The 904499-nt window shown below is 71.2% G+C and carries 872 protein-coding genes, 10 tRNA genes, 1 other RNA gene, 1 pseudogene and 4 riboswitches (2 of these 888 running past the window's edge); of the genes and pseudogenes, 345 read left to right on the top strand and 539 right to left on the bottom strand.

Annotated features, from left to right (window positions below; genetic code table 11):
• Both hisG and HNR13_RS10935 read right to left on the bottom strand, forming a co-directional pair.
• Positions 1-156: the beginning of an ATP phosphoribosyltransferase gene (gene hisG / locus HNR13_RS10940; RefSeq protein WP_179605778.1), read on the bottom strand. Its footprint begins 684 nt before the window's first position; 156 of the gene's 840 nt are visible here — the first part of the coding sequence; its start codon is at positions 154-156; its stop codon lies beyond the left edge, outside the window.
• Positions 157-202: 46 nt separating this feature from the next.
• Complete coding sequence (locus HNR13_RS10935) at positions 203-466, bottom strand: phosphoribosyl-ATP diphosphatase (protein WP_179605777.1); 264 nt, start codon at positions 464-466, stop codon at positions 203-205.
• Between the two features lie 129 nt (positions 467-595).
• On the opposite strand from HNR13_RS10935, the gene HNR13_RS10930 reads away from it, so the two are divergent.
• The gene (locus tag HNR13_RS10930; protein WP_179605776.1) at positions 596-1819 is read left to right on the top strand and encodes an MFS transporter; all 1224 of its coding nucleotides are present in this window, start codon (positions 596-598) and stop codon (positions 1817-1819) included.
• Positions 1820-1824: 5 nt separating this feature from the next.
• On the opposite strand, the gene rpe is transcribed toward HNR13_RS10930, so the two are convergent.
• From rpe to HNR13_RS10775, 31 genes are all read right to left on the bottom strand, one after another.
• On the bottom strand, positions 1825-2484 hold the full coding sequence (gene rpe / locus HNR13_RS10925) for a ribulose-phosphate 3-epimerase (RefSeq protein ID WP_179605775.1): 660 nt from the start codon (positions 2482-2484) through the stop codon (positions 1825-1827).
• Between the two features lie 88 nt (positions 2485-2572).
• Positions 2573-4003 carry an RsmB/NOP family class I SAM-dependent RNA methyltransferase gene (locus HNR13_RS10920; RefSeq protein ID WP_179605774.1) on the bottom strand — a complete coding sequence of 477 codons (1431 nt, stop codon included), beginning with the start codon at positions 4001-4003 and terminating at the stop codon, positions 2573-2575.
• The gene (fmt, locus tag HNR13_RS10915; RefSeq protein ID WP_179605773.1) at positions 4000-4908 is read right to left on the bottom strand and encodes a methionyl-tRNA formyltransferase; all 909 of its coding nucleotides are present in this window, start codon (positions 4906-4908) and stop codon (positions 4000-4002) included. The genes HNR13_RS10920 and fmt overlap by 4 nt, the downstream gene beginning before the upstream one ends.
• Before the next feature lie 68 nt (positions 4909-4976).
• Complete coding sequence (locus tag HNR13_RS10910; protein ID WP_179605772.1) at positions 4977-6983, bottom strand: primosomal protein N' family DNA-binding protein; 2007 nt, start codon at positions 6981-6983, stop codon at positions 4977-4979.
• Between the two features lie 2 nt (positions 6984-6985).
• Entirely contained in the window at positions 6986-8179 is a 1194-nt protein-coding gene (metK, locus tag HNR13_RS10905) for a methionine adenosyltransferase (protein WP_179605771.1), read from the bottom strand.
• 66 nt (positions 8180-8245) lie between these two features.
• Positions 8246-9529 (bottom strand): bifunctional phosphopantothenoylcysteine decarboxylase/phosphopantothenate synthase, encoded by a 1284-nt coding sequence (locus HNR13_RS10900; RefSeq protein ID WP_179609367.1) that lies wholly within the window; start codon positions 9527-9529, stop codon positions 8246-8248.
• Between the two features lie 108 nt (positions 9530-9637).
• A complete protein-coding gene (rpoZ, locus tag HNR13_RS10895) occupies positions 9638-9898 on the bottom strand; it encodes a DNA-directed RNA polymerase subunit omega (RefSeq protein ID WP_179605770.1) in 261 nt (86 codons plus the stop codon).
• Positions 9899-9993: 95 nt separating this feature from the next.
• The gene (gene gmk, locus HNR13_RS10890; RefSeq protein ID WP_179605769.1) at positions 9994-10947 is read right to left on the bottom strand and encodes a guanylate kinase; all 954 of its coding nucleotides are present in this window, start codon (positions 10945-10947) and stop codon (positions 9994-9996) included.
• Positions 10940-11776, bottom strand: coding sequence for an orotidine-5'-phosphate decarboxylase (pyrF, locus tag HNR13_RS10885; protein ID WP_218881573.1), 837 nt, complete (start codon positions 11774-11776; stop codon positions 10940-10942). The genes gmk and pyrF overlap by 8 nt, the downstream gene beginning before the upstream one ends.
• Before the next feature lie 47 nt (positions 11777-11823).
• Positions 11824-15105 carry a carbamoyl-phosphate synthase large subunit gene (gene carB / locus HNR13_RS10880; RefSeq protein WP_179605767.1) on the bottom strand — a complete coding sequence of 1094 codons (3282 nt, stop codon included), beginning with the start codon at positions 15103-15105 and terminating at the stop codon, positions 11824-11826.
• A complete protein-coding gene (gene carA, locus HNR13_RS10875) occupies positions 15105-16274 on the bottom strand; it encodes a glutamine-hydrolyzing carbamoyl-phosphate synthase small subunit (RefSeq protein WP_343063528.1) in 1170 nt (389 codons plus the stop codon). The genes carB and carA overlap by 1 nt, the downstream gene beginning before the upstream one ends.
• A 1-nt stretch (position 16275) precedes the next feature.
• On the bottom strand, positions 16276-16806 hold the full coding sequence (locus HNR13_RS10870; RefSeq protein WP_179605766.1) for a PH-like domain-containing protein: 531 nt from the start codon (positions 16804-16806) through the stop codon (positions 16276-16278).
• Positions 16799-18127, bottom strand: coding sequence for a dihydroorotase (locus HNR13_RS10865; protein WP_179605765.1), 1329 nt, complete (start codon positions 18125-18127; stop codon positions 16799-16801). Before HNR13_RS10865 ends, HNR13_RS10870 begins: the two co-directional genes overlap by 8 nt.
• Positions 18124-19122: an aspartate carbamoyltransferase catalytic subunit gene (locus HNR13_RS10860; protein ID WP_179605764.1), complete on the bottom strand. Its 999-nt coding sequence runs from the start codon at positions 19120-19122 to the stop codon at positions 18124-18126. Before HNR13_RS10860 ends, HNR13_RS10865 begins: the two co-directional genes overlap by 4 nt.
• Positions 19119-19712: a bifunctional pyr operon transcriptional regulator/uracil phosphoribosyltransferase PyrR gene (gene pyrR / locus HNR13_RS10855; protein WP_179605763.1), complete on the bottom strand. Its 594-nt coding sequence runs from the start codon at positions 19710-19712 to the stop codon at positions 19119-19121. Before pyrR ends, HNR13_RS10860 begins: the two co-directional genes overlap by 4 nt.
• Positions 19713-19789: 77 nt before the next feature.
• Positions 19790-20500, bottom strand: coding sequence for a DsbA family protein (locus HNR13_RS10850; protein WP_343063527.1), 711 nt, complete (start codon positions 20498-20500; stop codon positions 19790-19792).
• A 17-nt stretch (positions 20501-20517) separates the two neighbouring features.
• The gene (nusB, locus tag HNR13_RS10845; protein WP_179605761.1) at positions 20518-20940 is read right to left on the bottom strand and encodes a transcription antitermination factor NusB; all 423 of its coding nucleotides are present in this window, start codon (positions 20938-20940) and stop codon (positions 20518-20520) included.
• Entirely contained in the window at positions 20940-21503 is a 564-nt protein-coding gene (gene efp / locus HNR13_RS10840) for an elongation factor P (protein WP_179605760.1), read from the bottom strand. Before efp ends, nusB begins: the two co-directional genes overlap by 1 nt.
• A gap of 99 nt (positions 21504-21602) precedes the next feature.
• Positions 21603-22040 (bottom strand): type II 3-dehydroquinate dehydratase, encoded by a 438-nt coding sequence (locus tag HNR13_RS10835; protein WP_179605759.1) that lies wholly within the window; start codon positions 22038-22040, stop codon positions 21603-21605.
• A gap of 5 nt (positions 22041-22045) precedes the next feature.
• Positions 22046-22435, bottom strand: coding sequence for a hypothetical protein (locus HNR13_RS10830; RefSeq protein ID WP_246312744.1), 390 nt, complete (start codon positions 22433-22435; stop codon positions 22046-22048).
• Positions 22435-23514 (bottom strand): 3-dehydroquinate synthase, encoded by a 1080-nt coding sequence (aroB, locus tag HNR13_RS10825; protein WP_179605758.1) that lies wholly within the window; start codon positions 23512-23514, stop codon positions 22435-22437. Before aroB ends, HNR13_RS10830 begins: the two co-directional genes overlap by 1 nt.
• Complete coding sequence (locus HNR13_RS10820; RefSeq protein ID WP_179605757.1) at positions 23511-24074, bottom strand: shikimate kinase; 564 nt, start codon at positions 24072-24074, stop codon at positions 23511-23513. The genes aroB and HNR13_RS10820 overlap by 4 nt, the downstream gene beginning before the upstream one ends.
• Before the next feature lie 8 nt (positions 24075-24082).
• Positions 24083-25291, bottom strand: a complete 1209-nt coding sequence (gene aroC / locus HNR13_RS10815) for a chorismate synthase (RefSeq protein WP_179605756.1) — start codon at positions 25289-25291, stop codon at positions 24083-24085.
• A 64-nt stretch (positions 25292-25355) separates the two neighbouring features.
• On the bottom strand, positions 25356-26723 hold the full coding sequence (locus HNR13_RS10810) for a shikimate dehydrogenase (protein WP_179605755.1): 1368 nt from the start codon (positions 26721-26723) through the stop codon (positions 25356-25358).
• Positions 26716-28326, bottom strand: a complete 1611-nt coding sequence (mltG, locus tag HNR13_RS10805) for an endolytic transglycosylase MltG (protein WP_246312743.1) — start codon at positions 28324-28326, stop codon at positions 26716-26718. The genes HNR13_RS10810 and mltG overlap by 8 nt, the downstream gene beginning before the upstream one ends.
• A gap of 1 nt (position 28327) precedes the next feature.
• Entirely contained in the window at positions 28328-28795 is a 468-nt protein-coding gene (gene ruvX / locus HNR13_RS10800; protein ID WP_179605754.1) for a Holliday junction resolvase RuvX, read from the bottom strand.
• Between the two features lie 4 nt (positions 28796-28799).
• Positions 28800-31457: an alanine--tRNA ligase gene (alaS, locus tag HNR13_RS10795; RefSeq protein WP_179605753.1), complete on the bottom strand. Its 2658-nt coding sequence runs from the start codon at positions 31455-31457 to the stop codon at positions 28800-28802.
• Positions 31458-31521: 64 nt separating this feature from the next.
• Entirely contained in the window at positions 31522-31713 is a 192-nt protein-coding gene (locus tag HNR13_RS10790; protein ID WP_179605752.1) for a hypothetical protein, read from the bottom strand.
• Between the two features lie 67 nt (positions 31714-31780).
• The gene (locus HNR13_RS10785) at positions 31781-32158 is read right to left on the bottom strand and encodes a DUF948 domain-containing protein (RefSeq protein ID WP_179605751.1); all 378 of its coding nucleotides are present in this window, start codon (positions 32156-32158) and stop codon (positions 31781-31783) included.
• 149 nt (positions 32159-32307) lie between these two features.
• The gene (rpsD, locus tag HNR13_RS10780) at positions 32308-32931 is read right to left on the bottom strand and encodes a 30S ribosomal protein S4 (RefSeq protein ID WP_179605750.1); all 624 of its coding nucleotides are present in this window, start codon (positions 32929-32931) and stop codon (positions 32308-32310) included.
• Positions 32932-33127: 196 nt separating this feature from the next.
• The gene (locus HNR13_RS10775; RefSeq protein WP_179605749.1) at positions 33128-34468 is read right to left on the bottom strand and encodes an AAA family ATPase; all 1341 of its coding nucleotides are present in this window, start codon (positions 34466-34468) and stop codon (positions 33128-33130) included.
• 178 nt (positions 34469-34646) lie between these two features.
• On the opposite strand from HNR13_RS10775, the gene HNR13_RS10770 reads away from it, so the two are divergent.
• From HNR13_RS10770 to HNR13_RS10760, 3 genes are all read left to right on the top strand, one after another.
• Positions 34647-35423, top strand: a complete 777-nt coding sequence (locus HNR13_RS10770; protein WP_179605748.1) for a peptidylprolyl isomerase — start codon at positions 34647-34649, stop codon at positions 35421-35423.
• Positions 35424-35531: 108 nt separating this feature from the next.
• Entirely contained in the window at positions 35532-36710 is a 1179-nt protein-coding gene (locus tag HNR13_RS10765) for a DUF349 domain-containing protein (RefSeq protein WP_382312785.1), read from the top strand.
• Between the two features lie 125 nt (positions 36711-36835).
• Positions 36836-37405 carry a type IV toxin-antitoxin system AbiEi family antitoxin gene (locus tag HNR13_RS10760; RefSeq protein WP_179605746.1) on the top strand — a complete coding sequence of 190 codons (570 nt, stop codon included), beginning with the start codon at positions 36836-36838 and terminating at the stop codon, positions 37403-37405.
• Here the strand turns inward: HNR13_RS10760 and HNR13_RS10755 are convergent.
• From HNR13_RS10755 to pdxS, 11 genes are all read right to left on the bottom strand, one after another.
• Positions 37392-39641: a RelA/SpoT family protein gene (locus HNR13_RS10755; protein ID WP_179605745.1), complete on the bottom strand. Its 2250-nt coding sequence runs from the start codon at positions 39639-39641 to the stop codon at positions 37392-37394. The genes HNR13_RS10760 and HNR13_RS10755 overlap by 14 nt on opposite strands.
• A 72-nt stretch (positions 39642-39713) precedes the next feature.
• Positions 39714-40097 carry a rhodanese-like domain-containing protein gene (locus tag HNR13_RS10750; protein WP_179605744.1) on the bottom strand — a complete coding sequence of 128 codons (384 nt, stop codon included), beginning with the start codon at positions 40095-40097 and terminating at the stop codon, positions 39714-39716.
• 9 nt (positions 40098-40106) lie between these two features.
• On the bottom strand, positions 40107-41120 hold the full coding sequence (secF, locus tag HNR13_RS10745; protein WP_179605743.1) for a protein translocase subunit SecF: 1014 nt from the start codon (positions 41118-41120) through the stop codon (positions 40107-40109).
• Positions 41120-42859 carry a protein translocase subunit SecD gene (gene secD, locus HNR13_RS10740; RefSeq protein WP_179605742.1) on the bottom strand — a complete coding sequence of 580 codons (1740 nt, stop codon included), beginning with the start codon at positions 42857-42859 and terminating at the stop codon, positions 41120-41122. The genes secF and secD overlap by 1 nt, the downstream gene beginning before the upstream one ends.
• Positions 42860-42924: 65 nt before the next feature.
• Complete coding sequence (gene yajC / locus HNR13_RS10735; protein ID WP_179605741.1) at positions 42925-43326, bottom strand: preprotein translocase subunit YajC; 402 nt, start codon at positions 43324-43326, stop codon at positions 42925-42927.
• A 59-nt stretch (positions 43327-43385) separates the two neighbouring features.
• A complete protein-coding gene (gene ruvB / locus HNR13_RS10730) occupies positions 43386-44438 on the bottom strand; it encodes a Holliday junction branch migration DNA helicase RuvB (RefSeq protein ID WP_179605740.1) in 1053 nt (350 codons plus the stop codon).
• The gene (gene ruvA, locus HNR13_RS10725; protein WP_179605739.1) at positions 44435-45073 is read right to left on the bottom strand and encodes a Holliday junction branch migration protein RuvA; all 639 of its coding nucleotides are present in this window, start codon (positions 45071-45073) and stop codon (positions 44435-44437) included. The genes ruvB and ruvA overlap by 4 nt, the downstream gene beginning before the upstream one ends.
• Positions 45070-45663: a crossover junction endodeoxyribonuclease RuvC gene (ruvC, locus tag HNR13_RS10720; RefSeq protein ID WP_179609360.1), complete on the bottom strand. Its 594-nt coding sequence runs from the start codon at positions 45661-45663 to the stop codon at positions 45070-45072. The genes ruvA and ruvC overlap by 4 nt, the downstream gene beginning before the upstream one ends.
• 16 nt (positions 45664-45679) lie before the next feature.
• Positions 45680-46441: a YebC/PmpR family DNA-binding transcriptional regulator gene (locus tag HNR13_RS10715; protein ID WP_179605738.1), complete on the bottom strand. Its 762-nt coding sequence runs from the start codon at positions 46439-46441 to the stop codon at positions 45680-45682.
• Positions 46442-46533: 92 nt separating this feature from the next.
• On the bottom strand, positions 46534-47193 hold the full coding sequence (gene pdxT, locus HNR13_RS10710) for a pyridoxal 5'-phosphate synthase glutaminase subunit PdxT (RefSeq protein ID WP_179605737.1): 660 nt from the start codon (positions 47191-47193) through the stop codon (positions 46534-46536).
• On the bottom strand, positions 47183-48085 hold the full coding sequence (gene pdxS / locus HNR13_RS10705) for a pyridoxal 5'-phosphate synthase lyase subunit PdxS (protein ID WP_179605736.1): 903 nt from the start codon (positions 48083-48085) through the stop codon (positions 47183-47185). The genes pdxT and pdxS overlap by 11 nt, the downstream gene beginning before the upstream one ends.
• A 95-nt stretch (positions 48086-48180) precedes the next feature.
• Between pdxS and HNR13_RS10700 the strand changes: the two genes are divergently transcribed.
• Positions 48181-49509 (top strand): aminotransferase class I/II-fold pyridoxal phosphate-dependent enzyme, encoded by a 1329-nt coding sequence (locus HNR13_RS10700; RefSeq protein WP_179605735.1) that lies wholly within the window; start codon positions 48181-48183, stop codon positions 49507-49509.
• 17 nt (positions 49510-49526) lie between these two features.
• Positions 49527-50378, top strand: coding sequence for a pyridoxal kinase PdxY (gene pdxY, locus HNR13_RS10695; protein WP_179605734.1), 852 nt, complete (start codon positions 49527-49529; stop codon positions 50376-50378).
• 21 nt (positions 50379-50399) lie between these two features.
• Here pdxY and HNR13_RS10690 read toward each other — a convergent pair whose 3' ends face one another.
• Together HNR13_RS10690 and thrS are read right to left on the bottom strand one after the other, a co-directional pair.
• The gene (locus tag HNR13_RS10690; protein WP_218881214.1) at positions 50400-51008 is read right to left on the bottom strand and encodes an HIT family protein; all 609 of its coding nucleotides are present in this window, start codon (positions 51006-51008) and stop codon (positions 50400-50402) included.
• Positions 50996-52993: a threonine--tRNA ligase gene (gene thrS / locus HNR13_RS10685; RefSeq protein WP_218881213.1), complete on the bottom strand. Its 1998-nt coding sequence runs from the start codon at positions 52991-52993 to the stop codon at positions 50996-50998. Before thrS ends, HNR13_RS10690 begins: the two co-directional genes overlap by 13 nt.
• A gap of 218 nt (positions 52994-53211) precedes the next feature.
• Here thrS and HNR13_RS10680 point away from each other — a divergent pair, with 218 nt between their 5' ends.
• Positions 53212-55443, top strand: coding sequence for a GH25 family lysozyme (locus HNR13_RS10680; RefSeq protein WP_246313052.1), 2232 nt, complete (start codon positions 53212-53214; stop codon positions 55441-55443).
• Between the two features lie 66 nt (positions 55444-55509).
• On the opposite strand, the gene HNR13_RS10675 is transcribed toward HNR13_RS10680, so the two are convergent.
• Positions 55510-57588: a S53 family peptidase gene (locus HNR13_RS10675; RefSeq protein WP_179605731.1), complete on the bottom strand. Its 2079-nt coding sequence runs from the start codon at positions 57586-57588 to the stop codon at positions 55510-55512.
• Positions 57589-57798: 210 nt separating this feature from the next.
• Between HNR13_RS10675 and HNR13_RS10670 the strand changes: the two genes are divergently transcribed.
• From HNR13_RS10670 to HNR13_RS10630, 9 genes are all read left to right on the top strand, one after another.
• On the top strand, positions 57799-58497 hold the full coding sequence (locus HNR13_RS10670) for a GNAT family N-acetyltransferase (RefSeq protein ID WP_179605730.1): 699 nt from the start codon (positions 57799-57801) through the stop codon (positions 58495-58497).
• A gap of 94 nt (positions 58498-58591) precedes the next feature.
• Positions 58592-58915: a hypothetical protein gene (locus HNR13_RS10665; protein WP_179605729.1), complete on the top strand. Its 324-nt coding sequence runs from the start codon at positions 58592-58594 to the stop codon at positions 58913-58915.
• Between the two features lie 290 nt (positions 58916-59205).
• Complete coding sequence (locus tag HNR13_RS10660) at positions 59206-59535, top strand: hypothetical protein (protein WP_179605728.1); 330 nt, start codon at positions 59206-59208, stop codon at positions 59533-59535.
• 8 nt (positions 59536-59543) lie between these two features.
• Positions 59544-59846: a hypothetical protein gene (locus HNR13_RS10655; RefSeq protein ID WP_179605727.1), complete on the top strand. Its 303-nt coding sequence runs from the start codon at positions 59544-59546 to the stop codon at positions 59844-59846.
• A gap of 78 nt (positions 59847-59924) precedes the next feature.
• Positions 59925-60452, top strand: a complete 528-nt coding sequence (locus HNR13_RS10650) for a DEAD/DEAH box helicase family protein (RefSeq protein ID WP_179605726.1) — start codon at positions 59925-59927, stop codon at positions 60450-60452.
• Between the two features lie 55 nt (positions 60453-60507).
• Positions 60508-60762 carry a Smr/MutS family protein gene (locus tag HNR13_RS10645; RefSeq protein ID WP_179605725.1) on the top strand — a complete coding sequence of 85 codons (255 nt, stop codon included), beginning with the start codon at positions 60508-60510 and terminating at the stop codon, positions 60760-60762.
• Between the two features lie 91 nt (positions 60763-60853).
• The gene (locus tag HNR13_RS10640) at positions 60854-61357 is read left to right on the top strand and encodes a 2'-5' RNA ligase family protein (RefSeq protein WP_179605724.1); all 504 of its coding nucleotides are present in this window, start codon (positions 60854-60856) and stop codon (positions 61355-61357) included.
• A gap of 9 nt (positions 61358-61366) precedes the next feature.
• Positions 61367-62212 (top strand): alpha/beta hydrolase, encoded by an 846-nt coding sequence (locus tag HNR13_RS10635; RefSeq protein ID WP_343063526.1) that lies wholly within the window; start codon positions 61367-61369, stop codon positions 62210-62212.
• Positions 62209-62751 (top strand): P-loop NTPase family protein, encoded by a 543-nt coding sequence (locus tag HNR13_RS10630; RefSeq protein ID WP_218881212.1) that lies wholly within the window; start codon positions 62209-62211, stop codon positions 62749-62751. The genes HNR13_RS10635 and HNR13_RS10630 overlap by 4 nt, the downstream gene beginning before the upstream one ends.
• Positions 62752-62830: 79 nt before the next feature.
• On the opposite strand, the gene HNR13_RS10625 is transcribed toward HNR13_RS10630, so the two are convergent.
• Positions 62831-63262 carry a cupredoxin domain-containing protein gene (locus tag HNR13_RS10625; RefSeq protein ID WP_179605723.1) on the bottom strand — a complete coding sequence of 144 codons (432 nt, stop codon included), beginning with the start codon at positions 63260-63262 and terminating at the stop codon, positions 62831-62833.
• Positions 63263-63644: 382 nt separating this feature from the next.
• On the opposite strand from HNR13_RS10625, the gene HNR13_RS10620 reads away from it, so the two are divergent.
• Complete coding sequence (locus HNR13_RS10620) at positions 63645-64082, top strand: hypothetical protein (protein WP_179605722.1); 438 nt, start codon at positions 63645-63647, stop codon at positions 64080-64082.
• Between the two features lie 115 nt (positions 64083-64197).
• Here HNR13_RS10620 and HNR13_RS10615 read toward each other — a convergent pair whose 3' ends face one another.
• From HNR13_RS10615 to HNR13_RS10605, 3 genes are all read right to left on the bottom strand, one after another.
• Positions 64198-64752: a hypothetical protein gene (locus tag HNR13_RS10615; RefSeq protein ID WP_179605721.1), complete on the bottom strand. Its 555-nt coding sequence runs from the start codon at positions 64750-64752 to the stop codon at positions 64198-64200.
• Between the two features lie 111 nt (positions 64753-64863).
• On the bottom strand, positions 64864-65451 hold the full coding sequence (locus HNR13_RS10610; protein ID WP_179605720.1) for a hypothetical protein: 588 nt from the start codon (positions 65449-65451) through the stop codon (positions 64864-64866).
• Between the two features lie 123 nt (positions 65452-65574).
• On the bottom strand, positions 65575-66330 hold the full coding sequence (locus HNR13_RS10605) for a hypothetical protein (RefSeq protein ID WP_179605719.1): 756 nt from the start codon (positions 66328-66330) through the stop codon (positions 65575-65577).
• Positions 66331-66831: 501 nt separating this feature from the next.
• Between HNR13_RS10605 and HNR13_RS10600 the strand changes: the two genes are divergently transcribed.
• From HNR13_RS10600 to HNR13_RS10565, 8 genes are all read left to right on the top strand, one after another.
• Positions 66832-68007 (top strand): tyrosine-type recombinase/integrase, encoded by a 1176-nt coding sequence (locus HNR13_RS10600; RefSeq protein ID WP_179605718.1) that lies wholly within the window; start codon positions 66832-66834, stop codon positions 68005-68007.
• 4 nt (positions 68008-68011) lie between these two features.
• On the top strand, positions 68012-68410 hold the full coding sequence (locus HNR13_RS10595; RefSeq protein ID WP_179605717.1) for a hypothetical protein: 399 nt from the start codon (positions 68012-68014) through the stop codon (positions 68408-68410).
• Positions 68411-68652: 242 nt separating this feature from the next.
• Positions 68653-68832, top strand: coding sequence for an excisionase family DNA-binding protein (locus HNR13_RS21590; RefSeq protein WP_218881211.1), 180 nt, complete (start codon positions 68653-68655; stop codon positions 68830-68832).
• Complete coding sequence (locus tag HNR13_RS10585; RefSeq protein WP_179605716.1) at positions 68829-69014, top strand: hypothetical protein; 186 nt, start codon at positions 68829-68831, stop codon at positions 69012-69014. Before HNR13_RS21590 ends, HNR13_RS10585 begins: the two co-directional genes overlap by 4 nt.
• A gap of 555 nt (positions 69015-69569) precedes the next feature.
• Positions 69570-69776 (top strand): hypothetical protein, encoded by a 207-nt coding sequence (locus HNR13_RS10580; RefSeq protein ID WP_179605715.1) that lies wholly within the window; start codon positions 69570-69572, stop codon positions 69774-69776.
• A 17-nt stretch (positions 69777-69793) separates the two neighbouring features.
• The gene (locus tag HNR13_RS10575; RefSeq protein WP_179605714.1) at positions 69794-70189 is read left to right on the top strand and encodes a hypothetical protein; all 396 of its coding nucleotides are present in this window, start codon (positions 69794-69796) and stop codon (positions 70187-70189) included.
• A gap of 73 nt (positions 70190-70262) precedes the next feature.
• Positions 70263-71648, top strand: coding sequence for a phage major capsid protein (locus HNR13_RS10570; protein ID WP_179605713.1), 1386 nt, complete (start codon positions 70263-70265; stop codon positions 71646-71648).
• 322 nt (positions 71649-71970) lie between these two features.
• The gene (locus HNR13_RS10565) at positions 71971-74016 is read left to right on the top strand and encodes a hypothetical protein (protein WP_179605712.1); all 2046 of its coding nucleotides are present in this window, start codon (positions 71971-71973) and stop codon (positions 74014-74016) included.
• A gap of 340 nt (positions 74017-74356) precedes the next feature.
• Here the strand turns inward: HNR13_RS10565 and HNR13_RS10560 are convergent, their stop codons facing one another.
• From HNR13_RS10560 to HNR13_RS10540, 5 genes are all read right to left on the bottom strand, one after another.
• Positions 74357-74575, bottom strand: a complete 219-nt coding sequence (locus HNR13_RS10560) for a helix-turn-helix domain-containing protein (RefSeq protein WP_179605711.1) — start codon at positions 74573-74575, stop codon at positions 74357-74359.
• A complete protein-coding gene (locus tag HNR13_RS10555; protein WP_179605710.1) occupies positions 74572-74961 on the bottom strand; it encodes a hypothetical protein in 390 nt (129 codons plus the stop codon). The genes HNR13_RS10560 and HNR13_RS10555 overlap by 4 nt, the downstream gene beginning before the upstream one ends.
• 105 nt (positions 74962-75066) lie before the next feature.
• Positions 75067-75141 (bottom strand) — tRNA-Val (locus HNR13_RS10550).
• A 23-nt stretch (positions 75142-75164) separates the two neighbouring features.
• Positions 75165-75235, bottom strand: a tRNA-Cys gene (locus HNR13_RS10545).
• 69 nt (positions 75236-75304) lie between these two features.
• Positions 75305-75377, bottom strand: a tRNA-Gly gene (locus HNR13_RS10540).
• A 188-nt stretch (positions 75378-75565) separates the two neighbouring features.
• Here HNR13_RS10540 and HNR13_RS10535 point away from each other — a divergent pair.
• A tRNA-Val gene (locus tag HNR13_RS10535) sits at positions 75566-75638 on the top strand.
• A gap of 57 nt (positions 75639-75695) precedes the next feature.
• Here HNR13_RS10535 and HNR13_RS10530 read toward each other — a convergent pair.
• Complete coding sequence (locus HNR13_RS10530) at positions 75696-76061, bottom strand: hypothetical protein (protein ID WP_179605709.1); 366 nt, start codon at positions 76059-76061, stop codon at positions 75696-75698.
• Positions 76045-76983, bottom strand: coding sequence for a hypothetical protein (locus HNR13_RS10525; protein WP_179605708.1), 939 nt, complete (start codon positions 76981-76983; stop codon positions 76045-76047). The genes HNR13_RS10530 and HNR13_RS10525 overlap by 17 nt, the downstream gene beginning before the upstream one ends.
• 161 nt (positions 76984-77144) lie before the next feature.
• Between HNR13_RS10525 and HNR13_RS10520 the strand changes: the two genes are divergently transcribed.
• The 4 genes from HNR13_RS10520 to HNR13_RS10505 all read left to right on the top strand — a co-directional run bounded on the left by HNR13_RS10520 (position 77145) and on the right by HNR13_RS10505 (position 81004).
• The gene (locus tag HNR13_RS10520) at positions 77145-77831 is read left to right on the top strand and encodes an ABC transporter ATP-binding protein (protein WP_179605707.1); all 687 of its coding nucleotides are present in this window, start codon (positions 77145-77147) and stop codon (positions 77829-77831) included.
• Positions 77828-79120, top strand: coding sequence for an FtsX-like permease family protein (locus HNR13_RS10515; protein WP_179605706.1), 1293 nt, complete (start codon positions 77828-77830; stop codon positions 79118-79120). Before HNR13_RS10520 ends, HNR13_RS10515 begins: the two co-directional genes overlap by 4 nt.
• Before the next feature lie 16 nt (positions 79121-79136).
• Entirely contained in the window at positions 79137-79739 is a 603-nt protein-coding gene (locus HNR13_RS10510) for a TetR/AcrR family transcriptional regulator (protein ID WP_179605705.1), read from the top strand.
• A 95-nt stretch (positions 79740-79834) separates the two neighbouring features.
• Complete coding sequence (locus HNR13_RS10505) at positions 79835-81004, top strand: MalY/PatB family protein (RefSeq protein ID WP_179605704.1); 1170 nt, start codon at positions 79835-79837, stop codon at positions 81002-81004.
• Between the two features lie 152 nt (positions 81005-81156).
• Here the strand turns inward: HNR13_RS10505 and HNR13_RS10500 are convergent, their stop codons facing one another.
• From HNR13_RS10500 to zapE, 5 genes are all read right to left on the bottom strand, one after another.
• Entirely contained in the window at positions 81157-82449 is a 1293-nt protein-coding gene (locus HNR13_RS10500) for an O-acetylhomoserine aminocarboxypropyltransferase/cysteine synthase family protein (RefSeq protein ID WP_179605703.1), read from the bottom strand.
• A 77-nt stretch (positions 82450-82526) separates the two neighbouring features.
• Entirely contained in the window at positions 82527-82913 is a 387-nt protein-coding gene (locus HNR13_RS10495) for a type II toxin-antitoxin system PemK/MazF family toxin (protein ID WP_179603896.1), read from the bottom strand.
• Between the two features lie 70 nt (positions 82914-82983).
• Positions 82984-84276 (bottom strand): ammonium transporter, encoded by a 1293-nt coding sequence (locus HNR13_RS10490; RefSeq protein ID WP_179605702.1) that lies wholly within the window; start codon positions 84274-84276, stop codon positions 82984-82986.
• A gap of 139 nt (positions 84277-84415) precedes the next feature.
• Positions 84416-85690 (bottom strand): ammonium transporter, encoded by a 1275-nt coding sequence (locus HNR13_RS10485; RefSeq protein ID WP_179605701.1) that lies wholly within the window; start codon positions 85688-85690, stop codon positions 84416-84418.
• Between the two features lie 221 nt (positions 85691-85911).
• The gene (gene zapE / locus HNR13_RS10480) at positions 85912-86967 is read right to left on the bottom strand and encodes a cell division protein ZapE (RefSeq protein WP_179605700.1); all 1056 of its coding nucleotides are present in this window, start codon (positions 86965-86967) and stop codon (positions 85912-85914) included.
• A gap of 126 nt (positions 86968-87093) precedes the next feature.
• Between zapE and HNR13_RS10475 the strand changes: the two genes are divergently transcribed.
• Positions 87094-88011: a sulfurtransferase gene (locus tag HNR13_RS10475; RefSeq protein ID WP_179605699.1), complete on the top strand. Its 918-nt coding sequence runs from the start codon at positions 87094-87096 to the stop codon at positions 88009-88011.
• Positions 88012-88045: 34 nt separating this feature from the next.
• Positions 88046-88480, top strand: a complete 435-nt coding sequence (locus HNR13_RS10470) for a SufE family protein (protein WP_179605698.1) — start codon at positions 88046-88048, stop codon at positions 88478-88480.
• Positions 88481-88493: 13 nt separating this feature from the next.
• Here the strand turns inward: HNR13_RS10470 and HNR13_RS10465 are convergent, their stop codons facing one another.
• Entirely contained in the window at positions 88494-89555 is a 1062-nt protein-coding gene (locus HNR13_RS10465; RefSeq protein WP_179605697.1) for an LD-carboxypeptidase, read from the bottom strand.
• Complete coding sequence (locus HNR13_RS10460) at positions 89552-90748, bottom strand: alpha/beta hydrolase family protein (RefSeq protein WP_179605696.1); 1197 nt, start codon at positions 90746-90748, stop codon at positions 89552-89554. The genes HNR13_RS10465 and HNR13_RS10460 overlap by 4 nt, the downstream gene beginning before the upstream one ends.
• 101 nt (positions 90749-90849) lie before the next feature.
• Here HNR13_RS10460 and HNR13_RS10455 point away from each other — a divergent pair, with 101 nt between their 5' ends.
• From HNR13_RS10455 to HNR13_RS10430, 6 genes are all read left to right on the top strand, one after another.
• Positions 90850-91446: a DUF3000 family protein gene (locus tag HNR13_RS10455; protein WP_179605695.1), complete on the top strand. Its 597-nt coding sequence runs from the start codon at positions 90850-90852 to the stop codon at positions 91444-91446.
• Positions 91439-92635 carry an HRDC domain-containing protein gene (locus tag HNR13_RS10450; RefSeq protein WP_179605694.1) on the top strand — a complete coding sequence of 399 codons (1197 nt, stop codon included), beginning with the start codon at positions 91439-91441 and terminating at the stop codon, positions 92633-92635. The genes HNR13_RS10455 and HNR13_RS10450 overlap by 8 nt, the downstream gene beginning before the upstream one ends.
• Positions 92636-92706: 71 nt before the next feature.
• Entirely contained in the window at positions 92707-93915 is a 1209-nt protein-coding gene (locus HNR13_RS10445; protein WP_179605693.1) for an acetyl-CoA C-acyltransferase, read from the top strand.
• Between the two features lie 7 nt (positions 93916-93922).
• Entirely contained in the window at positions 93923-96082 is a 2160-nt protein-coding gene (locus tag HNR13_RS10440) for a 3-hydroxyacyl-CoA dehydrogenase NAD-binding domain-containing protein (RefSeq protein WP_179605692.1), read from the top strand.
• A gap of 158 nt (positions 96083-96240) precedes the next feature.
• A complete protein-coding gene (locus HNR13_RS10435) occupies positions 96241-97692 on the top strand; it encodes a basic amino acid/polyamine antiporter (RefSeq protein WP_382313140.1) in 1452 nt (483 codons plus the stop codon).
• Between the two features lie 58 nt (positions 97693-97750).
• Positions 97751-98995, top strand: coding sequence for an arginine deiminase (locus HNR13_RS10430; RefSeq protein WP_179605691.1), 1245 nt, complete (start codon positions 97751-97753; stop codon positions 98993-98995).
• A gap of 25 nt (positions 98996-99020) precedes the next feature.
• Here the strand turns inward: HNR13_RS10430 and HNR13_RS10425 are convergent, their stop codons facing one another.
• Together HNR13_RS10425 and HNR13_RS10420 are read right to left on the bottom strand one after the other, a co-directional pair.
• Positions 99021-99917, bottom strand: a complete 897-nt coding sequence (locus HNR13_RS10425; RefSeq protein ID WP_179609350.1) for a formylglycine-generating enzyme family protein — start codon at positions 99915-99917, stop codon at positions 99021-99023.
• An 18-nt stretch (positions 99918-99935) separates the two neighbouring features.
• Positions 99936-100613 (bottom strand): TetR family transcriptional regulator, encoded by a 678-nt coding sequence (locus tag HNR13_RS10420; protein ID WP_179605690.1) that lies wholly within the window; start codon positions 100611-100613, stop codon positions 99936-99938.
• Positions 100614-100659: 46 nt separating this feature from the next.
• On the opposite strand from HNR13_RS10420, the gene HNR13_RS10415 reads away from it, so the two are divergent.
• Positions 100660-103674 (top strand): glycoside hydrolase family 2 TIM barrel-domain containing protein, encoded by a 3015-nt coding sequence (locus HNR13_RS10415; RefSeq protein WP_179605689.1) that lies wholly within the window; start codon positions 100660-100662, stop codon positions 103672-103674.
• Between the two features lie 80 nt (positions 103675-103754).
• Here HNR13_RS10415 and HNR13_RS10410 read toward each other — a convergent pair whose 3' ends face one another.
• The gene (locus HNR13_RS10410) at positions 103755-104735 is read right to left on the bottom strand and encodes an aldo/keto reductase (RefSeq protein WP_382313149.1); all 981 of its coding nucleotides are present in this window, start codon (positions 104733-104735) and stop codon (positions 103755-103757) included.
• A 53-nt stretch (positions 104736-104788) separates the two neighbouring features.
• Between HNR13_RS10410 and HNR13_RS10405 the strand changes: the two genes are divergently transcribed.
• Complete coding sequence (locus tag HNR13_RS10405) at positions 104789-105322, top strand: dihydrofolate reductase family protein (protein WP_179605687.1); 534 nt, start codon at positions 104789-104791, stop codon at positions 105320-105322.
• A gap of 25 nt (positions 105323-105347) precedes the next feature.
• Here HNR13_RS10405 and dxs read toward each other — a convergent pair whose 3' ends face one another.
• From dxs to dut, 6 genes are all read right to left on the bottom strand, one after another.
• Positions 105348-107297, bottom strand: a complete 1950-nt coding sequence (dxs, locus tag HNR13_RS10400) for a 1-deoxy-D-xylulose-5-phosphate synthase (RefSeq protein WP_179605686.1) — start codon at positions 107295-107297, stop codon at positions 105348-105350.
• Positions 107298-107376: 79 nt separating this feature from the next.
• The gene (gene acnA / locus HNR13_RS10395; protein ID WP_343063524.1) at positions 107377-110187 is read right to left on the bottom strand and encodes an aconitate hydratase AcnA; all 2811 of its coding nucleotides are present in this window, start codon (positions 110185-110187) and stop codon (positions 107377-107379) included.
• A gap of 140 nt (positions 110188-110327) precedes the next feature.
• A complete protein-coding gene (locus tag HNR13_RS10390; protein WP_179605685.1) occupies positions 110328-112700 on the bottom strand; it encodes an HAD-IC family P-type ATPase in 2373 nt (790 codons plus the stop codon).
• A 42-nt stretch (positions 112701-112742) separates the two neighbouring features.
• Positions 112743-113534 carry a DUF3159 domain-containing protein gene (locus HNR13_RS10385; protein WP_343063523.1) on the bottom strand — a complete coding sequence of 264 codons (792 nt, stop codon included), beginning with the start codon at positions 113532-113534 and terminating at the stop codon, positions 112743-112745.
• A complete protein-coding gene (locus HNR13_RS10380) occupies positions 113531-114169 on the bottom strand; it encodes a DUF3710 domain-containing protein (protein ID WP_179605684.1) in 639 nt (212 codons plus the stop codon). Before HNR13_RS10380 ends, HNR13_RS10385 begins: the two co-directional genes overlap by 4 nt.
• Positions 114166-114624: a dUTP diphosphatase gene (gene dut, locus HNR13_RS10375; protein ID WP_179605683.1), complete on the bottom strand. Its 459-nt coding sequence runs from the start codon at positions 114622-114624 to the stop codon at positions 114166-114168. Before dut ends, HNR13_RS10380 begins: the two co-directional genes overlap by 4 nt.
• A 39-nt stretch (positions 114625-114663) precedes the next feature.
• Here dut and HNR13_RS10370 point away from each other — a divergent pair, with 39 nt between their 5' ends.
• Entirely contained in the window at positions 114664-115110 is a 447-nt protein-coding gene (locus tag HNR13_RS10370; protein WP_179605682.1) for a DUF3093 domain-containing protein, read from the top strand.
• A 69-nt stretch (positions 115111-115179) separates the two neighbouring features.
• Here the strand turns inward: HNR13_RS10370 and HNR13_RS10365 are convergent, their stop codons facing one another.
• Positions 115180-115473, bottom strand: a complete 294-nt coding sequence (locus tag HNR13_RS10365; RefSeq protein ID WP_179605681.1) for a DUF4193 domain-containing protein — start codon at positions 115471-115473, stop codon at positions 115180-115182.
• A 205-nt stretch (positions 115474-115678) separates the two neighbouring features.
• On the opposite strand from HNR13_RS10365, the gene sepH reads away from it, so the two are divergent.
• Positions 115679-116878, top strand: a complete 1200-nt coding sequence (gene sepH / locus HNR13_RS10360; RefSeq protein ID WP_179605680.1) for a septation protein SepH — start codon at positions 115679-115681, stop codon at positions 116876-116878.
• A 22-nt stretch (positions 116879-116900) separates the two neighbouring features.
• On the opposite strand, the gene HNR13_RS10355 is transcribed toward sepH, so the two are convergent.
• Positions 116901-118025 (bottom strand): alkaline phosphatase family protein, encoded by a 1125-nt coding sequence (locus tag HNR13_RS10355; protein ID WP_179609344.1) that lies wholly within the window; start codon positions 118023-118025, stop codon positions 116901-116903.
• Positions 118026-118113: 88 nt separating this feature from the next.
• Here HNR13_RS10355 and HNR13_RS10350 point away from each other — a divergent pair, with 88 nt between their 5' ends.
• A complete protein-coding gene (locus HNR13_RS10350) occupies positions 118114-120588 on the top strand; it encodes a DNA gyrase/topoisomerase IV subunit A (protein ID WP_179605679.1) in 2475 nt (824 codons plus the stop codon).
• Between the two features lie 217 nt (positions 120589-120805).
• Here the strand turns inward: HNR13_RS10350 and HNR13_RS10345 are convergent, their stop codons facing one another.
• The gene (locus tag HNR13_RS10345) at positions 120806-122890 is read right to left on the bottom strand and encodes a DNA gyrase subunit B (RefSeq protein WP_179605678.1); all 2085 of its coding nucleotides are present in this window, start codon (positions 122888-122890) and stop codon (positions 120806-120808) included.
• 227 nt (positions 122891-123117) lie between these two features.
• Here HNR13_RS10345 and HNR13_RS10340 point away from each other — a divergent pair, with 227 nt between their 5' ends.
• The 3 genes from HNR13_RS10340 to alr (HNR13_RS10330) are packed head-to-tail and all read left to right on the top strand — an operon-like array spanning position 123118 to position 125230.
• Positions 123118-123354 carry a DUF7455 domain-containing protein gene (locus HNR13_RS10340; RefSeq protein WP_055915732.1) on the top strand — a complete coding sequence of 79 codons (237 nt, stop codon included), beginning with the start codon at positions 123118-123120 and terminating at the stop codon, positions 123352-123354.
• Between the two features lie 35 nt (positions 123355-123389).
• A complete protein-coding gene (locus HNR13_RS10335; protein ID WP_179605677.1) occupies positions 123390-124157 on the top strand; it encodes an alanine racemase in 768 nt (255 codons plus the stop codon).
• A complete protein-coding gene (gene alr, locus HNR13_RS10330) occupies positions 124154-125230 on the top strand; it encodes an alanine racemase (RefSeq protein WP_179605676.1) in 1077 nt (358 codons plus the stop codon). Before HNR13_RS10335 ends, alr (HNR13_RS10330) begins: the two co-directional genes overlap by 4 nt.
• A gap of 86 nt (positions 125231-125316) precedes the next feature.
• Here the strand turns inward: alr (HNR13_RS10330) and HNR13_RS10325 are convergent, their stop codons facing one another.
• From HNR13_RS10325 to HNR13_RS10305, 5 genes are all read right to left on the bottom strand, one after another.
• A complete protein-coding gene (locus tag HNR13_RS10325) occupies positions 125317-126045 on the bottom strand; it encodes a cobyric acid synthase (RefSeq protein WP_179605675.1) in 729 nt (242 codons plus the stop codon).
• Entirely contained in the window at positions 126042-127316 is a 1275-nt protein-coding gene (locus tag HNR13_RS10320; protein ID WP_179605674.1) for a MurT ligase domain-containing protein, read from the bottom strand. Before HNR13_RS10320 ends, HNR13_RS10325 begins: the two co-directional genes overlap by 4 nt.
• Before the next feature lies 1 nt (position 127317).
• Complete coding sequence (locus HNR13_RS10315) at positions 127318-128652, bottom strand: RNA polymerase sigma factor (RefSeq protein ID WP_179605673.1); 1335 nt, start codon at positions 128650-128652, stop codon at positions 127318-127320.
• 181 nt (positions 128653-128833) lie between these two features.
• On the bottom strand, positions 128834-130174 hold the full coding sequence (locus HNR13_RS10310) for an MFS transporter (RefSeq protein ID WP_179605672.1): 1341 nt from the start codon (positions 130172-130174) through the stop codon (positions 128834-128836).
• 62 nt (positions 130175-130236) lie between these two features.
• A complete protein-coding gene (locus tag HNR13_RS10305; RefSeq protein WP_179605671.1) occupies positions 130237-131181 on the bottom strand; it encodes a proteasome assembly chaperone family protein in 945 nt (314 codons plus the stop codon).
• A 118-nt stretch (positions 131182-131299) separates the two neighbouring features.
• On the opposite strand from HNR13_RS10305, the gene HNR13_RS10300 reads away from it, so the two are divergent.
• From HNR13_RS10300 to sucB, 3 genes are all read left to right on the top strand, one after another.
• The gene (locus HNR13_RS10300; RefSeq protein ID WP_179605670.1) at positions 131300-132781 is read left to right on the top strand and encodes a leucyl aminopeptidase; all 1482 of its coding nucleotides are present in this window, start codon (positions 131300-131302) and stop codon (positions 132779-132781) included.
• 103 nt (positions 132782-132884) lie between these two features.
• A complete protein-coding gene (lpdA, locus tag HNR13_RS10295) occupies positions 132885-134258 on the top strand; it encodes a dihydrolipoyl dehydrogenase (protein WP_179605669.1) in 1374 nt (457 codons plus the stop codon).
• A 65-nt stretch (positions 134259-134323) separates the two neighbouring features.
• Positions 134324-135838 carry a 2-oxoglutarate dehydrogenase, E2 component, dihydrolipoamide succinyltransferase gene (gene sucB, locus HNR13_RS10290; protein WP_179605668.1) on the top strand — a complete coding sequence of 505 codons (1515 nt, stop codon included), beginning with the start codon at positions 134324-134326 and terminating at the stop codon, positions 135836-135838.
• A gap of 1858 nt (positions 135839-137696) precedes the next feature.
• Here sucB and HNR13_RS10285 read toward each other — a convergent pair.
• Entirely contained in the window at positions 137697-138728 is a 1032-nt protein-coding gene (locus tag HNR13_RS10285) for an acyltransferase family protein (RefSeq protein WP_179605667.1), read from the bottom strand.
• 72 nt (positions 138729-138800) lie between these two features.
• Entirely contained in the window at positions 138801-139787 is a 987-nt protein-coding gene (locus tag HNR13_RS10280; protein ID WP_179605666.1) for a hypothetical protein, read from the bottom strand.
• Positions 139788-140879: 1092 nt separating this feature from the next.
• On the opposite strand from HNR13_RS10280, the gene lipB reads away from it, so the two are divergent.
• The 3 genes from lipB to HNR13_RS10265 all read left to right on the top strand — a co-directional run bounded on the left by lipB (position 140880) and on the right by HNR13_RS10265 (position 143476).
• The gene (lipB, locus tag HNR13_RS10275) at positions 140880-141596 is read left to right on the top strand and encodes a lipoyl(octanoyl) transferase LipB (protein ID WP_179605665.1); all 717 of its coding nucleotides are present in this window, start codon (positions 140880-140882) and stop codon (positions 141594-141596) included.
• A gap of 98 nt (positions 141597-141694) precedes the next feature.
• The gene (gene lipA, locus HNR13_RS10270) at positions 141695-142657 is read left to right on the top strand and encodes a lipoyl synthase (protein WP_179609342.1); all 963 of its coding nucleotides are present in this window, start codon (positions 141695-141697) and stop codon (positions 142655-142657) included.
• A 120-nt stretch (positions 142658-142777) separates the two neighbouring features.
• The gene (locus HNR13_RS10265; RefSeq protein ID WP_179605664.1) at positions 142778-143476 is read left to right on the top strand and encodes a DUF4191 domain-containing protein; all 699 of its coding nucleotides are present in this window, start codon (positions 142778-142780) and stop codon (positions 143474-143476) included.
• Positions 143477-143734: 258 nt separating this feature from the next.
• Here the strand turns inward: HNR13_RS10265 and HNR13_RS10260 are convergent, their stop codons facing one another.
• Complete coding sequence (locus HNR13_RS10260) at positions 143735-144160, bottom strand: RDD family protein (RefSeq protein WP_179605663.1); 426 nt, start codon at positions 144158-144160, stop codon at positions 143735-143737.
• Positions 144161-144362: 202 nt separating this feature from the next.
• Here HNR13_RS10260 and glnA (HNR13_RS10255) point away from each other — a divergent pair, with 202 nt between their 5' ends.
• Entirely contained in the window at positions 144363-145787 is a 1425-nt protein-coding gene (glnA, locus tag HNR13_RS10255; protein WP_179605662.1) for a type I glutamate--ammonia ligase, read from the top strand.
• A gap of 66 nt (positions 145788-145853) precedes the next feature.
• On the opposite strand, the gene HNR13_RS10250 is transcribed toward glnA (HNR13_RS10255), so the two are convergent.
• Complete coding sequence (locus HNR13_RS10250) at positions 145854-147194, bottom strand: LCP family protein (protein ID WP_179605661.1); 1341 nt, start codon at positions 147192-147194, stop codon at positions 145854-145856.
• Positions 147195-147498: 304 nt separating this feature from the next.
• Between HNR13_RS10250 and HNR13_RS10245 the strand changes: the two genes are divergently transcribed.
• Positions 147499-147810 (top strand): YciI family protein, encoded by a 312-nt coding sequence (locus tag HNR13_RS10245; protein ID WP_179605660.1) that lies wholly within the window; start codon positions 147499-147501, stop codon positions 147808-147810.
• A gap of 3 nt (positions 147811-147813) precedes the next feature.
• Here the strand turns inward: HNR13_RS10245 and HNR13_RS22030 are convergent, their stop codons facing one another.
• The 3 genes from HNR13_RS22030 to glnA (HNR13_RS10230) all read right to left on the bottom strand — a co-directional run bounded on the left by HNR13_RS22030 (position 147814) and on the right by glnA (HNR13_RS10230) (position 153211).
• Complete coding sequence (locus HNR13_RS22030) at positions 147814-148767, bottom strand: helix-turn-helix domain-containing protein (protein WP_179605659.1); 954 nt, start codon at positions 148765-148767, stop codon at positions 147814-147816.
• Positions 148768-148842: 75 nt separating this feature from the next.
• Positions 148843-151866 (bottom strand): bifunctional [glutamine synthetase] adenylyltransferase/[glutamine synthetase]-adenylyl-L-tyrosine phosphorylase, encoded by a 3024-nt coding sequence (locus tag HNR13_RS10235; RefSeq protein ID WP_179605658.1) that lies wholly within the window; start codon positions 151864-151866, stop codon positions 148843-148845.
• 7 nt (positions 151867-151873) lie between these two features.
• Positions 151874-153211 carry a type I glutamate--ammonia ligase gene (glnA, locus tag HNR13_RS10230; RefSeq protein WP_179605657.1) on the bottom strand — a complete coding sequence of 446 codons (1338 nt, stop codon included), beginning with the start codon at positions 153209-153211 and terminating at the stop codon, positions 151874-151876.
• 103 nt (positions 153212-153314) lie between these two features.
• On the opposite strand from glnA (HNR13_RS10230), the gene panB reads away from it, so the two are divergent.
• Positions 153315-154166: a 3-methyl-2-oxobutanoate hydroxymethyltransferase gene (gene panB / locus HNR13_RS10225; RefSeq protein ID WP_179605656.1), complete on the top strand. Its 852-nt coding sequence runs from the start codon at positions 153315-153317 to the stop codon at positions 154164-154166.
• Here panB and HNR13_RS10220 read toward each other — a convergent pair.
• Complete coding sequence (locus HNR13_RS10220) at positions 154163-154669, bottom strand: DUF6194 family protein (protein ID WP_246312742.1); 507 nt, start codon at positions 154667-154669, stop codon at positions 154163-154165. The two genes, panB and HNR13_RS10220, sit on opposite strands and share 4 nt — an antisense overlap.
• Positions 154670-154679: 10 nt before the next feature.
• Complete coding sequence (locus HNR13_RS10215; RefSeq protein WP_179605655.1) at positions 154680-154892, bottom strand: SPOR domain-containing protein; 213 nt, start codon at positions 154890-154892, stop codon at positions 154680-154682.
• A gap of 12 nt (positions 154893-154904) precedes the next feature.
• On the opposite strand from HNR13_RS10215, the gene map (HNR13_RS10210) reads away from it, so the two are divergent.
• The 4 genes from map (HNR13_RS10210) to HNR13_RS10195 are packed head-to-tail and all read left to right on the top strand — an operon-like array spanning position 154905 to position 159901.
• Complete coding sequence (gene map, locus HNR13_RS10210) at positions 154905-155771, top strand: type I methionyl aminopeptidase (protein WP_179605654.1); 867 nt, start codon at positions 154905-154907, stop codon at positions 155769-155771.
• 49 nt (positions 155772-155820) lie between these two features.
• Positions 155821-156645, top strand: a complete 825-nt coding sequence (ppgK, locus tag HNR13_RS10205) for a polyphosphate--glucose phosphotransferase (protein WP_179605653.1) — start codon at positions 155821-155823, stop codon at positions 156643-156645.
• A gap of 32 nt (positions 156646-156677) precedes the next feature.
• Positions 156678-159194, top strand: coding sequence for a DUF4118 domain-containing protein (locus tag HNR13_RS10200; RefSeq protein ID WP_179605652.1), 2517 nt, complete (start codon positions 156678-156680; stop codon positions 159192-159194).
• A complete protein-coding gene (locus HNR13_RS10195) occupies positions 159191-159901 on the top strand; it encodes a response regulator (protein ID WP_179605651.1) in 711 nt (236 codons plus the stop codon). Before HNR13_RS10200 ends, HNR13_RS10195 begins: the two co-directional genes overlap by 4 nt.
• Positions 159902-159996: 95 nt before the next feature.
• Here the strand turns inward: HNR13_RS10195 and rnpB are convergent.
• The 4 genes from rnpB to HNR13_RS10175 form a co-directional block, all read right to left on the bottom strand.
• Positions 159997-160366: RNase P RNA component class A (gene rnpB / locus HNR13_RS10190), an RNA gene on the bottom strand.
• A gap of 54 nt (positions 160367-160420) precedes the next feature.
• Positions 160421-161155, bottom strand: a complete 735-nt coding sequence (locus HNR13_RS10185) for a CT398-like coiled coil hairpin domain-containing protein (protein WP_179605650.1) — start codon at positions 161153-161155, stop codon at positions 160421-160423.
• Positions 161156-161201: 46 nt separating this feature from the next.
• On the bottom strand, positions 161202-162020 hold the full coding sequence (locus tag HNR13_RS10180) for a Nif3-like dinuclear metal center hexameric protein (RefSeq protein ID WP_179605649.1): 819 nt from the start codon (positions 162018-162020) through the stop codon (positions 161202-161204).
• Between the two features lie 80 nt (positions 162021-162100).
• Positions 162101-164584 carry a purine-cytosine permease family protein gene (locus tag HNR13_RS10175; protein ID WP_246312741.1) on the bottom strand — a complete coding sequence of 828 codons (2484 nt, stop codon included), beginning with the start codon at positions 164582-164584 and terminating at the stop codon, positions 162101-162103.
• Positions 164585-164675: 91 nt separating this feature from the next.
• Here HNR13_RS10175 and HNR13_RS10170 point away from each other — a divergent pair, with 91 nt between their 5' ends.
• Together HNR13_RS10170 and HNR13_RS10165 are read left to right on the top strand one after the other, a co-directional pair.
• A complete protein-coding gene (locus tag HNR13_RS10170) occupies positions 164676-165485 on the top strand; it encodes a thymidylate synthase (RefSeq protein WP_179605648.1) in 810 nt (269 codons plus the stop codon).
• Positions 165482-165997 (top strand): dihydrofolate reductase, encoded by a 516-nt coding sequence (locus tag HNR13_RS10165; RefSeq protein WP_179605647.1) that lies wholly within the window; start codon positions 165482-165484, stop codon positions 165995-165997. The genes HNR13_RS10170 and HNR13_RS10165 overlap by 4 nt, the downstream gene beginning before the upstream one ends.
• Here HNR13_RS10165 and HNR13_RS10160 read toward each other — a convergent pair.
• On the bottom strand, positions 165994-166638 hold the full coding sequence (locus HNR13_RS10160) for a DUF1345 domain-containing protein (protein ID WP_179605646.1): 645 nt from the start codon (positions 166636-166638) through the stop codon (positions 165994-165996). The two genes, HNR13_RS10165 and HNR13_RS10160, sit on opposite strands and share 4 nt — an antisense overlap.
• A gap of 61 nt (positions 166639-166699) precedes the next feature.
• Here HNR13_RS10160 and HNR13_RS10155 point away from each other — a divergent pair, with 61 nt between their 5' ends.
• Together HNR13_RS10155 and HNR13_RS10150 are read left to right on the top strand one after the other, a co-directional pair.
• Positions 166700-167989, top strand: coding sequence for an aspartate aminotransferase type Ic (locus HNR13_RS10155; protein ID WP_343063522.1), 1290 nt, complete (start codon positions 166700-166702; stop codon positions 167987-167989).
• A 1-nt stretch (position 167990) separates the two neighbouring features.
• Entirely contained in the window at positions 167991-168521 is a 531-nt protein-coding gene (locus HNR13_RS10150) for a GNAT family N-acetyltransferase (protein WP_343063521.1), read from the top strand.
• Between the two features lie 213 nt (positions 168522-168734).
• Here HNR13_RS10150 and HNR13_RS10145 read toward each other — a convergent pair whose 3' ends face one another.
• The 5 genes from HNR13_RS10145 to trpD all read right to left on the bottom strand — a co-directional run bounded on the left by HNR13_RS10145 (position 168735) and on the right by trpD (position 173748).
• Positions 168735-170246, bottom strand: a complete 1512-nt coding sequence (locus HNR13_RS10145; protein WP_179605644.1) for a leucyl aminopeptidase — start codon at positions 170244-170246, stop codon at positions 168735-168737.
• A 1-nt stretch (position 170247) separates the two neighbouring features.
• Positions 170248-170970, bottom strand: coding sequence for a dihydroxyacetone kinase phosphoryl donor subunit DhaM (gene dhaM, locus HNR13_RS10140; RefSeq protein ID WP_179605643.1), 723 nt, complete (start codon positions 170968-170970; stop codon positions 170248-170250).
• Positions 170967-171599 carry a dihydroxyacetone kinase subunit DhaL gene (gene dhaL / locus HNR13_RS10135; protein WP_179605642.1) on the bottom strand — a complete coding sequence of 211 codons (633 nt, stop codon included), beginning with the start codon at positions 171597-171599 and terminating at the stop codon, positions 170967-170969. Before dhaL ends, dhaM begins: the two co-directional genes overlap by 4 nt.
• Before the next feature lie 72 nt (positions 171600-171671).
• On the bottom strand, positions 171672-172673 hold the full coding sequence (dhaK, locus tag HNR13_RS10130) for a dihydroxyacetone kinase subunit DhaK (RefSeq protein ID WP_179605641.1): 1002 nt from the start codon (positions 172671-172673) through the stop codon (positions 171672-171674).
• A 25-nt stretch (positions 172674-172698) separates the two neighbouring features.
• A complete protein-coding gene (gene trpD / locus HNR13_RS10125; protein WP_179605640.1) occupies positions 172699-173748 on the bottom strand; it encodes an anthranilate phosphoribosyltransferase in 1050 nt (349 codons plus the stop codon).
• Positions 173749-173880: 132 nt separating this feature from the next.
• Here trpD and ctaE point away from each other — a divergent pair, with 132 nt between their 5' ends.
• The 5 genes from ctaE to HNR13_RS10100 all read left to right on the top strand — a co-directional run bounded on the left by ctaE (position 173881) and on the right by HNR13_RS10100 (position 179042).
• A complete protein-coding gene (gene ctaE / locus HNR13_RS10120; RefSeq protein WP_179605639.1) occupies positions 173881-174525 on the top strand; it encodes an aa3-type cytochrome oxidase subunit III in 645 nt (214 codons plus the stop codon).
• A 24-nt stretch (positions 174526-174549) separates the two neighbouring features.
• Positions 174550-175404: a cytochrome bc1 complex diheme cytochrome c subunit gene (gene qcrC / locus HNR13_RS10115; protein ID WP_179605638.1), complete on the top strand. Its 855-nt coding sequence runs from the start codon at positions 174550-174552 to the stop codon at positions 175402-175404.
• A gap of 44 nt (positions 175405-175448) precedes the next feature.
• Positions 175449-176522 (top strand): cytochrome bc1 complex Rieske iron-sulfur subunit, encoded by a 1074-nt coding sequence (gene qcrA / locus HNR13_RS10110; RefSeq protein ID WP_179605637.1) that lies wholly within the window; start codon positions 175449-175451, stop codon positions 176520-176522.
• The gene (gene qcrB, locus HNR13_RS10105; RefSeq protein WP_179605636.1) at positions 176519-178138 is read left to right on the top strand and encodes a cytochrome bc1 complex cytochrome b subunit; all 1620 of its coding nucleotides are present in this window, start codon (positions 176519-176521) and stop codon (positions 178136-178138) included. Before qcrA ends, qcrB begins: the two co-directional genes overlap by 4 nt.
• Positions 178139-178235: 97 nt before the next feature.
• On the top strand, positions 178236-179042 hold the full coding sequence (locus HNR13_RS10100) for a methyltransferase domain-containing protein (RefSeq protein WP_179605635.1): 807 nt from the start codon (positions 178236-178238) through the stop codon (positions 179040-179042).
• Between the two features lie 236 nt (positions 179043-179278).
• On the opposite strand, the gene HNR13_RS10095 is transcribed toward HNR13_RS10100, so the two are convergent.
• The 5 genes from HNR13_RS10095 to HNR13_RS10075 all read right to left on the bottom strand — a co-directional run bounded on the left by HNR13_RS10095 (position 179279) and on the right by HNR13_RS10075 (position 184396).
• A complete protein-coding gene (locus HNR13_RS10095) occupies positions 179279-179701 on the bottom strand; it encodes a cytochrome c oxidase subunit 4 (RefSeq protein WP_179605634.1) in 423 nt (140 codons plus the stop codon).
• A 4-nt stretch (positions 179702-179705) separates the two neighbouring features.
• Positions 179706-181454: an aa3-type cytochrome oxidase subunit I gene (gene ctaD / locus HNR13_RS10090; protein ID WP_179605633.1), complete on the bottom strand. Its 1749-nt coding sequence runs from the start codon at positions 181452-181454 to the stop codon at positions 179706-179708.
• A gap of 25 nt (positions 181455-181479) precedes the next feature.
• Positions 181480-182367, bottom strand: a complete 888-nt coding sequence (gene ctaC / locus HNR13_RS10085) for an aa3-type cytochrome oxidase subunit II (protein WP_179605632.1) — start codon at positions 182365-182367, stop codon at positions 181480-181482.
• A 144-nt stretch (positions 182368-182511) separates the two neighbouring features.
• Positions 182512-182868, bottom strand: coding sequence for an iron-sulfur cluster insertion protein ErpA (gene erpA / locus HNR13_RS10080; RefSeq protein ID WP_179605631.1), 357 nt, complete (start codon positions 182866-182868; stop codon positions 182512-182514).
• Between the two features lie 76 nt (positions 182869-182944).
• Complete coding sequence (locus HNR13_RS10075; protein WP_179605630.1) at positions 182945-184396, bottom strand: dipeptidase; 1452 nt, start codon at positions 184394-184396, stop codon at positions 182945-182947.
• A gap of 41 nt (positions 184397-184437) precedes the next feature.
• Here HNR13_RS10075 and HNR13_RS10070 point away from each other — a divergent pair, with 41 nt between their 5' ends.
• Together HNR13_RS10070 and HNR13_RS10065 are read left to right on the top strand one after the other, a co-directional pair.
• A complete protein-coding gene (locus HNR13_RS10070; RefSeq protein WP_179605629.1) occupies positions 184438-185031 on the top strand; it encodes a DUF3043 domain-containing protein in 594 nt (197 codons plus the stop codon).
• A gap of 1 nt (position 185032) precedes the next feature.
• On the top strand, positions 185033-185944 hold the full coding sequence (locus HNR13_RS10065; RefSeq protein WP_179605628.1) for an RNase H family protein: 912 nt from the start codon (positions 185033-185035) through the stop codon (positions 185942-185944).
• On the opposite strand, the gene HNR13_RS10060 is transcribed toward HNR13_RS10065, so the two are convergent.
• The 3 genes from HNR13_RS10060 to hisD form a co-directional block, all read right to left on the bottom strand.
• On the bottom strand, positions 185912-186955 hold the full coding sequence (locus tag HNR13_RS10060) for a quinone-dependent dihydroorotate dehydrogenase (RefSeq protein ID WP_179605627.1): 1044 nt from the start codon (positions 186953-186955) through the stop codon (positions 185912-185914). The two genes, HNR13_RS10065 and HNR13_RS10060, sit on opposite strands and share 33 nt — an antisense overlap.
• A 190-nt stretch (positions 186956-187145) precedes the next feature.
• Positions 187146-187619: a transcriptional regulator NrdR gene (gene nrdR / locus HNR13_RS10055; RefSeq protein WP_179605626.1), complete on the bottom strand. Its 474-nt coding sequence runs from the start codon at positions 187617-187619 to the stop codon at positions 187146-187148.
• Between the two features lie 68 nt (positions 187620-187687).
• Positions 187688-188992: a histidinol dehydrogenase gene (hisD, locus tag HNR13_RS10050; protein WP_179605625.1), complete on the bottom strand. Its 1305-nt coding sequence runs from the start codon at positions 188990-188992 to the stop codon at positions 187688-187690.
• A gap of 91 nt (positions 188993-189083) precedes the next feature.
• Between hisD and HNR13_RS10045 the strand changes: the two genes are divergently transcribed.
• Positions 189084-189578 (top strand): flavin reductase family protein, encoded by a 495-nt coding sequence (locus HNR13_RS10045; RefSeq protein WP_179605624.1) that lies wholly within the window; start codon positions 189084-189086, stop codon positions 189576-189578.
• A 71-nt stretch (positions 189579-189649) separates the two neighbouring features.
• Here HNR13_RS10045 and dnaE read toward each other — a convergent pair whose 3' ends face one another.
• The 21 genes from dnaE to HNR13_RS09940 all read right to left on the bottom strand — a co-directional run bounded on the left by dnaE (position 189650) and on the right by HNR13_RS09940 (position 213744).
• Positions 189650-193120, bottom strand: a complete 3471-nt coding sequence (gene dnaE, locus HNR13_RS10040) for a DNA polymerase III subunit alpha (protein WP_218881546.1) — start codon at positions 193118-193120, stop codon at positions 189650-189652.
• A 90-nt stretch (positions 193121-193210) separates the two neighbouring features.
• Positions 193211-194131, bottom strand: a complete 921-nt coding sequence (locus HNR13_RS10035) for an RluA family pseudouridine synthase (RefSeq protein ID WP_179605623.1) — start codon at positions 194129-194131, stop codon at positions 193211-193213.
• The gene (lspA, locus tag HNR13_RS10030) at positions 194131-194721 is read right to left on the bottom strand and encodes a signal peptidase II (protein ID WP_179605622.1); all 591 of its coding nucleotides are present in this window, start codon (positions 194719-194721) and stop codon (positions 194131-194133) included. Before lspA ends, HNR13_RS10035 begins: the two co-directional genes overlap by 1 nt.
• A 31-nt stretch (positions 194722-194752) precedes the next feature.
• On the bottom strand, positions 194753-195544 hold the full coding sequence (locus HNR13_RS10025) for a DivIVA domain-containing protein (RefSeq protein WP_179605621.1): 792 nt from the start codon (positions 195542-195544) through the stop codon (positions 194753-194755).
• A 160-nt stretch (positions 195545-195704) separates the two neighbouring features.
• Positions 195705-196001: a YggT family protein gene (locus HNR13_RS10020; RefSeq protein WP_179605620.1), complete on the bottom strand. Its 297-nt coding sequence runs from the start codon at positions 195999-196001 to the stop codon at positions 195705-195707.
• Between the two features lie 76 nt (positions 196002-196077).
• Positions 196078-196599 (bottom strand): cell division protein SepF, encoded by a 522-nt coding sequence (locus HNR13_RS10015; RefSeq protein ID WP_179605619.1) that lies wholly within the window; start codon positions 196597-196599, stop codon positions 196078-196080.
• A gap of 70 nt (positions 196600-196669) precedes the next feature.
• Positions 196670-197374 carry a YggS family pyridoxal phosphate-dependent enzyme gene (locus HNR13_RS10010; protein ID WP_179605618.1) on the bottom strand — a complete coding sequence of 235 codons (705 nt, stop codon included), beginning with the start codon at positions 197372-197374 and terminating at the stop codon, positions 196670-196672.
• Positions 197340-198518, bottom strand: coding sequence for a cell division protein FtsZ (gene ftsZ / locus HNR13_RS10005; RefSeq protein WP_179605617.1), 1179 nt, complete (start codon positions 198516-198518; stop codon positions 197340-197342). Before ftsZ ends, HNR13_RS10010 begins: the two co-directional genes overlap by 35 nt.
• A gap of 142 nt (positions 198519-198660) precedes the next feature.
• The gene (locus tag HNR13_RS10000; RefSeq protein ID WP_343063520.1) at positions 198661-199683 is read right to left on the bottom strand and encodes an FtsQ-type POTRA domain-containing protein; all 1023 of its coding nucleotides are present in this window, start codon (positions 199681-199683) and stop codon (positions 198661-198663) included.
• Between the two features lie 6 nt (positions 199684-199689).
• A complete protein-coding gene (gene murC, locus HNR13_RS09995; RefSeq protein WP_179605616.1) occupies positions 199690-201102 on the bottom strand; it encodes a UDP-N-acetylmuramate--L-alanine ligase in 1413 nt (470 codons plus the stop codon).
• Between the two features lie 58 nt (positions 201103-201160).
• Positions 201161-202237 (bottom strand): glycosyltransferase, encoded by a 1077-nt coding sequence (locus HNR13_RS09990; RefSeq protein ID WP_179605615.1) that lies wholly within the window; start codon positions 202235-202237, stop codon positions 201161-201163.
• Positions 202234-203490, bottom strand: a complete 1257-nt coding sequence (gene ftsW / locus HNR13_RS09985) for a putative lipid II flippase FtsW (RefSeq protein ID WP_179605614.1) — start codon at positions 203488-203490, stop codon at positions 202234-202236. Before ftsW ends, HNR13_RS09990 begins: the two co-directional genes overlap by 4 nt.
• Positions 203453-204985 carry a UDP-N-acetylmuramoyl-L-alanine--D-glutamate ligase gene (gene murD / locus HNR13_RS09980; RefSeq protein ID WP_343063519.1) on the bottom strand — a complete coding sequence of 511 codons (1533 nt, stop codon included), beginning with the start codon at positions 204983-204985 and terminating at the stop codon, positions 203453-203455. The genes ftsW and murD overlap by 38 nt, the downstream gene beginning before the upstream one ends.
• On the bottom strand, positions 204982-206094 hold the full coding sequence (gene mraY / locus HNR13_RS09975; RefSeq protein WP_179605612.1) for a phospho-N-acetylmuramoyl-pentapeptide-transferase: 1113 nt from the start codon (positions 206092-206094) through the stop codon (positions 204982-204984). Before mraY ends, murD begins: the two co-directional genes overlap by 4 nt.
• On the bottom strand, positions 206091-207542 hold the full coding sequence (locus HNR13_RS09970) for a UDP-N-acetylmuramoyl-tripeptide--D-alanyl-D-alanine ligase (protein ID WP_179609330.1): 1452 nt from the start codon (positions 207540-207542) through the stop codon (positions 206091-206093). Before HNR13_RS09970 ends, mraY begins: the two co-directional genes overlap by 4 nt.
• On the bottom strand, positions 207542-209086 hold the full coding sequence (locus HNR13_RS09965) for a UDP-N-acetylmuramyl-tripeptide synthetase (protein ID WP_179605611.1): 1545 nt from the start codon (positions 209084-209086) through the stop codon (positions 207542-207544). The genes HNR13_RS09970 and HNR13_RS09965 overlap by 1 nt, the downstream gene beginning before the upstream one ends.
• A gap of 70 nt (positions 209087-209156) precedes the next feature.
• Complete coding sequence (locus tag HNR13_RS09960) at positions 209157-210899, bottom strand: penicillin-binding transpeptidase domain-containing protein (protein WP_179605610.1); 1743 nt, start codon at positions 210897-210899, stop codon at positions 209157-209159.
• Between the two features lie 25 nt (positions 210900-210924).
• Entirely contained in the window at positions 210925-211629 is a 705-nt protein-coding gene (ftsL, locus tag HNR13_RS09955; protein WP_343063518.1) for a cell division protein FtsL, read from the bottom strand.
• A complete protein-coding gene (gene rsmH / locus HNR13_RS09950; RefSeq protein ID WP_179605609.1) occupies positions 211626-212576 on the bottom strand; it encodes a 16S rRNA (cytosine(1402)-N(4))-methyltransferase RsmH in 951 nt (316 codons plus the stop codon). Before rsmH ends, ftsL begins: the two co-directional genes overlap by 4 nt.
• Positions 212577-212682: 106 nt before the next feature.
• A complete protein-coding gene (gene mraZ, locus HNR13_RS09945; RefSeq protein ID WP_055916780.1) occupies positions 212683-213114 on the bottom strand; it encodes a division/cell wall cluster transcriptional repressor MraZ in 432 nt (143 codons plus the stop codon).
• A gap of 249 nt (positions 213115-213363) precedes the next feature.
• Positions 213364-213744 (bottom strand): DUF3040 domain-containing protein, encoded by a 381-nt coding sequence (locus HNR13_RS09940; RefSeq protein WP_179605608.1) that lies wholly within the window; start codon positions 213742-213744, stop codon positions 213364-213366.
• A gap of 78 nt (positions 213745-213822) precedes the next feature.
• Here HNR13_RS09940 and HNR13_RS09935 point away from each other — a divergent pair, with 78 nt between their 5' ends.
• Complete coding sequence (locus HNR13_RS09935; RefSeq protein ID WP_179605607.1) at positions 213823-214944, top strand: polyprenyl synthetase family protein; 1122 nt, start codon at positions 213823-213825, stop codon at positions 214942-214944.
• Positions 214945-215024: 80 nt separating this feature from the next.
• Here HNR13_RS09935 and HNR13_RS09930 read toward each other — a convergent pair whose 3' ends face one another.
• On the bottom strand, positions 215025-215366 hold the full coding sequence (locus HNR13_RS09930) for an Rv2175c family DNA-binding protein (RefSeq protein WP_179605606.1): 342 nt from the start codon (positions 215364-215366) through the stop codon (positions 215025-215027).
• Between the two features lie 152 nt (positions 215367-215518).
• On the opposite strand from HNR13_RS09930, the gene HNR13_RS09925 reads away from it, so the two are divergent.
• Positions 215519-216610 (top strand): LysM peptidoglycan-binding domain-containing protein, encoded by a 1092-nt coding sequence (locus HNR13_RS09925; protein ID WP_179605605.1) that lies wholly within the window; start codon positions 215519-215521, stop codon positions 216608-216610.
• 97 nt (positions 216611-216707) lie between these two features.
• Positions 216708-218609: a Stk1 family PASTA domain-containing Ser/Thr kinase gene (gene pknB / locus HNR13_RS09920; protein WP_179605604.1), complete on the top strand. Its 1902-nt coding sequence runs from the start codon at positions 216708-216710 to the stop codon at positions 218607-218609.
• 103 nt (positions 218610-218712) lie between these two features.
• Here the strand turns inward: pknB and HNR13_RS09915 are convergent, their stop codons facing one another.
• The 3 genes from HNR13_RS09915 to HNR13_RS09905 all read right to left on the bottom strand — a co-directional run bounded on the left by HNR13_RS09915 (position 218713) and on the right by HNR13_RS09905 (position 221917).
• Positions 218713-220041, bottom strand: coding sequence for a class II 3-deoxy-7-phosphoheptulonate synthase (locus tag HNR13_RS09915; RefSeq protein ID WP_179609326.1), 1329 nt, complete (start codon positions 220039-220041; stop codon positions 218713-218715).
• Positions 220042-220123: 82 nt separating this feature from the next.
• On the bottom strand, positions 220124-220885 hold the full coding sequence (locus HNR13_RS09910; protein WP_179605603.1) for a lysophospholipid acyltransferase family protein: 762 nt from the start codon (positions 220883-220885) through the stop codon (positions 220124-220126).
• Positions 220886-220969: 84 nt separating this feature from the next.
• A complete protein-coding gene (locus HNR13_RS09905; RefSeq protein WP_179605602.1) occupies positions 220970-221917 on the bottom strand; it encodes an ROK family glucokinase in 948 nt (315 codons plus the stop codon).
• Positions 221918-222079: 162 nt separating this feature from the next.
• Here HNR13_RS09905 and HNR13_RS09900 point away from each other — a divergent pair, with 162 nt between their 5' ends.
• Positions 222080-223909 carry an AMP-binding protein gene (locus tag HNR13_RS09900; protein WP_179605601.1) on the top strand — a complete coding sequence of 610 codons (1830 nt, stop codon included), beginning with the start codon at positions 222080-222082 and terminating at the stop codon, positions 223907-223909.
• Here HNR13_RS09900 and HNR13_RS09895 read toward each other — a convergent pair.
• The 5 genes from HNR13_RS09895 to HNR13_RS09875 all read right to left on the bottom strand — a co-directional run bounded on the left by HNR13_RS09895 (position 223906) and on the right by HNR13_RS09875 (position 231397).
• Positions 223906-224850, bottom strand: coding sequence for an endonuclease domain-containing protein (locus HNR13_RS09895; protein ID WP_179605600.1), 945 nt, complete (start codon positions 224848-224850; stop codon positions 223906-223908). The two genes, HNR13_RS09900 and HNR13_RS09895, sit on opposite strands and share 4 nt — an antisense overlap.
• A 269-nt stretch (positions 224851-225119) precedes the next feature.
• Positions 225120-225968, bottom strand: coding sequence for an NAD-dependent epimerase/dehydratase family protein (locus HNR13_RS09890; protein WP_179605599.1), 849 nt, complete (start codon positions 225966-225968; stop codon positions 225120-225122).
• A gap of 32 nt (positions 225969-226000) precedes the next feature.
• Positions 226001-226492 carry a peptide deformylase gene (gene def, locus HNR13_RS09885; protein WP_179605598.1) on the bottom strand — a complete coding sequence of 164 codons (492 nt, stop codon included), beginning with the start codon at positions 226490-226492 and terminating at the stop codon, positions 226001-226003.
• Positions 226493-226530: 38 nt separating this feature from the next.
• Positions 226531-227853 carry a nucleotide-binding protein gene (locus HNR13_RS09880; protein WP_179605597.1) on the bottom strand — a complete coding sequence of 441 codons (1323 nt, stop codon included), beginning with the start codon at positions 227851-227853 and terminating at the stop codon, positions 226531-226533.
• 139 nt (positions 227854-227992) lie between these two features.
• Positions 227993-231397, bottom strand: a complete 3405-nt coding sequence (locus HNR13_RS09875; RefSeq protein WP_179605596.1) for a pyruvate carboxylase — start codon at positions 231395-231397, stop codon at positions 227993-227995.
• 70 nt (positions 231398-231467) lie between these two features.
• Between HNR13_RS09875 and HNR13_RS09870 the strand changes: the two genes are divergently transcribed.
• Positions 231468-232286, top strand: a complete 819-nt coding sequence (locus HNR13_RS09870; protein ID WP_179605595.1) for an AAA family ATPase — start codon at positions 231468-231470, stop codon at positions 232284-232286.
• A 102-nt stretch (positions 232287-232388) separates the two neighbouring features.
• Here HNR13_RS09870 and HNR13_RS09865 read toward each other — a convergent pair whose 3' ends face one another.
• From HNR13_RS09865 to HNR13_RS09850, 4 genes are all read right to left on the bottom strand, one after another.
• Positions 232389-232940: a MerR family transcriptional regulator gene (locus HNR13_RS09865; RefSeq protein WP_179605594.1), complete on the bottom strand. Its 552-nt coding sequence runs from the start codon at positions 232938-232940 to the stop codon at positions 232389-232391.
• 119 nt (positions 232941-233059) lie between these two features.
• On the bottom strand, positions 233060-233758 hold the full coding sequence (gene ftsR, locus HNR13_RS09860; protein ID WP_179605593.1) for a transcriptional regulator FtsR: 699 nt from the start codon (positions 233756-233758) through the stop codon (positions 233060-233062).
• A 7-nt stretch (positions 233759-233765) separates the two neighbouring features.
• A complete protein-coding gene (locus HNR13_RS09855) occupies positions 233766-234215 on the bottom strand; it encodes an FHA domain-containing protein (protein WP_179609324.1) in 450 nt (149 codons plus the stop codon).
• 55 nt (positions 234216-234270) lie between these two features.
• Positions 234271-234900: a CDP-alcohol phosphatidyltransferase family protein gene (locus tag HNR13_RS09850; protein WP_179605592.1), complete on the bottom strand. Its 630-nt coding sequence runs from the start codon at positions 234898-234900 to the stop codon at positions 234271-234273.
• Between the two features lie 63 nt (positions 234901-234963).
• Between HNR13_RS09850 and HNR13_RS09845 the strand changes: the two genes are divergently transcribed.
• Positions 234964-235791 (top strand): DUF1295 domain-containing protein, encoded by an 828-nt coding sequence (locus tag HNR13_RS09845; protein WP_179605591.1) that lies wholly within the window; start codon positions 234964-234966, stop codon positions 235789-235791.
• On the opposite strand, the gene HNR13_RS09840 is transcribed toward HNR13_RS09845, so the two are convergent.
• Positions 235775-236272, bottom strand: coding sequence for a hypothetical protein (locus HNR13_RS09840; RefSeq protein WP_179605590.1), 498 nt, complete (start codon positions 236270-236272; stop codon positions 235775-235777). The genes HNR13_RS09845 and HNR13_RS09840 overlap by 17 nt on opposite strands.
• A gap of 102 nt (positions 236273-236374) precedes the next feature.
• On the opposite strand from HNR13_RS09840, the gene HNR13_RS09835 reads away from it, so the two are divergent.
• From HNR13_RS09835 to HNR13_RS09825, 3 genes are read left to right on the top strand one after another with little or no spacing between them, the layout of a single operon-like run.
• On the top strand, positions 236375-236872 hold the full coding sequence (locus HNR13_RS09835; protein ID WP_179605589.1) for a hypothetical protein: 498 nt from the start codon (positions 236375-236377) through the stop codon (positions 236870-236872).
• Complete coding sequence (locus HNR13_RS09830) at positions 236869-237231, top strand: RNA-binding S4 domain-containing protein (RefSeq protein ID WP_179605588.1); 363 nt, start codon at positions 236869-236871, stop codon at positions 237229-237231. Before HNR13_RS09835 ends, HNR13_RS09830 begins: the two co-directional genes overlap by 4 nt.
• Positions 237231-238040 carry a DUF72 domain-containing protein gene (locus HNR13_RS09825; RefSeq protein ID WP_179605587.1) on the top strand — a complete coding sequence of 270 codons (810 nt, stop codon included), beginning with the start codon at positions 237231-237233 and terminating at the stop codon, positions 238038-238040. Before HNR13_RS09830 ends, HNR13_RS09825 begins: the two co-directional genes overlap by 1 nt.
• A gap of 10 nt (positions 238041-238050) precedes the next feature.
• Here the strand turns inward: HNR13_RS09825 and HNR13_RS09820 are convergent, their stop codons facing one another.
• Together HNR13_RS09820 and HNR13_RS09815 are read right to left on the bottom strand one after the other, a co-directional pair.
• Positions 238051-238440 carry a VOC family protein gene (locus HNR13_RS09820; protein WP_179605586.1) on the bottom strand — a complete coding sequence of 130 codons (390 nt, stop codon included), beginning with the start codon at positions 238438-238440 and terminating at the stop codon, positions 238051-238053.
• 33 nt (positions 238441-238473) lie between these two features.
• Positions 238474-239421, bottom strand: coding sequence for a J domain-containing protein (locus HNR13_RS09815; protein ID WP_179605585.1), 948 nt, complete (start codon positions 239419-239421; stop codon positions 238474-238476).
• 112 nt (positions 239422-239533) lie between these two features.
• Between HNR13_RS09815 and HNR13_RS09810 the strand changes: the two genes are divergently transcribed.
• Positions 239534-239917 carry a glyoxalase superfamily protein gene (locus tag HNR13_RS09810; RefSeq protein ID WP_179605584.1) on the top strand — a complete coding sequence of 128 codons (384 nt, stop codon included), beginning with the start codon at positions 239534-239536 and terminating at the stop codon, positions 239915-239917.
• On the opposite strand, the gene HNR13_RS09805 is transcribed toward HNR13_RS09810, so the two are convergent.
• The 6 genes from HNR13_RS09805 to HNR13_RS09780 form a co-directional block, all read right to left on the bottom strand.
• Positions 239914-240801 (bottom strand): prenyltransferase, encoded by an 888-nt coding sequence (locus HNR13_RS09805; RefSeq protein ID WP_179605583.1) that lies wholly within the window; start codon positions 240799-240801, stop codon positions 239914-239916. The two genes, HNR13_RS09810 and HNR13_RS09805, sit on opposite strands and share 4 nt — an antisense overlap.
• Positions 240798-241232, bottom strand: a complete 435-nt coding sequence (locus tag HNR13_RS09800) for a lycopene cyclase domain-containing protein (protein ID WP_179605582.1) — start codon at positions 241230-241232, stop codon at positions 240798-240800. Before HNR13_RS09800 ends, HNR13_RS09805 begins: the two co-directional genes overlap by 4 nt.
• Positions 241229-241597: a lycopene cyclase domain-containing protein gene (locus HNR13_RS09795; protein ID WP_179605581.1), complete on the bottom strand. Its 369-nt coding sequence runs from the start codon at positions 241595-241597 to the stop codon at positions 241229-241231. Before HNR13_RS09795 ends, HNR13_RS09800 begins: the two co-directional genes overlap by 4 nt.
• Positions 241594-243249, bottom strand: a complete 1656-nt coding sequence (gene crtI, locus HNR13_RS09790) for a phytoene desaturase family protein (RefSeq protein WP_179605580.1) — start codon at positions 243247-243249, stop codon at positions 241594-241596. Before crtI ends, HNR13_RS09795 begins: the two co-directional genes overlap by 4 nt.
• Entirely contained in the window at positions 243246-244169 is a 924-nt protein-coding gene (locus HNR13_RS21580; protein WP_179605579.1) for a phytoene/squalene synthase family protein, read from the bottom strand. Before HNR13_RS21580 ends, crtI begins: the two co-directional genes overlap by 4 nt.
• A gap of 197 nt (positions 244170-244366) precedes the next feature.
• On the bottom strand, positions 244367-245497 hold the full coding sequence (locus HNR13_RS09780) for a polyprenyl synthetase family protein (protein ID WP_179605578.1): 1131 nt from the start codon (positions 245495-245497) through the stop codon (positions 244367-244369).
• Positions 245498-245570: 73 nt separating this feature from the next.
• Here HNR13_RS09780 and HNR13_RS09775 point away from each other — a divergent pair, with 73 nt between their 5' ends.
• Complete coding sequence (locus tag HNR13_RS09775) at positions 245571-246128, top strand: MarR family winged helix-turn-helix transcriptional regulator (RefSeq protein WP_179605577.1); 558 nt, start codon at positions 245571-245573, stop codon at positions 246126-246128.
• Here HNR13_RS09775 and HNR13_RS09770 read toward each other — a convergent pair.
• Positions 246109-247608 carry a DUF2867 domain-containing protein gene (locus tag HNR13_RS09770; protein ID WP_179605576.1) on the bottom strand — a complete coding sequence of 500 codons (1500 nt, stop codon included), beginning with the start codon at positions 247606-247608 and terminating at the stop codon, positions 246109-246111. The genes HNR13_RS09775 and HNR13_RS09770 overlap by 20 nt on opposite strands.
• A gap of 110 nt (positions 247609-247718) precedes the next feature.
• On the opposite strand from HNR13_RS09770, the gene HNR13_RS09765 reads away from it, so the two are divergent.
• Positions 247719-248060 carry a DUF7882 family protein gene (locus HNR13_RS09765; protein WP_179605575.1) on the top strand — a complete coding sequence of 114 codons (342 nt, stop codon included), beginning with the start codon at positions 247719-247721 and terminating at the stop codon, positions 248058-248060.
• A 116-nt stretch (positions 248061-248176) separates the two neighbouring features.
• Positions 248177-248362 carry a hypothetical protein gene (locus HNR13_RS09760; protein ID WP_179605574.1) on the top strand — a complete coding sequence of 62 codons (186 nt, stop codon included), beginning with the start codon at positions 248177-248179 and terminating at the stop codon, positions 248360-248362.
• Between the two features lie 51 nt (positions 248363-248413).
• On the opposite strand, the gene HNR13_RS09755 is transcribed toward HNR13_RS09760, so the two are convergent.
• Positions 248414-249325 (bottom strand): sigma-70 family RNA polymerase sigma factor, encoded by a 912-nt coding sequence (locus tag HNR13_RS09755; RefSeq protein WP_179605573.1) that lies wholly within the window; start codon positions 249323-249325, stop codon positions 248414-248416.
• Between the two features lie 324 nt (positions 249326-249649).
• Here HNR13_RS09755 and HNR13_RS09750 point away from each other — a divergent pair, with 324 nt between their 5' ends.
• Positions 249650-251071 carry an MFS transporter gene (locus HNR13_RS09750; protein WP_218881527.1) on the top strand — a complete coding sequence of 474 codons (1422 nt, stop codon included), beginning with the start codon at positions 249650-249652 and terminating at the stop codon, positions 251069-251071.
• Positions 251072-251089: 18 nt separating this feature from the next.
• On the opposite strand, the gene HNR13_RS09745 is transcribed toward HNR13_RS09750, so the two are convergent.
• Positions 251090-252055: a DNA topoisomerase IB gene (locus HNR13_RS09745; RefSeq protein WP_179605571.1), complete on the bottom strand. Its 966-nt coding sequence runs from the start codon at positions 252053-252055 to the stop codon at positions 251090-251092.
• The gene (ku, locus tag HNR13_RS09740) at positions 252052-252963 is read right to left on the bottom strand and encodes a non-homologous end joining protein Ku (RefSeq protein WP_179605570.1); all 912 of its coding nucleotides are present in this window, start codon (positions 252961-252963) and stop codon (positions 252052-252054) included. The genes HNR13_RS09745 and ku overlap by 4 nt, the downstream gene beginning before the upstream one ends.
• 148 nt (positions 252964-253111) lie before the next feature.
• On the opposite strand from ku, the gene HNR13_RS09735 reads away from it, so the two are divergent.
• The gene (locus tag HNR13_RS09735) at positions 253112-255577 is read left to right on the top strand and encodes an ATP-dependent DNA ligase (RefSeq protein ID WP_179605569.1); all 2466 of its coding nucleotides are present in this window, start codon (positions 253112-253114) and stop codon (positions 255575-255577) included.
• On the opposite strand, the gene HNR13_RS09730 is transcribed toward HNR13_RS09735, so the two are convergent.
• Positions 255564-257135: a bifunctional phosphatase PAP2/diacylglycerol kinase family protein gene (locus HNR13_RS09730; protein ID WP_179605568.1), complete on the bottom strand. Its 1572-nt coding sequence runs from the start codon at positions 257133-257135 to the stop codon at positions 255564-255566. The two genes, HNR13_RS09735 and HNR13_RS09730, sit on opposite strands and share 14 nt — an antisense overlap.
• A 76-nt stretch (positions 257136-257211) precedes the next feature.
• On the opposite strand from HNR13_RS09730, the gene HNR13_RS09725 reads away from it, so the two are divergent.
• Both HNR13_RS09725 and HNR13_RS09720 read left to right on the top strand, forming a co-directional pair.
• The gene (locus HNR13_RS09725) at positions 257212-257646 is read left to right on the top strand and encodes a hypothetical protein (protein WP_179605567.1); all 435 of its coding nucleotides are present in this window, start codon (positions 257212-257214) and stop codon (positions 257644-257646) included.
• A gap of 104 nt (positions 257647-257750) precedes the next feature.
• Positions 257751-259016: an MFS transporter gene (locus HNR13_RS09720; RefSeq protein WP_179609322.1), complete on the top strand. Its 1266-nt coding sequence runs from the start codon at positions 257751-257753 to the stop codon at positions 259014-259016.
• Positions 259017-259031: 15 nt separating this feature from the next.
• Here HNR13_RS09720 and HNR13_RS09715 read toward each other — a convergent pair whose 3' ends face one another.
• Both HNR13_RS09715 and HNR13_RS09710 read right to left on the bottom strand, forming a co-directional pair.
• The gene (locus tag HNR13_RS09715) at positions 259032-259667 is read right to left on the bottom strand and encodes a putative glycolipid-binding domain-containing protein (RefSeq protein WP_218881207.1); all 636 of its coding nucleotides are present in this window, start codon (positions 259665-259667) and stop codon (positions 259032-259034) included.
• 79 nt (positions 259668-259746) lie between these two features.
• Positions 259747-260916, bottom strand: coding sequence for a citrate synthase (locus HNR13_RS09710; protein WP_179605566.1), 1170 nt, complete (start codon positions 260914-260916; stop codon positions 259747-259749).
• A 51-nt stretch (positions 260917-260967) separates the two neighbouring features.
• Here HNR13_RS09710 and HNR13_RS09705 point away from each other — a divergent pair, with 51 nt between their 5' ends.
• A complete protein-coding gene (locus tag HNR13_RS09705) occupies positions 260968-262209 on the top strand; it encodes a citrate/2-methylcitrate synthase (protein ID WP_179605565.1) in 1242 nt (413 codons plus the stop codon).
• A gap of 19 nt (positions 262210-262228) precedes the next feature.
• On the opposite strand, the gene HNR13_RS09700 is transcribed toward HNR13_RS09705, so the two are convergent.
• The 9 genes from HNR13_RS09700 to HNR13_RS09660 form a co-directional block, all read right to left on the bottom strand.
• Complete coding sequence (locus tag HNR13_RS09700; RefSeq protein WP_179605564.1) at positions 262229-262888, bottom strand: methionine ABC transporter permease; 660 nt, start codon at positions 262886-262888, stop codon at positions 262229-262231.
• Positions 262885-263910, bottom strand: a complete 1026-nt coding sequence (locus HNR13_RS09695; protein ID WP_179605563.1) for an ATP-binding cassette domain-containing protein — start codon at positions 263908-263910, stop codon at positions 262885-262887. Before HNR13_RS09695 ends, HNR13_RS09700 begins: the two co-directional genes overlap by 4 nt.
• A gap of 4 nt (positions 263911-263914) precedes the next feature.
• A complete protein-coding gene (locus tag HNR13_RS09690) occupies positions 263915-264868 on the bottom strand; it encodes a MetQ/NlpA family ABC transporter substrate-binding protein (RefSeq protein WP_179605562.1) in 954 nt (317 codons plus the stop codon).
• Between the two features lie 261 nt (positions 264869-265129).
• The gene (locus tag HNR13_RS09685; RefSeq protein WP_179605561.1) at positions 265130-265555 is read right to left on the bottom strand and encodes a VOC family protein; all 426 of its coding nucleotides are present in this window, start codon (positions 265553-265555) and stop codon (positions 265130-265132) included.
• Between the two features lie 48 nt (positions 265556-265603).
• Positions 265604-266017: a helix-turn-helix domain-containing protein gene (locus HNR13_RS09680; RefSeq protein WP_179605560.1), complete on the bottom strand. Its 414-nt coding sequence runs from the start codon at positions 266015-266017 to the stop codon at positions 265604-265606.
• Positions 266018-266033: 16 nt separating this feature from the next.
• A complete protein-coding gene (locus tag HNR13_RS09675) occupies positions 266034-269543 on the bottom strand; it encodes a TM0106 family RecB-like putative nuclease (protein WP_179605559.1) in 3510 nt (1169 codons plus the stop codon).
• Between the two features lie 66 nt (positions 269544-269609).
• Positions 269610-270173, bottom strand: coding sequence for an HhH-GPD-type base excision DNA repair protein (locus tag HNR13_RS09670; protein ID WP_179605558.1), 564 nt, complete (start codon positions 270171-270173; stop codon positions 269610-269612).
• 20 nt (positions 270174-270193) lie between these two features.
• Positions 270194-270409 carry an SCO4848 family membrane protein gene (locus HNR13_RS09665; protein WP_179605557.1) on the bottom strand — a complete coding sequence of 72 codons (216 nt, stop codon included), beginning with the start codon at positions 270407-270409 and terminating at the stop codon, positions 270194-270196.
• Positions 270406-271317: a LysR substrate-binding domain-containing protein gene (locus HNR13_RS09660; protein WP_179605556.1), complete on the bottom strand. Its 912-nt coding sequence runs from the start codon at positions 271315-271317 to the stop codon at positions 270406-270408. Before HNR13_RS09660 ends, HNR13_RS09665 begins: the two co-directional genes overlap by 4 nt.
• Before the next feature lie 87 nt (positions 271318-271404).
• On the opposite strand from HNR13_RS09660, the gene HNR13_RS09655 reads away from it, so the two are divergent.
• On the top strand, positions 271405-272667 hold the full coding sequence (locus HNR13_RS09655) for an MFS transporter (RefSeq protein ID WP_179605555.1): 1263 nt from the start codon (positions 271405-271407) through the stop codon (positions 272665-272667).
• Between the two features lie 104 nt (positions 272668-272771).
• Here HNR13_RS09655 and HNR13_RS09650 read toward each other — a convergent pair whose 3' ends face one another.
• The 6 genes from HNR13_RS09650 to HNR13_RS09625 all read right to left on the bottom strand — a co-directional run bounded on the left by HNR13_RS09650 (position 272772) and on the right by HNR13_RS09625 (position 277273).
• On the bottom strand, positions 272772-273710 hold the full coding sequence (locus HNR13_RS09650; RefSeq protein WP_179605554.1) for an SseB family protein: 939 nt from the start codon (positions 273708-273710) through the stop codon (positions 272772-272774).
• On the bottom strand, positions 273694-274440 hold the full coding sequence (gene priA, locus HNR13_RS09645) for a bifunctional 1-(5-phosphoribosyl)-5-((5-phosphoribosylamino)methylideneamino)imidazole-4-carboxamide isomerase/phosphoribosylanthranilate isomerase PriA (RefSeq protein WP_179605553.1): 747 nt from the start codon (positions 274438-274440) through the stop codon (positions 273694-273696). Before priA ends, HNR13_RS09650 begins: the two co-directional genes overlap by 17 nt.
• A gap of 56 nt (positions 274441-274496) precedes the next feature.
• A complete protein-coding gene (gene hisH, locus HNR13_RS09640) occupies positions 274497-275129 on the bottom strand; it encodes an imidazole glycerol phosphate synthase subunit HisH (protein ID WP_179605552.1) in 633 nt (210 codons plus the stop codon).
• Positions 275126-275728, bottom strand: a complete 603-nt coding sequence (gene hisB / locus HNR13_RS09635) for an imidazoleglycerol-phosphate dehydratase HisB (protein ID WP_179605551.1) — start codon at positions 275726-275728, stop codon at positions 275126-275128. The genes hisH and hisB overlap by 4 nt, the downstream gene beginning before the upstream one ends.
• A complete protein-coding gene (locus HNR13_RS09630; protein WP_179605550.1) occupies positions 275725-276849 on the bottom strand; it encodes a histidinol-phosphate transaminase in 1125 nt (374 codons plus the stop codon). The genes hisB and HNR13_RS09630 overlap by 4 nt, the downstream gene beginning before the upstream one ends.
• 73 nt (positions 276850-276922) lie before the next feature.
• A complete protein-coding gene (locus HNR13_RS09625; protein ID WP_246312740.1) occupies positions 276923-277273 on the bottom strand; it encodes a LysM peptidoglycan-binding domain-containing protein in 351 nt (116 codons plus the stop codon).
• 263 nt (positions 277274-277536) lie between these two features.
• Here HNR13_RS09625 and lexA point away from each other — a divergent pair, with 263 nt between their 5' ends.
• Positions 277537-278208: a transcriptional repressor LexA gene (gene lexA, locus HNR13_RS09620; protein WP_179605548.1), complete on the top strand. Its 672-nt coding sequence runs from the start codon at positions 277537-277539 to the stop codon at positions 278206-278208.
• A gap of 69 nt (positions 278209-278277) precedes the next feature.
• On the opposite strand, the gene HNR13_RS09615 is transcribed toward lexA, so the two are convergent.
• The 4 genes from HNR13_RS09615 to hflX all read right to left on the bottom strand — a co-directional run bounded on the left by HNR13_RS09615 (position 278278) and on the right by hflX (position 283796).
• Entirely contained in the window at positions 278278-278628 is a 351-nt protein-coding gene (locus HNR13_RS09615; RefSeq protein ID WP_179605547.1) for a metallopeptidase family protein, read from the bottom strand.
• Positions 278629-278716: 88 nt separating this feature from the next.
• Entirely contained in the window at positions 278717-281068 is a 2352-nt protein-coding gene (gene metE, locus HNR13_RS09610; RefSeq protein ID WP_179605546.1) for a 5-methyltetrahydropteroyltriglutamate--homocysteine S-methyltransferase, read from the bottom strand.
• On the bottom strand, positions 281065-282033 hold the full coding sequence (locus tag HNR13_RS09605; RefSeq protein ID WP_179605545.1) for a methylenetetrahydrofolate reductase: 969 nt from the start codon (positions 282031-282033) through the stop codon (positions 281065-281067). Before HNR13_RS09605 ends, metE begins: the two co-directional genes overlap by 4 nt.
• Before the next feature lie 227 nt (positions 282034-282260).
• On the bottom strand, positions 282261-283796 hold the full coding sequence (hflX, locus tag HNR13_RS09600) for a GTPase HflX (RefSeq protein ID WP_179605544.1): 1536 nt from the start codon (positions 283794-283796) through the stop codon (positions 282261-282263).
• A gap of 89 nt (positions 283797-283885) precedes the next feature.
• On the opposite strand from hflX, the gene HNR13_RS09595 reads away from it, so the two are divergent.
• Complete coding sequence (locus HNR13_RS09595; protein WP_179605543.1) at positions 283886-284503, top strand: class I SAM-dependent methyltransferase; 618 nt, start codon at positions 283886-283888, stop codon at positions 284501-284503.
• A gap of 82 nt (positions 284504-284585) precedes the next feature.
• Here the strand turns inward: HNR13_RS09595 and dapF are convergent, their stop codons facing one another.
• From dapF to dapA, 16 genes are all read right to left on the bottom strand, one after another.
• A complete protein-coding gene (gene dapF / locus HNR13_RS09590) occupies positions 284586-285464 on the bottom strand; it encodes a diaminopimelate epimerase (protein WP_179605542.1) in 879 nt (292 codons plus the stop codon).
• 24 nt (positions 285465-285488) lie between these two features.
• A complete protein-coding gene (gene miaA / locus HNR13_RS09585) occupies positions 285489-286511 on the bottom strand; it encodes a tRNA (adenosine(37)-N6)-dimethylallyltransferase MiaA (protein WP_179605541.1) in 1023 nt (340 codons plus the stop codon).
• A gap of 83 nt (positions 286512-286594) precedes the next feature.
• A complete protein-coding gene (miaB, locus tag HNR13_RS09580) occupies positions 286595-288214 on the bottom strand; it encodes a tRNA (N6-isopentenyl adenosine(37)-C2)-methylthiotransferase MiaB (protein WP_179605540.1) in 1620 nt (539 codons plus the stop codon).
• A 64-nt stretch (positions 288215-288278) separates the two neighbouring features.
• Positions 288279-288869 (bottom strand): RecX family transcriptional regulator, encoded by a 591-nt coding sequence (locus HNR13_RS21575; RefSeq protein WP_179605539.1) that lies wholly within the window; start codon positions 288867-288869, stop codon positions 288279-288281.
• 324 nt (positions 288870-289193) lie between these two features.
• On the bottom strand, positions 289194-290273 hold the full coding sequence (recA, locus tag HNR13_RS09570; protein WP_179605538.1) for a recombinase RecA: 1080 nt from the start codon (positions 290271-290273) through the stop codon (positions 289194-289196).
• A 283-nt stretch (positions 290274-290556) separates the two neighbouring features.
• A complete protein-coding gene (locus tag HNR13_RS09565) occupies positions 290557-290781 on the bottom strand; it encodes a DUF3046 domain-containing protein (protein WP_179605537.1) in 225 nt (74 codons plus the stop codon).
• Positions 290782-290845: 64 nt separating this feature from the next.
• Positions 290846-291157, bottom strand: a complete 312-nt coding sequence (locus HNR13_RS09560) for a helix-turn-helix domain-containing protein (protein ID WP_055915450.1) — start codon at positions 291155-291157, stop codon at positions 290846-290848.
• A 184-nt stretch (positions 291158-291341) separates the two neighbouring features.
• Positions 291342-291860, bottom strand: coding sequence for a CinA family protein (locus HNR13_RS09555; RefSeq protein ID WP_343063516.1), 519 nt, complete (start codon positions 291858-291860; stop codon positions 291342-291344).
• Positions 291847-292470 carry a CDP-diacylglycerol--glycerol-3-phosphate 3-phosphatidyltransferase gene (pgsA, locus tag HNR13_RS09550; RefSeq protein ID WP_179605536.1) on the bottom strand — a complete coding sequence of 208 codons (624 nt, stop codon included), beginning with the start codon at positions 292468-292470 and terminating at the stop codon, positions 291847-291849. Before pgsA ends, HNR13_RS09555 begins: the two co-directional genes overlap by 14 nt.
• Positions 292471-292476: 6 nt before the next feature.
• A complete protein-coding gene (locus HNR13_RS09545) occupies positions 292477-295275 on the bottom strand; it encodes an FtsK/SpoIIIE family DNA translocase (protein ID WP_179605535.1) in 2799 nt (932 codons plus the stop codon).
• A gap of 127 nt (positions 295276-295402) precedes the next feature.
• Complete coding sequence (locus HNR13_RS09540) at positions 295403-295894, bottom strand: GNAT family N-acetyltransferase (RefSeq protein ID WP_179605534.1); 492 nt, start codon at positions 295892-295894, stop codon at positions 295403-295405.
• A gap of 50 nt (positions 295895-295944) precedes the next feature.
• Entirely contained in the window at positions 295945-297159 is a 1215-nt protein-coding gene (locus HNR13_RS09535; RefSeq protein ID WP_179605533.1) for an ABC transporter permease, read from the bottom strand.
• Entirely contained in the window at positions 297156-297854 is a 699-nt protein-coding gene (locus HNR13_RS09530) for an ATP-binding cassette domain-containing protein (RefSeq protein WP_179605532.1), read from the bottom strand. Before HNR13_RS09530 ends, HNR13_RS09535 begins: the two co-directional genes overlap by 4 nt.
• Complete coding sequence (locus HNR13_RS09525) at positions 297851-298909, bottom strand: efflux RND transporter periplasmic adaptor subunit (protein WP_218881518.1); 1059 nt, start codon at positions 298907-298909, stop codon at positions 297851-297853. Before HNR13_RS09525 ends, HNR13_RS09530 begins: the two co-directional genes overlap by 4 nt.
• Positions 298910-298995: 86 nt before the next feature.
• Positions 298996-300672, bottom strand: a complete 1677-nt coding sequence (locus HNR13_RS09520) for a ribonuclease J (protein ID WP_179605530.1) — start codon at positions 300670-300672, stop codon at positions 298996-298998.
• A gap of 72 nt (positions 300673-300744) precedes the next feature.
• Positions 300745-301722 (bottom strand): 4-hydroxy-tetrahydrodipicolinate synthase, encoded by a 978-nt coding sequence (gene dapA, locus HNR13_RS09515; protein WP_179605529.1) that lies wholly within the window; start codon positions 301720-301722, stop codon positions 300745-300747.
• A 157-nt stretch (positions 301723-301879) separates the two neighbouring features.
• Here dapA and HNR13_RS09510 point away from each other — a divergent pair, with 157 nt between their 5' ends.
• The 4 genes from HNR13_RS09510 (at position 301880) to HNR13_RS09495 (ending at position 304212) form a co-directional block, all read left to right on the top strand.
• The gene (locus HNR13_RS09510; protein WP_179605528.1) at positions 301880-302302 is read left to right on the top strand and encodes a thioredoxin family protein; all 423 of its coding nucleotides are present in this window, start codon (positions 301880-301882) and stop codon (positions 302300-302302) included.
• Between the two features lie 2 nt (positions 302303-302304).
• Positions 302305-302784: a DUF4395 domain-containing protein gene (locus HNR13_RS09505; RefSeq protein ID WP_179609310.1), complete on the top strand. Its 480-nt coding sequence runs from the start codon at positions 302305-302307 to the stop codon at positions 302782-302784.
• 104 nt (positions 302785-302888) lie between these two features.
• On the top strand, positions 302889-303314 hold the full coding sequence (locus tag HNR13_RS09500) for an OsmC family peroxiredoxin (RefSeq protein WP_179605527.1): 426 nt from the start codon (positions 302889-302891) through the stop codon (positions 303312-303314).
• A 4-nt stretch (positions 303315-303318) separates the two neighbouring features.
• The gene (locus tag HNR13_RS09495) at positions 303319-304212 is read left to right on the top strand and encodes a TIGR01777 family oxidoreductase (protein WP_179605526.1); all 894 of its coding nucleotides are present in this window, start codon (positions 303319-303321) and stop codon (positions 304210-304212) included.
• Here HNR13_RS09495 and HNR13_RS09490 read toward each other — a convergent pair.
• Together HNR13_RS09490 and dapB are read right to left on the bottom strand one after the other, a co-directional pair.
• Positions 304209-304664 (bottom strand): hypothetical protein, encoded by a 456-nt coding sequence (locus HNR13_RS09490; protein ID WP_179603895.1) that lies wholly within the window; start codon positions 304662-304664, stop codon positions 304209-304211. The two genes, HNR13_RS09495 and HNR13_RS09490, sit on opposite strands and share 4 nt — an antisense overlap.
• Before the next feature lie 8 nt (positions 304665-304672).
• Positions 304673-305452, bottom strand: coding sequence for a 4-hydroxy-tetrahydrodipicolinate reductase (gene dapB / locus HNR13_RS09485; RefSeq protein WP_179605525.1), 780 nt, complete (start codon positions 305450-305452; stop codon positions 304673-304675).
• Between the two features lie 59 nt (positions 305453-305511).
• Here dapB and HNR13_RS09480 point away from each other — a divergent pair, with 59 nt between their 5' ends.
• Positions 305512-306003, top strand: coding sequence for a GNAT family N-acetyltransferase (locus HNR13_RS09480; RefSeq protein ID WP_179605524.1), 492 nt, complete (start codon positions 305512-305514; stop codon positions 306001-306003).
• Positions 306004-306077: 74 nt separating this feature from the next.
• On the opposite strand, the gene HNR13_RS09475 is transcribed toward HNR13_RS09480, so the two are convergent.
• On the bottom strand, positions 306078-306680 hold the full coding sequence (locus HNR13_RS09475; protein WP_179605523.1) for a histidine phosphatase family protein: 603 nt from the start codon (positions 306678-306680) through the stop codon (positions 306078-306080).
• Between the two features lie 36 nt (positions 306681-306716).
• Complete coding sequence (locus HNR13_RS09470; RefSeq protein WP_179605522.1) at positions 306717-308066, bottom strand: M16 family metallopeptidase; 1350 nt, start codon at positions 308064-308066, stop codon at positions 306717-306719.
• A 181-nt stretch (positions 308067-308247) separates the two neighbouring features.
• On the opposite strand from HNR13_RS09470, the gene HNR13_RS09465 reads away from it, so the two are divergent.
• A complete protein-coding gene (locus HNR13_RS09465; RefSeq protein ID WP_179605521.1) occupies positions 308248-308832 on the top strand; it encodes a TetR/AcrR family transcriptional regulator in 585 nt (194 codons plus the stop codon).
• 104 nt (positions 308833-308936) lie between these two features.
• Here HNR13_RS09465 and HNR13_RS09460 read toward each other — a convergent pair whose 3' ends face one another.
• From HNR13_RS09460 to HNR13_RS09425, 8 genes are all read right to left on the bottom strand, one after another.
• Positions 308937-310142 (bottom strand): aldo/keto reductase, encoded by a 1206-nt coding sequence (locus tag HNR13_RS09460; protein WP_246312739.1) that lies wholly within the window; start codon positions 310140-310142, stop codon positions 308937-308939.
• 170 nt (positions 310143-310312) lie between these two features.
• Positions 310313-311203 carry an HpcH/HpaI aldolase/citrate lyase family protein gene (locus tag HNR13_RS09455; RefSeq protein ID WP_179605520.1) on the bottom strand — a complete coding sequence of 297 codons (891 nt, stop codon included), beginning with the start codon at positions 311201-311203 and terminating at the stop codon, positions 310313-310315.
• On the bottom strand, positions 311200-311688 hold the full coding sequence (locus HNR13_RS09450; RefSeq protein ID WP_179605519.1) for a MaoC/PaaZ C-terminal domain-containing protein: 489 nt from the start codon (positions 311686-311688) through the stop codon (positions 311200-311202). The genes HNR13_RS09455 and HNR13_RS09450 overlap by 4 nt, the downstream gene beginning before the upstream one ends.
• Entirely contained in the window at positions 311685-312335 is a 651-nt protein-coding gene (locus tag HNR13_RS09445; RefSeq protein WP_179605518.1) for a CoA transferase subunit B, read from the bottom strand. Before HNR13_RS09445 ends, HNR13_RS09450 begins: the two co-directional genes overlap by 4 nt.
• Positions 312332-313117, bottom strand: a complete 786-nt coding sequence (locus HNR13_RS09440; RefSeq protein ID WP_179605517.1) for a 3-oxoacid CoA-transferase subunit A — start codon at positions 313115-313117, stop codon at positions 312332-312334. Before HNR13_RS09440 ends, HNR13_RS09445 begins: the two co-directional genes overlap by 4 nt.
• Positions 313118-313231: 114 nt before the next feature.
• The gene (locus tag HNR13_RS09435) at positions 313232-314437 is read right to left on the bottom strand and encodes an acyl-CoA dehydrogenase family protein (protein WP_179605516.1); all 1206 of its coding nucleotides are present in this window, start codon (positions 314435-314437) and stop codon (positions 313232-313234) included.
• Positions 314434-316626 carry an ATP-binding protein gene (locus HNR13_RS09430; protein ID WP_179605515.1) on the bottom strand — a complete coding sequence of 731 codons (2193 nt, stop codon included), beginning with the start codon at positions 316624-316626 and terminating at the stop codon, positions 314434-314436. The genes HNR13_RS09435 and HNR13_RS09430 overlap by 4 nt, the downstream gene beginning before the upstream one ends.
• 5 nt (positions 316627-316631) lie before the next feature.
• Positions 316632-318233 carry a carboxyl transferase domain-containing protein gene (locus HNR13_RS09425; RefSeq protein ID WP_382313241.1) on the bottom strand — a complete coding sequence of 534 codons (1602 nt, stop codon included), beginning with the start codon at positions 318231-318233 and terminating at the stop codon, positions 316632-316634.
• A gap of 123 nt (positions 318234-318356) precedes the next feature.
• On the opposite strand from HNR13_RS09425, the gene HNR13_RS09420 reads away from it, so the two are divergent.
• Both HNR13_RS09420 and HNR13_RS09415 read left to right on the top strand, forming a co-directional pair.
• Positions 318357-318980 (top strand): SACE_7040 family transcriptional regulator, encoded by a 624-nt coding sequence (locus tag HNR13_RS09420; protein ID WP_179605513.1) that lies wholly within the window; start codon positions 318357-318359, stop codon positions 318978-318980.
• A gap of 136 nt (positions 318981-319116) precedes the next feature.
• Positions 319117-321732 carry a penicillin acylase family protein gene (locus HNR13_RS09415; protein WP_179605512.1) on the top strand — a complete coding sequence of 872 codons (2616 nt, stop codon included), beginning with the start codon at positions 319117-319119 and terminating at the stop codon, positions 321730-321732.
• Between the two features lie 59 nt (positions 321733-321791).
• On the opposite strand, the gene HNR13_RS09410 is transcribed toward HNR13_RS09415, so the two are convergent.
• The 4 genes from HNR13_RS09410 to HNR13_RS09395 form a co-directional block, all read right to left on the bottom strand.
• Positions 321792-323054, bottom strand: coding sequence for a citrate synthase (locus HNR13_RS09410; RefSeq protein ID WP_179609306.1), 1263 nt, complete (start codon positions 323052-323054; stop codon positions 321792-321794).
• Positions 323055-323284: 230 nt separating this feature from the next.
• A complete protein-coding gene (gene dapC / locus HNR13_RS09405) occupies positions 323285-324439 on the bottom strand; it encodes a succinyldiaminopimelate transaminase (protein ID WP_179605511.1) in 1155 nt (384 codons plus the stop codon).
• Positions 324440-324453: 14 nt separating this feature from the next.
• Positions 324454-324774: a ferredoxin gene (fdxA, locus tag HNR13_RS09400; RefSeq protein WP_179605510.1), complete on the bottom strand. Its 321-nt coding sequence runs from the start codon at positions 324772-324774 to the stop codon at positions 324454-324456.
• 40 nt (positions 324775-324814) lie between these two features.
• Positions 324815-325246 (bottom strand): hypothetical protein, encoded by a 432-nt coding sequence (locus HNR13_RS09395; protein ID WP_179605509.1) that lies wholly within the window; start codon positions 325244-325246, stop codon positions 324815-324817.
• Positions 325247-325345: 99 nt separating this feature from the next.
• Here HNR13_RS09395 and efeU point away from each other — a divergent pair, with 99 nt between their 5' ends.
• The 3 genes from efeU to efeB all read left to right on the top strand — a co-directional run bounded on the left by efeU (position 325346) and on the right by efeB (position 328801).
• Positions 325346-326230, top strand: a complete 885-nt coding sequence (gene efeU, locus HNR13_RS09390; protein ID WP_179605508.1) for an iron uptake transporter permease EfeU — start codon at positions 325346-325348, stop codon at positions 326228-326230.
• Positions 326231-326288: 58 nt separating this feature from the next.
• Positions 326289-327470 (top strand): iron uptake system protein EfeO, encoded by a 1182-nt coding sequence (gene efeO, locus HNR13_RS09385; protein ID WP_179605507.1) that lies wholly within the window; start codon positions 326289-326291, stop codon positions 327468-327470.
• A gap of 83 nt (positions 327471-327553) precedes the next feature.
• Positions 327554-328801, top strand: coding sequence for an iron uptake transporter deferrochelatase/peroxidase subunit (gene efeB, locus HNR13_RS09380; protein WP_179609297.1), 1248 nt, complete (start codon positions 327554-327556; stop codon positions 328799-328801).
• Between the two features lie 148 nt (positions 328802-328949).
• On the opposite strand, the gene HNR13_RS09375 is transcribed toward efeB, so the two are convergent.
• From HNR13_RS09375 to HNR13_RS09365, 3 genes are all read right to left on the bottom strand, one after another.
• Positions 328950-329420: a hypothetical protein gene (locus tag HNR13_RS09375; protein ID WP_179605506.1), complete on the bottom strand. Its 471-nt coding sequence runs from the start codon at positions 329418-329420 to the stop codon at positions 328950-328952.
• A 32-nt stretch (positions 329421-329452) separates the two neighbouring features.
• The gene (gene typA / locus HNR13_RS09370) at positions 329453-331369 is read right to left on the bottom strand and encodes a translational GTPase TypA (protein WP_179605505.1); all 1917 of its coding nucleotides are present in this window, start codon (positions 331367-331369) and stop codon (positions 329453-329455) included.
• Between the two features lie 84 nt (positions 331370-331453).
• Positions 331454-333310 (bottom strand): dipeptide ABC transporter ATP-binding protein, encoded by a 1857-nt coding sequence (locus tag HNR13_RS09365; RefSeq protein ID WP_179605504.1) that lies wholly within the window; start codon positions 333308-333310, stop codon positions 331454-331456.
• A 68-nt stretch (positions 333311-333378) separates the two neighbouring features.
• Between HNR13_RS09365 and HNR13_RS09360 the strand changes: the two genes are divergently transcribed.
• A complete protein-coding gene (locus HNR13_RS09360) occupies positions 333379-334005 on the top strand; it encodes a PH domain-containing protein (RefSeq protein ID WP_179605503.1) in 627 nt (208 codons plus the stop codon).
• 32 nt (positions 334006-334037) lie between these two features.
• Here HNR13_RS09360 and HNR13_RS09355 read toward each other — a convergent pair whose 3' ends face one another.
• From HNR13_RS09355 to HNR13_RS09345, 3 genes are all read right to left on the bottom strand, one after another.
• A complete protein-coding gene (locus tag HNR13_RS09355; protein ID WP_179605502.1) occupies positions 334038-335051 on the bottom strand; it encodes an ABC transporter permease in 1014 nt (337 codons plus the stop codon).
• Complete coding sequence (locus HNR13_RS09350; protein ID WP_179605501.1) at positions 335051-336583, bottom strand: ABC transporter permease; 1533 nt, start codon at positions 336581-336583, stop codon at positions 335051-335053. The genes HNR13_RS09355 and HNR13_RS09350 overlap by 1 nt, the downstream gene beginning before the upstream one ends.
• A 186-nt stretch (positions 336584-336769) precedes the next feature.
• The gene (locus HNR13_RS09345) at positions 336770-338563 is read right to left on the bottom strand and encodes an ABC transporter family substrate-binding protein (RefSeq protein WP_179605500.1); all 1794 of its coding nucleotides are present in this window, start codon (positions 338561-338563) and stop codon (positions 336770-336772) included.
• A 280-nt stretch (positions 338564-338843) separates the two neighbouring features.
• On the opposite strand from HNR13_RS09345, the gene HNR13_RS09340 reads away from it, so the two are divergent.
• Positions 338844-339671 carry a CPBP family intramembrane glutamic endopeptidase gene (locus HNR13_RS09340; protein ID WP_179605499.1) on the top strand — a complete coding sequence of 276 codons (828 nt, stop codon included), beginning with the start codon at positions 338844-338846 and terminating at the stop codon, positions 339669-339671.
• A 76-nt stretch (positions 339672-339747) separates the two neighbouring features.
• Here HNR13_RS09340 and gcvP read toward each other — a convergent pair whose 3' ends face one another.
• From gcvP to HNR13_RS09320, 4 genes are all read right to left on the bottom strand, one after another.
• Positions 339748-342675: an aminomethyl-transferring glycine dehydrogenase gene (gene gcvP / locus HNR13_RS09335; RefSeq protein WP_179605498.1), complete on the bottom strand. Its 2928-nt coding sequence runs from the start codon at positions 342673-342675 to the stop codon at positions 339748-339750.
• Positions 342676-342689: 14 nt separating this feature from the next.
• On the bottom strand, positions 342690-343064 hold the full coding sequence (gcvH, locus tag HNR13_RS09330; RefSeq protein ID WP_179605497.1) for a glycine cleavage system protein GcvH: 375 nt from the start codon (positions 343062-343064) through the stop codon (positions 342690-342692).
• 2 nt (positions 343065-343066) lie between these two features.
• Positions 343067-344278, bottom strand: coding sequence for a glycine cleavage system aminomethyltransferase GcvT (gcvT, locus tag HNR13_RS09325; RefSeq protein WP_179605496.1), 1212 nt, complete (start codon positions 344276-344278; stop codon positions 343067-343069).
• A 69-nt stretch (positions 344279-344347) separates the two neighbouring features.
• A riboswitch (glycine riboswitch) is annotated at positions 344348-344450 on the bottom strand.
• Position 344451: 1 nt separating this feature from the next.
• Positions 344452-344546, bottom strand: a riboswitch (glycine riboswitch).
• 128 nt (positions 344547-344674) lie between these two features.
• Positions 344675-346042 (bottom strand): M23 family metallopeptidase, encoded by a 1368-nt coding sequence (locus tag HNR13_RS09320; RefSeq protein WP_179605495.1) that lies wholly within the window; start codon positions 346040-346042, stop codon positions 344675-344677.
• A 160-nt stretch (positions 346043-346202) separates the two neighbouring features.
• On the opposite strand from HNR13_RS09320, the gene HNR13_RS09315 reads away from it, so the two are divergent.
• The 9 genes from HNR13_RS09315 (at position 346203) to HNR13_RS09275 (ending at position 354908) form a co-directional block, all read left to right on the top strand.
• On the top strand, positions 346203-346973 hold the full coding sequence (locus HNR13_RS09315) for an NUDIX hydrolase (RefSeq protein WP_179605494.1): 771 nt from the start codon (positions 346203-346205) through the stop codon (positions 346971-346973).
• Entirely contained in the window at positions 346970-348265 is a 1296-nt protein-coding gene (gene nadA, locus HNR13_RS09310; protein ID WP_179605493.1) for a quinolinate synthase NadA, read from the top strand. Before HNR13_RS09315 ends, nadA begins: the two co-directional genes overlap by 4 nt.
• Before the next feature lies 1 nt (position 348266).
• Complete coding sequence (gene nadB / locus HNR13_RS09305) at positions 348267-349817, top strand: L-aspartate oxidase (RefSeq protein WP_179605492.1); 1551 nt, start codon at positions 348267-348269, stop codon at positions 349815-349817.
• The gene (nadC, locus tag HNR13_RS09300) at positions 349811-350671 is read left to right on the top strand and encodes a carboxylating nicotinate-nucleotide diphosphorylase (protein ID WP_179605491.1); all 861 of its coding nucleotides are present in this window, start codon (positions 349811-349813) and stop codon (positions 350669-350671) included. Before nadB ends, nadC begins: the two co-directional genes overlap by 7 nt.
• A 13-nt stretch (positions 350672-350684) precedes the next feature.
• Positions 350685-351833, top strand: a complete 1149-nt coding sequence (locus HNR13_RS09295) for a cysteine desulfurase family protein (protein ID WP_179605490.1) — start codon at positions 350685-350687, stop codon at positions 351831-351833.
• 200 nt (positions 351834-352033) lie between these two features.
• A complete protein-coding gene (locus HNR13_RS09290) occupies positions 352034-353518 on the top strand; it encodes an MDR family MFS transporter (RefSeq protein WP_179609295.1) in 1485 nt (494 codons plus the stop codon).
• A gap of 99 nt (positions 353519-353617) precedes the next feature.
• Entirely contained in the window at positions 353618-354187 is a 570-nt protein-coding gene (locus HNR13_RS09285) for a peroxidase-related enzyme (protein WP_179605489.1), read from the top strand.
• Entirely contained in the window at positions 354184-354546 is a 363-nt protein-coding gene (locus HNR13_RS09280) for a cupin domain-containing protein (protein WP_179605488.1), read from the top strand. The genes HNR13_RS09285 and HNR13_RS09280 overlap by 4 nt, the downstream gene beginning before the upstream one ends.
• Before the next feature lie 8 nt (positions 354547-354554).
• On the top strand, positions 354555-354908 hold the full coding sequence (locus HNR13_RS09275) for a DUF488 domain-containing protein (protein ID WP_179605487.1): 354 nt from the start codon (positions 354555-354557) through the stop codon (positions 354906-354908).
• Positions 354909-354944: 36 nt separating this feature from the next.
• Here HNR13_RS09275 and aceB read toward each other — a convergent pair whose 3' ends face one another.
• Together aceB and aceA are read right to left on the bottom strand one after the other, a co-directional pair.
• Entirely contained in the window at positions 354945-356609 is a 1665-nt protein-coding gene (gene aceB, locus HNR13_RS09270; RefSeq protein WP_179605486.1) for a malate synthase A, read from the bottom strand.
• 49 nt (positions 356610-356658) lie between these two features.
• Positions 356659-357966, bottom strand: a complete 1308-nt coding sequence (gene aceA / locus HNR13_RS09265) for an isocitrate lyase (protein ID WP_179605485.1) — start codon at positions 357964-357966, stop codon at positions 356659-356661.
• A 134-nt stretch (positions 357967-358100) separates the two neighbouring features.
• On the opposite strand from aceA, the gene HNR13_RS09260 reads away from it, so the two are divergent.
• Both HNR13_RS09260 and HNR13_RS22025 read left to right on the top strand, forming a co-directional pair.
• On the top strand, positions 358101-359573 hold the full coding sequence (locus tag HNR13_RS09260) for a helix-turn-helix transcriptional regulator (protein ID WP_179605484.1): 1473 nt from the start codon (positions 358101-358103) through the stop codon (positions 359571-359573).
• Positions 359574-359700: 127 nt separating this feature from the next.
• Positions 359701-361686, top strand: coding sequence for a cell wall-binding repeat-containing protein (locus tag HNR13_RS22025; protein ID WP_179605483.1), 1986 nt, complete (start codon positions 359701-359703; stop codon positions 361684-361686).
• Positions 361687-361698: 12 nt separating this feature from the next.
• On the opposite strand, the gene HNR13_RS09250 is transcribed toward HNR13_RS22025, so the two are convergent.
• From HNR13_RS09250 to HNR13_RS09225, 6 genes are all read right to left on the bottom strand, one after another.
• Positions 361699-362121, bottom strand: a complete 423-nt coding sequence (locus tag HNR13_RS09250; RefSeq protein ID WP_179605482.1) for a hypothetical protein — start codon at positions 362119-362121, stop codon at positions 361699-361701.
• Between the two features lie 79 nt (positions 362122-362200).
• Entirely contained in the window at positions 362201-364126 is a 1926-nt protein-coding gene (locus HNR13_RS09245; protein ID WP_179605481.1) for a cellulase family glycosylhydrolase, read from the bottom strand.
• Between the two features lie 38 nt (positions 364127-364164).
• Positions 364165-365004 (bottom strand): carbohydrate ABC transporter permease, encoded by an 840-nt coding sequence (locus HNR13_RS09240; RefSeq protein ID WP_179605480.1) that lies wholly within the window; start codon positions 365002-365004, stop codon positions 364165-364167.
• Entirely contained in the window at positions 364997-365968 is a 972-nt protein-coding gene (locus HNR13_RS09235; protein ID WP_179605479.1) for a carbohydrate ABC transporter permease, read from the bottom strand. The genes HNR13_RS09240 and HNR13_RS09235 overlap by 8 nt, the downstream gene beginning before the upstream one ends.
• Before the next feature lie 75 nt (positions 365969-366043).
• Positions 366044-367348, bottom strand: a complete 1305-nt coding sequence (locus HNR13_RS09230) for an ABC transporter substrate-binding protein (RefSeq protein ID WP_179605478.1) — start codon at positions 367346-367348, stop codon at positions 366044-366046.
• A 161-nt stretch (positions 367349-367509) separates the two neighbouring features.
• Positions 367510-368523 carry a substrate-binding domain-containing protein gene (locus HNR13_RS09225; RefSeq protein ID WP_179605477.1) on the bottom strand — a complete coding sequence of 338 codons (1014 nt, stop codon included), beginning with the start codon at positions 368521-368523 and terminating at the stop codon, positions 367510-367512.
• Positions 368524-368779: 256 nt separating this feature from the next.
• Between HNR13_RS09225 and HNR13_RS09220 the strand changes: the two genes are divergently transcribed.
• Positions 368780-370201, top strand: coding sequence for an FAD-dependent oxidoreductase (locus HNR13_RS09220; RefSeq protein WP_179605476.1), 1422 nt, complete (start codon positions 368780-368782; stop codon positions 370199-370201).
• A complete protein-coding gene (locus HNR13_RS09215; protein WP_343063515.1) occupies positions 370198-370530 on the top strand; it encodes a cupin domain-containing protein in 333 nt (110 codons plus the stop codon). The genes HNR13_RS09220 and HNR13_RS09215 overlap by 4 nt, the downstream gene beginning before the upstream one ends.
• A gap of 154 nt (positions 370531-370684) precedes the next feature.
• Here the strand turns inward: HNR13_RS09215 and HNR13_RS09210 are convergent, their stop codons facing one another.
• Entirely contained in the window at positions 370685-372295 is a 1611-nt protein-coding gene (locus tag HNR13_RS09210) for a PucR family transcriptional regulator (protein ID WP_246312738.1), read from the bottom strand.
• Between the two features lie 91 nt (positions 372296-372386).
• On the opposite strand from HNR13_RS09210, the gene HNR13_RS09205 reads away from it, so the two are divergent.
• From HNR13_RS09205 to HNR13_RS09185, 5 genes are all read left to right on the top strand, one after another.
• Complete coding sequence (locus HNR13_RS09205; protein WP_179605475.1) at positions 372387-373871, top strand: CoA-acylating methylmalonate-semialdehyde dehydrogenase; 1485 nt, start codon at positions 372387-372389, stop codon at positions 373869-373871.
• A 22-nt stretch (positions 373872-373893) separates the two neighbouring features.
• On the top strand, positions 373894-375306 hold the full coding sequence (locus HNR13_RS09200) for an aspartate aminotransferase family protein (protein ID WP_179605474.1): 1413 nt from the start codon (positions 373894-373896) through the stop codon (positions 375304-375306).
• A 457-nt stretch (positions 375307-375763) separates the two neighbouring features.
• On the top strand, positions 375764-376849 hold the full coding sequence (locus HNR13_RS09195; protein WP_179605473.1) for an NYN domain-containing protein: 1086 nt from the start codon (positions 375764-375766) through the stop codon (positions 376847-376849).
• The gene (locus HNR13_RS09190) at positions 376846-377283 is read left to right on the top strand and encodes a hypothetical protein (RefSeq protein ID WP_179605472.1); all 438 of its coding nucleotides are present in this window, start codon (positions 376846-376848) and stop codon (positions 377281-377283) included. The genes HNR13_RS09195 and HNR13_RS09190 overlap by 4 nt, the downstream gene beginning before the upstream one ends.
• Before the next feature lie 50 nt (positions 377284-377333).
• Positions 377334-378269 carry a quinone oxidoreductase family protein gene (locus HNR13_RS09185; RefSeq protein ID WP_179605471.1) on the top strand — a complete coding sequence of 312 codons (936 nt, stop codon included), beginning with the start codon at positions 377334-377336 and terminating at the stop codon, positions 378267-378269.
• A gap of 30 nt (positions 378270-378299) precedes the next feature.
• Here the strand turns inward: HNR13_RS09185 and gad are convergent, their stop codons facing one another.
• Positions 378300-379685, bottom strand: coding sequence for a glutamate decarboxylase (gad, locus tag HNR13_RS09180; RefSeq protein WP_179605470.1), 1386 nt, complete (start codon positions 379683-379685; stop codon positions 378300-378302).
• A gap of 198 nt (positions 379686-379883) precedes the next feature.
• On the opposite strand from gad, the gene HNR13_RS09175 reads away from it, so the two are divergent.
• The 5 genes from HNR13_RS09175 to HNR13_RS09155 all read left to right on the top strand — a co-directional run bounded on the left by HNR13_RS09175 (position 379884) and on the right by HNR13_RS09155 (position 382946).
• Positions 379884-380609 carry a sporulation delaying protein family toxin gene (locus tag HNR13_RS09175; RefSeq protein WP_179605469.1) on the top strand — a complete coding sequence of 242 codons (726 nt, stop codon included), beginning with the start codon at positions 379884-379886 and terminating at the stop codon, positions 380607-380609.
• Between the two features lie 78 nt (positions 380610-380687).
• A complete protein-coding gene (locus HNR13_RS09170; protein WP_179605468.1) occupies positions 380688-381191 on the top strand; it encodes an SdpA family antimicrobial peptide system protein in 504 nt (167 codons plus the stop codon).
• A complete protein-coding gene (locus tag HNR13_RS09165) occupies positions 381184-382158 on the top strand; it encodes an HTTM domain-containing protein (RefSeq protein ID WP_179605467.1) in 975 nt (324 codons plus the stop codon). Before HNR13_RS09170 ends, HNR13_RS09165 begins: the two co-directional genes overlap by 8 nt.
• Positions 382148-382489 carry an SdpI family protein gene (locus tag HNR13_RS09160; protein WP_179605466.1) on the top strand — a complete coding sequence of 114 codons (342 nt, stop codon included), beginning with the start codon at positions 382148-382150 and terminating at the stop codon, positions 382487-382489. Before HNR13_RS09165 ends, HNR13_RS09160 begins: the two co-directional genes overlap by 11 nt.
• Before the next feature lie 190 nt (positions 382490-382679).
• A complete protein-coding gene (locus tag HNR13_RS09155; protein ID WP_179605465.1) occupies positions 382680-382946 on the top strand; it encodes a hypothetical protein in 267 nt (88 codons plus the stop codon).
• 37 nt (positions 382947-382983) lie between these two features.
• On the opposite strand, the gene HNR13_RS09150 is transcribed toward HNR13_RS09155, so the two are convergent.
• On the bottom strand, positions 382984-383229 hold the full coding sequence (locus HNR13_RS09150) for a hypothetical protein (RefSeq protein ID WP_179605464.1): 246 nt from the start codon (positions 383227-383229) through the stop codon (positions 382984-382986).
• 41 nt (positions 383230-383270) lie between these two features.
• Between HNR13_RS09150 and HNR13_RS09145 the strand changes: the two genes are divergently transcribed.
• A complete protein-coding gene (locus HNR13_RS09145) occupies positions 383271-384059 on the top strand; it encodes a nucleotidyltransferase domain-containing protein (protein WP_179605463.1) in 789 nt (262 codons plus the stop codon).
• Positions 384060-384105: 46 nt separating this feature from the next.
• On the opposite strand, the gene HNR13_RS09140 is transcribed toward HNR13_RS09145, so the two are convergent.
• Together HNR13_RS09140 and HNR13_RS09135 are read right to left on the bottom strand one after the other, a co-directional pair.
• Positions 384106-384429: a DUF7882 family protein gene (locus tag HNR13_RS09140; protein ID WP_179605462.1), complete on the bottom strand. Its 324-nt coding sequence runs from the start codon at positions 384427-384429 to the stop codon at positions 384106-384108.
• A gap of 1 nt (position 384430) precedes the next feature.
• Entirely contained in the window at positions 384431-384796 is a 366-nt protein-coding gene (locus HNR13_RS09135; protein ID WP_179605461.1) for a DUF7882 family protein, read from the bottom strand.
• A 95-nt stretch (positions 384797-384891) separates the two neighbouring features.
• Between HNR13_RS09135 and HNR13_RS09130 the strand changes: the two genes are divergently transcribed.
• Together HNR13_RS09130 and HNR13_RS09125 are read left to right on the top strand one after the other, a co-directional pair.
• Positions 384892-385137, top strand: a complete 246-nt coding sequence (locus HNR13_RS09130) for a hypothetical protein (protein ID WP_179605460.1) — start codon at positions 384892-384894, stop codon at positions 385135-385137.
• 53 nt (positions 385138-385190) lie between these two features.
• Complete coding sequence (locus HNR13_RS09125; protein ID WP_179605459.1) at positions 385191-386606, top strand: MFS transporter; 1416 nt, start codon at positions 385191-385193, stop codon at positions 386604-386606.
• Between the two features lie 88 nt (positions 386607-386694).
• Here HNR13_RS09125 and HNR13_RS09120 read toward each other — a convergent pair whose 3' ends face one another.
• Positions 386695-386997: a hypothetical protein gene (locus HNR13_RS09120; protein ID WP_179605458.1), complete on the bottom strand. Its 303-nt coding sequence runs from the start codon at positions 386995-386997 to the stop codon at positions 386695-386697.
• Between the two features lie 169 nt (positions 386998-387166).
• Here HNR13_RS09120 and HNR13_RS09115 point away from each other — a divergent pair, with 169 nt between their 5' ends.
• On the top strand, positions 387167-387661 hold the full coding sequence (locus tag HNR13_RS09115; protein WP_343063514.1) for a MarR family winged helix-turn-helix transcriptional regulator: 495 nt from the start codon (positions 387167-387169) through the stop codon (positions 387659-387661).
• A gap of 65 nt (positions 387662-387726) precedes the next feature.
• Here HNR13_RS09115 and HNR13_RS09110 read toward each other — a convergent pair whose 3' ends face one another.
• Positions 387727-388794 carry an NAD(P)H-dependent flavin oxidoreductase gene (locus tag HNR13_RS09110; RefSeq protein ID WP_179605456.1) on the bottom strand — a complete coding sequence of 356 codons (1068 nt, stop codon included), beginning with the start codon at positions 388792-388794 and terminating at the stop codon, positions 387727-387729.
• 149 nt (positions 388795-388943) lie between these two features.
• Between HNR13_RS09110 and HNR13_RS09105 the strand changes: the two genes are divergently transcribed.
• The 5 genes from HNR13_RS09105 (at position 388944) to HNR13_RS09085 (ending at position 392066) form a co-directional block, all read left to right on the top strand.
• Complete coding sequence (locus HNR13_RS09105; RefSeq protein ID WP_179605455.1) at positions 388944-389618, top strand: alpha/beta hydrolase family protein; 675 nt, start codon at positions 388944-388946, stop codon at positions 389616-389618.
• 127 nt (positions 389619-389745) lie between these two features.
• Positions 389746-390075, top strand: a complete 330-nt coding sequence (locus tag HNR13_RS09100) for a PadR family transcriptional regulator (protein ID WP_179605454.1) — start codon at positions 389746-389748, stop codon at positions 390073-390075.
• A gap of 1 nt (position 390076) precedes the next feature.
• Positions 390077-390454 carry a DUF1048 domain-containing protein gene (locus HNR13_RS09095; protein WP_179605453.1) on the top strand — a complete coding sequence of 126 codons (378 nt, stop codon included), beginning with the start codon at positions 390077-390079 and terminating at the stop codon, positions 390452-390454.
• A complete protein-coding gene (locus HNR13_RS09090) occupies positions 390451-391290 on the top strand; it encodes an ABC transporter ATP-binding protein (RefSeq protein ID WP_179605452.1) in 840 nt (279 codons plus the stop codon). Before HNR13_RS09095 ends, HNR13_RS09090 begins: the two co-directional genes overlap by 4 nt.
• On the top strand, positions 391290-392066 hold the full coding sequence (locus HNR13_RS09085; protein ID WP_179605451.1) for an ABC transporter permease: 777 nt from the start codon (positions 391290-391292) through the stop codon (positions 392064-392066). The genes HNR13_RS09090 and HNR13_RS09085 overlap by 1 nt, the downstream gene beginning before the upstream one ends.
• A gap of 93 nt (positions 392067-392159) precedes the next feature.
• On the opposite strand, the gene HNR13_RS09080 is transcribed toward HNR13_RS09085, so the two are convergent.
• On the bottom strand, positions 392160-392726 hold the full coding sequence (locus HNR13_RS09080) for a GNAT family N-acetyltransferase (protein WP_179605450.1): 567 nt from the start codon (positions 392724-392726) through the stop codon (positions 392160-392162).
• Between the two features lie 116 nt (positions 392727-392842).
• On the opposite strand from HNR13_RS09080, the gene HNR13_RS09075 reads away from it, so the two are divergent.
• Complete coding sequence (locus HNR13_RS09075) at positions 392843-393385, top strand: DapH/DapD/GlmU-related protein (RefSeq protein ID WP_179605449.1); 543 nt, start codon at positions 392843-392845, stop codon at positions 393383-393385.
• A gap of 55 nt (positions 393386-393440) precedes the next feature.
• Entirely contained in the window at positions 393441-394043 is a 603-nt protein-coding gene (locus HNR13_RS09070; protein ID WP_179605448.1) for a hypothetical protein, read from the top strand.
• A gap of 145 nt (positions 394044-394188) precedes the next feature.
• On the opposite strand, the gene HNR13_RS09065 is transcribed toward HNR13_RS09070, so the two are convergent.
• Both HNR13_RS09065 and HNR13_RS09060 read right to left on the bottom strand, forming a co-directional pair.
• Positions 394189-395523, bottom strand: coding sequence for a coiled-coil domain-containing protein (locus tag HNR13_RS09065; RefSeq protein WP_179605447.1), 1335 nt, complete (start codon positions 395521-395523; stop codon positions 394189-394191).
• A 230-nt stretch (positions 395524-395753) separates the two neighbouring features.
• Complete coding sequence (locus HNR13_RS09060; protein WP_246312737.1) at positions 395754-396365, bottom strand: LON peptidase substrate-binding domain-containing protein; 612 nt, start codon at positions 396363-396365, stop codon at positions 395754-395756.
• 35 nt (positions 396366-396400) lie between these two features.
• Between HNR13_RS09060 and HNR13_RS09055 the strand changes: the two genes are divergently transcribed.
• Together HNR13_RS09055 and HNR13_RS22020 are read left to right on the top strand one after the other, a co-directional pair.
• Positions 396401-396898, top strand: coding sequence for a DUF427 domain-containing protein (locus HNR13_RS09055; protein WP_179605446.1), 498 nt, complete (start codon positions 396401-396403; stop codon positions 396896-396898).
• Positions 396899-397212: 314 nt separating this feature from the next.
• Positions 397213-397608 carry a L,D-transpeptidase family protein gene (locus HNR13_RS22020; RefSeq protein WP_179605445.1) on the top strand — a complete coding sequence of 132 codons (396 nt, stop codon included), beginning with the start codon at positions 397213-397215 and terminating at the stop codon, positions 397606-397608.
• Between the two features lie 104 nt (positions 397609-397712).
• Here the strand turns inward: HNR13_RS22020 and HNR13_RS09045 are convergent, their stop codons facing one another.
• Genes HNR13_RS09045 through HNR13_RS09035 form a run of 3 tightly spaced genes read right to left on the bottom strand, consistent with a single transcriptional unit; the run spans position 397713 to position 400894 of the window.
• Positions 397713-398996, bottom strand: coding sequence for a hypothetical protein (locus tag HNR13_RS09045; RefSeq protein WP_179605444.1), 1284 nt, complete (start codon positions 398994-398996; stop codon positions 397713-397715).
• Positions 398997-399032: 36 nt separating this feature from the next.
• Positions 399033-400106 carry a redox-regulated ATPase YchF gene (gene ychF, locus HNR13_RS09040; RefSeq protein ID WP_179605443.1) on the bottom strand — a complete coding sequence of 358 codons (1074 nt, stop codon included), beginning with the start codon at positions 400104-400106 and terminating at the stop codon, positions 399033-399035.
• A gap of 44 nt (positions 400107-400150) precedes the next feature.
• Positions 400151-400894 (bottom strand): class I SAM-dependent methyltransferase, encoded by a 744-nt coding sequence (locus HNR13_RS09035; protein WP_179605442.1) that lies wholly within the window; start codon positions 400892-400894, stop codon positions 400151-400153.
• Positions 400895-401049: 155 nt separating this feature from the next.
• On the opposite strand from HNR13_RS09035, the gene HNR13_RS09030 reads away from it, so the two are divergent.
• The 3 genes from HNR13_RS09030 to HNR13_RS09020 all read left to right on the top strand — a co-directional run bounded on the left by HNR13_RS09030 (position 401050) and on the right by HNR13_RS09020 (position 404836).
• Positions 401050-401631 carry an exonuclease domain-containing protein gene (locus tag HNR13_RS09030; protein WP_179605441.1) on the top strand — a complete coding sequence of 194 codons (582 nt, stop codon included), beginning with the start codon at positions 401050-401052 and terminating at the stop codon, positions 401629-401631.
• A gap of 207 nt (positions 401632-401838) precedes the next feature.
• Complete coding sequence (locus HNR13_RS09025; protein ID WP_179605440.1) at positions 401839-403299, top strand: sugar porter family MFS transporter; 1461 nt, start codon at positions 401839-401841, stop codon at positions 403297-403299.
• A gap of 103 nt (positions 403300-403402) precedes the next feature.
• Positions 403403-404836: a DNA recombination protein RmuC gene (locus HNR13_RS09020; protein WP_179605439.1), complete on the top strand. Its 1434-nt coding sequence runs from the start codon at positions 403403-403405 to the stop codon at positions 404834-404836.
• A gap of 86 nt (positions 404837-404922) precedes the next feature.
• On the opposite strand, the gene glpX is transcribed toward HNR13_RS09020, so the two are convergent.
• Complete coding sequence (gene glpX / locus HNR13_RS09015; protein ID WP_179605438.1) at positions 404923-405924, bottom strand: class II fructose-bisphosphatase; 1002 nt, start codon at positions 405922-405924, stop codon at positions 404923-404925.
• Between the two features lie 180 nt (positions 405925-406104).
• Here glpX and fbaA point away from each other — a divergent pair, with 180 nt between their 5' ends.
• Together fbaA and HNR13_RS09005 are read left to right on the top strand one after the other, a co-directional pair.
• A complete protein-coding gene (fbaA, locus tag HNR13_RS09010; protein WP_179605437.1) occupies positions 406105-407133 on the top strand; it encodes a class II fructose-bisphosphate aldolase in 1029 nt (342 codons plus the stop codon).
• A 22-nt stretch (positions 407134-407155) separates the two neighbouring features.
• Complete coding sequence (locus HNR13_RS09005) at positions 407156-407845, top strand: DUF6264 family protein (protein WP_179605436.1); 690 nt, start codon at positions 407156-407158, stop codon at positions 407843-407845.
• Between the two features lie 4 nt (positions 407846-407849).
• On the opposite strand, the gene HNR13_RS09000 is transcribed toward HNR13_RS09005, so the two are convergent.
• Positions 407850-408728 (bottom strand): SDR family oxidoreductase, encoded by an 879-nt coding sequence (locus HNR13_RS09000; RefSeq protein ID WP_179605435.1) that lies wholly within the window; start codon positions 408726-408728, stop codon positions 407850-407852.
• A gap of 94 nt (positions 408729-408822) precedes the next feature.
• Between HNR13_RS09000 and HNR13_RS21560 the strand changes: the two are divergent.
• Positions 408823-409185: pseudogene (locus HNR13_RS21560) on the top strand (winged helix-turn-helix transcriptional regulator); the annotation flags it as partial.
• Positions 409177-410010 carry a PP2C family protein-serine/threonine phosphatase gene (locus HNR13_RS08990; RefSeq protein WP_343063662.1) on the top strand — a complete coding sequence of 278 codons (834 nt, stop codon included), beginning with the start codon at positions 409177-409179 and terminating at the stop codon, positions 410008-410010. The pseudogene HNR13_RS21560 and the gene HNR13_RS08990, both read left to right, overlap by 9 nt.
• A 4-nt stretch (positions 410011-410014) precedes the next feature.
• On the opposite strand, the gene HNR13_RS08985 is transcribed toward HNR13_RS08990, so the two are convergent.
• A complete protein-coding gene (locus HNR13_RS08985) occupies positions 410015-411064 on the bottom strand; it encodes a 4-hydroxy-3-methylbut-2-enyl diphosphate reductase (RefSeq protein WP_179609285.1) in 1050 nt (349 codons plus the stop codon).
• 130 nt (positions 411065-411194) lie between these two features.
• Here HNR13_RS08985 and xseA point away from each other — a divergent pair, with 130 nt between their 5' ends.
• The 5 genes from xseA to HNR13_RS08960 are packed head-to-tail and all read left to right on the top strand — an operon-like array spanning position 411195 to position 415485.
• Entirely contained in the window at positions 411195-412448 is a 1254-nt protein-coding gene (gene xseA, locus HNR13_RS08980; protein WP_179609283.1) for an exodeoxyribonuclease VII large subunit, read from the top strand.
• Between the two features lie 19 nt (positions 412449-412467).
• Entirely contained in the window at positions 412468-412713 is a 246-nt protein-coding gene (locus HNR13_RS08975; RefSeq protein ID WP_179605434.1) for an exodeoxyribonuclease VII small subunit, read from the top strand.
• The gene (locus HNR13_RS08970; RefSeq protein WP_179605433.1) at positions 412710-413378 is read left to right on the top strand and encodes a DUF4245 domain-containing protein; all 669 of its coding nucleotides are present in this window, start codon (positions 412710-412712) and stop codon (positions 413376-413378) included. Before HNR13_RS08975 ends, HNR13_RS08970 begins: the two co-directional genes overlap by 4 nt.
• A complete protein-coding gene (locus HNR13_RS08965) occupies positions 413379-414047 on the top strand; it encodes a carbonic anhydrase (RefSeq protein WP_179605432.1) in 669 nt (222 codons plus the stop codon).
• A 31-nt stretch (positions 414048-414078) separates the two neighbouring features.
• The gene (locus HNR13_RS08960) at positions 414079-415485 is read left to right on the top strand and encodes an aspartate ammonia-lyase (RefSeq protein ID WP_179605431.1); all 1407 of its coding nucleotides are present in this window, start codon (positions 414079-414081) and stop codon (positions 415483-415485) included.
• Between the two features lie 78 nt (positions 415486-415563).
• Here HNR13_RS08960 and HNR13_RS08955 read toward each other — a convergent pair whose 3' ends face one another.
• The 4 genes from HNR13_RS08955 to HNR13_RS08940 all read right to left on the bottom strand — a co-directional run bounded on the left by HNR13_RS08955 (position 415564) and on the right by HNR13_RS08940 (position 419819).
• A complete protein-coding gene (locus HNR13_RS08955; protein WP_179605430.1) occupies positions 415564-416124 on the bottom strand; it encodes a prepilin peptidase in 561 nt (186 codons plus the stop codon).
• Between the two features lie 108 nt (positions 416125-416232).
• Positions 416233-417582 carry an RNA 5'-3' helicase PhoH2 gene (gene phoH2 / locus HNR13_RS08950; RefSeq protein ID WP_343063513.1) on the bottom strand — a complete coding sequence of 450 codons (1350 nt, stop codon included), beginning with the start codon at positions 417580-417582 and terminating at the stop codon, positions 416233-416235.
• Between the two features lie 209 nt (positions 417583-417791).
• Positions 417792-418910 (bottom strand): aminotransferase class V-fold PLP-dependent enzyme, encoded by a 1119-nt coding sequence (locus HNR13_RS08945; protein ID WP_179605429.1) that lies wholly within the window; start codon positions 418908-418910, stop codon positions 417792-417794.
• Between the two features lie 114 nt (positions 418911-419024).
• Positions 419025-419819, bottom strand: a complete 795-nt coding sequence (locus HNR13_RS08940; RefSeq protein WP_179605428.1) for an isoprenyl transferase — start codon at positions 419817-419819, stop codon at positions 419025-419027.
• Positions 419820-419890: 71 nt separating this feature from the next.
• Between HNR13_RS08940 and trhA the strand changes: the two genes are divergently transcribed.
• On the top strand, positions 419891-420694 hold the full coding sequence (trhA, locus tag HNR13_RS08935) for a PAQR family membrane homeostasis protein TrhA (protein WP_179605427.1): 804 nt from the start codon (positions 419891-419893) through the stop codon (positions 420692-420694).
• A gap of 48 nt (positions 420695-420742) precedes the next feature.
• Here the strand turns inward: trhA and HNR13_RS08930 are convergent, their stop codons facing one another.
• Positions 420743-421009 (bottom strand): hypothetical protein, encoded by a 267-nt coding sequence (locus tag HNR13_RS08930; RefSeq protein ID WP_179605426.1) that lies wholly within the window; start codon positions 421007-421009, stop codon positions 420743-420745.
• Positions 421010-421200: 191 nt separating this feature from the next.
• Here HNR13_RS08930 and HNR13_RS08925 point away from each other — a divergent pair, with 191 nt between their 5' ends.
• Positions 421201-421608: a DUF4307 domain-containing protein gene (locus HNR13_RS08925; RefSeq protein WP_343063512.1), complete on the top strand. Its 408-nt coding sequence runs from the start codon at positions 421201-421203 to the stop codon at positions 421606-421608.
• A 122-nt stretch (positions 421609-421730) separates the two neighbouring features.
• Positions 421731-422222 carry a transcription elongation factor GreA gene (gene greA / locus HNR13_RS08920; protein ID WP_179605424.1) on the top strand — a complete coding sequence of 164 codons (492 nt, stop codon included), beginning with the start codon at positions 421731-421733 and terminating at the stop codon, positions 422220-422222.
• 69 nt (positions 422223-422291) lie between these two features.
• Here greA and ilvA read toward each other — a convergent pair whose 3' ends face one another.
• Both ilvA and HNR13_RS08910 read right to left on the bottom strand, forming a co-directional pair.
• Positions 422292-423569, bottom strand: coding sequence for a threonine ammonia-lyase (gene ilvA, locus HNR13_RS08915; protein WP_179605423.1), 1278 nt, complete (start codon positions 423567-423569; stop codon positions 422292-422294).
• A gap of 49 nt (positions 423570-423618) precedes the next feature.
• Positions 423619-424848: an AI-2E family transporter gene (locus HNR13_RS08910; RefSeq protein ID WP_179605422.1), complete on the bottom strand. Its 1230-nt coding sequence runs from the start codon at positions 424846-424848 to the stop codon at positions 423619-423621.
• A gap of 118 nt (positions 424849-424966) precedes the next feature.
• Here HNR13_RS08910 and HNR13_RS08905 point away from each other — a divergent pair, with 118 nt between their 5' ends.
• Positions 424967-426220, top strand: a complete 1254-nt coding sequence (locus HNR13_RS08905) for a peptidoglycan glycosyltransferase FtsW (RefSeq protein WP_179605421.1) — start codon at positions 424967-424969, stop codon at positions 426218-426220.
• Positions 426221-426245: 25 nt separating this feature from the next.
• Here HNR13_RS08905 and HNR13_RS08900 read toward each other — a convergent pair whose 3' ends face one another.
• The 6 genes from HNR13_RS08900 to HNR13_RS08875 form a co-directional block, all read right to left on the bottom strand.
• Positions 426246-426833 carry a hypothetical protein gene (locus HNR13_RS08900; protein ID WP_179605420.1) on the bottom strand — a complete coding sequence of 196 codons (588 nt, stop codon included), beginning with the start codon at positions 426831-426833 and terminating at the stop codon, positions 426246-426248.
• A gap of 89 nt (positions 426834-426922) precedes the next feature.
• Entirely contained in the window at positions 426923-428314 is a 1392-nt protein-coding gene (locus HNR13_RS08895; protein WP_179605419.1) for a hypothetical protein, read from the bottom strand.
• A gap of 68 nt (positions 428315-428382) precedes the next feature.
• Positions 428383-429444 (bottom strand): ABC transporter ATP-binding protein, encoded by a 1062-nt coding sequence (locus HNR13_RS08890; protein WP_179605418.1) that lies wholly within the window; start codon positions 429442-429444, stop codon positions 428383-428385.
• The gene (locus HNR13_RS08885) at positions 429441-430280 is read right to left on the bottom strand and encodes an ABC transporter permease subunit (protein ID WP_179605417.1); all 840 of its coding nucleotides are present in this window, start codon (positions 430278-430280) and stop codon (positions 429441-429443) included. Before HNR13_RS08885 ends, HNR13_RS08890 begins: the two co-directional genes overlap by 4 nt.
• Positions 430268-431251 carry an ABC transporter permease gene (locus HNR13_RS08880; protein ID WP_179605416.1) on the bottom strand — a complete coding sequence of 328 codons (984 nt, stop codon included), beginning with the start codon at positions 431249-431251 and terminating at the stop codon, positions 430268-430270. Before HNR13_RS08880 ends, HNR13_RS08885 begins: the two co-directional genes overlap by 13 nt.
• Positions 431230-432369: an ABC transporter substrate-binding protein gene (locus HNR13_RS08875; RefSeq protein WP_179605415.1), complete on the bottom strand. Its 1140-nt coding sequence runs from the start codon at positions 432367-432369 to the stop codon at positions 431230-431232. The genes HNR13_RS08880 and HNR13_RS08875 overlap by 22 nt, the downstream gene beginning before the upstream one ends.
• A 142-nt stretch (positions 432370-432511) precedes the next feature.
• On the opposite strand from HNR13_RS08875, the gene HNR13_RS08870 reads away from it, so the two are divergent.
• Together HNR13_RS08870 and HNR13_RS08865 are read left to right on the top strand one after the other, a co-directional pair.
• Positions 432512-433744 (top strand): DNA glycosylase AlkZ-like family protein, encoded by a 1233-nt coding sequence (locus HNR13_RS08870; RefSeq protein ID WP_179605414.1) that lies wholly within the window; start codon positions 432512-432514, stop codon positions 433742-433744.
• Positions 433745-433790: 46 nt separating this feature from the next.
• Positions 433791-434219 carry a hypothetical protein gene (locus HNR13_RS08865; protein WP_179605413.1) on the top strand — a complete coding sequence of 143 codons (429 nt, stop codon included), beginning with the start codon at positions 433791-433793 and terminating at the stop codon, positions 434217-434219.
• Between the two features lie 149 nt (positions 434220-434368).
• On the opposite strand, the gene HNR13_RS08860 is transcribed toward HNR13_RS08865, so the two are convergent.
• Positions 434369-435259 (bottom strand): M48 family metalloprotease, encoded by an 891-nt coding sequence (locus HNR13_RS08860; RefSeq protein ID WP_179605412.1) that lies wholly within the window; start codon positions 435257-435259, stop codon positions 434369-434371.
• A 7-nt stretch (positions 435260-435266) separates the two neighbouring features.
• Positions 435267-435833: a LemA family protein gene (locus tag HNR13_RS08855; protein WP_179605411.1), complete on the bottom strand. Its 567-nt coding sequence runs from the start codon at positions 435831-435833 to the stop codon at positions 435267-435269.
• Positions 435834-435985: 152 nt separating this feature from the next.
• On the opposite strand from HNR13_RS08855, the gene HNR13_RS08850 reads away from it, so the two are divergent.
• The 3 genes from HNR13_RS08850 to HNR13_RS08840 are packed head-to-tail and all read left to right on the top strand — an operon-like array spanning position 435986 to position 438176.
• The gene (locus HNR13_RS08850) at positions 435986-436621 is read left to right on the top strand and encodes a TetR/AcrR family transcriptional regulator (RefSeq protein ID WP_343063511.1); all 636 of its coding nucleotides are present in this window, start codon (positions 435986-435988) and stop codon (positions 436619-436621) included.
• A gap of 8 nt (positions 436622-436629) precedes the next feature.
• Entirely contained in the window at positions 436630-437445 is an 816-nt protein-coding gene (locus HNR13_RS08845) for an ABC transporter ATP-binding protein (protein WP_179605410.1), read from the top strand.
• Positions 437442-438176 carry an ABC transporter permease gene (locus HNR13_RS08840; RefSeq protein WP_179605409.1) on the top strand — a complete coding sequence of 245 codons (735 nt, stop codon included), beginning with the start codon at positions 437442-437444 and terminating at the stop codon, positions 438174-438176. The genes HNR13_RS08845 and HNR13_RS08840 overlap by 4 nt, the downstream gene beginning before the upstream one ends.
• A 72-nt stretch (positions 438177-438248) precedes the next feature.
• Here the strand turns inward: HNR13_RS08840 and HNR13_RS08835 are convergent, their stop codons facing one another.
• The 4 genes from HNR13_RS08835 to HNR13_RS08820 are packed head-to-tail and all read right to left on the bottom strand — an operon-like array spanning position 438249 to position 442769.
• Positions 438249-439562 carry a D-arabinono-1,4-lactone oxidase gene (locus tag HNR13_RS08835; RefSeq protein ID WP_179605408.1) on the bottom strand — a complete coding sequence of 438 codons (1314 nt, stop codon included), beginning with the start codon at positions 439560-439562 and terminating at the stop codon, positions 438249-438251.
• Positions 439559-440836 (bottom strand): amino acid deaminase/aldolase, encoded by a 1278-nt coding sequence (locus tag HNR13_RS08830; RefSeq protein ID WP_179605407.1) that lies wholly within the window; start codon positions 440834-440836, stop codon positions 439559-439561. Before HNR13_RS08830 ends, HNR13_RS08835 begins: the two co-directional genes overlap by 4 nt.
• Positions 440836-442092: an MFS transporter gene (locus HNR13_RS08825; protein WP_179605406.1), complete on the bottom strand. Its 1257-nt coding sequence runs from the start codon at positions 442090-442092 to the stop codon at positions 440836-440838. Before HNR13_RS08825 ends, HNR13_RS08830 begins: the two co-directional genes overlap by 1 nt.
• Positions 442089-442769, bottom strand: coding sequence for a TetR/AcrR family transcriptional regulator (locus HNR13_RS08820; RefSeq protein WP_179605405.1), 681 nt, complete (start codon positions 442767-442769; stop codon positions 442089-442091). The genes HNR13_RS08825 and HNR13_RS08820 overlap by 4 nt, the downstream gene beginning before the upstream one ends.
• Positions 442770-442918: 149 nt before the next feature.
• On the opposite strand from HNR13_RS08820, the gene HNR13_RS08815 reads away from it, so the two are divergent.
• Complete coding sequence (locus tag HNR13_RS08815; protein ID WP_179605404.1) at positions 442919-445111, top strand: Ig-like domain-containing protein; 2193 nt, start codon at positions 442919-442921, stop codon at positions 445109-445111.
• 16 nt (positions 445112-445127) lie between these two features.
• On the opposite strand, the gene HNR13_RS08810 is transcribed toward HNR13_RS08815, so the two are convergent.
• Both HNR13_RS08810 and HNR13_RS08805 read right to left on the bottom strand, forming a co-directional pair.
• The gene (locus HNR13_RS08810) at positions 445128-445499 is read right to left on the bottom strand and encodes a YchJ family metal-binding protein (protein ID WP_179605403.1); all 372 of its coding nucleotides are present in this window, start codon (positions 445497-445499) and stop codon (positions 445128-445130) included.
• 222 nt (positions 445500-445721) lie between these two features.
• On the bottom strand, positions 445722-446087 hold the full coding sequence (locus tag HNR13_RS08805; protein WP_179605402.1) for a VOC family protein: 366 nt from the start codon (positions 446085-446087) through the stop codon (positions 445722-445724).
• Between the two features lie 209 nt (positions 446088-446296).
• Here HNR13_RS08805 and HNR13_RS08800 point away from each other — a divergent pair.
• A tRNA-Leu gene (locus HNR13_RS08800) sits at positions 446297-446370 on the top strand.
• 5 nt (positions 446371-446375) lie between these two features.
• On the opposite strand, the gene HNR13_RS08795 is transcribed toward HNR13_RS08800, so the two are convergent.
• Entirely contained in the window at positions 446376-447533 is a 1158-nt protein-coding gene (locus HNR13_RS08795) for a tyrosine-type recombinase/integrase (RefSeq protein ID WP_343063510.1), read from the bottom strand.
• Positions 447517-448059 (bottom strand): helix-turn-helix domain-containing protein, encoded by a 543-nt coding sequence (locus HNR13_RS08790; RefSeq protein WP_179605401.1) that lies wholly within the window; start codon positions 448057-448059, stop codon positions 447517-447519. Before HNR13_RS08790 ends, HNR13_RS08795 begins: the two co-directional genes overlap by 17 nt.
• A 118-nt stretch (positions 448060-448177) precedes the next feature.
• Between HNR13_RS08790 and HNR13_RS08785 the strand changes: the two genes are divergently transcribed.
• The 8 genes from HNR13_RS08785 to HNR13_RS08750 all read left to right on the top strand — a co-directional run bounded on the left by HNR13_RS08785 (position 448178) and on the right by HNR13_RS08750 (position 454518).
• Positions 448178-448414 (top strand): hypothetical protein, encoded by a 237-nt coding sequence (locus HNR13_RS08785; protein WP_179605400.1) that lies wholly within the window; start codon positions 448178-448180, stop codon positions 448412-448414.
• Between the two features lie 71 nt (positions 448415-448485).
• Positions 448486-449061: a hypothetical protein gene (locus HNR13_RS08780; protein WP_179605399.1), complete on the top strand. Its 576-nt coding sequence runs from the start codon at positions 448486-448488 to the stop codon at positions 449059-449061.
• A gap of 1 nt (position 449062) precedes the next feature.
• Positions 449063-449593, top strand: a complete 531-nt coding sequence (locus HNR13_RS08775; protein ID WP_179605398.1) for a hypothetical protein — start codon at positions 449063-449065, stop codon at positions 449591-449593.
• Positions 449590-449796, top strand: a complete 207-nt coding sequence (locus tag HNR13_RS08770; protein ID WP_179605397.1) for a hypothetical protein — start codon at positions 449590-449592, stop codon at positions 449794-449796. Before HNR13_RS08775 ends, HNR13_RS08770 begins: the two co-directional genes overlap by 4 nt.
• 14 nt (positions 449797-449810) lie before the next feature.
• Entirely contained in the window at positions 449811-450212 is a 402-nt protein-coding gene (locus HNR13_RS08765; protein WP_179605396.1) for a hypothetical protein, read from the top strand.
• A 64-nt stretch (positions 450213-450276) separates the two neighbouring features.
• Positions 450277-451662, top strand: a complete 1386-nt coding sequence (locus tag HNR13_RS08760; RefSeq protein ID WP_179605395.1) for a phage major capsid protein — start codon at positions 450277-450279, stop codon at positions 451660-451662.
• Between the two features lie 386 nt (positions 451663-452048).
• Positions 452049-454094 (top strand): hypothetical protein, encoded by a 2046-nt coding sequence (locus HNR13_RS08755; protein ID WP_179605394.1) that lies wholly within the window; start codon positions 452049-452051, stop codon positions 454092-454094.
• A 220-nt stretch (positions 454095-454314) separates the two neighbouring features.
• A complete protein-coding gene (locus HNR13_RS08750; RefSeq protein WP_179605393.1) occupies positions 454315-454518 on the top strand; it encodes a hypothetical protein in 204 nt (67 codons plus the stop codon).
• 412 nt (positions 454519-454930) lie between these two features.
• On the opposite strand, the gene HNR13_RS08745 is transcribed toward HNR13_RS08750, so the two are convergent.
• Entirely contained in the window at positions 454931-456145 is a 1215-nt protein-coding gene (locus tag HNR13_RS08745) for an alpha/beta fold hydrolase (RefSeq protein ID WP_179605392.1), read from the bottom strand.
• A 174-nt stretch (positions 456146-456319) separates the two neighbouring features.
• Between HNR13_RS08745 and HNR13_RS08740 the strand changes: the two genes are divergently transcribed.
• A complete protein-coding gene (locus HNR13_RS08740; protein ID WP_179605391.1) occupies positions 456320-456904 on the top strand; it encodes an IMPACT family protein in 585 nt (194 codons plus the stop codon).
• A 58-nt stretch (positions 456905-456962) separates the two neighbouring features.
• Here the strand turns inward: HNR13_RS08740 and HNR13_RS08735 are convergent, their stop codons facing one another.
• From HNR13_RS08735 to eno, 6 genes are all read right to left on the bottom strand, one after another.
• A complete protein-coding gene (locus tag HNR13_RS08735) occupies positions 456963-458369 on the bottom strand; it encodes an FAD-dependent oxidoreductase (protein WP_179605390.1) in 1407 nt (468 codons plus the stop codon).
• Between the two features lie 39 nt (positions 458370-458408).
• On the bottom strand, positions 458409-459704 hold the full coding sequence (locus tag HNR13_RS08730; protein ID WP_343063509.1) for a S8 family peptidase: 1296 nt from the start codon (positions 459702-459704) through the stop codon (positions 458409-458411).
• The gene (locus HNR13_RS08725) at positions 459683-460195 is read right to left on the bottom strand and encodes a DUF501 domain-containing protein (RefSeq protein ID WP_179605389.1); all 513 of its coding nucleotides are present in this window, start codon (positions 460193-460195) and stop codon (positions 459683-459685) included. Before HNR13_RS08725 ends, HNR13_RS08730 begins: the two co-directional genes overlap by 22 nt.
• Before the next feature lie 26 nt (positions 460196-460221).
• The gene (locus tag HNR13_RS08720) at positions 460222-460749 is read right to left on the bottom strand and encodes an FtsB family cell division protein (RefSeq protein ID WP_179605388.1); all 528 of its coding nucleotides are present in this window, start codon (positions 460747-460749) and stop codon (positions 460222-460224) included.
• A gap of 108 nt (positions 460750-460857) precedes the next feature.
• Positions 460858-461103, bottom strand: coding sequence for a hypothetical protein (locus HNR13_RS08715; protein ID WP_179605387.1), 246 nt, complete (start codon positions 461101-461103; stop codon positions 460858-460860).
• Between the two features lie 87 nt (positions 461104-461190).
• Complete coding sequence (gene eno / locus HNR13_RS08710) at positions 461191-462471, bottom strand: phosphopyruvate hydratase (RefSeq protein WP_179605386.1); 1281 nt, start codon at positions 462469-462471, stop codon at positions 461191-461193.
• 254 nt (positions 462472-462725) lie between these two features.
• On the opposite strand from eno, the gene HNR13_RS08705 reads away from it, so the two are divergent.
• Positions 462726-463589, top strand: coding sequence for a tyrosine-protein phosphatase (locus tag HNR13_RS08705; protein WP_179605385.1), 864 nt, complete (start codon positions 462726-462728; stop codon positions 463587-463589).
• Positions 463590-463605: 16 nt separating this feature from the next.
• Here the strand turns inward: HNR13_RS08705 and hisS are convergent, their stop codons facing one another.
• The 6 genes from hisS to HNR13_RS08675 form a co-directional block, all read right to left on the bottom strand.
• Positions 463606-464898 carry a histidine--tRNA ligase gene (gene hisS, locus HNR13_RS08700; protein ID WP_179605384.1) on the bottom strand — a complete coding sequence of 431 codons (1293 nt, stop codon included), beginning with the start codon at positions 464896-464898 and terminating at the stop codon, positions 463606-463608.
• A 446-nt stretch (positions 464899-465344) separates the two neighbouring features.
• Entirely contained in the window at positions 465345-466142 is a 798-nt protein-coding gene (locus tag HNR13_RS08695) for an ABC transporter ATP-binding protein (protein ID WP_179605383.1), read from the bottom strand.
• 69 nt (positions 466143-466211) lie between these two features.
• Positions 466212-467273 (bottom strand): FecCD family ABC transporter permease, encoded by a 1062-nt coding sequence (locus HNR13_RS08690; protein ID WP_343063508.1) that lies wholly within the window; start codon positions 467271-467273, stop codon positions 466212-466214.
• Positions 467270-468331, bottom strand: a complete 1062-nt coding sequence (locus HNR13_RS08685) for a FecCD family ABC transporter permease (RefSeq protein ID WP_179605382.1) — start codon at positions 468329-468331, stop codon at positions 467270-467272. The genes HNR13_RS08690 and HNR13_RS08685 overlap by 4 nt, the downstream gene beginning before the upstream one ends.
• Before the next feature lie 7 nt (positions 468332-468338).
• The gene (locus tag HNR13_RS08680; RefSeq protein ID WP_179605381.1) at positions 468339-469409 is read right to left on the bottom strand and encodes an iron-siderophore ABC transporter substrate-binding protein; all 1071 of its coding nucleotides are present in this window, start codon (positions 469407-469409) and stop codon (positions 468339-468341) included.
• 73 nt (positions 469410-469482) lie between these two features.
• The gene (locus HNR13_RS08675) at positions 469483-470142 is read right to left on the bottom strand and encodes a nucleoside triphosphate pyrophosphohydrolase (protein WP_179605380.1); all 660 of its coding nucleotides are present in this window, start codon (positions 470140-470142) and stop codon (positions 469483-469485) included.
• A gap of 129 nt (positions 470143-470271) precedes the next feature.
• Here HNR13_RS08675 and HNR13_RS08670 point away from each other — a divergent pair, with 129 nt between their 5' ends.
• On the top strand, positions 470272-471462 hold the full coding sequence (locus HNR13_RS08670) for a Na+/H+ antiporter NhaA (RefSeq protein ID WP_179605379.1): 1191 nt from the start codon (positions 470272-470274) through the stop codon (positions 471460-471462).
• Between the two features lie 180 nt (positions 471463-471642).
• On the opposite strand, the gene HNR13_RS08665 is transcribed toward HNR13_RS08670, so the two are convergent.
• The 5 genes from HNR13_RS08665 to HNR13_RS08645 all read right to left on the bottom strand — a co-directional run bounded on the left by HNR13_RS08665 (position 471643) and on the right by HNR13_RS08645 (position 478560).
• Entirely contained in the window at positions 471643-472788 is a 1146-nt protein-coding gene (locus HNR13_RS08665) for a DUF1648 domain-containing protein (protein ID WP_179605378.1), read from the bottom strand.
• The gene (locus tag HNR13_RS08660; protein WP_179605377.1) at positions 472785-473231 is read right to left on the bottom strand and encodes a GntR family transcriptional regulator; all 447 of its coding nucleotides are present in this window, start codon (positions 473229-473231) and stop codon (positions 472785-472787) included. Before HNR13_RS08660 ends, HNR13_RS08665 begins: the two co-directional genes overlap by 4 nt.
• Before the next feature lie 272 nt (positions 473232-473503).
• Positions 473504-477139, bottom strand: coding sequence for a transcription-repair coupling factor (gene mfd / locus HNR13_RS08655; protein WP_179605376.1), 3636 nt, complete (start codon positions 477137-477139; stop codon positions 473504-473506).
• A 10-nt stretch (positions 477140-477149) separates the two neighbouring features.
• Positions 477150-477824: a 4'-phosphopantetheinyl transferase family protein gene (locus tag HNR13_RS08650; protein ID WP_179605375.1), complete on the bottom strand. Its 675-nt coding sequence runs from the start codon at positions 477822-477824 to the stop codon at positions 477150-477152.
• 31 nt (positions 477825-477855) lie between these two features.
• Positions 477856-478560 carry an alpha/beta fold hydrolase gene (locus HNR13_RS08645; protein WP_179605374.1) on the bottom strand — a complete coding sequence of 235 codons (705 nt, stop codon included), beginning with the start codon at positions 478558-478560 and terminating at the stop codon, positions 477856-477858.
• Between the two features lie 96 nt (positions 478561-478656).
• Between HNR13_RS08645 and HNR13_RS08640 the strand changes: the two genes are divergently transcribed.
• Positions 478657-479223, top strand: coding sequence for a hypothetical protein (locus tag HNR13_RS08640; RefSeq protein ID WP_179605373.1), 567 nt, complete (start codon positions 478657-478659; stop codon positions 479221-479223).
• A 25-nt stretch (positions 479224-479248) separates the two neighbouring features.
• On the opposite strand, the gene pth is transcribed toward HNR13_RS08640, so the two are convergent.
• The 11 genes from pth to HNR13_RS08585 form a co-directional block, all read right to left on the bottom strand.
• Positions 479249-479848 (bottom strand): aminoacyl-tRNA hydrolase, encoded by a 600-nt coding sequence (pth, locus tag HNR13_RS08635; protein WP_179605372.1) that lies wholly within the window; start codon positions 479846-479848, stop codon positions 479249-479251.
• A gap of 9 nt (positions 479849-479857) precedes the next feature.
• Positions 479858-480487 (bottom strand): 50S ribosomal protein L25/general stress protein Ctc, encoded by a 630-nt coding sequence (locus tag HNR13_RS08630; protein WP_179605371.1) that lies wholly within the window; start codon positions 480485-480487, stop codon positions 479858-479860.
• A gap of 168 nt (positions 480488-480655) precedes the next feature.
• Entirely contained in the window at positions 480656-481159 is a 504-nt protein-coding gene (locus HNR13_RS08625) for a gluconokinase (protein WP_343063507.1), read from the bottom strand.
• A 113-nt stretch (positions 481160-481272) separates the two neighbouring features.
• Entirely contained in the window at positions 481273-482523 is a 1251-nt protein-coding gene (gene manD / locus HNR13_RS08620; RefSeq protein WP_179605370.1) for a D-mannonate dehydratase ManD, read from the bottom strand.
• Positions 482520-483830, bottom strand: coding sequence for a mannitol dehydrogenase family protein (locus HNR13_RS08615; RefSeq protein ID WP_179605369.1), 1311 nt, complete (start codon positions 483828-483830; stop codon positions 482520-482522). The genes manD and HNR13_RS08615 overlap by 4 nt, the downstream gene beginning before the upstream one ends.
• Entirely contained in the window at positions 483827-484690 is an 864-nt protein-coding gene (locus tag HNR13_RS08610) for a sugar phosphate isomerase/epimerase family protein (protein WP_179605368.1), read from the bottom strand. Before HNR13_RS08610 ends, HNR13_RS08615 begins: the two co-directional genes overlap by 4 nt.
• Positions 484687-485829: a Gfo/Idh/MocA family protein gene (locus HNR13_RS08605; protein WP_179605367.1), complete on the bottom strand. Its 1143-nt coding sequence runs from the start codon at positions 485827-485829 to the stop codon at positions 484687-484689. Before HNR13_RS08605 ends, HNR13_RS08610 begins: the two co-directional genes overlap by 4 nt.
• A complete protein-coding gene (locus HNR13_RS08600; RefSeq protein WP_179605366.1) occupies positions 485826-486704 on the bottom strand; it encodes a sugar phosphate isomerase/epimerase family protein in 879 nt (292 codons plus the stop codon). Before HNR13_RS08600 ends, HNR13_RS08605 begins: the two co-directional genes overlap by 4 nt.
• A 5-nt stretch (positions 486705-486709) precedes the next feature.
• Entirely contained in the window at positions 486710-487627 is a 918-nt protein-coding gene (locus tag HNR13_RS08595; RefSeq protein ID WP_179605365.1) for a carbohydrate ABC transporter permease, read from the bottom strand.
• Positions 487624-488613 (bottom strand): carbohydrate ABC transporter permease, encoded by a 990-nt coding sequence (locus HNR13_RS08590; RefSeq protein WP_179605364.1) that lies wholly within the window; start codon positions 488611-488613, stop codon positions 487624-487626. The genes HNR13_RS08595 and HNR13_RS08590 overlap by 4 nt, the downstream gene beginning before the upstream one ends.
• Before the next feature lie 13 nt (positions 488614-488626).
• Entirely contained in the window at positions 488627-489994 is a 1368-nt protein-coding gene (locus HNR13_RS08585; RefSeq protein WP_179605363.1) for an ABC transporter substrate-binding protein, read from the bottom strand.
• Between the two features lie 146 nt (positions 489995-490140).
• On the opposite strand from HNR13_RS08585, the gene HNR13_RS08580 reads away from it, so the two are divergent.
• The 4 genes from HNR13_RS08580 (at position 490141) to HNR13_RS08565 (ending at position 494593) form a co-directional block, all read left to right on the top strand.
• Positions 490141-491199 carry a LacI family DNA-binding transcriptional regulator gene (locus HNR13_RS08580; protein WP_179605362.1) on the top strand — a complete coding sequence of 353 codons (1059 nt, stop codon included), beginning with the start codon at positions 490141-490143 and terminating at the stop codon, positions 491197-491199.
• The gene (uxaC, locus tag HNR13_RS08575; protein WP_179605361.1) at positions 491196-492611 is read left to right on the top strand and encodes a glucuronate isomerase; all 1416 of its coding nucleotides are present in this window, start codon (positions 491196-491198) and stop codon (positions 492609-492611) included. Before HNR13_RS08580 ends, uxaC begins: the two co-directional genes overlap by 4 nt.
• A gap of 78 nt (positions 492612-492689) precedes the next feature.
• Positions 492690-494150 carry an NADP-dependent phosphogluconate dehydrogenase gene (gndA, locus tag HNR13_RS08570; protein ID WP_179605360.1) on the top strand — a complete coding sequence of 487 codons (1461 nt, stop codon included), beginning with the start codon at positions 492690-492692 and terminating at the stop codon, positions 494148-494150.
• Between the two features lie 95 nt (positions 494151-494245).
• Positions 494246-494593: a hypothetical protein gene (locus HNR13_RS08565; protein ID WP_179605359.1), complete on the top strand. Its 348-nt coding sequence runs from the start codon at positions 494246-494248 to the stop codon at positions 494591-494593.
• Between the two features lie 27 nt (positions 494594-494620).
• On the opposite strand, the gene HNR13_RS08560 is transcribed toward HNR13_RS08565, so the two are convergent.
• From HNR13_RS08560 to HNR13_RS08550, 3 genes are all read right to left on the bottom strand, one after another.
• Positions 494621-495598 (bottom strand): ribose-phosphate diphosphokinase, encoded by a 978-nt coding sequence (locus HNR13_RS08560; protein ID WP_179605358.1) that lies wholly within the window; start codon positions 495596-495598, stop codon positions 494621-494623.
• Positions 495599-497041, bottom strand: a complete 1443-nt coding sequence (gene glmU / locus HNR13_RS08555; protein ID WP_179605357.1) for a bifunctional UDP-N-acetylglucosamine diphosphorylase/glucosamine-1-phosphate N-acetyltransferase GlmU — start codon at positions 497039-497041, stop codon at positions 495599-495601.
• Between the two features lie 51 nt (positions 497042-497092).
• A tRNA-Gln gene (locus tag HNR13_RS08550) sits at positions 497093-497164 on the bottom strand.
• 81 nt (positions 497165-497245) lie between these two features.
• On the opposite strand from HNR13_RS08550, the gene HNR13_RS08545 reads away from it, so the two are divergent.
• From HNR13_RS08545 to HNR13_RS08535, 3 genes are all read left to right on the top strand, one after another.
• Positions 497246-497776, top strand: a complete 531-nt coding sequence (locus tag HNR13_RS08545; protein ID WP_179605356.1) for a MarR family winged helix-turn-helix transcriptional regulator — start codon at positions 497246-497248, stop codon at positions 497774-497776.
• Between the two features lie 73 nt (positions 497777-497849).
• The gene (locus tag HNR13_RS08540) at positions 497850-500465 is read left to right on the top strand and encodes a glycosyltransferase (RefSeq protein ID WP_179605355.1); all 2616 of its coding nucleotides are present in this window, start codon (positions 497850-497852) and stop codon (positions 500463-500465) included.
• Between the two features lie 73 nt (positions 500466-500538).
• On the top strand, positions 500539-501579 hold the full coding sequence (locus tag HNR13_RS08535) for a DUF2207 family protein (protein ID WP_179605354.1): 1041 nt from the start codon (positions 500539-500541) through the stop codon (positions 501577-501579).
• A gap of 18 nt (positions 501580-501597) precedes the next feature.
• Here HNR13_RS08535 and HNR13_RS08530 read toward each other — a convergent pair whose 3' ends face one another.
• Positions 501598-503223 carry an acyl-CoA dehydrogenase family protein gene (locus HNR13_RS08530; RefSeq protein WP_179605353.1) on the bottom strand — a complete coding sequence of 542 codons (1626 nt, stop codon included), beginning with the start codon at positions 503221-503223 and terminating at the stop codon, positions 501598-501600.
• Positions 503224-503279: 56 nt separating this feature from the next.
• Here HNR13_RS08530 and HNR13_RS08525 point away from each other — a divergent pair, with 56 nt between their 5' ends.
• Positions 503280-503849: a GNAT family N-acetyltransferase gene (locus HNR13_RS08525; protein ID WP_343063506.1), complete on the top strand. Its 570-nt coding sequence runs from the start codon at positions 503280-503282 to the stop codon at positions 503847-503849.
• A 92-nt stretch (positions 503850-503941) separates the two neighbouring features.
• Here the strand turns inward: HNR13_RS08525 and HNR13_RS08520 are convergent, their stop codons facing one another.
• On the bottom strand, positions 503942-505744 hold the full coding sequence (locus HNR13_RS08520; RefSeq protein ID WP_179605352.1) for an ABC-F family ATP-binding cassette domain-containing protein: 1803 nt from the start codon (positions 505742-505744) through the stop codon (positions 503942-503944).
• 152 nt (positions 505745-505896) lie between these two features.
• Here HNR13_RS08520 and HNR13_RS08515 point away from each other — a divergent pair, with 152 nt between their 5' ends.
• A complete protein-coding gene (locus tag HNR13_RS08515; protein WP_179605351.1) occupies positions 505897-508758 on the top strand; it encodes a helix-turn-helix transcriptional regulator in 2862 nt (953 codons plus the stop codon).
• A 314-nt stretch (positions 508759-509072) separates the two neighbouring features.
• Here the strand turns inward: HNR13_RS08515 and HNR13_RS08510 are convergent, their stop codons facing one another.
• The 5 genes from HNR13_RS08510 to rsmI all read right to left on the bottom strand — a co-directional run bounded on the left by HNR13_RS08510 (position 509073) and on the right by rsmI (position 514303).
• A complete protein-coding gene (locus HNR13_RS08510) occupies positions 509073-510017 on the bottom strand; it encodes a 4-(cytidine 5'-diphospho)-2-C-methyl-D-erythritol kinase (protein WP_179605350.1) in 945 nt (314 codons plus the stop codon).
• Between the two features lie 45 nt (positions 510018-510062).
• A complete protein-coding gene (rsmA, locus tag HNR13_RS08505) occupies positions 510063-510908 on the bottom strand; it encodes a 16S rRNA (adenine(1518)-N(6)/adenine(1519)-N(6))-dimethyltransferase RsmA (protein WP_179605349.1) in 846 nt (281 codons plus the stop codon).
• Entirely contained in the window at positions 510905-511834 is a 930-nt protein-coding gene (locus HNR13_RS08500; protein WP_179605348.1) for a TatD family hydrolase, read from the bottom strand. Before HNR13_RS08500 ends, rsmA begins: the two co-directional genes overlap by 4 nt.
• Positions 511831-513420: a methionine--tRNA ligase gene (metG, locus tag HNR13_RS08495; RefSeq protein WP_179605347.1), complete on the bottom strand. Its 1590-nt coding sequence runs from the start codon at positions 513418-513420 to the stop codon at positions 511831-511833. Before metG ends, HNR13_RS08500 begins: the two co-directional genes overlap by 4 nt.
• Before the next feature lie 61 nt (positions 513421-513481).
• Positions 513482-514303 carry a 16S rRNA (cytidine(1402)-2'-O)-methyltransferase gene (gene rsmI / locus HNR13_RS08490; protein WP_179605346.1) on the bottom strand — a complete coding sequence of 274 codons (822 nt, stop codon included), beginning with the start codon at positions 514301-514303 and terminating at the stop codon, positions 513482-513484.
• Positions 514304-514328: 25 nt separating this feature from the next.
• Between rsmI and HNR13_RS08485 the strand changes: the two genes are divergently transcribed.
• The 3 genes from HNR13_RS08485 (at position 514329) to HNR13_RS08475 (ending at position 518849) form a co-directional block, all read left to right on the top strand.
• Complete coding sequence (locus HNR13_RS08485; RefSeq protein WP_343063505.1) at positions 514329-515975, top strand: dolichyl-phosphate-mannose--protein mannosyltransferase; 1647 nt, start codon at positions 514329-514331, stop codon at positions 515973-515975.
• Positions 515976-516042: 67 nt separating this feature from the next.
• Complete coding sequence (locus HNR13_RS08480; RefSeq protein WP_179605344.1) at positions 516043-517632, top strand: S53 family peptidase; 1590 nt, start codon at positions 516043-516045, stop codon at positions 517630-517632.
• A gap of 182 nt (positions 517633-517814) precedes the next feature.
• Positions 517815-518849, top strand: a complete 1035-nt coding sequence (locus tag HNR13_RS08475) for a YeiH family protein (RefSeq protein ID WP_343063504.1) — start codon at positions 517815-517817, stop codon at positions 518847-518849.
• 15 nt (positions 518850-518864) lie between these two features.
• Here HNR13_RS08475 and HNR13_RS08470 read toward each other — a convergent pair whose 3' ends face one another.
• A complete protein-coding gene (locus tag HNR13_RS08470) occupies positions 518865-519179 on the bottom strand; it encodes an SMR family transporter (protein WP_179605342.1) in 315 nt (104 codons plus the stop codon).
• 11 nt (positions 519180-519190) lie between these two features.
• Positions 519191-519255: riboswitch (guanidine-III (ykkC-III) riboswitch) on the bottom strand.
• 202 nt (positions 519256-519457) lie between these two features.
• Here HNR13_RS08470 and HNR13_RS08465 point away from each other — a divergent pair.
• Together HNR13_RS08465 and HNR13_RS08460 are read left to right on the top strand one after the other, a co-directional pair.
• Positions 519458-520756, top strand: coding sequence for an O-acetylhomoserine aminocarboxypropyltransferase/cysteine synthase family protein (locus tag HNR13_RS08465; RefSeq protein ID WP_179605341.1), 1299 nt, complete (start codon positions 519458-519460; stop codon positions 520754-520756).
• A complete protein-coding gene (locus tag HNR13_RS08460; protein ID WP_179605340.1) occupies positions 520753-521376 on the top strand; it encodes a CoA-binding protein in 624 nt (207 codons plus the stop codon). Before HNR13_RS08465 ends, HNR13_RS08460 begins: the two co-directional genes overlap by 4 nt.
• Before the next feature lie 16 nt (positions 521377-521392).
• Here the strand turns inward: HNR13_RS08460 and HNR13_RS08455 are convergent, their stop codons facing one another.
• The 3 genes from HNR13_RS08455 to HNR13_RS08445 all read right to left on the bottom strand — a co-directional run bounded on the left by HNR13_RS08455 (position 521393) and on the right by HNR13_RS08445 (position 522934).
• Positions 521393-521929: a type II toxin-antitoxin system VapC family toxin gene (locus HNR13_RS08455; protein ID WP_179605339.1), complete on the bottom strand. Its 537-nt coding sequence runs from the start codon at positions 521927-521929 to the stop codon at positions 521393-521395.
• Positions 521926-522159 carry a FitA-like ribbon-helix-helix domain-containing protein gene (locus tag HNR13_RS08450; protein ID WP_179605338.1) on the bottom strand — a complete coding sequence of 78 codons (234 nt, stop codon included), beginning with the start codon at positions 522157-522159 and terminating at the stop codon, positions 521926-521928. The genes HNR13_RS08455 and HNR13_RS08450 overlap by 4 nt, the downstream gene beginning before the upstream one ends.
• Before the next feature lie 193 nt (positions 522160-522352).
• Entirely contained in the window at positions 522353-522934 is a 582-nt protein-coding gene (locus HNR13_RS08445; protein ID WP_179605337.1) for a class I SAM-dependent methyltransferase, read from the bottom strand.
• A gap of 57 nt (positions 522935-522991) precedes the next feature.
• On the opposite strand from HNR13_RS08445, the gene HNR13_RS08440 reads away from it, so the two are divergent.
• Entirely contained in the window at positions 522992-526306 is a 3315-nt protein-coding gene (locus HNR13_RS08440; protein WP_179605336.1) for a BTAD domain-containing putative transcriptional regulator, read from the top strand.
• Between the two features lie 78 nt (positions 526307-526384).
• Here HNR13_RS08440 and HNR13_RS08435 read toward each other — a convergent pair whose 3' ends face one another.
• From HNR13_RS08435 to HNR13_RS08420, 4 genes are all read right to left on the bottom strand, one after another.
• Positions 526385-527203 (bottom strand): ABC transporter permease, encoded by an 819-nt coding sequence (locus HNR13_RS08435; protein WP_179605335.1) that lies wholly within the window; start codon positions 527201-527203, stop codon positions 526385-526387.
• A complete protein-coding gene (locus HNR13_RS08430) occupies positions 527200-528216 on the bottom strand; it encodes an ATP-binding cassette domain-containing protein (protein WP_179605334.1) in 1017 nt (338 codons plus the stop codon). The genes HNR13_RS08435 and HNR13_RS08430 overlap by 4 nt, the downstream gene beginning before the upstream one ends.
• 138 nt (positions 528217-528354) lie before the next feature.
• Positions 528355-528864 carry a Clp protease N-terminal domain-containing protein gene (locus HNR13_RS08425; RefSeq protein WP_179605333.1) on the bottom strand — a complete coding sequence of 170 codons (510 nt, stop codon included), beginning with the start codon at positions 528862-528864 and terminating at the stop codon, positions 528355-528357.
• Positions 528857-529099, bottom strand: coding sequence for a helix-turn-helix domain-containing protein (locus tag HNR13_RS08420; RefSeq protein WP_179605332.1), 243 nt, complete (start codon positions 529097-529099; stop codon positions 528857-528859). The genes HNR13_RS08425 and HNR13_RS08420 overlap by 8 nt, the downstream gene beginning before the upstream one ends.
• Before the next feature lie 87 nt (positions 529100-529186).
• Here HNR13_RS08420 and HNR13_RS08415 point away from each other — a divergent pair, with 87 nt between their 5' ends.
• The 4 genes from HNR13_RS08415 (at position 529187) to HNR13_RS08400 (ending at position 532387) form a co-directional block, all read left to right on the top strand.
• A complete protein-coding gene (locus HNR13_RS08415) occupies positions 529187-529357 on the top strand; it encodes a hypothetical protein (protein ID WP_179605331.1) in 171 nt (56 codons plus the stop codon).
• A gap of 76 nt (positions 529358-529433) precedes the next feature.
• On the top strand, positions 529434-530819 hold the full coding sequence (locus HNR13_RS08410; protein ID WP_179605330.1) for an L-serine ammonia-lyase: 1386 nt from the start codon (positions 529434-529436) through the stop codon (positions 530817-530819).
• Between the two features lie 76 nt (positions 530820-530895).
• Positions 530896-531807: a sulfurtransferase gene (locus tag HNR13_RS08405; protein ID WP_179605329.1), complete on the top strand. Its 912-nt coding sequence runs from the start codon at positions 530896-530898 to the stop codon at positions 531805-531807.
• Between the two features lie 91 nt (positions 531808-531898).
• The gene (locus tag HNR13_RS08400) at positions 531899-532387 is read left to right on the top strand and encodes a glutathione peroxidase (RefSeq protein ID WP_179605328.1); all 489 of its coding nucleotides are present in this window, start codon (positions 531899-531901) and stop codon (positions 532385-532387) included.
• Positions 532388-532440: 53 nt separating this feature from the next.
• On the opposite strand, the gene HNR13_RS08395 is transcribed toward HNR13_RS08400, so the two are convergent.
• Complete coding sequence (locus HNR13_RS08395; protein ID WP_179605327.1) at positions 532441-532731, bottom strand: hypothetical protein; 291 nt, start codon at positions 532729-532731, stop codon at positions 532441-532443.
• A 101-nt stretch (positions 532732-532832) separates the two neighbouring features.
• Between HNR13_RS08395 and HNR13_RS08390 the strand changes: the two genes are divergently transcribed.
• Positions 532833-533219, top strand: a complete 387-nt coding sequence (locus HNR13_RS08390) for a TraR/DksA family transcriptional regulator (RefSeq protein ID WP_246312735.1) — start codon at positions 532833-532835, stop codon at positions 533217-533219.
• Between the two features lie 108 nt (positions 533220-533327).
• Here the strand turns inward: HNR13_RS08390 and HNR13_RS08385 are convergent, their stop codons facing one another.
• Positions 533328-536303 (bottom strand): helix-turn-helix transcriptional regulator, encoded by a 2976-nt coding sequence (locus HNR13_RS08385; RefSeq protein ID WP_179605325.1) that lies wholly within the window; start codon positions 536301-536303, stop codon positions 533328-533330.
• A gap of 73 nt (positions 536304-536376) precedes the next feature.
• Entirely contained in the window at positions 536377-536658 is a 282-nt protein-coding gene (locus HNR13_RS08380; RefSeq protein ID WP_179605324.1) for a hypothetical protein, read from the bottom strand.
• Between the two features lie 174 nt (positions 536659-536832).
• Between HNR13_RS08380 and HNR13_RS08375 the strand changes: the two genes are divergently transcribed.
• Positions 536833-537426, top strand: coding sequence for an NADPH-dependent FMN reductase (locus HNR13_RS08375; RefSeq protein WP_179605323.1), 594 nt, complete (start codon positions 536833-536835; stop codon positions 537424-537426).
• A 71-nt stretch (positions 537427-537497) separates the two neighbouring features.
• Positions 537498-537911 (top strand): hypothetical protein, encoded by a 414-nt coding sequence (locus HNR13_RS08370; protein ID WP_179605322.1) that lies wholly within the window; start codon positions 537498-537500, stop codon positions 537909-537911.
• A gap of 5 nt (positions 537912-537916) precedes the next feature.
• Here the strand turns inward: HNR13_RS08370 and HNR13_RS08365 are convergent, their stop codons facing one another.
• Complete coding sequence (locus HNR13_RS08365; protein WP_179605321.1) at positions 537917-538948, bottom strand: aldo/keto reductase; 1032 nt, start codon at positions 538946-538948, stop codon at positions 537917-537919.
• A gap of 60 nt (positions 538949-539008) precedes the next feature.
• Between HNR13_RS08365 and HNR13_RS08360 the strand changes: the two genes are divergently transcribed.
• Positions 539009-539497, top strand: a complete 489-nt coding sequence (locus HNR13_RS08360) for a metallophosphoesterase family protein (protein WP_218881490.1) — start codon at positions 539009-539011, stop codon at positions 539495-539497.
• Positions 539498-539656: 159 nt separating this feature from the next.
• Here the strand turns inward: HNR13_RS08360 and HNR13_RS08355 are convergent, their stop codons facing one another.
• Positions 539657-541165 carry a DUF7059 domain-containing protein gene (locus tag HNR13_RS08355; protein WP_343063503.1) on the bottom strand — a complete coding sequence of 503 codons (1509 nt, stop codon included), beginning with the start codon at positions 541163-541165 and terminating at the stop codon, positions 539657-539659.
• Between the two features lie 32 nt (positions 541166-541197).
• On the opposite strand from HNR13_RS08355, the gene HNR13_RS08350 reads away from it, so the two are divergent.
• From HNR13_RS08350 to HNR13_RS08335, 4 genes are all read left to right on the top strand, one after another.
• Complete coding sequence (locus HNR13_RS08350) at positions 541198-541491, top strand: acylphosphatase (protein ID WP_343063502.1); 294 nt, start codon at positions 541198-541200, stop codon at positions 541489-541491.
• 54 nt (positions 541492-541545) lie between these two features.
• Positions 541546-542436 carry an aminodeoxychorismate lyase gene (locus HNR13_RS08345; RefSeq protein WP_179605317.1) on the top strand — a complete coding sequence of 297 codons (891 nt, stop codon included), beginning with the start codon at positions 541546-541548 and terminating at the stop codon, positions 542434-542436.
• 165 nt (positions 542437-542601) lie between these two features.
• Positions 542602-542934 (top strand): hypothetical protein, encoded by a 333-nt coding sequence (locus HNR13_RS08340; protein ID WP_343063501.1) that lies wholly within the window; start codon positions 542602-542604, stop codon positions 542932-542934.
• 13 nt (positions 542935-542947) lie between these two features.
• On the top strand, positions 542948-543562 hold the full coding sequence (locus HNR13_RS08335) for a dihydrofolate reductase family protein (protein WP_179605315.1): 615 nt from the start codon (positions 542948-542950) through the stop codon (positions 543560-543562).
• A 45-nt stretch (positions 543563-543607) separates the two neighbouring features.
• On the opposite strand, the gene HNR13_RS08330 is transcribed toward HNR13_RS08335, so the two are convergent.
• Positions 543608-545527, bottom strand: coding sequence for a thioredoxin domain-containing protein (locus HNR13_RS08330; RefSeq protein WP_179605314.1), 1920 nt, complete (start codon positions 545525-545527; stop codon positions 543608-543610).
• Positions 545528-545590: 63 nt separating this feature from the next.
• Here HNR13_RS08330 and HNR13_RS08325 point away from each other — a divergent pair, with 63 nt between their 5' ends.
• From HNR13_RS08325 to HNR13_RS08315, 3 genes are all read left to right on the top strand, one after another.
• On the top strand, positions 545591-546424 hold the full coding sequence (locus HNR13_RS08325; protein ID WP_179605313.1) for an aldo/keto reductase: 834 nt from the start codon (positions 545591-545593) through the stop codon (positions 546422-546424).
• A 236-nt stretch (positions 546425-546660) separates the two neighbouring features.
• On the top strand, positions 546661-547536 hold the full coding sequence (locus HNR13_RS08320) for a DUF3800 domain-containing protein (RefSeq protein ID WP_179605312.1): 876 nt from the start codon (positions 546661-546663) through the stop codon (positions 547534-547536).
• Positions 547537-547600: 64 nt separating this feature from the next.
• Complete coding sequence (locus tag HNR13_RS08315; protein WP_179605311.1) at positions 547601-548011, top strand: hypothetical protein; 411 nt, start codon at positions 547601-547603, stop codon at positions 548009-548011.
• A 13-nt stretch (positions 548012-548024) separates the two neighbouring features.
• On the opposite strand, the gene HNR13_RS08310 is transcribed toward HNR13_RS08315, so the two are convergent.
• From HNR13_RS08310 to HNR13_RS21550, 3 genes are all read right to left on the bottom strand, one after another.
• Positions 548025-549593 (bottom strand): long-chain-fatty-acid--CoA ligase, encoded by a 1569-nt coding sequence (locus HNR13_RS08310; RefSeq protein WP_179605310.1) that lies wholly within the window; start codon positions 549591-549593, stop codon positions 548025-548027.
• A 103-nt stretch (positions 549594-549696) separates the two neighbouring features.
• A complete protein-coding gene (locus HNR13_RS21555; RefSeq protein WP_179609267.1) occupies positions 549697-549987 on the bottom strand; it encodes a transcriptional regulator in 291 nt (96 codons plus the stop codon).
• 5 nt (positions 549988-549992) lie between these two features.
• Positions 549993-550607 (bottom strand): hypothetical protein, encoded by a 615-nt coding sequence (locus HNR13_RS21550; protein WP_179605309.1) that lies wholly within the window; start codon positions 550605-550607, stop codon positions 549993-549995.
• 76 nt (positions 550608-550683) lie between these two features.
• Between HNR13_RS21550 and hrpA the strand changes: the two genes are divergently transcribed.
• Complete coding sequence (gene hrpA / locus HNR13_RS08295) at positions 550684-554568, top strand: ATP-dependent RNA helicase HrpA (RefSeq protein WP_179605308.1); 3885 nt, start codon at positions 550684-550686, stop codon at positions 554566-554568.
• 88 nt (positions 554569-554656) lie between these two features.
• Here hrpA and HNR13_RS08290 read toward each other — a convergent pair whose 3' ends face one another.
• From HNR13_RS08290 to HNR13_RS08275, 4 genes are all read right to left on the bottom strand, one after another.
• A complete protein-coding gene (locus HNR13_RS08290) occupies positions 554657-555448 on the bottom strand; it encodes an SDR family oxidoreductase (protein ID WP_179605307.1) in 792 nt (263 codons plus the stop codon).
• A 62-nt stretch (positions 555449-555510) separates the two neighbouring features.
• Positions 555511-556314 carry an amino acid ABC transporter ATP-binding protein gene (locus HNR13_RS08285; protein WP_281369279.1) on the bottom strand — a complete coding sequence of 268 codons (804 nt, stop codon included), beginning with the start codon at positions 556312-556314 and terminating at the stop codon, positions 555511-555513.
• On the bottom strand, positions 556311-557297 hold the full coding sequence (locus tag HNR13_RS08280) for an amino acid ABC transporter permease (protein ID WP_179605306.1): 987 nt from the start codon (positions 557295-557297) through the stop codon (positions 556311-556313). The genes HNR13_RS08285 and HNR13_RS08280 overlap by 4 nt, the downstream gene beginning before the upstream one ends.
• A gap of 2 nt (positions 557298-557299) precedes the next feature.
• Positions 557300-558202, bottom strand: coding sequence for an ABC transporter substrate-binding protein (locus HNR13_RS08275; protein WP_179605305.1), 903 nt, complete (start codon positions 558200-558202; stop codon positions 557300-557302).
• A gap of 218 nt (positions 558203-558420) precedes the next feature.
• Between HNR13_RS08275 and HNR13_RS08270 the strand changes: the two genes are divergently transcribed.
• Positions 558421-558930 (top strand): GNAT family N-acetyltransferase, encoded by a 510-nt coding sequence (locus HNR13_RS08270; protein ID WP_343063500.1) that lies wholly within the window; start codon positions 558421-558423, stop codon positions 558928-558930.
• A gap of 166 nt (positions 558931-559096) precedes the next feature.
• Here the strand turns inward: HNR13_RS08270 and HNR13_RS08265 are convergent, their stop codons facing one another.
• The 6 genes from HNR13_RS08265 to HNR13_RS08240 form a co-directional block, all read right to left on the bottom strand.
• Complete coding sequence (locus HNR13_RS08265; protein ID WP_179605304.1) at positions 559097-560560, bottom strand: aromatic amino acid lyase; 1464 nt, start codon at positions 560558-560560, stop codon at positions 559097-559099.
• A 2-nt stretch (positions 560561-560562) separates the two neighbouring features.
• A complete protein-coding gene (locus HNR13_RS08260; protein ID WP_179605303.1) occupies positions 560563-561864 on the bottom strand; it encodes an NtaA/DmoA family FMN-dependent monooxygenase in 1302 nt (433 codons plus the stop codon).
• A gap of 74 nt (positions 561865-561938) precedes the next feature.
• On the bottom strand, positions 561939-562961 hold the full coding sequence (locus HNR13_RS08255) for a PLP-dependent cysteine synthase family protein (protein WP_179605302.1): 1023 nt from the start codon (positions 562959-562961) through the stop codon (positions 561939-561941).
• Positions 562962-563012: 51 nt separating this feature from the next.
• Complete coding sequence (locus HNR13_RS08250; RefSeq protein WP_382313666.1) at positions 563013-563891, bottom strand: sulfurtransferase; 879 nt, start codon at positions 563889-563891, stop codon at positions 563013-563015.
• 1 nt (position 563892) lies between these two features.
• Positions 563893-564882: a ribonucleotide-diphosphate reductase subunit beta gene (locus HNR13_RS08245; protein ID WP_179605301.1), complete on the bottom strand. Its 990-nt coding sequence runs from the start codon at positions 564880-564882 to the stop codon at positions 563893-563895.
• Positions 564883-565058: 176 nt separating this feature from the next.
• The gene (locus HNR13_RS08240) at positions 565059-567545 is read right to left on the bottom strand and encodes a ribonucleoside-diphosphate reductase subunit alpha (protein ID WP_179605300.1); all 2487 of its coding nucleotides are present in this window, start codon (positions 567543-567545) and stop codon (positions 565059-565061) included.
• A gap of 284 nt (positions 567546-567829) precedes the next feature.
• Here HNR13_RS08240 and HNR13_RS08235 point away from each other — a divergent pair, with 284 nt between their 5' ends.
• Together HNR13_RS08235 and HNR13_RS08230 are read left to right on the top strand one after the other, a co-directional pair.
• Positions 567830-569041, top strand: coding sequence for an MFS transporter (locus HNR13_RS08235; protein WP_179605299.1), 1212 nt, complete (start codon positions 567830-567832; stop codon positions 569039-569041).
• A 247-nt stretch (positions 569042-569288) separates the two neighbouring features.
• On the top strand, positions 569289-570059 hold the full coding sequence (locus HNR13_RS08230; protein WP_343063499.1) for an endonuclease domain-containing protein: 771 nt from the start codon (positions 569289-569291) through the stop codon (positions 570057-570059).
• 41 nt (positions 570060-570100) lie between these two features.
• On the opposite strand, the gene HNR13_RS08225 is transcribed toward HNR13_RS08230, so the two are convergent.
• Both HNR13_RS08225 and HNR13_RS08220 read right to left on the bottom strand, forming a co-directional pair.
• The gene (locus tag HNR13_RS08225) at positions 570101-571081 is read right to left on the bottom strand and encodes an aldo/keto reductase (RefSeq protein WP_179605297.1); all 981 of its coding nucleotides are present in this window, start codon (positions 571079-571081) and stop codon (positions 570101-570103) included.
• A 10-nt stretch (positions 571082-571091) separates the two neighbouring features.
• Entirely contained in the window at positions 571092-572228 is a 1137-nt protein-coding gene (locus HNR13_RS08220) for an ABC transporter permease (RefSeq protein ID WP_179605296.1), read from the bottom strand.
• 105 nt (positions 572229-572333) lie between these two features.
• On the opposite strand from HNR13_RS08220, the gene HNR13_RS08215 reads away from it, so the two are divergent.
• A complete protein-coding gene (locus tag HNR13_RS08215) occupies positions 572334-572924 on the top strand; it encodes a TetR/AcrR family transcriptional regulator (protein WP_179605295.1) in 591 nt (196 codons plus the stop codon).
• Here the strand turns inward: HNR13_RS08215 and HNR13_RS08210 are convergent.
• Complete coding sequence (locus HNR13_RS08210; RefSeq protein ID WP_343063498.1) at positions 572885-573757, bottom strand: alpha/beta hydrolase; 873 nt, start codon at positions 573755-573757, stop codon at positions 572885-572887. The genes HNR13_RS08215 and HNR13_RS08210 overlap by 40 nt on opposite strands.
• The gene (locus tag HNR13_RS08205) at positions 573742-574413 is read right to left on the bottom strand and encodes a TetR/AcrR family transcriptional regulator (RefSeq protein ID WP_343063497.1); all 672 of its coding nucleotides are present in this window, start codon (positions 574411-574413) and stop codon (positions 573742-573744) included. Before HNR13_RS08205 ends, HNR13_RS08210 begins: the two co-directional genes overlap by 16 nt.
• A 59-nt stretch (positions 574414-574472) precedes the next feature.
• On the opposite strand from HNR13_RS08205, the gene HNR13_RS08200 reads away from it, so the two are divergent.
• The 4 genes from HNR13_RS08200 (at position 574473) to HNR13_RS08185 (ending at position 578921) form a co-directional block, all read left to right on the top strand.
• Complete coding sequence (locus tag HNR13_RS08200; RefSeq protein ID WP_179605293.1) at positions 574473-575228, top strand: SDR family NAD(P)-dependent oxidoreductase; 756 nt, start codon at positions 574473-574475, stop codon at positions 575226-575228.
• 89 nt (positions 575229-575317) lie between these two features.
• Positions 575318-576478 (top strand): acyl-CoA dehydrogenase family protein, encoded by a 1161-nt coding sequence (locus HNR13_RS08195; RefSeq protein ID WP_179605292.1) that lies wholly within the window; start codon positions 575318-575320, stop codon positions 576476-576478.
• 8 nt (positions 576479-576486) lie between these two features.
• Positions 576487-577596: an aminopeptidase P family protein gene (locus HNR13_RS08190; RefSeq protein WP_179605291.1), complete on the top strand. Its 1110-nt coding sequence runs from the start codon at positions 576487-576489 to the stop codon at positions 577594-577596.
• Positions 577593-578921, top strand: a complete 1329-nt coding sequence (locus HNR13_RS08185; RefSeq protein WP_343063496.1) for a DUF445 domain-containing protein — start codon at positions 577593-577595, stop codon at positions 578919-578921. Before HNR13_RS08190 ends, HNR13_RS08185 begins: the two co-directional genes overlap by 4 nt.
• Before the next feature lie 21 nt (positions 578922-578942).
• Here HNR13_RS08185 and HNR13_RS08180 read toward each other — a convergent pair whose 3' ends face one another.
• Positions 578943-579323 (bottom strand): DUF3054 family protein, encoded by a 381-nt coding sequence (locus tag HNR13_RS08180; RefSeq protein WP_179605290.1) that lies wholly within the window; start codon positions 579321-579323, stop codon positions 578943-578945.
• A 102-nt stretch (positions 579324-579425) separates the two neighbouring features.
• On the opposite strand from HNR13_RS08180, the gene HNR13_RS08175 reads away from it, so the two are divergent.
• Positions 579426-582302, top strand: a complete 2877-nt coding sequence (locus HNR13_RS08175; RefSeq protein ID WP_343063495.1) for an aminotransferase — start codon at positions 579426-579428, stop codon at positions 582300-582302.
• Positions 582303-582591: 289 nt separating this feature from the next.
• Positions 582592-584631 (top strand): heavy metal translocating P-type ATPase, encoded by a 2040-nt coding sequence (locus tag HNR13_RS08170; RefSeq protein WP_179609255.1) that lies wholly within the window; start codon positions 582592-582594, stop codon positions 584629-584631.
• 37 nt (positions 584632-584668) lie between these two features.
• Here the strand turns inward: HNR13_RS08170 and HNR13_RS08165 are convergent, their stop codons facing one another.
• Entirely contained in the window at positions 584669-585556 is an 888-nt protein-coding gene (locus HNR13_RS08165) for a LysR family transcriptional regulator ArgP (protein ID WP_179605288.1), read from the bottom strand.
• Between the two features lie 68 nt (positions 585557-585624).
• Here HNR13_RS08165 and HNR13_RS08160 point away from each other — a divergent pair, with 68 nt between their 5' ends.
• Positions 585625-586227, top strand: a complete 603-nt coding sequence (locus HNR13_RS08160) for a LysE/ArgO family amino acid transporter (RefSeq protein ID WP_382313675.1) — start codon at positions 585625-585627, stop codon at positions 586225-586227.
• Positions 586228-586296: 69 nt separating this feature from the next.
• On the opposite strand, the gene HNR13_RS08155 is transcribed toward HNR13_RS08160, so the two are convergent.
• The 4 genes from HNR13_RS08155 to galU all read right to left on the bottom strand — a co-directional run bounded on the left by HNR13_RS08155 (position 586297) and on the right by galU (position 589338).
• A tRNA-Ala gene (locus HNR13_RS08155) sits at positions 586297-586372 on the bottom strand.
• A gap of 58 nt (positions 586373-586430) precedes the next feature.
• A complete protein-coding gene (locus HNR13_RS08150; protein ID WP_179605286.1) occupies positions 586431-587528 on the bottom strand; it encodes a hypothetical protein in 1098 nt (365 codons plus the stop codon).
• Positions 587529-587670: 142 nt separating this feature from the next.
• Positions 587671-588333 carry a GNAT family N-acetyltransferase gene (locus tag HNR13_RS08145; protein WP_179605285.1) on the bottom strand — a complete coding sequence of 221 codons (663 nt, stop codon included), beginning with the start codon at positions 588331-588333 and terminating at the stop codon, positions 587671-587673.
• Between the two features lie 42 nt (positions 588334-588375).
• On the bottom strand, positions 588376-589338 hold the full coding sequence (galU, locus tag HNR13_RS08140) for a UTP--glucose-1-phosphate uridylyltransferase GalU (RefSeq protein WP_179605284.1): 963 nt from the start codon (positions 589336-589338) through the stop codon (positions 588376-588378).
• 60 nt (positions 589339-589398) lie between these two features.
• Here galU and HNR13_RS08135 point away from each other — a divergent pair, with 60 nt between their 5' ends.
• From HNR13_RS08135 to mscL, 3 genes are all read left to right on the top strand, one after another.
• Entirely contained in the window at positions 589399-589983 is a 585-nt protein-coding gene (locus tag HNR13_RS08135) for a 5-formyltetrahydrofolate cyclo-ligase (RefSeq protein ID WP_179605283.1), read from the top strand.
• 20 nt (positions 589984-590003) lie between these two features.
• On the top strand, positions 590004-590351 hold the full coding sequence (locus HNR13_RS08130; RefSeq protein WP_179605282.1) for an FmdB family zinc ribbon protein: 348 nt from the start codon (positions 590004-590006) through the stop codon (positions 590349-590351).
• Positions 590352-590412: 61 nt separating this feature from the next.
• On the top strand, positions 590413-590853 hold the full coding sequence (gene mscL / locus HNR13_RS08125; RefSeq protein ID WP_179605281.1) for a large conductance mechanosensitive channel protein MscL: 441 nt from the start codon (positions 590413-590415) through the stop codon (positions 590851-590853).
• 10 nt (positions 590854-590863) lie between these two features.
• Here mscL and HNR13_RS08120 read toward each other — a convergent pair whose 3' ends face one another.
• The 4 genes from HNR13_RS08120 to HNR13_RS08105 all read right to left on the bottom strand — a co-directional run bounded on the left by HNR13_RS08120 (position 590864) and on the right by HNR13_RS08105 (position 596984).
• Complete coding sequence (locus tag HNR13_RS08120; RefSeq protein WP_179605280.1) at positions 590864-591034, bottom strand: hypothetical protein; 171 nt, start codon at positions 591032-591034, stop codon at positions 590864-590866.
• 168 nt (positions 591035-591202) lie between these two features.
• Positions 591203-594967 (bottom strand): ATP-binding protein, encoded by a 3765-nt coding sequence (locus HNR13_RS08115; RefSeq protein WP_179605279.1) that lies wholly within the window; start codon positions 594965-594967, stop codon positions 591203-591205.
• A gap of 104 nt (positions 594968-595071) precedes the next feature.
• Positions 595072-596346, bottom strand: coding sequence for an MFS transporter (locus HNR13_RS08110; protein WP_179605278.1), 1275 nt, complete (start codon positions 596344-596346; stop codon positions 595072-595074).
• Entirely contained in the window at positions 596343-596984 is a 642-nt protein-coding gene (locus HNR13_RS08105) for an ArsR/SmtB family transcription factor (protein WP_179605277.1), read from the bottom strand. Before HNR13_RS08105 ends, HNR13_RS08110 begins: the two co-directional genes overlap by 4 nt.
• 84 nt (positions 596985-597068) lie before the next feature.
• Between HNR13_RS08105 and HNR13_RS08100 the strand changes: the two genes are divergently transcribed.
• The 3 genes from HNR13_RS08100 to HNR13_RS08090 all read left to right on the top strand — a co-directional run bounded on the left by HNR13_RS08100 (position 597069) and on the right by HNR13_RS08090 (position 600648).
• Positions 597069-598514 (top strand): MDR family MFS transporter, encoded by a 1446-nt coding sequence (locus HNR13_RS08100; RefSeq protein ID WP_179605276.1) that lies wholly within the window; start codon positions 597069-597071, stop codon positions 598512-598514.
• A 135-nt stretch (positions 598515-598649) separates the two neighbouring features.
• Positions 598650-599381 (top strand): FadR/GntR family transcriptional regulator, encoded by a 732-nt coding sequence (locus HNR13_RS08095; RefSeq protein ID WP_179605275.1) that lies wholly within the window; start codon positions 598650-598652, stop codon positions 599379-599381.
• A 10-nt stretch (positions 599382-599391) separates the two neighbouring features.
• Positions 599392-600648: an alpha-hydroxy acid oxidase gene (locus tag HNR13_RS08090; RefSeq protein ID WP_179605274.1), complete on the top strand. Its 1257-nt coding sequence runs from the start codon at positions 599392-599394 to the stop codon at positions 600646-600648.
• A gap of 9 nt (positions 600649-600657) precedes the next feature.
• Here HNR13_RS08090 and HNR13_RS08085 read toward each other — a convergent pair whose 3' ends face one another.
• Complete coding sequence (locus tag HNR13_RS08085; protein ID WP_179605273.1) at positions 600658-601281, bottom strand: class I SAM-dependent methyltransferase; 624 nt, start codon at positions 601279-601281, stop codon at positions 600658-600660.
• 197 nt (positions 601282-601478) lie between these two features.
• Between HNR13_RS08085 and HNR13_RS08080 the strand changes: the two genes are divergently transcribed.
• Positions 601479-602306, top strand: coding sequence for a DsbA family protein (locus tag HNR13_RS08080; protein WP_179605272.1), 828 nt, complete (start codon positions 601479-601481; stop codon positions 602304-602306).
• An 82-nt stretch (positions 602307-602388) separates the two neighbouring features.
• On the top strand, positions 602389-602718 hold the full coding sequence (locus HNR13_RS08075) for a hypothetical protein (protein WP_179605271.1): 330 nt from the start codon (positions 602389-602391) through the stop codon (positions 602716-602718).
• Here the strand turns inward: HNR13_RS08075 and HNR13_RS08070 are convergent.
• Entirely contained in the window at positions 602715-603305 is a 591-nt protein-coding gene (locus tag HNR13_RS08070) for a TetR/AcrR family transcriptional regulator (protein WP_179605270.1), read from the bottom strand. The genes HNR13_RS08075 and HNR13_RS08070 overlap by 4 nt on opposite strands.
• A 179-nt stretch (positions 603306-603484) precedes the next feature.
• Between HNR13_RS08070 and HNR13_RS08065 the strand changes: the two genes are divergently transcribed.
• Genes HNR13_RS08065 through HNR13_RS08055 form a run of 3 tightly spaced genes read left to right on the top strand, consistent with a single transcriptional unit; the run spans position 603485 to position 605423 of the window.
• Positions 603485-604081 carry a DUF6230 family protein gene (locus HNR13_RS08065; RefSeq protein WP_179605269.1) on the top strand — a complete coding sequence of 199 codons (597 nt, stop codon included), beginning with the start codon at positions 603485-603487 and terminating at the stop codon, positions 604079-604081.
• Positions 604072-604698: a DUF6114 domain-containing protein gene (locus HNR13_RS21545; RefSeq protein WP_246312734.1), complete on the top strand. Its 627-nt coding sequence runs from the start codon at positions 604072-604074 to the stop codon at positions 604696-604698. Before HNR13_RS08065 ends, HNR13_RS21545 begins: the two co-directional genes overlap by 10 nt.
• Positions 604695-605423, top strand: a complete 729-nt coding sequence (locus HNR13_RS08055) for a hypothetical protein (protein ID WP_343063494.1) — start codon at positions 604695-604697, stop codon at positions 605421-605423. The genes HNR13_RS21545 and HNR13_RS08055 overlap by 4 nt, the downstream gene beginning before the upstream one ends.
• Positions 605424-605513: 90 nt before the next feature.
• Here HNR13_RS08055 and HNR13_RS08050 read toward each other — a convergent pair whose 3' ends face one another.
• Together HNR13_RS08050 and HNR13_RS08045 are read right to left on the bottom strand one after the other, a co-directional pair.
• The gene (locus HNR13_RS08050; protein ID WP_179605268.1) at positions 605514-606113 is read right to left on the bottom strand and encodes a DnaJ family domain-containing protein; all 600 of its coding nucleotides are present in this window, start codon (positions 606111-606113) and stop codon (positions 605514-605516) included.
• Positions 606114-606374: 261 nt separating this feature from the next.
• Positions 606375-606578: a cold-shock protein gene (locus HNR13_RS08045; RefSeq protein ID WP_179605267.1), complete on the bottom strand. Its 204-nt coding sequence runs from the start codon at positions 606576-606578 to the stop codon at positions 606375-606377.
• Between the two features lie 88 nt (positions 606579-606666).
• Here HNR13_RS08045 and HNR13_RS21540 point away from each other — a divergent pair, with 88 nt between their 5' ends.
• Positions 606667-606927: a helix-turn-helix domain-containing protein gene (locus tag HNR13_RS21540; protein ID WP_179605266.1), complete on the top strand. Its 261-nt coding sequence runs from the start codon at positions 606667-606669 to the stop codon at positions 606925-606927.
• A gap of 27 nt (positions 606928-606954) precedes the next feature.
• Here the strand turns inward: HNR13_RS21540 and HNR13_RS08035 are convergent, their stop codons facing one another.
• Positions 606955-607104, bottom strand: coding sequence for a hypothetical protein (locus tag HNR13_RS08035; RefSeq protein ID WP_179605265.1), 150 nt, complete (start codon positions 607102-607104; stop codon positions 606955-606957).
• Positions 607105-607388: 284 nt separating this feature from the next.
• Here HNR13_RS08035 and HNR13_RS08030 point away from each other — a divergent pair, with 284 nt between their 5' ends.
• Positions 607389-607781: a hypothetical protein gene (locus HNR13_RS08030; RefSeq protein WP_179605264.1), complete on the top strand. Its 393-nt coding sequence runs from the start codon at positions 607389-607391 to the stop codon at positions 607779-607781.
• A 10-nt stretch (positions 607782-607791) separates the two neighbouring features.
• Here the strand turns inward: HNR13_RS08030 and HNR13_RS08025 are convergent, their stop codons facing one another.
• The 7 genes from HNR13_RS08025 to HNR13_RS07995 all read right to left on the bottom strand — a co-directional run bounded on the left by HNR13_RS08025 (position 607792) and on the right by HNR13_RS07995 (position 615456).
• Positions 607792-608133 carry a YciI family protein gene (locus HNR13_RS08025; protein ID WP_179605263.1) on the bottom strand — a complete coding sequence of 114 codons (342 nt, stop codon included), beginning with the start codon at positions 608131-608133 and terminating at the stop codon, positions 607792-607794.
• Positions 608134-608225: 92 nt separating this feature from the next.
• Positions 608226-608837: a hypothetical protein gene (locus HNR13_RS08020; RefSeq protein ID WP_343063493.1), complete on the bottom strand. Its 612-nt coding sequence runs from the start codon at positions 608835-608837 to the stop codon at positions 608226-608228.
• 122 nt (positions 608838-608959) lie between these two features.
• Positions 608960-609763, bottom strand: coding sequence for an SDR family oxidoreductase (locus HNR13_RS08015; RefSeq protein WP_179605262.1), 804 nt, complete (start codon positions 609761-609763; stop codon positions 608960-608962).
• Positions 609764-609853: 90 nt separating this feature from the next.
• Positions 609854-611623, bottom strand: coding sequence for a cell wall-binding repeat-containing protein (locus HNR13_RS22015; RefSeq protein ID WP_179605261.1), 1770 nt, complete (start codon positions 611621-611623; stop codon positions 609854-609856).
• A 58-nt stretch (positions 611624-611681) separates the two neighbouring features.
• On the bottom strand, positions 611682-613124 hold the full coding sequence (locus HNR13_RS08005) for an FAD-dependent monooxygenase (protein WP_179609239.1): 1443 nt from the start codon (positions 613122-613124) through the stop codon (positions 611682-611684).
• A gap of 62 nt (positions 613125-613186) precedes the next feature.
• Entirely contained in the window at positions 613187-614302 is a 1116-nt protein-coding gene (locus tag HNR13_RS08000) for a S1C family serine protease (protein WP_179605260.1), read from the bottom strand.
• A 146-nt stretch (positions 614303-614448) separates the two neighbouring features.
• Entirely contained in the window at positions 614449-615456 is a 1008-nt protein-coding gene (locus HNR13_RS07995) for a patatin-like phospholipase family protein (protein WP_179605259.1), read from the bottom strand.
• A 403-nt stretch (positions 615457-615859) separates the two neighbouring features.
• Here HNR13_RS07995 and HNR13_RS07990 point away from each other — a divergent pair, with 403 nt between their 5' ends.
• The 7 genes from HNR13_RS07990 (at position 615860) to HNR13_RS07960 (ending at position 623217) form a co-directional block, all read left to right on the top strand.
• Positions 615860-616909, top strand: coding sequence for a LacI family DNA-binding transcriptional regulator (locus tag HNR13_RS07990; RefSeq protein ID WP_179605258.1), 1050 nt, complete (start codon positions 615860-615862; stop codon positions 616907-616909).
• Positions 616910-617053: 144 nt separating this feature from the next.
• Complete coding sequence (locus tag HNR13_RS07985) at positions 617054-618322, top strand: ABC transporter substrate-binding protein (protein WP_179605257.1); 1269 nt, start codon at positions 617054-617056, stop codon at positions 618320-618322.
• Positions 618322-619311: an ABC transporter permease subunit gene (locus HNR13_RS07980; RefSeq protein ID WP_218881195.1), complete on the top strand. Its 990-nt coding sequence runs from the start codon at positions 618322-618324 to the stop codon at positions 619309-619311. Before HNR13_RS07985 ends, HNR13_RS07980 begins: the two co-directional genes overlap by 1 nt.
• Positions 619301-620158, top strand: coding sequence for a carbohydrate ABC transporter permease (locus tag HNR13_RS07975; protein ID WP_179605256.1), 858 nt, complete (start codon positions 619301-619303; stop codon positions 620156-620158). The genes HNR13_RS07980 and HNR13_RS07975 overlap by 11 nt, the downstream gene beginning before the upstream one ends.
• The gene (locus HNR13_RS07970) at positions 620155-621501 is read left to right on the top strand and encodes a glycoside hydrolase family 1 protein (RefSeq protein WP_179605255.1); all 1347 of its coding nucleotides are present in this window, start codon (positions 620155-620157) and stop codon (positions 621499-621501) included. The genes HNR13_RS07975 and HNR13_RS07970 overlap by 4 nt, the downstream gene beginning before the upstream one ends.
• Positions 621485-622498 carry a glycoside hydrolase family 43 protein gene (locus HNR13_RS07965; protein ID WP_179605254.1) on the top strand — a complete coding sequence of 338 codons (1014 nt, stop codon included), beginning with the start codon at positions 621485-621487 and terminating at the stop codon, positions 622496-622498. Before HNR13_RS07970 ends, HNR13_RS07965 begins: the two co-directional genes overlap by 17 nt.
• The gene (locus tag HNR13_RS07960) at positions 622495-623217 is read left to right on the top strand and encodes an SDR family NAD(P)-dependent oxidoreductase (protein WP_179605253.1); all 723 of its coding nucleotides are present in this window, start codon (positions 622495-622497) and stop codon (positions 623215-623217) included. The genes HNR13_RS07965 and HNR13_RS07960 overlap by 4 nt, the downstream gene beginning before the upstream one ends.
• Positions 623218-623238: 21 nt before the next feature.
• Here HNR13_RS07960 and HNR13_RS07955 read toward each other — a convergent pair whose 3' ends face one another.
• On the bottom strand, positions 623239-623421 hold the full coding sequence (locus HNR13_RS07955) for a hypothetical protein (RefSeq protein ID WP_179605252.1): 183 nt from the start codon (positions 623419-623421) through the stop codon (positions 623239-623241).
• A 160-nt stretch (positions 623422-623581) separates the two neighbouring features.
• Positions 623582-624898 (bottom strand): YibE/F family protein, encoded by a 1317-nt coding sequence (locus HNR13_RS07950; protein ID WP_179605251.1) that lies wholly within the window; start codon positions 624896-624898, stop codon positions 623582-623584.
• 159 nt (positions 624899-625057) lie between these two features.
• Here HNR13_RS07950 and HNR13_RS07945 point away from each other — a divergent pair, with 159 nt between their 5' ends.
• From HNR13_RS07945 to HNR13_RS07930, 4 genes are all read left to right on the top strand, one after another.
• Positions 625058-625924, top strand: coding sequence for an alpha/beta fold hydrolase (locus HNR13_RS07945; protein ID WP_179605250.1), 867 nt, complete (start codon positions 625058-625060; stop codon positions 625922-625924).
• 91 nt (positions 625925-626015) lie between these two features.
• Positions 626016-626516: a histidine phosphatase family protein gene (locus HNR13_RS07940; RefSeq protein WP_179605249.1), complete on the top strand. Its 501-nt coding sequence runs from the start codon at positions 626016-626018 to the stop codon at positions 626514-626516.
• Positions 626517-626604: 88 nt separating this feature from the next.
• Entirely contained in the window at positions 626605-626958 is a 354-nt protein-coding gene (locus HNR13_RS07935) for an SPW repeat protein (RefSeq protein WP_179605248.1), read from the top strand.
• Between the two features lie 70 nt (positions 626959-627028).
• The gene (locus HNR13_RS07930) at positions 627029-627670 is read left to right on the top strand and encodes a TetR family transcriptional regulator (RefSeq protein WP_179605247.1); all 642 of its coding nucleotides are present in this window, start codon (positions 627029-627031) and stop codon (positions 627668-627670) included.
• A 19-nt stretch (positions 627671-627689) separates the two neighbouring features.
• Here the strand turns inward: HNR13_RS07930 and HNR13_RS07925 are convergent, their stop codons facing one another.
• Positions 627690-627917 carry an RNA-binding S4 domain-containing protein gene (locus HNR13_RS07925; RefSeq protein WP_179605246.1) on the bottom strand — a complete coding sequence of 76 codons (228 nt, stop codon included), beginning with the start codon at positions 627915-627917 and terminating at the stop codon, positions 627690-627692.
• A 94-nt stretch (positions 627918-628011) separates the two neighbouring features.
• Here HNR13_RS07925 and HNR13_RS07920 point away from each other — a divergent pair, with 94 nt between their 5' ends.
• Positions 628012-628572, top strand: coding sequence for a dihydrofolate reductase family protein (locus tag HNR13_RS07920; protein WP_179605245.1), 561 nt, complete (start codon positions 628012-628014; stop codon positions 628570-628572).
• A gap of 15 nt (positions 628573-628587) precedes the next feature.
• Here HNR13_RS07920 and HNR13_RS22010 read toward each other — a convergent pair whose 3' ends face one another.
• The 10 genes from HNR13_RS22010 to kdpF form a co-directional block, all read right to left on the bottom strand.
• Complete coding sequence (locus HNR13_RS22010; RefSeq protein WP_179605244.1) at positions 628588-630633, bottom strand: glycosyl hydrolase; 2046 nt, start codon at positions 630631-630633, stop codon at positions 628588-628590.
• Positions 630630-631361 carry an HlyD family efflux transporter periplasmic adaptor subunit gene (locus HNR13_RS22005; protein WP_179605243.1) on the bottom strand — a complete coding sequence of 244 codons (732 nt, stop codon included), beginning with the start codon at positions 631359-631361 and terminating at the stop codon, positions 630630-630632. The genes HNR13_RS22010 and HNR13_RS22005 overlap by 4 nt, the downstream gene beginning before the upstream one ends.
• On the bottom strand, positions 631358-633100 hold the full coding sequence (locus HNR13_RS07905) for a glycosyltransferase family 2 protein (RefSeq protein WP_179605242.1): 1743 nt from the start codon (positions 633098-633100) through the stop codon (positions 631358-631360). The genes HNR13_RS22005 and HNR13_RS07905 overlap by 4 nt, the downstream gene beginning before the upstream one ends.
• 225 nt (positions 633101-633325) lie before the next feature.
• Positions 633326-634522 carry an NAD(P)-binding domain-containing protein gene (locus tag HNR13_RS07900; protein WP_179605241.1) on the bottom strand — a complete coding sequence of 399 codons (1197 nt, stop codon included), beginning with the start codon at positions 634520-634522 and terminating at the stop codon, positions 633326-633328.
• An 86-nt stretch (positions 634523-634608) separates the two neighbouring features.
• A complete protein-coding gene (locus HNR13_RS07895; RefSeq protein WP_179605240.1) occupies positions 634609-635313 on the bottom strand; it encodes a response regulator in 705 nt (234 codons plus the stop codon).
• A 2-nt stretch (positions 635314-635315) separates the two neighbouring features.
• A complete protein-coding gene (locus HNR13_RS07890) occupies positions 635316-637931 on the bottom strand; it encodes a DUF4118 domain-containing protein (RefSeq protein WP_179605239.1) in 2616 nt (871 codons plus the stop codon).
• 12 nt (positions 637932-637943) lie between these two features.
• Positions 637944-638567, bottom strand: a complete 624-nt coding sequence (kdpC, locus tag HNR13_RS07885) for a K(+)-transporting ATPase subunit C (protein WP_179605238.1) — start codon at positions 638565-638567, stop codon at positions 637944-637946.
• Between the two features lie 21 nt (positions 638568-638588).
• Entirely contained in the window at positions 638589-640745 is a 2157-nt protein-coding gene (kdpB, locus tag HNR13_RS07880; protein WP_179605237.1) for a potassium-transporting ATPase subunit KdpB, read from the bottom strand.
• A gap of 2 nt (positions 640746-640747) precedes the next feature.
• On the bottom strand, positions 640748-642421 hold the full coding sequence (kdpA, locus tag HNR13_RS07875) for a potassium-transporting ATPase subunit KdpA (protein ID WP_179605236.1): 1674 nt from the start codon (positions 642419-642421) through the stop codon (positions 640748-640750).
• 2 nt (positions 642422-642423) lie between these two features.
• Complete coding sequence (kdpF, locus tag HNR13_RS07870; RefSeq protein WP_175336857.1) at positions 642424-642513, bottom strand: K(+)-transporting ATPase subunit F; 90 nt, start codon at positions 642511-642513, stop codon at positions 642424-642426.
• A 429-nt stretch (positions 642514-642942) separates the two neighbouring features.
• On the opposite strand from kdpF, the gene HNR13_RS07865 reads away from it, so the two are divergent.
• Both HNR13_RS07865 and HNR13_RS07860 read left to right on the top strand, forming a co-directional pair.
• Complete coding sequence (locus HNR13_RS07865) at positions 642943-643515, top strand: hypothetical protein (protein ID WP_246312733.1); 573 nt, start codon at positions 642943-642945, stop codon at positions 643513-643515.
• 118 nt (positions 643516-643633) lie between these two features.
• Positions 643634-644143, top strand: coding sequence for a DUF6611 family protein (locus tag HNR13_RS07860; RefSeq protein WP_246312992.1), 510 nt, complete (start codon positions 643634-643636; stop codon positions 644141-644143).
• 32 nt (positions 644144-644175) lie between these two features.
• On the opposite strand, the gene HNR13_RS07855 is transcribed toward HNR13_RS07860, so the two are convergent.
• Entirely contained in the window at positions 644176-646113 is a 1938-nt protein-coding gene (locus HNR13_RS07855) for a KUP/HAK/KT family potassium transporter (protein ID WP_179605234.1), read from the bottom strand.
• Positions 646114-646217: 104 nt separating this feature from the next.
• On the opposite strand from HNR13_RS07855, the gene HNR13_RS07850 reads away from it, so the two are divergent.
• From HNR13_RS07850 to HNR13_RS07790, 13 genes are all read left to right on the top strand, one after another.
• Entirely contained in the window at positions 646218-646745 is a 528-nt protein-coding gene (locus tag HNR13_RS07850; RefSeq protein WP_179605233.1) for a PadR family transcriptional regulator, read from the top strand.
• A 2-nt stretch (positions 646746-646747) separates the two neighbouring features.
• Positions 646748-648139, top strand: coding sequence for a DHA2 family efflux MFS transporter permease subunit (locus tag HNR13_RS07845; protein WP_179605232.1), 1392 nt, complete (start codon positions 646748-646750; stop codon positions 648137-648139).
• A gap of 84 nt (positions 648140-648223) precedes the next feature.
• Complete coding sequence (locus HNR13_RS07840) at positions 648224-649093, top strand: MerR family transcriptional regulator (RefSeq protein ID WP_343063492.1); 870 nt, start codon at positions 648224-648226, stop codon at positions 649091-649093.
• A gap of 11 nt (positions 649094-649104) precedes the next feature.
• Complete coding sequence (locus HNR13_RS07835) at positions 649105-649443, top strand: DUF1048 domain-containing protein (RefSeq protein ID WP_179605231.1); 339 nt, start codon at positions 649105-649107, stop codon at positions 649441-649443.
• 66 nt (positions 649444-649509) lie between these two features.
• Entirely contained in the window at positions 649510-651186 is a 1677-nt protein-coding gene (locus tag HNR13_RS07830) for a sensor histidine kinase (protein WP_179605230.1), read from the top strand.
• On the top strand, positions 651183-651794 hold the full coding sequence (locus tag HNR13_RS07825) for a response regulator (protein ID WP_179605229.1): 612 nt from the start codon (positions 651183-651185) through the stop codon (positions 651792-651794). The genes HNR13_RS07830 and HNR13_RS07825 overlap by 4 nt, the downstream gene beginning before the upstream one ends.
• 133 nt (positions 651795-651927) lie before the next feature.
• On the top strand, positions 651928-653424 hold the full coding sequence (locus HNR13_RS07820) for a flavin-containing monooxygenase (protein ID WP_179605228.1): 1497 nt from the start codon (positions 651928-651930) through the stop codon (positions 653422-653424).
• Positions 653425-653643: 219 nt separating this feature from the next.
• Complete coding sequence (locus tag HNR13_RS07815; RefSeq protein ID WP_179605227.1) at positions 653644-654528, top strand: hypothetical protein; 885 nt, start codon at positions 653644-653646, stop codon at positions 654526-654528.
• A 226-nt stretch (positions 654529-654754) separates the two neighbouring features.
• Positions 654755-655738, top strand: a complete 984-nt coding sequence (locus tag HNR13_RS07810) for a hypothetical protein (protein ID WP_179605226.1) — start codon at positions 654755-654757, stop codon at positions 655736-655738.
• A gap of 27 nt (positions 655739-655765) precedes the next feature.
• On the top strand, positions 655766-656065 hold the full coding sequence (locus HNR13_RS07805) for a hypothetical protein (RefSeq protein WP_179605225.1): 300 nt from the start codon (positions 655766-655768) through the stop codon (positions 656063-656065).
• 59 nt (positions 656066-656124) lie between these two features.
• On the top strand, positions 656125-656568 hold the full coding sequence (locus HNR13_RS07800; protein ID WP_218881191.1) for a PaaI family thioesterase: 444 nt from the start codon (positions 656125-656127) through the stop codon (positions 656566-656568).
• A 26-nt stretch (positions 656569-656594) separates the two neighbouring features.
• On the top strand, positions 656595-656774 hold the full coding sequence (locus HNR13_RS22120; protein ID WP_179605224.1) for a DUF2510 domain-containing protein: 180 nt from the start codon (positions 656595-656597) through the stop codon (positions 656772-656774).
• Entirely contained in the window at positions 656756-657055 is a 300-nt protein-coding gene (locus HNR13_RS07790; RefSeq protein WP_179605223.1) for a hypothetical protein, read from the top strand. The genes HNR13_RS22120 and HNR13_RS07790 overlap by 19 nt, the downstream gene beginning before the upstream one ends.
• Positions 657056-657118: 63 nt before the next feature.
• On the opposite strand, the gene HNR13_RS07785 is transcribed toward HNR13_RS07790, so the two are convergent.
• The 5 genes from HNR13_RS07785 to HNR13_RS07765 form a co-directional block, all read right to left on the bottom strand.
• The gene (locus tag HNR13_RS07785) at positions 657119-657439 is read right to left on the bottom strand and encodes a hypothetical protein (RefSeq protein ID WP_179605222.1); all 321 of its coding nucleotides are present in this window, start codon (positions 657437-657439) and stop codon (positions 657119-657121) included.
• Between the two features lie 217 nt (positions 657440-657656).
• Positions 657657-657728: transfer RNA gene (locus HNR13_RS07780), tRNA-Arg, on the bottom strand.
• A gap of 34 nt (positions 657729-657762) precedes the next feature.
• On the bottom strand, positions 657763-658260 hold the full coding sequence (locus tag HNR13_RS07775) for an HNH endonuclease (RefSeq protein WP_179605221.1): 498 nt from the start codon (positions 658258-658260) through the stop codon (positions 657763-657765).
• A 373-nt stretch (positions 658261-658633) separates the two neighbouring features.
• On the bottom strand, positions 658634-659581 hold the full coding sequence (locus tag HNR13_RS07770; protein WP_179605220.1) for a C40 family peptidase: 948 nt from the start codon (positions 659579-659581) through the stop codon (positions 658634-658636).
• Between the two features lie 223 nt (positions 659582-659804).
• On the bottom strand, positions 659805-660494 hold the full coding sequence (locus tag HNR13_RS07765) for an iron-dependent transcriptional repressor DtxR (protein ID WP_179605219.1): 690 nt from the start codon (positions 660492-660494) through the stop codon (positions 659805-659807).
• A 135-nt stretch (positions 660495-660629) separates the two neighbouring features.
• On the opposite strand from HNR13_RS07765, the gene serC reads away from it, so the two are divergent.
• Both serC and HNR13_RS21520 read left to right on the top strand, forming a co-directional pair.
• Positions 660630-661745: a phosphoserine transaminase gene (gene serC, locus HNR13_RS07760; protein WP_179605218.1), complete on the top strand. Its 1116-nt coding sequence runs from the start codon at positions 660630-660632 to the stop codon at positions 661743-661745.
• Between the two features lie 73 nt (positions 661746-661818).
• Positions 661819-662064: a DUF2530 domain-containing protein gene (locus tag HNR13_RS21520; RefSeq protein ID WP_343063491.1), complete on the top strand. Its 246-nt coding sequence runs from the start codon at positions 661819-661821 to the stop codon at positions 662062-662064.
• Here the strand turns inward: HNR13_RS21520 and HNR13_RS07755 are convergent.
• Both HNR13_RS07755 and HNR13_RS07750 read right to left on the bottom strand, forming a co-directional pair.
• A complete protein-coding gene (locus HNR13_RS07755; RefSeq protein WP_246312732.1) occupies positions 662008-663051 on the bottom strand; it encodes a DUF3027 domain-containing protein in 1044 nt (347 codons plus the stop codon). The two genes, HNR13_RS21520 and HNR13_RS07755, sit on opposite strands and share 57 nt — an antisense overlap.
• Positions 663044-663424: a cold-shock protein gene (locus HNR13_RS07750; protein WP_179605217.1), complete on the bottom strand. Its 381-nt coding sequence runs from the start codon at positions 663422-663424 to the stop codon at positions 663044-663046. The genes HNR13_RS07755 and HNR13_RS07750 overlap by 8 nt, the downstream gene beginning before the upstream one ends.
• A 56-nt stretch (positions 663425-663480) precedes the next feature.
• Here HNR13_RS07750 and HNR13_RS07745 point away from each other — a divergent pair, with 56 nt between their 5' ends.
• The 3 genes from HNR13_RS07745 to HNR13_RS07735 are packed head-to-tail and all read left to right on the top strand — an operon-like array spanning position 663481 to position 667306.
• Positions 663481-663771: a hypothetical protein gene (locus tag HNR13_RS07745; protein WP_179605216.1), complete on the top strand. Its 291-nt coding sequence runs from the start codon at positions 663481-663483 to the stop codon at positions 663769-663771.
• Positions 663772-663793: 22 nt separating this feature from the next.
• The gene (locus HNR13_RS07740; protein ID WP_179605215.1) at positions 663794-665656 is read left to right on the top strand and encodes a helicase-associated domain-containing protein; all 1863 of its coding nucleotides are present in this window, start codon (positions 663794-663796) and stop codon (positions 665654-665656) included.
• Positions 665657-665662: 6 nt separating this feature from the next.
• On the top strand, positions 665663-667306 hold the full coding sequence (locus tag HNR13_RS07735; RefSeq protein ID WP_179605214.1) for a DNA repair helicase XPB: 1644 nt from the start codon (positions 665663-665665) through the stop codon (positions 667304-667306).
• A 131-nt stretch (positions 667307-667437) separates the two neighbouring features.
• Here the strand turns inward: HNR13_RS07735 and HNR13_RS07730 are convergent, their stop codons facing one another.
• Genes HNR13_RS07730 through HNR13_RS07720 form a run of 3 tightly spaced genes read right to left on the bottom strand, consistent with a single transcriptional unit; the run spans position 667438 to position 670316 of the window.
• Entirely contained in the window at positions 667438-668193 is a 756-nt protein-coding gene (locus HNR13_RS07730; RefSeq protein ID WP_179605213.1) for a pyrimidine reductase family protein, read from the bottom strand.
• Entirely contained in the window at positions 668186-669082 is an 897-nt protein-coding gene (folP, locus tag HNR13_RS07725) for a dihydropteroate synthase (RefSeq protein ID WP_179609231.1), read from the bottom strand. Before folP ends, HNR13_RS07730 begins: the two co-directional genes overlap by 8 nt.
• Before the next feature lie 13 nt (positions 669083-669095).
• Positions 669096-670316, bottom strand: coding sequence for an NAD(P)/FAD-dependent oxidoreductase (locus tag HNR13_RS07720; protein ID WP_179605212.1), 1221 nt, complete (start codon positions 670314-670316; stop codon positions 669096-669098).
• Positions 670317-670526: 210 nt separating this feature from the next.
• Here HNR13_RS07720 and HNR13_RS07715 point away from each other — a divergent pair, with 210 nt between their 5' ends.
• Both HNR13_RS07715 and HNR13_RS07710 read left to right on the top strand, forming a co-directional pair.
• A complete protein-coding gene (locus HNR13_RS07715) occupies positions 670527-671219 on the top strand; it encodes a response regulator transcription factor (RefSeq protein WP_179605211.1) in 693 nt (230 codons plus the stop codon).
• A gap of 50 nt (positions 671220-671269) precedes the next feature.
• Positions 671270-672982 (top strand): sensor histidine kinase, encoded by a 1713-nt coding sequence (locus tag HNR13_RS07710; protein ID WP_179605210.1) that lies wholly within the window; start codon positions 671270-671272, stop codon positions 672980-672982.
• Positions 672983-673004: 22 nt separating this feature from the next.
• On the opposite strand, the gene HNR13_RS07705 is transcribed toward HNR13_RS07710, so the two are convergent.
• The 5 genes from HNR13_RS07705 to HNR13_RS07685 form a co-directional block, all read right to left on the bottom strand.
• Complete coding sequence (locus tag HNR13_RS07705) at positions 673005-674138, bottom strand: hypothetical protein (protein ID WP_179605209.1); 1134 nt, start codon at positions 674136-674138, stop codon at positions 673005-673007.
• An 88-nt stretch (positions 674139-674226) separates the two neighbouring features.
• Complete coding sequence (gene groL, locus HNR13_RS07700) at positions 674227-675846, bottom strand: chaperonin GroEL (protein WP_179605208.1); 1620 nt, start codon at positions 675844-675846, stop codon at positions 674227-674229.
• 196 nt (positions 675847-676042) lie between these two features.
• The gene (locus tag HNR13_RS07695; RefSeq protein ID WP_055914585.1) at positions 676043-676246 is read right to left on the bottom strand and encodes a cold-shock protein; all 204 of its coding nucleotides are present in this window, start codon (positions 676244-676246) and stop codon (positions 676043-676045) included.
• Positions 676247-676426: 180 nt separating this feature from the next.
• Positions 676427-676981, bottom strand: coding sequence for a LytR C-terminal domain-containing protein (locus tag HNR13_RS07690; RefSeq protein ID WP_179605207.1), 555 nt, complete (start codon positions 676979-676981; stop codon positions 676427-676429).
• Between the two features lie 22 nt (positions 676982-677003).
• Positions 677004-677303: a DUF3263 domain-containing protein gene (locus tag HNR13_RS07685; protein WP_179605206.1), complete on the bottom strand. Its 300-nt coding sequence runs from the start codon at positions 677301-677303 to the stop codon at positions 677004-677006.
• A gap of 170 nt (positions 677304-677473) precedes the next feature.
• Between HNR13_RS07685 and msrB the strand changes: the two genes are divergently transcribed.
• Both msrB and HNR13_RS07675 read left to right on the top strand, forming a co-directional pair.
• The gene (gene msrB / locus HNR13_RS07680) at positions 677474-677905 is read left to right on the top strand and encodes a peptide-methionine (R)-S-oxide reductase MsrB (protein WP_179605205.1); all 432 of its coding nucleotides are present in this window, start codon (positions 677474-677476) and stop codon (positions 677903-677905) included.
• Entirely contained in the window at positions 677905-678456 is a 552-nt protein-coding gene (locus tag HNR13_RS07675) for a nitroreductase family protein (RefSeq protein ID WP_179605204.1), read from the top strand. Before msrB ends, HNR13_RS07675 begins: the two co-directional genes overlap by 1 nt.
• A gap of 45 nt (positions 678457-678501) precedes the next feature.
• Here the strand turns inward: HNR13_RS07675 and HNR13_RS07670 are convergent, their stop codons facing one another.
• The 5 genes from HNR13_RS07670 to pdhA form a co-directional block, all read right to left on the bottom strand.
• Positions 678502-679491, bottom strand: a complete 990-nt coding sequence (locus HNR13_RS07670; protein WP_179605203.1) for a DMT family transporter — start codon at positions 679489-679491, stop codon at positions 678502-678504.
• A gap of 77 nt (positions 679492-679568) precedes the next feature.
• Positions 679569-679745, bottom strand: coding sequence for a hypothetical protein (locus HNR13_RS07665; RefSeq protein ID WP_179605202.1), 177 nt, complete (start codon positions 679743-679745; stop codon positions 679569-679571).
• Positions 679742-681337, bottom strand: a complete 1596-nt coding sequence (locus HNR13_RS07660; protein WP_179605201.1) for a dihydrolipoamide acetyltransferase family protein — start codon at positions 681335-681337, stop codon at positions 679742-679744. The genes HNR13_RS07665 and HNR13_RS07660 overlap by 4 nt, the downstream gene beginning before the upstream one ends.
• Complete coding sequence (locus HNR13_RS07655) at positions 681334-682410, bottom strand: alpha-ketoacid dehydrogenase subunit beta (RefSeq protein WP_179605200.1); 1077 nt, start codon at positions 682408-682410, stop codon at positions 681334-681336. The genes HNR13_RS07660 and HNR13_RS07655 overlap by 4 nt, the downstream gene beginning before the upstream one ends.
• A complete protein-coding gene (pdhA, locus tag HNR13_RS07650) occupies positions 682407-683510 on the bottom strand; it encodes a pyruvate dehydrogenase (acetyl-transferring) E1 component subunit alpha (RefSeq protein WP_179605199.1) in 1104 nt (367 codons plus the stop codon). The genes HNR13_RS07655 and pdhA overlap by 4 nt, the downstream gene beginning before the upstream one ends.
• A 127-nt stretch (positions 683511-683637) precedes the next feature.
• Here pdhA and HNR13_RS07645 point away from each other — a divergent pair, with 127 nt between their 5' ends.
• The 5 genes from HNR13_RS07645 to HNR13_RS07625 all read left to right on the top strand — a co-directional run bounded on the left by HNR13_RS07645 (position 683638) and on the right by HNR13_RS07625 (position 688336).
• A complete protein-coding gene (locus HNR13_RS07645; protein ID WP_179605198.1) occupies positions 683638-684066 on the top strand; it encodes an Lrp/AsnC family transcriptional regulator in 429 nt (142 codons plus the stop codon).
• A gap of 164 nt (positions 684067-684230) precedes the next feature.
• Positions 684231-685424: a low temperature requirement protein A gene (locus HNR13_RS07640; protein WP_179605197.1), complete on the top strand. Its 1194-nt coding sequence runs from the start codon at positions 684231-684233 to the stop codon at positions 685422-685424.
• A 40-nt stretch (positions 685425-685464) separates the two neighbouring features.
• On the top strand, positions 685465-686661 hold the full coding sequence (locus HNR13_RS07635) for a thiolase family protein (RefSeq protein WP_179605196.1): 1197 nt from the start codon (positions 685465-685467) through the stop codon (positions 686659-686661).
• Entirely contained in the window at positions 686661-687404 is a 744-nt protein-coding gene (locus HNR13_RS07630; RefSeq protein ID WP_179605195.1) for an enoyl-CoA hydratase/isomerase family protein, read from the top strand. The genes HNR13_RS07635 and HNR13_RS07630 overlap by 1 nt, the downstream gene beginning before the upstream one ends.
• Positions 687401-688336, top strand: a complete 936-nt coding sequence (locus HNR13_RS07625) for a 3-hydroxyacyl-CoA dehydrogenase family protein (RefSeq protein WP_179605194.1) — start codon at positions 687401-687403, stop codon at positions 688334-688336. The genes HNR13_RS07630 and HNR13_RS07625 overlap by 4 nt, the downstream gene beginning before the upstream one ends.
• Here the strand turns inward: HNR13_RS07625 and HNR13_RS07620 are convergent.
• Positions 688308-688712 carry a hotdog fold thioesterase gene (locus HNR13_RS07620; protein WP_179605193.1) on the bottom strand — a complete coding sequence of 135 codons (405 nt, stop codon included), beginning with the start codon at positions 688710-688712 and terminating at the stop codon, positions 688308-688310. The two genes, HNR13_RS07625 and HNR13_RS07620, sit on opposite strands and share 29 nt — an antisense overlap.
• Before the next feature lie 81 nt (positions 688713-688793).
• On the opposite strand from HNR13_RS07620, the gene paaZ reads away from it, so the two are divergent.
• Positions 688794-690845 (top strand): phenylacetic acid degradation bifunctional protein PaaZ, encoded by a 2052-nt coding sequence (gene paaZ, locus HNR13_RS07615; RefSeq protein WP_179605192.1) that lies wholly within the window; start codon positions 688794-688796, stop codon positions 690843-690845.
• A gap of 6 nt (positions 690846-690851) precedes the next feature.
• Here paaZ and HNR13_RS07610 read toward each other — a convergent pair whose 3' ends face one another.
• Complete coding sequence (locus tag HNR13_RS07610) at positions 690852-691454, bottom strand: TetR-type transcription factor C-terminal domain-containing protein (RefSeq protein ID WP_179605191.1); 603 nt, start codon at positions 691452-691454, stop codon at positions 690852-690854.
• 78 nt (positions 691455-691532) lie between these two features.
• On the opposite strand from HNR13_RS07610, the gene paaA reads away from it, so the two are divergent.
• From paaA to HNR13_RS07575, 7 genes are all read left to right on the top strand, one after another.
• Positions 691533-692519, top strand: a complete 987-nt coding sequence (gene paaA, locus HNR13_RS07605) for a 1,2-phenylacetyl-CoA epoxidase subunit PaaA (RefSeq protein ID WP_179605190.1) — start codon at positions 691533-691535, stop codon at positions 692517-692519.
• The gene (gene paaB, locus HNR13_RS07600) at positions 692516-692836 is read left to right on the top strand and encodes a 1,2-phenylacetyl-CoA epoxidase subunit PaaB (RefSeq protein ID WP_179605189.1); all 321 of its coding nucleotides are present in this window, start codon (positions 692516-692518) and stop codon (positions 692834-692836) included. Before paaA ends, paaB begins: the two co-directional genes overlap by 4 nt.
• Entirely contained in the window at positions 692833-693663 is an 831-nt protein-coding gene (gene paaC / locus HNR13_RS07595; protein WP_179605188.1) for a 1,2-phenylacetyl-CoA epoxidase subunit PaaC, read from the top strand. The genes paaB and paaC overlap by 4 nt, the downstream gene beginning before the upstream one ends.
• Complete coding sequence (paaD, locus tag HNR13_RS07590) at positions 693660-694142, top strand: 1,2-phenylacetyl-CoA epoxidase subunit PaaD (RefSeq protein ID WP_382313735.1); 483 nt, start codon at positions 693660-693662, stop codon at positions 694140-694142. Before paaC ends, paaD begins: the two co-directional genes overlap by 4 nt.
• Before the next feature lie 10 nt (positions 694143-694152).
• The gene (gene paaE / locus HNR13_RS07585; protein WP_179605187.1) at positions 694153-695241 is read left to right on the top strand and encodes a 1,2-phenylacetyl-CoA epoxidase subunit PaaE; all 1089 of its coding nucleotides are present in this window, start codon (positions 694153-694155) and stop codon (positions 695239-695241) included.
• A 26-nt stretch (positions 695242-695267) separates the two neighbouring features.
• Positions 695268-696038, top strand: a complete 771-nt coding sequence (locus HNR13_RS07580) for an enoyl-CoA hydratase-related protein (protein WP_179605186.1) — start codon at positions 695268-695270, stop codon at positions 696036-696038.
• A gap of 151 nt (positions 696039-696189) precedes the next feature.
• Positions 696190-697575, top strand: coding sequence for an LLM class flavin-dependent oxidoreductase (locus tag HNR13_RS07575; RefSeq protein ID WP_179605185.1), 1386 nt, complete (start codon positions 696190-696192; stop codon positions 697573-697575).
• A 195-nt stretch (positions 697576-697770) separates the two neighbouring features.
• On the opposite strand, the gene HNR13_RS07570 is transcribed toward HNR13_RS07575, so the two are convergent.
• Together HNR13_RS07570 and HNR13_RS07565 are read right to left on the bottom strand one after the other, a co-directional pair.
• Entirely contained in the window at positions 697771-699126 is a 1356-nt protein-coding gene (locus HNR13_RS07570) for a maltokinase N-terminal cap-like domain-containing protein (RefSeq protein WP_179605184.1), read from the bottom strand.
• 18 nt (positions 699127-699144) lie between these two features.
• Entirely contained in the window at positions 699145-700611 is a 1467-nt protein-coding gene (locus HNR13_RS07565; protein ID WP_246312731.1) for a M23 family metallopeptidase, read from the bottom strand.
• Between the two features lie 131 nt (positions 700612-700742).
• Between HNR13_RS07565 and lepB the strand changes: the two genes are divergently transcribed.
• The gene (gene lepB, locus HNR13_RS07560) at positions 700743-701474 is read left to right on the top strand and encodes a signal peptidase I (protein ID WP_179605183.1); all 732 of its coding nucleotides are present in this window, start codon (positions 700743-700745) and stop codon (positions 701472-701474) included.
• A 16-nt stretch (positions 701475-701490) separates the two neighbouring features.
• Here lepB and HNR13_RS07555 read toward each other — a convergent pair whose 3' ends face one another.
• Positions 701491-702441 (bottom strand): SIP domain-containing protein, encoded by a 951-nt coding sequence (locus HNR13_RS07555; protein ID WP_179605182.1) that lies wholly within the window; start codon positions 702439-702441, stop codon positions 701491-701493.
• Positions 702442-702551: 110 nt separating this feature from the next.
• Between HNR13_RS07555 and HNR13_RS07550 the strand changes: the two genes are divergently transcribed.
• The 3 genes from HNR13_RS07550 to HNR13_RS07540 all read left to right on the top strand — a co-directional run bounded on the left by HNR13_RS07550 (position 702552) and on the right by HNR13_RS07540 (position 703858).
• Positions 702552-703016: a hypothetical protein gene (locus HNR13_RS07550; RefSeq protein WP_179605181.1), complete on the top strand. Its 465-nt coding sequence runs from the start codon at positions 702552-702554 to the stop codon at positions 703014-703016.
• A 31-nt stretch (positions 703017-703047) separates the two neighbouring features.
• Entirely contained in the window at positions 703048-703377 is a 330-nt protein-coding gene (locus HNR13_RS07545; RefSeq protein WP_179605180.1) for a YciI family protein, read from the top strand.
• A 109-nt stretch (positions 703378-703486) separates the two neighbouring features.
• A complete protein-coding gene (locus tag HNR13_RS07540) occupies positions 703487-703858 on the top strand; it encodes a PLD nuclease N-terminal domain-containing protein (RefSeq protein ID WP_179605179.1) in 372 nt (123 codons plus the stop codon).
• A 27-nt stretch (positions 703859-703885) separates the two neighbouring features.
• Here the strand turns inward: HNR13_RS07540 and HNR13_RS07535 are convergent, their stop codons facing one another.
• The 4 genes from HNR13_RS07535 to HNR13_RS07520 all read right to left on the bottom strand — a co-directional run bounded on the left by HNR13_RS07535 (position 703886) and on the right by HNR13_RS07520 (position 709000).
• Positions 703886-705658 (bottom strand): glycoside hydrolase family 35 protein, encoded by a 1773-nt coding sequence (locus tag HNR13_RS07535; RefSeq protein WP_179605178.1) that lies wholly within the window; start codon positions 705656-705658, stop codon positions 703886-703888.
• 81 nt (positions 705659-705739) lie between these two features.
• A complete protein-coding gene (locus HNR13_RS07530) occupies positions 705740-707089 on the bottom strand; it encodes an ABC transporter substrate-binding protein (protein WP_179605177.1) in 1350 nt (449 codons plus the stop codon).
• Positions 707090-707135: 46 nt separating this feature from the next.
• Positions 707136-708074 carry a carbohydrate ABC transporter permease gene (locus tag HNR13_RS07525; protein WP_179605176.1) on the bottom strand — a complete coding sequence of 313 codons (939 nt, stop codon included), beginning with the start codon at positions 708072-708074 and terminating at the stop codon, positions 707136-707138.
• Positions 708074-709000: a carbohydrate ABC transporter permease gene (locus HNR13_RS07520; protein WP_179605175.1), complete on the bottom strand. Its 927-nt coding sequence runs from the start codon at positions 708998-709000 to the stop codon at positions 708074-708076. The genes HNR13_RS07525 and HNR13_RS07520 overlap by 1 nt, the downstream gene beginning before the upstream one ends.
• Before the next feature lie 184 nt (positions 709001-709184).
• Between HNR13_RS07520 and HNR13_RS07515 the strand changes: the two genes are divergently transcribed.
• Positions 709185-710234 (top strand): LacI family DNA-binding transcriptional regulator, encoded by a 1050-nt coding sequence (locus HNR13_RS07515; RefSeq protein ID WP_179605174.1) that lies wholly within the window; start codon positions 709185-709187, stop codon positions 710232-710234.
• A gap of 48 nt (positions 710235-710282) precedes the next feature.
• Here the strand turns inward: HNR13_RS07515 and HNR13_RS07510 are convergent, their stop codons facing one another.
• Positions 710283-710660, bottom strand: a complete 378-nt coding sequence (locus HNR13_RS07510) for a VOC family protein (protein WP_179605173.1) — start codon at positions 710658-710660, stop codon at positions 710283-710285.
• A gap of 131 nt (positions 710661-710791) precedes the next feature.
• Positions 710792-711145 (bottom strand): YciI family protein, encoded by a 354-nt coding sequence (locus HNR13_RS07505; protein ID WP_179605172.1) that lies wholly within the window; start codon positions 711143-711145, stop codon positions 710792-710794.
• 246 nt (positions 711146-711391) lie between these two features.
• On the opposite strand from HNR13_RS07505, the gene HNR13_RS07500 reads away from it, so the two are divergent.
• The 3 genes from HNR13_RS07500 to HNR13_RS07490 all read left to right on the top strand — a co-directional run bounded on the left by HNR13_RS07500 (position 711392) and on the right by HNR13_RS07490 (position 715989).
• Positions 711392-713044, top strand: a complete 1653-nt coding sequence (locus HNR13_RS07500; RefSeq protein WP_179605171.1) for a thiamine pyrophosphate-binding protein — start codon at positions 711392-711394, stop codon at positions 713042-713044.
• Between the two features lie 138 nt (positions 713045-713182).
• A complete protein-coding gene (locus HNR13_RS07495) occupies positions 713183-715186 on the top strand; it encodes a cellulose binding domain-containing protein (protein ID WP_179605170.1) in 2004 nt (667 codons plus the stop codon).
• 56 nt (positions 715187-715242) lie between these two features.
• Positions 715243-715989, top strand: a complete 747-nt coding sequence (locus HNR13_RS07490) for an IclR family transcriptional regulator (protein ID WP_179605169.1) — start codon at positions 715243-715245, stop codon at positions 715987-715989.
• An 18-nt stretch (positions 715990-716007) separates the two neighbouring features.
• Here the strand turns inward: HNR13_RS07490 and HNR13_RS07485 are convergent, their stop codons facing one another.
• The 3 genes from HNR13_RS07485 to HNR13_RS07475 all read right to left on the bottom strand — a co-directional run bounded on the left by HNR13_RS07485 (position 716008) and on the right by HNR13_RS07475 (position 719149).
• Positions 716008-717909: an FAD-binding monooxygenase gene (locus tag HNR13_RS07485; protein WP_179605168.1), complete on the bottom strand. Its 1902-nt coding sequence runs from the start codon at positions 717907-717909 to the stop codon at positions 716008-716010.
• Positions 717910-718091: 182 nt separating this feature from the next.
• Positions 718092-718167 (bottom strand) — tRNA-Thr (locus tag HNR13_RS07480).
• Positions 718168-718240: 73 nt separating this feature from the next.
• A complete protein-coding gene (locus HNR13_RS07475) occupies positions 718241-719149 on the bottom strand; it encodes a DsbA family protein (protein WP_218881189.1) in 909 nt (302 codons plus the stop codon).
• Positions 719150-719486: 337 nt separating this feature from the next.
• Between HNR13_RS07475 and HNR13_RS07470 the strand changes: the two genes are divergently transcribed.
• The 3 genes from HNR13_RS07470 (at position 719487) to HNR13_RS07460 (ending at position 722476) form a co-directional block, all read left to right on the top strand.
• Entirely contained in the window at positions 719487-720581 is a 1095-nt protein-coding gene (locus tag HNR13_RS07470) for an ABC transporter ATP-binding protein (RefSeq protein WP_179605167.1), read from the top strand.
• Between the two features lie 92 nt (positions 720582-720673).
• Entirely contained in the window at positions 720674-721978 is a 1305-nt protein-coding gene (locus HNR13_RS07465) for a DUF4032 domain-containing protein (RefSeq protein ID WP_179605166.1), read from the top strand.
• Between the two features lie 78 nt (positions 721979-722056).
• Positions 722057-722476, top strand: coding sequence for a DUF4190 domain-containing protein (locus HNR13_RS07460; protein WP_179605165.1), 420 nt, complete (start codon positions 722057-722059; stop codon positions 722474-722476).
• Positions 722477-722505: 29 nt separating this feature from the next.
• On the opposite strand, the gene rlmB is transcribed toward HNR13_RS07460, so the two are convergent.
• The 3 genes from rlmB to HNR13_RS07445 all read right to left on the bottom strand — a co-directional run bounded on the left by rlmB (position 722506) and on the right by HNR13_RS07445 (position 725444).
• Entirely contained in the window at positions 722506-723528 is a 1023-nt protein-coding gene (gene rlmB, locus HNR13_RS07455) for a 23S rRNA (guanosine(2251)-2'-O)-methyltransferase RlmB (protein WP_179605164.1), read from the bottom strand.
• Positions 723525-724958, bottom strand: coding sequence for a cysteine--tRNA ligase (gene cysS / locus HNR13_RS07450; protein ID WP_179605163.1), 1434 nt, complete (start codon positions 724956-724958; stop codon positions 723525-723527). Before cysS ends, rlmB begins: the two co-directional genes overlap by 4 nt.
• A gap of 105 nt (positions 724959-725063) precedes the next feature.
• Entirely contained in the window at positions 725064-725444 is a 381-nt protein-coding gene (locus HNR13_RS07445) for a nuclear transport factor 2 family protein (RefSeq protein WP_179605162.1), read from the bottom strand.
• A 73-nt stretch (positions 725445-725517) separates the two neighbouring features.
• Between HNR13_RS07445 and HNR13_RS07440 the strand changes: the two genes are divergently transcribed.
• Together HNR13_RS07440 and HNR13_RS07435 are read left to right on the top strand one after the other, a co-directional pair.
• Positions 725518-725871 (top strand): ArsR/SmtB family transcription factor, encoded by a 354-nt coding sequence (locus HNR13_RS07440; RefSeq protein WP_179605161.1) that lies wholly within the window; start codon positions 725518-725520, stop codon positions 725869-725871.
• Positions 725864-726304, top strand: a complete 441-nt coding sequence (locus HNR13_RS07435; RefSeq protein WP_179605160.1) for an SRPBCC family protein — start codon at positions 725864-725866, stop codon at positions 726302-726304. Before HNR13_RS07440 ends, HNR13_RS07435 begins: the two co-directional genes overlap by 8 nt.
• Positions 726305-726467: 163 nt before the next feature.
• Here the strand turns inward: HNR13_RS07435 and ispD are convergent, their stop codons facing one another.
• A complete protein-coding gene (gene ispD, locus HNR13_RS07430) occupies positions 726468-727628 on the bottom strand; it encodes a 2-C-methyl-D-erythritol 4-phosphate cytidylyltransferase (RefSeq protein ID WP_179605159.1) in 1161 nt (386 codons plus the stop codon).
• A 120-nt stretch (positions 727629-727748) separates the two neighbouring features.
• The gene (locus tag HNR13_RS07425; RefSeq protein ID WP_021763858.1) at positions 727749-728231 is read right to left on the bottom strand and encodes a CarD family transcriptional regulator; all 483 of its coding nucleotides are present in this window, start codon (positions 728229-728231) and stop codon (positions 727749-727751) included.
• 177 nt (positions 728232-728408) lie between these two features.
• On the opposite strand from HNR13_RS07425, the gene HNR13_RS07420 reads away from it, so the two are divergent.
• Positions 728409-728912: a hypothetical protein gene (locus tag HNR13_RS07420; protein ID WP_179605158.1), complete on the top strand. Its 504-nt coding sequence runs from the start codon at positions 728409-728411 to the stop codon at positions 728910-728912.
• Positions 728913-728991: 79 nt separating this feature from the next.
• On the opposite strand, the gene HNR13_RS07415 is transcribed toward HNR13_RS07420, so the two are convergent.
• The gene (locus HNR13_RS07415) at positions 728992-729675 is read right to left on the bottom strand and encodes a response regulator (protein WP_179605157.1); all 684 of its coding nucleotides are present in this window, start codon (positions 729673-729675) and stop codon (positions 728992-728994) included.
• Entirely contained in the window at positions 729672-730823 is a 1152-nt protein-coding gene (locus HNR13_RS07410; protein WP_179605156.1) for a sensor histidine kinase, read from the bottom strand. Before HNR13_RS07410 ends, HNR13_RS07415 begins: the two co-directional genes overlap by 4 nt.
• A gap of 193 nt (positions 730824-731016) precedes the next feature.
• On the opposite strand from HNR13_RS07410, the gene phoU reads away from it, so the two are divergent.
• Both phoU and HNR13_RS07400 read left to right on the top strand, forming a co-directional pair.
• A complete protein-coding gene (phoU, locus tag HNR13_RS07405; RefSeq protein ID WP_179605155.1) occupies positions 731017-731673 on the top strand; it encodes a phosphate signaling complex protein PhoU in 657 nt (218 codons plus the stop codon).
• A 155-nt stretch (positions 731674-731828) separates the two neighbouring features.
• A complete protein-coding gene (locus tag HNR13_RS07400) occupies positions 731829-733694 on the top strand; it encodes a YhgE/Pip domain-containing protein (protein WP_179605154.1) in 1866 nt (621 codons plus the stop codon).
• A 358-nt stretch (positions 733695-734052) separates the two neighbouring features.
• Here HNR13_RS07400 and HNR13_RS07395 read toward each other — a convergent pair whose 3' ends face one another.
• The 14 genes from HNR13_RS07395 to HNR13_RS07330 form a co-directional block, all read right to left on the bottom strand.
• The gene (locus HNR13_RS07395; RefSeq protein ID WP_179605153.1) at positions 734053-734526 is read right to left on the bottom strand and encodes a DUF5085 family protein; all 474 of its coding nucleotides are present in this window, start codon (positions 734524-734526) and stop codon (positions 734053-734055) included.
• Positions 734526-734942 carry a hypothetical protein gene (locus tag HNR13_RS07390; RefSeq protein WP_246312984.1) on the bottom strand — a complete coding sequence of 139 codons (417 nt, stop codon included), beginning with the start codon at positions 734940-734942 and terminating at the stop codon, positions 734526-734528. The genes HNR13_RS07395 and HNR13_RS07390 overlap by 1 nt, the downstream gene beginning before the upstream one ends.
• A gap of 77 nt (positions 734943-735019) precedes the next feature.
• Entirely contained in the window at positions 735020-735898 is an 879-nt protein-coding gene (locus tag HNR13_RS07385; protein WP_179605151.1) for a hypothetical protein, read from the bottom strand.
• 4 nt (positions 735899-735902) lie between these two features.
• Positions 735903-737144 (bottom strand): hypothetical protein, encoded by a 1242-nt coding sequence (locus tag HNR13_RS07380; protein ID WP_179605150.1) that lies wholly within the window; start codon positions 737142-737144, stop codon positions 735903-735905.
• Positions 737135-737488, bottom strand: a complete 354-nt coding sequence (locus tag HNR13_RS07375; protein ID WP_246312730.1) for a hypothetical protein — start codon at positions 737486-737488, stop codon at positions 737135-737137. The genes HNR13_RS07380 and HNR13_RS07375 overlap by 10 nt, the downstream gene beginning before the upstream one ends.
• Positions 737485-737754 (bottom strand): hypothetical protein, encoded by a 270-nt coding sequence (locus HNR13_RS07370; protein ID WP_179605149.1) that lies wholly within the window; start codon positions 737752-737754, stop codon positions 737485-737487. The genes HNR13_RS07375 and HNR13_RS07370 overlap by 4 nt, the downstream gene beginning before the upstream one ends.
• Entirely contained in the window at positions 737751-738209 is a 459-nt protein-coding gene (locus HNR13_RS07365) for a DUF4176 domain-containing protein (RefSeq protein ID WP_218881461.1), read from the bottom strand. The genes HNR13_RS07370 and HNR13_RS07365 overlap by 4 nt, the downstream gene beginning before the upstream one ends.
• Positions 738210-738211: 2 nt before the next feature.
• Entirely contained in the window at positions 738212-742669 is a 4458-nt protein-coding gene (gene essC / locus HNR13_RS07360) for a type VII secretion protein EssC (protein WP_179605147.1), read from the bottom strand.
• Positions 742666-743703: a type VII secretion protein EssB gene (gene essB, locus HNR13_RS07355; RefSeq protein WP_179605146.1), complete on the bottom strand. Its 1038-nt coding sequence runs from the start codon at positions 743701-743703 to the stop codon at positions 742666-742668. The genes essC and essB overlap by 4 nt, the downstream gene beginning before the upstream one ends.
• 110 nt (positions 743704-743813) lie before the next feature.
• Complete coding sequence (locus HNR13_RS07350; protein ID WP_179605145.1) at positions 743814-744047, bottom strand: EsaB/YukD family protein; 234 nt, start codon at positions 744045-744047, stop codon at positions 743814-743816.
• On the bottom strand, positions 744044-744589 hold the full coding sequence (locus tag HNR13_RS07345; protein ID WP_179605144.1) for a hypothetical protein: 546 nt from the start codon (positions 744587-744589) through the stop codon (positions 744044-744046). Before HNR13_RS07345 ends, HNR13_RS07350 begins: the two co-directional genes overlap by 4 nt.
• Positions 744567-744857 carry a WXG100 family type VII secretion target gene (locus HNR13_RS07340; RefSeq protein ID WP_179605143.1) on the bottom strand — a complete coding sequence of 97 codons (291 nt, stop codon included), beginning with the start codon at positions 744855-744857 and terminating at the stop codon, positions 744567-744569. The genes HNR13_RS07345 and HNR13_RS07340 overlap by 23 nt, the downstream gene beginning before the upstream one ends.
• 124 nt (positions 744858-744981) lie before the next feature.
• Positions 744982-745362: a 2'-5' RNA ligase family protein gene (locus HNR13_RS07335; RefSeq protein WP_246312983.1), complete on the bottom strand. Its 381-nt coding sequence runs from the start codon at positions 745360-745362 to the stop codon at positions 744982-744984.
• A gap of 98 nt (positions 745363-745460) precedes the next feature.
• Positions 745461-746207 carry a phosphoglyceromutase gene (locus tag HNR13_RS07330; RefSeq protein WP_179605142.1) on the bottom strand — a complete coding sequence of 249 codons (747 nt, stop codon included), beginning with the start codon at positions 746205-746207 and terminating at the stop codon, positions 745461-745463.
• Positions 746208-746224: 17 nt separating this feature from the next.
• Here HNR13_RS07330 and HNR13_RS07325 point away from each other — a divergent pair, with 17 nt between their 5' ends.
• Positions 746225-747061: a class I SAM-dependent methyltransferase gene (locus tag HNR13_RS07325; protein ID WP_179605141.1), complete on the top strand. Its 837-nt coding sequence runs from the start codon at positions 746225-746227 to the stop codon at positions 747059-747061.
• Positions 747062-747271: 210 nt separating this feature from the next.
• Here the strand turns inward: HNR13_RS07325 and ygfZ are convergent, their stop codons facing one another.
• The 3 genes from ygfZ to HNR13_RS07310 all read right to left on the bottom strand — a co-directional run bounded on the left by ygfZ (position 747272) and on the right by HNR13_RS07310 (position 749459).
• Entirely contained in the window at positions 747272-748393 is a 1122-nt protein-coding gene (gene ygfZ / locus HNR13_RS07320; protein WP_179605140.1) for a CAF17-like 4Fe-4S cluster assembly/insertion protein YgfZ, read from the bottom strand.
• Position 748394: 1 nt separating this feature from the next.
• Positions 748395-748991 (bottom strand): nitrobindin family protein, encoded by a 597-nt coding sequence (locus HNR13_RS07315; RefSeq protein ID WP_179605139.1) that lies wholly within the window; start codon positions 748989-748991, stop codon positions 748395-748397.
• Between the two features lie 126 nt (positions 748992-749117).
• Positions 749118-749459 carry a hypothetical protein gene (locus HNR13_RS07310; protein WP_179605138.1) on the bottom strand — a complete coding sequence of 114 codons (342 nt, stop codon included), beginning with the start codon at positions 749457-749459 and terminating at the stop codon, positions 749118-749120.
• Between the two features lie 145 nt (positions 749460-749604).
• Here HNR13_RS07310 and HNR13_RS07305 point away from each other — a divergent pair, with 145 nt between their 5' ends.
• The 7 genes from HNR13_RS07305 to pstB all read left to right on the top strand — a co-directional run bounded on the left by HNR13_RS07305 (position 749605) and on the right by pstB (position 757759).
• On the top strand, positions 749605-750297 hold the full coding sequence (locus tag HNR13_RS07305) for a winged helix-turn-helix domain-containing protein (protein WP_179605137.1): 693 nt from the start codon (positions 749605-749607) through the stop codon (positions 750295-750297).
• Positions 750298-750395: 98 nt separating this feature from the next.
• Positions 750396-752609 carry an RNA degradosome polyphosphate kinase gene (locus HNR13_RS07300; RefSeq protein WP_179605136.1) on the top strand — a complete coding sequence of 738 codons (2214 nt, stop codon included), beginning with the start codon at positions 750396-750398 and terminating at the stop codon, positions 752607-752609.
• Entirely contained in the window at positions 752606-753544 is a 939-nt protein-coding gene (locus HNR13_RS07295; protein WP_179605135.1) for an NUDIX domain-containing protein, read from the top strand. Before HNR13_RS07300 ends, HNR13_RS07295 begins: the two co-directional genes overlap by 4 nt.
• 153 nt (positions 753545-753697) lie before the next feature.
• The gene (gene pstS / locus HNR13_RS07290) at positions 753698-754792 is read left to right on the top strand and encodes a phosphate ABC transporter substrate-binding protein PstS (protein ID WP_179605134.1); all 1095 of its coding nucleotides are present in this window, start codon (positions 753698-753700) and stop codon (positions 754790-754792) included.
• 92 nt (positions 754793-754884) lie between these two features.
• Complete coding sequence (gene pstC / locus HNR13_RS07285) at positions 754885-755832, top strand: phosphate ABC transporter permease subunit PstC (RefSeq protein ID WP_179605133.1); 948 nt, start codon at positions 754885-754887, stop codon at positions 755830-755832.
• A complete protein-coding gene (gene pstA, locus HNR13_RS07280) occupies positions 755832-756932 on the top strand; it encodes a phosphate ABC transporter permease PstA (protein ID WP_179605132.1) in 1101 nt (366 codons plus the stop codon). The genes pstC and pstA overlap by 1 nt, the downstream gene beginning before the upstream one ends.
• Before the next feature lie 47 nt (positions 756933-756979).
• On the top strand, positions 756980-757759 hold the full coding sequence (gene pstB / locus HNR13_RS07275) for a phosphate ABC transporter ATP-binding protein PstB (protein WP_179605131.1): 780 nt from the start codon (positions 756980-756982) through the stop codon (positions 757757-757759).
• Between the two features lie 101 nt (positions 757760-757860).
• On the opposite strand, the gene HNR13_RS07270 is transcribed toward pstB, so the two are convergent.
• The 3 genes from HNR13_RS07270 to HNR13_RS07260 form a co-directional block, all read right to left on the bottom strand.
• On the bottom strand, positions 757861-758643 hold the full coding sequence (locus HNR13_RS07270; protein WP_179605130.1) for an anti-sigma factor: 783 nt from the start codon (positions 758641-758643) through the stop codon (positions 757861-757863).
• Positions 758640-759200 carry an ECF RNA polymerase sigma factor SigK gene (sigK, locus tag HNR13_RS07265; protein WP_343063488.1) on the bottom strand — a complete coding sequence of 187 codons (561 nt, stop codon included), beginning with the start codon at positions 759198-759200 and terminating at the stop codon, positions 758640-758642. Before sigK ends, HNR13_RS07270 begins: the two co-directional genes overlap by 4 nt.
• A 261-nt stretch (positions 759201-759461) precedes the next feature.
• The gene (locus HNR13_RS07260; protein ID WP_179605128.1) at positions 759462-760091 is read right to left on the bottom strand and encodes a DNA-directed RNA polymerase subunit beta; all 630 of its coding nucleotides are present in this window, start codon (positions 760089-760091) and stop codon (positions 759462-759464) included.
• 57 nt (positions 760092-760148) lie between these two features.
• Here HNR13_RS07260 and HNR13_RS07255 point away from each other — a divergent pair.
• A tRNA-Lys gene (locus HNR13_RS07255) sits at positions 760149-760221 on the top strand.
• A gap of 1051 nt (positions 760222-761272) precedes the next feature.
• Here HNR13_RS07255 and HNR13_RS07250 read toward each other — a convergent pair.
• The 7 genes from HNR13_RS07250 to HNR13_RS07220 form a co-directional block, all read right to left on the bottom strand.
• Positions 761273-761860: a DUF4166 domain-containing protein gene (locus HNR13_RS07250; protein WP_179605127.1), complete on the bottom strand. Its 588-nt coding sequence runs from the start codon at positions 761858-761860 to the stop codon at positions 761273-761275.
• Positions 761857-762528, bottom strand: coding sequence for a DUF4166 domain-containing protein (locus tag HNR13_RS07245; protein ID WP_179605126.1), 672 nt, complete (start codon positions 762526-762528; stop codon positions 761857-761859). Before HNR13_RS07245 ends, HNR13_RS07250 begins: the two co-directional genes overlap by 4 nt.
• A complete protein-coding gene (locus tag HNR13_RS07240; RefSeq protein WP_179605125.1) occupies positions 762525-763133 on the bottom strand; it encodes an SRPBCC family protein in 609 nt (202 codons plus the stop codon). Before HNR13_RS07240 ends, HNR13_RS07245 begins: the two co-directional genes overlap by 4 nt.
• Before the next feature lie 165 nt (positions 763134-763298).
• Positions 763299-764636: a S1C family serine protease gene (locus HNR13_RS07235; RefSeq protein ID WP_179605124.1), complete on the bottom strand. Its 1338-nt coding sequence runs from the start codon at positions 764634-764636 to the stop codon at positions 763299-763301.
• Positions 764637-764792: 156 nt separating this feature from the next.
• Positions 764793-765323, bottom strand: a complete 531-nt coding sequence (locus HNR13_RS07230) for a hypothetical protein (RefSeq protein WP_179605123.1) — start codon at positions 765321-765323, stop codon at positions 764793-764795.
• Positions 765324-765340: 17 nt separating this feature from the next.
• Positions 765341-766618, bottom strand: coding sequence for a chloride channel protein (locus tag HNR13_RS07225; protein WP_343063487.1), 1278 nt, complete (start codon positions 766616-766618; stop codon positions 765341-765343).
• Between the two features lie 30 nt (positions 766619-766648).
• Positions 766649-767275, bottom strand: a complete 627-nt coding sequence (locus tag HNR13_RS07220) for a DUF4232 domain-containing protein (RefSeq protein ID WP_179605122.1) — start codon at positions 767273-767275, stop codon at positions 766649-766651.
• Between the two features lie 81 nt (positions 767276-767356).
• On the opposite strand from HNR13_RS07220, the gene HNR13_RS07215 reads away from it, so the two are divergent.
• Positions 767357-768454 carry a calcium:cation antiporter gene (locus tag HNR13_RS07215; protein WP_179605121.1) on the top strand — a complete coding sequence of 366 codons (1098 nt, stop codon included), beginning with the start codon at positions 767357-767359 and terminating at the stop codon, positions 768452-768454.
• A 25-nt stretch (positions 768455-768479) separates the two neighbouring features.
• A complete protein-coding gene (locus HNR13_RS07210; protein WP_179605120.1) occupies positions 768480-768872 on the top strand; it encodes a DUF1801 domain-containing protein in 393 nt (130 codons plus the stop codon).
• Here the strand turns inward: HNR13_RS07210 and HNR13_RS07205 are convergent.
• The gene (locus HNR13_RS07205; protein ID WP_179605119.1) at positions 768856-769437 is read right to left on the bottom strand and encodes a TetR/AcrR family transcriptional regulator; all 582 of its coding nucleotides are present in this window, start codon (positions 769435-769437) and stop codon (positions 768856-768858) included. The two genes, HNR13_RS07210 and HNR13_RS07205, sit on opposite strands and share 17 nt — an antisense overlap.
• Before the next feature lie 87 nt (positions 769438-769524).
• On the opposite strand from HNR13_RS07205, the gene HNR13_RS07200 reads away from it, so the two are divergent.
• Complete coding sequence (locus tag HNR13_RS07200) at positions 769525-770229, top strand: SDR family oxidoreductase (RefSeq protein ID WP_179605118.1); 705 nt, start codon at positions 769525-769527, stop codon at positions 770227-770229.
• On the opposite strand, the gene HNR13_RS07195 is transcribed toward HNR13_RS07200, so the two are convergent.
• Positions 770208-771143, bottom strand: coding sequence for an aldose 1-epimerase family protein (locus HNR13_RS07195; RefSeq protein ID WP_179605117.1), 936 nt, complete (start codon positions 771141-771143; stop codon positions 770208-770210). The genes HNR13_RS07200 and HNR13_RS07195 overlap by 22 nt on opposite strands.
• 16 nt (positions 771144-771159) lie before the next feature.
• On the bottom strand, positions 771160-771945 hold the full coding sequence (locus HNR13_RS07190; protein WP_179605116.1) for a DeoR/GlpR family DNA-binding transcription regulator: 786 nt from the start codon (positions 771943-771945) through the stop codon (positions 771160-771162).
• Positions 771946-772027: 82 nt separating this feature from the next.
• Here HNR13_RS07190 and galT point away from each other — a divergent pair, with 82 nt between their 5' ends.
• Genes galT through HNR13_RS07170 form a run of 4 tightly spaced genes read left to right on the top strand, consistent with a single transcriptional unit; the run spans position 772028 to position 775762 of the window.
• Positions 772028-773233, top strand: a complete 1206-nt coding sequence (gene galT, locus HNR13_RS07185) for a galactose-1-phosphate uridylyltransferase (protein ID WP_179605115.1) — start codon at positions 772028-772030, stop codon at positions 773231-773233.
• Positions 773230-774390 (top strand): galactokinase, encoded by a 1161-nt coding sequence (gene galK, locus HNR13_RS07180; RefSeq protein ID WP_179605114.1) that lies wholly within the window; start codon positions 773230-773232, stop codon positions 774388-774390. Before galT ends, galK begins: the two co-directional genes overlap by 4 nt.
• Positions 774391-774434: 44 nt before the next feature.
• Positions 774435-775223, top strand: a complete 789-nt coding sequence (locus tag HNR13_RS07175) for an MBL fold metallo-hydrolase (RefSeq protein ID WP_179605113.1) — start codon at positions 774435-774437, stop codon at positions 775221-775223.
• Between the two features lie 26 nt (positions 775224-775249).
• Complete coding sequence (locus HNR13_RS07170; protein WP_179605112.1) at positions 775250-775762, top strand: gamma carbonic anhydrase family protein; 513 nt, start codon at positions 775250-775252, stop codon at positions 775760-775762.
• Positions 775763-775842: 80 nt separating this feature from the next.
• Here the strand turns inward: HNR13_RS07170 and HNR13_RS07165 are convergent, their stop codons facing one another.
• The 3 genes from HNR13_RS07165 to glyA form a co-directional block, all read right to left on the bottom strand.
• On the bottom strand, positions 775843-776325 hold the full coding sequence (locus tag HNR13_RS07165; protein WP_179605111.1) for a YbaK/EbsC family protein: 483 nt from the start codon (positions 776323-776325) through the stop codon (positions 775843-775845).
• Positions 776322-777203, bottom strand: a complete 882-nt coding sequence (locus HNR13_RS07160) for a bifunctional methylenetetrahydrofolate dehydrogenase/methenyltetrahydrofolate cyclohydrolase (RefSeq protein ID WP_179605110.1) — start codon at positions 777201-777203, stop codon at positions 776322-776324. Before HNR13_RS07160 ends, HNR13_RS07165 begins: the two co-directional genes overlap by 4 nt.
• Positions 777204-777303: 100 nt before the next feature.
• The gene (gene glyA / locus HNR13_RS07155; protein ID WP_343063486.1) at positions 777304-778629 is read right to left on the bottom strand and encodes a serine hydroxymethyltransferase; all 1326 of its coding nucleotides are present in this window, start codon (positions 778627-778629) and stop codon (positions 777304-777306) included.
• 36 nt (positions 778630-778665) lie between these two features.
• A riboswitch (ZMP/ZTP riboswitch) is annotated at positions 778666-778765 on the bottom strand.
• A gap of 152 nt (positions 778766-778917) precedes the next feature.
• Between glyA and HNR13_RS07150 the strand changes: the two genes are divergently transcribed.
• Complete coding sequence (locus HNR13_RS07150) at positions 778918-780429, top strand: family 20 glycosylhydrolase (RefSeq protein WP_179605109.1); 1512 nt, start codon at positions 778918-778920, stop codon at positions 780427-780429.
• An 83-nt stretch (positions 780430-780512) separates the two neighbouring features.
• Here the strand turns inward: HNR13_RS07150 and HNR13_RS07145 are convergent, their stop codons facing one another.
• Together HNR13_RS07145 and HNR13_RS07140 are read right to left on the bottom strand one after the other, a co-directional pair.
• Positions 780513-781160, bottom strand: coding sequence for a hypothetical protein (locus HNR13_RS07145; protein WP_179605108.1), 648 nt, complete (start codon positions 781158-781160; stop codon positions 780513-780515).
• 56 nt (positions 781161-781216) lie between these two features.
• Positions 781217-783043 carry a DUF4012 domain-containing protein gene (locus tag HNR13_RS07140; protein WP_179605107.1) on the bottom strand — a complete coding sequence of 609 codons (1827 nt, stop codon included), beginning with the start codon at positions 783041-783043 and terminating at the stop codon, positions 781217-781219.
• Between the two features lie 194 nt (positions 783044-783237).
• Between HNR13_RS07140 and HNR13_RS07135 the strand changes: the two genes are divergently transcribed.
• The gene (locus HNR13_RS07135; RefSeq protein WP_179605106.1) at positions 783238-785709 is read left to right on the top strand and encodes a helix-turn-helix transcriptional regulator; all 2472 of its coding nucleotides are present in this window, start codon (positions 783238-783240) and stop codon (positions 785707-785709) included.
• Positions 785710-785721: 12 nt separating this feature from the next.
• Here the strand turns inward: HNR13_RS07135 and HNR13_RS07130 are convergent, their stop codons facing one another.
• The 4 genes from HNR13_RS07130 to HNR13_RS07115 all read right to left on the bottom strand — a co-directional run bounded on the left by HNR13_RS07130 (position 785722) and on the right by HNR13_RS07115 (position 790199).
• Positions 785722-786966, bottom strand: coding sequence for a mannosyltransferase family protein (locus tag HNR13_RS07130; RefSeq protein WP_179605105.1), 1245 nt, complete (start codon positions 786964-786966; stop codon positions 785722-785724).
• A gap of 128 nt (positions 786967-787094) precedes the next feature.
• Positions 787095-787997 carry an ABC transporter permease subunit gene (locus tag HNR13_RS07125; protein ID WP_179605104.1) on the bottom strand — a complete coding sequence of 301 codons (903 nt, stop codon included), beginning with the start codon at positions 787995-787997 and terminating at the stop codon, positions 787095-787097.
• Positions 787994-788950: a carbohydrate ABC transporter permease gene (locus HNR13_RS07120; RefSeq protein ID WP_179605103.1), complete on the bottom strand. Its 957-nt coding sequence runs from the start codon at positions 788948-788950 to the stop codon at positions 787994-787996. The genes HNR13_RS07125 and HNR13_RS07120 overlap by 4 nt, the downstream gene beginning before the upstream one ends.
• A gap of 7 nt (positions 788951-788957) precedes the next feature.
• Complete coding sequence (locus tag HNR13_RS07115; RefSeq protein WP_179605102.1) at positions 788958-790199, bottom strand: extracellular solute-binding protein; 1242 nt, start codon at positions 790197-790199, stop codon at positions 788958-788960.
• Between the two features lie 316 nt (positions 790200-790515).
• Here HNR13_RS07115 and HNR13_RS07110 point away from each other — a divergent pair, with 316 nt between their 5' ends.
• From HNR13_RS07110 to nagA (HNR13_RS07085), 6 genes are read left to right on the top strand one after another with little or no spacing between them, the layout of a single operon-like run.
• The gene (locus HNR13_RS07110) at positions 790516-791418 is read left to right on the top strand and encodes an SIS domain-containing protein (protein WP_382312289.1); all 903 of its coding nucleotides are present in this window, start codon (positions 790516-790518) and stop codon (positions 791416-791418) included.
• Entirely contained in the window at positions 791415-792407 is a 993-nt protein-coding gene (locus tag HNR13_RS07105; protein ID WP_425484997.1) for an ROK family protein, read from the top strand. The genes HNR13_RS07110 and HNR13_RS07105 overlap by 4 nt, the downstream gene beginning before the upstream one ends.
• Positions 792404-793315, top strand: coding sequence for a 1-phosphofructokinase family hexose kinase (locus tag HNR13_RS07100; protein ID WP_179605101.1), 912 nt, complete (start codon positions 792404-792406; stop codon positions 793313-793315). Before HNR13_RS07105 ends, HNR13_RS07100 begins: the two co-directional genes overlap by 4 nt.
• A gap of 19 nt (positions 793316-793334) precedes the next feature.
• Entirely contained in the window at positions 793335-794207 is an 873-nt protein-coding gene (locus HNR13_RS07095; RefSeq protein WP_179605100.1) for a class II fructose-bisphosphate aldolase, read from the top strand.
• On the top strand, positions 794204-794989 hold the full coding sequence (locus HNR13_RS07090) for a DeoR/GlpR family DNA-binding transcription regulator (protein ID WP_179605099.1): 786 nt from the start codon (positions 794204-794206) through the stop codon (positions 794987-794989). Before HNR13_RS07095 ends, HNR13_RS07090 begins: the two co-directional genes overlap by 4 nt.
• 24 nt (positions 794990-795013) lie before the next feature.
• Positions 795014-796174, top strand: a complete 1161-nt coding sequence (gene nagA, locus HNR13_RS07085; protein WP_179605098.1) for an N-acetylglucosamine-6-phosphate deacetylase — start codon at positions 795014-795016, stop codon at positions 796172-796174.
• Here the strand turns inward: nagA (HNR13_RS07085) and HNR13_RS07080 are convergent.
• The 4 genes from HNR13_RS07080 to HNR13_RS07065 are packed head-to-tail and all read right to left on the bottom strand — an operon-like array spanning position 796171 to position 800632.
• Positions 796171-797442 carry an MFS transporter gene (locus HNR13_RS07080; protein ID WP_179605097.1) on the bottom strand — a complete coding sequence of 424 codons (1272 nt, stop codon included), beginning with the start codon at positions 797440-797442 and terminating at the stop codon, positions 796171-796173. The genes nagA (HNR13_RS07085) and HNR13_RS07080 overlap by 4 nt on opposite strands.
• Positions 797432-798532, bottom strand: a complete 1101-nt coding sequence (locus HNR13_RS07075) for a JmjC domain-containing protein (protein WP_179605096.1) — start codon at positions 798530-798532, stop codon at positions 797432-797434. Before HNR13_RS07075 ends, HNR13_RS07080 begins: the two co-directional genes overlap by 11 nt.
• Positions 798522-799772, bottom strand: a complete 1251-nt coding sequence (locus HNR13_RS07070) for a hypothetical protein (protein ID WP_179605095.1) — start codon at positions 799770-799772, stop codon at positions 798522-798524. Before HNR13_RS07070 ends, HNR13_RS07075 begins: the two co-directional genes overlap by 11 nt.
• 11 nt (positions 799773-799783) lie before the next feature.
• Positions 799784-800632 (bottom strand): ThiF family adenylyltransferase, encoded by an 849-nt coding sequence (locus tag HNR13_RS07065; protein ID WP_179605094.1) that lies wholly within the window; start codon positions 800630-800632, stop codon positions 799784-799786.
• A 416-nt stretch (positions 800633-801048) separates the two neighbouring features.
• Between HNR13_RS07065 and purU the strand changes: the two genes are divergently transcribed.
• The 3 genes from purU to nagA (HNR13_RS07050) are packed head-to-tail and all read left to right on the top strand — an operon-like array spanning position 801049 to position 803491.
• Positions 801049-801927 (top strand): formyltetrahydrofolate deformylase, encoded by an 879-nt coding sequence (gene purU / locus HNR13_RS07060; protein ID WP_179605093.1) that lies wholly within the window; start codon positions 801049-801051, stop codon positions 801925-801927.
• 53 nt (positions 801928-801980) lie between these two features.
• Positions 801981-802343 (top strand): DUF2568 domain-containing protein, encoded by a 363-nt coding sequence (locus HNR13_RS07055; protein ID WP_179605092.1) that lies wholly within the window; start codon positions 801981-801983, stop codon positions 802341-802343.
• Positions 802340-803491 (top strand): N-acetylglucosamine-6-phosphate deacetylase, encoded by a 1152-nt coding sequence (gene nagA / locus HNR13_RS07050; RefSeq protein WP_179605091.1) that lies wholly within the window; start codon positions 802340-802342, stop codon positions 803489-803491. Before HNR13_RS07055 ends, nagA (HNR13_RS07050) begins: the two co-directional genes overlap by 4 nt.
• Before the next feature lie 195 nt (positions 803492-803686).
• Here nagA (HNR13_RS07050) and HNR13_RS07045 read toward each other — a convergent pair whose 3' ends face one another.
• From HNR13_RS07045 to HNR13_RS07015, 7 genes are all read right to left on the bottom strand, one after another.
• Positions 803687-804472, bottom strand: a complete 786-nt coding sequence (locus HNR13_RS07045; protein ID WP_179605090.1) for a glucosamine-6-phosphate deaminase — start codon at positions 804470-804472, stop codon at positions 803687-803689.
• On the bottom strand, positions 804465-805367 hold the full coding sequence (locus HNR13_RS07040) for an ROK family protein (protein ID WP_179605089.1): 903 nt from the start codon (positions 805365-805367) through the stop codon (positions 804465-804467). The genes HNR13_RS07045 and HNR13_RS07040 overlap by 8 nt, the downstream gene beginning before the upstream one ends.
• The gene (gene nagZ / locus HNR13_RS07035; RefSeq protein WP_179605088.1) at positions 805364-806956 is read right to left on the bottom strand and encodes a beta-N-acetylhexosaminidase; all 1593 of its coding nucleotides are present in this window, start codon (positions 806954-806956) and stop codon (positions 805364-805366) included. The genes HNR13_RS07040 and nagZ overlap by 4 nt, the downstream gene beginning before the upstream one ends.
• Before the next feature lie 5 nt (positions 806957-806961).
• On the bottom strand, positions 806962-807861 hold the full coding sequence (locus HNR13_RS07030; RefSeq protein WP_179605087.1) for a carbohydrate ABC transporter permease: 900 nt from the start codon (positions 807859-807861) through the stop codon (positions 806962-806964).
• Positions 807858-808814, bottom strand: a complete 957-nt coding sequence (locus HNR13_RS07025; protein WP_179605086.1) for an ABC transporter permease subunit — start codon at positions 808812-808814, stop codon at positions 807858-807860. The genes HNR13_RS07030 and HNR13_RS07025 overlap by 4 nt, the downstream gene beginning before the upstream one ends.
• Positions 808815-808935: 121 nt before the next feature.
• Positions 808936-810285, bottom strand: a complete 1350-nt coding sequence (locus HNR13_RS07020) for an extracellular solute-binding protein (RefSeq protein WP_179605085.1) — start codon at positions 810283-810285, stop codon at positions 808936-808938.
• 98 nt (positions 810286-810383) lie between these two features.
• Complete coding sequence (locus HNR13_RS07015) at positions 810384-811565, bottom strand: ROK family transcriptional regulator (RefSeq protein ID WP_179605084.1); 1182 nt, start codon at positions 811563-811565, stop codon at positions 810384-810386.
• 66 nt (positions 811566-811631) lie between these two features.
• On the opposite strand from HNR13_RS07015, the gene HNR13_RS07010 reads away from it, so the two are divergent.
• Complete coding sequence (locus HNR13_RS07010) at positions 811632-812420, top strand: glucose 1-dehydrogenase (RefSeq protein WP_179605083.1); 789 nt, start codon at positions 811632-811634, stop codon at positions 812418-812420.
• A 9-nt stretch (positions 812421-812429) separates the two neighbouring features.
• Here the strand turns inward: HNR13_RS07010 and HNR13_RS07005 are convergent, their stop codons facing one another.
• Positions 812430-813761, bottom strand: coding sequence for a DUF1254 domain-containing protein (locus HNR13_RS07005; RefSeq protein ID WP_218881186.1), 1332 nt, complete (start codon positions 813759-813761; stop codon positions 812430-812432).
• A gap of 177 nt (positions 813762-813938) precedes the next feature.
• The gene (locus tag HNR13_RS07000; protein ID WP_179605082.1) at positions 813939-815153 is read right to left on the bottom strand and encodes an NADP-dependent isocitrate dehydrogenase; all 1215 of its coding nucleotides are present in this window, start codon (positions 815151-815153) and stop codon (positions 813939-813941) included.
• Between the two features lie 147 nt (positions 815154-815300).
• On the opposite strand from HNR13_RS07000, the gene HNR13_RS06995 reads away from it, so the two are divergent.
• The 3 genes from HNR13_RS06995 to HNR13_RS06985 all read left to right on the top strand — a co-directional run bounded on the left by HNR13_RS06995 (position 815301) and on the right by HNR13_RS06985 (position 816608).
• Positions 815301-815753: a GNAT family N-acetyltransferase gene (locus HNR13_RS06995; RefSeq protein WP_179605081.1), complete on the top strand. Its 453-nt coding sequence runs from the start codon at positions 815301-815303 to the stop codon at positions 815751-815753.
• Positions 815737-816090, top strand: a complete 354-nt coding sequence (locus HNR13_RS06990) for an MGMT family protein (protein ID WP_179605080.1) — start codon at positions 815737-815739, stop codon at positions 816088-816090. The genes HNR13_RS06995 and HNR13_RS06990 overlap by 17 nt, the downstream gene beginning before the upstream one ends.
• An 86-nt stretch (positions 816091-816176) precedes the next feature.
• Positions 816177-816608 carry a hypothetical protein gene (locus tag HNR13_RS06985; RefSeq protein ID WP_179605079.1) on the top strand — a complete coding sequence of 144 codons (432 nt, stop codon included), beginning with the start codon at positions 816177-816179 and terminating at the stop codon, positions 816606-816608.
• Positions 816609-816627: 19 nt separating this feature from the next.
• Here HNR13_RS06985 and HNR13_RS06980 read toward each other — a convergent pair whose 3' ends face one another.
• The 3 genes from HNR13_RS06980 to HNR13_RS06970 form a co-directional block, all read right to left on the bottom strand.
• The gene (locus tag HNR13_RS06980) at positions 816628-818418 is read right to left on the bottom strand and encodes a sensor histidine kinase (RefSeq protein ID WP_179605078.1); all 1791 of its coding nucleotides are present in this window, start codon (positions 818416-818418) and stop codon (positions 816628-816630) included.
• A gap of 4 nt (positions 818419-818422) precedes the next feature.
• Positions 818423-819109 (bottom strand): LuxR C-terminal-related transcriptional regulator, encoded by a 687-nt coding sequence (locus HNR13_RS06975; protein WP_343063485.1) that lies wholly within the window; start codon positions 819107-819109, stop codon positions 818423-818425.
• A gap of 73 nt (positions 819110-819182) precedes the next feature.
• Positions 819183-819530, bottom strand: coding sequence for a response regulator (locus HNR13_RS06970; RefSeq protein ID WP_179605077.1), 348 nt, complete (start codon positions 819528-819530; stop codon positions 819183-819185).
• A 166-nt stretch (positions 819531-819696) separates the two neighbouring features.
• Between HNR13_RS06970 and HNR13_RS06965 the strand changes: the two genes are divergently transcribed.
• Both HNR13_RS06965 and HNR13_RS06960 read left to right on the top strand, forming a co-directional pair.
• Positions 819697-820689, top strand: coding sequence for a type III PLP-dependent enzyme domain-containing protein (locus tag HNR13_RS06965; RefSeq protein ID WP_179605076.1), 993 nt, complete (start codon positions 819697-819699; stop codon positions 820687-820689).
• Between the two features lie 165 nt (positions 820690-820854).
• The gene (locus tag HNR13_RS06960; RefSeq protein ID WP_179605075.1) at positions 820855-822537 is read left to right on the top strand and encodes a carboxypeptidase regulatory-like domain-containing protein; all 1683 of its coding nucleotides are present in this window, start codon (positions 820855-820857) and stop codon (positions 822535-822537) included.
• A gap of 70 nt (positions 822538-822607) precedes the next feature.
• Here the strand turns inward: HNR13_RS06960 and HNR13_RS06955 are convergent, their stop codons facing one another.
• From HNR13_RS06955 to sucC, 10 genes are all read right to left on the bottom strand, one after another.
• Complete coding sequence (locus HNR13_RS06955) at positions 822608-824422, bottom strand: ABC transporter transmembrane domain-containing protein (protein ID WP_179605074.1); 1815 nt, start codon at positions 824420-824422, stop codon at positions 822608-822610.
• Positions 824419-826263, bottom strand: a complete 1845-nt coding sequence (locus HNR13_RS06950; RefSeq protein WP_179605073.1) for an ABC transporter ATP-binding protein — start codon at positions 826261-826263, stop codon at positions 824419-824421. The genes HNR13_RS06955 and HNR13_RS06950 overlap by 4 nt, the downstream gene beginning before the upstream one ends.
• A gap of 478 nt (positions 826264-826741) precedes the next feature.
• Positions 826742-827944 (bottom strand): dimethylargininase, encoded by a 1203-nt coding sequence (gene ddaH, locus HNR13_RS21865; protein ID WP_179605072.1) that lies wholly within the window; start codon positions 827942-827944, stop codon positions 826742-826744.
• Between the two features lie 98 nt (positions 827945-828042).
• Positions 828043-829098, bottom strand: coding sequence for a Glu/Leu/Phe/Val dehydrogenase family protein (locus HNR13_RS06940; RefSeq protein WP_179605071.1), 1056 nt, complete (start codon positions 829096-829098; stop codon positions 828043-828045).
• Between the two features lie 111 nt (positions 829099-829209).
• Complete coding sequence (gene purH / locus HNR13_RS06935; protein ID WP_179605070.1) at positions 829210-830790, bottom strand: bifunctional phosphoribosylaminoimidazolecarboxamide formyltransferase/IMP cyclohydrolase; 1581 nt, start codon at positions 830788-830790, stop codon at positions 829210-829212.
• Positions 830787-831380 carry a phosphoribosylglycinamide formyltransferase gene (gene purN / locus HNR13_RS06930; protein ID WP_179605069.1) on the bottom strand — a complete coding sequence of 198 codons (594 nt, stop codon included), beginning with the start codon at positions 831378-831380 and terminating at the stop codon, positions 830787-830789. Before purN ends, purH begins: the two co-directional genes overlap by 4 nt.
• Positions 831381-831427: 47 nt before the next feature.
• Positions 831428-832705 carry a cell division protein PerM gene (locus HNR13_RS06925; RefSeq protein ID WP_179605068.1) on the bottom strand — a complete coding sequence of 426 codons (1278 nt, stop codon included), beginning with the start codon at positions 832703-832705 and terminating at the stop codon, positions 831428-831430.
• A gap of 55 nt (positions 832706-832760) precedes the next feature.
• Positions 832761-834146, bottom strand: a complete 1386-nt coding sequence (locus HNR13_RS06920) for a hypothetical protein (protein ID WP_179605067.1) — start codon at positions 834144-834146, stop codon at positions 832761-832763.
• A 144-nt stretch (positions 834147-834290) separates the two neighbouring features.
• Positions 834291-835178, bottom strand: a complete 888-nt coding sequence (gene sucD / locus HNR13_RS06915; protein ID WP_179605066.1) for a succinate--CoA ligase subunit alpha — start codon at positions 835176-835178, stop codon at positions 834291-834293.
• 18 nt (positions 835179-835196) lie between these two features.
• Positions 835197-836360, bottom strand: coding sequence for an ADP-forming succinate--CoA ligase subunit beta (gene sucC, locus HNR13_RS06910; protein WP_179605065.1), 1164 nt, complete (start codon positions 836358-836360; stop codon positions 835197-835199).
• A gap of 233 nt (positions 836361-836593) precedes the next feature.
• Between sucC and HNR13_RS06905 the strand changes: the two genes are divergently transcribed.
• Together HNR13_RS06905 and HNR13_RS06900 are read left to right on the top strand one after the other, a co-directional pair.
• Entirely contained in the window at positions 836594-838072 is a 1479-nt protein-coding gene (locus HNR13_RS06905; RefSeq protein ID WP_179605064.1) for a hypothetical protein, read from the top strand.
• On the top strand, positions 838069-839175 hold the full coding sequence (locus tag HNR13_RS06900; RefSeq protein ID WP_179605063.1) for an oxygenase MpaB family protein: 1107 nt from the start codon (positions 838069-838071) through the stop codon (positions 839173-839175). The genes HNR13_RS06905 and HNR13_RS06900 overlap by 4 nt, the downstream gene beginning before the upstream one ends.
• Here the strand turns inward: HNR13_RS06900 and HNR13_RS06895 are convergent.
• The 3 genes from HNR13_RS06895 to HNR13_RS06885 form a co-directional block, all read right to left on the bottom strand.
• On the bottom strand, positions 839172-840212 hold the full coding sequence (locus tag HNR13_RS06895; protein ID WP_179605062.1) for an FUSC family protein: 1041 nt from the start codon (positions 840210-840212) through the stop codon (positions 839172-839174). The two genes, HNR13_RS06900 and HNR13_RS06895, sit on opposite strands and share 4 nt — an antisense overlap.
• Positions 840209-842734: an ATP-dependent helicase gene (locus HNR13_RS06890; protein WP_179605061.1), complete on the bottom strand. Its 2526-nt coding sequence runs from the start codon at positions 842732-842734 to the stop codon at positions 840209-840211. Before HNR13_RS06890 ends, HNR13_RS06895 begins: the two co-directional genes overlap by 4 nt.
• Positions 842735-842819: 85 nt before the next feature.
• Entirely contained in the window at positions 842820-843887 is a 1068-nt protein-coding gene (locus HNR13_RS06885; RefSeq protein ID WP_179605060.1) for a glycerophosphodiester phosphodiesterase family protein, read from the bottom strand.
• Positions 843888-843951: 64 nt separating this feature from the next.
• On the opposite strand from HNR13_RS06885, the gene HNR13_RS06880 reads away from it, so the two are divergent.
• On the top strand, positions 843952-844563 hold the full coding sequence (locus tag HNR13_RS06880; protein WP_343063484.1) for a hypothetical protein: 612 nt from the start codon (positions 843952-843954) through the stop codon (positions 844561-844563).
• A 26-nt stretch (positions 844564-844589) separates the two neighbouring features.
• Positions 844590-845387, top strand: coding sequence for a Bax inhibitor-1/YccA family protein (locus HNR13_RS06875; protein ID WP_179605059.1), 798 nt, complete (start codon positions 844590-844592; stop codon positions 845385-845387).
• A gap of 68 nt (positions 845388-845455) precedes the next feature.
• Here HNR13_RS06875 and guaA read toward each other — a convergent pair whose 3' ends face one another.
• The 7 genes from guaA to HNR13_RS06840 all read right to left on the bottom strand — a co-directional run bounded on the left by guaA (position 845456) and on the right by HNR13_RS06840 (position 853454).
• Positions 845456-847069, bottom strand: coding sequence for a glutamine-hydrolyzing GMP synthase (gene guaA, locus HNR13_RS06870; protein WP_343063483.1), 1614 nt, complete (start codon positions 847067-847069; stop codon positions 845456-845458).
• Positions 847070-847079: 10 nt separating this feature from the next.
• Positions 847080-847529, bottom strand: coding sequence for a DUF3817 domain-containing protein (locus HNR13_RS06865; RefSeq protein ID WP_179605058.1), 450 nt, complete (start codon positions 847527-847529; stop codon positions 847080-847082).
• Positions 847530-847533: 4 nt separating this feature from the next.
• Complete coding sequence (locus HNR13_RS06860; RefSeq protein ID WP_179605057.1) at positions 847534-848349, bottom strand: SURF1 family protein; 816 nt, start codon at positions 848347-848349, stop codon at positions 847534-847536.
• A gap of 69 nt (positions 848350-848418) precedes the next feature.
• On the bottom strand, positions 848419-849786 hold the full coding sequence (locus HNR13_RS06855; RefSeq protein WP_179605056.1) for a cation:proton antiporter: 1368 nt from the start codon (positions 849784-849786) through the stop codon (positions 848419-848421).
• A 3-nt stretch (positions 849787-849789) separates the two neighbouring features.
• A complete protein-coding gene (locus tag HNR13_RS06850) occupies positions 849790-850317 on the bottom strand; it encodes a cation:proton antiporter regulatory subunit (protein WP_179605055.1) in 528 nt (175 codons plus the stop codon).
• A gap of 79 nt (positions 850318-850396) precedes the next feature.
• Positions 850397-852301 (bottom strand): glycerol-3-phosphate dehydrogenase/oxidase, encoded by a 1905-nt coding sequence (locus tag HNR13_RS06845; RefSeq protein WP_246312728.1) that lies wholly within the window; start codon positions 852299-852301, stop codon positions 850397-850399.
• 34 nt (positions 852302-852335) lie between these two features.
• Entirely contained in the window at positions 852336-853454 is a 1119-nt protein-coding gene (locus tag HNR13_RS06840) for a GuaB3 family IMP dehydrogenase-related protein (RefSeq protein ID WP_179609202.1), read from the bottom strand.
• A gap of 45 nt (positions 853455-853499) precedes the next feature.
• On the opposite strand from HNR13_RS06840, the gene HNR13_RS06835 reads away from it, so the two are divergent.
• Positions 853500-854642, top strand: a complete 1143-nt coding sequence (locus HNR13_RS06835) for an aminotransferase class I/II-fold pyridoxal phosphate-dependent enzyme (protein ID WP_179605054.1) — start codon at positions 853500-853502, stop codon at positions 854640-854642.
• A gap of 3 nt (positions 854643-854645) precedes the next feature.
• Here the strand turns inward: HNR13_RS06835 and HNR13_RS06830 are convergent, their stop codons facing one another.
• Genes HNR13_RS06830 through HNR13_RS06805 form a run of 7 tightly spaced genes read right to left on the bottom strand, consistent with a single transcriptional unit; the run spans position 854646 to position 859295 of the window.
• Entirely contained in the window at positions 854646-855035 is a 390-nt protein-coding gene (locus HNR13_RS06830) for a tautomerase family protein (protein WP_179605053.1), read from the bottom strand.
• A 14-nt stretch (positions 855036-855049) separates the two neighbouring features.
• Complete coding sequence (locus tag HNR13_RS06825; protein WP_179605052.1) at positions 855050-856138, bottom strand: hypothetical protein; 1089 nt, start codon at positions 856136-856138, stop codon at positions 855050-855052.
• Positions 856135-856779 (bottom strand): ATP-binding cassette domain-containing protein, encoded by a 645-nt coding sequence (locus HNR13_RS21515; protein WP_343063482.1) that lies wholly within the window; start codon positions 856777-856779, stop codon positions 856135-856137. Before HNR13_RS21515 ends, HNR13_RS06825 begins: the two co-directional genes overlap by 4 nt.
• Complete coding sequence (locus HNR13_RS21510) at positions 856770-857819, bottom strand: peptidoglycan-binding domain-containing protein (RefSeq protein WP_343063659.1); 1050 nt, start codon at positions 857817-857819, stop codon at positions 856770-856772. Before HNR13_RS21510 ends, HNR13_RS21515 begins: the two co-directional genes overlap by 10 nt.
• A 20-nt stretch (positions 857820-857839) precedes the next feature.
• On the bottom strand, positions 857840-858415 hold the full coding sequence (locus HNR13_RS06815) for a hypothetical protein (RefSeq protein ID WP_179605050.1): 576 nt from the start codon (positions 858413-858415) through the stop codon (positions 857840-857842).
• A 42-nt stretch (positions 858416-858457) separates the two neighbouring features.
• Complete coding sequence (locus HNR13_RS06810; protein ID WP_179605049.1) at positions 858458-858772, bottom strand: hypothetical protein; 315 nt, start codon at positions 858770-858772, stop codon at positions 858458-858460.
• Positions 858773-858824: 52 nt separating this feature from the next.
• A complete protein-coding gene (locus HNR13_RS06805) occupies positions 858825-859295 on the bottom strand; it encodes a hypothetical protein (protein WP_179605048.1) in 471 nt (156 codons plus the stop codon).
• 15 nt (positions 859296-859310) lie between these two features.
• Between HNR13_RS06805 and HNR13_RS06800 the strand changes: the two genes are divergently transcribed.
• Entirely contained in the window at positions 859311-859520 is a 210-nt protein-coding gene (locus tag HNR13_RS06800) for a hypothetical protein (RefSeq protein WP_179605047.1), read from the top strand.
• A 399-nt stretch (positions 859521-859919) separates the two neighbouring features.
• On the opposite strand, the gene HNR13_RS06795 is transcribed toward HNR13_RS06800, so the two are convergent.
• From HNR13_RS06795 to groES, 7 genes are all read right to left on the bottom strand, one after another.
• Positions 859920-861608: an ABC-F family ATP-binding cassette domain-containing protein gene (locus HNR13_RS06795; protein WP_179605046.1), complete on the bottom strand. Its 1689-nt coding sequence runs from the start codon at positions 861606-861608 to the stop codon at positions 859920-859922.
• Positions 861609-861688: 80 nt separating this feature from the next.
• Positions 861689-862195, bottom strand: coding sequence for an SRPBCC family protein (locus HNR13_RS06790; RefSeq protein ID WP_179605045.1), 507 nt, complete (start codon positions 862193-862195; stop codon positions 861689-861691).
• Positions 862192-862659: a MarR family winged helix-turn-helix transcriptional regulator gene (locus HNR13_RS06785; RefSeq protein WP_179605044.1), complete on the bottom strand. Its 468-nt coding sequence runs from the start codon at positions 862657-862659 to the stop codon at positions 862192-862194. Before HNR13_RS06785 ends, HNR13_RS06790 begins: the two co-directional genes overlap by 4 nt.
• Entirely contained in the window at positions 862656-863528 is an 873-nt protein-coding gene (locus tag HNR13_RS06780) for an MBL fold metallo-hydrolase (RefSeq protein ID WP_179605043.1), read from the bottom strand. The genes HNR13_RS06785 and HNR13_RS06780 overlap by 4 nt, the downstream gene beginning before the upstream one ends.
• Positions 863529-863690: 162 nt before the next feature.
• Positions 863691-865193 (bottom strand): IMP dehydrogenase, encoded by a 1503-nt coding sequence (gene guaB / locus HNR13_RS06775; RefSeq protein WP_179605042.1) that lies wholly within the window; start codon positions 865191-865193, stop codon positions 863691-863693.
• Positions 865194-865322: 129 nt separating this feature from the next.
• Complete coding sequence (gene rarD, locus HNR13_RS06770; RefSeq protein WP_179605041.1) at positions 865323-866258, bottom strand: EamA family transporter RarD; 936 nt, start codon at positions 866256-866258, stop codon at positions 865323-865325.
• A 98-nt stretch (positions 866259-866356) separates the two neighbouring features.
• A complete protein-coding gene (gene groES / locus HNR13_RS06765) occupies positions 866357-866653 on the bottom strand; it encodes a co-chaperone GroES (protein ID WP_022889766.1) in 297 nt (98 codons plus the stop codon).
• 152 nt (positions 866654-866805) lie between these two features.
• Here groES and HNR13_RS06760 point away from each other — a divergent pair, with 152 nt between their 5' ends.
• Positions 866806-867993, top strand: coding sequence for a THUMP-like domain-containing protein (locus HNR13_RS06760; protein ID WP_179605040.1), 1188 nt, complete (start codon positions 866806-866808; stop codon positions 867991-867993).
• Here HNR13_RS06760 and HNR13_RS06755 read toward each other — a convergent pair.
• The 4 genes from HNR13_RS06755 to tsaB all read right to left on the bottom strand — a co-directional run bounded on the left by HNR13_RS06755 (position 867990) and on the right by tsaB (position 871020).
• On the bottom strand, positions 867990-868631 hold the full coding sequence (locus tag HNR13_RS06755; RefSeq protein WP_179605039.1) for a DUF4190 domain-containing protein: 642 nt from the start codon (positions 868629-868631) through the stop codon (positions 867990-867992). The two genes, HNR13_RS06760 and HNR13_RS06755, sit on opposite strands and share 4 nt — an antisense overlap.
• A 177-nt stretch (positions 868632-868808) precedes the next feature.
• Positions 868809-869900, bottom strand: a complete 1092-nt coding sequence (gene tsaD, locus HNR13_RS06750) for a tRNA (adenosine(37)-N6)-threonylcarbamoyltransferase complex transferase subunit TsaD (protein ID WP_179605038.1) — start codon at positions 869898-869900, stop codon at positions 868809-868811.
• A complete protein-coding gene (gene rimI, locus HNR13_RS06745; protein ID WP_343063481.1) occupies positions 869897-870403 on the bottom strand; it encodes a ribosomal protein S18-alanine N-acetyltransferase in 507 nt (168 codons plus the stop codon). Before rimI ends, tsaD begins: the two co-directional genes overlap by 4 nt.
• Positions 870400-871020: a tRNA (adenosine(37)-N6)-threonylcarbamoyltransferase complex dimerization subunit type 1 TsaB gene (gene tsaB / locus HNR13_RS06740; protein WP_179605037.1), complete on the bottom strand. Its 621-nt coding sequence runs from the start codon at positions 871018-871020 to the stop codon at positions 870400-870402. Before tsaB ends, rimI begins: the two co-directional genes overlap by 4 nt.
• A gap of 18 nt (positions 871021-871038) precedes the next feature.
• On the opposite strand from tsaB, the gene HNR13_RS06735 reads away from it, so the two are divergent.
• The 3 genes from HNR13_RS06735 to HNR13_RS22000 all read left to right on the top strand — a co-directional run bounded on the left by HNR13_RS06735 (position 871039) and on the right by HNR13_RS22000 (position 875234).
• A complete protein-coding gene (locus tag HNR13_RS06735; protein WP_179605036.1) occupies positions 871039-872343 on the top strand; it encodes an ROK family transcriptional regulator in 1305 nt (434 codons plus the stop codon).
• 79 nt (positions 872344-872422) lie between these two features.
• Positions 872423-873727, top strand: coding sequence for an MFS transporter (locus tag HNR13_RS06730; RefSeq protein ID WP_246312969.1), 1305 nt, complete (start codon positions 872423-872425; stop codon positions 873725-873727).
• Positions 873728-873740: 13 nt separating this feature from the next.
• Complete coding sequence (locus HNR13_RS22000) at positions 873741-875234, top strand: carboxylesterase family protein (RefSeq protein WP_179605034.1); 1494 nt, start codon at positions 873741-873743, stop codon at positions 875232-875234.
• Between the two features lie 77 nt (positions 875235-875311).
• On the opposite strand, the gene tsaE is transcribed toward HNR13_RS22000, so the two are convergent.
• The 4 genes from tsaE to glmS are packed head-to-tail and all read right to left on the bottom strand — an operon-like array spanning position 875312 to position 879157.
• Entirely contained in the window at positions 875312-875779 is a 468-nt protein-coding gene (gene tsaE / locus HNR13_RS06720; protein ID WP_179609198.1) for a tRNA (adenosine(37)-N6)-threonylcarbamoyltransferase complex ATPase subunit type 1 TsaE, read from the bottom strand.
• Between the two features lie 44 nt (positions 875780-875823).
• Complete coding sequence (gene alr, locus HNR13_RS06715) at positions 875824-876945, bottom strand: alanine racemase (RefSeq protein WP_179605033.1); 1122 nt, start codon at positions 876943-876945, stop codon at positions 875824-875826.
• Entirely contained in the window at positions 876942-877298 is a 357-nt protein-coding gene (locus HNR13_RS06710) for a holo-ACP synthase (protein ID WP_179605032.1), read from the bottom strand. Before HNR13_RS06710 ends, alr (HNR13_RS06715) begins: the two co-directional genes overlap by 4 nt.
• An 8-nt stretch (positions 877299-877306) precedes the next feature.
• Complete coding sequence (gene glmS / locus HNR13_RS06705; protein WP_179605031.1) at positions 877307-879157, bottom strand: glutamine--fructose-6-phosphate transaminase (isomerizing); 1851 nt, start codon at positions 879155-879157, stop codon at positions 877307-877309.
• A 41-nt stretch (positions 879158-879198) separates the two neighbouring features.
• Between glmS and coaA the strand changes: the two genes are divergently transcribed.
• The 3 genes from coaA (at position 879199) to HNR13_RS06690 (ending at position 880959) form a co-directional block, all read left to right on the top strand.
• Entirely contained in the window at positions 879199-880167 is a 969-nt protein-coding gene (coaA, locus tag HNR13_RS06700) for a type I pantothenate kinase (protein ID WP_179605030.1), read from the top strand.
• An 81-nt stretch (positions 880168-880248) separates the two neighbouring features.
• Positions 880249-880557 carry a helix-turn-helix domain-containing protein gene (locus tag HNR13_RS06695; RefSeq protein ID WP_179605029.1) on the top strand — a complete coding sequence of 103 codons (309 nt, stop codon included), beginning with the start codon at positions 880249-880251 and terminating at the stop codon, positions 880555-880557.
• Between the two features lie 78 nt (positions 880558-880635).
• Positions 880636-880959 carry a helix-turn-helix domain-containing protein gene (locus HNR13_RS06690; protein WP_179605028.1) on the top strand — a complete coding sequence of 108 codons (324 nt, stop codon included), beginning with the start codon at positions 880636-880638 and terminating at the stop codon, positions 880957-880959.
• A gap of 98 nt (positions 880960-881057) precedes the next feature.
• Here HNR13_RS06690 and glmM read toward each other — a convergent pair whose 3' ends face one another.
• From glmM to HNR13_RS06655, 7 genes are all read right to left on the bottom strand, one after another.
• Entirely contained in the window at positions 881058-882419 is a 1362-nt protein-coding gene (glmM, locus tag HNR13_RS06685) for a phosphoglucosamine mutase (RefSeq protein WP_179605027.1), read from the bottom strand.
• A 27-nt stretch (positions 882420-882446) separates the two neighbouring features.
• Positions 882447-882944 (bottom strand): 30S ribosomal protein S9, encoded by a 498-nt coding sequence (rpsI, locus tag HNR13_RS06680; RefSeq protein ID WP_179605026.1) that lies wholly within the window; start codon positions 882942-882944, stop codon positions 882447-882449.
• Between the two features lie 49 nt (positions 882945-882993).
• Entirely contained in the window at positions 882994-883440 is a 447-nt protein-coding gene (rplM, locus tag HNR13_RS06675) for a 50S ribosomal protein L13 (protein ID WP_179605025.1), read from the bottom strand.
• A gap of 195 nt (positions 883441-883635) precedes the next feature.
• Positions 883636-884502: a tRNA pseudouridine synthase A gene (locus HNR13_RS06670; protein WP_179605024.1), complete on the bottom strand. Its 867-nt coding sequence runs from the start codon at positions 884500-884502 to the stop codon at positions 883636-883638.
• A 23-nt stretch (positions 884503-884525) separates the two neighbouring features.
• On the bottom strand, positions 884526-885566 hold the full coding sequence (locus HNR13_RS06665) for a GNAT family N-acetyltransferase (RefSeq protein ID WP_179605023.1): 1041 nt from the start codon (positions 885564-885566) through the stop codon (positions 884526-884528).
• 40 nt (positions 885567-885606) lie between these two features.
• Entirely contained in the window at positions 885607-886911 is a 1305-nt protein-coding gene (locus HNR13_RS06660; RefSeq protein WP_179605022.1) for an MFS transporter, read from the bottom strand.
• A 56-nt stretch (positions 886912-886967) separates the two neighbouring features.
• Positions 886968-887609, bottom strand: coding sequence for a TetR/AcrR family transcriptional regulator (locus tag HNR13_RS06655; protein WP_179605021.1), 642 nt, complete (start codon positions 887607-887609; stop codon positions 886968-886970).
• 94 nt (positions 887610-887703) lie between these two features.
• On the opposite strand from HNR13_RS06655, the gene HNR13_RS06650 reads away from it, so the two are divergent.
• Both HNR13_RS06650 and HNR13_RS06645 read left to right on the top strand, forming a co-directional pair.
• Positions 887704-888624 (top strand): shikimate dehydrogenase, encoded by a 921-nt coding sequence (locus tag HNR13_RS06650; RefSeq protein WP_179605020.1) that lies wholly within the window; start codon positions 887704-887706, stop codon positions 888622-888624.
• Entirely contained in the window at positions 888624-890402 is a 1779-nt protein-coding gene (locus tag HNR13_RS06645) for a bifunctional sugar phosphate isomerase/epimerase/4-hydroxyphenylpyruvate dioxygenase family protein (RefSeq protein ID WP_179605019.1), read from the top strand. Before HNR13_RS06650 ends, HNR13_RS06645 begins: the two co-directional genes overlap by 1 nt.
• A 67-nt stretch (positions 890403-890469) precedes the next feature.
• Here HNR13_RS06645 and rplQ read toward each other — a convergent pair whose 3' ends face one another.
• The 6 genes from rplQ to infA form a co-directional block, all read right to left on the bottom strand.
• Positions 890470-891042, bottom strand: coding sequence for a 50S ribosomal protein L17 (gene rplQ / locus HNR13_RS06640; RefSeq protein ID WP_179605018.1), 573 nt, complete (start codon positions 891040-891042; stop codon positions 890470-890472).
• A 49-nt stretch (positions 891043-891091) separates the two neighbouring features.
• Entirely contained in the window at positions 891092-892087 is a 996-nt protein-coding gene (locus tag HNR13_RS06635) for a DNA-directed RNA polymerase subunit alpha (protein WP_179605017.1), read from the bottom strand.
• Between the two features lie 119 nt (positions 892088-892206).
• Positions 892207-892605, bottom strand: a complete 399-nt coding sequence (gene rpsK, locus HNR13_RS06630) for a 30S ribosomal protein S11 (protein ID WP_018191944.1) — start codon at positions 892603-892605, stop codon at positions 892207-892209.
• A gap of 29 nt (positions 892606-892634) precedes the next feature.
• Complete coding sequence (rpsM, locus tag HNR13_RS06625; protein ID WP_179605016.1) at positions 892635-893009, bottom strand: 30S ribosomal protein S13; 375 nt, start codon at positions 893007-893009, stop codon at positions 892635-892637.
• A 150-nt stretch (positions 893010-893159) separates the two neighbouring features.
• Complete coding sequence (gene rpmJ / locus HNR13_RS06620) at positions 893160-893273, bottom strand: 50S ribosomal protein L36 (protein ID WP_011186712.1); 114 nt, start codon at positions 893271-893273, stop codon at positions 893160-893162.
• 77 nt (positions 893274-893350) lie between these two features.
• The gene (gene infA / locus HNR13_RS06615) at positions 893351-893572 is read right to left on the bottom strand and encodes a translation initiation factor IF-1 (RefSeq protein WP_011186713.1); all 222 of its coding nucleotides are present in this window, start codon (positions 893570-893572) and stop codon (positions 893351-893353) included.
• Between the two features lie 267 nt (positions 893573-893839).
• Between infA and HNR13_RS06610 the strand changes: the two genes are divergently transcribed.
• Complete coding sequence (locus HNR13_RS06610; protein WP_179605015.1) at positions 893840-895060, top strand: DNA cytosine methyltransferase; 1221 nt, start codon at positions 893840-893842, stop codon at positions 895058-895060.
• On the opposite strand, the gene HNR13_RS06605 is transcribed toward HNR13_RS06610, so the two are convergent.
• The 15 genes from HNR13_RS06605 to rpsQ all read right to left on the bottom strand — a co-directional run.
• Positions 895023-895943: a hypothetical protein gene (locus tag HNR13_RS06605; RefSeq protein WP_179605014.1), complete on the bottom strand. Its 921-nt coding sequence runs from the start codon at positions 895941-895943 to the stop codon at positions 895023-895025. The genes HNR13_RS06610 and HNR13_RS06605 overlap by 38 nt on opposite strands.
• Entirely contained in the window at positions 895927-896961 is a 1035-nt protein-coding gene (locus HNR13_RS06600) for a ParB/Srx family N-terminal domain-containing protein (RefSeq protein ID WP_179605013.1), read from the bottom strand. The genes HNR13_RS06605 and HNR13_RS06600 overlap by 17 nt, the downstream gene beginning before the upstream one ends.
• Positions 896962-897103: 142 nt before the next feature.
• Positions 897104-897934 carry a type I methionyl aminopeptidase gene (gene map / locus HNR13_RS06595; protein ID WP_179605012.1) on the bottom strand — a complete coding sequence of 277 codons (831 nt, stop codon included), beginning with the start codon at positions 897932-897934 and terminating at the stop codon, positions 897104-897106.
• Between the two features lie 8 nt (positions 897935-897942).
• Entirely contained in the window at positions 897943-898551 is a 609-nt protein-coding gene (locus tag HNR13_RS06590) for an adenylate kinase (protein ID WP_179605011.1), read from the bottom strand.
• Positions 898548-899870 (bottom strand): preprotein translocase subunit SecY, encoded by a 1323-nt coding sequence (gene secY, locus HNR13_RS06585; RefSeq protein WP_179605010.1) that lies wholly within the window; start codon positions 899868-899870, stop codon positions 898548-898550. Before secY ends, HNR13_RS06590 begins: the two co-directional genes overlap by 4 nt.
• A gap of 80 nt (positions 899871-899950) precedes the next feature.
• Positions 899951-900613: a 50S ribosomal protein L15 gene (gene rplO, locus HNR13_RS21270; protein ID WP_218881185.1), complete on the bottom strand. Its 663-nt coding sequence runs from the start codon at positions 900611-900613 to the stop codon at positions 899951-899953.
• Positions 900613-900798: a 50S ribosomal protein L30 gene (gene rpmD / locus HNR13_RS06575; RefSeq protein ID WP_021759561.1), complete on the bottom strand. Its 186-nt coding sequence runs from the start codon at positions 900796-900798 to the stop codon at positions 900613-900615. The genes rplO and rpmD overlap by 1 nt, the downstream gene beginning before the upstream one ends.
• Entirely contained in the window at positions 900798-901517 is a 720-nt protein-coding gene (rpsE, locus tag HNR13_RS06570; RefSeq protein WP_179605009.1) for a 30S ribosomal protein S5, read from the bottom strand. Before rpsE ends, rpmD begins: the two co-directional genes overlap by 1 nt.
• Positions 901514-901885 carry a 50S ribosomal protein L18 gene (rplR, locus tag HNR13_RS06565; protein ID WP_179605008.1) on the bottom strand — a complete coding sequence of 124 codons (372 nt, stop codon included), beginning with the start codon at positions 901883-901885 and terminating at the stop codon, positions 901514-901516. Before rplR ends, rpsE begins: the two co-directional genes overlap by 4 nt.
• Before the next feature lie 2 nt (positions 901886-901887).
• Positions 901888-902424, bottom strand: a complete 537-nt coding sequence (gene rplF, locus HNR13_RS06560; protein WP_179605007.1) for a 50S ribosomal protein L6 — start codon at positions 902422-902424, stop codon at positions 901888-901890.
• Between the two features lie 7 nt (positions 902425-902431).
• Positions 902432-902830 carry a 30S ribosomal protein S8 gene (rpsH, locus tag HNR13_RS06555; RefSeq protein ID WP_179605006.1) on the bottom strand — a complete coding sequence of 133 codons (399 nt, stop codon included), beginning with the start codon at positions 902828-902830 and terminating at the stop codon, positions 902432-902434.
• A gap of 110 nt (positions 902831-902940) precedes the next feature.
• On the bottom strand, positions 902941-903528 hold the full coding sequence (gene rplE, locus HNR13_RS06550; protein ID WP_179605005.1) for a 50S ribosomal protein L5: 588 nt from the start codon (positions 903526-903528) through the stop codon (positions 902941-902943).
• On the bottom strand, positions 903528-903887 hold the full coding sequence (gene rplX, locus HNR13_RS06545) for a 50S ribosomal protein L24 (RefSeq protein WP_158865608.1): 360 nt from the start codon (positions 903885-903887) through the stop codon (positions 903528-903530). The genes rplE and rplX overlap by 1 nt, the downstream gene beginning before the upstream one ends.
• A 3-nt stretch (positions 903888-903890) precedes the next feature.
• On the bottom strand, positions 903891-904259 hold the full coding sequence (rplN, locus tag HNR13_RS06540; RefSeq protein ID WP_018191958.1) for a 50S ribosomal protein L14: 369 nt from the start codon (positions 904257-904259) through the stop codon (positions 903891-903893).
• Positions 904256-904499, bottom strand: partial view of a 30S ribosomal protein S17 gene (gene rpsQ / locus HNR13_RS06535; protein WP_179605004.1) — the 3' portion only. 62 nt of this gene lie beyond the right edge of the window; only the last 244 of its 306 coding nucleotides appear in the window; the start codon falls outside the window, past its right edge; its stop codon occupies positions 904256-904258. The genes rplN and rpsQ overlap by 4 nt, the downstream gene beginning before the upstream one ends.

The raw sequence follows: 904499 nt of genomic DNA, 5'->3' as shown, positions 1-904499 counted from the left end.
GTCGCGCGGCCGGAGGTAGAAGAACTCCACCCCGTTGCGCGGGTCGGCGACGATGAGCTCCTTGGGGTCGCGGCGGCCGTTGTAGCCCGCCTCGTGGAGCATCTGCGCCGCGGTCTCGGAGAGGGAGCCCTTGTTGGGGACGGCGATCTTCAGCATGTGATTCGGCTTTCGTGACGTGACGGACGGAGGCGAGGGGCTTTCGTCACAGATGTCGGTACACGTCGGCCGGGGTCAGGCCTTTCGCGAGCAGCAGCACCTGGAGGTGGTAGAGGAGCTGGGAGATCTCCTCGGCCGTGGCCTCGTCGGACTCGTACTCGGCGGCCATCCAGACCTCGGCTGCCTCCTCCACGATCTTCTTTCCGATGGCGTGCACGCCCGCGTCCAGCTCGCGAACCGTCCCGGAGCCCTCCGGGCGGGTCTCGGCCTTCTCGCTGAGCTCGGCGAAGAGGTCGTCGAAGGTTTTCACCGTTACAGCGTACCGGTCGCGGAGCGCCGGTCGCTCCGCGAGACGAGGCCCGTGGGGATGCCGGCCCCGCCGATGTGCTAATGTCGGCGGGTCTCATCTGACATATCCCATCTCGACGAGGAGATCCGCATGGTATCGACCACCTCCCCGCTCCCCACCGGCCGCGCCGCCCTCTGGCCACTGCTGCTCTGCTGGGCGATCGTGGCGCTCGACGGCTTCGACCTGGTGGTGCTCGGCACCGTCATCCCCACCCTGCTGAGCACCAAGGAGCTCGGCTTCGACCCCTCGGCTGCGACGGCGGTCGCCACCGCGGGACTGGCGGGCGTCGGTATCGGCGCGCTGACCGTCGGCCCGCTCGCCGACCGTTACGGCCGGCGGCTGTGCCTGGTCCTCTGCGTCGCGGTGTTCTCGGCGTTCACCCTCGCGATCGCGGTCGCGCCGAACGTCTTCGTGTTCGGGCTGTTCCGCGTGCTGGCCGGGCTCGCCCTCGGCGCCTGCCTGCCGGTCGTCATCGCCTACGTCACCGATCTGATGCCGTCCCAGCGGGCAGGCAAGGCCACGACGCTGACCATGACCGGCTACCACGCCGGGGCGGTCCTCACCGCGGTGATCGCCATCGCCGTCATCCCGGACTGGCGCCTGCTGTTCGTGATCGGCGGCGTCGCGGGCCTCGTCACGGTCCCGCTCATCCGGCTCGCGCTGCCGGAGGCCCGCCGCGAGCGGAGCGCCGCCCCGCGCCCGACCGTTCGACGGCTGGTCGAGGGGCGCTACCTGGTCATCAGCATCGGCGTCTGGGTGGCGTCGTTCATGGGACTGATGCTGGTCTACGGGCTCAACACCTGGCTGCCGCAGCTCATGCGCGACGCCGGGTACGGCTCCACCGACGCGCTCGGGCTGCTGCTGACCCTGAACGCCGGAGCGGTGGTCGGGCTGGTCCTGGCCGGGATCGTCGCCGACCGCGCGGGGACCAAGCGGGTCGCGATGGCGTGGTTCGTGCTCGCGGCGGCGCTGCTGGCGATCCTCAGCATCCGGCTGGAGGCGGTCACGATGGTGTACGCCACGGTCTTCGTCACCGGCGTGTTCGTCTTCTCGGCCCAGGTGCTCGTCTATGCCTTCATCACGCAGCTGTACCCGCAGGAGGTCCGCGGGACCGCGCTCGGCTTCGCCGCGGGGATCGGCCGGCTCGGCGCCATCCTCGGGCCGGCCGTCACCGGGGCGCTCGTCTCCCTCGACATCGCCTACCCCGGCGGGTTCTACGTGTTCGCGGCGGCGGCGCTGCTGGGGGTGTGCGCGCTGAGCGTCATCCCCGCGCGGGCGCCGGGGGCCGGCGCGGAGCCGGCGCCGGTCGCCTGAGCGCCTCAGTGCGCGTGGGCCGCCACGGCGGACCGGAGGATTGCGATGCGCTCAGCCGGCTCGCCGCGGAAGACGCTCGAGCCGGCCACGAACGTGTCGGCGCCGTTCTCCGCCGCTACGACGATGGTCTCCTCGGTGATGCCGCCGTCCACCTGCAGCCAGACATCGAGGCCGCGCGCCGCCACCGCCTCGCGGAGCGACCGCAGCTTGGGCATGGTCTCCACCATGAACGACTGACCGCCGAAGCCGGGCTCCACGGTCATGACGAGCACCTGGTCGAACTCCGGCAGGAGGTCGAGGTAGCCCTCGGCGGACGTGCCGGGCTTGAGCGCGATGCCCGCGCGCGCGCCGATGGCGCGGAGCCGGCGGGCGAGGGCGACCGGATCGGCGGCGGCCTCGGCGTGGAAGGTCACCGAGTACGCCCCGAGCTCGGCGTAGCCGGGGGCCCAGCGGTCCGGGTCGTCGATCATCAGGTGCACGTCGAGCGGGATCGGGCTGACGTCCTGGATGCGGCCCACCATCTGCGGCCCGAAGGTGAGGTTCGGCACGAAGTGGTTGTCCATCACGTCCACATGCACGAGGTCGGCCGTGGCGATGGCGCCGAGGTCGCGCTCCAGGTTCACGAAGTCCGCCGCCAGGATGCTCGGGTTGATACGCGCTGCCATGCCCCCAGCCTATGTGGCACAACCCGGTGGACGGGTCAGGCCGGCTTCTCCAGCAGCGCGATGAACGAGGCGCCACCCGGTGGACGGGTCAGGCCGGCTTCTCCAGCAGCGCGATGAACATGGCGTCGGTGAGGTGGCGGTGCGGCCAGAGCTGCACGAGCGCGGGGTCTCCGGCGAGGTCGAGCCGCTCCTCGGCGACGGACTGCACGACGTCCGCCGTGCGCACCGGGCGGAGAGAGCTCCGGTGCCGGTCGAGGGCGTCGGCCACCACCGCGCGGGTCTCGGCGACGTGCGGCGAGCAGGTGACGTAGGCCAGCAGGCCCCCGGGCTTCAGGGCCGCCACCGCGGAGTCGAGCAGCCGCGCCTGCAGGGCGGTCAGCTCGGCCACGTCGCGCGGGGTCTTGCGCCAGCGTGCCTCCGGCCTGCGCCGCAGTGCGCCGAGGCCGGTGCAGGGCGCGTCGAGCAGGATGCGGTCGAACGCCTCCGGCTCGTCGGCACCGAGGACCACGCCGTCGCGCTCCCAGACCGGGACGTCGAGCGGCACGGCCGCGAGGGCGCGGCGGACCAGCTCGGCTCGCGCCGGCACCACCTCGTTCGCGACCAGGGTCGCGCCGCCCGCCAGGGCCTCGGCCGCGAGCAGGGCGGCCTTGCCTCCGGGGCCGGCGCACAGGTCGAGCCAGCGCTCCCCCGGCTGCACCGGCCGGGCGCGCGTCAGGGCGAGCGCCGCGAGCTGCGAGCCCTCGTCCTGCACCCGCAGGCGGCCCTCCGCCTCGGTGACGAGCCCCTGCGGGTCGCCGCCGCCCGCCGTGAAGCCCACGGGCGAGAACCGGTCGGCGCGGGCGCCCTCCGGCGGCTCGGCGAGGCCGGGCAGCGCGACGAGGTTGACGCGCGGAGCGGTGTTGTCGGCCTCCAGCAGAGCCTCCAGCTCCTCGCCGCGGCCCTCGGACTCCAGCGCACGGTGGAACGCGCGCACGATCCAGGACGGATGCGAGGTGAGCGCCGCGTAGCGCTCGTCCTCGTTCTTGGCGTCTGCGAGCACCCGGGCGCGCCACTCCTCGGGCGTCGACCGGCCGATCTCGCGGAGCACGCCGTTGACGAAGCCGGTGCCGGAGCGGCTGCCGACCTGGCGGGCGAGCGCGACCGACTCGTTCACCGCCGCGTGCGACGCCACCCGCGTCGACAGGAGCTGGTGCGCGCCGAGCCGGAGCACATCCAGCAGCGGCGGGTCGATCTTGTCGACCGGGCGCCCGGCGGCCCTGGCGATCACGCGGTCGTAGTAGCCCTGCATCCGCAGCGTGCCGTAGGTCAGCTCGGTGGCGAGCGCGGCGTCGGCGGGCGAGAGACCCGCGCGGGCGATGCGGCCGGGCAGCAGGAGGTTGGCGTAGGCGTCCGACTCGCGGACGGCGGAGAGGACGTCGAGGGCGACTTTGCGGGACGGCTGCACGCGGGTGCGGTCCGCGGCGCTGCGGCCGCCGCGGCTGTCGTTGCGGTGGCGGTCGCCGTGCTTGCGGTCGTTCATGCCAGCACCGCCTCCCCGCCGGCGCCGCGCCACCAGTCGGCGGCGTCCATGGCGCGCTTGCCCGCCGGCTGCACGATGAGGAGCTCCAGCGGCGTGGTGCCGGTGCCCACCTCGATGCGGCCCTCGGTCGCGGCGACCACGCCGGCCGGGAGCGACAGCCCGGCGGCCGGGCGGGCGGCGTGGATCTTGAACCGCTCGCCGTCGAGCAGCACCCACGCGCCCGGCTCCGGGGTCACCCCGCGCAGGCGCGCGTAGACCTCCTCCACCGGCTGGGTGAGGTCGAGGTGGGCGTCGTCGATCGTGAGCTTCGGCGCGAGCACCGGCTCGCCGGACTGCGGCACGGCCTCGGCGGTGCCGTCGGCGAGGGCGGCGACGGTGTCCACGAGCAGCAGCGCGCCGTCGTAGGAGAGGCTTTCGAGCAGCTCCCCCGCCGTCGCGTCGGCCGGGATCGGCACCCGCAGTTCGGCGAACACGTCGCCGGCGTCGAGCCCGGGCACGAGCTGGAAGACGGCGGCTCCGGTCTCGGTGTCGCCGGCCATGACGGCGCGCTGCACGGGCGCGGCCCCGCGCCAGCGCGGAAGCAGCGAGAAGTGCAGGTTGACCCAGCCGAGCCGGGGCGTGGAGAGCAGCGGCTCCTTCACCAGGCCCCCGTACGCGACGATCACGCCGAGGTCGGCGTCGAGGGCGGCGACCTGGCGTGCGACGTCGTCGTCCAGCCGGTTGGCTTTGATGACGGGGAGGTCGAGCGCGGCCGCGGCGTCGGCGACCGGTGACGGCGTCAGGACGCGCTTGCGGCCGAGCGGGGCGTCCTCGCGGGTGATGACGGCGGCGATGTCGAACCGCTCGGCGAGGGCGTTCAGGGAGGGGACGGCGACGGCGGGCGTGCCGGCGAAGACGAGTCGCATGTCAAGGTTCTTTCGGTCTGGTCCAGCCCCCGAGTCTACCCGCGCCGCCACCGCGCCCGGCGGTGGGGTCAGAGGATCTCGGGGTCGTCGAAGCGGACGCGCAGCGTCGGCGCCGGACGGTAGCCGGGGCGGCCTCCTGGGGCCCGGCGGCGTTGCGTCGCGTTGCGCACGACCGTCGCCCGGACGGCCGCGGCGACCTCGGCGCCCTTCGCGTACTCGAACCGCAGGACCGCCCTGACCGTCTTCTCGTCGACGTCCACCGGGCCGAGCACGTCGATCAGCAGGTCGGGGTCGACCGCCTTCAGGACGCCGTCGACGGCCTCCGCGGCCCCGGTGACGGACGCCAGCCGCACGGCCGGCGGGAAGCGGAGCTGCCGGCGGTCGGCCAGCTCCTCGCGGGCGAAATCGGCCAGGCGTCCGGTCGCGAAGTCGCGCGCGAGGTCGCCGGAGACGCCGACGAGCACGGTCGGAGCGCCCGCGGCGGCCAGCACCGCGGCGCTCGTCCACCAGCGCAGGCAGTCCTCCGCGACGTGCAGCGTCTCCCTGGCCAGCATCCGCTCGCCGTCGAGCAGCAGCACGGCCTGGTAGCCGCCCTCGGCGATCGGCTCGGCGCCGCGGGTCGCGACCACGAGCGCAGGCGCCGCCCCGACGCGCAGCACCGGGTGGTCGCCGTCGGCGAGGATGACGCGCGTGCCCGGGAAGGCGCGGCCCAGCTCCTCGGCCGTCCGGCCCGAGCCCGCCGTCACCATCCGCAGCGCGGTGTGCTCGCAGCGGGAGCAGTGCCAGTCGGTGGCGAGCGCGCCGCACACGCCGCAGGACGGCGTCGCGCCCGCCCTGCGCTGCCCGAGCGGCCCGGAGCAGCGGGCGCAGCGCGCGGCCTGGCCGCAGTTCGCGCAGGACAGCACGGGCAGGTAGCCGGGCCGGGCGACCTGGACGAGCACGGGGCCCCGCGGGCGGCCGCTCTCGCCGCTCAGCGCCTCCCGGGCGGCACGCCAGGCGGACGACGGGATGCGCGCGGCGCGCGCGGCGGGTTCGTCGGCGCTCTGGTTCGCGGTCAGCACGATCTTGGGCGTGTAGGCACGCTCCGGCCCGAGGTCGCGCAGCCAGCCGAGCTCGACCAGCCGCTGCGCCTCGACGCTGCGGACCAGCCCGCTCAGCACCAGGGCGCCGCCCTCCAGCTCCTGCCGCACCAGGGCCGCGTCGCGGGTGTGCACGTACGGGCTGAGCGGCTCGGCGAACAGCGGGTCGCTGTCCTCCCAGACCGCGACGAGCCCGAGCCGCGCGGCCGGGGCGTAGACCACCGAGCGGTTGCCGATGACGATCCGCGGACCCGACAGTGCGGCGAGGAAGCCCTTGTAGCGCTCCGGGTTGGACTGCGACGCGTCGGCGCGGACCACGGCGGACCCGGGGGCGATGGCGGCCAGCGCCGCCGCGAGCTGCTCCAGGTCGCGGTGGTCGGGCACGGCGACGATGGCGGTGCTGCCCGCGCGCCAGGTCGCGGTCGCGAGGGCGGCCAGAGTGATCGCCCACTCGCCCACCCAGGTGCCGTCGGGCAGCCTGCTCAGCCGCGGGATCGGCCGCAGGGCGAGGCGCTCCCCCGCCGCGACGGCCGCCTCCAGCACGCCGGCGCCGTAGCCGCGCACGGGGAACGGCGCGGGAGCGGCGCCATCCTCGGGCGCGGACGCGGGCGCACCCGCCTCCTTCGCCGCCAGCCACGCCTTCTCGACCCGCACCATGCGCGGCGGCACGGCCAGGCGCAGGATGTCGCTCGCCGTCCCCGCGCTCCGGTCGGCGAGCCGCCGCGCGAGCCGCCACACCGGGTCGGTGAGCACCGGCACCGGCGACACCACGGCCTCCAGCGGGCTCAGCGTGCCGGAGAACGCCTCGTCGGGCTCGGCGAGCTCCACCAGGTACCCGTCGGCCACCCGTCCGGCCGTCCGCAGCGGGACCCGGACGCGCACGCCGGGCACCGCCTGCCCGGCCAGCTCCTCCGGGACGCTGTAGTCGAACAGATGGTCGAGCTGCGGGAGCGGCGAGTCCAGGACCACACGGGCGACCGTCGCGGCCGCCGGCACCGCTACAGCCCCGCGGCGGAGCGCAGGTCGTCGACGCGGTCCAGCCGCTCCCAGGTGAAGTCGGGGAGGTCGCGGCCGAAGTGGCCGTAGGTCGCCGTCTGCGCGTAGATCGGCCGGAGCAGGTCGAGGTCGCGCACGATCGCGGCGGGGCGCAGGTCGAACACCTCGCGGATGGCGCGGATGATCCGCTCGTCGGAGACGGCGCCCGTGCCGAACGACTCCACGTACAGCCCGACCGGGGCGGCCTTGCCGATCGCGTAGGCGATCTGCACCTCCAGCCGGTCGGCGAGGCCCGCCGCCACAGCGTTCTTGGCGACCCAGCGCATCGCGTACGCGGCCGAGCGGTCGACCTTCGACGGGTCCTTGCCGGAGAACGCGCCGCCGCCGTGCCGGCTGGCGCCGCCGTAGGTGTCGACGATGATCTTGCGCCCGGTGAGCCCGGCGTCGCCCTTCGGGCCGCCGATCTCGAACCGGCCGGTCGGGTTGATGAGCGTGCGGATGTGCGCGGTCTCCAGCCCGGCGGCGTGCATGACGGGCGCGATGACCTCCTCGATCACCTCGGCCTGCAGCTGCTCGCTGGAGACGTGCGGCGCGTGCTGGGTCGAGAGCACGACGGTCTCCACGGTCCGCGGCGTGTGCCCCTCGTAGCCGATCGTGACCTGCGTCTTGCCGTCCGGGCGGAGGTAGTCGAGCGTGCCGTCCTTGCGCACGGCCGCCAGGCGCTCGGCCAGGCGGTGCGCCAGCCAGATCGGCAGCGGCATGTACTGCGGCGTCTCAGTGGTCGCGAACCCGAACATGATGCCCTGGTCGCCTGCGCCCTGCCGGTCGAGGTCGTCGGTGCTCTGCTCCGTGCGCGATTCGAAGGCGTTGTCGACGCCCTGCGCGATGTCCGGCGACTGCGCGCCGATGGAGACGGACACGCCGCACTGGGTGCCGTCGAAGCTCACGTCGGAGGAGTCGTAGCCGATCTCGACGATCTTCTCGCGCACCAGCGCGGGGATCTCGACGTACCCCTTCGTCGTCACCTCGCCCGCGACGTGGACCAGCCCGGTGGTGACCAGCGTCTCGACCGCGACGCGGCTGTGCGGGTCGACCGCGAGCAGCGCGTCCAGGATGCTGTCGGAGATCTGGTCGCAGATCTTGTCAGGGTGTCCCTCCGTGACCGACTCCGACGTGAAGAGGCGCAGATCTGCCATGGGTTCTCCTTGATCGTTGATCGCGGTGAGGAGCGGGGCCAAGGGATGCCGTGGCCTGGTCGACGACTAGACGACGACGTCCAAGATACGGTCGGCCACCGACAGCTTGCTCCCCGAGGCCTCCATCACTATATCGCCGCCCCTGCGGAGGACCACGACCTCGTTGCTCTCCGTTGCGAAGCCCTGCTCCCAGCCGACCTGGTTGAGGACGAGGAAGTCGCTGCCCTTGGCGGCGAGCTTGGTGCGACCCAGCTCGATGAGCGTCGACGGGTCCGGCTCGGTCTCGGCGGCGAAGCCGACGACGACCTGCCCCTCGCGCTTGGTCGCGGAGAGCCCGGCGAGGATGTCCGGGTTGGCGACGAGCTCGATGGTCAGGTGCTGGCCCGCCTCGGACTTCTTGATCTTGGCGTCGCGCGTGACGGCGGGGCGGTAGTCGGCGACGGCCGCGGTCATCACGACCACGTCGGCCGAGCGTGCGGCCTCGGTGACGGCCTCCTGCAGCTCCAGCGCGGTCTGCACCTCGATCAGCTCGACGCCCTCCGGCGGCTCGACCTCCAGGTGCGCGGCGATCAGGACCACCTCGGCGCCGCGCGCCTGCGCTGCCGCGGCGACGGCGGTGCCCTGCCGGCCGCTCGACCGGTTGCCGAGGAACCGCACGGGGTCCAGCGGCTCCCTGGTGCCGCCGGCGGTCACGACGATGCGCTTGCCCGCGAGGTCGACTCCCCCTCGCGGCCGGCGGGAGGCCTCGTTCGCCCGGCGGCGCTCGGAGAGCACCACGACGTCCGCGACCGGCTCCGGCACGGCGGACACCGCGAGGCGCGGCGACAGGCCCGCCGCGCGCAGGGCGGCGCGGACGATGACGTCCGGCTCCTCCATGCGGCCGGGGCCGGAGTCGGCGCCGGTGAGCTGGCCGGAGGCCGGGCCGACGACGGTGACGCCGCGGCTGCGCAGGGTGGCGACGTTGGCCACGGTGGCGGGGTTGCGCCACATCTCGGTGTGCATGGCCGGCGCGACCACCAGCGGGGCGGTGGAGGCCAGCACCGTGTTGCCGAGCAGGTCGTCCGCGATGCCCGCGGCCAGCTTGGCGAGGGTGTTCGCCGTCGCCGGGGCGATGACGATGAGGTCGGCCGACTGCCCGATCGCGACGTGCCGCACCTCGGCGACGCCCTCGTAGAGGTCGGTCGCCACCGGGTTGCGGCTGATCGCCTCCAGCGTGGGGCGGCCGACGAACCGCAGCGCGGCCTCCGTCGCCACGACGTGCACCGAGTGCCCTTCGAGCACCAGCGCGCGGATCACGCCGACGGCCTTGTACGCGGCGATGCCGCCGGTCACTCCGACGACGACGGTCAATCGTGGGCTCACGGCGGCATCTCCTCCAGCGAGCGGGACTCGGTCCCGGCTGCGGTCGTTCTCTTGCGCTCGGTCGGCGGCTCTCTGTCTGCCGGTGGGGCCGGGAGGTTACTCCGCGGCCAGCGGCTTGATGACGAGCTTGTCCTCGTTGATCTCGTGGAGCGCGACCGAGAGGGGCTTGTCGTCGACGGACGAGTCGACCAGCGGGCCGACGTTGTCGAACAGGCTGCCCTCGTGCAGGTCGGCGTAGTAGTCGTTGATCTGGCGGGCGCGCTTGGAGGCGAAGATGACCAGCGCGTACTTGGACTCGACGCGGGCCAGAAGGTCGTCGATGGGCGGGTCGATGATGCCCTTGTTGTTGGTTGCCATTGCGGTAACCCTTTCTGTTCGAGCTTCCGGGCTCACGGTGTCGAGACGCGGAGGAACTGCGGTTAGGCGCCGGACGCGACGCGACGAATGTGGTCCTAGGGGCGCGACGGCGCCGCGCGGACCTTCATCAAGTCTACGACCTCCCGAGCGGCCTCGGCGACGGTGTGGTTGACCACACGGTAGTCGAACTCGTCCTGGGCGGCCAGTTCCACCTTCGCCGTCTCGAGCCTGCGCTGCTGCTCGGCGGCCTCCTCGGTGCCGCGCCCGATCAGGCGGCGGACCAGCTCGTCCCAGGTCGGCGGCAGCAGGAAGATCAGCCGGGCCTCCGGCATGGACTCGCGCACCTGGCGGGCGCCCTGCAGGTCGATCTCCAGCAGCACGCTCCTGCCCTGCTCCAGCGCCGCCTCGATCGGCCCGCGCGGGGTGCCGTACCGGTAGGCGTTGTGCACGGTGGCGTGCTCCAGCAGCTCGTCGTTCTCGATCATCCTGTCGAACTCGGCGTCGTCGACGAAGTAGTAGTTGACGCCGTCGACCTCGCCGGGCCGCGGGGCGCGCGTGGTCGCCGAGACGGACAGCAGGACATCCGGGTAGTTCTCGCGGATGTACGTGGAGACCGTGCCCTTGCCGACCGCGGTGGGGCCGGCCAGCACGACCAGCTGGTTGCGGCGGCGGCCCGCGCGGTTCTCCCGCTCGATCAGGAACTCGCGCAGCTTCAGCCGCTGGTGGCGGCCCAGGCCGCCGAGGCGCTTGGCGGGCGAGATCGACAGCTTCTGCAGCGCCTCCTGCATCTTGGTCGTGCCGATGGCGGGCACGCTGAGCAGGAACTCGGTGACCCGCAGCCGGCCCTCCACGCCGTCCGGGGCGGCCGTCGCGTGGTCGAGGACCACCAGCGGCGACACCTCGCGGGAGGCGATCGCGTTCTTGACGGCGGCGCGCGCCCGGCGGGCCGCGACGGCGGCGGCCGACGCGGCGGTGCGGTCCACCTCCGGCGGCGCGGGACGGCGGGAGGCGGCGGTCGGCGCCGAGGTCTCGGCGGTGGGCTCAGCCATGGCTGGCGCGCACCTCCTCCGCGCGACGCGCGACGGCGTCGGCCAGTCCGTCGGGTCCGGCGGTCAACAGGCCACGGGACTCGCTGACGATCACCCCGGGGGCGAACGCCCCGAACAGGCGGTCGACGTCCTCGACCCTGGCGCCCTGGTGCCCGAACCCGGGCGCGAGCACGGGAAGCGCCGGCGCGACGGCGGTCGCGGTGTCGATCCCGTAGTCCCCCAGTGCGACGGTGGCGCCGAGCACCAGTCCGACGGTTCCGAAGGGATGCGGAGCCTGCTCCTGGTTGAACGCGTGCACGTCTTCGATGATCGCACGGGCGACGGTCATCCCGGCACGGGGTCCGCCGGCGACGACCGCCTGCTGGACCGCGGCGGCCTCCGGGTTGGAGGTGGCCGCGAGCACGAACAGGCCCTTGCCCGTCGCCTCGGCGAGGCGCATCGGCTCCGCGATCGAGCCGACGCCCTGGAACGCCGCGATCGTCATGGCGTCGGCCTCCAGCGCGGAGCCCGGCGTCAGCCAGGCCTCGGCGTACGCCGCGACGCTCGTGCCGATGTCGCCGCGCTTGGCGTCGGCGATCACCAGGAGCCCGGCGTCGCGCGCCGCGCCGACCACGTCCTCCAGCGCGGCGTAGCCGGCCGAGCCGTAGCGCTCGAAGAACGCGACCTGCGGCTTGACGATCGCCGCGCGCCCGGCGGCGGCCTCCACGACCCGGAGGCCGAAGGCGCGCACCCCGACGGCCGAGGCCTCCAGGCCCCAGTCCGCCAGCAGGTGCGCGTGCGGGTCGATGCCGACGCACAGCCGCCCGTGCGCCGCGAACGCGGCGGCCAGTCGGTCGCCGAACGACGCGGTGGCCGTGGAGGTCGAGCTCGCCTCCGTCACGCCCGTGCGGCCCTCTGCAGCGCGTACTCCTGCAGCGACGTCACCTCGAAGCCCTCGCGCACGGCGTCGAGCGACGCCACGGCGGCGCTCAGCTCGGCGATCGTGGTGAACAGCGGCTTGTCGCCCGCCACCGCGGCCGCGCGGATCTCGTACCCGTCGGCGCGGGCGGAGCGTCCGCTCGGCGTGTTGATGACGACGTCCACCTCGTTGCGGGTGATGAGGCCGACGACCGAGTCCTCCTCCGCCGCCTCGCTGTACTTGCGCACGATGCGCGCGGCGATGCCGTTGCGGTTGAGCACCTCGGCGGTGCCCTCGGTCGCGATGATGTCGTAGCCGAGCTGCTGGAGGCGCAGCACCGGGAGCACGATCGCGCGCTTGTCGCGGTCGGAGACCGACACGAACACGGTGCCCTCCAGCGGCATGCCGCCGTAGGCCGCCGCCTGGCTCTTCGCGAACGCGGTCGGGAAGTCGCGGTCGATGCCCATCACCTCGCCGGTGGAGCGCATCTCCGGGCCGAGCACCGAGTCGACGATCTTGCCCTCGCGGGTGCGGAACCGCTTGAAGGGCAGTACGGCCTCCTTCACGGCGACCGGCGAGTCCATCGGGATGACCGAGCCGTCCGTCTCCGGGAGCAGGCCCTCCGCGATCAGGCCGCCGATCGTGTCGCCGACCATGATGCGCGACGCCGCCTTGGCCAGCGGGATGCCGAGCGCCTTCGAGACGAACGGGACCGTGCGCGACGCGCGCGGGTTGGCCTCCAGCACGTAGAGGACGCCCGCGCCGATCGCGAACTGCACGTTCAGCAGGCCGCGGACGCCGATCCCCTCGGCGATCTTCAGCGTCGCCTCGCGCACCCGGTCGATCTCGCGGCGGCCGAGCGTGATCGGGGGCAGGGTGCAGCTGGAGTCGCCGGAGTGGATGCCGGCCTCCTCGATGTGCTCCATGACGCCGCCGATGTACAGCCGCTCGCCGTCGTAGAGCGCGTCCACGTCGATCTCGATCGCGTCGTCCAGGAACCGGTCGACCAGAAGCGGGTGCGCCGGTCCGACGATGCCCTGGCCCGCGACGCGCTCGAAGTAGTCCGCGAGCGAGGCGGTGTCGTAGACGATCTCCATGCCGCGGCCGCCGAGCACGAAGCTCGGGCGCACGAGCACCGGGTAGCCGATCTGCTCGGCGGCGTGGGCGGCGGACGGGAAGTCGATCGCCGTGCCGTTGCGCGGGGCGAGCAGCCCGGCGCTTTCGAGGATGCCGGCGAACAGGCCGCGCTCCTCCGCCAGGTCGATCGCCTCCGGCGTGGTGCCGAGGATCGGGACGCCCGCCGCCTCCAGGCCCTTCGCGAGGCCCAGGGCGGTCTGGCCGCCGAGCTGCACGACCACGCCGACCAGCTCGCCGGACTGCGACTCGGCGTGGATGACCTCCAGCACGTCCTCGAGCGTCAGCGGCTCGAAGTACAGGCGGTCGGAGGTGTCGTAGTCGGTCGAGACCGTCTCCGGGTTGCAGTTGATCATGATCGTCTCGAACCCGGCGTCGTGCAGCGCGAACGACGCGTGCACGCAGGAGTAGTCGAACTCCACGCCCTGCCCGATGCGGTTCGGGCCGGAGCCGAGGATGACGACCTTGCGGCTGTCGCTCGGCGCGACCTCCGTCTCCTCGTCGTAGCTGGAGTAGTGGTACGGCGTCAGCGCCGGGAACTCGCCCGCGCAGGTGTCGACCGTCTTGTAGACCGGGCGGACGCCGAGGATGTGCCGCACCTCGCGCACGTCGGCCTCGCCGAAGCCGCGCAGCTCGCCGATCTGGGCGTCGGAGAAGCCGTGGTCCTTCGCGTAGCGCAGCGTGTCGGTGTCGAGCGTCTCGGCGTCGCGGAGCTGCTCGGCGACCTCGTTGATGAGCACGATCTGGTCGATGAACCACGGGTCGATCTTGGTGGCCTCGAAGACCTGCTCCGGCGTCGCGCCGAGGCGCAGGGCCTGCTGCACGTCCACGATCCGACCGTCGGTCGGGGTCGCGATCGATTCCAGCAGCTCCTCCACCGTGCGGGACTCGTGGCCCCAGTGGAAGGACGATCCGCGCTTCTCCAGCGAGCGGAGCGCCTTCTGCAGCGCGCTCGTGAAGCTGCGGCCGATCGCCATCGCCTCGCCCACCGACTTCATGGTGGTGGTCAGCGTCGGGTCGGCGGCCGGGAACTTCTCGAACGCGAACCGCGGCACCTTGACGACGACGTAGTCCAGCGTCGGCTCGAAGCTCGCCGGGGTCACCCGGGTGATGTCGTTGGGGATCTCGTCCAGGCGGTAGCCGATGGCGAGCTTCGCGGCGATCTTCGCGATCGGGAAGCCGGTGGCCTTCGACGCCAGCGCCGACGAGCGGGAGACCCGCGGGTTCATCTCGATGACGATGATCCGGCCGTTCTCGGGGTTGACCGCGAACTGGATGTTGCAGCCGCCGGTGTCGACGCCCACGGCGCGGATGATGTCGATGCCGATATCGCGCAGCTTCTGGTACTCGCGGTCGGTCAGCGTCAGCGCGGGCGCGACGGTGATCGAGTCGCCGGTGTGCACGCCGACCGGGTCGACGTTCTCGATCGAGCAGACCACCACCGTGTTGTCGGAGGTGTCGCGCATCAGCTCGAGCTCGTACTCCTTCCAGCCGAGGATCGACTCCTCCAGCAGCACCTCGCTGGTCGGGCTCTGGTGGATGCCGTCGCCGGCGATGCGGCGCAGGTCCTCCGGCGTGTAAGCGAAGCCGGAGCCGAGGCCGCCCATCGTGAACGACGGGCGGACGACCAGCGGGTAGCCGAGGTCCTCGGCGTACTCCAGCGCCTCCTCGACGGTGTGGGCGATGTGCGAGCGCGCGACCTCGGCGCCGGCCTCGACCACGAGTTCCTTGAAGATCTGGCGGTCCTCGCCCTTCCGGATGGCCTCGAACTTGGCGCCGATCAGCTCGACGCCGTACTTCTCCAGGATGCCGTGCTCGTGGAGCTGCATGGCCGCGTTGAGCGCGGTCTGGCCGCCCAGGGTCGGCAGGATCGCGTCCGGCTTCTCCTTGGCGATGATGGTCTCGATGACCTCCCAGGTGATCGGCTCGACGTAGGTGGCGTCGGCGAAGTCCGGGTCGGTCATGATGGTGGCCGGGTTGGAGTTCACCAGAATGACGCGCACGCCCTCCTGCTTGAGCACGCGGCAGGCCTGGGTGCCGGAGTAGTCGAACTCGCAGGCCTGGCCGATGACGATCGGGCCGGACCCGATGACCAGGACGGAGTGGATGTCGTCGCGCTTGGGCATCAGTCGGTGCCTTCCTGGTTCTGGTCGTTCTGCGAGCCGGACTCACGCTTGTGGATCAGCTCGAGGAACCGGTCGAAGAGGTAGTTGGCGTCGTGCGGGCCGGCGGCGGCCTCCGGGTGGTACTGCACGCTGAACGCGTCGATGTCGAGGCAGTTCAGGCCCTCCACGACGTTGTCGTTGAGGCTGAAGTGGCTGACCTCCACCCGGCCGAAGCCGGCCGGCGAGTCGAAGGTGGCGTCGATCGGCGCCTTGACCGCGAAGCCGTGGTTCTGGGCGGTGATCTCCACCCGGCCGGTGCGCTTGTCGAGCACCGGCTGGTTGATCCCGCGGTGGCCGAACGGCAGCTTGTAGGTGGTGAGGCCGAGCGCGCGGCCGAGGAGCTGGTTGCCGAAGCAGATGCCGAAGTACGGCAGCCCGGCGCGCAGCGTCTCCTGGAGGAGCGCGACATGCTTGTCGGAGGCCTGCGGGTCGCCGGGGCCGTTCGAGAAGAACAGCGCGGACGGGTTCAGGCTGAGCACGTGCTCGGCCGTGACCTGCTGCGGGAGGACGTGCACGTCGAGCCCGCGCGCGGCGAGGTTCTCGAGCGTGGACTTCTTGACGCCGAGGTCCAGGACGGCGACCGAGCCGACGCGCTCACCGACCGCCGGAACCGTGTACGGCTCGACGGTGGAGACCTCGGCCGAGAGGTTGCGGCCCGACATCTTCGCGCCGGAGAGCACGAGCTCCAGCTGCTCGGAGTCGCTCAGCCCGAAGTCCTCGCCGGAGAAGATCCCGGCGCGCATGGCGCCCGCCGAGCGGATGTGCCGCGTGACCGCGCGGGTGTCGATGCCGCTGATGCCGACGACGCCCTGCTCGACGAGGTCGTCGTCGAGGCTGCGCTGGGCGCGGAAGTTGGACACGACCCGGCTGGGCTCACGGACGACGAAGCCGTCCACCCAGATCCGCCGGGACTCCATGTCCTCGTCGTTCGTGCCGGTGTTGCCGATGTGCGGAGCCGTCATGAGGACGATCTGGCCCGCGTAGGACGGGTCGGTCAGGGTCTCCTGGTAGCCGGTCATGCCGGTGGCGAAGACCGCCTCGCCGAGCGTCCGCCCGCGGGCGCCGTAGGCCCGGCCCACGTAGCGCTTCCCGTCTTCGAGGACGAGCACGGCAGGTTCTGCTGCAGCCACGTCACACCTCGCTTTCGTCGTCTGTGCTGCCGGGCGTCGGACCGCCCGGGAGGATGTCTTCCACGGCCGCGGTCAGGAGGCCGCGGCCGGCCGGGTCCACGACCCGGAAGTAGCTGTCGGCGGCAGCGCCGCCGCTGGTGGTCCAGCCGAGCCGGAGCAGGCCGTCCCGCTCCACGACCCGGTCGATGGTGACCGTCGCCGCGCCGACGCCGGTGAGCGCGCCGGCCGGGATGAAGACCGGCCGCTCCCCCGCGACGCGGAGCCGGACGCCGTCGGCGGAGACGTCGACCGTTCCCCTGCCGCGGTACGACAGGCCCGGCAGCGCCAGTCGCTCCAGGGACTCGCCGGCCTTGGTCGTGGCGACGTAGAGCACCTCGGAGGACACCGTCGGCGCCGCGGAGGTCTCCGGCTCCGGGTAGCCGCCGCCGGCGGGGGCGTCGCGGCGGACGCGCCGTCGCCAGCCGACGAGGGCGAGCGCGAGCACGACGATGACGACGAGGAGGATGCCGATGGTCGGCAGGAGCTTATCCACGAGCGACCTCCAGCTCCTCGACCACAGTGCCGTCGAGCACGGTGGCGTAGCCGCGGTGGAACGTCGCCACCACACGGCCCGGCAGCGTCATCGACAGGTAGGGCGAGTTCACACCCTTGCCCGCCAGGTCACGGGTCGAGAACTCCCGCGAGGCGGCCGGGTCGTAGAGGAACAGCTCGGCGGGAGCGCCGGTCTCCAGCGGGAGGCCGTGACCGTCCAGCCGGCCGATGCGCGCGGGCGCGGCCGAGAGCACGCGGGCGATGTCGGTCCAGCCGAGGAGTCCGTTGTCGACCACCGAGGCCTGGACGACCGAGAGCGCGGACTCCAGCCCGACCATGCCGAACGCGGCGGCGTCCCACTCGCAGTCCTTGGACTCCACCGGGTGCGGCGCGTGGTCGGTCGCGACGATGTCGATCGTGCCGTCGGCGAGGCCGGCGCGCAGCGCCTCCACGTCCTCCGCGCGGCGCAGCGGCGGGTTGACCTTGTAGCGGGCGTCGTAGCCGGAGGCCAGCTCCTCGGTGAGCAGCAGGTGGTGCGGCGTCACCTCGGCCGTGACGTCGACGCCGCGCGCCTTCGCCCAGCGGATGACGTCCACCGAGCCGGCGGTCGACACGTGGCAGACGTGCAGGCGGGAGCCGACGTGCTCGGCCAGGAGGACGTCCCGGGCGATGATCGACTCCTCGGCGACGGCCGGCCAGCCGGTGAGGCCCAGCTCGCCGGACAGCGCGCCCTCGTTCATCTGGGCGCCCTCGGTGAGCCGGGGCTCCTGCGCGTGCTGCGCGATCACGCCGCCGAACGCCTTGACGTACTCCAGGGCGCGGCGCATCAGCAGCGGGTCGGAGACGCACTTGCCGTCGTCGGAGAAGACCCGCACCTTCGCGCGGGAGTCGGCCATCGCGCCCAGCTCGGCGAGCCGCTCCCCCGCAAGGCCCACGGTCACGGCGCCGATCGGCTGCACGGTCGCGTAGCCGGCGGCCTCGCCGAGGCGGAGCACCTGTTCCACGACGCCGGCGGTGTCCGCGACCGGGGAGGTGTTCGCCATCGGGAAGACCGCGGTGAAGCCTCCCGCCGCCGCGGCGCGCGTGCCGGTCAGGACCGTCTCGCTCTGCTCGAAGCCGGGCTCGCGCAGGTGGGCGTGCAGGTCGACCAGGCCGGGGAGGGCGATCAGCCCGTCGGCGTCGATCACGGTCGCGCCTGCGCTGCTCGCGTCGCTGCCGGGGGCGGCGATCCGCCCGTCGGCGAGGAGGAGGTCGGTGCGGGCGCCGTCAGCGAGAGTCGCTCCGCGGATCAGGAACCTCTGCGTCGTCGCGCTCTCGGTCATCGCACACCACCATCGCTCGTCATCTGGCCATCGCTCGTCGTCATCGGGGTCGTCCGGTCGCCTCCGGACAGCAGCAGGTACAGTGCGGCCATTCGCACGGACACGCCGTTGGCGACCTGCTCCCGCACCGTCGACCGCGGCGAGTCGGCGGCGGCCGCCGAGATCTCCAGCCCGCGGTTCATCGGTCCCGGATGCATCACAATGCTATCGGCCCCGAGGCGCCCCAGCCGTTCGTCGTCCAGGCCCCAGCGCCGCGCGTACTCGCGCTCGGAGGGGAAGTAGGCCGCGTGCATCCGCTCGCCCTGGATGCGGAGCATCATCACGACGTCCGGCCCGGCGTCGATCGCCGCGTCCAAGTCGTAGCCGATGGCCGCCGGCCAGCTGGACACGTCCACCGGCAGCAGCGTCGGCGGGGCGACCAACGTCACCTGCGCGCCGAGGGTCTGCAGCAGCCACACGTTGGAGCGCGCGACCCGGGAGTGCAGGATGTCGCCGACGATGGTCACCGTGACGCCGTCCAGGTCGTGGCCGCGCGAGCCGCGCCCGTGCAGGCGCCGCCGCATCGTGAAGGCATCGAGCAGCGCCTGAGTGGGGTGCTCGTGCGTCCCGTCGCCGGCGTTGAGCACGCCCGCGTCGATCCAGCCGCTGGTCGCGAGCGTCTGCGGGGCGCCGGAGGCGCTGTGCCGCACGACGACCGCGTCCGCGCCCATCGCCGCCAGCGTCTGGGCGGTGTCCTTCAGGCTCTCGCCCTTGGAGACGCTGGAGCCCTTCGCCGAGAAGTTGATGACGTCCGCCGAGAGCCGCTTCGCCGCCGCCTCGAACGAGATGCGCGTGCGGGTGGAGTCCTCGAAGAACAGGTTGACGACCGTCTTGCCGCGGAGCGTGGGGAGCTTCTTGACCTCGCGGTCCTGCACGTCGGCCATGTCCTCGGCGACGTCGAGCAGGGTGATGGCGTCCTCGCGGGACAGGGTCTTGGTGCTGAGCAGGTGCCTCATGCGCGCACTCCTCCGTCGGTCGCGGCGGGCTCGTCTGTGCTGCCGGCCGGCTCCGCGATGGTCACCGACTCCTCGCCGTCGACCTCGTCCAGCCGCACGAAGATGCGCTCGGACGCCGCCGACGGCAGGTTCTTGCCGACGAAGTCCGCCCGGATCGGCAGCTCCCGGTGGCCGCGGTCGACCAGCACGGCGAGCCGGACGGCGCGGGGCCGCCCCAGGTCGCTGAGGGCGTCGAGCGCGGCGCGGATGGTCCGGCCGGAGAAGAGCACGTCGTCCACCAGGACGACGGTCCGCCCGTCGATCGGGCCCGGCAGCGAGGTGGGCTGCGGCGCCCGGGTGGGATGCCGCGACAGGTCGTCGCGGTACATCGTCACGTCGAGCGACCCGACGATGTCGTCGGGCGACGCGACCGAGTCCGGCTCGATCCGCTGGATGTTCTCGGCGATCCGCCGGGCGAGCACGACGCCGCGCGTCGGGATCCCCAGGATCACCAGATCGTTCGTACCCCGGTTGGACTCCAGGATCTCGTGCGAGATCCGAGTCAACGCCCGAGCGATGTCAGCCTGCTGCAGCACAGTGCGCGCTGTCATGCCGACCTCCTTCCCCGCCTCACAGGACGGCTGTTAAAGGATGCCAATTGGGTCGAGCCTAGCAGGGACTCGCACCCCTACCGCCCCAGGAACCCCGCGAACTCCTTCTCGTCGCTGATCGAGCCGGTGTACTGCTTGCCGTTGACGATCACCGTCGGGGTGCCCTGGATGGTGTCGAGCACCTTCTTGCCGTCGACCGTGATGGGGCCCGACTGCGAGTGCGCGGTGTTCGCCTGCGCCCACGCCTGGTACGGTCCGCTGCGTTCGATACAGCCCGCGATGTCGGTGATGCCGAGGTCGGTCGCGCGCTTGGCGAGCTCCGTGTCGGTCAGTCCGTTGGAGCCCTCGCTCGGCTGGTTCGCGAACAGCGCCTGGTAGTAGTCGAGCACCCGCGACGGGTCGTGCACGGCCACGCAGGCCAGCGCAGCGGCTGCGCGGGTGGAGTAACCGGTGCCGTTGGACTCGCGGTCGAGGAAGGTCAGCGGGTGCAGCCGCAGGGTGATCGAGCCGTCCTTCACCGCGTTCGCCAGAGTCGCGCCGTTCGTCTTCTCGAACGCGCCGCAGACCGGGCACATGGCGTCGAACCAGAGGTCGACCTTCTTGGCGCCGTTGCCCGCGGAGACGTAGCCGCCGTCGAAGTTCGCGGCGCCGTCCGTCCCCGTCGCCGGCTTCGCGGTCGCGACCGGGACGTTCGAGTTGCCGCCGAGCAGCGAGCACGACGCGACACCGACGGTCACCGCGGCCGCGAGCGCGACGGCTGCGAGTGCCCGGCCGAACCGACCCGGCACGCTCCTGCCCCGTGCGCTCATGCGCGCTGCGGGCGGTTCTGCGCGATCTTCGCCAGCAGGCCGTTCACGAAGCCGGCCGAGTCGTCCGTCGACAGCACGGTCGCGGCCTCCACCGCCTCCGAGATGGCCACGCCGTCCGGGACCTCGTCGTTGAACAGCAGCTCCCAGACGCCGATGCGCAGGATGGCGCGGTCGACGGCGGGCATGCGCGACAGAGTCCAGCCCTGCGCGTACGTCTCGATCTGCTCGTCGATCTCGTCCTGGTGGTCGATCACGCCGTCCACGATCTCGCGCGCGTACAGCCAGGAGGCCTCACGCGTCGGCTCGTTCGCCGCGCGCTCCGCCTCGGCGGCCAGCGCCTGCGGCAGCGTGAGACCGCGCAGGTCGGCGCTGAACAGCACATCGAGCGCGCGCTTGCGCGCCTTGGTCCTGGCGCTCACTAGTCGTTGACGCGGCCGAGGTAGTCGCCGGTGCGGGTGTCGACCTTGACCTTGGTGCCGGTCTCCAGGAACAGCGGGACCTGGATCTGGTAGCCGGTCTCCACGGTGGCGGGCTTGGTGCCGCCGGTGGAGCGGTCGCCCTGCAGGCCCGGCTCGGTGTAGGTGATCTCCAGCACGACGGAGGCCGGGAGCTCGACGTAGAGCGGCGAGCCCTCGTGCAGCGCGACGGTCACGTTCTGGTTCTCGAGCATGAAGTTGGCGGCGTCACCGACGACCGGGCCCGGGATGGTGATCTGGTCGTAGTCGCTGGTGTCCATGAAGACGAAGTCGGCGCCGTCCTGGTACAGGTACTGGTAGTCGCGGCGGTCGACGTTGGTGATCTCGATCTTCGCGCCGGCGTTGTAGGTGCGGTCGACGGTCTTGCCGGTCGTGACGTTCTTCAGCTTCGTGCGGACGAACGCTCCACCCTTGCCCGGCTTGACGTGCTGGAACTCGATGACGCTCCAGAGCTGTCCGTCGATGTTGAGGACGATGCCGTTCTTGATGTCAGCGGTCGATGCCATGCCAGAGTTCCATTCGCTTTGCGGAAGATTCGGGTGGATGCGGCGCTCGGCGCCGTCCACGACGGGCTCAGCGTACGGAGCCCCAGAAGATTCTAGACGTCAGCGCGCGTTTCGGCGAATGAACGCCAGAGCCAGCCGGTACGAATCGAACCCGAGACCGGCGATCACGCCGGTCGAGACCGCGGTGATGACGCTGGTGTGCCGGAACTCCTCGCGCGCGTGCGGGTTCGACAGGTGCACCTCGATCACGGTGCCGCCGGCCTTCGTCACGAGGGAGACGGCGTCCCGCAGCGCGTACGAGTAGTGCGTCCACGCGCCGGCGTTGAGGATCACCGGCGCGCCGGAGTCCGCGGCCTCGTGCAGCCAGCCGAGCAGCTCGCCCTCGACGTCGGTCTGGCGGAGGTCGATCTCGAACTCGGGGGCGTCCGCGGCCAGCTGGGCGCGCAGGTCGTCCAGCGTGCCCGCGCCGTACACGTCGGGCTCGCGGGTGCCGAGCCGGCCGAGGTTGGGACCGTTCAGGACGAGGACGGAAGTCATGCCGCTCACCCTACCGGCGCCTCGCCGTCGGCGAGCGGACGGACGCGCACGGCCGACCAGACGTCGTCCACGGCCACGTTGCTGATCGGCCGCCAGCCGAACGCGCCGGCCTCCCGGATGATGGTGTCCCGGTTGACGTCGGCCCGGCCGCCCTTCGGGTACAGGAACCAGACCGCGCGGGCGCCGGTCAGGGCGGGCAGCTCGGCGCCGAAGCGCGCCAGGAGCTCGTCGCGGGTGCGCACGAAGGTCACGGAGACGGCGGCCGCCTCCGGCGCCGCCTCGGTCACGCCGTCGGGCAGTGCCCCCAGCACGGCGCGTTCGTCCGCGCCGGCGCCGACGACGCTGAGAGCGTCGCCCGGCTTCAGGAGCAGCTTTTCCACGACCGGCTTGGCCATCAGGACCCGATCTCCTGATACGCGGCGAAGAGCAGGCTCTGGTCCGGCCCCGCGAGCACGGTCGGGCGGCCGATGTCGTCCAGCACGATGAAGCGCAGCAGACTGCCGCGCGCCTTCTTGTCGCGCTGCATGGTCGCCAGCAGGGTCTGCCAGCGGCCGGCCGGGTAGCTGGTGGGCAGGGTGAGCGATTCCAGGATGCGGCGGTGCCGGTCCACGGCCTCGTCGCTCAGCCGCCCGCTCAGCCGGCCGAGCTCGGCCGCGTAGACCATGCCGACGGACACGGCGGCGCCGTGCCGCCACTGGTAGCGCTCGGCGTGCTCGATGGCGTGGCCGAGGGTGTGGCCGTAGTTGAGGATCTCGCGCAGGCCCTGCTCGGTGAAGTCCTCTCCGACGACCCGGGCCTTGATCCCGATCGACAGCTCGACCAGGCGGCGGAACTCCGGCGACTCCGGGTCGGTGGCGACGTCCACGTCCCGCTCGATGATGTCCAGGATCTCCGGCTCGGCGATGAAGCCGTACTTGACGACCTCGGCGAAGCCGGCGAGCAGCTCGTTGCGGCCGAGGGACGTCAGCGTGTCCAGGTCGCAGACCACGGCGGCCGGGGCGTAGAAGGCGCCGACGAGGTTCTTGCCCTCAGCGGTGTTGATGCCGGTCTTGCCGCCGACCGCGGCGTCCACCATCCCGAGCAGCGTGGTCGGCACCTGCACCAGCCGCACGCCGCGCAGCCAGGTGGCCGCGACGAAGCCGGCCAGGTCGGTGACCGCGCCGCCGCCGAAACCGACGACCGCGTCGGAGCGGGTGAAGTCGGCCTGCCCCATGATCCCCCACAGGAACGAGGCGACCTCGACGCGCTTGGCGGCCTCCGCGTCGGGGACCTCGGCGAGCAGCACCTCGTAGCTGCCGAGCAGCGACTCGCGCAGCTCGGCGGCGGCGGCGCCGAGGGTCGGCGGGTGCACGACGAGCACCTTGTTGACGCCGGACCCGAGGTGCGACGCGAGGTCGAACCGGAGGCCCCTGCCGATGACGACGGGGTACTGGTTCGCCCCGGCGACGAGGATCTCGGTGGGCTGGTCGGTCATGACTCTCCTTGCTCAGTGCTCTGGCCTGCTTCGGTGCTCTGGCCGTCTTCGGTGCTCTGGCCGTCTTCGGTGCGCTGGCCTGCTTCCACCCACCGTGCGATCTCCTCCACAATGGTCTCGATCGGCCGGGTGGACGTGTCGGCGGTGTAGTCGGCGAGCGACTCGTAGAGCGGGGTGCGCGCCGCCACGAGCCGCTTCCACGACTCCAGGTCGGTGACCAGCGGGCGCTTGCGGTTGCTGATCCGGGCCGCGATCGCCTCGGGCCTGACGGTCAGCAGGACGACGCGGGCCGAGGCCAGGTCGGCCTGCGTCGCCGGGTCGAGCACCGCTCCCCCGCCCAGCGAAACGATCCCCGGCCGGGCGACCGCCTCGGCGACGGCTTCGCGCTCCAGCGCCCGGAAGTAGGGCTCGCCGTGCTCGGCGAAGATCTCGGCGATGGCGCCGTGCCCGGCGACAACGACAGCGTCGGTGTCCACGAACGGGAGGCCGAGCCGCTTGGCCAGGCGCTTGCCCAGCCGGGTCTTGCCCGCCGCGGGCGGGCCGATCAGGACGATCGTCACCGTCGCGCTCAGGCGTAGGGCGCGCTGACGCGCTCCGTCGCCAGGTTCTCGGGGATCGCGTCCAGGTAGCCGCGGAGGTTGCGCGCCGTCTCGGTGACCGAGTCGCCGCCGAACTTCTCCAGCACCGCGTTCGCCAGGACGAGCGCGACCATCGCCTCCGCGACGACGCCCGCCGCGGGGACCGCGCAGACGTCGGAGCGCTGGTGGTGCGCAGGGGCGGCCTCGCTCGTGGCGATGTCGACGGTGCGCAGCGCGTGCGGGACGGTGGCGATCGGCTTCATGCCCGCGCGCACGCGCAGCACGCCGCCGGTGCTCATGCCGCCCTCGGTGCCTCCGGCCTTGTCGCTGGTGCGCTGGATCTCGCCGTCCTCGGCCACGAGCTCGTCGTGCGCCTGCGAGCCGCGGCGGGTCGTGGTGAGGAAGCCGTCGCCGACCTCAACACCCTTGATCGCCTGGATGCCCATGAGGGCGGCCGCGAGCTGCGCGTCGAGGCGGCGGTCCCAGTGCACGTGCGAGCCGAGCCCCGGCGGGAGGCCGTAGGCGAGCACCTCGACGACGCCGCCGAGGGTGTCGCCGTCCTTGTGCGCGTCGTCCACCTCCGCGACCATCCGCTCGGAGGTCGCCGGGTCGAAGCAGCGCAGCGGGTCGGCGTCGAGGGCGGCGACGTCGGCGGGCGTGGGCAGCGGGGCGCCCTCCGGCACGCGGACCGGACCGATCGCCAGGGTGTGGCTGACCAGGGTGATGCCGAGCTCCGCGAGGAACGAGCGCGCGACCGCGCCGAGCGCGACGCGGGCGGCGGTCTCGCGGGCGCTCGCGCGCTCCAGGACGGGACGGGCCTCGTCGAAGCCGTACTTCTGCATGCCGACCAGGTCGGCGTGGCCCGGGCGAGGACGCGTCAGCGCGGCGCCGCGGCCGCCGGCGAGCTTCTCCGGGTCCACGGGCTCAGCGCTCATCACGTCGACCCACTTGGGCCACTCGGTGTTGCCGATCCGCAGCGCGATCGGGCTGCCGAGGCTCAGGCCGTGCCGGACCCCGCCGGAGACCTCCAGCGCGTCCTGCTCGAACTTCATCCGCGCGCCGCGGCCGTAGCCCAGCTTGCGGCGGGCGAGATCGGCGCGGACGGCGTCCAGGGTGACGGGGACCCCGGCGGGGAGCCCCTCCAGGACGGCGATGAGTTCGGGGCCGTGGGATTCCCCGGCCGTGAGCCAACGAAGCATGCTTCGATTCTGGCACAGAGGCAGGGGCCCGCCGCCCGTCGTTACGGCCGAGGGCGGGCTGCGGCTACTCCGCCTCGCCTTCCACGGAGCCATCGCCGACCGGCGCGCCCTCCGCGTCGATGCCGACCGCCGCGAGCATGGCCTCCAGGACGCCCTCCTCGTCGGGGAGCGGCTGCAGCACGTCGCCGGAGACGAAGATCCGCACCTGGAGCAGCGCCTGGTGCGCGAGCATGGCCAGCCCGGACACGACGTGCCCGCCGACCGCCTGCCACGACCGTGCGAGCGCGCTCGGCCACGGGTCGTAGGCGACGTCGAGCAGCACGGCCGTGCGGCGGGTCGAGTCGGTGTAGATCGCGGCCGTCGTGGCGCCGCCCGGCAGCGTGCTGATGACGACCTCCGGCACGTCGAGCGACCGGTCGGCCTGCGCGAACGACCGGATCCGGATCATCAGGCCGAGCTGGTGGGCCAGCGGCTCCAGCCAGACGCTCTTCTCCAAATCGCGCACATGCACGTCGACCCGCTCGGCGCCGAGCTCCGCGGCGGCGACCAGCGCGGACGCGGCGGTCGCTCCCCCGCCGAGGATGTGCACGTAGCGCGCGCTCTCCAGCCCGGCGGCGGCCAGCGCGCGAACGATGCCCGCGACGTCGGTGTTGAAGCCGCGGATGTCGTCGCCGTCGAGCAGGACGGTGTTGGCCACGCCGGTCTGCTCGGCGACCCGGTCGGCGTCGGTGAGCAGCGGGATGACGGACTTCTTGAGCGGCATGGTCAGGGACAGCCCGCGCCACTCCTCGCCCAGGCCGTCGATGAACGCGGACAGCCCGGCCTCGCTGACGTCGAGCGCCTCGTAGGACCAGTCGAGCCCGAGCGCATCGTACGCGGCGCGGTGCAGTGCGGGCGACTGGGAGTGGCCGATCGGCGAGCCGAGCACGGCCAGGCGCCGCGCTGCGGACGAGGGCGCGGGGACCTCCGCCGCGGGCTCGTCCTCCTGGTCGTCCTCGACCTCCACGACGACGACGTCGACCTCCTCGATCTCGATGACGCCGTCCTCGTCCACGGTCTCGACGATCTCCTCGACCTCGACGATGTCGACCACGTCCGCGACGGGCTCATCCTCGGCGGGCTCGGGGCGCTCCCGCTCGACGGGCTCCTCCACGACGGACTCCGTCTCGGCGGCCTCGTCCTCGTCGTCCAGCGGCTCCTCGCTGTCCGCGGCCTCCTCGGCCGCCGCGATCGCCGCCTCCTCGGCCTCCGCCTCGCGCTCGGCCTCGACCAGCTGGGCGATCAGCTCCTCCGCCGACGCCTCGGACACCCCGTTCTCCACGGAGGGGTCGACGGCCCTGTCGGCCTTCGACGCGCTGTTCGGGGCCTTCGCCCCCTGGGATCGCGGAGCCCGCGACTTCGCGGCGGGCCGGGGCTTCGGGTCGTCACTCATAGCCGGGGTTGTCCTTCATCCATTGCTGCCATTTGGCGACGGCCGCGTCGTGCTCCGCCTGGGTGGTCGAGAAGATGGTCTCGCCGGTCTTCAGGTTCCAGGTCACGAAGTACATCCACGGGCCGTCCGCCGGGTGCGTCACGGCGTTCAGCGCCAGGTCGCCGGGGTTCGAGATCGGCCCGACCGGGAGGCCGGGGTGGGCGTAGGTGTTGTAGGGGTCGGACGCGTCCGCGCGCTCGGCGTCGGTGGTGGCGACCCGGTCGGTGTGGCCGGTGCCGTAAGCCACCGTGGCGTCGGACTGCAGGTCCCAGCCCTGCGCGAGCCGGTTGAGGAACACCCGGGCGACCTTCGGATAGTCGTCCTTGAGACCGGCCTCGCGCTGCACGATGGACGCGAGGATCACGTCGTTCCAGCGGTCGGCGACGGGCACGCCCGCCTGGTCGAGCGCCTCGAACGACCGGTCCACCATGGTCTTGAGGGCGTCGTGCGCCGAGATCCCGGGCGCGAAGGTGTACGTCGCGGGGAACAGGAAGCCCTCGAGGGTCTTCGCCTGGGCGGGCAGGCCGAAGTCGGCCGGGTTCGCCGCCGCCTGCTGCAGCTGCGCGAGCGGAATCTTCGTCGCGTCGGCGACCGTCTGCAGCGCGTCCTTCTCCGCCGTGCCCTCCGGGATCACCGCGGTGTTCTGCAGGCGGGAGGACGGGTTCTGCAGCGCGGCGAGAGCGGCCTTCGCGCTCATCTGCTTCGCCAGCTTGAAGACGCCCGGCTGCCAGACGATCGCCGGCTGCGTGTGCAGCACCAGTGTGTAGAACGCGTCGTAGCTCTTGGTGACGCCGGCCTTCTGGAGGTTGGTCGCGATCGAGCTGCCGTCGTCGCCGGACTTGATGGTGAACGTCACCGACCCGGTGCCGTTGCCCTTGTAGTCGTTGTCCTGGGGCATCACCTTCGCCACGAGAGCGGCGACCTGCGGCTGAAAGGCCATGAAGCCGCCGGCGGCGAGGCCGCCGAGGACGAGGATGACGACCAGGGTGATGACGAGTCGCTTCAGCCAGCGGCGCTTGCGCCGCGGCGGAGCCTCGTGGGAGAGGTAGTTCTGCTGACGCCACGCCAGCGGGGACTCCCCGCGGCCGCCGTGGGCGCCGTCGTGGCCGTCGTGCCCGTCGCCGGCGAGCGGCGCGAAGATCGCGTGCGCCGGGTCCTCGAAGCGGCCGTGATCGTGGGCGGCGGCGCCGTGCGCGGCCTCGTGCCGCGCGGTGGCTGCGACGGTCTCCCGCTCGGGTGCGGCGGAAGCCGAGTCGGCGTCGACCGCGACGGGACCGGTCACGACGGAGTCGAAGTCCAGCCCGGCGAGGGTCTCCCGGTTGGCCGGGGTCTCGGCCGGAGGCGGCGTCCACGGGCCGGGCGTCTGCGGGGCGCGCGTGTCGGCGGCCGGGACGGGACGGGCGGTCTGCGACTCGGGCGTCTCCTGCGACGCCTGCGCCTCCTGCGCCTCCCGCGCCTCCTGCGCCTCCCTGGCCTGGCGCGCCTCGCGCCTGGTCATCGGCTGCTGCCGGTTCACGGCCGGGAAGACGGGCGGCTCCGGCTTCTCCTGCGGGTTCTGCGACAAACTAGGGTCCAATGCTCGGTTCGACGGGGTGGCCCGGCGGACGGCCTGAAGCGCGCTCCGCGTCGAGGGCGTGCTGCAAAATTATCGTGGCGGCCACCTGATCCACCACCGGACGCGCGCTTTTCGAGTTCTTGCCCGACGCCCGGAGCGCCGAGTGGGCCGACACGGTCGAGAGCCGTTCGTCCACCAGTCGCACCGGGACGTCCACCTGGGCTTCGAGCGCTTCCGCGAAGGCGACGGCATCGGCCGTCGACGCGGTGTGCGCACCCGAGAGCGCCAGAGGCAACCCGACGATAATCTCGAAAACTCCGAGTTCGGTCACAATCTCGGCGATCCGACGGCGATCCGCAGCATCCTCGGAGCGAGCGACCGTCTCCACCGGGGTCGCCAGCATCCCGTGGAGGTCGGATCGGCTCACGCCGATCCGCACCTTCCCGACATCGATGCCGAGCCGCACCCCGGTCCGCACCCGGTCAGCCGATCGCCGAGACCACCGCGGACAGCGCGGCCGGGATCGCCTCGGCGTCCGTGCCGCCGCCCTGCGCCAGGTCGGCCTTGCCGCCGCCGCCGCCGCCCAGCACGCCGGACGCCGTCTTCGCGAGCGCTCCCGCGTTCACGCCGGCGTCGCGCGCGGCCTGGTTGGTCGCCACGATCACGACGGGCTTGCCCGCCGCCCGCGCCGCCAGGGCCACGGCCGCCGCGTCCGAGCCGAGCCGCTCGCGGACGGTCGTCGCCAGCAGGCGCAGGTCGTCGGCCGAGTTGAGCGTGCCGGCGTCCTCGGCCACCACCGTGACCGCGCCGCGACGGGTCGCGGACTCCAGCAGCGCGGGCACCTTGTCGAGCACGGCGCGCGCCTCGAACGCCTGGATGCGCTTCTCGGCGGCCTTGAGGTTGGCCATCAGGTCGGCGATCTTCTCGGGGAGCTGCTCGCGCGGGGTCTTGAGCGCGCCGGAGAGCTGCGACACGATCGTGCGCTCGACGGCCAGGTCCTGGAACGCCTCCAGGCCGACCAGCGACTCCACGCGCCGGTTGGTCGAGCCGACCGAGGACTCGCTCACCAGGTTGATCATGCCGATCTCGGCGCTGGTGGAGACGTGCGTTCCCGCGCACAGCTCGCGCGACCACGGGCCGCCGATGTCGACCACGCGGACGACGTCGCCGTACTTCTCGCCGAACAGCGCCATCGCGCCGAGCGCCTTGGCTTCGGCCAGCGGGAGCTCGCGGGTGGTCACCTGCAGGTTGTCGCGGATCGCGTTGTTGGAGATCTCCTCGATCTCGCTGCGGGTCTCCGGCGACAGCGCCTGGTTCCAGGAGAAGTCGAGCCGCAGGTAGCCGGCCTTGTTGAACGAGCCGGACTGGTGCGCGTTGGGGCCGAGCACCTGGCGCAGCGCCGCGTGGATGATGTGGGTGCCGGAGTGCGCCTGCGTGGCACCGCGCCGATACTGGGCGTCGACGAGGCTGGTCGCGGGCGCGCCGACGCCGACCTCGCCGCTGCGCACCAGCACCTTGTGGCTGATCAGCCCCTTGACCGGCTTCTGCACATCGAGGACGTCGAGCTCGTAGCCCGGGCCGACGATCGTGCCGGCGTCCGCGCTCTGACCGCCGGACTCCGCGTAGAGGGACGTCGCGCCGAGGATGATCTCGGCGACCTGGCCCTCGCGTGCGACGTTCACGGACTGGCCGTCGACGATCAGGCCGAGCACGCTCGACTCCGTCTCGAGGTCGGTGTAGCCGGTGAAGACCGTCTCGCCCTGGGCGCGGAACGCGCTGTAGACCGACAGGTCGGCCAGGGCGGTCTTCTTCGCCTTGGCGTCCGCTTTCGCGCGGGCGCGCTGGTCGGCCATCAACGTGTCGAAGGCGGCGCGGTCGACGCTGAGGCCGGCCTCCTCCGCCATCTCCAGGGTGAGGTCGATCGGGAAGCCGTAGGTGTCGTGCAGCAGGAACGCCGTGTCGCCGGCGAGCTCGTCCTTGCCCGCGCTCTTGGTGCTCGCCACGGCGGTGTCGAGGATGCTCGTGCCCGACGCGAGCGTGCGCAGGAAGGTCTCCTCCTCCGCGTAGGCCAGCTGCGAGGTGCGGGCGAACTCCGCCTCCACCTCGGGGTAGGCGGCCTTCATCGCGTCGCGCGAGGCCGGGAAGAGCTCGGGGAAGGTCGCGGTCTCCACGCCCAGCAGGCGCATCGCGCGCACCGTGCGGCGCAGCAGGCGGCGGAGCACGTAGCCGCGGCCCTCGTTGGACGGCGTCACGCCGTCCGTCATCAGCATCAGCGCGCTGCGGACGTGGTCGGCGACCACGCGCAGGCGGACGTCGTCCTCGTGCGCCTCGTTGCCGTACGGCTTGCCGGCCAGCTCCGCGGCGCGGTCGAGCACCGGGCGCACCTGGTCGATCTCGTACATGTTGTCGACGCCCTGCTTGATGAACGCGACGCGCTCCAGGCCGAGGCCCGTGTCGATGTTCTTCTTGGGCAGGTCGCCCAGGATGTCGAAGTCCTTTTTGCCCGTGCCCTCGCCGCGCAGGTACTGCATGAAGACGAGGTTCCAGATCTCGACGTAGCGGTCGTCGTCCGTCGCCGGGCCGCCGTCGATCCCGTAGGCGGGGCCGCGGTCGAAGAAGATCTCCGAGCAGGGGCCGGCCGGCCCGGGCTGGCCGGTCGACCAGTAGTTCGTGTCCTTGCCGAGGCCCTGGATGCGCTCGGGCGGGAGACCGGCGACGCGGCCCCAGATCTCGCGCGCCTCGTCGTCCTCCTCATAGACGGTGACCCAGAGGTCCTTCGGGTCGAAGCCCAGGCCGCCCTCCTCCTCGGAGGTGGTCAGCAGGTCCCAGGCGAAGGTGATCGCCTGCTCCTTGAAGTAGTCGCCGAAGGAGAAATTGCCGCACATCTGGAAGAACGTGCCGTGCCGCGGGGTCTTGCCGACCTCCTCGATGTCCAGCGTGCGGATGCACTTCTGGACGCTCGTCGCGCGCGGGAACGGCGCGGGCACCACGCCCGTCAGGTACGGGACGAACGGCACCATCCCGGCCACCGTGAACAGCAGCGACGGGTCGTCGCTGACGAGCGAGGCGGACGGGACGACGGTGTGGCCGCGCGTGGCGAAGAAGTCGAGCCAGCGGCGGTGGATTTCAGCAGTCTGCATGGTTTCCGGTCGATCGAGGGTGGAACGAGGAGACGAGGGGCGTGAGAAGAGCGGGAGCGGCGGGTCAGTCGCCGTCGATGGCGGAGCGGAGCTCGGCCTCGCGCTGGCGGTATCCGTCGGAGACGGCCTCGCCGAAGTCGCGCGCCTTCTTGTCGAGCGTGCCGAAGAACTCGCGACCCTTCGGGGTCTCGTTGACCTTGTGGGCGACGACGAAGCCGAGGGCCACGCCGATCAGGAGCCACAGGAAACTCTTCATTGCCGGATCTTCCCTCCCTGGTAGCGCAGTGAGCGCAGCTGCGTGCGTTCAACGCACTCGCGCAAGTCTAGTCCGCCTTACGGCGGGATCGCCGGGAGGCCCCCGGCACGCGGAGGGCGGCCCGGACGGCGGCGCTGAAGCCCGCCAGCTTGATGAGCGGACCGCCGACGGTGGCGGCGAACAGCGCCACGAGAGCGGACACGTTCCCTGTGACGTCGGCGACGTTCCTGGTGATGGTGTCGACCCTGGCGAGCTGCTTGTTGGTCTCCTGCAGAGTGGTCGCCGTCTCCTCCAGGATCGGCGTGATGCCGTCGCTGGTCTCCTTGATGGCGTCGCGCGTCGAGTCGAGCACGCGGCCGAGCTTCAGCAGCGGGACGGCGATGAACCCGACCAGGACGGCGAACACGCCCGCCGCGATCAGTCCCGCGATGTCGCCTCCGGACATGTCGGCCCCCTCCATTCCGTGACGGGCATACGACCCCCAGCGTACGGGAATCCGGCCCGGGATGGACCCGGCGAACGAGAAACGGGCGAACGGGAAACGGGGCCGCGGCCGAAGCCGCGACCCCGTTCCACGGGAGTCTCTCGCTCGCCTTAGCGGGCGGCGTAGTACTCGACGACCAGCTGCACGTCGCAGGTGACGGGCACCTCGGCGCGCTTCGGGCGGCGCACGAGGCGGGCCTGGAGCTTGTCGATCTCGACGTCGAGGTAGGCCGGGACCTTGGGCAGGACGTCGACGTGACCGCCGGCGGCCGCGACCTGGAAGGGCTCGGTGCCCTCGGAGCGGGCCTTGACGTGGATGAGCTGACCCGGCTTCACGCGGAAGGACGGGCGGTCGACGATCTTGCCGTCGACGAGGATGTGGCGGTGCACCACGAACTGACGGGCCTGCGAGATCGTGCGGGCGAAGCCGGCGCGGAGCACCAGGGCGTCGAGGCGCATCTCGAGCAGCTCGACCAGGTTCTCACCGGTCAGGCCCTGCGTGCGGCGGGCCTCCTCGAACGCGATGCGGATCTGCTTCTCGAGGATGCCGTACTGGGCGCGCAGACGCTGCTTCTCGCGCAGACGGACGGCGTAGTCGGAGTCGGCCTTGCGCTTGGTGCGGCCGTGCTCACCCGGAGCGTACGGGCGCTTCTCCATGTAGCGGGCCGCCTTCGGGGTCAGGGCGATGCCCAGGGCGCGCGACTCGCGGGTCTTGCTGCGGGAACGTGAAGACACGATTTCCTTTCGGTTTTCTCTCTACGAATGTTGGTCGCAGTGCACGCAGGGGCGCACTGCGCAGGGTCTTTCACCTGCAAGAGAGAGGGATTGACGCCAGGGACGCCCGGCTACAGGGCCTGTCCCGTCGAGAGCGAGTTCCGGGCAGCCGCACCCTGAACACGCTTCTAGGCCAGACGATTCTAGCAGACTCGGGTCAGCGCCCGCGCACGATGCGGCGCAGCTTCGCCAGGCGTGCGGCGACGTCGCGCTCGTTGCCGTGCTCGGTGGGCGCGTAGTAGGTCGTATCGGCCAGTTCGTCGGGCAGGTACTGCTGCTGCAGCACGCCGAGCGCGTCGTCGTGCGGGTACTTGTAGCCCTTGCCGTGGCCGAGCCGTTTGGCGCCGGGATAGTGCGCGTCGCGGAGGTGCTTGGGCACCCTCCCGATCTTGCCGGCGCGGACGTCGGCGATCGCCGCGTCCAGCGCCATGTAGGCGGCGTTCGACTTGGGCGCTGTGGCGAGATGGACGACGGCCTGCGCGAGCGGGATGCGCCCCTCGGGCATGCCGATGTACTGCACGGCGTCGGCGGCGGCGATCGCCACGACGAGGGCCTGCGGGTCGGCCATGCCGATGTCCTCCGACGCCGAGACGATGATCCGGCGGGCGATGAACCGCGGGTCCTCCCCCGCCTCGATCATGCGCGCGAGGTAGTGCAGCGCGGCGTCGACGTCCGAGCCGCGGACCGACTTGATGAAGGCGCTGATGACGTCGTAGTGCTCGTCGCCGTTGCGGTCGTAGCGCAGCAGGGCGCGGTCGACGGCCTGCGCGACCAGCTCGGCGGTGATGACCGGCTTCTTCTTGGAGGTCGCCGGCGTCGCCGAGGCGGCCGAGACCGAGGCGGCCTCCAGCGCGGTGAGCGCCCTCCGAGCGTCGCCGGACGCCAGCCGGATGAGCGCGGCGCGCGCCTCGTCCTCCAGCGTGTACTGCCCGGCCAGGCCGCGGTCGTCGGCCACCGCGCGGTCGATGACCACGCCGAGGTCGTCGTCGCTGAGCGTCTCGAGCGTCAGCAGCAGCGAGCGTGAGAGCAGAGGTGAGATCACCGAGAACGACGGGTTCTCGGTGGTCGCGGCGACCAGGATGACCCAGCCGTTCTCGACGCCGGGCAGCAGGGCGTCCTGCTGCGCCTTGGTGAAGCGGTGGATCTCGTCCAGGAACAGCACGGTCGAGACGCCGTAGAGGTCGCGCGTCGACAGGGCCTCGTCCATCACCAGGCGGACGTCCTTGACGCCGGCCGTGACCGCGGAGAGCTCCACGAAGCGGCGGCCGGACGAGTGCGCGATCGCCTGCGCGAGAGTGGTCTTGCCGGTGCCGGGCGGGCCCCAGAGGATGACCGACACCGATCCGGACTGGCCCTCCTTGTCGGAGGCGAGCGCGACGAGCGGGGAGCCGGGACGCAGCAGATGGCGCTGCCCGGCCACCTCGTCCAGGGATTTCGGCCGCATGCGCACGGCGAGAGGCGTCGCTCCCGTCCGGAGCCCAGGTTGCACGTCGACCACCCGACAAGAGTAGTCGCCGCCACCGACATCGCGGTCAGCGCCGCCCGGCACGCACGGCGCGTGGGTTTGGGCGCTCATAGGCCCGGCGGATAAGGTTCGTGCAGCATCCATCCCCGTCCGGCGCCCGCCGGCACGATGGCTCCCACCCCCCGCTCGACGGCGCCCCCGGAGGACAGACGTGGCACCCAGCAAGCAGAACGACCGCGAAGCGCGACAGGCTCGCGAGCGCCTCCGGGCCTATCAGGCCCGTCAGACGGTGCATGAGGAGAAGGTCAAGCGCCGCAAGCGGGACAACTGGGTCTCCGGGATCGCCGTGCTGGTCATCGTGCTGCTCGCGATCGGCACGCAGCTCCTCTTCTTCGCGAAGCCCTCCGCCACCAGCGCGTCCGCGTCGCCGTCGCCGTCGCCGTCCTCCTCGGCTGCGGCGGGTGTGCCGTCGAAGAGCATCGCGGAGGGCCGCACCTGGACGGGCGACCTCACCATCAACGGCATCAAGCTCGGGGTCTCGCTGGACGGCAAGGCGGCCCCGCAGGCGGTCTCCTCCACCATCTCGCTGACGCAGAAGAAGTTCTACGACGGGCTCACCTGCCACCGCCTCACCAACGGCGGCTTCTACGTGCTGCAGTGCGGCGATCCGAACGGCGACGGCTCCGGCGGCCCCGGCTACTCCTACGGGCCGATCGAGAACGCCCCGAAGAACGACAAGTACCCGGCGGGGACCATCGCCATGGCCCGCCAGAGCGGCAACGCGAACAGCCAGGGCAGCCAGTTCTTCATCGTCTACAAGGACACCACCATCCCGTCCGACTCGGCCGGCGGCTACACCGTCATCGGGAAGATCACCAGCGGTCTCGACACCCTCATCAGCGACGTGACCGACAAGGGCGTCCAGGGCGGCAGCAGCGACGGCAAGCCCGTCGTCACGACGAAGATCGACAGCTTCACGCTGCAGTGATCGCGGCGTGTGCAATAGGCTGATTCCCAACGTGGCACCGCAAGCAAGGTGAGGCTCTTGGCTACTTCTGAACAGCACCCCTGGGGTCGCGTCGACGAGACCGGCACCGTGTACGTCCGTGAGGGCGATGGCGAGCGCGCCGTCGGCGAGTACCCGGACGGCACTCCGGAGGAGGCGATCGCCTACTTCGAGCGCAAGTACAACGACCTCGCCGGCCAGGTCGGCCTCCTGGAGCAGCGCGCCCGCCGCGGCGCCCCCGCCGCCGACGTCGCCAAGTCCGTCGCCAGCCTCCGCAGCTCGGTGGAGGGCGCCAACGCCGTGGGCGACCTGGCGTCGCTGATCACCCGGCTGGACGCGCTCGGCGGCACCGTCGAGGAGCTCACGGAGCAGCAGAGCGCCGAGGCCAAGGCCGCGCTCGAGCAGGCCGTCGCCGACCGCACCGCGATCGTGGAGCAGGCGGAGGCCCTCGCGGCCCAGGACCCGGCGCGCACGCAGTGGAAGCAGACCACCGCGGAGCTCGACGCCCTGTTCGCGAGCTGGCAGGCGCACCAGCACGACGGTCCCCGGCTCCCCAAGAACGAGGCCAACGAGCTGTGGAAGCGGTTCCGCGCCGCGCGCTCGACCATCGAGCACAACCGCAAGGCGTTCTTCGCCGAGCTGGACAACCAGCACCGCGACGTGCGCGCCCGCAAGAACGCGCTGATCGAGCAGGCCGAGCGCCTCGTGCCGCTGGGCGCGGACGGCGTGCCGGAGTACCGGCGGCTCCTCGACCAGTGGAAGCTGGCCGGCCGCGCGGGCAAGAAGAACGACGACGCATTGTGGGCGCGGTTCAAGGCCGCGGGCGACGCGATCTACTCGGCGAAGGCCGAGGTCGACGCGCGCGACAACGTGGAGTACGAGGAGAACCTCACGCTCAAGCTCGCGCTGCTCGAGGAGGCGGAGCCGCTCCTGAAGGAGAAGGACCGCGAGACCGCGCGCACGAAGCTGCTCTCCATCCAGGAGCGCTGGGACGCGATCGGCCGCGTGCCGCGCGACCAGGTGCGGCCCATCGAGGACCGGCTCCGCAAGGTCGAGGCTGCCGTGCGCCGGCTGGACGAGGAGCACTGGGAGCGCAACGACCCCGAGAAGAAGGCGCGCTCGGAGGGGCTGGCCAGCCAGCTCAACGCGGCGATCGCCAAGCTGGAGCAGGAGCTCGACGAGGCCAAGGCCAGCGGCGACTCCGCCAGGGTCAAGGCGGCCCAGGAGGCGCTCGACGCCCGCAAGGTGTGGCTGGACGCGCTGGGCTGACCCGGAGAGCCGAGGCCACACCGAGCGCTGGGCTGACCTCCTCCACAGCCGTCGCCGATCGGTGGGTAGTCCACTGATCTGACGGCGGCCGGCCACGATGGCCGGGCCCGGCGCAGGCTGGACGCATGACGACGACCTGCCCCGCCCTTCTCGACCATCACGTCCTGCCGCTCGCCGAGCTCTTCGCGCTCGTGCTCGACGGCCAGCTCTACCGCGTCGGCGACTCCTTCGCCCCGACCGACATCCCGGACACTCCGGCGCTGCGGGCGCACGCGTTCGCCGCGCTGCGACCCGGCAGCACCGTGGCCGACCGCGGCACGGCGGCGTGGATCCACGGCACCCGCTCACGCCCTCCGGCGCGACCGCAGGTGTGCGTCGACCGCGCCAGACGCGGGCGGATCCCACCGGACTTCGACGCGCACCAGCACGCGCTGCGCAACGGCGACGTGGTCGAGCTGGACGGGGTGCGCGTCACGGCCCCGCTGCGCACGGCGGCGGACCTGATAGTGACGCTCCCCCGGTTCGGGACGCCCGAGGCGCTGGAGGTCCGGCACCTGCTCCACCTCGGTGGGGCGTCGCCGGACGCGCTCGGCGCTCAGCTGTCGCGGTCCCGCCGGCACGGAGCGGCCAGAGCACTCACCCGGCTGCCCGTGGTCGAGCGGACGGCGCTGCCGGCCCCGGTCAGCCGGCGCTGACCCGGTACACGTCGTAGACGCCGTCGATCCGGCGCACGGCGTTGAGCACGCGGTCGAGGTGGGTGGTGTCGCCCATCTCGAACACGAAACGGCTCAGCGCCAGCCGATTGCTCGACGTCGTCACCGTCGCGGAGAGGATGTTGACATGGTGCTCGGAGAGCACGCGCGTGACGTCGGACAGCAGCCCCGACCGGTCCAGGGCCTCGACCTGGATCTGCACCAGGAAGACGCTCTTGGAGCTCGGCGCCCACTCGACGTCGATCATCCGGTCGGGCTCCTGCAGCAGCGACTGCACGTTGTGGCAGTTGGCCTGGTGCACGGAGACTCCCTGGCCGCGGGTCACGAAGCCGACGATCGGATCGCCGGGCACGGGCGTGCAGCACTTGGCCAGCTTCACCAGGATGTCGGGCGCTCCGCGCACGAGCACGCCCGAGTCGCTGTTGCGCAGCTGCTTCGGCCGGCCCTTGACCGGGATGTCCAGCTCGCCGTCGGACTCGACCTCGCTCTGCAGCGAGGCCACGATCTTCTCGATCACCGACTGCGTCGAGATGTGGCCTTCGCCGACCGACGCGTAGAGCGACGAGACGTCGGGGTGCTTGAGCGAGGACGCGACCTCCACCAGGGCGTCCTGCGTCATCAGCTTCTGCAGCGGCAGGTTCTGCTTGCGCATCGCGCGGGCGATGGCGTCCTTGCCCTGCTCGATCGCCTCGTCGCGGCGCTCCTTGGTGAACCACTGGCGGATCTTGTTGCGGGCGCGCGGGCTCTTGACGAAGTTCAGCCAGTCCTGGCTGGGGCCGGAGTCCGGGTTCTTGGAGGTGAAGATCTCAACGACGTCGCCGGTCGAGAGGGTGCTCTCCAGCGGCACCAGCCGGCCGTTCACCTTCGCGCCCATGGTGCGGTGGCCCACCTCGGTGTGGACGGCGTAGGCGAAGTCGACCGGGGTCGCTCCGGCCGGCAGACCGATCACGCGGCCCTTCGGCGTGAAGACGTAGACCTCCTTCGCACCGATCTCGAACCGCAGCGAGTCCAGGAACTCCGACGGGTCGGCCGTCTCGGCCTGCCAGTCGGAGATGTGCGCCAGCCACGCCAGGTCGGTGTCCACCTTGCCCGGGCCGCCGGTGCTCTTGCCGGTGGTCTGCTCCTTGTACTTCCAGTGCGCCGCGACGCCGAACTCGGCGCGCTGGTGCATCTCCTCGGTGCGGATCTGGATCTCCACCGGGCGGCCCTGCGGACCGATCACGGTCGTGTGCAGCGACTGGTACAGGTTGAACTTCGGGGTGGCGATGTAGTCCTTGAAGCGGCCGGGCATCGGCGTCCAGCGCGCGTGGATGGAGCCGAGGACGGCGTAGCAGTCGCGCACCGTGTTGACGAGCACGCGGATGCCGACCAGGTCGTAGATGTCGTCGAACTCGCGGCCGCGCACCACCATCTTCTGGTAGATCGAGTAGTACTGCTTCGGGCGGCCGACGACCTTGCCGCGGATCTTCGCGGTCTTGAGGTCGTCGTTGATCGCGTCGATGACCTGCTGCACGAGGCGCTCGCGCTCGGGCGTGCGCTGCTTCACCAGGCTCTCGATCTCGGCGTAGAGCTTGGGATAGAGCACCGCGAACGAGAGGTCTTCGAGCTCCCACTTGATGGTCTGGATGCCGAGCCGGTGGGCGAGCGGCGCGTAGATCTCCAGCGTCTCGGTGGCCTTGCGGGTGGCGTTGGCCGCGGGCACGAAGCCCCAGGTGCGCGCGTTGTGCAGGCGGTCGGCGAGCTTGATGATGAGCACGCGGATGTCCTTCGACATCGCCACGATCATCTTCCGGACGGTCTCGGCCTGCGCGCTGTCGCCGTACTTGACCTTGTCGAGCTTGGTGACGCCGTCGACCAGCATGGCGATCTCGTCGCCGAACTGGTCGCGCAGCTCGTCGAGCGTGTAGGAGGTGTCCTCCACCGTGTCGTGCAGCAGGGCGGCGGCGATCGTCTTGGCGCCGATCCCGAGGTCGGCGATGATCTGGGCGACCGCGACCGGGTGCGTGATGTACGGCTCGCCCGAGCGCCGCTTCTGGCCGTCGTGGGCGCGCTCCGCCACCGCGTAGGCGCGCTCGATGAGCGACAGGTCGGCCTTCGGGTGGTGCATGCGCACCGTGCGGATCAGGGTGTCGACCGCGCCGGCGGGCTGCGCCCGGGAGAAGATCCGCGGGACGAGACGGCGCAGCGAGGCGGACTGCGGTGTCGTCGTGTCAACCATCTGCTCGCCTCCTGTCGTCCATTATCGTCGCTGTTCGCGCCTCTCCGTTCACGGGGAGGACGCGACCGGCGGTCAGGCGGACGCTCCCGGGGGTCGGCCGGGGTCGGAGACCGGGCCTGGCGGGCCGTCCGGCGCGGAGACCGCGCCGCCCGCGGCCTGCCAGGCGAGCATCCCGCCTGCGACGTTCGCAGCGGGATAGTCCGCCTGCAGCAAGGCGTCGGTCACCCGGTGGGACCGGCCTCCGACGGCGCAGATCACCAGGATCTGCTGGTCCTCCGGCAGCTCGTGCTGACGCTCACCGAGCTCCCCCATCGGGATGTGGTGGGCGTCCGGGGCATGGCCCGACTCCCACTCGAACGCCTCGCGGACGTCCAGCAGCCAGGCCGCCCCGGCCTCGACGAGCTCACGCGCACGCGCGGCACTCACCTCGTCTTCGGACAGGTAGGGACCGCTCATGCGCCTGGGCTACTCCGCCGGGACCGGTTCGGCCGCGACCTGGGCCTTGGGGCGGATCGAGCGGACCTTCTGGTCGTGCTTCCTGATCGCGGCCTCGCCCTCGCGGAACTGCGAGTACATCGGGGCGGCCAGGAAGATCGTCGAGTACGTGCCCACGATGATGCCGATGAGCAGCGCGAGCGAGATGTCACGCAGCGTCGCGGCGCCGAAGGCGTACGCGCCGATGAACAGGATGGACGCGACGGGCAGCACGGCGACGACGGCGGTGTTGATCGACCGGACGAGCGTCTGGTTCACCGCCAGATTCACCGCCTCGGGGAACGTCCGGCGGCTGAGCTCCAGCTCCTCCCGGGTGTTCTCGCGGATCTTGTCGAACACCACGACAGTGTCGTACAGCGAGTAGCCGAGGATCGTCAGGAAGCCGATCATCGTCGCGGGCGACACCTCGAAGCCGACGAGGGCGTAGATCCCCGCCGTGATGATGAGGTCGTGGAACAGCGAGATGATCGCCGACGCCGACATCTTCCAGGTGCGGAAGTAGAGCGCCATCGCGATGAACGCCAGCAGCAGGAACACCACGAGGCCCTGGATGGACTGCTGCGTCACGTCGGCGCCCCAGGACGGGCCGATGAAGGTCGAGGAGACCTCGGACGACGGGACGCCGTAGGCCGTGGCCAGCGCGTCGGCGACGGCCTTGGTCTGGGTGTCGGAGAGCTGGTCGGTCTGCACCTGGATGGCGTTGTTGCCGACGACGCTGACGTGCGAGACCGCGTTCGGCACGACGCTGGCGACCGCGTTCTGGGCCTTGGTCGTGTCGGTGCTCTGCACCTGGCTGATCTGGAACTGCGATCCGCCGCGGAACTCGATCGAGAAGTTGAACCCGCCCTTGACGATCGGGATCAGGATCGAGAGCACGACCATCACGATCGCGATGGTGTACCAGATCTTCCGCTTGCCGACGAAGTCGAACGAACGGGCGCCCGTGTAGAGGTCGTTGCCGAACTTGGTGAGGCGGCTGGCCATCAGTTGTCCTTCCCGTCGGACGATCGATCGGAGGACGACGAGGTCGAGGCGGAGGCGAGCTCGGCCGCCTTGCGCTCGGCGATCGTCTGGCGGCGCGCGGCCTCGCCGCTGCTGCGGGCGGCCTTGCCTGCACCCACCAGCTCGGGCTTCGGGGCGCGGAAGCGCGCCGCGCCGCGGTACACCGCGCCGAGCGCCTCGGGGTCGAGGCCGGAGAGCGGGTGGCCGCTGCTGAAGAAGCGGGTCTTGGCCAGCAGCTGCAGCGTCGGGTGCGTGAACAGCAGCACCACGATCACGTCGATGATCGTCGTGAGACCGAGCGTGAACGCGAAGCCGCGCACGTTGGCCGCGGCGAGCACGTACAGCACGACGGCCGCGAGGAGGTTGGTCGCCTTGGACGCGTAGATCGTGCGGCGCGCACGGCCCCAGCCGGCCTCCACGGCGGATTCGAGACTGCGCCCGTCGCGCAGCTCGTCTCGTATTCGCTCGAAGTAGACGATGAACGAGTCTGCTGTGAAGCCGATCGCCACGATCAGACCGGCGACGCCGGCGAGCGACAGGCGGTAGTCGTAGTGCCACGACATCAGCGAGATGGTGAGCCAGGTCAGCGTGCCGGCCACGACGAGCGAGAAGATCGTGACGAGGCCGAGCAGGCGGTACTGGAAGAAGGTGTAGATCGCGACCAGGATCAGGCCGATCAGGCCCGCGATCAGACCGCTGATGAGCTGCGAGGTCCCGAGCGTGGCCGAGATGTCGTCCTGGCTCTGCACCTTGAAGCTGAACGGCAGCGCGCCGAACTTCAGCTGGTCGGCGAGGGTCTTGGCGCTCTGCTCGGTGAAGTTGCCGGAGATCTGCGGCTTGCCGTCGGTGATCACCGCGTTGGTGGTCGGCGCCGAGATGACGCGGCCGTCGAGGACGATCGCGAACTGGTTCTGCGCGCCCTGCAGGGCGTTCAGGCGGGTGGTGACCGCCGCGAACTGCTTGGTGCCGGTCGCGTCGAAGACGATGTTGACCGCCCACTGGCCGGTCGTGACGCCCTGCGAGCTCTGCATCAGACCGGCGCTCGCGTCGGAGATGTTCTGACCCTTGACCTCGACCGGGCCGAGCAGGTACTTGACCGTGTTGTTGTCGTCGCAGGTGATCAGCGGCTTGTCCGTCGGGGCGGCGCTGAGGTCCTTGTTCTTGTTCGCGTCGCACGAGAAGGCGTTGAACTCCGCCTGCAGCGCGGGCGTCACCCAGGCCAGGTCGCTGCCGTTCGTCGGCTTGGTCGACGGCGTGGACTGCAGACCGGGCGCCGGGCTCGGCGCCGGGGTCGACTTGCCGTCGGCGCCCACGACCTGGTTGGTCGGGCCGCTGGTCAGCAGGACCGGACGGAAGTCCAGTCGCGCGCTGGCCTTGACGCGGTCGAGCGTCTGCTGGTCCGGCTTGCCCGGCAGCGACACGACGATGTTCCGCGAGCCCTCGGTGGAGATCTGCGCCTCGGAGACACCCGACGCGTCGATGCGCTGCCGGATGATCGAGACAGCCTGGTCGAGCTGCTGCTGCTGCACCGACTGACCGTTCTCGACCTGCGGCGAGAGGATGATCTGGGTGCCGCCCTCGAGGTCGAGGGCCAGCTTGGGCAGCCACGTCGCGTTGCTGAAGAGGACGCCGGCCGTGAGGGTCCCGAGCAGGACCACCACGATGACACCGAGCCACGTCAACGAACGCCAGGCCTTTTTGACCGGAGTCGACTTTGCCACCTAGGAACTCAGCTTTCTACGAGCGATCCGCGCACCCTGTCGGCGCGCGGAGCACAGGGATGCTATCAGTCGTCGCTCTTCGCGCCGGGCTTCTTCGGCGCGTCGTCGATCCGCTCGCCGAACTCCGGAGCAGAGGACTCGGCCGGGATGGCGTGGTCCTGGTTGAGCTCCGGGCCCGCGACCTCGGTGTCGTCGGTCTCGGGGGTCTTCGGCTCCACGACGCGGGCGAGCACCTGGCGGTGCACCTTCACGACGTGGCCGGGGCTGGTCTCGATGATGGCGGTGTTGTCGTCCTCGTCGACGGACAGCAGGGTGCCGTACAGGCCGAAGTTGGTCATGACCTCGGCGCCAGGCACCATCTTCGAACGGGTCTCCGCCTGCTCCTTCTGCCGCTTGCGGCTGTTGCGGAACATGAAGAAGACGAGGGCCGCCAGAATGACGACCATCACAATGGTCAACGGATCCATGAAGTAAAGCCGACCTTCCGGTGAAGTCAAGGGGGTATGGCGCGAATGGCCAGCTTGAATTATAAGTCATCCATCAGGGACGGTTGCTGTGAGTGCCCTTGTTGTCCGCCCCCAGGTCGCGGGGCAGCCAGCCCGAAGTGACGCCAGGCGGCCGCCGTGGCGACCCGGCCGCGCGGGGTGCGGGAGAGCAGGCCGATGCGCACGAGGAAGGGCTCGACCACCGATTCGATGGTCTCCGCCTCCTCGCCGACCGACACCGCGAGGGTGTTGAGGCCGACGGGGCCGCCCTCGAAGCGCTCCAGGATCGCGTGCAGGACGGCCCGGTCGAGACGGTCGAGTCCGAGCGGGTCGACGTCGTAGAGCTCCAGCGCGGCCTGGACGGCGGCCACGTCGGCGCGGCCGCCGTGGACGAGCGCGTAGTCGCGCACCCGGCGCAGCAGCCGGTTGGCGATGCGCGGGGTCCCCCGGCAGCGGCCGGCGATCTCCGCCAGGGCCTCGCGGTCGATCTCGAAGTCGAGCATCGTCGCGGCGCGGGTGAGCACCTGGGTCAGCTCGCCCTCGTCGTAGAACTCGAGGTGAGCGGTGAAGCCGAAGCGGTCGCGCAGCGGGTTCGGCAGCAGCCCGGAGCGGGTGGTCGCGCCGACGAGGGTGAACGGCGCCAGGTCGAGCGGGATGGAGGTGGCGCCCGCGCCCTTGCCGACCATGATGTCGATGCGGAAGTCCTCCATCGCGAGGTAGAGCATCTCCTCCGCCGAGCGCGCCATGCGGTGGATCTCGTCGATGAACAGCACCTCCCCCGGCGTCAGCGACGACAGCAGGGCGGCGAGGTCGCCCGCGTGCTGGATGGCGGGGCCGCTGGAGAGCCGGAGCGGCCGCTCGCTCTCGTGCGCGACGATCATCGCGAGCGTGGTCTTGCCGAGCCCGGGCGGGCCGGCCAGGAGGATGTGGTCGGCGGTGCGCTCCTGCATCTTCGCCGCGGTCAGCAGCAGCTGGAGCTGGCCGCGGACCTTCGCCTGCCCGACGAACTCGGACAGGGTCCGCGGCCGTAGTGCGCCCTCGAAGGCGAGCTCGGACTCCGACTCGAGCTCCGGCGCGGTCAGGTCGTCGCTCATCGGGCCGCCCCGCTCGCTGCGCCGGCGCCGGCCGGGCCGAGGCGCGCGAGCGAGAGCCGCAGCAGGGCCTGGACCGAGTCGCGGGCGCCCTCCTCGGTCTCGGCGACGACGTCGGACACCGCCTCGGCGGCGATCTTCTCGGGCCAGCCGAGGCCGACCAGGGCGACGATCACGCTGTCGGGGACGGTGGAGCGCGCGCCCTTCGCCGCGACGGCGCGCGCGGGTGCGCGGCGGGCGGCGGCGAGCTTGCCGGCGAGCGAGACGACGATGAGCTTGGCGGTCTTGGGACCGATGCCGGAGACCTTGCGGAACGGCGCGTCGTCGTCGGCCGCGACCGCGTCGGCGACCTGGTCCGGGCTGAGCACCGACAGCACGCCGATCGCGGACTTCGGGCCGACGCCGGACACCCCGTTCAGCAGCTCGAAGACCTGGAGCTGCTCGACGTCGGCGAAGCCGAAGAGCTGGAGGGAGTCCTCCCGGACGATGAGCGACGTGAACACGAACGCCTCGTCGCCGACGCGCAGCGAGAGCACGTGGTCGGGGGTGAGCGTCACGGCGAAGCCGACGCCGCCGACCTCGATCACGGCGGTGCCGCCGCTCGCAGAGAGGACGGTGCCGCGGAGGGAGGAGATCACCGGGCCAGCCTACGGGGAACGGCCGACGTCCGGGCGGAGCGCTCGGCGGCGAGCCACGCCGCCTGCGCCGGGGTCTGGGCGGCCTGCGTGCCGGCGTCGGCTCCCCCGTCGGCGGCGGGCGCGCCGCGCCACGCGTGGCAGATCGCGATCGCGAGCGCGTCGGCCGCGTCCGCCGGCTTCGGCGCCTCCGCCAGCCCGAGGATCCGCGCGACCATCGCCTGCACCTGCTTCTTGTCCGCCGAGCCGTAGCCGGTGATCGCGGCCTTGACCTCGCTCGGCGTGTGCAGGGCGACCCGGAGGCCGCGGCGCGCGGCGGCGTGCAGCGCCACCCCGCTCACCTGCGCGACGCCCATGACGGTGCGGAGGTTGTGCTGCGCGAAGACCCGCTCGATCGCCACCACGTCCGGCCGGTGGGCGTCGAGCAACGCGTCGATCCCGCTGCCGACCGCCAGCAGCCGCTGCTCCAGCGGCATGTCGGCGGGCGTGCGGATGACTGTGACCTCCACCAGGGCGGCCTTGCGGTCGGGACGGACGTCGACGACGCCGACGCCGCAGCGCGTCAGACCCGGGTCGATGCCGAGCACCCGGATCGCCATCGGCGTCGCCTTACTCGTCGTCTTCGAGCTGCGCCTGCACCTCGGGCGTGAGGTCGAGGTTCGTGTAGACGTTCTGCACGTCGTCCGAGTCCTCCAGCGCGTCGATGAGGCGGAAGACCTTGCGCGCCAGCTCGGCGTCGGCCTCCACGTTGACCGTCGCGACGAACTCGGCGTCGGCGGAGTCGTAGTCGATGCCGGCCTCCTGCAGCGCGGTGCGCGCGGCGACCAGGTCGGTGGCCTCGGTCAGGACCTCGAAGCTCTCGCCGCGGTCGGTGACCTCCTCCGCGCCCGCGTCGAGGACGGCAGTGAGGACGGTGTCCTCGTCCACGCCGTCGGCGTGCGGGACGACGATGACGCCCTTGCGGTGGAAGTTGTAGGCGACGCTGCCCGGGTCGGCCATGGTGCCGCCGTTGCGCGACATCGCGGTGCGGACCTCGGCGGCGGCGCGGTTCTTGTTGTCGGTGAGGCACTCGATCATGAGGGCGACGCCGCCCGGGCCGTAGCCCTCGTACATGATGGTCGTGTACTCGATGGACTCACCGGTGAGGCCGGCGCCGCGCTTGATCGCGCGATCGATGTTGTCGTTGGGGACCGAGGTCTTCTTGGCCTTCTGGACGGCGTCGACCAGGGTCGGGTTTCCGGACAGGTCGGCGCCGCCGGTCTTCGCCGCGACCTCGATGTTCTTGATGAGCTTGGCGAACGACTTGGCGCGACGGGCGTCGATGACCGCCTTCTTGTGCTTGGTCGTTGCCCACTTGGAATGCCCGGACACTGGTGCTCCCTCGAGTTGCGTTTGAACCTGTCCATAATAATGCCTCGGCCGGCGGCGGCCCGAAGGCAGCGCCGCCGGCCGAGGCACCTGGTTCAGACCGCCGCGTCCACGCTCTCCGCGGTCCGTGCGGCCACGCGTGCCCGCACCTTGTCCAGGAAGTACGCGTGGAACCGCGTGTCCCCGGTGATCTCCGGGTGGAACGACGTCCCGAGCAGGTCGCCCTGCTCGACCGCGACGACGCGGCCGTCCGGCACGCGGGCGAGCACGGTCGCCTGCTCCCCCACGCTCTCCACGATCGGCGCGCGGATGAACACCGCGTGCACCGGCTCGTCGCCGAGCTGCGGGATGTTCAGGTCGGTCTCGAACGAGTCCACTTGCGAGCCGAACGCGTTGCGGCGCACGGCGACGTCCAGGCCGCCGAGACTCTCTTGCCCTGCGATGCCGTCCACGATCGCGTCCGCGAGCATGATCAGCCCGGCGCAGGTGCCGTACACCGGCAGCCCGGCGGCGATGGCGGCCTTCAGCGGCTCCGCGACGCCGAACGCGCGCGACAGCTTGTCCATGACGCTGGACTCGCCGCCCGGGATGACGAGCCCGTCGATGTCCTCCAGCTCCTCCGCCCGGCGCACGGGCACGGCGTCGGCGCCGAGGCCCCGCAGGACCGCGAGGTGCTCGCGGAAGTCTCCCTGCAGGGCCAGGACGCCGACGCGCGGGCCGGTCGCTGCCGGCGTCGGGGTCGCGTTACCAGCCACGCTCGGCGAGGCGGTGCGGAGCGGCGAGGTCGGAGACGTTGATGCCGACCATCGCCTCGCCGAGGCCGCGGGAGACCTCGGCGATGACCTGCGGGTCGTCGTAGAACGTCGTCGCCTTGACGATCGCGGCCGCGCGCTGCTCCGGGTTGCCGGACTTGAAGATGCCGGAGCCGACGAAGACGCCGTCCGCGCCGAGCTGCATCATCATCGCCGCGTCGGCGGGGGTGGCCACGCCGCCCGCGGTGAACAGCACGACGGGGAGCTTGCCGGTCTCGGCGATCTCCGCCACCAGCTCGTACGGGGCCTGGAGGTCCTTGGCCGCGACGTAGAGCTCGTCGCGGGTCATCGACTTCAGCGCGTTGATCTCCGAGGTGATCTTGCGGATGTGCTTGGTGGCCTCCGAGACGTCGCCGGTGCCGGCCTCGCCCTTGGAGCGGATCATCGCAGCGCCCTCGTTGATGCGGCGCAGGGCCTCACCGAGGTTGGTGGCGCCGCAGACGAAGGGGACGGTGAACTGCCACTTGTCGATGTGGTTGACGTAGTCGGCGGGCGAGAGCACCTCGGACTCGTCGATGTAGTCGACGTCGAGCGCCTGCAGCACCTGGGCCTCGACGAAGTGGCCGATGCGGGCCTTCGCCATGACCGGGATGGAGACCTCGGCGATGATCGCCTCGATCAGGTCGGGGTCGCTCATCCGGGCGACGCCGCCCTGCGCGCGGATGTCGGCGGGGACGCGCTCAAGCGCCATGACGGCGACGGCGCCGGCGTCCTCGGCGATGCGGGCCTGCTCGGGAGTGACGACGTCCATGATGACGCCGCCCTTCAGCATCTCGGCGAGGCCGCGCTTGACCCGGCTCGATCCCGTGGCGGTGCCCTGTTCATTGACTGTCATGATCGCCCTCTCGTGCGGTACAAAAACTGTTTTGGCCTATGCCGAACGATAGCATCCTCCCGAGGGCTGGTTAGACTCGACGCCGGGGAGCGGATATGGACGAACAGGTCATCACGGGCACGACGGCGGCGGAGATCGCGGCGAGCGTGCGCGCACTGCACGAGCGCGGGGCGCTGCGGCGCGGCGACGCCCTCCCCCCGGTTCGCGAGCTCGCGGCCCAGCTGCAGGTGAACCGCAACACCGCGGTGGCGGCCTACCGGCTGCTCGCGCAGGCGGGCGTCGTCGTCGCGCGCGGCCGGGCCGGCACGGTCATCGCGGGCGTGGAGGCGGTCGCGCAGGAGGGCTACGCGGCCGACAGCGTGCTCCGCGACGTCGGCACCGGCAACCCGGACCCGGGTCGCATTCCCGACCTCTCCTCCGCGCTCGCCCGGGCCACCGGCCGTCCCGTGCTCTACGGCGAGCCCGTGATCGATCCCGCGCTGGAAGCCAGGGCGCTCGCCTGGGTGCGGGATGACCTGCCCGACCCCGAGCTGCGGATCACGGTCACCAACGGCGCCGTCGACGCCGTCGAGCGGCTGCTGGCGCAGGCCCTGCTGCGTGACGACGCGGTCGCACTCGAGGACCCGTGCTTCCTCGCCAGCATCCACACCGTCCGGCACGGCGGCTACCGGGCGGTGCCGGTGCCGGTGGACGCCGAGGGGATGACGGTCGACGGCCTCCGGGCCGCGCTGGACGCCGGGGTGCGCGCGATCATCTGCACGCCACGGGCGCAGAACCCGACCGGTGCGACGCTCTCCCCCGCCCGTGCGGCCGCCCTGCGCGCGCTGCTGGCCGACCACCCGTACGTGCTCGTCATCGAGGACGACCACTTCTCCATGCTGTCGCAGCGCCCGTACGAGACGCTCATCGGCCCCGGTCACCGCCGCTTCGCGCTGGTCCGCTCGGTGTCGAAGTTCCTCGGCCCCGACATGTGCCTCGCGATCGCCGCGACGGACCCGGAGACCGCCGACCGGCTCGCGTTCCGGCTGAGCCCGGGCACCACCTGGGTCAGCCACATCCTGCAGCGGCTCGTGCTCGCCCAGCTCACGGACGGCACCGTGCTGCGGGAGGTCGCTGACGCCGGACGGCACTACGCGTCGCAGAACGCGGCATTCGCGGCCCGGCTCACCGAGCGCGGCCTCCCCGCCGAGGCCGGGGACGGCCTCAACCTGTGGGTGGCGCTCCCGGTCGAGGCCCGGATCGTCGCCGAGCGCTTGATGCGCCGCGGCTGGCTGGCGCGGACGGGCGACGAGTTCCTGCTGGGCGCGCATCCCGCACCCTCGCACCACCTGCGGCTGACGGTGCACGATCTCACCGCGGAGGAGGCGGCCCGGCTGGTCGACGACCTCGTGGAGGCGGCCGGGCGGTCGGCGCCCCGGTCCTGATCTGAGAGGATCGAAGGATGCGTATCCTTTCGATCCAGTCGGCCGTCGCCTACGGCCACGTGGGCAACTCCGCCGCCGTGTTCCCGCTCCAGCGCATCGGCGTGGAGGTCCTCCCCGTCTACACCGTGAACTTCTCGAACCACACCGGGTACGGCGCGTGGCGCGGGCCGCTGATCGCGCCGGACGACGTGCGCGCGGTGATCACGGGTATCGAGGAGCGCGGCGTGCTCGGCTCGATCGACGCGGTGCTCTCCGGCTATCAGGGCGGCGAGGGCATCGGCGACGTGATCGTGGACGCCGTCGCCCGGGTCAAGGCGGCCAACCCGAACGCCGTGTACGCCTGCGACCCGGTGATGGGCAACGCGAAGTCGGGCTGCTTCGTCGCGCCGGCGATCCCGGAGCTGCTGCGCGACCGTGTGGTGCCGGTGGCGGACATCATCACGCCGAACCAGTTCGAGCTCGGCTACCTGACCGGCACCGAGCCGGGCGACCTGGAGTCCACGCTCGCCTCCGTCGACGCGGCGCGCGCGATGGGCCCGCGCACCGTCCTGGTGACCAGCGTGGAGCGCCCGGACCAGCCGGAGGACACGATCGAGATGCTCGCCGTGGACGACGCGGGCGCCTGGATCGTGCAGACGCCGCGGCTGCCGCTGAAGGCGAACGGCTCCGGCGATGTCACGGCGGCGCTGTTCACCGCCCACTACGTCGCCTCGGGCGATGCGGCGTCGGCGCTGAGCAAGACGGTGTCGAGCGTGTACGACCTGCTCGCGAACACCCTCGCGTCGGGCGACCGCGAGCTCCGGCTCGTGGAGTCGCAGGAGTCCTACGCCCACCCGCGCGAGCAGTTCGCCGTCACGCAGGTGCGCTGACTCGGCACGAACCGCGGCCGCCTAGGCCTTCGGCCAGGCGGTGGCGAGGGCCTCGCGCACCTCGCCGAGGAGCTGCGGCAGCGCCTTCGTCTTCGCGATGATCGGGAAGAAGTTCGCGTCCTGCGCCCAGCGCGGCACGATGTGCTGGTGCAGGTGCGCCGCGATCCCGGCGCCCGCGACGACGCCCTGGTTCATCCCGATGTTGAAGCCGTCGTTGTGCGAGACCTCGCGGATGACGCGCATCGCGGTCTGCGTGATGCTCCCGATCTCGGCGACCTCCTCCGGCGTCGCCTCGTCGTAGTTCGCGATGTGGCGGTACGGGCAGACCAGCAGGTGGCCGCTGTTGTACGGGAACAGGTTGAGCAGCGCGTAGGCGTGCTCGCCGCGCGCCACGATCAGGGCGTCCTCGTCGCTCAGGCTCGGCGCCACGCAGAACGGGCAGTCGTCCTTGCCGGGCTGCTGCCCGTGCTGGATGTAGACCATCCGGTGCGGGGTCCACAGCCGCTGGAACTCGTCCGGCACCCCGGCGAGGTGCGACGGGTCGTCGATGCGGATGCCCTCCGCACGGACGTCCCCGCCGCCCTGCTCGGCGCCGTGGTCCGCGTAGTCGTCCAGGCTCAGGCGGGCCATGCCGTGTCGACCAGCTCGTGGCTCTCGATGCTCGCGACGATCCGCTCGATCGCCTCGTCCACGGTCACGCCGTTGCGCTGCGTGCCGTCGCGGAAACGGAAGGAGACCGTGCCCGCGGTGGCGTCCTCCTCGCCCACGATGAGCTGGAAGGGGACCTTGGCCTTGGTGTGCGTGCGGATCTTCTTCTGCATGCGGTCGTCGGAGTGGTCGACCTCGGCGCGGACGCCGCGGGCCTTGAGCCGAGAGATCACGTCGTCGAGGAACGGCGCGTAGTTGTCGGCGACCGGGATGCCGACCACCTGGACCGGCGACAGCCAGACCGGGAAGGCGCCCGCGTAGTGCTCCAGCAGGATCGCGAAGAACCGCTCGATCGAGCCGAGCAGCGCGCGGTGGATCATCGCCGGCTGCTTGCGCGTGCCGTCGGCCGCGTTGTACTCCAGCTCGAACAGCTCCGGCTGGTTGAAGTCGAGCTGGACCGTCGAGAGCTGCCAGGTGCGGCCGATCGCGTCGCGCGCCTGCACGGAGATCTTCGGGCCGTAGAACGCCGCCCCGCCCGGGTCGTCCACGAGCTCCAGCCCGGACGCGATCGCCACCTCGCGGAGGGTCTCGGTCGCGGTCTCCCAGCTCTCGTCGCTGCCGACGTACTTCTCCGGGTCCTTCGTGGAGAGCTCCAGGTAGAAGTCGGTGAGGCCGTAGCCGCGCAGGGTCTCCAGCACGAAGTCGAGCTGACGCGCGACCTCGTCCTTGATCTGCTCCTCGGTCACGTAGATGTGCGCGTCGTCCTGCGTGAGGCCGCGGACGCGGGTGAGGCCGGAGAGCGTGCCGGACTTCTCGTACCGGTACACGGTGCCGAACTCCGCCAGCCGCAGCGGCAGCTCGCGGTAGCTGCGCCCGCGGGCCCGGAAGATCAGGTTGTGCATCGGGCAGTTCATGGGCTTGAGGTAGTAGTCCTGCCCCTGCCGGGTGATGTTGCCCTCGGCGTCGCGCTCCTCGTCCAGGTGCATGGGCGGGAACATGCCGTCCTTGTACCAGTTGAGGTGCTGGCTGGTCTCGAAGAGGTGCGCCTTGGTGATGTGCGGCGTGTTCACGACCTCGTAGCCGTTCGCGATCAGCCGATCGCGCATGTAGTCCTCGATCTCCTTGCGGATGATCCCGCCCCTGGGGTGGAACACCGCCAGTCCCGAGCCGATCTCGTCCGGGAAGGAGAACAGGTCGAGCTCAGCGCCCAGCTTGCGGTGGTCGCGCTTGGCGGCCTCCTCCATGCGGGTCTGGTACGCGCGCAGCTCGTCCTTGCTGGGCCACGCGGTGCCGTAGATGCGCTGCAGCTGCGGGTTCTTCTCCGAGCCGCGCCAGTAGGCGGCCGCGACGCGGGTCAGCGCCCAGCCGTTGCCGAGCATGCGGGTGCTCGGCACATGCGGGCCGCGGCAGAGGTCCTTCCAGACCGTCTCGCCGGTCTTCGGGTCGACGTTGTCGTAGATGGTCAGCTCGCCGGAGCCGACCTCGACGGACTCGTCGCCGCCGCTGGACTCCGCACCGGAACCCTTGAGGCCGATCAGCTCGAGCTTGTACGGCTCGCCGGCGAGCTCGGCGCGCGCTTCGTCGTCGGTGACCACGCGGCGCATGAAGCGCTGGCCCGCGCGCACGATGCGCGCCATCTCCTTGTCGAGGGCCTTGAGGTCCTCGAGAGTGAAGGGCTCTGCGACGTCGAAGTCGTAGTAGAAGCCGTCGGTGATGGGCGGCCCGATGCCGAGCTTGGCCTCCGGGTTGACCGCCTGCACGGCCTGTGCGAGGACGTGCGCGGTGGAGTGGCGGAGGATGCTCAGGCCATCGGGCGAGTCGATGGTGACCGGCTCGACGGTGTCGGTGGTCGTGACGGTCGTCGCGAGATCCTTCAGCTCACCGTTGACGCGCATCGCGACAACGGAACGGTCGGTGAAGAGCTCGAAGCCGTCGGCCACCTGTCCACTCCTAGAGTCGAATTCCATTGGGATGCGTCAACTCTAGTCGGCCCGGCACGGTCGCACGGACGGACCGGCGTCAGCGCCACGCGGCCCGAACTGGGGTACGACGCGCGGGGCCGCGGCCGCCCGAAACCGCGCAAGGCCGGGCTAAACTGCCCGCGTGCCCCTCCGACCCGGGGCGCCCGGACGACCCGAACGGACGGACTTCACCCTCCCCACCCTTCAGAGCGGATGTGTCCACCATGAAAACCGGCCTCGCGGTTCTCGCAGCAGCCATCCTGACCGCAGTAGCCGTCGTCCCCGCCGTCCCCGCCACCGCGGCCGAAGCGCCCGCTGCGGCGGCCTCGGCGACCCCGAGCCCGACGCCGTCGCCGTCCGGCTCGTCGACCGCGACGCCGGCGCCGAGCCCGTCCGCAACGCCGTCCGCGTCCCCGTCCGCCGGGCCGCAGGCGCCCGCCGGCGACCCGAGCCTGACCGAGATGAACGCGGCACGCAACCACACGATGGGATCGACCATCCCGTCGTCCGACCCGGCCTCCGGCTCCGGCTCGACCTCCACGTTCAAGGCCTCCCTCGCGGTCAGCGGCGTGCTGGGCCAGGACGTCAGCGGCTGGCAGACCGGGGTCAACTGGCCCGCGCAGTACGCCGCGGGCTCGCGCTTCGCCTACATCAAGGCCAGCGAGGGAACCTACTACACGAGCAGCCAGTTCGCCTCGCAGTACAACGGCTCCTACGCCGCCGGATTCATCCGCGGCGCCTACCACTTCGCCACCCCGAACACGACGGACGGCGCGACCCAGGCCCGCTTCTTCTACGCGAACGGCGGCGGCTGGTCGCCCGACGGGCGCACCCTGCCCCCGCTGCTCGACATCGAGTACGCCACCGACGGCTCCGGAACCTGCTGGGGCCTGACGACCGGGCAGATGACGCAGTGGATCTCCGACTTCGTGAACACCCTGCGCAGCCTCACCGGCGTCAACCCCGCCATCTACTCCACGGCGAACTGGTGGAACCAGTGCACCGGCTCCAGCAACACCTTCGGCGCCTACCCCCTGTTCGTCGCCCGCTACGGCACCAGCACCCCCGGCGCGCTCCCGGCCAGCTGGGTCGATTGGACGATGTGGCAGTTCGCGGACGCCGGCACCTTCGCCGGTGACCAGGACATCTTCAACGGCACCCAGACCCAGCTGATCCAGTTCGCGCTCGGCGCGCAGAACCACCCGCCGATCGGCGTGTACGACGGGACGACCCTCACCTCGGGGACCTCGTTCAGCGTCGCCGGCTGGGCCTTCGACCAGACGAACCTCGCCGCGACCGTCCAGGTCCAGATCACCTGGAGCACGCCGGGCGGCGTCTCGACCACGACGGTGGCCGCGAACGGGAGCAGGCCCGACGTGGGAGCAGCGTATCCGGGCGTCGGCAACGCCCACGGGTTCACTGCGTCCATACCGTGGTCCGGCAACGGGCAGTACGGCGCCTGCGTCACCGCCCTGGCCATCCCGGGCGACCAGGCGGGAAACGCGGACCTGGGCTGCAAGACGTCGTTCTTCTCCCCCGCCAGCGCCACCGCGCCGACCGCCGAGCGCCTCGCCGGGTCCGACCGCTTCGGGACGGCCGTGCTCGTCTCGCAGCACGCGTTCCCGAACCCGGGCGTCCCGGTCGCGTACGTGGCCTCCGGGCTGGACTTCCCCGACGCCCTGGCCGCGTCGGCCGCCGCCGCGAAGCAGCACGGCCCCGTGCTGCTGAGCCAGGCGTCCGTGGTCCCCGCGGCGACGATCACCGAGCTGCAGCGCCTCCAGCCGGCGAAGATCGTCCTGGTCGGCGGGCCCAACGCGATCACCGACAGCGCGATGGCGCAGCTGACGGCGCTCGGCGTCCCGGTCGTCCGGATCGGCGGCGTCGACCGGTACGACACCTCGCGCCTGGTCGCCTCCTACGCGTTCCCGTCGGCGAACGGCGCGTATGTCGCGGCCGGAACCGGCTTCGTGGACGCGCTCTCGGCCGCTCCGGTCGCGGCGAAGAGCGGCCGTCCGCTGATCCTCGTCGCGGGCGGCCAGCTCGACGCGGGCACCTCCGCATACCTGACCGGGCACTCCCTGACCAACGTGACAATCGTCGGCGGCACGTTCGTGATCTCCCCCGGCTGGCAGAGCCAGGCGACGGCGGCCGGGCTCACGGTGAACCGGATCGGCGGCGGCGACCGGTTCGGCACGAACGCCCTCCTGGTCGAATCGGCCTTCGGCGCCAACTCCGCCCCGAACGCGTACCTCGCCTCGGGAGCCAACTGGGTGGACGCCCTGGTGGCCGGCGCGGCGGCGGGCAGCACCGCGCACCCGCTCCTGCTCGCCAACACCTGGTGCGTCCCCCGGGTGATCGGCGACGAGTTCGTCCGCCTCGGCACCTCCTCGATGGAGATCGCCGGCGGCGTCAACGCCCTCACCTCGGACGTGGCCTCGCTCGGAGTCTGCTTCTGAGCCCCGCCTGAGACGTCGTGCGCCCCCTCCCGGCCGGGAGGGGGCGCACGTGTTTTGCGGGTGGTGCTACTTGGTGATCGCCGCGAAGAACGAGGCTCCGTTCGGCGTGCCCACTCCGGTGGCGGTGTCGTAGCCCTTGGTGCTGTGGAGCGTCTGGTTCGGCATCTCCTCGGTCCGCAGGCTGTAGCTGAGGCCGCCGGCCGCGCTCTCGCTGTCGACGTAGTTGACCCGGAGGACGCTCGGCAGCGCCGAGCCGAACAGGTCGGCCTGGTCGACGTCGTAGTAGGCAGAGCCTCCCGCCGAGTACGCACCGTAGATGCGCGGGTTCAGGAAGCCGAGCGGGGAGCCGGCGACCTGGTTGGCGACGGCCGCGATGCCCGCCGTCAGCGGGGCGGCGACGGAGGTCCCGCCGATGCGGTACTCGTCGTAGTAGGTGCCGTTGCTGAACGCCTGGGTCTGCCCGACGAGCAGGCCGGTGCTCGGGTCGGCCAGGGCGCTGATGTCGGGCACCAGCCGTCCGGACGCCGGACCGACCGCCGCGGCCTGATACGAGGGCTCCGCGAAGATCGCGCTCACGCCGCCTCCGCCGCCACCGCCGGTGAAACCGCCCGGCAGCGCCAGCTTGAAGGTGCCGTCGACCTCGTAGGGGGCTCCCGACAGGTGGTCCGTCGCGGTCGGCGTCACCGGGTCGAGCCCGGTCTGCCAGCCCACCTCGAACGAGCGCTTCCAGCCGCTCGTGTTCAGAGCGGAGGTCGGGTCGTCGACCGAGGCGTAGCTGAGTCCGGTCGGCGCGGCCGCGGTCGGGACGACCGAGGCGGAGGTGCCGCCGACCGCCGTCACGAACGGGCTGTCCGCGAAGAAGTCGACCGCGGGCGCGCCCAGGTTCGCCACCTCGTCACCGTTGTCACCGCTGGAGACGAACACGCCGATGCCGGTGGCCGCCGCCTGGATGAAGGTGTTGTTGAGGCTGTTGATGAAGCCCTGGTGCACCGCCTCCCCGTTGAAGCCGTAGCTGATCGAGAGGACGCTCGCCAGGTGCTTGTCGACGACGTGGTTGATCGCCGCGTCGAGGTCCTGACCCGCGTTCGACGACGCGACGTAGAGCAGGCCGGCGTCCGGAGCGGTGGTGTGGATCGCTTCGGCGTCGAGGGTCTCCTCGCCGTAGTAGTCACCCGGCGTCTGCTTCGGAGTGTCCGGGTGCTTGTACAGACCCGGTGCGACCAGCTGCGTGATCTGCGGGGCGGGGAGGCCGTGCAGGCTGCTGTACTTCGTCACGTCCTGCACCAGCGTCGGGCTCGCGTTGGCGCCGACGAAGGCGACCGTCTGGCCGGCGCCCGTCGCGGCGACCGAGTCGAGGCCGTAGAGACCGCGCACCTGCGCCGGCGTGTAGCCGCACGGGGCGATCGGCTTGGTGCTGGTGCCGTAGGCGGGGGCGTTCGGCATCGCGACCGTCTTCTCGCCGTACCAGAGGGAGCACGGCTCGCCGGCCCGGAACCCGGCGGCGGGAGCGCCGTGGACCTGATTCGGGCTGCTGCCGTTCGTGCTGCCGTTGCCGTTGGTGTGGGACGGCGCGATGAGGTCGGCGCCCTGGTCGAGGCCCACCACGCTCTCCACGATCCCGTTGAGGGTTGCCGGGATGGTCACCGCGGACTCCGGGGCCCGCAGCGTCGTGCCGTAGGCGTCGTACTCGCCGAGCGTCACCCCGAACGCGCTCTGCGCCTGGGCGACCGTGCCCTCCGCGGAGACGTACCGGTTGTTCGACGGCGTGTCCACGATCGAGAAGCCGGCGGACCGCAGGAACTGCTGCACCGCGACGACGCTCGACTGGGCCGGCGCGAACTGCTTGCGGAATTCCTGCGGCGTCAGGTAGTGCCGGTAGCTCGCCGAGCCGGGCGTGGAGACGGCGAGCGCCGTCGCGGCCGCCTGGGCCTGGTTCTGCCACGGCAGGTACACCCGGAGGTCCACCGTGTCGGTCGCGGGAGCCGCGGAGCGCAGCGCTTTCGCGTTCGCCCACGCCGGCTGGCTGCCCGGCAGGGCGCTCCTGCCGGGCGCCGCGACGGCGGGCGACGCCGCCACCACGGCAAAGAGAAGGGCCGCGCCGGTGGTGACGGCTGCGGCCCTGAGGGTTCTGGTCGTGTTGCGCATGGATGTCCTTTCACCGATGCGATGGATGCGCTGGTGAGCGCAGGGCTATCCAACCCCTGTGAACGGGGGTAGACCAAGCACGGTTCCCTGAGAGATCGTTCAGGGCGGGTGGCGGCCGCTGGGCCTGCGCGACACTGTGAACGCCGTGGCGCTCGCGAGAGGGCGAGGGCCGTCGTTGCGCGCGCCGGCCGACGACCCTACGATCGCTGGGTGCCGACCCCGACCGAGCGAGCAGACGAGTACTGGTCCGCGGTGTTCCGGGTGGAGCCGGCTGCGCTGAGGGTCCCTGGCGTGCACACGACGTACGTGGACGATCCGAACGCGGGCATCTACGTGCTGCGCATCGGCGGCACCGTGCGCGTGCGCGCCCGCGCGGCGCTCCGGGGACGGCTCGACGGCCTCGTCCGCGAGCTGCCCGTCCCGGCTGCCCTCGACGCCGCAGTGTGGCGGTCGGCCCTGCGGGGAACGGATCATCTGATCCTCGGCCCCGCGGCGCACTTCCTGACGGGCGCCCTGATCGGATCGTCCGCGCCGGAGGTCCACCCTGCGCAGGATGACGTGCGCCGGATGGCCGAGCGGATCCCGGCCGACGAGGTCGAGGAGTCCGGTGTGCTGGAGCCGGACGTCGAGCGCTTCGGAGTCTGGTCCGACGACGGCGCTCTGGTGGCCGTCTCCGCGCTCGGCGACTGGGTGGGCGGCCGCACCGACGTCGGCCTGCTCGTCGCTCCCGCCGCCCGGGCCCGCGGCTTCGGCGCGCAGGCGGCCGCGATCGCTCTGCACGCCGCGACCCGCCGCGCGGGACTCGCGCGCTGGCGGTGCCGCGAGGACAACGCGGCGTCGCTGCGGCTGGCGTCCCGTTTCGGGCTGGAGCCGTACGGGAGGAACCTCGGCATCCGCGTCGCGCTCTGACGGCAGTCGCCCTGTCCCCCTCCTTCCTCTCCTCAGCCCTCCGCGACCCGACCCGCTACCATCGTCACCAACCGCGACGAAGGGGGACGTCTGTATGGGTTCGAAGCTGCGACCGGGAGTGGTGCTGTGGTGGGGCATCGGCCTCACGCTCGGCGGGGTGCTGTTGACGATCGCGATACCGCAACTCGGCTACACGGTCGTCGTCCAGCCGGGCTCGGCCAACGGCGTGGACCAGGCGCTCCTCACCCTGATCGACCTGGCGGTCCGCGTCATCGCGCAAGTCGTGTCGCCGCTGGGCGTCGCCCTCATCGGCGCCGCGGTGGTGATGGCCTACGTGGACCGGCCTCGGGCGCTCGCCGCCGGTCTCCCGAATGCGGCCGCGCGCCCGCGTCCGCCGGACGAGGAGCCCGCGCAGTGAACCCGACGGGAGTCGCCGGGTGATCCCTCTATTGGTGCGCGCATCGTGCGCGAGCCCGCCGCCGAGCGGGCAGGAGTGCGACGACACCGTGGCACTGACCGGGACCATGCCGTCGTGGGTGCCGCTGGCGATCCTCGCCGTGCTCGTCGTGATCGGCGTGGTGATCGCGCTCGTCAGGACGCGCGCGCGGCGGTCGTGATCCGATGGCGGGCTCGCTGTGGAGCGCATCGCAGGGGACGCCACTGCGCAAACGGCTAGCATCATCGATAACCGCGGCGAAGGGGTCCGTCATGCGGTGGAGCATCCGACCGAGCGCGCTGCTGGTCCTCCACGGCGCCGTCGTAGTGGTCCTGATCCTGCTAGGCGTTGCGGTCGCGCTGAATGTCGCCGGTCCGACCGTCGGCCGGGACGAGCTCTACCGACTGAGGCCGGCGCTGCCGCTCGCGGTCGCCGGCGCCGCGCTTCCTTTCGTGATAGCGGCGGTCCTGACGCTGATGGCCGCTCCCGGCGCATCACGCCGGGCACGGGCGATCCCGGTCGTCGGCATCGCTGCGAGCATGGTCCTGTGGAGTGTCGCGCTGCTCTTCGTGCACGCGCCGGAGCCGTTGCAGGGAGGGTGACGGACAGCATGGACGACGAGCTGCGCAACGCGCGCCTGCATCGAGAAGTGCTCGCCGCGATGATCTACGCCGCCGAGCACGTCGCCGACGTCCTCCGTGTCTGCGCTGCCGCCGACGGCGACGATCCGTCGCTGCGCGAGGCGATCATGACGGCGTTCGGATTCGACGAGGTCCAAGCGGACGCGGTCCTCGCCATGCAGGTCCGCCGATTCACACCACGGGCGATCGAGCAGAGTCGGGTGCAGCTCGCGGGGCTCGACGAGCTGATCCGTGGCTCTGAGGTGAGCGGCGGGGAGTCCGGCTTCGACTAGGGCGCTTACCCCGCATCCGGCGTGGTCGAGGTCGCAGGTCAGCACCGGCGACCGCCGACCACGCGCAAGGATGGTGGCATGGAGACTCTGAGCCCGACCGACGCGATCTTCATCGGGGGTCGTTCCGGCGTCGGCAAGACCAGTGTCGCCGCGGAGGCGTCGCGCATCCTCGCGCGGCGGGATGTCCGTCACGCGCTCATCGAGGGCGACAACCTGGACCAGGCGTACCCGGAGCCGTGGCGCGACGGCATCGACCTGGCCGAACGGAACCTCGCCGCCGTCTGGCGCAACTACCGGGCGATCGGCTTCTCGCGGCTCATCTTCACGAACACCGTCAGCGTGCTGCAACTGCCCGCGTTGGTCTCCGCGCTCGGTGGCGAGGTCCGCGCCTTCCCCGTTCTGCTCACGAGCACGGATGGCACGGCCGCCGAACGCCTCGCTCGCCGCGAGATCGGATCGGCGCTCGAAGAGCACGTCGAGCGCAGTCGGACAGCCGCCGCACGCCTCGACTCCGCTGCAGACGGCGCCTACCGAGTCGCCACCGACGGCCGCACCGTCGAGGACATCGCCCGGGAAGTGCTGGTCGCCGCCGACTGGGTCCCGTAGGCATCGCGCAGACCTCGAACGTCCGCACACTCCCCCACGGGTGCAGTATGGGCGGATGAAGCTGACGCTCGACCTCCACGACATCTACAACCGCGGCGGCGACATCGATCGCGCCCTGCGCGCGGTCATCGCGGAGGCCGTGGCGAAGAAGGCGCCGCTGGTCGAGATCATCCCTGGCAAGGGGTCAGGCGCCCTGAAGAAGCGCGTGTTGCGCTTCCTCGACCAGCCGGAGATCAAATCCCAGTACCACCGGGTCGAGAAGGACTCGAAGAACTTCGGGCGGGTGTTCGTGCACTTCCGGTGGAAGTAGCCCCACCCGAGCAATCACCGAGCAGCACTCGTGCGCCGTGCCGCGTCGGCTCGCCCGGCGCGCGCGACGGCGGTGGGAGGATGAACCCCTCATGACGATGAACTCCTATGCGGTCGTCGCCCTGTTCGCCCGAACGGAGGCCGGCACCTCCATCGCGCGGTCGGAGTGGCCCGCGCATCTGACGCTGGCGTCGAATTTCGCGGTGGACGCGGCTCCCCAGCTCGTCGTCGAGACCGTCCGTGCTGCGCTCCCCGGGGGCGAACCCCTTGAGGCCCGGCTCGGCGCGGCGGCGATGTTCGGCCCGAACGCGGACATCCCCGTCCAGCTCGTCGACGACGGCCCCTTCCCCGGCCTGCACGAACGGCTGGCGCAGGCTGTGGAGCGCCTCCCCCGGTTCGTCGCCGATGAGCCGCAGTACTGGCACGAGGACTACCGCCCCCACATCACCCTCCGTTTCGCCCCAGACGTTGTCGAAGGCGACGTGTGGCCCGTTCGCTGCTGTGCGACGGCGCTGCTCACCGCGGATCGCGGCACGATCATCGACGTCATCGACTCCGGAACTCCGCACCTGCGACACGATCGCACGGCCCCATAGGGTCGTCCTGTGACCACGATCCCGTTCTCCGCCCTCCCACAGGACCAGACGAGCGTCCGCTACGAGTACGGGCCCGACTCGAACCCCGCTCCCGCGGTGTCGCCCGGCTTCGTGGAGGAACTGCGGATCCCGGACAGCATCCACTACCCCGGGACGTCGCGCCGGATCTGGCTGCACCGCCCGGCGGGGCATCCCGCGTCGGTGGAGAGCGCGGTGATGTTCTTCAACGACGGCTGGTGGTACCTCGACCCCGACGGGGACGTGCGGGGCGGCATCGTGCTCGACAACCTCGCCGCCGCGGGCAGCGTGCCGCCGATGATCGGGGTCTTCGTGGATCCCGGCATGCTGCACGTGGACGGCGCGCCGGTCAAGAACCGCAATGCCGAGTACGACGCCTTCGACGACCGCTACGCGTCCTTCCTGCTGGAGGAGGTGCTCCCGCTCGTCGAGGCCCGGTACGCGATCTCGCCTGACCCGACGATGCGCGGCATCTGCGGGGGCAGCAGCGGCGGGAACGCCGCACTGACCGCGGCCTGGCAGCGGCCCGACGGTTTCGGGAGGGTGATCACGTTCAACGGGAGCTTCGCGCAGATGCCCGGCGGGAACCCGTATCCACGGCTGCTGGCCGGCACGCCGCGACGGGACCTGCGGGTCTTCGTCCACGCCGCGCACCGTGACCTGAACTGGGACCGGGCGGAGTCCAACTGGTTCGCCGAGAACCTCGAGACCGCTGCCGCGCTCGCCCGCGCCGGTTACGACTTCCGGCTCCTCGTCGGCGACGGCGGACACAGCCCGGAGCACGGCGGCGTGCTGCTGCCGGACGCGTTGCGCTGGCTCTGGAGCAGCACAGCATGACCGGCGTCACCATCGGGCTGGCGGACCTCGGCGAGCGCATCTGCGTCCTCGGACCGTCGAACAGCGGCAAGTCGACGCTCGCCGTCGCGATCGGTGCGGCCACGGGATTGCCGGTCGTCCACCTCGACGTCCTGCGGCACGTCCCGGGCTCGCAGTGGGTCGAACGCGACCCGGACGATTTCGGCCGCCTGCACGACGCCGCCATCGACGGCGAGCGCTGGGTGATGGAGGGGAACTACTCGCGCTGGCTGCCGCAGCGACTCGCCCGCGCCACCGGCCTGATCGTGCTCGACGTCTCGACGCCGGTGAGCCTGGCGCGCTACCTCCGCCGCACCCTCGTCGAACGCGAGCGTCACGGCGGACTCGAAGGCGTCACCGACCGCCTCAACCCCGAGATGATCCGGTGGATTCTGGGCGGCGGTCACCGGAGCCGAGCCGGGTACCGCGAGCGGGCGCAGACGGCGGACGTGCCGGCGATCCTGCTTACTACGCGGGGAGCGCTGCGCGCCTTCTACCGCGAGGCGCGGCTTCGACGGTGAGGACGTGCCGTGGCGTTCGCGCGGGATCCGGCTGGCGGCGTGCTGCTCGCACGCGCCCGGACAGCCCGGGTGTCCGTGGTCAGGCGCCGGCGACGTCCCAGCGGATCACCACCGGCTCATACCACCACCGTCCCGGGCACTGACCCCACAGCCCCGTCCGCTCGGAGCGGGTCGGGATCTCGTGCACCGCGTCGTGGAGCACCTCCGCTGCCGTCACCACCACGCGAACGGTCGTCGGCAGGAGGACGGCGTCGTCGAGGAACGGCGCCTGCTGAGGCACGCGATAGCCGCCGTCCGCGCTCGCCGGCAGGTCCGCCGGCGCGCACTCGGTCCCGAAGCACGCCGCGACCCGGGCGTCGCGCGGCAGCGTCTTCTCGAACCGCAGCGTCACCGGTGAGGTGTCCTGGTATCCGATCGCCGGGCAGGCGTCCAGTACGCACCCGGACAGCGCGAGGGCCGCAGCGAGGACCACTCCGCCGGAGGCGGTGGCCCTGGTCCGGCGCCGTCGCATGTGTGAAGGGTAGCGCGCTCGTCGCGCGGGGGCCCGCGAACAGACGACACAGTGGGCTGCCGCGGGCGACTCCCGGCTCGATAGAGTCGCGTCATGGGGGAAAGTCAGAGAGGATCGCGCTGGTTCCGAATCGCCTTCGGGAAACCTCGGATCCGGAACGGGGTCGTCCCGCTCGTTCTGGCAGCGTGCTGGTTCTGCGTCACGATCTCGGACGGCGGCAATCCGTGGAGATACGTCATCGCCGTGGCGTGGGCGGTGCTCGGCGCGCTGATGGTGACGGTCGCGGTTCGGGACCGGCGACACCGCCGAGGCGCCTACGCTCCACCTGTGGTCATCCCGCAGGACTGAGTCTCACGGAACCGCATAGATAGGATCGCCGCGGATGTCGTTGTCGACAGGTGGAACCATGATCGAGCGCGCCCGCGCACTCAGCACCACCATCGCTGCCTTCGCTCTCGCCATTGGCCTCGCGGGCTGCTCCACGCTCCCGGATCACGGGGCGACCGCAACAGGTGGCGTTGCCTGCCTGAACCTGCGCTCGACGGTCACCAACCTGGAAGCACTCCGAGCGTGGTGTCTCGACCACAATGACGCGGCCGGCGCAGCAGCCTGGGCGACGGGCATCGAGAACTCGCTGAAGACGGCTGCAGTAGGTGACACGGCAGCGACGTCCCGCGTCCGTGCCGCGGCCTCCCGACTCGACGAACAGGTTCGGCTGCTGTCCGGCTCCGACAGCCGATCTGCGATCGCACAGCTTCCCGACGTCATCACTGGGATCGTGGACGAGCTGAAGCCGGCTGGCGACGCCGTCTGTGCCTGATGCGTCGACGAGCGAGCAGGCAGCGACCCGCCCTTGCGGCGATGCTGCTCTGCGCACTACCGCTGACCGGATGCACTCAGGCCGGGATGTGCACTCCTCGGATGACTCGGAGGTCTTACCGGGGTGCCGTCTCGTTCATCCGCAGGTGAAGTATCGCGCGGATCCGCCCGTCGTACTCATCGAAATCGACCGGATTGAACAGCCGCGCGATGACGACGAGTACGAAAACGAGAGCGACGAGGATGAAGTACGTGGCCATCACATCCGCGACACCATGCTGGAGCGAGTTGGGCGGCGCTCCTTCGGGCAGCCGAGCTAGGTACATCGGATCGATGGCGCGGGCGGCGAAGACGCCGTGAACGGCGGTGACCCCCCAAACGACTGCGACCAAAACGAAGACCATCAGGATAAGCACGTCGGACGCGCGGCCCCGTGGCACTCGAGTCCTCCCCAGCTTCAGCCCGTATCGGAGCCCGTCGTTGACGCTCAAGAGCTGCAGCATCGACGTCCACATGAAGAAGAACAGCGCATTGATGCCGTCGAAGGTGCCGATCCCGAGTCGGCCGATGATCGGCGGGATGGAAAGCCCTGCGAGCCCGGGAACCACGAGAAGAGCAACCAGTCCACCGATCGCCACCACCGTGATCGCGATGGACAACCAGGCGCTCACGTACGAATTGGGTGGTCCGCCACCTCCGCGCTCCCGCTGGGTCCCCACAGTCGGAGCGTATGGGAGCCGTTGGCGATCGGAACATCCCCCGTCTGGGCGGGTCGTTTAGGGCTACGAGCCCCACAGGGGACGCGCCTGCGAGGCCAGCGCGAGAAGCGGCGCGCTGTCGAGCACCACGTGCGACTCCGGCACCCCGAAGGCCGGCCACTGCGCGACGACCTCGAGCGGCCCTTCCGGCGGCAGAGGCCACAGCCACATTCCATCCTCGAAGGTATAGAAGTCCTCCGATCCGCCGCCGTTGCCGCGGGTGTGCGTAAGTGAGTGCCGTTCGGGAGCGACACCGTAGAGTCCCGACGGCAGATCGAGGATGAGTTTCTGGCCGTCCCCCAGGACGGCCCCATACCGCAACCGTTCCGGATCGAAGCGGCCGAAGTGGTCGTGCATCCGCGACTGCAGCTCCTGCCAGTCCCGCCGACTCGTGTTCCCGCGTCGGATGCGGCGCTCGACTACGAGTTCGACACCGTTGCTGTACACGCGCGCGGTTGTGAGAATCATGGCGACTCTGTCGGTAAGCGCGATGGTCTCGCCGATCGGGAGGGCCGCCGGGAGCTCCTCGTCGGAGGGCTTCCACCACGGCGCAGGGACGTGGTCTGAACCCTCGGGCCCGTCTTCGAGTGGGTCCGCCGGAAAGAAGTTCACGAGGGCAAGACGATCACGGGGCCTCGATGCTTCGCAAGGGTCGATCGGCGCGGCGCCCGATGCGGCCAGTGCCGGCCCAGCGAGCTAGCGCGTACGGGTCAGTGCCTCGGGTCGAGCTGTGGCCTACGACATCACGGTCGAGGAACCCAGCGAAGCGTTCCGGACTGCGTCCCATCGAGGATCGCTCCCGTCGCCTCGAAGGCCGTGCGCCTCGGTGAAGTACTGCCAGCAGACGCCCGCCAGAGCAGGCGCATCCAGTATCGGGGTCACCGCCGCGATCGCCTCGGTCAACGCTCTCCGGGTCCGATCCAGTTGGACGGTGAAATCGCTGAGTCGCGGCTCCCACCCACTCTTCGCAACTGGTTCAGCCGCCCCGAGAGCCATGTACGCGTAGCCCCGGTCGTTCCTCGCGAAGTAGACGGTTTCCGACGAGAGCTCGCCGAAATCGAGCGACCACAGAACGGGGGTCCGTTCCGCGTTCCATTCGGGGATCATCGCCTCCACGAGGTGATGAGTTGCGTGTCTCACCGGCTCGACCAGGCCGTAAAGGAAACCGTCCGGGTCGTCGTCCGCCCAGAAATCCCACCCCGGGTCGTCCACCGAGAGGGAATACGTGCCGCCGTGTTCGTTGCGGAACCTCGACGACGGCTGCTCCAGGAACTCCTTGGAACGGATGACGGAGAGAGCGGCCCGCAAGCCATCTCTCCTGCCGCCGAGCTTGGCCGGCGTGGCCTCTCCGTCCAGAACGGAGATGAGCTCCATCCCCGTACGCACGTTCGAATGAGCGAGCACTCGCGCGGCAGCCACGTAGTTGGTGCTCGCTTCGAACTGCGCCCGCTTCACCGCTTCCAGCATCCGCTCGCGATCCCTGATCTTCACCGTGGCCTCCCGTGATTAACCAGGTCTACGCTCCGGCATGCGCTTACGCCATATCGGGAAGACGACAGGCACCGAACCCATCAGCGCCCCTCAGAGCCGGGTATGAGTGAACCGCGTTTCACACCGCCGCGGTGACGCCCGACCGGCCGGCGGGTCGTGGACCACGACGTACACGGGCGCGTGTTGTCACGCATATCGGTCCGCCGACGGTCCGCCTCCGGTTCACGGTGGGCATGGTCCGGTTAGCGTTCAATCGCTCGAAACCTTGGCGAAAAACGAAGAAACCCCCGGTCTCCCGGGGGTTTCATTTCTGTGGGCGATACTGGGATCGAACCAGTGACAGGGCTACTGGACAACTTCCGCGTGATGACGCCATTCCGGGGCTGATTTCGTTGATTTGGTGCGGATTTTGGCGGCGTCGTGTTAAGGTCACTGTTATCCACAAATGGACACAAGTGGACACGAGATATTGCCCGGTATTGCCCAACCCTAGGGAGTGACATGGCCACGAAGCAGACCAAGCGCAAACGGCGCGAGTCCTTCGGCGCCATCCGGCAACGCTCATCGGGGCGTTATCAAGCCAGCTACGTCGGACTCGACGGAGAGCGATACAACGCGCCGCACACCTTCGACACCCCGACCGACGCGCGAGGATGGCTAGCGATCCAGCATGCCAAGCTTCTGAGCGGGGACTGGTCACCAAGCGACGCCGCGCAGGTCGGCACCGCCAAGAAGGCAAGAGCCGACACGCTCGGCGAGTACGCGGAGCACTGGCTAAGGACACGCGTCAATCGGCACGGCGAGGGCCTGCGCCCTCGGACACGCGTTGAGTACGAACGTCTCTTACGTGGCAGCCTGGCACCGCTCACAGGCGAACGACTCGCGATGGTCACACCGGAGATGGTTCGCGCCTGGTATGCGGCTGAGCTCGAGACGGGACGAAAGACGCAGACCGCGAGGGCATACGGCCTTCTCAAGTCGATCATGGCGACGGCAATCGAGGACCGCAGAATTACCAGCAACCCCTGCATGATCCGCGGTGCACAGAATGCGTCCACGGGCAAGAAGGTCGCTCCCCCGACCGCGGCCGAGCTGCAAAAGATCCTTGATGCGATCACGCCCCGCTACAAAGCTGCTGTCCTCATCGCGGCTTGGGCCGGATGCCGATACGGCGAGCTCACCGAGCTACGCCGAAAAGACGTGCGGATCATCAAGAATGGGCGCGACGTCGAAGCCATCATCATCGACGTAGCTCGCGCCGTCACGCACACAACGGGGATCGGGTACACAGTCGGCAAGACCAAGAGCGAGGCCGGAGTGCGATCGATCGCCTTGCCGCCGCACATTCACGGCGAGATCCTGGCGCATCTGAAAGACAATGTCGGTAGCTTTCCCGACTCTCTGCTGTTCCCGGCCGCTGACGGCTCAAGCCACTTGGCTGAATCGACGTTCGTGAAGCACTGGTATCCGGCTCGTGACGCGGCGAAGCGATCCGACATGCCGTTCCATGCGCTGCGCCACTACGGCGCTACACGATTCGCCCAGACCGGTGCCACGCTGAAGGAGATCCAGGAGCGCCTAGGGCACTCGACTGTCGCGGCCGCCATGCGTTACCAACACACCGCCGGCCGCGACGCTGAACTCGTCCGCCGAATGTCAGAGCTTGCCGCCAACTGACGGCATGAAAATGCCCCCGGAACCGTTCACGGCGGTTCCAGGGGCGCAATCCGCAACCAGCAAAGGAAAACGAACCGTGTCACATTTTACATCGAACATCGTTGAATGCACCCTCGTCGGATGGTGCGAAGGTCACCGCGACGACGAGGCCGAATCCCACGCGACCTTACTTCACGCCGGGCCTGACATCGTCCTCAAGCACGGAATTGAAGACAGCGAGAACCCGGACCCCGGCGCAATCATCCTCTGGCGCACTCTCGACGCGACCGCCGGCCGCGAGCGCTACAACCTCGATGCTTCCTACAACCGCACTGTCCGCATCGAAGACATTGCTGACCTCGCCGCAGACTTCGAAGACGTTGCGAGGCAGTTGCGTACGATTCACTCAGCCCTGAATTGCTGATTCTGGCCGGTGTGAACGAAGCCCCCAGCCGTTACGGCTGTGGGGCTTCGTTCTGTGACACGCCGGACCATGTCCGCATTTATGTGGACACAAATGCCTTAGTCTGAGATCGTCTCAACCGAGACAATCGACGCCGGGCTGCATCGCTTCGCAAGGCCGAAGCAGTCGGATAGCGCTAGGTCGCTACCTCGACATAGATCACAGACACCACCTCGATTCCGACCTCATCCGAGGAGAGAATCGTGGTGCCCTCTGACCTTCCCGCCTGGCTCACCATCCGCGAAGCCGCTGAACTTCTTCGCGTCGATCACAAGACGATCCGTCGCTACATCAGCGCAGGTCGCATCAAGGCCGAGCGCGTCGGCCCCCGCCTGATCCGTGTATCCTCCGCGAGCCTCAACGCGCTCGGGCGCGCACTGTGAGCGCCTACGCCGCAGCGGGCGTGTCCGGCGAAGATCTCGATGTCGTGGTCGGCATCGAACGGCCAGACGGAGCTACTGTGGCCGAGCATCTGACGCCTGCCCAGGCCGTCGCTCTCGCGCAGGACCTCGTCCGGATTGCCAGCGACACACTCGCGCTGCAAGCAATCATCGGAGACCTCTGACGTGGGGGCCACGCTAGCGCTCGAGGCGAGCGCATACTGCAACCTTCACCAGATCGACCCCGTCCCCCGCTGCGTGCTCGTCTACATGGCTTTGCGCTCACTCGACGACGCCTCAGGCGCCGCTGAACGGCCAGCGCGTCGCTCTTACCTCAGCCGGGCTCAGCTCGGCCTTGCGATCGGCCGCTTCATGCCCGACCGTGAGCCGCCGCCGGATGCACCGCTCGAACAACGCCGCCAGTGGGACGCCGACAACAAAGCGATCGTGCGCGCGCTGCGAACGCTCAAGGCCGCTCACGCAATCCGGGAAGTCGCGTCAGCTCGCCCGGGCCGAACTGTCGAATTCGAGATCTGCCTCGGCCGCGGCGCGGACGCTCAGCGTCACCCATCAGGGGACGCTCACCGTCCCCCAAGGGGGACGCTCACCGTCCCCGAGACGGACGCTCACCGTCCCCCCAAGGAGAACGAAGAGAAATCAGGAGAAGTAGGAGGACGAAATAGCGCCGGGCGGGCACCTCACTTTCAGCCTGTGGATAACTCCGATGAGAGGAAGTCAGCATGACGATCCAAGATCTCGGCGCCAGGTGCGACCGCCATGTCGGCGAAGCCTTCCAGCCGCGCTGCTTCGACTGTGACACCGCTAACCGCGAGCTCGAGCAGGAACGCGCCCAGGAGCGCCACCAGCGCGCGATCGAACGCAACGCCGCTCTCGGCATCACCCCGAACCGTCAGACCCCGCGACGACGCCTCACGCGCCGCCGCTGAACCCGAAGGACAACACCATGCTCGGACCCAACCCCGCACTCGCCGAAATCGTCCTCGACCGAATCCTCACTGTCGTCCACACCCACGCTCACGACCTTCAGATTCACGGCGTCATCCGAGGCCTCGCGGTCGAGGACATGAACGCGCTGTCCCCGCACCTGCGTAACGGCCTCATCGAGCAGCACGTCGACATGCTCGACTGGTGGCTTACCGGGTCATGGCGGGTCGACCTCCGCCGCGCTGAGTTCGTGTACGGCACGCCGCCGGCCGCGCCGCCCCTGTCGGTGGAGGATGCTACCGTCGTGGTAGCTGGACAAGAGCGGCAACAGCCTGGAGGGGCACCGCAAGAGACCAGGCTTTCACCCCGAGATTCCGTGGATTCGGTCACCGGGTACGACGAGCAAGTCGGATGACATTCGCGCTCGCCGATTACCTCCCCATCCACGCGCCGGCATCAGATCCGGCCCACATCCCGGAGTGACCATCATGAGCATTGACACCCGCACCCCCATCCAGATCATGGAAGCCCGACAGGGCGAGATCGAGACCGAGATCGACAAGATCACCGAGACTGCGGAGAAGCACAACCGCAGCATCTCCAAGACTCAGCAGGCATACGTCGACTCCCTGGTCGTCGAGCACCGCAGCCTCACCGACAAGCTGCAGGCCGCCCGCGAGGCCGACGAGACCCGACAGCGCCGCGCCGACAACATCCGCGGTCTCGGCATCTTCGACGGACCGGCGACGACGAGCTCGCGCGGCGGCATCTACAACGCCGAGTCCCGGTCGTCGTACTTCAAGGACATGCTCGACGCTCGCCAGGGCGACAGCGCAGCTCGCGAGCGTCTCGACCGCCACCGCAAGGAGGTCACCGAGAGCATCCGCGGATTCAGCGACACCAAAGCCAAGGAGGTCCGCGCGATCTCCACGACCGGTGGCGCCGGCGGCGAGTTCGTCCCGCCGCTGTGGCTGATCGACGATTACATCGAGGCGCTGCGCCCCGCACGCGCCACCGCGGACGCACTGACCAACCTGCCGATGCCTGCCGGCACCGACGTCATCAACGTGCCCAAGGTCGTCACCGGCACCGCGACCGCGATCCAGGCGAACCAGAACACCGGCGTCCAGCAGACCGACATCAGCACCGGCACCGTCTCGGCGCAGGTCATCACGATCGCCGGCGGCCAGACCGTCGCCCAGCAGTTGTTCGACCAGTCCCCGATCGCCGGCCACATGGACCGTGTGATCCTCCAGGACCTCATGGCCGACTACGCCCGCCAGGTCGGATCGCTCGTGCTCAACGGCAGCGGCACAGGTGGGCAGCCGTCCGGCCTCATCACTGCCGCCGGGACCGTGCAGACGTACACCGACGCGAGCCCCGCCTTCATGGGCGCCGGCAAGATCTACGCACAGATCGGCAAGGCCGTGCAGACCGTCCAGACCAGCCGCTTCGCCGCCGCGTCCGCGATCGTCATGCACCCGCGCCGCTGGGCATGGGCGGCCGTCCAGGTCGACGCCTCCAACCGCGCCGTGATCCTCCCCGACGCCAACGGCCCGCTCAACGCCTCTGGTGTCCAGGTCAACGGCAACGCGCAGGGCGTCGTCGGCAAGATGTTCGGCCTGCCCGTGATCGTCGACCCGAACATCCCGACGAACGTCGGCACCGGCACGAACCAGGATGTCATCCTCGTGCTGAAGGCCGACGACTCGTGGCTGTACGAGGGCACCATCCGCGCGGAGGTGTTCCAGCAGACCTACGCGAACCAGCTCAGCCTGTTCGCCCGCGTCTACAACTACATGGCCCTCGCGCACCGCCTCCCGCAGTCGATCGTGACCATCACCGGTACCGGCCTGGTCGCACCGACCTTCTAACCACGGCAGCCCTGGTGTCCGCTAGATGGACACCAGGGCGAGCCCAGTGCGTCAACGTCACCGGCACACCCGGCCGAAGGTGGAAGAGCCCGAACCTTTCTCGAGCAGTGACACCACCTGCGCACACCCCAGCCGCGCCCCGTCCCGTCCTCTCCTCCGGACGGGGCGCGGCAACAACCACCGCCCCAGACCCAGACAGCACACCCCCGGTGGGCCGTCGAAATCTCTGAAAGGTACCGAGCCAGATGACCCGCCAGCCGAACGACTCGAACAGTCTGCTTTCGAAGTCCCGGGACATCTGTCCCGCTAAAGGAGTCCACGCATGAGCACTACACAGCAAATCGCGCTCGGTCTCGGCGCCGCCGGCGCTCTGGTCGACGTCTCGGCGTACTGCACCGGCCCTGAGGGCGTCGCGTACAGCTACGGTCGTCAGTCGGAGTTCCGCGACCCGAACCCGGGCCAGGTGACGTTCATCCTCGACAACTACGACGGTCGCTTCACGCCGGGCAACCTCAGCACCCCCTACGCGTCGCCGCTGACCGAGGGCACTGCGGTGTGCTGGTCGATCGGCGGTCGTCTCGTGAGCGGGATGGTGTCCGCGATCGGTTTCGCTTCGTCGGAGACGGAATGGGGCCGCGTGACGATCACCTGCGGCGACATCTTCTACTTCGCTAACCGCACGCTCGTCGGCGATATCGCTGCCACAATGGCCAGCACGAATGCGTGGCTGTACTGGTCTCTGAACGACGCCGCCAGCAGCGGCCAGGCCGCCGAAACTTCCGGCAACGGCGGCCCGAGCCTCACGACGCAGCCGCCCGGCAACCCGGGCGTGTTCGGGCTGCCAGGCGTCCCCGCTACGACCGACACTCAGATGGCACTCCCGGCGACCGCCGCAGCCGCAGCGGCGATGCAGGCAACCGGCCCGTTCCCCGTCATCAACTACCCGGCCGGCTCCCTCGGGTTCTGGGGTCTCTGGTACACGCCCAACGCTGCATCATTCGTCGAGATCGACTCCGGGCCTTCCGGCAGCTACGCCGGGTTCTGGCGCTTCCAGGGATCGAGCGTCTCGTTCGGCGCGCCAGGATGGACCAGCGGAGGCACAACGGTGGCCTTCGACGGGCTCACCCACTACTTCGCGCTCGGGACCACCTACGCCGGCACGACATTCACCGCGACGCTCTACATCGACGGTGTCGCCGCCGGCACCAGCACGGGCACCGTCGCGGGCACGCTCACCAACGCGCTCGCACAGCCCAAGTACGTGCGCCTCTTCGCGGGAGACGGCACCGGGAGCTATTCACCGTCGTTCTCGCACTTCTCGCACTCCCCGGTCCTGATCCATGAGGAATACGCGGCCTCACCGACGACAACTGCGAACCGGGTTCGCGCGCTCGCGCAGGCGGTGCCCGGCATGACCATCGGCACCCTCGACCCGAACATCTCTACCGCACCCATCGGACCACCCACCGCATCCAACGTCACAGCCTGGTCGCTGATGTGCGACGCGGTCCGCACCGAGCAGGGCCACCTCTACGCCGCCACGACCGGGACCCTGCTGTCCCCGTCAACGACCGTCAACATGCGGGCACGCACCCGTCCGACCGCGGTCACGCTGACCCTCGACGCAGCAGCCGACATCGAAGGCTTGCCCCAGATCGACCGCGACGTCACGAACCTCTACGCCACTATCACCGCCTCTGGACCCAGCAACAGCGCCGCCGCCACCGACCGCGCCGCAGTCGCCCGCGTGGGCGCCGCAGCGACGTCAGAAACAGTCACCCTCGCCAACCCGACCGATCTGCTCGGATACGCCCAAGACCGCCTGCAGCGCGGCGAGAACGTCGCGCTGAAGGTCTCCAAGGTCGATATCAACACGACCACCTCCGCGGTCACGCTCGCGCAGCTACTGGGCCTGAACCTCGGCGACCGGGTGCGCCTGACGAACCTGCCCACGGCCGCGCTCGGATTCACTCAATGGGACGGCTGGTTCCTCGGTGCGACCGAAGTCCACAACACTCTGAGCGGCGACGTCTTCACCCTGTACCTCGCACCCGTGCTGCCCAGCACAGCGGTCTTCGACACGGACGTCTTCTCAGCCGGCACGGACCTCACCCTGTCCAGCGCGCTCACCGCCGGCGCGACCAGCATGGTCGTGGCCACGGCGAGCCCGCTCACGTTCCTCGAGACGGTACAGGTGCCCTACACACTCCAGGTCGATTCCGAGCAGGTCACCGTCACCGCCTGCACAGCGCTCAGCGGCAGCACACAGACAGCCACCATCACCCGCGGCGCCAACGGCACCACGCCAGCGGCACACGCCACAGGAGCGCTCGTAGACGTCGCCCAGCCCGGCATCTACGCCTTCTGATCACACACAGCTAGACGAACACCGGGCGGGCATCCATCGACCTCTCGGGGTGGCCCTGTCGATTCTTCAGGGCCCTTGAGGACAGATGACCCGCCAGTCCACGCGATCTCTCCCCCGCATTTTTTTTCCACACGGAGTGACCATGTTCGGGACCTCCCGGGAATGGTGGTGCGCTAGCGTGCGGGCTGCCGGCGCGGCCGCAGCGGATGGAATTGAAGTCGCACGACAGCCGGACGGGCATCCGCGAGCGAGACGAGTGGGTCGCGTTCTACCTCTGTCAGAACGACCACCTAACGGGTCGCGACGGCGAGGTGTACACCGGGCCTACCCCGCACTGACGCTAGCGAGGACGCCCCTTCTCCGGTGGTTCGGTAGGCAGGGAGTGCAGCCACTCATCCAGCTCGTCGGCGAGGATCACACCCTTGCTGTTCGCGTACCGCGGCGCCAGGTCGCCCTTCGCGATCGCGCGCTGGATAGAGGCCTCCGAGTAACCACAGGCTGCAGCGGCGTCGGGGATCGAGTAGGCAAGCGGCCGCGGGCGCGGTCTGAGATCGCTCATCGGGGGGTTTCATCGATTGTGAGCGCCGGATCATCGAGCGCCACGCCTTGCGACACGGTCGGGAACCAGAGTTCGAACTGTTCACGCGTGCCAAGGAATCGGAGATCTCGATCCCAACTCGGGTGCGATGCCACGTAGGAGAAGAAACCGTAGCCGGACGAGCCGAGCGGCGGGTCTTGCTCGGACGCAAGGTAATAGTCCTGTGTCGTCGAGTCGCGATTCACCGGAACGCGCAAGCGCCAGCTCATGAGGATGACCTGCGAGCCGTCCTCCACTAAGTAGCTCGCATCGAACGTCTCTGGGTACTTACCATCGACCAGATCAAGCTGCTCTTCCCTGACTCGGTCCGGGAAGTGGAGTCGCGCGGTGAATGTGCCGTCGGTCATGCGTTGACTCTAGCGCTGGGGCGAAACAGAGTCTCAAGGGATATTGCCCAGATATTGCCCAAACCATCCGACAACGAGAAAACCCCCGGAATTCCGGGGGTTTCGTGGTGGGCGATACTGGGATCGAACCAGTGACCTCTTCCGTGTCAGGGAAGCGCGCTACCGCTGCGCCAATCGCCCAGAGCCTGAGCTGCTCAGGATCGAGGTGGATACGGGATTCGAACCCGTGTATACGGCTTTGCAGGCCGCTGCCTCGCCTCTCGGCCAATCCACCGAAGCCACAACACGGAAGAACCGTACCGTATTCGAGAGGCCTGGAATCCGAGGAAACCAGGCCGACTCGAGCGGATGACGAGACTCGAACTCGCGACCCTCACCTTGGCAAGGTGATGCGCTACCAACTGCGCTACATCCGCATTTCGCGCCCCGGTCTCCCGCGGCACTTGAATGACTTTAGCCGATCCCCACGCCGATGACAAAACCGGACGCGCCGTCCGGGTGTGTCGCGCGCCGCAACGCCCGGCGTGCGCGGCCGATGTGCAATCCGGGGCCGGCGTCGGCTAGTATCGAGACTCGCAGCCGGACACCCCGGCCGCGTACGCACGGGCGATTGGCGCAGTTGGTAGCGCGCTTCCTTCACACGGAAGAGGTCATCAGTTCGAGTCTGGTATCGCCCACCGCAGACGAAACCCCGGCCACGGCCGGGGTTCTCCGGTTAACCGGCTCCTCCCCCGCTACGGCGTGAACCACGGCCCCTCGCCGTGCGACAGCACGGCGATCAGGTAGCCCCACGCCAGCCCGCTCACGACCGCGACCGGGCTCCGCACTGACCGGCGGCGCACCCACGGGATGAACAGCAGCGGGATCGCCAGCGCGGCGGCGGCGATGCAGCACGCGAGGATCGCCATCCACTGGCCGTCGAGCGTCCGGCCGAAGCCGCCTCCCGTGCAGCCGCTGATGCCGCACCACGACAACGCCGCGACGACCCACGGCACGAAGCAGAACAGGACCACCGCCGGGACCACCCAGAGCAGGTGCAGCCCGGGATGCCGCCGGCCGCGCGAATTCGCCGGCGCCGACGGCTCAGTAGCCGATGACACCGGTGAAGTCCGGCGAGCCGTCGGGACGTGCCGGCAGCGGGGTGCCGTTGACGTAGCGCGGCCACTCCAGCCGGTAGCCGCCGGCCGGCGTCAGCACGTTCGGGTAGGGCGACGGCGCCGGCGCGGCGGAAGCACCGGCCGGCGCGGCAGCGGCCGGCGCGAATGCCGTCGGCGGGGCGTACGCCGTAGCGGGCGGCGCGTAGGCCGCGCCCGCCGGCACGTACGCCGCACCCGCCCCGCCCGAACCACCAGCCGCCCGGCCTCCACCCCGCACCGCCTTCGGCCCGAACAGCGTGTACGTCAGCGGGATCAGGATGGTCCCCAGCGCGTCGAGGATCGCGATCGTGGCCACGAGCCGCCAGTACGTGTCCGAGAACTCCACGTGGTCGAACACCAGCGGCGCCGCCAGCCCGACGGTCAGCGCCCCGACCAGCACGAGCGTGCACACGGTGACCTTCGACATGATCGGCCCGGTGAAGCGGCGCTGGGTGTTCAGCACCAGGTGGATGTGCAGGAGGCCGAGGCGCACGACCGCCACGAGGGCGATCCAGCCGAAGAAGCCCCACGACGAGGTGCCGCTCGAGTCCTCGGTGGCGGACGCGCCGTCCAGCGCCGGCGTCCAGAGCTTCACCAGGCCGTCCAGCAGCAGGAACGCCGACAGCGTCACCGACACCGCCCCGAACCAGGGCGCCCGGCGGGCGGAGACGTCCGCGTCGTACCAGGACACCAGCGAGAAGAACACCAGCAGCGCGATCGTGCCGATCAGCCGCCAGCAGGTCTCGTCCCACCGGCCGATGATCACCGCGTAGACGCCGACGAGCGCGGCGGCGATGAGCGAGCCGATCACGATCCGCGGCAGGAGCTTGCGCACCCAGGCGAAGCGGTTGGCGTCGGGAGGCAGGGCGCCGGTCAGGTCCGTCATGACTCGAACGTTATCCACCGCCCGACACCGCAGAATCCGTGCCAACACGGTATTCGACGGCGCTACGGCACCCTCCTCCCGCGTCCTCCAGCGGTCTCATCGCGCACGCGTTTACAGTAACTGCATGATATGGTGCAGTCACTGCAATAGAAGGGAAGCTGATGGAATCCATCCTGAGCGTGCACGACCTCGCGAAGTCCTACGGCCGTGGCGAGAGCCGGTTCGATGCCCTCAAGGGGGTGACGATGGAGGTGCGCCGCGGAGAGTCTCTGGCGATCGTCGGCAAGAGCGGTTCGGGCAAGTCGACCCTGATGCATCTACTCGCCCTGCTCGACAAGCCCGACGCGGGAGAACTGGCCGTGGACGGCCGTTCGGCCGGAGCGCTCTCGAAGCGCACCGTCGACCTGCTCCGGAACGAGCGCTTCGGCTTCGTGTTCCAGCAGTTCTTCCTCACCCCATCCGCGTCGGTGCTGGAGAATGTGGTCCTCCCGCTGACGATCCGCGGCGTTCCGCGCGCCGAGCGGCGCACGCGCGGCATGGCCGCGCTGGAACAGCTCGGCCTGGCCGACAAGGCGAAGAATCCCGCGACGGCGCTCTCCGGCGGCCAGAAGCAGCGGGTGGTCATCGCCCGGGCGCTGGTCGGAGACCCGGAGGTGATCTTCGCCGACGAACCGACCGGGAACCTGGACAGCGTGACCGGAAAGCACGTGGAGGATCTGTTGTTCTGGCTCAACAAGGAGAAGGGCATCACGCTGGTGGTCGTCACCCACGACGGCGACCTGGCTGCGCGCTGCGACCGGCGGATCACGATCGCCGACGGGCTCCTGGTCGAGGAGGTGGCCGCGTGAAGACCACCGACCTGCTGCGCGCCGGGACGCGCAACGCCTTCCGCAGCAAGACCCGCACCATCCTGACCGTGCTGTCGCTCTTCGTCGGCGCGTTCACGCTCACGCTGACCACCGCGCTCGGCGCGGGTGTCTCGGACTATGTCACCAAACAGGTCTCCAGTCTCGGGTCGCAGGATGTGCTGCTCGTGCAGCGCGCCGCGACCGCCACGGGCTCGGGCCCGCAGAAGTACGACCCGTCCGCCGGCGGCACGAGCGCCGGGAGCGTGGGCGCGCCGAGCCCGCTCGGCGCCAGCGGCGGCACCCTCTCCGAGGCTGATCTGGAGACGATCCGCGGCATCCAGGGCGTCGACAGGGTCGCGCCGGTTCAGCAGGTCGCGGTCGACTGGATCGCGCATGACACCGGCGACAAGTACAAGCTGACGATCAACGCGACCTCCTCGATCACCAAGTCGGACCTCGCCGCCGGCGCCCAGCTCGACCAGGGGTCGAACGAGAAGCAGCTCGTGCTGCCGCAGGACTACGTCGAGCCGCTCGGCTTCGCCTCCGGCGAGGCGGCGGTGGGCACAGACGTGACCCTCGGACTGACCGATGCCAGGGGTCAGTCGCAGACCGTCGCGGCGCACATCGTCGGCGTGGCCCGGACCAGCCTGCTCGCGACCGGGGCCGGGGCGAACAACGCCCTGATCGACGCTCTCTCGACCACCCAGCGTGCGGGTCTGGACAGCCGCGCCGGCTACCAGGTCGCGATCGCCTACGTGGCAGGCGACCCGACCGCGCAGCGCGTCGACGACCTGAAGAGCGCCCTCACCAAGGCGGGGTTCACCGGGCAGACGGTCCAGGACCAGCTCGGCACCATCCAGACGGTCATCAACGGCATCATCGGCGTGCTCAACGCCTTCGCCGTCGTCGCCCTGATCGCCGCCGCCTTCGGCATCGTGAACACCCTGTTCATGAGCGTTCAGGAGCGCACCAGGGAGATCGGCCTGATGAAGGCGATGGGGATGTCCAGCCGGAAGGTGTTCGCGCTCTTCAGCACCGAGGCGATCGTGATCGGCTTCCTCGGCAGCGTGCTCGGCGTGGTCGTCGCGATGCTGCTGGGCACCGGGATCAGCGCCGTCGCGGCCGCCGGACCGCTCGCCTCGCTGCCCGGCCTGACGCTGCTGCTGTTCCAGCCGCAGGCGATCGTGTTCGTGATCCTCGCGATCATGCTCATCGCGTTCCTGGCGGGTGTGCTGCCGGCGCGCCGGGCGGCCCGGCAGAACCCGATCGACTCGCTACGCTACGAGTAGTCACTTCAGGAGGATCATGTCGACCGTTGACGGCGCCTCTCGCCGCACCCGTTCCCAGACCACCGCAGCCATCGAATCCGCCGCCGTGGCCCTGGTCAACGAGCTCGGCTACGACGCTGTCACGGTCGACATGATCTGCGAGCGCGCCGGGGTCTCCCAGCGCACCTTCTTCAACCACTTCAAAACCAAGGACGCCGCTGTGATCGGCAGCGCGGGCCCCGGGGTCGACCAGCAGTTCGCGCGCGAGTTCATCGTCGCGCACGGCCCCCTCCTCCCCGACGCCTTCCGCCTGGTGCAACTGCCCCAGGTCGTGGCGCCGCAGGAGATGGCCGCCCGGCTTCGTGCCGTCGGCAGCCATCCCGAGCTGATGGCCCGCCAGATGCAGCGCTTCACGCTGATCGAGGCCGAGATCACCGACATCCTCCGGCTCCGGCTCCTCAACGAGAACCCGGAGACGGACGAGACGACGCGCCAGGAGCAGGCCAAGCTCCTCGCGTCGATCCTCGCCGGCCTCTTCCGCTACCTCGCGGAAACGACGACACGAACCGGCGCGACGGCTCCGGTCTCGCCCGACCGCGTCGCGGAGCTGCTCCGCGGTCTCGGCGTGCCCCTCATCTGAGGACCCGGAGCGCGAGCGCGCGGATCGAGACCCTTACCTTACGTTCCGTGACGCGCGCGGTCGCGGTCGGCGCCGTCCTGCGGCACCCTTGCTCAATGAGCTTCGCACCGGCCCGTCCCCTGGAGCAGCTCTTCGCGTCCAGGTCCAGCATCAAGTGGCGCCGCTATCCGGCGGACGTCCTCCCGGTGTTCGTCGCCGAGATGGACTTCGACGTCGAGCCCGCCATCCTGGACCGGGTCGCCGACACGCTCCGCAACTCGGACACCGGGTACCTCGACTCCGCCGGACCGCTCGCGCCGGCGTTCGCCGACTTCGCCTGGAGCTCCTGGGCGTGGGGCGTCGACCCGCAGTGGGTGCACCTCGCGACCGACGTGACGGTCGGCGTGGTGGAGACCCTGCGCCTGGTGCTTCCCGAGTCGGGCGGGCGGGTGGTGCTGACCCCTCCGGTGTACCCGCCGTTCTTCGAGATGATCGAGGAGGCCGACGCCGTCGCGATCACCGTGCCGCTGCGCGAGGACGCCGGCTGGACGCTCGACCTGGACGCCCTGGAGACCGCGTTCGCGGCCGGGGTGGACGCGATGCTGCTCTGCAACCCGCAGAACCCGACGGGGCGATGTCACAGCCGGCGCAGCCTGGAGGCGCTCGCCCGCCTCGCGGCTCGCTACGGGGTGTTCGTCGTCAGCGACGAGGTGCACGCCCCGCTCGCCCACCCGGGCGTCCGCTTCACGCCGTTCGCACCCGTCGCCCGGGCCGCAGGCGCCCGCGCCGTGACGGTCACCTCCGCCAGCAAGGCGTGGAATCTCGCCGGCCTCAAGTGCGCGGTCATCGTCGCCGCCGAGCCCGCCACCGCCGACCTGCTCACCCGGCTGCCCGAAGAGCTCGCGGCGCGCACCAGCATCCTCGGCCTGCACGCCAATGTCGCCGCGCTGTCCTGCCTGCGCTGGCGCGACGGGCTCCTGGAACAGCTCGTCGAGAACCTCCGGCTGCTGGAGGCCGAGCTCACCGTCCACGCGCCGGCGGTGCGGGTCGTCCGGCCGGACGCCGGCTACCTGGCCTGGCTCGACTTCCGGGACACCGGGCTCGGCGACGACCCGGCGCGCGTCCTCATCGACACCGGGCGGGTGGCGCTCAACTCCGGGCTCGCGTTCGGCGAGCAGGGCCGCGGCTTCGCCCGCATCAACCTGGCCTGCGACCCGAGCACCGTGGTGGAGGCCGTGCGCCGCATCGCCGCCACCGTCGCGGCCTACGCGCCCGTTCCTGCGTAACGCCCCCGCGCGATTCGCGCCGAATCGCCCGAAACCGCCGCGCATTCCCGACATTCGGCACGAATGTCACTCGTGCAACCGTCGGGACATTCGTCACGAATCGCGCGAATGGCGCGCGCTTTCGCGACATTCGGCACGAATGTCGCCGCGGGCTACGCCTCCAGGGCCTGCCGCAGATCCTCGATGATGTCGCGCGGGCTCTCGATCCCGATCGACAGCCGCACCAGCCCCGGCGTGATCCCCGCGTCCAGGCGCTCCTCCTCGGTGAGCTTGGCGTGGATGGTGCTGCCCAGGTGGATGGCCAGCGTGCGGACGTCGCCGATGTGCGTCATCGGGCTGATGAGCTGCAGCGCGTCGAGGAAGCGGCGCGCCGCCTCCTGCCCGCCCGCCAGGTCGATCGACACGATCGAGCCGGGCCCGAGCGGCAGGTACTTCTGAGCGAGCGTGTGGTGCGGGTCCGTCGGCAGGCCCGGGTAGTACACCCGCGCCACCTCCGGCCGCTCCGCCAGCCACTCGGCGACCGCCTGCGCGTTCGCCACGTGACGGTCCATCCGCACCGACAGCGTCTCGATCCCGTGCAGCAGCAGGAAGGTGCTGAGCGCGGGGACGGTGGGACCGTACTCGAGCACGATCACGGACCGCAGGTAGGCGAGGTACGCACCGGCGCCGAAGCGCTCCACGAACGACGCGACGCCCGGCCGGGGCGGCTCGGTGAGCTGCGGGAACCGGTCGGCGTGCGCCGCCCAGTCGAAGCGGCCGGCGTCGACGACGGCGCCGCCGATGACCGAGGCGTGCCCGGACAGCCACTTGGAGGTGGAGTGCACGACGATGTCGGCGCCGTCCTCGATCGGCCGCCACAGGTACGGCGTCGGCACGGTGTTGTCCACCACCAGCGGGACGCCGGCCGCGTGCGCGATCCCGGCGAGGCGCTCGATGTCGACCACCTGGTTCAGCGGGTTGGGCAGCGTCTCGGTGTAGACCGCCTTCGTGTTCGGCCGGAACCGGGCCGCCCACTCCTCGTCGGTCGCGTCGTCGTCCACGTACTCGAAGGCGATCCCCTGCCGCTTCAGGATGCCGCGGAACATCTCCCGCGTGCCCTCGTACAGCGACCGGGTCGCGAGGATGTGGTCGCCCGCCTCGGCGAGCGCGTTGATCGCCGCGGCGATGGCCGCCTGCCCGCTGGAGACGACGATGCCGTCGACGCCGCCCTCCAGGTCGGCGATGCGGCGGCCGGCGACGGCGTTGGTGGGATTGTCGTTGCGCGAGTAGGCCCGGTAGCGGCTGCGGCCGGCGAACCGGTCCTCGCCGTCGTCGAAGTCGTCGAAGACGTAGCCGGCGGTCTGGTAGATCGGGGTCACGCGGGCGCGGGTCTCGGCGTCGACCACGGCTCCGGCGTGGATCTGCCGGGTCTCGAAGTCGAGCGGGCGCGGACAGTCGTCAGGCATGCGGCAACTGTAGTGACGCGGAGCGCCGCTTGTGCGGCGCGGCTTCACCGTTCGTCATGCGACGGCCTCCCGTGCGGTCAGCGCCACCCGTAGAGCTCGCGCAGGGCGGAGCGGACGGTCGCGTACCGGCGTGCGTCCAGGGCGGCGGCCTCCCGGCGCATACCGGTCCGGTGCACGCGGAACACCCGGTCGAGGCGGACGTAGCTCGGCCGGCCCCGGCCATCCCAGTCCCCCGCGCCGATCGCCAGGTACTCGGGCCGCCCGGGATGCGCCTGGCTGGTCAGCGCGACCGCGATCAGGCTGCCCGCGGGCTCGGCGGCGACCACGAGCACCGGACGGTCCTTGCCGCGTCCGTCGTTCTCCTCGTAGGGCACCCAGGTCCAGACGATCTCGCCGGGGTCGGGCTCGCCGTCGGTCTTCGGGTTGTAGGCGGTCCTCAGCCTCGCCAGGCGGCGCGGATCCACCTGGACCGTTGCACCGGCGCCGGAGCGTCCGGGCTCGACCCCGGCGCGCTGTGCCCCGGCGCGCTGGCGCTCAGCGGTCCGCCCCGCGCGGCCGGACGGCGTCGCCCGGGCGGGCGGCTTCGCCTGCCTCCGCGGAGTCCCCGTCCCCCGCGGCGTTCCGGGCCGGAACAGTCGGGCGATCGCGTCCAGGAGTCGGCTCATTCGACGCACGATAGCCGATGCGGGTGAGGCCGAGCGTGAAGCGGAGGACGAGTGCCAGTGCCAGCCCCACCAGGAAGGAGCCGACCAGCACCGAGAAGCCCGCGATCGCCTGGGCCGTGAACAGGTCGAAGTTGCCGCTGTCGACCATGCCGCCGCCCGCCGCGAACAGACCGAGGTACAGCAGTCCGACCAGGCTGGCCACTGTGACGATGACGATGAGCGCCATCGACGGCCCGAACCGCGCCCGCGCGGCCAGGTCGACCATCGTGGCGCACGCCAGGGCGGCGATCGTGCCGAGGAGCAGCGACCAGCCGATCGTGAGCACCCCGGCCGCCGCTGTGATGGCGACGAGCCCGGAGAAGGCGCCGCAGAGCGCGGACACCGTCGTCGGGCGTCGCAGCAGGACCCGGTCGACGATCATCCAGGCGAGGCAGCCGCCTCCCGAGGCGACGAAGGCGTTGATCGCGATCAGCCCGGTGTACGAGTCGACCGCGCCCTCCGATCCGACCACGAGCCCCAGCCAGCCGACCCAGACGAGCGTGCCGCCGATCGCGATGGCGCCGAAGCTGCGCTGCTCCGGCGGCCGGTGCTCGGTGCGCCCGCACGCCAGGATGACGCCGGCCGCTGCCGCTCCCGCTGCCACGCCGATCGGCAGCGCGCCGCCGAAGTCGATGACGCCGAGCACGCCGGTCGCCCAGCCGTCGTCGAGGGCGAAGACGGCGTAGCCGGCCGGGTAGAGCACCAGCACGGACCACAGCACGGTGAGGACCAGCCACGCGCGCAGGGTGACCCTCGACGCGACCGCGACGCCGACGATCGCGACCGACACGCAGCAGACCGCCAGCAGCGAGCCCGCCCGCGCCAGGTCGTAGACGCGCGGGCCGTGCGCCCCGGTCGCGCCGAAGCCCGTTGCGAGGTCGAGCGATGGCATCCCGACCAGGTGGCCGATCAGGGGTCTGCCCGCGAGCATCCCGTACCCGCCCAGCACGCCCAGCAGGACCGTGACCGCGGTGCCGGTGAGCGCGAACAGCAGCGCCCGCGAGGCGGCGGCGCGGCCGCCGAGGCCTCCGACGAAGAAGGCGAGCCCGACCGGGACGAGGAGGGTCAGCGCGCCGCAGAAGAACAGGAGGAGGGCGTCGACCTGCTCGCTCGTCGCGGCCATCCCGCTCCCTCCCGCCTCAATGCAAGCATTACCCTAGCGGTCGGCCGCCACGCCCAGGGCCTCCGCCGGCTACGACGCGGAAACGGGGCGCCGCCCGCAGGCGGCACCCCGTTCACGGATGCTCGATGGTGCGTCGGGCTCACACCGTCTCGAGCGCGTAGCCCTCCTCGCCGTGCACCACGGTGTCGACGCCGGCCAGCTCGTCCTCGTTCTTGATCCGGAAGCCCATCGTCTTCTGGATGACCCAGCCGATCGCGTAGGCCAGGACGAAGGAGTAGATCAGGACACTGAAGGCGCCGAGCGCCTGGGCTCCGAGCTGCACCCAGCTCCCGCCGTACCAGAGGCTGGAGAACGGCTTGGTGGCGTCGCCGCCGATGTGGGTGAAGCCGAAGATGCCGATCCAGAGCGTTCCGACGAGGCCGCCGATGAGGTGGATGCCGACCACGTCGAGCGAGTCGTCGAAGCCGAGCTTGAACTTCAGGTCGATCGCGACGGCGCAGATGGCACCGGCGACCAGGCCGAGCAGGATCGCGAAGCCCGGGGTCAGGATGTTACAGGCCGGGGTGATCGCGACCAGACCGGCGACCGCGCCCGACGCCGCACCGATGGAGGTGGGCTTGCCGTCCTTGATCTTCTCGACGATCAGCCAGCCGATGGTCGCGGCGGCCGGGGCGGCGAGGGTGTTGATCCAGGCGATCGCGGCGACGCCGTCGACAGCGGCCTCCGAGCCGGCGTTGAAGCCGAACCAGCCGAACCACAGCAGCGCGGCGCCGAGCAGCGTCAGCGGCACGTTGTGCGGCTTGCTCATGCCCTTCTGGAAGCCGACGCGCTTGCCGAGCACCAGGGCGAGGGCGAGGCCCGCCGCACCGGCGTTGATGTGCACCGCAGTACCACCGGCGAAGTCGTTCACGTGCAGGATCGTGGAGATCCAGCCGTCCTGGAGGTTGAACACCCAGTACGCGACCGGGAAGTAGACGACCGTCACCCAGATGCCGGCGAAGACCATCCAGGCGCCGAACTTGGCGCGGTCGGCGATGGCACCGGAGATCAGCGCGACCGTGATGATGGCGAAGGTCGCCTGGAAGCCGGCGAACGCGAGCCCGCCGAGGTCCGGAGTCATCCCGTCCTTGCCCATCAGGCTGGAGAGGAACAGGTCGGGGGTGCCGAGCACGTGCGGGATGAGCGGCTTGCCGAACGCGAGCCCGTAGCCGTAGACGACCCAGAGCACGCCCACGATGGCCATCGCGCCGAAGCTCATCATCATCATGGAGACGACGCTCTTCGCGCGGACCATGCCGCCGTAGAAGAAGGCGACGCCGGGCGTCATCAGCAGGACGAGCGCTGCGGCGACGAGCAGCCACAGGGCGTTCACCGTCCCTGTCGTTGCGTAGTCCGCTGCTGTGTGCAAAACCATGCGAGTCTCCACCTCTCTTTGCGACGCCCGTGGGGATGGGGTTCGGACTCATCGGAGCCGGGTCGGGCGCTTCGGGGTGGAGCCAGTCTGATAGCGAGAGGTTTCGGCTGCGGGATGCTCGTGTTTCGCGGGTGTTACGCATCCCCGCACTGTGTAAACAGTCTGTTTCGGGCCCGTGCGAATCCCCGGGGCAGGTGCGGGCGGTCGCCGGGAGCCGCGCTCTACTCGTCGTGCGGCGGCAGTTCACCCGCGGTGAGGGCGATCATGCGCGACATCGAGCGCAGGTACTTCTTGCGGTAGCCGCCGCCCAGCATCTCGTCGTCGAAGACCTCGCTGAGCGGGGTGCCGGTCTGCACGATCGGGATCTCCGCGTCGTACACGCGGTCGATGAACGCGACCAGCCGGAGGGCCGCCATCTGGTCGTGGAGCACGTGCACGTCGGCCAGGCCGATGACGTCGACGCCGTCGAGCATCTTGATGTAGCGGGACGGGTGCACCGTCGCGAGGTGGGAGATGAGGCCGTCGAACGTGTCGCTGGTCGCCGTCTCGCCGCGGGCGGTGAGCGCCGACAGCACCCGGTCGTACTCCCCCGCGTCGACGCTGACCGCGTGGCCGGAGGTGTCGCGGCGGCGGTAGTCGAGCCCGTCGATCCGCAGCGTCTGGAAGTTGGCGGAGAGGGACTGGATCTCGCGCAGGAAGTCGCTCGCGGCGAAGCGGCCCTCGCCGAGCGCGTTCGGCGGCGTGTTGCTCGTGGCTGCGATGCGGGTGCCGGAGGCGACCAGCTCGCCCAGCATCCGGGTCATCATCATCGTGTCGCCCGGGTCGTCCAGCTCGAACTCGTCGATGCAGATCAGGGTCGAGCCGCGGAGGAGGTCGACCGCGCCCGCGTAGCCGAGCGCGCCCACCAGCGCGGTGTACTCGATGAAGGTGCCGAAGTACTTGGGGCCGGGCGCCTCGTGCCAGAGCGCGGCGAGGAGGTGGGTCTTGCCGACTCCGAAGCCGCCGTCGAGGTAGACGCCCGGCTTCATGGCCTCCACCTTGCGGCGGCTGCGGCTGAACAGGCCGGCAGGCCGCTGCGGCTCCCACGACTTGGCGAACAGCTTGAGCGTGGCGACGGCCTCCGACTGGGACGGGTAGTCGTGGTCGGGCCGGTAGGACTCGAAGGTGGCGTGCTCGAACTGCGACGGCGGCACCAGGCTCGCCGCGATCTCGGCGCCGGTGATCGCCGGCGAGCGGTCCGCGAGGCGGGGCAGGGCTCCGGTCGTCTCGATCGTCATGTCTGGATGCGCACCTTAGTGTGAAGAAGTGTTGACGGGACGTTCGTCACCCGCCGCTGGCCGCGTAGCCTGGACTCCTGGCCCGCGATTTCGCAGGCTCCCAGCCTAACCCGGAGGATCAGCAGCATGGCCATCGCCACCGACCCGTCGACCGACTTCGCCGGCTACGCGCACCCCGAACGGCTGGTGAGCACGGGCTGGCTGGCCGAGCACCTCGGCGAACCCGGCCTCGTCGTGGTCGAGTCGGACGAGGATGTGCTGCTCTACGACACCGGCCACATCCCCGGCGCCGTCAAGATCGACTGGCACACCGACCTCAACGACCCGGTGATCCGCGACTACGTCAGCCCGGATCGCTTCGCCGAGCTCCTGGGCTCCAAGGGCATCGCCCGCGACACCACCGTCGTGATCTACGGCGACAAGAACAACTGGTGGGCCGCGTACGCGCTCTGGGTGTTCACCCTGTTCGGCCACGAGGACGTCCGCCTGCTCGACGGCGGCCGCGACAAGTGGCTCGCGGAGGGCCGCGAGCTCACCCGCGAGGTGCCGACGCCCGCGCCGGTGGAGTACCCGGTGGTGGAGCGCGACGACCACACCATCCGCGCCTTCAAGGAGGACGTGCTCGCCCACCTCGGGCTCGTCCGTTCGGGGGAAGGGGCCCTCATCGACGTCCGCTCCCCCGAGGAGTACAGCGGCGAGCGCACCGAGATCCCCGGCTACCCCACCGAGGGCGCACTGCGCGCCGGCCACATCCCGTCGGCCGCCTCCGTGCCGTGGGCGCGCGCCGCCGCGCCGGACGCGACCTTCAAGCGCCGCGCCGACCTGGAGGCCATCTACCTCGGCGACGCGGGCCTGAAGCCCGGCGACGACGTGGTGGCGTACTGCCGCATCGGCGAGCGCTCCAGCCACACCTGGTTCGTGCTGACGCACCTGCTCGGCTTCGAGAACGTCCGCAACTACGACGGCTCCTGGACGGAGTGGGGCTCGGCCGTGCGCGTGCCGATCGTGACGGGCACGGAGCCGGGCGAGGTTCCCGCGCTCTGACCCTGCCGCACCCGCACGAAGGTAGCCTTTAAGCATGACCGCCCTCACCGGCACGCTCGCCGAGATCCGCGACGACTTCCAGGCGCTGGAGCAGAACGACCGCCTGCAGCTGCTGCTGGAGTTCTCGGACGAGCTCCCCGACCTCCCGGAGCGCTACCGCGACCACCCGGACCTGCTGGAGCGCGTCGAGGAGTGCCAGGCGCCGGTGTTCATCTTCGTGGAGGTCGACGACAACGACATCGTGCACCTCTACGCGACGGCCCCCAAGGAGGCGCCGACCACCCGCGGCTTCGCGTCGATCCTGGTCCAGGGCCTCGCCGGTCTCACGGCCGACGAGGTGCTGGCGGTGCCGGACGACTTCCCGAACACGCTCGGCCTGACCCAGGCGGTGTCGCCGCTGCGCATCCGCGGGATGTCCGCGCTGCTCGGGCGCACGAAGCGGCAGGTGCGGGCGAAGGTGGCGGCGTAGGCGCGGCTGGCGCTCAGCCGCGCCGGTAGTCGGCGAACACCCGGCGGCTCTCGCCGTCGAGGGTGACCTCGCCGCCGTACGGCACGATCCACTGCGGCGTCGTGTGGCCGAACGGCACCGCGACGCAGACGACGGCCTCGGGGTTGTACTCGGCGACGGTCTCGATCACGGCGTCGCGCTGGGCGGCTCGGAGTCGGGCCCGCTCGGCCGCGTCCGGCCGGTGCTCGAACGTGCTCACCGGCGGTCGCGCCGCGAGCACGCCGGCCAGGGGCGCGAGCAGCCCGCGCTCGCCCAGCGCGCGCAGGGTGTAGCGCACCCAGTGCGCGGGAGGGGTGAGCTCGCTCGTCTCGACCAGCAGCACCGCGCCCTCCAGGGCCGACGGCGGGAACGGGAAGCGGTCGGCCAGCAGGATCCAGTCCACGACCTCGAGGCACCCACCCCAGGTGCGGCCGGTCACCCTCCGCGCCGGGCCGGCCCACGCGAACCCCTCCGTCGGCTCGCGGTCGCCGGTCTCGGTGAGCGCCCGCGGGTCGCCCCAGTCCGTCCCGAAGTCCTCCGACTCCCCCGGGTCGGTCAACTCGATCCGCTCGCCGCCGAGCAGAGCGGCCCGCAGCGACCGCAGGTGGCTGTCGTGGACGCGCGGCCCGGGTCCCAGGTTCACCTGCGTGCTGCCGCCGTAGAACCCGGCGACGCCCGCCGACCACAGCCAGTTCAGGAGGTTGGTGTTGTCGCTGTAACCGAGGAACGGCTTGGGGTCCGAAAGCACCGCCTCCAGGTCCAGGTGCGGGATGACCCGGATCTGGTCGTCGCCGCCGATCGTCGCCAGGACCGCCCGGATCCCGGGATCGGCGAAGGCCGCGTTCAGGTCGCGGGCGCGCTCCTCCGGCGTCGCGCCGAGCTGGCGGGTGGTCGGGTACTCCACGGGGACGAGCCCGGTCAGCTCCTCGAGTCTCCGCAGCGCCTGCTCGTGCACGGCGGGCCAGCGCGCCGGCGCCGCGAACGACGGCGACAGCACCGCCACCCGGTCGCCCGGCCGGGCCGCGGGCGGCACGACCGGCCGCCACGCCCCGCTCACGCGTGCCCGTCCAGCCACTCCCGCACCGAGGCGGTCCACTTCGCCTCGTCGTAGTTCCAGAGCTTGGTGTGCAGCGCCACCGTGAACGGCACGAACGTGACGATGTCGCTGCGCGCCGCGGCGAGCGCGCGGGAGGCGGTGTCCGGCACGAAGCCGTCGTCCTCGCTGTGCAGGATGAGCATCGGCAGGCTGAGGTCGGCCGCGCGGGCGACGAAGTCCATGCTGCGGAGGTCGATCGGGGCGCCCTGGCCGGTGATCGGGCCGCTCCAGTTGGAGGCGATCAGGCGCATCGCGCCCTGGGCGATCGCGTCAGGGAGGCGCAGCATGTTCGCCTGGAACTCGAGCGTGTCGATCCAGTCCACGACCGGCGACTCCAGGACGACGCCCGTGACCTGGTCGAGGTTCGGTGAGCGGGTGATCGTCTGCAGCACGACGGCGCCGCCCATCGACCAGCCCATCAGCACGATCGAGCGGGCGCCGTTCTCCACGGCGTAGCGGATGGCGGCGTCGATGTCGCGCCACTCGGTCCCGCCGAGGCCGTAGCGGCGGTCGGCGCTCTCCGGGGCGTCGCCGTCGTTGCGGTAGGACGCGAGGAGGCACGAGTAGCCGGCGGCGTGGAAGGTCGGCACCGCGCGCAGCCCCTCCTGGCGGGTGGCGCCCCAGCCGTGCACCTGGATCACCCAGCGGCCCGCGGCCGCGTCGTCCGCGGCCGCCGGGAACACCCATGCCGGCGCCTGCCCCAGGTCGGTCTGGATCTCGACGCTCTCCACCGGCAGGTCGAGCTCCTCCGGCTCCAGGTAGTAGTAGCCGCTGATCCGCGCCCGGCCGAGGCCCAGGTCGCCGAAGTGGACCCGCTCCAGCTCGCGCACGACGCTGCCGTCGGCGGTCTCCAGGAGGCCGCCGATCTTCGCGTACCCGGACTCGGAGCCGAACCAGAGCCCGAAGCGTCCCGGCATGGCCGCGTCCGGGGTCCGCTTGAGGGTGATCGTGCCGAGCGCCTCGTCCACCCTGAGGACGGTTTCGCGGTGCGGCCTGCGGCGCACCGGCGTGATGACCGTCCGCGCCACCCGCGCCATCGCGTAGCCGGCGCCGGCCGCCGTGACGAGGATCAGTCCCCCCGCGACGGCCGCCGTGATGCCGACCGCCTTCCCGAATGCCCCGTGCCCGCCCGATCCGCTGCTGGTGGTCGCCATGCCCGACAGCGTAGCCGCGCCCGCGGGCCGCCGCCTTCAGGAGTCCGCCGGGCGGCGTGCCTTACTGTCGCCGGACCGCCAACCCTTCTAGTGTTCGTAACGTGTCGACACCCACTTCGACCCCGCACCTGCCGGGGGAATACGCGACGGCGCTGGAGTCCATCCGCGCCGCGAAGGCGCGCCCCGAGCTCGTGATCACCGAGATCCCCGCTCCCGCGCAGCTCGCGCCGTTCTCGATCGCGCTCGCGGCGGACGTGCGGCCGGCTCGGCATGGCGACGACTCGGACCTCGGCACCGGGCGTTTCATCCTGCTCTACGACCCCGACGAGCCGGAGGCCTGGGGCGGCCCCTTCCGCATCGTCTGCTTCGCACAGGCGCCGCTGGAGACCGACATCGGGCTCGACCCGTTCCTCGCCGACGTCGCGTGGTCCTGGCTGGTCGACGCGCTCGACGCGCGGCACGCCAAGTACACCGCAGCGAGCGGCACCGCGACCAAGATCATCTCCACCGGCTTCGGCGAGCTCGCCGCGCAGGGCGACGGCGCCCAGATCGAGCTGCGCGCGTCCTGGAGCCCGCTGGAGACCGACATCGCCGCCCACGTGGAGGGCTGGGGCGAGCTGCTGTGCATGCTCGCCGGGCTGCCGCCGACGGGCGAAGGAGTGAGCCTGCTGAGCGCGAGACGGACACCGCGTGGCTGAGCACACCGTCATCGACACGCCCGACGGCTACCACCGGGCCCTGGATCGGATCGTCGCCGGCGAAGGACCGATCGCGGTCGACGCCGAGCGCGCCAGCGGTTTCCGCTACTCGCAGCGCGCGTACCTCATCCAGATGTTCCGGCGCGGCTCCGGCACCTTCCTGTTCGACCCGCCCGCGATCGGCCGGTTCGACGAGCTCAACGAGGCGATCGCCGGCGATGAGTGGGTGCTGCACGCCGCGACCCAGGACCTGACCTGCCTGCGCGAGGTCGGCCTGGACCCGGTCAGCATCTTCGACACCGAGCTCGCCGCGCGCCTGCTCGGGATGCCTCGCGTGGGCCTCGGCACCGTGGTGGAGGAGCTGCTCGGCATCCACCTCGCCAAGGAGCACAGCGCGGCCGACTGGTCGACGCGTCCGCTGCCCGAGCCGTGGCTGGACTACGCCGCCCTCGACGTCGAGCTGCTGCCCGACCTGCGCGACGCGATCGAAGGGCTGCTGGTGGAGGCGGGCAAGACCGACATCGCCCGGCAGGAGTTCGCGGACGAGCTCACCCGCGAGCTCGCGGTGCAGCGCAGCGAGCCCTGGCGGCGGCTCTCCGGCATCCACTCGATCCGCGGCCTGCGCAACCTGGCCGTCGCGCGCGAGTTGTGGCTGAGCCGCGACGCGCTCGCCCAGCAGCTGGACGTGGCGCCGGGACGGCTCGTTCCGGACGCCTCCCTGACCGCCGCCGCGAAGGCGATGCCCGACTCCAAGCGCGCCCTCGCCGCCATGCGGGAGTTCACCGGCCGCGCCAGCCGCACCGAGCTCGACCGCTGGTGGAGCGCCATCGAGGCCGGCCGCACCACCGAGGACCTGCCGGTGCTCCGCGGGCCGGGCGACAGCCTCCCGCCGCCGCGCGCCTGGTCCGACCGCAACCCGGAGGCCGATGCCCGGCTCAAGGCCGCGCGCGCCGCGCTGACGACCGTGGCCGAGGAGCTCTCGCTCCCGCTGGAGAACCTGCTCACCCCGGACACCCTGCGCCGCGTCGCGTGGACGCCGCCGGCCGAGATCACCGCTGCGACGGTCGCCGACGCGCTCGCCAAGCACGGCGCGCGACGCTGGCAGATTGAGGCAACCTCACAGGCGATCGCCCAGGCGTTTGTGGAAAGCAGCCAAACGCCCGGCGACGCGTCCGAAGCCGCTTCGTAGAAAGAATCAAACGATTCCTGTCCCGCGTCCGGGCCTCTTTAGGATCGTCAGCGACCTGATTGGGAGGCACTGTGGCCGATAGAACGGAAGTCGTGTTCGTCGACGGAGTCCGTACTCCGTTTGGACGTGCGGGCGAAAAAGGGCAGTACTGGAACACCCGCGCGGACGACCTGGTCGTCAAGGCCATGATCGGCCTGCTCGAGCGGAATCCGAACGTGCCCAAGGAGCGCATCGACGATGTCGCCATCGCGGCGACGACGCAGCAGGGCGACCAGGGCCTGACCCTGGGCCGCACGGCGGCGCTCCTGGCCGGGCTGCCGAAGTCGGTGCCCGGTTTCGCGATCGACCGGATGTGCGCCGGCGCGATGACCAGCGTCACCACGCTCGGCTCCGGGATCGCGTTCGGCAGCTACGACCTGGTGATCGCCGGCGGCGTCGAGCACATGGGACGGCACCCGATGGGCTTCGGCGCCGACCCGAACCCGCGGTTCCTGTCCGAGCGCATGGTCGCCGAGGACGCCCTCAACATGGGCATGACCGCCGAGCGCATCCACGACCGGTTCCCCGCGCTCACCAAGGAGCGCTCCGACCGGTTCGCCCTGGGCAGCCAGCAGAAGACCGCCGCCGCGTACGCCGCGGGCAAGCTGCAGCCGGACCTGGTGCCCGTCGCCATCCGCTCCGAGCAGGGCTGGGGCCTCGCCACGCAGGACGAGGGCATGCGGCCCGAGACCACAATGGAGGGCCTCGCCACGCTGAAGACCCCGTTCCGCCCGCACGGCCGGGTGACCGCGGGCAACGCGTCGCCGCTCACCGACGGCGCCACCGCGAGCCTGCTGGCGTCCGCCGACGCGGTGAAGGAGTTCGGCCTGAAGCCGAAGATGCGCATGGTCAGCTTCGCGTTCGCCGGAGTGGAGCCGGAGATCATGGGCATCGGCCCGGTCCCGTCCACCGAGAAGGCGCTCCGCAAGGCGGGCCTGACCATCGACGACATCGGCCTGTTCGAGCTGAACGAGGCGTTCGCCATCCAGGTGCTCTCCTTCCTCGACCACTTCGGCATCGACGACGCCGACCCCCGGGTCAACAAGTGGGGCGGCGCCATCGCGATCGGGCACCCGCTCGCCGCGAGCGGCGTGCGCCTGATGATCCAGCTCGCCCGCCAGTTCGAGGAGCACCCGGAGGTCCGCTACGGGCTCACCGCGATGTGCGTCGGCCTCGGCCAGGGCGGCACCGTGATCTGGGAGAACCCGAACTACGACAAGCGCGCCGCGCGGAAGGGCTGAGCCAGACGTGACCGACTACAGCACCATCGACTTCTCCCCGCTCGTCGAGCTGACCTCCGACGAGGTCGTCACCCACTCCCTCGTGAAGGACGTGCCGCTCCCCAGCGGCAAGACCCTCGCGCTGGTCACCCTCGACAACGGCCGCGACCACACCCGCCCGAACACGATGGGCCCTGCCACGCTCCTGGAGCTCGGCCGGACCTTCGACGCCCTGACCGAGCGCGCCGCGCGCGGCGAGATCGACGCGGTCGCCGTCACCGGCAAGCCGTTCATCCTCGCCGCCGGCGCCGACCTCAGCCGGGTCAGCGACATCCCGAGCGTGGAGGTCGCCAAGCTGCTCCCGCAGCTCGGCCACTACGTCCTCGGCAAGCAGGCGACCTTCGGCGTCCCGTCGTTCGTGTTCACGAACGGCCTCGCGCTCGGCGGCGGCGTGGAGATCGGCCTGAACGCCGACTACCGCACCATCGACCGCAACGCGGCGGCGTTCGCACTGCCGGAGGTCTTCCTCGGCCTCATTCCCGGCTGGGGCGGCGCGACCATCCTGCCGAACCTGATCGGCATCGAGAACGCGCTCAAGGTCGTGGTCGAGAACCCGCTCAAGCAGAATCGGATGCTGAAGCCCCGGGAGGTCTTCGAGCTCGGGATCGCCGACGCGATCTTCGACTCGGCGAACTTCCTCGAGGACTCGCTGAAGTGGGCCGACAAGGTGCTCACCGGCGCGATCGAGGTCAAGCGCCCGAACGTGCCGGGCAAGGTCGAGCGCATGGTCAAGTGGGACGCTGCGATCGGCATCGCCCGCAAGATGCTGGAGAGCCGCATCGGCACGGTCCCGAAGTCGCCGTACAAGGCACTGGAGCTGCTCAAGGCCGCCAAGTCGAACGACCGCGCCGCCGGCTTCGAGCTCGAGGACGACGCGCTCGCGGAGCTGATCTCGGGCGACCAGTTCCAGGCCAGCATCTACGCGTTCAACCTCGTGCAGAAGCGCGCCAAGCGCCCGGCCGGCGCACCGGACAAGTCGCTGGCCAAGAAGGTCACCAAGATCGGCGTCATCGGCGCCGGGTACATGGCCAGCCAGTTCGCCCTCCTCTTCGTGCGCCGCCTGCGGGTCCCGGTGGTCATCACCGACCTGGACCAGGCGCACGTCGACAAGGGCGTGGCGTACATCCACGACGAGATCGGGAAGCTCCAGGAGAAGGACCGCATCTCCCCGGACGAGGCCAACCGCCTGCGCGCCCTCGTCACCGGGACCACCGACAAGGCCGACTTCGCCGACTGCGACTGGGTCATCGAGGCCGTCTTCGAGGAGCTGACCGTCAAGCAGGACGTCTTCGCGGAGGTCGAGCAGTACCTCTCCGACGAGGCCGTGCTGGCGACCAACACCTCCTCGCTGTCGGTGGAGCAGATCGGCGCGAAGCTGAAGCACCCCGAGCGCCTGGTCGGCTTCCACTTCTTCACCCCGGTCGCGGTCATGCCGCTGATCGAGGTCGTGAAGACGCCGCACACCGACGACGCCACGCTGTCCACGGCGATGGTCACGGCCGCCGCGCTCAAGAAGAACGCGGTCATCACCGCCGACACCCCCGGGTTCGTGGTCAACCGGGTGCTGGCGAAGGTCCTCGGCGAGGCCATGCACGCGGTCGACGACGGCACGCCGTTCGAGACCGTGGACAAGGCCTTCGCCCCGCTGGGCCTGCCGATGGCGCCCTCCGCGCTGCTCGACCTGGTCGGCCTGAAGGTCGGAGCGCACGTGCTCGACACGCACCACGCGGCCTTCCCCGACCGGTTCTACCGCAGCGAGAACCTGCACCGCCTGGCGGAGTACAGCACGCTGCTGGAGAAGGACTCGAAGGGCAAGGTGAAGGGCCTCGACAAGGGCGCGGCCAAGATCCTGGCCGGCGGCAAGAGCCCGTGGACCGAGCAGGAGATCCTGCGCCGGCTCGAGGACGGGCTGGCCGACGAGATCCACCGCATGCTCGTGGACGACCACGTGGTCGAGGCGCCGGAGGACATCGACCTCTGCATGATCCTCGGCGCGGGCTTCCCGTTCCAGATGGGCGGCATCACGCCGTACCTCGACCGGGTCGGCGCCTCCGAGCGGGTCTTCGGCGACACCTTCCAGCACCCGCCCGTCCGCGGCGTCCGCACCCCAGCGGAGGCCGTCGCCTAACCGCCGAGTACGCAGAAACTCCGGCGAAAACCGCCGAGTACGCAGATTTTTCGCGTACTCGGCGGTTTCGTTTTTTCACCCACGACGGGTCTTGACCGACCGAAGAGCGGCTCGTTAGCGTTCATATATCTCACTGGTGTGCGAGGTTGGGGGGCTCCGTGACGGATCAGAAGGCAGCGCCGCAGACCGGAGTGTCCGCTCCGGTGAAGCTCTCGATGCTCACGATGACCGGCATGGTCGTGGGCAGCATGGTCGGCGCGGGAGTGTTCTCGCTCCCCCGCCGGTTCGCCCAGGAGACCGGCGTCGCCGGCGCGCTCATCGCGTGGACGATCGCGGGCGTCGGCATGCTCATGCTCGCGTTCGTCTTCCAGCTGCTCGCCAACCGCAAGCCCAAGCTCGACGCCGGTGTCTACGCGTACGCCAAGGCCGGGTTCGGCGAGTACCTCGGCTTCTTCTCCGCGTTCGGGTACTGGGCCAGCGCCTCGGTCGGGCTCGTCTTCTACTGGGTCTTCATCATGTCGACGATCGGCGCGGTCGTGCCAGGATTCGGCGACGGCGACACCATCCTCGCCATCGCGATCTCCTCGGCGGCGCTCTGGGGCTTCTTCTTCCTCATCCGGCGCGGCATCAAGGAGGCCGCCGCCATCAACCGCATCGTCACGGTCGCCAAGATCGTGCCGATCATCGTGTTCATCCTGCTGGCGCTCTTCGTGCTCAAGCCCGACGTGTTCGCCGCCAACTGGGGCGGCGCCGACTACGCCGGCTCGCTGTTCAACCAGGTCCGCAACACCATGCTGGTGACCGTCTTCGTGTTCCTGGGCGTGGAGGGCGCGAGCACCTACTCCCGGCACGCCAAGCGCCGCGCGGACGTCGGACGCGCCACCATCCTCGGCTTCGTGAGCGTCTTCGCGGTGTTCGCCTCGGTCACGATCGTGTCCTACGGCGTGCTGCCGATGGGCGAGATCGCCAAGCTCCGACAGCCGTCGATGGCCGGCGTGCTGGAGGCCGCGGTCGGGCCGTGGGGCGCCTGGTTCGTGAGCATCGGGCTGATCGTGTCGGTCCTCGGCGCGTACCTCGCCTGGTCGCTCATGGCGGCGGAGGTGCTGTTCGTGGCCGCCAAGGACCACGACATGCCGCGCTTCCTCGCCCGCGCGAACAGCCAGGACGTGCCGACCGCCGCGCTGCTGCTGACGGCCCTGTTCGTCCAGGCGGTCCTGGTCATCATCTACTTCGCCAACGACGCCCTGAACCTCGCGCTCGACCTGACCAGTGCGCTCACCCTCATCCCCTTCTTCCTCGCGGCGCTGTACGCGCTGAAACTCGTGACCACGCGCGAGACCTACGTGGAGGAGCCGCGCGGCTGGGGCCGCGACCTGGTCGTGACGATCCTGGCCGTCGTCTACACGGCGTTCCTGCTGTTCGCCGCCGGCCTCACCTTCGTGCTGCTGTCCTTCATCATCTACGCGCCGGCGACCATCCTGTTCGTGATGGTCCGGCGCGAGCAGGGCAGGAAGGTCTTCAGCGGCCGGGAGCTCATCATCTTCGCCGTCTCCGTGCTCGGCGCGATCCTCGGCATCGTGGCGCTCTCGGTCGGCTGGATCAGCCTGTGACATCGCCCGAACGCTTCCCGTCGAACACCAATCACGCACGATACGTAAGGGGAACACTGTGACCGACACCACATTCGGCGTCCACTCGGAGGTCGGGCAGCTTCGGCGCGTGCTCGTGGCCTCGCCCGGGCTCGCCCACCACCGGCTCACGCCGACCAACGCCGACGACCTCCTGTTCGACGACGTGATGTGGGTCGAGAACGCCAAGCGCGACCACGCCGCCTTCGTCGCGGACCTCCGCTCCCACGGGGTCGAGGTGCTCGAGCTGCACGAGGTGCTCGCCGAGACCGTGGCGCAGCCCGAGGCGCGGGCGTGGCTGCTCGACCGCAAGGTGATCCCGAACGAGGTCGGGCTCGGCCTGATGGAGGGCACCCGCGCGTTCCTGGAGTCGCTGCCCGCCGAGCGGCTGGCCGAGTTCCTCATCGGCGGGCTCTCCACGGCCGACCTGCCCGAGGACTACCGCACCGGCTACATCGCGCTGGCCCGCGAGTCGACCGGGGTCCGCGAGTACCTGATGCCGCCGCTGCCGAACACGCTGTACACGCGCGACACCACGTCGTGGATCTACGGCGGCGTCACCCTGAATCCGCTCTACTGGCCGGCCCGCCACGACGAGACGCTGCTCATGAAGGCGATCTATCTGTTCCACCCGGCGTTCGCGGGCGCCCGCGTCTGGTGGGGCGACCCGGAGCGCGACTGGGGCCAGGCCACGCTGGAGGGCGGCGACGTCATGCCGGTCGGCAACGGCGCGGTCCTGATCGGCATGAGCGAGCGCAGCTCCCGGCAGGCGATCACGCAGACCGCCGCCGCACTGTTCGAGGCCGGCGCCGCCGAGCAGGTCATCGTCGCGGGCATGCCCAAGCTGCGCTCCGCCATGCACCTGGACACCGTGTTCACCTTCGCCGACCGCGACCTCGTCACCCTGTACCCGGAGATCATGGACCGGGTGCACACCTTCACCCTCCGCCCGGGGAGCGCCGCGGACCCCGTCCACGTGACCGACGAGGAGGGCCGTGCGTTCGTGGACGTCGTGGCCGGCGCACTCGGCCTCCCCCGCCTCCGGGTGATCGAGACCGCAGGCGACAACTACGAGACCGAGCGCCAGCAGTGGGACAGCGGCAACAACGCGGTCGCGCTGCGGCCCGGCGTCGTCTACGCCTACGACCGCAACACCGCCACCAACGACGCGCTCCGCAAGGCCGGCGTCGAGGTCATCCCGATCGTCGGCGCCGAGCTCGGCCGCGGCCGCGGCGGCGGCCACTGCATGACCTGCCCGCTGCTGCGCGACGCGGTCGAGTTCTGACGCCGTCCCGCTGCGCCGCCGGCGTTCACACGTCGGCGGCGCAGCGGAACCCGATGTGGGTGGTCGCCGTGTCGTCCGCCTGCGGTGAGCGAGCGGCCGGGCGGAACCGCAGGCAGTAGTCGGGCGAGCACAGGTAGGAGCCGCCCTTGAGCACCCGGCGCGGGATCCGCGAGCCGGGCTCGGCGCTCGCGGACGCGAGCAGGTTGACGCGCGCGCCGGCGTCCACCGCCGACTGGCCCGGCACGGTGTGACGCGGCGCGTAGTAGTCGCTGGTCCACTCCCAGGTGTTGCCGATCAGGTCGTAGAGGCCGTAGCCGTTCGCGGGGTACGAGCCGACCGGGGCCGTGGTCGCGCCGAACCGTCCGCGGTTGTCGTAGGGGAAGCGGCCGATCCACGAGTTCGCGCGCGCCTCGCCGTCCGGGTAGGGCTCGTCGCCCCAGGCGAACCGCGCCCCGTCGACGCCGCCGCGCGCCGCGAACTCGTGCTCGGCCTCGGTCGGGAGGCGTCTGCCTGCCCACGCCGCGTAGGCGGAGGCGTCCTCGAACGCGACCTGCACGACGGGGTGGTCCATCCGGTGCTCGATGCCGGACTCCCGGCCCTCCGGGTGCCGCCACTGGGCGCCCGGCTCCCAGCGCCACCACTGCCGCCAGTCGCGCAGATCCACCGGTCCGTCGCTGGGTGTGAAGACCATCGCACCGGGCACGAGGTCCTCCGGGGCGACCCCGGGATAGTCGGCGGGTTCCATCGGCCGCTCGGCCACGGTCACGTAGTCCGTCGCGTCGACGAACCGGGCGAAGTCCGCGTTGGTGACCGCGTACCGGTCGAGCAGGAAGCCGGCCACGGTGCGCTCGTGGACGGGCTGCTCGTCCGGGTAGAACTCGTCGCTCCCCATCCGGAAAGTCCCGCCGTCGATGCGCACCATGTCGTCCACACGGCAACGCTAGCGCGGGGCGGGCTGCTCCGGCAGGATCACCAGGTCGAGGTAGCCGCGCAGCGCCGCGGCCGCGTCGACCCGCTCCGGCGCGTAGAGCCACTGCAGCTGGATGCCCTCCCACAGCGCCACCACGGTCGCCGCGGCGAGCGCCGGGTCCACCCCGTCGCGGAGCCGGCCGTCCGCGGCGAGCGCCGCGAACTCCCGCTCGTACGACTCCTGCATCCGGGCGTACCGGCTGAGGAAGTACTCGTGCCCAGGGTGGTCGGGAGCGGTGGCCTCGGCGGCGAGGATGCTGTAGAGCGCGATGAGTCCGGGGATGCCTTCGTTGCGCCGCGCCTGGGCGATGACCGTGTCCGGGAATGGGAGGTCGGCGCCCGCCTCGTCGCCGCTCGCCATGTCTCCGCTCGCCTCGTCTCCGGCCGCCTCGTCTCCGGGCGGCTGGACCCGTCCACCCCACTCGTCGCGGCGCGCGAGCACGGCGAGGAGCAGGTCCTCCTTGCCGCCGAAGTGGTGCTGGAGGGTGCTCAGCCCGATGCCGGCCGCCGCGGCGATCTCGCGCAGCGAGCTGCCGTGGTAGCCGCGGGTCGCGAACACGCGGTAGGCCTCGTCCACGATCTGCTGTCGCCGCTCCGTGGACTTGGCGTACGGCCCGCGGCGCCGCGCCGGCTGCTCGGGTCCGCCCACGTGCGCCTCCAAATTAGGTCAGCCGAACGATTTTCGACTACGGTCGATGCTAGCGCGTCCACGCTGTCGTGACCATTCAAGGAGCATCGTGCCGTCTCCCGCACTTCTCGCCGACACCGCCCCCTTCTCCGGCGCCCTCCGCGCGCCGCGATCGTGGCTGCACTCCGACGCCCCGTCGCTCTCCCTGAACGGCGACTGGCGGTTCCGGCTCTCCCCCACCGCCGACCTCCCGGAGGACGTTGCGCGGCCCGACCTGGACGACGACGGCTGGGACACGCTCCCGGTCCCGGCGCACTGGGTGCTGCACGGCGACGGCCGCTACGGGCGCCCGAGCTACACCAACGTGCAGTACCCGTTCCCGATCGAGCCGCCGTTCGTTCCGGACGAGAACCCGACCGGCGACTACCGGCGGCGGTTCGACCTCCCCGCGGGGTGGCCCGAGGACGCCCGGGTCGTGCTGCGCTTCGACGGCGTGGAGTCGCTCTACCGGGTGTGGCTGAACGGCGCGGAGGTGGGCTCGGCGAGCGGCAGCCGGCTCGCCCACGAGTTCGACGTTACCGATCTGGTGCGCGCGGAGGGCAACGTCCTCGCCGTGCGCGTCCACCAGTGGTCGGCCGCCAGCTACCTGGAGGATCAGGACCAGTGGTGGCTGCCCGGCATCTTCCGCGACGTGACGCTGTCGGCGCGTCCGGCCGACGGCCTGGAGGACGTCTGGCTGCGCACCGCGTTCACCGAGAGCGCCGGCACCGGCAGCGGCGCCGGCACCGTCCTCCCGGAGCTCACCGCCGATGCGAGCGCGTTCCCGGTCGCCCTGCGGATCCCCGAGCTGGGCGTGGAGGCCGTGTGGGAGTCCCCCGCCGACGTCGCCCCGGTGGCGGTCGGCCCGGTCGAGCCGTGGACCGCCGAGACCCCGCGCCTCTACGACGCCACCGTCGCCGCCCGGGGCGAGACGGTCTCCCTGCGGGTGGGTTTCCGCACCGTGGAGATCCGCGGCGACCGGTTCCTCGTCAACGGGCGCCGGGTGGTGTTCCACGGCATGAACCGGCACGAGACCCATCCAGAGCGCGGCCGGGTCTTCGATGAGGAGCACGCCCGCGCCGACCTGATCCGGATGAAGCGGTTCAACGTCAACGCCATCCGCACCAGCCACTACCCGCCGCATCCCCGGCTCCTCGACCTGGCCGACGAGCTGGGCTTCTGGGTGATCCTGGAGTGCGACCTGGAGACGCACGGCTTCGCGACGGCCGGCTGGCAGGGCAACCCGAGCGACGACCCGCGCTGGCGCGACGCCTACCTCGACCGCATCCGCCGGACCGTGGAACGGGACAAGAACCATCCGGCGATCGTGATGTGGTCGCTCGGCAACGAGTCCGGCACGGGCGCGAACCTGGCGGCCATGTCCGCGTGGGTCCACGACCGCGACCCTGAGCGGCCGGTGCACTACGAGGGCGACTACACGGGCGAGTACACCGACGTGTACTCCCGCATGTACTCCTCCGTGCCGGAGACCGAGCAGATCGGGACGGACGGCTCGGTCGCTCCGCTGCTCGGCTGCACGCCGGCGCAGGGCGCCCGGCAGCGGACCAAGCCGTTCCTCCTCTGCGAGTACGCGCACGCGATGGGCAACGGGCCCGGCGCGCTCGACCAGTACGAAGCGCTGGTGGACGCGCACCCGCGACTCCACGGCGGGTTCGTCTGGGAGTGGCGCGACCACGGCATCCTCACCCGCACTGCGGACGGCACGCCGTACTACGCGTACGGCGGCGACTTCGGCGAGGTCGTCCACGACGGCAACTTCGTGATGGACGGCATGGTGCTGTCGAACGACGTGCCGACGCCGGGGCTGCACGAGTTCGCGGCGGTGGCCCAGCCGGTCGCGCTGACCTTCGACGGCGACGAGCTCGTCGTGACGAACCGTCGGCACAGCGCGAGCACGGCCGACCTGACACTGCGCTGGAGCGTCGAGCACGACGGCCGGGAGGCTGCCTCCGGGTCGCTCGACCTCCCGGTGGTGGAGGCCGGGGACTCCGTGCGCCTGGCGCTGCCCGCCATCCCGGTCGCGGACGACGCCGAGACCTGGCTCACCGTGACGGCCGAGCTCACCGCAGATGCCGCGTGGGCGCCGGCCGGGCACGTCGTCGCGCGGGCGCAGCTCGACCGCTCGGCTCCTCGCCCGGTCACGCCCGCGGGTCGCGCCCGGGACTGGCAGGACGCGGACGGCACGCTGACGCTCGGCCCGGCCGTGTTCGAGCGCGGACGGCTCGTCTCGCTCGCCGGCCGCGCCGTCGCCGGTCCGCGGCTGGAGCTCTTCCGGGCGCCGACCGACAACGACGAGGGCGCCGCCTACGGCGACCTGGCGTACAGCGACGCCAGCGTCCTCGGCGTCTCGAGCGCGAGCCTCTGGCGGGAGCAGGGCCTCGACCGGCTGACGCACAGGGTGGTCTCCGTCCACGAGGCGGAGAACGGCGTGCGAACCGTCACCCGTGTGTCCGCGGCGAACTCCGCGCATTCGGTCACGGTCGAGACGGTGTGGACGCTGACCGACGGCGTGCTGGACCTCCGGGTGGAGATCGAACCGTCCGCCGGCTGGCCCAGCGTGTGGCCGCGGATCGGCGTGCGCTTCGACCTTCCCGACCGCGACGGCGTCATCGACGCCGCGGAGTGGTTCGGGACCGGCCCGCTGGAGTCCTACCCGGACAGCACGCGCGCCGCGTACGTCGGCCGCTTCCGCGCCACCGTCGCCGAGCTGAACGTCGAGTACGCCCGGCCGCAGGAGACCGGCCATCGCTCGGCGGTGCGGGAGGTCGACCTCGGTGCGTTCGGCTTCACGGCGCTCCCGGACGGCCGGGGCCGCCTCCCCGGCTTCTCGCTGTCGCGGCACACGCCGCAGCAGGTCGCCGCGGCGGGCCACCCGCACGAGCTGCCGGAGTCGGACACCACCTACCTGTTCGTGGACGCCGTCCAGCACGGCCTCGGCTCGCGCGCCTGCGGCCCCGACGTCTGGCCCGAGTTCGCCCTCCGCCCGAAGGCCCGCACCCTCCGCCTCCGCTTCCGCGCCTGACCAGCCATCGCTTCCTCACCTCCCGCGACACGCCGGTCCGGGGCGGGAGAAAGTGAGGAAGCGTTGGCTGCGGGCGGCGGCTACTTGTTGAGGGGGCTCATGTCGGCGTAGCGGTCGCCGACGGGAGCGGCGACGGCATCGAGCCGCGCGAGCTGCTCAGGGGTGAGGTCGAGGTCGGCGGCTGCGACGTTCTGCTCCAGGTTCTCGACGCGGCGCGTCCCGGGGATGGGCGCGAGGTCGTCGCCGCGGGAGAGCAGCCACGCGAGCGCGACCTGACCCGGCTTCGCGCCGGCCTCGCGCGCGACCTCGTCGACCTGCTCCACGATCCGGATGTTGGCCTCCAGGTTGTCGCCCTCGAACCGCGGGTTGAAGCGGCGGAAGTCGTCGTCGGCGAGCTGGTCGAGCGAGCGGATCGAGCCGGTGAGGAAGCCGCGGCCGAGCGGCGAGTACGGCACGAACCCGATGCCGAGCTCCCGCACGGTCGGCAGCACCTCCGCCTCGGGATCGCGCGTCCAGAGCGAGTACTCGGTCTGCACCGCAGTCACCGGGTGCACGGCGTTGGCGCGCACGATCGTCTCGGGAGCGGCCTCCGACAGGCCGTAGTGGCGGATCTTGCCCTCCTCGATGAGCTCCTTCAGGGCCCCGACGGTGTCCTCGATCGGCGTGCCCGGGTCCATCCTGTGCTGGTAGTAGAGATCGATCCGGTCGGTCTGCAGCCGCTTGAGCGAACCCTCGACCGAGAGCCGGACGTTCTCCGGCGAGCCGTCGAGGCCGCGCTCGTCCTTCGAGCGGTGCCGGATGGTGCCGAACTTGGTCGCGATGACCACCTGGTCGCGGCGCCCTCCGGCGAAGGCGCGGGCCAGCAGCTCCTCGTTCGTGTAGGGGCCGTAGATCTCGGCGGTGTCGAAGAAGGTGACCCCGAGGTCCATCGCCCGGTGGATCGTCCGGATCGAGCCGGCGTCGTCGGCGCCGGCTCCGGTGTAGAACGCGCTCATGCCCATGCAGCCGAGCCCGAGTCGCGAGACCTCGAGCTTCTGGGTACCCAGTGTGATCGTCATCAGTGCCATGTCCCTCACGATATCCCCGTGTCCCCGGCGGCTGGTACCGTCGCGGCATGGCCCTCACCAAGTACTACGTCGCCTCCTCCATCGACGGCTTCATCGCCGACGTCCACGACCGCATCGAGTGGCTCATGCAGTTCGGCTTCGAGGAGTTCGACGAGCACTACCAGCAGTTCATCTCCGGCATCGGCGCGCTCGTGATGGGCGCGACGACCTACGAGTTCGTACTCGGCGAGCAGGGGCCGTGGCCGTACCAGGACCTCCCCACCTGGGTCGTCACGCACCGCACGCTGCCCGTGCCGGAAGGCGCCGATGTGACGTTCTTCTCCGGTGACATCGTGCAGCTCGACGCCGAGCTGCGGGAGGCCGCCGACGACCGCGACGTGTGGATGGTCGGCGGCGGCGCCCTGGCCGCCCAGTTCGCCGACCGTGGGCTGATCGACGAGCTGCACATCACCTACGTGCCGGTGCTCGTCGGCTCGGGCAAGCCGCTGCTGCCGGTCGCGGAGGCGAGCCGGCCGCTCGTGCTCTCGGGCACCAAGACCTTCCCGTCCGGCGCCGTCGAGCACATCTACCGCTTCGCCTGAGCGGGGCGCAGCGAACCGGCCGGGGTCAGGCGCGGCGCTTCTTGGCCTCCACGCCCTCGGCCGGCTCCTCGGACGGCAGCGGGCGCGCGATCGGGATGCGGCTGCCGAGCACCTGTGCGACCAGGTCGCGCGCGATCTTCTGCGGCGTGAGGCCCGCGTCGTCCAGGATCTGGCTGCGGGTCGCGTGGTCGATGAACGCGTCGGGCAGCCCGAGCTCGTCCACCGCGGTGTCGATGCCGGCTTCGCGGAGGTCCTGGCGCACGCGGGTGCCGATCCCGCCGACCCGGATGCCGTCCTCGATCGTCACGACGATCCGGTGGGCGGCGGCGAGGCTCAGGATGCTGCGCGGCACCGGGACCACCCAGCGCGGGTCCACGACGGTCGCGCCGATGCCCTGCGCCGCCAGCCGGTCGGCCACCTTGAGGCCGAGGTCGGCCATCGGTCCGACCGTGACGAGCAGGACGTCCTTGCTGTCGGACTCGCGCAGCACGTCCACGCCGTCCTCCAGGCGGCGCACCGCCGGGATGTCCGCCTGCACGTCGCCCTTCGGGAACCGCAGCACGGTGGGCGCGTCGTCCACCGCCACGGCCTCCGCCAGCTCCTCGCGGAAGCGCGCGCCGTCGCGCGGCGCCGCGAGCCGGATGTTCGGGACCACCTGCAGGATCGCGAGATCCCAGATGCCGTGGTGGCTGGGGCCGTCCGGACCGGTCACCCCGGCGCGGTCGAGCACGAAGGTAACGCCCGCCTTGTGCAGCGCGACGTCCATCAGCACCTGGTCGAACGCCCGGTTGATGAAGGTCGCGTAGATCGCGACGACCGGGTGAAGGCCACCGTAGGCCAGCCCCGCCGCACTCGTCGCCGCGTGCTGCTCGGCGATGCCGACGTCGTGCACGCGGTCGGGGAACCGCTCGGCGAACTTGTGGAGCCCGGTCGGCCGCAGCATGGCCGCGGTGATGCCGACGAGCTTCGGGTTCTTCTCCGCGAGCTTCACGATCTCGTCGGAGAACACGGAGGTCCAGCTCTGCCCGGTCGAGCTCTCGAGGGCCTCGCCCGTCTCCGGGTCGATCTGGCCGACCGCGTGGAACTGGTCGGCGGCGTCGCGCAGCGCGGGCTCGTAGCCGCGGCCCTTCTGGGTGATCGCGTGCACGATGACCGGGGCGCCGTAGTTCCTCGCCTGGCGCAGCGCCTCCTCCATCGCCCCGATGTCGTGGCCGTGCACCGGCCCGATGTACTTGATGTCGAGGTTCGAGTACAGCGACTCGTTGTTGGAGAAGCGGCTGAGGAAGCCGTGCAGACCGCCGCGGATGCCGCGGTACAGCGACTGGCCGGGCGTGCCGAGCTTGTCGAACGCCTTGCGGCTGCTCAGGTACAGGTTGCGGTAGGTGCGCCGCGTCCGCACGGTGTTGAGGAACCGGGCCATTCCGCCGATGGTCGGCGCGTAGGAGCGGCCGTTGTCGTTGACGACGATGATCAGCCGGCGGTTGTTGTCGTCGGAGATGTTGTTGAGGGCCTCCCACGTCATCCCGCCGGTGAGGGCGCCGTCGCCCACCACGGCGATCACGTGCCGGTCGTCCTGACCGGTCATCTCGAAGGCGCGCGAGATGCCGTCCGCCCAGCTCAGCGACGACGACGCGTGCGAGCTCTCGACGATGTCGTGCTCGGACTCGGAGCGCTGCGGGTAGCCGGCGAGGCCGCCGCGCTGGCGCAGCCGGGAGAAGTCCTGGCGGCCGGTGAGCAGCTTGTGCACGTACGACTGGTGCCCGGTGTCGAAGACGATCGCGTCCCGCGGCGAGTCGAACACGCGGTGGATGGCGATCGTCGTCTCCACCACGCCGAGGTTCGGGCCCAGGTGGCCGCCGGTCTTGGCGACGTTGGCGACCAGGAACGCCCGCACTTCGGCGGCGAGCTGGTCGAGCTCCCGTTCCGTGAGCCGGTCGAGATCACGCGGCCCGTGGATGGTTTCGAGGATGCTCATGGATTTCAGTGTAGAACCGTGTGAATCGGAGGAGGCTCGGAACCGTACGATCCCGAGCCTCCCCTTGACAACGGTCTGGTTACACCAGGCTCCGCAGGACGTACTGCAGGATGCCGCCGTTGCGGTAGTAGTCGGCCTCACCGGGGGTGTCGATCCGGACCACCGCGTCGAACTCGACGACCTGCTTGCCCGCCGGCGAGTGCTCGGTGGGCTCGGCGACGACGTGCACGGTCTTGGGCGTGCGGCCCTCGTTGAGCTCTTCGAGCCCGGTGATCGAGAACGACTCGGTGCCGTCCAGGCCCAGAGAGTCGGCGCTCTCGCCGGCCGGGAACTGGAGCGGGACGACGCCCATCCCGATCAGGTTCGAGCGGTGGATGCGCTCGAAGCTCTCGGTGATGACCGCGCGGACGCCGAGGAGGCTGGTGCCCTTCGCCGCCCAGTCGCGCGACGAGCCGGAGCCGTACTCCTTGCCGCCGAGCACGACGAGCGGGGTGCCCTGCGCCTGGTAGTTCTGCGAGGCGTCGTAGATGAACGACTGCGGGCCGTCGGCCTGCGTGAAGTCGCGGGTGTAGCCGCCCTCCACGCCGTCCAGCAGCTGGTTGCGCAGGCGGATGTTCGCGAACGTGCCGCGGATCATCACCTCGTGGTTGCCGCGGCGCGAGCCGTAGGAGTTGAAGTCCTTGCGGTCGATGCCGTGCTCGTTCAGGTACTTGCCGGCCGGGCTGTCCGCCTTGATGGAGCCGGCGGGCGAGATGTGGTCGGTGGTGACCGAGTCGCCGAGCTTGGCGAGCACGCGGGCGCCGGTGATGTCGCTGACCGGGGTGGTCTCCAGGGTCATGCCCTCGAAGTACGGGGGCTTGCGCACGTAGGTGGACTTCTCGTCCCACTCGAAGACCGAGCCGGTCGGGGTGGCGAGCGACTTCCAGCGCTCGTCGCCCTCGAAGACCGAGGCGTACTGGTGGACGAACATGCCCTCGTTGATGGAGGAGTCGATCGTCTGCTGCACCTCGGCGGCGTCCGGCCAGATGTCCTTGAGGAACACGTCGTTGCCGTCGGCGTCGGTGCCCAGCGGGTCGACCTCGAAGTCGAAGTTCATCGACCCGGCGAGCGCGTAGGCGATGACCAGCGGCGGGCTGGCCAGGTAGTTCATCTTGACGTCGGGGTTGATCCGGCCCTCGAAGTTGCGGTTGCCCGAGAGGACGGCGGTGACGGCGAGGTCGCTGTCGTTGACCGCCTGCGAGATCTCGTCGAGCAGCGGGCCGGAGTTGCCGATGCAGGTGGTGCAGCCGTAGCCGACCGTGTAGAAGCCGAGGGCCTCCAGGTCCTTGGTGAGGCCGGCCTTCTCGTAGTAGTCGGTGACGACCTTGGAGCCCGGAGCCAGCGTGGTCTTCACCCACGGCTTGGCCTTGAGGCCCTTCGCGGCGGCGTTGCGGGCCAGCAGGCCGGCCGCCAGCATGACCGACGGGTTCGACGTGTTCGTGCACGAGGTGATCGCCGCGATGGCGACCGCGCCGTGGTCGATCACGAAGTCCGTGCCGTCCTGCAGCTTCACCGGGGTGGGGCTGGAGGCCGTCTTCGGCGCGTGGCTGTGGTGCGTGTGCACGTGGTGGCTGTGGCCGTCCTCCGGGGACAGCTCGCCCGGGTCGGAGGCCGGGAAGGACTCCGAGATGGTCAGGTCGACCAGGTCGTGCGAGATGTCCGCGTAGTCCACCAGGTCCTTCTCGAACTGGCCCTTCGCGTGGCTCAGCTCGATGCGGTCCTGCGGGCGCTTCGGGCCGGCGATCGAAGGGACGACCGTCGAGAGGTCGAGCTCGAGGTACTCGGAGAAGACCGGCTCGTTGGCCGGGTCGTGCCACAGGCTCTGCGCCTTCGAGTACTCCTCGACCAGGGCGACCTGCTCCTCGCTGCGGCCGGTGAGGCGCAGGTAGTCGAGGGTCACGTCGTCGATCGGGAACATCGCGGCGGTCGAGCCGAACTCGGGGCTCATGTTGCCGATGGTGGCGCGGTTCGCGAGCGGGACCTCCGCGACGCCGGCGCCGTAGAACTCGACGAACTTGCCGACCACGCCGTGCTTGCGCAGCATCTGCGTGATGGTGAGCACGACGTCGGTCGCGGTCACGCCGGTCGGGATGGCGCCGGTGAGCTTGAAGCCGACGACCTTGGGGATGAGCATGGAGACCGGCTGGCCCAGCATGGCCGCCTCGGCCTCGATGCCGCCGACGCCCCAGCCGAGCACGCCGAGGCCGTTGACCATGGTGGTGTGCGAGTCGGTGCCGACGCAGGTGTCCGGGTAGGCCAGCAGCTCGCCGCCGACCTCACGCGTCATGGTGACGCGGGCCAGGTACTCGATGTTCACCTGGTGGACGATGCCGGTCCCCGGCGGGACGACCTTGAAGTCGTCGAACGCGGTCTGGCCCCAGCGCAGGAACTGGTAGCGCTCGCCGTTGCGCTCGTACTCGATGTCGGTGTTGCGCTCCAGCGCGTCCTCGGTGCCGAACAGGTCGGCGATGACGGAGTGGTCGATGACCATCTCGGCCGGGGCGAGCGGGTTGATCTTGTCCGGGTCGCCGCCGAGCGAGGACACGGCCTCGCGCATGGTGGCGAGGTCGACGATGCAGGGCACGCCGGTGAAGTCCTGCATGATGACGCGGGCCGGCGTGAACTGGATCTCGGTGTCGGGCTCCGCCTCGGGGTCCCAGCCGCCGAGGGCTTTGATGTGGTCGGCGGTGATGTTGGCGCCGTCCTCGGTGCGCAGCAGGTTCTCCAGCAGCACTTTGAGGCTGAACGGGAGCTTCTTGTAGCCGTCGACCGTGTCGATCTTGAAGATCGTGTAGTCCTTCGACCCCACCGTCAGGGTGCTCTTCGCACCGAAAGTGTTTACAGCTGACACTGTGCCTTCTCCTTCGTCGGCAGGCGAGATCCCGCGCGCCGTGTCCATCTTCGTCATGCGTCGACGTCCCGTTCCAGCAAGGTAACCCTAAGTCATCGGCTCGGGAAAGTATCTTGACGTCGAGATAAAATCTAGCACGTTCAGACCCGGTCGAACACCAGGCCGCGCCGCCGGGCGAAGCGGTAGAACAGCTCGATCCCGGCCGCGCCGACGGCGCCGACCGCGATCCCCCAGAGCAGCGCCGTGTCGAGCGAGAGGTGCATCTCGAAGAAGCTCGCGGTGGCCGGGATGACGCACACCAGCACGAAGGCCGCGGCCACCCCGCCGAGCAGGAACCAGCGCCAGGTCGTCAGCGGCCGGGTGAGCACGCAGAGGATCCAGAGCGACACGCAGAACAGCGCCACCGTGGTCACGCTGCGCGCCTCGTGCAGCGGGATGGCGCGGTGCAGCGGGGCGTACGCGACGACGGCGGTGAGGCCCGCGATGATCCCGGTCGGGATCGAGTACCGCAGGATGCGCGGCAGCACGCCCGGCGTGTAGATCCGCTTGTTCGGTGCGAGCGCGAGGAAGAACGACGGGATGCCGATCGCCAGCGTCGAGACCAGGGTGAGCTGGCGCGGCAGGAACGGGAACGGCCACAGCACCACCGCGCTGAACAGCGCGAGCAGGATGCCGTACACGGTCTTCGCCAGGAAGATGTTCGAGACCCGCTCGACGTTGGCGATCACGCGCCGGCCGGAGGCGAGCACATCCGGCAGCCGGTCGAAGCGGTTGTCGAGGAGCACCAGCCGGGAGACCGCCTTGGTCGCCGCCGTCGCCGTCCCCATGGCGATGCCGAGGTTGGCGTCCTTGATCGCCATGGCGTCGTTGACGCCGTCGCCGGTCATCGCCACCGTGCGGCCCTGCTGCTGCAGGAGGCCGACGGCCGTCCGCTTCTGCTCCGGGCTCACCCGGCCGAAGATGCTGGAGCGCTCCAGCGCCGCGGCGAGGTCGTCGTCGGTCTGCAGGGCGGAGGCGTCCACGGCCTCGCCCTCCATGTTCAGCGCCCGGGCGATCGCCTCGACGGTGACCGGGTTGTCTCCGGACATCACAACGACGCGCACCGCCTGCTCGCCGAAGTAGCCGAGCGTCTCGGGTGCCTCCGGCCGCAGCGTCTCGCCCAAGACGACCAGCAGCGCCGGCTCCACCCGCAGGTCGCCGAGCGGGACGTGCGCTCCGTGCGGGAGCGGGTCGATCGCCCGGGCGAGCGCCAGCGTCCTGCGCCCGGTCGACGCGATGGCCGTCGCGCGCCGCAGCGCCTCCTCGTGGGCGGCCAGCACGCGCTCGGGGGCGCCGAGCACCCACGCGCTCTCCTCGCCGTCGACGCGCATGACCAGTCCGCTGTACTTGGTGGCCGAGCTGAACGGGATCCGCCGCTCGACCCGGAACCGGTCGCTGCGGAACCCGGTCGAGAGGATGCCGGAGGTCGCGTTCCCGGTCTCGTCGGCGCCGAACGCGGCGAGCGCGATCTCGCCGAGCTCCGCCGGCACCTCCCCGATCGGTTCGGTGCCCTCCAGGACCAGCTCTCCGCTGGTCAGCGTGCCGGTCTTGTCGAGGCAGAGCACGTCGACGCGGGCGAGGACCTCCACGGCCGCGAGCTCCTGCACGAGCACCTTGCGCGCGGCGAGCTGGATGGCGGCGACGCCGAACGCCAGGCTGGTCAGCAGCACCAGGCCCTCGGGGATCATGCCGACCACGGCCGCCACGGCGTCGAGCAGCGCGCGCCGCCAGCGCTCGTCGGTGAAGAGCTGGTCGAAGCCGCCGTAGGTGAGCACCCGCCCGATGATCGTCACGAGGATGACCGGGCCGAGGATCCAGGACAGGTAGACCAGGATGCGGTTGGTCGCGTCCCGCAGCTCGGAGTGGACGAGCGAGTGCCGGCGGATCTCGCTGGTCAGCTTGCTCGCATAGGAGTCGGCGCCGACCGCGGTGACGACCGCGTAGCCGGTGCCGCTGGCGACGTGCGAGCCGGAGAGCAGCTGCGCTCCCTCGTCCTTGAAGACCGGCTCGGACTCCCCGGTCAGCAGCGACTCGTCGAGCGAGAGGCCCGTGCTCTCGGCGACGACCGCGTCGGCGGGGATCTGGTCGCCGGGGCGCAGCACGAGCAGGTCGTCGAGCACGACGTCCTCCAGGGCGATCGCGACGACCGCGCCGTCGCGCCGGACCCGGCTCTCGGGCGCCGCGAGCAGGGCCGCCCGGTCGAGCACCCGCTTGGCGCGGACCTCCTGCACGATGCCGATCAGCGCGTTGACCACCACGACGCCGTAGAAGAAGCCGTCGCGCAGGTCGCCGAGCAGCACCACGGCGATGAAGCAGCCGGTCAGGATGCCGTTGAACAGCGTGAAGATGTTCTCGCGCAGGATGTCGGAGATCGAGCGCGAGCCCGGCTGGCGCTGGAGGTTCACCCGTCCTTCGGCGCGGCGCTCCGCCACCTCCGCGGCGCTCAGCCCCTCCCTGGTGCGCGCGTCGAGCATCCCTCCCCCTCCTGGCCGGTCCAGTGCTGGACGATCGTGCGCCTAGCCGGCGCGAGTGCCTTGCGGCTTCTGCGGGAACTGACCTTTCACCACGAACCACGTCACCAGCAGCAGCGGCGCGTAGAGCGGGACGCCCATCAGGAGCTTGGTGAGGGCGAGTGCGCTGGTGGCGGCGTCGGAGTGCGCGAGATAAAGAGGAACCTGCACGAGCAGCCGGGCGGCGAAGAGCAGGAACCAGAGGAACGTCAGCGCCTGCATCACCCGGAACTTCGACTTCACCGAGCGCCAGGCGAGCCCGTCGCCCATCAGATAGCCGGCGGCCAGGCCGATCAGCGGCCAGCGCACCAGGATCGAGACGAGCAACGCGGCGGCGTAGGCCGCGTTGGTCCAGATGCCGAGGATGAAGTTGTCCTCGCCGCGGCCGGTGATGAGCGCGAAGATCGCGGAGATCCCGACACCGATGAGTCCGGCGAGCGCCTGCGTGATCGGGGTCTTGCCGATGATCCGCACCACGGTGAACACGACGGCGACCCCGACCGAGACACCGATCGAGAGCGGGACGTTCTGCGTGAACGTGAAGAGGACGAGGAAGACCAGTCCGGGGAGGATGGTCTCCAGCAGGCCGCGGACGCCGCCGAGAGCGGAGAGCAGCGCGGCGCCCGTCGGCGTCTCGCCGTCGACCAGCTGACCCATCCCGGACTTGCGCGCAGCCTTCGCTAGGCTCTCGCCGAGCGTGGACGCGACCGGGTCGCGCTCCTCGTCGCCGGGCTGCGCGGCGGAGTCCGCCCGCTCGGGCTCGCGGTGCTCTTCGGTCACGTCACGGCCACCGCTCACAGCGAGTTGTATCCGCTGTCGCCGCTGCTCGGAGCGGACGGCATGCGCAGCGGGATGAGGTCCCGGGGCGGCATCGGGGTGTTGCCGCGCACGACGACGATGCTGCGGAAGAGGTCCTCGACCAGAGCCGCCGCCTCCGGCTTCACGGCCGCGTCGCCGGCGATCACGCCGCGCAGGAACCAGCGCGGGCCGTCGACGCCGACGAAGCGCGCGACGCGCGTCTCGCCGGGCGCGCCCTGCGGTGCGGCGACGGGGATCTCGGCGACGAGCTCGGGGCCGAACACGCCGTCGCGCTCGCTCACGCGGCCGCCCTGGCGCTGGACCTGCTCGGCGATCTGGCCGCGGATCTCGTGCCAGAGGCCCGTGGAGCGCGGCGCGGCGAAGGGCTGCACCTGGAGCGTTGAGTTGGCGTAGTCGAGCCCGACCGCGACGACGCGCTGGGACTCCTCCTCGACCTCCAGGCGGAGGTGGAGGCCCTCGCGCGGCAGGATCTTGACCCCTCCGAGGTCGACGTAGGGACGGACCGGGTTCGCCTCGCTGTCGTCGAGGGGACCTTCGGTCTCCCGATCCTCCGGCGCGGACTTCTCCACATCCTGAGGCTCGGCCTCGCCGGGGGTGTCGATGCTGTCGGTCAAGCGTATTCTCCTGCCTGGGTGACGGTGTAGCCGGACGAGCCGAAGCCCGCGCTGCCGCGGTGGCTGTCCGGGAGGGTGTCGACGGGGACGAACCGGGCCTGCGCGACCGGCATGACGATCAGCTGCGCGATCCTGTCGCCGACGGCGATATCGTACGACATCGACCTGTCCGTGTTCAGGACGGTCACCTTGATCTCGCCGCGATAGCCCGCGTCCACGGTGCCGGGGGCGTTGACGATGGTGATGCCGTGGCGCATGGCCAGGCCGCTGCGCGGGACGACGAAGCCGAGGTAGCCCTCCGGCAAAGCGATCGAGACGCCGGTCGGCACGGTGTGCCGCTCCCCCGGCGCCAGGGTGACCGCCTCGGCCGCGCACAGGTCGGCGCCCGCGTCTCCGGGGTGGGCGTACACGGGGATGCGCTCGGCGATGATCGGGACGTCCACTGTTTCGGTCACGTGTCGAGGGTAGTGCACGAAGGATGATCGAATAGGCGTATGGACCTCTACCGAGAAAGGCTCTGGGCGACCCCCTGGCTCTTCGTCTCCACCATCCTCGTCGTGCCCGCCGTGATGCTCGTCTTCGCGCCGATCAACTTCGCCGTCGGCGTCGTGCTCGCCATCGTCTTCTACGCCGCGATCGTGATCGCGCTGCTCGCCTCCGCCCCGGTGATCCGGGTGACGGCGGCGGAGCTGATCGCCGGGAACGCGAAGATCCCGCTGGAGTTCATCGGGGAGCCGCGGGCCTTCACCGGCGAGGAGGCGACGATGGAGCGCGGCCAGCGGCTGGACGCACGCGCCTGGCTGCTGATCCGCGGCTGGATCAAGCCGGTCGTGAAGGTCCCCGTCCTCGACGTCGACGACCCGGCGCCCTACTGGCTGCTCTCAACAAGAAACCCGGACCAGCTGGTCCGGGTTCTCGATGAGGCCCGACGTCCCCTGTAGTCCCTTTTCATCGGGGCCTCTGTAGTCCCTCTCGGGGCTACGGGGCGTCGTGGCGGTGCGGTGCGTCGCTCAGGCGGCGCACTCCATGCAGATCGGTCCGAGCTTGGTCTCGTGGTCGATCTGCGAGCGGTGCTTCACCAGGAAGCAGCTCACACAGGTGAACTCGTCGGCCTGGGGAGGCAGCACCACGACGTCGAGGTCGAGGTCCGACAGGTCGGCGCCAGGGAGCTCGTAGCCGCCCGGGTTGTCGGCGTCTTCGACGTCGACGACACCAGACATCTTGTCCGGAACTCGCTCCTTGAGGGCCTCGATCGACTCGGAGTCGTCCTCGGTCTTCCGCGGTGCGTCGTAATCCGTTGCCATGCCCATCCACTTCTCGTCGTAACGGCCGATTCTCGCAATCGGCGGCCATAGTTTGCATCAATCGCCTGCGAATAGCAAAACCACGCAGGAGCCTCTCAGCGTTTGCTCGGTGTTCAACTTCCGGCACGCCCGCGGTATTCCCCGGAAGTCCCCCGTTCTCGTGGCATTCTGGGCCGGAACGAACGCGAGCTCGGAAGGCATCACAATGCAGGATTTGAAGGTCATCGGGGTCGAGAACGGTGCGATCGTCGCCGTCGGCGACGACGGTGAACGCTTCCGCATCGCCGTCGACGACACGCTGCAGTCGAAGATCCGGCAGGTGCGGCAGCAGGTCTCCGCCGAAGCCCCCAAACTGTCGCCGCGCGAGATCCAGGCGCACATCCGCTCCGGCATGTCAGCCGACGACGTCGCCGCCGTCACGGGCGCGCCCCTGGACTACGTCCAGCGCTTCGAGGGCCCGATCGTCGCCGAGCGCGAGCACGTCGTCGCGAGCGCCCTCAGCGTCCCGGTCCGCACCGCGGCCGAGGTCGACCCGCTGGGCGAACCGGACACGTTCGGCTCCGTCATCCGCGACCGCCTCGCCTCGCTCGGCGTCTCCGGCGAGCGCTGGGCGAGCTGGAAGGACGTCGAGACCGGCTGGATCGTCAAGCTCGAGTTCACCGCGGACGAGATCGACCACGACGCCCGCTGGAGCTACGACCTGCGCAAGCACGCGCTCGCCCCGCTCAACTCCGAGGCGACCACCCTCTCGCAGGCCGGCGAGTTGCGCGGCGGCGCCCTCATCCCGCGCCTGCGCGCCGTCCTGCCGCACGAGGGCGAGCCGGACAGCTCGCGCTTCGACAGCGGCGCCTTCACCTTCCCCGCCCCTGGCGTGGACCTGCTCGGCCCGGAGGTCACCCAGCCGCTCGAGCCGCTGGAGCCGCACGCTCCGGGCCGCGCCAGCAACTCCATCGCGGTCTCCGCGATCAAGCGCGCCGACGAGACCCCGCGCGACCTGCACCAGACGGCGGACCTCCTGGAGGCCCTGCGCCGCCGCCGCGGCGAGCGCGAGGCGGCCGGCTACGACGAGCCGGCCCCGCGCAACGACCGCGCCGACCGCAGCGGCCGCCACGAGCAGGTCGAGCAGCCGACGCTCCTCGACCCGATCACGCCGTTCCGGGTGGTCGAGGAGACCATCACGGTCATCGAGGAGTTCGGGCCCCCGCCGGCCGGGCCGTCCGCCGGCCGCCCGGAGGAGAGCGCCCAAACGCCCACGACTGCTCCGACGCCGCCACCCGCTCCGTCCCAGCTGTCCTCCACCTCGGAGCAGACGCCCGTCTCCGGAGGCCGCCGCAAGGGCCGCGCCGCGATGCCGAGCTGGGACGAGATCGTGTTCGGCGCCCGTACGGACGACGACCTGGCCTGAAGGCGGTCGCCCCCAGGCGTGGCTACGCGGCCGCCCCGAACCGCAGCAGTGGCACCCGGGTCTCCTCCACCGTGAGCGAGCCGTGCTGCCCGATCATGCTGCGCCCAGTGCGCTGCGGGTCGCGGGAGTCGTAGTAGGCGATGCGCCTGCGCGCCGCGACCAGCACGTCGCCGATCCGCGGCGCGACCTCCGGGGCCACAACCGGTCCGAACCAGCCGGCCGCGATCGCCTCGGCGCGGGTGGCGACCCAGGAGCGGGCGCCCTCCACCTCGCGCCAGCGCGCCGCGACGTCGGCCGGGCTCGCGTCCGCCTCGGTATAGAGGTGCAGCAGCCGCGGCTCGCCCGCGACCTCCGCGACGCCCTCCAGCAGCTCGGGGGCGGTGTCGTAGAGCACATGCCCGCTCTCGGGGATGTCGATGATGCCGTGGTCGGCGGTGACCAGCACGCCCTGGCCCGGGCCGAGGGTCGCCGCCAGCTGTGCCACCAGGGCGTCCAGCGTCTCCAGCTCGGCCGTCCAGCGCGGTGACTCCCAGCCGCGCGCGTGGGCGGCCTGGTCGAGCTCGGCGACATAGAGATAGGTGAGCGCGGGGCCCGGGGTGCGCAGGACCTCGCGCGCGGCGTCGAAGCGGTCGGCCATCGTGCGGCCGCCGATGAACTCCGCGCCGCGCAGCACGGCGTGCGTGAAGCCGGAGTCCGCGTAGGCGGGGACGCCGAGCGCGTAGGAGGCGACGCCGTCGGACGCGGCCCGCTCGAACACCGTCTCGGCGCGCTGCCAGGTGGCCGGGTCCATCCGGTCGTCCCAGCCGTTGAGCTGGTTGGTCAGCCGGCCCGCGTCGTCGCGGACGCGGTAGCCGACGAGGCCGTGCTCACCCGGCGTGGTGCCGGTGGTCAGCGTCGCGAGGGCGGCGGCCGTCGTGGTCGGGAAGCCGGCGTCGATCGTCGTCGTCTTCGCGAGCCGGGAGGCCAGGGTCCTGGCGTGGCCCTCGCGAGCGCGCAGCGCTGCGGCGCCGAGCCCGTCGACCACGACGACGACCGCGTGCTCCAGCGGGGGCAGCCCGAGGTCGTTCGCCTGCCCGCGGAGCGCCCCCAGGGAACTCGGCATTACCGTGGCGAGGCTCGCTCGGGTGGTGAACGCGGCCGGTAGCATGGGGGGCATCCGGCCCAGTCTGTCACAGCTGGACGGACGGGAGCCGTCGAACCCCGCGCCTCCTGCCGCCCCATCCACGAATGCACGAATGACACCAGCAGACGATCAGGCCGCCACCACCGAACGCATCGAAGACGTCGACGTCACGACCGAGATGCAGGGCTCGTTCCTGGAGTACGCGTACTCCGTCATCTACTCGCGGGCGCTCCCCGACGCCCGGGACGGCCTGAAGCCCGTGCAGCGGCGCATCCTCTACATGATGACCGAGATGGGCCTGCGCCCCGACCGCGGCCATGTCAAGTCGGCGCGCGTCACCGGCGAGGTGATGGGCAAGCTGCACCCGCACGGCGACAGCGCCATCTACGACGCGCTCGTGCGGATGGCCCAGGACTTCACCCTGCGCGTCCCGCTGGTCGACGGCCACGGCAACTTCGGCTCGCTGGACGACGGCCCCGCCGCCGCCCGCTACACGGAGGCCCGCCTCGCCGCCGCTGCGCTCGCGCTCACCGAGGACCTCGACGAGGACGTCGTCGACTTCGTCCCCAACTACGACAACCAGCTCCTGCAGCCGGACGTGCTGCCCGCCGCGTTCCCCAACCTCCTGGTCAACGGCGCCAGCGGCATCGCGGTCGGCATGGCCACCAACATGGCCCCGCACAACCTGGTGGAGGTCGTCGGCGCCGCCCGCCACCTCCTGGCGAACCCGGACGCCACGCTCGACGAGCTGATGGACTACGTGCCCGGCCCCGACCTGCCGAGCGGGGGCACCATTGCGGGCCTCGCCGGCGTGCGCGACGCGTACGCGACGGGCCGCGGCAGCTTCCGGATGCGAGCCAAGGTCGGCGTCGAGTCGATCACCGCCCGCAAGAGCGGCCTGGTCGTCACCGAGCTCCCCTACGGCGTCGGCCCGGAGCGCGTGATCGAGAAGATCAAGGACGGCGTCAACGCGAAGAAGCTGAACGGCATCTCCGACGTCACCGACCTCTCCGACCGGCAGCACGGCCTCCGCCTCGTGATCGGCATCAAGACCGGGTTCAGCCCGGAGGCCGTCCTCGAGCAGCTCTACCGGCACACGCCGCTGGAGGAGGGCTTCGCGATCAACAACGTCGCCCTGGTCGCGGGCGGCCCGCAGACCCTCGGCCTGCAGGAGTTGCTGCGCGTCTACCTCGACCACCGGATCAGCGTGGTCACCCGGCGCTCCGAGTTCCGGCTCGCGCGCCGCAAGGAGCGCCTGCACCTCGTCGAGGGCCTCCTCATCGCGATCCTCGACATCGACGAGGTCATCCAGGTCATCCGCACCTCGGACGACACCGACCAGGCGCGCACGCGGCTCCAGCAGGTGTTCGACCTCAGCACGCTGCAGGCCGACTACATCCTGGAGCTGCGACTGCGCCGGCTCACCCGGTTCTCCCGGATCGAGCTGGAGACCGAGCGCGACCAGCTGGCGGCCGAGATCGCCGAGCTCGAGGAGATCCTCGGCAGCAAGACACGCATCGAGGGACTCGTCTCCGACGAGCTGGAGCAGGTCGCCGTGAAGTTCGGCACCCCGCGCCGCACGCTGCTCACCGAGGCGAAGCCGTCCATCGCGGGCGCGGGTTCGCGCAGCAAGGCGATGACGGTGCAGCTGGAGGTCGCCGACGTCCCCTGCCGCGTCTACCTGTCGACCACCGGCCGGATCCTGCGCGTGGACGCGGGCGCCGGGGAGGGCGAGGGCCTCGACCGCATCCAGCCGCCGGCCCGCCGCAGCAAGCACGACGCGATCCTGTCCCGGCTCGACACCACGAGCCGCAGCGAGATCGGCGCGGTCACCGACCGCGGCCGGCTGATCCGGTTCTCCCCCGTCGACCTCCCGGCCGCCCCGCTCAACTCGGTGCAGCTCGGCGCGGGCGTGAAAGTGGCCGACTACCTGGCGCTGGCCGACCGCAAGGAGCGCGTGCTCGCCCTGGTCTCCCTCGACGCCCCGCAGGCGATCGCGCTCGGCACCCGCCAAGGCGTGGTCAAGCGGGTGACGCCGGGCGACTGGGCCAACAAGCCGGAGTTCGAGGTCATCACCCTGAAGGCGGGCGACTCCGTCGTCGGCGCCGTGCAGTGCGCGGACGACGCCGAGCTCGTGTTCGTCGCCAGCGACTCCCAGCTGCTCCGGTTCTCCGCCGGCTCGGTGCGCCCGCAGGGCCGCGCGGCCGGCGGCATGGCCGGCATCAACCTGGCCGCCGACGCCCGGGTGGTGTTCTTCGGCGCGGTGGAGGCCGGCGAGCGCGACGAGGCCGTGGTCGTCACGATCGCGGTCAGCGACCAGACCCTCCCCGGCGCGGACCCCGGCAGCGGCAAGGTGAGCGACTTCGCGGAGTTCCCGGCCAAGGGCCGCGCGACCGGCGGCGTCCGCTCGCAGCGCTTCCTCAAGGGCGAGACCGAGCTGGCGCTCGCCTGGGTCGGCGCCGCGCCCGCCCTGGCGGTCGGCGCCGACGGCGCCGCGCGCGTCCTCCCCGAGGGCGGCGCCCGCCGCGACGGCTCCGGCACCCCCCTCGACATGGTGGTCAGCAGCATCGGCCGCCGCCTCGCCTGACGGCAACGGAGGACATCCGCTCGCGCCCGCGGCGTGTCGGCAGCTAACGGAGGACATCCGCCCGTCCTGGCCCCGGATCTCCTCCGGTACCGACGCGCGCAGGCCTGAAGTTGACGCGCGGGGCCGTAGCTAACGGAGGAGATCCCGGCCACCGCGGCCGGGATCTCCTCCATTGACTGCTTCCGGCCGGCGTGTCGCCCCGGATCTCCTCCGTTGCCTACGCGTCGATGCGCGCGCGGGACAGGTCGTCCGCGCCCGCGATGATGAACTCCTTGCGTGGCGCGACGTCGTTCCCCATCAGCAGCTCGAACACGCGGTTGGCCGCCTCGGCGTCGGACACGCGCACCCGGCGCAGGGTGCGGTGGGCGCGGTCCATCGTCGTGGTGGCGAGCTGGTCGGCGTCCATCTCGCCGAGGCCCTTGTACCGCTGGATGGGCTCCTGGTACTTGCGGCCGCGCTTCTTGAGGTCGGCCAGCACCGCCTGGAGCTCCGCCTCCGAGTAGGTGTAGATCGTCTCGTTCGGTTTCGAACCGGGGTTGATCGCCACCACCCGGTGCAGCGGGGGCACGGCGGCGAAGACCCGGCCCTCTTCGATCATCGGCCGCATGTAGCGGAAGAAGAGGGTGAGCAGCAGCGTCCGGATGTGGGCGCCGTCGACGTCGGCGTCCGACATGATGATGACCTTGCCGTACCGCGCAGAGCCGAGCTCGAACGAGCGTCCGGAGCCCGCACCGATCACCTGGATGATGGCCGCGCACTCCGCGTTGGAGAGCATGTCGGAGACCGACGCCTTCTGCACGTTGAGGATCTTTCCGCGGATCGGCAGCAGCGCCTGGTACTCGCTGTCCCGCGCGCGCCGCGCGGTGCCGAGCGCCGAGTCGCCCTCCACGATGAACAGCTCGCTGTTGGCCACGTCGCTCGACCGGCAGTCCACCAGCTTCGCCGGCAGCGAGGAGGTCTCCAGCGCGTTCTTGCGGCGCTGCGTCTCCTTGTGGGCGCGGGCCGAGATCCGCGACTTCATCTCCGCGACGACCTTGTCGAGCACGAGCGCCGACTGCGCCTTGTCGTCGCGCTTGGTCGAGGCGAAGCGCTCGGCGAGGGTCTTCTGGATGACGTTGGCCACGATCGTGCGCACCGCCGGCGTGCCGAGGACCTCCTTGGTCTGACCCTCGAACTGCGGCTCGGGGAGGCGCACGGTCAGCACGGCCGTGAGCCCGGCCATGACGTCGTCCTTCTCCAGCTTGTCCGTGCCCGCCTTCAGCCGGCGCGCGTTCAGCTCGACCTGCTGGCGCAGGAACTTCAGCAGTCCCTGGTCGAAGCCGGTCTGGTGGCTGCCGCCCTTCGGGGTCGCGATGATGTTCACGAACGAGCGCATCACGGTGTCGTAGCCGGTCCCCCAGCGCAGCGCGATGTCCACCTGGCACTCGCGCTTGAGCTCGGTCGGCACCATCGCGCCGCCGTCGGAGAGCACCGGCACGGTCTCGGTGAAGTGGCCCTCGCCGGTGAGCCGCCAGGTCTCCGTGATCGGGCTGTCCGGCGCCAGGAAGTCAACGAACTCCGAGATGCCGCCGTCGTAGCTGAAGGTGGTGCGCTCGCCCTCCGGGGAGCGCTGGTCGTCGATCGTGATGGCCAGACCGGGAACGAGGAACGCCGTCTGCCGGGCGCGGCCGATGAGGTCGTCCACCGAGAACTCGGCACCCGCCGTGAACACCTGCCGGTCGGCCCAGTACCGGATGCGCGTGCCGGTGACACCCTTGGCGACCTTGCCCGCGACCCGCAGCTCGCTGCCGCTGACGAACGGCGAGAATTTCGCGTCGGGGCTCGGCGCGGCCTTCCCGTCGTCGAACACGCCGGGCTCGCCGCGGTGGAAGGACATCGCCCAGGTCTTGCCGTCGCGGTCGACCTCGACGTCGAGCCGCTCCGAGAGCGCGTTGACGACCGACGCGCCGACGCCGTGCAGGCCGCCGGAGGCGGCATAGGAGCCGGTGCCGAACTTGCCGCCGGCGTGCAGTTTGGTGAACACGACCTCCACGCCGGTCAGCCCGGTCTTGGGCTCGACGTCGACCGGGATGCCGCGCGCCTTGTCGCGGACCTCCACGCTGTCGTCCGGGTGCAGGATGACCTCGATCGCGGTGCCGTGCCCGGCGAGCGCCTCGTCGACGGAGTTGTCGATGATCTCCCACAGGCAGTGCATGAGTCCGCGCGAGTCGGTGGAGCCGATGTACATGCCTGGGCGCTTGCGAACGGCCTCCAGGCCTTCGAGCACCGAGAGGTGCCTCGCCGAATAGTCCGAGCTCGCCACGAGCGCTCCTTGTGTTCCGTGCAGTGTTCTTCGGTCGCGGCGCACGCGGGTCCGCGGGCCGTGCATCCTCCAGGTTACGTGCTGCCCGCGACCTTCCCCGCCTCGACACCCACGGGCCCCATTGCTTCGCGTTGAGCGAAATAGCAGCCGATACGCGCCTCGTCACAGGGATTACGTGGTTCTATAGACGTACCGAGTTCACCGGTTGCGACGGAAAGGAGCATCACATGTCTACTATCACCTCGGAGAACGGTGCGGTTGACGAGCTCGAGTCGGGGCCGCAACTCACGGCCGCGGACCGCTGCGACAGCTGTGGCGCTCAGGCGTACATCCGCGTCGTCGTCAACAACGGCGAACTCCTCTTCTGCGCCCACCACGGCAAGAAGCACCAGGAGAAGCTCTCGCAGATCGCGCACAGCTGGCACGACGAGACCGCTCGTCTCTTCGAAGAGCAGCGCGCCTAGGTCACCGCGACCCACGCGAACGGGCTGAACGAACGATGGCAGGAGCCACCGGCGTCCGCAGGCGCGCATTCGTCGACCTCGATGTCATCCGTTCGAACGCCACCACCGCGGCCACCGCGCCGCTCCCCGACTGCACCGCCGATCTCCGCGCGGACGCGTACGGGCACGGGCTCATCCCCGTCGCCCGGGCGCTGACCGACGCGGGGGTCGGCGGTCTTCTCGTCTCCCGGGTGGAGGACGCCGCGGCCATCGCCGACGAGGGCATCCCCTTGCCCGTCACCGTCGGATTCCCGGCCGGACGCCACGCGAGCGGTCCCGCCAACCTGCTCGGCCCCGAACTGCTCGGGCTCACCGACGCTCCCGGCGTCGCCCCGGCGCTCCGCCTCACCGGCGAGATCATCGCGGTGAAGCGCGTCGGCGCCGACCGCGGCGTCTCCTACGGCTACACCTACCGCACCGCCCGCCCCAGCACGCTCGTGCTGGTCGCGCTCGGCTACGCCGACGGCATCCTGCGCGTCGCCTCCAACAAGGCGCCCGTGCTGGTCGGCGAGACCACCGGCCGCATCACCGGCCGCATCGCGATGGACCAGTTCGTCGTCGACATCGGCGACGCCGAGGCGCAGCCGGGCGACCCGGTGGTGCTGTTCGGCGACCCGGCGCGCGGCGAGCCGACCGCACTCGACTGGGAGGCCGCGCTGGGCGTCGCCGCTCCGGTCATCACCAGCCGGCTGGGCCGCCGCATCGAGCGGCACTACGGGCACTGGACGAGGAAGGCGGCCCCTGTGATGAGGAGGACGCCGTGACCATCGTCGACGCGATCGCGGAGCCGCTCCCCCGGGCCGTCATCGACCTGGCCGCCCTCCGCCGGAACGTGGCGCACCTGACCGCGCTGATCTCCCCGGCCGAGACGATGCTCGCCGTGAAGGCCGACGCCTACGGGCACGGCCTGCTGCCCATCGCCGAGGCGGGGCTGGAGGCGGGTGCGACCTCCCTGGCGGTGCTGGAGGTCCCTGCCGGGCTCGTCCTGCGCCGCGCCGGCATCACCGTCCCGCTGCTGGCCTGGCTGCACGGCGAGGACACCGACTGGCGTGCGGCGATCGAGGCCGACATCGAGCTCGGGATCTCGGCGGTCTGGCAGCTGGAGGCGATCGCGGCCGCGGCCGCCGACCGGCCCGCCGTGGTGCACCTGAAGGTCGACACCGGTCTCAGCCGCAACGGCGCCACCCGGGAGCAGTGGCCGCACCTCATCGACGCCGCTCTGGAGCTCCAGCGGCAGGGCGTTGTGAGGATCCGCGCGGCCTGGTCGCACCTGGCCGACGCCTCCATCGCCGACGACGAGGCCGCCCTCGCGGAGTTCCGCAGCGCAGTCGCCGAGGCCGAGGAGCGCGGCGCGCGGTTCGAGATCCTGCACCTCGCGGCGAGCTCGGCCGGCATCCGGATGCCCGAGGCCCGCTTCGACCTGGTGCGCTTCGGGATCGCGGCTTACGGCTTCTCGCCGTTCGACGACTGCACCGGCGCCGAGCTGGGCCTGGAGCCGGTGATGCGGCTGGAGGCGCCGGTCGTGGAGATCCACGTCGGCGGCACCACGCGCGCGCGGCTCGGGATCGGCTTCGGCGATGGCGTCCCGGTGCTCGGCATCGCCAAGACCTCGGTGCTCCTCGGCGGCCGGCGCTGCCCGGTGGTCACGGTGGACGTCGACACGATGACGGTCGACGCCGGCTCGGCGCGTGTCGCGGTGGGAGACACCGCGATCCTCTTCGGCAGCGGCCACGACGGGACGGTCACGGCCGAGAAGTACGCCGACTGGGCCGAGACGATCGCCGACGAGATGGTCACCGGCGTCGCGCTCCGCGTCCCCCGCATTTACGAGAACTGACGCCCCACCCCATCCGTTCCGGAGTTATGCACGGGCCGAGGCGGCGTGTCGCGTACACGACTCCGGAACGGATCGCGTGGGCAGCCTCAGACGGCGACGCCGAGGCGGGCGCCGATCGCCCGGCGCGCGTTGGCGGCGTAGCGGTCGACGCGCTCGGTCTGCGTGACCGGGGGCAGCTCGCCGCGCAGCGCGGTCTGCAGCATCCGGTCGGCCAGGACCGGGTTCATCGGGAGGACCGGCCCGTGCAGATGGGTGCCGATCGCGTTCCCGATCACCACGCCCTCCGTCTTGTCTCCGTTGCCGAAACCGCTGACGACGTCGCCGAGCGGGGCGGCTCCGGAAGCGTCGGCGCCGAACGTCGTCGTCGCGGAGTGGTTCTCGAACCCGGCGAGGATCCCTCCGTCGCGCATGCGGACGACGACCTCGGCCACGTGGCGGCGCGATCCCAGCACCGCGCGCGTCGGGAACACCCGGGCGCCGGCGATAGTCTCGCCGTCCGGCGTCTCGATCTCCTCGCCGAGGAGCTGCCAGCCGCCCGCGATGGCGAGGATCGGCACTCCGGCGTCGCGCCACTGCCGCAGCCGCGGCGCGATCCGGGCCACGTCCTCGGCGACGGCGCGCTGCGAGGACAGCGGGCCGGATCCGATGTGCACGATGTCGGCGCTGGGCGGCAGCTCCGCGCCCGGCGCGTGCGAGACAACGTCGACGTCCACCCCTCGCCAGCGCGCGCGCTCCGCCAGGGCGAGCACATTGCCGGCGTCGCCGTTGATCCCGAGCTCGCGCGGGTAGAGGTGCAGGATGCGCAGGACGGTCACTTCTCGCCGCCTTCCAGGTCGAGGAAGCCCAGCTGCTTGCGGATGGCCATCATCTGCTCGTAGTTCACGATCATCGTCTTGGTGCCGCGCGAGGGCTTCGGCAGGGCGAGGAACGCCTGCAGCGCCGGCCGGAGCTCGGGCATCACCTGGTCGACCTCGATGCCTGCATACGCGAACCGGGTCGCGAACTGCCAGGCCTTGGTGCCGGAGACGATGTCCACGTGCTCCAGCTTGGAGAGGTCGATGTCGTAGACCCAGGACGGGTCGGGGGTGCCCTCGTCGACCGCGACGAACACCTGCTCCGGGCTGTGCGCCAGGTAGTCGAGGTTGAGCTGCAGGCTCGGCGGGTTCTTCATCATGATGATCTCGATGTCCTCGTCGCCGACCTTCAGCGTCTCGCCGCGGCCGTAGACCGTGCGCAGCGAGCTCATCGCCGCGACCACGGCGCCCGCGGTGAAGTCGTCGCCGAGCAGCCGCCGGGCCATCGCCGTCGCCCCCGCGGCGTCCACCGCGTAGTGCAGGCCGCGCGCCGGCAGGCCGATCCGGATGGACTCGCCGCCCATCGTCAGCTGCGCGCTCTGGGTCTCCAGCTTGCTGACGAACACGGCGGGCACCGGGAGGGCGCCGGCGGCGACGCCGGAGAAGTCAGCGACATTGGCGAGGCCGTTCGGCGACGACTCGATGATGGCGGGCGCCACCGCGAAGGTCGTCACGTCGCGTCCGGCCGCCGAGAGCTCGGCGCCGACCCGGGCGAGGCTGTCGTCGTCGGCATTCACCACGACGAACTCGCTGGACCGCTCCGCGATGGTGCGGAGCATCCCGATCACGCGGGTGGGCTCGAAGAAGCGGTTCAACTGGTCGATCTGGACGTTGAGCAGCAGCGAGGCGCGCGGCTTCAGCACCGTCGCGAGGTCGACGCCGTAGGCCTCGTCCACCTCGATCACCCCCACGTCCCCGCGGACGTAGCCGTCGAGCGGGACGTCCGCCAGCAGCGCGGAGGCGATCCCCTGCGGCAGGTTGCCGCCGGACGGGTTGGTGAAGACGTTCAGCCCGTGCTCGCGCAGGATCGCGGTGAGCATGTTGGTGGTCGTCGACTTGCCGTTCGATCCGGAGACGAAAACCACGCCGAGCGGGAGACGGCTGACCGCGCGCTCGAGGAACTTCGGCGCGATCGCGAGCGCGACCCGCCCCGGCACCGCGGAGCCGCCTCCCCGCAGGCGCAGCAGCCGGCGGGCGAGGCGGCCGGCGATGACCGCCAGTCGATAGCGCACCTTACTCGAGGTAGTCGCGCAGCGACTGCGAGCGGGACGGGTGGCGCAGCTTCGCCATCGTCTTCGACTCGATCTGCCGGATGCGCTCCCGCGTCACGCCGAAGGTGTCGCCGATCTGGTCGAGCGTCTTCGGCATGCCGTCGCCCAGGCCGAAGCGCATGCGGATCACGCCCGCCTCGCGCTCGGAGAGGGAGTCGAGGAGGCTCTCCAGCTGCTTCTGCAGCATGGTGAAGCCGACCGCGTCGGCCGGCACGACCGCCTCGGTGTCCTCGATCAGGTCGCCGAACTCGCTGTCGCCGTCCTCACCCAGCGGGGTGTGGAGCGAGATGGGCTCGCGACCGTACTTCTGCACCTCGATGACCTTCTCGGGGGTCATGTCGAGCTCCTTGGAGAGCTCTTCCGGGGTGGGCTCGCGGCCGAGGTCCTGCAGCATCTGCCGCTGGACGCGGGCCAGCTTGTTGATGACCTCCACCATGTGCACCGGGATGCGGATGGTGCGGGCCTGGTCGGCCATCGCGCGGGTGATCGCCTGACGGATCCACCAGGTGGCGTAGGTCGAGAACTTGAAGCCCTTGGTGTAGTCGAACTTCTCCACGGCGCGGATCAGACCGAGGTTGCCCTCCTGGATCAGGTCCAGGAACTGCATGCCGCGGCCGGTGTAGCGCTTGGCGAGGCTCACCACGAGGCGGAGGTTGGCGCCGAGCAGGTGGCTCTTCGCGCGCTGGCCGTCGCGGGCGACCCAGCGCAGCTCGCGCTCGAGCTCCTTGGGCATGTTCGGGGTGTTCGCGAGCTTGTCCTCCGCGAACAGGCCGGCCTCGATGCGCATCGCGAGCTCGACCTCCTCCGCGGCGTTCAGCAGCGGGACCTTGCCGATCTGCTTCAGGTAGTCCTTGACCGGGTCGGCGGTCGCGCCGGTGATCGTCGTGGAGTAGACGGGGATGTCGTCGTCCTCGTCCACGGCGCGCAGCACGAGCGCGTCGGTGGGCAGCGGCGCCTCGGCTGCGGCCTGGACGGCCGCGGCCTCGCCCTTCGGACCGGACTCCTCGGCGTCGTCCGCCTCCGCGTCGTCGCCCTCGGACTCCTCGGCGTCGTCGCCCTCGGCGGCGTCGTCCGCCACGTCTGCGGTGTCGTCCTCGTCGATCTCGACCTCGGCGTCCTCGTCGAGCTCCTCGTCGTCGTCGCCCTTGGCCTTGGTGGCGGCCTTCTTGGGCGCGGCCTTCTTCGCCGGAGCCTTGGCCGTCGTCTTCTTCGCCGCCGGCGTGCTGGCCGCAGCGGTCTCCTCGGTCTCCTCGACCGCCTCGGCCTCGCGGGCCTTGGTTGCTGCACGGGTTGCCATGTGCCTACCTTCCATACAAGCGAGGGCTATCAAACCGGGTGGGAGGGCAGTGGTGCGTCCCCCGTAACGCCTGCCTGAGGTCGCGTGCGGACATTACTAAGACCCATGTCAAGTCTTGGGCTGTCGCGCCGGGCACCATCGAGTGCTCCGACCCCAGGACATGAACGGGTCCAGGTATCAATTATTGCACGTTCTCGCCAGGCTCCCGACCATCTCGCCTTCGCCAAGCGTCAACCAGTGCAACCCACAACGGGGCCACTTCTATTCCCTCCTCCTCCGCGAGGAGGCGGCGGGTGCGCCGGCGGGCGCGGACGAGGAACACGACGCCGAGCCCGATGATCACGTACTGCACGGCGAACGCCCAGCGGAAGGAGTCCAGGGCGTACAGGCCGGCGACCGTGTGGGCGGTGTTCTGGGCGTCGAGGGCGACGCCGATGAGGAACATCATCACGAAGCTCGCGAGGAAGCCGCCGACGTTCACGATCCCGTTGGCGGAGCCGAGGCTGTGCAGCGGGTTGGAGGTGCGGGCGAAGTCGAACCCGATCAGCGAGCCGGGGCCGCCGATCCCGATCGCGACCAGCACGAGGATCAGCAGCCAGAGCGGCGGCGTCCCCGGCCAGAGCAGCAGGAGCGCCCAGACGATCCCCATCATCGCGACGATCGCCAGCACGAGGTTGCTGCGCCGGAGCGGGAAGCGCGCGGTCAGCAGCCCGAGGATCGGGCCGGCGATCAGGCCGGCGACGACCGACACGATGAGGAGGCCGCTCGCCTCGGCCGGGTCGATGCCGAGGGCGAAGACCATGAACGGCAGGCCCCACATCAGGCTGAACACGGTCCCGGACGACTGCGTCGTGAAGTGCGACCAGAACCCGAGCTGCGTGCCCGGTCGCGCGAGACTGATCCGCAGCTGACGCATCGACTCCCGCCAGGTCGCCGGACGCGGTCCCTCGCTCGACCCGAGCGGCCGGTCGCGGATGGCGGCGACGATCCCGACGAGGGCGACGACGGAGACCGAGGCCGCGCTCAGGAACGCGGTGGTCCAGCCGGACTGGTGCAGGAGCAGCGCGAACGGGATGGCGGACAGCACCTGCCCGAGCTGGCCGATGTTGCCGATCCACTGCGACAGCTGCGGCACGATCCGGCCGCTGAACCACGAGTTCACCAGCCGCATGAGGGAGTTGAAGACCGTCGCGTCCCCCGCTCCCACCAGGATGCGGCCGACGATCGCGAGCGCGATGGTCGGGGCGAAGGCGACGGTCACCTGCCCGACGACCATCAGGGCGGTGCCGGCGATCATCAGGGCCCGCGAGCCGACCCGGTCGATCAGCACGCCGACCGGGACCTGCATCGCCGCGTAGACGATGAGCTGGACGACCGCCATGGAGGAGAGGACGGCGGCGGAGACGTGGAACCGCTCGGTCGCGGCGACACCGGCGACGCCGATGCTCGTGCGCTGCATGACGGCGACCAGGTAGGCGAAGACCCCGATCCCGAAGATGACCCAGGACCGACGCGAATTCACCACACGATCCTACGCCCGCCGCACAGGCCGTCCCGTCATGCGGGCGGCGACGGCGGCTCGGCTCAGCGGTCGGTGCGCGGGTTCTCGTCGTCGCCGCGGCGGTCGTCGCCGTGCCGGCGGAAGGCGAGGAAGTTCTCGAGCTCCGCGGCGATCTCGTCGGCGCTCGGCAGCTCGCCGTCCCGGTCGGTCAGCGGCGAGCGGAGCTGCGTGTCCTCCATGTACGTGTCGTGCCGTTCCTCGAGCGTGCCGACGAGCTTGGCCAGCTCGGCGTTGCCCGCGACCTGCTCGTCGATGTTCGCGACGAACTCCCGGTCCTCCTCGCGTAGCCGGTCGGTCGGGAAGATCAGCCCGGTCGCGGCGCTGATGCTCTCCAGCCCGGAGATCGCCGCGGCGGGGTACTCGGTGTCGGCCAGGTAGTGCGGGATGAGCAGGACGAACCCGGCGATCGGGTACGACAGCTGCTGCAGCCGGTACTCCAGCAGGTGCAGGGCGTTGCCGGGCACCTGGGTTTGCGGCTTCCAGATCGACATCGCCTCGATCAGGTCGGAGCGGTTGCCGCTGACCGTCACGCCGATCGGCCGCGTGTGCGGGACCGGCATCGGGATGGAGTGCACCCAGGTGACGCTCTTGACCGCGAAGCGCTCGATGAGCCCCAGCACTGCCTCGGTGAAGGCCTCCCAGCGGAAGTCGGGCTCGAACCCGGAGAGGAAGAGGAACGGCTGGCGCAGCTCGTCGTAGACCAGGTGCAGCTTCAGCGTCGAGGGCTGGTAGTCGGCCAGGTGGTCCTGGTCGAAGTAGATGATCGGCCGGCGGGCGCGGTAGTCGAGAAGGATGTCCGCGTCGAACGTCGCGACGACCTCGCTGTCGAGCGTGCCGAGCAGGTAGGTGCCCAGCTGGCTGACGCCCGCTCCGGCGTCGGCGAACCCGGTGAGCCCCGCGATCAACGGGAGGCCCTCCGGCACCACCAGTGCCGGGTTGAGCTCGTACAGGTCCGCGGGGTCTCGCATAGTTCAACTCTAGGCCGCCCACCCGACCCGGTCGCGGCGCACAGGCCCGCTCGCAGCACGCCCACAGCGAACAGGCGGCCTCCGCTGCCGCACGGCCTCCAGCGGTTAGGGTCGAGACATGACGCCTCCCGCCCTCAGCCTCTCGCCCGCTCCCTCCTCTTCTGCCGACGTCCTCGTGCTCGCCGCGCGCTCCGGCGCCGACGGCGTCTCCGTGCTCTCCGCCTCGGCGCGCGCGGGGCTGGGCGACGAGCTGGCAGCGGTCGGCTTCTCCGGGGGCAAGGACGAGCTCGTGCGCCTCCCCGGCGCCGCAGGCGGTCCCGGCCTCGCCGTCGTCGGCCTGCCGGAGCCGGTGGACGAGGACGCGCTGCGCTACGCGGCGGGCACCGCGATCCGCCAGCTCGCCGGCGTCGGCCACGTCGCCATCGACCTCCCCGCCGCGGACGACGCGCAGCTCGGCGCGGTGCTCGAGGGAGCGGCGCTCGGCGCGTACGCTTTCACGGAGTACCGGTCCGCGAGCCGGGCCGGCGTCAAGGCGCCGGTCGGGACCATCGAGGTCGTGGGCGAGTCGGCCTCCGGCGACGCGCTCGTCGCCCGCGCGCTCGCGGTGTCCGGCGCGGCGGCCCTGGTCAAGGACCTCGTCAACACTCCCCCGATCGACCTCTACCCGGCGTCGTTCGTCTCCCGGGTCGAGGAGGCCGTGGAGGGCCTCCCCGTCACCGTCGAGGTCTGGGACGAGCACCGCCTCGCCGCGGAGGGCTTCGGGGGCATCCTCGGCGTCGGCCAGGGCTCGGTGCGCCCGCCGCGCCTGGTGAAGGTCGACTACGCGCCGGCGGACGCGGCGAAGCACCTCGCGCTCGTCGGCAAGGGCATCACCTTCGACTCCGGCGGCCTGTCGCTCAAGCCCGCCTCCGGCATGGTGGGGATGAAGTACGACATGACCGGCGCGGCCACGGTGCTCGCCGTCGCCCTGGCCGCCGCCCGGCTCGCGCTGCCCGTCCGCGTCACCGCGTGGCTGTGCCTCGCCGAGAACATGCCCTCCGGCTCCGCCATCCGCCCGAATGACGTGCTGCGCATGCGCGGCGGCCGCACCGTCGAGGTGCTCAACACCGACGCGGAGGGCCGGCTCGTGCTCGCCGACGGCCTGGTCGTCGCCGGCGAGGAGCACCCGGACGCGATCGTCGACGTCGCCACCCTGACCGGCGCCGCGATGGTCGCCCTCGGCACCCGGTACGCCGCGGTGATGGGCTCCGACGACCTGGTCGGCGACGTCCTCGCCGCTGCGAAGGCCTCCGGCGAGCTGCTCTGGCCGATGCCGCTCGCGAGCGAGCTGCGCGCGACCATCAACTCCGACGTCGCCGACATCGCCAACGCCAACCCCGGCGTCACCGCGGGCGGGATGCTGCTGGCGGGCGTCTTCCTCCAGGAGTTCATCGGGCGCACCGGCGACGAGGACGACGCGCCGCGGATCCCCTGGGCGCACCTGGACATCGCGGGCCCGGCCAAGGGCCCGTCCGCGCCGTATGGCTTCACCGGCAAAGGCCCGTCCGCCGTCAGCGTACGTGCGCTCATCCGTTTGGCCGAGGACTTTTCCCAGAGGTAGTAGGGTCGTATGGGCAGGAAAATCCTGCCCATGCAACGCCTGCCCCACGTCATCCCCCGGGGCAGGATCGTGTCACGAATCCTGATGCGCGAGGAGTAGCTGGGTGTCTGAGCAGAACTTTGACATTGTGGTGCTCGGCGGTGGGAGCGGAGGCTACGCAGCGGCGCTGCGTGCGGCCGAGCTCGGTTTCACCGTCGGCATGATCGAGAAGGACAAGGTCGGCGGCACCTGCCTGCACCGCGGCTGCATCCCGACCAAGGCGCTGCTGCACGCGGCCGAGGTCGCGGACTACTCGCGGGAGTCGGCCAAGTACGGCATCGTCACCGAGCTCCAGGGCGTCGACATCAACGGTGTCACCGAGTACCGCCAGAGCATCGTCGCCAAGAAGTACAAGGGACTGCAGGGCCTCGTGAAGGCCCGCGGCATCACCGTCATCGAGGGCGAGGGCAAGCTGACCTCCCCGACGACCGTCCAGGTCGGCGACGACACCATCACCGGCAAGAACGTCATCCTCGCCACCGGCTCCTACTCGCGCAGCCTCCCCGGCCTCGAGATCGGCGGCCGCGTGATCACCAGCGAGCAGGCCCTCGAACTCGACTTCGTCCCCAAGAAGGTCGCGGTCCTCGGCGGCGGCGTCATCGGCGTCGAGTTCGCCAGCGTCTGGAAGTCCTTCGGCGCCGATGTCACCATCATCGAGGCCCTCCCCCACCTCGTCCCCAACGAGGACGAGACCCTCAGCAAGGGCCTGGAGCGCGCCTTCCGCCGCCGCGGCATCGACTACCGCCTCGGCGTCCGGTTCTCCGGCGTCACCCAGAACGAGAACGGCGTCGTCGTCTCGCTGGAGGACGGCAGCACCGTCGAGGCCGAGCTCCTCCTCGTCGCCGTCGGCCGCGGCCCGCTCACCGCGGGCATGGGCTACGACGAGGTCGGCATCACGCTCGACCGCGGCTTCGTCATCACCGACGAGCGCCTCCACACCAACATCCCCGGCGTCTACGCCGTCGGCGACATCGTCCCCGGCCTGCAGCTCGCGCACCGCGGCTTCCAGCAGGGCATCTTCGTCGCGGAGGAGATCGCGGGCCTCAACCCCATCGTCGTCCCCGACGTCAACATCCCCAAGGTCACCTACTGCGACCCCGAGGTCGCCTCCATCGGCCTCACCGAGGCCAAGGCGGCCGAGCAGTACGGCGCGGACGCGATCACGAGCTACGACTACAGCCTGGCCGGCAACGGCAAGAGCGAGATCATCGGCACGAGCGGCACCGTCAAGGTCGTCCGCGTCAACGACGGCCCCGTCGTCGGCGTCCACATGATCGGCGCCCGCGTGGGCGAGCTGATCGGCGAGGCGCAGCTGGCCGTGAACTGGGAGGCGTACCCGGAGGACATCGCCCCGTTCATCCACGCGCACCCGACGCAGAACGAGTCGCTGGGCGAGGCCTTCCTGTACCTCGCAGGCAAGCCGCTGCACACCCTCTAACGCCGCCGCCGCGCGAGCGGCTGCAATAAGCTACACAACGATCAGGTTTTGAAGGAGAGAAGCTCATGAGCGAATCCGTCAGCCTCCCGGCACTCGGCGAGAGTGTCACGGAAGGCACGGTCACCCGCTGGCTGAAGAACGTTGGCGACCGTGTCGAGGTCGACGAGCCCTTGCTCGAAGTCTCGACCGACAAGGTCGACACCGAGATCCCCTCGCCCGTCGCGGGCGTCATCGAGGCGATCCTGGTGCAGGAGGACGAGACGGTCGAGGTGGGCACTGCGCTCGTGACGATCGGCGACGGCTCCGGTGCGGGCGAGGCTCCGGCCGCCGCGCCGGAGGCCGCTGCTCCGGCGGCGGAGGCCGCTCCGGCTGAGGCTCCGGCTCCGGCTCCGGCTGCGGCTCCGGCTCCGGCTGAGGCTGCTCCGGCTACGCCCGTGCAGGAGGCCCCGGCGGCTGCTCCGGCCGCTCCGGTTCAGGAGGCTCCGGTTCAGGAGGCTCCGGCCGCTGCTCCCGCGCCCGCTGCGGCCCCGGCCGCGCCCGCTCAGGAGGCTCCGGCTCCTGCGCCGGCTCCGGCTGCTGCTCCGGCACCCGCTGCTGCGCCGGCTCCGGCCGCTGCTCCGGCTCCCGCTGCCGCTCCGGCACCGGCCGCTGAGGCTCCCGCCACGTCGGGTGCGCACGCCGGCACCTCCGGGTACGTGACCCCGATCGTCCGCAAGCTCGCCAACGAGCACGGCGTCGACCTCGCGACCGTGACCGGCACCGGCGTCGGCGGACGCATCCGCAAGGAGGACATCCTCTCCGCCGCCGCTCCGGCCGCTGCGGAAGCCGCTCCTGCCGCCGCCGCTCCCGTGGTCGAGGTCTCCCCGCTGCGCGGCACCACGCAGCAGATGTCCCGTCTGCGCAAGGTCGTCGCCGAGCGCGCCGTCGTCTCGATGCAGTCGACCGCGCAGCTCACCACGGTGGTCGAGGTCGACGTCACGAAGGTCGCCGCGCTGCGCGACCGGGTGAAGGGCGACTTCCTCGCCAAGACCGGCACCAAGCTCTCCTTCCTGCCGTTCTTCGCCCTGGCGGCCGCCGAGGCGCTGAAGGCCTACCCGGTCATCAACGCGACGGTGGACGGCGACAGCATCGTCTACCCGGACCACGAGAACATCTCGATCGCGGTCGACACCGAGCGCGGCCTGCTCACCCCGGTGATCCGCAACGCGTCGGACCTCGACATCGCCGGCCTGGCCCGTGAGATCGCGGACCTCGCCGAGCGCACCCGCGACAACCGCCTGAAGCCGGACGAGCTCGCCGGCGGAACGTTCACGCTGACCAACACCGGTTCGCGCGGCGCGCTGTTCGACACCCCGGTCGTCTTCCTCCCGCAGGTCGCGATCCTGGGCACGGGCATCGTCACCAAGAAGCCGGTCGTCATCACGGCCGACGGCTCGGACTCCATCGCGATCCGCTCCACGGTCTACCTCGCCCTGTCGTACGACCACCGGATCGTCGACGGCGCCGACGCGGCCCGCTTCCTCGTCGCGGTCAAGAACCGCCTCGAGGGCGGCGCATTCGAGGGCAGCCTCGGCATCTGAACCGACCCCACGCGAACGGCCCGGCTCCCCTCGGAGAGCCGGGCCGTTCCGCGTTTCCGGGCCGGAGCGACCGTGGTCGGAACGCCTCGGGTCGAGGCGCCTGGGGTCGAGACGCTCTCGGGCGGAGCACCCGAAGTCGGCGCACTGGAGTTCGGACCACCCGAGGTCGGAGCATCCGACGCTGATGTGCCCAATGGCCTGGTGCCCATGGCCGAAGTCCTCGGGGTCGGAGTGTCCACGGTTGTTCCGCCGGGGTCGGAACAACCGACGCTGACGCACCCCATGCCGTTGTGCCCCGGTCGGAGTGCTCGGGGTCGACGGGCTCGAGGTCGGAACGTCCCAGGTTGCTTCACATCCACGGTCGAAGCGCCCGTGGTCGAATGACCTCAAGGTAGAGGATTCGTGGTCGGAGCGCCCGCGGCCGGAGCGACCGGCGTCGGAACAGCTCGGGACTGCGCGAGGCCGGAGCGACCACAGTGGCAGCGCCGGAGGTCCAGGAGTCCAGAGTGCGAACATCCGCGGTTGACGCGCCCGAGGCCCAGCCACCCCGAGTCGGAAGATCCCGTGTCGGAGCGCCTGCGCCCAGAGCGCCTGCCCTCCCCCCCATCTCGGTCAGCGCGCGCGGAGCCGCAGCGCGCACGGCCTAAGGGCCCGTGGTCCTCGCCACGACAGCGCCAGCATCCGCGGTCGGGGCGCCCGGCGTCCGACCAGCTCGGGTCTGCGCGCCTGAAGCCACAGCGTCCACAGTCGGAGCACCGGAGGTCCTAGGGTCCGGAGTACGAACATCCGCGGTTGACGCGCCTGAGGTCGATTCACCTCGGTTCAGAGGATCCGGAGCCGGAGCGTGCGCGGCCGGAGGGCCTGAGGTCTGCGCATCTCGGTCAGCGCGCCCGGAGCCGCAGAGCCCGCAGTCCTAGCGCCCGCGGTCCTAGCGCCCGCGGTCCTAGCGCCCGCGGTCCTAGCGCCCGCGGTCCTAGCAACCAGAGCGCCAACATCTGCGGACCAAGCGCCCAGAGTCAGACCGCCCCGGGTAGGCGCACCCGAAGTACGAACGTCCACGGTCGGAACTCCCGAGGTCCGACCACCTCGGCTCAGCAGCCCCGAGCAGGAACGTCCACAGTCGGAACTCCCGAGGTCCGACCACCTCGGCTCAGCAGCCCCGAGCAGGAACGTCCACAGTCGGAACTCCCGAGGTCCGACCACCTCGGCTCAGCAGCCCCGAGCAGGAACGTCCACAGTCGGAACTCCCGAGGTCCGACCACCTCGGCTCAGCAGCCCCGAGCAGGAACGTCCACAGTCGGAACTCCCGAGGTCCGACCACCTCGGCTCAGCAGCCCCGAGCAGGAACGTCCACAGTCGGAACTCCCGAGGTCCGACCACCTCGGCTCAGCAGCCCCGAGCAGGAACGTCCACAGTCGGAACTCCCGAGGTCCGACCACCTCGACTCAACAGCCCCCGAGCAGGAACGTCCACAGTCGGAACTCCCGAGGTCCGACCACCTCGGCTCAGCAGCCCCCGCAGTAGCAACGTCCACAGTCGGAACTCCCGAGGTCCGACCACCTCGACTCAACAACCCCGAAGCAGGAACATCCACACTCGGAACGCCAGAGGTCCGAACACCTCGGGTCAGCGGGCCGCAAGGCGCCGCATCCACAGTCGGAACTCCCGAGGTCCGACCACCTCGGCTCAGCGGGCCGCGAGGCACCGCATCCACCGTCGGAACGCCCGAGGTCCGACACCTCGGGTCAGCGGGCCAGAAGCGGGCGAGTCCCGGGTGCGAGCGTCCGAGGCACGGGCGCACGCGGCCCGGGCGCCGAGCGCCCAGCGCCGACCCGGGCTGACGGTTCCGAGCGCCCGGTCAGCGCATCGCGTCGGCTGAGACCTTCGACGCGCGGGAGCGCAGGCGGAGGCGCGACATCGGGACGCCGATCAGGATGCGCGAGAGGGGGGTGAGGTTTACGAGCAGCGCCAGGACCCACGGGATGATGAGGGCCGCGAGGAACATCTTGGGCGAGCCGAGGGGTGCGTTCGGGCGGAGGGCCTGGATGACCACCGCGTGGGTGAGGATCACCATGAACGAAGTCAGCGCAAGTCGCGTGATGATGGCGCCCGTGACACGGCCGAGCAGCGGGACCGCCTCCTCCGCGACGAGGATCAGCCCGAAGCAGATCCCGATCGACACCAGCACCGTCACGATCGGCAGGCCGAAGTCGGACTGCTTCAGGTCGACCGGGGGGACGACGTTCGTGGCGACCAGGGCGAAGCCGACGACCAGCAGGCCGAGTCCGACCAGGCCAGGACGCGGCACCCGAGAGCGCACCCGCTTCAGCTGACGGCCCGCTAGGACAAAGATGAGGCACGGCACCGCGACACCCGCCGAGAGCGGGACCTGCTGGAACGGGACGTGGAAGACCCACAGAGCGACGAGCGCCACCAACGGGACCGCCCACTGCACGATCTCGGGGAGGCGCTCCAGCAGCCGCAGGTAGATGGCGGCGAAGAACAGGGCGGTCACGAACCAGAACGCGGCGAACTGGCCGGTGAGCAGCGCGCCGCCGCGCAGCGCGATCTCCAGCGGGACCGTGTTCCTGCCGTGCAGGATCAGGTCGTTGACCAATGGCGAGAGGATGATCAGCAGCCAGGCGGCGTACGGAACCAGCAGCGTCAGCGTGCGCTTGCGCACCTCGGTGAGGATCGAGCGGTTCGCCGTCCACAGGTAGCCGGTGAGGACGAAGAACACGGGGACGTGCCAGATGAAGAGGCTGCTGCGCAGGAAGTTCAGCCCGAACACGTGGCCGTAGACGATCGCGACCACGCCGAGGACGCGGACGGCGTCGATCGCGGCGGACCTCGGCCTGGCGATCGCGTTCGCCACCGTCGTGTTCGTCACCGTCTGCTCGGACCCTTCTCCTCGATGCGGCCGGGGGCTCGCGTCCGCGAGCCCCGATCGGCCGGCGTCAGTCTAACCCGGAGGCGCCGGTGCTCCCGGCAGAACCACCAGCAGCAGCACGGTGGCGAGCACGGGCGCAGCCCCGACCGCCACCACGAGTGGTCGGGCCGCGATCCAGGAGCGGGCAGCGGCCCCGGCGCGGCCGACCGGGCGATCACCGAGCAGGTCCAGCACCTGCTCCAGCGCGCTGAAGAAGTCGCGCGCGGCCGCACGCGCAGGTGGGGTACGCGACACGGCGCGCTGGGCCGGAGCCCGGCCGACCGCGCGCGGTGGCGAAGCTCGTCCGGCCGACGGGGATGTCCGCTCGCGACCGATCGGGCGCGCGGCGGGGCGGCGACCGGGCGATCCCGAGCGGGAGTCCCGGGATGCGGAGCGCCCCGTCGACTCGCGTCTGCGCGATGGTGCGGTGGAGTTGCGTGGGACGAAGCGACCGTCCGCAGCCCGTGCGTCCGAGCGGAGGCGGTGATCTCGGCCGACCGAACGCGCCGTCGTATCCATCCCCACCGATCGCGCGGCCTGGTGGTGGCCCCATCGCGTCGCCAGGCTGCGCGTGCGAGGCAGTGCGGGCCGGGCTGGCATCGCGGCGATCGAATCGGCGTCCGGGGCGCGGACCGCGGTCGGATCGGCGGCGCGCAGCAGTCCTGCGGCGACGTCCTCCCAGCTGCGATGGCTCCGGTTCGTGGCCGCCTCGAGCACTGCAGCACCGGGCTCCGCTGCCACGGCGGAGCAGATGGTGCGGGCGAGCGCGGCGAACGCGGCGACGTCGTCGGCCATCGTCTGCTGGCCGAGTTCACGCAGGCGGCCTACCGCCGTCAGGACGGGGCAGCCGTCGTCGCGGAAGCCGACGTCGCGGGGTGCGAGCGGTATGCCGGCGAGGCCCTCGGCGTGGAGCGCCGAGAGTCCGCGTGCCGTGGCGATGAGCACGGTCACGGCCTCCCCCGCCGTGAGGGCGCCCCTGGCGAGCAGGTCGTCGAGAGTGCCGCGCGTGGGGTGTTCCACGAGCCGGATCGTGACCGCGCCGCGCGCCGCGCGGCGGTCGGCGGGCGTCGTCAAGGGCCGGGGCAGGTGCGGAGACAGCGTCGGCGGTGCGAGGTCTCCACGCTGTGCGCCCGCAGACCCGAGCCCTTCAATCCCCGGCTCGCCGGTCCCCCAACCAGCGGTCCGCGGCTCAGCAGTCCCCACGGCGGCAGCCCGAACGCCGCCAGCCCGAACGCCGCCAGCCCGAGGGTCACCGGCCCGAAAGTCGCCAGCTCCCATGCGTGTGGCCCGAACGCCACCAGCCCGCACGCGCACCGGAAAGTCACCACCCCGAACGCCCGGCGGAAAGTCACCAGCCCGAACGTCATCGGTCCGAGAGTCGCCAGTCCGGAAGTCGTCGGCCCGAACGCCGCCAGCTCGAACGCCGCCAGTCCGAAAGGCACCGGCTCCCAAGCCAGCAGCCGGACCGCCACCGGTGCACACGTCACCAGGCCCTGATCCACGCGTGTTCGCATCGCCGGCCGGCAAGCTGCCGGTCCTCGATCCGCCGGCCGACAGACCCCCAGCCGACAGACCCCCAGCCCGATAACCTCCAGCCCCCGGACCTCCAGCCCGAGAACCTCCAGGCCGAGAACCTCCAGCCCCCGAACCTCCAGCCCCCGAACCCGCACCCCGCGGGCCCGACCTCACCGAGTCACGCGACAACCGCCGACCTGCCGAGCCCTCAGCGGCCCACTCCCGGTCTTCCTGCATCCCGCCCTCCGACGACTCGCGCGAAACCGCCCCCTCCCATGGCCCCCGCCGCACCGTCAGCACCGCCTGCCCGCGAAGGTCCCCTCCCGACACCACGAGCGACGCCTCGTCCGTGTCCCCGGTTCCGCGGCGGCCAAGCACCGTCCATCCCTCGGCCGCGGCGATCCTCTCGGCGTGCGCGATCACGTCCACTGGCCTCCGTCTCCTCTGCATGCCCCCAGTCCATCGCGGCGAATCGAGAGTCGGACAGCCGGGCGCGAATCCGTGGACGACTCCGAGGCGCAGCCCACCTGTGGAGGATCTCAGCCGCAGTCGAGCGCGAACGCGACTTTTTGTACTGAGTCCATTTAGGATGCCTCTATGACGATCTTCGATGTCTCCGGACTCGGCTCGCAGCACGTCCCCTACGACGACGGACTCGTCCGTCAGCGCGCGACGCACGCCGACGTCGTCGCGGGACGCACGCCCGACACCGTCCTCCTCCTCGAACACGCCCCGGTCTTCACCGCGGGCAAGCGCACCTCCCCGGACGAGCGCCCCACCGACGGCACGCCCGTGATCGACGTCGATCGCGGGGGCAAGATCACGTGGCACGGCCCGGGGCAGCTCGTCGGCTACCCGATCCTGCGCCTGGCCGAGCCGATCGACGTCGTCGGGTACGTGCGCTGGCTCGAAGGGATCCTCATCGAGGTGCTCGTCGGGCTCGGCGTCCCCGGCGAGCGCGTGGAGGGGCGCTCCGGCGTCTGGCTGCCGGGGCACGGCGTCACGGCGGACGGACGGCCGGCGGACGAGAAGATCGCCGCCATCGGGATCCGCGTCGCCGAAGGCGTCACCATGCACGGCTTCGCCCTCAACTGCTCCAACAGCCTCGACCCCTACGACAAGATCGTCGCCTGCGGCATCCGCGACGCCGGGGTGACCACGATCTCCCGCGTCCTCGGCCGCACGGTCACACCCCAGGACGTCGCTCCCCTCATCCAGGCCGCACTCGACCGCGGGCTGGCCGACGCGTCCTCCAGCCCGGTCGCCGCCGCGCACACGACGCCCGCCACGACCGCGACGGAGGTCGCCGCATGACCAGCGAACCGCAGACCGCCGCACCCCAGACCGCCGCACCCCAGACCACCGCGCCTCAGGACGCCGCACCCCGCGCGACCGAGCCGCAGGGCCGCCGCATGCTCCGCTTGGAGGTCCGCAACGCGCAGACCCCGATCGAGCGCAAGCCGGCGTGGATCAAGACCAAGGCCAAGATGGGCCCGGAGTACCGCCAGCTGCAGAACCTCGTGAAGTCCGAAGAGCTGCACACGGTCTGCCAGGAGGCCGGCTGCCCGAACATCTACGAGTGCTGGGAGGACCGCGAGGCGACGTTCCTCATCGGCGGCTCGCAGTGCACCCGGCGCTGCGACTTCTGCCAGATCGACACCGGCAAGCCCGCCGAGTTCGACCGGGACGAGCCGCGGCGCGTGGGCGAGTCCGTGGCGAAGATGGGGCTGCGCTACTCGACCGTCACCGGGGTGGCCCGCGACGACCTCGAGGACGAAGGCTCCTGGCTGTATGCGGAGACCATCCGCGAGATCCACCGGCAGAGCCCCGGCACCGGGGTGGAGATCCTGGTCCCCGACTTCTCCGGCAACCCCGAGTACCTCGGCGAGGTGTTCTCGGCACGGCCCGAGGTCTTCGCGCACAACGTCGAGACAGTGCCGCGCATCTTCAAGCGCATCCGGCCGGCCTTCCGCTACGAGCGCTCGCTCGACGTCATCACCCAGGGCCGCCACGCCGGACTGATCACCAAGTCCAACCTCATCCTCGGGATGGGCGAGGAGCGCGCCGAAATCAGCCAGGCCCTGCACGACCTCCACGACGCAGGCACCGACATCATCACGATCACGCAGTACCTCCGGCCCAGCCCGCGCCACCTCCCGGTCGCACGGTGGGTGCACCCGGACGAGTTCGTCGAGTTCAAGCAGGAGGCCGAGGAGATCGGGTTCCTCGGCGTCCTCTCGGGCCCGCTCGTGCGCTCGTCATACCGCGCGGGACGGCTCTGGGCGCAGTCGATGGCGGCCAAGGGACGCGAGGTCCCCGCCGAGCTCCAGCACCTCGCCGACGCGTCCGCCGGGTTCGCCCAGGCCGTCTCCTGAGACCGCTCTCCACGCCGATCCGGGAGGCCGCGCGACCGTCTGAGCGCGGCCTCCCGATCGGCGCTACGCCCGCCGTGAACAGGTCATCCAGGGGCCGGGCGAGCCGGTATCCTTGTCTCTATGGCACGTAAGGACAAGTCCACCAAGGAGCCCGGTCGGCTGAAGCAGATGTGGCAGGTCTTCCAGATGACCCGCCGCTACGACGACCGCGCGCTCCTCTACATCGTGGGTGGAATCGTGCTGCCGATCCTGGCGGGCATCGCGATGGCGGTGTTCCTGTCCGGCGGCAACGTCTTCACGATGGTCCTCTGGATCGTCGCGGGCGTCCTGGCCGGCGTGCTGGTCGGCCTCATCATCCTCGGCCGCCGCGCCGAACGTGCCGCGTACTCGCAGATCGAGGGGCAGCCCGGGGCCGTCGGCGCCGTGCTGCGCAGCTCGCTCAAGCGCAGCTGGCGCGGCTCGGAGATGCCGGTCGCCGTCAACGGCAAGACGCAGGACGCGGTCTACCGTGCCACCGGCCGCGGCGGCGTCGTGCTCATCAGCGAGGGCCCGAAGACCCGCACCCAGCGGATGATCGACGAGGAGCGCCGCAAGATCAACCGCGTGCTCCCGAACGTGCCGGTCACCACGATCTCGGTCGGCCCCGACGCCGACTCGGTCCCGCTGCACAAGGTGCCGCGCACGCTGTCCAAGATCAAGCCGACGCTCACCAAGGCCGAGGTCATCGCCATCAGCAACCGCCTGCAGTCGCTGGAGAACTCGATGCCGATCCCCAAGGGCATCGACCCGATGAAGGTGCGCGCCCAGCGCGCTCGCTGAATCCCTCGTCAGTCGTCAGCGGAACGCTCGCGCGCGGGCGCGGTAGAGGACCGGATCGCGGACGACGATCGGCGCCGGGAAGGCGTTGACGGTCCACGCCACGACAGACGTCGGCAGCAGCCCGGCGAGCGCCCGCTTCGCTGCGAGCGCACAGCATCGCAGGGGCCGAGAACGCCGGTCAGCGGCCAGCGGCCAGCGCATCCCGCTCGCCTGAACACACACGCCAGGAGCGCAGCGGCACGCGCCTCGCCGCCCGGGCTACGCGCGGATCAGCACCGTCCCCGCGACCTTGTCGTGGAAGCCGCGCTGGTCGGAGTCCCACACCAGCGCCGGGATCACGATACACAGCAGCACCGTGCGCACGACCGGCCGCCAGACGCCGACCCAGCCGCCAGCGAGCGCGACGACCCGCATGCCGAAGAGCCGGTGGCCGATGCTGCCGCCGATCGTGGGGATGAAGACGACCTGCATCAGGGCGAAGATGCCGATGTTCGCCCACGAGTCGTAGTGGAAGAACGCCAGCGAGATCAGCGACGCGAGCGCCCAGTCGACGACGATCGCACCGAGCCGGCGGCCCAGCCTGCCGACCGACCGCGGGCCCGCCTCCGGGAGGCCGAGCCGCTCCCCCGGGTAACGGCTGGGGGCGAGGTCGCCGAAGCGGGAGGGCGGGGTGTTCTGCGGCACCCCACGAGTTTACCGGCCCCGGCTGACCGCTCCCCTGACCTGTTGCTCCCCGCCCGCCACGCCCCAGCCCTGTCGCGGACAGGCAACGCACCGCGTAACATGCCGGAAACATTTGCGTCACCGGAGGGAAACGGCCTCCCCCTAGCGTGTAGCTTGGGCTGCACGCGCAGTCCGTCACCGCAAGCCATTGGGAGTCCTCCGTATGTTCCGTGATTCTTCCGAGGTGCTCAAGTACATCAAGGACACCGACGTCAAGTTCCTTGATATCCGCTTCACCGATCTGCCCGGTGTGCAGCAGCACTTCAACATCCCCGCAGCGACCGTGGACGAGGAGTTCTTCTCCGTCGGCCAGCTGTTCGACGGTTCCTCGATCCGCGGTTTCGCGTCGATCCACGAGTCGGACATGCAGCTGATCCCTGACGTGTCGACCGCCTACATCGACCCGTTCCGCGCCGAGCGCACGCTGATCATGGTCTTCGACATCTACAACCCCCGCAACGGCGAGATCTACGCGAAGGACCCGCGTCAGGTCGCCAAGAAGGCGGAGAAGTACCTCGCCTCCACCGGCATCGCGGACACCGCGTTCTTCGCTCCGGAGGCCGAGTTCTACATCTTCGACGACGTCCGCTACGAGGTGAAGCAGAACTCCAGCTTCTACGCGGTGGACTCCGAGGAGGGCGCCTGGAACTCCGGCCGCGTCGAAGAGGGCGGCAACCTCGGCAACAAGACCCCCTACAAGGGCGGCTACTTCCCGGTGAGCCCCGTCGACAAGCAGGCCGACCTGCGCGACGACATCTCGCTGAAGCTGATCGACGCCGGCCTCATCCTGGAGCGCGCGCACCACGAGGTGGGCACCGGCGGCCAGGCCGAGATCAACTACCGCTTCGACACCATGGTCCACGCGGCGGACGACATCCTGAAGTTCAAGTACATCGTGAAGAACACGGCCGAGCAGTGGGGCAAGACCGCCACGTTCATGCCGAAGCCGCTCTTCGGCGACAACGGCTCGGGCATGCACACCCACCAGTCGCTGTGGAACGACGGCAAGCCGCTGTTCTACGACGAGGCCGGCTACGGCGGCCTGTCCGACATCGCCCGCTGGTACATCGGCGGCCTGCTGAAGCACGCCCCGGCGGTGCTGGCCTTCACGAACCCGACGGTGAACTCCTTCCACCGCCTGGTCCCCGGCTTCGAGGCCCCGGTCAACCTGGTCTACTCGGCCGGAAACCGCTCGGCGTCCATCCGCATCCCGATCACGGGCACCAACCCGAAGGCCAAGCGCATCGAGTTCCGCGCGCCGGACGCCTCGGGCAACCCGTACCTCGCGTTCGCCGCCCAGCTGATGGCGGGCCTCGACGGCATCAAGAACCGCATCGAGCCGCACGAGCCGGTCGACAAGGACCTCTACGAGCTGCCGCCCGAGGAGGCCCGCAACATCCCGCAGGTCCCCGGCTCCCTCGGCGAGGCCCTCGACGCCCTCGAGGCCGACCACGACTTCCTCACCGCAGGCGGCGTGTTCACCCCGGAGCTCATCGAGACCTGGATCGAGTACAAGCGCGAGAAGGAGATCAAGCCCCTCGCGCAGCGCCCGCACCCGTTCGAGTACGAGCTGTACTACGGGGTGTAAGCACCTCAAGCAGCGCTGGAAGGGCCGCATCCCGTCGGGGTGCGGCCCTTTCCGCGTTTGCTGCCCTCACTTCACGCAGGGCACTCCCCCGGACGGCAGCGGGGCCGTCGGGTCCGTGTAGGTGCCGTTCGGGCCGGGCGGCTTCGTCGCGCTGGGGGTCGGTGCGGGGGCGGCAGCAGACGCCGACGGCACCGGCACGCCCGAGGCCGTCGCACCCGGAGCCGCTGTCGGCGTGGCCGTCGCCGCGGGCGGGTTCAGGAGCTGCTGCACGATCGCGTGGATCTGGTCGGGGTCGACGAGGTTGACATCCTTGCCGTCCCGCACGCCGTAGCCGGTGATCGGCAGAGTGGTGAAGGTGATGTTGCCGCCGGCCAGGTGCTGGGCCTCCGACGCGAAGCTGAGCAGGTCGAAGCCGGAGTCGAGGGCGATGTTCTGCTTGGCCGCCGAGATCAGCGACTCCAGGGTCGCCGGGTTCGCGAACGTGTCGGCCTTCTTCAGCTTGGTCGCCAGGGACACGATGAACGCCTGCTGGCGGCGCTCGCGGTCCAGGTCGGTGAAGTTCAGGGCCGTGTTGTTCTCGTCGCGGCGCTGGCGGACGAAGCTGACCGCCTGGGAGGCCGACAGCTGCTGCACCCCGGCCTTGAAGTCGGCGCCGGAGTACGGGTCCTGGGTGTCCTCCGCGATGCACACGGTCACCGGTTGGACGGCCTGGGCGACCTGGTAGAACGCGGCCATCGTGACCTCGATGAAGTGGTCGATGCGCACGCCGCCGAGGAAGTCGGACACCGTCTGCAGCTCGGTCTGGCGGGCGAAGGTGCGGGCCTGCTGGTACGCGTCATCGTGGGCGACCCCGGCCTTGGTCAGCTCGGTGAGCTTCTGGTCGAGGGCGAGGCCGTAGGCCTCCTTGATCTTGGACTGGGAGACGCCGTCCGGGCTCCCGGAGAGCGGCGCGTAGTCGTCGCGCGGGATCGAGATGCCGACCGCCTTCTTGCCCCCGGCCGGGATGTGGATGAGCATCAGCACGTTGGCGTTGTAGCCGCCGTCGCCCTGGCCTCCGGCGTGCAGGGCGTTGTAGACGTCGGCCGGCAGCGGGTTCCCGTTCTCGTCCAGCCGGCTGTCCAGGCCCATCACGAGGATGTTGGTCTCCGCGACGTCCTTCTTCTTGGGGCCGCCGGGGAGCGTGATCGCGGAGCGGTGGAGGCCGTTCGACAGGTCGACGTACGAGTAGGCGGCGAACGCGCCCACGGCGACGAGCACGACCGCGAGCGCCCCGGCGACGGAGAGCAGGATCCGCTTCGTCACGGAGGGGCGGACGCGCTGGGCGTGCGCGACATTGCGGCGAACCGGCTCGGCGGCGCCGCTGTCGCCGGCCGGGAAGGCCGGGTCGGCATGGCGGGGCGGGGTCATGTTCGGGTCTCCTCGGGCGTTCGGGGTGGTGGCCCGCGGCGCTGGAGCGTCGGTTCCGCGGCGGTACGGGTTCCGCTGCGGTTCAGGGTCCGCGGCGGTTCGGGACCGCGGGCTTCGGGGTCCACCGACGACCGGGTGCGCTACCGGGCCTCCCGATCGTCCCACCGAAAACCGCCCCGGTCGGCAGATGCCCGATGAACTCCCAGAAAACGTCCCGCGACCGCCGTTCCCGCGCCGCACGCGCGCGACTAGATTCGGTCACGCCTGGGCCACCGGGGCCCGCGCGAAACGGAAAGGTCCCACCATGGCCCGTTATCTCCTCCTCTACCGCGCCGACCCCGAGGCGATGGCCTCGATGCCGGAGCCCACTCCCGAACAGGCCGAGCAGATGAACGCCGCCTGGACCGCCTGGGGCGAGCAGGTCGGCGCTGGCCTGCTCGACTTCGGCGCCCCCACGGCCGCCGTCTCGGACGGAGCCGACCGCAGCATCGGCGGCTACACACTCATCGAGGCGGACGGTCCCGACGCCGTCGAGACGCTGCTCACCGGTCACCCGCACCGCGCGATGGGCGGCACGATCGATGTCTACGAGCTGACGGCCATCCCGGGTATGTGACCGTCAGCCCGCGCTCGGGCCCGCGTACTCCCTGCGGTACGCGAGCTCGAACGCGGCAGGCGACCCGAATCCCCAGCGCTCCACGATCGCCTGCGCGTCCACGGCCGGCGCGGCATCCGCGGAGGCGGTCAGTTCGTGCCGCGCGGCGTCGAGCCGGACGCGCCTCAGGTAGCGTGCGGGCGTGACGCCCTCGTCGTTCCTGGAGCGGAACGCGAGGAGCAGTTCGCGGGTGGAGGCCCCGGCGGCCAGGGCGGCGTCCTCGACCGTGATCGGCAGGGACGCGTGGTCCCGGAGGAACCGGGCGCCCGCGCGGTACACGGACGTGCGCCGCGCCGCGGAGGCTCGCAACGAGCTCCGGTCGCCGACCAGCCGGAACGACTCCAGCGCGGTCACCGCCAGGAGCCGGTAGGCGCTCGCGCGGATCAGGTCGTTGCCGAGCAGGCCGCGCGCCTCCTCGCGGCGCACCAGTTCCAGCGCTGCGAGCCAGCGCGCCCCCGCCCGGTCGCCCGCGGGGTAGGGCCCGTCGAAGCGGACCTCCAGCTCGTCGTGCCCGTAGAGCAGGCGGGCCGTGCGCTGCAGCGCCTCGGGCGGCAGCCCGACGCCGATGATGTCGGAGTCGGCGACCTTGGCCAGGTACGGCCTGCCCGGCTGGAACAGCGCGGGACGGTCGGTCGGCGACCCCTCGTCGCCGTCGAGTTCCCAGCGGAAACCGGGGGTCGCCGCGACGACCAGCACGGTGTCGGGATCGATCGCGCACTCGTACCGCCCGAAGGTGCTGACCTCGGTGAGGAAGAACCGGTCGTCGCCGACCACGCGCTCGTCATAGCGGGTGAGACTACGGGTGACGTCGACGTGCCCGTAGCGCGTGTTGAGCCAGTCCTCGGATTCGTCGACATCGTCGGAGCCGAAGGTCTGCTCGAAGTAACCCGCCACCCGTCTCCGTTCGTCGTGGGCCACGCCGCGCCCCGTTCCTCATGAGCGCGGTGCTGTGGCGAGCGTACTCCTCCGGCGCGGTGTGGAGGGTCCCGCGACTCACCCCGTCGGCGCCGGACGCTGCGGGAGGCCGTAGAACGAGCGCTCGAAGACCGCGCGTGCCCGCCTGGTCACTCCCAGGTAGTCCTCCTCCAGGCGGCTCGCCGAGCCGGGCGGGTACTCCAGCAGCCGGGCGACGCCCTCCAGCGCGACGCGGTCGGCGGGGAGCACGTCGGCCGTCTTGTTCGTCCAGAGGGTCATCGCCGAGCGGGCGCGGGAGGCGAACAGCCAGGCCTCGCGCAGCCGGGCCGCGTCGTCCTCCGCGATCAGGTCGTTGTCGACCGCGACGGCCAGCGCCTCCAGGGTCGACGTGGTCCGCAGCGCCGGGATCGCCGCGGCGTGCTGGAGCTGGACGAGCTGGACGAACCATTCGACGTCGCTCAGCGAGCCTCGGCCGAGCTTGAGGTGGCGGGCCGGGTCGGCGCCCTGCGGCAGCCGCTCGTTCTCCACGCGGGCCTTGATCCGCTTCACCTCGCGGACCTCCTGCTCGCCGATCGCCGCCGGGTAGCGGACCTCGTCGGCGACGGCCTCGAAGTCCGCGAGCAGCGCGGCGTCGCCGGCCACGCCGCGGGCGCGCAGCAGGGCCTGAGCCTCCCAGGTGAGCGACCAGCGCTTGTAGTAGGCGCGGTAGGCCTCCAGCGAGCGCACCGGCGGGCCGTTCTTGCCCTCCGGGCGCAGGCCGATGTCCAGGTCGAGCGGGAGGCGGTTGTCCTCGGTCAGCCGGTTGAGGTCGGCGACGATCGCCAGGGCGGCCTTGTGCGCGGCGTCCTGGTCGGCGGCGAGCGGCCGGAAGACGTACATCACGTCGAGGTCGGAGCCGAAGCCGAGCTCGCGGCCGCCGAACCGGCCCATCCCGATGATCGCGAACTCCAGGTCGGCCGCGTCACCGCGTTCGGCGCGGATCGCGGACAGCACGCCCTCGAGCACGTTCTCGTTGACGGCGGTCAGCCCGCGGGCGAGCTCCTCGATCGTGGCGAAGCCGAGGATCGCCGAGAACGCCAGCCGCAGCACCTCGCGGCGGCGGACGGCGCGCAGCGACGCGGCCGCGGTCGCCGCGGACTGGTGCCGGCCGAGGATGGCGGCGGTCTCCTCGCGCAGCACCTCGGCGCTGCGCGGGCGCAGGTCGTCCTCCGACTCCAGCCAGGCCACCGACTCCGGGATGCGGCCGAGCAGCTCGCCCGCGTACCGCGACCCGGACAGCACCCGGGTGAGCCGCTCGGCCGCGCCGGTGGAGTCGCGCAGCATCTTCAGGTACCAGTGCGTGGTGCCGAGGTCTTCGCTGAGCCGGCGGAAGGTCAGGAGGCCGTAGTCGGGGTCCGCTCCGGCGGCGAACCACTGCAGCAGCACGGGCAGCAGGTGGCGCTGGATGATCGCACGGCGGGACACCCCGGCGGTGAGCGCGGCGATGTGGGCGAGCGCCCCCCGCGGGTCGCGGAAGCCGATCGCCGCGAGCCGGGCCTCGGCCTGCTCGCTGGTCAGCCCGGCTCCCCCGGTGAGACCGGTGTCGTCCGTGGGCATGGCCGCGACCGCGCTGAGCAGCGGACGGTAGAACAGCCGCTCGTGCAGCCCGCGCACGCGGTGCTTGATCTCGTTCCAGCGCACCAGCAGCTGCTCGGCGCTCGGTGCCAGCCCGGTCGCGCGGGCCAGGATCCGGACGTCGCTCTCGTCGCGCGGCATGAGGTGCGTGCGGCTGAGGTGCCGGAGCTGGAGGCGGTGCTCCATGAGGCGCAGCGTCCGGTAGTCCTGCGAGAAGGCCGCGGCCTCGTCCCGGCCGATGTAGCCCTGCGCGGCGAGCGCGGCCAGGGCGGACAGCGTGTCGCGCTGCCGCACCAGTTCGTCGGTCTGGCCGTGGACGAGCTGCAGCAGCTGCACGGTGAACTCGACGTCGCGCAGGCCGCCGGGCCCGAGCTTCAGCTGGTAGTGGGTCTCGTCGTCGGGGATGTTGTCGGTGACGCGCTCCCGCATCCGCTGCACCGACTCCACGAAGTTCTCGCGGGAGGCGCTGCTCCACACCTTCGGGGCGAGCGCGGCGACGTAACGCTCCCCCAGCTCCCGGTCGCCGGCGAGCGGCCGCGCCTTGAGCAGGGCCTGGAACTCCCAGCCCTTCGCCCAGCGGTCGTAGTAGGCGATGTGGGACTCCAGCGTGCGCACCAGCGCGCCGTCCTTGCCCTCCGGGCGCAGGTTCGGGTCGACCTCCCACAGGCCCGGCTCGATCGCCGGCTCGTGGATCCCGCGCTGGGTCAGCATGGCCAGCCGAGTCGCGATGTCGACGGCACGGCCGGAGCTGAGCCCGGCCTCCTCGTCGCCCTCGGTGACATAGATGACGTCGACGTCGCTGACGTAGTTGAGCTCGCGCGCGCCCGCCTTGCCCATGCCGATCACGGCGAACCGGGTGGCGCGCACCTCCGCCTCGGAGAACCGGCCGGGGCCGGTCCCGATGGTCTCGCGCCGGGCGACCGCGAGCGAGGCCTCCAGCGCGGCGGCGGCCAGGTCGGAGAGGGCCGCGGCGACGGCATCCAGCCCGGCGACCGGGTCCTCCTGCTCCAGGTCGAAGCTCGCGATCTGCACGAGCCGCCGCCGGTAGCGGACGCGGAGGGCGGTACGGGCGGCGTCGCCCTCCAGGGCGGCGACCCCGTCCAGGGCGCCGACGGAATCCAGCAGGTCGGCGCGCAGCTCCTCCGCCGTCGGCAGCGCGGTGATCGGGTAGTCGAGCGCGCTCAGTTCGGCGGGCTGGCGGAGGAAGAACTCGGCGGCGCCCTCCGACGCCCCGATGACGCGAAACACCCGGCGCGCGTCGTTCCGCGACGGCACGTAGCGGGCGGTCTGCACCGGGGCGTGCCGCAGCAGCCGCAGGGCCAGCGCGAGCGCGGTGTCCGGATCGGCGGCGGCCGAGAGCGCCGGCAGGAGGTCGTCGACCCCGAAGCCGGTCAGCTCGACCAGCTCGTCGAGCTCGCCGCGGACGGAGCTCAGCCCCACGAAACCGGCGCGAGCCAGCGTCGTGAGGGAGAGCTGCTCGCGGGTCACGTGCGGATCAGAGGATCTCGAGGTTCGATCGCAGCTCGAACGGCGTGACCTGCGCCCGGTACTCCGCCCACTCGCGCCGCTTGTTCAGCAGCACGTAGTTGAAGACCGACTCGCCGAGCGTCTCGGCCACCAGCTCGGAGTCCTCCATGAGCGAGATGGCGTGGTCGAGGCTGGCCGGGAGCTGGCTGTAGCCGAGCGCACGCCGCTCGGCGTCGGAGAGCGCCCAGACGTTGTCCTCGGCCTCCGGCGGCAGTTCGTACTGCCCCTCGATGCCCTTGAGGCCGGCGGCCAGCATCAGCGAGAACGCCAGGTAGGGGTTCGCGGCGGAGTCGATGGCGCGGTACTCGACGCGCGAGCTCTGGCCCTTGTTCGGCTTGTAGAGCGGGACGCGGACGAGCGCGGAGCGGTTGTTGTGCCCCCAGCAGACGAAGCTCGGCGCCTCGTCGCCGCCCCAGAGCCGCTTGTAGGAGTTGACGAACTGGTTCGTGACGGCCGTGATCTCCGGCGCGTGCTTGAGCAGGCCGGCGATGAACTGCCGCCCGGTCTTCGAGAGCTGGTACTGCGCGCCCGCCTCGAAGAACGCGTTCGTGTCGCCCTCGAACAGCGACATGTGGGTGTGCATGCCGGAGCCCGGGTGGCCGGAGAGCGGCTTCGGCATGAAGGTCGCGTAGACGCCCTGCTCGATCGCCACCTCCTTGATGACCGTGCGGAACGTCATGATGTTGTCCGCGGTGGTCAGCGCGTCGGCGTAGCGGAGGTCGATCTCGTTCTGGCCGGGGCCGGCCTCGTGGTGGCTGAACTCCACCGAGATGCCGAGGTCTTCCAGCATTCGCACCGAGCGGCGGCGGAAGTCGTGCGCCGTGCCGCCAGGGACGTTGTCGAAGTAGCCGGCCGAGTCCACGGGCTCCGGGCCCTCGTCGCCGAAGGTGGAGGACTTGAGCAGGTAGAACTCGATCTCCGGGTGCGTGTAGAAGGTGAAGCCGCGGTCGGCTGCCTTCTCCAGCGTGCGCTTGAGCACGTTGCGCGGGTCGGAGACCGACGGCTGGCCGTCGGGCGTGGTGATGTCGCAGAACATGCGGGCGGTCGGGTCGACCTCCCCGCGCCACGGCAGGATCTGGAACGTCGTGGGGTCCGGATGCGCCAGCAGGTCGGACTCGAACGCACGGGTCAGGCCCTCGATGGCGGAGCCGTCGAAGCCGAGGCCCTCGGTGAACGCGCCCTCGACCTCGGCCGGGGCGATCGCCACGGATTTGAGCGTGCCGACCACGTCGGTGAACCACAGCCTCACGAACTTGACGCCGCGCTCCTCGATGGTGCGAAGAACGAAGTCGCGCTGCTTGTCCATCCTGCCCCTTTCGTCGGCCCCTCCAGACTAGTGGTTCCGCGGCGGGAAACCGGCCGGATGCCCGCCGGGGCCGCGTCACCAGCGCGTCACTAGACTGGGGCGCATGAGCGAGCAGTCCCCTGTGCCCTCCGTCCACCCCGCAACGCCGGCGATGGAGTCGCTGAAGCGGGTGCGGACCCGCCACTTCCAGTCGGCGAAGGAGGCGGGAGAGCCGTTCACCGGGCTGACCAGCTACGACATGCTGACCGCCCAGATCTTCGACGAGGCGGGCATCGACTTCCTGCTGGTCGGCGACTCGGCGGGCAACAACGTGCTCGGCTACGACACGACGCTTCCCGTCACCGTCGACGACCTGATCCCGCTGACCCGCGCGGTCGCGAAGGCGGTCAAGCGCGCGTTCGTGGTCGCCGACATGCCGTTCGGCTCGTACGAGACGGGCCCGCAGGAGGCGCTGCACACGGCGGTGCGCTTCATGAAGGAGACCGGGGCGCACGCGGTCAAGCTGGAGGGCGGCCGCCGCAGCGCCAAGCAGATCCGCCGCATCGTCGGCGCCGGCATCCCGGTGATGGCGCACATCGGCTTCACCCCGCAGAGCGAGCACGGCCTCGGCGGTCACATCGTGCAGGGCCGCGGCGAGAGCGCGGAGCAGATCCTCGCCGACGCGCACGCGGTCCAGGAGGCCGGGGCGTTCGCGGTCGTGATGGAGATGGTGCCGGCGGACGTCGCCCAGCGGGTCACCCAGGAGCTGCGCATCCCGACCATCGGCGTCGGCGCCGGCCCGCACGTGGACGGGCAGCTGCTGGTCTGGACGGACTGGGCCGGGTTCACGACCGGCCGCATCCCGCGCTTCGTGAAGCAGTACGCGGACCTGAAGGGCGCCCTCTCCGAGGCCGCGCGCACCTACAAGGCGGAAGTCCAGTCCGGCGTCTTCCCCGCGCCCGAGCACAGCTTCTAGGCGTTCTCCCCGGTCGTCGCCTGGCCGGTGGTCGCCTGGCCGGTGGTCGCCTGGCCGGTGGTCGCCTGGCGGCGCTCGACGCGGCGGCGGTCCTCGGTGTGCGCGTCGCGCAGCGCCGCGAGTGCGCGCTCGAGAGTGGCCGCGCCGGGATTCACGACGCACACCCAGCCGTAGTCGCCGTAGAGCGGGTGCGGAAGGAAGACGTCCTCGGCGTCGTAGCCGGCCGTCGCTCCGGCGACCAGCTCGGCCGCCGTCTTCGGGCCTACGTGGATGTTGAGCCGCCAGCGGCCGGGATCGCCGAGCCGCGACTCGACGTCGTCCGGGTAGTCCTTCGTCACGATCGTCGCGTACGGCTGCCTTTTGGTCGGCACCACGCCGTCCGGCGCGTAGTAGAAGTAGTGGTCGCCCCACGAGATCTCGGGGTACGCGCTACCGGGCTCCGGCGCGAGTTCAAGCACCCCGTCGAAGCCTCTGACCTCGGCGAGGATCCGTTCCATCGTCATGCGGGCGACGTCACCGGCCCTCTTCGGCGTCCTCCTCGGCCCACTTCGCGCTGTTCTCGCGGAGCTTCTCGAGCGCGTGCTCGGCCTCCACGCGGGTGTCGAAGGGGCCGACGCGGTCCGGGGCGGGCGAGAGGAAACCCTGCTCGACCTGGCCGGTCTTCATGTTGTACCAGTACTTGTGCTCGGCATCCTGCTTGATCCCGTAGTCGTTCTCGCCGGTCATAAGCTTGATCCTATGCCCAAGGATTCCGCCGGTCACCTGGTCCCCGGCCGCGTCACCGCGCTGCGCCACGTCCCGTCCCGGATCCCCCGGCCGGAGTACGTCGGCAAGCCGGGCCCGGCGCCCTCGGACCGCGGCGACGTGTACACCCCCGCCGAGATCGAGTTGATCCGCGAGTCCGGCCGGATCGCCGCGCGGGCCATCGAACGGGTCGGCGAGGCGGTGCGCCCGGGCATCACCACCGAGGAGCTGGACGCGATCGGCCACGAGTTCCTGATCGAGCACGACGCCTACCCGTCGACGCTCGGCTACCGCGGCTACCCGAAGTCGATCTGCAGCTCGGTCAACGAGGTGGTCTGCCACGGCATCCCGGACGACACCATGCTCGAGGACGGCGACATCGTCAACATCGACATCACCGCCTACACGAACGGCTTCCACGGCGACAGCAACCAGACCTTCATCGTCGGGACCGCGTCGCAGGAGGTCACCCTGCTGGTGGAGCGGACCAGGGAGGCGCTGAACCGCGGCATCAAGGCGGTCGCCCCCGGGCGCGAGGTCAACGTGATCGGCCGCGCCATCGAGTCGTACGCCAAGCGCTTCGGCTACGGCGTGGTGCGCGACTTCACCGGCCACGGGGTCGGCGCCGCGTTCCACTCCGGGCTGATCATCCCGCACTACGACGCCGCCCCCGCCTTCGACGACGTGATGGAGGTCGGGATGGTCTTCACCATCGAGCCGATGCTCACGCTCGGCACGAGCGAGTGGGACATGTGGGCGGACGACTGGACCGTGGTCACCCGTGACCGCAGCATCACCGCCCAGTTCGAGCACACGCTGGTCGTCACCGAGCGCGGCGCGGAGATCCTGACGCTGCCCTGACCGCCGGGCCTCCTGCCGACGCAGCGGACCGCGCGGTAGATTCGTGGGCATGAGCGCGCAGAACCACGCAATCGGCATCGACGTCGGCGGAACCGGGATCAAGGGGGCGCTGGTCGATCTCGACAGCGGTGAGCTGATCAGCGATCGCATCAAGCTCCCGACGCCGGAGGGCGGCAAGCCGGACGACATCGTCCAGACCGCAACGGAGATCGTCGAGAAGCTCGCGGCCGAGGAGCCGGACGCGCCTGTGGGCGTGTGCTTCCCCGCGATCGTCAGTCACGGCGTCACGCTCTCGGCCGCCAACGTCTCCAAGAAGTGGATCGGGCTGCACGCCGAGGAGCTGTTCGAGAAGGCGCTGGGCCGCTCCATCCACTTCGTCAACGACGCGGACGCCGCCGGCTACGCGGAGACGCGCTTCGGCGCGGCGAAGGGCAAGGACGGCCTGATCATCATGACCACGCTCGGCACCGGCATCGGCTCGGCGCTCATCTACGACGGCGTGCTCATCCCGAACGCGGAGCTGGGCCACCTGGAGATCGAGGGCCACGACGCCGAGTCGCGGGCCGCCTACTCGGCGAAGGAGCGCGAGGACCTCTCCTGGGAGAAGTGGGCCAAGCGGCTGCAGAAGTACTACTCGACGCTCGAGTTCCTGTTCACCCCGGACCTCTTCATCGTCGGCGGCGGCGTCTCCAAGAACTATGAAGAGTTCCTGCCGCTGCTGGAGCTCAACACCGAGATCGTCCCGGCGGTGCACCGCAACAACGCGGGCATCCTGGGCGCCGCGGCGCTCGCAGTGCGCAGCGAGCGCCGCGACGCGGGAGCGCGCGGACGGTCGGCGGAGGTCGGGGTCTCCCCAGACGAGCCCGGCCGCTGACCGGCCGGCATCACGAGAGGGATCGAGAGCGAATGGCGCGTGGCCACCTCCGGGTCATGCTCGGCGCGGCCCCCGGCGTCGGCAAGACCTACGCGATGCTCGAGGAGGGCAAGCGGCTCAAGGCGCTCGGCAAGGACGTCGTGGTCGCTGTCGTGGAGACCCACGGCCGCGCCGCCACCGCCGCCATGCTGGAGGGCCTGGAGGTCGTGCCGCGCCGCGCCGTCGAGCACCGCGGGGTGGAGCTCACCGAACTGGACCTCGACGCCGTGCTGGCCCGCGCGCCGCAGCTCGCGCTCGTGGACGAGCTCGCCCACACCAACGCGCCCGGCTTGGAGAACGCCAAGCGCTGGGAGGACGTGGAGGTGATGCTCGACGCCGGCATCGACGTGATGTCGACGGTCAACATCCAGCACATCGAGTCGCTGAACGACGTCGTGGAGCAGATCACCGGCGTGCAGCAGCGCGAGACCATCCCGGACGCCGTGCTGCGCCGCGCCGACCAGATCGAGGTGGTCGACCTCGCCCCGCAGGCGCTGCGCGACCGGCTGGCCGAGGGCGTCGTGTACCCGGCGGCGCGCGTGGACGCCGCGCTCTCCAACTACTTCCGGCTCGGCAACCTGACCGCGCTGCGCGAGCTCGCCCTGCTCTGGCTGGCCGACGAGGTGGACAGCGCGCTGCAGCGGTACCGGGCCGAGCACGGCATCGCCGGCAAGTGGGAGGCCCGCGAGCGCGTGGTCGTCGCCCTCACCGGCGGCCCGGAGGGCGAGACGCTGCTGCGCCGCGGCGCCCGCATCGCCGCCCGGTCTGCCGGCGGCGAGCTGCTGGCAGTGCACGTGACGAGCCAGGACGGCCTGCGCGAGGCGACGCCGGGCGCCCTCGCCGCCCAGCGCGCGCTGGTCGAGCAGCTGGGCGGCAGCTATCACCAGGTGGTCGGCAGCGACATCCCGCGGGCGCTCGTCGAGTTCGCCCGCGGCGAGAACGCCACCCAGTTGGTGATCGGCGTCTCCCGGCGCAGCCGGCTCGCCGCCCTGCTGACCGGTCCCGGGATCGGCTCGACGGTGGTCAGGGAGTCCGGCGACATCGACGTGCACATCGTCACGCACTCGCGCGCCGGCGGCCGGTTCTCGCTGCCCCGGCCGCGCGGCGGCCTCACCACTCGGCGAAAGGTCTACGGCTTCGCCCTCGCCCTGGTCGGCGGCCCGCTGCTGACGCTGCTGCTGGTGACCATGCGCTCGGACGAGTCGATGACCGCCGACGTGCTCAGCTACCAGCTCCTGGTGGTGATCGTCGCGCTCGTCGGCGGCATCTGGCCCGCGCTGTTCGCCGCTCTGCTCTCCGGCCTCACGCTGGACTACTTCTTCGTCGCCCCGCTCTACACGATCACTATCGCCGAGCCGCTGCACCTGGTCGCGCTGGTGCTCTACCTCATCATCGCCGCACTGGTCAGCCTGGTGGTCGACCAGGCCGCGCGGCGCACGCGTGCCGCCCAGCGCGCGGCGGCGGAGGCGGAGCTGCTGGCCACGGTCGCCGGCGGCGTCATCCGCGGCGAGGACGCCCTCCAGGCGCTGGTGACCCGCACCCGCGAGGCGTTCGGACTCACCGGTGTGCGGCTGCTCGACGGCGACGAGGTGGTCTCCACGGACGGCGAGCCCGCCGACTCGGCGCACACGCAGCGGATCGCGGTCGGCGACCGCGGCACGCTGGAGCTGTCCGGTCGCGACCTGGAGGCCGCCGACCGGCGCCTGCTGGCGGCCATCGTCGCCCAGCTCGACGCGGCGCTGGAGCACCGCGAGCTCGCCGCCACCGCGAGCGAGCTGGGCCCGCTCGCCGAGGCGGACCGGGTGCGCAGCGCCCTCCTGGCGGCGGTCGGCCACGATCTGCGCCGCCCGCTCGCGGCGGCGACGGCCGCTGTCACCACGCTCCGCCAGCGCGACCTCGCCCTGAGCGAGGCCGACAGGGAGGCGCTGCTCGAGACCGCGGAGGACAGCCTGGCCGGCCTGGCGACCCTGGTGACCAACCTGCTCGACGTCAGCCGCGTCCAGGCCGGCGTCCTCGGGGTGTCGCTCGCGCCGACCGAGCTGGACGACATCATCCCGGCCGCCCTCGAAGAGCTCGGGCTCGGGCCCGCGAAGGTGGAGCTCGACCTGCCGGAGGGCCTTCCGCCGGTCCTCGCCGACGGCGTGCTGCTCCAGCGCGTGCTGGTGAACCTGCTCGGCAACGCCCTGCGGTTCTCGCCCGACGGGCGGCCGCCCGTCATCGCGGCCAGCGAGTTCGGCGGCACGGTGCAGCTGCGGGTCGTCGACCACGGGCCCGGCATCCCCGGCGAGCGCCGCGAGGCCGTCTTCCTCCCGTTCCAGCGGCTGGGCGACACCGACAACGACACCGGGATCGGCCTGGGGCTGGCGCTCTCGAAGGGCTTCGCCGAGGGGATGGGCGGGACCCTGGAGGCCGAGGACACCCCCGGCGGCGGACTCACCATGGTGGTGTCGCTGCCCGCCGCGACCACAGCGACAGCCGCCACCGGCGCGGCCACGGAGGAGACGCCATGAGGATTCTGATCGCCGACGACGACCAGCAGATCCTGCGCGCGCTGCGCATCCTCCTGACGGCGCGCGGCTACGAGGTGCTCACGGCCCGCACCGGCGCCGAGGCGCTGTCGGAGGCGGTCGAGCACCATCCCGATCTGGTCATGCTCGACCTCGGGATGCCCGAGCTGAACGGCATCGAGGTCATCGAGGGGCTGCGCGGCTGGTCGACGGTGCCCATCCTGGTCGTCTCCGGCCGCAGCGGCTCCTCCGACAAGGTGGACGCGCTGGACGCCGGAGCGGACGACTACGTCACCAAGCCGTTCGCCGCCGACGAGCTGCTGGCGCGCATCCGGGCGCTGACCCGCCGCCAGTCCGGGCCGGCCGACGAGCCGACCGTGCAGTTCGGCGACATCACCGTGGACCTCGCGGCGCACCAGGTGCTGAAGCGCACGCCCGACGGGGAGTCGCCGGTGCGGCTGACGCCGACCGAGTGGGAGATCCTGGAGCTGCTGGTGCGCAACCCGCGCCGGCTGGTCACGCGCCAGGCGCTGCTCACCCAGGTGTGGGGTCCGCAGTACACCAACGACACCGGCTACCTGCGCCTGTACCTGGCGCAGCTCCGCAAGAAGCTCGAGCCGGTCCCGTCCGCGCCGCGCTACCTGCTGACCGAGCCCGGCATGGGCTACCGCTTCACCCCCGACCCCGACCCCGAGCCCGTCACCGACTAACCGTCGAGTACGCGAAAAGTCAGCCGAAAAACGGTCGAGTACGCGGATTATCTGCGTACTCGGCAGGTGGCGGGGCGGGCGGGATCGGCCCGGAGGGAACGGGTCGGCCGATACGCCGGGTTCTGTCACGGCGCTCGCGCGCCGCGGACGGCCATCTCTCTCGGGACGACGTTGCCGCCGCCCTCTAGCGGTCTACCCGGGGACGAGACGAGCAGCCTCATGGTCCCCTGTCTGACCTTGCTCCGGGCGAGGTTTACCCAGCCGGCCGGGTCACCCCGGCCGCTGGTGGTCTCTTACACCACCGTTTCACCCTTACCGCGCACTCACGTGCGAGGCGGTCTGCTTTCTGTTGCACTTTCTCGCGGGTTGCCCCGGGTGGGTGTTACCCACCACCCTGCTCTGCGGAGCCCGGACGTTCCTCGGCGGCCCGCTCGCGCGGACCGACGCGACCGTCTGGCCGACCCGTTCCGGCCCCCACACTAGCGCAGCGCGGTGGGAGGCGGCTGCCCGGCGGCGCTGCTAGAGCCCGGACTCCTCGTTGCGGATCAGGATGGCCCCGCTGTCCGGGCACAGCACGACGTCGTCGTCGGCCGCGCGGCGGATCTCGGCGAGGTCGGACTCGGTCAGCTTGACGTTCGAGCCCATCGACACCCCACGCAGCAGCAGCGCGGCGCCGACGCCGTAGCGGGAGCGCTGCCGCTCGTAGAGAGCGACGAGGTCGGCGGGGAGGGCCGCGGCGATGACTGCGCGGTCGCGGGCGAGGGCGTCGCGCTGGGCTCCGACGGCGCCCGCCTCGCCGTCGCGGGCCTCCTCCAGTGCCTGCACGCGAGCGTCCAGTTCGGCACGCTCGGCGTCGATCGCGGCGAGCGCCGCCTCGAGGCCCTCGACCCGCTCCATCACGGTGAGCTCGATCTCCTCCAGGTCGCCCTGGCGCTTGGCGAGCGCAGCGAGCTCGGCCTCCAGCGCCTGCACGTCCTTCATCGAGGAGGTGTGCTGGACGCGCTCGGTGTCGCGGCGCTTGCGCGCCTCCACCAGCTCCACGTCGGACTCGACGCGCTTCAGCTCGGCGCGGGCGTCCTCCACCTCGCCGGTCGCGGCGATCCAGCGGGCCCGCAGCGCGTCCACCTCGGGCTGGAGGGCGGCCAGCTCCGCGGCCTGCGGCAGGTTCCGGACGGTGTGGTCGAGCTGGCTGAGCCGGGTGTCCGCGGCCTGCAGCCGGAGGAGCTCGTTCTGGTCGGAGGGGCTGGCTTTCACTGTGCTCTGCTCTCTGCTGGTGCTGTCTCTGTCGTCGTGCGGTGGATCATTGCAGGATCGCGAAATCCCAGGGGTCGGTGCGCAGCTCGCTCACGACGACCTCGACGCCGGGCAGCTCGCGGCGCAGGCGCTCGGCCGCGGTGTCGAGCCAGAGCCATTCGCTCGCCCAGTGCGAGACGTCGAGTAGGGCGGGGCCGCCGCCGAGCACGGCCTGCTCGCGGGCCTCCGACGCCGGGTGGTGGCGCAGGTCGGCGGTGATGTAGACGTCGGCGCCGCGGACGGCGTCGCTGCCGAGCAGGGAGTCGCCCGCTCCGCCGCAGACGGCCACCCGCGAGACGGGCTGGTGGTAGTCGCCGGCTGCCCGGACTCCCCCGGCGGTCGGCGGCAGCAGGTCCGCGACGACGCGGGCGAGCGCGCCGAGCGTGGTCGGCTCCGGGAGCGTTCCGACCCGGCCGATGCCCGTCACGCCGTCGGCCGCCGGCGCGATCGGCGCGGTGTCCGTCAGGCCGAGCGCCGTCGCCAGGACCGCGCTGGTGCCGTCGGCGACCACGTCGGCGTTGGTGTGCGCGGCGATGAGCGCGCAGTCGTTGCGGATCAGCCTCACCAGCAGAGAGCCTTTGTAGCGGTCCTCCGCGATGGAGGTCACGCCGCGCAGCAGCAGCGGGTGGTGCGCGATCAGCAGGTCGGCATGCAGGCCGACGGCCTCCTCGACCGTGGCGGCCACGGCGTCGACGGAGAGCAGGATGCGCTCGACCGTCGCGTCCGGATCGCCGGAGACGAGCCCCGGCGCGTCCCACCCCTCAGCCCCGGCGATCGGCCAGAGCGATTCGACGACCTCGCAGACGGAACGGAGAGTGTGCGGCACGGAGTAGAGCCTACCCGGAGGCGACCGGCCCGGGGCGGCTGGGACGAGCGGCTGGGACGGGGCGGCCGGACGGGTCGCCGTCAGCCTTCCCCGCGCTCCTGCCTCCGGACGGCGGGGACTCCGGAGACCATCGGCGTGAGCAGCCCGATGCCCAGGGCGACCACGACGCCGATGTTGCTCGCGCCGATGCCCTGCGGGTCGGCGCCGAGCAGCCGGAACAGGTAGCCCTCCCAGGCCAGCCAGGGCAGCGGCGAGCTGACGAAGCCGAGCCCGACCGCGCTCGCCACGACCAGCATCGTCAGGTTGGTCCAGCGCCAGTCCGGGTACACGCCGCCCCTGGTCAGCAGCGACGCGTGGTGGAACCGGCGCGTGCGCAGCATCATCTCGCCGGTGAACAGTCCCGCCCAAGCGGCCACCGGCACGGCCAGGGCGGTGGGGACGCCGCGGATGACCACGTCCAGGTCGCGCACCGTGAGCGCCAGCACCACACCGGCCACGGCGATCGCCGCCCCGACGATCAGCGTGCTCCAGCGCCGGCCGAGGCGGACGCCGAGCGCGTCGAGGGTGAAGCCGCCCGAGTAGATGGTGAGCACGAGCGCGGAGATCAGGCTGAGCCCGACCGCCAGCAGCAGCGGGACCGGGAACCACACCGGCAGGCCGAGCATCACGAACCCGCCCACCGGATCCCTGGCCAGCTCCGCGGCGAGGCGCGGGTCGGAGGCGGCGAGCAGGCCGCCGTAGGACACCAGCACGAACGGCGGCACGCCCGCGCCGAACGTCGCCCACAGCATCCCCGTCGCGCCGGACGACCGGCGGCGCTGGTATCGGGCGACCTCCGCGCTGCTCATGGCCCAAGCGAGGCCGACGTAGCTGAACACGAGCACCGCGCCGGTGACGACATGCGTCCAGAGCGCGTCGGGGACGGCGAGCGCCCGCGACAGGTCGACGTACCGCCAGGTCGCCGCGATCGTGGTCGCGATGAGCACGGCGGAGGCGATCGTCAGCACCAGCTGCACTCGGGAGACGAGCCCGTAGCCGAAGAACGCCACGACGCCGGCCGCGGCGATCGTCACGACCAGGGCGATCCCGGTCGGGACAGCCGCGCCGTGCGACCAGCCCTCCGACACCGCGAGCGAGCCGGCGGCCGACCCGGCCAGCCAGAGCAGGACAGCACCCCAGAACAGCTTGGTGACCAGGGCGAGCACCGTGGGGAGGGCATTGCCGCGCAGTCCGAACGTGGCGCGCGAGACGACCATCGTCGGCTGCCCGCTCCACTTGCCGGCGAGGGTCCCGAGCCCGAGCGGGAGGAAGGACAGTGCCACTCCGAACAGCGTCGCCACCAGGAGCTGGCGGAGGCTGAGGCCGAGCAGGAACATCGTCGCGCCGACCCCGACGCTGATGAGCGAGGAGGTGCCGGCGAACCACAGCCAGAACAGCCGCGACGCGTGCCCGGCCCGCTGTTCGAGCGGGGTCGGCTCGAGGTCGACGGTCTCCGGGACGAACGGGGGCGGCGCGACGGGGGCGGCGCCGTACAGGATGGTGGCGTCCTCGGGGAGGCGCCGCGAGGCGACCGGGGAGGGGGCGCTGTGCGCGTCGTCCGCGTCGTCGGCGATGTCCCGGTCGATGTGGTCGGGGGTCGCCGACACCGGGCCGAGGTCGTGCGTGACGACGGGAGGTGGCCCGGCGGTCGCGTCGGCGGACGGCGCGGTGATCGGCGCGCTGAGCGCCACGGGCAGGGCGGAGGAGAGCAGCGGGACGGGCTGGGAGTCGGTCGGGGCGTACTCCTCCGGCACGAGGCCGAGCGGCTCGACGCGCGGCGGGGTCGCGGTGGCCGGGGGCCCGGCGGCCGGCTGCTCCGGCGCGGGAGGCGGGGCGTCGAACGCGAGCGTCGGGAACTTCGGCGGCGGCGGTGCGGCCGGCTGGGGCGCGGCCGCCTGGGGCTCGGGTGGCGGTGCGGCCGGTTGGCGCGGCTGGGGTGCAGCCGGCGGCGCGGCCGCCGCTCCGACCCAGGCGCTGTAGGTCGGCTGCGGCCCGTCGTCCCGTCGCCGCACCGGGAGGTCGTCGAAGCTGATGAGCTGGGTCCGCGGACCCACCCAGTCGCCCTCCTCTTCCTCCTCCTCTTCCTCGGCCTCGGCCTCCTGGACGTCGTCGGCCTGCTCGGGCGGCTCCCCCGCGACCGGCGTCACCTCCACGACGGGCGGCTCCCCCGCGACCGGCGTCACCTCCTTGACGGGCGGCTCCCCCGCGACCGGCGGCTCCTCCACGACCGGGACCGCGGACGTCGCCCGGGCGCGCAGCACGTTCTGCAGGTGCTGGATCGCGCCGAACGTGTCGTGGATCCGCAGATCCGCGTCGACGATCGCGGTGACCTCGGCGTCGCTCATCGCGGCGTCTGCGGCGGCTGCGGCGTCCGAGGCGTCCGAGTCGTCCGCCACGATCGGGATGGCCGCGGTCGCCCGGTCCACCTCCTTCTGGAGGGCGTCGGCGAGCTCGTCGTCGCTGTGGCGGATCGTCCCGCCCGGTTCGGCGACGCCGTCCCCGTCCACGCCATCGGCCCGCTCCATGTTCGAAGCCTACGACCCGAACGTCCGGCGGGTCAGGGGGCAACCGCGGGTCACCGAGCACGCGGGCGCCGGGAGAAGTACCATCGTCTCGATGACCACGCCGATCCCGACTCCGTACGAAGACCTGCTGCGCGACGTCCTCGCCAACGGCAGCCACAAGTCCGACCGCACGGGCACCGGGACACGCAGCGTGTTCGGCCGCCAGCTGCGGTTCGACCTCTCCGAGGGCTTTCCGCTGATCACCACCAAGCGGGTGCACTTCAAGTCCATCGCCTACGAGCTGCTCTGGTTCCTCCGCGGCGAGAGCAACGTCGGCTGGCTCCGCGACAACGGCGTGACCATCTGGGACGAGTGGGCCGACGAGCGCGGCGAGCTCGGCCCGGTCTACGGCGTGCAGTGGCGGTCGTGGCCGGCGCCCGACGGCAGCCACATCGACCAGATCCAGCAGGTCATCGACACGCTCCGCCGCGACCCGGACTCCCGCCGGATCATCGTCTCCGCCTGGAACGTGGCCGACATCCCGGACATGGCGCTCGCGCCGTGCCACGCGTTCTTCCAGTTCTACGTCGCCGACGGCCGGCTCTCCTGCCAGCTCTACCAGCGCAGCGCGGACATGTTCCTCGGCGTCCCGTTCAACATCGCCAGCTACGCGCTGCTCACGATGATGGTCGCCCAGCAGGTCGGCCTGGAGCCCGGCGACTTCGTCTGGACCGGCGGCGACTGCCACATCTACGACAACCACGTCGAGCAGGTGACCGAGCAGCTCACCCGGGACCCGTACCTGTCGCCGACGCTGCGGTTCGCCCGCAAGCCGGAGAGCATCTTCGACTACCGGTACGAGGACTTCGTCGTGGAGGACTACCAGCACCACCCCGCGATCCGCGCGGCCGTGGCGGTATGACGCTCGCCCTGATCTGGGCGCAGGCCCACGACCGCGTGATCGGCGCGGGCGGGGTGATGCCCTGGCACCTCCCGGAGGACCTGAAGCACTTCCGCGAGCTGACCGACGGCGATCCCGTGATCATGGGCCGCCGCACCTGGGAGTCGCTGCCGGAGCGGTTCCGTCCACTCCCGGGGCGCGCGAACGTCGTCGTGACGCGCGACGCGCGCTACGAGGCGCCCGGCGCGGAGGTCGTCCACTCGCTCGACGATGCGGTGCGAACCGCCGGAGACGGCACCGTGTGGATCATGGGCGGCGCCGAGCTCTACACGCAGTCCCTGCCCGTCGCGGACCGCGTCGAGGTGACCGAGATCGACCTCGCCGTGGCGGGCGACACCGTCGCGCCCGCACTCGGCCCGGAGTGGCACGGCGAGCCCGGCCCCTGGCTCGAGGCCGCGAACGGGATGCGCTACCGGTTCGTCCGCTACGAGCGCGAGAACGGCACCGGGCGCCGGGGAGACAGCGGGCGCTAGGTCAGCCCGGCCACCAGGTTCACCGTCGCGGCCACGATCACCGTGCCGAACACGTACGACAGCAGCGTGTGGCGCACGATCGTCCGGCGCAGGTACGTGCTCGTGATATCCGTGTCCGACACCTGGAAGGTCATTCCGAGGGTGAACGAGAGGTAGGCGAAGTCGCTGTACTGCGGCGGCTCCTTCTGGTTGAAGTCGACGCCGCCGTCCCTGCGGTAGTAGATCCGCGCGTAGCGCAGCGTGTAGAGCGTGTGGACGAGGACCCACGACAGCGCGATGCTCACGATCGCGAGCAGTGCGACGGCGAGCTGCGCGCCGCCCTTCAGGCTGCGCGCCTCGACCAGGACCCAGACGACCGCGAACAGGCTCACCAGCGCCGTGATGGTCAGCACCAGGTCCACCGTCCGGCGCCCCGGGTCCTCCAGCGTGGCGTGGCTGCGGGTCTGCTCCGCGTTCATGCGCCAGACCGTGGACCAGATCCACACGACGTACACCAGGCAGGCCGCCGCCCAGCCGGTGAGGATGGCGTGGTGCAGCACCTCGAAGAAGGCCGCGACCACCGCCACGACGATTCCGACACCCAGGGCCACGTACAGCTTGACGCGGGTGTGGCCGCGTCCGCGCTTCAGTTCGTCCGTCACACAACGGATGTTCGCACGTCACGCCGGGACGTCAATGCCAGCGCGCCGGTACGATCGGTTTGTGACCACCGCCCCAGCACCCCTCGCCGACCTCGACACCGAGGCGCTCCGCGCCGCGCACGCGGAGTTCGCCCGCGCCTACGACGAGCTGAAGGCCTCCGGCCTCGCTCTCGACATCACGCGCGGCAAGCCGTCCGCCGAGCAGCTCGACCTGTCGAACGACCTTCTTCACCTGCCGGACGGCGCCTACCGCGACGCAGCGGGAACGGACCTGCGCAACTACGGCGGTCCCAACGGGCTCCCCGAGCTGCGCGCGATCTTCGCCGACGCGCTGCGGGTGCCTGTCGCCCAGCTCCTCGCGCTCGGCAACTCCAGCCTCACGGTCATGCACGACACGGTCGCGCAGGCGCTCCTGCACGGCGTCCCGGGCGGCGAGCTGCCCTGGGGCCACCAGTCGATCAGCTTCCTCTGCCCGGTGCCGGGCTACGACCGGCACTTCACGATCTGCGAGCGCTTCGGCATCCGGATGATCGCGGTGCCCATGAACGACGACGGCCCCGACATCGCCACCATCGAGACGCTGCTGGCCACCGACGACAGCATCAAGGGCATGTGGTGCGTGCCGGTGTACTCCAACCCGTCCGGCGCCGTCTACAGCGAGGAGGTCGCCCGCGCCCTGGTTTCGCTGCCCGCGGCGGCCGACTTCCGGCTGTTCTGGGACAACGCCTACGTCGTCCACCACCTGAGCGACGAGCGCCCGGAGCCGATCGACATCCTGGCGCTCGCCGCCGAGGCCGGCAACCCGGACCGCCCGCTGATCTTCGCGTCCACCTCCAAGGTGACGTTCCCGGGCGCCGGCGTCGCCTTCATCGGCGCGTCGGAGGCCAACATCGCCTGGTTCCAGCGCAACTCGGCCGCGCAGAGCATCGGCCCGGACAAGCTCAACCAGCTCCGCCACGTGCAGCTGCTCCGCGACCAGGACGGGCTCGCGGCGCACATGGAGAAGCACCGCGCCATCCTGGAGCCGAAGTTCGCCGCGGTGGACGAGGCGTTCCGCGCTCGGCTGGAGCCGTGGGGCGCCGGGGCGTGGAACGCGCCGCACGGCGGCTACTTCGTCAGCCTGGACGTGCTCGACGGCTGCGCCAAGCGCGCCGTGCAGCTGGCCAAGGAGGCCGGGATCGCGGTGACCCCGGCCGGCGCGACCTTCCCGTACGGCGAGGACCCGCGCGACGCGAACATCCGCATCGCGCCCACGTTCCCGCCGCTCGCGGAGCTCCGCACGGCCCTGGACGGGCTGTGCACCGCCATCCTGCTGGCCGAGACCGAGGCGTTGCTGGCCGAGCGGAACTGACGTGACGCCCGCCGACGCCCCGGGCCCGGGCGACCGCCCCTGGGTGGTCCGTCCGAGCGTCGAGGCGGACTGGGAGGCGTACCGGGCGATCCGGCTGGAGATGCTCGCGGACACGCCCATCGCGTTCCTCGAGACGCTGGCCGCGGCGCAGGCGCACCCGGACGAGCACTGGCGTCGGCGCGCGGCGAACACCTCCGCCAGCAGCCGGCTGTTCGGCGCGATCGCCCCGGACGGCCGCTGGCTGGGGACGATGGGCGGCTTCCACGCGTCCGACTCCCCCGATCCGCACTTGGTCGGCGTGTACGTCACCCCGTCCCTGCGCGGGCGCCGGCACGGGGTGACGGATGCCCTGCTGGATGCGGTGGTCGACTGGGCGCGCCCCCGCTCCGGCCGGCTGTTGCTGGAGGTCCACGAGCACAACGCGGCGGCGATCCGGTACTACGAGCGCCGCGGCTTCGCGTTCACCGGGCGCACGCTCCCCTACCCGCTCGACCGCAGCACCCTCGAGCTGGAGATGGCCGCCGCTCTCTGACGCGTCGGCAACGGAGGAGATCCGGGGGCGCCCGCGGCGTGTCGGCAGTCAGCGGAGGACATCCGGGCCGGCCCGGACCGGATCTCCTCCGTTAGCCGCGCGCGGGCCGGTCGCTAACGGAGGAGATCCCGGGCTGATCGGGCGGGGACTCCTCCGTCAGCTGCGATCCGGGAGGTCGGGCGGCCGGATCTCCTCCGGTAGCGACGCCCGGGGTCAGCGGAAGTGCAGGGCCAGCTCGGCGAGGAGGCGGGCGCCGAAGCCGGTCGCGCCCTTCGAGCGCCAGGCGTCGTCGCTGTCGGACTGCATTGTGCCCGCGATGTCGAGGTGCGCCCACGGCGTCTCCCCGACGAACTCGCGGAGGAACAGCGCCGCGGTCGTCGCACCGGCGTAGGGTCCGCCCACGTTCGCGAGGTCCGCGATGTCGGAGTCGAGCAGCTTGCGATAGGAGGTCTCCAGCGGCAGCTGCCAGACCTTCTCGTCGGTGCTGCGGGAGGCCGCCACCACCGCGTCCGCCAGCCCCTGGTCGTTCGCGAACAGCGCCGCGCGCGCCGGCCCGAGCGCCATCAGCGCTCCGCCGGTCAGAGTCGCGATGTCCACGACGGCGTCGGGACGCTCCTCCGTCGCGAGGACGAGGCCGTCCATCAGCACCAGGCGGCCCTCGGCGTCGGTGTTCTTGACCTCCACGGTCGTGCCGCCGCGCGCCGTCAGCACGTCGCCGAGCTTGTAGGCCGAGCCGGACGGCATGTTGTCCGTGCACATCAGGAAGGCCGTGACGGTGGTCGTGCAGCCCAGGTCCTGGAGGCTCGACAGCGCTCCGAAGATCGCGGCGGCGCCGCCCATGTCCATCTTCATGAGCAGGTGCATCGGGTCGGACGGCTTCAGGCTGATGCCGCCGGAGTCATACATGATGCCCTTGCCCACGAGTGCGAGGTGCCCCGTCGACTCCCCGGCCGGGACGTAGCGGAGTCGGATCATCCGTGGCTCCTCCGCGCTGCCGGCGTTGACGCCGAGCAGGCCGCCGCAGCCGAGCTCGACGAGCCGCTCGCGGTCGAAGACCTCCACCTCCAGGCCGAAGTCGCCGGCGAGCTCCTCGGCGAGGTCGGCGAAGTCGGTGGCGGTCAGGTGGCCGGGCGGCGTGTTGGCGAGGTCGCGCGCGAGGGCCGCGCCGCGCGCCGTCACGGCGCCGGTGGTAAGGCCGTCGGCCACGGCGGAGGACGGCGCCTCGTCCACCAGCACCTCGACGCGGGTGAGCTCCGTCACGGCGGGAGCCGACTTGAGCTCGGCGTACCGGTAGCGGCCGAGCAGCGCGCCCTCGGCCACGACCTGGCCGACCCGCGCGGGCGGAACCGCCCCGGTCTGCGCCAGGCGCAGCCCGAGGGCGGCCGACGAGGAGGCGGCGCGGGCGAAGGTCGCGGCGAGGTCCCGGAGGACGTCGGCCGTGAGGTCGCCGGACGCTCCGGACCCGACGGCGTAGAGCAGCGGCGCCGCCTCGGTCGGGATGAGCAGGGTCTGCCCGGCCTTGCCGCCGAAGCCGGCGCGGGCGAGCGCGTCCCGGTCGAGACCGAGGTCGGCGTCGACGGGCCCGTCCGTGCCGACCGCGATGCCGATCGCGTCGAGCCCCGGGGCGAACGCCGTCACGGCCTCGAAGCCGACCACGCGCTCCGGACGGTAGGAGGGCACCGGAGTGAACGACGACGGGATGAGCCGCCGGACCGCTGCAGTCATGTCAGACCTCTCCGAATCCGCTCTCGACCAGCTCGACGAGCGCGTCCACGGCCGCCGCGCCGTCGCTGTCCGGCGAGGCGATGGACGCGGTCGCGCCGGCGGTGAGCCCCAGGGACATCACGCCGAGCAGGCTCTTGGCGTCCTTGCCGTTCACCGTCACCTTCACCGGGAAGGTGTTGGCCAGCTTCACGAACTCCGCGGCCGGCCGGGCGTGGAGGCCTTGCGGATTGCGCACGAGCACCTCACGCGTGTAGCCCGCGCCGCCCGTCGACGGCGGGGACGCGGCCGGCTCGGCCGGCGCCGGAGCAGCGCTCGCGGGCGCCTCCTCGCCAACCCACGCCGAGCGGGCGCCCTCGACCGCGGCGGCGACCCCCGCGAGGTCGGCGCCGGTCTCCGCGGCCACGGCCGCGGCGACGCCGCCCTCCACGAACGGGCCGTCGACCACGCGCACACGCGCGCGCTCGTCCTCCGGCAGCAGATCGAGCACGGTCTCCGCGGTCAGCAGCGCCGAGCCGAGGTCGCTGACGACCACGACGCCGGAGCCCTGATCGGCCTCCCCGACCGCGGTCATCACCTTCCCGAAGCTGGTGCCGATGCCGTCGTCGTCCGTCCCGCCGGCTGCCAGCAGCGTCACCGACGGCGCCATCTGCCCCGCGAGGGCGACGGCGCCGGCGGCGAGCTGCGAGCTGTGCGAGACGAAGACGATCCCGACCCGGCCGGTCATCCGGCCGCCCCGGCGGCGGCCCGCAGGATGAGCGCGGTCGACTGCGCGCCCGGGTCCCGATGGCCCGCCGACCGCTGGCCCAGGTAGCTGGCGCGGCCCTTGCGGGCGACGAGCGGGATGGTCGCGTCCGAGCCCTGCTCGGCCGCGTCGGCCGCGGCGGCAAGGATGGCGGCGGGGTCGGACCCCGCGGCGAGCGCGGCCGAGGCCGCGTCCACCGCGGGGGTCCAGGCGTCGACCATCGTCTTGTCGCCCGGCTCCGCCTTGCCGCGGGACACGATCCCGTCGCGCGCCGCTCGGAGCAGCGCGACCAGGGTCTCCCCGTCGATCGCGTCCGCGTCGCCGACCGGCTCGGCCGCCTTGAGGAAGGCCGTGCCGTACAGCGGGCCGGACGCGCCGCCGACCGTGGAGATGAGGGTCATCGCGACCGAGCGCAGCGCCGCGGACGGCGTCGCGTCGGCGGGCAGCTTCGCGAGCGCGTCGACGGACGCGCGCAGGCCGCGGTCCATGTTCTCGCCGTGATCGCCGTCGCCGATCTCCCGATCGAGCGTGTTCAGCTCCGCCTTGTGCTCGCCCACGGTCGTCGCCGCGGCCGAGATCCAGGAGGTGACCCAGTTCGTGTCCAGCGCCATCAGCGCATCCTTCCTCGTATCGTGTCCGTCATCCGGTGTGTGGAGCGTACGCCCCGGCGCGCGCCGGGCAGCTCACACACCCCAGCGGAGGGCGGCGGTGTGCACCGGCGCGTCCCACAGCGCGGTCAGCTCGTCGTCCAGCTTCAGCACCGAGATGGAGGCGCCCTGCATCTCCAGCGAGGTGACGTAGTTGCCGACGAGGGAGCGGCCGAGGACGATGCCGCGCTCGTCCAGGATCTCCGCCGCGCGACGGAACAGGATGTAGAGCTCGGAGAGCGGGGTCCCGCCCATGCCGTTGACGAACAGCAGCACGGTGTCGCCCGACGCGAACGGCAGATCGGAGAGGATCGCGTCCATCATCCGGTCCACCAGCCGGTCGGCCGGCTCGATCTTGATCCGCTCGCGGCCCGGCTCGCCGTGGATGCCGACGCCGAACTCGATCTCGTCCTCCGGCAGCACGAAGCCCGGCTCTCCCGCGTGCGGCACGGTGCCGTCGGTGAGGGCGAGGCCGATCGAGCGCACGTTGGCGTTGACTTTCTCGGCGACGGCGGTGACGGCGTCGAGGTCGTCGCCGCGGTCGGCGGCGGCTCCGGCGATCTTCTCCACCAGCACGGTGCCGGCGACGCCGCGGCGGCCCGCGGTGTAGAGGGAGTCCTGGACGGCGACGTCGTCGTTGGTGACGACGGCCCTGACCGTGATCCCCTCGGCGCCCACCAGGTCGGCGGCCGTCTCGAAGTTCAGCACGTCACCCGTGTAGTTCTTCACGATGTGGAGCACGCCGGCCCCGCCGTCCGCGGCCTTGGTGGCCTCGACGATCGGCATCGGCGTCGGCGAGGTGAAGACCTCTCCGGGGACGGCAGCGTCCAGCATGCCCTTCCCCACGAAACCGGCGTGCAGCGGCTCGTGACCGCTGCCTCCGCCGCTGACCAGGCCGACCTTGCCGCGCACCGGGCCGTCGGCCCGGGAGACGAAGCGGGGGTCCTGCGACACCGTCACGATGTCCGCGTGAGCCCGTCCGAACCCCGCGAGGGACTCGGCCACGACGTCGGGTACGTCGTTGATGAGCTTCTTCATCGAAAACCCTTCCTTCCACTTGCTGTCAGTGCGTCGCCTCGACCCATTCCTCGAGCTTCGCGGCCGCAGCCCCGGAGTCGATCGCCTGGGCGGCGACCGCCATGTGCGAACGGAACCGATCCAGGATGGACACCTGGACCCTCGACGGGTCGGACGCGAGCTCGTAGGACACGAGCCCGGCCGCCGCGTTGAGCAGGACGATGTCGCGCACGGGGCCCTCCTGGCCCGCGAGCACGGCACGCACGACAGCCGCGTTGTACGCGGCGTCCTTCCCGAGCAGGTCCTCGATCCTGGCGCGCGGGATGCCCAGATCGCGCGGATCGATGTCGTGCTCGGTGACGAGGCCCCTGGAGACCTCCCAGACGTGGCTGTGACCGGTGGTCGACAGCTCGTCGAGGCCGTCGTCGCCGCGGAAGACCAGCGCGGTCGCGCCGCGGGTCTGGAACACGCCGACGATCAGCGGGATGCGGTCGAGCGTCGCGACGCCCACCGCCGACGCCTCGGGACGCGCCGGGTTGCACAGCGGCCCGAGGAAGTTGAACACGGTCGGCACGCCGAGCTGGGAGCGCACCGGGCCGGCGTTGGCGAAGCCGGGGTGGAAGGCGCTCGCGAAGGCGAAGGTGATCCCGGTGCTCTTCAGCACCTCGGCCACGCGCTCCGGAGGCAGGGTCAGGTCGATCCCGAGCGCCGCGAGCACGTCGGAGGAGCCCGACGAGGAGCTGGCCGCCCGGTTGCCGTGCTTGATCACCGGGACGCCGGTGGCGGCCGCGACGATGGAGGCGGTGGTCGACACGTTCACAGTGCCGAACCTGTCGCCTCCCGTGCCGACGATGTCCAGCGCCATCGGGTCGACCGGCAGCGGGACGGCGTGGTCGAGGATGGCGTCGCGGAAGCCCACGATCTCGTCGACCGTCTCGCCTTTGGCCCGCAGCGCGATGAGGAACGCGGCGAGCTGGGCCTCGGTGGCCTCGCCCGTCATGACCTGGTCCATGGCCCACGCCGCGTCCGCCACACTGAGGTCCTCGCGGGCCAGGAGGGCGGTGAGCACGGACGACCAGGACTGCATTTCCGTCATACAGCGATCCTATGGGGAGGCGACACGCCACGGGGAGCCGCCCGTTTGTACCAGGTGTTGGCTGGCTCTTCTCCGAATCGAGGCGGATTCGTGCCTTTCAGGTGAGAAAACCACGGCTTCTTTTCAGCCATAATGGGAATTGTGACGAGCACCTCCATTTCTCCTGCAACGAGTGCGCCGGCGATCAACCGGCCCAATGTCGTGGCCGTCGGCACGATCGTCTGGCTCGGCTCCGAGGTGATGTTCTTCGCGGGTCTGTTCGCGATCTACTTCACTCTCAAGTCGACGTCCCCCGATCTGTGGGCCGCCGAGACGCAGCACTTGAACATCCCGTACGCGGCAGTGAACACCACGATCCTGGTGCTGAGCTCCTTCACCTGCCAGTTCGGCGTCTTCGCCGCCGAGCGTCTCCAGCCGCGCCGCACGGGACGCCCCTTCCAGTTCTGGAAGTGGGGAATGGTGGAGTGGTTCGCCCTCTCCTACATCATGGGCGCCATCTTCGTCTCCGGCCAGGTGCTCGAGTACGCCACGCTCGTCTCCGAGGGCATCTCGCTCGACGCCAACGCCTACGGCTCCGCCTTCTATCTGACGACCGGCTTCCACGCCCTCCACGTCACCGGCGGCCTCATCGCCTTCCTGCTCGTCATCGGCCGCGCCTTCGCGGTCAAGACCTTCGGCCACAAAGAGGCCACGAGCGCCATCGTCGTGTCGTACTACTGGCACTTCGTCGACGTCGTGTGGATCGGACTGTTCGCGGTCATCTACATCATCCGATAGATCAACAGGAGCTGACCCCACCTCATGCGTCCCCGCGTTCCCGGCACCCGGAAGTCCAGCGCTGCAGCGCCTTCGCGTAACACGAAGGCCGCGCGCAAGACCGGCCGCCGCCACCCGCTCGCCACTGTCGCCCTCCTCGCCATCGGCCTCGGCCTGACCGGCGGAGCGTACGCCGCCTTCACGACCACGACGGCCTCGGCCGACACCCCGCAGGCGCAGACCGCGACCTCGTCGTCGGTCGCCCAGGGCGAGAAGCTCTTCCAGGCCAACTGCGCCACCTGCCACGGCATGGACGCGCAGGGCACGGTCAACGCCCCGTCGCTCATCGGCGTCGGCGCCGCCGCGGTCGACTTCCAGGTCGGCACCGGCCGCATGCCCATGCAGATGCAGGGCCCGCAGGCCCAGGAGAAGCCGGTCCAGTTCTCGAACGAAGAGGTCGCGGCCCTGGCCGACTACGTCGCCTCCCTCGCTCCCGGCCCGTCGATCCCCGAGCAGAAGTACCTCGACGGCAAGGGCAACGCCGCCAACGGCGCCGAGCTCTTCCGGATCAACTGCGCGATGTGCCACAACGTCGCCGGCGCCGGTGGAGCCCTCACGGAGGGCAAGTACGCCCCGCCGCTCACCGGTGTGAGCGCCAAGCACATCTACGAGGCCATGATCACCGGCCCGCAGAACATGCCGGTGTTCAACGACCTGAACATCTCGCCCCAGGGCAAGGCCGACATCATCACCTACCTCAAGTACATCCAGAACAACCCGTCCCCCGGCGGCTTCGAGCTCGGCTCGCTCGGCCCGGTGGCCGAGGGACTCTTCCTCTGGATCTTCGGTCTGGGCGCCATCGTCGCGCTGACCGTGTGGATCACGGCGAAGTCCAACTGACCGTTCTGTCGTACTTGTAGAAGCACAGCGTAAGAAGGAGAACAATGGCACAGGACGAGAACGGCGGTCACGAGCTGACGCCAGCCAGTTCGTCGGCCGTCGACGTGCACCGGACCGGCGACCCCGGGACGGCGGTGATCATCCGCGACGCCGTGGAGAACCCCGGCTTCCCGCCGCACCGGCCCCGGGTGACCGACCTCGACCCCCGGAAGGAGCGCCGCGCCGAGCGCACGGTCTACACGCTCTTCTACCTGTCGATCGCGGGCTCCGTCTGGGCGGTCGCCGCCTACATGGCTTTCCCGATCAACGACAGCGACCCGGGCTCGGTCCGCCTGAACAACCTGTTCATCGGCCTCGGCATCGCCCTGGCCCTCCTCGCGATCGGCATCGGCGCCGTGCACTGGGGCAAGGCCCTCATGCACGAGAAGGAGGGCGTCGACCTCCGTCACTCGGTGCGCGGCTCGGAGCAGACCACCGCGCGCGCCGCGGAGATCTTCCGCCAGGCCGACGAGGAGTCGGGCTTCAACCGCCGCGTCCTGATCCGCAACAGCCTCATCGGCGCGCTGATCGCCTTCCCGCTGCCCGGCGTCATCCTGTTCCGCGGTCTCGCACCCCAGGGCGTGGACCCGGCCGAGCTGCTGTCCCAGACCATGTGGGCCAAGGGCGTCCGCCTCACCCGCGACCCCTCCGGCACCCCGATCAAGGCGTCCGACGTCACGCTCGGCAGCGCCTTCCACGTCATCCCCGAGGGCCTCAACGACGCCCCCGACATGCTGGAGCAGAAGGCCAAGGCGGCCGTCCTGCTCATGCGCCTCAAGCCCGAGGACCTGCACGTGTCCAAGGGCCGCGAGAACTGGAACTACGACGGCATCGTCGCCTACTCCAAGATCTGCACGCACGTCGGGTGCCCCGTCGCCCTCTACGAGCAGCAGACCCACCACCTGCTGTGCCCGTGCCACCAGTCGCAGTTCGACATCACGCACGAGGCGCAGGTCATCTTCGGACCGGCGAAGCGGCCACTGCCGCAGCTGCCGATCACCGTTGACGCCGACGGTTACCTGGTCGCCCGCAGCGACTTCCACGAGCCCGTCGGCCCGAGTTTCTGGGAGCGTCATTGAGCACCTCGACCGCCGCGGCCCCCGCGGCACCCACCACGGCCAAGAGCGGCGGCTTCACCGCTGCCGCCGCCAACTACATCGAGGACCGCACCAGCATCTCGGGCGCGGTCAAGGAGTTCGGTCGCAAGATCTTCCCCGACCACTGGTCGTTCCTGCTCGGTGAGGTCGCCCTCTACAGCTTCATCGTCATCCTGCTGACCGGGACGTTCCTGACGTTCTTCTTCCAGGCGTCGATGGCGGAGGTCGTCTACAACGGCTCGTACGTCCCGCTCAAGGGCATCCACATGTCCGCGGCGATGGAGTCCACCCTCAACATCTCGTTCGAGGTGCGCGGCGGCCTGCTGGTGCGCCAGATCCACCACTGGTCGGCGCTGCTGTTCGTGGCCGCGATCGGCCTGCACATGCTCCGCATCTTCTTCACGGGCGCCTTCCGCAAGCCGCGCGAGCTCAACTGGGTGATCGGCTTCACGCTGTTCATCCTGGCGATGGCCGAGGGCTTCACGGGCTACTCCCTCCCGGACGACCTGCTCTCGGGCAACGGCCTCCGGATCATCGACGGCCTCATCAAGGGCCTGCCGGTGGTCGGCACCTGGATCTCGTTCCTGCTCTTCGGCGGCGAGTTCCCGGGCACGGCGATCGTCGGACGCCTCTACACGCTGCACATCCTGCTGCTGCCCGCGCTGGTGGTCGCGTTCATCGCGCTGCACCTCGTGTTCGTGGTCGTGCACAAGCACACCCAGTACGCGGCCCCCGGCCGCACGCAGGGCAACGTCGTCGGCTACCCGGTCCTCCCGGTGTACGCGGCGAAGGCCGGCGGCTTCTTCTTCATCGTGTTCGGTGTCGTCGCGCTCATGGCGTCGCTCTTCACCATCAACCCGATCTGGAACTACGGCCCGTACGACCCCTCCCCCGTGTCCGCCGGCACCCAGCCGGACTGGTACATCGGCTTCGCGGACGGCGCGCTGCGCCTCGTCCCGCCGGGCTGGGAGTTCGTCTGGCTCAACCGCACCTGGTCGTTCAACATCATCGTCCCGGTCGCCATCCTCGGTCTCTTCATCGTGACCGTGATGATCTACCCCTTCATCGAGGCGTGGATCACCGGCGACAAGCGCGAGCACCACATCCTGGACCGTCCGCGCAACGCGGCCACCCGCACGGCCATCGGCGCCGCCGGCGTGACCTTCTACGCGGTGTTCTGGGCTGCGGCGTCGTCGGACATCATCGCGACGCACTTCAAGCTCACGATGGAGGGCGTCATCCACACCCTCCAGGCGCTGCTGTTCGTCGGCCCGGTGGTCGCGTACTTCCTCACCAAGCGCATCTGCCTGGCGCTGCAGAAGAAGGACCGCTCGATCGCGCTGCACGGTTACGAGACCGGCCGCATCGTGAAGCTCCCCGGCGGCGAGTTCATCGAGGTGCACGAGCAGCTGAGCGACTACGAGCGCTGGCGCCTGGTGAGCTACGAGGCCTACGAGCCGCTGATGATCCGCCCGAACAAGCGCGGCAAGATCACCGCCGGCACCCGGATGCGCGCGAGCCTGTCCCGCTGGTTCTTCGAGGACCGCCTGGTCCCGCCGACCCGCGGCGAGCTCGAGTCGGACCACGGCCACCACTGATCCCTCGCTGATCTCCCGTGAGAGCGCCGGTGCAGCTTCTGCACCGGCGCTTTCGCGTATCCGCGTCCGCTCGCTCCCGATCGTCCTGGAGGCCCCTGTGACCGACCTGACCCGCCTGGCGTCCTGGCTGCGCTGCCCCGTCTGCGAGCTCGACCTGGAGCCGGTCGACCGCCTCACGCTGGGCTGCGCGAACGGGCACCGTCACGACGTCAACAAGCGCGGCTACGTGTCCCTCCTCGGCGGCGGGAGCAAGTTCGCCGGCGACACGGCCGAGATGCTGGACGCGCGCGACATGGTGCTGGAGGGCGGGGCCTACGCGCCGATCGCCACAGCCCTGGCGGCCGCCGTCGCGCCGGCCGCGCACGTCCTCGACGCGGGCGCCGGCACCGGCTACTACCTGCGCGCCGTCCTGGCCGCCTCCTCGGGAGCAGCCGGCCTCGCCATGGACCTCTCCCCCACCGCGGTGGCCCGCGCCGTGCGCTCGTCGCCGGATGTCGACGGTCTGGTGGCAGACACCTGGCGACCGCTCCCCGTGCGCTCGCACCGGGCGGACGCGGTGCTGGACGTGTTCGCGCCCCGCAACCTGCCCGAGTTCCACCGCGTCCTCCGCCCGGGCGGCACGCTCGCCGTGGTGGTCCCGCGCGCCGAGCACCTGGCGTCGCTCCGGGAGGCCGGCACCATGCTCGACATCCCCACCGACAAAGCGGAGGACGTCATCGCCTCCGCAGACGCGCTGTACGCCCCGCTGGCGCGCGAACACGTCGCCTACGACCTCGCGCTCGATGACACACTTCGGCTCGCTCTGGCGGGCATGGGACCGTCGGCCCGCCACGCCGCGGCGTCCCCCGCCGAGGCGACTGAGACGACGGTCTCCGTCGACGTCCTCACCTTCACGCCGCGCTGAGACGACCCCGCGACCCTCGTGCGTGCATCCGCCTGGCAGAACACGCCGTCACGACGGCCGCCTGCGCGGCATGTCCTGCCATCTCGTTGGCGAGAGGGGTCGCAACTCGCCGCTATCGTGGCGACATAGCGGCGTGTTGCGACCCCTGTGGGCCGCGCGTCCGCCGCGGGACGCGTGCGGGATGCAGCGAGGGCCGCCTCCCAGCGGGAGACGGCCCTCAGACTGTGCGTGAGCGCTCAGCGGGCGAAGTAGCCGCGGTAGTACTCGTAGACCCAGCCGACGATGCAGACGAGGCTGAACGCCGCGCCGATGAAGCAGATCCAGAAGCCGACCGCGAGGCCCAGGATGACCAGCGCGGCGCCGGTCGCGAGGGCGACGGGCCACCAGCTCCACGGGGAGAAGTGGCCGAGCTCGGGGTCGCCGTCGTCGATGTTCGCGTCGAGGCGGTCCTCCGGCAGCTCACCGCCCTGGGCGGAGTGCGAGCGGCCGACGTAGAACGCGATGAAGGCGGCCAGGATGGCGCTCAGCGTCAGCGCCACGGTGCCGACCCACTCGACCTTCATGTGCATCGGGTCGAGCAGGCTCCACAGCGTGTAGACGATCGCCGAGAGGATGAAGAAGACCGAGAGGATCCAGAAGAGGATGGAATTGGCTCTCATGGGTTCACTTGACCTTGTCGTTCGAGAGATCGAGCACGGGAGCGTCCGGGGCGTCCTTGCCGCCGCCGATACCGATCGGGATGCCGGCCTCGGGGTGGTTGAGGTCGAACGCCGGCGACTCGGAGCGGATGCGCGGGATCGAGGTGAAGTTGTGCCGCGGCGGCGGGCAGGAGGTCGCCCACTCGAGCGAGCGGCCGTAGCCCCACGGGTCGTTGACCGTCACCTTGGGGGCGTTACGCGCCGTCAGGTAGACGTTCACGAAGAACGGGATCATCGAGACGGCCAGGATGCCGGCGCCGATCGAGGAGACCTGGTTCATCCAGGTGAAGCCGTCCGACGGCAGGTACGTCGCGTACCGGCGGGGCATGCCGACGACGCCCAGCCAGTGCTGGATGAGGAACGTCGTGTGGAAGCCGATGAACAGCAGCCAGAAGTGCCACTTGCCGAGACGGTCGTTGAGCATCTTGCCCGTCCACTTCGGCCACCAGAAGTAGAAGCCGGCGAACATCGCGAAGACGACGGTGCCGAACACCACGTAGTGGAAGTGCGCGACGACGAAGTAGGTGTCGGACACGTGGAAGTCGAGCGGCGGGGACGCCAGGATGACGCCGGTGAGACCACCGAAGGTGAAGGTGATCAGGAAGCCGATCGACCACAGCATCGGGGACTCGAAGGTCAGCGAGCCGCGCCACATCGTGCCGATCCAGTTGAAGATCTTCACGCCCGTCGGGACCGCGATGAGCATCGTCATCAGCGAGAACCACGGCAGCAGGACCGAGCCGGTCACGTACATGTGGTGCGCCCACACGGTGACGGACAGGGCCGCGATCGCGATCGTCGCGTAGATGAGGGTCTTGTACCCGAAGATCGGCTTGCGGCTGAACACCGGGAAGATCTCCGACACGATGCCGAAGAACGGCAGCGCGATGATGTACACCTCGGGGTGGCCGAAGAACCAGAACAAGTGCTGCCAGAGCAGCGCCCCGCCGTTCGCGGCGTCGTAGATGTGCGCGTCGAACACGCGGTCGGCGGCGAGGGCGAAGAGCGCGGCGGCCAGCACCGGGAAGGCCATCAGCACGAGGATCGACGTCACCAGGGTGTTCCAGGTGAAGATCGGCATGCGGAACATGGTCATGCCCGGGGCGCGCATCGTGATGATGGTCGTGATGAAGTTGACCGCGCCGAGGATGGTGCCGAAGCCGGACAGGCCGAGGCCCAGCACCCAGAGGTTGCCGCCGATCCCTGGTGAGAAGGTCGTGCTCGACAGCGGCGCGTACGCGAACCAGCCGAACGAGGCCGCGCCCTGCGGGGTGAGGAACCCGGCGACCGCGATCAGCGATCCGAACGAGTAGAACCAGTAGGCCAGAGCGTTCAGACGCGGGAACGCCACGTCGGGCGCGCCGATCTGCAGCGGCATGAGCACGTTGGCGAAGCCCGCGAAGAGCGGCGTCGCGAACATCAGCAGCATGATCGTGCCGTGCATCGTGAAGAGCTGGTTGTACTGCTCCTTGGTCTGCACCACCGCGAGCCCCGGCTCGAAGAGCTGGGCGCGGATGATGAGCGCCATCACGCCGCCGATGAGGAAGTAGATGAAGGACGAGATCAGGTACATGTACCCGATCGTCTTGTGGTCCGTCGACGTGATGTAGTTCACGAGGATGTTGCCCTTGCGCTCCACCCCGTTCGCGGTGAGGAGGGTGGGCTTCGGAGCGGGCGCGGTGGTCGCCCCGGGCGCCGGTGCTGTCGTCGTCATGCGTGTGTCCTACTCGTTGCCGGAATCACTTGTTGCCCGTGGGGGCGCCCGTGCCGGGCAGGTTGTTGTTGCGGTCGTACTCCGACCCGAGCTGGCCCTCGAAGCCCTTGTCGCGGAGCGACTGGATGTGGGCGTCGTACTCGCTCTGCGACACGATCTTCACATTGAAGAGCATCGCCGAGTGGTACTCGCCGCAGAGCTCGGCGCACTTGCCGACGAAGGTGCCCGTGCGGCCGGTGGTCGAGAAGTACATGTAGTTGGTCTTGCCCGGGATGACGTCCTTCTTGTACAGGAAGGCCGGCACCCAGAAGGAGTGGATCACGTCGCGCGAGTCGAGCTGGACGGTGATCTTCTTGTTCTCCGGCAGGTAGAGCGTGGGGATCTCGCTCTCCTGGACCGAACCGGGGGTGGCGTTCGTGTCGCTCGGCTGGGCCTGGATGCCCGGGTCGTACACGTTGTCGGTGACGTAGTTGAAGTCCCACGCCCACTGCTTGGCGTACACCTGGATCTTGAGGTCGGGGTGCGCGTACGGCTGCTCGATGGCGTTCTGGTCGCGCGCCGTGAAGGCGAAGAAGCCGAGGACCAGGATGAGCGGCACGATCGTGTAGAAGATCTCGATCGGCATGTTGTAGCGCAGCTGCACCGGCAGGCCGGTCTGTCCCTTGCGGCGGCGGTACACGACGACCGCCCAGAGGATGAGCCCCCAGACGACGATGCCGACGATGAGCAGAACGATCCAGCTGGTCACCCAGAGGCCGCTGATGCGGTCGGTGTGGTTGGTGACGGGCTGCTCGCCCTCGACGAAGCCCGGCAGGAAGCCGTGGAGCTGGGCCTGCGTGCAGCCCGCGAGGACGATAGCGAGTGTCGCTGCGATCGGGATTGCAACCCATCGGAAACGGCGATTGTGACGCACCGGTGACCTTTCGAGAGACTCGGGGACAGTTCACATGCAACTGTATGTGGCGTTCTCTACCCTACTCCGCCGGACACCCTGATTCGAACACAAAGGGCCGCCCACAAGGGGCGGCCCAGAGTTGATTTCTGTGTTATAGAACGCTCAGTGGAACGAGTCTCCGCAGGCGCAGGAGCCCGTCGCGTTGGGGTTGTCGATCGTGAATCCCTGCTTCTGGATGGTGTCCTCGAAGTCGATGGTGGCGCCGTCCAGGTAGGGGACGCTCATCTTGTCGACGATGACCTCCACCCCGTCGAAGTCGACGGTCGCGTCCCCGTCGAGCATGCGCTCGTCGAAGTACAGCTGGTAGATCAGCCCCGAGCAGCCGCCGGGCTGGACGGCGACGCGCAGACGCAGGTCGTCGCGGCCCTCCTGCTCGAGCAGGCTCTTGACCTTGCCCGCCGCATTGTCGGTCAGGCCGACGCCGTGGGCCTTGGTCGCGGTCAGCGCTGTGTCGGTCATGGGACTCCTCACACGTGGTTCAGGATTCGGATTACGAAAGCTGGGTCGATTGTACGTCCCATTCCCGCGAGATCGCTCAGTTCCGCGCATCCAGCCGGGCGAGCAGCAGCGCCTCGGCGAGAATCGCCCGCTTGAACACCCCGAGATGGAGCGACTCGTTCGGGCTGTGGGCGCGCGTGTCCGGGTCCTCGACGCCGGTGACCAGGATCTGCGCCTCCGGGAACTCGCGCACGAGATCGGCGATGAACGGGATGGACCCACCGACGCCGGTCTCCACCGCTTCCCTGCCCCAGGCGTCGGTCATCGCGCGCTTGGCCTCGGTCGCCGCCCAGCCCGCCGTGTCGACCAGGAACGCGTCCCCGGTGTCGACGTCGCTGATCTCGATGTGCGCGCCGAAGGGGGCGTGCGCGCGCAGGTGCCGCTCCAGGGCCGCGTACGCCTCGGACGCCGGCTGACCGGGCGCCACCCGGGCGCTCAGCCGCACGGCGACGCTCGGGAGGAGGGTGTTGGAGGCGTCGACGACGCTCGGGGCATCGATGCCGGTGATCGTGACGGTCGGCTGCGACCACATCCGGGACAGGATCGGACCGGTCCCGATCGGGGTCACACCGGGGAGCAGGGCGGCCTCCTCGCGGAACTGCTCCTCGCTCAGCGCCGGCGGCTCCGCGGCGTCGTCGTGCGACCGCATCCCCTCGACCGCGACGGACCCGTTCTCGTCGTGCAGCGTCGCCAGCAGGGCGACCAGAGCGAGCATCGCGTCGGGCGCCGCCCCGCCGTACATGCCGGAGTGCGAGGCGTGCTCGAGCGTCGACACCGTGAGCTTGAAGGTCACGTTGCCGCGCAGCGACACGGTGAGGGCGGGCGTGTCGATGTCGACGTTGTCGGAGTCGGCGACCACGATCACGTCGGCGGCGAGCGCCGTCTTGTTCTGCTCCAGGAAGTTCGCGAACGAGCGCGAGCCGAACTCCTCCTCGCCCTCGATGAAGACGGCGAGGCCGAGGTCGAAGTCGGGGCCGAGGGCCTCCACGAGCGCCCGGACGCTCGCGACGTGGGCCATCACGCCGGCCTTGTCGTCCGCGGCGCCGCGGCCGTAGAGCCGGTCGCCGCGCACCGTCGGCTCGAACGGCGGGGTGTCCCAATTCTCGGCGTCGCCCTGCGGCTGCACGTCGTGGTGGGCGTAGAGCAGGACGGTCGGCCGGCCGTTCTTCGCCGCGCGCGTGGCGAGCACCGCCGGCTGCCCCAGAGTCTCCCCCGCGCCGGTCGACGGGCCGGAGATCGGCGCCTGCTTGATCTCGACGCTCTCGAACGCGCCGGTGCCGCGCAGCAGCTCCGCCACCGCCTCCGCGCTCGCGCGGACGTTCGCCGGGTCGTAGGCGGTCCACGAGACCGAGGGGATGCGAACGAGGCGCGAGAGCTCGGCGATCGCCGACGGGATGCCGGTCTCGACGGAGGCGCGGATGCGCTCCTCCACCTCCGGGCTGTCCCCGGCTGCGGATCGGCCGGAAGGAGTCTGCTGGGTGTCTGTCATGCGGGTAATCTTAAACGGACCCCGGAACGAAGGCTCGAGCTTTGGCGAAACGACAGAACCCGGCGGCCGAGGCGCAGACGCCCGCCGCCGAGACCCCCGAACAGACCGCTGCACGGCTGCAGGGCAAGGGCGCCCCGACGCCCACCCGCCGCGAGCAGGAGGCGGCGCGCAAGCGACCGCTGGTGCCCACCGACCGCAAGGAGGCGGCCAAGGCGGCGCGCGCGCACCAGGCCGAGGCGCGCGAGAAGGCCCGCGTCGGCATGGCGGCGGGCGACGAGCGCTACCTGACCGCGCGCGACCGCGGCCCGCAGCGCCGGTACGTGCGCGACTACGTCGACGCCCGGTTCAGCATCGGCGAGTTCCTGATCCCGGTCATGCTGCTCGTGATCGTGCTCAGCTTCCTGCCGTGGGCCTTCATGCAGGTCTGGGGCCTGGTGGCCCTGTGGGCGTTCTTCCTCATCGCCGTGATCGACTGCATCGTCCTCGGCCTCGTCGTGACCAGGAAGGTCGGCGACAAGTTCGGCAAGACCAAGGTGGAGCGCGGGCTCAAGTGGTACGCCGCCATGCGCGCGCTGCAGCTGCGCGTCATGCGCCTGCCGAAGCCGCAGGTCAAGCGCGGCCAGTACCCCGCCTGACGTGACGATCGTCGCAGCGGCGGACGGCTCCGCCCTCGGTAATCCCGGCCCTGCGGGCTGGTCCTGGTACGTCGACGACGATCGCTGGTCGGCGGGCGGCTGGCCGCACGGCACCAACAACATGGGCGAGCTCATGGCGGTCATCGACCTCCTGGAGTCGACCGCCCACGTGGACGACGACCTGCGCATCCTGTGCGACAGCCAGTACGTGATCAACTCGGTGACCAAGTGGATGCCGGGCTGGAAGCGCAAGGGCTGGCGCAAGTCGGACGGCTCCCCTGTGCTCAACCGGGAGCTGCTGGAGCGCCTCGACCGGGCGCTGCACGGCCGCTCCTACACCTTCGAGTGGGTCAAGGGGCACGCCGGCCACGATCTGAACGAGGCGGCCGATCAGCGCGCCCGCGCCGCCGCCACCGCGTACCGCGACGGCGACCCGATCCCGATCGGCCCCGGCTGGCCGGGGGCTGCGGTGCACGAGCCGGCGCCCGCCGTGGCCGAGCCCGCCGCGCCCTCGGCCCCGGCGGCCGAGACGGTCGAGCTCGACCTCTTCGACGACCTGCTCACGGCGTCGGAGTCCGACGAGGACGTCGTGAAGCGACTGGAGCGCGAGCTCGTCGAGCCCGCCGTCCGCGCGGACTCCGCCCGGGTGGCCGCGCTGCTGCACCCCGACTTCGAGGAGATCGGCCGCTCCGGCCGGCTGTGGGGCCGCGACGCGATCCTGGAGGCGCTGGCCGAGGAGGACGCCCCCGCGGCCGAGCTCGCGGTGCTCGGCACCGAGCGGATCGGCGCGGACGCCATCCTGCTCACGGCGCGCACGGTGGACGACCGCGGCGCCAGCCTGCGCAGCTCGCTGTGGCTGCGCGTCGGCGGCCGCTGGCGCCTACGCTTCCACCAGGGCACGCCGGAGGCGTAGCAGCCCGCGGTTGATCTGCCGGGCCCAGAGCGGGCCGCGGTAGAGGAATGCGGTGTAGCCCTGCACCAGCGTGGCGCCCGCGTCGAGGCGCTGCTGCACGTCCTCCGCGGTCTCCACGCCGCCGACCGAGATCACGCAGAGCTCGGCGGGCACGTGCGCGCGGATGAGGCGCAGCACCTCCAGCGAACGGGCGGCGAGCGGTGCGCCCGAGAGCCCGCCGGCGCCGGCGGCGTCGACCACGGCGGGGTCCGTCACCAGGCCGTCGCGGGAGATCGTGGTGTTCGTCGCGATGATCCCGGCGAGGCCCAGCTCGACGGCCAGGCCCGCGATCTTCTCGACCTGCTCGTCGGTGAGGTCGGGCGCGATCTTGACCAGCAGCGGGGTCGCGCCGGCGACCGCCTTCACGGCGGACAGCAGCGGCGCGAGCAGCTCCAGCTCCTGAAGGCCGCGCAGGCCCGGCGTGTTCGGCGAGCTGACGTTGACGACCAGGTAGTCGGCGACCGGCGCGAGCGCGCGGGCGCTGGTCAGGTAGTCCTGGGTGGCGTCCTCGACGGCGACCACCCGGCTCTTGCCAATGTTCACGCCCAGCACCGGACGGTGCGCCGCCCTGCGTACGCGGAGCAGGCGGTTGGCGGCGTCCCCCGCGCCGTGGTTGTTGAAGCCCATCCGGTTGATGACGGCGCGGTCCGGGATGAGCCGGAACAGCCGCGGCCGGTCGTTGCCGGGCTGCGGGAGGGCGGTGATCGTGCCCACCTCGACGTGCCCGAATCCCAGGTCGCCGAGGCCGAGGACCGCTTCGCCGTCCTTGTCGAAGCCGGCGGCGACGCCGAACGGCGACGCGAACCGCAGGCCGAGCGCCTCGACCGCCAGCGACGGGTCCGGGGCGGTGAACCGGCGGACGAGGCCGCCGAGCCCGAGGGCGGGAAGGGCCCGGATCACCAGGAAGGCGAGATGGTGCGCGCGCTCCGGGTCGAGTTTCGACAGGACGAGGGAGAAGAGTGTGCGATACATGCCGCTACGAGAATAGCGCGCGCGGTGGAGCTCAGGGCGGCGCGGAGCGACGCCGCGACCCCAGCGCCGCGCGGTGGAGCTCAAGGGCGGCGCGGAGCGACGGCGCGACCCCAGCGCCGAGGGAGCCTGCGACCGAGGACCGAGCCTGCGACCGAGGACCGGGCCTGCGACCGAGGTTGTAGAAACAGCGTCAGGCCTGGACGTCCGCCGGCTCGCCGTAGTGCTCGACGCGGAGCTGCTGGATCGCCGCCTCGAAGTCCTCCAGCGAGTCGAACGCCTGGTAGACGCTCGCGAAGCGCAGGTAGGCGACCTCGTCGAGCTCGCGGAGCTCGGGGAGGATCGCGAGGCCGATGTCGTTGGCCTCGATCTGGGAGGCGCCGGTGGAGCGGATGGTCTCCTCCACCTTCTGCGCCAGCACCGCGAGGTCGGAGTCGGTCACCGGGCGGCCCTGGCAGGCCTTGCGGACGCCGAGCACGATCTTCTCGCGGCTGAACGGCTCGACCACCCCGCTGCGCTTGATCACGCTGAGGCTCGCGGTCTCCGTGGTGGAGAAGCGCCGGCCGCACTCCGGGCACTGCCTGCGGCGCCGGATCGAGAGCCCGTCGTCGCTCGTGCGGGAGTCGATGACGCGGGAGTCGGGGTGGCGGCAGAAGGGGCAGTACATGAGGGGAATTCTAGCGGGGATTCACGGGAGGACGCCCGGAACGAGGGAGCCCGGGCGACCCGCGCCGCTCACTGAAACCGGATGGTGACCGCCTCGCCGTGCGCGGGCAGGTCCTCCGCCGACGACAGCGCGACGATGCGGTCGGCCACCGTCCGCAGGGCGTCCCGGTCGTAGCGGATCACCTGCTGCGGGCGCAGGAACGAGTACGCGCCGAGGCCGGGCGAGAACCGGGCCTGGCCGCCGGTCGGGAGCACGTGGTTCGAGCCGGCGAGGTAGTCGCCGAGGCTGACCGGGGCGCTCGGGCCGACGAAGATGGCGCCGGCGTTCTGGATGAGCGCGAGCAGGGCGTCCGGGTCGGCGGTCTGCAGTTCGAGGTGCTCCGGGCCGTAGGCGTTGCTGAACGCGGCCGCCGCGGCGAGGTCATCCACGAGCACGATCGCGGACTGCTGGCCCCCGAGCGCCGTGCGGACCCGCTCGGCGTGCTTGGTCGCGCCGACGAGCCTCTCCAGCTCGGCGGCGACGCGATCGGCGAAGGCCGGGCTGTCGGTGACCAGCAGGGAGGCGGCGGCCTCGTCGTGCTCGGCCTGGCTGACCAGGTCGGCGGCGACGAAGCGCGCGTCCGCGGTCTCGTCGGCGATCACCAGGATCTCGGTGGTGCCGGCCTCCGAGTCGATGCCGGCCTGGCCGCGCACGACGCGCTTGGCGGCGGCGACGTAGATGTTGCCCGGGCCGGTGATGACCTGGACCGGATCGAGGCCGATGTCCTCCACGCCCCAGGCGAGCGCGCCGATCGCGCCGGCGCCGCCCATCGCGTAGACCTCGTCGATGCCGAGCAGTCCGGCGGCGCCGAGGATGACCGGGTGCACAGCGCCGCCGAACGCGCGCTGCGGGGGGCTCGCCAGAGCCACGGAGGCGACGCCCGCGACCTGCGCGGGCACCGCGTTCATCACGACGCTCGACGGGTAGACGGCCTTGCCGCCCGGGACGTACAGCCCGGCGCGCTCCACCGGCTGCCAGCGCTGCACGATGGTGGCGCCCGGTCCGATCCGGGTCTCGGCGGGCGGAGGCACCTGCGCGGCGGTCGCCTCGCGGACGCGGACGATCGCCTCCTCCAGGGCGGCGCGCACATCGGCCGGCAGCGCCGTGACCGCGGCGGCGATCTCGGACGCCGGGACCCGCACCGAGGCGGGGGCGCCGCCGTCGAACGTCTCGGCCTGCTCGGCGAGCGCGGCCGCTCCCCTGGCCCGCACGTCGTCGATGAGCTCGGTCGCGACGCGCACGGCGACTTGGATGTCCACCACGGGACGAGGGACGAGGCGCTCGAAAGCGGCCCGGGTAGGCTGGACTCCGCGGAGATCGATGGTCTGCATCATGACCGGTCAAGCCTATCCGCACCACCCGCTCCGCCGAATCCCGAACCCTTTCGCGGAATTCCTCACCCCGAACGGCGCTTGATAACTCCGTATGACTGACGCGACCCCCGACCTCTCCGCCTTCCGGCAGGCGTTCCGCCGGCACGCCGCCGGTGTGGCGATCATCACGGCGCAGACCGCCGACGGCACGCCGGTCGGGTTCACCGCGACCTCGCTCGCGTCGCTCTCCGCCGTCCCGCCGCTGGCGACCTTCAACATGGCGCTGTCGGCGTCGAGCTGGCCGGCGATCGCGGAGACCGACCGGGTGATCATCCACATGCTCGGCGTGCGGAACAAGGGCGTCGCGGAGATCCTCTCGGCGGACAACACCCGCCGCTTCCTCGGCGACCACTGGCGCCGCGGGCCGCACGGCCTCCCGGTCATCAACGACGTCACCGCGTGGATGGTCGGCCGCATCGTCGACCGTTTCCCCGTGCACAACAGCGCCGTGGTCGTCGTGCAGATCGAGGAGGGCGAGCTCGGCGCCCCCGACGAGCCGCTGCTCTACCACGAGCGCCGCTACCACCGCCCCAGCGAACTGGACTGACCCCCCTCACATTCGTGCCGAATGTCGCGTTTGGCAGCGCCAAATTCGACATTCGGCACGAATGTGCGCGCCTACACGAGGCAGTTGGGGCCGAGGAGGCCTTTGAGCTCGCCGTAGAGGTCCGGCGACACCTTCACCGGCTTCGGGACCTCGAACACGCGCGCGACCTGGCCCTTGACCAGGCGGAGGCGCACCTCGCTGTCACCGGGGTGCCGGGAGAGCACCTCCGCGAGCGAGGCGACCGTGTCGGTCGTCGCGCGCTGGTCCGCCATTGTGATCATGAGGGTGCCCACGTCGTCGGCCTGGCCGAGGTCCGGGATCATCAGGCTGAACGCGTGCAGGTTCATCCCGTCGTCGCGCATGCTGACCCGCCCGCGGACGACGACGATCGAGTCGCCCTGCATCATCGGCGAGAACTCCTGGTACGCCTTGCCCATGAACATGACGGTCATCTCGCCGCCGAAGTCCTCGACCTGGATCATGCCGTACTGATTGCCGGAGGCCTTAGCCACGCGGTGCTGCACGCTCGTGACGAGCCCCGCGATGACGACCGTGTCCCCGTCCTGCACGCTGTCGGAGGCCAGGAGCTCGGCGATCGACGTGCTCGCCAGCTTGGCCAGCGGCAGCTCCAGCCCGGCCAGCGGATGGTCGGACACGTAGAGCCCCAGCATCTCGCGCTCGAAGGCGAGCTTGTCGCGCTTGACCCACTCCGGGCGGTCCGGGATGTGGTGCTGCGACTGGTTCGGCTCGTCGTCGCCCCAGAGGCTGTCGAAGTCGAAGCCGACGTCGCCGTTGGCCTCGCTGCGCTTGATCTTGACCGCGGACTCCACCGCGTCCTCGTGCACCTCCACGAGCGCGCGCCGGGTGTGGCCGAGCGAGTCGAACGCACCCGCCTTGATCAGCGACTCGACCGTGCGCTTGTTCGCCGCGTGGATCGGGACCTTGCCGAGGAAGTCGTGGAACGACTCGAACCGGCCCTTGGTCTCGCGGGCCTCCCGCACGCCCTCGACCACGTTCGCGCCGACGTTCCGCACCGCGCCCATGCCGAAGCGGATGTCCTCGCCGACCGCGGCGAAGTAGAGGTTGGACTCGTTGACGTCCGGCGGCAGGACCTTGATGCCCATCCGGCGGCACTCGTTGAGGTAGAGCGCCATCTTGTCCTTGGAGTCGCCGACGCTGGTCAGCAGCGCGGCCATGTACTCGGCCGGGTAGTGCGCCTTGAGGTAGGCCGTCCAGTAGGAGATGACACCGTACGCGGCGGAGTGCGCTTTGTTGAAGGCGTAGTCGGAGAACGGCAGCAGGATTTCCCACAGCTTGCCGACCGCCTCCATCGAGTAGCCGCGGTCCACCATGCCCTGCGAGAAGCCCTCGAACTGCTTGTCCAGCTCGGACTTCTTCTTCTTGCCCATCGCGCGGCGCAGGATGTCTGCTTGGCCGAGCGAGAACCCGGCGACCTTCTGCGCGATGGCCATGACCTGCTCCTGATAGATGATCAGGCCGTAGCTGGTCGAGAGGATGTCCTCCAGCGGCTCCGCCAGCTCCGGGTGGATCGGCGTGATGTCCTGCAGGTTGTTCTTGCGCAGCGCGTAGTTGGTGTGCGAGTTCGCGCCCATCGGGCCCGGCCGATACAGCGCGATGAGTGCCGAGATGTCCTCGAAGTTGTCCGGCTTCATCAGGCGCAGCAGTGAGCGCATCGGGCCACCGTCGAGCTGGAAGACGCCGAGAGTGTCACCGCGGGAGAGCAGCTCGTACGCACCGCGGTCGTCGAGCTCCAGGTCCTCCAGGACCAGGTTCTCGCCGCGGTTGTCGCGGATGTTGTCGAGCGCGTCGTTGATGATCGTCAGGTTGCGCAGGCCCAGGAAGTCCATCTTGATCAAGCCGAGCGACTCGCAGGCCGGATAGTCGAACTGCGTGACGATCTGGCCGTCCTGCTCGCGCTTCATGATCGGGATGACGTCGATCAGCGGGTCGGACGACATGATGACGCCCGCCGCGTGCACACCCCACTGACGCTTCAGGTTCTCGAGGCCGAGCGCGGTGTCGAAGACCGTCTTGGCCTCCGGGTCGCTCTCGACGACCGCGCGGATGTCGACGGCCTCCTTGTAGCGCGGGTGCTCCTTGTCGAAGATGCCCGTCAGCGGGATGTCCTTGCCCATCACGGGCGGCGGCATCGCCTTGGTGAGCTTCTCCCCCATCGAGAACGGGAAGCCGAGCACGCGGCCGGAGTCCTTGAGCGCCTGCTTGGCCTTGATGGTGCCGTAGGTGACGATCTGCGCGACGCGCTCCGAGCCGTACTTCTCGGTCACATACTTGATGACCTCGCCGCGGCGGCGGTCGTCGAAGTCGACGTCGAAGTCGGGCATGGAGACGCGGTCGGGGTTGAGGAAGCGCTCGAAGATCAGGCCGTGCCGCAGCGGGTCGAGGTCGGTGATCCGCATGGCGTAGGCGGCCATCGAGCCGGCGCCGGAGCCGCGGCCGGGGCCGACCCGGATGCCGTTGCGCTTCGACCAGTTGATGAAGTCGGCGACGACGAGGAAGTAGCCGGGGAAGCCCATCTGCGAGATGACGCCGATCTCGTAGTCGGCCTGCTTGCGGACCTCCTCGGTGATGCCGCCCGGGTAGCGCTCGTGGAGGCCCTTCTCGACCTCCTTGACGAACCAGCTCTGCTCGGTCTCGCCCTCCGGCACCGGGAAGCGCGGCATGTAGTTGGCCGCGGTGTCGAACTTCACGTCGACGCGCTCGGCGATCGCGAGGGTGTTGTCGCAGGCGTCCGGGTGGTCGCGGAAGAGCTGCCGCATCTCCTCAGGGGTCTTGAGGTAGAACTCGTCGGCGTCGAACTTGAACCGGTTGGGGTCGTCCAGCGTCGAGCCGGACTGCACGCAGAGCAGCGCCGCGTGGCTCTTGGCGTCGGCCGCGTGCGTGTAGTGCAGGTCGTTGGTCGCCACGAGCGGGAGGCCGAGCTCCTTGGCGAGCCGGATCAGGTCGCTCATGATGCGGCGCTCGATGCCGAGGCCGTGGTCCATGATCTCGGCGAAGAAGTTCTCGGCGCCGAAGATGTCGCGGAACTCGGCGGCCGCCTTCTTGGCCTCCTCGTACTGGCCGAGCCGCAGCCGGGTCTGCACCTCCCCGGACGGGCAGCCGGTGGTCGCGATGATGCCCTTCGAGTAGCGCTGGAGCAGCTCGCGGTCCATGCGCGGCTTGAAGTAGTAGCCCTCCATCGAGGCGTACGACGACAGCCGGAACAGGTTGTGCATGCCCTCGGTGGTCGCCGCGAGCATGGTCATGTGCGTGTAGGCGCCGGAGCCCGACACGTCGTCGCCGCCGCCGTCGCCCCAGCGCACGCGGGTCTTGTCGGTGCGGTGGGTGCGCGGGGTCAGGTAGGCCTCGGTGCCGATGATCGGCTTGATGCCGGCGTCCGTCGCCGTGCGCCAGAAGTCGAAGGCGCCGAACATGTTGCCGTGGTCGGTGATGGCCACCGCGGGCATGCCCTGCTCGACGGCCGCCTCGATGAGCGGCTTGACGCGTGCGGCCCCGTCGAGCATCGAGTACTCGCTGTGGACGTGGAGGTGGACGAAGGAGTCGGTCGGCACTATTGCTCCGGGTCGAGGTGAGGGCTTAAGACTACGTCGGACCTACGACGCCCGGAGCACGTCGAGAGCGTGTTGCAGATCCTCCGGGTAGGTCGTGGTGAAGGTCACCCACTCCCCCGTCGCCGGGTGCTCGAAGGCGAGCTGCACGGCGTGCAGCCACTGCCGCGTGAGGCCCAGCCGGGCCGACAGTGCGGGGTCCGCGCCGTACATCGCGTCGCCGACGCAGGGGTGCCGCTGGGCCGCCATGTGCACGCGGATCTGGTGGGTGCGCCCGGTCTCCAGGTGGATCTCCAGCAGGCTGGCCGCCGGGAACGCCTCGATGGTCTCGTAGTGGGTCACGGACGGCTTGCCGCCGGCGACGACCGCGAACTTCCAATCGCTGCGGGGGTGCCGGCCGATCGGCGCGTCGATGGTCCCGGTGAGCGGGTCGGGATGGCCCTGCACGACCGCGTGGTAGATCTTCTCCACCGTCCGGTCGTGGAAGGCGCGCTTGAGCACCGTGTAGGCGTGCTCGGACTTCGCCACGACCATCAGGCCGCTGGTCCCGGCGTCGAGACGGTGGACGATGCCCGCGCGCTCGGCGGCGCCGGAGGTCGAGATGCGGAACCCCGCCGCGGCCAGCGCGCCGAGGACGGTGGGGCCCTCCCAGCCGACCGACGGATGCGCGGCGACGCCGACCGGCTTGTCGATCACGACGATGTCGTCGTCGTCGTGCACGATGGTCAGCTCGGGCACCGCGATGGGCACGATGCGGGCCTCCTCGCGCGGCTGCCAGGAGACCTCGAGCCAGGAGCCGGCGGTCAGCCGGTCGGACTTGTCCGCCTCACGGCCGTCGATCGCGACGCCGCCGGCCTCGGCGATCTCGGCGGCGAAGCTCCGCGAGAAGCCTAGGAGCTTCGCGAGGCCCGCGTCGACGCGGGTGCCGTCGAGCCCGTCCGGGATGGGGAGGCTGCGGGACTCCATCAGGACTGCGGGTTCTTGTGCTCGTGCGCCTCGTCGACCGGGGCGGCGTCGTCCGCGATCGCGACCTCGTCCTCGGTCTCGGCGTCGTCCTCGGTCTCGGCTGCCTCCTCGGTCTCGGCTGCGGGCTGCCGCCCGTCGAGACCGATGCCGCGCAGCGTGATGATGAGGAACAGCACCATGCTCGAGACGATGGCGACGTCCGCGAGGTTGAAGATGGCGGGCAGCAGCGGGATCTGCAGGAAGTCCACGACGTGCCCGACGCCGAAGCCCGGCTCGCGGAAGAGCCGGTCGGTCAGGTTGCCGAGCAGTCCGCCGAGGAGGAGGCCGAAGAGCACGGCCCACGCCATCGAGCGGATGCGCGGGGCGTACCAGATGACGAAGCCGAGCACGCCGACGCCGACGATCGAGAAGATCCAGGTCGACCCGCTGCCGATGGAGAAGGCCGCGCCCGGGTTCTTGACGAAGTGGAACTGGAGGAGCTGTCCGAGGACCTCGACCTGCTGGCCCTCGTAGAGGTTCGAGACGACCAGGACCTTGGCGATCTGGTCCACGAGGTACACGCAGAGCGCGACCACGGCCAGGATCGCCAAGGCCCTGATGCTGACCTTGGCCCTCGAGGGGCTAGCCTCCAAAGCCCGGGAAGACCGGCGGCTGGGCGCCCTGGTCCTGGTTGCCCTCGGCGGAGCCGGCGGGGACCGGAGTCGGAGCGTTGCCGCCGAACGAGGTGGACTGGCTGTCGAGGTCGCGGAGCTGGCCCTCGATGTAGCCCTTCAGGCCCTGGCGGTAGTCGCGCTCGAAGCCGCGGAGCTCGTCGATGCGGCGCTCGAGGCCGGCGCGCTCCTGGTCGAGGGCGCTGATCTGGGCGCGCTGCTTGGACTCCGCCTCGGCGACGATGCGGGCGGCGGTGGCGTGCCCCTCCGCGATGAGCGCGTCGCGCTTCTCGACGCCCTCGCGGACGTGCTCCTCGTGCAGGCGGCGCGCCAGCTGGAGGAGGTTGTTGGTCGCGTTGGGGTCGTTCGCGTCGGTCGCACCGGCGGCGAAGCCTGCTGCGGCGCCTGCGGCGGCGGGGGCCGCTGCGGCCTGCTGCTTGGCCTGCGCGGCCTCCTGCTGCGCGGCGGCGAGGCGCTGCTTGAGGTCCTCGTTCTCCTGCTGGAGGCGCTTGAGCTCCGCGTTGTCGGCGGCGGCGGCCGGAGCGGCGGCGGCCGGGGCGGACCCGCCGCTGCGCTGCAGCTCCGCGATGCGCGAGTCAGCGGCCACGAGGCGCTGCTTGAGCTCGTCGCTCTCCTGGGTCAGTCGTCGGAGCTCGACGACGACCTCGTCGAGGAAGTCGTCGACCTCGTCCTGGTCGTAGCCCTCACGGAACTTCGTCGGTTGGAACCGCTTGTTGACTACATCTTCCGGAGTCAGCGCCATGGCAAGCCACCTTAGATCTTGAAAAGACGAACATTGAGTGCGTTCAGCCAACGCTAGCAAAGTGCACGGCGGGCGCGCACTCCGCCGCACTCCTGGTGCGTCGGCCTCGACCACATTACAACGGGACCGCAGCCGGTTCCCGCACGACGCTCGGCGGTCGTCAGGTGAAACTCAGGGTCACGTACAGCCCGATGATGACCACGAGCATGGTGAGACTCCAGCCAAAGTCGATCGCGACCGGCCCCATGGAGAGCGGCGGGATGATGCGGCGGAAGAAGCGGATCGGCGGGTCGGTGACGACGTAGGTGGACTCCGCGAGGACGAGCCCGAAGCCGCGCGGGCGCCACTGCCGCGCGAAGGTGCGCACCAGGTCGAGCACGAAGCGGGCCCAGAGCACGAAGAAGTAGATCAGGAGGACGTAGTAGAGCACGTTCGCGATGATCGAGACGACAAGCACCTCACCAGTATGAACGACCCGGCATGCGCGAAAGCGCACCGCCCGGCCGGGCGGTGCGCTTTCGGAGGAAACTGGGTCAGGCCTGCGCGAAGAAGGAGGCGTGGACGTCGGCGTCCTGGCCGCCGTGCTCGCCGGAGACCACGACGTGCGACGGCGAGAGCAGGAACACCTTCGGGGTCACCCGCTCGATCTTGCCGTAGAGGCCCTGCGAGAGGCCGCTGGCGAAGTCGATGAGGCGGCGGGCGTCGCCCTCGCTCATCTGCGACAGGTTGATGATCACCGGGATGCCCTCGCGGAAGGACTCGGCGATCGCCTGCGCGTCGCGGTACTGACGGGGGTGGACTGTGAGGATCTCGTTCATTTCCTGTACCGAAACATTCCGTGCGGTGGACGATTTGCGCAGCGGGGTCACCGGTGCGCGGCCGGCCACGGGAGCGACCGGTGCAGGGTGCGGGACGGGCTGGACCGGCGACGGTGCGGGAGCCTCGCGGCGCGGCTGGTGCTGCACCGGCTGGTGCTGCTCCTGGGGTTCGTCGAACTCCAGCTCCTCGTCGGCGAGGCCGAGGTAGACCATCGTCTTCTTCAGCGGGTTGGCCATGCGCTTCCTCCGTGTAGACCGGTGCGCCGACGCCTCGCACGCACTGAATGAACCTTCTTCCCTTTCGAGATTAACGAAGGCTCGGCCGATTCCCGGTAATGGCGGTGCCGATCCGAAGGTGTGTCGCACCGGCGGCGACGGCCTCGCGGTAGTCCTGCGACATGCCCGCCGAGATCGCGGCCGCGTCGGGCGCGAGCCTGCGCACGCGCTCGCTCGCGAGCCGCACGCGCTCGAACGCCCTGGCCGGCTCCTCGTCCAGCGGGGCGACCGCCATGACCCCGAGGAGGCGCAGTCCGCCGGCGGCGAGCACATGCTCGACCAGTGGCTCCAAGTCCCCGTCGGCGACGCCGCCGCGCCCCGGGTCGTCGGTCAGGTTCAGCTGCACGAACACGTCGAGGTCCGGGACGTCGTCCATCCTCAGCGCGTCCACCAGCGAGGGCCGGTCGACCGAGTGGATGACGCTCGCGTAGCGCCGCACCTGGCGCGCCTTCTTGCCCTGCAGCTGGCCGACGAAGTGCCAGCGCAGGTCGAGGTCGGCGAGCTCGGCCGCCTTCTCCTGCGCCTCCTGGTGGCGGTTCTCCCCCACATCGCGCACGCCGAGCGCCGCGAGGTCGCGGACGAGCGACGCCGGGTGGAACTTGGTCACCACGATCGTCGTCAGCTCCTCCGGCGAGCGGCCGGCGGCCCGGGCGGCGTCGGCGACGCCCTCCCGGACCGCGGCGAGCCGCTCGGCGAGCGGGCTACTTGAGGAAGTCGGGGATGTCGAGGTCGTCATTCTCGTCGTCGAACGCCGGGTCCTTCTGAGCGGTCTCGGTCACGGGCGCCTCGCCGGTGGCGTGCCACTCGGTGGCCGGCGCCGCGGTCTCGGTGTGCTCCACCGTCGCGGACGAGGCGATCGCCGGCTCCTCGGAGCCCGCCTCGACGAACGTGGAGCGGCGCGAGTCTGCCGCCGACGCCTGCACCGACTTCGGCTCGCCGCCGTCGAAGCCGGCGGCGATGACCGTGACGCGCACCTCGTCGCCGAGGGTGTCGTCGATGACCGCTCCGAAGATGATGTTGGCCTCGGGGTGGACGGCCTCCTGCACCAGGCGGGCGGCGTCGTTGATCTCGAAGATGCCGAGGTTGGAGCCGCCCTGGATGGAGAGCAGCACGCCGTGGGCGCCGTCGATGGAGGCCTCCAGCAGCGGGGAGGCGACCGCCAGTTCCGCGGCCTTGATGGCGCGGTCGGCGCCTCGCGAGGAGCCGATGCCCATGAGCGCGGAGCCCGCGCCCTGCATGACGGACTTCACGTCGGCGAAGTCGAGGTTGATCAGGCCGGGGGTGGTGATGAGGTCGGTGATGCCCTGCACACCGGCGAGGAGCACCTGGTCGGCGGTGGAGAACGCCTCCAGCATGCTGATGCCGCGGTCGCTGATCTCCAGCAGCCGGTCGTTGGGGACGACGATGAGGGTGTCGACCTCTTCCTTGAGCCGCTGCACGCCGGACTCGGCCTGCTGCTGGCGGCGCTTGCCCTCGAAGGAGAACGGCTTGGTGACGACACCGATGGTCAGCGCGCCGATGGACTTCGCGATGCGCGCGACGACCGGGGCGCCGCCGGTGCCGGTCCCGCCGCCCTCGCCCGCGGTGACGAAGACCATGTCGGCGCCCGCGAGCGCCTCCTCGATCTCCTCCGCGTGGTCCTCCGCCGCACGGCGGCCGACCTCGGGGTCGGCGCCGGCGCCGAGGCCGCGGGTGATCTCACGGCCGACGTCGAGCTTCACGTCGGCGTCGCTCATCAGCAGCGCCTGGGCGTCCGTGTTGATGGCGATGAACTCGACGCCGCGCAGGCCGAGCTCGATCATGCGGTTGACGGCGTTCACGCCGCCGCCGCCGATGCCGACGACCTTGATCACGGCGAGGTAGTTCTGGTTTGCTGTCACTTCCGGCCTCCACGGGAACCTTCAACCTCAAGTCGAGGTTTAAAGATATGCTGAGTATGCAATTCTCGATTCGACGGTAGAGGCGCAAAGGCCCCCTCCGCCGCAGTTCGCAGGCGTGTCGGCAAATGCGCCGTCCACGCGGTCATCCCGTCGTCACGCTGTGCGGCGACGAGACGTCGAAACGGCTCGCCTTGGGCGCGCCCTTGAGCAGCGCCGCGAGGTCCGCGGACTTGAGCGCGGAGTCCTCCGCGCTCCCCCAGACGACGGTCGCGCCGCCCTCACGCAGGGTGAACGAGACGTCGTCCTTGGTCTTCGCCGAGATGGTGTCCACCCGGCTCAGGACGTCGGCGGGCAGCGCCGACAGCACCGCGGCCGCCGCGGCGAAGCCGGAGTCCGCGTTCGCGTCGGCGGCCGCGCCGGTCGCCGCGATGATCGGGTAGCCGGCCGGCCGCGTCGCGCTGGACGAGATCGGCACCTTCGCCGCGTCCACCAGCACGAACGCGGAGCCCTGCTGGACGGCGCCGATGGGCTGACGCTCGACGATCCGCACGATCAGCGTGTCCGGCGGGTGGCTCTCCAGCGTGTAGCTGCGGATGAGCGGGAACGCGGCGAGGTCGCTGGAGATCGCGGCCTGGTCGAGCAGGGCGAGCGGCTTGCCGGCCTGGTCGCCGAGCTTGGCCGCGATCGCGGCGGCGTCGAGCCGCGACGCCCCGACGACCTGGATGTGCTTCAGGGCCAGCAGCGGCGAGAGCCCGACCAGGACGACGCCGAGCACCAGGGCGGCCGCGACGCCCGCGGCCCCCAGCCAGGCCATCCTTCGCCGGCGGGAGCGCTTGGTGAACCGGCGCACCTCGCCGCGCTCGACCCGCCTGCGCTCGGCCCGGGCGGCGCGCAGGGCCTTGGAGATCTCGCGGTTGCTCGGGACGCGCTCGGCGGCCGGCACGGGGTCGGTCGCGCGGGACGGCCGGGACGTCCCGGCGCGGGTCGGGTCGTCCGAGCGGACGATCGGGACGGGCTCGGTGAGCGTGCCGACGGGCGAGGCCGACTCGGCCCGGGCGGAGGCGCCGCCGCTCGTCTCCTGGCGCGCGGGCGCGGCCTCGGGCACGGACGGCGCCGCCTGCGCCTGCCGCGCGGCCGACCGGTCGAAACCCTGGGGACGCTTCACCGCCGGCTACTCCCGAACGTGACGGAGCGAGTCGAGGAGCTGCGGGACGATCCGGTAGACGTCGCCGCAGCCGAGCGTGATCACGAAGTCGCCCTCGCGCGCGATGCGCGCGGTGTGGTCGGCGGCCTCCTGCCAGTCCGCGATGAAGGCGACGTGCTCCGGGTGCTCGAACCGCTCGGCGACGAGCGCGCCGGTGACGCCGGGCTCGGGGTCCTCGCGGGCGCCGTAGACGTCGAGCACGACGGTCTCGTCCGCGTAGGTCTCCAGGGTCTCGGCGAACTCCTTCGCGAACAGCCGGGTGCGGCTGTAGAGGTGCGGCTGGTGGACGGCGATGATGCGGCCGTCGCCGACGACCGTGCGGGCGGCCGACAGCGCGGCGGCGACTTCGGTCGGGTGGTGGGCGTAGTCGTCGTAGACGCTCACGCCGCCGACGTTGCCGTGCAGCTCGAAGCGGCGCTCGGTGCCGCCGAACTCCGCGATCGCCGCCAGGGAGGCCGCCGGCTCGAAGCCGAGCCCGGTCAGGACCGCGAAGGCGCCCGCGGCGTTGATCGCGTTGTGCCGCCCCGGCACGCGCAGGCGGGCGGAGTACTCCGCGCCGGCGTAGGTCAGGGAGAAGGCGACCGGCCCGTCGGTGACGATCGAGTGGACGCGTACGTCGGCGTCCTGCGCCTCGCCGAAGGAGATCACGCGCTTCTCCGGGGCCACCTCGGCCAGGCGGCGGTGGACGTGCTGAGCGCCCGCGTCGTCCGAGGAGACGACCACGAACTCGTCCGCCTCGCGGGCGAAGGTCAGGAAGGCGTCCTCGAACGCCTCCAGCGAGCCGTAGTGGTCGAGGTGGTCGGGGTCGACGTTCGTGATGAGCGCCACCGCGGTGTCGTAGAGCAGGAACGAGCCGTCCGACTCGTCCGCCTCCACCACGAACAGCTCCCCGCTGCCGGCTTGCGAGCTCTTGCCGAGGGAGGCGATGACGCCGCCGTTGACGAAGCTCGGGTCCTCGCCGAGGCCGAGCAGGCCGGTGATGATCATGCCGGTGGAGGTGGTCTTGCCGTGCGCTCCGGCGACGGCGACCAGACGCTTCTTGTTGATCAGCCAGGCGAGCGCCTGCGAGCGGTGCAGCACCGGGATGCCGTTCGCCAGCGCGAGCTGGTACTCCGGGTTGTCCTGCCAGAGCGCTCCGGTCACCACGAGGGTGTCGGCGTCGCCGACGTTCGCGGCGTCGTGGCCGATGGCGATGGTGGCGCCGAGGGCGCGCAGCGCGTCGATGTTGGCCGAGTGGCGCACGTCGGAGCCGGTGACGGTGTGGCCGGACTCCAGGAAGAGCCGCGCGATGCCGCTCATGCCCGAGCCGCCGATGCCGACGAAGTGGAGACTGCCCAGCTCGTCGGGGATGGTGGCGTTGAGGTCGGGTTTGATCGTCACAGGTGCTGCTTTCGTTCCGCGAGTCGAGTTGATCAGGTTACAGGCTACGCGGCGAACCTCAGGATTCCTTCAGGGCACTCCGGATCAGGGCGACCATCCGGTCGGAGCCGTCGCGCACTCCGGTGATCGCGGCCTTGCGCGCCATCTCGTCCACTGCCGCACGGTCCGCCAGCAGCGGGAGCAGGCGGCCGTCGACCCACGCGGGCAGGAACTCGGCGTCGTCCACCAGGATGCCGCCGCCCGCCTGCACCACGCCCGCCGCGTTGAAGCGCTGCTCGCCGTTGCCGATCGGGAACGGCACGTACACCGCGGGGATGCCGAGGGCGGCGAACTCGCAGACGGTCGCGGCGCCGGCACGTGCGACGGCGAAGTCGGTCAGCGCGAAGGCGAGGTCCATCCGGTCGCAGTAGTCCAGCAGCCGGTAGTGCTCGATGCCCGGGTCGGTGAGCTCGCCGCGGCCGCCCTGGATGTGCAGCACCTGCCAGCCGGCCGCGGTCAGTTCTGCCGCGCGCTCGGCGATGGTCCCGTTGAGCCGCCGGGCGCCGAGCGAGCCTCCGGTGACCAGGAGGGTCGGGCGGTCGGCGGAGAGGCCGAACTCGGCCAGGGCCGCCGGGCGGGAGGCCTCCCTGTCGAGCTCCTCGATCTCGCGGCGCAACGGCATCCCGACGAAGCGAGCGTGCCGCAAAGGGGTGCCCTCGAACGCGACGCCCACCCACCGGGTGGAGCGCGCGCCGAGCCGGTTGGCGAGGCCGGGCCGGGCGTTCGCCTCGTGCAGCGCGTACGGCACGTGCGCCTTCCGGGCGGCGGAGTAGGCGGGCGCGGCCGCGTAGCCGCCGAAGCCGACCACGACGTCGATGCCGCGGTCGCGGATCAGGTCGGTCACCGTGCGCACGGCGCGCCGGTACTCGCCGGGGAAGCGGAGCGCCGCACCGTTCGGCCGGCGCGGGAACGGCAGCTTGGGGATGGTCGCGAGCTCGTAGCCGCGGTCGGGGACGAGGCGCGCCTCCAGCCCCTCCTTGGTACCCAGCACCAGGACCTCCGCGGACGGGTCGTCGCGGCGCAGCCGGTCGGCGACGGCGAGCAGCGGGTTGACGTGGCCGGCGGTCCCGCCGCCGGCCAGAAGGTAGCGGCTCACAGGGCGCTGCCCGTGACGCGGCGCGCGCCCCCTCCGCTGCGGGAGTTCCGGGCGTTCTGGCGGGCGAAGGACAGCACGATGCCGATTGCGATCATGGAACTGATCATCGCAGTACCTCCCGCAGAGATCAGTGGGAGCGGCACGCCGAGCACCGGGATGACGCCGAGCACGACCGCGATGTTCACGAACGCCTGGAAGATGAGCCACACCATGATCGCCGCGGTCGTGACACGCGGGAAGGTGTCGGTCGACGCGTGGATGATCCGCAGGAAGACGATCGCGAGCATCACGAACAGCAGGAGCACGACGACGGCGCCGATCAGGCCGAGCTCCTCGCCGATGATCGCGAAGATGAAGTCCGTGTCGGCGGCGGGCAGCCACGACCACTTCGAGTGCGAGTTGCCGAGGCCGACGCCGAACACGCCGCCGGACGCCAGCGCGTAGAAGCCGTTGTTGATCTGCCAGTTCACGTCCGGGTTCGCGGCGCTCGTGCCGCCGAAGAGCGCGGCGATGCGGCCCATCCGGCTGGCGCTCGACATCGCCACCACGACGGCCACGATGGCGACGCCCACGAGCCCGACGAACAGGTAGCGCAGCCGCACCCCGGCGAAGTAGAGGCCGCCGAGGACGAACGCCGACATGACGACGGTCGTGCCGAGGTCGCCGCCGAGCACGACGACGCCGATCGCCGTGCCCGCGATCGGGAGGACGGGGAGGGCGACGTGCCGCCAGTCGTCGAGCAGGTCCTGCTTGCGGGACAGGACGACGCCGAGCCAGATGACGAGCGCGATCTTGATCGCCTCGGACGGCTGCCCCACGAATCCGCCGATCCGGATCCAGTTGCGGTTGCCGCCGATCTCCACGCCGAGCGGCGTCACCAGCACGAGGAACTGCACGAAGCACGCGGCTCCGAGGATGAACCAGATCGAGCGCTTCCAGAACGTCGGCGGGATGCGCGAGACGATGAACATCAGCGGGAGGCCGATCAGGGCGTACATGCCCTGCGACCAGAACCGCGAGAAGAAGTTGTCGGTGTCGTTGTGCGACTCCACCGCAGACGACGAGAGCACCATGACCAGGCCGAACACCACCATGAAGAGGGTGATGCCGAGCAGCAGGAAGTAGTCCGAGGACTCGCTGTTCATCGCCCGGCCGAGCGAGATGCGCGCGGTGAGGCCGGAACGGGACCCGGCAGGCGGCTCTGCGTCCTGCGGCTCAGGCCCCCGGCGGACGCGAGGCGGGCTCGTCGTCATCCGCCCCACCTCCAAAGAACTCGTTGACGGCCGCCTGGAAGAGACGCCCGCGCTCTGCGTAGTCGGTGAACTGGTCCATCGACGCCGCCGCCGGAGCCAGCAGGACTGTGTCCCCCTCGCGGGCGAGACCGCCGGCCAGCCGCACCGCCGTCGGCATGACCCCCTCAGTCTCGTCGGCCACCACCTCCAGCACCGGAAGCCCGGGGGCGTGTCGCTCGAATGCGGCCAGGAGGGGGGCCCTGTCGACCCCGATCACCACGGCGCCGCGCAGCCGGCCGGCGTGGGCCGCGACCAGCTGCTCGACGTCGACGCCCTTCAGCAGGCCGCCGACCACCCAGACCACGGACGGGTAGGCGCGCAGCGACGCGTCGGCGGCGTGCGGGTTGGTGGCCTTGGAGTCGTCGACCCAGCTGACGCCGGCCTCCACCCGCACCAGCTCGATGCGGTGCGCGTCGAGCCGGAAGGCGGTGAGCACGTCGCGGATGACCTGCGGCTCGACTCCGTAGGACCGGGCGAGGGCGCTGGCGGCCAGGATGTTGGCGACGACGTGCGGGGCGGCGAGGCCGGCCTCCGCGAGCTCGTCCAGGGTGGTCAGCTCGATGGCGCTGTTGCGGCGGTCCTCCAGGAACGCGCGGTCGCAGAGGATGCCGTCCACGATCCCGAAGTCGCTCGGGCCCGGCACGTCGAGGCCGAAGCCGATGGCGCGCGCACCCTCGATCACCTCGGCCTCCTCGACCATGCGGAGCGTGTTGCCGTCGGCGCGGTTGTAGACGCAGGCCACCTGCGTGTTGTCGTAGACCTTCGCCTTGGCGGCGATGTAGGCCTCCAGGGAGCCGTGCCAGTCGAGGTGGTCGTCGGCGATGTTGAGGCAGGCCGCGGAGTACGGCGACAGCTCGCCGCCGCGGTTCCGGTTCACCCAGTGCAGCTGGTAGCTCGACAGCTCCACCACGAGCACGTCGAAGCCCTGCGGGTCGCGGATGGCGTCGAGCACCGGCACCCCGATGTTGCCGCACGGCGCGACGCGGGAGCCGCCGGCGAGCAGCATGGTCGCGGTGAGCTGGACGGTCGTGGTCTTGCCGTTCGTGCCGGTGACGCAGATCCAGTCGGCCGGGTCGCCGACCTTGTCGCGCAGCCGCCAGGCCAGCTCGATGTCGCCCCAGACCGGGATGTCGCCCTGCTCGGCCCAGAGCAGCAGCGGGTGGTCCCAGTGGAAGCCGGGCGAGACGACCACGAGCTCCGGGTCGAACTCGACCAGCCGCGCGGGCGGTGCGCTGAGGTCGGACTCCTCCAGCAGCTCGGCGCCGATCACCTCGAGCAGCATGGCGCGCTCGGCGTCGGCGCGGGACGCGACGACCAGCACCTCGGCCCCCAGCTCGGCCAGCGTGTCCGCGGCCGAGAAGCCGGTGACACCGAGGCCGAGGACGGCGACACGCAGCCCCGACCAGTCGTGGTGCCAGCTGGTCAGCGCCTCCAGGCGTTCGCGGGCTCCGGTCACGTCGCGAGCCATTCGAGGTAGAACGATCCGACGCCGGCCGCGACGAGCAGGCCGCCGATGATCCAGAACCGGACGACGACCGTCACCTCCGCCCAGCCTTTCAGCTCGAAGTGATGGTGGATCGGACTCATCAGGAAGATGCGCCTGCCGTGGGTGATCTTGAAGTACGCCCGTTGGACGATCACCGAGCCCGCCTCGATCACGAACAGACCGCCGATGAGGACCAGGAGCAGCTCGGTGCGGCTGAGGATCGCGAGCGCGGCCACCGCGCCGCCGAGGGCGAGCGAGCCGGTGTCGCCGAGGAAGATCTGCGCCGGCGACGTGTTCCACCAGAGGAACCCGACCACGGCCCCCACGATCGCCGTCGCCACGATCGCCAGGTCGAACGGATCGCGCACGTCGTAGCACTTGGCGATGTTCTCGGGATTGAGGGTGGGGTTCGCGCAGGACTGGATCGACTGCCAGAACCCGATGATGATGTACGCGCCGATGGCGAGGATGCTCGCGCCGGACGCGAGGCCGTCCAGCCCGTCGGTGACGTTCACGCCGTTGGAGGTGGCGGCGACGATGAAGTTGATCCAGATCAGGTAGAGACCGTACCCGACGAGCACGCCGATCACGCCGAACTTGGTGATCGAGCCGAAGTCGATCGGCAGGTCACGGATGAACGACACGCTCATCGTCGCCGGCGTGTAGCCGCGCGCGTCCGGGAACCGGACCGCGAGGAAGGCCCACACGGTGGCCACGACGACCTGCCCGGCGACCTTGGCCCAGCCGGTGAGGCCCAGGCTGCGCTCCCGGCGGGTCTTGAGGAAGTCGTCGACGAAGCCGACGATCCCGAGCCCGACCATGAGGAACAGCACCAGCAGGGCCGAGACGCTCGTCTCGTCCCCGGTCAGCAGCAGGGCGGTGAAGTAGCCGAACAGCGTGCCGAGGATGACGACGATGCCGCCCATCGTGGCGGTGCCGCGCTTGGCGTGGTGGCTCTGCGGCCCGTCGTCGCGGATGAACTGGCCCCACTGGAGGCGGTGGAAGAGCCGGATGAAGAGCGGCGTCAGGAACAGCGTGAACGCCATCGACAACGCGCCGGAGGTCAGAAGGGCTCTCACGAGAAGAATTCTCCCAGTCGGTCGCCGAGGAAGCGCAGCCCCGCCGAGTTGGAGGACTTGACGAGCACCGTGTCGCCGGAGCGGAGCGCCCCGGTGAGATGGTCGAACGCCGCGTCCTGGGTCTCGAAGTACAGGGACTCCCCGTCCCACGAGCCCTCGTTGATGGCGGTGATGTGCATCCGGCGCGCGGACGGCCCGACGATGACGAGCTGGTCGATGCCGAGCCGGACGGCCAGCAGGCCGATCCGGTCGTGCTCCTCGCCGGAGAACTCGCCCAGCTCGCTCATCTCGCCGAGGACGGCGATCGTGCGCTCCCCCGGCTCGGCGATCTGCGCCAGCGTCTTGATCGCGGCGGCCATGGAGTCCGGGCTCGCGTTGTAGGCGTCGTTGATGACGGTGACGCCGCGGGCGCCTCCCATCACCTCCATCCGCCAGCGCTCGGCGCGCTGCACCGTCTGAAGTCCGCGGACGATCGTGTCGATGTCCACGCCGAGGGTGTGCGCGGCGGCCGCGGCGGCCAGCGCGTTCATCACGTGGTGCTCGCCGAGCACGCGGAACTGCACGGGACGCGACTCCCCCGCGCCCTCGCCGCCGTCGGCCGGCGGGAGGTGCAGCACGAACGACGTGCCGCGCGCGGTCGAGCGCACGTCGGTGGCCCGCACGGCCGCGCGGTCGTCCAGGCCGAACCACAGCACGCGGGCCAGGGTCTTGTCGGCCATCGAGGCCACGCGCGGGTCGTCCAGGTTGAGGACGGCGACGTCGGACTCCAGCAGGTCGCTGACCATCTCGGTCTTGGCCGCGAGGGTCTTCTCGATGCCGCCGAACTCGCCGGCGTGCGCGAGGCCCACCTTGAGGACGATGCCGATGTCGGGCCGGGCCATCCGGACCAGGCGCGCGATCTCGCCGATGCCGCTCGCGCCCATCTCGGCGACGAGGTACTGGGTCTCCTCGGTGACCTCCAGCATCGTGACCGGCGCGCCGACCTCGTTGTTGAAGGACGCGCGCGGCGCGATGGTCGGGCCGACCTGCTCCAGGATCTCGCGCAGCAGGTTCTTGGTGGTGGTCTTGCCGTTGGAGCCGGTGACGCCGACGATCTTCAGGGCGCCGAGCGCGCGGACGCGGGCGATGACCTCGGTCGCGAGGTCCCCGAGCGCCACGACGGTGTCGGGGACGAGGAGCTGCGGGACCGGCACGTCGAGTGCGTGGTCCACGACCAGGAGGGCGGCTCCGGACTCGGCGGCCTGCGGCGCGAACAGGTGCCCGTCGGTGACCTCGCCCGGCTTGGCGAAGAAGATCGTGCCGGGCACGACCTCGCGGGAGTCGGTGGTGGAGAGGCCGGAGACGACGGTCTCCGGGGTGGCCGAGGTCCCGTCGGGCAGGAGAGCGCCGTCGAGGAGCAGCGTGCCGCGGGTGGCGGCGGCGATCTCGGCGAGGGTGAGCGCGATCATCAGAGCCACCCGGCCTCTCGCAGCGCCAGACGCGCGTCGTCGCGGGCCGAGTACGGGAGGCGCTGGCCGGCGACCTCCTGGTAGTCCTCGTGGCCAGGGCCGGCGTACAGCACCACGTCGCCCTCGCCGGCGAGCGAGAGCGCGGTGCGGAACGCGGCGCGCGGGTCGGCGACCTCGTAGAGCTCGGCGTCCGGCACGGCCGCGCGGGCGCCGTCGAGCAGCGCCGCGCGGATCAGGGCGGGGTCCTCCGAGCGCGGGTGGAAGTCGGTGATGACCACCGCGTCCGCGCCGCGGGCCGCGATCGCGCCCATGTCGGCGCGCTTGGTGGTGTCGCGGTCGCCGTCGGCGCCGAAGACCATCACGATCCGGCCGTCGGTGACGCGGCGCAGCGCGCCCAGCAGCGACGAGAAGGCGTCGGGCGTGTGGCCGTAGTCGATGAAGACCACCGGGCCGCGGTCGCCCGAGAGCCGCTCGGTGCGGCCGGGCACGTAGGCGTCGATCCCGCCGTCGCGCTCCAGCGCGGCCCCGATCGCGTCGAGGTCGTAGCCGGAGTCCACCAGCATGACGATCGCCAGCGCGGCGTTGGCGGCGTTGTAGGCGCCGAGCAGCGGCACCCGGGTCTCCAGGCGGCGGCCGTCCGGGCCGGCGAGCTCGAACACCGTCTCGGCGAGGGTCTCCTCCAGCACCGTGAGGGTCCAGTCGGCGTCGACGCCCGGCACGCTGGCGAGCGTGGAGACCGGGATGCGGGACTGCTCGACCAGCGCGCGGCCCCACTCCGAGTCGACGGTGACGACGCCGCGGCGGGCGCGGTCGGGCTGGAACAGCTCCAGCTTGGCGGCGAAGTAGTCGTCCATCGCGGCGTAGTCGTCGAGGTGGTCGTGGCTCAGGTTGGTGAAGCCGACGACGTCGAACTCGATCCCGTCCACGCGGTGCCGGCTGAGGGCCTGGGCGGAGACCTCGAGGGCGACGGCGCGCACACCCTCCTCGCGCATCCGCGCCAGGAGCGCGTGCAGCTCGCTCGCCTCCGGCGTGGTCAGCTTGCTCGTGATCGCGTGTTCGCCGATGCGGCGCTCCGCGGTCGAGGACAGGCCGGCGACGACGCCGAGCTGACCGAGGATCGCGTAGAGCAGGTAGACGACGCTGGTCTTGCCGTTGGTGCCGGTGACGCCGAACAGCGTCGCCGCGTTCTCGTCGGTGCGGTAGACCCACCTCGCCACCGCGCCGAGCGCGGCGCGCGGGTCCGGCGTGACGATGACGGGGACGCCCGCATCGGCGGCGAGCTCCGCGCCCGCTGCGTCGGTCAGGACGGCGACGGCCCCGGCCTCGACGGCGGCGGCGGCGTAGCTCGCGCCGTGGACGTTCTTGCCCGGAACGCCGACGTACAGGTCGCCGGGCTCGACGGCCGAGCTCGCGAGAGCCGCGCCGGTGACCTCGACGGCGTCGAGATCCCCTCGCACATCCAGCCCGAACTCCGCGACCAGCTGGGCGAGCGGGCGGGCGACGGGATGCTCGGGGCGCAGGGAGGAGGGCGCCGGTCCTGTCACGGGGCTCACTTTCAGTAGACGGTGTTCGAAGCGGGACGGCGGTTCGGGCGACTGCTGTCTCGGTCGGGGTTCAGTAGTAGGGCGGGAAGTCGGCGGGGGCCGTCGTGGAGGGCTTGACCCGGTAGGTCTTCAGCACCTGGCTCATGATCGTGTGGAACAGCGGAGCGGCGGCAGCCGACGAAGTAATGGTAGTCGGGAACCCGAGGTTGACCGAAACGACGTACTGCGGATCGTCCACCGGGGCGACCCCCATCACCGACACGTAGTACGACGGCAGGTAGCCGCCCTTGCCGTCCGGCTGCTGGGCCGTTCCGGTCTTCGCGGCGACGTTGTAGCCGGGGATGTTCAGCTGCTTGGAGAGCTCGCCCTTGGTCGTCACCGACTCCAGCATCCCGAGCGTCGTGCTGGCCGCGGCGGCCGAGACGACCGGGATCGGCGTGGGCTTCGGGACGTCGGTGATCGTGCCGTCCGCCTGCTTGCAGCCGGCGACCATCGTGAGCGGGATGCGGGTGCCGCCGTTGGCGAGCGCCTGGTACGCGCTCACCATCTGCAGCTGGGTGGCCGACACGCCCTGGCCGAACATCGTCGCGTACTTGGTCTGGTCGTCCCAGTCCTTCACCGGGTGCAGCTCGCCGGAGTCCTCGTTGGGGTAGGGCAGCCCGGTCGAGGCGCCGATCCCGAACTTCTTGAGGTAGTCGTAGCGGGTCTGGTCGGTGAGGGCGCGGCCCAGCTGCGACATGCCGGTGTTCGACGAGTTCATCAGCACGCCGGTGAGGGTGAGCCGCTCCGGCGCGTGGTAGCCCGAGTCGTGCAGGTCGGCGCCGTTGCCGGACTTCCACTCGTAGGGCGCAAGGACCTGGCTGGTGGGCGTCGCCTTGCCCTGGTCGATGAGCATCGACGCGGTGAGCGCCTTGAACGTCGAGCCCGGCTCGCGCGGGTCCGTCAGCGACTGGAGGCGCCAGAACGACGGGTCGGTCGCGTCGATGTTGTTCGGATCGAGCGCGGGCCACTGGGCGATCGCCTTGATCTTGCCGGTCTTCGCCTCCGCGACCGTGACGAAGCCGAACTTCGACCCGGTCGCCGCGACCTGCTGGGCCAGCGTCTGCTCGGCGAACCACTGCAGGTCGCTGTCGACCGTCAGCTGGAGGGTCCCGCCGTCCTTGGCCTTCTTCTGGACGACCGTGCTGCCGGGGATGGCCACCCCGTCGGCGCCGCGCTGGTAGGTCTCCAGGCCGTTCACGCCGGCCAGGCAGCCGTTCTCGCTCTCCTCCAGGCCGCCGTTGCCGGCCTGCGAGACGTAGCCGATCAGGTTGCCCGCGACGGCTCCGTCGGGGTAGCTGCGCGCCTGGGTCTTGCTGAAGGTCAGCCAGGGGTACGGCAGCTTGTCGAGCTTGTTGAAGGCGGTGACGTCCATGCCCGACTTGATGAGCACGTACTTCGACTTGGCGTTCGCCTTCAGGGCGTCGTCGAAGAGCTTCACCACGGCGTCGCCGCCCTGGCCGGTGATCGCGCCGATCTTCGCGGCGGCCTCCACCATCTTGTCGCGGCCGCCGGCGATCGCGTCGGAGGGCGAAGCCTGCGCGGTGTAGGTGTAGATCGTCGTCGCCAGGATCTTGCCGCTCGCGTCGACGATGTCGCCGCGGTTGCCGTAGAGGGTGTTCGAGTCCTCCTTGGCGTTCACCGACGCCTTCTGCAGCGCGTCGGCGCGGACCACCTGGATGTCGACCAGCTTGCCGCCGAGGATGGCGACGAACGCCGCGACGGCGACGACGGTCAGGGCCGTCCGCCGCCGAAGCATCTTCCTGTTGATCACGCCCCGCGTCCGTCCCGTCGCGTCGTCAGTGCGTCACCGGTGTCGGCAACGCTCCCTGCAACGGTACGGACGGCGTGGCGGGAGCGGTGGACGACGCACCCGCGCCTGCGGAACTCCCAGCTTGGCCGGCTGCCCCCGCAGCGGGGGCGGCCGCTCCCGCCGCGGGCCCGGCGACCAGCGGCACGCCGTTGAGCTGCGCGTTCGGCACCAGGTTGCCCTGGCCTCCGGTGACCGTGCCTGCCGCCGGGGTCGCGGCGATGGGCGCGCCGAGCACCGCCCCGTCGGAGAGGCGCAGGTAGGCGGGGTTGCTGTTGCTGACCATGCCGAGCGCGTTGGCGTTGGCGGCGAGGTTCTGCGGGGAGGTGAGCCGGTTGAGGTCCTCCGATGCCGCCTGGTAGCTGCGCTGCAGCTGCGTCTGCTGGGCCTGCAGCGAGCTCAGCTGGTAGGCGCCCTGCGAGACGCCGATGCTGAGCAGCAGCTGCGCCACCACGATCACGAGCAGCGCGGACACCGCGGTGACCGCGTAGAGGGTGCGCGGGCGCGCCCGGCGCTGGCTCCTGGTCGGCACCACCTCGAGGTGGGCGCGGCGCTCGCGCGCCGGCCGCTCCGGACGGTCCAGCGGCGGGGCGGGCGCGTCGAGCACGGGCGCGGTCGCCGCCGTCGAGGCCGGAACGTGCCAGGTCATCGTCGGACGCCTGCGGACCCCCGTACTCATCGTGTTGCTGCTCACGAGTCCCTCCTCACTCGTTCGGCCGCGCGCAGGCGGACCGGGGTCGCCCTCGGGTTGGCCGCCTTCTCCTCGTCGTCGGCGAGCTCGGCGCCCCGGATCAGGAGCTTCAGCTCCGGCCGGTGCTCCGGGAGCTCGACGGGAAGCCCCGCGGGTGCGCTGGAGCGCGACCGCGTCTGCAGCTCGCGCTTGACGATGCGGTCCTCCAGCGACTGGTAAGACTCCACGACGATCCGGCCGCCGACCGCCAGCGCGTCGATCGCGGCCGGGATGGCGCGCTCCAGCACCGCCAGCTCCTGGTTCACCTCGATGCGCAGCGCCTGGAAGACGCGCTTGGCAGGATGGCCCTGCCGCGAGATCGCGGCCGGCGTGGCCTTCTGCAGGATGTCGACCAGCTGGCCGGAACGGACGATCGGCGCGTTCTGCCGCTCCTCCACGATGCGGCGCGCGTAGCGGGCGGCGAGCTTCTCCTCGCCGTAGTCGCGGAAGATCCGGCGCAGGTCGGCCTCGGAGTAGGAGGCCAGGACGACCTCGGCCGTGAGGTCGCTGGTGCCGTCCATCCGCATGTCGAGCGGCGCGTCCTTGGAGTACGAGAAGCCGCGCTCGACGCGGTCGAGCTGCAGCGAGGAGACCCCGAGGTCGAACAGCACGCCGTCGATCGTGTCGATGCCGAGGCCGTCGAGGGCGTCGCGGATGCCGTCGTAGACCGTGTGCACCAGGTGGACGCGGTCGCCGAAGCGCGCCAGCCGGGCGCCGGCGATGGCCAGCGCCTCCGGGTCGCGGTCGAGGCCGACCAGGGTGACCCCGGGGAAGCGCTCCAGCACGCCGGCCGAGTGGCCGCCCATGCCGAGGGTCGCGTCCACGAAGACGGCGCCCGGCTCCTGCAGGGCAGGGCCGAGCAGCTCGATGCAGCGCTCGAGGAGGACGGGGGTGTGGATGTCGTCCGTCATGTCCGCATCCGGGTGGACCGGCTCCTGATTCCGGATCCCCATCCATTCCGACCTGCCACCGGGGAAGTGGTGTCAGGGCGTATGGCTGGGAGTCCGGCGCCAGGCGCTAGAACAGTCCCGGGATCACCTCCTCCTCCGTGTTCGCGAATGCTGCCTCCTGCTCGGCGAGGTAGGTCTCCCATGCCTCGGCGTCCCAGATCTCGGCACGGCTGCCCGCGCCGATCACCACCAGGTCCCTGTCGAGCCCCGCGTACGACCGCAGCGGGGTCGGGATGGTGACCCGGTTCTGCTTGTCCGGCACCTCCGCGCTCGCCCCCGAGAGGAACACGCGCAGGTAGTCGCGGGCCTGCTTGCTGGTCACCGGCGCCTGCCGGATCTTCTCGTGCAGCGATTCGAACTCGCGCTGCGAGAAGACGTAGACGCAGTGCTCCTGACCGCGGGTCAGGACGAGTCCGGACGCGAGCTCATCCCGGAATTTGGCCGGCAGGATGATGCGCCCCTTCTCGTCCAGCTTGGGGGCATAGGTGCCGAGGAACATCGACTCCACCCCCCACTCTCCCGGCCACGGTTGCGGTGTACCTCCACTTTACTCCACTCCCATCCACAAAATCAGTACCATCGGCCGTTTTGCCCCGTTTAGGGGTGTTTTGGGCGCGGAAATACGCGGAAAAACGCGGTGGAGGGAAATGGAGGGTGAAGAGGCCTCCGGGGAGCGTGCGGGCACGAAAAAAGGGCCGATCCGAAGATCGGCCCGAGCGGGGGGGGTGCGGGGAGTGGGGTGGAGGGGCTACTGCTGCCCGTCCTGGCGCTTGTCCCAGCGGTCGTTCATGCGGTCCATGAAGCCGGGCTGGCCGCGGGTCGGCTTGCCGGACGAGCCGGCCGCCGCTGCGTCGGGATCGATCGCCACGCGCTTGCCCGGCGCGATGGCCAGGAGCACGCCGCCGAACATCACCACGAATCCGAGGATCCCGACGATGGGGAGCTGGACGAAGACGCCGGTCACGAGGACCGCAACGCCGATGACGGCGACGAGGATTCCGAGGACGATCGACCGGTAGGCGGGGCGGGCCCGCTTGCCTCCGACCTTCGCAACGAAGTCCGCGTCGTTCTGGTAGAGACTGCGTTCCATCTCTTCGAGGAGGCGCTGCTCATGTTCTGAAAGCGGCATCCGGATCCCCCTCTTTCTAGCGGGTTCTAGGCGTTGTGTGGCCGATTGTAGCCGCACCACTCTGACTAGGCTATACGTGTGTCCGAAAGCATCCGATTCGTCGACCTCATCCAGTCCAGAATCGATGGATTCTTCGATGCGCGTGCATCCATTCTCGTCTCCATCGCCGACGAACTCGCCCCGATCGCGGCTTTTTCGAGGGATTTTCTCAGCGGCGGCAAGCGCTTCAGGGCGCTGTTCTGCTTCTGGGGGTGGCAGGCCGTCCGGACGGCCGGTGACGAGCCGGGTGCGGACGCCGCGGTGACCGCGGGCGGCCCGCTCGACGCGGTCGTCTCCGTCGCCTCCGCGCTGGAGCTCTTCCACGCCGCGGCGCTCGTGCACGACGACCTCATCGACAATTCCGACACCCGCCGGGGAGCGCCCTCCGCGCACCGCCGCTTCGAGCGTTTGCACGACCAGGAGGGCTGGCAGGGCTCGGGGGCGACGTTCGGCACGGGAGCCGCAACGCTGCTCGGCGACTACCTGCTCATCCTCAGCGACGAGCTCTTCGACGAGGGCCTCACCCAGACGGTGAGCGCGTCGGCCCGGCGCTCGGCGCGGGCCGAGTTCAACCGGATGCGGCTCGACGTCACGGCCGGCCAGTACCTCGACATCTTCGAGGAGATCGGCTGGGCGGGGCGGCCGGACGCCGACCAGCTCGCCCGCGCCGAGCGCGTCATCGTCTACAAGTCGGCCAAGTACTCGATCGAGTCGCCGCTGCTCATCGGCGCGAGCCTCGCCGGGGCCACCGTCGGCCAGCTCGACGCGCTCCGCCGCTTCGGCCTCCCCCTCGGCATCGCGTACCAGCTGCGGGACGACCTGCTCGGCGTCTTCGGAGACGCGGAGGTCACCGGCAAGCCGAGCGGCGACGACCTGCGCGAAGGCAAGCGGACGGTCCTCATCGCGCTCACCCGGCAGGCGGTGCCCGCCGGGGCGCGCGCGACGCTCGACGAGCTGCTCGGCGACCCGGACCTGACGCCGCAGCAGATCCAGACCCTGCAGATGACGATCCGCGACTCGGGCGCCGTCGAGAAGGTGGAGCGGATGATCGCCGACAACGTCGCGATCGCCATCGAGGCGCTCGACGAGGCCCCGATCGGCCCGGCGGCGCGCGCACAGCTGCGCGAGCTCGCCGTGACGGTCACCCGCCGGGCCTCCTAGCCGGCGAGGGGCCCGCGGGGCTCAGAACCGAGCGGCTCAGGACCGGGCGGCTCCGGACCGGGCGGCTCAGGGCCGCTCGCTCAGGCCAGGGCCTGGGCGACCCGCCGGACCTCCGCCTTGCGTCCGGCGCGCAGCGCCTCGATGGGTGCGGCGCCGAGGCTGTCCTCCTCGGTGAGCAGCCAGTCGACGGCCTCCTCGTCGCCGAAGCCGTTGTCGGCGAGCACGACGAGAGTGCCGTGCAGCTCGCCCAGCGGCTCCCCGTCGCGCAGGAACACGGCGGGGACCTTGAGGACGCCGTCGATGCGCTTCGCCGCGAGATGACGATCCTCGATGAGTCTGCGGACACGGCTGACGCCGAGCCCGAGCTGCTCCACGAGGTCGGGGATGGTGAGCCACTCGGTGGCCAGGACCTGCTCGTTCACACACACAAGCGTGCCACGTCCTGGCGGCGTTCACCTCGTCGAGTGAATGTTACGGTTGTGTTAACTGTTGTCACAGCAGTCACACTGGTTGACTCCTTACTCACTCTGTGTCAGCGTGGACCGTGCATTTGCCACTCATGAGGGGGTCGACCATGTCGCTGAGCGAGAGCACGAACCGGCGCATGCTGGGCACGGTGCCGATCGCGATCGCCGGATCGATCGCCGTGACGCTCAACCTCCTCACCCCCGCGCAGGCCGCCACCGGCGCCGTGCGGGAGCAGGCGCCGGAGAAGAGCGACGCGACCGGACCGCGGAACACGATCAGCGGCGCCGCGGGCACGACAGGCTCCGCGGCCTCCCCCGGCCAGATCGAGATCGCCGCCGCGCCCGCGAGCTACCGCGTGCAGACCGGCGACACCGTCTCGGGGATCGCCGCGCGCTTCGGGCTGTCGACCGCCGCCGTGCTGGCGCTCAACGGGCTCAGCTGGAAGAGCCTGATCTTCCCGGGCCAGGTCCTGGCGCTCAGCGGGGCGCCGAAGCCCGCGGCTGCGCCCGCGCCCGTCGCGCAGGCGCCGGCCCCCGTGCCGGCCGCGACGGGCTACACCGTCGTGACCGGCGACACCGTCAGCGGCATCGCCGCCCGGTTCGGCGTGCGCACCTCGGCGGTGCTGAGCGCCAACGGCCTCAGCGGCGCCAGCATCATCTACCCGGGCCAGAAGCTCGCCATCCCCGGCATGGCGACCGCATCGCTGGACACGCCCCGCCCGGCCACCGCCGCGGTCGTCACCGCGCCGTCGCCCGCGCCGGCGCCGGTCATCCAGCCGGGCCAGGTCGTCCCGCTCAGCGACGAGATGCGGGCGAACGCCCAGCTCATCATCCGGATCGGCCGCCAGGAGGGCGTCCCCGCCCAGGGCATCGTCGTGGCCCTCGCCGCCGCCGCGCAGGAGTCCGGGCTGCGGAACGTCCGCTACGGCGACCGCGACTCCCTCGGCCTGTTCCAGCAGCGGCCGAGCACGGGCTGGGGCAGCCCCGACCAGGTGCTCGACCCGACCAGGGCGACCCTCGCCTTCTACGGCGGCCCGGCGAACCCCAACCGCGGCCGCACCCGCGGGCTCCTCGACATCCCCGGCTGGACCTCCCTGAGCGTGACCCAGGCCGCTCAGGCGGTGCAGATCTCGGCCTTCCCCGACGCGTACGCCAAGTGGGAGACCTCCGCCCGCGCGTGGCTGGCGCAACTCGGGTGACGCCACCGGCCGGCGGAAGGTCACAGCCGGGTCACAGCCCCGGCGCACACCGGTGTTTTGCAGGATTCGCGACCGCGCTGTTCCCTAGACTCGATCCGTGACCACGAGCCAGACAGACCCGATGATCGGACGTCTCATCGACGGCCGCTATCAGGTGCGCTCGCGGATCGCCCGGGGCGGCATGGCCACGGTGTACCTGGCCACCGATCTGCGCCTGGAACGGCGCGTCGCGATCAAGGTCATGCACGGCCACCTCGCCGACGACAACACGTTCAAGAGCCGCTTCGTGCAGGAGGCCCGCTCGGCCGCCCGGCTCGCCCATCCGAACGTGGTCAACGTGTTCGACCAGGGCCAGGACTCGGACATGGCCTACCTGGTCATGGAGTACCTGCCCGGCATCACGCTGCGCGACCTGCTCAAGGACTACGGCAAGCTCACGCCCGAGCAGACCATCGACATCATGGAGGCCGTGCTCAGCGGGCTCGCGGCCGCGCACAAGGCCGGCATCGTGCACCGCGACCTCAAGCCGGAGAACGTGCTCCTGGCCGACGACGGCCGGATCAAGATCGGCGACTTCGGCCTGGCGCGCGCGGCCAGCGCGAACACGGCGACCGGCCAGGCGCTGCTCGGCACGATCGCCTACCTCTCCCCCGAGCTCGTCACCCGCGGCGTCGCCGACGCGCGCAGCGACATCTACGCGCTCGGCATCATGATGTACGAGATGCTCACCGGCACGCAGCCGTTCCACGGCGAGCAGCCGATGCAGATCGCCTACCAGCACGCCAACGACCCTGTGCCCGCGCCGTCCAGCGTCAACCCGGCCGTGCCGCCGGAGCTCGACGAGCTGGTGCTGTGGGCGACCGAGAAGGACCCGGACCGCCGGCCCTCCGACGCGCGCGAGATGCTCGACCGTCTCCTGGAGGCGGAGAAGTCCATCCGCGGCGACGCCGTGGTGCAGCCCACGATGGTGCTGCCTCCCGCGTTCGACATCGCCGACGGCGACACCCAGATCATCAACCCCGCCATCCGGCAGCAGGTCGCCTCCAGCACGCCCACGGCGACGGACACCCTGACCGAGGCCGCCCGCCGCCGGCGCGGCAAGGGCTGGTGGCTGTTCGCCCTCGTCCTGGTGCTCGCCGCCGTGGCGGGCGGGACGGGCTGGTACTTCGGCTCGGGTCCCGGCTCGTTCGTGACGGTGCCGAACGTCGTCTCGCAGGCGCCGGCCACGGCCGCGGCCGAGCTGACGAACCTCGGCTTCAAGACGGCGCAGGCGCAGGAGTACAGCGTGACGATCCCCGCTGGGCAGGTGTCCAGCACCGACCCGAAGGCGGGCGCCTCGGCGAACCGCGGCAGCACGGTGACGATCCGCGTGTCCAAGGGCCCGCAGCCGGTCACGATCCCCGCCCTCGCCGGGCAGAACGTCGACGCGGCGAAGGCCGCGATCACGGCGACGGGAGCGAAGGTCGGCGACGTCGCGCAGCAGTTCGACGCCAAGGTCCCGGCGAACACGGTCATCTCGGCGGCGCGCGCCTCCGACGGCTCCGACATCTCCGGAGGCGGCGGCTACTTCCAGGCGGCCGCCGTGAACCTCGTCGTCTCCGTCGGCCCGATCCCGGACGTCTCCGGCAAGACGGTCTCGGCGGCGACGGCGGCGCTGGAGAAGGTCGGCCTGCACACCACCGCCGGTCCGCAGAGCTACAGCGACACCATCGACAAGGACGACGTCATCTCGGCGCAGCCGCAGAGCCAGCCCGTTCGCCCCGGCGACACGGTGGCCCTGGAGACCTCCCGCGGGCCTCAGCCGGTGCCGGTGCCCGACGTGGTGGGCCAGACCTGGGACAAGGCGAAGGCCGCACTCCAAGCCGCGGGGTTCCAGCTCAAGTACAGCTCGGCGGCGGACCTCCTCCCCGGCGCGTTCGTGGTCTCGAAGGTCTCGCCGGACGCCGGCACGCAGGCGCCCAAGGGCTCGACGGTCACCGTCAACTTCGCCGGCTTCTGAACCGCGCTCCCCTCCGCCCGCCAAACAGCCGAGTACGCGAATAGTCTGCGTACTCGGCTGTTTGCGGCTGAATTCTTGCGTACTCGGCTGTTGCGGGTAGGGGTCAGCCCTGGCTGAGCTCCTCGGCGACCAGGAAGGCCAGCTCCAGCGACTGCATGTGGTTCAGGCGCGGGTCGCACAGCGACTCGTAGCGGGTGGCCAGGGTCTCCTCGTCGATGTGCTCGGACCCGCCCAGGCACTCGGTGACGTCGTCGCCGGTGAGCTCGACGTGGATGCCGCCCGGGTGCGTCCCCGCGGCGCGGTGCGCCTCGAAGAAGCCCTTGACCTCGTCCACGACGTCGTCGAAGCGGCGCGTCTTGTAGCCGTTCGGCGTGGTGAGCCCGTTGCCGTGCATCGGGTCGGTGACCCACAGCGGGTTGGCGTCGGAGTTCTTCACGGCCTCCAGGAGCGGCGGCAGGGCGTCGCGGATCTTGCCCGCGCCCATGCGCGTGATGAAGGTCAGCCGGCCGGGCTCCCGCTCGGGGTCGAGGGCGTCGATCAGGCGGCGCATGTCGTCGGCCGTCGTGGTCGGGCCGAGCTTGACGCCGATCGGGTTGCGGACGCGCGACAGGAAGTCGACGTGCGCGCCGTCGAGGTCGCGGGTGCGCTCGCCGATCCAGACGAAGTGCGCGGACGTGTTGTACGGCGTGCCGGTGCGCGAGTCGATGCGGGTCATCGGACGCTCGTAGTCCATCAGGAGCGCCTCGTGGCTGCTGTAGAACTCGACGCGCGTCAGCTCGTCGAAGTCCGCGCCCGCGGCCTCCATGAACTTGATCGCGCGGTCGATCTCGCGCGCCAGGCCCTCGTAGCGCTGATTGGCCGGGTTCGCGGCGAAGCCCTTGTTCCAGCTGTGCACCTCGCGCAGGTCGGCGAAGCCACCCTGCGTGAAGGCGCGGATGAGGTTCAGCGTGGAGGCGGCCGTGTGGTAGCCCTGGATCAGCCGGCGCGGATCGGCGGCGCGCGACTCCGGCGTGAAGTCGTAGCCGTTGACGATGTCGCCGCGGTAGGCCGGCAGCGTGACGCCGCCGCGGGTCTCGGTGTCGCTGGAGCGCGGCTTGGCGAACTGCCCGGCCATCCGGCCCATCTTGATGACGGGGACGGAGGCGCCGTAGGTCAGCACGACGGCCATCTGCAGCACGGTCTTGACGCGGTTGCGGATCTGGTCCGCGGTCGCCCCGGCGAAGGTCTCGGCGCAGTCGCCGCCCTGCAGCAGGAACGCCTTGCCCTGCGCAGCGCGAGCGAGTCGCGAGCGGAGCTGGTCCACCTCGCCGGCGAACACCAGCGGGGGCAGGGTCGCGATCTCGGCGGACGCCGCTGCGGCGGCCTCCGGGTCCGGCCACTGCGGCTGCTGCTTGATCGGGAGCGTGCGCCAATAGTCGAGACCCTCGATCACGGAGTCGTCAGGTTTCACGACGGGATCTGTGGTCTGCAGCACTGTTCTGTTCCGCTCGGTCGGGTGAATGGGATAACCGAGCCTATCGCGCCGGACGGGCCTCCGGCGCCGCGGGAGCGGATTGTGACGGGACCGCGACCGGCGGCGTGGACGCGGGGTCTGCCAGCGCGGCGCGCTTCTCCTTGACCGTGCTCGCGTACACGTCCACGTACTCCTGCGAGCCCAGCGCGTGCAGCGCGTACATGATCTCGTCGGTCACCGAGCGGAGGATGAAGCGGTCGCCCTCCATGCCCTCGAACCGGGAGAAGTCGAGCGGCTCTCCGATGATGATGCCGATCCGGCCGACCCGCGGGATGCGGCGGCCGATGGGCATGATCTCGGCGGTGTCGACCATCGCGACGGGGACGACAGGGACGCCGGCCTCCAGGATCATCCGCGCGACGCCGGTGCGGCCGCGGTACAGCTTGCCGTCGGGGCTGCGGGTGCCCTCCGGGTAGATGCCGAGGATCTCGCCGCGCGCCAGCACGGCGAGGCCGGTGTTCAGCGACGCCTCGGAGGCCTTGCCGCCCGATCGGTCGATCGGGAGCTGGCCGGTGGCGTTCATGAACGCACGCGTCGCCCAGCCCTTCAGGCCGCGCCGGGTGAAGTAGTCGCTCTTGGCGAGGAAGGAGACGTGCCGGTCGACGACGATCGGCAGGAAGATCGAGTCGATGAACGACAGGTGGTTGCTGGCGAGGATGACGGCGCCGCTCGCGGGGACGTTGTCGAGCCCCACGACCCAGGGTCGGAAGATGCCGCGGAGCAGCGGCCCCGCGATCAGGTTCTTCATCAGCCAGTAGAACATCGTTCGAAATCCTACTGCCCCGCCCCGCTCACCGGGAGGACCGGCTCACGCGCGGACACGCGCAGCAACCGCTGCCGGAGCGGCTCAGAGCGCCGCGTGCAGGCGGGCGAGGTCGGCCGCGCCCACGACCCCGGCGTCGTTGACCAGCTCCGCGATCTTGAACTCCGGCTCCGGGTGGTAGCCGCGGGCCGGGAGGTTCTCGAGGTAGGCCTGCCGGATCGGCTCCAGCAGCAGCTCGCCGGCCTGGGCGACGCCGCCGCCGAAGACGAAGAGCTGCGGGTCGAGGATCGCGCCGAGGCTCGCACAGGCCTGGCCGAGCCAGTCGCCGAGCTGACGCAGCGCGGCCAGCGCGCCGGGGTCGCCCGCCATGATGAGGCCGGAGATGTCGGAGCCGCTCAGCTCGCCCTTCCTGCTGCGGATGTCGGCGAGGGACTGCCCGATGCCGCCGGCGTCCGCCAGCTCGTTCGCCATCCGCTGCAGCGCCCGGCCGGAGCCGTACTGCTCGATGCAGCCGTGCGCGCCGCAGCCGCACGGCAGGCCGCCCGGCACCACGCGCATGTGGCCGATCTCGGCGCCCGCGCCGAAGCCGCCGCGGAACAGCCGGTCGTTGCTGACGATCGCGCCGCCCACGCCGGTGCCGATGGTGAGGATGACCATGTCGCTGACCAGGCGGCCCGCTCCGTAGCGGAACTCCGCCCAGCCCGCCGCGTTGGCGTCGTTCTCGATGATGACGGGGACGTCGATCCGCTTCTCGAGCTTCTCCCGGAACGGCTCGTGCCGCCAGTTGATGTTGGGCGCGTAGTAGACGGTCGACTGCGCGGCGTCGATGAACCCGGCCGCAGCGACCCCGGCGCCCGCGATCTGCTCCGGCCCGTCCGACAGCCGCTCGATCATCGCGACGACGGCGTTCTCGATCTCCTCCGGACGGCTGGCGTCGGTCGGCACGCGGTCCTCGCGGACGATCGCGCCGAGCTCGTCGACGACCGCTCCGGCGATCTTGGTCCCGCCGATGTCGATTCCGATGGCATGCACAGGCGAGCCCCTTCCGGATGGGCGTGGGTCGGGCGATGGTGGGATGAGCGGACCGGGCCGTCTCGGAAGACTCCCTGCCGCACCATCTAGAGTGTAATCAACCACTGCGAGCCGGAGCGATTCGGCCCGATCACCCGCCCGCCCGGTATCGAGGGAGCTACCGTGAACCAGTTCGAAACCCCCGCAGTCGTCCCCGCCGACCCGGAGGCCAACGCGACCGACCTGCTCGTGCAGCGGGTCGCCGCCACCCCGGACGCCGCGCTGTTCAGCCTCCCGGACGGCGACGGCTGGAAGGACGTGACCGCGGCCGAGTTCTACCGCCAGGTGATCGCGCTCGCCAAGGGCCTGGTCGCCGCCGGCATCCAGCCGGGCGACATGATCGGCCTGATGTGCAAGACCCGCTACGAGTGGTCGCTGATCGACTTCGCCACCTGGTTCGCCGGTGCCGTGCTCGTCCCGATCTACGAGACGTCGTCGCCGGCGCAGGTCCAGTGGAACATGTCCGACTCCGGCGCGAAGGCCGTCATCCTGGAGACCGCGGAGATGTTCTCGCGGTTCGACGAGGTGCACGCCGACCTCCCGCTGATCCAGAACGTCTGGCAGCTGCACCTGGGCGACCTCGACAAGCTGGCCGCCGGCGGCGTCGGCGTCCCGGACGAGGAGATCGAGCGCCGCAGGAACCTGGCGCGCGGCGAGGACATCGGCACGCTCATCTACACCTCCGGCTCCACCGGACGCCCGAAGGGCTGCGTGCTGACGCACTCCAACTTCGTGGAGCTGTCGCGCAACTCCGCCGAGGCGCTGAAGGAGGTCGTGATGCAGCCGGGCGGCGCCTCCACGCTGCTCTTCATCACGACGGCGCACGTGTTCGCGCGGTTCATCGCCGTGCTCTGCGTCACCGCGGGTGTGAAGGTGGGCCACCAGGCCGACACCAAGCAGCTGCTTCCCGCGCTGGCGAGCTTCAAGCCGACGTTCCTGCTGGCCGTGCCGCGCGTGTTCGAGAAGGTCTACAACTCGGCCGAGCAGAAGGCGGAGGCCGGCGGCCGCGGCAAGATCTTCCGCGCCGCCGCCGAGGTCGCCGTGGAGCACTCGAAGGCCGTCGAAGCCGGTTCGGTGCCGTTCGGCCTCAAGCTCAAGTTCGCGCTCTACGACCGGCTGGTGTTCTCCAAGCTGCGCGCTGCGATGGGCGGCCGCGTGAAGTACGCCGTCTCCGGCTCCGCGCCGCTCGGCGCGCACCTGGGCCACTTCTTCCACAGCCTCGGCATCAAGATCCTGGAGGGCTACGGCCTCACCGAGACCACGGCGCCGGCGACCGTCAACCGTCCCGACATGTTCAAGATCGGCACCGTCGGTCCCGCCCTCCCCGGCGTCGACCTGCGGCTGGCCGCCGACGGCGAGATCCAGGTCAGGGGCGTGAACGTCTTCAAGGAGTACTGGAAGAACCCGGAGGCGACGGCCGCGGCCTTCGACGACGGCTGGTTCCGCACCGGCGACCTCGGCACGTTCGACGACGACGGCTACCTGACCATCACCGGCCGCAAGAAGGAGATCATCGTCACCGCCGGCGGCAAGAACGTCTCCCCCGCCGTGCTGGAGGACCCGATCCGCGCCAACCCGCTGGTCGGCCAGGTGATCGTCGTCGGCGACCAGAAGCCGTTCATCGCCGCGCTCGTGACGCTGGACACCGAGATGCTGCCGACCTGGCTGGCGAACAACGGCGAGGACAAGGACATGACCCTCGCCGAGGCCTCCGTGAACCCGGCGGTGAACGCGGAGATCCAGCGCGCGATCGACGCGGCGAACCAGGGCGTCTCCCGTGCGGAGAGCATCCGCAAGTTCGTCATCCTCGCCACGGAGCTGACCGAGGCCAGCGGCCACCTCACGCCGAAGCTCAGCATCAAGCGCAACGTGATCCTCGCCGACTTCGCCGACGTGATCGACGGCGTCTACAGCGGCAACCCGAGCACGCAGGGGATCTCGCTGGCGCACTAGGCGCTCCACGATTCGTGCCGAATGTCGCCTTTGGCGCCGCCAAACGCGACATTCGGCACGAATCTGTTGAGGCGCTCGGCGAACGCATCGCGGTCGCCGAACAGATCGTGCGAGGTCACTCTGACGACACGCCAGCCTTCGGCCTCGAGGAGGTCGCGGCGCTCGATGTCCGTGTGCCACTGCCTGCGTTCCACGCGGTGACCATCGCCCTCGTACTCGAACGCGAGCCGTCGCTCCGGGATGGAGAGGTCCGGATGCAGCACGACGCCTCGGCGACCTACCGGCACCGGATGGTTGACCTCCAACCAGCCATAGCCGCGAGCCTCCAGGAACAAGCGCAGCAGCGTCTCGGGACGCGAATCCGCTCCGGGGCGGATACGAGGGAGCGCCCAGGCACGAGCCCGAGCCCCCTTCGTGCGCCGAAGCTCGTCTGCGGCGACGACGAGTTCGTCGATGTCGGCGAGAGCGGGGCGCTTGCGCGCGCCGACCAGATGGTCTCCCACCGCGACGAGGTCCTCGCGGCTGAGGACTCCGGAGAGCTGGCACCAGACGTGAGCCGCCGTACTGACCGGCAACCCCTCCACCACCTGCCCCGCCAGGCTCCCCAGGCTGTGACCCGCCACTCCTCGGGCGCGCGGCGGAGATCGCGGGAACTCCACCGATACGTGAAGTGGACCCTGGTCTTGCGTCACCGGCAGGGGGACGCCGAGGAGGGCAGCCCCGGTCTGATGGCTGAAGTATGCGCCATCGGCCAGCAGCGGGAGGTACGCCTGGCACCGCTCCCGAAGCGAGCCAGGCGCCACGGAAAGATGAATACCGTGGAACGGGCTGTAGAGGTCACGGGCGCGCAGCCGTGACGCGCTGACTCCGGCGCGACGCGCCTCCGAGGGTGTGAAGGCGACACCGGCCAGCGCGGCCGGGAGGGGTTGTGGAGTTCGCATGCCCCGATTGTGGCGGCCGAATGCGCCCGCGTGGCTCGCGGGCGGCGAATCGGTGGACAAGCCGAGTTGTCCACACCGAGGCACACCTGCACGATTCGCAACGAATCGCGCCTCCCGCGCCCACCCGCATTCGTCACGAATCGCGCGAATGAGCGCGACAAACGCGACATTCGTGACGAATGTCACGAGCGGCAGCGCCGAGCGACATTCGTCACGAATCGCGCGAATGAACGCGACAAACGCGACATTCGTGACGAATCGCGCCGGCGCTACACCTCGTCGCGCCAGGAGTGCTGGGGGTCGTACCCCAGCACCCGGCGGGCCTTGTCGATCGACAGCAGGGTCTCGTTGTTGTCGAGGTCGTCGCGCTTCAGCGGGACGCCGGGGAAGACCTCGGCGACGAGCTCGGAGTTGGGACGGCTCATCACCGTGTCGGCCGCCGCGATGATGAAGCGGTCGAAGCCCGTGGCGTCCCACTCGAGGGCCTTCTGGATGGCCTGGGCGCCGTCGCGGGCGTCGATGTAGCCCCAGAGGTTCCACTTCCGGCCCCTGGCGTCCGCGTCGTAGGACGGGAACGCGGCGTAGTCGGCCGGCTCCATCACGTTCGAGAAGCGCAGCGCCACGATCTTCAGCGACGGGTCCCAGCGCGTCAGCTCGATCGCCATCTGCTCCTCGAGGTGCTTGACCAGCGAGTAGGTCGACTCCGGGCGGGCCGGGTAGTCCTCGTCCACCGGGATGTAGGGCGGCGGCACGTCGAACGGGAGGCCGAGCACGGTCTCGCTGGACGCGTAGACGATGTTCTTGATGCCGGCGCGGCGCGCGGCCTGGAAGACGTTGTACGTGACGCGGATGTTGTTGTGGAAGGTGGCGACGTCGCTCAGGATCGCCGGAGCGGGAATGGCTGCCAGGTGCACGATGGCGTCGAAGCCGCCGTGCGCGTCGTCGACGCCGAGGATCGCGTCGATCGTCTGGCCGTAGTCGGTCAGGTCGACACGCACGAAGCCGCGGCCGCGCTCCCCCGTCGCGTCCAGGTTGACGACGGTGTGACCCGCCGCGCGTAGTTCGCGGACGACTGTGCGTCCGAGCTTGCCCGATCCTCCGGTGACTGCGATGTCCATGCCACCGAGTCTACGGACTCAGCGGGGACGGCTCAGAACCAGTCGCTCTCCCGCACCTGGCGCATCGCCTCGCGGCGGGTGTCCTTGTCGAGGCGGTCGAGGTAGAGCTTCCCGTCCAGGTGATCGGTCTCGTGCTGGAGCGCCTGGGCCATCACGCCGGTGCCGGAGAGCTCGATCTCGTTGCCGTCGAGGTCGATGCCGCGCACCCGCGCGAACGGGTAGCGGGCGGTCTTGAACCACAGGCCGGGCACCGAGAGGCAGCCCTCGTCCACCAGCTCGGGCTCGCCGGAGACCTCCACGAGCTCCGGGTTGATGATGTAGCCGACCTCGCCGTCCACGTTGTAGCTGAACGCCCGGAGGCCGACGCCGATCTGCGGGGCGGCGACGCCGGCGCGCCCCGGCGGGATCACGCTGTCGATCAGGTCCTCGACGAGGCCGCGGACGCCCTCGTCGATCTCGAGCACGGGCTCGGACGGGGTCTTCAGGACGGGGTCGCCGAACAGGCGGATCTGACGTTCGGTCACAGGGGTCTCCTAGAGCGCAGGGTGGGACGGGAGCGGGGTCAGGCGCGCTCGGCGGGCAGGCCCTCCACCACGAGCGCGGCGAGCGCCCGGGCGGACAGCTTGGTGAGGGGCTTGAGGTCCTTCCAGTTGACCACGCTGCCGGCTGCGAGCTGCGGGTCGTACGGGATGCGGACGATCTCACGCACGCGCGAACGGAAGTGCGACTCGATCTCCTCCAGCTTCACCAGGTTCGTCGCGTGCGTGGCGGTGTTGAGGGCGACGACCGCGTTGCGGACCAAGTCCGTGTAGCCGTTCGCCTCCAGCCAGGTGAGCGTCTCGGACGCCAGCCGCGCCTCGTCGACGCTGCCGCCGGAGACGATCACGATCTCGTCGGCGCGCTGCAGGGTGGCCCGCATCACCGAGTGGACGATGCCGGTGCCGCAGTCGGTGAGCACGATCGAGTAGAACCGGGCGGCGAGGTCGGCGACGACGTTGTAGTCGTTCTCGTCGAACGCCTCCGACAGCAGCGGGTCGGTGTCGGACGCGAGGATGTCGAGGCGCGTCTCGTCGCGCGAGACGAGCGCGGAGAAGTCGGTGAAGCCGCCGATGCTCGCCGCCTTGTGCACGACGTCGCGGACCGTGGCGCGGGTCTGCTTGGGGACGCGCTCGGACAGCGTGCCGCGGTCCGGGTTGGCGTCCACAGCGATGATCCGGTCCTCGCGGGCGTCGGCCAGCGCCATCCCGAGCAGCGTCGTGATGGTGGTCTTCCCGACGCCGCCCTTGCGGGTCAGCACCGGGACGAAGCGGGTGCCGCCCTCGAACTGCTTCTGGATGCGGTGGTCGAGCTCCTTGCGCGCGCGCACCTTGGCGGAGTCGCCGAGGTTGACCGTGCGGAACGTGACGTTGTAGACGAAGCGCTGCCACGGACCCTCCGGGCCCGGACGCGTCTTGCGGTTGACCTCCAGCAACCGGTCGGCCGTCAGCATCGCGGCGGGCTCGGGCTGCGGCGAGTGCTCGCCGCGCAGCCGGTCGCGGCGGGACTGGGCGAACGCGTCGGAATGGCCGTCCTGCCCAGGCAATGGAACGACGCCGTCGCCGGCGTCCTGCTGGGTGGCGGTCGGGCCGGTGGCGAGCCGCGAGGCGACGATCGCGACGGAGGTGGTGGTCGGCTCGGTCGGGGACGCGACGAAGCCGGGGTCGACGGGGATGTCGTCGATCGCGACGGCGGCCTCATCCTCCGGCACCTCCTGCGGAGGCGCGGGAGGCAGGTCGACGGCGATGCTCAGCTTCGTGTCGATCTCGAGCGGGGACGGCCGGAACGTCGGCTCATCGTCCCGCGGCGCGAGGTCGCCGCGCTCGGGCTCCTCCGGCTTGTCTGCCACGCTTGCACTCCTCCTGCCGCCCGACGGCGGCGACTGCGACAGTTTATCGGGCGGCCCGCCCGCGACGACAGCGAGCGACCTTCTCCGTACGCGCCGCAGCGCTCCCCGCGACTGCGGGGAGCGCTGCGGACGGGGCCGGTCAGGCGGGGGTGATGACGACCAGGAGGTCGCCCGCGTCCACCTGCTGGGTCTTCGGGATGGCGAGCCGCTCGATCGTGCCGGCGACGGGGGCCGTGATGGCGGCCTCCATCTTCATCGCCTCGATCGACGCGACGGCCTGCCCTGCGGCGACCACGTCGCCCGGGACCACGTGCAGGGTCACGACGCCGGAGAACGGCGCGGCCACCTGGCCGGGCTTGGCTGTGTCGGCCTTCTCGGCGGCCTTGGTCTCCACGACGATGCTGCGGTCGCGCACGAACACCGGCCGGAGCTGGCCGTTGAGCGTGGTCATGACCGTGCGCATGCCCTTCTCGTCGGCCTCGCCGATCGCCTCCAGGCCGATGTAGAGCCGCACGCCCTTGCTGAACTCGATGACGTGCTCCTCGACCGGGGAGAGCCCGTAGAGGTAGTCGATCGAGTCGACGACCGAGAGGTCGCCGAACAGCTCGCGCATCTGCTCGTAGATGCGGGTGGGAGCGGGGAACAGCAGGCGGTTGAGGGTCGCGCGGCGCTCGGCGCTGGAGCCCTCCAGGGCCTCCGCGTCGGCGGACGGCAGGTCCTCGACGCCGACCTTGACGGTCTTGCCCGCGAGCACCTTGGTGCGGAACGGCTCCGGCCAGCCGCCGGGCAGCTCGCCGAGCTCCCCGGCCATGAAGCCGACGACCGAGTCCGGGATGTCGTAGTTCTGCGGGTTCTCGGCGAAGTCGTCGGGGTCCGCGTGCACGGCGGCGAGGTGGAGGGCGAGGTCGCCGACCACCTTGGACGACGGCGTGACCTTGGGGATGCGGCCCAGGATCCGGTTGGCGGCGGCGTACATGTCCTCGACCAGCTCGAAGTCCTCGGCCAGGCCCAGAGCCTTGGCCTGCTGACGCAGGTTAGAGAGCTGGCCGCCGGGGATCTCGTGCTTGTAGACGCGGCCCGTGGGGCCGGGCAGGCCCGACTCGAACGGGCGGTAGACCTGGCGCACGGCCTCCCAGTACGGCTCGAGGTCCTCGACCGCGGTCAGCGAGATGCCGGTGTCGCGCTCGGTGTGGGCGAGGGCCGCGACCAGGGCGGAGGCGCTCGGCTGGCTGGTGGTGCCCGCCATCGGCGCGCTCGCCACGTCGACCGCGTCGGCGCCGGCACGCGAGGCCGCGAGCAGCGTCGCGAGCTGGCCGCCCGGGGTGTCGTGGGTGTGCACGTGCACCGGTAGGTCGAACCGCTCGCGGAAGGCGCTCACCAGCTTCTCGGCGGCGGCCGGGCGCAGCAGGCCGGCCATGTCCTTGATCGCGAGGATGTGCGCGCCGGACTCCACGATCTGCTCCGCGAGGCGCAGATAGTAGTCGAGCGTGTAGAGCTCCTCGGCCGGGTCGAGCAGGTCGGCGGTGTAGCAGACGGCGACCTCCGCGATGGCGGAGCCGGTAGCGAGCACCGACTCGATCGCCGGGCGCATCTGCGACACGTCGTTGAGCGCGTCGAAGATGCGGAAGATGTCGACGCCGGTCGCGGCGGCCTCCCGGACGAACGCGTCGGTCACCTGCGTCGGGTACGGCGTGTAGCCGACGGTGTTGCGGCCGCGCAGCAGCATCTGGATGTTGATGTTCGGCAGCGCCTCGCGCAGCGACGCGAGCCGCTCCCAGGGGTCCTCACCGAGGAAGCGCAGCGCGACGTCGTAGGTCGCGCCGCCCCAGGCCTCCACCGAGAGCAGCTCGGGGGTGAGCCGGGCGACGTACGGGGCGACGGCCAGCAGGTCCTTGGTGCGCACGCGCGTCGCGAGCAGCGACTGGTGGGCGTCGCGGAACGTGGTCTCGGTGACCGCGAGGGCGGTCTGCGCGCGCAGCGCCTCGGCGAAGCCCTTCGGGCCCAGCTCCAGCAGCTTCTGGCGGGAGCCGGCCGGCGCGGGGACGCCCAGGTCGATACACGGGAGCTTCTCCACCGGGTCGGCGACCTCGGGACGCGGGCCGTTCGGCTGGTTGACGGTGACGTCGGCCAGCCAGTTGAGCACCTTGGTGCCGCGGTCCTTGGACTCGCGGCCCTTGAACAGCTGGGGGCGCTCCTCGATGAAGGAGGTGGAGACGTTGCCCGCGATGAAGTCGGGGTCCTCCATGACCGCCTGCAGGAACGGGATGTTCGTGGCGACGCCGCGCACGCGGAACTCGGCCAGCGCCCGCCGGGCGCGCAGCACGGCGGCCGGGAAGTCGCGGCCGCGGGTGATGAGCTTGGCCAGCATGGAGTCGAAGTGTGGGCTGATCTGCGCGCCCGGGTTGATCGTGCCGCCGTCCAGGCGGATGCCGGCGCCGCCCGGCGAGCGGTAGGTGGTGATCTTGCCGGTGTCCGGGCGGAAGCCGGCGGTCGGGTCCTCGGTGGTGATGCGGCACTGCAGGGCGGCGCCGCGCATCTGCACGGTGTCCTGGCTGAGCCCGAGGTCGGCGAGGGTCTCCCCCGCGGCGATCCGGATCTGCGACTGCACCAGGTCGACGTCGGTGATCTCCTCGGTGACCGTGTGCTCCACCTGGATGCGCGGGTTCATCTCGATGAAGACGTGCTGGCCGGCGCGGTCCCCCGCCGTGTCGAGCAGGAACTCGACGGTTCCGGCGTTCTCGTAGCCGATCGACTTCGCGAAGGCCACCGCGTCGCGGTAGAGCGACTGGCGGATCTCGTCGGAGAGGTTGGGCGCCGGCGCGATCTCGACCACTTTCTGGTGGCGGCGCTGCACCGAGCAGTCGCGCTCGAACAGGTGGATGGTGTTCCCCTGGCCGTCGGCGAGGATCTGGACCTCGATGTGGCGGGGGCGCAGCACGGCCTGCTCCAGGAACATGGTCGGGTCGCCGAACGCGCTGTCCGCCTCGCGCATGGCCTCCTCCAGCGACGCGCGCAGGTCCTCCTTGCGGGCGACCCGGCGCATGCCGCGGCCGCCGCCGCCGGCGACCGCCTTGGCGAAGATCGGGAACCCGATCTCGTCGGCGCCAGCGAGCAGCTCCTCGATGTCGCGCGACGGCGGGGTGGACTTGAGGACCGGGACGCCCGCGGCGATCGCGTGCTCCTTCGCCGTGACCTTGTTGCCTGCCATCTCGAGCACCTCGGCGCGCGGGCCGATGAAGGCGATGCCCGCCGCGCGGGCGGCCTCGGCGAGCTCCGGGTTCTCGGAGAGGAAGCCGTAGCCCGGGTAGATCGCGTCGGCGCCGGACTCCTTGGCGACCCTGATGATCTCCTGCACATCCAGGTAGGCGCGGACCGGGTGGCCCGGCTCCCCGATCTGGTAGGCCTCGTCCGCCTTCAGCCGGTGCATCGAGTTGCGGTCTTCGTAGGGGAAGACGGCGACCGTCGCGGCGCCCAGTTCGTAGGCGGCGCGGAAGGCCCTGATGGCGATTTCACCGCGGTTGGCAACGAGGATCTTACGGAACATGGGGACCTTTCGAGCAGGGGTCGGCACCACACAGCAAACGGTTAGGTACTCCAAGACTAGTGAAGGTAACGTGGCTGTCGTGCACGTACTCAGCGTTAGTTCCCTCAAGGGCGGTGTCGGAAAGACCACGGTGACGCTTGGTCTGGCCTCGGCGGCGTTCGCCAAAGGGCTCCGTACGCTGGTCGTCGACCTCGACCCGCAGTCCGACGTCTCGACCGGCATGGACATCCAGGTCGCCGGTCACCTCAACGTCGCCGACGTGCTCGCCTCCCCCAAGGAGAAGATCGTCCGCGCGGCGATCGCGCCGTCCGGCTGGACCAGGGGACGTCCGGGCAAGGTCGATGTCATGATCGGCAGCCCGTCCGCGATCAACTTCGACGGTCCGCACCCCAGCATCCGCGACATCTGGAAGCTCGAGGAGGCGCTGGCCAACGTCGAGCACGACTACGAGCTGGTGCTCATCGACTGCGCCCCGTCGCTCAACGCGCTCACCCGAACGGCCTGGGCGGCCAGCGACCGCGTAGCGGTCGTGACCGAGCCCGGCCTCTTCTCGGTGGCCGCCGCCGACCGCGCGCTGCGCGCGATCGAGGAGATCCGCCGCGGCCTGTCCCCGCGCCTCCAGCCGCTCGGCATCATCGTCAACCGTGCCCGCGTCCAGTCGCTGGAGCACCAGTTCCGCATCAAGGAGCTGCGCGACATGTTCGGCCCGCTGGTGCTGTCTCCTCAGCTCCCCGAGCGCACCTCCCTGCAGCAGGCTCAGGGCGCGGCGAAGCCGTTGCACGTCTGGCCGGGCGAGAGCGCCCAGGAGATGGCGCACAACTTCGACCTGCTCCTGGAGCGGGTGCTGCGCACCGCCAAGATCGGCGAGTACGCGGCCGCCGGCAACTAACGAGACTCCTCCGCACCCCGCGAGTACGCGAAAAATCAGCGAAAAACCGCCGAGTACGCAGACTATTCGCGTACTCGGCGGGTGGTTGCGGGTGGTACGGGGTCAGGAGGCCTTGGACTTGGCCGCGCGGCGGGCCGCGAGCTCGTCGAGGTCGTCGCCGGCGGTGTCGAGCTCGACCAGCGAGGACTCGACCTCGCGGAGGACCTTGCCGACGGCGATGCCGAAGACGCCCTGGCCGCGGCTGACCAGGTCGATGACCTCGTCGTTCGAGGTGCACAGGTAGACGCTCGCGCCGTCGCTCATCAGCGTGGTCTGCGCCAGGTCGTTGACGCCCGCCTCGCGGAGCTGGTTGACGGCGGTGCGGATCTGCTGGAGCGAGATCCCGGTGTCGAGCAGGCGCTTGACCAGCTTGAGGACGAGGATGTCGCGGAAGCCGTAGAGGCGCTGCGAGCCGGAGCCGGCCGCGCCGCGGACCGTGGGCTCCACGAGGCCGGTGCGCGCCCAGTAGTCGAGCTGGCGGTAGGAGATGCCGGCCGCGCGGGCCGCGACGGCGCCGCGGTAGCCGTTGGCGTCGTCCATCTCGGGGAGGCCGTCGGTGAACAGCAGCCCCAGGTCGTACCGGGCGGCGTCGCTGTCACGACTCAGTTCGCTCATGATGACTGCCCCTCGGTTGACGGATGCTGCGCTTCGTGATGAGGCGCTTCATCAACGGTACCCATCCCCCGGTCGCCGGGCAACGACATCCGGCAAACGCCCTCGGCGTGTCGAGCCGGTCAGGGCTGGATGCGCGCCAGCGCCGCCCGGATGATGCTGCCGCGGACCACGTCGAGCTGTCCGGCGATCTCGCGGGCGAGCTCGGCGGTCTGCGGCCCGGCCGTCACGTCCTTGCGGCGCGCGAGGGGCACCAGGGCGGTCTCGATCAGCCCGATCTCGCGCTCCGCTGCCGCGCGGAAACCCCGCAGGTGGCGCGGCCCGATGCCGGTGCGCGCCAGCTCGGCCAGCGCTCGGAGCACCGTCAGCGACTCCTCGCCGTAGACCTCGGCCGGCACGATCAGCGACGCGCTGATGGCCTCCTGCAGGAGCTCGGGCGTCGCGCCCGCCTCGCGGAGCAGCTCGTCGCGCTTGAACCGGCGGCCGGCCGGGAGCATCGACGTCGATCCCTCCCGCGCACCGCCCGGGAGCGGCGGGTTCTCGCCCGCGTCGAGAGCGGCGAGGTACTTCTTGATGACCTTGAGCGGGAGGTAGTTGTCCCGCTGCATCGCCAGCACGGTGTGCAGTCGTTCGACATCGGCGGGCGAGAACTTGCGGTAGCCCGACGCCGTGCGGGACGGCGTGACGAGCCCGCGCTCCTCGAGGAAGCGCAGCTTGGACGACGACAGGTCCGGGAACTCGGGGGTCAGGCGCGCCAGCACCTGGCCGATCGAGAGCAGTGCGGGCGGGGCGGTGTGCGCCCTCGCTGCTTGCCGGGCCACCGGTTCGTTAGTTCTTCGCCGCGGCGGCGAGATCTTGACGCGAGGCGTAGAAGGTGAGCCGGAACTTGCCGATCTGGACCTCGGACGAGTCGCTGAGCAGGGCGCTCTCGATGCGGACGCCGTCGTAGTACGTGCCGTTGAGGGAGCCCAGGTCGCGGACCTCGAAGGCCGTGCCGCGGCGGGTGAACTCCGCGTGCCGGCGCGAGACGGTCACGTCGTCGAGGAAGATGTCCGCGTTCGGGTGGCGGCCGGCGCTCGTGACGTCGGCGTCCAGCAGGAACCGCGCGCCGGTGTTGGGGCCGCGGCGCACGATGAGCAGGGCGGAACCGGACGGCAGCGCCGCGATCGCCTCCTGCTCCTCGGGACTGATCTCCCCGTCCATGGGGAACATCTTGGAGATGAACTCCTCGCCGAAGCGCGCGGTCGTGTCCTCGTTCCCCGTCGCGGCATCGCGCAGGGGGTTCGCGGCGTCGCGGCCGTCGTCGTCAGCAGCAGAAGCAGGGTAGTTCTCGTCAGGCACCGTCAACCTCCTCGTGATCAAGCCTATCGGAATGTGGCCCGCTGTCATCGGCCGGAAGGCGGATGACGCGCGCGGTCTCCCGAATGTAGACGATGCCGGCCCACCAGTAGAGGAACGCGCCCCAGAGCGCGAACGCCCAGCCGAGCGGCAGCGAGTAGGGCGCGACCGGGGCGTACGCCTCGCCCAGCATGAGCAGCGGGAGCGCCCAGAACAGGCAGAAGGTGGCGACCTTGCCGAGGTGGTGGACGGGCAGCGGGCCGAAGCCGTGGTTGGCGAGGATCACGCCGAGGACGGCGAGCATGACGTCGCGGGCGAGGATCACCGCGACCAGCCACCACGGGATGACCTCCCGCCAGGCGAGGCCGACGAGGGCGGCGAAGATGTAGAGCCGGTCGGCCGCCGGGTCGAGCAGCTGGCCGAGCCGGGAGACCTGGTTCAGCCGCCGGGCCAGCCAGCCGTCGAGGAAGTCGGTGACGCTGGAGAAGATGAGGACCAGCAGCGCGAGCGCGTCCTCCCCCGTGACCACGAACGCCAGGAACACCGGCACCAGAGCCAGCCGGAAGAAGCTGAGGACGTTCGGGATCGTCCACACGCGCGAGCTCACCGCGCCGACACCATCCACGATTCCACTCTACTGACCGCGATCATCCCGTCGAGTGGGGCGCACGACCCTAGGATGTGGGGCGTGGAGCCCTTCTTCGTGTGTCTCTGGATCCTCGCGGGCGTCTGCGCCGCGACCTGGGTGCTGTCGCTGGTCACCGGGGAGCACTCGTGGGTCGACCGGATCTGGTCGATCGTGCCCGTCGTCTACGTGTGGGTGTTCGCGGCGGCCGCCGGCCTGCAGGACGCCCGGCTGGACCTGATGGCCGGGCTCGTGACGCTGTGGGGCGCGCGGCTCACCTTCAACTTCGCGCGCAAGGGCGGCTACGCGCCGGGCGGGGAGGACTACCGCTGGGAGGTGCTGCGCGGCCGGATGAGCCGGGGCGCGTTCGCGGTCTTCAACCTCTTCTTCATCGTGATCTACCAGAACGTGCTGCTGCTGCTGATCGCCCTCCCGGCGTGGACGGCGTACCAGCACCCGACGCCGCTGAACGGGCTCGACGTGCTCTGCGCCGTGCTGTTCCTGCTCTTCCTGACCGGCGAGACCGTCGCGGATCAGCAGCAGTGGGACTTCCACCGCTGGAAGAACGCGGAGGTCGCCGCGGGGCGCGAGCCGAGCCCGCGCTTCCTGCAGACCGGGCTGTTCCGGTTCTCCCGGCACCCGAATTTCTTCTGCGAGCAGGCGCAGTGGTGGGTGGTGTTCCTGTTCGGCTGCGTGGCCGCCGGGTCGCTGCTGCAGTGGACCGTGCTCGGGCCGCTGCTGCTGACCGGGCTGTTCATCGGCTCCACGGTCTTCACCGAGAGCATCTCGCGCTCGCGCTACCCGGAGTACGCCGAGTACCAGCGCCGCACGTCGCCGATCGTGCCGTGGTTCCCGCGGCGCGGCGGGGAGGCGGTCACGGCGCGGTCGTGACGGCGCGCGCCGGGCGCGGGAAGGCCTCCCGCATGTGGTCGGAGTCGAGGTAGTCGGCCACGCCGATCAGGATGAGGCTGAACACGATCTGCTCGGTGACCATCCAGAACGGGTAGAGGCCGGGGATCGCCGCGATCACGAGGGTGACCACCGGGAAGATCTTCGAGAACAGCCGCAGGCGCGAGTAGGCCCAGTAATAGCCCTTCTGCGCGCGCCATGCGAAGTAGAACAGCGTGACGGTCATGCCGAGCACGACGACGGAGCGCATCCAGACCGCGAACGGCACGGCCGCGCCGTCGAGCGTGAGCACCAGGGCGATGACGACGGCGGTGGTCCCGATGACGAGCTCGGCCACGAGCAGCCAGGCGATGACGACGAACGCGCGGCGCGTCCGCGGGTGGTCGCGCCCCTCCTCCGGGACGGTGTAACCGGCGTGGCGTCCGCCCGCGATCCGGTCGAGCCGTCGGAGCAGTGAATCCATGTATCCACGGTAACCCGGCGCGCTGGGAGGCGCTTCCATCTTTCGATGGAACCTCCGGTCCGTCATCCCGCGACGGTCGGTGCGAGCGCGTACCGTGGAGGCATGTCGTGCATCCGGTTCAACACCCCCGCCCAGCGTCAGGCCATGCGCGAGCACAGCCCGGCGATGCTCACCGCGGAGGAGGCCGCCGCGCTGCACCCGGCGCCGGAGTTCACGGAGAGCAAGCTGCGCAGGCTCCGCCTGCTGGCGGCGGACCCGAACCCGAAGATCCGCGAGGCGGTGGCCTCCAGCTACAACACGCCGGAGGACCTCTTCCTGGCGCTCGCGAGCGACCCGGACGAGGGCGTCCGCGGCTGCGTGGCCAAGAACGAAGCGACGCCCTGCGACATCCTGCGGACGCTCGCGAGCGACCGCTCGGAGACGGTGCGCGGCTGGGTGGCCGTCAACTACTACGTCCCCGCCGACGTCATGGAGAAGCTCGCGAAGGACCGCAGCCGCACGGTGCGCAGCCTCGTGAAGTGGAAGGCCCAGCTGGCCGAGGAGCAGGGCGCAGAGGGTGTCGGCGCGCCGGTGACCGCGGCGGTCGCCCACCGGCCATGACCGGGGTCCGCGTCGACGCCTGGGCGTGGGCGGTGCGGCTGTACAAGACCCGCTCCGCGGCGTCGGACGCGTGCAAGGCCGGCCATCTGAAGGTCAACGGCGACCGGGCGAAGCCGTCGCAGCAGGTGAAGGTCGGCGACGAGGTGCGCGCCTACGTCGGCGGCTCGGAGAAGATCTACATCGCCCGCAAGCTGATCGTGAAGCGCGTCGGAGCGGCGGTCGCGGCGGAGTGCTTCGAGGACCGCACGCCTCCCCCACCGCCGAAGGCCGAGACGCCGTCCGACGTCACGCGCGAGCGCGGCTCCGGCCGCCCGACCAAGCGCGACCGGCGTCTCCTCGAGCAGCTCAGGGGCCGCTGATGGCGGTGGCGCGGGTCGGGATCTCCGGGTGGACGTACGCGCCGTGGCGCGGAGTGTTCTACCCGAAGGGCCTGCCGCACCGCGCCGAGCTCGCGTACGCGTCGGAGCGCCTGAACTCGATCGAGCTGAACGGCAGCTTCTACGCGCTGCAGAAGCCCTCCAGCTACCGCACCTGGGCGGCGAGCACGCCGGACGACTTCGTGTTCTCGGTCAAGGGCGGCCGGTACATCACCCACATCCTCCGCCTGAAGAACGCGCGGGCGGCCGTCGCCAACCTGTTCGCGTCGGGCGTGCTGACGCTCGGCCCGAAGCTCGGCCCGCTGCTGTGGCAGCTCCCACCGACGCTGCAGTTCGACCCGGAGGCGCTGGACGCGTTCCTGGGGATGTTGCCGGTGACGACGGCACAGGCGCGCTCCCTGGCCGCGGAGACCACCCTGGAGTCCGACCGGACCGACTACTCCGGCAGCGACGACCGCCCGCTCCGGCACGCGGTGGAGGCCCGGCACGCGAGCTTCACCGACCCCGCCTTCGCCCGCATCTGCCGCGCGCACGGGGTGGCGGTGGTGCTCGCCGACACCGCAGGGCGCTATCCGGTGCTGCGCGAGACGACGGCGGACTTCGTCTACGTGCGGCTGCACGGCGACGAGGAGCTGTACGCGAGCGGGTACACGGACGAGGCGCTGGACCGGTGGGCCGGAGAGCTGCGGGAGCGGCTGGCGGAGGGGCTGGATGTGTACGCGTACTTCGACAACGACCTGAAGGTGCGGGCGCCGTACGACGCGATGGGGTTGCTGGCGCGGTTGCGCTGAGCCGGCCGGATCAGCCCGCCAGCACCGACATCACGTTGCCCGCCGGGTCGCGGAACCAGGCGATGTCCGGCCCGCGGTTCGCGGCGCGCCCGCGGGCGATGCCCTTCTCGTCGGTGTGCAGGTCGTCGTCGTCGTAGATCTTCGTGACGACGCCCTTGGCGTTCAGCTCGTCGACGGCGGCGTCGATGTCGTCCACGGCGAGGTTCAGGATGGTGAAGCTCGCCGGGGTGTGGTCCGGCTTCGGGTACACGAACACGTGGCCGCCGCCGGGCAGGGCGATGTCGAGGTTGCCCATCGGCCCCTCCGTCACGTCCAGCCCGAGGGCGTCGCGGTAGAAGTCCCGGGCGGCGTCGATGTCGTTCACGCTGAAGCCGCTGAAGATGTCGATTGCGTTGACCATGAAGGCCACTCTGCTCCCGGACGCGGGCGGCGTCTAGACGAACCGCACCGCCTCCTGCAGCCGCGGCCGCAGCTCGAAGGCGCGGTCGACGCTCGCGCGGCCTGCGGCGTCGGCGCCGTCGCGGAGGATCTTCGGCAGCAGCGAGCGGCGGACCACGGTCGCGCCGGACAGCCGGCCGCGCTGGACGACATCCAGCGGCACCGCAAGGGCGTCGTCCGGGACGACCACGATCAGGCCGGTGAAGCGGACGCCCGCCTGGCGGCCGAAGCTCTTCGCCGCGTTGTACAGCTCGTGGAACGGCTCCTCGTCGCGGCCGATGGCGGGACCGACCAGCTCGCCCTTCGCCAGCTTGACCTCGCTCCCCCAGTCGGCGGAGCGGATCGCGAACAGGCCGGCCGGGCCGAGGACGATGTGGTCGAGCTTGGCGTCGGTCGCCGGGTGCACGGCCACGTCGTTCCAGATCGTGAAGCCGATGCCGAGGCCGGAGACCGCGCGGGCCGTCGCCTCCTCGGCGAGCGCCTCCGCCAGGAGCATCCGGATCTCGCGCGGCGCCGAGCGCACCAGCGCGGGGTCGTAGGGGTCGGCGTGGTCGGTGCCGCGGCCCATCCACTCGCGCATCAGCTTCAGGAAGCGCTCGCGCGCGCGGCCGCCCGGGTGCCCGTAGCTGCGGGCGCGCACCGTCGCCCCGCGCGCGGTCGACCGGGTGGGGTGCACGGTCGCGCTGAAGCCGCCGTGGCCGGACTCGCCGGAGACGGCGTCCATGACGAGGCTCTCGCCGCGGTCGTAGCGAGCGCGGTCCTCCGGGTCGCCGACCTGCTCCCAGGCGTTCTGCACGGCCTGGAACGCGGCGGCGGTGCCTCCGGTGTCGGGGTGCGTGAGGCGGGCGAGCCGGCGGTAGGCGCGGCGCAACTCCTCCTGGCTGACGGTCGCGCTGACGCCGAGGACCTCGTAGGCGCTCGGCGCGGCGGGACTGTCACTCATGGTTCACGAGAGTAGCGGGCGGATCCGTGGATTCGCTCGATTTCGATTGCGGACGGAATCTGACCGCATGCCGAATTAGCCTGGGATCACACCAACCGGAAGGGCAGGAATCATGACCATCAGCGACTGGCGCATCGAGCTCATCATCGTCCCCGTCAGCGACGTGGACCGGGCCAAGGCGTTCTACGTGGACGCTCTCGGCTGGCACGCGGACTTCGACCAGCGGGTCTCCGACACGCTCCGGTTCGTGCAGGTGACGCCTCCCGGCTCGGCCTGCTCGATCGCGTTCGGCGAGGGGCTGACCGACATGGCGCCGGGCACGATGAAGGGCCTGCAGATCGTCATCCCCGACGCGGACGCCGCGCTCGAGCACCTGCGCAGCAACGGCATCGAGGCGCAGGGCGTCGACGAGCAGGCCTGGGGCCGGTTCGTCTTCTTCACCGATCCCGACGGCAACGGCTGGAGCCTCCAGCAGCTGGTGCCGCAGAACCGCTAGCGGGGCGACCCCAGCGCGTAGCCGATCAGCAGCAGGGTCACCACGAACCCGCACGCGTAGTTGATCCAGAGGAAGCGCCGCCAGCCCCGGTTGGCGGCGCTCGCGCGTTCGTCCGGGACCGACCAGTACGGCGCGGCGGTGAGGATGTACGGGAGGGCGAGCACGGCCGCGAGCGGGCCGGGCCACGCCGTCCCCAGCATCGCGACGCCGGCCGCGGCCCAGGCGACGACGGCGAGCCGCGTCGTCCGCGCCGCGCCGAGCACGGTGGCGACCGACGCGATGCCGGCCTCCCGGTCGGGCTCGACGTCCTGCACAGCGCCGAAGGCGTGACTGCCGACGCCCCAGAGGAAGAAGGCGAGCAGGAGCAGCCACAGCGCCGGCGTGAACACCGCGCCGGCGAGGACGAGCCCATAGAGCGCTGGGCTCACGAAGTGGAAGCTGGAGGTCGCGGAGTCGAGGAACGGGACCTCCTTGAACCGTAGTCCCTTCACCGAGTACGCCAGCACGGCGAAGACGCTCGCGGCCAGCACCAGCCAGGACAGCGGCGAGCCGACCGCGACGAGGAACACCAGGAACGGCGCGTTCGTCGCCGCGGCCGCGATCAGGGTGCGGCGGTGCATCCCCCGGTCGAGCAGCGCGCCCTCCGCGCCGCCCTTGCGCGGGTTGCGCAGATCGGACTCGTAGTCGAAGACATCGTTCACCCCGTACATCGCCAGGTTGTACGGGATCAGGAAGTACAGCGTCCCGACCACGAGCACGGCGTCGACGCGGCCCGTGGCGACCAGGGAGGCGGCGGCGAAGGGGAACGCGGTGTTGATCCAGCTCAGCGGGCGGGAGGCGAGGACGAGCTGGCGGAGGGCGGACGGGGCGACGGCGGTGGTCATCGGCTGCTCCGATCGCGGCTGGTGCGATCGCTGCGGCGCGTGCCGGCCTGCACGGAGCCAGCCTGCTCGGAGCCGGCCTGCTCGGAGTCGGCCTGCACAGAGTCGGGCGGCGACCCCTCCGCCGTCCGCTGCAGCAGCAACCAGAGACCGGGCAGCAGGAGGAGCCCGGCGACCGGATAGGCGAGGTCCTCCACCGGGACGAGGCCGAGGTGGAGGCCGGAGATCGCGCCGGAGGCGTACGTCATCAGCCCCGCCGCGATCATCAGGTTGTCGAAGACGCCGGTGAGCACCACCAGCACGACGCCGGCGACCAGCGCCGGGACGAGCCACCGCTCGGCCACGCGGGCACGGTCGGGCGTCCGCGCGAGGCCGGCCGCCAGCACGGCCGCGGCGAGCGCGAGGAAGGCGACGCTGAGCAGCGGGTAGGTCATCGGCGCTCCGTTCCGCGCCGCCGGCCGGCGGCGGCCCGGGTGCGCCGGTCGAGCAGCGCCCGCGTCCCGGACAGCAGGATCAGCGTCAGGTAGCAGAGGAACGCCAGGAACACGGGCTCCTCCAGCGGCAGCTGCGGCGCGAGCTCGATCCCGGTCATGAACGGGGAGCGCCCGCGCGCGAAAACGCCGAGCGCGATGCCGAGCACGTCCCAGGCGAGGAAGAAGACCACGCCGGCCGCGAGGACGAGGCTGGCGCGCCGGGCCGTCTCCCGGCCGCCGCGCCAGAACACCAGGGCGAAGCGCCGGTCGAGCAGCACCAGGGCGCCGAGCGCGACCAGCAGGCAGGCGAGGTAGGCGAGGGTCACGGCACCCGCTCCCCCGCGGGCGCCCGGCGCAGCGGCTCCGCCAGCGGGGCGGCGGTGGTGTCCCCGCGCAGGCGCTTGAGCACGAGCTCCGCGCTGATGAGGCACATCGGCAGGCCGATGCCGGGGATGGTCGACGACCCCGCGTAGAGGAGGCCGTCGACCCGGCGGGACGCGTTCCCCGGCCGCAGGAACGCGCTCTGCCGGAGGGTGTGCGCGAGCCCGAGCGCGCCGCCCCGCCAGGCGTTGAAGCCCTGGGCGAAGTCGTCGGGGCCGACGGTGCGGCGCACGACGATCCGGTCGGCGAGCCCGGGGATGGCCGCCCAGGCGCCGATCTGCTCCACCGCCGCGTCGACCGTGCGCTCCACGAGGCGGTCGCCCGTCCGGTCGACGCCGCCGCGGCCGATCGAGACGTCGGCCGCGACCGGGATCAGCACGAACAGGTTCTCGGCTCCGGGCGGCGCGACACCCGGGTCGGTCTCGCTCGGCTTGCACACGTACAGCGACACGGGGTCCGGGATGCCGGCGGGCGCGCCGAATCCGCGGCGGGAGCCGTCCAGGTGGGCGAAGCCGGCCTCCCAGTCGGTCGTGAAGAACAGGTTGTGGTGGCTGAGCTCCGGCAGGGCGCCGCGCACGCCGAGCATGGCGAGCACGGCGCCCGGCCCGGGATCGCGGCGCTCCCACACGCGCTCGGGGTGGGTCCGCAGCGAGGGTGGGAGCAGCTGCGTCTCGGTGTGGTGCAGGTCGGCGGCCGAGACGACGACATCCGCCTCGGCGACCCGCGTGCGCCCGCCCGCGTCGACGTACTCGACGCCCGTCGCCCTGGCTCGACGGCCGCGGGCCCGCGATCCGCCCCGCTCGGTACGGATCGCCGTCACGCGCGCCCCGGTCACGAGCTCGGCCCCCGCGGACTCGGCGAGCGCCGCGATCCGCCGGATCAGCTCGGTGAAGCCGCCGAGCGGGTAGCGCACCCCGTCGTCCAGGTCGAGGTGGCTCATCAGGTGGTACATGCTCGGCGCGCGTCCCGGGGAGGTGCCGAGGAACACCGCGGGGTAGCCGAGCAGCTGGCGCAGCCGGGTGTCGTGCACGAACCCGGCGGCGTACCGGTCCAGCGGCTCGAGCAGCAGCCGCGCCAGCCGGCCGGCGCGGCGGAGGACGGCGGGGTCGAGCAGCGGGCCGGAGCCGGCGAAGGTGGCGTAGAGGAAGCGGTCGACGGCGAGCCGGTAGGTCTCGGCCGCCCCGGCCAGGTAGCGGTCGAGTGCGGCTCCGGCGCCCGGCTCGACGCTCTCGAACAGCGCGCGGTTGGCGCGCCCGTCGGCCCGGATGTCGAGCGCGGGCCCGCCCTGCTCCGCGAACAGCCGGTAGCCGGGGTCGAGCGTCACCAGGTCGAGCTGCTCCGCCGTGCTCGTGCCGAGCAGCCGGAAGAAGTGGTCGAACACGTCCGGCATGAGGTACCAGGACGGTCCGGTGTCGAACCGGAAGCCGTCCGACTCCCACAGCCCGGCCCGGCCGCCGACGACGTCGTGCTGCTCCAGCAGCGTCACGCGGCGGCCCTCGTGGGCGAGCAGCGCGGCGGTCGCGAGCCCCGCGATCCCTCCCCCGATGATGACGACGCGGTCGCCGACACGGTCCGCGGCGCTCGGACGTGCAGTCACCGCAGCGTCCCGGTCGAGGCCCGGAGCAGGATCGCGAGCTTCACGGGGTTGGGCACCCGCACCCGGCGGACGAGCAGCTCCGGCGCCGGGGTCGCCCGGATGCGATCGCTGAGCTCCGCGAACAGGCCGTGGGCGGCGGCGATCGCGCGGCGGCAGTTGTCCGGGAGCTCCGGGATCGCGTCAGCGGCGGCGCCGAGGTCGCAGTCGATGTCCACGACCAGGGCGAGCTTCTGCCGCTCGGTCAGGTGCGCCGGGTCGATGCCGGGGAAGTAGCTGCGGCCGAGCTCCGCGTAGTCGACGGCGAGGTCGCGCAGGAAGTTGATCTTCTGGAACGCCGCCCCGAGCCGCCGGGCTCCGGCCTCCAGCCGCCGCCGGGTCGCGTCCGGCACGGGCGAGTCCGCCAGGAACACCGCCAGGCACATCAGCCCGACGACCTCCGCCGAGCCGTACACGTAGGCGCTCAGCTCGTCCGCCGAGAAGTCGACGGGGTCCAGGTCCCGGCGCATGGAGGCGAAGAACGGGCGGGTCAGCTCGGCGCCGAAGCCGGCCGACCGCGCCGTGCGGGCGAAGGCGTGGACGACGACGTTGGCGCTGTAGCCGGTGCGGAGCGCCTGCTCGGTGTCGTCCTCCAGCGCGCCGAGCACCTGCCGGATCTGATCGGCGGACAGGCCGGCCTCCGCCGCCGCGCCGTCGACGATCTCGTCGGCGACGCGGACGAAGGCGTAGACGTCCTCGACCCCCGGCCGGACGGACGGCGACAGCAGCCGGGTCGCCATCCCGAACGACGTCGAGTACTCGTGGATGATCGTGGCGGCGCTGCGGTGGGCGGCCCGGCCGTACAGGGCGAGGTCGGTGTCGGAGGCGGGAGCGGGGGGCTCCTCAGGGGAGGTCTCCGACCCCGACGTCTCGATACGGGTCATCTCACGCTCCTTCGCGGGCCGGCCGGGGAGGGCGGCACCCACGCGCCGACGTCTCGATACGGGTCATCTCACGCTCCTTCGCGGGCCGGCCGGGGAGGGCGGCACCCACGCGCCGACGTCTCGATACGGGTCATCTCACGCTCCTTCGCGGGCCGGCCGGGGAGGGCGGCACCCACGCGCCGACGTCTCGATACGGGTCATGCCGCCCTCCCGACGCAGCCGAGGGCGACGCGCGTGAGGGTGTCCGCGAGGGCGGACGGCAGCAGCGGGGAGTCCAGAGCGTCGATCGCCGCGTCCACGTGGTCGGCGAGCAGCCGCTCGGCGAAGTCGCGCGCGCCGCAGCCCTCCAGCGCCGCCGCCAGGCGGGCGGTGTCGGCTGCGCTCAGGTCGGTGCGGCCGAACAGCGGCTCGATGTCCGCCCAGTGCGACGTCCCGCGCGCGAAGGCGATGAGGGTGGTCTCCTTGCCCTGCTGCAGGTCGCCGACCGCGCTCTTGCCGGTCACGCTCTCGTCGCCGTACACCCCGAGCAGGTCGTCGCCGAGCTGGAAGGCGACGCCGACCAGCCGGCCGTACCGCGCGAGCAGCTCCACGACCGCGTCGTCGGCACCCGCGAGCAGGGCCCCCGCGGCGAGCGGCCCCGACACCGAGTACTCCGCGGTCTTGTCCGCGGTCATCGAGAGGACGTCGGGAAGCGCGCTCGCGGACATCCCGGTGGCCAGCCCCACGTCCGCCAGCTCGCCCGCGGCCGTCACGAAGACCGCCCGGTCGATCAGGTCCAGGAGCCGGGAGCGCGTGGCCTCCGGGACGGTCAGGCGCGCGACGCGCTGGGCGGCGGCGTGCAGCAGCAGGTCGCCGGCGAGGATGGCGGCCGACTCGCCCCAGAGCCGGGCGCGGGAGAACCCGGCCCCCCGGAAGAGGGCGTCTGCGCTGAACTCGCCGGCGACGTTCGGCCGCCCCCGTCGCACGGTGTCGCCGTCGATGACGTCGTCGTGCAGCAGGAAGGCGCTGTGCAGGAGCTCGAAGGCGAGGGCGGTCTGCACCGCGGCCCGGCGGGTGGCGGCGTCGGCCGTGCGGTGGCCGCCGCTCAGCCCATGGAACGCCGACAGCACCAGTCGCGGCCGCAGTCGCTTGCCGCCGCGCGCGGACTCGCCGACCGCGAGCCAGAGCCGGACGTACTCCTCGCCGTACGGCTCGGCGTCGCGCTCCCGCGCCGCCAGGAAGTCCTCCAGCTCGCGCTCGACGGAGCGGAGATCCGCCTCGACGAAGTCGGGACCTGGAGCGTCCGCAGCGGTGCGCGGCTCGGTGAGGTCCGGGCGCAGCTGGGTCATGTCGACGTCCTTTACCTAGCCTGGTTAGCAAATAACTTAGCACGCTTCTTACAGGTGGCAATAGGATGTCCGCATGAGTTCGAAGGAGGATGCCCGGCGCATCTCGGGGTCGCTGATCGACCCGCGCGTGATCGACCCGCGGCAGGAGCTCGTCCGCCACGACGACCTGAGCGACGAGGAGCTGGCCCAGGTCATCGGCGTGCTCGACGCGGTGCGCGGCTGGCGCGAGGCGGAGCAGCGCCTCAGCTTCGAGTCCCGCACCGCCATGCAGCTCAACGAGACCGACATGAAGGCGCTGCGCTACATCATCGCCTCCACCAACGCCAACGTCGCCGTGACGGCCGGGGCGCTCGCCGAGCACCTCCACATCTCGACCGCCTCCGTCACCAAGCTGCTCGACCGGCTGGAGCGGGCCGGGCACATCGTGCGCAAGCCGCACCCGACCGACCGCCGCGCGGTCACCGTCGAGATCACCCCGGAGACGCACCGCCAGGTGCGCCGCACGATGGGGCTTCAGCACGCCAGGCGGTTCGAGGTCGCCCGGGCGCTCAGCCCGGCCGAGCGCGAGATCGTGACCCGGTTCCTCACCGACCTCAGCGCCACGACGCTCATCACGGCTCCCCCGGAGTGACCCCTCCGTCGCCGGCCGGCGCGGCCCGCTCGGCCTCCACGACGATCCGCTCGGCCATGCCGGAGAAGATCACGCCGTGGAACGGCAGGATCGCCAGCCAGTAGAGCCGTCCGGCGAGGCCCTGCGGGAAGAACACCGCGCGCTGGCGGTAACGCGCGCCCGCGCCGTCCGGCTCGACGCCGAGCTCCAGCCACGCCCGGCCCGGCACGCGCATTTCGGCGCGCAGCCGCAGCGACGACCCGCGCTCGATGCGCTCGACCCGCCACCAGTCGAGGGCGTCGCCGGTCTGCAGCCGGTCGGCGTGACGCCGCCCGCGGCGCAGGCCCACGCCGCCCGCCAGCTTGTCCAGCCAGCCGCGCAGGGCCCACGCGAGCGGGAAGGAGTACCAGCCGCGGTCGCCGCCGATCCCCTCGATCACCCGCCAGACCTCGTCCGGCGTCGCGGTGCTGGTGCGCTCGCGCACGTCCGTGTAGACGGTGTGCCCCGACCACTCCGGGTCGCTGGGCAGCGGGTCGCTGGGCGCCCCGGACACGGAGGCGTCCTGCCAGCTCGTCTCGACCGTGCCCGCGTTCAGGCGCGTCAGCGCGAGCCGCACCGACGCCCGGTAGCCGGTCAGGCCGCCCTCCGGCGGCGGGATCACGGCGTCGATGTCGTGGTCGCGCATCACGCAGTCGTACTGCAGCGACTCGATGATCGGCACGGCCAGCGCGCGCGGGATCGGCGTGACCAGGTTCACCCACTGCGAGGCCAGCCAGGGCGTGAACACCGGCAGCGACGCGATCGGCCGCTGGCGCAGCCCGGCCTCGAGCGCATAGCCGTTCATCATCTGCCCGTAGCGGAGGATGTCCGGGCCGCCGATGTCGAACGCGCGGGAGACCTCGGGCGGCAGCTCGGCGGCCGCCAGGAGGTAGTGCAGCACGTCGCGCACGGCGATCGGCTGGATGCGGTTGCGCACCCAGCGCGGCGCCGGCATGTACGGCAGGACGTCGGTGAGCTGTCGGATCATCTCGAACGACGCCGACCCCGACCCGATCACCACCCCGGCCTGCAGCACGACAGTGGGGACGCCGGAGCCGAGGAGGATGCGCCCGACCGCCACGCGCGAGCGCAGGTGCCGCGAGAGCGGGCCGTCCGGGTGCAGCGCGCCGAGGTAGACGATCCGCTGCACACCGGCCGCCGCGGACGCCTCGGCGACCGAGCGCGCGGCGTCCGCCTCCTCCTCATCGAAGTCGCCGGTGGCGCGCATGGAGTGCACGAGGTAGTACACGATGTCGACAGCGCGCACGGCCGCCGCGACGGCCGCCCGGTCGTGCAGGTCGCCCTGCACGACCTCCACCTGATCCGCCCACGGCACGTCGGTGAGCTTGGCCGGCGAACGCACCAGCACCCGCACCCGGTAGCCGCGCTCCAGGAGGCGCGGCACCAGCCGTCCGCCGATGTACCCGGTCGCGCCGGTGACGAGCACACGTCGAGCTTCCACCGCCCGAACATACCCCGGCGCGGGCGGATCGCGCCCGGGCACTTCTCCCGCAGACACTTTTCCCGCGCCGGAATGCCAGCATTCGCGTCCGGTCCGGTACGGTTTCACGCATGGGCAAGCTCGTATACGGGGGAACGACCGAGATCGGATTCGAAGACCGGGTCCTCGCGCACCTGCAGATCGTCGTCGGACTCAAGCTCCGGCGCAAGGAGGGCTTCTTCTTCTCCTGGCGCGATGAGCAGGCGGTCGGAGACGGCCGGAGCGCGATCTGGATCGATCCCGCCATCCCGCTCCTCTTCCGCTACAGCGGAGGACGGCAGCCTTCGATCAACAAGCAGTGGCTGGAACAGCTCACGCTCTCGTCGAACAGCGCCCAGGGCCTCCAGCTCACCGAGGAGATCGGCGCGCTCGGCGCCGACGAGGTCAACGCGGACACTCCGCCCGGGCGCTGAGCCGCACGTTCCGGCGGCAGGGCCGCCAACTCGCTGAGAGAAGCTCAGCCATGCTTGATCGGGCTTCGGCACACACCTAGTGTTGTGGCAGGAGCATGGCAAGAAGTGGAGGCGCCATGGCACCGGAATCAGAAGAACCCGTCGTCGCCGCCGCCCCTCCGGCGGAAGCGCCTGTGGCGGAGACCGTCACGGCTCCCGCCGACGCGGCGGCCGGCGCCGACGAGGCCGCCCCGGGGGACCACCCCGGCGACATCCCGTTCGACCAAGCGGTCGCGGAACACGAGAACCCCGCGCTCGGCTGAGTTCGCCTCAGCCGGAGCCCGGGGCTCCCCTGTGCCTATCCGGCTCCGCGCTCAGCGCAGGTACTCGAGCAGTTCGGGGCAGCGCAGGCGCTTGAGGCTGCGCGTCTCCAGCTGGCGCACTCGCTCCCGGGTGATGCCGTAGACGGCGCCGACCTCGTCGAGGGTCATCGGCTTCTGGCCGTCGAGCCCGAAGCGCATCCGGACGACCTTCGCGTCCCGCGGCGGCAGCTCGCGGAGGCGCTCCTCCAGGTCGCGGTGGCGGAACTCGACCTCGACCGACTCCGACGGGCCGGGGGCGTCGCCGTCCTCGATCAGGTCACCGAGCTCGGCGCCCTCGTTCTCGCCGACCGGCACGGCCAGCGACACGGTCTCCGAGTCGCTCATGCGCAGCTTGTGCACCTCGGCCGGCGTCAGGTTGGCGGCCTCCGCCAGCTCCTCCAGCGTCGGCGTGCGGCCCAGCTCCCCGCCCAGGTCGCGGCGGATGCGGTCCAGCTTGTCGATCTTCTCGACGGTGTGCACCGGGATCCGGATCAGCCGGGCGGTGTCGGCGATGCCGCGGAGGATCGACTGGCGGATCCACCAGGTCGCGTAGGTGGAGAACTTGTTGCCGGTGCGGTAGTCGAACTTCTCGACCGCGCGCACCAGGCCCAGGTTGCCCTCCTGGATCAGGTCCATGACCGCGAGCCCGCGGCCGGCGTAGCGCTTCGCGATGCTCACGACGAGGCGCAGGTTCGCCTCGATGAAGCGCTCGAAGGCGCGCTTGCCGTCGTCGGCCAGGTACTGCAGCTCGCGCTTCTCGCGCGGGGTGAGGCCGGGGCGCGTCGCGAGCCGCTCGCCCGCGAGCACGCCGATCTCGATCCGCTTGGCCAGGGCGACTTCCTCGTCCGCCGTCAGCAGGCGGGTCCTCCCGATCGAATTGAGGTAGTCGCGAACTGGATCATTGGTCACTTCGAGCGTCGTCATCGTGTCATCCCATTCCGTCGTGCGCAGGTGTTTTCTGCCTCGATTCGGAAGTCAACGGTGTCAGATTGCTCACTACCCCAACAAGGGGTTGACAGCCGTGATACGACTCGCTAGGCGTGTCGCTTGCTTTCTCGCAAATACTCGGTTGTCAAGGGCCTGTCGGGAGATGCGGAGGCTCGTACTGTCCTGAAGATGAGCGAGCACACATCGGATTCCCAGCTGCCCCCAGGACAGGGAGCCACAGGGCAGCGAACCACAGGACAGCGAGCCACCGGGCAGCGCGGCACCGGGCTCCGCACCATCCGCACCACCATCCCCGCGCGGCTGGACCGCCTGCCCTGGTCCCACTTCCACTGGCTCGTCGTCGTCGGCCTCGGGACGGTCTGGATCCTCGACGGCCTCGAGGTCACCATCGTCGGCGCGATCGCCAGCCGCCTCACCGAGCCGTCGTCCGGCCTCGGGCTCACGACCGCGCAGGTCGGGCTCGCGGCCGCGATCTACGTCGCGGGCGCCTGCACCGGCTCCCTGGTGTTCGGCTACCTGACCGACCGGTTCGGCCGGAAGAAGCTCTTCATCGTCACGCTCGGGCTGTATCTGCTCGCGACCGTGCTCACGGCCTTCTCGGTCGCGCCGTGGATGTTCTTCGTGTTCCGGTTCTTCACCGGCGCGGGCATCGGCGGCGAGTACGCGGCGATCAACTCCGCGATCGACGAGCTCATCCCCGCGCGCCGTCGCGGGGTCGTGGACCTCGCCATCAACGGCTCGTACTGGCTCGGCACCGCGTTCGGCGCTGTGCTGACGGTGTTCCTGCTCAACACGGCCATCTTCCCGGCGAACGTCGGCTGGCGCATCGCCTTCGGCCTGGGCGCGGTGCTCGGCCTGGTCATCCTGCTGGTCCGCAGGAACGTGCCGGAGTCGCCGCGGTGGATGTTCATCCACGGCCGCGACCGAGCGGCCGAGGAGGAGGTCGCCGAGATCGAGCGGGGCATCGAGGAGGAGGCCGGCTCGCAGCTGGAGTCCGTCCCCGACGACAAGGCCATCGAGATCCATCAGCGTCGCTCGACGGGGTTCGGCGAGATCATCCGGGTCGGCGTCCGGGTGTACCCGAAACGGTCGATCCTGGGGCTCTCGCTCTTCGTCGGGCAGGCGTTCCTCTACAACGCCGTGTTCTTCACCTACGCGCTCGTGCTGACCAACCTGCTCAAAGTGCCCGCGGATGTGGCGCCGTGGTCGCTGATCCCGATCGCGATCGGCAACTTCCTCGGGCCGCTGCTGCTCGGGCGGCTGTTCGACTCGATCGGGCGGCGGTTCATGATCACGCTGTCGTACGTCGGCTCCGGCGTGCTGCTGATCGGGACCGCGCTGCTGTTCTCCGCCGGAGCGCTCGACGCCGTCTGGCTGACGGCCTGCTGGATGGTGGTCTTCTTCTTCGCGTCGGCGGGCGCCAGCGCGGCCTACCTGACGGTGAGCGAGATCTTCCCGATGGAGACCAGGGCGATGGCGATCGCGTTCTTCTATGCGGTCGGCACCGCGGCGGGCGGCATCGTCGGCCCGATCCTGTTCGGCCAGCTGATCGGCGGCGGCGTGCAGGCGGTGGCGTTCGGCTACTACCTGGGCGCCGGGCTGATGATCGCGGCCGGGCTGGTCGAGCTCTTCCTCGGCGTGGACGCGGAGCGGAAGTCGCTGGAGGACGTGGCGGCGCCGCTGTCGGCCCAGACGCCGGCGCAGTCGGGGGCCAAGCGGTAGGCCGTCACGCCGGACGCGTCAGCTCAGGAGTTCCAGGAGTGCGGGCTCCGGCGCGCGCCCGCGGCGGACGTCGATGACCTCCCCGGCGCGGTAGCGGTCGAACACCCGCGGATCGATGTAGCTGTTGCGCGCGATCGTCGGGGTGTTGCCGAGGGCGTCCGCGGCTTCGGCGACCGCGGCCGTCACCCGCTTCGCGCGCTGGGCCTCCTTGTCGGCGACCCCGAGCCCGGCGAGCGCCTCCGCCGCGACGATCGTGCCGTGCAGGGTCCGGAAGTCCTTCGCCGTGAACTCGCCGCCGGTCTGCCGCTGGATGTACTCGTTCAGCGACGCCGGGCGGATCGTGTGCCAGGTGCCGTCCTTCCACGACAGCAGCCGGGACCGCTGGCCTCGCACGGCCACGATCTCCGCGAGCAGGGCGGCCAGGTCGGCGTCCTCGATCGTGCTGGCCCACTTCTGCGCCGACTTCGCCGGGAAGGTCAGGGTGACCTCGTCGCCGTCGATCGCGACATGGCGGCAGAGCAGCGTGGTGAGGCCGCGGCTGCCGTTGGCGTGCAGGTACTCCTCGCTGCCGATCCGGAGGCTGCCGAGGTCGATGATGCGGAACGCCGCCGCCAGGATGCGGTCGCGCCCGAAGCCCTCCTGCCGCAGGTCCATCGTGACCTTGCGGCGAGCGCCGGGCAGCGTCTCGGCGAGCTGGGCGGCGCGCTCGAACTTGATCCGGTCCTGCCGCAGCCGCCAGGACTCGTGGTAGAGGTACTGCCGCCGGCCGGCGGCGTCCGTCCCGACCGCCTGGATGTGGCCGCGGGCGTCCGGCGAGATCCAGACGTCCTTCCACGCGGGCGGGATGACGAGCGAGCGGATGCGCTCCAGCTCGCGCTCGTCCACGATGCGGTTGCCCGCCTCGTCCTCGTACACGGGACCCTTCGCGGAGCTGCGGCGGGCATAGCCCGGCCCGGAGGGGTCGCTGCGGCGCAGGCGCGTCACGCGGGCTTCTTGGCCTTCGCCGCGGGCTTCGCTGGAGTCTTCGTCGCGGTCTTCTTGGCCGGAGCCTTCTTCTCCTTCGCCGCCGGCTTCTTCTCTGCGGCGTCCTTCGCGGCGCCTCCCCTGCTCCGCTCGACGCTGCGCTGCAGCGCCTCCATCAGGTCGATGACCTCGCCGCCGCCCTTCTTGGCCTCCTCCTGCTCCTCGCCGAAGGTGGCGGCGGTGTCGATGCTCTCGCCCTGCTCCAGCTTGGCGTCGATCAGCTTGCGCAGCTCGTCCTGGTACTCGTCGCTGAACTTCTCCGGCTCGAAGTCCCCCGCGAAGCTCTCCATCAGGGCGGAGGACAGCGAGAGCTCCCGCTCGGTGATCCGCGGCGTCGTCTCCAGGGAGGGGAACTCGGCGGCGCGGATCTCGTCGTGCCACAGCATCGTCTGCAGCACCAGGACGTTGCCGCGCACGCGGAGCGCGCCCAGCCGGGTCTTCTGCCGCAGCGCGAAGTTGACGATCGCGGTGCGGTCCTCGTCCTCCAGGGTCTTCCGCAGCAGCGCGTAGGCCTTCAGCGACTTGGAGTCCGGCTCCAGGTAGTAGCTGCGGTCGAACATGATCGGGTCGAGCTGGTCGTTCGGTACGAACTCCACGACGTCGATCTCGCGGCTGCGCTCGGCGGGCAGCGACTCCAGGTCCTCCGGCGTCAGGATCACCGTCCGCTCGCCGTCGTCGTACGCCTTGGCGATGTGCTCGTACGGGATCGTCTTGCCGTCGATCTCGCAGACGCGCTTGTACCGGATGCGCCCGCCGTCGGCGTCGTGCACCTGGTGCAGCGCCACGTCGTGGTCCTCGGTCGCGCTGTAGACCTTCACCGGCACATTGACCAGCCCGAAGGTGATGGCTCCCGTCCATATGGCCCTCATGGGTCCATCGTGTCCGCGCCGCCCCGCAATTTCAACACACACCATCCGCCGAGTACGCGAATTATCTGCGGATTCGGCGGTTTCCGCCTGATTTTCTGCGTACTCGCGGGTCTACTCGGCGGGGTTGGGGGCGGCGTACGGTGTGGTCATGGTTGCGGAGGACACCGAGACGGTCTCGATCGACGGCCACCGGCTCAAGCTGACGAACCTCGACAAGGTCATGTACCCGGAGACCGGCACCACCAAGGCCGACGTCATCGGCTACTACAACGCGATCGCCGACGTGATGATCCCGCACACCCGCGACCGCATCGCCACACGCAAGCGCTGGGTGCACGGCGTCGGCACGCCCGAGCACCCCGGCGAGGTGTTCTTCCAGAAGAACCTCGACCCGGCCTCGACTCCGGGCTGGGTGAAGACGCGCACCGTCCGGCACAAGACCAGCGAGAACACCTATCCCCTGGTGAACGACCGGGCGACGCTCGTCTGGCTCGCGCAGATCGCCTCGCTGGAACTGCACGTGCCGCAGTGGCGCGTCGGGCGCGGCGACGCGCGGCACAACCCGGACCGGATGGTGCTCGACCTCGACCCGGGCGAGGGCGCGACGCTGCAGGACTGCGCCGAGGTCGCCCGGCTGGCCCGCGCCATCCTCGCCGATATGGGCCTCGACCCGCTGCCGGTCACGAGCGGGTCGAAGGGCATCCACCTGTACGCGCCGCTCGACGGCTCGCAGACCAGCGACCAGGTCTCGGCGGTGGCGCACGAGCTGGCGCGGGCGCTGGAGGCCGACCACCCCGACCTCGTCGTCAGCGACATGAAGAAGGCGCTCCGCACCGGCAAGGTGCTGGTCGACTGGAGCCAGAACAACGGGGCCAAGACGACGATCGCGCCGTACTCGCTGCGCGGACGGTTCCGGCCGACCGTCGCGGCGCCGCGGACCTGGCGGGAGCTGGCGTCGAAAGATCTGCGGCAGCTGGAGTACCCGGAGGTGCTGGAGCGGGTGAAGCGCCGGGGCGACCCGTTGGCGGACCTGTCGGCGGGGCGGGCGGAGGCCGACGGCATCAGCGCGGCGGAGACCGACCGGCTCACCACCTACCGCTCCAAGCGCGACGCCGACAAGACGCCCGAGCCGGTGCCGTCGGTCAGCCCGGACGCCGTCGACGGACGCTCGTTCGTCATCCAGGAGCACCACGCCCGTCGGCTGCACTGGGACTTCCGGCTGCAGCACGACGGCGTGCTGGTGAGCTGGGCGCTGCCGAAGGGACCGCCGACCGACCCGAAGCAGAACCACCTCGCCGTGCACGTGGAGGACCACCCGCTGGAGTACGGCACGTTCGCCGGCGACATCCCGCACGGCGAGTACGGCGCAGGGCACGTCGACATCTGGGACCACGGCGAGTACGAGCTGGAGAAGTGGCGGGACGACGAGGTGATCGCCACCCTGCACGGGCAGCCCGACGGCGGCCTCGGCGGCGAGCCGCGGAAGTTCGCCCTCATCGCCACGAAGCAGGGCGGCGACGAGAAGAACTGGCTGATCCACCTGATGAAGGACGCGGGAGCGGCGACGACGACACCGAAGAAGAAGGCCACGGCGAAGCCCGAGAGTGCGGCGAAGCCCGAGCACACGGCGGAGTCGAAGCCCATCACCGACGCCCCCATCTCCCCCATGCTCGCCACCCTCGGCTCGCGCGCGGACATCCACGACGAGTCCGAGTGGGCGTTCGAGATGAAGTGGGACGGCATCCGCGCCATCGCCGTCGTCCGGGACGGCGCCATGCGCCTCACCACCCGCAACGGCAACGACGTCACCGGCACCTATCCCGACCTCGCCGGGCTGGTGGAGCTCGCGGACGGCCACGACCTGGTCCTCGACGGCGAGATCGTCACGCTGACCCCGCAGGGCCGCCCCGACTTCGGCCTGCTGCAGACCCGGATGGGACTGACCCGTCCCGCGGAGGTGCGCGCGGCGGCCGAGCGCGCGCCCGCCCACTACTTCGTCTTCGACCTGCTGGAGCTCGACGGGACGGACCTCCGGAAGAAGACCTACGACGAGCGCCGCGCCGCCCTGCAGGACACGCTGCGTCCGCCGAAGGACGACCCGGTGCAGGTTCCGCCGGCCTTCGCCGGGGACGTCGACCACGCCATCTCCTCGTCCCGCGAGCTGGGCCTGGAGGGCGTGATGGCCAAGCAGCGCGACGGCACGTACGCGACCGGCCGGCGCTCCCGCACCTGGATCAAGATCAAGCACCACCTGACGCAGGAGGTCGTCATCGGCGGCTGGACCCCCGGCAACGGCCGCCGGGCGAACGGCATCGGCGCGCTGCTGCTGGGCATCCCGGACGGCGACGGGCTCCGCTACGTCGGCAAGGTGGGCACCGGCTTCACCGACGCGATGCTGGACGACCTGGCGAAGAAGCTGGCCGCGCACCCGCGCACGACTCCCCCGCTGACGGGTGTCCCGTCGCTCGACGCGCGCGGCGCGCACTGGGTGCGGCCGGAGTACGTCGGGGAGGTCGAGTTCGCCGAGTGGACCGGCACCGACCGGCTGCGCCAGCCGTCCTGGCGCGGGCTCCGGCCGGACAAGCGCGTGGATCAGGTGGTCAAGGAGAGCTGACCGGCGCGTACACGGCGAGCGCCGCGGGCAGGATGCGCAGCTCCAACCCGTCGCCGGGCGTCGTGGTGGAGGCCTCGCCGTCGTGGGCGTAGCCCGGGTCCACGTCGCGTCGGCGGAGGGAGATCCGCTCCGCGGTGAAGCCGTCGATCACCGGCGGCCCCTGCAGGAAGGGGAGCCGCGCCACCAGCGCGTCGGTGCGGCCGCCGAACGCGAGCGCGATCGCGCCGCGGGTCTTCGGCTTCCGGCCGGCGGCGAGGATGCGGATGTCGAGCAGGCCGTCGTCGAGCCGCCGGCGTTCGATCGGGGCGACGGTGACCGGGTAGTAGCGGTCCACCCCGACGAAGACCGACCAGACCGACCGGGAACGGCCGTCGACCTCCAGCTCGATCGGCGTGCTCTTCCGCACCACCCGGATCGCCGCGATCACGGCCGCGAGCGGTTTGCCCCAGCGGCCCTGGTGCCGCTCCCGCTCGGCCACGAAGGCCGGGTAGACGCCGACGGAGGATGTGTTGAGGACGGTGCGTGTCACGCTCTCGCCGTCGCCGCCGGCCGGGAGCCGCAACTCGGCGACGTCCACGCGCCGTCCCGTGCCCGCCGCGAACGCGTCGAGCGCGACCTCCAGGATGTCGGCCCCGATCGCCTTGGCGAAGTGGTTGAACGTGCCGCCGGGGAGCACGAGCAGGGGCAGGCCGGCGAGCCGCGCCTCGTGGGCCATCGCGGCCACCGTGCCGTCACCTCCGGAGACGCCGAGCACCCGCGGCGGCTCGGCCGAGCCGAGTCGCTCCTGCACCAGCGCGGCGATGTCGTCGCCCTCCTGGAGCTCGTGGACGCGGGCCTCGGGGAACCGCTCCGCGAGCAGCCGGCGCGGGTCCGGCCGGTCGAGGCCGGCGCCCGAGCCCGGGTTGACGACGATGAACGCGCCGGCGCCGCGCGGGAGCACGGGCAGCTCGGCGGTCTGCGCCGTGGGGGCTCCGGGGCGCACGACCGGGCGCAGACTCCGGAGCGCCGGACCGACGGCCTTCACCAGCACCGCGGCGCCGGCCCCGATCGCGGCTCCTCCGACGACGTCGGAGAACCAGTGCGCCCCGGTGTGCAGCCGGGAGTAGCCGACGCCGGCGGCGAGCGGCGCCAGGGCGGCGCCCGCGGCCGGCGCGTCGAGCGCGACACCGGTCGCGAAGGCGACGGCGCTCGCGGTGTGGCCGGACGGGAACGACGGGGACGTCGGCGAGCGGTCCAGCCGCCGCGCGACCGGGATGGAGGCCGGCGCGGGCCGTTCGCCGCCGACGAGCCGCTTGCCCACCACGTTGGCGACCAGGCTGGCGACCCCGAGCGAGACCAGGCCGCGGGCCGCCGCGCGCGGCTTGCCGAGCGCGACGAGCACCCCGGCGGCGGCGAACCAGAGCTTGCCGTGGTCGGCGGCGCCGCTGAGCAGGCGCCAGAACCGGTCGGCGGCCGGTCCGGTCGTGCGGCGATCGATGCTGCGGGCCACCGCCTCGTCCGTGCGGACGACGCGGGCGGGCAGGCTGAGCCGGGGCCCCCGGCGGCGGTCAGCGGACATGGCCTCCAACGTACCCGCTCAGCGCCGGGCCGGAAGCGTGTGCGACCGCCCGCGGGCGGGCGGTAGGATCGTCGTCGTGACCACGCACATCATCGCTGAGCCCCGCACCGAGATCGAGAACGACGACGAGCGCAGCGGTCTCGTCCGCAGCCTGAGCGGCACGCTGCCGCCGATGCTCGGCAACCTGCTCGCCACCCTCGTCGTGCTGGTCACCCTCGTCCTCGGCATCATCAGCCTGGTCGCGACCTGGACCGGCAACGCCGGGTCGTTCCTCCCGCTCTTCCAGATGACAGTCGCCGGCACCATCGTGTCGCTCAACGCTCTCTACGCGCGGCGCACCTTCAGCTACGTCATCACCCTGATCGGCGCGGTGCTCTGGCTCTGGGTGTCGGTCACGCCGTTCCTGCCGTTCTGGCAGGTCGTGCTGCAGGCCGTGACGGTGACCATCATGGCCTTCGGCGTCGTCTTCTCGCTCGCGGCGGTGTCGCTCAGCAAGAAGCCCCGCTTCTGAGCGCCGGGCAGGCCCCCGGCACCAAGGAGCCCGACGATACGAGCGAGCCGGGCGCCGCTGAGCCGCGTCTCGCCCATGCCAGGCACTTCGTCGACCTCAGCCCGCTGAGGGAGTCGCCGGCGTTCGCCCGGCTCTGGTTCGGCGGCGCGGTGTCCGGCATCGGCGGTCAGATGACCGTCGTGGCCGTCGGCCTCCACATCTACGACCTCACGCACTCGACGCTGGCGGTGTCGCTGGTGGCCCTGTTCGCGCTGGTCCCGATGATCGTGTTCGGGCTGTACGGCGGCGTCCTCGCCGACGCGTTCGACCGGCGCACGGTCGCGCTGGTGACGGCGGTCGTCGCGTGGGCCTCCACCGCCGGGATCGCCGTCTTCGCCTGGATGCACGTGCAGGTGGTGTGGCCGCTCTACGTGCTCACGACGATCAACGCGGTCGCCACGGTCATGATCGGCGCCACCCGGCAGGCGATCACGCCGCGGCTCCTCCCCGCCCGGCTGCTGCCGGCGGCGAGCGCGCTCGGCGGGATCAGCATGGGCGTCATGGTCACCGTCGGGCCGGCGCTGGCCGGCCTCCTGGTCGCGAGCGTCGGCATCCCGTGGACGTACACGGTCGACGTCATCCTGTTCACCGCCGCGTTCCTCGGGATCTTCACGCTGCCGTCGATCGTGCCGGAGGGCGAGCGGCAGAGCGCGGGCCTGTCGTCGGTGCTGGAGGGGCTGCGCTTCCTGAAGACCGCCCCGAACCTGTCGATGACGTTCGTCCTCGACATCATCGCCATGACCTTCGGCCAGCCGCGGGCCCTGTTCCCCGCCGTCGGCGCGCTGCTGATCGGCGGCGGCCCGGTGACGGTCGGCATCCTGACGGCGGCCGGAGCGGTCGGTGTGCTGGTGTCGAGCGTCTTCTCCGGCCGGCTCGGCGGCGTCCGCAGGCAGGGCCGCGCGGTGGAGCGGGCGATCGTCGTGTACGGCGCCGCCATCCTCGGCTTCGGCATCGTGCTGGCGATCGTCGCGTTCAGCGGCACAGCGGGCGGCGGAGCATCGTTCGCCGACGCGAACCTGCCCGCGCTGGTCGCGGCGACGGTGCTGCTTGCGGCGTCGGGCGCGGCCGACAACGTGAGCTCGATCTTCCGCATGACGATCCTGCAGGCGTCGGCGCCGGATGTGATGCGCGGGAGGCTCCAGGGCGTGTTCACGGTGGTCGTCACCGGAGGTCCCCGGCTCGGCGACCTGTACATCGGCGTGCTCGCGCTCACCGGAGCGCTCTGGTTCCCTCCGCTGCTCGGCGGCCTCCTGATCGTGGTGCTGGTGTCCACGATCGTGCGCGTCCGCCGCGGCTTCCGCGACTACGACGCCCTCGCCCCCACCCCCTGATCCGCGGCTCCGAGGTCAGCGGGTGCGGATGCGGCGGGCGAGCCGCGGGTAGTCGATGACGAGGCCGTCCTCGTCCACGCCGAGGTCCGCCGTGAAGCCGCTGCCGACGCTGCGGAAACGCACCACCGAGCGGCCCGCCCCCGGGTCGAACGGCTCGGCCGCGCTGTACGCCTGCCTGCTCGCGACCACGGCGAGCGACGGGAGGTCGACCCAGGCCATGGTGAGCTCGGTCTCCTCGAGACCCTGCAGGGCACCCAGCCGGAGGATCGGCATCGTGTTCGTCACCGGGCAGAGCGCCAGGTCGCAGTCGAGCGCGCCGTCGAGGCTGCCCGGATCCGCGATCCCGGGAGCCGCCATCGGCTCGTCGTGGTAGCGGTCGTCGCCGTGCGTGTACGACTCGGCGGCCCAGCGGCCGTGGGCGTCGCGGGTGAGGACCAGCCAGCGGGTGAAACCGCGCCCATCGACCGCGATCGACAGCCGCGAGGTCACCCAGTCCGGGCCGGTCTCCAGCGCCCAGCTCGTGACGTAGTCCGTCGTGCGCGACGTGCCCAACGCGTCCAGCCGGTCGGGCGCGAAGGTGACGACCGCCGCCTCCAGCCGCTCCGGGTCCTCGTCGCCGACCCACTCCACGTGCCGCACCGCTCCGCGCATCGCGTCCGCCTCCGTCGCTGTCCCGCGGTCCCCGGCGGGGCCGCCCGAGCAGCACGATACGCCCCGGAGCGGCCCGCGGTCAGGCGGCGATCGGCCGCCCCGGGAGCGGCTCGGGCGCCGGCGGCCCGACATAGCGGGACGACGGCCGCAGGATCTTGCCGTCCGCCGCCTGCTCCAGGATGTGCGCCGTCCAGCCGACGACGCGCGCGGCCGCGAACGTCGGGGTGAACAGCTCGCGCGGGATGCCGCACAGCTCCATGACGATGCCGGCGTAGAACTCGACGTTCGTGTGCAGCTCGCGGCCCGGCTTCAGCTCGGCCAGGAGCTGCTGGACGCGCTCCTCCACCCGGACCGCGAAGTCCACCCGTTCGCCGCCGAAGCCCTCTGCGACCTCCTTCAACAGCGCAGATCGCGGGTCCTCGGTGCGGTAGACCGCGTGCCCGAAGCCCATCACCCGGCCGCCGGAGCGGACGGTCTCGGTGATCCACGCGTCGATCCTCTCGGGCGTCCCGATCGCGTCGAGGGTGTCCAGCGCCCTGCTCGGCGCGCCGCCGTGGAGCGGGCCGGACAGGGCGCCGAGCGCGCCGTCCACCGCCGCACCGACGTCCGCTCCGGTGGACGCGATGACCCGGGCGGTGAAGGTGGAGGCGTTGAAGCCGTGGTCGATCGCGGCCGTCAGGTAGGCGCTGAGCGCGTGCTCGTGCGCGGCGTCGGGCGTGCGCCCGGTGATCAGGCGCAGGTAGTCGGCGACGTGGCCGAGGTCGTCGCGTGGCTCGAGCGGCGTGCGCCCCTCGGCGTAGGCGTGGAGGGAGGCCAGCAGCACTGGGGTGACCGCGGCGATCCGGATCGCGTCGCGGAGTCTGGCCTCCTCGTCCTCGTCGTAGACCGGCCGCATGCCGTCGGCCGCGGCGACGGCGGCGAGAGCCATCCGCAGCCCGGCCAGAGCGTCGCCGCCCGCGGTCAGGCGGGCGATGGCCGGCAGCAGCTCCGCAACCGGCTCCGGGAGCCGGCGGGCCTCCGCGATGCGCGTGCGGAAGGCGGCCAGCTCGCCGGCGGCCGGCAGCTCGCCGAACAGCAGCAGGTACCAGGCCTCCTCGAAGCTGCGCTCGCGCGCCAGATCGATCGCCGAGTACTGGCGGTAGTGGTAGAACCCCTCGTGCCCGCGCACGTCGCCGAGCGCGGTGGTGGCGGCGACCACGTTGGTCAGCCCGCGCGGGACGTCGATGAGGGTGTCGTTCATGCGGTCCATGCCAGTAGTGTGAACGTGGATTATGCGTACGTCAACGTTGATCGGATCAATATGAGCGACCTTCCGCGCCTCACCGCCGAGCAGACCGCCGAGCGCCTCGGCGTCAAGCTCGAGACGCTGTACGCGTACGTCGCGCGCGGTCTGCTGGACCGCGAGCGCACCGCAGGCGGCTCCACGTTCGACCCCTTGGAGGTGGAGGCCTTCGCCTCCGCGCGCCGCCGCAGGGCCTCCCCCGCGCCGGTGCGCTCCGAGGGACGGCCGCTGATGGTGATCGAGACCGACTTCGCACTCATCGATGACGGCCAGCTGTACTACCGCGGCCGCCCGGCCGCGGAGCTGGCCGGGGAGCCGTTCGAGGTCGTGGCGCGCTGGGCGCTCACCGGCCGCTGGGAGCCGTCGGCGCGCTTCGCCGCGGGTCCGGGCCTGGAGGACGCCCGCCGGGTCGCGGAGGCGCTGCCGGCCGGCGCGGGCGACCGTGACCGGCAGCTGGTCGCGGTGACCGCGCTGGCGGCGGCCGATCCGCTGCGCACCTCGCTGGACCCGGAGGCCGTGGCCGGCGCGGCCGAACGGCTCATCGCGGGGATGGTCGCGGTGCTGCCGGAGCGGTCGCCGGCCACCGCAGCGGGCGACGGCGCCGAGGTCCGCTCGGACACCACCGCCGCCCTCGCCGCCGAGCTCTGGGCGCGCCTGTCGCCGCAGCCCGCCACCGCCGAAGCCCTCCGGACGCTGAACGCCGCCCTCGTGCTGCTGCTCGACCACGACCTCGCGGTGTCCACGCTCGCCGCCCGGGCCGCGGCGTCCGCGCGCGCGACGCCCTACGCGGTGGTCGTCGCCGGGCTGGGCGCGCTGGACTCCCCCCTGCACGGCAACGCCAGCCGAGCCGCGCACCGGATGCTCGCCCGGATCGCCGCGGGCGAGGAGCCCGCCCGGGTCGTCTCCGACGCCGTCGTAGACGGGCGCGGGCCGGTCCCCGGCTTCGGGCAGCCGCTCTACCCGGCGGGCGACCCGCGCGGGCGCGTCCTGCTCGGGATGCTCGCCGACATCCCCGGCGCCGCGCCCGTGGTGGCGGCCGTCGACGCCCTCGCCGCGCTGCTGCGGGAGCGCACCGGCGCCGCGCCGAACGTGGACCTGGCCCTCGCCGCGCTCTCCCTCGCCGGCGGCATGGCCGACGACGCGGGCGAGGTGGTCTTCGCCACCGCGCGCACCGCCGGCTGGGTGGTGCACGCCCTCGCCGAGTACCGCGAGCCTCCGCTCCGCCTCCGCCCGGTCGGCCGCTACAGCCCGAGGGCGTAGCGGCCGGCCACGGGTCGCGTCAGCGGCGCAGCGCCTTGCGGGCCAGGGTGTTGCCGAGGAACTGGGCGAGCTGGACCAGGACCACGATGGTGAGCACCGCCACCCAGGTCACCACCCAGTTGTAGCGCTGGTAGCCGTACGAGATCGCGAAGTCGCCGAGGCCTCCGCCGCCGAGGCTGCCCGCCACGGCCGACAGGTCCACGATCCCCACGAAAATGAACGTGTAGCCGAGGATCAGCGGGCCGAGCGCCTCCGGGATGAGCAGGGTGGAGATGATCCGCCACGGGCTCGACCCCATCGCGCGCGCCGCCTCGATCACGCCGGGGTCGATGGTGACGAGGTTCTGCTCCACGATGCGGGAGATCGCGAATGTCGCCGCGATCGTCATCGGGAAGATCGCCGCCGGCGTGCCCAGGAACGTCCCGAGCACCGCCTGCGTCAGCGGCGCGACCGCCGTCATGAAGATGATGAACGGGATCGGCCGGACGAAGTTGACCAGTACGTTCAGCACCGCGGACAGCACCCGGTTCTCCAGCAGCCCGCCGGGGCGGGTCGTGTACAGCAGCACGCCGAGCGCCAGCCCGAGCACGCCGCCGAGGACGAGCGTCGCGACGACCATCCAGAGGGTCTGCCCGATGGAGGTCAGGTACACCGGCCAGAGCGTCGACCAGTCGGTCATGCGGCCACCTCCTCGACCTCGGTGACCGTCCGGAGCTCGGCGATCAGCGCGTCGACGGCCTCCGGCTCGCCGAGCAGCTCGAGCGTGAGGCTGCCGAACGACCGGCCCTGCAGGGCCGAGATGCCGCCGTAGACGATCTCGAACCGCACCCCGTGCCGGCCGACGGCGTCGGACAGCACCGCGCCGAGCCGGCCGTCGTCGTGGATGCGCGCCGACACGATGCGGCCGGAGTGCTTGCCGCGCAGGCGTTCGAGGTCGGCCTCCCCCGGCTGGTTGCGCAGGACGGTCCCGACGAAGCGCTGCGAGGTCGGGGTCTGCGGCTCCGAGAACACGTCGAAGACGGTCCCGAGCTCGATGATCCGGCCGGCGTCGAGCACGGCGACGCGGTCGGCGATGGAGCGCACGACCTCCATCTCGTGCGTGATGACCACGATCGTGACGCCCAGCTCCGCGTTGACGCGCTTGAGCAGCGCGAGCACATCGGCGGTCGTCTCCGGGTCCAAGGCGCTGGTCGCCTCGTCGGCGAGCAGGATGGCCGGGTTGGTCGCGAGCGCCCGGGCGATCCCGACGCGCTGCTTCTGACCGCCGGAGAGCTGGTCGGGGTACGCCCACGCCTTCTCGGTCAGGCCGACGAAGGCGAGCAGCTCGGTGACCCGCGCCGTGCGCTTGTCCTTCGGCCAGCCCGCCACCTTCAGCGGGTAGGCGATGTTCGCGAACACGGTCCGGGAGCGGAACAGGTTGAACTGCTGGAAGATCATCCCGATCCCGGCGCGCACGCTGCGCAGCTCGCGCTCGCGCAGCGTGGTGAGGTCGCGGCCGTCGACGATCACGGACCCGGAGGTGGCGTGCTCCAGCGCGTTGATCAGCCGCAGCAGCGTGCTCTTGCCCGCGCCGGAGTAGCCGATGATCCCGAAGATCTCCCCGCGCTCGATGGTCAGGTCGATGTCCGCCACGGCGGCGACCGCGGCGTCACCGGAGCGGAAGCTCTTGGTGACGCCGCGGAACTCGATGAGGGAGCTCACGTGCCTACTTCGCCGCCTCGATGGTCTTCTCCAGCCGGTTCAGGATCGCGATGAGGTCGGCCTGCGGCTTCTGCACGATCACGGCGGTGTTCTTGGAGTCGGCCAGCACCGCGTCCTGCACGGCCTTGGTGTGGTAGAGCTCGGCGACCTTGAGGTAGGTCGCGTTGTCCTTGTCCTTGGCGCGGGCGACGAAGGCGTTGATGTAGGGCTCGGCCGTGGAGCTCTTCGGGTCGTCCTGGAAGAGCGCGGACTTCGGGTCGAGGCCGGCCGTCAGGGCGAAGTTGTTGTTGACGACGGCGGCTGCGGCCGAGTCGAGCGCCGGCGCGGTCTGCGCGGCGTCCACCGGGATGACGCGCACCTTCGACTCGGACGCGACGATGTCTGCGGGGGTCGCGAGGGTGTTGCCGCCGTCCTTCAGCTTCAGCAGGCCGGCCTTCTGCAGCACGAGCAGTGCGCGGGCCTGGTTGGTCGGGTCGTTCGGGATCGCGATCTGCGCGCCCTGCGGGATGGCGTCGACCGAGGTGTACTTCTTCGAGTAGAGCGGGAGCGGGACCACCAGGGTGGACGCGATCGGCACGAGGTCCTGCTTCGACTGCACGTTGTAGTTCGCCAGGAACTGCAGGTGCTGGAACAGGTTCAGGTCGAGCTGGCCGTCGGCGAGCGCCGGGTTGGCCTGCGTGTAGTCGCGGAAGCCGACGACCTGGATGTCGATGCCCTGCTTCGCGGCCTCCTTCTCGAGGATGGGCCAATAGGGAGCCGCCTGCTCGGTCGTCCCGATCTTCACGGTGACGGTCTTGCCCGCGGCGCCGGCCGAGCCGCTGCTGTTGGCGTTCACGGCCGCGAACACGCCGCCGGCGACGGCGACGACCGCGACGACGGCGATGCCGACGATCCAGGGGGTCTTCGAGCGCTTCGGCTTCTCGGGGAGCGCGGGGACGGGCGGGGTGGCGTCGGACATGGCTGTGCCTCTCTTGTGAAGGGGTGGGATGTGCCGGCGGACGGTTGGCGGCACATCGAGCCTTCCAAGAGACGCGCATCCGGGCAAAACAGGTTCCGGAATGTGACGGCGCGACGCGGCGCAGGCTCAGGATCCGAGGTGCGAACACTCTGGCTCGAGCCGCTCCGAGCGGCCAGGATCGGGAGTGCGCCGCTCGCGATCGGGGGACGCGCGTGCGCCGGATGCCGTGGGGGCTCTCCGGCGCACGCGCGCGTCGCGGGGCTACGCGTTCTGCGGCTGCGCGGTCGACTGCAGGATGCGGACCATGTTGCCCGACGGGTCGCGGAAGGCGCAGTCGCGGGGGCCCCAGGGCTGGTCCTTCGGCTCCTGGAGGACCTCGGCGCCGGTCGCTCGCACGCGCTCGAACACGCCGTCGAGGTCGTCCTCGGTGCGGAAGACGACGTTGGTGAGCACGCCCTTGGCGACGAGCTCCTGGATGGCGTCGCCGTCGGACTGGGAGCGGCCCGCGTACGGGTCGGACAGCACGATCTCGGTGCCCTCCCGGCCTGCGACACCGAGGGTGATCCAGTGGTGGCCGCCCGACTCGACGTCGTTGAGGACGTCCAGGCCCAGCGCGTCACGGTAGAAGGCGAGGGACTCCTCGGGGTTCGTGACGGTGATGTGCGAGTACTGCAGCGAAATGGTCATGACGCCACTCTAGGAACGCGCCAGCGGTCCGCGCTTCTCCATTTCTGCTCAGCCCGGGAGCGGCTTGGACCGCACCGGCCGGGTGCGCTGCTTCGCGATGCAGTTCGGCATCGCCAGCACAGCGCGGTGCTCGCGGGCCCGGTAGCTGGTGGGCGACTCCCCGACCACCTCCGCGAACTTGGAGCTGAACGAGCCGAGCGACGTACAGCCGACGGCCATGCAGGCCTCGGTGACGCTCATCCCCTCCCGCAGCAGTGCCATCGCGCGCTCGATCCGCCGGGTCATCAGGTAGCTGTACGGCGTCTCGCCGTAGACGGCGCGGAACCGGCGCGCGAAGTGCGACGGCGACATGAAGGCCGACGCCGCCATCGTCGGGACGTCGAGCGGCTCGGCGTACTCGCGGTCGATCTTGTCGCGCGCTCGTCGCAGGATGACGAGCTCCTGCAGTTCCTCCGGGGACACGCCTCTACCGTAGCTCTCAGACCCGCGCCTCACCAGCGGCCTCACCCGCGGTGTCGAGCAGGGTGGCGGGCGAGCCGGGCTCGACCAGCCGGATGAAGGCGCTCAGCTCGCCGACCCCGGCGGGCGTGGTCGGCAGGAACTCGGTCAGCTCCGGCGAGTGCACCAGGAACGCCGCCCACTTCGCCCGGGAGATCGCCACGTTGAGCCGGTTCTTCATCAGCAGGAACGACATCCCGCGCGGAACGTCCGCCGCCGACGACGCGGCGAGACTGACGATCGCGACCGCCGCCTCCTGGCCCTGGAACTTGTCGACGGTGCCGACGCGCACCTGCGCGAAGCCGGCGGCGTCGAGCAGCTCGCGCACCTCCGCCAGCTGGGCGTTGTACGGGGTGACGACGATGACGTCCTCCTGACCCAGCGGCGCGTCCTCGATACCGGCCCGGGGGTCGCTCCACGAGCGCCCGATCAGTTCGTCCACCAGGCGGACGACGACCGCGGCCTCCTCCGGCGAGGCGGTCGCGTTGCCCACGTGCGACACCGGCACCGGGTGCAGGCCGGGCTCGACCCCGTCCAGTTCGCGCTCGCGCGCATCCGGATGCGCGTGCAGGCGCCCCTCGTAGGAGAGCACTGAGACCGCGTGCGCGAGAGCCGGGTGCATCCGGCGGCTCTCGGCGAGGAAGTAGCCGAGCTCCGCGGGGAGCACGTCGTGGCCGTCGCTCACCCAGCCGAGGGCGGAGCCGTCGACCGGCTCCGGATGGCTGCCCTGGCTCACCTGCGGGAGCTGCTGCGGGTCGCCGAGCAGGAGCAGGTTGCGGGACGCCACACCGACCGCGATCGTCGAGGCGAGCGAGAACTGGCCGGCCTCGTCGATCACGAGCAGGTCGAGGCTGTCGCGCGGGATGCGCGCGGCGTTGGCGAAGTCCCAGGCCGTGCCGCCGACGACGTAGCCGCTCGCCTCGCGCTCCGCCGCGAACTCCAGGTGGCCGTTGCGGCGCAGCGCCGTGAACCGCGGCGCCTCGCTCGCGCCGCTCGGCACCTTGCCGACCAGGGCGGGGTCGAGCCCGGTGTCCACGACGCGGTCGAGCAGGCTCTCGACCACCGCGTGCGACTGGGCGACCACGCCGACGCGCCAGCCGTGGTCCGCGACCAGCCGCGCGATCACGTGCGCGCCGAGGTAGGACTTGCCGGTGCCGGGAGGGCCCTGCACGGCGAGGTAGGAGCGGTCCAGGTCGAGCAGGCTCGCGGTGACGGCCGCGATGCGCCCGCTCCCGTCCGCCGGCCCCTCCGGCGCGAGAGCTCCCGAGCGGGTGCGCGGCGGCGTGCGGCGGAGCAGGTCCACGGTGGCGCCGGTCGGCCAGCCGCCGTTCCGGCGGGCCGCCAGCAGGGTCGTCCCCCACTCCCGGACCGCCTCCGCGAGGGGACGCGTGTTCGGCGGGGGCGCCGGGGTGAGCGCCATCGGCAGCTGGTGGTACGCCTCGACGTCCTCCGGCAGCGTCTCCCGCACCAGGACGGACCCATCGTCTCGCACGTCGATGACCGCGACCGTGCGCACGGTCCGGGCGCCGGGCTGCGCGCGCAGCAGCCGGAACGGACCGGGGTACTCGTAGAGCAGGTATGGCCCGGAGCTCTCGCTGACCCGCACCGCGCTGCCCGCGCCCCACTGGCCGGAGAGCAGCAGCTCGCGCCGCTCGACGCGCTGCCCCTCGTCGAGGTACCAGTCGCGCACGACGCGCGCCGTCTCCACGACCAGCACGTCCCGGGTGTCCGCCCACTCCTCGACCGGCTGGATGAGCCGGGAGAAGTGGCTCTGCCAGAAGCTCTTCTGGTCGCGGCGGTGGAAGTCGATCGCCGCCGCGGCGAGCGCCATCGCCTCGCGGTCGGGCGTGCGGTGCGGGTCGAGCGGGTCGCCGGCGAACCCGAGCAGGCCCGCGCGCAGCGGCGACTCCTCCGGAGCCGGCTCCGGCTCCTCCAGCGGCGCGGCGCCGATCGGGACGCCGTTCTCCGCGGCCCGGGCGAGCAGCCAGTCGCGCAGGCGCAGCGTCGACACGCAGTCGTAACGGTTGTAGTCGCCGAGCGCGTCCAGCAGCGGCTGGGCCTCCTCGACGCGGCCGAGCGCGATCAGGTCGCGGGCGTTCGCGTACTCGGTGATGGAGTCGGCCCCGTTCGTGACCTCGCTCTGGCGCAGCTCCGAGCCCATGTAGAGCGGCTCCAGCTTCTTGATCGAGTACGACCGCGACCCCACCCGCACGGATTTGCGCACCAGCGGGTACAGGTCGACCATCACGTTGTCGCGCAGCAGGCCGTCGACCTCCTCCTCGCCGACGCCGTGCCGGGCGGAGATCGACAGCAGGTGGGTCTGCTCGTACGCCGCGTAATGGTAGATGTGCATGCCGGGGAACGCGGCGCGGCGCTCGCGGACGAAGGCCAGGAAGCGCTCCAGCGCCACCCGCTCCTCGGCGAAGTCGTGCGCCCAGAACGCGGTGAACCGGGCGTCCTGGTCGACCAGGCCGAACAGGTAGTCGAGGTTCCAGCGCTCCCCCGCCCCCTCGGTGTAGAGCGGGTCGCCCTCGAAGTCGAAGAAGATGTCACCGGGGTCGGGCTCCGGCAGCACCGCGAGCACGGGCGCGTTGAACACCCGCACCGGCGGCGGCGCGCCCTCGACGGCCTGCAGCTGCAGCGCCGCCTGCTCGCGCAGCCCCGACAGCGTCCCGTCCGGGATGCCCTCGACCGGGCCCGTGGACGCGGCGAGCGCGTCGATCGTCGTGATGCCGGCCGCCGCCAGCCGCTCGCGCTGGGTGACCCGCATTCCCGCGACGAGGAGGACGTCGCGGGCGGCCGTGACCTCGGCGTCGCAGGTGCCGCAGCGCCCGCAGACCGTGAACCGCGGGTCGCCCCACGCCACCGGACCCGGGTCGGCCACGTGCTCGGCGATGATGTCGAGCAGCCGGGCCCTGCGCTTGCGGTAGACCGGCTCGATGTCGGAGAGCCGGTGCTCGCTGATCGAGCCGTCGCCGAGGAGCAGCTCGACCGTCCCGTCGACGTCGACCCCGGTGCGCCGCAGCTGCTCGGCGTAGGCCGCGAGCTGCAGCAGGGCGGTGACACGCGCGCTGCGGGCGAGCTTGGAGTCCTGCACGCGGTAGCGGCCGTCGGGCAGCCGGACGATGAAGTCCGCGAACCCGACGAACGAGCCGTCGAAGAAGGTGGCCTGGAAGACCACCTCGCTCCCCCGGGCGAAGGCGTCGGCGGTGCGGCGGACGGCCTCCGCGAGACTCTCGGCGGTCAGCGTCTCCGGCCGTTCGATCTCGGCGACGCCGTCGCCGAAGCGCTCGCGGTACCGCTCCAGGATGTGGTGCTCCTGCTCGTCGCCGAGCCGGGACGACCGCACGTACATCGGGTCCTCGACCTCGTCGGTCTTCTCCAGCCGGCCGAGCTTGACGTCGAGCGTCCGCAGGAAGGCGAACTCGCACTTGGACGCCTCGGTCAGGTCGCTGGCGCTGGTGACGATCACTCCGTCGAGTAGGAACACACCGCTACGCTATCGGCGCCCGCCGACATCCCGGGCGGAGCCGGCCCGAGCGGAGCCGGCCGCTGCTCAGCCTTTTGCGGCCGCCTTCATCGCCCGCTTGTGCTCCCGCACCTTCGTGAGCGAGTCCGCGTCGACGATGTCGGCGACCGAGCGGTAGCCGTCCGCGCCGTAGTCGCCGGCGGCCTCCTGCCAGCCGGGCGCCTGCAGGCCCTTCTGCTTGCCGAGCAGCGCGAGGAAGATCTTCGCCTTCTGCTCCCCGAAGCCGGGCAGCGCCTTGAGCCGGCGCAGCACCTCGGCGCCGGTCGGGTCGCCCTGCGTCCAGATGGCGGCGGTGTCGCCGCCCCAGTCGTCCACGATCGCGGCGGCGAGCGACTGCAGCCGGCCGGCCATCGAGCCGGGGAACCGGTGCACCGACGGGGTCTGCTTCATCACCGCGACCAGCTCGTCCGGGTCGAGCGACGCGATCCCGGCGGGGTCGAGGGCGCCGAGGCGGTCGCGCAGCTTGGCGGGTCCGGTGAACGCGGTCTCCATCGCGATCTGCTGGTCGAGCAGCATCCCGACGAGCAGGGCGAACGGGGACTGGTCGAGGAGGGCGTCGGCTTCGGCGTCGCCGGTGATCGAGATGGGCATGCCTCATGCTCCCATCCGGCTCAGCCGACGAGCAACAGCACCCCGGCGACCGCGGACAGGAGCGCGAGCAGGAGGGCGATGCCGAGCAGCGTCGCGTGGACGCGGAGGAAGGCCGTCGCACGGCCGGCCTCGTCCCTGGCGCGCCGATCGGAGCGGACCCGGGCGAAGAAGCGCGGCCAGGCGATCACGTTGAAGACGGCGTTGACGAACAGGACGAGGGCGGCGAAGACGGTCATGGTCCCTCCAGCCTAGGCGGACGCGCCGCCGGAATCGGCCGGCCGAAGCGCTCGGCGATCAGCTCCAGCAGCGCGCGGGCGGCCGCACCGGGACGGGGATGCGCGATCACGCTCAACCGCCAGTCGACGCCCGGCGACAACGGGCGGACGACCACGCCCTCGGTGGCGTTGACCGTCAGCTCGGGGAGCGCGCCGACGCCGAGCCCCGCGGCCACGAAGCGCGGGATCTCGCCGAGGTCGGACACCTCCGTCGCGATCTCGCGGGCGAGTCCGGCCGCGGCGAGCGCGCGGTCGAGCGTGACGCGGTTGCCGAAGCCCTCCCGCGCGTCCACCCAGCGCTCCGCCGCGAGCTCGGCGAGCGGGACGGTCGGCCGGCGCGCGAGCGGATGCCCCGCGGGCAGGACGGCGACGAACGGCACCTCGACGAGCGGCAGCGCGATCGCTCCCGCCACCGGATCCGGGAGGCCGTAGAACGCGACGTCGAGCCGGCCCTGCCTGACGTCGTCCGCGAGCCCGGTCGAGCCGCTCGGCGACGGCCCCAGCCGCAGGTCGACACCCGGATGGCGCCGGCGGAACTCGCCCATGATCCCCGGCAGGTCGATGGAGGTCAGGTTGGTGAAGATCCCGACCCGGACGACCCCGCGCAGCGCGCCGTCGCCCGCGGCGAGGTCCCGCAGCCGTTCGATCGACTGCAGGCCGGTGCGCGCCTCGGCGAGCGCCGCCTCCCCCGTGCTCGTGAGGGTGACCCCGTGCGCGTCCCGCTCAAACAGCCGCGCGCCGAGTTCGCGCTCCAGCGCGGCGACCCCGGCCGAGACGGTCGACTGGGCGGCGAAGACGCGGGCGGCGGCGCGGGTGAAGTTCAGCTCTTCGGCGACGGCCACGAAGTACTCCAGCTGGCGGGTGTCCACGCGACTATCCTTGCAATCGATAGATTCGATCGCAATGATCGAGTGCTTTCGTTGGACACGATCGCCGGACGGGAGCATCCTTGCAGCATGTCCACGAACACGCCTGTCTCCCAGCCGATCCCGTCGGTGACCATCCCGTCGGCGACGACCCCCGACCGCCGGCCGTGGCGGCTCCGCCACGGCGCCGGGTTCTGGATCGTGGCCGCCGCCTTCCTCGGCGTCATGGCGTTCTCCACCATCCCGACGCCGCTCTACGCGCTGTACCAGCAGCGCGACGGCTTCCCGACCTGGGTCGTGACGGTGATCTTCGCCGCGTACGCGGTCGGTGTGATCGCGAGCCTGTTCCTGATCGGCCACCTCAGCGACTGGGCCGGCCGGCGCAGGATGGTGCTGGTCGCCATCGTGCTGGAGATCGTGGCGGCGGCGCTCTTCCTGGTCTGGAACGACGTGAGCGGCCTCATCGTCGCCCGGCTCATCTCCGGTGTCGGGGTCGGCGCGCTGACCGCGAGCGCGACGGCGCACCTCGGCGAGCTGCGGTCCGTCTCCCGCCCGGCCGAAGGCCCGCGGCTGGCGAGCACGGTCTCCACGGTCGTCAACACCGGCGGCCTGGCGCTCGGACCGCTGATCGGCGGGGTGTTCGCGCAGTTCCTGCCCGCGCCGTTGCTGCTGCCCTACGCGGTGTTCCTGGTGATCCTCGCCCTCGCGGCGCTGGCCGTCGCGCTCGTGCCCGAGACGGTGGAGCGCGCGGAGGAGCGCCCGGCGTACCGGCCGCAGCGCATCTCGCTGCCGGCGGCCTCCGGGGGCGCGTTCTCAGCCGCAGCGGTGGCGGCGTTCGCCGGCTTCGCCGTCTTCGGGCTGTTCACCTCGCTCGCGCCGAGCGTGCTGGCGGGCACGTTCCACGTCGCGTCCCACCTGCTCGCCGGCGTGGTCCCGTTCTCGGTGTTCGCCGCGTCGGCGCTGTCGCAGATCGCGTTCGCCCCGCTGCGGTCCCGTACGGCGCTGATCGTCGCCATCGTCCTCGTCGCGGTCGGCCTCGCGGGATTGGCGGTCGGAGTGCTCGGCGACTCTCTGCCGGTCTTCCTCATCGCGGGCGTGCTGGCCGGCGCAGGGGTGGGGCTGCTGTTCCGGGCGTCCATCCTGGTGGCCGGTTCGCTGGCGGCGCCGGAGCGCCGCGGGGAGGTGCTGTCGGCGATCTTCCTCGTCGCCTACGTCGGGCTGGCGCTGCCGGTGCTCCTGGTCGGCGTCGCGCTCATCCTGTGGCCGCTGGTGCCGGTTCTCGTCGGGTTCGTCGCGATCATCGGCGTCCTCTCCGTCGTCGCCGCCCTCCGCATGCTCCCCACCGCCGCCTGACCCGCCGCCCGCAACCGCCGAGTACGCGAATAATCGAGCGAAAACCGCCGAGTACGCAGACTATCCGCGTACTCGGCGGTTTCGTACGGAGGCCTGGGGGCGGCTCAGGAGGCGGCGGTGAGCTGCACGCGGAGGGAGTCCACGCGGGTGGCGATCGCGTCGTCCGCGGCCCAGCGCTGGGCGAGCCGGGAGAGGACGGCGTTCAGCTCCTCCGCCGTCAGGCCCGCGGCGAGCGTGAGGCGCACCACCAGCTCGTCGGCGGCGAGCCGGTAGTCGGGGTCGCCGGCCAGCAGCTCGACGTCGTGCACGCCGAGCTCGGAGCCGATCGAGGCGCGGAACGCGGCCACGACGACGGGGTCGCGGTGGCTCGGCAGCCACGGCTGCCCCTGCGCGAGCGCCCAGACGGCGGGGCGGCGGAGCACGAACTCGGTCTCGGAGGTCGGGTCGAGCACCAGCAGCTCGGTGTCCTCCGACGCGGCGGCGAGCGCGGCGCGCGGCCCGGCGGCCGGCACCGGGCGGGCGGCCGGGTTCCAGGCCCGCATCGCCGTCACCGACGAGAAGACGGGGAGGACCCGGCGGCCGTCGGGTGCGGCGACGGTGACGATGGAGAGCTCCTGCGTCTTGTCGACGGCGAGCCCGGCGTCGCTCGTGCCCTCCTCGCCCAGCTCGGCCACGAGCGGGATGAGCAGGCGCGCCGCGCGCACGGCGTCGACCACGGCCTCGGCGCCGACCTCGCCGGCCCGGAAGGCCGCGAGCGCGCCGAGCAGCTCGGGCGGCGCGGAGCCGTCGTCGTCGCCGAACGGGTTGTCGTCGAACTCCCGGCCCGCCCAGGGCTGGCCTGCGGAGTCGCCGGAGGTGGCGGTGAAGCCGGCGAGGGTCGCCGCGAACCCGGCCAGCCGGTCGGCGCCGGTGGCGGTGGGGCCGGGCGCAGCGGAGCCGGGCGCAGCAGAGCCGGGCGCAGCAGAGCCGGGCGCAGCGGAGCCGGGCGCAGCCTGGCGGCCGTCGCCCGCGGTCTCGTCCCCCGGCTCAGTCGCCGGCGACATCCAGCGCCTCGGGCAGCGTGAACGCGCCGGAATAGAGCGCCTTGCCGACGATCGCGCCCTCCAGGCCCAGCGGCACGAGCTCGCGCAGCGCGGCGATGTCGTCGAGGCTGGAGATGCCGCCGGAGGCGACGACCGGGCGCTCGGTCCGCTCCATAACCTGGCGCAGCAGGTCGAGGTTCGGGCCCTTGAGGGTGCCGTCCTTGGTGACGTCGGTGACGACGTAGCGGGCGCAGCCGGCCTCCTCGAGGCGCTCCAGCACCTGCCAGAGATCTCCGCCGTCGCGGGTCCAGCCGCGCGCCGCGAGCGTGGTCCCGCGGACGTCCAGGCCGACCGCGATGGCCTCGCCGTAGCGCCCGATGACGTTCGCCGCCCACTCCGGGTTCTCCAGCGCCGCGGTGCCCAGGTTCACCCTGGTCGCGCCGATCGCCAGCGCGTGCTCCAGCGACGCGTCGTCGCGGATGCCGCCGGAGAGCTCGATGTTGACGCCCTTGGTCTGACGGATGACCTTCTTGAGGAGGTCGCGGTTGTCACCCCGGCCGAACGCGGCGTCCAGGTCGACCAGGTGGATCCACTCGGCCCCGGCGTCCACCCATTCGGCGGCCGCGTCGACCGGGTCGCCGTAGCTGGTCTCGCTGCCGGCCTCGCCCTGCGTCAGCCGCACCGCCTTGCCGTCGGCGACGTCGACGGCGGGCAGCAGGACCAGCTTGGGCGTGTTCGTGAATTCACTCATATCGGTGGGTTTCCTCTGTCGGGGTCGTTCGGGCCGCGCGGCGGCCGGGGAGGGCGCTAGAGCGAACCGATCCAGTTGCGCAGCAGCTTCAGTCCGGCCTCGCCGGACTTCTCCGGGTGGAACTGGGTGGCGCTGAGCGGTCCGTTCTCCACCGCGGCGACGAACCGGGAGCCGTGCTCGGCCCAGGTCACGCGCGGCTGCGGGAACGGCCCGGTCGCCTCCAGGGTCCAGTCCTGCGCGGCGTAGGAGTGGACGAAGTAGAAGCGCTCGTCGCGGACGCCGTCGAACAGCACGGAGTCCTCAGGCGCCTCGACCGTGTTCCAGCCCATGTGCGGGACCACGTCGGCGCGGAGCAGGTCCACCTGGCCCGGCCATTCGCCGAGTCCTTCGGTCTCGAGGCCGTGCTCGACGCCGCGCTCGAAGAGCACCTGCATGCCGACGCAGATGCCGAGCACCGGCCGCCCGCCCGCGAGCCGGCGGTCGATGACCTCGTCGCCGTGCGAGCGGCGCAGCGCCTCGATCACTGCGGCGAACGCGCCGACGCCGGGGACCAGCAGGCCGTCGGCCTCCTGCGCGCGGCGGCGGTTGCCGGTGAGCTCGACGTTCGCGCCTGCGGCCTCCAGCGCCTTGACCGCGGAGTGGACGTTGCCGGTGCCGTAGTCGAAGACGACGACGTCGGGTGCGGTCACAGGGCGCCCTTCGTCGAGGGGATGCCGGACACGAGCGGGTCGAGGGCCTTGGCCTGGCGGAACGCGCGCGCGAACGCCTTGAACTCGGCCTCCGCGATGTGGTGCGGGTCGCGCCCGCCGACGACGGTGACGTGCACGGTCAGCCCGGCGTTGAACGCGATCGCCTCGAACACGTGCCGCACCATCGATCCGGTGAAGTGCCCGCCGATGAGGTGGAACTCGAACCCGGCCGGCTCGCCGGCGTGCACCAGGTACGGACGGCCGGAGATGTCGACGACCGCCTGGACCAGCGCCTCGTCGAGGGGCACGAGGGCGTCGCCGTAGCGGGAGATGCCGGACTTGTCGCCGAGCGCCTCCTTGATGGCCTGGCCGAGGACGATCGCGACGTCCTCCACCGTGTGGTGCACGTCGATATCGGTGTCGCCGCTCGCCCGCACCCGGAGGTCGGTGAGCGAGTGCTTGGCGAACGCGGTCAGCAGGTGGTCGTAGAACGGCACCGACGTCTGGATGTCGGACATCCCGGTGCCGTCGAGGTCGAGGCTGAGCTCGATGCTGGACTCGCTGGTCGCGCGCTGGAGCTGGGCGGTCCGATTCGTCATGACTGCGAGCTTACCGACTGCGCGCCGGCCGGCACGGCCCCGGACGGGCGGCCGAGCGCGCGGAGCGCCTCCAGGAACGCGGTCGTCTCCGTCTCGGTGCCGGCGGTCACCCGGAGGTGGTGCGGGATGCCGACGTCGCGGATGAGGACGCCGCGCTCCAGCAGCGCCTCGAACACCGCGTGCGGGTCGTCCACGCCGCCGAAGAGCACGAAGTTGCTGCCGCTGCAGTGCGGGAGGTAGCCGAGCTCGGCGAGCTCGACCACGAGCCGGTCGCGCTGCGCGCGGATCTCGCCGACCATGGCGAGCATCTCGTCGGAGTGCGCGAGCGCCCCGAGCGCGGCGGCCTGGGTGATCGCGGAGAGGTGGTAGGGCAGCCGGACCAGCCGGAGGGCGTCCACCACCGCAGGGTCGGCTGCGAGGTAGCCGACGCGCGCGCCCGCGAACGCGAACGCCTTGCTCATCGTGCGGGAGACGAGCAGCCGCTCGCGTCCGGGCAGCAGCGTGAGCGCCGAGGGCTCGCCCTCGGGCATGAACTCGGCGTACGCCTCGTCCACGATCACGATGCCGCGGGCCGCGGCGTAGACGGCCTCGACGGTGTCGAGCGAGAGCGGCGTCCCGGTCGGGTTGTTGGGCGAGCAGAGGATGACGATGTCGGGGTCGTGCTCGCGCACGGCGGCCGCCGCGGTCTCCGGCGACAGCTCGAACTCGGCGTCGCGCCCCGCCGCGATCCAGCCCGTGCCGGTCCCGGAGGCGAGGAGCGGGTACATGGAGTAGGTGGGGGCGAACCCGAGGAGGCTGCGTCCCGGCCCGCCGAACGCCTGCAGGATGTGCTGCAGGACTTCATTGGACCCGTTGGCCGCCCAGACCTGCTCGGCGGTGAGGCCGTGCCCGAGGTAGCGGGCGAACGCCTCTCGCAGCTCGGTGAACTCCCGGTCCGGGTACCGGTTAACGCCGGTGACCGCGACCGCGACCCGCGCGACGATGTCGGCGGCGACGTCTTCCGGAACGGGATGCGTGTTCTCGTTGACGTTCAACGCGACGGGCACGACCTTCTGCGGCGCCCCGTACGGGGTGCGACCGCGCAGGTCGTCACGGATCGGAAGATCGGAGAGGGAGGTCACCCTTCAATGGTAGTCAGCGCCGCTGAGCGCTTCCGCCGTGTGACGCTGCGCTGCTCCTTGTCGTACTGCGCTGCTACTTCTCGTACTGCGACGGGATCGCCAACTGCTGCCCCGGGGTCACGACCGCCGAGTCCAGCCCGTTCAGGTTCACCAGGTCGGCGATCACATCGCGCGGGTCGGCGTTGGGCGCGATGCGCGAGGCGACCGACCAGAGCGAGTCTCCGGACTGCACGGTCACGTAGTGGAAGGTCACGTTCGCCTGATCCCCCGACGCGGCAGCTCCCCCGCCGTTGAGCGCGAACACGAACGCCCCTATCACGATCGGCAGAGCGGCCAGCATCGTGAGCACGAACCGACCACGACGCGTGAGCCGCAGCCGAACACGCCCACCCGCCTGCGCACCACTCACGTCGACGTGGTTCATCCCAACGCTGTGAATCACTGCTGTGCTCATCGTGACCTCCAAAGGCTCCGGTCGAAGCTCTGTTCCGAATATATCTTCGAATGTTCGAGACCGCAATCCTCGGCCCGGCGAAAAAACCCGCACGGATTTCGAGACACACTCGAACACATGTTTGTCGGGCAGCCGTACTGTGGATACAGTTTCGATTGTCTGGACGTAAGACAACCAGGCACCACCGACATTCGGTCCCACCGGATGGCGGGGACGGTCACGAAGGGACGAGCGTGTCGAACGAGAACCAGGCTCCGCGCACGCGGCGCCGCAAGAACCTCAGCGAGAAGCAGCTCGCCATCCTCGACGTGATCCAGCGGTCGGTGAGCCAGCGCGGGTATCCGCCGAGCATGCGCGAGATCGGCGACGCCGTCGGCCTCTCCAGCCTCTCGTCCGTCACCCACCAGCTGAACCAGCTCGAGCTGAGCGGGTACCTGCGGCGCGACCCGAACCGGCCGCGCGCGCTGGAGATCCTGATCGACCTGCCGTCCGCGGCCACGCCCGACTTCGAGAACCAGACCCCGGTCGGCGACGCCGCGATGGTCCCGCTCGTCGGCCGCATCGCCGCCGGCGTCCCGATCACCGCGGAGCAGCAGGTGGAGGAGGTCTTCCCGCTCCCCCGCCAGCTCGTCGGCAACGGCGAGCTCTTCATGCTCAAAGTGGTCGGCGAGTCGATGATCGACGCCGCCATCTGCGACGGCGACTGGGTGGTCGTCCGCGCGCAGAACACGGCGGAGAACGGCGACATCGTCGCGGCCATGCTCGACGAGGAGGCCACCGTCAAGGTGTTCCGCCAGCGCGACGGCCACACCTGGCTGCTGCCGCGCAACTCCAACTTCGAGCCGATCCTCGGCGACTACTCGACCATCCTCGGCAAGGTCGTCGCCGTCCTCCGCGCCGTCTGACCCGAGACGTGACTAGTTGCGGGAATCGCCACGGCGATTTCCGCGATTAGTCACGTCTCGGCTGCGGGGTCAGGCCCAGCCGAGTTCTTGGAGGCGGGCGTCGGTGAGGCCGAAGTAGTGGCCGATCTCGTGCACGAGGGTCACGCGCACCCGCTCGCGGAGCTGCTCGACCGTCTCGCACGACGCCTCGAGGTTGTTGCGGAACAGCGTGATCCGGTCCGGCAGCTCCCCGAAGCCGTACACGCCGCGCCGCGTCAGCGGGTGCCCGGTGTACAGCCCGTAGAGCCGCGGCCGCGCCCCCGGCGGCTGATCCTGGATGATGAACGCCACGTTCTCCAGCGGCCGCACCATGTCGTCCGGCAGGCCGTCGAAGACGTCGTCCACGAGCCGCTCGAACTCGTCGTCCGCGATGCGCACCATGCGCTCATCATCCCCGAACGGCGGAGGCCGCGCTCCCCCGTCCGCGGAGAGCGGAACAGGGGTAGCGCGGCCTCCGGCGCAGGACGGGTCAGGCGTTGACGCCCACGCGCTCCCGCACGTCGCGCGTCGCGGCGATGATGTTGCGCAGCGACGCCACCGTCTCGTCGTACCCGCGGGTCTTGAGCCCGCAGTCCGGGTTCACCCAGAGCTGGCGGCCCGGGATGGCGCTGAGCGCCGTCTCCAGCAGCTCGGTCACCTCGGCGACCGACGGCACGCGCGGCGAGTGGATGTCGTAGACGCCCGGGCCGATGCCGTGCTCGAAGCCGGAGCGCTGGATGTCGTGGACGACCTCCATGCGGCTGCGGGCGGCCTCGATGCTGGTCACGTCGGCGTCGAGGTTGCGGATCGCGTCGATGACCACGCCGAACTCCGAGTAGCAGAGGTGCGTGTGGATCTGCGTCGCGTCCGCCACCCCGGAGGTCGCCAGGCGGAACGAGCCCACCGACCACTCCAGGTAGTCGGCCTGGTCGGCGCGCTTCAGCGGCAGCAGCTCGCGCAGCGCCGGCTCGTCCACCTGCACGACGCGGATGCCCGCGGCCTCCAGGTCGGCGATCTCGTCGCGGAGCGCCAGGGCGACCTGGCGGGCGGTCTCGCCGAGCGGCTGGTCGTCGCGCACGAACGACCAGGCCAGGATGGTGACCGGTCCGGTCAGCATGCCCTTGACCGGCTTCTCGGTCAGAGTCTGGGTGTAGGTCGACCAGTCGACCGTGATCGGCTTCGGCCGCGAGACGTCACCCCACAGGATCGACGGCCGGGTGCAGCGCGACCCGTAGGACTGGACCCAGCCGTTCTGGGTGACCGCGAAGCCGTCCAGGTTCTCGGCGAAGTACTGCACCATGTCGTTGCGCTCGGGCTCGCCGTGGACGATGACGTCCAGGCCGATCTCCTCCTGGAGGTCGACGACGCGCTTGATCTCGGCCTGCATCCGGCCCAGGTACTCGGCCTCGTCGATGACCCCCTTGGCGAGCTGGGCGCGCGAGCGGCGGATGTCGGCGGTCTGCGGGAACGACCCGATCGTGGTCGTCGGGAGGAACGGCAGGTGCAGTGCCTCGTCCTGCGCGGCCTGCCGCGCGCCGTACTCGCCGCGGCGGAAGTCCGCTCGGGTCAGCGCGGCCTCCCGGGAGCGCACGGCCTCCACGCGGACACCCGGAGCGGAGGCCCGGTCGGCGAGCGCCGCGGTCGCCGCGGTGAGCTCGTCCTGGATGGCTTCGTGGCCGTCCACGATGCCGCGCGCGAGCACCGCGACCTGGCCGACCTTCTGGTCGGCGAACGCGAGCCAGGTCTTCAGCCGGGCGTCGAGGTCCGGCTCGTCGTCCACATCGTGCGGGACGTGCTGCAGCGAGGTGGAGGTCGACACCGCGACGTCGGGGCTCAGCGACAGCAGCTCGGTCAGCTTCCCGAAGGCGGCCTCCAGGTCGCCGCGCCAGATGTTGTGGCCGTCGATCACACCGCCGACCAGGGTCTTGCCGGCCAGCGCGGAGCGGGTGGCGGCGTCGAGCCCGGCCGGGACGGCGCCCTTCACCAGGTCGAGGGAGATCGCCTCCACCGGCGACACGGCGAGCACCGGGAGGGCGTCGTCCAGGCTGCCGTACGGGGCCGCCACGAAGATCGCGGGGCGCTCGGCCGCGCCGCCCAGTTCGGCGTACGCCGCGCGCGCGGCCTCGAGCACCTCGGTACGCGGCTCCTCGATGCTCTCCGAGACCAGCGCCGGCTCGTCCAGCTGCACCCACGGCGCGCCCGCCGCGGCGAGGCGGGCCAGCAGCTCGCGATAGACCGGCAGCAGGTCGCCGAGCCGGGACAGCGGGCGGAAGCCCTCCGGCGCCTCGTCGCTCGGCTTGCTCAGCAGGAGGAAGGTGACCGGGCCGACGATCGCCGGACGGGTGACGAAGCCGGCGGCGCGGGCCTCCTCGAACTCGCGCACGATGCGGTCGGACGCGAGCCGGAAGTCCGTCTCCGGCCCGATCTCGGGAACGAGGTAGTGGTAGTTGGAGTCGAACCACTTGGTCATCTCCAGCGGGGCCTTCTCGCCCTCGCCGCGCGCGATGGTGAAGTAGCCCGCGAGGTCGACCGAGCCGTCCGTGGCGGCCAGTCCGGCGAACCGGGACGGGATCGCGCCGACGGTCACGGCGGCGTCGAGGACCTGGTCGTAGAAGCTGAAGCTCTCCGGGATGGCGGCGTCGTCGCGGCCGAGCCCAAGCGCGGCGAGGCGCTCCCGGGTGCTCGCGCGAAGCTCGGCGGCCGTGGCCTCCAGCTCGTCGGCGGTCGTCGAGCCGGCCCAGAACGCCTCGACGGCCTTCTTGAGCTCACGGCGGCGGCCGATGCGCGGGTAGCCGATGATGGTGCCCACCGGGAAGGCGGAGCGGGTGGTGGTGTCGGTCATGCGGGATCGCCTGCTTTCTGCGGGGTGGCGGAGGTGGTCGATGCGGGGTGCAGCAGCCCTGCCCTCTCGAGGACCGAGAGGACGGCCGCGTGCTGGTTGAACGCGTAGAGGTGGATGCCGGGGGCGCCGCCGGCGAGCAGCCGTTCGGCGAGCCGCGCGGTCCAGTCGATGCCGATCTGGCGCCGGCCCTCCTCGTCGGGCTCGACCTCGAGCTGGATGGCGAGGTCGCTCGGCAGGTCGTCGCCGCTCAGCTCGAGCATGCGCTTGAGGCGGGCGGGCGAGGTCACCGGCATGATGCCGGGGAGGATGGGGAACAGCACGCCCGCGTCCTTCGCCTTCTGCGCGAACGACAGGTAGTCCTCCGCATGGAAGAACAGCTGGCTGATGCCGAGGTTGGCGCCGGCCGCCTGCTTGGCGAGCAGCGCGTCGATGTCCTGCGAGGCGGAGTGCGACGACGGGTGGCCGTGCGGGAACGCCGCGACGGCGATCTGGACGTGCTCGCGGCGCGAGAGCACGGCCTCCGCGTGCAGTCCGGGCACCGGGAGCGCGTCGTACGGCACGCGCTCGGCCTGGACCCGGTGGATGAGCTGCACGAGCTCCGCGGAGCTCTTGAGGTCGCCGAGCCCGTCCTCCCCGGGCGCCAGGCCCGCGGGCGGGTCGCCGCGGATCGCGAGGAAGCGGCGGATGCCCGCGTCCAGGAACTCCCGGATCAGCCGGTTCGCCTCGGCGTGGGTGGAGCCGACGCAGGTGAGGTGCGCCATCGGGCTGACGTCGGTGTGCTCGAGGATGTAGCGCAGCACCTCCAGCGACGACTCGCGCGACGACCCGTTCGCTCCGTAGGTCACCGAGATGAAGTCGGGTCCTGCGGCGGCGAGACGGTCGATCGTCGTCGGCAGTGCGGCGGCGGCGCGTTCGTTGCGCGGCGGATACAGTTCGAAAGAGAACCGCGCGTCGGTACAGTCCATGGTTCCTCGGTGTCGATCAGCGTCACGGGCGCCCTCGCTCGCAGGCGGCGGTGACCGTCGAAAGGAGGGGGCGGGCGGGTGCCGGGCTCGGCTGTCGCACCACGTCAGCGGTCGCCCGCTTCGGTTGTGCAGTCACAGTAACAACGCCGGAGGCCGGGCGGAACCCACCGCGTCATCTTGTGACACAGTGGCCTCCACCCGGCCTCCGGACGGTCGATCTCCTGCCGCTACACCGCGAACGGCTCGAACACGGACTGGTACTCCGGCATGATCCTCGCGCGCACCCGCGTGCCGTCCTCGACGTAGTCGGTGGAGAGCACCCGGCCGCGCTCGTGGAGCGCGGAGATCAGGTCGCCGCGGTCGTACGGGACGACGAGCTCGACCTCGACCGACGGGTCGGGCAGCAGGCGGGCGATCGCGGCGAGCACCTCGTCGACGCCCTCCCCGGTGCGCGCGGACGCGAAGATCGCGCCGGGCTCCAGGCCGCGCAGGACCAGCCGGTCGTCGGCGGGGATGAGGTCGGCCTTGTTGAACACCACGATCTCCGGGATGTCCCGCGCGCCCACCTCCCCGATCACGTCGCGGACGGTCGCCAGCTGCGACGCCGGGTCGGGGTGCGAGCCGTCGACCACGTGCAGGATGACGTCGGAGTCGGCGACCTCCTCCAGCGTCGAGCGGAACGCCTCCACCAGCTGGTGCGGCAGGTTGCGCACGAAGCCGACCGTGTCGGCGAGCGTGTAGAGCCGGCCGTCGGCGGTCACCGAGCGGCGCACGGTCGCGTCCAGCGTGGCGAACAGAGCGTTCTCGACGAGCACGCCCGCCTTGGTCACCCGGTTCAGGAGGCTGGACTTGCCCGCGTTGGTGTATCCGGCGATGGCGACGGACGGGACCGAGTTGCGGTTGCGGTTCGCCCGCTTCGCCTCCCGCGCCGGCTTGAACCCGGCGATCTGCTTGCGCAGCTTCGCCATCCGCGAGTGGATGCGGCGTCGGTCGAGCTCGATCTTCGTCTCACCGGGTCCGCGCGAGCCCATGCCTGCGCCCGCGCCGCCCACCTGGCCACCGGCCTGGCGGGACATCGACTCGCCCCAGCCGCGCAGGCGCGGGAGGAGGTACTCGAGCTGCGCGAGCTCGACCTGCGCCTTGCCCTCGCGGCTCTTGGCGTGCTGGCTGAAGATGTCGAGGATGACGGCCGTGCGGTCGATCACCTTCACCTTCACCACGTCCTCCAGCGCGCGCCGCTGGCTGGGCGCCAGCTCGGTGTCGGCGATCACGGTGTCCGCGCCGAGCGCGCGCACGATCCCGGCCAGCTCCTCCGCCTTGCCGCGGCCGAGGTAGGTGCTGGGGTCGGGATGCGGCCGTCGCTGCAGCAGTCCGTCGAGCACCGCGGCGCCCGCGGTCTCGGCGAGGGCGGCGAGCTCGCGCAGCGAGTTCTCCGCGTCCTGCAGCGAGCCCTGCGAGTAGACGCCGATGAGCACGACGTTCTCCAGCCGCAGCTGCCGGTACTCGACCTCGGTGACGTCCTCGAGCTCGGTCGAGAGCCCGGAGACGCGGCGGAGCGCCGCACGCTCCTCGCGGTCGAACTGCTCGCCGTCGTGGCCGCCGCCGTCGGTGTCGCTCGACTGGAGCGCCTGCGCCCCGGAGCCGAACAGCGTCACCGTCGCGCGGTTCTGCTGGGTGGCGAGCACGCGCGCGACGACGTCGTCCGCACTGCGATCGATGGTGCGCTCGTCGGTCTGTTCTTCGAAATCTGTTCGTTCGGTCATTCACTGTCCCCTGATCCAGGTGGGGTACACCCTAGTCTGTCTGTTCTGCCGTGTTTGTCTGATGGTCCGCGTCCTGTACGGTCCTCTATATGGCCAGCGGAGATCACTACTTCTCACCCGCGCCCGAGAGCGACTTGAACCTGCGGCCGTTCACCGCACGCCTGGCGGGCCAGACGTACGAACTGGTGACGGCGAACGGGATCTTCAGCCCCGAGCGCATCGATATGGGTACGCGAGTGCTCCTCGACCATGTCCCCTCCGCGCCGCCCGGAGGTCAGCTCCTCGACCTCGGCTGCGGCTGGGGGCCTCTGGCTCTCACACTTGCTCTCGAATCCCCTCATGCGACCGTCTGGGCGGTCGACGTCAACACCCGAGCGCTGGACGTGGTGCGCCGGAATGCGCAGAAGCTCGGTCTGACAAATGTTAACCCCGTGACGCCGGATGATGTTCCCGAGTCCGTGGAATTCACCACGATCTGGTCCAATCCGCCCATCCGGGTCGGCAAGAACGAGCTGCACGACATCCTGCAGCGCTGGCTGCCGCGGCTGGAGCCGGGCTCGGACGCGTGGCTGGTCGTGCAGCGGAACCTCGGCAGCGACTCCCTGCAGCGCTGGATCCAGGCCACCATGCCCGAGCTGACCACCACCCGCGCGGCCATCTCCAAGGGCTACCGCGTGCTGCGCGCCCGCAAGCCCGCCGCCTCCTGACCCCGCACCGAACAGCCGAGTACGCGAAAAGTCCGGTGTTCCGCCCCGGATCGCCCGATTTCCCGCGTACTCGGGAGGTGGCTCAGGCGAGTTCGAGGGTGCCGGTGTAGACCAGCTCGGCCGGGCCGGAGAGCGCGACGTGCTCGCCGTCCTCGGTCGGGAACATGCGCACGCCGACGGTGCCGCCCGGCACCTCGACGCGCCACTGGTCGGGCGCGCCTTCGCCTGCCCAGTGCCGTACCGCGAGCGCCGCAGCGGCCGCGCCGGTCCCGCAGGACAGCGTCTCGCCGCTCCCCCGCTCGTGCACGCGCATCCGGATGCGGCCGACGCCGTCGCGAACCAGCGGCTCCTGCGGGACGACGAACTCGACGTTCGCGCCGTCCTCGGGCTCCGGCTCGATGTGCGGGATGTAGGTGAGGTCGGCGGCCTCCAGCTCGGACTCGTCGGCGACCGCGACGACCACGTGCGGGTTGCCCATGTCGATGCCGAGACCGGGACGGGCCACCGGGAGCTCCTTGGCGCGCACCAACGGCTCGCCGCCGTCGAGGCTCCAGCGGCCGAGGTCGACCTGGAAGCCGGTGAGGTTGCGCTGGACGTCCCGCACACCGGAGCGGGTGCCGATCGGGAGGGTGTCGCCGTCCGCGAGCTCGGCGAGCCCGGACTCCAGCAGGTAGCGCACGTACACGCGGATGCCGTTGCCGCACATCTCGGCGACGGAGCCGTCGGCGTTGTAGTAGTCCATGAACCACTCGGCGCCGTCGTCCTCCGCCAGGGCCTCCGCGCCCTCGGGGAGGTGCGTGGAGCGGACCGCGCGGATCACGCCGTCCGCGCCGATCCCGAAGTGCCGGTCGCAGATCGCCGCGATCTGGGGAGCGGTCAGCGGCAGCCGCCCGTCCGGGTCGGAGTAGAGCACGAAGTCGTTGCCGGTCCCCTGACCCTTGGTGAAATGGAGCGTCGCCATCGTCCCAGCCTATCGGCCGCCGGCTCAGCGAGTGCCGAGTGCGGCCAGGGCAGTGGCGGGCAGGTCCGGGTCGTCGTAGTCGAGCCAGTGGATGCCGGCGTAGCGCTTGAACCAGCTCACCTGCCGGCGGGCGTACCGCCGCGTGAGCTGCTGTGTGGCCGCGATCGCCTCGGCGCGGGTCAGCTCGCCCTTCACCTCCGCGAGGGCCTGCGCGTAGCCGATCGCGCGGCGCGCGGTCACGCCGTCCTCCAGGCCGAGCGGGATCAGGCGCCGCACCTCGTCGGTGAGCCCGTCGGCCCACATCCGCTCGACGCGCGCGTCGAGGCGGAGGACGAGCTCGTCACGGGGCGCCGCCAGGCCGAGGACGGTGGTGGGGCGCCAGTATTGCGGCTCGTCGGGGAGGGCGCCGCTCACCGGCTCCCCGGTCAGCTCGGCGACTTCGAGCGCGCGGACGATCCGGCGGCCGTTCGAGGGCCCGATCCGCCGGGCGGCCTCCGGGTCGAGCTCCGCCAGGCGCCGGAACAGCATCCCGGGCCCCTGCGCCGCCAGCTCGGCCTCCAGCCGCGCCCGCAGCTCCGGGTCGGTGCCCGGGAACCGGAAGTCGAAGATCACGCTGGACACGTACAGCCCGGACCCGCCGACGAGGATGGGCGTCGCCCCGCGCGCACGGATCTCGTCGACGACCCGCCGCGCCTCCGGCTGGTAGCGGGCGACGGTGGCCTCCTCGGTGACGTCGAGGACGTCGAAGAGGTGGTGCGGCACGCCGCGCCACTCGGCGGGAGGAAGCTTCGCGGTGCCGATGTCCATCCCCCGGTAGAACTGCATCGCGTCCGCGTTGACGACCTCGGCGGCCCGGCCCTGCTCGCGCAGTGCCTCCGCCAGGGCGAGGGAGAGCTCGGTCTTACCGGTGCCGGTGGCGCCGACGATAGCGATGACGGCGGGCGCGGTGGGGTCCGTGGGAGCCGGGTCTGTCGACTCGGCGACAGACGCGGTCGTCGGGTGCCCGGCGGACGCCTCAGACCCTTCGGCGACGGTCGCGGTCGTCATCGGGGCAGCGGCATCGGACGCGGCGGCGGACGCGCCCGGCGTCACGTGGTCGTCCTGCGGCGCGGCGGTGTCCCGTGGAGCGCTCAGCGCTGGCCGTCCGACGGGTCGTAGATCGGCATGGTGCCCACGCCCGGGGAGGTCAGCGGATCGCGCGGGCGCAGCGTGGGCAGTCCGAGCGACACGCGGCCGGCAGCCTGGGCGCCGTCGCCGTGCGACGGGACCGCGCACGACTCCGCCTCCGCGCGGTCCCACGCGTCGCCCGCCCGGGTGCGGCGGATGGCGAGGGGTGCGCCGTCGGCGCTGTCCGCGATGAGGTAGTGCGGCGCCGCCTGCGTGATCCGCACGGTGACGACGTCGCCGGGGCGCGGGACGTCCGAGCCGGCGGGCAGCTCGAAGTGGACGAGCCGGCTGTCGCGGGCGCGGCCGCTGAGCCGGTGGGTGTCGGCGTCCTTGCGGCCTTCGCCGTTGGCCACCAGCAGCTCGACCTCGCGGCCGACGAGGCGCTCGTTCTCCTCGAGGGAGATGCGCTCCTGGAGCGCGATCAGGCGGTCGTAGCGGTCCTGCACGACCTCCTTGGGCACCTGGTCGGCCATGTCGGCCGCCGGGGTCCCCGGCCGGATCGAGTACTGGAACGTGAACGCGGAGGCGAAGCGCGCCTGCTCGACCACGCGCATCGTGTCGAGGAAGTCCTCCTCGGTCTCACCCGGGAAGCCGACGATGATGTCGGTGCTGATCGCCGCGTCCGGCAGCTTGGCCCGGACGCGGTCGAGGATGCCGAGGAACTTCTCCGAGCGGTAGGACCGGCGCATCGACTTGAGGATGCGGTCGGAGCCGGACTGGAGCGGCATGTGCAGCTGCGGCATGACGTTCGGGGTCTCCGCCATCGCGTCGATGACGTCGTCGGTGAACGCGGCCGGGTGCGGGCTGGTGAAGCGGATGCGCTCCAGGCCGTCGATCTGGCCGGCCGCGCGCAGCAGCTTGCTGAACGCCTGGCGGTCGCCGAACTCGACGCCGTACGAGTTGACGTTCTGACCGAGCAGCGTGACCTCGATCGCGCCGTCCTCGACCAGCGTGCCGATCTCGGCGAGGATGTCGCCCGGGCGACGGTCCTTCTCCTTGCCGCGCAGCGACGGCACGATGCAGAAGGTGCAGGTGTTGTTGCAGCCGACCGAGATGGACACCCAGCCCGAGTACGAGGAGTCGCGCTTGGTGGGCAGCGTCGACGGGAAGGTCTCGAGGGATTCCAGGATCTCGATCTCGGCGGCGTCGTTGTGCCGCGCGCGCTCGAGCAGGCCCGGGAGCGAGCCCATGTTGTGGGTGCCGAAGACGACGTCGACCCAGGGGGCCTTCTCGAGGATGACGTTCTTGTCCTTCTGGGCGAGGCAGCCGCCGACGGCGATCTGCATCCCGGCGTGGCGCCGCTTGACCCCCGCCAGGTGGCCGAGGTTGCCGTAGAGCTTGTTGTCGGCGTTCTCGCGCACCGCACAGGTGTTGATGACCACGATGTCCGCCTCCGCGCCGTCGGCGGGGACGTAGCCGGCGGCCTCCAGCGAACCGCTCAGCCGCTCGGAGTCGTGCACGTTCATCTGGCAGCCGAACGTGCGCACCTCGTAGGTGCGCGGGCGCCCGTCCTCGGCGATCGCGGCCGGGGACGGTTCGAAGACGCGGGAATGCTCTGCGCTGCTCGACTCGATGGTGCTCATGATGCGTATGATTCTACGTTCGACCCGGACCGGAATCGAACGAGCGCCCGACCCCCGTTCGCGCTTACTGGAACCGCACGCCGCCGCGACGACCGCGGGTCGCGAACGCCGCGTCCATCGCCTGCCGTACCACCGAGGAGTCGTAGCCCTTGCGCGCGAGGAAGCCGTGCAGCCGCCGGCGCGCCGTCTCGTCGTCGTAGGACGACAGCTGCCCGATGCGTTTGACGGCGAGCTCGGTGGCCCGCTCCAGCTCGTCTTCGTCCGCGATGTCGGCCAGCGCCTCCTCGATCAGCTCGGGGGCGATGTGCCGCCGCTTGAGGTCGAGCTCGATCGCCGATCGGCCGAGCCCCTTCCGGCTGTGCTGCGTGAACGCGAGGGTCGCCGCCAGCGAGGCGTCGTCGATCACGCCCATCGCCTCCAACCGGTCCAGCTCGGGAGCGAAGACCTCCGGCGCGATCTCGCGCTTGGTGAGCAGCTGCTCCAGCTCCCACCGCGACATGCCCCGGCGGGCGAGCTGACGGATGGTGACGCCCGACGCCTTGCGGGCGAGCCGTTCACTCTCCTCGTCCTCGGCGCCGGATTCATCGGCGGTGTTCGGTGCATCGGCCGTGTTCGGCGCGTAGGCGGTGTGAGACGCGTCGGCGGTATCGGACACGTCGCGAGCACCGGAACGCCGCGCAGGCTCAGCCGCCCAGGTGTTGTTCCACCGCTCCGACGAACCACCGTCAGCGGGAGCCGCGACCTCCTGAGCCCCCGGAAGCTCAGCCACCGGCCGAACCACCCCCTGCTCTACCAGCCCACGCTCGACTGCCCGATCCCGCCTCGCGCCCGCACGACGCAACGGCGTCACCGGAGCCACATGCTCACTCCCGGAGTCCGAAGCCTCAGAGGGAAACCTCACCACCATGAAATCCCCTCCTCAGTCTTCTCCCGCGCCTGCCGTCTCGCACCATCACCCGACTCACGTCGAGTCGTGGGATCACGCCCCCTTACGGGCCTGCAGCTTCTTCTCCAGCGAGTCGACGTTGTCCGCCTCCGCCGGCGCTGCCGCGGCGTTCGGGTCCGCGATCACACCGAGCTTGATGAGGATCTTGTTCTCGATCTCGGCCGCGATGTCGGCGTTGGCGATGAGGAAGTTGCGCGAGTTCTCCTTGCCCTGGCCGAGCTGGTCGCCCTCGTAGGTGTACCAGGCGCCGGACTTCTTGACGATGCCGTGCTCCACGCCGAAGTCGAGGAGGCTGCCCTCGCGCGAGATGCCCACGCCGTACAGGATGTCGAACTCCGCCTGCTTGAAGGGCGGCGCCATCTTGTTCTTGACGACCTTGACCCGGGTGCGGTTGCCGACCGCGTCGGTGCCGTCCTTCAGGGTCTCGATGCGGCGGATGTCGAGGCGGACCGACGCGTAGAACTTGAGCGCCTTTCCACCGGCGGTCGTCTCCGGGCTGCCGAAGAACACGCCGACCTTCTCGCGCAGCTGGTTGATGAAGATCATCGTGGTGTTGGTGGAGCTCAACGCACCGGTCAGCTTGCGGAGCGCCTGCGACATGAGGCGGGCCTGGAGGCCGACGTGCGCGTCGCCCATCTCGCCCTCGATCTCGGCGCGCGGCACGAGCGCGGCGACCGAGTCGATCACGATGAGGTCGATAGAGCCGGAGCGGACCAGCATGTCGGCGATCTCGAGCGCCTGCTCACCGGTGTCGGGCTGCGACACGAGGAGCGCGTCGATGTCGACGCCGAGCTTGCGGGCGTACTCCGGGTCGAGCGCGTGCTCCGCGTCGATGAACGCCGCGATGCCGCCGGCCCGCTGGGCGTTGGCGATGGCGTGCAGGGTCAACGTGGTCTTACCGGAGGACTCCGGACCGTAGATCTCCACGATGCGGCCGCGGGGCAGACCCCCGATGCCGAGGGCGACATCCAGTGCGATCGACCCGGTGGGGACGACCTCGACGGGGGCGCGCTCGTCGCTGCCCAGTCGCATGACCGAGCCCTTGCCGAACTGACGGTCGATCTGGGCGAGCGCGGTCTCGAGCGCCTTCTCGCGGTCTGCGGGTGATGGCATTGCGGTTCTCCTTCGTGGGCTTCGCTACGAGTTCGACTGTATGGTCGACCGCCGACACTCGACGTGTCGGCCGGTGGATCCGTGGACAACTCGTTTTCGATTGCCGTCTGTGAAGGAGTCTAATCAGTTCCGAACATATCTTCGAGCGTTCCGACCCGGCGTGTCGCCCGCACATTCGTCACGAATGTCGCGAACGGGTCGTGACGCGATTCGGCACGAATGTGGCGTTTGCGGCGTGCTTTCGCGACATTCGGCACGGATGTCGCCCGGGCGCGAGGGCGCGTCAGCGCTTCGGCGCCGGCTTGCCCGCGCCGTACCAGTGCGACTGCGGCACGCCGGTCTCGCGGCAGAGCGCGAGCCACACCTCGCGCGCCGGGATGCCGGCGTTCAGCGCCTCCTGCGCGGTGCGGCCGCCGAGTTCGCCGAGCACGAGGTCGGTCAGCAGCGCCTGCCCGTAGCCGGAGCCGAACTCGTCGACGACGGCGCGCTGGAACTCGCTCAACTTCATGGGTTCACCTTAAACGAGCGACGCCCCGCATCGTGCGGGGCGCCCTCGGGAATGTCGTGGTTGTTCAGCGGGCGACGAGGTTCGCGTCCAGAGCGGAGACGAAGTCGTCGGGGATGGTGTCGGGGATGACCGGCTCGAGTCCTTCGAGGACCGCGATGCGGTCGCCCACCTCGCGCATGATGACGGAGACCGGGGTCTCCAGCGCGTCGGCCACCGAGGCGAGGATCTCGCTCGAGGCCTCCTTCTGGCCGCGCTCGACCTCGCTCAGGTAGCCGAGGGCGACACTCGCCTTGCTCGCGACCTGACGCAGGGTGCGGCCCTTCTGCAGGCGGAAGTCCCTGAGCACGTCGCCGATTTCCTGACGTACAAGAATCATTTCGGAGCCTCCTTCTTCTACCCTGCCGACGAATCGAATGGATGCCAACTGTACCGCATCCATGTCAGTCACGATATCCGCGACGACTGGGCTTTTGTTGTGAATGCAACGACCTGTAACGAGACCGAAACAGTAGATATTCCCTGGGATCGCGGCGGGTGCCGGGATGGCCCGCGAAGGGGTGTCAGGACCCCGCCAGGCCGAGCTCCACGGCGAGCTCGTGGACCGCTCGCGCGACCGTCTGCGTCCGGATGGACTGCCGGTCCCCGCCGAGTCGCAGCTCGACGGAGCGGACCCCCGCGGCCGACGCGACGCCGAGGTACACGGTGCCGACGGCGCGGCCGCCCTGCGGGTCGGGACCGGCCACGCCCGTCGTGGAGAGACCGAGGTCGGCGGGGCGGCCGCCGACGGCGAGGCGCTCCCGCACTCCGGAGGCGAGCGCGCACGCGACCTCCGGGTGCACCGGACCCTCCCGCTCCAGCAGTTCCGCGTCCACTCCGAGCAGCGTGTGCTTGAGCTCCGTCGCGTACACGACGGCCGCGCCGAGCACGACGGCGGACGCGCCGGGGACGCGCGTGAGCTCTGCGGTGAGGCCGCCTCCGGTCAGCGACTCGGCCACGGCGATCGTGAGGCCGCGCTCCACCAGCGTGCGCACCACGCGGAAGGTGAGGTCGGCGGCGGCGACGTCGTCAGGTCCCGGCACGCTTGGCCTTCCGGCCCCGGTACGCCTGCCAGAGATAGTCGAAGCCGGTGACGACGGTGAGGATCACGGCCGCGGTCATCAGGATGCCGTTCACCCAGAAGATCCAGTCCCCGAAGATCGTCCAGAGCGGGAACAGCGCGAAGGAGATGGCGACCGACTGCACGATGGTCTTGATCTTGCCGCCGCGGGAGGCGGCGATGACGCCCTGGCGGATGACGACGAACCGGTAGACGGTGATGCCGATCTCCCGGACGAGGATGACGATGGTGACCCACCAGGGCAGCTCGCCGAGGATCGAGAGGGACACCAGCGCTCCCCCGGTCAGCACCTTGTCAGCGATCGGGTCGAGCAGCTTGCCGAGGTCGGTGACCAGGTTGTTGCGGCGCGCGATCGCGCCGTCGACGCCGTCGGTCGCGATGGCGAGCACGAAGAGCACGGCGGCGGTCCAGCGCAGCGGTCCGTCGTGGCCGGCGTCGGCGAGCAGCATCCAGATGAACACCGGCGCGAGCAGGATCCGCACCACCGTGATGAGGTTGGGCACGTTCCAGTTGCTCGTGCGGTTCGTCCTGCCGTCCGCCGCCGCAGGCGGGGGCGCGTCGGGCACCGACATCGCTGTCTACTCCCTGCCGGTCAGCTGCCAGGCGTCCTCGTCCGAGTCGCCGTCCACCTCAGGATAGCCCTCGGTCATCGCCGCGACGGGGTCTGCTCCGTAACGGTCGCCGTGTTCGTCGTCGTGCGCCGCCGGCTGAGCGGCCGGAGCGGGAGTGCCCGCGGGGCGCGAGGGCGGCTCCTCTCCGCGCAGGCGCGCCAGCACCTGCGGCAACTGCTCCGCGGTCACGAGCACGTCGCGCGCCTTGGAGCCCTCGGACGGTCCGACGATCTCCCGGGACTCCAGCAGGTCCATGAGCCGGCCCGCCTTGGCGAAGCCGACCCGCAGCTTGCGCTGGAGCATCGAGGTGGAGCCGAACTGCGACGAGACGACGAGCTCGGCCGCCGCGAGCAGCAGCTCGAGGTCGTCGCCGATGTCGGAGTCGATCTGCTTCTTCTCGGCGCCCGCCGTGACGTCCTGCCGGTACTCCGGCCTGGCCTGGCGGGTGACGTGATCGACGACCTTCTGGATCTCGTCCTCGTTCACCCACGCGCCCTGCACGCGCAGCGCCTTGGACGCGCCCATCGGCAGGAAGAGCCCGTCGCCCTGGCCGATCAGCTTGTCGGCCCCGGGCTGGTCGAGGATGACGCGCGAGTCGGTGACGCTGGTCACGGCGAACGCGAGCCGGGACGGCACGTTCGCCTTGATGAGACCGGTGACGACGTCGACCGACGGGCGCTGCGTCGCCAGCACCAGGTGGATGCCGGACGCGCGCGCGAGCTGGGTGATGCGGACGATCGAGTCCTCGACGTCGCGCGGGGCGACCATCATCAGGTCGGCGAGCTCGTCCACGACCACGAGCAGGTACGGGTAGGGCTTGAGCTTGCGCTCGCTGCCCTCCGGCAGCACGATCTCGTTGTTGACGACCGCCTTGTTGAAGTCGTCGATGTGCCGGAAGCCGAAGCTCGCCAGGTCGTCGTACCGCATGTCCATCTCTTTGACGACCCACTGCAGGGCCTCCGCGGCCTTCTTGGGGCTCGTGATGATGGGCGTGATGAGGTGCGGGACGCCGCCGTAGATCGTGAGCTCGACGCGCTTCGGGTCGATGAGCACCATGCGCACCTCGGACGGCTTCGCGCGCATCAGGAGGCTGGTGATCATCGAGTTGACGAAGCTGGACTTTCCGGAGCCGGTGGAGCCGGCCACCAGGAGGTGCGGCATCTTGGCGAGATTCGCGACGACGAACCCGCCGCCGACGTCCTTGCCGACGCCGATCGTCATCGGGTGCGTGCTCTTGGCCGCGGCCGGCGAGCGCAGGATGTCGCCGAGCGAGACGATCTCGCGGTCGCTGTTCGGGATCTCGACGCCGATCGCGCTCTTGCCCGGGATCGGCGAGAGGATGCGCACCTCGTTGCTCGCGACCGCGTAGGAGAGGTTCTTGCTGAGCGCGGTGACCCGCTCGACCTTGACGCCGGGGCCGAGCTCGATCTCGTACTGGGTGACTGTCGGGCCGCGCGAGTAGCCGGTGACCTTGGCGTCGACCCCGAACTGGGTCAGCACCTCGGTGATCGCGGCGACGATCTCCTCGTTCGCGCTGGAGCGGATCTTCGCGGGCGTCCCCGCGGCCAGCATCGAGGCCGACGGCAGGTGGTACGGCGCGGTCGGCTGCGGGCTGTCGTCCGGCGCCGCGGTCTCGTCGAAGTCGTCCGCGCCCGCCTGGAAGCCCGGCAGGACCGCAGGCGCGGTCGGCGCGATGGGCGCGGCGGCCGCGGTCGGCGGGAGCTCGCCGGTGAAGCGCTGCAGCACGGTCTCCGCGTTGGCGAGCTCGCCGAGCACCTCGGTGTTGTAGTGCTCGCTCGCCGGGTCGGGCTCGAGCGCCGAGGCGAACTCGCCCTTGCCGCGCGCGGGAGTGCCGAACACCTCGGTGAGGTCGGCCGGCGCCTCGTAGTCCGGGTCCTCCTCGCGCTGCGACTTGTTGCGACGCCACCACGGCAGGGCGGTCTCGCCCTCCGGCTCGTCCAGGCCGTCGAGCTCGACCTGCTCGGTGCGCTGGTTCTTGCGCTCGTCCCTGGCCTCCTGGCGCTCCTCCTCCGTCGGCAGCTGGGCGCCGAACAGGTAGGCGTACAGCTCGCGCATGCGCGCGGGCAGCTTGTTCGGGGGCGTCTTGGTGATGATGAAGAGGCTGAGGATCAGCAGCAGGATGATGACGGCCGCCGCCCCGTACGGCGTGATGAGCCAGGACAGCGGTGCGGCGATGAGCCAGCCGAGCATTCCACCGGCCTGCGCGAGCGCCGCGACGCCGTCGGTGGGCGACGGGTGATGGCTGAACAGATGGCAGAGGCCCGAGACGGTCAGCAGCAGGATAGTGAGGCCGATCCCGATCCGCGTGTTGTCGTGCACGGAACTGGGATGCCGGAAGAGCCACGCGGCGAAGATCACCATGATCACGGGCAGCGGGAAGGCGACGCGGCCGACGAGCAGGCCGAAGGTCCAGGAGTCGAGCGTCCGGGCGACCTGGTCGTTGATCAGGAACCACTCCACGACGACACCGGCGATCGCCAGGAGGACGATGAAGAACGGGAACCCGTCCCTCCGCTCCTCCTTGCTCAGCTTCTCCGGCCCGAGCGCGCGGAACGCGCCGCCGGTCAGGTGGGCGAGCCCCATCCAGGCGCGGACGAGCGGGCTGGGCGCGCCGTCGGCGGCCGGGTAGGCGACGGTCTTCTGGGTCGCGGTCTTGGACGCGGTCTTGGCGGCCGGTTTGCGCGCCGTCGAGCCGCCGCGACCGGACCCCCGGGCGGACGATGTCGACTTGGTGCTCGTAGCCATAGGTTCCACGCTACTTCGGACCCCCGGCAGGGGGGCGGATCACGCGCTGGAATCGGGGAAAATCGGCGGCGTGGCGCGGCTGTGAGGGACGCCGGCCGTGAGGGACCACGCTGCGGGGGAACGCGCCTCAGCGGACGGCGCGCACCATCGTGTCGGCGGTCGCTCGCGACTCCACCGTGATGTAGCCCTCGCTCACGTAGAGCCGCTGGGCGAAGTTGGCCCGCTCGACGCTCAGGCTGAGCCGGTTCGCACCGGAGCCGGCGGCCAGCCTCCCGAGCTCCTGCAGGAGCGCGCGGCCGACGCCCTGCGCCCGCCACTGCGTGTTGACCCCGAGCGTCAGCTCCGGCACGCCGACCGCGACGAACCCGCTCCCCGGCTCGTCGGCGGGGAACAGCCGCGCCCAGCAGGCGCCCACTGGGGCGCCGTGGGTGTCCTCGGCGACGCAGCCGAAGTCGCCCGGCCGCTTCCAGCCGGCGACGTAGCGCAGCACCTTCGGGTCCTCCAGCACGGCGACGCGCGGGCGTGCGCGCAAAGCGTTCCAGTTCGCGGCCTCGACGAGCATGTCGGCGAGGATGCGCGCATCCTCCGCCGCCGCCTGCCGGATCCGGAACCCTGCCATGGCTGAACGCTACTCGCCGCCGTGTTTCGTGCGGGTTACAGACCGCTCGGTCAGTACCGGATGGCGTCGATGACCTTCACCCGGACGGCGACGAGCGCGGGCAGCAGCCCCGCCAGCGCGCCGACCGCGGTCGCGGCGACCAGCCCGAGCACGGCGGCTTCCACCGGGAACGGCGGCATGTCCGCGATCATCCCCCGGCCGAGCAGCTCCTCCACCCACGGGCTCTTGACGATCAGCACGGACAGGCCGACACCGGCCGCGCCCGCCACCACCGTCGCGACCACGCTCTCCATCATGACCGCGAAGAACACCCGGGCGCTGGTCGCGCCGAAGCTGCGCCGCACGCCGATCTCGCGGATGCGATGCCGCACCGTCACCATGGCGATGTTGACCAGCCCGAGCGCGCCGAGGAGCAGGATGAGCACCGCCACACCGCCGACGACGAGCTTGAAATACAGCAGCGGGTCGCTGTCCTGGTGAGCGAGGTAGTCGTTGCGGCTGACGCTGACGGCGCCCTGCCCGAGCGCTTGGTCGAACTCGGCCGTGATCGCGTCGACCAGCGGCTTGGCGCGCTCCGGCGGCACCCAGGCCTCCAGCGACGGCGGCCCGTAGTCCGCGTTCCGGCCCCCGGTCAGCCGGTCGAGGGCGGAGTTCAGGATGATCGCGGTCGCGTCGTCCGGCGCGTCCGGCGTCTTCATCACGCCGACCACGACCGCCGTGACCTTCGTCTCGCCCTTCCGGACCGTGGCGGTGGGGTGCGCGGCGAGCGACGGCGAGCCGAGCCTGCGCCAGAACGCCTCGTTGACGATGACCGGAGGGGCGAGCAGCTGTTCGTCGGCCGCCAGGAACCAGCGGCCCTGGGCGACCACCGTGCGGTGCATCCTGGCGTAGGACGGGTCGACGGTCTGCACCGGCACCGTCGTCACGCCGTCCCGGAACTGGACGGGGAGGGCCGACGAGCCGACCTTCGAGGAGTACCGGATGTCGTGGCGCTTCAGGATCGCGGCCCACGCCGCGTCCAGGCGCGTCTCGCTCGCGGAGCCCTCCCCCGACGGGAAGACCGCGATCAGCGCCGGCCGGCCGCCCCAGCGCTCGCTGTTCTCGCGCATCCCCTGCTCGGCGATGTTCGCGAGCCCGACGACCGAGCTGAGCGCGCACACCGCGACGCCGACGCCGATCAGCGAGAGCAGTACGCGGGTGCGGTGGATGCGCAGCTCCTGCCAGGCCTCCACGATCGCACCCCACAGCGCGGCGAGCGCGTTCACGCGGCGACCCCCGCCGCGGCGTGCAGGCGCCCGGCGTCGAGGCGGTAGCGCACCTCGGAGCGCGCGGCCACGGCCGGGTCGTGGGTGATGACGACCAGGGCGGCGTCGTTCTCGGCGGCCACCTCTTCGAGCAGGTCGATCACGCTCGCGCCGGTCTCGACGTCGAGCGCCCCGGTCGGCTCGTCGGCGAGGATGAGCCGCGGGCCGCGCACGAGCGCCCGCGCGATGGCGACGCGCTGCTGCTCGCCGCCGGAAAGCACCTCCGGCAGCGAGTCGAGCCGGTGGCCGAGGCCGACCCGCTCGAGCATCTCGGTCGCCAGCGCCCTGCGCCGCCAGAATCGCCGGCCGGTCGCGTAGAGCAGCGGGGTCATGACGTTCTCCAGGGCGGTGCGGCCGGAGAGCAGGTTGAACTGCTGGAAGACGAACCCGACGTCGGCGCCGCGACGCAGGTCGCGGGCGCGGCCGCCGATCCGCTCGACGGGCACGCCCTCGAACTCGAAGGCGCCGCTGCTCGGGGAATCCAGGAGGCCGAGGATGTTGAGCAGTGTCGACTTGCCCGACCCGGAGCGGCCGACGACGGACACCCGCTCGCCCGGCTCGACGACCAGGTCGACGCCGTCCAGGATGGTGAGCGGCGCGGCGTCGGGGATCCGGACGGTCTTGGTCACCCCGCTCAGCCGCAGCAGCGCGGTCACGGCCCGGTGACCGCGCCGGGGTCCGTGCAGACCACCCCGTTGCCGCTCGGCATGCAGCCGCCGGCCGGCGTCGTGGCGCCCGGCACGAACTGCAGCACGCTGTCGCCCTCCTTCAGGCCTGACTTGACCTCGACGGAGGTGCCGTCGGTGAGGCCGAGCGCGACCTCGACCTCCGCCGGATCGCCGCCCTTCGCGTCGGGGACGTAGACGATGCCCTTCTCGCTCGAGCCCTTCACCGCCGTGGTCGGCACGGTCAGCACGTTCTCGGCGCGACCGGCGGAGATCGTCACGTCGGCGCGCAGCCCGGCGAAGACCCGCACCGCGGCAGGGACCGCGCAGCGCACGGTCGTGGTCGCGTCGCCTCCTCCGCCGCCGCCGGCGCCCGTGCCCGGCTGCGTGTTCGGCGCCGTGTCGGCCGCGGTCGCCGGCGGCGTCGTGATGGTCAGCCCGGTGCAGGTGAACGGGGCGGGGCCGCCCTTGACCGTGACCGTCCCCTCGGTCGGCCGGTCGACCAGGCGGTACTGCTGCTCGGCGGGCAGCTTGGCCGTGACCGAGAACGTCGGAGGCGCGACGGAGCCGACCTTGTCGCCGATCGAGACGCTCTGGCCCGCGAGAACCGGCAGCTCGCTCAGCACGCCGGCGATGGGCGCGTCGACCTCCACGTAGCTGACGGCGGGCTTCCGCTCGGTAAGGACCTGCGAACCGTCCGGCAGCGTCTCCAGGACAGGGTCGCGCGGCGTCTCGACCCGGATGTCGAAGAGCACCGCACCGGCCTCGACCGGCTGGCCGACCGTCGCCCGCACCTTGTTGACCGTCCCCGCGGCGGTCGCCCGCGCGGGGACGGCGTCGTCGGCGACGATCGAACCGGTCACGGTCACGTCGTTCACGATCGTGCCGGTCGCCACCGTGGCGACCGGGTCCGTCAGCTCGCCGGTCGGCGTCGCCGGGTCCGCCGCCGTCGCCTCCCCGCTCGGGAAGAACGCCAGCTTCACCAGCGCGACGGCGATCGCCGCGACCAGGACGATACGGATGGCCGGGAACACCCAGCGTCGCATGACCCCCACATGCAGCCTTTCACTCGCGTGCGCCGGCCCCCGGCGTCACGTGAGTCCGATCTTATAGGTTCTCTCAGAAACCCCGTTCACGCCTCGATGACGAGCGGCACGATCATCGGACGGCGGCGGTAGCTGGTGTTGACCCAGCGGCCCACGGTACGGCGCACGACCTGCGACAGCGCGTGCGAGTCGCGGACGCCGTTGTGCGCCGCATCGGCGAGCGCGGCGGCGATCTTCGGCTTGACGTCGTCGAACACCGCGTCGTCCTCCGCGAAGCCGCGGGCGTGGATCTCCGGGCCGGTGACGATGCGGCCGCTGGCGGCCTCCACCACGACGATGATCGAGATGAAGCCCTCCTCGCCGAGGATCCGCCGGTCCTTGAGGTCGGCGTCCGTGATCTCGCCGACGCTCGAGCCGTCCACGTACACGAAGCCGAGGTCGAGCTGGCCGACCACGCGGGCGACCCCGTCGCGCAGGTCCACCACGGTGCCGTCCTCGGCGATGATCGTGTTCGCCTCGGGGACGCCGGTGTCCATCGCGAGCCGGGCGTTGGCCACCAGGTGGCGGTACTCGCCGTGCACGGGCATCACGTTGCGCGGCTTGAGGATGTTGTAGCAGTAGAGCAGCTCGCCCGCGGCCGCGTGGCCGGAGACGTGCACCTTGGCGTTGCCCTTGTGCACGACGTTCGCGCCGAGCTTGGTCAGCCCGTCGATCACGCGGTAGACGGCGTTCTCGTTGCCGGGGATGAGGCTGGAGGCCAGGATGACCGTGTCGCCGTGGCCGACCTCGATCTGGTGGTCGAGGTTCGCCATGCGCGCGAGCACCGCCATCGGCTCGCCCTGGGAGCCGGTCGACATGTAGACGATCTCGTCGTCGGGCAGGTCGGCGGCCTTCTTGTAGTCGATGAGCACGCCCTCGGGCACCTTGAGGTAGCCGAGCTCGGCGGCGATGGTCATATTGCGCACCATCGAGCGGCCGAGCAGCGCGACCCGGCGGCCGTTCGCGGCGGCGGCGTCGAGCACCTGCTGGACGCGGTGGACGTGGCTGGAGAAGCTGGCGACGATCACCCGGCGCGGGGCGCGGGCGATCACGGTGTCGAGCACCGGGCCGATCGAGCGCTCCAGCGGCGTGAAGCCGGGGACGTCGGCGTTGGTGGAGTCGGCCATGAACAGGTCGACGCCCCTCTCGCCCAGCCGCGCGAAGGCGCGCAGGTCGGTGAGCCGGTCGTCGAGCGGGAGCTGGTCCATCTTGAAGTCGCCGGTGTGCAGCACCGTGCCGGCGGGCGTGGTGATGGCCACGGCGAGCGCGTCGGGGATGGAGTGGTTGACCGCGACGAACTCCAGGTCGAACGGGCCGAGCTGCTCGGTGCGCCCCTCCGCGACCGTGAGCGTGTACGGCTGGATGCGGTGCTCCTTGAGCTTCGCCTCCACGAGCGCGAGCGTGAGGCCCGAGCCGATGAGCGGGATGTCGGCGCGCAGCTTGAGCAGGTAGGGCACCGCGCCGATGTGGTCCTCGTGTCCGTGGGTGAGCACCACGCCGAGCACGTCGTCGAGCCGGTCGCGGACCGGGGCGAAGTCGGGCAGGATCAGGTCGACGCCCGGCTGGTCCTGCTCGGGGAACAGGACGCCGCAGTCGACGATGAGGAGCTTGCCTTCGTATTCGAAGACGGTCATGTTGCGGCCGATCTCGCCGAGACCGCCGGTGGGGATGATCCGGAGCGTTCCGGGTTCGAGAGCCGGAGGCTCGGAGACGAGGTTGGGCATCTGCCCTCCAATGTTCAGGTGTGTACGTGCGTCCGGGCGGTGGCCCGGGGTGGAACCGGCCGCTGAGCGGCCCTAGCGTGTGGCCCCGGCGACCTTGGGCAGCGCGCCGCCTGCTGCGGCGTTGCGGTCGGGGCGGAAGTTGGAGAAGTCGGCGCCGGGGATGTCGCGGACGAGGTCGAGCTCGTCCTCGATCTGGGCTGCCTCCCACTCCTCCGGGCCGACCAGCGGGAGCCGGACGCGCGGGCTGGAGATGCGCCCCAGGCCGTGCAGGATGTACTTGGCCGCGACGGTGCCGGGAACGTGGGTCATCACGGCGCGCACCAGGGGCTCGAGCTTCTTGTGGGCGGCGGTGGCCGTGGCCAGGTCGCCCGCATTGACCGCGTCGACGATCTGCCGGTAGGGCGTGGCCGCGATGTTGGCCGTGACGCCGATCAGGCCGGTGGCGCCGATCGAGAGGTGCGGGAGCACGTTGGCGTCGTCGCCGGAGAAGTACAGGAGGTCGGTCTGGTTGAGCACCCGGCTGACCTCGCTGAAGTCGCCCTTGGCATCCTTGATCGCCAGCACGTTGGGGTGCTTGGCGATGCGCAGGATCGTCTCGTATTTGATCGGGATGCCGGTGCGTCCCGGGATGTCGTAGAGGATGACCGGCAGGTCCGTCGAGTCCGCGATCATGCGGAAGTGGGTGAGCACGCCGGCCTGCGTCGGCTTGTTGTAGTACGGCGTGACGATCATCACGCCGTCGGCGCCCGCCTTCTCGCTCTGCTTGTAGAGCTGGATGGCGTGGGCGGTCTCGTTGGAGCCGCCGCCGGTGATGATCTTGGCCCGGCCGCCCGCGACGTCCTTGCCGACCTCGACGAGGCGCAGCTTCTCGGCGTCGGTGAGGGTCGAGGTCTCCCCCGTGGTGCCCGTGACGACGATGCCGTCGGCGCCCGCGACGATGACGTCGTCGATGTGCTTCTCCACGCCGGCCCAGTCGACCTCGCCGTCGGCGGTGAAGGGCGTGACCAGGGCGACGAGCACCTGGCCGAAGGGGTTCGCGGGAGCAGCCATGAACTCAAGGCTATCGGGTCCGGCCCGGCGGCCGCCTCCCCGGCGGCCGATCTGTGGAGAGTCCGCGTCCGCGCCGACCCGTGGAGGAGCGGGCCCGCGTCATCTTCGGTCACATTGCCTTCGCACGGCGGCACGCGCGCGTATCGTCGCGCTCACCATGTCAGCCCCGCTCGCCCTTCTCGTCGTCCTCGGCCTGGTCGCCCTCGCGACCGCGGCCGGGCTGGTGTGGCGCGCGCGCACCGGCCGCGTCCGCGCGGCACGCGCCGACCTCGTGACGGCGTCCGACGTCGGCGCTGCCGGTCTCGGCTCGCGCGCGACGCTCGTGCAGTTCTCCACCGCCTTCTGCGCGCAGTGCCCGGGCACGGCGCGCGTCCTCGCCGGCGTCGCCCGCGAGCGGGACGGCGTCGAGCACCTGGACGTTGACCTGACCGTCCGGCCCGAGCTCGCCCGGCGGTTCGGCGTCCTGCAAACCCCCACCACCCTGCTGCTCGACGCCCGCGGCGCCGTCCGCGGCCGGATCGCCGGGGCCGCACGGCCCGATGACGTGCGCAGCGCCCTCGACCGCATCCTGACGGAGTGACCATGCCAGAGAACCCGAACCGCCCCGCATCCGGTATCGACCCGCGCTCGCCACGTTTCGGCGCCGGGATCACCGCGGTCCTGCTGCTGATCGACATCTTCCTGGCGCTCGTCGGGGCGACCGCGGCCGCCGCGGTGCTGCTCCTGCTGATCGCCCTGCTCTTCGCCTGGGGCGCGTTCGCGGGGGTGCGCAGGCACCCGTACGGCGTGCTCTACCGCGTCGCCGTGCGCCCCCGGCTGGCGCCGCCGACCGAGCTCGAGGACCCCGCGCCGCCGACGTTCGCCCAGGGCGTCGGCCTCGTGGTCACCGGCGCCGGCCTGCTGCTCTTCGTCCTCGGCGTGCCGCTCGCCCTGCCGATCGCCGCGGCGCTCGCGTTCGTCGCCGCGTTCCTCAACTCCGCCTTCGGCTACTGCCTCGGCTGCCAGATCTACCTGCTGCTGGTGCGGGCCGGCGTGATCCGCACCCGCGCCGGCACGGCCTGACGGGCGAAACCGGGAATCCCCCGAGCGGCGGTCGACCCGCCGGAGGCCGACAGTAGTCTGGTCGGACCCGCGCCGGTCCGTCGGCGCGAACGACAGGAGGCCCCATGGCAGTCACCAGCGAATCCACCACGGTCTGGACCGGCGATCTGAAGTCCGGCTCCGGCTCGGTGTCCCTCGACTCGTCGGGAGCCGCGACCCTCGCGGTGAACTGGAGGGCCCGCTCCGAGGGCGGCGCGGAGACCTCCACGCCGGAGGAGCTGCTGGGCGCCGCCCACTCCGCCTGCTTCTCGATGGCGTTCTCGAACGTCCTCGCCGCCTTCGGCACGCCGCCGGAGAGCATCCGCACGACCGCCGCGGTGACGTTCGACCCCGCGGAGGGCATCACCGGCAGCCACCTCCTGGTCGAGGCCACGGTGCCAGGGCTCGGCGAGGAGGACTTCCAGCGGCTCGCCGACGAGGCCAAGCGCACCTGCCCGGTCTCGCGTGCGCTCGTCGGCATCCCGATCACGATCGAAGCCTCGCTGGCCTGACACGATGCGGGTGCTCGTCGCCGGCGCGTCCGGCATGATCGGAACCGAGCTCGTCCGCGCACTGAAGGCGGAGGGCCACGACGCCCTCCGTCTGGTGCGGCGGGAGCCCGGCGCGGCCGACGAACGCGCCTGGGCCCCCGCGGCCCGGAGCATCGACCTGCGCCTGCTCGACGACGCGGACGCCGTCGTCAACCTCTCGGGCGCCTCGCTCAACCGGCTGCCGTGGACGGCAGCGCACAAGCGCCGCATCCTCGACTCGCGCCTGGCCGCGACCGGCACGCTCGCGGACGGCATGCGCCAGGCCGCGGACCCGCCGGGCGTCTTCGTCAGCGGCGCAGCGGTCGGCTACTACGGCGACCGCCCGGGCGAGACCCTCACCGAGGACTCCGCCAAGGGCACCGGGTTCCTCTCCGACGTCGTGGAGGCGTGGGAGAACGCCGCGCACCTCGCCCCGGCCGGCACCCGCGTCGCGACCGTCCGGACGGGCGTCGTCGTCGGCCACGGCGGTGCGATGGCGCCGCTGCTGCCGCTCGCGAAGGCCGGGCTGCTCGGCCCGATCGCGGGCGGGCGGCAGCACTGGCCGTGGGTGAGCCTCCACGACGAGGTCGCCGCGATCGTCCACCTCCTGACCTCGGGCCTCAGCGGCCCCGTCGACGTCGTCGGCCCGGAGCCGGCGACCGCCGGCGAGGTGCTGCGCGCGCTCGCGAAGGCCGTGCACCGGCCGTACGGCCTCCCGCTGCCGCGGGCGGCCGTGAACCTCGCGCTGGGCGAGGCCGGGCGCGAGCTGCTGCTGGCGGATCAGCGCGTGCTGCCGCAGCGGCTGCTGGACGACGGCTTCGTGTTCCGCGACACCACGGTGCGGGACGCGATGGCGCGGCTGGTGCAGCGCACGGACTAGCGGGCGGCCCGCTCCTCCGCCCGGTACAGCCCGATCGCCTGCCGCAGCGCGGCGCGCGCCCGGCGGCGGTCGCCGCTCGCGTCGTAGGCGAGCCCGAGCCGGAACCACGCGCGCCAGCTCTCCGGCGCCGCCTCCACTTCGGCCTTGTACTGCGGGAACTCCGCGTCGGCCGCGTCGCGCAGCGGACGGCCGCTTGCCCGGTGCGGGAGGTCGTCCACCGGCAGCGTGCCCTCCGCCGCCATCAGCTTGACCAGCTTCTCGGTGCGGGCGCCGAACAGCAGCTCGCGCCCGATCGCCCACGCCGCGACGAAGGGCAGCAGGATCAGCGCAACGCCCATCGCGATCCCGACCGGCTGGCCGGACGCGATCAGCAGCACGGCGCGCTGGACGACGAGCACGAGGTAGACGAGGAGGATCAGCGCCATCACGATGGCGGCGAGACGGTTGCGCATCGGCGGTCCTACACTTCGCGGACGGTGGGACGCGGCGGTTCCCCATCCGGCTCGGCGATGCCCAGGTCGACCAGCTTGTCGAGGCCGACGACGACGCCGGTGGTGGTCGCGGCCGCCCGGAGCGCGAGCAGGATGCCGGCCTCGTAGGCCTCCGAGCCGATGGTGTCGTGGCGGATGGTGAGGGTCTCCCCCGCGCCGCCGAAGATCACCTGCTGCTGGGCCGCGACGCCGCGCATCCGGAGGCTGTGGATCGGCACGCTCGCGACCTGCTGGCCGCGCGCCCGCTGGTCGGTGTGCGGGGCGTCGACCGGGCCGCGCTGCAGCCGGGCGGCGCCGATGAGCTCGGCGGTCCGCACGGCCGTGCCGGACGGCGAGTCGACCTTGCCGACGCCGTGGGTCTCGATGATCTCGATCGAGTCGAAGAACCGCGCCGCGACGGTCGCGAACGCCGTGCCGAGCGCGCTGCCCAGCGAGAAGTTCGGGATGACGACCGCTCCGCCGCCCTCCTGCCCGGCGACGCGGCGCTCCAGGTCGAGGATGCGGTCGGCCGACCAGCCGGAGGTGCCGACCAGCACCTTGAGTCCGTGGTCGACGCCGAAGGCGACGATCTCCGGGCTGACCTGCGGGAGCGTCATGTCCACCAGCACGTCGGCGCCGAGCATGGCGTCGAGCGGAGTGCGGGAGTCGAGGGCGGCCACCAGCTCCAGGTCGTCGGCCGCCTCGATCAGGCGCACCGCCACGGATCCGAGCTTGCCGGTCGCCCCGGCCACGGCCACGCGAATAGTCACCCGTCCACCCTACCCGCCGCATGCGGGCCCCGGCCGCGTCCACGGTCTAGCCTGGGACGATGGTGTCCTTTGCCGATGTCTCCGTCACCGACGCGACCGCCCACCGGATGCTGGCGGACTACTTCGCCGAGCGCGCGAAGACCTTCCCCGCCGCCCAGGGGGCGTACCGCACGACCTTCCCCGACCCCGGCCAGTTCGTGCCGCCGGCCGGTGTGTTCCTGCTGGCGTACGACGACGGCGAGGCCGGCTGCGGCGGCATCCGCGAGCTGGCCGTGCCGCTGTCGGAGACCGAGGACGGCGAGCAGATCGTCCGCTACGAGATCAAGCACCTCTGGGTGGCGCCCGCGCACCGCGGCCAGGGCCTCGGCCGCGCCATCCTCGCCGAGCTGGAGCACCGCGCGCGCGGCTTCGGCGCCACCGAGGTGGTGCTGGACACGAACGCCAGCCTGGAGGCCGCAGGCGGCCTGTACCGTTCCCACGGCTACGAGAGCATCCAGCCCTACAACGACAACCCGAACGCCACCGACTGGTTCCGCAAGCGCCTCACCTGAGCGGCCATCGCTTCCTCACTTCCTCCCGCCTCCACCCGGCGTGTCGCGGGAGGAAGTGAGGAACGGATGGCTGCCTAGACGGGTTGGAGCTCGGGGAGGCCGGTGCGCAGCTCGACCGGGAGGTGGCCGAGGTCGTTGTGGACGACCAGCACCGGCGGCTTGGCCGAGCGGACGCGGATGATGGTGAGGCCGCAGTTGGCCTGGTTGAGGCCGAGCCAGCGCCAGGCCGGAGCGTCGAAGACGTGGCGGACGAACCAGCCGATGACGAAGTTGTGGGTCACGAGCAGGTCGTGGCGGTCGCCCATCGCGGGCGTCAGGAACTCGTGCACCGCGTCCTCCATCTGGGCGCGGCCGGCGTCGATCTCGGCCTCGGTGACGGAGCCGAAGAACGACTCGAATGCCTTCGGCATGTCGGGCGTCGGCCCGGACGGGATGCAGTCGAACAGCAGGCTGGACGGCTCCGGCACCACGGCGGGCATCCGCTCGGCGATGATCGAGGCCGTCTCCTCGGCGCGGATGAGCGGCGAGTGGTACATGCCGGTGAGGGGCAGTCCGCTGAGCCGGTCCGCGATGAGCTGGGCCTGGCGCTTGCCGCGCGGGGAGAGCGGGCCGTCCGGCAGGCCGTGCTCGGCGTCCTGCTGCTCGCCGTGACGCACGAGGTAGAGGTAGTGGGGCACCGGTAGACCTTTCGATGTAACGGAATGGAGAGGTGGTCAGGCCACGAGGCCGGAGAAGACGTCGTCGTCGACGCCACCCACCGCGGAGATGGAGACCGGGCGGTCGGCCAGGTCCCGTGCGAGCTGCTGCACGTCACCGGCGGTGACAAGGTGCAGACGCCGGAGGCTCTCGTCGAGGTCGGAGAACTCCCCCAGGCTGATCTCGGCGCGGCCGAGCCGCGACATCCGGGTGTCGGAGTCCTCCAGCGCGAGTGCGGCGCCGCCGGAGAGCTGCCCGACGGCGCGCCGGAGCTCGTCGGCCGTCACGCCGCCGTCGGCGAGGCGGTGCAGCTCGGAGAGCATCAGCTCGGCCACCTGCCTGGCCTTCGCCGGGGCGCAGGCGGAGAACAGCCCGAAGACGCCGGCGTCGGAGTAGGAGCCGGAGAACGAGTAGACGGCGTAGGCGAGGCCGCGCTTCTCGCGGACCTCCTGGAACAGCCGGCTCGACATCCCGCCGCCGAGGATGGAGTTGAGGACGCTCATGGTGGTGCGGCGCTCGTCGGTGGCGACGATCCCCGGGCAGCCGATGAGCAGGTTGGCCTGCTCGATCGGGCGCGTCGCGGTCACCACCGACGCTCCGCGCTCGATCGCGACGGGCGCGGACGGACGGCGGTCCACTGGGGCGGCCTGCTCGTCCGGATCCCAGCCGGCGGCGTCGAGCGCGCGCTGCACCCCGGCGACGAGCACGTCGTGGTCGACCGCGCCCGCGGCCGTGACGACGAGGTCGCGCGGGCGGTAGTTGGCCCGGTAGTGGCTCCAGACGGCGTCACGGGTCGCTGCGCGGATCGTCTCCGGCTTCCCGCCGATCGGGCGGCCGAGCGGGTGGTCGCCCAGCACCGCGGTGAAGAGCCGCTCGTTGGCCGCGTCGGCCGGATCGTCCTCCGCCATCGACAGCTCTTCGAGGATGACGCCGCGCTCGTTCTCGAACTCGGTCGGGTCGAGCACGGACGAGGTGAGCATGTCGCCGATGACCTCCACGGCCATCGGGAGGTCGCGGTCCTGCACCTTGGCGTAGTAGCAGGTGTACTCCTTGGCCGTCATGGCGTTGTGCTCGCCGCCGACCGAGTCGAAGGAGACCGCGATGTCGAGCGCGGTGCGCGTGCGCGTGCCCTTGAACAGGAGGTGCTCGAGGAAGTGCGTGGAGCCGAGGCTGCCCGCCACCTCGGCCGTCTCGTCGCGCGAGCCGACGGCGACCCAGTAGCCGAGCGTGGCGCTCCGTGCGCCGGGGACCTGCTCGCTGAGGATGCGGACGCCGTTCGGCAGGATCGTGCGGCGAACCAGCGCCTCACCGGAGGCCGCGAACGCGAGGTCGGCCAGACCGAGCGGGAGGTCGACTGCGCTGTTCATCCCCTCAACCCTACGCCAGCCCCCGTTCGAATACGGAGACTGGGAAAATGAGGACAAACAGACTGGTCTGTCGACCTATATACTGTGATCACCACCCCGACCGGTCGTCCCCCCTTGGACCGGTCGGGTGGGTCTCAGAGATGAGCGGAGGCCCTGCCTCCCGGAGAGAGGAGACGACCAGATGGTCGTTAGTGCCCGCGCGACCATCCGGCCGCCCGCACCGTCGAAGATCAAGATCCTCGCGACCGCTGACGAACTCTTCTACCAGGAAGGCATCCACACCGTCGGCGTCGACCGCATCATCGCGGGCGCCCGGGTGACGAAGGCGACGTTCTACAAGCACTTCCGCTCCAAGGACCTGCTCATCATCGCCTACGTCGAGGGCCGCGACCGCCAGGTGCGCGACTGGTTCCTCGAGAAGGAGGCGCAGCTCTCCGACCCGACCGCGATCGCCCGCGCGCTCGTGGACTCCATCAACGAAGAGGCCGTGCGCCCCGGCTTCCGCGGCGACCCGTTCATCAACGCCGCCGCGCAGTTCGCCGACGAGAACCACCCCGTGCGCGTCGCCGTGACCGCCCACCGGGACTGGTACGCGAAGCACATCGAGGAGCTGTTCCGCCAGATCGGCCACCCGCGGCCGGGCGACGCGGCGGACGACCTCATCCTCGCGCGCGACGGCGCCCTGGCCGGCGGCTACGTGGGCGACCCGATCGCGGCGGGCGCCGCGCTGCATCGCGCGCTCGACCGCATCCTCGCCGAGGCCTGAGCCGTACGCAACGGAGGACATCGGGCGCGACACGCGGCCCGATGTCAGTGAACGGAGGACATCCGGCTCTGGATGAGGCGGGAGTCCTCCGTCAGCGACGGCTGCTACTCGGAGACGCGGTCGAGCTCGAGCATCTGGGCGCGGGTGAGGCGGATGCCCGCCGCGGCCATCAGGCCGTCGACCTGCTCGGGGCGGCTGGCGCTCGCGACCGGCGCGACGATGGTGCGCTTGGCCAGCAGCCACGCGATCGCGACGCTCGCCGGGGACACAGCGTGCTCGGCGGCGATGCGGTCCAGCACCGCCAGGACGCGCATGCCCTTGCGGTTGACGTACGCCGAGGCGCGGACGCTGCGGGCGTCGGCGCTCAGGTCGGACTTGGAGCGGTACTTGCCGGTGAGGAAGCCGTTGGCCAGCGCGTAGTACGGCATGACCGCGAGCCCCTGGGCGGCCGCGACGATGCGCAGCGCGCTCTCGAACTCGGCGCGGTGCATGAGGTTGTACTGGGTCTGGATCGCGACGAACTTGGGCAGGCCGGCCGAGGCCAGCACGCGCGCCTCGATCAGGCGGTCCGCGCTGAAGTTGGACGCGCCGAGGTAGCGGACCTTGCCCGTCTCGATGAGCCACTCCGCGGTCGCCAGGCTGTCCTCCAGCGGCACCTCGGGGTCGTCGTCGTGGAAGTAGAGCAGGTCGATGTGGTCGGTCTGCAGGCGCTCCAGGGAGGCCTCCACCGCGCGCACGATGCTGACCGAGCCGAGGCCCGGGTTCTCGTGGTGACGGCCGACCTTGGTGGCGACCACGACGTCGTCGCGGTTGCCGCGCTCGTGCATCCACTTGCCGATGAGGACCTCGCTGCGGCCGCCGACGTAGCTGTCGGCGGTGTCGATGAAGTCGCCGCCCAGCGCCGCGAAGCGGTCGAGGATGGCGAGCGAGGTGTCGCCGTCGGCTGTCCAGCCGAAGACGCTCGCGCCGAGCGAGAGCGGGTACACCGCGAGGTCGCTCTCGCCGATGCGGCGGGGCGCGATGATCGACAGCGGGCCGGTGCGCTCCAGGCGCGGGTCGATGTCGAGCGGGCCGCCGGTGTCGGTGGAGGGCTCGGTGAAGGTCGCCCCGGGGACGGCCGCAGCGGAGAAGGTCTCAGCGGAGAAGGTCTCAGCGGAGGCCGGCGCGGGAGGCCGAGGCGAGGTCGTGGCCGGCCGAGCCGCCGACGCGGGCGCCGGATCCGACGTGCCGTCGGCGTCGGCCGCGACCGCTGCGGCGGGGTGCCGGAGGCCGACGCTCTCCAGCAGGCGCAGGGGAAGGAGCTGTGGCATCTCGTCCCCCTTCCAGTCGTTCGAGCGGGTGTTCACGCTGACGATCGACTCGGGGCTCGAATCGATTCGAGGGTGCTCTGCTCTGGAACGTTAAGGGCAGAGTACGGCATGCCGCCGACACGGCACGACCAAACCGGTGAACGGCGGAAAAATCGTTCATCACAGTTTCATCACGACGTGCTAGTCGCCCTCCGGAGCACCGAGCGGGCGTGTGAAAGGACCGGTCCGTCGACCATCTTGCCGTTGTGGCGGAACACTCCCCCGCCCGCCGCGCGGGCCGCCTCCAGCAGCTCGACGGCCTCGGCCACCTGGGCCTCGTCCGGCCGGTACGCGGCGCGCACCGTCTCCACCTGGGACGGGTGGATGCACGCGGTCGCGGCGAACCCGACGGCGACGGCGTCCTCGGCCTCCGCCGCGAGCCCGTCGAGGTCCGCGATGTCCAGGTGGACCGTGTCGATGGCGGGTTTCCCCGCTGCTCCGGCGGCCAGCAGCACCGCCGAGCGGGCGTGCGCGGCGACGTCGCGGTAGCGGCCGTCCGGGTGCCGGCTCGACGTGCCGCCGAGCGACGCGACCAGGTCCTCCGCGCCCCACATCAGCGCGACGACCTCCGGGGCCGCCGCCAGCTCGGGGGCGGCGAGCACTCCGGCGGCGGTCTCGCACAGCGCGATCACCCGCAGCCCGCCGAGGGCGGCGAGGTCGGCCGGGCGCTCCGCCTTGGGCAGCATCACCGCGGTGTACGGCGTCAGCGCCAGGGCGGACAGATCTGCGGCGTGGTCGTCGGTGCCCGCCTGGTTCACCCGGACGATCACCCGCGTCGGGTCGAGATCGGAGGCGGCGAGGGCCTCCCTCGCCTCCGGCCGCCGCGCCGGGTCGACGGCGTCCTCCAGGTCGAGGATGACGGCGTCCGAGCGCTCCAGCGCCTTGGCGTAGCGGTCCGGGCGGTCGGCCGGGCAGAACAGCAGCGCCGGGCCCCACGGGAATGCGCCGACGCCGGGGAATGCGCCGACGCCGGGGAATGCGCCGACGCCGCGGAATGCGCCGACGCCGCGGAAGGCGGTCATTCGTCGCTCGTCCCGAGGTGCGCGTCGCGGCACCACACCATCACCTGGCGGATCGCGGTGGCGACCACCACGCCGTCCTGGTTGCGGCCGGTGTGCTCCAGCGTCACGATCCCCTGGCCGGGGCGGGAGGCCGACAGCCGCTTGGCCGTCACCGTCGTCTCCGAGTAGAGCGTGTCGCCGTGGTAGAGCGGATGCGGGAAGGAGACCTCCGAGAAGCCGAGGTTCGCCACGATGGTGCCCTGCGTGAGCTGGGCGACCGACGCGCCGACGATCGTCGCGAGCGTCCACATCGAGTTCATCAGCCGCTCGCCGAACGGCTGCCGGGCCGACCAGGCCGCGTCCAGGTGCAGCGCCTGCGTGTTCATGGTCAGCGTGGTGAAGAGGACGTTGTCGGCCTCCGTCACCGTGCGCCCCGGGCGGTGCAGGTAGCGGGTCTCTAGCTCGAACTCCTCGTAGTAGAGGCCGCGCTGCTCGATCTCCTTCACGACGCAGCCCCCTCCAGCTGCACCGCCAGCGGCGCGCCCGTCGCGGCCACGACCTCCTCGACCGTCACGCCCGGCGCGGTCTCGCGCAGCACGAGCCCGTCCGGAGTCACGTCGATCACGGCCAGGTCGGTGATGATGCGGTCGACGCAGCCGGTGCCGGTGAGCGGGAGGGTGCACTCGGCGAGGATCTTGGGCCGGCCCTCCTTGTCGACGTGCTCCATCATCACGATCAGCCGCTTGGCGCCGAAGACGAGGTCCATCGCGCCGCCCATGCCCTTGACCATCTTGCCGGGGATCATCCAGTTGGCGAGGTCACCGGTCGCCGAGACCTCCATCGCGCCGAGGACCGCGACATCCACGTGGCCGCCGCGGACCATCCCGAACGACAGCGACGAGTCGAAGTAGGCGGCGCCGCGCTTGACGGTGACGGTCTCCTTGCCCGCGTTGATCAGGTCGGCGTCGACGTCGGCGTCGGCCGGGTAGGGGCCGACGCCGAGCACACCGTTCTCGGAGTGCAGGATGACCTCGACACCCTCCGGGATGTAGTTCGGGATCAGCGTCGGCATGCCGATGCCGAGGTTGACGTACTGGCCGTTCTCCAGTTCCTGTGCCACTCGGGCGGCGAGCTCGGTGCGGGTGAGGCTCATCGGACGCTCCCTTCCTGGGCAGGGGCCGCGGCGGCCGCGGCGACGGTGCGCCGCTCGATGCGCTTCTCCACGTCCGGCGCGTGCACCACGCGCTGGACGAAGATCCCGGGCAGGTGCACCTCCCCCGGCGCGAGCTCGCCCGGCTCGACCAGCTCCTCCACCTCGGCGATGGTGATGCGTCCGGCCATCGCGGCGAGCGGGTTGAAGTTCATCGCCGCGGCGTGGAAGACCAGGTTGCCGTGCCGGTCGCCCTTCGCCGCGTGGACGAGCGCGAAGTCCGGGCGCAGCGAGCGCTCCAGCACGTAGGACGCGCCGTCGAACTCGCGCACCTCCTTCGGCTCGCTGGCGACCGCGATCGACCCGTCGTCGTTGTAGCGGCGCGGCAGGCCGCCGAGCGCGATCTGGGTGCCGACACCGGCCGGGGTGTAGAACGCCGGGATGCCGGCGCCGCCCGCCCGGAGCTTCTCGGCGAGCGTGCCCTGCGGGGTCAGCTCCACCTCCAGCTCGCCGGAGAGGAACTGCCGCGCGAACTCCTTGTTCTCGCCGACGTAGGAGCTGATCATCTTGCGGATGCGGCGCTGGGCGAGGAGGAGCCCGAGCCCCCAGTCGTCCACGCCGCAGTTGTTGCTGACCACCTCCAGGTCGGTCGTTCCGGCCTCCAGCAGCGCCTGGATGAGCGCGCTCGGAATGCCGCACAGGCCGAAGCCGCCCACGGCCAGGCTCGCGCCGCTCGGGATGTCGGCCACCGCCTCCGCAGCGCTCGCCACCGTCTTATCGATCACGCTGAATCCCCTTCTTCCCTCACCGTCGAGCTGTGTCCCGCCATTGAGTACGGGAAAACTACCGCCGAAACCGCCGAGTCGCCAGATAATCCGCGTACTCGGCGGTTGCGGGGGTCAAGCCTCGAAACCCAGGGCACGCGAGATGATCATCAGCTGCACCTCGGTGGTTCCCTCGCCGACCTCGAGGATCTTGGAGTCGCGGTAGTGCCGGGCGACCGGGTTCTCGTTGAGGAAGCCGTAGCCGCCGAAGATCTGGGTCGCGTCGCGGGCGTTGTCCATCGCGGCCTCGCTGCCGACGAGCTTGGCGATGGAGGCCTCCATCTTGAAGGGCTTGCCCGCCATCAGCTTGAACGCGGCGTCGTAGTACGCCAGCCGCGCCGCGTGCACCCGGGCCTGCATCCGCGCGATCTTGAAGGCGATGTACTGGTTGGAGCCGATCGGCCGGCCGAAGACGTTGCGCGACTTCGCGTAGCGCACCGCCTCCTCCAGGCAGCCCTGCGCGGCGCCCGTGCAGAGCGCGGCGAAGGCGACCCGGCCCTCGTCGAGGGTCTGCAGGAAGTTCGCGTAGCCGCGGCCGCGCTCGCCGAGGAGGTTCGCCTCCGGCACGTGCACGTCGGTCAGCGTCAGCGGGTGGGTGTCGGAGGTGTGCCAGCCGACCTTGTCGTAGACCGGCTCGGCGACGAAGCCGGGCGTTCCGGTCGGGACGATGATCGCCGACAGCTCCTTCTTGACCGAGCCGTCCGCGCGCCGCTCCTCGCCGGTCACCGCCGTGATCGTGACGAGCCTGGTGATCTCCGAGCCGGAGTTGGTGATGAACTGCTTGCTGCCGTTGAGGATCCACTCGCCGTCCCGCAGGATCGCCGTGGTCTTCGTGCCGGAGGCGTCGGAGCCGGCGTCGGCCTCGGTCAGGCCGAACCCGGCGAGCGCCTCGCCGCGCGCCAGCATCGGCAGCCACTCCTGCTTCTGCTCCTCGGTGCCGTTGCGGAAGATCGGCATCGCGCCGAGCCCGATGCCGGCCTCCAGTGTCACGCCGATGGACTGGTCGACCCGGCCGAGCTGCTCGACCGCGAGGCAGAGCGAGAGGTAGTCCTTGCCCTGGCCGCCGTACTCGACCGGGAACGGGAGGCCGAACAGGCCCATCCGGCCCATCTCGGCGATGATGTCGTACGGGAGGCTGCGCTTGGTGTCGTACTCGTAGGCGGCGGGCGCGACGACGGTGTCGGCGAAGTCGCGGACCTCGTCGCGGAGGCGGCGCTGCTCGTCGGTGAGCTCGAAGCCGGCGACGTCGAGGTCGGCCGCGCTGGACAGCTGCATGGTCATCGGAGATTCCTGTCTGTTGTGGTGACGGTCCCTGCCGCGGCGTGCTCGCCGCGGGATGTGGCGGCCGATTCTGTCGGCTCGGGGATGTCCGCCGGGGTGGGCGGGACGTTCGGGGTGGTTTCGGCGTCGGCCTGAGCGACGGCCTGGGCGGCGGGCTCGGTGGCCTCGGGCGCGTCCACGACGGCCACGAGCTGGTCGAGCTTCACGAGGTCGCCGGGCACGACCTTCACCGTCACGGTGCCGGCGATCGGGGCGACCAGGCGGTGCTCCATCTTCATGGCCTCCACGACGGCCACCGTGTCGCCCGCCGCGACCTCCGCGCCGGACGCGACCGGCACGGCGACGACGGTGCCCGGCATCGGCGAGCGGACCTCGGGGTGCGCGGCCGCCTCGCCGCGCTCGCGTGCGGCGAGCGCGGCGGCCAGCCGCTCGGCCGGCGTGCGCAGCCGGAGGGCGCTGGAGCGGCCGTCGTGCGCGAGCCAGATCGTGCCCTCCTCGCGGGCCGCGTCGAAGCGGGTGACCACGCCGTCGAGGTCGAGCACGACAGTGTCGGGCTCGCCGGCGGCGCCGGGCTGCACGGTGATCCGGGCGGGGTGCTCGTGCGCCTCGCCGTCCGGTCCCGGCACGATCACGCGCTCGCCGTGCACCTGCACGGTCCTGCCGTCCACGTCGTAGCGCACGGGACGCGCCGCGCCGAGCCGCCAGCCGGTGGGCGCACCCCACAGCGCTCCGACGCCCCCCGGGGCGGACGACTCCCTCTCCCGGTGCGCCAGCAGCGCCGCGGCGACGAGCTCGGCGGTGGAGGCCGGGACCGGCTCCAGCGCGGAGAACCGCCGGTCGATCAGCGTGGTGTCCATGTCGCCCGCACGCACCTCGTCGTCGGCGAGGAGATCGCGGAGCCAGGCGATGTTGTTCACGACCCCGAGCACCGCGGTGCCGGCGAGGGCGCGGTCGAGCCGGGCCAGGGCGCCCGCACGGTCCGGCCCCCAGGCGATCACCTTGGCGAGCATCGGGTCGTAGTCGGTCACGACGCGCGTCCCGGCGGCAAGGCCGCTGTCCACGCGGACGCCCTCGCCGCCCGGCTCGCGCAGCGCGAGGACCGCGCCGTCGCCGGGGAGGAAGTCGCGCTCCGGGTTCTCGGCGTACACGCGCGCCTCGACCGCGTGGCCGGAGAGCCGGATGTCGTCCTGCGCGAAGCCCAGCGGCTCCCCCGCCGCGACCCGCAGCTGCCACTCCACCAGGTCCACGCCCGTCACCAGCTCGGTGACCGGGTGCTCGACCTGGAGGCGCGTGTTCATCTCCATGAAGAAGAACTCGTCCGGGCGCTCGGCCGAGACCAGGAACTCGACGGTCCCCGCCCCGACATAGCCGACGCTCGCCGCGACCCGGCAGGCCGCCTCGCCGATCCGTGCGCGCGTCGCGGCGTCGAGCAGCGGCGACGGGGCCTCCTCGACCACCTTCTGGTGACGGCGCTGCAGGGAGCACTCGCGCTCGCCGAGGTGGACCACAGCGCCGTGCCGGTCGGCGACGATCTGGACCTCGATGTGCCGCGGCGACTCCACCAGCCGCTCGAGGAAGAGCGTGTCGTCGCCGAAGGCCGCGGCCGCGACGCGCCGGGCCGCGCGCAGCGCCTCGGGGAGGTCGGCGGCGACGTGCACCGCCTGCATCCCCTTGCCGCCGCCGCCCGCCGAGGGCTTGACCAGCACGGGATAGCCGATCCGCTCGGCGGCCGCGACGAGCTCGTCGTCGCCGAGGCCGGGCTCCGCGATGCCGGGGATGGTCGGGACGCCGGAGCGGCCGACCTCCTGCTTGGCCGAGATCTTGTCGCCCATCACTTCCAGCGCGTGCACGCCCGGGCCGACGAACACGATGCCCGCGGCCGCGCAGGCCTCGGCGAGCGCCGCGTTCTCGGAGAGGAAGCCGTAGCCGGGATGGACGGCCGCCGCGCCCGTGCGGCGCGCGGCGTCGACGATCGCCTCGACGGAGAGGTAACTGTCCCGGGCGGGCGCCGGCCCGATCCGGACCGCCGTGTCGGCGAGCCGGACGTGCAGGGCGTCGCGGTCGGCGTCGCTGTAGACGGCGACCGAGCGGATGCCGAGCCGGCGCAGGGTGCGGATCACGCGGCACGCGATCTCGCCGCGGTTCGCCACCAGGACGGACTCGAACGGGACGGAGGAGCGGTCGGTCATCGTCATCACATCCGGAAGAGGCCGAAGGCCGTGTCGGGCAGCGGCGCGCGGGAGCAGACGTCGAGCGCCAGCCCCAGCACCGTGCGGGTGTCGGCGGGGTCGATCACGCCGTCGTCCCAGAGCCGGGCGGTCGAGTAATACGGGTTGCCCTGGTCCTCGTACTGCGCGGCGATCGGCGCTCGGAAGGCGGCCTCGTCCTCCGCGCTCCACTCCTCGCCGCGCGCGTCCAGCTGGTCGCGCTTGACGGTGGCGAGCACGCTGGCCGCCTGCTGGCCGCCCATCACCGAGATTCGGGAGGCCGGCCACATCCAGAGGAACCGCGGCGAGTAGGCCCGGCCGCACATCGAGTAGTTGCCCGCGCCGAAGGAGCCGCCGATCACGACCGTGAGCTTCGGCACCCGGGTGGTGGCGACCGCGGTGACCATCTTGGCGCCGTTCTTGGCGATGCCGCCGGCCTCGTAGTCGCGGCCGACCATGAAGCCGGAGATGTTCTGCAGGAACACCAGCGGGATGCCGCGCTGGTCGCAGAGCTCGATGAAGTGCGCGCCCTTGAGCGCCGACTCGCTGAACAGCACGCCGTTGTTGGCGACGATCCCGATCGGGTGGCCGTGGAGGTGCGCGAAGCCGGTCACCAGCGTGGTGCCGTACTCCGGCTTGAACTCGCTGAACTCCCCGGCGTCCACCAGTCGGATGATGACCTCGTGCACGTCGTACGGCGCCTGCACGTCGACCGGGACGACGCCGTAGAGCTCCTCCTGGTCGGCGATCGCGGCGCGGGTGGCCAGCACCTCCCAAGCCGGAGCGGCGGGCCGCGGGAGGGTCGCGACGATCTCCCGGACGATCCCGAGCGCGTGCTCGTCGTCCTCCGCCAGGTGGTCGACCACGCCGGAGGTGCGGGCGTGGAGGTCGCCGCCGCCGAGCTCCTCGGCGGTGACGATCTCGCCGATCGCGGCCTTCACCAGCGGCGGTCCGCCGAGGAAGATGGTGCCCTGGTTGCGGACGATGACCGTCTCGTCGCTCATGGCCGGGACGTAGGCGCCCCCGGCTGTGCAGGAGCCGAGCACCGCGGCGATCTGCGGGATCTTGGCGGCGGAGAGCCGGGACTGGTTGTAGAAGATGCGGCCGAAGTGGTCGCGGTCGGGGAACACCTCGTCCTGCATCGGCAGGAAGGCGCCGCCGGAGTCGACCAGGTAGACGCAGGGGAGGCGGTTCTCCAGTGCGATCTCCTGCGCCCGGAGGTGCTTCTTGACGGTCATCGGGTAGTAGGTGCCGCCCTTCACCGTCGCGTCGTTGCAGACGATCATCACGTGGCGGCCCTCGACCAGGCCGATGCCGGCGATCAGCCCGGCCGCCGGGCTCTCGTCGCCGTACATCCCGGTCGCGGCCAGCGGGGCGATCTCCAGGAACGGGCTGCCCTCGTCCAGCAGTGCGTCGATGCGGTCGCGCGGCAGCAGCTTGCCGCGGGCGACGTGGCGCTCGCGGGCGCGCTCCGGACCGCCGGCCGCGGCGACCGCGAGGCGTTCGCGGAGGTCGGCCACCAGGGCGCGCTGGGCGGCGTCGTTCCCCGCCGGCTCGGTCGTGCCGGCGCTCGCGTTCCGGTCGGGCATCGTGCTCAGGGCAGGCATCGTGCTCCCGTGTCCTCGTCGACATGAGTTAGTGGTCACTAACTCGAATTTAGGTTAGTGTTCATTAACCCGATTGTCCAGCCCGCTCCCTGGAGTGCACGAGAAATGACCGAGACCGCACCGGCCGACCCGCTCGCCCGCCCGACGCAGCGCAGTCAGGCCAAGGCCGACCGGCGCGCCGCACTGCTCGCGGCCGCGGCGGGCCTGTTCGCCGAGCGCGGCTTCAATGGCGTCTCGATCGAAGACCTGGGCGCCGCCGCCGGCGTCAGCGGTCCCGCGGTGTACCGGCACTTCGCGTCCAAGCAGGCCGTGCTGGCCGCGCTCCTGGTCGGCGTCAGCGAGAACCTCCTCGACGGCGGCAATGCGGTGGAGGAGGAGGCGGCCGACCCCGCGGGCGCCCTGCGCGGCCTGATCGCCTTCCACGTCGACTTCGCGCTCGCCGAGGCCGACACCATCCGGGTCCAGGACCGGGACCTCGACGCCCTCGCCCCGGACGAGCGCCGGGCCGTCCGCACCCTGCAGCGCCGCTACATCGAGCTGTGGATGCGCGTGCTCGGCGAGCTGCACCCGTCGCTCGCCGCGGACGAGCTCCGCGTGCGCGTGCAGGCCACCTTCGGCCTCATCAACTCCACGCCGCACTCCGCCCGCGGCGGCGCCGCGCACAGCACGGACGCCAGCGTGCGCCCGGTGCTCGAGCGGATGGCCTGGGCGGCGCTGACCTCGCGCTGACCTCCCGGCCGGCCTCGCCCAGGCCTCCAGCCGGCCCGTGCGCCGCCCCGCGCCGCCTCTCGGCGACGACACCTCGGTGGGTTAGAGTCCGTAGACGCGCGGGTGACGCCGCGACGGACTCGAGGTGAGGAGCGAGGTGGGCGACGACACTCCCCGGCTGAGGCTGCACCACCGCGTGCTGCGCACCCTCGGAGTCGCCCTCGCCGTGCTGCTCGTGCTCGTCCTCCTCGCCGGCGGCGTCGCGGTGTGGACCGTCACGCGGTCGTTCCCGCAGACCTCCGGCACACTGACGCTGAGCGGGCTGAGCGCTCCGGTGACCGTCGCGCGCGATACCGCGGGCGTCCCGCAGATCACCGCGCGCACCGCCGACGACCTGTTCCGCGCCCAGGGCTACGTGCACGCCCAGGACCGGTTCTGGGAGATGGACTTCCGCCGGCACGTCACCTCCGGCCGGCTCTCCGAGCTCTTCGGCGCGAGCCAGCTGCCGACCGACACCTTCATCCGCACGCTCGGCTGGCGCGACGTCGCCGAGCAGGAGGTGAAGCTGCTCGACAAGACGTCGCTGCGCTACTACCAGGACTACGCGGACGGCGTGAACGCCTACCTGGCCGCGCACTCCGGGGCCCAGCTGTCGCTGGAGTACGCGATCCTCGGCATCCAGAACCCCGGCTACCACCCGGAGAAGTGGACCCCGGCCGACTCGATCGCGTGGCTCAAGGCGATGGCCTGGGACCTCCGCTCCAACCTGGAGGACGAGATCGACCGCGCCCTGCTGGCCACCAAGCTCACCCCGCAGCAGGTCGCCGACCTGCACCCCGGCTACGACTACAGCGCGCACCCCACGATCACCGCGCTGGGCGGCGGCTCCCCCACCACGGTGACCCCGGACGCCGCCCCGGCCGGCGCGACGCCGTCGGCCTCCGCGCCCGGAGACGCCGACGCCACGGCCGCGCTCGCCGCCGTGCCCACCCCGCAGTACCGGGACCGGCTGGAGCAGGTGGCCACGAGCCTCGACGCCCTGCCGACCCTGATGGGCCCGGCAGGAGACGACATCGGCTCGAACTCGTGGGTGGTCTCCGGGGCCCACACCGCGACCGGCAAGCCGCTGCTCGCCAACGACCCGCACCTCGGAGTGGTGATGCCCTCGGTCTGGTACCAGGTCGGTCTGCACTGCGCGGTCGTCGACGCGGCGTGCCCGTTCGACGTCGCCGGGTTCAGCTTCTCCGGCCTCCCCGGCGTCATCATCGGCCACAACGCCCGCATCGCCTGGGGGTTCACCAACCTCGGGCCGGACGTGGCCGACCTCTACGTCGAGAAGGTCAGCGGGAGCAGCTACGAGTACGACGGAAAGCAGGAGCCGCTGACGATCCGGCACGAGACCATCCGGGTCGCGGGCGGCCCGGACGTGCGGATCACCGTCCGGTCGACCCGGCACGGGCCGATCATCACCGACCTCAGCGACGGCTACGACGTGATCGCGAAGGACCAGGCCGGCAAGCTCGGCGTCCCCGCACAGGAGTTCCAGCTCTCGCTGCAGTGGACGGCGCTCACTCCCGGGCCCACCGCGAACGCGATCTTCGCCTTCGACGCCGCCCACGACTGGGCGAGCTTCCACGCGGCCGCGGCCTCCTTCCAGGTGCCGTCGCAGAACCTGCTCTACGCGGACGTGGACGGCAACATCGGCTACCAGGCGCCCGGGCTGATCCCGGTCCGCGCGAAGGGCGACGGGACGGTCCCGGTACCGGGCTGGACCAGCGAGTACGGCTGGGTGGGGACGATCCCCTACGAGCAGCTGCCGAGCGTCCTCAACCCGCCGAGCGGCTACATCGTCACGGCCAACAACGCCGCGGTCGGACCGCAGTTCCCCGCGATGATCACGCAGGACTGGGACGCCGGGTACCGCGCGAACCAGATCCAGCTCCGGCTGACGAAGCTGCTCGACGCGGGACACACGGTCACGGCGAAGGACATGTCCGCCATCCAGGCGGACACCTACGATGCGAGCGCGGCCACGCTCGCTCCCCTCGTCGTCGCCATCGGCTCGAAGGCGGACCCGACCTCCGGCGTCGCCAAGGGCGCGGCGCTGCTGCGGCACTGGGACTACCACGACGACGGCGACAGCGCCGCCGCGGCCTACTTCGCGGTGTTCTGGAAGACCCTGCTGGCGGACGCGTTCGGCCGCAAGCTCCCCGCGTCGGCGCCGCCGATCGGCGGCGACCGCTGGTTCCAGGTCGTGCAGTCGCTGGTGAAGCAGCCCGACTCGGCCTGGTGGGCGGACAGCCGCCTCGGCACGGGCGACCGCGACGACATGATCGCCTACGCGGCGAACCAGGCCTGGAAGGAGGCCGAGAGCACCCTCGGCGGCGACCCGAAAGGCTGGCGCTGGGACCGCCTGCACACCCTGGAGCTCAGGAACGCGTCCTTCGGCTCGTCCGGCGTCGCCCCGATCGAGTGGCTCTTCAACCGCGGGCCGTACCCGCTCAGCGGAGGTTCGAGCGTGGTGGACGCGACCGGCTGGGACGCGTCGGCCGGCTATCAGGTCGACCGCGCGCCGTCGATGCGGATGGTCGTCGACCTCGGCGACGTCGACCGCAGCACCTGGATCAACCTCACGGGAGCCTCCGGGCACGCCTTCGACGCGCACTACGCCGATCAGGCCGCGCTCTGGGCGGTCGGCGAGACCCGGCCGTGGCCGTTCTCAGCGAAGGCGGTCCGCGCGGCGGCGGATCAGACCCTCACCCTCACGCCCTGACCGCCGCCGCGGCGGCTGGAGGCGAGGCGGTCGGAGCCGAGGCCCTCGGCTCAGGGCGCTCAGCGGCCGGTCGGCCAGTTGCGCTCGACGTCCCCGACGTAGAGCTGCTGCGGACGGCCGATCTTGGTGCTCGGGTCCTGGGTCATCTCGCGCCAGTGCGCGATCCAGCCGGGGAGGCGGCCGATCGCGAACAGCACGGTGAACATCCGGGTCGGGAAGCCCATCGCCTTGTAGATCACCCCGGTGTAGAAGTCGACGTTCGGGTAGAGGCGGCGGTCGACGAAGTACTGGTCGGCGAGCGCGACCTCCTCGAGCTCCTTCGCGATGTCGAGCAGCGGGTCGTGCACGCCGAGGGCGGCGAGCACCTCGTCGGCGGACTGCTTGACGAGCTTGGCGCGCGGGTCGAAGTTCTTGTAGACGCGGTGCCCGAAGCCCATCAGCTTGACGCCGGACTCCTTGTTCTTGACCCGCTCGACGAACTTCTGGACGCTCTCGCCCGAGTCGCGGATGTTCGCGAGCATCTGCAGGACGGCCTCGTTCGCGCCGCCGTGCAGCGGTCCGTAGAGCGCGTTGATGCCGGCCGACACGGAGGCGAACAGGTTCGCCTGGGTCGAGCCGACGAGGCGGACCGTCGAGGTGGACGCGTTCTGCTCGTGGTCCTCGTGGAGGATGAGGAGGCGCTCCAGCGCGCGGGACAGCACCGGGTTCACCTCGTACGGCTCGGCGAGGGTGCCGAAGTTGAGCCGCAGGAAGTTGTCCACGAAGCTCAGCGAGTTGTCCGGGTAGAGGAACGCCTGGCCGATGCTCTTCTTGTGCGCGTAGGCCGCGATCACGGGGAGCTTGGCGAGGAGGCGGACGGTCGAGAGCTCCACCTGCTCCGGGTCGCTGACACTGAGCGAGTCCTGGTAGAAGGTCGAGAGGGCCGACACGGCGCTGGAGAGCACCGACATCGGGTGCGCGTCGTGCGGGAGGGCGCTGAAGAAGCTGCGCAGGTCCTCGTGCAGGAGCGTGTGGCGGCGGATGCGGTCGTCGAAGTCGGCCAGCTCGGCCGGGGTCGGCAGCTCGCCGTGGATGAGCAGCCAGGCGACTTCGAGGAAGGTCGAGTTCTCGGCCACCTGCTCGATCGGGTAGCCGCGGTAGCGCAGGATGCCCGCGTCGCCGTCGATGTAGGTGATGGCCGAGCGCGTGGCGGCCGTGTTGACGAAGCCGTAGTCCAGGCTGGTCAGCCCGGTCTGGCGGGTCAGGCTGGAGAGGTCGATGCTCGACGCGCCCTGCGTGCTCGGCAGGATCGGGAACTCCGCGACGCCACCCGGGTAGCGCAGCTCGGCGACGGCCGCCTCCTGGGCGGGTCCGCGCTGCTCCGCCTGCGGCTGAGCGGCGCCGGTCCGCTCGGTGCCGGCCTGCTCGGTGCCGAGTCCGCTCACAACGCCTCCTGGGTGGGATTGGGATGCTTCGCGTGCCGATCGTGTCGGCGACGCAGTGAAGCCGTGCTGGTACAGCCTAGCCAACCCGCGCGGCTACTGTCGCATCGAGCAAAGGCTGCGGGGCTCCTTTAGAGGGTGTCTCCAAACGCAGCGAGGGTGTCTCCAAAGGACCGCAGCCGGGATGCCGCGGCGGCGATCCGCTCGTCGGTGGCGGTCAGCGACAGGCGCACGTGCTCCGGGTAGTGGTCGCCGTAGAAGACGCCGGGTCCGGCCAGGATGCCGAGGTCGGCGAGCCGGCCGATGCTCTCCCAGGCGTCGCGTCCCTCGGTCGCCCACAGGTAGAGGCCCGCCTCGCTGCGGTCGATGCGGAAGCCTGCGGCCTCCAGCGCGGGCTTCAGCAGCGCGCGCCGGGCCCGGTAGCGCTCCCGCTGGTCGGCCACGTGCGCGTCGTCGCCGAGCGCGACGACCATCGCGGCCTGCAGCGGCGACGGCAGCATCAGCCCGGCGTGCTTGCGCACCGTGGTGAGACGTGCGATCAGCCCGCGGTCGCCCGCGATGAACGCGGCCCGGTAGCCGGCGAGGTTCGACTGCTTGCTCAGCGAGTACACGGCGAGCACGCCGCTGCGGTCGTCGCCGACCACGCGCGGGTCCAGCACGCTGGGGGTGGGGGCGGCGTCCCACGGCGCGTCCCAGCCGAGCTCGGCGTAGCACTCGTCGCCCGCCACGACCGCGCCCAGCTCCCTGGCCCGGGCGACGGCGGCCCGCAGGTCCTCCACGGACAGCACCCGGCCGTCGGGATTGCCCGGGCTGTTCAGCCAGACCAGGCGGGTGTTCTCCGGCCACTGCGCGGGGTCGTCGCTCGCGACCGCCTCGGCGCCCGCGAACGCCGCGCCGATCGCGTAGGTCGGGTACGCCGCGCGCGGGTGCACGACGGCGTCGCCCTCGCCCAGCCCGAGGAAGAACGGCAGGAAGGCGACGAGCTCCTTGGAGCCGATCGTCGGAAGCACCTCCTCCGGGGCGAGCCCCGTGACGCCGCGCCGGCGGGCGAACCAGGCGGCGATCGCCTCGCGCAGGGCGGGCGTGCCGACGGTCTGCGGGTACGCGTGCGCGTCGGTCGCCTCGGCGAGCGCGTCGCGGATCAGCGCAGGGGTCGGGTCGACGGGCGAGCCGATCGAGAGGTCGACGATCCCGGAGCCGTCGCCGAACGGCACGGCAGCGCGGGCGCGCGCCGCGTACGGCGCCATGAGATCCCAGGGGTAGTCGGGCAGCTCTCCGAGCGCCATGTCAGCGCGCCACGTCAGTGGGCCTGCGGAGGCAGGGCGGCGATGATCGGGTGGTCCTTGGCGATCACGCCCACCTTGGCCGCGCCGCCGGGCGAGCCGACGTCGTCGAAGAACTCGACGTTGGCCTTGTAGTAGTCGGCCCACTCCTCGGGGAGGTCGTCCTCGTAGTAGATCGCCTCGACCGGGCAGACCGGCTCGCAGGCGCCGCAGTCGACGCATTCGTCGGGGTGTATGTACAGCGATCGCTCGCCCTCGTAGATGCAGTCGACGGGGCATTCGTCGATGCAGGCGCGGTCTTTCACATCGACGCACGGGAGGGCGATGACATAGGTCACTGTGGTTCCGGTTCCCTTCGAAACGGCGGCGGGTACTCCCCTAGCTTAGGCCGTCCGGGCGGTGCCCGCCGTGCTCCGCCACAGCCGGGGCCGTGCGGCGGTCCCGGGCCGGCAGGCCGCCGCGGACGTCCGGCCAGGCGACGACGATCGCGGCGATCAGGATCGGGCCGACGAGCCAGACCACGCCCATCGGGTTGTTCGGGATCAGCACCGAGCCGCCGGGGCTCTGCTGGGTGAACAGCAGGATGACGGCGATGGTCCCGAGCGCGGCGCAGAGCGCGGGCCAGCGGGAGTCGCCGAGCAGGCGCAATCCGACCAGGAGAGCCGTGAAGCAGAGCAGCGAGGCGACCAGCCCGAGCGGGATGTCGACGCCGCCCCAGTCGACCGTGATCTGGTGCGCGATCGTCCCGATCCCGCCGATCACCGCTCCCGCGACGACCAGCAGGATGGCGTTGACGATCCGGCTCAGCATGCTCGAATCCTAGCTGGACACATCGGCCGGAGGTGTTCTAGAGTCGAGCAGGTAAGGTTAGCCTTACCAACATCCCACCCCTCCAGCCGAAGGTCCTCTGTGCTCGCGAACTACCTGATCGGCCTCCGCGAAGGCCTCGAAATGGCGCTCATCGTCACCATCCTCGTCGCCTACGTGGTCAAGGTCGGACGGCGGGACGTCCTCTCGAAGCTCTGGGTGGGCGTCGGCATCGCGCTGATCGTGCCGCTCGGGATCGGGGCGCTGCTCACCTGGGGCCCCTACGGCCTCAGCTTCGAGGCGCAGGAGATCGTCGGCGGCACACTCTCGCTCATCGCGGTCGGCTTCGTCACCTGGATGATCTTCTGGATGGGCAGGACCGCCCGCAGCATGAAGTCCACCCTCCAGAACCGGCTCGACTCCGTGCTCGTCGGCGCCGGCTGGGGCGTCGTGATCCTCGCCATGCTGAGCGTGGGCCGCGAGGGCATCGAGACCGCGCTCTTCGTCTGGGCCACCGTCGCCAGCATCGGCGGCGGCTGGGAGCCGGTCATCGGCGCCGTCCTGGGCCTGGTCACGGCGGCGGTCCTCGGCTTCCTGCTCTACCGCGGCATGCTTAAGATCAACCTCGGGTCGTTCTTCACCTGGACCGGCGCGTTCCTCATCCTGGTCGCGGGTGGCGTGCTCGCCTACGGCATCGGCGACCTGCAGGACGCCGGTGTCCTGCCGGGCTCCGGCGTGCACGCCTACGACATCAGCGGGTTCATCCCGGCGTCGAGCTGGTACGGCACCGCCCTCGCAGGGATCCTCAACTTCAACCCGTCGCCCACCTGGCTGCAGGTCGTGGGCTGGATCGGCTACATCGCGGTCGTGACGTTCTTCTACGTCCGCCAGCACCGCGCCGCGCACGCCCGCCCGGCGGCCGGTCCCGCGCCGAAGCCGTCCGAGGCGGCGCCGTCCACCGCGTCGCACACCGCCGTCCACTCCTGACCTCCGGCCCACTCCGGCCCTCCTCCGCATGCACCAGAGCAGAAAGCGCAGCACCCCCATGCCCCGACCCCGTCACCTCGGTCCGATCGCCGGCTCCCTGGCCGGCGCCGCCGCCGTCGCCCTCGCCCTCACCGGCTGCGTCCCCAACAAGGCGGTCGCCGAGGCGGAGGCCGTCCAGGTGACGCTCACCGACACCTCCTGCACCGTGAAGACCGCGACCGCGCCCGCCGGGCCGATCACCTTCCAGATCACCAACACCGGCAGCGACGTCAACGAGTTCGAGGTGCTCGCCCCGGACAAGCTCCGCATCGCCGGCGAGAAGGAGAACATTGGCCCGGGCACGACCGTCAACTACGTGGTCCAGCTGGCCGAGGGCAGCTACTACACCGCCTGCAAGAAGGGCATGGTCGGCAGCCCGACCTCGCTCGCGCCGTTCACCGTGACCAAAGGCGCGGCCGACGAGAAGTCGCCGAGCGAGAGCAAGCAGGTCGCTCAGGCCGTCGCCAACTACGTCAGCTACGTCAAGGACCAGGCGGGCCAGCTGCTCACGGCGACGCAGACCTTCGCCGCGGCCTACAAGGCCGGGGACGACGCGGCGGCGCGCGCGCAGTACCCCGCGACGCGCACCTACTACGAGCGCATCGAGCCGACGGCCGAGCAGTTCGGCGACATCGACCCGGCCCTCGACCTCCGCGAGGCCGACCTCGAGCAGGGCCAGAACTGGACCGGCTGGCATCGCATCGAGAAGGACCTGTGGGCTCCGGCCGGCTTCACGCCCTCCGACCCCGCCGGCCGCGCGGTGCTCGCCGACCAGCTGGTCGCCGACACCCAGAAGCTGTACGACCTCGTGCACGCGAAGGACTTCACCCTGACCCTCGACCAGATCTCCAACGGCGCCGCGGGGCTCATGGAGGAGGTCTCGCGCACCAAGATCTCCGGCGAGGAGGAGGTCTTCTCGCACACCGACCTGTGGGACTTCCAGGCCAACGTGGAGGGCGCCGACGTCGCCTACGGCAACGTGCGCGCCGTGCTGCTCGAGAAGGGCGCGACCGGGAAGGCCACCGCGAAGAAGCTCGACAGCGAGTTCGCGACCATCGACAAGCTCCTGGCGCAGTACCGCTCCGGCGACGGCTTCGTGAGCTACACCGAGCTCTCCACGGCGCAGGTCAAGGAGCTCTCCGACTCGGTCAACGCCCTGAGCGAGCCGCTCAGCCAGCTCACCTCGATCCTGGTCAAGTAGGACCCGTGACGGAGCAGAACGCCGCGGCGGAGGCCGCCGCAGAGCAGCAGTCGACGCCGGAGAAGGGCGCCGGGCGGTCCGGACTGTCCCGCCGAGGCATGCTCGGCCTCGCCGGAGCCGCCGTGGGCGCCGGCGTGGTCGGCTTCGGCGCGGGAGCGGCCGTCGGCCACGCCGTGGCGTCCTCCGCCACCGGCGCGACCTACCCGTTCTACGGCGCGAACCAGGCCGGCATCGTCACCCCGGTGCAGGACCGCCTGCACTTCGCGGCCTTCGACGTCGCGCAGAGCCTCGACCGCGCGGGCCTGATCGAGCTGCTGCAGGACTGGACGGTCGCCGCCGCCCGGATGACGCAGGGCAGGCCGGCCGGGAAGTACGGGCCGGCCTCGGGCCCCGTCGACGCTCCGCCGGACGACACCGGCGAGGCGCTCGACCTTCCGCCGGGCGGTCTCACCCTGACCTTCGGCTTCGGTCCCACCCTCTTCACCGCCGCCGATGGCACCGACCGGTTCGGGCTCGCCGGCAAGCGGCCCGCAGCGCTGGTCGACCTGCCGCGCTTCCCGGGCGACGCGCTCCTCGACACGCTGACCGGCGGCGACCTGTGCGTGCAGGCCTGCAGCGAGGACCCACAGGTGGCCGTGCACGCGATCCGCAACCTGTCGCGCATCGCGTTCGGGCGGGCGGCCATCCGGTGGTCGCAGCTCGGCTTCGGCCGCACCTCGTCCACCTCCCGCAGCCAGACCACGGCGCGCAACCTCTTCGGCTTCAAGGACGGCACCGCGAACATCAAGGCGGAGGACCCGAAGGTGGTCGACGCCCAGGTCTGGGCGGACGCCGCCGACGGGGCCGCGTGGATGCACGGCGGCTCGTACCTGGTCGCGCGCAAGATCCGCATGGTCATCGAGACCTGGGACCGGCAGCAGCTCGGCGAGCAGGAGCGCATCATCGGCCGCGACAAGGGCGAGGGCGCTCCGCTCTCCGGCGGCACCGAGTTCAGCGACCCGAACTTCCTGGCACTGTCGCCGACCGGCGGCACCAAGATCGACCCGGACGCGCACGTCCGGCTCGCGCACCCCACGATGAACGACGGGGCCCAGCTGCTCCGCCGCGGCTACAACTTCGTGGACGGCAACGACGAGCTCGGCCGGCTCAACGCCGGGCTGTTCTTCATCGCGTTCCAGCGCGACCCGCGCAAGCAGTTCATCCCGATCCAGAACCGGCTCGCCAGGAACGACGCAATGAACGAGTACGTCAAGCACGTCGGCTCCGCGGTGTTCGCGGTCCCGCCGGGCGCGCGCGAGGGATCGTACGTGGGCGCGGGGCTCTTCGCGTAGCGCCCGCACATTCGTCACGAATCGTGGGAAACGCGGCGCGATTCGCGACATTCGTCACGAAGGACCCCCGCAAGGCCCCTCCCACATTCGTCACGAATCGTGGGAAACACGGCGCGATTCGCGACATTCGTCACGAATGTGGCGGCAGCTAGGGCGTCGCGGTCGGCGACGGCGACTCCACGCCGGCGCGCGACACCGAGTAGTTGGCGACCCAGCCGTTGCTGCCGGCGTCGGTGACGACGACGAGGACGCCGTACTGGTCGTTCGCGAACGTGCCGGTCCCGCCGCCGTCCGGTCCCTGCGCGCCGAACTGGCCGCTGAAGCCGGCGTCGGTGAGCTGTTTGGCGATGTCCTGGTACGCCGCGGCGTCCTTCACCTTCACGGTCACGTTCCAGACCGTGCCGCGGCCGCTGCCCACGCTCGCGCCGAACACGACGGCGCCCTTGTAGAGCGGGACCGACGACGGGAAGCCGGACGGGACCTTGTTGCCGCCGAGGTCGACGTTGCCGCCGGTGACGTCCTTCACGACGGTCTGGAAGCTGCAGCCCGCGAGCGCCGGCACGGCCCCCAGCAGGAGGAGGGCCGCGACCGGCAGCGCGACCAGGCGCGAACGTCTCATGAGTCGATTATGCGCGCGGCCGAGTCGATCGGTCAGGCGTCCTGGCGCTTGAGCCGCGCCGCGGCACGGCCGCGGGCGGTCGCGTCGAGCTCGACCTTGCGGATGCGCACGGCCTCCGGGGTGACCTCCACGCACTCGTCCTCGCGGGCGAACTCCAGGCACTCCTCCAGCGTGAGCTGGCGCGAGGGCGTCATCGACTCGAACGTGTCGGCCGTGGAGGAGCGCATGTTGGTGAGCTTCTTCTCCTTGGTGATGTTCACGTCCATGTCGTCGGCGCGCGAGTTCTCGCCGATGACCATGCCCTCGTAGACCTCCTCGGTGGGGTTCACGAAGAAGGTCATGCGCTCCTGCAGCTGGATGATCGCGTACGGCGTGACCACGCCGGAGCGGTCGGCCACGATGGAGCCGTTGCTGCGGGTCACGATGCTGCCGGCCCACTCGTCGTAGCCGTGCGAGATCGCGTTGGCGATGCCGGTGCCGCGGGTGGTGGTCAGGAACTCGGTGCGGAAGCCGATGAGGCCGCGCGACGGGACGATGAACTCCATGCGGACCCAGCCGGTGCCGTGGTTGTGCATGTTCTCCATGCGGCCCTTGCGGGCGGCGAGGAGCTGCGTGATCGCGCCGAGGTGCTCCTCGGGGATGTCGATGGTGAGGTGCTCGTACGGCTCCTGGGTGCGGCCGTCGACCTTGCGGGTGACCACCTGCGGCTTCCCGACGGTCAGCTCGTAGCCCTCGCGGCGCATCTGCTCGACCAGGATGGCCAGCGCCAGCTCGCCGCGGCCCTGCACCTCCCACGCGTCCGGGCGGCCGATGTCGAGGACGCGCAGCGACACGTTGCCGATGAGCTCGCGGTCGAGGCGGTCCTTCACCATGCGGGCGGTCAGCTTGTGGCCCTTCACCTTGCCGACCAGCGGCGAGGTGTTGGTGCCGATCGTCATCGAGATCGCGGGGTCGTCGACGTGGATGGCCGGCAGCGGGCGCACGTCCTCCGGGTCGGCGAGGGTGTCGCCGATCATGATGTCGGCGAAGCCGGCGACGGCGACGATGTCGCCGGGGCCGGCGGACTCGGCCGGGTAGCGGTCCAGTGCCTTCGTCATCAGGAGCTCGGTGACGCGGACGTTGTGGACGTCGCCGTCGTGGCGCACCCAGGCGACCGTCTGGCCCTTCTTGAGCGTGCCGTTGAAGATGCGCAGCAGCGCGAGGCGGCCGAGGAACGGCGAGGCGTCCAGGTTGGTGACGTGCGCCTGCAGCGGGGCCTCGGGGTCGTACGTCGGGGCCGGGATGTGCTCCAGGATGGCCTCGAACAGCGGCTCCAGGTCGTCGTTGTCCGGCAGCTCGCCGTTGGCGGGACGGTTGCGGCTCGCCGCGCCGGCGCGGCCGGACGCGTAGACGACCGGCACGTCGAGCACGGCGTCGAGGTCGAGGTCGGGCACGTCGTCGGCGAGGTCGGACGCGAGGCCGAGCAGCAGGTCCTGGCTCTCCTCCACGACCTCCCCGATGCGGGCGTCGCCGCGGTCGGTCTTGTTGACAGCCAGGATGACCGGGAGCTTCGCCTCCAGCGCCTTGCGCAGCACGAAGCGGGTCTGCGGCAGCGGGCCCTCCGACGCGTCCACGAGCAGGACGACGCCGTCGACCATCGACAGGCCGCGCTCGACCTCGCCGCCGAAGTCGGCGTGGCCGGGGGTGTCGATCACGTTGATCGTGATCGGGCCGTTCGGGGCGTGCGTGCCGTTGTAGGAGATCGCCGTGTTCTTGGCGAGGATCGTGATGCCCTTCTCACGCTCCAGCTCGTTGGAGTCCATGGCACGCTCCTCGACGTGCTCGTGGTCGCCGAACGAGTTGGTCTGCCGCAGCATGGCGTCGACCAGCGTGGTCTTGCCGTGGTCGACGTGGGCCACGATCGCGACGTTGCGCAGATCGTCGCGGTGGGCGACGGCGTTCTCGGACATGCGTGAAGGCTCGACTCTCGTCAGAAAGAAAAAGGGGAACGGTCCATTCTAGCGTGGATCCGTTCCCCTCCTTCCGTCGCGGGACTACAGCCCCTGCGCCACCGGCGGCTCCGGCTCCTGCGGGAGCCCCTCGTTGACCGGCACGACCTCGTCCGAGCCCGCGGCCAGCAGCTCCAGCCGCAGGGCGCGGCGGGCGCGCTGCTGCTCCGGGTCGGGCAGCGGCACCGCGGCGAGGAGGCGCTGCGTGTAGGCCTCCTTCGGGTAGCGGAGGATCTCGTCGCGGGTGCCGACCTCGACCAGGGCGCCGTGGTGCATCACGGCGATGCGGTCGGCGAGCACGTCGATGACGGCCAGGTCGTGGGTGATGAACAGGCACGCGAAGTTCATCTCGCGCTGCAGCTGCTGCATGAGCTCCAGCACGCGCGCCTGCACCGACACGTCGAGCGCGGAGGTCGGCTCGTCGGCGATCAGGACCTGCGGCTTCAGCGACAGCGCGCGGGCGATGCCGACGCGCTGCTTCTGGCCGCCGGAGAGCTCGTGCGGGAAGCGGCTGCGGTAGGCGCGCGGCAGTTCGACGCTGTCGAGGAGGCGGTCGACCTCCTTCGCCAGGCCGGCGCCCTTGAGGCCCTTCGCCAGGCGCAGCGGCTCGCCGATCGAGTCGGCGATCTGCAGGCGCGGGTTCAGCGACGACGACGGGTCCTGGAAGACGATGCCGACGTTGCGGTGCAGCTTGCGGATCTCGTCGCGGCCCGCCTTGCTGATGTCCTGCCCGGCGACCACGAGCTTGCCGGAGTGGATCGGCAGCAGGCCGATCGCGGCGCGGCCGAGCGTGGTCTTGCCCGAGCCGGACTCGCCCACCAGGCCGACGACCTCGCCCTCGTGGATGGCCAGGTCGATGTCGGTCGCGGCGCGGAACGCGGGGACGCGGCCGTGCTTCGGGTACTCGATGGCGACCTTCTCGAAGTCGACGACGACCTTCCGCTTGTCCATCTCCGCCTTCTCGGCAGCCGCGGCGGCGATGCGCTCGTTGACGCGGATGCGCTCGGCGTACTCCTCGTCCGGGTTCTCGGTGCCGGCGGCGAGAGCGGCGGTCGTGTCGATCTCCTCGTCCTCGCGCTGGCCCAGGTGCGGGACGGCGTCGAGCAGAGCGATCGTGTACGGGTGCTGCGGGGCGTCGAAGACCTCCTTGACCGTGCCGGTCTCGACGATGTCGCCCTTGCGCATCACGACGATGTTGTCGGCCAGGTCGGCGACGACGCCCATGTCGTGCGTGATCAGCAGGATCGCGCTGTCGAGGCGGTCGCGCAGGCTGCGGATGAGCTCCAGGATCTCGGCCTGAACCGTCACGTCGAGCGCCGTGGTCGGCTCGTCGGCGATGAGCAGCTTCGGGTCGCAGGAGATCGACTGGGCGATCATCGCGCGCTGGCGCTGGCCGCCGGAGAGCTGGTGCGGGTAGGAGTTGAACGCCTTCACGGGGTCCGGCAGCTCGACCATGTCGAGCAGCTCCAGGGCGCGCTCCTTGGCCTCGTGCGGCGACATCCCGAAGTGGATGCGCAGCGTCTCCACGATCTGGAAGCCGACCGTGTAGACCGGGTTCAGCGCCGTCATCGGCTCCTGGAAGATCACGGCGACCTGGCGTCCGCGCACCCGGCGCATCTGCTGCGGGGTCAGGCCGGTGAGCTCGCGCCCCTCCAGCTTGATCGAGCCCGTGATGCGGGAGTTCTGCGGCAGGAGGTCGAGGATCGCCATCGAGCTCGCGCTCTTGCCGGAGCCGGACTCGCCGACGATGGCGAGCACCTCGCCCGCCTTGATCGAGTAGTTCAGCTTCTTGGCCGCGGGCACCCAGACGTTGTCCACGCCGAAGTCGACGGACAGGTCGGTGACCTCGAGCACGGGGGCGCCGACGACGACCCCGGCCCCACCGGTGGTGTTCTCGGTCATGATTCGTGGTTCCTTTCGGGGGCGCGCTCGAGCGGGGCGGAGACGGTGCGGGATGAGAGCATGGACCCATGCCCTACGTCTCCCCCGCCGAGCGCGAGGTTTTCGTGTCCCGGTTCAACCGGGTCCTTGCCGTTGTGATCTGGGCGGCCGCTGCCGCCCTCATCATCGGCCTGCTGGTGAGCGTGCACGATGCGCGCCTGCTCTACGTCGTGCCGTGCGCGCTGTTCGCGTTCATCGGCTGGGCGGTGCTCTGGCGTCCGCTCCTCACGGTCGGCGACGACGGCATCGAGGTGATCAATGTCACCCGCACCATCGACATCCCGTGGCAGGCGCTCATCCATGTCGACACCAAGTACGCGCTGACCCTCTACACCCCTGGACGCAAGTTCCCGGTGTGGTCCGCGCCCGCTCCCGGCACGGCGCGCACGCTGCGCGCCACCCGCCAGGAGACCAGGGGCCGGGTGGGCAAGCCGAACGTCGCGGACAGCGTGCGCCGCCCGGGCGACCTGCTCAACACCGAGTCCGGCGCCGCGGCCGAGGTGGTCCGCAGGCGCTGGGCCCAGCTGCAGCAGAGCGGCGCGATCGACAGCGGCCGCGCGGACGAGACGCCCGTGACGGTGCGCTGGCACATCGTGTCGCTGGCCGCGCTGACCGTTCTCGCGGTCGGCACGGTCGCCGCCCTGCTGGCGGCCTGAGGAGGCCGCCGGCAGCGCAGCGCGGGCGGATGTCACAGCACGTCCTCCGCGAGGGCAGCGCCCGTGCGGGGTCCGTTGAAGCCGTCCTCGCCGGGCTCCGGCTCCTCCTCGCGCATCTTGCGGAGGTTGAACCGGCGGTGCCGCGGGTCGAACGCGTCGCGCAGACCGTCGCCGACGAAGTTGACCAGCAGGGCGAGCGTCACGATGAACGCGCCCGGCCACCAGAACAGCCACGGACGGGTCTGGAACGCCGACTCGTTCGAGCTGATCAGGAGGCCCAGCGAGACGTCCGGCGGCCGGATGCCGAAGCCGAGGAACGACAGCGCGGTCTCGAGCAGGATGGCCGAGGCCATGATCAGCGTCGAGGACACGATGACGACGCCGATGGCGTTCGGCAGGATGTGCTTGAAGATGATCCGCATGTCCGACGCGCCGGCCACGCGGGCCGCCTCCACGAACTCGCGTTCGCGCAGTGACAGGAACTCGCCTCGTACCAGACGGGCGATGCCCATCCAGGAGAAGAAGCCCAGCATCAGGGCGAGGAAGAACGCGCCGAGACCGCCGAACATGTGACCGACGACCGAGCCGATCACCAGCGCGGGGATCACGATGAAGACGTCGGTGATGCGCATCAGGATCGCGTCGACGATGCCGCGGAAGTAGCCGGCGATGGCGCCGACGACGACACCGACGACGCTGGCGATCAGGCCGAGCACGACCATCACGAGCACCGAGTTCTGGATGCCGCGCATGGTGAGCGCGAAGTAGTCCTTGCCGATGCGGTCCTGGCCGAACGGGTGCTCGGCGCTCGGGGCGCCCTGGTTGATCTGGTCGTTCAGCGACTTGTAGTCGTACTTCCACCAGCCGTGGATCGGGCCGATGCCGATCGCGGAGATGGAGAACAGCACGATCAGGATGAACAGGATCGCGCTGGCGACGGCGACCTTGTTGGACAGGAAGCGCTTCCAGATCAGCTTCCCCTGGCTGACGGGCGGGGAGCTCGGCTCCTGCAGCTCGTCGGCGATCATGGGCTCAGTGGTGGTCATCAGCGGACCCTCACTCTCGGGTCGAGTGCGGCGTAGGCCAGGTCCGCCAGGAAGTTGAACAGGATGGCCATGACCGCGATGATCACGAAGTACGCCATGACCGGGTTCAGGTCGCCGCGGAACAGGCCCGCGTAGAACAGCGAACCCATGCCGGGGATGGCGAAGACCTTCTCCGTGATGATGGCGCCACCGAGTAGGGCGCCCACGTCGAACGCCACCAGCGTCGTGATCGGGATGAGCATGTTGCGGAAGGCGTGCCGCACGACGACGGTGCGCTCCGGGAGGCCCTTGGCCCGCGCCGTGCGGATGAAGTCCTGGTTGAGGACCTCGAGCATGCCGGCCCGCGAGTAGCGGGTGTACGACGCGAACGAGATCAGCAGCAGCGCGATGGTCGGCAGGAACAGGTGCGTGAACGTGTCGAGGCCGGTCACCCACATGTCGCCCGTCAGGCCGGGGGTGGACGAGCCGACGGTCGCGATCGGGCGGCCGTTGGTGTCCTGGAAGTACGCCGGCCAGGCCTGCATGAAGCGGTCGACGATGATCAGGAAGCCGGAGACGACCGTGACGATGACGGCGACGCGCATGTTCTGGCCGCGGTCGTAGCCGCCGACGAGCCAGCCGATGAGCAGGCTGACACCGATCGCGACGATCGCGAGGATGACGATCGTGGCCGGCGTCGAGATGTCGAACAGCCACTGCAGCCCGAAGTAGCAGACCAGCGACACGGCGCCCGCGATGCTCGCGGAGATCAGCGCGCGGCGGCTCTGCAGGCCGGCGGTGAGCGCCGTGGCCCCGATGACGGTGGCCGCGATCAGGATGATCATCACGACGGGGCCGAGACCCGGGTGCAGGAACCAGTTGGTCGCGCTCATCAGCAGCAGCACGCCCGCGGTCGCGACGCCGGAGACGGCGAACGTGATCGCCCTCCTGCGCATGTCTCCGCCGATGAGGGACTGCCAGATGAGTCCGGCCACCAACCCGATCAGCGCCGCGATCCACCAGGGGATCGTCGGGTTCGCCAGGAAGTTGTTGAAGCCGATGGCCACGAACTCCTTGAGGAGCACGGCCACGAGGAACGCCGGGAGGGAGTACAGGAAGAAGCTGAGGAACGTGACGACGTTGTCGAGTCCGCTGTACTGCCGCAGGGCGGTCACGATGCCGATGGTGACACCGAGGAGGATCGCGAGGATGAGGGCGACCGTGACCAGCTGAACGGTCGAGGTGAGCGCCTGCGGGAGGATGTCCACCACCTTCGCGTTCGAGATGGTCGATCCCAGGTCGCACGAGTTCGCGAACGGGATGAGGCACTTCGCCGCGCCGCCGAGCCAGAGCAGCCACCGCAGGGGCGGGGCCACGTCGAGCTGCAGCAGCTGGATGCGCGCGTTGATGAGCGCGGTCTTGTTGGGGGAATTGCTGCTTCGCAGGTCCTGGAGCGGGTCGGCGCTGTACGCGACCAGCATGTACATCAGGAACGAAGCGGCGATGATGATGAGCACTGAGACAAGAAGGCGTCTCAGGATGAAACTCGCCATAGGTTCAAAACCTTCACTGACAGGGCGCGCCGTTACGGGTGGCGGCGAGGTGCTCGCCTGGCGCGATTTCGAGGGGACGGCCGGATCACGACCGCCGACTACATGATAACGGGGCGCCGACTCGAAGCCGACGCCCCGTCGCAGCGGAGTGCCCGGGGGTCACCCGGGCACTCTCACTGTCGAGCGTTACTTCGCGGTCGAGGACTTGACGGTCCACTCCCAGAAGTTCCAGAACGGGCCGTTCTGGTTGCCCATGTACTTCACGCCGTCGACGCGGGCGTTGGCACCGAAGACACCCGGCAGCTGGAACAGCGGCAGACCGTAGCCCTGCGAGAAGGCGGTCTTGTCGATGTTCATCTCGAGCGAGGTGAGCTTGCTGGTGTCGAGCGTCGTCTGGGTGGCCAGAGCGTCGTCGTTCGCCGCCGAGAAGCGGTTGTAGTTGCCGCCACCGGTGGTGGTGAACAGCTGCGGGATCTGCGAGGTGCCGGCGCCCGGGCTGATCCAGCCGAAGAGCGACGCGTCGTAGTTACCGCCCGGGAGGAGCTTGCTCCAGTCCGGCGAGCCGGCGTCGACGACCTTGAAGCCGGCCTTGGACGCGGACGCCTGGATGGCCTGGAACTCGTCGACACGGTTCGGGTTGTTCGTGTTGTACAGGATGCGGACGGTCGGGGTCGCACCGGCGAGCAGCGACTTGGCGCCCGCGATGTCCACCTTGTCGTACGCGCTGGAGCCGTTGTTCTTGACCGTGTCGCCGTACATCGGCTGCTGGTTCGGCAGCCAGATCTGCGAGTTCAGGACCTTGGCCTTCGGGTTCACCGGGGTGACGATCGAGTCGAGGATCTGCTGACGCGGGATCGTCTTCAGGAACGCCTCACGGACCTTCGGGTCCGCGAAGACCTGCGAACCGAAGTTCAGGTCGAGGTGGTCGTACGACGCCTGGTCGCCGGTCAGGACCTTCGCGCTGGTCTTCTTGAGAGCTGCCAGCGTGTCGGCCGAGGCCTGCGGGTTGATGATGTCGACCTCACCGTTCTGGAGAGCGGTGACCTGGGCGTTCGCGTCCGGGATGATGCGGAACACGATCTTGTCCACGGACGGCTTGAGGCCGCCGGCGTAGTACTTGTTCTGCGTCATGGTGAGCGACTGGCCCGGGGTCCACGACGACACGACGAACGGGCCGGAGGAGACCAGCAGGTCGGGGTCGGTCGGGAACGCGGTGACGTCGTAACCGGTGTTGACGAACTTGGCCGCCTTCTCCAGCGTCGCGTTCGGGGCGACCGGGGCGTCCGGGTTGCCCTTCGGCAGCGTCTTCAGCAGGTTGGTCAGGTCGGCGGCCGAGGACAGGCCCGCCTTCTTGGCCACGATGTGCGCCGGCTGCGCGATCGGGTTGACGAGCTCCCAGTCCACGTACGGCGTGGCGTACTTCAGGGTGATCGACGTGTTGTTGTCGCCCACGGTCGGGAAGTCGGTCGAGTCGACACCCGCGGTCGAGCCCGCGATCTGGAAGTACTGGGTGCCGCTGGTCACGTTGCCCTGGTTGTCGAACTTCGCGGAGTCGTAGTGACCGGAGGCGATCGCCCAGGCGAGGATCATGTCGTCAGCGGTGACGGGCTGGCCGTCGGACCACTTGTCGTTCTTGTTCAGGGTGTACTTGACCGTCAGCGGGTTGTCCGAGAGCTTCTCGAACTTGCCGAACGTGTTGTCGTGGACGATCTTGTAGTTGTTGTCGATGTACTGGAAGCCAGTACCGTACGACCCGTCCAGGTAGCCGACCTGGCCGTTGGTGTCCAGGTTGCCCTGCGGGGTCTGCGAGTTGAACGAGGTGAAGTCGTTCACGACAGCGACCGTCACGGTGCCGCCCTTGGCCGCGGACGAGGTCCCCGTGCTGCCGGTCGTGGTGCAGGCAGACAGCGCGAGCGCTGCAACGCCGGCGACGGCGACGGCGCTGACCGCGTACCTGACCTTTCTTCCCTTGATGTGCAATGTTCCTCCTGTGCGAAGTGTGCGGTAGCACGGGCGTGCGAGAGCCCCGTACCCCGCGGGATAAGAATGACCCTAGGTACCGTGGAGGGTGAATGCAAAATGGGGCTGGAAAACGTTACACAGTGGTAACTCAGTCGGTGAATTGTTGCGTGGACGCCGCGAAATCGGTGGTCTTGGAGCGTGAAACGCAAGAAACCGCGCGGTTCCGCCGGTCGGTGCGTGCAAATCCCGGCTGTGTGTGCACAGCCCGGACCCCGGGCCGGCCTGGCAGGATGCACATATGAGCACAGAAGCCGTCCGGACGGGTCGAACCACGCCCGTTCCACCCACCTGGACCGGCGAGACCCCGGTCGCGCGCGAGGAGCGTCCCCGGCTGTGGTGGGAGGTCGCGATCGTCCTCGGCCTGTCCCTCGGGCAGTCCGCCGTCTACTCCATCGTCACGATCATCGACCGCTCCACGCAGAGCACTCCCCTGGCGAAGCAGACCGCGCAGGTGAACCCATCGCAGTCCAGCCGGGAGGTCTTCGACTTCCTCTACCAGTTCCTCGGCAACGCGTTCCCGCTGTTCGCGGTGGCGCTGGTGATCTTCCTGCTCTGGCAGCCGGGCCGGACGGGGTTCCGCCGGATCGGGTTCGACCTCAGCCGGCCGGGGCGCGACCTCGGCGGCGGCCTGCTGCTCTTCCTCGTGATCGGCGTGCCCGGCATCCTGTTCTACGCCCTCGGGCGGGTGCTCGGGCTGACCGTGCAGGTGCAGGCGTCCCCGCTCGACACGCACTGGTGGACGGTGCCGATCCTGATCTTCGCCGCGCTGCGGGCCGGCCTCCAGGAGGAGGTGATCGTGGTCGGCTATCTGTTCACCCGGCTGCGGCAGCTGGGCTGGGGGAAGTGGACGATCATCGTCGCCGCCGCGCTCCTCCGCGGCAGCTACCACCTCTACCAGGGCTTCGGGCCGTTCGTCGGCAACGCGATCATGGGCGTCGTCTTCGGCTGGTGCTACACCCGCTGGGGCCGGGTCATGCCGCTGGTCGTGGCGCACGTCGTCATCGACATCGTCTCCTTCGTCGGCTATCCCCTCGCCGTCGCCCTCTGGCCCCACATCTTCGGCTAGACGCAAACCGCCGAGTACGCAGATTGTCTGCGTACTCGGCGGTTCTCAGCGGATTATTCGCGTACTCGACTGGTGATCAGGCGAAGGCCTCCGGGGGCGGGCAGGCGCAGAACAGGTTGCGGTCGCCGTAGGCCTGGTCGATGCGGCGCACCGGGGGCCAGTACTTGTTCCGGACGAGCGTCGGCACCGGGTAGACGGCCTGCTCGCGGGTGTACGCGTGATCCCAGGTGGAGGTCGCGACCGATTCTGCCGTGTGCGGCGCGTTCCGCAGCGGGTTGTCGTCGGCCGGCCAGTCCCCCGCCGCGACCGCGTCGGCCTCGGCCTTGATCGCGATCATCGCGGTGACGAACCGGTCGAGCTCGGCGAGGTCCTCGCTCTCGGTGGGCTCCACCATGAGCGTGCCGGCGACCGGGAACGACATCGTCGGGGCGTGGAAGCCGTAGTCGATGAGGCGCTTGGCCACGTCGTCCACGGTCACGCCGGTCGCCTCGGTGAGCGGGCGGACGTCGAGGATGCACTCGTGCGCGACGAGCCCGTTGTCCCCCGCGTACAGCACCGGGAAGTGCTCGCGCAGCTTCGCGGCCACGTAGTTCGCGGCGAGCACCGCGGCGCCGGTGGCGTCCGCGAGGCCCTGCGCGCCCATCATCCGGACGTAGGCCCAGGAGATGGGGAGGATGCTCGGGCTGCCATACGGGGCGGCGGAGACCGGGCCTCCGCCGTGCTTGATGCGGCCGACCGGTCCGTCACTGTGCCCGCTCCCATTGGCAACCAGCACGTGCGTCGCGTCCTGCGCGAGCGGGTGCCCGGGGAGGAAGGGCGCGAGGTGCGCCTTCGCCGCCACCGGGCCGACGCCGGGGCCGCCGCCGCCGTGCGGGATGCAGAAGGTCTTGTGCAGGTTGAGGTGGCTGACGTCTCCGCCGAAGTCGCCGAACCGGGCGTAGCCGAGCAGCGCATTCAGGTTGGCGCCGTCGACGTAGACCTGTCCCCCGGCCTCGTGCACCGCGGAGGTGATGGCGACGACCTCGTGCTCGTAGACGCCGTGCGTCGACGGGTAGGTGATCATCAGCGCGGCGAGGGTGTCGGCGTTCGCGGCGATCTTCGCGCGCAGGTCGTCGAGGTCGACGTTGCCGAGCTCGTCGGTGGCGACCACGACGACGCTCATGCCCGCGAGAACGGCGGAGGCGGCGTTGGTGCCGTGCGCCGACTGCGGGATGAGGCAGACGGTGCGCTGGAGGTCGCCGCGCGAGCGGTGGTAGCCGCGGATGGCCAGCAGGCCGGCGAGTTCGCCCTGGCTGCCCGCGTTCGGCTGCAGCGACACGGTGTCGTAGCCGGTGACGTCGGCGAGCCAGCCCTCCAGCTGGTCGATGAGCTCGAGCGAGCCGGCCACGTCCGCCGCAGGGGCGAACGGGTGCAGCGCCGCGAATTCGGGCCAGGTCACGGCCTCCATCTCGGTGGCCGCGTTGAGCTTCATCGTGCACGACCCCAGCGGGATCATGCCGCGGTCGAGCGCGTAGTCGCGGTCCTGCAGCTGGCGGAGGTAGCGCATCATCGCCGTCTCCGAGTGGTGCGTGGAGAACACGGGGTGCGTGAGGAAGTCCGACGTGCGGGCGAGCGACGCCTCGAACGACGGCTCGGAGCCGAAGACGAGCTCAGGCTCGCCGTCGACCGTGCCGCCGAGAACCTCGATCAGGTCGCCGAGCGGGAAGACGCCGTCGCGCAGGTCGGCGGCGGTCTCCTCGTCCAGGCTGAGCGAGACCAGACCGGCGTCGACGGCGTGCAGGAGGAGGCCGCGCTCGTGGGCGCGCGCGACGACCGTCGCGGCGTCGTCCACCTCGGCCAGGAGGGTGTCGAAGTACGAGCGGGAGCGCAGCTCCACGCCTGCCGCGCGCAGCGCGTCCGCGACGGCGACGGTGGAGAGGTGCACATGCCTGCCGATCGCGCGCAGGCCGGACGGGCCGTGGTAGACCGCGTACATCGCGGCCATGACGGCCAGCAGCACCTGAGCGGTGCAGATGTTGGAGGTCGCCTTCTCGCGGCGGATGTGCTGCTCGCGGGTCTGCAGCGTGAGCCGGTAGGCGGGCTTGCCGATCGCGTCCTGCGAGACGCCGACCAGGCGGCCGGGGAGCTGGCGCTCCAGGCCCTTGCGGACGGCCATGTAGCCGGCGTGCGGGCCGCCGAAGCCCATCGGGACGCCGAAGCGCTGGCTGGTACCGACGGCGACGTCGGCGCCGAGCTCGCCCGGCGAGGTGAGCTGCGTGAGCGCGAGGAGGTCGGCGGCGGCCACGACGACCGCGCCGGCGGCCTTCGCCGTCGCGATGACCGCGGACGGGTCCCAGACCCGGCCCGAGGCGCCCGGGTACTGCACGAACAGGCCGAAGGCCTCCTGCAGCTCGGCGGCGTCGGCGGGGGTCGAGGCCAGGTCGAGCACCACGAGCTCGATGCCGACGGCCTCGGCGCGGTTGCGCAGCAGGGCCAGGGTCTGCGGGAACGTGTCGGCGTCCACCACGAACGTCGAGCCGGCGGCGGCCTTGGAGGCGCGACGCGCCAGCAGCATGCCCTCCACGACGGCCGTGCCCTCGTCCAGCATCGACGCGTTGGCGGTGTCCAGGCCGGTCAGGTCGGAGACCATGGTCTGGAAGTTGATGAGCGCCTCCAGGCGGCCCTGGGAGATCTCCGGCTGATACGGCGTATACGCCGTGTACCAGCCCGGATTCTCCAGGACGTTGCGCTTGATCACCGCCGGGGTGATCGTTCCGTAGTAGCCGAGGCCGATCAGGCTGCGGTTCACGGTGTTGCGCGCGGCGAGCGCACGCAGCTCGCGCAGCGCCGCCCGCTCGCTGATGGGCGCGGGCAGCGCGGAGACGCGGCCGGGGGCGGTGCGGATGGTGTCCGGCACGGCGGCGGAGACGAGGGCCTCCACGGAGTCGTACCCGAGGGCGGACAGCATGGATCGCTGCGCGTCCCCGTCGGTGCCGATGTGACGCGTCTGGAACTGGTCGCTCATGTCTCGCTGTTGCCTTACTCGCCCGTGAGGGCCTTGTACTCGTCGTAGGAGAGGAGGCCGTCCGGCAGCGCGCTGAAGGTCACCTTGATGAGCCAGCCCTCGCCGAACGGGTCGCTGTTGACCAGCTCCGGCGCGTCCACGACGGCCTGGTTGGCCTCGGCCACGGTGCCGTCCACGGGCGCGAAGAGCTCACCGACCGACTTCGTCGACTCGATCTCGCCCACCACCCGGCCGGCCGCGACGTCGCTGCCCTCCGCGGGCAGCTCGACGAACACGACGTCGCCCAGCTTCTCCGCCGCGTAGCTCGTGATGCCGACGGTCGCGGTGTCGCCGTCGACGAGGAGCCACTCGTGCTCGGCGGTGTACTTGAGGTCCTGCTCTGCGGCCATGGTCAGTGCTTCTTTCTGCTGTAGAAGGGGAGGGCGGTGACGGTGAACGGAAGGCTGCTGCCGCGCACGTCGACGTGCAGCTCGGTGCCGGGGCGGGCGAACTTCGGCGCGACGTAGGCCATGGCGATCGGCACGCCGATGGTCGGCGAGAGGGCGCCGGAGGTCACGACCCCGACCTCCTCCTCCGCGCCGTCGGCGGCCGGGGCGAGAACCGGGTAGCCCGCCCGGGCGGCGCGCTTGCCCTGGCCCATCAGGCCGACGAGCACACGCGCCTCGGGGTCCGGGCCCTCCTCGCTGGCGGCACGGCCGACGAAGTCGGTGTCCTTGGCGAGGTTGACGACGCGGCCGAGGCCGGCCTGGGCGGGCATCGTGTCGAGCCCGAGCTCGTGGCCGTAGAGCGGCATGCCGGCCTCCAGGCGCAGCGTGTCCCGGCTGGCGAGGCCCGCGGGGACGAGGCCCTGCTCCCGGCCGGCCTCCAGGAGGGCGTCCCAGAGGGCGCGCGCGTTGTCCGGTGCGATGTAGAGCTCGAAGCCGTCCTCGCCGGTATAGCCGGTACGGGCGACGAGCACCGGGTGGGTCTCGAACTCGGCCGGGATGCTCCAGTAGTACTTGAGGTCGGTGACCCGCTGGGCGAAGTCGTCGCCCTCGAGGTGGAAGCCAGGAGTCGCGAGCAGGATGCTGAGCGCGGCCGGCCCCTGGACAGCGATGAGCGCGATGTCGTCGCTCTCGTCGTAGACCTCCACGTCGAACGGGGCGGTGCGGTCGCGGAGCTCCTCGGCCACGGCTTCCCGGTTGGAGGCGTTCGCGACCACCATGTAGCGGTCGTCGCCGGTGCGGTACACGACCAGGTCGTCGAGGATGCCGCCGGCGCGGGACAGCAGCATGCTGTACTTCGCCTGGTCGAGCGCCAGGGACGAGAGCTTGCCGGCGAGCGCGTAGTCGAGCGCCTGCCCGGCCTCCGGGCCGATCAGGACGATCTCGCCCATGTGCGAGAGGTCGAACAGTCCGGCGGCGGTGCGGACCGCGTGATGCTCGGCGAGGTCGCTGGAGTAGCGCACCGGCATCTGCCAGCCGGCGAAGTCGGTGAAGGACGCGCCCGCGGCGGTGTGGGCGTCGTGCAGCGGGGAGGTGCGCTCCGGCGCGGCGGTCGCAGCGTCGTTGGTCGCTGTTCCGCCGGTCGCTGCGTCGTCGGTGTGGCTGTCGTGCGAGCTCATGAGTTCTCCGTTCGCCGGCCGTCGCCGGAGGGATGAACGGTAGCGCGCTGCGCGCTCCGTGTGAAGAACTCCCCCTCTGTCATCCGGCCTGAGAGTTTCACCCGGGCCGCTGCTGCGGTCGAGGCTTTCACCGTGGGCGAGGGCCAGCGTGCAGCCCTGCTTTTCAGAGTGGCCAGTCCGATGCGGTACGCGTACCTGAGAGATTGTCGGGGAGGATTGCTCCTTCGGTGCCGCCCGCTCGCGCGCGCGACTCTCCCGCATCGGCCTGAATGGCCCGGTATTCAGTTGACTTCGGCCAGCATAACGGGTCCGCACGCTGGCCGCGCGCGTGCGTGCCCGGGGCCGACTCGACCCCGGGCACGCGTGGAGCTCCCGGCCGCGATTGGAGCTCTCCGGCTAGGGCAGCGCGATCGCCGTCGCTCCGGCGGTGATCGTCGTCCAGGTGCCGCCGATCCCGTACTTGACCGCCGCGCCGCCCGCGGTCGAGAGGTACATCATGGTCGGGCCGCGACGGGGGTCGGAGTTGATCGACAGCTGCTGTGCCCCACTGACGACGCCCACCCAGGGCGCGTTCAGCGCGCCGGACTTGACGATCGCGTCGCCGTTGGACTGGATGACGCCCACGGTCGGTCCCGTCGACGGGTCGCTCGCCACGGCGATCGACGTCACACCGGACGTCAGCGTCAGCCACGGAGCGGAGATGCCGGTCTTCGCCCACACGACGCCGGTGGTGGAGAGCGCGACGATGGTCGGGCCGTTGACGGAGTCGCTGGCGACGGCCACGCGCACGGCCGGGCTCACCACAGGCACCCACCCGCCGAACAGACCGCTCTTCACGACCACCGAGTCGCCCATCACCGCGGCGACCGTCAGCCCGTGCACCGGATCGCTGGCGATCGAGACGTCGCTGACGCCCGACGTCAGGGTGACCCAGGGCGCGTTCAGCCCGGTCTTGGCGATCAACGTCCCGTCCTTCTGCAGGACGGCGAGCGACACCCCGGTGGTCTCATCCGCCGTCAGCGCGATCGCACGCGAGCCGGAGGTCTGGGTGGTCCAGGTGCCACCGAGGCCGTGCTTGCTCAGGACCGTTCCGTCCTTGGTCAGCACGACGACGACCGGGCCCGCGGCGGTCGACGCGACGGCGATGTCCTCGACACCGCCGGTCAGCGTGGTCCACGAGCCGTACAGGTCGTCCTTGGCGATCGCCGTCCCGCCGTCGGCGAGCACGGCGGCGTAGGTGAGCGCGCTGCTGTCGAGCGTGCCGCCCGAGCCCGTGCCGACGTACTTCTCGAAGTCGACGTTCACGCCGTTGATGCGGAGGACGATGTGCAGGTGCGGTCCGGTCGAGCTGCCGGTGTTGCCCGAGAGCGCGATGGTCTCGCCCTGCTGAACGCGCTGACCGACGCTCACGCGCAGCACGCTGTTGTGGAGGTATTCCGTCACGACGCCGCCGCCGTGGTCGATGCGCACGGCGTTGCCGCCGTCGCCCCACCACTGCGACATCGTGACCGTGCCGGCCCGGACGGCCTGGACGGACGTGCCGACCGGAACCGCGTAGTCGGTGCCGGGGTTGGCGGACCCGCGCCGTACATGGTCCGCGAAGTTGTCGGAGACGGTGCGCGATGCCGTCGGATAGATGTAGTCGGGAGCGGCCTGCGCCGGGACGGCGATGAGGCCGGAGAGGACGAAGGCGAACGCTGTCGCCGCGATGACCGCGAAGCGCCGGAGCGCTCGCGACGGGCGATGGGATGGTGCTGGTTTCATGATGGAACTGACGTTACTCATTGATATGTGAATTCTCAATTTCTCTAATACGTCAGATGCCCTGCCCCCTTGGGCCCACATTTTGCGTTCAGGTCACCATGACACTAAGATGGTCCGCAACTTAGGGTCACAGTGACCTTTAGTCGGACGGGAGGCCGCGATGGCCGAGCACGAACGCGCGAGTGCGATGCTCGCCGTCTCGACGGTCATCTTCGCGCTGCGCTCCGACGAGCTGACCGGCGGCCGGGCCCAGGTCTGGCTGCCGCTGGTCCGCCGCATCCGGGCGCCGTTCGAGGGATGCTGGGCGCTCCCGGGCGGCCCGCTCCGAGTGGATGAGGACCTCGCCTACGCCGCCGCCCGCACCCTCGCCGACACCACCGGGCTCGCCCCGCGCTACCTGGAGCAGCTCTACACGTTCGGCGACGCGGTGCGCTCCCCCGGCGATGAGCGCGTGGTGTCCATCGTCTACTGGGCGCTGGTGGGCAGCGCCGAGGCCGAGGCCGCGACCGCCGGCGAGAACGTCGGCTGGTTCTCCGCCGACGACCTGCCCGAACTCGCCTTCGACCACAAGCTGATCGTCGAGTACGCGCTCTGGCGGCTGCGCACGAAGATGGAGTACTCCCGGATCGCGCACGCCTTCCTCGGCGAGCGCTTCACCCTCGCACAGTTGCGCGAAGTGCACGAGGCCGTCCTCGGCCGGCCGCTCGACCCGGCCAACTTCCGGCGGACCATCGAGTCCTCCGGCGCCGTCGTCGCCACCGGCGACTACCTGACCGGCACCCGGCACCGGCCGCCGCGGCTCTACCGCTACAACGACTCGATCGACCTCGCCGACGCGGGGCCGCTCCCCCGGCAGCAGCCGCCTTTCGGCCTGCGCCAGAACCGCTCCACAGCAGAGCACCGTCCCACCCCGGAAAGCGAGCAGTCATGACCATCGCATCGGTCGACACCACCATCCAGCTCATCTCGAGCGGCAGCATCGACGGCGCCACCTGCGCCCCGGAGCTCGTCGACGGGCCCTGGCTGTTCGACTCCGCCCCGCCCTCGTACGGTCCCGGTGCGTCTCAGGACGACCCGATCCCCGCGTTCGCGCCGAAGCAGGGCGAGCTGCCCGAGGAGTACCGCACCGCCTCGAAGGAGGAGCTGGCCGAGCGCATCCGCGCAGCCAAGGCCACCCTCGGCGACCGCGTCGCGGTGATGGGCCACTTCTACCAGCGCGACGAGGTCGTGCAGTTCGCGGACTTCGTCGGCGACTCGTTCCAGCTCGCCAACTTCGCCAAGGCGCGCCCGGAGGCGGAGACCATCGTGTTCTGCGGCGTGCACTTCATGGCCGAGACCGCGGACATCGTGTCGCGGCCGGAGCAGAACGTCATCCTCCCGAACCTCGCCGCCGGCTGCTCGATGGCCGACATGGCCGACCTCGACTCCGTGCAGGAGTGCTGGGAGGCGCTGGAGGAGCTGTACGGCACCGAGCCGGACGCGGACGGCCGTGTCCCGGTCATCCCGGTCACCTACATGAACTCGTCGGCCGCGCTCAAGGCGTTCTGCGGCGAGCACGGCGGCATCGTCTGCACGTCGTCCAACGCGGCGACCGTGCTCCAGTGGGCGTTCGAGCGCGGACAGCGCGTGCTGTTCTTCCCGGACCAGCACCTCGGCCGCAACACCGCCAAGGCGATGGGCGTCCCGGTGGAGCGGATGCCGCTGTGGAACCCGCGCAAGCCGCTCGGCGGCAACGACGAGGCGTCGCTCGGCGAGGCGCAGGTCATCCTGTGGCACGGCTTCTGCTCGGTGCACAAGCGCTTCACGGTCGGCCAGATCGAGCACGCCCGCGCCGAGTTCCCCGGCGTCCGCGTGATCGTGCACCCGGAGTGCCCGATGGAGGTCGTGGACGCCGCGGACGAGTACGGCTCGACCGACTACATCGTCAAGGCGATCCAGGCGGCGCCGGCGGGCTCCACCTTCGCGATCGGCACCGAGATCAACCTGGTGCAGCGGCTGGCGGCGGAGTACCCGCAGCACACCATCTTCTGCCTCGACTCGGTGGTCTGCCCGTGCTCGACCATGTACCGCATCCACCCCGGCTACCTCGCCTGGGTGCTGGAGGGCCTGGTGCGCGGCGAGGTCGTGAACCAGGTCCGCGTGGCCGACGAGGTCGCCGTCCCGGCCCGGGTGGCGCTGGAGCGCATGCTCGCCGCCCGGCCGGACACGACGATGGCGGCCTGACATGGCCCGCGTCGTCGTCGTCGGGAGCGGGATCGCCGGGCTCGTCGCCGCGCTGCGGGCGGCCGAGCGCCACGACGTCACGGTCGTCACCAAGGGCGGCATCGCCGACGGGAGCACCCGGTACGCGCAGGGCGGGATCGCCGCGGCGGTGTTCTCCGACGACAGCGTCGCCGCCCACGTGGCCGACACACTGCGCGCCGGTGCGGGGCTGAACGTGCCGGAGGCCGTGGCGGCGCTCTGCGTCGACGGCCCGGCCCGGGTGCGCGAGCTGATCGCGCTCGGGGTGGCCTTCGACCGCGACGGGAACGGTCTCGCCCGAGGTCTGGAGGCCGCCCACTCCAGCGCCCGCGTGCTGCACGCGGGCGGCGACGCGACCGGGGCGGAGATCCAGCGGGCGCTCGACGCGGCCGTGGCCGCCGCGGGCATCCGGGTGGTGAGCGGGGCGTTCCTCCGCGACGTGCTCGTGACGGACGGCGCGGCCTCCGGGGTTGCGCTGCGGCTGGCCGACGGCACGGAGACCGAGCTCGACGCCGACGCCGTCGTGCTCGCCACCGGCGGCTGGGGGCAGCTCTACGCCCACACCACCAACCCGGCCGTCGCCACCGGCGACGGTGTGGCCGCCGCCTACCGGGCCGGGGCGCTGCTGGCCGACCTGGAGTTCACGCAGTTCCATCCGACCGCGCTGCGGCTCCCCGCCGCGGACGGCGGCTCGCGGACCTTCCTCGTGTCGGAGGCCGTGCGCGGTGAGGGGGCGGTGCTCCGCAACGCCCGCGGCGAGCGGTTCATGCTGGACGTCCACCCCGACGCCGAGCTCGCTCCGCGCGATGTGGTCGCCCGCGGGATCGCGGTGGAGATGGCGGCGCAGGACGGCCTCCCGGTCGTGCTCGACGCCACGGCGCTCGGCGCGGACTTCCTCGCGCGCCGCTTCCCCACCATCGACGCCGCCTGCCGCGCCGCCGGGATCGACTGGTCCCGCGAGCCGGTGCCGGTCACGCCCGCCGCGCACTACGCGATGGGCGGAGTGGTCACGGACATCCAGGGCCGCACGAGCGTCCCCGGGCTGTTCGCGGTCGGGGAGGTCGCCTGCACCGGCGCGCAGGGCGCCAACCGGCTGGCCTCCAACTCGCTGCTGGAGGGGCTGGTGTTCGCCCACCGCGCGGCCGAGGCGATCGGCGAGCCGTGGGCCGAGGCGCCCTCCTGGGCCGCAGCGCCCGGCCTCGCCGCGACGGCCGCGACCGAGCTCCCGGAGGGTGACGAGCCCTTCGACCGCGCCCGGCTGCAGTCGATCCTCTGGACCGGCGCCGGCCTGCACCGCGACCGTGCCGGCCTCGAACGCGCAGCGCGCGAGCTCGCCGCCTTCCGGATGCCGGAGCCCAGCGAGGACGCCGACCTGCTGCAGCTCGGCCGCCTCGTCGTCGCCTCCGCGCTCTCGCGCGAGGAGTCGCGCGGCGCCCACTTCCGCTCCGACTTCCCGCTGCCGGCGGCGGGCGCGCCCCGCCACACCGTGCTGGCTCCGCTGTCCGTTCCTACCGAGGTGACCGTTCCATGCTGACCCGCCAGACCATCCACGACGTCGTCCGGGCCGCCCTCGCCGAGGACGCGCCCTGGGGAGACCTGACCAGCGAGCTGCTCATTCCCGAAACGGCATATGCCACCGCGCGGCTCTCCGCGCGCGAGCCGGGGACGTTCTCCGGAGGCGCCGTGTTCGCCGCCGCGATGACGCTGACCGACCCGGCGATCGACGTGGAGCTGGCCGTCGCGGACGGCGACACGTTCGAGGCGGGCGACACCCTCGCGACGGTGAGCGGCCCCGCCCGCTCGGTGCTGCAGGGCGAGCGGGTGGCGCTGAACTTCGTGCAGCGGATGTCCGGCATCACCACCCTCACGGCGTCCTTCGTCGCGGAGGTCGCGCACACGTCCGCCCGCATCGTGGACACCCGCAAGACCACGCCCGGCCTCCGCGCGTTCGAGCGTCACGCCGTGCGCAGCGGCGGCGGCCACAACCACCGCTACTCGCTCTCCGACGCGGTGATGGCCAAGGACAACCACCTCGCGATCCTCACCGCGCAGTCCGGGGTGTCGGTGACCGACGCGCTCCGCCGGGTGCGTGCGGAGCTGTCGCACACGACGCACCTGGAGGTGGAGGTGGACCGCATCGACCAGATCGAGCCGGTGCTGGCCGCCGGGGTGGACACCATCATGCTCGACAACTTCACGCTGGACGAGCTGCGCGAGGGTGTCGCGATCGTCGGCGGCCGCGCGATCGTGGAGGCCAGCGGCAACGTCAGCCTGGCCACGGTCCGCGACATCGCGGAGACGGGCGTCGACGTGATCTCCTCCGGCGCGCTCACGCACAGCGTCCGCTCGCTCGACCTCGGCCTAGACGTGGTGCTGGAGAACGCATGACCGGACGGCGCTCATGACCGGCCTCTACCTCGACGCCGCCGCGACCTCCGCGGTCCGCCGCGAGGTCCTGGAGGCCATGTGGCCGTACCTGACGGGCGACTTCGGCAACCCGTCCAGCCACCACGCCGTCGGGGAGTCCGCCGCGCGCGCCCTGGCCGCCGCACGGGCGACGGTCGCGGAGTGGCTCGGCTGCCGGGCCTCCGAGATCGTCTTCACCTCGGGCGGGACGGAGGCCGACAACCTCGCGATCAAGGGGATCGCGCTGGGCGCGCCGCGCGGCCGGCACATCGTCACCACACCGATCGAGCACGAGGCCGTGCTGGCCTCCGTGGACTACCTGGTCCGCGTGCACGGCTTCGAGGCGACGTACGTGCCGGTCGGGCGCGACGGGCTGGTCTCCCCCGACGACGTCGCGGCGGCGCTGCGGCCGGACACGACCCTCGCGAGCGTGATGCTCGCCAACAACGAGGTGGGCACCGTCCAGCCGATCGCGGAGCTCGCGGCCCTCGCCCACGCCCAGGGCGTGCCGTTCCACACCGACGCGGTGCAGGCGGCGGGCTGGCTGCCGCTCGACGTCCGCGAGCTCGGCGTCGACGCGCTCAGCGTGTCCGGGCACAAGATCGGCGCTCCCAAGGGGATCGGCGCGCTGTTCGTCCGCGGCCGGCTCCCGCTGGAGCCGGTGCTGCACGGTGGAGGCCAGGAGCGCGGCCGCCGGTCCGGCACCGAGAACGTCGCGGGCGCCGTAGCGCTGGCGACGGCGGCACGACTGGCCATGCGCGACCGGGAGGCCAACGCCGCCCGGTCGACCGCGGCGCGCGACGCGTTCACCGCGGCGGTGCTGGCGCAGACGCCCGGGGCGGAGCTGACCGGCCACGCGGCCGCGCGCCTGCCAGGCACGGCCTCCTTCGTCTTCCCCGGGACCAACGGCGAGACCGTGCTGCTGGAGCTGGAGCGCCGCGGGATCGTGTCCTCCAGCGGCTCGGCCTGCGCGGCCGGCAGCGAGGACGCCTCGCACGTCCTGCTCGCGCTCGGCTACGACGAGGACGTCGCCCGCACCGCGGTCCGGTTCTCCTGGGGCCCCGACGTCAGCGAGGACGCCCTCGTCGCCGTCGCGCCCGCCGTCGCCGAGGCGGTCGGCGAGGTGCGCGGTCTCGCCTCCTGACATTCGTCACGAATGTCCACTTCGGCGACGCCAAACGCGACATTCGTCACGAATGTCGAAAATCTGCGCGCCGTTTATTCCGGGTTACGCGGAGAGTGAACGGGCGGATGTTTCACCGGCTGGAAACCCACGGTGTCGGGGGTGGTGGATAGTGTGGACCGGTGACTGAGAAGACCTCACCTGGGCCTCGCGCCGACGCCATCGAGACCGGAGCGCCCCGTCAGTCCGAGGGGGAGACCAGCGCGGCCCGGCCGCGCATCGAGCCGCGCGATCAGCGCGTCATCTGGCTGCTGCTGGCGGCCACCTTCGTCGTGATCCTCAACGAGACGATCATGAGCGTCGCCATCCCGAAGCTGATGGACGACCTCCACATCGACGCGCTCGCCGCGCAGTGGCTCTCCACCGCCTTCATGCTGACGATGGCGGTCGTCATCCCGATCACCGGCTTCCTGCTGCAGCGGTTCACCACCCGCCAGGTCTTCATCACCGCGATGTCGCTGTTCTCGCTCGGCACCCTGGTCGCGGCGATCGCCCCGGGCTTCAGCATCCTCGTGGTCGCCCGGGTGATCCAGGCCTGCGGCACCGCGATCATGCTGCCGCTGCTGATGACCACGCTGATGACCCTGGTGCCGCCGGCGCTGCGCGGCCGCACGATGGGCAATGTCTCGATCGTCATCTCGGTCGCCCCGGCGATCGGCCCGACGATCTCGGGCGTCATCCTCAACTTCCTGGCCTGGCGCTGGATCTTCCTGATCGTCCTGCCGATCGCGGTCGTGATGCTGCTGATCGGCGTCAAGTTCGTCGAGAACGTCACCGAGACCCGCAAGAGCCGGGTGGACGTGCTCTCGGTCATCCTCTCCGCGTTCGGTTTCGGCGGCCTCGTCTACGGTCTGACGCTGAGCGGCGAGACCGGCCCGGCGGCGGCCGGCAACGGACCGATGCTGTGGGGCTCGCTCGCCGTCGGCGTGGTGGCCCTGGCGGCGTTCATCACCCGTCAGCTGCTCCTGCAGCGCAAGGACCGCGCGCTGCTCGACCTCCGCACCTTCCGCAGCCCGATCTTCACGGCCGCGATCGTGCTGATGGCGATCACCACGGCGTCGCTGTTCGGCGTCATCATCGTCCTCCCGCTCTATTTGCAGCACGTGCTGCACCTCGACGTGCTCGGCACCGGGCTGCTCCTGCTGCCCGGCGGCCTGGTGATGGGTCTGGCGGCGCCGTTCGTCGGCCGCCTCTACGACCGCGTCGGCCCGCGCCCGCTGGTGATCCCGGGCGCGATCCTGGTGAGCCTGGTGATGTGGTCGCTCACGATGGTGACCGAGACGACGCCGGTCTACCTGGTGCTCATCGCCCACATCACGATGAGCCTCGGCCTGGCGCTCATGTTCACGCCTCTCTTCACCGCGGGGCTCGGCGCGGTTCCCCCGCACCTGTACTCGCACGGCAGCGCCATCCTCGGCACCATCCAGCAGGTCGGCGGGGCTGCGGGAACGGCCCTCCTGGTGGCGGTGCTGTCGGCGCAGACGGCGGCCCTCGCGGCGGGCGGCGCGTCGCTCGACGCGGCGACCGCCGGCGGCATCCGCGCGGCGTTCTTCGCGGCGGCGATCATCTCGGTCTTCGGGGTCGTCGGGTCGTTCTTCGTCGGCAAGCCGGCGGACGCGCCGTCGGAGGCGGCCTTCGCGCACTGAGGCCTCCCCCGGCCGCGCGTCCCACCTCTGGCACCCGGGGTCTGGCGGTGGCACCATGAGTCCCGCGACCTGCACTCTGGCGACCGGCGAGGAGGAGACATGGCCATCATCGAGACGGTCGACCCCGGCGAGGCGACCGGCGACGTCGCGGAGATCTATGCGAAGGACGAACGCGATCTCGGCTACGTCGCCGACTACACGCGCGTGATGGCGGTCAATCCCGAGGCGTACCGCGCCTGGGAACAGCTCGTCCGGGCGATCGTCGCCCAGCTCGGCGTGCGGCGCTTCGAGCTCGTCACCCTCGCCGCCGCGGAGGGGACGCACTCGCAGCACTGCCGCCTCGCCCACGGGCGGAAGACCCTCGCCGTCATGGACGCCGAGGAGGTGGAGGCCGTCGCCGGGGACTTCCACGACGCCGGGCTCAGCGAGGCGGAGGTCGCGATGATGGAGTACGCGAAGCGCGTCAGCGAGGACTCCGCGGCCATGACCGAGGCGGACTCCCTGCGCCTGCGCGAGCTCGGCTTCACCGACCGCGAGATCGTCGACATCACGCTGGCCGCCGCGGCGCGCAACTACTTCAGCCGCGCCATCCAGGCGCTGGCCGTCTCGGTGGAGGTCCCACCCGGGATCAGCGACAGCCTGCGCGGCGCGCTGCTGGCGCCGCTGTGAGCGCCGAGGAGGCCGGGTCGGCCGAGGAACTCCCGCCTGTCGAGCGGGAGATCGTCCAGGATGTGACGCTCGCCAACCCGCGCCCGGTGGGACGCATCCAGACCCGCCGCATCACGATGCAGCCGGGGGTCGTCGGCGGCCTGCACCTGCACAACGGCCCGGTCGTCGGATCGATCGAGCGCGGCTCCGCCATCTACCAGGTGGAGGGCGGACCTGAGCGGATCCTCGAGGTCGGCGACGCCTTCTTCGAGGAGGAGGGCGCCCGGATCGCCCGCTTCGACGCCGGGCCGGAAGGCGTCGTCTTCCTCGCCCACTTCCCCGTCGGCACCGACGAGGAGCCGACGCTCACGATGCTCTAGGAGATCGCATGGTGTACCGCGTCAAGCGCGTCTACGACCCGCCCGCCGTCGAGGACGGCCTCCGCGTGCTGGTCGACCGGCTCTGGCCGCGCGGCCTCACCAAGGAGAAGGCGAAGGTGGACCTCTGGCTCAAGGACGTCGCGCCCTCCACCGAGCTGCGGCGCTGGTTCCACCACGAGGCGCTGCTGTTCGACGAGTTCACGGCCCGGTACGACGCGGAGCTCGACGCGAACCCGGCGGTGGCGCAGCTCCGCGAGCTCGGCGACACGCATCCCGTCGTCACCCTGCTGGTCGGCGCGCGCGACCCGGAACTGAATCAGGGGGTGGTGCTCGAGAGGTATCTCGAGCACCACCCCCGGTGACGGCAACCACAGCCGTCGGCGCCGGCCGCGCCCGGTTCAGACGGCCGGCGCCAGCTCCCGGAGCTCCTCGCGGTCCTCCCGCTCCGCCTCGTCCACCAGGAACCAGGTGTAGGCGGGGATGGTCAGGAAGGTCGGGAACTCCTCCGCCAGCGACACCTCGGCCAGCAGCTCGGCGGCGTCGTCGAAGCGGTCCGCCGCTCCCGCGGCGCGTGCGGCGGAGCTGAGCCGCATGCATTCCTCGGCCAGGATCCCGGCGACGAGCGCGCGGTCCACCGGCGTGCCCTCGGCGGTGACGACCCGGTTCTCGATCCACTGGCGCAGCAGCGAGCGGGAGATCTCCGCGGTCGCGGCGTCCTCCATCAGCCCGTCGATCGCGACGGCGCCGGTGCCGCGCAGCCACGCCTCGATGTAGCGGAGGGCGACCGAGACGTTCGAGCGCACGCCCGCGTCGGTGACCGTGCCGCCGGCCGACGTGATGTCGAGCAGGTCGGCGGCCGTGACGTGCACGTCGTCGCGCAGCCGGCCGACCTGGTTCGGCCGGTCGCCGAGCACCGCATCGAACTCCGCGAGCGCGGTGGGGATGAGGTCGGGGTGGGCGACCCAGGTCCCGTCGAAGCCGTCGCCGGCCTCCCGGCGCTTGTCGTCCGCGACCTGCGCGAGGGCGCGCTCGGTCGCCTCGGCATCGCGGCGGTTCGGGATGAAGGCGCTCATCCCGCCGATCGCGTGCGCGCCGCGCTTGTGGCACGTCGCGACCAGCAGCTCGGTGTACGCCCGCATGAACGGGACGGTCATCGTGATGCCGCTGCGGTCGCCGAACGCGAAGCGCTTGCCGCGGCCGAGGAACGTCTTGATGATCGAGAAGATGTAGTCCCAGCGGCCGGCGTTCAGGCCGGCGCAGTGGTCGCGCAGCTCGTAGAGGATCTCCTCCATCTCGAACGCGGCCGGGATGGTCTCGATGAGGACCGTCGCCCGCACCGTGCCGACCGGCATGCCGATCCGCTGCTGGGCGAAGACGAAGATGTCGTTCCACAGCCGCGCCTCCAGGTGCGACTCCAGCTTGGGCAGGTAGAAGTACGGCCCGCGGCCCGACGCGACCAGCTCTTCGGCGTTGTGCCAGAAGTACAGGCCGAAGTCGGTGAGGGAGGCGCTGGCCGGGGCGGTGCGTCCGGCCCGGTCGGTGAAGGCGAGGTGCTTCTCCACCAGGTGCCAGCCGCGCGGGCGCATCACGATCGTGGGCGTGTGCTCGTGCGGGGTGGTGACCCGGTAGTCCTTGCCCTCGGGGCTGGTGAAGGCGAGCTGCCCGCGGACCGCGTCGTAGAGAGTGCGCTGGCCGCCGACGACGTTCGCCCAGGTCGGGCTGGTGGCGTCCTCCTGGTCGGCCAGCCAGACCCGGGCTCCCGAGTTGAGGGCGTTGATCGCCATCTTCGGGTCGGTCGGGCCGGTGATCTCCACGCGGCGATCCTCGAGGCCCGGGCCGGCGCCGGCGACGCGCCAGTGCGGGTCCTCGCGGATCGTCTCAGTGGCGGAGAGGAAGCGCGGGTCGCGGCCGTTGCCGGCCTCCGAGCGCCGGCGCTGGCGCTCCAGCAGGAGCTCCTGGCGGCGCGCGGCGAAGGCCTGGTGCAGGTGGTCGACGAAGGCGAGCGCCTCCGGGGTCAGGATGTCTTCGGTCCCGTCGACGCGGGGACCGGTGATCTCGATCATGGTCGTTGTCCTTTCGTTCGTGTCCGCGGGTGTGTTCGGTCCGGGCGGATCAGAACTGGTGCTGTTCGGTGGAGCCGACGAGGGCGAGGGTGGCGCTGTCGGGGTTGAGCGCGGTCGCGATGCGGTCGAAGTAGCCGGTGCCGACCTCCCGCTGATGGCGGGTGGCGGTGTAGCCGGAGCTCTCGGAGGCGAATTCGGCCTCCTGGAGGTCCACGTACGCGCTCATCTGCCGGTCGGCGTAGTCCTTGGCGAGCGTGAACATGGAGTAGTTGAGGGCGTGGAAGCCCGCGAGGGTGATGAACTGGAACGCGTAGCCCATCGCCGCCAGCTCGCGCTGGAACCGGGCGATCGTGGCGTCGTCCAGGTGCTTGCGCCAGTTGAACGACGGCGAGCAGTTGTAGGCCAGCTTCTTGCCGGGGAACTGCGCGTGCACCGCCTCGGCGAACCGGCGCGCGAGCTCCAGGTCGGGCTCGGCCGACTCCACCCAGAGCAGGTCCGCGTACGGCGCGTAGGCGAGGCCGCGGGCGATGACCGGGTCGATGCCGTTGCGCACCTCGTAGAAGCCCTCCGCGGTGCGGGTGCCGGTGAGGAACGGCCGGTCGCGCTCGTCGTGGTCGCTGGTCAGCAGCGTCGCGGCGAGCGAGTCGGTGCGGGCGATCACGATCGTCGGGACACCGGCGACGTCGGCGGCGAGCCGTGCGGCGTTGAGGGTGCGGATGTGCTGCCCGGTCGGGATGAGCACCTTGCCGCCCATGTGGCCGCACTTCTTCTCGCTGGCCAGCTGGTCCTCCCAGTGCACGCCCGCGGCGCCGGCCTGGATCATGCCGTGCATGAGCTCGTACGCGTTGAGCGGGCCGCCGAAGCCGGCCTCCGCGTCGGCGACGATCGGCGCCATCCAGTCGGACACCGGGCCGTCGGTGCCCTCCACCTGGCCGGCACGCAGCAGCGCGTTGTTGATCCGGCGGACGACCGCGGGAACCGAGTTCGCCGGGTAAAGGCTCTGGTCGGGGTAGGTCTGGCCGGACAGGTTGGCGTCGGCCGCGACCTGCCAGCCGGAGAGGTAGATGGCCTCCAGGCCGGCGCGGACCTGCTGGACGGCCTGGTTGCCGGTGAGGGCGCCGAGCGCGGCGACCCACTTCGCGTCCGGACCGTCGCCCTCGCGCTGGATGAGCTCCCAGAGCCGCTGGGCGCCGCGGCGGGCGAGCGTCTGCTCCTCGCGCACCGGGCCGCGGAGCGCAACCACGTCCTCGGCCGTGTAGTCGCGGCGGATGCCGGACCAGCGCGGGTCGGCGTCCCACTCGAGGCGGAGCTCGGCGGCGGTCTGCGTGGTGTCGCCGGGACGGGCTGCGGTGTTCATGTCGTGACCTCCATCGGTCGGATCGGATGACACGATCGTGGCCCCGCCGCAACAGGTCTGGAGAAGATCCGTCGACAGAAATTCACGGGTTCTTCTGTTTGCTAGAACTTCGCCGGAGTGTCACCATGGCCTGCATGACCGACACCGCTGTCCGGATCGACGACGAGCCGATGGGAGCCGACGCGCTCACCCTCGGCCGTCGTGTGCGCGCGTTCCGCCTGGAGAGGGCGATGACCCTGGAGGCCCTCGCCGCCGCGATCGACCGGGCGCCCTCCCAGGTCTCCGCGATCGAGAACGGCAACCGGGAGCCCCGCCTCGCGCAGCTGCGCGCCATCGCCGCCGCCCTCGGCGTGACGGTGGACGACCTCCTCGCCCCCGACGCCCCCGACGAGCGCGCCGCCCTGGAGATCGCGGTCGAGCGTGCGCAGCGCGGACCCGTGTTCGGCGCCCTCGGCATCGAGCCGGTGCGCGTGTCCAAGGCGGTCCCGGACGCGACGCTGAAGGCGATCCTGGCCCTGCACCAGGAGGTCGCGCGCCTGCACAAGGAGCGTGCCGCGACCCCCGAGGAGGCCCGCCGCGCCAACGCGGAGCTGCGCGCCACCATGCGCGCCAGGGACAACTACTTCGCCGACCTGGAGGCCATCGCCGCCGACCTGCTGTCGGTCGTCGGCCACTCCGGCGGGCCTGTCTCGCACCAGACCGTGGCAGACATGGCCGACCACCTCGGCTTCTCGCTGCACTACGTCGGCGACCTCCCGCACTCCACCCGGTCGGTGACCGACAAGCGCAACGGCCGCATCTACCTGCCGACCGAGCAGTCGGCCTCGCGCGACTCCCGCTCCCCCATCCTGCAGGCCTTCGCCTCCCAGCTCCTCGGCCACGACGAGCCCGGAAATTACGCCGACTTTCTGCGCCAGCGCGTGGAGACCAACTACCTGACCGCGGCGCTGCTGCTGCCGGAGAAGGATGCGGTCGCGTTCCTCACCGAAGCCAAGAACTTCCGCCGCATCTCGATGGAGGACCTGCGCGACGCCTTCGCGGTCTCCTACGAGACCGCCTGCCATCGCTTCACCAACCTGGCGACCGCGCGGCTCGGCATCCCGGTGCACTTCATGAAGGTGCACGAGTCCGGCACCATCATCAAGGCCTACGAGAACGACTCGGTGGCGTTCCCCTCCGACGCCCTCGGCGCGATCGAGGGCACCCCGGTCTGCCGGAGCTGGACGGCCCGCACGGTCTTCGACGTGGCCGACCGGTTCAGCCCGTACTACCAGTACACCGACACCCCGCGCGGGACGTTCTGGTGCACCTCCCGCATCGAGAAGGCCAAGGAGGGCGACTACTCGGTGAGCGTCGGCGTGCCGTTCGCGCACGTGAAATGGTTCCGCGGCCGCGAGACCACCCACCGCGCGGTGTCGCGCTGCCCGGACGAGTCGTGCTGCCGCCGCCCGTCCGGGGCGCTGGCCGAGCGCTGGGAGGGCATGGCGTGGCCGGCGGCGCGCACGCCCACGTCGCTGCTGGCGGCGCTGCCGACCGGGACGTTCCCCGGGGTGGACTCGACGGAGGTGTACGACTTCCTGGAGCGGCACGCGCCGGCGGACGGGTGACGCACGCTCCGCGGCTGAAAGAATTCACAGCTCCGCATCTTTTCCGCCCTGCAGGCCTTTGACAAACGCCCCCATTCACTAGCATCTCCCTGTGCGTGACCGTGCTCACCCACGCCAGGAGGACAGGGTGAAGACCCCCCATCGCATCGCGCTCATCGCCGCACTGCTGACGGCCGCAGGGGGCGTGGCCGCCGCATCGCCCGCCGCCGCCGACTCCGCTCTCGTCATCCACGGCACGATCAGCCTCGGCGACGCCTCCCATCCCGCCGCCGCAGGCGAGGCACGCGTGAGCCTGGTGGGCACCTACCTCGACACGAGCGTCCAGCCGGTCGGCAGCCCGGTCCTCACCGATGCCTCCGGCGGGTATTCGTTGACGACGACGACCCCGTACACGGGCGAGAACCTCGAACTGCGCGTCGAGTACCTCGGCGCGGGAGGCTACCAGTCCGTGTACGGAAACCGGGCGCACTACGTCGGCCTCCCCGGCGAAGGCGAAGACCTGTCGCGGCTCCCCGGGCCCGACATCGCGTTCGATCAGACACTCCCTCTCCCGACGACGATCACGGGCAGGATCCTGACCACGGCCAACGCGGCCCCACCGGTCGGATCGGTGACGGCGAGCCGTTCCGACGCGCACCAGTGGTTTTCCGCGCACCCGGACCAGGCGCCGCCCGTGAAGACGCTCGCCGATGGCACCTATACGATCACTGGCCTGCTCCCCGGCGTGTACAGCCTGGTGTTCGACGTCTCGGCGAGTTCGAGCTCTGGATACCGGGTGACCGACACCCGGCCGTTCACGGTCGACACGTCCGGCGGTTCGGTGGCCGCACCGGACCAGGTGGCCTACGGACAGGCCTACATCGGCGCGGGCTTCCAGTGCCCGCGCTGCTCCAACGCCTCGGGATCGATCATCGGCGACTCCCAGCTGCTCCAGGTCGAGCCCGACGGCTCGGAGACCGTCGTGCAGCGCCGGGCGGACTACATCGGCTCGTATGGCACCTACGGCTTCCAGACGTTCCCGGGCACCTACCGGGTCATGGAGTACATCGGCGGCCAGCCGGAAGCGGGAGCGTTCTGGTCGGACCCGATCACCGTCGGAGAGTACGACTCCGTCACACCGACGACCACGCTCACCCTGCCCGCCACCACGCGCCTGGCCGGCGCCGATCGGTACGGAACGTCGGCCATGATCTCCGCGAACACCCTGTCTGCGTCCTCGCGCTACGATCCCGGCGTCGGCACGGTCTTCGTCACGAGCGGCCAGAACTTCCCCGACGCCCTCTCAGCAGTCCCGGTGGCCGGCTCGCTCGGCGCGCCGCTCCTCCTCGTCCCGCAAGGGTTCGTGCCGGCCGCGATCGGCAATGAGCTCACGCGACTCCATCCTGGTCGCATCGTGATCGTCGGCGGCACGGCGTCCGTCTCGGACAGCGTCGCGACGACCCTGTCGAGCTACGTTTCGTCGGCCGCCGATGTCGTCAGGGTCTACGGCGGCGACCGCTTCGCCACCTCGCGCGCGGTCACGGAGTTCGGCTTCCCGACCGGATCGAAGACCATCCTGCTCGCGTCCGGCTGGGCGTTCCCGGACGCGCTCTCTGCCGGTGCAGCCGCGACCTCCAAGCACGCGGGCGTGCTCCTGGTGGACGGGCGCGGTTCCAGCCCGGACGCGGCCACGGTGGCCGAGCTGAAGCGAACGGGCGTCACCAACGTGGAGATCGTCGGGGGGCCCGCCGCGATCTCCTCCGGATTCGAGGCCGGCCTGTCGGCCATCCCGGGCCTGACCGTCACGCGCGTCTACGGCGCGGACCGGTTTGCGACCTCGGTCGCCATCACGGCCGACGCATTCCCCGGTCTCAACAGCGCCCAGGCGGATGTCGTCGGTGTCTTCCACGAGCACGACACAGCCGTGATCGCGTCCGGGCTCAATTTCCCCGACGCCCTGGCGGGCGCCGCGCTCGCGGGACGGATGGGAGCGCCGCTGCTGATCGCGACCCAGGCCTGCGTTCCCCCGGACGCACTGTCGGCGGTCGAGTACCTCGGCGTGAAGACCGCGGTCCTCATCGGTGGAACGGCATCGCTCTCGTCGGGACTCGACACCCTCACCACCTGTCGCTGAGCAGGCTTCCCCTCAGATGTCCTTGATCAGCCACGAGTCGACCTGCGCCGACACCGCGGTGCCACTCACCGTGCAGATAACCGCAATGGAGGCCGCGCCCGCGATCGGCTGAGCCGGCCGGACATCGACGACGACGAACGTCGCGCCGGAGCCGTCGGTCTGCAGCGTGGTCGCCGGGGAGAACGGGATGATCGCGGCTCCCGGGTTCTGGGCGACGTAGTTGGACTGCGCGACCGCGGCGCACGCGTTCCAGGCGCTGCGGGCGTCGAGCGGTTGCGGGGTCGGCGACTCGGTCGCGCTCGGGGTCGGGCTCGCCGACGCGATCGCCGTCGCGTCCGCGGGCGCGGGTCCCGGCGAGCAGCCGCTCAACGCACCCGACAGGAACAGTGTCGCTGCGACGGCCGTGGCCGTCGTCAGAATCCCCCGATTCGACATGCCCGGAGCGTAGCAAGCCCTGCGGGGGCGCGTATACGCCCCCGAACGGCCGGGCGCGAGACCGCCACGCACGCCGCCCTCAGTCGAGCACGAGCTCCCGCACCGCGACACCGTACGGGTCGAGCGCCAGCTCGTCCGTCGTCTCGCCGCCCAGCGTCCGCAGCTCCCCCGCCACGACCGGCCGCACCGTGACCGGCGTCCCGTGCTGCGAGACGAACACCGCGAACCGGCGGCCGTCGTCGTGGACGAGCGTGTCGACGAAGACCCGCGGGTCGTCGAGGCGCACGTCCCGCTCGACGTCGGCCACCGCGGCGAGCGCGTCGTACAGCCGCCAGGTCTCCTCCGGATTGCTGCGGGCCCGGGCGGAGGCGAAGTACTCCAGCGGGTAGGTCGAGAGCACCGCACGGCCGGCGCCGTGCTCCTTGACCACGATCGCCGGGCGGCCGTGCGCGTCCACCGCGACGACCGTGCCGGAGGTCGCCCGCACCGGCAGGTACGTCCGGCCGTTCTCGTTGCCCGCCGCCGGGACAGTCAGCACCGTCCCCGCCGCCAGCGACCCGAAGTCCTGCGTGAACCGGATCGCCGCCTCCTCGTCGGTCACCGGCTCGGCGAGGCCGTAGGAGCTCGCCGGGCGGACGCCGAACAGCGCCTCCGTGTTCGTCCACCACGGACCGCGCTGCACGCCGCTGTCGCCGTGCGAGTACGACGCGTAGACGGTCGCGCCGTCCCGCGCCAGCTCCTCCAGCTGCAGCCAGGAGGTCGCGCAGAGCTGCTTGACCGACGGCAGCAGGTAGAGGCCGTAGCCGGCGGGGATGCCGCCGTCCTCCCGCTCCCGCACCACCGCGACCGGGATGTGCGCCTCGTGCGCTGCGAGGTAGGCCTGCTCGCCGGTCGCCACGATGTGGGCGCGCTCGGTCTCGTTCGTGAACGGGTAGTCCGCCTCCAGGTGCGACGGCACGACGATGGCGGCGTCCACCGGGGTGCGCCGCGCGTGCGGGAGGTCGATCGCAGCGAGGTCCGCGGCGAACCGCGCCAGCTCGCGCAGCGGCGGCTTGGGCGCGCCGTGCCGGTCGGTGATGCCGAAGTGCATCTCGAACGGGTGGTGCGAGTACGGCCGCTGGCCGGCGAGGTCGTCGTAGTCGGTGTTGTTCCAGGCGATCCAGCCCGTCGCGCCGGCGAGCAGGGTCGTGTAGAGCAGCTGGCGGTAGTACGACGCCGCGCCCTCGTCGGAGACGAAGTCGCTGGTCAGGCCGAACTCCTCCATGATGACCGGGAGGCCGACACCGGACAGCTCAGCGATGTACGCCGCCTTGAGGTGCTGGCGGGTCTGGTCGGTCTCCATCCGGTAGACGTGCGGCCCGACGAAGTCGGTGAACCGGGCGAGGTCGCGCACCGAGAAGCCGTTGTCGTGACCGGTCGTCTCGATGCCCCACGCGCCGTCGCCGACCGCGACCGGCTGGGTCCCGCCGCCCGCGCGGACCGCGTCAACCAGCAGCGACGCCCACGCGTCCACGATCGGGCGCGGCGCCTCCCCGCCGTAGATCGGCACCTCGTTGGTCAGCAGCCAGCCGGCCACCGCGGGATGCGCGGCGAACCGGGCGGTGAGCTCCCGCACGTACCAGGCCTGCCGACCGACGAACCAGACGTCGCGGTAGAGGTCGCGACCCTCCCGCCACGCCGGGTCCCAGTTCTCACCCGACATGTGGCCGACCAGGAAGGTCGGTACGGTCGTCATCCCGGTCTCGGTGTGCGCGTCCAGGAAGTCGGCGAAGTTGACCAGGCACTGCTCGTCGAGCGTGTCCGGGGTCGGGTGGAAGTCGGGCCAGTAGAAGAACGACCTGGTCATGTTGAGGCCGTGGTCGGCCAGCACGCGCAGCTCCTGGCGGAGGACCGCGGGGTCGTAGCGCTTCCACATGAGCGGGCCGCCGGTGCGCGACCAGAAGTTCGCTCCGAGCCAGACCACAGGCGATCCGTCGACGGCGAGGTGGGGGGACGGGCGGTCCATGATTCCTTTCGAGGGCTGGGTGTTGCCGGTGCTGCGCGTCACTTCACGGCGCCGGCGGTGAGCCCGGCCACGAAGTTCCGCTGCAGCAGGAGGAACGCGACCACGATCGGGATGGAGACCACGAGGGACGCCGCCATGATCTGGTTCCAGTACACGTTCGTCTGCGTCGAGTAGAGCTGCAGACCGACGGCCAGGGTGCGGTTCTCATCCGTCGTCATCACGGAAGCGAACAGCACCTCGCCCCAGCTGGTCATGAACGAGTAGATCGCGACCGCGATGAGGCCGGGCTTGGCCGCGGGCAGCACCACGTGCCAGAGCGCGCCCATCGGCCCGGAGCCGTCGACCATCGCGGCCTCGTCGAGCTCGCGCGGGATGCCGTCGAAGTAGCCGGCGAGCATCCAGATCGCGAACGGCAGCGCGAAGGTCAGGTAGGTGATCACCAGCCCCCAGCGGGTGCCGACCAGCTGGATGCCGACCGCCTGGTTGATGTTCACGAAGATGAGGAAGAGCGGCAGCAGGAAGAGCACGCCGGGGAACATCTGCGTGGACAGCACGGTCGTGGTGAAGACGCTGCGGCCCTTGAACCGGTAGCGCGACACCGCATAGGCGGCGAACACGGCGATGATCAGGCTGAGCACGGTCGCGGCCGTGGACACGATGACGCTGTTGACGAAGTACGACAGCAGCGGGACGGTCGACCACATGTCGATGAACGGCTGGAAGGTGATGTTCGTCGGCCACCAGGTGAAGGCGCCCTGCACGTCGGACAGCGGCTTCATCGACGACGTGATCATCACGTAGAGCGGCACCGCGGTGAACACTGTCAGGACGACGACGACGACCCAGCGGAAGACTTTGGACGAGACGGTCTCACGCATTGCGGTTCCTCCGGTTGAGCACGATCAGGTAGATGCCGGACACGATGAGCAGGAAGATCAGCAGCAGCACGCTCATCGCCGCTCCCGAGCCGAAGTTCCAGGTCAGGAACGACGCGTTGTAGATGTGGAACGAGATCAGGTCGCCCGCGGCGGGTTGGGCGTTGCCGAACAGGACGTACGGCGTGTTGAAGTCGTTGAACGTCCACAGGAACATCACCAGCAGCAGCACGGCGTTGACCGGCCGCAGCATCGGCAGCGTGATCGAGCGCCACTGCCGGAACGGCTTGGCGCCGTCCACCGCCGAGGCCTCGTAGACCTCGTCGGGGATCGACTGGAGGCCGGCCATCAGCATCAGGAAGGCGAACGGCCAGAGCCGCCAGATCGCGACGATGACGATCGACCAGAACGCGTTGTCGCCGATCAGCCAGAACGGCTTCTGGCCCGGAAGGCCGAGGTTGTCGAACAGGAAGTGGTTGACCGCCCCGGTGTCCTTCTGGAGCATGAACTTCCACGTGATGATGCCGGCGTAGAGCGGCAGCGCGTACGGCACCAGGAACAGCGTGCGGAAGAACCCGCGCCCGCGGAACCGACCCTGCAGGGCGACGGCCGCCGCCATCCCGAGCACCCAGGAGAGCCCGACGACGAGGATCGTGAAGCCGCAGGTGATGAGGAACGAGGTCAGCAGGCCGGCGCCGATGGACGTGTTGAAGTCCAGCGCGACCTGGTAGTTCTTGAGGCCGACGAACGGCGCCTCGCTCCAGTTTGCGATGACGAACTTGGTGAGCTGCAGGAAGCTGATCCAGATGCCGGTGAGCATCGGGATGACGTGGATGAGCAGCTCGAAGATGATGGCGGGCGCCAGCAGCACCAGCGGCAGCCACCAGCCCTTGGGCCGCTTGCGGCGGGTCTTCGCCGGGGCCGGCGCCTCGGCGGGGCTGGTCCGGACGGATGTCGTCGTCGACATGGAACTCCTTCGGTGGGTGCGGCGGCCGGGCGGGAGTCGCCTCCCGCCCGGCCATCGCTGTGGGGCTAGGGAGGCCTAGCCGCCGATCGACTGCTTCACCTGGTCCTGGGCGGTGCTGAGCGCCGACTTGATGTCGGAGTCGGAGACCGTGCCCCCGGTGGCGATCTTGGCGAACATGTCGTTCATGGCCTTGCCGACGGTGTTCTCGAACTGGTCCTCGGCCGGCACCAGCGGCAGCGGCTTGGACATCTCGTTGTAGATCTTCTGGAAGGTGGCGGCCTCGTCGGCGTTGTCGGTGAAGTTCGGCTTGGCGCCGTTCAGCACCGGCAGCGTCGAGTACGGCTTGCCGAGCGTGGACTGGGTCGACTCGCTCGTCATGTACTTGACGAACTCGAGGGCGGCGTCCTTGTTCTTGGTGTTCTTGAAGATCGACAGGTTGATGCCGGCGACGTGGCTGGCGACCGGCTTGCCGCCCTCGGGCGACGGGAACGGCACGACGCCGTACTGGTCGGCCTTCATCCCGTTGGCGTTGATCGAGGAGTCGGCGTTGTTCTGGCTGAGGATCATCGCGACCTTGCCGGTGGCGAAGTCGTTGACCGCCTGGACGCCGTTGTCGTACTGGGCGTTGGAGGTGTTGACGACCTTGTCGGCCTGCATCAGGTCGAGGTACCGCTTGATGCCGTCGATGTTCGCCTGGCTGGTGAACGTCGGGTTGCCCTTGCTGTCGAACCAGGAGCCGCCGTTCTGCGCGGAGTTGATGAACGCGAAGTGGGCGTTCTCGGTGTAGCTGCCGGCCGCGAGCGAGAAGCCGTACTGGGTGCCGTTCGTCAGCTTCTTGGCGTCGGTGACCAGCTCCTCCCAGGTGGTGGGCGCCTGGACGCCGGCGTCGGAGAACATCTTCTTGTTGTAGTAGAGGCCGTACGCGAGGCCGTAGAGCGGGACGCTGGTGACCGTCTTGCCGGCGGCGCCGCCGGTCTCCAGCGCGGTCTTCACGAACTTGTCGCTGCCGCCGATGGCCTTCATCTCGCTGTCGCCGAACGGCAGGAACGCCCCGGTCGCCTGCAGGGAGGCGGCCCAGGTGTTGCCGATGTTGAGCACGTCGGGGCCCTGCCCGGACGTGACGGCGGTCTGGATGCGCGTCTGCAGGTCGTTCCAGCCGATGACCTCGAGCTTGACCTTCACCCCGGTCTTCTTGGTGAAGTCGTCCAGCACCGGCGTCAGGACCTGCTTGTCGTTGTCGAGGCTGGTGCCCTGATTGCTCGCCCAGTAGGTGATGGTCGACCCGCTGGCCGACGACGTCGAACCGGTGCTGCTGCAGCCCGCCGCCACGAGCGAGATCGTGGCCGCCAGCGCTGCCGCGGCGATGACGCGTTTCCTCATTGTGACTCCTTCGTCTCGTGATGGGCGCCCCCGCTCCCGTCCCCTGGGAGCGCGCCCGACGCCACCGCGACTATAACTGAACCGGTTCAGTATTTCCAGCGTTGACACCTCGGGTATCGAGGGTATACAGCGCGGTCTCCCCGGCAGCGGGGGAGGCCGGCTCAGGCGGCGGCGCGGACGCTGGTCGACCGGACCACCAGCTCCGACGCGCGCGCGGTGCGCACGGGCGTCTCCACACCGGCGAGCTCGTCCAGCAGCATCCGGGTCGCGCGCCTGCCCTGCTCCTCCGGGAAACGGGCCAGCGCGGTCAGCGGCCGCGAGCCGAGCCGGCAGATCAGAGAGTCGTCCCAGCTGACCAGGGCGATGTCGTCGCGCCCGGCACGGGACAGTCCCGCCTGGGCGCCGAGGGCGAGCAGGTCGTTGGAGGTCACCATCGCCGTCAGCAGCGGGTCGGCCGCGTGCGCGGTCGCGATGCGCTCCCCGGCCTCCATCGAGTAGTCGGAGGGCTCCGACGCCGCCTGCATGCCGAGCCCGGCGGCGAACCGCGCGATCGCGGCCGCCCGGTCGCGCTCGTGCTCGAACTCGGCGGGCCCCTGCAGGTGCAGGATGCGGCGGTGGCCGAGCGCGTGCAGGTGCTCGACCAGGATGCGCGCGTCGCCGGACGCGTCGTAGAGCAGTACCCGTCCCGGCGCCAGCGCCTCGTCGTTCCCGTGCAGCACGAACGCCAGCCCGAGCTCGTCGAGCAGCGCGGGCCGCGGGTCGCCCACGGTGAGGTCGAAGAGCATCACCCCGTCCACCCGGCGCTCCGCGCTCCAGCGCCGGTAGGCGGCGAGGTCCTGGCCGTTCGCGCTGCCGATCATCCGCAGCAGCAGCGCCTGCCCGCTCTCGGCGAGCTCGGCCTCCACCCCGGCGAGCAGGCTCATGTAGTACGGCTCGGTGCCGAGCAGGGCCGGGTCGCGCCGCAGCACGATGCCGATGGCGTCGGACCGCGCCCGGGAGAGCGCACGGGCGCTGGAGCTGGGATGCCAGCCGAGCTCCTCGGCGAGGCCGAGGACACGGCGGCGGGTCTCCTCGCTCACCCCGGGCTGCCCGTTGAGCGCGTACGACACCGACGCCTTGGACAGGCCGAGTCGGTCGGCGAGGCCGCCGATCGTGACCCGCGTGGCTGACCCCACGACGCTCCTCTCCCGGCCGGCGGCACCGTGCGGCCGGTCGGGGCAAGAGTACCGCGGACTGAAGCGGTTCAGCGCTCGTGTCGCATGCGATGGTCCGTGGATCCGCGCCGGACGGTCTGCCCGGACTCGGCGCGCATTCGCGACGAACCTCCGCGGCGCCGTCCGGCAGAATGACGCGGAAGGACCTCGCCGGGGACGGCACCCGACGACCGCACCCGACGACCGCACCGACGACCGCGCACCAGGAAGGGCACCCGTGACGGCCACCGTGTTCGAACGAGAGGCACCAGAGGCGTCCGTGGTGAGCCACGCGCTCGCCGGCGCCCGGCAGTCCGTGTTCTGGATCGAGGACGCGCCGGGCGACGCCTACCCGCGGTTCCGCGGCGACGTCGAGTGCGACCTCGCCGTCGTGGGCGGCGGCTACACCGGGCTGTGGACGGCCCTGCTCGCCAAGCGCGAGAACCCGGCGGCGCGCGTCGTGCTGCTGGAGGGGCGCCGGATCGGCTGGGCGGCCTCCGGGCGCAACGGCGGCTTCTGCGAGGCGAGCCTGACGCACGGCGACGAGAACGGCCGGACCCGGTTCGGCCACGAGTTCGACGAGCTGCAGCGGCTCGGGATGGCGAACCTCGACGAGATCGAGGCGACCGTCGCCGAGCTGGGGCTCGACGCGGAGTTCGAGCGCAACGGCGCGATCGACCTCGCCACCGAGCCGCACCAGATCGAGTGGCTGCGGGAGGCGGCGGACGGCGAGGGCGCGGACGGCGAGGACGTGCGCTTCCTCGACCGGGAGGCCGTGCAGGCCCAGGTGCACTCCCCCACCTACCTCGGCGGCCTGCTCCGGACGCGCGACTCCGCACTGGTCCACCCGGCCAAGCTCGTCCGGGCGCTGGCCCGCGCCTGCGAGGCGGCCGGGGTCGAGCTCTTCGAGCACTCGCCGGTCGAGGGGATCGGCGACGGGACGACGCTGTACACGCCGGAGGGCGTCGTCCGGTCGAAGCGCACCGCGCTGGCCACCAACGTCTTCCCCAGCCTGCTCAAGCGCAACCGGCTGACGACCGTGCCGGTGTACGACTACGTGCTGATGACGGAGCCGCTGAGCGCCGAGCAGCTCGCGTCGATCGGCTGGTCGGGACGGCAGGGCCTCGGCGACTCCGCGAACCAGTTCCACTACTACCGGCTGACCCGCGACAACCGGATCCTGTTCGGCGGGTACGACGCCGTGTACCACTACGGCGGGCGGGTCCGCGAGCGCTACGAGGACCGGCCGGAGACCTTCCGGAAGTTGGCCGCGCACTTCTTCACGACCTTCCCGCAGCTGGAGGGCCTCACCTTCACGCACCGCTGGGCGGGCGCGATCGACACCTGCAGCCGGTTCTGCGCGTTCTTCGGCACCGCCCGCGGCGGTCGCGTGGCGTACGCCACCGGCTACACCGGGCTCGGCGTCGCGGCGACGCACTTCGGCGCCCAGGTGATGCTGGACCTGCTGGCCGGGCGGGAGACCGAGCGGACGAGCCTCGAGATGGTGCGCAGCCGGCCGCTGCCGTTCCCGCCGGAGCCCGCGGCCTCGATCGGCATCAACCTGACGCGCTGGTCCCTCGACCGCGCCGACCACAGCGAGGGGCGGCGCAACCTGTTCCTGCGCACGCTCGACGCCGTCGGGCTGGGGTTCGACTCGTGAGCGGCCCGCTGGACTCGACCGGCAGCGTCCCCGCGCTCGGGCTCCCCCTGGAACCGTCCCCGGACGACGCGCTGACCGCGCTGGCGGAGCTCGGCCGCTTCGCGGGGCTGGAGGTCGGCGTCTGGGAGATGGCGCCGGGGACCACGACCGACGTGGAGGCCGACGAGGTGTTCGTGGTCATCGCCGGGCGTGGACGCGTCGACTTCCCCGACACCGGCCGCCGGCTGGAGCTCGGCGTCGGCGACCTCGTCCGGCTGACCGCGGGCGACCGTACGGTCTGGACCGTCACCGAGACGCTCCGCAAGGTCTACCTGGCCCCGCCCGCCTGACGCGGATCGCGCGTATTCGTGCCGAATGTCGCGAATACGGCCGCGAAAGCCGACATTCGTGACGAATCGCGATTTCGCGATTCGGGCCGAATGTCGCGAATGCGGCGGCGAAAGGCGACATTCGTGGCGAATGTCGGGAGGCCGCGGCGCCGCGTCAGCTCCGGATGCGCCGCGCGAGCACGGCGGCGTGCAGCGCGCCGATGGTCTCGCCGTCGTCGAGGTCGAGGCCGAGCAGGTCCTCGATGAGCGCGATCCGCTGGTAGAACACCGACCGGGAGAGGTGGCTCGCGGCCGCGGCCCGGGTCCGGTTGCCCGGGTGGCTGAGGTAGGCGCGGAGCACCTCGATCAGGTCGCCGTCGTTGGCGAGGTCGTGCTCGATGAGCGGCCGGAGCATCCGCTCGGCGTACTCCTGCAGCCGCGGGTCGTCGCCGAACGCCGTGACCAGCCGCAGCAGCGGACGGCTCTCGGCGCGCTGCACGACCGCGTGCCTGCCGCGGCCGCCGCCGCCGCGGCCGGTCAGCTCCACGGCCTCCTCGACCGACGACAGCAGCCCGGGGATGCCGTGCGCGTCCGAGCCGACACCGACCACCGCGGCGTCGCCTCCCGCCAGCGCGTCGGCGACGGCGTCCGCCCCCGGCCGGCCCGACCGGGAGGACACGGCGACCACCAGCAGCCCGGGCGACGCCGGATGGGCGGCCGCGATGGCGTCGGACCCGGCCGCCCGCGCCGCCTCCAGCGCCCGCGCCGCGGACCCCGACTCGACCCGTCCCGACCGGGTGCGCACGGCGACGCCGGCGAGCACCCGGCCGGCGACCGGGAACCCGGACGCCTCGAACCGCGCCGCCATCCCGCCGTCGCCGGCGAAGCGCCGCCCCAGCAGCGCGCCGATCAACGCGACGTGGCTGCGCCGCGTCCACTCCTCCTCGTCGCGGTCGGCGAGACGGCTGAGCGCGAGGGCGACGGCCGCCTGCTCCAGCACGCTGGAGCGGCCGGCGGGATGCGGCTCCCCGGGGAGGGCGACCAGGTGGCCCCAGCGCATGCCGCGGGCCTCCACGGGCGTCAGCGTCCAGCCCGCCTCGCCCGCGCCCCGGTGCGCCGCCCGCGAGCGCTGCTCCCAGCGCTCGAGTTCGGCCTCGCCGTCGCCGACGTTCTCGGCGACCAGGACCTGGTGGCCGGTGTCCTCCAGCACCACCGGGCAGCGCAGCACGCGCGCCGCCTGCGCGACGATGAAGTCGGCGGGGCTGCCGCGCAGGCTGAGCCCCGTGAACAGCTCGCGGATCTCGTCCCGCGCCCGCAGCGCCACCGTCTGGTCGTCGATGATGCGCGCGTGCACGGCCTCCGTGATCGCGACGAACCGCGCCTCCCGGTGCAGGACCACGAACGGCAGTCCCGCGAGGCGGAACTCCTCGAGGAGCGGCGCGGGCGCCTCGGGGGTCCGCTCGCCCAGCTCCAGCACGAGCCCCGCGACCCCGGCGTCGGCGAGCTCGCGGCCGAGCGACCGCAGCGCGTGCTCGTCGTGCGACCAGCCGAGCCCGGTCGCCAGCAGCAGCTCGCCGCCGGACACCAGTCGCGCCACGTCGGCCGTCTCGGCCACGTGCACCCAGCGGACGAGCGCGTCGAGGCCGTCCTCCCCGGCCAGGACCTCCGGCAGCGCGTCGGCCACCGGGTCCATCCTCAGCACCTCGCGGACCGTCGGCAGGAGCATCCGCTCCGGTCCCGGACGAACTGTGTCGTCTTGCCCGAACGCCCGACGATCTGGCATCATCGATCGCTCCTCCGCTCTGTGATCATGGGGATTGCAAGCCTACTTCCCCCGCCGGGCATTCCGTCCGGCGCAGCATCCCCAGGAGGATCCCGTGGCCCTCATCCGCCACTTCGTGAACGGCGAGGAGTCCGGCGACCCGGCCCGCCTCGGCCCCGTCTTCGACCCCGCAACCGGCGTCCGGCAGCACGACGTCGTGCTCGCCAGCGCCGCAGAGACCGAGGCCGCGATCGCCGCGGCGAAGGCCGCCCTCCCGGGCTGGCGCGCCACCAGCCTGACCAAGCGCGCCGACGTGATGTTCCGGCTCCGCCACCTCCTCACCGAGCGCCGCTCCGAGCTCGCCGCGATCGTGACGAGCGAGCACGGCAAGGTGCTCTCCGACGCCGCCGGCGAGATCGCGCGCGGCCTCGAGAACGTCGAGTTCGCGTCCGGCCTCATCGACAAGCTCAAGGGCGAGTACAGCGAGCAGGTCTCCACCGGCATCGACGTGCACAGCGTCAAGCAGCCGGTCGGCGTCGTCGCGTGCATCACCCCGTTCAACTTCCCGGTCATGGTGCCGCTGTGGATGGTCGCGAGCGCGATCGCCTGCGGCAACACCGTCGTCCTCAAGCCCAGCGAGAAGGACCCGTCCGCGTCGGTCTTCCTGGCGAAGCTGTTCGCCGAGGCCGGGCTGCCGGCCGGCGTGCTGAACGTCGTGCACGGCGACAAGGAGGCCGTCGACACCCTGCTCGACTCCCCCGACGTCGCGGCCGTCTCCTTCGTCGGCTCCACGCCGATCGCCCGCTCGATCTACCAGCGCGCCGCCGCCAACGGCAAGCGCGTCCAGGCCCTCGGCGGGGCCAAGAACCACATGGTCGTCCTGGAGGACGCCGACATCGAGGCCGCGGCCGACGCCGCCGTCTCCGCCGCCTACGGCTCGGCGGGCGAGCGCTGCATGGCGGTCAGCGTGCTGGTCGCGGTCGGCGAGGCGGGCGACCGGCTCGTCCCGGCCATCCAGCGCCGGCTCGGCTCGCTCGCGATCGGCCCCGGCACCGACCCGGCCAGCGAGATGGGCCCGCTCATCACCCGCGAGCACCGCGACAAGGTCGCCTCCTACGTGGCGAAGGCCGCCGAACAGGGCGCCACGGTCGTCGTGGACGGCACCGCGCAGCAGTTCGACAACGACGGCTTCTTCGTCGGCGTCAGCCTGGTCGACCACGTGAAGCCGGGCACCGCGGTCTACGACGACGAGATCTTCGGACCGGTCCTCTCGGTCGTCCGCGTCGACACCTTCGACGAGGCGGTCGCCCTCATCAACGCCAACCCGTACGGCAACGGTGTCGCCCTCTTCACCCGGGACGGCGGCGCCGCCCGGCAGTTCGAGTTCGACGTGGAGGTCGGCATGGTCGGCATCAACGTGCCCATCCCGGTGCCGATCGGCGCCTACTCGTTCGGCGGCTGGAAGAACTCGCTGTTCGGCGACTCGCACATCTACGGTCCCGAGTCGTTCCACTTCTACACGCGCAGCAAGGTCGTGACGACGCGCTGGCCCGACCCGGTGCACTCGAAGATCGAGCTCGCGTTCCCCGGCAACTCCTGAGCCTCCCGAGAGAAGTCACGACATGACCGACACCATCGACACCACCGTCCGCACCGGCTTCACCGACCGTCGCGGCGTCTCGCACTCCTTCGGGGACGCCGACGCCGAGACGCAGGTCCGCAGCGACGACCGCAGCCACGTCTTCCACTCCTGGAGCGCCCAGGCGCAGATCGACCCGCTGCCGATCGCCGCGGGCGAGGGCTCGACGTTCTGGGATTACCGGGGCAACGCGTACCTCGACTTCAGCTCGCAGCTGGTCAACCTCAACCTGGGCCACCAGCACCCCGACCTCGTCGCCGCCATCCAGCAGCAGGCCGGCCGCCTCGCGACCATCCAGCCCTCGATGGCGAACGACGTGCGCGGCGAGCTCGCCCGACGGATCGCCCGGGTCGCGCCCGGCACGCTGAACCGGGTGTTCTTCACCAACGGCGGCGCGGACGCGAACGAGTACGCCGTGCGGATGGCCCGCCGGGTGACCGGACGGCGCAAGGTGCTGTCCATGTACCGCTCGTACCACGGCGGCACGGCGACGGCGATCTCGCTGACCGGCGACCCGCGGCGCTGGGCGAACGAGCCGAGCGACCCGTCCGTCGCGCACTTCTTCGGCCCGTACCTGTACCGCTCCGCGTTCCACTCCACCACCCCGGAGGAGGAGACGCAGCGCGCGCTGGAGCACCTGGAGAGCGTCATCGTCCTGGAGGGCGCCGCCACGGTCGCCGCGATCATCATCGAGACGATCGTGGGCACCAACGGCGTCCTGGTGCCGCCGCCCGGCTATCTCGCCGGCGTGCGTGCGCTGTGCGACAAGTACGGGATCGTCTACATCGCCGACGAGGTGATGGTCGGCTTCGGCCGGGTCGGCGAGTGGTTCGCGGTGGACGCGTTCGGGGTCGTGCCCGACCTCATCACCTTCGCGAAGGGCGTCAACTCCGGCTACGTTCCGCTCGGCGGCGTCGTCATCTCGGACGCGATCGCCTCGTTCTTCGACGACGTGTCGTTCCAGGGCGGCCTGACGTACTCGGGCCACCCGCTGGCCTGCGCCGCCGGCGTCGCCACGTTCGACGTGTTCGAGCGCGATGGCATCCTGGAGCGTGTGCGCGACCTCGGCGAGCGCGTCGTGGAGCCCGAGATCACCGCCTGGCTCGACCGGCACCCCTCGCTCGGCGAGGTCCGCGGCCGCGGCTTGTTCTGGGCGCTGGAGCTGGTGCGCGACCGCGAGACGCGCGAGCCGCTGGTGCCGTTCAACGCCGCAGGCGCCGATGCGGCCCCGATGGGCGAGGTCGCCGCGGCCTGCAAGGCGGCCGGCGTCTGGCCGTTCACGCACTTCAACCGCGTCCACATCGCCCCGCCGCTGGTGATCGAGGAGGACGAGCTCCGCCGCGGCCTCGCCGCGATCGACGCCGCCCTCACGGTCGCGGACCGCCACACCCGCTGACGCCGCGCGGCGAGCGGAGGAGACGCCGCCCCGCCGCCCCTCGGCAGTGAACGGAGGAGATCGGGCCGCCCCGCGGCCCGATCTCCTCCGCTGCCTACCCCCCGCGACCGACACCTACCCACGGCCCGCCCTAGCCGTCCGCACCCGCGCCCCCCGCAGCTAACGGAGGAGACTCCGCCCGCCACGCCGCCCATCGGCAGCGAACGGAGGGGATCGGGCCACGCCCCGGCCCGATCTCCTCCGCTGCCTACCCCTGCCGCGCCACCGACCCGGCTCGACCCCCGGCCCCCACCCGGCCCGGCACCTCCCACCTCCCTGCAGCTAACGGAGGACTTCCGGCCTCCCCGGACTCCGATCTCCTCCATTCCCTGCCGTCGCCCGGCGTGTCGCGGCCCATCTCCTCCGTTGCCGACATGGCGTCTGGGGCGGGAGGCGGCGCGCGGGATATCGTGACAGCATGAGCGAACCCGGGGACGGCCGCGTCGCGGTCTATATCGACTTCGACAACATCGTCATCTCCCGCTACGACCAGGTGCACGGCCGCGGGTCGTTCATGCGCGACCGGCAGAAGTCGGGCACGCAGCCGAAGCCCGCCTTCGTCGCGAAGCTCGCGGAGGCGCGCGTCGACCTGGGGGCGGTCATCGACTTCGCGTCCTCGTTCGGCACGCTCGTGCTCACCCGCGCGTACGCCGACTGGTCCGCCGCGGTGAACGCCGAGTATCGCGGCCAGCTCGTCGGCCGCGCGGTCGACCTGGTGCAGCTCTTCCCGGCCGCGGCCTACGCGAAGAACGGCGCCGACATCCGCCTCGCGGTCGACGCGGTGGAGGACCTGTTCCGGCTCCCCGAGCTCACCCACGTCGTCATCGTGGCGGGCGACTCCGACTACATCCCGCTGGCCCAGCGGATCAAGCGCCTCGGCCGGTACGTGATCGGCATCGGCGTCGCCGGGTCGACGGCGCGCTCGCTGGCGGCCGCGTGCGATGAGTTCGTCAGCTACGACGACCTCCCCGGCATCGCCCGTGACGAGGCGGCGGAGGCGGAGGCGGCGGTCGTGGCGGCGCCTACCGAGCAGGAGGCGGACGCGACTCCGGCCGCTCCCCCGAGCGCCTCCCGCGGCCGTTCCGCCTCTCGATCGAAGGCGGCTGCCGCCGAGGCGGAGGCCGGACAGACCGCCGAGCCGGCCACCCGCCCCGCGCGCAAGCGCAAGGCGGCGACCCCCGAGCCGGAGGCCGAGGAGGAGACCGCCGAGGACCCCCAGGTCGTCGCCACGCGCCTCCTCGCCCGGGCGATGCAACTCGGCCACGAGAAGGACGACACCGAGTGGCTGCACAGCTCGTCGGTGAAGGGCCAGATGAAACGCATGGACCCGTCCTTCAGCGAGAAGGCCCTCGGCTACCGGTCCTTCAGCGACTTCATCAAGTCCCGCAGTGACCTGGTGGAGCTCGACGACAGCTCCACCGCGCAGGTCCTCCGGCTCGCCCCCACCCGCTCGCGCCGCGTCCGGCACAGCGGCAAGGCCTCCGACGCGGTGTCGGCCTCATGAGCGCGCCCGGTGTCGAGCGCGGGAACGCGGAGCGTCCCGGCGTCGTGACCGCCGTCGCCATCCTGTGCTGGCTGGTCGGCACGGTCGAGCTGATCCTCAGCGTGCTGCTGATCGTGCTCGCGGCGATCCGGGGCATCCTCCCCGCGAGCGAGACCGGCGACATCCTGGTCTCCACGATCGGCTACCTCATCGTCGCGGTCGCGTACATCGCGGTCGGGTTCGGCGTCTTCCGCGGCGTCGACCTCGCCCGGGTGATCGTGCTGCTGGCGAGCGTGGTCCACCTCGGCGTCGGCCTCTACACGGCGCTCACGACGCAGCCGGTCGCCGGCATCCTGTCGATGGGTCTCGCCGTCGCCATCGCGCTGCCGCTCTGGGTGGGCCGCGGCGCGGCGTGGTTCGGCGGCGACCGCCCGACGACGCCGCCGTCGTCCTGAGCGCGCGTCATTCTGAGCGCGCGCCCAGGCTCCCCGCGTTGACTGTCGGCATGGCACGAGTGTGGTTGGCAGAGCAGTGGGGATCCCCGGACACGTGGACGTTCGCCGAGCGGGAGGTGCCGCATCCCGGACCCGGTGAGGTGACGATCCGGGTGCGCGCCGCGGGCGTCAACCCGGCGGACTACAAGCACGTCTCCCGCCCGCGCCCGGGCCTCGAGCTCCCCGTGGCGATCGGCTACGAGGCGGCCGGCGAGCTGGTGGAGCTCGGTCCGGGCACCGAGATCGCGTCGGGAGGCGGCGCGCCGGGCGACCCGGTCGTCGCGTTCCGCATCCAGGGCGGCTACGCCACGGAGATCACCGTCCCGGCCGCCGACGTCTTCGCCAAGCCCGCCGCGCTCACCGACGAGGAGGCCGCTAACCTGCTCCTCGCCGGGGCGACGGCCGCGCAGATGCTCGACGTGACCCGCGTCGGCGCCGGAGACACCATCCTCGTCCACGGCGCGTCCGGCGCGGTGGGCGTGAGCGTCCTGCAGCAGGCGGCGGAGCTCGGTGCGCACGTCATCGGAACCGCGAGCGAGGCCAGCTTCGCCCGGGTGCGGCGCTTCGGCGGCATCCCCGTCGCCTACGGCCCCGGGCTCGCCGACCGGGTGCGGGACGCCGCGAAGGGCCCGATCGCCGCCGCCCTCGACACCGTCGGCACGGACGAGGCGATCGACGTCTCCCTCGAGCTGGTCGCCGACCGCGACCGCATCGTCACGATCGTCGACACCGGCCGTGCCGGGGCGGAGGGTATCCACCTCATCTTCGGCGCCCAGCCGGAGAGCGCCGCCTTCCGCGACGCCGTGCGGCCGCGGCTGCTGGCGCTCGCGGCGGAGGGCCGCCTCCAGGTGCCGATCGCGCGCACGTACCCGCTCGCCGAGGCGCCGGAGGCGCTGCGCTTCCTCGCGGAGGGGCACCCGGGAGGGAAGATCGCGCTGCTGCCGTGACGCGCACTGTCGTCGTGAGGCCCGGCCGGCTCAGTGGTGGAACGCCACCCGCTCCGGCCCCGGCATCGGCGCCTTCAGCTGGTCCAGCTCCTGCACGCTCGTCCGTATCGCGTCGACCAGCCCGCCCGCCAGATCGCGGCTGAGCCCGTTGCGGACCACGGCCCGCTGCACGGTCACGTCGGTGAGCGCCTCCGGCATCGGGTAGGCGGGCACCAGCCAGCCGCGCGTCCGCAGCCGCATCGACAGGTCGTACAGCGTCCAGGGCTCGTCGTGGTCGGCCTTCAGCTGCCACGCCGCGACCGGGATGTCGGAGCCGTCCGTCCAGATGTCGAACCGGTCCAGGGCGCGCACCTCGTCGGCGAGGTAGCGGGCGACGTCCCGGGAGGCGGACTGCACGCGCGTGTAGCCGTCGAACCCCAGGCGCAGGAACTGGTAGTACTGCAGCAGCACCTGCGCGCCCGGCCGGGAGAAGTTGATCCCGAACGTGGGCATCGAGCCCCCGAGGTAGCTGACCTTGAAGATCAGCTCCTCGGGCAGCAGGTCGGCCTCCCGCCAGACCACCCAGCCGATCCCGGGATACACGAGCCCGTACTTGTGCCCGGAGGTGTTGATGGACGCCACCCGCTCCAGCCGGAAGTCCCAGACGATGTCGGGCTGGATGAACGGCGCCACCATCGCGCCGGACGCGCCATCGACGTGGATGGGGATGTCCAGCCCGGTCTTCTTCTGGATCGCGTCGAGCGCGTCGCTGATCGCCTGCACCGGCTCGTACATCCCGGTGTAGGTGACGCCCATGATCGCGACGACGCCGATCGTGTTCTCGTCCACGTACCCGTCGAGCCCGTCCCCGTCGAGCGTCTTGTGGTCGAGCGAGATCGGCACGAACCGCGGCTCGACCTCGAAGTAGTTGCAGAACTTCTCCCAGCAGACCTGCACGGCGGCGCTCATCACGAGGTTGGGCTTCTCGGTCGACAGCCCGGCCGCGCGCCGCCGCTGCTGCCAGCGCCGCTTCAGCGCGAGCCCGCCGAGCATGCACGCCTCGGACGAGCCGATGGTGGAGGTGCCGATCGACTTCGCCGGGTCCGGCGCGTTCCACAGCCCGGCGAGCATCCGCCAGCACCGCGTCTCGATGGCGGCGGTCTGCGGGTACTCGTCCTTGTCGACGATGTTCTTGTCGACGGCCTCCGAGTAGAGCCGCCCGGCCTGATCCTCCATCCAGGTGCCGACGAAGGTGGCCAGGTTCAGCCGGGCGTTCCCGTCCAACATGGCCTCGTCGTGCACCACCTGGAACGCCGTGTCCGGCAGCGACTCCCCCTCCGGGAGGGTGAACCGCGGGAACTCGGTCGCCTCCCCGGCGCGCGAGAACACGGGGTTCAGACCGACGGGCTCCTCGGGGGACTCGTAACCGTGCCGCATGGAGCCGAGCCTATGCCAGGGAGGCTGGATGTCGCAGGGCCGCTATATGCGGGTTCATTCACGCGGTTACGGACGCGGTGACTGCCGTGGTGCTCACCCGTCGAAATCAGGCTCGGTCTTCCCCGAAGATCGCTTACATGCTAGTTTTTAGCCAAACATTTTAGATGTCTATTTCTGGCGATCAATGATGAGGTTCTCATGCACCACAAGATTCTCCGACCTGCGATTTCGCTAGCCGCTGCGGCGTTGCTTGTCGTCTCCGCAGCCACGCCGGCCCAGAGCATCGAGCGACAGTCGAGCCCGTCGGACTCGAACGGAGTTTCAGCGCGTGCCGATGTCGAGCAGGAGCCGAGATTCGGTTTGGAGGAGATGATTCAGGGCATCGTCTTCGCCAAGGGCCCCGTCGCAGAGGCTCTCGATCGAGTCGTCGACTATCCGTCGAATCTCACGACGGAAGATCTCGTGGTCGTCCAGGAGGTGGAGGCTCGACTCACGGCATCGATGATCGCGGCAGACGGCGACAAACTCATGGCCGCCTTCCCGAGCATCACCTCAGGTGACCCGTATCAGGTGCAATCTGCTCTCGGGATCTTCGGGACTTCATTCGCGGAAGCCCTCGATCGCGAATACCCCGGAGCCAGCGGCACGCCCATCCGCTCCGCCCGCTGCGGCATCGTGGCGGTCTGCGCTGCGGTGTCGGTCGCTGCCATCGCCCTCGGAGCGGCCATCGCAGTCGTCGCTTTCAACGTCGCTGGGGCTGTCAACATGGTCTACAACCAGAACGGCCTGTGGGACACGAACGGGGTCTTCAACGGGAAGAAGGCACCGCACGCAACGAACCCCACCGAGTTGGTCCAGAGCTATCCGACTCTCTCCGAGAGCGAAGAGGTCCGCCGAATCACCGTCGCGCTTCGCGCTTCGTGAGCGTCAGAGGTGCGCAAGACGCGACGTTCCGCGATGACATTCACGGCGACGACGTCTCTCGTCGCAGTGATCGCAGGAATGTCCATCCTCGGCAACAAGTTTCCGTCGAACGTGTTCACCCCGGCGGGACCGGACGGCGCGACGAGAACGATGTCCATGGTCTTTCTTCAAGGGTGGGGATTCTTCACGCGCGATGCCCGGGAGGATCGCGTCAGCGTTGCGATCATGCAACACGGAGCCTCGACGTGGGAGATTCTCGACCAGGACTCCATCGTCCAGCCGAAATACATGTTCGGCCTCTCGCGGCTTTCCAGAGCCGAGTCCGTCGATATCAACGTTTTGTATTCAGCAATCGACGAGGACGCTGAATGGGTCGAGTGCCCGGCACCCCAGGACTTGACCGGATGCATCGAGCCGCTGGTACCCATCACCCGCGTCGCCCTTTCGCCTGCCCGGCCTGAACCACTGTGCGCCAGCAGTGTCGCGCTTGTGCGTCAGACTCCGATCCCGTACGGGTACCGAGAGCTCACACGCACCAAGCAGACTCGGGTTCTTGCTCTCACGGTGGACTGCGATGTTTGACAGACGGATCGATGCACTCGGCACGTGGGCGCTCGTACGGCTCGGACGGGATCCATTCGGACTCCAGGTGTTCGTCGCCCGAGCGGTACTAGCTCTTGGCACCTTTCTGACACTCGTGTGCAATCCAGCCGCAATCCTTCTGCACTCCGGCGACCCCTCGGCGACTCAGGCCGTCAGCTGCGTCGATGTCGGTTCAGCTGGAGCGTTCTGCATCGCTGGGGGAGGCGATCTCGACACCGTTCGTTTGGTTCTCGCGATCTTCTGCCTTCCGACGATTCTCGGAATCGTCCCCGCGGTGAGTGGGTGGCTTCACGCCTACGCGGCGTTCAGCCTCTCGAGCAACGCAATCGGCATCGAGGGCGGGGATCAGCTCACCGTGACCCTGGCCATTCTTCTGTCCGTCGCCAGCCTCACCGATCGACGGTTGACGGCCTTCACCGAGAATCGACGACCCGGAACCCACGTCCGATTCGTCCTCTCCAACATGCTGCTCTGGGTGTGCACGATTCAGGTCGCCTACGTCTATGTCGAGGCCGCCCTCGTCAAACTCGGTCATCCGATCTGGGCCGAAGGTACCGCCTTGTGGTACTGGGCACAGAACTCGGGCTTCGGTGTGAGCAAAGACGGCGAGAGCTTGCTCCTTGATCTCCTTGCTGCTCCCGTGATCAGCGCGGCCGCTACCTGGGGGACGATGATTCTGGAATTGGTGATCGCCGCCTTCTTGGTATTCGGCTGGCGCCGTAGGCGGCTTCGGCTCGCTGCGCTTGTTCTGGGCCTCGGCTTCCATCTGGTGATAGCCGCAGTGATGGGACTCGTCACATTCTTCATCGCCATGACCGGTGCCCTCGTCATCAGCTGCTGGCGGCCCCGGGATGGCTATCCCCTCCGGTTGTTCCGACGCTTGCGTCGCACCGCGTTGAGTACACCTGGACGAAAGCCGACCTATGAAGGCACCCGTGTTGCCTGAACTCGCCCTCACGCTGCTCGTGTCAGCCATCCCAGCCGTGACCTACCTGCTCACGCTTCTCGCGATCAAGGTCGGACCCAATCCACTGGTCGGGTTCAGGATCTCGAGCGCCATGAGAGACGAGCATGTGTGGAGTGCGGTGCACCGCTCTCTGCTTCCGTTGCTGATCAAGCAGTTGTTGCTCTCTCTTGCCGCGGTTCCCGTGGTCCTCGGTCTCTATGTCTTCCCCGCGAGCTTTCCTTTCCTCCTGGTGTCGTTGATCGCGGTCATGCTCTGGGCTGTAGCGGTCGCCATTCGACACGCGTTGCGGGCCATCGATGCGAACAGGTGATGCTCCCCTGTGGCCTCGGAAGCTAGCCGCAGCGATAGCCGTCCTCCTCCCACCGGCAGCCGTCCTCTGCTCCTGGCTCGTCTGGAAAGGGGAGCTCCCGATCGCGGTCGGTACCCACTGGTCCGGGCCCGGTCCAGCCGACCGCTCCACTCCCACGCAGGAGTTCTTCGCCGGGGCGTTCGCTGTCGCGATGGGCGCCGCCGCGATCGGCGTCGTCGCGGTGCTCTATCCCACGATCCACGCTCTCGCGCGGCGCCTCATCCTCTTGGCGACAGGCAGCGTGTCCGCCATCGCCTCGGCACAATGGCTGGTGTCGACCGGGCTGACGATCCGCGCTGGGGACCCCCACCAGGCCGTCCTCGGTGCGTGGATCCTCGTCCCGTTCGCCGCCTTCGCCTACGGCGTGGTCCCGCTCCTGCTGGCCCCGCCGCCCCGCCCGGCGCGCACCTCCGCCTGACGCGCACGGCCGGCCGCGAGCGTTCAATACCGGCCGGTCACTCGACCTGCAGCTGCGTGCGCGCCGGCGACGGGCAGATCAGGAACGCGTGACCGTGGTCGCGCTGGATCCCGTGCTCGTCGATGCGGCGGCTGCACAGCGGGCACGTCGCGGCTTCCGTCCTCGGCGCCTCCTGGCCGTACGGGCCGAGCGGAGGCGGACCGAGGACGGGGAGCAGCTTGGCGTCCAGCCATTCAGCCGCCCGCTCGGCGCGAGCGCCGAGCCGGCCCTCCACCTTGTCCATGCTTCGATGGTAGGCCGGTATCGGGCGGATAGCATCGGTGGATGCGCGCCATCCCGGATAGCCTCGATCCCGCCGTCGTCGCCGACATCGACCGCCGGTTGGAGGACGTCGCGGCCGTGCACGGCGTGACCGTCACGCTTGCGATCGAGAGCGGCAGCCGGGCCTGGGGTTTCCCGTCGCCGGACAGCGACTACGACGCCCGGTTCCTGTTCCTGCGCCCGGTGGAGGACTACCTGCGGCTGACCCCGCTCCGGGATGTCGTCGAGACCCCGCTGGACGCCGTGTTCGACGTCAACGGCTGGGATGTCCGCAAGGCGCTCGGGCTGCTCGTGCGCGGCAACGCGACCGTCGTCGAGTGGCTGCGCTCCCCGATCGTGTATGGCGGCGACCCCGCGTTCCGGGACGGGATGCTGGAGCTGGCCGGCCGCATCCTGGACCGGGAGCGGGTGATCGACCACTACCTGCACATCGGTCTGCGGCACGCGGCGGATCCGGGCGGCAAGCTGAAGCGCTTCTTCTACGCGCTGCGCCCGGCCGCGACGCTGCGCTGGTTGCGTGTCCACCCCGACCGGGCCGTGGCGCCGATGGACCTCCCGACGCTTCTGGCGGAGAGCGAGCCGGAGGCGGACGTCGCGGTCGCCGCCGCGGAGCTCATCGCAGTGAAGGCCGTCACCCGCGAGCTCGGCGGGGGCGAGCCGCCCGCCGTGCTCCGGCGCTTCGTCCAGGATGAGCTCGCCGCAGCCGCTGAGCGGGGCGCGGCCGGGCGGTCGGACCTCGCCGCGGCGGCGGCGGAGGCGGACGCCTACTTCCGCGCGCTCGTCCTGCCCTGACGAACCGTCGCCGCCGCCCGGCGTCCCCGGCGCGGGCGCGGCCCGCTCACTCCTCGGACGCCGGCCGGTCCTCCACCGAGCTCTCCGGCATGACCACCATGCCGCCGGTCCGCTGACTGGTCTGCAGCAGCGCCTCCATCCAGCGCTCGTTGAGCGTCGGCGGGCGCGAGCCGTTGAAGACGAACGCCAGCGGGATCTCGCGGCTGATCCAGAGGCTCATCCGGCCTCCGCCCTGCTCGACCGGGATCTCCCAGTTGAGCAGGAAGCTCTCGTGGCGGCGCAGCTTGGTGACCAGGGCGATCTTGACGTGGGAGAGGGTCCGGTCGTCGAACTCGTACTCCCGGCCCGCGCCGTAGATCAGTTTGCCCATCTCAGTCGGCCTGCTTCTTCGCGCGGGAGTCGCGGTAACTCCCCTCGGGGACCTCCTGGCGGATCTCCGCGCGGAGCTCGTCCTCCAGCATCAGGCCGGCGTTGCCGTTCGCCTTCTCGGTGAGGATGGTGAGCCATTCCCGGTTGAGCTCGGGGAGCCGGTTGTGGGTGAAGACGAACTGGAGGCTGATCGACGGGTCGAGCCAGATCGAGCGCAGCGTCGGCTCCGTGCCGCCCGTGCGGTCGGACCAGATCAGCAGGAATCCCTCCCGCCGTCTCAGCTTCGTGGCGATCACCGCCTGCAGGTGGGCGAGCACCCGGTCGTCGAAGGTGAAACCGTCGGCTCCGTCGTAGATCAGCGTTCCCATTGGTGTCCTCTCCGGCGCGTCCGCTCCGACTGTTACTTTCGCCGTCCGCCCGCGCGCCGTCAAGGTGTCGCCCCGGCGCGGCGTACGGTCTGGTCATGGACGCTCTCACGCGAACCATCAAAGCGGCACTTCTGTACGAGGACGGCCGCACCCTGGACAGTGTCGTGGTCGTGCCATTGATCGGAGGCTGTCCTCCGGGTGAGATCCGCGTCGCCACACTGTTCGCCGGCGCCCTCGCCTACGACGTGTACGAGCTGGACGACGACGAGGAGTTCTCGTCCATGCCCGCCTACCCGTACCGTTCGACGATCCCGCTGACCACGGCTGACCTGGACGACTGACGCGGCGCGGCGGGCGGCCGGGCGCCGCCTGCGCGACGCGTAGGGTGGGTCGGGTGACCGACGCCTCCTCCGCCCCCGCCCGCACGGGCTGGGCGGTGGCCGCGCTCAGCCTCGGCACGCTGCTCAACCCGCTCAACTCGTCGATGATCGCGGTCGCGTTGGTGCCGCTGCAGCGCGACTTCCAGGTGAGCGTCACCACGGTCACCTGGGTGATCACCTCGTTCTATCTGGCCTCCGCGGCCGGGCAGCCGTTGATGGGCCGGTTCGCCGACCGGTTCGGCCCGCGCCGGCTGTTCCTGTTCGGGATGCTCGTGGTCGTGCTGGCCTGTGCGCTCACCCCGTTCTCCGGGTCGTTCGCGGCGGTGTGCGCGGGCCGCGTCGCGCTGGCGATCGGGACGGCGACCGCGTTCCCGTCCGCGATCGCGATGCTGCGGACGATCGCCGCGCACAGCTCGGCCGGGACGCCGCGGCTGCTCGGCCGCATCCAGATCGCGAACACGTCGGGTGCCGCGGTCGGCCCGGTCCTGGGCGGCGCGCTGGTCACCTTCCTCGGCTGGCAGGCGATCTTCTGGGTCAACGTGCCGCTGGCCGTGCTCGCGTTCGTCGGCGTGCGGTTCTTCGCGCCCCGGGACGCGGCCCGCGAGCGCGTGCCGCTGCGGCGGGTCGTCGCGGAGTCGGACGTGCCGGGCATCCTGCTGTTCATCGCGACGCTGACCGCGCTGCTGATCTTCCTGCTCGACCTGCGCCCGGAGCCGCTGTGGTGGCTGCTGCCGGTGGTGCCGATCGCGGGGGCGCTGTTCGTCTGGCGCGAGCTGCGCACCTCCCACCCGTTCCTGGACCTGCGGCTGCTCGGCGCCAACCACCGGCTGCTGATGGTCTACCTCTGCTTCGCGGTGTTCAACACGGTCTACTACTCGGCGTTCTTCGGCCTCCCCCAGTACCTGCAGGAGCACAGCGGCTACTCGGCCGGTGTGACCGGGCTGCTGATGTTCCCGCTGGCGGCGGTGACGATCGCGGTCACGCCGCTGGCGGCCCGCGCGATCGAGGGCGTCGGGCTGCGGCCGACGCTGCTCGCCGGCGCCTCGGCCCTGATCGTCGGCGCGGTGCTGCTCGGCGTCGCGGCGGCCACCACGGCGCCGTGGGTGGTGCTGCTGATCACCGCGGCCCTCGGCGTCCCCTACTGCGTCGTCAGCATCGGGATGAACCAGGCGCTGTACTCCGCCGCCCGGCCGCAGGACGCGGGCGTGGCCGCGGGGATCTTCCAGACCTCCCGCTACGTCGGCGCGATCGTGGCGACGACTGTCCTCGGGCTCCTGTTCAGCACCGGGACGACCCCGGCGAGCTGGCTCGCCGCCGTCGGCGTCGCGAGCGCGCTCGCCGTCGTCCACCTGTGCCTGCTGGTGTTCGTGCGGCGGCGGACGCAGCCGGGCGGGGCGCCCGGGAGCGCCGCGGAGGCCGCGCCGAGTTAGGGTCCGCGCGGGATGGGACTGCTTCGGGGCGCGCGGATGGGCTCGGGGCGTCCCGTGGACGGGCCCGGGGCGCCCCGGGTGGAGGGGGTCAGCCCACCGCGGGAGGTTCGGCCTCGCGGGGCGCGTTCTCCCCCGGCGCGGCGGGCGTGGCGGCGGCTGCGGCCTCATGCTCCGCTTTCGGGTAGTTCCCGCTCCGCTGGTGGGTGCTGCGCACGACGGGCGGCCTGCCCTCGCGCTCGGTGCCCACGTAGGCCCCGGCGATCTCGGTGTCCGGACCGAGATGGCCCTCTCCTTCGGTGTACTGACCGTGGACGACGCGCTCCTCGGCCGCCTCGGGCTCGGCCTGGGTGTACCGGCCCTCGACCGCGTCGCGCTCGTGTGCTCCGACCATGATGATCGCCTCCTTGATTGCGACAGCGCAATTATCCCGCGATCGCGCCCGGTGCGGTAGTGGTCGGGCGGCACTCCGAGCACCCTGGCACCTCCCGTTCAGCCGCGCCACGCCCGGCGCCGGCGGCGCGCTGATGCACGAGTGCAGGGATGCACGGTACAACTGGAGAGTGGACCAGGACGAACAGCACGCCGACGACGTCGACGCAGCCCTCCAGGCGGCGGACGTGATGATGCGCGTCGCCGCGCGCTCGGTGTCCGAGGTGGAGGACATCGTCACCTCTCCACAGCTCCGCGTCCTGGTGATGATCGCCACCCGCGGCCCCCAGACGCTCGGCGGCGTGGCCGCCGAGCTCGGCGTGCACGCCTCCAACGCCACCCGCACCTGCGAGAAGCTCGTCCGCCTCGGCCTGGTCGAGCGCACCGAGGATCCCGACGACCGCCGCTTCGTCCGCGTCGGGCTGACGGCGGAGGGCAGCTCGCTCGTCCAGCGCGTCATCGGTCACCGGCGCTCGGCGCTCGCCGACGTCCTCGCCGTGATGGAGCCGGCCGAGCGCGACGCGGCCGTGGCGTCGTTCCGGGCGTTCGCGAGCGCGGCGGGCGACCTCCCGAGCGCGGACGGACGTTTCACCCTCCTGCTCCCGGGCGCGGCCGCCGGTCTGTAGCGCCGCCGCCGGAACCGCACGCCGCCCGGATCCGCGCGCACACCACCCGGTCCGCACCTGCGGGGTCAGCCGACGGCGTCCGGCACCCCCGCCGCGAGCTCCGCGAACACCTCGGACGCGTCGTCGAGCCGGGACAGGCCGGCGCTCTGCCCCATCCACAGCGACAGCAGCTCGGGCTGGTCGCCCGCGGCGGACGCGGCGCGGCGGAAGACGCCGGTGAGGATGTTCTGCAGCGGGAAGGTCGCCGCGGAGCCGCTGCTCTCGATCGCCCGGACGGCGAGGTTCGGGAGGCCGCGCGCCAGCCGGCCGCTCATGGCCCGGGTCAGCACCGTGTCCGCGGCGAGCGCCGAGCGGATGCGCTCGCGGTGGATGGCGGGCGCCGCCGACTGGGCGGTCGCCAGGAACACCGTCCCCGCCTGCACCCCGGACGCGCCCAGGGCGAACGCAGCGGCGACCTGCCGCCGGTCGGCGATGCCGCCGGCGGCGATGACCGGCACGCGGACGGCGTCCACGACCTGCGGGATCAGCGCCAGGCCGCCGACCAGGCTGCGCTCGGCCTCCAGCAGGAACGACGGCCGGTGCCCGGCGGCCTCGGCGCCCGAGGCGACGATCGCGTCGACGCCGCCGGCCTCCAGCACGCGCGCCTCCGCGACCGTCGTGGCCGCGCCGATGACGGCGATCCCGCGGGAGTGCGCGCGCTCGATCACGTCGGGCGCGGGGACGCCGAACACGAAGCTCAGCGCGGCCGGCCGGGCGTCGAGTGCGGCCTCCAGCTGCTCCTCGAAGTCGGGGAGCGGCGCGACCGGCCACTCCGGCGGGAGCACCCCCGCCTGGGCGAAGAGGTCGGCCATCCCGGCCACGGCCCGGTCGAACTCCGCTTGGTCGAAGACGTCCTGCTCGTGCTCGCCGGCCTCCCGGTGCGGCAGCCAGAGGTTGAGCGCGATCGGGCGGGAGGTGGCCTCTCTCAGCTCCGCCGCGACGGCCCGGACGCGGGCGCCGTCGAAGCCGTACAGCCCGTACGAACCGAGGCCGCCCGCCTCGCTCACGGCCGCGGTCAGCGCGACGGACGACAGCCCGCCGAACGGGCCGAGGACGATCGGCGTGTCGATCCCCAGCATGGTGCTCAGACTCATCCGCAGGACTCCGCTCCTGAAACGACGACGACGACGACGCGCGGATACAGTTGCGTATCCGCAACTGTAGGCGTAGGACGATTATATCCGCGCATCCAGCCGCCGGCCCGAGGATGCGCACGCAGCTTCGCACCCGCTAGCGTCGAGGCGTGGATGTGGACGTTCCGACCGCCGCCGGGCCCGGCCGCCTTGTCGTCGCGCCCGCGGAACGTCCCCGCGCGCTCCTCTGGCTCGGCCACGGCGCCGGCGGCGGCATCGGCGCCGCCGACCTCACCGCACTGGCGTCCGAGCTGCCCGCGCTCGGCGTGACGGTCGCGCGCTTCGAGCAGCCGTGGCGGGTCGCCGGCAAGAAGGTGGCCTCCCGGCCGCCCGCGCTCGACGCCGCCTGGCTGGAGGCCGCACCGGTCGTCGCCGAGTTCGCCGCCGGCGTCCCGGTGATCGTCGGCGGCCGCAGCGCCGGAGCCCGCGTCGCGTGCCGGACGGCCGATGCGACCGGGGCCGCCGCGGTCGTGTGCCTGGCGTTCCCGCTGCATCCCCCCGGCCGCCCCGAGGCCTCCCGGCTGGAGGAGCTGCTGACGCCCACGGTGCCCGTACTCGTGTTGCAGGGCGACCGCGACACCTTCGGCGGCGCGGATCTGCTGCGCGCCGAAGTGGACGCCGCGGACGGCGACCACGCGAACGTGCGGATCGTGACCGTCGCGGGCGCCGACCACGGGATGAAGACCCTGAAGGCCTCCCCGCTGACCGCGCGCGACGTGCGCGAGCTGGTGGTGGCGACGACGCGCGCGTTCGTGGACGACGTACTCGCCACGTCCGCGCGCTGAACCTCCGCGCCATTCCCCGCTTCCGCCGACCCCATCGGAAAAAGCCACTATTCAGTGTTGCTATCTACCGGTACTCGGCGTTACTATCTAGTGGTAGTCAACAGCACTGAGTAGTGGAAGGGGTGTCATGGGCAAGCAGACCACAGAGATGCTCAAGGGCACGCTCGAGGGCATCGTCCTCGCCATCCTGTCCGGCCGGGCCGCATACGGGTACGAGATCACCTCGTGGCTGCGCGACCAGGGCTTCGAGGACATCGCCGAGGGCACCGTCTACGCCCTGCTCGTCCGGGTGGAGCAGCGGGGCCTAGTGGATGTCGAGAAGGTCCCGTCGGAGAAGGGGCCGCCCCGCAAGGTGTACTCGCTCAACGCAGCGGGACGCGAATATCTGGACGAGTTCTGGAGGACCTGGAGCTTCCTCGCAGAACGACTGGAACAGCTCCGAGACGGAGGAAAGTGAAATGGCACCGAAGTGGATCGAGCTGGTCACCGGATCGCTCGAGCAGAAGAAGCAGTACCGGCAGATCAAGAACCGGCTGGACGCCCTCCCCGAGCCGTACAACGGCGTCGCGAAGGCGCTCAACCGCTACCTCATGTACAACGGCGGGATCGTCGACGGCGACACCATCCTCACGATGATGACCGACTTCGTCGAGCTGTGGGAGCGCGCTGCCGCCGACGGCGCCGCGGTCCGCGACATCGTCGGGGACGACCCGGTCGAGTTCGCCGACGCGTTCGCCGCGGCGTACGTCGGCACCCGCTGGATCGACAAGGAGCGCGCCCGCCTCAGCGAGGCCGTCGACGCGGCCGAACGAGCGCAGGAGAAGAAGAACTCATGAGCACCACCACCACGACCGGCCCCGCCATCCAGGTGCGCGGCCTCGAGAAGTCCTACAAGGACGTGCACGTCCTCCGCGGCGTCGACTTCGACGTCCAGCCCGGCAGCATCTTCGCCCTCCTCGGCTCCAACGGGGCGGGCAAGACCACGGCGGTGAAGATCCTCTCCACCCTGCTGCAGAGCGACAAGGGCACCGCCACCGTGAACGGGTTCGACGTGGCCCGCAAGCCGGACGAGGTCCGCAACTCGATCAGCCTCACCGGGCAGTTCGCGGCGGTGGACGAGATCCTCAGCGGCCGGGAGAACCTCATCCTGGTCGCCCGGCTCCGCCACCTCAAGAACCCGGCCGGGATCGCGGACGAGCTGCTCGCCCGCTTCTCGCTCACCGACGCGGGAGGCCGCAAGGTCGGCACGTACTCGGGAGGCATGCGCCGCCGGCTCGACATCGCGATGAGCCTCATCGGCCAGCCGCCGGTGGTGTTCCTCGACGAGCCGACCACCGGCCTCGACCCGCAGGCCCGCCTGGAGGTGTGGGACACCGTCAAGCGCCTCGCCGGCCGCGGCACCACGGTGCTGCTCACCACGCAGTACCTGGACGAGGCGGAGCAGCTCGCCGACCGCATCGCGATCCTCCACGAGGGCCGCATCATCGCCAACGGCACACTCGCCGAGCTCAAGCAGCTCCTCCCGCCGGCGCAGGTCGAGTACGTGGAGAAGCAGCCCAGCCTCGAGGACGTGTTCCTCGCCATCGTCGGCCCGTCGGCCTCGGCCGCCGCGCCGGCCTCACCCTCCACCGAATCCGCGGCCGCCGAGACGCAGCCGTCGAAGGAGTCCTGATGTCCACCGCGAACTTCGTCGCAGACACCACCGTCCTGACCGGACGGTCCATGAAGCACATCACGCGCAGCCTGGACACGATCATCACGGTCACGATCACACCGATCGCCCTCATGTTGCTGTTCGTGTTCGTCCTCGGCGGCGCCATCAACACCGGCCCCGACTCGGGCTCGTACGTGAACTACCTGCTCCCCGGGATCATGCTGATCACGATCGCGTCGGGCATCGGGTACACCTCCTACCGGCTGTTCATGGACCTCCAGGGCGGCATCTTCGAGCGCTTCCAGTCCATGCCGATCGCCCGGTCGAGCGTGCTCTGGGCGCACGTGCTCACGTCGCTCGTGTCCAACATGATCTCGGTCGGGCTCGTGGTGCTGGTGTCCCTGCTGATCGGCTTCCGCACCGGCGCGAGCGTGCTCGCCTGGCTCGGAGTCGCCGGGATCCTGGTGCTGTTCACCCTGGCGCTGACCTGGGTGGCGGTGATCGCCGGACTGTCGGCGAAGACCGTGGACGGCGCGGGAGCGTTCGCCTACCCGCTGATCTTCCTGCCGTTCATCAGCTCGGCGTTCGTCCCGACCAACACCATGCCGGCCCCGGTCGCCTGGTTCGCCGAGCACCAGCCGGTGACGCCGATCGTGGACACCATCCGGGCCCTGTTCGCCGAGCAGCCGGTCACCGGCGACATCTGGATCGCCCTCGCCTGGTGCGTCGGCATCCTGGTGGTCGCCTACGGTTTCGCCACCGCGATCTACCGGAGGCGGATCAGCCGGGGGTGAGTCCTCCGCCCTCCCCCTCGGTGGCACGACGGCCGCCGGCCCGGAATGGGTCGGCGGCCGTCGTGCTGATCGCGGGTCGTCGTGAGCGGAGACTCAGTCCAGCTCGCGCCGCATCACCCACCGCACCGCCCCGCCGGAGTGCGCGTCCGTCTCCTGTACCCGCGCGAACCCGTGCTTCTCGAACAGCTCGACCGTCCCGACGTAGCCGCTGATCACGTCCACCCGCTCGCCCCGCGTCTCGACCGGGTACCCCTCCACGAGCGCCGCCCCCGACGTCCTCGCGTGCTCCACCGCCCCGTCGAGAAGGTCGTGCATCAGCCCGCGCTTGCGGAACCCGCCGCGCACCACGAAGCAGACGATCGACCAGGGGTCGCGCTCCTCGTCGAGGTGCGGGATGGTGCGGGAGTTCATCAGCCGCCGGTACGTGGACTTGGGCGCGACCGAGCACCAGCCCGCGACCTCGCCGTCGGCGTAGACCAGGACGCCGGGGCCGGGCTCGGCGGAGCACTCGCGGTGCATGTAGTCGACGCGTTCCGGCATCGACAGGCGCGCGTCCCGGTAGGACATGCACACGCAACCGCCCGCGCCGGCCTTCCGCGGCACCATGAACGTGGCGAAATCGTCCCAGCGCCCGGTCGCGGGGAGCACCTCGATGGCCATGCGGGGATGCTACCCGAGAGGTCCGACAGCGCCGGTCGGTCCGGCGGAGCGGGCTGGCCCGACCGCGCTGGCGTGTCCGGCCCCATGCCAGAGCGGCGCGGAGGGAGGATCGTGGGATGCCGAGCGACCTCCTGATGCGCATCCACTCCCCCGAGTTCCAGGCCATGTCGGAGCGAGTGCTCCGAGCGACCGAGCTGACCTCCCGCCTGAACGTGCTGCCGTTCGACGACGAGGCCGGCAAGGCGGCGCTGTTCGAGGAGATCCTGGGCCGCCCGCTGCCGGAGCGCGTGACCATCTACCCGCCGTTCTTCACCGACCACGGCCTCAACCTGGAGCTGTCGGAGCGGGTGTTCATCAACCAGAACTGCACGTTCCTGGACTATGCCGGCATCCGCCTCGCCCCGCGCGTGATGGTCGCGCCGCGTGTCACCTTCATCACCGTCGGCCACCCTGTCGACGTCGAGGACCGCCGCGTCTGGCTGACCGGAGGCCCGATCGACGTCGCGGAGAACGTCTGGATCGGCGCAGGCGCCACCATCCTCCCCGGCGTCAGCATCGGCCGCGACGCCGTGATCGCGGCCGGGGCGATCGTGGCGGAGGAGGTGCCGGCGGGGACGCTGGTGGCGGGACCGAAGGCGACGGTGCTGCGGGAGTTCTGAGCCGGCGTTTCTCGCCTATCCCCACGAGCCCGGCGGCGGCGTAGGGTGCGGCACCATGAACAGCATCCCCTCCTCATCGGGCGCGACCCGGCGCCCCGACCGCGCCGAGCTCGCCGATTTCGCCGAGCGCCTCCGCGGCCAGCTCGGCGGCCTGCCCGGCCTCGGCCAGTACCCCGGCACGATCACGTCCCTCGACGCCGGCCACGCCGCCCACACGCTCGGCACCGGCCTCGACCTCACCCTCCCCTCCGCGGTCGCGACCGGCGACGTCCTCTTCGCACCCGACCTGAACCCGACGTTCTACTACTCGTGGGACGTCCACCCGGCCCAGCAGCCGGACTGGTTCCGTGTCTCGGTGCGGTTCACGCCCGCCGACTTCGGGATCACGGAGCCGCGCTCCTACGACCTCGCCTGGGCGGTGGCGCCGTTCTTCCTCGACCTCGGCGCGGTGCTGACGGTGGAAGCGTCGGCGAACGCGGGGGCCGCGGCGCAGACCTGGACACTGGACACGCCGCAGGCGCGCACCCTCCACGTCGGCGTCGGGCCGATCGGGGCGGACGAGACCGTGCACGTGGATCTGGTGCGGGGCAGCTCGAACGGGAGCTGGATCTGGTTGCACACCGTGATCGGGGATGCGCCGCTGACGACGGAGCCGTAGCTCGGGCGACGGCGCTGGAAGGAGACTCGGTCGCGCATCTCCTTCCGAACGGCGTCAGGAAGGATGCCGGCAGCGCGTCGGCACGAGTTCTCCTGCGCTGGAGCGCGGCTGTCGGCCACGCGCGAGCGTCGGCCGAGCATCCCGGTCACATCGGGTCGTTGACGTGCAGGTGGTTGCAGGTGTCGTAGAAGTCCTGGAAGTGGCGCAGGCCCGGTTCGTCGCCGGCGTTCAGCCGGCACTGCCGCTGCCCGAGACCCGAGCCGTAGGGCATGAAGTTGTCGAGCGTGCGGATGAGGGCGAGTGCGTTGCTGTCGGCGCCGTTGGTGCCCTGGCCGCCGAGGCTGTAGAAGTCGACGGCGTGGCCGCCGCCGTTCATGTAGTGCTGGGAGTAGATCCCGGCTCCCTCGATCTGGCCGGTGCAGCGCCGGTTGATGTCGCTGACGCCGACGCTCGAGAACATGTGCTCGGCGATCACCATCGCCTGGAGCACCGAAGTGTCGATGCCGCAGTTCGGCACGGAGCGCCCCTCGGCGATCCAGCGGATCTCGAAGATGTGGTCGGGATAGGAGCCCACGAGCTGTCCGGAGTCGACGTACCCCATCAGTTCCTGCGCGAGGGCCTGGGCGTCGGACGAGATCGGACCTGCATCGCCGGACCTGGCCCGAGCGCGTGCTGCCGCGGCGGCGGCGGCCGCGGCTGCTGCCCGGGCGGCGACCCCGGCCTGGTACTGCTGCTCGGTGATCTGCGTCGCGCTCGTGAGGGAGGCGAGCTGCGCCTGGAGCTCGCCCTCGTGGGCGGTCTCCGCCTGGAGCGCCGCGATCATCTGCTTCTGGGCCGCGGCGGCCTTCTCCGCTTCCGCCTGCGCCTTCGCCGCGAGCACGGTGAGCTCGTTCTTGGCGGAGGCGGCCTGCTCGCTCGCGGCCTTCGCGAGGTTGTCGTCTTGCGCCGCCTTGGAGTAGATGCCGTTGACGGTGGCCGTCAGCCTGCCCATGCTGCTGAGGCGGGAGAGCAGCGCGTCCGTGTTCCCTGCGCTGCTGGTGAGGAGCGTGCCCAGGAGGTCCGGGCCGCCGGAGCGGGCCAGCTTCTCGCCGACCACGGCGGCCTCCCGACGCGACGCCTCCGCCGTGGCCTTCAGAGCGGTCGATCGGGCGGCGAGGCGGTCGGCCTTGTCCTTGCCGACGGCGAGCGCGGCTTGCGCGACCTCGTTCTCCTTCTCGCGCTGGATGGCGAGATCCTCGGCCGCCTTGACCTGCGTCTTGAGGGTCTGGACCAGGTTCGTGATCGCCGTGACCTCGGCCTGCTTGGCCGCTTCGTTGGACCGGGCGGCCTGCACGTCGGCCCACGACGGATAGTTGTCCGCGTACGCCTTCGGGGCGGCCAGCCCGCCCCAGGCGACGACGCTCGCGACGACGACGCAGATGGCGACCAGCCTCCAGTTGCGAACGACGGAGGGCGACAGTGCCGAGCGGCCTGGAGACATTCGGTATCCGAATCGTGGTCGAAGCGTGTGCGGAGGGGGCGGCCCCGTTCACCGACGCTAACCCGCGAGAGGACCGCGCCACGCCGCAACACGCCGCTGCCACTGGTGCGAGCTGTCGTCGCCGCTGAAGCGGGACCCGGGGAGGTGGTGCTGTCGCATCGACGCGTCCACCCCATCGGAACGTGCGCGGTGGCGGTGCGGTCTCCGGCGCGGACGGAAGGACCCGGTGGTCAGACGCCTCCCTCGGCGGCCCAGAGCTCCTCGGCCTCGAGCGTCAGATCGATCAGCTGACGCAGGAGACCCCCCATCGACGTGGACCTCAACAGGGTGTACCGGTCGTACTCGCCCAGCGGGGCGATCGCCGCCAGTTGCCACACAGCTGCGACGGGATCCTCCGACAGCTCGACGCCGGCATCCGACTGCGGCTCCGCGACGCGGGCGATCACGCGGCGGACGACCTCTTCGGCCTCCGCCCGCAGCGGTGCGAGGGCCTCGGACCACTCCAGATCCGGCAGCGTCGACAGCTCGGCACGGGGATACGGGTCCTCGTCGGCCCAGCGCTCGACCGTGAACCGCCGGGTCCCCACGCCGACGATGAGCAGGTCGTCGGCGCCCGCGGCGGCGCTCACCAGACGCGCCATCGTCCCGACCGACGCGCGCTGGTCGCCACCCCCGGCTTCGGATCCGCGCTCGATGAGGACGACGCCGAACTCGAACCCGGGTTCGACCTCGTCGAGCAGCCGCCCGACCAGCGTGAGGTACCGCGGCTCGAACACCCGCAGCGGGACGGCCACGTGCGGGAACAGCACTGATCCGAGCGGGAACATCGGGGAGGCGGCCATACTCCAGTGAAGCACCGCGGACGTAGAGTGAACAGGTGCCCCGACCGCGCCCCGAGATCCCAGGACCGGGGCAGGAGTCCGTGTGGGACTACCCGAGGCCGCCGCGCATCGAGCCCGTCGCCGCGCCTGTCACGATCCGTCTGGGCGGGCAGCTCATCGTCGAGACCCGCGACGTCGTCCGGGTGCTCGAGACCAGCCATCCGCCGGTCTACTACCTGCCCATTGCGGACTTCGCGCCCGGCGCGCTGGTCGACGCCGACGGTTCGTCGTTCTGCGAGTTCAAGGGCACCGCGCGTTATCTCGACGTGCGCGGCGGAGGCCAGGTGCGGCCCGCCAGCGCGTGGAACTACCCGCATCCGTCGCCCGGCTTCGAGGCGCTCCGCGACCGCGTCGCCGTCTACGCGCAGCAGATGGACGAGTGCACGGTCGACGGCGAGGTCGTCACCCCGCAGCCCGGCGGGTTCTACGGCGGCTGGATCACGAGCGCCGTCGTCGGGCCGTTCAAGGGGGTGCCGGGGTCGCTGTGGTGGTGAATGCCGGGAACGCCCCGGTCACTTGACGTCGAACACCGACGGGTCGACTCTTGATGGTACGGATGAGCTCTCGCGAGGACCATCACATGACATTCATGATCAACCTGCGACGATGTGCAGCGGTCGCCGGAGCGACCTCACTCCTGGCGGCCCTGGTCGGGTGCAGTGTCGCAGCGACCGCCCCGAGACCGACACCGAAACACACATCGGCTCCGGTGCCTGCCGTCCCCCTCCCGGTCGCGGTGTCCATCGCCCTCCCGGCGCAGCCGCCGGCCCCTGCTGTCTCTCCGGCCTGCGCGGGAAACCAGCCCGGAGTGAAGCACATCATCGTCAGCATCGGCCAGCAGCACCTGTATGCGTGCGACGGTCAAGCCCTGTACACCGACGGGCCCGTCACCACCGGCGCATCAGCGATCGCGAACGTGGACGACTCGACTCCGATCGGCACCTTCCACATCCTGGACAAGACCCAGAACACGGTGCTCTCCGGTGGCGACGTGAACGGCCAGTGGAATGACCCGGTCCAGTATTGGATGCCCTTCACCGCCGGCGGCTGCGGCTTCCACGATGCGTCGTGGCAGACGTTCCCGCTGGGCAGCCCGCTCTACACGACCCAGGGTTCGCATTGCTGTGTCCACGTCGGCCTTGATGTGGTCTCGACGATGTTCTATTGGGCGCAGGTGGACACGCTCGTCACGGTCGAGAACTAAGGGCGCAAGGTCCGGACGTCGCCGCCGGCGAGCGTCCCCGGCGGTGGGCGCTGTTCGTTCCTCCAGGTAGGCACACCTGCGTGGGCCCGCACCGGCTGACTGCGTCAGCCCTGGGACGTCGACTCTGCTTCGTAGCCGACGAACGACTCGTCCAGCCGTCGCCGGAGCTCGGTCGCCAGTTCCGGCGGCCCCGTGCCCACCTCACGTGCCAGGAGGGACAGCGCCACCCCGAGTGGGAGGGACACTCGGCCGCGCTCCTCGGGGGGAAGGATCAGCTCGGCACGCGACGGATCCCAGCGGTCCGGCGGCAGCGCCGGCCGGACGAACGAGACGCCATCGACGTACACCCGCTCCTCGTTTCGGCGCTTGCGTCGCCGAAGCTCGTGCGAATCCACGTTCAAGAAGGTCACAGCGAACACCTCGGGGCTCGCGGCCTTGTTCAGCCAGCGGCCGAAGCCGAGGAAGTACGACGACGCGATGTCTCCCGGCTCGATCGACGCCTCCTCCTGCAACTCGCGGTTCGCGCCGGCGATCGAGAGTTCCGCGACGTCCATCGACGCGGCGCCTCCCAGATCCTTCGGTTCGAGACTGCCCGAACCGCTCGGGGCGAGGAGACCCTGCTCGCCGACGTTCCGCACGCTCTGCTCCGTGATGACGAACATGCCGTCGGAGGTGACGGCGATCGTGCTCACCCCGACGCCGTTGAACAGCCAGCTGACATCGAAGTCGCGAAGCCGCGTCAGGCGGTCGACGAACAGCCGCCGTCCGGCGAGAACCGTGTCCGACCCGTCGCGCCGCGTGTCGACTGCGGCGAAGTAGTCCGAGGCGAGCCGGTCGAAGAAGGTGCCGCGGACCAGCGTCACCGTGCTTGCCTCGGCGGGCAGCTCGGTCACAGCGCTCGCCCAGCCGAGCCCGGGGCCGTTGAAGATCGAGCTGTCCTTGGCGATCCTCTCCCGGCGGTAGCGGCCCCCGAGCGACTTCAGGTCGCGGGGAAGCTGATACGGCTCCGGCTGCACCACCGCCTTCAGGCGCCCCTCGGCGATGCGGAGGCTCATGCCGGTGTCGTGCACGAAGGTCTGCCCGTGGACGCGGATGACGTTCCACCGCTCATCACCGGCCAGCTTCGCGGTCACGTCGGCGAAGTCGTCCAGCGGCCGCTTCACGAAGGTGGTCCGCCGCTGCTCCAGCCGGTAGCGCCGGACATCGATCACGAGGAGGACCAGCGAGATCGCGGCGAGCAGCCAGTTGATCCATGCCGGGATCGCGACGAAGACGCCCACGACGCCGACGGCAGCGAGGACGGTGCTCAGCAGGATCCAGCGAGCGGACGCGCTCTTCTCGAGGAGGTGCGCGACGAAGGTCGACAGGCGTCGCTTCAGCGAAATCATCGAGGGGACCTCCGGCCCGGGCGCGGTGCGAGTCAGCTAGACGTTGAACCGGAACTCCACAACATCCCCATCCTGCATCACATACTCCTTCCCCTCCATGCGCGCCTTCCCGCGCGCCCGCGCCTCGGCGACGCTGCCCGCGTCGACGAGGTCGTCGAAGGAGATGACTTCGGCCTTGATGAAGCCTTTCTCGAAGTCGGTGTGGATGACGCCGGCCGCCTGGGGGGCTTTCCAGCCCTTGTGGATCGTCCAGGCGCGGGACTCCTTCGGGCCCGCCGTCAGGTAGGTCTGCAGGCCGAGGGTGTCGAAGCCGATGCGGGCGAGTTGGTCGAGGCCGCTCTCGGTCTGGCCGGTGGAGGCCAGGAGCTCGGCGGCGTCGGCGGCGTCCAGGTCGATCAGCTCGGACTCCAGCTTGGCGTCGAGGAAGACCGCCTGGGCGGGGGCGACCAGCGCGGCCAACTCCGCGCGGCGGGCGTCGTCGGTCAGCACGTCCTCGTCCACGTTGAACACGTAGATGAACGGCTTCGCGGTCAGCAGGCCCAGCTCGCGGATCGGCTCCAGGTCGATGGTGGAGGCCGACAGTGGCTTGCCGGAGTTCAGGAACGCGATCGCCTCGCGGGCCGTCTCCAGCACCACCGGCTCCAGCTTGCGGCCCTTGACCTCCTTCTCGTAGCGCTGCTCCGCCTTCTCGAGGGTCTGCAGGTCCGCGAGGATGAGCTCGGTGTTGATGGTCTCCATGTCGCCGGCGGCGTCCACCTTGCCTGCGACGTGCACCACGTCGGGGTCGGAGAAGCCGCGCACCACCTGGGCGATGGCGTCGGCCTCGCGGATGTTGGCCAGGAACTTGTTGCCCAGGCCCTCGCCCTCGCTCGCGCCCTTCACGATGCCGGCGATGTCGAGGAACGACACCGGCGCGGGCAGGATGCGCTCGCTGCCGAACAGCTCGGCCAGCTTCTCCAGGCGCGGGTCGGGGAGGTTGACGACGCCGACGTTCGGCTCGATGGTCGCGAACGGGTAGTTCGCCGCGAGGGCGTCGTTCTTGGTCAGCGCGTTGAAAAGGGTCGACTTGCCGACGTTGGGGAGTCCGACGATACCGATAGTGAGAGCCACGGTCGTCCATTCTACGGGCGGCGACGGCGACCGGCCGCCCGGCGTCAGCCCAGCGTCGCCCGGTAGCAGCGCGTGACGTACGGCAGCTCGATCCGCTCCGTCCCCGCCAGCTCGGGATGCTCGGCGTGCAGGCGGCGCAGCGAGGCGATGACGGCGGCTTGGCCGTCCGGGTCCTTGGTGATGAAGTAGCTGCGCGAGCGCGCCAAGTCCAGGAGCCCGTCGAGCGTGAGCGACTGCACCCAGCGCACGTCGTGACGCTCCAGCTCACCGAACGGCGCGCCCACCGCCGGCTCCTCTTCCTCGCCGAAGTGCGCTTCCCCTGCGCCCATCAGCTCGCCGAGCTCGCGGACCCACTCGACGCTCTCGTCCCGGTCGTTCCAGACCAGCCCGATCCGGCCGCCCGGCCGGAGCACGCGCGCGACCTCGGGGACGGCGCGCTCGCGGTCCACCCAGTGCCAGGCCTGCGCGGCGACGACGAGCCCCGCGCTCGCGTCAGGGACCGGGATGCTCTCGCCGGCCCCGATCCGGGCGTCGGCCTCCGGGACGCGCGAGGCCAGCACACCGAGCATCTGCGGGGACGGGTCAACGGCGATCACCTCGAAACCGCTCCCGACCACGGCCTGCGTCAGCTTCCCCGTGCCGGCGCCGAGGTCGACGACCGGGCCGGTCACGTCCTCCGTGAGCCAGGCGACCGCGTCCGCCGGGTAGTCCGGCCGCGCCGCGTCGTACAGGTCCGCCGCGCGGTCGAACGCACGCGCGTGCGCCTCCCGCTCCCGTCTCTCCCGCATACCCGCGACCCTACCCCCCCACGAGTACGCCCGAATTCAGCCGCGAAACCGCCGAGTACGCAGATAATTCGCGTACTCGGCTGTTTGCGGCTGAATTCGGGCGTACTCGGCGGTGCGTAGCGGGTGACGTCGGTGGGGCGTGCGAGCATTCGGGCGTGCCACTGGACTTCACCGCCATCGACTTCGAGACCGCGAACTCCTCTGCGGCGTCCGCCTGTTCGGTCGGGCTGGTGAAGGTGCGGGACGGCCGCGTGGTCGACCGGGCGAGCTGGTTCATCCGGCCGCCGCTCGGGCACGACCTGTTCCAGGAATGGAACGTGCGCATCCACGGCATCCGCCCGGAGGACGTGGCCGGCGCGGCGACCTGGGTCGACCAGCTCGCCGACCTCGTGGAGTTCGCGGAGGACGACCACCTCGTCGCCCACAACGCCGGCTTCGACATGGGCGTCATCCGCGCCGCGTGCGCCGCCACCTACGTCTCCTGCCCGGAGTACCGCTACCTGTGCAGCCTGCAGGTCGCCCGCCGCACCTACCACCTGGAGTCGTACCGGCTCCCCGTCGCCGCGATGGCGGCCGGCTTCGAGGACTTCCACCACCACGACGCCCTCGCCGACGCCGAGGCGTGCGCCGCCATCGTCGTGCACGCCGCGCGCCGCCACGAGGCCGCGACGATCGAGGACCTCTCCGCCCTCACCGGCGCCCGCATCGGGCGCATCGGCATGCCCGCAGCGGCGTAGCCCCGCCCCACGGCGCCGCGCACAACGGCACCGCGCCTCCGCGCATCCGTCCGACCGGACACGCTGCGCACCCGCGCGCCGGGGCGGCCTGTCCGCCCGTGGACGCACTCTCCGATCAGGCATGAACACCTCAGGAATATAAGCATTGCAACTTCGCTCGTCACGTTCTAATGTCCAGACATAGCAACAAGACGCGAAGGAGCGATCATGACCGCATCCCCTCATCCGGAGACGTCCGCCGGCGCGGCGGAGCCCCGACCCGCCCCGGCGTCCCCGGCCGGTGCGCCGCCCGGTCCCGACGACCCCCGCAGCCGCCGGTTCCTCCGCCGGGTGGCCGTCCTCGCCACGTTCGGCGGCCTCCTGTTCGGCTACGACACCGGCGTCATCAGCGGCGCCCTTCCGTTCATGCAGTTCGACCAGCGGCCGCTCACCCCGCTGGAGGAGGGCACCGTGGTGTCCTCGCTCCTCATCGGCGCGGCGCTCGGCTCGTTCCTCGGCGGCCGGATCGCCGACCGGCGCGGTCGCCGCGGCCTCATTGGCGCACTGGCCGTGGTGTTCTTCGTCGCGGCGATCGGGTGCGCGTTCGCGCCGACGATCGCCGTCATGATCGCCGCCCGCTTCGTCCTCGGCCTCGCGGTCGGCGGCGCCTCCGTGACCGTCCCGATGTACCTGGCGGAGCTCTCCCCCGCCGCCCGCCGCGGCCGGATCGTGACCCAGAACGAGCTCATGATCGTGTCCGGCCAGCTGGCGGCCTTCGCCGTGAACGCCGTGCTCGCCGCCTTGGTGCCCGAGCACGCCGCCGTCTGGCGGTGGATGCTCGTCGTCGCCTCGCTGCCCGCTGTGGTGCTGTTCTTCGGCATGCTCGTCGTCCCGGAGAGCCCGCGCTGGCTCATCCTGCACGGCCGCTTCGCGGAGGGGGTCGCCGTGCTGCGCCGCATCCGCGCCGAGGACCAGGCCGAGCGCGAGGCGGAGGAGATCCGCCGGCACGACGAGCGCGCCGTGCGCACCCCGCTGCTGCGCGAGCTCGCGGTCCCGTGGATCCGCCGGGTCTTCGTCATCGGGCTCGGGATCGCGATGGTGCAGCAGCTCACCGGCGTGAACTCGATCATGTACTACGGCGTTCAGATCCTGCAGAAGTCCGGCTTCGACCAGCAGGGCGCGCTCATCGGACAGATCGCCAACGGCGTCATCTCGGTGCTCGCCACCTTCGTCGGCATCGCGCTGCTCGGCCGGATGGGCCAGCGGCCGCTGCTGATCACCGGACTGATCGGGACGACGACCTCGCTGCTCCTGGTCGGCGGCGCCTCCGCCCTGCTCGCGGGCTCCCCCGCGCTGCCGTTCGTGGTGCTCACGCTGACGGTGACCTTCCTCGCCTTCCAGCAGGGCGCGGTCTCGCCGGTGACCTGGCTGATGCTGGCCGAGATCTTCCCGGCCCGGATCCGCGGCGCCGCGTTCGGGCTCGCCGCGCTCATCCTGTGGCTGACGAACTTCCTGGTCGGGTTCCTGTTCCCCCAGCTGGTCGACGGGCTCGGGATCTCGCCCACGTTCTTCCTGTTCGCTGTGGTCGGCGTCGGCGCCGTGGTCTTCGTGGCGCGCTGCCTGCCGGAGACCCGTGGGCGAAGCCTGGAGACGCTGGAGGCGGAGCTGCGCGAGCGGTACAGCCGCTGACACGCCGCGGCGACGTCGGCGGAGCGGGCGGGGCGGGAACTATTTCCCGCCCCGCCCGTCGCCGTTCGCGGCCGTTGTCGGCGGCCCCTGCGACACTGAGCGCATGGACACTCCCGCTCTCCTCCTCGGCCTCCTGCTCGGTCTCGTCGTCGGCGCCGCGGGAGCGGGATTCGCCGTCGCGCGGCTGCTGAAGGGCCGCGAGGCGGCCGCCCCGGCGGAGGACCCCGCGGTCGTCGCCGCCCGCCACGAGAACGAGCTGCTCGAGGTGCGCGCGGCCGAGGCGGCCGTCCAGGCCGGGCTCCGCGCCGAGCTCGCCGCCGCCGACACCCGCGTGGACTCCCTGCAGGAGCAGCTGCGCGGCGTCCAGGAGCAGTTGCGCGAGACCGAGCAGCGCCACCGCGCCGAGGCCCTCGCGCAGAGCGAGCGCGAGCGCGCCGAGAGCAAGGTCCTGCAGGCGCTGGCCCCGGTGCGCGAGAGCCTGAGCGACATGCAGCGCAAGGTGATCGAGATGGAGACCCAGCGCCACCAGCAGCACGGCCAGCTCGCCCAGCAGCTCCGGTCCGCCGCCGAGTCGGAGGAGCGGCTGCGGAGCACCGCCGAGTCGCTGGCGTCGGCCCTGCGGTCCAACAGCACGCGCGGCGTCTGGGGCGAGACGCAGCTGCGCAGCGTCGTCGAGGCCGCCGGCCTGATCGAGCGGGTCGACTTCGACGTGCAGTCGAGCATCCACTCCGAGTCCGGCGCCGGGCGACCCGACATGATCATCCGGCTCCCCGGCGGCAAGAGCATCGCGCTCGACGCCAAGGTGCCGTTCAACGCCTACCTGGAGGCCAGCCAGATCCCCGCGACCGCGACCGGCCCGGAGGGCGCGCAGCGCGAGGCGCTGCTCAAGCAGCACGTGAAGGCGGTGCGCGACCACATCACGACGCTCGGCAGCAAGGCGTACTGGACCGGGCTGGAGTCCTCCCCCGAGCTGGTCATCGCGTTCATCCCGAGCGAGTCGCTGGTGTCGTCGGCGATGGAGGCCGATCCGTCGATCATGGAGTTCGCCTTCGGCAAGCGCGTGGCGCTCGCCTCCCCGGTGACGCTGTGGTCGGTGCTCAAGACCGTCGCGTTCAGCTGGCAGCAGGACGTGCTGACGCAGGAGGCCAAGCAGCTCTTCGACCTCAGCCGCACCCTCTACAGCCGGCTCGGCACCACCGCGGGCCACATAGAGAAGCTCGGCCGCTCCATCGAGCGCACCGTCAAGGACTACAACGGCTTCGTCGGCTCCTTCGAGCGCCAGGTCTTCCCGGCCGCGCGCAAGCTGGGCGCCCTCGACGAGTCCAAGGTCATCGGCGTGCTGGAGGGCATCGAAGAGGCGCCGCGCGAGCTCACGGCGTTCGAGCTGGTGGAGGAGCTGGACGCGCAGGCCGGCGCCCGCCTGCGGGTGGAGGCGCCGGACGCCGGTGAGGCGCGCGACATGCACGGCATCGACAAGCTCGCGATCGAGGAGCAGGCCCGCGCCGCCGAGCGCGACGAGGACTCCGGCGCCGCCTGACGCGGAGCCCGCCCCTCACGATTCGTCACGAATGTCGCGAATGCGGCGCGCTAACGCGACATTCGGCACGAATCGCGTGACGCGGCCTACAGCTCGTCGGCCGACAGCCATTTCTCGGCGAGGTGGTCGGCGACCACGCGGCGGATGGTGCCGGACTTGGAGCGCAGCACGATCGACTCGGTGCGGATGATCGGGCCCTTGCGACGGACGCCCTCCACGAGGCCGCCGTCGGTGACGCCGGTCGCGACGAAGAACGTGTTGTCGCCCTTCACCAGGTCGTCGGCGCCGTAGATGCGGTCCATGTCCAGGCCCGCGGCGATCCCGCCTGCGCGCTCGGCGTCGTCCTTCGGCGCCAGCTTGCCCTGCATGAAGCCGCCGATCGCCTTGATCGCGCACGCGGTCGTGATCCCCTCCGGGCTGCCGCCGATGCCGACGCACAGGTCGATCCGCGACTCGTAGCGGGCCGCGTTGATGCCGCCGGCGACGTCGCCGTCGAGCATGAGGCGCGTTCCGGCGCCCGCCGCGCGGATCTCCTCGATCAGGCCCTCGTGGCGCGGCCGGTCGAGCACGGCCACGCGGATCTCGCCGACCGGCTTGCCCTTGGCCTTCGCCAGCTCGCGGATGTTGTCGCCGATCGGCTGCGACAGGTCCACGACGCCGCGGCCCTCCGGCCCGGTGACGATCTTGTCCATGTAGAACACGCTGGAGGCGTCCAGCATCGTGCCGCGGTCGGACACCGCGATCACCGACAGCGCGTTCTGGCGGCCGGCCGCGGTGAGCGACGTGCCGTCGATCGGGTCCACTGCGATGTCGCAGGCGGGTCCCCGGCCGTTGCCGACGTGCTCGCCGTTGAACAGCATCGGGGCGTTGTCCTTCTCACCCTCGCCGATCACGATCAGCCCGTCGAAGTTGACCGTGCCGAGGAACTTGCGCATCGCGTCCACGGCCGCGCCGTCCGCCGCGTTCTTGTCGCCCCGGCCGATCCAGGGCGTCGCCCGGATGGCGGCGGCCTCGGTCGCCCGGACGAGCTCCATGGCCAGGTTCCGGTCGGGGTGGAGGAAGAGGGACGCGGTGTCGGTGCTGGTCATGATGGGTCCTCCCGGACGAATCGATCGAGCCGCCGGACGACGGCGAAGCCAGTGTATCGAGGGGAGGTCGCCGCGCGCCCGCGCGTCGGTGAACGTTCGGCGCCGCCGCAGGCGGCAGGGCCCGACGCCCGCCTCGGTATGATGAGTCCCGTTCGACACCCCGATTCCCAAGGAGCCGCAATGCCCATCGCCACGCCGGACCAGTACGCAGAGATGCTCGACAAGGCGAAGGCGGGCGGCTTCGCGTATCCCGCGTTCAACGTGTCGTCGTCGCAGACGATCAACGCGGTCCTCCAGGGTCTCACCGAGGCGGGCAGCGACGGCATCATCCAGGTGACCACCGGCGGAGCCGACTACTTCGCCGGCCAGACGGTCAAGGCCCGCGCCACCGGCGCCCTGGCGTTCGCGCGGTTCGCCACCGAGGTCGCGAAGAACTACCCCATCACCGTCGCGCTGCACACCGACCACTGCCCCAAGAACGCGCTCGACGACTTCGTGCTGCCGCTCATCGCCGCCTCCGAGGAGGAGGTGCGCGCCGGCCGCAGCCCGATCTTCCAGTCACACATGTGGGACGGCTCGGCCATCCCGCTCGACGAGAACCTCGCGATCGCGCAGGACATGCTCAAGCGCACCAAGGCCATCAACGCCATCCTCGAGGTCGAGATCGGCGTCGTCGGCGGCGAAGAGGACGGCGTCCGCCACGAGGGCTCCAACGAGGCGCTGTACACGACCCTCGCCGACGCCGAGAAGGCGGTCGACGCGCTGGGTCTCGGCGAGAACGGCCGCTACATGGCCGCGCTCACCTTCGGCAACGTGCACGGCGTCTACAAGCCGGGCAACGTCAAGCTGCGCCCGGAGCTCCTCAAGGAGATCCAGGACGGCCTCGCCGCCAAGTACGGCCACGGCCCGAAGCCGCTCGACCTGGTCTTCCACGGCGGCTCCGGCTCGACCGACGAGGAGATCGCGGAGGCGGTCCGCAACGGCGTCGTGAAGATGAACATCGACACCGACACCCAGTACGCGTTCACCCGCTCGATCGCCGGCTACATGTTCCAGAACTACGACGGCGTGCTCAAGGTCGACGGCGAGGTGGGCAACAAGAAGCTCTACGACCCGCGCGCGTGGGGCAAGATCGCCGAGACGGCGATGGCCGCCCGCGTCGTGGAGGCCACGCAGCAGCTCGGCAGCGCCGGTCACTCCGGCAAGTAGGCCGCGCACGTAGGCTGGGGGGATGAGCGAGCACGACCCGGAGAAGGCGCCGGACGAACGACCGCGCCCGAGATACGGCGAGCTCGCCCCTCCCGGCTGGGTGTGGAAGCCCCCGCAGGACGCGGACCGGCTCGACACCACGCACCACAGCCCGGCGGCGTCGGAGGTCGAGCACCCTCCGCCTCCCCCGCCGCAGCCGGTCTACCCGGGACGCGACGGCCAGCGATCGTCCGCGCCCGGCCCGCAGTTGCGCGCCGACGCGCCGCGCTGGAACATCACCGCCACGATCGCGATGCTCGTCATCGGCTTCTTCGGGATGTCGTACTCGATCGGCACGCTCCAGTCGCTGCCCACGGTGATGCAGCTCATGCACACCTCGCAGAACCTGGGCAAGTACGTCCAGGACCCGTCGGTCGCCCCGCTGATCACCGCGGGCACGATCGCGATGGCCGGCATCTGGGCGATCGCACTCGGGCTCTCGGTGTGGCTGCTCGTGCAGAAGCGGCTCGCGTTCTACGTCCCGCTGATCGCGGGCGTCGTCGCGTTCGCGACGCTGTTCGTGATCCTCGGGCTGATCTTCTCGACCGACCCGGTCCTGCTCGACTACTACAGCGGGATCTCCCCCGCGACGCCCGTGCCGACCACCCCGGCGCCGAGCTCACCCCTCCCCGGGAGCCCGGCGCCGACACCGGGTGCGTCGACCTCCGCCTGAGCGGTCAGGCCGCGGGCGACTCCGCGGCGGCGCGCGCCTCGGCGAGCCCGGCGGCGAGCGGCGTCGTCGGGCGGCCGATGAGCTCGGCGAGCGTCCCGGGCGCGTCGGCGAGGGCTCCGTCGCGGATGTTGCCGTCGAGGGCGACCACGAATCCGGCCGTGCCCTCGTCGAGCCCGGCCTCGCGCAGGGCGGAGCCGTGCTCCTCCGGGGTCACCGAACGGTAGACGACCGGAGTCCCGAGCAGCTCGCCGACGGCGGCCGCGAGGTCGTCGAACGTCCACGCGACATCACCGGCGAGCTCGTAGACCGCGCCGTCGTGGCCGTCGGTCGTGAGCACGACCGCCGCGGCCTCCGCGTAGTCCTTGCGGGAGGCGCTGGCGACCCGTCCGTCCGCCGCACTGCCGACGAGCTCACCGGTGGCGGCGGCGGCGTCGACCTGCCCGACGTAGTTCTCGGTGTACCAGTTGTTGCGCAGCACGGTCACCGGGAGGCCGGAGTTCGCGAGCAGCCGCTCGGTCTCGGCGTGCTCCGGGGCGAGGATCAGGTCGGTGTCGTCGGCGTGCGGCGCGCTCGTGTAGACGAGGCGGCCGACGCCGGCACGCACGGCCGCGTCGATGGCGTTGCGGTGCTGCGGGATGCGCTGCCCGACCTCCGAGCCGGAGACCAGCAGGAGGGCGTCGGCTCCCGCAAACGCCGTGTCCAGAGTCTCGGGCTTCTCGAAGTCGATCACGGCGGTCTGCACGCCGCGCTCGGCCAGCGGTGCGAGCCGCTCGGCGCTGCGCCCGAGGGCGCGGATGTCGGACGCGGGCACTCCGCGATCGAGGAGGGCGTCCACGGTGAGACGTCCGAGGTGTCCGGTGGCTCCGGTGACGACGATGGTCATGGGGGTGTTCCTTTCGGTCGGTCGTCGTTCCCAACCCCTCTCCCCTCACGAAACTTCCCTGCCGGAGGTACCCACTTTTCGGTAAGTTACTGACGTGGACACCAGATTCGAGTCGTTCGAGGCCCTCGGCTTCACTGACGGCGTGCTCCCCTCCGAGTGCCCGTCGCGCATCGTGCTCAACCACGTCACCAGCACCTGGGGCGTGCTGGTGCTGGTCGCGCTCGCCCGCAGCGACCTGCGCTGGGGCGAACTCCGCCGCACCGTGCAGGGCATCAGCGAGAAGATGCTCGCGCAGACGCTCCGCACCCTGGAGAAGGACGGCTTCGTCCTGCGCACCGCGCAGCCCACCGTGCCGCCGCGCGTCGACTACAGCCTCACCACCCGCGGCCGCCAGGTCACCGAGCACCTGCTCCCCCTGATGGGCTGGATCGCCGACAACGCCGACGACATCCTCTCGGGCGCCCCGCCCGCGCCGGCCGCCCCGCTCGGCTTCGACACCGGTCACGGCTCGGTCAGCGGCGACTACCGCGAGGGCAACGAGGACTCCCTCTACGCGTCCGCCTGGTCGGCATTCGTCGCGGACGGCGTGGGCGGCCACGCCGCCGGCGAGATCGCCTCCGCGACGGTCGCGATCCGCCTCGCGTCGATGCTGGACGCGACGGAGGGCCGCGTCCCCGGCGAGGAGCGGCTGCGGGAGCTGGTCGCGATCGCGAACTCCGACCTCGCCCTCCGCGTCCGGATGGACCCGGCGCTGTCCGGCATGGCGACCACACTGGTGGGCGTCTTCTCCGACGGCGAGCGCATCGCCGTGGCGCACACCGGCGACTCCCGCGCCTACCGGTTGCGGGACGGCGTCCTCGCGCAGATCACCGAGGACGACTCGCTCGTGCGCGAGCTGCTCGCCACCGGCGCGATCGGCGAGGGCGACGTCGCCTCGCATCCCCTGCGGTCGGTGGTCACCCACGTGCTCGGCGGCGACGCGGAGGACGCGGCGGCCCTGCATGTGGCGTCAGAGCCGGCGCGCCGCGGCGACCGCTGGCTGCTGACCAGCGACGGCCTGACGGACTACGTGCCGATCCTCGACGTGACCGAGACCCTGGCCGCAGCGGCGACGCCACAGGAGGCCGCGGACGCGCTGGTCGCGCTGGCGCTGCTGCACCAGGCGCGCGACAACATCTCGGTGGTCGTCGCCGACGTGGTGGAGCTCGCAGAGGCGCCGGTCTACCGCCCGACGTTCGGCGGCTCGGCGGCGTCCGACCCGGCGTCGGCGCGAACGCTCTAGAGCCTCAGCTCCCCGACCGGCCGCCGAGCGCGCGGGCGTCCTGCTTGCCGCTGATGTCCTTGCGCAGCTCCTTCGGCAGCGAGAACATCAGGTCTTCCTCCGCCGTCTTGACCTCCTGCACCTCGCCGTAGCCGGCGCCGGAGAGCTCGGCGAGCACCTCCTGCACCAGCACCTCGGGCACGGAGGCGCCGCTGGTCACGCCGACAGTCGCGACGCCGGCCAGCCACTCCTGCCGGATCTCGCTGGCGTAGTCCACGCGGTAGGCGGCCTTGGCGCCGTACTCCAGCGCGACCTCCACCAGGCGCACCGAGTTGGAGGAGTTGGCCGAGCCGACCACGATCACCAGGTCGGCGTCCTCCGCCACCTTCTTGATCGCGACCTGGCGGTTCTGCGTCGCGTAGCAGATGTCGTCGCTCGGCGGGTCCTGGAGGTTCGGGAAGCGCTCGCGGAGCCGGCGGACCGTCTCCATCGTCTCGTCCACGGACAGCGTGGTCTGCGACAGCCAGACCACCTTGTCGGGGTCCTTGACCTCGATGCGGTCCACGTCGTCCGGGCCGTTCACCAGCGTCACGTGCTCGGGAGCCTCGCCGGCGGTGCCCTCGACCTCCTCGTGGCCCTCGTGGCCAATCAGCAGGATCTCGAAGTCGTCGCGGGCGAAGCGGACGGCCTCGCGGTGCACCTTGGTGACCAGCGGGCAGGTGGCGTCGATGGCGAGCAGGCCGCGGTCCGCCGCCGCGTTCACGACCGCGGGCGAGACGCCGTGGGCCGAGAACACGACGTGCGCGCCCGTCGGCACCTCGTCGACCTCGTCAACGAAGATCGCGCCCTGCTGCTCCAGCTCGGACACCACGTGCACGTTGTGCACGATCTGCTTGCGCACGTAGACCGGAGCGCCGTAGTGCTCCAGCGCCTTCTCGACCGCAACGACTGCGCGGTCGACGCCGGCGCAGTAGCCGCGCGGGGCCGCCAGCAGCACGCGCTTGTGTCCCTGGACCGGGATATCCTGAAGCCGCCCGCGCTCGCCGGCCTCCCGTCTGACGGGGATCCGGGGCATGGGGAGGCTGATGGTCGCATCGCTCACCCCTCGATCGTACGCGGTGGGCGCTGATCAACGGATGGGAGGCCGGGTGGCACAGGTCGCTGGCGGTACGTCGAGCAGTCCAGCGGCGACGGGCACGCCGACCATGAACCCGGGACCGCCGACCCTCGACGCCCCGTGGCCGGTCGCGCTGCTCGCCGACCGCATCCGCGGCTGGATCGACCGGCTCGGCACCGCCTGGGTCGAGGGCGAGATCACGCAGTGGGGCGTGTCCGGCGGCAACGTCTACGGCAAGCTGAAGGACCTCCGCGAGGACGCCACGATCAGCTTCAGCATCTGGTCGTCGGTGAAGGCGCGCATCCCCGCCGACCTCAAACAGGGCGACCGGGTGATCGCCGCGGTGAAGCCCAACTACTGGGTCAAGGGCGGCAGCCTCACCATGCAGGTGAGCGACATGCGGCACGTCGGCCTCGGCGACCTCCTGGAGCGGCTGGAGCGGCTGCGCGCCCAGCTCGCGGCCGAGGGCCTGTTCGCGGCCGAGCGCAAGAAGCGGCTGCCGTTCCTCCCGCACACCATCGGACTCGTCACCGGCAAGGACTCCGACGCGGAGAAGGACGTGCTGCGCAACGCGCAGCTGCGCTGGCCGCAGGTGCGGTTCCGCGTCGTCCACGCGGCGGTGCAAGGCGACCGGACGGTCCCGGAGGTCGTCTCGGCCATCCGCACCCTCGACGCCGACCCCGAGGTGGAGGTCATCATCGTGGCGCGCGGCGGCGGCGACTTCCAGAACCTGCTCGGCTTCAGCGACGAGCGCGTCGTGCGCGCCGCCGCGGAGGCCGCGACCCCCATCGTGAGCGCCATCGGCCACGAGGCCGACCGCCCGCTGCTGGACGACGTCGCGGACCTGCGCGCCTCCACGCCGACCGACGCCGCCAAGCGCGTCGTCCCGGACGTCGCGGAGGAGCTGGCGCGCGTGCAGCAGGCCCGCACCCGGATCGGCACCCGGCTGACGCACATGATCACGCACGAGATCGACCGGATCGGGCACCTCCGCACCCGCCCGGTGCTGGCGTCCTCGACCTGGATCGTCGACTCCCGGGCACAGGAGCTCATGCGCTACGTGGCCCGCGGCGTGGAGCTGGTGGAGCGCAGGGCCGACCGCGAGAGCACGCGCGTCGCCGAGCTGCGCGGCCAGCTGCGCGCGCTCTCGCCGCAGGCGACGCTCGACCGGGGCTACGCGATCGTGCAGAACGAGGCGGGGCATGTGGTGACGTCGCCGGCGGAGGCGCCCGCGGGATCGGCCGTGCGGGTGACCGTGGCGGGAGGCGCGTTCGCCGCCACGGCGGGCGATCCGCTCCCCTCGCCCGCCGACCCCGATCCGGCGCCCTCCCGGGACGAATAAGACCAGCGAGGCAAATAGAATGGACACCATGCCCACCCCGGAGATCAGTGCGCTCAGCTACGAGGAGGCGCGGGACGAGCTCGTCCGCGTCGTCACCGAGCTCGAGCAGGGCTCCACCACGCTGGAGGAGTCCATCGCGCTGTGGGAGCGCGGCGAGGCGCTCGCCCGCTACTGCGAGGAGTGGCTGATCGGCGCGAAGGCGCGGCTCGACGCCGCCCGCGCCGGAGCGACGGCAGGCGCACGGAGCGTGTCAGAAACCGAATGAGCGCCAAGATCAAGCCTCCTGCTGTCGTCGCCGAGCTCGGCCGCCCGGAGACGCCGGAGGAGACCGCCGCGCGCAAGGCGCAGAACTCCGCCAACCACCGCAACCGGCAGACGGTGAACAACCTCGTGTACTCGCTGATCGCGACGGTCGCGCTGGTGGCGGTCATCGTGCTGATCGTGCCGCGCGGAAACCCGACCTCCACGGCGCCCGCGGTCGACTACGCCGCCGTCGCCCAGCAGGCGCAGGGCAGCGAGCCGGACCGGCTCCTGGTGCCGCGGCTGCCCTCCGGCTGGAAGTCGAACAGCGCCGAGCTGCGCACCAAGACCGCCGACGGCGTCGACGCCTGGTACATCGGGCTGCTCACGCCCAAGGGCCAGTACATCGGCGTGACGCAGGGCTTCAACGCCAACGACAGCTGGGTCTCCGACCAGGTGAACCGCACCAGGATCGCCGGCACCCGCGAGATCGACGGCGTGAAGTGGGACGTTTACGACAACCGCGCCTCCTCCGACGCCGGCAACGTGAAGTACGCCCTCGTGACAAGCGCCGGGAAGAGCACCGTGGTCGTCTTCGGCACCGCCGAGGACGCCGAGTTCACCACCGTCGCCTCGTCCCTCGCCGACCAGCTCCACTCCCTCGGCTCACCCACCCCAGGAGGAAAGTAGATGCCCACGACCCGTCCCGGCCGCGTCTGGAGAGAACTGCTGGCAGGCAACGAGCGCTTCGTCACCGGAACGCCCCAGCACCCCCGTCAGGACGTCGAGCGCCGGGAGTCCGTCGCGCAGGGCCAGCACCCGGTCGCCGCGATCTTCGGCTGCGCGGACTCGCGGCTCGCGGCCGAGATCATCTTCGACCTCGGCCTCGGCGACGCCTTCGTGGTCCGCAACGCCGGGCAGGTCGCCTCCGACTCCGCGATCGCCTCGCTGGAGTACGCCGTCGCCGTGCTGAACGTGCCGCTCATCCTGGTGCTCGGCCACGACGCCTGCGGCGCGGTCGCGTCCGCCATCGACTCCCAGGCCGACGGAGCCGACCCGCTGCCGCCGCACATCGCGCAGCTGATCGCGCCGATCGTGCCCGCGGTGCACCAGGTCGCCGGCACCGCGCCCGGTCAGGCCGTCGTGCCCGCCGAGGTCGACGCCGCCGAGGTCGGCCGCCTGCACCTGCGCGACACCGTCGCGGAGATTCTCGCGCGATCGGAGATCATCAGCGACGCCGTCGCCGCCAATCTCCTCGCCATCGTCGGAGCGAACTACGTGCTCCAGGAAGGTCGGGTCGTCCCCGACGCCGTCGTCGGTCTGGCCGAACCGGCCGCCGACCCAACACCCGGACGCTGACGCGGCCGGGCCCAGAAAGGAAGAACACACCGTGGTGGACACGCAGGCGGGCACCGAGTACCGCATCGAGCACGACACGATGGGCGAGGTGCGGGTCCCCGCAGCCGCCCTCTACGGCGCGCAGACGCAGCGCGCCGTCGAGAACTTCCCGATCTCGGGATCGGTTCTCGAGCCGGCTCAGATCGCCGCGCTCGCCCGCATCAAGAAGTCGGCGGCGCTCGCGAACGCGCGCCTCGGCGTGCTGGACGCGGACGTCGCCGAGGCGATCGCCGCCGCCGCGGACGAGGTCGTCAGCGGCGCGCACAACGGGGACTTCCCGATCGACGTCTACCAGACCGGCTCCGGCACCTCCTCGAACATGAACATGAACGAGGTGCTCGCGACGCTCGCCTCGCGCCGCCTCGGCCGTCCGGTGCACCCGAACGACCACGTCAACGCCTCGCAGTCGTCCAACGACGTCTTCCCGACCTCGGTGCACATCGCCGTCACCGGCGCGCTCATCGACGACCTCATCCCGGCGCTCGACCACCTCGCGGTCGCGCTCGAGGAGAAGGCCGAGCTCTGGGCGACCGCGGTCAAGTCGGGCCGCACGCACCTCATGGACGCCACCCCGGTCACGCTCGGCCAGGAGTTCGGCGGCTACGCCGCGCAGATCCGCTACGGCATCGAGCGCGTCCAGGCCGCGCTGACCCGCGTCGCGGAGGTCCCGCTCGGCGGCACCGCCGTCGGCACCGGCATCAACACCCCGCTCGGCTTCCCGCAGCTCGTGATCGAGCTGCTGACCGCCGAGACCGAGCTGCCGATCACCGAGGCGCGCAACCACTTCGAGGCTCAGGCCAACCGCGACGGCCTGGTGGAGGCCTCCGGCGCGCTCCGCACGATCGCCGTCAGCCTGACCAAGATCTGCAACGACCTGCGCTGGATGGGCTCCGGCCCCAACACCGGCCTCGGCGAGCTGCACATCCCCGACCTGCAGCCGGGCTCCTCGATCATGCCGGGCAAGGTCAACCCGGTGATCCCGGAGGCCGTCCTGATGGTCGCCGCCCGGGTCATCGGCAACGACGCCACCATCGCGTGGAGCGGCGCCTCCGGCCTGTTCGAGCTGAACGTCGCCATCCCGGTCATGGGCACCGCGCTGCTGGAGTCGATCCGCCTGCTCACCCAGGCCAGCCGGGTGCTCGCGGACAAGACCATCGCGGGCCTGGAGGCCAACCTCGACCGCGCCCGCGCGTTCGCGGAGTCGAGCCCGTCGATCGTGACCCCGCTCAACCGCGTGATCGGCTACGAGGCCGCCGCCAAGGTCGCCAAGCACGCCGTCGCCCAGGGCATGACCGTGCGGGAGGCCGTGATCGACCTCGGCTTCGTGGAGCGCGGCGAGATCACCGAGGAGCAGCTGGACTCGGCGCTCGACGTGCTGAGCATGACCCACCCGGGCTGAGCCGTCCCGCTCCCCGACGTTCGATCGAGGCGCCCCTCCCGCACCGCCGGGAGGGGCGCCTCGCCGTCTCCGAGGCGGTCACCCCAGCAGCACGAACCCCCAGAAGGTCCCCAGGAGGACCGGGCCGAACGGCAGCTCCGCGCGCAACGGCCGCCCCGGCGCGCGACTGCGGAACGCCGCCGACGCCAGCACAGCGCCGCCCACGAACGTCACGATCACCCAGCTCCCGACGACGACCACGATGTCGCTCAGCGGCGGCCCCCGGTCCGCCACCACCGCGGCCAGCGCCGCAGCGAGCACCGCCGCCAGCTTGACGTCGCCCATCCCGAGCCCGCCGCCCGAGGCGAGCACAGCGAACCCGACCAGCGCTCCCAGTCCGCACAGCACGGCGGCCGCCGCGCCCGTCCACCCGGAGTCGCCGCGCAGCGAGCCCCACACGGCCCCCAGCACCGCGAACCACGCCCCCGGCAGCACGAGCGCGTCCGGCAGTCGCAGCTCGCGCAGGTCGTGCTCCACCAGCGCCGCCGTCACCGCGGCGACGTACAACGCTCCGATCGCGGCCGGCCCGGCGCCGCGTGCCCCCAGCAGCGCGACGGCCAGACCGGCCGCGACGACGATCCGGATCGTTGTTCCCCCCATGCCCTCACGCTAGGCGCGAGGTTCTGGCGGAATCAGAATTCCACAGAGAATACGAGAATCCCGAAATTCTCCCCAGCGGGCCCGGTTCTTTCGCCTGCGGGCTCACCCTCAGGCGAGCTCGTTGCCCTCCAGCATCTCCGTCACGAGCGCGGCGATCGCCGACCGCTCCGAGCGCGTCAGCGTGACGTGCGCGAACAGCGGGTGCCCCTTGAGCGTCTCGATCACCGAGGCCACGCCGTCATGCCGGCCCACGCGGAGGTTGTCGCGCTGCGCCACATCGTGGGTCAGCACCACCCGCGAGTTCTGCCCGACACGGCTGAGCACCGTGAGCAGCACGTTCCGCTCCAGCGACTGGGCCTCGTCCACGATCACGAACGCGTCGTGCAGCGAGCGGCCGCGGATGTGCGTGAGCGGCAGCACCTCGAGGATGCCGCGGTCCTGCACCTCGTCCAGCACGTTCTGCGACACCAGCGCGCCGAGGGTGTCGAACACCGCCTGGCCCCAGGGGTTCATCTTCTCGCCCTGGTCGCCCGGCAGGTAGCCCAGCTCCTGGCCGCCGACCGCGTAGAGCGGGCGGAACACCATGATCTTCTTGTGCTGCTGGCGCTCCAGCACGGCCTCCAGACCCGCGCAGAGCGCGAGCGCCGACTTGCCGGTGCCGGCGCGGCCGCCGAGCGACAGGATGCCGATCTCCGGGTCGAGCAGGAGGTCGATCGCCAGCCGCTGCTCCGCCGAGCGGCCGTGCAGCCCGAACACGTCGCGGTCGCCGCGCACCAGCTTCACCTCGCCGTCGGCGACGACGCGTCCGAGCGCCGAGCCGCGGTCGGAGTGCATGATCAGGCCCGTGTTGACGGGGAGGCCGTCGACGAGCGGCGTGCGCATCCACTCCTCCTCGTAGAGCGAGCTCATCTGGTCGCTGCCGAGGGAGATCTCCGCGAGGCCCGTCCAGCCGCTGTCGACCACCTGCTCGTGCCGGTACTCCTCCGCCGCGAGGCCGATCGACGACGCCTTGACGCGCATCGGGAGGTCCTTGGAGACGACCGTGACCGCCAGCCCGTCGTTCGCGAGGTTCATCGCCACGGCGAGGATGCGGGAGTCGTTGTCGCCGAGCTGCATGCCGCTCGGCAGCACCGACATGTTGGAGTGGTTCAGCTCCACGCGGAGCGAGCCGCCGTCCCCGACCGGGATCGGGAAGTCGAGCCGTTCGTGCTGGACGCGCAGGTCGTCCAGATTGCGCAGCGCCTGCCGCGCGAAGTACCCGATCTCGGGATCGTTGCGCTTCCCCTCCAGCTCGCTCACGACGACGACAGGGATGACGACAGCGTGTTCGGCGAACCGGAAGATCGCCTTGGGGTCGGACAGCAGCACCGAGGTGTCGAGCACATACGTGCGCTCGCTCTGCCGGATGGTGCTGGATGCCGACTCGAACTGCCGGGTTCCTGATTCAGCCACGACCACTCCCACCCCGCCGCTCCGCTTCCGCAGGAGCCGGCGGATCATTGGCGAGCCGGCCAGTTGGTCTCGAAACGAACTTATGTGGCCGTCTCGATCGGGCGCCGTGCCCGATGAGTCGAACGTACGCCGGACGGCCGACACCCGGGGCACGGAGGGCCGCGTGTCGTGTTTCGTTCAGGTGAACTTCACCCCCAGTTATGGGAGGCGCGGGATCAGGCCGCCGAGGCGTACGAGGTGAAGGCGGCGCGCAGCATGTCCAGCGTCTCCTCCGTCGTCCCGGCGTGCACGCTCAGGCGCACGCTGGTCGTGCGCACCCGGGCGGACACCCCGTGGTTGAAGAGGGAGGCCGCGAGCACGGTGAGCTGCTCAGGCAGCGGCTCCAGCACGACGATCCCGGCGCGCTCGGCGGCGTTGCGGGAGGAGGTGACGGGCACCGCGAACTCGTCGGCGAGGTCGATGACGCGCTCGGCGACGTCCGAGATCGCCGTGGCGATCTCCGGGACGCCGACCGCGGCGATCTCCTCCAGCGCGGCGGCGAAGCGCGCCTCGCCCACCGGGTCCGCGTTCGACACGGTGAAGGCGGACGCCCCCTTCGCCGGGTCGAGCACCTCGTCCCAGCTCTCGCCCGCGCCGGTGCCGACCCAGCCGCTGAAGACCGGAGTCAGGTGCTCGATCGCGCGCTCGCTGAGCGCGATGAAGCCCGTGCCCCAGCCCGCCCTCGTCCACTTCTGGCCGCCGGAGACGACGACGTCCGCCACCTCGTACGGCGCGTCGGTCACGCCGAAGCCCTGGATGGCGTCCACGATCAGGAGCCGGTCGCCGATCACCTGGCGGATGCCGTCGATGTCGGCGAGGTACCCGGTCCGCGAGTCGACCAGGCTTACCATCACCGCGGTCGTGGAGTCGGTGAGCTGCTCCTTGAGCTGCGCCGGGGTGACCCGGCCGTGGTCGGTCTCCAGCCACACCGGCGTCACGACGCGCATGGCCTGCGCGGCGCGGACGGCGGCGTAGGTGACGCTCGGGAACTCGGCGCGCGAGAGCAGCACGTCGCCGCCGGTGAGCCCGAACGCGGCGTGCATGAGGCCGGTGGAAGCGTTCGGCTGGAAGGCGATCTGCTCGGCCGGGAAGCCGGTCAGCGCGGAGATCGCGTCGCGCACGCGGCCGTTCTCGGCGTGCATCCGGTCGACGGTCCCGAAGCGCGCCTTGGCGAGCGCCTCGTACTGTCCGAGCGCCTCCGCGCGCACCGTCGCCGACAGCGGCCCGACGCGCCCGTAGTCCAGGTACCCCGGCTCCTCGCCGAACCCCGCGGCGAACTCCTCGATCGTCGTCATCGTGACCTCCGGGGACCATCCTGCCGTCGCAGCGGCCGAGTACGCGAATTCTCTGCGTACTCGGGCGTTTTCAGCGGATTTCGCGCGTACTCGGCGGCTCGGCAGCCGCGAAGGTCAGGAGCCGTAGCGGCGCTGGCGGCGGGAGTAGTCGCGCATCGCGCGCAGGAAGTCGACCTCGCGCAGGTCCGGGCCGAGAGCCTCCACGAAGTAGAACTCGCTGTGCGCGCTCTGCCACAGCATGAAGTCGCTCAGCCGCTGCTCCCCCGAGGTGCGGATGACGAGGTCCGGGTCGGGCTGGCCGCCGGTGTAGAGGTGGGCGCCGATCAGGTCGGGGGTGAGGAGGTCGGCGAGCGTCTCCAGGCTGCCGCCCTCCGCCGAGTGCGCCGCGACGATGCTGCGCATCGCGTCGGTGATCTCCTTGCGGCCGCCGTAGCCGACCGCGAGGTTGATGTGCATGCCCTTCTTGTCGGCCGTGCGCTTCTCGGCATCCGCCAGGGAGCCGACCAGCCGCTCCGGGAGGCCGGCGGTCGAGCCGACGTGCTTGACCCGCCAGTCCCGGTAGCGGGAGAGGTCGTCCGCCAGCTCGGCGATGATCTCGATCAGGTCGGAGAGCTCGGAGCTCGGCCGGTTGGTCAGGTTGTCCGACGACAGCAGGTAGAGCGTCACCACCTCGATGCCGAGGTCGTCGCACCACTCCAGGAACTCGCGCATCTTGGCCGCGCCCGCCCGGTGGCCGTGCGCGACCGTCGTCATGCCGGCCTGCCTGGCCCACCGCCGGTTGCCGTCGATGATCATCGCGACGTGGCGCGGCAGCGACCCGGGGCCGACGCCGGCGAGGTCGCGCCGCAGCCGCTTCTGGTAGAGGCCGTAGAGCAGCCCGTTGGCCGTGTCCGAACTCCGTCTGCTCACGCAGCTACGTTAGCGCGCCCGAACGGCCGGGTTCCCAGCATCCGGCCACCCGTCTCCCCTACTCTTGCTCCATGACGCCGCGAAACGCCCCCGAGCCCGAGGACGTCGCCGAGCTGCTCGCCGAGCCGATCGCCGATCTCCCGCCCTCCGACGCCGCGGTCAAGACGGACGACTCGCGCGGCCCGCTGCTGCCGAACATCCCGCTGCTGGACGCGTCGCCCGCCCATCCGGCCGAGCTCAAGCCGACCTGGCGCGGCTGGATCCACGCCGGCACGTTCCCGGTGACGATCGCCGCCGGCATCGTGCTCATCTGCCTGGCGCACGGCGCGCCCGCCAAGTGGGCGTCCGCGGTCTTCATGCTCACCTCGATGCTGCTCTTCGGCAACTCCGCGCTCTACCACCGCTTCAACTGGCGGCCGCGCACCAAGGTCGTGCTCAAGCGCATCGACCACGCCAACATCTTCCTGCTGATCGCCGGCACCTACACGCCGCTCGCCGTGCTCGCCCTCCCGCCGCAGAAGGGCATCCTGCTGCTCTGCATCGTGTGGGGCGGCGCGCTGCTCGGCATCGGTTTCCGGGTGTTCTGGATCACGGCGCCGCGGTGGCTGTACGTGCCGATCTACCTGCTGCTCGGCTGGGCGGCGATGATGTACATCGTCGACCTGGTGAACGCCAACGTGGCCATGATGGTCCTGGTCTGCGTCGGCGGCGTGCTCTACACGATCGGCGCGGTCATCTACGGCATCAAGAAGCCGAACCCGGTCCCCGGGGTGTTCGGCTTCCACGAGATCTTCCACACCCTGACGGTGCTGGCGTTCCTCTGCCACTGGACGGCCACGCTGCTGATCGCGCTGCACCCCGCGTACAACGGCTGACGCCGGGGACCATAACGGCTGACACCCTAAGCGTGCGGCCGCGGGGCGTCAGTCCTTGGCGTCGCCGTCCGCGCCGTCCTGCGCCGCGTCGCGCTGCTCGGCGTCCAGCTTCTGCGCGATCTCCTCGCGGTAGCGGAGCCGGCGGATGCGGCGGGTCATGTCCAGGATCAGCAGCACCGCCGCGATCGCGATCAGGAAGGTGACCGTGAAGCCCACGACGCCGGGCGTGACGGCGTCGTCGCTCGGGCCGGAGGTCGGCGAGGGCGTCGGGGTGGCGGCGAGCCAGATCCCCGCCTGCAGCAGCAGCCCGCCCATCACACGGCCGCCACGGACACGGCGGACAGGTCGTTCTGACGCATGGGGATCATCGCTTTCGGATCGGCTGGTGCGGGAGGCGCGAAGCGCGATTCACAGCTTCGTCTCCTAGTCTTGTCTCAGCCTACCGTCGCCCCGACGGCGGGCCTGAACGTAGGCCCGGAGAGGCGGACGGCGAGTAGATGGCACGCGTGACCGAGGCGACCTCCGAGACCCTCGAATCCCGCTACGGCCGCACCCCGAAGCGCCGCCGCCGCGACCGCTGGCTGCTGATCGGCGGCGCGCTCGGCGTCGTCGCGGTGGTGACCGCGTGGGTGTTCTGGGCCGGCTGGGACAACAACCAGGCCGACCTGGAGACCACGGACACCGCGTACGTGATCCCGGATGCACACCATGTGCGGATCACCTTCACCATCAACGCCCAGCCGGGAACCGGCGTCACCTGCGCCATCCAGGCGCTCAACCAGGACTACGCCATCGTGGGCTGGCGGATCGTGAGCTACCCCGGCTCGGATTCCCGGGTCTCGACGCACACCGAGACGATCCGGACCATCAGCCAGAGCAACACGGGTTTGATTAACACCTGCTGGCTGACCTAACATTCTCTGGATACGCCCCGGCCGAGGCCGGGGCGTCTACTTTACCCACCGGCACTGTTCCGATCGGCTCCGGCCGGTCATCAGCCGACGCGGCGTACGCCGCAGACGCGAAGGAGTTCATCATGTCCCAGGAGTCTCAGGTCACGTTTCTGACCCAGGACGCGTACGATCGGCTCTCGGCCGAACTCGAGGAGCTCAGCGTCAACGGCCGCAACGAGATCGCCAAGCGCATCGAGGCGGCCCGCGAAGAGGGCGACCTCAAGGAGAACGGCGGCTACCACGCCGCGAAGGACGAGCAGGGCAAGATCGAGGCCCGCATCGTGCAGCTGACCAACCTGCTGCGCAGCGCCACCGTCGGCGAGGCGCCCCAGAGCCACGGCGTCGTGGAGCCCGGCACCGTCATCACCGCGACCATCGCGGGCGACGAGAGCGTCTTCCTGATCGGCAACCGCGAGATCGCCGCCGGCACCGAACTCCCCGTCTACAGCGAGCAGAGCCCGCTCGGCTCCGCCATCCTCGGCCTCAAGGTCGGCGACAAGACGGAGTACACCGCCCCGAACGGCCGCCAGATCGCCGTCGAGATCACCAAGGTGGACACCTACACGGGCCAGTAACCGCCGAGTACGCGAAAATTCAGCCTGGAACCGCCGAGTACGCAGACTTTCTGCGGACTCGGCGGTTTCTCATTCCTCTTCGAGGACCGGGTCGTAGCCGGCCGAGCGCAGCACCTGGATGACCTGCTGCCGGTGCTCCGTGCCGCGCGTCTCCACCGAGACGACGAGCTCCACCTGGCTGAGCTGCAGGCCGTTGCCGTGCCGCGTGTGCAGCACCTCCACCACGTTGGCGTTGACGCCGGCGAGGATCTCGGCGATGCGGGCGAGCTGCCCGGGCCGGTCCGGGAGCATGATCGAGAGCCGCAGGTAGCGGTCGGAGGCCGCGAGGCCGTGCGCGATGACGCGCTGCATGAGCAGCGGGTCGATGTTGCCGCCGGAGAGGATCGCCACGACGGGTCCGGGCTCCGCGCCATTCTCGGGCGCGGGGATGAGCCCGGCGAGGATCGCCGCGACGCCGACCGCGCCGGCGGGCTCGACGACCAGCTTCGCGCGCTCCAGGAGCACCAGCAGGGCGCGGGCGATGTCGTCCTCGGTGACCGTCACCACGGCGTCCACCGCGTCGCGGATGATCTCGAAGTTGAGGGCGCCCGGCTTGCTGACGGCGATGCCGTCGGCGATGGTCGCGACCAGGCCGATCTCGGTGGGCTCGCCGGCCGCGAGCGACGCCGGGTAGGCGGCGGCGTTGGCCGCCTGCACGCCGATCACGCGGATGGTGCGCCCCTCCTGCGCGGCGCGCTGCTTGACCGCGCTCGCGACGCCGGAGATGAGCCCGCCGCCGCCGATCGGCACGACGATGGTCTCGACCCCCGGCACCTCGTCCAGGATCTCGAGCCCGAGGGTGCCCTGCCCGGCGATGACGTCCCGGTGGTCGAACGGCGGGATGAGCACGGCGCCGGTCTCCGCCGCGAAGTCGGCCGCGGCGCGCAGCGTCTCGTCCACGATGCTGCCGCTCAGCACCACGTCGGCGCCGTAGGCGCGCGTGGCCTGGAACTTGGGGATGGCGACGCCGACCGGCATGAAGATGGTGGCGTGGATGCCGAGCTCGCGCGCGGCGAACGCGACGCCCTGCGCGTGGTTCCCCGCCGAGGCGGCGACGACGCCGCGCGCCCGCTCCTCGGCCGTCAGCTTGGACAGCCGGTGATAGGCGCCGCGGATCTTGTAGGAGCCGGTGCGCTGGAGGTTCTCGCACTTGAGGATGACCGGCGCGCCGAGCACGTCGGTGAGGTAGCGGGAGGTCTCCAGCGGTGTGGGCTGCGCGACCCGGGCCACGATCGCGCGCGCGGCCTCGATCTCGTCGAGGCCGGGGCCTGCGAACGGGGTGCGCGTCGGATCGGTCGCGGTATCCACTCGCACAGCCTACTCGTGGTCATATACCGCTGAATGTATGCGACGGGTGCTACCGGGGGCGCCCCGGCCGGGGCCGCGGGACCGTCTCCCAGATCGCGCCCTCCGGGGCCGCGGTGGCCTCCGGCGGCCGCGACCGCCACGCGCCGGACGACACGTAGTGCACCATCACGTTGAGCACGGCGACGAACGGCACGGCGAACAGGGCGCCGGGGATGCCGGCCAGCAGCGAGCCTGCGGCGACCGCCAGCACGACGGCGAGCGGGTGCACCTTGACCGCGGTGCCCATGATCAGCGGCTGCAGCACGTGCCCCTCGATCTGCTGCACGAGCAGGACGACGCCGAGCATGATGAGCGCGAACACCCAGCCCTTGAAGACGAGCGCCACGAAGACGGCGAGCGCGCCGGTGATGACCGCGCCGACGATCGGGATGAACGACCCGAGGAAGACCAGGACCGCGATCGGGATGACCAGCGGCAGGCCGAGGAAGAAGGCGCCCAGCCCGATGCCGAGCGCGTCGATGGAGGCGACGAGCACCTGCACCTTGGCGAAGTTGCGGAGGGTCAGCCAGCCGGCCTGGCCCGCGCCGTCGACGGCCGCCCGGGCGTTCTTCGGGAAGATCCGGACGATCCAGCCCCAGATGCTGCGGCCGTCGATGAGGATGAACAGCACGCTGAACACGGTAAGCAGCGCCCCGGTGAGCACGTGGCCCAGCGTGGAGCCGATCGAGAGGGCGCCGGAGATGTAGACCTGGCTGTCCTGCTGCAGCGATGACCACAGCGACTGGAACGCGCCGTCGATCTGGTCCTTCGTGAGCCCGAGCGGCCCGGTCGTCAGCCAGCGCCGGAGCTCGTCGAAGGCGGCGACGGACTGCGTCTGGAGCTCGTGGCTCTCCCTGGTGACCTGCCAGATGGCGAGGTAGAACAGGCCGCCGACGACCACGACGAGGGTGAGCAGCGTCGTGACGATCGCCAGCCAGCGCGGCCAGCGGCGCCGCACGAGGAGGTCCTTGAACGGGACCAGCAGGGCGGCGAGCAGCACGGCGATCAGCACGGGGACGACGATGAGCCGGAGCTGGACGATCAGGAAGATCGCGACGGCGATGACGGCGCCGATCACGAGCAGCCGCCACGACCACGCCCCCGCGAGGCGCACGCCGCGGGGCAGCGACGCGTCGACCGGCTCCACCGGAGCGGGAAGGTCCCGCCTGCGGGACAGGAAGCGCGCCCGGGCAGGCGGGACGGACGGGTTCTGAGGTGCGGGAGCGTCGCTCTCTGCCATGCCCGCCAGTCTAGGTGCGCGATCGCGCCGATCCTGTGGAATCGCTCAGGAAACGTCCGCGGCCCGGGTGGCCCGGCGGGCGGCGGGGTCGCGGGGCCCTAGCCTGGGGCGGATCACCATGACTGCACCATCGCTCGACTCCCCCGCGCCCGCAGGCCCCGCCGCCGACACCTCCGCCGACGCGTCCTCCGGGCGCCCGGGACGCCGCATCCTCGTCCGTCTCCCGGCCGCCTTCCGGCCGCCGTCACGGCACGGCGCCATGCTGGTCGCGGTCGTCGTCTTCCTCGTCGTCTTCGGCCTCCTGATGGTGCTCTCGTCGTCGTCCATCGAGTCGCACTCGGACGGCAACGGGTTCTTCGGGCGGTTCTGGTCGCAGTGGATCTTCTGCGGCGTGGGCCTCGCCGCGCTGCTGCTGGTGCCGCTGCTGTCGCGCCGCGTCATCCAGCGGGCGGCGGTGGTCCTGCTCCTGGCGGCGTGCGTGCTGCAGCTGCTGGCGATCACGACGCCGCTCGGCGTGCAGATCGGCGACAACACCAACTGGATCCGGCTCGGCCCGATCACCGGCCAGCCGTCGGAGGGCATCAAGCTCGGCCTGGCCGTCTGGCTCGGGACCGCGCTCGGCGCGCGCGGCGTGGACCCCTCGAACGGCCGCACCCTCGCCATGCGGACGCTTCCCGTCGTCGTCCCGGCGCTGCTCTTAGTGCAGCTCGGCGGCGACCTCGGCACGACCGTCGTCATGGCCGCCTTCACGCTCGGCGCCTGCTACTTCGCGGGGGCGCGCCTGCGCTACCTGGGCCTCGCGCTCGGCGTCGTCGCGGTCGCGGCGCTGCTGCTCGCGCTGTCGAGCGAGACGCGCCGCGGCCGCGTCTTCGCGTTCTTCGGCGGCACGAGCTCCGTCAACCCGGACGTGGACTGGCAGGTGAAGAACGCGCACTACGCGCTCGCCTCCGGCCGGCTCTTCGGCGTCGGGCTCGGGAACTCGCACGCCAAGTGGTCGTGGCTCCCCTCGGCGGACACCGACTTCATCTTCGCGGTGATCGGCGAGGAGCTCGGGCTGATCGGCGCCGCGCTGGTGCTCGGGCTGTTCGCGCTGCTCGGCCTGATCCTGATCGCCATCGTGCGCGCGGCCGCCGACCCGGTCGTCCGGATCACCACCGGGACCGTGCTGGTCTGGCTGGTGTTCCAGGCCTTCGTGAACATCGCCGTCGTACTCGGCCTGCTGCCGGTGCTGGGCGTTCCGCTCCCGTTCATCTCCGCGGGCGGGACGGCGATGGTGGCGTCCCTCGCGGCCACCGGCGTCGTGCTGTCGTTCACCCGGCAGGAACGACCGGAGCGCGCCGTCCGCGGGCCGCGCGCTCCGGTCGGCGCCTAGCTGTACCTGGACGCAGACGACCCGCTCAGGGCTCGAACACGAGCGGCGGGTACTCGATGGAGGTCGAGAACCACTGCCACCCCGGACCGGCCGACGTCTGCTGGATCGAGGCGTAGGTCACCTGGTTGGGCGGGACGTTCTGCAGGCCGACCGAGACCGAGACGTTGCCGTTCACAGTCCGGGCGCCGGCGCCGGAGACCGTCCCCGCGCCCGCGTAGCCGCCCACCGTGAGCGACACCGGGCCGCTCGTGGCGATGAGGAACTCGACGACGTAGCTCGCGACCGTGGTCGCGCCGTACGCGCCCGGATCGAAGTGGACGGAGACGCCGGGGCCGCCGGACGGGACCGGACGGAAGCTGAACGACGCGTAGGGCGTCCCGGTGGTGTCGGTCTGCAGGATGTCCGACGCGATCAGGGTCAGGTTGGTGCGGCCCTTGCCGACCGTGTGCGTCGGGCTGATGGTGTCGATGGGGAAGAAGAAGGGCGGCCAGTGCAGGATGTCGCCCGGTCGGATCCGAGTGAGCAGTTCGCTCGGCGAGAGGGTCTTCACGAATGTTGAGGGGTCGATGGCGTCCGAGTACTCGGCGTCCGCCCCCGGGACGATGCCAGACATGAGGATTACTCTACTGACGCCGTCCCGGGTGCGCGACCGTGCCCGCACGGATTCGGAGGGCTGCTACGCCCGTGCCCTCCCGCGCTCGGTCAGCGGCTCATCGGCCGACGCCGGAGGATCACGACGATGGCCGCGCCCGCGACAGCGAGGAACACCGCCGAGCCGGCGAGCGCACCGACCCAGGCGCTGTCCGAGCCGGTCGCGGCGAGCCCACCGGCCGTCTCCGTCCCGGCCGGCTGCGGGTCCCCGGCCGGCTGCGGGTCCCCGGCCGATCCGCTCGGCTCGGGGGCGAGAGTGACGATGTCGTCCGCCTCCTCCTCGGGTTCGAGCTCCTCGTCCGCCATCGGCACGACGTGCACGACGATCGAGCGCTGGACGGCCTGCAGCCCCTGCTGATCCTGTGCGGTGAGAACCAGGATGTAGTCGCCGAGTGCGGTGGGAGTCCAGTCGAACGAGGCGGTCGCCGGGTTGCCGGGCACGGGGTCGAACACCGCGCCCGCCGGCAGCTGGAGGATGCCGGGGGTCACGATGTCGCCGGGATCCGGGTCGGACGCCTGGATGCTGAACGAGACGGGGAACCCGAGAGAGACTGTGATCTCCGCGCCGTCCGCGGGTGTGGGGGCCTCGAAGACCGGCGCCGCGTTGCTCACCTCGCCGGAGAGCCGGATGAAGAAGTCGATGGGCAGGGAGGCCACGAGCGCCCCGTCCACATACTCTTCGATGACGACCTGCGTCGAGTAGAACGAGAACCCGGTGGCATTCACGCGCGCTCTCGCGGTGTCCCACGTGTAGACCCCGGTGACGGGGTCGATCTCCGCCGCCGTGGACGCGTAGGGAGGACCCGGCTGCGAGACGATGCCCGACTCCGCCGTCGTCGCCAGCCGATAACGGAGCTCCGATCCGGCTGTCCCGCCGATGGCGGGGATGCGGAACGCGCAGACCGCCTCGATCGGGCAGTCGACGATCGGCGAGATCGCGCTGCTCGGACTGGCCTGCGCCTTCGCGAGATCGACCGTCGTCGTGAGGATGCTGTCACCGCCGGAGTTGTTGATGTGCGTGGGCGACAAAAGCCGGCAGCAGTCGGAGAACGTCACGGTGAACGGGCCTTCGGACGCGAACGAGTGCGTCAGCACGGCTTCCGCCGTCAGCACATTGTTGACCGGGTCCACCGTGCCCACGGTGAATGGGACACGTGCCTCACGTGCTCCGTCGCCGTAGTCGAGGGCTCCGGCGGAGATCGTCGACCCGGGGGCCGGATAGTTGAAGTAGCTCGCGCTCGTCGAGAGGCCCAGATGGAACATCACCGTGTTCCCCGTCGTGACGCGCCACTCGATCTGGTCGGCTCGGTAGTGCGAGGCCTGGGCGGTGTCGCTCGACGCCGCGATCCCGCCTGCGGCGAGGACGACGCCCGTGAGCGCGCCCACGGCGGAGAGGACGAGAGCGCGCAGGCCCCGACCTCCGGTTTTGGTGCTGACTGTCATGCGCTGATTTCTATGGACTCAGCCAGAAATCTCCAATTTCTGTTCTGAGGTTGCAGTGCGCATGGCCGTCAGGGAGCAGGGGCGACGGTGACCGGGGTACCGGACAGTGCGACGTGCACGCGCTCTCCGGGGGCCGTCACGACGCGTGCGGCGTGCTGGACCGCCAGCTCCGATCCGTCCTCCAGCCGCACGCGCGTGCGCCGCAGCGCGCCGAGGAAGCTGGTGGTGAGCACCTCCGCCGGCATCCCCTCCGCAGCGAGCAGCACGTCCTCCGGCCGCAGGTAGGCCGTCACCCGGCCGTCCGTGGCCGGTGCGGCGAGTGCGACGGTCTGGCCGAGCACCTGGAGCACGCCGCCCGCGACCGTCCCCGGCACGCGGTTGGTCAGCCCGACGAACTCCGCGACGAACGCGGTCGCCGGGCGGTGGTAGAGCTCCTCCGGCGTCCCGACCTGCTCGATCGCGCCCGCCCGCATCACCGCGACCCGGTCGGCGACGGCGAGCGCCTCCTCCTGGTCGTGCGTCACGAAGAACGTGGTGATGCCGAGCTCGGTCTGGATGCGGCGGATCTCCTCGCGGAGCTGCACGCGCACCTTGGCGTCGAGCGCCGAGAGCGGTTCGTCCAGCAGGAGGACGCGGGGCTCGGTGACCAGGGCGCGCGCCAGCGCCACGCGCTGCTGCTGACCGCCGGAGAGCTGGTGGGCGTAGCGGTCGGCGTGGTGGTCGAGCCCCACCAGTTCGAGCGCCTCGGCGGCGCGGCGACGCCGCTGCTCTGCCGGGACCTTGCGCATCCGCAGCCCGAACTCCACGTTCTGGCCCGACGTGAGGTGCGGGAACAGCGAGTAGGACTGGAACACCATCCCCAGGTCGCGCCGGTTGGTCGGCTCGTCGGTGACGTCGCGGCCGTCGATCAGGATGCGGCCGGAGTCCACCCGCTCCAGTCCGGCGAGCGAGCGCAGCGCCGTGGTCTTGCCGCAGCCGGACGGGCCGAGCAGGGCGATGAACTCCCCCGGGCTCGCCGCCAGCGAGAACCCGGCGAGGCCGGCGCCGCCGCCGTAGTCGCGCACGACGCCCTCCAGCTCGACGGTGGAGCCGACCCGGGAGGCGGCGGCGGGAGATTCGAGGACGGTCATGGAGTGCCTTTCACAGGACGCCGCACACGGCGGCGGGCGCCGACGACGCGGTCGACGACGACGAGGAGGACGAACGCGAACACCAGCGCCAGCAGGGCGAAGATGACCGCGACGAACGGATCGGACTGCGACACCAGCAGCAGCGAGGTCTGCAGGTTCACCCGGCTGAGCAGGGAGGCGATCGTGAACTCGCCCAGCACCACCGCGATGGAGAGCGCGGCGGCGGCGAGGATCCCGCGCCGCAGGTTCGGCGTCAGCACGCGCCAGAACACGGTGCCCCAGCCCGCGCCGAGCGACCGGGCGGCCTCGCTCAGCGTCACCAGGTCGACGGCGGCGACGTTGCTCTGGATGGCGCGGTAGGCGTACGGGAGCACGGTGATCCCGTAGGCGAACGCGAGCGTCCACGAGCCGGAGCCGAAGATCGAGGTCACGACGGCGTACGTCGGCGCCAGCCCGACCACCATCACGATCGCCGGGATCATGATCGGCAGCAGGCAGACGGCCTCCAGCAGGCGGCGCAGCCGGGCGAACCGCAGCTCCACCAGCACCATGGTCGGCAGCAGCACCAGCAGCACGATGGCCACCGTCACCGCGGCGAGCACGAGCGAGTTGCCGAGGCCCTGGTAGACGCGGTCGTAGCGGGTCGTCCCGCCGCCGAAGACGGCCGCCCAGCGGTCGAAGCTGTAGACGCCGGGTTTCGCGGTCCGCAGCGTGAACTCGAGCATCGAGAGCAGCGGGATGACGAAGAACGCGCCGAGGACCACCCAGATCACCGTGCGGACGACGGGGCCGGGCCCGAGCCGCAGCGGCTGCGCGCGCCGGCTCACCGCTGCCACCGCGCGGTCCGGCGCACGAGCGCCGAGTAGGCGAGCATGACGACGATCATGACCACGAGCATCCCGAGCGCCATCGAGCCGGCCAGGTTCGCCCGGCCGAGCACCGTCTCGGAGATGAGGGCCTGCCGGATCTGCAGCGAGACGATGTTGTTCGCCTGCCCGACCAGCGCGGCCGCGGTCGCGTACGACGAGAACGCGTTGGCGAACAGCAGTAGCAGGCTGCCGAGGAACGACGGCAGCAGGATGGGGCCGCCGACCCGCGTCCAGTACGTCCAGCGCGTGCCGCCGAGCGTGGCGGTCGCCTCCAGCCACTGCGGGCGCAGGCCCTCCAGCGCAGGCAGGAAGGTGATGACCATGAGCGGGATCTGGAAGTAGAGGTAGGGCAGGATCAGCCCGGGCACCGTGTAGAGCCAGACGCCGTTCGCGTAGATGTTCACGTGGAAGGTGTTGCGCAGCAGCACGGTCACCAGGCCCTGTGCGCCGATGGTCGCGATGAAGGCGAAGGCGAGCATGACGCCGCCGAACTGGGCGAGGACGCTGCTGGCGGAGTCCACGAGCGAACGGCCTGCGCCGCCCGACCGCCAGCCGACCATGGCGAAGCAGAGCGCGGCCCCGGCGATGGCGCCGACGATGGCGGTGACCGCCGAGAGCCAGAACGCGCCGAAGAAGGCGCCGGCGATGGCGGGCTCGGCGAGCCCGGTGAGGTTGGACCAGGTGAACCGGCCCTCGCCGTCCACGAAGCCGCTGCCCACCGCGATGAGCGTGGGGACGGCCAGGAAGACGACGACGTAGAGGGCGAACGGGGTGAGGCCGAGGGCGGCGGCGAAGCCGCGGCGCCGGCGCCGGCGACGGGAGGGCCGCCCGGCCGCCGACGACGGCTGCCGCCGGGAGTCGCTCGAGGCGATCCCGGCGGCAGCGTCGGCCGCTGGAGCGGCGACGGTATCGGTCATCAGCCGACCGCGTTGGCCCACTTGGAGTTGAGGAGCGTTCCCGCGTCCGTGGCCTGCTTGTCCGTCATGACGGCCACCTTCTCGAGCTTGCCCGGGAACTCCTTGGTGTCGAGCGTGCCGGCCTTCTCCATCGCGTCGACGCGCGCCGGGTAGGCGCCGCCCTTCAGCCACGCGTTCTGGGCGGCGTCGCTGTAGAGGTACTCCTCCCAGAGGCGGGCGGCCGCGGGGTGCGGGGCGTCCTTGTTGATGGCCTGGTTGTAGTAGCCGACGTACGCGGTGCCCGGGAGGACGACGTACTTCCAGTTCACGCCGCCCGACTTGATGGTGTCGGAGGTGGCGTAGCCCTTCTGGTTGAACGACCAGTCCAGCAGGACCGGGGTCTCGCCGGAGGCGATGGTGTTCGGCTTGCCGTCGGCGGCGTTCCAGTTGCCGGCCGCCTTCAGCTTAGTGAACCAGTCGATGCCCGGGGTCAGGTCGTCCAGCGTACCGCCGTTCTGCAGGTCGGCGTAGGCGACCGCGCCGGCGGCCGCAGCGGCCTGGGTCGGGTTGCCGTTGAGCGCGACGGCGCCCTTGAACTCGGGCTTCAGCAGGTCGGAGAACGCCTTCGGCGCGGTCTTGATCTTGTTCGCGTCGTAGCCGACGGACATGACGCCGTAGTAGCCGACCTTCCAGAGGCCATCCTTCTCCTTCTGCGCGGCCGGGATGTCGTTGAAGCCAGTCGGCTTGTACGGGGCGAAGTACTGCGTGTTCGCCAGCGCCACCGACGAGCCGATGTCGAAGGTGTCGGGAGCGGTGTCCTGGCCCTTCAGCTTCTTGGCCGCGTCGATCTCCTCCTGGCTGGACGCGCTGTCCTGGCTCGGGTTGATCGTGATGCCGTACTTCTTGGTGAAGCCGTCGAAGATCTCCTGGTAGTTCGCCCAGTCGCCGGGCGTCGCGATGATGTTGAGGCTGCCCTCCTTCTTCGCCGCGGCGACGAGAGCATCCATGCCGCCGGCGGAGGCGACATCGGTCGCGGTAGCGGCAGAGGTGCTCGCGGGGGTGCTGCCGGCGTCGGCGCCGCCGGAGCAGGCGGCGAGCGAGAGGGCCACGACGGTGGCCGCGGCGGCGAGTCCGGCGATGCGGGCGCGCGTGTTGATCACGGATTTCCTCCAGTGCGGGTTGTCGTCCGGGCGGTGCGACCCGGCTCGTCGCCACGCTAGGGAGGCCGGGATACGCGTGGCCCAGCGGGAGGTGACCATCCGGTGAACGAGCGGTGTCGGACCTTGCCGCTAAGGTCGATCCGTGGTCGAACAGCTCTCCCCCGCCCTCGCGCGCCGCATCGCGCTCGCCGCCCAGGGCTTCGGGCGCCCGCGCCCGGCGGTCGTCGGCACGCGGCAGCTGAACGCGCTCGTCGACCGGATCAACCTGCTCCAGATCGACTCGGTCAACGTGTTCGAGCGCAGCCACTACCTCCCCGCCTTCGCGCGCCTGGGAGCCTACGACCGTGCGCTGCTCGACCGGCTGACGTTCGACGCGCGCGGTCCGCACACCGAGTACTGGGCGCACGAGGCCGCGTTCATCCGCAAAGAGGACTGGTCGCTGTTCGGCTGGCGGATGCGCCGGTACCGGGAGCGCTACGCCACCGGCAACGCCTGGTTCGCCGCCCACGAGACCACACTGTCCTGGCTGCGCAGCGAACTCGCCGCCAAGGGCCCGCTGGCCGCGAGCGAGATCGAGCACGACGCCAACCGGCGCTCCGGGCCCTGGTGGGGCTGGTCGGAGGTGAAGCGCGCGCTGGAGCGGATGTTCCTGTTCGGGGAGGTCGCCATCGCGGGCCGCACGCGCTTCCAGCGCCGCTACGGGCTGGTGGAGGACGTCCTGCCCGCCAGCGTGCTCGACCGTACGGTGGACGACGCGGACGCCATCCGGGAGCTGATGCGCCGCTCGGTGGCCGCCCACGGCATCGGGACGCTCCGGGACTTCGCCGACTACTACCGGCTGAAGGGCCCCGCGGTGGCTGTGGCGATGGAGGAGCTGGCCGAGGCGGGCGAGGTCGTCCCGGTCGAGGTGAAGGGCTGGACCGGCGCCGGCGACCGGCCGGTGAAGGCGTGGCTGCACCGCGACGCGCGCAGGCCGCGCAGCATCGAGGCCGCCGCGCTGCTGTCGCCGTTCGACCCCGTCGTCTGGTTCCGCGACCGGGCGCTGCGGATGTTCGGCTTCCACTACCGCATCGAGATCTACACACCCGCCCCGCAGCGGGTCTACGGCTACTACTCGCTGCCGATCCTGCTGGACGACGAGCTCGTCGGGCGGATCGACCTCAAGAGCGACCGCCAGAACGGGGTGCTGCGCGTGCAGTCCGCCTGGACCGAGGACGGCGACGGCGGCCGGGTCGCCGAACGCCTGGTCCCGCTGCTCGGCGAGACGTCGGCCTGGCAGGGTCTCGGCGGCGTGGAGGTCGCGGAGGGCGCGCGCGGCGACCTCGCGCCGATGCTCGCCGCCGAACTCGCCGTGGCGGCGCCCACGGCCGGCTGAGTTCGTCTCTCGCGGCGACGCCGGGTGCGGGGGTAAGGTGCGGGGCATGAGTTCACCGCTGGAGTACCTGGACGCCGACGGGGCCGACGAGGCCGACTACGAACAGCCCATGCGCGAGCTCTTCGCCTACCGCGACGGCGAACGCTGGCTCGACGGCATCGTCACGGGGGTGAAACGCGGAGCCGACGGCCGCGCGCACGTGCAGTTCGACAACCGGATCTGGGTGACCACCGACGATGTCCGCGAGTCCAGCCACTACATCGCGGTCCTGCTGAACCCCGACTCCTCGGTCTACGCCGAGGTCATCACCGGCTACCGCGACGGCGCCCCCGCCGACCTGATCCGCGACATCGACGTGGTCGACGGCGCCAACAACGCCGGCACTGAGTGGCGCCCGCTCGACGAGCCCGCCGTCGGCACCCGCGTCCGCTACCGCTACACCGGCACCGCCGAACTGGAGGCCGCCGAGGCGTAGCCCGCCCGCGCACATTCGTGACGAATGTCGCGAATGCCGGCGCCAGAGCGCACATTCGGCACGAATCGCCGAAACCGCATTCGTGACGAATGTCGCGAATGCCGCCGCCAGAGCGCACATTCGGCACGAATCGCCGAGGACCCTCTCGGCTAGAAGGTGGAGCCCATCTTCTCGAGGCGGTCGACGCGCTCCGGGATGGGCGGGTGCGTCGAGAACAGCCGGCTCATCAGGCTGGGCTTGAGCGGCTCGGCGATCCACAGGTGCGCCATGCTGCTGTTCTGGCGGCGCATCGGCCGGCCGTAGTCCTGCAGCTTCAGGAGCGCGCTCGCCAGCGCGTCGGGGTGCCGGGTGGTCATCGCACCCGTCGCGTCGGCGAGGTACTCGCGCTGCCGGGAGACGGCGAGCTGGACGAGCGTCGCCACCAGCGGCGCGATGATCGCGGCGACCAGGCCGAAGACCAGGACGATCGGGTTGCCGCCTCCGCCGTTGTTGTTGTTGCGGTTGTTGCCGCCGAAGAACGCCATGCGCAGGAAGATGTCCGCGATGAGGCCGATCGCGACGGTGAGGCCGAAGACGATCATCGACAGCCGGATGTCGTAGTTGCGCACGTGCCCGAGCTCGTGCGCCATCACGCCCTCCAGCTCGGCGTCGGTCATGATGTCGAGCAGGCCGGTGGTCGCCGCGACCGACGCGTGCTGCGGGTCACGGCCGGTGGCGAAGGCGTTCGGCGCCGGGTCGTCGATGATGTAGACCGCCGGCATGGGTGTGCCGGTCGTGATCGACAGGTTCTCGACGACGTTCCAGAGCCGCGGGTTGTCCGCCTTCGTGATCGGCACCGCGCCCGACATGCTGAGCGCCTGGCTGGAGGCCATGAAGTACTGGAACACGGCGTAGACGATCGCGCCGATCCCGACCCAGGCCAGGATCGCCCAGCTGTGGTAGATGACCGAGAACAGCCAGCCGAGCGCACCGATGAGGATCAGGAACAGCAGGATGATGAAGACGGTGTTGCGCTTGTTCCTGGCGATAGCCCTGTACATCGACGCCCTAGAACTGGACGCGCGGCGGCTCGGCGATCGCCGCCAGGTTGTCGACCTCGAAGAACTCGCGCTCGGAGAAGCCGAGGCGGCGCGCGAACAGGTTGTTCGGGAACACCTTGATCTTGGTGTTGAACTCGCGCACCCCGCCGTTGTAGAACCGGCGCGAGGCCTGGATCTTGTCCTCGGTGTCGACCAGGTCGGCCTGCAGGCGCAGGAAGTTCTGGCTCGCCTGCAGCTGCGGGTAGGCCTCCGCCACGGCGAAGATGCTCTTCAGCGCGGTCTGCATGTGCCCCTCGGCCACGGACGCCTCACCCGGCGTCTGCGCCGACAGCGTCTCGGCACGCGCCTTGGTCACGGACTCGAAGACCCCGCGCTCGTGCGCGGCGTAGCCCTTGACCGTCTCGATCAGGTTGGGGATGAGGTCGGCACGGCGCTTCAGCTGGACCGTGATGTCGCTCCACGCCTCGTCCACCCGCACCTTGAGGGTGACCAGGGAGTTGTACGTGGCCCAGAAGTAGATTCCGATGATCGCGACGAGCACGACGACGATGATGACCGGAATGAGCCATTCCATTGCGGGAACTCCTAAGCGTGTATGCGCCGATCGACTGCGCTGAACAGCATCCTAACGGGCACGGATGCGCCTCCCACGGCCTTCCCATCACACTCGAAGCAACCGCAATGCGGATGGACAGCGCACCCGGTCCGGGGTGCACAATGGCAGGCGTGAGTGAGCTAGCCGAGCGCCGCAGGCGGGGCAGGCCGCGCAAGGAGCGCGGGGCCGCGTCCGCGCGCTCGGCGATCGTGCGGGCGGCCGCGGAGGAGTTCACCGAGCGGGGCTACGAGGCCGCCTCGCTGCGCGCCGTCGCCCGCCGCGCAGGCGTGGACTCGGCGCTCGTGCACCACTACTTCGAGGACAAGGCCGACCTGTTCGCCGCCACGCTGGAGGCACCGATCCGCCCGGACCGGGTCCTGGACGTCCTGCTCGCCGCCCCGCGCGAGCAGGTCGGGGAGACGCTGGTGCGCTACCTGCTCACCCAGCTGGAGGACGAGCGCGCCGCCGGGCGGATCGTGCTCATCCTGCGCACGGCGCTCAGCAGCGGTCCCGGAACGCGGATGCTGCGCGAGTTCCTGACCCGCGAGGTGTTCGCGCGGCTGGCGGCGCTGACCCACGCCGACGACGCCGACCTGCGCGCCGATCTGGCCGCCTCGCAGATCGCCGGGCTGATGATGACCCGCTACGTGCTCAAGCTGGAGCCGATCGCGAGCGCAGCTCCGGACGAGCTCGCAAGACGGGTCGGGCCGGTGATCCAGTGGCATCTGTTCGGGGATATTGACGGCGGGCGCGGTCCGGGCGAATAATTCATCACATGATGAATTCATCGCGGCCGGCCCCGGGCGACCTGGTCGAGGACGCCGCCGTCGTGATCGACGGCCTCCGCGTCAAGCGCGGCCGGACGACCGTGCTCGACGGGCTCGACCTGCACATCCCGCGCGGCCAGGTCGTGGGGCTGCTCGGCCCGAGCGGCTGCGGCAAGACGACGCTGATGCGCTCCATCGTCGGCGTGCAGCGCGTGGCGGGCGGCCGGGTCGAGGTGCTCGGCCAGCCCGCCGGGTCCGTCGCCCTGCGGCACCGGGTCGGCTACGTGACCCAGGCCGCGAGCGTGTACGACGACCTGACGGTGCGGCAGAACCTCGCGTACTTCCGCGCCGTGCTCGGCGCGGGCAAGGCGGATGTCGACCGTGCCATCGAAGCGACCGACCTCGGCCCCAACGCGGGGCAGCTCGTGTCCACGCTCTCCGGAGGCCAGCGCAGCCGGGTCTCGCTCGCTGCGGCGCTGCTCGGCTCCCCCGACCTGCTCGTGCTCGACGAGCCGACGGTCGGCCTGGACCCGTTGCTGCGCGTCGAGCTGTGGGGGCTGTTCCACCGGCTGGCCGACGGCGGGACGAGCCTCCTGATCTCCAGCCATGTCATGGACGAGGCGACCCGCTGCGACCGGCTGCTGCTGATGCGCGAGGGTGCGATCCTCGCGGACACCACGCCGGAGGAGCTGCTGGCAGAGACGGGCGCCGCCGACGCCGAGGGGGCGTTCCTGACGCTGCTGCGGCGGCACCATCCGCGCCATGCGCTGGCCGAAGGCGTGGAGGACGCCGACGGGACCGAGAACGGGGAGGACGCCCGATGAACCCCACCCGCACCCTCGCCACCACCGCCCGCGTGCTCACGCAGATCCGGCACGACCCGCGCACCGTCGTCCTGCTCATCGCCGTGCCGGCACTGCTGATCGGCCTGGTGGCCTGGATCTTCACGAACACGCCGGTCTTCGCCACCATCGGGCCGGCGATCCTGGCGCTGTTCCCGTTCATCGTGATGTTCCTGGTGACCAGCATCACCACCCTCCGGGAGCGCCGCACGGGGACGCTCGAGCGGCTGCTCTCGATGCCGCTCGGCCGCGGCGACTTCATCCTCGGCTACACCCTGGCGTTCGGGCTGCTCGCCGTGATCCAGGCGCTGGTCGCGGTCGGCTACGCGGTGTGGGTGTGCGGCCTGGAGATCAAGGGCGACGTCTGGCTGATGGTGGCCGTCGCCGTCACCGACGCAGTGCTGGGCAGCACGCTCGGCCTGTTCGCCAGCGCGTTCGCGCGCACCGAGTTCCAGGTCGTGCAGTTCATGCCGCTGATCGTGTTCCCGCAGATCCTGCTCGGCGGGATCTTCATCCCGCGCGACCAGCTGCCGGACGGCCTCCGGCAGATCAGCGACTGGCTCCCGCTCTCGCACGCCGTGGACGCGCTCAACGCGGTCTCGACGAACTCGCACGACGCGGCCTACATCGGCGGCCAGCTCCTCATCATCGGCGCCTTCGCCGTCGCCGCCGTCGTCGTCGGCGCCCTCACCCTCCAGCGCCGCACCCCCTAGCAACCGCCGAGTACGCGAATATTCAGCCGGAAACCGCCGAGTACGCAGACGATTCGCGTACTCGGCAGGTGCCTAGGGGCCGAGGACTCTGCGAAGGTAGGCGTTCTCGAAGCGGCGGTCGGGGTCGAGGCGGTCGCGTATCGCGAGGAAAGCGTCGAAGCGGGGGTACGCCTCGCGCAGCGACGCGGCATCGCGGTAGTGGATCTTGCCCCAGTGCGGGCGGCCGTCGTGGGACCGCATGATCTCCTCGACCGCCGTGAAGTACGCCGTCGGGTCCTCCCGGTAGTAGCGGTGGACGGCGATGTAGCCGGTCTCCCGGCCGTGCGCGGTCGACAGCCAGTTCTCGTCGGCCGCGGCCGAGCGCACCTCGATCGGGAAGGAGATCCGCCAGCCCTTCCGCTCGATCAGCGCCTTCACCTCGGCGAGCGCGCCCGGCACCGCCTCCCGCGGGATCGCGTACTCCATCTCGCGGAACCGCACGCTGCGGTTGGTCACGAACACGCGCGGCGAGTGGTCGGTGAAGTCCCGGTTGCCGGTGAGCCTCTGCGCGAGTCGGCTGAACGGCGGGATGATGCCCGGCAGCACGGTCCCGACCGCGCAGACGCCGCGGTAGACGCCGTTGGCGAGCAGCTCGTCGTCCACCCAGCGGCCGGCCGCGGACAGCGGGGCGCGCGGCTCGGTGAGCGGCAGCCGCGTGTTCGTCTTGGTGAGCCCGGTCTCGGTGTGCGGGAACCAGTAGAACTCGAAGTGGTCCTCGCGCGCCGAGCGCTCCAGGTAGCTGTCGAGCACCTGCTGAAGCGGTTCGGGACGCTCGACCGCCTGCAGCAGGTAGGCGGGGACGCACTGGATCGTGATGTCCACGAGGACCCCGAGCGCGCCGAGCCCGAGACGCACGGCCGGCAGCAGTTCGGCGTTCTCGTCCTCGCTGACGGCCAGGAGCTCGCCCGACCCGGTGACGAGCGTGACCGCGACGATCTGGGTCGCCAGGCCGCCGAACGAGCCGCCCGTGCCGTGCGTCCCGGTGGAGGTCGCACCGGCGATGGTCTGCCGGTCGATGTCGCCCATGTTCTCCAGCGCGAGCCCGTAGGGACGCAGCAGCCGCGGGAGCTGGTGGAGCCGCGTGCCCGCGGCGAGGCGCACCCGGCCGCGTTCGAGGTCCACGTCGAGGACGCCGCTGACGTCCTCGAGGTCTAGCAGCACGCCCGGCGCCGCGGCGATGCCGGTGAAGCTGTGCCCGGCGCCGACCGCCTTCACGCGCATCCCCTGCCTCGCGGCGGCCGCGACGGCACGCTGCACGGCCTCGGCGTCGCGCGGCCGCTCGACGCGCTGCGGGCGGATGGACTCGCTCCGGCCCCAGTTCCTCCAGACGCCGCCGTTCGCCGTCACAGGAACACCTTCCCCTCGCCCCGGTAGCTCGGCACGGCGCCGACGACCGCCGCGCGGCCGTCCACCGTGTCGACCAGGTGGAAGTCGTTCACGTGCTCGCTGAGCTCGCCGGACTTGGTGTGCCGCAGCCAGACGCGGTCGCCGACGCGGAGGATGCCGGCGGCGGCGCCGGTGACGGGCGTCTGCACCTCCCCCGCCATCTCGCGGTCGACCATCGCCAGCCCGGTCGGCCACTCGATCTTCGGCAGGCGGTCGGGCCCGGGCGGGCCGGACGCGATCCAGCCGCCGCCGAGCAGCGTGGCCGTGCGCGCGTCGGGCCGGCGCACCACCGAGAGCGCGAACGACGCCGCGGGCGCGGGCCGGAAGCCGCGGTAGGTGTCGAACAGGTGGCCGCCGAACAGCCCGCTGCCCGCGGCGATCTCGGTGACCGACGGGTCGGAGGCCGTGAACTCCAGCGAGCCGGTGCCGCCGCCGTTCACGAACTCCAGGTCGGCGATCCCGCGCACGGCCGCGACCGCTTCGCCGCGGCGCGCGATCAGCTCCTCGCGCGAGTTCTTCTGCATCCAGCGCAGGGTCGCGCCCCACGCCGGGCGCCCGGGCGGGTTGTCGCCCTGCCCGGCGATCTGCGCCTCGTAGCCCATCATCCCGACGAGCGCGAAGCCGGGACGCCGCACGATCGCCGCCGCGACCGCGCGCACGGTCTCGACGGTGTGCAGCGGCGAGCGGTAGACGCCGATGTGGCCGAGGACCGGGGCCTCCCAGGACGAGTCGAGCTCCAGGCACAGCCGGATGGTCTCCCGCTGCGCCGGCGGCACGACCGCGTCGATGAGGTCGAGGTGCGCCACCGAGTCGACCATGAGCGTCACGCGGGAGGCGAGCTCCGGCGAGGCCGCGAGCCGGGCGATAGCGGCGCGGTCGGCGGTCGGGTAGCCCACGACGACGTCCTCGATCGGCGCGTGCTCGCCGTCCCCCTCGGCCAGCCAGAGCGCCTCCGGAAGCGTGTAGGCGAGCACTCCGGCGTACCCCGGGAGGGCGAGGACGGCATCCAGCACGGAGCGCACGCGCACCGACTTGGAGGCGACCCGGATGGGCTTGCCGGCCGCCCGGCGCAGCATGTCGTGCGCGTTGTGCCGCAGCGCGGGCAGGTGCAGCACGCCGAACGCGGGGTCGAGCCGGGCGGTCGCCGCGCTGAGCGCGGGCCAGAAGACGTCGGGCGTCGTCCAGGTGCGCTCGGCCGCGCCGGGCTTGGCGGTCAGGTCGATCGGGTTCGTCATCACCGCACCGCCTTCACGCGGGCGACCGCGAGCGCGCCGGCGAAGGCGAACACCCCGGACAGCACGAACAGCCCGACGAACCCGCCGAGCGCCGCGACGATCGCCGCGCCGAACAGCGGCGCCATCGCCTGCGGCACCGCCGTGGCGATGTTCATGATGCCGAGGTCCTTGCCGCGGTTCTCCGGGTCCGGCAGCACCTGGGTCGCGAGCGCCTGGTCCACCGAGAGGAAGCAGCCGTAGCCGAGGCCGAGCAGGCCCGCCGCGACCATCGCGACGGACAGCTCCGGCACGAAGGCCAGCAGCAGCGCCGCGACGCCCTGGAGCGCCGAGGAGACGAACACGAACGCCTTGCGCCTCCCCAGCCGGTCGGACAGCCGCCCGAGCGCGAGCGACGCGATGATGACGAACACCATGTAGATGAGGATCAGCACCAGCAGGTCGTCGTCGGCGTGCGTGTCGTGCAGCCCGAACTCCAGGAAGTACAGCAGCAGGGACGTGCCGAACGCGTTGCCGAAGTTGACCAGCACCCGGCTCAGCAGCGTCCAGCCGAAGTCGGGATGCTCGCGCGGGCTGATCCAGAGCCCCTCGATGATGCCGCGGAACGTCATCCGCTCGCGCAGGTGCGGCGGCAGCACGGCGTCCGGCAGGAACAGGAACGGCAGCACCAGGACGAGCAGCAGCACGGCCATCGCGGTGTAGCCGACGAGCGCACCGACGAAGACGTAGGTGACCAGTGAGACACCGAGGATGATCCCGATCGCCTGCGGCGCGCTGATCCAGCCGGAGACGTAGCCGCGCTGGTCCACCGGCACCTGGTCGGAGATCGTCGCGGTGAGCGCCGCCGTCAAGACGCAGAACCCGGTGAGGGCGAGCGACCAGAACACGCCGATCCCGACCATCGAGGTCTGCACGCCCAGGAGCACGAGCGAGACGGCGAACAAGGCGGCTCCCCCGGCGATCCACGGCCGGCGACGGCCGAACCGGCTGGTCGTGCGGTCGGAGAGCGCGCCGGTGAGCGGGTAGGCGATGATCGCGCAGACCCCGGAGATTCCGGAGATGATCCCGAAGGCGACGACATTGTCGACCCAGTAGGTGGTGTGCAGCTGCGCCTGCACCTGGTCGGGCAGCAGCTTCTGGATGGGCGCCAGCTGCGCCATCCAGACGCCCAGCCAGGCGACGGCGAAGGCCGCGATCCAGCGGCCGGGGACGCGCCGGGTCGGTTCGGCGAAGACGGCCGGCGTCGAAGTGTGGGTCATCGGGCACCTGCGTTCGGGTCGAGGGCGAAGGGGACGGAGGGGACAGGGGCGGAGGGGACGGCCGGTACGGGCTGGGGGACGTCGGCGATCGCGGCGAGCGCGTCCGCCGCGAAGTCGATGGCACGGTCGGCCGCGGCGTCGTCCCGGGTCACCAGCCAGGCGATCGTGAGGCCGTCGGTGAGCGTGACCAGGAGGCGCGCCACCTCCGCGACCGGGAGCCGCCAGCTGCTGCCGGTGAGCTCCGCGGCGTCGCGGGCCGCACGCTCCGCGAGTTCGTAGTAGCGGTCGTACTGCCGGCGGGCGAGAGGCGCGAAGCCCGGCTCGCGGAGGGCCCACTGGGTGAGCTCGAACATCGCCTTCTCGCGGTCGGGGTCGGCCCGGACGCCGTCGAGGTAGTGCTGGAGGCCGGAGCGGATCGCGGCGCGCAGCTCCAGTGGGGCCGTCGCCGGGTCGAGGGCCGGCTCGAGATCGGTCTGCTCCCCCGCCACGACCGTGTTCACCAGTTCGGCCATCAACTCGTCGCGCGATGCGAAGACGTAGTGGAAGCTGGCCAGCGGCATCCCCGCCTCGGCCACGATCCGCCGGGTCGTCGCGGCGGCCACGCCGTCCCGCGCGATCACCCGCAGCGCCGCCTGCACGAGCGATGCGCGCCGTGCTGCCGGGGCGATACGCGTCATCGGAGCTCCTCAGAGGTGCCGTCGCGCGTCGTCGCGCGAAGTGGGACAGTTGACCCACTTGTCAGTATGCCGCAAATCCGGCTGGGCGGTTTGACATCGAGCGTGTCCTCCCCCTGAAATGGGGTGGAATGCGGGTATTTACGTCTGACGTGTCTCCACCAGTCCGGCCGCGGGGGTCGACCGGACTGCTCGTCGCCGTGCTGACGGGATTCGCCCTCGCCGCACTCGCCTTCGCCGCAGGCTCCTTCGCCGGGCTCGCACCCCCGGCGTCCGCCGCCGGCACCGGCTCCGCTTCCACAGTGTCCCGCAGCACTCCCGCCCGCACAGCGCCCGCCGACAACTCAGCGCCCGCCGACAACACAGCGCCGGCCGACACGCCCTCCCCGACCCCGACGCCGGGGCCGGTGCGGCTCGACGCGCTGCCGAGCGGACTGGTCACCAGCTTCCCGCTGACGGTCTCCGGCACGGCCGATCCCGGCGACGTCATCGATGTCTCCGGCGGCTCGTCCCCCGGCTCCGACACCTCCTGCTCCGTCACCGCCGCCTCCGACGGGACCTTCCGCTGCGCGCTGCAGCGCCTGCCGGACGGCCCGGGCGTCGCCGTGCGCGCCGTCTCGCGTTCCAGCGGCCTCGCCGACAGCGGCCGCGTGGACGTGCTGTCGCCTCCGGTCATCGCGTCCGCCCAGGGCGGCGCCACCGGCGGCGGGATCCACGGCACCGCGTACCCGGGCGCCTCGGTGACGGTCACGGCCGAGACCGGCGCCTCCTGCACGTTCCCCGCCGACAGCTCGGGCAGCTGGGGCTGCGTGATCGCCGGCCTCCGCGACGGCCGCCACTCCATCACGGCGACCCAGGTGGCCCCGTTCTCCTCCACACGGTCCGCACCGAGCCGCCCGGTCACCATCGTGGTCGACACCGTCGCCCCGCCCGCGCCCACCATCACGTCGCCCGCGCCCGGCTCGACGGTGGCCAACGGCCAGACCATCACCTTCGGCGGCGCGGGCGAGCAGGGCGCCACCGTCACCGTCTACGCCAGCACGTCGCGCGGCACGACGGTGGCGTGCACCGCCACCGTGACCGGCGGCGCCTGGTCGTGCGGCGCCGCCGCGCTCCCCGCCGGGGACTACATCGCGTCCGCACTCCAGCGGGACGCCGCGGGGAACGTGAGCGCCGGCAGCAACCCGGTCGCCGTCAGCGTGGAGGCCGCGACCCCTTCGACGACACCGTCGAAGGGCCGTCCCAGCGCGGCGCCCGCGCCGGCCCCGGCCGTTCCCCCACCGCCCAGCGCAGCGCCCTCGCCGTCGGCGGGCCCCACGCATCCCAGCACCAAGGGCTGGACCGACACGCCGTTCACGACCGCGTCGGCGCCGGTGGTGACGGCCGCGTCCGTCCCCGGCTGGCTGCGCTCCGTCGGCCTCGCGATCGCGGCGCTCCTGCTCCTCGTGCTCCCGGCCCGGCTGCTCGTCGCGACCCTGGCCCGGCCGCGCGGACCGCGTGCGGTGCGCTCCTCGATCTTCGGCCGCAACCGGGCGGCCTCCGAGCTCGGCGAGGCCGACGCGCTGCTCGGCGACCGGATCGGCCCGGGCGCCGCGGCGCACCGCGAACCCGGCGCCGCCGCCCAGCCGGTGTGGCTCGCGCCTGTCGTCGGGGTCGCCGCCGCGCTCCTGGTCACCCTGTCCACGTCGGTGCAGGACGTCGCGACGTACGTCCGCCTGCTGCTCGCCCTCGCCCTCGCGGTCGCGGCCGTCAACGCGCTCTGGGTGCTCGCCGCGCGCGGTATGACGCGCCACCTCGGGCTGCCGCCGGCCCGCCCGGTCGTCCGCCCGGTTCTGCTGATCGTCGTCGCGGTCAGCGCGATCGGCTCCCGGTTCCTCGGGCTGGAGCCGGCCCTGCTGTTCGGGCTGGTGCTCGGCGCTGTGCTGCCGGAGGGGATGGGACGCGTCGAGCGCGGCCGGACCGCCGCCGTCCAGCTCTCCGCGACCGCCGCCCTCGGCGTGCTGGCGTGGCTCGCGGTCGGCCTCCTCCCCACGCCGTCCGGCGCGCCGTCCGCGTTCCTCATCGAGCTGGTCAACTCCGTGGCCCTGGTGGCCATCGGGTCGACGGCCGTCGCGCTCCTCCCGTTCGGCGGCCTCGCCGGACGCGCGGTGCTGCAGTGGTCGCGCCCGCTGTGGCTGGCGATGGGGCTCGTGGTCTACACCGTGCTGTTCGCGCTCCTGCTGCCCGTCGCCTCCCTGGTCCGGAGCGGGACGGGCGTCGTCGCGGTGGTGATCGCCGCACTCGCCTTCGCCGTGCTCAGCCTGTCGGTGTGGCTGTGGGAGCGGTACGTGGAGCCGGCGCGCTGACCGCGTCGCGCTGCGTTCAGACCGCGGCGACGTAGAACCAGTCGCCGCCCTCCCGCACGAACCGGGACACCTCGTGCAGCGAGCCGCGCTCCGCGCCCTTGTAGTAGGCGGTGAACGCCACGATCCCGTCCCGGTCGAACGGGCCGCCGCGTTCGGTCGACTCGACGTCGAGCCGGTACCAGTGCAGGCCGTCGTCCAGGTCGATTGCTTCCGGGCGGGTGGAGGCGTGCCAGCTCCGCAGCAGGTAGCCGGCGTCGCCGAGCGCGAACGCGCTGAACCGCGACCGCATCAGCCGCTCCGCGGTCGGGGCCGGGGCGCCGGCGTGCAGGGGGCCGCAGCAGTTCGCGTAGGTCTCGCCGCTCCCGCAGGGGCATCGCGTGTCGGTCACCCGGCGAGTGTAGTCGACAGCCGGACGGGCGCGCCGCGGGACCGCGGACAAGAGACTGCGGAAAAAGGGGGACCCGGCCGGAGCCTTGCGTCGGGGGATCTCGGGCTCCAGCCGGGTCGGAGGACACCTCACCAGAAAGGGTGTCGGCACACAGTCTGCACGGCCAGGGTGGGTGGACCCTTCGGGGGCTCTGAACGTCCTCTCAGTGCGGCGTCCTCCCGGTCACGAGGCGGCCGCCTCCCCCGCGGCGACGACGCAGAACCGGTTCCCGTCCGGGTCCGCGAGCACCACGTAGTCGGCGCCCTCCTCGTAGTCCCAGTCGACATCGAGCGCGCCGAGCCCGCGCAGCCGGTCCGCTTCGGCCTCCTGATCGTCGGCGTAGAGGTCCAGGTGGTGGCGCGGCGACGGGTTCGCCTCGCTCCCGACCAGCTTGAGCGCCAGTTGCGGCCCCGTCCCGGCGACGGGCGCGAGGATCGCCCAGTCGACATCCGGCTCCCGCAACGGCCGGTAGCGCAACGCCTCCGACCAGAACTCGACGGCGCGCGGCAGGTCGCGCACGCCCCAGACGATCGAACCGATCCGGATCATGTCCCCCACCCTCCGCCGCCGGGACCGGGAGGACAAGAGGGTGCGCGGCGCCGCGCAGCGTATATGGTGGGACCCATGGAAGGCGTGCTCATCGGATTCATCTGGACGGTCATCATCGTCGGCGGCGCGCTCGCCTTAGCGGCCATCGTCCAGATGGTGAAGTCGCCCTACCGCAACCGCTGACCTCCGGCCGGGCCGCCGGACCGATCGCCCCCATAGCCCAATCGGCAGAGGCAGGCGACTTAAAATCGCCCGAGTGTGGGTTCGAGTCCCACTGGGGGCACTTGGCTACTTCCGCGCTATGACTGGGATCGCGGAGGTTTCGGAGGTCCCAGAATCACCGATCGCCCACAAATCGCCCACACTTGAAACACGCACGGCCTCATCCAAAGCGGCCGAAACGGCGTCCAGGTCATCGTCGAAGAGGTGGCCGTAGACGTCGAGCGTCATCGCCGCGGAGGCGTGACCGAGCATCCGCTGCACCGCCTTCACGTTCGCACCGGCCGCGATCGCGAGCGACGCCGCCGTGTGCCGCAGGTCGTGAATCGTGAGCTCAGCGGGCACGCCCGAGCGTCGCTTGGCGTAGACGAACCATCCATCGCGCCATGAGGGCGTCGTGATGTGGTTGTGGCCGTCGCCGAACACGAGCTGCTCCCGAGTCTTGCCCTCGCACTGCCGCGCGAGCGACTCGGCGAGGAACCGCGGGAAAGGCACCGACCGCACGCGGTGCGATTTCGGCGAACCGACGATCACCTCGGTGCCGACCTTCACCGCGTTCTCGTCCACCTGCAGGCGCCCGCGGAGCATGTCGAGATGCTTCACGCGCAGTCCGGACGCCTCACCCCAGCGAATGCCCGTGTAAGCCAAGACGCGCACGAGCGTCGCGTACTGGCCGGCCTCGCGTGCGAGCGCGTCGACCTGCTCGTGCGTCAGGTAGACGTGCGCCTTCTTCCGCTTGCGCGGCAGGTCGACGTCACGCGCCACGTTCCGCGTCACCCGACGATCCTTCACAGCGACGTCGAGGATGCCGGCGAGTATCCCGTACGCGCGCAGCGTGACTGTCGCTGAGCGCCTCGCAGCGAGCTCAGCGACCCACGCCTGCACTTCGGAGTGCTCGACCGCTTGAAGGGCCACCGAGCCCCAGCGCGGCTCGACGTGCAGCCTCCAGGTGATCTCGAGGGCATAGAACGCGGACGGCTTCAGGGCGCTCTCCTTGCCAGCCAGCCACGCCCCAGCACGCTCCCCGATCGTCACCTTCGACAGCGACGTATCGATGTAATCACCGCGCGCCATGCTGACAACTTTGTCAGCCAGGAAAAGCTTCGCGGCCTCCTTGGTCGTGAAGCCACCCTTCTCGCGCGACTTGTGCTCCGGCGTCCGCCATCGGGCGCGGTACCGCTGTTTCCCGCCGACCTGATATGGCTCAACGCTAGCCACGGTCGTCACCCGTCCGCAGTAGCCCAGCCTCGCGTGCTCGCCCGATGATTCGTGTCGCCGTACTTTGGCTCACTCCGAGGTAGTCAGCGACGAACTTCAACGGCCCCATGTTCGCAATGCGCGCGACCGTGTACAGCCGCGCGGCGCGCTCGGTGAGATGCTCGGCCGGAATCGACCCCTGACTGAGATCCTGAAGCGCGACCGGCTGCTGAAGTGCCACAGGAGCGCCGAACCAGCTTTCATCAGGTGGGTCGATGTAAGCCATGTGCTGCGCCGCCCATCGCACCGCATCCTGTACACGCAAGTTGCGCAGATTGACGCCTGTGACCTCAGCGCCGTCAGCAGCGCGCTCGACACTCACGCTGTGAGCAACGAACCGTCCGAGTGATTCGTCGTACATCACCTCGATTCGAACGCGGCCAACATCTGCCTCGATGAACTCGATGGTTGATCGGCGCACGATGTAGACGCCTCGGGAAATGGGCACGAAGTCGCCCTTCGCCGGCCACGAGATCGTGAACTGTGTCTCTTCCACGTTGCCAGTATGGCAGAGTGAACCACCTTTGACACGGGCCATTCTTGACGAACATGGCTCAAACCGGTTATTGTTGAGCCAGCCTCGTCAGGGCTGGACCAACGATAAGGAGGACGCTATGGCGGTCACCCACCCAGACATCACAGAGTCGCAACGAATGCGCTTCTATTCGCCCAAGCAGGTCTGCGACGAACGCTGGCCCGGCATGACGGTCGAGGTTCTCGCGCAGTTGCGATACGCGGGCACCGGCCCGCGATACGTGCGCTTGAGCCCGAAGAAGATCGTCTACTCAGAGGCTGCACTGGCCGAGTATGAGCGCGCTCAGGAGCGCACGAGCACAGCGGCCGGGTCGTGAGGTCGGCAGGCGCAAAAGAAAATGCCCGCTGCGGGAACAGCGGGCGGGAGTCAGATCTAGGAGAACTAACCATGCAAAATTCTACACTCATTGACCTTCGAGCGGAACTGCTGAAGCAGGCGTTCAACGATACCGAGCCGGAGGACTACCCCGAGCAGACGTACCGGCGTCTTCAGTCCACGGACCCCGACCTGTCGGTGTATGCCTGGAGCGACCGCGGCGGCGAATCCGGCACCTGGGAAGTGTACGCCGATCTTGGGGACGTCGAGGACGCTGCGGCGGCTCGCAAGGCCGCACAGTCGTTGGCGCTCGTTGCCAATCAGGTGCGGATTCTGAACGCTCACGGTCGCGTCTTCGAGGTCGACGCCGACAACTCGCGTACCAACCCGGTCGCCGGCGGTCAGGTGTACCTGTACCGGCAGGAAGGGAAGGTTAGAGCCCACGCAGCCGAGACCATGCCGCACCTGGACCACCTCACCCCGGGCGCCGGGTGGGGCAGCGGAGACACCCGATACGACTGCAACCTTATCGGCAGGTTCGACGTCCTCGACGCGGAGCTGAGCGGCACGAGCCTGCGGCTGCTCGTCGCAGACGTTCACCAGCCGGACAACACCCCGATCGTCACCGATGAGGGCGAGGACGGCTGACGTGGGGGCGCATCTGGTCGGAAAGGCGTTCGCGTTCGCCGCCGCGAATGATCTCAAGCCGAACGAGTTCCGGCTGTTGATCTTCATGGCGCTCACTGCGCTCGATTCCGACCAGCCGCCCCGCTACTTCGCGTCACGCGAGGAATCCGCCTACGGCCTCGGCCGCATGGTGGAGGACAAGACCACTCTCGACCCTCGTGCGATAGGTGCTCGCGACGCGGCCTTCTGGGCAGTCAAAACGGCTGTGCAAGGGCTCGTGAAGTCCGGTGCGATTGAGCGCAAGCAACGGGGTCGGAACGGGCGGCGAGCTGAGTTCGTCCTCACGTTCAGGGGTGGGCAATCCCACCACCAGAAAGGTGGGGAATCCCACCCGGGATGGGGTGGGGATTCTCACCTTGAAGGGGTTGGCAATTCCACCCCCCAAGGAACCACTGAGGAACCACAGGAAGAACTACAGCGACGAACACCTCGATTTACGGAGGCATCTCACTTGCAGCCTGTGGATAACTCCGACGAGAGGCAGTCAGCATGACGATCCAAGATCTCGGCGCACGGTGCGACCGCCACGTTGGCGAAGCCTTCCAGCCTCGCTGCTCCGACTGTGACAACGCCAACCGCGAGCTCGAGCAGGAACGAGCCCAGGAACGCCACCAGCGCGCGATCGAACGCAACGCCGCCCTCGGCATCACCCCGAACCGCCCCACCCCGCGACGTCGCTTCACGCGCCGCCGCTGACCCGAAGGAACCCCATGCTCGGACACAACCCAGTCCTCGCGGAAATCGTCCTCGACCGCATCCTCACCATCGTTCAGACCAATGCTCGCGAGCTCCAGATTCACGGCGTCATCCGTGGCCTCGCAGTCGAGGACATGAATGCCCTGTCCCCGCACCTACGCAACGACCTCATCCAGCAGCACGTCGACATGCTCGACTGGTGGCTCACCGGGTCATGGCGGGACGAGCTGCACCGCGCCGAATTCGTGTACGGCACGCCGCCGGCCGCGCCGCCCCTGTCGGTGGACGGTGCTACCGTCGTCGTAGCTGGACAAGAGTGGCAAGAGCCTGGAGGGGCACCGCAACAGACCAGGCTTTCACCCCGAGATTCCGTGGATTCGGTCACCGGGTACGACGAGCAGCCGGACGGCATGTAGCTCGCCGATTACCTCTCATCCACGCGCCGGTGTCTGACCGGCTGAATCCCCAGGGAGTGAACCCATGGAACTCGACACCCGTTCCCGCCTCGACATCCTCAACGAGGCCCGCGACAAAGCCCTCGGTGAGATCGACACGATCGTCACCAGGGCCGAAACCTTCAAGCGTTCGATCTCCACCGGCGAGAACGCCAAGATCGAAGAGCACAAGAGCGACATCCGAAGCATCGATGCGAAGATCCGCGACCTGGAGGTCGAGGACGCCACCCGCGAACGCCTCGGTCGTGAGTTCCGCAGGCTCGGACTGGCCGGCACGCCGGGACGCACCTCGACGGTCGGCGGAACGTACAACCCGGAGTCGCGGCACTCGTACTTCCGCGACATGCTCGAGGCCAGCCGGGGCGACTCCGGCGCCCGTGAGCGCCTCGACCGCCACCGCAGCGAGTTCAGCGACGGCATCCGCGACCTCAGCGATTCCAAGGCGAACGAGATCCGCGCGATCTCCACGTCCAACGGAACCGGCGGCGAATTCGTGCCGCCGCTGTGGCTGGTCGACAACTACATCGAAGCGCTGCGCCCAGCACGCGCCACCGCGGACGCTCTGACCAACCTCGATCTGCCCGCCGGCACCGACGTCATCAACGTGCCCAAGGTCGTCACCGGAACCGCGGCCGCGATCCAGGCCACACAGAACACCGGCATCCAGCAGACCGACATCACGACCGGGACCGTTGCCGCGTCGGTCATCACGATCGCAGGTGGCCAGACCGTCGCCCAGCAGCTCTTCGACCAGTCCCCGATCGCCGGACACATGGACAAGGTGATCCTCCAGGACCTCATGGCCGACTACGCCCGCCAGGTCGGATCTCTCGTCCTCAACGGCACCGGCACCGGCGGACAGCCCACCGGCCTCATCACAGCCGCCGGCACCGTGCAGACCTACACCGACGCGAGCCCCGCGTTCATGGGCGCCGGGAAGATCTACGCTCAGATCGGCAAGGCCGTGCAGACGGTCCAGACCAGCCGGTTCGCCGCCGCGTCCGCGATCATCATGCACCCGCGGCGCTGGGCGTGGGCAGCCGTCCAGGTCGACGCGTCGAACCGCGCCGTGATCCTGCCCGACGCCAACGGCCCGCTCAACGCGTCCGGTATCCAGGTCAACGGCAACGCGCAGGGCGTCGTCGGCAAGATGTTCGGCCTGCCCGTGATCGTCGACCCGAACATCCCGATCAACGTTGGCACCGGCACGAACCAGGATGTCATCCTCGTGCTGAAGGCCGACGACTCGTGGCTGTACGAGGGCACCATCCGCGCGGAGGTGTTCCAGCAGACCTACGCGAACCAGCTCAGCCTGTTCGCCCGCGTCTACAACTACATGGCGCTGGCACACCGCCTCCCGCAGTCGATCGTGACCATCACCGGCACCGGCCTGGTCGCACCGACCTTCTAACCCACGGCCGCAGGGTGTCGGCCAGATCGACACCCTGCGGGCCAGTGCGTCAACGGCACCGGCTGGTACCCGACCGAAGGCGGAAGAGCTCGTCCCTTTCAGCGAGCAGAGACACCGCCTGCGCACACCAAGCCGCGCCCCGTCCCGTCCTCTCCTCCGGACGGGGCGCGGCAACAACGACCGCCCCACACCCCGACAGCACACCCCCGGTGGGCCGTCGAAATCTCTGAAAGGTTCCGAGCCAGATGACCCGCCAGCCGACGAAATCGCACAGTCCGGTTTTGAAGTCACGGGACATTTGTCACGCTAACCCCCTCACTTCCGCGAGTTTCCGGGGCTTTTGACCGGTCACGCATTGTCCCGCTTGTCACGCTAGGAGTCCACGAATGAGTACCACGCAGCAGATCGCTCTCGGAGTCGGCGCCGCCGGCGCTCTGGTCGACGTCTCGGCGTACTGCACCGGCCCTGAGGGCGTCGCGTACAGCTACGGTCGTCAGTCGGAGTTCCGCGACCCGAACCCGGGCCAGGTGACGTTCATCCTCGACAACTACGACGGTCGCTTCACGCCGGGCAACCTCAGCACCCCCTACGCGTCGCCGCTGACCGAGGGCACTGCGGTGTGCTGGTCGATCGGCGGTCGTCTCGTGAGCGGGATGGTGTCCGCGATCGGTTTCGCGTCGTCGGAGACGGAATGGGGCCGCGTGACGATCACCTGCGGCGACATCTTCTACTTCGCTAACCGCACGCTCGTCGGCGATATCGCTGCCACAATGGCCAGCACGAATGCGTGGCTGTACTGGTCTCTGAACGACGCCGCCAGCAGCGGCCAGGCCGCCGAAACGTCCGGCAACGGCGGCCCGAGCCTCACGACGCAGCCGCCCGGCAACCCGGGCGTGTTCGGGCTGCCAGGCGTCCCCGCTACGACCGACACTCAGATGGCACTCCCGGCGACCGCCGCAGCCGCAGCGGCGATGCAGGCAACCGGCCCGTTCCCCGTCATCAACTACCCGGCCGGCTCCCTCGGGTTCTGGGGTCTCTGGTACACGCCCAACGCTGCATCATTCGTCGAGATCGACTCCGGGCCTTCCGGCAGCTACGCCGGGTTCTGGCGCTTCCAGGGATCGAGCGTCTCGTTCGGCGCGCCAGGATGGACCAGCGGAGGCACAACGGTGGCCTTCGACGGGCTCACCCACTACTTCGCGCTCGGGACCACCTACGCCGGCACGACATTCACCGCGACGCTCTACATCGACGGTGTCGCCGCCGGCACCAGCACGGGCACCGTCGCGGGCACGCTCACCAACGCGCTCGCACAGCCCAAGTACGTGCGCCTCTTCGCGGGAGACGGCACCGGGAGCTACTCACCGTCGTTCTCGCACTTCTCGCACTCCCCGGTCCTGATCCATGAGGAATACGCGGCCTCACCGACGACAACTGCGAACCGGGTTCGCGCGCTCGCGCAGACGGTGCCCGGCATGACCATCGGCACCCTCGACCCGAACATCTCTACCGCACCCATCGGACCACCCACCGCATCCAACGTCACAGCCTGGTCGCTGATGTGCGACGCGGTCCGCACCGAGCAGGGCCACCTCTACGCCGCCACGACCGGGACCCTGCTCGCGCCGACCACGACCGTCAACATGCGGGCACGCACCCGACCGACCGCGGTCACGCTGACCCTCGACGCAGCAGCCGACATCGAAGGCTTGCCCCAGATCGACCGCGACGTCACGAACCTCTACGCCACTATCACCGCCTCTGGACCCAGCAACAGCGCCGCCGCCACCGACCGCGCCGCAGTCGCCCGCGTGGGCGCCGCAGCGACGTCAGAAACAGTCACCCTCGCCAACCCGACCGATCTGCTCGGATACGCCCAAGACCGCCTGCAGCGCGGCGAGAACGTCGCGCTGAAGGTCTCCAAGGTCGATATCAACACGACCACCTCCGCGGTCACGCTCGCGCAGCTACTGGGCCTGAACCTCGGCGACCGGGTGCGCCTGACGAACCTGCCCACGGCCGCGCTCGGATTCACTCAATGGGACGGCTGGTTCCTCGGTGCGACCGAAGTCCACAACACTCTGAGCGGCGACGTCTTCACCCTGTACCTCGCACCCGTGCTGCCCAGCACAGCGGTCTTCGACACGGACGTCTTCTCAGCCGGCACGGACCTCACCCTGTCCAGCGCGCTCACCGCCGGCGCGACCAGCATGGTCGTGGCCACGGCGAGCCCGCTCACGTTCCTCGAGACGGTACAGGTGCCCTACACACTCCAGGTCGATTCCGAGCAGGTCACCGTCACCGCCTGCACAGCGCTCAGCGGCAGCACACAGACAGCCACCATCACCCGCGGCGCCAACGGCACCACGCCAGCGGCACACGCCACAGGAGCGCTCGTAGACGTCGCCCAGCCCGGCATCTACGCCTTCTGACCTGACACAGCGACACGAACCCCGGGCGGCATCCAACGACTGCCCGGGGTGGCCCTGTCGATTCTTCAGGGCCTTTGAGGACCGATGACCCGCCAGTCCACGCGATCTCTCCCCGGCATTTTTTTTCCACACGGAGCACCATCTTCGGGACCTCCTGCAGATGGTGTGCGCTAGCGTGCGAAGCATGGCAACCAGATATGCAGTCGTTTACAGTCTCTTGGTGGGACCGCTCGCAAGCCTGACGTCTAACGCCGAAGTCACGTACATCACAGTTGACAATCGCGAGCGTGCGGAGCAGATCTCCGCGGCGCTCAACTCCCCCGAGGGCCGGCAGAAGCTGCACGCGGAGATCGCGGTGAAGCCGGAGTACGCAGGGGCCGAAATGATCGACACCACAGCTCGAGTGGTCGAACTCTCCGACTAGTCATTCGACGGACGCCCCACCTGGCGGTTCGGTAGGCAGTGAGTGCAGCCACTCATCGAGCTCGTCGGCGAGGATGACGCCCTTTCGGTTCGCGTAACGCTTCGAGAGCTCACCTCTTGCGATTGCCCGCTGGAGCACTGAGATCGAATAGCCGGACGCTCTCGCCGCATCCTCGATCGAGTACGCAAGCGGCCTCGGCGCGGGCCTCAAATCGCTCATGGAAGCATCCTGACATCGCTAGCGCCCACAAATCGCCCACAAATCCCCCACAACTGGATAATCCAAACGCATCGTAACCGCCTGAAAATCCGCGTGATTATGCGGAATTCGCGTCAGATTCAGTCGTTTCAAGGGGCTTCATTCGGGTTCGAGTCCCACTGGGGGCACTGGCCTTTCCGTCGATGGATGGACATCAACGCGTACCGGACGCGTTGCCGGTCTGGGCGACCCGATCGACCCACGGACCGATGTCCGACGCGACCGTGTCCAGGACGCCCAGGTGCGTCGCCCCCGGGACGATCTCCGTCGTCACGTAGGGAGCGTGCCCGGCGTAGGCGACCACGCGTGCCGCGGCGAACACCTCGTCGTCCGCTCCCACCCAGACGCCGACCGGCCGGCGGATGGCGGCGAGCGTCCCGGCCGCGTCGGCGGGGTTCTGCCCGATCGCCATGTCGGCGGTGTAGCGGTCGACGAGGTGCGCGTCGGTGATCTGGGCCGCGGTGTAGGCGAAGCCGACGGCCGGGGCGTGCGCATCCAGGAGGCCGTCCGTGACGGTCGCGGCGACGAGCGGGCGCTGGCACACCGTCGCGAAGTTCGACGCGTCCGTGGCGAGTTCGGTTCCGGAGTGCAGACCGAAGTCGGGCGCGACGAAGACGTAGCCGGCGACCTCGCGCGCGATCCGCGGGACCGAGTTCAGCACGACGCCGGCGCCGGCCGAATGGCCGCCCACGAATACGGGGAGGCCGGGCAGCGCGCGTCGGACGCCGTCGACGGCGGTCTGCTCGTCCCGCTGCAGCTGGGCCACGCTCGGGGTATCGCCGCGCGGGCCGCCGGATGCGCCGTGACCGCGGAGGTCCACCAGGTACGTCGCAATCCCGTACTCCCGGTCCAGTTCGCGCGCGAGCGGGAGATAGCCTGCGGCGCTGTTCGCGCCCGAGCCGTGGGAGAACACCAGGCTCGCGACGGGGTGCGCCGGGACGAAGGCGTAGTAGGCGAGGCGGGTGCCGTCGGTCGCCCGGAACACGCCCGACGGCGCCGGCGCACTGCCGGTCGCCTGTGTGTCGTCGGTGGTCAGTCCGCTCCGGGACGCCGCCGGGAAGGAGCACGGTGCAAGGGCGGTTGCGACGCCCGCACCGAGCCCGACCGTGAGCACCCCGAGGGAGACGACGACCGCGACCATCGCCGCCCGGGCCGTGCGGCCGAGGAGGACCGCGCCGAGGATCGCGGCGGCGCCGACGACCATCAGCGCGACAGCGAGAAGGTGCGGGCCGGTCCCCTGCGGAGCGTCGGGCCCGAAGCCGATGACGCCGCGCAGGAGCAGCAGCACGCCGCAGAGCGCGAGGACCACCCCGCCGGCGGCGCGGAGGACGGGGTGCGATGAACGAGGGGAGCGAGGATTCGGGGTCACCCCTCCTGTCTACGCAGGCCGGGCACGAAGCGGCTCCTCCCGCGGGTGGAGCGCGGGTGGACCTCCGGTGGGCGGGACTCGACCCCCTGCCCGACGCGGCTGTGCGCCGCCCGGCTGCTCCCCGCCATATCCTGGTCCACGACCTCCATCCGTCAGCCACTCCCGAGCCACCCCATGACCCACACCCTCGCCTCCCCCGCCACCGCCGAGCTGGAGGTCCGGCGCAGTCGCTTCCTCGCGCTCGTCACCCCGGTCGAAGACCGGGAGGCGGCGCTGGCCGAGGTGGCGCGGCTGCGCGCGGAGCATCCGGCGGCCGCGCACGTCTGCTGGGCGCTGCTCGCGGGCGGCCACTCCGGAATGTCGGACGACGGGGAGCCGTCCGGGACGGCCGGGCGCCCGATCCTGGAGGTGCTGCGGCACCACGACCTGGACGGGGTGCTCGGGGCGGTGGTCCGCTACTTCGGCGGCGTGAAGCTCGGCGCGGGCGGGCTGGTGCGCGCGTACACCGACGCGGTGGCTCTGGCGGTGGCCGGGGCGGAGAAGGTGGAGCGCATCCCGGAGACCGTCCTGCGCGTGGAGGCCGACTACGCCGACGCGGAGCGGGTCCGCCGCTGGGCGGAGGCGGAGGGCTACGCCGAGCCGGAGGCCGAATACGGGGAGGCCGTGCTGCTGCTCCTCCGGGTGCCCGCCATGGCAAGAGACGCGACGGCGATCGCGCTCGCCGACCTCAGCAACGGCCGGGTGCGGATCGCCGACTGACAGAAACGCGGAAGGCCCGGCCCCCTCTCGGGGACCGGGCCTTCTCGCACGGCGACGGCTACTTGGCCGTGACCTCCGCGGGCTCCTTCGCGGCCTTCGCACGGACGGGCTTCTTGGGCTCCTCCGCCGGGGCGGCCTCGACGGCCGGCTTCGGGCGGGCGGCGAACTCCTCGAACGCGGCGCGCGGGGCCTGGACGGCCTCCAGCGACACGATGTCGCGGCCGAGCCAGAAGTTGTTCCACCAGCCCCACAGCACGCGCCACTTGCGCTCCCAGCTCGGCATCGCCAGGCCGTGGTAGCCGCGGTGGGCGAACCAGCCGAGGACGCCCTTGACGGCGATCTTGCCGGACTGCAGCACGCCGATGCCGAGGCCGAGGCCGGCGACGGCGCCGAGGCTCTTGTGGTAGTACTGGCGCGGCAGCTCGCCGCGCAGGTCGGCGATGATGTTCTTCGCGAGCAGCTTGCCCTGGCGAACGGCGTGCTGGGCGTTCGGCACGCAGTAGCCGCCGACGCCGGCGCCGGTCAGGTCGGGGACGGCCGAGACGTCGCCGGCGCCCCAGGCGCCCTCGACGATCTCCTCGTCGGTGCCGACGCGCAGGTCGGCGCGGACGCGCAGGCGGCCGCGCTCCTCGATCGGGAGGTCGGTGTGGCGGACCACGGTCGGGTTCGCCATGACGCCGGCGGTCCAGACGATGAGGTCGGACTCGAAGCTCTCACCGGTGGAGAGCTCGATGCGGCCGTCGACGGCGCTGCTGAGCTGGGTCTCCAGGTGGATCTCGGCGCCGCGCTCCGCGAGGTTCTTGATGACCCAGTGGCTGGTCGGGAGCGACACCTCCGGCATGATCCGGCCCATCGCCTCGATCAGGTGGAAGTGCGTGTCCTCGAACGACAGCTCCGGGTACTTCTTGAGCAGGGCGCTGGCGAACGAGCGCAGCTCGGCGAAGATCTCGATGCCGGCGAAGCCGCCGCCGACGACCGTGACGGTCAGCAGGCGGTCGCGCTCCGGGCCGGCCGGGAGGGTCGACGCCTTGTCGAAGTTGGTGAGCATCCGGTCGCGGATGTAGACGGCCTCTTCGATCGTCTTGAGGCCGACGGCCTGGTCCGCGATGCCCGGGATCGGGAACGTGCGCGACACGGCGCCCGCGGTGACCACCACGATGTCGTACTCGAACTCGTACGGCTCGCCCGCCGCCGGCGCGATCGTCGCGGTCTTGCTGGCGTGGTCGATGTAGGTGACCTTGCCGCTGACGATGTTCGTGGTCTTGAGGTGGCGGCGGTGGGAGACCACCGCGTGACGCGGCTCGATGGAGCCCACGGCCACCTCGGGGAGGAACGGCTGGTACGTCATGTACGGCAGCGGGTCGACCATGGTGACCTCGGCTTCGCCCGAGCGGAGCTGCTTCTCGAGCTTCCACGCGGTGTAGAAACCGGCGTAGCCTCCGCCGACGATCAGGATTTTGGGCACAGTAATGCGTCTCCTCAACACGAAAGTATGGGTGTTAATCTACCCCCTGCCGTCCGCTCGTCTGAAATGCAGCCACGCACCGACCCCGCCGAGGGCGAGGAGTGTGACGAAACCGGCGATCAGAGCGAAGGGAAGCCAGAGGGTCGTGAGGACGCTCCATCGCGGCCAGAAGAACGACTCCCATTCTACAGGGCGTTCGGGGCTGAGCTTCGCCGGGGCCGGGGCCGCCTGCGCGCCGGGGGTTTGCGGGACCGCGGTCGCCGGGGCCTGGGCGCGGCGGTGGATGTGGATCCACTCGGTCAGGTCGCCCATCGGGTTGGCGCTGACGTGCGGGACGGTGGCCGTCACAGCGGCCGCCGCGTCCAGCAGCCCGTAGCCGTAGACCGGGCTCGGCACCGCTCCCCCGCCGGCCGGCCGCGCGGTGCGGATGATGCGGTTGATGACGTCCGGCGCCTTCAGCTCGGGATGCGCCGCGCGCACCAGGGCGACCGCCCCAGCGACGAGCGGCGCCGCGCCGCTGGTGCCCGCCCACTGCACGTAGCCTCCGCCCGGGTTCGCCCCGACCAGCTGCTCGCTCGGCGCGGAGACGCCGATCGTGATGCCCTGCGACGACGCGTCGAAGGAGGCCTGGCCGGCACGGTCCACTCCGGCGACGGTGAGCACGCCGGGGATGGTCGCCGGCGCGCCGACCTCGGTCGTCCCGCTCCCGCGGTTGCCCGCCGCGGCCACCACCACCACGTCGTGCGAGAACGCGTACTGGAAGGCGTCGTCCCAGCTCGTCGGCCAGTCCAGGGTGTTCCGGGTGAGCGAGATGTTGATGACGGACGCTCCGGCGTCCACGGCCCAGCGCACGGCCTGCGCGATCTGGTCGTCGCTGTTCACGGCGCCCGTCGACTTCCCGAGCGCGACGGAGGCGGTGAGGACGCTCGCCTGCGGCGCGGCGCCGAGCACGCCGGAGTCGGGGCCCGTGCCGCGCCCGGCGAGCAGGGAGGCCACCCAGGTGCCGTGGTCCGCCGCATCGCCGTCGCCGAGCGGCTTCTGCCCGTTCGCCGCGCCGACGCCGGACACGTCCGTGCCGCCGGTGACGGCGCCGGCGAGGTCGGGGACGGTCCCGTCGACGCCGGTGTCGATGATCGCGACCTTCACGCCCGCGCCCTTGGTCGTCTGCCACGCCTGCGCGAAGCCGTACTCGGTCAGCCAGTACTCCAGGTCGCGCACCTGATCGGCGTGCGCGGCGGTGGCGGGCGCGATGCCGACGACCAGCGCCGCGGCGAGCGCCGTCGCGCCGGCCGCGAGGGTGCGGCGGAGCCGGGTCAGCCGGCCTGGATGCGGCACTCGCACACCTCGGGCGACCACCCGCCGCGCGCCAGGGCCAGGTCGCCGATCGGGTTGACGCCGGGGCCGGCCGCGAGCGCGTGGGCGGCGAGGGCGTGCAGGCACTTGACGCGGGTCGGCATCCCGCCGGCGGAGACGCCGTCGAGCTCGGCGACGACCGCGATGGACTCGCGGTCGGCGAGGTACTGCTCGTGGGCGGCGCGGTACTGCTCGCGCACGTCCTCGTCGGTGGCGAGGAGCTCGTTGTACTCGTTCATGACCTGCGTAGCCTCCAGGTGCGACATGGCGGCCGTCGCGGCGGGGTGGCTGAGGTAGTAGAAGGTCGGGAACGGCGTGCCGTCGTCGAGCCGCGGCGCGGTGGAGACGACGGTCGGGCGGCCGCACACGCAGCGCGCGGCGATCCCGACGACGTTGCGCGCCGGGCGGCCGAGCTGCTCGCTCACCGCGGCGATGTCCGCGTCGGTCACGGGGTCGAACGGGGGTCTGGTCATGTCGTGCCTTGGTTCTGCGATGGTGGTCACTTGCCGGCGGGAGCGCCGGGGGTGGGAGTCGGGGACGGCGCGGGCGTTCCGCCCAGCTGCGCCGGGGTGGCGTCGGTGAGGCCGGCGCCCATGAGCGAGCCGAACAGGGAGTCCACCCAGTCGGTCTTGGTCTTCTGCAGTTTCGAGCTGACCGGCGTCGTGTCGGCCTTCGCCGCGGGGGCGCGGTCGTCGATGACGAGGTAGCTGACCTCGCCCGGCATCACGTAATAGAGCCGGTCGCGCGCCTGGGCGCGGATGTAGCTGGGGTCGTTCCAGCGGGCGCGCTGCTCCTTGAGGGCGTCCACCTGCGCGGAGAGCTCCTGGACCGCCTTCTGCTGGTCGGCGATCTGCTGGCGCTGCGCGAGGAAGGCCTGCAGCGACGGCGCGAGGATGACGACGGCGAGCACGACGGCCCCCATCATGACGAGGGAGAAGGCCGAGAAGTGCAGCCCGCGCAGCCAGCGGCCGGTCCCGGTCGGCTCCTCGAAGGAGGGGGCGACGCGCTGCGTGCGCGGCTTCGGCATGGCCCCTCCTGCGGATCTCGGCGGACGTGGAGGACCGGGCGTCCCCGCTCCCAATCGTAGGCGATCGCTCCTGAGCGGCGGCCGCGCGGGCGGGGTGTCGCGGCGCGCTCAGCCGGCTGTCAGCGTGACGACCAGCCGCACCGCGCCCACGGCGAGGAGCGCCAGCCCGCCGAGCGTGAACACCAGCCCGATCGCGCGGGCGTCCCGCGGCCGGAACGTCTCACGCGCGTCCCGGTCGGCGAACAGCGCAGCCGCCCGCTCCGGCCGGCGCAGCAGGTAGCCGCCGAACACGGCGAACAGCGCCGCCAGCAGCAGAAACGCCCCCAGCGGCACCAGCTCCCCGGAAACCCCCACCCCCACATCCTCCCAGCTACGCCGAAGGGTGAGTAGTCGCGGAAATCCGGGGCGGATAACCGCGACTACTCACCCTTCGGCGGCGGCTCAGGCCTGGAAGCGCGGGAAGGCGGTGCGGCCGGCGTAGACGGCGGCGTCGCCCAGTTCCTCCTCGATGCGGAGCAGCTGGTTGTACTTGGCGACGCGCTCGGAGCGGGCCGGGGCGCCGGTCTTGATCTGGCCCGCGTCGGTGGCGACGGCGAGGTCGGCGATCGTGGTGTCCTCGGTCTCGCCGGAGCGGTGCGAGAGCACGGCGGTCATGCCGCTGCGCTGAGCGAGCGACACCGCGTCGAGCGTCTCGGTGAGGGTGCCGATCTGGTTGACCTTCACCAGGATGCTGTTCGCGGCCTTGGCCTTGATGCCCTGCGCGAGGCGCTTCGGGTTGGTGACGAACAGGTCGTCGCCGACGAGCTGCAGCTTCGAGCCGAGCTCGGCGTTCAGGTGGGCCCAGCCCTCCCAGTCGTCCTCGGCCAGCGGGTCCTCGATCGAGACCAGCGGGTAGTTGGCGGCGAGCTCGGCGTAGTAGGCGCTCATCTCGGCCGCGCTGCGGTCCTGGCCCTCGAAACGGTAGACGCCGTTCTCGAAGAACTCGGTGGAGGCCACGTCGAGGCCGAGCGCGATCTGCGAGCCGACCGTGTAGCCGGCCTTCTCGATCGCCTCCGAGATGAGGTCGAGGGCCGCACGGTTGTGCTCCAGCTCGGGGGCGAAGCCGCCCTCGTCGCCGAGGCCGGTGTTGAGGCCCTTCGACTTCAGCAGCGCCTTGAGCGAGTGGTAGGTCTCCACGCCCCAGCGCAGGCCCTCGGAGAAGGTCTCGGCGCCGATCGGCAGGATCATGAACTCCTGGATGTCGACACCGGTGTCGGCGTGCGCGCCGCCGTTGATGATGTTCATCATCGGGACCGGGAGGACGTGCGCGTTCGGGCCCCCGACGTAGCGGAACAGCGGCAGGTCCGCGGAGTCGGCCGCGGCCTTGGCGACCGCGAGGCTGACGCCAAGGATCGCGTTGGCGCCCAGGCGCTTCTTGTTGTCGGTGCCGTCGAGCTCGATCATGGCCTCGTCGACCAGTCGCTGGTCGCTCGCCTCGAAGCCCTCGATCGCCGGGCCGATCTCGTCGAGGACCGCGTCGACGGCCTTCTCGACGCCCTTGCCCAGGTAGCGGTCCTTGTCGCCGTCGCGAAGCTCGTACGCCTCGAAGGCGCCGGTGGAGGCGCCGGACGGGACGGCGGCACGGCTGACCGTGCCGTCCTCGAGGAGCACCTCGACCTCGACGGTCGGGTTGCCGCGGGAGTCGAGAATCTCGCGAGCGCCTACAGCTTCGATCTGAGCCACAACAGTCTCCTTGGTGGTTTTCGTGGGTGTGCTGTCAGTCTAGTGACGCCGTGTTCACGCCCGGAACGGTGTGGCTCGATGCTTGCGGTGAATGGCGCGACTGCGCGCCGGGCCGCCCGCGGGACACGATGCTCCGGCGTCCCCGTCCGTTCACTTCGCGGTCACCGGACCGCCGTCTCCCGGCCGCCTCCCGGCCGTCCGGCGTCCGTAGCTTCCGAGGCATCATGATACACGCTTCATTTCACACTCGTCATTTGTTCGCCGCCGCCCTGGTCGCCGCCGCCCTCGCCGGCGTCGTCGCGACCACCGGCTGCACCGCCACCGGGACCGCCGACCCCACGCCGGTCGCGCACGTCCAGCCCGCGACCACGCCCCGCCTGGAGGGCGCCGACAACTTCCGCGACGTCGGCGGTCTCGGGGAGGGCTACCGGACGACGGACGGCGGGCACGTCGCGCGCGGCGTCGTCTACCGCTCCAACGCGCTCACGCTGACCGACGCCGATCTCGCCGCGCTCGCGAAGCTCGACGTCACGGACGTCATCGACCTGCGCACGACCCCGGAGATCGAGGCCAAGCCGGACACCGAGATCCCCGGTGCGACCTGGGTGCACGACGACGTCCTCGGCAGCGTCGCCTCGCTGGCGACCCCGACCTTCGAGACCGCCGCCGAGGCCGAGGCCCTGATGGACGGCGCCTACGAGTCGATGGTCACCTCGGCAGACGCGCGGAAGGCGATCGGCGCCGCGCTCACCACCATCGCCGAGGCGAAGGGCGCGGTGATCGTGCACTGCACCGCGGGCAAGGACCGCACCGGCTGGACCAGCGCCCTGCTGCTGCACATCGCCGGGGCGGACCAGCAGACCATCGACCAGAACTACCTGCTGACCAACCAGTACTCGCGCGCGAGCATCTCCGCCGCACTGAAGGGGATGACCGAGACGAGCGGGGAGGCCACTGCCGCCGCGTACGCTCCCCTGCTGGGCGTGCAGCAGTCGTTCCTCGACGCCTCCTACACCGCCGTCGGCGAGCACTACGGCTCGGTCGACGCCTACCTGACGGAGGGTCTCGGGTTGTCGAAGGACACCATCGAGAAGCTCCGGACCAAGCTCACCGCCTGAGGGCCCGGCCGGCGGCTCACGCCAGCGGCTTGAACTCCAGCGCGGCGGCGTCCGCGGTCTCCGGACCGACGAACGCGAACGACCGGTACCCGGCCGCCGCCGCGCGGTCCAGCACGGCCTTGAGGTTCTTGGCGCGCCGGTCGAGGCGCACCCGGCGGCCGGTGGCGATCAGCTCGGACTTGATCGCCATCAGCCGGTCGAGCGGGACGCTCGGATCGTGGACCAGCACCACGGTGTCCGTCGCGGCGTCCTCCGGCACCTCGATCAGGTCGACCACGCGCTCGAAGCCGATCGAGAAGCCGCACGCCGGGACGTCGGTGCCGAGGAAGCGCCCGATCATGCCGTCGTAGCGGCCGCCGCCGCCGACCGAGCTGCCGGAGCCGGGGTGGGCGATCTCGAAGATCGTGCCGGTGTAGTAGCCCATGCCGCGCACCAGCGTGGGGTCGAAGCGCAGCGCCACGCCCTCCGGGAGGGTGTCGAGCGCGTGCGCGAGCGACTCCAGGTCGGCGATGGCGTCGGTGTCCATCCCCTCGGGGAGGATGCCGGAGATCGCCTCCACGGTGAGCTCGACGCCGCCCTCGGCGAGGTGCGGCTCCAGCCCGGCGAGGATGCCGCCGAGCACGGCCGCGGAGTCCGCGCCGCCCTCGCTCAGCTCGGCCACGACACCCTCCGCGCCGATCTTGTCGAGCTTGTCGATCGAGATCAGCACCTGCGGCCAGCGCGACTCCGCGAAGCCGCAGTACTCGAGCAGGCCGTTCAGGATGCGGCGGTCGTTGATCCGGATGGTGCAGCCGGCCAGGCCGAGCGCCTCCAGCGCCGCCGCGGTCGCGGTGATGAGCTCGACCTCCGCCAGCTGGGAGCCTTCGCCGATGATGTCGATGTCGCATTGCACGAACTGGCGGTAGCGGCCCTTCTGCGGACGCTCGGCCCGCCAGACCGGCGCGATCTGGATGCTGCGGAACACCGGAGGCAGCTCGGCGCGGTGCGTCGCGTAGAAGCGGGCCAGCGGGACGGTGAGGTCGAAGCGCAGGCCCAGGTCGCAGAGCGCGAGGGTGTCCCCCGACTCGATCGCGGCACGCAGGTCGTCGCCGCCGAGGCCGCGCTTGAGCACGCTGAAGGCGAGCTTCTCGTTGTCGCCGCCGAGCCCGGAGTGCAGGCGCGCGACGTCCTCGGCGACCGGGGTCTCGATCTCGTCGAAGCCGTGCGCGGCGAAGCTCCGCCGGATCACCCCGAGCGCGTGCTCCCGGCGGGCCTTCTCGGCGGGGAGGAAGTCGCGCATGCCGCGGGGCGGTGTGATCGGGGAAGCCATGCGACGATTCTTCCAGATGGAGGCCCTCCGATGCCGCCCGCCGAAGGAACCGCATCGCTGCCGGAGAGAACACCACTTCAATGCCGCCCGGGGGGATCGCGGACAGGCCCGACCCAGTCGTAGACTGCTGGCGTTGCCACCCTGATGTCGTGCCGACCCCGCGCGATGCGGTGGTGTCCCAGTGAGGACCTGGCATGAGCCGCGACCGTCCGACCACCTCGGCCGCGTTGCCAGACACACGACAACGCGTCCGCCTCGGACCGGGATGAATGCGCCGCCGGTCGGCGCCCGTCAGACCCGATCGGCGGCCAGGGCCCCCGGCGGGCGCGCTGCCGGCCCCGCGCTCCGGCGCGGCGCCGCCTCCCGCAGGAGATTCCGTGCGCCGCGCCGGCCGCCCTCCTTCCGAACACCGTCCGGCAGGAGATCCAGACGCGTCTTCCTTCGGCTCAGAGCGCGTGGTGGCGCCCCAGCGGCACCACGAGCGGGGTCCCCGCGACCGGGTCGGGCGCGATGACGGACTCCACACCGAAGACGTCGCGGACGAGGTCCGCGGTCACGACCTCCGCCGGATCGCCGGCGGCGACGACCGCGCCCGCCCGCATCGCGATCAGGTGGTCGGCGTAGCGCGCGGCCAGGTTGAGGTCGTGCAGGACCATGACCACCGTCGTGCCGCGCGCCGCGTTCAGGTCGAGCAGCACGTCGAGCACGTCGAGCTGGTGGCTGAGGTCGAGGAAGGTCGTCGGCTCGTCCAGGAGCAGAATGCCGGTCTGCTGCGCGAGCGCCATCGCGATCCACACCCGCTGGCGCTGGCCGCCGGAGAGCTCGTCGATCGGGCGGTCGGCCAGCCCGGCGACGCCCGTGGCGGTCATCGCCTCCTCGACCGCCGCGTCGTCCTCGGCCGTCCAGCGCCGGAACCAGCCCTGGTGCGGGTAGCGGCCGCGCGAGACGAGGTCGGCGACGGTGATCCCGTCGGGCGCGGTGGGCGTCTGCGGCAGCAGGCCGAGCCGCGTCGCGACCTCCCTGGTGGGCAGCGACCGGATGTCCGCGCCGTCGAGCAGCACACTCCCGGAGACCGGGGCGAGCAGGCGGGACAGCCCGCGCAGGAGCGTCGACTTGCCGCAGGCGTTGGGTCCGACGATCGCGGTCACGCGGCCGGGCGGGATGTCCAGGTCGAGGCCGTCGACCACGATTCTGCCCTCGTAGGCGAGGGTCAGGTCGCGGGCGGTCAGTGTCTGTTCGGTCATGCGGGTCTGTTCGGTCATGCGGGTCTGTTCGGTCATGCGGGTCTGTTCGGTCATGCGGGTGTCCATCTCTCAGCCTCCCCGGCCGACGCGGTTGGTCCTGGTGAGCTGCCAGAGCAGATAGGGCGCCCCGACGATCCCGGTGACGACGCCGACCGGGAAGACCACGCCGGGGACGGCGAACTGGGCGACGACGTCGGAGAGCACGAGCACGAGCGCGCCGACGAGCGCGGCGGGCACGAGCGCGAGCGTCCCGCGGCCGACGAGGCGGCGGGCGACCGGCGCCGCCAGCAGCGCGACGAACGCGATCGGCCCCGCGACCGAGACAGCGACCGCGGCGAGCGCCACTCCCACGCCCACGCTGAGGATGCGGGTCCGCTCGGGCCGCACGCCGATGCCTGCGGCCACGTCGTCGCCGAGGCCGAGGGCCGCGAGCGGCCGGCCGACCAGCAGCGCGGCCGGCACCAGCACGACAGCGGAGACGGCGAGCACCGCGAGCGAGGTGCCGTCGACGCTGTTGAGGCTGCCGGTGATCCAGACCAGGGCCTGCTGCACGTCGCGCAGGTCGGCCCGGGTGAGCACATAGGAGACGATCCCGGCGCAGATCGCGGCGAAGCCGATCCCGACGAGGACGAACCGGTAGCCGCTCACGCCGTTCCGCCAGGCGAGCAGGTAGATCAGCACCGCCGCCACCAGCGTGCCCACGAGGACGACGCCGGACAGGGCGAGGCCGCCGATCCCGAACCAGACCAGGGCGAGGGCGCCGGTGGCGCTCGCGCTGGTCGTGATGCCGATGATGTCGGGGCTCGCGAGCGGGTTGCGGGCGACCGACTGGAAGAGGGCGCCGGACAGGCCGAGGCACCCGCCGACCAGCACGGCTGCGAGCAGCCGCGGCAGCCGCAGGTCGAGGATGACGAAGGAGGTCAGCCGGTCGGCCCGCCCCACCAGGGCGGCGAGCACGTCCGAGGGGGCGACGCCGGCGTCGCCGAGGGTCAACGAGACGGCAGAGACCAGCGCGACGAGCACGGCGAGCACGAGCGACACCCCGATCGCCCGGGCGTTCCGGCGGCGCCGGTCCAGGGCGACGGTCGACACGGCCCGGGACGCCCCGGCCGCGACGGTCTGCGCGCTCACAGTCCCACCGGCTTCCTGCGCCGCACGAGCGCGATGAACAGCGGCGCCCCGACGAACGCCATGACGATCCCGACCTGCAGCTCCCCCGGCGGCGCGACGACGCGGCCGATCACGTCGCAGGCGATGAGCAGCGCCGGAGCGATCACCGCGGAGAACGCCAGGATGCGGCGGTAATCCGCGCCGACCACCCAGCGGGCGGCGTGCGGCACGACCAGCCCGACGAACGCGATGGGGCCGACGGCGGCGGTCGCCGAGCCGCAGAGCAGCACGACGGCGACGGCGGACAGCGCCCGCGCGAGCCCGACCCGCTGGCCGAGCCCGCGTGCGACGTCGTCGCCCAGGGCGAGGCCGTTGAGCAGCCTCCCGAGCGCCAGGGCGAGGATCGCACCGGCGACGAGCGTGGGAAGCACCTGCCAGAGCACGTCGAAGCCCCGCCCGGCGAGCGAGCCGACCTGCCAGAACCGCATCCGGTCGAGCGAGACCCGGCTGGTCAGCATCACCGCCGTGATGAGCGAGCCGAGCGCGGCGGAGACGGCAGCCCCGGCGAGGGCCAGCTTGACCGGCGTCGCGCCCTCCCGGCCGACCGCCGATACGGCGTAGACCAGGCCGGCGGCGAGCGCGGCGCCCGCGAAGGCGAACCAGACGTAGCCGGACACGGTCGTGACGCCGAGGAACGCGATCGCGACGACGACGGCGAGCGACGCGCCGAAGTTCACCCCGAGGAGGCCGGGATCGGCGAGCGGGTTCCGGGAGAGCCCCTGCATGACCGTGCCGGCCAGCCCCAGCGCCAGCCCCGCCGCGAGGCCGAGCAGGGTGCGCGGGAGGCGGCTGCCGACGACCACCAGGGCGTCCGGGTCGCTCGCCGAGTAGTGCGTCAGCGCGTGCAGGACGTCGGCGGGCGCGATCGTCCGGGCCCCGACCATCAGGCTGAGCACGCACGCCGTCAGGAGGACGACGACCGCGAGCAGGAAGCCCAGGAGCGTGCGCCGGCGCCGCCGGGCGTGCGCGGGGACCTCCCCGGCACGCCCGGCGGGCGCGGTGACGACACCGGTGGGCATCGGAGCGCTACTTGACCTTCTCGGCCGCGGCGGCGAGCTGCGGCACGTAGCGGTCGAGCATCCACGGGATGCTCAGCACGCTGGGAGCGCTGGTCGCGGCGACGAACGACTCGCCGACGATCGGCGCGAACCGGCCCTCCGTGATGGCCGGCATCGCGGCGACCAGCGGGTCGGCCGTGAACGCGTCCACCGAGGACTGCTTGTCGAAGTACATGACCAGCAGGTCGGTGTCGATCTTCGAGAGGTTCTCGTAGCTGAGCTGGTAGAAGAAGCTGCCGTCGCCCTTCGAGGCGTCGAGGGAGGCGATGCTCGGCGAGTTCTTCATCCCCAGGTCGTTCAGGAGCTGCACGCGCGGGTCCTCCGCGCGGTAGACGTTGAGGACGCTGGGCTGGTTGGCGGCGGCGTAGAAGAAGGTCTTGTCCTTCAGGACCGGGTGCTTGTCGGCCAGCGCGGCGACGGAGGACTCGGTCTTCTTCACGAGCGCGTCGGCCTGGGCGGTCATCCCGAGAGCCTTCCCGATGATCGCGGTCTGGTCGCGCCAGCTGGTCGCCCACGGCTTCTCCGGGTACGCCACGACGGGTGCGATCTTGCTGAGGGTGGCGAACTCGGTCTTCGTGAGGCCGGAGTACGGGGCCAGGATGACGTCCGGCTTCGCCTTCACGAACTGCTCGAACGGCACCTCGCCCGAGTCGGCGTCGAGGAGCTGCGGCGTGCTGCCCTTGAGTTCCGTGATCTTCTCGGCGTCCCACGGGAGGACGCCGTGCGCGTCGCCGCCGTAGGTGAACTTCGGCATCGCGACCGGGACGATCCCGAGCGCGAGCGCGATGTCCTGCGCGCCCCAGCCCCAGGTGGCGACGCGCTTCGGCTGGGAGTCGATTCTCGCCTTCCCGAGCGCGCTGTCGATCGTCACCGGGAAGCCGCCGCCCGAGCCCGACGACGGGGTCTCCTCGGCCTGCCCGCTGGCGGAACAGCCGGTGAGGGCGAGGGCGGCCGCCGAAGCGACGGCGGCGAACGACAGGACCAGGCGTGAGCGGGCGGAGCGCGGCCGGCGGGCGCCGGGGCGTGCGGAAACAGGCATGACTCTCCTCGCGAAGGTGCCGAAGGCACGAAGGTGGGAAGCGTGCCGACGTGGCACGTTAGGTAAGCCTAACCTAAACCGACGCTTCCTGCTCGCGGATCTCCCCCTGCAGCTCCCGCAGCGTCGAGCGCAGCGCGCGCTCGGCGTCCAGGCCCTGCGCCTTCGCCGACGCGACGATCGCCAGCAGCAGCGGACCGAGCTCGTCCTCGCTCTCCACCTGCACGCCGCCCGACTCGCTCAGGTCGATCAAGCCGACCTTCTCGGCCCGGCCAAGCAGCTTGTCCGCCAGGGCGAGCGAGGGCATGGCCTGCGGGATGCCGTCCAGCACGCTGGTGCGGCCCGGCTTCTCCGCCTTCTTGAGGTCGTCCCAGAACCCGACGACGTCGTCCGCGGTCTCGGCCGTGCGGTCGCCGCCGAAGACGTGCGGGTGCCGGCCGACCATCTTGCGGGTCATGTGCTCGGCGACGTCCTGGATGTCGAAGTCCTCGCCCGGGGTGTGCGCGGCGATGTCCGCGTGGAACAGCACCTGGTAGAGCACGTCGCCGAGCTCCTCCAGCATCTCGTCGCGGTTGCCCGTCTCGATCGCCTCGATCAGCTCGTAGGTCTCCTCGATGAGGTACTGCACCAGCGACTCGTGCGTCTGGGCGGCGTCCCACGGACAGCCGCCGGGAGCACGGAGCTGCGCCATCACGGCGACGAGCTCGTCGAGTCTGGTGGGCGCCGCGTCGGTCATGGGATGCTCCTCCCGTCAGGGACAGGTTCATCCTCTCACCGCGATCGGTAGACTCGATCCCGGTGTGCCGGGAAGTCTGGTCGGCGAAGTCGTTTCCCGTACCGCGCGTCGGCGCGAGATTGGCCACCGATGAGCATCATCCGCTCCGAGCGCACCGCCGCCGGGCTCCTCCTGGGCGCCGCGGCGCTCGGCCTCCTGCTCGCCAACACGGCGGTCGGGCCCGCCCTGCTCGACCTCCAGCACGCCCACTTCGGCGGCGAGCTCGTGGACCTGAGCGTCGGGCACTGGATCAGCGACGGGCTCCTCGCGATCTTCTTCTTCATCGTGGCCGTCGAGCTCAAGCACGAGCTCGTCGCCGGGGAGCTGAACTCGTTCGCCAAGGCCATCCACCCGGCGATCGCGGCGGCGTGCGGGGTGGCGGTGCCCGCGCTGATCTACCTCGCGATCACCGCGGGTTCCGGCCTGGCCGACGGCTGGCCGATTCCGACCGCGACCGACATCGCCTTCGCGCTCGGCGTCCTCGCCGTGTTCGGGCGCGGGCTGCCGAACCGGCTGCGGGTGTTCCTGCTGGCGCTCGCCGTGCTGGACGACCTGGTCGCGATCCTCATCATCGCGATCTTCTTCACCACGAACCCGAACCTGCTCGAGCTGGGCGCCGCCGCGGTGGTGGTCGTGGCGTTCGGCCTGCTCAGCCGCCTGCTGCACGGGAGGCTGCGCTGGCCCATCGGGGTGCTCATGGCGCTGCTCGCCGTGCTGACCTGGTGGCTCGTCTACGACTCCGGCGTGCACGCGACGATCGCGGGAGTCGCGCTCGGGCTGGTGATGTCACGTGCGCCGGGCCGCCGCACCGCGCACGCCTTGGAGCCGTGGTCGAACGGGCTGATTCTGCCGCTGTTCGCGTTCTCGGCCGCGCTGGTGGTCATCCCGTCGGTCTCCCCCGCCGAGCTGTCGCCGGCGTTCTGGGGCATCCTCGTCGCGCTGCCGGTCGGCAAGGTCGTCGGGATCGGGTTGGGCGGCTGGCTGGGTTCGTTCACCCGGCCGAAGCCTGAGCGCTCGCGCATCTCCCTGCTCAGTCTCCTGACGATCGGGGCGCTCGGCGGCATCGGCTTCACCGTGTCGCTGCTGATGAACGAGCTGGCCTTCGCCGGCTCGGCGACCGTGCGGGCGGAGGGCACCCTGGCGGTGCTGCTCGGCTCGGCGGTGTCCATCGTGGTCGCGGGCGCGCTGGTGACGACGCTCGCGCGCCGCAACCGCCGGCAGCACCCGCACCCGACTCGCGCCGAATCGCGCGAAAGCGCGCCCGAAGCGCGCGATTCGTGACGAATCGCCGCGGCGCCGCACCGCGGCGCCCCCAGCGACATTCGTGACGAACGTCGCGATAACGCGCGCCATTCGTGCGATTCGGCACGAATCGCGATGGACACAGTCAGCGACATTCGTGACGAATCGCGAGAATACGGGCGCGAATCGCGACATTCGGAACGAATGTGCGGCGCGGTGTCAGCGCAGCAGCGCCGGGAGCGCGATCGCGGCCACCAGGAGCAGGAGCGTGCCGATCCCGATGGCCATGCCTCCGGGGTGGCCGAGGTTGATCGTCAGCCCCACCCCGAACCGCTTCGGGACGAACAGGGCCGGGTCGGCGGGGTTGACGTAGATCAGGCCGCCCTTCCAGTGCCGGTCGTCGTCGCGCGGGTCGACGGCGTCGCGGCCCGCGCCAGGTGCGGTCGCCGCACCTCCCCCGACCGGCACGGCCGCCCGGGCGGCGCGGGTCCCGCTGACCAGGCGCACCGCGTAGACGCCGATCACCACGAAGATCACCACGAGCAGAGCCACCGTCACGATGCCGATCCCCGCGCTCGCGCTGCTGGAACCGTCGTGCAGCCAGCCGATCACGGACAGCACGGCGAACGCGGCCGACACGACCAGCGCCATCCAGCCGAGCAGCGACTGGGTCAGCTCGGCCTGCAGCGCGGCGATCCGCTCGGCGACCTCCGGCGCGTCTGCCCCGCCGCGCCGCCACGGGACGGAGCGGACCACGAACGCGATGCCCACCATCAGCGCGAGCACCCCGAACGCGATCAGGAGCGGGCCGAACACCGAGAGCACCGTCTTCTCGGCGAAGCGGTTCGGCTGGCCGCTCGCGTCCCAGTGCACCGCGATGGAGGCCGGGAGCCGGTCGTACAGCGCGATTCCGACCGCCGCGGCCGCCAGCAGCAGCACGAGGGCGGCCGCGTACCAGCCGTACGCGGGCCGCGGGCGGGCGCCGGAGTCCGGCGTGACGCTGCCCGAGATCCGCACCGGCACGTCGTCCAGCCAGCCGCCTGCCCTCTTGGCCGCCTGGATGCTGCGGCGCGTCAGCACGTAGCCGGCGATGGAGCCGGCCAGGAGGACCAGCGTCGCGACCAGCGCTGGCGCGGCGGGACCGACCGGGATGACGAGGACCGCGGCGACCAGGGCCACGACGTAGCAGGCCACGACGACGACGCGGAAGCGCCGGACCGCGGCGACCACGACCGGGTCGGCCGCGCGGCTGCGCGGCACCAGGACGCCGAGCGGCAGGGTGGTGCGGCTCATCGCCGGCAGCATCAGGAGGATCGCGGCGATCAGCGTCGTCACCGCGAAGGTGCTCACCAGGACGGCGGTCATGGGGTGTTTCCTTTCGGGTCGCCGGCGAGAGGCCGGCCCTCTGCACGGTTCTGCTCGCGGACGCGGGCGAACGAGGACGCGATGGCGGCTGTCCGGGCCTCCAGCTCGGCGGGCGGGACGCCGTGCGCGATGCCCTCGGCGACCAGCGCGCTCAGCCGCTCGGACCAGTCGGCGAGGAAGCGCTCCTCCGGCGGTCCGCTCTCGGGATCGCGCGCGACCACGGAGCCGGAGCGGCGGCTGGTCCGCACGATGCCCTCCTGGCGGAGCGCGTCGTACGCCTTGACCACGGTGGCGGCGTTGATCCCGAACCGCACGGCGAGCTGCCGCACCGACACGAGCGCGTCGCCCTCCCGCAGCTCGCCGCGGGCGATCGCGTCGATCACCCGATCGTGCAGCTGCTGGTAGAGCGGCGTCTCCGCCGTCGGGTCGAGTTCGATGCGCACCGCGCGGCCTCCCATCTGTATCGGTACTTATAGTACAACCGATACAGCCGCCGCGCGCCCGCGGGATCCGCAATTCCGGAGATTCGACCCGCCCGCGCCGTGGACTCCGTAGGAACGGACATCCGTGCGGCGTGTCAGGAGGAGGCTCCGGAATTGTCGGCAACTCCGGAATCCCGCCCCGAAAGGGGCCGGAAACGACCGTAACTCCGGAGATCGCGGCCCGGAGGGGCTCGATCTCCGGAGTTACGGGAGCGGTGGAGCGACGTGCGAGATCAGGCCGCGGGCTCGGAGGCCGGCTCCGGCGTCGGGAACAGGGCCCCGAGCAGGGTCGCCACCCAGTCGATCAGGTCCGCGTCGTCGAGCGCCTCGCCGTTCACCCGCGGCAGCGGCACCGTAGCGACCTTGGGCGCGGCGTGGTACTTCGACCCCGGGTACATGCGCTGCAGGCGCACCTGCAGGGAGTCCGGGAGCTGCGCGGGCGCCAGCCGGAGGTTCGAGCCCATCGCCACGACCTCCCCCAGCCCGGCCTTCTGGGCCGCACGGCGCAGCCGCGACACCGCGATCAGGTTCACCACCGGCTGCGGCGGCTCGCCGTACCGGTCGGTCAGCTCCTCCAGCACCAGGTCGATCTGGCCGTCCTTCGCGGCGGGCGCGCTCGCGGTGGAGAGCTTCTGGTAGGCCTCCAGCCGCAGCCGCTCGCTGTCGACGTACTCCTCGGGGATGTGCGCGTCGACCGGCAGCTCCAGGCGCAGCTCGGTCTGGCCCTCGGCCACCTCCCCGCGGAAGGTCGACACCGCCTCGCCGATCATCCGCAGGTAGAGGTCGAAGCCGACGCCGGCGATGTGGCCGGACTGCTCGCCGCCGAGGAGGTTGCCCGCGCCGCGGATCTCCAGGTCCTTGAGTGCGACCTGCATGCCGCTGCCGAGGTCGTTGTTCGCCGCGATCGTGGAGAGCCGGTCGTGCGCCGTCTCGCTGAGCGGCTTGTCCTCGTCCCAGAGGAAGTACGCGTACGCGCGCTCGCGGCCACGGCCGACCCGCCCGCGGAGCTGGTGGAGCTGGCTGAGCCCGTACTTGTCCGCGCGATCGATGATGATCGTGTTGGCGTTGGAGATGTCCAGGCCGGTCTCGATGATCGTCGTGGACACCAGCACGTCGAACTTCCGCTCCCAGAAGTCGACCACGACCTGCTCCAGGGCGTGCTCGTTCATCCGGCCGTGGGCGACGGCGATGCGGGCCTCCGGCACCAGCTCCGCCAGCTTGGCCGCGGTCGCCGAGATGGAGCCGACCCGGTTGTGGACGAAGAACACCTGGCCCTCGCGCAGCAGCTCGCGCCGGATCGCCGCGGCGACCTGCCGCTCCGAGTACGGCCCGACGAAGGTGAGGATCGGGTGCCGGTCCTCCGGCGGCGTGGCGAGGGTCGACATCTCGCGGATGCCGGTGACCGCCATCTCCAGCGTGCGCGGGATCGGCGTGGCGCTCATCGCCAGGATGTCGACGTTGGTCTTGAGCTTCTTCAGCTGGTCCTTGTGCTCGACGCCGAAGCGCTGCTCCTCGTCGATGATCACCAGGCCCAGATCCTTGAAGGTGACGCCGTCGGCGAGGATGCGGTGCGTGCCGATCACGACGTCCACGGTGCCGTCGGCGAGGCCGCGCAACGTCTCGCGGGCCTCCTTGTCGGTCTGGAACCGGCTGAGCTGGCGCAGGTGGATCGGGAACCCGGCGAACCGTTCCTGGAACGTCTCGGCGTGCTGCTTGACCAGCAGGGTCGTCGGCACGAGCATGGCGACCTGCTTGCCGTCCTGGATCGCCTTGAACGCGGCACGGACCGCGATCTCGGTCTTGCCGAAGCCGACGTCGCCCGAGATGAGCCGGTCCATCGGGATGGGCCGCTCCATGTCGGCCTTCACCTCGTCGATGGTCTGCAGCTGGTCGTGCGTCTCCGCGAACGGGAACGCCTCCTCCAGTTCGCGCTGCCAGGGGGTGTCCGGCCCGAAGGCGTGGCCCTTGCTCGCCATCCGCGCCGAGTAGAGCTTGACCAGCTCGACCGCGATGTCGCGCACCGCCCGGCGCGCCCGGCCCTTGGCGGCCGACCAGTCGCTGCCGCCCATCTTGGACAGCTGCGGCGCCTCGCCGCCGACGTAGCGGGTGAGCAGGTCGAGCTGGTCGGTCGGGACGAACAGCTTGTCGCCGGGGTAGCCGCGCTTGGAGGGCGCGTACTCCAGCACCAGGTACTCGCGCTTGGACTTCACCGCGTTGCGGCCTCCGCTGGAGACCTCGCGCTGGGTCAGCTCCACGAACTTGCCGATGCCGTGCGTCTCGTGCACGACGTAGTCGCCGGGCTTGAGCGCCAGCGGGTCGACGACGTTCTTGCGCCGGGTGGCGAGCTTCTTGACCTGCCGCGACTCGTAGCCGACCGAGCGGCCGTAGAACTCGCTCTCGCCGATCAGCGCGAGCTTCTCCTCGGGGAACTCGAAGCCGTGCTCGACGTTCGCCCGCAGCAGGTAGGCGACGCCGGGCTCGGGGTCCTCCGGGAAGGAGTCCACTGGCCGCGCGGGCAGCTCGGCCTCGGAGAGCACCTGTGCGGCGCGCTCGACCAGGCCGACGCCCTCGGCGACGATGGCGACCCGCCAGCCCTCGCGGAGCCGCTGGGCCACGTGCTCGACGGCGCCGGTGACGTTGCCCGCGAAGCTGGGCACGGCCTCCGCGTTGACGCGCACCTGGAGGTACTCCTCGACCTCGCGCTCCAGCACCGGTTCGTCTGCGGGGTCGGACTGGAAGCCGGAGAACGTCCACCACGGATGCTCGGGGGCGGACTGCCCCGGCCGGCTGAACTTCACCGAGTCCTTGAGCTTCTGGAGGGTGAGGAAGTCGCCGGCCGCGAGGTCGATCGGGGCCGCGGCTCCGACGGTCGCGGCGCTCCACGCCGCAGAGAGGAACTCGCGGTTCGTCTCGGCGAGGCTCACCGCGCGGGAGGCGACGCGCTCCGGCGAGAGCACGGCGACGGCGGCGCCGTCCGGGAGATAGTGCGTGAGGGGAACCAGCCGGTCCACGAGCGCGGGCGCCAGCGACTCCATGCCCTCCACCGGGATGCCCTCGCCGATCTTGGCGAGCATCGCGGACAGGCTCGGGAACTCGTGCTCCATCTCGCGGGCGCGCTGCCGCACCGGCTCGCTGAGCAGCAGCTCGCGGCTCGGCGGGAGGATCACGGCGGGGATCGGCTCGGGCAGGGAACGCTGGTCGGCGACCGAGAACGCGCGGATCTGCTCGACCTCGTCGCCGAAGAAGTCGACGCGGTACGGGTGCTCCGCGGTCGGCGGGAACACGTCGAGGATGCCGCCGCGCACCGCGAACTCGCCGCGCCGGGTGACCATGTCGACCCGCGCATAGGCGAGGTCGACCAGCTGGAGCGCGAGTCCGCCGAGGTCGAAGCCGCGGCCTCCGGCGGTCAGCTCGATCGTGGCGTAGTCGGTCAGGTTGTCGGCCAGCGGCTGCAGCGCCGCGCGCACCGAGGCGACGAGTACGAACGGGTGCGAGGCCTCCCCGGCCTCCCGCGCGGCCGCCCAGTCGGCGAGCCGGCGCAGGGCGAGGAGCCGCTTGCCGACGATCTCGGGGCTCGGGCTCAGGCGCTCGTGCGGCAGCGTCTCCCACGCCGGGAACTCGACGATCTCGGCGTCGGGGAGCACGCACGGGAGCGCGGCGCGCACCGACTCGGACTCGCGGCCGGTCGCCGTGATGACGAGCACCGCCTCGGAGGAGCCGGCCGCGGCGCGCTTGCCGACGAGGCCGGCCAGGAGCGGCACCCGGAGGCCGTCGGTGAGCGAGAAATCGGCGTCACGACCCGCATAGGCCAGAGCGTCGGCGAACGTGGAGGCGCGCTGAAGCGCCGCGATCAAGCCCTGCAGTATCACTCGCCAAAGTCTACGCGGGGGTTCCGACAACCCGGTCGGGCGCCGGGACGAGCTCTCCGCCGTCGCCGAGGGTCGCCCAGCGCGCGGGCTCGGCGGTCGCGGCGGACGCGACGGCGCCGGACAGGAGCCGGCGACTCAGCAGGAGGTCGCCGTGCGACGGACGCAGCGCGTCGGGAGCCGCGAGCACGTCCAGCCCGGCGAAGCCGTCCAGCCGGGCGACGCCCGCCTTCACACACGCCTCCTTCGCGGTCCACGCCAGCCGGAAGGCTCGCGCGGAGTCCGAAGCGGCGCCCACGAGCGTCCGTTCCGTGGGCGTCAGCGCGTCGGCGAGATTCACCTCGCCGTCCGCCTCGACGTCGACGCCGAGCCGGGAGCCGGACGCTCCGGCGGCCACCCAGCCGTGGGCGTGCGACCAGCTCACCTGGAGCCCCGCCACCGGCAGCGGGAGGCCGTGCTCGCCGCCGCAGACCTCGCACCGTTGCCGCAGTTCCGCCGGGGCGACCTCCCCGCCCGTCACCGCGCTCAGTACGTGCGCGGCGAGCAGGCGCGCGGCCGTGACGTCGTCGCGGTCCGCCGCCGACCGCAGCCTTCGCAGGCGCGTCTCCGCAGCGGCGCCGAGCGGCGCGCGCGGCAGGACGGCGAGGACGCGCCGCGTCGGCGCGACGACGACCGTGCTCAGCTCCATCCGCTCAGGCTAGCCGCGTCAGGCCGACGCGTCAGATCCAGCCCTCGAGGGCATCCATGAAGCCGTCGTGGTCGTCGCGGTTGATGACGTGACCGCTGCCCTTGACCACGCGCACGTCGAAGCCCGTCTCCCGGAGCCGTTCCGCGATGTGCGGTTTCACCAGGTACGAGTTGTCGGCCAGCATCACCATCGACGGCACTGCCATGTGCTCCGGAGCGCGCATGACGCTCGGCGCGAGCACGGCGGGGATCGCCGCGCGGTCGAACGACTTGAACGTCTCGACCTCGATGGCGACGTCGGCGGGGTCCCAGCGCGGGTTCCGCTTGGCGATGCGGGCGGCGGACTGGCGCGCCAGCGTCTTGAGGAAGGCCGGCGCGAGCATGAGCTGGAACCAGTTGGCGGCCGGGCAGGAGAAGGCGGGGTCGACGTAGACGGCGCGCTCGGGGTGCAGCCGGTCGACCGCCAGGCTGACCGTGAGGCCGCCCAGCGAGTGGCCCATCACGAGCTCGGGCGCGTACGGCACGGTGTCCACGATGTCCTCGGCCATCAGCTCCGCGGTGTACTCGGAGGTGCGCGGGCTGTGACCGTGCCCGCGGAGATCGACGGCGACGACGTGGTAGCCGCGGTCCGCGAGGACCGGTCCGACGCGCCGCCAGTTGCGCGAATCCGACATGACGCCGTGGACGAGGACCGCGTAGCGGTCTCCTGCGCCCCACTCGCGCGTGTACAACTTCATGATAAGGACGGTACGGTGTCGGCCTGGGGCGACGCCCCACACCAGCTACACTCTGGCTGAGCGTCCGGCGTGAGTCGCCGGGGAGGAGCCAGCAGAATGAGCACGATCCCGCCCGTCGGACCCGAGTCCACGCCGGTCTTCCCGGCCCAGCAGCCCGTCGCGCAGCCGCCGCAGCAGCCCGTCGCGCAGCCGCTACAGCCGCAGCCGCCCTACGCCGCACAGCCGTCCTATGCTCCGCAGCCGTCGTACGCCCCGCCGGCGTACTACGCCGCGCCGCCGGCGCCGCCCCGCCCGCGCACCCTCGGCGCCGTCTCGATGGCGATCGCCCTGGCGGTGTTCGTGCTGTCGCTGGTCGCGTCGGCCTACATCGGCGCGAGCTCCGGCCCCTACTCGGAGCGGACGGCGACCTCGTTCACCTTCAACTCGGCGAACCTCACCCCGGCGCAGGCCGCGGCGTTCGCGCCGATCGGAATCCTGCTCGTCGTCCAGGTGCTGCTGGGCACGGTGCTCGGCATCCTCGCCCTGGTGCTCGGGATCGTCGCCGTCGCGACCAAGCGCGGCCGCCCGTTCGGCATCGTCGGGATCATCGCCGCAGCGGCGGCGCCGATCCTGTCGTTCGCGCTCTACACCGGGATGATCATCGCGACCCTCCCGCCCGCCTGATCGGCGCGGGGTGCCGCGCGGCGGCTCAGCGCTCGGTGTGGAAGCGGTTCTGCGCGGCGGTCAGGCCGTCCGACGCGATCTGCTCCACGGCGTCGGCGGCGTCGGAGACCAGGATCGGGAGGTTCTTGCGCTCCTCGGCGCTGAACCCGGCGAGCACGTGGTCCGCCGCGGCGCGGGAGCCGGGCGGCCGGCCGACGCCGACGCGCACCCGGGTGAAGTCGCCGGTACCGGTGGCGGCGATGACGTCGCGGACGCCGTTGTGGCCGCCGTGGCCGCCGCCGAACTTGAGCTTGAGGGTGTCGAACGGGATGTCCAGCTCGTCCTGCACCACGATCAGGTGCGACGGGTCGAGCGAGTAGAACCGGAGCAGCTGCGACACCGGGCCGCCGGACACGTTCATGAACGTGTTCGGCTTGGCCAGGATGAACCGCGGCCCGCCGGGGGCGAGACGCCCCTCGGCGACCGTGGCGTTCGTCTTGTGGGTCTTGAAGGTGAGCCGGCCGCGCGAGGCGAGCTCGTCGAGCACCATCTGACCCACGTTGTGACGCGTGGCCGCGTAGCCGGGCCCGGGGTTGCCGAGCCCGACCACGAGCCAGGGGCCCTCTGAAGAGAGAGGACTGGCCATCGGAGGGTGTTACTCCGCGGACTCTTCGGCGGCAGCCGTCTCGGCGGCCTCCTCGGCGGCGGCGGCCTCGGCCTCTTCCTCCTCCTCGGCGCGCGCGGCGGCGGGGACGACGACGTTGAGGATCAGCAGGTCCTCGTCCTCGGCGAGCACGGCGCCCGTCGGGAGGGCGAAGTCCTTGGCGTGGTACTGGGTGCCCTCCTCGGCGTCGGTCACGTCGATGACGATGCGCTCCGGGATGTGGGTGGCCTCGACCTCGAGCTTGATGGTCGGGATGTCCAGCACCGCGATGGTGCCGGAGAACGGCTCGCCCTCGACGTGCACGGGGACCTCGACGGTGACCTTCTCGCCACGGCGGACGATGAGAAGGTCGAGGTGCTCGATGATCTGCAGCACCGGGTCCTTCTGGACGTCCTTCACCAGGGTGAGCTGGCTCTTCCCGTCGATGTCGAGGTCGAGCACCGCGTTGGCCTTGCGGAGCAGGAGGCCGACCTGGTGGGCCGGGACGGTGATGTGCACGGGCTCGGTGCCGTGGCCGTAGATGACGGCGGGGATCTTGCCCGCGGCGCGGATCTTGCGGGCGGCGCCCTTGCCGAAGCTGTCGCGGACCTCCGCGACGACCTTGTTGGACTCGTCAGCCATGATGTCTCCTTGCCGGCGGTGCCGGCTGTCAGGCGAGCCGGAGGGCTCGCAGTATGGGGGGTGTCGACTCGAGCGCATCGAGGTGCGCGAGGAAAGACTGCGTAGCCTGCTCCACCGCGTCGATAACGGATGCCTGACGCATCCCTCGCCGAAGTTCAGTGACCCATACTACCGGACGGCGGAGCGCACGTCCGCCACGATCGCCGTCACGAGGTCGGCGGGCGGCTCCGCGACGTCGAGCCGGACGCCCTCCTCGTCCGGCTGCAGGGGCTCCAGCGTCGCCAGCTGCGAGTCCAGCAGGGACGCGGGCATGAAGTGGCCGGGGCGGATCATCCGCTGGGCGAGGAGGTCGCGGCCGCCGTCGAGCTCGGCGAAGAACGTGCCGGGGGCCTCCGACCGGATCAGGTCGCGGTACGCGCGCTTGAGCGCCGAGCAGGCGACCACCATCCCGGCGGGGCCGGCGTCCGCGAGCGTGCGTCCGACGGCGCGGAGCCAGGGCTCGCGGTCCTCGTCGGTGAGCGGGATGCCCTGTCTCATCTTCTCGACGTTCGCGGCCGGATGGAGGTCGTCGCCGTCCACGAACCCCGCCCCGAGCGCCTCGGCGACGAGCTGTCCCACCGTCGACTTCCCCGACCCGGACACGCCCATCACCACGACCCTGACACCACTCACGCGCGCTTCTCCCGTCCCGTCCTCCCATTGTCCCGCAGCCATCCGTTCCTCACTTTCTCCCGCAACACGCCGTGCGGAGGCGGGAGAAAGTGTGGAAGCGATGGCGTGGGGCGTCACCAGTCGTGCATGGAGCCGTCGAGGAGGCGGTTCACGGGGAGGTAGGCGGCCTCGTAGGGGAAGGACTGCGCGACGAGGTCGTCGTAGTCGACGCCGAGGCCGGGCTGCTCGCCGGGCTTCAGCATGCCCTGCTCGAACGTGTACGTCGTCCGGAACACCTCGTGGGTCGCCGGGCTGTGCTTCATGTACTCCTGGATGCCGAAGTTCGGGATCGCGATGCCGAGGTGGATGGCCGCGGCGAGTCCGACCGGCGACACGTCCGTGGGGCCGTGCACGCCGGACTTGATCTGGTACACGGCGGCGTAGTCGAAGATCCGTCGCAGGCCTGTGATGCCGCCGGCATGGGTGACTGGGCTGCGGACGTAGTCGATCAGCTGCTCCTCGAACAGCTCCCGGTAGTCCCAGATCGTGTTGAACACCTCGCCGATCGCCAGCGGGGTCGTCGTGTGCTCCCGAACCCGCCGCAGCACCGCCTGGTTCTCGGCCGGCGTGACGTCCTCCAGCCAGAACAGGTCGTACGGCTCCAGCGACTTGCCGAGCTTCGCCGCCTGGATGGGCGTGAGCCGGTGGTGCGCGTCGTGCAGCAGCGGCAGCTCGGGGCCGAACTCGTTGCGGACCGCCTCGAACACCGTCGGCGCGTGCCGGAGGTAGGCGCGGGTGTCCCAGCTCTCCTCCACCGGGACCGCGCTGCGGCGGGCGGGCTCGTAGTCGTAGCGGGCGTCCGAGCCGGAGCCGGCCCCCGCGGCGGCGTTCTTGCTGGAGGCGACGCCGTAGACCGACGGCAGGCCGGGGATGCCGGTCTGCACGCGGACGGCGCGGTAGCCCTCCTCCAGATGCTCGTTGATCGAATCGAACAGCTCCGGCAGCTCGGCGCCGGACGCGTGGCCGTAGACCAGAAGGCCGTCGCGGCTGCGGCCGCCGAGCAGCTGGTACAGCGGGAGGCCGGCGACCTTCGCCTTGATGTCCCACAGCGCGGTGTCGACCGCGGCGATGGAGGCCATCGTCACCGGGCCGCGCCGCCAGTAGGCGCCGCGGTACAGGTACTGCCAGGTGTCCTCGATCCGGTGGGCGTCCCGGCCGATCAGCAGCGGCACCACGTGCTCGCTCAGGTAGGCGGCGACCGCGAGCTCGCGCCCGTTCAGCGTCGCGTCGCCGAGGCCGGTGACGCCGTCCTCCGTCGTGATCCGCAACGTCACGAAGTTGCGGCCGGGGCTCGCGACCAGGACGTCGGCTGCGGTGATTCTCATGCGTGTGCTCCTTGAGGGGTGGCCGGCTCGCTCGCGGCGATGCGCTCGGCGAGCGGTTCGATCAGGTCGGTGAGGTCGGGGGCGAGCGCGGCCAGGACGGCGGCGGCGCGGTCGCGAGGGGTGCGGGCGTCGCGCAGGGCGGCGACGAGGGCGTCCGCGCCGGCGTCACGGACGTCGGGTCCGGCGAGGTGCCGGCTCCAGGCGGCGAGGACGCCGAGCTGCGCGGCGCCGGGCTCGCGTCCGGAGGCCAGCCGGGCGCGCAGCGGGTCCACGATGCGCGGGCCGAGCTTCTGCGAGCCGTCCGACGCGATCTGCGCGAGGCGGTGCTCGATGCGCGCGTTGCCGAAGCGGGAGCGAAGCGCGGCAAGCGCGTCGTCCACCGTCGCGTCGTCGAACGGCAGCTCGGTGCGCTGCTCGTCCCAGAGGCGCTCCAGCTCGGCCGCCAGCGCGGGGTCGGCGACGGCCTCCGCAACCGTCCGGAGGCCCGCGGCGAGGCCGTGGTAGGCGAGCAGGGAGTGCCCGGCGTTGAGGAGCCAGAGCTTGCGACGCTCGTAGGGGGCGATGTCGTCCACGAACCGCGCGCCGCCGGCCTCCCAGGCCGGGCGGCCCGCCGGGAAATCCCCGGACAGCACCCACTCGGCGAACGGCTCGGTGACGACCGGGGCGGCGTCCTCCTGTCCGGTGAGGCGGAGGGCGGCCTCCCGGTCGGCGTCGGTGGTCGCCGGGGTGATGCGGTCGACCATCGAGGAGACGAAGGAGACCTCGGCGCGGATCCAGGCGTCCAGCTCCGAGCCGGGTTCGACCAGGGCGAGCACGGCGTCGCGGATCACGGCGCCGTTGTCCGGCAGGTTGTCGCAGCTGACGACGGCGATGCCGCCCGCGCCGGCCTCGAAGCGGGCACGCAGGCCGTCGAGCACGCGCGCCGGCGCCGTCGAGCCCGGTCGGTAGCCGGCCTCGGTGACGGTGAGGGTCAGCACGCCGACTCGGGGGTCGGCGAGGACGCGCCGCCAGGCGTCCGCGTCGCCGCCGTCGTGGACGCTGCTGAGGGCCTCCACGACCGACGCGCTGTCGCCGTCGGGGCCGCGCTCGATGAGGGTGTAGACGGCGTCCTGCGCGGCCAGCACGCGCGCGGCGTCGGGGCTGCGGCCGGTGAAGGCCGCGATCCCCCAGCCGTCGCCGTCGGAAGCCTCGTTCGCGCGCTGCGTGTACCAGGCCTGGTGCGCGCGATGGAACGCCCCCAGCCCCAGGTGCGCCACCCGCACGGGGTGGCGCACCTGACGGGCCGAGGCGATGGAGGGCTGGGTCATGCGGGCACCGCGGCGCGGGTGCGCGCCTCCACCTCGCGGAGGTAGGCCAGGTTCTCGCGGGTGCGCTGCTCGAGCGGAACCGCGGTGGAGAAGTCCTCGCAGGTCACCCACCCGTCATAGCCGAACTCGTGCAGTGCGCGGAAGTAGGCGTCCACGTCACCCGCGCCGGAGCGCAGCGGCGCCCAGTCGTGCCGCCAGCGGACCGTGCCGTCGGCCTCCGGCTCGCCCGGCAGCCAGGCGACGTTCTTGACGTGCACGTGCGCGAGGTACGGGCCGAGCAGCTGGAGGGCGGAGAGCGTGCGCTCCTGGCCCTCGATCAGCAGGTTGCCGAGGTCGTGGATGACGCCGACCGCCTCCGGGTCGAGCCCGTCGAGCAGCCGGAGCGCCGCTGAGGCGGAGGGCGTGATCGTCTCGTGGTGCAGCTCGACCAGCGCCTTGACGCCGAGGGACGCCGCGACCGCGGCCGCCCGCTCCATGTCGGCGCGCGCGCCCGCGAACAGCTCGCGGTAGTCGCCGAGGTCGGAGCGCGGCATGGTGACGCGCACCTGGCGGGCGCCGAGCTCGGCGGTCGCGGCGAGCATCCGGTCGACGTTCGCGTGGTCGCCGCAGCCGGCGTAGCCGCCGATCCCGGAGAACTCCAGCCCGGCCTCCCGGGTCAGCCGGGCGATCTCGGGCAGCGACTCCTCCAGCCCGGTCAGCGGCCAGGTCGCGCGGTTGCCGGCCCAGAAGCCCGGCTCGGCGGCCGGCTGCTGGTCGACGACGCGCCACTCGATGCCGTCCCAGCCCTGGGCCGCGATGGTGCGGGCGGCCTCCGCTGGCGTCCAGTCCGGCGTGGAGGCGGTGAACACGGAGAACTTCATGCGCGCACCCCCGTCGTGACCTCGACGTCGTCGAGCGAGCCGTCGAGCACGTCGTCCAGCAGCACCGGCCGGCCGAGCGTGGCCGACAGGTAGACGGCGCGCACGACCGCGAGCGACAGGAAGGCGTCCGCGACCGTCACGCCGGGGGCGCGGTGCTCGCGGATGGCGTCGACGATGTCCTCGTACTGGCGGAAGTGACCGACCACGAACTGGTCGGGTCCGCGGTCGCCGCCGCGCAGCTCGCTCGCCGGCACCAGGTCGGCGGCGCGGTTGCCGTCGGAGTCGACGGTGCCGAAGTACTCGAGCTGGTCGTCGTCGATGATCGCGGAGCCGCGGTCGCCGTGGACCTGCAGTCGGACCGACAGTCCGGGGTAGGCGGCGGTCGTCGCGTGGAGCACAGCGAGGGCGCCCGACTCGAAGCGGATCGTCGCGACCGCGATGTCCTCGACCTCCACGCGCTCGTGCGCGAGGAGGGCGGTGCGGGCGTCGATCTCGACGGGACGGCCGAGGAACCAGACCAGCAGGTCGACGGTGTGGACGCCCTGGTTCATCACCGCTCCCCCGCCGTCGAGCTCCCAGGTGCCGCGCCACTGTCCGGAGTCGTAGTACTCCTGGCTGCGCCACCAGGCGACCGAGGCGAGTCCGCTGGTCAGGCGGCCGAAGGCGCCGGAGTGCGCGGCGTCGGCGACGACCACGGAGGCAGGGTCGAAGCGGTGCTGGCTGATCACCGAGACAACGAGCCCGTTCTGCTCCGCGCGGCGGGACAGCTCCAGGATCTCCCTGGCGCGCGGCAGCGACACGTCGAGCGGCTTCTCGATCACGACGTGCGTGCCCGCGGCGAGCGCCTCCTCGGCCAGCACGACGTGCAGGCCGCTCGGCGTGCAGATGACGACGACGTCCAGGTCGGTCCCGGCGAGCGCCGCGGTCAGCGACGCGAACTCCGGGAGGCGGTCGGCCCCGTACTCGGAGACCAGCTGGTCGGCGAGCGCCGTCGCGGCGGCCGGAACCGCGTCGACCAGTGCCGCGAGGCGGAGGCCGGGGTGGCGCAGGATGGCGCGGGCGTGGTTGAGGCCGATGATGCCGCAGCCGACGATGGCCACATTCAAGGGGGCCACGTTCAGGGGTGTTTCTGTGCTCATGCGAGGGTGACTCCGATCTGGTCGGTGAGGCGGCGGAGGGCGCGGCCGGCGACGCCGAAGGCCGCGGGTCCCGAGAAGCCGCCGAGGGCGTTGACGTCGGTGAGGTGGGGTTCGAGGGAGGCGAAGCCGGTGTAGCCGTCGTCCCGGAGTGCGGTGAGGGTCTCCAGCACCTGGCCGTCGCCCTCCCCGGCAGGCGTGACCTCGGAGGTCGCGGACAGCGCGTCCTTCACCTGCAGGTACTCCAGGTGCGGGCGCAGCAGCGCGTAGCCGTCGTCGAAGGGGTGCGCCACGCCGACCTGCACGAAGTTCGCGCTGTCCCAGGCGAGCTTCAGCGCCGGGGAGCCGACCGACTCCACGATGTCGAGGCAGCGCTCGGGGGTGTCGCCGTAGATGTCCTTCTCGTTCTCGTGCAGCAGCACCACCCCGGCGGCCTCGGCCGCGTCGGCGAGGGCGCGCATGCGGGTCAGCACGTCGTCGCGGATGTCCTCCACCGGCACGCCCTCGGCGCGGTAGAAGGAGAACAGCCGGATGTACCCGGAGTCCAGGCGCTTCGCCGCGGCGATCGCCCGGCCCAGCCGCTCGACTTCGTGCTCGACGGGCAGGGCCACGTCGACCTTGCCGATCGGCGAGGCGATCGCGGAGACGCGCATCCCGCGCTCCGCGAGGATCCCCGCGAGCCGGTCGAGCTGCTCGTCGTCGAGGTCGACGATGTTGACGCCCCACGCGCTGCGCACCTCGATGTGGTTCGCGCCGAGGGCCTGCAGGACCGCGATCTGGACGGCGGGGTCGGGATCGATCTCGTCGCCGAAGCCGGACAGTGCCCAGGTGGGTCGGATTGTGTCAGTCACTCTCTCACACTTCACTCGTGTCGTCATCTTCTTCACTTGACCCCGCCCGCGGTCAGCCCGCCGACGAGGTAGCGCTGGAACACCAGGTAGAGGGCCACGACCGGGACGGCGCAGATCAGCGACGCCGCCATCATCTGCCCGTAGAGGGGCAGGGCTCCACCCTCCTGCGCCACCGTGAACACCTGGAGAGCGACGGCCGCCGTGCGGGTGTCCGGGTTGGTCATCACCGAGGCGAACAGCACGTCGTTCCAGCCGAGCAGGAAGGCGAAGATGCCCGCCACCACCACGCCCGGCCAGCTGAGCGGCAGCACGATCCTGGTCAGGATGCGCCACGACGACGCCCCGTCGATCCGGGCGGCCTCCTCCAGCTCGCGCGGCAGCCCGCGCAGGTAGGTCACCATGACCCAGGTCGAGAACGGCAGCGCGAACGTCAGGTAGGTGACGAACAGCGACCACCTGGTGCCGATGATCGGGATGCCGAGCGCGCTCGACGCCGACGAGAACAGCACGAACACCGGCAGCAGCATGAGCGTCCCCGGGATCGACTGCAGACCGAGCAGGCCGCGCAGGAAGGTCAGCCGGCCGCGGAACGCGAACCGCACCAGCACATACGCGGTCGCCACCGAGAGGAAGGCGCAGACGATCGCGACGCCGCCGGCGACGATGACGCTGTTCATCAGGCCGTTGCCGAGCGCGACCGTCGACCACACCTTGATGTAGTTGTCGAAGTGCAGCGAGCTCGGGAAGAACTCGCCGCTCGCGACGCCGATGTCGGAGTTCACCGACGACAGCAGCACGTAGAGGATGGGCAGCAGCGCCACGCAGAGCAGGATCGTGATGATGACGGCCTGCAGCGGACGCGGCAGCAGCCGGTAGACGTCTCCCGTGCCGCGGCGGCGCGCGGAGCGGCCGGTGGGGGCGACGGTGATGGGAGGGGCTGAAGTGGTCATGCCGTCTTCTCCTTGCGGTCGTCGCCGGTGTCGAGCCGTACCGCGCGCAGGTAGACGAACAGCGGGATCGCGATCAGGATCAGCGAGAACACCGCCATCGCCGCGCTCAGCCCGAAGCGGAAGCTCTGGAAGCTGGTCACGTAGGTCAGCACCGGCAGCACGTTGACCGCCTGCGGCGCCGGGACTCCGAAGAGCACGAACGGCAGCGTGAAGCCGTTGATGTTGTGGAGCAGCGAGATGATCAGTGCCAGCGCGATCGGTCCGCGCAGGGCGGGCAGGATGACGTAGCGCAGCTTCGCCCACCAGCCCGCGCCGTCGATGGCGGCGGCCTCATGGACCTCGTTCTCGATCGACTGCAGGCCGGCGAGCACCAGCAGGTAGAAGAACGGCCACGACGACCAGATCTGGACCATCACGAGGGTCCAGTAGCTGAGCGGCCCGTTGAGCCACAGCCCGGTGTGGATGCCGAGGTTGCCGAGGACCGTGTCCACGATCCCGTGCGGCTGCAGCATGGTGTGCCAGAACGTGCCGACGACGAAGCCGGGCAGCACGTACGGCACCAGGAACAGCGAGCGCACCAGCGCCCGGCCCCGGAAGGCGTTCTGCGTCGCCAGGGCCGCTGCCACGCCGATCGGCAGGGTCACGACGGCCGCGATGACGGCGAACGAGACGCTGATCCAGATCGACTGGAGCAGGGACGACGAGGTCAGCGCCTCGATGTAGTTCCCGAGCCCGATGAACGGCGCCGACACCCAGTCGCGCAGCGTGTACATGTCGAGGTCGAGCGTCGAGATGACGAGCGCGAACACGAACGGGACGACGATGACCAGCAGCATGAGGATGCCGCCGGGAAGGAGCAGCCAGAGCGGCCGGTTGCGCTGCTGCACAGTCCGGCGGCCCCGGCGGGGCGCCCCGCCCGCCCGCGGAGGGGTCGCCTCCGCGGACGAGCGGGCGGTCGCGACCGGAGTCGCGGTTTCGGTGGACATGACGATCAGCCCGTTACTTCTTGGCCTTGTCCAGCGAGCTCTGCGCCGTGGACTGCGCGGTCTTGAGGAGCTGCGACAGCTCCGAGCTGCTGACCGAGCCGTTCGACAGGTTGGGGATCGACTGGACGACGACGTTGGTCAGCGCGAGCTGGGTGTCGCCCCAGGCGCCGGAGAACGGCGTGGCCACCGACTTGCCGATGGCGTCGACGATCGGGGCGATGATCGGCTTCGACTTCTGCAGGTCGGCCGCGGCCTGCGCGTTCGACGGCAGGTCGCCCAGGAGCGAGAACTCCTTGGTCTGCATGTCGGCGCGGGTGACCATGTTGATGTAGGCGAAGGCCAGGTCCTGGTTCTTCGAGTACTTGGCGACGACGATGTTGTCACCGGAGACGATGCTCGCCGCAGGCTTACCGCTGGACGGATTGGACGTCTTGCCCGGCGCCACGGTCGGCATCAGAGCGTAAGCGTACTTGCCGGCCACGGCGGACTTGTCCAGCGCCTCGATCGAGCTGGCCGACACCATCGGGAGGTACGCGGCCTTGCCCGCCGCGAACGCGGCGACGGCCTGCGGGTTCTTCCAGCCGACGGCCGCCGGGTCGACCGCCTTCTGCTGGGTGAGCCAGCCGAAGTAGGTCTGGTAGGCCTTCTCGGTGGTGGGGTCGTCGAGCCGCGCCTTGCCGGACTTCAGGTCGAGGATCGGGTTGCCCGCCTGCGTCGACATCGCCCAGATGAACTTCCACGGGTCGTAGTTGTCGGCGTAGCCGACCGCGACGCCGTAGGTGTCGCCGGTCGTGAGCTTCTTGGCCTGGCTGGCGAAGTCGTCCCAGGTGGTGGCGGGCTTGTCGATGCCCGCGGCCTTCAGCAGGTCCTTGTTGTACGCCATCACGAACGGGCGCTGCGCGAGCGGAACGCCGATCTGGTTCTTGGCGTCCGGGCCGGACATGCCGAGTGCGGCCGGGACGAAGCGGTCGCGGCCGCCGATCTTCGCCCAGTCGGCGTCGGTCAGGTTGACGAACGCGCCGGTCGCGTAGGCGGTCGGGGTGAAGGTCGTGCCGAGTGCGTAGACGTCGGGGCCCTGCCCGGAGACGACCGAGGTCTGGATCTTGGTGAGCTCGTCGTTGGAGCTCGCGAAGGTGTCGAAGGCGAGGTCCGCGCCGGTCTCCTTCTTGAACTGCGCCTGAAGCTCCGCGAACCACTCCTTCTGCTGCTGCGGGTAGAGCCCGCTCGCTCCGACGTAGACGGACAGGGTGCGCCCCTTGCCGTCGACCGCGGTGGACGTGGAACTGGGGTTCGAGCCGCTGCCGGAGGACGAGCATCCGGTCAGTGCGAGGCCGAGGGCGGCCAGGCCGGCGATCGCGCCGAGCGCGAAACGTGATCTCATTCGTGACTCTCCTTTGAGGACGGGATCCGGTGGATCATGCCCCCCGGACGAGGTGCGCACCGAGGGACTGCCGCCGAGCCTAGGCAGAACGGCAACAGGACTGCAACCGATTGCCAAAAATTGCCATCGTGTGCTGTGATGGGCGCATGAGCCCTCAGCTTCGCGGGTATCCCGACGGTGTGGACCGCCCGGCCACCCTCGCCGACGTGGCCGCCGCCAGCGGCGTCGCCACCTCGACCGCCTCCCGCGCCCTCGCCAATCCGGGCCGGGTCAACGCGATCACCCGCGAGCGCATCGAGCGTGCGGCGCGCGAGCTCAACTACATCCCCAACTCCCAGGCCAGGGCGCTCACCAGCGGCCGGACCCGGTGCATCGCCGTGCTGGTCTCCGACATCACGAACCCGTTCTACTTCGGCATCATCCGCGGCACCCAGCTGCAGCTGAAGGCGGCGGGCTACACGCAGCTCCTGGTCGACACCGAGGAGTCGGACGAACTGGAGGACGGCATGCTGCACAAGCTGCGGCCATCCTTCGACGGGGCGATCCTCGCGGCCTCCCGCCTCACCGACCGGCACCTGACCGCGCTCGCGGAGGAGGTGCCGCTGGTGGCGATCAACCGGCAGACGCGCGGGGTCGCCAACGTCTTCATCGACACCCCCACCGGTGTCGAGCAGGCGGTCGGCCACCTGGCCTCACTCGGCCACCGCACCATCGTCTACGCGTCGGGGCCGGAGACCTCCTGGTCGAACGAGCGGCGCTGGCGCGCCCTGGTCCGCTCCGCGGAGCACTACCAGGTGGAGGCGCAGCGGGTCGGCCCGTTCGCGCCGCGGCAGTACGCCGGAGCGGCCGCCGCGGACGCGGTGCTCCACGCGGGGGCCACCGCCTGCATCGCCTTCAACGACCTCCTGGCGATCGGGATGCTGGCCCGCTTCCGCGAGCGCGGCGTCGACGTCCCCGGCGACGTCTCCCTCGTCGGCTGCGACGACATCTTCGGCGCCGACTTCTGCAACCCGCCGCTCACCACGCTCACCGCGCCGATCGAGCAGGCCGGCCGCACGGCGGTGTCGATGCTGCTCGCGCGCCTCGACGAGAACGCGACGCCGGTCGGCAGGCAGGCGGCGACGCTCCCCACCCACCTGACGGTCCGGGCCTCCACGGGGCCCGCGCCCGCCTCGCAGACCACCTCGACGAAAGGACGCGGATGACCGCGCTCGCCCCGCACCCGGACCGCCTGTTCCCCGCCGACCCCGCCGAGCGCGACCTGGCCAGACGGCTGCACGCGGCTGTGGCCGACGCGCCCATCTATTCGCCGCACGGCCACGTCCCGGCGTCGATGCTCGCCGACGACGAGCCGTTCCCCGACCCGGCGGCGCTCCTGATCACGCCGGACCACTACGTGACGCGGATGCTGCACGCGGTGGGCGTGCCGCTCGGCGACCTCGGCCTCGCACGCGACGGCGTGCCCTCCCCCGCCACCGGCCGCTCGATCTGGCGCCGGCTCTGCGAGAACTGGGACGCCTTCCTCGGCACCCCGGTGCGGTTCTGGTTCGAGTCCGAGTTCAGCGAGGTGTTCGGGCTGACCGAGCAGCCCTCCGCGCAGAACGCCGACGCGCTCTACGACCAGCTCACCGCCACCCTCGCGTCGCCGGAGTTCCGGCCCCGCGCGCTGTTCGACCGGTTCCGCATCGCGGTCCTCGCGACCACCGACGACCCCGCCGACGACCTGGAGGCGCACGCCAGGCTCGCCGCCGACCCCTCCTTCACCGGCCGGGTCGTGCCGACCTTCCGCGCCGACCGCTACATGCACCCCGACGAGGCGGGCTGGGCGGCCCGGCTGGACCGGCTCGCCGCCCGCGCCGACATCGACACCGCGAGCTACGCGGGCCTCCTGGCGGCCCTGCGCGCGCGCCGCGCCGCGTTCGCCGCCGCGGGCGGGACGGCGACCGACACGGGCGTGATCGACGCGGGCAGTGAGCCGCTGGAGGCGGCGGAGGCCTCCCGCATCCACCGCGCGGCGCTCGACGGCTCGGTCACCGCGGCGGAGGCCGTCGCCTACCGCCGCAATCTGCTCTACCGACTGGCCGAGATGTCCGCCGAGGACGGCCTCGTCATGCAGCTGCACCCCGGGGTGCACCGCAACCACCACCGGCCGACCTTCGACGCCTACGGCCCCGACACCGGGCACGACCTGCCGGCGGTCGGCTCGTTCACCGTGCCGCTCACGCCGATCCTGCGCGACTTCGGCACGAACCCGACCTTCCGGCTCGTGCTGTTCACGGTGGACGAGACCACGTTCTCGCGGGAGATCGCGCCACTGGCCGGGTTCTACCCGTCGGTGTACGCCGGCGCGCCCTGGTGGTTCCTCGACACCCCGGCGGCGATCCTCCGCTACCGGCGCGCGATCACCGACAGCGCGGGCTTCACCAAGACCAGCGGCTTCATCGACGACACCCGGGCGTTCTGCTCGATCCCGGCCCGGCACGACATGTCGCGCCGGGTGGACGCCTCGTTCCTGGCCTCCCTCGTCGTCACGCACCAGCTCGCCGAGGAGGACGCGTTCACCATCGCGCGCCGGCTGGTGGACGAGATCCCGCGGGCGACGTTCCGGCTGGGCTGAGCAGGACGTCACACAACGATCCACAGCGCGGCCGGACGGCTACGCTGGACGCAAACCGTCTCAACGAAGGAGTCCTCCGTGCCCGAGAACCACGCAACGGCCAACATCGGAGTCGTCGGTCTGGCTGTGATGGGGTCGAACCTGGCCCGCAACCTCGCGTCGCGCGAGGGCAACACCGTCGCCGTCTTCAACCGGACCTACGCACGCACCGAGGAGCTGGTGAACGCGCACCCGGAGGCCGGGTTCGTCTCCTCCGAGCAGATCGACGACTTCGTCGCCTCGCTCTCCAAGCCGCGCACCGCGATCATCATGGTGCAGGCCGGCCGCGGCACGGACGCCGTGATCGACCAGCTGGTGGAGCGGTTCGAGCCGGGCGACATCATCGTCGACGGCGGCAACGCGAACTTCCACGACACCATCGAGCGCGAGAAGCGCATCGCGCCGACCGGAATCCACTTCGTCGGCGCCGGCATCTCCGGCGGCGAGGAGGGCGCCCTGCACGGCCCCTCGATCATGCCGGGCGGCTCGGAGGAGTCGTACAAGACCCTGGGCCCGATCCTGGCCTCCATCGCCGCGGTCGCCGAGGGCGAGCCCTGCGTGACCCACGTCGGCACCGACGGCGCCGGCCACTTCGTGAAGATGATCCACAACGGCATCGAGTACGCCGACATGCAGCTCATCGCCGAGGCCTACGACCTGCTCCGCACGGTCGGCGGCCTGGAGCCCGCGGAGATCGCGGACGTGTTCGCCGAGTGGAACAACGGCTACCTGGAGTCGTACCTGATCGAGATCACCGCGGAGGTTCTGCGCCAGGTGGACGCGGAGACCGGCAAGCCGTTCGTGGACATCGTCCTCGACCAGGCCGGCTCGAAGGGCACCGGCGTCTGGACCGTGCAGAACGCGCTCGACCTGGGCATCCCGGTCGGCGGCATCGCGGAAGCCGTCTTCGCCCGCGCCGTGTCGTCCAAGCCGGCGCAGCGCGCGGCCGTGCAGGCGACGATCCAGTCCCGTCCGGAGGTGCAGAAGGCCGAGGACGTGAAGGCGTTCGCCGACGACGTGTCCAAGGCGCTCTACGCCTCCAAGGTCGTCGCCTACGCGCAGGGCTTCGACGCGATCGTCGCGGGCGCCGAGAAGTACGGCTGGGACATCCACAAGGACAAGATCGCCAAGATCTGGCGCGGCGGCTGCATCATCCGCGCCCAGTTCCTCAACCGCATCGCCGACGCCTACGACGAGAACCCGGACATCACCACCCTGCTGGAGGCGCCGTACTTCGCCGACGCCGTGCGCGAGGGCGAGGCCGCCTGGCGCCGCATCGTCGCCACCGCTGCGCTCTCCGGCGTCCCGGTTCCCGGCTTCGGCTCGGCGCTGTCGTACTACGACTCGCTCGCCTCGAAGCGCCTCCCCGCCGCGCTCGTGCAGGGCCAGCGCGACTTCTTCGGCGCGCACACCTACAAGCGCGTCGACAAGGAAGGCACCTTCCACACGCTGTGGTCGGGCGATCGCACCGAGATCGAGACCGAGGGCTCGTCGCACTAGCCGGCTCCGGCCCCCGCTCAGGAAGTGCTCCGAATCATCACGATTCGGAGCACTTTTCTGTACTCCGGGGCTGCGCGCGAGGCAGACTCGTAGGCGTGACGTTCGAGGACCACCCGGAGCTGACGGAGTACGACCCGTCGGACCGTCCGCTGCGCGGCCGGAAGCGCACCATCGCGACCCGCGTCTTCGTCGTCGTCGCGCTCACGGCGCTGCTGCTGCCCGGGATCATGCTGACGATCAGCATCCAGACCGACACCGCGTCGTACACGTGCTCGGTGTACGCCCGGCACTACCAGCCGGACTCGGTGGGCTCGTCGGCGCGCTTCGAGCTGTTCGCGCCCGCCGGCCCGGGCTGGCAGTGCTACGCGCTCAACACCGAGGGCGACACGACCTTCGTGGCGCCGCTGGGGCTCATCCCGTCGGCGCCGCACGCCCTCCCGTAGCGGAGGGCGGAACGGTCGGGCGCAGGCTCAGGCGGCGCCGTCGAACATCGAGGTCACCGAGCCGTCGGTGAAGACCTCGCGGATCGCGTTCGCCAGCAGCGGCGCGATCGGCAGGACGGTGAGGCCCTCCCAGCGCTTGTGCATCGGCAGCGGCAGCGTGTCTGTGACGACGACCGAGTCGATCGCCTCCGACTGCAGCAGCTCGACCGCCGGGTCGCTGAACACGGCGTGCGTCGCGGCCACCACGACGCCGATCGCGCCGTTCGCCTTGAGCGCCTCCGCCGCCTTCACGATGGTGCGGCCGGTGTCGATGAGGTCGTCGACCAGGAGGCAGACGCGGCCCTTCACATCGCCGACGATCTCGTGCACCGAGACCTGGTTGGGCACCAGCGGGTCGCGGCGCTTGTGGATGATCGCCAGCGGCACGCCGAGCTTGTCGCTCCAGATGTCGGCGACGCGCACGCGGCCCATGTCGGGCGAGACGACGGTCAGGGTCGACGGGTCGAGCTCGCGCTGCATGTGCTCCAGCAGCACCGGCATGGCGAAGAGGTGGTCGACCGGGCCGTCGAAGAAGCCCTGGATCTGGGCGGCGTGGAGGTCGACCGACATGATCCGGTCGGCGCCGGCGGCCTTGAACAGGTCGGCGATCAGGCGGGCCGAGATCGGCTCGCGGCCGCGGCCCTTCTTGTCCTGGCGGGCGTACGGGTAGAACGGGGCCACAACCGTGATGCGCTTGGCAGAGGCGCGCTTGAGTGCGTCCACCATGATGAGCTGCTCCATGAGCCATTCGTTGATGGGAGAGGTGTGCGACTGGATCACGAACGCGTCCGACCCGCGCACGCTCTCGTCGAACCGGGCGTAGATCTCGCCGTTCGCGAAGGTGCGGGCGTCGGTGGGCACCAGCTCACTGCCGAGGTGCTCGGCGATCTGCTCGGCGAGCTCGGGATGCGCACGCCCCGAGATCAGAACGAGTCGTTTCTGGCCGGTGGCAGTGATCCCTGACACTTACTCTCCGCTCTCTTGCGCCGCCCCGCTCTGTTCAGCGGCGCGCGCGGCTTCGGTGCCCGGCCGCTTCTCGGCGACCCAGCCTTCGATGTTCCGCTGCGGCGCGACGGTGATGGCGAGCGCCCCAGCTGGAACGTCCTTCCGGACGACCGTTCCCGCTCCGGTGTACGCTCCGTCACCCATCCTAACGGGCGCGACGAGCACCGTGTTCGTGCTGATCCGCACGTGCGAGCCGATGATCGTGCGGTGCTTGTTCACGCCGTCGTAGTTCGCGGTGATGACCCCCGCCCCGAGGTTGCCCTTCTCGCCCACCTCGGCGTCGCCGACGTAGTTGAAGTGGGCGAGCTTGGTGCCGGCGCCGATGACCGCGTTCTTGGTCTCGGTGAAAGTGCCGATCTTGCCGTTCTCGCCGAGGACGGTCCCCGGGCGCAGGTAGGCGAAGGGGCCGACCGTCGCGCCGTCGCCGATGACGGCGAGGGTGGCGTCGGTGCGCGTGACCGTCGCGCCGGCGCCGACCTCGGTGTCCAGCAGCGTGGTGTCCGGGCCGATCGTCGCGCCGGTGCGGACCGCGGTCGCCCCGCGCAGCTGGGTGCCGGGGAGGATCGTCACGTCGGGCTCGAGCGTCACCTTCACGTCGATCCAGGTGGTCGCCGGGTCCTGCACGGTGACGCCGGCGAGCTGCCAGGTGCGCACGACGAGCGCGTTGAGCCGGGCGGCGGCCTCGCTGAGCTGGGCGCGGTCGTTGATGCCCTCGACCAGCCAGGACTCCGAGACCGGGAGGGCGTCGACGTCGAAGCCGGCCTCCCGCAGCAGGCCGATGACATCGGTGATGTACTTCTCGCCCTGCGCGTTGTCGGTGGTGACGTTGGCGAGCATGTCGCGCAGCGCCGCGGCGCCGAACGCGTAGATGCCCGCGTTGATCTCGCCGATGGCGCGCTCGTCCTCCGTGGCGTCCTTGTGCTCCACGATGCGGTCGAGGTGGCCCTCCGGGGTCCGGACGATCCGCCCGTAGCCGGTGGCGTCGGCCGGGAACGACGACAGGATGGTGGCGGCGGCCCCGCCCGCGCGGTGCGCGGCGACGAGCTCGCGCAGCGTCGCGGCGTCCAGCAGCGGCACGTCGCCGTTGACCACGAGCACGTCGCCCGCGAAGCCCTCGGGGAGCGCCGCGACGGCCTGCTCGACGGCGCGGCCGGTGCCGGGGACCTCGTCCTGGTCGACGATGACCGCCTCGGGGAGGTCCTCGGAGATCACCGCGGCCAGCCGGTCGCGCTCGTGCCGCACGACCGCGACGACGCGGGCGGCGTCCAGCTCGCGCGCGGTCGCCAGCACGTGGCCGACGATCGGGATGCCGCCCAGCGGGTGCAGCAGCTTGGGCGTCGCGGACTTCATCCGCGTGCCCTGCCCTGCGGCGAGAACGACGATGGCGAGATTCTGATCGGTCATGATGCTCCCGGATGCGAGAAGGTCGGGCGAGGTGACGAGGTGCAGAGGCCGCTCCGCCTCCAGGACTCGAACCTAGACCTCACAGCTCCAAAGGCTGTCGTGCTGCCATTACACCAAGGCGGACCGCGCAACGCGCACACACAGTCTGCCAGACCCGGCCCGTGCTGCCGCCGAGCCGGCGGCGTGGCCGAATAGCATGGAGGGATGGCGGAGGCACAGGACCCTGGCGCGCGGGCGGGCGCGCGCGACGAGGTCGACCGCATCGTCGGCGCCTGGCTCCGCGAGCGTCCCGACCTCGACTTCTCGCCGCTGCAGGTGCTCTCCCGGGTCGACCGGCTGTCCCGCCACCTCGACCGCGCCCGCCGCGGCGCGTTCGACCGCTCGGACCTCGACTCGTGGGAGTTCGACGTCCTCTCCGCCCTGCGCCGGGCCGGCTCGCCGTTCCAGCTGAGCCCCAAGTCGCTGCTGCAGCAGACGCTGGTGTCGTCCGGCACGATGACCAACCGGATCGACCGCCTCGTCGCGCGCGGCCTGGTGGAACGCCGGACCGACCCGAACGACGGCCGCGGCATCCTCGTGCAGATGACGGCCCAGGGCCTCGCCCGCGTCGACGCGGCGATCACGCGCCTGGTGGACGCGGAGGCCGACCTCCTGGAAGCGCTGTCGCCGGTCGAGCAGGAGCGCCTGGCCGGGCTGCTGCGCAAGCTCAGCCTCGGCTTCGACGCCGGGGCGTGACCCGCCTCGCTCCCCGCGGAGGCTTCGCGTCCTCTCAGGTGACTGTTATCCCGCTCTCATAAACTCGACGCCGATGAGACTTTCCCTGAAGCGCCTCCCCTCGCGAGTGAAGCGCGCAGCCCGCTTCGAGATCCACGCGCACTGGCGCCGGCAGCCCATCGTCCTCGGCTCCGTGCTGTACGAGTCGTTCTCCGGCAACGGCATGCTCGACAACCCGGAGGCCGTGTTCCGGGAGCTGCTCGCCGCGCCCGACCTCAGGCATCTCACCCACATCTGGGCGCTGTCCGACCTGCACACGTACCGCGCGGCGGTCGAGGAGTTCGCCGACGACCCTCGCGTCAGCTTCGTCCGCTACGGGTCCGCGGCCTACTACCGGGCCCTGGCGACCAGCCAGTACCTGGTCAACAACGCCACCTTCCCGTACGACTTCTCCAAGCGGCAGGGCCAGGTCTACCTCAACACCTGGCACGGCACCCCGCTGAAGCGGATGGGCTACGACATCGACGGCGGCGCGCTCGCGACCGCGAACATCGTGCGCAACTTCGTCCAGGCCGACTACCTGCTGTCGGCGAACGAGTTCATGACCGACCAGATGTACCGCACCGCGTACAAGCTCGACGGGCTGTACCGCGGCACCATCGTCGAGGAGGGCTACCCACGGCTCGACCGCCAGTTCCTCGACGACGCCGGGCGCGACGAGGTGCGCAGGCGCCTGGCCGCGTCCGGGATCCCGCTCGGCGACCGCAAGATCGTGCTCTACGCGCCGACCTGGAAGGGACAGGTCTTCGGACGTCCGGAGGACGACCTCGACGCCCTCCTCGCCCACATCGCCCAGGTGGAGGAGCGCATCGACACGAGCAGGTACGCCGTGCTCGTCAAGACCCACCAGAGCGTCCACGCGCTCGCCGCCGGCCGGCCGGAGCTGGCCAGGATGCTCGTGCCCAACGAGATCCCGACCAACCTCGTGCTCGGGGCGACCGACATCCTGGTGACCGACTACTCGAGCATCTTCTTCGACTTCCTCCGCACCGGCCGGCCCATCCTGTTCTTCACGCCCGACCTCGCCGACTACGCCGGCACCCGCGGGCTCTACTTCGAGCCGACCGAGTGGCCGGGTCCCGTGCTGATGTCCGCCCGCGAGCTGGGCGACGCCCTGGCCGCTGTCGCTGCGGACGGCGACCGCGTCCCCGCCGAGGCGCGCGAGCGCTACCTCGCCCTGCAGCGCCGGTTCACCGCGTACGAGGACGGCTCGGCCGCCTCGCGCATCGTCGACATCGTGTTCCGCGGGGCCAGGGACGGCTACCGGCTGCGCACCGGGCTGGACGACGACGGCCGCGAGAAGATCCTGCTGTACGTCGGCGGCATGCGCCCGAACGGCATCACGACGTCCGCGCTCAACCTGCTCAACAACCTCGACCACGAGCGCTTCGACGTCTCGGCGTTCTTCGCGCAGTCCACCGTGCCCGCGATCATCGGCAAGCAGCAGCAGATCCACCCCGCGGTCCGCCAGTTCCCGCGGGTCGGGGGCATGAACGGCGCCAAGCTCCGGCATCTCGCCCGCCACCTCGACTTCCGCCGCGGCCGCACCGCTCAGCACGCCGAGACCGAGGCGCAGAACCGGCTCTGGGACGACGAGTGGTACCGCTGCTTCGGCGACAGCCGCTTCGACTACGTGGTCGACTTCTCCGGCTACGGGCCGTTCTGGGCGATCCTGCTGCTGCACTCGCCCGACGCCCAGCGCGCGATCTGGCTGCACAACGACCTCGCCTCGGACGCCCACCGCGAGGTCAACGGCGAGAAGAAGATGCTGCACTCGCTCACGCAGCTCTTCACCCTGTACGCGCAGTACGACCACCTGGTGTCCGTCTCCCCCACACTCTCCGACGTGAACCGCGCGTCGCTGGCGGAGTTCGCCCCGCCGCAGAAGTTCCTCTCCGCGCTCAACACCGTCGACGCCGAGCACATCCTCGAGAACGCGCAGGGCGACCTCCGCGAGCTGACGTTCGACGAGGAGACCGGCAGCGTCCCGGACTGGGCCGAGGCGCTCCTCGCCCCCGCCGGGGACGTCACGACGTTCGTCAACGTGGGCCGGCTGTCGCCGGAGAAGAACCAGGAGCGGCTGATCCGCGCGTTCGCGCAGGTGCACGCGGAGAACCCGAAGACCCGCCTGGTCCTGGTCGGCTCCGGGCCGCTCGAGGATCACCTGGCGGCCGTGGTGACGGAGCTGGGCCTGCAGGGCTCGGTGTACCTCACCGGGATGCAGCGCAACCCGCACGCGATCATGGCGAAGGCCGACTGCTTCGTGCTGTCGAGCGACTACGAGGGCCAGCCGATGGTCATCCTCGAGGCCCTCGTGCTGGGGCTCCCGATCGTGACCGTGGAGTTCGCGTCGGCGAAGAACGCGCTGCCGGCCGGAAGCGGCCTGGTCGTCCCGCAGTCGGTCGACGGGGTCGCCGACGGGATGCGCGCCTACCTGCGCGGCGACGTCCCCGACAGCGTGTTCGACTGGGCGGCCTACAACCGCAAGGCGGTCGGCGAGTTCTACCGTGCGATCGGGGCGGAGCCCGTCGTGCCGGCCGCTCCGGAGGTGCGAGCGGTCGCGCCGTCCGCGGTGCCGCTGGACGCGCCGGCGCCGGTGCCCGTCGCATCCCCCGGGGAGGCGGCGACCGAGAGCGCAGCTGCGGAATAGCCCCGGCTCACTCCCGACCTCACCCCAGAACCGGGGCGGGTGCACACTGCCCTCCTGCTCCTATGCTGACGGGATGGTCCTCGGCGCACTGCTGCTCGTCGCGGCGGCGACGCTGCTGTTCACCGCGACCCTGATCGCACGGCGCACCTCACGGTTGCCGGGCTCGCTCGTCGTCGAGTACCTGCCGCTCCGGGGCGCCCGGGTGGTCGACGACGCGGTGCTCGCCGTGCGGGAGAAGCGGGCGGCTGCGGCCGCGCTCCTCGACCTGACCGTCCGCGGGCGCGTCAGGCTGATCACCGAGCCGGCGCCCAAGCGGACTCGACCCACGATCGCGATCGAAATCCCGCAGCCGGAGGCGCTCGGCCGCGAGGACCTCGCGCTGCTCGACGCGCTGTTCGCCTCCAGCCGTGGAAAGCGGCGCCGGCTCTCGAAGGACAGGGATCAGACCGCGTTCCGGGTGCGCGACCTCGTCCGGGTGAGCGTGTCCCGCCTGCACCGCGCCGGGCTGCTGGCCTCGGACGGTATCGCCGGTCCGCTGCTGCTGCGGGCCGGGATGGTCGTCCTCCTGATCGCGGTGGCCGTCGCCCTTATCGCATACCTCGCGGGCGGTCTCCTCCTCGGCGTCCTGGCGACCGCCGCGGTCGCGGTCCTGGTCGCCGAGATCGCCGTGGCCGCGCGGATCACCCCGCGGCGGTTCACCCCGGCGGCAACGGCACAGCGGATGCACCTGGACGGCCTCCGCCAGTACATGAGGCTGGCGGAGGCCGACAGGCTCCGCACGCTCCAGTCGCCGCGCGGCGCCGAAGGACTGCCCGCCGGTCCGGACGGCGACGCGGTGCGCTTGAAGCTGCACGAGCGGCTGCTCCCGTACGCCGTGATCTTCGGCATGGAACGGGAGTGGACGAAGGTGATCGCCGTCGACTACGGCGCGCTGGACGCGGACACCCTCACCGGGCTGGGGGGCGTCGCGCAGTCCGCCGCCGACATTCTCCATGCGGCCGGTGCCTTCGGTGACATCCTGGGCGTCGTCGACGCCATCGGCAGCGTCGTCGATTCCGCCGGATCGGCCTTCGACCTCCTCGGAGCACTGGACCTGTTCAACTGGTCGCCGTGAGGCCGCGGCGCCGACCGCTCAGGCGCGCGCCACGATCGCGGTCGCGTCCACCCCCGCCGGCAGCTCCCCGTGGAGCGAGCCGCGGTCCGGTCCCAGGCGGCCTGCGACGAACGCGTCCGCGACGGCGGCCGGGGCGTGCCGGATCAGCAGCGACGCCTGCAGCGCCAGCGCGAGCCCCGCGACCAGGCCGCGCGCCGTCGACTCGTCGGCCGAGGCGATCGCGCGGCGCAGCCGGTCGTGGTGCGTGTCGAACGCCGCGTGGGTCCCCCGGGCAGCCGCGAGCTCCGCGTCGAACGCCTCCACGCTCGCGGGCTCCCGGCCGAGGGCACGCAGCACGTCGAGCGCGATGACGTTGCCCGAGCCCTCCCAGATCGCCATCACCGGCTGCTCCCGGTAGCGCCGGGCCAGCGGGAAGGCCTCGGTGTAGCCGTTGCCGCCCAGGCACTCCATCGCCTCGTACGCGTGGCCCGGGCCGCGCTTGCAGACCCAGTACTTGCTCACCGCGGTAGCCAGCCGCCGGAACGCGACCTCGGCGTCCGTGGCGTCGTCGTCGTGCGCGCGCGCCAGCCGGAGCGCGACCGCGGTGGCGGCCTCCGACTCCAGCGCCAGATCGGCGACCACCGCGGTCATCGCGGGCTGCTCGACCAGCCTGCGGCCGAACGCGGCGCGGTGCCGGACGTGCCAGGCCGCCTCCGCGACGGCCTGCCGCATCCCGGCCGCGCTGCCGAGCACGCAGTCCAGCCGGGTGCGGTTCACCATCTCCAGGATGGTGCGCACGCCGCGACCCTCCTCGCCCAGGAGGTAGCCGACGGTGTCGGCCAGCTCGATCTCGCTGGAGGCGTTGGAGCGGTTGCCGAGCTTGTCCTTCAGCCGCTGGATGAGGAAGACATTGCGCGTGCCGTCCTCCAGCACCCGCGGCACGACGAAGCAGCTCAGGCCGCCCGCGGTCTGCGCGAGCACCAGGAACGCGTCGGACATCGGCGCGGAGCAGAACCACTTGTGGCCGGTCAGCAGCCAGCCGCCGTCGCCGTCGGCGAGCGCCCTGGTCGTGTTGGCGCGCACATCCGAGCCGCCCTGCTTCTCGGTCATCGCCATCCCGAACAGCGCCGACGGCTTGCCCGCGGTCAGCCGGCCGTCGTACTCCCGCGACAGCAGCCGCGGCACCCACTCGGCGGCGAGCTCCGGGGAGGCGGCGAGCGCGGGGACGGCCGCGTGCGACATCGACACGGGGCAGGCGTGGCCGGGCTCCACCTGCGCGAACAGCATGAAGGTCGCGGCGCGCGCGACGTTCGCGCCCGGCCGCGGCTCGGCCCAGGCCGCGGTGTGCGCGCCCGCGGCGACGGCCTCGCGGATGATCCGGTGGTAGCTCTCGTCGTAGTCGACCTCGTCGACGCGGGCGCCCCAGCGGTCGAAGGTCCGCAGCTGCGGCTCCCGCACGTTCGCCCGCTCGGCGTCGGCCTGGAAGTCCGCCGACCCGACCAGCCGGCCGACCGCCGCGAGGTCGGAGACCGCCCACTCGCCGTCGTAACGCTGCACGGCCTCCCGCAGCGGGAGGTTCGCGGCGAACTCGTCCAGCCCGACGCGCGGCGGCGCCTGGTTCAGCACGGGAGCGGCGGCCTGAGTCACAACGGTGTGCGTCGGCATGCGGCGAGTCTAATCCGGGCGCGGTGCGGCGGGCCGCTCCCGATTACGCTGAATCGGTGCGCATCCCGACCACCCTCACCACCGACCGCCTCGTCCTGCGGCCCTGGCACGACGACGACGCGGACTTCGCATTCGACCTCTACTCGCGGTGGGAGGTCGCACGGTACCTCGGCCGCACTCCGGCCGTGATGACGGAGCCGGCGGAGGCCGAGCGGCGGATCGCGCGGCTGCGGGCGTTGGAGGACGACCTGCGGGTCTTCCGCGTGGTCGAGCTCGCCGACGGGACGCCGGTCGGCACGGTGATGCTGCAGCCGATCCCGGCTTCTGGGCCCGAGCCGCTGCGCCCGTCCGGCGACACCGAGATCGGCTGGCACTTCCACCCGGACCACTGGGGCCACGTCTACGCGGCGGAGGCGGCGCGCGCCCTCCTGACGGCGGCGCTCGCCGACCTGCCGCGGGTGGTCGCGGTCACCTACCCGGAGAACGCGGCATCGCAGCGCGTCTGCGAGCGGATCGGGATGCGCCGGCTCGGGCCCTCCGACGCGTACTACAACGTGCGGATGGAGCTGTTCGAGGCGCTGGCAGCGGAGGAGATCCGCCCCGACACGCCGCCGGAAGGCAGCTAGCGGAGGACTTTCGCCCGCTCCTGCCCCGGATCTCCTCCGTTGGCCGCGGTGGTGCGGCGTGTGGGGGTGGATGTCCTCCGATGCCGACGCCGTCAGCCCTCCAGTTGCTCGCTGAGCTCCAGCCAGCGGGTCTCCTGGTCGGCGATCTCGCCCTCCAGGGTGCGCAGCTCCTCGGTGAGGCGGCCGATGCCGACGTAGTCGTTCTGGTCGTGGCGGGCGATCGCCTCGTGCTGGGCGGCGACCTGGCCGGTCAGCTTCGCCAGGCGGCGGTCGATCGCGGAGAGCTCCTTCTCGGCCGCGCGGAGGGCGGCGCCGGAGAGCGCGGGGGCAGCGAACACAGCGGGGGCAGCCGCGGACGCGGTCGGGGCGGCCGGCGCGGTCGGCGCCGCACTCCGCTCCCGCCGCAGCCGCAGGTACTCGTCCACCCCGCCCGGCAGGTGCCGGAACGCGCCGTCCAGCACCGCGTACTGCTGATCCGTCACCCGCTCCACCAGGTACCGGTCGTGCGAGACCACGAGCAGGGTGCCGGGCCAGCCGTCGAGGAGGTCCTCCATCGCGGCGAGCATGTCGGTGTCCAGGTCGTTGGTCGGCTCGTCGAGGATGAGCACGTTCGGCTCGTCCAGCAGGATCAGCAGCAGCTGGAGGCGGCGCTTCTGGCCGCCGGAGAGGTCCTTCACCGGCGTGGACAGCTGCGCGTTCGTGAAGCCGAGCCGTTCCAGCATCTGGCCGGGCGAGACCTCCTTGCCGCCCGCCAGATAGGTCGTGCGCTTGTCGGCGACGACCGCGCTGACCCGCTGGTCGCGGACGGCGTCCAGCTCGTCCAGCTGCTGGGTGAGCGTGGCGATCTTCACGGTCTTGCCGCGCTTCACGCGCCCGGCGGAGGGCTCGACGGTCCCCGCGACGAGGCCGAGCAGCGTGGACTTGCCCGCGCCGTTGACGCCGAGGATGCCGGTGCGCTCGCCCGGCGCGATCCGCCACTCCACGTCGCGCAGGACGGTCTTGGGCGGGAACTCGACCGTGACGTCGATGAGGTCGACTACATCCTTGCCGAGGCGGGCGGTGGCGAGCTTCGTGAGCTCGACGGTGTCGCGCGGCGCCGGCTCGTCGGCGATCAGCGTCGCGGCCGCGTCCATCCGGAACTTCGGCTTGGAGGTGCGCGCGGGCGCCCCGCGGCGCAGCCAGGCGAGCTCCTTGCGCATCAGGTTCTGCCGCTTGGTCTCGGCGACCGCCGCCATCCGGTCGCGCTCGACGCGCTGCAGGATGTACGCCGCGTAGCCGCCCTCGAACGGCTCCACGATGCCGTCGTGGACCTCCCAGGTCGCGGTCGACACCTCGTCCAGGAACCAGCGGTCGTGCGTCACGACCACCAGCGCGCCGGAGCCGGACGGCCAGCGCCGTTTCAGGTGGGCGGCGAGCCAGGCGACGCCCTCGATGTCGAGGTGGTTGGTCGGCTCGTCCAGGAACAGGATGTCGTGGTCGTGCACCAGCAGGGCGGCGAGCGCGACCCGGCGGCGCTGGCCTCCCGAGAGCTCGCCGATCGTCGCGTCCCACGGCACGTCGGAGACGAGCCCGGCCAGCACGTCCCGCACCTTCGGGTCGCCCGCCCAGGTGTGCTCGTCGCGGTCGCCGACGATGGCGCGGCCGACCGTGAGCGCGTCCGGCAGCTCGTCGCGCTGGTCGAGCATCCCGACCGTCACGTCACGGCGGCGGGTGACCCGGCCCGAGTCCGGTTCGAGACGTCCGGCGAGCAAGGAGAGGAGGGTGGACTTGCCGTCGCCGTTGCGGCCGACCACGCCGATGCGGTCGCCCTCGGAGACGCCTAGCGTCACCGAGTCGAAGACGACCCGCGTCGGGTGTTCGAGGTGCAGCGACTCGGCGCCGAGGAGATGAGCCATACGGTGTTCCAGCCTACCGTCGCGGGCGAGAGGCGGCCGCCCGCTCTGCCGCCCCGCTCCCCCTCCTTGGGGGAAACCGGCCGGAGGGCCCGATGTGGGATGATCGTCGGACCGGACCGCGCGTTCCCGACCCGCGCGGTCGATGGGGGCGGATGGTGACCGACGAGCTGGCGATGCTGCGCCCCCTCTTCGGACGCGACCGGGCTCGCGAGACCATCCTGCTCGTCGCGCACCGGGCGATCGACCGGGGCGGCGCCGTGCTCGTCACCGGCGAGGCCGGGCTCGGCAAGACCTCGCTGCTGGCCGACATCGCACAGCGGCTGGAGGGCTGGACCGTCCTCCGGGTGAGCGCCGACTCCTTCGAGTCCGACCTGGCCTACGCCACCGTCGAGACGCTGGTGCGCGGGCTGGCCGCCCTGCGGGCCGCCGACGGGTCCGCGGTCGGCGCGATCCGCCCTCCCGCGCCGGAGGACGACGCCCTCACCGTGGGGCGGCTGCTGCTCGACGCGATCGACGGGCTGACCGGCCCGGTCTGCCTGATCGTCGACGACGCGCAGTGGGTCGACGAGCCGTCCGCGCGGGCCTTGCGGTTCGTCGTGCGGAGGCTGTCCGACCGGGGCTTCCTGTTCACCGCCGCGTCCCGCCCGCAGCCGAACAGCGTCAGCGCCCTCTTCGACGACCTCGCCGCCACCTCCGTGAACCACGCGCGCATCGACCTGTCCCCGCTCACGGTCTCCGACACCCAGGAGCTCGCGGAGCACCTCCTCGGCCACGCGATCTCCCGGCGCACCGCCAGCCGGCTCACCGAGGCCACCCAGGGCTCCCCGCTGCTGCTGAGCGTCCTGCTCGGCCGGCTGCGCGACACGTTCGAGCAGGCCCTGCATCCCGCCGGCTGGGACCTGCCGGACACCGCGATCATGCCCCTCGCGTCCGCGATCTCCGCCGCGCTGGAGGGCGCCGACCCGTCGGTGCGCACCGCCGCCGAGTTCGTCGCCGTGCTGCGCGACCCGCTGCCGGCCCCGGTCGTCGGCACGATCGCCGCGCGGCTCGGCGCGAAGGTCGACCTCCCCGGCGCGGTCACCCGCGGCCTGGTCCTCGGCCGGCCGCGCGACGGCGTGCTGTGGGTGGAGCCGGCGCACGCGCTGCTGGCCGACGCCCTCTCCGCCGAGCTCACGGTCGAGCGCCGGGTCGCCATCCACCGGGTCGCCGCGGAGGTCCTGGACGGGCACCGCGCCCTCCGCCACCGGGTGGAGGCCGCCGACACCGCCGACCCGCGGCTGGTGGACGAGCTGCTCGGCGCCGCCCTCGCCGCCGCGGACCAGGGCCACGCCGAGCAGGCGATGAGCTACGCCCGCTCCGCCATGCACCTCGCCACGGACGGCGAGCTGGAGCGCGCGCTGATCGAGCTCGGCCTCCTCGCCATGCGCTTCCGGCTGCACGAGCAGATCCTCGACCTGCGGCCGGCGATCGAGGCCCTGCCGGCGTCGCCGACCCGCGACGCGGTCCTGCTGGAGCTGCGCACCCTGTCGCGCGACGTCCCCGGCGCCCTGGAGCTCGCCCTCCGGCTGGAGGCCACCCCGGCGGTCACCCCGGATGAGCGCGCCATCCGCACCCACGTCGCGGAGGCCCTGCCGAAGGTGCTGATGGCGATGGGCGACTTCGGCGGCGTCCTCGACCACCTGGAGACCGGGCGCGTCCACATCGCGGAGTGCCCGCTGCCCGAGGAGGTCGCCGACCCCGCGCTGCGCTGGCTCGCCGAGCCGGACGAGCACCTGGTCCGCCTGCTCGGCTGGGCCCTCAACTCCGCGGCGCACGCCCGGCGACCCGATCTGTTCGCTCCGCTGACGGCCGAGCTGGACGAGCTGCTCGCCCACCACGAGTCGCCGGCCGCCGTGGACGCGCTGGTCGCCCGCTCGCGGGTGTTCATCCTCGGCGGCGACGTCGAGCGCGCCCGCGCCGACCTGGCCAGGGCGAACGAGCTCGTGCGCGTCTTCCCGTCGAGCTGGACGGCCGGGTTCGCCCGCACGATCTACGCGCACATCCTGTTCCTTGTCGGCGAGTGGGACGAGTCGGTCACCCTCGCCGACACCGCGGTGGCGCTGGCGCTCGACGAGACCGACCTGTCCTGCTGGCCGATCGCGCTGTGGACGTCGTCGCTGGTCCGCGCCGGGCGCGGCGGGGCCGAGTCGGTGGCGGAGCGGCTGCGCTCCGCGGCGAAGGCCGACCCGCGGATCACCGGCTCCTACGACGGCGACCTGCCGTTCCTCGCCCGCGCCGAGCTCGCGCGCGCCCTCGGCCGGCCGGAGGAGCAGTTGCAGGCCGCCGCCGACGCCGAGGCCGCCGCCACCCGGGCCTCCACGCTCGGCTGGCTGACCTACCGCGTCGACGCGCTCGCGGCGCTCGGCCGCGCGGCCGACGCCCGCGCGGCGTACGAGCGCTGCGCGGCGCCAGGGCTCTGGCGCCCGTACTACGGCTCGCTGCGCTGGCTCGAGGGCAGGGTGCTGGAGGCCGAGGGCGAGCACGCCGCCGCCGTCGACGCGTACCGGTCGGCCGCGCAGGAGTCCCGGTTCCCGTTCCCCGAGGCCGTCGCCGCGCTCGACGCGGGCCGCCTCCTCACGAGCGGCCCGACGGCGGCAGGCGGCGCCGAGGAGGCCGAGGCGCTCCTCGAGGGCGCCGCGGCGACGTTCCGCCGGCTCGGCGCCAGCACCTACCTGGCCCGCGCAGCGCAGCTCCTCGACGCGATCCGCTCCAGCGAGGCCGGCGCGGCGGACGGCGAGCGGGTGGAGGACCCGCTGGCCTCCCTCACGACGCGCGAGCGTCAGGTGGCCCACGCGCTCGCCGCCGGGATGACCAACAAGGAGATCGCCGAACGGCTGTACGTGTCGGTGACGACCGTCAACTTCCACGTCCGCAACATCCTCGCCAAGCTCGGGATGCGCTCCCGGCGCGAGCTGCGCACCCTCGCGATCCCCCGCCGCCGGCCCGCCAGAGGCGACCGACCCGTCAAGAGTTGACGGTTTTGCGTCCCCCACTTTGAGGACACCCTGCACCGTCGCTAACGTTGAGATCACCCGGGATGCCCGACCCGCACCCGCACGGAAACGACTCAGAACCGACGAATCGTCTCAACCCGACGTGCGATGCGGATCGGGCATCCTCGGGCTCGGACGCCCGCGTTCCCGCGCGCGCCCGACCGCCTCACCAGCTGCCGAGTGCGCCCGCACCGCCGGGATGTGGCCCGACACGGCCCGGCACCCGGGGTACTCGGCAGGTGGCGGTCCAGCGCCGGGCCGGCGGCTCGCGCCGCGCGGAGTGGCTGCCGGCCGGCTCAGTCGCCGATGACGCGCGCGCCGTGCACGGGGCCCGTGGCCCGCACAGCGCGGATCCGGGACGCGCTCAGCGCGATCTGCAGGTCGAGCGCGTTGTCGAGGTCCGCGGTCAGGAACGCCACGGTCGGCCCGGAGCCCGACACGATCCCCGCGAGGGCGCCGTTCAGCTCACCGAGCTCCAGCACCTCCGCGATGCTCGGGGCGAGGTGGATCGCCGGCGCCTGGAGGTCGTTGGTGAGCGCCTCCGCCAGCATCGCCGGGTCGCCCGCGCGCAGCGCCTGCAGGATCGCCGCGTCGACGCTCGGGCTGCGCTCGGCGGGCGCGATCTCGCCGATGTGGCGCTGCCGGTGCCTGTCCAGCTCGCTGTAGACGGCCGGGGTGCTGAGCTCCCCCTCAGGGAGGGCGAGCACCCACTGGAACTGACCGGTGGCCAGGGCCGGGCTGAGCCGGTCGCCGCGGCCGGTGCCGATCGCGGTGCCGCCGATCAGCGCGAACGGGACGTCGGCGCCCAGCCGCGCGGCCAGGGCCAGCAGCTCCTCGCGGCCGAGTTCGGTGCCCCACAGGGCGTCGCAGGCGACCAGCGTGGCGGCCGCGTCGGCCGAGCCGCCGCCCATGCCGCCCGCGATCGGGACGTGCTTGTCGATCTCCAGCCGGACGCCGCCGGTGTACCCGGTCTTCTTGGCCAGCAGCCTGGCGGCCTTGATCGCCAGGTTGGTGCCGTCGGTCGGGAGGCCGCTGGTGTCGACGCTGCCCGAGAAGCTGACCGTGAAGTCGTCGGCCCGAGAGGCGCGGACGTCCTCGTACAGGGACACGGCCTGATACGCGGTCGCGACGTCGTGGTAGCCGTCGTCGCGGACGGCGCCCACACGCATGAACACGTTGATCTTGCCCGGTGCGCGCACATGCACCGCATCCGCGTCCCACCCCGTACCAGCCTCGACCATGCCTCAAACCTACACACCGCGGGACCGGCGGAGGACCACCGGCGATCAGGCGACGGCGGCGAGTCTCACGAAGTCGTCGAGCTGCAGCTGCTCGCCCCGGAGCGACGGGCTGATCCCGGCGGCCTCCAGCGCCGTGGCGGCCGACGAGGGGTCGCCGAAGACGACCGAGAGCGCCTGGCGGAGGGTCTTCCTGCGCTGCTGGAACGCGGCGTCGACCAGCGTGAACGTGCGCCGGCGGAGGGCCTCGTCGCCGCGCGGCTCCGCGCGACGGTCGAAGGCGACCAGCACCGAGTCCACGTTGGGCACCGGCCAGAAGATCTGCCTGCTGACGTTGCCGGCCGTGCGCCAGTCGCCGTACCAGGCGGCCTTCACGCTCGGCGCGCCGTACACCTTGGAGCCGGGCCCGGCGGCGATGCGGTGGCCGACCTCCGCCTGCACCATCACGACACCGGAGCGGAGCGTGGGGAAGGTCTCCAGGAAGTGCAGCAGCACCGGCACCGAGACGTTGTACGGGAGGTTGGCGACCAGCCGCACCGGCTGCTCCGGCAGCTCGGTCACGGCGAGGGCGTCCTGGTGGACGACCGTCAGCCGTCCGGCGGCGGAGGGGGCGAGCTGCTCGACCGTGATGGGCAGCTGCGCGGCGAGCCGTCGGTCGATCTCGACCGCGACCACGCGGGCGTCCGCCTCCAGCAGACCGAGGGTGAGCGAGCCGAGGCCCGGCCCCACTTCCACCACGATGTCACCCGGCTCGACCTCGGCGACCCGGACGATGCGGCGCACGGTGTTCGCGTCGATCACGAAGTTCTGGCCGAGCTTCTTGGTCGGGGTGACGTCGAGCAGCTCTGCCAGGTCGCGGATCTCGGCGGGCCCGAGCAGCCGGAGCTCGCTCACGCGATCGTCCCGATCGGTCCGGACGGCGGCGGCCCGACGGGCTCGCTGTCCCAGCGGCCGTAGACGAGCTCGGTGTTGGAGTTGATCTGTGCGGCGAGCGTGGAGGCGTCGGTCTCCAGGTACTCGGCCATCGCCCGCAGCGTGTGCGGGATGAGGTACGGCGCGTTCGGCCGGCCCCGGAACGGCGCGGGCGTGAGGAACGGCGCGTCCGTCTCGACCATGATCAGGTGGCGCGGCGCGGCCTGGAGCGCGGCCCGCAGGTTCGGCGCGTTCTTGAAGGTGACGTTGCCGGCGAACGACATGTACCAGCCGTTGTCCGCGCAGATCTCCGCCAGCTCGACGTCGCCGGAGAAGCAGTGGAACACCGTCCGCTCCGGGGCGCCGACGCGCTTCAGGGTCGACACGACCGCGGCGTGCGCGTCCCGGTCGTGGATCTGCAGCGCGATGCCGTTCTGCTTGGCGATCTCGATATGCGCCTCGAACGAGGCGAACTGCGCGTCGCGGCGCGGGCCGGCCTCGGTGCGGAAGAAGTCCAGCCCGGTCTCCCCCACGGCCCGCACCCGCGGGCGCCCGGCCAGCTCGGCGATGACCGCGAGGGCGTCGTCGAGCTCGCCGCGCTCGGCGTAGTCCGGCGCGTCGTTGGGGTGGAGGGCGACGGCGGCCAGCATGCGCGGCTCGATCGCGGCCGTCTCCGCCGACCAGCGGGAGGTCTCCACGTCGTTGCCGACCTGGACGACCCCGCGCACGCCCACGCTGGAGGCGCGGTCGAGCTGCTCGCGGTAGTCCAGCGGCTCGTGGCCGTCGGCGATCTCCAGGTGCGTGTGGTTGTCGTAGACCGGGACGACGAGCGCCTCCGGCAGCGGCGGGTACGCGAGGTCGCGACCGTCGGTGACGTGCCGCTGCCGGATGAACGCCGGGTCGGTCATGCCCCCTGCACCACGTCCGCCTCGATGCGCGGGAAGAGCGCCTCGAGCCCGTTCACCTCGGTGCCGGCGGGCAGCCGCCCCCAGTCGCCGGCCTGCCGCAGCGGCTGCGCGTCGAGCGGCCCGAGCTCTGCGGTCGCGCCGAGGGCCGTCCACAGCTTCGCCGTCGCCTTCGGGATGACCGGCGAGAGCAGCACCGCGAGGGCGCGCAGGCCGTCCGCCGCCGTGTAGAGCACGGTCTGCAGGCGCTCGCGCTTGGCGTCGTCCTTCGCGAGCGTCCACGGCTCCTGGATCGTGATGTAGCCGTTGAGCTCGTCCACGATCGTCCACACCGCGGCGAGCGCGTCGTGGATGGCGAGCGTGCTCATCGCGGCGTCCGCGTCCGCTGCGGCCTTCGCGACGACCTGCTGGACATGGAGGTCGGCCTCCTCGTACGCGGCGGCCGGCGGCACGACGCCCTGGAAGTAGCGGGTGACCATCGCGATCACGCGCGACGCCAGGTTGCCGAAGCCGTTCGCCAGCTCCGCCTGGTAGCGGGCGGCCAGGTCCTCCCAGCTGAACGAGCCGTCCTGGCCGAAGTTGATCGCGCGCAGGAAGTAGTAGCGGAACGCGTCGGAGCCGAAGGTGTCGGTGATCTGCGTCGGCGCGATGCCGGTCAGCTTGGACTTGGACATCTTCTCACCGCCGACCAGCAGCCAGCCGTGGCCGAACACGCGGTGCGGCACCTCGAGGCCGGCGGCCATCAGCATGGCGGGCCAGATGACGGCGTGGAAGCGCAGGATGTCCTTGCCGACCAGGTGCGTCGCCGGCCAGCGCCGCTCGAAGGTCTCCTCGTCCTGGCCGTAGCCGACCGCGGTCACGTAGTTGAGCAGCGCGTCGAACCACACGTAGACGACGTGCGACTCGTCCCACGGCACCTTGATGCCCCAGTCGAAGCTGGACCGGGAGATGGACAGGTCGCTGAGCCCCTGCCGCACGAAGGAGACGACCTCGTTGCGGGCCGACTCCGGCTGCACGAACTCCGGCCGCTCCTCGTAGAGCGCGAGCAGCCGGTCGGCGAAGTCGCTCATCCGGAAGAAGTAGTTCTTCTCCTGCAGCAGCTCCAGCGGCTTGGAGTGGATGGCGCAGACCTTCTGCCCCTCGTACTCCCCCGTGCCGTCGACGATCTCGCTCTGCGGCTTGAACTCCTCGCAGCCGACGCAGTACAGCGCCTCGTACTCGCCTGCGTAGATGAAGCCGTCGTCGTAGAGCTTCTGCAGGAACTTCTGGACGTTCGTCTCGTGCCGCTCGTCGGTGGTGCGGATGAAGTCGTCGTTGGCGATGTCGATGGTCTTCAGCAGCGGCAGCCACTCGTTCGTCACCAGCCGGTCGGCCCACTCCTTCGGGGTGGTGCCGTTGGCGGTCGCGGTGCGCAGGATCTTCTGGCCGTGCTCGTCGGTGCCGGTGAGCAGCCAGGTGTCGTCCCCGGCCTGACGGTGCCAGCGCGCGAGCACGTCCGCGGCGACCTCCGTGTAGGCGTGCCCGATGTGCGGGACGTCGTTGACGTAGAAGATCGGCGTGGTGATGTAGAACGCGGAGCCGTCGGACATGGTGACTATCCTACGGGCGCGGGAGGGGGTGGACGGCGATGTTACCGGGGTGCGACGGGAGCTAACCCCGCCGCGCGTCCAGCGCCGCCTGGTACAGCTCCCGCCGCGACAGCCCGGTCGCCTCCGCGACCTCGGCTGCGGCGTCCTTCAGCCGGGTCCCGTCGGCGACGAGCGCGAGGACCTGCTCGAGCGCCGTGGCCGGGTCGGCCTCCCGCGCCGGCGCCCCGGCGACCACCACCACGATCTCGCCGCGCACGCCGTCCGCCGCCCACTCGGCCAGCTCCCGCAGCGTTCCGCGGCGGGTCTCCTCGTGCAGCTTCGTGAGCTCGCGGCAGACCACCGCGCGGCGGTCGGCGCCGAACACCGACGCCAGGTCGGCGAGCGAGGCGGCGAGGCGGTTGGGCGACTCGAAGAACACCATCGTGCGCTGCTCGGCCGCGAGCGCGCGCAGTGCCGAGGTGCGCTCGCCGTGCTTGCGCGGCAGGAAGCCCTCGAACGTGAACCGGTCGGTCGGCAGGCCCGACACGGCGAGCGCCGACAGCACAGCGCTCGGGCCGGGCACCACCGTGACTCCGACACCCGCGGCCGCGGCGGCCTCCACCAGCGGGAAGCCCGGGTCGGAGACCGTCGGCATCCCCGCGTCGGACAGCACCACGACGTCCTGGTCGCGGGCGAGCTCGACCAGCTCGCTCGCGCGGTCGCGCTCGTTGTGCTCGTGCAGGGCGATCAGCCGGGGCCGGTTCTCGACACCGAGGCCCGCGAGGAGCCGCTGCGTGACGCGGGTGTCCTCGGCGGCGACCACGGTCGCCGAGCCCAGGAGCTCGACCAGACGGGCGGACGCGTCGCCCAGATTGCCGATCGGCGTCGCGGCGAGGATGATCATGGGTCCAGTCTGTCAGGATGTCCTGGTGACCTCACCCTCACCCCTCGCGGGCGACACCGCCGCGGCCCCCGCGGGCCCGCACCCGGCGGCGCACGTCGCTCCGGCGCGGACCGGCAGCCGCCTCGACGACTGGTGGGCGCGCGTGCTGCGCACCCCGCTGCGGCTGAAGCTCTGGTACTGGGGGGCGCCGATCGGGGTCACGCTGCTCGCCGCCGTCCTGCGGCTGTGGGACCTCGGCTCCCCGCACGTGCTCGTGTTCGACGAGACCTTCTACGTGAAGGACGCGTGGAGCCTGTTCCACCTCGGCTACGAGGGCAGCTGGCCCGACAAGGCCGACCAGTCGTTCAACGCGGGCCACACCGACATCTTCGAGTCCTCGCCGTCCTTCGTCGCGCACCCTCCGCTCGGCAAGTGGATCATCGCCCTCGGGATGGCGGCGACCGGCGCAGGCAACTCGTTCGGCTGGCGGCTGTCGACCGCCATCGTCGGCATCCTCGCCGTGCTGGTCGTCTTCCTGATCGCCCGCGCGCTGTTCTCCTCGACCATCGTCGCGACGATCGCCGGGTTCCTGTTCGCCATCGACGGGCACGCGATCGTGATGAGCCGGGTGGCGCTCCTGGACAACATCGTGATGTTCTTCGCGCTGCTCGCGTTCGGCTGCGTCCTGCTCGACCGGCGCTGGCACGCGAGGCGGCTGGCGGCGAAGCTCCTCGCCGCGCGTTCGGCCGGGCGGGACCCCTCCTGGGGCCCGGTGCTCTGGTGGCGGCCGTGGCTGATCTCCGCCGGGATCCTCACCGGGCTCTGCGCCGGGGTGAAGTGGAGCGGGTTCTACTTCCTCGCGTTCTTCGCCGTCTACACGGTGCTGGTGGACCTCGTCGCCCGGCGCCGCGAGGGTGTCGCCTTCTACGTCAGCGGCGCGGTGCTCAAGCAGGCGCCCGCGACCTTCCTGCTCATGGTGCCGATCGCGCTGGTCTCCTACATCGCAACGTGGACCGGGTGGCTGGTGACCAGCGGCGGCTACTACCGCAACTGGGCGCAGTCGGTGCACGCGCAGTGGACGGGCGGGCTGTCCTGGGTGCCACTCTGGTTCCAGAACCTCTGGCACTACCAGACGGAGATGTACAACTACAGCATCAACTTGCACGTGCCGCACCCGTACCAGGCCAACCCGCTGACCTGGCTGTTCATGATCCGGCCGACGAGCATGTACTACACCGGCACCACGGACGGCCAGGGCGGCTGCACGTCGCCGGGCGGCTGCTCCGCGGCGATCACGTCGCTCGGCAACCCGATCATCTGGTGGGCCGCCGCTGCCGCGGTGTTCTACCTGATCTACCGGGTGGCGCGCTACCGGGAGTGGCAGGTCGGCCTGATCCTGACCGGGCTGGCCGCGGGGTACCTGCCCTGGCTGCTCTACATCAACCGGACGATCTTCGAGTTCTACGCGATCGCCTTCGAGCCGTACCTGATCCTCGCCCTCGCGGCCGTCGTCGCGCTCGTGCTCGGCAAGCGGACGGACCCCGAGCCACGGCGCAGACGCGGCATCGCGTGGACCACCGTGTTCCTCGCGCTCGCGACCGTGGTCAGCGCGTTCTTCTGGCCGATCTGGACGGCGCAGCAGGTGCCGTTCTGGTTCTGGCAGATCCACATGTGGCTGCCGAGCTGGGTCTGACACCGGCCGTTCACCTCCGGCGATCTCGGGCCTTCCGCTGTCGGCCCCGGGTGGTAGACCGTTGGGTATGGATGCCGAAGAGCCGCTGAACCTCGTCCCCCTTCCCGGAAGCGACCGTCCCGAACGCGCCGGTTTCCAGGCGCACGGAGCCCTCCCTCCGGACACGCCCGTCCAGGCGACGCTGATCCTGCGCCGCAGGGCGCCGCTCCCCGACGACGCCCTGACCGGGCAGCTGACCCCGCAGGAGCTGGGCGAGCGGTACGGCGCGTCGCCGGAGGACGTCCAGCTGGTGACCTCCACCCTCAAGAGCCTCGGCGTGACCATCGACGAGGAGAACGCGGCCGAGCGCCGCGTGCGGGTGTCCGGACCGGTGTCGGTCCTGGCCCGCGTCTTCGGCACCGACCTCGCCGAGGCCCGGCCGGCCGACGCCGGGGCGGACGCCCCGAGCTTCCGGCAGCGCACCGGCGGACTGAGCATCCCGGCGGAGCTCGACGGCGTCGTGACCGCGGTGCTCGGCCTCGACGACCGCCCGCAAGCGCGCGCCCACTTCCGGCTGACGCCGGCCGCCGCTGCGGCCACCAGCTACACCCCGCCCCAGCTCGGGAAGGTCTACGACTTCCCCGCGGGCACGGACGGCAGCGGCCAGACCATCGCCATCATCGAGCTGGGCGGCGGCTACGTGCAGGCCGATCTCGACACCTACTTCGCCGGCCTGGGCATCCCGACCCCGTCGGTCACCGCGGTCGGTGTGGACGGCGCGGCGAACGTCCCCGGCCAGGACCCGAACGGCGCCGACGGCGAGGTCATGCTCGACATCGAGGTCGCCGGAGCCCTGGCGCCCGGCGCCTCCTTGCTCGTCTACTTCGCCCCCAACACCGACGCCGGCTTCCTCGACGCGGTCAGCACCGCCGCGCACGCGACGCCCACCCCGGCGGCGATCAGCATCAGCTGGGGCCAGTCGGAGGACCAGTGGACCGCGCAGGCGCGCAACGCCTTCGACCAGGCCCTGCAGGACGCGGCCGCCCTCGGTGTCACGACGACCGTGGCGGCCGGCGACGACGGCAGCACCGACCGCGCGAGCGACGGCAAGGCGCACGTCGACTTCCCGGCCTCCTCCCCGCACGCGCTCGCCTGCGGCGGCACCCGTCTGGAGGCGAACACGTCGACCGGCGTGGTGCAGTCGGAGACCGTCTGGAACAACGGCGCAGGCAACGGCGCGACCGGCGGCGGCGTCAGCGATGTCTTCGCGCTGCCGACCTGGCAGCAGAACGTCGGAGTGCCCTCCGGCCCGGGCGGCACCGACGCGGGAGGCGCCGCCAACGGCCCCGGCGGCCGCGGCGTCCCCGACGTGTCGGCCGTCGCCGACCCGCAGACCGGCTACCAGGTGCGCGTCGACGGCAAGGACCTGGTGATCGGCGGCACCAGCGCGGTCGCACCGTTGTGGGCCGCGTTGATCGCGCGGCTGGCCCAGTCGGCCGGGTCCCGCTTCGGCCTGGTGCAGCCGAAACTCTACGACTCCATCCGCGCCGGCCAGGTCGCCGCCGGCTTCCGCGACATCACCTCGGGCAACAACGGGGTGTACGCGGCGGGCGCCGGGTGGGACGCCTGCACGGGACTCGGAGTGCCGGACGGGACGAAGCTGCAGTCGGTCCTCTGACCGCGGCGGTCGCGCTCCCACCCGCTCGCCGCGCAGAGGGGTCGCAACACGCCGCTATGGGTCCGCGATAGCGGCGTGTCGCGACCCCTCTCCGGCCCGCCGGGCGGGCCCGGGCGGCCACGGGCGACGGCGCGGGCCGGCCCGTGTCCGGAGCGGGTGCGCGGTGCCGCGAGAATGGGACGGTGACCTCGCCCGCCACTGAGCCCACCCCTTCGCCCGCCCGCTCCGCGCTCGCCTGGCTGCCCGGCGTCGCCGCCGCGGCCCTCGCCGCGGCCGCGGCCTGGGGCATCCACTGGCTGGCGCCGGCGGTCCCGCTGCTCACGGCGGCGGTCGTGCTCGGGATCGTCGTCGGGCAGCTCCCGGCCGCGCGCGGCGCGCTCGCCGGCGTGCTCGCTCCGGGCCTCGCCGTGAGCGCGAAGCGGCTGATGCGGATCGGCGTCGTGCTGCTCGGGCTCAAGCTCAGCCTGGGCGACATCGCCGGGCTCGGCTGGGTCGCCATCCTCACCACCGTCGGGATCGTGGTGTTCAGCTTCGCGGGGACCTTCCTGATCGGCCGGCTGTTCCGGCTGCCCGGCCACCAGCCGCTCCTCATCGCGACCGGCTTCTCGATCTGCGGCGCGTCCGCGATCGGCGCGATGAGCGGCGTCGTCAAGCCGAAGGACGAGGAGGCCGCCACCCCGGTGGCGCTGGTCACGCTGTGCGGGACGCTCGCGATCTTCGTGCTGCCGGTCTTCTGGCACCCGCTGGGCCTGACGGCCGTTCAGTTCGGCCACTGGGTCGGCGGCGGCGTCCACGACGTCGGACAGGTGGTCGCGACCGCGCAGATCGCCGGGCCCGCAGCGCTCGCCGTGGCGATCGTCGTCAAGCTCACCCGCGTGCTGATGCTCGCGCCGACCGTGGCGATCGCCGCGATCGTCGAGCGCCGCCGGCAGGTGGAGGGCGACCCGAGCGTCAAGCGGCCGCCGATCGTCCCGCTGTTCGTCGCCGGGTTCATCGCGGCAGTGCTCGTGCGCTCGTTCGTGCCGCTGCCGGCCGCCTTCACCGACGGCGCGGACACGCTGCAGACGATCCTGCTCGCGATGGCGCTGTTCGGGCTCGGGACCGCGGTGCGGCTGCGCACCCTCCTCGGGACGGGGTGGCGCGCGCTCGCGACCGGGCTGCTGTCCTGGGCGCTGATCGCCGGGCTCGCCCTCGGTGCGGTGTGGCTGTCGGCCTGAGCCGGCGGCCGCGCGTCAGTGCACCAGCTTGAGCCCGATCACGCAGCCGACCAGGCCGAGGATCAGCAGCAGCTTGACGATCGAGAAGCCGTCGCCGCCGAACACCATCGCGTAGAGGACGGTGAGCGCGGCCCCGATGCCCACCCAGACGGCGTAGGCGGTCCCGGTGGAGATCTCGCGCATCGCGTAGGCGAGGCCGGCCATGGAGGCGAGGACGGCGACGACGAACACGACGCTCGGCCACAGCTTGGTGAACCCGGCGGACTTCCCGAGGGCCGTCGCCCAGACGGCTTCGAGCACGCCGGACAGGATGAGGACGATCCACGACACGATGACGACTCCTTGGCCAGTCTTGTCGCGTGCCGGGTACTGAACCGTCGTCCGGGATCGCTGTCGGGCGACCGCCCACCAGCCTAGCCGCGCCGGCTGGGCAGGGGCCGTGCAGAGCGGGTGGCGGCCTCGTCGGGGAGCGTGCGGGAGGGCGCCACGGGGCGGCCGACGCGCGCCGGCGGTCGCCGAGTTCAGGGCCGGCCTCCGGACGCCGCGGACGCATGACCGCGTGTTACGGCCGCCCCGGGGGCTCCGGCGGCCTCGGGTAGCGTGGCCGCATGGCTGATCGCGAATACGGTTTCCGCACGCGTGCGATCCACGCGGGCAACATCCCCGACCCCGTGACCGGTGCGCGCGCACTGCCGATCTACCAGACCACCGCGTTCGTGTTCGACGACACCGCGGACGCGGCCGCGCGGTTCGCACTGCAGAAGTACGGCAACATCTACTCGCGGCTCGCCAACCCGACCGTCGCCTCGTTCGAGGAGCGCATCGCGAGCCTGGAGGGCGGCCTCGGCGCCGTTGCGACGGCGAGCGGACTGAGCGCGCAGTACATCACCTTCGCCTCCCTGGCCGGAGCGGGCGACCACATCGTCGCGTCGGCCAACCTCTACGGCGGTTCGATCACGCAGCTCGACGTGACCCTGCGCCGGTTCGGCGTGGACACCACGTTCGTGCAGAGCGCGGACCCGGCGGACTACGCGGCGGCGATCACCGACCGCACCAAGCTCCTATTCGCGGAGACCATCGCCAACCCGTCCGGCGAGATCGCCGACATCGAGGGACTGGCCGAGGTCGCGCACGCCGCCGGCATCCCGCTCATCATCGACTCGACGATCGCCACCCCCTACCTGAACCGCCCGATCGAGTGGGGCGCCGACATCGTCGTCCACTCGGCCACCAAGTTCCTCGGCGGCCACGGCACCACCCTGGGCGGTGTCGTGGTGGAGAGCGGACGCTTCGACTGGCACAGCGAGAAGTTCCCCCTGTTCGGCCAGCCCGTCCCGTCGTACGGCGGCCTGCAGTGGTCGGGAAACTTCGGCGAGTACGCCTTCCTCACCCGCCTCCGCGCGGAGCAGCTCCGGGACATCGGACCGTCGCTGGCCCCGCACTCGGCGTTCCTGCTGGCGCAGGGCGTCGAGACGCTGCCGTACCGCATCCAGGCCCACGTCGACAATGCCCGCGCCGTCGCCGAGTGGCTGGACGAGGACCCGCGGATCGAGAAGGTCTTCTGGGCCGGGCTGCCCGAGCACCCGCACCACGACCGGGCGCAGAAGTACCTCCCGAAGGGCCCGGGCAGCGTCTTCTCGTTCGTGGTCAAGGGCGGACGCGAGGTGGGCCAGCGCCTGATCGAGTCGCTCAACCTCGCCAGCCACCTGGCGAACATCGGCGACGCGAAGACACTCGTCATCCACCCGGCCTCCACCACCCACGCCCAGCTCACGGAGCAGCAGCTCCTCGACGCCGGCGTGCTCCCCGGCGTCGTGCGCATCAGCGTCGGCATCGAAGACGTCGACGACATCATCTACGATCTGGATCAGGCGCTCAGCGCAGCGGTGAAGGAGGCGGCAGCATGACGACCACGACCGACGCGACGGCCACCAGCACGACCGGCACCGACACCACCGGCACCGGCGCGACCACCGAGGTCCAGCTCGTCAACGGCCTCAGCTGCTCGCTCCCGTCCGACTCCCCGCTGGCGAAGCTGCTGAAGTCGCAGCGCACCTGGACCGGCCCCGACGCCAAGGAACGTCTGCGCATCCTCCGCGGCGCGAAGTCCGTGGCGATCGTCGGCGCCTCGGCGAATCCCGCCCGGTCGAGCTACTTCGTCGGGACGTACCTGCTGCAGTCGAGCGACTTCCGGGTCTACTTCGTCAACCCGAACGCCGACACCATCCTGGGTCAGAAGGCCTACCCCGACCTCGCCTCCCTCCCCGAGGTGCCGGACATCGTCGACGTGTTCCGCCGCGCAAGCGACATCCCCTCCGTGATCGACGAGGCCGTCGCCGTGGGCGCGCCGACCGTGTGGGTGCAGCTCGGCATCTGGAACCAGGAGGCCGCCGAGTACGGCGAGTCCCTCGGCCTCACCGTGGTGATGGACCGCTGCATCAAGATCGAGCACGCCCGCTTCCACGGCGGCCTGCACCTGCTCGGCTTCGACACCGGCCAGATCACGGCGCGCAAGACCATCCGCTGACGCGCCGCCCCCCGAACTACCCCTCCACCAGCTCCGCTCGCCGGCCGATCACGGCGGGCAGCGCGTCCATCGCCCTCGCCAGCCGGCGATCGCCCGTCACGAGCGGTGCCGTCAGCAGTTCGGAGAGGGCGACGAACGTCGCGTCGAACGCGGTCAGGGTGCCGCGCAGGTCCCACACGCGCTGCTCGACGGTCTCGAACGGCCAGGGCTCGATCGGCAGCTCCAGGAGCTCGGCGTAGGCCATCGACGCCTCGGCCTCGCTCAGCGCACCACTCAGGCGCAGCTTGCGCAGGACGTTGGCGGCCTCGGCGAACATCACCTCGGGCGCGGCCAGGTCGCGACCGCGCAAGCGCTCGGCCACGGCCCGGCCGCTCCCTCCCGGGTCGGTCAGGAGGTCGATCACCGAACTGGTGTCGACCACGACCGTCTCCGGCAGCCCGAAGCCGTGCTCGAGGGGATCGCCCGGTGACGCCGAAGATCGCGCAGCGGGCTGCTCGGCGTGGGCGGACGGCCGCCGCACCGCCGCCGCTGCCGCCGCCCCTGCCGCCGTCATTCGCGGCTCCGGGCGATCATGTCCGCCACGGCCTCGCGGTCGAGGGGCGGGAAGTGCTCCGCACGGCGACGGATGCTGTCGATGACGTCGTCGACAGTGCGCTTGCCGGCGATACGGGTGAGTTCATGCACGAGGTACTCCTGAAGTGATCGCCCCGAGCGCGCCGCACGCGCCGCGAGCTCGTCGCGGACCTCGTCCGGAACGGAGCGGATGGTGATGGAAATGGGCATGCATGCAGTTTAGCAGCGTTGGATGCATTGTGCAGGTGTCGCTTTCTGTGAGGATCGGACTGATGAATCCATCCTCGGCGGGGGGCGAACCGGGAGAGCCGGTACGGCCGAGATCCGTGGAGAAGTGGTCGGAGTCAGCGGCTGGGGAGGAAATCCACCCGCACCCGGACCGGCACGAGCCGGCTCCGCCCCCTCACGCCCGCGCGACGATGTGGAACACGTGCCAGTGCTTGGGCCCCTCGAACGACATCCCCCGCCGGTCGTCCTCGACGAGCCGCAGCACGTCGAGCCCGGTGAGCATGGCCTCCACACCGGCCCGGTCGTGGAAGTTCATCCCGGGACGCCCGAACCACTCGTCATGCGGCCCGAACAACTCGCCCGCGAACAGGCCGCCTGGCTCGATCGCGTCCCGGATGTCGGCCCACAGGTACGGGAAACGGGTCGGGTCGCAGAACGGGAGGGCGAAGCCCGCGTACACGAGGTCGGCCCTGGGGAGGTCGCCGAGCGCCTCGAACGCGGCGCACCGCGTCGAGACCCGCGCGGTCGCCTCCGCGCTGAGCCCGTCGCGCACGCGCTCATCCACCGCCGGGTCGGAGTCGACGGCGAGCACCGTCCAGCCGCGCTCCGCGAGCTCCCGCGTCTCGACGCCGTCGCCGCAGCCGAGGTCGATCGCCGTCCCCGCCGGCCTGTCCCACGCCGCGAGCGCCGACTCGAACGTCGGCCGGACGCCGCGCCCGCCCTGCTTCTCGTAGAACTGCGACCAGTCGAACGCCATGGCCAGAGCCTACGCGCGGCGCGGCACGCAGTGCCCCGGCCTGGCTAAAATCGGCGAGTGGAATCCGCGCCAGCCCGTCCCCGCGTCGCCGTGCTCGGCCCGGTGCTCATCGAGGACCGCGCGGGCGCGCTCGCCGAGCCGTCCGGGACGCGCGGGAAGAGTCTCATCGTGGCGCTGGCGCTCGCCCGCGGCGGCCTCTCGGTCCCGGCGCTGGTCGAGGACCTCTGGGACGACGCTCCCCCGCGCCAGGAGCGCGCGGCCCTGCAGACCCTGGTGTCGCGGGTCCGCACGAACAGCGCCGACGGCATCCTCGAGTCGACGCCGAGCGGCTATGCGCTGGCGGTCGGAGCGCACGGCACCGATCTGGACCTCGCCCGTCTCCGGCTCGACCGGGCCCGCGCGGCACGGTCCGCCGGCGACCACCGCGGCGCCGTGGACGAGGCGAACGCCGGCCTGGCGCTCTGGCGCGGCGAGCCCGGGCTCGAACTGGCCGGCTCGCGCCTCGGCGAGGAGCTGGCGCGGACCGCCGACGGCCTCCGCAACGAACTGCTGCTGGTCCGCGCCCGCTCGGCGCGGGAGAGCGGCGACACGGCGACCGCGCTCGCGGACCTCCAGGAGCTACTGCGCGTTCGCCCGCTGGACGAGGCCCTGCACGCCGAGCGGATCCGCGCGCTCGCCGACGCCGGCCGCCGCAGCGACGCGCTGCTGGCCTTCGCCGAGCTGAAGGAGGCGCTGCTCGACCGCCTCGGCACGCGTCCCGGCGCGGAGCTGGTCGCCCTGAACGCCCGGCTGCTCGCCGAGGAGGACGAGCACGAACCCGCCGCGCCGCGCCGCATCCGGATCGGGCTCCGCACGGCGCCGAACGCGCTGGTGGGGCGCGAGTACGACCTGGAGGCGATCGAGGACCTGGTCGCGACCTCCCGCTTGACGACCATCCTCGGCGCGGGCGGCCTCGGCAAGACCCGGCTGGCGCACGAGGTCGGGCACCGCGCCATCCACACCCCCACCGTCGTCCTGGTCGAGCTCGCCAGCGTCCGCACCGGGGCGGATGTCGAGCTCGCCTTCGCGTCGACCCTCGGGATCCGGGAGGCCAGGGCCGTGCGCCCCACCGAGCCCGGCGCCCAGCTCGACCTCCGCTCGCGCATCCTCGGGATGCTCTCCGAGCGGGAGACCCTGCTCATCGTCGACAACTGCGAGCACATCGCGGACGCCGCGGCCGCCTACATCGAGGACATCCTGTCCGCCATCCCGACCGTCCGGGTGCTGGCGACGAGCCGGGCCCCGCTCGCGATCGGCGCGGAGCGGGTCTACGCGCTCGGCCCGCTGCCGTCGGAGAAGGACGGCCCGGCGGTCGAACTGTTCGCCGAGCGCGCACGCGCCGCGCGACCGGGCGTCGTGCTGCCGCCGGATGCCGTCGCGCGGTTGTGCGCCCGGCTGGACGGCCTCCCGCTGGCCATCGAGCTGGCGGCGGCGCGCACGCGCTCGCTGTCGGTCGAGGAGATCGAGCGCCGCCTCGGCAACCGGTTCGCGCTGCTGACCGGCGGCGAGCGCACCGCCCCGGAGCGTCACCGCACGCTCTTCGCCGTCATCGACTGGAGCTGGAACCTGCTCGCCGCCTCGGAGCAGGCGCTGATGCGCAGGCTCTCCCGGTTCCCGGACGGGTTCAGCGCGGACGCGGCGGAGGCGGTCGCGGGAGCAGGCTCCGGCTCCCTGCTCGACGATCCGGTGCTCGACGATCTCGACGCGCTGGTCACCCAGTCGCTCGTCACCGTCTCCGAGGACCCGGACACGGGCATCCTGCGCTACCGGATGCTGGAGACCGTGCGCGAGTTCGGCGACCTGGAGCTCGTCGCGGCCGGGGAGGCCGACGACGTGCAGGCCGGGATGGACGCCTGGGCGGTGTCGTTCGCGCGGGACGCGCTTGCGCACATGCACGGGCCCGACCAGGTGCCCACGTTCGCGCGGGTGACCGCCGAGCAGGACAACCTGGTCGCGGTGCTGCGCTCGGCGCTGGACGGCGACCGGCCCGCGACGACGGCCGGGGTGTTCGCGGTGCTGGCCTACTACTGGTCGCTGCGCAGCACCCACACCGAGGTCCTGGGTTTCGGGACGGCCGTGCTCGATGCGCTCGCCGGCTGGGAGCCGGAGGGCGATGACCGGGAGACCGCGGCGACCTGCTACGCCCTGATCGGCGGCACCTTCCTGTTCGCCGGGCTGCGCACCGCCGTCCGCGCCATCTCACGGCTGCGCAGGCTCCGGCGCGGGGCACCCTTCGCCGACCCGCGGCTCGGCGCGATCGCCGGGCTGGTGCTCGCCGCCGGCCACGTGGAGCCCGGGATGCGGCTGCTGGCCGAGTTCAGCCGCTCCACGGACCCCGAACTGGCCGCGATGGGCTGCCTCCTCACCGCGCAGTTGCAGGAGAACGCGGGCGAGCTCGACGACGCCCTCGCGACCGCGACGCGCGCGCACGAGAAGGCGATCGAGGCGCAGGACACCTGGTCGCGCGCCTCCGCCGCGCAGACCCTCGCCCAGCTGCACAGCCAGCTGGCGCACCCGCACGAGGCCCTCGCCTGGGCGGAGAGCGCGCACGAGGGCCTCGCCACGCTGCGGGCGGCGGGCGACCTCCGCCAGCTGGACTGGCTGATCGCCGTCAACGCCATCTCCGCCGGGGACGTGGACCGCGGCCGCCGGCTGCTGGAGAACTACCTGCACGAGGAGGTCGACCGCACCGGCTTCGACTATGTCGACTACTACGGGATCGGCTTCGCCGGGATGGCCGAGATCGCGCTCGCGGAGGGCGATTACGCGCGCGGGGTGCGACTCTACGACGATGCGATCGGCGTCTACACCGACGACACGGCGGTCGAACGCGACGCCACCGCCAACCCGTGGCTGACGATCCTGGGCGCCGCGCTGATCGCAGCGCGGCTGCGCGCGCACGAGGCGGAGACCGGCGGTACGGAGGGCGCCGGGCCCGCCGGCGCCGACCCGCTGAGCCGGGCGGAGACCGCCGAGGCCGCGCGCCGGCTGCGGGTTCGCCTCCTGGTGAGCGCGAGGCTCAGCCCGCCCTACCTGGACAAGCCGGTGATCGGCACCGGCCTGCTCGGGTTCGCGATCTGGATGCTGGACGCCGAGGTCGGCGCGGCCCGCGGAGACGAGTGGGTGGACGCCGGACTGGAGCTGTTCGCGCTGGCGGGACGGTCGAACTCCCGCCAGGACATCGTCAGCCTGCACCGCCCGCCCCTGGCGGAGCGGGTGCGCCGCGTCTGGGGCGACGAGCGGCTGGCGGCGGCGGAGGCGGCCGCCGCGACCCTCGGACGCGACGCCGCCGCGGTGCGCGGGCTCGAAGTGCTGGGGGATGTGCGGGTCTGAGGCCGGGCGGCCCGGCCGCGAAAAGCGGCCGCCGCATCCCTCCGCAGGATGCGACGGCCGCTGACCGAGGGCGGGAGGTCAGGCCTTCCGCATGTAGGCGCGCACGGTGAGCGGGGCGAAGACCGCGACGATCACCGCGGCGCCCAATAGCGCCCACCAGCCGTCGACGCCGAACGTGCCACTGTTCGCGAGGTCTCTGACCGCCGTGACCAGGTGCGAGACCGGGTTGATGTTGACGAACCACTGCAGCCACTCCGGCAGCGTCTTCACGGGCACGAACGCGTTCGAGAAGAACGTCAGCGGGAACAGCACCAGGAACGAGATGCCCTGTACCGAACCCGCCGTGCGGGCGATCACGCCGAAGAAGGCGAAGATCCAGCTGATCGCCCATGCGCAGACGATGACGAGCAGGCCCGCGAGGATCACGAAGCCGAGCCCCGCGGCGGGCCGGTAGCCCATGAAGAAGCCGGTGACGAAGGTGATCGTGGTCGCGATGGCGTAGCGCAGCGTGTCCGCGAGCAAGGCCCCGGACAGCGGGGCGATGCGCGCGATCGGCATGGACTTGAAGCGATCGAAGACGCCCTTGTCCATGTCCTCCCGGAGCTGGACACCGGTCACGACCGAGGTGGTGATGACGGTCTGGGCGAGGATCCCGGGAATCAGGTAGGGCAGGTAGCCCGAGACGCTTCCCGTGATCGCTCCGCCGAACAGCAGCGCGAACATGATCGTGAAGATGATCGGCTGCAGCGTCACATCGAACAGCTGCTCGGGCGTCCGCTTGATCTTCAGCAGCCCGCGGTGGGCCATCGTGATCGTGTTGGCCAGGGTCTGGCTCAGGCTGACGTGGTTCTTGAGGTTCCGCTCGGCGGGCGGGGTGATGGTGGCGATGGCGCTCATGCCCGGACTCCTTCTGCTGCGGCCGCGGCGGTCTCGGCGGACTCGTCGTCCGTGGCGTTCTCGTCCTCGACCCCGTGGCCGGTCAGGGTGAGGAAGACCTCGTCGAGGGTCGGCTTCTGCACCGACATCTCCTGGAGGTGGATGCCGGCCTCGCGGAACGTGACGAAGAGGTCGGTGACGGCGTCGGCATCGCGCATCGGCGCGGTGAGCCGGGAGCCTTCGGGCGAGACGACGGCCTCCACGCCCAGCACGGTGGCGATGGCGCGGCGGGCGTCCTCGATGTCGGCCGGGTCGGCCAGGCGCAGCTGGAGGGACGACTCCCCCACCGACGCCTTGAGCTCGTCGGCGGTGCCCTCGGCGACGACGCGGCCGTGGTCGATGACCGCGATGCGGTCGGCGAGCTGGTCGGCCTCGTCCAGGTACTGCGTGGTGAGGAGCACCGTGGAGCCGGTGGAGACCAGCCGGCGGATAGTGTCCCACATCTGGGCGCGGGTCCGCGGGTCGAGCCCGGTGGTCGGCTCGTCGAGGAAGATCAGCGGCGGCTGCGCGATCAGGCTGGCCGCCAGGTCGAGCCGCCGGCGCATGCCGCCGGAGAACTTCTTCAGCGGGCGCTTGGCGGCGTCGGTCAGCCCGAACTCCTCGAGGAGCTCGGCGGTCTTGGCCTTCGCCTCCCGGCCGCTGAGGCCGAGCAGGCGCGCGAAGATCATCAGGTTCTCGTTGGCGGAGAGCGTCTCGTCGACGGAGGCGAACTGAGCGGTCACGCCGAGGAGCTGGCGGACGATCTGCTGCTCCCTGCGGATGTCGTGGCCGAAGACGAAGGCGTCGCCGCCGTCCGGCCGGAGCAGGGTGGCGAGCATGGAGATGGTGGTGGTCTTCCCGGCTCCGTTGGGGCCGAGGACGCCGTAGACGGTGCCGGCGCGGACGTTCAGGTCGACGCCGTCGACCGCCCGGTTGTCGCCGAAGACCTTGACGAGCCCGTGGGCCTCGACGGCCCACTCGGTGCTGCGAGTCATGGTGGTCCTTCCTGGTGAGGTGGATGAGTCGATGCTCGCCGAGGGCGCTTGCACGGCGCTTACAGCGCGCTTACAGGGCCGCGGCGGCGCTGTAAGCGGCGGCGGCGGGATGGACGACGGCGGGCGAGCGGGAGCGCCTCAGCCCGCGTTGCGGAGCGCCGCGACGACCGCGGGCCGGTCCACGCCCGCGAGGGTCAGCGCCCGCGGGACGGTGCCGAGCTCCAGCCCGAAGATCGCGGTGACGAGGTCGGCCTCGCCCGAGCGCTGGCGGCGGTGCGCCGACGCGACACGGTGCGCCCGGGTGAGCGCCTCCTTCGCCGACGCGCCCCAGCGCGGACGGGCGACCCGGGGCGAGGCGGCCAGGCGCTCCTCCGGCGGAGGCGTGACGCCGGCCACCCGGAGGCTGGCCTCGCGCTCGGCGAGCAGCGCGGCCTCCAGCCCGTCCGGGTCGAGGCCTGCCGACGCGAGCACCTGGCGGACGGTGCCGCTGCCGTCGCGGGACAGCGCGAGCAGCAGGTGCTCGGCCTCCACGAGTGTCGCGTTGCGGCGCTGCGCCTCGGTGACCGAGGCGATCACGACCGAGCGGAGCGCTTTGGAGAGCGGCTGGCCCGGGGCGTTGTTGGCGGTTCCGGGAGGGATGTCAGACATTGCGTCTCCTCAGGGCTACGCCCGCGGCCGCGACGCGGCGCAGGTGCTTCTTGTGCACGGCCTGGCGGGTGACGCCGAGCGCGTCGGCGATCTGGGTCCAGCTCCAGCCCTCGCGGAGGGCGTGCTCGACCTCCGCGTCTTCGAGCCGGTCGGCGAGCTCGCGCAGGGCGACGACGGCGGCGAGGCCGTCGGCGACCCCGCCGAGCGGGTCCGGAGCCGGGGTGGGAGCGTTCATGGGAGCAACTTTAGTTGCTTAACCCGATTTGTCAACTTAAGTTGCTACTTCTCCCTCCTCCGCTGCCCGGGGCGTAGTGTGACCGCCATGGACATCGGCGTCGGAACGACCGTGTGGCTCGGGGACCGCCCGGGCGTGGTGGTGGAGGGACCGGACGAGGGCGGTCAGTTCCTCATCGAGTACACGCCGAGGGAGGGCGGACTGGAGACCACCTGGTGCCCGCCGGGCGACGCGAGGGTGCGCGTCCGCGAAGGGTGAGGATCACGCAGGATCTCTGCGCCGATGCGCGCCTCTGCGCGGGAATCCCGCGCGGGCGCCGTCGTAGACTGGAGAAGTGACAGCGTACGTCTCCGCCTTCGACCTGTTCTCGATCGGCATCGGCCCGTCGAGCTCGCATACCGTCGGACCCCTCCGGGCGGCCAAGGCGTTCGCCGACCGTCTCGTCGCCGACGGGCTCGTGGAGCGCGTCGACCAGGTCACCTGCACCCTCTACGGCTCCCTGGGCTCCACCGGGATCGGACACGGGACGCCGGACGCGGTGGTCGCGGGACTGCGCGGCAACGAGCCGGAGAACTGCCGCCCCGACGACGTGCGCGGCGCCTGGTCCGCGATCGGCGAGGGCGCGACGCTCCGGCTTGCGGGCGTGCGCGACATCCCGCTGTCCAAGGACGACATCGACTTCGAGCCGCGGACCCGGCTCCCCGGGCACCCCAACGCCCTCACTCTGCGCGCCTGGGGCCGCGCCGCGGACGGCACGCGCGAGCCGTTCCCCCTGCTGGAGGAGACCTACTACTCGATCGGCGGCGGCTTCATCCGGCGCGACGGCGAGGAGGCCGACCTCGCCGCCCGCGCCGCGCACCCGCTGCCCTACGACTCGGCCGAGGAGCTGCTCGCCATCTGCGCGCGGCTCGACATCCCGATCTGCGAGGTGGCGCGCCGCAACGAGGCCGCCCTGCATGGAGCGGAGGCCACGGACGCGCGCCTCGACCTGATCTGGGAGGCCATGGCGGAGTGCGTCGCGCGCGGCCTCGCCGGCGACGGCACCCTCCCGGGCGGTCTCGGCGTCAAGCGCCGCGCCGCGGCCATGCGGGAGCACCTGGAGAGCGTGCAGGACGACCCGGGACGCGCCACATCGCTGGAATGGCTGCACGCCTTCGCGCTGGCCGTGAACGAGGAGAACGCCTCCGGAGGCCGCGTCGTCACGGCGCCGACCAACGGCGCGGCGGGGATCGTGCCGGCGGTGGCGCACTACTACCTGCGCTTCGTGCCGGGCGCGTCGCTCGACGGCATCCGCAAGTACCTGCTGACCGCCACCGCGATCGGCTCCCTGTTCAAGGCGAACGCGTCGATCTCCGGCGCGGAGGGCGGCTGCCAGGCGGAGGTCGGCTCGGCGTGCGCGATGGCCGCCGGCGCGCTCTGCGCCGTCCTCGGCGGGACGCCCACCCAGGTCGAGAACGCCGCGGAGATCGCGATGGAGCACCACCTCGGGCTCACCTGCGACCCGGTCGGCGGGCTGGTCCAGATCCCCTGCATCGAGCGGAACGCGATCGCGTCCTCGACCGCGGTCTCGGCCGCGCGGCTCGCCCTGCACGGCGACGGGTCGCACCTGGTGTCGCTGGACACCGTGATCGAGACGATGCGCCAGACCGGTCTGGACATGTCCACCAAGTACAAGGAGACCAGCGAGGGCGGACTCGCTGTCAACGTCATCGAGTGCTGATGTGTGAACAGCGCGGATTACGCACCGTTGCGCGCGCCCTGGAGCGACGTCGGAGGCCCCGGTTAGCGTGGTGCGCATGACTCTCACGACCGCGCGCACCGGCGAGCCGACCGCCTCCGATCCCGACGCCGTCCGCGGCTCCGCGCTGGGCGCCGCGCTCGCCGGGCCGCTGGTGTCGACGCAGTGGCTCTGCGATCATCTCGGCTCCGACGGCCTCGTCGTGATCGACGCCTCGGTCGTCCCGGTCACCGACGGCGGCCGCACGAGCTACGCGAGCGGGCGCGAGCGCTACGCGGAGGGCCACCTCCCCGGAGCGGTGTTCGCCGACCTGCTCGACCCGTTCAGCGATCCGGCGGCACCGTTCCCCTTCACCCGGCCCGGCGCCGCGGCGTTCGCGGCGGCCTCGGCCGTGCTGGGCGTCGACGCCGACACCACCGTGGTCGTCTACGACGGCGCGGTCGGGCAGTGGGCCTCGCGGCTGTGGTGGCTGTTCCGCTCGTTCGGGCACGACCGGGTCGCGGTGCTGGACGGCGGCCTGACGAAGTGGCGCGAGGAGGGCCGCCCGCTGGAGTCGGGGACGGTCGTCCCCGCGCCCGCGCAGCCGTTCGCGGCCCGCGAGCTCCCGGGGTTCTGGAGCGACCGCGACGACGTCGCGGCCCTGCTCGCGGGCGACCGGCCGGGGACGCTGGTGTGCGGCGCGCCGCCGAAGGACTTCGCCGCGCGGCACATCCCCGGCAGCGTGAGCGCGCCGGCGGTGCGGCTGGTGGACCGCGCCACCAACGCGCTCCTGCCGCCCGCGGAGCTGCACGGTTTGTTCGCCGACGTGCTCGCCTCCCCCGACCCGATCGTCGCCTACTGCGGCGGCGGGATCGCCGCGGCGGCCGACGCGCTCGCGCTGGCGCTGCTCGGCCGGGACGACGTGACCGTGTACGACGGGTCGCTCAACGAGTGGGCGTCCGACCCGGCGGCGCCGCTCGCGAGCGCCTGAGGGATCGGCGCCTGACGACCTGGGCCGGGGCGTTCCTGGGTCTTCGCCGCATCCGTGCATACAGGTCCGTATCGGGACGTAGGCTCGACGCATGACCCTGATGGATATCCCGTTCCACACCATCGATGGAGCTCCGACCAGCCTCGCCGCCTATTCGGGCAAGGTCATCCTCGTCGTCAACGTCGCGTCCCGCTGCGGGCTCGCGCCGCAGTACGAGAAGCTCGAGAAGCTGCAGGAGACCTACGGCGACCGCGGGTTCACCGTGATCGGCTTCCCGAGCAACCAGTTCCTCCAGGAGCTCAGCTCGACCGACGCGATCAAGGAGTACTGCTCCACGACCTGGGGCGTCACGTTCCCGATGATGGAGAAGGTGCGGCTGAACGGCCGCAACGCCCACCCGCTCTACACCGAGCTGACCACGCACCCGGACGGGGACGGCAAGGCCGGCAAGGTGAAGTGGAACTTCGAGAAGTTCGTCATCACGCCGGAGGGCGCGGTGCACCGCTTCCGCCCGCAGATGGAACCGGACGACCCGCGGATCGTCGGGCTGATCGAGGCGTCCCTGCCGGCGGCGGTCTGAGCAGGCGTCCCGGCCCGGGGACCGTGCCGATCGACCGTCGTGCCGATCTGCCGTCAGGCCCGACGGAACCAGCGGCCGCCGACGCGCTCGGTGAGCCGCCAGTTCCCGGTGTCCGCGAGCAGGGCGACGGCCTCCACGGCATGCTCGGCCACGCGGAGCGCCTCGTGCGCGCCGTCCGCGGTGAATCGCACGGTCAGCCGCGCCTCGCGGCTCACCACGTCGACGCTGGTGGCCTCGACGGTCGTCCACTCGGCGACCGCTGCGGCAGCGGCCGGCTCGACCGCGGTCGGGCTCACGTCGGGCCGCAGCCGCCCGACCGGGATGATCACACGAAACGAAGGCACGCGCCGAGCCTACGTCTCGAACACGAACCGAGGCGTACGCTGACACGGCGGGATCGGAAGGGGGTGCGCGGATGCACACCGAATCACCGGAGACACGAGAGTTGTACATCATCCAGGACGTCGGGTTGACCACCGACGACCTGGAGCGGTTCGACAGGATGCTCGCGGAGCGGCGCCAGGGAGACGTCGCCCAGTCGCAGCGGCACGCGGAGGCGCTGGGGGCGCTGCTGTCGTCGCGGTCGGAGTCGACCGCCGACGACGAGCACGACCCGGAGGGGCCGACGCTGAGCTCGGAGTGGAGCAGGCTGCACGCCCTCCGCTCGGAGACCGCCGCGGACATCGCCGCGGTGGACGCGGCACGCGAGCGCATCCGGCTGGGACGCTACGGCACCTGCGCGACCTGCGGACGCGCGATCGGCGTGCAGCGCCTGGAGGCGCGGCCGACGACCGAGCTCTGCATCGTCTGCGCGGTCGCCGCCGAACGCTGAGCGGCGCCCCGCCCTCACGCCATCGCGTCCACACGCCATCGCGTCCTCAGTTCCTCCCGCCGTGCCCCGGCGTGTCGCGGGAGGAACCGAGGAAGCGATGGCTGCTGGTCAGCGGGAGGTGCGGGAGGCGCGGTAGACGGCCTCGGTGCGGCTGGCTGCGCCCACCTTGCGGAGGATGCTGGAGACGTGCACACTCGCGGTCTTGGCCGAGATGAAGAGCACCTCGCCGATCTGCTTGTTGCTGAGCCCCTGCTCGATGAGGGCGAGGACCTGCTCCTCGCGCTCGGTGAGCGGTGCGCCCGGGCCGAGCGCGGCCGGGCCGCCCACCGCCCGGTTGCCGCGCGACGAGATCAGCGCTCCCGCCGCGTCGGCGAGGAGGCCGAAGCCGGTGCGCTCCGCCTCGTCGCGGGCGGAGACGGCGAGTCGCTCCGCCGCCGGACGGTCCCCCGCCGCCCGGGCCACCCGCGCGGCGCGCACCAGCGCGTAGGGATGCAGGTGCGCGGGAGCGAGCGGTGAGGCGGCCGCCTCGACCGCGGCGTCCCAGGCCACGCGCGCGCCGTCGAACCGGTCGGCGGCCGGCACGTCGGCGTCGGCCGGCAGTTCTGTGGCGGCGGCGAGGGCGGTCGCGAGCTCCGCGCGGATCAGCGGGCCCCACGCCACCGCGGTCGGCCAGCCTTCGATGGCGGCGAGCGCCGCGTCCAGGCCGGAGGTCTCCGCGGCGACGTCGATCGGGTCGTCCCGGTCGGCGCGCTCCTGCGGCGAGTGGAACGCCACGTCGGCGAGGGCGCGTGCGGCCGCGGCGAGCACGGGGAGGTCGTAGGCCGGTAGCGGCCGGTGGGTCGCCGCACGGACGGGCGCGGTGTGCTCCCAGGCGTCGAAGGCGTCGCCGCGCGCGATCGCGACCTCGGCGGCGAGCCGCGCGACGCCCAGCTCGGACTGCACCTCCAGCTCCCCCAGCGTCCGCAGCCCGCCGTGCCAGCGGCGCAGCAGTGTCTCGGTGGTCTCCAGGTCCCCGCGCCACAGCGTGATCCACAGCTTCATGCGCTGCAGGTGCGCGCGGAAGCTCGGCGGCGGGTCGAGCGCGAGGGCGGGGTCGAGCAGCGCCTCGGCACGGTCGAGCTCACCGAGCGCCAGCAGCGGCTCGACGGTGTTCGAGGAGAGGATCACGCCCGACGAGCGCTCGACGCCCCTGGCCCGCGCCTCGCGGACGCCGCCCTCGGCGATCAGCACGGCCTCGGCGTAGCGCCCGAGATTGTTCATGGCGTCGGACGCGTTGACCGCGTAGCGCAGCTCCGCGCCGACGTCGTGCTCCGCGAGGCGGCGCGCCTCGTCGAGCTCCGCCAGCCCGCGCTCGACCGAGCCCACGGAGACGAGTGAACTGCCGAGGATGTTGTACGCGATCGAGCGGAGAGCGTCGGAGCTCTCTCCCGCCTCCGCGATCGCCTGCGTCGCCATCGTCACCGCCTCGTCGAACCGGGCGGCCAGCATGTACCGCGCGGCGAGCTCGGCGAGCAGCTGCGGCCGGAGCCCGTCGCCCGCCGGCAGCGTGTGCGGCGGGACGACGTCGAGCGCGCTCTGCAGCAGCTCCAGCACGCCGGCGCGGTTGAGGTTCTGGAGGTACTGCGCCTTGTCGCGCAGCAGTCGCGCCTGCCGGGCGGGCGGCAGCTCGCCCGCGGTCTCCAGCGCCACATTGACCAGGGCGAGCGCGCGCTCGTTGTCGCCCGCGTTGCGCAGCGCCGACGCGGTGCGCGCCAGCAGCTCGGTGCGGCCGCCGGTCTTCAGCCAGCGCGCGCTCAGCTCCTCGGCGTCGGGCACACTGTCCCAGAGCTCCAGGGCACGGTCGCCCATCGCGGCGGCAGTTGCGTACGCGTACGACATCCGCGCCTCGCTCATCGCCTCCAGCGAGGACAGGAAGGCCCGGCGCAGGTCGTGGGCGGCCAGCCAGTGCGTGGAGAGCTGTGTGGCCGAGCGCTGCGGGCTCGCCTCCAGAGCCTCCGCGAAGCGCATGTGGAAGCGCGTGCGCTCCCCGGGCAGGAGGTCGGCGTGGATGGCCTCGCGCACGAGCGCGTGCCGGAAGGTGTACTCGGTCGAGTCGGCGACCAGCACGTTGGCGACCACGGCCTCCCGCGCCGCGGCGTCGAGCTCGTCGGGCGTTCCCTCGTAGACCGCGCTGAGCAGCTCGTGGTCGACGCAGACCCCGCCCGCGGAGACCAGGCGCAGCAGCCGCTGGCCGGAATCGCTGAGCTTCTCGAACCGGGCGAGCAGCAGTTCCCGGAGCGTCTCCGGCAGGTCCTCCCCGGTCGCGAGGCCGTCGATACCGATGAGCTCCTCGACGAAGAACGGGACGCCCTCGCTCATCTCGTACACGCGGTCGACCGTCGCGGCGTCGGGTTCGCAGCCGAGCAACCGGGTGATGAGCGCCTCCACCTGGCCGCGGCCGAGGCGGGCGAGCTCCCAGCGCGTGACGCGGCGGGTGCGCTCCAGCTCGGCGAGGTAGGCCCGCAGCGGGTGGCCGCGCGTGATCTCGTCGGTGCGATAGCTCAGCACCACCAGGAGCCGGCCGCGCTCGGCCATCCGCACGATGAAGCGCAGCAGTTCGAGCGTCGCCGTGTCGGCCCAGTGCAGGTCCTCCACCGCGAGTACGAGCGGCTGCTCCGCGGAGAGCGTCTCGAACAGCACCGTGACGAGCTCGTAGAGCCGTTCGGCACCCGTGCGCGCCGGGACCGCGGAGTCGTCGGCGAGCTCGGGCAGGAGCACCGAGAGCACGCCGGCGCCGTGGCCGGCCGCGTCGAGCACGGCGTCCAGCCCGCGCAGCTCGATGAGGCGCCGCAGGATGGCGGCGAACGGCGCGTACGGCGCTCCGTCGTTGCCGAGGTCGACGCACCGGCCGAGCAGCACTGTGGCGGTCCCCTCGGCCTCGGCCAGGAACTCGGCGAGCAGGCGCGACTTGCCGATGCCCGCCTCGCCGCCGATGACCACGGCGCGCAGCCCACCGTCGCGGCGGACGGTCTCCAGCTCGTCGCGCAGCGCCTCCAGATCGGACTCGCGCCCGATCATCGTGGGGCTGGACGCCGGTGATCGCATGGCCTCATCGTGCCATGCACCACCGACATCCGAACCCCCTGTCCGCCCTGCTTCGCCCAGGGCAGAACCGCGGTCACCGCCCGGCGTGGGCGAGCTCCCGCTCCGTCTCGCGCGCGGTCTGCGGAACGCCGTCGCGCCCGTCGACGGGCGCTGCCTCCACCGGCGCGGCGACCGGCTCCGGCGCGGGCGTGGACCCGTCCGCCCGCGCGGTCCGCGCCTGGCGCTGCACGCGGCGCTCGGCCCGGCGCTCCGCATGCTCCTCGCGGAGCCGGCGCACCAGCTCCCGGTCGCGCTCGGCCCGCTGGACATCCCCCGCGTACACCCGCGACGCCACGAACTCCTCGGACAGCATCATGATCCCCACACCCTTCGTCGCACTGCTTTCTTCGATGTCCTCAGACTCGTCTCTAAGGACCCCCTCCCACATCGGGAAGATGCCCTATTCCGGCCTGGGTAGGACTCAGATGGCGGCGCGGACGGCTCAGCCGCGGGACTCGACAGCGCCCCGACACCGGAGCAAGCTGGCGGCATGGCAACGGTCAACGAGCTCCAACCGCCTTACCGCGTCGGCTACATCGTCGGCAGCATCTCCACAGGGTCCATCAACCGCCGGCTCTCGAAGGCGCTCCTGAAACTGGCGCCGGAGGAGTTGGTCTTCACCGAGATCGGGATCGCGGACCTCCCCCTCTACAGCCGCGACTACGATGGCGACTTCCCGGAGGTCGCCCGCGACTTCAAGGCGACCATCGCCGCCCAGCAGGCGCTGTTGTTCGTCACGCCGGAGTACAACCGGTCCGTCCCCGGCGCGCTGAAGAACGCGATCGACTGGGCGAGCCGGCCGTACGGGGAGAACGTGATCGCCCGCAAGGCCACCGCCGTCATCGGAGCCTCCCCCGGGCCGATCGGCACGGCCGTCGCGCAGCAGCAGCTCCGCAGCATGCTGAGCTTCCTGCAAGCGCCGCAGATGAACGCGCCGGAGGCCTACATCCACCTCACGCCCGGGCTGATCGAGGACGACGGCACCGTCACGAACGAGTCGACGGAGGCCTTCCTGCGCGGCTTCATGGTGTCGTTCTTCGAGTACATCGAGCGGGTGCTCACGGTCGTCCCCGCCCCGCGGTGACGGGCGTGCTCCTCTCGGACGCCACGGCGCCGCGGAGCCTGTCGCTCCGTCCACTCACGCGAGACGGCGACATGCTCACCGCGGAGGCCGTCGCGGTGGACGGCGACCGGCGATGGCGGCTGGCCGGGCCGCTGCTGAGCCTCGACGAGGCCGCGGAACTCGGCGCGTGGCTGGCCGGGCTCCCGGGCGACCTCACGCTGGGGGCGGACGAGTGGACGACCCTGGCCTCAGCGTCGTCCGCGCTCTCCTTCGCCGGGCGCCGCGTGCCGGGCGGGGTGGTGGAGTTGCGGGTCTCGGTGCTCGGGATGACGCCGGTGGACGGGACGGCGCCGGACGGTGCGGAGCCGGAGACCGGGGGCGCCCAGTCTTCCGCCGCCTCGCTGCCCCGCTCCACGGACGTCGTCCTCGGCCTCAGCCTCCCGGCTGCGGCGGTGGAGCGGGCGGCCGTGGCTCTCGTGTCCGAGACGGCCGCCCTCCGCTCCTGAGCGGGTCAGCGGCCGCCTTCGCGCTTGCGGTGCCGCTGCGCGACCGCCTGCGGCCCGTACGGGTAGACCTCCGCGCGCGGTGTGCTCGCCTCGTCCAAGCGGCTCCGCTGCTCGTCGGTCAGCTGAAGGTCGGCCGCCGCCAGGTTGTCGTCCAACTGCTCGATCGTCCGCGCGCCGAGGATCACGCTGGACACGGCGGGCCGGTCGACCAGCCAGGCCAGCGCCACCTGCGACATGCTGGCGCCGGTCTCCTCCGCGACCGCCTGAACCGCGTCGATGACGTCCCAGGTGTGCGGGTCGGCGTTGCGGGCGTCGAAGGCCTCCATCCCGCGCTTCGGGTTCTCGCCGAGGCGGGTGGCTCCGGTCGGCGCCTCGTCGCGGCGGTACTTGCCGCTCAGCCAGCCGCCGGCCAGCGGCGACCAGGGCAGCAGGCCGATCCCGGAGTCCAGCGCCGCCGGCACGATCTCGTGCTCGATGCCGCGGACCAGCAGGCTGTACTGCGGCTGCAGCGTCACCGGTGCCACGAAGCCGTAGGCGTCCGCCACGGCGACCGCCTTGGTGAGCTGCCAGCCGAGGTAGTTCGAGAAGCCGTAGTAGCCGATCTTGCCCGCGGACACGGCGTCGTCGAGGAAGCGCAGCGTCTCCTCCAGCGGCGTGATGTAGTCCCAGGCGTGCATCTGGTAGAGGTCGATGTGGTCCACGCCGAGCCGACGCAGCGAGTCATCCAGCGCCTTGCGCAGGTGCGTGCGCGAGAGGCCGAGGTCGTTGGAGCCCTCCCCCATCGGGAAGCGCGCCTTGGTCGCGACGACCAGCCGGTCGCGGGCGCCGTGGTTGCGGGCCAGCCAGCGCCCGATGATCGACTCCGACGTCCCCGCGCTGTACACGTCGGCGGTGTCGATCAGGGTGCCGCCGGCGTCGACGTACCGGTCGAGGATGGCGTGCGAGGTCGGCTCGTCGGCCTCCGCGCCGAAGGTCATCGTGCCGAGAGCGAAGGCGGACACGATGGTGCCGCTGTTTCCGAGGGTCCTGAGGTCCATACCTCCGACGCTAGCCTCGCCCGGCGGAATCGCCTACCGTTTGCCAACGTGAAGCTGCTGATGCTGTCCGACACCCACATCCCGCTGCGGGCGAAGGCGCTGCCCCCGCAGGTGCTGGCCGAGGTGGAGGCCGCCGACGTCGTCCTGCACGCGGGCGACTGGGTCGACGAGGCGACGCTCGACCTGTTGGAGGAGCGCTCCCGGCGGCTGATCGGGGTGTGGGGGAACAACGACGCACCGGGCCTGCGGCGTCGGCTGCCGGAGGTCGCGCGGTTCGAGCTGGGCGGCTTGCGGTTCGCGATGATCCACGAGACGGGCGCCGCGACAGGACGCGAGCAGCGCTGCGACCGGGACTTCCCCGACACGGACGTGCTCGTGTTCGGGCACTCGCACATCCCGTGGGACACGGTGTCGCCGGGCGGGCTGCGCCTCCTGAACCCCGGCTCTCCCACGGACCGGCGCCGCCAGCCGGCGTGCACCTACCTGACCGCCGCCGTCGCGGACGGCCGCCTCACCGACGTCCGCCTCGTCCCCCTCCCCCCGCGCTAGCACCTGTCTCCTGCGCCAGCACCTGTCTCCCGCGCGCCAGCACCAGTCGAGTACGCGAATTATCTGCGTACTCGACGGTTTTCGCCTGACTTTTCGCGTACGCGGCTGGTGCTGGCGGGGCGGCGAGCGGTGGCGCGAGGGGGCGTGAGGGGGCGCGGATCAGGGGAGGCGGAGGAGGCCGTCGGTGACGAGTGCGCGGACGGTGGGGAGGAGGTCGGCGCGGAGGGCGTCCTCGTCCACCTCCAGGAGCTGCGCGAGCGCGCCGACGATCGCGCTGATGCTGAGCTCGCCGTCGCTCGCTCCGACCAGCGCCGCCAGCCCGGTGTCGGCCGCCACCGCGCGCCCGAAGCCGCCGCCCTGGCGCAGCAGGATCGCGCTCGGCGACTCCGCGCCGGGCCAGAGGTGCCGCTCCTCGGTCACGTCGCCCGCGACGGTGAGCCGCAGCGCGCCGAACGCATCGTCGTCCAGCGCGGCCTGTACGTCGTGCGCCGCGAGGCAGTCACCGAGGTGGACGCCGAGCCCGGCCTGGTTCGCACCGAGCGCGCCGTGCAGCCGCTCGAAGCGGCGCAGCGTCGGCACACCCTCCGCTCGTCGCAGCAGCACGTAGCCGAACCCGACCTCGCGCACGCCGCGCGCCTCGAAGTCGTCCAGCCAGGCGCCGAGCAGCGCGTCGAACTGCGGCGTCCCCGGCCGGGTGCCGCCGTCGCGGATCCAGGTTTCGGCGTACTGGGCGGCGTCCTCGGTGTCCCGCTCGATCACCCAAGCGTCGAGGGGCTCCGTGGAGTCGTCCACCCAGCCGCGGACGCGCTCCAGCGCATCGGCCGTCCCGTGGTACTCCCAGTTGCCGAGCAGCTGCGCGACACCGCCCGGGTTCAGGTGGGCGCCCGCGCCCGCGATGAACGACGCGACCAGCCCGTCGCCGACCATCCCGCCGTCGCGGTACTCGTAGGCCGGAACGCCCTCGGTGCGCGGCGTGATGACGAACGGCGGGTTGGAGACGATGTGGTCGAAGGTCTCCCCGGCGACCGGCCCGAACATGCTCCCGAGCCGGAACTCGACGCCCTCCACCCCGTTCAGCTCGGCGTTCAGCGCGGCGAGGCGCAGCGCCCGCTCGGAGATGTCGGTCGCGACGACCCGCTCGGCGTGCCGGGAGGCGTGCAGCGCCTGGATGCCGCAGCCGGTCCCGAGGTCGAGCGCCGAGCCGACCGGCCGCTGGAGCATGAGGCCGCTCAAGGTCATGGAGGCGCCGCCGACGCCCAGCACGTGGTCCTCCGGCAGCGGGCCGCCCAGCGCCAGCTCGCCGAGGTCGGAGACGATCCACCACTCGGCGGGGCCGAGCCCGTCGACGAAAGCGTAGGGGCGGAGGTCGACAGCCGGTGCGACGGCGCCCGCGTCCACGCGGATCAGCCCGAGCTCCCGCGCGCCGTCGAGCCCGAGGGCGGGGAGGGCGGCGATCGCCGCATCGCGCTCCACCGGCCGGCCGAGCACGAACAGCGCGGCGAGCGTCGCCAGCGGGCCGGCGCCGCTCCGGGCGAGCGCCCGCTCGGCCGGGACGCGCTGCCCGCGGTGCAGCGCGTTCGCCGCCTCCTCACCCCACAGCGCGGTCAGCCCGTCGACGGTGAACCCGGCGGCGGAGAGGTCGGAGCGGAGTGCGGCGGTGGAGGTCACGGGACAATTCAATCAGGAGCACAATGGGCGCCGTGAGCCAGGAACAGACGACGATCCGCCGACGCGCGGTCGTGACCGGGATGGTGCAGGGCGTCGGCTACCGCTGGAGCGCCCGCGAGGAGGCGCGCCGCCTCGGCGTGGCCGGCTGGGCGCGCAACCGTTCGGACGGCAGCGTGGAGGTCGAGGTGGAGGGCGACCCGGCCAGCGTGGACCGGATGATCGACTGGCTGCGTGCCGGTCCTCCCGGCAGCGCGGTGGACGACGTGCGGGTCTCCGACGCGACCCCTGACGGCGACGACGCCTTCCGCATCCGCCAGACCGACTAGCGGCCCGCCCCGCCGGCACTGCCGCCTCCGGCGCTCCCAGGGCACAATGGGCACATGACCCGCGCGACGCTGCTGACCATCACCGTGCCCACCGGAGAGCCCGCCGACGGCGACCCGGGCTTCGCCCTCGCCGACTTCGACGCCGCGCAGGTGCGCATCACCGACCTCGGCATCACGCGCGGCGACGGCGTGTTCGAGACCATCGCCGTGATCGACGGCCACCCGCAGGCGCTCGGCCCGCACCTCATGCGGCTCGCGCACTCCGCCGAGCTCCTCGACCTCCCCGTCCCCGCGGAGCACGTCTGGCACGAGGCCGTCCTCGCCGGCATCGCCGACTACCGGTCGCGCAACGGCGACGGCGGCGAGCTGTTCGCCAAGCTGATCTACACCCGCGGGGTGGAGGGCGCCGGGTATCCCAGCGGCTGGATCTTCGTGGACGAGGGCGAGGACTTCACGCAGCAGCGCCTCGGGATCTCCGTGGTCGCCCTCGATCGCGGCCTGCGGCACGACGTGGCCGAGACCTCGCCGTGGCTGCTGGCGGGTGCGAAGAGCCTCTCCTACGCCGTCAACCGCGCGGCCCAGCGGGAGGCCGCCCGGCGCGGCGCCGACGACGTGATCTTCATCAGCTCCGACGGCTACGCGCTGGAGGGGCCCACCTCCAACGTCATCGTGCTCGCCGACGGCGTCGTCCGCACGCCGCAGACGGACCAGGGCATCCTCGCCGGCACGACGCAGGCCGCCGTCTTCGCGTTCTTCGAGGCGCGCGGCTACGCAACGGAGTACCGCCACATCACCGCCGAGGAGCTGGAGGCCGCCGACGCGCTTTGGCTGGTCTCCAGCGTCCGGCAGGCCGCTCCGATCACGCACCTCGACGGCCGCGAGTACCCGGTGGACGCCGCGCTGACGGCCGAGCTGAACGAGTACCTGCTCTCGCGCACGCACTGAGCACGGCCCGATCTCCCCCGCCACGCACTGTTCACCCGGGCGTGGACTCCTCGTTACACCCCGATTCGCGGTGCACGCCTTCGCCCCCTAGGCTGTACGCACCGTACCGGCGACGACGCCGGGACCGCCGCTATGGGGAACAGAGGCGCAGTGAAGGAGGGCGACGTGGACCAGGTCCCGAGGAGCATCGAAGTGCTGCGCCAGCAGGCGCGCGACGAGCTCTCCGCCATCATCGAGCACCGCTGCCGCGCGGGCGAGGACCCCTGGCACTTCATCCCGGACCTGCCCAGCGTCGACGAGCAGGTGGTCATCTCGCTGCGCGCCGGCGCGATCGAGGAGTTCGACCTCGCCGAGGAGCAGTCCAGGGCGCACCACCCCGCCGCGGGCCGCGACACCTACACGCGCTTCGAGTTCGGCGTGCTGCGCCGGATCGCCCTGGAGCACCCCGAACTGAGCGAGGCCGTCTGGGGGATGCTCGACAAGGTCGAGCGCGCGTAGTAAACCAGGCGGCATGGGGATCGTCACCGCCGATATCGCCGTCTCGCTCGACGGGTTCGCCGCCGGGCCCAATCAGTCCCTGGAGCACCCGCTGGGCGAGCACGGGGTCGAACGGCTGCACACCTGGATGTTCGAGTACGCCGACGCGCACGCGGAGGAGATCGCCGCGATCACGGCCGCCGGCGCCTACGTGATGGGCCGCAACATGTTCGGCCCGGTGCGCGGCGACTGGCCGGCCGAGGGCGACCGGTTCGGCGACTGGCGCGGCTGGTGGGGAGACGACCCGCCGTACCACGCGCCGGTCTTCGTGCTCACCCACTACGAGAGGGAGCCGCTCACGATGGCGGGCGGCACGCGCTTCGAGTTCGTGACCGACGGCATCCACGCGGCCACCGACCGGGCCCGCGCCGCCGCCGGGGACGCGGATGTCGCGATCGCGGGCGGAGCGGAGACGCTGAACCAGGCGCTCTGGGCGGGCATCGTGGACGAGCTGCGGCTGCACGTGGCGCCGCTCACCCTCGGGGCCGGCGAGCGCGTGTTCGACCGCGTGCCGTCGCTCCGGCTGGAGCTGCTGCGGTCGCGGGTCACGCCGGAGGTCGCGCACCTGACCTACCGGGTGCTCCGCTGAGCGCAGGTGCTGCGCTGACCTCAAGTGCCGCGCCGGCGACGCCGGTCAGAGCCCCGCGGGCGATGTGACGGGGCGCCGGCAGACGAAGTCGCGGCAGAGGTAGGCGGTCGGCAGGCCGTCGCGGGTTCCGCGGGCGGCGAAGAGCTCGAAGCCCGCCGCGGCCAGGGCCTCGCCCTGCGGCGCGTCCACGAGGGCGACCAGGTCGGCGGGATGCCGTCGGGCGGCAGAGATCAGGCCTTCGGGGTCGTCAGCGCCTACGCCCGCGGCAGGATCGCGCACCACCACGAGCTGCTGGGCTTCGCCCTCCAGCCGCGACATCAGCGCCAGCGCGGCGCCGAACGCGCTGGGGACGCTCACCGCCGGCCCGGCGATGAGCCGCATCGCCTCGCGGGCGGCGCGCTCGTAGCGTCGGCTCGCCGTCATCAGGAACAGGGTGTGTGCGGCGGAGGCCGTCGCGGTGAGCCCGGACGGGTACGCTCCCTCGGACGGGTCGACCTGCACCGCCAGGCCGGCCGCCGCGAGCAACGGGTCGCCGCCGCCCGGCACGCCGAACGGGCAGTCGTCCCCGCCCGCTCCGGTGCCGTGTCCGGTTCCGGTGTCGTGTCCGGTTCCGGTGTCGTGCCCGGTTCCGGCGGCCTCCAGGCACAGGTCGACGAGGTCCCTGGCCTCGGTCGCGACCGCCGCGTCACCGGTGGCCAGCGCCAGCTCCAGCAGGCCGCCCGCCAGCCCGCCGTAATCCTCGAGCGTGGCGGCGGCGTCCGACACCCGCCCGTCGACCGAGGCGCGCCCGAGCGTGCCGTCGGCGCGGCGATGCGCGGCGAGGACGGAGCGGGCCGCCTCGCCCGCCGCGGCGATCCAGGCCGGCCGGTCGAGGATGCGTCCCGCGCGGGCGAGCGCGCCGATCGCGAAGCCGTTCCAGCCGGTCAGCACCTTCTCATCGATGGCCGGCGGCCGCAGCCGGGCGCGCTCCTCGGCGGGAGCCCGGTAGTAGCCGCCCTCGACGCGGGCGCCGTCGATCTCGCTCTCCGAGTCCTGCGCGGAGGCGAACCCGCCGCCCGGCCGGCGGAGCACGCCGAGCAGGAAGGCGGCGACGCCGTCGGCGGTGCGCTCCGCCCACTCCTCGCCGGTCTGCGCCCAGGCGGTGGCGTACGCGCCGAGGAGCTGCGCGTTGTCGTACAGCATGCGCTCGTAGTGCGGGTCGCTCCAGTCGCGCCGGGTCGCGTAGCGGAAGAAGCCGCCGTCGACCGGATCGCGCAGCGGGGAGTCGGCCATCCGCCGCAGCGTCCGGTGGGCGAGCTCCCGGCCCGCCGGACGCTCGAGCAGGAAGCCGAGGACAGGGGCGACCGGGAACTTGGGCGCGTCGCCGAACCCGCCGAACTCCGGGTCCTCGGTCTCGGCCAGCACTCCGGCCGCGGCGTCGAGACTGCGGCCGTCCGGCAGCTCGGAGACGGTCGTGGCACGTGCGGCGGCCGCGGCGAGCGCCTCCCCCACCTTGCCGGCGTCGGTCTCCACCTCGTCGCGCCGCTGCGTCCAGGCGTCGGCGACGGCGTCGAGGATCTGCGTGAACGACGGGCGGCCTCCCATCGCCACGGGAGGGAAGTAGGTGCCGGCGTAGAACGCGCGGCCCGCCGACGTGGCGAAGACGGTCAGCGGCCAGCCGAGCCCGTCGGTGAACGCGCTCGCGGCGGACAGGTAGGCGGAGTCGACCTCCGGGTGCTCCTCGCGGTCGACCTTGATCGCGACGAACCGCTCGTTCATGAGGGCGGCGACGGCGGGGTCGCTGAAGCTCTCCCTGGCCATCACATGGCACCAGTGGCAGGTCGCGTAGCCGATGGAGACGATCACCGGCACGTCGCGGCGCCGCGCCTCGGCGAAGGCCTCCGGTCCCCACGGGTACCAGTCGACCGGGTTCTCGGCGTGCGCGCGCAGGTACGGGCTGATCGCGCCAGCCAGCCGGTTCGTCATGCGCTCACCCTACGACCAGCGGGCGCCGCGCGGGCTCGCGCGGGGCTTGCTATCGTGGACGATATGGTTGCACACGCAAATACTCCGCTCCTCACCCTGAACAACGGCACCACCATCCCGCAGCTCGGCTTCGGCGTCTTCAAGGTCGACCCGGCCGAGACGACGCGCATCGTCACCGACGCGCTCGAGGTCGGCTACCGCCACATCGACACCGCCGCCATCTACGGCAACGAGGAGGGCGTGGGCGCCGCGATCGCCTCCTCCGGCATCCCGCGCGACGAGCTGTTCGTCACGACGAAGCTCTGGAACGACCGCCAGACCGACGCCGAGGCCGCGTTCGACGAGTCGCTCGCCAAGCTCGGCCTCGACTACGTGGACCTCTACCTCATCCACTGGCCGACGCCGCAGAAGGACACCTACGTCGAGGCGTGGCGCTCGCTGGAGAAGATCTACGCGACCGGCCGCGCCAAGGCGATCGGCGTGTCCAACTTCCTGGTCCCGCACCTGGAGAAGCTGCTTGCCAACACGGAGATCGTGCCCGCCGTCAACCAGATCGAGCTGCACCCGGCGCACCAGCAGCCGGAGGTGACCGCGTTCGCCCGCGAGCACGGCATCCACATCGAGGCCTGGGGCCCGCTCGGGCAGGGCAAGTACCCACTGTTCGAGGCCCCGGAGGTCACCGCCCCGGCGGCAGCGCACGGCAAGACCCCGGCGCAGGTCGTCATCCGCTGGCACCTGCAGACTGGCAACATCGTCTTCCCCAAGTCCAACCGCCGCGAGCGGATGGCCGAGAACTTCGACGTCTTCGACTTCGAGCTGACGGACTCCGAGGTCGCCGCCATCACGGCCATGGAGCGCGAGGGCCGCGTGAGCGCGCACCCGGACGAGGTCAACTGACCCGAGCGCCGCGGCGGCGGGGCTCAGGGATCGGGCGCGGAGGCGAAGTCCTCCGCGCCCGTTCGTTATTTCAGCAGGATATCTCGCCGGGCCTCTTGCCCTGCTCGGACTGATATGTCTATTCTTGTTGTCGGTAGCAGTTCCACAGCGGACCACGCGCCACCTACAGAAGGCCGCCTCGGGCGGCCTTCTGCGTATCCGGGGTCTGAGATATCTAGCGACTGAGGGGGGTCCGCTTGCTCATCGCGTATCTGGACGAATTCGGCCATGTCGGTCCCTACGTCTCACCGCAACACAAGAAGTTCTTTCACAATCCGATATTCGGTTACGCCGGTATCGTCGTGCCCTCTACGTCGGTGCGGGCCTTCGGGGCGAAGTTCGAACGCTCGAAGGAACGGGAGTTTCGAGCGGAGATCCACGAATCCGGAAAGCACCCTAGGCGGTGGGAGAAGAAGGGCTCCGAGATATTCACGACCGGAAGCCATGTCCGATATCCGCAACGAGTCGACCTCATCGACGACCTCGCGGACTACCTCGTCCGTCGGGGCGGCAGGATCTTCTTCTCCGGCGAGGTGAAGCCGGTCGGCAGCCCTGCGGAATCCGGTCAGACCGCCGCCGTAACGACCAGAAAGGCGCTGACGGAAGCCGTTCGCCGCCTCTGCGAGTACGCCGACGCACGCGACGAGGACCTGCTTGTGCTGCTCGATGAAGGTGGCCCCCTGCCGCGCGAGGAAGCGATCACCGCTATGGCGCAGTTCATCTACTCGTCATCCGCACCGCACATGAAACGCGTCCTCGAGGTCCCGATGCAGCTGGAGAGCCACCGCTACGGCGCTGTACAGTTCGCTGACTGGATCTGCGCGGCGCTCACCCGGGCCGTGCATTTCCATTTCACGCCATCCGCGGAGTTCTCCTGGGCCCCGAATGTCATCGCCCAGTTGGTAGTGAACCGGTCGACGTCCCAGTCGCAGATCTGGGTGCCGACCACCCGCGACCGCGTGAAGGATGTCGGGCTGGCTCATGCTCGCAAATGGGCGAATCGACCCTCGACAAGCGAACGAGTCGTGCGATCCCCTCGCCTCACTCACCGGGTCAGGGACGCCGTCGGGTGATCGGGGGCCCGATCCTCCCGCTGAACCGACTCCGCGCCCGCCGCATCGCCGCTAGGCTCGCACCGTGAGAATCACGACGATCACGGGGAAGGTGATCTACATCGTCGGCGCCTTCGGACTGATCCTGGCGCTCAACTTCTTCGTCATCGACCGGGTCGTCAACGCGTCGCTGGACGTGCTGGTCGTCGCCATCCTCAACATCGCGTACGTCATCGTCGGCACCCGCACGTTCCGCGGCGCGGGCGAGAACCGCGAGGACCCGCGGCCCTGGTGGCGGGCGACCGGCCGCCCGGCCGCCGGCTTCTGGCTCGGCGGGATCCTCGCGATCCTGGCGTTCATCTCCTGCGTCGGCGCGCTCGCCAGCAAGCCGGAGAACTCGTTCGTGCCCGCGGTCGCGTGCATCAGCTACGCGCTGCTGGCCGCGTACTACCTCAACTCCTCGTACCGGCTCCGCACCCTCGACACGGCGCCCTGACCCGGGCGGCTGCTCACCCCACCGGTGTCTGCGCCTCGTAGCGGGCGACCAGCTCGCGCTTGAGGACCTTGCCGCTGGGGCCGAGCGGGAGCACCTCCAGGATCTCCACCCGGCGCGGGAACTTGTAGGCCGCCACGCGCTCCTGCGCGAAGGCGACCAGCTCCTCCCCTGTCGCCTCGGAGCCCGGCATCAGCGTGACCGCCGCCATGATCTCCTGGCCGTGCGTCTCGTGCGCGACGCCGAAGACGGCCACCAGCGCGACGGCCGGATGCGTCGAGAGCGCCTCCTCCACCTCGCGCGGGTACACGTTGTAGCCGTTGCGGACGATCATGTCCTTCTTGCGGTCCACGATCGTGATGTAGTCGTCGTCGCTCTTGGTGCCGAGGTCGCCGGTGCGGAACCAGCCGTCCACGACCGCCTCCGCGTTCGCCTCGGGGAGGTTGAGGTAGCCCTTCATCAGGTTGTGGCCGCGGATGACGATCTCGCCGAGCTCGCCGCGCGGCAGTAAATGGATGGCGTGGTCCACCTCCGGGTCGGCGATCTCCACGTCGACGCCCCAGATCGGCTGGCCGACGGTGCCGACTCTGGTCGGCTTGCCGCGGTGGTTGAAGGAGGCGACCGGCGAGGTCTCGGTCAGGCCGTAGCCCTCGTGGATGTCGATGCCGTAGACCTCCTTCATCCGTTCGATCACCGCCACCGGGATCGCGGCGCCGCCGCTCAGTCCGTACCTCAGCGGCGGCCGCTCCGGATTCGTCTTGGCCGCCTCCAGCAGCGCGATGTACATGGTCGGCACGCCGGTCATGATGGTGCAGGCGTGCGCGTTGAGCAGTTGGAGCGCGGTCGCCCCGTCGAACTTCGGCACCAGCACGATGGCCGCGCCGGCGCGGAACCCCATGTTCATCACGCAGGTCTGGCCGAAGGTGTGGAAGAGCGGGAGGCAGCCGAGCACGCGGTCGGTCGGCAGGAAGTCGAAGGTGCCGGAGAGCAGGACGTTCACCTGCTCGACCAGAGCGAAGTGGCAGCCCTCCGCGCCCTTCGGCTTGCCGGTCGTGCCGCTCGTGTAGAGGATGGTCGCGGTGTCCACCGGGTCGCGCGGCACGTAGCTGTCGATCGGCTCGGCGCCGGCCGCGGCATCCTCCAGGCGCGGGAACGGGAGCTGCTCCACCATGTCGTCGGGCACCAGCACCGAGAGCGTGTCGATGCCGGCCAGCGCCGCGCCTTTCGCGCCCTCGCCGAGCAACGGCGCGGCGCAGATCAGCAGCTTCGACCCGGAGTCGCGCAGGACGTACTCGATCTCCGTCGCCTTGAGCAGGGCGTGGATGGGGACCACGACAGCGCCGAGGGCGAGCACCGCGTAGTAGGCCCGTGGGAAGTCGGGCACGTTCGGGATCATCAGGGCAACCCGGTCCCCCGGCCCGACCCCGAGGTCGCGCAGCGCGCCCGCATAGCGGCGGGTCTGATCCCAGAGGTCGCGGTAGGCGATCTCCTGGCCGTTGAAGATCAACGCCACGTTGTCGGGCATCCGGTGCGCGGTCTCGGCCAGGATGCTGGCGACGGACATGGTGGCGTAGCCGTGAGGCATGGCGGGGCTCCTTCGTCGACGGTGACGTGACCCGGTCGGGTTGAGGGAAACCTACGTCACGCCGCGGGCTGCCACAATGCCCCGTTTGCGCGGGTGGCCTCCGTCACGCCCCCAGGATCGACCGCAGCGCCGCCGTGTAGTCCTCGAACGCCCGGCGCCCCGTCGTGGTGAGGGCGAGATAGGTGACGGGGACACGCCCGCGGTGCGACTTCTCGACCTCGACGTACCCGGCGTCCTCCAGCTTGCGCAGGTGCGTGGCGAGGTTGCCCGCGGTGAGGTCGAGCAGCTCCTGGAGGCGCGGGAACGACATGCTGCCGCCCTCCGCGACGGTCGCCAGGGTCGCGGTGATCTTGAGGCGGGCGGCGGCGTGGATGACCGGGTCGAGCTCGTCCACGCCGGTCACCGCCGCGGGCTCAGCGTGCGGAGCGTGACGAGGGCGCCTGCTCCGAAGACCACGCCGCCCGCGACGGCCATGAGCAGGAGGTTCGGGCCGAGCCCCAGGAACGGCGCGACGGCGCCGACCACCAGGAGCGCGAGGCCGAGGACGAGCTGCAGGCGGTCGTGCCAGACCGCGGCTCCCGCGAGATAGAGCGTCCCGCACATGAGTGCGTAGGCGCTCGGAAAGTAGATGCCGGCGAGGTCGCCCGGCATCCCCTCGGCGATCAGGCCGATGCCCAGCAGCGCGAACGCGACGGAGCACACCGACCAGGAGAGTCCGTAGACGGTGCCGGCGAACTGCGAGTCGCCGCGCACGCCGCGGCCGATCCGGGAGCCGATCACGGCCGAGGCGACGATCGATCCGACGATGAGCACGGCGAACACGATGCCGGCGGCGACCGGATCGAACACGCCGAGTTGCGCGAAGTACAGGGCGAGGAAGCCGACCAGCCAGGCGACCGCCCACACGGTGTACAGCCAGACGACGGGGATGCGGAGTCCACGGTCGACGCGGCGCTGCTGACCATCGATGAGGTCGAGCATCTCCCTGGCGTCTCCGGACAGGTTCTCATTCATGAGTTACTTTGTAACACAAAGTAGTCTGCGTGCACAAGAGCTTTGAGACGACCAGAACGGATAGACTGGAGGGCTCATGTCCGCACCGGTCACCCTCCCCCGCATCGTCTTCCCGCCCGAGCTGCCCGTCAGCCAGAAGCGGGACGACCTCGCGCGCGCCATCCGCGACAACCAGGTCGTGATCGTCGCCGGCGAGACCGGCTCGGGCAAGACGACGCAGCTGCCGAAGATCTGCCTCGAGCTCGGCCGGGAGAGCATCGGCCACACGCAGCCGCGGCGACTCGCAGCGCGCACGATCGCCGAGCGGATCGCGGAGGAGCTGGGCCAGAGCGTCGGCGAGCTGGTCGGCTACCAGGTGCGCTTCACCGACCGGGTGTCGGCCGCAACGCGCATCAAGCTGATGACCGACGGCATCCTGCTCAACGAGATCCACCGCGACCGGCTGCTGCGCGCCTACGACACGATCATCATCGACGAGGCGCACGAGCGCAGCCTCAACATCGACTTCCTGCTCGGCTACCTGCGCGAACTGCTGCCGAAGCGCCCCGACCTCAAGGTGATCATCACCTCCGCCACCATCGACCCGGAGAGCTTCGCCGCGCACTTCGCCGCGGCGGACGGCACGCCGGCGCCGATCGTGGAGGTCTCCGGCCGCACCTACCCGGTCGAGCTGCGCTACCGGCCGCTCGTCGCCGAGGCGCTGGAGGACGACGAGGACGACCCGGATCCGGTGCCTGCCGCCGACCGGGACTATCTGCAGGGCATCAACGACGCGCTCGACGAACTTTCCCGCGAGGCGCCCGGCGACGTTCTCGTCTTCCTCTCCGGCGAGAACGAAATCCGCGACGCCGCCGACGCGATCCGCGGGCGCAACCTGCCGGGCACCGAGGTGCTGCCGCTGTACGGCCGGTTGTCCTCCGCCGAGCAGCACCGGGTCTTCCAGCCGTCCACGATGCCCGGCGTCCGGCGGCGGGTCGTGCTCGCCACCAACGTCGCCGAGACCAGCCTCACCGTGCCGGGCATCAAGTACGTCGTGGACGCCGGAACCGCCCGCATCAGCCGCTACTCGACCCGCGCCAAGGTGCAGCGGCTCCCGATCGAGGCGATCTCGCAGGCGAGCGCCAACCAGCGCTCCGGCCGGTCGGGCCGCACCAGCGACGGCATCGCGATCCGGCTGTACTCGCAGGAGGACTTCGAGAAGCGGCCGGAGTTCACCGAGCCGGAGATCCTGCGCACCAACCTCGCTGCCGTCATCCTGCAGATGATCTCGCTCGGGCTGGGCGACATCGCCGCGTTCCCGTTCCTGACCCCGCCGGACTCGCGCGGCATCAAGGACGGGCTGGACCTGCTGGCGGAGCTGGGGGCGACGAAGGCGTCCACGCGCTCCGGCGGCATCGAGTTGACCCGGATCGGCCGCCAGCTCGCCCGGCTGCCCATCGACCCGCGGTTCGCCCGCATGGTCGTGGAGTCCAAGCGGCACAACACCTCGCGGGAGGTCATGGCGATCGTCGCCGGCCTCACCATCCAGGACGTGCGCGAGCGGCCGGTGGAGAAGCGCGGCAGCGCCGACGAGAAGCACGCCCGGTTCGTCGACCCGACCAGCGACTTCCTCACCCTGCTCAACCTCTGGAACTACCTGGAGGAGCAGCAGCGCGAGCTGTCCTCCAGCGCGTTCCGGAGGCTGTGCAAGGCCGAGTACCTCAACTTCCTGCGCGTGCGCGAGTGGCAGGACGTGTACCGGCAGCTGCGTCAGCTCGCCCGGCCGCTGGAGCTGACCATCGGCGAACCCTCGGTGAACCCGGACGGCATCCACCGGTCGCTGCTGGCCGGGCTGCTGTCGCACATCGGGCTCAAGGATGCGCGCGAGTCCGGCAACAAAGGATCGGCGCGCGGCCAACGGATGTCCGAGTACCTCGGCGCGCGGCAGACCCGGTTCGTGATCTTCCCCGGTTCGGCGCTCGCCAAGAAGCAGCCGAACGCGATCATGTCCGCGGAGCTTGTGGAGACCTCCCGGCTGTTCGCACGGATGAACGCGGCCATCGACCCGGCGTGGGCCGAGCCGATCGCCGGCGACCTCTGCAAGCGGCAGTACAGCGAGCCGCACTGGGAGAAGAACCAGGGCGCGGTCGTGGCTTACGAGCGGGTCACGCTGTTCGGCGTCCCGATCATCCCCCGCCGCCGCGTGCAGTTCGCCCGGATCGACCCCCAGCTGTCGCGGGAGCTGTTCATCCGGCACGCGCTCGTGGACGGCGAGTGGGACTCCCGGCAGGCGTTCGACCGGGCCAACCGGAAGCTCCTCGCCGAGCTGCGCGAGCTGGAGGAGCGCACCCGCCGGCGCGACATCCTCAACGACGACGAGGCCGTCTTCGAGTTCTACGACGCGCGCATCCCCGCCGACGTGGTCTCCACCCGGTCGTTCGAGGGCTGGTGGAAGAAGGCCAGGAACGAGACGCCCGACCTGCTGACCATGACCCCGGAGGCGCTGCTCGAGGACGACGCGGCCGGGATCGACGAGGAGGCCTTCCCGCCGGTCTGGCGGCAGGGCGACCAGCGGCTCACCCTCCGCTACCGCTTCGAGCCGGGCGCGGAGGACGACGGCGTCACCGTGCAGGTGCCGCTGCCGCTGCTGGCCGGGCTCGTGCCGGACGGCTTCGACTGGCAGGTGCCGGGCCTGCGCCAGGACCTCGTGACGGCCATGATCAAGTCGCTGCCGAAGGCCATCCGCCGTCAGGTCGTGCCCGCCGCCGACTGGGCGAAACGGCTGCTCGGCGAGCTCTCCTCCGCGGCCGGGATGGACGCGCACGACGGCCGCCGCCCCGCGGCCTCCCTCGCCGACACGCTCGCCGCGACCATCTCGCGGCAGACCGGCTCGCGGGTGACGGGCGCGGACTTCGATCTGGAGCGGCTGCCCGCCCACCTGCGCCCGACCTTCCAGGTGATCGGCGAGCGCGGCCGCCCGCTCGCGAGAGGCAAGGACCTGATGGCGCTGCAGGAGCGGCTGCGTTCGCGCGCCCGCGACTCCGTCGCGCGCGTCGCGGAGGCGCGCCAGCCGGACGCGATCGAGCGTTCGGGCCTCACCAGCTGGGATCTGGACGAGCTGCCCCGCCACCTCGACACCACGCAGAAGGGTCCGGGCGGCACGGTCAACACCATCCGCGCCTACCCCGCACTGGTCGACGACGGTGCGAGCGTCAGCATCCGGTTGATGTCGACGCCGGCCGAGCAGGCGCGGGCGCTGCCGGGCGGCGTCCGGAGGCTGCTGCTGGCGAGCATCCCGTCGCCGGTCGCGTACGTGCAGCAGCACCTGACGGCGAACGAGAAGCTGACGCTCGCCGCGAGCCCCTACCCGAACACCAAGGCGCTCTTCGACGACTGCCTGCTCGCGGTGATCGACTCGGTGCTGTACCGGATGAAGCCGGACGGCCAGCTCTTCATGCGGGCCGAGTTCGAGGCGGTCCGGGACCGGGTGTCCGGCGTCGTGATGGACTCGATGTTCGAGACGGTCGCGCTCGTCACCCGCATCCTCACCGCGGCGCGGGCGGCCGAGAAGGCGATCGGCGGGACGACGTCACTGACGTACCTGTCGGCGCTCAACGACGCGAAGACGCAGCTCGGCGGCCTTGTCTGGGCCGACAAGAGCGCTGGGCCCGGCTTCGTGTCGGCGACCGGGCTGGAGCAGCTGAAGCACCTCCCCCGCTACCTGAACGGGATCACCCAGCGCATGCAGGCGCTCCCGACCAACCCCGGCCGCGACCGCGCCTGGCAGACCCAGGTCGAGACCGCGACCGCGCTCTACACGGAGGCCGGCGGCCGCATCCCGCCCGCCCCGCACTCCCCCGAGAACCTCGTGCACGCCCGCTGGATGCTGGAGGAGTTCCGCGTCTCCCTCTTCGCCCAGTCCCTCGGCACCGCCGAGACCGTCTCCCTCCAACGCATCCGCAAAGTCCTCGGGTCTCCCTGACACCGCCCGCAACCGTCGAGTACGCAGAAAATCAGGTTGTGACCGGTCACATTCCTGATTTTCAGCGTACTCGGCGGTCTGGCAGTGGTCAGACGGGGAGGTGGAAGCCGCCGTTGGAGTGGAGGAGCTGGCCGTTGATCCAGCCGCCGGACGGGGAGAGCAGGAACGCGACGAGGTCGGCGGTGTCCTGCGGTCTCCCCAGGCGGCCGAGGGCCGTCTCGGCGGCCAGCGCCTCCGCCAGGTCGGGCGTCATCCAGCCGGTGTCGATCGGGCCGGGGTTGATCAGGTTCGCGGTGATGCCGAGGTGCGCCAGCTCCACCGCGGCCGCGATGACGATGCGGTCGAGCGCGCCCTTGCTGGCACCGTACGGGAGGTTGTGCGCCGTGTGGTCGCTGGTCAGCGCGACGATCCGGCCGGTGGCCGCGTCGGGCTCGGACGGCTGGACGAACTGCTCGGCGAACGCCTTGATCAGCAGCCAGGTGCCGCGGGTGTTCACGGCGAAGTGCGCGTCGAACGCGTCGACGGTCGTGTCCAGGATGCCGCTGTCGACGCTGTGCGCGTGGCTCGCGACCAGCGCCCGGACCGGACCGAGACCGGCGCGGACGCGATCGAGGGCGCGGGCCGGCGCCTCGGGGTGGGACAGGTCGACCGCCACCGGGAGTGCGCGGCCGCCGAAGGCGCGCAGCTCGTCGGCGAACGCATCGTGGCCGCGCTCACTGGCGCCCCACGGCATCGCGGCGTCGTAGTCGTCCCAGAAGGCGAACGCGACATCCCAGCCGATCGAGGCCAGGTTCCGCGCGATCGCCGCCCCGATCGAGTTCGGACGCGAGGCGCCGGTGACGAAGACCACCGGACGGGAAGAGCGGGCGTCGTTGTCCATCCGACGATTCTGTCAGACAGCGACGACGCCCGCTCCGCGAGCTCCCGGAACCGGTCCCGGGGCTACAGCACCTTCGACAGGAAGGCCTGGGTGCGCTGGTGCTGCGGGTTGGCGAGCACCTCGCGCGGGTCGCCGGACTCCACCACGACGCCGCCGTCCATGAAGACCAGCTCGTCCGCGACCTCGCGGGCGAAGCCCATCTCGTGGGTGACGACGACCATCGTCATGCCGGAGGCCGCCAGGCCCTTCATCACGTCGAGCACCTCGCCGACCAGCTCGGGGTCGAGCGCCGAGGTGGGCTCGTCGAAGAGCATCAGCTTCGGGTCCATCGCGAGCGCGCGGGCGATCGCCACGCGCTGCTGCTGGCCACCGGAGAGCTGCGACGGGTAGTGGTCGCCCTTGTCGGCGAGGCCGACCCGGACCAGCAGCTCGTTCGCCCGCTCCACAGCGCGCGCCTTCGGCAGGCCCTTGACCCGGATCGGCGCCTCGATGATGTTCTCGAGGGCCGTCATGTGCGGGAACAGGTTGAAGCGCTGGAACACCATGCCGATCTCGCGCCGCTGCCGGGAGGCCTCCTTGGGCTTCAGCTCGTAGAGCTTGTCGCCGTGCTGGCGGTAGCCGACCACCTGGCCGTCGACCGACAGCCGGCCGGCGTCCACGCGCTCCAGGTGGTTGATGCAGCGCAGGAAGGTGGACTTGCCCGATCCCGACGGGCCGATGATGCAGAGCACCTCGCCCGGGCGGACGGACAGCGAGATGGACTTGAGCACCTCGTTGGAGCCGAAGCTCTTGGAGACGCCCTCGGCCAGGACCATCGGCGTCACGCCGGCCCGTGCGGCCGACTCGCGTGCGGTGGTGTCGGTCATCCCTTGCCTCCCAGATCGTTGCCGTCGGGCGCGCCCGCGGCGGGCAGGGCGCCGGTGGCGAGCGCCGGCTCCTTGTTGTCCGGCCTGCGCATGTTGACGCCGCGCGAGAACCGCTTCTCCAGGAAGTACTGGCCCACCATCAGGATCGAGGTGAACAGCAGGTACCAGAGCGACGCGACGATCAGCAGCGGGATCGGCGTGTACGTGACCGCGGAGATGTCGCGCGCGACCCCGTAGAGGTCGGTGGTGAGCGGGATCGCCGCGACCAGCGAGGTGGTCTTCAGCATCGAGATGACCTCGTTGCCGGTCGGCGGGATGATCACGCGCATGGCCTGCGGGATGACGATACGGGTCATCGTCTGCCACCACGACATGCCGAGGGCTGTCGCGGCCTCCTCCTGGCCGCTGTCGACCGAGAGCAGACCGGCGCGCACGATCTCGGCCATGTACGCGGCCTCGTTGAGCGCCAGGCCGACGATCGCGATGATGAACGCGTTCTGCATGAAGCCGAGGTCGACGCTCACGCCGAGGTTCGTCCACGGCACGCCGAGGAAGACGTGCGGGTAGATCAGCGAGAACAGGCCCCAGAACACGAGCTGCACGTAGACGGGCGTTCCGCGGAAGATCCAGAGGTACAGCCAGGCGACGGACTTGACGACGGGATTCGGCGAGAGCCGCATCACCGCCAGCACGAGGCCCAGGATGACGCCGATGACCATGGAGTAGATCGTCAGCTGGAGGGTCACGAGCGCAGCCGCACTGATGCGCTTGTCGAAGACGTACTTGCCCACGTACTGCCAGCCGTAGGCGGAGCGCTGCGAGGCGTCGATGACGAACCAGACGAACAGCAGGACGAGCACGACCGCGAACACGATCCGCCACGGGTGGCGGAGCTTGATCGCCTTGATCGGCTCGGACGGCGGGGCGCCGGCCGGCGACGGGGCTGCCCCCGTCGCCGGACCGGCCGGATTGCCCTGGGACATGGTCAGCCCTTCGCGGCTGCGTTGAGGTCGGCCTTGGTGACGCCGCCGTCGGCGACGCCCCACTTGTCGAGGATCTTCTTGTAGGTGCCGTCGTCGATCAGCGCCTGGATGGTCTTCTGCAGCACCGGGGTCAGGTCGGAGTTCTTGGCGACCGGGATGCCGTAGGGCGCGATGTCGAAGGTCTTGCCCGCGGCCTGGAGCTTGCCGCTGGACTTGGACACTGCGTAGAGGGTGACGGGCGAGTCGGCGCTGAGGGCGTCGGCCTTGCCGAGGATGACCGCGTTGGTGGCGTCGTCCTGGTTGTCGTAGCGGAGCGCCTGGATGGCCGGCTTGCCCTTGTCGGTGCAGGCCTTCGACTTGGCGGGGACCTCGTCGGTGTCCTCGTAAGTGGTCGACTGGACGGCGACCTTCAGACCGCAGGCGTTGTCGGGGTCGACGTTCTTGCCCTTGGCGGACGCCCACAGGATGCCGGCGTTGTAGTAGTTGACGAAGTCGACCTGCTTCTCGCGCTCGACCGTGTCTGTGAACGAGGACATCCCGAAGTCGTCCTTGCCGCCGGTGATGCTCGGGATGATGTTGTCGAACTTGGCGATCGCGTAGTTGATCTTGACGCCGAGCTTGGCGCCGATCGCGTTGGTGAAGTCGACCTCCCAGCCGACCGGGTTGCCGTTGTCGTCCTTGTACTCGTTGGGCGGGTACGTGTCGTCCATGCCGACGGTCAGAACGCCCGCCGACTTGATCTTCGACGGGAGGCTGTTCGCGAGAGTGTCGTCCTTCTTCACGTCGAACGCGGCGCTCGACGCTGAGCCGCTCGACGAGGGGGTGGAGTTGTCGACACAACCGGACAGCGCGAGCGCGGCCACGGCGGCGAGGGCGGCCACAGGGGCCACGGAACGGATGCGCATGATGGTAGTTGTCCTTCTTCCTGGTGCAGGGTTGCAGGAGGGGTAAGGGGAGGATACCCCAGGCCCGAGGCCTTATACGCATACTAAATCGCGCGCGAAACGCTACTTTTCCTGCAAGTTTCCGAGAGATTTCGTGTTTCTTTGCGCGGATTCCGTTGTCTGCGACCTCCCGTGACGTCGAATGCGCGCGCCGCGCCGTGCCGCGCTAGGGTCGGGTCGTGATCCAACCGCAATCCGGTCTCGCCGCGACGGCCCGGGTGCTCGTCACCCGCCCGGACGATCCGCGCGCCGCGCCGCTGGTCGAGGAGCTGTCGCGCGAGTACGACGAGCGCTACGGCCTCAACGACGGCATCCCGTCGTCGGCGGAGCTGTCGCGGTATCCGGCCGAGCGGTTCACGGCGGAGGAGGGCGGCACCTTCCTGCTCCTCATCGACGAGGACGGCACCCCGGTGGCGGGCGGCGCGTTCATGCGGGAGGACGACTCCACGGTCGAGGTCAAGCGGGTCTGGACGCACTCCGGCTACCGCCGCCAGGGCCTCGCCCGTCGGGTGATGGGCGAGCTCGAGGCGGAGGCGGCGCGCCGCGGCGTGCGCACGATCGTGCTCACCACGGGAGCGCGGCAGCCGGAGGCGGTAGCGCTGTACCTCTCGCTCGGTTACTCGCCGCTGTTCGACCTCGACGACGACTGGGAGCGGGTCTCCTACCTCGGCTTCCGCAAGGACCTGTAGGGAGCCACCCCTCGCCCGCGGTAGCGCGATTCGTGACGAATGTGGGGAATCGCGGGGCCATTCGCGACATTCGGCACGAATGTAAGGAATCGCGCGGCGCGCGATTCGTGACGAATGTGGGGAATGGCGACCGTATTCGCGACATTCGTCACGAATGTCGGCGGCGTCAGCCGAGGAGGAGGTGGGTGGTCTCCGCGACGAGGGCGGCGGCGGGAGCCGCGTCAGCGGCGAGCGCGGCGGCGAGCGCCTCGGCGAGGGATCGCGTGCCCGCGCCGGTCGGCGCTGTGTCGAGCACGCCGAGCAGGTCGGCGGCGTGCAGCGCCTCGATCGCCAGCACATCAGCGGTGAGCGCGAGCGACCGCTGCAGGAGCCGGAGCGCCAGCGGCGCGTAGGTCGCGTGGTCCTCGACGCCGGAGAGCGTCGAGCTGCCGAGCGTCGCCGGCGCGGCGAGCTGGCGCACCTCGGCGACGGCGTCGGCCGCGGCGTAGAGCAGGAGGCCGGGGACGCGCGTGCGGCCCTCGCGGCGGGCCGGCGCGAGCGCGAGCGAGAGGGCGGCGCTGCGCCGCTCGGAGGCCTCCGCGACGTGCGCGAGGGCGAGACGCAGGTTCTCGAGGGCGAGTGCCAGCGGGAGGGCCTGGAAGTTGCCGCCGGAGACGAGGCGGCCGCTGGGGATGTCGACCACCGGGTTCTCCGAGCGCGCGGCGAGCTCCACCTCCAGTTCGGTGCGGAGCCGGGCGACGGCCTCCCGCAGCGCCCCGTGGAGCTGCGGCGCCGTGCGGAAGGCGAGCGGATCCTGGACGCTCACGGTGCGGTCCGGCGACTCCAGGGCGCTCCCGGCCAGGGCCGCGCGGATGGCGCGCGCGGACGCGCGCTGCCCGTCGCCGCCGCGCGCCTCCGCCACCGCCTCCGTGTAGGGGCTGAGGTTGCCCGCGGGTCCGTGGGCGCCGACGGCCTCCAGCGACAGCGCGACGACCAGGTCGGCCGCCTCCGCGAGCTGCCGAGCGCTGACGGCCGCGAGCGAACCGACGCCCACGCTCAGCGCGTTGGCGCTCAGGGCGGCGAGCGCCTCGTGCGGTGCGAGCTCGATCGGCGCGAGGCCCGCGGCCTCCAGCGCCTCCGCGGCCGGCACCGGGCCGCCGTCGCGCAGGACCGTCCCGGCGCCCGTGACGACCGCGGCGACCTCGGCCAGCGCGGTCAGGTCGGCCGCTCCCACGGAGCCGCGCGACGGGATGCGCGGCGTCACGCCCGCGTTCAGCAGCGCCGCGTACGCGTCGGCCAGTTCGGGCCGCACGCCCGCTCCCCCGCGCGTGAAGCCGGCGAGGCGGGCGGCGACCACGGCGCGCGCCTCACGTTCGGTGAGCGGTTCGCCGATGCCGCCGCGGTGGTTCGCGATGGTGCGGCGCTGGAAGGCGGCCAGCTCGTCGTCCGCCACCGCGTCGTCGCGCCCGGCGCCGAGGCGGCGGTTGAGCCCGTAGACCGGTTCCCCCGACGCGATCGCGCGGTCGACGACCGCCCGGGAGGCCGCGACCGTCGCCCGGGCGTCCGCGTCGAGCTCGACCGGGGCGCCGTCGGCGATCGCGACGATGTCGGAGACGGTGGGCGGCTGCACTCCGAGCCGGACGGTGCCCATCCTCAGAAGTCGGCCAGGTTCTGCCGCAGGCCGCCGTCGCCGAGCTCGGTGCGCAGCAGCCCGCGCCGGCGCAGCGCGGGGACGAGCGGGTCGAGGGTGCGGTGCACGTTGGCGGGGTGCACCTGGCCGGTGAACAGGAAGCCGTCGCCGCCGACGGCCTCCCCCAGCTCGCCCAGGTGGTCGGCCACCTCGTCGGCGGTGCCGATGATGGCCAGGCCGTCCTTCTTCGCGCGGGTCTGCAGGATCTCGCGCAGCGTGGAGCCCGCGGGCGCGGAGGAGACGAAGTTGTCGAGCGTCCCGCGGTTGCTGTTGGTGGTGATCTCCGGCAGCGGGGCGTCGAGGTCGAAGGTCTTGAAGTCGACCCCGGTCAGGTAGCTGATCGACTGGAGCTGCTCGTCGATCGCGGCCTGGGTCAGCTCCGCACGCGCCGCGCGCACGCTCGCTGTCTCCTCCGCGTTCGCGGTCAGGATCGGCTGCACGACGAACAGCACCTTCACGGCGTCCGCCGGGCGGCCGTGCTGCACCGCGACCTCGCGGATGCTGTCGCGGTACTCGCGCATCCGCTCGGGGGTGGAGGCCAGCGCCAGCACCACGTCGGAGTTCTTCCCGGCGAAGTCGCGGCCGCGACCGGAGGCGCCCGCCTGCACCATGACCGGATCCTCGGCCGCCGGCGCGGTGTTGAGCGGCCCGCGGACGCGGAAGAACCGGCCCTCGTGGTCGATGGTGTGCACCTTGCGGTAGTCGGCGAAGACGCCGCCCGCGACGTCCTCCACGATCGCGTCGGGCTCCCAGCTGCGCCAGAGCTTGCGGACGACCTCCACCCACTCGTCGGCGCGGTCGTAGCGGAGGTCGTGCTCCACCTGCTTGTCGAGGCCGTAGTTCTGCGCGGCGAGGTCGGAGCCGCTGGTCACCACGTTGAAGCCGAGCCGGCCTCCCGCGAAGTGCTGCAGCGTGCTGAGCAGGCGCGCGGCGGTGAAGGGCTCGTAGAAGCTCGCGCTGAGCGTCGGCACGACGCCGAGCCGGCTGGTCGCGCCGAGCAGGTAGGGCACGAGCGGCAGCGGGTCGTGCTTCGGGACGAAGCGGGCCGCGGCGAGGTTCACCTCGGCCGAGCCGCCGTAGGTGTCCGGCACGGCGACGCCGTCCTCGATGATGAAGAGGTCGAAGCCGGCGCCCTCGAAGGCCCGCGCGGCGTCCTGGTAGATCGGCGGCTGCTTCCAGTCGTAGCCGACGCCGTAGGTCGGGTCGCCCCAGCCTTGGACGCCGAACCCGGCGCCGAGGAACCAGCCGAAGTGGAGGAGTGCCATGCGTTCCCTGCTGTCAGTGGCCGGACGGGCGGCCGTGGTGTGGTACGGTGTCGTGTCGTCGCCGGGGCGCCGCGTCAGTCGACGCCGACGCCGGCCGCGGTCAGCCAGTCGGCGTCGTAGGCCTTGGTCAGGTAGTTCGTTCCGCCGTCCGGGGCGATCGCGACGATGACCGACCCGGGCCGCGCCTCCCGCGCCACGCGCAGTGCCGTCGCGACGGCCAGCGCCGACGACGGTCCGAGCAGCAGCGCCTCCTCGGCGGCGAGCCGGCGGAGGGTGCGGTAGACCACACCATCCTCGACCGTGTGCACCTCGTCCACCACCTCCGGGTCGAAGGTCTGCGGCCAGAACTCGCGCGGCCACGCCGTGCCGACGCCGTCGACCAGGATGCGTCCGGCCGCTCCGCCGTCGTAGGTCGATCCGGCCGGGTTGGCGCCGTGCACCTCGACGGCGCCGCCACTGACCTCCTTAAGGTATCTTCCGGTGCCGCTCACGGTTCCGCCGGTGCCGATCGCGGCGACGAAGTGCGTCACCCGGCCGGCGGTCTGCCGCCAGATCTCGGGGCCGGTGCCGCGGTAGTGCGCCTCGGGGTTCGCGGTGTTCGCGAACTGGGCGGGACGCCAGGAACCGGGCGTCTCCGCAGCGATCCGGTCGGCGATGGCACGCGGGTTCGCGGGGTCGTCGGGGCCGGCCTCCCAGTCGGCCTCGACGAGGCGCGCTCCGTAGGCGGCGAGGACCTTGCGCTTCTCCTCGGAGATGTCGGCGGCGTGGACGATGACCACCGGGTGGCCGGTGAGCCGGCCGATCAGGGCGAGGCCGATCCCGGTGTTGCCGCTGGTGGCCTCCACGATGGTGCCACCCGGGGCGAGCGCGCCGGCCGCCTCCGCGGTGCGGATCATGTTGAGGGCGATGCGGTCCTTCGATGAGCCGCCGGGGTTGCGCCCCTCCAGTTTCACCAGGACCCGGACGTCGAGTCCGGACGGGAGGGCGTGCAGCTCGACGATGGGGGTGTTGCCGATCAGCGCCGCCGCCGAGTCGCACACCTCGCCCAGCGGGAGATTCCCGTGGGCGGAGGCGGGGATGAGATCGAGCGCGGTCATGCAGGAACGATAGACGCGTGCGCCAGGATGCGCACGGGCTGTGTCGACGTGTTACAGCGCACCGACGGCGACCGGTCGCTCGGGATCGTTCGACCACGCGGAGAACGAGCCGGGGTAGAGCGCCGGCACCGGCAGTCCGGCGGCCTCCATCGCGAGCGCGAGGTGGGCGGCGGTCACACCCGAGCCGCAGTACACGCCCGCCGGAGTGCCCGCGGTGACGCCGAGCTCGGCGAAGCGTTCGGCGAGCCGGTCCGGGCTGAGCATCCGGCCGTCGGGCCCGATCGTGTCGGCGGTCGGCGCGCTCACGGCGCCGGGGATGTGGCCGGCGCGCGGATCGACCGGCTCGACCTCGCCGCGGAACCGCTCGGCCGCGCGGGCGTCGAGCAGGACGCCGTTCGCCGCGATGGCCGCCGCGGCGTCCGCGTCGAGCGTCGGAAGAGAGCCGTAGGCGAGCTCGACCGTCCCGGGAACAGGGACGGAGCTCGTCGTGTCGAGACCGCCGCCGAACGCGACCCACGCGGCCAGGCCGCCGTCGAGCACGCGCACGTCCTCGAAGCCGGCGTATCGCAGCAGCCACCAGAGCCGGGCCGCGGAGGTGCCGGAGACGTCGTCGTAGACGACCACGCTGTCCCCGTCGTTCAGGCCCCAGCGACGCGCGGACGCCTGGAAGGCGTCGATGTCGGGCAGCGGATGCCGGCCGTCCGTCGGCGCGCCGTGCCCGGCCAGCTCGGTGTCGAGGTCGACGTATACCGCGCCCGGAATGTGGCCCTTCGCGAACTCCTCGGCCCCGGGAGGACCGCCGAGCTTCCAGCGCACGTCGAGCACCCGCAACGTCGACCGCCGCCGGCCGGCGCCGCTCCACAGGGACTCGGTCCCGGAAGCGGCGTCCAGCGCGGCGGCCGTGATCAGCGGAGAGTTCCGCATCGTCATGTCAGTGACCGCTCGACGCCTTCGCGTTCGACTCGTACGAGGTGTTGGTCGACTCGAAGAAGTTGACCAGCTCGAGCGTGTCGTTGGCGGTCGCCATCCACTTGGCCGGGTTGGAGACCTTGTACTCGGCCTCGAAGCCGAGCTCCTCCAGCCGGCGGTCGGCCAGGTACTTGACGTACTGGTTGATGTAGTTGGCGTTCAGGCCCAGGATGCCGCCCGGCAGGAGATCGCGGTTGTACTGCTCCTCCATCTCCACGGCGTCCAGGATCATCTGGCGGATCTCGTTCGCGAACTCCGGCGTCTGCAGGTCGGGGTTCTCCTCGAGCACCGTCAGGATGAGGTTGATGCCGAACTTGAGGTGCAGCGACTCGTCGCGCACCACCCAGTCGATCAGCGAGCCGAAGTTGCGCAGCAGGTTCCGCTGGCGGAACGACAGCGCCACCATGAAGCCCGAGTAGAACCAGATGCCCTCGAGGATCACGTTGTAGGCCACGAGGTTGCGGATGAAGTCCTGCTTGCCCTCGGTCGTCGTGATGTCGAGCGCCTGCTCGGTCATCCGCTTGATGAAGCGGACCTCGAACTCCTCCTTGCGCGCCATCGACGGGATGTCGACGTGCGAGTTGTAGGCCTGCTCGCGGTCGATCGGGAACGTCTCCAGGACGTACTCGAACGACATGCAGTGGTTGGCCTCCTCCCACATCTGCTTGGCGAGGTAGAGGTGCGCCTCGGCCGCGTTGATGTAGGGGTAGACGCCGAAGGCCAGCGCCTTGTTCACCAGGAGCTCGTTCGGGTTGAAGTAGCTCATCAGGAAGGTGACCGCGTGACGCTCCTCGTCGGTCATCCGCTTGAAGTCGGCGATGTCCTCGCCGAGCTGGATCTCGTTGGGGAACCAGGTGTTCGCGACGGCCTGGTCGTAGAGGTCCATCGCCCACTGGTACTTCACCGGCTTGAGGAGGAGGCCCTCCTCGATTCCCGTTCCCAGGATGCCCATGTGTCTTCTTCTTTCTTCGTTCGGCGACCGCCGAGTACGCGAATTGTCTGCGTACTCGGCGGTTTCCGGTCGATTATGTGCGTACTCGGCGGTTACGGGCTACTGGCAGGACTCGCACTGCAGGTCGTCCATCGGGTCGACGGGCACGTAGTACTCCTCGATCTTGGTGCTGTTCATTACTTGTCACCCCCAGCGGCGTTGGAGGTGAGGCCGCCGAAGCCGAAGCCGCGACGGGCGGGGGCGGCGGCCGGAGCGGTCTCGGTGACGGCGGGAGCCGCGGCCGGAGCGCCGGCGCCCACCGTGGCGAAGCCGGTGCGGCCGCCGGAGATCTCCTCGGCCTTGTTGACCTTGACGGTCGACTGCTCGGCCTGGTGACGCGGCTTCATGTGCAGGTAGTAGGTCGTCTTGACGCCCTTCTCCCACGCGGCGTAGTAGATGTCCATCATGTCGCCGAGGTCGCGCGTCTCGAGGTACATGTTGCGGCTGATCGCCTGGTCGATCCACTTCTGGGCGCGGGCCGCCACCTCGATGAAGGCGTACGGCGAGAGCTGGAAGCTGGTCTTGAACGTGGCCTTGACCTCGTCCGGGATCGCCGCGATGCCCTGGATGTCGCCCTGCGAGCGCAGGATCGACTCGCGGACGTCCTGCCAGATGCCGCGCTCCTGCAGCGTCTCGACCAGGTTGCGGTTGACCTCGAGGAACTTGCCCGAGGAGGTCGACCGGCTGAAGATCTGCGAGAACTGCGGGTCGAAGCCGGGGGTGGTCCCGGCGACGAGGCCGATGGAGGCCGTGGGAGCGATGGCCATCAGGGTGGCGTTGCGCATGCCGCCCTTGACCTTCTCGCGCAGGCGGTCCCAGTCGAGGCGGATGGTGCGGTCGACCGTGATCGGGACGCCGCGGTCGGCCTCCGTCAGGGCGATCGAGTCGTAGGGCACCAGGCCCTTCGACCAGCGCGAGCCCTCGAAGTTCGGGTACGCGCCGCGCTCGCGGGCCAGGTCGGCGCTCTCGTCGATCGCCGCGTAGGAGACGTGCTCCATGATCTCGTCGATCAGGGCGTACGCCTCTTCGCTCTCGTAGCTGAAGCCGAGGCGCTCGACGATGTCGGTGAAGCCCATCACGCCGAGGCCGATCGCGCGGTTCTGCTGGTTGGAGAAGTCGGCCTCGTCGACGCTGGACACCGTGATGTCGATCAGGTTGTCGAGCTGACGGACGGCCTGGCGGGCGCTCGCCTCGATGCGCTCCCAGTCCATCTTGCCGTCGATCAGGTGACGCGACAGGTTGATGGAGGCCAGGTTGCAGACCGACACGTTGTCCCGGTCCTGCGGCAGCGTGATCTCGGTGCAGAGGTTGGAGAGGTGGATCGTGCCCGTGTTGTTGTTGAGGGCGCGGTTGTTGATCGTGTCCTTCCAGGTCAGCCACGGGTGGCTGGTGGTCTGGAGGCTCATCAGGATGTCCTTGAACTGCGCGCGGGCGCTGATCTTCTTGAACATCCGCAGCTCTCCGGCCTCGGCCAGCGCGACGTACTCCGCGTAGCGCTGCGAAAACTCCTTGCCGTACAGCTCGTTGAGGTCGGCGACCTCCAGCGGGTCGAAGAGGTACCAGTCCTCGTCGTTCTGGACGCGCTTCATGAACTCGTCGCTGATCCACACCGCGGTGTTGGCGGTGCGGGTGCGGCGGTACGGGTCGCCGGAGTTCTGGCGGAGGTCGAGGAACTCCGGGAAGTCGAGGTGCCAGTTCTCCATGTAGAAGCAGAGCGCGCCGAACTTCTTGCCGCCGCGGCTGACCGCGCGCAGCACCGAGTCGATCGTGTGCATGAACGGGATCGGGCCGGTCGAGGTGGTGTTGTTGGAGCGGATCGGCGAGCCCTGGGCGCGCAGCTTGGTGACCGAGAGGCCGATGCCGCCGGTGCCCTTGGTGAGCCACATGACGTCGCGGACCGACTTGGCGATGTGCTCGATGTCGTCCTGCATCTCCATGACGAAGCAGTTGGAGAGCTGCGGGTAGGCGGTGCCGGCATTGACGAGCGTGGAGCCGGCCGCCAGGTACTCCAGGCGCGACATCTTGTCGTAGAACGCGAGGGCGTGCGCGGTCGGGTCGGCCTCGTTGAGGGAGAGGCCCATGGCGATGCGCATCCAGAAGTACTGCGGCACCTCGAGGGAGTCGCCGTTGCGGGCCTTGATGCCGTAGCGGTTGTTGAGGGTGACGACGCCGATGTACTTGAGCAGCTCGTCGCGCGACGGGTCGAGATGCGCGGCCAGGCTGTCGAGGTCGAACAGGGTGGTAAAGCGCGAGTCGAGCAGCGTCTCGGCGACGCCGCGCTCGACGTAGGCACGGAAGTGCGAGGTGTGCAGCTCGGTGAGCTCGTCGAGGGTCTCGTAGTCGCCGAGGACGCGCTTGTAGATCGTCTTGAGGAGGAGGCGTGCGGCGACGGTGTCGAACGCCGGGTCGTCCTTGACGTTCTGCAGGGCGACCTGGATGACCGCCTCGTCGAGCTGCTGCGTCGTGATCCCGTCGAACAGGGTCAACTCCAGCTCGCTCGCGATCTGGGTGACCCAAGTGATGTTCTCGTCCAGACCGGCCGCGGCGTGCTCGATGGCCAGGTTGATCTTGTTGGCGTCGTACGGCTCGCGCTCGCCGTTCCGCTTCACAACAGTGATAGCCACTATCTCTCCCTCTATTACCTCAACAGTGCCGCTCCGGTGAGCGGCGAAGTTCCCCGCGACAGGGCGGGCGGAACGCCCCGAAAGCTCCGTCCGGGAGCCCCGGGAGCTGGTCGGGCCCCCTGTCGCGTGAACCACTATATAGCCGGGTCCCGACATTTCCATGCCCCCATATCTAGTGGGCGTGTCATCCACAGGTGTGAAGAAGTTATGCACATTTCCACACCCCCTCGAACGGGTTTCACGGCCCTTACGCCGCGGTCGCCGACCGATAGAGTGGGAAGACTGTGAGCAGCTACTCGAGCCTTCTGAAGACGCCCGGCGTCGCGCGCATCATCGCCGCGCAACTGACCGCGCGGTTCCCGTTCGGGATGCTCTCGCTGGCGTTCCTGCTGCACATCGAGCGCATCCACCACTCCTACGGCGCGGCCGGCCTCGTGCTCGGCGCGATGAGCATCGGCCAGGCGATCGCCGGCCCGATGACGAGCCGCCTGATGGGCGTGCTCGGCATGCGCACGGTGCTGTGGACGACGCTGGCGCTGTGCTCCGCCGCCGTGGCCGCGATCGGCGTGTTCGTCATGCCGATCCCCCTCACCATGGCGGTCGCGTTCTTCGCGGGCCTCAGCATGCCGCCCATCCAGCCGGCCGTGCGGACGATCTACCCCAAGATGGTGAACTCGCGCCAGCTCACCCCGCTGTTCTCCCTCGACGCCTCCGCGCAGGAGATCATCTGGATCGCCGGACCCGTCGCGATCACCTTCGTCTCCACCCAGATCGGCACGGTCGAGGGCATCCTGATGTCGGTGGCGATCATGCTGCTCGGCGGCGCCTGGTTCATCTCCTCCCCCGAGGTGGGTCGGGTGCGCATCCCGCGCAGCAAGCGGCGCTTCGGGATGGTGCTGGCGCGGCCCCCCGTGCTGCTGGCGACCGTGGTCGGCTTCCTGCTGATCGGCTCGTGCGCAGCGGTGGAGGCCGGGGTCGTGGCGAACTTCGGCGAGGGCTCGCCGTTCGCCGGCATCGTCCTGGCGATCTGGTCGCTCGGCTCCCTGGTCGGCGGTCTCGCGTTCGGGCACATCCCGATCGGGCCGTGGGCGACGGCGCGGCGCATGCTGATCGTGTTCGTCGGCGTCGTCATCTCCACGTTCATGCTGTGGTCGTGGTGGGGGCTGTCGCTGACGCTGATCGTCGCGGGGCTCGGCATCGCGCCGGCACTGGCGGTGCTGTTCGCGATCGTGTCGGCCAGCGTCAAGTTCTCCGACACGGCGGAGGCCTACGGCTGGGTCGGCACCGGGCAGCTCATCGGCGCGGCGCTGGGCTCCGCGCTCGCGGGCTTCCTGATCGATGCGCACGGGCCGGTCGGCGCGTTCTGGGCGGCGGGCGCGTTCGCGTTCGTCGGCTTCCTGGTGCCCGCACTGGCCTGGCGGGTGCACCCCGACCTGCGCGGGCGCGACGCCTCCCCCATCCCCGACACCGAGCCCGTCCCCGTCCAGCCCTCCTAGCCGCCGAAACGTGACTGATCGCGGAAATCGTCCACAGCTTTTCCGCGTTTAGTCACGTCTCGGTCGCCGGCTGTGGAGAACGGGAGCGGGATTCGGCTCGGTCCGGCAGGGTGGCGGGATGGGGAGACGGGCAGCGGAGTTAGGGCGGGATTTCCGTTCAGGCGCGTTCCGGACACGGGATGCCCTCGAGAGCGGGGTGTCGGCGGGACGGCTCCGGGCGAGCGACCTACACACCCCGATCAGGGGCGTGCGGGTCGCCGGCGGGGACGCGGGACTGGAGACGCGCTGCGGCGCCTTCCTGCTGCACCGGCACGAGCGGGTGGCGTTCAGCCACACGACAGCGGCGGAGCTGTGGGGAGCGCCCCTCCCGGCGGCAGCCCGCGCCGACGACCGGCTCCACGTGAGCGTCCCCGCCGGCGGTCGCGCCGTGCAGGCGACATCCGTCGTCGGCCACACGCTCTCCGCCTGGAGGACGATCTCTTTTCGCGGCCTGCCGCTGACCACTCCCGAACAGACGTGGCTGGACCTGGCCGCCGTCCTCGGCCGCGACGCCCTCGTCGCCGTCGGCGACTGGCTGCTGAGCTATCGGCACCCGCTGACGACGGTCGAAGCGCTGGCGGAGATCGTGGGGACCGCGTCCGGGAGGCGCGGTATCGCGACCGCGCGGGCCGCGATACCGCTCGTCCGAACGCGGTCGGAGTCGCCCGCCGAGACGCGACTGCGGTTGATCCTCCTCGATGCGGGACTCGCGGAGCCGTGGCTGAACTACGTGATCCACCGTCGCGATGGGAGCTTCCTCGCGCGCGTCGATATGGCGTATCCGTCAGAGCGCGTGGTCCTCGAATACGAGGGTGACGGCCACCGTGTCGACAGAGAGGTCTGGTTCCGCGACATCCACCGGCGCGAGCACCTCGAGGACCTCGGCTGGCGCGTCGTCCGCGTCACCGCCGCCGACCTTCGCACCCCGCTCCCTCTCGTCACCCGCCTCTCCCACCTCCTGGCCACGAGACGTGAGTAATCGCGGAAATCCGACGACGGATTTCCGCGATTACTCACGTTTCACCAGCGGGGGTGGGTGGTGGCGCGGAAGGTGCGGTCGTACAGGCCGCGGACGGCGTCGGCGAAGCCGGCCGGGAGCGCGACGACGGCTGCTGCCGCGTTCGCGCGCGCCTGCTCCGGCGAGCGGGCGCCGGGGATGACGGTGCTCACGCCGCCCTGCGCCACGATCCACGCAAGGGCCGCCTGCGCGGGCGTCGCACCCTCGGGCGCGAGCGCCGCGAACTCGCGGGCCGCGCGGACGCCCTCCGCGTCGTCGACGCCGGAGAAGGTCTCCCCCACGTCGAACGCCTCGCCGTGCCGGTTGTAGCTGCGGTGGTCGTCCGCGGCGAACTCCGTCGTCTCCGAGTAGCGGCCGCTCAGCAGCCCGGAGGCGAGCGGCACCCGAGCGATGATGCCGACCCCGGCCTCCCGCGCCGCCGGCAGCACCTCGTCGAGCGGCTTCAGCCGGAACGCGTTGAGGATGATCTGGACGCTCGCCGTCCCCGGCCGCGCGATGGCCTCCAGAGCCTCTGCGCAGGTCTCGACGCTGACGCCGTAGTTCGCGATCGCACCCTCCTCCACCAGGGTGTCGAGCGCGTCGTAGACCGCGGCGTTCGAGAACACCGGGGTGGGAGGGCAGTGCAGCTGGACGAGGTCGAGGGTGTCCATGCCGAGGTTGCGGCGGGAGCGGTCCGTCCACTCGCGGAATTTCCCGAGCGTGAAGTTCGCCGGGTCCTGCGCCTCCCGGCGGCCCATCTTGGTGGCGACGGTCAACGGGAGATCCGGGTGGGCGGCACGGTAGCGGCCGATGAGCTGCTCGCTGCGGCCGTCGCCATAGACGTCGGCGGTGTCGAAGAAGGTGACCCCGGCCTCGGTCGCCGCGTCGAGGACGGCGAGCGCGTCGGCCTCGGTGACGTCGCCCCAGTCGGCGCCGAGCTGCCACGTGCCGAGACCGATGACCGACACGTCGCGTCCGGTCCGTCCGAGAGTGCGATTCTGCATACCGCCCAGCCTAGGCCGCCGCTTCGGTGACCTCCTGGTCGCGGAAGTGCCCGGCGAGCATCCCGATCACGCCGACCACGGCCCAGCCGAGCAGCACCAGCCACGGGAACAGCGCGTCGGCCGACGGGAAGTACGACAGGTCGCGCAGCAGGGTTACGGAGGCGCCCGGCACGAACCACTGCCCGACCGCGCCCCACGGCCCGACCAGGAACTGCAGCGGCTGGGCGGCGGCCGACAGCGGATTGCCGACCAGCACCGTGAGCACGGCGCCGATCGCGATGCCGACCCGCCCGAACAGCGCGTTCATCCCGACCACGAAGGCCGCGATCGCGAACATCGCCAGCCCCACGGCGAGCGCGTTCACCCAGTAGTCGCCCTGCAGGATTCCGAACCAGCCCTGCAGGATGCCGGTGACCGCCAGACCGCCCGCCACCCCGTAGAGCGCCACCGCGCCGAGGCGGCGCCAACTCCCGGCGACCAGCAGGGAGATGAGCACGCCGCCGAGCATCCCGCCCAGCACGAGCGGGAAGGACGACGCGGCCAGGCCGAGCCCGCGGGAGTCGGTGGAGGCGAGCGGGACGACGTCGGTCACCTTCACGGTGATGGTGGGCGCCTTCGTCCCGGCGGGCGCGTGGCCGGCGGCGATGGCCTGCTGCACGGCCGCCTGCGCCTGCGCGTTGGCCGCGGTCTGGAGGTTGCCCGCCACCTGGTTCAGGATCTGCGTCACCGCCGCGCCGTTGGCGGAGGCGGTCAGCACCTCCGGGCTGTCGCCGAGGACGATCGCGCCGTAGACGTCGCGCTTCTGGATCGCGTCGACGGCCGCCTGCCGGTCGCTCAGGGTCGTGACCGCGAACGCGCCGCTCGCCGCCTTGTCGAGCTGCTTCTCCACCGCGCTCACCTGCGCGGACGGGCCGGCGATCCCGATGGGGAGGTCCTTGACCGTCGAGGTCACGGTCGGCCAGAGGAAGGCGAGCAGGATGACGACGACGATGGCCGCCGCTCCGACGGCGAGCGCGAGCGCTCGCGCCCAGGGCGTGTGGACGACGGGACCCGCTGCTTGCTCGGGAGACGAAGCGACGTGCTCGCCGTGCGCAGCGCGCCCTTCCCCGCCGGGACGATCGACGCCCCGATCGGTGCTGGTGCTCATGACGACCTCCACTCAATAAAAACGAATGCTCGTTCTTTATAATCGACAGCCGGGACGCTATTGTCAAGAACGAACGTTCTTTTTTCCGCCACGAGGAGGAGACCGATGCCCAAGGTCACCGAGGAGTACCGCACGGCGCGACGCCACGAGATCGCCCAGGCCGCCCTCCGCTGCTTCGCGCGCAACGGCTTCGCAGCCACCTCGATGGCCGACATCATCGCCGAGTCCGGACTCTCCGCCGGCGCGATCTACGGGCACTTCACCAGCAAGGACGAGCTGATGGAGCTGACCGCGTCGGAGATCCTCGACGCCCGGTTCCTGGAGGTCGAGGAGGCACGAGCCCGGCAGCCCCTCCCCACGCCCGGCGAGATCGTCCGCATGCTCGTCACCGGCCTGACGACGCACCTCGTGGACCTCCAGCTCCTGGTGCAGGTCTGGGGGCAGGTGCCGATCAATCCGCGGCTGAAGCAGATGTCCTCCGAGATCGGCGGGCGCATCCGCGCCATGTTCGCGGGCTACCTGACCGACTGGCACGCCCAGACGCTGCCCGTCGAGGAGGCGCGCGCCCTGGCCGCGCGGCAGGCGCCGGTGTACATGGGGCTCGTGCAGGGTTACGTCACGCAGACGGTGCTGTTCGACGGCTTCGACGGGGAGACTTACCTCGCGGTCGTCGCCTCGATGTCCCTGGCCGACTGACCCGCATCGCAGGCCGCCGCGACGACGCGCGCGAGCCGCTTGCGGATGAGGTGGTCGTTGGCCTCGACCCGGTGCATCGTGACGTGCCGCATGGCCTCGATCACGGCGAGGCTGCCCGGCGCGATGAAGGCGTCCATCGTGCCGTAGACGACCTCCACCGGACAGCTCTTGCCATCAACATCGTGGACCCGGGCCAGGTCGCCGATCACGGTCTGCCGCTCGATGCAGTTCTCCAGCGACAGCACGAACGGGCGCCAGCTCTTCTCGGTGATCTCGAAGACGTTCTTGATGGGCAGCAGCTTGCCGAGGATGTTCGCGTTGCGGAGGGTGAACTCCTTGTTGTTGCGGAGGAACTCGTACGCGCGCAGGTAGGCACTGACCCGGGTGCGCACCCGGCGGTCGCCGATCTCGGCGGGAGTGCCGTAGACCGGCGGCCCGACCAGGACGAGCCGGCTCAGGGCGCCAGGGCGCTCGGCGGCGTACCGCGCGACGATGAGGCTGCCGAGCGAGTGGCCGACGAGGACGAACGGCTCGCGCAGCTTCAGCGAGCGCAGCGTGCGGTCGAGTGCGGCCACGTGCTCCTCGATCGTGTACTGGGCGTCCTCCGGGGCGGGCGACCGGCCGAAGCCGAGGATGTCGATGGAGATGGCGCGGTGCCGCGGCTCCAGCAGCGGCACGAGGTTCTGGAACGTCACCGACGACGACGCGATGCCGTGCACGAGCACGACGACCGGGCCCTCCCCCACATCGGAGGCGATGTGCAGCAGCGGGACGCGCCGCAGCCCGAGCGCACGGCGCACCCGGTCGAGGAAGCCGCTCATCGGTCCGGCCACCAGGGCGGCGTGAGCCGTTCGAGCAGGCCGAGCAGCGCGTCCACATCCCGCGGCCGAGGCCGGGTGAGCCAGACCTCGATCGCGCCGATGATGCCGTCGGCGAGGTAGCGCTCGATCGTGCGCCGCTCCAGCTCGTCGGCCGCGGGGACGCTGACGCTGTGCTGGTCGAGCAGCAGCTCGATGGAGCCCTGGAAGTGCTCGCTGAGCATCGCGTGCAGGCCCGCCTCCGCCCCCTCCGGGCCGAGGCCGCGGCGGTAGACCGCGTCGTGCTCGTCCACGTGCTGAAGGACTGCGCGGGTGACACCGCTGATCGCGGCGGCGGCGTCGTCCGGCGCGACGTCCACGAGGTAGGCGGCGCGCAGGTCGTCGAGTTGGGCGCGGAGCACGCGCTGCAGCAGGGCCGCAGGCGACGCGGCGTACTCGTACACGGTCGACCGGTGCACACCTGCGGTGGCCGCCAGCCGGGAGACCGTCACATCGGCGATCGACTGCTCGGCCGCGAGGGAGAGCACCGCGGCGCTCAGCCGGGCCAGCGTCTTCGTCTGCCGGGCGTCGAGGCGCGCCCTTTCGGGCGCCCCCGCATTCGCCGACGTGTTCGCCGAGCTGTTCGCTGCGGGCGCACCGGCCTGCGGGCCGTTCGGCCTCCCTGTGTTCACCTTCCGATCGTACAATGGACTTATCCGACAGGTGTCGGATATCTGGAAGGAGAACATTCATGGCTCAGTACGATGTCGCCGGCCGCTCTGCGATCGTCACCGGCGGTGGCTCGGGCATCGGGCGCGCGGTGGCGCTGACCCTCGCGGCCAGCGGGGCCGCCGTCCTGGTCACCGACCTCAACGAGGAGCACGCCAAGGCCGTCGTCGCCGAGATCGAGGCGGCGGGCGGAACCGCGGCGGCCCTCGCCGGAGACGTGACCGACCCCGCGTTCGCCACGGCGAGCGTCGAGGCCGCCAACGCCCTCGCGCCCCTCAAGATCGCGGTCAACAACGCCGGCATCGGCGGCGAGGCCGCTCCGGTCGCCGACTACTCGCTGGAGAGCTGGCGCAAGGTCATCGAGGTCAACCTCAACGCGGTGCTGTACTCGATGCAGCCGCAGCTGACCGCGATGGCGGAGAACGGCGGCGGCGCGATCGTCAACATGGCGTCCATCCTCGGCAGCGTCGGCTTCGCGAACTCGTCGGCCTACGTCACCGCCAAGCACGGCCTGCTCGGACTCACCCAGAACGCGGCCCTCGAGTACGCCGACAAGAAAGTCCGCGTCGTCGCGGTCGGCCCCGGCTTCATCAAGACGCCCCTGGTCGAGGCCAACATGACGCCCGAGGCCCTGAAGTTCCTGGAGGGCAAGCACGCCCTCGGCCGGCTGGGCGAGCCGGAGGAGGTCGCGGCCCTCGTCGCCTTCCTCGCCTCCGACGCCGCGTCGTTCATCACCGGCAGCTACCACCTCGTGGACGGCGGCTACACCGCGTCCTGATCCGCTCGAGGGGCACGCAGACGACCGGAGAACCGCGTTTTGCGGGCGTTTGCGTGCCCCTCGGCGCCGCGAGACCTAGGCTGGGGAAGGTGAGTGCGGACAGCGAGCTGTTGAGCGACGAGCGACTGGAGCGGTTCCGCTCCCGAGCCGCCGAATACGACGCGGAGAACCGGTTCTTCACCGAGGACTTCGCCGAGCTGGCGGACGCCGGCTACCTGAAGGCCATGGTCCCGACCGAGTTCGGCGGACTGGGGCTGACGCTGGAGCAGACCGCGCGCCTGCAGGTGCGGCTCGCCGGCGCGGCTCCCGCCACCGCGCTCGCGGTCAACATGCACCTGGTCTGGACCGGCGTCGCCAAGACCCTGCGCGACCGCGGCGACGACTCCCTCGAGTTCCTGCTGCGGGAAGCGGGGGCGGGCGAGGTCTTCGCGTTCGGGCTGAGCGAGGCCGGCAACGACCTGGTGCTGTTCGGCTCCACCACCGAGGCCCGGCCGGAGCCGGACGGCTCGTACCGCTACTTCGGCACCAAGATCTTCACCTCGCTCTCCCCCGCGTGGACCCGACTCGGGACGATGGGCCTCGACACGACCAGCGCCGACGCCCCCAAGATCGTCTACGGCTTCGTGGAGCGCACGGGCGGCGGCTTCGAGATCCGCGAGGACTGGGACACCATCGGGATGCGCGCGACGCAGAGCAGCACCACCGTCCTCGACGGCGCCCTGGCGCGGGCGGACCGCGTCGTGCGCCGGCTCGACCCCGGCCCCAACCCGGACCCGCTCGTCTTCGCGATCTTCGCCAACTTCGAGCTGCTGCTCGCCGCCGTCTACACCGGCATCGGCGCCCGCGCGCTCGAGCTCGCCGTCGCCTCCGCGCACCGCAGGAAGAGCCTCAAGAACGACGGCCGCAGCTACGCGAACGACCCGGACATCCGCTGGCGCGTCGCCTCGGCCGCGATCGACCAGGACGCGCTCCTCCCCCAGCTGGACGCGATCACCCGCGATGTCGACACCCTCGCCGACCACGGCGCGCAGTGGTTCCCGAAGCTCGTGGGGATGAAGGTCCGCGCCACCGAGACCGCGCGCCGGGTCGTCGACCAGGCCATCCGGGTCTCCGGCGGCTCGACCTTCTTCACCGGGAACGAGCTCGGGCGGCTCTACCGCGACGTCCTCGCCGGCATCTTCCACCCGTCCGACGCCGAGTCCGCGCACAGCACGGTCGCGAACGCCTGGCTCGGCCCGATCGAGGAGTGACAGGCGCCATGGAGCAGCTCACCGCGCAGCACTTCGCCGACCGGCTGGCCCGTGGCGCCGCACAGGCGCGGGAGGCCGGGCTGGACGCCCTGCTGGTCGCGCCCGGCCCGGACCTGGCCTACTTCGCCGACTACCTGCCGCCGTCGACCGAGCGGCTGACCATGCTGGTCATCCCGGGCGAGGGCGAGCCGACGATGGTGGTGCCCGTCCTGGAGCACGACAGCGCCGCCGCGACCCGGGCCGCCGGGGCCATCCGCCTGATCACCTGGGCCGACGGGGAGGACGAGCACGCCCCGCTCGTGGACCAGCTCTGGTCGGGAGGCCGCTACGCCGTCTCCGATTCCGCCTGGGCGCTGCACCTGCTGGCGCTGCAGCACGAGCTCCCGGACGTGCGCTTCGCGGCGTTCTCCGCGGCGCTGCCCATGCTGCGCGCGGTCAAGGCGCCCGACGAGCTCGACCGGCTCGCCGCCGCGGGGGCCGCCGCCGACGCGACGTTCGAGGACATCCTGAACGTCGCCTTCGCCGGCCGCCGGGAGGACGAGGTGGCCGCGGACCTGGACCGGCTGCTGCGCGAGCACGGCCACTCCCGGGTCGACTTCACGATCGTCGGCTCCGGGCCCAACGGCGCCAACCCGCACCACGAGGCCGGCGACCGGGTCATCCAGCAGGGCGACATGGTCGTCCTCGACTTCGGCGGGCTGATGGACGGCTACGGCTCCGACACCACCCGCACCGTCCACGTCGGCGAGCCGACCGACGAGGAGCACGAGGTCTTCGAGGTGGTCAAGCGCGCCCAGCAGGCCGCGTTCGACGCCGTCGCGGTGGGGGTGCCGCTCCAGGAGATCGACCGGACCGCCCGCGCGGTGATCCGGGACGCCGGCTACGGCGAGTACTTCGTGCACCGCGTCGGCCACGGCATCGGCACCACGACGCACGAGCCGGCCTACCTGGTCGAGGGCGAGACGCAGCCGATCGTGGCGGGGATGTGCTTCTCCATCGAGCCGGGGATCTACCTCCCCGGCCGCTTCGGGGTCCGCATCGAGGACATCGTGGTCGCCGGCGACGACGGACCGTACCGGCTGAACAACACCAGCCACGAGCTCCACCTCGTCCGGTGACCGCGCCGACGGCCCGCGCGGGCGACCCCGAGACCGCCGAGAGCCGGCGCCTCGCCGCCGAGCGCGCCCAGGTCGAGCGCCGCGACGCCGAGCGCCGCCGCGCGCTGCGGAGCATGAAGGTGCTGGCGACCAGCCTGCTCGCAGTCGCGGCCGTGATCTTCGCCGTCTCGTTCGCGCTGCAGGGCCGCTACCCGTGGCTCGGCTTCGTGCGCGCGGCCGCGGAGGGCGCGATGGTCGGCGCGCTCGCGGACTGGTTCGCCGTGACGGCGCTCTTCAAGCATCCCCTCGGCCTGCGCATCCCGCACACCGCGATCATCCCGACCCGCAAGGACGAGATCGGCGAGACCCTCGGCGAGTTCGTGGAGACCGAGTTCCTGTCCGACGACGTGGTCGCGACCCGGCTGGCGGCCTACGACGTGTCCGGCGCGGCCGCACGCTGGCTGACCGAGCCGGGCAACGCCCGCCGGGTGGTGGACGAAGGCTCCGGCGCCATCGTCGGACTCTTCGGCCTGCTGGACGACGACCGCATGCGAGAGGCCGTCGAGGCGGTCGTGCGCACCCACGTGATCGACCCGGAGTGGGCGCCGCCGATCGGGCGCCTGGGCGAGCGGATCCTCAGCTCGGGCGGCCACCACGCCGCCGTCGACCTGCTGCTCGACCGGTTCGACGACTGGCTGGTCATCCACCCCGACGCGCTGGCCAACCTGGTCTCCGGGCGGCTCCCGTCGTGGCTGCCGTCCTTCGTGGACCGGCTGGTGGACGAGCGCGTGTACCAGGAGCTGCGCCGCTTCATCTCCGACGTCCGCCACGACCCGGCGCACCGTGCCCGCCGGGCGTTCGACGGCTACCTCGCCGAGCTGAGCGACCGCCTGCAGCACGACCCGGAGACGATCGCCGGGCTGGAGGCCGCGAAGGCGCGCGCGTTCGACGACCCGCGCATCCGCGAGCTGGCCGCGCAGGCCTGGTCGGCGGCGCGCGCAGCCGCTGTGGATGCTCTCAGCGACCCGGACAGCGAGCTGCGCGTGCGCGCCGCGGCGGCGCTCGCCGACACGGCCGACAGGGTCGCGGCGGACCCGGCGCTGCGCGCGTCGCTGAACGCGCGCCTGTCCGAGGCGGCCGGTCACCTGGTGTCGACGTACCGGCACGACATCGCGAGCGTCATTACCGAGACGGTGCGCGGCTGGGACCCGGCCGAGACGACCGACAAGATCGAGACCCAGGTGGGGCGCGACCTCCAGTTCATCCGGATCAACGGGACGGTGGTCGGAGCCCTCGCCGGCCTCGCGATCTACACGATCGCGACGCTGATCTCCGCGGCGTTCTGAGACCGCGGCGCGAGCGGCCGGCTAGACGCGCCGCAGCGCCCGCCTGCGGGCGAACGGGATCGCGGCGATCCGCCAGCCGACCAGGAACACCCCGAGGACGACGAACGCGACGGCGATGAAGGCGGGCTCGACGCCCTGGCCGGCCGAGGTGCGGATGAGCATCCCGAGCGCGACCGTCATCAGCCAGACCGGGACACCCGGCCAGATCAGCGCGAGCGGGCGGCGCCACGCCCAGGTGACCAGCCAGCCGGCGACCAGGCCGATGAAGAACGGCCAGTAGGTGGTGAGCACCCCGCCGACCGTCGCCGCCTCGCCGTGGCTACGGCGTCCGATGAGCACGAACGCGAGGATCAGCACGGCGTCGACCACGAACGCCACGACCGCTGTCCTCCAGGATTTCACGCGTCGATGCTACGTTGCCGCGCCCGTACGTTCGCTGGGTGCGCCGTGTGCGAGAGCTTCAATAGACTGGCGGCGTCCAGCCCCCGCAGCCGAGGAGCATCCGTGCCCAATTCCGACTTCCTGGTCCAGCCGTCCCTGCCCCGCCCGGAGGTCGGCGCCGACGACGCGGCGGCCGTCGCCGAGAGCGCGTTCGGGCTGACCGGGCGGATCACCGAGCTCGGCAGCAACCAGGACCGCAACTTCCTCGTCGACACCGGGGAGGGGCGCTACGTGCTCAAGATCGCCAACCCGGTGTTCTCCGCCGAGGAGCTGCACGCCCAGAACGCCGCCCTCGCCGTGCTGGCGGACGCCGACGCGCGCATCCCCGCCGTTCTGCCCGCGCGCGACGGGGCGGAGGTCGTCGCCGTGGAGGTGCGCGGCCGCACCCTCAACGCGCGCGTGCTCGGCTTCCTCGACGGCGAGCCGCTGACCGATGTGGCGCGGCTGAGCCCCGAACAGCTGCGCACCCTGGGCCGGCTGTCCGGGAGCATCGCCGCCGGGCTCGCCGGGCTGCGGCACCCGGGGCTCGCCCGCACGACCCAGTGGGACGCCCGGATCGGCGGCGACGTGGTGGCCCTGCTCGCCGGGCACGTCCCCCAGCCGGCGAAGCGGCGGGCCGTCGTGGAGTCGGCGGAGGCCGCGCTGGCCGCTCTCGAGCCGTTGCGGCGCCGGCTGCGGGTGCAGGCCATCCACGGCGACGTGACCGACGACAACATCGTGCTCGGCGCGGACGGCCCCGGCGTGATCGACTTCGGCGACGTCGCCGAGGGCTGGCTGGTCGCCGAGCTCGCGGCGACGGTGACGAGCGCCCTGCACCACCAGCCGGAGGACCCGCTGGCGGTCCTCGACCTGATCGAGGCGTTCCACGCGGAGTCGCCGCTCGACGACGCCGACCTCGCGGCGCTCTGGCCGCTCGTCGTGCTGCGCGGCGCGGTGCTCGTGGTGAGCGGCGAGCAGCAGGTCGCCCTGGACGGTGACAACGCGTACGCCGACGAGAACCGCGCGCACGAGTGGGTCGCCTTCGACGTGGCGCGGCGCCTCCCTTTCGCCGAGGTGGAGGCCGCGATCCGCGCCCGCCTCGCCGCGACCGGTGCGCAGGAGGGCGCCGCGGCCCTCGGGCGCCTGATCGCGCTGGACAGCACCGACGCACACCTCGCCGACCTCTCCGTCGCCGGCCACGACCTCGACGAGGGACGCTGGCAGCGCCCGGGCTCCGAGGACGCGGTGCTGGAGCGGATCTGCCGGGAGCACGGCCACGCGCTCACCCGCTACGCCGAGGCCCGCCTGACCCGCGCCCGGCTGGACCGCTCGCAGCCGTCCGCGACGATCGCGCTCGGCGTGACGCTCGACGTCCCCGCCGGAACGGTCGTGCACGCCCCGTTCGGCGGCGAGCTGCGGCTCGTCGGCGGCGCGTGGCTGCTGCACGGCGACGGCCTCGACCTCTGGCTGGACGGCCTGTCCCGGCCGCTCACCACCGCCGCCGTCGGGCGCGGGGACGCGATCGGCAGCGCCGTGCGGCTGACCGTGCAGCTGAGCCGCGTGCCCGGCTGGCGGCCGCCCGCCTTCGTCACCCCCGCGCTGCCGCTGTCGGTGTGGAGCGGGGTCTCCCCGGACCCGGCCGCCCTGTTCGGCGTCGAGCCGGCCGCTCCGGCGCCGGACCCCGCTGACGTGCTGGCGCGCCGCGACTCCTCGTTCGCGCGTGTGCAGGAGCACTACTTCGCCGAGCCTCCGCTGATCGAGCGCGGCTGGCGGCACCACCTGTTCGACACCCGGGCGCAGAGCTACCTCGACATGGTCAACAACGTGACCCAGATCGGCCACGCGCACCCGCGGCTCGTGCGCGCGGTCAGCGACCAGTGGGCGCTGCTCAACACGAACTCGCGCTTCCACTACGAGGAGCTCTCCCGGTTCACCGAGCGCCTCGCCGAGGTCGCGCCGGAGGGTCTCGACACGGTCTTCCTCGTCAACAGCGGCAGCGAGGCGGTCGACCTCGCGCTCCGGCTGGCGCAGGTGCACACCGGCCGGCGCACCGTCCTCGCGGTCACGGAGGCCTACCACGGCTGGACCGTCGGCGCCGACGCCGTCTCGTCGTCCCTCGGCGACAACCCGCGCGCCCTGGAGACCCGGCCGGACTGGGTGGAGCTGATCGCGTCGCCGAACGTGTTCCACGGCCGGCACCGCGGCGCCGGCTCCGGCCCCGCGTACCTGGCCGAGCTCGACGAGCAGCTCGCCGCGCTCGACGCGGCCGGGAAGGAGGTCGCGGGGTTCATCGCGGAGCCGGTCTTCGGCAACGCGGGCGGCCTGATGCTGCCGGACGGCTACCTGGCGGGCGTCTACGAGCGGATCCGGGCGCGCGGCGGTGTCTGCATCGCCGACGAGGTGCAGGTCGGCTACGGCCGGCTCGGGCACTACTTCTGGGGCTCCGCGCAGCAGGGCGTCGTCCCCGACGTGATCACGGTCGCGAAGGCGATGGGCAACGGGCACCCGCTCGGCGCGGTCATCACCCGCCGGGAGATCGCGGAGTCGTTCGCGGCGGAAGGCTCGTTCTTCTCGTCGGCGGGCGGCAGCCCGGTCAGCTCGGTCGTGGGGCTGACGGTCCTGAACGTGATGCGCGACGAACGGCTGCAGGAGAACGCGGCCGAGGTCGGCGACCACCTCGCGGGGCGGCTGCGCGCGCTCGGCGAGCGGCATCCCCTCGTCGGCGCCGTGCACGGCATGGGGCTGTACCTCGGGCTCGAACTGGTGCGCGACCGGGAGACGCTGGAGCCGGCGACGGCCGAGGCGAAGCTGGTCTGCGAGCGGATGCTGCAGGAGGGCGCGATCGTCCAGCCCACCGGCGACGGCAAGAACGTGCTGAAGATCAAGCCGCCGCTGTGCATCACCCGCGAGAGCGCCGACCGGTTCGTGGACGCGCTGGATCTGGTGCTGGCGACGATCTAGCCGCGAGGGGGACGCGCCCCGGCCCATGCGGGGCCCGTGGCGGGGTTCCGCTTGCCTCCGCTCGCCTTGACTGGTACCCCTGGTGGGTATACAGTCGTAATGGATCTGATACCCCTCCTGGGTATCGCGGCGAGAAGCGGAGGACAGCGTGAGCGGGCATTCGGAGCACAGCGAGGCGGAGGCCGTCGAGCACGAGGCCGAGCACGAGCACGCCACGCACGAGCACGGCGACCACGACCACGGCGATCACGACCACAGCGCCCACGACCACTCCGCTCACGACCACGCCATGCACGACCACGCCACCCACGACCATTCCGCACACGCGCAGTCCGGTCACGACCACGCGGGTCACGACCACTCCGGTCACGACCACTCCGGCCACGTCGCCGCGTTCCGCCGCCTGTTCTGGATCATGCTGGTCGTCGCCGTCCCGGTGGTGCTGTGCTCGCCGGCGTTCGCGATGATCCTCGGCTACGAACTCCCCAAGACCGCGTGGCTGCCGTGGGTCTCCCCCGTGCTCGGCACCGTCATGTTCGTCTGGGGCGGCCGGCCGTTCCTGTCCGGCGGCGTCTCCGAGATCCGCTCCCGGCAGCCCGGCATGATGCTGCTCATCGCGCTCGCGATCACCGTCGCCTTCGTCGCGTCGTGGGGCGCCACCCTCGGACTCCTCGACCACCGGCTCGACTTCTGGTGGGAGCTCGCCCTCCTCATCGTCATCATGCTGCTGGGCCACTGGATCGAGATGCGCTCGCTCGCCCAGACCACCTCCGCCCTCGACTCGCTCGCCGCGCTGCTGCCCGACGAGGCGGAGAAGCTGGAGGGCGACACCACGGTCGTCGTCTCCCCCGCCGACCTCGCGCTGGGCGACGTCGTGCTGGTCCGCCCGGGCGGGCGGGTCCCCGCCGACGGGCGCGTGGCGTCCGGCGCGGCGCAGGTGGACGAGTCGATGATCACCGGCGAGTCCCGCCCGGTCGCCCGCGGGGAGGGCGACCCCGTCATCGCCGGCACGGTCGCGACCGATTCGGCCCTCCGTGTCCAGGTGACGGCCGTCGGTGAGGACACCGCGCTGGCCGGGATCCGGCGGCTCGTCGCGGACGCCCAGAACTCCTCGTCACGCGCCCAGCGCATCGCCGACCGCGCCGCGGGCTGGCTGTTCTGGTTCGCGCTCGGCTCCGCGGTCATCACCGCCGTGGTCTGGACGGCCGTCGGACTGCCCGACGACGCGGTCGTCCGCGCCATCACCGTGCTCGTGATCGCCTGCCCGCACGCCCTCGGCCTCGCGATCCCGCTCGTCGTCTCGATCGCCACCGAGCGGGCGGCCCGCGGCGGCGTCCTGGTGAAGGACCGACTGGCGCTGGAGACGATGCGCACCGTCGACACGGTGCTGTTCGACAAGACCGGCACGCTGACCAAGGGCGAGCCCGCCGTCACCGGCATCGACACCGACGGCGATGACGACCGGGTGCTCGCCCTCGCCGCCGCGGCGGAGGCGGACTCCGAGCATCCCCTCGCCCGCGCGATCGTCGACCGCGCCGCGGCGCTCGGCCTCGCCGTGCCCGTTGCGAGCGATTTCACGGCCTCCCCGGCGGTCGGAGTCTCCGCGACCGTCGACGGACATCGCGTGGAGGTCGGCGGCCCCGCGCTGCTGGAGCTCCGCGGCGCGGACGAGCGCCCGGTCGCCGCCGCGTGGCGCGCGGAGGGCGCGATCATCCTGCACGTGCTGGTCGACGGGCGGACCGCGGGCGCGCTCCGCCTGGCCGACGAGATCCGCCAGGAGTCCCGCCAGGCCGTTCAGGCACTGCGGGCCCAGGACCTCCAGGTCGTGATGATCACCGGCGACGCGGAGGCCGTGGCGGCGTCCGTCGCCGCCGAGCTCGGCATCGAGCGCTGGTTCGCGGGCGTCCGGCCCGAGGACAAGGAGACCACGGTCGCGCGGCTGCAGGCCGAGGGCCGCCGGGTCGCGATGGTCGGCGACGGCGTCAACGACGCCCCCGCGCTGGCGCGCGCCGACGTGGGCATCGCGATCGGGGCGGGGACGGACGTCGCGATCGCGTCGGCCGGTGTCATCCTCGCCAGCGACGATCCGCGGTCGGTGCTGTCGGTGATCCGGCTGTCGCGCGCGAGCTACCGCAAGATGCAGCAGAACCTGTGGTGGGCGGCCGGGTACAACCTGCTGTCGGTGCCCCTCGCGGCCGGTGTGCTCGCGCCGATCGGGTTCGTGCTGCCGATGTCGGTCGGCGCCATCCTGATGTCGCTCTCGACCATCGTCGTCGCGCTCAACGCCCAGCTGCTGCGCCGCCTCGACCTGCGGCCCGAGGCGCTCTAGCCTCTCCGGCTCACGCGGGCCGGGCGACCGGGGCGGCTCAGGCGGGGCGCAGCGCCGCCGCGGCCGCTCGGGCGATCGCCGCGGCGACGGCGTCGAGCGCGGCCGACCGGAGCGACCACTGCTGCCAGTACAGCGGCACGTCGACCGCGCCGTCCCTGTCCAGCACGACGAGGCGGCCGTCCGCGACCAGCGGGTCGGCCTGGAGGTCCGGCACCATCCCCCAGCCGAGGCCGAGCGCCGCGGCGCCGGCGAACTCGGTCGACGCGGGGACGAACTGCCGCGGCGGGTGGGCGCCCGGCGCGAACCGGGCGAGGTAGCGGTCCTGCAGGGCGTCCTTGCGGTCGTAGACCAGCACCGGCGCCACCGCCGCCCGCTCCCGAGTCCAGCCGTCCGGGCACCACCGGGCGACGAAGGCGGGACTGGCGACCGGCCGGTACCGCATGACGCCGAGCGCGCTCACGGTGCAGCCCTGCACCGGTTCGGCGTCGGAGCCGATCGCCGCCATCGCCGTGCCGTCCCGGAGCCGCCCGATCGTGTGCTCCTGGTCGTCCAGCGTGATGTCGAAGACCGACCCGGGCAGCGTCGCGAGCGCGGGCAGCACCCAGGTCGCGAGCGAGTCGGCGTTCACGACCAGCGGGATCGCGGTGGGCGCCGCCGTGCCGCCCTCGTCGCCCTCCAGCTCGGCCGCTGCCTCGGCCTCGAGCAGCGCCACCTGGCGGGCGAGCCGCAGCAGCACTGCGCCGGCCTCCGTCGCCTGGACGGGCTTGCTGCGGCGCACCACGATCCGGCCGCTCTGCTCCTCCAGCGACTTGATCCGCTGGCTCACCGCGGACGGCGTGATGTGCAGGGCCGCGGCGGCGCGGTCGAAGGTGCCGTGGTCGATCACGGCGGCGAGCGTCCTCAGTTGGTCGGTGGAAGCGTCCATCAACAGCGATGCTAATGGTTCGTAAGAAAATTGAGCTGTACTGAAGGCTGCTTCTTGCCTATCGTCGAGTGGTGCTCTCCGTGTACCTCACCGGCCTCGGTTCCGCCGCCGCCCTCATCGTCGCCATCGGCGCCCAGAACGCGTTCGTCCTCCGGCAGGGCCTGCGCCGCGAGCACGTGCTGGCAGTCGTCGCGATCTGCGTCGCCAGCGACGCCGCGCTGATCGCAGCCGGGGTCGCCGGGATCGGGACCCTGGTGAAGGCTGCTCCGCTCGCGCTCGTGATCGTGCGCTGGGCGGGCTTCGCCTTCCTGGTCGGCTACGCGGTGTTCGCCGCCGTCCGCGCGGTGCGCCCGAGCACGCTGACCGCCGCCACCAGCGGCGGCGGGACTCTCGCCGCGGCGATCGCCACGTGCCTGGCGATCACCTGGCTCAACCCGCACGTGTACCTCGACACCGTCCTGCTCCTCGGCTCGCTCTCCGCGACGCACGGCGATCCGGGCCGCTGGGTGTTCGGCGCGGGCGCGGCGACGGCGAGCCTGCTCTGGTTCGTGACGCTCGGCTTCGGCGCCCGGGTGGCCGCGCCGGTGTTCGCGCGGCCGGCGGCCTGGCGCGTGCTGGACGCCGGGATCGCCGTGCTGATGCTGGTGCTCGCGATCATGCTGGTGGTCTGACCTCGCGCCGCCTGAGCGAAAGGCAGCCTCAACGAAAGAAGGACCGCCATCTGGCGGTCCTTCTTCTGGTGGTGGAGCTAAGGAGATTCGAACTCCTGACCTCTTCGATGCGAACGAAGCGCGCTACCAACTGCGCCATAGCCCCGGGGAACTGCTTAGAAACAATAGCACTCCCGTCGTGCCGATCCGAAATCGAGCGGCGCTCAACTCGCGGCGCGGCGGCGGCGCAGGACGGCGTCCAGGTCGAGGGCGCCGTCGTCCACCGAGCCGACGATCCCCATGCTCGAGTACACGCTCGGGACGGCCTCCACGATCGGCGCGGGAGCCGGACGCGGCGCGGCGGCCACGGCGACCGGCGCCGCCTCCTGAACGGCCGCGACCGGGCGCAGCCGGACCGGTGCGGGCGCGGCCGGCGCCGCCTCGGCGACAGCGGTCGCCTTGCGCTCGAAGTCCGCACGCGCGGCGGCGCGGCGGAGCTCGGCGGCGGCGTCCACCGACGCCATCGCGGCCGCGGCCACGGTTCCGGGCGACAGGTGCAGGGGCTTCGGGAGCGGCTGCGGCGTCCAGCTCTGGCGCAGGGCCTCCTGGACGGGGAGATCGTGCTTGGCGTCGTCGTACAGCGCGGGCGACGCGGGCGCGGCCGGGATGAACGGCACGGGCGCCGGCGCGGCCTTGGCCGACCGGGACAGGCGGCTCAGCATCCCGAGGGCGGCCACGGTGACGATCACGGACGCGGCGGGCAGCAGCCAGGCGCCGGTCGCGAGCAGGAGTGCGGCGCCCGAGGCGACACCCACCAGACCGGCGACCAGCACGAGCGTGCAGACGGCACGGGAACGGCGCAGCCGACGGCGACGCTGCGGCGAGAGCACCGGGCGTGCGTGCAGGGCGGCGAGGGCGCGTGCCCGCTGGGCCGCTGCCGCGCGGGAGGCGCGCTCCAGGGCGATGGCGTCCGCCGCGGCGCGTTCGGCCTCCTCCGCGGCCTGGCGGCGCTCCTCGGCGATGGCCAGCTCGCGGCGCGCGTGGGCCGCGGCCTCCGCGCGCGCGGTCGCCAGGCGGCGTTCCTCCGCCCTGCGCAGGATCCGCTGCTGCTCCGCCACCGTCTTCGCGGTCGCCTCCATGCGGACCTCGTCCGGAAGCTCGCTCGTCTCGGCGAGGATGCGGAGCGTCTGCTGCAGCCGCACCGCGTTGCGCTCCGTCGCCAGGTACTCGCGGCGACGCAGCCACACCGGGACGAGGTAGGCCAGCCAGAGGGCGGCCGCGATGGCGACGACCACCCCACCGCCCATCACATCCCCGTTCATGCCTCTACGGTAGGGGTCGCCCGGGCGCGCTCCCGGTCAGCGCCCGGGTGTGTCTTCGATGGAGAGGACTCTCAGCGGGCGCGCAACCGGCGTGCAGCGGCCGCTGACGGAGGCGCAGCGCTCCCGCGGCGGTGCGGCGGGGTCAGCGGCGCCGGGCCACCGGGAGCGGGACGGAGGCGGCAGCGCGGTCCTCCGCGGTCACGGCGGCGGCCTCCGTCGGCGCGTTCCCGTCCAGCCAGCGGCGCAGCACGCCCTGCTGGAGCTCCTCCGAGACCAGCCCGAAGCAGTAGTGGTCGCGCCAGTCGCCGTTGATGTGGATGTACCGCCGGCGCAGCCCCTCGTAGCGGAAGCCGAGCTTCTCGACGACCCGCAGGCTGGGCGCGTTCTCCGGGCGGATGCAGATCTCCATGCGGTGCAGGCCCAGCTGGTAGAAGCAGTAGTCGGTCGCCAGCGCGACCGCGGTCGGCGTGATGTTGCGGCCGGCGAACTCCTCGGCGATCCAGTAGCCGATGGTGGCGCTGGAGAGCGAGCCGTAGGTGACGGACGAGACGTTGAGCTGTCCGGCCAGGCGGCCGTCGTACTCCACGATGAACGGCAGGCCGTGGCCGGCGCGCGCGTTCGCCAGAAGGGAGCGGATGCTCGCGCGGGTGTCGAACGCGCCCGGCGCGTAGGGGCTGGTGGCCTCCCACTGGCGCAGCCAGGTGCGGTTGTCGAGCAGCGAGCGCTCCAGGTTGCGCGCGTCCCGCAGGCGGATCGGACGCAGTCCGATGCGTCCCTCGCTCAGCGTGGGGATGACGAACGCCACGGCGTCCTCCTTCTGCGACGACCTCGCGCCGCAGATACGACGTTAGCGGTTGACGTCCTCCGGCGCGTCAGCCGCGTCGGTCGGCATCTCGTCCAGGATCTCGCGCGGCTCGTCGTGGAGGCCGTCGGCGAAGTCCTTCAGCCACGGCCGCAGCTCCGGCCCGAGGTCCTCCCGGTCGACCGCGAGCTGGACGATCGCCTTGATGTAGTCGAGTCGGTCGCCGGTGTCGTAGCGCCGGCCGCGGAAGACGACCCCGTAGACGCCGCCGGTCCAGTCCGGCGCCTGCGCCATCGACTGCAGGGCATCGGTGAGCTGGATCTCGCCGCCGCGGCCCGGCTCCGTGCGCTCGAGCACGTCGAACACCTCCGGGCGCAGGACGTAGCGGCCGATGATCGCGTAGTTCGAGGGCGCCTTGTCGGCGTCCGGCTTCTCGACCAGCCCGGTGATGCGCACCACGTCGTCGTCGCCGGTCTCCTCGATCGCCGCGGCGCCGTAGAGGTGGATGGACTCGCGCGGCACGTCCATCAGCGCGACGACGGTGGCGTTGTAGCGGTGCTGGACGTCGAGCATGTGCTGCAGGAGGTCGTCGCGGGAGTCGATGATGTCGTCGCCGAGCAGCACGGCGAACGGCTCGCGCCCGACGTGCATCTTGGCGCGGAGGACGGCGTGGCCGAGACCCTTGGGGTCACCCTGGCGCACGTAGTGGAGGTCGGCCAGCGAGGTGGAGTAGTTGACCTTCTGCAGCCGGTCGGTGTCGCCCTTCTTCTCGAGGGTGTCCTCCAGCTCGGCGTTGCGGTCGAAGTGGTTCTCCAGCGCGTTCTTGTTGCGGCCGGTGACCATGAGGACATCGTGCAGCCCCGCCGCCACGGCCTCCTCGACCACGTACTGGATCGCCGGCTTGTCGACCACCGGCAGCATCTCCTTCGGCATCGCCTTGGTGGCCGGCAGGAACCGGGTGCCGAGTCCGGCCGCGGGGATGACTGCTTTCGTGACGTGATTAGCCATAGCGCCCACAGTATCCGCATTCGCACCGTCCCTCTCAAGGGGATCTTCTAGGATTGCGCTATGGACACGGACACCGCAGCCCATCGCAAGCGCGCCCTGCGCGCCGAGCTGCGGGAGCGGCGGCAGAACCTCACGAGCACCGAGCGGCAGGCCGCGACGGCCGGAATCACCCGGAATCTGGTCGACCTCGCGACGGACCTGTCGGCGCGTTCCATCGCCTGCTACCTCTCCACCACCATCGAGCCGGACACCCGCCCGTTCGTGAACTGGGCGCTGACGCAGGGCGTGCGCGTCCTGCTCCCGGTGTCCCGCGAGGACGGCCTCCTGGACTGGACCACCGGCGACGGCGAGACCGAGACCGAGGGGCTGTTCGGGATGCCGGAGGCCGTCGGCGAGCTGCTCGGGCCGATCGCCATCAACGACGTCGACCTCATCCTCGTACCGGCCGCCGCCGTGGACGCGAGCGGCATGCGGATGGGCTGGGGCCGCGGCTATTTCGACAAGACGCTGGGCAGCATGGAAAAATGTCCCCCGGTGTACGCCGTCGTCTTCGACGGCGAGCTCGTGGACGAGGTCCCGCGCGAGCGGCACGATCAGCCGGTCGACGGCGCGGTCACCCCGACCCGCATCGTCCAGTTCTCCTGACACACACGACACGGAAGACCATGCCCACCTACTCCTACTCGTGCCGCGACTGCGGCCACGCCTTCGACATCCACCAGGCGTTCACCGACGACGCGCTCACGGTCTGCCCGAACTGCGGCGGGACGCTGCGCAAGGTCTTCGGCGCCGTCGGCGTGACCTTCAACGGGTCCGGGTTCTACCGGACCGACTCGCGCGGTGGTACCAAGACGAGTGGTGGGTCGGCGGGGTCGTCCGGGTCGTCGTCGTCCTCGACCTCCGGGTCGTCGTCGTCGGCCTCCGGGTCGTCGTCGTCTGGTTCGGCCTCGTCCGGGTCGTCGTCGTCCGGCTCGTCGTCGTCCGGCTCCAGCACCTCGGGCTCCGCGGCCTGATCCCCCGCCCGCCCGGGCGCACCGCACCACCAGTTCCATCCACCTGGCGAAAGGACCGGTCATGCTCAAAGGCTTCAGGGAGTTCATCCTCCGCGGGAACGTGATCGACCTGGCGGTCGCGGTCGTCATCGGCGCCGCGTTCACCGCCGTGGTGACGTCGATCGTGACGAACCTCTTCAACCCGCTGATCAGCGCGTTCTTCAAGGCGAGCTCGCTCGACAAGGCGATGATCGTGCACCTCAACGGCGCAGAGATCAAGTTCGGCGCTGTCCTCGGCGCGATCATCAACTTCCTGATCGTGGCCGTCGTGGTCTACTTCGTCTTCGTGTTCCCGATCAACAAGCTCAAGGAGCGGATGGACCGCCTCCGCAAGAAGGGCGTCGTGGAGCCGGACGCCCCGGTCACCGAGCTGGACCTCCTCAGCGAGATCCGCGACCTCCTGCAGGCCCAGCAGGCACCGCCGTCGGCGAGCGCCGGCCGGCACGCCGACCCGCTGCCGTAGCGGCGGCCGCTCAGTAGTGCGGCGGGACGTCCCGCCGCAGCTGCTCGTCGTTCGGCGACCAGGAGCCCTCCTCGCGGTCCCGCTCCGGAACCCGCGGCGTCGGGTCGGCGCCCGGCGCGCCGGCACGCTGCACACGGCGGGACCGGCGCGCGGGGCGCTCGGCGTCGGGCTTCTGGGTCACCCCTCCAGCGTAACCGTCAGACCCCGCGCCCACATTCGTGCCGAATGTCGCGTTCGCCCGCGCCATTCGCGCGATTCGTCACGAAAGTGCGTGCTCCACATTCGTCACGAATGTCGGCTTTCGCGGCGCCATTCGCGACATTCGTCACGAATGGGAGGAGGAGGAGGGTCAGAGCGACGGCAGGGTGATCGGCGCCGTCTCCGTGGTCGCCTCGTCGTCGGCGCCGATGAGGCGGGCGATGCGGGAGGCCACGGCGTCCGGGTCGGCGAACAGCTCGAAGCTGTGGACGCGGAGGTAGTGCCAGCCCAGGCGGCGCAGCACGTCCGGGCGCAGCCGGAGGGACTCGCGGAGGCTGCCCCGGTTCACGTCCTCGTCCGTCTCCACCACCACGGCGCGGCCCGCGTTCGACGCTACCAGTGTGAGCTTGCCGCGGTAGCCGACCTGGACGTCCAGCCCGCGGCGGGCGAGGCGCTTGGCGAGGTCCACGACCATCGGGTCCGCGTCCGGGCTCAGGTACTCGGGGACCGCGGCCTGCAGCTGGTCGGCCTCCCCCAGCACCTGGGCGAGCGCCGCGATGCCGTGGCGCATCCGGGAGTCGTCGATGTCGTCCGGACGGAAGCAGGAGACGATGTCCATGCCGCGGCGGGCGCGGGTCATCCCGACCGCCAGCAGCCGGTCGCCGCCCGGCTCCGCGAGGGCGCCGAAGTTGGAGAGCAGGCGGCCGTGCGGCGTGCGGCCGTAGCCGATCGAGAAGACGACGCGGTCGCGGCTCTGGCCGACGGACTGCTCGAGCGTCACCACCGAGAACGGCTCCGGGCCGTCCCCGAGGATGAACTCGGCGAGCTCCGTGCGCTTGGCGAACGCCGCCAGCACCGCCTGGTTGACGCGCACCGCGTGGCGCTCGCTCGCGGTGATGACCATGAGCGACTCGCGCGGACGGTCGGTCGCGTGCCGCAGCACGAGCTCGACGACCTTCGCCACCTCGGCGTCCGTGCTCTCCACGGCGCCGGTGTCGGAGTCCGGCATGCCCTGGCCGCCCGTGACATAGTGCAAGGCGAGGCTGCCGTGCCCGAGGTAGGTGCCCGCCCACGGCAGCGAGTCGATGTTGCCGCCGTAGAAGCGGCGGTTGACCAGCTCGGCGAGGTCCTCGCCGCCCGCGCGGTAGCTGCGGGCCAGCGTGTAGACCGGCAGCAGCTCGGAGAGCCGGCCGAGGGCGGAGTCCGCGTGCAGCGCGTCGACGTCGACGTCCTCGACCGTGCCGCCGTACTCGTGCACGCCGGTGTCGAAGCGGGACGGGGTCTGGGTCACCGGGTCGCCGAACGCGACCACCTGGCGGGCGCGGCGCAGCACGGGCACGTTCTCGGCGAGGCTGGAGGCGCCGGCGTCGACGAGCACGACGGCGTCGAAGGCGACCTCCGCGTCGATCGCGGGCACCTCGTAGGGCGAGACCAGCCAGACCGGCGCGAGCGGGCGCGCCAGGTGCGGGGCGGCGGCGTTGAGCGACGCGGCGGTCGGCGTGGTCGTGGTGAGCAGCTTCTTGAGCGCCTTGGCCTCGTCCGGCCAGTCCACGATGCCGATCTTCCAGGTCTCCGCGAGCATCCACGCCAGCTGCTTGCCGGTGGCGGAGGCGTGCGCCTCGTCCACGAGGCGGAAGTCGGCCTCCAGGCGGTCGAGCACGCTGGTGTTGCCGCTCAGCAGAGCGCGGTCGGAGGCCAGCAGGGCCTCCAGCACCGACTGCCACCAGGCGAGCTCGAGCTCGGCGCTGACCTGCGACTCGGGGACGTGCCGGACCGACAGGTCGGACAGCAGCGGGTCGAGCCCGCGCTCGCGCAGCTGCCCGAGCAGCGCGGTGCGCTCCTGCAGGTTGGCCAGCACCTCCGACTCGGCGGCGAGGCCGGCGATCTGGCGGACCAGCTCGTCGATCGGCAGCACCGAGAGCGACTGCGGGGTGCCGGTGCGGCGCAGCGGGATGTCGAGCCGGGCGAGGTCTTCCGCGACGCGCTGGTAGGCGACCTGCACGTCGGCGATGCCGACCGGCACCTCCGGCACGACGCCGGCGACGGCGAAGCGGTTCCAGAGGATGCGCTGCTGCTGGATGCGGCGCAGGCTCTCGTTGAGGTCGGTGACGTGCACGCCGGGCCGCACGTACTCCAGCGCGAGCTTGCGCAGCCGGCGGCGGTTCGCCCCCGACATGGCGGGCGACTCGCGGCGCGAGGAGGTGGCGGCGATCAGCTCGGCGATCGAGCGGTCGAAGACGGCGGGCGTGAACCGGTCGAGCGTCTCCCGCACGTCGAGCAGCAGCCGCAGGTAGACGCCGAGCTCGGCGATCGACTCGAACGGCCGCATCCTGGTCTGCCCGATCAGGGCCTTGGCGCGGTCGATGAGCCGGGGCAGCTCCGCGCGGCTGAGCTTCTTGGCGAGGTCGTGGGCGGACTTGCCCTCCTCGGTGGTGCCGAACGAGGCGCCGTACCAGGGCGAGTCGTTGGGGCCGTAGCGGAACTCGCCGAGCCGGGCAGCGCGGATGAGCGCGTCGGCCGCGGCGTCGCGGCCGGTGGCGAGCGCTGCGATGGAGGCGCGGCTCAGGCGCGCGGTGGTGGACGGCGGCGACGGGAGCAGGGCGAGCCGGGAGAGCTCGCGCAGCGCGTCGAGCACGGAGACGTGCAGCACCGGGTCGCGGCGGGCGAGGGCCGCCCGGTAGTCGAGGAGCACCTTGCGCAGTCGGACCAGCGCGTCGTCCACGTCGGTGACGCGCGGCTGCTCCGCCTTCTCGTTGCGGCCGATGGACTGGATGAGGTCGCGGCGCAGGCTGCGCGGCGTGACGGCGAGGCCGGGCAGGCCGACCTTGGCGAACCGCTGCGCGATGTCCTCGAGGCTCGACCGCCGCGGGCCGACGACGAGGACGCGCTTGTGCTGGGCGACGAGGGCGCCGACCGCGTTGACGATCGTCTGGGTGCCTCCCGTGCCGGGCAGGGTCTTGACCACCAGGGAGTTGCCCGCGGCGATCTGAGCGACGACGTTCTCCTGCTCTTCGTCGGCGTCGAGCAGCAGGGAGTCGGTGGCGGGCGGCCGCTCGTCCTGGCGGACGGGCTGGGCCGGGCTGAAGGCGCTCTCGATCGTGGTGCGGGCGGTCGGGTTGCCGGCGAGCGCGTCGAGGAGCGTGGTGTCCAAGTCCTCGGCCTCGGCGCGCAGCGCGGGGGCGACGTCCACGAACGACGACACCACCAGCCGCGGCTGGACGTTGAACCAGGGCAGGTGCGAGGTCAGGCCGCGCAGGCGGTCGATGACCGGCTGCGGCTTGAACGCGCCGTTGTCGAGCGCGAGCGCGACGAAGGCGTTCGCGTCGAGGGTGATCTGGAACTGCTCGGAGAGCGCGCGCGCCAGCTCCGGGTTGAGGAACGGCTGCCCCTTGAGCTTGAGCTCGAAGTCGCGCCCGTAGCGGCGGATCGCCAGCGGACGCAGCAGGATCGGCGCCAGGAACTCGTCCGCGCCGTAACGCCACTGGGCGAGGCCGATGGCGAGGTGGACGGACTCGATGCCGCGGACCGAGCGCAGCTCGATCCCCTTCGCGGTGATCGCGTTGGCCGCCGCCCGCGCCGTGCGCAGGGCGAGCTCGTCGCGGATCAGGCTGGAGAGCAGCGTGCTCTGCCCGGTGATGAACTGCGGGAGGCCGCCGGGATGCGTCGTGCTCAGCTCGATCCGGGTGCGCGGGCTGTCCTCGAAGTGCAGCAGCGGGGACACGCCGCCGATCGCCGCGATCTCCTCGCGCCAGCGCGCCCAGACCGGATCGGCGATGTTGCCGGCCACGAGGCCGGCCTCGCCGAGGCTGAGCGAGTGCGGCGAGGTGGTGTTGGCGGCCGGACGCAGCGCGTCGCCCTCGGGCACGTCGGACGTCATGTCGTCGTCGTCCTCGCTCTTCCTATCCAGTCGCCACACACCGACACCCTACGTGCCGAACCGCCAAACGTCTGGCAATCGGCCGGGTTTCGCGCCAAGTCGCCGCGTCAGGGCACGTCGCCGCGTCAGGCCGAGTCGCCGCGTCAGGAGGGCGTGCTGCCGGATGCGGCAGGCTCGGGGACGGCGTCCCGGCCCGCGCGGGCACCGCCGCCGAGGAACACCAGCGCCAGGACGCCGCAGAGCAGGTAGAGCGACGCCTGGGCGTCCAGCACGTGCACCGTCCCGGCCGACGACGCGATGAGCCCGGCCAGCAGGAGGCCGACGCCCTGCGCCGCGCCCGACAGCGTCCGCACCGCCGCGAACACCCGGCCGAGCGCCGCCCGCGGCGTGATCGTCTGCACGAGCGTGATCTCCCCGGTCTCGGTCGCGACCGAGGGAAGGCCCATCGCGATGAACAGTCCCGCATAGACCCAGACGGCCGTGGTGACCGGCGCGAGGTTCCAGGTCAGCAGCGAGAGCGCCCCGAAGATCAGATAGCCGACGCCGATCAGGGGCCGTGGCGCGATCCGGCGCACCAGCACTCCGGTCAGCAGGCCGCCGAGCACGCCGCCGATCGCCTGGACCCCGCGCAGGATGCCGACCTCGGTGTCGCCCGCGTGCAGGTTCTCCGTCACGTAGACGATGAAGAGGACGAGGAACACGCCCTGCGCGACACTTCCGATGACGGCGATGACGGTGATGGTCAGCAGGTCGCGGTTGCGGAGGATCGTCGCGATGCCCTCCACCCACTCGCGCAGCAGCCGACGCTCGACGGCGGGCGCGGACTCCTCCCCCGGCTCGGGGACCCGCGGCGCCAGCGGACGCGTGAAGGCGACGAGGAGCGCGGTGAGCGCGAACGACACCGCGTCCACAATCACGACGCCGGGCAGCCCGGACAGCGCGAACGCGAGGCCGCCGAGCGGCGAGCCGACCAGGCGGGCGAGGTTGTCGCTGATCGCGAGCAGCGCGTTGCCGCGGCCCAGCTCGTCCGGCCGCAGCAGGCGCGGCACCATCGACTGCCTGGCCGGGTTCATCACGGCGCCGAGGCAGGCTTGCACGGCCGCGACCGCGTAGACGATGCCCATCCGGTCGGGGCCGGCCGCGAGCAGCGGCAGCAGGGCGATGCCCTGGAGCAGCGCGGTGACGATCATCGTGCGGCGCGGATCCCAGCGGTCCACCAGGACGCCGAGGAAGGTGCCTGCGAGCAGCATCGGGATGAGCTCGGCGAGGAACACGGTCGAGGCGCCGAGCGCGGAGCCGGTCGCGGCGAAGGCGAACAGCGGGAGGGCGATCATCAGCAGCCAGTCGCCGGTGTCGGACACCAGGCCGGCCGACCAGATCAGCGCGTAGTCGCGGCGAAGCAGCGGGGAGCGGCTCATGATCCGGCGGCCTCTCCGTCGGGGGCGAGCGGCTGATCGGGGTGCCGGAAGGCGTTGAGGCCCAGCATGACCACCGCGCTGTCGTCGGGCGCGTCCGGCCGGGTGAGCGCGATGTAGGGACGGATCAGCGCGTCCAGCCGCTCTCCCAGCTCGCGGAGCTCCGCCGGGGAGATCCGCAGGGCGTAGCCGGAGAGGATGCTCGCCTCCCGCCACTCGGGCGGCACGCTGTCGCGCTGCGCGATCGAGCGGTGCAGTCGGGCGGCATCCTCGTCGATCTGGTGGTCGGCGAAGAAGCGCTCGACGGAGTCGGCGCCGAACTGCATGGCCGGGTCCTCGGTGCGGCCGAGGGTGAGCCCGGTGGCGGTCGACTGCCAGGGACGCTCGCGGCCGTCCTCCGCCTCCACCCGCTCCACGAGCCCGAACTTCGCCAGAGCGCGCAGGTGGTAGCTGCAGTTGGAGGGCGTCGAGCCGACCGCCTCGGCGCACTCGCTCGCGGTGCGCGCGCCGAACGCCATCAGGTGGTCGAGCAGCGCGAGCCGGAGCGGGTGCGCGAGCGCCCGCAGCGCCCGCGGGTCGGTGACCGTCCGCCGGTCCTCGCGACGGCCCTGCGCGGGCCGCTCGTCCGATGTGAAAGACATGTTTCAGATTGTGCGCGTTCCCTTCTTTCACGTCAAGTCGGCGCGGCGGGGAATGATCGGGGTGAGGCGCTGTTGTTGACAGGGATGAACGAAATCTCCCGGGCGAGCGTCGGCTTCCGCTCCGAGCGCGGACCGATCCTGATCGCACTGATGCTGACGACCGGACTGGTCGCGATCGACGCCACCATCCTCGCCACCGCCGTCCCCTCGATCGTGCGCGACCTGGGCGGCTTCGCCTCGTTCCCGTGGCTGTTCTCCATCTACCTGCTGGCGCAGGCGGTCTCGGTCCCGGTCTATGCGAAGCTCTCCGACACGGTCGGGCGCAAGCCGATCGTCCTGGCGGGCATCGGCCTGTTCTTCCTCGGCTCGGTGCTCTGCGGCTTCGCGTGGAGCATGCCGGCGCTCATCGCGTTCCGCGCGCTGCAGGGTCTCGGCGCCGGTGCGATCCAGCCGATGTCGATGACCATCGCCGGCGACATCTACACCGTCGCCGAGCGCGCCAAGACGCAGGGCTACCTGGCGAGCGTGTGGGCGATCTCCTCGGTGGTCGGACCGACGCTCGGCGGGCTGTTCTCGCAGTTCCTGTCGTGGCGGTGGATCTTCTTCGTCAACGTGCCGCTGTGCATCCTGGCCGCCTGGATGCTGATCCGCAGCTTCCACGAGACCATCGAGCCGAAGAAGCACCGCATCGACTACGCGGGCTCCGCGCTGCTCACCGCCGGGATGTCGCTGCTGATCCTGGCGGTGCTGGAGGGCGGCCAGGCCTGGGCGTGGGACTCGGTGTGGAGCATCGGCGCCTTCGCGCTCGGCGCGCTCCTGCTGGTCGCGTTCGCGCTCGTGGAGCGCCGCGCAGCCGAGCCGGTCATGCCGCTCTGGGTGCTGTCCCGGCGGCTGCTGCTCACGACCACGCTCATCTCCCTCGGCATCGGCGCCATCCTGATCGGCCTCACGTCGTATGTGCCGACGTACCTGGAGTCCACGGTCGGCGCGCCCCCGCTGGTCGCCGGCCTCGCGGTCGCGGCGCTGACGCTCGGCTGGCCGATCGCCGCCAGCATCTCCGGACGCTTCTACCTGCGGATCGGCTTCCGCAGCACCGCCCTGCTCGGCACCAGCATCGCGATCGTCGGGACCATCATCCTGGCAGCGACGAGCGTGCACCCGAGCGTGCTGTTCGTGGCGGTGAGCTGCTTCGTCGTCGGGCTCGGGATGGGCCTCGTCGCGACGCCGACGCTGATCGCCGCGCAGTCGAGCGTCGCCTGGAGCGAGCGCGGGGTCGTCACCGGCACCAACATGTTCGCGCGGTCGATCGGCAGCGCGGTCGGCGTCGCCGTCTTCGGCGCGATCGCGAACGCGATCATCCTCTCCAGCACCGGCGGCGCGCACTCCCCCGCCGCCGTGCAGGGCGCCTCCACCGCGGTGTTCACGGCCGTGGCCGTGGTCGCGGCGCTGACCATCGTGGCCGGCCTCGCGATGCCGCGCTTGCGCGTGGAGGACGTCGAGTTCGGCCGGGCGCCCGCCGCCGCCGACTGACCCGCCGCACCGCGCTCCGCAGAGGGGTCGCGACACGTCGTCGTCCCCGTGACGTCACGGCGTGTTGCGGCCCCTCTTCCGCGTGCTGGTAGTGTGTGGTCTGACCATATGGTCCGACCACATAAGGAGTGCGCGATGCCGACGGAGCCGAAGGCGTGGGAGAGCGTGCTCGCCCGCATCGAGGAGCACCTCGTCGACGGCCGGCTGCGTCCCGGCGACCACCTGCCGCCCGAGCGCGCGCTGGCCGCCGAGTTCGGCGTAGCGCGCTCCAGCGTGCGCGAGGCCGTGCGCGTGCTGGAGGCCATGGGGCTGATCCGCACCCAGACCGGCTCGGGGCCGAGCTCCGGGGCCATCATCGTCGCGCGGCCGCTCGGCGGCATGCAGGCGCTGATGCGTCTTCAGGTCGCCGCGAGCGGCTTCCCGGTCGCGGACGTGGTCAGCACGCGTCTGCTGCTGGAGTCGTCCGTCGCGGGCGAACTCGCCGAGCGCGGGTCGGCCGACCTCGCCGACGCCCGCCAGCTCCTCGACGCGATGGACGACACCGCGCTCACCGCGCCGGAGTTCTTGGCGCTCGACGCGCAGTTCCACCTCGCGCTGGCCGAGGCGGCCGGCAACACGGTCGTCGCGACCACGATGGCCGGCCTCCGCAGCTCGATCGAGGGCTACGTCCTCGCGGGCGCCGGGCGCATCCCGGACTGGGCGGCCATGGCCGCGCGCCTCCGCGCCGAGCACCGCGGCGTGATCGCCGCGATCGATGCCGGCGACCCCGCGGCGGCGCGCACCCGCATCCACGACCACATCAGCGGCTACTACCGCGACGCGACCCCCTCCCGCACCCTGTCCCCGTCCACCTCCGACGCACGTTAGGCACACGAACATGGTCACCCGCCAACTCCCCAAGCCCGCCGAGCTGTTCGAGCTCCTGTCGTTCAAGAAGCCGGAGCTCGACGCGAAGAAGCGCCGGCTGAGCGCCGCCCTGACGATCGAGGACCTGCGCGCGATCGCGAAGCGCCGCACGCCGAAGGCGGCCTTCGACTACACGGAGGGCGCCGCCGAGGGCGAGCTGTCGCTGGCCCGCGCGCGGCAGGCGTTCCAGGACATCGAGTTCCACCCGTCGATCCTGCGCGACGTGTCCACCGTCGACACCTCGTGCGAGATCTGGGGCGGCCCGTCGGCGCTGCCGTTCGGGATCGCGCCGACCGGGTTCACCCGCCTGATGCAGACCGAGGGCGAGGTCGCCGGAGCGGGAGCGGCGGGCGCCGCGGGCATCCCGTTCACGCTGTCGACGCTCGGCACGACCTCCATCGAGGGTGTGAAGGCCGCCAACCCGACCGGGCGCAACTGGTTCCAGCTCTACGTGATGCGCGACAGGGAGATCTCCTACGAGCTGGTCCGCCGGGCCGCCGCCAACGGCTTCGACACCCTGTTCTTCACCGTCGACACCCCGGTCGCCGGCGCGCGGCTGCGCGACAAGCGCAACGGCTTCTCGATCCCGCCGCAGCTCACGCTCGGCACCATCGTCAACGCCATCCCGCGGCCGTGGTGGTGGTACGACTTCCTCACCACGCCCAAGCTGGAGTTCGCGTCGCTGTCCTCCACCGGCGGCACCGTCGGCGAGCTGCTCGACTCCGCGATGGACCCCTCGATCAGCTTCGCCGACCTCGACATCATCCGGAGCATGTGGCCGGGGAAGATCGTCGTCAAGGGCGTGCAGAACGTCGAGGACTCGATCAAGCTGGTCGAGCTCGGCGTGGACGGGATCGTGCTCTCCAACCACGGCGGCCGTCAGCTCGACCGCGCGCCGATCCCGTTCCACCTGCTGCCGAAGGTCGTGGAGGCGGTCGGCGACCGCACCGAGGTCGCCATCGACACCGGCATCATGAACGGCGCCGACATCGTCGCGGCCTACGCGCTCGGTGCGAAGTTCACGCTGATCGGACGGGCCTACCTGTACGGCCTGATGGCGGGCGGCCGCGCCGGCGTCGACCGCACCATCCAGATCCTCAGCGACCAGGTCGTCCGCACCATGAAGCTGCTGGAGGTGCCGACCCTCGCCGACCTCACCCCGGCGCACGTCACGCAGCTGCAGCGCCTCGTCCCCGTCGCCTCGGCGGGCGCGGCCGCCCGCGTCTGACGCGGGCGGTCAGCCCGGCGCGCGGGCGAGGAGGACGAACTCGTTGTAGGTGAACAGCTTCCCGGCCGCCCGCGGCAGCGGGAAGCTGTAGTGCCGCACCGGCGACAGTCCGGTCGCCCGGGCGAGCCGGTCGAGCGCCTCGAAGTCGGTGAACGTGACGTGCGTGGCGTCGCTGGCGTAGCCGCGCTCCTGCGGCGTGATGAAGCAGACCATGCCTCCCGGCTTGACGTACGGGAGGTATTCGCGCACGAGCTGCACCCCGTACTCGCGGGAGACGTGCTCGATGACATGTGCGAACAGCAGCGAGTCGAAGGCGCCGGGGACGGCGTAGCCGCTGGACGGGAACTCGGCGCTCGTGAACGCCGTCAGGCCCCTCCCCCGCGCGACCGCGATGGAGTCGGCGTTGTGGTCGACCCCGACGCTGTCGTTGGCGAGGTGCGCGAGGTTGCGGCCGAGCCCGGCGCCGACGTCGAGGACGCGGCCGAGCTTGAGGTGCCGGATGTTCCAGCGGTACGGCGCCTGCACGTTGAGCACCCGCCGCCACCGCGACTGGTCGAGCCGCGCGAGCCTCGCCGCGTACTCCGCGCCTGCGGTCTCCGAACCGGTGCTCCGCGCTCCGTCGTCAGCCGTCATCGTGCGCTCTCGCTGGTCTCCACCCCTCCCACGCTAGCCGGGTGTTCGGCACATCCAAAGCTTTTGCCCATACGCTTGGTGCTGGAGACTTGTCCACTTTCTCGAATGGAATGACCTGAATGGCTGCTACGGGCAGAGGCGCGACGACCCCGACGAAGAACGATCGCCGAGCCGAGGCGCGCGAGACCGCTCGCCGCATGCGTGAGGAGGCCGCCAAGAAGGCCAAGCGGCGCAAGGTCGTCGTCCAGAGCTCCGTCATCGTCGGCATCATCGCCGTCGGCGTCGCCATCGCGCTCATCATCTTCACCAACCTCGGCGGGTCCACCAGCGTCGCCAACCCGAAGAACATGCTCAGCGGCGGCATCCTGCTCACCAAGGCCGACCAGGCGGTCACCACCCCGGCGATCGCGCCGGGCGCCAAGCCCACCCCGACGAAGCAGACGCTGGACGGCAAGACCGCGCACATCCAGATCTGGCTCGACTACCAGTGCCCGTTCTGCGACCAGTTCGAGACCACGAACTCCGCCCAGATGAAGCAGTGGATGGCGGACGGCACGGCGACGCTGGAGATCCATCCGATCGCCATCCTCGACTCCAGCACCAACAACCAGTACTCGACCCGCGCAGCGGCGGCGATGTCGTGCGTGGCGAACTACGAGCCCGACAAGTTCTTCGACCTCAACAGCGTCCTCTTCGCCAACCAGCCGGACGAGCAGACCGGCTCGGGCCTGACCAACGCCAAGATGGTGGAGCTGTTCAAGAGCGCAGGGGTCAGCTCGTCGGACATCACGAAGTGCGTGAACGACCAGACCTTCTCGAAGTTCGTCACCGACCGCACCAACGAGGCGGTCGCGAACTCCCAGCTCAAGAACCCGGCGAACGGCAGCTTCGGCACGCCGACCGTGTTCGTCAACGGCGAGCGCTACCAGGGCGGCTTCACCGACGCCTCGCAGTTCGCGGCGTTCGTGGCAGCGGCGGTCAAGGACGCGGGCTCGAGCGGCAGCTACAGCTTCCCGAAGCCCTAGTCGTTCCGGTCTCCCTCTCCTGCGGCGGCCGCGCGCGGGTGTACGTTCGGCGCGAACAGCCGCCGCAGGAGAGGAGACGCGCATGGACGACCGCATTCCCGAGGACGGCGCCGACGACCCGGCGATCGGCGACTCGGACGCCGGGGACACGGCGGGCTGGATCGACCCGGGCGACGGTGAGGTCGACTACGCCCTGGACGACCCGATCGCCGAGGCCGACTTCGCCGACGAGCTGGTGACCACCGACGGGGTCGCCGGCGACACCGTGTGGGACGGACCCGGTGACGGGAACTATGGGCCGACCGGCGGGCAGCCGCGCGAGGCCGAGCCGGACTACGACGAGCACGACCCCGAAGGCGACCCCGACGACGGCGTCCTCACCCAGGACGACATCGAGGAGGAGGGCATCTAGCGGGGGACGGCCGCCACGACGCCCTCCGCGCTGCTCTCCAGGAAGGCGACGATGCTCGCCGACGGCAGGTCGGTGCCGATCGCGCTCGCGACCAGCACGTCCTCCGCGAAGGCGATCCACGAGCGCAGGCCGATCCGCAGCAGCGGGGAGTCCTCCGCTCCCAGCTCGAGGAACACGGCGAGGATCCGCTCGGCCTGCTCCGCACGCGCCTGCTCGATCACCACCCGCACCTCCTGATCGCCGCTCGCGACCCCGCGGACCAGCGAGTAGAACGTGCCGCTGTGGTCGCGCACGAAGGCGACGATCCGGGTGAGCGTGTCGTGCAGCCGCTCGCGCGGCGGCAGCTCCGGGACGGGCTCCGTCGCGTGCAGCATGCTGTCGCGCGCGGTGCGGACGACTTCGCGGTGCAGGCCCTGCTTCGACCCGAAGTAGTGGAAGAGGAGGCCGCGCGACACCCCCGCCCGCGCCGAGAGCTCCTCGATCGTGAGGGTGTCGAGGGGCTGGTCGGCGAGGTGCGCCACCCCGAGCGCGACGAGCTGCGCCCGGCGCTCGTCCGGGGTGAGCCGGGTGCGCCGATCGGTGTCCATGGATCGAGCCTAGGCGCTGTGCGACGGCGCGGCAGCCATGGCGCGATGACCGGAACGGCCCTTCCCCCTCAATTCGGCCGTCCCCCATTCGGCCGACTATTGACAACCGGTCAATAGCGTCTACTCTCGTCGTGGGAACGACCGCACCGCCGCTGTCAAGCCCCCGAACAGGAGGATCGATGAAGTTCCGCAAGCTCGCCGGCTCCCACGCCGGCCGCATCGTGCTCGCCGCCGTGCCCGTCGCCGTGGTGTCCACGCTGCTGATGACCGGGGTCGCGCAGGGGGCCGTCCCCGTCTCGTTCGCCGTCTCCGGCAGCCAGTTCCAGATCAGCGCCTCGAAGCTCGACGGCACCGGCTTCTCGCAGTACGCCGGCGTCGCGCCCGACACCACGGGCAAGCAGCACCAGGTCGCGATCGCCAACATCAAATCGGCGACGCTCGCCGACCTGTGCCAGTCGGTCGTCAGCGACACCCCGCTCGGCAAGGTGGGCGTGCTGATCACCGCGGGCGGCGGCGGCAACCCCGCCAGCGCCTCCGACCTGCAGATCGGGATGACGGACCTCGCCGGCGACGCCGAGTTCCACAACATCCGCATCGGCGTCGACGCCTCGACGGTGAACACCACCGCCAAGGGCAGCGCGGGCGACTTCGCCCAGGACTCCGACACGGTGACCATCTCGCACCTGCAGCAGACCGCGTGGAGCACGCAGGCCTCGGTCTTCACGCTCACCGGCATGCACGTGCAGCTCACGGACGGGTCGAAGGGATGCTTCTGAACCGCCCGGGGACGACGCACGCGATGGCCGCGACCGAGCCGGGGACGCCCGAGGAGCCGACGCCGGCGGACGAGCACGCCGACCCGGACGTGTCCGCGCTGCTGACGCCGGAGGATGACGCCTCGGCGGCCGCCGGTCCCACCGCGGAGTCGGCTGATGACACGGCGGAGCCCGCAGCGTCCGACGACCGCACGGCCTGGCAGCGCTTCCGCGCCTGGCGCCGCAGCCGCCCGTTCGTCGGCGGCCTCCTGACAGCGCTCGGCGGGATCGAGATGTTCTTCTCCGGACAGCTCGACATCGGCCGCATCCACATCCAGCTCGGCATCGAGGGCCTGCAGGCGACGATCATCCCGATCCTGCTCCTGCTTCTCGGCATCCTGGCCGTCGCCATGCCGGCGCACCGGGTCTTCTACGGCGTGATCGCGCTCGCGATCGCGGTCTACTCGCTCGTCGGCGTCAATCTCGGCGGCTTCTTCATCGGCATGCTGCTGAGCACCATCGGCGGCATCCTGACGGTGGCGTGGATGCCTCCGGAGCAGCGCGGCGAGCGCCGTCGCCGCGGCCGCCGCCGCGAGGGCGTCGCTGCGGACGACGCCCCGGCGGAGGAGACCGCGTGACGGGCCGCGCACGGATCCCCGGCGGCGTGCTCGCGGCCGGCCTGGCCTTGGCGGGGGCGCTCACCGGGCTGGGCGCCGCCCCGCTGCCCGCCGATTCGGCGCGCACGACGGCCCCGGCCTCGCTCTGCATCCCGATCTTCACCTCGTGCGACTCGTCGTCGTCCACCCCGAGCCCGTCGCCGTCGTCCGGCTCGCCCTCCCCCGGGCTGCCGCTGCCCGGCCTGCCGGCCACGCCGGGGACACCGGGCACACCCGCGACCGGCAGCCCGACACCGACCCCGGTTCCGACGCCGGCCTCGCCCGACGGCTCCGCGCCGGTGTTCACGCAGCCGCCCGCGCAGCTCGGCAGCAACTCGCTGTCCTTCTCCGGTCTCAAGGGCGTCAACCTCGTGACCGTGCCTCTGGCGGACGGCAGCCGCATCCCTGTGCTGAAGATCTCGGCGGACTCCATCACCATCCAGGGCTTCAGCCTCAACGTGCGCAAGCAGACCGGGCCGGTCCTGCTGACCACGGCGGACACGATGACGTTGAGCGGGAACGTGCAGGTGTACCTCGACTCCGCGACCGCGACGCTTCCGGACGGGACGCCGCTCACCCTCGGCGCATCCACGCCGCCGCCGAACAGCACCCTGCCCGGCCAGCTCCTGCGCGTGACGCTCGGCCTGGTCGGAGCGACCGCCGACTCGATCGTCTACACGAACACCAAGCAGCACCTGTCGGAGTGAGCACTCCGCTTCGCAAAGGGGTCGCAACACGCCGTTATGCGGTGCGGATGGCGGCGTGTTGCGACCCCCGTCCGGCCGGGCGGGCGGCGGTCAGCGCCCCTTGCGCAGCCGGCGCCGTTCGCGCCGGCTGAGCGCGGCCAGCGCCTCCGCCTCCGCGCGCCGGTTCGCCTCGGCCTCGCGGAGGCGGGCGTCGCGGCGCTCGGTCCAGCGCGCGACCTCCTCGTCGGCGTCGCGGGTCGGCGTGACGACGGGCGGACCGCCCTGCAGCTGCCGCCGAGCGTTCACCACCCGGCGGTTGAAGTCGTCCACATGATCGCGGACCGCTCGCTCGGAGGCGAGCCGGTCGAGCGTCGCGTCGAACTCGGCGTGCTCCGTCCGCAACGTGAGCGCGGGCGGCCCGAGGCCGGTGAGCTGCTCGCGCTCGATCTTGCGCCGGATCCACCAGTCCGGGTCGTGCGTGCCGGTGAGGCCGGGCAGCGGTTTGCCCGCTCCGGGGAGGTTGTCGAAGTCGCCGCGGCGGATCGCCTGCTGGATCGCGTTCTCGATGACGTGCGACCGCTGGTCCATCGTCGGTTGCCCGGCGTTCGCCTCCTCGACCTCCTCGCCCCGCGCCTGCGCGTCGCGGCGCAGGCGGTAGCGGGCGGCATCCACCCGCGCGTCGGGCTCCGGGCGCTGGCGGTCGTCGGCCATGCCGCCAGCCTACGCCGCGGCGTGGCCGCTGGATTCCCCGCCCCACCCGGTTGACAACCCTGCCACCGCGAATAATGTGTGCACTAAGCAACCGGATGGCAGGCCGGACCGCATGGGGGCGGACGGCAGTACTGCATTCCCGGTGGGCGATGGTCCGGCCCGTGGCAGGTCGGACCATCGCCCGGCTTTCTCCCCTTCCGGCTGTGGCCCGTTCAGGCTGTGGCCGTCAGGGAGAGGCCGTCCGGATCGTTCGGACCGGTCTCAGAGAGGCCGGATGTTGGAGGCCTGCATCCCCTTCGGCCCCTGGGTGAGGTCGTACTCGACCTTCTGGTTCTCCTCCAGCGTGCGGTAGCCCTGCGAGGAGATCTCGCTGAAGTGGGCGAAAACGTCGGCGCTGCCGTCATCCGGGGCGATGAACCCGTACCCCTTCTCCGCGTTGAACCATTTGACGGTGCCTGTAGCCATCGTGTCTTCCTTCGTTGTCTTCTCCGCCCGCTCGATCGAGCGCACGGCACTCACAGGCTACTCTCTGCCGCCTTGTTAGCATTCATCGGTGCAGTCCGAGAGCAACGCCATCGCCGGCCGGATCGGCGACAACATCCGTGAGCGTCGGGAGCGGAAGCTCTTCCCGCTCGACGAGCTGGCCCGCCGCGCGGACCTGGCGGAGCACACGCTGTGGCGGTTCGAGCGCGGGACGATGATGCCGACGGTGCTCAATCTCGTGCACCTGGCCGACGCGCTGGAGTGCCGGCCGGGCGACCTGCTCGACGGCGTGTCCGCGGCACTCGGCGAGGAGCCGACGTCCGGGGCCTGAGCCCGGCGCCTCAGTCGTAGCCGAGCCTCAGTCGTAGCCGAGGATGACGACCTCGGCGTCGCTGCGGAATCCGCCGCCGCCGAGACCGAGGGCGCCGCCGAGCCCGAGGGGCGCCCCGGGCGCTGACTCTGCGGGATGGACCAATGTCCGGTCTTCCTCGACGACGATGGCGGTCATGTCAAGGATGGTAGGCGCGCGACACCGGCGTCAGAATCGACACCGTGTCCAATGTGCGGCTGCCGATCGACACCGTGTCCACTTCCGCGGCCGCTCTCCACCAGCACCCTGGAAGCCGCGGGGCCCCACGGAGTACAGGAAGTGTTCCTTCAGAATTTCCCGACTTTCCCGAATGCCCCCTTCCTGGGGGTGGACGTGTCGTGCCAGAATCACTGAATCCGCTGCCGCCCGGCGGCGCACCAAGGCCCGAACACGCTGACAACGACGCCACGAAGGAGAGCCTTATGACCGACATCATCGCACCCGCGGCCGTCCGCGCCGCCCTCGATCATGCCGTCGCCGCCGCGGGGGAACGCCACAGATACGCGTTCCCGGAGGACGGCCTCGTCCGGTTCACCTGGGACGCCGACGGAACCGGACGCGGCGACCTCATCGGCGAAGCGCTCCGCGAGCTCGCGCCGGCGGTCTACGAGCACCTGGCGACCGTCGAGACGGCCGACCCGGGGCAGCCCGTCGAGTCGGTCCTCGACCTGGCCGAGCACGGCCTCAGCGTCCCGTTCGCCACCGTCGCCGCGCTCGACGAGGCGCGGGCGATCGAGGACGCCGGCGGGACCTGGGGCGAAGCGCTCGCCTGCTTCGACGAGACCTACTTCAACTCGCCGGCGCTCGCCGGCTGAGGCCCGCCCGCTAGGCGAGCGGGTCGTACTGGAACTCGCGGACCTCCTGCGCGCACCGGCACGCGGTCGCGATCTTGGCCGCCCACTCCAGCGCGGCGTCCCGGGTCGGGAGGTCGAGGATGGTGAACCCGCCGTCCATCAGCCGGGTCTCCGGGTACGTCCCCGCCGACACCGTCCCGTCGCCGGACACCAGCACCGTACCGACGCCCTCGTCGATCCCGCCGCCGAAGACGTACACGCCGGCGTCCTGCGCCTCCCGGATCACGGAGTGCGCGGCGTCGGACACGGCGGGCAGCTCCTCCTCCGTCACGTGCATGGCGGAACCGGGGAACGAGATCATGAACTTCGTCATCGGACGACTCCCTCGCAGTTGGTCGGGCTTCCCGGTCGCGACTCTACTCGCGCCGCGGCGGCCGTGTCTGCCCGGGTGAGGTCCAGCCGTCGTCAGGCGCGCGATTCCTGCGAGACGCGCCGCAGGGTGGTGAAGCAGCCCAGCACGGCGAACAGCAGCGCGAGTCCCACGGTCGGCAGGTAGGCCTGCCACAGGTCGCCGTTCGTGAAGAGGTTGTCGGCGAACAGGCTCCAGACCCGCGAGTCGGTGAGCGCGTCGCCGAGCGGGATCTTCAGTGTGGAGATGAGGTCGCTGTAGATCCCGGCGAGCAGGGACAGCACCAGGGTCACGGCGACGATGGCGATGATCCCCCAGAACGCGCCGCGGGTGACGCGGGCCTTCGACCCGAACCGGTAGAGCCGGACCGCGCCGATCGCGACGCCCCAGGAGACGATCGAGGCGATGAAGCCGATGTTCCAGAGCACCGTCCAGGCGATGACGCCGGCGGGGATGATGAGGAGCGCGAGCGCCAGGCCGCGACCGACCCGCTCGGCCTGCGTGAACGGCTGAGGCGCGGGGACGGACTCGCCAGCGGGCGCCGCCGCGGCCGTGGGAGCCTGTCCGTCCGGCGCAGGCGCGAACTCCCCGTACTCCGGCGAAGGAGCGGGTAGGGGCGGCAGGCCGTCCGGTGCGGGCTGGATGCGGTCGTCGGTCGCGTCGGTCACGCGTGCTCCCCCTTCGAGCGTCACCCTGACGCACGGGGGACAGCCTGGCAGAGGACCGCCCGCGGAATCGATCGGGGCCGCTCCCCCAGTTCGGGGCGGGGCCGTCGTCGGCGCGGCCGTCCTCACATCGTGGGACGCATCCCGCCGTCGATCACCACGTCGGAGCCGGTGAGGTTGCCCAGCACCGGGCTGGCGAGCATCGCCACCAGCGCGCCGACCTCCTCCGGAGTGGTGAACCGCCCGGTGACCATCGCCTGCTCCGCGCCGTGCCGCACCTCCTCCGGGGTGCCGCCGCCGGCGGCGGAGACCGTCTCGGCGACGCCGCCCGCGCCCAGCCACAGCGCGGTCGCGACGGGGCCGGGGCTGATCGAGTTCACCCGGATGCCCCGCGGGCCCAGCTCCTTGGACAGCGACTTGGTGAAGCTCAGCAGCGCGGCCTTCGCCGCGCTGTAGTCCATCACGAGCGGATCGGCGAGGATCGCGTTCTCGCTCACGACGTTGACGACCGCCCCGCCGTCCGGGATGAGGTCCAGCAGCGCGCGGGTGACGCGCACGGCCGCGAGCGCGTTGAGCTCGTACGTGCGCAGCCAGTCGTCGTCGGTGATGGAGGCGAACCCGCCCGGCCGCGGCGGTGCGGAGCCGACGTTGTTGACCAGGACGCCGATCGTGCCTCCGGAGAGGGCGGCGAGCTCGTCGCGCAGCTGCGCGATCGCGTCGGGAGACGAGAGGTCGGCGGGGCGGAAGCGGAAGCTCCCGGAGCCCGCGGCGCCGGCCGCGTCCTCCAGCGCGCGCGACTCGTCGGTGGGGGTGCGCGCCACGCCGACGACGGTCGCGCCCTCCGCGAGCAGCGCCCGGGCGGCCGCGAGCCCGATCCCGCGGCTGGCTCCGGTGACGACGGCGAGGGTGTCGGAGAGTCGAAGGTCCACGCCGCGAACCTAGTGCCTGGAGTGCGGGTGCGGCCAGACCCGTCAGCGCTGACCCGTCAGCGCTGACCCGTCAGCTCTGACCCGTCCGGCTCAGCAGCTGTAGTCGAGCACGTCACCGGCCTGCACGGCGTAGCCGCCGACGATCACTGCGCGGGTGGCCCCGCTTCCGACGAGCCCGGTGAACGAGGCGACGGGCGTGCAGCTGCCCCTGGTCAGCAGGAGCGGCCCGGGCTGCGCCCCGGCGAGCACGGCCGTCGAGAGGGCGTCCGGGAACGCGGCGCCGTTGGCGAAGTAGGCCGTGCGCGACGGGAGCGCGGCGGCGAGCGCCGCTGCCGTGCCGAACCGGTCGCCTCCCGCCGCCCGGGTCACGGCGATGCCCGCGGAGGCGAGGTCGCTCTGGATCCCCGGCGACACACTGACCGGGCCGCCGGCGATGGTCACGTGCGTCGTCCCCCAGCCGCTGAGGGCGGCGCGGGTCGCCGGGTCGAGGGCGCCGAGCCGGCCGTCCGTGAGCAGCACCGGGCGGCCGGTGGACGCGGCCGCCGCGGCGGCCGCGAGCGCGTCGGGGAACGCCGCGCCCGTGACCAGGAAGAGGTCGGGGACGCTCGCGCCGAAGGCGTCGGCGACGACCGCGCGGGAGACGGCGAACCGGTCGGAGCCGGCGATCCGGTCGACGGTGGTCGCGAACGGCAGCGCCTTCAGGTCGGCGACGACCTGGTCGGACAGCGCGTTCGTGCCGCCGACGACGACGATGCGCGCCGGGTGGAGCCGGACGAGCTCGGCCGCCACCCGGGTGTCCAGCGCCCCCGGCATCGTCAGCAGCAGCGTGCCGTGCAGCTTCGCGGCGGCAGCGCCGGCGGACAGCGCGTCGGGGAACTCGATCCCGGACGCGATGTAGGCCACGGGCACGCCGGCCGTCCCGTCCGGGTACGCCTTCTGCGACGCCGCGACGGAGGTGGCGAACCGGTCGGAGGCGGACACCCGGTCCTGCGTGGTGAGGGGCGGGGCGACCTGGAGGTAGTCGGTCGCCTGCTCGATCACGACGCCGGGGAGGACGGTGGTGACCATCCCCCGCACGTAGCTGCCGATGAGGTCGAGCGTCGTGGTGAACGACGTTCCGGTCGCGCCGGGGACCTGCGACCACCAGTTGTGCGGGATCGGCACGCCCGAGACGTTCTGGCTCCACCACGAGTAGCGGTCGGAGCCGCCGCTCGGGGTCGAGAGGCCGAGGGTCAACGCGGACCCGGCGGTGGCCGCCCCGGTCAGTGCGGGCCGGAACGCGGGTCGCTGCGAGGGGATGTTCACCGTGGTGCAGGAGAGCCCGAGCGCGCTCTCGGGGTAGGCGGCGAAGCTGTAGAACCGGAGGCACACGTTCAGCGCGCCGGTCCTCGGCGCGAGCGTGTGCACTTCGAAGCCCTGGTTCGGCCCGACCGGGTAGTTGCGGGCGACATCGGGCCGCGGGTAGTCGAACGAGCCGTACTCGGCCCACGCGACGGTGGTGCGGCTCCCTCCCGCTCCCGGCGTGTAGAGCTCGACGCCGGCGGGATCGGCCGCGTCCCCGTTCGACCCCGGCCCGTTGAGGTCCCCGGCCCAGCCGACGATGTGCAGCAGCGGCCGGTCGTCCTGCCCGTCGTACTCCACCGAGATCGAGTCGATGGAACCGATCGCCGCCAGCGTGTGCAGGTTGTACGCGGCCGCGGGCGCGACCGCCCCGAGCGCGACCACCGCGGCGACGACCGCAGCGACGCCGACGACGGACGTGAGACGTGAACGCAAGCGCATGGCCAGGCTTCCCCCCGCGACGCCGACCGCCGGCTCCCCCTCGCCCGCCCGGTTGCGCGCGTCCTGTCGCTCCGGCACAGCTTAGGGGGTCGGGGGCGGGGTCCGCGAGCGATGGCGCGCCGCGGCGAGGGGAAGACTACGCCGCGTCCCCGAACCACCGCCGAAGCGACCCCGCCAGCCCCGCCTGTCCGTCCCCGATCCAGGCCACGTACCCGTCCGGCCGCAGCAGCACCGCGGGCTCCTCGATCGGGAGGGACGCGTCCGCGACGACGCCCACCCGGTCCGCCCAGCCCGCGACCGTCAGCGCGCCCGTGCGGTCGAGCAGGAGGCCGCGGCCGTCGCGGAGGCGCTCGAAGAGGCGCTGCTCCCGGCCGGAGGCGTCCCGGAGCGGCAGGTCGCGGAGCCGCCTGCCGAGCAGGGCGGGTCCGTCGCCGAGGTCGTAGCGGATGCCGAGGCCGCTGACCTGCTCGGCCAGGTAGTGGCCGACGCCGTCGATCTCCATCAGGTCGGTCAGCAGCCGGCGCACGGCCTGCGGTCCCGGCTCGGGGTCGATCAGCACGCTCTGGGCGCGGGTCAGGGTGAGCACCTGCTCGGCGACGGGTCTGCGCTCGGTCTCGTAGCTGTCCAGGAGGCCCTCGGGCGCCCGGCCGTCCAGCTGCGCGGCCAGCTTCCAGCCCAGGTTGAACGCGTCCTGGAGGCCCAGGTTCAGGCCCTGGCCGCCGAGCGGCGGGTGGACGTGCGCCGCGTCGCCGGCGAGGAGCACCCGGCCCACCCGGTACCGGTCGGCGAGGCGGGTGGCGTCGGTGAACCGGGACAGCGCGCGCGGCGAGCGCGCGCCGAAGTCCGTCCCGGCGTAGGCGCGCAGCTGGGCGCGGAACTCGTCCAGCGTCGGCGGGACCGTGCGATCCTCCGCCACCGTCGCCGCCGGCACGACCGCGCGGAACAGCCCGTCGGCGGCCGGCCCGATGCCGAAGCCCCTGTGGGTGCGGCGCACCTCCTCCGACAGCGCGGCCACCTCCTCGGCGGGCATCGTCACCTCGACCTCCCCGAGCAGCCACTCCGTGCGCGCCGCCTCGCCGGGGAACCCCACACCGAGCAGCCGGCGCACCAGGCTCCTGCCGCCGTCGCAGCCCACCAGCCACCGGGAGCGGAGCACGGCGCCGTCCGCGCGCACAATCGTCACCACGTCGTCCTCCTGTTCCACGCCGGTCAGCTCGGCCCCGCGCAGCACCTGCGCGCCCTGCTCGACGGCGTGCTCCTCCAGCAGCCGGTCGGTGCTGGTCTGCGGGATGCCGAGGAGGTACGCGTGGTCGCTGTCCAGCTCCACCGGGCGGGGCGGAACGATCCCGGCGAACCGCCCGACGCCGTCGGGATACCGCCGGCCCAGTGCGAGGAAGCGGTCCAGCAGGCCGCGCTGGTCCAGGATCTCCACGCTGCGCGGGTGCAGGCCCAGGGATCGCACGAGCGGGCTGCGCTCCCGCTCGCGCTCCAGGACGACCACGTCGACCCCGCGCAGCCGCAGCTCGGCGGCGAGCATCATCCCGGTCGGGCCGCCGCCCGCGATGACGACGTCATGGATCTCCGCTCCGTTCGGCACCCGTCCTTCCTAGCCCACCGCTCGCCGGAGGTCCAGGGCGGCGCTCAGCTCGGCGGGTTCTCGAGCGTCACCGAGGTCGTCTTCGTCTCGCCGCCGCGCACATAGGTGACGTCGACCTTCTGGCCCGCCTTGGTGGTCATGACCGTCTGGACCAGGGTGTCGGCGTTGGTCGCCGGCTTGCCGTCGATCTCGGTGATGACATCGCCCTGCTGGAGGCCTGCGGTCGCGGACGGGCCGCCGGCGACGACCGAGACGACGTAGAGGCCGTCGCTCACCTTCAGCTTCTCGGCGGCCGCGGGCGGGATGGGCGCGACCGAGATCCCGAAGTACGGGTAGGTGACATGGCCGGTCGCGATGATCTGGTCGACGATGCTGTGCGCGAAGTCGGACGGGATCGCGAACCCGATGCCGACACTGCCGCCGCCCGACTGGCCCGCGGAGTTGGGGACCGTCGCGATCGCCGAGTTGATGCCGATCAGGTCGCCGGAGCAGTCCACCAGCGCGCCTCCCGAGTTGCCCGGGTTGATCGAGGCGTCGGTCTGGATGGAGTTGGCCAGGATCGCGGTCTGCCCGTTGTCGCCGGGCACCGGGACGGTACGGCCGAGGGCGCTGACGATGCCGGAGGTCACCGTGCCGGACAGGCCGAGCGGGGCGCCGAGCGCGACCACCGGCTGCCCCACGACCACCTTCGCCGAGTTCCCCCACGGCACGGTCGGCAGCGAGGACGACGCGGTGACCTTCAGCACCGCGAGGTCCGAGCGCGGGTCCCGGCCGACGAGCGTCGCCGGCGCGTCCGCGCCGCCGGAGGTGAGCACCGAGATTTTGCCGCCGTCCACCGCGCCGGAGATCACGTGGTTGTTGGTCACGATGTACCCGTCGGAGCTGATGATCTCGCCGGTGCCGGTCCCGCCGCCCGCCGAGCCGATCGCGGAGACCGTGACGACGGCGGGGAGGACCTCGTTGGAGACGGTGATCGCGTCGCAGGCGCTGACCTCCTGGCCGGCCGTCCCCGTCGTCGCGGAGGTCGCGGTCGTGGTCGCCGAGGACCGGCCGATCCCCCAGCCCAGGAAGACACCGGCGGCCAGGGCGACCACCACCGCCACCACCGCCCAGACCCAGCCCAGCCGACGCGGACGCCGCGCCGGAACGTTCGAACTCATCACGCCCACCCCCAGGAGACAGGGCCGACGCCCCGTGCTGGCAGCCGGTCTACACCCAGGCGCGGCGGGGCGGCAACAGGTCCGTCGGCCGCCTGCCCGCGACCGGCCGGCTCCTCACGGCGAGCGCGTGGGGAGCCGGCCGTCCGTCACACCGTCCCCGCGCCCCAGAACTCATCGAGCCGCTTGGCGGCGGCCCTGCCCTGGTCGTAGCCGGCCCGCGCCGAGGCGGGGCGCCGCGAGAGGTCCATCATCTGCTCGCCGAACGCGTCGAGGGAGGCCTCGTCGGGCAGGATCGTCTCGACGGCGCTGCCTCCCGCGCGCAGCTCCTCGACCTGCGCATCGAGCTGCATGCCCCACTCCTCCGGGTGCCGGTTGCGGCCGCCGAAGGGCGACAGCACCAGGACGCGCCGGTAGCCGGCCGCGAGGTCGGCGTTCTCGTTCCGCCGGTAGCCGCCGTCGATGTACCACCCGTCGCCGATGGCGTAGGCGAAGCCGCTGGAGCAGCTGGCCGCGACCGCGTCCGCGAGCGAGACGCCGCTGTCGCGATCGAACGCCACGCCTTCGCCGCTGCTCGCGTCCACGGCGGTGAGCAGGATGCGCTGCTCGGGCCAGTCCTGACCGGGCAGGCGGGAGGCGACGGTGGCGCGCCACTGGGCCTGGCGGCCGGGGTCGGCGCCGTCGGCGAGCTCCCTGGCCCAGGCACCCATCCGGCGGCGCATGTCCGCGGCGTCGGAGGACGAGGCGATGATGCGGCCGGTGACCTCCAGCTGGCTGGAGACGGAGCCGGCCACGCCGCGAGCCACATCGGGGCCGGCGCCGGGCCTGGTAGAGCCGGGCGCTCCGGCTCCGGGCGCTCCGGCTCCGGGCGCTCCGGCTTGGGGCGCTCCGGGCCGCTGCGGCGGCGGGGCGTCGACGATCGCGGCGTACAGCTCGGCCGGCGGCGCGCTCGTGAGCTGCGCCGCGGCCGTCGATCCGGCCGAGGTGCCGACGACGAGGTCGGCGCGGGTCACGTCGAGACCGCCGGCGAGGAGGCCGGCGACCACGCCGATCTCCCAGGCGTTGCCGGAGGACCCGCCGCCGTGCAGGACGAGGGCCCGCTCGCGCCCGGGGGCGTCCGAGGGCGGGAAAGGATGCGGAGAAGAGTGTGCGTTCATGGGAGTCGCCTTTCGCGAACGTGCGGTTCGGGGCTCCCGGCGACGGCTACGGGCGTCGCGCGATCGTGCGCTGCAGGGGAGCACCCACTACGGATACTGCGGTCATGGGTCTCACCTCCTGCGTTCGGATCACGATCGGGAGAACGTTAGCACGACGGCCCGAACCGTCGCGGAAAAAAGTTCTTGCGCTTTCGGGCGGCCTCTGTCTATTGTGTGCTTTATCGATTGAGCACTCACCCGGTTCAGCGACCTGCACGATGCTTTATCGATTGAGCGATCACAGACACACAGTTCCGTCATGCTTCATCGATTGAACGAGTGCTTTATCGTTTGAACAACTGCTTCATCGTTTGAGCATCCGCTCCCACGGACAACGAGCTTCACGAACGACAGGAGGGCACCGATGCCGAAGACGCGAGACGCACGCTCGACGGTCACGCTGAAGGACGTCGCCGAGCGGGTCGGCATCACCTCCTCCGCCGCCTCGATGGCGCTCGCGGACCACGCCAGGATCAGCTCCAAGACCAAGGCGGCCGTGCGGCAGGCCGCGCAGGAGCTCGGCTACGTCCCCAGCTCCGCCGGCCGGGCGCTGCGCAACCAGCGCGCGGGCGCGGTCGCGCTGATCGTGCCGAACACCTCGCAGCACGTCTTCGGCCACAGCTACTTCATGCACGTGCTCACCGGCGTCTCCGACGCCGCGAACGCGCACGACAGCCAGGTCATCGTCTCGACCAACTCCGACGCGGAGAACGGCGTCGCCGCCTACGAGCGGGTGGTGCGCTCCCGCAGCGCGGACGGCGCGATCGTCACCAGTTCCGCGGTCGACGACTTCCACGTCGAGGAACTGGTCGCCTCCGGCCTCCCGGTCGTGCTGATCGGCAACTTCCCCTACCTCCCCGGCTCGGTGAGCATCGGCATCGACGACGTCGCCGCGACCCGCACGCTGACCGAGCACCTCATCGACGTGCACGGCCGGCGCCGGCTCGTGCACGTGACCGGCCCGCTCGACCACCAGACCGGCCTCGACCGGCGCGAGGGCTTCCTCGAGACCGTGCGAGCGCGCGGGATCGAGGCCGACTCCCAGATCGTCCACGGCGAGTTCAACGAGGAGTCGGGCCGCGCCGCGGTCGCCGCCGTGCTGGCCGAGGGCCGGGAGGTCGACGGCATCGTCTTCGCCAACGACGACATGGCCTTCGGCGGCCTCCAGGAGCTCAAGCGCGCCGGTCGCCGCGTCCCGGAGGACATCTCGATCGTCGGCTTCGACGACTTCGGGCTCGCCCGCGTGACCACCCCCGGCATCACCACCATCGCCGTGCCCGCCGAGGAGATGGCCCGCCGCGCCACCGAGCGCCTCTTCGACCTCGTCGACGGCCGGTTCGAGGGACCGGCGCACGAACAGCTCGGCGTGACGTTCGTCGCCCGGCGCTCGTGCGGCTGTCCCGACGCCGCCTGACCGGCGCAGCCGCCCCGGCCCGGTACCCGCTCCCCGCCGCCTACCCGCAGCACCCCCATCACCGCAGCACCTCCCGCATCACCGAAGCACATCCCCCGCCCCCCCTCCCCACCCCTCATCTGCATTGCTCAAAGGAGAACATCGATGAAAATCCGCAGATCCCTCGTCGTCGCCGCCGGTGTGGCCGCGTCGATGCTGGCGCTCACGGCCTGCTCCGGCACCTCCGGCTCGGACGCCGGCGGCAAGGTCACCCTCACCGTCTGGACCGGGTTCACCGGCGGCGACCGTCCCGGCTACGACACGATCGTCAAGGACTTCAACGCCTCGCACCCGGACATCCACGTCAACATGGTCGTCCAGCCGTGGGACACGATCGCCCAGAAACTGCCGTCGGCGTGGCTGACCGGCCAGGGCCCCGACATCGCGACGCCGTCCAGCGACCCGAACGCGGTCGCCCAGTTCGTGAAGACCAACTCGGTCCTCGCGATCACGAACACCGGCTCCGGCGACACGAAGATCAACACCGACCAGCTCGCGCCGGGCACGGTCAAGGAGTTCACCTACGACGGCAAGCTCTACGCGGTCCCGGCCAACTTCGCGACGCTCAGCCTGTACTACAACAAGAAGGCCTTCGCGGCGGCCGGCATCGCCAACCCGCCCGCCACGGTCGCGGAGCTTCAGGACGACGCCAAGAAGCTGACGCTGAACGGCGGCCAGACCCAGTACGGGATCTCCCTCGCCGACAACCAGACCATCCAGATGTGGCCGATCCTGCAGTGGCTGGAGGGCGGCGACATCGTCGACGCGAAGGGCTGCAGCGTGCTGCAGACCAGCGCGGGCCAGAAGAGCCTGTCGACCTGGAGCGACCTGGTCGTCCAGGACAAGATCTCGCCCGTCGGACAGACCGGGGCCATCGCGGACTCCCTGTTCGCAGCAGGCAAGGCCGCGATGGAGATCAACGGCCCGTGGGCTGCCCCCGGCTACAAGGCGGCCGGCATCGACCTCGGCATCGCGAAGGTCCCGGTCGGCGTCGACGGCTCCAGCGTGACGCTCGGCTCCACCGCCCCGCTCGCGGTCTCGGCCAAGACGAAGTACCCGCAGCAGGCGCAGGAGTTCCTCGCCTACTGGACCAGCAAGACCGCCCAGGAGAAGTTCTCGCTGCAGACCGGCTTCCCGCCGCTGCGCACCGACCTCGCCGACGACGCGAAACTGAAGGCCGACCCGACCGTGTCGATCTTCACCTCGCAGGTGCCCGACTCGCGGCTGTACCTGCCGCACGTCACCAACGCCACCCAGGTCGACGCCAACGCGTACGTGCCGCTGATCGGCCAGATCACCCGCGGGACGTCCGTCGCCTCCGCCACCGCCGACGCCGCCAAGACGATCGACAACCTGACCGGGTGCAGCAAGTAGTGAGCACCCACACCACCGAGCCCGCCCTGTCCCGCCCCGTGCGGGACGGGGCGGGACCCGTCCCCCGTGAGGCCGAGCCCGCCGGGCGCCGGCACGCAGGCGCGGACACCGGTCCGCGCCGCCGCAGGCGCCGGTTCCAGCCGGCCTGGCTGTTCATGGCGCCGAGCCTGGTCATCCTGGGCGTGTTCGTCCTGTTCCCGATCCTGCAGACACTCTACTACAGCTTCTTCGACTGGACCATCGGGGCGTCGACCCAGACCTTCCTCGGCTTCGGCAACTACATCAAGCTCTTCCAGGACCCGCAGTTCTGGAACGCGCTCGGCGTCACCCTGGTCTTCACGGTGTTCGCCGTGGTCTTCCAGATCACGCTCGGCTTCGGCTCCGCGCTGCTGCTGCTCAAGGACAACCTGATCACCCGGATCGTCCGCTCGGTCTACTTCTTCCCCACGATCGTCTCGTTCGTCACCATCGGCCTGGTCTGGAAGTTCCTGCTCGACCCGAGCATCGGCCTCGTCGGCGGCCTCACCCAGCTCCTCGGCCTCCAGCCGGTCGCCTGGCTGCAGTCGGCCTCCCTCGCGCTGCCGAGCGTCATCTTCGTGGCGGTCTGGCGCAGCGTCGGCTTCGCCATGATCCTCTTCGTCGCCGCGCTCAAGGCGGTGCCCGCCGAGCGCTACGAGGCCGGCCGCCTCGACGGCGCGAACAACCGGCAGCTCACGCTGCACATCACCATCCCGAGCGTGCGGCCGACCCTGCTGTTCGCCACGATGATCCTCACCATCCAGTCGCTGCAGGTGTTCGACCTCGTCTACGTGATGACCGACGGCGGCCCGGTGTTCCGCACCGACAGCCTGGTGAACCTCATCTACCGGGACGGGTTCGTGAACTACCAGACCGGCTATGCGTCGGCGATCTCCTGGGTCCTCTTCGCGATCATCATGCTGCTCTCGCTCCTCCAGCTCAGATTGTTCAGGTACAACGATGTCGACTGAAACCGGTGTCCGCGCCCGGCGGTCCAGCGGCCTGTCCGCCCTCGCCGCGTCGTCCAAGTGGATTGTGCTTGTGATCGGCCTGCTCTTCGCGATCGTCCCGTTCATCTGGATGGTGTCCGGCTCGTTCCGCAGCGAGAGCGACCTCTTCGGCAATCCGGCCTCGCTCTTCCCGACCTCGATCACCCTGCACGGCTACCTCGGCGTCTGGGAGCAGCTCCCCTTCCTGCGCCTCCTCGGCAACACGTTCCTGTTCGCGGGCGTGACCACCGCGGCCACGCTGCTGTTCGACTCGCTGTGCGCCTACGCGCTGGCCCGGCTGAAGTTCCGCGGCCGCAACCTCGCCTTCATCCTGGTCATCGCCACGCTGATGGTGCCGTTCCAGGTCACGCTCATCCCGGTCTTCATCGAGCTGTTCCACTTCGGCTGGCTGAACACCTACCAGGGGCTGATCGTGCCGCGCGCCACCAGTGCGTTCGGGATCTTCCTCTTCCGGCAGTTCTTCATCAGCATCCCCACCGAGCTCGACGAGGCAGCCAGGATCGACGGGGCCGGCCACTTCCGGATCTACTGGCAGATCATCCTGCCGCTGGCCAAGCCCGCCATCGCGACCGTCGCGATCCTCAACTTCATGAACCTGTGGAACGACCTGCTCTGGCCGCTCGTCGTCACCAGCGACCCGAACATGCTCACGCTGCCCGCCGGGCTCACGCTGTTCGGCGGCCAGCACGTGACCGACCACGCGGTCCTGCTCGCGGGAGCGACGATCTCCCTCATCCCGATCGCCGTCGCGTTCTTCTTCGCGCAGAAGTACTTCGTGGCCGGCGTCGCCACGACGGGGCTCAAGTGACGGCCGCGGGGCTGGGCCCCGGCGAGTTCGCCTGGGCGGCCGGGATCGAGGACACCTGCGTCTACCCGCCGGAGCACTTCGCGATGGCCGACCTGGACGAGTACGACCTCACCGAGCACACGGAGCACTGGCGGGACGACCTCCGGGCGGTCCGCGACCTCGGCGCGACCGTCGTGCGGTACGGCGTGAACTGGCCGCTCGTCCACACCGCGCCGGGAGTCTTCGACTGGACGATGCTCGACGAGCGCCTCCACTACGCCGCCACGGAGCTCGGCCTCACCGTGATCGCCGACCTCGTGCACTACGGCACGCCCACCTGGCTGCGCGCGTCCTTCGCGGACGAGCGCTACCCGCGGACGGTGGCGGAGTTCGCCGGCGCGTTCGCCGCCCGGTACCGCGGGATCGTGGACCACGTCACCCCCCTGAACGAGCCGCTCACCACGGCGTCGTTCTGCGGCCTCCGCGGCGTCTGGCCGCCGTCGCTGACCGGCTGGGACGGCTGGACGGCCGTCACCCTCGGCGTCGTGGAGGGGATGGCGGAGACGATCCGCGCCGTCCGCGCGGCCAACCCGGACGCGACCATCGTGCACGTGGAGGCGTCCTCGCTGTACCGGTCGGACGACCCGGGGCTCGCCGCGCACGCGGCGCTGCTGGAGGCGGTCGGCATGCTGCCGACCGACCTCCTGCTCGGCCGCGTCGACCCCTCCCACCCGCTCCACGCCTGGCTGCTGGGGCACGGCGCGGCCCCCGACCGGCTGGAGCGGCTGACCGCCGCGCCGCCGGCCGTGGACCTGCTGGGCGTCAACTACTACCCGGACCTCTCCCCGCGCACCCTGGTGCAGCGCAGCGACGAGGTGGCGCAGGTGGCGACCAACCGCTGGAGCGACGGCCTCGCCGACAGCCTCCGCGCGTTCTCCGCCCGGTACGGTCTCCCGATGCTGATCACCGAGACCAGCATCGAGGGCGACGACGGGCTCCGGTCCGCGTGGCTGGACGACTCGGTGCGGTCGATCGCGGGCCTGCGCGCGGAGGGCCTGGACATCCGCGGCTACACCTGGTGGCCGGTCTTCGACTTCGTGGACTGGTCGTACGCCTCCGGCGGCCGCAACGTCGAGGAGTTCGTGGTGGACGACGACGTCGTCGCCGCGCGCCAGCGCTCCGGCGACGGCGCCCGCTCGAAGACGCCGTTCCTGCGGCGGATGGGCGTCATCCGGCTGGACGAGCAGGACGACGGCCGGCTGGCCCGGGTGCCCACCGCCGCGGCGGAGCTGTACGCGCGGCTGGCCGCGGAGTCCGGCGCCGAGAAGGCCGGGGCGGAGGTCGCCGATGAGCTCGCGCTCTGAGTCGGTGTGCTCGGGGCCGGTCCGCTCGGAGCAGGTCCATCCGGAGCCCGCCTACGACGGCTACTTCGCCGACCCGTTCCTCACCCGCTTCGACGGCGGGTTCATCGCCTACGGGTCCGGCGACGACCGCGCGCTCGACGGCACGGAGACGCGCGCGTTCGAGGCGCTCCGCTCCCCCGACCTCGTCAACTGGACGAGCGCGGGCGGCGTGCTGGAGCGGCTGGACCCCTCGCTCGGCGACGCCTACTGGGCGCCGGAGGTCGTGGCGAGCGACGGCGCCTACTGGATGTTCTTCTCCGTCGGCCACGGCATCGCCGGGCACCACCTGCGGGTGGCCCGCGCGGACTCCCCGCTCGGGCCATTCGTCGACCAGGGTGTGAACCTCACCCCGGGCGAGTCGTTCGCGATCGACGCGCACCCGTTCCGGGACGCCGACGGCAGCTGGTACCTGTTCTTCGCACGCGACGTCCTCACCGGCACGCGACCGGGCACGCACCTCGCGGTGCTGCGCCTCGACGGCATGACCCGCGCCGGCTCTGACCCGGTCGCCGTGCTGGCGCCGGACGCCGACTGGCAGCTCTACGCACGCGCCCGCCGGATGTACGGGCGCACCCTCGACTGGCACACCCTCGAAGGGCCGGCCGTCGTCCGGCGGGACGACCAGTACCACCTGTTCTTCTCCGGCGGCTCCTGGGAGGGCGACGGCTACGGCGTCTCGGTGGCGACCGCGCCGCATCCGCTCGGTCCCTGGACGCACGAGCCGCGAGCGGCCGCCGACGTCCTCAGCACCGGACTCACCGGCCTGCTCGGGCCCGGCCACAACTCCGTGCTGCGTCTGGACGACGGCGCCGACCTGATCGCGTTCCACGCCTGGGACGCCGGCGGCGGCAAACGTCAGCTGTTCATCGCGCCGCTTGACTGGTCCGGCGGCCTGCCCAGGGTGGTACTGGCCGGGCCTGGCTCCGCCGCCGGGCCCGGCGGAGCATGGAGGGCGTGAACACCACCACTGCACTCGTGACCGGAGCCACCAGCGGAATCGGGAAGGAGATCGCCCGCCGGCTCGCAGCCCAGGGCTGGAACGTCCTCATCGGTGCCCGCGACCGCGCGCGCGGCGAGCAGACCGCAGCCGAAGTCGGCGGCGCCGTCCTCCCGCTCGACGTGACGGACGCCGAGAGCGTGGCCGCCGCGGCGGCGGCCGTCCCGACGCTGGACGTCCTGGTCAACAACGCGGGCATCTCGCTGGACATCGCGGACGTCGTCACCGACGTGGACGTCGACGTGTTCCGGCGCACCTACGAGACCAATGTGTTCGGCGTGGTCGCGGTGACCAACGCGTTGGTCCCCGCGCTGCGCCGCTCCGCGCACCCCCGGATCGTCAACATCTCCAGCGGCACGGGCTCGCTCACCTGGAGCACCGGGCCGAACCCGCAGTTCGACCACGTCGCGGCTTCGTCCGGACGCGGCGCCGCGTACCGTTCGTCGAAAGCCGCTCTGGACGGCCTGACCATCTTCTACGCGCACGCCCTCGCGGCGGACGGCGTCAAGGTCAACGCGCTGGCGCCAGGCCTGCGGGCCACCAACCTGAACCCGCGCGCCGCGGCCGCCGGCGGCGACCCCGCCGAGGCGGCGGAGGCCGCCGTGCGCCTCGCCACGCTGCCCGACGACGGGCCGAGCGGACTGCTGTTCTCCTGGGACGGGACGATCGCGCCCTGGTGAGCGCGGCCGCGCGCCGCGCTCTCAGCGGGCGTCGTACTGGGACCGCCCGAACAGCTCGACCCACTCCGCATAGGTGTGGTCGTGACCGATCGGGCACCAGCAGCGCACGCTGATCGTCTTGCTCTCGCCCTCGCCCGAACCCGGGATCGTCTCCACGTGCGGAACCGGCGACGGTCTCCCGATGGGGAGAATCGCTGCACTCATCGTCATTCCTGTCTCTACCGGCTCCCCCACCGTCGCTAGCAGAGTAGGTCGCCGACCTGTGATCGGAGGCCCGGATCAGCGAACTCGAAGCCGCGCTGGCCGCCCCAGTTCTCGGGTAGACGGCGGCGCGCATCCTCGTGCGGGCGTCGCCGCGCGGGCGTCAGTAGGGCCGCGACGGCTCCTCGACCGCGGCCGCGCGCGGGACGAAGGAGTACCAGCGCAGCTTGAGCGCGTCCAGCAGCCGGTTCTCCTCCGCCCCGACCACCTCGGCGGGAACCAGCGCCGCCGCGATCGCGGTGGTGACCGGGACCGCGAGCACCAGGCCGATCCCGCTGCACAGCGTGCGCACCACCTCGGCGGCGAGGTCCTCCTGCGAGAGCAGGCTGAGCGTGGAGCGGTCGTAGAGGTAGAGGACGATGAGCACCACCATCGCCGCCCCCGCGTAGGCGAAGGCGATGGTGTAGATCGTGGAGGCGATGTGGTCGCGGCCGATCCGCATCGCGCGGGCGAAGAGCTGGCGGCGGGTGAGCGCGGGGGACGCGGCCCGCAGCTCCCAGACGGAGGACGCCTGGGTCACCGTCACGTCGTTGAGGACGCCCAGCCCTGCGATCACGATCGCGCAGGTCAGCACGCCGCGGAAGTCGATCTGGGTGGTGCCCGCCAGCATCCCGCCGACGTCGCCGGTCACTCCGGTGAGGTGCGTCGTGGTGACGGCGAGCTGCGCGATCCCGGCCGTGAGCACGATCCCGAACAGGGTGCCCAACAGGGCGACGCTCGTCCGGACCGACGGCCCGTGGGCGAGGTAGAGGACGACGAACATGATCGCGGACCCGCCGACGACGGCGACCGGGAGGCCCGGCTGCCCGCTCACGAGCGCCGGGAGGACGAACGCCACCAGCATGAACCCGCTGAACGCCAGCGACACGAGCGCCATCAATCCGCGCAGCAGGCCCACGGCGACCACGACGATCGCGAACACGATCGCCCACGCCCACAGCGCCTGGTCCCGGATCACCCCGTTGACGGTGAGTCCCTGCGTCCCGCCGGGCGTGGACTGCGGCGGCAGCACGAGCTCGAGCCGGTCGCCGACGTGCAGCCCGGCGCTCGCGTAGGGCCAGAGCACCGGGATCGTGACCGTGCGCCCCTGGTTCTTCCCGTCGAGCAGCTGCACCCCGGCGAGCTGGCACGCGCGGGTGTCGCCCGGCGCCGTCGTCGCGGCGCCGGACGAGAAGTATCCGGGGCAGCCGTTCTGGAGCGCGACGATCTTCCCGGTCGGGAAGGTGGTCCCCTTCGGCGCGAACTCGATCTTCGACGACGCGGTCGCGACCTTCGCGTGGTCGGGCCAGAGCAGCGCCAGCCCGGCGGCCGTCGCCAGCGCCGCGGCGATCAGGACGCCGGCGACCACAGCGCGGAGCGTCCGGCCCGCCTTCGGGGTGCGGTCGCCGCGGCCGTGCGAATGGGAGTGGGCGTGGGCCATCGGGTCTCCGATCGGCGAATTTGGACACGGGGTGGCCACGCCACTGTAGTGCGCGCGGCTGGGAGCGCCCGCCGGGACTCCCGGAGCCCTGTTCCTCCGGCGGCCCGAGCGCGTAGCATCCGTTGCGGGGAATCGTTCGCCGACGGAGACGAGGCAGACATGGAAACGCGCACCATCAGCACGCCCGGCGCCGAGGTCGTCTACGACGTCCAGGAGGCGCAGACCGGGGCGGGCGATCATCCACCGCTCGTCATGATCGGCCAGCCGATGGACGCGAGCGGCTTCCGCGCCCTCGCGTCGTACCTGCCGGACCGGGTCGTCGTCACCTACGACCCACGTGGCCTCGGGCGCAGCACGCGCAGCGACGGCGAGGTCACCAACACGCCGACCATCCAGGCCGAGGACGTGCACGCGATCATCGAGGCGCTCGGCGCCGGACCGGTCGACCTGTTCGCGAGCAGCGGCGGAGCGGTGACCGCACTGGCGCTGGTGGCCGCGCACCCGGACGACGTGCGGACGCTGGTCGCCCACGAGCCGCCGCTGCCGGGAGTCCTCCCCGACGCGGCGGCCGCCGAGCGCGGGCTGGCGGCGGTGCACGCCGCATACGACGAGCGCGGCTTCGGGGCGGGCATGGCCGCGTTCATCATGATGACCTCGTGGCGGGGCGAGTTCACCGACGACTACTTCGCGCTGCCCGCTCCGGATCCCGCGATGTTCGGGATGCCGGCGGCCGACGACGGCTCCCGCGACGACCCGCTGCTCTCGGAGCGCTCGGTCGCGATCACGGAGTACCGCCCCGACATCGACGCCCTGACCGCGGCGCCCACCCGCGTCGTCATCGCGGTCGGCGAGGAGTCGGAGGGCCTCTTCACCGGCCGCACGTCGGCCGCGGTCGCGGGGCTGCTCGGGACGGAGCCGGTCGTCTTCCCGAGCCACCACGGCGGCTTCGCGGCGGAGGACTCCGGCTATCCCGGAAAGCCCCGGGAGTTCGCCGCGCGCCTCCGCGAGGTGCTCGACGCGTCGTGAGGAGCGACTTCGCCGGGGCCACGGCACGGTATGAGGTGGGCCCCACCACGACCCGCTGCCGCGCCGCCCGCCGGTGCGGCACACTGGCCTCGTGACCACGACCGACCGCACCCTCGTCCTGCTCCGCCACGCCAAGTCGGATTGGTCCGGGTCCCTGCCGGACGTCGAGCGGCCGCTCGCCGAGCGCGGACAGGCGCAGGCTCCCCTCGCCGGCCGGTGGCTCGCGACCGACGTTGGCCCGCTCGACCTCGCCATCGTCTCCCCCGCGCAGCGCGCCCGCGAGACGTGGGGGCTCGTGTCCGCCGAGCTCGCGCCCGCGCCCCCCGTCCGGTTCGAGGACCGCGTCTACGCGGCGTCCGCCGGCCGGCTCCTCGACATCGTGCGCGAGGTTCCCGACGACGTCCGCACCCTGCTGCTGGTCGGCCACAACCCCGGCATGGAGGAGCTGGCGTCCCTCCTCGCCGGCGAGGACGTCATCATGCGCACTGCCGGCATCGCCGTCCTCGGGGTCGCAGGACCGTGGTCCGAGCTCGACGCGGCGTCGGCGGAGCTCCGCGCCGCCGGCCGCGCGGAGGGCCGCCACCTGAGCTGATCGGCGCATTGACCGGCCGGTCAATCAATTCTAAAATCGAACATGACCCCCAGATCGGGAGCCGACTGACGAAAGGATGTTGGTGTCGATGAAGAAGTGGACTCGCTGGCAGGACTGGGTGGCCGTCGCCGCCGGTCTCTACGTGGCATTGTCGACGATCTGGACCGCCCACACGGGCGCGTCCCTGCCGATCATGCTCGTCCTCGGTGTGCTGCTGGTCGCGGCGGGAGTCTGGAGCCTGGCGATGCCGGGCCTGGTCTCGATGGAGTGGATCCACGTCGCCCTCGGCGCCCTGCTCATCATCTCGCCGTGGGTGGGCAACTACGCCTCCAACGCCGGGGCCGCCTGGACCTCGTGGATCGCGGGCGTCGTCGCCCTCGCCGCCGGCCTCCTGGCCGTGCAGCCGGCGATGAAGATGCACCATCCGCAGGCCACGCACTAGCACGAACCCACGCGAGGGGCCGGGACCGGCCCCTCGCACCCTGTCGACACACTGCGGGAAGGACGGCGACGTGGCGGACCAGCCACCGGAGGCGCGCACCCGGATCCTCGACGCGGCCGAGACCCTGTTCGCCGAGCGCGGCTTCGACGCGACCCCCACCTCGGCCATCGCCGCGGCGGCGGCGGTCCCCAAGGGGCTGCTGTTCTACTACTTCCCGTCGAAGAAGGACATCCTCGGCGCGCTGGTCGGCGAACGACTGGGCCCGGGCACGATCGATCCGGAGCCGCTGATCGAGCCGGGCAACCCCGTGCGATCGCTGCTGAACCTGAGCCAGAAGCTGTTCCGGGTGCAGGCGGACTCCGACGTGCTCCGCGTCATCGTCTGGCGCGAGCAGCACTCCCACCCGGAGGTCAGGGCCAACCTGGCCGCCCACCGCCGCGCCCTGCATGCGACGATCGAGAAGGTCCTCGCCGGCAGCCTGCGCATCCCGATCGGGAACAGGCGGCTCCGGGCGGCGGCGCTGGCGTGGGGCGCGATCGTGACGACGCCCCCGCTCCGGGACGAGGCGGCCGGCGCAGGGATCGGCGCCGAGGTCGACGGGGACGCGTCGGGAGCCGCGGAGGTCGCGCGCGAGGATCTTGCCGCGCTCGCGGAACTGCTGTGCGCGGGGTTGCAGCACGGGACGGAGGGGCCGGGCGCGGGACGGTCCTAGCGCTGAGTTCCCGAACGTCTCACGGGCAGACGCGGACGCTGCGCCCCTCGAACGTGACGACGTCGCCGAGCTGCAGCTGCCGTCCGCGGCGCCGGTCGACCTCGCCGTTCACGGTCACGTAGCCGTCGATGATGGCCTCTTTCACGTTCCCGCCGGAGTCGAGGAGCCCGGCGAACTTGAGGAACTGCCCGAGGCGGATGCCGTCCCCGCCGATCGGGACGTCTTCGATCGGAGCCGGTTCGGTCATTCCGAAATGCTAACCCACCCGCTGCACCGCCGCCGGTGTACCGTCCAAGCGAGGCGCCACGGACCGGGGAGCCGGCACAGCGAGGGAGACTGGGATGAGACCGCTCCGATACTCCATCAACGTCACGCTCGACGGCTGCTGCCACCACGAGGCGGCCCTCCCGCCCGACGAGGAGTCGATGCGTTTCTGGACCGCCGAGCTGGCGCGGGCCGACGCCCTGATCTTCGGCCGGGTCACCTACCGGATGATGGAGGCGGCCTGGCGCCGGCCGCCGTCGGGCGCGTGGCCCGAGTGGATGGACGACTGGCAGCGCCCGTTCGCCGAGACCATCGACGCCGCGAAGAAGCACGTCGTCTCGACCACGCTCGACGAGGTCGACTGGAACGCCGAGCTGCTCCGCGGCGACCTGCGCCAGGCGGTCGAACGGCTCAAGCAGGAACCGGGCGACGGGCTCTTCGTCGGCGGGGTGACCCTCCCCCTCGCGCTGGCGGACCTGGGACTCATCGACGAGTACGTGTTCGTCGTGCAGCCGGTGCTCGCCGGGCACGGGCCGACGCTGCTGTCGGGCCTGCGCGAGCGCATCCGGCTGGAGGTCGTGGAGCGGGAGGCGTTCCGGTCCGGGGTGGAGGTGGTGCGGCTGCGGCCGTCCGCATAAGGGGACCGCCCCGGCTCAGTGCCGGGCCGCGAGCCACGCGAGCAGGTAGGTGCGGGAGTCGGCGTCGTCGATCGCGCTGTCCGGCAGACTCCCGGCCGCTGCGCGGGCCGCCGCCAGGCCTGCTGGGCCTTGCAGCGCCCGGTACATCAGCAGGTAGTCCCCGAACGGCACGCCGTACCCCGAGGGAGCCGCCTCGGCCAGATTCTGCCCGATCCGCGAGCCGCTCGCCTTCAGGTAGCCCGAGACGGGTCCCATCGGGATGAGCTGGATGCCGAGGATCGCGTTGGGATCGGCGCTGAACCAGGTGGCGTAGTCGCGCTTGCCTCCCCAGTTCAGGGAGACGATCGAATGCGCGTAGCCCGCGAAGGCGGAGGTGTCGGCGTCCGTCCAGAGGGCGCGCGCGGCGGCGACTTCGGCGGACAGCATCCAGCCGGCCTCACGAGCCAACGCCGGCTGGGAGCTAGCGGTCGCCCACAGGGCGAGGCCGTTCCAGGCGTTCACCGCCTCGGAGCTCGACTCCTGGTTGTTTCCGTCGGCGAACGGCGAGTAGCCCGAGGCCCAGGAGTGGCCGGTGTACGGGTCGAACGTGCGGCGCTCGGGGAAGTAGCTGCTCCGGCCGCTCGTGGCGAGATCGGCGGCCAGCAGGTTCATCACCGGGGCGAGGCGCCGGACCGCCGACGGGTCGTCGGTCGCCAGCGCTCCGGCGGCGTAGAGGAAGTAGCCGTAGTGGAAGTGGTGGTCGTTGAACTGGTCGGACCCGAACGACGCGGTCAGTCCGACGACGCCGCGCATGGCCGGGTCGTAGACGAAGCAGCGCGCTGGGGCGGAGGCGCAGCGGGCAGGCTGCGCCCACTCGGCCAGGGCGGTCGCCAGCCGGGTCCGCAGGCCGTCGGCGATGCGGTCCTCCCCCAGCTGCCGGGCGATCGTGAGCAGATTCGCCAGGCGGAACAGCGCTTTGCCGCCGAAGTAGGTGTCCGACGGCAGCGGGCCGACGGTGGCGGAGTCCGTCCGCAGCTGATCGACGATCGCGGCCTTCGTCTCCGTGTCGAGCGTGCCGAGATCGAGTGCGCCCGCGGGCGTGACGGCGGGGACGCTCCATTCCAGCGTGTCGCCGGAGCACACCGTCATCGTGCCGTAGATCGTGGAGTACGTGCCGAGGGAGCAGTCCGCCCCGCTCCGGGGCGCCCGCTGCGCCGGGAGTGCGCCGAAGACGGTGGAGCCCCCGGCGGCGCGGTAGGAGAGGCGGGTCGTCGCTGTGCCGCCTCCGTCCGAGTAGCCGGTGCCGACGCCGAGGAGCGGCCCGGAGATCGCGCCGGCCACGCGCGCGGCGCTCGCTCCGCGAGGCACCGGGAACCAGACCGCCGCCTGGCCCGGGTGAAGGGCGATGCTGCGGCCGGAGCGGTCGAGCGCGCCGGAGGGCGCGACGAGCGCGTAGTCCGTTCCCCCCACCGTGGCCACAGCAGGGCCGGCCGCCCCGCTGAAGCCGGCCGACGTCGTGAGCGTCGTGTCCGCGTCCGCGGTGAAGCTCACCAGTGGGGAGCCTTCGGCGATCGTCACGTGCCCGATCGCCGCCCCATCCCGCGAGTGCAGCGACACGGTCGCCGACACGTCGTCGTAGGCGGTGACCTCCGCGGACGCGCTCGACGCGTCCACCGTGACCGCGGGATCGTAGCCGCCGGCGATCGTCTTCGCCGTCGCGGTCACCGAGGGAAGCCCGAAGGCGAAGCCGCCGGCCGTGAGTCCGAAGGAGAGCGGCAGCGGGAACACCGGCTGCGGGCCCGCGCCGAACACCAGCCCGGAGAACCAGCGGTTCGTCGGCGGGAGAAGCCCGTGGGCCAGTCGCATGGGAGGCGGTGCGGCCACGCTGCGCTGCGGCAGCGTCGTGACCAGCGGTGCGATCTCGGCGTCCGGGAAGATGCGCGGGTCCGTCGTCCCCGCGGATGCAGCCGATGTGTCCCCGCCGCGAGCTCCTGCCGGCTGGCAGGCGGTGAGGGCGCCGGCCGCGAGCAGGCCCACCACCGTCAGGGCCGCCACCAGGAGCGGAGCGCGGCTGCGCCTCACAGGCCGATCTTCCGGAGGAAGGCCGCGAAGGCGTCGCTCGGTCCGGAGAGCGGCCCGTCCTCGCGCAGGTGCAGGGTCGCGGTGACCGGCGTGCCCGGGGTGATCAGCCCGTCGTCCGCACCCTCGACCAGCCCGCCGCTGGAGACGAGGATGGTCGACTGCGCCCGGCCCGACACCGTCTGCACTTCGATCCTCTGGACCCGGCCCGTGAGCACGCGCTGGTTCGGGAGCAGGAGGTCGACAGGCGCGCCGTCGGCGACGCGGGAGTAGTCGCCCGCGGTGAGGGTGAAATCGGCCCGCACGAACAGGGAGCCGCGCCGGTCGATGTGGGCAAGCACGGTTCCGGCCTGTGCGTACGCGCCCTCCTGGATGTCGATCGACGAGATCGTGCCGGAGACCGCCGCCACCACGGTGGCCGTCCCGTCGGCCGCGACCGGGTAGGGAGCCGTCCGCGGGTTCAGCAGCCCGGAGGCGATGTCCTGCTGGAGGCGCAGGCTCTGGACGGCGAACAGCCGCTGGCCGGCCGCGACGCGCACGCCGGACTTCACGAACTGCTGCGTGACCAGCCCGCCGTAGTCCGTGCCGACGGGGAACGACTCGGCGTCGATCGTCGCGGACGTGCTGGTCGCCTGGGTCTGGCGCTGGTTGAAGATGAGCGTGAACGCGGCAACGAGCACGAGCACGATGAGCAGCCCCAGGGCCAGGCGCAGCCGGTTCCCCCAGGTCACGAGGCCACCTCGGCGCGCACCGGAACGACCACGTCCGGGCGTGCGACCACGGTGATCGGGGTGCGCACCGGGGCGGCCGCGGCCGGTACCCGCGCGACACCGGGATGCCGCAGCCGCTTCGCCTCTCTCATCGCCGTGGCCACGAAGGCTCCCAGGATCACCGTGTTCGTCACGTTCCAGGCCGTGGCCAGGGTGAGGACGCCGTTGCTCTCGTCGCGCCAGATCGCGACCACCGAGGTCAGCGCGAGGAAGACGCAGAAGAGCACCTGCGGAATGATGAAGTTGAACGGCGAGTTCGCCCGCCGCGCGCCCGTCACGTGCCACGCCTGATCCCTCCCCGCGATCACGTTGAGCAGCGCGCGGACGTAGATCGGGAAGGACACCGTCGCGAGGGTCAGGGTCTGCCAGCGGAACGAGCCCTGGGTGTACCAGGCGAGCAGGATCTGCATCGCGTAGAAACCCGCGTAGTAGAAGATCCAGGTGAAGACCGTGATGCTGAGGTTCATCGGGCGCAGATCGAAGTAGATCTCGAGCGGGGGCACGAGCAGCAGCAGCAGCGGGCAGATGCCCGAGAGATAGAAGGACCCCGTCACCAGGTACTGCAGTCGCTGGTCCATGGTCAGCCGTCGCCGCGGGCTCAGCGGATTGTGCGTCAGCAGGATCTCGAACCCGCCGGTCGCCCAGCGGAGCTGCTGCTTGCTGTACGCCTCCACGGTCTCCGGGGCGTCACCGACGGCGAGCACGTCCGGGATGTAGATCGACTGCCAGCCGTTCTCGTGCAGCAGCACCGAGGTCCACACGTCCTCCGACTTCGAGTCGGTGTAGAGGCCCCCGATCTCGTCGATCGCCGAGCGCCGGAAGACGACGTTGGTCCCGACGCAGAACGCCGCGTTGAAGCGGTTGCGCCCGGGCTGCACGAATCGGTAGAACACGGACTGCATGTAGGCCGCGCCGATCGCGATCGTGGTGGTCAGGTTGCCGTACGTCTGCGGGGTCTGCACGAACGCCACCTTCTCGTTGACGAAGAACGGCAGCGTCTCGTAGAGGAAGTCCGGATCCGGCACGAAGTCGGCGTCGAAGATGGCGAAGAACTCGCCTTTCGCGATGGACAGGGCGTGGTTGACGTTGCCCGCCTTGGCGCCGTTGCTGCTCAGTCGCCGCACGTAGCGGGCGCCGACATCGGCGGCCAGGGCCTTGATCTCGTCGGACCGGCCGTCGTCGAGCACCCAGGTCCGGTGCTCGCCGCGGATCGCCACGGCCGCGGCGACGGTCTTCCTGACCGTCGCCGGGTCCTCGCCGTAGACCGTCACGAAGACGTCGACGACGACCCGGCGGCCGGACAGGCGCAGCGGCCACCGCTCGGGATGGTCGAGCGGGTGCACGCCGCGCTCGGCCACGCCCTCCGTCGAGTGCGCGGACGGCATCAGGAACAGGGTGGCCTGGGCCCGGTGGAACGCGAAGTCCCGCGGGTCGCGGCTGCCCGCCAGGATGGTCCACATCGAGAACAGCGCCTGGACGACCAGGACGCTCTCGGCGGTGATCACCATCAGATACGGCAGCAGGTCCCCGCGATTGGCAGGATTCACCAGGAATCCGGCGTACGCCAGGATGCCCAGCGTGGAGATGAGCACGAGCAGCACCATGACCGGCGACTGCGCGGTCCCGGTGTCGCGGGCGGAGGCGGCCGTTTCGGTCGCCGGGCGGCTTCCGGCGCGCGGAGGCGCCACGGTTCGGGACATCGGTTCTCCAGCGTTCGGTTCGGGTCATGCTGAGGAGGGGCGACGACGGCGATGACGTGGGAGGCGGGCACTGCCGGCGTGGCGGCGGACCGCTGCTCCGTGGCGGCGGTCAGGGCGTCGGCCCGATGACCCCGCATGGGCGGATCGATGTGCGATCCATCATGCCCCCGAACGGGGGTCCGAATATTGTGAGCATGTTTCGGGTTGGTAAAACGTGGCTGAGTGTCACGCGCGGGCCTCCGCGACCTCCCGCGCCACGATCGCGGCATCCGCTCCCACTCCGAACAGCAACGCCGACCGTCGAGCCCGCATGAAGTGGACCCCGCAGAAATACAGGCCGGGGACCATGAGGCTCGCACCGTCCAGGGTCACAGGGAAGCCCAGCTCATCGCAGACCTCGCCGTCGATCCAGCTGTAGTCGGGCCGGAATCCGGCTGCCAGCACGACCGCGCCGACGTCCCGCAGGCTCACCTCGTCCACCGGTTCGGACCGGAAGGGAGGCGGAACGGGCAGGTCAGGGACGCCGAAACCCTTGGCGGGTAGCTGTGCGCGCATGATCGCACGCATGCCCGCCCACCATTCGTCGGCGAAGGCCACCGAGTCCGGCACGTCGTCGGCGAAACCGATCCGTGCGCCGTCGCAGCCGACGACATGGCCGGCGAGCCGGACCCCGAGCGCCTGAAGCGTCCGGAAGCCCAGGTCGTGCCCTCCCCCGGCCCCGGTGAGTTGCGGATTGGCCAGGAACCTGGCCGCGGGCGACGGCAGGCTCGCCACCGTCGCATCGAAGAACGTCGTCCGATCGAGCCACGTGATGATGTCCGTGCCGTCGAGACGTCGCGGCGCCCAGGGCGCCCGTCCGCACGCGAGCACCACCTCCCGGCCCGAGCGGGCCAGCTCCTCGGCGATCTGGCAACCGGTCTGGCCGCTGCCGACGATCACGACCTTCCCCGCCGGGAGCTGATCCGGGTTCCGGTACTCGCTCGACGACACGATCAGGGGATCGGGAACGGCGTCGAGGACGGCGGGGCGATGCTGCCGGGCGAACGAGCCGGTGCACACCACAACCGCATCCGCCGCCCGCTCTCCATCGACGGTCTCGACGTGCAGACCGCTGCCGTCGACACGCAGCCGAGTGACCTCGACGCCCTCCATGATCGGCGACCGCACGGAGCGTGCGTAATCCTCGAGGTAGCCCACGATCTCGTCGCGCGGTACGTGCCCTTCCGGCTCCGACCCGGAATACGGGCTCCCCGGCAGCGCCAGCGTCCAATTCGGTGTGACGAGGGTGAAGCTGTCCCACCGGTCCCGCCACGCTTGACCGGGCTTCGCCCGCTCGAGCACGACATGCTCGACGCCCAGCGCCTCCAGTTCATGGCTGACGGAAAGACCGGCCTGCCCCGCACCGATCACGATGGCGGACATGCCCAGATGATAGGTCCGCGACGCGGGGAGGTGCGACCATCAGGGTCCGGGTAACTCCAGCGAACCGCTCGATCGCGGACCGTTCCCTAGGCACCGTCCTGATCGGGATCCGGCTGGAACCGGTAGCCCATGCCGGGCTCGGTGAGGATGAACCGCGGGCGGCCCGGATCCGGTTCGAGCTTCTTCCGGAGCTGCGCGATGTACAGGCGAAGGTACCCGGAGTCGCTGATGTACTGCGGACCGCGGATCTCGGTCAGGATCGTGCGCTGGGTCACCAGTTTGCGCGGGTTGCGCACCAGCAGCTCGAGGACCTGCCACTCCGTGGGGGTCAGCCGCACCGGCCGTTCCCGGTCGCCCTGCTGGACGAGGACGATCTTGTTGCCGAGATCGACCGACACGTTCCCGAACCGCACCAGCGGGGTCTCGACCGCGCCGGCGACCCGGCGGGTGAGCGCCCGGATCCGGGCCAGCAGCTCGTCGGCGGAGAACGGCTTCGCGACGTAGTCGTCGGCGCCGGCGTCCAGCGCGCCCACCTTGTCCGCGGAGTCGGAACGGCCGGAGACGACGAGGATGGGCACGGTGTTCCAGCCCCGGATCGCTTTGATCACCTCGATCCCGCTGAGCTGGGGCATGCCGAGGTCGAGGATCAGCAGGTCGGGATGCTCGTTGACGACGAGACTCAGCGCCTCCTTGCCGTTGCGGGCGAGAGCGACCTCGTACCCGTGCGCTCCCAGCATGATCCGGAGCGCTCCGAGCATCTGCGGGTCGTCGTCCGCTACGACGATCTTCATCGTCACGCGCCCTTCACGGGTTCGGAGGCGGGACCGCCGTCGGCCCGACCGTCGTCGTCGGCATCGTCATCGGCAGGACCGTCGTCGGCAAGACCCGCGTCGGCCCGGCTCTGCGCGCGGCGCGCCACGCTCTCCTGGTCGACCGGAAGCGCGAGCACCATGGTGAGGCCGCCCGCCGGCGTGTCGTCCGCGACGAGCGTTCCGCCCATCCCTTCGACGAATCCCTTGGTCAGGGCGAGTCCGAGCCCGATGCCGGCGTTGTTGTCCGTATCCCCCATCCGCTGGAACGGGTGGAAGATCTCCTCCTTCCGGTCGTCCGGCACGCCGGGACCGTGGTCGGCGACGCGGACCTCGACCTGTCCGCCGAAGGTGCTCGCGCTGAGCCGGGGCGGTTGCCCGACCGGGGAATAGCGCAGCGCGTTGCTGAGCAGGTTGACGATGGCACGGCGGAGCAGCACGGGATCGGCGGTGACCGGCGGCAGGTCCTCCGGCACGTCGATCGTGACCTCGCCCGGCCGGATCGACAGTTCGTCGAGGACCGGCGGCAGCAGATCCTCCAGGTCGACGGGCTGCAGGGAGACCGCCAGAACCCCGGCCTGCACACGGCTGACGTCGAGGAGGTTGGTCAGGAGGTCGGCGAGGTTGCGCAGGCTGACCTCCGCCGTGTCCAGGAGCTCGACCTTGTCCCGGCTGGAGAGCCGGCTGCCGGCGGTCCGCAGGCTCGTGACCGCGGCCGTGGCCGCCGCCAGCGGACGGCGCAGGTCGTGGCCGACCGCTGCGAGCAGTGCGGTGCGGACGCGGTCGGTGGCCTCCAGCGGCCCGATCTCCTGCGCCGCGTTGCTGAGGTCGGCGTGCTCGAGTGCGGCGTCGAGCTGCGTCACGATGACCGAGAGCAGGCGCCGGTCGCCGGCCTGGAGGTCGTCGCCGAACAGCTCCAGGCTGCCGCGCTCCCCCACCGGCACCCGGGTCGGAACGGCGTCGGCCGGGATGTCGCCGTCGACGGTCATGACGGCCCCGTCGTCGGCGATGAAGCGCACGGCCTTCAGCCCGAAGGCCTCGCGGGTGCGCGAGACCAGGGACTGCACGGCGTCTCCGCCGCGGATGACGCTGCCCGCGATGGTGACGAGCAGCTCGGACTCGGCCGAGGCACGGGCGGCGCTGCGGGTGCGGCGTGCCGACTGATCGACCACGACGCTCACCAGCGCGGCGATGACGATGTAGAGGGCGAGGGCGAGCAGGTGGGTCGGCAGGCCGATCGTCAGTGTGTTGTAGGGGCTGACGAAGACGAAGTCGAGCGTGAGGCCGGACAGCACCGCGGCGAACAGCGCCGGCCAGATGCCACCGACCAGGGCGACGACGACGACCAGCAGCTGGTAGCTCAGCGTCTCCGCGGTGAGGGAGTCGGGACTGCGGATCGGCAGCAGCGCCAGGGTCAGCAGGGGGCCGGCGATCAATGCGAGCGCGAATCCGTAGACCCGCCGCCGGATGCTGAGAGCACCGGTGCGCCGGAACTTGGGCAGATTGCGCCCACCCGCGGCGGCGGCGTGCGAGACGATATGCACGTCGATGTCGCCGGACTCGCGGATCACCGTGGCGCCCACCCCGGAACCGGTGAGGAACGCGGTGAGCCGGTTGCGCCGGGAGACGCCGATCACCAGCTGCGTGGCGTTGCTGGCCTTCGCGAAGGCGACGAGCGCCTCCGGAGTGTCGGTGCCGACGACCTGGTGATACGTGCCGCCGAGCTCTTCGACCAGTTTCCGCTGGGCCGCCAGGGCCGCCGGGTCGGTCTCCCGCAGGCCGTCCTGGCTCGCGACATGCACGGCCAGCAGCTCGCCGCTCCCCGATCGCGCCGCCACCCGGGCGCCGCGGCGGAGCAGGGTCTCACCCTCGGGGCCGCCGGTGAGGGCGACGACGACGCGCTCCCGCGCCTCCCACTTCTCCTGGATGCCGTGCTCGGCGCGGTACCGCTGGAGCGCCTGGTCGACCTCGTCGGCCAGCCAGACCAGCGTCAGCTCGCGCAGCGCGGTGAGGTTGCCGAGACGGAAGTAGTTGGAGAGCGCTGCGTCGATGCGGGCCGCCGGGTACACCTGGCCCTCGGCGAGCCGGTCGCGCAACGACTGCGGGGTGAGGTCCACCACCTCGATCTGGTCGGCGCTGCGGACGATGGAGTCCGGGATCGTCTCGCGCTGCGGGACGCCGGTGATCTGCTCCACCACATCGTTCAGCGATTCGATGTGCTGGACGTTGACCGTCGAGATCACGTCGATCCCCGCGGCGAGGATCTGCTCGACGTCCTGCCACCGTTTCGCGTTCGCGGAGCCGGGGGCGTTGGTGTGCGCGAGCTCGTCGACCAGGGCGAGCGCCGGCTTGCGGGCGATGACGGCGTCGAGGTCCATCTCGGTCAGGGTGATGCCGCGATGCTCCACCGTGCGGCGCGGGATCAGTTCGAGCCCGTTCAGCAGCGCGGCCGTCGCCTCGCGCTCGTGGGTCTCCACGACGGCGACGACGACATCCTTGCCCAGGTCGTGCAGGCGATGCCCTTCCTCGAGCATCATGTAGGTCTTGCCGACCCCGGGTGCTGCGCCGAGCAGCACCCGGAGCCGGCCTCGAACCGCCATCCGTCCGTTCTCCTACTTGTTGCCGCTGGGGTCCATCGCCGCCAGAGCGATGTTCAGCTGCAGGACGTTGACGGTGGGCTCGCCGAGGTAGCCGAGGTCGCGCTGCTGAACGTGGTCGTTCACCAGCTTGCGGACCGAGTCGGCGCTGATCCCGCGCGCCTTCGCCACCGCGTCCACCTGCAGCAGGGCGTAGGCGGGCGAGATGTGCGGGTCCAGGCCCGACCCGGAGGCCGTGACCGCGTCGGCCGGGATCTGGCTCGCGCTCACGCCATCGGTCTTCTCGATGGTCTGCTTGCGCTGCTGCACCGCCTTCAGCAGGTCGGGGTTGTTCGGGCCGTAGTTGCTGCCGCTGGACGCGCCGGCGTCGTAGCCGTTGCCGGCCGCGGACGGACGGGACTGGAACCACTGCGGAAGGGGGTTGCCCTTCTTGTCCGTGAAGGACTGCCCGATCAGGGCCGACCCGACGACCGTGCCGCCGGAGCTGACGGTCGATCCGTTGGATTGGGCCGGGAAGGCGAGCTGGCCGATCCCGGTGATGAGCAGGGGGTAGGCGATCCCCACCACCACGGTGATGATGAGCAGCGCCCGCAGGCCGACCCAGTACTGTCGCCCGGTTCCACGTGCCGAAGCATTCATGATGAGTTCCGTTCTGGTTTCTTAGAATCCGGGGATCAGGCTGATCACGAGATCGATGAGCTTGATGCCGATGAAGGGGGCGATGATGCCGCCGAGGCCGTAGATCAACAGGTTGCTCTGCAGCAGCCGCGACGCGGAGGTGGCGCGGTAGCGCACGCCGCGCAGCGCGAGCGGGATCAGGATGACGATGATGATCGCGTTGAAGATCACCGCCGACAGGATCGCCGAGGACGGCGAGTGCAGCTGCATGATGTTGATCGCCTGCAGGCCGGGGAACACCCCGACGAACATCGCGGGGATGATCGCGAAGTACTTCGCCACGTCGTTCGCGATCGAGAACGTGGTGAGCGCGCCGCGGGTGATCAGGAGCTGCTTGCCGATCCGGACGATGTCGATCAGCTTGGTCGGGTCGGAGTCGAGGTCGACCATGTTGCCGGCCTCCTTCGCCGCCGACGTTCCGGTGTTCATCGCCACCCCGACGTCGGCCTGCGCGAGCGCGGGCGCGTCGTTGGTGCCGTCGCCGGTCATCGCGACCAGGTTGCCGCCCTGCTGCTCCTTGCGGATCAGCGCGAGCTTGTCCTCCGGCGTCGCCTCGGCCAGGAAGTCGTCGACGCCCGCCTCGGCCGCGATCGCCCGGGCGGTGACCGGGTTGTCGCCGGTGATCATCACCGTGCGGATCCCCATCCTGCGCATGTCGGCGAAGCGCTCGGTCAGGCCCGTCTTGACGATGTCCTTCAGGTAGATGACACCGAGGATGGTGGCCTCACCGGACGCGGACTTGGTCGCGACGGCGAGCGGCGTGCCGCCGGCCTCGGAGATGTGCAGCACCTTCTCGTCCAGGTCGCTGAGGATCGAGGACGGAACCGGGCCCGACTCCTGCGCCCACGCCACCACCATCGACGCAGCGCCCTTGCGGACCTGCGAGCCGTCGGCGAAGTCGACGCCGCTCATCCGGGTCTGCGCCGTGAACGGCACGACCTCGCCGTTCAGGTCTCCCTCGTGCGTGAAGCCGAGCTCCGAGGCGAGGGTCACCACGGAGGAGCCCTCGGGAGTCGGGTCGCTCAGGGACGCCAGCGCGGCGGCCTTCACCAGGTCGGCCTGCTGCACGCCCGCCACCGCGGTGAACTCCGCCGCCTGCCGGTTGCCGTAGGTGATGGTGCCGGTCTTGTCGAGCAGCAGAGTCGTCACGTCGCCGGCCGCCTCGACCGCGCGCCCTGACATCGCCAGGACGTTGTGCTGAACCAGCCGGTCCATACCGGCGATGCCGATCGCCGAGAGCAGGGCGCCGATCGTGGTCGGGATGAGACACACGAGCAGGGCGACGAGGACGGTGACGCTCGGCGCGGCGTTCGCGAACCCGGCGGTGGGGCCGAGCACGAGCACGACGACGACGAAGATGATCGTCAGCGCGGCCAGGAGGATGTTCAGGGCGATCTCGTTCGGCGTCTTCTGCCGGGCCGCGCCCTCGACCAGCTTGATCATCCGGTCGACGAAGGTCTCGCCCGGCTTGCTGGTGATGCGCACCACGATCCGGTCGGAGAGCACCCGGGTGCCTCCGGTGACGGCGCTGCGGTCGCCTCCGGACTCCCGGACGACCGGCGCGGACTCACCCGTGATGGCCGACTCGTCGACCGAGGCGATGCCCCAGATGATGTCCCCGTCGCCGGGGATCAGCTCACCGGCCGTGACGATGACGACATCGCCGAGCGTGAGATCGGCCGAGGCGACCTGCGTGACCGCGGAAGCGGTCGCGGCGGCGTCGTTCTTCTCGTCGTAACCGGTGACCAGGTTCGCCACGGTGGTCGTGCGGGTCTTGCGCAGGCTGGCCGCCTGCGCCTTGCCGCGGCCCTCGGCGACCGACTCCGCCAGTGTGGCGAACAGGACGGTCAGCCACAGCCAGACCGCGATCGCCCAGGTGAAGGCGTTCGTGGTGACGCTGCCTCCGGACGTCTGCTTGCCGAGGAACGGCTCCGCGATCGCCAGGATGGTGGTCAGTGCCGCACCGATCTCCACGATGAACATGACCGGGTTGTGCCACATGTCGCGGGGGTCGAGCTTGCGGAACGCGCCGGGGAGGCCGGCGATCAGCTGCCGGGCGCTGAACGCGCCCTGAGGCGCCCGGCCAGGGTGGTCGTGGTGCTGCTCGTGTGGTTCAGCAGTGTTCGTGATTGTCGACATGATCAGTGCAGCCCTTCCGCCAGGGGACCCAGCGCGAGAACGGGGAAGTAGGTGAGTGCGGCGACGATGATGACGACGCCGACGACGAAGGTGACGAACAGCGGCCGGTGCGTGGGCAGCGTGCCCGAGGTCGCCGGGACCTTGTCCTGCGCCGCCAGGGAGCCGGCGAGTGCCACCACGAACACGATGGGGAGGAACCGGCCCAGGAACATCGTGGCTCCGAGCGCGGCGTTCAGCCACGGCGTGTTCGCGCTGAGGCCCGCGAACGCGGAACCGTTGTTGTTGGCCGCCGAGGTGAACGCGTACAGCACCTCCGAGAAGCCGTGCTGGCCCGGATTGAAGATCGAGACCTTCTCGATGTTGTCCTTGATCGCGGGGATCGCGAAGCTGAGGCCCGTGCCCAGCAGCACCAGGGTCGGCGTCATCAGGATGTAGAGGCTGGCGAGCTTGATCTCCCGCGAGCCGATCTTCTTCCCGAGGTACTCCGGGGTGCGCCCGACCATCAGTCCGGCGAGGAAGACGGAGATGATCGCGACCATGAGGATGCCGTAGAGGCCGGCGCCGATACCACCGGGAGCGACCTCGCCCGTCATCATGTTCAGCATCGTCATCATCCCGCCGAGCGGCGTGAAGCTGTCGTGCATGGAGTTCACCGCGCCGGTCGAGGTCAGCGTGCTGGTCGTGGCGAACAGCGTCGAACCGAGGATGCCGAAGCGCTGCTCCTTGCCTTCGAGCGCGCCGCCGGCCGCCTGTGTCGCGGTTCCGGCGCCCTGCAGCTCGAAGAGGGTCAAGGCGACCAGCGAGATGACGAAGATCGTCGCCATCGCGCCCAGGATCGCGTAACCCTGGCGGTTGTCGCCGACCATCTTGCCGAAGGTGCGAGGCAGCGAGAACGGGATCAGCAGCATCAGGAAGATCTCGACGAGGTTCGTCCACGCCGTGGGGTTCTCGAACGGGTGGGCGGAGTTCACGTTGAAGAACCCGCCGCCGTTGTTGCCCAGGAGCTTGATCGCCTCCTGCGAGGCGACCGGACCGCCGGGGATCGTCGCCGTGCCTCCGGTGAGGGTGTGCACGGTGGGGAATCCGTTGAAGTTCTGGATCACACCGCCCACGATCAGGACGACGGCGAAGACGATCGAGAGCGGCAGCAGGATGCGCAGCGTCGCCCGGGTGATGTCCACCCAGAAGTTGCCGATCGTTCCGGAACGGTGGGCGGCGAACCCGCGCACCAGGGTGATCGCGATGGCGAGGCCGACGGCCGCGGACAGGAAGTTCTGCACCACCAGGCCCGCCATCTGGACCGTGTAGCCCACGGTCGTCTCGGGCGTGTACGACTGCCAGTTCGTGTTCGTCACGAAGGAGATGGCCGTGTTGAACGACAGCCCCTCCGGGACGGGCGCCAAGCCCAGGGAGTAGGGCAGCACCGCCTGGGTGCGCTGGAGGACGTAGAGCAGCAGCACCCCGAGCACGGAGAACGCCACGACGCTGCGCAGATAGACCGGCCAGCTCTGGTCCACGCGCGAGTCGACCCCGATGAGCCGGTAGAAGCCGCGCTCGACCTTCAGGTCCTTCCTCGTCGTGAATGTCGCCGCCATGTAATCGCCGAGAGGGCGATACGCGATGCCGAGCATGAGGATGAGGGTGGCGAACAGCGCCACGAAAAGCCAGGCAGTCATGTCTAGAACTTCTCCGGCTTCAGCAGGGCGTACACCAGGTACGCGAGGGAAGCGACGGCCAGTGCCGCCGCGAGCAGGTTGAAGAAGATCACAGCTTCTCCACCCCTCGGCCGACCAGGGCGACGATCGCGCCCAGCGCGATGATCCCCACGAAGCAAATCAGGTCCAACACGGGAATGTCTCCATCCGGGTTTCCGCGTCCCGGCCAGTCGGCGGGTCGCGGGGATCCGGCGCTCTGCCGGAATCAATGACCTATACAATTGGACGCGAGACCCTCGGAACGGCGTCTTAACGCGATCCATACGGCTGTCGCGGAAGTCCTAACGGTTTCCCCCCGGAATGACCCCCTCCGGCCGGGCGGCGAGTCGATCCGCCCGGGTGAACGGACGGCGCAAGGCGGACATTCGCGAACCGTTAGTTTCGCCCGGCTGCCCGTCGGGGTTCCGTTAGGAGCGCACCGGCGCCCACCGCGGCGGCGTAGAACCGTCGCTTGTGAAGATCCATCACTCAGCAGGTGTCGCATGACCCTGACGCACATCATCCCTTCGCTGCGGGCCTCCGTGCCCAACCCCCTCGGCCAGGACCTCTGGCCCGAGTTCACCACCACTTCCCTCTCGGACGTCACGGTCGCCGGGGTCTCCCTGACTCGCCTGGCCGAATGGTGCGGCACGCCCTGCGTCCACACCGCCGCCGCGGTGATCCCCGGCACCGGCGGAATGCCGTCGGCCACCGAGGTCGCCTCCGTCATCGTCACCCGGGTGACCCAGGTCGCCACGGCGGCCGACGGAGCGATCGACGTGTGGATCGACGCCCGCCTGACGGACGCGCCTGTCGCCATCGAGGAGCTGCGGATGATCGGCCGGGTCTCGACCGCCTCCGACTCCCGGGCGCGCATCCACTCGGCAGGAGAGGCCGCGGCGCCCGTGCGCGTCGACGAGCTGGTCTCCGATCTGCGCGTCGGAGACCTCCTCGTCCTGCCGTGTCGCGGCGCGGCCCTCCTGCGCGAGGTCGACCCGCACCGCCGGCACCTCCACGACGAAGCGACGGACCCGTCGACACCGGACCCGTGGACGCCGGCCGGGTGCGGACGATGAGCGGGCGGAAGCACCGCAGCGCCAGGACGGCGTTAGCGTTCCGGGTTCTGACGTATGGACATCGCAAGGATCGTGAGGGGCGGCCATGACCGCGGCGCATCCTGGACGGGTGAACGAAATGGTGCGACTCCTGTTCGAGGGAGGTGCCCCCTGGGGCACCCTCGACGTGTCCCCCGCGGGCCGGGGAATCTGGCAGCGGGTCCGGCTGACGGTGTACCCGCCCGGCATCACCGCCGGCCAGCGGCGACTGCTGCACCTGAGCCGTACCTGGCCGGTCGGCGGCGGAATCCTCTGCCTCGCCGCGCTGGTGTTCCTCAGCGACGAGGGCCCGTGGCTGAGCCTGACGATCGCGCTGGCCGCCTACGCCGCCGGCTTCCTCGTCACCGCGCGGCTCACCCGCGAGCTGCGTGAGCGCTGCCGCATCGTGACGGCGGCCTCCGAGTACGTCGGCGGCGAGGTCCGCGAGTTCGGCAACGTGCACGTCCTCCGCGCGGCCGCGTCCCGTCTCCGGGAGCTGGAAGCACGACGCCGGGCAGGCCTCGTCGACCCGGTGGCCTACGAAGCGGAATGGACCGAGGTCTACAACCTGCTGCCGGACCACGCCGCGCGCGCCCTCGAACACCACTGACGCTTTCGGTCCCCGCGCCCGTCCCTCGCGTCTCAGAGCTCGATCTGCGAGCCCATCACGATGACACGGTCGCGGGGCAGCCCGAAGTAGTTGCTGGCATCGCTGGTGATGTGGGCGGCGGCGAGGAACAGCCGCTTGCGCCAGTGCGCCATCCCCCGCTCCGGGCCTTCGCGCAGTTCGATCTTGGAGAGGAAGTAGCTCGCGCCGTCGACATCGAGGGCTCCCTCGGGGGGTTCCGGCTCCAGCAGTCGCAGCGCCCGCGGAACATCGGGCGTCTCCGTGTAGCCGAATCGGGTGGTGACGTGGACGATCCCGTCCGCGGGATCGCCCAGGTCGACGACCTGGACGCGGGCGGAGTCGTCGACCCGCGGAACCGTGTCGACGGTGACCGTGAGGATGATGATCCGATCGTGCCGGACATGGTTGTGCTCCACGTTCGCCCGCAGTGCCAGCGGGGTGGTCTCGCTCCCGGGGTTGAGGAACACCGCCGTCCCCGGCACCCGGTAGACGAGGTCGGGATCGGAGCGCAGCCCTCGCACGAACTCGGTCAGCGACCCTTCCGCACGGGTCCGGCGGTCGGTGATCAGCTCCCGCCCGCGCTGCCACGTCGTCATGACGGTGAAGGCCGCCAACCCGATCGCCAGCGGCAGCCAGGCTCCGTGGGTGAACTTCGTGAGGTTGACCGCGACGAACAGCAGGTCGACCGTCACCAGCACTGTCGCGCCGCCCCAGAGCACCCAGCCCGGCGTCGACCAGCGCTGCCGGGCGAGGTAGAAGAACAGGATCGTGGTGATCGTGATCGTCCCGGTGACCGCCATCCCGTACGCGAACGCCAGCGATGCAGAGCTGCGGAACGCGAACACCAGGGTGATCACCGACACCATCAGGAGCCAGTTCATCCACGGCACGTAGATCTGCCCGTGCGTCGAGGACGACGTGTGCGCCACCCGCAGTCTCGGCAGATACCCCAGACCGGAGGCTTGAGCAGCGACCGAGAACGCCCCGGAGATGACCGCTTGCGAGGCGATCACCGTCGCCGCGGTCGCGAGGATCACCAGCGGAAATTGCGCCCACGCCGGCGCGAGGAGGAAGAACGGCGCCGACAGGTTCGCGCGATTCTGCAGGAGCAGCGCCCCCTGCCCCAGGTAGCTCAGCGCGCACGCCGGGAAGACGAGGAACAGCCAGGCGACGGAGATCGGCCGGCGCCCGAAGTGGCCCATGTCCGCGTACAGCGCCTCGGCGCCGGTCACTGCGAGGACGACGGCCGCCAGAGCGAAGAACGCGATCTGGAAGTGCCCGACGAGGAACCCGATCGCGTAGGTGGGCAGAAGCGCGAGCAGGATGCCGGGGTCGCCCATGATGCCGGAGATCCCGCACACCGCGACGACGACGAACCAGACCACCATGACCGGGCCGAACAGGCGCCCGACCGCGGCGCTGCCGAACCGCTGAACGAGGAACAGGATGAACAGGATCACGGCGGTGAGCGGGACCACCCATTCCGCCAGTCCCGGGTTGATCACCTTCAGGCCCTCGACGGCCGACAGCACCGAGATCGCCGGCGTGATCATGCTGTCCCCCAGGAACAGGGCGGCGCCGAGCACGGCCAACCCGGAGAGGAAGGCGACCGTGCGCGCGCGGCCGCGGGGCGCCCAGCGGCGCAGCAGGGTGAGCAACGCCATGATCCCGCCCTCGCCGTGGTTATCCATCCGCATCGCCAGGAGCACATAGGTGACGGTCACGATCAGCACGATCGACCACACGATCAGCGATACGACGCCGTAGAGGTTGTCGACGGTCAAGGCCACCGGGTGCGGGTCCCCGGGGTTGAAGACCGTCTGCAACGTGTAGATCGGGCTGGTGCCGATGTCTCCGAACACGACCCCGAGGGCGCCGACGATCAACGCGAGCCGCGCTGGGCTCGCCGTCGCGCGTGCTGGGCTCACCGTCGAGCGTGCTGGGCTGATCACGAGACGTAGCGTAGGACGCGACACTCGGGCGTGGGCGAGGTCCTAACGAGATCCTTACGCCGGCACCTTGACCGTCCAGTGTGACATAGGTCACACTGGACTACATGTCGTCGATAGACATCCTCATCCTCCGGCACTTGAGGCGGCAGCCGGCCCACGGCTACGAGCTCCGCAAGCGAGTGGAGGAGACGACGGGCGTCGTGCTCCACAACAACTCGCTCTACCCCGCGCTCAAACGCTTCGAGGACTCCGGGGCCGTCGAGAAGGTCTCCGAAGAGCAGCAGGGGCGCCCCGCTCGGCACATCTACTCGATCACGCCCGTCGGTCGCGAACTGCTCCACGACCTGCTGGCCGAGCTGCCGCCGGAGGCCGCCGCGGACGAGACCGAGTTCCTCACGCGACTCGGGCAGTTCTCGCTGCTCGAACCGGAGGAACGGCTCGCGATCCTCGACGCCCGGGATGCGGCGCTCCAAGCGCGGATCCAGCACCTGACCGTCCTGCTCGACCGCGCCCAGCACGACCTGTGGAACCGGGAAGTCACGGAGGAACTGATCCGGCGTTACCAGGCCGAACGGCAGTGGCTCGGCGCGCTGCGGGAGCCCGCCACCGGGGCTCCCCTCCTCGAGGACTGACCATGACCGCGCCGCAGACCTCCCGGACCCGGCTCGGGGTCTGGGTCCAGTTCGCGCTTCTCGCCGGCCCGCTGCTCTCGATGCTCGACTCCAGCATCGTCAACGTCGCGGTCGCTCCGATCGCCGCCGAGCTGAAGGCGCCGCTCGCCACCGTGCAGTGGACCGTCAGCGGTTACCTCCTCGCCCTGGGGATCGGGCTCGCTGCGACCTCGTACTTCGCCCGTCGCTTCGGCACCCTTCCCGTCTATCTCGTCAGCGTCGTCGCTTTCACCGCCGCCTCGCTGCTCTGCGGACTCGCCCCCACGGCCGAGTTGCTCATCGTGGCGCGCGTCGTCCAGGGCCTCGCGGGAGCGCCCATGGTCCCGCTGGCGATGAGCATGATGCTCGGGAGTGGCGGCGGCGCCCGGTCGATGTCCCCCGCCGCCGGAATCCTGCTGTTCCTGGGTCCGGCGCTCGGGCCCAGCCTCGGCGGCATCCTCATCGCGGTGTGGGATTGGCGCGCGATCTTCCTGATCAACCTCCCGATCGGTGCGATCGCGGCCCTGTGCGTTCGACGCATCCCCCGGTCGCTCGCGGCCGCGCGGCAGCCGGGAGCGCGATTCGACGCGGTCGGCTGGCTGCTGCTCGCCGGAGGACTCGGCGTCCTGCTCTTCGGCGCGGGAAACAGCGAGACGGGAGGCTGGAGTACACCGCAGACCTGGGTGCCCATCGCCGCGGGCGGCGTCCTCCTCGCCTGCTATGCGGCCTGGGCCTGGCGTTCCACCCATCCGGTCGTCGACCTCAGCGTGATCGCGGGAGCACCCAAGGTCCTGTCCCTGATCCTGTGCGCGGTCGCGTCGGTGGTCACCTACGCGGCGATCTTCCTCCTTCCCGTCTTCATGCAGAGCGCTCAGGGCTACACGGCCCTGGCCGCGGGCGCGGCGCTGCTCCCGCAAGGCGTGCTCACCGGTCTCAGTCTGGCGTTCGGGCCGAGACTGCTCTCCCGCTGGACCGTGCGGATGACCGTCTCGCTCGGGTTCACCCTGCTGACGGCGGCGAGCGCCGCCCTCCTCGCCATCGGTCTGACCACTCCGCTCTGGGTGACAGCGCTCGTCCTGGCCGTCCGCTCCGCATCGATCGGGCTCGTGATCTCCCCGCTGCTCTCGGTCATCCTCCGCGGCCTCGACGATTCGCGCCTCGCGGACGCGAACACGCTCTTCAGCATCTGGCAGCGCATCGCGGGATCGATCGGCATCGCCGTGATCGTGACCGAGTTCACCCGGAGCGCGCTGCCATCCGGGCCGGTCGCCGGTCTGCACCAGGCCGCCACCGCCCTGATCGCCCTGTCCGGCGCTGCGCTCGTGGCGGCGTTGTTCCTGCCGCGACAGCGCTCCGAGTCGCTGACGGCGGCCTGAGTCCTCCCCGACGGAATCGACGTTCAGGAACGGTGTTGACCCTGACCCTGGGTCAACGCCGCACACTGGTGGATGAGGAAGGCGGTGGACGTAAATGGGACGGTGTGCAGCGGGACGGTGCGCAGCGGGCAGCCCGGGTGCGCGGCCGTGATCACCATCGGCCAGCTGGCGTCCTACGCCGGGGTGACGGTGAAGGCGGTGCGTCACTATCACCGCATCGGCCTGCTGCCGGAGCCCCCGCGCGACCGCTCGGGGTATCGGACGTACGACGCCGCCGCGGTGGTGGCCCTCATCCGGATCCACACGCTCGCGGAGGCCGGTGTCCCGCTCGCACGCGTTCAGCAGCTCCTCGACGCGGACCCGGACGAGTTCGCCGCCGAGGTCCGGCGCATCGACGCGCAGTTGCGCGCCGAGGTCAGGAGGCTGCAGCGGAACCGCACGCGCATCGCAGCGCTCGCATCCGGCGACAGCCTGGCCCTCCCGCCCAGCGTCGTCGACTACCTCGACCGGCTGCGAGGGATGGGCGTGGACGAGCGCATCCTGCAGCTGGAGCGCGACGCCTGGATCATGGTCGCCGCGCAGGTCCCCGACGAGATCGACGCGGTGATCGCCCGGAAGCAGGCCGAGCTGGACGATCCGGACATGGTCCGGCTGTACCTCCTCCTCTCGCAAGCCGCCGACTGGACGGCGGATGAGCCGCGCATCGTCGAGCTCGCCGATGCCCTCGAGACGCTGATGAACCGATCGATCGCATCGGGCGCGTCGGAGAATCCGGACGAGGTGGACGACACCCTGATCGACCTCGTCGACGCGACGACGCTCGCCTCCTCACCGGTCGCCGTGAGGCTTCTCGCGATCCTCAACGAGCGCGGCTGGCGGGGCTGGACCCGCGTCCAGCGCATCCACGACCCCGTAGACCCCGTAGACCCCGTAGACCCCGTAGACGAATCCTGACGGAGACGACGATGCCCTCCACGAACCCGCACGCCGCGAAGCACGGCCGGCTCCCCGAGCCCTACGACACGACCATGCGCGCGGTGCTGCGCTACGTGACGAAGACCGGTCCGAGCGACGACGCACGCCGCCTCCGGATGGTCGACGACCTCGCCGACCTGTTCGCGCAGGCCGCGGCCGACCGGACGCCGATCCACCGATTGCTCGGCGACCCGGTCGAGTTCGCCGACGACTTCAAAGCGAACTACGGAGCCGAGTCGAGGATCGTCAGAGAGCAGCGACGCCTTGTCAGCGCGGTCGCCGCGGTCGCTTCCGAGGAGCGGGAGGCTGCGGGGACGCCTCCTGGATGACGAGCCAGTCGGCGATTCTGGTGTTCCTACTTTTCGCCGGGTCCCGGTGCGCGGCAGAATCGGCGCATGCCCGGTGAGCGAATGCCCCGTCTCCGGTGGCTCCCCGCCGTCGGCGTCGCCGCCTACCTCGCGGGGACTCTTCTGCAGGTCGCCGCGCCGTCGGCTTCGCCCTGGGACGCGACACTGATCGGGGCGGGTATCGCGGTGCTGTTGGCAAGCTACCCGGACGGGAGAGTCCGGTATGTCTGGGCTGCCGCGGCGGCGATCCTCATGATCGGGTTGTGCGCCGCACTTCCCGTCGCACCGGGTCTGCTGATCTCACCGTGGTGGAATCCGGTGATCCTGGTGCTCTCGGCGATTCTCGTCGTGGGGGCGCTGACGCGGTACGCGCGGTCGCTCGATACGGAGGATCGTGAGCGGGTGCGATGGGCTGCGCTCGGCGCACTTGTGACGTTCGGCGGCATGGGGACGCTCCTCGTGATGTCTGCGAGGATGCACCCGCCCGGCATCGGAAGCCTGGGGCCGGCGGGGGCCGCGGCGGCCGCAGTGTTCGTCTTCGCCTTCGCGGCATGTCTCATCGTCGGACTGGTCGCGCCGCGCCTCCTGCCGGTCGACTCCATACTGTGGTGGCTGATCGCGCTGGGGCTCGCGGCTGCTGCGCTGGGCGGAGTCGCTGCGGTCATCGATCCCTACGGCTCGGGCTGGAGCACGGCGGCGGTCGCGGTGCTCGCCCTGCCGGTCGTGGCGAGCTCGGCGTGGCTTGCAACCGGCATCGTGTACAGGGGGCGCCGCTCGCCGCGCGCGTCCGGCGAGCGCTTCCAGCGCCGGCTCGAGGCCACGGGGCGTGCGGAGGCGGCCCCCGCAGTCCTCGTCGCATCGATCGCCGAGTCGTTACGAGCCGCCGGAGTCGCATTCGATGTCGGCGGAGTCGTGTCTGCCGAAACGGGCCGCCTGCGAGGAGACGAGGAGCAGGTTCCCATCGCGTTCAACGGCTCGGTCCTCGGGGAGCTTCGGATCGCACCACGCCCGGGTGAGACTGCCCTCACGCGCCGCGACCGCGCCGTCGTCACCGAGCTCGCACGCCGTGCCGCGCCGGCGCTCCACGACGCGGCCACCGTCACAGAGCTGCAGCACACCCGTGACCGTCTCATCCGAGCACGGGAGGAGGAACGGCGGGAACTGCGGCGGGAATTGCATGACGACCTTTCTCCCGCTCTCGCCGGCGTCGCCCTCGCGGCCGACGGGCTCGTTCGAAGCCTCCCGCAGGGCGCGGACCGGCAGGCGGCTTCCGCGCTCCTCGCTGACGCGAAAGACGCCGCTGCCCGTGCCAGGGAGCTGGCCTACGGATTGCGGCCCGCGGTTCTCGACGACCGGGGTCTGCTCGCCGCCATTCGCGACCGGGTCGGCGCCGACTCCCGCGTCGAGATCCACGCCGCATCCCTTCCCGACTCCCTTCCCGCCGCTGTCGAGCTCGCCGCTCTGCGGATCGTTCAGGAGGCGGTGACCAACGCGCGTCGCCATGCTGACGCGAGCCGGATCGCAGTACACATCGGCGGGAAGGACGGAGCAATGCGAATCCGAGTAGAGGACGATGGGGTCGGCATGCCTGCTCTGCCCTCGCCGGGGATGGGGCTGCGATCCATCAAGGACCGAGCCGAGGAGCTCGGCGGGAGCGCGCGCATCGCCGTCGGCTCCCGCGGGGGCACCCTGGTCGAAGCATCGCTCCCGCTGGGGGCGCCGTGACCAGTGTGCTGCTCGTCGACGACCATCCGGTGTTCCGCCGCGGACTCGCCGCGCTGTTGCGCTCGGCCGAGTACGAGATCGTCGGCGAAGCGGCCAGCGGCACAGAGGCGGTCGAGGCCGCGCTCAGCCATCGACCCGACCTCGTCGTCATGGACCTCGGGCTGCCCGGGCTGCACGGCGCGCGCGCGACCGCCCGCATCGTCGCCGAGCTCCCCGACACGCGCGTCGTGGTGGTCACAGCCTTCGACGACGACGGAGCTGTTCGCGAAGCCCTCGCCGCCGGCGCGTCGGGGTTCGTGCTCAAAGACGCCCCCGGTGATGAGATCCTCGCGGCGCTCGCTGCCGCTCAGAGCGGCGCCCGGCTGCTCGGCTCGCGCGTCCCGCTGCCAGGAGAGACCAGCGAGTCGCGCGCCGATCTCGGTCTCACCCGCCGGGAGCAGGAGGTCGCGCGGCTTGTCGAACGCGGACTCGGCAACGCAGCGATCGCCGGCCGGCTCGGCATCAGCGAGAAGACCGCCGCGAACTACGTCTCCACGATCCTTGCCAAGCTGCACGCCAGAACCCGGCACGACGCGGCCGAGGTGCTCCGAGAGCACCCCGCAGAGTAGCTCCCTCGCTCCGCAAAGCACGGACCCGTGCCGAAGTCCCGGTTCTCCGGGACATTCTTCCCTGGTATCCCGGGAATCGCACGCGGGAGGATGCTGCACATGAGCTGTTCGCTCCGTCGAGGGGACTGAGGCGATGACGGGTTCGACACGTGAGCCGCCCGACCACGTCGATGTGCTGATCATCGGCGCCGGTCTGTCCGGGATCGGCGCGGCCCACTACCTGCAGGAGCGGACGCCGGGCAAGACCTACGCGATCTTCGAGGCGCGCGCGACACTCGGCGGCACGTGGGACCTGTTCCGGTACCCGGGGGTGCGTTCCGACTCCGATCTCAGCACCTTCAGCTACGAGTTCCGTCCGTGGCGCCACAGCGCTTCGATCGCCCCCGCGCGTCTGATCCTGGACTACCTCAGGGAGACGGCCGCCGAGGAGGGGATCGAGCAGCACATCCACTATTCGCACTGCGTCACAGACCTCGCGTGGTCCACCGCGGAGGGGCGCTGGACCGCGATCGTCGAACACGGCCCCGGCAGACAGACGACCAGCGTGCACGCCTCGTGGGTGTTCTGCGCGGGCGGGTATTACCGCTACGACGAGGGCTATTCACCGCCCTTCCCCGGTGCGGACGAATTCCGTGGACGGATCGTCCACCCGCAGGACTGGCCGGAGGACCTCGACTACACGGACAAGAACGTGGTCGTGATCGGCAGCGGTGCCACCGCCATGACCATCGTGCCGGCGATCGCCGGTGCGACGCGGCACGTGACCTTGCTGCAGCGCACTCCGACATACGTCCTGCGCCTGCCGTCGGTCGACGACTACGCGGTGCGGATGCGGGCACGACACGGAGATCGGCGCGGGCACGAACTGGCACGCCGTCGCAGCATCCGCCGCCAGCGGATCATCTGGACGATGTCGCGGCGGTATCCCGGTGCGATGCGGCGGTTCATCCGCTGGGTGAACCGGAGATCGCTGCCGGCCGGCTACCCGGTCGACGTCCACTTCAACCCGCCCTACAACCCGTGGGACCAGCGACTGTGCCTCGCACCCGACGGCGATCTGTTCCACGCGCTGCGCGACGGCACTGCATCCATCGCGACCGACCGGATCCGCACGTTCACGAAGACGGGAGTGCTCGTCGAGTCCGGTCGCGAGATCCCCGCCGACATCGTCATCACCGCGACCGGACTCAACATTCAGCTGTTCGGCGGGATCCGCCTGACCGTGGACGGTGAGCCCGTGGTCCCGCGGGACCACGTCGTGTACCGGGGCATGATGCTCGATGACGTGCCGAACTTCGCGTTCGCGATCGGCTACACGAACGCAACGTGGACGCTGAAGATCGGGCTGCTCTGCGAGTACTTCACCCGGCTGCTGGACCACATGGACGAGAACGGGTGGGCCGTCTGCCGGCCGGAATTGCCCGCCGGCGGCGTGACGAGGCGGCCCCTGCTCGACTTCGGCGCGGGCTACGTGCAACGCTCGCTCGACTCGCTTCCCCGACAAGGCGACAGGGACCCCTGGATCACCTCGGTGAACTACTACGACGACGTGAAACGGTTCCGAAAGGCACCCGTGCAGGACGGCTCCCTGCGCTTCGAACGCACACCCACAACCCCTGCACTCAGCTGAGGAGACGCGGTCATGGATCCATCACAACTGCCATCGGAACCGAGCCCGGACGCGCCGGATCCGACGAGCGGCGACGCGCGTCGGCCCGATCTTCCCGAGGGGCCGGAGCCGCCTCAGACGGTTGCCGCTCTTGCGCCACCCTCTCCGGGCGCGGAGCCGTCCGCCTCGGGGGCGACGGACCACCGGACGATCTGGTCGCTGACGAAGTCCGGTCGTTTCGTGTGGGTGATGCAATGGTGGGCGCCGGTCATCCTCGCCTTCTGGGTGCTCCTCGGTCGCGGATTCGTCGGGGCCGGAATCGGTTTGATGGGTGTCTTGGGATTCTTCCCGATCGGGTTCCCCATCCTCATCGCCCTCTACACCCCTGCGCTCTTCACGCTCGGCGACGACGACGTTCGAATCGCGCGGACGACGAGGTTCGGTTACAGCGTCGGTGCCTGTTGCCTGTGGGGCATCATCCTGGTCGCCGGTCTGTTCGTCCCCGACGGCGATAGCGGACCGATACCGAGTGCCGTGATGACGTGGACGGGCGGACGGATAACGATCGACCAGTCGGTCATGATCATGACGGTGGGAATCCGGGTCGCCGTCGCCGCGGACTTCGTCGTCATCTGCCTGGCCCTCGCCGGCTGCGGGCGCCCCCAGCTCCTCAAACCCGACGACGCGTCGCAATCGAGGATTCGGCGAGGAGCAGTTCTGACGGGGTTCTGGATCTGGTGGGCGGCCATCGGTATCGAACTCGCTTCCCTCGTGAGCACCCTCGCGTCTGACACACAGGGCTCGTCGGCCCCGATCTTCCTCGCGGTCGACTTCGAAGAGGGTTGGATCGTGCTCGAGGGCATCGTCGTCCTGGTCGCCCCGTTCTTCGTGCTGCGGCTGCTCTGGCGCTCCAGGGTCGCGCGCATCGTGCTCGCAGTGCTCGCGGTCGGCGTGATCATCGGCGTCAACGTGCTGACGACATCCTTTGGGGCGCCATCGTTCGTCGACTACTTCGTCGCGATCCTGCTCGCCGTCGGCACGGTGCCCCTGTTCGTGCCCTCGTCCAACCGGTACTTCTCCAGGCCCGCGAGTTCCGACCAGAACGACTCGACCGCGACAGGATAGCTCCCCTCTCGCGATGAGGTCGAACCTGCTGCCCTGAGGAAGCGCGGCGCCGGTGTGATTCCGGACGGTCTTTTCACTGAGGTGGAGGCGTCAAGCCCAACGATGCACCCCTCCTTTCGGGAGATTCTTCTCTGGTATCCCGGGAAACATGCGCGGGAGCATGTCGCACACGAACCCATCGATCATGGCCGGGAATTGCGAACCGACCCATCTGGGAGGAGCCAAGATGTCCAACAGTCGAACAGTCTCGATGGCGGTCCTCGCCGCGTCGGCGGCGCTGCTGCTGACTGGATGCGCGGGGATCGTGCCCACGTCGCTGTCTGAACCCACCCGGTCGCCGCACCCCGGTCCGAGCATCACCCCTGTGCCCGTGCCGTCGCCCACTGCTGTCGCGGCGCCGGCGAGTGAGGATGATGCGTACACTGGCGCGCGGTTGACCGTGATCCGCTTTGACGCGGTCGCCGACGACGCGTCGGCGGGTAAGGCGAGCGACGCCCTGATCGGGCTCGTCGCAACCGACACTGCGGCACGCGATCTGCATCGGCAGAACAGTCACGCGAAGCGCACCGGAACCGGACACTCCGTGTTCACGTTCGTCGACTGGACCGTCGACACCCTGGACACGGCGGGAGCCTCCCCCGTGGCCTGGGGCAAGGTCACGCTCACCGGTTGCGTCGACGCGACCGACACGGGAACCGTCACGGAGAAGCTGTTCGACATCCACTACTCCCCCTCCTCACAGAGGTGGCTCGTGTCTTCCGCCACAACGCTGCCGGGGGACGACTGCGTGGCCTCGGACGTCACCAGCGAGGTCGATGGCGTCGCCCGCACCGCTAAGTCGTTCAGCGACGCAGAGTCCGGCATCGGAAACGGCGCGAACGCCCAGACCCGGGCCGCGGGGATCGCGAAAGGTCACGCCGCCGATTTCCTCCAGCATGAGTTCCCGGCCGGGCTCGCCGCTGCCGGCTCGAGCGAGTTCCAGGTCCGATTCATCGCCCACTACCCGCCCGACGGGACGACCCCGAACGTGGACGACGCGATGGACGTCTTCGGATGCCTCGGCACGCCGTCAACGATCTACGTCGGCAGTGACGGGAAGATGTGGCCGCCCGGTGACTTCGCCTACCTCGACATCTCACACGTCACCACAGACGACCAGCTGTACGTCACGGGCCTGAACTACACCGACGACGACCCATGCCAGTACTGATCAGAAGCCTCCGGGGAGGGCAAGGCCATGGCTAAGACAGCAGGCTCGGGGCTTCCTAGTCCCTCCGTCGTGGCGATGTGGGGCGCGAGCATCACGTGGGTCGTTTTGATCGCGACCTTCGTGTGGTCGTCGGTGGACGGTGGTTGGGCGGGACTCTCCGTCGTCGTGTTTGGCTGGTTAGTCGCGATGATCGTCGGCATCGCGTCCGCTGTGATCAGTGTCGCCGCTCTTGCGACAGGCGAGCCCCCAAGGTGGATGGCCATTACGGCGCTCATCATCAGCGTGATGCCTGCGCTGCTCTGCGGGTTGCTGCTGGGCGGGCGATGAGCGATGAAGCTTCCTAGTGCGCATGTCCGGGACAGCAGAGGCTTCCACCCGAACCCCCGATGGGATGGAATGACCCCATGTCTGATGAGAAGGACCAGTGGCGTGAAGCGATCAGGACCGCCCGGGCCGCGTTCGCCGGCCAACAGTTCACCGCGCTGGTCGGCGCCGAACTGGTCCGGTTCGCGCCCGGCGTCGCAGAGCTGCGGATCCCGTTCCGTGAGGACCTGCAACAGCAGCACGGGTTCCTCCATGGTGGGGTGATCGCCTACGCGATCGACAACGCAGTCAGTTTCGCCGCCGGCACCCGGCTCGGCGCGAACATCCTCACCTCCGGCATCACCGTCTCCTACCTCCGACCGGCGACCGGCGACCTGACCGCGGTCGCAACCGTCGTCGACACGACCAGACGGCAGGCGGTCGTCCGCTGCGAAGTGTTCTGCGAAACGGACGCAGGGCGTGTGCTCGTCGCAAGCGGTCAAGGCACGGTCGTCGTCACCGGGTAGCGAGCAGCGATCACCCAAAGAGCAACATGACGAACGCAGGGTGGTACCCGGACCCGAACGGAACCGCGCAACAGCGATGGTGGGACGGGCAGCGGAGGCGGTCCCCGTCGATGCGCCGCCGGAATCGTCGAAGCCGCACGAGATCCCGCGGACTCTGCCTCGCGCGGGCTCGGCATGGGATGAATGAATGTCACGGAACGATGTAGTGCCGCGTTCCCGCCTCCCCGCGCTGGCGATGGTGGTCGCGTTGATCGCGTTGACCGTGGCCGTCTCGACGATCGTCTTGTCGCGCGACGACGAGGCGGCGCTGTCTGACATGCTCATCGGTGCGATACCGACGACGATCATCGCGATTGCATCCATTGCGATCAGTACCGCCGCTCTCACGAGAGACGTGCGCCCGAGGTGGGTGGCCGTGACGGCGTTCCTCATCAGCTGGGTGCTTGCGTTGTTCTTCGGGCCCCCTCTGTTGATCGCGCTCCTGTAGATCGGGTCCCTTCCACCCGCGCCCAGACGCATTTCGTCACCGCCGCGGGTCTGACCCCCACGATCAGATCGTCATCAGCAGAGACAAGCCCACCAGGGCGTAGATTCCGATGGGCAACGCGAGCAGGCCGCTGATAACGAGCGCCGTCACGGCCATCCATCGTGGGGGGTCGTGTCTCGTGAGAGCGACAATCGCGATCCAGGTCGACGCGACCGCCAGGATCGCCGTTGGTATCGAGCCCAGGATGGCGTAGCCCAGCGCTGCCTCCTCGAACCCGGTCGACGACCACACGATGGTCGCGATGGCAGCGGCCACCGTGATGAACGTGCCCCGCATCGCGAGGACGGGGAGGCGGGGAGGCCGGGGCCGCGCTGATTCAGACATGGCCCGACATCGCGCAACGTCGTACGGCGAGGGGCGTGCATGCCCTCAGCTCACGCCATTTCCTGATGCGGATCGATGGGATCATGTGCACGATCCTCCCGCGCACGCTTCCCGGGATACCAGGGAAGATTGTCCCGGATAAAGGGGATCGCTCCACTCGTCAACCGCACCCCGGGTGGCTCCTGGTCCGGGACTCGCAGCAGAAACTTCCTCACGGTGCCCCTGGAGGGACTCGAACCCCCAACCTTCTCCTTAGGACGGAGCAGCTCTTCCATTGAGCTACAGAGGCCAGCCCTTCCAGCCTACCCGAGGGCTCGGGGCCCTCAGGCCGCCACCCCCAGGTAGTCCTGCCAGTCCGCCTGGCCGCCTTCCACGCCGCGGACCACCCAGGAGCTGTCGTGCGGGGCCCGTGGGGTGAGCCTCAGCGTCCAGCCCATCTCCGCCGGCGTCCTGTCGCCCTTCACGTTGTTGCAGCGCAGGCAGCAGGCGACCAGGTTCTCCCAGCTGTCCGCGCCGCCGCGGGAGCGCGGGAGGACGTGGTCGATCGTCGTCGCCGTCTTGCCGCAGTAGCCGCAGTGGTGGCCGTCGCGCCGCAGCACCCCGCGGCGGGACACCGGCACGGCCCGGCCGTGCGGGATGCGCACGTAGCGGGTGAGCAGTATCACCGACGGGCGGTCGAAGCGGCCCGAGATGCTCCAGACCGGGTGCGCCGTGTCGCTCGCCAGGACCGTCGCTTTCTGATTCATCACCAGGACGATCGCGCGTTTGAAGGAGACGACCGCGAGAGGCTCGTAGCCGGCGTTGAGGACCAGGGTCTTCATCTGCGTCCTTTCGGGTGCACGGGGCGGACAGAGCCCGGGCGAACACGAGCCGGGCAAACAAAAAGGGCACTGTCCGAACGGACAGCGCCCACGAAGACGGCGGCATGGTGGCGGCACACCACATGGTGGCGGTGGCAGGCCTCGACATGGTGGCGGCAGGCGAGGAAGTCGCGGCGCGGGAGGAGGCCGCGCTCGGCCCCGTCGGTCACCCGCGGTGACCGCACTCGGGCCGACTCGGCCATCGGAGACTCCGATCTGCACGGCTGCCTGGCAGTGCGCCAGGGCATCAGAGTAACGCAGAAATGGCGCGCCACCTATTCGTGGCGCGCCATCACCGGTGCGTGACCCGCAGTGTTCACCGCGGGTTCGGTTGTCAGATACCGAGCCGGACCACGTAGTAGTCGCTGGTCCAGATCGGGCGGATCGAGATGGAGCGGCCGGAGTCGGGTGCGTCCATGATGTTGCCGTTGCCCGCGTAGAAGCCGATGTGGCCCGGCATCACGATCAGGTCGCCCGGCTGGGCGTCGTTGATCGAGATCTTGGTGCCGCGCGCGGCCTCCCCCGACACCGAGTGCGGGAGCGAGATGCCGAACTGCGCGTACACGTACATCACGTAGCCGGAGCAGTCGAAGCCGGCGGGCGAGGCGCCGCCGTAGACGTACGGGGTGCCGATGTACTGCTTCGCCACCGAGAACACCTGGGCGAGGCTGAAGCTCGGGTACGGCGGATTGGCCAGGAAGTCGGACACCGACGGGCCGGAGTAGCTGGCGTAGTTCGCCAGGGACACGGCAGCGCGCTGGCGGGCGGCCTCGGCGGCCGCGGTCGCAGCGGCGGCGGCCTTCTGCGAGTCGAGCTGCGCCTGGCTGGTCGCGGTGGCGGCGTCGCGGCTGACGGTGGAGGCGGTGACGCCCTCGCCGACGGCGACGGACTGGGCCTGCGCCTTCTTCATGCTGTCCGCAGCGCTCGGGCCGAACGCCGACGACTCGGCGTCGCCCGGGTTGAACGCGAAGGCGGGCAGGGACATCGTCGCGATGATGCCCGTGGCGACGGTCATGACGCCGACGTTGAGGATCCAGCCGCCCTTGCGCTTGGCGGGCTTGCCGTCCTTGGCCGCGGGCGCGGACTTCTGGACGGCGGCAGCGGCGCCGGGACGCGCGGCCGCGGGAGCCTTCGCCGTGTGGGCGGTCCGCGTGGCGCGGAGCGACCGTCGGGAGACGAGCTGCGACCCGGAGGCGGACGTCGTCGACGACGTCGAAGCGAGGGTATCCGGGTCCTGAGGGGTCCGGTCCTGGGCAGGATCGGACGTACCAGAGTGTGCCAAAGTGCAACCTCCTGCGCTCCGGCAGCACTAGGGAGCTGCCCCCGTCCGATGCGATCGGCATTCGGCTTCACCGACCAGGAGACGGGTCTCAGGGGGGTTGGAGCGTCCCGGTCGGGGTCCTGGTGGGCCGGCTTCTGGCCCGTTCGGACTCGTTAGAGACTACGGGACGACCAGCCGTTTGTCACTTTGTTTTGTGCCCTTTTTAACGAATCGGTAACGGAGATCAGGCGTCCACGAAGATGTGCGCCGCGAGCTCGTTCGGGAGTTCGAGGCCCGATTCGAAGCCGTCGATCTGCACGGTGACGTAGGAACCCGCCGCAGCGAAAGTGCCGGTCGAGCCGGGAAACACCCCGGCCTGCTTGAGCTGGAGCAGCAGCTCCGGGTCGACCTGCGCCGGCTCGCCCAGCCGGCGGATCCTGGCAGTCACCTCAGAATCGCGGCCCCGCACGACGTCGACGAGGTTGACCAGGTTCTCGGTGGAGGCCGCGTCGGGCGCGCCCAGCTCGCCGAGCCCGGGGATGGGGTTGCCGTAGGGCGACTCGGTGGGGTGGCCGAGCATGGTGATGAGCTTGCGCTCCACCTGCTCGCTCATGACGTGCTCCCAGCGGCACGCCTCCTCGTGCACGTACTCCCACTCCAGCTCGATGACGTCGCTGAGCAGGCGCTCGGCAAGGCGGTGCTTGCGCATCACGTGCACGGCCTTCCTGCGCCCGTCGTCGGTGAGCTCCAGGTGGCGGTCGCCGGAGACGACGACGAGGCCGTCGCGCTCCATGCGCCCCACGGTCTGGGAGACGGTCGGGCCCGAGTGGCCGAGACGCTCGGAGATGCGCGCACGCAGCGGGACGATGTTGTCCTCCTCCAGCTCCAGGATGGTGCGAAGGTACATCTCTGTCGTGTCGATCAGGTCGGTCATGAACCCCTCCCGTGCGGGCGCGCGAATCTGCGCGTACGAGCCTACTTGCTGCAGGTGACAACGGGGTGACGGCACCCCGCCCGCCGCCGACCCCGGCGGGCCGACGCAGAGTCCAACAGCCAATACACTTCAGTTATGCCGGACGTGACCATTCCCACCGACCTCCTGCCCGCAGACGGACGATTCGGCTGCGGGCCGTCCAAGGTGCGCCCCGAGCAGGTGGCCTACCTGGCCGGCCCCGGCGCCGAGCTGCTCGGCACGTCCCACCGGCAGGCGCCGGTGAAGAACCTGGTCGGCCGGGTCCGTTCGGGCCTCGGCGAGCTGTTCCGACTCCCGGACGGCTACGAGGTGGTCATCGGCAACGGCGGCTCCACCGCCTTCTGGGACGCCGCCGCGTTCTCGCTCATCGAGGAGCGCAGCCAGAACCTGGTCTTCGGCGAGTTCGGCGGCAAGTTCGCCAAGGCGGCGAAGACGCCGTGGCTGCAGGCCCCGCACGTCATCGAGGCGCCCGCGGGCTCGCGCGCGGAGGCCGAGGTCGTGGCCGGCGTCGATGTCTACGCCTGGCCGCACAACGAGACCTCCACCGGCGTGATGGCGCCCGTGAAGCGCGTGCACGGCGATGACGGCGCGCTGACCGTCATCGACGCGACGAGCGCGGCGGGCGGCGCCGACTTCGACGTCACCGAGACCGACGTCTACTACTTCGCGCCGCAGAAGAACTTCGCGTCGGACGGCGGCCTCTGGCTCGCGCTGTTCTCCCCGGCCGCGATCGAGCGGGTCGAGCGGATCGCCGCGAGCGACCGCTATATCCCCGAGTTCCTCAGCATCAAGAACGCGATCGACAACTCGCGCCTCGACCAGACGCTCAACACCCCCGCGGTCGCGACGCTCGTGCTGCTCGAGAACCAGCTCGAGTGGATGAACGCCAGCGGCGGCCTCGCCTGGGCCGACGCCCGCACCAAGGAGTCTTCGGACGCCCTCTACGCGTGGGCGGAGGGCGTCGACTACGCCACGCCGTTCGTCGCCGACCCGGCGCACCGCTCGCAGGTGGTCGTCACGATCGACTTCGACGACCGGATCGACGCGGCGGCGGTCGCCAAGACACTCCGCGCCAATGGGATCGTCGACACCGAGCCCTACCGCAAGCTCGGCCGCAACCAGCTGCGCATCGCGACGTTCACGGCCATCGAGCCGGCGGACGTCCGGGCGCTCATCGGCTGCGTCGAGTACGTGGTCGAGCGCCTGGGCTGATCGGCAGACTGGGCTGATCGGCCGACCGGGCTGAGCCGGCCGTCGGACCGGAAGAGAAGGGACGGAGCGGATCGTGCGACTGTGGCTGCGCGACGACGAGCGCCGACCCGACCCGGTGCCGGTCCCGACGGACGACCGGCGCGCGGTGCTAGTCGGCATCGGCCTCTGGGTGCTCGCCCTGATCCCGACACTGATCCTCGCCGGCCCGATCACCGCCGCGGGCGGCGGCTGGTGGATCTGGACGGTGGTCGTCGGGATCGCGCTAGGCCTGCTCGGCTTCGCCTACCTCAGCATCACCCGCGCCCGCCGGCGCCGCTGACGCGCTGACGTCGTCGGCGTCCTCGGCCTCGGCGTCCTCGTCGTCAGCGTCCTCGTCGTCAGCGTCCTCGTCGTCAGAGTCCTCGCCGTCCGCGTCCTCGTCGTCCGACTCGTCGTCGGCCAGCGCCGCCGCCTCCTCGGAGGCGAGGTCGAGCTCGGTGTCGACGTCGGTCTCCTCGTCGAACGCGACGTCGACCGAGTCGATGTCCACGCCGTCGAGGTCGTCGTCGCCGTGGAGGTCGTGGATGTCGCGGTCGTCGTCCTCGGGCTCCCCCGAGTCGTCGTCCTCCTCGTCGTCCTCGTCCTCGTCCGACTCGTCGTACTCGGCGTCCTCGTCGAACTCCTCGTCGTCGTCGCGGGCCTCGTCGTCGCCCGCCCCCTCGACGCCGGTCGCGCCGGCCTCGGCGGCGAGCGCCTCCTGGGCGGCCTGGTACTCGGCTAGACGCTCCGACCACGGCACCCAGTCCGGAGCGAGCAGGGAGTCCTCGCCGGGCATCAGCTCGGCCTCGAGCACGGTCGGCTGCGCGTCGTCGTCGGCGCGGCCGACGGTGACGGTCCAGTGCCAGCCGGGATAGCCGGGGAGCGCCGCCGCGAACAGCAGCGAGACGACGCCGTCCGCCTCCACGACGTGCCCGAGGGGCTCGCCAATCGTGCGCTCCGGCGTGATCTCGGCGAGCGCCGCCCGCGCGAGCGGGACCGACGCGATCAGCTCCGAGACGTCGCCGACGACCGCGGGCGCGTCCGCGGCGGGCTCGTCGGCCGCCGATTCCTCGGACGCCGACTCGTCAGCAGCCGAATCTTCGGTGACCGACTCCTCAGCAGCCGACTCTTCGGCACCCGACTCCTCAGCAGCGGATTCCGGAGCCACCGACTCGTCAGCAGCCGCAGCCTCGACGACCGACTCGTCAGCCGCCTTCTCGTCGACCGCCGACGCCTCGGCGGCCACGTCCGCGTCCGTCCTGTCCTCGGTGCGGGGGTCCTCAGGCATCCAGGTCGTCCGCAACCCGGCGCAGCACCGCCGCGATCTTGGCGCCGTGCGCCTTGTCCGGGTACTTGCCGCGGCGCAGGTTGGCGCCGATGCCGTCGAGCAGCTTCACGAGGTCTTCGACGATGATGGCCATGTCGTCGGCCGACTTGCGCTTCATCTTCACCAGGCTCGGAGGGGCCTCCAGCACGCGGACGGAGAGCGCCTGGGCGCCGCGCTTGCCGTCGGCGATGCCGAACTCGAGCCGCGACCCGGCCTTCACCACGGCACCGGCGGGCAGCGCAGAGGCGTGCAGGAAGACCTCCTGGCCGTCATCGGTGCTGATGAAGCCGAAGCCTTTCTCCTCGTCGTAGAACTTGACCTTGCCGGTAGGCATGGGAACCTCACTTCACATGGGGGATCGAATGACCAACCTCAATTATCCTTGATTTCGTGACATCGCAGACCCCGCCGCCCGCATCGCGCCTCCAGCGCGTCCTCTCCTACATCGTGGCGGCGCTCGTCGTGGTCTCGTTGGTGTGCATCGCGGCCATCCTGATCGGGTCCGCCGTGGGCGGGATGCCGCAGCAGGGCTCCGGCCAGGGGCTCTGGCCCGCGGTGTTCCTGCTGCCGCTCATCGCGCTCCCGATCGCGTTCGTGCTGCTGATCACGCTCATCATCATCACCGGCCGGCAGCGCAGCCGGGCCGCGAAGGCCGCGCCCGGGTCCGAGGGCCGGCGCTGACCTCCGCCGCCGGACCAGCGCGATGACGACCACGCTCGCACTGGCGGCGCGGCTCCGCGCCCTGCCCGACGACGCGCTGGTCGCCGTCCTCCGGGCGCGTCCGGTGCGGCGTGCCGGCGTCTCCGACTTCTTCGACCTCGCCGAGGCGCTCCTCGACCCGGAGGCCGTGCAGCGGGCGCTGGCGCCGCTGGACCGTCTCCGGCTCGCCGTCCTGACGGTGGCCGGCCGGGCGGGCGACGCCCGGAGCGCCGAGTGGATCGCCGCCCGGCTGAGCGAGCACGCGGCCACGGAGGGAGCGACCACCGACGCCGTCCGCGCCGCCGTCGACGAGCTCGCGGGGCTCGCCCTCCTGCAGCCGGCGGACGACGGCGCCGCGCCGTACGACGCGGTCACCGGCCGGCTCGACACCTGGCCGGCCCTCGGCCTCCCCGGGCCCGCCGCTCTGCTGGACACCGCGCCTCCCGCCGCCCCCGCGCCGCTCACGGCGGACGAGCTTGCCGCCGCCGACCGGCTCGCCGCCGAACGCGCCTTCGAGGCCGTCGCCGCCGTCTCCGAGCTGCTGGCGGAGCTGCGAAGGGAGGGCGCCCGCGAGCTGCAGAAGGGCGGGCTCGCCCTGCCCGCCGCCAAACGGCTGGCCGAGGCGCTGGCCGTGGACGCCGCCGTCGTCCCCGTCGCGCTGTCGGTGGCCGCGCGCGCCGGCCTGGCGGCGATCGCCGACGGGGTCTGGCTGCCGACGGACGACGCGGACTCCTGGCAGCACGCCACGACCGCCGCGCGCTGGCACGACCTCGCCGCCGCCTGGCTCGACGGCCTCCCCGCCGATCTCGCGCCCCTCCTCGCGGACCGCAGCCGCGCGCCGTGGGGCGACGCGCTCCGCGCGCACCTCGCCTGGCTCCACCCCGCGTCCGTCGCCGAGACCGCGGAACGCGCCGGCGCCCACCTCGCGGAGGCGGAGTGGCTCGGCGTCACCGCCGGCCGGGGGCCGGGGAGCGCCGGCGCCGCCCTGCTCGAGTCCGGGCCGGACGCGGCCACCGCCGCGATGGTGGCGCACTTCCCGGCCGAGGTCTCGCAGGTCTACCTCCAGCACGACCTGACCGTCATCTCGCCCGGCCCGCTCGCGCCGGAGGTGGAGGCGCGGCTGCGCACGATGGCGGACCTGGAGAGCAGGGCGCTCGCCTCGACCTTCCGGTTCTCCGCGGCGTCCGTCGACCGGGCGGTGACCGCGGGCGAGACCGCGGCGAGCATCCACGACTTCCTCGCCTCCGTCTCGCTCACCGGGGTGCCCCAGCCGCTCGACTACCTCATCGCCGACGCCGTGGAGCGGCACGGCCGGGTGCGGGTGCGCGACGCCGAGCCGGGCGCGGAGGGCAAGGCCGTGGTGCGCTCCGACGACGCCACGCTGCTGGGCACTATCGCGGTGGACCAGTCGCTGTCGGCCCTGCGCCTGCTCCGGGCGGACGACACCACGCTGGTCAGCCGGTTCCCGCGCGATGTGGTGTTCTGGGCGCTCAGCGACGCCCGCTACCCGGTGGTCGCCGAGGATGCGTCCGGCGTGCTCGTCACGCCGCAGCGGGCGCGGGTCGCCCCGCGCGGACCGAGCGCTCCGTCCCGGGATCCCGCCGCCGAGCTGGTCGCCCGGCTGCGGCAGGCCGACGCCGCAGAGGAGGACACCGGCGAGCAGTGGCTCGCACGCCAGCTCGATCAGGCCGTGCGCGCGCGGCAGACCGTGGTGGTGCAGGTCGCCATGCCGGACGGTCGGCTGGTCGACTACCTCCTGGAGCCGACCGGGATCGGCGGCGGCCGGCTGCGCGGTCGCGACCGCGCGGCGGACATCGAGCGGACCCTGCCGCTCTCCAGCGTCAAGGGTCTGCGCAGCGTAGACTGAGCGGTCATGTCCGATGGCCCCCTGATCGTCCAGAGCGACCGCACCGTCCTCCTCGAAGTCGCGCATCCCGCGGCCGAGGACGCCCGTCACGACCTCGCGGTCTTCGCCGAGCTGGAGCGCGCGCCTGAGCACATCCACACCTACCGGATCACCCGGCTGGGCCTCTGGAACGCCCGCGCGGCCGGTCACACGGCGGAGGACATGCTCGGGACCCTCGAGAAGTACTCCAAGTTCCCGATCCCGCAGACGGTGACGGTGGACGTCTCGGAGACCGTCGCCCGCTACGGCCGCCTGGTCATCGAGCGCGACGAGGAGGGCACGCTGCTGCTGCGCTCGTCCGACCGGCCGGTGCTGCTGGAGGTCGCGACCGCCAAGCGCATCGCCCCGCTGCTGCTGGAGCGCAGGGACGAGACGACGTTCACGGTGGAGGCCTGGGCGCGCGGGCAGCTCAAGCAGGAGCTGGTCAAGCTCGGCTGGCCCGCCGAGGACCTCGCGGGCTACACCCCGGGCACACCGCACCCGATCGAGCTGGACGAGAGCGGCTGGGCGCTGCGCGACTACCAGCGCAAGGCGGTCAGCAACTTCTTCGACGGCGGGTCCGGCGTCGTGGTGCTCCCCTGCGGCGCGGGGAAGACGCTGGTCGGCGCCGGCGCGATGGCGACGGCCAAGACCACGACGCTCATCCTGGTGACCAACACCGTGTCGGCGCGGCAGTGGCGGGACGAGCTGCTGAAGCGCACCTCGCTCACCGCGGAGGAGATCGGCGAGTACTCCGGTCAGGTCAAGGAGGTCAAGCCGGTCACGATCGCGACCTACCAGATCCTCACCGCCAAGCGGAAGGGCGAGTACGCGCACCTGGCGCTGCTCGATGCGCTGGACTGGGGACTGGTCGTCTACGACGAGGTGCACCTGCTGCCCGCGCCGGTGTTCAAGCTGACGGCGGAGCTGCAGGCGCGGCGCCGCCTCGGCCTGACCGCCACGCTCGTGCGCGAGGACGGCCGGGAGGGCGACGTGTTCAGCCTGATCGGCCCGAAGCGCTTCGACGCGCCGTGGAAGGAGATCGAGTCGCAGGGCTTCATCTCCCCCGCCGCCTGCTTCGAGGTCCGCATCGACCTGCCCGCGTCCGACCGGCTGAGCTACGCCGCCGCCGCGGACGACGAGCGCTACCGGCTCGCCGCCACCGCGCCCGCGAAGCTCGACGTGGTCCGGCAGCTCGTCGACCGGCACGCCGGCGAGCGCATCCTGGTGATCGGTCAGTACCTCGACCAGATCGACGAGCTCGCGGAGGCCCTCGGCGCGCCGCAGCTCACCGGCGCGACGCCGGTGGACGAGCGGGAGCGGCTGTACCAGGAGTTCCGGGACGGCACGACGCCGGTGCTGGTGGTGAGCAAGGTCGCGAACTTCTCCGTCGACCTGCCGGAGGCCACCGTCGCCATCCAGGTCTCCGGCTCGTACGGCTCGAGGCAGGAGGAGGCGCAGCGCCTCGGCCGCCTGCTCCGGCCGAAGCAGTCCGGGCTGTCCGCGAACTTCTACACGCTGGTCTCCCGCGACACGGTCGACCAGGACTTCGCGCAGAACCGGCAGCGCTTCCTCGCCGAGCAGGGCTACTCGTACACGATCCTCGACGCGCACGCGCTCGCCGCGGCGTAACCCGCGGCCGACATTCGTGCTGAATGTCGTGAAAGCGGCCGGCTTTCACAACATTCGGCACGAATCCCGGACCCTCCACGCGGCGCGCGATTCGCGACATTGGGCACGAATCGCGTGGGAGCGAGCCGCCGTTACGCGCGCCGCACGTACCTCAGCAGCAGCGTGTCGCCCGACTGCAGCACGTGCGCGAGCCGCATCCCCACCGGGAGGATCGGCGCCGCACCGGCCGAGATCCGCATCGCGACTCCGGCCTCCAGCGTGGGGCTCACGGTCAGGCACAGCTCGTCCACGGCGCCCGCGGCGATGAGGTCGCCGAACAGGTGCGGGCCGCCCTCGCAGTGGATCCGGGTGAGGCCGCGCTCGACCAGGCCGGCGACGAGCCTGCCCGGCTCGACGCGCTCCGCGCCGCAGACCACGACGTCCGCGACCTCGGCGAGCGCCTCCCGGGTGTCCCGCCGGGAGAGCTCGGTGGTGACGATGATCGGCCGCTGGGGCGCGTCCCGGAAGATCGGGCTCGCCGGGTCGAGGTCGAGGCTCGCGGAGACGATCGCGAAGGCCGGGTGCGCGGTCAGGCCGGCGTCGCGGCGCGCCCGCTGGGAGGCCTCATCCACGCGCATCGCGCCATAGCCCTCCGCTCGCACGGTGCCCGCGCCGACCACCACCACGTCGCAGAGCCGGCGCAGGATGTCGAACACCCGGTGATCGGCGTCGTCGGAGAGCCCACCGGACAGTCCTTGCCGCGTGGCGGCGCCGTCGATGCTGGAGACGAAGTTCACGCGCAGCCACGGGTCGCCTGCGCCCTCCGCGTACAGCTCGGCGATCCGCTCGTCGCCGAGACCCTCCTCCGCCGGGAGCGGCGAGACCCGGTCGATGGCGACCTCAGTCATTCACGTCCCCCATGTTGTGCTTCAGGTAGGCAGGCTCGCGCAGCCCCAGGATGGCCTCCGTCATCCGCGCGGCGGCCACGGAGCCCGCCACGTCGTGCATCCGGATGATGCGCGCGCCGTTGACGATCGCGACCACCGCGGCGGCGATCGAGCCGTCCCGGCGCTCGGAGCGCGGCGCGTCCAGCGTCTCGCCGATGAAGTCCTTGTTCGAGACCGCCGCGAGGGTGGGGTAGCCGAGGTCGGCGATCTCCGAGAGCCGGCGGGTGAGCTCCAGCGACTGGAGCGTGTTCTTGTTGAGGTCGTGACCCGGATCGAGGATGATGCGCTCTTCCGGGACCCCGGCGGCGGCCGCCCGGTCGACCCGCTCGAGGAGGAGGTCCGCGACCTCGCGGGCGATGTCGTCGTAGGCCGGCCGCGCGTAGAACGTCCGCGGCGCGGCCAGGCTGTGGGTGAGCACGAGCGTGGCGTCGCTGTCCGCGACGACCCGGGCGAGGTCGGGGTCGCTGAGCCCGGTGGTGTCATTGATCACCGTCGCACCGGCCGCAATCGCGCGGGAGGCCACCGACGCGTGGAAGGTGTCCACCGAGATCACCACGTCCGATCCGGCGCGCAGTTCCGCGACGACGGGCACCACCCGGCCGGCCTCCTCATCGGGCGGGATCGGCGCGCCCGGCGCGAACGGGGCTCCGCCGATGTCCACCCAGTCCGCCCCGGCCGCGACCGCGTCGAAGGACGCGGCGACCGCGGCGTCGAGCGCGAAGGTGCGGCCCTGGTCGAAGAAGGAGTCCGGGGTGCGGTTCACCACGGCCATGACGGCGACGCGGCGGGAGAAGTCGAAGGTGCGCGCGCCGATGGTGCGTACGGGGACGCGGAGCGGGGGCAGGTACATCGCGACGCCGGTCTCAGAGCTCTGCAAGGTCCACGCTCTCGTCGGTGAGCCTTTCCGGATCGACCGGGCCTCCGGACCGGATCAGGCGCTGGATCTGCTCCTGCACGTCCCACACGTTCACGTTCATCCCCGCCACGACCCGGTCGTCGCGCAGCCAGAAGGCGATGAACTCGCGAGCGGAGACGTCGCCGCGGAAGACGACGCGCGCTCCTGCCGCCAGGGGTGCGTAGCCGGAGTACTCCATGCCCAGATCGTATTGGTCGGAGTAGAAGTACGGGATGTCGTCGTAGCTCGCGGCCTCCCCGACGATCGAGCGGGCGGCGACCGTGCCGCCCGCGATCGCGTTGGCCCAGTGCTCGTTGCGGAGCCGCTGCCCGATCGCCGGCAGGAGCGGGTTCGCCAGGTCGCCGACGGCGTAGACGTCCTCGACGACGGTGCGCATGCCCTCGTCGGTGGGCACGCCGTTCTCCAGCGCGAGGCCGGACTGCTCGGCGACAGAGGTGTTCGGGGCGGCGCCGACGCCGGCGACGACGACGTCGGCGGCCAGGTGCTCCCCGGTGGCGAGGACGACGGCCTGCTGGTCGCCGCCCTCCACGGCGACCACGTGGGCCGCGTTGCGGAAGACCACCCCGTTGTCGCGGTGCAGCGACTCGAACACGGCGCCGAGCTCCGGGCCGATCGCCGGCGCGAGCGGGACGTGCGAGCGGCCGACCACGGTCACCTCGTTGCCGTAGCCGCGCGCGGCCGCGGCGACCTCCATGCCGATCCAGCCGGAGCCGACGACCACGACACGCCGGGAGCCGACCTCCAGCGCCGAGCGCAGCCACTGGGAGTCCTCGATGGTTCTCAGAGAGAAGACGGCGCCGTGCCCGCTGCCGGGGACGCCCAGCGGACGGGCGTGGGCGCCCGTCGCGAGGACCAGGCTGTCGTAGGTGATCCGCGCGCCGCCCGAGACGAACAGCTCGTGCGCGGCGGGGTCGAACGAGCCGGCCTCCGTGCCGGGCAGAAGTTCCACGTCATTGTCCGTGTACCAGTCCGCCGGCTGCACGTACGCGTCGTCCAGGTCGGACTCGCCCTTGAGGTACTCCTTGGACAGCGGGGGGCGGATGTACGGGTGGTGCTCCTCCGCGCCCAGCAGCAGGATGCGCCCGCCGAACCCGCGCGCCCGCAGCTCGACGGCGGTCGTCGCGCCGGCCAGCCCGGCTCCGGCGATGACCACGGTGGGATTCGACATAGTGCTCCGATCGCTGGTTCCCTCAGCATCCACGTTTCACACGGCCCGCGCCACCCCCTCGCACTGCCCGCGCCACGGGTACCCACTCACGGCGCACTGCCCGCGCCACAGGTACCCACTCACCGCGCACGGCCCGCACCACATGTACCCACTCACCGCGCACCGTCCGCTCACAGGCAGAATTCAGCGGACGCGCAGATACTGTTTCGCATGAACGCAGGACCCCGCATTCTCATCGTCGACGACGAGCCGAACATCCGCGATCTCCTCACCACCAGCCTCCGCTTCGCCGGCTTCGCCGTGCGCGCGGTCGGCAACGGCGCCCAGGCGATCTCCGCGGTCCTCGAAGAGGAGCCAGACCTCATCATCCTCGACGTCATGCTGCCGGACATGAACGGCTTCGGCGTCACCAAGCGACTCCGCGGCGCGGGCTACACCGCGCCCATCCTGTTCCTCACCGCCAAGGACGACACCGAGGACAAGATCACCGGCCTCACGGTCGGCGGCGACGACTACGTCACCAAGCCGTTCAGCCTCGACGAGATCGTCGCCCGCATCAAAGCCATCCTGCGCCGCACGATGCAGGCCGACGAGGACGCCGTCATCCGCGCGGGCGAGCTGACGATGGACCAGGACACCCACGAGGTCTACGTCGGCGACACCCCGATCGAGCTCAGCCCGACCGAGTTCAAGCTGCTGCGCTACCTGATGCTCAACCCCAACCGGGTGCTGTCCAAGGCGCAGATCCTCGACCACGTCTGGGAGTACGACTTCAACGGCGACGCGGGCATCGTGGAGTCCTACATCTCCTACCTGCGCCGCAAGGTGGACGCGCACTCCAGCGAGCCGCTGATCCAGACGAAGCGCGGGTTCGGCTACATGCTCAAGGCCGCGAAGGCGTGACGGCCGCTCACATCCTCGGCTCAGCACCGTCTGCATAGACTGGCGGCCTCATGCACTCACGCCTGCTCGACCGCTGGAACGCGATCTCCCTCCGGACCAAGATCACCGGGGTGACCGTGCTCATGCTGACGCTCGGGCTGCTGGTGACCGGCATCGGGACGATGTCGATGCTGAAGCCGGTGCTGCTGGACCAGCTGGACGCGCAGCTGTCGGCGGCGTCGGGCGCGACGTACGTCAACACCTACCTGTACGGCTCGTCGGACAAGGACAAGATCGCCACCGACTCCAGCCCGTCCGACTACTTCGCGGCGCTGTACGATGCGAGCGGCAATCTGGTCAAGACGAACTGGAGCAACATCCCGTTCGCCCACCGGCCGGCCATTCCGGAGAACCTCAGCCTCACCGAGGCCAAGGCGATGCCGCCGGGTGGATTCACCATCCTGAGCAACGACGGCCGCACCGCCTACCGCGCCCTCATCACGACGCAGACGTTCGCCAACACCGGTGAGCTCGCGACCGCGATCGTCGCGACGACGACGAGTCAGATCGACACCGTGATGGCCAGCTTCCTGGCGATCTTCCTCGGCTTCGGCGTCATCGTCATCGTCGTCGGCGCCGGGCTCACCCGGATGCTGGTGACGACCACGTTCTCGCCGCTGCGCGAGGTCGAGCAGACCGCCGCCGCCATCGCCGACGGCGACTTCAGCCAACGCCTCGGCGGCGCGACCCCGAACACCGAGGTCGGCCGGCTCAACCGCTCGCTCAACACCATGCTGAACCGGATCGACCGCGCCTTCAACGACCGCGCGCGCACGATCGAGCAGATGCGGCGGTTCGTCGGCGACGCCTCCCACGAGCTGCGCACACCGCTGGTCTCGGTGCGCGGCTACGCCGAGCTGTACCGGATGGGCGCCCTCCAGACGCCGGAGGACGTCGCCCAGGCGATGGACCGCATCGAGAAGGAGGCCATCCGGATGGGCCTCCTCGTGGAGGACCTGCTGGAGCTGGCGCGCCTGGACGAGACCAAGCCGCTCGACCTGCACCCCGTCGACCTGGTCCGCATCGCGCAGGACGCGGCGATGGACGCCATGGCCGGCGCCCCCGGCCGCACGGTGACCGTGCTCACTCCCGCGCCGGTCCCCGCACCGGTGGCGGTGGGGCCGACAGAGCCCGGCCTCGACACCGTGCCGATGATGCTCCCCGACGCCGACTCGCGGCCCGCCAGCGCGACGGGACCGATCGCCTTCGCCGGCTCCGCGCTGGCCCGGCTGCGCCGCAGCGGCCGCGGGCGCCGAGGCAGCACCGGCCCGATCCCGGTGGCGACGGCGGAGAAGGTCGTGCTGACCGCCCCGCCGGCCGAGCCCGCGATCGTGATGGCGGAGGAGAACAAGCTCCGCCAGGTCGTGACCAACCTGATGGGGAACGCACTGCGCTACACCCCGGAGGACAGCCCGATCGAGATCGCCGTCCAGGTGGACCACCGCAGCGACCGCGCACTGCTCGAGGTGCGCGACCACGGCGAGGGCATCCCCCCGCAGATCCGCGACAAGATCTTCCAGCGCTTCTGGCGCGCCGACACGTCCCGCGCCCGCGAGACCGGCGGCAGCGGCCTGGGCCTCGCGATCGTGTCCTCGATCGTGGCGGCCCACCACGGCACGGTGGAGGTCGTGGAGACCGCGGGCGGGGGCGCGACCTTCCGGGTGTCGCTGCCGCTGGCCGATCCGGCCCGCGTGGCGGCCGAGGCGGCGCGCACCGGCGCCTGACCGGCCCGCGCCCGATCGCGGCTCAGAGCTTGCCGGCCACCCATTGCACGACGGAGGCGGGCGCGTCTGCGGAGCCCGAGGGCGCGGCGAACTGGATCCACGCGTCGCCGACGAGCACGTCGACCACGACCTCCGCCGGTGTCGAGCCCGAGGCGTCCGTGTAGCGGACCAGGGTCGCGACCTGCGAGCCGCCGTGGTCGATCGTGCCGCCGCTGGCCTCCGGGTCGTGGTCCACGACAGCCGCGTGGTAGGCCGCGTAGGCGTCCGCCGCGTCGCGCAGCACGGACAGCGTGCCGAGGTAGCCCGAGGAGCCGTCCCCGGCCGCCCGGTAGGCGCACACCGTCGCGGCCTGGCCGTCGAGGAGCGCCGACGGCATCCCGAACGCGCCGGCGGGCGGCAGCACGGTCACCGACGTCGGCCCGAACGCCCCGGCGACCGCGCGCAGCCAGTCGGCTCCCCCGCACGGCAGGGGCGCGGGCGGGGCCTGCTTCGGCAGGCGCGCGTCCGCGGCGGCCAGCGCGGGCAGGAAGGACTGCACCAGGTCGTGGAAGGCCTTCTCGTCGATGACGCTGTCACCGCTCGACCCGGAGACCGCGGCCCAGGAGCCGCCCACCAGCACGTTCGTGTGGCAACTGCTCCCCCGGCCGGTCGTCGCGCGTGCGCAGTCGCCGCCGCGGGACTCGCCGCCGTCGTAGTGGGCGCCCATCGCCGCCGAGTCCGGGTACTGCTGGGTCAGCCGCTGCCACGTCGCCGCAGCGCGCGGGAGCAGCAGGAGGGCGAGCGTGCGGGAGGGAGCGGGCGAGGGCGTCGCGGTCGCGGAGCCTCCGCCACCCGGGTCGGCGCCCCACCGGCACCACGCGCCGCCGGAGGCCTGCACCGCGTACGGCCCGAGCCCGGCCGGCGTCATCAGCGCGTCGGCCGGGGTCTTCGCGAGCGGGGCGTCGCCGCCGAGCAGCGTCGCCACGGCGTGCGGCGTCACCAGCGCCGCGCAGTCGACAGGCGACGCGACCGGGGCGGCCGCTGACGGAGTGGGCGTGCCGGTCGGCCGGTCCGGTCCGGCGAGACCGAGCGCCTGGCAGCCGGTCAGCCCGGCCAGGGCGACCACGAGCAGCAGCACCGCGGCAATCCGCCGTCCCCGCCGCCTGTCCACCGTCATGGTCCCTCTCGATCGAGACGACGATAACAGCGAAGAGGGCGCCTCCCGCGAACGGGAGACGCCCTCTGCTACTGCGTGTCGGACGGACTCAGAAGTCCATGCCCGCGCCCGGGTCGCCGACCGGCGCCGGGTTCTTCTCGGGCTTGTCGGCGACGACGGCCTCGGTGGTGAGGAACAGGCCCGCGATCGACGCGGCGTTCTGCAGCGCCGAGCGGGTGACCTTCACCGGGTCGTTGATGCCGGAGGCCAGCATGTCGACGTACTCGCCGGTCGCGGCGTTGAGGCCGTGGCCGACCGGGAGCTCGCGCACCTTGGCGACGACGACGCCGGCCTCGAGGCCCGCGTTGACGGCGATCTGCTTGAGCGGAGCCTCGATGGCGACCTTGACGATGTTCGCGCCGGTCGCCTCGTCGCCGGAGAGCGACAGCTTCTCGAACGCGGTCTTGCCGGCCTGGATGAGGGCCACGCCACCACCGGCGACGATGCCCTCCTCGACGGCGGCCTTCGCGTTGCGGACGGCGTCCTCGATGCGGTGCTTGCGCTCCTTGAGCTCGACCTCGGTGGCCGCACCCGCCTTGATGACGGCGACGCCGCCGGCGAGCTTCGCGAGACGCTCCTGGAGCTTCTCACGGTCGTAGTCCGAGTCGGTGTTCTCGATCTCGCCGCGGATCTGGGCCACGCGGCCGGCGATGGCCTCGGGGTCGCCCGCGCCCTCGACGATGGTGGTCTCGTCCTTGGTGATGACGACCTTGCGGGCCTGGCCGAGCAGGTCGAGGGTGACGTTCTCGAGCTTGAGGCCGACCTCCTCGGAGATGACCTGGCCGCCGGTGAGGATCGCGATGTCCTGCAGCATGGCCTTGCGGCGGTCGCCGAAGCCCGGGGCCTTGACGGCGACGGACTTGAAGATGCCGCGGATCTTGTTGACGATCAGGGTGGCCAGGGCCTCCCCGTCGACGTCCTCGGCGATGATGAGGAGCTGCTTGTTGGCCTGGATCACCTTGTCGACGATCGGGAGCAGGTCCTTGATCGAGGAGATCTTCTGGTTGGCGATGAGGATGTACGGGTCCTCGAACACCGCCTCCTGGCGGTCCTGGTCGGTGACGAAGTACTGCGACAGGAAGCCCTTGTCGAAGCGCATGCCCTCGGTCAGCTCGAGCTCGGTGCCGAAGGTGTTCGACTCCTCGACGGTGACGACGCCCTCCTTGCCGACCTTGTCGATCGCCTCGGCGATGATCTCGCCGATGGTGGTGTCGCCGGCGGAGATGGACGCGGTGGCCGCGATCTCGGCCTTGGTCTCGACCTCCTTGGCGCTGGCGACGAGCTCGTCGGTCACCGCCGCGACGGCCTTCTCGATGCCGCGCTTGAGGGTGATCGGGTCGGCGCCGGCGGCCACGTTGCGGAGGCCCTCCTTGACGAGCGCCTGAGCCAGGACGGTCGCGGTGGTGGTGCCGTCGCCCGCGACGTCGTCGGTCTTCTTCGCGACCTCCTTGACGAGCTCCGCGCCGATCTTCTCGTACGGGTCGTCGAGCTCGATCTCCTTCGCGATGGAGACGCCGTCGTTCGTGATGGTGGGAGCGCCCCACTTCTTCTCGAGGACGACGTTGCGACCGCGCGGGCCCAGCGTCACCTTGACGGTGTCGGCCAGGATGTTCAGGCCGCGCTCGAGGCCGCGGCGGGCGTCCTCGTCGAAAGCAATGATCTTTGCCATGTGTTTCTCGTCCCTCCCGGACGTCTGCGAAAGATTCCGTTGATTAGCACTCGATCAGATGGAGTGCTAAAGCGATTCTGGCACTCGTGCCGGTCGAGTGCAAGGCGACCATACCGTCCGCCGTCCGCGCACAGAGAAAAGGAGCGCCGCCCCGAAGGGCGGCGCTCCTCTTATTGGTCTTGCCGATCGCTGCGTACTACAGCGGACGCACCGACTCGGCCTGCGGGCCCTTGTTGCCCGAGCCGACCTCGAACTGCACCTGCTGGCCCTCTTCGAGAACCTTGTAGCCGTTCATGTCAATTGCGGAGTAGTGAACGAAAACGTCCTGTCCCCCACCTTCGACGGTGATGAATCCGTAGCCCTTTTCAGCGTTGAACCACTTCACGGTCCCGTTCGCCATGCATTACTCCCATTGCTGTGTCGCTCGCGCAGTCCAGCGCCGCGCGTTGACTCCCGATCCTAATGCTTGCAATGCCTGGTTACGCCAGTCTTTTCGCCATTCCGTTACGAAATCGGGCCAAAGTTAAACACGCGTGAAACAAAGGGATGACGCGGTGTCGGCGCCCCGGAGGACGACCGCTCAGCCTTTGTAGTCGCTGCCGACGACCACCGTCAGATCGGCGCCGCTCGCCGCGAAGTCCTGCGTGAGGGCGACGGTCGCGCCGGGAAGCGACTTCGCCGCCCCGAGCGCCGCCGCCTGGTTCTTCGGGTCGGAGTAGTAGACGATCGTCTGCGTGAGGTCCTGCTTGTCGGCGTTCGCGACGGCGCCGACCTTCCAGCCGGCCTGGGTCAGAACGGCGCCGACCTTCGTGCCGAGCCCCGAGGTGGTCGTGCCGTTCAGCACGTTCACCGTCAGCGACGGGTCGACGGTCGGGACGATCGTCGGCGTCGGCGTCGGCGTCGCGGTGGGGGTCGGCGTGCCGCTCGCCGAGTTCGGCGCGCCGTGGAAGGAGATGGAGCCGCTCACCAGCGACAGCCCGAAGATGCCGGCGCCGACGAGCACCACGACGGCGAGCGCGGCCCAGCCGACGGCGATCCAGCCGCGGCCCTTCGGCCGGGGCGCCCGGTGCGCGCCGACGCGCTGCAGACCGTCGGGGATGTCGTCGAACCGGTCTCTCGGGTACTTCTCTGCCATCTACTGGTGTTTCCTCGCGGTGTCAGTCGCCGGACGGGAGTGTCCGGGATCGCCGTGCTGCCAGCCGGGTCTCGCGCAGCCGGAGCAGGCGCTTGACGAGCATGGGGTCGTGCTTGAGCGCCTCCGGCCGGTCGATCAGGGCTCCGAGGAGCTGATAGTACCGTGCGGCGGACAGCCCGAACTCCTCGCGGATGGCCTGTTCCTTGGCGCCGGCATGCCGCCACCATTGACGCTCGAACGCGAGGATGGCGGCCTCACGGTCGGTCAGGCCGGTCGCGTCGGGCGCGGGGATCCGGTGGTCCGCAGCCTCCGCCACGTGCACCGCCTCCCCTCACCGTCTTCGAGTCAGCCCTTCCCCGCGCTCGCGCCTCATCCTAGGGGCGCGGTCCTGTGCGTTCCCCGTTTGCGCCCGGCACGTCGCCGGCCGCGACAGGGAACAGCCGCACAGGCGCCGCCGTTTAGGCTGGGGACGGACGACGAAAGGAACGCACGATGAGCGCATCGCACGACGGGGCCGCGCAAGGCACGTACGGGGTCGAGAAGACCGACGAGGAGTGGCGCCGCGAGCTCAGCCCGGAGCAGTACGCCGTGCTGCGCGAGGCCGGCACCGAGCGGCCGTGGACCGGCGAGCTGCTCGACGAGGGCCGCGCGGGCCTCTACACCTGCGCCGCCTGCGGTGCCGAGCTGTTCAAGTCGGGCACCAAGTTCGACAGCGGCTGCGGCTGGCCGAGCTTCTACGAGTCGATCCGTCCGGAGGCCGTGCAGCTGCTCGAGGACGACAGCCTCGGCATGGTGCGCACCGAGGTGCGCTGCGCGAACTGCGGCTCCCACCTGGGCCACGTGTTCCCCGACGGCTTCGGCACGCCGACCGGCGACCGCTACTGCATGAACTCGATCTCCCTGAACTTCTCCCCGGAGGCCTGATGCCGGAGCTCGTGGAGCGGGTCGCGGCCCGGCGCTCGTACTCCCGGGTGACCCCGGCGGCGCCGACCCACGAGGAGCTTCTGCCGCTGGTCGCGGCCGCGGGCCGCGTGGCCGACCACTCCGCGCTGCACCCGTGGCGCGTCATCGAGCTGCGCGGCGACGCGCGGCTTCGGCTCGGCCGCGCGTTCGTGAAGGACGCGAAGGCGTCGGGCGAGGAGGCGGAGAAGCTGGCGGCCAAGCCGCTGCGCTCGTCACTGCTGCTCGCGATCGTCGCGGTGCGCACGAAGAGCGAGAAGGTGCCGGGCTGGGAGCAGGACGCGGTCGCCGCGGGCGTCGCCCACCTGCTCAGCCTGCTCCTGAACGACGCGGGCTGGGGCGTGATGTGGCGCACCGGTCACCACACCCGGTCCAAGGCCGTCCACCGGATGCACGGGCTCGCGAAGAACGAGCGCCTGCTCGGCTGGCTCTACGTCGGCGGCATCCCGGAGGACAGCAGGGAGGGGCACCGCACCTCCATCGACCCGGAGCGCTTCCTGAGCACCCTCGACTGACCCGCCCCGCGGAAGGCCCGGCAACAGCGGGGTCGCAACACGCCGTTATCCGTCGCGCGAGACGGCGTGTTGCGACCCCTCGTCGCCGTGCGTGGGTGGGCGGCGACGCCAGCGGATGCTGGCGACGGCGACCGCGACGAGCGCGAGCAGCGTCCCGGCGATCGTCGAGAACGCGACGGGAGCGGGCGAGCTCGGCGCCAGCAGGTCGAGCAGGAGCGCCGTCACCAGCTGGCCCGCGACCGTCGCGAGGCCGAGCAGCAGCACGCCGGTGATGCGGACGATCAGTGCGGCGGCGGCGATGAAGACGCAGCCGATCGCTCCGCCCAGGTACAGCCACGGCTCGGTCGGGAGCGGCTTCGGCAGGCCGCGCAGGCTCCAGTCGACGGCCATCACGACCAGGAGCACGCTCGTCCCGACGACGAAGTTGATGAAGGTCGCGGTCAGCGCGCTCTCGGCGACCACCCGGACCTGCCCGTTGACCGCCTGCTGCCAGCCGAGCCCGAGGCCCGCGATCAGCGGCAGGAGCATCAGCCAGACCGGGACGGGGCCGCCCAGCTGGGCGGACACGGCCCAGGTCACGGCGCCGAGGGCGATGACCGCGCCGGCGAGCCGCGCGGGTGTGAGCGGGCGGCGGCCGCCCGGGCCGAGGCCGATCCGGTCGAGCACCAGGCCGCTGACGGTCTGGCCGGCAACCACCGCGACCGTGAACAGCGCGACACCGAGCACCGCGGCCGCGACGCCCTGCGACAGCACGAGGAACGCCCCGGCGCTGCCACCCGCGACGTACCACCAGGGCAGCTCGCGGGAGCGCAGCGCCGCCGCGACCCGGCGGAACCCGCGCCGGCCCGCCCGCGCGATCGCCATCGCGACCAGGAGGATGAGCAGTCCGGAGCCGAACGAGATGACGGCGGCGGTGACGCCGTCGTCCAGCCGCTGCCCCAGCTCGCCGTTGATACGGGACTGGAGGGCGACGCCCCCGCCGCACAGGATGGCGCAGACGAGCGCCAGCCAGAGCGGGAAGGAGCGGGAAGTCACTCCTCCGAGCTTATGGGGTGATCCGGGCATGCGGGGCGACCCGCGCCTGCGGGCGACGCGCCTGCCGCGGACCGGGATCAGGGCGCGGGAGCCTCGCCGTCGGTGGGCGACGGATGCGGCAGCCAGGGGATGTTCTCCTCCGGCGCGACGTCCTTCTCGAACTCGAGGTCGTAGTCGTCGCCCTGCTCGACGCTGTCGGGCCGGTCGGCGTCGTCGGGCTGCGCTGTGTTGTCGGGCTTGTTGCGGTCGCTCATTCCTTCACCGTACCCGGCGCCTCGGCCGCGAGGAAGGCGATCGGCGACTCGATCGCATCGGCGATCTCGCGGAGGAAGCGCGCCGCCACGCCGCCGTCGGTGACGCGGTGGTCGAACACCAGGCTCAGCTGCACGATCCGGCGCGGCACGATCGCGCCGTCGACCACCCACGGGCGCTCGATGACCCGGCCGATGCCGATGATGGCGACCTCGGGGTGGTTGATGATCGCCGCGCTGCCGTCGACGCCGAGGGAGCCGTAGTTGTTCACGGTGAACGTGGAGCCGGTGAGGTCCGCGGGCGGCAGCGCGCCGTCGCGGGCGGCGCGGGCCAGGCGGCCGAGCTCGGCGTCGAGCTCGAGGATGCTCGCGCGGTCGGCGCGGCGGATCACCGGCACCAGGAGGCCGCGCGGGGTGTCGGCGGCGAAGCCGAGGTTCACCCCGGTGAACACCTCGATCCCGTCGCCGTCCGGGGTGACCCGGCCGGCGAGCTCGGGGTGCCGCGCCAGCGCGCTGAGCGCGAAGCGCGACACGAACGCGAGCATCGACGGCGGCTTGCCCGACCGCGCGAGGGTCTGCCTGGCCTCCCAGAGCTCGGTGGCGTCGACGTCCACCCAGACGGTCGCCTCCGGGATCTCGGAGCGGCTGCGGGTCATGGTCTCCGCCACGGTCCGGCGCAGGCGGGAGAACGGCGTGACGGAGGCGATCTCGAGGCCCGTGCGGGGGTCGGTCCCGGGCTGCGCCGCGGCCGGAGCCGGAGGGGTCACGGGCGCCGTCGGCGCAGGAGGCGTGGCAGGCGCGGCGGTGGTGGGCGCAGTGGCGGTGGTCGCGGTGGCCTTGGCCGCGGCGAGGGCGGCCTCGACGTCGCGGCGGGTGACGACGCCGCCCGCGCCGCTCGGGGTGAGCGAGGCGAGGTCGATGCCGTGCGTGTGCGCGAGCGCGCGGACCACCGGCGACACGACCGGGACGATGCGGCTCGGGGCACCGGCGGTCACGCCCGTTCCGCGCTGGGCGGCGCGGCCGCGACGGCGGGCGGTGGCGTGGTCGGTGGTGCCGTAGCCGACGAGGACCGCGCCGGAGCCTGCGGCGACGGGTTCGGGCTCCCGCACCGGCTCGGCGGCGACCTCGGACGCGGCGGCCTCGGACGCGACGGCCTCGGACGCGACGGCCTCGGACGCGACGGCCTCGGGCACTCCGACCTGGGGCACGCCGACCTCGGCCGCAGCGACTTGGGGCCCGCCGACCTCGGCGGCGGCGCTCTCGGGCACGCCAATCCGGGGTGCCGCGGCCTCGGGCGTGGCGACCTCGGGCGCAGTGACCTCGGGCGCAGTGACCTCGGGCGCAGCGGCCTCCGCCTCGGCCTCCTCCCGCACCTCCAGCAGCGGCGAGCCGACCATGATCGTCTCGCCCTCCGCGCCGTGGCAGACGGCGACGACGCCGGCGTAGGGCGACGGCACCTCCACGACCGACTTGGCGGTCTCCACCTCGGCGATCGGCTGGTCCACCGTCACCGTGTCGCCGACCGCGATCAGCCAGCGGACCAGCTCGGCGTCGGCGAGTCCTTCGCCCAGGTCGGGCAGCGCGAAGACCTTCATGCGTCCTCCCACTGCAGGCTGTCGACGGCGTCGAGCACGCGGTCGACCCCGGGCAGGTAGTAGCGCTCCAGCTTCGGCGGTGCGAACGGGGTGTCGAACCCGGTCACCCGGCGCACCGGCGCCTCCAGGTAGTGGAAGCAGCGCTCGGAGACGCGGGCGGCGATCTCGGAGGCGACGCTGGCGAAGCCGGGCGCCTCCGCGACGACGACCGCGCGACCGGTCGCGCGCACGGCGGCGCACACCGTCTCGTCGTCGAACGGGGTCAGCGAGCGCACGTCCACGACGGCCAGGCTGCGTCCTTCCTCGGCCGCGGCCTCGGCGGCGGCGAGCGCCACGGGCACCGTCGGCCCGTAGGCGATCAGGGTCGCATCCGTGCCCTCCCGGGCGATTCGGGCGCGGCCGAGCTCGGGCAGTGGCGCTGAGGTGTCGACCTCGCCGGTCGACCAGTACAGCTTCTTCGGCTCCAGGAACACCACCGGGTCCGGGGACGCGATCGCGGCCCGCAGCAGGCCGTAGGCGTCCTGCGGCGTCGCCGGCGACACCACGGTCAGCCCGGGGGTGTGCACGTAGTACGCCTCGGAGGAGTCGGAGTGGTGCTCGACGCCGCCGATCCCGCCCGCGAACGGGATGCGGATGACCATCGGCAGCCGGACCTTGCCGCGGGTGCGGTTGCCCATCTTGGCGACGTGGTCGACGATCTGCTCGAACGCCGGATAGGCGAACGCGTCGAACTGCATCTCGACCACCGGGCGCATCCCGTTCATCGCCATCCCGACCGCGGTGCCGACGATGCCGGACTCGGCCAGCGGTGTGTCGAAGCAGCGGTTCTCGCCGAAGCGCTTGGTCAGGCCGTCGGTGATGCGGAAGACGCCGCCGAGGGTGCCGACGTCCTCGCCGAAGACGAGCACGGACGGGTCGGCTTCGAGGGAGTCCGCCAGCGCGTGGTTCAGAGCCTGCGCCATGGTCATGGTGGCGACCGAGGGCTCGGCCGGCTTCCCGGCCTCGGGCTGCCGGTCCTCGGGCTGCCGGTCCTCGGGCTGGCGATCGGCGGGGGCGTCGTGCATGAGCGTCATCGGGCGACCTCCTCGGCGGTGCGGGACTCCGCCGCGAGCTCGGCGGCGAGCAGGTCGGCCTGCTCGCGGAGCTGCGGAGTCTGCTCGGCGTAGACGTAGGCGAACAGGTCGAGCGGCTGCGGTTCGGCGTCGGTCATGATCCTGGCCCGCAGGTCGCCGGCGACGCTCTCGGCGTGGGCGCGGAACTCGGCGTCGTCGGCGTCGGTCAGCGCGCCCTCGGCCGTCAGCCAGGTGCGCAGCCGCAGCAGCGGGTCGCGGGCGATCCACGGCTCCACCTCGGCGGCGGTGCGGTAGCGGGTGGCGTCGTCGGCGTTGGTGTGCGACTTCATCCGGTAGGTGATCGCCTCGACCAGCGTCGGGCCGCCGCCCTCGCGCGCCTCGGTGACGGCCTCCCCCAGCACCGCGAGCAGTGCGGCGAGGTCGTTGCCGTCGACCAGGCGGCCGCGCATCCCATAGCCGACGCCCTTGTGGGCCAGGCTCGGCGCCGCGGTCTGCCTGCTCAGCGGCACGGAGATCGCGTAGCCGTTGTTCTGCACGAGGAACACGACGGGGAGGTGGAAGACGGCGGCGAAGTTGAGCGCCTCGTGGAAGTCGCCCTCGCTGGTGGCCCCGTCGCCGCACATCGCGACGACGACGGTGTCCTCGCCGCGCAGCCGGGCCGCGTGGGCGAAGCCGACCGCGTGCAGCAGCTGGGTCGCCAGCGGGGTGGCTTGAGGCGCGACGCGGTACTCGTTGGGGTCGTACCCGGAGTGCCAGTCGCCGCGCAGCAGCAGGAACGCCTCGAACGGGTCGACGCCGCGGGAGACGACGGCGACCGAGTCCCGGTAGGTGGGGAACAGCCAGTCCTGCTCGCCGAGGACCATCGCCGCGGCGACCTCGCAGGCCTCCTGGCCGTGCGAGGACGGGTACACGGCGAGCCGGCCCTGCCGCACCAGCGCGTCGGCCTGGTCGTTGAGCCGCCTGCCCAGCACGAGGCGGCCGTAGCCCTCGCGCAGGAGCTCGGCGGACGGGAACGCGTAGTGCTCGTGCGGGTGGCCCGAGCCCTGCTCGTCGATGAGCCGCAGCGGGGTGTCGCCCGGCATCAGATCGTCGGCGTGCATCTGTTCTCCTTCGAAAGACGTCGCTGATCATCAGAATGACTTCGCTGGACCCGGTTTGCCAGGTGTCCACGAGTTTCGAGACGAATGGATGCGCAATCGCCCCATCGATGTCAAACTGTCTCCCACCATGGACGACATCGACACCCGCATCGTGGACGCGCTGCGCGCTGACGGCCGCGCCTCCATCACGGCCGTCGCCGAGGCGGCGCACGTCTCCCGCGCCAACGCCTACGCGCGGGTCTCCCGCCTGGTCGAGGAGGGTGTGATCACCGGCTTCACCGCCAAGGTCGACCCGCGCCGCTCCGGCCGTGCGTCGTCGGCCTATGTGACGATGCGTGTCGAGCAGGCGGCCTGGCACGACCTCCGCGAGCGGCTGCGCGCCATCCCCGAGGTGGAGCACTTCGCGCTCGTCGGCGGCGACTTCGACGTGATCCTGCTGGTGCGCGCCCGCGACAACGAGGACCTGCGCCGGGTGGTCCTGGAGGAGCTGACCAGCATCCCGTCCGTGCGGGACACGAAGACCTCGCTGGTGTTCGAAGACCACGACCTGCGGTAGCGCCGCGCGCATTCGTGCCGAATGTCGCGAATAGCGCCGCCATTCACTACATTCGTCACGAATGTGGATTGCCGTGGCAACGCACATTCGTGACGAATGTCGTGAATGGCGGCGCGAAACTCCACATTCGTGCCGAATGTGGCGGGCGGCGCTACGCTCGCGCTATGGTGGCGTCGCTTCCCCGGCTGCCGGTCGCGGGCGACCGGGATCCGTCGCGGGCGCACTGGATGGAGCTGTTCTTCGACCTGGTGTTCGTCGCGCTGGTCGGGCAGCTGGCGCACGGGCTCCACACCGAGCCGTCGTTCGGGACGCTCGCGGTGTTCGTCGCGCTGTTCGCGTCGGTGTGGTGGTCGTGGGTCAACCTGACCTTCGTCGTGGACGTGTCGCCGCAGCTCAGCGCGCGGCGGCTGTCGATCGTCATGCTCGTCGCGATGTTCGCCGTCGGCGCGCTCGCGGTCGCTGCGCCGGAGGCGGTCGGCGACCGGGCGTGGCTGTTCGCGGCGGGCAACGCGCTGCTGCGGGTGCTGCTGCTGGTGGTGTGGATTCGCTTCTCGTGGTCGAACGGGACGGCCTCACGCATCCGCATCCTCGCCTACAACGGGTTGACGGCCGTGATCTGGCTGGTGTCGATCGCCCTCCCCTCGCCTGCGGACTATGCGCTGTGGGCGGTCGCGATCGTGCTGGAGGTCGTGCTCCTGACCGCGACCTCCGGCAGCTGGGCGGCGATCGCGCTCGACCGGCTGAACGTGGAGCATCTGGCCGAACGGTTCGGGCTGCTCGTCATCATCGTGCTGGGCGAGTCGGTGCTGAGCATCGTGGACGCGGTGTCGAGCGCCTGGACGGTCGCCGCCGGCCTCGTCGGCGTGCTCGGGCTGCTGCTGACCTCCGGGCTGGCGTGGTCGTTCTTCCTCTACGGGGTGGACGCGATGACCAGCGGGCTCGAGCGGCTGCTGGCGGCGGGCGACGTGCGCACCATCCGCGACACCGTCGCCTTCCTCCCGTTCCTGCTGCTGGCCGGGGTCACCGCGCTGTCCGGGGCGCTCGCCGAGGGGATCGCGCACCCGGGCGAGCCGCTGCCGCCGGCGCTGGCGGTGTCGCTCGGCGGCGGGATCGCCCTGTTCTATCTGACGAACGCGGTCATCGCCCGCCGCTACGGAGACCCGTGGCGGGTCGTACTGCGCTGGGCGACGCCGGCGGTCGGGCTGTCCGCCGCGCTCGCGGTAGCGGCGCTCTGGCTGCCGGCCGCGGCGGCGATCGGCATCGCCGTGGTGATTCTCGGGGTGGTCGTGGCGTCGGCGGAGCTCGCCTCGCGGGCGCGCCGGTTGCCCGCCGGTCACGGTTCTGCGACTATTTACTAGCTGAACGTTCGTTCGGTAATTCGCACACGAAGGAGCTGCGATGCCCGAGGCCTACCTCGTCGGCGGAGTCCGAACCGCGGTCGGACGCTACGGCGGAGCACTGGCGGGCGTCCGGCCCGACGACCTCGCCGCCCTGGTCGTCGGAGAGGCGGTGCGCCGGGCAGGGGTGGACGGATCGGCGCTCGACGACGTCATGCTCGGCGCCGCCAACCAGGCAGGCGAGGACAACCGGAACGTCGCGCGCATGGCCGCGCTGCTGGCGGGCCTCCCCGACAGCGTTCCGGGCGTCACCGTCAACCGGCTGTGCGCGTCCGGCCTCAGCGCCGTGACCCTCGCCGGCCAGGCGATCCGCGCGGGCGACGCCGACCTCATCGTCGCGGGCGGCGTGGAGTCGATGACGCGGGCGCCCTGGGTGCAGGCCAAGCCGGAGCGGCCGTGGGCCAAGCCCGGGCCGCAGTTCGACACCTCCATCGGCTGGCGGTTCACGAATCCCCGGTTCCTGGAGCGCGACAAGGCCACCTACTCGATGCCCGAGACGGCGGAGGAGGTCGCCCGCCTCGACGGGATCGGCCGCGCGGACGCCGACGCGTTCGCGCTGGAGAGCCACCGGCGGGCGGCCGCCGCGACGGACGCCGGGCGCTTCGCCGACGAGATCCTGCCGGTCGCCACGAAGAGCGGGGAGTTCACGGCCGACGAGAGCATCCGCCGCGACACCGACGCCGCGGCGCTCGCCGCGCTGCGCCCCGTCGTCGCCGGCGGCAGCGTGGTCACGGCGGGCAACTCCTCGCCGCTGAACGACGGCGCGTCCGCCCTCGTGGTCGCGAGCGGCGACGCCGTGCAGCGCTACGGGCTGCGCCCGCGTGCCAGGATCGTCGCCTCGGCGAGCGCCGGCGTCGCGCCGGAGGTGATGGGCCTCGGCCCGGTCCCCGCGACGCACCGCGCGCTGCAGCGGGCGGGCCTGGAGCTCGCGGACATCGGCAGCATCGAGCTCAACGAGGCGTTCGCGGCGCAGGCGATCGCCTGTCTGCGGCGCCTGGGGCTTGACGACGACAGCGGCCGGGCACGCGTGAACGCCGACGGCGGCGCGATCGCCCTCGGCCACGCGCTCGGCTCCAGCGGGGCGCGCATCCTGGTGACGCTGCTCGGCCGGATGGAGCGCCAGGGTTCCCGGTACGGGCTGGCGACGATGTGCGTCGGCGTCGGCCAGGGCGCCGCGCTGATCGTGGAGGCGGTGTGATGGCCGAGTGGACGACCCTCCTGGTCGCCGAGAGCGCCGACCGCGTGGTCGTGACGCTGAACCGTCCCGAGCGCCGCAACGCGATCGACCAGCGGATGGTGGACGAGCTGCACGCGCTGTGCGAGGACCTGGAGCGCGACCCGCGCATCCTCATCCTCACCGGGTCGGAGGGCGTGTTCGCGTCCGGCGCCGACATCGCCGAGCTGCGCGAGCGCACCGCGGCGGACGCGCGCCGCGGCATCAACGCCACCATCTTCCTCCGCATCGCCGAGCTCCCGATGCCGGTGATCGCGGCTCTGGACGGCTACGCGCTGGGCGGCGGCGCCGAGCTCGCCTACGCCGCGGACTTCCGGCTGGGGACCCCGCGGCTGCGGATCGGGAACCCTGAGACGTCGCTCGGGATCATCGCGGCGGCCGGCGCGCTCTGGCGGCTGCCGCAGCTGGTCGGCGAGCCGCTCGCGGCCGAGATCACGATGGCCGGACGCGTTCTGACCGGCGAGGAGGCGCTGGCCGCGGGGCTCGTGAGCGACCTGTTCGAACCGGGCGAGCTGCTCGCCGGCGCGCACGCCCTCGCCGACCGGATCGCGAAGAACGACCCGCTGGCGACCCAGTACACCAAGCGCGTCCTCCGGGCGCCGCTGGGCGACCACCCGCGCGCGGAGCGGGAGGCGCAGGCCGTGCTGTTCGAGTCCCCGGAGAAGCACCGGAGGATGACCGAGTTCCTGGAGCGGAGGAAGCGATGAGCGAGCAGCAGCCGGGCTTCCCGGAGCACGGTGTCCCCGAGCACGTCGGCGTCCCGGAGCGCGTCGGTGTCATCGGGGGCGGCCGGATGGGCGCAGGCATCGCCCACGCCTTCCTGATGGCGGGGTCCCGCGTCTCCGTCGTCGAGCGCGACGCCGCCGCGGCCGATGCCGCCCGCGAGCGCGTGGAGGCCGCGATCGACGGCAGCGTCCGACGCGGAGCCACCGTCCCGGCCCCGGACCGGCTGATCGCCACCACCTCCTGGGACGCCCTGCGCGGCTCGGCCCTCGTCGTGGAGGCCGTCCCCGAGCTCCCCGAGCTCAAGCACGACGCCCTCCGGCGCGCCGAGGAGCTCCTGGAGCCCGACGCCGTGCTGGCGAGCAACACCTCCTCGCTGTCCATCGACGGTCTCGCCGAGGTGCTGGCGCGGCCGGGCGGGTTCCTCGGCATGCACTTCTTCAATCCGGTGCCGGCCTCCGCGCTGGTGGAGGTCGTGGCCGGGCAGGCGACGGCGCCGAGCGCCGTGGACCTCGCCACCGGCTGGGTCGAGGCCCTCGGCAAGACGCCGATCGTGGTGCGCGACTCCCCGGGCTTCGCCTCGTCGCGGCTCGGCGTGCTTTTGGGACTGGAGGCCGTGCGGATGGTCGAGGAGGGCGTCGCCTCCCCGGAGGCCATCGACACCGCGATGACGCTGGGCTACAAGCATCCGGTCGGGCCGCTGCGGCTCACCGACATCGTCGGGCTGGACGTGCGGCTCGACATCGCCGAGTACCTCGCGAGCGAGCTCGGGCCGCGGTTCGAGCCTCCCGCGCTGCTGCGCCGCATGGTCGCGGACGGCCTGCTCGGCCGCAAGTCCGGCCGCGGGTTCTACGTGTGGGACGGCGACGCCGCGGGCGGCGCACCGCTCACGCGCGCTCCGGAGCCGCCACGATGAGGTTCGTGATGCGCGCGGTGCAGAGCCGGTTGCCGTCCTCGTCGGTGAGGACCACCTCGTGCGAGGTGACCGTCCTGCCCAGCCGGATGGCGGTCGCGACGCCGGTCACCAGGCCGCTGCGGGCCGACCGGTGGTGCGTCGCGTTGATGTCGAGCCCGACCGCGCTGCGGCCGGGGCCGGCGTGGATGACCGCCGCCCAGGAGCCGAGCGCCTCCGCGAACGCCACCGAGGCGCCGCCGTGCAGCAGCCCGAACGACTGGCGGTTGCCCGCCACCGGCATCGTCGCGACGACACGCTCCGCGGATTGCTCCAGGATGCGCACGCCCATCTTCTCGTCGAGCTCGCCGAGCTCGATCGTCCAGTCTCCATCGGCCACGGCACCAGCCTATGTCCGATCCCCGCATGTCTGATCCGCCGGAGCGCCGTCGCTCCAGACCCTCCCGGGAGGTACCGAATCATGAGTCTGCCCAGCTACCTGCGCGATCAGTGGTGGAGCCCCGCGTCCGACGAGGGCGCCGCCGAGGTGCGCGACGCGTCGACCGGCGAGCTCGTCGCCCGCGTCAGCGCGGACGGCGCCGACCTGGCCGGAGCGCTCGAGTACGCGCGCACGGTCGGGCAGGCCTCCCTCGGCGAGCTGACCTTCCACCAGCGCGCCGTGCTCCTCAAGCGGATGGCGCAGGTGCTCACCGAGCGCAAGCAGGAGCTCTACGACCTCTCCGCCCGCGCCGGCGCGACCCGCACGGACGCCTGGATCGACGTGGACGGCGGCATCGGCGCGCTGTTCACATACTCCTCGAAGGGGCGCCGCGAGCTCCCGAACGCGCAGGTCGTCGTGGACGGCCCCGCGGAGTCGCTGGCGAAGGACGGCTCGTTCCTCGGCCAGCACATCTTCACCCGGCTGCCCGGCGTCGCCGTGCAGATCAACGCGTTCAACTTCCCGGTCTGGGGGCTGCTGGAGAAGTTCGCGCCGTCGTTCCTCGCCGGGATGCCGACCCTCGCCAAGCCCGCGACGCCGACCGCGTACGTGGCCGAGGCGATGGTGCGCATCCTGGTCGAGTCCGGCCTGCTCCCCGCGGGGTCGCTCCAGCTCGTGAGCGGGAGCGTGACCGGGCTGTTCGATCACCTGCGGCTGGGCGACCTGGTGGCCTTCACGGGGTCGGCCTCCACCGCCGAGCGGCTGCGCGCACATGACTCCGTGCAGACCGGCGGGGTGCGGTTCACGAGCGAGACGGACTCCATCAACGCGTCGGTGCTCGGCCCGGACGCGCTGCCGGGGACGCCCGAGTTCGACGCGTACGTCAAGCAGCTCGTGGTGGAGCTGACCGCCAAGGCGGGCCAGAAGTGCACGGCGATCCGCCGCGCGATCGTCCCGGCCGCGGCCGTCGACGACCTGCTCGCGGCGGTGCGGTCGCGCATCGAGGAGCGCGTCGTGGTCGGCGACCCGCGCGCGGAGGGCGTCACGATGGGCCCGCTCGCCTCGCGCGAGCAGCGTGCGGAGGTGCTGCGCCAGGTGGCGCGACTGGTGGCCGCAGGCGGCGAGCTCGCGATCGGCGGCCTCGACCAGCCGAGCGTCACGCGCGGCGACGGCACCCTCGGGGTCGAGCCGGAGGGCGCCTTCGTCGCCCCGATCGTGCTGCGGTTCGCCGACGCCCGGACGCCGGAGGCGCACACCGTGGAGGCCTTCGGCCCGGTCGCGGCCGTGCTGCCGTACGGCTCGGCGGCCGAGGCGGCCCAGCTCGTGGCGCTCGGCGGCGGCTCGCTGGTGACCAGCGCGGCCACGCACGACCCGGCGTTCGCGCGCGAGCTGGTGCTGGCGACGGCCGCCTACAACGGCCGCATCCTGCTGCTCGACCGCGACGACGCCCGCACCTCGACGGGCCACGGCTCGCCGATGCCGCACCTCGTCCACGGCGGCCCCGGCCGCGCGGGCGGCGGCGAGGAGCTGGGCGGCATCCGCGCGGTGCTGAACCACATGCAGCGCACGGCCATCCAGGGCTCCCCCGACCTCCTCACCGCGATCACCGGCGTGTGGCACGAGGGCGCGGCGGCCGAGACCGACGGCCCGCACCCGTTCCGCAAGTCGCTGGCGACGCTGCGGATCGGCGACCAGGTACAGTCGGAGCCGCGCCGGGTCACGCTGGACGACATCGAGACCTTCGCGACCTTCACCGGCGACACCTTCTACGCGCACATGGACGAGGAGGCCGCGGCAGCGAACCCGTTCTTCCCGGGTCGGGTCGCACACGGCTACCTGCTCGTGTCCTGGGCTGCCGGCCTGTTCGTCGACCCGGCGCCGGGCCCCGTGCTCGCCAACTCGGGGCTGGAGAACCTGCGTTTCGTGACGCCGGTCTCCCCCGGCGACAGCATCCGGGTGGCGCTGACGGCCAAGCAGATCACGCCGCGCGAGACGGAGGACTACGGCGAGGTGCGCTGGGACGCGCGCATCCTCAACCAGAAGGACGAGCTGGTCGCCTCGTACGACGTGCTGACGCTGGTCGCGAAGGAGTAGGCCCGGTCAAGCGGGGGTGCGCAGGGCGAGGGCGAGGATGGTGTCGGCGAGCTCGTCCGGGGGGACGGGGCCGGCGGGGTCGTACCACTCGGTGAGGGAGTTGATCATGCCGAACAGCAGGCGGGCGACGACCCCGGGGTCGGCGTCCACGCGCAGCGAGCCCTCGTCGCGCGCCTCCGCGACCAGCGCCGCGACCGCGTGGTCGAAGGCGCGCCGGCGCTGCAATGCCGCCCGCTCCACCTCGGTGTTGCCGCGCACGCGCAGCAGCAGCGTGACGTACGGGAGGCGGTCGGTCAGCACGAGGACGGCCCCGCGGAGCACCTGCGCGAGCCGCTCGGCGGCGGTTCCGGTGGTCTCCTCGGCCGAGCGGAGCGCGCCCTCCAGGCCGTCGAGGGCCTCGTCGAGCGCCAGCGCGAGCAGTTCGTCCTTGGACGCGACGTGGTGGTAGATCGCCGACTTGGACAGCCCGAGCCGCTCGGCGAGCATCCCGATGGAGGTCGCGTCGTAGCCGTGCTCGTTGAAGGCGGCCACGGCGACCTCGAGGATGCCGCGCTGGTCGTAGCCGGGCCGGCCCCGGCGCAGGGGCTCGGCCGTCCGGGTGTCGGTCACCTGGCAAGTGTGGCACGAACCCACCGGCCTCGCATATACTGAACGAACGATCAGTAAGTAATGATGGGAGCTGGTTCGATGGCGAACACGACGGAGACCACCGTCCCCACGGATGACGACGCCGCCGGCGAGGCGCTCTTCGAGGAGCTCATCGCCGCCGACTCCCGCATCGAGCCGCGCGACTGGATGCCCGACGCATACCGGCGCACTCTCATCCGGCAGATGTCGCAGCACGCGCACTCCGAGATCATCGGCATGCAACCGGAGGCCAATTGGATCAGCCGCGCGCCGAGCCTCAAGCGCAAGGCGATCCTGATGGCCAAGGTGCAGGACGAGGCCGGCCACGGGCTCTACCTCTACTCCGCGACGCAGACGCTCGGCATCACGCGCGACGAGATGACGGAGCAGCTCATCACCGGCGCCGCCAAGTACTCCTCGATCTTCAACTACCCGACCCTGAGCTGGGCGGACATCGGCGCGATCGGCTGGCTGGTGGACGGCGCGGCGATCTGCAATCAGGTGCCGCTCTGCCGGTGCTCGTACGCACCCTACGGCCGCGCGATGGTGCGGATCTGCAAGGAGGAGTCCTTCCACCAGCGCCAGGGGTTCGAGATCCTGCTGACGCTGATGCGCGGCACTCCGGAGCAGCAGAGGATGGCGCAGGACGCGGTGAACCGCTGGTACTGGCCGTCGCTGATGATGTTCGGGCCGCCCGACGCCGACTCCCCCAACTCCGCGCGCTCGATGGCGTGGAAGATCAAGCGGTTCTCCAACGACGAGCTGCGGCAGCGGTTCGTCGGCATGCTCGTCCCGCAGGCGGAGGCGCTCGGCGTGACGTTCCCCGACCCCGACCTGAAGTGGAACGACGAGCGCCAGGCCTACGACCTCGGCGAGATCGACTGGAGCGAGCTGCAGCGCGTCATCGCCGGCGACGGCCCGTGCAACGCCCAGCGGCTGCAGCGCCGCCGCGAGGCGCACGAGGACGGGGCCTGGGTGCGCGAGGCGGCAGCGGCGTATGCGGAGAAGAGGGCGCAGAAGGCTCGCGCTCAGGAGGTCGCAGCATGACCGGCGACAAGCCCAGCACCGACAAGCACGGGGCCCACGAGGTCTGGCCCCTGTGGGAGGTCTTCGTGCGCGCGTCCCGCGGCCTCAGCCACGTGCACGTCGGCTCGCTGCACGCGCCCGACGAGGAGCTCGCGGTGCGTAACGCCCGCGACCTCTACACCCGGCGCGGCGAGGGCGTCTCGATCTGGGTGGTCCGCTCCGACGCGATCACCACGAGCGATCCCAGCGCCAAGGACGCCTTCTTCACCTCGCCGGAGGGCAAGAACTACCGGCACGCCACCTATTACACGGAGAGCGAAGGGGTGAAGCACCTGTGAGCGCCGAGCACGAGCACGACGAGCACGGCCACGTCGAGCTCAGCACCGTGACGCTGTCGGCCGAGTTCGTCGCCGACGCGGCCACGGCCTCCCCCGACGTCGCCGAATACGCGCTCTGGCTCGGCGACGACTCGCTCGTCCTCGCCCAGCGACTCGGCTGGTGGATCTCCCGCGCCCCCGAGCTCGAGGAGGACGTCGCCCTCGCGAACATCGCCCTCGACCTGCTCGGCCACGCGCGCTCGCTGCTGCGCTACGCCGGCAGCGCCACCGGGCGGTCGGAAGACGACCTGGCGTACTGGCGCGACGAGCAGGACTTCCGCTCCGCGCACCTCTTCGAGCAGCCGAACGGCGACTTCGCCCACACCATCGTGCGGCAGTTCGCGGCGGCCCACTACCTCTTCGAGCTCTACGAGCGGCTGCGCGCCTCCGAGGACCCGGTGCTCGCCGCGATCGCGGGCAAGGCCGTCAAGGAGGTCGCCTACCACTGCGATCACGCCGACCAGTGGGTGCTGCGGCTCGCGCTCGGCACCGACGAGTCCCGCCGCCGCACGCTCACCGCGTTCGACGACCTCTGGCCGTACGTGGCGGAGCTGTTCCGCGACGAGCCCCTGATGGACCGGCTGGAGGGCGTGGCCCCGCGCCCGTCGACGCTGCGCGAGGCGTTCGACGCCGCCGTCGCGCCGATCCTGGCGGAGGCCGAGCTGGAGCTCCCGACCACGTTCACCGCTTCCGGCGGCGGACGCCAGGGCCGGCACTCCGAGTACCTCGCGCCGCTGCTCGCGGAGATGCAGGTCCTCACCCGCTCGCACCCGGGAGCGTCCTGGTGACCGGGCACGCGGCCGAGGCCGGCCGGGCCTGGGCGGCCGCCGCCGCGGTGCTCGATCCCGAGGTCCCGGTGCTGAACATCGACGACCTCGGCGTGCTGCGCGCGGTGACCGTGACCGACACCGGGGTGGAGGTCGTGCTCACGCCGACCTACTCCGGCTGCCCGGCGATGGACGCCATCCGCGAGGACGTCGTGCGCGCCCTCGCCGCCGAGGGCTTCGGGGACGTGCGGGTCAGCCTGGCGCTCGCCCCGGCCTGGACGACCGACTGGATCAGCGAGCACGGCCGCGCCGCGCTCCGCGACTACGGCATCGCGCCGCCGTCCGGCGCCGGTCCGGTGCGGCTCACTCTCGCGATCAAGTGCCCGCACTGCGGCTCGCTGAAGACCAGGGAGGTCTCCCACTTCGGCTCCACCGCGTGCAAGGCGCTCTACGTCTGCGACGAGTGCGGCGAGCCGTTCGACCACTTCAAGGCTCTGTGAGGTCCCGCTGATGGCGCGTGCGCGATTCCACACGCTCGCGGTCGCCGAGGTGCGCCCGCTGACCGCGGCGAGCGTCGAGGTGACGTTCGCCGTCCCCGACGACCTGCACGGCGAGTACGACTACCTGCCCGGGCAGCATGTCGCCCTCCGCGCAACGGTCGGCGGCAAGGAGCTGCGGCGCAGCTACTCGATCTGCCGGCCGCCGACACCGGGCCGGATCAGCGTCGCGATCAAGCGCGACCTGGGCGGCGCGTTCTCCACCTGGGCGACCAGCGAGCTGCACGCGGGTGACCGGATCGATGTGATGAGCCCGCAGGGGACGTTCACGATCGACCTCACTGCCCTGGACGGCGTCCACGTCGCCGGGATCGCCGCCGGCTCGGGGATCACGCCGCTGATGGCGCTGGCCTCCAGCGTGCTGTCGGCGTCCGACACCAGCACGTTCACGCTCGTCTACACGAACCGCACGGCGATCGACGTGATGTTCCTGGAGGAGCTGGCCGACCTCAAGGACCGCTACCCGTCGCGCCTCGCCCTGCACCACGTGCTCTCGCGCGAGCAGCGCTCCGCTCCCCTGCTCTCGGGCCGGATCGACGAGGAGCGGCTGCGGACGATCCTCGACGCGCTGCTGCCGCCGGACACCGTCGACCAGTGGTTCCTCTGCGGGCCGTTCGAGCTGGTGCAGCTCTGCCGCGACGTTCTGGAGACGTACGACGTGCCGCGACAGAGCATCCACTTCGAGCTGTTCACCACCGGCGAGCCGGGCGAGGTCCGCGGCGACGTCGGGCACCCGGTCGTCGTGCACGAGGGCGAGAGGACGGCGGAGATCGAGTTCACCCTCGACGGCCAGACCTCCACGGTGACGACGCCGGTGGACGCCAACGAGTCCGTGCTCAACGCCGCGCTGCGCGTGCGGCCGGACGTGCCGTTCGCCTGCACCGGCGGCGTCTGCGGCACGTGCCGGGCGCGGCTGCTGTCCGGCGACGTGCGGATGACCGAGAACTACGCGCTGGAGCCGGAGGAGCTGGAGGCCGGCTACGTGCTCACCTGCCAGTCGCACCCGCTCACCGAGAAGGTCGCGGTGGACTATGACGTCTGAGGAGGCGCAGTGATCGAGGAGGCGCAGTGATCGAGCTCGGCATCCAGGACGACGTCGCGCACGTCACGCTGAACGCGCCCGAGCGGCTGAACGCGCTCGGTCCCGACGACCTCCGCGCGCTCGACGCCGCCTACGCCGAGGCCGAGGCCGCCGGGGTGCGGGCGCTCGTGCTGCGCGGCGAGGGCCGGTCGTTCTGCGCCGGACGCGACATCGCCGGCGTCGACCCGGCGACCGACGACGTGGCCGGCTACCTCGACGGACTGGTGACGCCGCTGCTGCGCCGGATGAGCGCGTTCCCTGCGCCGACCTTCGCGGCGGCCCGCGGCGCGGCCCTCGGCGTCGGGCTCGGCCTCCTGGTCGCCACCGATGTCGTGTACGTCGCCGAGGACGCCAAGATCGGCTCGCCGTTCGCCGCCCTGGGCGCCGCGCTCGACTCCGGAGGCCACTGGCTATTGGTCTCGCGGCTCGGCCCGCACCGCGCGCTCGACCTCATCTACTCCGGAAAGCTGATCTCCGGCGCGGAGGCGGTCGCCGGCGGCCTGTTCAGCCGGGCGCTGCCCGCCGACGAGGTGGACGCCGCAGCGGACGAGGCCGCCGCTGCCGCCGCCCGCGGTGCGACGCAGGCCTTCCTCGCGAGCAAGCGCATCGTCGCGGGCCTCCGCGACGGCTCGCTCGACCTGTGGTCGTCCGTCGCCGCCGAGACGCAGGCGCAAACGACCCTGCGCGACACGCAGGACTACCACGAGGGCTTCGCCGCCTTCCAGCAGAAGCGCCGCCCAGTCTTCCGCGGCCGCTGACCCCCAACGCGAGTACGCGGATAATCGACGTACTCGACGGTTTTCCCATGATTATTCGCGTACTCGACGGTTCGGTGCGGGGCGGGAGGGCGCGTTACGGAATGTGGCGGGCGGGGTGCGAGGCGGGCCCGGCGCGGGCAGTGTGGACGGCATGACCCGGCAGATCCGCTTCAACGCCTTCGACATGAACTGCGTCGCCCACCAGTCCTCCGGGATGTGGCGCCACCCCGACGACCAGGCCTGGCGGTACAAGGACCTCACCTACTGGACCGAGCTCGCGAAGCTGCTCGAGCGCGGCACCTTCGACGGGATCTTCATCGCCGACGTGCTCGGCACCTACGACGTGTACGGCGGCAATAATGAGGCCGCCATCCGGCACGGCGCCCAGGTGCCGGTCAACGACCCGCTCCTCCTGGTTTCCGCGATGGCGCTGGTGACCGAGAACCTCGGCTTCGGCGTCACCGCCGGCACCGCCTACGAGCACCCGTACCCGTTCGCGCGCCGCATGTCGACGCTCGACCACCTGACCAACGGCCGGGTCGGCTGGAACGTCGTCACCGGCTACCTCCCCTCGGCCGCGCGCAACATGGGTCACGACGACCAGCTCCAGCACGACGACCGCTACGACCACGCGGACGAGTACCTGGAGGTGCTCTACAAGCTGTGGGAGGGCTCCTGGGAGGACGACGCCGTCATCCGCGACCGCGAGTCCGGCGTCTTCACCGACCCGGCGAAGGTCCACGAGATCGGCCACCAGGGCAAGCACTTCACCGTCCCCGGCATCCACCTCTCCGAGCCCAGCCCGCAGCGCACACCCGTGATCTACCAGGCCGGCGCGTCCAAGCGCGGCATCTCCTTCGCAGCGGAGAACGCCGAGGCGATCTTCGTCGCGGCCTCCACCAAGGAGGGCCTCAAGGAGACCGTCGGCAAGCTCCGCGACGCGCTGGAGGCCGCGGGCCGCGACCGCTACGCTGCCCGCATTTACACCCTGCTCACGATCGTCACCGACGAGACCGACGATAAGGCGCAGGCCAAGTTCGAGGACTTCCTGCAGTACACGAACGACGAGGGCGCCCTGGTCTTCATGTCGGGCTGGATGGGCGTCGACCTGTCGCAGTACGACCTGGACGAGCCGATCGGCAACGTCAAGAGCAACGCCATCCAGTCGGCGGTCGCCAACTTCCAGCGCCCGAACGCCGACGGCGGCGAGTGGACGGTGCGCGACATCGGCCGCAACGGCGTCATCGGCGGCCTCGGCCCGTTCATCGTGGGCGGCGCGGTGAGCATCGCCGACCAGCTCCAGGAGTGGGTCGAGGAGACCGACGTGGACGGCTTCAATCTGGCCTACGCGATCACGCCGGGCACGTTCGAGGACATCGTGGAGTTCGTTATCCCGGAGCTGCGCAAGCGCGGCGCCTATCCGGAGGAGTACGCGGAGGGCACGCTCCGCAACAAGCTGCACGGCGCGGGCGACCGACTGCCGGACGACCACCGCGGCGCGCGCTACCGATACAACGCGACGGCCGCCCAGGCCTGACCCGGCGCGGCGGCCGAGGGTAGACCCCGCGGTCTGTCTGCCCGTGGACGCGTCCGCGCCGCACAATGCGCGCAGGGCGGTCACGGGCTTCGAAGGTGTCCGCCTACGCGGCGCCCGGCGTGCGGGTAACACGCCGGACGCCGCGGTTGTGCCGCCGTGCTCTTCGGCGTGCGGCGAGCGCGAACGGCACCCGTCTCAGTGCGCGATCCCCGCCGCGTCCCTCAGCAGCCGCTCCACGGCCGCGCGCGGGATCGGGATCCAGCTCGGCCGGTGCCGGGCCTCGTAGGTGATCTCGTAGACCGCCTTGTCCAGCTCGAACGCCGCCAGCAGTCCCGCGTACTCGTCGAGGACGTCGCCCGCGACGCTCGCGTAGCCCTCGAGGTACGCCCTCCTGGCGTCCGCGGCCCACGCCACGGCGTCGACGGGCGGCTCGCGCCGGGCGAGCGACCCGGCGACGTAGTCGAACGAGCGCAGCATCCCCGCGACGTCCCGCATCGTCGCGTCGGGCAGCGCCCGCTCCGCGAGCGGCCGCAGCGGCTCGCCCTCGAAGTCGATGAACTGCCAGCCGCGCTCCGGCGAGTGCAGCACCTGGCCGAGGTGGAGGTCGCCGTGGATGCGCTGCAGCACCGGGAGCGGCCCGCCGGCCGCCGCCTCGTAGACGGACGCGATCGGGCCGCGCAGGGTCTCGACCTCCGGCACCTCCGTCGTCGTGATGGTGAGCCGCTGGAACATGCCGTCGAGGGCGGCGCGGACGTCCTCGGGCTCGGCCCGCTTGGTCGGCAGCACGCCCGCGAGCAGGCGGTGCAGCTCCGCGGTGCCGGCGCCGAGGGCGATGGCGCGCTCGGTGAAGTCCTCGCCCGCCTCCGCGGCGCTGACCGCGAGCTCCCAGCCGTCCTCCGCGCCGGGCACGAAGTCCTGCATCAGCGCCAGCTCACCGTTCGCCTGCGTCCCGTCCGGCGCCGGCCACGCCCCGGTCAGCCAGCCGAGCAGTGCGGGCGTGCGCTCGGAACCGCCCGCGGTCAGCGCCGCGAGCGTGGAGATGTCCGGGTTCTCGCCGTCCTGGACGACCCGGAAGACCTTCACCAGCGCGAGCCGGTCGCCCAGTTCGGCGACGATCGAGGTGTTGGACTGCTCGGCGGAGAGGCGCCGCGACGAGAGCACGGGGATGCGCTCGCCCAGGGTGTGCCCGCCCGCGCGGGCGTGCTCGCCGTCGGCCGCCCCCGCACCCGTCATCAGCGCGGCGAGCGCGGCGACGTACGCCTCCTCGACCGGTCCGTCGTAGAGGTACCGCCCCCCGGCCTCGCCCACGAACCCGGCCGGGTCGCCGTCCCGCCGCGCCCGCGCGACGAGCGGGACCTGATAGACGCGGGGCGTCCGGGGCGCGTCGTCGCAGAAGAAGTGGGTCACGATCCGTGAGCCGTCGTCCGTGCTCTCCGGCGCGGGCTCCAGTTCGAAGGACCCCAGCAGGCGCAGCCTCGGTTCGAACGCCTTCGTCGAGTACCAGCGCTGGCGGCGCATCCACGAGCCCACCAGCTCCGTCAGTTCCGTCATGCCTGAACCGTACGCCTCTCAGAGGGTTCCGACGATGACTCCGCGTGCGGCGAGGAACGGGTAGGGATCTATTTGCACGCCGTTCACCCGTACTTCGAGGTGGAGGTGGCAGCCGGTGGAGAGGCCGGTCGTGCCGACCTGCGCGATGGGCTGCCCGACCGCGACGTGCTCGCCCACCGTCACGCCGATCCCGCCGTCGCGGATGTGGCCGTAGGCGGTCTCGACGCCGCCGCCGTGGTCGATCAGGATGAAGTTCCCGTAACCGCCGTTCGGACCGGCGGCCAGGATGGTGCCCGCCGCCGCCGCGACGATCGTCGTGCCGCAGGCGGCGCCGATGTCGTCGCCCGGGTGGAAGAGCGGCGCCCCGGCCGGACGCGACGGCCGTGGGCCGAACGGGTCGGTCAGCGGGCCGTGCACGGGGAGCGTCCAGGCGTTCGCGATGGCGGCGGGGTCGACCGTGAGCGCCTTCCAGCCGGTCCCGGCGGTGAGCAGCGTCGGCAGCTGCGCGAGGGCGGCGGAGTCCGTGTCGACCTGCGCCTGGGCGTCCGCGACCGCCTGCTCGCTGGCGCCGACGTCGATGCCGGCGAGGGCGACGGCGGCGTCCTTCGCCTGCGCGTCGAGGGTCTTGGCGGTCTTGGCGTCGGAGGCGGCGTCGCGCAGTGCGGCCGCGCTGTCGTCGGAGAGGGTGCGCAGCCGGTCGACGGCGCTGAGCTTGGTGAGGAGGTCGCCGTTCGTGCCGAGCACTGCCGCGAGCGGGTCGGCGCCGAGCCCCTTCCAGCCGGCGGCGCGGATGAGGGCGGTGGCGAACGCGGCGGACGCGGCCGCCTTCTTCTTCGCGGCCTTCGCCTGGGCGGCGAGGGCGTCCGCCGTGGACTGCGCCTGGACCTGCTCGCGCTGCACGCCGAGGTTGGCGTCGGTCGCCGCGGCCAGGGCCTGCTGGGCGGAGGCCAGCGCACTGGCGAGCTGCGCCGCCTGCTGGGCCTGCGCGAAGTTCGACTGCACTGTGCCGCCGAGATCGGGGACGAGCAGCGGAATCTCGTCGGTCGGGGCCGGCGACGGTGCGGGGGCGGGCGCGGGCGCCGGCTTGTGCGACGTCTTCGGGGTCGGCGTCGGGGTGGGAGTCGGCGTCGGCGTGGGCGTGGGAGTCGGCGTCGGGGTGGGGGTCGGAGTCGGCATCGGCGTCGGGCCGGGTGTCGGCGCGGGTGAATCCGTGGTCCCGCCCGTGGGGCCGGGCGTCGGCGTCGAAGTGGAGCAGACCGCGCCGGGGCAGTCCTCCGCGGAGGCCGGGAGCGGAGCGAGCACGACGCCCGCGGCCAGCACGATCGCGGCCGCGTGGGCCAGCGCCCTCAGCGGCGAGAACCCTCCCCCGGCGGCCGGCGGCCCACCGGGAAGGCGGGGCCGCTCGCGGCGGATGCGGCTTCGATCGCCGCGGCGCGGATGTTCGCGTCGTGCCTGCAGTCCGTAGCGCGCCAACGCATCCCGCATGATCACGCGAGCCCCCGGCGGGCGCCGGGACGGCCCGTCCTCCGATCCTGTCACCGCGTGGCCCTGCCGGACAATCCCTCGTGCGAGGGTCGGATGCGTCTCCCAGCAATCGCACGCTAGCGTGAAGCATTGTGACCGAGAGCACCGAGACCTTGCGACCCCGTCGCACCGCCCGCAAGTCCGGCTGGAAGGTGCTGCTGCGCGACGTCGTGGTGATCTTCGTCATCGCGGTGCTGGTCTCGTTCCTGATCAAGACGTTCGTCGCCCGGTCCTTCTACATCCCCTCCGGGTCGATGGAGAACACGCTGCAGATCAACGACCGGATCATCGTCAACGAGCTGCAGCCGTCGGTCTTCCCGCTCCAGCGCGGCGACGTCGTCGTGTTCAAGGACCCGGGCGGCTGGCTGCCCGCGGCGGCGCCGCAGACCGGCAACCCGATCCAGCAGGGCGTCGGAGCCGTGCTCGACTTCGTGGGCCTCGGCGCCTCGGACAGCGACCAGCACCTGGTCAAGCGCCTGATCGGCCTGCCCGGCGACCACGTCACCTGCTGCAACGCGCTCGGCCAGATGAGCGTCAACGGCGTGCCGCTGAAGGAGCCGTACGTGCTGCTGCCGGCCGGGCAGCAGGCCGTGTCCGCCAAGCCGTTCGACGTCACCGTCCCCGCCGGCAAGGTCTGGGTGATGGGCGACAACCGCTACAACTCCGCCGACTCCCGCTACCACATGGACGACCCGACCAAGGGCTTCGTGCCGATGAGCGACGTCGTCGGCCGCGCGTTCGTGGTGAGCTGGCCGGTGAGCCACTGGAGCTGGCTGAGCAACTATCCCGAGACGTTCGCCGGCACCGAGACCAAGAACAAGTAGCGCGCGCCTCGTCCGGCTAGACCTGCTCGGCGCGCCCCAGCCGCCAGTAGCCCATGAAGGCCACCCGCCCGCGGTCGATCCCGTGCCCTCGCACGAGGAGCCTGCGGAGCGTCTTGACGACGCCCGACTCGCCCGCGATCCAGGCGTAGAACCCGCCGGCGGCCGCCCCGTGACCGTCCGGCCGCTCCGGGCTGTCCCAGAGGATGCCCGCGTCCACGTCGACATCCTCCAGGCGCTGCGTGCGTCCCGCCGCGGCCGCCGCGACCACGTCCGGGTGCTCGTTCAGCCAACCGGTCACGGCCGGGAGGAGCGCGCAGCCGTGCTCACCGCCGTCGCGCGCCACCCAGGTCACCTCGATGTGCGGGCCGGTCCGGAGCGGGAGCGCGTCCTCCGCCGTCGGGACCTCGATGAAGGCGTGCGCGCGCCGCGACGGCGGCAGTCCCTCCAGGATCGACGCGATCGCCGGGGCCGCTGTCTCATCGCCGGCCAGCAGCAGCTCGGTCGCCGCCCCTGGCCGCCAGTCGATGCCGACGCCGGTGTGCGGGCTGAGCCCGTCCGGGCCGATCACGACCAGCTCGTCGCCCGCCGCGACGCCCGCGAGCCAGCGCGCGGCCGGGCCGCCGTCGCCGTTGCCGTCGCCGTGCACGACGAAGTCCACGTCGAGCCGCCGCTCCCCCTGGTCGACGTCGCGCACGGTGTAGGTGCGGAAGGGGTTCCGCCGGTGCTCCGGCAGCGTCCGCCACTCGCCGTACCAGTCGCCGGCGCCGAGCGGGCTGAAGGAGCCGTCGGGCAACGGGAAAACCAGTTTGATCCGCTGGTCCAGCCGCTCCGCGCCGAAGGTCGCGAAGTCGTCGCAGCCGAGGCTCACCCGCGCGAAGCCCGGGCTCAGGCGCCGGATCGCCAGCACGCGCGCGCGGTACGGTCGGTATGCCGGACGGTCCGTGAGGGGTGGGGCGAGCACGGGCACGGCGGTTCCCTTCAGGCCGGGCGGAGGGGCGGGAGACGAGTAAGGTAAGGCTACACTAACCAGTCGCCGGGACGCTGGACGCCCCCTCGCCCGCGCAGTATCGTCAGCGCGTGACGACCACGCGCGACCACCCGCTGCTCGGCAGGGACGCGCGCCTGGTCGTCCTGATCACCGGCGTGCTCGCGGGCGCCGTGGTCGGCTTCCTGCACATCCTCGACTACGAGCTCGGCAGCGACACGAAGCGCGAGCTGCTCAGCCCGCAGCTCTTCCTCTACGGGCCGGCCGCCGCGGGGGTGGGCTTCGCGAGCGCGGCGGCGCACTACGCCTGGTTCGCGCGCGCCCGTCCCGGCGCCATCCACTGGTGGCGGCACGTCGGCGCAACGGCGACCGCGTTCGCGGTGGCGTACTCCGGCTACACGCTGCTGTGGCTGACCACGCCCGCGACGTATCTCGGCTGGTTCAGCGAGCCGCTCGGCGCCGTCGTGGTGGCCGTGACCGTGGAGTACGTCGTGCACCGGCTGATCCGGGAGCGCAGGAATGTCGAGCGGCGGCCGCTCCGTTCGACGTCCCAGTGAACCGACCACCGATTCCGAGAGGATCCACGCGATGAAGTACATGATGTTCGTGATCACCGACTCCGAGCCCGACACCGAGACCGACGAGTCCGACGTCGACCTCTGGGTGGACCCGCTCGACGCCAGCGGCAAGCGCATCATCGGGGAGGTGCTGCAGCCGCAGACCGAGTCGCGCGTCGTCCGCGTCCGCGACGGCAAGCGCTACGTGACCGACGGCCCCTTCACCGAGACGAAGGAGGTCATCTGCGGCTTCGACATCCTGGAGGTCGAGGACCTCGACGAGGCCATCGAGATCGCGTCGAAGCACCCGATGGCGCGCAACGGGCAGCTGGAGCTGCGGCCGTTCATGGTCTGGGAGTGAGTTCGGCGGCGGCCCTGCGGCGCCTTTGCGACTGCTTCGCGCTCGCTTCGAGTCCGCACTGAGCGGGGAGATCCGGCGGAGGCGCCGGGTCTCCCCCTAGACTCGCGGCATGGCCGTCGTTCCCCTGCTGATCCTCGTCTTCTTCGTCGTCGCGCTGGTCGACATCATCCTGCGCGACAGCAGCCAGGTGAAGCACCTGCCGAAGATCACGTGGATCTTCATCGTGATCCTGCTGCCGCTGATCGGCGGCGTCCTGTGGTTCGCCCTCGGGCGCGAGTACCCGAGCGCGGCCTACCGGCGCCCGCGCGGGACGTTCGTCACGCGCGAGCAGCACGCGCCGGCCGCGCCGGCCGCGCGCCCGCTGTCCACGGAGGAACAGCTGGCCGCGCTCGAGCGCGAGATCGCGGACGACCGCATCCGGCGGCTGGAGGACGAGGTGCGCCGCCGCCGCGACGGCGAGCTCGACCCCGACCCCCGGTGACCCGCACCTCCACCGCGTGACAGGAACTCAGAAGTCCGTGTGGCCCAGGCGCGGCTCGGACACGAACGCGGCGGTGGCGTCCGCCGCGGACTCCAACTCCAGGATCACGAGCTCGTTGCGCCCGGCCCGGGTGACCGGCGCCGGCACGTGCAGCGTCTCCTGGGGGCCGCGGGTCCAGTAGCGGCCGAGGTTGAAGCCGTTGACCCAGGCGAAGCCCTTGCCCCAGCCGGTGGTGTCGAGGAACAGCGTCCCCTGCTCGGCCAGCTCGAAGGCCGCGCGCGCGAACACGGGCCCGGCCAGTCGCTCCGGCTCGCGCTCCACGGCGGCGCCCGCGGCGTCGAGCTCGGCCCGCACGGCGCTCAGCGACGGCAGGCGCAGCGGGAGGACGCTCCAGCGCCGCAGCCCCTCGCCGTTCAGGCGCACCGGGCCGATCAGGCCCTTGGGCTCGCCGATCCGGGGACCGTAGTCGACGCGGCCCTGGTCCTCCACGAGCACCGTCAGCGTTCCGCGGCTCGGTGACAGGGTGATCGCGCTGTCGTGGTGGTCGCGCGCGAGCACGCCGACGCGCGTGGAGCCGACGAAGACGTAGGCGCGGTCGCGCACCTCGCCGAACTCCAGCACAGCGGGCTCCGCGGTGTCGATCTCGGTGCGGTAGAGCCCGAGGCCCGAGTAGTGGCCGAGCGCGTCGAAAGTGGGGAGGTCGTCGGTGTGCTGCCAGTCGCCCAGCCTCGACGCCACCGCGAACAGCGGCACGGCGTCCAGGAACGGCACGCTGAACGCGGGCGCGGCGGCCGCGACGACCGGCTCCTCCGCCGGCACCGGAGCGTGCTTGGCGATCACGTCGCGGAACACCCAGTACTTCTCGGTGGGCTCGCCCGCCTCGTCGAGCGGAGCGTCGTAGTCGTAGCTGGTGACGATCGGCTGGTAGACGCCCTTGTCGTTGGCGCCGTTGGTGAAGCCGAAGTTGGTGCCGCCGTGGAACATGTAGATGTTGACCGACGCGCCGAGTGAGAGCAGCTCGTCCAGGTCGGCGGCGGACTGCTCGACGGAGGTCGTGTGGTGGTGCGCGCCCCAGTGGTCGAACCAGCCGTCCCAGAACTCCGAGCACATCAGCGGCCCGGTCGGCTGGTGCTCGCGCAGGGTGGCGAGCCGTTCGCGCGAGCGGGAGCCGAAGGAGGCCGTCTTGAGCAGGCCGGGCAGCGAGCCGTTCTCGAGCATCGCCGGCTCGGGCTGGTCGACGGTCGTCAGCGGCACGGTGATGCCCGCGCCCTCGAAGACCGCCACGAGGTGACGCAGGTAGTCCTTGTCGTCGCCGTACGCGCCGTACTCGTTCTCGACCTGCACGAGCAGCACCGGGCCGCCCTCGGTCACCTGCAGCGGGCGGACGATCGCGAGCACCCGCTCCAGGAACGCCGTGACCGCCGAGAGGAATGCGGGCTCCGCGCGCCGGATGCCGACCGACGGGTCGGTGAACAGCCACGCCGGCAATCCACCGTTGTCCCATTCCGCGCAGATGTACGGCCCCGGCCGCACGATCGCGTGCATCCCCTCCTCCTGCACCGTGCGCAGGAAGCGGGCCAGGTCGAGCGCGCCCTCCGCGGTCCACTCGCCGGGCTGCGGCTCGTGGGCGTTCCACGGGACGTAGGTCTCGACGGTGTTCAGGCCCATCAGGCGGGCCTTGCGGATGCGGTCGGCCCAGTCGTCCGGGTGGACGCGGAAGTAGTGGATCGCCCCCGACAGGATGCGGTGGGGCCGGCCGTCGAGGAGGAAGTCGTCCTCGGCGATCTCGAAGGTGCTCATGTGCTCTCTCCTCCCCCGGGCGCCCGCCTGCCTGCGGCGGACGCCCGAGGGCCGGTGACGGTGTCTCGTGCGGTGGAGGGGTTACTTGCCGGTGACCGTGAAGCCCTGCTGGTTGCCGTAGCTCACCAGCGCCTTCTGCCAGGCCTGCAGGCCGGGGTTCAGGCTGGAGTTCGAGGTGTACGACTGGCCGACGGTGTCGCCGTAGATGCTGTTCGCGTAGACCTGGAAGGGCAGGTACTGCCAGCCGGTGGAGACGTTCTTCGCGCCGTCGACGAGGACCTCGTTGATCTTCTGGCCGCCGAAGTACTCCGGAGCCTGGGCGAGGAAGTCGGACGAGTTCAGGTCCTTGGTCGTGGACGGGAAGCCGCCGGACTGCAGGAAGACCTTGATCGACGCCGGGTCGTTGTTCAGCCACTTGAGGAAGCCGGCGGCGAGCGCCTGGTTCTTGGACTGCTTGAGCACGACCTGCGCGCCGCCGCCGTTCTCGGCGTTGGTCGGGGTGCCGTCGTAGGTCGGGATGGGCGCGACGCGCCACTGGCCGGAGCCGTCCTTCACCGAGGACTCCAGCACGCCGGGCATCCAGGCGCCGGTGACGAGGGTTGCGATCGAGCCGTTGCCGAGCGCCTTGAACCAGTCGTCGCTCCAGCCGGGGACGGTGGAGAGCAGCTTGCCCTGCACCAGCTTGTCCCAGGTGCCGGTCCACTTCTTGGAGCCGTCGTCCTGCAGGTTGATCGACACCGTGGTGCCGTTCACCTGGAACGGCCGGCCGCCGGCCTGCCAGATCATCGAGGTGGTGAAGCCGGAGTCGCCGGAGTCGCTGGTGATGTACGCGTTCGGGTCGGCCGCGTGCAGCTTCTGCGCGTCGGCGACGTACTCGTCCCAGGACTTCGGCACGGTCAGGCCGTACTTGTCGAAGACGGTCTTGTTGTAGAACATCGCCATGGGGCCGCTGTCCTGCGGGAGGCCGACGAGCTTGCCGCCGACGTTGACCGAGCCCCAGGGGCCGGGCGTGTAGTCGCTCTTGAGCGAGTCGAAGCCGTACTGCTTCAGGTCGACGAGGGAGTCGGAGAGCGCGAACTGCGGGATGGCGTAGTACTCGACCTGCGCCACGTCGGGCGCGCCCGAGCCGGCCTTGATGGCGTTCTGGAGCTTGGTGTACTCGGTGGTGTTGGTGCCGGCGTTAACGAGCTTGACCTTCACCTTGGGGTAGGCCTTCTCGAACGCGGCGACCTGGGCCTGGGCGGACGGGGTCCACGACCAGTAGGTGATGGTGCCGCCCTGCTTGAGGGCCGCGTCGACGTCGGAGGCGCTGCCGCCGCCGCTGGAGCCGGAGCCGGACGAGCACGCGGCGAGCGAGGCGCCGATGACGGCGGTCGCGACGACGGCGGTCGCGACGCGTCGCAGGTTCCGGGAACGCAGGATGCGCTTCATGGTGGTTCCTTTCACTTCCTTGTGGAATGGGAGGGAGGTGCTGTGTTCACTGCTTGACGCTTCCGGCGGCCAGACCCGACTGCCAGTAGCGCTGGAGCACCAGGAACGCGGCCACGATCGGGATGATCGTGACGAGCGATCCGGTGATCACGAGGTTGAAGATCGGCTGGGCGCCGACCCCGGTCGCCTGCGCGCTCCACTGGCTGAGGCCGACCGTGAGGGGGTACCAGGTCGGATCGCTCAGCATGATGAGCGGCAGGAAGTAGTTGTTCCAGGTGGCGACGATCGCGAACAGCGCGACGGTCACGACTCCGGGGGCGAGGAGGCGGAGCGAGATGGTGAAGAAGGTGCGGAACTCGCCGGCGCCGTCCATCCGGGCGGCCTCCAGCAGCTCGGTCGGGATCGCCTCGCTGGCGTAGGTCCAGATCAGGTAGAAGCCGAACGGGCTGATCAGCGACGGCAGGATGACCGCCCAGGGCGTGTTCGTGAGCCCCACCTGGCTGAACATCAGGAAGGTCGGGACCGCCAACGCCGTTCCGGGAACCGCGATCGCGCCGAGCACGATGGCGAACACCGCCCGCTTGCCGGGGAAGTCGTACTTCGCCATCCCGTAGCCGGCGACCGTCGCGAGCAGCGTTGCCCCGCCCGCGCCGACCACGACGTAGAGGAGGGTGTTGCCCAGCCACTGCAGAAAGATCCCGTCGCGGTAGCTGAACAGCTGCGCGATGTTCTGGAAGAGGTTGAAGTCCTTGCCGAACCAGAGCCCGAACGACGAATACAGGTCCGGCTGGCTCTTGGTCGCGTTGACGATGAGCCAGATCAGCGGGACGAACGAGTAGATCGTGAAGACGATCATCACGATGGTCAGCACGGTCGACTTGCGGCTGCGGCGGCCGGAGGTCGGCGCGGCCGCGCGGGCGGCGCGGTTGGAGCGGGCGGCGGCGCGGGACGGCGCCTTGCGCGGACGGTCGGTGAGCGCGGTCATCAGCGGACCTCCTTGCGCGAGCCCCGGAGCTGGACGACGTAGGCGATCACCGCGGTGATGACGCCCATCACGATCGCGACCGTGGCCGCGTAGTTGAACTGCTGGCCGGCGAACGACAGGTTGTAGGCGTACATGTTGGGTGTGAAGTAGCTGCTGATCGCGTTGGGCGCGAGCTGCTTGAGCAGGTTCGGCTCGTTGAAGAGCTGGAAGCTGCCGATGATCGAGAAGATCGTCGCGATCACGATCGCGCCGCGCACGGCGGGGAGCTTGATGCTGAACACCGTGCGGAACGCCCCCGCGCCGTCGATCTCGGCGGCCTCGTAGAGCTCGCCGGGGATGACCCGCAGCGCCGCATAGAAGATCAGCATGTTGTAGCCCAGGAACTCCCAGGTCACGATGTTGCCGATCGAGCCGAGGATCCACTGGCCGGCGAGCGGGGCGAGCTGCGTGCCGAGCAGGTGGTTGACGCTCGCGGTGAGACCGAACTGGTCGCCGTAGATGAAGCCCCAGATCAGCGCGGCCACCACGCCGGGGACGGCGTAGGGCAGGAACAGCGCGATGCGGAAGAAACCGGCGCCGTGCAGCCGGGCGGAGTCGAGCGCGAGGGCCGCGACGAGCGAGAGGGCGAGCATGATCGGCACCTGCACGACCAGGAAGAGCGCGACCCGGCCGAAGGACTCCCAGAACTTCCCGTCCTGCAGGAGTGCGATGTAGTTGTCCAGCCCGACGAAGGCGTTGCCGCCGATGAGCTGCTGGCGGAACAGGCTGAGGTAGAGCGCGTAGACGACCGGCGCGACGATCATCAGGGCGAACACGACCAGGAACGGGGCCACGAAGGCCCAGCCGCGCCAATCGCGTCGCGGACGGGGCTGGCGCCGGGGCGGTGATGCCGGCGGGGCCGTCGGCGTGAGGGACGTCGTTGTCATGGCCTTCCTCGGTGATTCGGTGCTCGCTGCGGCCCGCGGGAGTGCGCTGCGGCGTCGCGGCGGATGTTTACGTCAACATCTGGTTGCATACCCTAGCATGTTGACGTCAACATGATGCAAGTGCGTTGTTCCCCGCGGACCGTCGCGGCAGGAATCACCCGAGCCTTCACCAGAATGGGGAACCATGACCGAGTCGATCGCCGACCCGGCGCCCGCGCGCCGCGCCGGCCGCACCCGCGGCCCCTCCCTCGGCGACGTCGCCGCGCACGCCGGGGTGTCCACCCAGACCGTCTCGCGCGTCGCCAACGGCCTCACCAACGTGGAGGCCGCCACCCGCGACCGCGTGCTGGCCTCCATGCAGGCGCTCGGCTACCGGCCCAACCGCGCCGCCCGCGCGCTGCGCTCCGGGCTGTTCCGCAACATCGGCGTGGTGATGTTCACGCTCTCGTCGTATGGCAACATGCGCACGCTGGACGCGATCGCCGTCTCGGCCGCGACCGCCGGCTACTCGATCACCGTCGTGCCGGTCGAGCACCCCACCCAGCAGGACGTCAGCGTCGCCTTCACCCGGCTGCTGGAGCAGGCGGTGGACGGCATCATCATCGTCATCGAGGCCCACATCGTGGACCGCGCCGACGTCGAGCTGCCGTCCGGGCTCTCCGTCGTGGTCATCGACTCCACCGAGCGCCCGGACTACCCGCAGGTGGACACCGACCAGGCCGAGGGCGCGCGCCAGGCCACCGAGCACCTGCTCTCGCTCGGGCACGAGACGGTGTGGCACATCTCCGGACCCGCCGAGTCGTACTCGGCCGCGCGCCGCGAACAGGCCTGGCGGGACACCCTGGAGGCCGCGGGCGCCCCGGTGCCGGAGGTCTTCCGCGGGGACTGGTCCACGACCGCCGGCTACGGCTACGGGCGGGAGATCGCCGTGCGCCCCGAGATCACCGCGGTGTTCGCCGCGAACGACCAGATGGCGCTCGGCGTGCTCCGCGCGCTGCACGAGGCCGGCCGGCGAGTGCCGGACGATGTCAGCGTGGTCGGATTCGACGACATGGCCGAGTCCGACTCGTTCTGGCCGCCGCTGACCACCATCCACCAGGAGTTCGAGGCCACCGGCCGCCGCGCCGTCGAACTCCTCATCGCCGAGATCGAGGGACGGCCCGAGCCGGTGCGCTCGTCCGTCCTCCCGACCCGCCTCGTCGTCCGCGCCAGCAGCGGCCCGGCGCCTGCCTGATGGATCACTTCCCCCACGCGGCCGGCTCGGGCGCGGTGCGGGTCTGAGCTACCCCCGCTCCACCACCTCGAACCGGTTCCCGTCCTGGTCCCGCGCCTGGAACATCGCCGGGACGCCCGGCCAGCGCAGCAGCTCCCCCACCGCCACGCCGCGCCGGGTCAGCTCCGCGTGCGTGCCGGCCGCGTCGAGGCTCTCGAACCGGATGCCCGTCTCGACCCCCGCCGGTGCGTCGTCGCCGGCGACCACCAGGGACACGGACACCGCCGATCCCGGCGGCGCCACCATGATCCAGCGGCCGCCCGTCGGCAGCGGCGCGTCCACGAGCAGCTCGAACCCGAGCACGTCCCGGTAGAAGGCCAGGGCGACGTCCTGGTCCCGCACCGGAATGCCGATGGTGTTCACCCCGATGATCCCTGCATCCGTCATGAGCGCATCCTCCTCTGTCCACCCCGCCTCTGTCACCCGCGGCCAACGGAGGAGATCCGCCCTCCGCACCCGCGGATCCCCTCCGCTCACTGCGTTTCCCGGGCGCGTCGGCCCGGAAGTCCTCCGTTGCCCTAGCGCCTCACCAACGCCCGGACCTCGATCCCCCCATGCCCCTGCCGAGCCTCCGCGAGCGACGCCGCCAACGCGACCGCCTCCTCCTGGCTCTCGGCCTCGATCAGGTAGAACCCGCCGACGACCTCCTTGGACTCCGAGAACGGCCCGTCGGTGGGCCGTGGCTCACCGTCCGGGCCGGTGCGCAGCGTCGTCGCGGTGGACGACGCCTGCAGTTCCCCCGCGGCACGCACCCCCTCTCCCGCCTTCTCCTGGAGGGCGCGGTGGGCGGCGTCGAGCGCCGCGCGCGCCTCCTCGTCCAGGGCGTCCCAGCGGTTCTCGTCGCCGTAGATGAGGATCAGGTAGCCGGTCATGTCTCTCCCTCTCGTCGCGCTTTTCGTCGCGCTTTTCGTCGCGCTGTTCGTCGCACTGTGCGGGAACACCTGGACGTCGAACGGGTGGGGCCGTTTTCGACAGGCGCCCGGCTATACTGCTGAGGTCCGGCCGTCCAACGGCCCGGTGCTCGAAAAAAGGGCACGAAGCCGCGCTCGGCGACGCAGCAGCGCGCGAGACACATACGGATCATCGCACCTCCGTTCCCCGTCTCGAAAGGCACCGCCATGCCCTCCGTCTCCGCGCACGTCGCCACCACCCTCGCCCGCCACGTCGACCAGGTCTTCGGGGTGATGGGCAACGGCAACGCCCACTTCCTCGACGCCCTGGAGCGGGAGGGACGCGTCCCCTACACCGCCATGCGCCACGAGGCCGGGGCCGTCGTCGCCGCCGACGCCTACCACCGCGCGTCCGGCCGGCTCGCCGCCGCCACCGCCACCTACGGCGCCGGGTTCACGAACACGCTGACCGCCCTGGCGGAGGCCAGGCAGGCGCACATCCCGCTGGTCCTGGTCGTCGGAGACGAGCCCACCTCCGGCCCGCGGCCGTGGGGCGTCGACCAGATCGCACTGGCCAGCGCAGTCGGCGCGCGCACCTACACGGTCGGCCGCACCGACGCCGCCGCGACCACGGCCATCGCGGTCGAGCACGCGCTCACCTACCGGGTGCCGACCGTCCTCGCCATCCCCTACGATGTCGCCACCCGGGAGGCCGGGCCTGTGCCGGAGGCGCCCGCGCTCGCGCTGCCCGCCCCGCTTGCGCCGGCCGGGCCGTTCGCACGCGGCGCGATCGCCGACGCCGCCGCCGCGCTCGCGGGCGCCGAGCGCCCGTTCCTGCTGGCGGGCCGCGGCGCCTGGATCGCCGGGGCCGGCCCCGCGCTCGGGGCCCTCGCCGACGCGACCGGCGCGCTCACCGCGGGCACCGCGCTCGGCCGCGGAGTGTTCCCCGACGGCCGCTACGACCTCGGCGTCACCGGCGGCTTCGGAGCCGAGGGCGCGATGGACGCCGTCCGCTCGGCCGACGTCGCCGTGGTCTTCGGCGCCTCGCTCAACCAGTTCACGATGCGGTTCGGCGAGCTCTTCGCCCCCGGCACGCGCGTCATCCAGGTGGATGTCGCGCCCGCCGCGACGCACCCGAACGTCGGCGCGTACCTGCGCGGCGACGCCCGCCTGGTCACCGAGGCCCTGGTCGAGGAGCTCCGCGCGCTCGGGGCCGCGCCCTCCGGCTGGCGGGAGTCCGTCGACCTGGCCGCCCTCCGCTCCCGGACCCACGGCGACGGCCTGGCCGCCGACGGCCGTCTCGACCCGCGCACCGCGGCCGCCCGCATCGCGGAGCTGCTGCCGGAGGACCGCGTCGTCGTCTCCGACGGCGGCCACTTCATCGGCTGGGCGAACATGTACTGGCCGGTCGCCTCCCCGGACCGGATGATCATGGTCGGCACCGCCTACCAGTCGATCGGTCTCGGCTTCCCGAGCGTCGCCGGCGCCACGCTCGCGCACCCGGAGTCCACGGTCGTGCTCACGACCGGCGATGGAGGCGGCCTGATGGCGTTGGCCGACCTGGAGTCCGCTGTGCGGGTCGCCGGCGGCCGCGGCGTGTGCGTGGTGTGGAACGACGCCGCCTACGGCGCCGAGGTCAACCTCTACGGCCTGAAGGGTCTCGCCCCGGGCCCGATGCGCATCCCGGAGGTCGACTTCGCGGGCCTCGGCGCCGCGGTCGGCGCGGAGGGCGTCGTGGTGAGGACTCCGGACGACCTGGACGCGCTGGCCCGCTGGGCCGCGCGCCCGGCGGCCGAGCGCCCGTTCCTGCTGCTCGACCTGCGGATCTCCGGCGACGTCGTCGCGCCGTACCAGGAGGAGATCATCCGGGTGAATTCCTGACGGGTCGGTAGCCCGGCCCGGCCGGCGCGACGACTCCCCACGACACTCCCCCGCGGATCGCTGACCGATCCGGCGCGGTGGCCGATAGTGACTCACGTACCTCCCTTCGCTGTTCCGTCGTAAGTCGTCAGGAGTGCCATGCCCGAGTCAGCGTCCCGTCCCGCACGCCACCGGGCGACCGGTCACCGAGTCCGGGCGGCGCTGCGCCGGCTGCTCGGTCCGTTCCGTCCCGGCCGCCGCACCGCGCACCGGCGGCAGGCCGTCGTCGCCGCACTCGCCGTCGCCGGCCTCCTCGGGACGGGCGCGATCGCGACCTCCGGTGCGCTGGCCGCCGCGACGCCGCGGGTGGACGTCACCTGGACCACCGCGAACTCCTGGACCACCGGCTTCCAGTCGGCGGTCACGGTCGCGAACGGGACCGGCACGACCCTGAAGCCGTGGCAGGTGCGGTTCGACTTCCCGCACGCGCTCGTGAGCATCTGGTCGGCCGTCGCCGTCGCCTCCCCCGCGGGGACCCTTACCGTCGGCGCGCCGTCGTGGGCGACCGCCCTCGCCCCGGGCGCGTCCGCCGCGTTCGGACTGACCGCCACCCGCGCGGGCAACGCCGCGATCGTGCCCGCCTCGTGCACGATCGTCGGGCTCCCGGCCGGAGTGAGTGTGCCGTGCGCGGTGAACGGAGGCCCGACCGGTGGCGGAGCCACGACGCCGACTCCGACTCCGGCCCCCACGGCCACGGCGACCCCGAGCCCGGCACCCACTCCGACGCCGGCTCCGACGCCCACCCCCACCGCCGCGCCCGGCGCCGGCCTCGCCGTCACCTGGACGGTCACCTCCGAGTGGACCGCCGGCTTCCAGTCCTCGGTCGCGGTTGCCAACGCGTCCGCCACGACGCTGTCGCCGTGGCAAGTCGCGTTCACGACCGCCGACGGCGTCGTCAGCCTCTGGGACGGCACAGCCGCGACCTCGGGCGATGGCTTCACCGTGACGGCGCCGTCGTACGCCACCACGCTCGCGCCCGGAGGGACCGCGACCTTCGGACTCACCTCCAGCAAAGCCGCGGGCGCGCCGCTCGTGCCGACCGGCTGCCGCGTCGTCGGCGCGAACCTGCCGTGCTCGATCAACGGCGGCGCGGCCCCGGCGCCCGGCCCGACGCCCACGCCCACGCCCACCCCGACGCCGACCCCCACACCGACCCCGACGCCCACCCCGACCCCGGCGCCCGGCGCCTCCGGTCTCCTCATCGCGCCGTACGTCGACCTCGGCCTCTGGCCCACCGCCGACCTCACCTCGTTCGCTTCGTCGGCGGGTGTGCGCGCGGTCACCGCGGCGTTCGTCGTCGCCGACCGCAGCAGCGCCTGCTCGCCCACCTGGGCCGGGTACACCGCGTACACGATCGGCGGCAGCCAGGACTTCCGGGCGGACGTGACCGCGTTCCAGGCCACGGGCGGCCGCGTCGTGGCGTCGTTCGGCGGCGCCGCGAACGACGAGCTCGCCCGGGTCTGCACCGATCCCGCCAAGCTCCTCGCCGCCTACGGCACGGTGGTGTCGCGCTTCGCGCTCGATCGGGTCGACTTCGACATCGAGGGCGCCGACGTCTCCGACTCCGCCTCGAATGTCCGCCGCGCGGCCGCGGTCGCCGCCCTGCAGCGCCAGCGCGCCGGCACGGGCCACCCACTCCAGGTGACGCTCACCCTCCCCGTGATGCCGTACGGCCTGCTCGCCAGCGGCCTCCGCACGATCGCCGAGTTCACCGCGGCGGGCGTTCAGCTGTCCGCGGTGAACCTGATGACCATGGACTACGGCACCGGCGTCACCGACATGGGGAAGGCCGCGATCGACGCGGCAACCTCCGCCGCCGCGCAGCTGAAGGGCGTCGCCGCCTACGCGTCCTGGACCGACGCCCAGCGGCTCGGCCTCGTCGCGGTGACACCGATGCCCGGGCTGAACGACACGGGCGAACTGTTCACCCTGACTGACGCCGCCACGGTCGGACGGTACGCGAAGGCCAACGGCCTCGCCGGCCTGAGCTGGTGGGAGCTGACCCGCGACCAGCCGTGCGCGTCGGGGATCCCGGCCTACATGTGCTCCGGGACGAGTCAGCCGCGCTGGGCCTACTCCCGGGCGTTCGCCGCGGCGGGCTGACCGCGGGTCGCTGAGCGCCGGCGGCCTCCCCGCGCGGGATGCGAAAGAATGGGCGCATGGCGAGCACACCTGACGACGCGGGCGCACCGGAGGCCACCGGCGCCCCCGGCACGCCCGCCCCGCACTCGCAGACCCTCTCGCGCGGCATCCGCGTGCTGGAGGCGCTGGCCGACGCGGACCGCCCGCTCACCATCGCCGAGCTCGCCGCCGCGCTCGGCGTGCACCGGTCGATCGTGTACCGCATCCTCCGCACCCTGGAGGATCACGGCCTCGTCGTGCGCAACCCCGCGGGCGCCGCGCTGCTCGGGCCGCGCATGGCGACGCTCGCCCGGTCGGTGTCGCGCGACCTCCAGTCCGCCGCCGTGCCGGAGCTGGGCGCGGTGGCCAACGAGCTCGGGATGACGGCGTTCCTCGCCGTCCTCGACCGCGGCGAGGTCGTCACTCTGGTCAGCATCGAGCCCTCGCACGCGCACGCCGCCGTCGCCCAGCGGCCGGGAACGCGGCATCCGGTCACCACGGGAGCCCCGGGCATCGCCCTCCAGTCGGTGCTCACCGAGCCGCAGTGGGCCGAGCTGCCGGACGGCCATCCGCGCGACGAGGCGGTGGAGGCGCGGGGACGCGGCTACGCGACCAGCCACGACGAGGTCATCCCCGGCCTGGCGTCCGTCGCCGTCCCGCTCGTGGTGCACGGGCAGCCGCTCGCCGCCCTCGCCGTCGTGTACGTGGCGAACGGCCGCGATGTCGCCGCGATCGGCGCGCGGCTGGCCCGCGCCGCCGAAACGGTCGCCGGCGAGCTCCGCTGAGCCCGCCGGCGACCCCGGTCAGACGGCCGCCGCCGGGGCGGAGTCCCGCACCGCCAGGATCGGCGCGAAGAAGGCGCCCAGCTCCTCGTACCCGGCGAGCGGCAGGACGTTCGCGACGTACTGGTCCGGCCGCACCACGACGATCGCGCCGTCCCGGTCGATGCCGCGCGCGCCGAAGACGTCGTCGCCCGGCGCCGCCGCGTACACCTTCTCGTAGTCGATGAGGTCGAACGGCCCGGTCCGCGGCAGGAACGCCTCCGGCACCCGGCCGAGGTCGACGCCGGTGTGGTCCTGCTGGTAGACGACCTTCACGTCGAACCAGGCGTCGATGTCGCCGTCGCGCGGCGTCGCGGCGAGCGGGGAGGCCGCCGAGGTCGTGAGCCAGTCCGCGAACTCCGGGACCAGGGTCCCGTCGCCCGCGGGCGCCGCGTCGGCGAACACGTAGATCCGCCAGCGCCCGTCGGCCGTGGCGTGGTGCCCGAGGTGGACCGGGTTGGTGTCGCAGACGCGCTCCACGATCGGCGACTTGAAGCGCTTGCCGATCGGGAACCCGGTCGCGAGCCCCTGGTGCGCCGGCTCCGCGACGATCAGGGACGGCGCGTACTCGGTGAGGAACCCGGCGGGGAACTCCGCCGTGCGCACGTAGAAGTCCTCCAGCTCGGACGGGTCCTTCAGATCCTCCGGCCTGGTGGCCATCAGCGTCGACCACTCCTTGTCGAAGTCGATCAGGTTCTTGGCGACGACGTGCCGCTCCGCGGAGTAGGTCGCCAGCAGCGACTCGGGGCTGCGGCCCTGCAGCACGTGGCCGAGCTTCCAGCCCAGGTTGAAGCCGTCCTGGATGGAGACGTTCATCCCCTGGCCGGCCTTCGCGCTGTGCGTGTGGCAGGCGTCGCCCGCGATGAAGACCCGCGGCGTGCGCGAGCCGAGCACGTCGACCGGGATGTCGTCGAAGCGGTCGGTCAGCCGGTGGCCGACCTCGTAGACGCTGTGCCAGGCGACGTTGCGCACGTCGAGCGTGTACGGGTGCAGGATCTCGTTCGCCTTCGCGATGATCTGCTCGATGCTCGTCTGCCGCACCGCGCCGTGGTCGTCGTCGGGGACGGAGCCGAGGTCCACGTACATCCGGAACAGGTAGCCGCCCTCGCGTGGGATGAGCAGGATGTTGCCGTACTCCGACTGGATCGAGCACTTGGTGCGGATGTCCGGGAAGTCGGTGACCGCGAGCACGTCCATCACGCCCCAGGCGTGGTTGGCCTGGTCTCCCGCGAGCGTGCAGCCGATCGACTCGCGCACCGTGCTGCGCGCGCCGTCGGCGCCGACGACGTACTTGGCGCGCACGACCCGCTCCTCGCCCGCGTTCTCACCCACCGTGCGCGCGAGCGTGACGACGACCGGGTACTCCCCCGCGTCCTCGACGCGGAGGCCGCGGAACTCCCAGCCGTAATCTGGCCGCATCCGGGTCGGACCGTTGGTCATGAACTCTCTGAAGTAGTCGAGCACCCGCGCCTGGTTCACGATCAGGTGCGGGAACTCGCTGATCCCGGTGGGGTCGTCCGCCGCCCGCGCCGCCCGGACGATCCGGGTCGGGTCGGCCGGGTCCGGCTTCCAGAACGCCATCTCGGTGATCCGGTACGCCTCAGCGGTGATCCGCTCCGCGAAGCCGAACGCCTGGAAGGTCTCGACGCTGCGGGCCTGGATGCCGTCGGCCTGGCCGATCTCGAGCCGGCCGCCGCGCCGCTCCACGAGCCGCGTGCTGACGCCGGGGAACTGCGCGAGCTGCGCGGCGGCGACCATTCCCGCGGGCCCGGAGCCGACGACGAGCACGTCCATGACCTCCGGCAGCTCGGGAGACCAGGCCGGCCCGGCCGCGGGCAGCACATGGGGTTCGCCGGACACGTAGCCGTGGTGGTGGAACTGCATTGGGGAGGCTCCTCACATCGTCGTGATCACGTGTTCTATATCCGAACACCTGATTCGGATACCGCACAATCAGGATAGAGGGTGCGACGATGCCCGGCAAGCACGCGGGAGCATGACGGCACGGGCGAGCACGCGCACGCACGATGGCACGCGGCGATGGACACGGAGCCGGAGAGGACGGATGGAGCCGACTGCGAGGTTCGAACTCGCGACCGCTCGCTTACAAGGCGAGTGCTCTACCAGCTGAGCTAAGTCGGCGGAAACTGACGGACGCCCGTCGCGAACCATCCTAGGGGATGCGCGACGGGCGCCCTTCGGCGCCGGAAGCCGGTCAGCTCCCCGCGCTCGGCGACGGCGTGGGCGTCGAGGTCGACGAGTACTCGTCGCCCTGCGCCTGCAGGATGAACGCCTTGAAGTCGTCCGCGTTGGTCAGCGAGCCGGTGTACGGCTTGCCGTTGACCAGCACGAGCAGCGCGTTCGTCATCTTCTTGACGGAGGAGTTCGGGATGGGGCCACTGAGCGCGCGATCGCTGGCCGCGCCGACCCAGGTCTTGAACCGCCCGTCGTCGATGCACGAGTCGATGTCCGACGGGGAGGCGCCGGACGCTTCCGCGCGCTTCTTCAGCTCGTCGTCGGTCAGCCCGGGGCCGCCCTCGGCCGGCTGGTTCGCGAACAGCGCCTCGTTGAACGCCCAGAACGACTTCGGAGCGTAGTTGGCGACGCACGCCGCCGCGTTCGCGGCGCGCAGCGAGTAGCGGGTCCCGGCGGAGTGGCTGGTGTAGATCGCGACCGGGTGCATCTCGACCGTCACGGCGCCGTCCTTCACGAGCGGCTGCAGCTGCTTCAGGTTGGTGCGCTGGAACTCGCCGCACAGCTTGCACAGGTAGTCCGCGTAGATGCGGATGTCGACGGCGCTGCCGTTCGGGTCGGGGGTGCTGGCGACCGGCTTCGCGTCGGCCGCGAGCGCCGGGGTCGCCTTGACCGTCAGGCCGGAGCCGACGACCACGCCGTCGCTCGCCATATTCTTCGGGCCGGGGACGGTCGGGCGGATCGCACCCATGATGACGACGGCGACGATGGCCGCGATCGCGACGACGCCGATCAGGATGCCGCCGGTCAGCAGGGTCTTGTTCCTGCGGTCCTTGCGCTGCTGGCTGGTGCGGAGCTGGCGGGCCTTCTCCCGCGCGGCCGCGCGGACATCGCCGCTGCGGCTCTCGTCCGGGTCGTTGATGGAACTCATGTTCGTGGAAAATCGGCTCTCAGGGTAGGCGACGCGGCACGCGGGGGGACGTGCTGCCGGGTGTGCGTGAGCAGACGCGACCAGACGACCATATTGCGGCAGTCTGGGAATAGACCAGACATACCCCGCTGACGTCCCGAGCACCACCTGCACGTTGCCCCCCGAGTGCGGGACGGCGGCCGGCGCCGGCGCCCGCTCAGGCGGTGGTAAGAGGTGCGCTCCGGATGCCTTACTATGGGGGTCGTGGCATCGACGCCCTTGGACGTCGACGCCACGTCTATTCCATTCACAACGGATCGTCCGGCACGTACCTGCCGGTGAAGGAGACAAAAGAAAAATGGCGACTGTCACCTATGACAAGGCGACCCGGCTCTATCCGGGTTCCAACCGCCCCGCGGTCGACGCTCTCGACCTCGACATTGCGGACGGCGAGTTCCTCGTCCTCGTCGGCCCCTCCGGCTGCGGCAAGTCCACGTCCCTCCGGATGCTCGCCGGCCTCGAAGAGGTCAACGACGGCAACATCTTCATCGGCGAGCGCAACGTCACCGACGTCCCGCCGAAGGACCGCGACATCGCGATGGTGTTCCAGAACTACGCGCTGTACCCGCACATGACCGTCGCCGAGAACATGGGCTTCGCGCTCAAGATCGCCGGTGTCGGCAAGGACGAGCGCGCCTCCCGCGTGCTCGAGGCCGCCAAGCTGCTCGACCTGGAGCCCTACCTCGGCCGCAAGCCGAAGGCGCTCTCCGGTGGTCAGCGTCAGCGCGTCGCGATGGGCCGTGCGATCGTCCGCTCCCCCCAGGTGTTCCTCATGGACGAGCCGCTGTCGAACCTCGACGCCAAGCTCCGCGTCCAGACCCGCACCCAGATCGCGTCCCTCACCCGCCGCCTCGGCGTCACCACGGTCTACGTCACCCACGACCAGACCGAGGCGCTCACCATGGGCGACCGCATCGCGGTCCTCAAGGACGGCGTGCTCCAGCAGGTCGGCACCCCGCGCGACCTGTACGCCCAGCCGAAGAACGTCTTCGTCGCCGGCTTCATCGGCTCGCCTGCCATGAACCTGTTCACCGCGGACGTCACCGACGGCGGCATCAAGTTCGGCACCTCGGTCGTCCCGGTCGAGCGCGACGTGCTCGCCAACGCCGGCAACGCCGTCACCATCGGTGTCCGCCCGGAGGACGTCGTCGTCTCCACCGCCGAGAGCGGCGGCCTGAAGGTCGCGGTCGACCTCGTCGAGGAGCTCGGCGCCGACGGCTACCTGTACGGCCACTCGGAGGTCGACGGCAAGCGCACCGACATCGTCGGCCGCGTCGACGGCCGCGTTCACCCGAACGCGGGCGACACCGTGTACATCACCCCGAAGCCGGGCCACGTCCACCTCTTCCACGCGGAGACGGGCGAGCGTCTCGGCGGCGCCGTCGTCGACTGAGGTCGACGGAGCGAATCCTCACTCTGCCGCAGTCCGTGCCCGGACTGCGGCAGAGTGCTTTCCGCCCCCACCTGTCCCTGGAAGGCGCCAACATGGCCGGCTCTGTCAACATCACCGCGGCGACCGTCGATCCCGCACTGCTCGATCTGCCCTGGAACATCCCGCTCGAGCAGTGGTCGAACGAGCACATCGCCCTGCTGCCGAAGGGCATCAGCCGGCACCTGGTCCGGTTCGCGAACATGTCCGGCTACGTCATCGCCATCAAGGAGACGACGGCGGAGATGGCGCAGCGCGAGTACGAGATGCTGCGCACGCTGCAGCGCCTCGACGTCCCGTGCGTCGATCCCGTCGCGGTCATCAAGAACCGCACCGACGACGACGGGGGCGCCCTGAACGCGGCGCTGGTCACCCGGCACCTCAAGTTCTCGCTCCCCTACCGCGCGCTGTTCTCGCAGACGCTGCGCCCCGACACCGCCACCCGCCTGGTGGACGCCCTGGCCGTGCTGCTGGTCCGGCTGCACATCGTCGGCTTCTTCTGGGGCGACGTGTCGCTCTCGAACACGCTGTTCCGGCGCGACGCCGGCGCCTTCGCCGCCTACCTGGTGGACGCGGAGACCGGCCAGCTCTACGACGGCGGCCTGTCGAACGGCCAGCGCGAGAACGACCTGGAGATCGCCCGCGTCAACATCGCGGGCGAGCTGATGGATCTCGAGGCCGGCGGCCGCGTCGACGAGGAGCTCGACCCGATCAAGGTGTCGAACGGGATCGTCGCCGCCTACCGCTCGCTCTGGAAGGAGCTGACCGGCAGCGAGTCGTTCTCGTCGTCGGAGCGCTGGCGGATCAGCCAGCGGGTCGAGCGCCTGAACGAGCTCGGCTTCGACATCGAGGAGCTGGCGATCAAGACCTCGGACGAGGGCACCACCGTCCGCATCCAGCCGAAGGTCGTGGACGCCGGCCACCACTCCCGCCGTCTGCTGCGCCTGACCGGCCTCGACACCGGCGAGAACCAGGCGCGCCGCCTCCTCAACGACCTGGACTCGTATTCGGCGACGCTCGGCAAGCGCGGGCTGGACGAGGAGGCGATGGCCCACGAGTGGCTGATGCGCGTCTTCGAGCCGGTGGTCCGCGCCATCCCGGCCGACCTGAAGGGCAAGCTGGAGCCGGCGGAGGTCTTCCACCAACTCCTGGAGCACCGCTGGTTCATGTCGCAGGCGGAGGGCCGCGACGTCCCGCTGGCGGAGGCGCTGACGTCGTACATCAACGACATCCTGCGGCACCGCCGCGACGAGGCCACGGTCGTCGGCCCGCCGACGGAGACGATGAGCATCCCGGTGATCCGCAGCGCCGCCGGACTCGACGAGGACGACGACGAGGACGACTGGCGCTCGAAGGTGTGACCCACCGCCCCCGGTCTGGTGACGGCGGCGCCGGGCAGCGGCCCGCTACGCTCTGACTGTGACAGAGCGAGGAGCCCGATGTCCCACGACGACCAGCCGGGAGGCCGGCAGCCCGACGGCGGGCCGCAGTACGGCCAGCAGCAGTACGGCCGGGCCCCGTACGTGCAACCGCAGTACGGCCAGGCCCCGTACGGGCAGGCGCAGTACGGCCAGGCCCAGCCGCCGTACCCGTACGCCTCTCCGCCGGCGCCGCGCACGAACGTCCTGGCGATCGTCTCGCTGGTCTCGGCGTTCGCCGTGAGCATCGTCGCGGTCATCACCGGGCACATCGCGCTGTCGCAGATCAAGCGCACCGGGGAGGCGGGCCGCGGGATGGCGCTGGCCGGCCTCATCATCGGCTACGTGGGGATCGCCTTCGTCGCGCTGTTCTTCATCGTCTGGCTCGTGCTGTTCTTCTCGGTCATGAGCATGCCGGGCTACGCCGGCACCCCGACGTAGCCCGCGACCGGAGTCGGCGCGACCGGGCCTCACCGCGTGGCGGCCTTGGCCTCCGCGCGCAGCTTCGAGATCTCGTAGAGCGTCACGCTCGCCGCGATGCCCGCGTTGAGCGACTCCGTCGACGCCGAGATCGGGATCGAGACGACCGCGTCGCAGGTCTCGGTCACGAGGCGGGACAGGCCCTTGCCCTCGCTGCCGACGACGATCACGACCGGGCGGTCGGCGAACGACAGCCCGGGCAGCGAGGTGTCGCCGCCGCCGTCGAGGCCCAGCACGAACACGCCCGCCTTCTTGAACTCCTTGAGCGTCGCCGTCAGGTTGGAGGCCATCGCGACGGGAGTGCGTGCCGCGGCGCCCGCGGACGTCTTCCAGGCCGACGCCGTCATCCCGACCGAGCGGCGCTGCGGGACGATCACGCCCTGGCCGCCGAACGCGGCGGTCGAGCGGATGATCGCGCCCAGGTTGCGCGGGTCGGTGATCCCGTCCAGGGCGACGAAGAGCGGCGTCTGGCCCTTGCGGAGCGTCAGGTCGAGCAGCTCGCCCGGGTGGGCGTACTCGTACGGCGGCACCTTGAGCGCGACGCCCTGGTGCACGGCGTCGCGGCCGGCCAGGCGGTCGAGCTCCGGTCGCATGACCTCCAGCACCGGGATGGCGCGGCCGGTGGCGATCGAGAGGATCTCCTTCATCCGGTCGTCCATCTCGACGCGCGCTGCGATGTAGAGCGTGGAGGCCGGGATCGCCGCGCGCAGGGCCTCCAGCACGGAGTTGCGGCCGGTGACGATCTCGCTCTCGTCGCCGGTCTTCGCCCGGCGGGCGGCGCCGGACGCGCCCCGCGGAGCGCCGTCGCGGCCGCCGCGCAGCTCGGCCTTGGCCGCGGCGCGCTCGCGCAGCTGCTTGTTCTTGTACGCGACGTGGTACTCGCGGTCCTCCGCCTTCGGGGTCGGGCCGCGGCCCTCGAGCGCCTTGCGGCCGTGGCCGCCGGTGCCGACCTGGGCGCCCTTCTTGCTCTTCCTCACGGCCCCGGCGCGGGGCTTGCCACCCGAGTTCTTCATGCTTCGATACTCCAATGCGACCCCGTCGGGGTGTCTTCGATACTGATTCCCGCGGCGGTGAGCTCGTCGCGGATGCGGTCCGCCGCCGCGAAGTCGCGCGACTGCCGCGCCTCCTGCCGGTCGTCGAGCAGCCGGCCGATCAGCGTGCCGAGCGCGTGCTCGGCCGCGCTCGACCCGGCCGAGCGCCAGTGCGGCGAGAGCGGGTTGATGCCGAGGACCTCGGTCATCGCGAGAACGTGGCCGCGTGCGGTCGCGGCCGCCTCCAAGTCTTCCGCATCCAGCGCCGCGTTTCCTGAACGCACGGTGTCGTGCAGCACGGCGAGCGCCTGCGGCACCGCGAGGTCGTCGTCCATCGCCTCGGCGAAGGCGCCTGGGACGATCTCGACGCCGCTGCCGGCGAAGCGCGTGCCCGCGAGCCGTCGGTCCACGCGCTCGAAGAAGCCCGCGATCCGGTCGAGGGCGGCCTCCGCCTCGCTGAGCGACCCGTCGTGGTAGTCGATGGTCGACCGGTAGTGCGCGGAGCCGAGGTAGTACCGCACCACCAGCGGGCGCGCGGCGCCGAGCAGGTCGGCGGCGTAGACGGAGTTGCCGAGCGACTTGCTCATCTTCTGCCCGTTGACGTGCACCAGGCCGTTGTGCACCCAGTAGGACGCGAAGGCGTCGCCCGCCGCGGTGGACTGGGCGAGCTCGTTCTCGTGGTGCGGGAAGCGCAGGTCGAGGCCGCCGCCGTGGATGTCGAACTGCGGCCCGAGGTAGCGCCGCGACATGGCGGAGCACTCGATGTGCCAGCCCGGCCGGCCCTCGCCCCACGGCGACGGGAACGCCGCCGAGTCCGGCTCGTCGCTCTTGCGGCCCTTCCAGAGCGCGAAGTCGCGCGGATCGCGCTTGGCGCGCGGGTCGGCGTCGGCCGCGGCCTCCATGTTGTCGATGCTCTGCCGGGTCAGCTCGCCGTAGGCGGCCCAGCTCTTCACATCGAAGTAGACGTCGCCCGAGCCGTCCTCGGCCACATAGGCGTGGCCGCGCTCGATGAGGCGCGCGATCAGCTCCTGCATCTGCGGGATGCTCGCCGTCGCCCGCGGCTCGTAGGTGGGCGGCTGCACGCCGAGCGCGGTGTAGCCGGCCGTGAACTCCAGCTCGAACCGGTAGGCCAGCGCCCACCACTCCTCGGAGCCGCCCTGGGACTGCGCGGCCAGGGCGTTGACGAGGATCTTGTCGTCGATGTCCGTGACGTTGCGCACCAGCGTGACGTCGAGCCCGCGGTAGGCGAGCCAGCGGCGCAGCTGGTCGTAGACCAGCGCGGAGCGCAGGTGCCCGATGTGCGGCGACGACTGCACGGTCGGCCCGCAGACGTACATACCCACCGCACCCGGGCGCAGGGGGACGAAGTCGCGCAGGGCGCCGGCCTTCGTGTCGAAGAGTCGCAGAGTCACGGCACCAGCCTACGGGTCGCGGCATCCGCCACGTAGACACCCCGCAAGATGTCGACAGGTCGGGGCCGGCGCGCGGCTGTGGAGGACATCCGGCTGCGGAGGACCTCAGGTCGCGGCGCGGGCGGCGAGCGCCTCGTTCACGGGCGCGAAGGCGAGCCGGTCGAAGATCAGCTCGATCTCCGTGATCCTCCCGTCGCGCACGGACACGAGCTCGACGCACGGCACCGCGCCCGCCGGGGTGTCCGTCACGAAGTCGTAGACGACGCATGCGCGGTCCCCGTCCGCGAAGACCTCGCGGACGTCGTTGCGCACCAGCGCGGGCAGCAGCCGTTCGAGCGCCGCGATCCACTCTTCCTTCCCGATCGTCCCTCCCGCGAAGCGCGCAGCGAGCCGCTCCGAGAGCAGGCGGTCGACCGTCTCCAGATCGTGGCCGCCGACCGCTTCGATGTACGCGCGGCCGATCGCCGCGCTGTCCGTCTCCGTCATGGTGTATCCCTTCCACAAACGAGCATAAGTACAAACCATCATTTGTGATAGCCTGAGGCCGAAAAGGAGGCGCATGACCCAGGCCGCACTCGACCAGTCCCTCGACGCCGCGCTGACCGCCCTGGCGGATACGAACCGGCGCGCCATCCTCGCCGCGCTCCGCGACGGCCCCGTCCCGGTCGGCCGGCTCGCCTCCGAGCTCGGCCTCTCGCAGCAGACGACCTCGCACCACCTCGGGGTGCTCCGTCGCGCCGGCCTGGTCTCCGGGAGCCGCGTGGGCACCCGGCACCTCTTCGTGGTGGACGACGACGGCCTCGCCGCCGTGCGTTCCTACCTGGACGACTTCTGGCCGGGCAGGCTCGCCGCGCTGAAGGCCGCGGTGGAGAGCGCGGGGGCAGCGGACAGCGGGGAGCCCGCCGATGGCTGAGCACGTCTCGTCGGTGGACATCACCGCGCCGCCGGAGACCGTGTTCGCCTACCTGGTCACGCCCGCCGGCCTGACGGCGTGGATGGGCCAGTACGCCGTCCTCGATCCGCGCCCGGGAGGCGAGTTCACCGCGGACATCGCGGGCAGCCCGATCCGCGGCGAGTTCCTGGAGGTGGACGAGCCGCATCGCGTGGTCATCAGCTGGGGCGTGGCCGGTAGCTCCGACCTGCCGCCCGGAGCGTCCACCGTCACGTTCACCCTCACGCCGCTCGGGAGCGGGACGCGCGTGCAGGTGCGTCACACCGGCCTCCCCGAGCCGCGCGTGGCCGGTCACCGGGCCGGCTGGGCGCACTTCCTCCCCCGGCTGGCGGTCGCGGCGAGCGGCGGCGACCCCGACGCGGACGACTGGAGGCCGCTGACGCCAATCCCCTGAGCCGCCGGTCGTCCGAGCCACCGGACAGTGCGAGACGCCAGAACCGCGAGCGGCCGGCGCGGTCAGTGCGGAAGAGCAGCGCGGTCGACGGGAGGCCGCTGATGCCGGCGCCTGACCCGCCCGATCCGCTGAGCCGCCGGACGATGGAAGGGCCGGCGCGCGCTCAGCGCGGGAAGAGCAGCGCGGTCGCGAGAACCGCGATCCCCTCTCCGCGCCCGGTGAAGCCGAGGCCATCCGTGGTCGTCGCCGCCAGCGACACCGGAGCGCCGAGGATCCCGGACAGCAGCCGCTCCGCCTCGACCCGGCGCGGCGCGAACTTCGGCCGCTGGCCGATGAGCTGCACGGAGACGTTGCCGATCCGGAAGCCCGCCTCCTCCACCAGGCGCCGCGTCTCGGCGAGGAACACCTCGCCGTGCGCGCCCGCGAACCGCGGGTCGCCCGTCCCGAACACCCCGCCGATGTCGCCGAGCCCCGCAGCCCCGAGCAGCGCGTCGACGATGGCGTGGCTGGCGGCGTCGCCGTCGCTGTGCCCGGACAGCCCCGCCTCGTCCGGCCAGTGCAGTCCGGCCAGCCAGAGCTCGGCGGAAGGATCGAACGCGTGCGTGTCGGTGCCCAGCCCGATCCGGGGCGCGCCGGACGGGGCGACGAGGTCGTGCGCCCGTCGCAGGTCCGAGGGCGTGGTGATCTTGAAGGCGTCCGCCTCGCCGGCGAGCACCGTCACCCGGTACCCCGCCGCGGCCACGAGCCCGGCATCGTCGGTCTCGTCCGTCGTCGCGGCCGCGTACGCGGCGAGCAACTGGTCGCGGGGGAAGCCCTGCGGGGTCTGCACCGCCGCGAGCGTCGACCGGTCGACCGTCTCGTGCACGGAGCCGTCGGCGTGGACGCGCTTGATGGTGTCGCTGACCGGCAAGCCGGGGATCACCCCGTGCCCGGTCTCCACCACCGCGGCGACCACGGCGTCGAAGAGCGCGGAGGGCGCGAGCGCGCGGGCGGCGTCGTGCACGAGCACGACCTCCACCTCGTCGCCGAGGACCGTGAGACCCGCGGCGACGGACTGCTGCCGGGTGGCGCCGCCGGCGATTACGTCCGCCGGCCGGCCGAACACCCGGTGCGCCAGCTCCGCGGCTTCGGCCACGCGGTCGGCGGGGACGACCAGGATCGGCTCCACCGGCGACCGCATGCCGCGCACGGCATGCAGCGACCGCTCCAGGAGGGTCGCGCCGTCGAGCTCCACGAACGCCTTCGGGACCTCGGCCCCCAGCCGGGCGCCCGATCCCGCGGCGACGACGACGACCGCGACGCGCGGCCCAGGGTTGCTGCTCACCCGACGAGCGTACCAACGGTCCCGACGGCGAGCGCGGCCACCAGGTCCTGGATTGCTCCCCGGAACGCCGAAAGGCCCGCGACCGAAGTCGCGGGCCTTTCGAAGCGGGTGAATCGCGGGTTAGGAAGCGAGCACCTCGTCGAGCAGGCTGGACGCCTTCTCGTCGTCGGTCTTCTCGGCGAGCGCGAGTTCGGAGATCAGGATCTGCCGCGCCTTGGCCAGCATGCGCTTCTCACCGGCGGAGAGGCCGCGGTCCTGGTCGCGGCGCCACAGGTCGCGGACGACCTCGGACACCTTGATGACGTCGCCCGACGCCAGCTTCTCCAGGTTCGCCTTGTAGCGGCGGGACCAGTTGGTGGGCTCCTCGGTGAACGGGGCGCGCAGCACCTCGAACACGCGGTCGAGGCCCTCCTTGCCGATGACATCGCGCACACCCACGAGATCCACGTTCTCAGCGGGGACCTCGATGGTCAGATCGCCCTGAGTCACGTTGAGCTTGAGGTACAGCTTCTCTTCACCCTTGATGATTCGTTTCTTGACCTCGGTGATCGTTGCAGCACCGTGATGGGGGTAAACGACGGTTTCGCCGACCTCGAAAAGCATAGATATGTTGTCCCTTCAGCAACGAATAGGATACCACACGAGGCACATGCTAAGGTTCGCCCCCGCACCTCCCGGCGGGCCAGGAAGCCCTGTCGGCATACGGTAAACTCGTGCTCAAACCGCTACGTCACAGGGCATCAGCGCGCCGTCGAGCGGAACGATCGGGAGGGTCATCCAGTGAAAGCTCGCGTCGCGGCGTCCATCGTCCTCGCCCTGGCGGTCGCAGCCGGCACAGCCGGGTGCGGATTCATCGCACCGCAGGCCACCACGAAGCACTACGACGCGAGCGACGGCGTGAGCGGCAATGTCGGCCAGATCGACGTCCGCAACGCCTTCATCGTCACCGACGGCGTCGGCGGCAAGGTCGGCAACCTGGTCGTCAGCCTGGTGAACACCGACAGCAAGAGCCACCGTGTCGCGATCACGTCCGCCTCCTCCGGCGGAGCCGCCTACGTCACCGTCGAGCCCGGCGAGGTCAAGAAGATCGGCGCCCAGCCCGACAAGGCCTCCTCGAGCAACGTCTTCCTCACCCCGTTCGACGCGCTGCCGGGCAGCCTCTACCCGGTGTACTTCCAGTACGGCGACGCCACCGGCGTCAAGCTGGACGTCCCCGTCCTCGACGGCGGCCTCCCGGACTACAAGAGCCTCGTGCCGCCGACCATCCTGCCCGCGCAGAACTGAGCGGGCCTGCGTCCCAGACGTCGGAAGCCGCCCTCGCGAGAAGCGAGGGCGGCTTCGTCGTTCGCGGCGCGCGCCGCGGTCAGGCGTTGAAGCGGTAGCCCAGGCCGCGCACGGTGACCAGCATCTGCGGGTCGGACGGGCTCTCCTCGATCCGGGAGCGGATGCGCTTGATGTGCACGTCGAGCGTCTTGGTGTCGCCGAAGTAGTCGCTCCCCCAGACCCGGTCGATGAGCTGACCGCGGGTGAGCACGCGGCCGGCGTTGCGCAGCAGCAGCTCCAGGAGCTCGAATTCCTTCAGCGGCATGGAGATCTCGCCGCCGTTGACCGCGACCGTGTGCCGGTCGACGTCCATGCGGACGGTGCCGGCCTCGAGGATGCCGTCGTCCTCCAGCTCGGCCTCGTCCACGCGGCGGCGCAGCACGGCGCGGATGCGGGCCAGCAGCTCGCGGGACGAGTACGGCTTGGTGACATAGTCGTCGGCGCCGAGCTCCAGGCCCACCACGATGTCGACCTCGGAGTCCTTGGCGGTGAGCATGATGATCGGGACGTTGGAACGGGTGCGGATCTCGCGGCACACCTCGGTGCCGGGGATGCCGGGCAGCATGAGGTCGAGCAGGACGAGGTCGGCGCCGGCGCGGTCGAACTCGGCGAGCGCGGTCGGGCCGTCCTCGGCGACCGTCACCTCGTAGCCCTCGCGCTTGAGCAGGTACGCGAGCGGCTCGCTGAGCGCGGCCTCGTCCTCGACGAGCAGGATGGCTGTCACAGATTCTCTCCAATCGGGGGACGGACGGTGGCGGCCTCGGGCAGCCGGATGGTGAAGGTGGAGCCGCGGCCGGGCTGCGACCAGACCCGGACCTCGCCGCCGTGGTTCTGCACGGCGTGCTTGACGATCGAGAGGCCGAGCCCGGTGCCCCCGGTGTTGCGGGAGCGGGCCTGGTCCACCCGGAAGAAGCGCTCGAAGACGCGGTCGAGGTCCTCCTCCGGGATGCCCTCGCCCTGGTCGGTGACGGCGATCTCGACGACGCCGTCGACGGTACGCACGCCGATCCCGATGCGGGAGTCCTCCGGGGAGTACTGGATCGCGTTCGAGATGAGGTTGTGCACGGCCGTGACGAGCAGCGCCTCGTTGCCGATCACGGTGGCGTCCTTCTCGCCGCGCATCGCGATCTCGATCTGGCGCGCCTCGGCCGCGACCTTGTTCTGGTCGATGGCGGCGCGGACGACCTTCTTGGCCGACAGCTGCTCGGCGTCGCCGAGGGCGTCGGCGGCCTGGAGGCGGCTCAGCTCGATGATGTCCTGGGTGATCCGCGCGAGGCGGGCGGCCTCCTCGCTGAGGCGCAGCGCGAACCGTCGGACCTGGTCCGGGTCGTCGGAGGCGTCGTCCAGCGCCTCCGCCAGCAGCCCGACGGCGCCGATCGGGGTCTTCAGCTCGTGGCTGATGTTCGCCACGAAGTCGCGCCGAACCGACTCCAGCCGGAACGACTCGGTGCGGTCCTCCGCCAGCAGCAGGATGTAGCGGGAGCCCAGCCGCGCCACCCGCACGCTGAGGTGGATGTTGGCGTCGCCGAACGGTCCGCGGGCGAGCTCGCACTCCTCCGTGACCGGCTCGCCGGTGCGGCGGACGCGGTCGACGAGCTCCACGAGATGCGGGTGCACGAGGGCGCCGTTCCAGACCAGGCCGATCGCGTGCGCGCCGGGCGAGGCCTTGATGACGTTGTTCGACGGGTCGAGCACGACGCCGGCCGACTCCATCGCGTCGAGCACCTGGTCGACGCCGTCCGGGACGGCCGGATTGGACACGGCCGCCGCGTGGTCTCCGCGCCGTGCGGCGATGTGCAGGATCCAGACGAACCCCGCACCCACGACCAGCCCCAGCCCGAGGGAGAGCAGCACCAACCAGGCGGAGTCCATACCGCAAGCGTAGGTGATCCGCGCGGGCGCGCCGTGACCGATGCGGCTCTCCGCCGCGTGTTTTCGCGGGTACGTTAGACAGTGTTCAGGCGTACGGCACCCGCCGTTAACCTCCCGAGGCGACCATGCTGAGCGGGGTCGTCTGACCCCTGTATCCCGCGTGCGCGCGCACGCTCAGGAAGGACCTCATCCCATGCGCGAAGTTTTCCAGCAGGAGCTGGCCGACGTCCAGGACCGGCTGGTCGAGATCGCCGAGCTGGTCGTCCGCTCGATCCGCAGCGCCACGGAGGCGTTCAACGAGTCCGACGTCTCCCTCGCCGAAGAGGTGATCGCCAACGACCACCGCATCGACGAGCTGACGGTCCTCCTGGACGAGCTGTCGATCCAGATCCTCGCCCGCCAGCAGCCGGTCGCCCGCGACCTGCGCATCGTCGTCAGCGCCCTGCGGATCAGCGCGTCTCTGGAGCGGATGGGCGACATGGCCGAGCACATCGCCCAGCTCGCCCGCTACCGCTTCCCGGACAAGGTCGTGCCGAAGAGCCTCCGCGGGACCTTCGCCGAGATGGGCCGCCTCGACGTGCAGATCGCCGAGAAGCTCGCCGAGCTGCTGCGCACCCAGGACCTGCGCATCGCGGACGAGATCCGCAACGACGACGACGACGTCGACGAGCTGCACGCCAGCGTCTTCGACAAGGTGCTCGGCGAGACCTGGAAGGGCCAGGCCGTCGACACCGTCGACGCCACGCTGGCCAGCCGCTACCACGAGCGCTTCGCCGACCACGCGGTCTCCATCGCCAAGAAGGTCCAGTACCTCGCCACCGGCGACTGGGCCCCCGAACTGGCCGGCTGACCCGCTCCCCCTCCCTCGACCCCAACCGCCGAGTACGCGAATTGTCCGCGTACTCGGCGGTTTTTCTTCGCCCCCCTGGCTTGGATATCCAGGCTCAGATTTCAGACGCATTATGATGGGACGAGCATTCGGCGATGTCGTGAGGAGAGGTGCACATGGGGGGTCCGTCGAGGGGGAAGCGCAGATCGAAGGTCGTACGGTTCGCGTCCGTACCCGTACTGCTGGCAGCGCTGGTCGCCGGATTCCTCATCCTGAACGACGACGCCGCGCACCGCGTCGGCGACTTCCGGCCGACCGTGGGCCTGGTGAACGAGGACCTCGCCGCCGAGTTCAACAGCGAGGAGTACGCCTTCGGCGCCTCCTTCGTGGACCGGATCTCGAAGGACTCCGAGTACAACTGGACGGTGGTCTCCCGGCCGGTGGCGGAGAAGGCGTACAAGGACGGCTCCGTCGACGCCGTCCTCTACATCCCGCGCTCGTTCACGCACGACATCCTGACGCTCCAGGAGACCAGCCCGACCAAGGCGACGGTCGAGTTCCGCCTGCGCCACCAGCCGGACGTCAGCGCGGACCGGCTCCTGGAGAGCAGGATCCGCGACGTCCTGCACGACTTCAACCGGAGCGTCGTCACCATGTACTACGCCTCGCTCGCCGACAACATCGCACAGGCCGACGGGCAGATGAGCGCAACGCTCGGCATCCAGAAGGCCCTCATCGCTGCGCTCGCCTCGGAAGTGCAGGAGCCGTTCTCCGCCACGATGCCGACCTTCGACAGCCTCATCTCGAGCGCCAGCGGCCTCAAAGACGTGAACGCGGCCACCGTCGAAGCTCAGAGCTCCTACGCGAAATCGGTCGCGGATCTGCTCGCCGGCAACCGCGAAGCGCTCGCCGGCCAGCTTCCCGGGATCGAGGAGTACACCTCCCGGCAGCGGGAGATCGCACAGCTCAACGCCGACAACAGCAACAGGAGCATCGCCGCCCAGTCCGAGGCCGACCGCGAGTTCTACGGGACGCAGTTCGAACAGTTCAGAACCACCCTGCTCTGCGCGCTGAGCGGCCTCGACGCGATGGACGCAGCAGAGCCGTGTGCGGACTCGGAGGGCGTCATCCCGCCGCATCTGCTGCTTCGGCTCGCCGAGCTCCGGCAAGCGATCGAACAGCACTCCGAGGATGACGCGCTCACGATGCAGGGTGTCTTCGACGACCTCGACCAGAGAATCACCGCCCTGCGAGCCGTCGAAGTGCTACTGAAAGCTCCAGCCGTGCCTCCGGCAACTCCGGTCGACCCCGGGATCCTCGGCACCTTGCACCACGAAATCCAGGCGCTCGAGACGATCAGGGACTCGCTCGACCCGGCTCGCGTGCCGTCTCCTCTGTTCGAGCCCGAGCTGTCGAACTTGGACACCTGGTCCGCCGACACGCTCGACGTCGTGAGAAATGCCGCCCTGATACCGAGCACGGCCACCAGCCTCGAGGTCCAGGACTGGAGCGCATACGACCCCGACAGCGGTGGAATCTACGTCGACAACAGCGACCGACTCCGCAACGAGATCACCGCGTTCATCTCCCGCTCGGCGGAAACCAGCAGCCGGCTCACCATCGACTCCACGACGACACCCGACAACTCCAGCCTGTTCGACGCGCTCCTCCAGAACTCGACCACGACATCGACCGGCGCCGGCACGGTGCTCAGCGGAGTGAACAAGCTGCTGTCCTCAGGCAACGCGGGCCTCGCCGACAACCAGGCGTACTACGCCAACTTCGCGACCGTCCTCGCGAACACCAGGACACCCGGCGTGGATACGGGCGGCATCTACGCGTTCTTCTCCGCTCCCATCGACGCGAAGAATGTGACACCGGAGCGGGCGACCGTGGCGTCGGTCGCGTCGGACGCCACGGGCATCCTGGACCCGAAGGGGCTGATCGTGTTCGCAGGCGGATTGCTCGTGGGAGGGTTCGCGATGGCGGTCGCCGGCGCGATTCGCAAGAGGAAGGTCCGTGCCCCAGCGCGCCGCGCATAAGGGAGGACAAACGTTGAGTAGGAAGTTCGGGGTGAGCTTCGCACGAACGGTGCTTTCGAGCGTGTCACCGGGAGCGAGGTCGGTGGGTTTCGATACCCCGATTGGTGTGGCCGATCGTCAGGCCGTTTCCACTACTTCTGGGTTGAATGGACGATCAGAGAGTGTCGTAGTCGTCGAGCATTTTGTCGTGCAGGGCTAGCCGACAGAACCGCTCGGCATAGTCGAGCGAGGCCGACACAGATTCTTCGTCGTTTGTTCAATGAACATCACTCGCCGAGAAGCGTCTTGCTCACTCGATGCTCACAAAGCTCCAGACCCAAGCCGAATACGCCCTTCTGCGGATCGATGCTCGCCCCTCTCAGTCCACCGCTTCGCTCGGGTCGACGTAGCCGACATACACCGACGCGTACTTCGAGCCGTCTTCGGGGAGGACATGGAAGAAGGGTGCGTTGATCTCCAGGCCATTGCCGTCCAACGCTGCGAGGAGCTGTGCGTAGACCTGCTCGGTCCGGTGCTCGAAGTCGCCGGCGACGATGCCTTTCGCCAGCGGGCCGACCTCGAAATACGAATGGAACCGCGTGCCCTCTTCAGCCGCAAAGGTGCTCTCTCGGATCGGGAGGAAGAACTCGATGTCGGTGATCTCATCCAGCGGCACGTTGTTCAGGCTGTACACGTAGGGCCCCTTCGGGGTGCCACCCTGCCGGACGACGTCCGAGACGAACGATCCGAGCTGTTCGCCGAGCGCGCTGTAGTGGAACGTCGCACGGCGACTGACCACGTTCTGATACGCCAGCTTCTCGTCGAAAGTGACGCCTTGGAGAAGAGCATCCATCAGCGAGCCACCGCGTCGACATACAGGTCGAGCATGACCTCGCCGTAGAACTTGAGGACCACATGGTAGATGGTCTTGATCTCCAGCCCAGCCGCGGCCACCGCCCGCTCGATCTCCTCATACGGCACCGGCTCGTCCAGATCGTAATGCCGGTAGAAGAAGTCGGTCTCCACTTCGAGGTGCTCGCTGAAACGGAAACTGTCAGCGCGGTCCTCGACGATGTTGATCCGGTTGCCGAGAGTGGTCATGATCGTGAAGTCCCGGCCGCCGGGAACGCTGGAGAAGACAAGCGGACCACTGGTGTAGTAGCCGTTGTGCATCAAGACCTGCTTGAAGTAATCGCCGACAGGGTCGACGACCTCGAAGAGGTCGTCGCCCGGGCGAAGCTCTGCCGTGTGACTCACGACGTTGTGCATGCTCAACGTCCGCTGCTTAAACCGCATGAAGTGTCCTTCCCATCGTGCACTCCGAACTTCCGTCGCGCGCTGGTTCGTCACCGTGAATCCGACATCCCTAGCTTGGTCAGGACCAGCATCACCACGCAGAACGCGAAGACAATGCCCACCCACAGCGCGACCTTCTTCACAATCGCGCGCACCTCACCCTTCGAACGGACACGCCTGCCAGGCCGATGCTCCCAATACCGCCTATCCCGCGACTTCAAATACGCAAGGTAGGTGAACTCCACCGGCAAACTCGGCGTCACCGTCGCGAAAAGCAGAAAAGCCGCCACGCCAAACATGTTCCACAGGTACTGGCCTTGCGTGAGCACATTCGGGACGATCATCACCGCCCCGAAAATGGTCCACAAGCTCTTCGAGTTATACACACTCGACGCAGCCACGAGGTTCCCCCACGTCCGCGCCTCCGAGTGACCTTCGCGCAAACGCTTCCGCAATAGCAAGACATGCACCACAGTCGCACCACAGACGTACAACAACCCAATCACGGCAACGACGGGAAAGACTGCGAGATCAAACATCGTGTAGCCTCCCCGGGTCACATTGGTGATCATCCCCAGCCCCATAAGGCACAGCGTGTAGACCAGAAGGGTCGCAAAGACTGCCAGGAGGCTGGAGAAGAACACCTGAAACCGAAAAGTCAACGGCCTGACCAACGAGACCAGGAACACAACAGCGCTGAACCCCAGAACAGCCAGATGCGCGAAGTAAAGGAACAGGAACGACCGGGAGCCGACATAGAAAGCCATTGAGGCCACAATGGTGAACGTCAGCAGGCTCATGAGGGCCGCGTTGATGAATGCCAACCCAGACAAACCACCCAGCGACGCCCTGCTCTCTGCAAGAGTAATGAAGTACGTCTGGTTTGCTGCATCGCGCTCACGCTCAGACTTGCTCAATTGGTTGCTCATCGCGTCACCAGAACTTCGCCGCAATGCTGTCCCACGCACTCTTCAGACCCTCTTTAGCCCACTCCACCGCCGACTTGTCCCCAGCAAACTTCCACTCGTTCAGGACCGCGTTGGCAACGATCCCGATGCCGGCTCCGACGACCGTCCCCAAGGGCGGCAAGATGAACGACCCGACTGCTGCGCCGATCCCTGCCGCCGCAGCGCCGCTGCCGACATCGACAACAGTGTCAACAGCGAAGTCGCGCCAATCCTCGCGCGTCGCATCCCCATCACCGAAGTACTTGTTGACGTTGGCACCGACGGAGATCGCCGTCCCCGCCAACCCCAGGCCCTTACTGACCTTGGTCAGGTTCGACGCGCCCTTCCACCCCTTGAAGTCATCCACAACATCGGCGGCAAAGCCGCTTGCGCCGGCTTTGACCCACTTCTGATAGTGATCGATCCGGGTTCCGGTGGCCTTATTGAAGTCCACTCCCCCGGCGTAGAGGCGCCCGTTCGCGGGCTTGTAGAGAACGGTCCCACCCGATCTCAACCGGCCACCGGCGCCGCGTGTGATCTTGTTGCCGGCGAGCTGATCCAGGATCGCCCGCCTCGTCAAACCAGCACCGAGACCAGTCCCCGCAGACCCGAGGACGAGCGAGCCGCGCAACTGCTCCAGAAGGGAAACCGTGTCGCCGGTCGCCGCCGCAAGATTGATCAGCCTGTCCACGAACAGCCCAAACGTCCGCGCGGCGAAGTCATGCAACGCCTGCAGTCTGCCCTCCACGTCCCGCACCGTGGCGTCGAGCTGCCCCAGCACCAACTCCAACTGCGCGTTCCCCGCCTCCAATGCCGGAGCCAACCCGGGCATCGTCGACGACGCAGCAGCAGCCGTCCGGTTCGCCTCGATCTGACGCTCTGTCGCGACCCGCTGCGCCCTGGTCGCCGTCAGCTGCGTGTTCAGCTCGTCCTCTTTCAGAACCCCGAACGCGGCCACAAACGAGTCCGCCTGCGAGTACCGCTCCAGGTCCTTCCGGATGGCATCGATCTCGCTCCGCGCATCCACGACGCTCGGCCGAATGATCTGCGCGAAGAGAGTGTCGACCGCCGAGTAGCCGTTACCCGAAAGCTGCCCGCCCGCCAACGCTTCCCCCAACTGTGCGCAGGCGCTGTCCGTGGCATCCAGCACAGCCGTCGCGGTGGTCAGCTTCGCCGAAAGCGCACCGGCCAACGCGGCCGATTCCCCCGCGTCGTAGATCAGCCCCACGACACGTCTGCCTTCTCTCGCCGTAACCGTTCCAGCTCGGCCTCCGACGCCGAGCGGAGCGACCGCTCGGTCTCATCCAGAAGTTCTGCGTGATCACCTGCCAGCCGGCTCACGTAGGCGTCGAGCTCTCTGCTCGCGGCCAGCCCCTTCTGCACGAAGTAGTTCTTCGCATCCAGGCGGACACCGGCTTCTTCAAACCGCTCGGAATGCACGCGCATCACGTGGGCATACGACGCCCACTGCTCGCTGAGCACGCGAATCGTCGCAAGGTCTTCCGCGGTCCGACTCTCGCGATCCCTGATCTGCCGGTCGAGCGCCAGAAGCTGCTCCTCGCGGTCGCTCATCGAGTTCCGCCTACGCTCGCGGCATCGCGCTTGTCACGTGCCTCGATCTCCGACGCAAGAGCCGTAACGCCGTCGGCCTGCCGCTTCACGCCGGAAATGAACGCCGAGATGCTGTCCAGCACTCCGTTGGCAACGCTCGCGCCTTCCTTCATGCTCGCGACAGTGCTCGACCCCAGCGTCACCTGCTGACCATCGCTCTCAACCTCGATGTTCGCGAAGCCCGCCACGGCGGCCTGCGCCGCGGCGGTATTCGAAGCGACCTTCATCGTTCATCCCTTCTGTGGTCCTGTTCGGTCAATCGACGAAGTTCCGCGAACGGATCGACGCCGGGCTCCACTGCGTCCGAATCCTCTGCGTCAGGCGCCGAGGCTTCGGGAAGCTCCGTGAGCGGGCCGGTGAACTGCTGCGCACGGCTGATCTGTCGGGGGCCGTTCTCCATCTGGTCGAGAAGGTCCGCCAGGAACGCCTCGTCAGCGCTGTCGCTGTACCCCTCGAAGACGATCTCCTCGACGTCTCCGGCCAAGATGGGGAAGGTCTCCTGATCGGGCGATTCGCCGTACGGGTGCGGAGCGACCAGATATCGGGGCTCCACTTCGGGTCGCTCCATCTCCGGGCGGAACGCCCCGCGCGCGAGGACGACGAACAGCCCGGAGGCCCGATCGTTCTCGAGCCGGACGATGGAGCCCAGCCCCAGAAGCCGCCCCTGCAACTCCAGAGTCATCGTCACCCCTCGCTCTCGTTCGGGGTCGGCACGACGATGTGGTCCAGTTCTCCATCGATGACGGAGTGCAGCACGTTCTTGCCGTGCGTCTCCCTCTTCGTGCCGAGCGGAAGACCCTCGATGAAGCGCTGCCCGTTCAGGTCACCGCCGAAAAGGATCTGATGGATGTTCTCCTTCAGCGGGCCGGCCAATGCGAAAATGCTGTTCACCTTCGACAGGTGATCCAGAACGATGATCTGGACGAGCTCACTGCCCAGACCGAGGACCTCGGAGATCTGATCCATCGGCAACGTGAGCTTGTCGAACACGTCGGTCATGCCATTGATGACCACGCACCGCGGCACCTGCGTGCCGTGCTCCACCAACTCGGCGAGCGCGAGCTTCACCGTGTCAGCGTGAGCCTTCAGGGCCTTCTTGCCCACGTACAGCGCGGGTTCGGCTGCAAGATGTTCTCGCAGGGCGTCATGCGCGTCGATCACCACCAAGCGCTCGGCTTCGACAGCCTCGACGAGCTGTCCGATCATGAAGGGGTACAGCAGAGCCGCTTGCTTTCCCGACTCCGGGAAGATCGCCATGGACTTGCCCGTGAAGAGGTCCAGCGTCTCGGGCTCGGAAGTGAGCTTGTTCAAGCCGAGAAGCAGCCTGTTCGATGCGGCGTCGCGCGTTGCGAGACGGGTGAACACCTCCGTGGTCAACTCCCGCGGCACCATCGGGATCTGCGCCGGCCGCGCGCCAGCCCACGCGTCGTTCAGAGCCGTCACCTGCGCTTCGAGCGCCGTAAGGGTCTCGGAGCCGTTCTCCCCCTCCGCAGGCAGGTAGAACTGGATCGCGGTCGGCGCATCAGTGAGGAGCTGGCCACGGCCCGGAAGGTCGGTCTGCTGCAGCCGTTCCCTGCCGAGGAGCTGGGCCAGCTCGCTCTCGTCGTTCACGTAGAGGCAGAGTTTCGTCGAGACGTTGCTGAGCATGTTCATGCGCACGCCGCCCACCCGGCTCGCACTCATCACGAGATACACACCGAGCGCTGCGCCCTCGCGAAGCACCTGCAACAGGACGTTGTCGATGGTGTCTTTCCTGGAATCGTTCGTGGTGAGGTTGTCGTAGCCGTCGAGCACGTTGAGCGTGACCGGGAGCGCCCGCGACGTCTTCGCCTCGTACTGCTCAAGATTCGCGACGCCCGCATCCTTGAACAGCTGCTTACGGGAGGCCATCGCGTCCGAGACCGCGCTGAGCATCTTGCTGAGCTTCTCGCCCTCCTCCGGAGTGACGATGTCCGCGACGTTGGGCAGGTCCCGCAACGGAAGAAGCCCGTTGTTGCCGAAGTCGAACAGATACACGTGCAGTTGTTCGGGAGTCCGGGCCTTCGCGAGATTCACCACGATCGTCTGCAGCACCGTCGACTTGCCGTACCCGGGGCTGCCGAAGACCACAGTGTGCCCGGCCCGCGCAAGATCGAATTCATAGCTCTCCTGCGCCTGCCGGCTCGGGATGTCGAGCAGGCCGAGCGGGATGCCGGACCGGCTCTGCCCGGCAGGCTCCGGCGATGCGATCCTCCCCGCCAGGCCCGGCAGCCACGGCTTGTCCGGCCGCGTCAGCGCCTCGTCCCTGTCGAAGACATCGACGATGCCGTCGATGACCGCCTCGAGCTCCGACGGCAGTTCGCTGGTGTCCTTGCCCTGCTCGACCTCCTCGTCCGGGTCGTAGAACAGCTCGTACTGGCCGAGGTCGTTGATCCGGTAGATCCGCTCGTCCACCTTCTCGATGACCTGCGCGTCCGGGTCGTACGGCACACCGGCGTAGCCGCTCTGGAAGAGCTCGTACACCTCGTTCTGGCCGACCTTCAGGTAGCCGCGGCCGGGGTTGGTGATGTGCGCGGCGTCGGTCGTCTTCAGGAGCTCGTTCGAGTCCTGCTCGCCCGCCATCTTCAGCGCGATCTTCGAGGTCGAGTTCGCCTCGATCTGGTCGTTGACCACGCCACTCGGTTTCTGCGTCGCGAGGATCAGATGTACTCCGAGGCTCCGGCCGATCCGCGCGACCGAGGTCAGCTCGTCCAGGAACTCCGGCACGTTGGCCTTCAGCTCGGCGAACTCGTCCGACACCAGCACCAGGTGCGGCAGCGGTTTCGTCGGGTACTTCACCTCCGGCTTCGGGTCATGGCGCTGCTTGTACAGCGTCATGTACGCGTTGATGCTGTTGACGCCGTAGGTCGCGAACTCGCGCTGCCGCTTGTCGAGCTCCGCCTTGATGCTCGCAAGGGCTCGGGCCGTGCCCGCGCCGTCGAGGTTGGTGATGGCGCCCATGAAGTGCGGCAGCCGGTCGAGCGTGTTGGCGATGCCGCCGCCCTTCCAGTCGATGATGAGCATGCCCACGTCCTCCGGGGAGAAGTTGATCGCGAGACCGATGAGGTAGGTCGTCAAGAACTCCGACTTGCCTGAACCTGTCGTGCCGCCGACCAGCGCGTGCGGGCCGTGCGCACGCTCGTGCAGGTCCCAATACACGTGATCGGACCTGGCGCGCCAGCCGATCAGCGACGCGATGGACTTGTTCGGCTCCGCGCTCGCCCACCGATCGGCGATCCGCAGGTCGTCGACGGTCTTCACCTCGTACTGCTCCAGCAGGCTCAGCGCCTCCGGGACCGCGTTCTTCTCGACCTCCAGATGGTTCAGGTTCGAGAGCTTCCGGAGGGAGTGCTCGAGGTCCTCAGGCAGCGCATACGGTGTGAACGGTGTCGCCACATACACGTCACCGTCCGTGACGAGCTCGCCCTTCACCCGGTTCGGGGCCTGGATGAGTGCGGTCACCGTCTCGGGCAGCAGTTTCGCGTCCTCGCTGCACCAGATCACGGTCACCCCCAGGTCGCTCATGTCCTCGGCGAGCAGCTCGTTGATGCCGTGGCCGGCCAGGTGGCGATCGTCGGAGATCGTGAACACGTAGTGCGGAGCGAACTGCGGCTTCTGCGTGCCCGCGTCCTTCAGCGCCTGCTTGCGCTTCTGGAGGAGCTGGTAGAAGCCGTTCAGCACGACGTCGCGCAGCCGGTCGTTGTAGACCAACCCCCGCAGGTTCAGCTCCTGCAGCGTGAAGTGCGGCAGCAGGCGCCACCGGCTCCACGTCCGCGTGAACGCCTCGCGGGAGAGCAGGCTGACGAAATTGACGTCACGGTACGAGTGGAAGAACGCGACCTGGAACAGCAGCGACTGCACTGCGTCGGTCACGACGTCGGGCGGACCGACGAGCCCGAGGGTCTGGCCCGCCAGGCCGACCGGAGTCGGGGCGTCGCGCTGGGTCCGGAATCCCGCGGCGAGCTCCGCCACCTGCAACGCCGCGACGCTCGAATCCTTCTCGCTCACGGAGGAGGACACCTTCAGCGCGGATGGCCGGTCGGACGACCCGAGCGAGGCCTGCAGGAAGTCCCGGTTGAAGCGCTGGCGCTCGTAGATCCTCGGGTCGTAGCGCTCGACCATCGCCGCGAGCTCGTGCGGGCTGGGCTGCTGGTACCGCAGCACGGCGCGCTCGCCGTCATGCGCCCGGGAGACCTCGGCCACGGTTCTCACGAGGTATCGGGAGTAGTCCTCCTCGGCTGCGAGCGCGGCGGCCTTGACCTCCCTCCGCTCGGTGACGTACTGCGACACCGTGAACGACGCCGTCAGCAGTGTCGCGAGCCCCATCCCGAGCATCATGGCCGGGTTGCTCCCGATGATCAGCGTCGTCACGCTGGAGGCCGCGATCATGAAGAACGGCGGCAGCACCATCCGGGCGACCCGGTTCTTCGGCTTGGCGGCCGGCTTGTCGGGACCCTGCAGCGTGAACTCGGCGTCCTCGACCTCCAGGTTCAGCTTCGGAGATCGTCGATAGTCGGGAAAATCGGCCGGGAACTCCTGCGCCGGCGGCTGCACCAGCAGTTTCGTGTGATCGAACACCACGTCGGAGCCGAACGCGGTGATCTTGAACTGCGTCGGCCGTCGCTCCAGGATGAATCCCGCGGTCAACACGACGGTGCCGACGTCGAGATCGCAGACCTGCCGCCCGTCGATCGCGACACCGTCGACGTACACGAGTCGTCCCTGTGCTTCGACGATCAGCGCGTCGCCCTGCACGATCAGCAGCGGCGCCTCCGCGACCCGGATGCCGGCATAAGGCACATCACCGATCACGAGGGCCGCGGTCGTGTCCGTGACGAAGCACTCGGTGCGGGCGAGCGCGACCGGTATCACCACGCACTCGAGCGCTCCGACGGTTCCCGGTCCGGCGCCCATCGACTCCCCGTCGACATACAGGGCCTCGTTGACCACGCTGAACTTGTGGCCGTCATGCTCGACGAACGGGTGCTCTTCGGTGAGGGACAGCCGCACGGCCCGCTCCCCATCGACAACGTAGACGAGGAAGAGGAGCTGATCCGGATCGAGCCGGGAGTCGAGTGCGGCACTCGCGACCTCCGCGAGTTGCTCCGTCTCGAACACGCTCATTGCGCCGCCGCCGCGTCGCTCGTGCCCTCCAGCTTGGCCGTCAACTCGTCGATGGCTTTCGCGTATTTGTCCAGGAGCTCCTGCTTCTTGCCGCCGGCCATCTGCGCGTCCAGCTTCGTCGCCTGGTACAGGTCGGTGTAGGCCAGCAAGGTGAGCTGCTCGTCCCCGAGGTTCTGCGCGTAGTCGAGGGCCTGCTCGAACTCGCCCCGGCCGATGGCGATCCAGAAGTTCAGGGTCACCTCGTCGGACTTCTGAGAGATGTTGTTCAGGATCGCCTGCTTCTGCGTGGCGGTGAGATCGTCGAGGTTGATGCTCGACACCGCGAGCACATACTTCGCGGATGCCGGCAGCGAGGTCGCCGCGAAGCCTTCCAGTTCCGTCAACGCGCCGCCGTAGTCGTTCGCGAGGAAGCGCGCCTGGGAGGCGACGACCGCGTCCTGCAGGCGGTTGTGGCCGGCGGTCTGCCAGGCGAACACGCCGGCCACCGCCGCGGCGGCGAGGCCGAGCGCGCCTGCGACCCGGTACCCTGCGTAGCGGCGCTTCGGGACGCTGACCTCGCGCGCCTCGACGTCCGCCTGCTCGGCCTTGAGTTCCGCACCGATCAACGCGAACAGTTCGTCGGTCGTGGCCGCCTGCCGCACCGCCGTCGAGAAGGTGTCGTTGAGAGCCGACGCGCCATCCAGGAGGTGCTCGAAGGCGAGCTTGGGGCGGAAGATCTGCAGCACCATCGCCTGCAGCGAGGCGAGGAAGTGCGCTTCGTCGAACGCCATCGGCGCGAGCATGCCCTGGAGTCCGCAGTGCACCACCCGGAGCAGGGCGCCGTCGAGGTACACGTTGTCGGGGTGGATCACGGGCACGTGGAAGCTGTCCCGGTAGCCGACGCACGCCACGAGCTTCTGGGCCAGCGACAACCGGTCGAGCCGGGTCCTGGCCCGGCCGACGGCGTCCCGGAAGCTGGTCTCACCGTCGGCGAGAGCGTAGCTCAGCACGAGTCCGCTGTCGGTCTCGGTCGCGTCGACGTATCGGGAGATCACCTCCAGACACGAGCTGCGGTAGCCGTTCTTCTCCACGCGCGCGCGAAGGCCTCCGGAATCCGCCTCGAGCTCCAGGACGGTTCCGTCTCTCTCAATACGCATTTGTTCGCTTACGTCACAATCTGAAGGCGATCGCCATTGCCGATGCCGAACGAGGAAATGTAGTCGTACCCGCTCACCGCGAGCGCTTTGTCGTCGAGCGCGAACGAGAAGTCGTCGGGGAGCGCAGTGCCTTTCGCCGCGAATGCTTCGAGGATCAACTGCCGCAGCCGGCCGAACCGGACCGCGCGCGGCACGAGAAGGTCGATCTGCCGGTGTCCCTGGACAAGGGTGATCTCGATCACGTCCCGACCCGCCTTCTTCTCGCCCAGATCCTTCCCGTGACCACCCCGGCCAGGAGCACGACCGGCACCACGACGACGGCCAGCACGCCGACGAGCACGGAGGACTCTTCGTGCTCCTCGCTCGACGAAGCGATCACGTCGGAGGAGTAGCTCTCGAACAGAGCCGCTCGCACCGATCGGTACGGGTCATCGGCGGATGGAGCCGTGGCGAAATCCAAAGCCTCCACCGCGCTGAGCCGTTCGGCCGACTTCTTCTGCCGCTCCTCGGCCTGCGCCGAGATGCGGTCGGAGAACAGGCTGCTGCGGATCGCGAACTCTCCGGATGAACCGGCCCCGACCGAGTCGTTGACCAGAACGGTGGTGTTGAGGCTCAGCCTCCCCGCGTCGTCAGGGTCGTCCGCTGCGGCCATGACCGCCGGTGCGATCGTCAGCCCGACGATGAGCGCACCGGCGGTCGCACCCCCGCGGAGAACGCCGCGCCGGGATTGCGCTGCCTGGTGCTCGTCGCGCGGGTGCCGGCTAGAAGCCGAAGCTCTGCGCATCCTGCGCGTCACGCTCGGCGATGGTGTCGGCGTACTTGTTCAGCTGCTCGTTGATGTTGACCAGCAGTTCCTCGAACTTCTTCACGCTCTCATGGAGCTGGTTGTACTGCTCGAGATAGGCCTGGAAAGCCTGACCCTTCCACTGCTCGGCAATGGTCGAGTTCATCTGGTTGACCTTCTGGATCGCCTGCTCGATCTCTTCCTTGGAGCGCGTGTAGACCTGAGCCTGCTGCTTCAGTTCTTCCGGAGTGACGCTGATCTGGCCCATGAGAAACCCCCTGTTTCGACACAAAACGTGTTACCGCGTAGAGCGGAATATTTCTCCCTCGACGTTATAAGCTCACGGCGATTGTGTCAAATCTCACACCTGATATCTGCACGCGAACAGGCGGTCAGGCGAGGGGGATGCGCACGGCGACCCTGCGGCGGGAGCCGGGGGTGCGCTCCACGATGGCGAGCTCGGCGAGGGATGCGTGGTCTCCGGGGGCGAGGGCGCCGAAGCGCTGGTCGCTCGCGTGCGGGCGGTAACCGGCCCGGATGTGGCGCTGGTCGGCGACGACAGCGCCTGCGGCCTCCAGGGCGTCGACGCAGGCGGCGTGCAGCGCGAGCAGCGCCGGGTTCGGCCGGATCAGCGTCACCGGCACCGCGCGCCGGTGGCCGAACGACGCGCGGCATCCCGCGACGACCGGGATGCGCGGCCCGCGCGGCAGCAGCGCAGCGACCGCGTCGGCGTCGAGCTCGGACTGGAACGGCGGCACGATCGTGATGTGCAGCGGCCACTCCCCGGCGCCGAACTCCGCCGGAACGACGACGTCGCCGCCGCGTTCCGGCAGGAACGCGACGGCGACGAAGGAATGGACGGTCGTGACCGCTACTTCTTGCCTTGGGCGGCGACGGCAGCGGCACCGGCGGCCGCGGCCTCCGGGTCGAGGTACACGGCGGGCTCGATCGGGGCGAAGGTCTCGTCCAGCTTGTAGACCAGCGGGATGCCGGTCGGGATGTTGAGCTCGGCGATCTCCTCGTCGGAGATGCCGTCGAGGTGCTTGACGAGCGCGCGCAGCGAGTTGCCGTGCGCGGTGACCAGGACGGTCTTGCCCTCGGCGAGGCTGACGGTGATGTCGGACTCCCAGTACGGGAGCATGCGCGCGATGACGTCCTTCAGGCACTCGGTGCGCGGCAGATCGTCGCCGAGGTCGGCGTAGCGCGGGTCGTTCGCCTGCGACCACTCGCTGTCGTCGGCGAGCGGCGGAGGCGGGACGTCGAACGAGCGGCGCCAGAGCTGGAACTGCTCGGGCCCGTACTTCTCCAGGGTCTCCGCCTTGTCGAGGCCCTGCAGTGCGCCGTAGTGGCGCTCGTTGAGGCGCCAGGAGCGCTCGACCGGGATCCACAGCCGGTCCGCGACGTCCAGCGCGATGTTCGCGGTCTGGATGGCGCGGGTGAGCACCGACGTGTAGAGGATGTCGGGCGCGAGACCGGACTCGGCCAGCAGCTCGCCCGCGCGGGTGGCCTCGGCGACGCCCTGCTCGCTGAGCCGGACGTCGACCCAGCCGGTGAACAGGTTCTGCTGGTTCCACACACTGTTGCCGTGGCGGAGGAGGATCAAAGTGTAGGGGGCCATGCGATTAATCTTGTCACATGCCCTCCACGTCCTCCCGCGCCCCCGGCGTGGTCGGCTCGGTGACGCGCGGCACCACGAACACGAACCGGCTGCGCCGGGTGGACCGCTGGATCGCCGCCCTCCCGGAACTGCGCCGTACCGGCGATCCGCTGGTCGTCGACCTCGGCTACGGCGCCAGCGGCGTGACGGCCTTCGAGCTCCAGCACCGGCTGGCCCGCGTGCGGCCGGACGTCGAGGTGCTCGGGCTGGAGATCGACCCCGGCCGGGTCCGGACGGCGCGCGCCCAGCTGGACGACGTCCGCGCGGGGAGCACGCACTTCGACCCGCGGGCACGGGTCGGCTTCGCGGTCGGCGGCTTCGAGGTGCCGCTGCCGGAGGGCAGGCACGCGGCGGTGATCCGCGCCTTCAACGTCCTGCGCCAGTACGACGAGGCGGAGGTCGCGCCTGCCTGGGAGCGGATGCTCGGCCGCCTGCAGCTCGGCGGCGCGCTGGTCGAGGGCACCTGCGACGAGATCGGCCGGATCGCCAGCTGGGTCACGCTCGACCGGACGGGTCCGCAGACCTTCTCGATCTCGCTGCGGCTGCGCGGACTGGACGCGCCGAGCGTGGTGGCCGAGCGGCTGCCCAAGGCGCTCATCCACCGCAATATCCCCGGCGAGCGCGTGCACGCCTACCTCGCGGAGCTCGACCGGCTGTGGCGCGTCCACTCGCCGCTCGCCGCCTACGGGCCGAAGCAGCGCTGGATCGCGGTGGCGCAGGGGATGCGCGACGCCGGCTGGCCGGTGGTCGGCGGCCGGGCGCGCTGGCGCCTCGGGGAGCTCACCGTGAACTGGGACGCTGTCGCGCCGGTGTAGGCAGCGGAGGAGATCCGCCGCGCGCCACCCTCCCATGTCGGCTACTGGAGGAGATCGCGGCCGCTGAGCGCCCGATGTCCTCCGTTGGCTGCAGACGGGCGCCGGCCGCCGATGTCGCGAACGGAGGAGATCAGGGCTGCGGGGCGGCCGATGTCCTCCGTTGGCTGCGATTCGGGGCGGCGAGCCGGCGGATCTCCTCCGCTGGCCGCGTCAGCCCTGCGGGCGCGGAGTGCGGGTGACGGCGCCGAGGCGCGGGAGGTGCGGCACGTGCGCCTCGGCTCCGGCCTCGGGCGGCACCACGACCTCCTGGGCGGCCGCGACCGGCGTGCCGTCGGCGTCCACCGTCAGGGTGGCCGTCGCGTCGGTGCCGCGTTTCACGATCGCCAGCGCGATCGGGCCGAGCTCGTAGTGCAGGGCGGAGGAGGTGACGGTGCCGACCACGCGTCCGTCGAGTGTGACCTCCGCGCCGCGCGCGGGGTGAGCGCCCTCGGAGCCGTCGAGGTGCAGCATCACCAGGCGACGCGGCGGGTGGCCGAGGTTGTGCACCTTGGCGACCGTCTCCTGCCCGCGGTAGCAGCCCTTGGTGAGGTGGACGGCCGTGCGCAGCCAGTCGAGCTCGTGCGGGATGGTGCGCTCGTCCACCTCGGTGGCGAAGCGCGGGCGCCAGGCCGCGATCCGGAGGGCGTCGGCGGCGAGCGTTCCCGCGGCGGTCAGCTCGCCCGACTCCACCCGCGCGACGATCGACGGGAGGGCGTCGCGCGGGACGACCCGCTCGCTCCAGCTCCAGTCCGCGCCCGGGTGCTCGCCGCGCGCGTACTGGTGGCCGCCGGGCGCCACGGCGTGCCACGGGTCGTGCCAGACGAGCGGGACGCCGTTCGGCGCGGCGATCGGCAGCGGCGGCTCGCCGAGTGTGCCGATCGTCGCCAGGGCGTCGGTGTGGTCGGCGAGCTCCACGCGGAGCATGAAGCGCATCGAGTCGAGCCAGGCCAGCAGGCCGGCGGCCTCCGGCCGGTCGACCAGGAGCCAGAGCGTCGAGCCGTCCTCGATCAGGCGCACGGCGTGCTCGACCCGGCCGGTGACGTCGAGCAGGAGGGTCTCGGACGACTCCCCCGGCTGCAGCCCGAGCAGCGACTGGCTGGTCAGCGAGTTGAGCCAGCTGAGCCGGTCGGGCCCGGTGATGGAGAGCACCGCGCGGTCGGACAGGTCGACGATCGCGCCGCCCTCCACCAGGGCGCGCTGCTCCGCGAGCGGGTTGCCGTAGTGGGCGGGGACGCCCACGTCCGCGACGTCGACGGCGCCCGGCAGGGCGAGGAACGGGGAGGGAGCGGTCATCTCAATCGACCTTGGCGAGGCGGGCGGAGGCGTGCGTGCGCAGCTCCTGGCCGAGCGCCGCGATGTCCCACGCCCAGAGCAGGTGGCCCTCCACCAGCCCGTAGAGCCGGGTGGCCGCGCTGTACTCCTTGGCGCCGGCGGTGCGGACGACGGCGTCCGTCGCCAGGTCGATGCGGGGCCCGTTGACCTGACCGATGTAGAGCTCGCTGACGCCGTCCGGGTGGATGATCGCCACGTCGATGTCGAAGCCGCCGCTGGAGGCACGCAGGGTCTCCACCGCCTGCGGGGTGCCGAACGGCCGCGTACCCTGGCCGGGCAGCATCGCCGGGCCCGGGTCGCCCTCGACCAGGGTGCGGCTGAGGCGCCAGTAGCCGGTCTCCGCGGTGAGCGGGGTGCGGTCGTCGTCGAGGACCCACGAGGCCGCGGAGTAGTTGAGGTAGGCCTCGCCGTCGTGGCTGAAGCTGACGCGCTGGCCGAACTCCAGCTGGGTGTGCTCCTCGCCGACGGCGTAGTCGACCACGCCGCTCCCCTCCCACACCCCGATCAGCCAGGACAGCGGGACGAGTTCGGCCGGAAGGTCGGTGGGGAGCTCGATCATGCCTAGCGCTGGCCGCGGAAGAGGTTGTAGACCACCACGCCGGAGACGCCGAGGATCGCGAGGGTGGCCAGACCCAGCAGGCCGATGAAGAAGAGTTCGAGAGCGACGAGCATACGGCCAGTCTAATCAGTGCCCGAGGGTGACGAGGCCGAGGATGCCCCCGATGACGCCGAGGATGACGAAACTCCCGGTCAGGGTCGTGGCGAGCCGGTTGACGAAGCCGTCCTTGCGCTGGGTCGCGAGCTGGGCGCCGAACGACGCGATGACGCAGACGCCGAGCGCGAGCGAGATCCACGACGCGTACTGCGCCGGGTGGGAGAGGAACGCGATCAGCACGCCGAGGACGAGCGCGAGCGCCCACACCCCGCCGACGGTGACGGCAACCGTGGACCGCGGCATCGGCTCCGGCGGCGGTCCGGCCGCTGCGGCCGGGCCGAGAGGTCCCGGATCGGACGGCGTCTCGCTCATCCCCCTATTCTGCCCCGCCCGCGGCCCGGCCGCCTCTCGCGTGTCGCGCTCTCCTGTGCCGCGCGGGGTCCGCGGTCGCCGCGATCCGTGGCCGTAAGCGTTTCCGGTAGCATTGCGGCACGAAGACGGGCGAGGAGGATACTGGGTGGCGCAGCTGTTGATCCTCACGTCCGCCCCCGACACGGACGTGCTCCCGGCTCTCGGCCTCCTCAGCCACCGCGTCCGGCAGATCCCCGCCGAACCGGCGTCCCTGGTCAACGCGCCCGCCTGCGACCTGATCTTCGTCGACGCCCGGCGCGACCTGGCCAGCGCCAAGTCGCTGTGCAAGATCCTCACCACGACCGGCATCACCGTCCCGCTGCTGCTGGTGCTCACCGAGGGCGGCCTGACCGCCGTGAGCGCGGACTGGGGCGCCAACGACGTGGTGCTCGACAGCGCCGGCCCGGCGGAGGTCGACGCCCGCATCCGGCTCGCCATCGGCCGGCAGACGCAGGAGCACTCGCAGACCAAGATCCAGGCCTCCGGCATCACCATCGACGAGGCGAGCTACTCGGCGAAGGCGCATGGGCGCACGCTCGATCTGACTTTCAAGGAGTTCGAGCTGCTGCGGTTCTTCGCCACCCACCCGTCGCGGGTGTTCACGCGCGAGCAGCTGCTCAGCGAGGTGTGGGGCTACGACTACTTCGGCGGCACCCGCACCGTGGACGTCCACGTGCGGCGGCTGCGCGCCAAGCTCGGCGACCTGGAGTCGCTGATCGGCACGGTCCGCAACGTCGGCTACCGCTTCAACGTGTACGAGGACGAGAACGACCGCCTCCCTTCGTCCGCGCGTCCCTGAGCGTCCCTTCTCCCCCACAGGCGACCGGGGGCGGCCGTTTCTCCACAGTTAACCGAGACCCGTGCCGCTCGCCGGTCGGGCGGTGCCATGATGGGGGCATGGACGGCGAGCACACTGCACTGGAGAACGGCCTACTCGACAACGGGCTGAGCGGAAGCCTGGGCAGCGACTTCGACGACGACTTCGCCCCCTTCATCTACGAGCCCGACCCGACGCTGCCGGAGAACCGCTACCTCGACCGCGAGCTGAGCTGGCTGGCGTTCAACCAGCGGGTGCTGGAGCTCGCCGAGGATCCGCTGCTCCCCGTCCTGGAGCGCGCCAACTTCCTCGCGATCTTCGCCAGCAACCTCGACGAGTTCTTCATGGTCCGGGTCGCCGGCCTCAAGCGGCGCATCGCGACCGGCCTCGCCGTCCCGACGAACGTCGGCCGCGCACCGCAGGACGTACTGGCCGACATCTCCCTCAAGGCGCACGAGCTGCAGGTGCGGCACGCCAAGGCCTACCGCGAGCTGGTGCTGCCCGCGCTGGAGGCCGCCGGCATCACGGTCTCGTCGTGGGACGAGCTGGACGAGGCCGACAAGGTCCAGATGCGCGAGGTGTTCTCGCAGCAGATCTTCCCGGTGCTCATGCCGCTGGCGGTCGACCCGGCGCACCCGTTCCCCTACATCTCCGGGCTCTCGCTCAACCTCTCCGTGCGCGTGCGCAACTCGCGCACCGGCAAGGAGCAGTTCGCGCGCCTCAAGGTGCCGCAGATGCTGCCGCGCTTCGTGCGCATCGACCAGCGCGAGGGGCTCGGCCAGGTGCGCTTCCTGCGCCTGGAGGACCTGATCGCCAACCACCTGGGCGACCTCTTCCCGGGCATGGAGATCCTCGACCACCACGTCTTCCGCGTCACCCGCAACGAGGACGTCGAGATCGACGAGGACGAGACGGAGAACCTCATCCAGGCGCTGGAGCGCGAGCTGCTGCGCCGCCGGTTCGGCCCGCCCATCCGGCTCGAGGTCACCGACGACATGGACGACGTCACGCTCGGCCTCCTGGTGCGCGAGCTCGACGTCACCGAGCAGGAGGTCTACCGACTGCCCGCGCCGCTCGACCTCGGCGGTCTGTTCGACCTTTCGCGCATCGACCGGCCCGACCTGCACTACCCCAACCACGTGCCGACGACGGCGCCGCAGCTCATGCCCAGCGAGCCGAACGCGAAGCCGGACATCTTCGCGGCCGTGGCGCGGCAGGACATCCTGCTGCACCACCCGTACGAGTCGTTCGCCACCAGCGTCCAGGCCTTCGTCGAGCAGGCGGCGGCCGACCCGCACGTGCTCGCCATCAAGCAGACGCTGTACCGCACCTCGGGCGACAGCCCCATCGTCGAGGCGCTGATCGACGCCGCGGAGGCCGGCAAGCAGGTGCTGGCGCTGGTGGAGATCAAGGCCCGGTTCGACGAGCAGAACAACATCTCCTGGGCCCGCAAGCTCGAGAAGGCCGGCGTGCACGTCGTGTACGGCCTGGTCGGCCTCAAGACGCACTGCAAGCTCGCGCTCGTCATCCGCGAGGAGAAGGGCGTCCTCAAGCACTACAGCCACATCGGGACGGGCAACTACAACCCGAAGACCTCGCGCATCTACGAGGACCTCGGCCTGCTCACCGCCGACGACCAGGTGGGCAAGGACCTCACCCGCCTGTTCAACGAACTGTCCGGGTACGCGATCGAGAAAAAGTTCAAGCGTCTCCTCGTCGCCCCGCTGCACCTGCGCAAGGGGCTGCTCAAGCGCATCGACACCGAGGCGGCGAACGCCGCGGCGGGCCGGCCCTCCGGCATCCGCATCAAGCTCAACTCCATCGTGGACGAGGCGATCATCGACGCGCTCTACCGCGCCAGCCAGGCCGGCGTTCCCGTGGAGCTGTGGGTGCGCGGCATCTGCGGGCTGGTCCCCGGGCGCGAGGGGCTTTCCGAGAACATCCGGGTCCGCTCGGTGCTGGGCCGCTACCTGGAGCACTCGCGCGTGTTCTCCTTCGTCAACGACAGCGACCCGCAGGTGTACATCGGCAGCGCCGACATGATGCACCGCAACCTCGACCGCCGGGTGGAGGCGCTGGTGCGGCTGACCGCCCCCGAGCACCTGGCCGAGCTCGACCGGCTGTTCGACCTCGCCTTCGACGAACGCACCGCCGCGTGGGTGCTCGCGGAGGACGGCGTCTGGACCCGGCACCACCTCGACGAGAACGGCGCACCGCTGACCGACCTCCAGACCAAGCTGCAGCAGCAGGCCACGCAGCGTCCGCGTTCGGCGCGCACGGGAACCAGGCGGTGAGTCTCGCCGTCTACGCCGCGGGCGCCCTCTGCTGGCGCGTCGTGGACGACAAGATCGTCGTGCTCGTCGTGCACCGCACGAAGTACGGCGACGTCACCATTCCCAAGGGCAAGGTCGATCCGGGCGAGACCCTCCCGCAGACGGCCGTGCGCGAGATCCTCGAGGAGACCGGACTCGCGGTGACGCTCGGTGTCCCGCTCGGCACGTCGGCGTACCCGCTCAGCTCGGGCCGCGAGAAGATCGTGCACTACTGGGCCGCCGAGGTGGTCGACCACGCGATCGAGCGCTCGACGTTCGTGCCGAACACCGAGATCGCCGCCATCGAGTGGGTCACGCTGAAGAAGGCGCGCGGCTACCTCACCTACGAGCGCGACGTCGAAATCGTCGAGGCGTTCGAGGCGCTGGTGCGACAGGGCATCACCTCCACGTTCGCGCTCATCGCACTGCGCCACGGCAAGGCGGAGCCGCGCAGCGCCTGGTCCGGCCCGGATGCGTCCCGCCCGCTCACCGAGCGGGGCGTCAGGCAGGCGGCGGGCGACGTGCCGACCCTGCTGGCCTGGGGCCCGAGGCGGATCATCACCAGCGACGCGGTGCGCTGCGTCGCCACCGTCGCCCCGCTCGCCGCGGCGACCGGCGTCAAGCCGCACCGCGAGCCCGGCATCAGCCAGGACGCCTTCGAGGACGGCGACGGCGACGTCCGCGCCGTCGTCGGCAAGCGCGTGCGGTCCCGCAAGACCGCAGTGCTGTGCAGCCACGGCCCCGTCCTCCCGGAGATCCTGCGCGAGATCGCACTCGCGACGGGCACGATGCCCGGCGCGTACCTCGCCGACGCGGCCGACCTCGACACCGGCGGATTCTCGGTCGTGCACCTCTCGGCCAGCAACCCGTCCTCGGGCATCGTCTCCATCGAGACGTATGCACCGGCGGCGGACTGACCGCGGGACCGCTGGCCTCCTACCCCAGCTAGCCAACCCTTGTTTACCTTCTGTTTACCACTGCGGGGGACTCTGGTCAGACACCGGGCATAGCGTCTCACGCGGGTCGCACCGACCCCGTCCTGTTGTTACTGATCCCCGGAAGGGACAACTGTGAAACTGAAGCGTCTTGGCGTTCCCGTGGCACTTCTCGCCGCCGCCGCCATCTCCCTCACCGCTTGTGCGTCGAACGAGGGCAGCACCCCGGCGACCACCACGGCCAAGCCGTCGAACCTGTCCGGCACGCTGAACGGCATCGGCTCGTCCGCTCAGGGCGCCGCGCAGACCGTCTGGGCCGCCGGCTTCCAGCAGGCCAACCCGAAGGTCACCGTCAACTACGACCCGCAGGGCTCCGGCGCCGGCCGCAAGAGCTTCATCTCGGGCGCTGCCGACTTCGCCGGCTCCGACGCCGCCCTCAAGACGGAGGAGCTCGCCGGCACGTTCGCGGGCTGCGCCGCGGGCGCCAAGGGCATCGACCTGCCGGTCTACATCTCCCCGATCGCCATCGCGTACAACGTCGACGGCGTGAAGGACCTCAAGCTCGACGCCGACACGATCGCCGGCATCTTCTCGGGCAAGATCACCACCTGGGACGACCCCAAGATCAAGGACCAGAACTCGGGCGCCACGCTCCCGTCGGCCCCGATCACGGTCGTGCACCGCTCCGACGACTCGGGCACCACGCAGAACTTCACCGACTACCTGTCGGCGAACGCCCCGACCGTCTGGACGGCTCCCGCCTCGCAGACCTTCCCGTTCCAGGTCGGTGACGCCGCCAAGGGCACCTCGGGTGTCGCGGACGCCACCAAGAACGCGAAGAACTCGATCACCTACATCGACGAGTCGGGCTCGGCCGGTCTCTCGATCGCCCAGCTGAAGGTCGGCGACACCTACACCAAGATCAGCGCCGACGGCGCCGCCAAGGTCGTGGCCGCCTCCCCGATCGCCTCGGGCCGCGACACCAACGACCTGGCCATCCAGATCAACCGCAAGGACACCTCCAAGGGTGCCTGGCCGCTGGTCCTGGTCTCGTACGTGATCGCCTGCCAGCAGTACAAGGACGCCGCCAAGGCGGACCTGGTCAAGGGCTACGTCGACTACATCATCACCGGCGACGCCCAGAAGGCCGCTGCCCAGCAGGCCGGCTCGGCCCCGCTGTCGAGCGACCTGTCCTCCAAGGTCAGCAAGGCTGTCGCCAGCATCAAGTAACACCCCGGCCGCTCGGCCTGGACCGCACCCCGGTCCAGGCCGAGCGGCGCACCACACTCACCCTCCGGGGACCCGATGAGAGAAAGCAACGAATGACCGCCGGAACCGCAGGAGCCATCAGGCCGAAGGCGAAAACCCGCCTCGGCGACCGCGTCTTCTCCACCTCCACCGTCGTGGCCGGGTCGCTGATCCTCGCCACGCTCGCCGCGGTGGCGCTCTTCCTCATCATCCAGAGCATCCCCGCTCTGGGCGCCGGAGCCGGCCAGCTCCCCAACAACGCCACCAACTTCTGGTCGTGGGTCTGGCCGCTGGTCTTCGGCACCATCTGGGCAGCGGTCATCGCGCTCATCATCGCGACCCCGCTGTCGATCGGGATCGCGCTCTTCATCTCGCACTACGCGCCCCGCCGCGTCGCGCAGACCCTCGGCTACATCATCGACCTGCTCGCCGCGGTCCCGTCCGTCGTCTTCGGCCTCTGGGGCATCGCGACGCTCTCCTCGTTCGTCCAGCCGTTCTACGCCTGGCTCGGCCAGTACGTCGGCTGGTTCCCGCTCTTCGCTCCGCCGGTCTCCGGCACCGGCCGCACCATCCTCACGGCCGCCATCGTGCTGGCCGTGATGGTCATCCCGATCATGACGGCCATCTGCCGCGAGATCTTCCTGCAGACCCCGCGCCTCCACGAGGAGGCCGCGCTCGCGCTCGGCGCCACCAAGTGGGAGATGGTCCGCATGGCGGTCCTCCCCTTCGCCCGCAGCGGCATCGTCTCCGCGATCATGCTGGGCCTGGGCCGCGCGCTCGGCGAGACCCTGGCTATCGCGATGGTGCTCTCGCCCGCGCTGATCGTGAAGTTCGCCGTCCTGCAGGCGCAGAGCCCGAACACCATCGCTGCCAACATCGCGCTGCAGTTTCCCGAGGCCACCGGCATCGGCGTCAACGCGCTCATCGCCTCCGGTCTGGTGCTGTTCATCGTGACCCTGCTGATCAACATGCTCGCCCGTTATATCGTCAGCCGCCGTGCGGCCTTCTCTGGAGCGAACTGATGGCCGCCACCACCACGACCGCGACCGCGGCGCCCCGCCCGCTGACCAACTCCTACACCGCGGGCAAGCTGCCGCGCTGGACCCCCTGGGTGATGCTCGTCGGCTCCTGGGCCGTCCTCATCGCCGTCTTCGCGATGCTGGCGGCCAGCGGCGCCACCAAGGGCTTCAACATCGTCGGCGCCATCTTCTTCGGCACCGTGCTCTTCGACGTCGCGATCTACGCGACGTCGCTGCTGGTCGAGGGCAACCGCAAGGCCAAGGACCGGCTGGTCACCTCGCTCGTCGTGACCGCGTTCATCATCGCGCTGCTGCCGCTCATCTCGCTCGGCTGGACGGTCGTCGCCCAGGGCCTGGCCCGGTTCGACATCACGTTCTTCTCCGAGTCGATGCGCAACGTCATCGGCGAGGGCGGCGGCGCGCTGCACGCCATCGTCGGCACGCTGATCATCACGGCGCTGACGGCGATCATCTCCGTTCCGATCGGCCTGCTCACCTCGATCTATCTCGTGGAGTACGGCCGTGGGCCGCTCGCGCGGGCCATCACCTTCCTCGTGGATGTGATGACCGGCATCCCGTCGATCGTCGCCGGTCTGTTCGCCTACGCCCTGTTCGCGCTGATCTTCGGCCCGGCCATCCGCAACGGCTTCATGGCCGCCATCGCGCTGTCCGTGCTGATGATCCCGGTGGTCGTCCGCTCCAGCGAGGAGATCCTGCGGATCGTGCCCAACGAGCTCCGGGAGGCGTCCCTCGCCCTCGGCGTCCCCAAGTGGCTGACCGTGGTCAAGGTCGTCCTGCCGACGTCGCTCGCGGGACTCGTGACCGGTGTCATGCTCGCGATCGCCCGTGTGATCGGCGAGACCGCGCCGCTGCTGATCGTCGCCGGCTTCACGACGAGCATGAACTACAACCCGTTCCAGGACCGGATGATGGCGCTGCCGGTGTTCGTGTACACGCAGTACACCCAGGCGGCCGGCCTGCACGCCCAGGCGTCCATCGACCGCGCCTGGACCGGCGCGCTCACGCTGATCATCATCGTGATGCTCCTGAACCTCATCGGTCGGATCGTCGCCAAGGTCTTCGCCCCCAAGTACGGCCGCTGACCGCGGACTCCACAGCTTCAACCCGAAGAACGCAGACAAGGAAAAACGTGTCCAAGCGCATCGAAGTCAACGACCTCAACGTCTACTACAGCAAGTTCCTCGCCGTGGAGGGCGTGTCGCTCACCATCGAGCCGCGGACCGTGACCGCGTTCATCGGCCCGTCCGGCTGCGGCAAGTCGACCTTCCTCCGCACGCTGAACCGCATGCACGAGGTCATCCCGGGCGCGTACGTCGACGGCGAGGTCCTGATCGACGGCAACAACCTGTACGGCGCGGGCGTCGACCCGGTGCTCGTGCGCCGCCAGGTGGGCATGGTGTTCCAGCGCCCGAACCCGTTCCCGACCATGAGCATCCGCGACAACGTGCTCGCCGGCGTCAAGCTCAACAACCGCCGGATGTCCAAGAGCGAGTCCGACGACCTCGTCGAGAAATCGCTGCAGGGCGCGAACCTCTGGAACGAGGTCAAGGACCGCCTCAACCTCCCGGGCTCCGGTCTGTCGGGCGGTCAGCAGCAGCGTCTGTGCATCGCGCGCGCCATCGCGGTCTCCCCCGACGTGCTCCTGATGGACGAGCCCTGCTCGGCCCTCGACCCGATCTCCACCCTCGCGATCGAGGACCTCATCGAGGAGCTCAAGAACGAGTACACGATCGTGATCGTCACCCACAACATGCAGCAGGCCTCGCGTGTCTCCGACCGCACCGCGTTCTTCAACATCGCGGGCACGGGCAAGCCGGGCAAGCTCATCGAGTACGCCGACACCAACATGATCTTCTCGAACCCCACCCAGCAGGCCACCGAGGACTACGTCTCCGGTCGCTTCGGTTGATCCGCAGCCACGCATGACCGAGGCCCACGGGATGTCCCGTGGGCCTCGTCGCGTCTGGGCCTCGTCGCGTCTGGGCCGTTCAATCGCGGCCGGGCGCCCGCTCAGGAGGTGATCGCGACGATCGGCTTCGTGGTCGGCTGCTTCGACCCGCCGGCCGGCTCGACCGTCAGGCCGACGGTGTCGCCGGGGGCCATCGTGCCGCTGAGGACCCGCCAGGTCGCGATGTGTCCGCTGGAGTCCATGGTCCCGGCGGGGGTCGCCGCGCCGTCGCGGATGTACCAGAGCTCGTAGGTCTTGCCCCCGGCGAGCTTCGGCAGGTCGGTGGCGACGAGCGCGGACCGGCCGAGCTGGGCCGACCAGACGAGCGTCGCCGTCCCCCCGCCGTTGATGGCGGCGCTGCTGCGCTGGGTGTCCGGAGCGGCGTTCAGCGCCGCCAGAGCGGCGGACTGCTGCTGCTGGTAGGAGTCGCTGCCGGAGAGCGCGACGCCCACGAAGGTGCCGGCGACGAAGAGGACGACCGCAGCGGCGGCGGATGCCAGGATGGCGCCGGGGCGCTGGAACCAGCGGCGCTCGGCACGGCGCTCGGCCGGGGTCTGAGCGGAAGCGACAGCGGTCGCCGGCGCCTCGGGGATGCTGGTGGGGCTCGGCTCCGGGTGCGGCACAGGCGCCACCGCAGGCGCCGCCTCGGCCTCCGGGGCCAGCTGCGGCGTTTGGGCGATCCGGGCGAACAGGGCGGCCTTCATCGCCGACGGCGGCTCGACCGGGTCCGCCGCGAGGGCGAGCTGGGCGGCCACCTCCTCGAAGTCGTCGGCCTCCCTCGCGTCGTCCGCACCGAGGCGGGCGCCGAGGCGCGCGGGGTCCACGCTGTCGCGGTCGTCGGTCATCGTGTCACCCCCAGTTCGTCGCGCAGCCGTATCATCGCATCCCGCAACCGGGTTTTGGCTGTGCCGAGGGGGATGCCGAGCTCGGCCGCGACCTCGCTCTGGCTGAGGCCGCCGTAGTAGGCGAGCGCGACGGCTTGGCGCTGCGCCTCACTCAGCTTCGCCATGGCCACCTCCACTCGCTCGTGCTCCACCCGGACCTCCACCGTCTCCGCCACGACGTCGAACGCCGTGGGCAGGTCACGGATGCCGACCGCGGTGTCCCGGTCGTGCGAGGCCTGGGACGCGCGGATGCGGTCGATCGCCCTCCGGTGGGCCATCGTCAGGATCCAGGTGAGCGCTCTGCCTTTATTCGGATCGAATCGCGGAGCGGATTGCCACGCCTCCAGGAACACCTCCTGGGCGACCTCCTCGGACTGCGCCGCGTCGATGAGCAGTCGCCGGATGAGGCCGAGCACCCGGGGCGCCGTGCGGTCGTAGAAGTCGGAGAACGCGCGCTGGTCGCCCTGCGCCGTACGCAGCAGGAGGCCGTCGAGTTCGGCCGCCGGGGCGTCGTCCACCGTTTGTTCTCCGCTCGTCGCCCGCCGATGTCGTCCTCGACAGTAGATCACGCCTGCGGGCGGGCGGGCCCGCAACAGGCGGAAAGGCATGAAAGAGCCGGACCGCAGAACGCCTCTCGGCGCGAGGCCGCTCGAAGCGGCAAGTATTGGAGCCCGGGGTTACTGCGGTCCGGCTTCGTCAAGCATACAGGAGGCCGCGGCGGCGTTCACGGCGTGGCGTTCGCAGGGAGAGAACGGCGGACGGGAATAGGCCGCGGCGGCTCAGTCGAGCGAGTCGGTGCGCCAGAGCCGCGCGCAGGTCGTCAACTCCTCGGCGGTGCGGGTGAACCGCAGGGCGCGCGTTGTCAACTCGCTCGCCCGCTCGGGGTCGAGCGCATCCCGGTCGTCGGCGACGGACAGGCAGCCGGCCGCCGTCACCCGGCAGAACGCGGCCGCACGATCCAGCGCCACCGCGAAGTCCCCCTCGAACACCCCGCGCAGGATGCGATCGGCGAGCTCGGTCACCTCCCCCGGCCCGGCCGGCGTCGGCGCACCGGCCACGACCGGGTCGATCGAGGCGATGACCTCGGTGCCGCGCTGGTACAGGAGGGCGGTTCCCTCGGCGTCCTGCCGGATCAGCAGCCGCAGCAGGTAGATCCGCCACAGCGCCCCCGGAAGGCTCTTGGGGTTGGACCGCGCCCACAGCTCGGCGATGGCATCGATGCCGTGCTCGTCGGTGTACGCGACCAGCCGGTCCACGATCTCCGGATCGGGATCCTCCCGCACCCGCGCGAGCAGCGCCTGCGCGGTCTCATGCGCGACCTTGCTGATCTGCGCGGGATCGTCCCCACCGAGAAAGGCCTCGAACATCCCCCCGGGAAACAGCGTGGGCTTGTGATAGCGATCCGGCATCCCCCCATTCTCCCCCGGCACGGGGAGCTGCGGAATCCACGCTAGATTAGTGGGCGAGGGCCTCTAGCTCAGTCGGTAGAGCATCGGACTTTTAATCCGCGGGTCGTGGGTTCGAGCCCCACGGGGCCCACCCAGGGAATCACAGGGATCCAAGCCCATCGGCGGCGGATTGTGGAGCCTGTGATCCATCAGGACATCTCTGACGAAACTGCATCAATAGAGCTCTGACGTTTCGGCGGCTTCTGGTCCTGACAGTTGCCCTCAATGTTTAAGGGATGAGCCGTGATGACCCTGTTGATCCTCGTGTCCGTCTCGCGATCGTTCAGTGGCCGCCGGATGCTCCGTCGCCTTCGTGCGAACGGCAGCTCTTAAGAGACGGCGTTCGGGGTCCGAGAACCTACCTAGCGTTTGGGACGATACGACGCCATCCCCGCACTAGTGGACGATCGTTTCCAATCGATATGTGCCGTTAGGGTGGGGCTCAGAGCAAGGGAGGGACTCAGTTTGTTTCGACGATGGCCACGTCGTACGCGTATGCGATTCCAATTCGGCGCCGGACTGTTCTTCTGCTTCGTATCTGTGATCTCTTTGCTCACCGGCGGTGCAGCGGAAGTCTTTGTTCCCGTTCTGATCGCAGTAGGGATGTTCTGCGGAGCCTTTGTGCAGCGCGCCAAACTGCGACGCGAGGAAGCACCGTCAACGCGCCCCTAAGCCTGACGCGACAAGTTCCCTAGATGTCGAACCCTCCGTTTGCCGCCCAAGAAGAAACAGAGATCCCGCTATCGGCTCCTTTTGGTGGGCAGGGCGACGGCGAGACCAACGGCGGAATTGCCGGAATCGAAAGCCACTTCCTTGTCAGACCCGGGACGATTCACCTAGTCGTGGTTTGAACGCCTTGCGCGAACGGTTCTCGCTTGGGCGGCCGCCGACCCCGAGAACCGGATGCTCAACTGGCGGGGAGGTCACCGATGCTGCGGCTTCGTGGCGCGCCTCTAAGCGCCTTCTGCGGCGCTCGAGGGCCTGCGCCGCGCTTACCCACGACATGTCGAACAGTATGCACGGTCGACGATGACCACGTCATCCTGCAGGCGGGCTACCACCTACCTGCGCTCCCCCAGGAACGCACGCCGCCTCATCGACGCCTTCGAGTCTCCGAAGCACCTTCCGGAAGGCTTGCCGCCTCACTCCGCCTCCCCGACTTCGTACTCGAACTCCCCCGCATACCGGAACCACTCCCCGAGCAGCGGCGTGCGCAGCCGGACGTCGATGTGCCGCCTCCCCTCGACCACAGTGTCCAGCACCGTCACCCCCGCCAGCCGCGGCACCCGCACCCCCACCCGCCCCACCCGGACCCACTGCGGCCCCGACCGCATGCGCAGCCCGGTGTCGCCGACCGTGAGCAGCATGCGGACCTCCAAGCCGTTCCGGCGGCCCAGGAAGTCGTGGAGGTGGCCGTCGACCACGCGGAGGGTGTCCTCGAGCACGCGGTCGCCGGCCGGGAAGCGGAAGGTCCGGACGGTGTGGAGTCCGCCGTCGGCGGTCGGAGTGTTCACGATGCGGAACGGGACGTCCGTGCCCTGGTCGGGGAACAGGACACCCCGGCGCGCCAGCAGCCTCAACAGCGGCCGCAGCATGCGCCTCGCGCATCCCGCCGACGCGAACACGCCCTCGCCGATCCCGGCACCGACCGCGGAGACGTGGGTGCGCAGCGGCTCCGGCAGGTCCGCGAGGCCGGGGCCGAGCGCCTGCTCGAAGACGGAGCCGGTCACACGCGGCTCTCGTGCCGCACCGGCTTGAGGCGTGCGGGTGCGTCGGTGGCCTCCGGGAAGTCGCAGCGGAACTCGCCCGCGTACCCGAACAGGAAGCCGAACACCGCGTTGCGCACCTCCAGCTCGATCCGGTAGACCTCCGCCTCCTCGTCGTACCACTCGTGGAGGCGGGCCCGCCCGCTGAACAGCATGGGGAAGCGGAACCCGATCAGCCGGCCCTCGTAGAACCGCTGGGCCCCCGACTCCAGGTGCAGCGAGCCGTCGTCGCCGACGCGCAGGTCCAGGTCCACGGCGAGGTGCTGGTGCGTTCCGAGATAGTCGAGCACGCGTCCGTCGCTGAGGATCATGGTCGCGTCGAAGCGGCTCGGGCGGCGGCGGACGCGGTACTCGCGCACGAAGGTCACCGTCTCCCGGCCGAGCGGGTCGCGGTACGGGTAGTTCTCGATCGTGAACGGCACGTTCTCGCCGACGTCCGGGATCAGGATGTTGCGCAGCCTGCCGACGTAGAGGAACGGCACGACCCACCACGGCCCGCGCCGGATCCGCGACATGACGCCGGTGCCGACGCACGCGTAGCCGGCGTCCAGGCCGACGCCGAAGCGCTTCCGCATCATCGGCGACAGGCGCGCGAAGTCGTCGCCGAGAGCCTCCTCGAAGATCGACGTCACGGCGCCTCCAGGGTCGCGAGGGTCGACGGCGGCACGTCCGCGCCGCGCGAGTACCGCGGGCTGCGGCGGCACCGGGAGGCCCGCGGCCGGTCCGCGCGCCAGAACTGCAGGACTGACCACAGCGGCCACGCCTCGGGCGGCGTGCCGGTCTCCGCCCAGATCCGCAGCCGGTCGAAGCTCCACGCGGTCATCCAGCCGATGAGCGGCCGCATCACCAGCGCGTCGAGCACGCGACCCCAGCCGGGCGCGTAGTCGTAACCGGTGATGAAGGTCGTCCCGGCCTCGGTCGGCACGTAACGCCAGTAGCCGCGGCCCTCCCCGAGCGGCGACAGCCGATCCCGGGTCGTGAACCGCAGAGCGGAGGTGCGCGTGCCGTCCGGCCGGCTCCGCTCGCCGAGCGAGGTGCCGGTGCCGACGATGGTGTGGAACGGCAGTCGCCGCTCGTACCGGAACCGGTACCCGCCGCTCGGGAGTTCCGCGACCGGGACGATGGAGCTGAACCGGAGGTCCCACCGGGGATGCAGCGCGGGATCCTGGGTCAGCGACCACACCACGTCGACGGCGGCACGGATCTCCACCTCGACGTACACGCGCTCCCCCCGCATGACCCCATCATCTCGGAGACCGCCGGGTGACGCAGGCCCCCGATCAGAGGGCAGGTGATTGCCACGCGTCCGGAGCGGACCGGCCGGGAGACCCGAAGCCGCAGCGACCCCGCAACGACGGAGCGGCGCCGCCCTCGGGCGACGCCGCTCCGGCCTCCCGTTCCGTTACGCGACCGGCCCCTGCGCCAGCGTGACCTGCGCCGTGTGCGACGACCCGGACGCGTCGGTCCAGGTGACGGCGACGCTGTCGCCCGGGTGGTGGGCCGCCAGCGCCGCCGTCAGGTCCTGCGACGAGCCGATCGCGGTCCCGTCGATCGCGGTGATCGTGTCGCCCGACGTCAGGCCCGCCGACGCGGCAGGCCCGCCGTCGACGACGCCGGCCAGCGTGGCGCCGGAGGCCGCGGCGGCACCCGAGGACGAGCCGTACCCCGACGCCGCGCTGTCCGCCGGAGCCACCTCCACGCCCAGGAACGCCGGGTAGCCGATCGTCACCGTCGAGGAGGCCTGGCCCGACGTGATCTCGCTCGCGATGGTGAGCGCGTTCCGGATCGGGATGGCGTAGCCGGCGGTCGCTCCGCCCTGCTGGGCGGCAGTGTCGATGCCCACGACCCGGTCGGCCGAGTCGAACAGGGGGCCGCCGGAGTCGCCGGCCTGGATGTCGGCGTCGGTCTGGATGAGGCCGTTCAGCCTCTCCGACACCGCGGTCTGCTCGGCCTGCGTGGTGATGGTCTGGTCGAGTGCCGTGACCGTGCCGGGCGACGCCGACGGTGTGCCGCCGGTCCCCCCGGCATTGCCGACGCCCGTGACGGTGTCGCCGACGGCCACGCTGCCGGACGTGTTCAGGTTCGCGGTGCTGAGGCCGGACGCGTTGCTCAGCTTCAGGACGGCGATGTCGTCGGTGGCGTCGGTGCCGACCACCGTCGCGGTGTACTGCGCACCGGTCGACACCACGGTGACGCTGATGCTGGTCGCGTCCTCCACCACATGGTTGTTGGTGAGGATCTCGCCGTCGGAGGTGAGGACGAGACCGGTTCCCGCGCTCTCCGCCTGGGCATAGGTGAGCTGGGACGTGATGTCGACGACGCCGACCTCCTCGGCCGCGGTCGCGCTCGCCAGGCCGGAGGAGCCTGCCGAGGAGCCCGAGCCGCCCAGCGACCCCGAACCGGACGATCCGGAGCCGCCCGAGGCCGAACCGCCGGAGCCGTATCCGTATCCATATCCGTAGCCGCCGGATCCGTAGCCGCCCGACCCGTACCCGTTCCGGCTCAGCGTGTTGTGGACGCTGCTGGACACCGCCGAGCCGGAGCCCGACGCCGAGCTCACGCTGTACGTCAGCGCCCCGAGCCCGAACGCCGCGCCGACGGCGACGGTGGCCGCGACGGCGGTCGAGACGACGACCGCGGGCCGGTGCCGGCTGCGCCCTGCACCGTGCGGCGCGGGAGCGACGGACGGCGCCGTGCTCGTGGCTGTTGATTCTGCGGGAACTCCGTCGACGGCGTCCATGGCTGTGGTCCTCTCGATCCAAGGTTGCTGCGCACAGCACACCGCAGCGGCATGGGAGGCCATCATGGGCTGGTTTTGACGACGCCGTGAGGAGACTTGAGTTCGCTATGAATCGCGTCACGGGAAGGTCACGGGCGTGCCTGCCCCGCCCACCGACTACGGCGTCGGCGCGGACGGCAGGCCTGCAGCCAGCAGGAAATCCGGGGTCGGCTCCACGTCGAGCCGGAACGTGCTCCCGTTCGACGCGATGCGGCACCCGGTCAGCCCGAGCATCACCGCGAGGTGGGAGGCGCCGCTCCAGAAGGTGAACTCCACCGCCTCGCCGTCGTCCATCGGGCAGTTGACCGCGCCGGTGTCGTGGCGGCCTGTCGAGTCGAGGAAGGACGCGACGCGCGCGGCCCGTGCGGGATCGTCGACGACCACCCCGGTCTGCAGCGCTCGGGAGGGCAGCGCGCCGTAGTGGCACACCCGGAACCCGGCCGGCGTGAACGGCACGATCCGCTGATCGGCGCCCGGCACGCCGGAGTCGGACAGCGTCCCGGACGGCGAGGACGGGCACGGTCCGGGCGAGTAGGTCCCGGTCGGCGCGGCGCCCGGGAGCGGCTGCGGCGTACACCCGGCGAGCGCGACGACACACGCGCCCGTCACCGCGAGCGCGGCGAGGATCCTCCGCGGAGAGCTGCGCACACGACGAAGGCTACCCCTCAGGCCACGCCGGTGACCCGCCCGCGCTCCAGCACGTAGCCGACGGCCACCGCTCCGGCGATGCAGAGCATCAGCGGAGCGAGCATGTCCGGTCCCTGGTTGGTGAACTCCATGACCAGGAGGAGGGCGGTCAGCGGCGCGCGCATGGTCACGGCGAGGAACGCGGCGGCGCCGAGCAGCGCGAACGCCGCGATCGGCTCGCCCGGCCAGGCGAGCTCCCAGATCCCGCCGAGGGTCAGGCCGAGGCCGGCGCCGATCGCGAACGACGGCGTGAGCGTGCCGCCCGCCGCGCCGGCGCCGATCGTCCCGACGGTCGCGGCGGTCTTGACGACGGTCGTCAGCAGGATGACGACGACCGGCAGCGTCGCCGTCAGCGCGAGCTGCCCCAGCGAGCGGCCGTTCCCGAGGATCGCCGGCAGCCACAGCGCCACCACGCCCACGGCGGTGAAGACGACCGGCATCACGATGAGGATGCCCCACGACTTCGGGCGGTGGTTCTGGGCCAGGCGGGTGAGCCGCACGAAGCCGACGGCGGCGAAGCCGATGATCGGCCCGGCGAGGACCGCCCACACCACGAGCTGCGGCTGCAGCGGGAGCTTCTCCACGACGTAGAGCGGGTTGGCCGGCACGACGACGCGTGCGACGAGGGCGGCGATCGCGGAGGTCGCGAGCGCGGGCAGCACCGTCGCGAAGCTGATCTCCGCCAGCAGGATCTCGATCGCGAACACCGCGCCGCCGAACGGGACGTTGTAGACCGCGGCGAGGCCGGCGCCGGCTCCGCAGGCGACCAGGATGCGGCGCTCCCGGGCGCTCACCCCCGCACGGTCGGACAGCCAGGACGCCCACCACGCCGCGACCTCGCGCGGCGCGACCTCCCGGCCGATCGAGGCGCCGAGGCCCACGATGATCACCTGGAGGGCGGCGTTGAGCAGGGTGACGACGCCGGGCATCCGGCGGCCGCCCACCGCCGACTCCACCGAGACGATCGTCCGCGCCGGGCTGCGGCGTCCCCAGCGCCGGAGGAAGTACCACCCGACGCCGCCGATGACGCCGGCGAGGGCCAGGGCGATGACGCGGCTCGCGGGCGGCGCGTCGAGGAGTCCCTCCAGGAAGGTCCCCTCCGAGTACCCGAAGGCGAGGTGCTGGATGGTGTGCAGCCCCAGGTAGACCAGGCCGCCGCCCACGCCTGCGCCGACCCCGACGAGCGCCGTGACGACGACCAGCCTGGCCAGCCAGGCAGGCGTGGCGCGCGCGGGGACGCGGCGGGCGGAGGGCACGAGGCCAGGCTATCGTCAGCGAGCCGCCGCTCAGGGCGCGGCGAGCCCTCCGACCGTGAGGAGGTTCACCGTGGTGGACGTGCACGCCGTGTAGTTCGTGTTGCCGATGAACAGCGACTCGGTCGACCCCGGCGGGTAGACCCGGAAGCCGTCGGCCTTCTGCGGCTTGCAGTCGGAGTCGGAGTAGTTGCCCGCCTGGGTGATCTTCAGCGGCGCCTGCGCGGTGCCGCCGGGCTGCAGGACGACCGTGTCGTGCGGGGTGCTGCGGTCGAACTGCGCCGGGTTGCCGAGCTGGGTGCCGTTGCCGTCGCCGACGAACGAGACACCCGGCCAGCCCTGCAGCGAGCACTGCGTCGTCCCCTTGTTGGTGAGGATCAGGGTGACCTCCACGTGCCCGGCTGCGCCGCCGCCGCCGGGGCCGATGCTCCCGGCCAGTGCGGAGGTGGCGCACTGGCCGTCCACCGGCTGCGAGCTGCTGGTGCCGGTCGGGCGCGGCGACGCCGTGCCGGTGTCGGCGGAGGTGGAGTCGGAGGACGCAGGGGACTGCGACGGACCCGCGCCGGAGGCGCAGCCGGCGACCCCCCAGGCGAACGCCGCGGCGAGCGCGAGCGCGAGGGCGGGCCGGGCGATGACGGAGGCGCGGGTCGAGGCGGACATGCACTATTCTCTGCACGCCAGGGCCTCCCGCTCCGTCAGGACTCGCCGCGCCGGGTCGAGATGCACTGGCAGGATGAGGGTATGAGAGCGTTCGGATCCTGGCTGGCCCGCTATTGGACGATCTTCGTCCCCGTCATCGGCGTGGTCGTCCTGGTGGCGTTCTGGTCGGTCGAACTGCAGCCGGTCGCCGTCGCGCTGATCGCCGTGGTGCTGGCCGGCACGGTGCTCGCGGCGGTGCAGCATGCCGAGGTCGTCGCGCACCGCGTCGGGGAGCCGTTCGGGTCGCTCGTGCTCGCGGTGGCGGTGACGATCATCGAGGTGGCGCTGATCGTGACCCTGATGACCACGGGCAAGGACTCCGCGACGCTCGCGCGCGACACCGTGTTCTCCGCGGTCATGATCACGATGAACGGCATCGTCGGCCTCAGCCTCCTGCTGAGCGCCACCCGCAAGGAGACCACCACCTTCAACGCGCAGGGCAGCGGCGCGGCGCTCGGCACGGTCACCGCGATGGCGACGCTCACCATGGTGCTGCCGACGTTCACGGAGGCGACGCCCGGTCCGGAGTTCTCGCCCGGCCAGCTCACCTTCGCGGCGATCGCGTCGGTGGCGCTCTACGCGATGTTCGTCTTCACGCAGACCTTCGCGCACCGCGACTTCTTCCTGCCGGTCTCCCCCAAGGGCACGCCGCTCACCGAGGACAGCCACGCCGACGCGCCGTCGACCCGCACGGCGCTGATCAGCGTCGGCCTCCTGCTCGTCGCGCTCGTCGCGGTGGTCGGGCTCGCCAAGCTGGAGTCCACCCCGATCGAACGCGCCGTGACCGGCATCGGCCTCCCGCAGTCGTTCGTCGGCGTCATCATCGCGCTGCTCGTGCTGCTCCCGGAGGGCATCGCCGCGTCCAAGGCCGCGCGGCGCAACCGCATGCAGACCAGCCTCAACCTGGCGCTCGGCTCGGCGATCGCCAGCATCGGGCTCACCATCCCGGCGATCGCGGTCGCGTCCATCTGGCTGCCCGGGCCGCTGCACCTGGGGCTCGGCTCCAGTCAGATCGTCCTGCTGATGCTCACCGTGGTCATCAGCATCCTGACGATCATGCCGGGGCAGGCGGCGCGCATCAAGGGCGGCATCCACCTGATCATCTTCGCCGCGTTCATCTTCCTGTCCATCGTGCCGTGACGGTGGTTCGTCGTACGCTCCGAGCATGAGCGGACGCGACCCGCGGGTGGACGCCTACCTGGCGCCGCTGCCGGCCTGGCAGCGGGAGGTCTTCGGCGAGCTTCGCGACATCCTGCACGAGGCCGATCCGGCGATCGAGGAGACGATCAAGCGCTCGGTCCGGCCGTACTTCGTGCTCGACGGCACGGTCGCGGCGTTCCTGGCCGCGAAGGACCACGCGAACCTGTTCGTCTACGACGGCGGGATCGTGCCGGACCCGGCTGGGCTCATCACGGCGGGCCACGACAATGCGACGGCGCGCACCATCGGATTCCGGGAGGGCGACCCCATCGACCGGGCGGCGCTGCTGGAGTTCCTGCGGCGCCTCATCGCCGACAACCGCGCGGGCGGCTGGCGGAAGCTCACCGGGCGGCGCTGACCGCCGCGTCCCACAGCGTTTCCGCCGCGAGCCGGGCCGCCAGCGGCGTCCCGCCGCAGAGCGCGGCGCTCGCGGACGCGCCGTCGAACAGCAGCGTGAGCTGCACAGCGAGCACGTGCGGCGACGCGGCGCCCGCGGCCGCGGCCTGCCGCTCGAAATACGCGGTCAGCTCGCCCTTGAAGTGCTGCGCCACCTGCGCGGCGGGATGCTCCCGGTCGCGCAGCTCGGTGGCGACGTTGACGAACGGGCAGCCGAAGTAGTCGCCGGCCTCCGCGGCGCGGTGGAGGGCGTCGTAGACGTGCAGGACCCGCTCCCGCGGCGTGCGGTCGTCGTCCTCCGGACGGAAGTAGCCCGCGACCACGCGGGGACCGTACTCCGTCAGCATGTCCGCGACGATCGCGTCCTTGCTCTCGAAGTGCTGGTAGATGGAGCGCTTGGAGACCTGCGCCTCCTGCGCGAGCCGGTCGACGCCGACCGCGTGCACGCCCTCGCGGATGAAGAGCCGGGCGGCGGCGTCCAGCACGCGCTCGCGGGGCTTGGGGCGCGGGGCGGTCGTCGAGGTCATGTGTCGATTCTAGAAGGCGGGTTGCGCAAAGTAAACCGATCTGTGTACATTGTCGGAAACAGATCAGTTTACTTTTGGAGGATCATCATGACCGATCTCACCGGACGGACCGCACTCGTCACCGGCGCCAACCGCGGCCTGGGAGCGGCGTTCGTCGCCGAGCTCCTCGCCCGCGGCGCCTCGAAGGCCTACGCCGCCGCGCGCCGCCCCGAGTCGGTCGACGTCACCGACCCGCGCGTCGTCCCGCTGGAGCTGGACGTCACCGACGCCGAGAGCATCCGCCGCGCAGCCGAGGCCGCCCCGGACGTGACCGTGCTCGTCAACAACGCGGGGATCGGCGTGAACCAGTCCCTCGTCAGCGGCGACCTGGACGAGATCCACCGCGAGTTCGACACCAACTTCTGGGGCCCGGTCCTGGTGACGCGCGCGTTCGCCCCGATCCTCACGGCGAACGGCGGCGGCGCGATCGTGAACATGCACTCCGCGCTCAGCTGGTACGCCATCGGCTCCTACAGCGCCACGAAGGCCGCGCTCTGGTCGGCCAGCAACTCGACGCGCGTCGAGCTCGCGCCGCAGGGCGTCCAGGTCGTCGGCGTCCACGTCGGCTACGTCGACACCGACATGGCCGCGCACGCCGACGGCTACAAGGTGCCGCCGGCGCAGGTGGTCGCCGAGGCGCTCGACGCCGTCGAGGCGGGAGACGCGGAGGCCATCGTCGGGGAGACCGCGCAGCAGGTGAAGGCGGTCCTCGACCAGGACGTGCGCGTCCTCTACCCCCAGCTCGCCAGGTAGGAGTCGGAGGCGAAGCCGCGCGGGCGGATGCCCCACTCCGCCGTCCAGGTCTCGCCCGGCTCGACCCAGTGCAGGCCCTGACCGGTGTTGAGCGCGTTCGCCGGGGCCGTCATCGGCTCCACGGCGAGCGCGACCTCGCCCGGCTCCTTGGTGGCGAAGGCGCGGTGGGTGAAGACCTGGACGTACGCGAAGGACGCGTCGCCCCACAGGGTGACCGTCCGGCCGTCCGGCGCGGCGAGGACATGCTCTGCGGGGGCGCGGAGGTCGCCGAAGCCGTCGTTGAGGTCGAGGTCCGCGACGACGGTGCCCTCCGAGAGGTCGAAACGGGTGCCGGCGACCGGGGCCTCCCCGGTGACGTTCAGCCGGTCGTCGGTCTCGAACCGGGTGCCGGCGTGGACGGTCAGCCTCAGCTGCGTCGCGGGCACATCGCCGATCCGCAGGTAGGGATGCGCTCCGATCGCGACGGGCGCGCTCCGGTCGCCGCGGTTCGTCACGGTGTGGGTGACCGTCAGTCCCTCGGTGTCGAGCTCGTGCGTGACCGTGGTGTCGAGGATGAACGGATACCCGGCCTCCGGATAGATCGTGGCCGCCTGGGTCACCGCCGAATCGGAGCGCTCCACCAGCGTGTATGGGCGGTAGCGCAGCAGGCCGTGGGACGCGTTCCCGAGCGCCGGCTCGGTGAGGGCGAGCCGCTGCGGCACGCCGTCCAGCTCCCAGACGCCGTCCTTCACCCGGTTCGGCCACGGCATCAGCACGATGCCGTCGGCCGACGGCGGCGTCGCGTCCTCCGGGAACGGCTCGACGATGTCCGCTCCCCCGTACCGGAGGGTGCGGATGCCGGCCGCCACCTGGGTGATCGTGGCGGTCAGGTCGCCGAACTCGAGCTCGTACTGGTCTCCGGTCGGTGCGCGCATGCGGACAGCGTATTCCTCAGGCAATGGTCACGGGCAGGCCTGCGGCGCGCAGCGAACGCACCGCGGCCGGCTCGGCCGACTCGCCCGTGATGAGACCGGCCACGTCCTCCAGCGCGGCGATCCGGCCGACGTGCGTCCGGCCGAGCTTGGAGCCGTCGGCGACGACCAGAGCGCGGCCGGAGGACGCGACCATGACGCGCTTGAGGTCGGCCTCCGGGAGGTTCACATTGGTGACGCCGCCCACCGGATCGACGCCGGTGCAGCCGATGAACGCGAGGTCGGCGTGCACCCGCTCCAGCAGCGCGGAGGCCAGCGGCTCGACCAGCGAGTGCTGCAGCGGACGCAGCGTGCCGCCGGTGACCACCACCTGGAAGCGCGGGATGGCGCGCTCCAGCTCCAGAGCGATGGTGAGGCCGTTCGTGATGACGGTCACGTCCTCCAGCTCGTCGCGGTCGGCCAGGGCGCGCGCGATCGCCGCGGTCGTGGTGCCGACGTCGAGCAGGACGCTGCTGCCGGACTCCACCAGCGCTGCGGCGGCCGCTCCGATCCGCCGCTTCTCCTCGGCGGACGACTCCAGGGCCTCCTCGAAGCTCGCCTCCCGCGCGCCCGCGCTGCGCAGCACGGCCCCGCCGTGGACGCGGCGGATGCTCTGCTGGGCGTCGAGGGCGTCGAGGTCGGTGCGCACGGTGACGTCGGAGACCTGGAACGCCTCGCTCAGCTCGGCGACGCGGACGAACCCGCTGCGGCCGATGAGGTCGAGCATCCGCTCGCGGCGGAGGGCGGCGGGCAGCGGTTCGCTCATACCGGCAATGCTCCAGCGCTTGCGTTTGCTTGTCAATCCGCAAGTCGATCGGTACATTTACTTTCGGAAACGAAAGGTAAGCATGGCCGCCATCACGAAGCGCCCGCACCGCCTGTCCGACGGTCGCGACCTCATCTACTACGACGACCCGGACACCGCGCTCGACCCCGAGCGTGCGCCCGACCTGCGCGAGCCCGCTCCGCGGCCGGCCACCGCGACCATGCGCCAGGACCCGCTGACCGGCGAATGGGTGTCGATCGCCGCCGCCCGGCAGAACCGCGTCATGCTCCCGCCCGCCGAGCTCGACCCGCTGGCGCCGGCCACGCCCGGCAACCCGTCCGAGATCCCGAGCCTGTACGACGTCGCGGTCTTCGAGAACAAGTCGCCGTCGTTCGGGCCGCTGCTGGAGGACGCGAACCAGCCGGCCTCGCTGGAGGACCTGTCGACGGTCGGCCTGGAGCGCACCCGCACCTCCGTGGGCCGCTGCGAGGTCGTCTGCTTCAGCCCGGCGACGACCGGTTCGTTCGGCAGCCTCACCCCGACGCGGGCACGCACCGTCATCGAGGCGTGGGCGGACCGCACGGCGGCGCTCTCCGCCCTCCCGAACGTGCGACAGGTCTTCCCGTTCGAGAACCGGGGCGAGGCCATCGGCGTCACCCTGCACCACCCGCACGGCCAGATCTACGCCTACCCGTACATCACCCCCCGCACGAACGCGCTGATCCGGTCGCTGGAGCGCTACGGGCCGACGCTGTTCGCCGACATCCTGGAGCGCGAGCGCGCGTCCGAGCGGGTCATCCTCGCGGGCGAGCACTGGACGGCGTTCGTGCCGTTCGCCGCGCGCTGGCCGATCGAGATCCACGTGCTGCCGCACCGGCACATCCCGGACCTCGCCGCGACCTCCGGCGCCGAGCGCGACGAGCTCGCCACCCTCTACCTGCGCGTGCTGCGCGGCGTCGACGCGCTCTACGACTCCCCGACGCCCTACATCGCGGCCTGGCACCAGGCGCCCGTCGACACCCACCGCGACGACATCCGGCTCATGCTGCAGCTGACCTCCCCCCGCCGCGGCGCGGATAAGCTGAAGTTCCTCGCCGGCTCCGAGTCGGCGATGGGCGCCTGGATCGGCGACATCCCGCCCGAGCAGGCCGCCGCCGCGCTCCGGGAGGCCGTCGCCCGCGCCGACCGGGACAACCCCGTCGGGGAGCTGCCCGCCGGGATCGCCGGGCTTGTGACCGCGCCCGCCGCCTCCCCCGACCCCGCTCCAGAAGGAAAGATCCCCGCATGACCGACCTCCGCACCGGCGTCCGCGACGACTTCGCCTCGATCTTCGGCCGCGAACCCGACGGCGTCTGGTCGAGCCCCGGCCGGGTGAACCTCATCGGCGAGCACACCGACTACAACCTCGGCTTCGTGCTGCCGTTCGCGATCAACCGGCGCACCGTCGCCGCGCTCGGCCTGCGCGAGGATCGCACGGTCCGAGTCGGGAGCACGTTCGCCGACGAGCTGGTGGAGATCGACCTCGACCGGCTCACCCCCGACGCGCTCGACGGCTGGTCGGCCTACCCGCTCGGCGTCGCGTGGGCGCTCGGCGAGTTCGGCGCCGACCTGGCCGCGGTGCCCGGCTTCGACCTCCTCATCGACTCCAACGTGCCCGTCGGCGCCGGCCTCTCCTCGTCGGCGGCGATCGAGGGCGCGACCGCGCTCGCGCTCAACGACGTGTGGCGCCTCGGCCTCGACCGGCGGACCCTCGCCCGTGTCGGCCAGCGCAGCGAGAACATCGTCGTCGGCGCCCCGACCGGGATCATGGACCAGTCCGCGTCGCTGCTCGGCGAGCAGGACGCCGCCGTCTTCCTCGACTGCCGCTCGCTGCACGCGGAGATCGTGCCGCTCGGCCTCGAGGAGGCCGGCCTGGTCGCCCTCATCGTCGACACCGGGGTCACCCACGCGCACGCGACCGGCGGCTACGCCGAGCGGCGGGCGTCGTGCGAGGCCGGGGCGCGAGCGCTCGGCGTCGAGTCGCTGCGCGACGTGAGCGTGGACGACCTCCCGCGCGCCCGCGACCTCCTGGACGATGTGACGTTCCGCCGCGTGCGCCACGTCGTGACCGAGGACCAGCGCGTGCTCGACACGGTCCGCACCCTCCGCGAGAGCGGCCCGGCGGCGATCGGCGACCTCCTGGACGCCTCGCACGCCTCGATGCGCGATGACTTCGAGATCTCCGTCCCCGAGCTCGACCTCGCGGTCGAGACCGCGCAGGCGAACGGCGCGATCGGCGCGCGGATGACCGGCGGCGGCTTCGGCGGCTCGGCGATCGCGCTCGTGCCGGTCGACGCGCTCAGCCGGGTGCAGGTGGCGCTCGACGGCGCGTTCGCGGAGCACGGCTTCGGCCAGCCGGAGCTGTTCACCGTGACCGCGTCCGAGGGCTCGCGCCGGGAGAGCTGAGGCGCGTTCATCCGCAGGTCACCGGCGTTCGCCAGAATGGGACGATGAGCGAACCGGAGATCACCTGGCTGAGCCCTGACACCGCTCAGATCCGCCAGCCGAAGTCGTCGCACTGGGAGGCCCCGTTCCTCTTCCTGCTGTTCGGGCGCGAGCGCTCCCTGCTCATCGACACCGGCGCGACGAACGACGAGGCGGTGTTCCCGCTCCGGGCGACGATCGACCGGCTCACGGACGAATGGCTGCGCCGCAACCGCGCGGTCTTCACGCGGCCCTACCCGCTGGTGGTCGCGCACAGCCACGCGCACCGCGACCACATCGCGGGTGACCCGCTGCTGGTCCGCCGGCCGGGGACGACGCTGGTCGGGACGACGCCTGCGCAGGTGATCTCGTTCTTCGGCTTCCACTCCTGGCCGGACGAGACGGTGGAGTTCTCGCTCGGACGCCGCATCGTGGACGTCATCGCCGGCCCGGGCCACGAGCCCTCGGCGGTCGCGTTCTTCGACCGGGCGACCGGCATCCTGTTCACCGGCGACACCGTGCTGCCCGGGCACCTGTACGTGCGCGACCGCGCGCAGTACCGGGCGACCATCGAGCGGCTGATCCGCTTCCGCGCGGCGCCGACCGCCCCGCTGGTCGAACTGCGCGGGGCGCACGTCGAGATGTCGGCGACGCCGGGCGTCGTCTACCCGCCAGGGACCCTCGACCAGCCCGACGAGCTGCCACTGCCACTCTCCCCGCGCGTCCTCGACCGCGTCCTGTCCGCGCTCGACGCGTCGGAGGACGCGCCGGGCAAGCCGGTCGTGCGCAAGCGGTTCGTACTCGTCGACGAGTGACCCGGGCGGCACCGTAAGGTGTGGGCATGACCATCATCACGCTCACCGACGGCTCCACCCCCCGCGTCGCCGACGACGCCTTCGTCGCGGCCGGCGCCGTCCTCGCCGGGCGGGTGACGCTCCTAGCCGGCTCCAGCGTCTGGTACAACGCGGTGCTGCGGGCGGAGGCGGAGGACATCGTCCTCGGCGAGCGCAGCAACCTCCAGGACAACGTCTCCTGCCACGTCGACCACGGCTACCCGCTCACCATCGGCGCGGACGTCTCGGTCGGCCACAACGCTGTGCTGCACGGCTGCACGATCGAGGACGGGGTGCTGGTCGGCATGCACGCGACGGTCCTCAACGGCGCCGTCGTCGGCGCGGGCTCGCTGCTGGCGGCGGGGACGGTCGTGCTGGAGGGCGCGGTCATCCCGCCGGGATCCCTCGTCGCCGGCGTCCCCGGCAAAGTGCGCCGCGAGCTCACCGACGACGAGCGCGCCGGCATCCTCCGCAACGCGGAGGCCTACCTGACCCACGTCACCGAGCACCCCGCCGGCTGAACTCCCCAGCCATCGCTCCCTCACTTCCTCCCGCCGAACACGGCGTGTCGCGGGAAGAAGTGAGGAACGGATGGCTGCGGTCAGGGGGTGACCGGGGCGGCTTCGCCGTGGGTGATCCGGACGAGTTCCTCGAAGGTCGTCGGGAAGACCGTGTGCGCGTGGCCCGCGGCGGCCCAGACCTCGGGGTAGCCCGCGAGCGCGACGTCCACGACGGTCCGCAGACGCTCGGGATGCCCGAGCGGCGCGACACCGCCGATGGTCTGACCCGTCGCGGCCTTCACCGTGTCGGCGTCGGCGCGGCGGATGCGGCCGCCGAGCCGCTCGCCGAGGAACGCGGTGTCGACGCGGTGCGCGCCGGACGTCATCACCAGCAGCGGCTCACCGTCGATCGTGAAGACCAGGGAGTTGGCGATGGCGCCGACCTCCACGCCCAGCTCGGCGGCGGCGGACACCGCGGTCGGCGTCGCGGACTCGAACCAGCGCACGCGGGGCTCGATCCCGGCCTCCAGCAGCGCCGCCTCCACCCGCTCGACGGCGGGGTGCGTGCGCTCCTCGGCGGTCATGCCAGGGCCCGCTCCGCCGACTCCACGACGTTCTGCAGCAGCAGCGCCCGCGTCATCGGGCCCACGCCGCCGGGGTTCGGCGAGACCCACGCGGCGACCTCGGCCACGTCGTCCGCCACGTCGCCGGCGACCTTGCTCTTGCCGGTCACCGGGTCCTCCACGCGGCTGACGCCGACATCCAGGACGATCGCGCCCGGCTTGACGTTGTCCGCGGTCACCAGGCCGGCGACGCCCGCCGCGGCCACGATCACGTCGGCGCTGCGCAGGATGCCGTCCAGGTCCACCGTCCCGGTGTGGGTCAGGGTCACCGTGGCGTTGTACTCGCGGCGGGTGAGCAGCGAGCCGATCGCCCGGCCCACGGTCACGCCGCGGCCGACGACCACGACGTGCTTGCCGTTCAGCTCGATCCCGTGCCGCAGCATCAGCTCGATGACGCCGCGCGGGGTGCACGGCAGCGGCGTGGTGATCGGCCGGTTGACATTGAGGACCAGGCGGCCCAGGTTCGTCGGGTGCAGGCCGTCGGCGTCCTTGGCGGGGTCGACCAGCTCCAGGATCGCATCGGTGTCGATGTGCGGCGGCAGCGGGAGCTGGACGATGAATCCGGTGCAGTCCGGGTCGTCGTTGAGGTCCTCGATCACGGCCTCGAGCTCGGCCTGCGAGATGTCCGCAGGCAGGTCGCGGCGGATCGAGGCGATGCCGACCTCCGCGCAGTCGCGGTGCTTGCCCGCGACGTACCACTGCGACCCGGGGTCGTCGCCGACCAGGATCGTGCCGAGGCCGGGCACGACGCCCTGCTCGCGCAGCGCCGTCACCCGTTCCTTCAGCTCCGCCTTGATCTCCGCAGCCGTAGCCTTGCCATCCAAAACCTTCGCCGTCACGCCGGCCTCCACACTCGTTGCGAACCGTCGAGTGCGCGGATAATCCGCGTACTCGACGGTTTCTGGCTGATTTATCGCGTACTCGGCGGTTGCCGGGCCGTCAGATGGAGGACGGGAGCTCTACGGGGAAGCCCTCCTGGCCGGAGGGGGTGAGGCCCGGGTAGAGCGGGAACGCGGCGGTGAGCGCGTCGACGCGGGCGCGCAGCGCCTTGGTGTCGGCGCCGGGACGCAGCGCGAGCGCGATGATGTCGGCCACCTCGGTGAACTCGGTGTCGCCGAAGCCGCGCGTCGCGAGCGCCGGCGTGCCGATCCGGAGGCCGGAGGTCACCATCGGCGGGCGCGGGTCGAACGGGACCGCGTTGCGGTTGACGGTGATGCCGACCTCGTGGAGGACGTCCTCCGCCTGCTGGCCGTCGAGCTCCGAAGTGCGGAGGTCGGCGAGCACCAGGTGCACGTCGGTGCCGCCGGTGAGCACGTCGACGCCCGCGGCGCGCGAGTCATCGGCGGTGAGGCGCTCGGCGAGCAGCTTGGCGCCGCGGATGGTGCGCTCCTGGCGGTCCTTGAACTCCTCGGTTGCGGCGAGCTTGAACGCGGTCGCCTTGGCGGCGATCACGTGCATGAGCGGGCCGCCCTGCTGGCCGGGGAAGACGTTCGAGTTGAGCTTCTTGGCGAGCTCCATGTCGCGGCTGAGGATGAAGCCGGAGCGCGGGCCGCCGATGGTCTTGTGGACGGTCGAGCTGACGACGTCGGCGTGCGGCACGGGCGACGGGTGCAGCCCGGCGGCGACGAGGCCGGCGAAGTGCGCCATGTCCACCCAGAGCTTGGCGCCCACCTCGTCCGCGATCTCGCGGAACGCGGCGAAGTCGAGCTGGCGCGGGTAGGCCGACCAGCCGGCGATGATGACCTGCGGCTTGTGCTCGAGGGCCTTGTCGCGCACCACGTTCATGTCGACGGTGAAGGACTCCGGGTCGACGCCGTAGGCGACCGCGTTGTAGAGCTTGCCGGAGAAGTTGAGCTTCATTCCGTGGGTCAGGTGGCCGCCGTGGGCGAGCTCCAGGCCGAGGATGGTGTCGCCGGGGGTGGCGATGGCCGACAGGACGGCCGCGTTGGCGGACGCGCCGGAGTGCGGCTGGACGTTGGCGTACTCGGCGCCGAACAGGCTCTTCGCCCGGTCGATCGCCAGCTGCTCGGCGATGTCCACGTACTCGCAGCCGCCGTAGTAGCGGCGGCCCGGGTAGCCCTCGGCGTACTTGTTCGTCAGTACCGAGCCGACGGCTTCGAGGACCGCGCGCGGCACGAAGTTCTCGGAGGCGATCATCTCGAGGTAGTCGCGCTGGCGGCCGAGCTCGAGCTGCAGCACCTCCGCGATCTCGGGATCGACCTCCGCCAGCGGGGCGGTGAAGGTGGACGGAAGGGTGTCGGTCACAATCGGCTCCTTGAAAGCAGGGATGGACAATCTCTGTGCATCGACCCAGGCGCGCGGCCGAATCCATCCGTTCGTTCGAGGTAACCGTTGTCGCTCCCCGATGGTGACCATCTGAGCGCCAGTCGCGACGTGAGCAAGCATAGCAAAGGGGCGCGGAACCGGGTCGTGCTCATCCGCAGGGGCCTTGCTGATTAGTTAGGAGTGCTGCGATACTCGCTGGTGGCCGTCCCGCGGGCGGGCAGTGCCGGCCGGAACCCGAGAACCCCCTTGACCTGGTGAGGAGCATCCGTGGTCGTTCCCCGCCCCGCCCTGCTCGAGAACACGGGCGACGCGCCCTTCACACTGCTCCCCGGCGCCCGGATCATCGTCGCGGGGCCCGGCGCCGACGCGGTCGGCCGACTGCTGCGCGCGGAGCTGGCCACGGACTGCCGGCGCGAGCTCGCGGTCGTCCACGAGCCTCCCGGCTTCGGCGACATCGCCATCGTCATCGCCGACGACGAAGGACCGGCCGGACATCCGGAGGAGGGCTACACGCTGGAGGCGTCCGCCGAGGGGGTGCGGATCGGCGCGGCGACCGCCGCCGGGGCGTTCCGCGGCGTGCAGACCCTGCGGCAGCTGGTCCCCGCCGAGTGCGAGGGCGACCCGCTGACGGTCGACGCCGTGCGGATCGCCGACTTCCCCCGCTTCGCGTACCGGGGCGCGATGCTCGATGTGGCCCGGCACTTCTTCCCCGTCGCGGACGTCAAGCGGTTCCTCGACGCGATCGCACTGCTGAAGGTCAACCACCTGCACCTTCACCTGACCGACGACCAGGGCTGGCGCATCGAGATCGCCTCGTGGCCGGAGCTGACCCGGATCGGCGGATCGACCGGCAGCGACGGGAGCCCTGGGGGCTTCTACACGGCCGATGATTACCGGGAGCTGGTCGCGTACGCGGCGGAGCGCCACATCACGGTCGTTCCCGAGGTCGACATGCCGGGGCACACCAACGCCGCGCTGGCGTCGTATCCGGAGCTCAACGCCGACGGCGTCGCGCCCGCCCTCTACACCGGCTCGAAGGTCGGCTTCAGCAGCCTCCGGACCGGCGACCCGGTCACCGACGGCTTCGTCCGCGATGTGGTGCGTGAGCTGGCGGCGCTGACCCCGGGACCGTACCTCCACATCGGCGGCGACGAGTGCCTGAGCACACCGGAGGCGGACTTCCAGACGTTCGTCCGGCGTGCGGCGGAGCTCGTGGCCGAGACCGGCAAGCTCCCGGTCGGCTGGCACGAGATGGGCCGGACCCCCGGGCTCCCCGAGGGCACGATCGGTCAGTACTGGTCGTTCCGCACGCCGCGCGAGGACGCGGCGGAGCAGACGCTCGCGTTCGTCCGCGGCGGCGGCGCGGTGATCATGTCGCCCGCCGACGTCGCATACCTCGACATCGTGTACGAGGACGGCGACCCGATCGGCCAGGACTGGGCGGACGGCCCGACCGACCTCCGCAGCGCGTACGAGTGGGACCCGGCACGGATCGTGCCGGGGCTGGGCGACGCGCACCTCCTCGGCGTGGAGGCCCCGCTGTGGACGGAGACCGTCCCGACGATCGAGGACGCCGAGCGGATGGTGTTCCCACGCCTCGCCGCGATCGCCGAGATCGGCTGGTCGCCCGCACCCGCGGACACCGCCGAGATCGCGTCGGTGCGGGACTTCGACGACTTCGCGTCGCGGGTGGCGCAGCTCGCGGAGCACTGGGACGCCCTCGGGACGGCCTATCGCCGCGCGGCCGGAGTGCCGTGGCCGGAGGACGCGACGCGCTGACGACGCGCTGACGAGAGGGAGCCGGTGACCCCACAGGGGATCACCGGCTCCGGTCCTGCGCGGCGCTCAGCGCCGGTCCGCGATCACGCGGCAGCGGTCTCCTCGCTGCTGCGGCGACGACGGACGAGCATCAGCGTGAGGCCCGCGCCGACGAGCAGCACGGCCGCGCCGCCGATCCCGGCGATCGCGATGTCCGAACCGGTCATCGCCAGGCCGCCGCCGTTGCTGCCGGAGCCGCCCGTGCCGGCGCCGCCGGCGCCCGAGCCGTCCGTAGCGCCGCTACCGCCGTTGCCGCCGTTCCCTTCGGGGTTGCCGGTCGTGGCGTTCGCCACGGTGACCTGGAACGTGTCCCAGACGGCGCCGCTGGCGCGCAGCACCTCGACCGTGTAGCTGTCCGCCGCCGTCGCCGGCATGACGAAGGAGAAGGTGTGCGAGCCGTCGACCTGAGCGGGCACGGCGAACTGCTTCGCCGTGGCGCTGGCCGGAGCCATGCGTGTGGAAATCAGCGTCGCCGTGTGCCCGTCCGTGCCGGTGATCACCTGGGTCGTGGCCTCATTGGGGTCGTACGTGTTGGCCGGCGCCGTGTAGGTCACGGTCTCACCGGGCTCGGCGACGTACTTGTCGAGCACGCCGTGCAGCGCGTTGGGGTCCACGTAGTCCGCGTTCGCGGCGGCCGCGGGCGCCAGGGCCAGCGCCAGGGCGACGAGGCCGCCGAAGAGTGTCTTTCTCATGGGTTCTCCTTGTTTGGGGTGGGCAGGTGTGGCTGGGGCCGACCGGAGCCGTCCGGTCAGTCACAGGTCCCGGGCTCGGCGTAGTGCTCGAACTCGGTGGCGGTGGGGGTCGCGATCACACGGTCGACGGTCGGCGACCGGGTCGGGAGCGCGACGAAGTCGGCGACGACGACCGACACGGCGCCCGGCGCCAGGTCGATCTCGGCGACGACCACGGGGCGGCCGTCGATCATCCGGGTGAGGATCGGGACCTCCGCGCCGTCGATGGTCACCCGGGTGGGTCGCAGGCTGTCGGTGGCGGCGAATTGGACCATCGTCCGGATGCCGCCGGTCGCCAGGCCCGGAACGCCGGGGCCGGTCACGACCCACGGGTAGGTCGCGATGTCGGCGGGAGCCGTCGACGCGAGCGTGGCCGTCGCCGTGACCGTCCTCCGGGTCGTGGCCGTGCCGGGCGTGGGGGTCGCCGCGGGCTCTGCCGCGTGGCAGGCGGCGGTGAAGGTGCCCTCGAGGTAGGTGTCCATCTTCCCGGCAGTGCCGTCGACGAGGAAGACTCCGACCGGAGCGCCGCGGTCGGTCAGCCGGCCCAGGGGTCCGCTGAGCGGTCCGCCGCCGAGCTGTCGTTGCAGCGCGCTGTCCGCGAACCAGACCGAGATGCGGCCCTGCTCCGCGGCGGTGCCGAGCGCCGTGAGCACACCGACCGTACTCGTCCCGCTTCCGAACAGCTTGTCGAACATGACCTGGGTGAGCTCGCCGAAGAAGACGTCCTGCTGATCACGGCTCGGGATCTGGAGGTAGACATCGCTCAACAGCACCCTCGTGGCGTTCTCGCTGTTCAGCTCGCGTCCGTCGACGGTGATCGGGCCGGTCGCGGCCAGGAGCAGGGCGATCGTCGCCGTGTCGATCGAGACGACCCCGTCGAGGTCGGTGCCGAGGGCAGCCCGGAAGTGGGCGGCCGTCAGCTCGCCGCTGCGGACGAAGTCGGGGGTCAGGTTGACGTTCTGGATGTAGCCGCCGAGGCGCTCGCCGAACAGGGCGCTCTCCTCCGGCGTCACGGCGAGCCCGGCGCCGTCGGGCGGGTTCAGCTGTTCGGGGACGAGCTGGCGGCCGAGCTCGAGGCGGCCGCCGTCCGCGGTCAGCTCGGAGATCGCGCCCGCGATGCCTCCGGTGGTCCGGAGCTCGGCGTTGTTGTTGAACAGCAGGGCGTAGCTCTTGGCGCCGTCCGCGCCGAGCGCAGCCGGCACGATGCGCGCGGCGACGGAGAGCGCCGAGACGGTGCCGTGGAGCGAGTCGACCAGCTCGGTCGCCTGGCGGACGCCGGCGGCCAGCTGCGGCACGAGCGGCCCCTCCGCCGCATCGCGCAGGGTCGCTCGGCTGCGGTCGAGCGCGGCCTCCGCGGTGTGCAAGCCGGCCGCCGTGCGGGAGACGGCGGCGGTGTCGACCGAGCGGCCGGAGAGGGAGACCGCGGACTCCAGGCGTGCGAAGTCGGAGACCACCGGCGCCAGCCCCGCCTCCACCGTCTCGGCGAGCGCTTCGACGGTGAGCCGGTAGGAGCGCAGATTGGCCCCGGCGATGGGGACGAACTCGGCGGAGCGCCAGACGACGTCGCCCGTGAGGTCGCGGGCCTCGGCCAGCCGGCCGCCCAGCTCCTGGAGCCGGTCGGCGCGGGAGCCCGCCGACGCCGGGTCGGCGGACACGGCCGCCATGGTGGAGGACGCCTCCGCACGCGCCGCCGAGACGTGGCCGTAGGAGATCGCCAGCCGCGCGCCCACCCACACGGCGGCGGCCACGGCGACGAACGCGAGGGCGCAGAGCGAGAGCAGCACGACGCGCGTGGCGCGTGCAGGCCCCGCCGCCCTTGCACGGCGGCGCGAACGACCGCTCATCAGCCCTCGACTCCCTCTCGACATCGGGACCCATGCTGTCGTCCGGGCGGCCACGGGATCCGGGCGATCGGCGGATTTACGTGCGCGAGCGCCGTGCTTCCGTGCGATCGGTGCGGCATTACGTGGAGCGTGTGACATCTTGCGTATTACCGTTGGCGAGGTAGCTGTTCCTTCGTTCCACCGGGAGTCCGCCGATGACCGATCTCCGTCCTGCTGCCGCGCCGCTCGCCGGCCGGGAGCACACGCTCGCGCTCGTCCGCGAGCTGCTGTTCTCCGGCGGGGCGGACGTCGACGTGGTGGGCGCACCGCTCAGCGGACGGTCGAGCGTCGCGGACGCGGTCGCGGCCTCCGCCGCCGACGCCCACCGCACCGTGCTGCGGATCGGCGGCGTCCGCGGGCTCCGCGCGACTCCGCTCGCCGCCCTGCACGCGGCGGGCTTCGGCGTGTCCGCGGCGCCGGAGCGTCGCGGCGCCTCTCCGCTGCAGCTGGCCATCGACGCGCTGACGGGCGCTGTGGGCGCCGGGCCCGCGACGATCGTGGCCGACGACGCCGATCTGCTGGACGACGCCTCGCTCGGCGCGATCGACGCGGTGCGCCGCGTCACCGCGGCGTCCGTCCTCCGTACGCGGTCGCGCCCCGACCCGGACGCGTCCGCCCCGTACGTGGTAGAGCTGGCGCCGCTCGACTACGAGGAGCTCCGGTCGGTCGTGACCGAACGCCTCGGCTCGCCGGTCGACGCGACCGCGATGAGCCGGGTGTTCGCGCTCACCGGCGGCAACGTCGGGCTCGCGCTCGCGCTGACCGACGTCGCCGTGCTCGAAGGACGGCTGGTGCTGCGGGCGGGCGCCTGGTGCGCGGCGAAGGCACTGTGGAGCCCCGCGCTCCGCGGGGTCGTGGCGGCGCGCCTGGACGACCTCACGCCCTCCGAGCGCGCCGCGCTCGCGACGATCGCCTCTGCCGGCGTCGGGGACGTCTCCTCCGCCCGCGGGCTCGTGGAGCCCGCGGCGATCGACGGGCTGCGAGCGGCGGGCGTGCTCCGCGTGCTCCCGCACGGGGATCGCCGCATCATCGTGCTCGACCCGCCGCTGCTCGCCGAGAGCTTCCGCGAGGAGGCCGGCCGCCGCCACGAGGAGGCCGTGGCGTCCACGCGTGTCCCCGACCCGGTGTTCGCGCAGCTCGTGCACGCTGCCGCCGAAGCACGCCACGAGGCGGCCGGCGCCCGCTGGAAGCACGAGCGGTCCGGCGGCACCTCGCTCGCCCTCGCGCAGGCGCTCCTGGCCCGGCTCGGGACCGACCCGGGAGCGGCGGACGAGCTCGACGACCTCCTGGCCGCGTCCGCCGGACTCCGCGACGACCCCGTCGCGGCGGCCGAGCTCGCCGTGCTGCACGCCCGCCGGTCGCTGGCCGCCGGCGACGGGCACGCGGAGGTCGTCGCCGCTCTCCGCGACCGCGTGACGGAGCTCGGGCCGCACGCGCGGATCGCGGACGCCGCCGCCGTGCTGCTCGCGGTCGAGCTCGGGGCCGCTCCGGTCGGCGGCGACGGACCGCGGGACGACCCGGACCTCCCCCACCCGGTCCGGGCGAGACTGCTCGAGGCGTGCCAGGCGCAGGCGCTGCGCAGCGGCCGGTTCGTCGACGCCGCCGGCCACTTCCACGAGCTCCGCCGTCTCCCCGGGGCGCCTGTGCCCGCGTCGGCCGAGGCCGCCCACGCCTACGCCTTGCTCGGGGCGGGACGGCACGCGGAGGCCGTCGCCTGGGCGACCCGGGGCGCCGCCGCCGCGCACGACCGGTTGGACGCCGGCGCGCTGCGCGCCCACAGCGTCGCCCTGGGCCTCTGCCACCTCCTGGCCGACGACGACGCCGCCGCGGCCGAAGCCCTGGCCACCGCGTCGACGCTCGGCTCCCCCGCGATCCCCGGCGCCGCGGTCCAGGTCGGGCTCGGCGTGCTGGGAGCGGTGGCCGCCGTGCGTCGCGGCGACACCGCGCGCGCCGAGCGCATCCGCGACGAGCTCGCCGCCGCGCGTGCCGCCCGGCCGGATGCCGCCGCGGCCTCCGCCGCGGAGCCGACTCCGGCGGCGCGGTGGGGCGTCCGCTGGATCGACGCGCAGCTGACCGCCGGCCGGGGGCGCCCCGACGAGGCGGCGGGAATGCTCCGCGAGCTCGCCACCGACCTCACCGCGTCCGGCGAGCTCGCGCTGGCCGCGCTCGCCCTCCTCACCGCGCTCGAACAAGCGCCGGACGCGGAAGGGGTGGACGAGGCGCACCGGCTGCTGGCGCGGCAGCAGTCGGAGCTGCACGACGCGCACCTCGCCTTCCTGCTGGCGCGGGCGGCGCCCGACCGCGCGCAGCTGCCCGCGGTCGCAGCCCGGCTCGCCGCGAGCGGACGCACACGCCACGCCGCCGCCCTCGTCGCCTCCGGACGCCCGGGCACGACAGAAAGCCCGGCCACGACGGAGGGCGGCTTCTTCTCGACGCCGATCGCCCTCACCGAGCGGGAGCGGGAGATCGTCCGCCTCGTCGCCGGCGGCCTCAGCAACCCGCAGATCGCCGCGCGGCTGGTGCTCAGCGTCCGGACGGTGGAGAGCCACGTCAGCCGGGTGATGCGCAAGACCTCCGCGGGCAGCCGGGGGGAGCTGGCGGCCGTCGCCGGCCGGCTCGCGTCCTGAGCCGGCGGCGGCTCAGGGGTAGCCGATGAACCACAGCAGGATCAGCGCGACGGGCTGCAGCGCGATCCCCGCGGCGAGCACGATCGTGCGTGCGCGCCGGTTGTGCGTCAGCCCGGGGGCGCCCGCCAGCGGGGCGAGCGGCATCAGCAGCCGGAAAAGGCTCTGCTGCGGCAGGAAGACCGCGAACAGGTAGAGCGCGTAGCTGGCCGCGTACGCGACCACTTCGGTCCCCAGCGCCCGGATGCCGGGCCGGTTCAGCAGCCAGACGTACCCGCCGATCGCGGCGACCACCAGCAGCGCGCCCGCGACGCTCGCGTACCGCCAGGTGAACAGGAACCAGGGCGTCAGCGGAACGAACGCGACGCGTCCGATGAACCCGGTCCACCAGGACAGCTCGGTCTCGACGTAGGCTCCCGGCGTCCCGGTGACGCTCGCCGCGATCAGCGGCCAGGCGAGCCCGGCGACCGCCGTCACCGCCCCGGCCACGATCATCGCGACCCGGTCCCGGACGGCGAAGGGCTCGCGTCCGCGCCGCGCCCGGAGCGCGCGCACCACGTAGAGGATCCCGAGGGTGAGCGGGAGGGCCAGCTCGCCCGGCCGGGTGAACGCGGCGGCGACGCCGAGCGGGATGACGGCCCAGTACCTCCGCGCCATGATCGCGACGAGCGCGGCGAAGAGCAGGAGGAAGAACAGGCTCTCGGCGTAGGCGATCTGGAGGACGAACGAGAGCGGGCCGAAGCAGAAGAACACCGCCGCCCAGAGCCCGCTCACCGACCCCAGCCGGGACGCGACGAGGCGGAAGAGCACGAGACTCGCCGCGGCGCCGCAGAGCACGGCGACCAGCACACCCGCCGCGGGGAAGCCCAGCCCGGTCGCCGTCATGAGCACGCGGACGATGAGCGGGTAGAGCGGGAGGAACGCCCACTCGTTCTGCCGCACATCGCCGTCCGCGTCCACGGGCAGCGTGGCGGGGTAGCCGTGCTCCACGATGCGCCGGTAGTAGGACGCGTCCCAGGTGCCGGCGAAGCCGAGGAAGGTGGGGTGCGCCTGGGGGCTCCCGCCCTCCCAGTGCAGGGCGCCGGCGATCAGGTAGAGCGCCAGCATGAAGAGGGTCGTGACGACGCGGGAGGCCGCGTAGACCGCGAGGACGCCCGCCCACCACGGGACGTCCCTGCCCAGGAGCCGCACACGGGCGGCCTCGGTCGCGGGCCCGGCGGGATCCGCCGGGTGCAGAGAACTCGTCGTGCCGGCCGTCATCGCATCGATGCTACCCCCGGCCGATGCAGTGGTGCATCGGCGTCATCGGCGCCTCCCGGGCGGTCGATCGGGGCGCCCGCGTCGCGCCACACGCGCGGGCGCCCCAGCCGGGGGACGGCGGCGGCGCGCTACTTGACGCTGCCCGCCGTCAGGCCTCCGACGAGCCGCTTCTCGATGAGCGCGAAGAGGATCACCACGGGGATGACCGCGACGATCGAGACCGCGAACACGTACTGCCAGGCGGCGTCGTACTGGCCGACGAACTTGGTGAGCGCGACCGAGAGCGGCTGGTTGGCGTCGGTGGAGAGGATGACCAGGCTCGCCGCGAACTCGTTCCAGGATGCGACGAAGGTGTAGATGATCGCCGTCACGATCCCCGGCCAGACCAGCGGGAGCTGGACGCGCAGCAGCACCGTCCACTTCCCCGCCCCGTCGAGCTGCGCCGCCTCGTCGACCTCCTTGGGCACGCCGGCGAAGAACGTGTGCATGATCCAGATCGCGAACGCGAGGTTGAACGCGGCGTTGACCAGGATCATCGCCAGCCAGGTGTCGTTGATCCCGAGCGCGACCATCTCCTTGAACAGACCGGTGGCCAGCACCGTCGGCTGCAGCATCTGGGTGACGATCACGAGGAAGAGGAACACCCCACGGCCCGGGAACCGGAACCGTGCTGTGTAGTAGGCGGCAGGAACGCAGACCAGGAGCACCAGCAGCGTCGCGAACACCGAGATCACGATGGTCGAGATCAGGTTGAGCGGCAGCGGGGTCTCCGGAGTCGACCACATCGTGAGGTAGTTCTCCGGGTGCCACTGCGTGGGCAGGTAGGTCGGCGGCACTGCGAGGATGTTGTCCCGGCTCTTGAACGAGCCGACCAGCATGATCAGGTACGGCGCGATGAACACGAGCGCGATGACGACGCCGGCGATCACCTTGCCGGCGGCGCGCCAGGAGAAGCCCGAGCGCGGGCGGCGGCGCGGCGCGGAGGCGCGCGTGGGCGCTCCGGCGAGCGCGACGGGGGCTGGCGCGGTCACGAGACCTCCTTCATCGGCTTCACGATCCACAGGTAGAGCGCGACGACCACGAGCACGATCAGGAAGTTGATCACGCTGAGCGCGCTGGACAGGTCGATGCGCTGCTCGTTCTGCAGCAGCTTGAACACGTAGGTGGTCGTCGTGTCGGCCTTGTAGCCGGGGATCGATCCGGTCATCAGCTTGAGGATCGGCAGCGAGTTGAACACGTTGATGATGTTGATGAGGCTGGCCAGCGCGATCGCCGGACGGAGGTTCGGCAGCGTCACGCCGAAGTAGGAGCGCACCGCGCCCGCGCCGTCGACCTTCGCCGCCTCGAGCATGTCGCCCGGGATGCCGGCGAGTCCGGCCAGGATCGTGTAGGTCGTGAACGGCAGCGACACGAACACCGCGATCCCGATGGACGAGAGGAACGCCGGCAGCGGCTCCTTGGTGAAGCCGAACGGCTGCGCGAGCACGTGGATGTCCACCAGGAACTTGTTGATGATGCCGTAGAACGGGTCGAGCCCGTAGACGAACACCGTGGTGGTCATCACGACGCTCGCCGCCCAGGGGACGATGATGGCCATCCGCACCCAGCGCCGGCCGGGGAAGTTCTTGTCCAGGAACTGCGCGAGCGCCAGCGAGATCACCACGGTGATGACAACCACCGAGACGACCCAGATGAAGGTGTTGAGGAGGATGCCCGGGGTCTCCGGGCGGGAGAGGACCGTGATGTAGTTCTGCAGGCCGACCGATCCGTGGTCGACGCCGGCGACCGAGATCCTCCGGGTCGAGTTGAAGATCATGTAGCCGGCGGGGAACAGCACGATGCCGAAGATGAGGATGAGCGCCGGCAGCGTCCAGGGCACGGCGTTCCACAGCGAGGTGGTGTTGCCGTGCCCGGCGCGCGGCGCCCCGCGACGGGGACGGCCGGTCGCCGCCCCCGTCGTGGTCGTTTCGATCGTCGAGCTCATGTCGCTGTTACTGGCCCGAAGCCTTCGCCTGGATGGACTTCAGCAGGTCGGACGGGTTGGCGCCCTGACCCAGCTGACCGATCTGGCTCTGGATGGCGCCCTGGGCGGCCGACCAGTTCGGGTTCGTCGACGGGTAGAACTTGGCGTTCGGCAGCAGGTCGAGGAACGGCTTGATGGTCGCGTCGGAGCCCATCTGGTCGGCGCCGGACTTGGTGGTGGGCAGGAAGCCCTCCTGACCGACCCACTTGGTGTAGACGGCCGGCGTGTAGAAGTAGTCGAGGAACTTCTTGATCGCGTCCTTCTTGTCGGTCTTGTTCTTGAACGCCATCAGGTGGTCCGCCACGCCCAGCGTGAAGGGCGAGCCGTCCTTGGTCGGGATCGGCGCGATGCCGTACTTGAGCGACGGGTTCTTGTCCTTGATCTGGCCGACGATCGGCGGGAGGCCGATCTGCATGCCGAGCTGGCCCTGGATGAAGACGTTCATCAGCGGGGTGCGGTTGGTCGAACCGGGGTTCGCCTCCGTGAGGCCCTGCGTGATGATCTTCTGCATCTCTGTCGCGCCGGTCACGTTCTCGGCGCTGTCGATGGTCAGCTTCTTCGCGTCGCCGTAGCCGCCGCCCGCGCCGTAGAACCAGATCGCGGTCTCCGCCTGGGCCTCCTCGGAGCCGAGCGGCATGCCGTACGGCGTGACCCCGGCGGCCTTGAGCTTGACGGCGTCGGCCTCGAAGTCCGCCCAGGTCTTGGGCGGGTCGGTGATCCCGGCCTTGGCGAAGTCGTCCTTGTTGTAGAACAGGGCGCGGGCCGAGGCGATGAACGGGAGCCCCCACTGGGTGCCGTCGATGCTCGCGTTCGTGTTGAACGCCGGCTGGAAGTCGTCGAGCGTCTTGGCGGACACGATGTCCTTCGCCGGGTAGAGCAGGTTGTCTGCCGCGAAGCCGGCGAACGCGTCGATGTTCAGGATGTCCGGCTGCTTGCCCGCCTGGATGCGCGTCTTGATGACGTTGTTGATGTCGGTCCACGACTCGACGTCGAGGTTGACGGTGGTGCCCTTGTTGGCGGCCTCGAAGTCCTTGATGATGCCCTGCCACTCGGCCTTGGTGTTGTCCGAATAGCTGGCGACCATCAGGTTCAGCTGGGTGCTTCCGCCCGCCGAGCCGCCCGACCCGTTGCTGAAGCCGCACGATGCGAGCGTCAGGGTGGCGACCGTCGCCGTGGCGACAGCGGCCCCCCATCGCAGAGACTTCTTCATCGACTTTCCTCACTCTCGATAAGGATCCCGGACCGTCGCTGAAGGTGCTGCAGGTGCGCGACGGTGCGTATCTGGATGATGCTTCGTGATCTATTCTGCGCGAAACCAATCACATGCACTCAATTGATGCTCGAATAATTGCGCATAGCCAGGGGTCGCGTCAAGGAACTCCGGGCAGATCGTTACCTGGGTTTTACACAGAGCGGCCGGACGGGGGCCGATTCGGGCGATAACGATTGAAAATGATTACTGGACACGCATAACGCTCATAAGCGATCATTGTGCTGACCGAACCGCGATCGAACAGGAGCGAGCAGTGACGCACACCCCACCGGGAGCCCACATGGAGGCCGAGCTGCGATCGCAGCCGGAGACCTGGGCGCGCGCCGCCGCGCTGCGCGCCGAGCAGTCTCTGCTGCCGGCCTCCGGCCAGCGGATCGCCGTGGTCGGCTGCGGCACGTCCTGGTTCATGGCGCAGTCCTACGCGGTGCTGCGGGAGTCCGCCGGTCACGGCGAGACCGACGCCTACGCGGCCTCCGAGGCCGTCGTGGACCGCGACTACGACGCGATCGTCGCGATCAGCCGCTCCGGCACGACGACCGAGGTCATCGAGCTGCTCGACGGCCTGCCGACGGGACGGCGGCCCCGCACGATCGCGGTGGTCGGCGCTCCGGGCACCCCGCTGCTGGACCTGGCGGACGACGCGGTGCTGCTGCCGTTCGCCGACGAGACCTCCGTCGTGCAGACCCGGTTCGCAACGACCGCGCTGGCGCTGATGCGGGCCTCCCTCGGCCACGACCTCGGCGCCGCCATCGACCAGGCGGCGGAGGCGGTCGACGCCGAGCTCGACGACGCCCTGGTCTCCGCCGACCAGTACAGCTTCCTCGGCTCCGGCTGGACCGTCGGGCTGGCGCACGAGGCCGCCCTCAAGATGCGCGAGGCGTCGCAGTCCTGGACCGAGTCCTACCCCGCCAAGGAGTACCGGCACGGCCCGATCGCGATCGCCGCGCCGGGCCGCGTCACCTGGATGCTGGGAGACGCGCCCGACGGCCTCTCCCGCGACGTCGCCGCGACCGGCGCCCGCTACGAGGACGCGCCGATCGACGGCCTCGCCGACCTGGTGCGCGCCCAGCGCGTCGCACTGGAGCGCGCCAGGCGGGCCGGCCTCGACCCGGATCGTCCCCGCAACCTGACCCGATCTGTCATCCTGACCTCGTGAACGCCCACGCCCCCGCCGATCACGGTGTCGCAGCCGACGGGCTCGGCGCCGGCGACGCGGTGCTCGCCTTCGACGTCGGCGGCACCGACCTGAAGGCCGCGCTCGTGGACGCCGACGGCCGGATCGTCGAATTGACCCGGCGGCCGACGCCGCTGGCCGGCGACCGCACCGGCGAGGCCGTCGTCGCTGCGACGGCCGACATCGCCGCCGAGTTCCGCCGCGCGCATCCCGGCGTCGTCCCCGCCGCCGCGGGCCTCGTCGTCCCCGGTCACGTGGACGAGGAGACCGGGGTCGGCGTCTTCTCGGAGAACCTCGGCTGGCGCGACTTCCCGTTCCGCGACCGTGCGACGGCGGCGTTCGGGATCCCGGTGGCCTTCAGCCACGACGTGCGCGCGGCAGGAGAAGCGGAGTACCGGCTGGGCGCCGCCGCCGGCTTCCGCGATGTCGTCGTGATGGCGATCGGCACCGGCATCGCCGGCGCGATCTTCATCGACGGCACCCTGTTCACCGGCGGCGGTATGGCCGGGGAGATGGGCCACTCCCGGGTCGCGGACGGCCCGGACTGCGCCTGCGGCGGCCGCGGCTGCCTCGAAGCCGTGGCGTCGGCTGCCGCGATCGCCCGGCGCTACACCGCTCTCAGCGGCGTGCCGGTGGCCGGGGCGAAGGAGGTCCTCGCCCGCGCCCGCACCGGCGACCCGGCCGCGCAGCGGATCTGGGACTCCGCGCTGGACGCGCTCGCCCTCGACCTCTCCCACACCGTCGCCCTGCTCGCCCCTGAGGCGGTCGTGATCGGCGGCGGCCTCGCACAGGCCGGCGACGAGCTGTTCGTGCCGCTGGCCCAGCGGCTGGACGGCATCCTCACCTTCCAGCGCCGCCCGGCGCTCATCGCGGCACGCATCGGCGAGGACGCCGGCGTGATCGGCGCGGCGCTGCGGGCGCGGGAGGTCGCGGCGGCGCAGGCGGCGGAGCCGGCGAGGGCCGTCCGATGATCCTCACCGTCACCCCGAACCCGGCGGTCGACCTCACGTACCGGGTCGCGGCGCTGGAGCCCGGCGAGACGCACCGCGTCGCCGCCCCCGCCGTGCGCGCCGGAGGCAAGGGCCTCAACGTCGCCCGGGTGGTCGCGCAGACCGGCGGCGCGGCGTTCGTCCTGACGACGGCCGGAGGGCCGTCCGGGCTCCGGCTCGCCGACGACCTGGAGGCGAGCGGGCTGCCGTCCGAGCTGATCCCGGTGGCCGCGCCGACGCGCAGCAGCGTCGCGATCGTCGACGAGACCGCCGGTACCGCGACCATCCTCAACGAGACAGGCGCCGGCCTCTCCCCCGCCGAGTGGACCGCGCTGCGGGAGGCCGCCGAGCGCCTCGCTGTGCCGGCGACCGCGGTGGTCGGCTCGGGCAGCCTCCCGCCCGGCGCGCCGGAGACGTTCTACGCCGAGCTCGTCGCGCTCGCGCGGCGACGCGGCATCCCTTCCGTGATCGACGCGAGCGGGCTGCCGCTGCTGGCCGCCGCGGAGGCGGGCGCCGATGCGCTCAAACCGAACCGCCGCGAGCTGGCCGAGACGGTCGGCTCCGACGACCCGGTCGCGGGCGCCCGGATCCTGCTGACGGCCGGAGCCGGCCTCGTGCTCGTCTCCCTGGGCGCTGACGGGATGCTCGCCGTGACCGGCGACGGCGTCTGGTCCGCTCGGCTCCCCGCGCCGCTCGCCGGGAACGCGACCGGAGCCGGTGACGCGGCCGTCGCCGCCATCGCGACCGCCCTCGCGGCGGGCGTCGCCGATCCCGCCGCGCTCGTGCGCAGGGCGACCGCCTGGTCCGCCGCCGCCGTCGTCGCCCCGCTCGCGGGCGAGCTCGACCCCGCCTACGAGGGTTACGAGGCGCGCCTCGTGACGACCTCCTGACCCGCCACACGGAGACAGCATGCCCCTCGTCCCCACTCTCGACCTCCTGCACTCGGCGGTGGCCGCGCGCACGGGCCTCGCCGCGTTCAACGTCATCCATCTGGAGACGGCGGAGGCGCTCGTGGCCGCCGCGGAGGAGACGCGGCGGCCGGTCGTCCTGCAGATCTCGCAGAACTGCGTGGACTACCACGGCGGCCTCGACCCGATCGCGCGGGGCACGCTCGCCCTCGCCGCCGACTCCTCCGCTCACGTCGCCGTGCACCTCGACCACGCGGAGGACGCGGCGCTGATCCGGCAGGCGATCGACCTCGGCTTCGGGTCCGTCATGTTCGACGGGTCGACGCTCCCCTACGACGCCAACGTCGCGGAGACCGTGCGCGCCGTCGAGTACGCGCACGCCAACGACGTCTCGGTGGAGGCCGAGCTCGGCGAGATCGGCGGCAAGGACGGCGCGCACGCCCCCGGGGCCCGCACCGACCCGGCCGAGGCCCGGCGGTTCACGACGGAGACCGGCGTCGACGCCCTGGCCGTGGCGGTCGGGAGCTCGCACGCGATGACCGAGCGCACCGCCCTCCTCGACCTGGAGCTCATCGCCGCACTCCGACACGCCGTAGCGGTTCCACTGGTGCTGCACGGCTCCAGCGGGGTCGCGGATGAGACGATCGAGGCGGCGATCCGCTCCGGCATCACCAAGGTCAACGTCTCCACCCACCTCAACCGGTTCTTCACCGAGGCGATCCGCTCGTTCCTGCGCGCGAATCCCGACGTGGTCGACTCCCGGCGGTACGTGCGGGAGGGGCGCGCGGCCGTGGCTGCGGAGGCGGCGCGCCTGATGACCCTGTTCGACGTCACCGCCGGCGCGGCGAGCGGAACGGAGACTGCACAGCGATGAACAGAGCGGAACGGCTCAACGCCGTCCTCGACCTCCTGGCCGAGTCGGGCCAGGTCGATGTCGAGGACATCGTGGCGAAGCTCGACGTGTCGGCGGCGACGGCGCGGCGCGACCTGGACGCCCTGGCCTCCCAGCAGCTGCTGACGCGCACCAGGGGCGGGGCGGTCGGCCAGTCGGTCGCCTACGACCTCCCGATCCGCTACAAGCGGGAGCAGCACGCGCCGGAGAAGCTGCGGATCGCCCAGGCGGCGAGCGCGCTCGTCCCGCGCGGCGCTGTCGTCGGGCTGTGCGGCGGGACGACGAGCACGGCCGTCGCGACCGTGCTGGGCTCTCGTCCCGACCTCATGGAGCCGTCGCCGCACCCGAACCTGACGGTGGTGACGAACGCCATCAACATCGCCGCCCAGCTGGTGATGCGGCCGCAGATCAAGACCGTCGTGACCGGAGGCGTCGTCCACGCGCGCTCGTACGAGCTGGTCGGCCCCTACAGCGACGTCGTGCTGGAGAAGATCACCATGGACATCGCGTTCATCGGCGTGAACGGCATCGACCCGGTCGTCGGCGCGACCGTGCACGACGAGGGCGAGGCGAGCGTCAACTCGCTGATGGCCCGCCGCGCCACCCGCGCCGTCGTCGTCGCGGACTCCAGCAAGATCGGCCGCAAGGCGTTCGCGACGCTGGGCGGCCCGAAGGTGCTGACCACCCTCATCACGGACGACGGCATCACGCCGGAGCAGCGCGCGGCGTTCGTCGAGCACGGCTTCGAGGTCATCGTCGCGTGATCGGTTTCCCGTAGGTTGGTGGGGATGTCCGCGCACGTTATCCACTCCGCCCGCCTCGTCAGCGAGGGCCGTATCGTCCGTGACGGCTGGGTGCTGTTCGCCGGCGACCGCATCGCCGCGACCGGCGCGGGAGGCGACTGGGCCGCGGCGGTCGCCGGCGACCCGGAGACGGTCGTCACCGACGCCGGCGGCGCCTGGCTCACGCCCGGGTTCATCGATCTGCACGGCCACGGCGGCGGCGGGGCGGCGTTCGACGACGGCGACGACGCGATCGCCGCGGCCATGGCGCTGCACCAGCGCCACGGCACGACGCGCTTCGTGGTGTCGCTGGTGACCGCGCCCGTCCCTGACGTCGCCGAGCGCGTGCGCGGGATCGCGGCGCTGGCGGCCCGGGATCCGCGCGTCCTGGGCTCCCACCTGGAGGGCCCGTTCCTCGACGTCGGCCACAAGGGCGCGCACGACCCGGCCCTCCTCCGCCCCGCGACGCCCGCGGACATCGAACTGCTGCTGGACGCCGCGGGCGGCACCCTGCGCCAGATCACGCTCGCGCCGGAGCTCCCGGGCGGCCTGGACGCGGTGCGCGCGTTCGCCTCCGCCGGAGTGGCCGTCGCCGTCGGCCACACCGCCGCCGACTACGACCAGACCCTCGCCGCGTTCGATGCGGGCGCCACGATCCTGACGCATGCCTTCAACGGCATGGACGGCATCCACCACCGCGCCCCTGGCCCGGTGGCGGCCGCGACGCGCACCGCGGGCGTGACGGTGGAGGTCATCAACGACGGCATCCATGTCCACCCCGAGGTGGTCCGGATCGCCTTCGCGTCCGCGCCGGGCCGGGTCGCGCTGATCACCGACGCGATGGCGGCGGCAGGCGAGGCCGACGGCGACTACCTGCTCGGCGCCCTCCGCGTGGAGGTCCGCGACGGCGTCGCCCGCCTGGCCGACGGCGGCTCGATCGCCGGCTCCACCCTCACCCAGGACGACGCCCTGCGCCGCGCGGTCCAGCAGGTGGGCGTGACCGTCGAGGAGGCGGTCCGCGCCCTCACCGAGACGCCGGCCGCCGCCATCGGCCGCGCCGGCGACCTCGGCCGGCTCGCGCCGGGGTACGCGGCGGACGCGGTGCTGCTGGACGACGACTTCCGGGTGCTGCGGGTGTGGGCGGCGGGGGCGCCGGTTCCGCGTTAAGGTGTCGAGGCGATCGCGGGGAGGTTCGGCAAACCGCGGACGCGACGGGATGCAAGGATCCACACGGACGACGTCGCGACGCCGACCGCCGCGACGATGAGCACTGCCCCCGTCGGCAGGAAGAGCGTCAAGACTGCCGCCACCGCCGCGCCGATCGGGTCGATCCCCCAGGTCACGAGCCGGCTCGCGGCGGAGATCCGGCCGAGGACATCGTTGGGGACCAGGAGCTGCTTCAACGTCTCGGTGCCGGTGAGGTTGACCATGACACAGGCGGCCCAGAAGCCGAGCGACGCTCCGAGCGCGGCGACGTTCCACAGCCCGGCGTCGGAGCTCAGCAGGAGCATTCCAATGCCGGAGAGCGCTGGCAACGCGAATGTCGCGGCCAGCAACGCGACAGGCCGGAACCGATCCCAGAGGACGGGGGCGACGCTCATCGACAGCAGCCCGATGACGCCGCCGAGCCCGATCTCGGATGGGGACATCGCACCGCTCCGGAGCGCGTGCGTCACGTAGATCGCCTGGATCGCGGTCGTGAACAGGTTGAAGTGCGCAATCGACAGGGTGATCGGCCAGAGTGTTCGGTCCCGCACGAGGAGGACCAACCCGCTCGCGAGCTCTTGAGAGAACGAACGAACGCTCAACCGCGCAGGGCGCCCCTGTCGCGGCTCGGCGAGCCCACCGACACCGAACGCGGAGACCACGTAGGTCAGGGCGTCCGCTGCGAACAGCGCGACCGGCGAGAGAAGTTGAAGCAACAGTCCGGCGGCCGCGCCCGCGCCGATGTCCCCGGCGGACCGGATGCCGGAGATCCAGGTGTTCGCCGCGGAGAGGTTGTCCCGGTGCGTGATCGTGGGGACCAGGGCGGAGAGCGCGCTGTCGTAGAGCGCGGTGAACCCGGCGACGAGGAAGGCGACCACGACCAGTGCAGGAAGCGACAGACCTCCGCCCAGCGTCAGGACCACGAGAAGCCCGAGGCAGAGCGCGCGAAGGGCGGACATCAGCGACATCAACCGGGTCCTGCGAGCCCGATCCGTGAACGGCGCGAAGAACACGAGCATCGCGGTCGTACCGATCCCCGCGGCCGTGCTGATGAGCGCGACTTCGGAGGCCGACGCGTCGAGCATCTCCAGTGCGACGATCGGTATCGCGAACAGCGTGAGCTGGCTCCCGAACAGGGACAGCGCCTCGCTCCACCACAGAACGGTGAAGTCGCGTCGCCACAGCCTGGGCGGATCCGGCTGCTCCAGGAACGGGGACTCACGCGTCACGGAGGGTGACCACCCGTCGTCCGATCAGCTGGAAGAGCAGCTCGGTGACTTCCGCGGCGGTCTCCTTGGCCAGTGGGAACGCCCGGCCGTCGCGCAGGGTTCGAAGGATGGCAGCAGTCTCACCGCTGGCCTTGATCGAGAACTCACCGAAGTCGAAGGAGCCCCCGTCGCCCGCTTCCGTGATCTCGACCCCACTGACGAGTCGCACGCTGCCCGCGCCGTGAAAGAGACCGTCCCAGTCGTCGAACGGCGACGGTCGATCGTCCGCCTGCTCGGATCGGCTCTCGCGAGTCACTGCCGTTTTCAGCGGTTCGACGTAACGGACCAGTCCTTGCGGCGAGAAGTCCCAGCTCTGCAGCATGCGCAGGTCCGGCGTCTCCGATGCGAGTCGGTCCACGGCTGCGTGGAGGGCCGTGTGCAGACGCGCACGCTCCACCGAGAACGTCAGGTGGATGGAGAGGCCGCCGGTTGCCGTGGCGACGTGAGGTGTGCCGGCCGGCATGAAGAACATATCCCCTGGCCGAAGAACCCGAGGCGTCACTCGTTCCAGACCGTCGTTCATCGCGAAACCGGCCGCCGTTGCGATGTCCTGTCGTTGCGCCGGATCGATCAGCCATCTCTTCGAACCGAACGTCTGGAGTACGAAGACGTCCTCTTCATCCGTGTGCGGGCTGAGGCCCTGGCGTGCGGGAGGCGTGACGCACGCAGTCGCCGACGCGGTCAATCCGAGTTCCTCGGTCAATCGCTCACAGATCGCGAGCACAGCCGTCGACAGGTATTCGACCGAATCGACCGTGATCGTCGCACCCCGTGTCAACCACTGCGCGATGCTGTGAGCGTCGATGCCGTCCTGCACCGTCTGCGTGCCGATCCGGCGGTCCTCGATGAAGAAGGCGGGTTGCACCGCTTTGCCGGAGAGGGCCACCCGAACCTGAGGGTGCCGCACCAACGGGTTCGACAGCATCCGCCCCAATGCGGCGGGGTTCAGGAGATCGTTCGCATCATGTGCCGGGACGGACCCTGTCGCGAATTGCTCGCTCACACGACCCGATGCCAGGGCCGCCAGGGCGGCGCCGATTTCAACCGTCATTCGATTCCTTCTGTCTCCGGAGTTGCGTGAAGTCGAACCATCCGCTCCGCGGAAGGGGAAGCGGATGAGGCGTACGAAATCGTGGCAGCATGCGCCCGACGACCCTCCTCCGCAGTAGTCGATCCAGCGCGGGCTCGACCTTCTCGGCCATGGTTCGCCGGTCCGCCCGAGAGCCCGCACCCCACACCTGCAGACACTGCTCTCTGAGGTGTGCTCCCGACGTCGCCAGGCCGCCGGCGATAACGGCCGACTCGATCAGCAGGCCGGGGTCACCGGTCGTCGCTGCGGAGTGGATCTGCAAGCTGAAGCCGGAGTCAGGAACGCGGCCTCCTAGGAGCTCGTTGTAGGTGACCGCTACGGGGCGGAGCGATCCTGCAGTGGCAGCGGCGAGGTCGCGCGCCAGCTCCGCGTTCGGCGGGAATGGCGTGTAGTAGAGCGGCCAGTTCACGTTCCCTTTTCCGCCTAAGGCTGGGGCGGGATCTGATCGTGTGTCGGAGTACCGGGATGCTGTAGCGAGCACACCGTAGTCGGTACTCCGCGAGAGCCGGCAGGCGTGGAGTATCCGCCGCGCCTCACGGTCGGGCGTGGAGCGACCCGCGACTACGACCGCGAACATGTCGAGCGGAGCGGACTCCAGGAATGGACCGCGGTCGGTGGGCTCCCAGAAGCTCGCCGGCACCCCGATCCCCCAGCCCACGTCGAGTGCGCCGCGAGCGAAGTCCGCTCGCCCACGGGCACGGCTGACGGTGGTCACCAACTCGACATCCGGGGCGCGCTCAGGCGAAATCGATCTCAGAAGGGTGCGGCGAGTGTCGATGGGCTCACGCGCATAGGCTCCCGAGAACGCATCGGCACGCTTCGGTGAGAGCGCAGGGGCCGCAAGAGCGGCCTCGAGGTCAGCCACGGCGAATCGGGTCGTCATCGCCAGGGTGGACGTGTCGATCACTTCGCACCGGCCGATGAGGGCGGCGAGCCAACGCTGCTGCGGGGATCGCGTTCCCTGCGCCATGCGCTGCACGACCTCGTCAGCGCGAATCCTGTCGCCGGAATCCCACCTGCCGTCCGGCGCGACCCGGAATATCCACCGACGGTCCCCCTCACGATCGACGGTCGAAAGCAGGTCGGACGCTATTCGTCCACCCGATTCGGAGAAGAGCGGTCGAGAGGTCTGGCGGTCGACCAACATCCCGGTGAATTCGCGCGGTGAGAGATAGACCGATGGCGGAGTGTCGATCTCCAATCGCACGGCGTTCACAGCTGGACCGCCGCAAAGCGGGAAAGCGCGAGGGGGCCAGCCGACGGCCACCGCGCGACTGTCGCCTGCCCATATTCGACGAAGTCATGGAGGCCCGCGAGGTGGTGCAGTATCTGGTCGGCCGCGAGCACCGCGGGGAGCGAGTTGACAGGACCATGGGAGGCGAGAAGCGCCGCCGAGTCGCCTTCGTCCGTCCGGAGCAGCTCGCGCGGGTGGGGGGAGCCCTGTCTGATGTCGAACACGGGGCTCACGAACGACCGCCGCAGTCCCGCCGTGGCCATGATCGAAGGTACGCAGTGGAGCCACGCGGCATCGAGCACTTCGACCGCGGCTTCCATGGTCGGCTTGTCGATGGCGGAGATGACGAAGTCGGCTCCGTCGATAAGAAGCTCCCGTTGCTCCGTTGAATCGATGTCCCACGGCGCGGCGATCGCCTCCACCTGACACGACGGATCGCGCTGCAGGATGTAATCCCGCGCCGCATCCACCTTCCGCCGCCCGATCTCTGACGCTGAGTAGATGAACTGCCTATTGAGGTTGGTGGAGTCGACGACGTCGGCATCCAGAAGCCGAAATCGCTCGACTCCGGCGCCGAGCAGGTGCTGAAGCACCACCGAACCGATCCCTCCGACACCCACTATGGCGACCGTCGCGCACGAGACCCGTGCTATGGCGGCAGCGGGATCATCGGTGAGCGCGCGCCAGTACTCCACCTGGCGCTCGAGCTCAGCGCGTACCTCCGGCGCGCGGGGCCGGACCGCGCCGCGTTCGGCGAGTTGAACGCGCAATGGCTCGAGCGATGGATCCTGATCGGGGATCCATCCTCGGGCCAGCAGCTCACGCACGCGTTCTGCCGACCCTTCCGGAAGCGAGACGGACAGAGCCATCTCTTCCGACCGCAGGACGAGGACCGTGGCGGCGCTGCGTATCGTCCAGCCGGGTGCGAGTGTGAATTCCAATGGTGCCTTTCAGGAGAGGGGTGCGGACGCTCCCGCGCGCACCCCTCTCGGCCGCGCTCAGCTGCGGTGAACGATCAGAGTGTCGAGGTCGATCGACGACTCCTCGATCTCGAAGGATGTGGTCTCCATGGCGCACCTCCTTTCTCAAATGACGGGCCGATGCCCAACTCGACGATACCCGCGATGTCAGATTCCTGCACCGATATCTCTTGCTATGCATGCATTAGCCGGTCCGAACGCTCTCCCGATGACCGTGCGCTACGGAGTGCTGGCCCGCCTCCCCCGCCCGCTACCCTGGACGGATGGACTCCCCCGCCTCCGCCGACCCCGCGACCTCCAACCACTGGGTGCTGACGTTCAGCTGCGCCGACCGTCCCGGCATCGTCCACGCCGTGTCCGGCGCCATCGTCGCCGCGCGGGGGAACATCACGGAGAGCCAGCAGTTCGCGAGCACCGACACCGGGCGGTTCTTCATGCGGCTGCAGGTGGAGTCGGCGGCCGACCGCGACGAGTTCGAGCGGGCGCTCGCGCCGGTGGTGGAGCGGTTCGGGATGACGCACCGGGTCGACAACGTGGGGCGGCCGCTGCGGACGCTCGTGCTGGTCTCGACCGCCGCGCACTGCCTCAACGACCTGCTGTTCCGGCAGCGGGCCGGACAGCTGCCGGTGGAGATCCCGCTCGTGCTGTCCAACCACGGCACGCTCGCCGACCTCGCCGGGTTCTACGGCGTCCCGTTCGAGTCGCAGGCCGTGACCGATCCGGCGTCGAAGGCCGCGTTCGAGGCGCGCGTCCTCGCCGCGGTGGAGGAGCACGACATCGAGCTGGTCGTGCTCGCCCGCTACATGCAGATCCTCTCCCCCGAGCTCTGCGAGCGGCTCGCCGGCCGGGCCATCAACATCCACCACTCGTTCCTTCCCGGTTTCAAGGGCGCCAACCCGTACCGGCAGGCGCACGCGCGCGGCGTCAAGCTGATCGGCGCCACCGCCCACTTCGTCACCAGCGACCTGGACGAGGGCCCGATCATCGAGCAGAACGTCGTGCGAGTGGACCACACGCGCAGCGTGCAGGAGCTGGTCGCGATCGGGCAGGACGAGGAGAGCCGCACGCTCACGCAGGCGGTGAAGTGGTTCGCCGAGGACCGCGTGCTGCTCGACGGCGCGCGCACGATCATCTTCCGCTGAGCCGGCGCCGCCTCGTCCCAGCCACGGGGGAACGGGATCGGTAGACTGGACGGGTGACCACCCCGCACGACCAGCAGACCCCGATCACGGTCGGACCCAACGACATCCTCCGCTTCGTGCTGGAGCTGTTCGCCATCGTCTCGCTGGGCATCTGGGGGTTCATCGCCTGGCCGCTGCCCTGGAACATCGTCGTCGGCATCGGCGCCCCCGTGCTGGCGATCCTGCTGTGGGCGCTGTTCCGCTCCCCAAAGGCCGTGCTGCACGTGGACGCGTTCGTCAAGGCGATCGTGGAGATCGTCGTGATGGGCTGCGCCGCGTTCGCCTGGTGGAGCCTGGGGCAGCCGATCGTCGGGCTCGTGTTCGCGGTCGTCGCGACGGTGAGCGGCGTCATCAACGGGCGGCGCGAGTTCGCATGACCGGAGTCGTCGTCCATGACGCCCGCAAAGTGGATGCGAGCGGACAGGTCGACGAGTTCTGGCTGGTCGCCGAGGACGGCACGATCGCCGCGACCGGCTCCGGCACCGGCTGGCACGAGGCCGCGCGGGTGCCCGGCCGCGAGGTGATCGACGCCGGCGGCCACTGGCTGACGCCCGGCTTCATCGACCTGCACTGCCACGGCGGCGGCGGCCACCCGTACGACGACGGCCCCGAGGAGATGCTGGCGGCGCTCGCCACGCACCGCGCCCACGGGACCACCCGCGCGCTGGTGTCGCACGTTGCGAACCCGCTGGCGTCGCTGCGCGAGAGCCTGGGCGTGGTCGCCGACCTGACCCGCGTGGACCCGATGGTGCTCGGCTCGCACCTGGAAGGGCCGTTCTTGGCCCGCGAGCGCCGCGGCGCCCACGACGACGCCTTCCTCCGCGACCCGGGTCCGGAGATGGTGGAGGAGCTGATCGGGGCCGCGCGCGGCACCCTGCGCACGGCGACGATCGCACCCGAGCTGCCGAACGCGCTGGAGGCCATCGGCGTGCTCATCGAGGCGGACGTGGTGGTCGGCATCGGCCACACCGCGGCGGACTACGAGCAGGCGCAGCGCGCGTTCGAGGTCGGCGCGCGGCTGCTGGTGCACGCGTTCAACGCGATGAACGGCATCCACCACCGCGCGCCCGGCCCGGTCATGGCGGCGATCGAGAACCCGGAGGTCACGCTCGAGCTGATCCTGGACGGCCTGCACGTGCACCCGTCGGTCGCGGGCCTGCTGTTCCGCGAGGCGCCGGGACGGGTCGCCCTGGTGACGGACGCGATGGCCGCCGCGGGCGCCACGGACGGCGACTACCGGCTGGGCGGCCTCAACGTGAGCGTGCGCGACGGGATGGCCGTGCTCTCCGGCACTACCACGATCGCGGGCTCCACGCTCACGCAGGACGCCGCCCTGCGCAACGCGATCACGCGCGTGGGACTCGACCCGGTGACCGCGGTCACCGCGCTGACGGCGACCCCGGCGAAGGCCCTCGGCGAAGGCCACCGGCTCGGCCGCCTCCGCACCGGCTTCGCGGCCGACGCCGTCCTGCTCGACCACGACTGGCGCGTCCAGCGCGTGCTGGCCGACGGCCGCCTGGTCTAGCCCGGCCGCACCCAGCCCGGCCCCTCCCGCCCCACCGCAGCCAACGGAGGACATCCCACCTCCCCGGCCGCCGATCTCCTCCGTTACCTGCCATTCCCGGGCGTGTCGGACCAGAACTCCTCCGTTGCCCACGCGCTCCGCGACAGGGACAGCGGTGGGGAGGGCGGGAGGCCGGGGAAGACAGGCGGGAGGCGGCTACAGCTTCTGCCAGGCCGGCTTGTGCGCGTAGGCGTAGCGGTAGTAGTCGATGTTGCGCAGCTTGGAGGCTGCGGCCTCGTCCACCAGCACGGTGACGTGCGGGTGCAGCTGGATGGCGGAGCCCGGGTTGGAGGCCGACACCGGCCCCTCCACCGCGCCCGCCAGCGCCTCCGCCTTGCCTTCGCCGAACGCCAGAAGCAGCAGGTGCCGCGCCCGCAGGATGGTCGAGAGCCCCTGGGTGATGCAGTGCATCGGCACGTCGTCCTCGCTGGCGAAGAAGCGCGCGTTGTCCTTGCGGGTCTGCTCGGTCAGCGTCTTGACCCGGGTGACCGACGCGAAGGACGACCCCGGCTCGTTGAAGCCGATGTGGCCGTCGGTGCCGATGCCCAGGAGCTGCACGTCGACCCCACCGGACTCCGCGATCGCCTTCTCGTAGTCCGCGCCCGCGTGCTCGATCGTCGCGATCGCGCCGTTCGGCACGTGGATGAGCGACGGGGTCAGGCCGAGCGGCTCCACCACCTCGCGGGTGATGACCGCACGGTAGGACTCCGGGTGCCCCGCGGGCAGGCCCACGTACTCGTCGAGCGCATAGCCGCGCACGTGCGAGACGTCCGTCCCGGCCGCCGCGACCCGCCGGGCCAGCGCCCGGTACACCGGCAGCGGGGTGGACCCGGTCGCCAGTCCGAGCACGGCGTCCGGTTTCGCGGCGATCAGCGCCTGGATCGACTCCGCCGCGAGCTCGCCCGCCGCCTCCTTGTCTGCGACGACGACGACTTCAGCCATCTGCTCCTCCTACGAGCGCCGCTCCGAGCGCGGCAACGGGTGTACCTTCCGGGACGAGGCGCACCCGCCGGGACAGCGCGACCGAAGCGAGGAAGGGGGACGTCGCCGCCCATCCGTCGAGCACCTCGTGGACTTCGCAGAGCAGCCGGTCCCCGAGATGACTCAGGCCGCCGCCGATCACCACGGTGTCGACGTCGACGGTCAGCACGAGGACCCGCACCGCTGCGGCGATGCCTTCCGCAAGCCTAGCCGTGATCGCCCTCGCCTCGCGGTCGCCGTCCGCCGCCGCGGCGAAGAGCGCGCGGGCGGGGAGCGGGTCGTCGGTGCGCCACTGCCGCGCGATGCCCGAGCCGCTGGCCACGGTCTCCAGGCAGCCGCGCTGCCCGCAGCCGCAGAGCGCGCCCGCCGGGTCGACCGGGAGGTGCCCGATCTCGCCCGCGATGCCCGTCGCCCCGCGCCAGAGCCGGCCGTCCACGACGATTCCGGCGGCCATCCCGGTGCCGAGGTTCAGGTACGCCATCGTGCCGCCGAGGCCGAGGACGTGGAAGGCGCCGAGCGCTGCGGCCTTCACGTCGTTCTCGATGCGCACGCCGACGCCGAGCCGGCCGGCGAGCTCGCCGCCGAGCGCGAGGCGCTCGACGCCCAGGTTGACCGCGTGCGCCACCTGTCCGGACGCGCTGTCCACCATGCCGGGGATGCCGATGCCGATGGAGGAGAAGCCGCCGGCCGGGAGGCCGGTCAGCTCGCCGATCCGGGCGACGGCGGTGACCGCTGTCTCCACGACCGCGGCGTGGCCGAAGCCGGTCACCAGGCGGACACGCTGCGCGAGACCGCCCACCTCGTCGACCGCGACGGCGTCGGTCTTGGTGCCGCCGATGTCGATGCCGAGCCTCACGGGGTGCGCCCCGCTCCGAGGCCGTCCGCCGCCGGCTCGCCGTCGAGCAGCTCGATCAGCGCGCGGCCGACCAGGCGCGAGGCGCCGAACGTGGCGATGTCCGCGTACCGGCGGTCGTCGCTGGGCCAGCCCATGTCGACCACGAGGACGCTGTCGCGCTCGGCGCGCAGCCGGTCGATGGCGGCGCGAGCGAAGGCGTGCCGGTGGTTGTCCTTGCCGACGACGAGCACCGGGGACTGCGCGGCGAGCACCAGGTCGGGGTGGTCCCCCTCGGTGAACACGACCAGCGGGTTGGCGGCGAAGGCCGACGGGGTGTCCTCCCCGGCCGCCACCTCGGCGAACGGACCCCACGGGGCCTCGCCGATCGCGATGTTCGCGACCGTGTCCACCCGCACGACCGAGTACCGGCCGTGGTGGGCGCGCAGCCAGTCCCGCGCGTGCGCGGAGATGTCGAAGGCCTCCAGCGCGCGGCGCACGTCCGCCGGGCGCAGGTCGCCCGCGCCGGACGGCTCGGACCGGTCGGACGGCTCGGACCGGTCGGCACGCTCCGGCGCAGCGTCGTGCGCCGACGCGTCGGCCCGGACGGCCGCGGCCAGCGCGAGCACGCGGCCGGCGGCCTCCTCGATCCGGGAGACGGCGACCCGCCCCTCCGCGACCGCGGCGACGACGGCGTCCTCGATCTGCGCGAGCTGCGCGTCGGTGTTCTCGGTGCCGATGCAGAGCAGGTCGCAGCCCGCGGCGAGCGCCAGCACCGCCGCCTCCGGGATGCCGCGCTCCCCGCTCGCGCCGTGCATGTCGAGCGCGTCGGTGACGACGACGCCGCCGAAGCCGAGCTCGCCGCGCAGCAGTCCCTCCACGATCGTGCGGCTGAAGGTCGCGGGGAGGTCGGCGTCGAGGTGCGGCAGGAGGATGTGCGAGGTCATCACCGTGCGGGCGCCCGCGGCGATGACCGCGCGGAACGGCTCGAGCTCGCGCTCGCGCAGCTCCTCCAGGGTCAGGTCGACGACGGGGAGCTCGAGGTGCGAGTCCGCGGCCGTGTCGCCGTGCCCGGGGAAGTGCTTCGCGCAGACGGCGACGCCGGCGGACTGGAGGCCGCGCGTCCAGGCGGCGCCCTGCTCGGCCACGACGGCCGGCAGCGACCCGAAGCTGCGCACCCCGATCACCGGGTTGTCCGCGTTGGAGTTGATGTCGACGTCGGGCGCGAAGTCGAGGTTCACGCCGGCCGCGTGCAGCTCCTCGCCGACCCGGCGCGCGACGCTCTCGGTGTAGTCGTCGTCGCCGAGGCGGCCGAGCACGGCGTTGCCGGGGAACGGCGACCCGGTCTCGTAGTAGAGCCGGGTGACGTCGCCGCCCTCCTCGTCGATCGCGACGATCGCGTCCGGGTTGGCGGCGTAGATCGCGTCCGTGAGCTCGCGCAGCTGCGCGACGGACTCCACGTTCTGGCCGAACACGCACACCCCGCCGAGGCCGTTGCGCAGCCGCTCCTCCAGCCACGCGGGCAGCGTGGTCCCCACGAACCCGGGGAGGAGGGTCGCTGCGATGCTGCGGCGGAGGGCGGTGTCGGTCGCGCTGGGCTGAGTGACCGACATCCCGCTCACCCCTTGACCGCCCCGCTGACCAGCCCGCTGGTCATGCGGCCCTGGACGATGAGGAAGAAGATGATGACCGGCACGGCCACGAGCGTGGAGGCCGCCATCACCTGACCCCAGTCCGTCGCGCGCGAGGCGGACTGCTGGATGAAGCCGCGCAGCCACAGCGGGAGCGTCTGGCTGCTGTTCTCCTGGAGGATCACCAGCGCGACGGTGAACTCGTTCCAGGCCTGCAGGAACGCGTAGACGCCCGAGGCGATGAGGCCCGGAGCGAGCAGCGGGAAGGTGATCCGCAGGAACGCCTGCGTGCGGCTCAGGCCGTCCACCATCGCCGCCTCCTCGAGATCGGCGGGGATGCCGGCGACGAAGCCGCGCAGCATCCAGATCGTGAACGGCACGACCGCCGCGATGTAGATGATGCTGACGCCGACCACGGTGTTGAGCAGGCCGAGCGAGCCCATCAGCTTGTACTGCGCGATGAACAGGCCCTCGGCCGGCAGCATCTGGATGAGCAGCACGGCGAGCACGAACGACGTGCGGCCGCGGAACTTGAACCGGCTGATGGCGAGCGCCGCGAGGAACGCGAACGCCAGGCAGAACACGACGGTCACGATCGCGACGACCACGCTCATCCCGAGCGCCGGGAAGAACGTCCCGCCGTTGATGACGGCCGTGAAGTTGTCGAACGAGCCGCCGAACGGCAGCCAGGTCGGGGTCGAGCTCTGCAGCACCACGTTCGGCAGCAGGGACGAGTTGAGCATCCAGTAGACCGGGAAGACCCAGATCAGCCCGAGCACCACGGCGAGGACGCCGAGGAGGATGCGGCCGGGGCGGACCTTCTGCTTCAGCTTGCGGTCGCGGACGTCGGTCGCGGTGCCGGCGGTCCCGTTGGCGACGGCGGTCATGACTGGTCCTCCTTGAGCAGGTGACGGACGTAGAACCAGCTGAGCGCGATGGTCAGGATGAGGACGAACACCGAGACGGCGCTGGCCATCGCGAAGTCGCTCGACCCGACGCCGAGCTGGTAGATGTAGGTGCCGAGCAGGTTGGTCTCGCTGGCGATGGAGCCCTTGTCCTGCAGCAGCTTGATCTGGGTGAACACCCGCAGGTCCCAGATGATCTGCAGGAGCAGCACGATCCCGAGCACGGGCCGGATCATCGGCAGGATGATGTACCGCAGCCGCTGGAAGCCCTTCGCGCCGTCCATCTGGGCGGCCTCCAGCACCTCGGTGGAGACCTGGGTGAGCCCGGCGTAGACGGAGAACGCGACGAACGGGACGCTCATCCAGGTGACGATCACGCCGGCGACGAAGAAGAACGAGAGCGGGTTCTGCAGCCAGTTGTGGTTCTGGAAGTCCAGGCCCCAGGAGGTGAGGACGTTGTTGATCACGCCGCGGCGCCAGTCGAACAGCCAGTTCCAGACGGTCATGGCGGCGACGACGGGCATGGCCCAGGCCAGGAGGAGCGTGATCTGGAGGAAGATCCGCGGGAAGCGCGAGACGCCCGACATCAGCAGGGCGAGGCCGACGCCGATCACGACGGTGACGGCCGCGGTCGTGAGGCAGAAGACGATGGAGCGGCCGACCACGACCCACATGTAGGAGTCGGAGAACAGCGTGACGTAGTTGTCGAACCAGACGAACGGCGCGGGCTGGCCGAACTGCTGGGCGAGGCCGAAGTGCTGCATCGAGGTGATGAGCTGCCAGACGATCGGATAGCCGAGCGCGAGCAGCAGGATGAGGATGGCCGGCAGCAGCAGGGCGTAGGGCGTGAGCCGTCCCCTGCGCTTTCGCGGTGCGCTGGGGGCTGGTGCGCTCGCGCTCGGCGTCCGGGTGACGGGTCGGCTGGTGGTGGTCACGGCGGTCCTCCTTCCGGGTGTGTAGGGGTGTCGAGAAAAGTCTGAGGGCAGGGACGAGGGCGCGGAAGGGGTGGTGCTGCTTCCGCGCCCTCGCCTGCGGGTTGGTGCTAGGTGGAGCCGATCAGCCGTTCTTCACGTTGAGAAGGGCGTTGATCTTGGTGTCGTACTGCTGGGCGAGGCCCTTCAGGTCGGACGAGTCGCGGATCTTGGAGAAGAACTCCTCCATCACGTTGGCCGCCTCGACCGAAGCCCAGCCCGGCGCGGCCGGGGTCAGCTTGGAGTTGGAGGCCGACTCGATCAGCGCCTTCGCGAACTGGTCGTCGCCGAGCGAGGACATGTAGTCCGAGTTCGCCGGGCCCAGGCCGTTCTTGCCGAGCATCTCCTGGTACTGCTTGCTGAAGATGATCTTCAGCAGCGTCTTGGACAGGCCCGGGTTCTTGGACTTGGCCGAGATGCCGATGTTGGAGCCGCCGGCGAAGACCGGAGCCGGCTTGCCGTCGTTGCCCGGCAGCACGTAGGTGCCGAAGGTGTTGTCGTTCCAGGTGCGGACGGCCTTGCCGTCCTTGGTGGACAGGTCGCCGATCGACCAGTGCGCCCAGCCCGGAGCCATGATGGTAGCGGCGGCCAGCGAGGTGTCACCGGTCTTGTTGCCGTTGGCGTCCACCGTCTGGTCGGTGTCGTTCAGGTAGATGTACTGGTTCGAGTCCTTGGCGTCGTTCGGGGCCTTGGACGCGTTCTTGTAGATGTCCTGCAGCTGCTGGAGGCCCTTCAGCGCGCCGGGCTGGTCCAGCGTGGCGACCCACTTGGAGCCTTCCTTCTTGGCGATGTCACCGCCGTTCGCGAAGATCCAGGAGATGCCGTCGCGCCAGTCCTGACCGCCGAGGAAGAAGCCGGAGAAGTTCGGGATCCCCTTCGGGTTCTTCGCCGTGATGTCGGCGACGGTGCTGTTGAACTGGTCGAGCGTGGTCGGCACCGTGGCGCCTGCCGCGCTGTAGACGTCCTTGCGGTAGAACATGTAGCGCGAGCCGAAGTAGTACGGCAGCGTGTAGTTCTTGCCGTCGACCTTGCCCGCCTCGACGAAGGACGGGAGCAGCTTGTCGCCGCCGAGGTCCTTGTACATGTCGGAGATGTCGAGGAAGGCGCCCACGTTGGTGAAGGTCGGCGACTGGGTGTTGCCCATCTCCGTCACGTCCGGCGTGTTGTTCGCGTCCGGCAGCGACGTGGTGAGCTTGGTGACGATGTCTCCCCAGTCCTGCTGCTCGATCTTGAGCGTGGCGCCGGTCTCCTTGTTGAACTCGGTCTTCAGGTAGTTGCGCAGCGCGTCAGGGGTGTCGGAGCCGACGAGCCACAGGGTGACCGTCTTGCCCTTCCCATCGGTGCTCGGAGCCTGGGCTCCGCCAGAGGCGCATCCGGCGAGCACGAGAGCGGAAGCCGTAGCCACAGCGGCGAGGCCGACGAGCTTTCTCTTCATTGCTGTTCCCTTCATTCTGTTCGGGCTTTCTTCTGTGGTCAGTGTGTGCGGTCGCATCACACCGTCGGTGCAGGGGTCGTGGATCGCACGGTGCTGTGTTACGAGACCCCGAGTTGTCCGGAGAGGACGAGTACGGCCGCGCCGCGCAGGACGATGTCCTGCCCCTGCGTGGTCATCCGGACCGCGAGGTCGGCGTGGTTCTCCGCCATCGTCCGGTTCCGGAGCGTGTGGATGGTCGCCTCGGCGAGGGGGCCATCGAGCAGATCGGTCGGGCCGCTCAGGACGAGCTCCGACAGGTTGAGCGCGCCGACGACCGGCGCGAGCGCGATGCCGAGCCGCTGCCCGGCCTCGCGGAGGATGGGCGTGGGGTCGGTCTGCGCCGCCTCCGCGTCCCGGAGGCCGCGACGCAGCTGTGGGACGCTGAGCCAGTGCTCCAGCACCTGGTCGCGGCTGTACGTGGCGTCGAGGCCGAGGTCGGTGCCGACCATCACCTGGCCGATCTCGCCCGCGGCGAAGTGGCTGCCGTAGACGAGCGCGCCCGCGATGATGAGGCCGGCGCCGATGCCGTGCCCGACCCGGATGAGCATCATGTCGCCCGTCGCTCCGCCGTAGCTGTGCTCGGCGAGCACGGCGGCGTTGGCGTCGTTGGCGACGACGACCGGCAGGCCGGTGAGCGCGTGGAGGTCGTCCTGCAGCCGCACGTCGCTCCAGCCGAGGTTCGGCGCGGTGAGCACGGTGCCGGTCAGGTCGACCACGCCGGGCGAGCCGACGCCGATCCCGAGGATCGGAGCGGTGGCCGCGTCGACCAGCTGCCGGACGAGCGCCCTGACCTTGGCGACGGCGGCCTCGCCGGTCGCCGGCTCGCCGTCGCCGTCCTCGAGCGGGACCTCGGCCGAGGCGAGCAGCGCGCCGTCGAGGTCCATGACCGCGCCGCGGAAGCGGTCGTGGTCGCTGAGGTCGACGCCGACGATCTGGTGGGCCGTGCGGTTGATGTCGAGGAGGACGGCGGGCTTGCCCGGCCGTGCGGCCTCCCGCTGGCCGAGCTCCACCACGAGGCCCTCCGCGAGGAGCTCCGCGACGAGGTCGGAGACGGTGACGCGGGTCAGGCCGGTCTCCCTGGCCAGGTCGGCCCTGCTGCGCTCCCCCGACCGGTAGAGGGTCTGCAGCACGAGCGAGCGGTTGTGGCTGCGCGCGTGCTCGGGGAGCACCTTGGAACGCGGGCGCAGCGCCCTGCCGGGGCCGAGGCCCCCTGCGCTGCCGAGCACGTCCGTTGTGGTCATGTTTGTTAGTAAAGCTTACGAACAAATGAAATGCAAGCCATGAGACGAAGTCGTTACACTCCGAGCGTGAACACCCCATCCCCCGCCCCCGCCCGGACCCCGTTCGCCCTCACCGGCTCCCGCGCGCTCGTGACCGCCGCCAGCCGCGGTCTCGGCCGGGAGATCGCCCTCGAGCTCGCCGGCCAGGGCGCCGACGTCGTTTTGGGCGTGCGCGACCCCGAGGAATCGGCCGGGCTGGTCGAGGAGCTGTCCTCGTTCGGCGTCACGGCACGGGCCATCCGGATGGACGTGCTCGACCTCGCCGGCTGCCGCGCCGCCATCGACGCGGTCGGCTCCGAGCTCGGCCCGATCGACATCCTGGTGAACAACGCCGGCGGCGGCGTCGACGCGCCCGCCCTGGAGGTGACCGAGGACGACTTCGACCATGTCTGGCGGCTCAACACCCGCTCGACGTTCTTCCTGTCGCAGCACGTCGCGAAGAGCATGTTGGCGAACGGGGGCGGCGCGATCGTCAACGTGGCCTCCCAGGCCGGGCTGATCGCGCTGCCCGGCGAGGCGTCCTACTGCGCCGCGAAGGCGGCCGTCGTGCACCTCACCCGCTGCCTGGCCGTGGAGTGGGGACAGTACGGCATCCGCGTCAACGCGGTCGCGCCGACCTTCATCGAGACGGACGGCACGGCGAAGGCCCTGTCGGACGACGCCTTCCGCGCCGACACGATCGAGCGCATCGCGGCCCTGCACCGGATCGGCGTGCCGGCGGAGGTCTCCGGGGCCGTGGCGTTCCTGGCCTCGCCCGCGGCCTCCCTGATCACCGGGCAGACGCTGGCGATCGACGGCGGCTGGACCGCGCGCTGACGCCGCCGATCAGCCGCGTTCGGCGATCGGCGGCGGGTTCCACCTCCCGTCGAGCGCCTCGGGCCGCGGGGAGTACAGCCGCATGATGATCCGCAGCGGCCCGGCCGGGGCCGGGAGCCAGTTCGCCGTCCGGGCGCCGCCCGGATCCGTCGGGCCGTAGTAGAGGTCGAGCGACCCGTCGTCGCCGTAGTGCAGGAGGTCCCGGTCGCCGAGCGCGAAGCGGTCGAGCGGGTTGGGCGCCTGGAAGCTGTCGTGGTCGTACATCGTCACCGACCAGAACGCGTCGACCGGTGGGAGCAGGCCGGGCTCGAAGTGCTGCACGTAGTCCCGCTCCCCCACGATCGGCCGGCCGGCGGCGTCGGCGACGGCGAGCGGATAGACCGCGTCCTCCGGCTGGTTGGCGCCGAGACCGACCACCGCGACCGCGGCGCGCTTGAGGTAGAAGTCGCCGTAGACGCCCATGCTGTCGGTGTTCATCGCCCAGCCGTTGGTGATGCGCGCCATGGTGGCGATGGCGCGGTCGTGCCGCTGCCTGGCGTCCTGCGCGCCGCGCTCCAGGGCGGCGAGCTGGTCGTCGTCGAACGCGCTCGCGTCGAAGTCCGCGCCGCGGACGATCCCCAGCGCCTCCAGCCGGGCCAGGACGCTGAAGTCCGTCGCCTGCGGTGCATGCACAGCGAGCAGCCGGGCGGCGTACCCGAAGTAGTCCGCGGCGCTCAGCCCGTTGACGATCGCGAGCGGCTCGCCGGTCAGATCGAGACCCTCCGGGGCCAGCGACTCCGGCAGCGCCGTCGACGGCGCCTCGCCGTCCAGCCCGCTGAGCCGGAGTCCGTCCTGGAACTGGCGGACCGACGCGTAATCCGCCGGGCCATTGGTCTGCACCCGGCCGATCAGCCAGACGTGCGGGGTCGGCGCGTCGATCCGCCGCGCACCCTCCGGCGCCTCCCCGTCCCACCCGGGCGGTGCGATCAGGAACCGGCCGGCCGCGGTCCCCGTCGTGCGCTTGCCCGGCACAGCGAACGCGTTCGTCCACATGTCCAGGAGCGGGAGCAGGTAGTAGCGGCCTGCGCTGTCCGGCACCTCGAGGAGGATCGGGCCGCCGGAGAGGTCGAGCCACGCCGACGAGTAGAGCGTGTCGAAGTTCGGCGCGACGACGGCGCGGAAGCCGGCGTCGGGGAAGGCCCGCGCGTGCGCGAGGGTGTTGGTAGGGCCGCGGCCGATGGAGGCGGAGTCGCCCGGCCGCGTGAAGACGCTCCGCGTCACGTCCATCGTCACCAGCGGATAGAAGTACGTGTACGCCTCGGCCGCGCGTGCGGCGACCTCGTCCGGGCTCAGTGCGATCACGGCATCCCCTCGGCTCCCCGATGCGCGACCGCTCGGCGCGGCCGCGTCTGCGCCGCAGCATAGGGTGCCGGTCGCGAACGCGGCTAGGCCCGAGCGAGGCCTCAACGCACTCGCGCCGGATGCCGTCCCCCTGCGGTGCAGGAGGCGGCATCCGGCGCGAGGGCGGATGCGGGAGGCTCAGGCCAGGCGCGTCTTGAGGTTCTCGCTGATCGCGTCGAGGAACTCCTCGGTGGTCAGGAACTTCTGCTCCGGGCCGACCAGGAGGGCGAGGTCCTTGGTCATCTTGCCCTCCTCGACCGTCTTCACCACGACGTCCTCGAGGGTGTGGGTGAAGTCGATGAGGTCCTGGTTGCCGTCGAGCTTGCCGCGGTGCGCGAGACCGCGCGTCCAGGCGAAGATCGAGGCGATCGGGTTGGTGGAGGTCGGCTTGCCCTGCTGGTACTGGCGGTAGTGGCGGGTCACCGTGCCGTGCGCGGCCTCCGCCTCGACGACCGAGCCGTCCGGGGTGGTCAGCACGGAGGTCATCAGGCCGAGCGAGCCGAAGCCCTGCGCGACGGTGTCGGACTGCACGTCGCCGTCGTAGTTCTTGCAGGCCCAGACGTAGCCGCCCTCCCACTTGAGGCTGGAGGCGACCATGTCGTCGATCAGACGGTGCTCGTAGGTGAGGCCGGCCGCGTCGAACTTCTCCTTGTACTCGGTGTCGAAGACCTCCTGGAAGAGGTCCTTGAACCGGCCGTCGTAGGCCTTGAGAATCGTGTTCTTGGTCGACAGGTAGACCGGGTACTGACGGTCGAGGCCGTAGTTGAACGAGGCGCGGGCGAAGTCGCGGATGGACGCGTCCTGGTTGTACATGCCCATCGCGACGCCGGCGCCCGGCGCCTGGTAGATCTCGAAGGACTGCGCCTCGCCGCCGTCGGCCGGCTGGAAGCTCATGGTCAGCGTGCCGGGGCCGTCGAAGGTGAAGTCGGTGGCGCGGTACTGGTCGCCGAAGGCGTGACGGCCGATGACGATCGGCTTGTTCCAGCCCGGGACCAGCCGCGGGATGTTGGAGATGATGATCGGCTCGCGGAAGACGACGCCGCCGAGGATGTTGCGGATCGTGCCGTTCGGGCTCTTCCACATCTTCTTGAGGCCGAACTCCTCGACGCGGGCCTCGTCCGGGGTGATGGTGGCGCACTTGACGCCGACGCCGTGCTTCTGGATGGCGTGGGCCGCGTCGATCGTGATCTGGTCGTCGGTCTCGTCGCGCTTCTGGATGCCGAGGTCGTAGTACTCGAGGTTCACGTCGAGGTACGGGTGGATGAGCGAGTCCTTGATCGCCTTCCAGATGATGCGCGTCATCTCGTCGCCGTCGAGCTCGACGACCGTTCCATCAACCTTGATCTTGTCCACTGGTTCTCCTGAGGTCTGTGCCGTTTTTCAGCCGGAGACAGCTTACCCGAGTCCGGCAACTATCTTGACATCGAGACAGTTTTGCCAGCGCACGGTCAGGCCTCCCGCTGACTATGCGCGGGTGGAATCGCACGTTACCCTTTCGTTATGGCTGAACTGAGACTGGAAGAGCTGAGCGCGCGGACCGTCGTGGCGGCGAACGCGCTGACACTGAAGCCCGGTCAGGAGCAGTTCATCGCTCCGGTGTCGTACTCGGCCGCGGCCGCTGTGGCCGACCCCTCGACCTCCTGGCAGCGCGTCGTGCTCGACGGCGACGACGTCGTGGGCTTCATCATGGGCGACTTCAACCCGCACGCCGAGCACGACGAGTTCAAGGCGATCCTCTGGCGCATCAACGTCGACGCCGACGACCAGGGCCGCGGCATCGGCACCTTCGCGGTGCGCGCGCTGGCCGACGAGGCACGCGCGCGCGGTGTCGAGCGGCTCTACGTGATCTGGGAGTCCGGCGAGCTCGGGCCCGAGCAGTTCTTCCTGCGCACCGGGTTCCAGCCGGTCGGAGAGACGCAGTACGGCGAGACGATCGGTGCCCTCGAGCTCTGAGCCGGCGGCCGGTCGCGCCGGCGAGCCGGCGACCGGGGAGGACTTCGCCTCGCGCGTGCTCGCGGTCGTGGACAGCATCCCGCCCGGCCGGGTGATGACCTACGGCGACGTCGCCGCGGCCCTCGGCTCCCGCGCCGCCCGCATGGTCGGCCAGGTGATGGCGTACTACGGCGGCGACGTGCCGTGGTGGCGCGTCGTCCGAGCGAGCGGGCATCCGCCGGTGGACCACGAGCACCTCGCGCTGCAGCACTACCGCGCCGAGGGGACGCCCCTGCTGGGCGGCGGAACCTCCCCGTACCGGGTGGATCTGCGGGCCGCGAGACACGACGCCGGCTGAGATCATCCTCCCGATCGATGCCGGTGCTCAGGTTCATGATGTTGACTGGACTGGTCTGTCCATGCAAACCCGCCCCAGGAGCGTCCGTGCCCCGTACCCGTCGACTCGGCTTCGCCGTCGCCGCCATCCCTCTCGTCGCCGCCCTCTCCGGGTGCTCGGTCGTGGCCGCGTTCAGCCCGCACGTCGATCCGGCGATCTACGACACGGCCAAGGACTTCAACGCGGCGAACACGAAGAACATCGGCTCGCCGACCTTCGTCCCCGACGACGCGACCGTGATCCGGGTGGACTACGACACCCAGTCCGGCGAGGCGATCATGACGTACGCGTCGCCCACGCTGCTCAAGAAGGACTCCTGCACCGTCGTGAAGACCCCGGCGGCCAAGCCGACGATCCAGGACAGCTGGTGGCCGATCTCCGGCATCCCCACCGACGCGTCCTACTCGTGCCCCGGCGGCTGGAGCGCGTTCCACATCGGCACGCAGCTCTACGCGGTGCGCCCGGCCACCCAGAAGTAGCGCCGGAGCCGTCCGCGGTTCAGGCCTCCGGCCGGGCCGCCTCCACCGTCTGAGCGGGCAGCACCAGCTCGACGATCGTGCCGAGGCCTGCCACGGAGCGCACCTCGACGTGGCCGCCGACGGTTTCCACCCGGTCCCGCAGCCCCTCCAGGCCCCCGCCCGGCTCGATGCGCGCTCCCCCGCGGCCGTCGTCCTTCACCACGACGGTGACGTCGGCGTCGGTGCGGGTGACGAGCACCGCGCAGTTGCGCGCCCCGGCATGCTTGGCGGCGTTCGCCAGGCACTCCGAGACGCAGTAGTAGATCGTCTCCTCGACGACGTTCGGCAGGCGCTCCTGGAACCCGACCTGCACCTCGACCGGCGTGGCGCTGCGCTGCGCGAGCTCCTCCAGCGCTGAGCGGAGGTCGCCGTCGGTGAGCACCGTCGGGTGGATGCCGCGGGCGAGCTCGCGCAGCTCGCGCAGCGCGTCCGCGAGCTGCGCCGACGCCTTCTCCAGATCCCCGACCAGCTCCGTCTCCCCGGCGGACGCGGCCTTCGTCGTGGCGATCCGGAGGCCGATCGCCAGGGAGACCAGCTGCTGCTGCGACCCGTCGTGCAGGTCGCGCTCCAGGCGGCGCCGCGCCAGGTACCCTTCCTCGACGATGCGGAGGCGCGACTCGCGCAGCTCCTGGATGGTCTGTTCGAGCCGCCCGCGCAGCCGGTCGTTGTCGACGGAGAGCAGCAGCGCGGAGGACACGGCGTCGAGCAGGCGGTCGTCCTGGCCGAGCGCCACATCGTGCTCGATGAGGGCGATCGGCCCCTGATCGGAGTCGATCGTCAGGGTGGACCGCCCTGGACGCCCGGCCGGGTCGCCGTCCGGCACCGGCTCCCCGTCGCTCGTCTGGTACACGCGTCGGTGCTCGTCCCACCAGAAGACCCGGAGCGAGCTGTCGTGCAGGGTGCGCGCGAGGCTGGACTCCCAGAGCGCCCTGTCCACCTTGTCGCGCGCGACGATGACCAGGTCGGCGACCCGGGAGCGCAGGCCCCTCGCGTAGTAGACGCCGCCGACGAACGCCGGGGGGATGAGCGCGATCGCGACGGGCGGCACGAACTGCAGCCAGCCGCTGTCCCAGCCGAGCGCGAAGCTGATCGAGTCCTGGAACGTGCCGTAGCACCACAGCAGCAGCGCCAGCGGCATCACAAACGACACCCGCCGCGCCGGCAGCGTGCTGGTCACCCAGCGCGCCGCGAGCCGCCCGACGACCGCCAGGAGGAGCACCACGCCGACCACGCGCCAGGCGATCCCGAGCCAGAAGTCGGCGTCCGGGCTCGGCAGGATGGCGTACGGGTTGGCCACGCAGCCGCAGTCCGCCGCCGAGGGCGACGAGAACAGCAGGATGCCGAGGAACCGCACCAGGAACGCGCCGCTCAGCGTGTACGCGACCACCCGGTCGAAGCGCGAGGCCAGGTGGCCGGTGGGGTACGAGAGCACCAAGATGCCCACGAGGACCGCCCACAGGTCGGTGACGCCCTCCACCAGCGGCCACAGCCAGCCGATGTCGCGGGTCAGCGGGTACCAGGCGCCCGCGGCCCAGAAGAAGGCCGCCCCCACCATGAGCCAGCCGGGAGCGGAGCTCCGGACGGCGCGCCAGGCGATCACCGCGCAGACGACGTAGTCCACGGCGACCCCGACGAAGACGATCGCCCAGCCGATCCCCTGCGGGCGTGGCCCGTAGTTCCCGGTGATCGCGGAGAGCACCTGGGCGAGCACGTTGACGGCGATCGTCACCGTGATGGCGGCGGCGCGAAGCCAGAGGCGCCCGGCCCCCATGATGTCAGGCGTCCCGGCCGAGGAACCGCAGCACGGCGAGCACCCGGCGGTGGCCTTCCGTGGTCTCCTCGATGTCCAGCTTGTTCATGATGTGGCCGATGTGCGACTCGACGGTGCGCAGGCTCAGGTGCAGAGCGGACGCGATCCCGGCGTTGGAGAGCCCCTCCGCCATCAACCGCAGCACGTCGACCTCGCGCGACGACAGCGACTCGACCGCGGCCTCGCTCGACCGGGCGGACACGAGCAGCTGCACGACCTCGGGGTCGACGACGGACCCGCCGGCGGCGACGGTCCGGACCGCGTTGACCAGGGTGTCGGCGTCGGCGACCCGGTCCTTGAGGAGGTAGCCGGTGCCGCTCCCAGCGCTCATCGCCCGGATGGCGTACGCCGCGGTGGTGTACATGGAGAGCAGGAGGACGCCGACCGCGGATCCGGAGGCGCGCAAGCTCTCCAGCGCGCGCAGCCCCTCGTCGGTGTGCGTCGGCGGCATCTTGATGTCGAGGACGACCGCGTCGATCCCGCCGTCGTCGGCCGCGAGCACGTCGAGCGCCTGTTCGGCGGTGTCGACCGAGGCCACGACCTCGATTCCGCCCGCGCGCAGGATCTGACCGATCCCCTCACGGAGCAGCACAGCGTCATCGGCGACTGCGACCCGGAGCGGCCGGCGAACCGAGTCGTCCACCCCCACCACGCGCTTACCCTAGCAGGCGGCGAATCCCGTCGGCGCGACTTCCGTCGTCAGGACCGAACGGGCCGCTGCGCGCTCACCTCAGCAGGCTGCGGATCGCCTCTCCGGTCAGTTCCGCCTTGCTGATGAAGCCGTCGGCTCCGCTGTCCGAGACGCGCGTCCCGTAGTCGCTGCGGGAGCGGCTCGAGGTGAGCACGACGGCGGCCCCCGTCTCGTGCATCGCGGTCACCAGGTCGAAGCCGTCGACGTCCGGCAGGCCGACGTCGAGCAGCACCAGATCCGGGGCGAGGGAACGACTGAGCTCGACGCCGCCGGCGCCGGTCTCGGCGTCCCCGACGACGGAGAAGCGCTCCAGGGTGAGGAGCTCTGCGGCCTGAGCCCGGAACCGTGCGTGGTCGTCGACGATCACAACACGGAGGCACATGCCTCGATTCTCTCCGGGCGCAGTGGCGGCTGCATCCGTGCCAGCACGCATCGGCAAACGGGTGGCCCCCCGGATGCGGGTGAATCCGCCGCGGCGGCAACATATGAGACAAGCTCAACGAAGCCCGGTGAGAGCCGGTGGAGCTGAGGAACCCGAGGAGAACGCGATGTCCACCGCAACCCGAACCGCCTACCCGAACGGCGCCGCCCGAACGGACGCCGAGGCGGTCGCGGTGGACCTCGACGGCCTCCCGCTCGTCGTCCTCGACCTGGAGCGGGCCCGCCGCCGCTACCAGGCGCTTCGGGAGGAGTTCCCCTGGGTCGACGTGCTCTACGACGTCAGCGCGCTCGCCCACCCGCGGCTCCTCGCAGCGGTCGCGGAGGCGGACGGCGGCTTCGCCGTCACCCACGACCAGGCGCTCCCCGCCCTCATCCTCGCCGGAGCCGGCGGCCGCCACGTCCTGCACGCCACACCCGGCGCGCACCCGCACGAGGCGAGGGCCGCGTACGACGCCGGCGTGCGGCGCTTCGTGGTGGACTCCCCGCGCGCGCTCGATGTGTTCGTCGGCGCCCCGGCCGACCTGCGCGTCGTGCTCAAGCTCCAGCCCGAGGGTGTTCCGCGACCCGCGCACCGCGCCGCCGTCGGGATGACGCCGGCGGAAGCGGTCGCCGCCGCGCGTGCCGCCCACGGCCTCGGGATCCGGCTCTCCGGCCTGTCCCTCACCCTCCCGCAGAACGGCAGCCCCGCCGAGTACGTGGCCGAGATCGTCCGGGCGATCGGCGTCGCGGCCGACATCGAGGCCGCGACCGGATCCCGGCTGCGGATCCTCGACCTGGGCGACGGCTTCCCCGGGCGCTGCGACGCACGTCAGGGCGAACGCGCCGAGCTGGCCCGCGCCATCCGCGGGATCGTCGCACCGGCGACCTCCGGGGTGATCGTGACCGCCGCCGCGGGGCGCGCGGTGACCGCGGGCTGCCTGACCGTCGTCGACGGCGGATCGGAGCGCGAGGTCGACACCGCCGCGGCCGCCGAGCTGATCGACGCGGGCGCGGAGGTCGCGGTCCTCGACGGCGGCGCCTCGCTCGTGCAGCGCCTCCCGCTGTTCCGCGGCCGCGGCCGGCTCGACCATCGGACGGTGCGCCGCACGACACGCACCTGAACCATTCAGACCTGGTCGGACGACGGGCCGTCAACCCAACCCGTAACCAACCCCTTGGCCCGTCCCGACCACGGCGGCAAGCCCCGGATCGCCCCCTCCGACGATCCGGGGCTTGCCCGTGTGGCGTGTATCGTGTGGGATGTGAAATCTGCACCACTTCTCCAGATGGCCGCGGCACTGACCATCTCGGCCGTCGCCGCAGTCGGCGCCGCCGCGCCCGCGGCCGCGACCCCGTCCGTGTACACCGTCACCGGCACCGTCTTCCACGACGCCGACCGCGACGGCGTCCTGTCGCTCGGCGACCTCCCGCTCCCGAAAGCCACCGTCGAGCTCTACGGCAGCGCGGAGGACGCGGCGGCGCACACCGGTGCGCTGCGCAGCGTCACCACCAACGCTCTCGGCGTCTACTCGGCCACCGGGCTCCCTGCCGGCACCTACTTCGCCACGGCGAGCGCGGACGGCTACCGCTCCGGCGCCGCGGCGCAGACCACCGTCCACGGCCTCTCCCTCGTGGGCGTCGCCGACCTCCCGGCCATCCGTCAGACCGACCTGACGGTGACGGTGTTCGCCGACAGCAACGGCAACGGCGTCCGGGACGCCGGCGAGAGCGCCCTCAACGGCAAGACCGTGATCCTCATCGACGTGCTCGCCACCCAGAAGGCGATCGCTGACGGCTCGCTCGCCGCGATCGACGTCGGGTCGGCGGTCGCCGGGGCGCTGGGCGGCTCGCTCGACCTGGGCGACGCCATCCGGTTCCGCACGACCGCGAACGGGCAGCCGATCACCTTCACCGATGTCCCGGAGGGCGCGTACGTCGTGATGCGCTCGCCGTTCAACCTGACGATCGGCGAACTCCTCGCGAACACCTCGCGCGTCACGGCGCTCATCGACCTGATCGGCTCGGGCAGCGCCGACGCCCTTCTCGCGATGGACCCGGCCCTGCTCGACACCGGCGACCTCAGCACGACGCCCCGCAACGACTACCTGACGAAGCTCGCCTCCGGCCTCTCCCGCGCGGTCGCCGCCGTCGACGCGGCCGACACCGAGAGGCTCCTCGGCGCGGACGCCTCGGCACAGCTCGGCGCGGTCACGGGCACGGTCGCGCAGGCGGCCGGTCTGCTGGCGGGCATCCCCGCGACGCACTTCGCGGTGGTCGACCACTGGGGCACGAGCTACCAGCTCACCGACCTGACGGCGCGGAAGACCACGGACTTCCTGTTCGGCGTCCGCCAGCACGTCAGCATCGCAGGGACCGTGTTCAACGACGCCAACGCCAACGGCAAGAAGGACGGCCTGGAGACCGCCGAGTCCGTCACACTGACCGCGTACCGCGCGGACGGCACGGTGCTCGGGTCGACCAGGACGCCGTCACTGATCGGCTCCTACAAGCTGGGCGGCCTCCCCTACGACACCGACATCTACCTCGGTTTGAGCGGCACGGCGAAGACACCGTCGGTTCGCTTCACGGGCGAGGTGCCTCCAGCGCTCGCGGACGTGACCCTGGTCGGCTCGTACCGCCTCTCCGGCACGGACACCGCCGACTCGGTGACGCAGGACATCGGCCTCGCGGCGCTGACCGCGCCGACCGCGACGGCGGGCGCCGTCTCGGCGTCGGGAACGGCGACGCTCACGCTGACGAACACGATGTCCGCGGTCGTGAGCGTCGGTTACCGTGTCAACGGCGGCGCGAGCACCGCGTCGACCGTTCCCGCGAAACCCCTCATCGGCTCGGCCGGGACGCGCACCGTCACCCTCACCGGTCTCGTCCCCGGCGAGAACACGGTGACGATCGACTGGTCCGCCGGCGTCTACGACGGCGGCACGGTGACCCTCTCCGTCGTCCGCTGACCCGGCGCACCAGCCAGAAGGCCCCGGAAAGCACGAGCTTTCCGGGGCCTTCGCCGTCGCCGCTACAGGCTCAGACCAGCGAGTCCCGCCACGCGGCGTGGAGCTGCGCGAACCGCCCGGTGCCCGCGATGAGCTCGTCCGGCGAGCCGTCCTCGACCACGCGGCCGTGCTCCATGACCAGCACCCGGTCCGCGATCGCGACCGTCGACAGACGGTGCGCGATGATCACGGCGGTGCGGTCGGCGAGCAGCGTCTGCAGCGCCTCCTGCACCAGGCGCTCGCTCGGGATGTCGAGCGAGCTGGTCGCCTCGTCCAGGATGAGCACCGCGGGGTTCGCCAGGAACGCCCGGGCGAACGAGATCAGCTGGCGCTGACCGGCGGACACTCGGCCGCCGCGCTTGTTCACGTCGGTGTCGTAGCCGTTCGGCAGCCCCGCGATGAACTCGTGGGCGCCGACCGCCCTCGCGGCCTCCTCGATCTCCTCGCGCGTCGCGTCCGGCTTGCCGAGCGCGATGTTCTCGGCGACCGAGCCGCTGAACAGGTAGGCCTCCTGGGTGACCATGACGATCGCGCGGCGCAGGTCCTTCGGGTGCATGTCCCGCAGGTCCACGCCGTCGAGCGTGACGGCGCCCTCGCTCGGGTCGTAGAACCGCGAGATCAGCTTGGCCAGCGTGGACTTGCCCGCTCCGGTCGAGCCGACGAGCGCCACGGTCTGCCCGGCCGGGATGTCCAGGCTGAACTCCGGGAGGATGACGCGGTCGCGCTTGTAGGCGAAGGTCACGTCGTCGAAGCGCACGTGGCCCTCGGCCGTCCACAGGTCGGTGGGCTTCACGGGGTCGGGAACACTCGGCTCCTCCTCCAGGACGCCCGAGATCTTCTCGAGCGCCGCGGCGGCCGACTGGTAGGAGTTGTAGAACATCGCCATCTCCTCCATCGGGTCGAAGAACCGGCGTGTGTAGAGCAGCGTCGCGAGCAGCACGCCGATCGCGAGCTGGCCGTCCGCGACCCGGAAGCCGCCGACGAGCAGCACGGCGCCGACCGTCACGTTTCCGATCATCACGAGCCCGGGGTCGAAGATCCCGAACAGTTGGATGACGCGCGCGTTGACGTCCCGGTAGTCCTCGACAAGGCCGCCGAACTCCTTCTCGTTGCGCTTCTCCTTGCGGAACGCCTTGACCGCGCGGATGCCGGTCATCGTCTCCACGAAGTGCACGATCAGCTTCGCCGACGCCACCCGCGAGATGCGGAACAGCACCTGCGAGCGCTTCTGGAACCAGCGGGTCAGCAGGTACAGCGGCAGCAGCGAGCAGAGCAGCACGACGCCGCTCACCCAGTCGAGCCAGAACAGCGCGATCGCGATGAACAGCATGTACAGGAAGCCCTGCACGAGCTGGTTGATGCCCGAGTCCAGCAGCTCGCGGATGGAGTCCAGGTCGCTGGTCTGCCGCGAGATGATGCGGCCGGACGTGTACGACTCGTGGAACTCCAGCGAGAGCTTCTGGGTGTGCAGGAACACCCGCTTGCGCAGGTCGATCAGGATCGCCTGGCTGATGCGGGCGCTCAGCACCGTGTACCACGCGATCAGGACGGCGCCGATGACGCCGGTGATCAGGTACGCGACTCCGGCCGCGGCCACCGGGAGCCAGTTCTGGCTCTTGAGGGCGGTGATGCCGTTGTCGATGCCGAACGCGATGATCGCGGGTCCCGCGACCTGGCCGGCCGTGCTCACCACGACGACGATCGCGGTCAGCACCAGCCGCATGCGCAGCGGGTGCAGCAGCGAGCCGAGCAGACGCAGCGAGCGCCGGCGGATCTGCCGGCTCTCCTCCTTGCTGAGGTCGTGGCGCTCTTCGCCTTCGACGCCCAGGACGGTCGCGGTGCTCACAGGTTCACCTCCTGAAGGATCTCCTCGTCGCGGTCCTCTTCGAGGGAGGACAGGACGAAACGGTAGTGCTCATTGCTCACGAGCAGGTCATGGTGCGTGCCGACGGCCGTGATCCGGCCGTCCTCCAGCAGCGCCACCCGGTCGGCCAGCATCACCGTCGACGGACGGTGCGCGACGACCAGGGCGGTCGTGGAGGCGAGAACCCGGCGGAGGGCGGCCTCCACCAGCGCCTCGGTGTCGACGTCGAGCGCGGAGAGCGGGTCGTCCAGCACCAGGATGCTGGGCGCCGCCGCCACGGCACGCGCGAGCGCGAGCCGCTGACGCTGGCCGCCGGACAGGCTGAGGCCCTCCTCGCCGACCTTCGTCTCCACGCCCTCCGGGAGCTCGTAGACGAAGCCGGCCTGCGCGATCTCGAGCGCCTCGGTCAGGATGCGCTCCGCCTCGGCGGAGGCGGGGTCAAGGCCGTCGCGGCCGAGCAGCACGTTGTCGCGCACGGACGCCGAGAACAGGGTCGCGTCCTCGAACGCCATCGCGATTGCCTTGCGCAGGTCGTAGCGGGTGAGGTCGCGCACGTCCACGCCGTCCACCTTCACCGCGCCGCCGGTCACGTCGTACAGGCGCGTGGTGAGCGCGGTCAGCGTCGACTTGCCGCTGCCGGTGAGCCCGACCAGCGCCATCGTCTCCCCCGGACGGACCGTGAGGTCGATGCCGTTCAGGAGGTCAGGGTAGCGCTCCGGCGAGTCCTGGTAGCGGAAGTGCACGTCGTCGAAGACGAGCTCGCCGCGGGGCTCCGCGATGCGCTTCGGCTCGGCCGGGTCGGTGATCGTGTTGACCTCGTCCATGACCTCGAAGAAGCGGTCGGCCGCGGTACGCGTGTCGAACGTCATCGAGAGCAGGAAGCCGATCGACTCGATCGGGAACCGCAGGACGGTGGCCGTCGCGAAGAACGCGACCAGCTCGCCGACGGTCAGCTGGCCCTGCGCGGCCAGCCACACGCCGACGACCAGGCAGATGCCGAACGCGACGTCGGGGATGAGCAGCAGCCACAGCCAGATGCCGGCGATGGCCTTCGCCTTCTCGATCTCCGTGCCGCGCAGCGCCTCGGCTTGCGACTCGAACCTCTTCAGCGCGTGCTTGCCGCGGCCGAACGCCTTGAGGACGCGGATGCCGTGCACCGACTCCTCGACGGCGGTCGCCAGGTCGCCGGCCTGGTCCTGGCTGCGCCGGGCGATGATCGAGTACTTCTTCTCGAACACGAAGCCGTAGATCCACAGCGGCACGGACAGCACCAGGAAGATCAGGCCGAGGATCCAGTTCCAGCCGATCAGGATGGCGAAGCCGACGATGATGGTGACGACGTTGACGACGAGCAGCACGATGCCGAACGACAGCCAGCGCCGGATCAGGCTCAGGTCGCTGACGGCGCGCGACAGCAGCTGGCCGCTCGGCCACCTGTCGTGGAACGACACCGGCAGGTCCTGCAGCTTCTCGTACAGGGCGTTGCGCATCCGCGCCTCGACGTGGGTGCCCGGGGTGAGCACGAACCAGCGCCGGAGCGAGATGAACACGGCCTCGGCCGCGCCCAGCCCGACGACGAGCAGCGCCGCCGGCCACACGGCCGCCGGGTCGCCGGTGGAGAGCGGGCCGTCGACCAGCCAGCGCAGCACCTGCGGGATGCTCAGCGCGACCAGGCTCGCCAGGAGCGCGGCGACCATGCCGAGCAGGATGCGGGGCGCCGCCGACTTCGCGAACGGCAGGACGCGCAGCAGGGTGCGGACCGTCCCCGAGCGCTTCTTCTCTTCTCTTTGCGGTGGGTGCTGATGGGTTTCAGCGATAGACATGAGTTCCGTTTTCTCTGAATGCGTTTCTTGACTTCTTCTTCGTGCGCAGGGTCGGCTTCGACCCGGTGCGGCGTGCTGAGAGGTCGCCGAAGGGATCCGTCCACGAGATCGTGACGTGCCGGGACCGGGATGCCCCGTGCGGGTGCCGGCGACAGTCAGCCGGAAGCGCGTACCTGCCTGGGACCTACCAGGCGGGGGCCGGCTCCGGGGACGCGTACGCGGCGGCGACGAGCCCGAACACGGTCACGGTTCGTGTGTTCTCAGTCGTTGTCATGGCGTCCTCCCCTAGCCCGATGCGTCTTCCGAATGCTGCGACAAGGCAGCCCTACAGAATATTCCCAGCATCTCTCAGAGCGCAAGAGCGAGTTTCGGATTGCCCGATTCGTGCCGAATCGCGTCGAGGCGATTCGTGCCGAATGTCGCGAATAGCGCGGCTATTGCCGCGATTCGTGCCGAATGTGGAGGGCGTCGGCGGACGTCAGCGGATGCGGATCGAGAGGCAGGTGACGCAGCCCTCGAGCTTCTCGAACTCGGAGATGTCGACCTGGATCACCGTGTAGCCGAGGTCCTCCACCAGCGCGACGGAGGCCGGCGCCGACGACGACATCAGCACGGTCTCGTCGTCGAGGACGACGACGGCGGTGCCGTGCGCCTCCGGGACGGGCAGGAAGCGCTCGAAGATCCGCGGGTCGTCCACGAGCGGCTCGTAGCCGATCACAGTGCCGTCCGGGAGGGCGGTGACGGCCGTCTTGAGGTGCAGCGCCTTCGTGACCGGGACCGCGACGACGGTGTAGCCGAGCGGCGCGACCAGCGCGCGGAGCTGGCGGATGCCCTCCGCGTTGGTGCGGCCGCCGCGGCCGACGTAGACGGTGTCGCCGACCTTGAGGACGTCGCCGCCGTCCAGCGTGCCCGGCTCCTCGATGCGGAGGAGGCGGAGGCCCTGCGCGCGCAGCGCGGCCTCGGTTCCGGCGACCTCCGGCTTGCGCTCGTCCGCGCCGGGCCGGGAGATCACGGCGGTGTCGCCGAAGACGACGGCGGTGTCCTCCACGAACACCGAGTCCGCGAGCCGGTCGGCGCTGGCGACCTCCACGGTCTGCCAGCCGGCGGCGGACAGCGCGGCGACGTAGTCGTCCCACTGCTTGTCCGCGAGCTCGCTGTCGACGGCCTCGCGCTCGATGTGGGTGATCAGGCCCTCGCTGAGGTTGGCGGCGGGGATGCGGACCAGCGCGATCTTGCGGGAGGTCGGGCCGCCCTGCGCCTCGACGGCGCCGAACACCGCGTAGCCGGCGGTCGGGAACGCGACAGCGACGGCGAGCCAGAACGGCAGTTCGATCGAGATCAGCAGCGTGAAGAGCTGGCCCCAGGCCGCGCCGGACAGCGTGACGTTCAGCGTCGAGAACAGGACGATCTCGCCGATGAACGTGCTCACGAGCCCGACGAGGACGCCGGCCACGACCGCGATCCAGCGCCGGTCGTAGCCGCCGAGCAGCGCGGCGATCGCCGAGAGGACGAAGGCCGAGAGCGCGGGCCACCCCAGATACGTGGTGATGTTGCCGAGCGCCTGTGCGTTCAGCTGATTGGCCACCATCAGGACGAAGGTGGCGGCGACGAAGCCGATGGCTGCGACGGCGACAGCGGAGACGAGGGAGGCGACGAGCCGGCGGGCCCACGGGGAAGTCATGCGAAAAAGCCTATCCGACCGGTTGCTATGCGAACGCCGGTAGGCGCAGACCGTCCCGCTGCCGGCCGGGGCGGCCGGCAGCGGGATGAGCGAACGGATCAGGCGTGCGCGGGCTCCCGCAGGCGGGCGAGCGCGATCTCGTCGGCGGCCTCCAGGGTGGTGATCCCGCGCTCGGCGGCCACGTCGAAGACGTGCGAGACGATGTCGCCGATCGCCTCGACGCGCTCCTGCGTCGCCTCGGCCGAGGGGTGCTCCTCGTTCATCATGGCGAGGAAGATCACGCCGCCGGCGTTGACGACGAAGTCGGGCGCCCACAGGATGCCGCGGGCAGCGAGGCGCTCGGCGCCGGAACGCTCCGCGAGCTGGTTGTTCGCCGGGCCGACGACGGCCTTCACGCGCAGCTCGTCGATGACGGAGTCGGTCAGGACCCCGCCGACGCCCGCGGGGACGAACAGGTCGCCCTCCACCCGGTGCGCCTCATCCGGCTCCACCCACGCGGCGCCGAGCGCCTCGGCGAGGGCGCGCTTGGCCGGGTTGACGTCGGTGACGGTGAGGACGGCGCCCTCGCTGGCCAGGCGCATGGCGATGATGGAGCCGACGTGGCCGAGGCCGAGCACGGTGACCCGGCGGCCCGCGACGTCGCGGCTGCCGGTGGCGCGCTCCAGGGTGGCGAGGAGGCCGGCGTAGACACCGGCGGCGGTCGCGTCGCTCGGCTCGCCGACGCCGCCCTCCGCGGGCGGGAGGCCGCACACGTGCGCGGTGCGGGTCGCGACGACGGACATGTCCTCGGCGCTCGTGCCGACGTCCTCCGCGGTCATGTAGCTGCCGCCCAGGCTCTCGACGGCGTCGCCGAGGTCGAGCATGACCTCGTAGCGCTCGGTCGCGGTGAGCTGCTTGCCGCGCGGCAGGTAGACGACGGCCTTGCCGCCGCCGCGGTTGAGGCCGGCGGCCGCGTTCTTGAACGACATCCCCTCGGCCAGGCGGAGCGAATCGGCCACGGCCTCCTGCCAGGAGTCGTAGTTCCACACCCGGCAGCCGCCGAGGGCGGGGCCGAGGACGGTGGAGTGCACCGCGATGCTGATGGTGAGGCCGCTCCGCCTCCCCTTCACCACATGCAGTGTTTCGTGCGGAAGGTCGGTGGGCAGGACGGACATCGGTGTCTCCTCGTGGGATCGCGGTGAATGCTGAGGGTCTTGTGGACCGTCGTCTATTCTCCGCGACCCCGCGAAGGGATGCAATCCAGGGGCGGCGCTCAGTGGCGCGCCTCAGTGGAAGAAGTGCCGCTCCCCGGTGAAGTACATCGTCACTCCGGCCGCCTTCGCCGCGGCGATGACGTCCTCGTCGCGGATCGACCCGCCCGGCTGCACGATCGCGGCCACGCCGGCGGCGATCAGGATCTCGGGGCCGTCGGCGAACGGGAAGAACGCGTCGGAGGCAGCCACGGAGCCCGCGGCGCGGTCGCCCGCGCGACTGACGGCAAGGTTGCAGGAGTCCACCCGGTTCACCTGGCCCATGCCGACGCCGACGGAGGCGCCGTCCTTGGCGAGCAGGATGGCGTTCGACTTGACCGCGCGGCACGCCTTCCAGGCGAACTCGAGGTCGGCGCGCGTGGCGGCGTCGGCCTCCTCGCCGGAGACCAGCGTCCAGCCGCTGGAGTCGAAGCCGTCGAACCGGTCGGCATCCTGCACCAGCACGCCGCCGGAGAGCTGCCGGAACTCGGTCACCGACCGCGCGTAGCCCTCGGGCAGGCGCAGGATGCGCAGGTTCTTCTTGGTCTGCAGCAGCTCCAGGGCCTCCGGCTCGTAGTCCGGAGCGATGAGGACCTCGGTGAAGACGCCCTTGACCGTCTCGGCCATCGCGAGCGTCACCGTGCGGTTCGCCGCGATCACGCCGCCGTACGCGGAGACCGGGTCGCACTCGTGCGCCTTGCGGTGCGCGTCCGCGATGTCGTCGGAGACCGCGATGCCGCACGGGTTGGCGTGCTTGATGATCGCGACGGCGGGCTCGGTGAAGTCGTACGCGCTGCGCAGCGCCGCGTCGGCGTCCACGTAGTTGTTGTACGACATCTCCTTGCCGCCGAGCTGCGTCGCCTGGGCGATGCCGCGGCCGGCCGGGTCGGCGTAGAGCGCCGCGGCCTGATGGGAGTTCTCGCCGTAGCGGAGGGTCTGCTTCAGTTCGGCGCGCACCTCGAACCGCTCGGCGAAATCGGCGGTGGAGGGCGCCTCGCCCGCGAACCAGGCCGCCACGGCGCCGTCGTAGGAGGCCGTGTGCGCGAACGCCTTCGCCGCCAGCGCACGGCGCTGGTCGAAGCTCGTCCCACCCGCGGCGACCGCCTTCGCGACCTCCGCGTAGTCCTCCGGCGAGACGACGATCGCGACGTTCGCGTGGTTCTTGGCGGACGCGCGCACCATCGCCGGGCCGCCGATGTCGATCTGCTCCACGACGTCGTTGCCGACCGCGCCCGAGGCGACGGTCTCCACGAACGGATAGAGGTTGACGACGACGAGCTCGAACGGCTCGATGCCGAGGTCCTTCAGCTGCTCCTCGTGCGAGGCGAGCCGCAGGTCGGCGAGCAGGCCGGAGTGGATCGCGGGGTGCAGCGTCTTGACCCGGCCGTCCAGCGACTCGGGGAAGCCGGTGACGCTCGCGACGTCGGTCACGGCGTGCCCCGCGTCGCGGATCGTCTGGGCGGTGGAGCCGGTCGACACGATCTCGACCCCGGCCTCCGCCAGCGTCGCGGCGAGGTCGAGCAGGCCCGTCTTGTCGCTGACCGAGATCAGCGCGCGGCGGATCGGGACGACGTCCCGTTCGCGGTAGAGGCTGGCGTCGTGACGGGGTCCGCTCATACTCGGGAGAGCTCCTTGAGGTCGATGTGTCCGTTGGCGATGTCGAGGACGGCGTCGATCAGGAGACGCCGCTCCACGGGTTTGATGCGTTCGTGCAGGCTGGCTTCGGTGTCGCCGGGCTCGATGGGCACCCGTTCCTGGCTGATCACGGGCCCGGCGTCCACGCCGTTGTCGACCACGATCAGGCTGGCGCCGGTCTGCGTCGCGCCGGCGGCGAGGGCGTCGCGCACGCCGTGCGCGCCGGGGAACTCGGGCAGGTAGGCCGGGTGGGTGTTGATGAGGTGCGGGGAGAGCGCCTCGACCACGCGCGGCGGCACCAGGCGCATGAACCCGGAGAGGATGACGAGGTCGGGTTCCCAGAGCAGGATCTGCTCCAGCAGCGCGTCGCCCCACTCCTCCCGGCTGTCGTAGGAGGTGAAGGGGACCGTGAACGACGGGACGCCGAACTCCTCGGCGTGGTCCAGCCCGTCGGCCTCGCGGTCGGCGCCGACGGCGACGACCCTGGCCGGGAACTCGGCGTCGGAGGCCGCCTCCAGCAGGGCGCGCAGATTGGAGCCACCACCGGAGATCAGCACGACGATCGAGAGCACGCGACAAGCCTACCCATCCGGGGAGGCGGCCTCCGACCAGGTGGCGGTCAGCGCCGGGCGCGGGCGCCGGCCAGCAGTCCGATGACGGCCGCGACCGCGACCTCCGCCGCGGCGAGCGCGCCGACGAGCCACGGATTCGGACCGACGTCGTGCAGCCGGCCCGGGCCGAGCGCCCCGGCCGACCACCAGGCCAGGAGGCCGAGCTCGATGCCGGCGACGACGCCGATGCCGAGCGCGGTGAGCACGAGCGCCAGGGCCCCGTCGGTCTGGGCCCGCCGGGTCGCGCGCAGCAGCGCGGCGGCGAAGAAGCCGGCGAGCAGCGGCACGATCACGCCGGCCAGGCCGAACGCGTAGCCGTGCGCAGGGATGACGCCGAAGAGCGGGACGCCGGGGAGCGGGCCGAGGGCCGTCCCGAGCGGGCTGACCGTCGACCCGGTGCCGATGGCGAAGCCCGGCCCGACCAGCCATGACATCAGCCAGATGACGAGGTTGGGGAGGAACGCGAGCTGCGCGACGGTGAGGGCGACGCCGCCCGCGACGCCGGTCTGGAGCTGCTCGTACAGGCCGATGATCGTGCCGTAGTTGCCGAAGATGAGGAGCGCGAGGAGGAGTGCGGCCACCCCGATGACCATCGCGGTGGCCGCGCTGCCGGCGCGCAGGGCGCCGAGGAGCGCGGTGCGGACGGGCGCGGGGACCGCGGCCACGCGCGACCGGACCGCGGTGACGGCCGGGGCCGCCGCGGTGCGGAGCGGCGACGCTCCCGCTCCGTCGTCGCCCGCACGGTCGCCCGGACGGTCGGCCGACGGCTCCCCCACGCCGCGGAGGGAGGCGAAGACGAAGCCGATCCCGATCCCGAGCCCGTAGACGAACATCGGGAACAGGAAGCCCTGCCAGATCGACGGCCGGACGATGTCGCTCCCCGCTGTCGCGGTCACCACAATGGAGATCAGAAAGAACACCGCCAGCGCGGAGACCGCGCCGGTCGAGCGGTACGGCGTCTCGGCGGCGCGCGTCCCGGTCCGCACGCCGAGCCCGGCGGTCAGCGCCGCGAAGCCGAGCAGGGCGATCGTGACCTGGAACGGCGTCGCGGCGCCGGGCAGGCCGAGCGAGCCGACGAGCTGCGGATCGAGGGTCACCGTGAGGTTGACGCCGTGCCCGACCAGCCAGATGTCGGCCGTCGCGCGCCAGAGGACCATGAAGTCGCCCGCGAGATGGTACTGGGCCGCCCACAGCACGGTCAGCGGCACCAGGCAGACCGCGAGGCCGATCGCCGCGACGATGACCGCCTCGAGCGCGGCGAGCAGGGCGACGGTTGTGCGATTCATGTCCGGATGGAGCCTACCGGCCCCGCGGTCGCCCGCCCGGAAGACACTTCGGCGCTCAGGAGACGGTCGTCACCGGGGTGTCCTCGTCCGCGTTCTCCGGGACGGTGATCACCGGTCGCTGGACGAGCTCGAGGATGGCGATGACGACCGCCGCGATCACCAGCGTCCAGATGATGAGCGCCGGCGTCAGCGGTCGGACGAACAGCACGATCGCCGCGGCGATGACCGCGACCGCGGCGCGCAGCAGCACCCGCTGGGCGTAGAGCCACTCGCCGACCCGGCCCGTGCTGATGCCGTGCCGCTCCGCGGCCTCCCGCACCCAGGTCACGCCGGAGCCGAAGAACCCGCGCAGCTTGCGCGGCACCGCGAACGGCCCCGAGTACCAGGCGACCAGCGCGACCACGATCGCCAGCACGAGCACGGCGACCCCGGTGTCCTTCATCGCCGTCGACACCGTCGTGTAGAGCGTCGTCGCGACGCCGGCCGGCACCAGCTTCGGGGAGGCCGAGGCGATGAACACGATCTGGCCGATGGCGATGGCCGACACGACGACGATCATCGCGATCGCCAGCGCGGACGCCGCCCCGATCAGGGCGAGCGCGCGGCGGCGCGCGACGATCACCCCGAGCGCGAGCAGGCCGATCGAGACCCAGGGCAGCCAGGCCCCGGCGACCACCGCGAGGTTGTAGAAGACCTGCAGGGTCGGGATGGACGAGTTCTGGGCGACCGTGATGGTCTTGTCGATCGTCGGGATGCGCGACGCGAACGTGATCCCCTGGTCCACGAGCTGCTGCTTGACCTTGTCGATGATCGGGCCGAGCTGGATGCCGACCGACCCGTCCTTGCCGATCGCGATCGCCGCCTGCGGATTGCCCTGCATCGTGGCGACGAGCTGGTTGTGACTGACCCGCAAGGCGTCCTGCCAGACCTGCGCGAACGCGTCGGAGGCCACGAACCGGCCGACCGTGGTCTGGATCAGCGACACGATGCCCTGGGCAAGCGGCGCCTTGAGCGCGTCGAGCGCCTTCGTCGCGACGGGTCCCGTGCCGAGGCCGGTGATGCCGTCGATCACCTGCGAGGTGAGCTGCGGGATGTCGACGTGCTGCTGGATGACCTTGACCGTCTCGTCGGTGACATACGCCTGGACACCCGGATCGTTCGCGAGGGGTGCGTAGGTGGCGACGAACGCGTCCGTGTCGGTGAGCTGCACCTTCGCCCAGGAGGCCACCACGGCGACGGGCGCGAGGATCGCGCCGATCACGATGAGCACGACGGCGAGCAGCGTCCAGCCCCAGCCGCGCTTGTGCTTCGGCTCAGACGCCGGCGCGAGCTCCGGCAGCGGCTCCGTCGCGTTCTCGTCGAGGCGGGAGCGCAGCGCGGCGTTCTCGGCCTCGAGCGCCGCGACCCGGCGTGCGAGCTCGTCGTTGGTCGGACGTGGCATCGGCAGCCCCCTTCCGGACGGTGGTGCTCACTGTAGCGCCGCCGTACCGCGTGCGGGCAGGCCCCGGAACCGCGCTGTGGAGAGACGGATCGGGGCCGGACTCCGTGGAGGAGTCCGGCCCCGATCGGCGGTTCGAGCGGCGGTCTACAGCGCCGCGTAGACCTCGCGGAGCAGCGCGGCGGTCTCGGACGGCGTCTTGCCGACCTTCACGCCGGCGGCCTCCAGGGCCTCCTTCTTCGCCTGCGCGGTGCCGGCCGAGCCGGAGACGATCGCGCCGGCGTGGCCCATGGTCTTGCCCTCCGGCGCAGTGAAGCCGGCGACGTAGCCGACGACCGGCTTGGTGACGTTGGCCTTGATGAAGTCGGCGGCGCGCTCCTCGGCGTCGCCCCCGATCTCACCGATCATGACGATCGCCTTGGTCTCCGGGTCGGCCTCGAACGCGGCGAGCGCGTCGATGTGGGTGGTGCCGATGATCGGGTCGCCGCCGATGCCGATGGCGGTGGAGAAGCCCAGGTCGCGCAGCTCGTACATCATCTGGTAGGTCAGCGTGCCCGACTTGGAGACCAGGCCGATCGGGCCCTTGCCGGTGATCGTGGCCGGGGTGATGCCGACGAGCGACTCTCCCGGGGTGATGATGCCGGGGCAGTTCGGGCCGATGATCCGGGTCTTGTTGCCCTTCTCCTTGGCGTAGGCCCACGCCTCGGCGGAGTCCTGCACCGGGATGCCCTCGGTGATGACGACGAGCAGCGGGATCTCGGCGTCGATGGCCTCCACCATCGCGTCCTTGGCGAACGCGGGCGGCACGAAGATGATCGACACGTCGGCGCCGGTCTTCTCGATGGCCTCGACGACGGTGCCGAAGACGGGGAGCTCGACGTCGCCGTGGGTCACGGTGGTGCCGGCCTTGCGGGCGTTGACGCCGCCGACGACCTGGGTGCCGGCCTTCAGCATGAGCGCGGTGTGCTTGGTGCCCTCGCCGCCGGTGATGCCCTGGACGATGACCTTGGAGTCCTTGTTGAGGAAGATAGACATTCTCTGATTCGTCCTTGCTTACTTCGCGGCCAGCTCGGCGGCCTTGTCGGCGCCTTCGTCCATGGTGAGTGCGAGGGTGACCAGCGGGTGGTTCGCCTCGGTGAGGATGCGGCGGCCCTCGTCGACCTTGTTGCCGTCGAGACGCACGACCAGCGGCTTGTTGGCCTCGTCGCCGAGGATCTGCAGCGCCGTGACGATGCCGTTCGCGACCGCGTCGCAGGCGGTGATGCCGCCGAAGACGTTGACGAACACGCTCTCGACCTGCGGGTCGTTGAGGATGACGTCCAGGCCCGCCGCCATGACCTCGGCCGACGCGCCGCCGCCGATGTCGAGGAAGTTCGCCGGCTTGACGCCCTTGTGCTTCTCGCCCGCGTAGGCGACGACGTCGAGCGTGGACATGACCAGGCCCGCTCCGTTGCCGATGATGCCCACCTGGCCGTCGAGCTTGACGTAGTTGAGGCCGGCCTTCTTGGCCTTGGCCTCCAGCGGGTCGGCCGCCTCCGCGTCCTCGAGCGCCTCGTGGTCGGGGTGGCGGAAGTCGGCGTTCTCGTCGAGCGTGACCTTGCCGTCGAGGGCGATGATGTCGCCCTCCTCGGTGAGCACCAGCGGGTTGACCTCGACCAGGGTCGCATCCTCGCCGGTGTAGACCTCGTAGAGCTTGACGAAGACGTCGGCGACCTTCTCGACCAGCTCGTCCGGGAAGCCGGCCGCGCGGGCGATCTCGATGGCCTTCGCGGTGTCGACGCCGCCGCGCGGGTCGACCTCGATGCGGGCGAGCGCCTCGGGCTTCTCGACCGCGAGCTGCTCGATCTCCATGCCGCCCTCGACGCTGGTCAGCGACAGGTAGGAGCGGTTGGCGCGGTCGAGGAGCACCGAGAAGTAGAACTCGCGGGCGATGCGGGCGCCGCCGGCGACCATGACCCGGCGGACCACGTGGCCCTTGATGTCCAGGCCCAGGATGGCCTTGGCGGCCTCTTCGGCGTCGTCCGGCGTCTTGGCGACCTTCACGCCGCCCGCCTTGCCACGGCCGCCGACCTTGACCTGCGCCTTGACGACGGTGACGCCGCCCAGCTTCTCCGCGGCCGCCCGGACCTCCTCCGGAGTGTCCGCGACGATGCCCGGAAGGACCGGGACGCCGTACTTCTCAAACAGGTCTCTGGCCTGGTACTCGAATAGATCCACGGTTATCCAATCCGCTGATGTCCGGGGCGCTCGTGGCGGTCCGGCTGTTATCTCCTGGGCGGTCCGGCGGGAGAATAGCTCGACGCCGAGATAAATTCGCCAGTGAGAACTTTAGCGCGTCCGACTGAACAGCCCGAATCCGTTTCTCCTCCACCGGGCGACGCGCAGGCCAATCTCTCCACCGATTCCGCCGCGGCCGTCCGCCGGCGCTCCGGTCCGGCGACCGTGGAGGCATGACACATCGCATCTCGAACTTCCTGACCGCCTTCGTCCTGGCCGGCCTGGCCGTGTTCCTCGGCGTGCTGCACGCCGTGGTGGCGGCGCCCGAGGCCCGGGCGCTCTCCGGCGCGGGGCACGGCCCCGGTTATCTCTCCTCCGACGGCTGGTGGCTCGGCACCTACCGGCTCGACGACGGCGCCCAGGGCTTCTGCCTCAACGCCGGCAAGCCGAGCCCGACGGGCAACGGGTACGACTACGCCGACGCCGGCGAGCTCGGCTGGTACTCCCCCGAGCAGGCGGCGTCCCTCGCGTACATCTCCCGGATGTGGGCGGGGACCGACGACCGGCTCACGGCCGCCGCTGGGCAGATCGCGACCTGGCTGGTGGCGGGGATGGGCGGCCACACCCCCGAGGAGGTGGCGCGGAGGGCCGGGGCGGATGCCGGCGCAGTGCTGGCCCGGGCCTACGAGATGGTCGACGAGGCCGCGCGCCTCGGCTCGACGGCCGTCCGCGCCGACGCGGTGCTGGAGCTCGCCGAGACCGGCCCGGGTCGGGTCAGGGTCGAGCTGTCGGTCGTGCGCCCGGCCGGGACCGAGCTCCTGGCCCCCGGAGCGCACCTGGCGCGGGTGACGCTCGACGGCGCGATGTTCCGGGACGGGGCGAGCGCGGCCGAGCTGCCCACCGGAACCGACCTGGAGATCGTGCCGTCCGGCGAGGAGCCGAGCGTGACGGTGAGCGCGACGGCGGCGCTCGACGCGCTGCCGTACGGCGACCGCCTGCTGGTGGCCGCACCGCACGGGGACGCGCAGGCCGTGCTCGTCGCCGTGCCCGCGGCCGCGGAGGCGCGCGCCGCGGCCTCCACGACGGGGCCGTCCCCGCTGCCCTTCCAGCCGCGGGTCAGCACGGTGACGAGCGCCCCGGAGGCCGTCCCGGGTGCACTGGTGCACGACCGGCTCACCGTGACGGTCGACACGGCGGACGGGCTGCTGCCGTCCTGGGGCGTGCGCCAGGGCGACGACGGGCTGGCGCCGGTGGAGGCCGTGGTCGAGAGCACGCTCTACGGCCCGTTCGATGCGCCGATCGCCGAGTCGCCGGAGGTGCCGGACGGCGCTCCGGAGGTCTGCACGGTGGAGACCGTCGTGAGCGGCACCGGGGAGTACGACACCCCGGCGTGCGCGATCCCGGAGGCCGGCCACTACGTCTGGGGCGAGCGGATCGACCCCTCCCGCCTCCCGGCGGGCGAGGGCGGCGAGCGGATCCGCCCGTGGCGGTCGGCATTCGGCGTCGCGGCGGAGATCACCTTCGCCTCCGTCCCGGTGGTTCCGGCCCCGGCCTCGGCGGCCCCAGCCGTCCTCGCGGCCACCGGCGCGACCGGGGACGCCTGGCCGGCGGCGCTGGGCGCCGGGCTCGCGGGGTCCGGGCTCGCGGCCGTGCTCATCGGACGGCGTCTGCGTCGACGGAATACGGTATCCCGTTGCAGGATGGATGCATGACCGCTGTGCGCGCCGACCGTGGCGCCGGGACGCCCCGGGAGCTCACGTTCCGGCAGCTCTCCGGCGAGGCGCTGTGCCTCGCCGGAGGGGGTCGCGCCCTGCTATTGCAGATCGCGCACCCCGCTGTCGGGCGCGGCGTCGTCGAGCACAGCGACTTCGCGGACCGGATGATGGCGCGGTTCCATGCGACCATGACCTTCGTCTACGCCGCGACCTTCGCGACCCCCGAGGAGTTCGACGTGGTGCGCAGGCGCGTCAACCGCGCGCACGCGCCGGTCCGCGGCGCGGCGACGGCGGCCGGCCCGGCGTACAGCGCCTTCGACCCCGAGCTGCAGCTGTGGGTCGCGGCCACGCTCTACGCCACGATGGTCGATCTGGACGCGCGCGTCTTCGGGCCGCCCAGCGCCGCGTCGCGGGAGGAGCTGTACCGCGAGGCGACCCGCTGGGGCGGCGGCCTCCAGCTCCGCCCGGAGGACTGGCCGGCCACCGAGGCGGCGTTCCGGGACTACTGGGACGACATGGTCGCACGACTCTCGGTGACGGACGCCACGCGCGCGGTCGCCGGGCAGATCCTGAACCCGGGCGGCGCGCCCGTCTGGCTGCGGGCCGTGCTCCCCGACGCGCGGCTCGTCACCGCCGGCCTGCTGCCGCCCGGCGTGCGCGAGCAGTTCCGGCTGCCGTGGAGCCCGGCGATCGAGCGTCGCTTCGAGCGTCGGATGCGCTGGGCGGGCGCGGTGTACCCGCGGCTCCCGGAGCGGCTCCGGCACGGCCCGCGCGACGCGTACCTGCGCGGTCTGCGCCGGTCGCTGGCGGACGATCGGCGGCCGGTGGACGAACGGGTGGCGGCGGACGATCGACGGGCGGCGGACGCTCCCCGGGCAGCCGACGCTCCGTGGGCGGCCGACGCTCCGCGAACGGCGGACGGTCTCCGGGCAGCGGACGATCCCCTGGCTGCGGACGATCCCCGGGCTGCGGACGATCCTCGCCCAGCGGACGATCCTCGCCCAGCGGACGCTCCGCGGACGGCGGGCGAGCGCGGCGGCGCCGCGCATCCCGGCATCCGCACCCGGCAGCCGGGAGGAAGGACGCCGGGTCGGGCCTAGTCGGCCAGCCCGCGCGAGCGCTCCACCGCCCGGGCGAGCAGCACCAGGGCGATGCCGACGGCGGCCCCGAGGATCGTCTCCAGCACGCGGTCGACCACCAGCGCGCCGAGCGGGGCCGGCGACGCCAGGTGCGAGACCGCGAGCGCCATTGGGGTGATGAACAGCAGCGCCGAGCCGTAGTGGCGGCCGACCAGCATCTCGGCGAAGAACTGGCAGACCACGACCACCGCGATCACGACGAGGGCGGGCGGTGACCATACCAGCACGAGCGCCGTGACGACGACGCCTCCGATGGTGCCGAAGATCCGGTGCAGCGAGCGGGAGATCGAGTGCGCCGCCCGCGCGGGCGGGATGACCGCGACCACGCTCACGACCGCCCAGTACGCGTGGCCCAGCCCGAAGGCGAGGGCGATGCCACCGGCTACGAGGACGCCGATCGCGTTCTGGGCCGCCGTCAGCCAGACCCGTCCGTCGCTCAGCACTGTCGTGTCCACGCCGGGGCGGCGGTGCAGCTTCTTGAGCAGCACCGCGCCGGTGCGCGCGGCCCGGTCGCCTGCGTAGCGCCGCACCAGCCATCCCGACATGGTCAGCAGCCACGAGAACACGGCGACTCCGGCCGCGAGGGCGATCCGGGGCCAGGCGTCCGCGGCCGGCGTGGGGATCGCCGCGCAGACCAGCAGCGCGAACACGAAGAACAGCGGCACCGCGGGCAGCAGCTGGAAGGCCGTCGCGAAAAAGGTCCCCGCCACGACCACGACCAGCAGGAGGACGGTCAGCAGCCACAACGGCTCCCCCAGGACGGCGACGATCACGCCGAGCGAGATGCTCACCAGCAGTGCGACGCCGGCCACGGAGACGCTGCGCAGGCGCAGCCGGTACGGCTCGTTGCGGCCGTACAGCGCGGTGAACGCGCCGAACGTCGCGTACGCGGCGAGGTCGAGACGGCCGACGGCGAACAGCACCAGCAGCGGCACCGCGACCGCGGCCGCGGCGCGGAAGCCGACCTCGACGCTCAGCGAGGCGAGCTGCCGCCTCACAGCTTGTCGATCGGTGCGATCTTGATGAGGAGCTTCTTCGCGCCCACCTTCTCGAACTGGACATGCGCGACGCGCTTGGCGCCCTCGCCGGTGACGTTGGTCACCCGGCCGTCGCCGAAGTCCGCGTGCCGGATGCGGTCGCCCGGAGCCAGCTCCAGGTCGCCGTTGTCGCGGACCTTGCCGGTCACCCGGTTCGGCCACTCCGCCTTGGGCCGCTCGGCGGGCGCGCTGCCGCCGACCGGGTAGCTCTCGTTCCAGCGGCCAGCCGTGCCGCCGCCGAGCCCGGGTCTGCGGGCGTTCAGCGCGCGCGACTGCGAGCCGCCGCGACCGTTGGCCGCGCCGGGCGACTGGCGCCAGTCGATCAGGTCGGCCGGGATCTCCTGCAGGTACCGGCTCGGCATCGCGACCGCGGTCTCGCCGAACTGCGCACGAGTCATGGCCAGCGACAGGAACAGGCGCTTCTTGGCGCGCGTGATCCCCACGTAGAACAGCCGCCGCTCCTCGGCCGGGCCGCCCGGCTCATTGGCCGACATCCGGTGCGGGAGGAGGTCCTCCTCGATGCCGGTGAGGAACACCGCGTCGTACTCCAGCCCCTTGGCCGTGTGGAGCGTCATCAGCGACACGGAGCCGCTGGAGTCGTCGATCTCGTCCGCCGCGGCGACCAGCGACACCTCGGTGAGGAAGTCGACCAGCGTGCCGTCCGGGTTGTTGCGCGCGAACTCCTTCGTCACCGCGACGAGCTCGTCCACGTTCTCGGCGCGCGCCTCGTCCTGCGGGTCGCGGCTGTTGCGCAGCACCTCGAGGTAGCCGCTGCCGTCGAGCAGGAAGGTGAGCACGTCCGCCACCGGCGCCACCCCGGCAGGATTGGCCGGGTCGATCTTGGCGGCGGCCTCGTCCAGCAGCCCGGAGAGCTGCAGTATCGCGCCGGTCACCTTGGGACCGAGGCCCAGCGAGCCGGCGTCGCGCATGGCGTCGCGGAACGTGAAGCCGTTGTCCTCGGCGTAGCTGGCGAGCTGCGTCTCCGTCGCGGGGCCGATGCCGCGCTTGGGCGTGTTCAGGATGCGGCGGAGCGCGAGGGTGTCGTCCGGGTTGGCCACCGTGATGAGGTACGCCATCGCGTCCTTGATCTCGGCACGCTCGTAGAACTTCGTGCCGCCCATGACCTTGTAGGGCAGCGCGGAGCGGATGAAGATCTCCTCCAGCGCACGCGTCTGGGCGTTGGTGCGGTAGAAGACGGCCATGTCTTTGTAGTCCATGCCCGCGGCGTGCAGCTTCTCGATCTCGTCGGCGACGAACTGCGCCTCGTCGTGGCCGGAGTAGCCGGTGTAGCCGACGATCTTGTCGCCGTCGCCGACCGCCGTCCAGAGCTTCTTGTCCTTGCGGTCGAAGTTGTTGGCGATCACGGCGTTGGCCGCGCTCAGGATGTTCTGCGTCGACCGGTAGTTCTGCTCCAGCAGCACCACCTTCGCGCCGGGGAAGTCGCGCTCGAACTCCACGATGTTGCGGATGTCCGCGCCGCGGAACGCGTAGATCGACTGGTCCGAGTCGCCGACCACGGTCAGCGAGGCGCCCGGGACGGCGCCGACCACGTCGCGCAGCTTGGCGACGTTGCGGCCGTGCTGCTCCATCTCCTCCGCGATGTCCGGCGACACCGGCATGGTCAGCTCGCGGATGAGGGCGTACTGCGCGTGGTTGGTGTCCTGGTACTCGTCGACCAGGATGTGCCGGAACCGGGTCTGGTACAGCGCGGCGACCTTCGGGAACGCGCGGAACAGGAACACCGTCTCGGCGATGAGGTCGTCGAAGTCGAAGGCGTTGGCCCGGCGGAGCGCCCGGGTGTACTGCCGGAAGATCTCGAGGAACATCACCTCCTGCGGGTCGCTCAGGTTGGCCGAGCGCGCGAAGGTCTCGATGTCGGTCAGCTCGTTCTTGAGCTTGGAGATGCGGCCGGCGGTCCCCGCGACGGTGAAGCCGAGCGTGTCGGCGTCCAGCTCTTTGATGATCCGCTTGAGCAGGGCGCAGGTGTCGCCGGAGTCGTAGATCGTGAAGCTCTGCGTCTTGCCGATCGTCTCGGCCTCGCGGCGCAGGATGCGCACGCACGCCGAGTGGAAGGTCGAGATCCACATGCCCTGCGCCCGGCCGCCGAGCAGCTGCTCGACGCGCTCGCGCATCTCGTTCGCCGCCTTGTTGGTGAACGTGATCGCCAGGATCTCGCTCGGCCAGGCCTCCCGGCTCTCGATGAGCCCGGCGATGCGGCGGGTGAGCACGCTGGTCTTGCCCGAGCCGGCGCCCGCGACGATGAGGAGGGCGGCCCCGCGGTACTCGGCGGCCTCGCGCTGCTGCGGGTTGAGGCCGGCGAACAGGCGCTCGTTCGGTCCGCGCCGACCGCCGCCACCGTCGCCCGAGCCGGCGCGCGCCGCGCCCTCGGCGGAGGGCACGTCGCCCTCCCAGCCGTCGAGGATGATCGGCACGGAGGAGGGCACCGTGGGAGAGGAGGAGGGGGCGTCGGGGAGGCTCGTCATGTCTCCAGCCATTTTAGCCGCCGCCACCGTCATCGCGGCCGGGAGCGGAGCACGGCCAGACGAAGCCGGACGCCCGCCGGACGGCTCAGCGCCCGTCGCGCACAGCGACCGCGAGATCCGGATGGTCGGCGAAGACCCCGTCCACGCCGGAGTGCAGCAGGATCGCGTACAGCCGCCGCCAGTCGCCCCACTCGTCGTCGCGGCCGGAGCGCCGGAACTCCGCCGGCAGCATCCCGTTCTCGGGCCGGAGCGTCCAGCAGTACACGAACAGCCCGGCCGAGTGCGCGAGGTCCACCAGGTCGGAGGTCACGGCGCCGATGTCCACGCCGCCCTCGTCCTCGCCGAACAGGCCCACCGCGACCGAGCCGGAGTGCAGGATCTGGGAGATGTCCACGCTGATCCCGTCCACCCGGTCGGCCGGCGCGGCCGCGGAGCCCAGGGCGTACAGCCCGCGCAGCGTCAGATCGGCGGCGTAGCCGGGCGCCGCCGCCCCCAGCGCCGCCACCCGGTCGGCCGGAGCGCCCTCCGCCTCCAGGAGGTAGACCCGCCGCCCGCGGAAACCGCCGTCGTGGAGGCGGCCCAGCACCGTCTTCTCGAAGCTCTCCACGACCAGCCCGGGATGGTCGGACCAGCCCGCCGCAGCCAGCTCGGCCAGGAACAGCTCGTCCAGCGGGAGCCCCGCCGCGTCGAAGTACGTGGCGTGCTTGAGCTCCGCGACGAGGCCGAGCGCCCTTCCCGCGGAGTCGGAGGCCGTGTCCACGACGTCGAGCACGTCCGCGAGCCGGAGGATCGGATAGCGGTCGTCGAAGGTCGCGCTGGCCTGGCGCAGGTGCGGCACCCGCTCCCGGGCGCGCAGCGTGGCGAGCTCGGCCCACGTGAAGTCCTCGGTGAACCAGCCGGTCAACGGCATGCCGTCGACCTCCTTGGTCGTGCGCCGTCCGGCGAACTCGGGATGGTCCGCGACGTTCGTCGTGCCGGAGATCTCGTTCTCGTGCCGCACCACCAGCACGCCGTCCTTCGTGGCGACCAGATCGGGCTCGACCGAGTCCGCGCCGAGGGCGAACGCCAGCTCGTACGCCGCCCTGGTGTGCTCCGGCCGGTACCCGGGCGCGCCCCGGTGACCGATGACGGACGGTCTCGAGCGGGCGCGCATGTGGCGATACTAGCCGGGCGCGTGGCCCGTTCCGGTGCGCACTCCCGGGTGAAAGAATCGGAGTGTGCCCGACCCCGACGGTCTGCAGGCCCCACCGCCCGCGCGCTCCGAGCCCACGCCGGAGGCGCGCTCGGCTGCGCCCGCCTGGCGCGAGCCGACGCGCTCCCTCCCGCTGCGCTGGGGAACGTACCGCGCCCGCTGGGTCGCCGGGGTCGCACTGATCGTGGTGGGCACCGCCTGCGTCCTGGCCACCACCGCGTACAGCCTGCCGTTCCTCCTGGCCGGGTCGATCATGCAGCCCGCCGGCTGGGCGGTGCTGCCCTCGACCATCGGCCGCCGCGTGGCCGTCGTCGTGCCGGTCCTCGGCTTCACCTGGCTCATGCTGGGCGGCGCGGGCTTCGCGTGGTGCTACGCGATCCTGCTGGCCGCCTGGCTGCTCGTGCGGCTGCGCCCGCTGCCGACCTTCGCCGTGCTCCTGCTGCCGATCGCCTCCAGCCTGGTGCTCCCGATTTTCGTGTCGACGTACCAGCAGGGCTGGATCACGATCCTGACGAGCACCGTCGTCGTGGTCGGCTCGGCCTGGCTGGCGCGAGCCGGCGCGATCGCAGTCGATTCATGGCAAGCTGTCAGAACTCTCAGAAACCGACCCGATAGGTTGGACGCACCCCGACCGTAAGCGGTCCCCGACAGAGCGAGGAACCCATGGCACTCACCAACCCGGCATTCTCCACGAATCCGGCCTTCCAGAACAACGGGAAGGCGGCGACGGCCACCACGGTCAGCGCCGACAACCTGGAGCAGCTGTACCAGGCGCCGTCCGCCACCTCCGCGGACACCGACCGGATGACGGTCGAAGACACCATCAACAAGAGCGCGATCTCGTTCGCCCTCCTGGTCGCGGGAGCGGTCGTGGGCTGGATGGTCCCTGCGCTGTATTTCCCGGCCGCGATCGTCGGTTTCGTGTTGGCGCTCGTCAACATCTTCAAGAAGAAGCCGTCCCCCGCGCTCATCCTGAGCTACGCCGGCGTGCAGGGCATCTTCGTCGGCGGCATCTCGGCGGTGTTCGAGTCGATCTACCCGGGCATCGTCATCCAGGCGGTCATCGGCACGCTCGCCGTCGTCGGCGTGACGCTCGCCCTCTTCGCCTCCGGCAAGATCCGCGCCTCGGCCAAGGCCACCAAGGTGTTCATGATCGCCCTCGGCGGCTACGTCGTCTACTCGATCGTCAACGTCATCCTGGTGTGGACCGGCGTGACCCACAGCGCGTTCGGCCTCAGCAGCGACGTCAAGCTGTTCGGCATCCCGCTCGGTGTGCTCATCGGCGTCCTCGTCGTCATCATGGGCGCCTACTCGCTCGTGCTCGACTTCGACTTCATCCAGCGCGGCGTGCAGAACCGTGCCCCGCGCATCTACGGCTGGTCCGGCGCGTTCGGGATCATGGTCACGGTCATCTGGCTGTACCTGGAGATCCTGCGACTCCTCGCGATCTCCCGCAACTAGCCGCCGCGCACGCAGAAGGGCCGGGATGCTGTCGCAGCATCCCGGCCCTTCTCACGTCTACGGGAGACTCACTCCCATTCGATGGTCCCCGGCGGCTTCGACGTGACGTCGAGCACCACGCGGTTGACGCCGTCGACCTCGTTGGTGATCCGGTTGGAGATCGTGGCCAGCAGGTCGTACGGCAGGCGCGTCCAGTCGGCGGTCATGGCGTCCTCGCTGGAGACCGGGCGCAGCACGATCGGGTGGCCGTAGGTGCGGCCGTCGCCCATCACGCCCACCGAGCGGACGTCCGCCAGCAGAACGACCGGGCACTGCCAGATCTCGGCGTCCGGGCCGGCCGCGGTCAGCTCGGCGCGCACGATCGCGTCGGCGTCGCGGAGCAGGTCGAGACGCTCCTGCGTGACCTCGCCCACGATGCGGATGCCGAGACCCGGGCCGGGGAACGGCTGGCGGCCGACGATGACCTCCGGCAGCCCCAGCTCGCGGCCGATCGCGCGCACCTCGTCCTTGAACAGGGTGCGCAGCGGCTCGACGAGCTCGAACTGGAGGTCCTCCGGCAGGCCGCCGACGTTGTGGTGGCTCTTGATGTTGGCCGTGCCGGTGCCGCCGCCCGACTCCACCACGTCCGGGTAGAGCGTGCCCTGCACCAGGAAGCGGATCGGGTCGCCGTCGTGCTCGGCCTCGGCGATCAGGTCGGCCTGGGCCTTCTCGAACACGCGGATGAACTCGCGGCCGATGATCTTGCGCTTGGTCTCCGGGTCGGAGACGCCCGCGAGCGCGGACAGGAACTGCTCCTGCGCGTTCACGGTGACGAGCCGCACGCCGGTGGCGGCGACGTAGTCCTCCTCGACCTGGCGGGCCTCGTCCTTGCGGAGCAGGCCGTGGTCGACGAAGACGCAGACGAGCTGGTCGCCGACCGCCTTGTGCACGAGCGCCGCCGCGACCGCGGAGTCGACGCCGCCGGACAGCGCGCAGAGCACGCGGCCGCTGCCGACCTGGGCGCGGATCGCGGCCACCTGGTCGGCGATGACGTTGCCGCTGTTCCAGTCGGCGGGGATGCCGGCGGCGCGGTGCAGGAAGTTCTCCAGCACGGCCTGGCCGTACTGCGAGTGCTTGACCTCGGGGTGCCACTGCACGCCGTACAGCCGGCGCTCCTCGTTGGCGAACGCGGCGACCGGGGTGTCCTCGGTGGAGGCGAGCACCTCGAAGCCCTCGGGGGCCTTGGACACCGAGTCGCCGTGACTCATCCACGCGGTCTGCTCGGCGGGCTGGCCGTCGAGGAGGCTGCCTGCGCCGTCCGCGGCGGCGCCCGTGACGCGCACGGCGGTCGAGCCGTACTCGCGGCGGCCGGTGCGCGCGACCTCGCCGCCGAGGGCGGTGGCCATCACCTGGAAGCCGTAGCAGATGCCCAGCACCGGGACGCCGAGCTCGAAGATCGCCTCGTCGAGGTGCGGCGCGCCGTCCTCGTAGACGCTGGAGGGGCCGCCGGAGAGGACGATGCCCGCCGGACGCTTCGCCGCGACCTCCGCGGCCGTCACGGTGTGCGGCACGATCTCGGAGTAGACGTTCGCCTCGCGCACGCGGCGCGCGATCAGCTGCGCGTACTGGGCGCCGAAGTCGACCACCAGGACCGGGCCGGCCGGCGCGGCCGAGTCGGCCCCGCCGAGGATGTCCGAGAACACTGCGTCGGTGCTAATTTGCTGCCTCCACGTACGTCGCTGCCTCGGCCTCGCGGCCGGCCAGATAGCTCTTGACCTGCTTGGTGATCCTGGCCTCCACGAAGAAGGACAGGAAGGGGATGACGCCGCCGAGGGCGATGGTGACGAACTTCGAGAACGGCCAGCGCATCAGGCTCCACAGCCGGAAGTCGGAGAACAGGTACACGACGTACAGCCAGCCGTGGGCGATGAGGATGCCCGTGCTCAAGTCGACGCCGGTCGGGGCGACCGCGGTCTTGACCGGCACGAGGGTGAGGGCGCCGTAGTTGCTGAAGGCGAAGAGCTGGTAGCCGAGGCCGTACTTCACGATCATCTCCACGCAGAGCAGCAGGAGCATGATTCCGGTGACGTAGGCGAACACCTGGTAGAACTTCAGCGCCCCGCGGATCTTCGGGAAGTCTTCGAGCTTGGGAGCGAGGGGCATGGGGCTATTCTACGTTCCCGGCGTGCGCCCTCGCGCCGCCTCCTGCCGCCGCTGCGGCCTCCTCGGCCGCCAGCTCGCGCTCCTCGTCCTCGCGCTGCTTCGCGTCGCGCACCAGCCGGTACCAGAGGAAGATCGCGAAGCCGGCGAAGATGATCCACTCGGCCGCGTAGAACAGGTTCAGCCAGTTCAGCTCGGTCTGCTGGATGGGCGGCGGTGAGTCGATCTTCACCAGCCCCGCGGGCGCGCTGCGGTCGACGACGTAGGCGTTGTAGACGTCCATGCCGTCGACGCCGGTCCAGAGGTTGTAGAGCTGGCCGACCCCGAGCGTCTTCATCGCCGTCGGGTTCTTCTTGTCGTCCGGCACCTGCGGCTGCTCGTCGGGGAGGATGCGCCCGACGATCGTCTGCGGAGTGCCCGGCTGCTCGGCGAGCCGCGCCATGACGGACTTCGCGGTGGCCTCGTCCGGCGCCCAGCCGCGCGCGACGGCGAGCGCGATCCGGTGGCCGTCCCCCGCGTCGACGTCCACGTGCGAGACGACCCACCAGCCGGTCCTGCCGTCGTTGATCCGGTCGTAGAGCAGCTGGTCGTCCCCGGCGACGAACGTGCCGGTGAACCGTACGAGCTGGCCGACCGACTTGTCGGTCATCGGCCCGTTGGGCTGGGCGACCTGGGAGAGCGGGAGCACCGTCTCGGTCGGCGCCTCGACGGCCTTGCCGGACTCGATCGCGCGCTCCAGCTGCCACTGCCCCAGCCCGGCGAACCCGGCGGCGAGCGCGAGCGCGAACAGCAGCGCGCCGATCCAGCGTGGGCGGAGCATCATCTGCAGCATGGTGGCGCCGCCCGGCTGCGCCTGCGCGCCGGCCGGGGCGCCGGGGGTGGTGTCGATGGGTCAGTCCCGCTTTCGTTCGACGGTCGTGTCCTGCTGCTGCATGGCCTGCTCGACGATCCGGTCAACAGCCTGGCGCGTGTCGTGCGCGCGCGTGTCGTCGCGGCGCGTGTCGGAGTCGAGGTCGGCGGTGGCCGCCTCGACGAGCGCGATCTCCTCGTCGAGCATCGGATCGTGCTTCTTCCGCCGGTCGCGCCGCTTGGACGATCCGGTCCGGAGAATCATTGCACCGATCTTCTCGGAGTTCGCTGCGAGGACCGGCCCGATCACGGCCATGATGAGCACGTAGAGGCCGGCGAACGGCACGATGCGCGCGTCCAGCCCGGCCCCGAGGGACAGGGTCGCGAGGATGAGCGCGAACTCCCCCCGGTTCTGCAGGATGACGGCCGTGTTGATCCCGGCCTGCACGCCGAACCCGTTCAGCCAGGCGACGAACTGCCCGGCGAGGATGTTCAGCACGATCGTCATGGCCACCGCGATGAGGACGGGACCGAGGACCGCGGGGAACTTGGCCGGGTCGAGCTCCAGGCCGAAGTTGAGGAAGAAGAACGCCGCGAAGACGTCGCGGAGCGGCAGGGCGATGTGCTCGATCTTGTTGCGGTACTTCGTCGCGCCCAGCACGAGGCCGATCAGGAACGCGCCGATCGCGTCGGTCACGCCGAGGATCTCGCCGACGCCGGCGAACAGCACGGCCAGCCCGAAGAACAGGATCGTGAAGAGCTCGTCGTCCTTCGTCCGGAACAGCCGCGAGACGTACCTGCCGCCGAACCTCGCCAGGGTGAACATCACGACCAGGAACAGGAACGCCACGGTCAGCTTGCCGACGACCGGCCAGAAGTCGGTCTCCCCGCTCAGCACGACGGACACGATCGCGAGGTAGATCGCGATGAAGATGTCCTCCACCACCGTCACGCCGAGGATCATCGGCGTCTCGGTGTTGGGGAGGCGGCGCAGCTCGATGAGCAGCTTGGTCACGATCGCGGACGACGACGTGGCCGTCATGCCGGCGATGATGAGCGCCTCCCTGGTGCCCCAGCCGACCCAGAAGCCGAAGGCGAGGCCGACCCCCATGTTGATGAGGATGTAGGAGCCGCCGGAGATGACCAGCTTGCCGAAGTTGCCGAAGAACTCGTCCTGGTCGAACTCCAGGCCCAGGTTGAACAGCAGCAGAATGAGCCCGAAGACCGCGATGAGCTCGATGTAGTTGCTCTCGAAGTCGAGCGGGAACCAGCCGGTGTGCGGGCTCGCCAGCAGGCCGACCAGCATGTAGATGGGGATCGCGGGGAGCCCCACCAGCTTGCCGAGGCGTCCGAGCACGTACGCGACGAGCAGCAGGATGCCGAGGATGATGAGGTCGTCTCCGAGATGCATGGATCAGCCTCCCGGCGGAGCGTCGGACGTGGCCCGCGCGGTCTGACCGGTGCGGAAGAACGCGAAGGCCTTGGCGACCTTCTCGGGGGTGCCCGCGACGACGAGGGTGTCGCCGGGGAAGACCTTGAAGTCGGGCGCGGGGGCCGGATTGGCGGAGTCCCCGCGCACCACGGCGACGACGGTGAGGCCGACGAAGCCGCGGTCGCCGGGCGCGCCGAGCTGCTGGCCGGCGATGTAGTCCTCGTAGTCGACGGAGAACCAGTCGATGCTGAGCCCGGGGATCTGGTCGAGTGCGGTGAGCGACTCGGTGATCTGCGTACCGCCGAGGAGCTCGGCGAGCGTGTGCGCCTCGTCCTCGTTGAGGCGCAGCGAGACCTTGGTCACGTCGGCGCCGTCCTCGTGATCGGAGAACGTGATCAGGTCGCTGTGCCCGGAGCGGTGCGCGATGACGCCGACCTTGCCCCCGTCGTCCGTGACGAACGTGTGCAACACCCCGACCCCGGGCAGTTTGACCCGTCGAACGTCAACCATCTATCCGTCTCCATCCGTCGCGGGCACTCGGTACCAGTTTACCGGAGGGAGATTTCGGGCTCTTTTCCGCTGAGGCGGCTCACTCCTCCTTCGGAGGCGCGTCCTCCGCGGCCTTCGCCACCGCTGCGGAGTCGGCCGCCTTCGACGCCGGGGTCTTCGCCGACGCCGCCTTCGCCGTGCGCGTAACCGCGCCCGCCTTCGCCGCGGCGGCGTCCACGTCCACGATGTCCGGCGCCTCCAGGCGCACGCGGTCGGCCGACTCGTCGTCAGGCTGCTGCTGGCTGGCGCGCTCGGCCGCGACCCGCTTCAGGTAGGTCTGCACCTCGCGCTCCTCGCGCGCCGCCTCCCAGCCGAGCACCCCGGCCATCAGCGACGCCGCGACCGGAGCAGCCGAGACGCCGCGGTCCCACGCCTCGATCGAGATGCGCGTGCGGCGGGCGAGCACGTCCTCCAGGTGGAGGGCGCCCTCGTGGCTGGCCGCGTAGACGACCTCCGCGCCGATGTAGTCGTCGGCGCCCGGCAGCGGCTGTGCGAGCGACGGGTCGTTGCGGATGAGGACGAGGATGTCCTCCGTCATCGTCCCGTAGCGGTTGAGCAGGTGCTCGACGCGCGCGGGGTGGAGGCCGGACTCGCTCGCGATCCGGCTGCGCCGGTTCCACGCGGCCTGGTACCCCTCGGCGCCGACGAGCGGGATCTCCATCGTCGTGCTCGGCGGGATCTTGCCGTCCAGCGCGTCCACGGCCGCGTCGATCGCGTCCTTCGCCATCACCCGGTACGTCGTCCACTTGCCGCCCGCGATGACGACCAGGCCGGGCACGGAGTGCGCGACGAGGTGCTCACGCGACAGCTTGGAGGTCTCCTCCGACTCGCCGGCCAGCAGCGGGCGCAGGCCGGCGTACACGCCCTCCACGTCCTCCCGGGTGAGCGGGACGTTCAGCACCTGGTTGACGTGCGCGAGCAGGTAGTCGATGTCCGCCGCCGTGGCTGCCGGGTGCGCCTTGTCGAGGTGCCAATCGGTGTCGGTGGTGCCGATCAGCCAGTGCCGGCCCCACGGGATCACGAAGAGCACGCTCTTCTCGGTGCGCAGGATCAGCCCCATCTTCGACTGGAAGCGGTCGCGCGGGACGACCAGGTGGATGCCCTTGGAGGCGCGCACCTTGAACTGGCCGCGCTCCCCCACCATCGACTGGGTGTCGTCCGTCCACACGCCGGTCGCGTTGACGACCTGCTTGGCGCGGATCTCGAAGCGCTCACCGGTCTCCTGGTCGACGGCCTGCACGCCCACGACGCGCTCGCCGACCTTCAGGAAGCCCTCCACCCGGACCCGGGACGCGACGTGCGCGCCGTAGTGGGCCGCGGTGCGCGCGAGCGTCGCGGTGTACCTGGCGTCGTCCACCTGCGCGTCGTAGTACGTGATCCCGCCGACCAGCGCGCTCGGGGACATGCTCGGGATCGCCTTCAGGACCTGCCGCTTGCTGAGGTGGCGGTGGTGCGGCACTCCCGGCGGGCGGAGGCCGCTGTAGGAGAAGATGTCGTACAGCATCATGCCGGCGCCGATGTAGAAGCGCTCCCACACGTGCTTGTGCAGCGGGTAGAGGAACCGCACCGGCTTGACCAGGTGCGGGGCGATGCGCTGCAGCAGGAGGCCGCGCTCGATGAGCGCCTCCCGGACGAGCCCGAAGTCGAGCTGCTCCAGGTAGCGGATGCCGCCGTGGACGAGCTTGGACGAGCGGCTGGAGGTGCCGGACGCGAAGTCGCGGGCCTCCACCAGGCCGACGTTCAGGCCGCGGGTGACCGCGTCGACGGCGCTGCCGACGCCGACGATGCCGCCGCCGACCACGAGGATGTCGAGCTCGGTGCTCTTGAGGGTCTCGATCGCGGCGGCCCGCTCGGCCGGCCCGAGGCGCGAAGGGTACTCGACGGGCGCCGGGCCGCGGCCTTCCGAAGACAGGGCTGTGGAGCCGGACGGGGATGTCGTCGCCATCGTTTCCTCCTCCCCGGCCGCCTTCGGCCAGGACCTAGTGCGATTGGTAGGGCGCGACGACCACCTCGACGCGCTGGAACTCCTTCAAATCCGAGTATCCCGTCGTTGCCATGCTCCTGCGCAAGGCCCCCACCAGATTCGCAGTTCCCTCGGCGACCGGCGCCGGGCCGTACAGGATCTCCTCGAGCGGGGCGACCTGCCCGACCTCGACCCGGTTGCCGCGGGGAAGCTGCGGGTGATGCGCCTCCGCGCCCCAGTGCCAGCCGCCTCCCGGGGCGTCGGTCGCGCGGGCCAGGGTCGAGCCGAGCATGACCGCGTCCGCGCCGCAGGCGATGGCCTTGACGATGTCGCCCGAGCTGCCGAGACCGCCGTCGGCGATGACGTGCACGTACCGGCCGCCGGACTCGTCCATGTAGTCGCGGCGGGCGCCCGCGACGTCCGCGACGGCTGTGGCCATCGGGGCGTGGATGCCGAGGGTGGAGCGGGTGGTGGAGGCCGCCCCGCCGCCGAAGCCGACGAGCACGCCGGCAGCGCCGGTGCGCATGAGGTGCAGGGCCGCGGTGTAGGTCGCGGCGCCGCCGACGATCACGGGGACGTCGAGCTCGTAGATGAACTTCTTGAGGTTGAGCGGCTCGACGCTCTTGGAGACGTGCTCGGCCGAGACGGTGGTACCGCGGATGACGAACAGGTCGACGCCGGCCTCCACGACGGTCTCGTAGAGCTCCTGGGTGCGCTGCGGGGAGAGCGCGCCTGCCACGGTGACGCCGCCCTCGCGGATCTCGGCGAGGCGCCGCGTGACCAGCTCCGGCTTGATCGGCTCGGAGTAGATCTCCTGCATGCGCCGGGTCGCCTTGTCGGCGGGGAGCTCGCGGATCTCGGCGAGCAGGGGCTCCGGGTCCTCGTAGCGGGTCCAGACGCCCTCCAGGTCGAGCACGCCGAGGCCGCCGAGCTGGCCCATCATGATGGCGGTGGTCGGCGAGACCACCGAGTCCATCGGCGCGGCCAGGAACGGGATGGAGAACTGGTACGCGTCGATCGTCCAGGCGACCGAGACGTCCTCGGGGTCGCGGGTGCGCCGGCTGGGCACCACCGCGACGTCGTCGAAGGCGTACACGCGGCGGGCACGCTTGGCCCGCCCGATCTCAATCTCCATACTCACGGGTTCAGTCTATGGCGCGGCACTGGCAGAGTAGGGGAGGTGACCGTCGACGCAGAGCCCCTCGCCCGCCTCCGTCAGCGCACGAGCGAGAAGTGGTCGCTGTACCCCGCCGACGTGCTCCCGCTGTTCGTGGCGGAGACGGACTATCCGCTCGCTCCACCGATCGCCGCCGCCCTGCACGCCGCGATCGACCGCGGCGACACCGGCTACATCGGCGCGGACGACCGCGCCCAGCAGGCCTTCGCCCGGTACGCGCACGACACCTGGGACTGGGACGTCGACCCGGCGTGGACGCTGACGACGACGGACGTGAGCGTGGTCATCGTGGAGGCGCTGCGCATGCTGATCGCGCCCGGCGACCGGGTCGTCATCACGCCGCCGGTGTACCCTCCGTTCTACGAGTTCATCCCCGAAGCCGGCGGGGTGGTCGAGGAGGTCCCGCTGCGGGACGACGGCGTCACCTGGTCCCTCGACCTCGACGGTCTCGAGCGCGCCTTCGCCGGCGGCGCGCGCGCGTTCCTGCTCTGCCACCCGCACAACCCGCTCGGCCTCGTGCACCCGCGCGCCGCGCTGGAGGCCGTGGCGGAGCTGGCGGCGCGCTACGGCGTAGCCGTGGTGAGCGACGAGATCCACGCGCCGCTGACCCACTCCGACGCTGCGTTCGCGCCGTTCCTGTCGGTGTCGGATGCGGCGCGCGCCGTCGGCGTGGCCGCCCACTCGGCGAGCAAGGCCTGGAACCTCGCCGGGGTCAAGTGCGCGCTGATGGTTGCGGCGTCGGAGGCGCGTGCGGCGCAGCTCCACGCGCTCCCGGTCGAGGTGGAGGTCCGCACCAGCCTGCTCGGCCGCATCGCCACCGAGGCGGCGTTCGACGACTGCAGGGAGTGGCTGGCGGGGACGCTGGAGTCGATCGAGGCGAACCGGGCGCTGTTCGGGCAGCTGCTCGCCCGGCACCTGCCGGAGGCCGGCTACCGCGAGCCGCACGCGAGCTACCTGGCCTGGGTCGACTTCCGCGGCCTCGGCTGGGGCGATGAGCCGGCGGAGCGGATCCTCGCGGAGGCGCGGGTCGCGCTCGTGCGGGGGCTCGACTTCGGGCGCGAGGGGGCGGGCTTCGCGCGGGTGAACCTGGCCTGCTCACCGGAGGTGCTGACGGAGGCGGTGGAGCGGATCGCGCGGCTCCGCTGACGATCAGATCTCGACGGTGTAGCCCAGCGCGAGATCGGCGCCGTTGACGCCGCGGATGCCCCAGTTGACCCTCGGCGTCTCGAAGAGGGTGATCTCGACGCTGTGCGGCGGGATGCCGGTGGCCGCTTCGATCAGGGCGAACAGCTCCGCGATGAGCGCACGCTTGGCCTCGACGGTCCGCCCTTCGAACAGGGACACCTCGATGATCGTGTAGTCGTCGCCGCGGTCGGGCGGATAGATGAAATCGGCCGGGTCCATGCCGACGAAGCGGTGGAACCGCTTCTCCGGCGGGTACGCGAGGGCAGCCATGACGGCGCCGTGGATCGCGTCGGAGAGCGCCTGGCGGTGCCGGTCGATCGTGGCGCGGCGGGCGAAGACGGTTACTTGGGCCATGGGGTACTCATTTTCTATCTGGCCTTGAAATAGCGGAAGAGCTGACGCTCACGAACGCACAAAGTCGCTCCGAGCGCTCCGAGCACGACCGCCGGAACCGCCCCCGCGACGACCCGGACGGCGGCGAGCGGAAGCGCGGCGGAAGACCCGTCACCGATCACGGAGGCAAGGAGCACGAGAGCCGGCACCGCGAGGCAGACACCGGCCAGTGCCCAGACGAGCGACTCGACGCACATCTGGAGCGCCTGAGCGACGGGCGACACGCCACTGTGCCGGGCGGACGCCAGTTCCAGCTTGCGGCGCAGCACCGCCGTGAAACCGAGCCCGAGGCCGACCACGAGGACCAGCTCGGGGGCGAAGCGCGTCACTCGTCCACCGTAGAGGCTCTGGCCGTCGAAGTGCGCACCGAGCGACGAGTTGAGCTGCTGCAGCCGCGGCCCCTGTGCGCCGGCGTTGCCCGACGGCACAGCTCCCGGGCGAAGGGTCGTCGGAAGGAGCGAGTTCAGCGTCCCCGTGACCGGCCACGCTTCGACCCAGCACTCGTCGAACGCCGACCTCGGGTCCGCGGGGATGAGGAGCGCGTAGCCGTAGCCGGGTAGCCGCCCGTCCGCCGGATACGAGTACACCGCGCCCACGACCGGAGTTCCGTCGGTCAGGGGGAGCTTCTGTCCGGGTGACGCACCGAGCGTCTCGGCGAGGTCCTGCGAGACCAGCACACCCTCGTCCGCGTGCGGGCCGCCGAGCGCGGCGAAGCCGCCGAAGCCGATCGAGATCTCGAAGGTCGGGATCTCTTGCGCGGGGAGAGTCGCTGCGATCTCGGCGCTGCCCCGCTGGCGGATGGCGCCTGCCGCGACGACACCCGGGGCGCGCCGAAGGCTGTCGCACGCGACGCCATCGATCCCCGCCTTCGCTTGATAGACGAGGGTCGTCCCGCCGCTGAGCCGGTACTGCGACGCCTGACGCTCGAGCGAGGCGATCGTCGCGATGTCCGCCCCTGCCGGCACCGCGATCCCGAAGGCGAGCACCAGCGCGAACAGGGCCGCTCGCGTCGTTCCCGCCGCGATGTCGAGGATCGCCTCCCGCACTATCGTCCTGAGCTTCATCGGGTGCGGCCCAGGTCGATGACAGCGGTGCACGCGTCCCGGGTCTGCGCATCGTGGGTCGCCACGACCACGATGGTTCCTTCGGTCGCGACCGACGCGATGGCCTCGTTGACCGACACGGACGTCCTCGCATCGAGCTGGGCCGTCGGCTCGTCCACGAGGAGGAGGTCCGGCTTCGATGCCAGTCCTCGCGCGAGCATCAGCCGCTGCGCCTCGCCACCGGAGAGGTCACGGAATGGCGCGTCCGCGACGTGCGCCAACCCGACACGCTCCAGGCCGGCCCTCGCGCGGCGACGGGCTTCGGGATGCAAGGCGCCCCGGGCGAGAAGGGGCAGCGCCACATGGTCCACGGCGGTCCGGCCCGCGACCCCGTGCGGGTTCTGGAACACCCAGGAGACCGACTCGATGTTCCTCCTCCGGACAGCACCCGCAGCCGGCCGCCCCCAGCCGGCGAGGATGCCGAGAAGGGTGCTCTTGCCCGATCCGGAAGGGCCCGTCAGCGCGTAGACCTCATTCGTTCGCAACACGAAATCGAGTGCTTCGAAGAGCCACGGGCCGGAGCCGAAGCGATGCGAAAGGGCTTCGGCGACGAGTTCCGGGTCTCCTTTCTCCGCACCCGCGGACTGTGCGGCTATCCGCACGATCGCGCTTCGCCCGTCGTGAGCCTCACATTCGAGAAGTCGGCGCCGTTCGCCGGTATGACGAATGCCTGTCCGAGCTGCGAGCCGACGATCGTGACCGGGGTCGGCTTGCCGTCGCCGAGGACGCAGCCTGTCTCGTCTCGCGTGTCGTACAGCGCCGCGGCGGGAATGGACACCACCGAGATCGGCTTCGCCAATTCGTACTGAACCGGCATGCCGGACGGTGCCGAGGCGCCCGGCCGGCCCTCGCCGGGCGAGCCGCCGGTGCCGTTCGCCTGGAACGCGGCGAAGGCGTCGGACTGCGCCAGGGACTCGAGGCCTTCGGCGGAGGCGACGACCCCGTCCCCGTCGACGGGAACGGTACGGTCCCCCACGTTGATCACCCGATCGCCCGGGAAGAGGTTCGCGGGAACGGGGCTCACCCGAGCCGCGGAGAGTCCCTGCGGAAGGCTCATCAAGGGCGAACCCGGATCGATCCTGCTCCCGAGGAGCGCGTCGCAGCTCGCGATCCTCACGGTCGGTGCGGGCAACCAGAGGAAGGACGACGCCGGCAACGATGTCCATGCCGTCGCACCGGTCACCCCCGCGTCCTTCGCCACATCGATCACAGCCGCGAGGGTCCGCCTGCCGAACCGTCCGTCGATCCCGACATCGCGCCCGAGACGAGCGAGCTCCTGCTGGAGGGCCGACACATCGGCTCCGCTCTCTCCGACCTCGAGGTCGCGCCAGAGCGGCCGCGGAGTGGCGAGAAAGACCAGAGGAGCGTCGTCGACGGAAACGGCAGATGTCCCCGACACGATGACACCGTCTGCGGAGCAGTTCGTGCTCGTCACTGTGCCGGCCACGGGGCTCACGATCTTCTGCGCGTCCGACAACGTGATGACGAGCGTGGCCGCCTGCGCATCGATCGAGTTCATTCGCGTCGCTGGAGCCGACGCGGGAGGAGCGGTCTTCGCAATCCCTTCCGGGACTCTCGAGGGCACCAGGAGGGCGCCGACCGCCACACCGGTCGCCAGGACGACGACCCCGGCGAGCGACACCAACGAGGTGGATGACGCCCTCACTGCGACGTGGAGAGTCCGAGCGGGTCGCTGGTGCAGCTGAGGAAGCCGGCCACGCTCGTGCTGAAGGGGAAATCCTGGGTCTCGAGGTCGGCCGCGTAATTCTTGGCCGTGTAGCTCGGCGGCGCGACCTTCGCCTTGATCAGACAGGCCACGACGATCTCGTTCTCATCGAGATGCTGTGGATTCCGGGAGGTCGAGTAGCGGAGCGCCGAGATGACGGAGAAGTCGGCGCTGCACGCCTCGTTCGCGGCGTTGACGTCTCCGTCTCCCTCGACCGTGCTCTCGCCGAACTGACCGGTGACGACGGCCTTCAACCCTTTGTTCGACATGCATTGGACGTAGGCGCTGCTCACGCTCGCGTAGTCCCGGTCCGTGATGCTCCCCTTCGCGAGGATCGTATGAACGACCTCACTCGTGGTCGAGCGGTACGCCTCGGCGAATTCGGACGCCCACGGGCCGGAGAACTCCGGCACGGGGCCGCTGTACGACGGCGACGGCGCCCATCCATCCTGGCCGGCCCCGACTCCCGACACGGCGCAGCCCGCGAGCGCGGCGGTGGCGAGAAGAGCCACCGCCGCGCCCGTGAAACCGTTTCGATTCACTCGCCGGCCGCCTCAGGCCTTGAAGTTGTACCAGTAGTCCTGGACGCCGGTCCAGCAGCTCGATTGATTCGACCAGGTGCCGCGCGGTGCCCAGTTGCCGTAGAGGTACTTGCCGCCGACCTTGTCCCAGTGCTGGACCTGTCCGTAGGAGTCCGCGTAGTTGTACGCCTGGTAGGTGTGGACACTGATGTGAGGGGTGATGATGGCCGCCGCCGGCGCCGCGGCAGCGAGCACTCCGCCGGCGACCGCAGCGCCGGCGGCGCACGACAGAAGCAGCCGGGCCCGACGCGAGTGCCTCGTTGTGCGATTCAGGATGTTCGTGACCATGAGCAGTCCTTTCTGGTGATGCAACTGCAGTGTTACATCTCAACGCTACAGCTTACATTTCAGACAGCGCTGTCCGCATTTGGGGGACCACGACGTCCCCTGAGGAGGATGCGGTGCTCCGAATGGCATGGTCCATCACCGCACCCGCGCCACCCGCCGAGACATCGAGAGCTCTGCTCAGGGTCATCTCAGCGACGGCGGTCGCGACGTTGTGCCTGACGGGGTTCACCGCGACGCCCACCGATGCGAGCACTCCGTCGAGTCCGGCGTCCGCATGTACGTCAAGGTCGATGGCCACCTCGTCGATGTGGAAAACCACTTCCGTGAGAATGAGCTGAATCTGGAACGCGCCGCCACAAGCAGCGACCCGCGATCGCGCTTTGTCGACCTGAACCAGTGCGGATAGCCGGGCGACGGAGGCTGGGGATACCGCCATATCGAGTACAGGCACCAGAAGGAGTGGCAGGACAAGCTCGACCAAGCACGATCGAAGGGTTGGAAGGCCCAGGTACAGGGCGTCCATTCCCGGGATGACCTCATGTCCGGGGCCGTGGGCTCAGCGATCACCTGGCCCGACATCATCGGCGTCAACCCGGGCAACTCCACGAAGTGCGGGATCACCGATCTCTACCTCGTCGATGTCGACCGGCCTCAGGTGGTCCTCATGACCATCAGAGTCTTCGCATCGTGGGCGACCAATAGCGATCGGCTCATCACGGCGTTTCCGACTGCGAAATCGTCCTGCTGACGAGGGGGCGCGGGAGGTCCTCACCGCCTCCCACGCCCGTCCCGCCAGCGCGACTTCCGCTCCGTTCCTTCACCCGGCGCCCTCGCAGACGCAGCCTCTTCTCGTCCTCGGGGAACCGGTACGACCTGACCACGCTCGCCCGCCCGTCCAATTCCGTCACGAGCCGACTGAGCAGACGGTCGCCCTGCGCTTCCCACTGCACCTGCGCATCAGGATGCTCCCACCGCCACGAGGGCTGTCGCGAGTTGAGGTACTCCCACCGCGCGTGCCAGTCGCGAAGGTCGCGGTCCAGCCCGGCACTCAGCCCGAGTTCCTCGCCGTCCAACGGCCCCTCGACACCCCACAGCGGCCAGAAGTGCCCCCACTCGTTCCACATCCACACCTCGCGCAGCTCCCCCATCACCGCACCCGCGCCACCCGCTTCTCGTCCCACACCGGCTCGTCCGCCTCGTACACGTTCCCGTCGGCCCCGAACACCAAGTACCGGTCGAACCCCCGCGCGAACCAGCGGTCGTGCGTCACCGCCACGACGGTCCCCTCGTATCCCGCGAGCCCGTCCTCCAGCGCCTCCGCCGAGACCAGGTCGAGGTTGTCGGTGGGCTCGTCCAGCAGGAGCAGCGTCGCGCCGGACAGCTCCAGCAGGAGGATCTGGAGCCGGGCCTGCTGGCCTCCGGACAGCGACTCGAACGTCTGCTCCGCCGACGCCGCGAGGCCGTAGCGGTCGAGGACGCGGCTGGCCGCCTCCCGGGGCATGCCCGTGCGGCGGTCGTCGCCGCGGTGCAGGATGTCGAGGAGCGTCCGTCCGACCAGCTCGGGGTGCTCGTGGGCCTGCGCGAACAGGCCCGGCGCGACACGCGCGCCGAGCTTGGCGACGCCGGAGTGCGGCACCGGCGCGCCCGCGACCTCGGCGGAGGCCAGGTGCCCCGCGGACGGGTCCGGGTCGGTGCCGCCGGCGGCGAGCAGGCGGAGGAAGTGCGACTTGCCCGAGCCGTTCGAGCCGAGCACGGCGATGCGTTCGCCGAACCAGACCTCCAGGTCGAACGGGCGCATCAGGCCGGTCAGCTCCAGGCCGTCGCACTCGATCACGCGGCGGCCGGTGCGGGAGCCGGTCAGGCGCATGCGCACGTTCTGCTCGCGCGGCCGCTCCTGCGGGGGCCCGGCCTGCTCGAACTTGGCCAGCCGGGTCTGCGCGGCCTGGTAGGCGGAGGCGAGGTCGCTGTTGTACTTCGCCTTCTCCTTGAAGCGCAGCACCAGCGCCTTCAGCTTGGCGTGCTCCTCGTCCCAGCGCCGGCGGAGCTCCTCCAGGCGCGCCATGCGCTCCTCGCGCGCCGCGTGGTAGCCGCCGAAGCCGCCGCCGTGCGTCCACGTGGTGTTCCCGGCGGCGCCGAGCTCGAGCGTGACGATGCGGTCGGCGGCCCGCGCCAGCAGCTCCCGGTCATGGGAGACCAGCAGCACGGTCTTCGGCGTCGACCGCAGCTGCTCCTCCAGCCAGCGCTTGGCCGGGACGTCCAGGTAGTTGTCCGGCTCGTCCAGCAGCAGCACCTGCTCGGGGCCGCGCAGCAGCGCCTCCAGGACGAGCCGCTTCTGCTCGCCGCCGGACAGCGACCGGACGCTGCGATACTGGGCGCGCTCGTACGGGATGCCGAGGGCGGCGACCGTGCAGTGGTCCCAGACGACCTCCTGGTCGTAGCCGCCGGCGTCGGCGTAGTCGGTCAGGGCGGTCGCGTAGCGGAGCTGGGTGTCCGTCTCGTCACGCTCGAGGATGGCCTCCTCGGCCGCGGCGAGCGCCTCCGCCGCCCGGCGGACCGCGGGCGGAGCGACGAGGACGAGCAGGTCGCGGACGGTCCGGTCGTCGCGGACGTGCCCGACGAACTGGTCCATCACGCCGAGGCCGCCGTCGATCACCACGCCGCCGCTGTCGGGCCGCAGCTCCCCGCGGATGATCCGCAGCAGCGTCGACTTGCCCGCGCCGTTGGCGCCGATCAGCGCCGACACGCTGCCGTCGCCGACCCGGAACGACACATCGTCCAGGAGCGGCCGCCCGTCGGCGAGCGCGTACGAGACGCCCGAGACGTCGATGTGACCCATGATCGTTCCTCTTCCCCGTGGACAAAGCCTTCCAGCTTAGGGGAAACCGGATCCGCGCGCGACGCCTGATCCGCCCTCGCTCAGCCCGCCTCGATGAGCCGCTTGAGGGTGCCGAGGTTCTCCCGCATCCCGTGCGCGAAGAGCCGCCCCGCCAGCGGCCCGAGCAGTCGCGCCGGACCGGGGAGCCCGGCCGCGGAGATGCCGGCGTCGAGCCGAAGGCGCGTCCCCCGGCCCTCGGGACTGACGAGATACCGGTAGCGGAACGGAGTGGGGCCGTCGACCGAGGCGAAGGTCACCTCGCGGCCGTCCTCGAACCCGACCACCTCCACCGTGTTGACGACGGGGCCGACCGGAAGCCGGCGGTGGACGGAGTATCGCGCCCCGGCCCGCTCCGCGCCGATCCGCTCCTCGCCGATCCGCCCTCCGTCGATTCGCCCTCCGTCGATCCGCTCGACGCGCTGCACGGCCGAGTACCACAGCGGCGTGGTGGCGAAGTCCGCGACGAAGGCGAAGACCGTCTGCGGGTCGGCCTGGATGTCGAGTTCGAGAGTGAAGGTGCTCGCCGGCGCGTCGCCGTCCCGGCTCATCGCGCGGGTGGCGCTGCGAGCCGCGCGTCGAACGCGGTTCCGGCCGGAGTGCCGTGCGTCAACGCCCGGAGAGTGCGGACGAGGGTCTCGCCGTCACCGGCGTCCACCGCCGCGTCGATCTGCTCGTACATCGCGTCTTCGATCGCCCGGACGGCGTCGGCCGATTCGGCGCCCTCCGGGGTGAGGCTCAGGGAGACCGCCCGGCGGTCGGACACGTCGGCGTCCTTCCGGACGAGGCCGGCGGCGACCAGGCGATCGATGATCCGGCTCGGGCTGCTGCCGCTGTCGCAGACGAGCATCTCCCCGAGCGCCTTCAGGGCGAGGGGACCGTGGTCGGCGAGGATGCGCAGCGCCTCCGACTGGGCCGGCGTCAGCCCGAGCGGCGACAGCGCCGCCATGAGCTGCCGGTTCCCCTCGCGCTGGGCCGCGAGCACGAGGTACCTGATCTGTTCCGCAGTCCTCAACGATCCGTCCCTTCTGCCGTGAGCGCCGCCTCGAGCAGCCCGGCGGCGGCCGGATCATGCGCGGCGAGGACGACGGTGCCCGGGTGCCGGGACACGAGCTGATTCACCCGCCGCGTCGTCTCATGGAGGAGCTTACGGGTCCCGACGCCCGGGACGCGGTCGGCGGCCAGCAGCTCGGCGTCGTACGTGAGGTCGCCGACGAACAGCATCGTGGGAAGGCCGTCGCTGCGCAGCAGCAGCGACAGCGACCCTGAGGTGTGGCCGGGCGTCGGCAGCAGCAGCAGCGACCCGTCGCCGATCACGTCGTGTGCGCGCTCGAACGGAGCGATCGCGTCGTCCTGGATCGGCGCGGGGTCGATCGCGACCCAGTCGACTCCCGGGACCCGGATGTGCTCGCGCAGCAGACCGTCCAGGACGGCGAATCGCTTGTCGACCGACGCCAGGTCGGCACTGCCGACGAGCACCCGGGCCGATCGCGGGAGCTCGCGCAACCCTCCGATGTGGTCCTGGTGCAGGTGGGAGAGGATCGCGACCCGCACGTCCGCGATGTCGTAGCCGAGGGCGTGCAGCTGGTCGCTGAGGGTGGCGGTCTCGGGGATGTCGAACGCGGCGAGGCGACGGTAGAGGTGGCCGACGGCGCCGCCGGGGAAGTACGACGGGTCGGTGACCGAGCGGCGGTCCTGTCCGGTGTCGAAGAGGACCAGGCCGTCCTCGTGCTCGATGACGTACACGTTGATCGGCCGCGGCGCCGTCCACCGGCGCGAGGTGGTGAGCCACCACAGCCGCGGGGTCCCGTTCGTCTCGACGTGCTCGGGGCGGATCCGCACGGTTCCTGTGCTGATGACGGAGACCCGTCTGATGTGTCGCATGCGCTCCTCCAATAAATGTCACGACATGTATGTCGTGACACTTATTGTTGTGGACTGCGCCGCGACTGTCAAGCGCGCTCGGTCACCGTCCGCAGACGCAGAAATGCGGAGGGGACCCGGTCCGATCGGACCGGGTCCCCTCCGCGCGTCGGGACGCCGCGCTCAGCGGCGGTAGTTGGGCGCCTCCACGACCATCTGGATGTCGTGCGGGTGCGACTCCTTGAGCCCGGCCGCGGTGATCCGGACGAACCGGCCGCGCTCCTTGAGCTCGGGGATGGTGCGCGCGCCGACGTAGAACATCGACTGGCGGAGGCCGCCGACGAGCTGGTAGGCCACCGCGGACAGCGGGCCGCGGTACGGGACCTGACCCTCGATGCCCTCGGCGATGAGCTGCTCGTCGCTGGGGACGTCCGCCTGGAAGTAGCGGTCGCGGGAGTACGAGGTCTTCTTGCCGCGGGTCTGCAGGGCGCCGAGGGAGCCCATGCCGCGGTAGTTCTTGAACTGCTTGCCGTTGACGAACACCAGGTCGCCGGGCGACTCGGCCGTGCCGGCCAGCAGCGAGCCGAGCATGACGCTCTCCGCTCCCGCGACCAGGGCCTTGGCGATGTCGCCCGAGTACTGCAGGCCGCCGTCCGCGATGAGCGGCACGTCGGCGGCACGCGCGGCCAGCGACGCCTCGTAGACCGCGGTCACCTGCGGCACGCCCACGCCGGCGACGACGCGCGTCGTGCAGATGGAGCCCGGTCCGACGCCGACCTTGATGGCGTCGGCGCCCGCGTCGATGAGCGCCTGCGCGCCGGAGCGGGTCGCGACGTTGCCTCCGATGACGTCGACGTGCGACGCGCGCGGCTCGTGCTTGAGGCGGTGGATGATGTCGAGCACGCCGGCGGAGTCGCCGTTGGCGGTGTCCACCACGATGACGTCCACGCCCGCGTCGACCAGGGTCATCGCGCGGTCCCAGGCGTCGCCGAAGAAGCCGATCGCGGCGCCGACGCGGAGGCGGCCCTCGTCGTCCTTGGTCGCGTTCGGGTACTTCTCGCTCTTGTCGAAGTCCTTGACGGTGATGAGGCCGCGGAGCCGGCCGTCGGCGTCCACGAGCGGGAGCTTCTCGATCTTGTGCTCGGCGAAAATGGCGACCGCGGAATCCGGGTCGATGCCCACCGGAGCCGTGATGAGCGGCATGCGGGTCATCACGTCGCGGACCAGGGTGGTGGAGCGCTCGAACGGGGAGACGAAGCGCATGTCGCGGTTGGTGATGATGCCGACGAGCTTGCCGTCGCCCTCCACGACCGGCAGGCCGGAGACGCGGAACTGCCCGCAGAGGAGGTCGACCTCCTCGACGGTGGCGTCCGAGGTGGTGGTCACCGGGTTGGTGATCATGCCCGACTCGGACCGCTTCACCTTGTCGACGTTGGTCGCCTGGTCCTCGATGGAGAGGTTGCGATGGATGATGCCGATGCCGCCGTGCCGGGCCATGGCGACGGCCATGCGCGACTCGGTCACGGTGTCCATGGCGCTGGACAGGAGCGGGGTCGCCATGCTGATCCGCTTGGTCAGGCGAGTCGAGGTGTCCGCCTCGCTCGGGATGACGTCGGTGTGCCCGGGGAGGAGCATGACGTCGTCGTAGGTCAAACCGATGAATCCGAACGGATCCGCCTGGTCCATTTCACCCCTATCAAGGTCGCGCGAGTTGTGGTTGATCCATGGTAACGGCACAAGCTGTGGGGTTATTCCGCGCTATGAGCAAGGTCGCTAGCTCATAATTCAGGCGCACATCGTTATGCGCTCGCCGCCTCACTCCACCGTCGCCAGATCCAGCTCCGCTTGCTTCTTCCCCTGCCGGGCCGCCACGATCATGTCGACGCTCAGGATGGCGAGGGCGAGCCAGACGATCGCGAAGCCGATCCAGCGCTCCGGGGGCATCGCCTCGTGGAGCACCGCGACCCCGACCAGGAACTGGATGAACGGCGCGAAGTACTGGATGAAGCCCATGTACACCAGCGGCAGCCGGCGCGAGGCCGCGGCGAAGAACAGCAGCGGCACCGCCGTGATGACGCCCGCGCCGACCAGGGCGACGGTGTGCCAGGCGCTGACGGTCCCGATGGTCAGGCCGACCGTGAGGCTCACGACGACGAGCTGGACGATCGCGACCGGGGTCAGCCACAGCGTCTCCAGCGTCAGCCCCGAGACGGCGTCGACCCGGCCGCCGACGCGCTTCTTGATGAGGCCGTAGAAACCGAACGAGAACGCGAGGATGAGGGCGATCCACGGGACCTGTCCGTACCCGATCGCGAGCACCACGACCGCGATCACGCTGACGCCGACGGCCACCCACTGGGCGACGCGCAGCCGCTCGCGCTGGACGACGACGCCGAGGAACACGGTCACGATCGGGTTGATGAAGTAGCCGAGGGCGGCCTCCACCACGTGACCGCTGACGGTCGCGAGCACGTAGGTCTGCCAGTTGACGTAGATGAGGGCGCCGGCGAGGCCCATCGTGAAGAGGACCCTGGGGTCCTTCAGCAGGGCGCCGAAGGTGCGCCAGGCGCGCGTGACGGTGAGCGCGATCGCGCAGAACACCAGCGAGAAGAGCACGCGCCAGGCCACGATCTCCCAGGCGCTGGCCGGCGCGAGCGCGAGGAAGTAGATGGGCAGGATGCCCCAGAGGACGTAGGCGGAGATCGCGTAGGTCAGACCGGACCTGCGGTGTTCGGAGAGGGGCTGCGGCACTCCCACGACACTACTCCGAACCGGTGACGCCCACGGTCACCGGGAGACGACGAAGGCCCGGGCGCGAAAGCGCCCGGGCCTTGTCGAAAGAAGGTGCGTCAGCGGACGACGACCGCGAGGACGTCGCGAGCCGAGAGGACCAGGAAGTCCTCGCCGCCGAACTTGACCTCGGTGCCGCCGTACTTGGAGTAGATCACCTTGTCGCCGACGGCGACGTCGAGCGGGACGCGGTTGCCGTTGTCGTCGATGCGGCCGGGTCCGACGGCGACGACCTCGCCCTCCTGGGGCTTCTCCTTGGCGGTGTCGGGGATGACCAGACCGGAAGCAGTGGTCTGCTCAGCCTCGACCTGCTTGATGACGATGCGATCTTCGAGCGGCTTGATGGAGACCGACACGGTTGACCTCTTTCTTTGGTGAACTCAGTCTTTGCGAACTCAATGCGTCTGCGCGGCTTGCGTTAGCAAACTCGCACGGAGAGTGCTAACACGAGTCTAGGGGGTGCGTTAGCAGTCACGCAACGTGAGTGCCAGAAGGTACCGTGGTGCACATGGACCGGTCCGAACTCGTCGAGCTGCTGAGCCCCGAAGGGCTGCGGCTGCTCGACTCGCTGCCCCCGTACCGGTCGCAGAAGGACGTGCTCGCGATGGTCACGGACCTCCGCAAGCAGGGCCACTCCCCCAGGCTCGTCGCGGCGGTCCTCACCCAGGCGAAGCTCCGCAAGAAGGCGGTCGGCAAGTTCGGCGAGTTCGCCTCCCGGATGCTGTTCACCGAGGCGGGGCTCGAGCAGGCGACGCGCCTGTCGGTCGCGGCGCGCCACGCGGGCCGCTTCCGCGCCGCCGGCCTGACCCGCGTCGCCGACCTGGGCTGCGGGATCGGCGGCGACGCTCTCGCCCTCGCCGCCCTCGAGCTGGAGGTCACGGCGGTGGACGCGGACGAGGTCACGGCCGCGATCGCCGCCTTCAACCTCGCCCCCTTCCCGTCGGCGACGGTGGAGCACCGCCGCGCCGAGGACGTCAGCCTGCGCGCCATCGACGGCGTCTTCCTCGATCCGGCCCGGCGCACGGCGGGGCACACCGACACGGACCGGCTCACCGACCCCGACGACTACACGCCGTCGCTCGGCTTCGCGTACGAGCTGGCGACAGGCCGCTCGGTCGGGCTCAAGCTCGGCCCGGGCTTCGACCGGGACCTCATCCCGTCCACCGCGGAGGCGCAGTGGGTGTCCGCCGACGGCCAGGTGGTGGAGCTCGGGCTGTGGTTCGGCGCGCTCGCCCGGTCCGGCATCCGGCGCGCCGCTCTCGTGCTGCGCGGCGACGAGGCGAACGAGCTGACGGCGGAGGCCGACAGCGAGGACGCCGAGGCCGGCGACCTCGGCGAGTACCTCTACGAGCCGGACGGCGCGGTCATCCGCGCCCGGCTGATCGGCGACCTGGCCCGGCGGCTCGACGGACGGATGCTGGGCGACGGCATCGCCTACATCACGGCGGACGCGCCCGTCGCGACACCGTTCGCGGCCGGCTTCCGCATCGTGGAGACGCTGCCGTTCGCGGAGAAGGACCTCAGGAAGGCGCTGCGCGCCCGCGGGATCGGCGCGCTGGAGATCAAGAAGCGCGGCGTGGACGTCGACCCCGCCGCGCTCCGGACGCGCCTCAAGCTCGCGGGCGACCGCCCGGCGACCCTGATCCTCACCCGGGTCGCCGGACGTCACACCGCACTGCTCGCCGAACGGCTCTAGCCGCCGTACCGGTAGGTCGAGCTGAAGTTGGCCAGGAAGATCGCGACCGCGATCCAGACGACGATCGCGATCGCGACGCCGACGAAGCCGAGGATGATGCCGGTGAGCCAGAACCCCCTGGCCTGCGGCTCCTTGTTGCGCCCGATGAAGCCGAGGACGATCGCGGCCACGGCGAACAGGAACCCGATCCCGTAGACGAAGTTCAGGATCACGCCGAGGATGCCGCCGACGAGCGACAGGATGCTGAGGATCGGCGACTTGGTCGCCGGCGCCGCCGCGTACGGCTGGGCGTAGCCCGGCGCGGGCTGACCGTACGCCGGCTGGCCGTAGGGCTGCTGCGGCTGCTGGCCGTAGGGCTGCTGGCCGTACGGCTGCTGCGGCTGCTGGCCATAGGGCTGCTGCGGCTGCTGACCGTAAGGCTGCTGCGGCTGCTGGCCATAGGGCTGCTGCGGCGCGCCGTAACCGGGCGCGGTGGGTTGCGCCGGCTGCACGGGAGGCGCGACCGGCGGCGTCGGCGGGACGCCGTCCGGCGTGGCTGCGGGTGGGATGTCGGAGGACGGCGGAACCGGCTGGGCCGGCGTGCTGCCGTCCGTTCCTTCGGGCTCTGCTGCGCCTGACGGGGTGTTCGGATCGGACATGCTGCCCATCTCCCTCTCTGGTGGGTGTTCGGCTCTTCGGATCCCCGGCTCTCTGGTGAGTTCCTGAGAAAATCCTGTACCGATTCCATCGTCTCAGCGGCGGGACGGCGTGTCAACGCATGGAATCGCCGTGTGACGGCGCGCCCACCGGCCCCGGCGCGGGCGACCGGCGACGGCTCAGAGCGCGGCGACCTGGATGTCCGTGACCGGGAGCGTCGAGTCGGCGCCGAAGTCGAGCCGGCTCGGCGCGCGGCCGGCCATGATGAGCTGCGCCCCGAGCGCCGCGATCATCGCACCGTTGTCGGTGCAGAGCGAGAGCGCGGGGATCCGCAGGGTCACGCCGGCCTCCGCCGCGCGCTGGACGGCGAGCTGGCGCACGCGCGCGTTCGCGACGACGCCGCCGCCGAGCAGGAGGCGCGGCACGCCGTGGTCCAGGCACGCGGCGAGCGCCTTGGTGATGAGCACGTCGGCCACCGCCTCGCGGAACGACGCGGCGACGTCGGCCACGGGGACCTCCTCGCCCGCGTCCTGCCGCTGCTCGACCCAGCGGGCGACCGCAGTCTTCAGGCCGGAGAAGGAGAAGTCGTAGCGGTGCCGCTCCAGGTCCTTCGGCTTGGTGAGCCCGCGCGGGAAGCGGATGGCGCGCGGGTCGCCGTCGGCGGCGACCCGGTCGATCTGCGGGCCGCCCGGGTACGGGAGGCCGAGCACGCGCGCGACCTTGTCGAAGGCCTCCCCCGCTGCGTCGTCGATGGTCTCGCCGAGCAGCTCGACGTCGGACACCAGGTCGCGCACGAGCAGCAGCGAGGTGTGGCCGCCGGACACAAGCAGTGCCACCGTCGGCACCTCGACCGGGTGGCCCGGACCGCCCGCGGCGTCGAGGACGTCCGCCCCGACGTGCCCGACGAGGTGGTTCACGGCGTACAGCGGCTTCCTCAGCGACAGCGCCAGCGCCTTCGCGGCGCCGACGCCGACCATCAGCGCTCCGGACAGCCCGGGCCCGCTGGTCACCGCGATCGCGTCGACGTCCGCCAGGTCGATCCCGGCGTCGGCGACGGCGGTGCGCAGCGTGGGCGTGAGCGCCTCCAGGTGCGCGCGGGCCGCGACCTCGGGGACGACGCCGCCGTAGCGCGCATGCTCCTCCATCGAGGAGGCGATGGTGTTGGAGAGCAGCGTGGTGCCGCGGACGATGCCGACGCCGGTCTCGTCGCAGGACGTCTCGATGCCGAGCACGAGCGGGCCGTCGCCGTGCGAGGAGTTCTGGGCGTTCATGCGATCGTAGTCTCCGGGGTCGGGACGGCGAGGCGCATGACGATCGCATCCACCCCGTCTGGCTGGTAGTAGCGCGGGCGCACGCCGATCTCCTCGAAGCCGAGCGCGCGGTACAGGGTCTGCGCGCCGGGGTTGTCCGCGCGCACCTCCAGGAAGACCTCGCGGGCCCCGCGGTTGCGGGCCTCCCCGATGAGCGCGAGCATGAGCGCGCGGCCGAGGCCGTGACGGCGCGCCCGCGGCGCGACGGCGATGGTCTGGATGTCGCCCTCGCCTGCGCCGCGCGGGGCGAGCAGCCCGGCGTAGCCGTCGATGCGCTGCGGGTCGTCGACGCCGACGGCCACCAGGTAGTAGCCGTGCGGGCCGGTCACCTCCGTGCGCATCGAATGCTCCGACCAGGCGTCCGTGACGAACGTCGCCCGCTCCAGTTGCATGATGGCGCCGACGTCGGCCTCGGTGGCGCGGCGGAGCTGCCAGGACGGAGCGCCGGCGGCCGCCTCGCTCACGCGCTCACCCGCTTCGGCCCGGCGGAGAGTGTGACATCCGGCGAGCGCAGGTACAGCGGCTCGTCGCGGTCGAACGGGAGGCCGGCGGCGAAGCGCAGCTCCGCGATCATCCCGAGCAGGCCGGCCGAGACCGTCGCGGCCTCCTCGCGCGGCAGGTCGGGGTGCGGCAGGGCGTCCGGCTTGTCCAGCCCCGGGCCGTCGAGTCGCACCGGGAGGCCGTGCTCGTCGACGCCGGAGTACGCCGTCCAGTACCGCTCCCGGCGGCGCGCGTCGGTGACGACGAGAAGGGGCCCGTCGTGGCCCGCGAGGTAGCGCTCGTACGCGACCGCGTCGTGGCTGACGACGGGCACGAGCGGGCGCCCGGCTCCGAACGCGAAGGCCGTCGCGGCGGCGATGCCGACCCGGAGCCCGGTGAACGGTCCCGGTCCCATCCCGGCGACCACGCCGGAGAGCTCGCCGACGAGCGTCCCCGACGCGTCGAGCGCCGCGGCGATGAGGTCGCCGATCACCTCGGCGTGCCGCATGGTGTCGGGCTCGGTGACCTCGGCGAGGACGCCGCCGTCCCGGTCGACCACGGCGACACTCGTGCCCGCGGAGGTGTCGATGGCGAGGAGCATGCCTCCAGCCTAAGCGGGATGCGCACCGCCGCGGACCTGGCGAGTGGTCCGGTGTGCGAAGCTGTCGGCATGGCGTCCTCCCCGTCCGGTTCTCTGGTCTCGGCCGACGTGCGCCGGCACAACCTGGCGCTCGTGGCGCACCGCCTCGCCGACCGCGGTCCGCAGTCGCGCAGCCAGCTCGCGGACGCCACCGGGCTCGCCCGCGGATCGGTGACGGCGCTCGTGGCCGCCCTCGTGGAGGCCGGGGTCGTGCGGGAGACGGAGGAGCCGGAAGCCGCCTCACGCGGGTCGGCGGCGCGCGGACGCCCGCTCACCCTGCTGCGGCTGGCGGCCGACGACGTGGCGCTGCTCGTCCTCCAGCTCGACGCGGACCAGGCGACGGCGCTGCTCACGGCGGTGGACGGCCACGCGCTGTTCCGGGCCGCCGAGCACCACGGCCGGCCGATGGGCGACCCGGAGCGCGTCCTCGACGTGCTCGCCCGGGTGCTGGCCCGGGCGCTCGACGGCGCGGCCGGGCTCGGCCGGAGGGTGGCCGCGCTCACGGTGGTGGTGTTCGCGCCGATCGGCGGCACGCCTCCCGTGGTGGTGGCCGACACCGACTTCGAGTGGGGGGCGGTGGACGTGCTGGGCGGGCTGCGCCGCCGCGTCCCCGGGCTGCCGCCCGCCTCCCTCGCGAGCGACGGCACCGTGGCGGCGCTGGCCGAGCTCGCGGAGCTGGAGGCCGCGGGCGAGGGTGTCCGCGACCTGGTCTATGCCAAGAGCAACTCCGGCATCGGCGGCGCCGTGGTCGCGGACGGCGCACTCGTCGCCGGCGCGCACGGATTCGCCGGCGCCTTCGGCCACATCGCTGTGGTCCCGGGCGGCCCGCGCTGCCTGTGCGGCCAGCGCGGCTGTCTGGTGACGGTCGCCGGACCCGACCTGGTGCTCGCCGAGGCGGGCCTGGCCGCTGAGGTCGCCGAGCGCGGCCTGACCGAGGCGCTGCGCGAGCTCGTCGCCCGCGTGCGGGCCGGCGAGCCCCGGGCGAGCGCGGCGTGGGAGGCCGCCGTGCCGTGGATCGCGCACACCCTCCGCATCGTCGCGATGACCGTCGACCCCGACCTCATCGTCCTGGGCGGCTACTGGGCGGAGCTGTGCGCTCCCATCGCCACGGCGTTCGCGGAGGACGGCTGGACGATCGCCGCGACCGCGACGCCGATCGCGGTGGTGCCCGGCCGGCTGGGCGAGGACGCCGCGCTGCTCGGGGCGGCGCGCGCCGCCCGCGACGCCCTGCTCGACGATCCGCTAGCTCTGTCGTCCCTCGACTCCGCGTCGGTCACGATTTGATTCGACGCTTGAATTAATGGCATGGATGCGTCATGCTTACGCGGGTAACCATTCCCCGAAAGGACCGACCGTGACGACGATGTCATCGAGCTCACCAGACCCCGCGCCCGTCTCCGCAACCGGCGCCGACGCCCTCCCCGACTCGGCCGACACCGCGGGCACCCTCAGCCCGCTCGCCCGCCGCGGACTCCTGCCCTCGCTCGCGATCACCTCCCTTGTGCTCTTCGCGACCTACGCGGGCCTGATCAGCGTGCTGCTGCCCAACCAGGTCACGAACATCGACCCGGCGCACAAGGTGGCCAACCTGGCGATCGTGACCACGACCTCCTTCGTGTTCACCCTGTTCGCCCAGCCGATCGTCGGCGCGTTCAGCGACCGCACCCGCTCCCGGATGGGCCGCCGGGCGCCGTGGATGGTGATCGGCACCGCAGTCGCCGCCGTCTTCCTGATCGGCCTGGGTTCGCTGCAGTCCATCCTCTGGATCACCGTGTTCTGGGTCGTCATCCAGGTCGCCCTCAACGCGATGCAGGGCCCGCTCAGCGCCATCACGCCCGACCGCTTCCCGCGCAGCCGCCGCGGCGCGGCGTCCGCGATGGTCGGCATCGGAACCATGGCCGGCAGCACCATCGGCGTCATCGTGGCCGGCGTCCTCGCCGCGAACGTCGGCCTCGCCTACTCCGCGTTCGGGATCGTCGTGCTCCTGGTCACGCTCGGCTTCGTCCTGTTCAACCGGGACTACTCCAGCACGGGCATCGAACTGCCGCCGTTCCGCTGGAAGGCCTTCTTCGCCGGCTTCTGGATCAACCCGCGCAAGCACCCCGACTTCGCGTGGGCGTTCGCCGCGCGGTTCCTGTTCATCCTCGGCTACTTCGTGGCGTTCAGCTACCAGCTCTTCATCCTCACCGACTACATCGGGATGTCGCTGAAGCAGGCCAACGCCCAGATCGGCGTGATCAGCGTCGCGTCGCTGGTCACCACCGTCGTGTCGGTCTCGCTCGCCGGCTGGCTGAGCGACAAGCTCGGCCGCCGCAAGGTCTTCATCTACCTGGCCTCGGTGCTCATGGTCGTCGGCCTCGCGATGCCGCTGCTGATGCCGACCATCACCGGGATGCTGCTGATGTCGGCGATCAACGGCTTCGGCTTCGGTCTCTACATGGCGTGCGACACCGCGCTGATGACCGAGGTGCTGCCCGGCGGCGGCGTCTCGGCCGCCAAGGACCTCGGCATCCTGAACGTGGCGACCAACATCCCGCAGGCGCTCAGCCCGGCGATCGCGGCGCTCCTGATCGGCGTGCTCGGCGGCTACCCGGCCCTGTTCGTCTTCGCGATGGTGTGCGTCGCCGTGGCCGCCCTCGTCCTCATCCCCATCAAGTCCGTCCGCTGAGAAGGAGAACCCCGTGACAGACAGCACTCTCGACCGACCCGAGGTCGCCACGACGGCAGGCCGTGTGCGCGGCCGGTGGCGCGACGGCTCCGCCGCGTTCCTCGGCATCCCGTTCGCGGAGCCGCCGGTCGGCGACCTCCGCTTCGCCGCCCCGGTGCCGCACCGGCCGTGGGAGGGCGTCCGCGACGCCGGCGAGCACGGCGCCACTCCGCAGCGCAAGGCGCTCGCGGAGATCACGCTCATCCCCGAGCCGTCCTACCCCGGCGAGTCGACGCTCAATGTGGACGTCTTCACCCCGCGCCCCGGAGACACCGACGCGAAGCTGCCGGTGCTCGTCTACATCCACGGCGGCGGCTACGTCGCCGGCTCGCCGGCCAGCCCCTGGTACGACGGCGCGGCGTTCAACCGCGACGGCGTGGTGACCGTGAGCGTGTCCTACCGGCTCGGCTTCGACGGCTTCGGCTGGATCGAGGACGCCCCGGCCAACCGCGGCATCCTGGACTGGATCCTGGCGCTGGAGTGGGTGCGCGACAACATCGCGGCCTTCGGCGGCGACCCGGCGCAGGTCACGATCGCCGGCCAGTCCGCCGGCGGCGGCGCCGTGCTCACCCTGCTGACCGTGCCGCGGGCGGCGAGCCTGTTCCAGCGCGTCTACTCGATCTCGGGCACGACCGCGAGCGTGACGCCGGCGGACGCCGAGCGCTACGGCCGCGCCCTCGCCGCCGCGGCCGGGGTCGAGCCGACCCGCGCCGGGCTGTCCACGCTGACCGAGGAGCGGATCCTCGCGCTGCAGGGCGAGGACGACGCGGTCACCTCCCCGGAGGCGCCGGCGGACCCGCTCGCCCCGCTGCGCGCGCTCGCCTCCGGGTCCGCGCTGCGCTGGGCTCCGGTCGTGGACGGCGACCTCGTGCCCGCGCCCATCGCCGCGGCTATCGCGGACGGTGTCGGCGCCGACAAGGGACTGGTGCTCGGCGCCACCGACAACGAGTTCAACATGGCCGTGTCCGATCTGCGCGAGACGCTGGCGGACGCCGACCCGGCCGGCCTGCTGACCGCGGTCGGCGTCCCGCAGGAGGCGGCGGGCGCCTATGTCGCCGCCCACCCCGGCCTCGACACGGCCGGGATGCTCGGGCAGTTCGTCACCGACGCGATGTTCCGGGCGCCCGCGCGGGAGATCGCCGAATCCCGCGCCGCGGCCGGCACGCCCGCCTGGGTCTACCGGTTCGCGTGGGCGTCGCCCACCTTCGGCGCGGCCGTGCACTGCCTCGACGTGCCGTTCTTCTTCGACTGCCTGGACAGCGAGCGGGTGTCGTACATCGCGGGCGACGAGCCGCCGGCCTCCCTCGCCGACGAGGTGCACGGCGCCGCGGTGCGGTTCATCGCCACCGGCGACCCGGGCTGGCCCGCCTACGCGCTGCCGGAGCGCGAGGTGCAGGTGTTCGACGTGCCGACCATCGCGGTGGGGGACGGCCTGGCCGACGTCGGCGTGCTTCAGAGCGCGCGCTGACGTCCATGGCCCGGGACGGCGGAGGCGACGCCGCCGTCCCGGGCGACTTTCGCGTCGTGCGCTGCGTGCGGTGAGGGTCAGGCGGCCCAGCGGGGACCGAAGCCGGTCACCGTGACCGCGCGCGGCTCGTCCGCGTCCAGGTCCGCCTCCTCGAGGTCGGCCTCGGCGAGTTCGTCGGCCGCCGTGTCGGCGGCGCCGGTCGGCCGGACGATGTCGACCTCCAGCCAGGACTCCGCAACGCCGTCGAGCATCCCGCCGCCCCACTCGACCACCACGACCGAACCGGCGAAGTCGATGTCGAGGTCGTCCAGCTCCACCGCGCTGCCCAGCCGGTAGGCGTCCACGTGCACGAGCGGCGACCCGCCGACGAGGCTCGGATGGCTGCGCGCCAGCACGAAGGTCGGGCTGGTGACCGGCCCGCGGACGCCGAGCCCCTCGCCGATCCCCCGGGTCAGCGTCGTCTTGCCCGCGCCCAGCGGACCCGTCAGGACCAGGAGGTCGCCCGCTGCCAGCATCCCGGCCAGTTCGACGCCGAGCGCGTGCATGTCGGCGCTCGTCGCGATGGAGCGGTCGATCAGGACGCGCCCGCTCACGCCGGTCCCCCGCGGTAGCTGCGGCGCAGCCGGCCGCCCAGCCGCGTGACGATCTCGTAGTTGATGGTGTCCGCCGCCTCGGCCCAGTCGTCGGCCCCCGGCACTCCCGTGGCGGGATCGCCGAACAGCACGACCTCGTCGCCGACCGCGACCTCGGCGTCGCCGACGTCGACCACGAACTGGTCCATCGCGACCCGGCCGGAGACACGGTAGCGCCGGCCGCCGATGGAGACCGGGCCTCGGCTGGAGGCGTGCCGCGGGATGCCCTCGGCGTAGCCGAGCGGGACGAGCGCGAGCGTCGTCTCCGCCGTCGTGCGATACGTGTAGTCGTAGGAGACTCCGGTGTCCGCGGCCACCCGGCGCACCGCGGCGACCCGGCCGCGCAGCGTCATGGCGGGTCGCAGGCCCAGCTCGGCCGCGGAGTCCGCGCCGAACGGGCTCAGCCCATAGACCGCCAGCCCGAGCCGGACGAGGTTGAACCGCGACTCCGGGAGGCTCAGCGCGGCCGCGCTCGCGGCGATGTGCCGCAGTTCCGGGCGCAGGCCCGCGGCCTCCGCCTGCTCGATGCCGCGCGAGAACGCGGCGATCGCGGCGCGGTCGTCCGCGGGCGACGCGTTCGAGACGTGGCTGAACAGGCCGCGCACCACCAGGGTGCCGGACTGCTCCAGCTCGTGCGCCCGCGCGACGACGGCCTCCCACTCGGACGCCGGGACGCCGTTGCGGCTCAGCCCGGTCTCGAGCTTGAGCTGGACGAACGCCGGCGCGTCCACGGCGCCCGCGGCCGCTGCGGCCTCCAGCTGGGCGCGCGAGGAGATCCCCACGTCGATTCCCGCCGCGACCGCGGCCGCGAAGTCCTCGTCCGGGTCGTGCAGCCAGGCCAGCACGGGAGCCTCGATGCCGGCCGCGCGCAGCTGCAGACCCTCGGCGACGTCCGCGACGCCGAGCCAGTCGGCCCCGCCCGCGAGGGCCGCCCGGGCGCACTCGACGGCGCCGTGCCCGTACGCGTTCGCCTTCACGACGGCCATCACGTGCTCGGTGCCCACGAGCTCGCGCAGGCGCGCCACGTTCGCGGTCACCGCGTCCAGGTCGACGACGGCCTCACGGAAAGCCGCGCTCACGCGTCGCGCTCCAGCACCACGAACGCCGTGGCGATCCCGGCATCGTGCGACATCGACACGTGGATGTGCGCGATTCCTCGCTCGGCGACTTGGCGTCCGACCACGTTGTGCAGCACGAAACCCGGGTTCCTCTCTTCGTCGGGCACGATCTCCATGTCGTGCCAGCGCACGCCCTCCGAGCCGCCGAGCGCCTTGATGAGCGCCTCCTTGGCGGCGAAGCGCGCGGCGAGGGAGTGCACGGGCAGGCCGCGCTCCGCCTCCGTGAAGAGGCGCTCGCGCAGCTTCGGCGAGCGGTCCAGCGATCGGGCGAAGCGCGCCAGATCGACGACGTCGACCCCGATGCCGGCGATCACGGCCGCCCCTACTCCACGGTGACGGACTTGGCCAGGTTGCGCGGCTGGTCCACGTCCAGGCCCTTGGCCGCCGACAGCTCCATCGCGAAGATCTGCAGCGGGACGACGCTGAGCAGCGGCTCGAACAGCGGCGCGGCGAGCGGAATGCGGATGACCTCGTCGGCGAACGGCAGCACGGCGGCGTCCCCGGCCTCGGCGATCGCGATGACGCGGGCGCCGCGGGCGCGGATCTCCTGGATGTTGGAGACGACCTTCTTGTGCAGCTCGTCCGACCAGCGCGGGCTCGGCACCACGACGAACACGGGCTGGCCCGGCTCGATCAGTGCGATCGGGCCGTGCTTGAGCTCGCCGGCGGCGAAGCCCTCCGCGTGGATGTAGGCGAGCTCCTTGAGCTTGAGCGCGCCCTCGAGCGCGATCGGGTAGCCGACGTGACGGCCGAGGAACAGCACGGAGCGGGTGTCCGACATCCAGTGCGCGAGCTGGGCGATCGCCTCGTGCGCCTCGAGGACGGTGGCGATCTTCTCCGGGACGGCCTGGAGCTCGGCGACGGCGTCGCGCTGCTGGGCGGCGGAGAGCGTGCCGCGCACCCGGGCGAGGTGCAGGCCGAAGAGGTAGAGCGCGGTGATCTGCGCGACGAACGCCTTGGTCGAGGCGACCGCGACCTCCGGACCCGCGTGCGTGTACAGCGCGGCGTCGGACTCGCGCGGGATGGTCGCGCCCTGGGTGTTGCAGACCGAGATCGCCTTGGCGCCGGCCTCGCGGGCGTACTTGACGGCCATCAGCGTGTCCATCGTCTCGCCGGACTGGCTGATCGAGATGACCAGCGTCCCGTCGGTGAGGACCGGCTCCCGGTAGCGGAACTCGTGGCTGAGCTCGACCGTGACGGGAACGCGCGCCCACTTCTCGATCGCGTAGCTGCCGACCAGGCCGGCGTAGGCTGCGGTGCCGCAGGCGACGATGGTGATGCGGTCGACGCCGGCGAGGAAGGCGTCGCCCAGCGCGTCCAGCTCGGGGATGTGCACGGTGCCGTCGACGACGCGGCCGCGCAGCGTGTTCGCCACCGCGTCCGGCTCCTCGGCGATCTCCTTGGCCATGAAGGACGACCAGCCGCCCTTCTCGGCGGCGGAGGCGTCCCAGGCGACCTCGAACGGCTCCACCTCGACAGGCGCGCCGGCGAAGTCGGTCACGGTGACCGACTCGGGCGTGATGGTGACGATCTGGTCCTGGCCGATGGCCAGCGCGCGACGGGTGTGCTCGACGAACGCGGCGACGTCGGAGCCGAGGAAGTTCTCGCCCTCGCCCAGCCCGATCACGAGCGGGGAGTTGCGGCGGGCGCCGACGACGACGTGCGGCTGGTCCTGGTGCAGCGCGAGGAGCGTGAAGGCCCCCTCCAGCCGGGAGACGACGCGCTGGAACGCCTCGCTCAGGTCGCCGGTGGCCCGGTACTCGCGGCCCAGCAGCACGGCCGCGACCTCGGTGTCGGTCTCGGACTCGAACGAGAAGCCGTCGGCGAGCAGCTCGTCCTTGAGCGTCGCGAAGTTCTCGATGATGCCGTTGTGGATGACGGCCAGGCGGCCCTCGTCACCCAGGTGCGGGTGCGCGTTGCGGTCGGTCGGGCCGCCGTGGGTCGCCCAGCGGGTGTGGCCGATGCCGGTGCCCCCGTTGGGGATCGGGTTGGCCTCGAGGTCACCGGCGAGGACGGAGAGCTTGCCGGCCTTCTTGGCGGTGCCGAGGCGCCCCTCCGGGTCGATGACGGCGACGCCGGCCGAGTCGTAGCCGCGATACTCGAGGCGCTTCAGGCCGCCGAGCAGCACCTCCAGGCTCTTGTCGGTACCGACGTACCCCACGATTCCACACATGCACCCGAGTCTACGTGACGCGCACCTTAGACTTGTCGCCTATGGCTGAGAACGGCGCCGCTCGCGGCGGATCCACGGCGAACGGCGAGACCAGCACCCCCTTCGTGGAGCTGAGCCGTTCCGACTGGGCCGAGCTGGCGCAGAACACCCCGCTGCCGCTGAAGGAGACCGAGGTCGTGCAGTTGCGCGGGCTCGGCGACCCGCTGGACCTGCGGGAGGTCGAGGAGGTCTACCTGCCGCTCAGCCGGCTGCTCAACCTGTACGTCGGCGGCACCAAGCAGCTCCACAGGGTGACCAGCGACTTCCTCGGCGAGCGCGCCCAGCCGACGCCGTTCGTGATCGGCGTCGCCGGCTCGGTGGCCGTGGGCAAGTCGAGCATCGCGCGCCTGCTGCGCGAACTGCTCTCCCGGTGGGACGACACCCCGCGGGTCGAGCTCGTCACGACCGACGGCTTCCTGCTCCCGAACGCGGAGCTCGAGCGCCGCGGCCTGATGGAGCGCAAGGGCTTCCCGGAGTCGTACGACCGCCGCGCCCTGCTGCGCTTCGTCACGGAGGTCAAGAGCGGCGCCCCGGAGGTCCGGGCGCCCTTCTACTCGCACCTGAGCTACGACATCGTCCCCGACGCCGAGATCGTGGTCCGCCGGCCGGACGTGCTGATCGTGGAGGGGCTGAACGTGCTCCAGCCGGCGGGCGGCGGCAACCGGCTCGCGGTGAGCGACCTCTTCGACTTCAGCGTCTACGTGGACGCCCGCACGCGCGATATCGCGCACTGGTACGAGGAGCGCTTCCTCAAGCTCCAGCGCGGCGCGTTCGCCAACCCCAAGTCGTACTTCCACCGCTACTCGCAGCTCACCGAGGAGCAGGCCAGGTCGCGGGCCGCGTCGATCTGGACGGCGATCAACGAGCCCAACCTCATCCAGAACATCCGACCCACGCGGTCGCGCGCGAAGCTCGTGCTGCGCAAGGAGGCCGACCACACCGTCAGCTCGGTGCTGCTCCGCAAGCTGTAGCGGGGCGCTCGCGCCTCGCGCCCACAGAACGCGTGCTCGAAGACTCTGGTCCGGCCGTCCTGGTTCCCGTAGGCATGAGGCATGGCTACACCACGATCCCGCGCTGCAGAACTCTTCGGCGAACGGGTGCGCGCGGCGCGGATGGCGCTCGGCGTCAGCCAGGAGGAGATCGCCCAGCTCGCCGACATGCACGTGACCAACTACGGGCGCGTCGAGCGGGGCGAGGCCAACTCGGAGCTGCACACCATCGTCCGCCTCGCGACCGCCCTCGACATCGACCCCGCGCAACTCGTCGCCGGGTTGTACGGCGACGGCATGCTCCCCGATCGGGAGCGCGCTTTCTCGGTCGCCGACTTCATCGCGGCGAAGCGGTCGAAGGAGAACACCTAGGGTATATATGCACCACGCGTCCGCGCATATTGTCTCCGCACTCTGGGAAAGAATCCCGCGGGACAGCAGAGTAGACGTATGTCGTCCCCGCGCTTCGAGGCAGCCCGCATCCTGGGCGACCGCTTGCGGGCGCGGCGCATCGACCTCGGCCTCTCACAGTACGAGGTGGCCAACCTCAGCCAGGTCGATGTCGCCAACTACGGCAAGGTGGAGCGCGGCGCGGGCAATCCGACGTTGCTGACGCTGCTGCAACTCGCGGTCACGCTCGAGACGGAGCCCGGCGCGCTCCTGGAGGGCCTGGCCGACACCGCCCTCCTGCCGGAGCGCACGCGACCGTTCTCGGTCTCCGACTTCGTGCGCGAGCAGAACGCCCGGCTCGACCGGGCGGCCGCCACGGACTGACCGCACAGCGCTGCGGCGGCGCCGGGACGACGACCCCACGTGCGCGGCCGCAACCGGCGACGCATCGCCAGGGACCACCGCGGGCCGCGGCGGCGCGGTCAGACGCCGAGCCGCTCCCGCACCACGTCCGCCAGCTCGTTGGCGAGGCGCTCCGCGGTCGTCTGGTCCGCCGCCTCCACCATGACCCGCACCAGCGGCTCGGTGCCGGACGGGCGCAGCAGCACCCGGCCGGTGTCGCCCAGCGCCGCCTCGGCGGTCTGGACGGCCAGCTGCAGCGGCTCGTCGGTGTGGACGGCGTGGTGGTCCACGCCCTTCACGTTCACCATGACCTGCGGGTACACGGTCATCACCTTGGCCAGCTCGGCCAGCGACTTGCGCTGGCGCGCCATCTCGCTGAGGAGGTGCAGCCCGGTGAGGATGCCGTCGCCGGTGGTCGCGAACTCGCGCATGATGACGTGACCCGACTGCTCGCCACCGAGGGCGTAGTCGTTCTGGTTCATCTCCTCGAGCACGTAGCGGTCGCCGACGGCGGTCTCCACGATCCGGATGCCGTGCTCGCGCATGGCGATCTTGAGGCCGAGGTTGCTCATCACGGTCGCGACGAGGGTGTCGTCGGTGAGCTTCCCGCGCTCCTTCATGCCGACCGCGAGGATCGCCATGATCTGGTCACCGTCGACGACGTTGCCGTCCGCGTCGATCGCGAGGCAGCGGTCGGCGTCGCCGTCGTGGGCGATCCCGACGTCGGCGCCGGCCGCGAGGACGGCCTTCGCCAGGTTGTCGAGGTGGGTCGAGCCGACACCGTCGTTGATGTTCATGCCGTCCGGCGAGTCGCCGATGACGGTCACCCGGGCGCCCGCGTCGGTGAACACCTCGGGCGAGATGCCGGCGGCCGCGCCGTGGGCGCAGTCGAGCACGACGTGGATGCCGTCGAGCCGGTGCGGGAGGCTCGCCAGCAGGTGGACCACGTAGCGGTCCTCCGCGTCGGCGAAGCGGCGGATGCGGCCGACATCGGCTCCCGTCGGCGTCAGCTTCTCCATGTCGAGGTGCTGCTCGATGCGGTCCTCGACGATGTCGGGGAGCTTGGTGCCGCCCCGCGCGAAGATCTTGATCCCGTTGTCGGGGGCCGGGTTGTGCGAGGCCGACACCATCACGCCGAAGTCGGCGTCGATGTCGGCGATCAGGAAGGCCGTGGCCGGCGTCGGGATGACACCGGCGTCGTAGACGTCGATGCCGGAGCTGGCCAGCCCGGCCGCGACGGCGGCCGAGAGGAACTCGCCGGAGACCCGGGGGTCCCTGGCGACGATCGCCAGCGGGCGCTTGCCCGCGGCGCGCCGCGCCTCGGCGCTGCGGCCTCGCGTCAGCACAGCAGCAGCTGACTGAGCGAGGCCGAGCGCCAGGTCGGCGGTGAGCGTACCGTTCGCGAGTCCGCGGACTCCGTCGGTTCCGAAAAGGCGGGGCATGGACCGAAGCCTAGACGCTGGGATGCGTCAACGCTTGGAGAACTGCGAAGCCTTGCGGGCCTTCTTGAGACCGGCCTTCTTGCGCTCGGTGACGCGGGCGTCGCGGGTGAGGAAGCCGGCCTTCTTGAGGGTCGGGCGGTTGTTCTCGCGGTCGATCTCGTTCAGCGCGCGGGCGATGGCGAGGCGCAGGGCGCCGGCCTGACCCGACGGGCCGCCGCCGGTGATGCGGGCGACGACGTCGTAGGAGCCGATGAGGTCGAGGACCTTGAACGGGTCGGTGATGAGCTGCTGGTGCAGCTTGTTCGGGAAGTAGTCCGCGAACTCACGGCCGTTGACCGTGATGGTGCCGGAGCCCGGGACCAGGCGCGCACGCGCGATGGCCTCCTTGCGGCGGCCGACGGCCGCGCCGGGCACGGAGAGGACGGGACGCGGGGCGGCCGGGGCCGCGCTCTCGGGGGTCTCGGTCGAGTAGGACTCGACGTTCTCGACCTGGGCCGAGTCGATGCTGTCTGCGATCTTCGCCACGGTGGTGATAATCCTTTGTCTTTAAGTCAGTCGTGAAGGTCTGGATCGCTTACTGGGCGACCTGGCCGAGCGTGTACTGCTTCGGCTGCTGGGCGGCGTGCGGGTGCTCGCTTCCGGTGTAGACCTTCAGCTTGCGGAGCTGGGCGCGACCGAGGGAGGTCTTCGGCAGCATGCCGCGGACGGCCTTCTCGACGGCGCGCACCGGGTTCTTCTCGAGGAGCTCCGAGTACGTGGTGGCCTTGAGGCCGCCCGGGTAGCCCGAGTGGCGGTAGGCCTTCTTCTGCGCCGCCTTCTGGCCGGTGAGGGCCACCTTGTCGGCGTTCACGATGATGACGAAGTCGCCCATGTCCATGTGGGGGGCGAAGGTCGCCTTGTGCTTGCCGCGCAGGAGGGCGGCGGTGTGGCTGGCGAGACGGCCGAGCACGACATCGGTCGCGTCGATGACGACCCAGTCGCGCTGGATCTCGTCTGCCTTCGGGGTGTAAGTGCGCGTCACAGTAGTGGCTGCTTTCTGTATCGAACGGAGGAGTTCGTGAATCCCACTCCGATGGGGGTTGCCGCCTCGATGAGACGGGAACCGAAGCCGGTGGAGGGCTCACGTTCGTGGGTCGCGCCGCAGTGAGGCGCGGACACCAAGGATCAATACTACGCGACACGCCCGGAGGGGGTCAAACCGAGCGCCCGCCGACGCTCAGAGCGAGCGCATCCCGCGGGTCTGCTCGGCCCGCAGCGCGAGCTCCGCGTCGTCCGGATAGCCCACTTCCATCAGCGTCAGCCCGCGCGCCGGCATCACCTTGAAGGCGCTGGTGCGGACGCGCTCATCGCGCAGTTCGACCAGGTCGCCGGGGGTCAGCGAGCCCTCGCCGACCTCCACGCACGCGCCGACCAGCGCGCGGACCATGCTGTGGCAGAACGCGTCGGCCACGACCTCCCCGACCAGCACACCGTCGTCGTCGCGCCGCCAGGAGTAGTCGAGCAGGGTGCGGATCGTCGTCGCTCCCTCGCGCGCCTTGCAGTAGCTGGCGAAGTCGTGGAGGCCGAGCAGGCCGTGCGACGCCAGGTCCATCGCGTCGGCGTCGAGGTCCGCGGAGACCCAGGCCGTGCGGTGGCGCTGCAGGGGGTCGCGCAGCGCGAGCCGGTCCGCGACGCGGTACTCGTACCGGCGCCAGACCGCGGAGAACCGGGCGTCGAATCCCGTCGGCGCCTCGACGGCGCGCAGCACCACCACGTCGGACACCGGACCCAGGATGCCGTTCAGGCGCCGGGCCAGCGCCTCATGCGCCGCGAGCGGCGGCCGCTTGCCGTGCGGCTTGCGCAGCACCGCGACCTGCTCCGGCGCGAGGTCGACGTGCGCCACCTGCCCGCGCGCGTGCACACCCGCGTCGGTGCGCCCGGCCACCGTCAGGAGCGGAGGCTCGCCCGCGCGGCGGAAGATCGTCGCGAGCCCGGCCTCCAGCTCGCCCTGGACGGTGCGGAGCGCCGGCTGGCGGCCCCAGCCGTTGAAGTCCGTGCCCTGGTAGGCGATGTCGAGCCGGAATCGCGTCGCCTCGTCGGTCATCCCTCGATTCTAGAGAAGGCCGCTCAGTACTCCCGGACGAGCGCGGTCTCGCCGAACGTCGTGACGAAGCCCATCCCCGTGTACAGACTGTCGGCGCCGGTCGGGCTCGCGGCGTCCACGTCGAGGACGGCCTTCTCCCAGCCGCGGCGACGGCTCTCGGCGAGGACGGCGCCGAGCAGCGCCGGTGCGATCCGGCGGCCCCGGTGCGCGCGGGTGACCGCGACCGTCGAGATGTACGGCCCGGAGAAGCCCTGCGCGGGCCAGTCGTCCTCGTTCACGTCGCAGAGCACGACGCCCGCGACCTCATCTTCGGCCAGCGCGACGAACGACACGTCCGGCGCGAAGGTGCCCCCGATCAGCGACTCCCACTGCTCGTCGCTGAGCGGCTGGCTCCCCCAGTGATCGCGGAACGCCTCGTCGCGTGCGGCGTGGACGGCGTCGGCGAGCTCGCTCGTGTACGGGACGATCCGGACGTCCTCCGTCGGGGTCACTTCGGGGATCGGGAGGGCCAGGTCGCGTTCCATCGTGTGGAACCAGCGCACCGCTGCGAACCCCGCGGCCGTCAGCAGCCGCTCGCGGTCCGGCGCGCGCCGGTCGGCGTAGCCGACCAGCCAGCCGGGCAGGGCGGAGTCGAGCGCGGCGAGCTTCTGCTCCCCGCGCGCCCGCTGCCAGGCGATCAGCTCGCGGCCGATGCCCTTCCCCCGGTGCGCCGGGTGCACCGTGCCGTTCATGAACTCGCGCACCAGCGAGACCTGCCGCGGCGGCTCCAGCACCGAGCCGACCGCCAGCACTGCGCCGTCGTGGCCGACCGCGATCAGCGTGTCCGCCTCCAGGTCGAGGAAGCTGAAGGCGAGCTCGTCCTCCAGTTCCTCCCGCGTGGTCAGGAAGTTCGGGTGGTCGGCGGCGTCGCTCGCCCGCAGCACCGCGAGCACCGCGTCGGTGTCGGCCTCCGCGATCGGGCGCCACTCGGCGACCAGGGGATGCCGCGGCACGTACGTCGGCGGCGCCGCCACGCGCTCGCTCAGCGGTCGGAGGTCCTCGTCGATCGTCTCTGTCCCCGGCATCCCGCCAGCCTAGCGATAAGCGGCCTGGCGTCGACGCAGCCTACCGACCGCGACCGAGCTCTGCCGTGGGTGTGCGCGCCGTCTCCCGCGCGGTCAGCGCCGCCAGCGTCACGACCACCGCGATCACCGCCGTGAACACCGAGATGACGATCCAGCCGTCCGGCCCGGTGCCGCCCATCGCCGTGACGATGCTCGGGGCGAACCCGGCCATCAGGAATCCCAGCTGGGTCCCGATCGCGACGCCGGAGAAGCGCACCTCCCGCGGGAACATCTCGTTGTAGAACGACGGCCAGACCGCGTTCGCCGCGGCGTAGCCGAACGAGAACACCGCCACGGCGAGGACGAAGCTGACCCAGATCTCCTGACCCGACATCGACCGCAGGTAGAACGGCATCAGCACGGCGCTCGCGAGCGCCCCGTAGATGAACACGGGCTTCCGGCCGATCCGGTCCGCGAGCATCCCGAACAGCGGCTGCGTGACGAGCGCCACGATGTTCGCGACCACCACCAGCCAGAGCGTCACCGACGGGTCGAGGCCGGCGTCCGTGCCGTAGGCGATGGCGAGGTTGCCGAACACGGTGGAGACCGCCGCGATCATCGCGAGGACGACGACGCGCAGCACGTCGCGCCAGTGCGAGCGCAGCAGGCCGACCAGCGGCAGCTTCTCGATCTCGCCGCCCTCGGCGGCGCTGACGAACTCCGGGGACTCCGGAAGCGACCGGCGCACGACGAACGCGACGACCACCACGACCGCCGACAGCCAGAACGGGATGCGCCAGCCGATGGAGTACAGCAGGTCCTCCGGGAGCGCCATGATCGGGATGAACGCGATGGCCGCCAGCACCTGGCCGCCCTGCGTGCCGGTCAGCGTCCACGAGGTGAAGAAGGCGCGGCGGCCCTCCGGCGCGTGCTCCAGCGTCATGGAGCTCGCACCGGCCTGCTCCCCCGCGGCCGACAGCCCCTGCAGCAGCCGGCAGAGCACCAGCAGCACCGGCGCGAGCCAGCCGACCATCGCGAAGGTCGGCAGGCAGCCGATCGCGAAGGTGGAGAAGCCCATCAGCGCGAGGGTGAACACGAGCACCTTCCTGCGGCCGATCCGGTCGCCGAAGTGCCCGAGGATCACCGCGCCGACCGGCCGCGCCACGTAGGCGAAGCCGAACGTCGCGAACGACATCACCCGCGCGGTCGTGTCCGCGTCGGGGAAGAACACGTGCGGGAAGATCAGCGCGGCGGCCGAACCGAAGATGAAGAAGTCGTAGTACTCCACGGCCGAGCCGAGGAATCCGGCGAAGGCCGCGCGCACCGGTGTCCGGGTGCGCGCGGGTGCAGGGGCGAGGGTGGTCATCGTCGACACTCGTTTCTGTTGTTGCTGCTCGATCCGCCGGGCATCCCCGGCACGGATCAACGGTCCACGGCGAGGAGCCGGACGATCATGTCGCCGAGCATCTGCCGGTAGTGACCGGCGCGCGACTGGTTCAGCAGATCGCGGCCGAAGAGGTACCCGAACGTGTGGCGGTTGGCCACCGGGAAGACGCAGAAGGAGCTGATCGCCATGTGCACGTCGGTGGCGTCGATGTCGTCGCGGAAGACGCCCGCGGCCCGGCCGCGGCGCAGCACCTCGTCGATCAGCTCCAGGGCGGGGAGCGCGAGGCTCTCCGGCTCGCCCACCTCGCGCAGGAACGCGGCACGGTGGATGTTCTCGATCGCCACCAGGCGGACGAAGTCCTGCCGGCTGGTGTGGTGGTCGAAGGTGCGCTCGGCGATGACGCGGATGGCCTCCAGCGGCTCGAGGCCGGAGACGTCCAGCTCCTGCTCGTACCCGCGCATCTCGGCGTAGGCGGCCTCCAGCACGCTCACGTAGAGCTGCTCCTTGCCGCCGAAGTAGTAGTAGATCATCCGCTTGGTGGTGCTCATCCGGCGCGCGATCTCGTCCACGCGGGCGCCGGAGTAACCCCGGTCGGCGAACTCCTGCGTCGCCACGGCCAGGATCTCGGCGCGCGTGCGCTCCGCATCGCGGATCCGCTCGTGGTCCAGCCGGGTCATCCCGCCTCCTCGCTAATGAACTATCTGGTACGTTAAGAAACCTCGGGACGCTTTGTCAAGCGCCGCGGTTCCGCATGGTGGTCGAGGAGGACGCATGAGCGTGGTCGGAGAGTCGTACCTGGTGGGGCTCCTGGGCGAGGGTGTGCTGCCGTCGCTGACGCCGCCGCTGCACGAGCGGGAGGCGGACGAGCTCGGGTTGCGCTACCTCTACCGGCCGATCGATTTGCTCGCGCTGGACGGCGCGGGCGCTCCGGGCGCCCCAGGCGGCACCGGCGACCTGGACGCCACCATTGCCCGGGTCCTGGACGCCGCCGCCCTGCTGGGCTTCGACGCCCTCAACATCACCCACCCGTGCAAGCAGCGCGTCCTCGCGCACCTCGACGAGGTGACCCCTTCGGCGTCGGCCATCGGCTCGGTCAACACCGTCCTGCTCGCGGACGGCCGGCGCGTCGGCCACAACACCGACGTCACCGGTTTCGCCTCCGCGCTGCGCGACGGCCTGCCCGGCGCCGACCTCGGCGCTGTCGTCGTCATCGGCGCCGGGGGCGCGGGAGCCGCGGTCGCAGCCGCCCTGCTCGACGCCGGGGCCGGCCGGCTCACGATCATCGACCTCGACGCCTCCCGGGCCGGGGCGCTCGCCGGCGACCTGACCGCGCGCTTCCCCGGGGCGACGATCGACTCCGCCGCCGCGGACGCCCTCGCCGCCCGGCTGGCCGGCCCGGCGAGCGCGGTCACCGGCGTGGTCAACGCCAGCTTCGCCGGCATGCACACCCATCCAGGGATCCCCCTCGACCCCGGGCTGCTGCACGCCGGGCTCTGGGTGGCGGACATCGTCTACCGCCCGCTCGACACCGAGCTGCTCCGGGCGGCGCGTGCGGCCGGCTGCAGCACCCTCGACGGCGGCGGCATGGCCGTCGGGCAGGCCGCCGACGCCTTCCGCCTCATCACCGGGGTCGAGCCCGACCGCGACCGGATGCGGCCCCACTTCGCCGCCATGATCAGGGAGGGCCGCTGATGCAGACCTCGATCGCGACCGTCTGCCTGTCCGGCACCCTCGTCGATAAGCTGCACGCCATCGCCGACGCCGGCTTCGATGCCGTCGAGGTCTTCGAGCCGGACCTGATCGCCGCCCCGCAGACGCCGGAAGAGGTGCGCGCGCTGTGCGACCGGCTCGGGCTGCGGATCGCCCTCTACCAGCCGTTCCGCGACGCGGAGGGCGTCACCGAGCCCGAGTTCGCGCAGGTGCTGCGCCGGGCGGAGGCGAAGTTCGAGCTCATGGACCGACTCGGCGTCGACACCGTCCTGGTGTGCAGCAACGTCGCCACGGCCTCCATCGACGACGACGCGGTCTCAGCCGCGCAGCTCGCCCGCCTCGCCGATCTCGCGGCCGCGCGCGGCAAGCGCCTGGCGTTCGAGGCGCTGGCCTGGGGGCGGTTCATCGACGACTACCGGCGGGCCTGGCGAATCGTGGAGCGCGCGGACCATCCCGCGCTCGGCGTCTGCCTGGACAGCTTCCATATCCTCTCCCGCGGCCACGACCCCGCGGACATCGAGCGCATCCCCGGCGAGAAGATCTTCTTCGTCCAGCTCGCGGACGCGCCCCTGCTCTCGATGGACGTGCTCTCCTGGAGCCGGCACCACCGGCTGTTCCCTGGCGAGGGCGGCTTCGACCTCCCTGCGTTCGTCGGGCACACCCTGCGAGCCGGTTACACCGGGCCGCTCTCGCTGGAGGTCTTCAACGACGTGTTCCGCCAGACCGACCCGGCGAGGACCGCTCGGCACGCCCTCCGGTCGCTGACCGTACTGGAGGACGCGCTCGGGACCGACGCCCGCCCGGTCCCCGCGCCCCACGAGCTCGACCAGGTGGAGATCAAGGCGCAGGACACCGACGCCGTCGCCGCGGTGCTGGAGCGGATCGGCTTCGCGCCGAGCGGCCGGCACGTCACGAAGCCCGCCTGGCTCTACGCCGCCGGCGACGCCCGGATCGTCCTCAACGAGCACAACGCCACCGGGACGGCCCCGCACGTCGCCGGCTTCGGCATCCGCGTGGACCGGCCTGAGGACGCCGCCGCACGGGCGGAACGCCTCGGGGCGCAGCGCGCGCACCGTCGCCTGCTCGCCGGGGAGACCGACCTCCCGGCCGTGCTCGCGCCCGACGGCACGGAGATCCTGATCAGCGGCCCCCAGAGCGGCGCGGCGTGGCCCGGCGAGTTCGCCGGGGGCCACGGGACGCCCGACCCCTCGATCCGCGGCATCGACCACGTCAACCTCACCGAACCGGCCGCCGACATCGAGGAGGCCGTGCTGTTCTACGGCACGGCGCTCGGCCTCACGCGCGAGTCGTCGGCGGAGCTGGCCGGACCGGCGGGTCTGGTCCGGAGCCAGGTGCTCCGATCGGGCGACGGCGGTGTGCGCCTCGCGCTGAACGTCGTCCCGCCTCTCGCCGAACGCACGTCGACGACGCAGCGGCACGCGCAGCACGTCGCGATCGCCTGTGACGACCTCCCCGGGCTGATCGGCCGCGCGCGGGCCCGGGGCCTGCGCACGGTCCCCGTCTCGGCGAACTACTACGACGACCTCGGCGCGCGCTTCGACCTGCCGCCGGGCGAGCTGGAACGGCTCCGGGAGGCCGGGCTGCTCTACGACCGTGACGCCGCGGGCGAGTATCTGCACTGCTACACCGAGACGATCGGCACGGTCTTCTTCGAGCTGGTGGAGCGCCGCGACCGCTACGACGGCTTCGGCGCGGCCAACACCCCGGTCCGGCTCACCGCGCAGCACCTCTCACACTGAGCCCGGGAGAACGAAAGAGCCCCGCATCCGGTGGGATGCGGGGCTCTGTGCGGTTCGAGCGGAAGGCTCAGGCCTTCTCGGCCTCCGCCTCGGCGGTGGTCTCCTCGGCGGCCTCGGCGTCGCCGGTGGCCTCCTCGACGACCTCGGCCTCAGCCGCGGTGGTCTCCTCGGACGCGGTGTCCTCGGCGGCGGCCTCCGGGGCCTCCTCCTCGACGACCGGCTCCTCGACCGGAGCGGCCTTCGGGGCCTCGGCCTTCTTGGCCGGCTTGGCCTTCGGGGCGACGGGCTCGAGCACAAGCTCGATCTGCGCCATCGGCGCGTTGTCGCCCTTGCGGAAGCCGAGCTTGGTGATGCGGGTGTAGCCGCCCTCGCGCTCGGCGACCAGCGGCGCGATCTCCGTGAAGAGCTCGTGCACGACGGTCTTGTCGCCGATGACCGCGAGCACGCGACGGCGCGCGTGCAGGTCGCCGCGCTTCGCGAACGTGATCAGACGCTCGGCGTAGGGACGCAGGCGCTTGGCCTTGGTCTCGGTGGTCTTGATGCTCTTGTGCGTGAACAGCGCAGCGGCCAGGTTGGCGAGCATGAGGCGCTCGTGCGCGGGACCGCCTCCGAGGCGGGGGCCCTTGGTGGGCTTAGGCATGATCGGTTATCTCCAGTAGTGAAAAGTCGAAGGCTTCGCTGACGCGGCCTCAGATGGTGGACTCGTCTTCTTCGTACCCGCTGTAGAAGTGGGCGCCGTCGAATCCGGGGACCGAGTCCTTGAGCGACAGACCCATCTCGGTCAGCTTGTCCTTGACCTCATCCACCGACTTCTGGCCGAAGTTGCGGATGTTCATGAGCTGCGTCTCCGAGAGCGAGACGAGCTCGCTGACGGTGTTGATGCCCTCACGCTTGAGGCAGTTGTACGAGCGGACCGACAGGTCGAGGTCCTCGATCGGCATCGACAGCTCGGAGCTGAGCACCTGGTCGACCGGCGCGGGGCCGATCTCGATGCCCTCGGCCGCGCTGTTGAGCTCGCGGGCCAGGCCGAACAGCTCGACCAGCGTGCGGCCGGCGGACGCGATCGCGTCGCGCGGGCTGATCGCCGGCTTGGTCTCGACGTCGACGACGAGGCGGTCGAAGTCGGTGCGCTCGCCGGCACGGGTGGCCTCGACGCGGTAGGTGACCTTGAGGACCGGGGAGTAGATCGAGTCGATCGGGATCTGGCCCGCCTCGGAGTACTCGTTGCGGTTCTGCTGGGCCGAGACGTAGCCGCGGCCGCGCTCGATGGTCAGCTCGACCTCGAACTTCGCCTTGTCGTTCAGGGTGGCGATGACCAGCTCGGGGTTGTGGATCTCCACGCCCGCGGGAGCCGAGATGTCGGCGGCGGTGACCTGGCCGGAGCCGGTCTTGCGGAGGTAGGCGGTGATCGGCTCGTCGTGCTCGCTGGAGACGACCAGACCCTTGATGTTCAGGATGATCTCGGTGACATCCTCCTTGACACCCGGGACGGTGCTGAACTCGTGCAGCACGCCGTCGATGCGGATGCTGGTGACGGCGGCGCCCGGGATGGAGGAGAGCAGGGTGCGGCGCAGCGAGTTGCCGAGGGTGTAGCCGAAGCCCGGCTCGAGCGGCTCGATGACGAACCGCGAACGGAACTCGGAGATGTTCTCTTCGGTGAGCGTAGGACGCTGTGCAATGAGCACTATTGATTCCTTTCGGCTGAGTGTCCGCTATATGACACTCGCGTGAGTGAGGTGGGGTTCGTCACGCCGTCAGGCGGCGGCCCGGTGAGGACCGCCGCCTGGGCGGACGTGGAAGAGAACTAGACGCGGCGACGCTTCGGCGGGCGGCAGCCGTTGTGCGCCTGCGGGGTGACGTCGTTGATCGAGCCCACCTCGAGGCCGGCGGCCTGGAGCGAGCGGATCGCGGTCTCGCGGCCCGAGCCCGGGCCCTTGACGAAGACGTCGACCTTCTTCATCCCGTGCTCCTGCGCCTGGCGGGCGGCCGACTCGGCTGCCAGCTGCGCGGCGAACGGGGTGGACTTGCGCGAGCCCTTGAAGCCAACGCCACCGGAGGACGCCCACGAGATGACCGCACCGGTGGTGTCGGTGATCGAGACGATGGTGTTGTTGAAGGTGCTCTTGATGTGGGCCTGGCCCACAGCGATGTTCTTCTTTTCCTTCTTGCGCGGCTTGCGAGCGGCCGACTTGGGTGCTGCCATTTTCTTTCTCCTTCAGTCCTGTTGTCGGCCTAGCGAGCCTTCTTCTTACCGGCGACGGTCCGCTTCGGACCCTTGCGGGTACGCGCGTTCGTCTTGGTTCGCTGGCCGCGGACCGGGAGGCCCTTGCGGTGGCGGATGCCCTCGTAGCTGCCGATCTCGACCTTGCGGCGGATGTCGGCGGCGACCTCACGGCGGAGGTCACCCTCGACCTTGAAGTTGCCCTCGATGAAGTCGCGCAGTGCGACGAGCTGGTCGTCGGTCAGGTCCTTGACGCGGATGTCGCCGGAGATCCCGGTCTCGCGAAGGGTCTGCAGCGCACGCGTGCGCCCGACGCCGTAGATGTAGGTGAGTGCGACCTCCACGCGCTTCTCGCGCGGGATGTCGACGCCTGCTAGACGTGCCATGGTGTGGCTTCTCCTGTGATGAGTGGAGGTCTTCAGCGGTCCCGGTGCCCCGGCCTCCTCCGAGGGTGTCCCCCGCAGCCGCGCTAGACGGCTGCGGGATCTGGGATCGCTTCGTTATTCAGTTGAGTCGTGCTGGTACCGCTGCTGCGATCAGCCCTGGCGCTGCTTGTGGCGCGGGTTCTCGCAGATGACCATGACCCGGCCGTTGCGACGGATGACCTTGCACTTGTCGCAGATCTTCTTGACGGAGGGGTTGACCTTCATAGTTGTTACCTTTGTTCGCTGTCCTCGTACCTCGCCAGGGGCTACCCGGTGGCGTGGCCGTTACTTACAGCAGCCCGTTACTTGTAGCGGTAGACGATCCGGCCGCGGGTCAGATCGTAGGGGCTCAGCTCCACGATCACGCGGTCCTCGGGGAGGATGCGGATGTAGTGCTGGCGCATCTTGCCGGAGATGTGGGCAAGAACCTTGTGACCGTTGGTGAGCTCGACGCGGAACATCGCGTTGGGGAGCGCCTCGATCACAGATCCTTCGATCTCGATGACACCGTCTTTTTTGGCCATAGCCTCACTGTCGCTACTAGTAGTGGATTGCTGGTCGTGCGTTGACTGGTGCCGGACATGCAGAAAGCGCGCCTAAGACACCAAGGATCAATCTTATGGGATACCGGCGCATTTCGCCAATTCTGGGCCATCATCTGCTCCCGCTGTGAGCGAACAGGCCAGCTCGCAATTGCGCCGTTGAGCTCGTAAACTGTTCAAACTTACCCGCCCTTGATTGTCGCCCACCGAAGCGGCGTTCGATTAGGAGTCTTTACTCGATGAAATCCCATGTCCGCGCTTAAGGCACTGTCATTGTTCAGTGGCGCTGGAGGGATGGACATCGGCGTTGAGCGAGCCGGCTTCGAGATCGTCGGAAGCGTCGAGCTTGACCCGCGTGCCCGCGCAGCGCTTCACCTGAATCGTCCGTGGTGGCCTTCTCTCGGAGATGGCGATGTGCTGTCAGTCGCCAAATCCCTGACACCCGAATCTCTCTCACTGGGCTATGGCGATCTTGACCTCGTGGTCGGCGGTCCGCCATGTCAACCTTTCTCAACCGCAGCCCAGTGGTCAGGCGGCCGACTGGGAATGGACGACGTACGCGCGAAGACCGTCCATGGGACCCTCGATGTGATCGAGACGTTGGCCCCCAAGGTCGTGATCCTCGAGAATGTGCTTGGCTTTGTCCAGGGAAGCGGCGCTGCGCTTCCTTTCATTAAGCAGCGCCTTGAGACGTTGGCCGACAAACGCGACGTTCACTACAACATTGACTTTCGGAACATAAATGCGGCGGATTACGGCGTTCCGCAGAACCGCAAGCGTGTGATTGTTGTGCTTGTGAGGAAAGACTCTGGCTCGTGGAGTTGGCCAACGTTAACGCACAGTGCGGCTCCAGCTACAGCTTGGGATGCTCTGCATGATCTGCAAGAACATGATCCGCCAACACCGCAAGGCCGATGGGCCGGCCTTCTACCCTCGATTCCGGAAGGGTGGAACTACCAATGGCACACCGCTCGCGGGGGCGGCGAAGAATTGTTTGGATACCGTACCAAGTACTGGAACTTTCTTCTGAAGCTGGCAAAGGACCGTCCGTCGTGGACTTTGGCAGCATCGCCCGGCCCATCGACCGGACCTTTCCACTGGGACAACCGCCCGCTTTCTTCGCGAGAGATGATGCGGCTTCAGACCTTTCCAGATGAGTGGACTTTGCCTGGGGATTATCGGGCCCAGGTCAAACTCATTGGCAACGCTACGCCCTCGTTGCTGGCGGAGGTCATGGCGCGCGCTGCCGCGCAGACTATCTCAGGTTCCCCTATCCTCGGCTCGCCAACCCTTGAGGTTGTTCGATCCAAACGTCCAGCAACATCGTCGCCGGTTGCCCAGGTACCTGTTGCATATTTGCATCTGCTGGGCGCTAAGGATGATCATCCCGGCACTGGTTTGGGCCCAGGCGCTCAGGAAAGAAGCGACCGGATTAGAGCTCGACTTGAGCAGCTTCAAACCACTCTCTGATGGCATCTTCGCCTTCGACTTCGTCTGGTAGATAACCTGCAAGCCGTAGTCGATCCGCAACAGTTCCAACCCGCGTCGCAAGAAGGTATGCGAGGTGAGTGGGTTCGACATGGTGCGGAATCGCAAGAATGATTTGTGGGGCCAACGTTTCGTTCAGATAGCCCGCCCAAATGGCTGGGTCCGGCTCCTTCATTTTGGATATCCAAGTGGAACTTTCGCCGACTGTCGCCTGGGTCAACCACGTGAATTGACCGGGACGGCCATCGCTCCACGTAATTGCAGAGAGCGCGTCAACTTTTCCATCTCGAGCAAATCGCTGCCGAGGATAGGGGTCGCGTGAGACGTCGAGACCCACAGCCTTTCCAGCCGTCTCAAGGGCGTTCACAAATGTCTTGTTACTTCGCGAGCCGGTACCCATCGGCGCTGATGGCAATCCGCGCTTTTGAAGCGCCGCGGAAACCAAACGCTCGAAAACAACATCGGTCGATGGGCGACCTCGGAAGCCGTAAGCGTGCGCGGCTGTCAGCCGAAGGAGCCTCACATACTGCCGTGAGGCCGCTGATGGAGACGCCTTGAGCGTGACGTATGCACCGCTGATTTTGAATGGGTACCGACCTCGAAGCGCTGACTCACGCTCGCGCACCAACGACATCAAACTATCGGCCCAGGAGACCGGTAGTTCGTCGTCATCGCTGGCAATATCTAAACTTCGATAGTCTGAGGACCAACCGTGATCGCGTATCGCTTCGTCAAGGCTTGCCAGTGATAGTTTTCGGCGTTTCAGCGCGCAGATTTCGAGATAGTCGGCAAACGCGCTTGCTGACGCCCGCTCACCATAGGCCGAAATCGCGAGCCCGATGGTGCCGCTAGTCGGTCTCGTCAATGTCGCCTTCCTTGAGCGAATGGACTGATGCCCGAATCAGCCGAGCCACCGAAAACAGCCGCTCAGAACTCAGCACGTCCGACTCAGATGCGGACTCCTGGGTAGCGAGCATCTCGAATAACACATTGGCTTGACCGACGAGTTCTCCAAGCTGCCGCGAGAAGCTCGACTGTACAAATACGGATTCGGCGATCGCCAGTTTTCCGGAGTCACGAAGTACCTTGTGCGCGCGACTATTTCCTAGCACATCGCTGTATGTGGTGACAGAGCGGCTGTCCGCAAGGACAGCCGGCGTGCCGTCCAAGGAAGGGGTCAGGTCAGCGAGCACCTCCCCCACCGCGGAATAGTCGAGTGAATCGATGTTCCTTTGAACTTCATCAAACGATCGCGCATCGAGATCCAACCCTACGTAGCCAGGCACGTTCCTGGTGCCCAGCAGCCGCAGCCAGACGCCAAAACGTTCGCGCAATACATACTTAGCCGAACTTGGATCCGCTAAGCGATCCTCTGCCGTCTTTAGGACACCGTAGGCAAGGTAGGAAGATCGCACACCGCGAGAATTACTTCCGATGGTGCGTCCAACCGAGAAGAACGGATCTGAGTCTCCGCCGCCGACCGCCGCATGTACTCGGTTCCAAACGAACCGCGCCTTTGCGCCGGCGGACCACGTCTTAATTCCGTTTATATGCCTGAAGCCGAGGTACGCAGCCAATTCGTCCCGATCGGCTACTTCGTAGGCGGGCACGACGAACTCGCCTTCGAGTCGAGGCAGGTTCTCGAACGTAAGTTGAAGGGCTTGAGCTACGTCATCGTTCGCGAGAATCTTTAATGCCGCCACCCGGCGATTGCCCTCCACGACCGTCCGTCGACCGTCCGTCATCGGAGGAAGGACAATCACGTGTTCGTTCGGGAAGTAGCCGTTTAGTGAAACGGACTCAGCGATCTCGTCGAGCGAGTCAAAGTCGAAAAGGTATTGAAGGATCTCGTCCTGGGACGCGCCTAAGAGGTTCTCGGGCAACCGAGGGTTCTCAGGGTCAAGAACCAAGTCCCTAAGGGAGACGCCAGTAGTCAGTTCCTTCAATTTACCGTCCTCAATTGCATGGCATCATGCGATGCTGCAACGGTATCGCAGACTCGAATACAGGAGCAGTTATCCACACCTAACGGATGGGCGTCGGCGTGATTCCGAACGGCGCGAGCCCCGCGGCCCCGCCGTCGAGGGCCGTCAGCACCCAGATGCCGTCGGCGTGCACCGCCACGCTGTGCTCCCAGTGCGCCGCGGCCGAACCGTCCTCGGTGGCGACGGTCCAGCCGTCGTCCTTCACGTAGGTGTCTTGCTCCCCCAGGACGACCATCGGCTCGATCGCGACCACGAGTCCCGGGCGCACCTCGGGGCCCTTCGAGCGCACCCGGTAGTTGAACACCGGCGGCTCCTCGTGCATGCGGCGGCCGATCCCGTGGCCGATGTAGTCGGTGAGGATGCCGTAGTCGCCCTGCGACAGGATGTGGTCCTCGATCGCCTCGCCCACCTCGTTGAGATGGCGGGCGGTCGCGAGCCGGGCGATCCCGTGCCAGAGCGACTGCTCGGTGACCTCCGAGAGCTTCTGCCGCTCGGCGACGCGCTCCGGGTTCGCGGGGTCGGGAAGCACGAACGTGCGCGCCGCGTCGCCGTTCCAGCCCTCCTGGATGGCGCCGCTGTCCACCGAGAGGATGTCACCCGGCTGCAGGATGCGCGAGCCGGGGATGCCGTGCACGACCTCGTCGTTGACCGACGCGCAGATCGTGTGGTGGTAGCCGGCCTCCAGCTTGAAGTTGGATTTCCCGCCGGCCGCCTCGATCGCGGCCTCCGCGATCCGGTCGAGCTCAAGCGTCGAGACGCCCGCCGCGACCGCCGCGGAGACGGCGTCCAGGGACGCGGCCGCCGCCCGTCCTGGCGCGACCATCAGTCGGAGCTGGGCGGGCGACTTGTAGAACGACCGTCGGAAAGCCATGGAGCTGTTCAGGCGACCGGCTCGCCGGCGCCCTCCAGCGGGTGGATGCCGCGCTCGGCGAGCGCCGCACGGATGCGCGCCGCGACCTCGTCCATGTCGCCCAGGCCGTCCACCTCGACCAGCAGACCGCGGTCGCGGTACACGTCGATCAGCGGCGACGTCTCGCGGACGTACACCTCCTGGCGGTGCCGGATCGCGTCCTCGGAGTCATCGGCGCGACCCTGCTCCTGTGCGCGCTTGGTGAGGCGTGCGACGATCTCGTCCTGGTCCGCGACGAGCTGGATGACCGCGGCGAGCTCCTGGCCCTTGGAGGCCAGCAGGTCGTCGAGGTACTTCACCTGCTCGAGCGTGCGCGGATAGCCGTCCAGGAGGAAGCCGTCCTTCGCGTCGTCCTCCGCCAGGCGGTCGGTGACGAGCTGGTTGGTGAGACTGTCCGGAACGTAGTCGCCCGCGTCGACGATCGCCTTGACCTGCTTGCCGAGCGGAGTCTCGTTCTTGATGTTGGCCCGGAAGATGTCGCCCGTGGAGATGTCGGGGATCCCGTACGCGGAGGTGATGCGGGAGGCCTGAGTGCCCTTGCCCGCTCCGGGAGGTCCGACGATCAGCATACGGGTCAACGCAGAAGCCCTTCGTAGTGCCGCTGCTGGAGCTGGGAGTCGATCTGCTTGACCGTCTCGAGTCCCACACCGACGATGATGAGGATGGACGTGCCGCCGAACATGAAGTTCTGGCTGGCGCCGAGCAATGCGAACGCTATCAGCGGGATCAGGGCGATGATGCCGAGGTAGATCGAGCCGGGCAGCGTCACGCGCGTCAGCACGTAGTCGAGGTACTCGGCGGTGGGGCGGCCCGCGCGGATACCGGGGATGAAGCCGCCGTACTTCTTCATGTTGTCGGCGACCTCCTCCGGGTTGAACGTGATCGCGACGTAGAAGTACGTGAAGCCGACGATCAGGAGGAAGTAGAGCAGCATGTAGAGCGGGTGGTCGCCCTTGGTCAGGTAGTTCGTGATCCAGGTCACCCACGGGGCCGGGGCCTTGCCGGCGGCCGGCTGGTTGAACTGGGCGATCAGGGCCGGCAGGTACAGCAGCGACGACGCGAAGATGACCGGCACGACGCCCGCCATGTTCACCTTGATCGGGATGTACGTGTTGTTGCCGCCGTAGGTGCGGCGGCCGACCATGCGCTTGGCGTACTGCACGGGGATGCGGCGCTGCGACTGCTCGACGAAGACGACCGCGGCGACGATCAGCAGACCGATCGCGATCACCACCAACATCACCTCGATGCTCTGCGACTGGCCGATCGCCCACAGGGAGCTCGGGAACTGCGCGGCGATCGAGGTGAAGATCAGGAGGGACATGCCGTTGCCGATGCCGCGCTCGGTGACGAGCTCGCCCATCCACATGATGAGGCCGGTGCCGGCGGTCATCGTGATGACCATGAGCATGATGGCGTACCAGGAGTCGTCCGTGATCAGCTGCGTGCACTGCGAGACGGCCGTGGTGCCGAAGAGGGCGCCCGAGCGGGCGACGGTGATGAGGGTCGTCGACTGGAGGACGCCCAGCGCGATCGTGAGATAGCGCGTGTACTGCGTGAGCTTGGCCTGGCCGGCCTGACCCTCCTTGTAGAGGGTCTCGAAGCGCGGGATGACCACGCGGAGGAGCTGCACGATGATCGACGCGGTGATGTACGGCATGATGCCGAGCGCGAAGATCGAGAGTTTGAGGAGAGCGCCGCCCGAGAACAGGTTGACCAGGGAGTAGAGCCCCGAGGTGTCCTGGTTGGCGTTCAGACAGGTCTGGACGTTGGCGAAGTCGACGAACGGCGCGGGGATGAAGGAGCCCAGCCGGAACAGGGCGATGATCCCCAGCGTGAAGAAGATCTTCCGGCGGAGGTCCGGGGTGCGGAAGATCCGCGCGACGGCGCTAAACAAAAGTGCGTCCTGCTTTCCTGTAAGAGTCCAGTCGGGTGACCGGGAGTCCCGGCCACCCGACTGCGCTGCTTTACGGGCGGCTACTTGACGGAGCCACCAGCGGCGACGATCTTCTGCTCGGCAGAGCCGGAGACCTTGTCGACCGCAACGTTCAGCTTAACCGCAATGTCCCCGTTACCGAGAACCTTGACCTTCTCGTTCTTGCGAACGGCGCCCTTGGCGACGAGGTCGGCGACGGTGACATCGCCGCCGGCCGGGTACAGCTCGGCCAGCTTCTCGAGGTTGACCACCTGGTACTCGACGCGGAACGGGTTCTTGAACCCGCGCAGCTTCGGCGAACGCATGTGGAACGGGAGCTGACCGCCCTGGAAGCCCGGGCGGACCTGATAGCGGGCCTTGGTGCCCTTCGTGCCACGGCCCGCGGTCTTGCCCTTGGAACCCTCACCGCGTCCGACGCGGGTCTTGTCCTTCTTGGCGCCCGCGGCGGGACGGAGGTGGTGCACCTTCAGGACCTGCTCGCGGGGCTCCGCGACGTCCTTCTTGGCCGGGGCCTTCTTCGCCGGGGCGGCGACGGTCTCGTCCTTGGTGCTCGCGGCGGCCTTGTCGGCAGCGGCCTTCGCCGGAGCCTTCTTGGCCGGAGCCTTCTCGGCGGCCGGCTTGTCGGCGGCGGCCTTGGTGGTGCTCTTCTTGGCGGCCGGCTTCTCGGCGGCGGCAGCCTCAGTGGTCGGCTTGTCGTCAGCCATTAGTCGATCTCCTCAACCTTCACCAGGTGAGCGACGGTGTTGACGTACCCGCGGTTCTGCGGGGTGTCCTCGCGGACGACGACGTCACCGATGCGCTTCAGTCCCAGACTGCGCAGCGTGTCGCGCTGGTACTGCTTCTCGCTCACTTTCGACTTGATCTGCGTGATCTTCAGGCGCGCGGCCATCAGGCACCTACCTTCTCTGCCTTCTTGGCGGCAGCAGCGGCCTCGGCCGCCTCGGCCTCGGCACGCAGCAGGCGCGCGGGCGCGACCTGGTCGTAGTCGAGACCGCGGCGAGCTGCGACGGCACGGGGCTCCTCGAGCTGCTGCAGCGCCTCGACGGTCGCGTGCACGATGTTGATCGTGTTGGACGAGCCGAGCGACTTGCTCAGCACGTCGTGGATGCCGGCGCACTCCAGGACGGCGCGCACCGGGCCACCGGCGATGACACCGGTACCGGCGGCGGCCGGACGCAGGAGGACGACGCCGGCGGCGGCCTCACCCTGCACCGGGTGCGGGATGGTGTTGCCGACGCGCGGGACGCGGAAGAAGTTCTTCTTCGCCTCCTCGACGCCCTTCGAGATCGCCAGCGGCACCTCGCGGGCCTTGCCGTAGCCGACGCCCACCAGGCCGTTGCCGTCGCCGACGACCACGAGAGCGGTGAAGCTGAAGCGACGACCGCCCTTCACGACCTTCGACACGCGGTTGATGGTGACGACGCGCTCCAGGAACTGGCTCTTGTCGGCGTCACGGCTGCCGCGATCACGGTTGGGGTTGCGCTCCCGGCCACCGCGGCGCGGCTCGCGCTCGCGGTTGTTGTCGGTCGACGCAGCGGTCTCGACCGGCTGCGCGGTCTCCGTTACCTCAGCGGCCACGGTCTGCTCCTTGTTGTTCTCGTCGCTCACAGGTTCAGCCCACCTTCACGAGCGCCTTCGGCGACGGCCGCAACGCGACCGGCGTACTTGCTGCCGCCACGGTCGAAGACCACGGCCTCGACACCGGCGCTCTTCGCACGCTCGGCGACGAGTTCGCCCACCTTGCGGGCCTTGGCGGTCTTGTCGCCGTCGAAGCCGCGCAGGTCGGCCTCCATGGTCGACGCGGAGGCCAGCGTGTGGCCCTTCGCGTCGTCGACGACCTGCACGAAGACGTGACGGGCCGAACGGGTGACGACCAGGCGAGGACGGACCTCGGTGCCCACGATCTTCTTGCGCAGGCGGGTGTGACGACGCCCGCGGGCGGCCGCCTTGCTCTTTCCTCTGGTACCCAGAGCCATGATTACTTACCAGCCTTTCCGGCCTTGCGACGAACGACCTCGCCGGCGTAACGCACACCCTTGCCCTTGTACGGCTCGGGCTTGCGGATCTTGCGGATGTTCGCGGCGACCTCGCCCACAGCCTGCTTGTCGATCCCGCTCACGGTGAGCTTGTTGTTGCCCTCGACCGTGAAGGTGATGCCGGCCGGCGGCTCGACGTTGACCGGGTGCGAGAAGCCGAGGGCGAACTCGACGCCCGCGCCCTTCTGCGCGACACGGTAACCGGTGCCGACGATCTCCAGGCCCTTGGAGTAGCCCTGGGTGACGCCGATGATGTTGTTGTTGATGAGCGTGCGGGTGAGGCCGTGCAGCGAGCGCGACTCGCGCTCGTCGTCCGGACGGGTGACCAGGACCTGGCCGTCCTCCAGCTTCGCCTCGATGGGGCTCGCGACGGTGAGCGTGAGCTCGCCCTTCGGGCCCTTGACAGTGACGGTCTGGCCGTCGATCTTCACATCGACCCCAGCGGGGACGTCGATGGGCAGTCTTCCAATACGCGACATGGCAGGGTCACCACACGTAGGCGAGGACTTCCCCACCCACGCCCTTCTTCTCAGCCTGGCGGTCCGTGAGGAGCCCCGAGGAGGTGGACAGGATGGCGACACCGAGGCCGCCGAGGACCTTGGGGAGCTCCGTGGACTTCGCGTAGACGCGGAGGCCGGGCTTGGAGACGCGCTTGATGCCCGCGATGGAGCGCTCACGGTTCGGACCGAACTTGAGGTTGAGCGTCAGGGTCTGGCCGACACGGGCGTCCGAGACCTCCCAGCCGGAGATGTAGCCCTCGTTGGTGAGGATCTCGGCGATGTGGGCCTTGAGCTTGGAGTGCGGCATCGACACGGTGTCGTGGTGCGCCGAGTTCGCGTTGCGCAGTCTGGTCAGCATGTCTGCGACCGGATCTGTCATCGTCATTGCAGATTCCTTTGTTCACCAGGTTTCGTGCAGCCGTTACACGACTGACGACCTGTGGTGGAAGTGGGCCGGCCGGGCGGCCGGCCCACAAAGAGACAAGACTACTAGAGTCAGTTGCTCGTCTCGTTCGAACGGAACGGGAACCCGAGCTGCTTGAGCAGCGCGCGGCCCTCGTCGTCGTTCTTCGCGGTGGTCACGACCGTGATGTCCATACCGCGGACGCGGTCGATCCGGTCCTGGTTGATCTCGTGGAACATCGACTGCTCCGTGAGACCGAACGTGTAGTTGCCGTTGCCGTCGAACTGCTTGTCGCTCAGGCCGCGGAAGTCCCGGATACGGGGCAGCGCGAGCGAGAGCAGACGGTCGAGGAACTCCCACATGCGGTCGCCGCGCAGCGTGACGTGCGCGCCGATCGGCTGGCCCTCGCGCAGCTTGAACTGCGCGATGGACTTGCGGGCCTTGGTGACCTGCGGCTTCTGGCCGGTGATCAGGGTGAGGTCGTTGACCGCACCGTCGATCACCTTGCCGTCGCGAGCCGCCTCGCCGACGCCCATGTTGACCACGATCTTCACGAGGCCGGGCACCTGGTGCACGTTCGTGAAGCCGAAGTCGCTCTTGAGCTGAGCGGAGATCTCGGTCTTGTACTTCTGCTTCAGGCGAGGCTGGATTTTGCCAGCACTCGTTGCAGTGTCCGTCATTACAGGTCCTTACCAGACTTCTTGGCGTAACGAACGCGGACCGTCTTGGTGACGCCGTCCTTCGTAACGGTCTCGGTGCGGAAGCCGACGCGGGTCGGCTTCTTGGTCTCGGGGTCGACGAGCGCCACGTTGGACACGTGGATCGGAGCCTCGTGGGTCTCGATGCCGCCGGTCTTCGTGCCACGCTGCGTCTGGCCGACGCGCACGTGCTTGGTCACGAAGTTGACGCCCTCGACGATCACGCGGTTCTTCTCCACGAGGACCTCGATGACACGACCCTGCTTGCCACGGTCGCCACCGCGGGCCTGCGAACGGCCCGAGATGACCTGGACCAGGTCGCCCTTCTTGATGTTCGCCATGGGTTACAGCACCTCCGGGGCCAGCGAGATGATCTTCATGAACTTCTTGTCGCGAAGCTCACGGCCGACCGGGCCGAAGATACGGGTACCGCGGGGGTCACCGTCGTTCTTCAGGATCACGGCGGCGTTCTCGTCGAACTTGATGTAGGAGCCGTCCGGGCGGCGGGTGTTCTTCCGCACGCGCACGACGACGGCCTTGACGACATCGCCCTTCTTGACGTTGCCGCCGGGGATCGCGTCCTTGACCGTGGCGACGATGACGTCACCCAGGCCGGCGTAGCGACGGCTGGAGCCGCCGAGGACGCGAATGGCGAGAAGCTCCTTGGCGCCGGTGTTGTCGGCGACCTTGAGTCGGGATTCCTGCTGAATCACTTGGCCTTCTCCAGAATCTCAACCAGGCGCCACCGCTTGGAGGCGCTCAGCGGACGGGTCTCGTTGATGAGAACGAGGTCGCCGATGCCGGCGGTGTTGTTCTCGTCGTGCGCCTTCACCTTGGAGGTGCGGCGGATGACCTTGCCGTACAGCGGGTGCTTCACGCGGTCCTCGACCTCGACGACGATGGTCTTGTCCATCTTGTCGCTGACGACGTACCCGCGACGGGCCTTGCGGTAA

Origin of the sequence: Leifsonia shinshuensis (genome assembly GCF_013410375.1) — a bacterium.
In the GTDB taxonomy this organism is placed as follows: Bacteria; Actinomycetota; Actinomycetes; order Actinomycetales; family Microbacteriaceae; genus Leifsonia; species Leifsonia shinshuensis.
The sequence above is the reverse complement of the archived record's forward strand: the minus strand, read 5'-3'. Positions and strand labels throughout refer to the sequence as shown.

Excerpts from the sequence above, each read along its gene's own strand:
- aceA (WP_179605485.1), bottom strand. The coding sequence starts at position 357,966 with ATGAACACCGCAGCCCGTCCCGGCGACACCACGCAGACCGCCGCCGAG.
- HNR13_RS08535 (WP_179605354.1), top strand. The coding sequence starts at position 500,539 with ATGGTCCTCGGCGCACTGCTGCTCGTCGCGGCGGCGACGCTGCTGTTC.
- HNR13_RS07485 (WP_179605168.1), bottom strand. The coding sequence starts at position 717,909 with ATGCAGTTCCACCACCACGGCTACGTGTCCGGCGAACCCCATGTGCTG.
- dxs (WP_179605686.1), bottom strand. The coding sequence starts at position 107,297 with ATGAGCATCCTCGAAACCATCCACGGGCCGCGTGATCTCGACCGGCTC.
- rplQ (WP_179605018.1), bottom strand. The coding sequence starts at position 891,042 with ATGCCTAAGCCCACCAAGGGCCCCCGCCTCGGAGGCGGTCCCGCGCAC.
- trhA (WP_179605427.1), top strand. The coding sequence starts at position 419,891 with ATGACGCCGCGAAACGCCCCCGAGCCCGAGGACGTCGCCGAGCTGCTC.
- kdpC (WP_179605238.1), bottom strand. The coding sequence starts at position 638,567 with ATGAATGCTTCGGCACGTGGAACCGGGCGACAGTACTGGGTCGGCCTG.
- HNR13_RS09375 (WP_179605506.1), bottom strand. The coding sequence starts at position 329,420 with ATGAGACGTTCGCGCCTGGTCGCGCTGCCGGTCGCGGCCCTCCTCCTG.
- HNR13_RS09605 (WP_179605545.1), bottom strand. The coding sequence starts at position 282,033 with ATGGACTGTACCGACGCGCGGTTCTCTTTCGAACTGTATCCGCCGCGC.
- HNR13_RS09670 (WP_179605558.1), bottom strand. The coding sequence starts at position 270,173 with ATGCCCATCTCGATCACCGGCGACGCCGAAGCCGACGCCCTCCTCGAC.
- HNR13_RS08420 (WP_179605332.1), bottom strand. The coding sequence starts at position 529,099 with ATGAACGCTCCCACCCCGGCTCCGGACCCGCTCGGCGGGGTCGCCGAC.
- HNR13_RS07530 (WP_179605177.1), bottom strand. The coding sequence starts at position 707,089 with ATGAAGCGCATCCTGCGTTCCCGGAACCTGCGACGCGTCGCGACCGCC.
- HNR13_RS06965 (WP_179605076.1), top strand. The coding sequence starts at position 819,697 with ATGTCCACCGCAACCCGAACCGCCTACCCGAACGGCGCCGCCCGAACG.
- HNR13_RS08135 (WP_179605283.1), top strand. The coding sequence starts at position 589,399 with ATGGACACGGACACCGCAGCCCATCGCAAGCGCGCCCTGCGCGCCGAG.
- purH (WP_179605070.1), bottom strand. The coding sequence starts at position 830,790 with ATGAGCGGACCCCGTCACGACGCCAGCCTCTACCGCGAACGGGACGTC.
- HNR13_RS07175 (WP_179605113.1), top strand. The coding sequence starts at position 774,435 with ATGAGCGAACCGGAGATCACCTGGCTGAGCCCTGACACCGCTCAGATC.
- HNR13_RS09025 (WP_179605440.1), top strand. The coding sequence starts at position 401,839 with ATGACCGCATCCCCTCATCCGGAGACGTCCGCCGGCGCGGCGGAGCCC.
- HNR13_RS07905 (WP_179605242.1), bottom strand. The coding sequence starts at position 633,100 with ATGTCCCGAACCGTGGCGCCTCCGCGCGCCGGAAGCCGCCCGGCGACC.
- HNR13_RS07830 (WP_179605230.1), top strand. The coding sequence starts at position 649,510 with ATGCCCGGTGAGCGAATGCCCCGTCTCCGGTGGCTCCCCGCCGTCGGC.
- HNR13_RS08445 (WP_179605337.1), bottom strand. The coding sequence starts at position 522,934 with ATGGCGTTCGACTGGTCGCAGTTCTACGAGAAGCAGGGCGGGCGCGGC.
- nadC (WP_179605491.1), top strand. The coding sequence starts at position 349,811 with ATGCTGACCCGCCAGACCATCCACGACGTCGTCCGGGCCGCCCTCGCC.
- HNR13_RS09665 (WP_179605557.1), bottom strand. The coding sequence starts at position 270,409 with ATGACCGTCTTCGCCGCCCTCGTCCTGTTCGTCAACGCCGTCTTCAAC.
- HNR13_RS09075 (WP_179605449.1), top strand. The coding sequence starts at position 392,843 with ATGCCGAGCGACCTCCTGATGCGCATCCACTCCCCCGAGTTCCAGGCC.
- HNR13_RS09715 (WP_218881207.1), bottom strand. The coding sequence starts at position 259,667 with ATGCGCGGAGCGGTGCGGCACGTGGAGTGGGTCGGCGACGAGGACCCG.
- HNR13_RS06995 (WP_179605081.1), top strand. The coding sequence starts at position 815,301 with ATGGCTGAACTGAGACTGGAAGAGCTGAGCGCGCGGACCGTCGTGGCG.
- HNR13_RS10170 (WP_179605648.1), top strand. The coding sequence starts at position 164,676 with ATGACCACGCCGATCCCGACTCCGTACGAAGACCTGCTGCGCGACGTC.
- HNR13_RS07270 (WP_179605130.1), bottom strand. The coding sequence starts at position 758,643 with ATGACCGACGACCGCGACAGCGTGGACCCCGCGCGCCTCGGCGCCCGC.
- HNR13_RS07710 (WP_179605210.1), top strand. The coding sequence starts at position 671,270 with ATGCACTCACGCCTGCTCGACCGCTGGAACGCGATCTCCCTCCGGACC.
- HNR13_RS08780 (WP_179605399.1), top strand. The coding sequence starts at position 448,486 with ATGCAAAATTCTACACTCATTGACCTTCGAGCGGAACTGCTGAAGCAG.
- HNR13_RS10665 (WP_179605729.1), top strand. The coding sequence starts at position 58,592 with ATGGGTTCGAAGCTGCGACCGGGAGTGGTGCTGTGGTGGGGCATCGGC.
- dhaL (WP_179605642.1), bottom strand. The coding sequence starts at position 171,599 with ATGGCGCTGGACACGAACTGGGTCACCTCCTGGATCTCGGCCGCGGCG.
- HNR13_RS07145 (WP_179605108.1), bottom strand. The coding sequence starts at position 781,160 with ATGAGAAAGACACTCTTCGGCGGCCTCGTCGCCCTGGCGCTGGCCCTG.
- nagA (WP_179605098.1), top strand. The coding sequence starts at position 795,014 with ATGTCCGCGCACGTTATCCACTCCGCCCGCCTCGTCAGCGAGGGCCGT.
- HNR13_RS09835 (WP_179605589.1), top strand. The coding sequence starts at position 236,375 with ATGTCGTGCATCCGGTTCAACACCCCCGCCCAGCGTCAGGCCATGCGC.
- HNR13_RS07235 (WP_179605124.1), bottom strand. The coding sequence starts at position 764,636 with ATGGACGCCGTCGACGGAGTTCCCGCAGAATCAACAGCCACGAGCACG.
- HNR13_RS09890 (WP_179605599.1), bottom strand. The coding sequence starts at position 225,968 with ATGGACATCGCAGTCACCGGAGGATCGGGCAAGCTCGGACGCACAGTC.
- HNR13_RS09200 (WP_179605474.1), top strand. The coding sequence starts at position 373,894 with ATGACCGACACCATCGACACCACCGTCCGCACCGGCTTCACCGACCGT.
- HNR13_RS10490 (WP_179605702.1), bottom strand. The coding sequence starts at position 84,276 with ATGGCCGCGACGAGCGAGCAGGTCGACGCCCTCCTCCTGTTCTTCTGC.
- HNR13_RS07640 (WP_179605197.1), top strand. The coding sequence starts at position 684,231 with ATGGTGGCGTCGCTTCCCCGGCTGCCGGTCGCGGGCGACCGGGATCCG.
- HNR13_RS08385 (WP_179605325.1), bottom strand. The coding sequence starts at position 536,303 with ATGCGATCACCGGCGTCCAGCCCCACGATGATCGGGCGCGAGTCCGAT.
- HNR13_RS10390 (WP_179605685.1), bottom strand. The coding sequence starts at position 112,700 with ATGCTCGACGCGCGCACCAGGGAGGGGCTGAGCGCCGCGGAGGTGGCG.
- HNR13_RS07135 (WP_179605106.1), top strand. The coding sequence starts at position 783,238 with ATGACCGATCTCCGTCCTGCTGCCGCGCCGCTCGCCGGCCGGGAGCAC.
- HNR13_RS10830 (WP_246312744.1), bottom strand. The coding sequence starts at position 22,435 with ATGGCCAAGCCGGTCGTGGAAAAGCTGCTCCTGAAGCCGGGCGACGCT.
- pstA (WP_179605132.1), top strand. The coding sequence starts at position 755,832 with ATGGCCGCCACCACCACGACCGCGACCGCGGCGCCCCGCCCGCTGACC.
- HNR13_RS08245 (WP_179605301.1), bottom strand. The coding sequence starts at position 564,882 with ATGGGCATCCTGGGAACGGGAATCGAGGAGGGCCTCCTCCTCAAGCCG.
- HNR13_RS06970 (WP_179605077.1), bottom strand. The coding sequence starts at position 819,530 with ATGTGCCTCCGTGTTGTGATCGTCGACGACCACGCACGGTTCCGGGCT.
- HNR13_RS07470 (WP_179605167.1), top strand. The coding sequence starts at position 719,487 with ATGGCGACTGTCACCTATGACAAGGCGACCCGGCTCTATCCGGGTTCC.
- HNR13_RS08905 (WP_179605421.1), top strand. The coding sequence starts at position 424,967 with ATGACTGCACCATCGCTCGACTCCCCCGCGCCCGCAGGCCCCGCCGCC.
- typA (WP_179605505.1), bottom strand. The coding sequence starts at position 331,369 with ATGTCCGAGAACGCCGTCGCCCACCGCGACGATCTGCGCAACGTCGCG.
- HNR13_RS09830 (WP_179605588.1), top strand. The coding sequence starts at position 236,869 with ATGACCGGGGTCCGCGTCGACGCCTGGGCGTGGGCGGTGCGGCTGTAC.
- folP (WP_179609231.1), bottom strand. The coding sequence starts at position 669,082 with ATGTACCTGCCCCCGCTCCGCGTCCCCGTACGCACCATCGGCGCGCGC.
- glpX (WP_179605438.1), bottom strand. The coding sequence starts at position 405,924 with ATGACCAGCACCGACACCGCGTCCCTCTTCCTCCACCCCGACCGGAAC.
- HNR13_RS10860 (WP_179605764.1), bottom strand. The coding sequence starts at position 19,122 with ATGAGGCACCTGCTCAGCACCAAGACCCTGTCCCGCGAGGACGCCATC.
- HNR13_RS08225 (WP_179605297.1), bottom strand. The coding sequence starts at position 571,081 with ATGCAGAATCGCACTCTCGGACGGACCGGACGCGACGTGTCGGTCATC.
- HNR13_RS07365 (WP_218881461.1), bottom strand. The coding sequence starts at position 738,209 with ATGACTCTGGAGTTGCAGGGGCGGCTTCTGGGGCTGGGCTCCATCGTC.
- HNR13_RS08725 (WP_179605389.1), bottom strand. The coding sequence starts at position 460,195 with ATGACCAGACCCCCGTTCGACCCCGTGACCGACGCGGACATCGCCGCG.
- HNR13_RS08260 (WP_179605303.1), bottom strand. The coding sequence starts at position 561,864 with ATGGCACTCCTCCACTTCGGCTGGTTCCTCGGCGCCGGGTTCGGCGTC.
- HNR13_RS07210 (WP_179605120.1), top strand. The coding sequence starts at position 768,480 with ATGAGCGGACGCGACCCGCGGGTGGACGCCTACCTGGCGCCGCTGCCG.
- aroB (WP_179605758.1), bottom strand. The coding sequence starts at position 23,514 with ATGACCGACCAGCCCACCGAGATCCTCGTCGCCGGGGCGAACCAGTAC.
- HNR13_RS06940 (WP_179605071.1), bottom strand. The coding sequence starts at position 829,098 with ATGTCCGTCCTGCCCACCGACCTTCCGCACGAAACACTGCATGTGGTG.
- HNR13_RS09085 (WP_179605451.1), top strand. The coding sequence starts at position 391,290 with ATGTCCACCGCGAACTTCGTCGCAGACACCACCGTCCTGACCGGACGG.
- HNR13_RS08035 (WP_179605265.1), bottom strand. The coding sequence starts at position 607,104 with ATGACCGCCATCGTCGTCGAGGAAGACCGGACATTGGTCCATCCCGCA.
- HNR13_RS10675 (WP_179605731.1), bottom strand. The coding sequence starts at position 57,588 with ATGCGCAACACGACCAGAACCCTCAGGGCCGCAGCCGTCACCACCGGC.
- HNR13_RS08130 (WP_179605282.1), top strand. The coding sequence starts at position 590,004 with ATGCCCACCTACTCCTACTCGTGCCGCGACTGCGGCCACGCCTTCGAC.
- msrB (WP_179605205.1), top strand. The coding sequence starts at position 677,474 with ATGAGCGCATCGCACGACGGGGCCGCGCAAGGCACGTACGGGGTCGAG.
- HNR13_RS10475 (WP_179605699.1), top strand. The coding sequence starts at position 87,094 with ATGGCCATCGCCACCGACCCGTCGACCGACTTCGCCGGCTACGCGCAC.
- map (WP_179605012.1), bottom strand. The coding sequence starts at position 897,934 with ATGGCTTTCCGACGGTCGTTCTACAAGTCGCCCGCCCAGCTCCGACTG.
- HNR13_RS08865 (WP_179605413.1), top strand. The coding sequence starts at position 433,791 with ATGAGTTCACCGCTGGAGTACCTGGACGCCGACGGGGCCGACGAGGCC.
- HNR13_RS09780 (WP_179605578.1), bottom strand. The coding sequence starts at position 245,497 with ATGACCCAGCTGCGCCCGGACCTCACCGAGCCGCGCACCGCTGCGGAC.
- paaA (WP_179605190.1), top strand. The coding sequence starts at position 691,533 with ATGGCGAACACGACGGAGACCACCGTCCCCACGGATGACGACGCCGCC.
- HNR13_RS06960 (WP_179605075.1), top strand. The coding sequence starts at position 820,855 with ATGGCCGCGGCACTGACCATCTCGGCCGTCGCCGCAGTCGGCGCCGCC.
- HNR13_RS07655 (WP_179605200.1), bottom strand. The coding sequence starts at position 682,410 with ATGACGCTCATGCACGACGCCCCCGCCGATCGCCAGCCCGAGGACCGG.
- HNR13_RS09800 (WP_179605582.1), bottom strand. The coding sequence starts at position 241,232 with ATGACCTACCCGCTGCTCAGCGTCGCCTTCCTCGCGCTCGCCGCGGCC.
- HNR13_RS09895 (WP_179605600.1), bottom strand. The coding sequence starts at position 224,850 with ATGCGAACTCCACAACCCCTCCCGGCCGCGCTGGCCGGTGTCGCCTTC.
- HNR13_RS09925 (WP_179605605.1), top strand. The coding sequence starts at position 215,519 with ATGTCGCTGAGCGAGAGCACGAACCGGCGCATGCTGGGCACGGTGCCG.
- rplO (WP_218881185.1), bottom strand. The coding sequence starts at position 900,613 with ATGGCTGACGACAAGCCGACCACTGAGGCTGCCGCCGCCGAGAAGCCG.
- HNR13_RS07425 (WP_021763858.1), bottom strand. The coding sequence starts at position 728,231 with ATGCTTTTCGAGGTCGGCGAAACCGTCGTTTACCCCCATCACGGTGCT.
- HNR13_RS08065 (WP_179605269.1), top strand. The coding sequence starts at position 603,485 with ATGAAGTTCCGCAAGCTCGCCGGCTCCCACGCCGGCCGCATCGTGCTC.
- HNR13_RS09505 (WP_179609310.1), top strand. The coding sequence starts at position 302,305 with ATGCCAGAGAACCCGAACCGCCCCGCATCCGGTATCGACCCGCGCTCG.
- HNR13_RS09350 (WP_179605501.1), bottom strand. The coding sequence starts at position 336,583 with ATGGCGAGTTTCATCCTGAGACGCCTTCTTGTCTCAGTGCTCATCATC.
- pdxY (WP_179605734.1), top strand. The coding sequence starts at position 49,527 with ATGCGTATCCTTTCGATCCAGTCGGCCGTCGCCTACGGCCACGTGGGC.
- aceB (WP_179605486.1), bottom strand. The coding sequence starts at position 356,609 with ATGATCGAGATCACCGGTCCCCGCGTCGACGGGACCGAAGACATCCTG.
- HNR13_RS09510 (WP_179605528.1), top strand. The coding sequence starts at position 301,880 with ATGTCAGCCCCGCTCGCCCTTCTCGTCGTCCTCGGCCTGGTCGCCCTC.
- zapE (WP_179605700.1), bottom strand. The coding sequence starts at position 86,967 with ATGACGATCGAGACGACCGGAGCCCTGCCCCGCCTCGCGGACCGCTCG.
- HNR13_RS07565 (WP_246312731.1), bottom strand. The coding sequence starts at position 700,611 with ATGCGGGATGCGTTGGCGCGCTACGGACTGCAGGCACGACGCGAACAT.
- HNR13_RS10690 (WP_218881214.1), bottom strand. The coding sequence starts at position 51,008 with ATGGCCCGCCTGAGCCTGGACGACTACGCGGACCACGGCGCCGAGCAG.
- HNR13_RS08640 (WP_179605373.1), top strand. The coding sequence starts at position 478,657 with ATGAGCACGATCCCGCCCGTCGGACCCGAGTCCACGCCGGTCTTCCCG.
- HNR13_RS09155 (WP_179605465.1), top strand. The coding sequence starts at position 382,680 with ATGGGCGCCGCCGCGATCGGCGTCGTCGCGGTGCTCTATCCCACGATC.
- dhaM (WP_179605643.1), bottom strand. The coding sequence starts at position 170,970 with ATGACCGGCCGGGTCGGGATCGTCTTCGTCTCGCACAGCTCGCAGCTC.
- HNR13_RS07925 (WP_179605246.1), bottom strand. The coding sequence starts at position 627,917 with ATGACCGAACCGGCTCCGATCGAAGACGTCCCGATCGGCGGGGACGGC.
- fbaA (WP_179605437.1), top strand. The coding sequence starts at position 406,105 with ATGCCCATCGCCACGCCGGACCAGTACGCAGAGATGCTCGACAAGGCG.
- HNR13_RS09285 (WP_179605489.1), top strand. The coding sequence starts at position 353,618 with ATGGCCATCATCGAGACGGTCGACCCCGGCGAGGCGACCGGCGACGTC.
- HNR13_RS08150 (WP_179605286.1), bottom strand. The coding sequence starts at position 587,528 with ATGAACGGGGATGTGATGGGCGGTGGGGTGGTCGTCGCCATCGCGGCC.
- ctaD (WP_179605633.1), bottom strand. The coding sequence starts at position 181,454 with ATGACGACGACAGCACCGGCGCCCGGGGCGACCACCGCGCCCGCTCCG.
- HNR13_RS09755 (WP_179605573.1), bottom strand. The coding sequence starts at position 249,325 with ATGACGACGCTCGAAGTGACCAATGATCCAGTTCGCGACTACCTCAAT.
- serC (WP_179605218.1), top strand. The coding sequence starts at position 660,630 with ATGCCGGACGTGACCATTCCCACCGACCTCCTGCCCGCAGACGGACGA.
- infA (WP_011186713.1), bottom strand. The coding sequence starts at position 893,572 with ATGGCCAAAAAAGACGGTGTCATCGAGATCGAAGGATCTGTGATCGAG.
- HNR13_RS07190 (WP_179605116.1), bottom strand. The coding sequence starts at position 771,945 with ATGAGCGAACCGCTGCCCGCCGCCCTCCGCCGCGAGCGGATGCTCGAC.
- thrS (WP_218881213.1), bottom strand. The coding sequence starts at position 52,993 with ATGGAATTCGACTCTAGGAGTGGACAGGTGGCCGACGGCTTCGAGCTC.
- HNR13_RS08050 (WP_179605268.1), bottom strand. The coding sequence starts at position 606,113 with ATGGCCGACGACCGCCAGCGCCCGGAGCCCGACGCGCGGGTGGATGCC.
- HNR13_RS10510 (WP_179605705.1), top strand. The coding sequence starts at position 79,137 with ATGTCGACCGTTGACGGCGCCTCTCGCCGCACCCGTTCCCAGACCACC.
- HNR13_RS08200 (WP_179605293.1), top strand. The coding sequence starts at position 574,473 with ATGGCTCAGTACGATGTCGCCGGCCGCTCTGCGATCGTCACCGGCGGT.
- coaA (WP_179605030.1), top strand. The coding sequence starts at position 879,199 with ATGGCTGAGAACGGCGCCGCTCGCGGCGGATCCACGGCGAACGGCGAG.
- HNR13_RS08645 (WP_179605374.1), bottom strand. The coding sequence starts at position 478,560 with ATGAAGTTGTACACGCGCGAGTGGGGCGCAGGAGACCGCTACGCGGTC.
- HNR13_RS09690 (WP_179605562.1), bottom strand. The coding sequence starts at position 264,868 with ATGTCCGACGCCACCCCGCCCGTCCCCGCGCTCCCCGAGAAGCCGAAG.
- HNR13_RS07895 (WP_179605240.1), bottom strand. The coding sequence starts at position 635,313 with ATGAAGATCGTCGTAGCGGACGACGACCCGCAGATGCTCGGAGCGCTC.
- HNR13_RS09810 (WP_179605584.1), top strand. The coding sequence starts at position 239,534 with ATGACCATCAGCGACTGGCGCATCGAGCTCATCATCGTCCCCGTCAGC.
- HNR13_RS09490 (WP_179603895.1), bottom strand. The coding sequence starts at position 304,664 with ATGCGCAACCGTCTCGCCGCCATCGTGATGGCGCTGATCCTCCTCGTC.
- HNR13_RS06665 (WP_179605023.1), bottom strand. The coding sequence starts at position 885,566 with ATGCCGGGGACAGAGACGATCGACGAGGACCTCCGACCGCTGAGCGAG.
- HNR13_RS06875 (WP_179605059.1), top strand. The coding sequence starts at position 844,590 with ATGGCACTCACCAACCCGGCATTCTCCACGAATCCGGCCTTCCAGAAC.
- HNR13_RS10655 (WP_179605727.1), top strand. The coding sequence starts at position 59,544 with ATGGACGACGAGCTGCGCAACGCGCGCCTGCATCGAGAAGTGCTCGCC.
- HNR13_RS08265 (WP_179605304.1), bottom strand. The coding sequence starts at position 560,560 with ATGGGCACCGTCCGGCTCGGAGTGCAGCCGCCCACCGTCTCCGACATC.
- HNR13_RS07635 (WP_179605196.1), top strand. The coding sequence starts at position 685,465 with ATGCCCGAGGCCTACCTCGTCGGCGGAGTCCGAACCGCGGTCGGACGC.
- rplR (WP_179605008.1), bottom strand. The coding sequence starts at position 901,885 with ATGGCTCTGGGTACCAGAGGAAAGAGCAAGGCGGCCGCCCGCGGGCGT.
- HNR13_RS08450 (WP_179605338.1), bottom strand. The coding sequence starts at position 522,159 with ATGCCCATTTCCATCACCATCCGCTCCGTTCCGGACGAGGTCCGCGAC.
- HNR13_RS08830 (WP_179605407.1), bottom strand. The coding sequence starts at position 440,836 with ATGACGAACCCGATCGACCTGACCGCCAAGCCCGGCGCGGCCGAGCGC.
- HNR13_RS09540 (WP_179605534.1), bottom strand. The coding sequence starts at position 295,894 with ATGGCAGGGTTCCGGATCCGGCAGGCGGCGGCGGAGGATGCGCGCATC.
- HNR13_RS08720 (WP_179605388.1), bottom strand. The coding sequence starts at position 460,749 with ATGCCGAAGCCGCGCACGCAGCGCGTCGCCCCCTCCTTCGAGGAGCCG.
- HNR13_RS07375 (WP_246312730.1), bottom strand. The coding sequence starts at position 737,488 with ATGAGCGACCGCGAGGAGCAGCTTCTGGCGCTCGACCGGCAGATCAGG.
- HNR13_RS07755 (WP_246312732.1), bottom strand. The coding sequence starts at position 663,051 with ATGCCTGAGGACCCCCGCACCGAGGACAGGACGGACGCGGACGTGGCC.
- HNR13_RS10350 (WP_179605679.1), top strand. The coding sequence starts at position 118,114 with ATGACACCAGCAGACGATCAGGCCGCCACCACCGAACGCATCGAAGAC.
- HNR13_RS07920 (WP_179605245.1), top strand. The coding sequence starts at position 628,012 with ATGAGACCGCTCCGATACTCCATCAACGTCACGCTCGACGGCTGCTGC.
- HNR13_RS08985 (WP_179609285.1), bottom strand. The coding sequence starts at position 411,064 with ATGCCCCGGATCCCCGTCAGACGGGAGGCCGGCGAGCGCGGGCGGCTT.
- rplX (WP_158865608.1), bottom strand. The coding sequence starts at position 903,887 with ATGGCGAACATCAAGAAGGGCGACCTGGTCCAGGTCATCTCGGGCCGT.
- HNR13_RS06650 (WP_179605020.1), top strand. The coding sequence starts at position 887,704 with ATGAGCGTGGTCGGAGAGTCGTACCTGGTGGGGCTCCTGGGCGAGGGT.
- HNR13_RS08480 (WP_179605344.1), top strand. The coding sequence starts at position 516,043 with ATGGATGCCGAAGAGCCGCTGAACCTCGTCCCCCTTCCCGGAAGCGAC.
- HNR13_RS08220 (WP_179605296.1), bottom strand. The coding sequence starts at position 572,228 with ATGAGCACCAGCACCGATCGGGGCGTCGATCGTCCCGGCGGGGAAGGG.
- HNR13_RS08345 (WP_179605317.1), top strand. The coding sequence starts at position 541,546 with ATGACCCGCGCGACGCTGCTGACCATCACCGTGCCCACCGGAGAGCCC.
- HNR13_RS09275 (WP_179605487.1), top strand. The coding sequence starts at position 354,555 with ATGGTGTACCGCGTCAAGCGCGTCTACGACCCGCCCGCCGTCGAGGAC.
- HNR13_RS09495 (WP_179605526.1), top strand. The coding sequence starts at position 303,319 with ATGCGGGTGCTCGTCGCCGGCGCGTCCGGCATGATCGGAACCGAGCTC.
- HNR13_RS06735 (WP_179605036.1), top strand. The coding sequence starts at position 871,039 with ATGCGCACCGCCGCGGACCTGGCGAGTGGTCCGGTGTGCGAAGCTGTC.
- HNR13_RS10335 (WP_179605677.1), top strand. The coding sequence starts at position 123,390 with ATGGCAGGAGCCACCGGCGTCCGCAGGCGCGCATTCGTCGACCTCGAT.
- HNR13_RS09655 (WP_179605555.1), top strand. The coding sequence starts at position 271,405 with ATGTCCACGAACACGCCTGTCTCCCAGCCGATCCCGTCGGTGACCATC.
- uxaC (WP_179605361.1), top strand. The coding sequence starts at position 491,196 with ATGACCGCGCTCGCCCCGCACCCGGACCGCCTGTTCCCCGCCGACCCC.
- HNR13_RS07475 (WP_218881189.1), bottom strand. The coding sequence starts at position 719,149 with ATGAGTTCCATCAACGACCCGGACGAGAGCCGCAGCGGCGATGTCCGC.
- metG (WP_179605347.1), bottom strand. The coding sequence starts at position 513,420 with ATGTCCGACGGCTCCGCGTTCTACATCACCACGCCGATCTTCTACGTC.
- glnA (WP_179605657.1), bottom strand. The coding sequence starts at position 153,211 with ATGGACAAGCAGCGCGACTTCGTTCTTCGCACCATCGAGGAGCGCGGC.
- HNR13_RS10095 (WP_179605634.1), bottom strand. The coding sequence starts at position 179,701 with ATGAGAGCCAATTCCATCCTCTTCTGGATCCTCTCGGTCTTCTTCATC.
- HNR13_RS09455 (WP_179605520.1), bottom strand. The coding sequence starts at position 311,203 with ATGACCGCCTTCCGCGGCGTCGGCGCATTCCGCGGCGTCGGCGCATTC.
- HNR13_RS08630 (WP_179605371.1), bottom strand. The coding sequence starts at position 480,487 with ATGGCTGACGAGTCCAACAAGGTCGTCGCGGAGGTCCGCGACAGCTTC.
- HNR13_RS07935 (WP_179605248.1), top strand. The coding sequence starts at position 626,605 with ATGAAGAAGTGGACTCGCTGGCAGGACTGGGTGGCCGTCGCCGCCGGT.
- HNR13_RS10215 (WP_179605655.1), bottom strand. The coding sequence starts at position 154,892 with ATGACCGGCGAGAACGACTACGGGATCAAGCAGGATGCCGAGCACAAG.
- HNR13_RS09820 (WP_179605586.1), bottom strand. The coding sequence starts at position 238,440 with ATGGTCAACGCAATCGACATCTTCAGCGGCTTCAGCGTGAACGACATC.
- HNR13_RS07865 (WP_246312733.1), top strand. The coding sequence starts at position 642,943 with ATGACCCTGACGCACATCATCCCTTCGCTGCGGGCCTCCGTGCCCAAC.
- HNR13_RS10755 (WP_179605745.1), bottom strand. The coding sequence starts at position 39,641 with ATGGTTGACACGACGACACCGCAGTCCGCCTCGCTGCGCCGTCTCGTC.
- HNR13_RS08330 (WP_179605314.1), bottom strand. The coding sequence starts at position 545,527 with ATGACGAACCGGCTGGCTGGCGCGATCAGCCCGTACCTGCGCGCGCAC.
- HNR13_RS06855 (WP_179605056.1), bottom strand. The coding sequence starts at position 849,786 with ATGCATCTCGGAGACGACCTCATCATCCTCGGCATCCTGCTGCTCGTC.
- HNR13_RS09035 (WP_179605442.1), bottom strand. The coding sequence starts at position 400,894 with ATGCGGGAGAGACGGGAGCGGGAGGCGCACGCGCGTGCGTTCGACCGC.
- HNR13_RS08845 (WP_179605410.1), top strand. The coding sequence starts at position 436,630 with ATGATGAATTCATCGCGGCCGGCCCCGGGCGACCTGGTCGAGGACGCC.
- HNR13_RS08110 (WP_179605278.1), bottom strand. The coding sequence starts at position 596,346 with ATGAGCCGCTCCCCGCTGCTTCGCCGCGACTACGCGCTGATCTGGTCG.
- HNR13_RS10315 (WP_179605673.1), bottom strand. The coding sequence starts at position 128,652 with ATGGCAACCCGTGCAGCAACCAAGGCCCGCGAGGCCGAGGCGGTCGAG.
- map (WP_179605654.1), top strand. The coding sequence starts at position 154,905 with ATGCCCAAGGATTCCGCCGGTCACCTGGTCCCCGGCCGCGTCACCGCG.
- paaZ (WP_179605192.1), top strand. The coding sequence starts at position 688,794 with ATGAGTCTGCCCAGCTACCTGCGCGATCAGTGGTGGAGCCCCGCGTCC.
- HNR13_RS06850 (WP_179605055.1), bottom strand. The coding sequence starts at position 850,317 with ATGGTTGACGTTCGACGGGTCAAACTGCCCGGGGTCGGGGTGTTGCAC.
- HNR13_RS08275 (WP_179605305.1), bottom strand. The coding sequence starts at position 558,202 with ATGCGCATCCGTTCCGTGGCCCCTGTGGCCGCCCTCGCCGCCGTGGCC.
- HNR13_RS10195 (WP_179605651.1), top strand. The coding sequence starts at position 159,191 with ATGAGGATTCTGATCGCCGACGACGACCAGCAGATCCTGCGCGCGCTG.
- HNR13_RS08910 (WP_179605422.1), bottom strand. The coding sequence starts at position 424,848 with ATGGCAGAGAGCGACGCTCCCGCACCTCAGAACCCGTCCGTCCCGCCT.
- HNR13_RS06695 (WP_179605029.1), top strand. The coding sequence starts at position 880,249 with ATGGCTACACCACGATCCCGCGCTGCAGAACTCTTCGGCGAACGGGTG.
- HNR13_RS08455 (WP_179605339.1), bottom strand. The coding sequence starts at position 521,929 with ATGACGGCGGCAGGGGCGGCGGCAGCGGCGGCGGTGCGGCGGCCGTCC.
- HNR13_RS10500 (WP_179605703.1), bottom strand. The coding sequence starts at position 82,449 with ATGCCTGACGACTGTCCGCGCCCGCTCGACTTCGAGACCCGGCAGATC.
- rsmH (WP_179605609.1), bottom strand. The coding sequence starts at position 212,576 with ATGACGGACGACATCCACACCCCCGTCCTCCTCGAGCGCTGCATCGAG.
- HNR13_RS07445 (WP_179605162.1), bottom strand. The coding sequence starts at position 725,444 with ATGACGGAGACGGACAGCGCGGCGATCGGCCGCGCGTACATCGAAGCG.
- HNR13_RS09355 (WP_179605502.1), bottom strand. The coding sequence starts at position 335,051 with ATGACCACCACTGAGCCCATGATCGCCGACGAGCTGCAGGAGCCGAGC.
- HNR13_RS08760 (WP_179605395.1), top strand. The coding sequence starts at position 450,277 with ATGGAACTCGACACCCGTTCCCGCCTCGACATCCTCAACGAGGCCCGC.
- HNR13_RS09420 (WP_179605513.1), top strand. The coding sequence starts at position 318,357 with ATGACCGAGACCGCACCGGCCGACCCGCTCGCCCGCCCGACGCAGCGC.
- HNR13_RS08105 (WP_179605277.1), bottom strand. The coding sequence starts at position 596,984 with ATGTCTTTCACATCGGACGAGCGGCCCGCGCAGGGCCGTCGCGAGGAC.
- HNR13_RS07315 (WP_179605139.1), bottom strand. The coding sequence starts at position 748,991 with ATGATCGAGCTCCCCACCGACCTTCCGGCCGAACTCGTCCCGCTGTCC.
- HNR13_RS08665 (WP_179605378.1), bottom strand. The coding sequence starts at position 472,788 with ATGACCGCCGTCCTGGTGAGCACCTTCGCGGTGACGACGCTGATCGCC.
- HNR13_RS06980 (WP_179605078.1), bottom strand. The coding sequence starts at position 818,418 with ATGGGGGCCGGGCGCCTCTGGCTTCGCGCCGCCGCCATCACGGTGACG.
- galT (WP_179605115.1), top strand. The coding sequence starts at position 772,028 with ATGGCCGCCATCACGAAGCGCCCGCACCGCCTGTCCGACGGTCGCGAC.
- HNR13_RS10630 (WP_218881212.1), top strand. The coding sequence starts at position 62,209 with ATGACCGGCGTCACCATCGGGCTGGCGGACCTCGGCGAGCGCATCTGC.
- HNR13_RS21550 (WP_179605309.1), bottom strand. The coding sequence starts at position 550,607 with ATGAATGAGAACCTGTCCGGAGACGCCAGGGAGATGCTCGACCTCATC.
- HNR13_RS10810 (WP_179605755.1), bottom strand. The coding sequence starts at position 26,723 with ATGAGTGACGACCCGAAGCCCCGGCCCGCCGCGAAGTCGCGGGCTCCG.
- HNR13_RS08255 (WP_179605302.1), bottom strand. The coding sequence starts at position 562,961 with ATGACCGCGCTCGATCTCATCCCCGCCTCCGCCCACGGGAATCTCCCG.
- HNR13_RS09545 (WP_179605535.1), bottom strand. The coding sequence starts at position 295,275 with ATGGCTACGAGCACCAAGTCGACATCGTCCGCCCGGGGGTCCGGTCGC.
- HNR13_RS07730 (WP_179605213.1), bottom strand. The coding sequence starts at position 668,193 with ATGACTGAGGTCGCCATCGACCGGGTCTCGCCGCTCCCGGCGGAGGAG.
- dapC (WP_179605511.1), bottom strand. The coding sequence starts at position 324,439 with ATGGCGCTCGGAGAGCTGCCCGACTACCCCTGGGATCTCATGGCGCCG.
- HNR13_RS09685 (WP_179605561.1), bottom strand. The coding sequence starts at position 265,555 with ATGACCATTTCGCTGCAGTACTCGCACATCACCGTCACGAACCCCGAG.
- HNR13_RS07260 (WP_179605128.1), bottom strand. The coding sequence starts at position 760,091 with ATGCCGGATCGCTATCACAAGCCCACGCTGTTTCCCGGGGGGATGTTC.
- HNR13_RS10485 (WP_179605701.1), bottom strand. The coding sequence starts at position 85,690 with ATGGTTTTGCACACAGCAGCGGACTACGCAACGACAGGGACGGTGAAC.
- HNR13_RS08190 (WP_179605291.1), top strand. The coding sequence starts at position 576,487 with ATGGAGCAGCTCACCGCGCAGCACTTCGCCGACCGGCTGGCCCGTGGC.
- HNR13_RS10760 (WP_179605746.1), top strand. The coding sequence starts at position 36,836 with ATGACGACGACCTGCCCCGCCCTTCTCGACCATCACGTCCTGCCGCTC.
- HNR13_RS06670 (WP_179605024.1), bottom strand. The coding sequence starts at position 884,502 with ATGACCGACGAGGCGACGCGATTCCGGCTCGACATCGCCTACCAGGGC.
- HNR13_RS09875 (WP_179605596.1), bottom strand. The coding sequence starts at position 231,397 with ATGTTCCGTAAGATCCTCGTTGCCAACCGCGGTGAAATCGCCATCAGG.
- HNR13_RS09165 (WP_179605467.1), top strand. The coding sequence starts at position 381,184 with ATGTTTGACAGACGGATCGATGCACTCGGCACGTGGGCGCTCGTACGG.
- HNR13_RS08370 (WP_179605322.1), top strand. The coding sequence starts at position 537,498 with ATGCTCACCGCGGAGGCCGTCGCGGTGGACGGCGACCGGCGATGGCGG.
- HNR13_RS09425 (WP_382313241.1), bottom strand. The coding sequence starts at position 318,233 with ATGCCCGACCGGAACGCGAGCGCCGGCACGACCGAGCCGGCGGGGAAC.
- HNR13_RS06885 (WP_179605060.1), bottom strand. The coding sequence starts at position 843,887 with ATGCGCGCCCGCTCGAGACCGTCCGTCATCGGTCACCGGGGCGCGCCC.
- HNR13_RS07165 (WP_179605111.1), bottom strand. The coding sequence starts at position 776,325 with ATGACCGCCGAGGAGCGCACGCACCCCGCCGTCGAGCGGGTGGAGGCG.
- HNR13_RS10355 (WP_179609344.1), bottom strand. The coding sequence starts at position 118,025 with ATGCTACCGGCCGCGTTCACCACCCGAGCGAGCCTCGCCACGGTAATG.
- HNR13_RS09565 (WP_179605537.1), bottom strand. The coding sequence starts at position 290,781 with ATGAAGTTGAGCGAGTTCCAGCGCGCCGTCGTCGACGAGTTCGGCTCC.
- HNR13_RS07765 (WP_179605219.1), bottom strand. The coding sequence starts at position 660,494 with ATGACCGACCTGATCGACACGACAGAGATGTACCTTCGCACCATCCTG.
- dhaK (WP_179605641.1), bottom strand. The coding sequence starts at position 172,673 with ATGAAGAAGCTCATCAACGACGTACCCGACGTCGTGGCCGAGTCCCTC.
- HNR13_RS07570 (WP_179605184.1), bottom strand. The coding sequence starts at position 699,126 with ATGACGGAACTGACGGAGCTGGTGGGCTCGTGGATGCGCCGCCAGCGC.
- HNR13_RS10010 (WP_179605618.1), bottom strand. The coding sequence starts at position 197,374 with ATGACGACCTCGACATCCCCGACTTCCTCAAGTAGCCCGCTCGCCGAG.
- HNR13_RS07465 (WP_179605166.1), top strand. The coding sequence starts at position 720,674 with ATGGCCGGCTCTGTCAACATCACCGCGGCGACCGTCGATCCCGCACTG.
- rpsM (WP_179605016.1), bottom strand. The coding sequence starts at position 893,009 with ATGGCACGTCTAGCAGGCGTCGACATCCCGCGCGAGAAGCGCGTGGAG.
- HNR13_RS06660 (WP_179605022.1), bottom strand. The coding sequence starts at position 886,911 with ATGACCACCCTCGCCCCTGCACCCGCGCGCACCCGGACACCGGTGCGC.
- HNR13_RS07015 (WP_179605084.1), bottom strand. The coding sequence starts at position 811,565 with ATGACCACAACGGACGTGCTCGGCAGCGCAGGGGGCCTCGGCCCCGGC.
- HNR13_RS10620 (WP_179605722.1), top strand. The coding sequence starts at position 63,645 with ATGTCGTTGTCGACAGGTGGAACCATGATCGAGCGCGCCCGCGCACTC.
- HNR13_RS07965 (WP_179605254.1), top strand. The coding sequence starts at position 621,485 with ATGAGCTCGCGCTCTGAGTCGGTGTGCTCGGGGCCGGTCCGCTCGGAG.
- HNR13_RS09805 (WP_179605583.1), bottom strand. The coding sequence starts at position 240,801 with ATGACCACCGCCGTCGCCCCGTCCGCCCTCCGCCAGCTCGTCCTCGCC.
- HNR13_RS09065 (WP_179605447.1), bottom strand. The coding sequence starts at position 395,523 with ATGTCTCCAGGCCGCTCGGCACTGTCGCCCTCCGTCGTTCGCAACTGG.
- glnA (WP_179605662.1), top strand. The coding sequence starts at position 144,363 with ATGTTCCGTGATTCTTCCGAGGTGCTCAAGTACATCAAGGACACCGAC.
- fmt (WP_179605773.1), bottom strand. The coding sequence starts at position 4,908 with ATGCGACTCGTCTTCGCCGGCACGCCCGCCGTCGCCGTCCCCTCCCTG.
- panB (WP_179605656.1), top strand. The coding sequence starts at position 153,315 with ATGAGCGAGCAGTCCCCTGTGCCCTCCGTCCACCCCGCAACGCCGGCG.
- tsaB (WP_179605037.1), bottom strand. The coding sequence starts at position 871,020 with ATGCTCCTCGCCATCGACACCTCCGCGGGCACGAGTGTCGCCGTGGTC.
- HNR13_RS09940 (WP_179605608.1), bottom strand. The coding sequence starts at position 213,744 with ATGCCGCTTTCAGAACATGAGCAGCGCCTCCTCGAAGAGATGGAACGC.
- HNR13_RS07140 (WP_179605107.1), bottom strand. The coding sequence starts at position 783,043 with ATGAGCGGTCGTTCGCGCCGCCGTGCAAGGGCGGCGGGGCCTGCACGC.
- HNR13_RS10650 (WP_179605726.1), top strand. The coding sequence starts at position 59,925 with ATGGAGACTCTGAGCCCGACCGACGCGATCTTCATCGGGGGTCGTTCC.
- HNR13_RS09100 (WP_179605454.1), top strand. The coding sequence starts at position 389,746 with ATGGGCAAGCAGACCACAGAGATGCTCAAGGGCACGCTCGAGGGCATC.
- HNR13_RS06905 (WP_179605064.1), top strand. The coding sequence starts at position 836,594 with ATGACACATCGCATCTCGAACTTCCTGACCGCCTTCGTCCTGGCCGGC.
- HNR13_RS09230 (WP_179605478.1), bottom strand. The coding sequence starts at position 367,348 with ATGAGGAAACGCGTCATCGCCGCGGCAGCGCTGGCGGCCACGATCTCG.
- HNR13_RS10425 (WP_179609350.1), bottom strand. The coding sequence starts at position 99,917 with ATGGTGCGCATCGACGGCGGGACTTTCCGGATGGGGAGCGACGAGTTC.
- HNR13_RS06760 (WP_179605040.1), top strand. The coding sequence starts at position 866,806 with ATGGACCGGTCCGAACTCGTCGAGCTGCTGAGCCCCGAAGGGCTGCGG.
- HNR13_RS07705 (WP_179605209.1), bottom strand. The coding sequence starts at position 674,138 with ATGACGGTGGACAGGCGGCGGGGACGGCGGATTGCCGCGGTGCTGCTG.
- HNR13_RS08540 (WP_179605355.1), top strand. The coding sequence starts at position 497,850 with ATGAGACTTTCCCTGAAGCGCCTCCCCTCGCGAGTGAAGCGCGCAGCC.
- pyrR (WP_179605763.1), bottom strand. The coding sequence starts at position 19,712 with ATGACAGCGCGCACTGTGCTGCAGCAGGCTGACATCGCTCGGGCGTTG.
- glmM (WP_179605027.1), bottom strand. The coding sequence starts at position 882,419 with ATGCCCCGCCTTTTCGGAACCGACGGAGTCCGCGGACTCGCGAACGGT.
- HNR13_RS07810 (WP_179605226.1), top strand. The coding sequence starts at position 654,755 with ATGTCCAACAGTCGAACAGTCTCGATGGCGGTCCTCGCCGCGTCGGCG.
- HNR13_RS09705 (WP_179605565.1), top strand. The coding sequence starts at position 260,968 with ATGAGCGACCTTCCGCGCCTCACCGCCGAGCAGACCGCCGAGCGCCTC.
- HNR13_RS08515 (WP_179605351.1), top strand. The coding sequence starts at position 505,897 with ATGGTGACCGACGAGCTGGCGATGCTGCGCCCCCTCTTCGGACGCGAC.
- HNR13_RS09700 (WP_179605564.1), bottom strand. The coding sequence starts at position 262,888 with ATGACCGACTGGTCGACGCTCTGGCCGGTGTACCTGACCTCCATCGGG.
- HNR13_RS07410 (WP_179605156.1), bottom strand. The coding sequence starts at position 730,823 with ATGGACTCCGCCTGGTTGGTGCTGCTCTCCCTCGGGCTGGGGCTGGTC.
- HNR13_RS10595 (WP_179605717.1), top strand. The coding sequence starts at position 68,012 with ATGAAAATGCCCCCGGAACCGTTCACGGCGGTTCCAGGGGCGCAATCC.
- HNR13_RS10470 (WP_179605698.1), top strand. The coding sequence starts at position 88,046 with ATGACCGCCCTCACCGGCACGCTCGCCGAGATCCGCGACGACTTCCAG.
- qcrC (WP_179605638.1), top strand. The coding sequence starts at position 174,550 with ATGCGTCCCCGCGTTCCCGGCACCCGGAAGTCCAGCGCTGCAGCGCCT.
- galK (WP_179605114.1), top strand. The coding sequence starts at position 773,230 with ATGACCGACCTCCGCACCGGCGTCCGCGACGACTTCGCCTCGATCTTC.
- HNR13_RS10045 (WP_179605624.1), top strand. The coding sequence starts at position 189,084 with ATGACTGACGCGACCCCCGACCTCTCCGCCTTCCGGCAGGCGTTCCGC.
- HNR13_RS10920 (WP_179605774.1), bottom strand. The coding sequence starts at position 4,003 with ATGAACGACCGCAAGCACGGCGACCGCCACCGCAACGACAGCCGCGGC.
- HNR13_RS10790 (WP_179605752.1), bottom strand. The coding sequence starts at position 31,713 with ATGAAGAGTTTCCTGTGGCTCCTGATCGGCGTGGCCCTCGGCTTCGTC.
- HNR13_RS21545 (WP_246312734.1), top strand. The coding sequence starts at position 604,072 with ATGCTTCTGAACCGCCCGGGGACGACGCACGCGATGGCCGCGACCGAG.
- essC (WP_179605147.1), bottom strand. The coding sequence starts at position 742,669 with ATGAGCGTGTTCGAGACGGAGCAACTCGCGGAGGTCGCGAGTGCCGCA.
- dapF (WP_179605542.1), bottom strand. The coding sequence starts at position 285,464 with ATGGCGACGCTCCATTTCACCAAGGGTCAGGGGACCGGCAACGACTTC.
- HNR13_RS10075 (WP_179605630.1), bottom strand. The coding sequence starts at position 184,396 with ATGACAGACACCCAGCAGACTCCTTCCGGCCGATCCGCAGCCGGGGAC.
- HNR13_RS08435 (WP_179605335.1), bottom strand. The coding sequence starts at position 527,203 with ATGAGCGCCATCGCCACCATCACCCCGCCCGCCGAGCGGAACCTCAAG.
- HNR13_RS09735 (WP_179605569.1), top strand. The coding sequence starts at position 253,112 with ATGGTTGCGGAGGACACCGAGACGGTCTCGATCGACGGCCACCGGCTC.
- HNR13_RS08425 (WP_179605333.1), bottom strand. The coding sequence starts at position 528,864 with ATGTCTGACATCCCTCCCGGAACCGCCAACAACGCCCCGGGCCAGCCG.
- HNR13_RS10340 (WP_055915732.1), top strand. The coding sequence starts at position 123,118 with ATGTCTACTATCACCTCGGAGAACGGTGCGGTTGACGAGCTCGAGTCG.
- HNR13_RS09970 (WP_179609330.1), bottom strand. The coding sequence starts at position 207,542 with ATGATCGCGCTCACCCTCGCCGAGATCGCCGCCGCCACCCGCGGCACG.
- HNR13_RS09150 (WP_179605464.1), bottom strand. The coding sequence starts at position 383,229 with ATGGACAAGGTGGAGGGCCGGCTCGGCGCTCGCGCCGAGCGGGCGGCT.
- HNR13_RS08080 (WP_179605272.1), top strand. The coding sequence starts at position 601,479 with ATGCGTGAGGAGGCCGCCAAGAAGGCCAAGCGGCGCAAGGTCGTCGTC.
- HNR13_RS07545 (WP_179605180.1), top strand. The coding sequence starts at position 703,048 with ATGAAGTACATGATGTTCGTGATCACCGACTCCGAGCCCGACACCGAG.
- HNR13_RS10060 (WP_179605627.1), bottom strand. The coding sequence starts at position 186,955 with ATGTATCGCACACTCTTCTCCCTCGTCCTGTCGAAACTCGACCCGGAG.
- HNR13_RS08805 (WP_179605402.1), bottom strand. The coding sequence starts at position 446,087 with ATGATCCGGATCGGTTCGATCGTCTGGGGCGTGCGCGACCTGCCGCGC.
- HNR13_RS09650 (WP_179605554.1), bottom strand. The coding sequence starts at position 273,710 with ATGTCGCCGGCGACTGAGCCGGGGGACGAGACCGCGGGCGACGGCCGC.
- recA (WP_179605538.1), bottom strand. The coding sequence starts at position 290,273 with ATGCCATCACCCGCAGACCGCGAGAAGGCGCTCGAGACCGCGCTCGCC.
- HNR13_RS07130 (WP_179605105.1), bottom strand. The coding sequence starts at position 786,966 with ATGACGGCCGGCACGACGAGTTCTCTGCACCCGGCGGATCCCGCCGGG.
- rpoZ (WP_179605770.1), bottom strand. The coding sequence starts at position 9,898 with ATGGCAACCAACAACAAGGGCATCATCGACCCGCCCATCGACGACCTT.
- HNR13_RS08325 (WP_179605313.1), top strand. The coding sequence starts at position 545,591 with ATGGTTGCACACGCAAATACTCCGCTCCTCACCCTGAACAACGGCACC.
- mscL (WP_179605281.1), top strand. The coding sequence starts at position 590,413 with ATGCTCAAAGGCTTCAGGGAGTTCATCCTCCGCGGGAACGTGATCGAC.
- HNR13_RS08770 (WP_179605397.1), top strand. The coding sequence starts at position 449,590 with ATGACGATCCAAGATCTCGGCGCACGGTGCGACCGCCACGTTGGCGAA.
- miaA (WP_179605541.1), bottom strand. The coding sequence starts at position 286,511 with ATGACGACCGCGACCGTCGCCGAAGGGTCTGAGGCGTCCGCCGGGCAC.
- alaS (WP_179605753.1), bottom strand. The coding sequence starts at position 31,457 with ATGCAGACTGCTGAAATCCACCGCCGCTGGCTCGACTTCTTCGCCACG.
- HNR13_RS06900 (WP_179605063.1), top strand. The coding sequence starts at position 838,069 with ATGACCGCTGTGCGCGCCGACCGTGGCGCCGGGACGCCCCGGGAGCTC.
- HNR13_RS07520 (WP_179605175.1), bottom strand. The coding sequence starts at position 709,000 with ATGACAACGACGTCCCTCACGCCGACGGCCCCGCCGGCATCACCGCCC.
- qcrA (WP_179605637.1), top strand. The coding sequence starts at position 175,449 with ATGGCACAGGACGAGAACGGCGGTCACGAGCTGACGCCAGCCAGTTCG.
- HNR13_RS07820 (WP_179605228.1), top strand. The coding sequence starts at position 651,928 with ATGACGGGTTCGACACGTGAGCCGCCCGACCACGTCGATGTGCTGATC.
- secF (WP_179605743.1), bottom strand. The coding sequence starts at position 41,120 with ATGGCCAGCCGCCTCACCAAGTTCGGCAACGACCTCTACACGGGCGCC.
- HNR13_RS09365 (WP_179605504.1), bottom strand. The coding sequence starts at position 333,310 with ATGACCGAGAACACCACCGGTGGGGCCGGGGTCGTCGTCGGCGCCCCC.
- HNR13_RS06925 (WP_179605068.1), bottom strand. The coding sequence starts at position 832,705 with ATGAATCGCACAACCGTCGCCCTGCTCGCCGCGCTCGAGGCGGTCATC.
- HNR13_RS10200 (WP_179605652.1), top strand. The coding sequence starts at position 156,678 with ATGGCGCGTGGCCACCTCCGGGTCATGCTCGGCGCGGCCCCCGGCGTC.
- HNR13_RS09005 (WP_179605436.1), top strand. The coding sequence starts at position 407,156 with ATGAGCGAGCACGACCCGGAGAAGGCGCCGGACGAACGACCGCGCCCG.
- tsaE (WP_179609198.1), bottom strand. The coding sequence starts at position 875,779 with ATGCACGCGCTCGGCGTCGAACTGGCCGGGATGCTGGCAGCGGGCGAC.
- HNR13_RS06845 (WP_246312728.1), bottom strand. The coding sequence starts at position 852,301 with ATGGCGACGACATCCCCGTCCGGCTCCACAGCCCTGTCTTCGGAAGGC.
- gcvT (WP_179605496.1), bottom strand. The coding sequence starts at position 344,278 with ATGAGCTCGCACGACAGCCACACCGACGACGCAGCGACCGGCGGAACA.
- efp (WP_179605760.1), bottom strand. The coding sequence starts at position 21,503 with ATGGCATCGACCGCTGACATCAAGAACGGCATCGTCCTCAACATCGAC.
- HNR13_RS07395 (WP_179605153.1), bottom strand. The coding sequence starts at position 734,526 with ATGGATGCTCTTCTCCAAGGCGTCACTTTCGACGAGAAGCTGGCGTAT.
- HNR13_RS10660 (WP_179605728.1), top strand. The coding sequence starts at position 59,206 with ATGCGGTGGAGCATCCGACCGAGCGCGCTGCTGGTCCTCCACGGCGCC.
- carB (WP_179605767.1), bottom strand. The coding sequence starts at position 15,105 with ATGCCCAAGCGCGACGACATCCACTCCGTCCTGGTCATCGGGTCCGGC.
- HNR13_RS09195 (WP_179605473.1), top strand. The coding sequence starts at position 375,764 with ATGAGCGAACCCGGGGACGGCCGCGTCGCGGTCTATATCGACTTCGAC.
- HNR13_RS09020 (WP_179605439.1), top strand. The coding sequence starts at position 403,403 with ATGGACACTCCCGCTCTCCTCCTCGGCCTCCTGCTCGGTCTCGTCGTC.
- HNR13_RS07325 (WP_179605141.1), top strand. The coding sequence starts at position 746,225 with ATGCCCTCCACGTCCTCCCGCGCCCCCGGCGTGGTCGGCTCGGTGACG.
- HNR13_RS09470 (WP_179605522.1), bottom strand. The coding sequence starts at position 308,066 with ATGAACAGCGCAGTCGACCTCCCGCTCGGTCTGGCCGACCTCGCGTTC.
- HNR13_RS10175 (WP_246312741.1), bottom strand. The coding sequence starts at position 164,584 with ATGGAGCGGGCCGATGGCGTGGACGGGGACGGCGTCGCCGAACCGGGC.
- HNR13_RS08695 (WP_179605383.1), bottom strand. The coding sequence starts at position 466,142 with ATGACCGAACAGACACTGACCGCCCGCGACCTGACCCTCGCCTACGAG.
- rpmD (WP_021759561.1), bottom strand. The coding sequence starts at position 900,798 with ATGGCCGCGCGCCTGAAGATCACGCAGATCAAGTCGAAAGTGAGCGAG.
- HNR13_RS22120 (WP_179605224.1), top strand. The coding sequence starts at position 656,595 with ATGACGAACGCAGGGTGGTACCCGGACCCGAACGGAACCGCGCAACAG.
- HNR13_RS08895 (WP_179605419.1), bottom strand. The coding sequence starts at position 428,314 with ATGACAGTCAGCACCAAAACCGGAGGTCGGGGCCTGCGCGCTCTCGTC.
- HNR13_RS09560 (WP_055915450.1), bottom strand. The coding sequence starts at position 291,157 with ATGATTCTTGTACGTCAGGAAATCGGCGACGTGCTCAGGGACTTCCGC.
- ppgK (WP_179605653.1), top strand. The coding sequence starts at position 155,821 with ATGAGCGCGCAGAACCACGCAATCGGCATCGACGTCGGCGGAACCGGG.
- HNR13_RS08365 (WP_179605321.1), bottom strand. The coding sequence starts at position 538,948 with ATGGACCTCAGGACCCTCGGAAACAGCGGCACCATCGTGTCCGCCTTC.
- HNR13_RS07510 (WP_179605173.1), bottom strand. The coding sequence starts at position 710,660 with ATGACGGATGCAGGGATCATCGGGGTGAACACCATCGGCATTCCGGTG.
- HNR13_RS08375 (WP_179605323.1), top strand. The coding sequence starts at position 536,833 with ATGGCAACGGTCAACGAGCTCCAACCGCCTTACCGCGTCGGCTACATC.
- HNR13_RS10415 (WP_179605689.1), top strand. The coding sequence starts at position 100,660 with ATGCTAGCGCGTCCACGCTGTCGTGACCATTCAAGGAGCATCGTGCCG.
- HNR13_RS08615 (WP_179605369.1), bottom strand. The coding sequence starts at position 483,830 with ATGACCCAGCCCTCCATCGCCTCGGCCCGTCAGGTGCGCCACCCCGTG.
- pth (WP_179605372.1), bottom strand. The coding sequence starts at position 479,848 with ATGGCCAGTCCTCTCTCTTCAGAGGGCCCCTGGCTCGTGGTCGGGCTC.
- HNR13_RS06890 (WP_179605061.1), bottom strand. The coding sequence starts at position 842,734 with ATGACGAGCCTCCCCGACGCCCCCTCCTCCTCTCCCACGGTGCCCTCC.
- HNR13_RS08215 (WP_179605295.1), top strand. The coding sequence starts at position 572,334 with ATGCCCAAGGTCACCGAGGAGTACCGCACGGCGCGACGCCACGAGATC.
- HNR13_RS08430 (WP_179605334.1), bottom strand. The coding sequence starts at position 528,216 with ATGACTCGCAGCACCGAGTGGGCCGTCGAGGCCCACGGGCTCGTCAAG.
- HNR13_RS07995 (WP_179605259.1), bottom strand. The coding sequence starts at position 615,456 with ATGAACGCACACTCTTCTCCGCATCCTTTCCCGCCCTCGGACGCCCCC.
- HNR13_RS10560 (WP_179605711.1), bottom strand. The coding sequence starts at position 74,575 with ATGAGCGATCTCAGACCGCGCCCGCGGCCGCTTGCCTACTCGATCCCC.
- HNR13_RS09615 (WP_179605547.1), bottom strand. The coding sequence starts at position 278,628 with ATGGTGCGCATCGCGGACGACGAGTTCGAGCGGCTCGTGGACGACGTC.
- HNR13_RS09060 (WP_246312737.1), bottom strand. The coding sequence starts at position 396,365 with ATGGCCGCCTCCCCGATGTTCCCGCTCGGATCAGTGCTGTTCCCGCAC.
- HNR13_RS08360 (WP_218881490.1), top strand. The coding sequence starts at position 539,009 with ATGCTGTCCGACACCCACATCCCGCTGCGGGCGAAGGCGCTGCCCCCG.
- HNR13_RS07115 (WP_179605102.1), bottom strand. The coding sequence starts at position 790,199 with ATGAAGAAGTCTCTGCGATGGGGGGCCGCTGTCGCCACGGCGACGGTC.
- purU (WP_179605093.1), top strand. The coding sequence starts at position 801,049 with ATGGACTCCCCCGCCTCCGCCGACCCCGCGACCTCCAACCACTGGGTG.
- rpmJ (WP_011186712.1), bottom strand. The coding sequence starts at position 893,273 with ATGAAGGTCAACCCCTCCGTCAAGAAGATCTGCGACAAGTGCAAGGTC.
- HNR13_RS10025 (WP_179605621.1), bottom strand. The coding sequence starts at position 195,544 with ATGGCGCTGACTCCGGAAGATGTAGTCAACAAGCGGTTCCAACCGACG.
- nadA (WP_179605493.1), top strand. The coding sequence starts at position 346,970 with ATGACCATCGCATCGGTCGACACCACCATCCAGCTCATCTCGAGCGGC.
- HNR13_RS09395 (WP_179605509.1), bottom strand. The coding sequence starts at position 325,246 with ATGCTGAGCCGGATCGTCAACGCCATCCTGCTGGTCGTCGCGGGAGCG.
- HNR13_RS09070 (WP_179605448.1), top strand. The coding sequence starts at position 393,441 with ATGAACAGCATCCCCTCCTCATCGGGCGCGACCCGGCGCCCCGACCGC.
- HNR13_RS09595 (WP_179605543.1), top strand. The coding sequence starts at position 283,886 with ATGGCCAGCGGAGATCACTACTTCTCACCCGCGCCCGAGAGCGACTTG.
- efeO (WP_179605507.1), top strand. The coding sequence starts at position 326,289 with ATGCCCCGACCCCGTCACCTCGGTCCGATCGCCGGCTCCCTGGCCGGC.
- HNR13_RS08415 (WP_179605331.1), top strand. The coding sequence starts at position 529,187 with ATGGACATCGGCGTCGGAACGACCGTGTGGCTCGGGGACCGCCCGGGC.
- xseA (WP_179609283.1), top strand. The coding sequence starts at position 411,195 with ATGAACCCGGGACCGCCGACCCTCGACGCCCCGTGGCCGGTCGCGCTG.
- pgsA (WP_179605536.1), bottom strand. The coding sequence starts at position 292,470 with ATGTCGGTGCCCGACGCGCCCCCGCCTGCGGCGGCGGACGGCAGGACG.
- HNR13_RS07800 (WP_218881191.1), top strand. The coding sequence starts at position 656,125 with ATGGGATGGAATGACCCCATGTCTGATGAGAAGGACCAGTGGCGTGAA.
- HNR13_RS10405 (WP_179605687.1), top strand. The coding sequence starts at position 104,789 with ATGGCCCTCACCAAGTACTACGTCGCCTCCTCCATCGACGGCTTCATC.
- HNR13_RS08610 (WP_179605368.1), bottom strand. The coding sequence starts at position 484,690 with ATGAAGTTCTCCGTGTTCACCGCCTCCACGCCGGACTGGACGCCAGCG.
- HNR13_RS07845 (WP_179605232.1), top strand. The coding sequence starts at position 646,748 with ATGACCGCGCCGCAGACCTCCCGGACCCGGCTCGGGGTCTGGGTCCAG.
- HNR13_RS10600 (WP_179605718.1), top strand. The coding sequence starts at position 66,832 with ATGGCCACGAAGCAGACCAAGCGCAAACGGCGCGAGTCCTTCGGCGCC.
- HNR13_RS07645 (WP_179605198.1), top strand. The coding sequence starts at position 683,638 with ATGGACGACATCGACACCCGCATCGTGGACGCGCTGCGCGCTGACGGC.
- sepH (WP_179605680.1), top strand. The coding sequence starts at position 115,679 with ATGCAGGATTTGAAGGTCATCGGGGTCGAGAACGGTGCGATCGTCGCC.
- HNR13_RS07120 (WP_179605103.1), bottom strand. The coding sequence starts at position 788,950 with ATGAGCTCGACGATCGAAACGACCACGACGGGGGCGGCGACCGGCCGT.
- HNR13_RS07950 (WP_179605251.1), bottom strand. The coding sequence starts at position 624,898 with ATGGCCCACGCCCACTCCCATTCGCACGGCCGCGGCGACCGCACCCCG.
- nrdR (WP_179605626.1), bottom strand. The coding sequence starts at position 187,619 with ATGTACTGCCCCTTCTGCCGCCACCCCGACTCCCGCGTCATCGACTCC.
- HNR13_RS08280 (WP_179605306.1), bottom strand. The coding sequence starts at position 557,297 with ATGTCCCAGGGCAATCCGGCCGGTCCGGCGACGGGGGCAGCCCCGTCG.
- HNR13_RS10165 (WP_179605647.1), top strand. The coding sequence starts at position 165,482 with ATGACGCTCGCCCTGATCTGGGCGCAGGCCCACGACCGCGTGATCGGC.
- HNR13_RS10265 (WP_179605664.1), top strand. The coding sequence starts at position 142,778 with ATGGCACGTAAGGACAAGTCCACCAAGGAGCCCGGTCGGCTGAAGCAG.
- HNR13_RS07775 (WP_179605221.1), bottom strand. The coding sequence starts at position 658,260 with ATGAAGACCCTGGTCCTCAACGCCGGCTACGAGCCTCTCGCGGTCGTC.
- HNR13_RS08310 (WP_179605310.1), bottom strand. The coding sequence starts at position 549,593 with ATGCCTCACGGCTACGCCACCATGTCCGTCGCCAGCATCCTGGCCGAG.
- phoU (WP_179605155.1), top strand. The coding sequence starts at position 731,017 with ATGCGCGAAGTTTTCCAGCAGGAGCTGGCCGACGTCCAGGACCGGCTG.
- HNR13_RS08025 (WP_179605263.1), bottom strand. The coding sequence starts at position 608,133 with ATGACGAAGTTCATGATCTCGTTCCCCGGTTCCGCCATGCACGTGACG.
- HNR13_RS08825 (WP_179605406.1), bottom strand. The coding sequence starts at position 442,092 with ATGACCCACACTTCGACGCCGGCCGTCTTCGCCGAACCGACCCGGCGC.
- HNR13_RS10625 (WP_179605723.1), bottom strand. The coding sequence starts at position 63,262 with ATGCGACGGCGCCGGACCAGGGCCACCGCCTCCGGCGGAGTGGTCCTC.
- HNR13_RS09000 (WP_179605435.1), bottom strand. The coding sequence starts at position 408,728 with ATGACCATCGTCGTCACCGGAGCCACCGGACACCTCGGACGTCTCACC.
- HNR13_RS09340 (WP_179605499.1), top strand. The coding sequence starts at position 338,844 with ATGAGCACAGAAGCCGTCCGGACGGGTCGAACCACGCCCGTTCCACCC.
- HNR13_RS08000 (WP_179605260.1), bottom strand. The coding sequence starts at position 614,302 with ATGAGTTCGAACGTTCCGGCGCGGCGTCCGCGTCGGCTGGGCTGGGTC.
- HNR13_RS07370 (WP_179605149.1), bottom strand. The coding sequence starts at position 737,754 with ATGAAGGTCGCTTCGAATACCGCCGCGGCGCAGGCCGCCGTGGCGGGC.
- HNR13_RS09520 (WP_179605530.1), bottom strand. The coding sequence starts at position 300,672 with ATGCCCAACCTCGTCTCCGAGCCTCCGGCTCTCGAACCCGGAACGCTC.
- HNR13_RS08650 (WP_179605375.1), bottom strand. The coding sequence starts at position 477,824 with ATGGAGCTGAGCACGGTCGTCGTCGCGCCGACGCGGCGCGTCCTCGCC.
- aroC (WP_179605756.1), bottom strand. The coding sequence starts at position 25,291 with ATGCTTCGTTGGCTCACGGCCGGGGAATCCCACGGCCCCGAACTCATC.
- HNR13_RS07200 (WP_179605118.1), top strand. The coding sequence starts at position 769,525 with ATGACCGATCTCACCGGACGGACCGCACTCGTCACCGGCGCCAACCGC.
- HNR13_RS08585 (WP_179605363.1), bottom strand. The coding sequence starts at position 489,994 with ATGAGATCACGTTTCGCGCTCGGCGCGATCGCCGGCCTGGCCGCCCTC.
- HNR13_RS08530 (WP_179605353.1), bottom strand. The coding sequence starts at position 503,223 with ATGCCGACGCACACCGTTGTGACTCAGGCCGCCGCTCCCGTGCTGAAC.
- HNR13_RS08975 (WP_179605434.1), top strand. The coding sequence starts at position 412,468 with ATGGACACCATGCCCACCCCGGAGATCAGTGCGCTCAGCTACGAGGAG.
- HNR13_RS08600 (WP_179605366.1), bottom strand. The coding sequence starts at position 486,704 with ATGACGACACGAGTGAAGTGTGAGAGAGTGACTGACACAATCCGACCC.
- HNR13_RS09765 (WP_179605575.1), top strand. The coding sequence starts at position 247,719 with ATGGGCAAGCTCGTATACGGGGGAACGACCGAGATCGGATTCGAAGAC.
- HNR13_RS07720 (WP_179605212.1), bottom strand. The coding sequence starts at position 670,316 with ATGTCGAATCCCACCGTGGTCATCGCCGGAGCCGGGCTGGCCGGCGCG.
- HNR13_RS21580 (WP_179605579.1), bottom strand. The coding sequence starts at position 244,169 with ATGACCCGTATCGAGACGTCGGGGTCGGAGACCTCCCCTGAGGAGCCC.
- gad (WP_179605470.1), bottom strand. The coding sequence starts at position 379,685 with ATGCGGCACGGTTACGAGTCCCCCGAGGAGCCCGTCGGTCTGAACCCC.
- HNR13_RS10460 (WP_179605696.1), bottom strand. The coding sequence starts at position 90,748 with ATGGCGACCACCAGCAGCGGATCGGGCGGGCACGGGGCATTCGGGAAG.
- nadB (WP_179605492.1), top strand. The coding sequence starts at position 348,267 with ATGGCCCGCGTCGTCGTCGTCGGGAGCGGGATCGCCGGGCTCGTCGCC.
- HNR13_RS08965 (WP_179605432.1), top strand. The coding sequence starts at position 413,379 with ATGCCCACGACCCGTCCCGGCCGCGTCTGGAGAGAACTGCTGGCAGGC.
- ddaH (WP_179605072.1), bottom strand. The coding sequence starts at position 827,944 with ATGACTTCCCCGTGGGCCCGCCGGCTCGTCGCCTCCCTCGTCTCCGCT.
- HNR13_RS07835 (WP_179605231.1), top strand. The coding sequence starts at position 649,105 with ATGCCCTCCACGAACCCGCACGCCGCGAAGCACGGCCGGCTCCCCGAG.
- HNR13_RS09775 (WP_179605577.1), top strand. The coding sequence starts at position 245,571 with ATGAGTTCGAAGGAGGATGCCCGGCGCATCTCGGGGTCGCTGATCGAC.
- HNR13_RS07495 (WP_179605170.1), top strand. The coding sequence starts at position 713,183 with ATGCCCGAGTCAGCGTCCCGTCCCGCACGCCACCGGGCGACCGGTCAC.
- HNR13_RS09760 (WP_179605574.1), top strand. The coding sequence starts at position 248,177 with ATGGCACCGGAATCAGAAGAACCCGTCGTCGCCGCCGCCCCTCCGGCG.
- HNR13_RS09130 (WP_179605460.1), top strand. The coding sequence starts at position 384,892 with ATGGACGCTCTCACGCGAACCATCAAAGCGGCACTTCTGTACGAGGAC.
- HNR13_RS10785 (WP_179605751.1), bottom strand. The coding sequence starts at position 32,158 with ATGTCCGGAGGCGACATCGCGGGACTGATCGCGGCGGGCGTGTTCGCC.
- HNR13_RS06755 (WP_179605039.1), bottom strand. The coding sequence starts at position 868,631 with ATGTCCGATCCGAACACCCCGTCAGGCGCAGCAGAGCCCGAAGGAACG.
- hisB (WP_179605551.1), bottom strand. The coding sequence starts at position 275,728 with ATGACGAATCGGACCGCCCAGCTCCAGCGCGCGACCAGCGAGTCCAGC.
- HNR13_RS10750 (WP_179605744.1), bottom strand. The coding sequence starts at position 40,097 with ATGAGCGGTCCCTACCTGTCCGAAGACGAGGTGAGTGCCGCGCGTGCG.
- HNR13_RS09910 (WP_179605603.1), bottom strand. The coding sequence starts at position 220,885 with ATGTTCTACTGGCTGATGAAGAACCTGATCGCGGGGCCGCTGCTCCGC.
- HNR13_RS08590 (WP_179605364.1), bottom strand. The coding sequence starts at position 488,613 with ATGTCCACCGAAACCGCGACTCCGGTCGCGACCGCCCGCTCGTCCGCG.
- HNR13_RS07205 (WP_179605119.1), bottom strand. The coding sequence starts at position 769,437 with ATGACCTCGACGACCGCCCCGCGCCCCAAGCCCCGCGAGCGCGTGCTG.
- HNR13_RS07340 (WP_179605143.1), bottom strand. The coding sequence starts at position 744,857 with ATGGGCCAGATCAGCGTCACTCCGGAAGAACTGAAGCAGCAGGCTCAG.
- HNR13_RS08460 (WP_179605340.1), top strand. The coding sequence starts at position 520,753 with ATGACGACCACGACCGACGCGACGGCCACCAGCACGACCGGCACCGAC.
- HNR13_RS10580 (WP_179605715.1), top strand. The coding sequence starts at position 69,570 with ATGACGATCCAAGATCTCGGCGCCAGGTGCGACCGCCATGTCGGCGAA.
- HNR13_RS08500 (WP_179605348.1), bottom strand. The coding sequence starts at position 511,834 with ATGACCGACCCGGCGTTCATCCGGCAGCGGCACGTCACCGACGGTCGC.
- HNR13_RS07690 (WP_179605207.1), bottom strand. The coding sequence starts at position 676,981 with ATGGCAGAGAAGTACCCGAGAGACCGGTTCGACGACATCCCCGACGGT.
- HNR13_RS07220 (WP_179605122.1), bottom strand. The coding sequence starts at position 767,275 with ATGTCCGCCTCGACCCGCGCCTCCGTCATCGCCCGGCCCGCCCTCGCG.
- HNR13_RS06610 (WP_179605015.1), top strand. The coding sequence starts at position 893,840 with ATGTCCGCGCTTAAGGCACTGTCATTGTTCAGTGGCGCTGGAGGGATG.
- HNR13_RS10575 (WP_179605714.1), top strand. The coding sequence starts at position 69,794 with ATGCTCGGACCCAACCCCGCACTCGCCGAAATCGTCCTCGACCGAATC.
- HNR13_RS07195 (WP_179605117.1), bottom strand. The coding sequence starts at position 771,143 with ATGCGCGCACCGACCGGAGACCAGTACGAGCTCGAGTTCGGCGACCTG.
- HNR13_RS07860 (WP_246312992.1), top strand. The coding sequence starts at position 643,634 with ATGGTGCGACTCCTGTTCGAGGGAGGTGCCCCCTGGGGCACCCTCGAC.
- HNR13_RS08290 (WP_179605307.1), bottom strand. The coding sequence starts at position 555,448 with ATGGACAACGACGCCCGCTCTTCCCGTCCGGTGGTCTTCGTCACCGGC.
- HNR13_RS08100 (WP_179605276.1), top strand. The coding sequence starts at position 597,069 with ATGAACGAAATCTCCCGGGCGAGCGTCGGCTTCCGCTCCGAGCGCGGA.
- HNR13_RS09430 (WP_179605515.1), bottom strand. The coding sequence starts at position 316,626 with ATGACCGACCGCTCCTCCGTCCCGTTCGAGTCCGTCCTGGTGGCGAAC.
- HNR13_RS09140 (WP_179605462.1), bottom strand. The coding sequence starts at position 384,429 with ATGGGCAAACTGATCTACGGCGCGGGCCGGGAGTACGAGTTCGACGAC.
- HNR13_RS09250 (WP_179605482.1), bottom strand. The coding sequence starts at position 362,121 with ATGTCGAATCGGGGGATTCTGACGACGGCCACGGCCGTCGCAGCGACA.
- gcvP (WP_179605498.1), bottom strand. The coding sequence starts at position 342,675 with ATGAGCGACCAGTTCCAGACGCGTCACATCGGCACCGACGGGGACGCG.
- erpA (WP_179605631.1), bottom strand. The coding sequence starts at position 182,868 with ATGACCGACACAGCGCTGACCGCGACCAAGGCCCACGGCGTCGGCCTG.
- HNR13_RS08045 (WP_179605267.1), bottom strand. The coding sequence starts at position 606,578 with ATGGCTACAGGCACCGTCAAATGGTTCAACGCGGAGAAGGGGTACGGG.
- HNR13_RS06810 (WP_179605049.1), bottom strand. The coding sequence starts at position 858,772 with ATGGTCACGAACATCCTGAATCGCACAACGAGGCACTCGCGTCGGGCC.
- HNR13_RS08765 (WP_179605396.1), top strand. The coding sequence starts at position 449,811 with ATGCTCGGACACAACCCAGTCCTCGCGGAAATCGTCCTCGACCGCATC.
- HNR13_RS09445 (WP_179605518.1), bottom strand. The coding sequence starts at position 312,335 with ATGAGCCTCACCCGCACCGAGCTCGCCGCCCGAGTGGCACAGGAACTG.
- gcvH (WP_179605497.1), bottom strand. The coding sequence starts at position 343,064 with ATGGCCGCAGAGCAGGACCTCAAGTACACCGCCGAGCACGAGTGGCTC.
- galU (WP_179605284.1), bottom strand. The coding sequence starts at position 589,338 with ATGGCTAATCACGTCACGAAAGCAGTCATCCCCGCGGCCGGACTCGGC.
- HNR13_RS07955 (WP_179605252.1), bottom strand. The coding sequence starts at position 623,421 with ATGAGTGCAGCGATTCTCCCCATCGGGAGACCGTCGCCGGTTCCGCAC.
- HNR13_RS09135 (WP_179605461.1), bottom strand. The coding sequence starts at position 384,796 with ATGGGAACGCTGATCTACGACGGAGCCGACGGTTTCACCTTCGACGAC.
- HNR13_RS06655 (WP_179605021.1), bottom strand. The coding sequence starts at position 887,609 with ATGACCCGGCTGGACCACGAGCGGATCCGCGATGCGGAGCGCACGCGC.
- HNR13_RS09245 (WP_179605481.1), bottom strand. The coding sequence starts at position 364,126 with ATGGACCGCCCGTCCCCCCACCTCGCCGTCGACGGATCGCCTGTGGTC.
- HNR13_RS08860 (WP_179605412.1), bottom strand. The coding sequence starts at position 435,259 with ATGTACAGGGCTATCGCCAGGAACAAGCGCAACACCGTCTTCATCATC.
- HNR13_RS09710 (WP_179605566.1), bottom strand. The coding sequence starts at position 260,916 with ATGGACCGCATGAACGACACCCTCATCGACGTCCCGCGCGGGCTGACC.
- HNR13_RS09295 (WP_179605490.1), top strand. The coding sequence starts at position 350,685 with ATGACCGGCCTCTACCTCGACGCCGCCGCGACCTCCGCGGTCCGCCGC.
- HNR13_RS07985 (WP_179605257.1), top strand. The coding sequence starts at position 617,054 with ATGAAAATCCGCAGATCCCTCGTCGTCGCCGCCGGTGTGGCCGCGTCG.
- HNR13_RS07805 (WP_179605225.1), top strand. The coding sequence starts at position 655,766 with ATGGCTAAGACAGCAGGCTCGGGGCTTCCTAGTCCCTCCGTCGTGGCG.
- kdpB (WP_179605237.1), bottom strand. The coding sequence starts at position 640,745 with ATGTCGACAATCACGAACACTGCTGAACCACACGAGCAGCACCACGAC.
- kdpA (WP_179605236.1), bottom strand. The coding sequence starts at position 642,421 with ATGACTGCCTGGCTTTTCGTGGCGCTGTTCGCCACCCTCATCCTCATG.
- HNR13_RS08890 (WP_179605418.1), bottom strand. The coding sequence starts at position 429,444 with ATGACCGTCCTCGAATCTCCCGCCGCCGCCTCCCGGGTCGGCTCCACC.
- HNR13_RS08670 (WP_179605379.1), top strand. The coding sequence starts at position 470,272 with ATGAGCATCATCCGCTCCGAGCGCACCGCCGCCGGGCTCCTCCTGGGC.
- HNR13_RS07790 (WP_179605223.1), top strand. The coding sequence starts at position 656,756 with ATGTCACGGAACGATGTAGTGCCGCGTTCCCGCCTCCCCGCGCTGGCG.
- HNR13_RS09120 (WP_179605458.1), bottom strand. The coding sequence starts at position 386,997 with ATGGTCGGAGCACACGAGCGCGACGCGGTCGAGGGCCGGTACACCCAG.
- pdhA (WP_179605199.1), bottom strand. The coding sequence starts at position 683,510 with ATGCACGCCGACGATCTGATGCCGGGCGACACCCCGCTGCGGCTCATC.
- HNR13_RS07435 (WP_179605160.1), top strand. The coding sequence starts at position 725,864 with ATGGCTGAGCACGTCTCGTCGGTGGACATCACCGCGCCGCCGGAGACC.
- paaB (WP_179605189.1), top strand. The coding sequence starts at position 692,516 with ATGACCGGCGACAAGCCCAGCACCGACAAGCACGGGGCCCACGAGGTC.
- HNR13_RS09865 (WP_179605594.1), bottom strand. The coding sequence starts at position 232,940 with ATGAGCGAACTGAGTCGTGACAGCGACGCCGCCCGGTACGACCTGGGG.
- HNR13_RS09435 (WP_179605516.1), bottom strand. The coding sequence starts at position 314,437 with ATGACCATGCAGCTGTCCAGCGCGGCCGACCTCGACGTCGCCGGCTTC.
- HNR13_RS10555 (WP_179605710.1), bottom strand. The coding sequence starts at position 74,961 with ATGACCGACGGCACATTCACCGCGCGACTCCACTTCCCGGACCGAGTC.
- HNR13_RS07215 (WP_179605121.1), top strand. The coding sequence starts at position 767,357 with ATGAGAGCGTTCGGATCCTGGCTGGCCCGCTATTGGACGATCTTCGTC.
- pdxS (WP_179605736.1), bottom strand. The coding sequence starts at position 48,085 with ATGACAGTCAATGAACAGGGCACCGCCACGGGATCGAGCCGGGTCAAG.
- HNR13_RS09500 (WP_179605527.1), top strand. The coding sequence starts at position 302,889 with ATGGCAGTCACCAGCGAATCCACCACGGTCTGGACCGGCGATCTGAAG.
- HNR13_RS08855 (WP_179605411.1), bottom strand. The coding sequence starts at position 435,833 with ATGGAATGGCTCATTCCGGTCATCATCGTCGTCGTGCTCGTCGCGATC.
- HNR13_RS07740 (WP_179605215.1), top strand. The coding sequence starts at position 663,794 with ATGACGACCACGCTCGCACTGGCGGCGCGGCTCCGCGCCCTGCCCGAC.
- HNR13_RS06800 (WP_179605047.1), top strand. The coding sequence starts at position 859,311 with ATGTCCGGGGCCGTGGGCTCAGCGATCACCTGGCCCGACATCATCGGC.
- HNR13_RS10640 (WP_179605724.1), top strand. The coding sequence starts at position 60,854 with ATGACGATGAACTCCTATGCGGTCGTCGCCCTGTTCGCCCGAACGGAG.
- gmk (WP_179605769.1), bottom strand. The coding sequence starts at position 10,947 with ATGGCTGAGCCCACCGCCGAGACCTCGGCGCCGACCGCCGCCTCCCGC.
- HNR13_RS09460 (WP_246312739.1), bottom strand. The coding sequence starts at position 310,142 with ATGCCACAGCTCCTTCCCCTGCGCCTGCTGGAGAGCGTCGGCCTCCGG.
- HNR13_RS08165 (WP_179605288.1), bottom strand. The coding sequence starts at position 585,556 with ATGGACGCTTCCACCGACCAACTGAGGACGCTCGCCGCCGTGATCGAC.
- HNR13_RS09190 (WP_179605472.1), top strand. The coding sequence starts at position 376,846 with ATGAGCGCGCCCGGTGTCGAGCGCGGGAACGCGGAGCGTCCCGGCGTC.
- HNR13_RS07345 (WP_179605144.1), bottom strand. The coding sequence starts at position 744,589 with ATGCGCAGAGCTTCGGCTTCTAGCCGGCACCCGCGCGACGAGCACCAG.
- HNR13_RS08405 (WP_179605329.1), top strand. The coding sequence starts at position 530,896 with ATGACTCTCACGACCGCGCGCACCGGCGAGCCGACCGCCTCCGATCCC.
- HNR13_RS09480 (WP_179605524.1), top strand. The coding sequence starts at position 305,512 with ATGGTGTCCTTTGCCGATGTCTCCGTCACCGACGCGACCGCCCACCGG.
- HNR13_RS07400 (WP_179605154.1), top strand. The coding sequence starts at position 731,829 with ATGGGGGGTCCGTCGAGGGGGAAGCGCAGATCGAAGGTCGTACGGTTC.
- HNR13_RS10245 (WP_179605660.1), top strand. The coding sequence starts at position 147,499 with ATGGCCCGTTATCTCCTCCTCTACCGCGCCGACCCCGAGGCGATGGCC.
- HNR13_RS09145 (WP_179605463.1), top strand. The coding sequence starts at position 383,271 with ATGCGCGCCATCCCGGATAGCCTCGATCCCGCCGTCGTCGCCGACATC.
- HNR13_RS07525 (WP_179605176.1), bottom strand. The coding sequence starts at position 708,074 with ATGACCGCGCTCACCGACCGTCCGCGCAAGGCGCCGTCCCGCGCCGCC.
- HNR13_RS07785 (WP_179605222.1), bottom strand. The coding sequence starts at position 657,439 with ATGTCTGAATCAGCGCGGCCCCGGCCTCCCCGCCTCCCCGTCCTCGCG.
- glmS (WP_179605031.1), bottom strand. The coding sequence starts at position 879,157 with ATGTGTGGAATCGTGGGGTACGTCGGTACCGACAAGAGCCTGGAGGTG.
- HNR13_RS09320 (WP_179605495.1), bottom strand. The coding sequence starts at position 346,042 with ATGAAACCAGCACCATCCCATCGCCCGTCGCGAGCGCTCCGGCGCTTC.
- yajC (WP_179605741.1), bottom strand. The coding sequence starts at position 43,326 with ATGGATCCGTTGACCATTGTGATGGTCGTCATTCTGGCGGCCCTCGTC.
- HNR13_RS07045 (WP_179605090.1), bottom strand. The coding sequence starts at position 804,472 with ATGGCTGAAGTCGTCGTCGTCGCAGACAAGGAGGCGGCGGGCGAGCTC.
- HNR13_RS06790 (WP_179605045.1), bottom strand. The coding sequence starts at position 862,195 with ATGAGCCGGGACGGCGACGCGCCGGCGAGCACCTTCACTCTCGAACTC.
- HNR13_RS10035 (WP_179605623.1), bottom strand. The coding sequence starts at position 194,131 with ATGGAGTCCCGCAGCCTCCCCATCCCGGACGGGCTCGACGGCACCCGC.
- HNR13_RS07625 (WP_179605194.1), top strand. The coding sequence starts at position 687,401 with ATGAGCGAGCAGCAGCCGGGCTTCCCGGAGCACGGTGTCCCCGAGCAC.
- HNR13_RS07385 (WP_179605151.1), bottom strand. The coding sequence starts at position 735,898 with ATGAGCAACCAATTGAGCAAGTCTGAGCGTGAGCGCGATGCAGCAAAC.
- ctaE (WP_179605639.1), top strand. The coding sequence starts at position 173,881 with ATGGGAATTGTGACGAGCACCTCCATTTCTCCTGCAACGAGTGCGCCG.
- HNR13_RS08930 (WP_179605426.1), bottom strand. The coding sequence starts at position 421,009 with ATGGGCGGGCTGCTGCTGCAGGCGGGGATCTGGCTCGCCGCCACCCCG.
- lipB (WP_179605665.1), top strand. The coding sequence starts at position 140,880 with ATGACGATCTTCGATGTCTCCGGACTCGGCTCGCAGCACGTCCCCTAC.
- HNR13_RS07575 (WP_179605185.1), top strand. The coding sequence starts at position 696,190 with ATGACCCGGCAGATCCGCTTCAACGCCTTCGACATGAACTGCGTCGCC.
- HNR13_RS09080 (WP_179605450.1), bottom strand. The coding sequence starts at position 392,726 with ATGGCCATCGAGGTGCTCCCCGCGACCGGGCGCTGGGACGATTTCGCC.
- HNR13_RS06795 (WP_179605046.1), bottom strand. The coding sequence starts at position 861,608 with ATGGGTCACATCGACGTCTCGGGCGTCTCGTACGCGCTCGCCGACGGG.
- lipA (WP_179609342.1), top strand. The coding sequence starts at position 141,695 with ATGCTCCGCTTGGAGGTCCGCAACGCGCAGACCCCGATCGAGCGCAAG.
- miaB (WP_179605540.1), bottom strand. The coding sequence starts at position 288,214 with ATGAGCACCATCGAGTCGAGCAGCGCAGAGCATTCCCGCGTCTTCGAA.
- HNR13_RS09045 (WP_179605444.1), bottom strand. The coding sequence starts at position 398,996 with ATGATTTCGCTGAAGCGACGCCTGTCGACCTTCGTCGCGCACCTCCTC.
- HNR13_RS08335 (WP_179605315.1), top strand. The coding sequence starts at position 542,948 with ATGGGGATCGTCACCGCCGATATCGCCGTCTCGCTCGACGGGTTCGCC.
- rpsK (WP_018191944.1), bottom strand. The coding sequence starts at position 892,605 with ATGGCAGCACCCAAGTCGGCCGCTCGCAAGCCGCGCAAGAAGGAAAAG.
- HNR13_RS10145 (WP_179605644.1), bottom strand. The coding sequence starts at position 170,246 with ATGACTGCAGCGGTCCGGCGGCTCATCCCGTCGTCGTTCACTCCGGTG.
- tsaD (WP_179605038.1), bottom strand. The coding sequence starts at position 869,900 with ATGAACGCCCAGAACTCCTCGCACGGCGACGGCCCGCTCGTGCTCGGC.
- HNR13_RS08685 (WP_179605382.1), bottom strand. The coding sequence starts at position 468,331 with ATGCCCACCGGTGTCGTCACCGCGCCCGCCGGGCGTGCCGGGGAGGTC.
- greA (WP_179605424.1), top strand. The coding sequence starts at position 421,731 with ATGTCCCAGGAGTCTCAGGTCACGTTTCTGACCCAGGACGCGTACGAT.
- HNR13_RS08250 (WP_382313666.1), bottom strand. The coding sequence starts at position 563,891 with ATGACGATGCGGAACTCTCCGCTGATCACGGCCGCCGCGCTGGACGCC.
- mraZ (WP_055916780.1), bottom strand. The coding sequence starts at position 213,114 with ATGTTCCTCGGCACCTATGCCCCCAAGCTGGACGAGAAGGGGCGCATC.
- paaE (WP_179605187.1), top strand. The coding sequence starts at position 694,153 with ATGGCGCGTGCGCGATTCCACACGCTCGCGGTCGCCGAGGTGCGCCCG.
- HNR13_RS09815 (WP_179605585.1), bottom strand. The coding sequence starts at position 239,421 with ATGAGTGACAGTCCCGCCGCGCCGAGCGCCTACGAGGTCCTCGGCGTC.
- HNR13_RS08970 (WP_179605433.1), top strand. The coding sequence starts at position 412,710 with ATGAGCGCCAAGATCAAGCCTCCTGCTGTCGTCGCCGAGCTCGGCCGC.
- HNR13_RS08510 (WP_179605350.1), bottom strand. The coding sequence starts at position 510,017 with ATGGTCGAGGCTGGTACGGGGTGGGACGCGGATGCGGTGCATGTGCGC.
- HNR13_RS09110 (WP_179605456.1), bottom strand. The coding sequence starts at position 388,794 with ATGAGTCTGAGCACCATGCTGGGGATCGACACGCCGATCGTCCTCGGC.
- HNR13_RS09730 (WP_179605568.1), bottom strand. The coding sequence starts at position 257,135 with ATGTCCGCTGACCGCCGCCGGGGGCCCCGGCTCAGCCTGCCCGCCCGC.
- HNR13_RS08755 (WP_179605394.1), top strand. The coding sequence starts at position 452,049 with ATGAGTACCACGCAGCAGATCGCTCTCGGAGTCGGCGCCGCCGGCGCT.
- HNR13_RS08465 (WP_179605341.1), top strand. The coding sequence starts at position 519,458 with ATGGCTGATCGCGAATACGGTTTCCGCACGCGTGCGATCCACGCGGGC.
- HNR13_RS07515 (WP_179605174.1), top strand. The coding sequence starts at position 709,185 with ATGACCGAGTCGATCGCCGACCCGGCGCCCGCGCGCCGCGCCGGCCGC.
- HNR13_RS10365 (WP_179605681.1), bottom strand. The coding sequence starts at position 115,473 with ATGGCAACGGATTACGACGCACCGCGGAAGACCGAGGACGACTCCGAG.
- trpD (WP_179605640.1), bottom strand. The coding sequence starts at position 173,748 with ATGACGGAAATGCAGTCCTGGTCGTCCGTGCTCACCGCCCTCCTGGCC.
- HNR13_RS09240 (WP_179605480.1), bottom strand. The coding sequence starts at position 365,004 with ATGCGTGAGACCGTCTCGTCCAAAGTCTTCCGCTGGGTCGTCGTCGTC.
- groL (WP_179605208.1), bottom strand. The coding sequence starts at position 675,846 with ATGGCAAAGATCATTGCTTTCGACGAGGACGCCCGCCGCGGCCTCGAG.
- HNR13_RS07695 (WP_055914585.1), bottom strand. The coding sequence starts at position 676,246 with ATGGCGAACGGGACCGTGAAGTGGTTCAACGCTGAAAAGGGCTACGGA.
- HNR13_RS07440 (WP_179605161.1), top strand. The coding sequence starts at position 725,518 with ATGACCCAGGCCGCACTCGACCAGTCCCTCGACGCCGCGCTGACCGCC.
- HNR13_RS09840 (WP_179605590.1), bottom strand. The coding sequence starts at position 236,272 with ATGGATTCACTGCTCCGACGGCTCGACCGGATCGCGGGCGGACGCCAC.
- rplE (WP_179605005.1), bottom strand. The coding sequence starts at position 903,528 with ATGACGGACACTGCAACGAGTGCTGGCAAAATCCAGCCTCGCCTGAAG.
- HNR13_RS08900 (WP_179605420.1), bottom strand. The coding sequence starts at position 426,833 with ATGTCTGGCATCGTCCCGGGGGCGGACGCCGAGTACTCGGACGCCATC.
- HNR13_RS09625 (WP_246312740.1), bottom strand. The coding sequence starts at position 277,273 with ATGAACCACGTCGACGTGAGTGGTGCGCAGGCGGGTGGGCGTGTTCGG.
- HNR13_RS07095 (WP_179605100.1), top strand. The coding sequence starts at position 793,335 with ATGCCCCTCGTCCCCACTCTCGACCTCCTGCACTCGGCGGTGGCCGCG.
- HNR13_RS10520 (WP_179605707.1), top strand. The coding sequence starts at position 77,145 with ATGGAATCCATCCTGAGCGTGCACGACCTCGCGAAGTCCTACGGCCGT.
- HNR13_RS07505 (WP_179605172.1), bottom strand. The coding sequence starts at position 711,145 with ATGACCGGCTACCTGATCCTCATCTACGGCGACGAGAACCGCTGGGAC.
- HNR13_RS06730 (WP_246312969.1), top strand. The coding sequence starts at position 872,423 with ATGTCATCGAGCTCACCAGACCCCGCGCCCGTCTCCGCAACCGGCGCC.
- HNR13_RS07020 (WP_179605085.1), bottom strand. The coding sequence starts at position 810,285 with ATGAAGAGAAAGCTCGTCGGCCTCGCCGCTGTGGCTACGGCTTCCGCT.
- HNR13_RS07310 (WP_179605138.1), bottom strand. The coding sequence starts at position 749,459 with ATGAGCGAGACGCCGTCCGATCCGGGACCTCTCGGCCCGGCCGCAGCG.
- HNR13_RS07030 (WP_179605087.1), bottom strand. The coding sequence starts at position 807,861 with ATGACCGCCGTCGCCAACGGGACCGCCGGCACCGCGACCGACGTCCGC.
- HNR13_RS07675 (WP_179605204.1), top strand. The coding sequence starts at position 677,905 with ATGCCGGAGCTCGTGGAGCGGGTCGCGGCCCGGCGCTCGTACTCCCGG.
- HNR13_RS10865 (WP_179605765.1), bottom strand. The coding sequence starts at position 18,127 with ATGACCGAGAGCGCGACGACGCAGAGGTTCCTGATCCGCGGAGCGACT.
- HNR13_RS07890 (WP_179605239.1), bottom strand. The coding sequence starts at position 637,931 with ATGGCGGTTCGAGGCCGGCTCCGGGTGCTGCTCGGCGCAGCACCCGGG.
- HNR13_RS06920 (WP_179605067.1), bottom strand. The coding sequence starts at position 834,146 with ATGCCACGTCCGACCAACGACGAGCTCGCACGCCGGGTCGCGGCGCTC.
- HNR13_RS07390 (WP_246312984.1), bottom strand. The coding sequence starts at position 734,942 with ATGCACAACGTCGTGAGTCACACGGCAGAGCTTCGCCCGGGCGACGAC.
- sucD (WP_179605066.1), bottom strand. The coding sequence starts at position 835,178 with ATGTCTATCTTCCTCAACAAGGACTCCAAGGTCATCGTCCAGGGCATC.
- HNR13_RS06690 (WP_179605028.1), top strand. The coding sequence starts at position 880,636 with ATGTCGTCCCCGCGCTTCGAGGCAGCCCGCATCCTGGGCGACCGCTTG.
- HNR13_RS08545 (WP_179605356.1), top strand. The coding sequence starts at position 497,246 with ATGGCGGAGGCACAGGACCCTGGCGCGCGGGCGGGCGCGCGCGACGAG.
- HNR13_RS09525 (WP_218881518.1), bottom strand. The coding sequence starts at position 298,909 with ATGCGACGCTGGGTGTTCCCGGCCATCCGTATCGTCCTGGTCGCGGCG.
- HNR13_RS08095 (WP_179605275.1), top strand. The coding sequence starts at position 598,650 with ATGCCGACGGAGCCGAAGGCGTGGGAGAGCGTGCTCGCCCGCATCGAG.
- dapA (WP_179605529.1), bottom strand. The coding sequence starts at position 301,722 with ATGGCTGCTCCCGCGAACCCCTTCGGCCAGGTGCTCGTCGCCCTGGTC.
- hisS (WP_179605384.1), bottom strand. The coding sequence starts at position 464,898 with ATGGCTTCCCCGATCACACCGCCCCGCGGCATGCGCGACTTCCTCCCC.
- HNR13_RS09260 (WP_179605484.1), top strand. The coding sequence starts at position 358,101 with ATGACCGACACCGCTGTCCGGATCGACGACGAGCCGATGGGAGCCGAC.
- HNR13_RS06860 (WP_179605057.1), bottom strand. The coding sequence starts at position 848,349 with ATGATGCTCCGCCCACGCTGGATCGGCGCGCTGCTGTTCGCGCTCGCG.
- HNR13_RS07300 (WP_179605136.1), top strand. The coding sequence starts at position 750,396 with ATGGACGGCGAGCACACTGCACTGGAGAACGGCCTACTCGACAACGGG.
- HNR13_RS07490 (WP_179605169.1), top strand. The coding sequence starts at position 715,243 with ATGGCGAGCACACCTGACGACGCGGGCGCACCGGAGGCCACCGGCGCC.
- HNR13_RS09235 (WP_179605479.1), bottom strand. The coding sequence starts at position 365,968 with ATGTCGACGACGACATCCGTCCGGACCAGCCCCGCCGAGGCGCCGGCC.
- HNR13_RS07500 (WP_179605171.1), top strand. The coding sequence starts at position 711,392 with ATGCCCTCCGTCTCCGCGCACGTCGCCACCACCCTCGCCCGCCACGTC.
- HNR13_RS06780 (WP_179605043.1), bottom strand. The coding sequence starts at position 863,528 with ATGCGACACATCAGACGGGTCTCCGTCATCAGCACAGGAACCGTGCGG.
- ygfZ (WP_179605140.1), bottom strand. The coding sequence starts at position 748,393 with ATGACCGCTCCCTCCCCGTTCCTCGCCCTGCCGGGCGCCGTCGACGTC.
- HNR13_RS10565 (WP_179605712.1), top strand. The coding sequence starts at position 71,971 with ATGAGCACTACACAGCAAATCGCGCTCGGTCTCGGCGCCGCCGGCGCT.
- metK (WP_179605771.1), bottom strand. The coding sequence starts at position 8,179 with ATGGCAGATCTGCGCCTCTTCACGTCGGAGTCGGTCACGGAGGGACAC.
- HNR13_RS06950 (WP_179605073.1), bottom strand. The coding sequence starts at position 826,263 with ATGTCTATCGCTGAAACCCATCAGCACCCACCGCAAAGAGAAGAGAAG.
- HNR13_RS07990 (WP_179605258.1), top strand. The coding sequence starts at position 615,860 with ATGCCGAAGACGCGAGACGCACGCTCGACGGTCACGCTGAAGGACGTC.
- HNR13_RS10525 (WP_179605708.1), bottom strand. The coding sequence starts at position 76,983 with ATGACGGACCTGACCGGCGCCCTGCCTCCCGACGCCAACCGCTTCGCC.
- rsmI (WP_179605346.1), bottom strand. The coding sequence starts at position 514,303 with ATGATCATCCTCGCCGCGACGCCGATCGGCAATCTGGGCGACGCGTCC.
- HNR13_RS07090 (WP_179605099.1), top strand. The coding sequence starts at position 794,204 with ATGAACAGAGCGGAACGGCTCAACGCCGTCCTCGACCTCCTGGCCGAG.
- rlmB (WP_179605164.1), bottom strand. The coding sequence starts at position 723,528 with ATGAAGAACTCGGGTGGCAAGCCCCGCGCCGGGGCCGTGAGGAAGAGC.
- HNR13_RS08285 (WP_281369279.1), bottom strand. The coding sequence starts at position 556,314 with ATGACCGACACCACCGCACGCGAGTCGGCCGCACGGGCCGGCGTGACG.
- glmU (WP_179605357.1), bottom strand. The coding sequence starts at position 497,041 with ATGACCGATCAGAATCTCGCCATCGTCGTTCTCGCCGCAGGGCAGGGC.
- HNR13_RS09360 (WP_179605503.1), top strand. The coding sequence starts at position 333,379 with ATGCCCTACGTCTCCCCCGCCGAGCGCGAGGTTTTCGTGTCCCGGTTC.
- HNR13_RS08380 (WP_179605324.1), bottom strand. The coding sequence starts at position 536,658 with ATGATGCTGTCCGAGGAGTTCGTGGCGTCGCGGGTGTACGCGGGGGAT.
- HNR13_RS07240 (WP_179605125.1), bottom strand. The coding sequence starts at position 763,133 with ATGCGGGGGGAGCGCGTGTACGTCGAGGTGGAGATCCGTGCCGCCGTC.
- HNR13_RS08680 (WP_179605381.1), bottom strand. The coding sequence starts at position 469,409 with ATGCCTGTTTCCGCACGCCCCGGCGCCCGCCGGCCGCGCTCCGCCCGC.
- HNR13_RS07170 (WP_179605112.1), top strand. The coding sequence starts at position 775,250 with ATGACCATCATCACGCTCACCGACGGCTCCACCCCCCGCGTCGCCGAC.
- HNR13_RS08085 (WP_179605273.1), bottom strand. The coding sequence starts at position 601,281 with ATGACGGCTGACGACGGAGCGCGGAGCACCGGTTCGGAGACCGCAGGC.
- HNR13_RS06825 (WP_179605052.1), bottom strand. The coding sequence starts at position 856,138 with ATGAAGCTCAGGACGATAGTGCGGGAGGCGATCCTCGACATCGCGGCG.
- HNR13_RS08595 (WP_179605365.1), bottom strand. The coding sequence starts at position 487,627 with ATGACCACTTCAGCCCCTCCCATCACCGTCGCCCCCACCGGCCGCTCC.
- HNR13_RS09175 (WP_179605469.1), top strand. The coding sequence starts at position 379,884 with ATGCACCACAAGATTCTCCGACCTGCGATTTCGCTAGCCGCTGCGGCG.
- HNR13_RS10680 (WP_246313052.1), top strand. The coding sequence starts at position 53,212 with ATGAAAACCGGCCTCGCGGTTCTCGCAGCAGCCATCCTGACCGCAGTA.
- HNR13_RS07850 (WP_179605233.1), top strand. The coding sequence starts at position 646,218 with ATGTCGTCGATAGACATCCTCATCCTCCGGCACTTGAGGCGGCAGCCG.
- sucB (WP_179605668.1), top strand. The coding sequence starts at position 134,324 with ATGAGCGAATCCGTCAGCCTCCCGGCACTCGGCGAGAGTGTCACGGAA.
- HNR13_RS09185 (WP_179605471.1), top strand. The coding sequence starts at position 377,334 with ATGGCACGAGTGTGGTTGGCAGAGCAGTGGGGATCCCCGGACACGTGG.
- HNR13_RS08170 (WP_179609255.1), top strand. The coding sequence starts at position 582,592 with ATGCACGACCACGCCACCCACGACCATTCCGCACACGCGCAGTCCGGT.
- HNR13_RS06645 (WP_179605019.1), top strand. The coding sequence starts at position 888,624 with ATGCAGACCTCGATCGCGACCGTCTGCCTGTCCGGCACCCTCGTCGAT.
- HNR13_RS09090 (WP_179605452.1), top strand. The coding sequence starts at position 390,451 with ATGAGCACCACCACCACGACCGGCCCCGCCATCCAGGTGCGCGGCCTC.
- HNR13_RS09825 (WP_179605587.1), top strand. The coding sequence starts at position 237,231 with ATGGCGGTGGCGCGGGTCGGGATCTCCGGGTGGACGTACGCGCCGTGG.
- HNR13_RS10505 (WP_179605704.1), top strand. The coding sequence starts at position 79,835 with ATGAGCTTCGCACCGGCCCGTCCCCTGGAGCAGCTCTTCGCGTCCAGG.
- HNR13_RS08030 (WP_179605264.1), top strand. The coding sequence starts at position 607,389 with ATGACCGACATCATCGCACCCGCGGCCGTCCGCGCCGCCCTCGATCAT.
- HNR13_RS09315 (WP_179605494.1), top strand. The coding sequence starts at position 346,203 with ATGGCCGAGCACGAACGCGCGAGTGCGATGCTCGCCGTCTCGACGGTC.
- HNR13_RS08840 (WP_179605409.1), top strand. The coding sequence starts at position 437,442 with ATGAACCCCACCCGCACCCTCGCCACCACCGCCCGCGTGCTCACGCAG.
- HNR13_RS09095 (WP_179605453.1), top strand. The coding sequence starts at position 390,077 with ATGGCACCGAAGTGGATCGAGCTGGTCACCGGATCGCTCGAGCAGAAG.
- HNR13_RS08945 (WP_179605429.1), bottom strand. The coding sequence starts at position 418,910 with ATGACGACGATCGAGGAGTTCGCCGCGGGGTTCGGCGAGGAGCCGGGG.
- HNR13_RS08675 (WP_179605380.1), bottom strand. The coding sequence starts at position 470,142 with ATGACCGACGCGGCGCCCACCAGACTCGACGAGCTCGTCGCCGTGATG.
- HNR13_RS08785 (WP_179605400.1), top strand. The coding sequence starts at position 448,178 with ATGGCGGTCACCCACCCAGACATCACAGAGTCGCAACGAATGCGCTTC.
- HNR13_RS10015 (WP_179605619.1), bottom strand. The coding sequence starts at position 196,599 with ATGGCCAACCCGCTGAAGAAGACGATGGTCTACCTCGGCCTCGCCGAC.
- HNR13_RS10835 (WP_179605759.1), bottom strand. The coding sequence starts at position 22,040 with ATGACTTCCGTCCTCGTCCTGAACGGTCCCAACCTCGGCCGGCTCGGC.
- HNR13_RS07460 (WP_179605165.1), top strand. The coding sequence starts at position 722,057 with ATGTCCCACGACGACCAGCCGGGAGGCCGGCAGCCCGACGGCGGGCCG.
- metE (WP_179605546.1), bottom strand. The coding sequence starts at position 281,068 with ATGACCGACACCACCACCCGCTCCGCCTTCCCGGTGGGCACCATCATC.
- HNR13_RS06840 (WP_179609202.1), bottom strand. The coding sequence starts at position 853,454 with ATGGAGATTGAGATCGGGCGGGCCAAGCGTGCCCGCCGCGTGTACGCC.
- HNR13_RS06865 (WP_179605058.1), bottom strand. The coding sequence starts at position 847,529 with ATGCCCCTCGCTCCCAAGCTCGAAGACTTCCCGAAGATCCGCGGGGCG.
- HNR13_RS06830 (WP_179605053.1), bottom strand. The coding sequence starts at position 855,035 with ATGGCCCAAGTAACCGTCTTCGCCCGCCGCGCCACGATCGACCGGCAC.
- HNR13_RS07735 (WP_179605214.1), top strand. The coding sequence starts at position 665,663 with ATGTCCGATGGCCCCCTGATCGTCCAGAGCGACCGCACCGTCCTCCTC.
- HNR13_RS10700 (WP_179605735.1), top strand. The coding sequence starts at position 48,181 with ATGGACGAACAGGTCATCACGGGCACGACGGCGGCGGAGATCGCGGCG.
- HNR13_RS07715 (WP_179605211.1), top strand. The coding sequence starts at position 670,527 with ATGAACGCAGGACCCCGCATTCTCATCGTCGACGACGAGCCGAACATC.
- HNR13_RS08070 (WP_179605270.1), bottom strand. The coding sequence starts at position 603,305 with ATGGACACCGATCGGCGCACCCGGCTCACCCCGGACGAGCGCCGGGCG.
- HNR13_RS07540 (WP_179605179.1), top strand. The coding sequence starts at position 703,487 with ATGGCCGTCGTTCCCCTGCTGATCCTCGTCTTCTTCGTCGTCGCGCTG.
- HNR13_RS08820 (WP_179605405.1), bottom strand. The coding sequence starts at position 442,769 with ATGACGCGTATCGCCCCGGCAGCACGGCGCGCATCGCTCGTGCAGGCG.
- HNR13_RS07665 (WP_179605202.1), bottom strand. The coding sequence starts at position 679,745 with ATGAGCGACCGCAACAAGCCCGACAACACAGCGCAGCCCGACGACGCC.
- HNR13_RS10930 (WP_179605776.1), top strand. The coding sequence starts at position 596 with ATGGTATCGACCACCTCCCCGCTCCCCACCGGCCGCGCCGCCCTCTGG.
- HNR13_RS07660 (WP_179605201.1), bottom strand. The coding sequence starts at position 681,337 with ATGAAGGTCTTCGCGCTGCCCGACCTGGGCGAAGGACTCGCCGACGCC.
- HNR13_RS07535 (WP_179605178.1), bottom strand. The coding sequence starts at position 705,658 with ATGAGCACCTTCGAGATCGCCGAGGACGACTTCCTCCTCGACGGCCGG.
- HNR13_RS09465 (WP_179605521.1), top strand. The coding sequence starts at position 308,248 with ATGGTCGTTAGTGCCCGCGCGACCATCCGGCCGCCCGCACCGTCGAAG.
- manD (WP_179605370.1), bottom strand. The coding sequence starts at position 482,523 with ATGAGAATCACCGCAGCCGACGTCCTGGTCGCGAGCCCCGGCCGCAAC.
- HNR13_RS10250 (WP_179605661.1), bottom strand. The coding sequence starts at position 147,194 with ATGACCCCGCCCCGCCATGCCGACCCGGCCTTCCCGGCCGGCGACAGC.
- ftsW (WP_179605614.1), bottom strand. The coding sequence starts at position 203,490 with ATGACGACGAGCCCGCCTCGCGTCCGCCGGGGGCCTGAGCCGCAGGAC.
- HNR13_RS06805 (WP_179605048.1), bottom strand. The coding sequence starts at position 859,295 with ATGGACGCCCTGTACCTGGGCCTTCCAACCCTTCGATCGTGCTTGGTC.
- HNR13_RS08090 (WP_179605274.1), top strand. The coding sequence starts at position 599,392 with ATGGTCACCCGCCAACTCCCCAAGCCCGCCGAGCTGTTCGAGCTCCTG.
- HNR13_RS07900 (WP_179605241.1), bottom strand. The coding sequence starts at position 634,522 with ATGTCCGCCATCGTGATCGGTGCGGGGCAGGCCGGTCTTTCCGTCAGC.
- pstC (WP_179605133.1), top strand. The coding sequence starts at position 754,885 with ATGACCGCCGGAACCGCAGGAGCCATCAGGCCGAAGGCGAAAACCCGC.
- HNR13_RS07330 (WP_179605142.1), bottom strand. The coding sequence starts at position 746,207 with ATGGCCCCCTACACTTTGATCCTCCTCCGCCACGGCAACAGTGTGTGG.
- HNR13_RS10370 (WP_179605682.1), top strand. The coding sequence starts at position 114,664 with ATGGACCTCTACCGAGAAAGGCTCTGGGCGACCCCCTGGCTCTTCGTC.
- ruvB (WP_179605740.1), bottom strand. The coding sequence starts at position 44,438 with ATGAGCGACGACCTGACCGCGCCGGAGCTCGAGTCGGAGTCCGAGCTC.
- priA (WP_179605553.1), bottom strand. The coding sequence starts at position 274,440 with ATGAGTGAATTCACGAACACGCCCAAGCTGGTCCTGCTGCCCGCCGTC.
- dnaE (WP_218881546.1), bottom strand. The coding sequence starts at position 193,120 with ATGCTCGACGGGGCCGCACGCGTCAAGCCGCTCATCGAGGCGGCCGTC.
- HNR13_RS09210 (WP_246312738.1), bottom strand. The coding sequence starts at position 372,295 with ATGATGCCAGATCGTCGGGCGTTCGGGCAAGACGACACAGTTCGTCCG.
- ku (WP_179605570.1), bottom strand. The coding sequence starts at position 252,963 with ATGAGGGCCATATGGACGGGAGCCATCACCTTCGGGCTGGTCAATGTG.
- HNR13_RS07100 (WP_179605101.1), top strand. The coding sequence starts at position 792,404 with ATGATCCTCACCGTCACCCCGAACCCGGCGGTCGACCTCACGTACCGG.
- HNR13_RS08520 (WP_179605352.1), bottom strand. The coding sequence starts at position 505,744 with ATGGCTCATCTCCTCGGCGCCGAGTCGCTGCACCTCGAACACCCGACG.
- HNR13_RS10220 (WP_246312742.1), bottom strand. The coding sequence starts at position 154,669 with ATGACGATGGAACGGATCCTCGCCGAGGTCAGAGGCTTCGACGGGGTG.
- rplF (WP_179605007.1), bottom strand. The coding sequence starts at position 902,424 with ATGTCGCGTATTGGAAGACTGCCCATCGACGTCCCCGCTGGGGTCGAT.
- HNR13_RS08580 (WP_179605362.1), top strand. The coding sequence starts at position 490,141 with ATGAGCCCTCAGCTTCGCGGGTATCCCGACGGTGTGGACCGCCCGGCC.
- HNR13_RS10570 (WP_179605713.1), top strand. The coding sequence starts at position 70,263 with ATGAGCATTGACACCCGCACCCCCATCCAGATCATGGAAGCCCGACAG.
- nagZ (WP_179605088.1), bottom strand. The coding sequence starts at position 806,956 with ATGTCGGTCACTCAGCCCAGCGCGACCGACACCGCCCTCCGCCGCAGC.
- HNR13_RS10645 (WP_179605725.1), top strand. The coding sequence starts at position 60,508 with ATGAAGCTGACGCTCGACCTCCACGACATCTACAACCGCGGCGGCGAC.
- HNR13_RS07750 (WP_179605217.1), bottom strand. The coding sequence starts at position 663,424 with ATGCCTACCGGCAAGGTCAAGTTCTACGACGAGGAGAAAGGCTTCGGC.
- HNR13_RS08400 (WP_179605328.1), top strand. The coding sequence starts at position 531,899 with ATGACCCTGATGGATATCCCGTTCCACACCATCGATGGAGCTCCGACC.
- rpe (WP_179605775.1), bottom strand. The coding sequence starts at position 2,484 with ATGGCAGCGCGTATCAACCCGAGCATCCTGGCGGCGGACTTCGTGAAC.
- nagA (WP_179605091.1), top strand. The coding sequence starts at position 802,340 with ATGACCGGAGTCGTCGTCCATGACGCCCGCAAAGTGGATGCGAGCGGA.
- HNR13_RS10300 (WP_179605670.1), top strand. The coding sequence starts at position 131,300 with ATGACGCCTCCCGCCCTCAGCCTCTCGCCCGCTCCCTCCTCTTCTGCC.
- HNR13_RS08740 (WP_179605391.1), top strand. The coding sequence starts at position 456,320 with ATGACCCACACCCTCGCCTCCCCCGCCACCGCCGAGCTGGAGGTCCGG.
- hrpA (WP_179605308.1), top strand. The coding sequence starts at position 550,684 with ATGTCCGCACCGGTCACCCTCCCCCGCATCGTCTTCCCGCCCGAGCTG.
- HNR13_RS07630 (WP_179605195.1), top strand. The coding sequence starts at position 686,661 with ATGGCCGAGTGGACGACCCTCCTGGTCGCCGAGAGCGCCGACCGCGTG.
- HNR13_RS10305 (WP_179605671.1), bottom strand. The coding sequence starts at position 131,181 with ATGCGAGACCCCGCGGACCTGTACGAGCTCAACCCGGCACTGGTGGTG.
- HNR13_RS09170 (WP_179605468.1), top strand. The coding sequence starts at position 380,688 with ATGTCCATCCTCGGCAACAAGTTTCCGTCGAACGTGTTCACCCCGGCG.
- HNR13_RS07075 (WP_179605096.1), bottom strand. The coding sequence starts at position 798,532 with ATGACGGTTGAAATCGGCGCCGCCCTGGCGGCCCTGGCATCGGGTCGT.
- HNR13_RS07975 (WP_179605256.1), top strand. The coding sequence starts at position 619,301 with ATGTCGACTGAAACCGGTGTCCGCGCCCGGCGGTCCAGCGGCCTGTCC.
- hflX (WP_179605544.1), bottom strand. The coding sequence starts at position 283,796 with ATGACCGAACGAACAGATTTCGAAGAACAGACCGACGAGCGCACCATC.
- HNR13_RS07945 (WP_179605250.1), top strand. The coding sequence starts at position 625,058 with ATGGAAACGCGCACCATCAGCACGCCCGGCGCCGAGGTCGTCTACGAC.
- rpsH (WP_179605006.1), bottom strand. The coding sequence starts at position 902,830 with ATGACGATGACAGATCCGGTCGCAGACATGCTGACCAGACTGCGCAAC.
- HNR13_RS08075 (WP_179605271.1), top strand. The coding sequence starts at position 602,389 with ATGGACGACCGCATTCCCGAGGACGGCGCCGACGACCCGGCGATCGGC.
- HNR13_RS08605 (WP_179605367.1), bottom strand. The coding sequence starts at position 485,829 with ATGAGCACAGAAACACCCCTGAACGTGGCCCCCTTGAATGTGGCCATC.
- hisD (WP_179605625.1), bottom strand. The coding sequence starts at position 188,992 with ATGATGCAGACCATCGATCTCCGCGGAGTCCAGCCTACCCGGGCCGCT.
- guaB (WP_179605042.1), bottom strand. The coding sequence starts at position 865,193 with ATGGACCAGGCGGATCCGTTCGGATTCATCGGTTTGACCTACGACGAC.
- HNR13_RS08955 (WP_179605430.1), bottom strand. The coding sequence starts at position 416,124 with ATGGGGGGAACAACGATCCGGATCGTCGTCGCGGCCGGTCTGGCCGTC.